The following is a 922,746-nucleotide window of genomic DNA, read 5'->3' as shown; positions in this document are numbered from 1 at the left end:
GCGCTTACTCATCACCAGATAAATGGCATAAACCACAGAACTGAACAGACACAACATATTACCGATAAAAGCATCCGAAGCAAGATCATCACTCCGTTGTGTGAGGATACAAACCAATGCACCGACAAGAGCTATGGATATGCCTACTATTTTCGACCCGGTTGCCTTCTCATGATAAAAGAAAATCATAATGAGAAACACCCAGATAGGCTGAAGACTCGTGAAAATGGAACTTGACACAGGAGTCGTTTTACTAAGACCAATCAGATAAAGAAACATAAAGCCATAGAGCCCTAATGCTCCCAATAAGAATAATAACCATTTATCCTTACGGGAGGTCTTTTCTTCGGGTGGAGCAAACCAGCCTATAATCCAGAAAGCGACCGCAGCAAAGGTACAGCGGATTGTTGCTCCGGTAAGCGGGCTCATCCACAAAGGAAGTAGATATTTAAGGGCATTCATATTTAACCCACTGAATACTTTTGATATAGCCATGTACAGATTGGCTTCCAGTTTCTTATTCTTCATACTTATTGTTTTAGGTGCTTGTGCTTCCCGCACAGGGAGGCTCGGCAAGCGATGTTAGTTATTATATCGTTTTACGTTAAATGTTGCTTGGCATTACTATCTATCTCTTTCTCCGGTATCGATAAAGCTCTATCTCGTAGAGTAACGTAGGAAGCCTCGGTATGTAACGTTGTTTTAGATGTACATGTAAAGCAGTACGACATGTGCATGTGGGACAGTACGACATGTGCATGTGGGACAGCACGACATGTGCATGTGGAACAAGACCGTACACCGGGAAAAGGAACGCTCCTTTCTGAGAAAAACAAAGTACAACACCGGGCAAAGGTAAAGATACCGTTTAGGGGCAGTCTCGCTACCGAAAAGATATGCCCATAATCTTCGTTACGAATCAGTTCACCACAAAGGACGCGGAGGACACAGAGATATTATTTTCTCTGATGAGACGCGGATGAACGCAGATTAAAAAAACTGTAGTTCTTTATTTTATCGTTATTTCCCTTTGCGGGAATTTGCGTTCACCTGCGTTTCAATAAAGATTTAAAACTCTGTGCCCTCTGTGTACTCTGTGGTGAAATACCATACGGTTTTAGCTATTTCAAACCATCATCAAACAGGAACGTATTCCGCTTACGATAGGCCCATATTAGTGCTACAATCGTTATAACAAGATTAAATACAAACGCAAACTGCTGAGATTTAATATGGAATACTGTTGACTGAAAGAAATCTATAATAAACGGACAAAGCAAAATTGCCAGATAATTCATCATCATCACAAAAGCCAGTGCCAGCGTTGCTTTCTTCGGAATAGCAGTATGAGTGGTTTTATCATATATAACAGGTTGTATCACCCCATATCCTAACCCTACAAGAATACATCCCGGAGCTATCACCCACTCTTTGGGCGACAACCAGATAAGTGCCAATCCAACGGCGATGCACAATAAACTGTAAAACTTCGTCTTCTCACGAAAAAGTCCCACTATCTGATTCAAAAAGAAACCCGGAGCCATAATAGCCAAAAAGAACAGCGAAATCATAATACCGGAATTACCACTTGAAAAATGATATTCTTCCATCAGGAAAGGAAGATTAAAAGTAACAATAAGCACCAAATAAGTAACAAGCCCATAAAACAGCATCACCTGCAAAAGATATTTCACATTTATACCCCGCTTATATTTTGCTACTTCGGGATCAACCGGCGTATCAGCCTCTTTCTCTTCCATATTAGTTATTGAAGCAGTCCCTTCCTCACTAATCATACTACGCTTGAGATAAACGGACAGCACCAACGAAGCCAATGGAAGCAGGTAAACCACGAATGGCAAATGCCAGTTCACCTCTGCCAGATAACCGGTGACAGCTGTAGCTATCACTAACGTAAAATTCGTAATAGCAGAACTAAATCCGAACTGCTTCACCCGATAAGGACCTGTGAAATATTTAGAAATAAGTCCGGTGCTAAGGGGGATAATCATTCCCGAACCTACCCCAAGCATGGCACTGATGGCAATAAGTTGCCACATCTCACTGGCAAGCAGGTAAAGAATACCACTCAGGGCAAAAATAGCAAGCCCCACTTGTAGCAAACGAATAAAATTTACTCGTTCTGTCAGTTTTCCCGCCAGAATAATAAAAGGAATGATCAGCAGAGAAGGCAAAGATGAAAGCATCTGAATATCAAGTTCCGTGGAATGAGGAAAGATGACAGACAATTTTCCAAGGATCGGGCTAACGGCCAAGCCTGGTAAAGCATTCAGAGCAGATATAGACCAAATGCCGATAAGGGTGATAAGGGGAATGGTGCCCCGTCCTGTTTGTATTCTCATATTCTCTTTAATATTTGGGGTTTAGATTTGACAACAACAACGCATCCCCCCAGAAAGTTCAGTGCTTCCCGCACGGGAAGATTCGCCAAGCGGTGCTTCCCACACGGGGAGGTTTCGGCAGGCGATGGTTAATTGAAACGCAGATTGCTACAAAGGAAAACAAAAATAAGAGAAAGAATAACCGGATTTTAATCTGCGATAATTGACGTTAATCTGTGTTTCATCAGAGATTTAAAACTCCGTGTTCTCAGTGTCCTCTGTGGTGAATCTACCTCATTATTCATTCTTTATACAGTTAGAGCATCGCCTGCCGAAACCTCCCCGTGCGGGAAGCACGAAGCACAATAAACGCAAAATAATGTAAAATGGCTAAACTTTAAAAATCCCATGCTGTTGTTGTGGAAAATTCGACGGGGAAACTCCCCATCGCCTAAACCTAACTAAAAAATAATAGCAAAATGGAAGATTTAAATTTCAGAAAAGGTGATGCCAAGACCGATGTATTTGGTTCAAACAGAATGTTGCAACCCTCTCCCGTAGAGAAAATTCCCGACGGCCCTACAACTCCTGAGATTGCCTATCAGATGGTGAAAGATGAGACATTTGCACAGACTCAGCCCCGGTTGAACCTGGCTACTTTCGTCACCACTTATATGGATGAGTATGCCACTAAGCTGATGAACGAAGCAATCAACATCAACTATATTGACGAAACAGAATATCCGCGTATCGCTGTCATGAACGGAAAATGTATCAACATCATGGCTAACTTGTGGAATACTCCTGAAAAAGAGGACTGGAAAACAGGTGCGTTAGCTATCGGTTCTTCCGAAGCTTGTATGCTTGGTGGCGTTGCCGCATGGTTGCGCTGGCGTAAAAAACGTCAGGCACAAGGTAAACCGGTAGACAAACCAAACTTCGTTATCTCAACCGGATTCCAGGTAGTATGGGAAAAATTCGCTCAGCTGTGGCAGATTGAAATGCGTGAAGTACCTTTGACACTGGAAAAAACAACTCTCGATCCGGAAGAAGCACTGAAAATGTGCGACGAGAACACCATCTGTATTGTCCCTATCCAAGGCGTTACATGGACAGGACTGAATGACGACGTAGAAGCTCTTGACAAAGCACTCGATGCTTACAATGCCAAGACCGGATATGACATTCCTATCCACGTAGATGCCGCCAGTGGTGGTTTTATCCTTCCATTCCTGTATCCTGAAGTAAAATGGGACTTCCGTTTGAAATGGGTACTTTCTATCAGTACTTCCGGTCATAAATTCGGTCTGGTTTATCCGGGGCTTGGTTGGGTTTGCTGGAAAGGCAAAGAATATCTCCCCGAAGAAATGTCTTTCAGTGTAAACTACTTAGGTGCAAACATCACACAGGTAGGTTTGAACTTCTCCCGTCCTGCTGCTCAGATTTTAGGACAGTACTATCAGTTTATCCGTCTGGGATTCCAGGGATACAAAGAAGTACAATACAACTCGCTGACCATTGCGAAATACCTCCATAGCGAAATAGCCAAGATGATGCCTTTCGTGAACTACTCAGAAGATGTAGTGAACCCACTGTTCATCTGGTACATGAAACCGGAATACGCAAAGGATGCAAAGTGGACACTGTATGATTTGCAGGACAAGCTGGCTCAGAGCGGCTGGATGGTTCCGGCATACACATTGCCTACTAAGTTAGAGAATTACGTCGTTATGCGTATCGTTGTCCGTCAGGGATTCAGCCGAGACATGGCCGATATGTTGTTGGGCGATATCAAAAATGCAATTACCGAACTGGAAAAACTGGAATATCCTACTACTACCCGTATTGCTCAGGAAAAGAACCTGCCGGTAGCAACAAAGGTATTCAACCATACCGGTAAACCACAAGGAAAATAAAGACATTTACGATTAGACGATTTGAATAATTTACGATTAGACAATTGAAATTACTCTCATTGTGATTTCCGGAGATTCTTCAATCGTACATTGTCAATCGTCTAATCGTCAATTATTACATCGTCTAATCGTAAATTCTTCAAATTGTCTAATCGTAAATCATAAAGCTTTTTATTATATGAATAAGATTTCTATATCCCAAATAAAAGAAGTGGTACAGCAAGCCTACGAGCAGGTGAAAGGAAATACAGACGGAAAGAATGCCGATTATATACCTTATCTGGCCAATATCGACAAGAACCTGTTCGGTATTAGCATCTGCCTGCTGAATGGCCAAAAGATTACCGTCGGTGATTACAATTACCGTTTCGGTATCGAATCAGTATCCAAAGTTCACACTGCCATTCTGATTCTTCGTCAATATGGAGCTCAGAAAGTGTTGGACATGATTGGCGCTGATGCAACCGGACTACCATTCAACTCTATCATCGCCATCCTTCTGGAAAACGATCATCCTTCTACCCCATTGGTAAACGCCGGAGCAATCTCCGCCTGCTCCATGGTACAACCGATAGGTGATACTACTCAGAAATGGAATGCGATTGTGGAGAATATAACGGACCTTTGTGGTTCGGCTCCTCAATTAATTGACGAGTTATACAAGTCCGAATCTGCAACGAATTTCAATAACCGCTCTATTGCATGGTTATTGAAGAATTACAATCGCATCTATGATGATCCCGAAATGTCACTCGACCTGTATACACGCCAGTGTTCACTGGGAGTTACAGCAGAAATGCTGTCTGTCGCAGCCGCTACTGTGGCCAACAGCGGTGTGAATCCTGTGACTAAAAAACAAGTACTCGATGCCAGTCTGACTCCGAAGATTACCTCTATGATTGCTTCCGTAGGTTTCTACGAACATACGGGCGACTGGATGTATACTTCCGGTATTCCTGCAAAGACCGGTGTAGGTGGTGGCGTCATGGGTGTATTCCCAGGCGTCATGGGTATTTCCGCATTTGCTCCCCCTCTTGATGGTTCGGGCAACTCTGTAAAGGCACAATTAGCTATCAAATATATAATGAATAAGCTGGGGTTGAATGTGTTCAACGGCGAGCAAGTTACTGTAGTTGAATAAAAGTTCTGTCCTTTTTTGTAGGGGTTACTGCCTGTATAGGTAGTAGCCCCTTTTCTTTGAGGGAAATAATCTTCAGGATTTAGCTGTATTATCAGATTCAACGGGTTCCGGTGCAGCTACTACCTTTCCATTCTCTTCTATCTGTTGATAATACTCATCCTTTTCCTTATTTTTTTTCTGAATGAGGCTGGTGACATATACAGTGAATATAGGAAACATCATCATGCCCAATGCCGCCAGTAAAACGGAGAGTACCCGTCCGGTAGCCGTTACCGCTATAATATTGGAACCAACAGTAGTTACATCCATAAATGCCCACCAGAGTGCATCACCATAACCCGTTACCAATGGGTTTACTTTATGCTCCATCACAAAAAAAGCCAGGCTGGCAAAATAAACCGTAGCCAGCAACATCGTCAGATAGGAGACAAAAAGGCTGGAGGCTTTATTGTAAGTCAGCCATCCCACCACAATTGCCATTGCATATCCGCCACGTACCAAAGGAATAAAACGAAGCATATAAGTAATCTCAGGCGAGAAGGTCCATCCCATATAGGCGATGATATTCTGATAAGGAATAGCTACCAGTAAAAAGAGGAAATGGGTACTAAAATAGCGCAATTTATCTTTGGCGAGAAAGAGTTCGAGGATGAAATCGAACAGAAACAAAATACATATCCACAACTGTACCTTCATATACAGTGATTGGGTATAAAAAGGGATACCCTTGAATGTATCCACAGAGATACTGATGACCAGAAAAAGAGATAATAACAGTATGATGACATGCAAAATACCATATATTCCCCTTCTTCGCAGCGCAAAATCGGAAAGAGCAGTTTTCATATAAATGCTATTTATTTAGGTGATTATACATCTTTATTATACAAGTATAGGGAACAACACAAGTACAAGCTTTGTTTACCGGCCGGTGTATGTTAATTAACCAAGTTTGACAGTCTCCCCCGAAAACATCTCTCCCCGAATGTTGTTATAAAACAGACTTAAAAATATTTTTCACTTATAAAACCTTAACTTATGGCAAATATTAAACAAGTAGCAAAACTGGGGGTATTTACCCTGGCTATTATGAATGTAACGGCAGTCGTCTCCCTGCGTGGACTTCCTGCCGAGGCCGTATATGGTATGAGCTCGGCCTTTTACTATCTTTTCGCAGCCATTGTTTTCTTGATCCCGACTTCACTCGTTGCAGCCGAACTGGCTGCTATGTTTCAGGACAAACAAGGTGGTGTATTCCGGTGGGTAGGCGAGGCCTACGGCAAGAAATTCGGTTTCCTGGCCATTTGGGTACAATGGATTGAAAGTACAATCTGGTATCCTACCGTTTTGACATTCGGTGCCGTTTCCATCGCTTTTATCGGAATGAACGATACCCACGACATGTCACTGGCAAGCAACAAGTATTACACACTGGCCGTTGTGCTTATCATCTACTGGCTTGCTACTTTCATCTCTCTCAAAGGTATGGGATGGGTAGGAAAAGTCGCCAAAGTCGGCGGTATGGTTGGAACCATCATCCCGGCAGCCCTATTGATTATTTTAGGTATTGTTTATCTGGCAACCGGAGGAGTATCCAACCTCGATTTCCATAGTAGTTTCTTCCCCGACTTTACTAAATTTGATAACGTAGTGCTCGCAGCAAGTATCTTCCTCTTTTATGCCGGTATGGAAATGGGCGGTATCCACGTAAAAGATGTGGAAAACCCTTCTAAAAATTATCCGAAAGCCGTATTTATCGGTGCATTGATTACAGTACTGATTTTCGTATTAGGTACTTTTGCACTGGGTGTTATCATCCCGGCCAAAGATATCAGCCTGACACAAAGCTTGCTGGTAGGTTTCGATAATTACTTCAGATATATCCATGCTTCCTGGTTGTCACCGATCATCGCTATTGCATTGGCATTCGGTGTACTTGCAGGTGTACTGACTTGGGTTGCCGGTCCGTCAAAAGGTATCTTTGCCGTAGGTAAGGCTGGCTATATGCCTCCTTTCTTCCAGAAAACCAATAAGATGGGTGTACAGAAAAACATCCTGTTCGTACAAGGTATCGCTGTTACAGTACTGAGTCTTCTCTTCGTTGTTATGCCTTCTGTACAAAGCTTCTATCAAATTCTATCTCAGCTGACAGTGATACTCTATCTGGTCATGTATTTGCTTATGTTCTCTGGCGCTATCTATCTGCGTTACAATATGAAGAAAGCCAACCGTCCGTTCCGTATCGGTAAGAAAGGAAATGGCTTGATGTGGTTTGTGGGCGGCCTCGGTTTCTGTGGCTCATTGCTTGCATTTATATTGAGCTTTATCCCACCCAGCCAGATCTCTACAGGTAGCAATACCGTATGGTTCACCGTTCTTATTGTAGGTGCAATCATCGTAGTTATAGCTCCGTTCATTATCTACGCTTCAAAGAAACCGTCATGGGTTGACCCGAATACCAGCTTCGAACCTTTCCACTGGGAAGAACAGGCTAAACCGGAAGTAGCAACAGCTACGGCAACAACCGCCGCCACTGCAACTACCGCAACAGCTAAACCTGCTCCGGCATCCGGTACAGTAACACCGACATCCGGTACTGTTGCAAATGACAATAGTACTCCCAAAACTTAAAAAGATTATTTATACAAAAATGAGGGATATACCGGGATTTATTTTCCGGTATATCCCTCATTTCCTTATATATAGGCAGAAAATCTATCTTCTGTTATACGAAAAACTTAGCCTAACGCCTGTATCCTCAGAAAGTGGAGGAGAAGCAAGCGTTATCAGATTCAAGATTCTGAAGTTAGTGGCAAAACAAACCAGAAAGTAGATCCTTCACCCTGTTGTGACCGGACTCCTATTTTACCTCCTAATTTCTCTACTACAGTTTGTGAAAGCGTCAATCCCAATCCGGTTCCCGGGACCTCCCGATCCAGTTTGGTAAAACGGCTGAATATCTTACTCTGTTCTTCAGAAGATATTCCAATTCCGGAATCCCGTACGTAGCAATACAGTTCTTTTCCATCCCTCACCCGACAACCAAAACAAATCTCTCCATTCTGGGTAAACTTCATTGCATTCGTCAACAGATTCATAAATACCTGCATAATACGCTGCCGCTCTGAATATATGGTCAGTTCTGTCAGATCAGCCTCACACACCAATGTCACTTCGGGCTTCTCTACCAGCCGGATATTAAATAAAGCATATAATTCTCTTAACAGATCATTGGCATTAAATTTCGAATAATGAAAATCAAAACTCCCGGCTTCAATCTGAGAAAGATCAAGAATATCGGAAATCAACTGCAACAAACGGTCACTATTCTGATTAATGATATCAGTATACATATTCTTTTCTTCCTCACTTGATGCCGTAGCCAGCAAACTGGAAAAACCTACAATAGCATTCATCGGCGTACGGATCTCATGGCTCATGTTGGCAATAAATGCATTCTTTAACTTATCACATGAACGCGAATTCTCCTGTTCGAGTTGTAACAACCGCTGTGTATTCCTAAGTTCACTGATGTCATAAACAGTCAATAACATCAGTTCTTCATCATTTATATTCAAATAATTTCCTGATGCATGTACGTCACATGGAGTAATCTGTTTATTGTTCTGACTCACTATCTGCATAGATGCCTCAAAGCGATCAAAATTCTCCCTTTTATAAAAAGCTCTGCCAATGGCAACCCGCACTCCACAAACCTTACAACATGCATGGGTGCCACATTCTCCCGATTCTACTGCATTCTTACAGTGAAGCAAATCTCCCACCCGCTTTATACTTTTATCTTCTTCGATACCATTCAGTGAGTAATAGTTTGTCTTCTGTACAACAAAATCCTTACCTATCAGTAAAAGATAAGTGTTCACATTCCGGAAAATCAAATCTTCTTTCTGCCGTTCTCTACTGTTTTCTTTCTCTCTCCGACAGGCTTTTTTCTGTCCTTGCTGATATTTGACTGTAATAAAGATACTATAAACTAAAAATAATCCGGCAGTAATATAAGGTATTAGCATGTTATGTTTGCAATGTCTGTTTATTATAATCTTGTCTTATTTGAGCGTAAAAATATAAAATATCTCAATCCTTTTTTATTTTGCAGGATATTTATTTGCAGTACCCTAAAACAAAATAGTCAGAAATGTAAAAAACCTGCATTTTTTTCTTGAAGTTATTGCAGTATTGAAAAATATACCTATCTTTGCACCCGCAAACAAGAAAGGTGCCATAGCTCAGTTGGTAGAGCAAAGGACTGAAAATCCTTGTGTCCCCGGTTCGATTCCTGGTGGCACCACTTTTTAAGAAGGCAAAACGATGTAAATCCCTGAATTTCAAAGAAGTTCAGGGATTTTTCTTTTCCAAGAATAGGCAAAATTAGTGAGATTGAAGCAAACCATACGTCCTTATTCAAGGGACTGTTTTTAAAAGCCCGAAATGTTCCACTGCGAGGTATTTACTTCATTCTTTTACAGCACGTTGCACTATTTTACATAACAGGGTTCTCGGTTCGATTTCCTAACTTTGTATCATTAAAAATTGAGCCGTATGGAAAGAAAAAGATTCAGCGTGTTGTTCTTCATCAAGCGTAGCAAACTGTTAAAAAACGGGGAAGCACCCGTGCGTGTGCGTGTCACTTATGACCGCCTATACGTGGAACTTCAACTAAAGCGGAGTGTAAAAGTCCCACTTTGGTCGCAGGAAAAAGAGAAATCGACAGGCAAAGACCGAAACTCCGTAGAACTTAACCATTACATTGACGCCCTGCGTGTGAAATTCTATCAGATTTACCAAGACTTGGAACTGGAGGGAAAGATTATCTCCGCACGTGCCATAGTGAACCGCTATCAGGGAAAGGACGAAACTTTCAAGACATTGTATAATGTATTCAAGGAACATAATGACAACTGCCGGAAGCTAATCGGGACAGACTATGCCGACATCACCGTAAGACGTTACGACAATTGCCTTAAATACCTCATGGAACTGGTTAAACGGGATTACAAGGTAGATGATATGTTACTGCGTGAGGTAAACGGGGAACTGGTACGCAAATTCGATTTATACCTAAAGACGGAGAAGCATTGCGCACAGAATACCGTTATCCGGTACATGAAATGTTTTAAGAAAGTGATAAACCTTGCCATTGCCAACGAGTGGCTGACAAAGAACCCGTTTGCAGGAATCAAGTTTCACGAGGTGGAGGTAAACAAACAGTTCCTAAGCCAAGCCGAGATAAACCGGATATGGCAGAAAGAGTTCAGGATTGAACGGCTGGAACTGGTACGGGATGTTTTTATCTTCTGCGTATATACCGGGCTGGCATTCATAGACGTGTATAACTTACGCCCCGAACACGTTTCAGAGGACAGCAACGGCAACCTGTGGATAGTGAAACCCCGTGAAAAGACAAACAACCTCTGTAACATCCCGCTTTTGAGCATTCCCAAACAGATACTTGAAAAGTATAAGGATAACCCCTACTGCATGGATAAAGGAACTTTGTTGCCCGTTCCCTGCAATCAGAAGATGAACAGCTACCTGAAAGAGATTGCCGACCTTTGCGGTATTAAAAAGAACCTGACCACGCACACAGCCCGGCACAGTTTCGCTTCGGTTATTGCGCTGGCTAACAACGTGTCACTGCCGAACGTGGCTAAAATGCTGGGGCATTCATCCACCCGAATGACGCAGCACTACGCAAAGGTATTAGACCAAACGATACTAAGGGATATGCAATACGTAGAGAGAAAAATATCATTTTTCAGCAACTTTAATGCTGAATTGTAAACTTTTAAAAGGAAAAAGGCCTATATTTGCATTTAAAGTAATCGTTATAACAGCCATGAACAGAATCATAGAAAACTTAAAAGTAAATAATCCTGCGATATATCAAATATTGCAAGAGCAAGAAAAACAAAAATGGGAAATAACTAGTGGAACTCGTTATAAAACCGTCAGTGACACTGTTTCTGCAAATTCTTCAATTGAATATAACATTAAATCTAAACCGAATCAATTATGCCAACATGGAGTGAAATATTAACAGAATTAAAAGTCGAAAGTGCCCAAGGGAATTCTGCTCCTTTTGATTTTATTCGACGCAAATACCTTTCTGAACTATCTAAATATACAAACAGAAATATTATTTTGTACGCAACTGCTTTTACCCAAAAAGGTGGAGCTCCCGAATTACTTTCGGTAACAGAGGAAGATGTGCAAGGAATGATGGAAGTTTCATACGGACTTGAAAAAAAGCCTGTAGATTTAATTATACACAGTCCGGGAGGTTCTCCCGAAGCAGCAGAAGGTATTGTCGAATATTTGCATGCTCAATTTCCTGAAGTAAGAGTTATTATTCCCCAAATAGCAATGTCTGCTGCCACAATGATTGCATGTTCAGGAGCTAGTATTGTCATGGGAAAACATTCTAATATAGGTCCCGTAGACCCACAGTTGATTATTAATAGTCCTAACGGTCCCACAAGTAATCCTGCAAAAGCAATAATTGACCAATTCTATAAAGCATTACAAGAAGTAAACGAACCCAATAAACAAGCATGGGCTATATTACTTAATCAATATGGTCCTTCTGTCATTACACAATGTGAAAATTATATCAAAATGTCTGAAAACTTAATTAGAGATTGGCTTAATAGATTCATGTTCAAAACAGAAGCTCCAGATGTCAAAGCTCCTATTATAGAGAATATAGCATCTTTTTTGGCTAATCACGATAACTTTAAAAGTCATGGTCGCCATATATCCCGTGAAAAAGCAGAATCAAAAGGGTTAAAAATAGAATATCTTGAAAAAGACTCTCAATTACAAGATTTAGTTCTGTCTGTGTTTCATGCTACAACTCATACATTTTCATCAACACCTGCAATGAAAATTATAGAGAATCAAAATGGGAAAGCATTCATAAAAATTCAAAATTAACAAGATATTGAAAAGACTATCCGCATAAACATGAAGAAGCCAGCAACACAGTTTTCAAGAAACCATGATTGCTGGCTTTTAATTAATCAAACAATAAATCAATAAATACAGAAAACAAGATTTCACGTTTTCAAGATTTCATTTTCTGTAATACCTTTCCAGCAGGTCTAAAATCTCGCTTTCCCGGTAGATGATTTTTCCCGGAAGCTGCACATATCCCAGCAGTCCCGTGTCCCTGTAATCCTGCAACGTCCGTTTGCTGATGCAAAGCCGCTCGCACACTTCCTCGCCTGTCAAGTAGTGTTCACCGTTCAATACCGGGCGATAGTTCATTACCACGTACTCCACGTGTTCCAGCACCCTGTCAAGGGAGGAAAACAGTACCAGCGTGGTTTCGGAATCTTTCGTTATCAAATCCATACGCCTACTTTTTAGAATTGTCCCTTACTTGGCTAAGCAGAAATGTTTCCACGTCCGAAGCCTTATAGTAAATCTTATTGTTAATCTGCGAATAAGGCAGTTTCCCCGTATCACGGTAGGTCTGCATCGTCCGGGCTGAAACATTCAGCAAACGGCAGGTCTCGCAGTTATCCAGCCACTTGTCACGCTTCCTGCGTAAAGGCACACAGAGCGCATCCACACGCCCCACAAAATTTTCAAACCTCTGTTTCCAAAGTTCAAAGGTTCTCTTTTCAATCGTCACTATTTCCATAACCGATATATTTATTATTATCAATACTCCGTTTTTCTTCACTGGTGCAAATATATAAGACTGAATGACAGGTTGTTTCTTTCTGTCCGCAAATGACCTTGCGTGTCCAAAAATGTCCACCACCAACCCAAACGAGCAGGAAAGAAACAATAAGAGAACAGAAACCCCGGTTTCCCCCACTTACTAAATAAGTAAGGTAATGAACACAAAGCCGTTTTCTATTTACCGACATTAATTTGGTGCAGAGCGCAGCAAAGCGATTCCAAACGGCTGACGCTTTGTTTTTTACCGATTTTTCTTATTTTATTTGTGGTGCTAATTCAAAAAACAAGCACCTATGAATAATCCTTTCGAAGAAATTTTCAAACGGCTGGAGAACATCGAAAAGATGATTGCCCCGGTCATGGGCGCACAGCCCGAAGAACGGCAGGACGGAAAAGAGCCTGTGTTAGTCAAAATATCCGTTGCCAGCGGCATAACCGGGTATTCGGTCAATTACCTGTATCATTTAGCCAGCAAGGGACTGATACCCTGCGTCAAGCGTGGGCGTACCCTGCGTTTCGACATGGAGGAACTCAAAAAGTGGATGCAGCAGCAGTATGTCCCGGCTTCTAACAGACTTCTCGATGAAAAAGAAAAGAGGTGATGAAACACGGCATATCGAGGGCTGGCAGTCGAAGAACGAGCGCATCGAAAGCCTGTTGAACGTCCTGTACGATTTCCGGTTCAACACCGTAAAGAGCCGGACGGAATACCGGGCTGCGGGTTCTTCGGACTTGTACCAGCCCGTTACGAAATTTGTCCTGAACTCGTTCAGGCGCAGGCTGGACGCAACCGCTGGTATTGTCACCTCTGCCGAGAACATCCGTACCATACTGGAAAGCGACTTCGCAAGAAAGGTACATCCCATACGGGAATACTTTAACGCCCTGCCGCTTCTCAATCCTGCCGAACATGGGCATATCGGCAGGCTTCTGAACACGGTACAGGTAGCCAATCCCGGCAAATGGGAGGAATATTTCACGAAATGGCTTATCGGTGTGGTAGCCAACGCAATGAACGACACGGGGTGTCAGAATCATACCTGTCTAGTGCTAACCGGGGACAAGCAGGGACAGTTCAAATCGTGGTGGCTGGACAACCTTTGCCCGACACCGCTTAAGAACTACCTGTTCACCGGAAAGATAGACCCGCAGGGCAAAGACATCCTGACACTGATAGCCGAATACCTGTTCATCAACATTGACGACCAGCTAAAGGAACTCAACAAGCAGAACGAGAACGCCTTGAAGAACCTTATCACCACCCCGGCAGTGAAATACCGCAGACCGTATGATGTTTACATAGAGGAATACCCCCACCTCGCCAGCTTCATGGCTTCGGTGAACGGCAACGAGTTCCTGACCGACCCGACAGGCAGCAGGCGTTTTTTGCCGTTCGAGGTACTGCACATAGACAAGCCCACGGCAGAAAGTATTCACATGGATAACGTCTATTCCGAAATCATGTACCTGTACCGTCAGGGCGTGCGCTACTGGTTCAATGATATGGAGATTAGAGAATTGCATTTAGCAAATGCAGGATTTGAGGTGCAGACGGTCGAGTTTGAAATGCTGACACAATATTTTGAGAAGCCGACAGAGGAGGAAGAACCCTTGTTCTTTATGACAACGGCACAAATACTGACACGTTTACGGGATATATGCGCCATGCAGCTATCTGAAAAACGGCTGGGGGAAGCGTTGCGCAAAGCCGGGTTCAAACGAGTGCAGAAACGTATCAACAAACAGAATTATTCGGTATATGGGTACAGAATAAAGCCTATTCCTGCATCCTATACAAATGACGATTACGGATAGGTAGCCGTGCAGTAATTACTGCAAAAGTATCACATAATCACTCAAACTGTTAAAAATCAGCCTATTATACAATACACAATAAGCAGTAAGATAAAATCCAAAACTTTTTGGAAAACCGGAAAAAAGAAAAACAAGAAAAGAGCAAGCAGGAATATAAGGCTGTATTTCTATTTCCTTTTGAAGAAATAACTTACTTATCTTACTGCATAAGAGATAATCCACTGAAAAAAAAAGAATTATGCGCAGAAACATGGTGACTTTTCTTCTTACTGACTTCTTACTGTGCTACTGCAATTTATCAATGAATATCAAAAAATAAAAATTATGACCTACAAGGAAGCCAACAATATCAGTATCAAAGATTACCTGAACTCTTTGGGAATCCAGCCAGCCAAGGAAAAGGGAAGCTACGGGATGTACCGCAGCCCCTTACGGGAGGACAACACGCCAAGTTTCAAGGTGGATTATAACGCCAATCTATGGTGTGACTACGGAACTGGTGAGGGCGGGACGCTCATCGACCTTGTAATGAAGCAACACCAGTGCAACGCCTACGGTGCTATCTGCCGACTGGAACAGGGCGACACCGCCTCTTTTTCCTTTCACGGGAAAGAACTGCCCGAAAGGGAGACGAAAAGGCAAGCAGCCAGCCCGATAGAGATACACAGAATACAGCCGTTACAGAATCCGGCACTCATACGCTATTTGCAGGAAAGGGGGATTTCTCCCGGAACGGCATCCCCTTACGTGCAGGAAATGTATTACCGCATCGGTGGCAAGCCTTATTTTGCGCTGGCGTTTAGGAATGATTCAGGAGGTTACGAGCTTCGCAATCCCCGTTTCAAGGGCAGCACATCGAAAGACATCACCCATATACGGCAGCAGGGAGAGCCGAGAGATACCTGTTTCGTGTTCGAGGGCTTTTTGGATTTCCTCTCATTCCTCACTATCCGGCAACAGAAAAGTCCGGATATACCCTGCACCGACTGGCAGGACTACGTTATTCTAAACTCCACCGCCAACACGGATAAAGCCTTATATCCGTTGGCTGATTACGGGCATATACATTGTATGCTTGACAATGACGAAGCCGGGAGGAAAGCGGTTGAAGCCATAAGGCAGGAATACAAATGGCGTGTACGTGACGTATCACACCTGTACAGCGGTCACAATGACCTGAACGACTATTTGCGTAGCCTTAAAGTGAAACAATCCCAAGACTTGACAGTTACCGACAAGCCCCAGCCGGAGCAGGATAACAGACAAAATCCGGGTGAAAAAAGAAAGAGAGGGCTAAGGATGTGACCTGCAAGACTGGCGGCATGAACAGACGGCAGGCTGTGTGATTAGGGAGAGCAAGGTTATGTTTCGGTCTACCGAAACACCTTGCTTTGCTAAACGCAAAGAAAATTTCTCCCATTGGTCGCAATTTTTAAGATACCACCTAAAAGCAAAAACGTATGACAGGGATAAGGAACAAACCGGGAGGTCGCCCGGCAAAAAGCCGGATAGACAAGCAGAACCGGGTAGTCAGCACGAAACTGACCGAGTTACAGTTCTACGCAATCAGGAAGCGAGCCACCGAAGCCGGGCTGCGTGTCAGCGAGTACGTCCGGCAGGCTGTCGTTTCGGCAGAGGTGACGCCCCGACTGAACAGGCAGGATGCGGACACTATCCGCAAGCTGGCAGGGGAAGCCAACAACATCAACCAGCTGGCGCACCGGGCGAATGCCGGAGGGTTCGCACTGGTAGCGGTGGAACTGGTGAAACTCAAAAACAGGATTGTTGAAATCATAAACCAACTGTCGGATGATTGGAAAAATAAAAAAGGGAAGCGGATTTAAAGGCTGCGTGAACTATGTACTCGGCAAGGAACAGGCTACCTTACTTCATGCGGAGGGAGTGTTAGCCGAAAGCAACCGGGACATCATACGCAGTTTCATACTGCAAGCCGGGATGAACCCCGACCTGAAAAAGCCTGTCGGACATATTGCGCTAAGCTATTCCCCAGTGGACGCACCCAAGCTGACAGACGGGAAAATGATACAGCTTGCGCAGGAGTATATGCGTGAAATGAGAATCACCGATACGCAGTACATCATCGTGCGCCACCAAGACCGGGAACATCCGCACGTGCATATCGTGTTCAACCGTATAGACAACAACGGCAAGACCATTTCGGACAGGAACGACATGTACCGCAACGAGCAGGTATGCAAGAAGCTGAAAGCCAAACACGGGCTTTACTTCGCTAAAGGCAAGGAGCATGTAAAGCAGCACCGTTTGAGAGAACCGGACAAATCCAAATACGAGATTTACAATGCCGTAAAGGATGAAATCGGGAAATCAAGGAACTGGCAGCAGTTACAAACCCGACTGGCAGAAAAGGGTATCGGGATTCATTTCAAGTACAGGGGACAGACTGGCGAAGTGCAGGGCATATCTTTTTCCAAAGGTGAATACACGTTCAAGGGTTCGGAGATAGACCGCAGTTTCAGTTTCTCCAAGCTGGATAAATGTTTCGGGGATGCGGAACTGAACACTGCCGGAAGCAACCGACAGACGGTTTCCGTCCCTGTTCAAGAACCGACACGGACACCGTTTAAAGCAGACAGTCCGTTACTGGCAGGCTTGGGCGGTCTATTCTCCGCCCCGTCCTCTCCGGCTGATGAAACACCCGACAATCCCGGTGAAAGGAAAAAGAGAAAAAAGAAACGACACTTAAAATTATAGGGACATGGAAGATAATTTAATTTTGGAGGGGCTTCTCTCCATGGTTACGGAACTGAAAGAACGGCAGGAGAAGCAGGTAATGCCAGCCAGCCGGGAGGAAACGATTAACAGGCTGGACGTTATCGAACAGCGCATTTCGGAAATGCAAAGTAAATCCGGCATTACTGAAAACATGGTGCAGGAGATTCTAAACCAAATCGGCAGTATCGGAAAAGGGCAGTCCGAGAATCAAAAACAAGACCTTGAAGATATAAAGGGGCTTATCGTGACCTCGCACCGATATTTCAAGGAGCGGTTAAAGGTGTTGTTCCCGGCTGATGATACACCGACCGGGGAAACAACGCCCGTTTCATGGCATGAAAAACTGATATACCGGGTAACTCCCTGCCTGAAACCCAAGTTCTTTCTTCTTTCAGCAGGGATAATCATTTGTCTTGTGTCGCTTGTGTTGAATGTACGTTTTATACAAAAAATGCAGTGGTTACAGGACAATGATATAAAATACCGCTATATCCTGATGAAAGGAAAGGCAGACGGCAGCAGCCTTGATTTGCTGGAAACGAAGTTCAACAGGGAACGGGACAACGCTTTCATCCGAAGCCTGACCGATTCGGTGAAAGGCTTTGAATACCGCAGCAGGAAACAGGCGGAAACGTTGGAACGGGCAAGGCTGTTGAACGAACAAGCCGAGCAGCTAAGGGAGAAAGCCGACAAATTAGGCAAGCCATAAAACAAAAGCAAAGCCGGAGCAGAACCGCCCCGGCTTTTTAATTCACTTCTTTTTCTTCGTGCAGTGTTCTTTCTCGAACTGGCGTAGCGTGGTGACGCTGAACCGCTCCTTAATGAACTCCCGGACATCGGAAGCCTTGTAGTACACTTTTCCGCTGATTGTGAAGTACGGCAGCGCACCGATAGCCCGGTAGCGTTGCAGGGTCTTGATACTTACTTTGAACAACAGGCACAAATCCTGATTATCCAGCAGGTTGTCATCTTCGGGCAGCACCCTGTCGGCATTGCGCAGTACCCGTACATCCTTGCAGAGTTCTTCCAGTTTGGCGTACAGCTTCTGCATCCATACGCTGAAATCGTCATTCTCTATATACATGATTGCTTCATTTTTCTGATTATACATTATGGTCTGTCAATCGATTGATGAAGCAAAGTTCAGAAAACAGGTGCAAAGAAATTATAGGGGGACTAATGGAATCCCCTATAAATAAGTCATAAACAGCTGGTTATCTGTACCCTTTCTTTTCATGTTCCTTGCGAATAAGCTCTGCCAGTCCATTAAGAAACTCTGTCAGCTTGCCCGGCTTTCGTTTTATCACGTCCTCATGCTTTTGGTAACAGTCACCTATCTTGATATTGAAAAGCCATTCAAAGGCTTTCGTCAAGTCCACTAAATAAACAGGCTTGCCATTTTGATACACAATCTTTTGGGAAAGGAACAACCCGCTAACTATTTCCATGATATTGATAAGAGTGGTTCTGTCAGCGAGATAGAGAGGGGAAAGGGCTTGTTTGTTGGTGCGTTGCTGCAACTGTTCCGGGTACTTGATACGCCATTCGATTAGGCGTATTTCGGTATTCAATAGCCCTATCGCTTCATCAATTAGATACAAATAGGATATTTTTTTCCTGCTCAAACCATACACGGTATGATTTAAGACGATACAAACCAAAAGAGAAATAGCGGAGTAAAATGCTATAATCTTGTTCTGTAATACTGAAATCGGCTACATGGGTCGCCAATTCTTCGATAGCTTCTGCAAATTCAGATGCAGACACTTTACGTTGTGAGCATTCCGACAATAAGCGGAAAAATCTTTGGTCGAATATTTTTTTCATTTAGTCGATTAAAAATACTATTTGACAGCAATCAAATAGAAATGTTATTGATAATATTTTTAACTTCATATTTTAAAGAATCTGGTCTTATTATAGTTGCACTATCTGCAAAAGACAGATACCAATGTGCAAACTTACTGATTGAAAATGTTAGAAAATGAAGCTCAAACATATCCCCTATCTCTTTCTCAGATGTTAATCCGTAATAATATTTATCATCATTCATTATGGAGGTTTTATTCTTTTCTATTCTTATAACGATTTCATGTAATTTTTCTTTATCATAAAACTCGCGTATGAATTTTTCCAAAGGAGGATGTTCCCGTGATTGTAATTCATTAAGAATGTGCATTTTTTGAATTCTATCTATCCGAAATGTAAGATAGATTTCTTTGGGAAGATAAAAGCCTATTAGATACCAGTTAGTTCTCGAAAAGAAAATTCCAACAGCTTCAATCTTTCGTTCTGAAACACTTAACGCATTACTTCCCAAATAAGATATTTCAATAATTCTTTTTTGGTATATACTTTGTAAAATAAGTAAAAGAATATCAGGTTTATAGGTAGATGATTTATAAGTATCCAATACAGACATGCACTTTTCCATTGTTTCTAACATATTTTTGTCTGCAAAACGCATGACAGACCTAATCTTTTCTATTCCAGACTTATAATGTTCGTTGCTATTTGAATCAGTTAGTTCATGTACTAATTTCTCTGCAATCAAAAAGGACAAAGCCTCTTTTTGAGTAAACATTAGAGGAGATAATTTGAATCCTTCTGCAAGTGAATAACCAATACCGGGATTTCCTATGATAGGAATGCCTGCCTCTTCCAATGTTCTTATATCTCGATATACAGTACGAATGCTTATATTAAAACGTTCTGAAATTTGCTGTGCTTTCACTAACGAGTGCGATTGTAACTGAATCAATATAGCAGAAATACGGTCTATTCTATTCATTTTGCATCTTTAATTTGAATATTTGAATCTTCAATAATAACAGCTTGTTTATTACTTATAGGAATAAGCTGCAACTTCTCATTATATAGTTGAACTATCTTTTCACCTTTTTTCTTGAATGGAAAATTTCCATAATGGGGAATCGTATAAAAATCGACCAAATCTAAAGAAGTACAGTCTTTCAATTCAGGAGCCTTTTCTATTGGATCAAAATTCACACTTCTCATATATTCTGCATCGGGAGAGGCTATTATTGCTCCGGCAGATTCCCCAATATACAGTTTACCCAATTTCACTTGTTTAGATATAATTTTATCAACACCTTTTCTTTTTAACTCTTGCAAAAGGGAAAATGTATTTCCACCTGTTATGTAGATATAATCGCATTTATGCAATATAGAAGATATTTCCTCTTTGGGCAGTTGGGTAATCTCGACTTCTTCAACAATCATTCCTGCTTCTTCTAAAGCCTTTTTCCCCTTTTTTACATAGAATCGTATTGGTTCTGTAAGGCTTGCAGTTGGTATAAAAGCTATAATTTTCCCTTGCAAATCTTCTTTGGCACAATCGACAAATAGATTAGCAACATCAGCAAATGATGAGCATAAAAATAATCTTTTCATATTCTATAATATTAAGTTGAATACTTTTTGATACAAAGATAGCGTCTTCTATGACAGCCCTATGTCAGTAAGTCTAATATTGAAGAGTTTTTTTCATCAAAACAATCCATTATTGAAATTTACCCTATTTGTAATGTAGCTGCACGTTTCGAAACCAGTGGGGTTTATGTAGTTATACATATTGCTCGACAAAAATACTCCTTTACGATTCAATCTATTGGGAAAATTGATACCTGACATTTCGACTAAAGTTCTTTCTATATACTTCATGGATATTGAAAACCTTCCGTCACATAGCCTGCAATTCTTCTTAATGATACAGAGAAAAATCCTCAAAACAACTCCTAAAAGAATGCTGAACAAAATTCAAACAGACTCTTAGTAGTAAATACAAAAAAAAGTTCTTGGAAATATTGATAATTCCAAATAAATATCTACCTTTGCACGCAGAAATCGAACCTAAGACACAAACTTGTGTTGAACGGTGCAAAGTTGTGAAAACCTTATTCAAGGGACTAACATCGTAATAAAGATATAACTTATTGAGAAATAGTGCTATATAAACCGATTTTCGGTTACTGGTGGCACCACTTAAAGTAGCGGAATGTAGCGCAGTTGGTAGCGCACTACGTTCGGGACGTAGGGGTCGGGCGTTCGAGTCGCCTCATTCCGACTAATTAGTAGATAAGCCACTCTTTATGAGTGGCTTATCTGTTTTTAGGAAAAATTATCAGAAGTACATTGGGATGGCTATCAAAAGTAGTTAGCTTCGCTTCACAAAACAAAACATCCGAACATGCATATGTGCATATCCGGATGTCCGTACTAAACTAACAATCAACTTTAAAATGCTTTGCGATAGAGTGCTTCAATATCTTCTACAGAAGTAGGACGTGGATTCCCCCCCGTACATACATCATTAAAAGCCGCTACGGCTAAAGCCGGGATATCTTCTTCTTTCACATTGATTTCATGCAATTTCTGAGGAATATTAATACTAAGAGAAAGGGCTTTTACAGCTTCAATAGCAGCTTTTACGCCCTCCGCTTCGGTCATACCTTCCGTATCTACCCCCATCGCTTCTGCAATCCGGATATATTTTGATGCAGCCGGAGATTCAGCGTTATATTCCATTACATAAGGCAAAAGCAAAGCATTGGCTACACCATGCGGAGTGTCATAAAAAGCGCCTAACGGATGAGCCATAGAGTGAACAATGCCCAGACCTACATTAGAAAATCCCATACCGGCAATATATTGTGCCTGCGACATAGCTTCGCGGGCGGCAGTATCTTTTCCGTTATCTACGGCAGCTTTCAGATTCTGAGCAATCATTTCAATAGCTTTCAGCTCGAACATATCACTCATTGCCCAGGCTCCCGGAGTAATAAAGCTTTCAATAGCATGAGTCAATGCATCCATTCCGGTAGCAGCTGTCAACCCCTTCGGCATAGAGTACATCAATTCCGGGTCAACAATAGCAACAGCGGGAATGTCGTTAGGATCCACACATACCATCTTCTTTTTGGCTTCTTCATCGATAATCACATAATTGATGGTTACCTCAGCAGCCGTTCCGGCAGTGGTAGGCAATGCAAAGGTAGGCACAGCCTTGTGTTTTGTGTCGGCAACACCTTCCAGAGATTTCACATCGGCAAACTCCGGATTATTCACCACAATACCAATACCTTTAGCAGTATCTATAGAAGAGCCACCACCCAGAGCTACAATAAAGTCGGCTCCGGAAGCCTTATAAGCCTTCACACCATTCTGTACATTGGCAATAGTCGGGTTTGCTTTAACGTCACTGTAGAGTTCATAAGGAATGTTATTAACTTCAAACACTTTGATAACCTCAGCAGCCACCCCAAATTTAATAAGATCTTTGTCTGTGACAAAGAAAGCTTTCCTGAATCCACGACGGGCAGCCTCTACAGCAATTACACTACGGCAGCCGGCTCCGAAATAGGATGTTTCATTTAATACAATACGGTTCATAATTTTATTTTTGTAAGGTGATTCCCATTATTCCGATGACAACATCGTTTGATAGCGTCTCCAGCGTCAGGCTCTTTAGCTCTTTAGCCGGATCGAGCAACATATCAAGTAGTACTCCGGCACCTCCATCGATAGGCCGGCCGTAAACCCCTGTAATATTCAAGTCCTTTTCAAGGTTATTACTAACCAGTCCCGATTTGAAATGTAAACGATACGGACGAGGCGTTTGAAGACAAAAAGCAATCCCGTCTACATAGAAGTCCTGCTCGATAGGACACCAGTTGTCCGGATTTATAAGCTCCAATGTTTCTGAAGTACCATCTGCATAATGTACACGAATAACCCCATTGGCAATGTGGCACTGCATATGATTGGTACTTCCTGCCAACAGCAGATAGGCATGGGATGCTTTCCCGGTGAGCGGTATAGTCAGACTATCAGGATAATTGTCCCATAAAGAGGTAAAGGCGATATTCTTTCCTTCGGCAGGGGTACGAAAAGGAACACCCAAACTGGTAGATAACAATCCGCTACGAACCTGAGCCCGCATCCCTGAGTCATCAATATCAGCAGTCAGTGTAGGATGGCACCATTCACCTATTCCCTGTTTGGGAAGCTGTAAGGTTGTATAAGGAGAACGCGGAGAAAGATATTCATTCCGATATATATCCGTAACCGATGCATTGAATACCATCTCCATGTTAACCGGTTCACAAACAGCGGTCTTCACCCGGGTAAATGAAGGCATAACCGATACATCCTCTTGCTTTATATTCACATCGACAGGTTGCCACCATTGCATTTGCCCTTGTTGTACATGTACAAAGAATGTATGATATCCCGACTGACCGGATACTTTTCCTTTCAATACGCTCTTATCAATTGAAGAAGTTGTAAACACTCCCTGCGGATCATATAGTTTATTCAAAACAACTCCTTTCAAGGCAGGTAAAGACAAGTCCTGGTTGGGAAGCAGTTCTGACCCACCTTCGAAAACAGAACAAAGCGCATCTCCTCCCCAAACAATCTCAATGACTGCATTCCGAACAATGACAGGAGTCATCACAGCTATCACCGGATGCCCGGAAGCTGATTCTATAAATTCCCATTTAACAGATTGTCCGTTCACCTTCACCGATTCTATATTTTCCCGAAGGGCATTTACCTGTAAAGTGATCGCCAACGGGGTTGTAAAATGTTGTTCAATCTTATAAGTATCCTTCATCCCCTTACGTCGGAAACTGTAGGTAATATCCGGAGTAGAGAGAGCTGCCTTCTCCCAATCCATAGGAAAACCGGGACGAATCAAAATCCGCCCGTTCATTGCATCGGGCAAGATGCCAAACAAACCTTGAACCAGCAAGCGGGAAGCAACTCCAATCGGATCACCGAAATCGCGGTAACACTCTCCACGTGCAGCATCATAAAAGCTTATCTGTCCGAAATTGCCGGGGCTATCTCCCAGATACATACCATCAAGTACGGAACTCTTCATCAGTTTATATCCCGCTTCGGCACGACCCGCCTGAAAATAAGCCAATGCTGTATGCATTACCTCAGCAAAAGCCACATTGTTAATACTCCATGAATAAGGCAACCAATTCGTGGTCGAAACCGTTGCATATCCTTCGTCGTTCAATCCTTCGCCACGAACCGGTATATGAGGGATTTCCGTATCTACATAACGTGTCGCCTGATAGGCCTGAAAAGGATCCGCCACCTCACTGTCGAGTGCATGATAGATGGTCCATACCCCCGCAGATTCATGCAAACGGCGATGTCCCATGAAATCCTGATATTCGGCCCAATGACCTTTATCAGATAACCAGAGGCGGTCATTGAGGGCTTTCAGTATTTTCTCTGCTTCGGCACGGTAAGGTGCAGGATTCTCTCCTATCTTCTCTGCAATAAGGGCAGCCAGTTTATTAGCCCTGTAATTGTAGGCTGATGAATGAGTGACAGCACCACTATTATAATACAGCGCATCGCTGGCCCAAATACAGGCATATGCATCATAAAGCCCGTCATTATCGGGATCGTAATTCAGTTTTTCCCACGCCAGATGACGAACAAGTACCGGCCACATCTGACGGGCATATGCAACATCCCCTGTCCAGTTAAAGTGCCAGAGGAGTTCATCAATATAGCAAAGATTCATGTCATAGTGATGCATCTGATCGTTCTTGCGGGGATTACGGCAAATATATCCATTACTATATTGAGGGGTTCCCCAACGCTTTTCAGACCGTGCCAGATTCAGTACAGAATCCTGAGCCGGATGAGGGATCGTATTCGGGACTTCAGTTACCTGACTGGCAGCATACGCATCGAAGTGCGTCCGGGCACGATCATGCCAGCCAAGCGCGTCTCCGGTATAAGCAGCACGCCAGCCACTAAGTGGCATACGCCATCCCACGGCACCGTGTAGCCATACTTCACCATCCCAGATACCATCGGCAGCTACAGCAAGCGCTCCTCCCAATGTATTAAGATAGACATCAGGTGTTTCCACATGAACACGGGAAGCCAGCGTAGCACGTGCCTGTTCGGCGGCATCATACAAGCAATGGCCCTCTTTCTTATCCAGTAGTTGCAGAGAAAAGTCTTCAAATAATAAATAACTCGTACCATTTTTCAAACGGATATCATGACATTGCATCTGTTGAGGATCGGCAGGTGCCTCAAAGCTATCTGCCGGATCGGCTCCCATGTCCCCATTACGATTCAATCGCCGTGCTTTTATTTCAGAAATAATGGCAGTAAGCACAGCACCGGAAGAAAACCCCGAAGGTTCTATCTTCCAGATAGCTCCATCAGCCTCCGGCAAAGCCAAGGCAGAAATACGAAGTTCTCCTTTCCCCCAATTCGGATCTGTAAGATGATATGTCCGGCGTCCAGGTGTGTAACGTGCCTCACAATAAGCCACAGAATCCAGCATCACTGAGTAATCAGCAGGTATAGAAAGTCTGAAACGGATGTTTTTACTATTTCGCTTATCATAGGTAGCAAACACAGGACGGTCACTTGTTTCCAAGCGAAAAGCAGAAGAGCTACCATAAAGTGCGCGGGTATAACGATTCTTACCGTTCACACAAACAAAATCGTCCCCTTCGGGACGATACTGCAGGCTACGGGCAGCCCCACGCTTATGATCATTATAAGAAGTTGATTCAATAAAGTCGCCTATTCGTTTCACCGCCCCCTGTGCCATAACACAACCAGACGACAAACCGAAAAAGACCAACAGTATAAAAGATAAGTATCGAAGCATGAAAATAGTGATTAGTGAGTAGTGATAAGTGATGAATGAATAGTGATTAGTGGTTAGTGATAAGTGGTTAGTAGGCTGCGCTGTCATCCCGCACGGCACTAATCACTTATCACTAATCACTCATCACTATTTCTACGGCATCGGCTTCAGTCCTTCCCAACGTACATTCCACGTTCCGTCCTTCGGGAAGCCCGGATTCTCTGTCTGGCAACCATCCCAACCGGCACACATCATAGCCACTGCGGTCAACAAGCCACCATTTCCCGGCAGATAAACCCGCAAACGACCATCCTGATAATTGTGTCCATTTACCAAATACGTATTGGTACGTTTATCCATCAGTAAAGCACCTACTGCTTTTTCCGGTTCACCCAAACGGGCTGCATTCATAGCCGTCATAGGATAGTCCCATCCCCAGGTCTTACCCCAGTTCCAGTTGTCCCATATCCAGTGCAGAGTATTTTTCATATAGTCGTCGCGAATCAGCTTATTCATCGGCAAAACACCCACAGCACCCAGTACCGCCATGTGGTCGGAAGTAAAACGAATATCTTTGTAAGTATCAGTTGCTGTTTCGGCAGCCAAATACAACTTATCTTCATTATAAGCCAATGGAGAAAGTTTATCAATCATTTCATCCCACTCTAAATTACGTTTTTCGCCGGCACGTTCACGCCATTTCTGCGCTGTCTCCATGGCAAAATGCCAATATGATAACTCAAAAGGAGGATTTACAGTTTCGGCAGCCCGAAGCGTTTCTTGTGCCGGAATGGCTCCTTTCAATACAAAACGGCCTTCCAATTCATCATATGTAGCAAAGGAATACATAAACTGAGCAGTCTCCTGTACGAGTCGATTGTACTTATTTATCACTTCATCCGACGGATGATTACGATACAATAATTCGGCCAGATAAATAAAGTGCGGTTGTTGCCAAATCAGGAAACTACCCACCTTAGACGGTGCTTCTGTCCCACTCGGATCGGTCATCTTCATCCAGCGTACTCCATCGAAACCTTGTCTACGAGCTATTTCACGGGCAACAGGTTCTACTGTTTCATACCAACCCAATGTACGATCAAGCAATTCTGCACGGTTCCACAATGCAAACTGAGCCTGATGCCACCAAATCATTTCGAGATGAAACTTGCCAAACCAAGAGTTGTAAGTCAGCCCAGTCTCTTGTGGAGGGGTTGTTCCGGCACATTGGATAGCAAGAAGATATTGACTCAATACCACACGGCGTTCCAATTCCTTGGCACGGGTATCCGTACAGGCAGAAAAGTCAACTGCCGCACCATTTTTCCAGAAAGCAGTCCAATATTCAGCAGCCTTTTGTTCGGTTTGTACTGCAGTTGCAGTCTCCGTAGAGGCTCCTTCCGGTGTGAAAGCACAAGTAAAAGCCAATGTATCTTCTTCGGGAGTAAGCACAAAGTAATTTTTATCCTTTTCGCCAAAGAAAGCTTTACCTTCCCAGCGAATCGTAACATAATAAGTGGTAGCATCCAGCGTGCGCTTCAGCACAACCTGTTGCCCATCTTGACTAACAATAGTGGTAGAATGTCTATCATTAGCATCCCACTTACAGGCATCATCACAATGTCCGCCTGTCGGATACGGAAAACGGAAGTTCACAGCCGGATGTGCAGCAGAACGAACAACGGCTGCCAGCATATCTGCTTCGGGGTGACAAACCGTTTGTACTTCAACGGGAGTCCCATTTAACTTGAAGTTACTATTGACAGCTCCTTTCCAGAGATCAAGTGTCTGTTTCACATCTGTAATCTGCGAAAGTGAGGAAGAGTCGCGTCCAAAATCAAAACCTACCATCCCTAAATGAAGACGATGTGGATTCACACGAAACCAGTTGGCTGCTTCTTTCTGACGTCCTGCTTCATTGAACTGTACGGAATAAGGTTCCATGCGGCCACGGCCAAAATCATAATCTTTCAGGGTTTCTTCATGTTTATAAGCTTCCGGATTGGTAAACTCATGCCACCCCCATTGGCTTTGTGTACCTAAAGGTACACCTTTTGTATAGAGCTCCGGATATGTCTGCAAACCGGTAGCATCTACAGTATATGCAAATTCACCGTTTCCAACTGACAGGGATGCAAGAGAATCAAAAGCTGTTACCTGAGGAGAATTGCGATTAACAAGTGCCTCACGGTCAATGGGCGTTTGCTTCTTCGAACCGCAGCTTACCAATGTCAATGCAAGCAAAGAATAAAACAGTTTTTTCATGGTATTTAATATAGTTGATAAAAATTCAGGATGTTGATGAGTACAAAGATAAAGGTTTCTATAGGATTTTTCTCTGTACAGATTGGCAGAAAGACTAAGAGATTTGCTTTACTGACCACCCAAAGACACCTATAAAGAATCTATCGGAGAAAAAAATCCTCTGCCACCGAAATAGATTAGCGACAGAGGATCTGATTTATTGTGAACTTAAATCACAAAAGAAAGAATTGATTATTTATATCCGGGATGTTGTGTCAAATTCGGATTGTCAACCAGTGGATGACCGGCAGACTTAGCTGCAAAAGGCAACAATTCAGAGCAATTTTCCTTATAGCCATAGTAAAGACCGTCACTACCGTCAGCAGCTTCAATCCAGTCGGGATATTTACCACCGTTTTCTGCAGAGCCTGTAGGTTTCTGATAAATGATCTTACCAATTTGCAGTGCATTGAAGCCTTTGCCAAAGCCTACAGCCTTACGAGCATTACCATTGAACGTGCTGGTATAGGCTTCAAACATATTAACCGGGTACCATTTATCGCCTGCATTTACTGCAATGCCGTGTGCACGAACAATTTCAGCCAGTTTAGTCTGGAATGCATCATATTCAGCTTTATTGGTAGGCACAGCTTTTGCTACTGCAATTTCGTTATCATCGGTCAATTCAATATAATCAATTGCCAGGAAAGTATCGCCATAAGTCTGTGCATCTTTATGGAACTTATACAAACGATATACCGGCACATCTGCATATTTGTTCTTACGATCAGAAAGGTCTTTCATCGCTTGTTTTGTTGCTGCCAATTCTTTGGCAATACGTCCCATACGGATCAAATCTGTACGTAGTGAAAGTTCTCCGCCAAATTCCCATTTACGTTCCTGAGCCAAAGCATCCTCAAATTCCTGCGGATCAGTAGGTATTGGTAACGACCCTACACCGGCACGATCACGAATCTCTTTTAAAGCATCCTTAGCTGGCTGAGTCGGAGCACCATTCAAGTAGTTCTGAGCTTCAGCATACATCAGCAATACATCAGAGTAACGTATGATAGGAATATTTACATTACGTTTGTTTGCATCAGATTCGGGTGCCACACACCAGGGGATACGGAATTTACCCGACATGATACATGAATAAGTAGTACCTACGTCCACCCAGGTATCATTACTTGCACCACCTTCCAGAAAATAAATACTGTAAGAAGTACAAGTCACATCCCGGCGTGCATCACCTTCTTCAAAAGACAAATAGTAAGTAGGCAAAATGAATTGCATCGCCTTACGGGAACCATACGTACCCCCTCTGGTACCCGGATGTGCATACAAACCAAACTTTGAGTTCGTCGTTGCTCCATACTGTGCCAAACTCCAAAGAATCTCTTTATTCAAACTGGTGAATTTACGCTGACAATAATTATACCATAAATTCTGAAAACCACTCATTCCACCTTCTGCCTGAACCAGTGAGTTCTGTCCATGCTCTATGATATCGCTACAAGCTTTGTCGGCTATCTGATAAAGTTCACGTACACGAGCTTCATCACTACGACGGGAAACTTTCAATGTAGCCGGATCATTCGTTTCAAGATTCCAACGCAATGAATAACCTCCGGCATAAAGAGCCACACGTGCCAACAGTGCCAAAGTGCTCTGTTTGGTTAAACGTTCGGTAGTAGCAAAACCACTTTCTTCGAACCAGGGCATATAATTTGCAGCAGTCTGCAAGTCTGAAACGATACGGTCATAAATGACATCACGAGACGTACGTTTAGGATAGAAAGTCGATTCATCATCCGGATCCATATCTTCCAGAGGTTGCCAGTTTGCAGGAACATCACCATAAATGCTAATCAGATTAAGATAGGCAAAAGCACGCAGTGCAAGCGCTTCACCCAACAAAGAGTTACGCTTGGTAGTCTCCGGCATCATATTCAGATTCTTGATGGCAATATTAGTTGCCTCAATAGCACCGTACTCTTCATTGTAAAGCGTAGTTACGGTATAAGGAGAGGTTGAATCATAAAACCAGTTACAAATATTGTATTTTCCGTTGTTAGTCGTACCGTCCTCACTGGAGTGGGTTACAGTTTCACCTGCCATCAACTGATAGACCATTTCGGTAGGAATAATCCCCCGATAACAACCTGTCACGAATAATTCGGCAGCTTCCTCATTTTTAAATACTGTTTCAGAATCGGCTGATGTATAAGAAGGCATTTCGAGCCAGTCTGCACATGACGTCATTCCCATGGAAAGTGCCATTACAGACAAAATGACTAATTTCTTTTTTGTATTGAATAATCTCTTTTTCATAATGCTTAAGTTTAGAATGTTAAGTTAAGACCAATGACGTAACTTCTTGAACGCGGATAAGTAGAACTGTCATATCCCGGCGTACAAACAACCTGGTCATTGCCAGCAGAAACCTCAGGGTCATAACCGGAGTAACCGGTAATCGTTGCCAAATTATTGGCTGTGAAATAAAGACGTGCATTAGAAATCATAAACTTCTTCAGCCATACTTTGGGCAATGTATAGCCCAGTGTCACTTGTGCAATACGCAGGTAAGAACCATCTTCCACATAGTATGAAGAAGGATAAGTGATATAACCGGAATTTGTTTTACTCAGATTCCATGTGGCAGAAGCCTCATTCGGATTCAGTTCTTTATAACGCTCCAAAGTAGTAGCCTGTTTGCCGGTCTGCGGATCGATCATGCGATAGTAGTGATCGCCAAATTCAGTAGGTACATTCTGGAAAGCAGCATAAGGACTCATACTGTGTTTGGTGGCATTGTAAACATCATTACCAATAGAGAATTTCATGAAAACGCTCAAATCAAATCCGTGATAACTAAAGGTATTATTGAATCCTCCAATACAGTCAGGAGTACCATTACCAATCTTAGTCTCTTTTTTAGTGAACTGAGGGTTACCGTCTTTATCCACACCATTCGCAGCAAACTTAATATCACCCGGTTGCGGTGTTCCCTTTTCAGGTCTGACAACACCATCTTTCAGCGCCAATTTACCGTCTGTACCCTGAACAAAATCATCCGTTGTATACACACCTTCATAAATATAGCCATACATATCGCCTAAACTTTCACCTACTTTTGCATAATAGTTCACCATACCCGAACGGTTACTGCCGACAGAGAAAGTCTTGCTCTCGATCCCGTTCTCCAAAGAAAGAACCTTCGAGCGGTTGAAAGCCAGGTTCAAATCACTGGTCCAACGGAAATCTTTGGTCTGTATATTCACCGTATTGATTGAAACTTCCCAACCGCGGTTACGTATCTTACCAATGTTTTGGAATTGATTCTTATAACCGGTTGAAGAAGGAATCACACTCTTCAACAACAGGTTGTCTACTTGGTTGTTATACCATTCAGCAGTAATATTCAAGCGACTATTGAAGAAAGATAAGTCCAAACCAATATTAGTAGAACGCATAGTCTCCCATTTCAATTTCTTATTTCCTAAAGTTTCATCTACAATATAAACAGGAGAGCCTACCGTATTATTCATCGGATAATCAGACTCTTTAAAAGAAGTGACATACATGTAATCGCTAATGTTACAGTTACCCGTTGTACCGTAACCTACACGCAACTTAAAGCTATTGACAACATCTGCCACTTTATTATCTTTCCAGAAGCCTTCTTCCGAAATACGCCATGCACCGGATACCGAAGGAAAAATACCCCATTTGTTACCTTTTGCAAATCTGGAAGAACCGTCACCACGAACCGTACCAGTCAACAAATAACGCTCATCAAAGGAGTAATTTACACGTGCGAAAGCAGAAACAATCCCATTACGCGAATGGCTTACCGATTTTGATTTTACGGTAGCATTATCAATCTTATCCAACCCAAAGATATTAGGATAAGGGAACTTAGTAAGTTCCATTTTATTTCCTTCAGATTCAGAATAAGTGACTTCATGTCCCAACAATACATTTACCTTATGTTTTTTGGCAAATGTCTGATTATAATTCAGCGTATTGGTGATTTGCCATTTATAAGATTCTTTGTTTTCAATGCTACCATTCATACCCGTATTCTGATCCATCAGATAGGAAGTAGAGTTTTCATCAGCAAAAGAAGTAGACTTGGAATTTGTCCAGGTATAACTACCGGCTGTACGCCAGGTAAAGTATTTCAGAATATCAATTTCAAGACCTGCATTGACCGTATAAATACGAGAACGTTTGTTAGAAGTGGAAGCCTCGTTTTGTACAAGCGGATTGGCTGTATCGAAGCTGGAATCCAAGGCAGAAAAGTCCGGATAAGTCTGTGTATGTAGCAATTCATCCTGAGTAAAAAGCGTACCACCAATAATGGGTTGAAGCAATACATTCTTCATACCCGAGTAAGCACCGCCACCATCAACTGAATTGTTAGAAAACATCGTGTTCACATCCACACGTACACCTTTATAAAGTTCTGAATTGACTTTAGCACGAAAAGCGCTTTTCTTCATACCATGATTAGCCAGCAAACCATCCTGTCCGTTGAAGTTGTAACTCAACATTACTTGAGTTTTCTCTGTACCGGCAGTCACATTTACATTATGAGACTGAGTCAGGGCAGAGCCACCAAAAACCTCATCCTGCCAGTCGAGAGTAGAAACTCCGGCATAGCGATCAGCAATACGACCATAAGCACCGGTGTAAAAATCAGGAGCATCCACACCTAAACTATTATCGAAAACATTACTGTAGTTAGCCAATCCACCCTGAAGTGCTGCCAACTCATACTGATATTTTGTAAACTGCTCAGCATTAGACATCATATCCAGTTTCTTGGAAAGTTTGTCAAACGAGAAATAAGTATTATAAGTCACCTGTGTTTTGCCTTTCTTCCCCGATTTTGTAGTAATCAGAATAATACCGTTTGAACCCCGCGCCCCATAAATAGCCGTAGAAGAAGCATCTTTCAAGATATCGATATTCTCAATATCATTAATGTCAATGTTTGTTAGTGCATCTTCCATCTCAAATCCATCTACAATATAAAGAGGTTTGGTACTTTGCGTAATAGAGGTACCACCACGCACCGTCACTTCCACTTTTGCACCCGGTGCACCACCGGCAGTCACGATATTCACACCGGCTGCTTTACCTTGCAAGGCTTGCGCTGCAGTCATTACAGGTACAGCTGCCAATTCCCCTGCCGAAACAGAAGAGGTAGCTCCTGTAAGATCTCTACGTTTTACTTTCGCATAACCGATAGCCACTACTTCGTCCAGCATCACACTGGATTCTTTTAATGTAATATCAAAGTGAGTTTTACTGCCGATTAATACAGTCTGATTGTCATAGCCTACAAATGAAACAACCAACTCCTTGGCAGAAGCGGGTACCGAGAGTTTAAAATTACCATCAATATCGGTAATCGTACCGACAGAGTTGTTGCCTTTCACAGTTACAGAAGCACCAATCACCACGTCCATCGCATCGCGAACCGTACCGGTAATTGTCTTGTTCTGAGCAAAAATGCTTAGAGGGCAGCTTATTAACAGAAGCATCAATAAGCAGAGGTTTTTGCGTAAGATTCTCATAGATTATTAATATATAATTTGATAATAAATAAATTCAAGTTTAACAAAGCATGCTCCGTTATCGAACACAGATTTTGTGTCTGCAAATATAAGGGGTCTTATAATCTACAGATATGCAACTTTTGACAGAAACACTTTCATTTTTGATTTTCCTTAAGAAAATATGCGCTTTTTAAGCCATAAAACAGCAGAAAAAGAGACAGTTAATAATCATTCTGATTTTCAACTGTCCTTTTTGATTTAATCGATTTCTTCTTCTGAAACATCCGTTTCGCGTCCAAAAGAGCGATATTCCAACGGAGTAAAACCTGTACGTTTTTTGAATAATGAGAAAAAATGCTCAGTAGATTTGTAATCGAGCATAAAAGAAATTTCTTTAACTGATTGGGAGGTCCCCACCAGCAGTTGTTTTGCTTTGCGTAATTTCAATTCCTGGAAGTATTTTGCCGGAGCATAGCCCGTATAGTCTTTAAACACCTTGCGGAACCACGAATAACTAATATTCAGTTTCATTGCTAATTCCTCCGGATCAATATCCTTAAAGACATTTTCATTCATAATAATTTTAGCTTGTTCAATCTTCTGGTCTACATCTCCTACCTCAAAAATCTTATTCTTCGAAATAGAAAGAATCATCCCAAGCATATGCATTACAATACCCGAAAGATATTGCTGAGCTGAAATCTTATCCTGCTCTGCAATCTCCAATGCACGGGAGAAGAGCGAAACCAACTCTTCATTTAATCCAACTTCAAGAACTTGATTGTCTTTAGATAAGAAGCCCTCTCCGAACAAATTATTAACTACCGGGCCTTCAAAACCAATATAATATTCATTCCAGCCGGTTTGCTGATAAGGGTGATACGTATGCCATTGTCCCGGGAAAAGCACCATTAACCGTCCTTTACAAACTTGCTTTTCGGGGGTTGTTTCCGAAGTAAATAAGCCTCGTCCTTTCGTTATATATACTATTTGATATTCGCGCAGAATACGACCTTTGCTGGTATTAAAAAAATAACCGGAAGGATGATTTTTCAATGGATAAGGGGAGTCCGGCAAAATAGACTGAAAACCCACAGTATTGACCCACAAACCGAACTTGCGATCCATATCATTTACTATCAGATACTTGAATTCAACTCCTAAATCGTTATAATTCTTAGTCATACGTACCCTATCATAATATATAAATAGTAAGAAACAACAGACAAAGATAAAAATAATCTTCTAAAAACACTACTATTTAATTCAGAAATGAAAAAAATTGAATCTACCGATGTTAGCTGGTCACAAAACGATCAATAAAATATAGCTTTATCATCTATTTTTCATTAACACAATTAACACTATTCTTTAACTATAGATTTTACACATGCAAAAGTGTACACTTTTGTATACATAAAGTACGTACTTTTATCATACAAAAGTGTACATTTAACACATACTTAAATACGGACTTTTATAACATAAAGAAAGTATTTCATTAATCAACTGTTTTTCAATAATATAGGCAGAAATAAATCTAATTTAAAAAGAAGAAAAGGTGTGGTGAGCGTATACAATGTATGAGAGATAATGCTTATTTCGATAACTAATATAAATATGATATGAAGTATTGGATCTGATTTTCATTGCAATTAGTACATTCCAAACGATTCTCAAAGTATTATATCCATTGGTACATTATACCAATGGATATAACTTTCGATACTACATAAAGTCAAAAACCAATCTGATGCTTAGTCCTTCATCCCCTTTTTTAATACGCACAATTCCCGGCTGGCTGTGTGGTCCATGTTGTGATATCGGTTTAAATGAACGGATAGCGGGAATATCTAATAAGAAAGAGATGTCTCCGGAAGGAAAATCGGGCATCGTATTAATCCCATCCTGCCTACCGAAAGGCTCTTGTGGAGTAAACATACGGAGAAATAGTCCATCGGTAGAAGAATAAACAGTAAAAGGAGCAATGCGACTCTGCACTGTAGCCCAATAAAAATTAGCGTGATATCCTTTAAACTCTGGATAAACCAGATTCTCAAAACTCTCTCCGGTTATCGTATTGTTATACTCTTTTTGCCAAACAGCATAATTGGTTCCTTTCACCCGGTTCTTCCATACGCGATAGGGACCACGTCCAAACCAGCGCATCCCGGCACAAGCTGTCTCAGGATAAGAAAAGGTCAGACCAAGATTCAATACAGCCTCATCCATAAAAGCATCATCAAATCCGCCCCCGCCGGAAGCACGATTGAGCAATACAGCATCCATAGATAACAGGCCGGAAGCCGAGAGGCGCCACTGTATAGAGTCAACGCCACCCCGGTAATAAGCACAGAACACCGCATCGTTTCCCTCCAAACGAGTGGAATAACGAACCAATTCCATTTTCATGCCTACCGGAAGAGGACCATTGGTTAATGGAACTTCGATATGTGTTTTTTCTTTTACCACCTTGGCAATAGTGGCATTACTCTTCCGAAAAGAAACAGCAATCCCATTATTACTTAATGTCACCAGCGAATCACACTGACTTAAAGAAGCCATATTCTTATTAGCAGTTAGAAAGGAAGACATTTCACGCTTCAAATACTCATCGGCATAACGCACAGGCCATGTCCAGTTACAAAGGCTCTTACCATCCGGTCCGAAAGCTTCCAATTCCAACACATCTGCCTCCCAAAAGCAGGAAGGCAACTGCATGTGTGCATATCCGGTTTCACCGGGGGCGAGAGACGGTAAACGAACTTCTCCGCTATCAATGCAACAGCCATCAACCTCCTTTTGCAAAGGTGAAGGGTAACGATGAAGACGGTAATTCATCCGGCAATCACGGAGATTAGTATATAAATAGGTATTGGTGATAGCAAATTCTCCGCGAAAAGAAGGAGTGATATACAATTGCCGGAACTGAATGGGAGCCCAGACTTCGCGTACTGTATATACACTTCCTTCCCGCTCACGATAAGGTCCAACAATCCCATCGGGGGCATTGAACCGATCAGAATCCAATCGTCCGCCCTGATCTGTCCGGCGGACAGCTTCATCGGAAAATGCCCACATAAAGCCACCGGCGAAAAGAGGATGAGAAGTGTAGTTTACCCAAAAATCTTCCAGTCCGGCTCCATGTCCCTGATCGTACTGACCATGCATAAATTCGGTAGGCATAAAGACATTATAGCCATTAGTAAAACGGGCTACGCCGGTGAGATACGCCGGATAGTGATGTGTATCCAGCCCGTTAAAATCGGCCCAGGGATGAATTACATGCCGTTGCTGAGGATCATAATCCGAGAAATGCTTATCAAGAGTAGAATTCCAGCCTCCTTCGTTCCCATTACTCCAAAGTACAATAGAAGGATGATTTACGTCACGGACAATCATCTCCCGTTGTAAACGTTTGCCTACATTTTCATCATAAGCATTTTGCCAGCCAGCCAATTCATCAATAACAAAAAGCCCCAACGAATCACAAGCATCCAGGAAATGTGTATCAGGCGGATAGTGAGAACGGACAGCATTCATATTCATCTCTTTCAACAACAAAGCATCCCGCACGCTAATCTCTTTATTCGTAGTGCGTCCACCATCCGGGTGGAAAGAGTGACGGTTGATACCTTTCATTACAATCTTCACACCATTGACATAAATTCCGTCCCGAGGACGAAACTCTACCGTACGAAACCCGATGCGTTCCTGGTGTTGATGTAATAGTTGCCCGCTCCGATTGAGCAGTTTTAATTTAAGAAGATAAAGATTCGGAGACTCAGGGGTCCAGGGAAGAATATTCTCCCATTGAGTATCCAACCGGTAAAAAGTAGCACTATCTGTCAGTTGGAAAGAATGTTCTTTGAGTAATTCGCCACTCTTTAGATTCTCAACAGTTGCCAATAAACAATAACCGGATTTTGCTCCTGACAAATAGACATCCGCCAACAAATGTCCATCACACAAAGCATTCACTGCAACCCGATCGATATGTTCCTTTGGTTTTATTTCAAGCCATACCGGACGATAGATACCGCCAAACAGCCACCAGTCAGCTTTACGCTCGGCAGCATTTACCGATTTATTGGCAGAATGCTTACTGACGCGTACTTCCAACCGGTTCTTGCCCCCAAAATTCAGGAGCCTGGTTATATCATAGGAGAAACGATAAAAACCTCCTTGATGAATCGGTCCTGCTACACAATCGTTCACCAGAACTTCAGTATCAGTCATTACCCCATCAAAAACGATTTGCACTGTCTGTCCGGTATATTCCTTCGGTACCTTAAAAGAGTGTCGGTAAATTCCAGTTTCCATACTCGGATTCTTCACCCCTTTTTCTTTGTACCACCGTCCGTAGGTATAAGTACCAAAGCCTTGTAATTCCCATTGTGAGGGTACTTCGATTTTACTCCACCGACGGCTATTATTCCCATCGGAACAATAGAAATCCCACATCACGGTGTGATTCAATCCCGTACCGGAAAGATAGCGGCGATGTGTAGACTGGGCAAAGACCGCCTGAAAGAGAAAAATAAACCAGAAAGCTAATATATACTTCATCTCAAATAGGAAAATTAACAGTGTAAATCAGTTTACTACAGAAAGCACAGAATTTCAATTGTTTTAAACTCTGTATAGAACAATTAAAATTCTGTGTTTTTATATAGCACAAAGATAAGACAGAAAAGGCAGAAACAACGGGGATTTTATTTATTTATTAATCAAAAGTAGAGAATCTTATCCGTCGTCATCCGTCCTCTATCTGCCTTATCCGTGTACCATAGAAAACAAATCAAATGTTATTACTTTAATAGTTTCTTCACAAACTTCGTTGTTCCTGCTTCCACTACAATAAGATAAGTACCTTTCGGCAAACTGTCCAATCCGCTGATGTACAGTACTGCTCCTCCGTCTACCACATAGGCAATGCGGTGAACAAGTGTACCCGTAGAAGAGTACATCGAAACTGTAGTACATCCGGATATCTCTGCCGGGAACTCAACCGTTATTTCATCCTTGAAATAAAGCGGATAAATGTTCAGATCAGAGTGGAATACCGTTTCTTCCGAGATGCCGGTTGGTTTATTAAGCTCATAACGTTCCTTTGCTTTGGCGGCACTCATGGCTCCTCCATAGACGTGAAGCTCATCAATTGCCCCGGTAAAGGGAGTATTGAAGTTCACATTACAGTTACCAATAACAAATAATTCCGACTCTGAAATATCACCGGTTTTGTCAGTCACCTCACCTTGGAAAACTCCATTAATATACATTTTCAACGTTTTGGTTTCACCATCACGAACACAGACTACATGATTCCACTCACCATTGAAATATTGAGTAGCAGGAATATCGAGATTGGATTTCGTAACATCATCGTCAATACCAAAGGTAAGATTTCCATTCTTGTACTGTAATCCTACCCATTTCCCGGTAGCACCGGTCGAAGCATTCTTCGCATGGCTACCTTTGTGGAACAGATACCAGTCTACCCCATCGCCTCCGTTGGAACGAAACCACAGTTCAACACTAAAATCCCCGGTGCCCAGTCGTAATTGATCGTAAGAGGGCTGTTCCATTCTACGGGTTGCAGGAGTTGCAGGCAGTTCCAATGCCTGTTGGCGAATCCCGTTTATCCATGTGGGAACGAAACCTACAGCCTCAGCCTTTCCATATACCGAATTGACGGCGGATGTACCGGTTGTTTCATCAAATGAGAAATAAGCTAACTCATTCAATACCACCGGAGCTTTCACTTTAATCGATCCGGAGAGAGTAGCTACGGTAAGTCCACCAACACTCTCTATGGTATACGCATACGTACCTGTTGCCTGAGGAGTTCCCTCAATCGTGAAGAAACATTCCTTCTTATCTACGACAACGTTAAGCCCTTCCGGCAGTCCTGCTATTTTTACATCTTCCGCATTCTTCCATGAATATGAAATCGGTGAAATCGCTTCACCCAGGTCTATCGACTGGTTCAGATAACCAATACCCTTCTTTGCGAATGAAGCATTTTCCGTATCCTGATCTCCCAGATAGTAACCCAAATGAGGAGGTTGGTTATAAGCCACATTTTGCCAGGCTATTCCCATGCGATAAACAGGGTCGTGCATCAAAGTGGTTATCTTATATTCAGTAGGAATAATAGTGGTAAAGACCAACAGATCGGAACAAGTCTTTGAATCCCATAAGATAATTTCTTCACGCCAATCCCCCAATATGTCAGCACTCAAATTGGGAGTGGCTTTGGTAGAGTTACAGGAAGCGGCATTGCTGTAATCGGACAGAGTAATCATACGGTTCGCTTTCGTGCCGTTCCATTTATCAATCTTAACTCCATCCAACAGTTCGTCCTGCAAATCACCGTCCCAATACACCCTGAAGTTAACTGAAGGGCGATTCTTACTGGCTATGATATTCCCTTTGCAATCGTATACATTACCATTGGCAGTCGACCACATTTCAAACCCACGGTGGGCAGGATCTATATCCGCAGCAATCCCACGTCCGACGTCCGTTCCGGTTTTCTCACCAAATATAATCTCGCCTGTTGCGGCAGAGTGCATCTCATACCCATAAGCTGCCGTTTTTTCTTCATGAGGAGAAAATACTTCCAAACCATCCAAATCGGGATCCAAATCGGACAAGTGAATAGCATCTCCGTGTCCTAAACCGGTACGATACAGTGTTTTCCCATCCTGATCGATGACACACGCTCCGTAAACGATCTCGTCACATCCGTCGCCATCTACATCTGCTACCGACAAGTTGTGGTTTCCCTGTCCATAAGCTCCCGAACCGGATACTTTAGAATCATGAGCCCATCTCATTGTCAATTTTGTTCCGTCAAAATCATAAGCGGCCAGTGCTGTACGTGCATAATATCCACGGCACATCACTAAACTTGGTTTTACTCCGTCAAGGTATGCCACACATGCCAGATAACGTTCCGAGCGGTTGCCGTACCCATCTCCCCAATCATTAATGTTTCCACGAAGAGGACTGTAAGCAATGGTCGAAATCTCCGCTCCTGTCTGTCCGCTAAAAACAGTCAGATACTCAGGGCCATTCACCACAATTCCCGCTTTACTACCGGAAGAGCGGTAGTCGGCATTGGGATCATCACTCCCCATAATTACAGATTTCCCCTGCCCATCAATAGTTCCCGGCGCCGTTTTACAGGCTACTTCGGCTTTACCGTCACCATCAAAGTCATACACCATGAATTGAGTGTAATGGGCTCCGGCACGTATATTCTTACCAAGATCAATCCTCCACATGAAAGTTCCGTCCAACTTATAACAATCCAGATAAACATTGCCTGTGTATCCATAGAAAGAATTATCGCGTGAGTTGGTCGGATCCCATTTCACTATAATCTCATATTCCCCGTCTCCGTCAACATCCCCCACGCTGCAATCATTCGGAGTGTAAGTATATTCCTGCCCATCCGGATAAGTTTCACGCGTTTTATCTTTATCCGTTTGAACAACATCGTAAGGTAAAGTCACTCCACCTCCCGGACGCTTTAGAGGAATTCTTTTATATTGTTCCGCCCAGACGGACACTTCTTTTGTAGTTTCAGTCTCTGTACCATCCAGTATCCCTTTAAGCATATAGCGAGAAGCTATAGTACCGTCTTTATCTACATAATTGGTTGTAGTTACCACAGGAGTAGTCGTGATTTTGACTCCATCCCGATAGATGTCAAAGCCTAATTTTCTGGCATCAGTAACTAAACTACGCCAGGACAGAAACACTCCGTCGGAAGATTTTACGGCAACTACTCCTCTATCCAATTTTTCCTGCCCCCACAGAGGTATCATGATACCTCTAAGAAGCAAAAAACATAATGCTATACTTATTTTTTTCATTTGATTACTTATTCAGCTTCAAATCATATTTAATAAACCAGTTCTCATCAGAAGTCTCTAAATTACTACCCACAGAAGTAGCAGTGACATACTTTTCAGCGATTTTATCTGCCCATATCTTACGCGCCTTATCCCCCCAGCGCCTTGCCGAACGCAACATCGTATAGTAAGTACGTGCTTCACCGGCAGACTCTAACCTTGACTCTTCAACCAGTAATGAATCTACCATCCAATGGGCATACTCCGGTTCAACGATCACCTCGTTGGTTTCTTCGTCTTCACCTAAAATCCATTCACCCAAAGCCGGAGCCGCAATACGTCCACGAACTCCCTGACAGTTCAACTGGCTCTCTTTGCCTACACATTGATACAGGCAAACAGGATAGTCAGAGAACGGGGGTGAAAATGTATTAGTAGCTTTATTATAGAGCGAACCGAAATTCTGTCGGGCAGAAGACTGACCATTAAGGAACTGTAATGCTTCACGATAGCGTCCCAATCCGGCACAGGCCTCTGCCAGCCACAAATGAATATCAGCAGCTTTGTAATAACATAAAGGCACATCATTACGATAAATATAATCACTGGTAGTATGAGCTCCCAGGAATTTATAAAAGATCAGTCCTTCCGTACTTTCTTTATAGGATTTATTAATTCCTCTATTTTTCTGATCATTGGCACCACTTATTTCCCACCGGGTTACAGATGTCGCAGCCGGACGCAAATAATATTTATTTGGATAAGTATTAGAGAAGTACTCAATTACCCGATTCGTTTGTTTTTTACTATAATCATAGAAAGCTACAGAAATATGATCCTGCCGATTATAAGTTGTTGTTGAGAACAATTGGCTCCAGGAACCCTCGTACTTCGATTTGTTAAGTGTAAAACTTGCTTCTTGCTCTCCACCGGTACGAATAATACTAACACAGTTGTCCCATACTTTCTGATAATAAACGGCATTTTCGTCTGCAGAGTTTTCCTTCTTTGTTTTATACAAATAAAGCTCAGCTAACAAACATTCGGGAGTAGGGCAAATACGATTCCACTCTAAAGATTCAGGGGAGTCACCCTGCCCCGGGTACAACACAGTAGACCAACGTATGTCTCCCTTACCATTAATACCATTCATCCCATTTTCAACCAAACTGATACACTTATCTATCAACTGATCGAATTTTAGTACGGGATATTGTGACAAGTCCTGATAAGTAGCCAAAGGATCGTCCAGATAAACGGCTTCACCATATATCTTGGCAAGCATCAGATAAGCCCATGCTTTATATCGTAATGCACCACCAATAATACCTTTATAATCACTATCGGACAATACTGTCGGATACAGCTCTCTGTATTCAAACACATGCTTCAAATAATCATTACTATTCATGATAAGAGCGTAAAATCCTTTGGGATCTGCCAATTCATTATCAGTAAACGGAGTTTGCAAATCTTTGTAATTATAAACATCCCACATATCTATTGAAGCATTGGTAGTAGGTTCCAACAAGTCCCCTCTCAATCCTTCCAAAAATATGGCTTGGTCCACTACATCTTGTACACAAGCAGCCAATCCCATGTAACCTGTATATAGCTCATAAGAAGTTCCTATATAGTCTTTTTCCAGCAATATATCATCAGTGTTCGGCGTAAAAAAATCATCACAACCCGTCAACAAAGGAAACAATAATGCCAAAAAATATATTCTTTTTTTCATAACTTACCTTTATATAATTTAGAATTGAACCTTAAAACCTAATTTTACTGTACGCGGATTGGCTACCTTTCCATAATCAAAACCACGTATCGAGCTATCATAAGAATACATTGTTTCGGGATCTAATCCGAGATAGTCGGTAGCTGTAAACAGGTTTTCAGCAGCAGCAAACACGGTAGTACCACCAAACAATTTAAATTTATAGCTTACCATCAGTTCTTTTAATTTTAAATAAGAAGCATCTTCAATCCAGCGATCAGAGAAACGACTATTTTCCATAGGATCATCATAAACAGCACGAGGCATATCGGTGATCTGACCTTCGGCCATCCAACGACGGTTAACGGAAGTCAACTGATTAGAAAAATCGGACATAGACTCCATAGAACGCCTTACAGCATTGTACATTTTATTACCCTTACTATAGCCGAATGTGAGTGACAGTTGTATTCCCTTATATTCCACAGAAGTAAAGAAACTACCATAAAAATCGGGAAGTGGACTTCCTAAATTAACACGATCATCCTTATCTATTTTTCCATCATTATTCTGATCTACAAAGTGCATATCGCCCGCAGCGAAAGGTACACCAATCGCATTAGTCAATGCCTTTCCGTCCTTTCCTGCTGTTTCTGCCGCAGCATCAGTAGCAAATACACCAGCTGTCTGATACCCATAAAAAGAATACAAAGGTTGGCCAACCTTGGAAATCACAGCCGAACCGTCACTCATAGAAAGAACAATCTCACTTTCCCCTCCCAATGATTTCACTTCATTTTTGCAAGTAGAAAGTGTTCCGCCTATATACCATTTAAAATCACGATTCTGTATTAATCCTATTTGTGCCCCAATTTCAAAACCTTGATTCACAACTTTTCCCATATTACGATACATATAATTCGAACCATATACAGACGAAATCTCTACCGGCATAATCAAATCCGAACTTTTACTATTGAAGTAGTCTACAGTCAACATCACGCGATTATTGAACATGGCAAGATCCAAACCGACATTGAATGTATTGGTTAACTCCGGAGTGATTTTCGTATTGGGGACTCCCGCACGTACCAACCCTGACAATCCCTTGAACACACGGTTCAGATAGTAGTATTCTCCGATAGTAGAAGCAAAACGGCTATTTCCGGTCATGACATATTCAGCACGTACATTCAGATTATCCAGTTGTGGCATATTTTTTAATAATGAATTACTCACACTCCATGCTACATTTACAGCCGGATAAATCTGTATACGAGAAGCTTCGGTACCTACAGATGACGAACCGTCAGCTGAGAAATTAATACCTGCAAACAACTGATGATTATAATTATACTTAGCAGAAACATGATAATTCATCCAGTTCCATTTATTTATATAACCATAATATGAACGTCCGATGGTCTGCACATTATTCAATGTTTTATAATAGTCATTTGCTGTATTCCATCCCGAACCGGCATTATAATCAATACTATTCATTGCAATTTGAGCACCTGCCGTTGCAGAAACTGTATGTATACTTGCAAGTACTTTCTGATAGCCCAGCTCAAGAGCATAATAAGTATTTAAAGTCGTTCCTTCCGCTGAACGTATCGTATTCTCTGCCAACCGATTTTCTAACGGCATAATAGTAGTAATACTTACCCCCGGAACAAAAGCATCTTCTTGTGTCAAATTATAATTTAAACCAAAATCGGCTTTAAAGTTCCAATTATCATTTATGGTATATAATAAACCAGCATTCATCAAGACATCATAAGCGTGCTGTTTCATTTCTACATCATTGACTACAGAAAGCGGATTGCTTACACTATTATTCTCTATCAGGTTGCCATCAGCATCACGAATGGAGGCAAAATCCGGTAACAGATTATTCTTACTGTCTTTATTATAAGGAGAGAACAAAGGCCCCTTACGCAAAGCAGTCAATATCGGATTCGTTTCTGATATCATTCCCTGTTCTGCCACACGGCTGTTTGTATAACCGAATGAAATCGTCGAAAATAATTTCACGTTTTTACTAAGATTCACATCGGCATTCATACGGGCATAATATTTGGTCGAGTTTGTCTCCTCAACCACTCCTTGCTTATTCTTCACACCGATAGAGAAATCATATTTAGCGATCGCATCACCACCTTTGATTTTTAACACATTATCAGTGACAAAAGCATTCCGATAAATCAAATCTTGCCAATCAGTATTATTATTATAGAGATAATTGTAATAATAATCCGGATCTTCTTTTAAAAAAGGAAAAGCCGCCAATGCATCAGACATATCTTCATATTTTGTCAAAGCTATATTCCCCATCAGACTCTTGTAATCGTTTACTCCTAAAACCGGTAGTGTAGCACTGTTCCATGAAAGCCCGTATTGCCCTATAAATTCGACTTTTGTATCAAGATTCGCAGCTTTATCTGTTTCGATCATAATAACCCCATTTGATCCCAACGAGCCATATAAAGCTGCATCTGCCCCTTTCAAAACTGTAATATTCTCAATATCCTGTACGTTCACTACACTGAAAATATTCTTAGAGTATCCGCCAATAACCCCAGATTCGTTCATATCGGGCATATAAGGTATACCATTTATTACAATCAATGGAGAAGAGTTGGCTATCATCGTATTAGCCCCCCGTAACTTGAAATAGTTTCCTTCACTATTCTGTCCCCCTTTTGAAATGAGTTCTATTCCGGGGATGTTACGAAATCCTTGTTCTACATCTGTTAGAGCTAAATTAAGTTCATTTTTACTAACCGACGTAAGATTGGTTTGTTTCACATCTTGTCTCACCAAGCCCACAGAGGGTAACGTAACTTTATCGGTGTACCCTTTCATATCGTCCGGTATCAACACAATATGTAGTTCCGTACGTCCTGCTACAGGCTCTTCTTTCGTATAAAACCCCGGACACCATACGGATATAGTAGCTTTAGCAGACACATTATTAACTACAAATCGCCCGATACTATCACAAGTAACCGTCTCATCCATACCCGATAATGTAATCACCGCATCGGATAAAGGCTGATTATCATAGGAACTGACCACTGTACCCGAGATTTTCACTCCACCTTTTTGTGCTTTCAAACTCATAAAGCAAAAGGTAGAAAGAAATATTATCAATATTATTTTATATTTATTCATTATTCTAATGCTATAGGATTAATAATTGTTTGCCGAAGGCTTCAAAGCCCAATGGTAAATGCGCAATTTCTTACTGTCTCCTTTGTAAAATTCCACACGGATACGGAAGGAACTCATACCTTCACCTTCTATTTTTACAGTGCCAACCGGACCACCAAGTCCATCCCATTTCACCACTTTATCTCCATACAAATCAGCAGTTGTCTCATTTACACGATCAAAATTCCACGGATTAGATGAAACGACAGAGAGATTAGAACCTATCAATTTCATATTAGCATCCAATGAAGGACTTTTCCCATCGGTATTACCATCAAAATAGACATTGACATACGGGTGTCCACTACTATGAAATCCCATGTATAGATCATATTCACCACAAGGAACCTGCATCACCCTCGCTTTATAAGGATCATTTTCTTTTTCTCTATACCGTTCCAATGGAGGAAACTCAACCCAAAAAGGAGAAGCGTCTTCATCGCCATTTAAATCCAAAATATAATAGTTTGACAGAATTTCTGGTTTGGGAGTAGCAGAATCTTCAAAAATAGCAATCTTGGTCGTATTCATAAAGCTATAATACGATTTCTGTTCTTCTTCCGTAAGATATTCATAATAATGCACTAACGACTTAATGCGTGTCAGAATATAGTTAGTTGGTATCTTCACATCCGTCATTTTATACATAATACCATTACTCAACTCTTCCTGACTGCTTTCATCTATTTTTTGAACCGTAGTACGCCAAATTCTATTAAAAGAAGATTTTATATCTACGGTACTAAAATCTTTCAATTCTCCGCTATAAAATGCAGCTTCTTTAATCCACGTCATAGCTGTAGCCGAATCCAAGGCTGTCAATGTTTTTCCCATGGCCTTATATTGTACCTCCAATTTATCGAAGCAGCCCTTCATCACATTGTTATCCGGTAAGAAAAGAGTAAACTGTTTAAATTCCGAATTGAACTCCGCTTTCTCAAACAGCGGATTATACACATAGAAGACAGAGTCATACACTGTATTACCAGTTATATCTACCCCAGTAGGAATAGAGTTTACTTTATCGAAACGCATTTCATTATTCTTCATAACAGAATCACGAAATATAGAATACTCATCCGGAAGATTCTTTATGTAATCGAACATATTAATTTTTGATTTCATTAATTCGTCAATCACATGAACAACCCCGTTCTTCAAACGATAGGAGCGTTGTACTTTAGACTTATTAACGTAGGTATCTTCCCCCTGTTTGGTTATTTGAAGATACACCCCATTCAGTGTAGGAATACGCAAACCATTTTTCAAATCACTCTGCAGAAAAGGCAAATAATTAATATGATACTCCATTCTTAGAGTGTCCTTAGAGTCAATTCCCGAAGCAATCATTGCAGCATTATCTACTACCCAAAAAGTAAGTTGTTGTTGCTCCTTAGTTAGCTCTTTATCAAGACCACATGCTTTAAGTTGATTGTAAAATTCACTATATTCAGGATTTCCGTCAAAAAACTCCCTCAAAGTCTCATCCAAAATTTCTTCTGATAATTTATTACTCCCATGATAATATTCATCCCATTTATCCGAACAAGAAATAAAAATCAGGGTTAGCAATGCACATATAGATAAGATATACTTATTCATAATTCCTCCTTTTAATTAATTGGTTCAAATATCAAGCAATCCAAATAAGAGTAATAATCATCACCCGCCATAAAACGTACTGTATGAGGTATCGATTCTGTGAACTCCACCTCTCCTATGGTTGTGGTAATCATCTCACTTTTGGAAGTACTATTTCCCCAGGTAGTAACCTGTACTCCCACATATTCACCGTCAACAATAACTGACCACCGCCCCTCCTTAGTCTTGAGAGCCTGATTGTAATGTACTAAAGACATTTTATATTTACCGGCAATGATCATCGGACTTTCCATCTGTATCCACCCATATTTTCCGAGATTCAGAAACATACAATCGTGATTCGAAGCTTTATACATCACCTCATTCTTATTAGCCAAATGATAAGTGTAGTCACTACCATATCCACCAGAAAGTTTATAACAGTTCAATATATCATATGCCAGACTACGAGTGTATGTTTTAGACTGATTTTCTAACTGATACTTCTCACATACACCTGCCAACTCCGGATAATCGGTCAAATCCCAAGTGACTTTAGTTGCTTTCGGTTCTGTTATTTCCATCATCCCATCTACCACATGAATGACTCCATTCTTACAATTCAGATTTTTTCGAGTGACACTGATACCTTTCTTAGTTTCTTCATTATAGTTCAGAAAAAACATCTCATTTACCAATCTCATACTGATAAGAGTATTAGATGCCATCATGGAAACATTTTTCGATGTATTATTATCTATATCAGTATTCATATCGGCAAATGAATAAGCAGAATTTGCAATATGATAACCTACATATCGATTTACCTTATTAGCCGGATCAGTATAATCATTATTAGTTTCACCCAAATAAACAGCCAACGATGCTACACTATTTATACCGGCTTCGGCAAACACATCATCCGGTACAGCAAAAAGAGTGTAACGGTATTTTACACCATTCATATAAATACTACTCAATAGCTTCTCATAACCTGTTTTATTAAGTAAATCAAGCATTAAAGTATAATTCTCATCCAGATTATCAACAATAGTACCTGTCACAGGCGTTAAAACACTTTCCAAAAGATGAATCACTGCATTGGTAGCTGTAATATTCAACTCCTTAATACGTGCTTCATCATTAATATAGAATGCCTGAAACCCACCTTCACGCATTTCCAGACTTAAATAATCTCCACTTGCTGTAGAATCCGGAAACATACCATCAGGAAAATCCGAAGTTGTGTATTGTTTAGAAGCTATCGTATGATAACGAACCAGGTTAGAAGCTTCCTCCATATCCAACTCCCGTACTGAACTTTTTCCTTTTGCCTGAAGATATTTGTGCATCGCTTCATTATCAGGTACAAAGCAAGTATAATCCATATTCAGATTCACTGTATTAAACAGTCCGGTATACTTCAATAAATCCACCCATAAGGAATATACATCCTCATTAGCTTCCATAAAACTGGCAGCGGGCATTTTATCTGTATCTTTGAACACCTGATCGGCATACGGGTCGGAACAAGCCCCCCACATAAGAGTAAATGCCGCCGCTAATAGAATTACTACGCGTTTCATATTGTCCTTCTTTTTTTTAATTACTGATACTTTCATAATATTCACTTTGTACTAACAATGGGTTTTTCTGTAACTCAGACTCTGAGAACGGCATATACCATGACCCTTCGTTGGACAACGTAGCTCGTCCCAATGATTGCGACGTGGCAGCCACAGCTTTCAGAGCTTGTTCTATGAATAAGTTTTTATACCGTACATCTGATAACTGTTGGCTTCTTAAACCGATACGTAACATATCAAACCAGTTTTTACCTTCAGCAAAGAACTCTTTCTGCCGCTCCACCAATAAATATTCCAACATGATTAATCTGTCTTCACTTAGTGTCATCTTTTCCAAGCCTGCACGTTGACGAGTTTTATCTATAAGCTCGCCCGCCATTTCATAATTATCTTGCATGATCAGTGCTTCTGCTTTCATTAAATAGACATCAGCTAAACGATAAATCAAATAATTCTGATCATTTTCTGAGGCAACACGTGCCGTAGCATTATCTACCCCAAGATACTTCCAAATATAACCAGCCTCATTATATGAATAATTCAATCCACGAGATTCACTCTCGTTTTGTTCAAAAAGATTAGTCATATAATCGGAAGCTTTGTAATATCCGTCAGTACCTGCTTTAAACCAAGTCAGGAAACTATTCGTTTGACTCTTCGGATTGCTATATTGTATTTCAAAAATTCCCTCATTACTATTTCCCGGATAATAATTCAAAAATCCATTACCAATCAGTCCTACACGTCCGGAATTAATTACTGAGTTACAATGCTTTATACTATTTTCATAGTCACCTAACCAAAGATACATATCAGCAAGCAGAGCATGAATCCCCCAGCGTGTGGCACGTCCTTTCGTATTGATAGGATTATCATTATCTACTTCAGGAAAAAACTCCTTTGCATTAGGTAAATATTCTTCCAAATCAGCTATACATAATTTTAAAATAGTAATACCATCCTCCTTTGGCATAATATAAGGAGCACTATCATCTACATACGGCTCCGTAACAAAAGGAGCATCTTTAAATGTACGAACGATGTAAAAGTAAGCAAGCGTCCGCTGAAAGAAAGCCTCTGCCATAAACGAACGGCACATATTCATATCGAAAGACGGATCTTTATCAACTACATCCGGTGCGTATTTAATAACTGCATTAGCCATAGCAATGGCTGCATAAGGTTTACTCCAATCAGCCAATCCATTTGTAGGCAAAATATCGAAAGCACGCAACTTCACCGCTGCTTTCTGTAAATCTGAACCAGAAGTAGACCAAAAAGAGAGCCCATTCCCCCTACCTTCTCCCCAAAGCAGGAAGGTTTCTACCGAGCTTCTCAAATTAATATACCCAGAAGCAAGAACCGCTTCCACTTCTTCTTTGGTTTCCCAATATTCAAAGCTACTCTGGTTATTTTCCGGTAACACAGTCAGATAATCTTCACACGATATTTGGGATAACGTGGTTAGAAGTAGCAAAATATAATAACTTATCTTTTTCATTTCCTTCTTTTGTGAATTAGAATCTCAAATTCAAACCAAATGCAAAACGCATAGCTTTCGGAGTATTATTACTATCAATAGCTACCTGGGCTGCAGAACCATCCGGATTCTTCAGATTTATTTCCGGATCTTGTCCGGTATATTTCGTCCAGACAAAAAGGTCATAACCCGTTGCATAAATTTCAAGCTTATTAATACCTAACGGCTTCATCCAATTTTCAGGGAACTGATATTTTAAAGTAATAGTCTTCAAACGAAGAAAAGAAGCATCCTCCACAAAGCGATCGGACCCCAAATAATTGTATCCTTTATCATATAATGCACGTGGAATATCAGTATTATCTCCTTCACTACGCCAACGACGTAATACAGCTACGCTCTGGTTGTTTTTACCATACATATTTTCCATATTAATGCGTGACTCATTGATTACTTTCTGACCAGCACGTCCATGAAGTGCTGCTACTAAACTCAACTTCTTATAACGAAGTGTAAAATTCAAACCACCAGTCAACGTAGGATTACTATTGCCCAGATAAACGATATCGTTTTCATCAATTACCCCATCACCGTTGACATCTTCATATTTAGCATCACCTGGATATACTTTTTGATCACCATTCTTTACAACTACCGGTGCCCCATTTATATCCATGATCTGTTGTCCTGTTTTATCAACCGCATAAGTTTCCTCTACATTTTGATACACACCTTTATAACGATATCCATAGAATGAACCTAAAGGATCGCCCATTAGCACACGATATGCATATTTTTTATTACCGAAAGTGTAAGTTTCATCACTTTGATTTTCGGGGAGTTCCAAAACTTTATTCTTATTTTGTGAGATATTGAATCCAAAATTGAGCCCCCAGTCTTTTGTACGAACAGCAGCTACATCAATATTAAATTCCCAACCTCTATTCTCCATTTTACCAGAGTTATACCAGGCTACAGTAGACAGACCTGTTGAACTGGGTACTTTAATTTTCTTTTGCAACATATCATCTGTTACCTTCGTATATAGCTCTACAGCAAAAGTTATTCTATCCGAAAAAAGCCCTACATCTACTCCAATATTATTTGAAGTGATCGTTTCATATTTTAAATGTGTCAAATCCGGACTTTCCGGCTTCACGGCACTCATATCTCCATAACCAGGTGTGACTGCCGAAAATTTACCGATATAAGGTGATGTTCCGGTAGGTGCATTACCCGATTGTCCCCAGCTATAACGCAGTTTTATTAATGAGATAAATCCTAATCTTTGGATAAACTCCTCATCACCTAAATGCCACGCTACACCAAATGTGGGAAATCCACCCCACCGTCCACTGGCATCCATTGCCGAACTTGCTTCCCAACGGTATCCCGCATTAAACATATATTTCTCTTTAAAGATATACTGCCCGTTAAGAGTTAAGCCCATATCTCTATTAATCGTTTTTCCAGAACCTCCTTTAGCTGTAGTAGAACCTGCAATGGGAGAAGTTATACCAGAAGAAGCTGTATTAGCGGATCGGCTACTATATGTACTCGTTGTCTGATCCGATGTCTGAAAAATACCACTAAGTAACAATTTATGATTATCATTAATAGACTGATTATAAACCAGACGATTTTCCGTAGTCAAATAAAGAAGGTCTTTACCAATGTCATAATTCAAAGCAGATGATTCATGCTCATAAGCAACCCCTGTTACGCTTTGCGGAAGGAAACGATTTATTTTTGTGAACTGTCCGTTAAAACCAACTGTACCAAAATAGTCTAAACTTTTAAAAGGTTTAGCATGAAGAACGAAAGTCATACGACTATTTGTAGCAATCGTTCTGTTCTGTGCCTCATTTGCCATTGCTACGGGGTTGTATACCTTATCATTTGAAAAGGTCATACCAAACGATTCATATGGAGTAAAATACTCACCCGTACGTTGTCCATTTGCTCCGATCACATAAGGACTCATATTAGGCATCTTAGTTAAAGCGTGTCCACGAATCGAAGCTTTCTTCAATTCATCTGTATCATCTACGTAATTGGCATCCGTAACTCCACGTGTGAAACTGTATTGCAATGCAATATCAAGTTTATCTGAAAAGCGATAATCTGTATTGAACGACGCATTAAAACGTTCATAACCCGTACCTATTGTAGTACCCTCCTGATTCAGATACCCAAGTGATAAACGATAATTCGCTTTGTCACCCCCACCCGACACAGAAAAAGAATTATCAGAAATAAAACCAGTCTGGGTAATTTCATCCAGCCAGTTCGTATTTTGATTATATTCATCAAAATACTGCCAGTCTGGATCAAACCCAATTTCTTTCGTATTATAAAGCAGCTTAAGGTACTCCTGAGATTTGGCTGCGCTCGACCCCAAATCAGACACAGTATTATAAACAGCATCCTGAATCATAGATATATACTGGTTAGCATTCAGCATAGGGATTCCGGAGCGTTCCTTACTGAATTCATACTTTGTATTAAAATTAAACTGCAAACGTCCTTTGCTACCTCTCTTTGTCTTTATGATCAAAACGCCATTGGCACCTTTTGATCCCCAAACAGCTGTAGCCGCCGCATCTTTTAAAACTTCAATAGATTCAATATCAGCCGGAGAAATATTCAACAGAGACCCATAATCATCAGAATTTGCAGAAGCAAAACTAAAATCATCTGAAATATCAACAGGTAAAGGTACACCATCTACAACGAACAAAGGTTCATTGGAAGCATTTAAAGAAGCTGTACCGCGAATACGAATTGAACTTCCGGAACCAGGATCAGCGCCTGTAAGAATATCCACATTAGCCATAGCACCTTGTAAAGCTTCTGTTACAGAAGTCACCGGTGCGGTTTCCAAACTACCAAGAGTAAGTTTCTGAGTAGCAGAAATCATCTCTCTGGCAGATTGTCCCATAGAATTCCGCTCTATTTTTTTAGCAGTCACCTCCACAGTTTCTAACGCCATACCTTCTTCGTCTAACGTGACATTAATCACTTTCTGACCCGTATATTTTATGGTTTGTGTTTTATAACCAATAAAAGAGAATACAATAGACAGATCTTTTTGATCAGGTATCGACAAACGGTAATTACCATTTACATCGGCAATGCTACCACCTAAAGAACGATTAGATGCATTTGCAACATATACGTTGGCTCCCACCAAGGGTTCATTAAAAACTTTATCCATCACCGTACCTGTCAACACATGTTGTGCCATAATCATCTGCGCACATGCTAACAATAATAGTAGGATTATATTGCGATTTCTTTTCATCTTTCTTTATTCTATATTAATTCAATAAATCCAATACGCCGTCTATTACATAAGCTGCACCATCAGCATAGATATAAGGAAAATAAGAAGTCACATTTACTTCATTTCCTTTGCTGTCTCTTAGTTTCATCGAGCCATCCGCTTTATTAATAAGCGTAATTGTTATATTTTCTTTCTTACCATTCACTGTTTTAGTGCCAAATGTAGTTAAGACTTTCTCTGTATTTTTACCAGTGGTTGCAAACGGATAATCAACCAAACCACTGGCTGACATATCGACAAAAAGACTTTTTACAAACATATCTCTCTCCTCCTGAGGAGCCTGTCGATCAAATTTAGGATTACTTCCTATAAGATCAGCTAAAACAGATGCCTGTGTTGATACAAATACAATAAAACGATTACCTTGCAGGAAATTAAAAGCCGGTTCCGTATCATCTACAGAGGCCATTCCTAAATATATACCGAAGCCCGAATAATCATTTGTGCCTTTAATCTGTTTTACACGATCCTTAAAATTACTCTGGTCAGCTATTAACGAGGTAGTTCCTTTATCACCTTTCAATGCATACGCATTTCCCATGTTATAACTCTTGATTAGCTCTATTTCCGCTACAGAAACCTCATTATCAAATCTTTCTGAATTCCAGGTAGCTGAAGAATATATTTTATTCCCCTTACGATAGAGATATTCATAATCATTATAAGTTGAATATATCATTTCTGTTTCTCCCTTTTGAGCCATAATACCATCCGCAATATGTGCACCGGCAATGGCTTTCGCCTGAGAAGTTGTAGCATTACTCATTGTCCCATCGGTACTGTTAGCTACTTGTACCTGTTCATCAGTAATGATATAAGGATTCCCTTTCAAATACTGAATGTAATCACCATTATATTCACTACCCAATAACATTTCATCGGTAGGGAAAAACACATCAAAGTCTTTATCCAGTGATTTACTAAATATATCAAAAAGAGAGCCTTTATGACATAGTAATGCAAACACATTGTAATCTTTATTGCAAAGCGCCGGTGCAATAGGTGTTTCAAATACTTCAGGAGTTATCACATTATCTTTCATTCCTCCTAAAATACCATTTGAACATACTTTCACATCAGTAGGCATTGCTAATTGGTGGTCATCCCAGATGTCATTATTGACAATATAACTTCCCAAAGCATAAGCTCCAATCATACCACCACCATATCTGATAGCATGCTCATTCATAAAATGATAGAGTGGCACAAAATTCACTTCCTCTAATGAACTAAATGAAGCAGACCAGTACTTCTGGAAGAATTGATTAATAGATTTATTATCAGGAGCAAGTACTGCATATGAAACACTTGTCAAATAATTCATTTGAGCATAATCTGGTGTAGATAAATTGTAAAAGTTCGTCCATTCACATGCAATAGGTGGTAATATGTTGTGTGAATGTACAAATAGAGAATCCCCATTACCATAATCTCTTGTTGCATCCTCATCATACTGATAAACCACAAAACGATCATACATCTTGGCAAACTGTGTGTAATCCGAATTCTCCTTATTCATCTCTGCATAAATCGTTTCCAATGGCTCAATCACTTGATTTATGGTATATAAATAACCATTATCCGTCACCACTTCATCTCCGATAACAGATGCATTAGCTACATTGAAGCTTCCGGTTCCACCTGTATAAACCGATCCCGGAAACATCGTTTCATAATCTTCTTTTTGGGATGCACTAATACTGCTCAAAGAATATTCCGAAATGATCGGAATAAAACGTTCTTTATGCATTATTTTACGTACAACGTCATTGTTCGCACGATCCACTACCGTAGAAATAGCATCACGGCTCTTTGTCCTGAATTTAAAGTAATGACCAGGCTTCTGTATTTCATTATCTACACCATTCGGATTATAAAACAGAAAATCACGTTTGCTATAAGAATAATACACCAGATGATATCCTACTAATTTATTCAGTTCCACTTCCGGAATATCATCTATCGAGCTATAATTATGTTTAGACAGATAGGCAGTAAAAGCCTCATCAGTAGGTGCCATAACAGTCACAATACCTTTCCCTTTTACAAGATCAGCATAACTACTTCGCTCTACAGCTCTCATGAAAGTAGAGAATGTCCCCTTATCTTTCATTACTTCATAAGCATTCCCTTTCAACCAATCAGGAATTTCATAGTACTTATCCATTTCCGACTGACATGCCGCCAGCGAACAAAAGAAAAGACCTATCAGAAAGTATTTCTTCATCTTAAATTATATTATTTCACAATTTTACCAACCAATATCCTTTGATCAATTTTCAACGTATAAACATAGTATCCTTTAGGCAGAAAACCGACGTTAGCCACATGTGCTATACCTCCTTGAATTATTACTTGTGCCTGATAAACAGTTTGCCCAGCAGTATTCATCACAGACACCTGGGCTGTCAAATCTTCGGCACCCATTACAGATATGTAGAAATCATCTGCAAAAGGCATCGGATAAGCACATCCTGTATTTGGAGTAATGATATTCTCAATATGAGTACTTGTACCTTGTTTATAATGATCACTTACCTCTTCAGCTGTTAACGCTTCATTATAGATCGTTAATTCATCCATTAATCCTTGAAAGCCATTCTCATAAGCTGTGTTACAATTGCCTATTGCCATCCTCTCAATAGTACCAATATCTCCAGTTTTATCAGCACCGGAAGCTACTAATATACCATTAGCATACATTTTTAGCTGTTTTTCTTCCACATCACGTACACAAACTAAATGTACCCATTCATTATTAAAATATTTAGTTGTCGCCCCGGTCACATTGATATCTGTCTTCGTTACATCATCGTCAACAGCCCAAGTCAAACGATCATTCTTACTGTTCTTCTGATACTGAATACCAAACCATTTACCAGTAGCTCCCTCATAACTATTAGTAGCGTGACTTCCCTTATGGAGCAAATACCAATCGACAGATCCACCTGCAGATTTAAACCACAATTCAATGGAAAATGATTCATTACCCAAAGTCAATGCATCATAATGTTCCTGTACAAAAGCAGCATTCGCTTTATCAAACTGCGCAGCATTATTTTGAATACCTTTCACCCATAGTGGAGTGAAATCTTTGGCAGTAGCATTTTCACCATACATATTTTCAAGTATAGTACCTTCTGTTTCATTGAAAGAATAATAAGCAACCTTACCACGCTCGGGTTTTGTTCCGGTTGTAAAACTCCACACATCTCCTTTACAATCCCCTAACAGATTTTTTGCATCTACGCGCCAATAATAAGTAGTGGCAGCCTCTACGTTAACCGTTACTACATTTGCAGTAGATGCTGTCAACACAACATCCATATCCTCTACAGATTTTCCTAAATATACTGTATACGAAAGAGCTCCTGCCCAAGCACCAGTCTTGTTCTCCCATGAAAGGCGAACAGATGTATAATCGGTAATAGTAGTTTCGTTTCCAGGTATCGGATTAACAGAAGCAATTGGAGGTGCAGGAACACCACGTGTAGCAAATTCCTGGGTGGAAGTATATAATGATTCCTTCTCCCCGTTCACTGTTTTTAGGCGAATGTAATAAGTGGTATTAGGAGCTAAGGACTCCAATTTATGAGTAGTTGTACCGGGGGCTAAAGAAATTGAAGTAAAATCTTTATTATCGATGGAATACTCAAGAATTACTGAAGTAGATTCCGGAGCATTGTTCACCCACTTAAATGAAAGATAGTCTGTGCTCAAAGAAGTCAGTTGCAAATTAGTAGGATATTTAACATATGGCATTGGTGCCGTAATACTATTAACATAATTCTCAATATTCAAATATCCATTTTCAGCCATTAACAAAGCATCATTCGGGTTATTTTTATCCAATCCATTGGCATCTTCCCAAACGTCGGGCATACCATCATTATCGGTATCCAACATTTTTTCACCATCAAAAATATTTCCAACCCCATTGGGAAGCCCCAACTCTGATTCTCCACTAAGTAAAGCTCCTTTAGTTCCTAATGATAGGAGTTCATCAATCATATAATTATCAGCTTCATCACGTACCGGTAAAGATGCTCCTACCCTATTAATAATCCAATCATAAGCCTCAGCCGCTGTTGTTTCTCCTTCAATAACAGGATGTTTTTCTGGTATCGTTGTAACTACTACTTTCTCACCATCGACTAATTTTCTTCTATCATAGTCCGAATAATCAAATTCATCAATCGATTTTACAAAAGTAACATTCTCACTTTCCGGATTGGACGCATCACGGCGATAATCATCTTCTGTGGCCTCATATCCATTAAGTATCCCATCCTTATTGTAATCAATCATATTACCTTTTTGGTAAACCTGAAAAGCTGCTTTTGCACGCGTAAAAGCCTTAGTACCTTCAACCGGACCTTTAATAAAGTAATTATTAGTAATAACTCCCCATGAAGAGGCTTCCGTATCTCCTAAAATATAGGCACCACCTTCTCCCCAATTATAAACCACATTATTGACAAACTGATTCAATCCTTTTACTTTAGGATTACGAGTTTTATTATCAATATAAAGATTACGATACAAAGTAACTCCCCCATTTGTCTGGATAAGACCTCCGCATGCATGTACCATAATTCCTTGCCCAATGATAGAATTCTGAATAGTAATATTATAAGGTTCAAAACCTTTACTATCCCAATTTATTGAGAAATTCTCATCCAATCCCCATGTAGCAGATACATGATCAAATATCATATTACCACCATTAGCAATACCCGCAGCATCGGCCCCACTAGTACCGCCAATGCCCATTCGTATACGCAAATAACGAACAATGATATTCTCGGCAGCAGAAAAAGAAACTCCATTACCATAAACCACCACTCCTTCTCCTGGAGCCGTTTGTCCGGCAATTGTAAGATTCTTTGAAAATACCAGACGAGATTTCAATTTTATCACTCCTGCCACATCAAATACGATAATGCGATTGGGGTGACTTACAGCATCACGTAAGGAACCTTTACCTGAATCATCAAGATTGGTTACATGGTATATTTCCGGAGATTCACTAGCTCTTGCCCCTTTGGCAAAACGTCCATAGCCTTCAGCACCAGGAAAGGCCAACTGTTGTGCATACATTGTTCCCATACAGAGTGGGAGGAGCAATGTAGTAATAAGTTTCTTATACAACATAGTTTTATCATTTATTTGAAGGTTACGCAGGAAAGAAATCAAATATCTCTCAATAGTACGTAGTAAGATTAATTTTTAAAGGCAATTAAGAATAAATATCAGAATTAAGAAGAGAAAAACGGTTCTTCTTATCGAAACCGTCTCTCTTCTTTTCCTTTTAAACAAAGTGTTTATAAAACAATCTTTTTAACAACTATCCCCTTAGATGTTTTAATTTTTACAATATACAAACCCTCCATAGCATTCATTGGAACAACAGTTGAGTTGGAGTTGGCAACCGGTATACCTTGATTATTCACTACTACAACATTCTCAACATCGACACCGTTCACCACAATACTACCATCTTGTGCATAAACCACTACTTCTTCAGCTGTTTCGGCTACTTCAATGCCAGTACCTGTACCTGATCCGTTAGCAGTCAGTATAATTTTGTAGCCCATTACCGGAACCTCCGTAGCTTCTTCACCTTCACCCTCTATTTTTGTACCAGACTGATATTCTTGTCTTTCAGCAGTAAACGTAAGTCCGGCCGGGAATCCCTGATATTCAATCTCATAAGTATCACCTGCAGAGACAACCGCAGCATCTAAAATAGTAAATGTATCACCATTCTTTATATCAAAAGATTCAGCTGCTTTCACAATAATCTTGTTGCCGTTGAATGTAGCTACATTATTTGTAGTCAGTTTATCATAACTTGTTGCAGAGGCAAGTTCAAATTCAACTATCCCCCCATCTTTTACCGTTAACGGAGATTTCTGAGTTTCACCATTAATATCAGCCAATACCAGTTCGCCAATACCCATATAGCCTACTTCAAGTTTACCACCTTCTACAGCTATACCACCTACAAGACGCCCGTTACCACCACCAACTGCATTAGCATAAATAGTCATGGCAGCAGGAGCTTTTGTTACTCTATCTAATGCCACTCCAGTTTCAGTAACAGGAATATTAATATAAGCACGCCCAGAGTTTACGAACAAGCCCTTGAATACAGCAGCCGGACTTTCATTCACATGAGTAAAAGTATAGGTTCCTGTACCTGTCTTTATCAGACGAACCCAGTTATACGATTTTTTTCCGGGATCAAAGATAGCGACCGGTGTTGTTACATCTGTATTAGAATAACCCACAGCATAAGTAATATCCGGAGAAGTTGAATTCTTCACATATCCACCAAGCCATCCGCCTTCTTCTGCATTCAATTCGCCGATTGCATAGCAACGGTTTCCACTACCACTTGTAAATCCAGCTCCTTCCAGCAAAGTAACTTTCGTGTACACAAATGTAGAATCTACTCCATATAAATCTCCGCTAAAGTTTCCAGCTGCAACAAAATCATCAAATTTCTTTGTAGTATTCAAGAATACAGCTTTATATCCGGGTGAAAGAGCTTCATTGTTATTAGCACCTACCAACAATTCACCTTCAAAACCTGTCAACCCTGCCATATTTGTTTTCCCTGCAAAATCTTCTGTAAAACCTACACGTTCACCACCGGAGTAGATAGTCAGTTGACCTTTACCGCCAAATTCATTTAATAAATATACATAACGTCCGGCTGTTATAGCTCCTGTGCTTTTATCTGGGACTACAATTGACGCAGCAGAAAATTTGAGGGTATTCTTATTATCGCTTATAGCCATACCTATACCTCCACCTTCCAGTGAAACTTTACGACCAAACGCATTAGGGGAATCAGCTTTTTCCATAATAACACATCCGCCACGTACCACCGTTCCACCTTTCAATTCATTGAGAACATTTAAAATAAAATTTCCACTACCCTCTTTCAAAAGAGTACCTTCACCAACAATCTTATCAGTAGTCTTTTCTGCCTGATAAGAAATAGAGTAATTCTTATCTCCACTTACCTTTATATCAGCCACTTCCATTTCACCGGTTAACTTAATGGTTTCTGTATTCACATCATTCCCATCAGCATCCTTAAAGTGGCCTCCGCCATTAAAAATAGCCGTAGAACCATTATCCCATCCGTTAGGAAGCAAAAAACCACCTCCGTAATCTTTTCCCCACTCTGACGATGAAACTCCCCAAACACCTGTCCCATACGAATTTTGCCAAATAAGTTCCTGTGCATTGACAATTGATACAGACGCTGCTAAAAGCGCTACACTAAGAAAAGTATTCTTTCTCATAGTTTTTAAATTATTAGTTTAACAACAGTTCAATATTAATATATTAACACCGATGCAAAAATACGCAGTTATCGAACACGGAACCATGTAAATTTTGGCTGAATTGATACAAAAATTGATTTTTATGATTTAAAATTAAGAAGAAAGATAGCAAACTATCTAAAACTTCTTAATGAATTTTCAACAACAAAAATTGTTTTATGCCGGAATAGGTAGTTCTAATACAATTTAATTTAAAAGTTATGCTTCCTACACAGAGAAGGGAGAAAGTTACATTTGGCAGTTATTTTGCAACATCCCTCACACTATGATAAAACATACAATATGCAGAAGATACATAGCGTGAGGGAAGGAAGGTAAAAGTATAACGACATCAAAAAAAATAAAATGATTGTCAATCTATTAGGGTATACTTTGTTTTATACCGGAGTACATTTTATATCTTAAAACACTAAATATCCTACCAAGATCAATCTGCTTTCCTGTAGAATATTGCCCTTCCCCTATGAGGAGATACAACAATCAATGATTATTCTTGATACATAGGATCAATACAGATTTTCGCAAAGAGTAATACAAATAATGTACCTACCGAATTATCATTCCGTTTTTAAGTACTTAGCAGAAATTCCGTTAAAAAATAGCCTAAAGTAAACCAACGAAGTAAAGTGTGTCATTTTTTCAAAGCTGTCTTAGTTATTACACCTGTAGAAGTTTCTACAGACACAACATAAATACCGCCAGCCAATCCATTCAACTCACCGATGTAAGCTGTACCATTATCAGCCTTTACTTCACGGGATAATGCCAGCCGACCGGAAGCATCGTACAGGCATATCTTAACCGAAACCTCTTCTTGCGGAACTACTATATAAAAGTGATTGAAGAACGGAGAAGGATAAATGCCCAGTTCACTGTTTATAGCGAGTTCCTGGTTGATACTGGTAGGAATACCTGCTGTATTTCCTGTTTCAAACAGATTGGCAACTTCCTCTGCCATTAAAGTTCCACGGAACAGCTTAAGTTCGTCTAATGTTCCAGCAAACGGTTCATTGAGTTTTTCCATCACATTACCAAAAACAATGCCCACTTCAGAATTCATATAAGCACGATTGGAATCTCTTTTTCCCAAGAGTTTGCCATCACAATAAGCAATCAATGCCTGTTCCTCATGGCTACGTACAAATACTAAATGATGCCACTCATTATTAAAGATATTTTTGAATGCATCACCCGATACCAACTTTATCTCATGCTTTGTTCCGTTCTGACTAACCGCAAAGTAAAGTTCATTGTTACGTATTTCCGCACCGCACCATCTTGCCTTGCCTTTACTATCTTTAAATGTACCTTTATGGAATAAGAATCCTTTTCCATCTACGGGACAAGAACCATCAGACTTCACCCACATAGATACAGAGAACGAAGCTGCCGGGTCTGCCGTACCACTCCCCCCTTCAAATTTCATTCTTTCATAATAGGGTACAGAGATACAAGAGCCGGTCACCACGTTTTCCAACAAAAGTCCCTGTTCATTTTTTCCTGCTACGTAAGTTGGCTCCAATTCAACCAATTCGGCATCCTTTGCTCCAGCAACATCCGCAAAATTCTTTAATGTCCCGTCTAATGATAAATACATGACCGGTTCTTTTGCATCCAATGTTTGAGTAATGAAACTCCAAACTGTACCTGTTGTTACTTCGTTTTTCACATTAAGAGCATCAACACGCCAATAATAAGTCTTTGAAGGATCAGCTTTCAATGTTAATGAAGTAGCTTCCTGTGCTTCTGCACCAGAGATACATTCCAATTTATTCTTTTCTGTACCGGCATATACCTTATAAGTAGTAACACCATTATCAGGATGCGTTTCGTTCTTCCAGGAAAGTGTGATATCTTTCGAAGCATTAAAAGAAAGGATAGCATCTATCTCCGGAGACGGTTCAATACATTGATCAGGTGCTACAAGCAAGCGCTTTGTTGCTACTTCCAACACATCGGAATATACCGACTCCGTTGTAGTATTATAAGCCTTAAGACGGAATGCACACAGTACGCCCGGTGTCAGATCTGAAACAGTATGAGAAGTAGTATTAACCGGTAATTTTGCCACTTCTGCAAAGGTACCCTGTGCATCACGTTGCTCTAATATATAACCCTCTTCTTCATCTGAATAATCTTTCCAGGAAAGTGTAATAGTAGTATGATCCGCTGTTGCTTCCATCGTTGAAGGGCATGCCAAGAAAGGCATCGGTGCATCAATACTATTAATGTAATTTTCGATATTGGCATAACCGTTAGCTGCAATCTTCATAGCGTCTGTCGGATCATTCTTGTCGAGACCATTCTGCTCCTCCCAAGCATCAGGTATACCGTCATTATCAGTATCCGGAAGTTTTACGCCTCTCAAGATTTCACCTGGGCCACGGGTCGGCAATGACATTTCCGTATCTATTATCTGCCCTTTAGTACCTAAAGACGTCAATTCATCAATCATATATGCATCCACCTCATCACGTACAGGAAGAGTCGCTCCTACGTTACTAACAACCCAATGATAAGCTTCTTCAGCCGTCATCTTAGCACCAATTACCGGATGTTTCTCTGAGGGTCCATCCAAAAATGTAGGTGTAAGTTGCTGACCTCCTTCAGGGATAGCACTGTCTGGTTGATAACGGTTACAATCCTCACGTGTCAATAAACGTCCATCCAACTTACCATCTCTGTTATTGTCAAAGTAATTACCTGCAAAATAAGTTACAAAAGCAGGTTTAGCACGTGTAAAAGGGACAGTCGGTCTAAAAGACTGGGTAACGGGATTTTCAGGAGTCCCTCCATTATAACGTACCAGATAGCGTTCACTCTTACCTTCAATAAAATAATTATTCTGAATATCAGCAAGTGAAGCCGCATCTGTATCCCCCATAATATAAGCACCACCATCACCCCAGTTATAGATTACATTATTAACGAACTGATTAAGCCCTTTCACTTTATTATTACGTGTTTTGTTATCAATATAGAGGTTACGGAAAAGTGTAATACCATTCTCATCAGAGGTCTGCATCAAGCCACCGCAAGAGTGGTCCCACAACCCCTGACCCATAATTGAGTTCTGAATAGTGATATTACGGGGCTGATCATCCGGACGTTTAGAGTCACCATTGATGGAGAAACATTCATCAGTACCCCAGGTCACCGACAAATGATCAAAAATCATATTTGAACCAAAAGCAACTCCAGCTGCATCTACATATCCACCCGGAGATTCCTCATAACCATAACGTACTCGCAGATAACGGCAGATAATATTATCTGCTCCCGAAAAAGAGACACGATTTCCATAGATCACAATACCATTTCCGGGAGCTGTCTGAGCTGCAATAGTCAAATTCTTAGCAAAAGGAATAACTGATTTGGCATGGATTACACCCGACACATCGAAAACCACAATTCGATTAGGTTGGCTCACTGCATCACGCAAAGAACCTTCACCCGAATCATTCAGGTTAGTCACGTGGTAAACCTCGCCATAACGACCACCAACAGCATAACGACCAAATCCTTCTGCACCTGGAAAAGCTAATTGTGGTTCGGTAACAGACTGTGCCGTCACAGGCAAGAGAGGAAAAAGAGCCAAAGCAAAGGTTCCCACGATTGAAGTAAAGTTTTTCATATTATTATATATTAAATGACGAGGCAAAAATAGGCAATGAGAGAAAAGAACATATTATTGTTTTTGGCACTTTAGATATAAATTTTGATTATCACCATACAGACACTAAATTCAAAACCAGAACAACACAACAAACAATAATTAATAAATACAATACTACCCCCTTCTTATAAGTATATTACACTTATAAAAGAGGGTAATAAATAAAAAAGTAAAAAGCTATTTATTTAAAATATATATTACTTTTTCAATACTATTTTATCGTACTGCTCTTCCGCCTTTATTTCAGAATATTTCGGTGCATCAATCATTTCAATCAACGCACGAAGTACGGGGCCTTCCCCCATCGGATCATTCTCTTGAGTTGGACGATTGTAATAATAAGAGATAGAAGGCATAATACCTGTACCTACACAAATAGCAGTCACATCTCCCTCATCCGTTATCTTCTTCATCATGCCTTTCAAACCCTGCTCTGCTACATAAATAAAGTCAGGATGTAACCAACCTTCTTTTACACCACGGGCAATACCAAAAACAAACATGGCTGTCCCAGTGATCTCTTCGTACGAATCTTCTTTATCAAGCAACTGATGCCACAAACCATTTTTCCCCTGATAACGGGCGACACCGCTGGCCTGTTTACGGAAATTCTCAATAACCGCCTCACGCATCGGATGATCTTTCGGCATCATGCTAAGCAAATCGGCCTGTGCCATAAATACCCATCCATTGGCACGACTCCAATGAGCAACGCCATGTTCCTTGTTATCGGTATGGTAACAATGATAATAGATATTCTTTTCCGGACACCACAAATAACGGGTGTAGTTCAGCACCTGATTGGCAGCATCATTGAAATACTTTTCATCACCAGTCATTTTCCCCATACGGGCCAGGAAAGAGATAGCCATGAAAGCGTCATCTGCCCAGATTGTATTGACATGCGGCCAAAGACGGGCAATCGTTCCATCTACCAGGCGAGGCTCGGCATAATTCAAATGATCTGCCGTCTCATTCACATAGTTAAGAAAGGCCTCATTAGGGTGACGCATCTGTAAATCAATCAAACTGGCACCCATCGGCCCATTATCATCCAAACGTTTAGCACGGAAAATCATATGCCAGCTTAATTTGCGAATCGCATTCCAACCTCCTTCTTTGAAAGCTTGATCATACTGGCGACGGAAAAAATCAAGATTACCTTCATTGAAGACAAAATTCATATTCTTCAATACATACTTGTCATATTTCTGGTCGCCTACTTTATCGGCAAGTTCCATCAATGCGATATTAGTGACCCCATTCGTGTAGTGCCAGTTATTGTATTTACAAGCCACTTTCACATCCATTGACAGAGGAAGTTTTTTTACAGATTTGTAAACCTCTCCAGTCTTGGTGTTCTTAAATTCGTACGTAGTACTATCAAGTATCCGATCGGCAATTTTCACAGCAGCCTCTTTTGCACTCATTTTAGTCTGAGCGGAAAGAGAAATAGTACACAAGAAAAGAGCACAAGATATAAAGATTCGTTTCATGGATATAACTGCTTTGATGATTATTTAGGTAAATTGAACGCTGTTGTCATTTCACGCATTTGTTCCTGACTCATACCATCAGGAACAAAGCCCATATTACGTGCATTAATATAGATCTGAGCCGATTTGCTTAATACATCAATCTGATCAAACGCATCCATAATATCTTCACCAACAGCACAGGCACCATGTTTTTCCCACATCACTACATCATAATCGTCTAACTCTTTAATTGTGGCCTCAGCCAATGCTACAGAGCTTGGCAATGCATACGGAATAATACCCAAACCACGCGGACAGAAAGCCTTTGTTTCGGGTATCATACTCCAAAGCAGATTGGTCAGCACGTCCTTCTTCAGGAAAGGTTCATGATGCGTCATAGCAATTAGCTCAATAGGATGCGTATGAAGAGATGCTTTATAGGTAGATCCTTTACTAATCAGATAATTGTGCATGCACAAATGTGACGGAAGTTCAGAAGTCGGTTGTACAGGTTGGTCGGCTATAATGACATAGCTGGCACAATCATCGAGAATACGAATGACAGAACCGTGTTCCATTGGCCAACGAGCCAAATCACGCATACGCTTGTTGGTTCCTTTGCAATAAAAATAACACCCCTTCAAATAAGGAAGTACAGTACCAATAGCCTTCACTTCACTAATAGGAGCCAGAGCGCGGATTTCATCATCAACAAATTCAGTAATATTCACTACGATATTACCACCATTACGTTCGGCCCATCCTTTTTGCCAGAGGTATCCGGCTACCTCAGCGGCTTTGTTCACTTCATTTGTAAGAGCCGGACGATTTTCTAAAATTGATTTCATCTTTATTATTTACGATTTAACGATTTACGATTAAAAAACAAAATGATTTACGATTTGACGATTTACGATTTGACGATTGAAGTTACCTGATTTATTATTGGTTACAGACATTTTTCAATCGTAAATAGTAAATAATAAAATCGTAAATTCCTTTAGACTTGTGCCATAGCAACCACTATAATGGAAGAGATGAGTATCGCCAACCCTAAAATCAATGTCCCGATTGTTGAACAGCTTGCCCCTTTCCATTCTTTGAGAATAATCCCCCAAACATTACTGAAAGTAACATTTAAAGACATCAGGATACTCCAGGAGAATGCCAGCAAAACAGGACTATCTACCAGAAAACTCTTTCCCATTTCCAAACCAAAGAACTGAGAATACCATAGTACTCCAGCCAATGCACAAAATAACAAATTATTAATCAACTGACCTCCTTTAACAGAGAAATATTCTTTACCCGTTTTGTTTTTAATATTCTGTTGAATACAATATGCAGCATTAGTGCAGAAACCACCAAAAGTAACAAGGAAGATAACAGGCAGCCCTGCATACAGAGCTTCTACACCACCGTTAAGAGCTGCTTCTTTAATAGGAGTTCCCGCATCCAGCCCGAGGGCAAAACAAGCACTCATTACACCTGCCAGTAAAGCGACCAACAGACCTTTAGTTAATGCAAAGTCCTTTACGGCCACTTTTTTCTCTTCCTCAGTCATATTTTTGGAACGTAAACTACCGGCATAACCGATTACCGCAATACCGGCTAACGTGATACAGACCCCAATAAGCAACATCAATCCATCACCATGAAACAAATCCTTTCCGGCAAAAATAGCAGGGAAAAGAGTACCGAAGCCGGCACAAGTCCCTAACGCAATACTCTGCCCGAGAGCTATACCAAGATAACGCATACTAAGTCCGAACGTAAGTCCTCCAACACCCCACAACACCCCGTAGATAATAGCAGGAAGAGCTCCTCCTGAGGCCCATAACTCAATAAGGCTACTTCCCCCAGGAACAGCCAATAAAGCCCCTAACAAAGGAAATAAAAGCCATGCAAAAATCCCCTGCACCAGCCAAAAACTTTCCCAAGACCAGTTTTTTACTTTATTTATAGGCACATACGAGCTACTCTGTCCGAAGCTTCCAATGGCAATAATAATGAGTCCTATCAGTGTATTCATGTATATTAGTGATTAGTTGATTAGTAATTAGCGATTAGCGATAAATAAGTGACGAGTGATAAGTGATAAGTAACAGCGAAACCCGCTAATCACTCATCACTTATCACTAACCACTAATTCACTACGCCCCTCTTTTTGAAGTTACTTCTACCTCGTATTTCTCTATTTCTGCGATAAAATCTTCACCTACAGGAACATTATTCTTCAGACAGAACATATCCCAAACAGCATTCCACGGAAGTGATTTCGATTCTTCGAGCAGAGCAAGGCGCTGAAATAATTTATCGTCAGCTTCGTATTCACGAAGTTTAGCAATCGGTTCAAGTAAACCTTGCAGAAAACATTTCTGTGTGGCACGGCTACCAATAACATATGCTCCGATACGGTTAATGCTGGCATCAAAGTAGTCCAGACCGATATGTACACGATCAAGTGCATTGCAACGTACAACTTCTTTTGCCAGATCCAATGTTTCATCGTTCATGATAGTCACATGATCACTATCCCAACGAACAGGACGACTAACATGCAACATAATTTCGGGTGTGTAAAGCAGCAAAGACGAAATCTTGTCGGCTACACTCTCAGTAGGATGGAAATGACCGGTATCCAATGTTACCATTTTATTACGACTTGCCCCGTAACCAATATAGAAGTCATTAGAGCCTACCGTATAACTCTCTAGGCCAATACCAAATACTTTTGATTCAATACAGTCCTTCATATGCTTATAGTCAATGGCAAAAATCTGATCCAGAGAATCTTTCAGCAATTCACGATAACGTAAACGATTCACAGTAATATCTTTACTACCATCGTGTACCCACAAATTCATAATACAAGGATCACCCTGGCGTTTACCCATCTCCTCAGCTATAGCACGACAACGCTTAGTATGCTCTATCCAGAAGTCACGAATTTCTTTGTCCGGATTTGACAAGGAAAGGTTTCCACTTTTTGGATGAGAGAAAGAGGTAGAATTGAAATCCAATTTCATTCCATGTTCTGCTCCCCACTGTATCCAACTTTCAAAATGTTTCGGTTCTACCTGATCACGGTCTACAAACTGTCCTCCAAAATCACCATAGATTTCGTGCAAATTCAGACGGTGTGTACCAGGTATATATGAAGCAGCTTTCAGAATATCTTGTCTAACTTCCTCTATATTACGTGCTTTACCCGGATAATTACCAGTAGCCTGGATACCTCCGCTCAATGATCCGTTTGATTCGAAGCCAGCCACATCATCTGCCTGCCAGCAATGTAAAGACAATGAAATTTTCTGTAAATCCTCAAGAGCTTTATTAGCATCAACCCCCACAGCCGCATAACGTTCAACAGCTACGTCATAAGCTTTTTTAATCAATTCTTCTTTCATGATATTATATGTTTAAAGTGAATATAAGCCGTATCCCAATTCTCTGAATTTTGCGGTTTATAAGTTTTCAAAGGAATAGAGTTGTGAATAAGTTGTCGCATTCCTTTAATATCTTCCGCCTCACCTGCTGTCATAGCCTGTATCATAACATTTCCAATGGCAGTAGCCTCCGAAGGACCGGCTATAACCGGAATCCCGATTGCATTGGCAGTAAACTGATTCAATAGCTCATTCCGGCTTCCTCCGCCTATTACATGAAGCGTCTCTATAGGCATAGGAGACAAATTACGTAGATTATCCAATACCTGACGATAGCGAAGCGCCAGACTCTCAAAAATACAACGTACAATTTGTCCGCGTGTTTCCGGTACAGGCTGATTGGTTTCTGCACAGTACCGACAAATCGCCTCCTGCATATCAGCAGGATTGGCAAAACAAGCGTCATCCGGATTAATCAGACTACGAAAAGGTTCAGCTTTCTCGGCTTCAGCTATCAATTCCGGATAAGAAATGTTTTCCCAACCTGTACGACAACGCTCGAGTAGCCACATACCACATATGTTTTTCAACAGACGAATCGTACCTGCTACTCCACCTTCATTGGTGAAGTTCAACCGTTCTGTCTCTTCTGTGATTACCGGAGCATCTGTTTCTACTCCCATCAGTGACCACGTACCACTACTTAAATAAGCAAAGTTACGATTCAACGCCGGAACGGCAGCTACAGCAGAAGCAGTATCATGTCCTGCTACAGCGATAACCGGAATAGCTCCCAGACCAGTGAGTTTCTGTATCTCTTTTGTCAACACTCCTACTTGTTCACCCGGATAAACAAAGCGTCCAAAATGTTCTTCAGTCAGTCCGACCACTTTCAACAATTCCGGCTCTAACTTCCGGGTTTGGGCATTGACCAACTGTGCCGTACTGGCGATAGTGTATTCTGTCACCATTTCGCCTGTCAACATATAACTCAAAGCATCCGGAATAAATAATATTTTATCGGCAACAGCCAACGCACTGTCACTATTGCCACGCAGCGTATCAAGTTGAAACAAAGAATTAAAATTCATCACTTGAATGCCTGTCAAACTATACACCCGGCTGCGGGGAACGCGGGTAAAGAGAGCTTCCGGCGCTCCATCCGTATGAGGGTCACGATAAGCATAAGGCTGACGCAGCAAATGTCCGTCTTTACCTACACAAACAAAATCAACCCCCCAGGTATCAATGCCAATAGAAGTTATAGATACATTCCGTTTCGCCACCAGTTTCAGTCCATCTATAACAGACTGGTATAGAGCATAAATATCCCAATAGTAATGTCCTCTTACTTCAATAAGCTGATTGGGAAAACGATTTATCTCTTCCAGCTCCAATCCCTTATCCGAAAAGGAGCCTAAAATAGTACGTCCGCTGGTAGCACCCAGATCGACCGCAAAAAAAGAGTTCTTCATGTCTGTATTATACGTGTTTATTTTGTGATATCTACATTCTTGTTATGTTCAAGTTTCAGTTTACTTTTAGCATTTACAGAAAAGTTATTCATCTTCCAGTCTTTTGCCCATGAAATGGTTCCTGCGTTCTCTCCACTGAAATGTACATTATCAAAGTCAAATCCATCAATTGTACTATTCTCTATACCAGACACCTTGATACAGGTTTGTGCGTTAGTGGCAGTAACATTCATAAAATGTACATTACGGAATTTGGGAGTTCCTTGTTTAGGATCTACCGGAGTCAACATCTTAATCCAGTGTGTCGGAACATTTTTTTCATCGTAACCTTCAGGCAACTTTGAAGTACTGTAAGCCGGATGCCAGTTTAAATCAACCACAAACGGATCGCGTACTCCAATCATTTCAATGTTACAGAGATAGATATCCTCTATTACACCACCACGCTGACAAGTACTCTTGAAACGTAATCCGTATTTTGTGCCCATACCTGTCATATTATAAGCCACAATATTGTTGATACCACCCGAAGTTTCGCTGCCACAAGTAAACAATCCGTCTCCATGTCCGGCAATGCAATCACGAATCACGACGTAACGGCAAGGACGATTCACCCGGAGACCATCACTGTCACGGCCTGCTTTCAGACAAAAATTATCATCATTGCAATTGATATTCGAGTTTTGTACCAATATATATTCTGAAGAGTCGATGTCTATGCCATCTGTACTGGGACCACGACCTTCAATATTATTACTAATAATAATTCCGTCAACAGTAACATATTTACTATATAAAATGTGTAAACTCCAGAAACCCGGCTGATAAAGCACTATGTTTTCTACTGTTACATTCTCACATTCGGCGATAAGAATACCTCGCGGACGTTCACAATCATAGTCAACAATCCAGCGTAACCCTTTCGGATCGTATTCTTTCCGCATCGAACGATACTTATCCCAGAAAACTTTGCCGCGACCGTTAATTACTCCATCACCGGAAATCGCGGCATTCTTCTTACCTATTATATTGACCAATGCCGAAGGCCAGTTCATTTCTACACCGGCCACCCGGGTATCTATTTTCTTATAATCATCAATGTCCTGCGAACCGATAAGCGTAGTTCCTTTAGGAATATTAAAATTGACATTATTACCTACAAAGAGAGCACCGGTCAGATAAATTCCCGGACTAAAAGTAACAATACCTCCTCCTGCCTGCTCAGCAGCGTCAATTGCTTTCTGAATAGCAGTGGTATTCATTTCCAATGCATCTCCTTTGGCACCGTAATCGGTTACATTATAAACGGTTTGTTGTACAGGAAAAGTCTTAGCGCCAACCTCCTTCATCCAAGGGAAATCGGGGATATTAGCAGTTTGTGCTGTAACGTTGAAACTTATAACAGACAGGAATACTCCTATCAGGCAAGTCAGGTTCTTCATGGTATACATTCAATTATTGTGAGTAATACTTTTAATGATACAAAAATAGGGGATTCCTCCCCTATTTGTGCTGCACGTTTTGATATAAAGGGTGTCTTATTTGACAATTTGGCTCACTCCTTCACAAAAGCGGATAATGAACTTTTCACCTTCTTTATTATGTATTGTCACATTCTTCAAAGTAATATTGCGACTATAAATAAATTCGGCTCCTATCTGAGAAGTAATATCCAGATTATCAAGCGTTATACCATCAATTGGCATCTCTGGTATACCATTAAAAAACAGCGCTCGGCGTGCATTGGAACATACCAGATTCGAAATATGAATATTACGAAAACAAGGAGTAGTATCGTCTACCGGCAACGGGTCAACTTTAGCAGGAATCTTCTCACCACTCTCTAATACTTCAACAGCAGACTTACCTCCATAGTAAAGATTGAAAGTCACAGGTTCCGTCGGAATATCCATCATAGAAACGTTACGTATCCAGATATTCTCAACAACTCCCCCGCGTCCCCGCTTACTCTTGAAACGCAGTCCGACATCCGTCCCCAAAAACTGACAGTTACTAACGGAAACATTACGTACTCCACCACTCATCTCGCTGCCTACAACAAAACCGCCATGTCCTTTGAATACCGTACAGCCATCTACTACAACGTTCTCACAAGGACGGGCACGACGACGTCCGTCTTCATCCTTTCCACTTTTCAAGCAGATACCATCATCTCCTACATCAAATGTAGAATTCACAATCAGTGCATTTTTACAGGATTCCAAATCAAGCCCGTCGCCATTCTGAGCATAACTCGGGTTACGTACCTGTATATCCTCTATCAAAACATTCTCACACATCAGAGGGTGTAGGTTCCATGCCGGAGAATTTTGAAAGATCACCCCTTGGAACCAGACGTTTTTACACTCTATCAGACTTACCATCACCGGACGCAGGAAATGACGTACGCTCTGCCACTCTTCCTCCGTCTTTAAATTCTGAGGTACATTCATATTGCTGATAGTATCTCCTTTAAGTGTTTGCGGATATGGAAACCAATAAGTAGGACGTTTATAAACTCCTCCCCGGGCAATGGTTTGTTTCCAGACACTTTCTGTCACTTTCTCACGTTTCAAAGGACGCCAATAATGACCGTTTCCATCTATTGCTCCTTGTCCGGTAATAGCTACATTAGTCAGATTACGTCCCGAAATAGGCGACTGGCAACGGCGAGTGTCTAATCCTTCAAACACAGTTTCTACCAACGGATAAAGTTCAACATCCGGAGAGAAGAGAATCACAGCCCCTTTCTCAATATGAAGATTAATATTACTTTTCAGAACAATAGGACCGGTCAGCCAAATACCTGCCGGAACAATCAAGTACCCACCTCCACGAGCCGATAATGCTTCAATAGCCTTTGCAAAAGCATCAGTACAAAGTTCCACCCCATTACCGACAGCACCAAAATCCGGCAGAAACACCTTCAGACTAGGAAACTGGGGTGCTTCTACTTTTGGCATTGTAAAGGGAAGTTTTTGGTATATTTCTTCATATTTATAAGTTTGTGCCCAGGACGGCAATACCGTCCATGCACAAAGAAACCAAACAATTAAAATTCTCTTCATTCGACTTTATTTATAATTCATAGGATTCACGTTAATTATGGTATGCTATTTATACGTTTTGATAGTTTCTATACTACCATCATCATAAAATCTCCTTTCGATCCTAAAACCTGTAGGAGAAGTCATTTCTTGTCCCATTATATTATAATAAACAGTGCGTAACAACCTTGCTGATGGCTTGCCATCTGTCTTTGGGCTTTCAAGACCTGTGGACAGTTGTTCCACTGCCTTTCGCAGTTGCGCATGTACATTATAATAAGCAGGCTTTGCTTTCAGTTCATGATTGAATAAAAGTGGAGCATTCTTTCTCCAAGAGTGGTTATCCGAAATACCCCAAACCAACATCGAGGAACAATTTTCATTCCTTAAAAATATTCTTGTAATTGCACCATATTCTTTCGCTTGTCTCTCGAGTGCATCCTCCGCTGTAGGATCAGCAAGGGCAATATCCAACTCTGTAATGATACACTTAAGCCCAAGATTGTCATAACGGCGGATATTCTTTTCCAATTTCATGGTATCAAGTTCACCTGTAGTGAAGTGGCACTGCAAACCACACCCTTCGATGGCCAAACCTGATTCTTTCAAGCGCTTAACAAGGTTGTAATAAGCTTCCGTCTTTGTTTTTCCTACCATCTCTGCCCCATACTCGTTGATATACAACTTAGCATCGGGATCAGCCTGATGTGCCCAAACGAAAGCTGAGTCAATAAACTCTTCACCGATATAAGTAGCCCAGATAGAGGGACGAAGTTTATAGGCTGTAGGATCAGAACGAACAATTGACTGGTCATCATCGAGTACCTCGTTGCATACGTCCCATTCCGTAATCTTACCTTTATATCTGCCAACAACATTGAATATATGATTTTTCAAGATATCCAAAAGTTGACGTTTGGAGAAATTGTTATTATTCTTCTTTCCATCCGAACTTACCCACGATGGAACCTGCTGATGCCATGCCAAGGTATGACCACGTACCACCTGCTCGTATCTGTCTGAAAGCCATAGAATGGCATCAGAACCTCCGTAATTGAATTCACCTTGGTTAGGTTCAGTGGCATCAAATTTCATCTCATTTTCACCAACAATCATATTGAATTCCTCCCCCACAAGACCAATCTCACCGTTAGTCTGGCTGAAATCATATCGATAACTGGCAGCTGCCACACCAATATTTTTTCCTAATTTCTCAGCATAGAAACGAAGTGAGGTAGTCATATCCATATCCTCAACCCAGTCGTCATCAGGATAAACAGTCTCCCCATCATCTGGTTCGTCATCGTCCTCCTGATCACCTTGACCACTATAGGCGAGCGATGTCACTTTGGCCACTACGCAGAAACGACCGTCTTCTGCTTCTCGTTCATCCACTACCCATGTATAAGACTTGGGATAACGGATGTCGAAATCCCAACTATCCACATCCTCCTTCATAGCTGAAAGCAAGACAATCTCATCACCCACATGCAGTTCGGCATCTTCTGTCAACGCTATCTTCAAACGAGGCTGCTTATCAGAGGTTTCAAAGTCTTCAGTTATCGTACTAAAGACAAGTGTACCTTTGATGTCAATCGCCGAAAAGTTTTTCGCATCTTTAATATATGCAATAATATTGGCTTCGGGATGCAAAGTTACTTTCACTGCCAACGCTGCTTTAGTATAGTCCGCAAAAGTGAGTGTACCCAACGCTTGGTCAAGTGTAAACGGGTCTCCCCCCGTCAATGTGCCATACACCTCTGTAGCGGCAGCAATATTCCCATTTCCACAGAGTGTAGCCCTATGATATACCATCACAGTACTACTATTACCAGTCGCACCCGATAAATTCTCTTGTAAAGCCACTTCTTTGTCATTTGCAACTATGATACCACCTTGAAGAACGCACAATCCTCCGTTGATATCGTTCTCGTTGCCTGTCAGATAATAATTACCAATACCTTCCTTGAGGATACCCACTTTGTTACCCGATGCTTGAGGGGCAATCAGACTGCCCAACACGCCATCAGTACCTTTGCCTCCAATGACATAATAAGAATTGGCTGTACCTTTTTTATAATACCCTCCCAACCAAGAGTTTTTACTACTGTGGATTTCACCGATACGGACGCCACGCGTACCAGACTCCAATGCCAACATCGTACCGTCTCTCATGATGAGAGTCTTGTCGGCAAGAAGATTATTGCAATTCGATGCAGCCAGATTATCGGGTTGAAAAGTACCACTACTCATAACCAGCCCATAAAATCCACAACTGCTATTCACATCTTTATAAGGATAGAGTTCGATACTTCCTTTAAAACCACTCCAATCCGGCGTAGTGGTTCCTTTACTGGCAGAGGTTCCCAAATACGAACGTTCACCTCCAGCATGTATTTTGAGCGTGCCTTCACCTGCCAACTTACCCGTCCATTCCGAATAGCGTGAGGTTAGCACATTGGCAATTTGTCCCGCAGAGATATAGATATTGTCAGAAATATTCCTATAGGAAGAAGCTGTGTTGTCCACACAATAATCGAAGGTACCATTATCTTCCACAGACACAAAATCATCATAGGTCCCAACCAATTGTATATCATCAATGTAAAAATCCGAATTGGCGTGATGGATGCCCAAGCGAAGTTTGTCGGAGACATTGTCAGGAGACAATCCCTTCATCGTATAAGTTTTCACTTGCCATTCGTTGTTATTACCCTGTTGGGGATAGCCTTCGTCACGATATACTTCCGTGTCACCTATAAAAGCTGCAAACTGCTTCCAATTGTCGATGTCGGTGGCACTGCGATACAAGCGATAACGTATGGAACCATAACGATCCGTTAATTCGTTGCCACGCAATGTACTGTTGATTATAAACTCAGGATGGCATCCCCAATCTTTCAACACGATATGGAGAACTTTGTTATCAGGGTTTGTTGGATCAGCTTCTACTATGGCAGTCGAAGTGATAGATCCACCGTTACTCTGCCATAGTTTCCATTCCGTTCCAATGGGATAATTCTCGAAATCGCACACTGTAAGGGGAGTGGCAACAGATACTACAGCCATTGTAGCTGTAAGCAAAAAAGCACAAATTTTCTTTTTCATCCTTAAATAATATATCGTTAAAAATTTGATTTACCATATAGGTTGATTCATGCAGTACATGCTACTGAAGCATATATTTTATAAATTTTGTTCAGTATTATTTTAAAGTTATCATCGAGGACTTTTTACATTTCCAAGAAGAAGGATAGCGCACTATCTGACAAATAAAAACAGAAAAATGGCCCAAAAATAAACTCTAAATAAATCGAGAAATACTTTTAAGAGGAAGATTAAAACAGACTCTCAACTTCGTGGTATATTCCTTCAAAGCATCACTGCAAATATTCTTAGTTTATGTGACTCAATTATTCTCCAAGAAAATAAGAGGTTACCGGTGCCTGCGGATATCCCATACTGCGATGAGCCACATAGCTACGATAGAGTGGATCCTGCATAAGCGTAATACGACGATCCTTTGCCGGAATAACAGTATGGTAAATGCGTAACTCTCCCGGAAGTGCAGTAATTAGCTCTTCACGCCAATCTCCTTCCATATCGGCCATCATCAGAATATCTCCCTCAACACCTTTGGTCAGCTCTTCGCCTTTCCACTTCCAGATACTCTGTTTCTTACCATTGGAAGAAGAGCCTGCTCCCCAACGATTATCATCGCCACGAAAGGTTTCACGAAGCAGATCGGCATCCCACCAAATCCAATTACGACAACCCGGAACCTCTTCACGGGTTACATTCAGTTTCTTTCCGTCTGAAGTCAACAAATACTTATCAGTACTCCCTCCTTTGCGGTCTTCACTGGCAAAGCACTCTAAACCGGGATATTCCGGATCAAAATCGGCTACCATACCATCACCTACGTGGTAAGTTGTATGCCCAATGTCCCATATTAATTCTCCGGTACGGGCACTCACAACAGATACCCCACGTCCATCTTCTTTTTTGGGTTCACTCACCATGAATACCTGTAATCCTTCCATATCCGGATGTAATTTACACAAATAGGCCTTATCGCTATGTCCTAATCCCGATGACCAGAGTAAAGTCCCATTATCATCAAGCATACAAGAACCCAGCAGTATCTCATCACGCCCATCACCGTCTACATCTCCCGTCACCATACTATGAGCTCCCATACTACGCACAACCGGATTTTCTTCGTCTCCATCCCAACGCCACATACGTTGTAGCTTACCTTCTTTTAATTGCCAGGCGTCTACCACCATCAACTTATAAGTACCACGGGCAGCGAGTATACAAGGTGTTTTCCCATCCAGATAAGCCACTCCCATCTGGTTGCGGTTCTGTCGGATCAGATTGCCATAACGATCATTCCGTTCGGGCCAGTCCACACGATCAATCTCTTTACCGGTCATTCCGTCCAGCACAGACAGATATTCACTACCACCACAAACACGTCCTTTCTCATTTTTTACAAAATCAGAACCGGCTGTTTTTATAGCAATTTCAGCTTTACCATCCCCATTAAAATCATAAACGATAAAAGGAGAATACCAGATACCAGGCTCAATACCAGGGCCCATATCATAGGTCCAAAGCCAGGTACCATCATTCAGATAGGCAGATATCTTATACGTTTTTCCGGTAGTATCTCCCGGCATACCCGGATCTACATTGGTTTCAGGTGTACGGATAATGTAATCATAAGCACCATCGCCATTCAAATCGGCTAAAGCTACTTTACCAGCCTTCGCATTATCTTTCAGCCGGATAGAAGTATAATTAGTACATTTCCCGGCTTCAATCTCTACTCTTTCGGATGCAACAGGTGTAAGCCCTTTTACCACGGGAACTACCCAATAAACCGCCTTTTCCTGTACAGGAGCATTATCAATAAAGTCGCAGGTTTGCATCACAGGTTTATTAGTGAGACGGCGTTTCTTGCCATTTACTTCCCGATAAACATGAAAGGCGGTAGCAGGAGTATCTGTATTCAATAACCGCCAACTAAGGTAAACCCCTTTCCCATCCTGGGAAGGAGCGGCATAAAGTCCGCGATTCAAATGTTCCGTAATCCGCTCTTTAGCAAAACCCTCAACCAGTGGTTTGGGCTCATGCCGCGGATCAAGTATCTCATACATATATTGCCGCTCGCGAGGGTCCTGTGCATAAACAGCAACTACAGCAGACAAAAAAAGTATCAAAGCAAAATATTTATTCATAATAGAAAGTTCCTTTCTTCATTGGAATTACTTTTACCGGGCCAATCAATCCACTTGACACAGGTTCCCAGTTTCCATATCCCGTTTTTTTATAATCCAGGCTTACAATATTGGCATCTTTAAAAATACGCCAGGGTATTTCTCTCCGGTCCATATCCGCAATGCGATTGGCAGGTAAGTTAGTTACTTCTACCTCCAGTATATTTTCACCGAGACGAAGATATTTACCTACCAGACAACGATAAGGAACTGACCACAATGTAGCAACGTCCTTTCCATTAATACGAACACGAGCGCTCTCACGCACATCACCCAAATCGAGTCTCCATTCAGGAATAGAAAGATCGTTCAGGTTAAATTTGAATGAATAAGAGGCTGTTCCCATTGTATTCTTTACTTCTGCTACCGGAAGTTCAGTCCATGAGCCCAGCGTTACCGAATCAGGAGCAGCCGAAACAGCCGGAATACTTTCTACGAAACGAAAGCCCCATTTACCCGTCAAAGTCAATCCATCGGCTTTTGGCTCGTAATATCCCCATGCAGAAGCCTGTACATCGGCATTCGTAAACGTTTTCAGCAATATTGATTCCCCGGATGCTACCTGCAAATACACCTCTGTACGTCCATCCTTCTGACGCAAAAGAGCTTTTCCACTCTCTCCGTTCACAGGATTATAGATCAGGACAGATGCAGCCTGAACTCCCAAAGGTATCCATCCTTCCGTATCTTCTCCTTTCAGGGCAGAAATAAAATAATGATATCCATCTTCGTTTGTACGACGGATACAACTCAAACCATAAGCTGTTTTCATCCTTTCGGGTTGTACACCTGTTTCCGCCAATGTGTGGTCATAATCCGTTCCAAACAAAATACGCCCTTTCCGTAATTTGTCTTTTTGTGCCATCAATTTCTTAAAAGCAGCACGACGTTCATTCAACCGGTCATATCCTGGAACATCTTCCGGATATTGTTCCAGAAATACAATAGTAGCTCCCTCATCTGCCAACCGGAATAATTTGGCAAGTACATCATCCGGCATCAGTCTCGCGCCCGGAATGAGTAACGCCTGATACACGGTACCTCCGGAGGTAACTAATTTCCCACCCATACAAGTAAGACAGCGTATGAAATTATCGGAAATATAATCCAAATCATAACCTGCATTATAAATACGATGAACTGCATCGATAAAACGGGGCGCACGCTTTGCCATTTTATGAATATCAAACATCAAGAGACGTCCGTCCTGCTCCTGCCACATATCATATACAGGCAGATATACCAGAAAATCATTATCAGATTTCCCCATCTGCAGAAAGCTCTGACAACGGGTTATATAATCAAAAAATGCCGGAGCATCCCGCCAGATATTATTTGTAGGGCTCATATCAACGGAAGCATAGAACTTCCATCCCGGCCATACAGCCTCAACAGGCGAATAAGTGGTCCCATGAAAATAGGTGTGATTTACCCCTGAGATAAACATCAGATCAATATCGGGCTTACACTGAGAAAGCGACGTACGAAAATGTTCCGTCAGCCAGGTGAATGTTTCAGACGAAGTAAATGGTTTACCGGCAATATGAGCAGCCGAAGAAGCATATTTCAGCATCGACAAGTCTGAATCGTTAGGACGTGTTAATGAATCACGGCGTAAACCACGGATTCCAAAATCAGAAATACCGAAACCCTCGCATTCGGGAACATCTACAGTAGTATACAGATCTATCAGATTACCAGGTGAGCCATGTACTTGATTACGTGTTTTGGAACCGTGTGAATGCGCCCATTCTGTCCATTGTCGGGTAAAGTTCTCTAAAAGTAATTCGGCAATCGTCTCCCGGTAGTCGGAAATAATCCGGGAAACCATATCCGTACGTTTATCCGACAAAAATTCCGGAAGATGTTCTTCCAGTTTATATCCGCGGCGTGTGGCAAATTCGTCAAAAAGATTTTCAGTCCAATCTGCCTTATAGACTTCGTAAGAATCATTGAAGAAGTTATGCGGATAAGGTGCTCCTGATGCTTCAAAGGCACGTTCAAAACGATTCAGATAATTTTTCACAGCCCGGCCGGACAAATGATCCATCACGTATCCCTCTCCTCCGGGAGCAGCGCGCTTCACTTTCTGGAATGTCTTTCCGCAAAAGGCAGCTATCAATTGCCAGTTTCCTTTGGGAGCTTTCCATTGCAAAATACCGTCTTTCACTTTAGACGTCAGGTTTATGCATTTCCCTTTATCAGAAAAAGCCATCAAACGGCTTAGCTTAGCATAGGCACGTTGCTTCTCGTCAGCAACTTCTATTTTCTCTTTCAGTTGTTCACCACCCTGCAATGTATATTCCGATACGAAAAGCTTGCAGGCAGCGTCTTCTATGGTTACCTCAGGGCCTCCGAAAGGCCACCCGGTACCAGTATTCATATCAATCTGCATACCCAGGCGATTCGCTTCACCCTCAGTATATTGCAGCATCTCCATCCAATGAGAAGAAAGAAATGGAATATCATTTTCATCATTTCCTTTTACTCCATAGATAGGAGTTATCTCCATCGTTCCCATTCCCGCTTTCGCATAAGCATTCAGATTATGAGTCAGATTTTCTTTATCTACGGCGCTTCCCATCCACCACCAACGGGCAGCTGGTTTCGATTCAGTGGTTATCTCCGGCCAACTTATTGTTTGTGCCGCTGCAAAAGGGCACAATAACCAAGCCAGTAACACTATTCTTATTTTTTTATCCATCATCCTAAGTAATACATTACAATTAAATGATTATTTAGCGGGTATTATTTATACTAATTTTAAATCAGTACTCATCATTATTTTTATCACCTACTCTCCCAGTTCGATACATCCCATGATAAAAGGACCCGTAGCTTTGGCATCGTTATCACGCATTTTCTCACCGATATAATATTCAAAACTACCATCCCGGTACGGATGTCCTCCCAGACCACCTACCTGACAACAACGCGTCAACGTAAGTGTACCATCAGGATTCTCAATAAGCAGTTTGTCTTTCAATCCCTTAAAAGCTTTCTCCGCTACCTCTCTGTATTTCGCATCAATATATCCTTTATTTACCGCTTTTGCATAAGCATACATACACTGTGAAGTTACAGATGCTTCCGGAAAATTGCCTTCACGCTTCGGCTGATCAATCACTTGGTACCACAAGCCGGCCTTATCCTGGTATTTAGGAAGTGTATCGGCAAGCCCTTGTATCCAGCTTATCATATCGGCACGTCCAGGATGATTCTCCGGAATATAGTCCAGAGCATCCACCAAAGCCATAAACCACCAGCCGATACTGCGCCCCCAGAAGTTAGGTGAATGTCCCGTTTCCGGATCTGCCCAACGCTGGCTTTTACTCTCGTCCCAAGCATGATGATACAAACCCGTTTTAGCATCATAAGTATGCTTGTGACAAAGTGTAAATTGTTTCACTGCCTCATCTATCCACATCGGTTGATTGAACTCCGCCCCATATTGTGCCAGAAAAGGTGAAGCCATATACAAACCATCCAACCATATTTGGTGCTGATAAATCAATTTATGCCAATATGCACCCTCCAGTGTACGGGGATGGTTCTTCAACTGTTTTATTAAAAGGTCCATTGCCATTTTATACTTTTCCTTACCCGTCTCACGATAAAGATCAAATAGCACTTTACCCGAATTAATATAATCAATGTTGTAGGTGGACACATCATACAGATGGATTTGCCCTGCTTCATTTATCAGCGAGTCCGCCCACGCCTCTACATAATCAAAATAACGCTTCTCACCTGTCTGTTTCCACATTTTTAGCATAGCGCAACAACCTACTCCCTGTGCATAGCCAAAAAACAAACGCTTTCCATGATCCAGTTGATAAGCCTTCGGAAACCGGCGCATCTCAGAATCAGCAAACCAGCGGGCATACGTATCCGGAGCAAAATGATCCGTACGGAAAGGTACGGCCGGGAAACCGGCTTTATTATAAAGATTCACACGGAAAAAGTTTCCGTAACCATAACGCACGGCTGTAGGCTGAGGAACCTCAGGAGCATAGAGTTCTACCTTATTCCCCTGGATCATTGCCGTTGCCGGATAAAAACGAGCATCTGGACCAGAAATAAAGAAACCTTTTACAGGAGTATCATCAGGGGTCTGCAATCCACTTTCTGCATAATCAAAAGTAAGTGTAACTTTTCCCCCTTTCACTTTCATATTCTTATAAAGCGGACCGGAATAAGCCCCCTTTTTACCATATTGTTTAGCCAAAGCCCAAGCTGCCAGACGTTCCCCTGTCACCTTTTTATTACGCGGATGAATATCGGTAGAATCAGCAGCATCTGTAATTACCGCCATACCCACATTGCGCAAACCACTCTGCCAGGTATTCAATTGTGCTTCACGAATGCCAGCAGGTTGTTTATAATGTGGAGCAATCTGCACAAAATAGAAAGGCATATCGGCCTGTCCCCATTCCTTACGCCAACTATTGATAAGGTTTGTAAATACCTCCTGATACTTTTCATAACGAATGGAATTAGATTCTCCCTGATACCAGATATTCCCTTTTATTGTATAACCCAGAATCGGAGCAATCATACCATTCCACAAGGTAGCCGGTACTTTACATTTATCTTTTTCACGTTTCACGTTTTGCACAGCAAAATCTTCCAGAACATCAGAATATAATGGGTTATTTTTCATAACCTCCATCTTCGTCCATGACTCAGCATGTGTACCTCCCCAGGTAGACTGGATCAACCCAACCGGAATTTGTAATTCTTTATAAAGTTTACGCCCGAATGTGAATCCAACAGCCGAGAAATCTTTTAAATTCTCCGGATTACAAATCACCCACTGCCCTACACAATCCTCTTTTTCATCCTCAGGCGCAAGTTGGTGCTCTACATGAAAAAGTCGAATAGAAGGATAATCAGCATCTTTCATCTCTTCCGCTTCATTTATCATCCCCGTTTTCCATTTAACTTTAGGATCACGTGCCACCGGAAACTCCATATTAGACTGTCCCGTACAAAGCCATACTTCACCTATTAATATATTATGTATGATAATCGTGTTTTCTCCTTTTACAATCAGTGTCTGATTATCCATCACCCCAGGAGTTTTCAACTGTAGCTTCCAATGTCCGTCAGCAGATGTCTGCACCGCATAATTTCTTTTATCCCAAGAAGGAGAAACAGTCACCTGTTCACCCGGACGGGCTTTTCCCCAGATATTCACCTGAGTTTTTTGTTGCAACACCATGTTGTCTGAGAAAATAGAAGGAAGCATTACTTTACCTTGTACCGGAAACGAAACAACATATAAGAATAGAAGTATAAAGTACCAAAACTGCTTTTTCATGTGCTTTTGATAGTTTAAGAAAATTAATAGATTTATTGATGATGCAAAAATAGGCAGAATCATCCAAAGCATTGATCTGTTTTTTGACTGTAATCTTAACCTTTTTGTCGTTTCATATCAAAAATCACTTGTTCGTAGAATATCTCTGTTACATATTCATTTTTCTATAAATCAACCGATAGGCTTTATTTAAAAGCCAAAAAAAGTTAAAGACCACAAGAAATCTAAGTAAATAAAGTTACCTTTGAAAAATCCTTAAAACAAATGCTATGATTAAGGTGGTTTTACATAAAATAATTTATTGGAGTATAATATTAATCCCAATACTCCGAGCAAATTCTTTGTTCGCCCAAGTTCCAGTGATATCAATTCCTCAACCGGCAGAAATAGGTCGTTTCGATAACTTCCACCAAACTTCTCCACAAAAAACACCTGGCATATCATCTTCTCGTGACGCCTTGATTCAAAGGCAAAATGAGGCCATCATACGTGAGGTAAAAGAAAACGAACGTAGAAGAGCAGCCATCAACCGCCAATATGCTATTCAGAAATACATGAAATCCAACTCAATCCCTTTACCGGATTTTTCCTCAACTCCCGGTTCAGAATGTTTTCAAAGTGCCCGTGAAGAGATACTTGAAATGCTTGAAGGCAAAAAGAAGATGAGTCTGAAAAGAGCCGTATTCGTGACGGAAAACGCTTTTTTCGGGAATAAAATGAAATATGAAGAGTTTGATGCAGCCATTCTGAATTTAAAGCACATTTGTCTGCTGAAAATGCAGGAAGAAAAATTAGATAAGAATGACGGGTTAGCAAAGTTAATGATGATCTTTCGTATTCTGTCGGAAGTTATTGAAGTCAAAGAACCCGGTAGTGAAAAAACAATCATTCATCACCCGATGAAATATGATTTTGAAGATTATCGCGCAGATGTTAACACCAGTAATTACATGGTATCAAAGCTTTTAGCCCAAAACACTGGACAGTGCCATTCCATGCCTTTATTGTTTTTGATTCTTGCCGAAGAGTTGGAAACAGAAGCTTTCTGGTGTTTTTCACCGAGCCACTCTTTTATAAAATTCCAAGACAAGCAAAACCGTTGGTATAATATAGAGCTAACTCAAGGTGCTGTTGTCACAGATGATTTCTATATGAATAGCGGTTTCATTAAATCCAAAGCTATACAGACAGGTATTTATCTGAATCCACGGACTATGAAACAGACCATTGCCCATATGCTCAATGACTTGTCTGCTTATTACATTTCCCGTTATGGCTATGATCATTTTATAGAAGAAAACAGCAATTTAGTTTTGCGCTATTCCCCTTCTGATTTAACGGCTTATCAACATTACGCAAACACCTGTACTGTACAAACTCTATATGTTATTGATGCTTGCGGCAGACCTCCCAAAGAACAGCTTCCGGAATATCCACAGGCACACCGTTTATTTAAAAAGATGCTTCAATCCTATGAGAAAATAGACAGCCTGGGTTATGAAGAAATGCCGGCCGAGATATATCATAATTGGTTGAAGCAAGTTGATAAAGCCAAAACATTACCGGAAAACCAACCTTCACCAATCATTCAAATCAAAAACTAGATGTGTATGAAACGAATTAGTACTTTACTACTGTTCCTGCTCACATTACTGACAGGATATGCACAAAACCCTTTTGCCACTTACGGCTACAAGCCCCAAATGGCTACTTTAAGTAATGGGCGTTTTGACGAATTTCATGACAAGGATCAGATTATAGAAATTGGCTCTGTCAAGTTTGATACAAAAACAAATAAAATAGTAGGACCGGCTGAATCTGATACTTTAGATACCGTTATGGATATTCAAACGGTCAGCCGGTTTATTTCGATCGATCCTCATGCAGAAAGGTATTATTCAATTAGTCCATATGCATACTGCAACAATAATCCGGTAAACTGTATTGATCCCGACGGAAGAGACTGGTATCGCCATAATGAGACTGGAAACTATTATTGGCAGGAGGGACACGACGAATTGGAAGGTTATACGAATATTGGAGCCTCTGTGTCTATTCAATTAGGTGAAGATTCGTACTTCAATGCCTACCAAAACGCAGGTATAATGGCCAATCAAGCAGTAAGTGCCTTTAGCTTAATCTCCTCCAGTGGTAAATTACAGAACCAGTTTTTAGGAAAGAATAGTCCTTTATCGGAGAATTCTAAATCAGAATTGTTCAATGCATTGAATAGTCGTAACGTAGATGAAATTGCAAGGCCGATAGGGGAAACCGTCACATATTTATTAACTGGTGAAGCTGCTGGAATATTTGCAGGAAAAGCTATTTCTTGGGGAATAGGAAAAATTGCGGGGCACTTCTTTTCTAACACAAATAAAGTAGCAGATGCTGTAAATCTGGCAAAACAATGGTTAGGCATAGATGCAAAAGTCATACAAAACGCCAAAGGGGATTATGTTTTCATATCGAAAGACGGATTAAGAAAAATACGTTTTGATATCAATTCTCCACATGGGGATGCTCCCCATATTCATTTAGAAATCTTAAAAAATGGAAAATGGAAAAATGCAATACCAAGAACTCATCGTATATATCCTCAATAAATTTAATAAAATTAAAAAAATGAAAGCTATTTATAATAACATGAGATTTATCATTAAAAATGATTTCCCAGAAATAGGGGCATATTTATATGTTTTTGAAAAAGGTAAATGCATCGCAGATTACTTACAGGATGATAGTTTATCATGTAAAGAAGTTGCACTAGAGGAATATGGAGTTCCTATGGATATTTGGCAAGAAAGTGAAGATGATTAAAATTCAAGATATTTTCTTCGTGTAGATAGATAAAGTTAGAGTAGTTGCATACTGTTCAAATGTGGAAAAATGGAAAAGTCTATAAATTAGAAGTACTTTATGACAAAGCAACAAATACAATCTGGCATTTTAAATATAAATAACAATATGATGTCAAAGAACAACAACGTGCTAAATTTATATCAATTAATAGATCTCTATTTAGCAAAAAGAATAAATGAAACTGAATTTTGTGATAAGTTTTTTAAGGTGTATGATATGACAATTGATGCAAATGATTTAAATAATATCGAAAAAAAGTATTTGATAATTTAAATAAATTAGTAGGTGATTTTCTAGAATATAAAGACAAGTATCCTCATATTATAAACGATGGTCTTAAACGAAAATTAAAACAAGGAGTTAAAGATGCAAAGCTTATTTTAAGAGAACAGGATATTTATGAAAATAATGATAAACGTAGGTTGTATTGGTTGATTTATCAATACATAAATGGATACATTGATGAATCATTTTTTTGCAATGAATTTTATTATGCTTATGATTTAGGAATTAATCATAATGATTTAGATAAATTGGAAAAAAACGTTTTTCATAAATTAGATGAAATTGTCAGCCGTTTTTCTCCTTATAAAGAAGACCATTTATTAGCTCCAAAAGCTTTTTACACAAAAAAGAATTACGACAGAAAATAATAGAGAGCTATCATTCATTAAAAGATCAAAACCAATAGTAACTGAAGACAATATGAAATTAAATAAAATTATTTCCAAATAAAAGATTTAGTATATTCCTATAGAAACAGTCAAAACTATGGTAAGAACATATACAAAAATAGGAGATGTTTTCTCTGCAAAAACAAACGAGAATACCAAAAAATATTTTCAATTAATAGCTTATGATTTAACACAGCTAAATAGTGATGTTATTAGAGTATTTAAGGAACAATATCCAATAAATTCAAATCCTGACTTATCAAAAATAGTGAGCGGTGAAATAGAGTTTTATATACATTGTACAACAAAAGCAGGTATAAAGATGAACCTTTGGAACAAAATTGGTAATAACAAGAATATTGGAGAAACCAATCATATATTATTCAGAAGCACAAACGATTAAGGCGTAAAACCTACCGAAAAGCCTATAACAGTCTCTACAGAATGGTGGGTGTGGCGAATTAATGAAAAACAGAAATATGTAGGAAAATTAGAAAAAGAATATCAAAAATCATATATTGGATTGATAGTAGGCCCATTCGTTCTTTTAGAATTGATAAAAGATTATAGATATTCCATAAATTATCCCTCGTTTTGAAAAGGGATAATTTATAACCGAACATTACAACCGGGATTCAAAGAATATTCGTGCGATTGTTTCATTGTAACTGAGATATTTACAGATGAATATAGATGGAAAAAAGGGTTCAAAAGTACAAAGGAACGGGATATTGAATTATAATATAGCCAATATTTATGAGAATTTATTAAAAACAAACTTTAATGACAAAAACAGGATTTTTAATATGCTTTTTATTTATTGTTAATAAAGCATTTGCACAAGCTGACAAATTCTATTATACCAGCTATAATAAGATAGACTCAATGTTAACAGGCAAAAAAGAGTTGAATTTGAAAGAGGCTATATTTTCAACTGAAAATGCCTACTTTGACGGTAATCTAAGCCGCTATAAATTCGAGAATAGTTTACAGCAATTCACTTCTTTTATCAAGTCACTCTCTACAAATAAGTTAATCAGTTATAATCATACTGATTTTTATTCAGTTAACACTCACGCCGCCATCTTTCGGATGATGACAGATACAATCCCGATACATGTTTCCGACACTACCTTATTATACCATTTACCATTCCAATATAATTTTGATGATTATGCAGGCAAAAAAGAATGGAGCAACATGTTTGTTTCTACTTTAATGGTTACACGTAAAGGGAATTGTCACTCATTACCCCTATTCTACAAACTGCTGACCGAAGAATTGGGTGAGAAATCGTGGTTGGCATTAGCTCCCAATCACGCTTACATCAAACTACACAACCAAGCCGACGGTTGGTATAATGTGGAACTGACTTCGGGGCAATTTCCTACTGACGTATGGATAAAAGCTTCCGGATATATCCATACTGACGCTATTCGAAACGGTATTTATATGGATACACTTTCTTTAAAAGCTACAGTTGCTATTTGTATGACGGATCTGGCTGAAGGTTATAAGCATAAGTTCACTTCTACTTACAAACCGGAATTCATACTGCAATGCTGCAATCGTACCTTGGAAGCATTTCCTGATTATATTAACGCCTTATTACTTAAAGCAGAGACATTATTTGAGATGTTTACGAAAACAAAAAATGAAGATTATTATCGGAAAGCAGAGAATCTTTATTCACATATCCATCAGTTAGGTTATCGCAAAATGCCCGAAAAGATGTATCTGGAATGGTTGCAATCGATAAAGGAACATCCCGACGCACATTATCAGTAAAAATCAAGAAGCCACATCGTATATATCCCTAATCAATAATTCAATAAAATTGAAAATATAGAAGCTGTTTCCAAGAAGCCTAAGACAACTTTGCAATCTTCTATATTAGTTATATCGCTATACTCCCCCCTCCCCTCCAGTGTTTATTAAAACCATTTTTGAATAAATTCTGCTTTCATGTATAAAAAGAATAAAAAAGTTTGGTTTTATGCATCATATCTCCAAAATATTGCATACTTTTGCACCATTCTTAGAATAATTATACAAGATGAAAAAGAAAGCAAACCGATTAGATGCTATTAAAATGATTATCTCGAGCAAAGAGGTAGGGTCACAGGAAGAACTTCTGCAAGCACTTGCTGCTGAAGGTTTCGAACTGACTCAGGCTACTCTTTCTCGCGACCTGAAACAATTGAAGGTTGCCAAAGCAGCCAGCATGAATGGTAAATATGTGTATGTATTGCCCAATGACATCATGTATAAACGCGTGGGTGACCAAAGTGCCACTGAGATGTTGATGAACAATGGTTTTATATCCCTACAGTTTTCTGGTAATATTGCTGTTATCAAAACACGTCCCGGATATGCCAGCAGTATGGCTTATGACATTGATAACCGTGAGTTCGGAGATATTTTAGGTACCATTGCAGGAGATGATACTATCATGTTAGTACTGCGTGAAGGGGCTGAACCTAAAATGGTACGAAACTTCTTGTCGCTCATCTTCCCGAATATACAATAATCATATAACAATATACTCGACACACGAATTAAAGAAATGGAGACTCAAAAAATAGATGTGATGGTAGCCGACGCCTCACATGAGGTTTACGTTGACACTATTTTGGAGACAATTAAAAACGCAGCGAAAGTGCGCGGAACAGGGATTGCAGAACGTACACATGAATATGTTGCTACCAAAATGAAGGAAGGCAAAGCTATTATCGCCCTTGAAGGAGAAAAATTTGCAGGCTTTACTTATATTGAGTCATGGGGTAACAAACAATATGTAGCAACGTCAGGACTTATTGTACATCCCGACTACCGTGGATTGGGACTGGCAAAACGTATCAAACAAGCCTCTTTCAAACTGGCTCGTTTACGTTGGCCATGGGCTAAGATATTCAGTTTGACCAGCGGTGCTGCTGTAATGAAAATGAATACAGAACTTGGCTATGTACCTGTAACATTCAATGAGCTGACTGATGATGAATCATTTTGGCGCGGTTGCGAAGGTTGTATCAATCATGACATACTAGTGGCAAAAAACCGTAAGTTCTGCATCTGTACAGCTATGCTTTACGACCCCGAAAAACATAAAGAAGATATTATATAAATAAGGAGATATATCATGGAACAGAAAAAGAAAGTGGTAGTTGCATTCAGCGGAGGATTGGATACCTCATACACTGTAATGTATCTGGCCAAAGAAAAAGGCTATGAAGTATATGCAGCATGTGCCAATACAGGAGGTTTCAGCGACGAACAACTGAAACAGAATGAAGAAAACGCCTATAAGTTGGGAGCTGTGAAATATGTTACACTCGACGTAACACAAGAGTACTACGAAAAGAGCTTGAAATACATGATATTCGGAAATGTATTGCGTAATGGTACTTATCCCATCTCTGTCAGTTCAGAGCGTATTTTCCAGGCACTTGCCATTGCACGTTATGCAAATGAAATCGGTGCGGATGCTATCGCTCATGGTTCTACCGGAGCCGGAAACGATCAGATTCGTTTTGATATGACTTTCTTGGTACTTGCACCGGGTGTGGAAATCATTACACTAACCCGTGATATGGCATTGAGCCGTCAGGAAGAGATTGACTATCTGAACAAAAATGGTTTCAGTGCCGACTTTACAAAACTCAAATACTCTTATAACGTAGGTTTATGGGGCACTTCCATCTGCGGTGGTGAGATACTGGATTCCGCAAAAGGATTGCCTGAAACTGCTTATCTGAAGCAAGTTGAAAAAGAAGGTAGCGAACAGTTACGCCTTGAATTCAAACAAGGAGAACTTCATGCCGTAAACGGAGAAGTATTCGAAGATAAGATTGCCGCTATTCAGAAAGTGGAAGAAATTGGTGCCGCTTATGGTATTGGACGTGATATGCACGTTGGCGACACAATCATCGGCATTAAAGGCCGTGTTGGTTTTGAAGCTGCCGCTCCCATGCTGATCATCGGTGCTCATCGTTTCCTTGAAAAATATACATTGAGCAAATGGCAACAATACTGGAAAGACCAGGTAGCCAACTGGTATGGCATGTTCCTTCATGAAAGCCAGTATCTGGAACCTGTGATGAGAGACATTGAAGCTATGCTACAGGAATCACAACGCAATGTGAACGGTACGGCTATCCTTGAACTCCGTCCGCTCTCTTTCTCTACCATCGGCGTAGAATCTGAAGATGATCTTGTAAAAACAAAGTTTGGTGAGTACGGTGAAATGCAAAAAGGCTGGACAGCCGAAGATGCAAAAGGCTTCATAAAAGTAACTTCCACCCCACTACGCGTTTATTACGCAAACCATAAGGACGAAGAGATTTAGTCCCCGATGAGTAACGAACGTAAACTGACACGCTCACGTAGTGATAGAATGCTTGCAGGTGTTTGCGGCGGGTTGGCCCAATTCTTCGGATTGGATGCCTCTCTCGTACGCATCGTCTATGCTATACTAACAATATTCACCGCATTTGCCGGTGTCCCTGTATATATTTTAATGTGGATTATCATTCCCGAAGAAAAAAACAGATATTCAAATGATTAAAGTAGGAATAATAGGCGGAGCCGGATATACCGCAGGTGAATTAATACGCTTGCTTCTGAATCATCCTGAAGCCGAAATTGTATTCATTAATAGTAGTAGTAATGCCGGAAATAAAATAACCGACGTACACGAAGGACTTTACGGAGAGTGCGATCTGACTTTTACAGACGAACTTCCATTGGATGACATTGATGTACTTTTCTTTTGCACTGCTCATGGCGATACCAAAAAATTTATAGAGAGCCACAACCTCCCGGAAGAGCTGAAAATCATCGATCTCTCTATGGATTATCGCATTGCTTCTCCGGATCATGACTTTATCTACGGATTACCCGAACTGAATCGGCGCGCCACTTGTTCTGCCAAGCATGTAGCCAATCCCGGCTGTTTCGCAACTTGCATTCAGTTAGGACTGCTTCCACTTGCCAAACATTTGATGCTGAATGACGACATCATGGTGAATGCCATAACCGGAAGCACAGGAGCCGGAGTAAAACCCGGTGCAACCAGCCATTTCAGTTGGCGCAATAACAATATGAGCGTATACAAAGCTTTCAATCATCAGCATGTGCCTGAAATCAAACAGTCACTGAAGCAGCTGCAAAATAGTTTTGCATCAGAGATAGATTTCATCCCTTACCGGGGAGATTTTCCACGCGGCATCTTCACTACAATTGTCGTAAAAACAAAAGTTGCTCTGGAAGAGATCGTACGCATGTATGAGGAGTATTATGCCAAAGACTCTTTTGTGCACATCGTAGAAAAGAATATCGATTTGAAGCAGGTTGTCAACACCAACAAGTGTCTGATACATCTGGAGAAACACGGTGATAAGCTACTCATCATCTCCTGTATCGACAACTTACTGAAAGGTGCCAGTGGGCAAGCTGTCCACAACATGAATCTAATGTTCAATCTGGAAGAAACAGTAGGTCTCCGGCTAAAACCATCGGCCTTTTAGATTGACGATTGGACGATTTACAATTAGACGATTGGGGTTACTTCAATTGTAAATCGTAAATCAATAAAAGTAACTTCAATCGTAAATTGTAAATCGTAAAATTGTAAATATCATGATGAATTTATTCGATGTATATCCTCTTTTCGATATAAATATAGTCAAAGGAAAAGGCTGCCATGTATGGGACGAAAACGGTACAGAATTTCTCGACCTTTATGGGGGGCATGCCGTTATTTCCATCGGGCATGCTCATCCGCACTATGTTGAAATGATTAGCAATCAGGTTGCAAAACTTGGCTTCTATTCAAACTCAGTGATCAACAAGCTACAACAAGAAGTAGCAGCACGTTTGGGAAAGATTTCAGGTTATGATGATTATTCGCTTTTCCTTATTAATAGTGGAGCAGAAGCGAATGAGAATGCTCTTAAACTGGCTTCATTTCACAATGGAAGAACAAAAGTAATCTCTTTCAGCAAAGCTTTTCACGGACGTACTTCATTAGCAGTAGAAGCTACGGACAATCCAAAAATCATTGCTCCAATCAATGCCAATGAACATGTAACCTATCTCCCATTGAATGATACGGAAGCAATGAAAGCCGAACTGGCTAAAGGTGACGTTTGTGCCGTTATTATCGAAGGTATTCAGGGAGTAGGCGGAATCAAGCTACCTACTACAGAATTCATGCAGGAACTTCGCAAAGCATGCACCGAGAATGGTACGATACTTATTCTGGATGAAATTCAAAGTGGCTATGGACGTAGCGGTAAATTCTTTGCTCATCAATATACAGGTATCAAACCCGATATCATTACTGTAGCCAAAGGTATTGCCAATGGTTTTCCTATGGCAGGAGTACTTATCAGCCCGATGTTTACACCGGTTTACGGTATGTTAGGTACCACTTTCGGAGGTAACCACCTTGCTTGTGCCGCTGCACTTGCCGTATTGGATGTTATAGAACAGGAACAACTGATAGAAAATGCTGCAACAGTAGGTACTTATCTGATAGAAGAGTTAAAGAAGTTCCCGCAAATTAAAGAAGTACGCGGTGAAGGATTAATGATTGGTATGGAATTCGAAACTCCTATCAAAGAACTACGCACGAAATTGCTGAAAGAACAAAAAGTATTTACTGGGGTAAGTGGTACAAATGTTATTCGCCTCCTGCCACCTCTCTGCCTCAGTATGGAAGAAGCAACAGTGTTTCTGAACCGATTAAAGAAAATACTTTAGTACTTTATTACTAACGTACCCCAAAAGCACTTTTAGAAAAATAGTTTCTTACGATATCAAAACAATTATTAAGCCGTATTGATTTTTTCGATACGGCTTAATAATTTTAACCGCCCAAAGTCCCGCCATCCTTTTTAATTACAAAGCAACACATTCCTTTCTCTTTCGTTTTATTTCTTTTGTCACATCTTATAAACATCAACAAGTTTCTCTACGATGATCACTTCGTTTCTCGTAGAGTTTCGACCCGATCTCCGTAGAGAAACGACCCGTTCCTCGTATACTCTATTAAAACCAAATGTTTCCGCAGAATATTGCTTTAATAAATGTTAACTACGAAAGATATATCCTTTCTTCACTATGTTTTCTTTTTCATTACAATTAATGACTGACTCTACTTTCGTAACTATACCAATTGTTATATCTTATGGATGTTTCATTTATTTCTCGGTGATAAATGCCCCGTTTCTCGTAGAGAATCGAAGCGTTTGTCGTAGAGAAACGAGTCGATTCTCTACGAGAAAATAATCTCTCATATAATGTATTAATTATCAATGTATTATAAAACCGTCTACTTGTTTTGAATATTTACTACCTAAACGGTCCATTTGTTCCTTTTTCAGCATTTATTTGTATCTAAAATCACAACACATCTCGGGTCTCTTTGTATATAATCCCTGTCATAGGTCTGTTGCTTTTGAATCAGACTGTAAATCAGCCGCAATAACTTATTGGCAATGTTATTCATCGCTACGAAAAAGTGCTTCTTTTCCACTTTATGCTTTTTTAGGAAGTATAATCTTATTTCTTTATTATGCTCCTTTGCCGAACGTGCACATAAGAAAAGCAGTGTTTTCAATTGTTTGTCACCCATTGGCGATATTTTATGTCCACATTTCATCTTTCCCGATTCTTTGGGATAAGGAGCGATACCTGCGTAAGCAGCACATTTTTTAGCCGTGTCTAATTTTCTAAAATTCTCTGTCTTTATTATCAGCTCACAACTGGTCACAGGTCCTACACCGACAATGGAGGTAAGAATCTGATAATTCCTGCTGAATTCGGAAGAGTTTTGTATGAGGGCTTCTATCTCATGGTCAAGCCCGGATATTTGGGTATTTAACTCCGCAAGAACAGCTCTCCGTGCATGGTCGGCCGCCAGGGAAACAGAAGATTTACAATTATCACCTATGTTTAAAGTGTCCAGGCGCTTACGAGATTCCACCAGCAGAGAGCGTGTACGATACAATTCCTGAAGTTCAGACATCTCTTCCCCAGGATAGAAACAAGGTCTGAGAAGGTCATAAAAACGTTCGGCATATTCACGGATACGACAGGCATCCAGAGGATCGGATTTACCACGCTGAAGCCCCAGACTATGCTTTATCTGATAACCCGGAACAAAACACAGGCATGTCCGGTTTAAAGTACACAGACGAAGCAGTAGGTCCCCATAAACGCCTGTATGTTCCGCACAAAGAACGGCAGAGGAAGGCAAGGAGAGAAGAAACTTGCTGATCCCATGAACCGTGTTCTTTACACCGGATAAATGACGGACACTGCCCGATTCACTCAAAAAACTAACGTCAAAGCTTGACATTCCCAAATCAATTCCATAAATTTGTACCATAACATTTTTATTTAGTGAAGGTCTCCGATATTGAACGGCTACTACCATGATAATGGGATCCAACTCCCGAAATACTCTCTGGCTTAGGTTCAATAAATATGTCGTGCTTAATACGAGGAATAAGCTAAAAGATTAATAGAGGAAGTAAGCTAACGCGACATATGGAGGCTTTCTTGTTTACGAGACAATATTAAGAAATTTATTCTTATTAACGTTCATAAAGAACTATGTTTTCCATGGCAAAGATAATGGTAGAGGAAAATAAGCATGCTATATACATCTAATAATCAGAACATTACACCGAGACAACGTTGTTTTAATTTTTCTATATCAGAAAAACAATTTTCTCTATTCAAATATACTTTTTATCATTCTTCAATTATTACACAACACAAAATTAAAGCCCTATCATTTGTATTTTATATTAAATCTCAGAAATCTATATTTTTATAATTCACAATTATAAAGTAGTTATTGACAAAAAGTACTATTGAGACAGTTCAATAACATAAAGATTACACCACTTTAATGAAAATACCCATCAAAAATATGCATATTCTCACTTTTTACTTTTACCTTTGCCTCAAAACAGACTAAAATATTATAATATGAAAGTAGCTATCATTGGTGCAGGAAATATGGGCTCTGCCATTGCACGTGGCTTAGCTCAGGGATATCTGATTCAAGGACATGAAATTGTTGTTTCTAATCCAAGTAATGGAAAACTGGAGAAACTAAAAGCCGACTTTCCCAATATTAAAACAACAAACGATAACATAGATGCAGCGGCTAATGCCGATATCGTAATTGTTGCAGTAAAGCCTTGGCTGATAGAAGAAATACTCAATCCACTCCGTTTGAAACGTACACAGATACTTGTTTCATTGGCTGCCGGGATCTGTTTTGACGATCTGGCACATTTTTGTGGCGAACCGGAGATGCCCATCTTCCGCGTCATTCCTAATACCGCTATAGCCGAACGTGCCAGTATGACGTTGATCTCTGCGCGGAACGCTTCGGATAAACAGAAAAAACTATTAACGGATATATTCAACGAAATGGGATTGACAATGATTATACCGGAAAGTAAAATAGCAGCAGCTACGGCCCTCACTTCATGTGGTATTGCATACGTGCTTAAGTATGTACAAGCCGCCATGCAGGCAGGTATCGAAATGGGAATCGCTCCGAAAGATGCTATGAAAATGGTAGCACAATCTTTGGAAGGAGCTGCAGAGTTGTTGCTAAATAAAGAAACACATCCCAGTGTTGAGATAGATAAAGTAACCACTCCCGGTGGGATCACCATTAAAGGAATTAACGAACTGGAACATGCCGGATTCACCTCTGCGGTGATTAAGGCGATAAAGGCATCGAAATAGTGATAAGCGGGGGAGTGATAAGTGATTAATACCATGCGGATTATGGTTCAACTTGCTTATCACGTATCACTAACTAATCACTGACCACTAATAACTAATTATACATATGGACGACCAAATCAGACAAATTGCCGAACGATTGCGCGGATTGCGTGACGTATTGGAACTTACCTCAGAAGATATCGCCCGCGATTGTGATATCTCCGCAGAAGAATATCGCCTGGCAGAAACAGGACAATACGACATCTCAGTAGGTATGCTACAAAAAATCGCACATAAATATGGTATCTCTCTGGATGCACTTATGTTTGGAGAAGAACCTAAAATGAGTAGTTACTTCCTGACCCGTGCGGGAAAAGGAATAAGTATTGAACGCACCAAATCCTATAAATACCAATCTTTGGCTGCCGGGTTCATAAATCGCAGTGCCGACCCGTTTATTGTAACGGCTGAGCCCAAACCAGATGATGAACCGATACACTACAACAGTCATAGCGGACAGGAATTCAATTTAGTACTCGAAGGCCGTATGTTGGTCAATATAGAAGGTAAAGACCTGATACTGAACGAAGGTGACAGTCTCTATTTCAACGCTAAACTCCCACACGGCATGAAAGCACTTGACGGAAAACCAGTGCGTTTCCTCGCCGTTATCATGTAATATTATTATGGTAGAAAGATTTTTATCACAGACAACATTCTCTTCACAGGAAGATTTTATCCAAAACTTAAAAATCAACGTACCCGAAAACTTCAATTTCGGGTATGATGTAGTAGATACCTGGGCTGCCGAACAGCCGGATAAACCTGCACTGTTGTGGACGAACGATAAGGGTGAACATATCCAGTTCACATTTGCTGACATGAAACGTTATACAGACATGACAGCCTCTTACTTCCAATCACTCGGCATAGGCCGTGGAGATATGGTAATGCTTATCCTGAAACGCCGTTATGAATTCTGGTTCAGCATCATCGCCCTGCACAAACTGGGTGCTACGGTTATTCCTGCCACTCACCTGCTGACAAAGAAAGATATTGTATACCGCTGTAATGCCGCAGACATCAAAATGATTGTTGCTGCCGGCGAAGAAGAGATCACAAAGCATATCATCGAAGCAATGCCCGAGTGCCCTTCTGTACATAAACTGGTAAGCGTAGGTCCTGAGATTCCGGAAGGATTTGAAGACTTCCACAAAGGCATTGAATCTGCCACTCCATTTGTCAAACCGGAACATCCGAATACCAATGATGACATCTCACTGATGTACTTCACTTCGGGTACTACCGGTGAACCGAAAATGGTAGCACACGACTTTACCTACCCATTAGGACATATCGTTACAGGTAGTTTCTGGCACAATCTCACGGAAAACAGTCTCCACCTCACCATTGCGGATACAGGTTGGGGAAAAGCTGTATGGGGTAAACTGTACGGACAATGGATTGCCGGAGCAAACATCTTTGTCTATGATCATGAGAAATTTACTCCGGGTGATATCTTGGCAAAGATACAGGATTATCATGTCACTTCACTTTGTGCCCCTCCTACAATTTTCCGTTTCCTGATTCATGAGGATCTGACCAAGTATGATCTTTCCTCACTACAATACTGTACGATTGCAGGCGAAGCACTGAACCCGGCCGTATTCGATACTTTCAAAAAACTGACAGGAATCAAATTGATGGAAGGCTTCGGACAGACTGAAACCACCTTGACTGTAGCTACTTTCCCCTGGATGGAGCCAAAACCGGGAAGTATGGGTGTACCCAACCCACAATATGATGTTGATCTCATAGATAATGAAGGCCGTTCTGTGGAAGCCGGTGAACAAGGACAAATCATCATTCGTACTACGCAGGGAAAACCATTAGGACTGTTTAAAGAGTATTACCGGGACGCAGCCCGTACTCATGAAGCCTGGAATAACGGCATTTATTATACAGGGGATGTGGCCTGGAAAGACGAAGACGGTTATCTTTGGTTCGTAGGGCGTGCAGATGATGTAATCAAAAGCTCCGGTTACCGGATCGGCCCGTTTGAGGTGGAAAGTGCTTTAATGACACACCCTGCTGTCATTGAGTGTGCTATCACGGGAGTACCCGATGAAATTCGTGGCCAGGTGGTAAAAGCTACCGTCGTTCTGTCTAAAGAATACAAAACACAAGCAGGCGAAGCATTAATAAAAGAGCTTCAAAACCATGTTAAAAAGGTTACTGCACCTTATAAATATCCACGTGTCATTGAATTCGTTGATGAACTGCCCAAAACTATCAGCGGAAAGATACGCCGTGTGGAAATTCGTAAGAACGATGAAAAATAAGATACATTAAGAAATTATTGTTCTAAAACACAGATTAGCACCGATTCTCCGCAAATTTATTCCTCAGTCAGGTATAGGCTCCACGAAGATCAGTGCTAATTTGTATTTTATATTCCGGGGCATTGTTTCATTCATTTTCCAAAACTCTATTTATTCACAATAACAATTACTAAAAAGACGCATAAATTGCATCAATTTATATCGTACCTGCTAACGTTTGCAACAAATCTTATAAAGATTGAACTATAAGTTATAATCCATATTAGAAACATACCCTATATTTGCAGTATCAAATACAATAAAAACCAAAACTGATGATTACAAGTAGAAAGATTTCCCAAATAGATGTTTTTGCCGGTAGCCCATGGGAGGTTGCCAGTGTAAAAAGACTTCTGAATGCAGCTTACATTGAAGTTTCAATGAAGGATAAAGGTACTAACTGTATTTTACTATCCGTACCTTGTGAGTGTTATACAGCCGCTATGCGTGTTATAGAAAACAGAAAGATTTCATAGGTTTTCAAAATATACTAGATTAAGATTAAGTTAGATTGTGGCCGGCCCGATGCGAAATCGGAACCGGCTTTTTTATTTTTATCTTTCTTCTGAGATACCCCCTGCGAATTAAGTATTAAGTTATCCCAATGTACCTACCCCAATCTTCATAATCTCCTTTCAACCGGACACTTTATAAAAACTATCATTTTCGATACAGGCATTATGAGGTTGGGGAAATAATATTCTTTTTCCACTGAAAGTCGGAAGGTTTTACAAAAACTCTTTACCTACAAGAAAACGGGAAAGCCCGGTCTTATCGGCCAGACGAGCCAATGACAAGCATCCCAGAACCACAAAACAAACCGCCACGCACATAAAGCAGATACCCGAAGTATCAAATAAGAATAAAGGAATAAATAACCTGGAAAGTATTGTAAAAAGGGGAGAGAACAGTAATATGGGAAATGTATTACGCCCTACAAAATAGCTTATTTTCCGCAATCCGGCTGGTATATACTTGTGCAAAAACAATAAAAAACTTATTGTGACATAAGTAATAACCACACCTGCCAATGTAGACCGGTCTAAATTTTCCGGAAAGCAAGATAACAGAATGAAAGGAATGATGGCAATCGCTGAAGGTTGAAATACAGAAAGAAAATTCTGCCGGCTCTGGCAAATGGCAACACCGGCAATGAAATAAATTGCATTGGCCAATGATAATATTTTAGTCCAACAGGCAATTCCCCCAAAACAGACACCCAATATGAGTAAAAAAGAAGCCCGGTTCAGCTGTTCACACAGCCTGTTCAGTGTATAATAAACCAGACTGCAGATCAGCAAAGTATGCAGATACCAATAGGGGCCAATGGGAGCAACGAATATCTTATATAGAATGATATTCAAAGATACTTCCTCTACCTTCTCCCGCACAGGCAATACCGACGACATACACACATATCCTGTTTCCATAACGGCGTAAGGGATAAACATCCACAACATCGTATTACAAAATGAGCGGACTCCTTTATCAACATTCAACAGATAACCTGATATAATGAAGAAAGCAGGCATATGAAATGTATAAACCACCTGTTTCAGATAAGGATATTTATCACCGATATATACCAGATGAAAAATAATCATCAACAGAATAAAAATACACTTCAAATAGTCCAGTTGATTGATACGAATTTGTCTCCTACTGCTCCTCTCTCCTTTTGTGTAGCATTGCCATTTCGTCGTTTGTCTTTGCATTCCTGTTTGGGATTAAATTCTACTTTTATGATAGGTTTACTCCCTAATGACTGCACAATAACATCCTCTTTTTTCAATAAGTCCAACGTATTCCCATTGGTAAGGTAAAATTAACAGGATGATCTTTCCGGATAGTATTCAAATAACTACCATCATTAAAATAGTAATGTATACCAGGTTCTATAAAAATTCCTACAGAAGAAGACAATTGATATTGAATGCCCACCCCTCCGTCAACAGACCATTGTAATGGCACTTTTAACGTACGATTTGTGCTGTATTCCAACTGATCATCCACTATATAATCAGTTTTCAATGTACCGGACACCGGAATCTCCAGAGTAATTCCTCCCGAAATATAAAATGAGAAACGTTTGTATCTTCCCAGGAAGTAACTCCCCCGGAGTGGAATACCTATATAATTCAACGTTTGCCTTTCATTTACATAAGAATCATCACCCAAAGTAAAATCGGACACCAGCCGGGTATAATTAAGTCCGGTTTCAATGCCCCAATTATTATCAAGTGGTTTACGTAAAAGCAAACCAAAGGTAAAAGGAATATAATGGTGCTTCTTCTTCCTTATTTTCCGACCACTGTTTCGGTCAGCAATATTCATCAACGAACGAACCTTCACCTGATCATCCAGCATAGAACCATATTCCTGCAAATAACGATGATATTCATCCCAGTTATCGGTAGAAGAAGCTACCGGACTACTTGAAATGTCATTGTGTACTAAAGTGTTCAGCTGCTGAGGCAACACATCTTCTATTGTCCGACCATTGTTGTACTTTAATGTAAATGTCCAACCAGTGGATTTTTTAGAAGAGGTAAATAGCTTTCGTCCTTGCCTTTCGGTATACGGATAGAAAGAAGCATGTGGAAAAACCACAGGAAGTACCGAATGAGTTGTATCTATTATTGTTTCTTCCGATAAAGGAGTTGCCGTACCAGGACATAGCGGAATAACCACTGCATCAGCAGGTTTACATATAGGACGCTTTTTAGGAGAAACAGGTAAGATCTCTGCATTCTCGCCTTCACTATCAGAATCCGAATTACAAATGGCAGTTGCAGTAGTCAGTAATTGTACTCTATCCGCCGCTTTCCACAGCAAAAAATCTCCAAGAGGTAACAATAACAAAACCAAGAGAATCAGCTGTGCCCGATATTCAATAATCATCTTTTTCAACTGTTCTTTAGCACGAAAAAACTGAGAAGACGATGAATGAGGTTCAATATGTAATAAATCGGCTATCTCCCTATGTGAAAGTCCATCAAGTGCCGACAGTTTGAATATGTTACGATATCCTTCAGGTAGTTTCTCAATCATAGAAAGCAATACATCCAATGGCAATAGTTCCATATCCGGTTCGGTGTTCATCGGTTCATCCTCTTCAGAAATCCCGGAAAGTGGTATTACGGATACAGCACGAGACTGATTGAGATATTGCAATGCAAGATTGGTCATTATACGACTCATCCAGTTTTCTAACTTTTCCGGATGACGCAAAGAACCCAATGAAGAGAATATAAGTATAAAACCATCATGCATCAGATCCTGTGCGATCTGTCTGTCCGTAACAAAACGAAAACATATTCCCAACATTTTATGAGAATATGTTTTATAAAGTAAGGCTTGTGCCTTCCGCTCCCCTTTTTTGCACCGTTCAACCAGTTCGACTACCTCCATTACAAATATTGTTACTATAATAAGATGGACAATACATCAAAAGACTGCATGAAAAAGTTACTTTTTTTTCTGAGAAGGTCATATTATTCATTATACCCACTTTATTAAATCTCAAAAAGCAGAAATTATCACATAAAACCGTCATATACAATACAGTAACAAGAAATATCTGTGGTAATACCAACCCGGTACAAATTAACACTGTTAACGAGAAATCAAAACATCCGTTTTCTATGAAATAAGAGTACGTACTCTTCCGGTCTAAAAGTACGTACTCTTATACCTAAAGAATACGTACTTAACACACTCTTAAATACGTACTTTTATAAACTAAAATATCATATATTCAACGTATACTCTTTATCCCATAATTGATATAAAAAAGTTATCTTCTACCCTGTTCTCTCACAAATAGTACACAACCTGAAAGCATAATAAAATATAAATATGAACAATACCGAAACAGGATTGTCCATTATCATTATATTTGCAAGATGAATTACTATGCTCTGCAAAAAAGAGTATCACTAAATATAGACAATCTTAACTATCACATAAACAATACATAATATAATGAAAAAGCTCCTGAAAAAGAATGCTTCTTACACTGTAAGTATAAGTATAGTCCAGAATCCTTTTAAGTTGATAAAGAATAAAATGCTCCATTTCACCTTACTAATAGGAGTATTTGCTTTTGCATCTTGCACTAATGATGATCCGCAGCCCGAACCACCAGCTCCTAACGGGGAATTATATACTTTAAAATACAAATCACAAGAGATATTAGAGCTAAAACAAATGCAAGCAGGACAGGAAGTACAGAATCTCCCTGTTGAAGAATCAAAGAAGTATTTTGGAAAACGCTTATCACTTACCAGCCCAACCGAATTGCAACTAAAAGATGATTCTCTCTTCATCATCAAAAGCTACGGAATCACCGAAAAATATAAAATGAAATCCCATAATAATGAAGTATTTCTTTATAATGACCTATCGGACGTATGGGAGTATTGCGGAACAAGAGAAGATAAAAACAGTTTTACACTTAACATAGGCTTTTATATTCAGGAAAGAGTAAACATCCAACGGATTCTGCATACTGCGGGACAGGAGTATTCACTAAAATCTTTTTCCGACCTAATGGAATATGTAGGTAAAGACGGACCATCATCTGTTATCTGGTTGAAGCAGCAAATTGTTTTTGAATAAATATAAATCTATAAAAGCGACGAAAGATGAAGACAAAAATAAAATATATCATATTACTTCTTTTAGTGATTCAAACCGGTTATGCACAAGAAGCGAGTAAGTTTACTGTAAAGGTTCCCAACAAAACATTTATAGGCGCCATATTAGAGCCCGGTAGTATCAACAGTGATACGCATCAATTTCTGGATGTTCCTCTCAATCCTATTACAATCAGTTATAGCCTTCCAATGAAAAGTCAGGAAATAACACCGGGTTATGACAATATGATGAAAGCAATCCGGGAAGGATTGCAACAAAACAATATCCTGAAACCAAACTATCAATTCAGCAGTTCAATTGACGAAATAAAATCTTATGAAGAATTAGCCATCTATTTCGGACAGAAAATCAATCCGTCCCTTTTCTTCGGCACTTCACGCCAGAAGCAGAAAAAGACAATTGTTGTATTAAGCATCAGTCAAAGTTTCTTTTCTGTAGACATGGACTTGCCTGAATCGTTAAGTGACGACCCTACTGTACTTGAACAAAAAGACAAACTTATTTATGTCAGCTCTATTCAGTTTGGCCGCAAAGCAGTCGCAATCATCGAATCGGATTTTGATTCTCAAACAGTAAAAACAGCGATTAAAGATATTATCAGTAAGACAGAAAACAATGAAGCAAGTATACTTGACGAAAGTATGGCTGTCATTGCAAATGCCACTGTAAGATGTATGACTATAGGCAATGATAACATGGAGGAAACCGATCCGGATAATCCATTAAAAAATCTGATAAACTACCTGAACAAGAAAGCGACACCGGAAGATTTTGGTATGCCCATCACTTTCTCAGCCGCTTATCTAAAAGATAATTCGGTATTTGTCAATAAATTCACAAAATAATGTTTCTGAATTAGTCCGCAACCATCTTTTGATCGAAACGCAGATAAACACGGATTATCGCAAAGAATCAATGACAAAGTTATCTGATCTGTGAAAATTTGAGTTAATCTGCGTTTCAACTGTTATAGAAAGGTTACAGTAATAAATTCAGAAAAACAGACCTCTTTTTTAAATAGCCTTCTATTCTTTACTCCAAATACGAGTATTCAGATTGAGATCATCAACAATTGAGATTAGTGCACTAATTGTCTCTATTTCAGGACTGAGAGATTGTACATCAGTAATAGGAGACCATATACTTGCCTCAAAATGATTCTTAGAATCCGGGATAGCAATCAGAATGGTGGAGTCCCGGAAACTAATGGTAACTCCTTGCCCAAACTTACGATCCAGTTCCAGCAAACGCTCCATCATGAAAGGGGTAATAAGATACCGGGCTTCAACCTGATCGGTAGAGTAAACATCAAATGTATTCTCAAAATCGGGATTTTCCATCTTAACTCTTGACTCCCCAAACCTTAATTTAAAAAAACGATCCCGAAGAATCGTAGTCTTTCCTTTAAAGTCTTTATGAAAATCGGCCATAAACAGAAACCCTCTGAAAATATTCACATAGTATTGCCGCGTCTGCCCTTTAGCTCCCACCTGCGTCCTTCTTTCTTCGGCATGTACCTCTGCACAAAGAAACTCGGTCTTATCAACATACCCATGAATCAAATCTTCGGTGTGATAGCGATCCGGAGCACAAGGGAATAGTCCACAATTAGAAAACACCTCTTCATTAATCCCCTCATTGGGAGAATATGTGGCGTTATCACAAAATGCACCAATCACCCTGGCAATCACTTCGTTTTTGTAGTGCAAAGAAAAATCCTTCGATTTACTATTTACACAAGCATAATAGATGAGAGCAGAGACAACTCCAACAAATAATAAAAGTATTACCGGATAGCCGAATAGAACTAATAATATCCCCCCGGCAATAAAAAAGAGAATACCGCCCCATAATCCCGCTTTATGACCTTGAGATTTAAGTTCCCGGCGTTTATCTTCCAAAGACTGCAAAACAGAAGGTAATTCCTGCGACAATGATTCAAAGCGTGACTGTCCCATAGTAAGCCCTTTATGAATTAAGTAATTCTTTTACATCAGGAGTAATACGTTCCGATTCCTGAATAGCCCATACCCCTTTACGGTTAAACCCAAAGATACCAGCCAATAAGTTAGATGGAAAGGTCTGCACTGCATTATTATAATCAGTGACACAGGCATTATATGTACGCCTTGCAGCAGCCAATTGCTCTTCAGTTTCATTAATAGAACGCTGTAATTGCATAAAATTATCGGAAGCCTTTAGTTCCGGATAACTCTCGGCTATTGCCAATAAACCGGTATGGGCATGAGTGAAGATATCGTCCAGATTTGCTTTTTCACTATTTGAAAGAGTAACATAAGATTTACTCCTTATTTCAGTCAGTTTTGTAAATACTCCCTCCTCATATTTAGCATACTGCCGAACCGTCGCCACCAAATTAGGAATAAGATCATATCGCTTCTTCAGCATAACGTCAATCGTAGCAAAAGCATTTTCTGTTTGGTTCTTTTTCCTCACAAGGGAGTTATAAACAACTCCAACAAAAATAATCAGAAGTACAAGAATAATCACTATGACCATAAACTAATAGTAACGGCATCCTTTTGCCGGAATTAAACTCAATTGCCGTGAAATAGATTGAATTCCCAATAGTAAAACAAAAAAAGCTCTGTAAATTTCTTACAGAGCTTTTTCACAAAGAACACTCGTACTCGAAGCGGGACTTGAACCCGCACAGCCGCAATGGCCAAAGGATTTTAAGTCCTTCGTGTCTACCATTCCACCATTCGAGCATCCTTTCAAAGAGAGCGGAAAACGAGACTCGAACTCGCGACCCTAACCTTGGCAAGGTTATGCTCTACCAACTGAGCTATTTCCGCGTTTTTTCAACGAGTGCAAAGATACAGAGTTTCCTTGTTTCTGCCAAATATTTTTAAGGGAAAGTTTATAAATGAAAGATACAAAGTTTATCCGGAGGATACGTAGTTATCAAAAAAGTAATTATAGAAATCTTTTAAAAGAAAAGAGAAGCATCGAATTAAAAGTCCGTTCGCGTGTAATCGATTGATTGACAGCGAATATCGTCTTCTTGTTTTAAGCCTATCCAAAGTGTACACTTTGGCATATGTTAATTGTACACTTCAGTCATACCAAAGTGTACAATCTTGATATGCTAAAATGTACAATCCTGTAAAGCAAAACCGGAGTGTTAAAATTAGGATTAACATCCTTAACAAATTACCTGTTTTTAGGATGAATCTGATATAAGAGGAGATTAATATATAAATAATGTATACCTAATCAGTATTAAAGAAAGTACAATCAATTCATTACTCAAAAAGCAGTCATACTTTTACATAACAGAACAAGGGTTTTCCAGAAGAAAGAGAAATATCCGTTATTTAATTACGAACTTGCAATGTAGTACCGCTCACAATCACATTGTATCGTTTCAGGTACTCTTTTCCTTCTCCTTCTACCGGAGCTCCACCACTACTCAGATTATACTTTGTTCTGCATTTAGGACAGATAGCAGTGCCCAATCCATCATCCTGTACATCTATTGAAACATTACGGCTGGCCTCCACCGGACAGGCTGCATCAAAAGCAGTATAATCATATCCCTGAGAATAGATAGATTGCCCAATTATCAGACCTGCATATCCCACAGGAATACCGTTTACATTTTTGGCTTTCTTTATAAATTGCCCGGGGATAGTCAATTTAGAATATTCACCCTGTACCAGATCACACGAGAAATAGAACGAAACATCCGGAATAGTTGATTTATAGGAGTCGTCACAAGCAACGGCACCTATAAATAGCAATATAACAAGAAATAATTTACGCATCTATATTCTCCTTTCTTTAATTAACGGGCAAGTAAAGCTTTCTCCGCTTCTTCCATTCCGCGGAAATTAAATTCTTCTACCACCTTCTGCATCAAAGCAGAGATTTCCGCATTGCACAGATTACCAATACTTCCTTCATGCGTATGATGTACCTGTTTGCTATGTGAGAAATTTCCAGCTTCAATATCAAGTCCCACCTTTTTATAAGCATCCCGGAAAGGCATTCCCTCACGAGCCAAACGATTCACCTCTTCCACACTAAAAATAAACAGATACTTATCATCATCAAGAATATGTTCATTCACCTTGATTTCATTCATAATATAAGTAGTCATCTTCAAGCAGTCTTTCAGTTCCTGGAAAGCAGGCAAAAAGACCTCCTTAATAATCTGAAGATCACGAAAATATCCAGAAGGTAGGTTATTAGCTATCATCATGATTTGTTGTGGAAGTGACTGAAGTTTGTTACACTTGGCACGAGTCAGCTCAAAGACATCCGGATTTTTCTTATGCGGCATGATACTGGAGCCTGTGGTACAGTCGTCCGGCAACTTCACAAAACCAAAGTTCTGGCTATTGAACATACAAGCATCAAAGGCAAGTTTAGAAATAGTACCTGCAATAGTAGCAAGTGCAAAGGCAACATTACGTTCCAGCTTACCACGCCCCATTTGGGCATATACCACATTGTAATTAAGAGAATCGAAACCCAACAAACGAGTAGTCATAGTACGATCCAACGGAAAAGAAGAGCCATACCCCGCAGCTGAACCTAATGGATTGCGGTTACACATCTTAAAAGCTGCCTGTAGAAAAAGCATATCATCTACCAGACTTTCGGCATAAGCCCCAAACCAAAGCCCGAAAGAAGAAGGCATAGCAATCTGCAAATGGGTATAACCAGGCATCAACACCTCTTTATATCTTTCACTCTGAAGAATAAGTACATCAAACAGCTGTTCCACTGCTTCGGCCACCTCCTTCAATTGTGTACGGGTAAAAAGTTTTAAATCAAGAAGTACCTGATCATTGCGAGAGCGGCCGCTGTGTATTTTCTTACCAACATCACCCAAACGCCGGGTCAACATCAGTTCTACCTGCGAGTGCACGTCTTCTACTCCGTCTTCTATTACGAACTCTCCCCGTTCCGCTTCCGCATAGATATTTTTCAGTTCTGCCAACAACTGAGTCAGCTCCTCTTTTGTCAACAAGCCGATGCTTTCGAGCATAGTGATATGAGCCATGGACCCCATCACATCATGCTTAGCAAGATAAAGGTCCATCTCACGATCACGTCCAACCGTGAAACGTTCTATCTCTTTATTTACCTGAACGGATTTCTCCCAAAGTTTCTGTGCCATACTATTTAGTAGTTAGTAGTCAAGCAGTAAGTTGTCAAGTAGTAAGTAGTGCAGATACTTTTAATAATCAGAGCAAAAGGAGAAAAGAGCAAATGAAACATTTCTACTTAACCACTTACTACTTGACTACTTACTACTTAACCTTTTATTACTACCCCATTAATATTGAATCATTGCCAACATATCCACCATTTTCTCCAATCCTTCCTGAAGCGGTTTCTGCACCATGGCTTTCATAAAAGGATTTAGTTCCATACCGATAGTAGCCTTCAGCTTACACTCTTCATCAGTTGTCGCAACAAGCTGAATCCAAAGATTGAAAGGTAGCGGAGAGTTAGTGGTTTCAAACTTAATACACTTACTTGGTTCACGTTCCACAATCTTCAATGTCAACTGCCCAACAGGAGCCACACTGAAACTCAAGGTATCAGAATCAAAACTTATATCCTTCACCTTATCTTCCGGCAAACGATCTTTCAGGGCCTCCAGATTGCTAAGATCGGACAATTTCTCATAAACCCGCTCCTGGCTGTAAGGTATCACTTTTACGGTACTTTCAAATTTAGTCATCTTATTTTCATTCTTATAAAGACAAAAAAAGAACTATCCGAACAAAATCTGTCCGAATGGCTCTCCTTTAAATCCACCTATAATTAAATATCTTTGTTACTTTCCAGCGTCCCAATGTGCAGGGTCTTTACGCCATTCGTTCAAAGTTGCAATATCCGTATCCTCAATATAACCGGTTTGAAGTGCAACGTCAAGTACAGCTTCGTAGTTTGTCAAAGTCACCAAAGGCACTTTTGCATCCTTAAACGCTTTCTCTGCTACCGGGAAACCATACGTATAAGCAGCAATCATACCTATTACTTCACAACCATCCCGACGAATTGCTTCTACTGCCTTCAAACTACTACCACCGGTGGAAATCAAATCTTCTACAACGACTACTTTCATTCCGGGACGAAGCTCGCCCTCGATTAAGTTTTCTAATCCATGATCTTTCGGGGTAGAACGAACATACACGAACGGAAGATTCAATGCATCAGCCACCAACGCTCCCTGAGGGATCGCTCCTGTAGCAACACCAGCAATGGCATCTACCTGTCCGAATCGTTCTAATATCAGACGAGTGGTTTCAATCTTCACAAAATTACGAAGAGACGGATAGGAAAGAGTTTTACGGTTATCACAGTAAAACGGTGATTTCCATCCGGAAGCCCATGTAAAAGGATTGGCTGGTTGAAGCTTAATCGCTTTAATCTTCAGTAACTTCTCTGCAAATAATCTCTCTAAGTTTTTCATAACTAAACTAACTTGATAATTATAGAGTGCAAAAATACAGAAATAGAACGAAACAAGAAAGAAGATTCCGGTTATTTTTTTTAATCGTCCTGCGCTTCATCATCCGACACCTCTATGCAGCACTTGATATCTTTCATTTCAAAGCCGCGACTCATAGCAAAACGAATTAGTTTTCCATTTAATTCGTATTCGTCTTTTCCGCGAACACTCTTCCGTTTGGAAGCAAGCAAATCACGCAGCACTGCAAGATATTCTTCCTGATCGATCTCATTCAAATGACGCCAAGCCACATCGGACGGTATTTTTTTCATATATAATCCCTGCCCTATTTTCATCTTTCCCCATTTGGCAAAACGAAATTTATCACCAATAAAAGCACGGCAATAACGCTCATCATCAATGTATTTTTCAGCTTCGAGACGGGCAAGTATACGCTCTATGGCATCGTAGGCAATACCCCACTTTTGTAATTTATCACTCACTTCTGCCCGGCAATGTTCTGCAGCAGAGCAATAGGCAGCTACACGGTTCAGCGCCTCTTCTTCGGTCATTGTATTCATTTATGCGTAGTTACAATTCTATCGTTTCCTGATATATCTTTTATAATACAAGGATGGCAATACCCTAAATCAATAAGCATACAGACGATTTCGCAACCGTATGCACGGTTTATTTCAAAGTAAAGTTTTCCTCCGGGGGTCAATAATTTTCTTCCTAATACAGCAATCCGACGATAAAAGCGTAATGGATCATTATCGGGTACAAACAGGGCAAGCTCCGGTTCCCAATCAAGTACATTAGGTTCCATGTCTGCCTTTTCAGATTCGGTCACATAGGGAGGATTACTAACAATAATATCAAAACGTTGCTCAGAATCTATCTCTGCCAATACGTCCTTTTGCTGAAAAGAAACAGCCGAACCCAAGACCTCATTGTTTCGCCGGGCTACAGCAAGTGCTTCTTCCGAGATATCCCAGGCCGTCACTTGAGCTTGCGGAATAATAAGAGACAAAGAGATGGCAATACACCCACTTCCCGTACCAATATCCAATATTCGGGGAGCATCATTCAAATTCTCCTTAGCAATAAGCTCCACTAATTCTTCTGTCTCCGGACGGGGAATAAGTACTCCCGGTGCTACGTAGAAAGAGCGTCCCAGAAAGATTGCCATTTTCCGTATATATTGTATCGGCTCATTTTTTCGTAAACGTTGCAGAATGTTTTCCAGTTCGTACCGTTTGCTTTCGGATAAATTAATATCTTTGCCCAGATAAATGTCGAGTGCATCCATACCCAACAGATCACACCAAATCATCATCGTCAGGCTTTTCAGTTCCTGAGAAGGATAAATATCTTGTAATACCTGACGGATATAAGTAGAAACCCGGTCCATGTCTATCTGTTTTTAGGGTGCAAAAGTACAAATATTATAGTAAAAGGCTGAAAAATGGAAGAAGAAAAATACATGCAGCGTTGTATTGAACTGGCACAAAATGGTTTATGCAATGTCTCTCCCAATCCGATGGTAGGAGCTGTAATTGTATGTGACGGGCAAATTATAGGCGAGGGGTATCACATTCGCTGCGGACAGGCACACGCTGAGGTAAATGCAATTCATTCGGTAAAAGACGAGTCTTTGTTAAAACGTTCTACTATTTATGTTAGTCTGGAACCATGCTCCCACTATGGAAAAACACCTCCATGTGCCGATCTTATTATAGAGAAACAGATACCACGTATCGTCATTGGCTGCCAGGACCCTTTTTCAAAAGTAGCCGGACAAGGAATACAAAAACTACGTAATGCCGGAAGGGAAGTAACAGTAGGAATACTCGAAAATGAATGTCGTCATCTGATACGCAGGTTTATTGTATTCAATACACTCCATCGCCCTTACATCACCCTCAAATGGGCTGAATCAGCAGATGGATTTATTGATATAAACCGCACAGACGGACAACCGGTAATACTTTCAACTCCACACACTGCCTTGTTAGTACATAAAAAAAGAAGTGAGTCGGATGCTATCATGGTAGGTACACACACGGCACAGCTCGACAACCCTTCATTAACAGTACGCAACTGGTACGGCAAGAATCCGGTACGAGTAGTATTGGACAGAAATCTATCACTTCCCTCTGACTTGCACCTTTTTGATGGTAGTGTTCCGACACTCGTTTTTACATCCCGAAAACATCCGGAACAGAAAAGCATAGAATATATCGTACTCGATTATGAAAAAGAATTATTGCCACAGATAATGAACACCCTCTATCATCGTGGTTTACAATCAATATTAGTAGAAGGAGGTACACAATTACTCCAATCGTTTATTGATAATAACCTATGGGACGAGGCATTTATAGAAGAAGCCAAGGTTACGTTAGATTCGGGTGTTAAAGCACCTGAAATAAGAAATAAAATTAGTTATTCCGATAAAAAACATTTTGGAGTAAAAATAAAGCACTACACGAACAAAAATGTGTAAATTGGCTCTATTCAGAGGGTTTTCTATCGATAAAAAGCCTGTTATTATCTATAATTTTATATAAAACTTCCCCACAATGTTCTATATCGGAAAAAATGTTCCTATTTTTGCAACTTGTAAATAAACACAATCTTTCAAATGAGAATTAAGTTTTTATCAGTAATTGTGAGTTTCTTGCTTGTGTCATTTGCCATGAGCTCTTGTCTTGGCGACGACGATCCTATTGAGTATAGCCCGAATGCACTTCTACAGGCATTTGAACTTGACAAGGTTTTGGGAGTTAATTATCAATTCACAATTGATCAGCTTACCGGAGAAATATACAATCAGGATTCATTGCCGGTAGGTTCAGATACGATTATTGATAGAATCCTGATAAAGACCATGACAGTAGCAGGTTTTGTTACTATCAGAAACTCAGCAAATACAGAAGACTCCATATTTAATATAGCAGACTCTGTAAATCTGGTAGGAACAGTGGAAAAACCTTTCAGATTTAAAGTATGGGCACCGGACATGGAACATACGAGAGAGTATGCACTATCAGTGCGTGTACATCAGCAACAACCGGATTCTCTGAATTGGGGCAAAGGGCCGATAGGCACTAATTTTGCACCTCAGATAAAAGGTAAACAGAAATCCATCATTTTCAATAACCAAATTTATGTTTACGGGCCGAGTTCTTCTTCTGTATACTACACCACCCTATCCAATGGACAACTTGGAACAGATGGAACGTGGAATTCAAGTCTAATCAACGGGTTGCCTTCAACAGACCTTACTTCAATCGTGAACTTTAACAGTACACTTTATGCAACAACTGCTGCCGATAAGAAGGTATATAGTTCTAATGATGGTATAAATTGGGAAGAAGCGCCAGCGTTTGGAGACAACACAGTAGTTCTGATTGCTCCAATCGGGAATAGTCTGACAGGAATCAAGACTCTGGATAATGAAGATATGTTCTGTACAACAACAAACGGAAGTGACTGGACGGAAGAAGGTGTCGTTCCAAAAAATTTCCCACGTAATAACATCTCAGTTACAAGCTTTCAAAATATAACCGGTGTACCTAATATTATGATAGTAGGTAATATTCCGGAAGAAAATAAAACTGAAAAAGACACAGCAACAGTTGCATGGGGATATATGCAAGGACAGGAATGGGCCGCTCTGGATGATTCTTCATACCCTTGTCCGCTACTAAAAGACCCTTCCATTATGTATTACGGAGGTGCTTTCTATATCTTTGGTAAAGACTTTAAAACGTTCTATAAGTCCGAGGCTGGCATTGTATGGAAGGAAGTAACAAATATGTTTATGTTCCCAATAGATCAAACCATTGAGATTAAAGACGAAGAGGACAACATACAGACAGAGTATAACTATGGTTTTAGAGGTGAAGAATCAGACTACTCAATGGTAGTAGACGAAAATAACTTTATCTGGATAATGCGTAGTTATGATGAAACGCCGGGTGCGATAGCAAATAGCGGAAATGTATGGAGAGGTAAATTGAATCGTTTAGGGTTTGCAAGGCAATAAGCGAAATACAATTTTAAAGTTAATCAGCCGTTCTATTAATGGAATAACCAAGTAATAAGACGATTATGGCATTTACTAAAAGAACGCTGATACTATGTATATTGTTACTCTCACTACCGCTTCTCGGCCTGTATGCACAGGACGAAGAAGAATATAAGATGGAATTGGGAGGAGGTTTGGGTGGTAGTTTTTACATGGGTGATGCCAACTACACTACTCCATTTAAGAACATAGGAATAGCCGGAGGGTTTATGGCAAGATATATAATGAACCCACGAATGGCCATAAAGGCAAACTTAATGGCAGGAAGAATATCCGGCAATACGAAGAATTTTAAAAATAAGTATCCCGACAACGGAGAAGCAAGTTTTAAACGTACAATCTTCGATTTAGGGGCACAATTTGAATATAACTTTCTGGGATATGGAACCGGATATGGTTATAGAGGTGAACACAGATTTACTCCTTATATATTAGGAGGAATGGGATTTACCTTTGCCCCGGCACCTGCAGAAGGAGTATTTACCGTAAATTTCCCGGTAGGAATAGGAGTAAAATACAAAATAGCTCCAAGAATAAATATCGGATGCGAATTTACGATGCGGTTCAGCTTGAGTGACAAGTTAGACGTTACGAACAAAGAAGGGCTGCAGTTAAATGATCCATATCGGATTAAAGGAAAGGGATGGAAAAACAAAGATAGTTATTCATATACCGTCTTTTTTGTGACATACGACCTTTTCTCCAGATGTAAAGAATGCAACAATTAAAAAAGATGTCCTATAAAGAGCAAATAGATTTTAGCCGGATACCTCAGCATGTAGCGATTATCATGGACGGTAACGGAAGATGGGCCAAGCAACGTGGACGTGAACGTAGCTTTGGACACCAGGCCGGTGCAGAAACTGTACATATTATTGCAGAAGAAGCCGCCAGGTTGGGTATTAAATATCTGACTTTGTACACCTTTTCCACAGAAAACTGGAATCGTCCTTCGGATGAGATAGCGGCACTAATGAGTCTTCTGTTCGATTCTATCGAAGAAGAAACATTTATGAGAAACAACATAAGTTTTCGTATTGTAGGCGATATCGATAAATTGCCCGAAAATGTACGGATACGATTGGATGCTTGTGTAGAACATACTTCACATAACACAGGAATGGCTCTGGTACTGGCTCTCAGTTATTCATCCCGTTGGGAAATAACAGAAGCTGCACGACAAATAGCAATACAAGTTCAAAAAGGAGAATTGACTCCCGAAGAAATTACTGACCATTGCCTTGAAGCACATTTGACTACTAACTTTATGCCCGATCCGGATTTACTGATCCGCACGGGAGGCGAGATACGGTTAAGCAATTATCTGTTATGGCAGTGTGCTTACTCCGAACTTTATTTCTGTGATACTTTCTGGCCCGATTTCAGGGAAGAAGAATTGAGAAAGGCTATTAGTGACTACCAGAAACGGGAACGTCGCTTCGGCAAAACCAGTGAACAAATCAGTTAACTCAAAACTTATAATAATAACATAAATGCATTATCGTATTTCCTTCATACTCGTAACGTTTATCTGTCTGTTTGGGTTTGCACTGGCAGGCAAGGCACAAGATGCTAACACAGACGAATCTTCCAAACCTGTTATTTTATATTCAGGAACACCAAAAAAATATGAGATAGCCGACATTAAGGTCGAAGGTGTTAAAAACTACGAGGACTATGTACTTATTGGTCTCTCGGGGTTATCGGTAGGTCAATCCATTTCAGTACCAGGTGATGAGATTACAAGTGCTATCAAGCGCTATTGGCGCCATGGTCTATTTTCAAATGTCAAGATCACAGCCGAAAAAATAGAAGATGGTAAGGTATGGTTGAAAATCAGTTTGACTCAACGTCCCCGTATTTCAGAAATACGCTATCATGGCGTAAAAAAATCAGAACGACAAGATCTGGAAACAAGATTGGGATTGGTAAAAGGCAGCCAGATTACTCCAAACTTAGTGGACCGTGCTAAAACACTGATCAAACGTTATTTTGATGATAAAGGTTTCAAAAATGCAGAGATTATCATTTCTCAGAAAGACGATATATCCAATGAGAATCAAGTGATCGTTGACGTAAATATCGATAAGAAAGAAAAGATTAAAGTACACGAAATAACAATCGTAGGTAACAAAGCAATTAAGACCTCGAAGCTGAAGCGTGTAATGAAAAAAACAAATGAGAAAGGTAAATTGCTGAATTTATTCCGTACTAAGAAATTCATCAACGAGAAATATGAAGAAGACAAGCAACTGATTATAGATAAATATAACGAATTAGGTTATCGTGACGCAGTGATCGTTACTGATAGCGTAACACCCTACGACGATAAGACTGTCAATGTGTATATGGAAATTGACGAAGGAGACAAATATTACCTTCGCAATGTAACTTGGGTGGGAAATACCCTCTATCCATCAGAACAGTTGAATTACCTTCTCCGAATGAAAAAAGGGGATGTATATAATCAAAAGTTACTAAATGAGCGTTTGTCTACTGATGAAGATGCTATTGGTAATCTATATTACAACAATGGTTACCTTTTCTATAATCTTGATCCGGTAGAAATCAATATTGACGGTGATTCTATCGACCTCGAAATGAGAATTTATGAAGGTAGACAGGCTACCATCAACAAGATCAAGATTAACGGTAATGACCGTCTATATGAAAACGTAGTTCGTCGTGAGCTTCGCACACGCCCCGGACAATTGTTTAGTCGTGATGACTTGATGCGTTCTATGCGTGAAATACAACAGATGGGACACTTCGATGCGGAAAATATCCATCCGGATATCCAACCCGATCCGATGAACGGTACAGTTGATATTGCTTATGATCTTGTTTCCAAAGCAAATGACCAGGTAGAATTCTCTGCCGGTTGGGGTCAAACAGGTATTATTGGTAAGTTGAGCTTGAAGTTCACTAACTTCTCATTGGCTAACCTGTTACATCCGGGAGATAACTATCGCGGTATCCTTCCGCAGGGAGATGGACAAACACTGACCGTCAGTGGACAGACGAATGCGAAATATTATCAGTCATATAGTATTTCATTCTTTGACCCATGGTTTGGAGGCAAACGCCCCAATTCATTCTCAATATCTGCTTTCTATTCACGACAAACAGATATTAGTAGCCGTTATTATAATGACAGTTATTATAACAACTACTACAATAGTATGTATAGTGGTTATGGTGGTTATGGTATGTACAACTATGGTAACTACAATAATTACGAAAATTATTATGACCCTGATAAGTCAATTCAAATGTGGGGGCTTTCTGTAGGTTGGGGTAAACGCTTGAAATGGCCGGATGACTACTTCACTCTCTCTGCAGAACTGGCATACCAACGCTATATATTGAAAGACTGGCAATACTTCCCGGTAACAAACGGAAAATGTAATAACATCAGTCTGAACCTTACGCTGGCTCGTAGTTCTATAGATAACCCATTGTTCCCACGTCAAGGTTCCGAGTTCTCACTGTCGGCACAAATTACACCGCCGTACTCGTTGTTTGATGGAAGAGACTATAAAGGGTATTACACTTCTACCGGAGGTATCACTCAAGACAACAGAAACAAGCTGTATAACTGGGTTGAATACCACAAGTGGAAATTCAAAGCTAAAACTTACACAGCTTTGATGGACTATCAGGCTCATCCGAAATGTCTGGTTCTTATGAGCCGTATTGAATTCGGTTTGTTAGGTCACTATAATAAATATAAGAAATCGCCATTCGAAACGTTTGATGTAGGTGGTGACGGTATGACAGGATATTCAAGTTACGCCACAGAAAGTGTTGCATTGCGTGGATACGAAAACAGTTCTTTGACTCCTTATGGCAGAGAAGGTTATGCGTACACTCGTTTGGGTATTGAATTAAGATATCCATTGATGCTGGAAACAAGTACTAATATTTATGTGTTAGGTTTCTTGGAAGCTGGTAATGCATGGAATGATATCAATAAGTTCAACCCATTTGATTTGAAACGTTCTGCCGGTGTCGGTGTACGTATCTTCCTTCCAATGATTGGTATGATGGGTATCGACTGGGCATACGGTTTCGATAAAGTATTCGGTAGCAGCAGTGCCGGTGGTAGTCATTTCCACTTTGTACTGGGCCAGGAATTCTAAATTGTTTCATTAAAAAACTAAACGTTATGAAGAAGTCTGTTCTATTTATCATGATGCTGTTGACTATTAGTTTAACAGCCAGTGCACAAAAGTTTGCTCTGATTGATATGGAATATATCTTGAAGAACATTCCCGCTTATGAGCGCGCTAGCGAACAGTTGAACCAATCCTCTAAGAAATGGCAAAGCGAAGTAGAGACGCTTGCTCAAGAGGCTCAAACGCTGTATAAGAATTATCAATCGGAAACAGTCTTCCTTTCTGAAGAGCAAAAGACTAAAAAAGAAGAGGAAATTGTAGCTAAAGAAAAGGAAGCAGCCGAACTAAAACGTAAATATTTCGGTCCGGAAGGTGAGTTGTTTAAAAAGAGAGAAAGTTTGATGAAGCCCATTCAAGACGAAATATACAATGCAGTGAAAGAGCTTGCTGAACAAAAAAGTTATTCTGTTGTAGTAGACAGAGCATCAGCAACAAGTATTATTTTTGCTTCTCCACGTATTGATATAAGTAATGAAGTGCTGGCAAAGTTAGGATATTCAAATTAATTTCATACATTTGCAAGCGATAACCCAAAGTAATCATTCAAATAAATAATAAAACTATGCTAAAGAAAATTGCACTTTTAATTATGCTGGTACTCCCAATGGGCGTATTCGCACAATCAACACTCAAGTTCGGTCACATGACTTCGACCGAAATTATTCCTACTATGCCTGAATATACAAAAGCTCTTTCAGAGTTACAGGCTTTGGAAAAAAATTATACTGATGAAATTCAAAGAACCCAGGAAGAGTTCAGCAAGAAATATCAGGAATTCCAACAGGCGATAGCTAAGGATTCTCTTCCGCAAAATATTGCAGAAAGAAGACAGAAAGAATTGCAGGATATGGCTGAAAGACAACAGCAGTTCCAACAGGAAGCAGAACAAGGTATGCAGAAAGCACAGCAAGAAAAGATGACTCCTATCTACAAAAAACTGGATGATGCTATCAAAGCTGTAGGTGCTGCAGAAGGTGTTATTTATATTTTTGACCTGGCTCGTACTCCAATTCCTTACGTAGGTGCTCAGAGCATCGATCTGACTGCTAAAGTAAAAGCACAGCTCGGAATTAAGTAAAAGAACAAGTATAATATATTGTAAGCAACAACTTAAAGTATAAAAACGAGCTACAAGCAGCAAGTTACAGGCTATTCTGATTAACCGAATGCCAATTGTAACTTGTAGCTTGTAGCTCGTAATTTTTTTTACCATTATGAAACAGAAGCTTTCGCAAATACCTGGTCCTATCGGTGTATTCGATTCAGGTTATGGAGGATTGACTATCCTGAGTAAAATAAGAGAAACTCTGCCGCAATACGATTATATATATCTGGGCGACAATGCTCGTACCCCCTATGGTACCCGTTCATTTGAGATTGTCTATGAATTCACCCTTCAGGCTGTTAATAAATTATTTGAGATGGGATGCCACTTGGTCATTTTAGCTTGTAATACAGCTTCAGCGAAAGCGTTGCGAACGATACAAATGAATGATCTTCCACACCTTGATCCTCAACGAAGAGTGCTTGGTGTGATCCGACCAACAGTAGAATGTATAGGCAGCATCACCCATAGCCGCCATGTGGGAGTATTGGCTACAGCAGGTACTATCAAATCGGAATCCTATCCAATGGAGATACATAAGTTGTTTCCCGACATCTATGTCAGTGGAGAAGCCTGCCCGATGTGGGTTCCGTTAGTCGAGAACAACGAAGCACAAAGTTCCGGAGCCGACTACTTCATCCAAAAATATATTGATACTCTATTAAGTAAGGATCAGCAAATTGATACTGTAATATTAGGTTGTACACACTATCCGCTATTATTACCCAAAATAAAACATTTTATGCCTGACGGGATAAAGATTGTGTCACAGGGAGAATATGTTGCCGGAAGCTTAAAAGACTATCTGCATCGCCATCCGGAAATAGCAGCTAAATGTACACAAAACGGTAAATGTACCTTCTGCACAACAGAAGCCGAAGAAAAATTTATCGAGTCGGCATCTGCATTTCTGAATGAAGATATAACTGTCAAACGAGTAGTATTAGAGTAAGAAAAATATCCACCACATAATAAGCCCTCTCTGCATCATTAAAGGATATGCAAAGAGGGCTTATTTATTTTATTTGTTACCGATGCGATCTACAGCGGAATTGAGCCATCATAAATAGTGATATCAACCCGGGCACCTCTGACTACAGCCTTATAGCTTTCTCCGGAATTTAACTGAACAGCTTCACCAACCGTGGCAGTATAGGTCACACCATTACTCAACCGTACCTGAAAAGGGGTCCCCTTCTCTATTCTTTGAGGTAAAAGATTGAGAGCTTGTTTCACACCATTATCAAAACGATTAAACGCAGTATACTTTTTCTCATCCAATATGACGATAGAGCCATCTTTCAAATTCTGTACTCCCTTGTTCTTTATTAAAGCACTAACCTCAATATCTCCCTGATAAGAGCGCCCATCCCCATCCAATACCTCTACAATCAGAGGAGCCATCACACGCTTAAACTGAAGACAAACCTGTTGTTGTCCGGCAACAGCCTTTGCCTTTCCAAACAAATAGTCATTGGTTCCTCCTTCCAACACACGCGTTTCATTACTCGCCACAGACTCTGGCAGACGGGGATAATGAGCATAAAAAAAGACCTCGCTCTTTTTGCTGAATTCCCCCCATGAGCGAGTATCCTTTTTGAGATCGAACACAGTAAATTTATCATCCAACTCAGTACGCATCGAAATCACATCAATGGAAGTACTGCCACTGGCACGCGATAGGGTTTCATCACCAATAACAACGCTGGTGAATTTAATAGTCTGTCCATCTGTCTGTTCAATCGTTTCGTCTTGTTGACAACTCCATAAACAGCCCAATACTAAACTCATAAAAAGTACTTTTGTTCTCATTTGTCAGGGTATTATATATTAAAATTAAGAATACGGTATTACAAATACAAAGCGACACCCTTCTTTGTATTCCGGATCAATAGTCAGGCTACCATTCAGTTTTTCCGCAATTCCCCGGCAAATTGAAAGACCTAAACCTGTACCTTGTGAATAGCTATCAATTTTCGTAAATCTGTCAAAAACCCACTCCTGTCTATCCAAAGGAACACCAGGTCCGGTATCAGTTACAGCAAAGCATATATTCTGCTCCTTCTTCATCACAGTATATGTCAGTGTTATGTTGCCCTGAACTGTAAACTTTGCCGCATTATGCAACAAATTGATTAAAACCTGCATTATACGTTCAGGGTTACTTTTAACTATTAACTGATCATGTTCAGAATGAAAAAGTAGCTTCACGCCCTCCTGTACATCTCTACGAACGCTCTCCAGACTCTGTTTACAACAATCATTAATATTAGTCAATACATCTGCCGGCATACTACCTGTTTTATCCAAATCAGATAATTCTAAAACATCCGTCACCAAGCGAAGTAAATTATGACTGTTTGCCTCAATAATAGAGGCATATACTTTAGTATCCGGATCATCCCGATAGCGATCTCCTAATATCTGAGAAAACCCTACAATCGAATTTAACGGTGTACGAATCTCATGGCTCATACTCTGTATAAATAATGTTTTCATCTGGCTCGCATCTTCCGCAGCATTCTTCGCTTTTCTCAATTCCTCTTCTGAATGCAACAACCGTTTATTCAGTCTGTTTTCTCTATATAGGAAGATAAACACAAATATTAATAAAGCCGCCAATGAAATAATGAGAATCTGCTTATTATACAACTCTTTCTTCTGTGCCTGAAGCATCAACTCTTTTTTTTCTGAATTCAGTTTTTCCATATTAACCAGAGTTGCAAATTCACTGATGGAGTGTTCTTCATTACTCTGTCTGGCAGAATCTTCCAACTGAATATATTTAGACAAATAATCAGCTGCCAGGTCTTTCCTTCCCATAGCCTGATAGATTTCTCCCTTCATACGATAATGTCCGCTACGCAATGCATGTTCATTAAGACGCAATTCCTCTTTTATCAGTGCATCAGCAGACGCTAAAGCCTTCTGATATTGTTTTGTCTGCTTATAATAGAAGAATTCATTCTCATAATAAAGCTTCTTATTGATATCCAGTTTTTTATCATCTGCAATCAATTTCTCAACCTCTTGTAATATTTTCTTCGCTTTTTCCATATCGGCTATAGCAATATAGTAATGTATATAACCTAATTTTCCGAGAAGGATATGTACACTTGCATTAGCTGTAGCCTCAGCTTTTTTCAGCATTTCGAGTGCCTGAGGCAATTTATTCTGTTCAATATAATATTTTGCAACTTCAGTATAAGAAGGTGAAAGGTTGTAATTATCAACATGATAAGTTTCGGTCAGTTCGATTCCCTTCAAGCAATACTCAAAAGCCAGGCTTTTCAGATTCTTTATTTCATAGATTTGGTATAAGCTATTATAACAGTAAAGTAGCCCGATCTTACTATCCTTTATTTGGGCATCTTTTAGCATTTCCTGAGCTTCATAAAGAGCTATATTGGTCTTTCCGGTTTTGAGATAATGCAATATCAAACGATTGTTCCAAACAAAATAATAATATTTAAGTTGATTTGTTTTTTCAGCAAAATCCTTCACTATATTCGTATAATGAATAATACTGTCTACATTATTTCCTTGAAAATAGTAATAGTCTAATTTAAGCGCCAAAGCAACAGCCTGCATCCGTAAATCTCCTCTCTCCTCCGACATCTGATACAGCGTATCAGCCATATGAAGAACTTTTAAATTGCTAACATTCTCCTGGCAATACTGAAAATATGAGTATAGTGTGCTATCTACATTAAACTCCTTTTCTTCCTGCGCATAAGCCGTACTGCAAAGAACAAAAGAAACAACAAATAACATTCTTCGGAAGATTGTAGTTCTCATGATTATGTATTGATTAATGACCTGGCTGTAGATTGCAAATATACATCTATTTTTAACGTCCAGATTACAAATTGATTATTTTATTCAAATTATTGTCTACTTTATCTTGTATATATAAGTCAAAATAAAGCAGATCACCATTTTATCAATGAGAACTATTCACGGACATTCTTTCCACTCCTCTTGAATTTCATCATCTCTTCTGAAAGATACATTATTCATCCAAAGCCACTATTTTTTTCACCTTTCCATGCGTTTTTTCAGAAATTATCGTGTACATTTGTGAAAGTATAAACACCCTATAGCTCAGAAATTATGAAAGAAGAAGATAACAGCCGTCTGATCGAAGTATTTTCCGGTTCAAGATGGGAAGCAGAACTTATCAAAGGATTGCTTGAAAGTAATGAAATAGATGCCGCCTTAAAAGACGGCCTTATAACAACAATAGCACCTTATATCAGTCCCACAGTATCCGTTATGGTAAAAGAGGATAACTATGAGCCTGCTATGGAAATTATCAGGAGCCGCGAGAAAGCAGAAAACGATTAAGACGATCGAGTGCTTCGCGAATATTCTCCAATGAGTTGGCATACGAAAAGCGTACGTAGCCTTCTCCTCCTGTGCCGAAGTCAACTCCCGGTGTAATGCCTACATGTGCTTGCTCTAAAACTTCAAAAGCAAACTTATAAGAATCTTTTGTAAACTTGCGAGCATCAGCAAATATGTAGAAAGCACCTTTGGGTTCAACGCGGATACCAAATCCCATTTCGCGAAGACGTTGAATCATATAACGTCGGCGTTCGTCATACGTTGCCCGCATCTGCTCCACATCCGGAGCAGCATGGCGAAGTGCAGCGATACCTGCTTGTTGAGCAATACTGGGGGCACAGATAAAAAGATTTTGCTGCAATTTCTGCAATGCTCGCATACACGATTTAGGTGCAATCACATATCCAAGCCGTAATCCTGTCATGGCAAAGCGTTTTGAAAAGCCATTCAAAACAAAAGCCTGATCAGTAAATTCCAGAATACTACGGGCACGTCCTTCATAAACCAATCCATGATAAATTTCATCTGAAATGACCGGAACACCCAATGAAGCTATTTCTTTAAGAAACTTATCCTCCAGCAATAACCCGGTAGGATTCATTGGTGAATTAATAAAGATAGCTGCCGTACGGGTGGTGATAAACTTTTTAATATCCTCTATATTATACTGCAGACCATTTTCTTCGCGAAGTGGCACCAATACCGGTTTTGCTTGTGCAGCCAACACAAAATTACGATAACAGGCATATCCCGGATTTGAAAGAATCACCTCACTATCCGGCCGACAAAGCAACAACAATACCAATAGAATTGCCGGTGAAGAACCGGAAGTCACCACAATACAGTTGGGGTCTACCTTCACACCATATTCCCGATAATGGAAATCAGCTATTTCGCGTCTTAATTCAGGATCACCTAAAGAATGGGTGTAATGTGTTAAATGAGAATCATATGCTTTTTTTGCTGCTTCCGCGACACAGGCAGGCACATCAAAATCGGGTTCACCTACCTCAAGATGAATAATATCAATACCCTGTTTCTGTAATTCATTAGCTCGCTCTAATACGTCCATGACGATAAACGAGGTCATTTGTTCAACCTGAGGGTTAGTCTGTTTCATTGGTTTATCTGTTTTTTCGGGGTACAAAGATACGATTTTTACAGTATGAATGTTACCAGTGAAAAAGACTTTATTTTATAGCACTTCCGGTTTTGTATACGTATTCTTATTTATCCGTAAAAACAAGCACCTATAACTATCATATCGATAAAAAGTTCTATATTTGTACTTCCAAATCGTTAGTAAAAATGAAACAAGAGTTTACAAGAATAGCCGTAAAGGTAGGAAGTAATGTACTGACGCGTCGGGATGGAACATTAGACGTAACACGTATGTCGGCCCTTGTCGATCAGATAGCGGAATTACATAAAACAGGTGTCGAAGTGATCCTCATATCTTCGGGTGCCGTAGCTTCCGGACGCAGCGAAATACGAACGATAAAGAAACTCGATAGCGTAGACCAGCGTCAATTATTCTCTGCTGTAGGACAGGCTAAGTTAATCAATCGTTATTACGAACTTTTCCGTGATCATGCCATACCTGTGGGACAGGTACTGACAACCAAAGAAAGTTTTGGTACCCGCCGACATTATCTGAATCAGAAAAACTGCATGACTGTAATGCTTGAAAACGGAGTAATCCCCATTGTCAATGAAAATGATACCATCTCCGTCACCGAGTTAATGTTTACCGATAATGATGAATTGTCTGGCCTTATCGCTTCAATGATGGATACACAAGCTCTTATTATACTAAGCAATATAGATGGTATATATAATGGTTCACCTACAGATCCATCTTCCTCCGTCATCCGTGAAATAGGACATGGAAAAGATTTGTCCAACTATATACAAGCGAGCAAATCGAGTTTTGGAAGAGGTGGAATGTTAACCAAAACCAATATTGCCCGTAAAGTAGCAGATGAAGGGATTACCGTAATCATAGCCAATGGAAAACGGGATAATATTCTTGTAGATTTATTACAACACCCTAAGGAAACCCTCTGTACGCGCTTTACTCCATCAAAAGAACCTGTGTCCAGTATAAAAAAATGGATAGCCCACAGTGAAGGATTCGCCAAAGGAGAGATACATATTAATGAGCAAGCCACAGAAGTATTAGCTTCAGATAAAGCTGTAAGTATTCTTCCCATCGGTATAATAAAAATCGAAGGTGAGTTTGAAAAAGACGATATTGTACGTATTTTCAATTTCGAAGGAGTACCAGTGGGAGTAGGTAAGGCAAATTGTGACTCGGCACAAGCACGAGAGGCGATGGGTAAACATGGAAAGAAAGCAGTGGTACATTATGATTATTTGTATATAGAATAATATGACTTTTAAGAATATGAAGTTAAACGAAACATTTATTGCCGTACAAGCAGCCAGCCGAAAGTTGGCACTACTGAGCGATGAGACGATTAATCAGATATTGAATGCAGTAGCTGACGCAGCCATTGCGGAAACTCCTTTCATTCTAAATGAAAATGCAAAAGATCTTGCACGAATGGATAAAGCAAATCCCAAATATGATCGTCTGAAACTCACAGCAGAACGCCTGGAAGGAATTGCCGCAGATATTCGTAATGTAGCTACCCTTCCCTCACCTTTAGGACGGATATTGAAAGAGACAGTCCGCCCAAACGGAATGAAACTCACCAAGGTCAGTGTTCCTTTCGGTGTTATCGGTATCATTTATGAAGCACGCCCCAACGTGAGTTTCGACGTATTTTCTCTCTGTCTTAAAAGTGGCAATGCCTGTATTTTAAAAGGAGGCAGCGATGCAGACAGTTCCAATCAGGCAATCATAAGCGTTATCCACAAAGTATTAAAACAATTCAACGTAGATACACATATAGTAGAGCTTCTTCCTGCTGACAGGGAGGCAACCACCGAGCTACTTCATGCAACAGGTTATGTAGATCTCATTATCCCACGCGGAAGTAGTAATCTGATAAACTTTGTACGCGAAAATGCAACAATCCCCGTCATCGAGACAGGAGCTGGAATCTGCCACACCTATTTTGACGAATACGGTGATACAACCAAAGGTGCAGCTATCATCAATAATGCAAAAACACGCCGCGTAAGTGTGTGTAATGCACTCGACTGTGTTATTATTCATGAAAAACGTTTGAATGACTTACCAGCTATCTGCAAGAAATTACAGAATAGTAATGTTACTATTTATGCCGATCCTCAGGCCTATCATGCTTTGGAAGGACATTATCCGGAACATCTGTTAAAGCAAGCTACAACAGAGAGTTTTGGTACGGAATTCCTGGATTATAAAATGGCTATAAAGACCGTGAAAAGCTTTGAAGATGCTTTGGGACATATCGTAGAGTACAGCTCCAGACATAGCGAAAGTATTGTTACAGAAGATAAAGAACGTGCGACCTTATTTTGCAAAATGGTAGACGCAGCTTGTGTATATGCCAATGTATCCACAGCTTTCACAGATGGCGCACAATTCGGACTGGGAGCAGAAATAGGTATCAGTACACAGAAACTACATGCACGTGGTCCTATGGCACTTGAAGAGATCACCTCCTATAAATGGATTATCGAGGGAGATGGACAGACAAGAGAAAACTAAAGATTAATAATACGAATCAGTATTTGATTCCTTAGTTAAAAATTAGAGTAATTAATGCGATGGCAATTTTTCCCATCGTATGTATCAGAAGTCCAGATGTAGATCTGACTTTCATCGCTCTTTGAATATTTGTTTTTTCATTCAACCAGTTGAATAATGATTCAATGGGTTGTCTGACTTTTGAGACTGCCGTTGAAAACAAGTCTCTTGCCGCTTTCTCCCTTTTTGTTATTTCAGGTGATTCTCCTTTGATAGCTTTTACAGGAGTAAATAGCTCGAGTTTTTTGGATTCTTTCGTCTCTTTATAGAATGGCATATCCGAATATATTTTATCGGCATATATTTCTCTATTGTTCAGATTTCCCACACATTCTCTTTTGAATACAGTGGAGTCATTTTCATCAGCAGCGGAAAGTATGAGCATTTCAGGAAAAGGTATAGTTCCTTTTCTACGGAAAGCCACTGCATGGAGTTTTAGTCCGAAATAATACATGTTCTTTGTCGAACAATATCCTTTGGAAGTAATCTCAGTGGCGACCTTTCCTACTTTGTTCTTTCCTGCGCAAGTAATGATAGGCATCGAGTCAACTAATGATTTCATACTGTCACAATCTTGAGGTTTGAATGAATGGATTAACTGCCTGACGAGTTCGCTGATTGCTTCCGGCATCAAATTCAATCTATAATTGAATGTTTGGTAAGAAGGCAAGTCAGGGAACCATGAAAGCAGGTATTCTTTGGTAAAGGTATGTATGTCTTTGATTTTAAAGTATTGCTGATAAGCTCCGCAGAACAGATATACAGTAAGCAGTTCCTGATCGGTAAAGATTGGATGATTGTTATTACTGAACCTCTGGCAGTAGAACTTGAGTGAAGACTCGTAAACATCGCAGATATACATATATATTTTTATAAGTTTTAATTCTTTCTCCTTGGGAATCATAATTAGAACAATGAGTGGTTTTATTCTTCTAATATACTGATTTTCAAGGAGATTAGAAAACTAATTAATGAGATAATTAACTGAATAATAACATTTTAACAAGCGAAAAAGGTAGATGATTATCAACTGCTGATTCGCATTAATAACTAATAATTAAAAACAGACAGGTATGAAGAAATTTACTTGCGTGCAAGACATAGGTGATTTAAAATCAGCCCTTGCCGAAGCATTTGAAATAAAAAAAGACCGCTTCAAATATGTAGAACTGGGAAGAAACAAAACATTAATGATGATTTTCTTCAATTCCAGTCTGCGAACCCGTCTTAGTACACAAAAGGCGGCACTGAATCTGGGCATGAATGTAATGGTTCTCGATATCAACCAGGGAGCCTGGAAACTGGAAACAGAACGTGGTGTCATTATGGATGGTGATAAACCGGAGCATATTTTAGAAGCAATCCCGGTTATGGGCTGCTACTGCGACATTATAGGAGTACGGTCGTTTGCCCGCTTCGAGAATCGCGATTACGACTATGAAGAAGTGATTATCAACCAGTTTATCAAATATTCGGGACGTCCTGTATTCTCAATGGAGGCAGCTACACGCCATCCGCTGCAAAGTTTTGCCGATCTGATCACAATTGAAGAATATAAGAAAAAGCCTCGCCCGAAAGTAGTTATGACATGGGCTCCGCATCCACGCCCATTGCCACAGGCTGTACCCAACTCATTTGCAGAATGGATGAACGCAACTGATTATGATTTCGTAATCACTCACCCCGAAGGTTATGAACTTGATCCTAAGTTTGTAGGGCATGCCAAAGTAGAATATGACCAAATGAAAGCTTTCGAAGGAGCAGATTTCATCTATGCCAAGAACTGGGCTGGTTATACAGGTGATAATTATGGTCAAATATTAAGTACCGACCGTAACTGGACAGTTAGTGACCGCCAAATGGCAGTTACAAACAATGCATATTTTATGCACTGCCTGCCTGTACGCCGAAATATGATTGTAACAGATGATGTAATTGAAAGCCCTCAGTCTATCGTTATTCCGGAAGCAGCCAACCGTGAAATCTCAGCAACGGTAGTGTTGAAAAGATTACTTGAAGGATTGGAATAATTCCAGACCTAAAAACAACGCTTTTGGTGCAAAACACTTAAACGAGGAAGGAACAAACGGAGTTATAAGACACTGTAATACGAGCCTTCCTCTATTTTTATAAACTACTCCTATCTCCCTCCTATCGGCAACCTGACATCAAATCTCGCCCCTTCTCCGGGCTTCGACCTAACGCAAATTTCGCCATAAAAATGCTCTACGATAGTTTTGCAAATAGCAAGACCTAACCCTGTGCCTTGTACAAAAGAGTCTCCTTTATAAAAACGCTCGAAGATATGCTCGAGTACCTCTTCAGACATTCCATTTCCGGTATCTTCAACAAACAACTCTACCATATCTTCTCCTGTCCGTCGATATCCGATCTGGATACTCCCCACAGGAGTAAACTTCACTGCATTATTTATCAGATTATTCACTACTTGTCCCAAGCGTGCCGAGTCAGCTGTTATCTCCGTATCCTCTTCGGGTAAGTCCACTATTAGTTCTACACCAGATTTCATATTCATCTGTTGCATGCGGGCTATATCAGCGAACATTGCATTTAATGAGAAAGTATAAATATTAAACTCCATTGTGTTCGATTCTATTTTTGACAAATCCAAAATATCTGAAATCAGAAGCATCAGCAACCGCCCGTTTTTATCGATAAGTGCTGCATACTCCTCTACTTCTTCCGGGGTCATCTCAGCCTGCTCACTGACAAGCAAAGTCGAAAACCCTACAATAGCATTGAGCGGAGTGCGAATCTCGTGACTCATATTAGCTAAAAAAGCACTTTTCAACTGATCGCTACGTTGTGCCTTACGAAGAGCATCATTCAGCGTATCTTCAATATCTTTATGACGTTGCGTACTCATACAAATACCCACAATGCGGAATGGAAGATCCGAAAGTTGCCCTACATACGTTGATTGCCCTTCAAACCACTCCCAGCTCCCATCACCCCGATGTAGTCGGAAAGGTACAGGGGCTTCATACAAATTTCCAGTCAGTTGTCCCCCAAGAGCTTCAAAAAGTTCTTTCCGGTCATCAGGATGTACCAGATCAGCATACTGCTCCATAGTTAGCGTATAGTCTTTTGTAGGAATACCCAGATAATCAAAATAGCGAGGATCAATCACCATCAGATTTCGTTCCATATCAAATGACCAGGAAAAAATCTGTGTTTTACTCAAGGCAATATTCAATACATGCCGTTGGGTTCGTTCTTCGAGAACATTGCGCAAATAAAAAACAATTTTCACCAAGCGGCCTTTATCATAAACCCCTACAATTCCCCCTTGTATCAAAAAACTAATATTTGCATGAGGCTCACGAATAAAGCTATTTGTAGAGAATGAAATAGTATGTTGTCCTTGTACTATTTTTTCCAGGAAATGAGGTAATAGATTCACTTTGTCCTGGACCAACTCGATGATATCGGTTATCGGTTTGCCCGCTATCCGGCCCATATCCAGTTGCAGTTCTTCCAACAATAGATTATTCATCCGTTCTATCCTCCCTTCCGGACTGAGAATAAGGATGCTTAGCGGCCATACATCAAACAACTGCCTACTGACGGCATCGCCTACCCGTATCTCTTTAATCACCCGGTGACATACATATAAACGCCATAATGCTATACACAAAAGAACAATAACAATAAATAATGCTGTAACAATTATGAACAGAGCACTATTCTCCCCTACCAGAAAAGGTAAAAAGGCAGGCAAGTAACGTACCTTAAACCGATATTTATTCATACAATAACCTGAGTTGTGTCTGAATACAAAGGTCGTGTTAATCCCGTACCCTAACAACAAATCAAGATGGAAACGATATTCCATTATTCTTATATTATATTCCATTCTGTACAGATTGACCACTTTTAACAGATAGTAAACACACACCAAACAGAATTAACAAGTTATTAACTTAAATAGAGGTCAATATCATGACTTTTGCAACCAAAATAGAGATTTCAGCGTTTAGCAAACAAAAACATGCTTACTCCAGAACTACATATATCTACCGATTTTATCGCCAATGACCATATTGGCAGTGAAACGTTACGGGCATATTGCGCTGAACTCAAAAAGACTAAAGTCGTTATTTTCGCCCTTTGCGTTCAGGGACGCCTCAAAGCAATGATCAATCTGGTACACTATAATATCGGAGCAGGCACAATGATAGCTATTCCTTCGGAAAGTTTTATTCAAATATTAAAAACATCGGACGATATACAGATGCATGTCATTCTATTTTCGCTACCATTCGTTCACGAAACCAATTTAGATAAATCAATTATTGACACGTTCTACATCATCAATGAACATCCCTTACTTCCCTTACCCGAAAAAATATTCAATATCTATACAGATACTTTCTCACTACTGACACGAATTTGTAAAGACGTACCATTTTTGCTGAGTCGTGCCACACTCAAATCAATACTTGAAGCACTCTTACAGGGATTCACAGAACTCAGTCAACGAAAAGCATTGTTACAAGTAGCACCTGTCAACAGGCATTCCGCCATCTATCGGAAGTTTATCCGGCTTGTACAGGAATATCATACACAGCAACACCAGGTACAGTTCTACGCAACAAAAATGGGTATTAAATCAACAACACTTTGTCATATCGTGAAAAAAAAATCAAATGGGCAAACTGCGATGGAAGTTATTAACAGTATTCTGATTTTAGATGCCCGTACCCTATTACGTACCACTCATACTCCCGTTAAAGATATCGCGCTGAATCTCGGATTCAATAATGCAGCATTCTTCAATAAGTTTTTTAAGAGACACGTAGGGATGACACCACAAAAATTTCGCAATGAGAAGAGGTAGTGAAACAACTATTGTAGTTTTAGAATAAGAAAAACCACTGACGGACTCAAATTCTTTCTTGTATAGTTTTGAGTGTATTTCACCACAGAGTAACACGGAGTTTCACAGAGTACTATTTATCTGATGAAACGCGGATTAACACAGACTTCTAAGACCTGCGCAAATATTTGTGCAGGTCTTAGAAGTCTGTGTTTCAATAAAGATTTAAACTCTGTGTTACTCGGTGGTGATTGCTCATTGTCTATTCAGTAATGAAATCGACTAATATACTCAGGAACATATATTAATATCACACATCCCAAGTTTTATTTTACACCAAACTAATGTTATGGAAAAACAATCTTCTTACCATTTCTAATATAAATGCCTCTCTGTGGATTTTTAACCACCCGTCCGGAAAGATCATAAATAACGCCATCTTCATCGGCAACATCATTCAAAGTTTCATTAATACCGGTTGGATTTGAAGAAGTCAGGTTGATATAGAAAAGGTTATTTGAATCCGCTTTAGTTAGTTCATGGGAACCTGCATTAAGTACAGATGTAATGATATTACCAGAAGTACTTACTACTTTGGTGCCATCTATTTTAATATTCGGTGTACTTCCCTCTGCAAATACCAGGGCCAAAATCATTTCTTCTTCTATCGTAAACTTCACAGAAGTAGCACTCTCCAATTTCAAACACCAGGTATAAACCGTACCATTTACAGTTGCTGTACCCTTGTCTTTAGAGTAACTACCGGTTACTGAATAGAATGAGTTTGAAGGCTTTTTATCAGCAGTAAAATAACATGTATAATCACCATCCACAGGAGGTGTAGGAGGAACCGGAGTAGTACCACCACCAGAGGTATCACCAAAAATTCCTACTAAACTGGTGGTATAATTCGTTATCGCTGCTTTCAATGCAGTATTCACGTCAGAAGAAGTATCGTCTACGGCATTATTAAAAGTCCATTCAAAATCACCGTGTTGCATACGCCCTGCACCATACTGTCCGGTAACAATACCAGGCACATCGGTTGCTGCATCGGCTGTATAGGTATACATCTTACTCTTATCCGTATCAAAGTTATTATAAGAAGTACCACCGGACAAAGTTACATAAGAAGCAGGGACAACTTCATCACGAGTTTCTGCTTCGTAGCAGTCAAAACTTGTTGCAGATTGCTTGTGAGTAACAAGTTTGAAATTAGAAGATTTCTCAGCATAAACATTTCCGAAAGCCTTGATCATTCCACCACTTTCTCCGGAGAAAGTTCCATTCTTTACTCCATTAACAATATCTGTTCCCTGCAAAGAAATGAGCATCGGCTTATTAGCATTACGATAATAATTGCTTTCTACAAATACATTCGAACCTGTAGTAGCTCCCACTCCATATTTCGCAATTCCATCAAAATAATTGTTATACACATGTACGGTCATTGTACGTACACGAGGATGCCGTGAATCGGAATGGTCAAACCAATTATGATGATAACTTATAAAATTCTCTCCGCTTTCAGACTTCATTCCACAAAGAGACATTTTTCCTGAATCCCAGAAATGATTATAGGAGAAAGTCATATATTTCGAATTGGTCTTACAGTCCAGAGAACCATCACCTTTTGCCTGGTCAGCAGCACTCCCTGTCTTTCCATAGAAAAAGTCAATATTATGTATCCAACAATTACTATTGTCTGTATCCAAAGACAAACAGTCATCCATGCAAAGCATGATAGCCAGATTCCTAATTTCAACACTCTTACAGTTTCTCAGCAAAATGCCAAACCCACGTATTGTAGCATCATCTCCTACACCTTCAAGTGTAATATTCATTTCACTATCGGCATTCTTCCCTTTAATTTGCAACCCTTCTGCACTACTGGAAAAGTAATCCATATCAGCAGCTTCGATTGTTCCTACAATACGAACAACCAAAGGAGTAGTATCATATCCTTTCTGACGCGCATCAATAATTGCCTGAAGTCCGGTGAATGTTTCAACCTTTCCCTTGCTATCTGTAACAACATCGCAAGTCACTGTTTTGGCAGTTTTAGATGTCACATAAAGAACCTTTGCATTTTCTTTCAGCGTACCATCATCCTTATATGCCCCTACCCCTGAATAATTGAAGTGGGCAAAACCTGCACGGTCATGAGCTTTCACTGCAAATGAAGTAGATTCTGCCGCCATATCCATTTCGGTACCATCCTCATCAACGGGTACAACCTTAAATATATAACTTCCCGGGACAACGCCTAATACATCTGCACGGCCATAAGTGCCATAATCACGAACCAGTTCGGTATCAAGTTTTACATAAGAACCATTTACAGATTTATAATAAACATGATAAGTAGAAGCACCGTCTACTAAATTCCAGGTTACATAACCTGATTCAAACCATCCACCGATCTCTTTAATAGAAACGGCAGCCGAAGAAGCAATCGATACCAATAAGGTAAACACAAACAAAAGTAGAGTCTTGATTTTCATAGTCTCATATTTCACAATTATTATTAGAGAAAGCGTCAGTTTGACGACTGCAAGATTACGGAGAATTAACCCAGTGAATGTGGAATAATAAACTTTTTATGTAGAAAAAACGGTTCGGATGACTTATCTAATAAAGATAGGTCATCCGAACCGCTATAGAAAGACAATAACTATATCATTTTTCAATTACATAGCCGCCTTTATTGATAGAATAAAAGAGTTAGTGTTCTATTTCTTTTGCTTCCTGTTGCCAGGCATTAAATCCTTTATCAAGCTCATAGACTTTATAGCCGCGCTTACTTAAAATTTCTGCTGCTTTCTTACTCCTTTTCCCACTACGGCAATAAAGAGCCACCGGTCTTTCTTTCTGAAGCGTAGAATCAGCCATAGCAGCAAATGAATCATCCAGAACATTGATATTTACCGCTCCCGGGATATGGCCTTCCGAATACTCGGCCAACGTACGAACATCCAAACGCTGTACATCATCCGCTTTAATAAAAGAATCAAAATCTGCGACCGATAGTGATTTGAAATCTGCTTTCGGCTGCTGACAAGAGAATAAAGTAGAAATCAAAAGGAAAAAACCTGCAAATAGTTGACTCATCTTTGACATTGTTATACGATTAAAAAACAAATATTATTTTCATTAAAGAGCAGACAAGTAGTTAGTCAACGGATTGGCATACATCAACAATAACTTCTCACGCAGAAATGGAACATCCTTATTGGGAATATCAATCTTACTCAACTGTTGCTCAATATATTTTTCAAAATGTAGTTTCTCTTCCTGCGTATAATGACTGACAAATTCACAAGTACCCGATAATAAATCGTGTGCCACATAGTTTCCCGGATAGATACGATAATTACTATGAATACGTTTATCTATCACAGAAGAGATATGCGAAAACAATTCCGGCTTTGGTAAACTACGATCAAGCTGCTCTAAAACATCATTAATACAAGCAGCTGCCTGAAAATGTACTTTCCCTTTATAACCAAACAATCCGGTCTGCATATTTCTCAAATCATCCTGCGTTGTTTTCTTATATCCCTCAATATCTCTCTTCAACTGAAATTCCTGAGCCTTCAGAAAATCACAAGGATCATACTCATACGAAATGGCAATCGGAGCGATATTTATTTCCATCAACCGATCAATCGTATCTCCCTCTCCTCCCATAGCCAGCATTTTCAAGACACTATCCTGCGTACGGTCATTAGAATCTTTGGCACGTCCTTCACGCTGGGCAATCCAGATGGACTGATTCTTCTCCATAATCGTATAGTGCATATAGCGTGACATACGGGCAGATGATTCTAACATTTGTCGCATAGTCAATGCACGTTGTACTATAAACGACTTATTAACACGAACCAATTTCTTAATCCACGGATAAATCAGCAAATTATCTCCAATAGCGATCTCTACGGTATCCATACCTTGATCTACCAGCAAGATAGAAAGAAAACCCGAATCAAGAATAATATCCCGGTGATTGGATATATAAGTATAAGCCTTCTTTTTATCCGGCAATGCTGTATGATCCAAACTCAAACCATCAGTAAAGTCTTTTGCTATCTTCCATAAAATACCATAGCAGAAGGTCTTCTGAAAATCCAATTTCGTTTTACAGGCACGCATCTTCTGTGCCAGTATTTCAAAAGGCACATTCGGAATGGCACTACAAGCAGCTTTTTGAAATGCCGGATCAGCTATTAGTTCCTCAAATATTTGAGGAAGTTCATCGTCATTGTAAGGACGTATTTCATCAAACTCTGTTGTATTCATAAGCAGCTATAATTTATGAGAAAACTTATTCTCTATTATATCAGTCATCACTTCTTTTATATCCAGTCCGGCTGCACGTACTTGCTGAGGAATAAAACTGGTAGCTGTCATCCCCGGAGTTGTATTAACCTCCAGCAAATTTATTTTATCACCGGCTGTTATGATATAATCTACACGAATAATTCCGGAACAGCCCAAAATATCGTAGATAGCCGAAGTCAGGGTTTGTACGCGACGCGTGAGATCATCAGAAATACGGGCAGGAGTAATTTCATCTACCTGACCGTTGTACTTAGCATCATAGTCAAAGAACTCATTGTTGGTAACTACTTCCGTTATAGGAAACACCACCGATTTCTCTTTTGTTTTATAACAACCGCAAGTAATCTCCGTGCCATCCATAAAAGCTTCAATAAGTACTTCCTGCGCTTCATTGAATGCTTTAGTAATAGCGGGCTGTATCTGCTCACGTGTTTTGACCTTTGTTACTCCAAAACTGGAGCCACCCAGACTGGGCTTGATAAAACAAGGTAATCCGATCTTCTCAACAACATCTTTATCCGAGATAGACTGCCCCTGACGAAGCAACAGAGATTCGGAGATACGAACCCCAAAAGCCTTGAGGTATTGGTTACAAGTAAATTTATCATAAGTGATAGCCGCTGCCAATACTCCACAACAAGAGTATGGAATACGCAACATATCGAAATATCCCTGCAAACGGCCATCTTCACCCGGAGTACCGTGAATGGTGATGTAAGCAAAGTCAAACTTCACCTTATCCGTACCGTTTACAAAACTAAAATCATTGCGATCTACGGGTGCTTTCTTTCCGTCGGGCAATTGTACTTCCCAACGGAGTCCTTCCATCTCAACGATATACAAATTGTACTTCTCCTTATCTATAAAGGAATATATTCCCTGTGCACTACGCAGAGATACATAAAATTCGGAGGTATCCCCTCCTGCTATGATAGCAATTGTGCGTTTCATTCTAATTCTCTATTACTTATATAGCCTCTCCACTTCTCTATCAGTTGGGCCATGTCGTCAGGCAACTCTGAAGTAAAGTTCATCTCCTCCCCTGTGACAGGATGAACAAACCCCAGTGTCATGGCATGCAAAGCCTGCCGCGGACAAGTGTCAAAGCAGTTGTTTACAAATTGTTTGTATTTACTAAAATGAGTCCCCTTCAGAATCTCATGCCCCCCATAACGTTCGTCATTAAACAGGACATGACCGATATGCTTCATATGAACTCTGATCTGATGGGTCCGCCCGGTTTCAAGTACACACTCCACCAGAGTGACATACCCCAAACGTTCAAGTACCCTGTAATGAGTTACAGCATGCTTGCCAACTGTTGGATCGGACATTACAGCCATCTGCATTCTATCTTTCGGGTTACGGGCAAGGTTACCGATAATAGTACCCTCGTCTTGTTCTACAATGCCCCATACCAGTGCACGATATTTACGTTTGGTTGTTTTATTAAAGAATTGTATTCCCAAATTGGTCTTTGCATCCGGTGTTTTAGCTATAACCAGTAATCCGGAAGTATCTTTATCTATACGGTGCACAAGACCTACATGCGGGTCATTGGCATCATAGTCCGGATTATCTTTCATATGCCATGCCAAAGCATTCACCAATGTTCCATGATAGTTTCCATGCCCCGGATGCACCACCAGCCCAGGAGGCTTATTTACTACCATCAGGTATTTATCTTCGTAAACGATATTAAGAGGAATATCTTCGGGAATTATCTCATTCTCATAACGCGGACGATCCATCATGACCGTTATCACGTCAAGTGGCTTCACCTTATAGCTGCTCTTTACCGGTTTTCCGTTGACCATCACAAACCCGTCAGCAGCAGCATTCTGAATACGGTTTCGTGAAGCATTAACAATACGTTCAAACAGATACTTATCGACTCTCATCAAAGCCTGTCCCTTGTCTACTACCACCCTAAAGTGTTCGTAAAGCTGGGCATTGGCTTCCTCGCCAACAGGTTCTATATCATCAATATCAGTTTCGATATCGTCCGGCAATTCCTCTATCATACAGTTCGCTCTCTTATCTATAAACAAGTAGGTAAATTTACTTAAAACCAGGAGTCATCTGTCGACACATCCGTAGTTCCTGCCGCATCCTCTACAATCTCAAGAGAATCACTATCCTGAACCTGCGTCTCTCCATCGCCCACCAATAGTGTCAGTGTAGCTCCCACCGGAACTTTATCGCCCATGTTCAATTGGCGCCCTTTATACTTCACACCATATACCCAATCTTTTTCTCCTGAGATCAGTTCATTCTCAGAAAGTTTAAATCCGGCTGCCAGTATCTTAGCCTGTGCCTGACGCACAGAACTATTATCGGCAACATCCGGAACAAGACGCAAAGGAACATCCAATGTATTTATAGTCAAATAGATCGTTCTTCCTTCTTTCACCTTCTGACCGGCAGATGGATTTAATTCCAGGATACTCCCGGCAGGTTTATTTTTCACATAGTTAGAATCCGAGACGACGCATACCAAACCATGATTACGCAAAAGCATTTCTGCCTCTCCCACTGTCATACCCTTGACATCCGGCACCACGACAGCTTCACCGTGACGAGTATAAACATCCAGCCATTTCAACACTCCAAATAACAGCAGAATGACTACTGCCATCATAGCTATCAGGTTTAACCAAAAGTACTTATTGGTCTTGAATGAAAAAAATTCCTTTATCGTCATAAATCTTAGCCGTTAATCCGGGTCAAAGATACAATTTTAAGTACATAGTAGCATAGAGTTTTACAGAGTTTTTAGTTTTCTGACGCCAATAGAACGTAATTAAGCCACATAATAACATTTGCAACTCATTACTACATAGATTCTTTCGTATAGCTTGACATACACAGATACATAGAAAGCCATAACGGAACGATGTACGAGATGCACATCTCGTACTGCACGACATGCACATCTCGTGCTGCTCCACATGCACATCTGGTAATGTACGAGATGCACATGTCGTACATTCTATCCCACCGAACAAAGGAGACTACCCCGTAGAAGAAAGTGAGTTCCCATTAGGGGACAAAAAAAAGAAGTAAAGACAATGCCTTTACTTCTCCAATTTCTTTTTGTACAACTATGTGACTAAAGAGCCTTATGCTTTTACTCCGTTGTATTCGTCAGAAACAGTCAGTTTCTTACGACCTTTTGCACGACGGGCAGCCAATACTCTACGACCGTTAGCTGATGTCATTCTCTCACGGAAACCGTGTTTGTTTTTTCTCTTTCTGTTAGAGGGTTGAAATGTTCTTTTCATTATTATATCTTGTTTTTATTGTTATTATTCTACGTAATCGGGCTGCAAAAATAGGCACTTTTTTTAAATAAACCAAGAGATAACTCATTTTTAGTCAAAAGATTTTGTGTTTTTTGCCGATTTAGATTACTTTTGCACTCGGAAATATCAGTCGATAACTCAATAACATTATAATAATAAAGGATATCAAGTATGATTAATGCTCAAGACATCAAGAACGGAACCTGTATCCGTATGGACGGAAAACTCTATTTCTGCATTGAATTTCTTCACGTAAAACCCGGAAAAGGTAACACTTTTATGCGTACCAAGCTGAAAGATGTAGTAAGCGGTTATGTTCTCGAACGCCGTTTCAACATCGGTGAAAAGTTGGAAGATGTGCGTGTAGAACGTCGTCCTTACCAATTCTTATATAAAGAAGGAGAAGATTACATCTTCATGAATCAGGAAACTTTTGACCAGCATCCTATTGCTCACGATTTGATCAATGGTGTTGATTTTCTGCTTGAAGGAGCTGTGTTAGATGTTGTTTCCGATGCTTCTACAGAAACCGTACTTTACGCTGACATGCCCATTAAAGTTCAGATGAAAGTTACTTATACAGAACCGGGTATGAAAGGTGATACAGCTACCAACACCCTGAAACCTGCTACAGTAGAATCCGGTGCTACAGTACGTGTTCCATTGTTTATCAACGAAGGTGAAACAATTGAAATTGACACACGTGACGGTTCTTACGTAGGACGTGTGAAAGCATAACAAAAATATTTCATTTATACCACAAACGGTAAACCAATTGCAAGATAACCGCAATTAGTTTACCGTTTGTTGTGTTTATGCCCCGCTTAATCATTATATTTGCCTATCAAATAAAAACCTTTTTAATTTATAACAAAATGAAGCGATTAATGTATGTATTATGCTTTGTCCTGATATCCGTCGTTGCACACGGGCAAGCAAAGTATGTGTTCTATTTCATAGGAGATGGAATGGGGGTAAATCAGGTGAATGGTACAGAAATGTATCGTGCAGAATTACAAAACGGACGCATCGGTGTAGAGCCATTACTTTTTACACAATTCCCGGTAGGTACTATGGCCAGTACTTTTTCCGCAACAAATTCCGTAACCGACTCATCGGCTGCCGGTACAGCCTTAGCTACAGGTTCTAAGACCTACAACGGTGCTATCGGAATGGATGATCAAAAGAATCCCCTGCAAACCGTAGCTGAAAAAGCCAAAAAGGCCGGTAAAAGAGTCGGAATTGCTACCAGTGTAAGTATAGACCATGCTACTCCGGCTGCTTTCTATGCGCATCAACCCAGCCGCAGTATGTACTATGAAATTGCAACAGATCTGCCCAAAGCTGATTTTGATTTTTATGCAGGATCGGGGTTCCTAAAACCAACTACAACAGCTGATAAGAAAGAAGCACCCAGCATTTTCCCAATGTTTGAAGAAGCAGGTTACACACTGGCACGTGGCTACAATGACTTTAAGGCGAAAGTTCCTCAAGCAAAAAAAATGATCTTAATCCAGGAGGAAGGTGCTGATGTTTCATCTCTCCCCTATGCCATCGATCGTAAAGAAGGAGAGCTGACTTTAGCACAAATTACAGAAAGCGCAATTGAGTTTCTTACGAAAGAGAAAAACAAAGGTTTTTTCCTGATGGTCGAAGGTGGAAAAATAGACTGGAGTTGCCACGCCAACGATGCTGCTACCACATTCAATGAAGTGATTGATATGGACGAAGCAATCAAAGTAGCTTACGAGTTCTACAAAAAACATCCCAAAGAAACACTGATCGTAGTGACAGCGGATCATGAAACAGGTGGTATAGCCCTTGGTACCGGTAAATATGCACTGAACCTGCAAGTGCTTCAATATCAGAAAAACTCAGCAGACATGCTTTCTACACAAATCAGCGAACTAAGAAAAGCTAAAAACAACAAAGTATCCTGGGAAGATATGAAATCGTTCCTGGCAGAAAACATGGGATTCTGGAAAGAAATACCTATTTCCTGGGAACAAGAAAAGAAATTGCGTGACGAATACGAAAAGTCATTCGTAAAGAGCAAGGTGGTATTCGAAGAAAGTTTATATTCGAAGAGCGAACCAATGGCTGCACGCGCCAAAGAAGTGATGGATGAAATCGCAATGATCAACTGGGCCAGCGGCAGCCACTCAGCCGGTTATGTTCCGGTATTCGCCATTGGAGCTGGTTCACAACTTTTCGGAGGAAAAATAGATAATATTGAAATTCCAAAACGAATAGCAAAAGCCGGAAGGTATTAATAAAAACAAAAGTCCTCTGTTCAAAGTTAGAGGACTTTTGTTTTTTATACACTGATAAGGTATAACACATTATATTATCCAAAAGAAAATTCATATCTACTACTTTGTTCAGATATGACCATATTGTCTCCTCTAAGTTCAACGCTTATTTTTTTATCTCTTGCCAGCCATCCTAAAATAAACGCGAAACTTTCCCGATCAATTCTCATGTGAGCGGAAGACAGCTTACTAAACAACTCTCGGGTGTTAATCTCACGGGTTTCCCTCAATATGCGCCCAATCTTAGTCAACGCACTATTAAAATCTTGCTCGTTCATAGTTCTCCGTTTTTAAGTTAAACAATATATTATTCTATCGCAGAATCTATAAATGACAAATAAATCATCTCCGATTTATTTGAACAGAACCTCCCTTATTTAAAGCAAATATACCATTTTAAATTATAAAATCAAACTTTTAAGCCCTATTTTTGTTTAATTCATAAGAAAACAAAGCTTTTTATAAATTGAATGCTATATCCTTTTATCTATAAAAACGTAACTAAAAGAAAAATAAACGAAGCATTATAATTGTGTTTCCCCCTCAATATAATTTTCCAGAAACAGATTCTCACCATCAAATACAGCATACGAGAAGTAATTAATCCAATCCCCTAAAATCAGTATACGAGCGGTAGCACTAAGCATCAGGTCAAGTTCTATATGCCGGTGTCCATAAATAAAATAATTAATATTGGGGTGACTTTTGAGATATTCTTTTGTATAAAGTACCAGATGTTCCTTATCTTCACCCATATAATCAGGTTCTTTCCCATCCTCACGCTTCATCCGGCTATGCTTTGCCCAGGTTAACCCCAAGTCGATACTCCACCTCGGATGAATCATCGAGAAAAGAAACTGTAATGTCTCATTATGAAACATGGCACGCAAGAACTTAAACTTTTTATCCGGATCTCCCAAGCCATCTCCATGAGCAAGATAAAACTCCTTTCCATAGATTTCAGTGGTCAGTGGTTTTCGGTGAATAATAGCCCCACACTCCTTAGTCAGATAATCTCCACACCAGATATCGTGATTACCAGTAAAGAAATGCACTTCCACTCCCATATCTGTCAATTCCGAGAGCTTTCCCAAAAAACGAGTATATCCTTTGGGAACAACCAGTTTAAACTCATACCAGAAGTCAAACATATCTCCCAACAAATAGATAGCAGCAGCCTTATGCTTGATACTATCCAGGAAATTCACTAACCGTCGCTCCTGTGTACGACCGTGCTCGATAGCACGAGAGCCCAAATGAGCATCAGAAAGGAAATAAACGTTTTTCATAAAGTAGATGTATTTATATTCAGTGTTTTTATACTAAAGAAATCCCAATTCCAGTTTTGCTTCTTCACTCATCATATCCTTATCCCATTCCGGTTCAAAAACCAGATTGATGGTAGTTGAGGTTACTCCTTCTATCGATTCTACCCGCTGCCGGACATCTTCCATAATAAAATCGGCTGCCGGACAGTTAGGTGCAGTCAGTGTCATGTCAATAACCACTTCACCAGTTTCAGATACGTCTATTTTATAAATAAGTCCCAAATCATATATATTGACCGGAATTTCCGGATCAAATACAGTCTTGAGCATGTCTACTATTTTTTCTTCTATTTCAAACTTTGTCATAGTTGAGAGTTTTATTGATTACTTACACAAAAATAATGCTTTTCTATATAGAAAGGTTTATAGTGTCCCTCTTTTTATGTACTTTTGTTAATTATGAAGTACAAACCGTCTAAATACTCGCTTATTGAAGGACTACTTCTCTTGTTTTTGTTAGTGGCCTGCCAGCAAGATAATAAATACCTTACTCTATTGTCACAAGCAGACTCGATCATACACACACGTCCAGACAGTGCATTATCTCTACTTAGTTCAATCAAGAGACCTCAAAAAATGGAAGTAGAGAGCAGAGCCAGATTTGCTCTACTTTTAACACAAGCTGAACATAAAAATTGGATACCACACACCAACGACTCCTTAATCCAGATAGCGGTAGACTATTATAAAAACAGAAATAATAAAGAACAAAAAGTGAAAGCCTATTATTATTTAGGATGTGTCTACGATGATATGGGAGATATTGTTGGAGCAATAGACGCTTATTTAAAAGCATTGAATGTATCTCCCTCTCCAAACAGTTATTCAGAAATGAAAACTATGATTTATGAAAACTTGGCAGATTGTTATCGCAGCCAAGGTTTCTATGACAAAGCGATGGAGATGTATCGTATTTCTTACAAAACAAACATCAACCACAATGAAGAAAAGAATATACTTTTCTCTTTACAAGGAATTGGAGAAGTATTTATGTATCAACATCAATGGGATAGCGCAGCTTATTATTACAATGAAATCATAGAAAAATCACGTGCACTCGGTGACTCATCCTGGATATCTATTGGAATTAGTAACCTTGCACATATTTATTACAATCAGAAGAAATATTCAGAAGCCTATCACACAGTTCTAAAATCTATTCACAATAATAATGAAAATAATGAGAATGAAATAACCAACAAGTACATTTTACTTGGCGATATCTTAATCCAACTGGGGCAATATGATTCAGCTCGTTACTATCTATCGCTTAGCAGTACTAAAGAAGATCCTTTTCTACGAGCTTCCAGACATTTCTCATTATATGAACTTGAAAAAAAATGTGGAAAATATAAAGAAGCAACACAATACATTGATACATACACAACCTTATATGATTCCCTTCGAGAAGGAAAGAACAAAGAAGAAATTGCAAAGTTAATAAACAGCTATACAATAGAAAGATACAAAAAAGAAATTTCCGAAAAACAGAAACGTCAAACCAGAATCTCTATTTCCTTTTCTATTCTCATAATTATTTCAATTTTATTCATTTTCTTGATGATCGATAGGTATCGGAAACAAGAATATATCGGCTTACAGAAATCTTTAATGAAAAAAAGAGGAGAGATAATGAAGATGCAGGAGGAACTGAATAACATGGATGTGAACCATTCACCAAACTCTATACAAGAGAAAGAGAACAAACAAAATATTCTAAAACAATTACAAAAAGAGAAATTTTATTATAGTATCCAATTATTTCAAAAGACTCCCTATTACAAAATCATACAAGAACTAAAACAAAAAAGAAGAATTGAAGAAAAAGTCTTCACCTCAGGAGAACGTGAACTTCTATGGGATTGCATTTATCAGATTTTCTCAGATACAATGTCAGATCTGAAAGCACAATGTCCTGAATTGACTAGAGAAGATTTATTATATTGCATCTTATACCTATTAGGATATCCCAATTCAATCATTATAATTTGCACTGGAACCAATACAAATGCCTTAAAGTCCCGAAAAAATCGATTAAAAAACAAAATGAGTAAAGAACTATATTTATTTATCTTTGATGCCGATAAATAACTGCCAGACTGCATATTAGACTTCTAAAAATTTCTATATTACTTTTCTATTACCTTAATACATTCGCAGATAAGACAATTATGACCTAATTGTTACCAAAAAAAATATGCTTTTTCCGGCAAAATTTAGTCCTTTACCCAAAAATTAACCCCGTAAAATATAAACTTATGAAAACTAAATTTTTATTATTATTTTTCATTACTCTGGCTATTTCAGGAATAGTATTAGGAGAGACCCTAAACAAAGGAATAAGGATTGAGTTAAAACATCATCTCAGAAAAGATCATCGCTCTGTTATTGAGCAACCATTTCAAGTCTTTTTAAACACCCCCCTTATAAGTATAGAGCAAGATCCTTCTTTATCGGATGAGTTGTTCTACACTGTAAGAATCAAAGATGTAAACACTGGCAAAATTATGGAGACATTGACAACCGCCGGAACTACATATATTAACATAAGCAATTTGATTCCAGCAGAATATAACATAGAGATTGATTTAGAATCCATGTTATTATATGGAACCTTTGTAATACAAAAATAATAGCATTTTTTCACACAGCCTTAAATATAAAAATTTAACTTTAAAAAAAACATCATGAAAAGCAACTTAAAAAAATTATCAACATTGTTGATTCTACTAATGATTGTATCATGTTACAATGACAGATTTGATACAATAGACTATTCGTTATCAGTCGAAGACAATAATAATGAACTCAAAAAAGAGGTTAATCTAAGAAGTGAATTTTCATTGGCTTTAGCTAAGGTCTTTGCTGAAAGTAAAGATGTGAGAGAACTTATAAAAAAGGAAGCTTTAAAGCAGTTTGATTATGATTACGATGTTTTATACATGTTAGTCAAAGATAAAAAAATAGGAAATAATAAAACATTGGAAGAACTTTTATTAAAATATATGAATAAAGAAAACCTCCTTATTCTAATACAAGAAATTCCAACTTTGACTATATTCGTACCTTCTCTTCCTGAAGAATCCTTTTCTGCAGAAAAATGGGATATTAAACAGGAAATACCTTTTGTTGCATATAAAAACGAGGATAATACAATATCATACGTGAATAGTGCAGGAATAGTTAATACTTTTGAGGAAGATGAAATTCCAGTATTCCCTATTGTAGTAATAAAGCCATCAGAAAGAATTGTTTTGCAAAAAGGGACTCGAAATTCAAATTCGTCAACAGTACTACATGCTGAGAATGGAATCAATTTTGTGTTTGAATTCGATGAATTTGATAACGTTACATCACCACAAATTAAAACCAGAACATCTACAACAACAATTCCCGATCTTTTCAAAAAAATTTATGACGCTAAAAAGTTTTCTGATCAAAATGATATTTGGCAAAGAGATTACATTTACTATAATATTTCAAAAAAAGACGGAAAAGGCGTATTCCAAAAAAACATTTCTGAGTGCATCTATTCTCTTGAATTATTAGGAGATCCCAATAATATGTTTAGACTAATAGCAGATCAGGAAGGAGACCCTCACTATTCTGAAACAGAGTCATTGAGACCGGGATCAGGATCGTCTAGGCCGAAGCCAAAATCAAGAAGTGAAGACTACCATAGAACACAAGCCGGTTTTTGGTATGGAGGAAACTTTGAGTTTTTAGTAAAAACTTATATTAGCAACAAACAACTGAGTTCTAATGAAATTATTAAAGCAGTATCTATCCACCCACTGCATTTGTTTGATCTAGCCATAGAACGAAACGGACGGAGACCTGCAAAGGTAGTGGGAATTAATAAGATGAAAAAGTATTATTTACCTACTCCAATACCTATTTTCGATTGGAATATAGAAAACTATTCTACATCTATTAAAATATCTATTGAAGAAAAAGATAATCAAGAGACATCTATGAAAACATCAGAAACAACAAGTACATTTGCTACAAATTTTGAATTTAATGCAGGCTTTAAAGATATAGTCAAAGTAGGTGCTAAAGTTTCTACATCCACAACGCTAAAAGTTTCTACTGTAGTAACAACATATTTGAATAGCGATCAACTAGGAGATGTCATAATCAATTTTGGAGATGACATTGTAGTAAAAGACGAAATGGAAATTATTAATTCCCTTGTCGAGTACGATCAAAATGGAGTAAGGAAAACCACTGACTCTTACGGACCCGTATTAAATCCTAGATATAATTCTGGATATTATAAATTGGGAATCCTTCCTTTACCACAATACTAATCTAAATTATTGAGGGTGTGTATTCTATGTTTCTACGCAAGAAAAACTTTGTTTTTGCGTAGAAACATAGAATACACACCCTCATAATCCCATATTCATGCTTATCTTTCACTTTTCTATAAAAAATTAAAAATCTTCTCTCCTTATCGTAAGGAAAGATACTAAAATAGAACACTTTTTCATATAAGAATTGAATGTAGATACTTTTTTTGAAATTTCATTATAAAATAAACGATTATGAATGCAACAATAAAGCTATTAGGTTATATTCTAATTTCACTTTTTCTCTTTTTATCATGTAGCAAGGATGACGAAAAAGAGATTATAGAAGAGAATTATGAAATGAATATAAAAGTGGAATATACTAAATGGTCAGAGTCATATCCGGATGAAGGTTCTAAAATATATATATATTTTAATCGCCAAATGGAGGATTTCACTGCCATGAGGTATGATGCAGATGGCGTATATTATTCTGATGATAAAATTATTGGACCAGACAAAACGGATATCGCAGACAAAAATGGATTAGCGGTTATTGATTTTAAAGATCATTTAAATATGAAATTCTCATTAGCAGTCGAAAGCAGGCATACAAAATTAAGAGCGTTTATGTATTTTGAAAAGTATGTTTTTGCAAAAGAACACACCTTTAGCTTTTTCAAGTCAACCTTTGAATAGCGACTGATATAAAAAAGAAATCTATCCATCCCATATATTTCTGTTACTTTTTATATCAGCCCCTCATCTGCGAAACTATAGTATTTGCCATCACAAACAATCACATGGTCTATCAATTTAATATCTATGGATTTGGCTGCATTGAATATTCGCTGTGTCAGCACCTGGTCTTCCTGGCTGGGATGAATATTGCCCGATGGGTGGTTATGAACTACGGCAATCTGGGTAGCACGTTGCAACAATGCTTCCCGAAGAATAGACCGCACATCCACAAACGTTCCGGCGATACCTCCTGTACTAATCCGGACAGAACTAATTACTTTGTTTCCCTGATTTATCAGCAATACCCAGAACTCCTCAAGCGCAAGATCGCACATCAACGGATGAAATACCTCATAGATATCTTTAGAACAACGAATCACGGCCCGTTCTTTTATTTCCTGTAACCTGCGCCGTTTGCCAAGTTCCAGAGCAGCCATAACAGTAATACTTTTGGCCGGTCCAAATCCTTTAAAACGAGAATAATCACGCACTTCCCAACGAGCAAGTTCATTCAAATCGTTGTGGCAGGAAACAAGTATCCGCCGCATCAGTTCAACAGCACTCTCTTCTGTATTTCCCGATCCGATAAGGATAGCCAATAACTCAGCATCACTCAGTGCATCAGCTCCTTTCACCATCATCTTTTCACGTGGACGGTCTTCTTTGGCCCACTGACAAATAGTAAGTTTTTGCGACTCTTTCATTTATAGAAGTTTTTCCGAAATGCTTCGAACTCACCACGTTTCAAGATACAACGCTGCCACCAGGCTCTCCAAAAGCCGCTCCCATAGCCAATGAGCTGTATAAAGGAGGCGGCAACCGAATAAATGCCAATACGGAAACTACGGTTCTGAACAGTAGAATCCATACAGACCAATAAAGCATAAAGAACAATAGGCAGCAGACTAAATAGGCAAAACGGAGTACCAATAAGCAGTATTACTACTCCCAACGTAAACACAGCAGGAAGCAAATGTACCAGTTTCAATGATTCCGGATATTTTTTATAAAGATTGATACGGGCAATACCCGAATTATGTACTTGCTTGAAGAATTTCCTCAAATCCGTACGCCGCTTATGATATACCCAGGCACCCGGAAAGAGTCTGCAACGGTATCCTTCTTTAAAGATACGGATACTAAAATCAATATCCTCACCAAACCGCATTTTAGAAAAGCCACCTAAAGCCTGGTATACCTCCCGTCTCACTCCCATATTAAAGCTGCGCGGATAGAACTTGTCCATCTTCTTTTTCCCGCCGCGAATGCCTCCGGTAGTAAAGAAAGAAGTCATGGAATAGTTAATCGCTTTCTGAATATTCGTAAAGGAGTCATGAGCACGATCGGGACCTCCGAAAGCGTCTGCCGGAGCAGTCTTCAATTCCGTTTCTATTGCATCGAGATACCCTTCAGGAAGAATACAATCAGAATCTAATATTATCAGATACTCACCCTGACTTCGTTCTGCCCCATAGTTACGGGTTTGCCCCGGACCGGAATTCGTTTTTTGGTAATATTTCAAATCAAGGACAGCCTTATATTTCTCAGTCACTTCCAGACATGGTATGGTAGACCCATCTTCTACTACTATCACCTCAAAATCTTTGAAACTTTGATCTGTAAGACTTTGCAATAGTTCATCGACCTCATCGGGACGATTGTATACGGGTATGATAACGGAGTATCTCATAGTTATTGTTTTATCTATATTGCAAAGATACATCATTATTTTAATAAAAACGGGGCTACTCCTAATTAGGATAGCCCCGGTCTGTATATTATCTGTTTTACAGATTATTTACTCACAACAGTCATTGTGTCTGATGCAATCAGTAACTCTTCATCCGTAGGAATAACTACTACCTTTACCTTTGAATCATCTGAAGAGATGATAGCTTCTTCACCACGCACTTTATTCTTTTCGGCATCTATCTTCACGCCCATGAATTCGAGTCCTTCGCATACACCGGCACGGCAACTTGCCTGGTTTTCACCCACACCACCTGTGAAAAGAATAACATCTACACCACCCAAAGCAGCAGCATATGCACCAATGTATTTCTTAATGCGATAGAAATACATATTCTCTGCCAGAATTGCTTTCGGGTTTCCTTCAGCTACGGCAGCTTCCAATTCACGCATATCACTTGATACACCAGAGATACCGAGTACTCCGCTCTTCTTGTTGAGCAGATTAGAAACACCTGTCGTAGTCAAGCCTTCTTTATCCATAATGAAAGTCACTGCACCGGCATCAATGTCACCACTACGTGTCCCCATCATCAAACCCTCCAATGGAGTAAGTCCCATCGTAGTATCGATACATTTGCCATCTTTGATAGCAGCAATAGAACCGCCGTTACCGATATGGCAGGTAATGAGTCTCAAGCCCTCTGCTTTAATACCCAAGTATTCACATACACGCTGTGAAACATAACGATGAGAAGTTCCATGGAAGCCATAACGACGCACACCGTATTTCTCATACAGTTCGTAAGGCACAGCATAAAGATATGCATAATCCGGCATTGTCTGATGGAAAGCCGTATCAAATACACCCACCTGAGGAATATTAGGAAGGATAGCTGAGACAGCATTTACACCTTTCAGATTAGCAGGATTGTGAAGCGGAGCCAAATCATTGCAAGCCACAAAAGCTTCCAATACCTCTTTGTCCAGCAATACAGATTTGCTGAAACGTTCACCTCCATGTACCATACGATGACCTACCGCATCAATTTCATCCAAAGACTTAATCGCACCATATTCCGGGCTAACCAAAGTATTAAGAATGAATTCTACTCCTACTGTATGTTCGGGAATATCTTTTTCAAGTACCTTCTTCTCTCCGTTCGGCAAAGTAAGTTTCAGGAATGAACCTTTCAAACCTATCTTTTCGATACCACCTTGTGCAATCACTTCCTTGCTGTCCATGTCGAACAGCTTGTATTTAATGGATGAACTTCCACAGTTCAATACTAATATTTTCATTTTGATTTCGATTTTAAAATTATTTCGCCTTCTTGGCAGCAATAGCCTGATTAGCAGTAATAGCAATCATTCTGTAAACGTCTTCGATAGAACAACCGCGTGAAAGATCATTCACCGGACGAGCAATACCCTGAAGAATCGGTCCTACTGCATCGGCATGTCCCAGGCGCTGAACCAATTTATAAGAAATATTACCTACTTCGAGGCTCGGTACTATCAGCACATTAGCTTCACCTGCAACCGGAGATCCCGGTGCTTTACTTGCACCCACTGAAGGAACCAGAGCGGCATCTGCCTGCATTTCACCATCAATATTTAGCTCAGGAGCCATTTCTTTGGCCAATCTTGTTGCCTCTACCACTTTGTCTACTACCTCATGTTTTGCAGAACCTTTGGTTGAAAAGCTTAACATAGCTACCTTCGGATCTTCAATTCCGGCAACAGCCTGTGCTGTACGAGCTGTACAAACTGCAATCTGAGCCAGCTGAGCAGCATCGGGAACCGGAGTTACAGCAACGTCTCCCATTACAAGCAGACCATTCTGTCCACACTCAGGTGCATGTGTCAACATCAGCATTGCACCAGACACAGTAGTGATGCCCGGACTTGTTTTAATAATCTGAAGAGCAGGACGAAGCACGTCACCTGTTGTATTACGTGCGCCGGCCAACTGACCATCAGCATCTCCGTTTTTAATGATAAGACATCCCAGATACAATGGATTGAGTACCAATTTACGGGCTTCTTCAATAGTCATGCCTTTTTTCTTCCGAAGCTCACACAACAATTGCGCATATTCTTCTTGTTTCGCATGATTTTCCGGGTCAATAATAGTTGCCTTACTGATATTTCCCAATCCCCACTTAGCAGCAGCCTCATGAATTTCATCCGGATTCCCCAGAAGAATAAGGTCAGCAACTTCATCTGTCAAAATCTGATTGGCAGCTTTCAGAGTACGTTCTTCTGTACCTTCAGGAAGAACAATGCGTTGACGATCCGCTTTCGCACGTGCAACAATAGAGTTAATTAAATTGAGCATAGATATTTAATTTTATGTATAATTCCGGTAGTAGGTGTTATTCACGCCGCAAAAGTACACAATTTTGCAATATCTACATTGCAAAACGGGGCGTTTTTACGCCCCGAATATACAATTATTATAATTTAACACTAACGAATGATTTGCGGAGAGACTTCCTTAAACTGTTCCATACACATTCCGATAGAAGCACCGATATAAGTAGGATCACAAATCAGGTATTTGGCACCATCGTCCAGCACCACATAATCACCGGGAATCTCCTCCGTAAAACGGACTGCTGAAGCAATATGATTGGGATAATCGAGTAAAATAGCATCTAAGCCTAACAAATCTTTCACTAAAGTAGAATACAAGATAGCACGGTCTTCACAATCACAAGCCGGATAAAAAAAGTTTTCTTCCAGGAAGAAAGGTTTCTCATAACCAAACTGTGCCCCATCGGTCTGATATTCAAAGCCTGTCTGCACAAACTCTATAAGTATATTAGCAGCCTCTCGCTGAGATTTACCTTTGATAGCTTCTTTCAGAGGAGGATACAAAGTTGCTTTTAACTCTTCACTCATAGGAGTGTGATAATATACCGACACATCACACTGCGGATAGCTCTTATAAAATTCGATCAGGTTCTTATTAACCACCGTCTCCACTTTTACCGAACCGGATTTAGGAGATATGGCTTCTGCATATTCAACCATATTAAACTCAGGCGCCGCATCGATAGAAAGAGAAACATAATTCTTTGCATTCGCAAAATCCTGCTTATAGGTATAAACTCCCATCGGCCCATTCTGCTTTTCCGCATCAAAGACATAATACTTGGTACCCTCCAATATTATATAAGGTATACCATATAATGCTGCGGCAGGTGCTACCATCAGTTTCAGTTTTTCGTTAATCTTGGAAAGGCGTACTTTATATCCCGATTTATTCAGAATAAACATTTGAAAAAAAGCAATATCATCTTTCTGCTGTTCACCATAAAGCTGTTCGCCAAGCTTCTTAGTAAACAACAAATACCCCCAGTCACTCATCTTCTTCTCTTCACGCAGAGTCATGCAATCCTTTATCAATTGTTCATGATCCGCTTTACAAAGCTGGCTCCACGCATCGGCAACATCTGCTTCCCGATTCCCAGCCAATGCAAGATTTTCGATTGCATCAGTTGCCACATTAAAGGAAGAACCGTAAAAATCAACAGGCGTCCGACGTACAGGACTCTCTGATTCCGGTACCACCGGAATATCTATTTTCACGGGAAGATAGGGCCGCCCCGGAATATACACTCCTGGTACAGGTTTATCCGTAATAGATGGTAAAGCGGGTTTCTTTATCTCAACCGGTTTCCCTTCAAGAGTAGGCCTTTCCATTCCCGGTATTCTTGGAGGAGCCGGTTTAATTTCAATGGGTGCTTGTGACCGTTTACCATCAAATACCGGTTGTTTGACAGGTTCAGGACGTACCGGCGCTTCTACAGCATCAAATGCCTCAAACTTAGTCCACGCTTCTCTAAGAAAAGTATCAAAGTCGGCATCTGCCTTATTTTTAAAATCATTAAACTCTTTCTGTTGCTGCTTTTGAAAACTATCAAATTCCTTTTCAAAGTCAACATCTTGCGCCATTGCCACCGGAACAGCCAATAGCCCAATCACAAAAGGAAAAATACACTTCATCTTATTCATCTGCGTATTGTTTTTAGTAACCAGCGACTCATTATTATCCTACTTAATCAACACCATCTCATAGAAAGCACAACGCTGGTTGACCGGGATTGAATAGACCCATTTCAGCACATTCTGATAAGTAACCACTTCTGTAAAAGGAATATTCTCTTTAGTAGCTACCATCATAATGTTGATCTTCTCATTGTCTTTACCCGGCTGTTTTTCCATAAGATAATCCACTGCATTACTGAAAGGAATCTTATACTCCTGCCCTGCTTTGAGCAGATTGTTTGCCTCGTATGTATTGGGATACAGCAATGCTCCTCCCGTACTGTCAAACCAGAAAAATTTAAGATAAGAATCCGTTCCATGCACCGTCAGCCGGCACGTAAACGCATCCCCTTCCTTATAAAGGGTTTCCACCCCCTTCACTTCAAGTGCATAGGCATTATCAGGTTTGGCATTCTTCTGCACAGTAGCATCAATCGTCACTACTTTATAAAGGCTACGGGTATCTGTGTCCCATATCTCTTCTATTTTTTTATGGGTAACATTTATCATGCCCCCAATAGCAAGCACACTCATCTGTGAGTATGCCTCATGAAACTCTTGCCCGTCATTCTGAGTTATCTGCCCGAAAACCGACCAGACGTTTTCCATCACCCCAGCTTTCTGTAAAGCAGCTTTCTTGGCTTCCATAAAAGCGCGCTCCTCAGCTTGCTTCAAAGTGATCTCTTCACTGACCTGCCAACGCCCCTGTACCCCTTTCACCTTAACAATGTCCTGGGCACAAAGGCTTCCGGCAGATATCAACAATAAAATAGCTATAACTCCGAGTAGCCTATTTATTCTCATTCAAATCTTTCCCTTTTTAATAATCGATCTTTAATATCCTAACTTATCCAGTTCTTTGGCCAGGTCTTCCGACTTCTTTGCCAATTCGGCACGTACTGCACTAATCGCAGCCTTATTCGCAGATTCCAGGCTATACCCAAGTGTTACCATCACCTCTACATTTTTGTTTTCAAGCGTTCTATATACTTCTACCAATGGCGTGATACGTCCCAAAGTAGCCGAAATCACACTTTTACTGGCAGCAACTACACTTGAAAGACTGGCAGCTTCTTCCTGTCCCATATCATCATTGGCCACTTTTGCCTCAATCAGCTGAGACACTTTTGTTTGAATCTGCCCCGCAAGTTCTATCTTGGCAGCATTGGTTGCCTGCAAAACAGCAGAAGACTGATTACCACCAATAGCTCTTGAAGAAGCAACATACCAGAACGGAGTTCCGTCCGGAGTCATTTCTGCCTGCTTCTGCCACGCATTCTCTATCTGCTTATCTAATGGTAATTTCCCAATTGGAGTTTTAAACCCTTCTTTTGTTAATTTCTTAGCTTCTTTACGTGCATCTTTAAGTGCCTTTTTTTTCAGTTCATTGTTCAAAACTTTCTCCTGTTTTGCCATTGTTTTGTAGTCTTTCTTGGTAGCCTTTTCTTGTGCAAAGGTATTTACAGATAACATCAGGGCAAAAACCGTGAAAACGCTGATTAGTAAGTTCTTCTTCATATTCGTCTTGTTTTAGTAGTTAATATTCGTTTTTTAAATCGGACATTGATATTTGCAAAAATATATATATTTTCCTTTCTATTCCTTTTTTCATTGTTTTTTTTCATACAATTGAATGGTTAAAATAATTTCTTCACGGAAAACAGTGACAACTCTCCTACTTATTTCATAACTTTGCACCGTTTTCAAATTCAATAGGTATAAAATATGATACGTCAGTGTGCCATTTTATTTGGCTGTTTGGCTTTGGGTGAATTGATTGTTTTTCTCACGGGAATTAAGCTCCCGTCCAGCATCATAGGAATGTTGCTGCTCACCCTGTTTCTGAAATTGGGTTGGATCAAGTTGCATTGGGTGCAAGGTATGTCCGACTTCTTAGTTGCTAATCTGGGATTCTTCTTTATTCCACCAGGAGTTGCCCTTATGCTCTATTTTGACATCATTGAGGCACAATTCTGGCCGATAGTAGTTGCAACCCTTATCAGTACCATCCTGGTGCTTGTTGTCACCGGATGGGTTCACCAATTAACACGTAAAATCAAATGAATTATTTAGAAAATGAATTCTTCCTGTTGGCTATCACCTTCGGGATTTACTTCTTTGCCAAGTTACTGCAAAAGAAAACGGGATTTCTTTTGCTGAATCCTATTCTACTCACTATAGCCGTCCTTATCATTTTTCTGAAAATAACCCATATCAGTTATGAGACCTACAATGAAGGCGGCCACCTGATTGAATTCTGGCTTAAACCGGCAGTAGTAGCGCTGGGCGTACCCCTGTATTTGCAGTTGGAAACGATCAAAAAACAATTGCTACCCATATTATTATCACAGTTGGCAGGCTGTTTTGTCGGAGTTGTTTCCGTTGTACTGATAGCCAAACTAATGGGAGCTTCACAAGAAGTTATTCTCTCTCTGGCTCCGAAATCCGTAACCACTCCTATTGCCATGGAAGTAACCAAAAGCTTGGGAGGTATTCCTTCGCTGACAGCAGCAGTAGTAGTCTGTGTCGGATTACTGGGGGCTATACTCGGATTCAAAACAATGAAACTGATGCATGTAGGTAGTCCGATAGCCCAGGGATTATCCATGGGAACCGCTGCTCATGCGGTAGGAACCTCCACTGCGATGGATATCAGCAGTAAATATGGAGCGTATGCCAGTCTGGGATTGACATTAAACGGAATATTTACTGCATTATTAACTCCAACAATTCTCCGATTATTAGGTCTTCTCTAACAAAAACGTCCTCTAATTGTTATATTATTAAGCGAAATGCAAAATAGATTTTTATATGATAAATTTTAAGGATATTACTATCCAGGACAAGGATACCATTACATCTTACACGATGAACAGTAGTCGCCGTAATTGCGACCTTTCTTTTTCCAACCTTTGCAGTTGGAGATTTCTGTATAACACCCAGTTCGCCATCATTGACGATTTCCTGGCATTCAAATTCTGGGTTGGAGACGAACTGGCCTATATGATGCCTGTCGGAAAAGGAAATCTGAAAAAGGTACTGGACATGCTCATTGAAGACGCAAATCAGGAAGGGCAACCGTTCTGTATGTTAGGCGTGTGTTCATGTATGAGAGAAGAACTCGAGGAGATTATGCCGGGACAGTTTACATTTACTGCCGACAGAGACTATGCCGATTATATCTACCTGCACACCGATCTGGCTACGCTAAAAGGAAAAAAATTCCAGTCGAAGCGAAACCATATCAATAAATTCCGAAATACATACAGCAACTATGAATATACCCCTATCACTCCTGATCGTATTCAGGAATGTTTAGATCTGGAAGCCGAATGGTGTAAAGTGAATAACTGTGACCAACAGGAAGGTACCGGTAATGAACGTCGTGCCCTGATTTATGCATTGAATCATTTCGAAGCATTAGGGTTAACAGGTGGGATACTTCACGTCGACGGCAAGATCGTTGCATTCACTTTCGGGATGCCTATCAACAAAGAGACTTTCGGTGTACATGTAGAAAAAGCTGATACAACAATTGACGGGGCTTATGCCATGATCAACTATGAATTTGCCAATCACATCCCCGAACAATATATCTACATTAACCGCGAAGAGGATTTGGGTATTGAAGGTCTGCGAAAAGCCAAACTATCCTACCAGCCCGTTACTATTCTGGAGAAGTATATGGCATGCTTTAAAGAACATCCCCTGGAAATGATTAAATGGTAAAATAAAGAAATGACCAAACAACAGATAAAAGCTTTGTGGAAACTTTGTTTTGACGATAGCGATGCGTTCATCGATATGTATTTTCGCCTGCGTTATAATGACGAAGTAAATATTGCTATAGAAAGTGGTAAGGAAGTAGTCTCTGCACTTCAGATGATACCCTATCCTATGACTTTTTGTGGCGAACAAATCCAGACCTCATATATCTCCGGTGCTTGTACCCATCCCGATTTCCGGGGAAACGGAGTCATGCGTGAGTTACTTTCACAGGCATTTGCACGTATGAGGTATAATCGCGTAGTTCTTAGTACACTAATCCCCGCAGAGCCCTGGTTGTTTGATTATTATGCGCGTATGGGGTATATGCCTGTATTTCGTTATTCGGAGAAAAAAATATCACAATGGGACATAAGTCCTGTGCCGGATATCTTCATAACGAAATTAGCAGATGCCAATGAAGAAGTATATCAATATCTCGATAAAAAAATGTCTGAGCGCTCTTGCTGTATTCAGCATACTTTTAGTGACTTTAAAGTAATTTTTGCAGATCTGCTTATCAGTAAAGGCACATTCTACATAGCTACCGTTCAGGAGCAGATAGCAGGCATAGCCGTTGTTTATCCGAATGGTAATGGATTACAAATAAATGAATTGCTGACAGAAAACAGCGAAATTGAAAAAGCATTGCTCTATCATATCCGGCAGGAAGCAGGTACCGACGCTATAACAATGATTACTCCCCCTATGGCTGCCGAAGAACAATATCCCCTCGGCATGGCACGTATCATTGATGCCAGAACTATTTTACAGTTCCATGCGGCCTTGCATCCGGAAATTGAAATGAACATAAAGCTAACAGACGAACAATTGGCTATAAATAATGGCTACTACTACCTTTACAAAGGAAAATGTAAATTCAGTAAAGAGCGGTTGTTAGGTAGCCACCGGCAATTGACCATCGGGGAACTATGCGAAAAGCTCCTCTCTCCATTACAACCTTATATGAGTTTAATGCTGAATTAACAGCTATCATGCAAAGCATTATCTACTAATCCTTTCGTACTCTTCTTTAGATTTAAGGATACAGAACATCCGGATGTTGTTAAGCAAAACACCCGGATGTTCTGATTCACAACATGGGGATGTTTTCACCGACAACATCCCCATGTTATTGATTCTTTCCATTTGATTTATTACAGGCAGAAATAGGGTAGTCTGATTGTATGATAAGTATTGGTTTACACACTTAAAGTAGTAAACACGGTAGTGATCATATAAAAGAGAGCATCCTGCACACCTCTCAGCTTTTGTCATTGAAATGCCAAGAAATAGTGTACAGGATGCAAGTGTGCTTCGGAAAGATTTGTATAAGATTAATTTAGAGTCCGCTAAAGTCTACCCCTTCAAAGACCAATGACGGGATACGCCAGGATGAAGACAACCGCGGATCGTTTCCTGTTTCGGACAACGACGACCAGAGAGTCAACATATTACCAGTCACATTCATTTCGGATACAGGCTGTGTCAGCTTCCCATTTTCAATAAGGAACCCTTCGATACCATACGAAAAGTCTCCTGTAGAACTATTACAGTTCCCCCCATTAAAGCCTGTCACAAGAATTCCATGGTCCACTCCGGCTACCAGCCCGTCGAGATCCTTTAAGCCCGTTTGCATGACTAGAATAGAGGGTGAGTTAATAGTTGGAGAAACTCCCATCTTTCTGGCATTATAGGTATCAATAAAATAAGTTTTCAACACTCCATTCTCAAAAACCGGACGTCGTTCTGTTGCTACGCCTTCACTATCAAAATAGCGGGCGCCAGATGCCTGTTGCAGATGCGGTTCGTCTATTAATGTCATCTTATCGGCCAGTACTTTTTCGTTCAGTTTATCCAGCAGGAAAGAATTTTTCTGCTGAAGAGAAGATCCATAAAGAGCATCTACCAAGGGACTTAGTAGCTGACTGACATTCATTGGATCCACCACCATCGTATATTTACCGGATTTCGCTTTTCTTTGTCCTACCTTACGCAAGACGCGTTCCAGAGCTTTCTGCCCGACGCCTTCTTTCACCAGTTTATCAAAATAGAGTGATGATTCATACCAACCAGCAGAAGGGCGTGCCTCTCCTTCGCCCTTTATTGCAACCTCGGCATAAAGAGAATACCAACTTGATTTTGTTTCTCCTTCAAAACCATTACTGGTGATCCGGTATCCAAAATTATCTCCATCGCTATAAGAAGAGCTGACAGAAATAATACGGTCATCTCTACCCAGTGCCTCTTCGGCAACCGCTTTTGCCAATGCTACTTTATCATCGGGACGGATGGAAGAGAATTTCGCATCCAACAACTTCAAATCGGGGCTTCCCCCTTTATAATAGCGGGAAGCATCCGGCAATACACGTGCCTCATCCTTTGCCAGATAACGGGTAGAGTCAATACCATTCTTTATAAATGTTTCAAGTTCTTTCTTATCCAGCCGATTGGTAGAATAGGTTCCATAGCGTCCGTTTACATATAAGAAAATGGTCAGGCCATTTTCCGAAGCCTGCTGTAAACGGTCCATTTTGGCATCACGCAACTCAAAAGAAGAGTTTGATCCGGCATAAAGATTCACTTTTGCTTGCTGACAACCATTCTTCAAGGCATAATCCATTGCCCATTGTGCCAGTTTTTTATTGCTATCTGAAATCATAAGAGTTGAAAGTTGAGAGTCGAAAGTCGGGAACTAAATATATATCTTTACCACATTCCGCGAAATTTCAACTTTAATTTTTAATTTCTAATTTTTAGTTCTCACTGTTTCCTCAGTTTTCTCCTCCAACGGTCAGTTTACTAACCAACGCCGAAGGCATACCACAAGTCACCGGACAAGATTGTCCATCCTTTCCGCAAGTCCAGGTACCATTATCAATCTTGTCATTATTAGCCACCATAGTAATATCTGCCAATGCTTTCGGACCATTCCCGATGATATTGATATCTTTAATGGGTTGTGTCAATTTTCCATCTTCGATCAGATAACCCGATTTCACGAAGAAAGTAAAATCACCTGCTCCAATCTGCACCTGCCCGTTTGTAAACTGATCGACAAAAATACCTTGTTTCACAGATGCTATAATATCTTCCTCTTTCATATTGCCCGGCTCCATATACGTAGCACGCATACGAGGAATCGGCATATTCCGGAAAGTCTCACGCCGTCCGTTTCCAGTTGGAGCAATACCATAATGTTTGGCACTGATACGGTCGTGCATATAACTGGTTAAAACTCCTTCTTTAACGAGATATGTTTTCTGTCCTTCCACTCCCTCATCATCAAAGTTTACAGATCCACGATTGAAAGGAATAGTACCATCATCTATTACAGAAATATGTTCATTGCACACTTTCTTATTCAACTGATCGGAGAAAATAGATACATTCTTACGATTGAAATCTGCTTCAAACGCATGTCCGATAGCCTCGTGCAACAGGATACCGGAACCTCCTGCACCCATCACCACAGGCATCTCTCCACCTTTAGGCTTGATGGCTTTAAAAAGAATGGCTGTATTATCTACGGCTTCACGTGCCAAAATATCAACCAGGTCATCAGACAGAAACTCAAACCCTTTACGATAAGCACGGGCAGCATAACTGTTTTCCGTCTTTCCGTTTTCCTCCATAATGCAGACAGCACCAAGTGTCACCATAGGTCGATAATCATAATACATCACGCCTTCACTGTTACAGAAAAGAATATGCGATGTCGAATCACTTTGATTGGCCATTACTTTGGACACACGTTTATCCAGTGCAAATATTTTGTCATTCAGCTTTTGAAGATAAGGCATCTTATCTTTCAAACTGATCTCCTCCCAAGGAGTAGTGATCGGATAATAGTTTTTCTTCAATGTTTTTTCTGCCAGACGTACAGGACCGTATTTCTTCTTGCCGGATGCAATACGTGCAGCCGTACGTGCAGCATTCAACATATCGTCAAGTGTCACATTTTCCACATAGGCATAACCGGTCTGATCGCCTGCCAGCACACGCACCCCCATACCAAAATCTATATAGGAATTACAGCTATTCACCGCCCCGTCTTTCAAACTGATTACATTGGTGAAGGTATGTTCAAAAAAGAGATCAGCATAATCTCCTCCTTTTTCAAGGGCTGTTGCCAATACTTTCTTCATATCTTCTTCGCCCACACCAAAATGATTCATTGCCTGCGAAAGCGCCGCCTTCTGGTCAGCTCCTCCCAAAGCTCCCTTCACCGAAGGAATAGCCAACGCTGAGCCTGCAGCCAACGAACCTAATAATGCCATACCTCCTGTTCTTATAAAATTTCGTCTGTCCATAATATATCTATTATTTTTAGGATTTCTTCGTTAATAAACTTTCCAGCTCTTCGGCACTCAAACGAAGATAAAACTGCCCCTGATAAGCAACAGAAATCGATCCGGTCTCCTCAGATACAATAATAGCATGCGCATCCGATTCCTGTGATATCCCCATTGCAGCACGATGACGAAGCCCCAATTCTTTGGGTATATCCAGATTGTGAGATACCGGCAGAATGCATCCGGCAGCTTTAATACGCTTTTTACTTATTACCATCGCACCATCATGCAAAGGACTGTTTTTGAAAAAAATATTTTCTATCAAACGCTGATTTACATCCGCATTAATAATTTCTCCGGTACGTACTACCCCATCCAAAGGAACATTGTGTTCAATCACAATCAGGGCGCCTACCTTTTGTTTACCCATACTGATACATGCCATTACCACCGGCATGATATCTTCATGTTCTAATGACTCTTTTTTATTCCCGGTAAAAAAACGCGCCAGGGCATTGACATGCTGATGCGAACCAAGCGTAAGCAGAAAACGGCGTATCTCATCCTGAAAAAGTACAATCAGAGCCAGCACACCGACATTCATCAAAGTATTAAAAATAGAACCCAGAAGTTTCATCTCAAGCACCTGAGTTACTACCAGCCACATCAGAATCAGCACAAGAATACCTGTGAACACTTTGATAGAACCCGAAGCTTTCATCAATTTGTAGACATAGTACAAAAGGAAAGCCACCAACAGGATGTCAATAAAATCTTTGATACCAAACTCAAAAAACATACCGGCAGCCATGGCTATTATTTGATATTCACCCATATAAACATTTACAATTTATAACTTACAATTTTCTCCACCATCCTTACTGCTTCCACTGCTTCACGCACATCATGTACCCGCAGGATATTGGCTCCCTTCATTAAAGCAACCGTATCCAATACAGTAGTTCCGTTCAGAGCGTCTTGCGGCGTACCTCCAAGCAAACGATAAATCATTGATTTTCTTGAAACACCCACCAATAAAGGCAGTTCGAAAATACTGAATTCTTCAAGGTGTGCCATCAGTTCATAATTATGCTCTAACGTCTTACCAAAGCCAAAGCCCGGATCAAGAATAATGTCTTTCACACCCAAATCACGTAACTGCTGCACTTTCATGGCGAAATACATAAATACCTCCTTAAGCAAATCGTCATAATGTGGCTCAGATTGCATATTCTGAGGTGTACCTTGCATATGCATCATGATATAAGGCACTCCCAACCGGGCAACAGTTTCAAACATTTTCGGATCCATCTCTCCGGCTGCAATGTCATTGATGATAGCAACACCATATTCCTTTACACATTGTTCCGCCACATCAGCCCGGAACGTATCTACAGAAATAACAGCGTCCGGATGATTACGAACCACAATTTCCAATCCTACCCGTAAACGACGCATCTCTTCTTCGGCAGAGATGTTTTCCGCATTAGGGCGGGAAGAGTAAGCACCAATATCAATTATGGAAGCACCTTCGGCCAATATTTGTTGTGCACGTCCGACAATATCTGCCTCAGTTTGCATCCGGCTTCCGGCATAAAAAGAATCAGGAGTAACATTCAGAATACCCATCACTTGTGGGACAGAGAGATCGAGCAACTGCCCGTTGACATTTAAATATCTATGCGCTAATGAGTTCATTAATCTCGTTTTTCGGTTAGATTATTGCAAATGTAGAGAAAAAAAGCAAGTAACCGCCTATTATCACAAGAAATTGTACCGGATACGGCATTCTCTTAGTGCTCATTAAGAAAGAATCTTATCAAATAAAAAGAAAAGGAAGAGATTTCCGGCTATTCTTTTCACACGATTCAAGATTATACTCTATCTTTGCTGCTGTCTTTATAACTATAGAAAGAATATGGAACTCTCTGCTCTCTACCAGATATTTCTGGAATGTAATACAGTAACTACCGATAGCCGCAATTGCCCTAAAGGCTCTATGTTCATTGCCCTCAAAGGTGATTCATTCAATGGGAATGCTTTCGCCACACAAGCTATTAACGACGGGTGCGCATACGCAATTGTTGACGAAGCAGCTCATGCAGTGAAAGGTGACAAACGCTACATCCTTGTAGACAGTTGCATCGAAACTTTACAACAACTGGCCAACTACCATCGTAGGCAATTAGGTACCCGGATCATTGGTATTACCGGAACTAACGGGAAAACAACCACCAAAGAATTGATCTCAGCCGTACTGTCACAATCCTATAATATTCTTTATACGCAAGGTAATTTAAACAACCACATTGGAGTACCTGTTACCCTTCTTCGCCTGAAAGCAGAACATGACCTTGCAGTCATCGAAATGGGAGCCAATCATCCGGGAGAAATTAAATTCTTAGCAGAGATAGCCGAGCCGGATTACGGCATTATTACTAACGTGGGTAAAGCACACCTCGAGGGTTTCGGCTCATTTGAAGGAGTTATAAAAACCAAAGGAGAACTGTATGATTTTCTGCGTAAGAAAGAAGGTGCAATTATCTTCATTCACCACGACAATCCATATCTTATGAATATTGCTTCCGGACTGAATCAAATACCTTACGGAAATGATGAATCACTCTATGTCAATGGTCATGTGACTGGGAACTCGCCTTACCTTACCTTTGAATGGAAAGCAGGAAAGAACGGTGAAAATTACGAAGTAGAAACCCTGTTAATAGGAGAATATAATTTCACTAATGCTTTGGCTGCTATTACTATCGGACGCTTCTTTAAAGTTGAACCGCAAAAAATAAATAAAGCACTCACTGAATATGCTCCGCAAAACAATCGTTCGCAGCTGAAAAAAACAGCCGAGAACACACTGATTATCGATGCTTATAATGCCAATCCTACAAGTATGATGGCAGCACTGGAGAACTTTAATAAAATGACAGTTGCGCATAAGATGCTAATATTAGGAGATATGCGCGAACTGGGAGCTGAAAGTGCAGCTGAGCACCAAAAGATAGTAGACTTCATTAAAGCATGCGAGTTTGAGAAAGTCATATTTGTTGGAAACCTGTTTGCTGCAGCCGAACATTCATACCAGACATACTCCAATGCCCAGGAACTTATACAGGCATTACAGACCGATAAGCCTAAAGATTATACCATCTTAATAAAGGGCTCTAACGGAATAAAACTTAGTTCAGTAGCAGATTATCTATAATCTGCTACTGTTTCCCTTTTATTGTTTGTTTCAGCATCCGGGGGCGTATCCAATAGTAACCGATAAGACTGGCAAAGATTGCCCCCAAAGAATTGGCTGTAAAGTCTAACCAATCTCCTCCACGATACGTTGTACAATACTCCTGTAACAACTCTACACACCCGCTAAACAATACCGGGCAAACAAAGGCACCGACCCATGCATGCCACATAGGAGAATCTCCTTTTCTGTGAGTACGCAAAAACTCCAGCCACAACATGCCGGACATACCGAAATACATACAAAAATGAACAATTTTATCTATATTGGGTATTTTGCTTAACTCTGTTGAAGGTGGTCTAAAAAACGACAGGTAGATAACTACCAGAATAATTAACAGAGAAACCGGGTATTTCTTAATATAATAAAGCATATCTAAATAAATTACAGATGTTGGGCAAATATAAGGAACATTTCTTATATTTGCATGTTTAAGTAAGATAAATATATCGAATTGTAAGATAAATAAAGCTTTTATGACTAAAAATGACAGAGCGAACTTTGGCACTAAGTTGGGGGTGATACTTGCCTCTGCAGGATCAGCTGTAGGACTGGGTAATATATGGAGATTTCCATACGAAACCGGTAATCATGGCGGTGCCGCTTTTATCATTATTTATCTGGGTTGTATTTTTCTTCTGGGACTTCCGATCATGGTATCCGAATTTCTTATTGGACGCCATTCTCGCGCAAACACCGCCAGAGCTTATCAAAAGTTAGCTCCCGGTACGCATTGGCGTTGGGTAGGACGTATGGGAGTACTTGCCGGCTTTCTTATTCTCAGTTATTATTCGGTAGTGGCCGGATGGACGCTCGAATATATTTTCGAAGCATTAACCAACGGTTTTTCAGGTAAAACTCCGGATGAGTTTATTTCTTCATTCCAGACTTTCTCAAGCAACCCATGGCGACCGGCGATTTGGCTGATCCTATTTCTACTCGGTACTCATTTTATTATTGTGAAAGGCGTAGAGAAGGGAATAGAGAAATCTTCCAAGATAATGATGCCTATGCTGTTTATTATCATCCTTATATTAGTAATATGTTCTGTGTCTTTGCCAGGAGCAAGCAGAGGTATCGAGTTTCTACTCAAACCAGATTTCAGCAAGGTAGACGGAAATGTATTCTTAAGTGCAATGGGACAAGCTTTTTTCTCACTTAGTTTAGGGATGGGGTGTCTTTGTACCTATGCTTCCTATTTTAGCAAAAAGACCAATTTAACTAAGACAGCTTTCAGTGTAGGGATTATTGATACAATTGTAGCCGTACTTGCAGGATTCATCATCTTCCCGGCTGCTTTCTCTGTGGGTATTCAGCCGGATGCAGGTCCAAGCCTCATCTTTATCACCCTGCCTAATGTATTCCAGCAAGCATTCAGTGGAGTGCCGTTATTGGCGTATATATTCTCTGTGATGTTTTATGTACTGCTGGCAGTGGCAGCTCTTACTTCTACTATCTCTTTGCATGAAGTTGTTACAGCTTACTTGCACGAAGAGTTTAAGTTTACTCGCCACCGGGCAGCATTATTTGTTACAGGAGGGTGCATCTTCCTCGGTATACTCTGTTCTCTGTCACTTGGAGTAACAAAAGGTATTACTATTTTCGGATTAGGAATGTTCGACCTATTTGATTTTGTCACCGCAAAAATCATGTTACCACTGGGTGGGTTGTGTATCTCAATATTCACCGGGTGGTATCTGGACAAGAAAATCGTCTGGAGCGAGATTACAAACGATGGTACACTGAAAGTCCCGGTTTATAAACTCATTATCTTTATCCTGAAATATATTGCACCTATTGCAATCTCCTGTATCTTTATCAATGAGTTAGGATTACTCAAGTAATATGTGGAAAGACTTTTTCTACTTTTCGCGTACAGAACGGCAAGGTATCATAATTCTTGCCGCTTTGATTATTTTGGTCGGTACAGCTTCATGGTTTATACCGCCAAGAGAAGTAGCAAAAATTGAAGATAACCAAAAATTCGAAGAAGAGTATGCCATTTTCATGGCATCACTAAAAGAAAAAGAACAACAAAAAGAAGTAAGTTCTAAAAAATACCAGTATGAAAAACGAGAAGTAATACTCGCTTCTTTCGATCCTAATACGGCAGACTCTATTACTTTTCTTAACCTGGGACTTCCGCTATGGATAGCAAAGAATATTTTGAAATACCGTGCCAAAGGAGGACGCTTTCGCAAACAGAGTGACTTCCAAAAAGTATATGGATTGACAGAAAAGCAATACACAACTCTCGAACCTTATATATCCATAGCAGATATACCGAAAGAACAGGACACAATTCGCCTGTTTAGTCATCAGGAACCGCGGGATACTCTACAATATTACAAATATCCGAGTGGAACAACAATCAGCTTAAACCAGGCTGACACCACTGAATTAAAAAAAATCCCGGGTATAGGAAGCGCTATCGCCCGTATGATTGTAGGATATCGGAAAAAACTGGGAGGATTCTACCAAGTAGAGCAACTGCAAGATATTCATTTGGATACGGATAAACTACATGAATGGTTGTTTGTTAACAAGAATGAGACCCAACGGATAAACCTGAATAAAGCAGGAATTGAAAGACTTAGAGCACATCCTTACATCAATTTCTACCAGGCAAAGGTTATTGTTGAGTACCGTAAGAAAAAAGGAGAAATAGAGAGTCTGAGCCAATTCAAACTCTATGATGAATTTTCTGAAAAAGATTTTGAACGGATATCACCTTATGTTAGTTTTCATTGAAATAAAAAAGATGCATCCTTATCACACTAGATAAGAATGCATCACACACAAACAAAACAAACACTCTACCTACTATCTTCACAGACTTCTGTAGAGAAGCGATATAAAGATACAGCTAATTGATTAATATTAATAACCAATCAGCCATATGGTATCATTTTTTAGAATTTCCCCCTTCGTATTAACACTTATTAATTATACCATCTATCATATGGACAGTACGATCTGTAATCTGAGCTAGCCCCTCATCATGGGTTACGATCACAAATGTCTGTCCTAAACGGTCACGAAGTTCAAAAAACAATTGATGTAATTCTTCCTTATTATGCGTATCCAGGCTACCAGAAGGCTCGTCAGCTAATATTACTGCCGGATTATTGATAAGAGCACGGGCTACAGCAACCCGTTGTTTTTCTCCACCGGAGAGTTCATTAGGTTTATGAGAAGCACGCTCTGCCAATCCCATAAAGTTCAGTATCTCTAATGCATGCGCTGTGGCTTCCCTGGAAGATACCCCGGCTATCAATGCGGGAATCATGATATTTTCCAATGCTGTAAATTCAGGAAGTAACTGATGAAACTGAAAAACAAAGCCGATATGCTTATTACGAAAAGCAGAGAGCTCTTTTTCTTTCATCCTGCTGACATTTGTACCATCAATATAGACATGTCCGGCATCTGGTTCATCAAGCGTACCCATAATCTGCAACAGAGTAGTTTTACCGGCACCACTTGGTCCGACAATACTTACAACTTCTCCTTTATTTATCTCCAGATCAATACCTTTGAGAACCTGTAAAGAACCGAAACTTTTAGTAATTCCTTCTAATTTTATCATATAATAATGTGCTAATGTGGCAATATGCCAATGTGCCAATAGGCTGCACTATAGTAACATACCAATTGGCACATTGGCATATCAGCACATTGAATAATTATTCATAATCGTTTTATTACATACTCTGCCAGATAGCAACCAAAGACGGCAGGCATATAACTCACCGTACCGCAAGTTGACTTCTTATTCATTTCATCATCAGTGAGCAGTACAGCGTTAGAATCAGCTTGTTCTGTACTAAATACTACCGGCACTTTTCGTTTAACTCCCATTTTTTGTAAGCGTTTTCGGACAGCTTTACTCAATCCGCAATGATAGGTATCCCAAAGGTCGGCAAAACGAACTTGAGTTATATCACTTTTTGCACCGGCTCCCATACTGGATACAATCTTAATGCGGCGTTGCAAAGCATGATAAATGAGATAGCATTTAGGACTCAACGTATCTATGGCATCAACAATGAAATCATATCGGGCAGCATCCAGCAGTTCCGGGATATTTTCGTCTTTCAGAAAAACGGGTAACACTTTTAACTCCAGTTCCGGATTAATATCTTTGAACCTTGCTTCCAATATATTGGCTTTAGGCATTCCCAGGGTAGAATGCAAAGCCGGTAACTGACGGTTTAGATTGGTAGACTGAACCGTATCAGCATCTACAATCGTCATTCGCCCCACTCCGGCACGGCAAATCATCTCTGCTGCATAAGCACCTACTCCACCCAAACCGACTACAAGTACATGGGCATTACGCAACCGCTCCATCTTCTCTTCACCTAACAAGAGTGCTGTTCTTTGCTTCCAGTTTTCCATCAATTTTTCTTAAACCATTTATAAAACCACTTACCTACCTTTTCATAATGCTGCGACTCATTACTACCACGTGGATTTGAGAAAGAAATAGCTTCCTGTGGTTCTCCCAACTGATCCGGATATAAAATAATAAGGCTATTATTTGAGAAATACTTCCCGAGTTGGGCCGGTAACTTTTCAAAAGCCGGATCATAAGAGATAGATCCCCGGCGAGCACTGACTATAACCAGTAAATGATCATAATTCACTTGACCGGTAAGCAATAGCAAGTCTCCCCAATCATCCAGACGGGAGAAATCTGTCATGGTCAATCCATATTTCTTTTTCACCAATTGCTGTAAGTATCCCAACGTCTGCTCATTCGCAAAGAAGTGCGCACGACATCCCAAAATGTTTGCCATACGACAAAAATGCTCCACCCATTTCTGAAATCCGGCTTCATACTCCGCCTTCGGAGGGACAGCAATAATAATACGCCGAAGCGTATTAACCGGCATTAGGAACTTGGCTATCATTACTTCCCTATGTAACCCTTTCAACAAACTATCTGCCAGATTACCAAAGAAAGAGTCTACAATATTGACCTTACGATGCAATCCGATTACCACATCCGTCACTTCATATTCTTTTGCTGTATGGATAATACCGGAAGCAATATTAAGATCATACCGGCTCACCTGTGACAAAGGTACATCCGCTGATGCAGCTATCATAGCAGCACGTTCCAGGTTTCTTTTACCACACAACTCCAAACGTTCCGAACTACTGTTATCATTAATGACATTCAACGCCAGCAAATTATTTTTTTGTTTAGAATCCCGGATCAGCAAAGACAAGTTTATCAAATCATCAATAGTATCCGGGTTTGCCACCGGAATCAAAATCTTCTCAGGTGTCTCCTTTTTACTATTTTCCGTATCCAGTTGTGCTTCATGCATAGCGAGCTTGCGGGCAGCCCGTTCAGTAGCAAACGAGCTGATGATGCAAGTGAACAGAATTAATACAATAGTACCATTCAACACATCCTCATTCAATAATCGCTCACCGTCAGGCAAAATAATATTATAGCCCACAAGCACAGCTGCCAACGTAGCTGCCGCCTGTGCATTACTAAGACCAAACATCAACTCCCTTTCGATAGCTTTCATCTTATAGATTTTCTGAGTAAGCCACGAAGCAATCCATTTACTCGCCAATGCAACAGTAGTCATTACTACTGCTACTTTTAAAGCGTCACCATGCCCAAAGAGAATTTTAATATCAATCAACATTCCCACTCCAATCAGGAAGTATGGAATGAACAAAGCATTACCCACAAACTCCAGATGATTCATTAACGGAGAGACATGGGGAATGAGACGGTTTAATACCAATCCGGCAAGAAATGCTCCCAAAATACCTTCCATTCCTACAAACTCCATCAATCCGGCTCCCAGGAAAACCATCGCAAGAACAAAGATAAACTGCATCACATTGTCATCGTACTTTCGAAAAAACCAACGCCCGATACGAGGGAAAAAGAAGATAATAAGAAAACCCAGGAAAATAACTTTAACTACCAGCCATAACCAGAACATCTCTGAAGACTCCCCTTTAAACAATCCACCAATAACCGCCAGCACCAACAAAGTCAATGTATCGGTAACCGCTGTTCCTCCAACGGCAATACTTACGCTCCGATGACGCGATACTCCGTAACGAATCACAATAGGATAGGCCACAAGCGTATGGGAAGCATACATACTGGCGAGTAATACAGAGGTAATGAACCCATATTTCAATACCGTCATGTTAGTGATAAACCCCAACGCCATAGGAATGACAAATGCCAACAGTCCTAATACCACAGCTTTACCACGATTCTGTTTAAAATCCCCCATGTTCATTTCCAGTCCGGCCAGAAACATTATATAATAGAGACCTACTTTTCCAAAAAGTTCAAAACTACTATCGCGTGCCAGAATATTGAATCCATGTTCACCAATCACCACACCAGCCAGAATCATTCCGATTATATGTGGAATACGAAGCCGGCCCAACACCATAGGAGCAAACAATATGATAAGAAGTACAAGGAGAAATATCCATGTAGGATCTGTTATAGGTAGGTTTAAATTAAAATCGGGCCACTGCATATATCTAAGTTTTACGTTTTCTCTGCAAAATAACAAAAAAGTTATCAATTATATGCCAGAATGTTATAATTTTGCAGTCAATTATTTGCTATTCGGAAGAATAGTAAGCGAAATACAATATTCAATTAAAACAAAAGAAAAAGATGAAAGTAGCTATTGTTGGCGTAAGCGGAGCCGTAGGACAAGAGTTCCTGCGCGTGCTTGATGAGAGAAATTTCCCGTTGGACGAGTTGGTTTTGTTCGGTTCTAAACGTAGTGCCGGCAGCAAATACACCTTCCGCGGTAAACAGATCGAGGTCAAACTCTTGCAACACAACGATGACTTTAAAGGGGTAGATATCGCTTTCACATCGGCTGGCGCAGGTACGTCCAAAGAATTTGCAGAAACTATTACTAAATATGGTGCTGTAATGATTGACAATTCCAGTGCTTTCCGTATGGACAATGATGTACCTTTGGTAGTTCCTGAAGTAAACGGAGTTGATGCCAAAGACCGTCCACGGGGCATTATAGCTAACCCTAACTGTACAACGATCCAGATGGTAGTTGCACTGAAAGCCATCGAACAGCTTTCACATATAAAAACTGTACATGTGTCTACTTATCAGGCAGCCAGTGGAGCGGGTGCAGCAGCTATGGACGAACTTTACGAACAATACCGTCAGATCCTTGCAAATGAGCCTGTCACCGTAGAAAAGTTTGCTTATCAACTGGCGTTTAATCTAATTCCTCAGGTTGACGTATTTACTGAGAATGGATATACAAAGGAAGAGATGAAAATGTATAATGAAACACGTAAAATCATGCACTCGGACATAAAGGTTAGTGCAACTTGTGTACGTGTTCCGGCATTGAGAGCTCACTCTGAAAGTATCTGGATAGAAACAGAACGTCCTGTATCTGTAGAAGAAGCACGCGAGGCTTTTGCTAAAGGTGAAGGGCTTGTCCTTCAGGATAATCCAGCAGAAAAGGAATACCCAATGCCGTTATTCCTTGCTGGTAAAGACCCTGTGTATGTAGGCCGTATCCGTAAGGATTTAACCAATGATTGCGGATTGACATTCTGGATTGTAGGGGATCAGATAAAAAAAGGTGCGGCACTGAATGCTGTACAAATTGCAGAATATCTGATCAAAGAAAAAAATATTGGATAATTAAATAAAAGCATAAAGAAAAGCCGTCTGAGAAGTAATTTTTCAGACGGCTTCTTTTTTAATATATAAACAACACAAAATGGATATGAACATTGAGTTATTGTTGCTATCCCTACTTAATATAAAAAGAATTCACCACAGAAGAATGCGGAAAAAGACCTATCTCCCCTGTGGTGAATCTCACTTATTATTGAAACACTTATTTCTTAATGACCTTAATAGCCTTTTGATTATTTAACTTTACAAAATAAAGACCTTTGGCAAAACGCGAGAAATCAATAGCCGTTGTATTTGCATTTACGTTCATTTGCTTATCAACCATTGTTCCGGACGCATTGTATACGGTGATCACATCAATTACTTCTGAAGACTCAATAGTAGCCACATCATCAACCGGATTAGGATAGATTCTTGTTATTCCGACTTCTGTCTCCTGTACACCAACATCATCTTTCTTCTTCAATGTCATTGTTTTCTTTGCAGGTGTAACACAACTATTATTATCGGTAGGCATTGCCCATACACTTACAATCTTACCAGATGTTGAAACAGCATACAAATTGCCTGCGTAATCAAATTCAAAATCATCATAAGTAGCATCAGCCACACTGCCAAGCATATTCCGGAATTTTTCAGATACAGCAGGAATACCGTCCTTATTCATCTTATATTGGAATATGGAAACTCCGCCATTGTTACTCAAAGCAACGATCCCTTCTTTTTCATTAACGGCCAACGCCCCATTCTGTGAGGAAGTTTCTACAATATTCGGTTCAGCAGTATTAAATACAGCATCATTCAGTTCATCGCTAAAGTAGAACATACATGGATTAGCTGTACTATTGCCACCAGCACCACGATACTGACCTGCCCAATAACCGGTTGATACAGGAACAATACTACTATTATCATTCCCGATATAACTACTTGCAGCCTTTGAGTAGCTAGGAGCAGTTGTCCAGACATCCGCCTCTCCAATATTATACACATTGATAAATTTCTTCCAACTAGCACCTGAAGTTGTCTTATCCACAGTATACAATTGGGTAGCCTCACCAGTTCCACGTACACCTATAGCAGTCATTTGTCCACCTACATATACACCGCCGATACTTAAACTTCCTGCCTCATTGGTAGCCCCTTTGAATACAGGCGATATAGTAAACGTTTCCGGATTCATTAAGTACACACCTGCATTAGAAGAACTTGCATCACATAAGAACACGCGTCCGTCAGCGGCAACTGCCACTTTACGAGGACCTTCACCTACAACACCTGTCCATTGTACATCACCTGCATAGGCTTTATCTCCCTGACCGGTTATATCCAATGCATCGGGGCCCATTACATAAACGCCTGTAGCAGTCGTTCTTCCGGAGGCTTCTCCGGCAGCTGTATTAGTAACATATACCCGACCGAAATAGGGACTTTCAGGAGATTTATCAATACTCACACCTTTGGGAGCAAAATAATGATAGTTCTTACTGTCATCTGATAATTTCACAAAGCGGGTCACATTACCTGCCGTCGCCCGAAGTTCCCAGGTACATTCTACATCAGGGATATCAGCGAAAGCGAGACTTACTTTGTTACTAACCTTATCAAACGCACCCAGTGAAATTGTCTTCACTACAGTACCCGATGCAACATCTATCAAGATGAGATCTATCGCTTCAGCTTTCTCATTCAGATCAAAACAGATATCATAACCATCGTTTGTACGAACCGATTTAAGATTATAGGCAAAGATACGAGCCGGAGAAGCGTCTTGCTCTACCCCTTTTGTAGTATAGCTGACAGCCTGAAGTCCAACCAACAAGTGTTGTACTATATCTGCGTTATCAACCACTCCCACACTTGCCATATAAGTAATGGCATCATTAGTGATTACAGCTTCTGTCTCTCCAACATTCACCGCTTTATCCAGCCCGTCAGTCACATCATACAAGTATGACTTGTAAGAATACTTCTCATCTTTCTTCTCACATACCGGAACACTCATATAAATTTTATTGGCATAACGGAAATAATTGGCACCGGTAGACTCTACAGGAATATCACCTGCAAAATTAGCTACTTCAACACCATCATTTGAATCCCATGAAATTCGGAATTCACGTGGTACTATAGAATTTCCGTCGACGATAAGGCGATCAATACCTAACGGAGAAAGGGTCATTTGTACATCTGCTCCTAACTCCTTTTCCGTATATTCGGTATCATTGTATTGAGTCCCTATTACCTGACCATCTTTCACTTGCCAACACAAATAGCGTATACCATATGTGGTACTCCACCCGTTACCGGCATGTGAATCGAAATAGAATTTAAAGTTATCCAGTGTACCATTTACAGCGATACTATTAGCCATAAAATTGGAATTATTATTCCCGGCAGCAAGCAGACTTGCAGAAGTATTAGTAGGAAGAGTCAAAAGTACCTCGGGAGTTGCCTCTTCGAGTGCTTTATCTTCTGTGGCCTGCCATTTATACATATAAAAGTCTCCAGTCTGATAAGAGTTCCCTTCTTTACCAATTACCGTAGAATTGGTTCCAAGCAGAACACCATCTGTTGTAAATGCGATATCAGAAAGTACATAAGGATATGCCTTTCCATTAAATCCTTCCGTTTTAATCCCCTCTGTACTCATCTCTTTCAACAATTCTCCGGTTACAGGGTCCAGAACAAGCAGCCGGGGCATTTTGTCTCCATTCACAGCCAATACGTAATACTTTCCATCACGGAGAATTGCACGACGGACGGTCAGATCTTTCAATACCTCTACCGTTTGCAACTCGCCTTCCTTAGTGAAATGATACGAACGGGCAGCAGCAATATCACCATCTTGTACCGGATGCGGATAATAATCCACCTCTTCTATTACCGGTTCATCCGAAGGTTCTTCTTTCGATGTATCCGTCAGCCGTTTATTGATAAACGAAGTTTCATTCGCCACCACCTCTATCTCCTCTGTCTCTTTCCAATACCCTTCGATATCAAATACTAATTTATAGGTCCCCGGAGTAAGTTCAGTAAAAACAAAAATCCCATTATACTCTTTATCAGTCAGATATTCGCCAATCTTATTACCGTTGGCATCTTCGAGTACCACCTTCACATCGTTCAACGGATAATAGGCATCCACCGAATTTACCTTATAGGTATATAACGGATGCTCTAAAGGTTTGCTGATATCTTTGACGGTTCCCATAATACACCCTTTTGTTTCACTGTTATCATTAAACCAGGCACGAATGGCACGGGAATATCTCACTCCTTCCTGTCGACAATAATCCTCATTCAGTAAACGCTGGCGTTCCGGTTGGTAAGTATGGAAACAACCTTCACTCAAAAATCCGTCACACCCATGCTTCAAGACCCCTAAATAGCCGGTATATCCCAAGCCACTCGTAGATGAGCTCCCGTAAAAAGAGATATCTCCACGGCTATTGTTGGCAGTTTCGGCAGTATAAGCCGAATGATAGGTAACCTCATTTTTTACAATGTATTTCCAAGCATCATACGCCATTTCTTTTGCATTTACCAACCCGTTTCCGGATGCACCATCGGTACCGCGATACAACACCAACGGATAGTTAGTCATGCTCCCCTCAGTAGCAGCATTACTATGGATAGAAATAAAATAATCCATATTATTTGCTTCCACATCTTCACAAATGACAGATAATGTTACGATCTGTGTACTCGTTTCTACCTTATCATTTTCAGTCGCATTCTTATCACCTGCCGAGACAAAACCATTTTGTGTACGGGACATTTTGATGAATCCGGCCCCAGCCTTCACTAGTTCATCTCTAAGTGCCAACCCTTTAATCAAATTGGTATTCGTCTCGAAAAAGCCGCGAATATCCATCTGTGCATAATTGATAGTCGCCATCGGGCGATCATTTGCAGTCCATCCTCCATGTCCGGGATTAATATAAATTCTGGCATCTTTTAAATCGGTAGCAGATACACTGAACGTCAGTATTATCCCAACCCATACCATGATTAATTTATGTAGTTTCATAGTAATCAATTATTTATTGGTTTCGATCTTCATTAAAAACACTTTTCCGTCATTAGTAGTATACACTATTTTAGAAGCATCAGCGGAAGCTGACGGATATAAAGCTATCACAGAATCATCAGTTAATACCGTACGTTGTGTACCATCAGCAGCAACTCCAACTATTTCCGAAGAAGTCACAACTTCTCCATTATCATAATCAACCATACCTACAACCCAATCATTACCCATCCATTTCGGGGCGCGCAATATCCCTAAAGATACAGGATTGGTTCCGTCAGAATTGCTCACATAAGCTTGCCCCTGGTCCATAACATAATACAACAGCTTCTTTCCATCCGGTGATACAGAAGGCCACAAATAATTCACATTCGTTCCGGCAGGAGATAATAGACGAGTTTTACCCTTCTCTGTTATATAAAGTTGTCCATCTTTAATACTCGGCACCACTGGTATAGATTCTAATTTCTCACCGGAGACTCTTTTTGAAACCATTTTACCCTTATTCACTGCCAAGACAGTGCCTTGTTTCACGTTCACCCCTTCCAAATCACGTGTATTCTTTATCAATTCTTCCTTTTCACCAGTCTCCAATTGAATGCTTTTTAAAGAAGTATAACGCAGTTTTCCTTCGTAGTTTTTACTTCGATATACCACTGTACTACCATCGGAAGAAATCTGGACGCCAACTGCTTTTTCAGTAGTAAGAGTTGTCAGTTTTTTCGTTGCTAAGTCATATTTTTTAAGACCTTGAGTATCATTACCGGCCAAAATCAGATAATCACCGGTAGGGCTCATAATCGGAAGACATCCGTCTTCTGATTCCATAATGGGTATTTGTTCATTACTGACCATTTTAATACCCTGAGAAAAAGCTAATTGACTCGTCAATACGAGTAACAACAAAAAGGGAGTTTTCATAATGAATGAATTTAAAGATTAATAAAATATTACTTATATAAGTATTCTGTCAAAATAGGTCTCAAAGAGTATTTTTCCAACATTAAAAGCTTTTGTATTCGAAAGCTCGTGTTGCCTTTATCATTTATTGACAATAAATTTGTGTGTTTCTTTCTTTCCATCAACAACTACCGACAAAAGGTAAACACCATTATTAAAAGAATAAAGAGGAATATTGTACGTATACTCTCCTGTAAGTTGTCGGTTAGTCATATGATTCATTATATTCTTTCCATCAACAGTCCACAAAGAAATGGAGGCAGTACCCACTTTGGATAATGAATAATGCAGAACAGCTTCATCCTTCGAAGTAGCCAACCATGAAAGATGTTTACTCACTACCACCTCTGAAATACCAACTCCTGAAGCAGACGGATAGTATGCCTTTAGATCTTTAAAAGAGAACTTAGTACCGATAAGAGACATTCCCGCTTTTAGATAAAATTTCATACTTGTCAGTGTCAAAGGATACTCTATAAGATTTAATGGCAGATCATCTTCCATAAAAGATACTGAATACACAGAATCTTTCCTGACAACAGGTATCAACTTTGTTTTCAAAAAACCAGTTTTTGTATTTGATGCAAAATCAAGATAGAGTTCTTTAATCACATCATCTTTCACGAACATCCGGAAAGAAACCGAGTCAGGCAAGCTATAAAAAGTTACAGGCTTATTAAACTCAATAGAAGCAGAACGTCCGGTTTTGACATCAAATATCATATTGATACCATCTTCCCAGCCATTTGGTAATGCGGTATTTTCATACCTCAAATTGGAAAAGGTTCCAGAAGTTTTTATTGGCCACGATGCTAAGTCAGCAAAGGTCTCATGTATTCTTTCCTTACCAGCTATCTCAACTTTCACATTTACATGTACACTCAACTCATCTAAAGTTCCGTGAAGTCCTGTCTCGCCATTAGCTATACCCTTTATCACTCCATCCTGTACCAGACAACAATCAGGATTAGAGGAACTCCAGGTAAATGCTCCCGGATCTAATTGATAAACTTGTTTCCCTGATTTTGCATCAATCCTGATAGGAAATTCACGTATCCCATCTATCAATATATTCTGCGGATAGGCTTGAACATCCGAGACAGGAGATACAAAAACATTCAAAACCGCTTTTTTTCCATCCTTAGTAGCTATAATCTGACCTTTTGTAGCATTCAGGCTCGCATGGAATACACCCTCCGAGTCTACATATCCCAAGTCCTCAGGTATACATTGATAAGTAAATCCTTGAACTCCCTTTTCCAACATTTTACCATGTTCATTAAAAGAGAGGAGTGTAAGTGGATTCAACGAGACTGCCGTAGTATAAAGACTCGGGGTTATAAATGCATAAGAAGCAACAACCTCTTCCTCAGGTGCAGTTGATACAACCAGCAAAGCATCGGCTACCGGACGAATGCTACCACGCATCGGATAATTCAGCATTTCATGGTCAACAGCTATCGTTGCGGAGCCCCCACTATCGAAGTTTACTACATTCCACGAGCCATGGGCCAACATCCAGTTAGCAATATCAATACAGTTTACACCCGGACTGGCAGAAGTTCCTCCTTCAACCGTTACAATATAAACTGTTTTACCATCTTTTGACATTCCGCCCATCACCCGGGCAGAGACCTCATATTCACGACCGTTTTCAAAATCATTATATTCACCTTCATGCAGTTTTCCTTCATAAGCAATACTGGGATAACCATGAAAACCAGCTACAATATTTTTTAGTGGTTCGCCAAACTTACCTTTCACAAATTTCTGTGAAATAAAGATTATATCACCCGGAGTGACTTTTCCCTCAAAACTTTGAATACTTTCGTTCCGTGCATAAATCACACATTCCGTTTGTGACGTTTGCAATGGAACATCTGATATCTCCAAGACTTCACACTTTATATCATCCCCATTCACTTTCCACCTACTCAGTGGTTTGATCTTGATATATTTCCCTTGTTCTGTCAGTGTTCTACTATTCAAGTGATTAAATAACACACAGTTTCCCGAAATAAATGTAGCAGCAGAGTTATAATAATCAATTTTCACAGTACTGCCATCTTTCAAAATAACATTTGCGTTCAGAGACGGGTAAAATACTGCCGCTGTTTCATCTTCCGAAACAGCAAAGATAGAGCGTCCCCAGCCTGCTCCATAAGGTATCTCACCATTACTCACATTAACTCCGATACATACACCCGCTTCATAAACGAAGAAGTCATGGTTGAATGCGGCACAAACCCGATGTCCGGGATAAGTGTGGGCTTTAGACATACTCATAACAGTCTCTCTGGGTACATCCGGAACCTTATTGTTCGATTGTACCTGCTCAATCTTCGTATAAGGATTCGTCAGATCTATAGTTGTGACCCACATTAGTATAGGTTTATCCCGATAGGCTATTTTGGTATATTGCACTCCCGCTCCCAAGCTATAATGCTCCAGTGTATCCGGAGTTCCCCATGCCGGTTCCTGTGCTTCCAAGGTATTACAGAATGCCAGTAGTAGTATATATAAAAGAATCTTTCTCTTCATACTTAATGATTTTTTATCAAATTAAGTAACGGCCGGCCTATTTGCCAGCCGTTATTAAAAAATCAGTATCAATCTCTCAAAACTATTTTCTGCGAAACGCTACTTCCTGATTCCAAATTAGCCTTTATCACATAAATACCTTTGGTCAATCCACCAACATCCATCCGAGATGAAGCCACTTTCGATAATAGTTCTCCCGATAATGAATAAAGCTCCATAGATACTACCTTGTCACTACTTGCCACAATTTCATTAGTTCCGGCAATATAACGGAAAGAGAATCCTGAAACGATTTCAGCTTCTATAGATGTCAAAGTATTGTCATATACCAAAACATTATCTACATAAATCGTTCCTGTTTTTGTCAGAGGTTGTGCTTTCTGCTTTATTTTCAATCCGGTAAGTTCATAAGTTTTCTTTGCAGGAAGGGTTCCCAAAGAAACTTCTACAAATGCCCAATCACAGAATGTAAGATCGGCAAGCTTGATCTCCTGAACATCTCCATCAGAAGAAGACAGTTGTAACCAAACCTCATTACCAGTCAGATCACCCAAAACATGCATACCAATTGCTTTAGTGGCATCAACCTGAAATCCTGAAGTAGTTTGATAACAAGCTATACCGTCTGCTGTATCTACCGCAAAATTATATGTAAACGCACCAGAAGAAGAACCAAACAACACTTTAGAGGTATTCCGGGAAGTACTGGCCGACGTAATGCCTGTACTGCCATCTGCAAAATAAGTAAATGTTCCGGCAGTTTCCATATCCAGTCCAACCGTTCTGTCTGTTACTTTCACATCTACAGCTTTAAAAGTATAATCCATCGGTTCAACAATATCAATACCATCAACATCAATCATATTTCTGTCAACAACAACACGATACGTTTCATTTTTTGTTAATCCTTCGGAAAGAGTGAACGCCAAAGAACCATAAGGTGCACTGACAGAATTTACTTTTATAGAACGGGGTACTTTAGATAACTCTTCACCTTTTGAATTATATATTTTAACAGCATCCCTGACCAATGTAGAATTCAATTTATTATCAAATCTGAACTCAAATGGAGCACTTTTACCATAGTTAACGCATTCTACCCCAGGAGTCGGATAACAACCCAATAGTTTCAATCTATTACGATCTTTAGTAAGGAAACTGAATACAAAATCTTTTTCCATTGCCATATTACCAGGGTGTTTCAGGCTTTTATCCAGTTTCACTGTATACAAGGTAGAAATATCATACGGTTTATCCGGTGCAAAAATCATCCGATGTTGACTATCTTCAAATGTAATTGTTCCTTTTACATCCGGAGTAATGGAAAATGCTTGTATTGCAGATTCTGTATCCACATCCCAATTAAACTCAAAAACGATCTTCGAACTACACTCTACAAGTTCACCTTCTTCTACTTTAGGAGAATAGTTAACCACTTCAGGAGGAGTCAAGCGCTGCATATCTAAACGTGCATCTAAATAGCTGACTTCTCCGGCTTTAACTTCCAAGTCATACGTTTTATCAAAATATTTATCAGCAGTCACTTTTACTGTATACTTTCCGGGAAGCAGCTGCTTAAATACAAATACTCCATTATCAATATCATCCGTTGTATATGTTAGATTTCCAGGGTTAAGCGTAACAACTGCTTTATTCAAGGCTAATAGTTCATCTTTTGAGTTCCTGATTTTCACATGGCTTCCCAAATCTTTATTTCGGCTATCGTGAACACTACCTACAATATTTCCCGTAGTAAGAAGGGCTTCCGCCTTAAATATTTCACAAAAAGATTTATAAAAATTCCATGCCTCTAACCATTTATAATCCATATTCATCAAACGCCGGGTTTCAGGTATGTAATCATGCATAGAGCCTTCCGATATACATCCGGGGACAGTCAATCCTCTCAAAACACCATACCCGTTACTCCACCCCATCACCTGAGCTGCAAATGTTTTATCACCACGTACAGTATAGTCAGAAGCCCAGCAATTTACTTCATTTGCATAAAGATTCTTAGCAATAACAGTACTAATCTCGCGGCTACGATCTGAATGAGGAGTAGGTGTAGGATATGTATGATTATCATCCGGATCCACACCAGCATAAAGCTGAAGAACATAGTTTGTAACTCCGGCATTACTATGAATAGAAAGCATATAATCCGCATTACATTCATTTGCTTCTCTTACAATCTGAGTTAAAGGCAGGTCATCGGCTGTTGTATTTGTTGTACGACTAATGTATACATTCGCCTTCGCACCTTTCAACAGTTCAACTAACTGCACTCCCTTATCCAGATTAGACTGTGACTCCCAAAAGCCATTTACATCACCCGGTCCATAAGGGCCAACCGGAATGTTCCGGTCATCACTATCAAATCCACCATGTCCCGGATTTACATAAATTGTGATTCCTGACAAATCCTGTGCGTATGTTCCACTTGTTTTTAATAAAAACAAGCCTATAAAAAGAATATAATATATTTGCTTCATAGTAGCCTATTTTTTTAATTCTAATACTATAATTTCACCCTCCAAAGTATTGTAGGCTATCTTACCACTTTTCCAATTAGTGGTTGGATACATTGCTATCTCTGTAAAAAGGGACAATACTTGTCTTTGTTTCCCATCAGCAGATACCATTACAACGGATGACTCTGTTATATAATCTCCATTATCTTTATCAGCCATACCTACGATTTTATGATCGTCATACCATACAGGAGCATTCAGATAGCCTATCTCAGAAAGAATCTTCCCATTCAAATCACAGATATAAGTTCCTTTTCCGGTTGCAGTAAATAAAATTTTAGTTTTATCAGGGGATAAAGATCCCCACAAATATCGGCTCCCTTTTGATAGTGGTTCAAGCACCTTACGATCTCCATTGCGTTCAACAATCAACTGAAGCTTCTCTGTATAAGCATTTATACTCTCCTTCCCCTTAAATTCCAGGCCCATACGAACTTTATTCAATTCAGATTGAAGACGTACAGGAGAATTCATACAATTCTTTGACTGCAACAATTGACGATCATAACACATCAAAGTATTCTGCCGGTGCATATTTTCTCTTTCCACCGACCTATAATAGATCTTATCATTATTCTGACTGAAATCCGGAGAATACCCTGCACCCTCAGCATCTGTAATCATCAGAGAAGTTTTATTATTCAGCTTATACAGATACAAACCCTTATAATTCTCAGACGTATACAACAATTCAGAACCATCCGAATTAAACACCGGATAAAAAGCCGGTACTTTTTTCTCCACAGTAATTCGTTGCACTACCGAAACCATTTGTGCTTCGACCCAGGTGACATTACAAATTAATAATATCCATATACAAATACTCTTCTTCATAATATTCTATTTAAAATTGTACTAACCCAACTAATATTTCATAAACTTAAATACAGAAACCTCTGCTCCCTTATAAACCTTCAACAGATAAATTCCTTTATTCACTCCAGAGTCATCCAACCTGATTTTGCCAGTCTGAAGGCGACCCAGTTTTTTCATTTTTACTGCCATACCCGAAACTGAATATATCTCATAACTCACAGGCAACTCTTTATCCATACTAAATGACAAATAAGTTCCATCAACATCCGTCAAAAGGCTTATCTCATTATCTCCTATCCTATTAGGTACAATACCATCTCCTTGTTCTTCATAAATCAACGAAAACTCTTTCAACTCGAAAGCATACTCAGCTCCAACAGTGTGTCCGGAAGCATTAAGAGTTACCTTTATTGAATTAAATTTGAGTGGCCAAATAGCCATATCCGTAGGATCATCAACAAGATCTGCCAGAGATAAATAAATCACATTATCTTCATTTACCTTAAAATCGGAAAATTCTTTTACTACAGAGTGAGATAAATTATTAGGAACAAGATCCAGAACAATCTTATTCAAAGGTAATTCGTGAGGATTAAATACAATCTTCAGAGCCTTAGGCAAACTATAAAGATTCATTTTTTTTGCCAATGTGAAATAAGGAGTACGAGTAGACGAATATTTATAAGCAATATTCAATGTGCTTGTACCACTCATTGAAATACCTTTCAGATTGGAAGTTAACTTAAGCGAAGGATCCGTAAAACTAATAGCAGGTAATGAGGAGGCAGAAGGTATTTCAACATTCACTTTTAATGTTCCCTGATAATCATTCATTGAGCCCGTAACCATAGAGGAACCATTGGCTACAGCAGTTAAAACACCTTTGTTGACTTTACAAATATTCTCATCTTCAACTCTCCAATCCAAAGCATTATGATCTATTAAGACTTTATTTCCTTCCAAAGTTGTTTCTACTTCAATCGGATAATGAATCTTAGAATCCAGGAGTACAGAATCCAAACGAATAGAAAAATCCTTCACTTCTTTTACATAAACAGTTTGAGAAACTTCTAACTTTCCATAATGAGCAGTCAAAGTACCAGATACAGCATCTCCTGAAACCACAAAATTACCTGCCTCATCAATATGCCCAAGATTTGGAGAACAGGAGAAGGTAACATCCTCAAGATTATCAGTAAGTAATCTATCATACTGATTATAGCCCATTATTTTCGGTTTAATTATACCATATTTAGGTAATTCAAACTTATAGTCCGAAAAACGTAGACGGGTAATATCCTGAGATTCCTGAGATAAATCTACAACCAACCAACCGTTACCTACAGGTCGCTCTTTTCCATCAGCCGGACGATTGGCAACTTTATTGTTTACTATTATTTCAGAAGAACCTCCACCGTCAAGCCCAATGGCATCTACAGCCCCCCAATGTTTCAAAATATCACAAACTTCCGTAGTGGTCAATCCAATAGAAGCTGATGTCTTACCATCCGCAACTAATAGGTACACCCAACGTTTGTCTTTAGAAGCTCCAACAGCAGTACGCGGATATGGAACCGCATTATAGTTTTCTGTAGTATTACGCTCTGTAAGTACTCCGTCGTACATTAATGCTGTATTGCCACCTATCATTTGCTCAATCTCCGGATAAGTTCCAAAATTCACACAACGTATCCCCATATTAATAGTGATTTCCTGTCCCTCTTTCAAATTACGTAAAAAAGCTCGGGATTGCTCACTTGTACCAGAAAGTACGTATTCATCAGCAGCAATCGGATTACTTCCTCTGTTTTCTATCCTTTTTCCGACAATGCACTTTACTGGTTTATTCACTCTCCACTTTTCACCAGATTTCAAACTTAAATATACCTCAGTACGTTCTACTCCAAACATCTCACTGAAATTTTCATCTTGACGTGTTTTCTCTCCTGCAAACCGATTATAAAAAGTTAAATCACAAGCAGAGCAATCTGCACGAGGAATATTAACATGCTGAAATTTATAAGTTCCGGCATCCCCGGCGTCAACCTTACCCTCAAACTCCATATGATCGAAAACCGGAACATTATTCACGTCTATGGTAGCAAATCCCCACCAGGCATCCCGGGGTTCACGTTGTATTTCACCATCTTTAATACTACCTCCACGAGGAGCTCCCAAAGGAAACTCATGATGATCAGTTACATTAAAAAAATCACCATTTATACCACAATATGCTTTATGTCCCTCATAAGTCATGCGCTCACAAGCATGCGTTACAAGTTCTGTCCCCGGTATGCTATCATTGGCCAGAAAAGTTTCAATCTTATTGTATGGATTATGCATATCCAGTTTAAGGATATAGGTGTAAGCGGGTATATCAGGAATATAAATTGAAGTATAAATAGCTCCCGGACCAACAACTTTACACTCAAGAGTATCTATATAATGAGGCTTCTCATTGATCGTTATATAACCTCCGGCATACACATATTGTCCAAAGAGTAAAGGTAATGCCAATAAAAACTTTTTCATTTTCATACTATTTTTATATGTTACATGATTAGTTATGTATAATCAACTTAACCGTATCTGTTTTACCACCAACTAACACTTTCACCAAATAAGTACCATTAGCTAAATTGTTTATCGGTAAAACAAGATTTCTTCCATCACTCATTTTGTAATCTTCAGATGCAACCATCATTCCGGTACTTGTATAAATTCTTAAACTGATATCTGTTTTTTTATCCAGATTAACATTCAAACAAGCTTCTTTTTTTGCCGGATTAGGATAAATGGATAACCAGGAAAGAGTTTTCAGTTCGGGGAAACCAACCGTAATATAGTCATATACCATAACCATTTCTTTGATCTGAATTTTATTATGCCCTACAGGATTATCAGAAGTAAATGCAAACCTCATCGAATGAAAATGTATGGGATATCCGACTTTGTCATTTACATCTGTTAAAATATCCGAGGCTGGTATTACAATTTCACGATCTTCATCTTTCGAAATATCAGTAAATTCATACGGAGTATAAGCAGATTTATCGTTTGTCCGTAAAGAGAAAGTAACCTTATTCAAACCAGCTTTTCCCGGATTCAATATTATACGCACAGATGTTGGCAAACTATATAAACAAAAATCATTCATCAATTCTATAAACGGAGAACGTCCGGCAGAGTAGTCATACTCTATTCCATCAGGTAATAATTTTATATTCTTCAAATTAGAGGTACTTTTTACACTCCAGGAAGGAGTAGACAAAACAGGCATCTCCAAAATTGGTTGAGAAGGTATTTCCACTTTAACCTTCTGTTTGCATGAGAACTCTCCCAATGTTCCATGAATATATGTCACTCCATTGGATAATCCTTTTAGTACTCCTTCAGTTACTGAGCAAACTGAAGGATTTTCAACTTCCCATTGTAATAATTCCGGTGCCACAAACAACGTTTTATTTTCTACCTCTGCCAATAATTCAATATGATATGTAGAAATATTATTGAGTAAAACAGAATCCAATCTCAACTTAAATGAAGACTCAACTAATGAGACCGGCCTTGAGGTCTTCACCCCTTTATACTCTGCGGATAATATTCCAGTACCGATTTTTTCCGCACCAATAAAATTACCTTCTGCAGTTATATATCCTATCTCCGGAGTACATGAAAATGAAACATTCTGAAGATCCTTGCTCAACAAATCACCGTATCTATTATAAGCATATACAGCAAGTTTTAAAAAGCCACACGTCGGTAGTGTATAAGACACTGGTGCAAAAGCGAGCGAAGCAATCTCTTGGTCTTCAGGAGCATTCGACACAACTAACATCCCATTACCGACAGGGCGTACTGCACCATCAGAAGGGGAGTTTTTAACTTCTCCATTAACATACATAACAGAAGAGCCTCCGCCATCCAGATTAACAGCATTCCATGCTCCAATTCCTTTAAAAATATCTCCAAATTCAAAGAGAGTTACTCCACGTGAAGAAGTTTGCCGACCATCAACTTCAACTAAATAAACAATCGTACTATCTTTTGAAAATCCGATACCGGTACGAGGATTTGCAGATTCATCTCCTTCATACCGTTGCCCATTTTTCAAGAGAATATGATCGCTTCCTCCCATCAATTCTTTGAAGTCGTCCAATGCTCCCGGATTACTTCTCAAATCCGTTTTAAGATTGATTGTCAATTCATCTCCGACTTTCATTTTTTTTAAGAAATCAGATGATACTCCTCTCCCATGTAGTACAGCCTTTCCCTCTGGAATAGGGCTAAAACCGTGATTTTCTATTATTTCTTCCGCAATACAAGTTATTTCCTTATTTGCCGAGAAAAAGAAGGTTTCACCGTTTCTAGGGGTTATAATAACTTTTGTACCTCCCTCAATCCCACTGGTATATGTACCATAGGCATTAGTATAAAGGGTTAATAAATCGGTCACTTGTGGTTCCCACTCTAAACGTTGCATATTTACTGTATGCAGCCGGGTTGCTCTATTACCACTTTTTACTGTTCCGGAAAAGTCTATCCTATCAATATAAGGACGATTATTTTTATCTAAAACAAATGCAGCTCTTCCTACAGGATTAGTAACACATTCATTATTAATAAACTGTCCGCTACGAGGTATACCTATCTCAACAGGATCTATATAAAAATAAAAATCACCATTAGTAGCTGCAAAAACATTATGTCCCGGAGCCGACTTTCGTATAGCCATTTGAGTCGGGCGCTCAGTTGCAACAGCACTATCTCCTCCCAAACAGGTTTCTAACTTTACGTTGGGATTTCTAAGATTGACTTCCAATACATGGATTTTTAAAGGAAATTCCGGTAAATCAATATAAACATATTCTGTTCCAGGTCCAACTTGATGCTTATAAACCAGTGTATCAATACGATACGGTTTATCATTTATCGTAATATACTCTTGGGCAAGTGAATATTGCCCAAGAAGTAATAAAAATAATGTAAACAAAACTCTATTCATGTCAGTCACATTTATTAGTTTAAAAGTAATTTAATCATTACCTCAAGTATATGAACATACTATTATTTTATTATGAGCTTCATTGTTTCGTTACTACCATCATCCATACAAACTTTTATCAGATAAATGCCAGAAGTCATGTTACTCACAGGTAGTTCCAATAAATTACAAGTAGAATTATCAGCTGATATTACATTTAATAATCTTCCCTCAGGACTAAAGATCGAAGCACTTGTTATATGTATATCCTCATTCTTCAATGCCACATATGCACGGCCATCAGCTGTCGGGTTAGGATATATAACTAATGAAGAAAGTAATTTTAATGAAGAGAGTCCTACTGAAATCTGGTCATAAATAAGTTCCATATTTCTGATATAGATAGTATTCTCACCAGCCACATTCCCCGAAGCAACTAAAGGAAACTTGATTGAACTGAAATGAATAGGGAAGGAAGCATGTTCCGGCTCTTTTGCAAACCAGTCTTTCATTGCCAAAAGTATCTCTGCATCTTGATTCTTTACAAGCTCATTCGTATATTCATAAATAGAATTAGAAGACGACAAGTTCTCTCTACCAGAAATAATAACTTTTGAAACAGCTGCATTTCCCGGATTAATCATAAAACGAATCGCATTGGGTAAGCTATAAAGGTCGAAAGTTTTTGCAAGTTCAATAAAAGGCGAACGGCCAGATGAATATGTATACCGAATTCCATCTGATAGTAATTCTATATTCTTTATATTCGTACTTGCTTTTACTGTCCATTCATCATTTATCAGCGGAAGTAATGAAAGTGAATGCTTCTCCGGGATTTGTACCTTCACTTTTAACGCACATTTCAGATCATCAAGTGTACCACGAATAATCGTTTCTCCATTTTTAAGTCCGGTAACAATTCCATCATTAATCGAACAAATCGTTGGATTATCAATGCTCCATTCCAATGCATAAGGTGCCAAAGGATATTCTTTATCTCCTATACGTGCATTCAATTCAACTGGATAACCGGTGTATCCATCAATTATCACCGAATCTAAACGAAGAGAAATTTCTTCTTCTTTTAAATATTTGATATGGATTGACGTTTCCAGTTGATTCCATTTGACTTTTAGTATACCATCTCGACTTCCATTAGCAAAGAAAGACCCATCCTCTCTTACGGTACCTACTTCCTTTTCACAGCTATAAGTCACATTTTTCAAACCTAAATTTATAAGTGTTCCATACTGATTATAGCCATAAATAACAGGTGTATATGATCCATATACTGGTAACATCACAGTTTTCTCATAAGGAAGAATTTCCGCAATCACATCATCACTTGCTGACAAATCCACGGCAAATATACCATTAGAAACTGCACGTTCATGACCATCACTTGGCGTATTCATCAAACCGAACTTATTCAAATACATGCCACTGGACCCACCACCATCAAGATTCAAAGCGGTAGTTGCACCTGCACTCTTCATTATATCTGCCAAATGTTTTGTTGTCAATCCGGTAGAAAAAGACGAACGCCCATCTACCACACAAAAGTATACTTTCTTCCCATCAGCAGAATATCCTATGGCAGTACGAGGATGTCTTTCAGCCCAATCATTGTCCTGTACAACACCATCTTTTAAAATTATTCTATCACCTCCCACCATGGCTGTTAGTTGAGAAGCACTTCCAGCTGTTTTGTTTACACCAATAAAAAGAGTAAGTTCATCACCTTCTACCAAAGACTTTAATACTCCGGCAACAGTTCCATGACCAGATAAAACAGCATGTCCTGCCGGTATTTGCATATTACCTTTTCCATCAACCACTTTAACCACCTTCACTTTTAAATCTTTATTCACTGTCCAGACCATAGTAGATTCTAACTGCACAAGCACTTCTACTCCATAGGCATTGGTATGCGTATAATTGCCATTTAATGTATTATACAAGATTAATTGGTTTTCGCCTCTTCCTACATTTACACCATTTATTGGGTATACTTTTTCACCTATTGAACAAGTAGAATTCGCAAAAAGCATGTTATCAATTATAACATCTTTACCAGAAAAAGCGATATGTGGAGTCTGAGCAGGAGTTCGTCCCATCTGTCCTTCGACGATACTTCCATGAATCGGATATCCGACATCTCCTGAAGTAGCAAAAAAGTCTGCATTCGTTCCTCCGAAATATACCTTACCTTCTTTACTTTTCCGTTGAGCCATAGAACTGATGCCTTCACAGGTAATCAAAGAATCTTTTCCATGAACAGCCTCAAAAGAGATATAGGGATTTGTTGCATCGACTTCCAGAAAAAATGTACGAAGTTTCACACTTGATGTGTAATAATGCATAGCTGTATAATAAGAGCCTGGTCCGACTTTAAAATGGCTCAATGTATCGGCCTGGTACTCCGTTCCTCCAATTGTAACAGTGGTTTGTGCCAAAGAAATGCTGCAATAATTTGAGAGGAAAAATAAAGATAAAAATAGTGCTGATAATGTTTTCATAATTTTATTTTTCAAGCTAAAGAATAAGAAATAAAAAGAGCTGTATCTATTTATATATCCGCATTAAAAAGACGGCATATTCTCACAGATACAGCTCGGTATTTCAGAATGCTCTCATCCGAAATGAGATATTCAAAATGCAATATTATTCAACAACAACTTTCGTATTCAAGATATTGCCAGCATTCTTTGCTTTCAAAACGTAAATTCCCGGCAATGCTTTAATTGAAGTCGTATTTGTTCTTTCTGCCACTTTCTGTCCAATCAAATTATAGAGTTCAATGTCAGCTGTTTCTGAAAGCACCACTTCTCCTTTAGACGAAATTATTTGCAATGTTGACATAAATCCATTCTGTATACCATCAGGACCTCCTTTATGTTCTTTGTCTATATCCACTCTTGTTCCAAAATCATAGGCAACAGCACCACCACGATTACAATAAATTATAATACGTGCAATACCTTTTTCTTCATTTACTACCACACGTGGAAGTACTGTTCGTTCCGGATTAGAAATATTTCCTAATCCTTTCTGTGGTAAATCATAGACTAACTTCATAGAAGAGAACTCCATTGCATCATTCAAGGAAACCAAACGTAATCCTGTTTGAATTGCATCAAGCTGATTTGAAATACTATAAATAGCATAATTAACCCCTCCTAATGAGAATTCTGCGACACCATTATTACCGGCACTCATTGGCTGAATAGCTTTTCTTGCTTCCTCATCAGTGATACTTGCAAAGCTATCGGCAATCGTTCCATCCATATTATAAAGGGTTGCATAGGCAGTAAAAGCATCCATATAGAAAAGATTTTCATCAACCGGGCAAACGCGTGTACCATAATTATTTGATGCAGCCGTTGGATAATATTCCTGAATAAAAATCTGATCTGATTCTTCCTGAGGTTGAAGTTTACCGCCAACATAACGCCATTTCAGTACAGTTTTTCCATACAATTCATCGCCATTAGAAGTAGCAGAAAGAATATATCCATCGCCATTCACAACATCACCATAAACACCACAATAGTCAAAACGTCCTTCAAGTCCTTCAACTGTTGTACTCAAGATATTTTTCACACTACCATCTTCCAAGTTTACAACCCAACATTCTGCCGGTGAAACTCCAATATTAGTTGTCATTCTCCATAACAAAACATTACCTGCTGCATCCACCTGAATATCATTCGCCTGGAATCCGGAAATATCATCAACTTCATTCCCATCTTTATCTGTAGTTTTACCACGATACCAGATGTCTTTTGATACCTGAACCGATTTTATATGCTCACCAGTCAAAGCATTATAAACTTCTACATGAATATCATTATCAGCAACTCTGTTTGAAATCAGCATTTTACTCCCGTCAGCAGAAATTGCCATACCACGAGAATTAGCTCCGATTATTCCATAGTTCTGATTTCCTAATGCAGTATACCATCCCCACAATGGGTATACAGCCATAGTCTGACCATTTACATCTACATCTGTGTAAGTAGCATCATCTTTACCAATTTGAGGACCATCCTGGGCATTCAAAGAAATACCGCCCAACAACATAGCTGCTCCAAGTAATAACTTTTTCATAATACATTTTTTTTAATTAAACATTTGAGTAGAAATACTATATCCTTTTTACTAAGAATCAATTCAATAACTTTAAAGTCCATAATTGTCCATTCAAGTCAACTCTCAACAAATAAACCCCTTTAGGCAAATCACCCAATTCCAAAGAAATTTCAGCTGTATTGTCTATTTCCTGATTCTGACAAAAGACTTTTCGTTCATTTCCCACAATATCAAAAAGGGAGGCTGAAAGAGTACCACCATTAATACCGGCATTTATTTTCAATATTTGGTGAGTTCCCATACCTATTACACTGACTTTCTTTACATCCTGTTCTAAAGTAATGGACGTTGCTCCTCCCCAATGAAATTTCACAACAGGAGACCATTCAGTCTGCCCATCTTTATATTTAGCTCTTACCCTTGTATAATAGGTACCTATAGCAAGTGTTCCAAAGTCTGTCCGGTATTCAAAGGCTCCTGTCGTCTTTGATGTAGTTCCCCGAACCGGGAAAGTTGCTTCCTTCGACAAGTGTGCCTGAAAACCAGTCGCATAGATATTATCCTTCCATTCTATGACCATCGACTCTCCAGATAAAGATCCTTCATTTACAGGCGAAACAATTATAGGAATATCTGGATAAACCATTTCAGTCGTAAAAGTCACAACTGCAGTTTCCACCTCTTCGCCATCCTGAAGAGCTTTGATCTTAACATAATAAGTCGTAACAGGTAATAGAGTTCCTACAGGAATTTTTAACGAGTTCTTCCCCACAACCTTCTCTGAATATACAATCACTTTATCCGTAAAAGTATAAGCAGATGCCACAAGGACAGTATATTCCATATCAGATTTACCAAATGTACTCCACGAGACAACCGGGGTTAGTTCAACATTAGTACTCCCCATTGACGGACTTTTTACTGAAAAAGTCATAGGTGTAAACTGACGGATTTCGGATATTGCATCTTTATGTCCTGCCTTATGAGATACTACTCTCCAATAATAAGTTTTTCCAGACTCAAGTATTGCTATTTTATCTGTAAACAGCTCATTTGCAACAACATCTTTACTACTATGCAAGACAGAAAATTCCTGATCTTCAGCAATTTGCAGAGTATACCAATCAGCAGATACAGACTCCCATTTAAATCTGAATGGAGCCATTATCTGGTCACCGGATACCGGATATATCAAATTTGCAGATACTCCTTCTACTTGCTCTTTATCAATCAAAATCGGCGTATATTCATTTCCATACCTATCAAAAACTGCTACAGCAAAAGTTACAGCATTCAAATCTATACTTTCAGGAATTTCAAAAGAATTCGTATATGAAACCCCAAGTAAATAACGTGACGAATTAAATGCATCCAAATCTGTAACTTTGTCCTTGGGAACTGCATATATGGTATAACGTACATTTTCATTTGAAGAATTCCACTGTAATATTCTCTCATTCAAAGTTATCGAAGAGACTGAAGATACAGAATACGCATTCTTCCAATCAATAGCTGGTACCAATGCCTTTTCCATGAAGCAATAATTCTTCAAATAGGGCATTACGCCTTTTACATTATATATATACTTAGTAGAATAGAATACGCTTCCGGGAGCTCCATCAAGCGTACTAAGTCTGTTACGCTCTATTTGCAGTCCAATTTCCTCTGGTCCGAAAGATGCACGTGTCTGCACTGTATTCATTTGATTATTCTGTTCCCAAATGCCTCTCTCCATAGCAGAAAGAGTACTTAAAGAAACTTTCTCCTCACCTATTTTTACAATATCCTCCATTACCGAACGGGTATAAGATGACGATTGAATTCCACTAATAGAATGACTACTGTAAAAATGCTTTTTAAAACGGAAAGCTAACTCAGACCACCACGGACAAAGTACGTCATAGTCTTGTCCCACTGCTGTTGTAGTCCAATAAAGTTGTGGAGAAATATAATCAACCGTACCTTCCTTTAACCATGCGACCGGATCACAATATATTTCTTCATACATGTTTCCACCGGTAATACCCTGTGGTAACACAATACCCTCTTTTTGAGCAACATCATTATTCGTTGTCCATATTCCAAACGGAGAAACTCCAAACGTTACATATGGCTTCTCTTTTTGAATCATATTATACACAGAAGCCACCATTTTATTAATATTTTCTCTTCTCCAATCCCCTAAAGACATATCCTCCGGTTTATATTTTTGCTGAGCATCTGCATCCAGATCTGCAGGCGTACCACCATAAGCATAAAAATAATCATCAAACACAATGCCATCGACATCGTAATTTGTTACAACCTCGCGTACTATATCTGTAATCCGTTGTCGAACTTCAGGCAAAGCAGGGTTCATAATAGCATTATACTTACCATTTTGTACAGGATAAGTGAGTATCCATTCCGGGTGGGTTTCACGATAGTCACCTGCTTGTCCATCCCAATAAGTTGATGCTGTAGAGAATCGGTAAGGATTCATCCATGCGTGTACTTCTATACCACGTTTATGAGCTTCTTCCACCACAAATGCCAAAGGATCATAACCAGGTTCTTTCCCTCGCTCTGAGACTAAATCACTTGACCATGGTTCATAAGAAGACTTATACATTGCATCGCATCTGCTTCTAACTTGAAAGAAGACAGCATTTATATTCACCGACGCTAAATTGTCTAAAATCCGGATCATTTGATCTTTCTGAGCTTTTATTTGTGCTGAATTCCCTGTTTCAGTTATTTTCGTTGAAGGCCAATCCAATGACCAGACTGTCGCCAGCCAGGTAGCACGCATTTCTCTTTTAGGAGTTTGTGCATATCCCGATATTAAAAATAAACTAAGAAATAATATAGAGTATAAATACTTCATGTATATATAAATTTAGAATATTATAAAAGTGTACCAGAGTATACACCGGAATGTATCTCCGGTACACATTCTCTCTCAATTATCAGAATAACTTTGATTTTTTATGATTGATAGCTACTCCATAGATTTCGACACCTTCTATCACTGTTTCAACTTTATAGGTACCTCCATCAGGATAACAACGCATCAATCCGGATTTAACAGATGAAGTCGGATCTGCACGGTATCCAAAGTAAACAGAACCATCCTCGGGATCTAATACCATTTGGCAAATATCAATATACTCACCAGAGCTTCCTTCACTATCAGATACAAGTTCTTTAATAAGATAATTCTTTATTGAATTTTGCAGAGCTGTCTGTCCAGCCGATTCATTTGGAATTGCAGACATAGGTATGGCATAAATTCCGCTAGTAGCTCCTTCACGGACAGCCAAAAACACCATCTGACGCTGTTCATCAATTGCTAATGATTTAATGAATAATCCTCCTGCCGTCATACCATTTGAAGGTACACTTGAACTACCAATATCTGAATCTTTGAAACGGAAAATACCCGGATTATTAAACGTTTTAGGCCACCACCAAGTACCATCACTTGTTTTAGTAAACGAAGCATTCATTGCTCCATAATCATATCCATTTTTATAATAACCCAATTTGTCATTTTGTACAAAATAATCATATTTACTATTTGTCACATCCAATAATAAGTTTCTTTCCGATAGAGCCAATCTACGAATACCCGTATTTCTGTCCGTATAATAAAGCATCTTTTGATTTTCATCAATGTATCCGAAATGAGGATCATTAAAAGCTGTTTTTTGATTATTAGTCAACATCGTTTCGACTGAGGCACCATCTTTAGAAATCACAGAAATCTTTCCATCACCCAAATTTCCATCAACATCATCCACATAGCCTATCTGTTTTCCTGCATCCAATACAAATAACAAAGAATCTGAAAATAATAAGTTATAAGGATGTTGGCCAGACTTCACCCCTAAGTCAAAAGAAGAAATTTTAATATTATCAGGAGCATCATGAACTAATTTCAAGGCTTGTATATTTCCTTTTTTAACAGCATAATAAAGAGTCTTTACTTCTTCTGTATAACCAACAGGAACTTTAATAACTCCCTCTTGTAATGTACGTCCGCCAAGTTTAGTTTTCAGCACTATTTTTTGTGATCCTACATTTAAAAATTTCAGTTTACCAGGATTTTCTTTATTAGATGTATTTACAGGAGTTGAATTCTCATCTACTGTCCCTTCCGGAAAAATCCATTGATATTCCACTTCCTTGTTATCTGGATTCGGTAAAACGACAGACAATTCTATAAATGTTTTATTTACTTCACATATTTCATCTTCCATAGCACTAATAGAGACAGTAGGAGCTATGTCATTGATAAGTAATCTATAATTTCTTTGTCCCTCTCCTTCCACTTTTAACGTGACAGTATAAGTACCAGCTACTGTATATTTGTACTGAGGATTTTCTTCATTAGATACAACAGTACCATCTCCAAATTCCCAAACACAATTTCCTTTAGCAGATGACGTATTAGTAAATTGTATTACGGAGCCAACCAAATAATCCAATTTATATTCGTTTCCTGCTACTTCATATTTAAAATCGACTTTCTCACTAGGAAAATCTTCGATTTTAGGGTCATTCTCTACACATGCATAAGAAAGCATCAAAAGAGATAACATCAATATATATGGTAATTTCTTCATAAATTTATAAGGGTATTAAGGTTAGTTCAATGTTAGTTCTTTCTTCTCTGAAACACCTACATTTCCCTGCTTATCAAAGACTTTATAAGCAGCATTTAGAATGTAGCTTTTAGTATACTCTAAGTCATAAGTAAGTGTACTTATATTATAGATTAACTTTTCGAAAGGAATAGCATCGTATTTAGCTTTAACAACTTCTTTATATTCATCTTTTATCCAATATTCCATTTCTTGCTTATTGTCGTTAAAAACAGAGTCTGTATAACTTTTAAACTCTTCAGAATTAGACATATCCAAATTCAACATTAGCATTCTTAAATCTGAATATTTTTCTTTCTTTTCTAACTCTACGTATAAATCACGCTGAAAAGCTGTAGCAAAAGTATCAGGGAATAGTTTATTAAATCTCTCTTGATCGAATTCTTCTACATTTTTCCATTCAACAGTTTTCAATGTGTTACTGGTAGGAAATACATCATTTACAACATAAGCTCTTTTATCCGTATTCCAATATTCTTCTTGAAACTCATACGTAGCTTTTTCTTGAAATACATGAGCAATGTTACTTACATCTACACTCTTGGTAAAAACAAAAGTAACATTCGGACAAGTGGCTTGCATCGAAATATGTTCTTCTTCATCATACCATACTTCCATATGATCTATAGCTACTCCTTCATTATTATAAAATTGTGCGGTAAAAGCAACCGTATTTCCTGCATTTACTGTACTAGAGGGTATCTCCCAATAAGTATGTGAAGTTCTCTGTCCAATACGGGCCCAATCATTGATAAGATCATGCTTTTCACACCCACTTACCCAAAACGTTAAGAAGGCAAATATTATCAGTATATTCTTATTTTTCATATATGTAACTCCTTTACTACACTTAATTATTTATGAGCACCATTATAAATTCCCCATATCATAGGCTTTTTCAACCATTCCGGATTCTTATAAGCTCCTAAACGCTCTAATTCCAAACGACTATATTTTTCTTCTGTTTCCGGATCATAATTCAAACGTTGTACCCAGACATCTGCTAATGTTCCATCCGGATTATAGTCTACGCACCAATAAGGTTCATACAAATTATATGGACGTTTCAGATTTGGATAAATTACAACTCCGTCATATGTAACATTATTTTTGTTATTACTATAGTTATAGCGACGCATATCAGTCCAAATTTCCGGCTGTAGGTACATACATACATATTTCTGCCGCATAATATGTCCAATATTAAAACCTATTTCAGGAAGGTAATCGACATTTTTCAAATACTTTTCCGTATATTTTGTATTACAATTAAAGCGTTCGAAACTTTTTTCCACCGCTTTTATTGTCCATTCTCTTGCACCAGTCTTATCCCCTCTCCAATACAAAGCTTCAGCCTTTATCAGCATCAATTCTTCAGTCAGAAATAAAGGTACATAACCATCATTTTTAGTATATGGATTTACAGTCAAATCTTGCGAACTCATCGGAGTAGTGCAATATAGATCAGGATAATGACTTTCTTTAGCAGAAGCATCCATACCAATATTACAATCCAGATAGCGGAAAATCGTTCTTCCGTCAGCACCTTTTCGGGGTTTCATAAGAGCCTCCATACGCGGATCTTTAGCATAACCTTTTATCGGATTTGGTGAAGCTTCAATGCCAAACATGTCTACCATCAAATATTTTGACGGAATTGTTTTATCTAAATCGTTCGAACGGCTTTCCCAACCTCCGATTTTGGGTTTTGCAGGTCCCCATGGACAGTTAGCTTCACCTACTCCACCATCAAACTTGTAATTTGGTTCTTCCCAATTTTCCAAAGCAGCATTTACAGCATTTATTATCTGATCACACGTATTTTGTGTATTATCCCAGTTAGGTAATTTACGCAACAAAATACGTGCTTTCAGTGCATATGTAAATTGTCTCCATCTTTTTAAATCACCAGAGAAAATCCGATCCATACTTTTGGTTATGGAGATATTTGCCGGACTATTTACAATACTTGGATCATTATACTGTGCCAACAAATCCTCAACCTCACTTAACATCCATTCATAAATAGATTCTTGAGTGTCATAAGTCACATGGTCCGTATATGCTGTAGTACGTGGCATATCACCAAAAACATCCGTAGTAAGTTGAGTAGACATCAAACGAATTGTTCGTCCGATAAGTGGAAAGTTGGTATATCCCGCTTCCTTAGCAGAAGCTAGCATTTCATTCAGATTCACCCCTATATCATAATAATGTCTGCGCCATTGAGGATGGCGATTCATTGAAAGAAATTCCCATCCTCCCTTATATGCGGTAGAATTTACCTGAGCCTTTCCTCCTGTAGTAAAAGCCTGAGCTAAATACATATTATATTCTGCATGATCATAGTTAGTCTGAGCAGCATAGAATGTTAATACAGGTAAAATGAGTTCAGGAGTGACTGTCGTAATATTATCCTTACTTCGATTAACATTCAGATAATCTTCACAGCTTACCAAAGCAATAGAGATAAGCAATAAGGCATATATAAAATTATTTTTTCTTCTCATAAATCTTATACTATTTAAAATGTTGCATTAATTGAAAAATTAAAACTACGTGTACTAGGTACTTTAAAATCATCAATACCCGTATTACCTGTCCCTCCGGCTTTACCTGCACTAATTTGCGGATCACATCCTGTATATTTTGTCAATAACAAAAGGTTACGTCCTGTAATAGAAAACTGTAAACCTTTAACAAACGATTTCTTAAGTAACGGCGTAAAATCATATCCTAAAGTCACATAACTCAGTCGGACATAAGAACCGTCTTCAAGAAAATTCGAACTTACATTTCCAAATTTCTCATTTAACACAGTTTGAGTTAATAAAATAGGCTTTGTATTCTCTACATAAGTACCATCTGCCTGTTTTACCATGCCTTTAACTACAACTTCCCGATTACGATATTTTTCAACAAAACGGCTTTGTCCACTTGAAAAGAGTGAGCGTTCTGTCATATTTGCCACCGTTCCACCTTTACGTGTATCTACCAAAAATGAAAGAGTAAAGTTTTTCCAGTTCAAATTAGATGAAATACCTAATAAAAAATCAGGTTCACGATTTCCAATTAAATTGCCTTTTGCCGGGCTAATAACCGGGTATCCTTCTTCATCACAAACAATCTGTCCATCCGGAGTTCGTTCATAATCTTTACCAGAAACGCCTATCGTAGGTCCATGCAGATATGCCACAGGAAAAAGATCGCTAAACTGTTTCCCTTGAATTTCAGTTATATCATCAGGTAACCCTTTAACCCGTCCGCGATTAAGTCCAAAGTTCAGATTGGCATTCCAAAAGAAATCTCTAGTACGTATTATTTCTTGATTCAATTGTAATTCTACTCCCTGATTCTCAATATATCCCTCATTACGAATTTGAAGTATAGTACCTTTTGTTGGAGATACTCTTACATTTACAATCTGATTATCCACTGTGGTATTGTAATACGCTATATCCAATTTCGTTTTATCATTAAAAAAACGTAAATCCAAACCAATTTCCCATGAACTAGCCATTTCCGGATCCAACCAAACAGCACGACTTTTAGCCGGATCAACTCCATATCCACCATCCGGGAAAGAAGCCTTTTGAATAAATCTCTTATCAAAAGCATAAGGATTAGTATCTTTACCTACCTTTGCCCAGTTACCACGTATTTTTCCATAACTAAACGTTTCGCTTGAAATCTTAAATAATTCTGTAAAAATAAAACCTCCCGTTACTGAAGGATAGAAATATGAAGTTTCACTTAAAGTTGAAGAATAATCCTGTCTGGCTGTAGCACTAACATGAGCAATACCTTTATAATCCAAACGAATTTCGCCAAAATAGCCCAACATGCGTTTCAAAGAATGAGATAATGAGGTATTTTTTCCCAGCTCGAGCGCTGGTAGATTCGAGATACTCTCAAATCCTGGTATCTGAAATCCAGCCCCACCAAATGCAGACTCCGTTCCTTTTCTTTCTTTTAATTCATATCCAGCCAAAAAGTTCAAATTAAAATCTTTAGGAAGCTCTAACTTATATGTAGCCAACGCCTGTACCGTTAATAATTGGGAACGACTTTGAGAATAGTTATATTCACCAAACTTAGCTAAATCAATATTCTCCGGATTACTAAAGTCTGATTTATCAAAAAGAGGGGCAGTTATAGATTCGGAGGTATAATGATTTTCATCAAAGCTAACTCTCCCACTTAATTCAAGTCCTTTGACCGGATTCCAAACAATATTTCCCATTATAATATTACGGGCTGCATTATTTTCCCCCTGATCCATATAACGGCTCCACAGTGGGCTCAAAGGAATCTTCACAATCTCATCATCTGTCAATCCATCAAATGGATGTAACCAATTAGGTGTACCATTAGGTTTTATATAATCACGTATATCATTATTTATAGGCCAATTATATACAGTAGAGAGTACATCACCTGCCCCTCTCGATTTAGTTCTTATTATATTACCAGATAGCGAAGCCTTTAAATGCTTAGAAACCTCATATGTACCCTTCAATAAAAAATTCAACCGATCTTGATAATCATTAGGTACAACTCCATCTGTCATCGAATAACTGGCTGAAGCATAAGCAGTAAATTTATCCGTACCACCCGATAAGCTCACATCATATTTCTGAGAAAGCCCCATCTGAAAAAAGTTAGAAACATTATCATAAATTGTCTCTCCAGGTTGAACCATAGGTCCCCATCCTCCTGTTATGTCAACTTTCTCTGATAATACCCCTTTCACCCCTGGTACATATGTTGTCTGCAATTTAGGTAGATGAAACACATTCTCGACTTGTACACTTGCATTGGCGTTAACCGTTATTTTCCCTTCTTTACCATTTTTTGTGGTAATCATTATAACACCATTAGCTGCCTCCTGCCCATACAAAGCTGAAGCCGCAGCTCCTTTCAAAACCGTCATATTTTCAATATCAGCAGGATTGATTTGCGAAGCAACACCAGCTCCAGAGACAGCTATGCCATCAATAATCAAAAGTGGCTCATTATTTTGTGTACCATTAATAGAGGAAATTCCACGAATTTGTATTTGAGATTCAGCATTAGGCGATCCACCTGAAGTACTCACACTTAATCCTGAAATCTTACCTTGCAACGTATTTACAAAGTTGGTATTAGCACCTCCCATGATTTCCTTTGAATCCAAGCTTTGTACTGCATAATTAAGTTTTTTCTTTTCCGCTTTTACTCCCATTGCCGTCACGACAACCTCATCAACCATTATTGAAGAAGGTTTCATGACAACATTTATCACAGACTGTTTACCTGCCTTCACCTCTTGTGTCTCCATACCTACATAAGAGAACACCAAAGTAGAATTGTCAGGTGCCTTAATTGAATAATTTCCATCAATATCAGTAATTGTACCTAGACTGGCATTCCCTTTAACAACAACGGATGCCCCAATGACCGGCATTCCATCTTCAGAGGAAGTCACCACTCCAGTAATCGTATGCTGTGAATATGCAGCCACAGCAGAGAAGAAAAAGAGTAGAACTAATAACTGTTTTTTCATAATATAATCTATTAATAATTTTATTTAGCTCTATCCAACGCAAGCATATGGATTTGAACATTAGAATAAATTTTCACTTAAATCAGTAAAAAAAGTATTCTTTTCTGATTACAGAAACAGATACCCCATTACCTTATTATATACACTTTTATGCTCTATAAAAACGACGATTTAATTAGTTATAAAACAGGGGTCTTTAAACAAGAATTATAAGAAGGAAAATGTCTAACAAACATCATCTTTAAGGTTTCTTTTTATCAGACATGATTTTCTTATTTAAAGATCTCAACTTTTCATTACCTCAAATACTCATACTAAGTTCTATCAGAACTTAGCAGTATTTCATTATATGATCATATAATATACTTCCATAATTCTCACTGATTTAGTTTGGCACTAAAGAAAATCTTATTGAAGAATGAAAGATATAGCAAAAAAGATTATATATTTGTAACCAAATCAAAAAAGACTACGGAATGAAACTTATCGCAGAAAGTGGTTCTACAAGAACTGAGTGGGCTCTTGTTGAAGATAATCATCTCGTACAGAGAGCTTTTACGGAAGGGCTGAATCCTTTTTTCCAAACCAGAAGAGAAATAAGCAGAAGTGTAAGACTCGGTTTACCAGAATCCTTCTTTAAAAAGAAATTGGATCAAGTATATTATTATGGTGCCGGATGTACCTCTTATGAGAAAAAAAACATATTGGGTGCTTCTCTGGTAGCACAATTTAAGACTCCTATTCAAGTTGAAAGTGATTTGTTGGCTGCTGCACGTGGTTTATTTAAATGTGAAGCAGGTATTGCCTGCATATTAGGAACTGGCTCCAATTCATGTTTCTACGATGGTAAAATCGTTGTCAAAAATGTGAAAGCCGCAGGCTACATATTAGGTGACGAGGGAAGCGGTGCAGTATTAGGTAAACTTTTTCTGGCTGACGTTCTTAAAGGGTTAGCCCCTAAATATATTGCAACAGACTTTTATGATAAGTTTCGTATAACTGCAAATGATGCTATGGAATCTGTCTACAATTTACCATTTCCCAATCGATTCCTTGCTACTATATCTTATTTCTTAGCAGATTATTTAGATAACGACTATGTTTATAGCTTGTTAACCAATAATTTGAAAAACTTTTTTATCCGTAGTGTGTGTCAGTATGATTATAAAAGTTATCCTATTCGTTTTGTTGGTTCAGTAGCATACAGCTACTCCGAAATATTAAGAGAAGTCGCTCGTGGTTTTGGAGTAGAACTTGATATTATTGAAGAAACCCCAATGACTGGATTAATAGAATTCCATTCCTTAAATATAGAAGAACCATAGGATAAATGCCGTACAAAGTTTATTTTTTCTATTTAACGTGAGTCCGACGAATTCTTTTATAGCCATACTTCTAATATTATTAGAAAGTTTCCTATCAGAAAAGTATAATTTGACATAGCTATTTGAAGGATATAAAACAATGATAATCAGACTTTAAAAAAGTACGTACTTTATAATATCAAAAGTACGTATTTAATACTTTGTTAATTACCTATTTAAGTGTGTGTTAAAATACTATTCCTGTAAACGGGAAAACAAAGAAGTGTTATTGTAATCATATTCGTTAAGCTCACGTTACTTATATTTCATTAGAATGCAATACATCACTTTATATTATTGTGAATTAATAAATATAAATCAAAATAAATGCAAATTAATGTTCTTGATATTAAAACTATTCTTATCTTTGCTATGAAGTAATTCTCAAAGAATTCTTTCGACCTTTGTTTAATGATAATATTGCATCTCAAAACAATTAATAAAAAGTTAACCATACTTATTAATAAGAAAAAAAACTAAGTTCTGATAGAACTTAGTAACATTAAGCTGTTAAACATTAGAGCTCAATAGATTCAAATGCTCTTTGACGTTTTCTAATAAATTACGAGTGATGTAAAAATATTAATGTATCACTGCTATTCATAATTTATAATTAGAGATGTTTTAAATATATTTTAAAACAAAAACAGTTTAAAAAGAATTTGATTACTTAAAAAACAAAATCAAACGTTCCTTAAATATATAACAAATAACATTATTAATATTATCAAATAATACTATGCACGTTAAAAATTATTATCTATTCCTCGTATTTTTATACTTTTGTATAAACATGGAAGCCCAGTGTCCTAAACGAGAAATGCGAGCGACCTGGATTGCTACAGTAGGTGGTATTGACTGGCCTAAAAGCGCAGGAGCTACTTCACAAAAAGCAGAGATGCTCAAAATGCTTGATTCAATTCAAACATTGAATCTCAACACTGTATTTTTTCAGGTACGTTCACGTTGTGATGCGATGTACAAATCGTCTTATGAACCTTGGTCAAGTGACCTAAAGATACCACGAGGTACCAATCCGGGATATGATCCATTGGCGTTCGTCATAGAAGAATGCCACAAACGAGGGATCGAATGTCATGCATGGCTCAATCCATATCGTTATAATAAAACTGGCGATGGATGGACAGGAAGCAATAACTGGCCATACAACTATGAGAACACACACCCTGAATGGTTACTTTGGTATTCCGACAACGTGATTTTAGATCCTGCTATCCCCGAAGTACGATTACTAATTACAAATATAGTAAAAGAAATAACTACAAATTATGATATAGACGGCATCATCTTCGACGATTATTTCTACCCATACGGAGGTACCACCAACCAAGATGCAAAATCGCAATCGCAATATTTCGGAACATGGTCGAATGCCCACCCTGGTAAAACCGTACATGACTGGCGACGTGCCAATGTAAACCAAATGATTGCCGATGTTTATCACACAATTCAAACTATAAAACCTTATGTAACATTTGGAGTTTCACCATTCGGTATTTGGACAACCAACACCAGTGTAGCAGAAGAAGAAGGTATTCCGTTACCTTCGGGTATTACAGGAGGAAATATGTATCAAGAGATTTATTGTGATCCTGTAGCATGGCTAAAAGAGGGTACAGTTGATTATCTATCACCACAATTATACTGGAAAACAGGTGGTGCACAGGATTATAACAAGCTTTGCACTTGGTGGACGGATCTAACCAATCGTTTTGGTAAACAGTTCTATTCGAGTATGGCTCTCTATCGTTATGCAGAAAATAATTCAAGCAATGCAGGTTATTACAAGAATACAGATGAATTTAAGAACCAAACTTTGAAAAATCGCAGTACAAATTATGATAATGCCCCCGGAAACGTATTTTATAATACCTTAGCTTGGGTTTATGATGCCCCCTTCCGTGAAAAATTTAAAACTGACGTTTTTCAATACCCGGCACTCCCCCCTGCAATCCACTGGAAAGCGGCACCCGAACAAGAACCTATTTCATTTACAGGCCCCCCACAGGGTAGTATCATCTCATGGATACACAATTCTGATGAAAATGTACGTTACGCTGTATATGCTGTACCAATTGCCAAACGGAACGAAACAGGTGCCTTCTCCAAATCAGAACATTTAGTTTCTATTACCTACGACAAACAATTCCGTATGAAGAAAGGTATATCTACCTCTACACACAAAATTGCAGTTTCGGTTATTGACCGATATGGTAATGAATATGCGCCACGTGTATTTGGTGAATCACCGGCTGCACCAATTACAGCGGTGTTAACTTATCCTGATGATAATGCCAGCATTTCCAAAGCAACTTTATTCCAATGGCAAGGAGCTTCAGATGTCGATTGTTATATCTGGCAACTATCTCGTAACAGCCAATTTACCGATTTAGTAGCTTCAATGGAAACCACAGATACTAAATACAATTCTGGATTAGTTGGCAGTATAGAAGAGAATACAACATACTGGTGGCGTGTAAAAACACGAAAAGCCAATACATTAGATACATGGTCGGAAGCTCGTCAATTCACAATTGGAACAGCAAGTGGTATAAAGACCTCCGTCACAACCAATTCACAAATTTACGTATACAACGAATACGGAAATCCATATCTATTTATATATGCAGACAAAGCTTCTAACGCAATACTTGAGCTTTATTCCACACAGGGTTATCATACCTTTTCTCAAACACTTTGTTTATTGGAAGGTGAAAATAGAATTCCACTATCATTGCCTAATAAAGAAATGTACATTGCAAAACTACAAATTGCAGAAAAACAATTGACATTAAAAATAACCAACTAATCATTCTTAAAAAGTCATGAAGAAACTATTATTATTATCGCTCATTTTGATTGGGCAACTTTCTTATGCACAGCGAATCGACATCAAGTCTATCCAGCTTCTGAATGGGACAGAACAAGGAGGATATTTTCATCCGGTCTTCAGTCCAAAGGGTACTTATCTACTCACAACTACTGAAAATTATGAGGGTCTGAATTGTCACATTATAGCAACTCATAAAATCGAAAAACTGGTAACAGATGCAGGTGCCGGCTATGGTGTACGCATCAGTGCCGACGAAAACACTATTTTATTTAAAAAGACCGAAATACGAAATAAATTACGTTTTTCTTCACTGCAAAGTTATTCCTTAAACAATAAAAAGCAAGAAAAGCTAATTGATGCCACGCATGAAAAAATTAGTCCTGTATTCGCAGAAAATGTACCAGCAGTAATCAAAGGTGGAACTATGAAAAAAATGAGAAATACGGCCTCAAATGTAGACCCGTATATCAATATTGAAGATCGCAAAATGGTTTTATATACAGGAAACATTCGTAAAATTCTCACCCCAAATGGAGAGAACAAAAGTTACTTTTGGGCTAGTATATCTCCCGACAGCAAACACATCGTTTATACAGTAGCTGCTTATGGTACTTTTGTTTGTGACATTAATGGAAAAAATGTTGTTTCATTGAAAAAACTAAATGCTCCCAGTTGGTTAAATAATGAATGGATTATCGGAATGAACGACAAAGATGACGGTGATCAAGTTATTACTTCAGAAATCACAGCAACAACCATTGATGGTAAAATCCGCCAGACACTTACTACACCTTTTGCAAAAATAGCTATGTATCCGGCAGCCTCAGCCGATAGTAAACAAATTGCATTCAACTCAGAAAAAGGTCAAATTTACATTATGAACATTGAATTAAAATAACTCAATTATGAAACGACTAGCATTACTCATAGTTTCTATTTTGACGATTTTTACCGCTCAAGCAATTGATTTGACTGGTGTCAAAATTTATATCAACCCAGGACATGGTGGATACGATAGTAACGACCGGAGCATCTGGACCATTCCTGTTCCCGAAGTATGGACCTCTCCTGATGGCTATTGGGAATCCAAATCTAATCTGGTAAAAGGATTAGCATTGAAAGAGTTGCTTGAAGCAGCAGGTGCTACTGTCATTATCTCGCGTACAGATAACACAAGCGGTATCCGTGACGGTGAGCAATTTGTCGGCGGTGGCGACCGTGACTTATCAGAAATTGCTGAAGAAGCTAATGCCAATAATGTGGATCATTTTTTATCAATCCATAGCAATGCCCTGAATACAACGACCAACTATCTTCTATTATTGTATCATGGATACAATGATCAGCCAACTATAGCACAAAGTTTACCAATGGTACAATCATCAGGCCTTTCTCAGATTAACAATCCTTTGACCGTTTGGACAAGCCCCACTCCGATGCTGCGTGGTGATTTTACATTTTATGGCGATAATCTCGGTTTAGGAGTTCTACGCCCGTTAACTGTACCGGGATTCCTTTCTGAAGGTTCATTCCATGATTACCCACCAGAAACCCATCGCTTAATGAACAACGACTTCTGCAGACTCGAAGCTATACGTTTCTTTCAGCACTTTCATAACTATTTTAAACGCGATATGCCGACAACAGGCACAATTGCAGGTTTCGTGAAAAGCGAAAATGAATTGGTAGATATTCTTAATCAGCCGAAATTTACCTACAGGCCCGGTAGTGATGACCAATGGTTACCACTCAATGAAGCAACCGTAAAACTGCTCAATGCAGACGGTTCACAAGTATTACAAACTTATATCACTGACAACTGGTACAACGGTATTTATGCCTTTTATGACCTGAAACCCGGTAATTATAAATTATCGTTTTCATTGGAAAATTACGAAAGTAAGACAGTAGATGTTACAGTTACCGCATCCGAAATTACATACTCAAAAGCCTTTTTGAAAAACATCAATATCATTGTTCCTGATTATCCTGCACCCGAACAGGGCGATGGTGCAACAGCATTAAGCCAATATGATTTTATTACGGACGGTAATATCGAAAATCCTGCATGGCTGAACAGTTCATCAATCAGACGAATACTTCAACGCAATGGAAAACTGTATGTTTTGACCACCGATCCTAAAATTATAGTAATAAATGCCGAAACACAAGAAATTATCAAAGAATTAGAATTAACCGGCATCACAGGTGGAAGTTCCATTCTTAGTGACATTGCTTTCAGTGCCGATGATGTTTTACTGGCTTGCAACAAAATAACAGATGCTTCCGCTACCACAATGTTTAAAGTATACAAATGGGAAAACGACGATGCTGCCCCGACAGTTTTATTCACTACCCAAAAACAAGCCAATACAACAAATGCCGAAATAGGAGAAACTTTCACCGTAGCCGGTGCCATTTCAAACTTATATATCTATTACACGGTTAAGTCCGGTGCAAACTATCGCATTGTCGGTTTAAATTACAAAAATGAAACCAAAAGCGTTACTGATAAATATATGGGTGCCGATACTAATTATCCGGTTTCTATATGGGGAGAACATGTTAAGTTTACCATATCTCCTTCCGGTTACGACCATATCATTGTCGACAGTGATGTGATGCATACTACCGAATATAAATTCGACTGGTCGGCCGTCGATGGTGCTGCCTTGTTGAAAAAAGGTGAATTAACTGTTACCGAGGTACCGGTAGCTGCCTACGGAAACACGTTTGCCCGTTATGCCGGACATCTATTTATGGCTACACCAGTTTGCAATGCCGATGCAACAAAAGCAGGTATAGCACTCTTTGATGTTACTAATGGGTTGAGTAACGCCGTTAGAATTTCAGATAAATATCCCGAAGCAGGTTTAGGTACAACCCGTGCCGGTTATTTGGCATCATCTATTGTAGTAAACAATTATGATATCAAAATCGGAATTTGGGCACAGGGACAAGGTGCCGCCATTTACAAAACCGAAATCCAGCCGGTAGCTAATATCTACGCTTCCGAGCTCTCAATTAGTCCAGCAAATGAGTTTAAATTTACATTGAACGAAGACGCTTCATCGGTATTCATTACAGTCTACAAGGAAGGTGAAACCCTAACCAGTTACAATGCAGGGGCACTAAACAAAGGAGCACAAGTCATAACCAATCCGTTCGGAACAACCAATTATGATACGTGGAGTGTTACAGCAAGTTCACGTCCTGTAGCATACCCAGTTAAAATAAGCGACGACTCTCCTATATTCCAGTTCTATTCGGGGCGTGGTGTTGCCGTAGACAACAATCCTGAAAGCCCATTCTTCGGCCGGGTATACGTATCAGAATCTGCCGGTGGCCTCATCTCGGAAGGAACACCAGTGAATCCCCGGACAACGCAAAAAGGTATTTATATTTTGGATGCAGCTTTATCAGACGTCACCAATCAGGGAGCCAAAAGTTATACCGGCAATATAGCATGGGGAGCCAACGTAAATGCCAGTTACCAATATGCTCCAAGAGGAATTACAACAGATGCCTCCGGTAAAGTTTATATCTCCGACAGTTCATTTGGTAACTCAGGAATTTACATAATGGATGCGGCCCATCCTGCATCAGATTTTTCTCCATTATTTGGCGGAACGCTTAATACTTCCAACGGTCAGGTAACAGTAGACGGAACTTTTATTCACGATCCAATAGAAGATATAAAAATCATAGGAAGTGGTACTGAAACGAAGTTGTTTACTTACAACCGTCCGGCTTCTCCGGTAGCAGGAGGCATTTATCGTTATGATATTGGTACAGCCGTATTACCCTGGGTATCAGCCCCCAGTGCTACTATTTATGATGACATGCAAAATGGTAATCTCCTTCAGAATTCATATGGCCAAATTGCTTCGGACACCCACGGCGGATGGTGGATGTGTCAATACCGTGCAGGTACAGGCGGAGCCAGTGTTCCGGCTTTGATACACGCCACCAATGGCAAACTAGATTACAATTGCAGTTCATCACTTCCAAGTTCATACCAGGGAGCCATGGCAGTGAACGCAGATGGTTCTGCACTGGCAATAGGTACAAAAGCCGGTAAAGTAGAAGTTTTCAATGTGGTTTACGATGCAAGTAACAAACCGACTCTCACCGCTAAATGCAGTATTGACTGGGGAGAAGCGACCGACTATTTGCAGAATATGGCTTTCGATGCAGCGGGTAATCTCTATCTGATTTCTAACTATAATGAACGCCTGATGGTATATTCTCTTCCTAAATCCGATAATACGTATACTACACATGCTTCTGTAAAACAGAGTACAGGCATAACACCTCATTACAAAGCAAATTTAAGTGATTGTATTTACATATCGAATCCAGTAAAAGACGAAATTATCATCAATGCAACAGCAGGTATCAATGCAGAAAGCTATGTACTTTATGACACCAAAGGTATACCGGTAAGAAGCGGCATAATAAATGCTGCACAAACCAAGGTCAATGTACAAACTCTGAATTCAGGTATCTACGCCTTACTGGTTAAAACCTCCGAAGGTATTACCAATAAACGTATTCTAAAACAGTAATACATTTTTGGGGTAATCTTTATGATTACCCCAAAAACGGCAGAACTGCTCTTCTGTATTTGTATTAACTATAAGATTATCATACATATTTATTATTCATCCAAAATTTAACTACTATGAGACGATTTCTTACTATTGTAACTGCCATGTCTCTGGCAATAACAGCATTACATGCACAAGAGCCCAACATTTATGCCTCCGGACTGAGTGCAAATGCAGTTGATAACACGAATCAGGAAGTGAAAATTTCCTATACACTAAATGCTCCGGCTACGTCATTAACAATTATTCTTCAGAAAGAGACGGCCCCCCCTCACGAGATTCAGATTACTGAATCCGAAGCATTAACAAAGGGGAACCATACAAATATCTCTGTCGATTTGAGTACAGTCCCCACAGGAAATTACACATGGAAATTAAAAGCAACCGGAACTGAAACAAGTAGCGAACCGATTCTCATCGGCAATACTACCGAAACTCTTACAACACCTCGAGGGTTGGCTATCAACAATAATTTCGATAGTCCCTATTTCGGTCACATCTATGTTACTGATTCTAAAAATAAAACAACCGACGGAGGTATATATGTTTTTGATGCAGCTTTCGCTGATATCACAGGGCAAGGAGAAAATGCTTGGTCCAGAAACTTTTCAGATAGTCCTGCAAGTCCGTTACGGTTAACTGTAGCACCCGATGACAGAATTTACATTACCGATTGGAGCGATAACGAAACCAGTGGTGTACACATCTGGAATCCTGCAACTCCCACTACAGACGCGGTTTCCGTATTTGGAGGAACAATTACCGGTGGAAATGCAAAGGAAGGTGAAGTATTTATTCACGGTTCGGTTTCACATTGCTATATAACAGGAACAGGAGCAGATACCAAACTTTATACCTATGACGAAGATCTTCCGCAAAAAATCAATTTATACGAAATCGGAAATCTGGATTCTCCTTGGGTCGATGCCCCGACTCCCCTTACATATCCCGGCAGCATAGCCAATGGAAATGGTATGATTTTTCCAGATGACAAAGGAGGCTGGTGGGTTGCACAGCACAGGGCTACCGACCCTGTAAGCGGAGTTAATCCCGGATTAATCCATATGAATTCTTCAGGCGTGGCAGATTATAGCTCTATGGGAGCATTAGGAAGCAACACCCGAGGTGTAGTAGGCTTAAATACAGATCAAAGTTTAGTAGCTACCGCAGGCACTATCGATGAAAGAAACACACAGGGGCAAATACATATTTTTGATGTCACTTGGGACGATAATAACACCCCTGCCTTATCATCTAAATACGTTATTAATACTCCTTTTACAAGTACCTGCTATACAGTTGTATTTGACGTTGCCGGTAATGTATATGCAACCGGTGATAATAATGCATTAGGTGTATGGGCGCTTCCCAAGACAGAAAACTCATTTACGACCCCCGCCCCTTCTACTTCCGTACTGGAGATAATCAACACAGCAGTGGGCGTCCACACCGCGACTAACGACAAAGTTGTGGAATCCGTTTCATACAATACGCCGGCAGGTATTACCGTCCCAGCTGATGCCCAAGGCCTATTATTGAAAAAAACAACGTACACCGACGGTACCACAAAAGTAGATAAAATTATAAACAAGTAATTAACAAATTTACAAAACAAAAGTCCTATGGATAATATGAAATTAAACATGCAATATATCGATTACGCCAGGCATATGCGGAACAGAATATTCTTGTTTGCCTGTCTGATAATGGTATCGGTATACGCAATTGCACAAGAGAAAGGGAAAAGTGTAACAGGTACTGTCACTGACAGTAATGGCGAATCGTTAATCGGTGTATCGGTCAAAGTGGCAGGTGCTCCTATCGGCTCTGTTACTGATATTGACGGCAGATATAAGATTACCGTACCATCGACTACATCTGTTCTACAATTCTCCTATATAGGTTATGTATCCGTACAAGAAACAGTAGGTTCTCGTAGTATCATTAATGTCAAAATGAGAGAAGATTCCAAAGTGATTGACGAAGTAGTTGTGGTAGGTTATGCCACCCAACGCCGAGCTAATTTGACCGGTGCAGTAGGTACAGTGGATATAGCCAAACAGTTGGAAAGTCGCTCACTGACAGATGTAGGCCGTGGTTTACAGGGTTCAACCCCGGGCCTAACTGTCACCACTACTTCGGGACGTATCGGAACAACACCCAAAATCCGTATTCGCGGTGATCAGGGTACTCTATTGAACGAAGACAGCGGTGCTTCACAACCGCTTATTTTGGTCGATGGCGTTGAAGTAACCGATTTGAACATGGTCAATCCTGACGATATTGAGAATATCTCGATACTGAAAGATGCCGCTTCATCCTCCATTTATGGTTCACGGGCTGCCTTCGGCGTGGTACTGATTACAACCAAATCAGGACAGAATAGTGATAAATTTACAGCTACTTACTCCAACAACTTTGCATGGACCTCTCCCATCGGTTTACCTAAGATGGCCAAGTCTTACGAGTCGGCTGCCATGGCATTAGAAGCATGGAGACGTAATAACCCCAACGACTCGGAATTTGTAGGTGATGCCGGAATGAAATGGGATAACGATGCTATTGAGCGGATGAAGGAATGGGAACGTAATTTTGGCGGTATGAATCTTAGCCCCGAGATGCTGGCCGGACGCGATTTTGAAATTACCGACAAAGGACTTCGTTTTTATCGTTCATGGGATCCATTCGATATGTACATCCAAAATGGTTTTATTCAAAATCATAATTTATCGGTGACCGGTAAGTCTGGTAAAACCAGTTACCACCTGTCTTTAGGTTATATGGGTAACGAAGGTGTTTTGAAAGTGAATAATGACCAATACGACCGCTATAACGTTACCTTCAAGACCGAAACAGAAATTGCTAAATGGTTGAAAGTACGTTCACAACTAATGTTCTCGCGTACTGTACTGGAGACTCCATTCACTTATTCGAGCTCAACTTACGACCCCTTATATTACATATACCGTTGGCCGGTGATATATCCGTACGGAACATATAACGGACAACCGTTCCGCAGTGCTCTTACCGAAACAGCACAAGCCAATAAAAATAGTGATGCTACAAACAATATGCGCTTTACATTGGGAGCTACATTAAAGATTACAAAAGGTTTATCATTGGAAGCTGATTATTCGTACATAACCAATAGCCGTCTCCGGCAACTGCGTGGAGGTAAGGTAACGGCCATTGATTTTTGGTCAGGTGACATTAACAATCTGACAACCTATACTGCATCATCTTACGACAAATACGATCAGTACAACTATTTAACTAATCATCATACTGCTAATGCAGTTTTACGATATAGTAAAGAATTCGCCGGTAAACACAACCTAAGCGCTTTTGCCGGTTTTAATCTCGAATATGAGGATTATAACTATTTAAATGGTGAAGCTCGTGAATTGTTAGATCCGAGCAAGCACACCATTTCAACAACTTCTAATAATGAAGGTACACGATTTGTTTATGGTTCACAAAGTGACTGGGCTTCCGTAGGTTTCTTTGCACGTATTAATTACTCGTTGAAAGACCGTTATCTCTTAGAACTGAATGGACGTTATGACGGCTCATCTAATTTCCCTCTCGACCAGTTATGGGGATTTTTCCCTTCCGGCTCGATTGGATGGATTCTCAGCGAAGAATCATTCATGCATTCTTTGCAGCCTGTATTAAGTTTTGCAAAACTACGTGCCTCTGTCGGTAGTATAGGCAATCCTAATATCGGTGCCGACCGCTTCAGGGCAATATTGTCATCGGTTTCGTCTGGTTGGAGTATCAATAACGTCAATATGACCACTTTCGGACTTCCGCAAACTTTGGCAAAGGGTTTTACATGGGAAAATATCGTAACAAGCGATTTAGGTATTGATTTGCGCTTCTTAAACGGTCAACTCGGTGCTTCGTTCGATGTTTACAAACGCGTAAACGATGGAATGGTAGTACAAGGAAACGAGATGCCTTCCGCTTTCGGTGCTTCGGCTCCTTATAAAAATATTGGCGAACTGACTACCAAAGGTTGGGAATTAGCGTTGGACTTCAACCACACATTCGCAAATCAATTAAAGCTACGCGTTAATGCCAATATTTCAGATGCCCGCACTGTAATAACCAAACATCCGAACAGAACTAAATCACTTAATGGCAGCAACTATGAAGGTCGGGTACTTGGCGAAATCTGGGGATTTGAAACCGACCGTTTCTTTACCGCAGACGATTTCAATCCGGACGGAACCTTAAAAGCCGATATTCCTGATCAAAGCCGTTTTTTAGAATATAGCGGAACAAGCGGTATTGCAAGTTATTTACCAGGTGATATCAAATATAAGGATCTGGATGGCAATGGAGTGATTGATCGCGGTGATTTTACGGCTGATAATCATGGTGACCTGAAAGTAATTGGTAACTCTACTCCACGCTACGAATACAGCGGACGTATCGGGTTAGATTACAAAGGTTTCGATTTGGATATATTTTTCCAGGGAGTAGGAAGCCGTCAAATTTGGGCAAGCGGTAATTTAATCATTCCGGGCTACCAATTCGGAGACGGAGTGTATTACGCACATCAAACAGATTACTGGACACCCGAAAACCCGGATGCTTTTTATGCACGTTTGTCTAAAATGAATCAACCGTCCCGTTATGCGGAAAGCGGAGGTAACTACATGCCTCAGACCAAATATCTGCTTAACATGTCATATTGTCGTCTGAAGAGTTTAACCCTCGGATATTCGTTACCGACAAATCTAATCCGAAAAGCTTTTCTAAACAAAGTACGCGTATATGTCAGCGGTGAAAACCTATTCACTATCGACAAACTGGGCGATATTCCTCTTGATCCCGAAACCAATACCTCTTCCGGAGACGGTGGCACACAAGGATTCGGTCGTATCTACCCATACGTAAGGACATGGTCATTCGGACTTCAAGTATCGTTCTAATATATCACCAATTAAAAATATTACAGTATATGAAAACATATAAATTATTATTGCTATTAGGATGTGCATTATTCGTTTCTTGTAATGATTTCCTCGATCGTCCGCCTGTTGACAAATTTACCGATGAGGAATTTTGGCAAACCGAAACCCAGGCACGGCTCTTTTTATACAGTGTTTATCCAACGTTGTTTGGAGGATTTGGGACAGCTCAAAACCCCAGTTGGTTGGAAGATGTAGGCGACGATGCCATATCGGCTCCTATACAGAATCCATATGCACCGAATATCATACCCGAAACAGATGGTGGTTGGGGATTTACCAATGTCCGGAAAGCCAATTACGTAATAGCCAGTGCTCCCCGTCTGAATGAACCGGAAGCAACTATTAATCATTGGTTAGGTATCGGTCATTTTTTAAGAGGTTATTTCTACAGTAGCTTAACTTTTCAGTACGGTGATGTGCCATGGTTCGACAGAGTGTTACAGCAAAGCGACGAGAAAGAAGATATGGATTACCTATATAAAGACCGCGATCCACGCAACTTTGTAGTAGAAAAAAACATAGAAGATTTCAAATTTGCATTGAATAATACAGTACGGGTGAACGACGGTAAGTTACAAATCAACCGATATGTGGTGGCGGCGCTTGTTTCCAGGGTTATGTTACGCGAAGGTACATTCCAGAAGTACTACCTTCAGGATATTGAAATGGCTGAAAAATGCCTTGAGCTTGCCAAAACTGCTTCTGAAATAGTTATGGCAGGCCCCTATCAATTGGCTCCTAACTATAAATCGCTATTCACCTCCGATGACTTATCCGATAATCCGGAAATAATCATGTACCGTGAGTATTCCGATAAAACCGTGAAGCACTACATGGTAAACCAATGTTATGACATAGAGCAGAATGGTGCAAGCAAATCACTGCTCGAAAGTTTCTTACGTAGTGACGGATTCCCTGTCTTTTACAACAATGAATACTGGTTCGCTCCCACCGCTACCGATTTCTTTACTAATCGCGACCCACGCTTGTCGTACAATTTTCGCCCCAAATATTATCCTGTCGGTGGAAATAATGCTCCTTACAGCTATTCGCGTTCGGGCTATTCTTTGAGAAAATTCACAGATGACGAATGGGAAAGCAGTAATCCCAATCTCAAAAACCGTGGACAAAACATTACCGACGCCCCCTGCCTTCGTTTAGGTGAAGTACTCCTAAACTATGCTGAGATTTGTTACGAGTTGGAAGCAATTACCGGAAAAGACATCTTCAATCAAGAGGTATTGAATTCGACCATCAACAAGTTACGCGCCCGTGTAAATATGCCCAACCTGGAAGAAATCGGTGGTGAGCCTGCTATTAACGGCGTGATTTACGATGACCCGGTACGTACAAAATGGGAACCGACCAACGATGTATCGCCTATGTTGTGGGAAATTCGCCGCGAACGCCGCGTAGAACTTTGCTATGAAAATGGGCTACGCTCAGCGGACTTAAAACGTTGGAAAAAACTTGATTACTTGTGCAATCAACACAACCCCGACTACCGTTATGGCGCCTACATTGTATTGGACGATTTTCCCTCCGCCGTAAAAGACGGTATCGTTCTTACGGGGATTATCAGCCCTGATGCCGGGCAAGATGCAACGTTGTCCGAAGGATATATATTGCGAAATACGGGAACAGCGCGCGACTTACCGCAACCGAAAAATTATATAAAACCGGTTCCTAATAATCAAATCAGTTTGTATAAAAGCTATGGTTACACGCTTTCTCAAACAAAAGAATGGCAATCTGAAAATTAAATATACATATGAAAGGAATAAAATATATATTATTACTGCTATTGCCGGCATTGGCCATAACAGCATGCAAGGATGACGACTCGATTGTAGAAAATCCTTCCGGAGAGACATTAATTTACAACCTGTATATCGCCAATGGCGGGTTATCCGGAGGTATCCGTTATAACGCTGCTTACGACGACGCAACCCGTACTCTTACATTTAATAATGTAGCAGCCGAAACCGATGTTCAACGCATTAAGTTCGGTGGGAAAATTTCGTTGGGAGCTCATTTTGATGCAGATTCTTACAATTTTTACAAGCCGGAAGCTCCCAATGAAAAAATATTAAAAGGTAATATTACCCTCACCAGTGGTGAAAACGTGGCCAATTACAATGTGGTAATCAACCTATCCGACCCCGCGTCCGCACCATTGGTAAGCAAAATTGAAGTGGAAACATCAACAGGAAGTGTAATCAGCGGACTGATTGACCCGGCAGACAAGATGATTTACCTCAATACACCGAACGAAGAACAGGTTACCCTGAAAAATATTCTGCTCGTACCTACACGTACGTCTTATACACTGACTACGGCAGACGGTAATGTCATCAGAAGAGATAACCCAGGTACTATAGAATTAAACTTCCTGGGAATGACCGATACTTACGAAATTAGTTTCAGTAAATTATTGCCGGGTATTAACTTCTCTGCACCTGTCATTCACGACTTTACCACTAATTCTACTGTCTGGCCGGATTTTGTGGCAGAAGATACCCGAAGTGCCGATTTCGATGGAGAATATGTGTTTATTGTTTCCCGGTCCGGAGGAGTTAACCCTAAATTACTCAAAGCAAGTGATATCCTGTCGGATGGAGTAGTTGCACCTATTGCACTAAGTACAGACGGTATGGCTGGCGGAACTTATGTCATTTCATCAGGACGCTTGGCTCAGGGACATATTTATATCTGTAATCTCACAACCGGTCTGGCAGATACCGATGCCGGAAAACTGAAACTTTATCATTATGCCGATGCCTCTTCAATCCCCGAACTTATTTTGGACTTTAACGGTGTAGTTGACGAATCCATTAAAGCTACAGGACGTTTTGGTGATAACATGTCACTGGATTTAGATGAAAACGGTAATGGTTATGTCTATTTTATAAATCATACAGGAGCAGGAGTTTTACGGTTTACAATAACAAATTTCCAAACTGTAAGTGAAGCAAAATTCATTTCAGACATTGCCAGTGCAACCTATTATGCTTGTTACAATAAAGTAGATAATGAAGAAGCTTACTTATTCACAAGTACTACAATAACCCCTATTCAGCTACGCGATAAAGATGGCGGACTACTGGCTTCTATTGATAAGATAGGAGATGCAGGACATGGAACCGATGCTCACATTGTGAATTACAACAACGGACGTTACTTAATGTTCACCTCCGGTCGTCAACAAAGTTCCTGGTCTTTCCCAATGTTATATATTTACGATATCTCAGAAGGATTCAGTACGGTACCCGCTTTCAACGCTTATAATGAGAAACATCCTGACCCGATCTACACCTATAAGTTAGGCGAAGCCACTCAAGCAGCTTGTGCAGGTATCACCGCATGGGCTACCGTAGAAAGCAAGCTTGTTATCTTAACAGCCGGTCCTAAAGCTGGTTTTGCTTTAATTGAGTTTCCAAAAAACGAAGAATAGTACTCTTTACAACAAAGATACGTCAAAAGCTGGATAAAGTTATCAATTTATAACTACAGAAACACAGATTTACGTAAATTAGCGCAAATTCAATTTAATCTTTGCGTAAATTAACGTTAATCTGTGTTTTAATAATGTACCTTTTATCATATTAAAATAATAATTATATTCACAATCAATCTTCATCTATTATATTCATTCCGATTTTACCCTAATAAATATATCTTTAAACCACTTTTTATTTATTCAGATAAATGGCATATAAAATTCGAGGCAAATATTTATAATTATTTTTCAAAACAGAAAAACACATAAAAGGCTAAAAGAGGAAATGAAAGACAAAGAAATATAACAACAAAAACAACAAAGAACAATCCATTGATTATCAAATAGTTAAATATTGCATTTTTTCCTCTACCATTATCTTTGCCATGGAAAACATAGTTCTTTATGAACGTTAATAAGAATAAATTTCTTAATATTGTCTCGTAAACAAGAAAGCCTCCATATGTCGCGTTAGCTTACTTCCTCTATTAATCTTTTAGATTATTCCTCGTATTAAGCACGACATATTTATTGAACCTAAGCCAGAGAGTATTTCGGGAGTTGGATCCCATTATCATGGTAGTAGCCGTTCAATATCGGAGACCTTCACTAAATAAAAATGTTATGGTACAAATTTATGGAATTGATTTGGGAATGTCAAGCTTTGACGTTAGTTTTTTGAGTGAATCGGGCAGTGTCCGTCATTTATCCGGTGTAAAGAACACGGTTCATGGGATCAGCAAGTTTCTTCTCTCCTTGCCTTCCTCTGCCGTTCTTTGTGCGGAACATACAGGCGTTTATGGGGACCTACTGCTTCGTCTGTGTACTTTAAACCGGACATGCCTGTGTTTTGTTCCGGGTTATCAGATAAAGCATAGTCTGGGGCTTCAGCGTGGTAAATCCGATCCTCTGGATGCCTGTCGTATCCGTGAATATGCCGAACGTTTTTATGACCTTCTCAGACCTTGTTTCTATCCTGGGGAAGAGATGTCTGAACTTCAGGAATTGTATCGTACACGCTCTCTGCTGGTGGAATCTCGTAAGCGCCTGGACACTTTAAACATAGGTGATAATTGTAAATCTTCTGTTTCCCTGGCGGCCGACCATGCACGGAGAGCTGTTCTTGCGGAGTTAAATACCCAAATATCCGGGCTTGACCATGAGATAGAAGCCCTCATACAAAACTCTTCCGAATTCAGCAGGAATTATCAGATTCTTACCTCCATTGTCGGTGTAGGACCTGTGACCAGTTGTGAGCTGATAATAAAGACAGAGAATTTTAGAAAATTAGACACGGCTAAAAAATGTGCTGCTTACGCAGGTATCGCTCCTTATCCAAAAGAATCGGGAAAGATGAAATGTGGACATAAAATATCGCCAATGGGTGACAAACAATTGAAAACACTGCTTTTCTTATGTGCACGTTCGGCAAAGGAGCATAATAAAGAAATAAGATTATACTTCCTAAAAAAGCATAAAGTGGAAAAGAAGCACTTTTTCGTAGCGATGAATAACATTGCCAATAAGTTATTGCGGCTGATTTACAGTCTGATTCAAAAGCAACAGACCTATGACAGGGATTATATACAAAGAGACCCGAGATGTGTTGTGATTTCAGATACACATAAATGCTGAAAAAGGAACAAATGGACCGTTTAGGTAGTAAATATTCAAAACAAGTAGACGGTTTTATAATACATTGATAATTAATACATTATATGAGAGATTATTTTCTCGTAGAGAATCGACTCGTTTCTCTACGACAAACGCTTCGATTCTCTACGAGAAACGGGGCATTTATCACCGAGAAATAAATGAAACATCCATAAGATATAACAATTGGTATAGTTACGAAAGTAGAGTCAGTCATTAATTGTAATGAAAAAGAAAACATAGTGAAGAAAGGACATATCTTTCGTAGTTAACATTTATTAAAGCAATATTCTGCGGAAACATTTGGTTTTAATAGAGTATACGAGGAACGACTCAAAACTCTACGAGAAACACTCAATTCCTCGTAGAGTTTCGAACGTTTTCTCTACGACAAACAGTCCGAAAATTTATAAGACATTACATTTTTCCATAAACACCCAAGAAGAGGATTCATTTCATTGTAACAAATTATCATCTACTATAACAAGCATTTATTTTAAACTGATTCCTCTAAAACAAAAGTGTACACTTTATACACGCAAGAATGTACACTTTCGCAATATAATAATGCACACTCTTATCATACAAAAGTGTACATTCTTGTAATCGTCCTATATTCAACAAAGTACAGAGATAAAATACAACCTTCTCATTCCATTACCCCATCCAATAAATATATTTACATTCTACTAAAATATGCTTTAAAACGCAAGATTGTCAATTTGCAAATTATTGATTATAATTACAAAAATATAAAAATATATGTTTCTAATATTAAAACATATATTATCTTTGCAGATAAAGAACTCTCCCTTATATAATATATTATGAAAAAGATTCTATTTATAGTCATTTTAGCGTTCATCACTCTCCACTGCCAGGCAAAACAAAGCCGGGTGATTGTAGGTGCAGAACAAACGAATGACTATTTACCTATATTAAAGAATAAGAGAATTGCTGTTTTTTCAAATCACACCGGTATGGTGGGAAATAAGCACCTGCTGGATGTATTATTAGAGAATAAGATTAATGTAGTTGCAATTTTCTCTCCGGAGCACGGCTTCCGTGGTAATGCAGATGCAGGAGAGCATGTTTCAAGTTCGGTAGATCAAAAAACAGGGGTACCTATTCTATCGTTATATGATGGCCAATTGGGTAAACCCAGTGAGGATTCCATGCGCAAATTCGATTTGCTGATAGTCGATATACAAGACGTAGGTTTACGATTTTATACGTATTATGCCTCTATGGTACGCCTGATGGATGCCTGCGCGGAGTATAACCGTAAAATGCTGATTCTGGACCGTCCCAATCCAAACGGGCATTATGTAGACGGCCCTATTTTAGATATGAAATATAAATCGGGAGTTGGCTGGCTTCCTATCCCGGTAGTACATGGGATGACTTTGGGAGAATTAGCACTCATGGTTAATGGTGAACGCTGGTTGCCGGCTTCCCGTATCTGTGACATTACAGTAATAAAATGCAAAAACTATACCCACCAGAGAATGTATCAGCTGCCTATCCCTCCCTCTCCTAACCTACCCAATATGAAAGCAGTATACCTCTACCCGTCTATTTGCTATTTTGAAGCAACTCCCGTCAGCTTAGGAAGAGGCACACAATTGCCTTTTCAGGTATACGGTCACCCCAATATGACAGGATACAGTTATAGCTTTACGCCACAAAGCACATCAGGAGCCAAAAACCCTCCCCAACTTGGCAGGCTTTGCCACGGTGTGAATTTAAGTGAGTTAAGTGAGGAAGAAATAAGAAAAAAAGGAGTAGATTTGAGCTACCTTATTGACGCTTACCGAAACCTGAATATGGATGATTACTTTTTCCGCCCATTCTTTGAACGACTGATAGGTACGGATTATGTCCGCAAAATGATCGAACAAGGAAAAGATGCCGATGAGATTAAAGCAATGTGGAAAGAGGACGTAGAAAAGTTTAAAGTACAACGCAGACCTTACCTTTTATATGAAGAATAGCCGTTTCTCTCTGTTTTTTATCTTAAATTGTTAAACTATAAAAATGTAAATTGCCCCATGAGTCCAATTGCCATCTTAATTACTATTGCAGCCTATTTCGTTATCCTGTTCACAATCTCATACATTGCAGGCAGAAAAGCCGATAATGAAGGTTTCTTTGTAGGGAATCGTAAATCAACCTGGTATGTAGTAGCATTTGCCATGATTGGTTCGAGTATATCAGGAGTTACATTTGTGTCGGTACCGGGTATGGTTGCTGCAAGCGGATTCTCTTATTTACAGATGGTACTTGGTTTTGTTGCAGGACAAATTATTATAGCCTTTGTTTTGATACCGCTTTTCTACCGGATGAATTTAGTATCCATCTATGAGTATCTTGAAAACCGATTTGGAATTTCTTCTTATAAGACAGGTGCATGGTTCTTTTTTATTTCAAAAATGCTGGGAGCAGCCGTAAGATTATTCCTTGTTTGCCTCACACTACAGCTACTTGTTTTTGAGCCTTTCCACCTCCCGTTCATACTGAACGTGATTATCACCGTAGCTCTTGTTTGGCTCTATACTTTCCGTGGAGGAGTAAAGTCATTAATATGGACAGATTCATTAAAAACATTTTGTCTGGTGGTATCTGTAGTACTATGTATATATTACATTGCTTCCGATCTTAACCTGGGTTTCGGAAGTATGATTGCTACTATATCCGAAAATGACTTCTCACGCATGTTTTTCTTTGATGACGTGAACGACAAACGTTATTTCTTCAAGCAATTTTTGGCAGGAGTATTCACCATGATTGCCATGACAGGACTGGATCAGGACATGATGCAGCGAAACCTAAGCTGCAAGAATTTCAAAGATTCACAAAAAAACATGATCACCAGTGGTATCTCTCAATTCTTCGTCATCTTACTATTCCTTATGTTGGGAGTATTGCTCTATATATTCACAGCCCGGCAAGGCATTGAAAATCCGGAGAAGAGTGATGAGTTATTCCCGATGATAGCTACCGGTGACTATTTTCCTGCCATCGTAGGAGTTCTGTTTATCATCGGTCTGATTTCAGCAGCCTATTCTGCAGCCGGTTCGGCACTGACCGCCCTGACTACCTCATTTACAGTAGATATATTAGGCGCTAAAAATAAAGCGGAAAATGAACTGGTAAAGATACGTAAACGTGTGCACATCGGTATGGCAATAACGATGGGGGTTGTTATCTTTGTATTCAATCTGTTGAATAACACAAGCGTGATTGATGCCGTTTATATTCTTGCCAGCTATACTTACGGCCCCATCCTGGGACTTTTCGCCTTTGGCATTTTCACCAAAAAGCAGGTTCGCGACAAGTATATTCCCTGGGTAGCCATTGCCTCCCCCATCCTATGCTTCATATTACAGAAAAACTCAGAAAGATGGTTCAACGGGTATCAGTTCAGCTATGAATTGCTAATATTCAATGCACTATTTACTTTTATCGGACTCTGCCTGCTCATAAAAAAGAGCAAATAACAAATTATTTTAATCCAAAACAAAAAACACACTCAGATGAACAGAAAAGTATATACCTGTATCGCATTCCTATTTGTAGTGTACACTACAATTCAGGCGCAGGCAGGAGAGCATTTTCGTTTCGCTCTTCTCACAGATATTCATGTCACGAATAAGGGAACAGCCTTTGAAGATCTCCAGAACTCCATCAATCAGGTGAACAAGACACAAGGAATTGATTTTGTACTGGTAACCGGAGATATAACCGAAGAAGGAGATCGTGCCTCTATGAAAAAAGTAAAAACAGCTCTCGGGCAACTAAAGGTGAAATATTACATCATTCCCGGAAACCATGAAACAAAATGGAGTGAAAGCGGTGTGACCGACTTCGGACATATCTTTGGCGGAGAGCGTTTTAAATTTGAGCACAAAGGCTTTCTCTTTTTAGGATTCAACTCCGGCCCGTTAATGCGCATGGCAGACGGCCATGTAGTGCCTCAGGACATTACATGGTTGAAAGACGAACTGAAAAAGGCAGGAAAAGAAAAGCCTGTATTTCTGGTTACCCACTATCCGCTGTTAAAAGGAGATGTGGACAATTGGTATGACGTAACTGATGCAGTGCGCCCCTTTAACATCCGTGCGTTCATGGGTGGGCATTATCACAAAAATCAGTTTTTCTCTTATGACGGTATTCCGGGAATTATCAACCGTTCCAATCTGCGGGGGAAAGATCCGGTAGGCGGATACAGTGTCTATGAGATAACTCCCGATTCTGTATTCGTTTATGAACAGAAAATTGGTGAACAACCTAAAAAGTGGTGCGCACTCTCCTTAACAAAACCATACTACAATGCGAAAGGAGCAACAGACAAATATCCCGATTTCTCTGTCAACAAAGAATATCCACAGGTAAAAGAAAAATGGCTCGTACAAACGGGGGTGGGTATCTATTGCTCACCGGCCATAGAGAAAGAACAGGTTTTCGTTGGTGACGACATGGGCATCTTAACCGCCTACAGCCTGAAAAAAGGGAAAAAGCTCTGGAGTTTCCGCTCCGGCAACCGTATTGTTGGTACTCCTGCCGCAGCCGATGGTATCGTTGTATTTGGCTCTGCAGATAAACATATTTATGGTTTGAATGCCGAAGACGGAACATTACTCTGGAAAATAGAAGCCGGAGAACCGGTGTTGGGAGCTGTAACGATAGACAACGGAATAGCCTACATAGGTGCCAGTGATCATACCTTCCGTGCCATTGACATCAGGACCGGGAAACTCATATGGGCATATACAGGCGTAAAAGGCTATATAGAAACCCGTCCGCTCGTTGAAGGTGACAAAGTGATCTTTGGTGCATGGGACAATACGCTCTATGCTTTGAGTAAAAAAGAAGGTAAAGAGTTATGGAAATGGACGGGCGGACTGACCCGCATGCACTTCTCTCCTGCGGCAGTATGGCCGGTAGCAGCAAATGGCAAAGTTTTCATTACCGATCCTCAACGTGCCATGACCGCCATTGATCTGGAAACCGGAGAAACCGTATGGCGTACTTTCCAGTCCACCGTACGCGAAACAATCGGTCTATCTGCCGATAAAGAACGGATATACAGTAAAACAATGAATGACAGCATTGTCTGTTTTTCAACGAAAGGCGATAAACCGGATCAACTGTGGAGTTCCAACGTCGGTTTTGGCTATGAGCATGCCCCTTCCATGCAAGTAGAAAAAGACGGAGTGATGTTTGGCAGCACCAAAGGAGGACTTATCTTTGCATTGGAACCACTGACAGGCAAGATATTATGGAAGCATAAAACAGGCAACTCACTTATCAGTACGGTTGTTCCTATCAACCGCCACCAGGTGTTATTCACCGCAACCGGAGGCGAAACCGGATTATTGGAATGGAAAGAATAAAAACAATAATAAAGAACTAAGATATGAAAACTACAATCAATTGCTTTATCCCTTTTGCAAATGCAGCGCAAGCTGAAAAAACAGTTCTGAGCTTACAAAGCTCCGATCTGATAAAGAAAATCTATCTGCTCACAACAGAAACGACAGCCACTCCCCTTCCGGGTTGTGACATATTAACCGTATCTGCACTTAACTCCAGTGCAGCAATGCGCGCTGTTGCTGCACACTCCGATGCGGACTATACCCTGCTTTATACCAAATATACAACACTGTCACCAGGTATGTTCGCCTTCGAACGTATGATCCATATTGCCGAAGACAGCAACGCAGGTATGGTGTATGCCGATCATTATCAGGTGGCGGAAGGTGTTCAAAAGAATGCACCGGTAATAGATTATCAGCCGGGAAGCCTCCGTGATGATTTCAACTTCGGTTCGGTGTTACTATACAAAGCCAGTGCATTGAAAGAAGCAGTGAGTCGTATGAAAGCTGATTATCAGTTTGCCGGACTGTATGATCTACGCTTGAAATTGTCACAAAAAGAAGCACTGGTTCACATTAACGAATACCTGTACTCCGAAGTGGAAAACGATACCCGCAAAAGTGGTGAAAAAATATTCGACTATGTAGACCCTAAAAACCGGGGACTACAAATAGAGATGGAACAAGCCTGCACAGAACATCTGAAAGAGATAGGTGGCTATCTGGCTCCCGAATTCAAAAAAATCGAATTCAGTGCCGGTAATTTTGAATATGAAGCTTCTGTCATTATCCCGGTACGCAACCGTATCCGTACGATTAAAGATGCCATACGATCGGTATTAAATCAAAAAACAGATTTCAAATTCAACCTCATCATCATCGACAATCACTCTACCGACGGAACGACAGATGCTATTCGTGAATTTACCTCCGACGAGCACCTCATCCACATCGTCCCCGAACGGAATGATTTGGGTATAGGCGGTTGCTGGAATTTGGGTGTACATCATGAGAAATGTGGCAAGTTTGCCGTACAACTGGACAGCGACGATGTGTATAAAGATGAAAATACCCTGACAACAATGGTGCAGGCATTCTATGAACAGAATTGTGCAATGGTGGTAGGTACATACATGATGACGGACTTCAATATGAATATGATCGCCCCGGGCATTATCGACCATAAAGAATGGACTCCCGAGAACGGACGTAACAATGCTTTACGCATCAACGGTTTAGGTGCTCCACGCGCATTCTATACCCCGGTATTACGCGAAATCAAAGTTCCTAACACCAGTTATGGGGAAGATTATGCCTTAGGATTGAACTTCTCCCGCCAATACCAGATAGGACGTGTGTACGATGTAGTCTATCTGTGTCGCCGTTGGGATGACAACTCGGATGCAGCACTGGATGTAGTGAAAATGAACGGGCACAATTTGTATAAAGACCGTATTCGTACCTGGGAATTACAAGCCCGTATAGCAATGAATCGTCGTCAAATGTAATAATAGGGATGGATACAAAATTAAAAATAGAAAAATTGTTCAGTGACCAGCTCTCTTCATGGGAGCTGGCAAAAAACAATTATACAGCTCTAAGCCGGGTCAAAGTAAAAGAACTGGATGTGAACGGTACGCACTATAAAGTACAGTTTAATCCTGCACGTATCGTTTCTTCGGCAGCTAAAGTGGATACAAAGTCTATACAGGAACGAAAATGCTTCCTTTGTCCCGCCAATCTGCCGGCTGTGCAAAGAGGGCTTCCGTTCAAAGAGAATTACCAAATACTGGTCAATCCGTTTCCTATCTTTCCGAAACATCTGACTGTACCGGCTTTAGAGCATGTAGACCAACGTATTAAAAATCGCTTTGGCGACATGCTGGACTTAGCAACTTATGCTCAGGACTATGTAGTTTTCTACAACGGTCCCAAATGCGGAGCATCCGCCCCCGACCATGTACACTTCCAGGCAGGAAACAAAGGTTTTCTCCCTCTTGAACAAGAGTGGAAAAACAAGAAGGCCGGCAAAATTGTGACTTACCAAACGGCTACACTATCTTATCTGAACGATGCCCCCCGTAATACATTGGTCCTGGAAGCAACCAACCGGGAAGATGCCATCATCCTATTCAATGTAGTATACAACGCCATGGAACAGAAACCGGGTGAGGAAGAGCCAATGATGAATCTGCTTACCTGGGTTGAAGGCGGACAATGGGTAGTCTGTATTTTCCCGCGTTCCAAACACCGTCCTTCCTGCTACACAGCCGAAGGAGATGCCAATATTCTTATCAGTCCGGCATCCGTAGATATGGGAGGAGTATTCATCACCCCACTGGAAAAAGATTTTGAGAAACTAACGGCAACGGATATTGCGGCAATCCTCGGAGAAGTCTGCCTCAGTACAGACGAATTTTACAAATTAAGACAACGCATAAAAGAACAGTTATGAAAGAGCCTAAAGTACATGTAGGTATCCTGTCCGGACAAAAGATAGAATTCACTCTGTTGAATACCTATCGCATGAACGGTGCAGAAGTAAGTGGGAAACAAACCGCTCTTTTCGATGATGGAAAAATCCTTTGGAGAAACCATCATTATGAAGAACTACTGTTTGAACCTCTGTACGAGGCTACAGACTCTTTCGAATTGCAGGATGTCACCATCGGTATCAATTTTCACTGGGAACGAAAAGAAAACCAACGTTTCCAGGGAGCCCTGAAAATTATCATAGAAAACAATACCCTCACCGGCATCAACCGCGTAAACGTAGAGGATTATTTAGTCAGTGTCATCTCCTCGGAAATGAGCGCCAACGCTTCTCTGGAATTACTGAAAGCACATGCAGTGATTTCACGCAGCTGGCTACTTAATAAATTGACAATTGACAGGGGACAATTGACAATGGACAGTAGACAATTGACAGGGGACAATGGACAATTGACAGTTACTATGCAGCATGATAGCGCAGCCAACTGTCAATTGTCAACTGTCAACTGTCAACTAATTAAGTGGTACGATCAGGAAGACCATACTCACTTTGATGTGTGTGCCGACGATCATTGCCAGCGTTATCAAGGAATCACCCGTGCATCTACCGAAATCGTGAAGGAAGCCATTCATACTACCCGCGGACAAGTGCTGACTTATAACGGACAAATTTGCGATGCCCGCTTCTCTAAATGCTGCGGAGGAGCATTCGAAGAGTTCCAATATTGCTGGGAAGATGTGAAACATCCTTATCTCGTCAAACAACGGGATAGTAAAACAACGGCTTTCCTACCCGATCTTCGTATGGAAACAGAAGCAGAAAAGTGGATACGAAGCTCTCCGGAAGCTTTCTGTAATACGACAGAAAATAAAATACTCAGCCAGGTGCTAAACAATTACGATCAGGAAACTACTGATTTTTATCGCTGGAAAGTAGAATACACGCAAGAGGAATTAGCGGCACTTATCTTCAAACGTTCCGGTATTGATTATGGACAGATAATCGACTTAATTCCTGTAGAACGCGGAACGTCTGCCCGGATCGTAAAACTTAAAATCATTGGTACAAAGAAAACAATGACCATTGGTAAGGAACTTGAAATCAGAAGGACATTGTCACCTTCTCATCTGTACAGTTCGGCATTTGTCATTGATAAAACAGATATAAAAGATACTATCCCGGGCAAATTCATTCTCACCGGTGCGGGCTGGGGGCATGGTGTAGGCCTTTGTCAGATTGGTGCCGCAGTAATGGGTGAACAGGGATATACTTATGACACAATTCTGCTACATTATTATATTGGAGCTGCTATTGAAAAACGATACTAAAACAATCATTATGAAAAATAAGAAACTATCACCGTGGGCATGGATACCGACACTTTATTTTGCACAAGGACTGCCTTATGTAGCCGTAATGACTATCTCAGTTATTATGTACAAAAAGTTAGGTATCTCTAATACAGATATTGCTCTATATACCAGTTGGCTATACCTTCCCTGGGTAATCAAACCTTTCTGGAGTCCCTTTATTGACTTATTAAAAACAAAACGTTGGTGGGTAGTGACCATGCAGCTTCTCGTAGGAGCCGGACTCGCCGGAATAGCCTTTACTATTCCCATGCCTAATTTCTTTCAGATAACTCTCGCTATATTCTGGTTAGTGGCTTTCAGCTCGGCAACACACGACATAGCCGCTGACGGATTTTATATGCTGGCTTTAAGTGTACGAGACCAGGCCATGTATGTCGGAATACGAAGCACTTTTTATCGCATTGCCACTATAGCGGGGCAAGGACTTCTGGTTGTACTGGCAGGAGAACTGGAAAAACGGACTTCCACTATAGCCATGGCATGGAGTATCACATTTTATATTCTTGCGGGATTATTTATTGCATTTTATTTGTATCACAGCTATATCCTTCCACATCCTTCCGCTGATAAACCGGCAGTAGGCAATGTCACGGCAAGTAATATATTCAAAGAGTTCTTTGCTACTTTTACTTCTTTCTTTAAAAAACCACAAGCAGGTGTTGCCATTCTCTTTATGTTATTCTACCGTTTGCCTGAAGCCCAATTAGTAAAACTCATCAATCCCTTTTTGCTGGACCCTATTGAAAAAGGAGGCTTAGGATTGAGCACGGCCGAAGTGGGTTGGGTATATGGTACTATCGGTATTATCGGACTTACCCTCGGAGGAATCATCGGAGGAATCTGTGCAGCCAAAGGAGGATTACAGAAATGGCTATGGCCCATGGCATGGAGCATCTCCCTGACTTGTATTACATTTGTCTATCTCGGATATTTCCAACCACAAGACCTTCTTACCATTAACATTTGTGTATTTATAGAGCAGTTTGGTTATGGATTTGGATTTACAGCCTATATGCTTTACCTGATTTATTATTCGGATGGCGAACACAAGACGGCACATTATGCCATTTGTACTGCTTTCATGGCACTGGGTATGATGTTACCGGGCATGATGGCCGGTTGGTTACAGGAACATATCGGTTACGAGAAATTCTTTATCTGGGTAATGATCTGTTGTGCAGCAACCATTGCTGTTTGCGCATTTATTAAGATTGACCCTAATTACGGTAAAAAAGAAGAAGTTGCAGAAACAGAAACCCCCGAAAAACAATAACGATTCGAAACAGAAAAACTTATGAACAAATTTCGATTTATTATTCTTAGCACTTGTTGCCTGCTGGCCCTCACCACACAGGCACAGAAAATCAAAATCAAGACGGGCATTGAAGTTCTGAAAGAACAGAACTTCAAATGCCTCGAAGGTAAACGTGTGGGACTGATCACCAATCCTACCGGTGTAGACAACCGGCTGAAATCTACGATTGACATTCTTCACGAAGCCCCCAACGTGAATCTGGTAGCATTATATGGCCCCGAACATGGTGTACGGGGCGATGTCCATGCCGGAGATAAAGTCGATAATTCAGCCGATTCCTCTACCGGATTGCCTGTCTATTCTCTTTATGGGAAAACACGCAAACCCACTCCGGAAATGCTGAAAGACATCGACGTACTTGTATACGACATACAGGATATCGGCTGCCGCTCTTTCACCTATATCAGCACTATGGGGGTAGCTATGGAAGCTGCTGCCGAAAATGGAAAGGAATTTATCGTACTTGACCGCCCCAATCCGGTAGGAGGGGAAAAAATTGAAGGTAACCTGGCAGAAGAGGGATACATTTCTTTTGTTAGTCAATTTAAGATTCCGTACCTTTACGGACTCACTTGTGGTGAGTTGGCCCTGATGCTGAACGGTGAAAAGATGTTAGGCAAACAGTGCAACCTGCACGTGGTGAAAATGAAAGGCTGGAAACGTAAAATGGATTATGTTCAAACAGGTTTACAATGGATTCCTTCCTCTCCGCACATCCCGCATCCGCACTCTGCCTTCTTCTATCCTGTATCGGGAATACTTGGAGAACTCGGTTATATGTCTATCGGAGTGGGCTATACTATTCCGTTTCAGATGTTTGCTGCTCCCTGGGTGAAAGCTGAAGAACTGGCAGATAATCTGAATAAGTTACAGTTGCCCGGAGTCATCTTCCGCCCGATACATCTTAAACCGTTCTATTCTGTAGGTAAAGGCGAACATCTGCAAGGTGTACAAGTTCATATCATGGACTATCGGAAAGCTGCGTTGAGTGAGATACAATTCCTTGTCATGCAGGAAGTAGCCACTCTCTATCCGGAACATGCTATATTTGACCATGCAGATAAAGGACGTTTTGACATGTTTGATAAAGTAAGTGGTTCAAACGAAATACGCGAACGGTTCAGTAAACGTAATCGCTGGGAAGATATCCGCGACTATTGGTATAAAGACGTGGATAGTTTCCGCCAACTGTCAAAGAAATATTATTTATACAAATAGAAATGAATAAAGGAAGTAAGCACTTGGCATTTTTGCAGGAGATTTCACAATTCATCCCGCAAGAAAGAATTTATACTGACGAACTTCGCCGGTTGGCATGGGGAACGGATGCAGGTTTTTATCGCCTCATTCCCCAAATTGTAATCCGCTCCGCCAATGAGCAGGAGGTTTCGGATTTATTATGTGCGGCAACCCGTCATCTGTTGCCGGTAACTTTCCGTGCAGCGGGGACCAGTTTATCAGGGCAAGCCATCAGTGACTCTATCCTTATAGTGGCAGGAAAACACTGGGAGAAATACAGTATTTCCTCCGACTACGAACAAATAACCCTCCAGCCCGGTATTATCGGACAACGTGTTAATGAACTGTTACAGCCCTTCGGACGTAAATTTGCCCCCGACCCGGCCTCTGTAAAAAGTGCCATGGTAGGCGGTATCGTAATGAACAATGCTTCGGGTATGAATTGTGGTACACATGCCAATAGTGACAAAATGTTATTGTCGGCACGTATTGTATTTGTGGACGGAACGATACTGGATACCGGCAGTGATATCAGTAAACAAGAGTTCCTGTTGAGACATGCCGGATTCATTACACAAATTCAGACACTACGCGACCTGATTCGTACAGATGAAGAGTTGAGCGCACGCATTCGTTACAAATACTCTATTAAAAACGTCACCGGATTAAATCTACTACCGTTCATCGCCTTCGATGACCCGTTTGATATTATCACACATTTAATGGTGGGTTCGGAAGGTACATTGGCTTTCCTCTCCGAGGTAACTATGAAAACGGAGTATGATTATCCTCACAAAGCCAGTGCAATGCTCTATTTCAGCGACATCAAAGAAGCATGCCGGGCGGTGGTGGCAATGAAGAAACTCACCAACGAAAAAGATGAATGGATTGTGAAAGGTGCCGAACTGCTTGATTGGAAATCTCTGGCATCCGTCAACGATTCGACTGGTGAGGGACTAACAGCTGTACTTACAGAAACTAAAGCACATAGCAAAGAAGAACTTGCTCAAAACATAACTGCCATAGAAGAGACTTTAGCATCCTTCAATACTTATATACCGGTTCGTTTTACAGACAAACCGGAAGAATACTCCAAATACTGGGCCATTCGTTCGGGGATCTTCCCCTCTGTGGGAGGAACCCGTCAACCGGGAACAACCTGCCTCATCGAGGACGTAGCCTTCCACATAGAAGACTTACCCGAGGCAACAGCTGAGTTACAGCAACTCATTGCACGCCATGGATATGATGACGCCTGTATTTACGGACATGCCCTCGAAGGTAACTATCATTTCATTATTAATCAGTCTTTCAGTACCGATGCCGAAGTAAAACGCTACGAAGAGCTAATGAATGATGTCAAAACATTAGTGGTGGATAAATACGACGGTTCACTAAAGGCCGAACACGGTACGGGACGTAATATGGCACCGTTCGTAAAATACGAATGGGGTGAGAAAGCCTATGAGATTATGAAAGCGGTAAAAGCGCTTTTCGATCCGCAAAATCTGTTAAACCCCGGTGTTATCTTTAATGATGACCCGCTGTGCCATATCAAAAACTTCAAGCCGCTACCACTCACGAATCCACATGTAGACAAATGCATCGAGTGTGGTTTTTGTGAAGTCAATTGCCTGACTTGTGGTTTTACCCTTTCTTCACGTCAACGCATTGTATTACGCCGTGAGATATCCAGGCTGAAACAAAACGGTAATGATCCCGAACGCCTCGCCACTCTACAAAAACAATACCGTTACCCCGGAAACCAGACTTGCGCCGGAGACGGCCTTTGTTCAATGTCCTGTCCCATGGGTATCAACACAGGCGACCTGACGCACGACATCCGTCAGGAAGAACTTCCGCAAAATAGTTTTGGCTATTCTGTAGGAAACTTTGCCGCCAATCATTTTGCCGGTATAAAAAGTTGCCTGCGTCCGATGTTAACCCTCGCAAATGCAGCCCATTCCGTATTAGGAACTTCTGCTATGACCACCCTCACCAAAGGAATGCACAATGTCTTGGGTATCCCACAATGGACTCCGGCTATGCCCAAAAGTTATAAGAGAAGGGAGAAGGGAGAGGGGAGAATGGAGAAGGAAAAAAACATGCAGGGTAACAGCACAGCCAATTTTCAATTTTCAACTTTCAACTTTCAATTAAATAAGGTTGTTTATTTTCCCAGTTGTATCAACCAGACAATGGGGTTACCCGGTAAATCACGTGAAAGCCAACCTCTCGTGGATAAGATGTTGTCTCTCCTGCAAAAAGCGGGTTACGAAGTTATCTTCCCAAAAGATATGGAGAAACTGTGTTGCGGTACGATTTGGGAAAGCAAAGGCATGCCGGATATTGCCGACCGCAAATCTGCAGAGCTGGAAGCTTCTTTATGGGAGGCTTCCGAAAATGGAAAATATCCGGTATTGTGCGACCAAAGCCCTTGCCTTCATCGTATGCGTGAAACCATAAAGAAAATGAAGCTATATGAACCAGCAGAATTCATCTATGTCTTTTTACGTGATAAACTGGAATTCACCCCCATCAATCGTCCGGTAGCAATTCACATCACCTGTTCTATGCGTAGAATGGGATTGGCAAACACCCTGCTTTCCCTGGCGCGGCTCTGTTCCACACAGGTCATCATACCCGAAGAGGTAGGTTGTTGCGGTTTTGCCGGAGACAAAGGTTTTACTCATCCGGAAGTCAACAGTTATGCTTTACGCAAGTTGCGTCCGCAATTGGAAAAAGCAGGAATACAAACCGGATATTCCAATAGTCGTACCTGCGAAATTGGCCTTACTACCAACACAGGTATTGCCTATGTGTCTATCGCCTATCTGGTAGACGAATGTACTAAAGCCCGTTAACCCCAAATATAAACTTAACACATAAAGCCATTAGAAATGAATAAAACAACCAGCAAACGTCTCTTAGCCCTCGACATATTAAGAGGTATCACCATAGCAGGAATGATTATGGTGAACAATCCCGGTTCGTGGTCATACGTCTACGCCCCGTTAGGACACGCTAAATGGAATGGTTTAACACCAACCGATCTTGTATTCCCTTTTTTCATGTTTATCATGGGAATATCTACTTACATTTCCCTGCGGAAGTATAACTTTGAATTCAGTCACTCAGCCGCCCTGAAGATTCTTAAACGTACCATTGTCATCTTTGCCATTGGTCTGGGCATCGCCTGGTTTTCTATGTTTTGCCGTACCTGGAATTCTCTTTCCGGTGAAGAAATCTCTTTTTTATCACGGCTTGGGCAATCAGTCTGGACTTTCGATCATATCCGTATTTTAGGAGTGATGCAACGCTTAGCACTGTGCTATGGCGCAACTGCTATCATCGCTTTAACAATGAAGCACAAATATATCCCCTATCTGATTGTAACTTTATTGGCAGGTTATTTTATCCTGCTTATCACTGGTAATGGGTTCGAATATAACGACACGAACATACTTTCCGTCGTTGACCGTGCTGTACTTGGTGAAGCACATATGTACAAGGATAACGGTATCGATCCCGAAGGACTGTTAAGTACTATCCCGGCCATTGCACACGTGCTGATAGGTTTCTGTGTTGGCAAATTGCTAATGGAAGTAAAGGACATCAACGAAAAACTCGAACGCTTGTTCCTTATCGGAACAATTCTTACTTTTTTAGGGTTCCTGCTCAGCTACGGCTGTCCGATCAATAAGAAAATATGGTCGCCTACCTTCGCCATTGTCACTTGTGGACTAGGCTCCAGTTTCCTGGCACTACTTATTTGGATTATCGATGTAAAAGGCTATAAATCGTGGAGCCGGTTCTTTGAATCGTTTGGCGTAAATCCACTCTTTATCTATGTACTGGCAGCTGTACTTTCTATTTTATTGGGGAACATACGAGTTACACTGGACGGAGCAACAACCAGCCTGCATGGTTACATTTATAGCGGTATTCTTCAGCCTCTATTGGGCGATTACCCCGGTTCATTAGCATTCGCCCTTCTATTTGTGATACTCAACTGGAGCATCGGTTACCTATTGTATAAGAAAAAAATATATATAAAGATATGATATTAATAGCAGATAGTGGTTCTACAAAGACCGATTGGTGCGTTGTAGGACAAGGACAACTCGTCCGACAGATAGTTACGAAAGGTATGAATCCTTTCTTTCAATCAGAGGAAGAAATAGGGAATGAGATAGCTACTGCACTACTCCCCCATCTGGAAACCAATGCGCTCGACGCTGTTTATTTTTATGGAGCAGGATGTGTACCGGACAAGGTGCCAATGATGCACAATGCACTCTCTCTCCATCTGAACGTCAAGAATGGCATTGAAGTCAATACGGATATGCTGGCTGTCACCCGTAGTTTGTGTGGACACAAACCGGGCATCGCCTGTATTTTAGGAACCGGTTCGAACTCCTGTTTCTATGACGGCGAAAAGATTGTGAACAATGTTTCCCCGTTAGGATTCATTTTGGGAGACGAAGGCAGTGGTGCTGTATTAGGAAAACTTCTGGTAGGCGACATTCTGAAAAACCAGATGACCCCGGAATTGAAAGAAAAGTTTATGAAAAAAAACGGCCTGACACCTCCCGAAATTATCGACCGCGTATATCGTCAGCCGTTCCCAAACCGTTTCCTGGCAAGCCTTTCTCCGTTTCTGGCAGAGAACATTCACGAGCCATCTGTGCATGCACTCGTTCTTGGCAGTTTCAAAGCTTTCCTGAAACGTAACGTGATGCAGTATGATTATCAGAATTATCCGGCACATTTTATCGGCTCCGTTGCCTACCATTATCAGGAGGTATTACACGAAGCCGCCCAAGAACTGGGAGTACAAATAGGAGTTATCGTCAAAAGCCCCATGCAAGGTCTGATGACATTTCATAATTCATAAATCATAATTTACCCAATGTTTATCAAAATATCAGAGCAACCTTCGCTCTACAACGATTTAGAGAAAAAGTCTGTCCGGGAAATACTGGAAGACATCAATACGGAAGACCAGAAAGTAGCCCTTGCCACACAAAAGGCCATTCCGCAAATAGAGAAACTGGTAAGCCAGATCGTGCCTCGCATGAAGCAGGGAGGACGTATATTCTATATGGGTGCCGGAACAAGCGGACGCCTGGGAGTACTTGACGCTTCGGAAATACCTCCAACTTTCGGTATGCCTCCCACATTGGTCATCGGGTTGATTGCCGGTGGGGACATAGCCCTTCGTAACCCTGTAGAGAATGCCGAAGATAATACAACCCGTGGCTGGGAAGAATTGATGGAACATAACATCAATGATAAAGACACGGTTATCGGTATTGCTGCGTCGGGTACCACTCCTTACGTCATCGGAGCCATGCATGCTGCGCGCGAACACGGGATTCTAACCGGATGCATCACCAGTAACCCCGATTCACCCATGGCAGCAGAAGCCGATGTTCCTATTGAGATGATTGTAGGGCCGGAATACGTGACAGGAAGTTCACGTATGAAATCGGGCACAGGACAAAAAATGATCCTGAACATGATCACTACCTCTGTAATGATCCAGCTGGGACGTGTGAAAGGTAACAAAATGGTTAACATGCAACTCAGCAATCAGAAATTAGTGGACCGTGGCACGCGTATGATCGTTGAAGAGCTTGGATTGGACTATGACCAGGCAAAAGCCCTGTTGCTGATGCATGGTTCGGTAAAAAAAGCCGTAGACGCTTACAAAGCGGGACAATAAATAAAACTCAGCTTACCACAAAGGCCACCAAGTTTCATAGAGTATTACTTTTATTTGATAAAACGCGGATTTATGCGCATTAACGCAGAATTAAAGACAATAATTCTTTCTTTTACATCTGTTTCTTTTTGCGAAAATCCGGATAAATCCGCGTTTCAATAATACCATACTTATCTTATCCAACTTTATCTAAACTACGTATTCATATGAAAACATCCTTCCTAATATTGAGCCTATTCTTTCTCTCTTTCCAGGCCTTGGGACAACCGTTACAACGCGTAGCTCCCGAACAAACAGGCATGAACTCCCGTCAACTTACATATGCTGATAAAGCTATTGAAACAGCTATAAACAACAAAGAAATTCCCGGTGCTGTACTTGCCGTCGTACGCCATGGCAAATTGGCTTATCTGAAAGCCTATGGAAATAAGCAACTGCTCCCTGATACAGAGCAGATGGATGTCAATACCGTATTTGACATGGCTTCCGTGAGCAAAGCCATGTCAACCGCCATCAGTGCTATGATTCTCATTGAACGCGGTCAACTCCGGCTTACAGACCGTGTCAGTCTCTATATTCCGGGATTCTCCGAAGATATCCGTATCACCGACCTCATGACACACACTTCCGGACTCCCACCTTATGCTCCGGTTAAGGAATTAACGGCTAAATATGGTGCTCCGAATCCTAAAGGGCTCATAGAATACATTTCCGGTTGCAAAACTAATTTCAAGCCGGGAACAGACTTCCAATACAGCTGCCTCAACTATATTGCCCTGCAACATGTCATTGAAACAGTCAGTGGACAAAGCCTGCGTGATTTTGCAAAAACGCATATTTTTGATCCGTTGGGTATGCAACATACCGATTATTGTCCTACCGGAGAAACATTGGAACGGTGTGCTCCTACCGAAAAGCAAAAGGACGGCAGTATTCTCAAAGGAATTGTTCACGATCCGTTGGCACGTATCATGAACGCAGGTGTCTCGGGTAATGCAGGTGTTTTCTCCGATGCCAATGACCTGGCTATACTCGCTGCAATGTTACTCAACAACGGAGAATATAACGGACATCGTATCCTCAGTCCATTAGGAGTAAAAACAATGAGAAGTATTCCCCGGCATATCCCCGGTCTGGGACGCGCATTAGGATGGGATCTCTTTTCTCCGTATGCATCTAATAACGGTGATCTGTTTGGACCAAACACCTACGGACATACAGGATATACAGGTACTTCCATCACCATTGATCCCGACAATGACACTGCCGTTATTCTGCTGACCAACAGCGTACATCCGGATGACAAAGGTAAAGCAACCCGGCTTCGTTCACTGGTAGCCAACGCCGTTGCTGCTTCTATCTACCCTACCGAGCGGACATATACTGAACATTACTACAAACGCTTTCTCGAATTTGAAGATGAGCCGGCCATCAGCCCCAAAGATATCGTCATGCTGGGCAATAGCCTCACCGAAGGCGGCAAAGACTGGGGAGTACGACTAAAAAAGAAACATGTACGTAACCGGGGCATCATCGGAGACGAAGCAATGGGTGTATACGACCGTCTGCACCAGATTCTCCCCGGGCATCCGGCAAAGCTCTTTTTATTGATAGGCATCAATGATGTATCACATGACCTCACAGCAGACAGTGTCGTGACTCTTATTACTCTCCTGATAGACAGAATACAGAGAGAATCACCCGATACCAAACTATATCTGCAAAGCCTGCTCCCTATCAATGAATCCGTATGTAAATACAAAACAATGATCGATAAAACAGACATCGTACCGGAAATTAACCGAAAACTGGAAACGCTCGCTACTTCCCGGAAAATACCATTTATCAACTTATTCCCTCTCTTTGCAGAAAAGGGAACAAATATTCTACGAAAGGAACTGACGACAGACGGATTACATCTGACGGAAGAAGGGTATCAGATATGGAGTAGGAAGTTGAAGAAATATCTTTAAGACAAAGACTTTCGGTCCCTTCCTCCCCCATCGTAACAGCACACAAATAACCTTTATAACAATATCCTATGAAACACAGTTTACTGTTCTTTTTATGCCTTTGGAGAATGATCGATTTATATTCTCAATGCAGTCTCACTTCTGAACTTAATAAATTCAGAGTCAATGACACCATTGTCAAACAGCAAATAGAATATAAGGCTCCTGGCCGGTCAGGCAAAGATGTACTTTGGGATTTCGGAAAATTATCTCCGATAAACAAGAAGTATACGCTCATTTATTCCGCCCGAAAAGGGGTTGATTCTATGATTGTAGGGCGAGAACACCATACCCGCTATTATTATGATTGGCAAAAGGATTCGGTATGGTTATGGGGATTTGAAAATTCAACTACTCAAATCGAAAACTCTAAACCTGAACTTCTTTTGCAGCTTCCCATGCATTATGGAGACAAAGTTCAAGGCTATTATCAGGGAGAAGGGAAATATTGCGGACGGTTACACATCTCTACGGTGGGACGAAATACGACCGAAGCCGATGCATATGGAATGATTATCTTACCCGGAAAAGATACTCTAAAGCACGTGTTACGGATAAAAATGACCAAATTAATCAGTGAAACGATTTCTCCCCTAAAGGTTCTATCCGAAAACATGAATACCCCGACTTACCGGATTCTGCCGGAAGATTCCATCGACAATATTATAAGACAGAACGAACGTACCATTATTGTAGAAACCTATCAATGGTACGCTTCAGGATATCGCTATCCCATCTTCGAAACAATACGTACCGGCCATCTGTCTGATAGTTTAAAAACAGCATATTTTTCTACGGCATTCTTCTACCCACCGGGCAAACACATGTATCTGCAAAGTGATACCGCCAATCTGGATTTACAGAAAAAAATACTGGCAGATACCGTCCATAAGAATGAGAAAGACGATCATAAAAGTCAAGACAACTCAAACGACTTACCTTTAGACTTTTCATACAATGTCTATCCCACCCCTGTGCAAACAGAATTAACTTTTGAATTCTATCTCTCTGACTATGCAGCTATTTCTTATAGATTGTACAACATAGCAGGCCAACAGCTTACTCATTATACCGTAAAAAATTACCCCGGAGGAGTATATCAACATTACATCGATATGGATAAATATCCCAAAGGAGAGTATATCCTGCAAATCTGTATGAATGAAAAAGTATTCAGTGAAAAAATAATAAAAGGATAATACTATGAAAAAGATAGTGGCTTTATTAAAACAGAAGATTGTGTTGGTAGGAATTTTATCTTGTATTTCTCTCTTCTTGTCAGCACAAAGTGAGCCTATTCCGGTTATCACCAGACCGTCAGCCGAAGCGCAAACATTGGAAAAGTTTGGAGAAATACCAACCGACCTTTATACAGGAAGAGTAAATATTGACATACCATTATTGGATATTTCAGAATATGATATTACCATCCCTATAAAAATAAACTATTTCGGAGGCGGAATCAAAGTAATGGAAGAAGACGGACCAATAGGTTTAGGATGGAATCTTAGCGTTGGTGGAGCCATTTCCAGAAATATTTGTGGATTGCCGGATGAAATGTATGACCAGACTAACAAAATAGTAGGTTATGACAAACTCAACACTCCCCTTTTTCCATATATCCCGGGCACTGATGATAGAAAAAGTTTTGTAGAACTGATTAAGGAAAGAGAATTTAATTATAACCCTGCCGATCAATATCGTTCAGATGGAAGTTATTGTAAAATCGGTTACATGAGTAGTATTTATGGCGAACAGTATGACCAAGGTCATTTTGATACAGCACAAGATACATATAGTTTCAATTTCATGGGAATATCGGGAGTATTCGTCATTGATGAAAATAAAGATTATATCATTCAAAGTGATTATAATATTTCGATTGAGCGTTCATCAAATGGTGATTTTAGTATTTCGGATGCTAACGGATATGTTTATAGATTTACAAAGAGAGAGATATCAACTTTTCAATATACTTCTATTCAGCCAAGCACTAATCGGAGAGAATCATTTCGTTGTCCTTCTGCCTGGTGGCTAACTTCCATCACGACTCCGGCAAAAAATGTTATAGAATTCTATTATCGTACTTTGGAGAACATTGAATGTACTATTACAGATTATCCAATAATAGATTCTGAATTCCAAAAAATGCATTTTAACGAAGATTGTAATGAAGTCTATGAGTGGATCAGAAAAGTTTCCACAATTCCATTTCCTACTAAAATTTCCGACAAAGTATTACTAAGTTCCATTGTTACCAAAAACAGCTTGATTCGTTTTGAATACGAAGGGGATAGTTGCCACTCGCAACTAAAAAAGATTATCTATATACCCAATAAATTAGACGAAAATAGTATTTATAAAACAATTAACTTTTATCGTTCCTGTTTCAATACTGATGACGGCAGTTACCGTACAAAATTAGACAGTTTACAAATTATAGGAGAAGACACTTCTATCATCCAAACTTATAAATTAGCATATACAACAGATGAACTATTCAATAAAAACATTCGGGAAAGAGATCATTGGGGATATTGGGTACCCAATGGTGGCTTATATCCTTCTCATGTAAATTACTTTAGTAAACGCTATTATTATGGTGAATCAAGTAGACATTCATTTCCCGATGGTGCGACAATCGGTATGTTACAAAGCATAACTTATCCAACAGGAGGAAAAACAGAGCTTTTGTGGGAGCCCAATACTTTCTCTAAATTGGGATTAGCCGCCCAGCAAACAGATGCATCAGATAACTCTTTCTTTGAAACATTAGAAAACTATCGTGACACTATTGCACACCATCTTACGCTAAGAGGAAAAAAGAGCAACTATATATTGGAAACATCTTGCAACATAGGTACTCCTCAATCTATATATATAGATTTCACACAATATTATCCAGCAAACATACTAGGAGACGAAGATCCAGCAAGTTATAACACCTGTATTGAAGGATGGTTGTCTAATGATACAATATATAATTCAACCCATTTACCATATCTGGAGATAACCTTTCCGGATAACAACAGACAAATCATCCGCATAAATAAAAACAACTTTAACCGTACTATTCCAATATTTGTTTCCCAAAGTGGCAGATATACATTTAAGCTAAAAAATCCAGGAACAGAATGGTCTGGGCACAGACCTGATTTATGTGGTATTTTTTATGATATTTTCGATGGTCCCGACTGTACTGATTGTGGGAAAATAGATATTAAGTATTTCACTCTCCGTACTCCTATTGCAGCAGATACATATCCAACAGGAGGATGTAGAATAAAAATAATTAAAAATATATCAGGCAATGATACAATCGTCCGACTATATAATTATTCGGAAGATGGTAGAGATCCGACATCCCCCAGTAGCGGAGTACTGACATATATGCCCAGATATGGTTCTATTATTAGCAAAGCTTATCAGCCAGAACAACCATTAGACTTTAATGGTAATTCACTCTGCCGCCTATGGTGTGAAGCTGAAACTTCCATAATAAGTTTAAGTTCACATGGTATCCCCACCACACTAAACGGAGGAAGCCACATCGAATATTCTAAAGTTACAGAAAATATCATTCGGAACGGACACCTAAATGCCTTAGATCCGGCAAGAGCCGACAGACATGAAATTATATATGAATATGTAACATCTGCAGATCATTTAGACTGTGCAGATATTGATGAGACACAATATGGGCCTTATGTCAGAGCCGACATGCTCAAACTTACTTCCAAAAGATATAAAAGAGGATATCTAAAAAGAAAAACGGAACACACAGATGAAAAAAAAGTAACAGAATATTCATATGATATACAAGAGAAAGAAAAGACTTCTGTAATTACGGGTTCATTATTTATAGTCGGAGACTATACCGAACAGAAATTTGTAAGTTCTAAATGTCCTGAATACGGAAAAATTCACATGTATAAAGATTATGGAATTGTCAAATACAGAGTTATTCCTTACAATAAACATATTAATGAAATAAAAGCAACAGGAGATATTACTAGTAATTATCAAAAATATACTTATGCAGACAAATTATACAGTACTAATATAATGGCAAACGCTCCTTTATCATATTCTACAATAGATTCACAAGGAGACACAGTTACCCAATATTATACATATACCCGAAAAAACAAAATACATACCTGTATTTCTATAAAACAAGGGAGGATTACGGATGCATACCGAAACGAATATAACGATAAAAGCCAACTTACAGCCAAATACATAGCAAAATTAAATCCGGGCAATCTTCCTCTTGCCTCCTCCTATAAGTTAGGTAATTGGCAATTTATAACCGAAAACCAGAATCCGGCATTATACCAATTGACCAACGTCCTTACGGAAAGTTACCAATATGATCGTGACAGGCTGGTTCAGGTTACAGATGAGACCTCAGGTATATCCACCGTCTACCTCTGGGCCTACAACGGTACACATCCCGTAGCAGAAATCAGAAATGCCACATTTGCCAACGTAGTGCAAAGTTTAGGTGGCGATTATATGGTGAATCAATTATACAATTCGTATACCCCTAATATGAATGTGGTAAATAATCTAAGAAACGTACTTATAAATAGCCAGGTAACCACAATGACCTTCAAATTATTGGTAGGAGTAACCTCCATCACAGACCCCAGAGGTATCAAAACATCTTACGAATATGACTCTTTCGGAAATCTCAAGAACATACGGGATCTTAATAATCGACTGCTTCAGACCATTCAAGTTCATTATATCGGCGAATATTTATGAAAACAAGCATCTTATTATCAGGAGTTTTTTTATTACCACTATTTATCGTACATGCACAATCCGGTGGTAATCAAAACTACATCTCCATACATACAAAAATGAATGCAGAGGGCACAACAGAACAGGTGTCTATTCAATATTTCGACGGCATGGGACGCCCTGTGCAACAAGTTCAGAAAAATCATACGCCATCCGGTAAAGATTTAGTTACCAACATCGACTATGATTATTGCGGACGGGTATCAAAAGAATGGCTGCCGACTCCTGTTGAAAACAGCCAGGAATATATCAAACCCGGAAACTTTGCCACACTGTCAAAAGCCTATTATCAGGATAGACGGCCCTATAAGGAAAACCTTTATTCCTCCCGTTACAGATATGATTATCTGGAAGGGATACAGGTACCCGGTGACGATATGGACAAGCACCACAGCAAACTGAAACATACAGCCAACACCGCGAACCAAGTCAGAAAATATATAGTGAATGCACAAAACCGTCTTGAAAATGCCGGATACTATCCTCCCAAAACACTCGAATGTTTTCTCACAACAGATGAAGATGGAAAAGAATCCCAAATATTCAAAGATAAAAACGGACGCATCATCCTGCAGACATCCGGAGGGGATGTGAATACCTATCACGTTTATAATTCATTGGGACAGCCGTGCTACATACTTCCTCCTATGATTTCGGATGTACTGAGTGCAGGTGAAGTCAGTGATGACCATGTATTGTTAAAACAATACGCATTCATTTATAAATATGACGACTTAGGGAATTGCATATACAAACGCTTACCCGGATGCGAACCGATATACACGGTATACGATAAAGCCGGGCAATTGGTTTTCAGCCAGGATGGTAACCAACGGAAAAAGCATTTATGGACAGCAAGCAATTATGACATTTTCGGCAGGCTGATTTATATGGGACAATATGAAGCCGAAATGAGCTTGGAAGAAGCTATTATGGAATTTGGAAACTCACCGGTTACCGATTCATTTATCACAACTAATGCGATGGGATATTCAAATACTCCTTTCAACCTGCAATCCGACAAGATGCTAACCGTGAATTACTATGATGACTATCGTTTTCTGGAACTGCTACCGCCTGCACAAAGAGATTCATTATCTTACAAACAGAAAGAAGGTTACGGAACAGCATTCACATCAAACGGTTCTTCTTCCGGTTCAAAACTGAACGCCAAAGGCCTTCTTACAGGCACACGCACTTATCTATTGGATGGAAGTGGAAAATATACTATTCAAGCATTCTATTATGATGAAAAAGACAACATCATACAGACTCGCCAAAGCAATCATTTGGGCGGGTATACAACGGCATACCACAGAGTAGATTTTAGAGGGAAACCTATAAATGTGCTTAAAGAGAGTTCCATTTCCGGCAACAGATACGGCAATGTGTCCGAACTTTATTCATATACATATGACCGGGCAGAAAGACGTCTCACTACAAGCTACCGGCTAAATGGTAATCCTGCCATCACTTTGTCCGAAAATGAATACGACGAATTAGGACGACTACAAACAACATACAGACATAATCGGACAGACACGGTTTGTTACAAATACAATATACGGAACTGGATAACCCAAATAAGAAGCGGCTCATTTGAGGAGAATATTTATTACAATCAACCTGTTTATAGTTCGGAACTGGCAAAGCCTTGTTATAACGGAAATATATCCAGCAACACATGGACTTACAACGGAAAGAAAAATGGTTATATCTATTTTTATGATGCACTGAACCGACTAACATCAAACTATTGTTATCTGGATGGACTATTTATGGATGCCGGACAATTATCTGAGTCATTCAAATACGATAAACATGGAAATATAAAAGAGGTAACGAGATTTGGCGAAGACGATGTTATCGACCTGCTGACATTATCCTATCATGGTAATCAACTAAAGAAAGTCACAGATGGCTGGGGTTCCGGTAACCTGTACAATCAAAAAGAGTATCAGGATAAGGCAAACGAAACTGAAGAATTCGCTTATGATGCCAATGGAAACATGGTGAAAGACCTGGATCGTAATATCGTTACCGTTCGCTATAATATACTAAACTTGCCTGACACGGTCCAATTTAAAAATGGTAATCAGATAATCAGTTCGTATGATGCTTCCGGCAGGAGATTAAGCACCCGGAACTTCACGCTTACTACTCCGGTAGTTGTACCTATCGGAGAAACCCGTAAATGGGAATATGATCTGGATGTAATAGACGAAACCGGCACATTTTACGTTGATAATATAGAATACGACTTTAATGGCTGTGACCCGGGAGTATATATGCTGGGAAAAGTGTTCAATCCTGAAGGATATGCTACAAGGATTAACTCAACTTCTCTTCTGCCCGATTACCATTATTATCGTAAAGATCATTTAGGTAATAACCGGGAAGTATGGCGTGCCGCATACAAAGACTATAGAGGGACGATAGTCCCGGCTACCACTGTACAACGTATTCAGTACTACCCAAGCGGTCTGCCTTGGACAGAAGGAACAGGAAGAGACGTTCAAAACCGTAAATACAACGGTAAAGAGTTCATTGAAATGCATGGTTATGATACATACGATTATGTGGCTCGGGGCATGTATCCGGCGATTATGAGCTTCACGTCAGTGGATCCACATGCTGAGAATTATTACAACCTTAGTCCATATGTATATTGTGGAGGAAATCCCATAAGCAGAATCGACCCGTACGGAATGGACTATTGGAGTACAAGCGATCCGGTGGAAATAGAACGGTTCTGGAATTCTCTATTTTCGCCTCTTGTAAACATGCTACAATATTATTCTAATTCATTCAATTTCGCATCCTGGGATCATCTTACAGATGCAGAGTTCACAGACAGACTGACTTTTAATGACGAGAATGAGACATTTTATTTTAGCTATAGTAAAATCATTAATGGCGAAATTAATGTTATAGGAATATCTGTTAGAGCTACAAATGTAAACCAAGGAAATGCCTGGACCCAATATGGACTTCCCGCTTCCGGAAGGATAGAACAAACCAATACTGTATACGATTTATTAACAGGACGTTTTATAAGGAAAGCAGGTATAGAAATGGCTAAAGAGGCTATTTTTCCAGGTGGTTCGCCTACTAGTACTTTTGGTATAAGATCCGGGAAAAAGTCTACGAAAGGAATGCCACATGGTGATGGTGGAAGAGCATTAAAGAAAGCAGAAAAACGTATTAAGGAGTTACAAGAGAAGATGAAAACGGCTCCTGCTAAAGAAAGAAAAGAAATTCAAAAAAAGATAGATAATATTAGAGAAGATGCCCAAAGAAAAGATAAAGGTGAAACCCATTGGAATAAATAAACAAAACATAAAGAATAATATGGAAAAAACAGGCTTAATACCCAACAAATCATATGAGAATTTTATTCTTGGAGATGATATTACTAATTATTTGCATTTGCCCCATCATGTGGAATTTTATGATCATTCTAAAATAGATCATGATTCTTATTTTTTCGATAATGTCAATTTTTATATATGGGTTAAAAATGGTAAAATTGAAACAATTAAATGTGATAAAGAATGTTATTGGAAAGGCAAAAATTTGATAAATATGTTTTATGAGGAATTCTTGATATTAATAGATTATCAGCAACCTAGCGATGAAGACATCATATACGTTCCAATAAACAGAGATAGAGGACAAAATCAGAAAGTGTATACTTTTGATTATTTAGGATTAATGATCTGGGTATGGAGAAAAAAAATCAGAACAGTATTAATCTACAATTATGAAGATGAATGATGGTTTAACACTTATTTTAAAGCAGAATTTCGATTGTAATCTCGACTGTGATAAATATAATTAGCTTCAATAGAATTGTAATAAATTTGTTCCTTATTTAGATTGAGAATAGCTATTACTACCGCATCATTTAATTTAGAAAAGGAGTTTAGAGCAAATACTTGATTTGAAAATAATGATTACAAACAATTTAATAAAAAAAATAATGAACAAAGATGATATTTGGAGACAAATTATTCAGTTTGTCAAAGAAGAACGGTGGGATGACGAATATACTCCTGAAACAGATCTCGTAAAAGATTTGAAACTCAACGGAGATGATGCTTACGAATTTATCTACTTATTTAGCAAGAAATTCAATGTAAGCATTACCGAATTTAAATTCGAAGAGTATTTCTATCCTGAAGGAGATCGTATACTTCTAAAAGTATTAAACTTAATTCTAAAACAAAAGAAAAAAGTCAAGAAAAAAATAACTCTCAGAGATTTAGAAAGGAGTGTGAAAGAAGGAAAATTGGTTTGAGATTATCTTTAAAATACTTATAAAAAAGATAATTTAAACTTTAACAATCATAATGGAAAGTTATACTGAAGCATCAAGTCAAATATAGTATGAAGAAAAAAAGTTTGCAGAATCTGTTTCTTATAAGTTTATTTTTCCTTTTTAACAGATGCAATAACTCGAAACCTACATCTCAAGATTTTATTGGAACATGGGTCTCAGAAGATGGAGGAGAGATCATATTTAAAGAAGATAGTACATGTATCGTCAAAGGAATATATGCGAAACAGATCAATCCATTTTCAGAAGGAAAAGTATCATTATCTGGTGAAGGGCAGTGGCGAATCCGAACTAAAGACAGTAATGGATATGATCAATATAATATAGCTATTTATCTAAAAGGAGTAATTTATTTCTCGTTATTCATTTCTGGGGAAGGACTATTAGACAACAGACCTCCATGGTATTTATTTGATTATATCGGTGATCCAGATGAGCTTAATTTATATAAGTTTACAAAATCAAAATAAGAAATGAAGAAAAAAGTTTATTCAATCTGGCATTTGTATGTTTATGCTTCCTTTTTAACGGATGCAATAGCCCTAAACCTACATTTCAAGATTTTATTGGAACATGGGTTTCTGAAGACGGAGGAGAGATCATATTAAGAAGCGATAGTACCTGCGTGTTAAAAAATATACATGATACTTATATTGACATTATTTCAGATGACAAACCACTCAACTATGAAGGGAAGTGGATTTTGAGAGAAAAGGATGATTTAGAATATGATAAATATAATATAAGAATCGAAAAACAGGGAACATTTTTAATAATCTTCTACATTTCAGGAGAAAGATTATTTGGATATGCTTCTCCATGGTATTTATTCCAATATATCGGAGATCCGGATGAGCTTAATCTATATAAGTTTACAAAACTAAAATAAAAGAAATAGAATGAGATATTCTTATCGTAAATATGCTATTTTGATAGCCATAATTTCGGCTACCCTTGGTGTTATAATTGCTTTCGTGTATTTTTTAAACTCCTTCCATTTATTGGAAGCCAAACCTATCCTCCTATCACAAGAATATCGAGGATATACAGAAAATAACCATTCCGGAAAAACAGAGTATGATTATATTGAGACCATTAATTTCTATTATATAGGAGGAGGAGTCACAAATAATGATTGCATCCAAGTTCGGAAGCAAAATAATACAACTAAAAAAGAAATTATTCTTGGTACTTTTGAAAAGTACAAAATTTTAGTCAGTTATTGTTTTAATGGTGATAGTTTAACTCTTACTTTAAAACATAATTTCGACTGTAATTCCGATTATGACACGTATGTAATAAATATAAATGAATGATGGGGCTATGCCCAAAACAAACCAAGCTTTTATTTGAACTGAAATATTTAAATCAAAATAATATGAAACAAAAAAAACTATTTAATATTATTTCTATAAGTTTATTCTTCCTACTCAATGGATGCAGTAACCCTAAGCCCACATTTCAAGATTTTATTGGAACATGGGTTTCTGAAGATGGAGCCGAAATTACATTACAAAAAGACAGTACATGTATATATAAAAATATTCCTATTGAATATATAGAGATATCCATAGATAAAGATTCTCTTAATAATACAGGAAAATGGTATTTGAAAAAAGACGATTTAGGATATAACGGATATTACATAGATATCAGACAAAAAGAGACTCCATATATGACCCTATATATATCAGGAGGAGGACTATTGGACAATACCCCTCCTTGGTTCTTATTTCAATATATCGGAGATCCAGATGAGCTTAATTTATATAAGTTCACAAAATCAAAGTAAGAAATGAAGATAAAAAGTTTATTTAATCTGTTTTTCATTAGTTTATTTTTCCTACTTAATGGATGTAATAACCCTAAACCCACATTTCAGGATTTTATTGGAACATGGGTTTCTGAAGATGGAGGAGAAATCATATTAAGAAGTGATAGTACTTGTGTGTGTAAAAACATACGCGATAACTATATTAATATATTTTCAGAAAAAAAGCCACTCAATTATGAAGGAAAATGGATTTTAAGAGAAAAGGATGATTTAGAATATGATAAATATAATATAAGAATTGAAAAGCAGGGAACGTTTTTAATAATTTTCTACATTTCAGGAGAAAGATTATTTGGATATGCTTCTCCTTGGTATCTGTTTCGATATATTGGAGATCCAGATGAGCTTAATTTATATAAGTTCACAAAGATCAAATAAAGAGAGATATGAAGTCAGTACTGCCCAAGCGGTCAGCCTTGGGCAGAAGGAACAGGAAGAGACGTTCAAAACCGTAAATATAACGGTAAAGAGTTCATTGAAATGCATGGATATGATACATACGATTATGTGGCACGTGGCATGTATCCGGCGATTATGAGTTTCACGTCAGTGGATCCACATGCTGAGAATTATTACAACCTTAGTCCATACGTATATTATGGTGGGAATCCTATAAGCAGGATTGATCCATAGTACAAGCGACCCGGTAGAAATAGAGCGGTTTTGGAATTCTTTATTTTCGCCTCTTGTAAACATGCTACAATATTATTCTAATTCATTCAATTTCTCATCCTGGGATCATCTCACAGATGCAGAGTTCACAGACAGACTGACTTTTAATGACGAGAATGAGACATTTTATTTTAACTATAGTAAAATCATTAATGGCGAAATTAATGTTATAGGAATATCTGTTAGAGCTACAAATGTAAACTAAGGAAATGCCTGGACCCAATATGGACTTCCCGCTTCCGGAAGGATAGAACAAACCAATACTATATACGATTTATTAACGGGACGTTTTATAAGGAAAGCAGGTATAGAAATGGCTAAAGAGGCTATTTTTCCAGGTGGTTCGCCTACCAGTACTTTTGGTATAAGATCCGGGAAAAAGTTTACGAAAGGAATGCCACATGGTGATGGTGGAAGAGCATTAAAGAAAGCAGAAAAACGTATTAAGGAGTTACAAGAGAAGATGAAAACGGCTCCTGCTAAAGAAAAAAAGAGGATACAAAAAAAGATAGACAGGATACGTAAAGATGCCCATGACAAGAACAATGGTGAAACTCACTGGAATTAACAACAAAACATTTTAGACAACATGAAGAAAAAAGGTTTAATCCCCAATAAATCATACGATATTTTTGTTTTAGGAGATAATATTTCTAACTATTTACATTTACCTCATCGCATCGATTTTTATGATGACGATCCATATATATGCCATGATACTTATTATTTTGATAATTTCAATTTTGAAGTGTGGGTTGAAAATGGTAAAATAGAGACTATTTGCTGTGATATAGAGTGTTATTGGCAGGATAAAAACTTAATAAAGATGTTCTATAAAGAGTTCTTGACTCTTATTAATTACCAGCAGTCTGATAGTGATGATTTCGTATATGTTCCCATAAGTAGAGATAGGGGACAAAACCAAAGAGTTCATTACTTTGACAACTTGGGACTAACATTATGGGTATGGAGAGAGAAAATAAGAACAATATTAATTTACAACTACAAAGATGAATAATAGAGAACCTTTGCAAGGAAGTTAGAGCTACAAATGTAAACCAAGGAAATGCCTGAACCCAATATGGACTTCCCGCTTCCGGAAGGATAGAACAAACCAATACTGTATACGATTTATTAACAGGACGTTTTATAAGGAAAGCAGGTATAGAAATGGCTAAAGAGGCTATTTTTCCAGATGGCTCGCCTAATAGTACTTTGGGTATAAGATCCGGAAAAAAGTCTACGAAAGGAATGCCACATGGTGATGGTGGAAGAGCATTAAAGAAAGCAGAAAAACGTATTAAGGAGTTACAAAAAAAGATGAAAACGGCTCCTGCTAAAGAGAGAAAGAAGATCCAGAAAAAGATAAATGACATTAGAAGTGCTGCTCTAAAGAAAGATAAAGGTGAAACCCATTGGAACTAATTTTAATAACCATCAAGTTCACTCTTTTAGCATGCTGTCTTCTAACAATATATAAAAAAGACAAATGAGAGAATTAACAGAGTCAGGAAACACTACCAGCAACTGACTCGCATAAAATAACGAAATAAATTCATTAATATGGCAGAAGCAGGATTAATACCTAACAAATCTTATGAAATTTTTGTGTTAGGAGACAGCATTTCTAACTATTTACATTTACCTCACAAGATAGAGTCTTACGATGATCCATACATATATTATGACACCTATTATTTCGATAATTTCAATTTTAAAGTTTGGGTTGAAAATGGCAAAATTGAAACAATTAAATGTGATAAAAAGTGTTATTGGAAAGGCAAAAATTTGATAAATATGTTTTATGAAGACTTCTTGATGTTAATAGATTATCAGCAACCTGACAATGCAGATATCTTATACGTACCTGTTAGCAAAAATAGAGGACAAAATCAAAAGGTATATGATTTTGACAATTTAGGACTAATGATATGGGTATGGAGAAAGAAAATTGTAAATATATTAATTTCTAATTATGAAGATGAACCATAGAAGGCTTTAAAGTATAAAAATAAAAATCTTTAGAATTAATAACAAAAGCAGAAATAACAACATGGAAAAGACAGGCTTAATACCCAACAAATCATATGAGAATTTTATTCTTGGAGATGATATTACTAATTATTTGCATTTCGTGAAGAAAAAATTCATTAATCTAACATTTACATACTTTATCACATCAAATATACTCCTTCAATCCTTGCATATTCAACAAGGTAACCTCTCTCTTATCCACAGAGATCAATCCCTCTTTTATCATCTTATTGATCTCTTTTGACAGGGCAGGACGGGTTACTCCTAAATAATCTGCCAGTTGTACCTGATTATGCTCCAACAAAGCGATACCATCAGAGGTGCGATGCTCCATGAGATAATAAACGAAACGACTGCGAAGGTTCTTATAAGAGAGGATACGCAAACGGGTAACGGTACATTTATTGCAGTTGCCTGTCACACAAAGAAAACTATGGAGTAACTGTGGCACGGAACTTATCAGTTTGAAAACCGAAGTACGGGTAGCCATAAGAAGAATAGAATCTTTACTTACGGTAAAGGTGGCAGGCAGAATATTGTTTTCGCCAAACAGATGCGGAGTAGCAAAGGCGCGGGGTGCGATGATCTCTTCTACCTTTACCAGATTGCCGGCTACATCGATGATATTAACCTCCAGCTCGCCTTTCAGCAGCACATACAAATGATTGCAACGCGTATCTTGTTGCAGCACCACCTCTTTACGGGATACCTTGTACAATGTAAATTCAAGTTCGTCCATTAGACGATGTTTTACATTCACATCTAAGTCCCGGAAAAGAGGTATCTGCCACAGCAGTTGTTTATACTCATCTGTAAAATCGATTTTTACCACAGTACTTCTCTTTGGTTTGTGACAAAAATAGCTCTTTTTCCGTTACAGTCCTACCATTTAGCAAAGAAAATACGTGGGTTGATATTGAGAGAGACCCATCCCCAGTCTTGCCAGGCATCATGGTTACCGCCTTTCACCACATCCATGTATTTCGTCCCGAGCATGGTTGAGTAACCAACCGTCAGTTTCACATCCTTCATCACTGTGTAATCTACCTGCAAGTCGAACTCTGATCCGAGACTACGTCCTTCATCTCCCTCTACTGTTACGTCATAAGTAGTAGAAAAATGATGATAATTCAGTGACATAGCCCAGCGGGAAGTGGGTTTAAAGTCAACACTCAGCTGCTTGTCCCACAAACCTCTATTGTAAGCAGAAGCATAGAAGTAATCCATACCACCATAAAACTTATGATGAGTGCCATAAAGCGGATCGAATGTAGACGCCTTACTACTTTCCGGATCACCGCTCAGATAATCGGTCAATATGCTGACAGACCATTGCTGATTGATTTTGTATCCCGCTTTCACACCGAACATATAGGCTGAAACCTTCTTCACCTCATCGCCCACTTTCCTTTTACCAAACTGATAGTAAGCACTTCCGTTTAACGTCCAGTTACCCGGAGTATAGGTGAGATAAGTTCCGGTGGTAGGCATATAATTGGTTTTTCCTTTTTCGGGCGTTCCGGTCTCATAGCCTACATTCATGAAAAGCAAAGAGGCATTGAAATTCTTAGCCCACTGGCCGTTATACCATAAAGTCTGCATGGTTTTATAAGGCTGTGCTTTAGAAGGATCATAATAGTTGCCACCTATCGTTTTTTCATCATTCTGATTGAAAGCGAGGACAAGGTGCATTTTGTGTTTCCCGGCTTCGTATCCCAACTTCAATGCATCATGAAAACGTCCTGCCACATTCCAATCGAGACTACCCAGTAAACGTTCATCATCATATACCAATGACTGGCGTCCCAACTGTGCGAAGACACCTTTCCCCAAATCCAACTTTGCCCATACCTCATGGAGAATAAATCGTCCGTTCTTATCAATCTGAGGGTCTTGTCCCCACACACCTACATGTTGGGCAGAAAGCTTCATTTGCAGACGATCCCGCTTGTATCCAAGTGAAAAACGGGCGCGATTGTTTATAAAAAAGACAGGCAGTTGTCCATCGGCACGCGGACTAAGTACGCCATTGCGATATTCACCACGAGCACGCAGTTGTGCATCAATACTAAACTCGTTCTTCTCTTCCTGTGCGCAGACAACAGAAGAGCACAGTACCAATCCGGTTAAAAAAATAGCAGTCAGTTTCATACTATATCAGTTTAAATTATAAGTGTGTACACTCGTTCCTTGTGCCGAAGGCAAATAATTGATGCCATACCAACACATTTGAAGTAAAAGAAAACAAACCAATAATCCGGCGAGTGCTTTGCGATGGCTCCTCCGCTGATGAAGCCGGAAGTGAATATAACACAGGTAACCTATCCATGTGGCAGCTGCCCACGTCTCTTTGGGGTCCCAACTCCAGTAGTGTCCCCACGCCTCTTTGGCCCACAAAGCACCGAAAAGCATCCCCAGGGTCATAAACGAGAGCCCCACATACACCAGATCATCACAAAGTTCCATTTCCCGTTCTGCTGCCGGTTTCTTCTTTATCCATAATAGATAAACTGCCATTACCGTGGCTGCCCCAAGCATGGCATAAGCAAACATATATACGATGACATGTGGTGCAAACCAGGGACTTTGCAAAGCAGGCATCAGTGTCTTATTATGAATTTCAGGCTTAAAAAGATTGACGCAGATAAACACCAGTGACAATACAAAGCTGAAACTGAGTATCCACTTATAGCGCCAGCGAACATAAGTGATGATACCTGCCAATGGTAAGAAAAAGGAATACCACAAACGGGTCTCCCCCATTGTACGCATGGGTGGACGCTCCAATGAAATCCACATCCCAAGGATAAAGGTAAAAAAGACAAGCAATCCTGCCAATGTAGGTCCCAGTACCCAACCCATTGACTTACCTTTCCAGGCAGTGAGAGCTCCAAAGCCCCAAAGACAAAGAGACACAGCAGCAAACCATCCGAAAAGATCCCAACTCATACTTTCTCCTCCTTTCTTTTGTGTGACAATGCAAACATACAGACAGCACCGGCTATCATCATCCATATGCCCGTATAAACCACAGGCAACCAGGGATCACTAACCAACTCGAACACGCTGATATCACTCCAACGTCCTTTCGACTCGTCATAACTCAATTGATATATTTTCCAGCCCTCTATTTCAAAAGGTCGATTTACTTCAATCGTGGCTTCTACCTGTTCTCCGGATTGTGTATAAACGGTTACTGCGGATGCAAAACGTTTCGGTTCACGTTCGGGCATAATAAGACTTACTTTCTGATTCAAGCGAAGCGCTTTGTATGGAAACATAAAGCTACCGCAACTCACCCACCCTTCACGCTGTTCATCACTCGTTGTGTTTTGAGCTTTCACGTAGATTGCACACGCTGCCCCCATTGAATGAAACTCTACAAACCGAACAGTATCTTCGGTAGCTACACTGGCAGCCATAGGTAACTTTTCCGTCACTTCAATCTCCCAATCCTGTAATTCTCCTTTGCTGAAATCATCTTCTATCAGCACATTCACCGGTTGTCCTGCCGGAAGTGCTTTTCCCGATTCATTATCTATCAACATAAGTTTGGGTGGATATTCATCAATAGTGAAATCATGCAGTTCTATCGCCAATGGCAATTCCAGCATCTCTTTTTGTTTATTAAACGCCCGCCATTCTGCCTTACCCGTTTGAGTAGTCATTTCAAGCCGTTGCATATCGGCACTTCCCAACACAGCACCGGTCAGAACTAAAAATAATCCAAGATGACTCAGCAGAAAAGGAATATCACGTACTGTAAAGTGATGAATCCGCCGGAGAATGACTATCCCTAACAATGTAACAAACCAGAAGAAGAGTAATACAAAAGAACAAGCGGAAAGCATCTGCGAAAATCCCAGCCAACCTTCAATTCCTGTAACGGTAACTTCCGGACGGTACTGACGGGTAAACCCCATAATAACCGTCATCACCACTAAAGAAATCATAGCGCTGACAGCCGCCTGATAACTGCTCATCCAACGAACAAAATAGTACTTACGAAAGAAAATATACAATACGAGTAACAGAAGTACATAGACTACTCCCGCATAAATATTCACCGGCCAGGCGAGCAAAGAAAGCGTACACTTTCCGAGTGCTACCTGCCAGAGAGTACCCACAAGAAAGAGTCCGCCGCAAACAGCGAACCCTTCTTTATATCCCCATGGTTTTTGCCACATCCTTATTTAGTTGAAAATTGAATATTGAAAGTTGAAAATTGCTATGTAGTGCTGATTAATATTTATTGAAACGCAAATGAACGCAGATTTTCGCGAATTAGATTGCTGCATTATGCTTGAAAACAATATTCCTTACAGAAAATCTGCGTTCATTTGCGTTTCAATAACAACCTGATAAATAAGTATTTAATTATAAAACATTACTTAGTTAAAAGTTACTATGCGCTGGAGAATTAGTTGCTCACACTACACAGCAACTTTTAACTCTCAACTTTCAACTAAATATTCGCTAAGCGCCCGTTAGCCTTTGCTTCTTTCAGCCATTGCGGAACAACTTCTTTCAGGAATTTATCTTTATTCTCATGTTCTTTCTTCATGTCGAGACCGATGTATTCCTGTGCTTTGGCCTTGGTAGAAATATCCGGCATTGGCACTTCACCTGTAAATCCGTTATTAGCCAAAACCTTAGAAATAGCTAAACGCGCCTGCAAAGCTTTGTCCAAGCCATGACCCAGAATGCGTTGAATCTCCTGCGGAGCATGGAAAGAGCCCCCGTGTGAAGCGACTCCAAAGTCCCATCTCCATTGTGCCTGACGAATCAGCTTCAGTGCCTCCTGCATCTGCAAGTCTGTAGCCCCCTTATCCCATGCAAATTTAGCTTCGATATGAGCTTTTGCCAATTCTTGTTCCAAACGATTACGGATTTCATTTGCTTTACGCTGACGGTCGTATACATTATTACGAAGTGTCTCTTCACTCTCGCGATGACACACCTGACAAGTACGATCAATCATCGCTAACGGGCTTTGTATATGATGATCGCTAAACTTCATTCCCCCTTCACTCTTATACGGCATATGGCAATCAGCACATGACACACCACGCTGTGCATGGATACCCATCTGCGAAATCTCATAGTCGGGATGTTGTGCTTTCAGGATATGCGCCTTGCTCAGTGCATGGGTATAATCGGCAAAATCAGCCTCATCATAGTATGCCTCCATATCTTCCACTGTGAAGCCTTTGTCCCAAGGGAAAGTCAGATACTTACCGTCACCCTTGAAGTAATATTCCACATGACACTGTGCACATACCAATGAACGCATCTCTTGCGGAGTAGCCTTATCAATGTCTTTTCCCTGACGGGCAAATGCCTCACGCAACGCCGGACGGCTGATGTGTAGCTTCATATTCTCCGGCTCGTGACAATCGGCACAACCAATGGGATTTACAATCTCATTGCCAAAAGCAGCCCACTTATTATTGTAAAAAGAATCAACGCCAAGTGCTTCCATCATACGGGGTACATCCGGGCTTTTACAAGTCCAGCAAGTAGAAGGCTGCGGACCACTGTGAGGATCCATCGGGGCACCGGTACGAAGACTTCGGGTGATGTCTTCAATGGCATGCATATGTCCACGCGGAGTTGTATAATCTTTAGAGAAAGCATATCCAGCCCAGAGAACAACCATTTCCGGACGTTTTTCAAGTACATCTACTGCTTCACTACCATTAAATTCGCTTTCAAAATCAGTCTGCGCAGTCTGTTTCCATGTGTCGTATTGCCGGGGATAATTCTCTCCGAAAACCTCATTACGAGCCTCGATACCTTTAATCTCTACCCGTTTGTTATTGAATACACTGACTATCTCTGCCCGGCGTTCCATTAATGAAGAGACCACCAGTCCCAAAACGAATACAACAACCATTGCTCCACCAAACAACAGCCATCCTTGCCATGCCTTTAATTTCTTTTCCATATTGATAATGCGCTAATGTGCCAATAAACCAAATGTGCCAATGCTATTCATGCAGCAATTGAAAACAGGATAATTGACAGATCTATTTATGAATTTATTTATTTATCATTTTACGAAGCCATTCCGGTGCAGGCGATTCCGGATAAGGAACCAGAGCATCCGGGGTAGTAGAAAGGCTGTTTTGCCCGTGTGCCACATCACGATGGCAATCCCAGCAAGCCTTTCCTTCTCCTACCTGGGACATCATATAATCGATACGCCCGGTAGACACAAACTCGGTATTGAGCTGTGTATGACAACGGATGCAATTGTTCATGATTACTTCTGCGCTTTCATCATTTGCTTTTATTACCTGATGCTCGCCACGAGTGAGAAACACCGCAACATGACGCATACCATCCATGCCCTTGAACGCCCACTTTTTTACCGGATTCTCATGAGGAACATGACAATCATTACACGTAGCATCCCGTCCGTGAGAGCAGTGCATCCAGGTGGCATAATAGGGTCCCATGATATGGCAATTGACGCAAGCTGCCGGGTCGTCACCCAGATAGGTATGCGCCCGGAGCATATACAAGAAAAACAACCCTCCCCCGATAATCAGACCGGACAAGGCAATGGCTACCATCTTCCAGCGCCTGGAAGGAAGTAGCCAATGAATAATCTCTTTTATTTTCATAAGACACCAAATATTAAGTATACTACCGGCCGATTAACAGGACCTGTATTCTCTTTACTTGTGCAAAGGAGCAAAATAAAAGCTAATAAATGTGTAATCTACATTACATATGAGAAAATTATTTTTAATAATGTGCCAATATACTAATTTGCCAATATGCTGCGCTGTACTGCCGAAAGACATTGGCACATTAGCATATTGGCACATTATTACTCAATCACCATAATACGGTCGTTCAAACCCACTTTTGCCGTATCTTCTACAAAGATTTCTTTGACCGTACCGTCCGTCAGCGAACGGATTTCGTTTTCCATCTTCATAGCTACCAGTACACAAAGCGGCTCTCCTCGCTGTACTACATCTCCCTTCTTTACATATGTTTTCAATATCACTCCGGGCATTGGCGCCTGAACCACTTGACGCCCCACAGACTCGGCAGCATTACGGGAATTGTGTATCTTTTCCATTTCGCCTTTCAGTTCTATCTGATAAAGTTCTCCTTTGTTCATGATAGTATATGTAGAATTGGAAGAAGAAATCTGCACTCCATGAGAATGATGATCAATGATTATAGAATGAATAGAGTCACCACCAAGGTTATAATCTACTTCATACACCTTTCCATTGACTGCTATTTTCTTTACAGGACCATCTTCAAGAATCTCAACTTTATACTCATTGTCGGGCATATCCAGAAGCCGGGCATAATAGGTTGCTAATGTTGTACTCATAATCACTGATGTTTTAATAGTTATTGGCAGTCATCTGCAGTTTACCATAATATTTCCAAAGGGATTCTCCTACCACCGGAAGAGTAGTAGCCCTCGACGCTGCCTCTTTTTCCTTCTCAAAATGCTTTAGTGCAGCTGCAATTACAGCCACAGTAGGATCGGTATTCTGACGCCGTTTCAAATCTTCTTTATCAAAACGGGTATCAATAAACGTAGTATCATACTCCCCTTTCAGAAAAGCGGCATTCTTCAAGACACGCTGATGAAACGGAATGGTGGTTTTAATACCCAGTATCTTATACTCCCGCAAAGCACGGGCCATATTTGATATGGCAGAAGCACGGTTTCTTCCCCAGCAACAGAGCTTGGCAATCATCGGATCATAATGCAATGACACCTCAAATCCGGCATAGGCGGCACTATCCAGGCGAACGTTACGTCCTTCGGGAGCCTCACGTACCGTAATGACTCCCGGTGACGGCATAAAGTTATTTTCCGGATCTTCGGCATAAATACGACATTCGATGGCCGCACCCCTAAACTCAATATCCTCCTGATGATAAGGCAAGCGATTGCCGGCAGCAACAAGAATCATATCACGTACAAGATCAACACCGGTACATTCCTCCGTTACCGGATGTTCTACCTGAAGCCGGGTATTCATTTCAAGAAAATAGAAGTTCTGGTCTTTATCCATCATAAACTCCAAAGTCCCGGCACTGTAATATCCTATTTTCCTGCAAGCCTCTACAGCCACCTTCAACATCCGTTTTCGTGTCTCTTCCTTCACAAAAGGAGAAGGAGACTCTTCTATTACCTTTTGATTTCGTCGTTGGATGGAGCATTCACGTTCATACAGATGAATTACATTCCCATATTTATCACCCAATATCTGCACTTCGATATGATGGGGATTTTCGATATACTTCTCTATATAAACCGCATCGTTTCCAAATGAAGTTCCGGCTTCGGATTGGGACAGACGAAGAGCCATCTCAACTTCTTCTTCTGAACGCACCAGTCGCATTCCCTTTCCGCCACCACCTGCTAATGCTTTCAGCATAATCGGATAACCGACTTCTGCTGCTGCCTTTTTAGCTTCGGCAATGCCCTGAACCGGTTGTTCTGTGCCCGGAACAATGGGCAGGCCAGCTTCTCTCATGATCTTCCGCGCCTCCGTCTTAATACCCATCCGGGCAATTATATCAGCACTCGGACCAATAAAAATCACTCCTTCTTCCTCACAACGACGGGCAAAGTCAGCATTCTCTGACAAGAAACCATAGCCCGGATGAATGGCAGCCCCAGTCTTTTTGGCTATTTCCAGAATCTTTTCCGGTTTCAGATAAGAGGTATCCTCCGGTGAATCAGATATACAATAGGCTTCTTCAGCGTAACGGACATGCAACGCTCCACGGTCTACCCGTGTGTAAATCGCTACCGTAGCAATATTCATTACCCGGCAGGTACGGAAAATACGCATAGCAATCTCGCCACGGTTGGCTACTAATATTTTTTTTATCATAATATGTTTCCTCCTACAATATTAAAGCGGTAAATTAGAATGCTTTTTGGGTGGATTGGACTGGCGCTTATTAGCCAACATCTCAAAACTACGAATCAACCGCATACGAGTAATAGCCGGATCAATCACTTCATCCACATAACCGAGTTCGGCAGCCCGATAAGGATTTGCAAATTTCTCACGATATTCAGTCTGAAGCTCTTTTCTTTTCTCTTCAGGATCTCCTGCTTTGTCTATTTCTTTACGGAACAGAATATTCACAGCCCCATCCGGCCCCATCACGGCAATCTCGGCCGTAGGAAAAGCAAAGTTCACATCTCCCCGGATATGTTTGGAGCTCATTACATCATAGGCACCACCATAAGCTTTGCGTGTGATAACCGTCACCTTAGGTACGGTAGCCTCACAATAAGCATATAGCAACTTGGCACCGTTACGAATAATACCACCATATTCCTGGTCAACTCCCGGTAAGAATCCCGGTACGTCCACCAAAGTCAGTAACGGAATATTGAAAGCATCGCAGAAGCGGACAAAACGAGCCGCCTTGACAGAAGCATCAATATCCAGTGTACCGGCAAGTACCAGCGGTTGGTTAGCCACCACTCCCACAGTTTTCCCATTCAGACGAATATAACCAATGACAATATTCGCCGCATACTCTGCCTGAAGTTCAAAGAAACTATTGTCATCGGCTACTGCCTCGATCATCTCCTTTATATTATAGGGTTGATTCGGGTTAGTAGGTATCAGCATAGAAAGTTCTGGTGTGAGCCGCGTGGGCGAATCGGAAGTAGCAACAAATGGAGGTTCTTCCATATTATTTCCGGGCAGGAAGGAGATTAATTCACGAATATAATTGATACATTCAATATCATTTTCAGCAGCCAGATGTGCTACACCGGATATAGAAGTATGTACAGCAGCTCCACCCAATTCTTCTTTACTCACCTCTTCCTGTGTTACACTCCTCACTACGTCCGGTCCGGTAATAAACATATAACCGGAATTCTTCACCATCAGGATAAAATCGGTCAGAGCCGGAGAATACACAGCACCACCGGCACATGGGCCCATAATAGCACTGATTTGCGGTATTACCCCCGATGCCATCGAGTTACGAAGAAAGATTTCAGCGTATCCTGCCAGCGAACGAACCCCTTCCTGAATACGGGCACCCCCGGAATCATTGAGCCCGATTATCGGGGCACCCATTTGCATGGCCATATCCATCACCTTGCAGATCTTTTTAGCATACGTCTCCGAAAGTGCCCCTCCGAACACTGTGAAGTCCTGAGCAAAAACATAAACCAGTCGTTTGCCTATCATACCGTAACCGGTAACTACCCCATCCCCTGGTATCTTCTGTTTCTCCATACCAAAGTCGGTACAACGATGCGTCACAAGTTTATCAAGTTCGATAAACGATCCTTTCTCCAAAAGTAAATCGATACGTTCACGGGCTGTCAGCTTTCCTACTGAGTGTTGTTTCTCAATCCGGGCATCTCCGCCGCCGTTCTCAGCTTTTCTGTTTAATTCTTCCAGATGGTTGATGAGTTCTTTCATGGGCATTCATATTTAAGTACGATGTAAAAATAGAAATAATTACAGTGAATACATGTAATGCAGATTACATCAGGGGTGTATTCTACTAAATATAACATACCATTCCGAAGAAAAGTTAGGAAACATGCCGTTAAACATCCGGATTAACAGTAAGACTTAAGGAAAGAAATTAAAACTGTACACAAAACGACACATAAAATAACTGCCCATGGTAGATGTTCTTGTATTCTGGATATAGGAAGCCCCTACGTTCCTTGATAAATCTCTTCTGCTTTGCAGCAAATCAAATGCAGATATTTGAATAGTGCCTGTACCATACTTCTTTGAGAAGCAATCTCTTTCTATAGCAACATCCAGAATATTTTCTCTGATATTTCCGGTTTCACCACTGTAGCCTTTCTTTAAACTCCATCTGAAAGAAGAACTCAATCTTATTTTATAAGGCAGCAGATAGGATGCATTAAGTTCTGTTCCCCAATCCCGGGTTTCCATATTATCGGTAGATTGACCCTGCCCCTTTAGAATCACATATTTGAATAATCCCTGAATATTAAAATAGAAATCAGGAGTATAATATCTGAGAACCAGATTCTCATCAATAGTAAAAGAACCCATGACACTTACCTCATCATTGACGAGCCCCTTCTTTCTGTCATATCCGCCTCTAAGCCCATTGCTTATTGTAAAATTTGTTTCGTTTATCGGTGTATAATAAATGCATCGAAATTGCGCATTCCAATTACCATTTACATTTTTGTAAGAAGTGGTTCGATTTCCTGTCTCCGGATTAATATTGTAAGAAGATTGAATAGCATTCGCTGTGTATCCACCGAACAAACCGACATCGTAGAATCCCTGAGTTTTGGAATTAGAACCGGAAAGATTCAGTACCACATCATTTGCAAACTGCGGTTTAAGGTCAGGGTTTCCTTTAATACTGTTAGTAGGGTCGCTTATATCGGTATAGTCCTGCAACTGAGTACCTGTCGGAGATGTCATTGTCCCCATATAATCAAGTGTCAGCGTGTTACTTTTATTGAACCGGTGTTTTATATTCAATACCGGAGAGTAGTTGGTAACTTTTTGATTTACATTGGCCCTGAAAGAGTCATCCGGAAAACGGGTTTTATTTTCAGAGTCGTCAATATCTACGTTCATTCCCATCGTATAGTCGGTTTTCTCTCCCAATGATTTGTAATTTAATGTAAAGCGCTGATTAAATATACTCTGCGATGTGCCCGGACTTTGGCTAGGTAATAATTGGAGGTTATCAGATGAAACATCTTCTCCAACCTTATAAGTATTTTTCCCGACATGATCACCTGAAAGACGAGCCGTATAGGCAATTTGTATAAAACGTTTCTCCGTGATAGGTTCAACATACGACAAACCCAATTTGATTTGCTTACCTGAATTCTCGTTAACCGTCCGTTGGTTCACAAGTGAATCATACTGATAGACATTATTATCATACATCCGACGGTTCCAGGAATAAGATTCACGAGCGTCACCCTGATTTATGATACCATAGAGCGACGTACTAAAAACCCGACCTTTCTTCTTTAACCGATGTGCATAGTCAATGGAAATATTCAGAGAGTAGTTGTTACCATTGTTTTCTGTGGCGGAATGTCCATTATAGAGGGTATCACGCAAGCCATTATAGCTATTAAAAAGTTCATTATCCCAACGATTCTTTTTCGAATAATTCAAATACGCCTGCGTTATAAGCGTATTTTTACCATTGGGGGTCCATTCTGTCCTTATGCCAACGTCCAGAACTTTATTTTTAGTATCGGATAAACGATTTGAACTATCAAAAAGAGAGGATTCCGGCGAGAGTATTGTCTCCTGGTCTGTAAGCATATTCTCTACCGACTTTATAGAGGTATATGTTACATTACTGTAAACATTAAAGCGGTTACTAAATTCTTTATTTATCAAAAGCCCGATTTGCCCAACAGAGTTGTCTCCTGTCTGCGAACTACCGGTTCCGCTATTCGTATTGTCATTTCGTAACATGAGAGAAAACATATCCTGCCTTTTCAACAGATTTATATACGCATTTTGCTCATATCGCGTTTTATTATCGTTTATATCACGCCCGCCCCCCACAGCTGCCTGAGCCATTACGCCTACCTTATTTTCTTCTTTAACGGACAAGTTAAGTACTGTTTCTTTATCCCCGTTATCGAATCCAGTAAGTCGGTCCACCTCAGAGCTTTGGTCAATAACTTGTACTTTATCCACTATTTTGCCTGGAAGTGATTTTGATGCCATCTCTGGATTATTGGAGAAGAAATCTTTTCCATCAACAAGAATTTTACTTACCGGTTTCCCCTGAACTAAAATTTGTCCATGTTCTGTAACAGTGACATTGGGTAGCAATTTCAATAAATCACGCACCGAGGCCTGATCCGAAAGCGCATAGATACCCGTGTTATATTCTAAAGTATCCCCTTTCATTTGCATAGCAGCAGCCTTTCCGGTCACCATTACTTCAGCCAGATTAATGCTTTCGTCCTGTAGTTTTATAGTATCCGCCAATAAGTTTTTGCAGATTGTATCTGCCGAAATCGTTCTGTAAGACTTTTGATAACCCAAGTAGCTGATTTCAAGGATGCATTTCTTCCGGGGAAGCATTAAAATAAAGTAACCTCCGGCATCAGACGTAGTACCCGAAAGGAAAACACTATCCGCAGTAAGTGCACGTATCGCTGCTCCTTCAATAGCATCGGAGTTCTTATCTTTGATAAATCCGGCTACCGAAACAGCTTCTTGAGCAGATAAGGAAAAGGTTATAATAAAAAATAAAATACTAAGTAAATATTTCATATCCCTTTCATTGGGTTATAAAAGAGCTATAATAAATAAAATCAGCTAACTGTTCCACAAATTAACTGATTTTATTTTTATGAGCTAGTAAAACACAAGCATATTAAAAACATATGAAGTAAAGTTATAATTGTGCGTTAACGACTTGGTCGGAAATTTATTAATAGATGGAGAGTAGATTCCTTTGTAATAGCATAATCTTGTAACGTTCTACCATCCTCTAACTGCTTTCCGGCAAAAATAAGTCTCTGTTGATTAGGTGGAATTCCCTCCTTAGCCTGAATCTTAGACTTAAACTGTGCAACAGTTTCATATGGATCAGTTGCAATCGTAATCGTCTTGTTATTTGCCATTATTTTAACATAAACATTAAAGCCTGATCGTGGAGAAACCTGATCACTTATAAAAGCTTCAGACTCTTCGAGGAAATTAGAAGAAACACCACTATTAGCAAACAGGCTATTCAACAAACCTGTTCCTGATAATACACAAACCAATAAATAACAATAAACTCTTTTCATAATATATAGAATCAAAGTGAACAAATAAAATAATCTACAATGATACATATAAAAATCGATATATATAAATTTTCTTGTAATTACTTTAGAATCTATTTTGAATTTATTGAAAATAGGAATAATGAAGAGTAATACACCTAATGGGTCACGCTACATCGGTACAACACAGTCAGTCCATTCATCACTGGCTGCACAATAGAGTTAAATCAAAACAGTTCCTCTATTAACAAAAAAAGCCTGTTCCTCATCACTATGAGAAACAGGCTACTTCCTTTATATATAGAAATCTATTCTTCTACAGCCAAGGTCGACAGCGAATTCGAACTACGATTTTCGATACTATACAACTGCATATCAAAAATCAATGTGGAATACCCTAAAATGCTACCACTACCACTGGAACCATAACCATAGTTCCAAGGTATGTAAACTAACCTTCGCTCTCCTACTTTCATACGCTGAAGCATCTCATTCCAACCAGTAATTACACCTGTTACCTTCAATTTCTTCGGCGAGTCAAAGGCTGTAGGGTTTGCACCTTTGAATCCATCAAATCGGTCCCCGATGATTAAAGTACCTTTATAATACATATATACACTATCTGTATAAAAAGGTTGCATATCCTGAGAAACATATCCTTCGATAACCTCATCCAGATTTGTCGGATTCGGATTTAACTTTGGATCATTCGTTATCGGCTTCAGCTCCTTATAAAATATGCAGGCATCCGGAGCAGACATAAGATGAATACTATCCAACCCACCATGATCGGCCTCCGTAGTATAAACATTATACAAAGAGTCGATAAACGCCTCATTTCGTGCCTGCCAGTTATCATACCTGCTCACTTCTTTCGTTTCTTCACAAGAGGTAAAGACAAGTGCCAGCAATAGGATTGGTAATAAATAGATTTTCTTATTCATTCGTCAAGGATTTATTGTAAAGTTTTCAAAAGCGAAGTGATGCTTACTCTGTCAGCAATAATATTGTTCAGTTCAGAGATCGCTACACGTTCCTGCTGCATGGTATCGCGATTACGCAAAGTCACACAGTTATCTTCGAGCGTTTGATGGTCAACCGTTACACAATATGGAGTACCAATGGCATCCTGACGGCGATAACGTTTTCCGATACTGTCTTTCTCGTCATACTGACAATGGAAGTGGAACTTAAGACTATCAATAATCTCGCGGGCCTTTTCGGGCAGTCCGTCTTTCTTTATCAAAGGCATTACGGCCAACTTCACCGGAGCAAGAGCTGCAGGAAGTTTCAATACCACGCGGCTTTCACCGTTTTCGAGTTGCTCTTCGCAATAAGCAGCACTCATGATACTAAGGAACATACGATCCACACCGATAGAAGTTTCGATAACGTACGGAGTGTATGACTCATTTAGTTCAGGATCGAAGTATTTGATACTCTTTCCGGAGAATTTCTCATGCTGGCTAAGGTCGAAGTTAGTACGTGAATGTATACCTTCTACTTCTTTGAAACCAAACGGCATAAGGAATTCGATATCTGTAGCGGCATTAGCGTAGTGAGCCAGCTTATCATGGTCGTGGAAACGATAATGATCATCACCGAAACCAAGTGCTTTATGCCATTTCAAACGCATTTCTTTCCATTTTGGGAACCACTCCAGTTCTGTACCCGGTTTTACAAAGAACTGCATCTCCATTTGTTCAAATTCACGCATACGGAAAATGAACTGACGGGCCACAATCTCATTACGGAAAGCCTTACCAATCTGTGCAATACCAAAAGGTATTTTCATACGCCCGGTTTTCTGTACATTGAGGTAGTTCACGAAAATTCCCTGTGCTGTTTCCGGACGAAGGTATATTTTCATTGCACCTTCCGAAGTAGATCCCATATCAGTAGAGAACATCAGGTTGAACTGACGAACCTCTGTCCAGTTCTTAGTACCGGAAATAGGACAAACGATTTCTTCATCAATAATGATCTGACGGAGTTCGTCAAGATTACCATCGTTTAATGCTTTTGCAAAACGGGTATGAAGCGCATCACGCTTAGCCTGATGTTCAAGGACACGGCCATTTGTACTGCGAAACTGTGCCTCATCAAAAGCATCACCAAACTTTTTAGCAGCCTTAGCTACTTCTTTATTCATTTTATCGTCGTACTTAGCCAATTGGTCTTCGATAAGTACGTCTGCACGATAACGTTTTTTAGAATCTTTGTTATCAATCAATGGGTCATTGAATGCATCAACGTGTCCGGAAGCCTTCCAGATAGTAGGGTGCATAAAGATTGCAGAGTCAATGCCTACAATATTCTCGTGCAGCAATACCATGCTGTCCCACCAGTATTTCTTAATATTATTTTTGAGTTCAACTCCCATCTGGCCGTAGTCGTATACAGCTCCCAGTCCGTCGTAAATATCACTTGAAGGAAATACAAAACCATACTCTTTGCAATGTGATACCAATTTCTTAAAAACGTCTTCTTGTGCCATTGTTTTATTTACAATTTAATCATTTACAATTTACGATTCCGATATCTGCCTGTAAATCACACTCGGAAATAATTCGCAAAGTAAATGATTTTTTTGGAGAAAATTCGTATTTTTGCGTGCACATCGTTCTATAATGATGTAAAAAAGATAATTTGTTGTTAAAACAAGAGGAATATTAACCATATGAGTGACGAAATCAACGAGATAACGGAAGAACATTCAGACTATAAGCCGGCGGACTCCCACAATGAAAGCGTAAAACATCAACTCACAGGTATGTACCAGAACTGGTTTCTGGACTATGCTTCGTATGTTATTCTGGAACGTGCCGTCCCCCATATCAATGATGGGCTGAAGCCTGTACAACGCCGTATACTACACTCCATGAGGAGACTGGATGACGGACGTTACAACAAAGTGGCAAACATCGTGGGACATACCATGCAGTTTCACCCACACGGAGATGCTTCTATCGGAGATGCACTGGTACAGCTGGGACAAAAAGATTTGCTGGTTGACTGCCAGGGTAACTGGGGTAACATTCTCACCGGTGATGGTGCAGCTGCTCCACGTTATATTGAAGCCCGCCTCTCTAAATTCGCACTCGACGTAGTATTCAATCCGAAAACAACGGAATGGAAGTTGTCTTATGACGGACGAAATAAAGAACCCATAACTTTACCTGTTAAATTCCCGCTGTTACTGGCACAAGGAGTAGAGGGTATTGCTGTAGGACTCTCTTCTAAAATATTGCCACACAACTTCAATGAATTATGTGATGCTTCTATCAGTTACCTGCACGGAGAAAATTTCAAACTTTATCCCGACTTCCAGACCGGAGGCTCTATAGACGTATCCAAGTATAATGATGGCGAACGAGGCGGTTCTGTGAAGATACGTGCCAAAATCAATAAGGTTGATAATAAAACATTGGCGATCACGGAAATTCCTTATGGTAGAACTACCACAACAGTGATTGATTCTATTCTGAAAGCCGTAGACAAAGGAAAAATCAAAGTGCGCAAGGTAGATGACAACACCTCTGCCAACGTAGAGATATTAGTACATCTGGCAGCAGGAACTTCATCAGACAAAACTATTGATGCGCTATATGCTTTTACCGATTGTGAAGTAAGCATATCCCCCAACTGTTGTGTGATTGATGATAACAAGCCGCACTTTCTGGCCATCAGTGATGTACTGAGAAAATCGGCGGACAACACGCTCGATCTTCTTCGTCAGGAGCTTGAAATACACAAAGGTGAACTACAAGAAAGCCTTCACTTTGCTTCACTCGAAAAGATATTTATTGAAGAACGTATCTATAAAGACAAAGAGTTCGAACAGTCCAAAGATATGGATGCTGCGTGCGAACATATCGATAACCGGTTAACTCCTTTCTACCCGCAATTCATACGGGAAGTAACCAAGGAAGACATCCTGAAACTGATGGAAATCAAAATGGGACGTATCCTGAAGTTCAACTCAGACAAAGCGGAAGAAAACATAGCCAAAATGAAATCGGAGATTGCCGAGATAGACAATCATCTGGCCAATATCGTGGAATACACAATCAGCTGGTACCAGATGTTGAAAGAAAAATATGGTAAGAATTTCCCTCGCCGTACGGAATTACGCAATTTCGATACCATCGAAGCAACCAAAGTGGTGGAAGCTAACGAAAAGTTATACATCAACCGCGAAGAAGGATTTATCGGCACAGCACTCAAGAAGGATGAATTCGTAGCCTGCTGTTCGGATATAGACGATGTAATCATCTTCTACAGAGACGGTAAATATATGATTACTCCCGTAGCCGACAAAAAGTTCGTAGGTAAAAACGTGCTGTATGTCAATGTATTCAAGAAGAATGATAAACGAACGATCTACAATGTAACTTACCGTGACGGAAAAGAGGGAACAACCTACATAAAACGTTTTGCCGTAACCTCCATCGTACGGGATCGCGAATATGACGTAACACAGGGTACTCCCGAGTCACGAATCACATATTTCAGCGCAAATCCGAACGGAGAAGCCGAAATCATAAAAGTGACATTGAAACCGAATCCACGTGTACGCCGTATCATCTTCGAACGGGACTTCAGTGAGATTGGCATTAAGAGTCGCCAGGCACAGGGAGTTATTCTGACTCGTCTGCCGGTACACAAGATAGCCTTAAAGCAACGCGGAGGCTCTACGCTTGGGGGACGTAAAGTCTGGTTCGACCGGGATGTGTTACGCCTCAACTATGACGGACGAGGTGAATATCTGGGAGAGTTCCAGAGCGACGACTCTATCCTGGTAGTTCTCAATACAGGCGAATTCTATACAACAAACTTCGACGTAAGCAACCATTACGAAAACAATGTAAGCATCGTTGAGAAGTTTGATTCTAATAAAGTATGGACAGCTGTTTTATACGACGCTGATCAGCAGAACTATCCATATCTGAAACGTTTCTGTTTTGAAAGCACCTCCCGTAAGCAGAATTACCTGGGAGAAAACAAAGCCAATCAACTGATTCTGTTGACTGATGAATATTATCCACGTCTGGAAGTCATCTTTGGCGGTCATGACAGTTTCCGAGATCCGATGGTGATAGATGCCGATGAATTTATTGCCGTCAAAGGCTTTAAGGCAAAAGGTAAACGTATCACTACTTATACGGTAGAAACGATCAACGAACTGGAACCGACCCGCTTCCCTGAACCTCCCGCGCCCAAAGAAGAAGAGGAAACAGAGGAGGAAACAGAGATTCTCGATCCGGACCATGGCAAAAGTGAAGGAGATATTCTGGACGAGATGACAGGACAGATGAAGCTGTTTTGAATAATGGAAAATTGAAAGTTGAAAGTTGAAAACGAGGGCAACTGCATTATATCTTGTCATAAAACCGGTTCCCATTTTCAACTTTCCATTTTCAATTTTCAACTAAATAAAGGTTTGTCAATGAGGAAGAAGATACTGTTAAAGATCGGTTTAACCGGATATTGTCTGCTGGCTTTCTGCCACGGACTGTATGCTCAGGTAGATTCGTTGCAAGCCAACCGATATGTGACCCGTGCCACTATGTACGGAATAGGTTATACCAATATATTCGACACCTATCTGTCACCACAGGAATATAAAGGTATCGACTTTCGTATTTCACGGGAAACAATGCGTATGACTAAATTGCTTAATGGAAAAGTATCCGTACAAAACTTTTTTCAGGCAAACATTGGATATACACATAACCGGGTAGATAATAATAATACCTTTGCCGGATTGGTGAATTGGAATTATGGATTGCATTACCAATTCCGCATCACAGAAAACTTTAAGCTGCTGGCGGGGGCTCTGGCAGACATTAACGGAGGATTTGTATACAATCTACGCAATACCAATAACCCGGCATCAGCACGGGCATTTCTCAATCTCGACGCTTCCGGAATGGCAATCTGGCATGCAAAAATAAAAAACTATCCACTCACATTCCGTTATCAGGTCAATGTACCGGTAATAGGGGTTATGTTTTCACCTCACTACGGTCAATCTTATTACGAGATATTCACATTGGGAAATTCCAGCGGAGTAGTACAATTTACTTCACTGCACAACCAACCTTCCATGAGACAAATGTTATCCATAGACTTCCCGATTCGCTATGCAAAGATGCGCTTCAGTTATGTAGCAGATCTGCAGCAATCGGATGTTAATGATATCCGGACACATACATATTCACACGTATTCATGGTAGGATTCGTAAAAGATCTGTATCTGATCCGTAACAAAAACGGAACACCATTGCCGCCGGCAATAAGGGCGTATTAAAGGGAGAAGGAAGAATGGAGAAGGGAGAAGTACTATGCAGGGTGATGGCGTGGACAATTGTAAATTGTAAATAGTAAATTGTAAATGGAAAGATGAGAAACCGGATGATCAGTTGGCTATTATTTCTTACTTGCCTGAGTGGGTTGACCGCCTGCATTAGGGAGGAAGAGTATACCAATGATCCGATAGGAAACTTTGACCAACTCTGGAAAATCATCGACGAGCGATATTGCTTTCTGGACTATAAAGGTATTGACTGGAAAAAGATCGGAGAAAGGAAACGTAAATTTATTGAGCCGGAAATGGATGACCGGGATCTCTTTCAGGTACTCAGCGATATGTTGTACGAACTTCAGGACGGACATGTCAACTTAACCTCTACTGACAATCAAACCCACTTTGACTTCTGGCTTGACTCACCACGTAATTTTAGTGAAGCAACGATAGAAAGCAATTATTATCTGGGGCAAAACTATCAACAGACAGCCGGCTTCAAATATAAAATACTAAACGATGAAGTTGGCTATATCTATTATGAGAAGTTTTCCGAAGGCATTGATAATAATGATTTAGACAGGGTTTTCTCCTATTTTTCTAACTGTAAAGGACTCATTATTGATGTTCGGCAAAACTCCGGAGGGAATGCAACAAACTCAGCTAAAATAGCTTCGAGATTCACAGAAAAGAAAATACTAACAGGGTATATCTGTCATAAGACAGGTCCGGGACACAATGACTTTTCAGAACCATACGCCATCTACCTGGAACCTGCCAAAGGTATTCGCTGGCAAAAGAAAGTAGCCGTACTTACCAATCGGCATTCATACAGCGCTACCAACGATTTTGTCAATCATATGAGATGCCTTCCTAATGTTACAATCGTAGGTGATAAAACCGGAGGAGGATCAGGAATGCCTTTTTCATCCGAACTTCCTAATGGCTGGACAATCCGTTTTTCTGCCAGCCCGCACTTTGACAAAAACATGAACCATATTGAGTGGGGAATTGATCCGGATGTAAAAGTGGATATAAACTATAAAGATGAGGTTAATGGGTTTGATACAATTATAGAAGAAGCACGGAAATTACTTAAATAAACACTTTTATTCGTCTTTCGTTTGGCAAAACAAAAAATATATCTATCTTTGCACCGCTAAAGAAAAAATTAGTCACGGATTTTGCGGCTGTGGCGTAATTGGTAGCCGCGCCAGACTTAGGATCTGGTGTCTCGCGACGTGGGGGTTCGAGTCCCTTCAGCCGCACAAACACTAAAAAGCCTTCAAGAACTACTCTTGAAGGCTTTTTCATTTAACTAAAGGAATTAGAATGAAGAAACATACTCTTTGTTGCATCGGACATATCACCTTAGATAAGGTAGTAACACCTCAATCCACCGTATACATGCCGGGAGGAACTGCTTATTATTGTTCATATGCTATCCGCCACCTGAACGATGTTGATTATAAATTGGTTACTGCAGTAGGAGACAGTGAGCTGAATGTTATAGACAAAATGCGTGACGCCGGTATTGATGTAACCGCTCTTCCCAGCAAATATTCTGTTTACTTTGAAAACATATATGGCGAGAATCAGGATGAACGCACGCAAAGAGTACTCGCCAAAGCAGATCCGTTTACCGTACAACAGCTTGAGAATATCGAAGCGGATATTTTTCATCTGGGCTCTTTGTTGGCCGATGATTTTTCGGTAGATGTTATCAAACATCTTGCCGGTAAAGGGCTGGTTGCTATTGACTCTCAAGGATACCTGCGTGAGGTACGCGATACACACGTCTATCCGGTGGATTGGGCCAATAAAAGGGAAGCACTGAAATACGTACATTTCCTGAAAGTGAATGAACACGAAATGGAAGTATTAACCGGATATGACAATGTAACAGAAGCGGCCCATAGGCTCCACGAATGGGGAGTGAAAGAGGTACTGCTCACATTTGGTAGCATGGGCTCAGTCATCTTTGACGGAAAAACCTTTTATCAGATTCCGGCATACGAGCCGGATGTAGTGACAGATGCCACAGGATGTGGCGATACATATACAATTGGTTACCTGTACCAGCGGGCTGCAGGAGCAAGTATCGAAGAAGCCGGACGCTTTGCAGCAGCAATGTCTACACTGAAAATAGAAAAATCCGGTCCATTCCTCGGAAATAAAGAAAATGTATTGCAATGTATGAAACATGCAAAAGAAGTGCTCCCTTTGTGCTTCCCGCACGGGGAGGTACGCCAGGCGGTGGTTACTATTTGAACGGATTTGAGTGTGTTTCACCACAGAGTAACACGGAGGTCCACAGAGTTTAAATCTTTGATGAAACGTGGATTAACGCAGATTTTCACAAAGGGAAACAAATAGATGATAAAGAAATACAGTCTTTTAATCTGCGTTCATTTGTGTTAATCCGCGTTTCAATCAGAGAAATACTACTCTGTGGAACTCTGTGTTACTCTGTGGTGAGTTTTGCTCATTCCGATCAGATTCGAGCCATCTTACTTTCCCCACGTCTTCCTCTTTCCCACTGTTAAAAATCACGATTAACACTCTTATCCTAATCTTTTTTACTACTTGTTTGTTCACTTTAATATTTTCGTCGCCACTTCATGTGACAATTAGACTTAAGAGAGTATTCTAATAAAGTAGTTCATGTAAATAGTAAAATTTAACGCAATGAGACCTAAACCTTTACAACATCTTCCCGAAGAGAAGAGAACCTCCTGGCTAAGGAATATCCTTGCCATAGCCTGCCTGTTACTGACCTCGTCATCTTTGTTTTCTCAAACAAAAACAGTGACGGGTACAGTAACCGACGCGCTGAACGAACCCCTGATCGGGGTATCAGTATTGATACAAGGTACCTCCTCCGGAACAGTCACTGACCTGGATGGAAACTATTCTATCTCAGTCACTCCGGACAATGTACTTGAATTTTCATATGTAGGTATGCAGAAACAAATTATCCCTGTAGGGCTGCAAACTGTGATTAATGTCGTGATGAAAGACGACTCACAGATGCTGGGTGAAACCGTAGTCATAGGATACGGTAGCGCTAAAAAACGCGACCTTACCGGTTCTATCACCAATATAAAAGGTGAAGAAATTGCTAACAAGCCTGCTACCAACCCACTGTCTTCTCTGCAAGGAAAGATTGCCGGTGTACAGATTATCAATAACGGACGTGCCGGTGATGATCCTGAAATACGTATCCGCGGAACAAATTCTATCAACGGCTACAAACCTTTGTATATCGTAGACGGACTCTTCAACGATAATATCAACTTCCTTAATCCGGAAGATATTGAATCAATGGAAGTATTGAAAGACCCATCTTCATTAGCCATATTCGGTGTGCGCGGTGCGAACGGCGTAATCATTATCACCACTAAAAAGGCAAAAGAAGGACAAACCAGAGTGAATATCAATACATCTTTTGGTTGGAAATCAGTTGTGGACAAAATAGTAATGACCAATGCCGACCAGTTTAAAGAATTATACAATGAACAGCTGACCAATGAAGAGACTGCTCTTTTTGACTTCAGCAACTGGAATGCTAATACAGACTGGCAAGACGAAATCTTCCAGAACGGATTCATTACCAATAACAATATCAGCATTACAGGTGCTTCCGAGAAACATAGTTTCTATTTAGGCGTAGGTTATTCTCACGAACAGGGCAATATCAAACATGAGAAGTTCAGTAAAGTGACCATCAATGCAAGTAACGAGTACAAGCTGACAGACTTTTTCAAGATTGGCTTCCAACTGAACGGCGCACGTATCTTACCCGCTGATGCCAAACAGGTATTGGGTGCTATCCGTACCACACCGGTTGCCCCTGTATACAATACAGAGTATGGCCTTTACACTGCTTTGCCGGAATTTCAGAAAGCACAGATGAACAACCCGATGGTGGATGTAGATCTGAAAGCCAATACTACCAAAGCTGAAAACTACCGTGCTTCGGGCAGTATATATGGTGAAATTGATTTCCTGAAACATTTCACAGCCCGTGCCACATTCTCTATGGATTATGCTTCGGACAACGGACGAACTTATACACCAATTATCAAAGTATATGACCCTACCGTGCAGGGTAATGTTTCAACTTTAGGAACAGGAAAGACAGAGGTAAGCCAGTTCAAACAGAACGAAACAAAAGTACAAAGCGATTACGTACTGACGTATACCAATAGTTTCGCTGACGGTGCACACAACCTGACAGCCACTGCCGGTTTTACCACCTATTACAATTCATTGAGCAGACTGGATGGTGCCCGCAAACAGGGAGTGGGACTCGTTATCCCCGACGATCCGGACAAATGGTTTGTCAGTATCGGAGATGCAGCCACTGCCACCAACGGCAGTACGCAATGGGAACGAACAACCGTATCCATGCTGGCACGTGTCATTTACAATTACAAAGGGAAATACCTGTTCAACGGTTCGTTCCGTCGGGATGGCTCCTCCGCCTTTTCATATACAGGCAACCAATGGCAGAATTTCTACTCGGTAGGTGCAGGCTGGTTGATGAGCGAAGAAAAGTTTATGAAAGATATCAGTTGGCTGGACATGCTGAAACTGAAGGGTTCATGGGGTACATTGGGTAATCAGAATCTGAGTACCGCCTATCCGGCCGAACCGCTACTGAAAAATGCATATTCGGCTATATTCGGTAAACCGTCCATCATCTATCCGGGATACCAACTGGCATATTTGCCTAACCCCAATCTCCGTTGGGAAAAGGTGGAAGCCTGGGAAGTGGGATTCGAAACGAATATGCTCCGCAACCGGTTACACCTGGAAGGAGTATTCTATAAAAAGAATACGAAAGATTTGCTTGCAGAAGTTCCGGGTATCTCCGGTACGATCCCGGGCATCGGTAATCTGGGAGAAATCAGAAACAGTGGCGTGGAACTGGCAGCAACCTGGCGTGATCAGATCGGAGATTGGGGATATTCAGTAAGTGCAAACCTGACTACGATCAGCAACAAAGTGAAAAGTCTGGTACAGGAAGGATATTCTATCATCGCCGGAGATAAGAGCCAAAGCTATACAATGGCGGGCTATCCGATAGGTTACTTCTACGGTTACAAGGTAGATGGCGTGTACCAGTCACCGGAGGATATAGCCTCCTCTCCTACCAATACCTTGGCCACCGTAACTCCGGGTGATTTGAAGTTCAAGGATGTGAACGGTGATGGCAAGATTACCCCGGAAGACCGTACCATGATTGGCGATCCGACGCCGGACGTCACCTACGGTATTTCTTTAGGAGTATCTTACAAGAACTGGGACCTCAGTGTCGAAATGATGGGACAAGGTGGCAATCAGATATACCGTACCTGGGATAACTATACCTTTGCTCAATTCAACTATATGGCCCAGCGACTCGACCGTTGGCATGGAGAAGGCACATCAAACAGCCAGCCATTGCTGAATACGAAGCATTCCATTAACCGCGAGAACTCGGAATACTACGTCGAAAGCGGACGCTTCTTCCGTATCCGTAACCTGCAACTGGCGTATACTTTTGATAAAGCGTTAATTGCCAAAGCACGCATGCAGGCGCTGAAGGTATACTTCAATGTTCAGAACCTGAAAACATGGAAGCATAATACCGGGTACACACCGGAATTAGGCGGTTCCGCCATTGCTTTCGGAGTAGATAACGGTAGTTATCCTGTGCCCGCCGTTTACACCTTCGGCATCAACTTAACCTTTTGAGAATGGAAAATTGAAAGTTGAAAGTTGAAAGTGAGCTGCGCTATCAGGCTGCATAGCAACTGTCAATTGTCAACTGTCAATTGTCAATTAAATAATAATCAAAGAAAGCAATTATGAAACTATATATTTATATATTATCCTTGTCATTAGTTATCGGGGCGATGACACTGACAAGTTGTAACGACTTTTTGGATCGTAGTCCGCAAGGGCAATTTACAGAAGATGACGATCCGAACGCATTGGTAAATGGCAAGATTTACAACGTTTACACCATGATGCGTAACTTTAACATAACTGCAGGGACACCGGCATTCGCCATCCATAGTTTCCGAAGCGAAGATGCCGAAAAAGGCAGTATAAGCAGTGATGGTTCGGACATCGCAGAAATGTACGATGATTTCATCTACACACCTACCAATGGTTTATTGGGTGGATACTGGAGTCAGAATTATGCAATCATCTTCCAGTGCAATGACATCCTTACCTCTATTGAAGAGAGTGAAGCAAGCGGCAAGCTGACGGAAGAAGATCTCCGTAATCGTGGAGAGGCGATGTTTTTCCGTGCCTACTGCTACTTTAACCTGGTACGTGCTTTCGGCGAAGTTCCTCTGATCACTTTTAAAGTGAATGATTCTTCGGAGGCAAATGTGCCTAAAACCACCGCAGAGAATCTTTATAAACAAATAGACAAGGATCTTGCCGGAGCCGAAAAGCTACTGCCGGAACAGTGGACAACAGAATACCTGGGCCGCCTTACCTGGGGGGCCGCCCGTTCGCTCCATGCACGTACGTTCATGATGCGCAATAATTGGGATAGCCTTTATGTAGCCGCCAACGATGTCATGTCAAGCGGACTTTATAATCTGAATACTCCCTACGAGAAGATATTTACAGACGAAGGTGAGAATAACAGTGGTTCTATTTTCGAACTACAATGTACAGCTACAGCAGCAATGCCTGCCAGCGATGTAATAGGTAGCCAGTTTTGTGAAGTACAGGGAGTGCGTGGCGCAAGTCAATGGGATCTTGGCTGGGGATTCAATATGGCAACTGAAGAGTTGTATAATGCTTATGAAGCGGGAGACCCACGTAGAGATGCAACCCTCCTCTACTTCCGCAAGAACGAGACAGATCCGATCACTCCTGAAAATACAAATACCCCTTACAATGAATCACCTGTATCTCAGGCCATGGGACGCGCCTTTAACAAGAAAGCGTATACAGACCCGGCCTTGCGGCGTGAGTATACCAATAAAGGTTTTTGGGTAAATATCCGGCTTATCCGTTATGCAGACGTAGTGCTAATGGCGGCCGAAGCTGCCAATGAGTTGGGAAAGACAGGAGAAGCCAATGCCGATCTCGAAATGGTACGGGCACGGGCACGTGGCAACAATCCGAATATTCTTCCAAAGATAGAATCGATGGATCAGACTGTACTTCGTGACGCCATCCGGCACGAACGACGGGTAGAGCTTGGAATGGAATTCGACCGTTTCTATGATCTCGTACGATGGGGCATTGCTTCTGATGTGCTTCATGCAGCAGGAAAGCTGAATTATCAGCCCAAGAATGCACTATTGCCGTTACCACAAACGGAAATAGATAAATCGAAAGGAGTATTGGTACAAAATCCTGACTATTAATGACATCAATTAATTTAGTGTAAAGTCCATGAAATCTTAAAATAGAGGGAGAATAGAGAAGAAAGAGGCAAGCTGTATCAGCACACCGAAGGGTATAAACCCAACCTACGATAATCTCCTGTAATTCATAGACTTACACCCATAAAAAGTTCTACCTTTAAAGGGATATAGATACATAAATAAGGTAGCTTTAGTGACATGCTGATGTCACCTTCAATGACATCCCGATGTCATGGGTGGTGACATCCCTGATGTTACTGGTGGTGACATCCCTGATGTTACTGGTGGTGACATCACGATGTCATGGGTGGTGACATCACGATGTCACTGAAGGGTACATCAGCATGTCATATATGGCGACGCTAAAAACAGTTATAAATATCAACACTGCTATGCCATATACAGTGATATCCGGATAGGATAAAAGAAGATATTATCAGCCTGTCAGTTCAAATCAATTATAAATAAAAACAAATATGAGTAAAGTAATTAAGAAACTAAGTATTCTGTTTGCAATTGTCCTGAGTGGTACAATCAGTGTTCAGGCACAAAAGTCTCCACAAGACATGAATCGTTTCATCGATGCATTGATGAAGAAGATGACTGTGGATGAAAAGATCGGCCAGCTCAACCTTCCCGTGACCGGTGACATCACCACCGGACAGGCCAAGAGCAGCGACATCGCCGGGAAAATAAAACGGGGTGAAGTAGGCGGACTCTTCAACCTGAAAGGAGTAGAAAAAATCCGCGACGTACAGAAACTTGCCGTAGAGAATTCCCGACTCGGTATTCCTCTGTTATTCGGCATGGATGTCATTCATGGATACGAAACAATCTTCCCCATCCCACTGGGCTTATCATGTACGTGGGATATGAAGGCCATCGAAGAATCGGCCCGTATCGCTGCTGTCGAAGCAAGTGCAGACGGTATCTCATGGACTTTCAGCCCTATGGTGGACATCAGCCGTGACCCGCGTTGGGGACGGGTATCCGAAGGTTCCGGCGAAGACCCGTTCCTCGGCTCACTCATTGCCCGGGCCATGGTGAACGGATATCAGGGAAAAGAGCCGTCAAGCCAGCTCAAACGTAATGATGAAATTATGGCTTGCGTCAAGCACTTTGCACTTTATGGAGCAGGAGAAGGCGGACGGGATTACAACACGGTTGATATGAGCCGCCAACGGATGTACAACGAATACTTCCCTCCCTTTGAAGCCGCCATTGAAGCAGGAGTAGGCAGTGTGATGGCTTCGTTCAATGAAGTAGACGGAGTACCCGCCACAGCCAATAAGTGGTTAATGACAGATGTTCTTCGCGGTCAGTGGGGATTCGGTGGATTTGTAGTAACTGACTATACCGGAATTTCCGAAATGATCGATCATGGTATCGGTGATCTCCAAACCGTTTCAGCCCGTGCCATCAATGCCGGAGTAGACATGGATATGGTGAGTGACGGTTTTGTCAGTACACTGAAAAAGTCGATTCAGGAAGGGAAGGTTTCTATGATGACCCTAAACACCGCCTGTCGTCGTATCTTGGAAGCCAAATATAAACTGGGATTATTTGATGATCCGTATAAATATTGTGATCCGAAACGTCCGGCACGCGATATATTCACCCGCTCACACCGGGATGCCGCCCGCCGCATTGCCTCAGAAAGCTTTGTGCTCTTGAAAAATGACAATCAGACCCTCCCCCTGAAAGCAACCGGAACAATTGCCGTTATCGGCCCATTGGCAGATACCCGGGCTAATATGCCGGGCACATGGAGTGTAGCAGCCGTTCTGGACCGTTCACCGTCACTCATTGAAGGACTCCGCGAAATGGTAGGCCGAATGGACGAAATGCCGCTCAACCAGCCGAATGAACCGTGGTATATTCCTCTGATGGAAAATGGAGCTAACATCAATCTACTATATGCCAAGGGTAGCAATCTGATCAGTGATGCCGCTTACGAAGAACGCGCTACCATGTTTGGCCGTTCTTTAAACCGTGACAACCGTACGGATGCCGAACTGCTAAAAGAAGCAATAGCAACGGTCAACAAAGCAGACGTTATTGTAGCCGCTTTGGGAGAATCTTCTGAAATGAGTGGCGAGAGCAGTAGCCGTACCAATCTGGATCTGCCGGATGTACAACAAACGTTATTGAAAGCATTGGTCGCTACCGGTAAGCCGGTCGTATTAGTACTGTTCACAGGCCGTCCGCTGGTTCTGAACTGGGAACAAGCCAACGTACCTGCCATCCTCAATGTATGGTTTGGTGGAAGCGAAGCTGCTTATGCAATTGGTGATGTACTGTTTGGTCGCGTTAACCCCAGTGGCAAACTAACCATGAGCTTCCCGCAAAACGTAGGACAAATACCTTTGTACTATGCTCACAAAAATACAGGACGTCCCTTACACGACGGTAAATGGTTCGAGAAATTTCGCAGTAATTACCTTGATGTAACGAACGAACCGCTTTATCCATTTGGTTTCGGACTCTCTTATACCACCTTTGCATACAGTGATATCAGTCTGAGCCAGACCAGTATGAATATGCAGGGAGTTCTGACAGCTTCTGTAAACGTTACCAATACCGGAGCATTCCCCGGCGGAGAAGTTGTACAGCTCTACATCCGTGATCTTGTGGGTAGTACGACCCGCCCGGTAAAAGAGTTGAAAGGATTCGAAAGAATCTATCTCCAGCCCGGCCAGACACGCACTGTTACTTTCAAGATAGCACCCGAAATGCTGAAGTTCTATAACTACGACCTGCAATATGTGGTAGAACCCGGAGACTTCAGTATAATGATAGGGCCTAATAGCAGAGATGTACAAACGGCGAGCATTCGTTTAATTGACAGTTGACAGTTGACAATTGACAGTTGCTATGCAGCATGATTGCGCAGCCAGTATACAGCGCAGCAACTGTCAATTGTCAACTGTCAACTGTCAACTAAACAAGGTTTCACGCTGCACAGCAACTTTCAATTTTCAATTAACAAAGACATGAAACATATCTCTTTTTATACACTCCTCTGTTGCCTCTTACTGGCAACAGGGGCGTGTCAGAACAATAAAAAATCAGGTGATAAGAAAGACGCTTCTCTCACCGACAGTCTGACTACAGACGCATTGCTGGACACAGTTCAGCGACGTACCTTTCTCTATTTCTGGGAGGGAGCCGAGCCCAACAGTGGTCTTGCTCCCGAACGTATCCACATGGACGGTAAGTATCCCGCCGGTGGACCGGACGTTGTTACTTCCGGCGGTAGTGGTTTTGGTATTATGGCCATCCTGGCAGGTATAGACCGTGGCTACGTTTCACGTACAGACGGATTGGCACGTATGGAGAAAATAGTTTCCTTCCTTGAACGTGCCGACCGCTTCAAAGGTGCCTATCCGCACTGGTGGCAGGGTGAAACAGGAAAGGTGAAACCCTTCGGACAAAAAGACAATGGCGGAGATCTGGTAGAAACAGCATTCCTCATGCAAGGGTTACTTGCAGTACACCAGTATTATATAGACGGAACTCCACAGGAAAAAGCCTTGGCACAAAGAATTGATAAACTCTGGCGGGAGGTAGACTGGAACTGGTACCGCAAAGGAGGACAGAACGTGCTCTATTGGCACTGGAGTCCGGAATATGGTTGGGACATGGACTTCCCCGTTCATGGCTATAACGAATGTCTCATTATGTATATACTTGCCGCAGCATCACCCACTCACGGTGTTCCTGCCGCTGTATATCACGAAGGATGGGCACAGAACGGAGCCATTGTATCTCCGCACAAAGTAGAGGGTATCGACCTTCATCTGCGCTATCAGGGAACCGAAGCCGGACCGCTCTTCTGGGCGCAATACTCCTTCCTGGGGCTTGATCCTGTCGGACTGAAAGACGAGTACTGCCCAAGTTATTTCAATGAAATGCGTAACCTCACGCTTGTCAACCGCGCTTACTGCATCCGCAATCCAAAGCACTACAAAGGATTTGGTCCGGACTGTTGGGGGCTAACCGCCAGTTATTCGGTAAATGGTTATGCTGCCCACTCCCCCAATGAACGGGAAGACTTAGGAGTCATCTCTCCTACTGCTGCCCTGTCATCCATTGTATATACACCGGAGTATTCTTTGCAGGTGATGCAACATCTTTATAACATGGGAGACAAAGTGTTTGGCCCTTACGGTTTTTATGATGCATTCAGCGAAACTGACAACTGGTACCCACAGCGTTATCTCGCTATAGATCAAGGACCAATAGCAGTAATGATTGAAAACTACCGGACCGGATTATTATGGAAACTTTTCATGAGTCATCCGGATGTTCAGGCTGGATTGAAAAAGTTAGGATTCAACAAGCCGGCTTAAAAAAGAAAAGGTATAGCCGTTACTTCGTTCATCAGTTTTGAATCAATTTCTGTGTTCTATGGTAAACTGATTCATTATTAATCAGATTTGAATTAAATATCCAACTACTGATTTGCATCAATAACAAGGGTATCCCTGTTCTCTTCTTTTTGAGAAGAGAACAGGGATACTTTTACAATTATTCATCTACCTGTAAAACTTATATTATACAAAGAAAATAATTCGGATAAAGTAAAGTTCTCGTTAAAACGACAAGCTTCCTACCTTGATTCTTGATTTTAAACGCTTTATCAACACCCTGCTTTCCGGAGTCATGTTCCTGCTTCCGATAAATCGTTCTATGTCACTGATATTGACAGGAACCATTGCGCTTGATTCCCAATTCGCATCAGGAGCTATTTTATATTTCTCTATAAGCTCCTGATAGGTATAAGTTTCACTAAACCCTATATAAACATATCCGCATATTTCAAATTCAAACCGTTCTCCGTTTGCAATGACCATAATATCAGTGAAGCCATTAATTGAATTATTTATTAATGCAGAACTACCTGTATCTACTCCAATTTCCTCTCTTAATCCCCGCATCAGACACCTGTTGTAATCAAACGTCCATACTTTCTCCAGTCTGGACTGGTCCATCAAAGAAAAAGTTTCGTCGTACGTGAAATGCCATTGTCCTTCGCAAGCAATACCCTTTCCCCTACAAGAAAACAGAAATTCCATACCCTCGCCCCTATTGAAACAAACAAACCCCCCGATACCTATCGAATTAAAAAAAGGAACGAGCCGATTCACATCTTCGGGCGTCCTGACAACAAACACTCTGGAATTGTACCTCCTTAGTTCCTGATACAATATGCTCATAAACCTGAAAGTAAAGTAATCGGACGTATACAGTTTAAGGCTGATTATTGGAAATTCCCCCACAACAGTCCGGTTCCGGCTCATATGATACACTCCAAGAACCGACCCATTAAAATTGTTCGTACCATCTTTTGCCAGAAAGAACTCAGCCGCTTTCCGGGCGCAATCTTTCAAAAGCGAATCGATATCCAGATTACCGAAATTTTCATGAAGGAAAGTATACAACTTCGCCGTCATTTCCGGATCGGATGTCTTAACCTTCGAATAAGCCCTCTGAGCAGCCACAGGATTATCATTCTGAAGGAATAGCTTGTCAGTCAACGGCTGGACGTATGCTTCGGGAACCTCCCAAACAAAAGTCCGGTTACTATTCGCAACGGTAAAGTTACGACTTTCATATTGGGAAAAAGTAAAATCCACTACAGACACCTCCTCGCTGTCATTGACTGTAAACTCTCGTTTCAGTCCTTCGTCAATAGAGCGCAGATTATTGTTTTTCAACCTATCTAAGCAGAAATTCAGTCCCATCAACAACTTGCCTTCAATTTCTTCTGGAGAATGTATAGCTTTAGGAGAGAACAACATTTTATCGGCATATTTTTTCTTAAACCTTTTAATTCCACTCATTTTAGTATTATTCATATGCTCAAAAGCAACTTCGCCCTCATAGAAATAGAGTAAAACAGGCTTATCCGCATCCATATATCTTTGGATTTCCTCTTCAACTCCTTTGCCAACCCGTGTCCATAAAAAAACAACTAAAGCATCACATTGATTAGTAATCTGTTCGTTGATAATTTCTTGAGGCTTCTTTCCAGACGAAGGGGCTGAGCTTATTTTCCAATGCCGAGGCATTAAGCATACACACCCCTTCTGATTTGCCTGGTTCCATTGCATAACGGCATTAACTATCCGCGTATCAAGTCCGATAGCGTCCAAGTCACTGCACGTTCCTATCATTATATTATATAATGTCACATTCTGTTTTGCCATACTATTTTTTTATTATTCTATTTTGTTTTCACGGGATACCCGTTTTTATCAACTCTCCCGACAATCCGCCCCGGGTTTCCCACAACCAAAGCATATTCGGGAACATCTCTCGTAATTACCGCTCCTGCACCTATCATCGCCCATCTGCCGATGGTAACTCCACATACAATCGTCGCATTCGCGCCAATGGATGCTCCATAGCCAATATAACTTTCACCCACACTCCAATCGGAACTTTTCTTTAAAGTTCCATCTTCGTTTATCGAACGGGGATATTTATCATTCGTAAAAGAGACAGAAGGACCGATAAAAACCCCATCATCAATGGTCACGCCAAAAGGTATCATCACATTATCTTGAATTTTAACTCGATTACCTATTTTTACCCCCTTATCAATAAAAATATGACGATGGATTTTACATTCCTCGCCAATCTTCACGTCGGAAGAAATTATAGTATACTCTTCAACAAAAGTATTTTCACCTATCAAGACAGTAGGGTCAATTTTTGCTTCATTGGATATCATATTTATCAATATTAAATATTTTATTATAATACACTATTTCATTATCATCTATGAATATAAAAGGGTACTTCCGGGATGAACAGGAAGTACCCTTTTGCCTAAATACAATCAGGCCATCTGGTAGAGATGAAATATAGCAGCCTGATTGTTGAAATTACGGCTTATCGCAAGAAGTAATTTCAGAAACAAACAATATATCATATATTTATTATTACTGAACTCATATAATTCTATCGTTTTCTGACGATCTTCAGATGAATAATCATCATTAAATTTCTGGTTGATCAAATAGAGAGACTTCAACGGGGAAGTCTCTCTATTGATAAGACCGCAATATTAAATTGTCAGAGAACGCCTATATTATAATGTCGGTTCCAAAGTAATAGCAAACTCATCACTTAATACAGTACCATAAGTATAAGTCACTTTAATTTGAACAGTAACCGTTACTTTTTTAGCCAAGTTGTTTTCTTTCAAATGGAATTTACCGTCGTTAGCAATCTCAAAACTTGAGAGTGCCATAGCGTCACCATTTTCAAGTACAGCTTTCTTGATGACGTAACGGACACCATCTGTCAAAACATACTCATTTCCACTATTAGTTCCGCCAGTCAAACCATAAGCAGTACCCCAAGCAGGAGAAGTAACAATCTTACCATCTTTTATGACAGGGGTATTAAATCTATCTACCAAATTAACGCCTTTGAAAATAGGCAGTCCTGCATGTGATTCAATACCGGCTTTTCCATATTCCAAAGATGTAGTAGGAATAGCAATCTTATCTGTAATCGGATAAGTCATTGTAACATCAAATGTTTCAGTCTGAGCTACATGTGTTCCAATTATAGCTGTAAACTTAACTCTGAATTTACTCAAATCCACATTTCTTGTAAATTTAAGAACACTATTACCGTTGCTACCACTAACTATTGATATACCAGCAGGAAGTACTGATACACCGTTAGGAACTAATTCATAAGTATATGAAACACCAGAAGCGTAAACTGGTGAATAAACGTAACCGGTCTTGAGATCATGTTCAATATAATAAGGAGCACCACTTACATCAGGTGTATAGTTCACAAAATAATCTCCATCAGTTGTCCAGCGCTCTTGATTATGGCTCCACAATTGCTTAGCAGTAGGATAAGCAAGTTTCAAAGTAGCTTTCAATACAATCTTACCGTAGAGACCAGTGTTATAGATTGTACTCATTGCATAAGTCTTACGCTCTGCATTTGCAGGTAAAGCAACTATGATCTTATCACCAGCAACATCGAACGTGAATGTAGGTTCAGTAATTCCAGCGTCATCAGCACCTATCTTATGCTCAATATTTGCTGGTAATGTACCCTCAATTGCAGCCAATATTTCTGCAGCAGTAGCACCATCAATAAGATTATTAGTAAACTTAGAAGCTTTCTCTGCTTTGATTATAAATGTTTGAGCTCCATCCGAAGAAGTATTCTTCCAAACAAACTCACCTTGAGCATTTACATCGAAATAAGTATCAGAACCACTTTGAAGAGCGGCTTTAGTAATAGCACTATAATCGATAGTAGCACCAACATCGTTCTTAACAATTTTATAAGTTACATCGAATGTCTTTTCAGGTGCCGATGATCCAGTAGTACCAAAGATATCATTATCAGCCAATTGAACTTCCAGTTCATTATCCACTCTGTTGATATCAATTGGACTAATCAATTTCACAGCAGTATTACCTACTACTTCAAATCCCTTACCTTTAATTTCATCTTTATTAGCTTGCGACAAAGATCCGACTTTAACCCAAGTACCACTACATTTTACTGCATATATTACTAAATTTTGTGTAAATCCACATTGAGCCAATGTCAAACTACCAACACCATAGTCTACGTTTACAGTTAATGAGTTAACTGCTTTTTCTGCAACATCAGTATACAATATGGTTTGATTTGCAGCAAGAGAATATACCTGTGATGTAATATCTTTCACAGATACATTGAAATATTCAGTAGTAATGTCATTTATCGGTTTGGTATCTGGAGTTTCTGCTGTGCCATACTCTTTCGATGTAGAAAGTTTTAATGCAACCGGATAATAACTTGTAGAACTGGTAGCAGCCAAATTATTGCTAACCTCTGCCTTAATAACAATTGTACCTGCATCTGTTCCGGCTTTAACCTCCGTAGCAACCAATGCATTCTCACTTGTAGCTCTTGATTGAAGTGCATCTTCTTTGTAGAATGAGAATATTCCAGGATTAGCAGTTCCCAATTTTACTAATTCTGCAACTTTATCAATCGGTGAAATACGGAATTTCATCTCTACTGTACCGTTTTTATTGTCTATTTTATAAACAGGAACGATAGCATTACCACTGTTATCTTTATACTGAGGAACAAATACAATACTTTGGATACGTTCCAATACAGAATTCAACTCCTGGTCTATCTTATCAACTTTACCTGTTACATCAGAAATTGCAGCCTCAATAGCAGTTTTGATAACAGCACTGTTCTCCAGCGTATTCTGAATCTGCTTAGCAATAGCTGCATCAATAGTTCCCTCACCTTTCGCTGCAAGTGCATCTGTAATCAAATTACTTACTTTCAACTCAAGATCTTTTAAATCCTTAACCAAACCAGATTTCTCATCACCTACAGTCTCCTTCAAAGAATTGAGACTGGACTTTAACGCATCGTAATCTGTTTTATCAAATGTATCAAGTCCTTCTAATGTCTCAATACGTGTAGCAAGCTCAGCATCTGCCTGTGCATATTCACTCTGCAAACTACTTACGGCAGCTGCTATATCACTGGTAATTTGTGAAATAATAGCAGTGCTCAATGTAGAATTGGCTTCATCAATGTATTTCTTTACAGCTCCTACTTCTGTTCCAAGCCCATCAAGTCTATCCTCAATGCCGGTAATGGTTCCCTGAATACTACCAATGGTACTCAAAGCGCCGTCAATTGCTGTCTTATTAGCTGCAATATCAGCCTTTACAGCATTAAGATCTGTAGCCGGTTGATTTTCCAATTTAGTAATACGCTCTTTCAATGCAGTAATATCTGTTTCCAGTTTACCGATCTGAACATCCATCTGTCCTTTTGCTGTTTCCAAAGCAGTAATTCTACCAACCAATTCAGCTTTCACAGCAGCCAGATTAGCAGCAGTTTCTGTTTTAAGAGCATCGGTAACAGCTGTCATTTCCGACTTCACCTTCTCGATATCAGCGGCTACGGTAGCTGCATCAGCTTTCTTTGCAAGATCTTCCTGCAATTTAGTTATGCTTTTCTGAATCGGATCAAGTGCAGCTGCTATTTTTGTATCAACCCCAGCAACACTTTTCTTTAACTCGTCGATAGCTGTTGACAATGCAGCAACTGTAGTTTGGTCAGCCTTACCTGCCAACACAGTATTCAGACTCTCAACCGTATTTTCCAGTTTACTGATTCTGGTAGCAAAATCCGAATCTTGGCTCTGCAATTTCTCTATCGTCTTTTTCAACTCGTCAATCACCGACTTGTCAACCTTGTTTGCCTTCAAATCATTAACGGCAGTTTCCAAAGAAGCCAAAGCAGCTACTTTATTAGCCAAATCAGTACATTTCTCATTCAGCTCTTTAATAGCTGCCTGATAAGTAGCCTGATCCACCTTTCCGTTCACCAGACTGGTGAGAGTCTTATCTGCTTCTTTCAATGCTTCAATGTTGGTCTTAATCTCAGCAATAGCAGCTTCCATCTTAGCATTTGCGACACTCAGATTGCCATTGGCATCCTTCAGTGATTGCAATTGAGATGCTAAATCTGAAATAGAAATAGACTTCAGCGCATCAACCTGTTCTTGCAGCTTATTGATGTCATCGTCGTAATCCTTGCATCCAACGAAATTCGTAGATGTAAAAATCAGCGTTCCTAAGAGCGCCACAGTTACAAACTTTTTTCTCATAAGTTAAAAAATTACATTAATAATATATTATTAAACACTAAGTTTCGTATATGTCGCTATTGTGTAAATTCTTCCCAAACTGCTACTCATCAATCATTTAAAAGTTGGACGACATGTATTATCAATGCCGTTTTTTTAGTAATTTAGCCGTAGCATAGCCCTATTACGGCGCAAATATCAAACATTTATTTGATATAACAAAACAATTAATTGATTATTTTTTTTAATATAGTATGGATATAATTGATAGATTACAAGAAATAATAAACTACTCAGATCTGAATGTTTCTTCTTTTGCAAAAAAGATAGGCGTTGTAGATCAGACAATTAGAGGAATAGTTGTACAAAGGAGAAATAAGCCTGGATTTGATATTTTGGCCAAGATACTTCAAACATTTACTTGGGTCGATGCAGAATGGTTAATAACCGGAAAAGGAGAGATGATCAAGCAAAAAACAACTACGAAAACAGAGAACAGTCCATCATTAGCGGAATTAATTCAATATCTACGGGAAAAGGATTTAAAAATCGAACGATTGATAGAAGAAAAGACGGAGTTGAAAGTAAAATTTGAAATGGCAAAAAAAATAAATATACAGAAAGAAGAACAGAGTCACGCTCCGTGCATTCCACAAAATAAGATGAGTCAGGATATGTAATTATTACCTGATTCTATCAGAAGGATTGTAGCGTAAACAGAAAAGCCTGCATTTTTCGAAAAAATGCAGGCTTTTCTGTTATTCAATTTGCTCCACCTTGGCCGCCATCACCACCTTTTACGTCATCATTCTCAATGGTACGCGCAGCTTTTTTCACACTGGCTTTCAGCTCACCAATCCGATAGCTTACACTCACACCGAAGCGCTGGCGGGAATATCGGTAATTACTCTCCTGCCGGAAATTATCACCATTCACTGTATTCTCATTCTTCATATATTTCTTTAAGAAATTGCTGGCAAAAACACTCACTGTCAAACGTTTCTCGTTAAGAAAAGAACGATTCACACCAATGTTATAATCATAATAACCACTGCCTTTACCTTGCAATGAGACATAAGGAGTACCTCCCATCACATTCAGACTCAGACGGATATCCAAAGGAAGTGTTTGCTGTATACCACCATATGTAAATAAATTCCAGCCACTGTTTTCCAATCCCTGAGAAGGACTCTTCATCCGGGAGTAATCGCCCCAAAGATTTACATAAACACGGGTTTTAGGTGAGGCATTCCAATTGACATAACCACTCAAGCCAAGACTACTATTCTGCCCCGAATTCTGATAAGTAGAATAAAGTACCTCTTTACCGGTAACTTCGTGTCCTGCAGATTCTTTCAGTCCCGGAATATCATTTTCGTTTCTCAATGTCGTAATCTGCTCTATACCATTATTATTGAATGAATAGTTAAGAGACATATTAATATTAAACTTTTGTGTAAAATTACTGTAGCTAAGATTGAAAGAGTGACTCTTTTCGCTCTCTAACGAAGGATTTCCCTGACTGATATAAGAGGGATTTGAATCATTCAGATATGGATTCAAGAAGCGGATATTAGGACGCCAGATACGCATATTGTACCCAACACGGATATTCGACATTTCTGTAATCTTAAAACCAAAACTTGCCGACGGCACCAGGTCGTTGAAATTAACATCAAAGTCTTCTTCCGGCTTTTCGGTGTATTTCACATCCTGCATAGTCCGTTCATAGCGCAAACCAGCCTTACCCGAGAACTTCTTCACTTTAATACCATAACCAACATATGCAGCCAGAATATCGTTCATGTGTTTATAATGGCTACTACGTCCCATATCATACACACCGTTTCCGTCATAACGGTTATTATCACTCTTATTATTACGAATGATATATTTCACACCTGTTTCAAGTGTATGTATTTTGGCTATAGGCGTCGTATAATCTGCCTGGAAAGTATGCTCCGAACTGCTCTGCTTCCCGTCGGAACGCTGACCGGCAAGCATCGTATTTGCATATTCCTGCCAGTCGGGTTCTACATGATTAATTGTATAACCGAATTTTGAGTTAGAAGTATTGGGCCGTGTACTTACCTTATATGAAAAAGTAAACATGCGCTCTTTCACTTTACTCGATATACGCTGATAATCTACATTACCACGGATAGAATACCACGAACCATCACTTTCATTATCACTCCTATACGAATAATAAGGAGGGTCTGAAAGTAACGGATTGGCATTTCTCATCACTTTTTCTTCAAAACCTGTACCGTCATTATTACCGCCATACATGCCAAAGCCCATTGTAATAAGTCTCAATGTATCAATTTCATAACTGGCTTCAACATTGCCGTTCTGAAACCGATTTTTATTTTTGCTGGAACCATTTGCCTCTATCACAGCTTCACCTCCCTCTGCCTGGCTCTGATATTGCACAGAGTTCGAAAAGTTACGCGGCTGATTGTTTGCGTTATAATTATAACGCCCGGAAACTGTTAACTTCTCTTTCTTAACCGTAGCATACAAACCACCGCCACCACCTGTATTGGCTACATTAGCTGTAAAAGTAGCCGTATAGCCCTTAAATCCACTCCCTCCTATCGTCACGATATTAAGAATACCACCTACTCCTTCAGCATCATATTTAGCACCGGGATTTGTTATTACTTCAATATGTTTAATTGTATTGGCCGGCATACTTTTAAGAACATCCACGGGGTTGTCACTCATCATGTTATCCGGTTTCCCATTCACATGAATCTTAAAGCTGCTACTACCATTCACTTTAATGTTATCCTCGCCATCCACCGTCACCAAAGGTACTTTACGAAGCATTTCCAGTACTGTATTGGTTTTAGAGTCCGGATCATCCTGCACATTATACTCTATTTTATCTATATCAGCTTTTACCAACGGTTTCTGTGCAACGATCTCAACGCCCCCCAGTTCATTGGTGGCTTCCGAAGTGTACAAAGTGCCTAAATCAATAATCTTCTCATTCACTTTCACCTCAAAATCTTTAATCACAGTACTTTTTCCTATAGAGGTAATTGTAATCGTATGGATACCCGGCGCAGCATTAATCTTTTCCTGAAACTTTCCCTGCATATCGGTAACTGCCATCTTCACTGCATTATCCGGCTGCAATTTTTTCACAATCCTAATGGTAGCATAAGGTTCACCTTCCAGAGTTAAAGAGTCAAGAAGTACACCTTTTAGTGTATAAGAAGGAGATGTCGTGTTTTGTGCATAGACTGCATTTGATACAATAAAGAGCATCAATAATGGTAGTAACTTGCTTTTCATGTTATTGTCGGTTCTAATTTATAGTTTACTAAGACAGATGTCATAGTCTTTATTTACAGTGTTGCGACAAAAATAGGTAGTTTATTCCCTCTTACGAAACATTCGGAGTTAAGAAAGTAAAAAGAGAGCCGAAAAGATATCAAAGAATACATCTTTAGAAAATAACTGATATACAAGAAACCGGAACTTATAAAGTAAATCAGAAGATTCGATTAAAAAACTTGCCATAAAACACTGATAATCAACAACTACAAGAATGTACACTTTTATCATGTAAGAATGTACACTTTTGCATATCAAGATTGTACACTCTTGACATACAAAAGTGTACAATCTTATATAGTTAAATTGAACTTTAAAAAATTCGCTTCACCTCAGTAGTACTCTTTAATTACACAAAAAGAAAATTCTCTCCCAACCCGAAGCTGCCAATGTAAAACATTACAAACATCCGATCTATTTGCCATAGAGAATCGCCCCGATCTCCGTAGAGTTTCGAGCTGTTTCTCGTAGAGTTTCGACTCGTTTCTCGTAGAGAAAAAACATGTTTTTTCACTCCATTGATTATCAATTGTTTAAGAGAAAGAATCTTTGTTGCATTTTTTCATTAGCAAATAATATACATTCTCACACATTAATTCTTTTTCAAATTCTCAAATAATAACAATCATTAATCAGTTTCCGTATTAGTATTACTTATATATTATCAATCTGGGATGAAAACTCCAACTGAGCATTGTAAGTTTTTTATCAAATATATACAGACTCCTGAGAACAATAAATAAAATCAATATAGGTCAAGTAAAATTAAAGCAATAAGTGTTTTTAAAGTTTTTCTAAACAATTAAAACTGTAATTTGTTATTTAATTTAAAAATGAAAGTAATTAAAGGAGGTAAACAGCTATCAATTTGACATATTCATGTAAGCTTTTCCGCGGTTAATGGCAAAAATTTAACCAAAATGTAATATAAAATAAGATAGCTAAGCTTTGTTTATTCAGCTCAATAATATATCTTTGTTTGCTTTACGGCGAAAATTCAAATTAAAAACGCCTACAATATTAACTTTTATTTATTAAACATCAATGAAGAATCTAAATTTTCTGAAGTTGTTTTTTGGAACAATGCTCTTAATTGCCACAACGGCCTTTGTGAGTTGTGTTGACGATAATGACGACACCGAGGCTCCTTATCTGGAAGTCTCTCCAACAAATCTGATTTTTACTACAGACGGTACTCCTGCCGAAGGCAGCCAATCATCTTTTGAGATTTCGACCAATCGCCATTGGACAGCAACCGTAAAAGATGACAAATCCTGGGTAACTCTTTCTGCAACTGAAGGAGATGGTTCTGCAACGATTCAAGTTAGTATCCCGGAAAATATCACAGATGAGGCAAGCGTTGAAATCCAGATTTCAAATAAAGTAGGTCCATTGATGACAGAAACAGTGAAGATCAAAAGTGGCAATATTGCGCCTGTGGAAGTTATCTATCACGAAACTGTCGGTACAACAACTATCACAGATCCTCCTACTTATGTAGATGCTTATCAAGGATGGACTAAAACGGGTATGGGTGTTGCCGACGTCACTTATTCAGGACAAAAAGCAACAGTGCGTGCATCCGGTTTATCCAATGCCAATGCATATGAAGGTGCTTCAGGCCCCAATGTTGTATTCTTTGGAACATTACCTGCTGACTTCCAAATAAATAATATTACTCTAAACGCAGAGCAAACCAATTTAAGACTCACATTTGGTGCCAGCTATTCCTACAAACCGGAAGGAGCTACTGAATATGATAACACTTTTGACCCGTCCAAATTCATATTATCGTTAAGTGCCGATGGAACGAACTGGGTTCCTGTAAATTATACAAAGAATAATGGTGATGAAAAATCTCCTTACTGGATTTTTGCAACATCAAACTTTACGTTAAAACAAGCTTCTGCAAAATTATACATCAAGTTCACTGCTTTAGCAGCATCTGCTTTCCGCCTTGATGATATTACACTATCCACAGGTAATGGTGGACAAGAAATAGATTTAGGAAATGTTACTCCACCGGAACCGGCAGAAACAAAACCAATTACCATTCCTGAACTTATCGGAATGATGACTACAACGCAAACTCCAGTAGATGCTACTTTCGATCGTACATTCGAAGCTATTGTACAAAGTAACACTGAAGGAGGAAACTATACAGTTAACAACCTCGTTCTCGCAACAGAAGGAGCAACTACTGCAGGCAATGGCATTACACTATTTGGAAGTCAGGTTGATCCTGCTGCACTGCAACTTACCCAAGGAGATAAAGTAAAAGTTACTCTCTATAAAGGTCTTGCCAAAACAGTTAATTATAATGGTATGTACGAAGTAACCGGTTCTAAAGATGACAATTGGGCTAAGGTTGAAAAACTCACCGGTAAAGCAACAATCACCCCGATTATCATTACTGCAGACAAACTTGCGGAATATCAAGGTATGACGGTTACCATAAAGAATGCAACTCCCGAAAATGCAGGAATATGGGGAAGTGCAGACACTCACACTTTCACAGCAGGAGGCTTTACATTCGCTGTATTCTGTAAAGAAGATGCCCCGGCATTTGCCAACCAACCGTTTGTGAAGACAGAAAGCGACATCACCGGCCTGGCAGCAGTTTATAGAAACAACAGCCAGCTTGTGCCACGTACTTTGCAAGATGTTGTAGGTTTCAATTCCAATGATCCTACAATTGTAAAGGTAACACCCGCTTCTGTTAATTTCCCAACAACCGGTGGAACACAAATCCTGGAAGTCGAAATCAGAAACCAAGGTAGTAATACACTCTCGGCTGATGGTTTGAGCGGTATTTTATCTGCAACCGTAAATGGTTCGCAAATTACAGTTACTGCCGAAGCAAATAACAGTGAGACAGCAGTCAACCAAACTTTACTGATTTCGCTCACTAACGGAAATACATTTACCGTTCCTGTAAAGGTAGCTCCGATAGGAGGTGGTGACGGATATACCTTAATATCCACATTAGAAAGCCTTAGCGCCGGAAGCTATTTGATGGCGGGATATGCGGAAAAGAACAATGACAACGTAGATCTGACCCCATATACTTATCAAATGTGGACAGGAGCAATTTCTTCCAAAGATGCCGAAGCTAAATCAAACAGTGATCTCGTTACGGTTTCATACCAATATACAGATAATCAACTGACTCCTAAGAGTGAATCAGAACTTGCAACAACAGAAGTTGAACTTATAGCGGTTTCCGGAAAAGCCAATACCTATTACATTAAGGTTGGCGATAAATACTTATACAATTCAGTAAATGCCACCAACCGGAGACTCTATTTCAAAGACACAACAGACGGAGCCGAATGGGTATTTGCCAACAAGAATAATGGGACAGGTGTCGTGGCATCAAACAATGCAACCTATTTAATGACAGCCTCTGCAAATTCCAACTATCTCCGTTCTTATAAAACAGAGACTCAAACGAAAGTCGGAGTGTTCTTTTTTAAGAAAGAGTAATAAAGTTGTATTTAAATAATTATTCAAGCTACTCTTGGTTGATTCCCAGTCAAGAGTAACTTGTCTAAAAAAGGAAAATAGAAATTTAAATGACATCAATTCATAAATATTATACAGCTGTAATACACACCACCTTACTCACAGTATTAATGCTGTGTGCAGGAGCCTGTGGCAGTGATGATCCGGAAGTATCACAAGAGCCGAATGTTGCTTACTGGAAAATATCTTCGACAGTAAGTTCGTCCGAGGGTTCTTCGGCAATCATCATAACAGGAACAACAGGCATTGAGTGGGACGCAGACGTTGTCGAAGGAAATACCTGGTGTGCATTCAGTAGTAAAGACTATACGAATTCTACCAAGAGCGGTGTAGTAAACAGTGGACTTAATGTACTATATGTATACTACAAAAGCAATACCGGAAAAGAGCAACGTGAAGCCAAAATCTCTTTCCGCTTTGCGGGAGGAGAAGCACAGACTTTCACCTTGATACAACTTGCCGAATCGCAACAAAACTTACCGCCATTCGGAGCTTGGGCAGAACTGCCGGCACCTAAGGAGAATGCGAATTATCAATACGTCACACATTACGGTCCACTAAGCAACAATAAAAAAGTTCGTAATTACTCTATCTGTTTCGATAAGATAAAGAAAGCTGCATTATGGGTAGCATATCCAATACATAATGCCTATTTAGGAAATGTCAAACGTACAGACGCATGGGCTTTTGATCCCATCATTCCTATTGCTTACCAAGCAAACTGCGTAGATAAATCATACAGAGGATCCTATGATCGTGGACACCAATTACCATCGGCAGATCGTTTGGCTACTGATGAATTGAATGCTCAAACTTTCTATATGTCGAATATGACTCCACAATTAGATGAACTGAATCAAAAGATGTGGGCAAAGCTCGAAGCCAGGGTCCGTGGAAACAAATGCTCCGATACTTTATATGTAGTAACCGGTGCCATTTTTAATTCCAATGCAACCACATTTGACGGAGCCGGCAATGTAGTATCACTTCCAACGAACTACTATAAAGTTCTGTTGCGCACCAAAAGTGGTTCGACAGGTAAGGCTATCAAGGATTGTTCGGACAGTGAACTTATCTCTATCGGATTCTGGGTGGAACAGAAACCTTATGGTAATATTGAACCTCCCCGGTCTATTTGTACATCAGTAGCAGATATTGAAGCAAAAACAGGTTTCACGTTTTTCCCACAAGTATCAGCAACTGTAAAACAACAAAACAACCCTACACAATGGGGAATCAACTAATATTCTGACGTATGAAAAAACTATTAATTCCTTCAATTTTCTTTGTGTTACTGATCTCGTTCAGTTTCGCACAGAAGCCTTATAAAGTAGTTTTCTACAACATCGAGAATTTCTTTGACACGATCAACGATCCTGAAGTTCTGGATGACGAGTTTACTCCCGAAGGACCTAAAAAATGGAATACAACCAAATATAACAAGAAGCTCAGTAATATCGAACGGGTGCTTTTTGACATCGCTGCCATTGATAAAAATTATCCGGTTGTAATTGGTGTTTCAGAAGTAGAAACCCGTGGCGTATTAGAGGATATTATCGCTACTCCTAAACTTGCTCCGGGTAATTACCGAATCGCACACTTCGATTCTCCCGAAGCACGTGGAGTGGACGTAGCATTCCTGTATCGTCCTGACGTATTTAAAATAGAAGGACAATATCCGGTGAAAACAGTCATTCCTTCGTTGCCCAACTTCAAGACACGTGATATTCTCACCATGTGGGGAACCATCGAAGATGAACCGTTCTTCTTTATGGTAGCGCACTGGCCGTCGCGTCTGGGAGGCAAAGAAGCTTCCGAATTCAAACGGATCGCGGTAGGAGAACAGATGCGTAGCATTGCAGACTCAGTATTGAGAGCTAATCCGGCCACAAAAGTGATAGCAATGGGCGACTTTAATGATGATCCTACAGACAAGAGTATTGCACAAGGGTTGGGAGCAAAATTCAAATTAAAAGACCTCAAAGAAGGAGACCTCTATGATCCTTATGCCGATATGCTTAAAGCAGGATATGGAACACTGGCTTATGGTGATGCATGGAATATCTTCGATAATATCGTAGTAACAGAAAATCTTGCCACAGGTTCTACCGGCAAACTTAAGCTTCAAAAGGCTCCCGGTTCTAAATTCTATGGCAATATTTTCAAACAAAGTTATATGATACAAAAAGAGGGACAGTTTAAAGGATATCCATTGCGCACATATGTAGGCAATAATTTCCAGGGTGGTTATAGTGACCACTTCCCCGTATATATCTATATAGGTAAATAAAAATCTTTAATATTTATGAGAATAAAAACATTCCTAATTATGGTATTATCTCTGTTATCACTAACCGCTTATGCGCAGTATGGTGGTATCAAGGGTAAGGTCGTTTCCCGTACTACACGTGCGGCTATTGACGGTGTAAAGGTCACCTTGACACCGGGAGACGTGACGACAAAGACCGATGCTACAGGTAATTTTGAGATTGAAAATTTAGCAAAAGGTGAATACTCTCTTACCTTTGAAGCTGCAGAGTTCGAATCACTCACCATCGCTGTTCGTGTAGACAAGATGATAAGAGATATCAATAATGTGGTGATGGTTCCTGATAACGTTACTCCGATGATGGATGATGCCATCTTTACAGAGTTCGATACCGAAACACTTGAAGATGCACAATCATTGCCTTCGTCATTGTCTGCATCAAAAGATGTCTTCAACAACATTGCATCTTATAAATTCAGTGAAATGCGATTCAACGTCCGTGGTTATGACTCTCAATATTCAGACGTTTACATGAACGGAATTCAGCTCAATGATGCAATGACAGGATATACTCCATGGTCATTGTGGAGCGGTCTGAATGACGCAACACGTAACCAGGAGATAACTTCCGGACTGAATATGGGGGATATGGGAATCGGTGGTATTGCCGGTACAACTAATATCAATACCCGCCCTTCACAGATGCGTAAAGGCTTGCGCGCAAGTGTAGTAAATGGTAACTCCATGTACCGTTTTCGCGGAATGGTGACCTATTCATCCGGTCAACAGGACAATGGCTGGTCCTATGCCTTCTCCGTATCAACCCGTCAGGGAGGTAATTCTTATGTGGACGGTGTTTACTACAATGCTTTCGGATACTTTGCTTCTATTGAGAAACAATTTAATCCTCAGCATCGTCTTGGATTAACCATCTTAGGTGCTCCTACAGAACGTGGAGCACAACAAGCATCCACTCAGGAAGCCTATGACTTGGTAGGAAACAATTACTACAACCCAAACTGGGGATGGCAGGATGGTAAACGCCGCAATGCACGCGTACGTAATTATCACGAACCCATTGCAATGCTTAATTACACATTTGATATTAATGATCGTTCGCAATTAAACGTTGCCAGTTCACTGCGATTTGGCCAGAATGGTTATTCTGCATTAACCTGGTACGGCGGTCCGGACCCACGCCCCGACTACTACCGTTATCTGCCAAGCTTTTATAATGGTACGGAAATAGGTGCATGGCTCGATGAAGCATGGCGTGCCAATACAGACAATATCCGTCACATCAATTGGGACCAATTGTATGACATCAACCGCAACCAGCCGGAAAATTCATTGTATGGTTCCGGACGTCGTGCCATCAACATGATTGAAGAACGCCATACCGATCAGTTGGACTGGAATTTCTACACACAGTTTTCCCACATTCTCCGTAATAGCTCTAAAATTAATGGGGGAGTGAACTTACGCCGTAACCGTACCGAATATTACAGCGAAGTAAAAGATTTGTTAGGCGGTGATTACTGGGTAGATGTGGATAAGTTTGCAGAACGCGACATGGGTGGTCTCAATCCTATTCCTTATCAGAACGATATGGATTACTATGAGAAATATGGACATGCACGCGCTGCCAAAGAAGGTGATAAATACAGTTATGACTATTACGGAAACAACCTCACTGCACGTGCCTGGGCAATGTATGAAACGAACTTCAAAGGCCTTGGTATAAATCTTGGCGGTGAAATCGGGCATTCTACTTTGTGGCGTCATGGTTTATGGAAAAAAGGATTGTTCCCAAATGATTCACAGGGTGACTCTAAAAAGCTGAACTATCTGACTTATAAGCTGAAAGCCAACTTCAATTATAAATTTTCGGCAGCTCACTCCATTGAGGCCAGCATTATTTATATGCAGGATGCTCCGGCATTCCAGTCGGCATTCGTATCTCCCCGTACACGTAATTCAGTTACTCCGGGTATCTCGGCAGAAAAAGTATTTGGTGTAGATGCATCTTACAACTTCCGTTGGGGTGATTTTAAAGCACGCGTATCAGGCTATTATACCAAATTCATGGATCAGTCGAAGGTTATTTCCTACTATGACGATGTAGAATCTACTTTCTCCAACTTTGCCATGAGCGGTATTGATAAGCAGCACTTTGGTCTGGAAGTTGCCGCATCCATACCTCTGTATGCCGGATTGGCTCTGAACGGTGCTATAAGCTGGGGACAGTTTACTTACGACTCTAACCCCGATTATGTACAGATTCAGGATAACAGTGGAGAAATTAAAAATGAAGGTAAAGTTTACTGGAAAAATTTCCGTGTAGAAAGTACCCCTCAGACAGCAATGAATATTGGTTTGTCTTATCGTAGCCGTAATAATATTTATGCTTCCGTTGATATGAACTACTATAATAATATGTATCTGTCTATGAGTCCTCTCTACCGTACAGACGCTGTATTATCACGTAACATGTCAGCAGAAGATATCCGTGAGTTGCGCCATCAGGAGAAATTCAATTCAGCTTGTGTATTCAATGCAAGTGTAGGTAAGAACTGGTACATTAACCGTGCGTACACACTTGGATTCAGCCTGGAAGTAAAGAATCTGCTCAACAACCAAGATATTAAGACCGGTGGATACGAACAGATTCGTTTGCTCAAGAACAAAGATGAGAACTATCAGACTTATCAACCGTTCGACTCGAAATATTTCTATATGTTCGGTACGACCTATTATATGAATATTTATTTCCGCTTCTAAATGACGTAACGAATAAAAAATGAAAGCTATGAACAAAATAGTAAAAATATGTATGATTGCAGCAGTCGTGTTGAGTTTCACTGGCTGCTACAATGACTTTGACGATCCTGCTCCTGCAAAAGTATGGACGAAAGAGGATTTTTCTAATGAGAAGATTATTTCTATCAAGGATTTCAAACAACTGTTCTATGATGTATATGGTAGTGGTGAAACAAGTCTGGCCAAAACGCTTGAAATAACAGAAGATTATGTAATACATGGAAAAGTAATCTCAAGTGATCAGGCTGGTAACGTTTACAAATCAGTATATATTTACGATGAAGAATCCGAATCGGCCATCGAACTCAAACTGATGGTTAGTAACTATGTGTTCTATCATCCGGGACAAGAGATTTTTGTAAAAACCAAAGGATTGGCCATTGGTAGTTATCGCTATATGTTAAGCGTAGGAGGAATGCCTACTGCTACTGACATTGCCAAGGGTTATGCAAACCGTAACCTGGAAACACAGCTTCTGGTCAACGCACACATTTTCCCAGGAGCCTTGGGAGAATTAACTGCTGCAGACACACTGGTGGTTAATGCAACCAATTACAAAAAAGAACTTACGGATGATGCTTTAGGACGTTTAGTACGTTTTGAAGGTTTGGAGTATAAAGCCGGCACTTTTGATGGTGATACATATCCTCAGTTTCTGGAGGTTACCTATCCGGGAGGACAAACAGAGGCTGTTTATACCAATAAATTCTATGAGAGTGAAGGCTTGACACCCACTTATGCTTATAGCTACAATAATCAACGTTATTACGGTTCATCCTGGTTCTCTTTTGGAGGAACTTCGACCTCATCGGGTAACTACATTGTACGCGTAAGCGGTTATGCCAACTTCGCACTTCAACCGTTACCCCAAAATGGTCAAAAAGGGGATATCACAGCAATCTATACAAAATATTCAGCCAAAAAGGGTAATTACATTAAATATCAGTTATTGGTTAATAGTATGAATGATATTAAATTTTGAATCGAACTCACCACAGAGTAACACCGAGTTCCACAGAGTACTATTTATCTGATTTACAATAAAAAACTCGACAAAACTCTGTGTGACTCTGTGGTGAAACCTATTCAAAGCCATCATAAAAAGAGTCCGGATGATGTTAAAAGCTTCATCCGGACTTTCTTATTATAAAAAGATCAATCGGTTACAAGAAATAGAATATTAATAATACCACCGCATTTACCGCTATCACACAACCGAATCCTCCCAATATCCAGGGACGCAGCTTACTCCCTTTCCCGGCAAAGAACAATGCGTAGCACATATTAACCATAATATTGCTCACAATAGCCTGCATACTACAAGCTGTGATCACCAACGCAGCGACAGTACCTGTACTTTGCAATAAGTTCAGAATAAAAGGAGTAATATCACTAAAACCCGAAACAAACGACAGAAGGTTTAACCCTCCCGTGCCTGCATAAATCAACGTATAGTGCGTAAGAACGGTAAACACAACAAACAGCACAGCGAAAATCAATGCTACTTTAAACTCCAGCGGATTGCTACCGTCTTCATCCTCATCCACATTTTCAGTGACATCTGTTTTCTTCCTTCGCGAATGAATAAACCATGCAACAGCTGCCGCAGTCAATGCCATGATAAGGAGATAAGGATAAATATCCAGAAATATCTCACGACTGAAAATAGAGATCAGTATCATAAACCGCAAAAACATCATACTAACTGCCAGCAACATAGCAGCAACATATTCTGTTGCCTGACCGGAATGTATATTACGACTTTTACGCGCTAAAACAGAGATAGTGGCAGTACTACTATAAAGCCCCCCTACAATGCCGGAAACCAACACACCGGACTCACGAAACACATAACGTTTCAGCAAATAAGACAGATATGAAATGCCGGAAACGACCACAGTAGCCAGCCATATGGAATAAGGAGTCAGGTTGATATCCGGGATAATATTCTCATCAGGCAACATGGGCAAAATGATACCACTAATAGCCAGAAACTTGGCAAGGGTAATCATTTCATCGTTCTTCATACGCTGGGCGAATTCGGTGAAAGTATGCTTCAATTCCGTCAGTAATAATACGGTAACAACAACCATAACATAAAACCACGAAGGCTGCGTATCGACTATCGGAGCAATGCAATAAGTGATCAAAGCAATTATGATGGTGGTCACACCAAATACGTGGAACTGAGATTGCTTAACATAGTAATTCAAACCAAGCAAGATACCCAGTATCAAACCTCCTCCCATAAACAAACGCATATCTGCCTTATCAAGAATGTAGAGTAAATATCCCAATATACCAATAAAGGTAAAGGTACGGTCAGTACCGAAAAGAGTCGTCTCTCCTTCTCGTTTCAGACTGATTTTACGTTGGGAAAGACCGATAAGAAGAGAAAACAAAGTCACCAGAATAAAAGTGACCAGTTCACGCGGAAGATAGTTATATAATTGCTCCATACAGTGTCCTTTTAATAATAAGAACAAATATACAGATTATTTTGTTAGCGTTACCAGGTTGTGTATGGTTTCTTCATCAACTGTGAATTATAGTAACGAACATCTCCTGTTACTTCCTGTCCGATAAAAGAAGGTTTCACAAAAGCCTCATCTTCAGCATTGAGTTCCACCTCTGCAACAATAAGTCCTTCGTTTTCACCATAAAACTCATCGACTTCAAAAATATGTTCACCACTACGAACCAAATAGCGGGTTTTATCAATTACCCCCGGTTCACAAAGTTTCATTAGTTCTTCTGCCTCATGCAAAGACAGCTCTTTCTCCCATTCATAGCGGCTGGTTCCGGATTCATTAGAGGCTCCCTTGATAGTGAGATACCCTCTACCGTTACGAATTCGTACACGCACCGTCCGTCCACGGGCACTGCTTATATACCCCTGTACAATACGACTTTGCTCAAAAGCCTGTGATTTAAAATCTCCGATAACGAGAAACTTACGTTCTATCTCCTGTGCCATGCTGCAAAGATAGAAATAAAAGTTATAAGGTGATAGAGTTATAGGGTGATAAAGTGATAGAACGGTAAGGTGGTAAGGTTATAATTGTATCTAAAAGTTATTTGTCAAAATCGCAACTATCTTTTCGGTATTTTCCAATTTAAAATGGTAACAAAAGTCAGAGATATTCTTTTTTTTAGATAAAATACTGGTTTTCAACCATTAAATCATTTATATTTTGTTGATAAAACATGCACTTTATACTGTCAGAAAATAGTATTTTAAGGGTGAGTTAAATACGTACTTATTATACACAAAAACACGTACTTTAAACAGACAAGAGTACGTACTTCTCTAAAACCGCGTCATAAATTCGATAACTAATTTATCTTGCTCCGAATCTTTAGGAATGCCACCCTTTTTATAAAAATACTTTTCATAATTCAACCGGATATCGGCAACGAAAGCCTTGGAAAAGCTAAAAGTAAGCCCACCGGTAAGACGCTTACGGGCATAATCCGTAATGGGAAGACGACGGGTTGTTTCGTCCATTCCAAGTCCGTTACTATGATCATTCATCATATCATAGCGTACGAGAAACGACATTTTATGAAAGAATTTGTGCAATAGCAGATCATAGTTTACAAAACTATTAACAGCATGTACATCATCAAAAGAACTGTGACCATACTTCTTATATAGATATTCGGCTTCAATGTGAAATTTGTCTGTTTCATAATAGATACCGATATCATACATGTTGATACGTATAGCCTCCGGTTTAATCATTTGTGTACTTAAAGTGAGATTCCAGCCTTTAGCAAACCATAATTGTCCTTTTAGGGAGTAGTTCAACGTCTTCTGCCACTCTTTTTGATTAGTAAGTCCCGAACCATTGAATAAACCTCCTTCAAGGATAAAAGGCAATGCAGCATTTTTTCGGGTATAGGCCAACGTAGCACCTACGTCACGCACATCTCCCACCTGCTTGGCAATAAAAGAACGATTTGCAAAATACTGTTGATGAGGAGAGCGATGGGCATCAATTGTAAAGGGAACACGCATCTGTCCGATTGTAAAATCAAGGTGTTTCACCGGAAAAATACGGGTATAGGCATCTAACATGCGGATAGTACCCTGATCTGATAAGTCAATTTCTGCTTTGTAAGCAACAATAGGAAGTACATTGCCCGTAAGGCTGAAACGTGCATTACGCACCTGGAAACGGCTTTCATTTGTAACTGTCTGATACTCATACTTAGCACGAACAGTACCATGGATGGCTGGCAAATAGTCATGCAGTTCCATTTTTTCTTTATTCAGCTTCTTGCCATCCACAACTTCTTCATTCACTTGTCCAAAAGCCATCGTAGCAAGTAATAAACCAGCTATGGCTGTAGTCAGTTTCCTCATTCCGGTCAAAATCTTTATTTTGCCGCAAAGATACCTGCATAGATGTACATCGTTATGACAAATGAGCTACAAAGCTGTTACAAAAAAGAATTCATCACAAATTATGCAGAAAACCATCTACATAATCTGTGATGAATAAAATCATCCTAAGAAAGAAAATCCAATTAACATGGCCAATGCCAGAATAACGAGTCCTACTGAAATTATCTTAATAACCCGTTTGGCTTGTTCTTCTTCCTTTTTTGTGTGTGTTACTTTTTTCTTATTCTTACCCATATGTTTTTAGCTTTAAAGTTCAACGCTAACAAAGCTAAGAATAATTATTCAATCCAACGAAGGATAAGGAAATTAATTTTGTTCTTCCGATGAAAACTCCATCAAATAGGCTTTGATGAAATCCTCAATCTTCCCATCCATCACACCATTTACGTCAGAAGTCTGATAATTAGTACGATGATCCTTCACACGCCGATCATCAAACACATAACTCCGTATCTGTGATCCCCATTCAATCTTCTTCTTTCCGGCTTCTACCTTCGCTTGCTCAGCCATGCGATGCTGCAACTCTTTATCATACAAGATAGAACGTAACTGACGCATCGCATTCTCTTTGTTTTTAGGCTGGTCACGTGTTTCGGTGTTTTCGATAAGAATTTCTTCTTCCTCACCGGTATAAGGATCTTTAAACTGGTAACGTAGACGAACTCCCGATTCTACTTTGTTCACATTCTGACCACCGGCTCCACCCGAACGGAAAGTATCCCATGAAATACGTGCCTGCTCGATGTTAACCTCAATACTATCATCCACAAGCGGAGTAACAAAAACGGAAGCAAACGAAGTCATACGCTTCCCCTGGGCATTGTATGGCGAAACACGCACCAGGCGATGTACTCCATTTTCACCTTTCAGATAACCGTAAGAATAATCACCTTCTATCTGAATTGTACAAGTTTTAATACCTGCCTCATCGCCTTCCTGCAAGGTAGAAATTGTTGCTTTATATCCATTCGTTTCGGCATAGCGCAGATACATACGCATCAGCATAGATGCCCAGTCCTGACTCTCTGTACCACCCGCTCCGGAATTTATTTTCAAAACACAGCTCATCTGATCGGCTTCGCCACGGAGCATATTTCTCAATTCCAGGTTCTCTACAGCTTCCAGTGCTTTGGCATAACCCTCATCCACTTCTGCTTCGGTAACAAGTTCGTCTTTATAAAAATCGAAAGCCAGTTCCAGCTCATCGCTCAGTGTCTTGACTGTATTATAGTCTGCAATCCACTTCTGCAAGTCCTTCACCTTCTTCATTTGTGCTTCGGCACGTTTCTGATCATCCCAGAAACCCGGAGCTTGTGTTCTTAATTGTTCTTCTTCGACCTGAATTTTCTTCCCGTCGATGTCAAAGATACCTCCTCAGCGCATCAGTGCGCTCTTTCACGTCTTTAAGTTGTTCAATAGTAATCATTTGATTTACAATTTACGATTTACAATTTACGATTGAAATTACTTTATTCAATCATTTTATCTGTCTCAAGGGGACAAAGATACGCAAAAATCCGCTACCTTTGCTTTTGTAACTAAATTGTTATCATTGATATGAATAAACTACTAAAACTATCCTGCCTGTCGCTATTTCTCTTAATAGTGACAAGTGTGAGTGGAGCTACGTCCAAAGACTACCGCTATGAGACAGTGCCCAACGATCCGTTGAAAGCACGCATTTACACACTGGACAACGGGTTGAAGGTCTACATGACCGTGAACAAAGAAGAACCACGTATACAAACTTTTATTGCCGTACGTGTAGGTGGAAAGAACGATCCCGCAGAAACCACCGGACTGGCTCACTACTTCGAACACCTGATGTTTAAGGGTTCGCAAAAGTTCGGTACACAAAATTATGCTGCCGAAAAACCTTTGCTCGACCAGATTGAGCAACAGTTCGAGATATATCGTAAAACAACTGATGAAGCAGAACGTACAGCCATCTATCATAAAATAGACAGCCTGTCATACGAAGCTTCCAAATTTGCCATACCTAATGAATACGACAAACTAATGGCTGCCATCGGAGCTAAAGGAACCAATGCCTACACCGGATTCGACATGACTGTCTATGTAGAAAATATCCCTGCCAACCAGATAGACAACTGGGCTAAAATACAGGCTGACCGTTTTGAAAACTGCGTCATTCGAGGCTTCCACACAGAGTTGGAAACAGTGTACGAAGAAAAAAACATGTCACTGACCAAAGATCCGCGTAAGGTATACGAAACAGTATTGTCTGCCCTCTTCCCACACCATCCTTATGGTACACAGACTGTGTTAGGTACACAGGAAGATCTGAAGAATCCTTCTATCACCAACATCAAAAACTACCACAAACAATGGTATGTACCCAACAATATGGCTATTTGCCTATCCGGTGATTTTGATCCGGACCAGATGATTACTACGATTGATAAGTACTTCGGACATTTAAGGCCTAATAATAACTTACCAAAACTTAATTTGCCGAAAGAATCATCCATCACTGCCCCTATCGTCCGTGAAGTATTGGGTCCGGACGCCGAGAGCCTGACACTGGCATGGAGATTCCCGGGAGCTGCCAGTAAGGAATACGAAATCCTACAGGTCGTTTCACAAATCCTGTACAACGGTAAAGCCGGTCTTATAGACCTTGATCTCAACCAGCAACAGAAAGTGTTACAGGCCTATGGTTACCCACTGGATATGGCAGATTACTCGGCTTTAATGCTGCAAGGCCGTCCCAAACAAGGACAGACATTGGATGATGTAAAGAACCTGTTGCTTGAAGAAATCAAAAAGCTACGTGCAGGAGATTTTGACGAAAAAATGCTGCAAGCCAATATCAATAACTTCAAACTCTACCAGGTTCAACAACTGGAAAGTAACAGGGGACGTGCAGACATGTTCGTAAACTCATTCATTAACGGCACCAACTGGGCAGATGAAGTAACCGCCATCGACCGTCTTGCCAAACTCACCAAAGAGGACATCGTAACTTTCGTCAATAAATATCTGACCGATCAGAACTATGCCGTTATTTATAAAAAGCAAGGACAAAATCCGAATGAGAAGAAAATGGCAAAACCAACCATCACTCCGATTGTGATGAACCGTGACGTTGCCAGTGACTTCCTGAAGGAGATACAAAACAGTAATGTAAAGCCCATCGAGCCTGTATTCCTTGATTTTAAGAAAGACCTCAGCCAACTGAAAGCTAAATCGGGCATTCCTGTACTATACAAACAGAACACAAGTAATGACCTGTTCCAGTTGATTTATGTATTCGACATGGGCAATAATAATGATAAAGCCCTCGGTACCGCTTTCGATTACATTGACTATCTGGGAACCTCCGATATGACACCGGAGCAAGTAAAAAGCGAATTCTATCGCCTGGCATGTAACTTCCGCGTATCTCCGGGCAACGAACGTACCTATGTTGTACTGTCGGGATTGAATGAGAATATGCCTGAAGCAATGAAATTGTTTGAGAAACTGATGGCGGATGCACAAGTAAATAAAGAAGCTTATACCAATATGGTAGCCGACATTCTGAAATCACGCAAAGATGCCAAACTGAACCAGATGCAGAACTTCCGTAGACTGATGAACTACGGTATGTATGGTCCTAAATCTCCTGCTACCAATATACTGACAGAAACCGAACTTCAAACCATGGATCCTCAGGAACTCACAGACCGTATTCATAATCAGAACAGTTACAAACACCGCATTATGTACTATGGTCCAACAAGTGAAAAGGAACTGTTGGCTATTATCAACAAAAATCACCAGGCTCCCAAAAAGTTAAAAGAGATCCCTGTTGGTAATGAATTCCCACGTCTGGAAACTCCGGTAACCAAAGTGCTTATCTCCCCTTATGAGGCAAAACAGATTTATATGACCCAGCTCTCTAATCGTGGTGAAAAATTTGATCCTATGATTGAACCCTCACGCCAAATGTACAATGAATACTTTGGGGGTGGTATGAACTCGATCGTATTCCAGGAAATGCGTGAGAGCCGCGGACTTGCATACTCCGCATGGGCCGGACTCAACCGTCCGTCTTATTCGAAGTATCCATATCTGCTCCAGACTCAGATAGCCACACAGAATGATAAAATGATTGATGCTATCAAGGTTTTCAACGATATTATCGATAACATGCCGGAGTCTGAAGCTGCTTTCCAGCTTGCCAAAGAAGCACTTATCGCCCGTCTGCGTACAGAACGTATCACTAAGAGTGACATCATATGGTCATACATTAATGCACAAGATCTGGGACAAAATGTAGACAGCCGTATTAAGCTGTATAATGATGCACAAAGCATGACACTGAAAGATGTTATCAACTTTCAGAATAAATGGGTGAAAGGACGCACCTATACATACTGTATCCTCGGTGACAAAAAAGAACTGGATATGGAAAAACTGAAGGAAGTAGGCCCAATCCAGGAACTTACACAAGAAGAGATTTTTGGATATTAAAGAATAAATCTAAAAAATAAAAATGCACCCCACAAGTTAGAAAATGAACTTTAGGGGTGCATTATTTATATTGAGGTACACATTAATTAATATATGGTTCTTATCTCATTTTCCTGTACATCAATTTCTTTTGTTTCATTGAGTAAATCACCAGTTACAATAACTGTTTCACCGTTATTATGGTGTACATTCAGCTTTTTACCCCGAATACATAAACCATCTACCCCGGATGTAGTATTGAACAAATTCACAACATGGGGTTCTCCTTTTTGATAAAAATAATTATTTTTCAATAAAACAAAATCAATAATAGAAGCCATTCCGAATATAGAAGGCCTCACTCCACTGGGTTTACCGTTCCGATAAGTTTCAGCAAAAACCGAATTGGTCAACACGATATCCCGAATATTTGCTTCTAACAAACTCCGGGCAAGAGTAACCTTATTTTTTTCTATCAATCCATATACCGTATAATTCATATCCGGATATTTTGCCGCGTCAAATCCGGCAAATGGCAGTTCAGTATCATAGTATTTATAGAAAAGCCCTAACATACTCTCATAATAATCATCCGAAAGCTCATCCAGATATAATCCGGTAGTAATCTGAACCGGAAAGGTATCTCTCCCCTTAAACTGATTAAGATGTTGGACAGGTAGTGCCTGAGGACTATCCCAAAACCAATTCAGGCATTGTGAGAACAGACTCTGATATTTATTTTCCCAATCGCCGGCATCTACTTTCTTACCAAGTACATCAGCTATTTGAACCATACATTTGATATCTATGAGTCCTGCAACGACAAACTCTATATCCTTTTCATTTTCAGGTGTCATACCCAAATAAATCCAACGAGGATTCTTTATCCTCCAGTCCAAATAACGGGATAGAGCCGGATAAACTTCTTCCAACGATCTGACATCTCCCGTCAACTGATATAAGATCCAGGCTGTTTCTGCCTTCTTGGAAGGAAGACTTTCACCACCTAACATACCTTCATCATCAACCAATGAAAGCATACCTTTCAATGCACTCCAGGAAATAGAGGGATTAATATACCCATATAACTGCATCCCGACAAAAGATTCCCATGCAGCTGAGAAAGGAGAACTCTTATGACCATGATCCCATAAAGAAGGCTTTCCTGCTACAAGTTGATAATAAGGATAAACTGCCGGATCGGGACACAATACAGACTGTGCCAAAAACACCCATGCTTTATAATAGGTAGCTTTTACTTGTTCCGGAGTAACTCCTTTTGCATCAATGGAACGTAATGAGAAATCCACTGGCTGAGGTACCCGCGAAAGATATGTATCCCAGTACTTTTCCTGTTTTTTATAAGCATCTAACGCCTTCTCCTTTTTCAATGGAGCCAATACACGGGTAAGCATTTTCCCGGAAGATTCCTCCGGTAAAGCAAAAGAAATACTCCAAACCATATCGGGAACTGTAGTCATTTCTATTGCCCACCATTTGGCTTTAGTAGCATCCTTCACCCTATTTTTCTTAGCTTTCAAATCATCATAACTTCCATAATAGGTAATTCCTTTAAACAGCCCATTAGAAGCTATAGCATATTTAAAATCAGGATGTTCTATAGTTAAATAAGAATTATGATAATCAACCTTACCCGGAATACTTCCTGCAAGAACAATACGGATGTTTGAACGAAAACGAACGCTCCTCACAAGCGTGTTTTCGTCATAGAAAAAGTCAGTCCCTTCCACATATACATTTTGCGGATAAGTAGCACTAAATGGTAATGCATGAGGCATCCACTGTGTCTGGTACGTCAATGCTTCGCTGTATCCTTCGCCAGTATCGGTCAATAATAGCAACAGTTTTTTTACTTCTCTTCCAAAACGATTTCCTTTATCATTATTGTTTGTACTCAAATAAGCAACGTTTAAAGGTAAAGAAGAAGCATTACTATAAACGACAGGAGTAATTTCATCCGGATTTTTATCAAAATCATAAGGGTTAATTACAATTCTCGAACCTTCAATACTCAGATCGCGACGTTGAAGCCCCCCTTCTTCCATCAGGTCTGTACTTTTAGGAGGTTGTGCTCCTACAACCAAAAACGGAAAAAACAGAGCTATTATTAAACTAAAATTCTTTTTCATATTTTATACGACAACTACATTACACATAGTTTTATCACAAATCGATTCTTTTTCCTTCTTCTCCATGCGAGTAAGCAAATTTCGGGCTACAAAGTAGGATACCCCTTGTAAAATAGTAACTAAAGGCAAAGTTATTTTCAAAGCAGCATCTTCCGAAATGAATTTAGCAATAAGTATAAACAACCCGCATCCGATGAGACGTCCGGCATAAAGTCCCCATTCATGATTGCAAATATAGGTATATTCATTTCTCTTTTCAATACCCGAAACAAAGTCAATTACCCGCAATTGAATAGGGAAATAAGCTATATCAAACATTGGACGGGCCACTACCAGGCATAGTAAGAATATCACTACAGAAAGCGTATTGAACAAAAGCGAATTAGTTACCGCTCCGATGATAAACAAAGCTAATGAAATAAAAAGAATATGCAAACGTTGTTCCGGCTTTGCATTCCGCCCGATAATATACATCAAAAAAGCTGTAACTAACGCGCAAACACTTTGAATTGGACCAAGTGCACCTTCTTCACCAATAAACTTGAATATCAATATAGAAGGAGCTGTTACAATAAATCCCTGAACTAATCCTTTCAATACAGCCATCAACAGCATTCTATTCCATAAATTGTCAAATTTGAAATAGAGAAATCTCGGACTATCCGGTTTTTCATATTTCCCTTTTGTAAGAATCAACACCGAAGCAATAATGGTCAATCCAATAATAAAATAAGATATGACCTGATAGGCAAATGAGCGAACATTGCTTAGCTCGACATACTTATGCGTGATATACACAATAATAGTACTAATGATAATGGGCATAACTACCCCCGCAAAAGTATTGAAAAAAGCTTCTGTTCCATAATAATAGTTCCGGTTCCCGTCAGTAGTGCTAACCAACACCAAATAATCTCTGTTAGCCCAGAAGAAGCCGAAAGACAACCCCATGATAAGTCCTGCTATACCAATGCCCCCTGTTGTCAGTTCAGGCAAAGAAGTCATATACAACATCGATATACCACCCAGTAACATACCAAAAGAATATAACCAGCCCGGGGCTATCTTTCGGAGTAAAAACCCATTGAAAATAAAAGTGATAGGAACACCTGTATAAACCATTAACTGATACAAAACAACTCTTGCCATATCAGCAGACTGCCCCATGATATATGCTGCCTGAAATATTTCTATAACCGGTAGCACAAATGCATAAATAGCCGCCGTAGCCAACAGAACTTTTGTATTCAATGGTTGTGATTTGAATAAATTAATATCCTTCATACAATCTTTCTTAAGTATTTAACAATAAGCAAGAGGAAAACTAAGGTACCGTAATTTCCGCCACTTCTGTATAATTATACGCATTACTCGGATTTTTCGTTTGAACTCCAACCCTCATATAATATTTTTTCCCGGATTCAAGTTCTACTCTAACAGTCTGTTCTACTCCCAGATCAGATTCATTTAACTTGATTCGCTTACTCAAATCATTAATAAATCCCCCCGTATTCATACCCCCGACATATTTTGTCTTATCTGAGATGAACAGACGAGTAGTAGAAAGTGCATAAAAGTTCTCATCTGTACTACCTTCCGGACGAGTTGCTTTAAATTTCACAACAAGCTCCATACCTTCCAAAGCATATTCCCAATCAATATGTATAAAAGGTATTACTTCAAAAGTAAAATTAGGATAATCACCTTTCTCCAACGAGAATTGCTGAGGCTCAGGAGTGACAAAAGCTCCCTGAACGGGTTGAACCTCATAAAGAGAACCTGCATACCCGAAGGCATACTCCCAATTGAAAGAGCCATCTATTTTTCCCCAGAAGTACTCCGGCTGGATATTGTCCTGATACTCCCAGCTTAATTCTGTCCACTTGATTTTGAAACCATTCGGTTGTTCAGTCTGAATACCCTTACCTGTTGTTTTATCAATAACAACGCCTCTAAACTTAGCATTCGGTCCGTCATAGTTATCCACATCACATGACGTAAACAACACACACAATAACACAGTATATATACTATAAAATGATATTCTTTTCATAATCGGTCTTTTTTATTTTTATAATTAAATTCATTAGTAACCATAATTCTGGACCAACTTGGGATTCTTCTTTATTTCATCTGCCGAAATAGAATTATAATAGTATTTTTTTAAGAATAGCAAATCATTGGTTCCGACAAAATCAACTTTATATTTCCACTTATTAGTACGGGTATCAAGCATTGGGAAAAGTCCACGGGGACGGAATAATTCCCCCATCACCTGATCAAAAATCCGCCAACGGCGATAGTTCCAAAAAATTTTATTCTCAAAAACAAACTCACAGATATATTGTCTGCGCACCTCTCCGATGGTTATAGCTGAAACGGGTAACTCCTGTAAACCAGCACGGGTACGTATATCATTAATCAAAGGTTGAGCAATCTCCGGATGTCCCAGTTCTACCTGGGCCTCAGCAGCTATCAACAGAATTTCTGCATATCTGATAACGGTCCATGGTTGGTCACTGTCAAATTCAGTAAGACTATGTTTTTTAGAGTCATCAATCATTTTTTTCTGAAACATAGAAGTAGGTGTCTTATTATCTTCGCCCATACCATACTTCCCACGATATTTGGCAGAAGTCTGTTCTTTACCACTTGCGTTAATCTCACCATACTTCACATCGATCAATTCTCCCTGAAATGTAGATCCCGGTACAATCACCGACCCCAATAAACGTGCATCCCGACCAGCAAACAAATCTTCGCGATTATCAAACTCTCCCGGTATATAACTGCCGGCAGAAGTATTAAATGTACCCGGAGTACCATCCAAATATTCAAACTGTTCCACTAAATCAAGAGTCGGACAACTATTCGGATTACTTTGACCTCCCCAAGGCAAACGATCCACATCAAAACGATAAACTAAATCAGGATAAGAATATGAACGACTCATAATAACCTCTTTATTTTTATCCGGCTCCACATTCAGGAATATCTTTCTGAAGTTTTCACTTAAATCATTCGTGTCAAATGACCGTGCCAATTCATACTTTTCTGATTTAATAATTTCATTAGCCGCCTGATAAGCTATCTCATAATATCTGTCAGCTTCAGATGCAGGAATCCCGCAAACCATTTTTCCGGTATTTTCATCTTCCAATACCAAATCATTATATTTAGCGATACTTGCTGCATAAATAGCAACTTGTGCCTTCAATGCATATACTACAGCCTTATTAATTCGTCCTTGAGGATTGTTTTCCGGAATATTCAGCTCGAGTGCCTTATCCAAATCAGCCAAAATATAATCCCAAGTCTCCTGCTCACTATTACGTGGAATTTCAAGTGAAGGAATACTGGAAGGGCCTGAATATTCCAACACTTTGTCAATATAAGGAAGTCCCCCAAAACGTTTAGCCATCGCAAAATAATACCAAGCCCTGATGGCATATCCTTCTGCCTGATAACCATCCACTTTATCGGCAGTCATTCCGGCAGAGTATTTATTCAGATTCTCTATATATTTACATACATTTCTGATCACTGTATAATTCCACCAGGAATTACCTGAATTACCACTCAGATTAGCACCGTCATCTTGTTTACGATTACGTGCAAAACCAGTAATTGTCTCCAATTCTTCAAACTTATAATTAGTATTGTTGAAGCCCCCACGTTGATCAAAACGATAATCTTCAATAGGCAAATCAATGTACAACCTTGTAAGTGCTGTCTTCACACCTGACTCATTAGCATATACATCCTCATCTGTGACAATATTAGATGGTTTCAAATCCAGATAATCACTACAAGCAGTTGCACATAGCCATATCAATATACTATATAATAAAACTTTTTTCATGATTTGTTGCTTTTTAGAAAGTTAGGTTCAATCCGATATTAAAATTCTGAGAAGTTGGATAAACATATCCCCAGTTCGTATCACTACCTGTTTCAGGATTATCAACATCCCAACCGGGATATTCCGGATCCATATTCTTCAATTTAGAGAATGTCAACAGATTAAAGCCATTGGCAAAAATACGGGCATGTGATACACCTGCCTTACGAGTCAATCTTTGAGGGATAGTATAACCGATCTCCACGCTTTTCAGCCTCAAATAGCTTGCATCCATAATACGCCAGGTATCATCCCGGTAATTGAAAGAATATGAATTATCCCGATAACGGGGATAAGTGCCTGCAATCCAATTACCGGATTCATCCTGTCTCCACCGGTCGGTATGAAACTTCAAAGCTCCGGCAGATCCGTCAAATGCATAAGGTGTTTTAAGGAATTCGCTATATACTACATTCTTTTTACCTGCACCCATGAAATGTAGATTTATATCAAAATTATTCCATTCCAGATTAATTGTAAATCCATATTGAATTTTCGGATAACCCTTATGGAAGAAAGGATAAATATCTTCTCCATCCACATAACCATCACCATTCAGATCTGTATGATAAAAGTCTCCCGGTGTCAATATTGAATTCTGAAAGGTACCTTCTTCGTTGGGCAAAGTAGAAATATCCATACCGGGTGTTATAACACCTCCCCATTCCATAGCCCACCAAAGACCACTATTACGATTGTTCACATTCTCCCTCCAATTACGATAAGAGCTGGATGAAGGAGCACGCTCGGTATATATATTCTTTGTATTGGAATACATAAAATTTCCGGTAAAATCATACTTTACACTTCCGATTTTATTGCTATGGGTAAGAGTTATCTCCCAACCTGAGGTACGTGTGCTATTTAAATTCTCTTGTGGCAGATCCATGCCTGTCACACCCGGTATAGAAGCATTTCTTCGGGCAGGTATACCAGTCCTGTTTCTGACAAAAGTCTCTACAGTTCCTCCAAATAATCCATTCCACATGTCCCAGTCAAGACCAAAATTCATCAGTTTATTTTCAATCCAGGTTAATTTCGGATTAGTTGCCCCCCTGTCAGAAATAGCATTCATTTTATCGTTTCCAAAATAATAGTAGCCACTGGGGTAGGTATAACCTGACACCCATTGATAAGCAGCTACCCCATCATCAGCAGTAACTCCGTAAGAAGCTCTTAACTTCAAATTATCAATAAATGATAAAGCTTTTATAGATTTGAAGAAGGATTCTTCCGACAAACGCCAACCAACAGAGCCACCAGGAAATAATCCAAATTGCCCACTTCCTGTATACATAGAAGAACCATCGTAACGAAAAGCAAGTTCTAACAAATATCTTTCCGCAAAGTTATAATTCAAACGGCCCACATAGCCTTGCCTCCTGATAATGTCAGGAAATGAGGCACCTATCACTTGTGTCTTGTCATTATTACCAGCAGCCAGTTCGTCCAGATCAAATGTATAATAACGTTGAGCTCCCTGATATTCTGTTCTATTCTGCGACTGTTCAAAAAGTCCAAGAACATCAATAGTATGCTGTCCAAACTGTCTTTTATAATTTACAGATAGTTGTAAACCATTAGTAGTTGCCCAATGCACATCCTGCACTAATGTACTGGGTGACATATAAGTTTTAGGAATATATTGTTCATCCTTGTATGTATATAAAGTATACGCAGGATTCCATCCTTTATAAAGAGCATTATAACGACTATAGTTATACATAAACTTAGCACTTAGCCCTTTTAAAAAAGGTATGTCCCAATTGAGAGAGGTCTGAATAGAAGTACGATCTGATTTATTCTTTTTATATCCGCCTCCATTTTCCGAATCAGAGTTAATTACAGGATTCAATTCAGCTCCCATATATGCCGGATAGTCAGGATTGCCATTTGCATATATACTTGTCAACGGTTCATTCGTTTCACGATTTACCGGGGGAGTAAACCACATCCATTTTATCTGGTTCCATGCATCCTGAAAAGGTGCATTCTTCTCATCTTTAATATATCCGATATTTACATTAGCCGTCAATCCATACCCTAATTTCGCAGTCAGATTTGTCCGGAAGTTAAAACGTTCGTAATCCATTGATCCGGATTTAAACATACCTTCCTCATTAAAGTAACTCCCATTAATAAAATAGTTCACTTCCTGATTTTTTCCCACACTACCGGAAACACCTATAGTATGATTGGTCTGGGGTACAAAATCTTTAATATACTGACTATATAAATCAAAATCCGGTGTATTTCTAAATACCTCCAACTGTTCTGGCGTATAGGTTCCTTTCGGATTAGCATATCGGGCTAACCCTACTTCATTAATCATAGAAGCCCATTCAAATGCGTTCATCATTTCCGGTAAATCGGTTTGATGAGACCACCCATAGGTTCCGGAATATTCTATCTTAGCCTTCCCGGTGGTTTTCCCATTTTTAGTTGTAATCAGGAGTACGCCATTACCAGCCCGCATTCCGTATACGGCAGCAGATGCATCTTTCAATGCCGACACACTCTCTATTTCGTTGGCAGATAGTCGGTTGAAAGTTGCCATATCACTTACTACCCCATCAATAACAACCAACGGTTCTCCCATTCCACGTATATCAATATGTGATTTAAAAGCACCTGGTTCGCTTGAATTAGTTATCACTTTTACACCAGCCATTTTTCCTGCTATATTCTGTTGTAGATTGCTGTTGGTAGAAGTAATAATCTGACTGTTATTTACTGAGGAAACAGCTCCGGTTAAAGTAGCTTTCTTTTGTGTCCCATATCCTACAACCACAAGTTCATCCAATGAATGGATATCTTCTGTCATTTCTACCAGCAACTCTTTATTATCTCCGACCACAACATCACAATCACGATATCCAATATAAGAAAACCGGAGTGTAGTTTTTGCAGAGGGTACCCGCAATAGGAAATGCCCGTCCATATCAGTAACCGTACCTATATTCTTGTCACCTTTTACTGTTACTGACACTCCTATCAACAGTTCACCTTCGGGAGATGTTACTGTCCCTTTAACGGTAACAGCATTTTGAGCCTGTACTAGGGTCACACCACATAAAAAACAAAAGATAAAAAGTAATCTGAGGAAAAGAATACCTCTGATGTAGTAATTAGACTTCAGGTAATACATAATAGTAGATTTTAATTAGTAATACGATTAATTGAGGCACAAATATAAGAACCATTCAATACTTTAAAGTATGTTTATTTAGCAAACGAGTATACAGCGCAATAATAGCTGAAATAAAGATTTAGCATAACAATATGAAAAAATAACAGACCTGTGCAATAACCCCAATCTCCTATATTTGCCACACATTTATTAATCATTTAAATTCAATGCGTATGAAAACTTTAAATTTACTACTTACAACCGGAGTACTTCTGGTAAGCTCGTTCATCATTAGTGTAAATGCACAGACTCAGTCTATTAGCCTAGACCCCGAAGAATGGTCGGAAGGCAAGAACATGGACATTTATGAAGAAGAAGGTAATTTAGTACTCGAAGTCTGGACCGCAGCCGAACCAGCCTGGCAAGAGACGTATATCCGTATTATAGACCTGGATCTGGAAAAATACCCTAATTTCAGTATTACGACCGAAGGGGATGAAGGCGCACAATGGAATGTTAAAATAGCAGCACCCGATCTTCCGGATCAGGCATCTCTACTTACTGGTTCTACAGCAGGTGGTGGTGACTCTTCTGAATTTGGAGAATTCAACTTCGAGGGGACCATACCTTCTATTTTAGGAGAAGACAGTGGAGAAGTTTCTTTTGAACTGTATCTATGGGTAATCGGACAAGGACAAAGATTAGTAATCAGTGATCTACATTTTTATGGAGACGGCGGAACCGGTTTAAATCAAGTATTCAATCCTACGACACTGACTAATAAACCCGGAGGATTTGTATTGAATAATGTAGAAAATAAAGCTATTACTATTTTTGGTTCGACCGGAGCTATAATAAAAAGTATAATATCAGCTAATAGCAAACAAGATATAGATCTTCCGGCAGGGCTATATCTCGTTAAAATCGGGGAAAAAACAACAAAAGTAATTGTTAATTAAAATTCAGAATATGATTATCTGTAATCACGCATATTAACCGACTAAAAACTATAAATAAGAACAGGTTATATATATGATGCAGATAATCATAAATTTGTAAATTCTTAATCCTCATAATGAAAGTACCATGAAGAAACAAGTATTATCTTCTCTATTCATTTTATTTCTGCCATTCTGTATTTGTGCACAAATACCTGATACGGAACAACTCCGTGAATCGGATAAGAATCAAAGCAGGGACTTAAGTATCCCGGGATCACGATTAGTTCTAAATCCTTTTGCTTTTTATAATGCAACTCCCTCAACTACTCCATCTGATTTTTCAAACCATCCTTCACTCCCGCTAAACATCGGTTATCTTAGTACGGAACGTATCGGCGAACGGCGTATAGATAATGCTTTACTCCTATATCGATACAAAGGACAATCGTCTGCTTCTACTTTAGAAACCGGCTGGCAAGCCGATCTAACCAGCACAGTAAAGTGGTATCCTGAGAATGGTTCTAAATTAGAGATTATCGAAGAAGGACTCAAGATGAGTGTAAACAGTAACGCAAATCCTTCCTATAAGTCACTAACTACCACCAATCGTATTTCTATTGATCTGGATAAGACTCCCATACTTACTTTATACATGCCACAAGCTTCCGGAAAATGGTCTCTCAAAATTAGAAACACCCAAAATGAAGAAGTTACCCTTCGAACGGATGCATCCGGTACAGGAACCTTTGAATACGATTTACGCGAACTTACTACCTGGAAAGGTAATCAAAGAATCTCTTTCAACTTATGGGCTATCGGTTTAAATTCTTACTTTGTACTCGGTGACATGCGCTTCATTGGCATAAACGGTGAAGAGGCCTGTGAAGAAGCAGTCTCTTATTCAACCGAATGGTTACCCAATGAACTACCCTTTAAAGCCACTTATTCCGATGGAACCACTCTCACCGGAACCGACTTCTTCTACGATAAGAATACCATCGCCCGACAAATTAAATTTGATCCGTCAAACAACAATAGTTCTTTTATACTTGCAGGTTATTACGCAGGTAAAGATATATCAGTAACCAATGACATTCTGAAAACCAATAATGGTACATTCTCATTTGCTGTAAAATCTGATGTATTTTCTCCTTCCGAAATTATTTTCTACAAAAGTAAAATTGAATTAAAATCTCAAATAAACGGTTCATCCAATCCTGGATATGGCCCTTATTGGGCTGTAAAATTCAATATTAATTTACTTCAAAAGAATGAGTTAAAAACAGCTGTCGCCTTCTCATATAGTAACGACAACGAAGATTCCTCTACTATAACCAATCGTATCAATGCTCCGTTTAATGGGGATAATATGCAAACTCAATATACCGAACGTAAGATGTTTTGGAACAACTTCCTAAAAAAGGTTCCCTGCCCTTCAAACTTCTCTATCGAAACTGTAGATAATTATGGTATAACAGCCGAACAAGTCAGAAGAGATTATTACAACGCCTGGGTATTCGTAGCTCAAAATGTCCTTGAACCAGATCCGGTACACTTTCCTTATCCACAAGTAGTAACAGGTAAGGGATCTATGTGGGACGAATCGGATGATCGGGCTCCTTATAGTGCTACCTGGGAGAGTTTCTTTGGCATACAATTCTATGCTTTCATTGACCCGGAAACGGCTTGGAACGCTTTTGAAGGACTCATGTCACTCACTGACAAAGATGGGGTAATAGGGGGTGAAAGCCTTCCGTCCAGAAAAGCCCAAACAGCCTGGATACTTTATCAAACCACCCAAGACAAAGAACGTCTTGAAAAAATATATGCTCCATTAGAAAGATATCTAAACTGGCGACTGGTTTACCCACATTGGATATATAATTCATATCCGGATAAAAATAAGAAAGATGCGGAATTTGCCTTCTCTGCTATTATTGATATTGATTATATGATCAAAATTAGTGAAATAATCCGTGATGAGCAAACAGCAAATGAATGGAGAACCAAACAGAAAGATTTTTATAATCAGTGCTTACCCTGGTTCTGGCGTACACCAACAACTTTTCCTTCACAGTATTATGATCTTTCCACACAAGGCAGATCTGAAGGGCATCCATATTGGGTAACATCCGGTCTGCACATGAATTTGCTTTCAGGAGATTATCTCGAAAGTTTATATTCACTTTTTTCTTTCAATTTCAATCCGAAAAAGAATTTTGGAGGTTCGGGTATGGGATTTCCAAAATATCCAGATGTTAGCTATACATTATATGGATTACTTGAACATCAAAAAACAAAAAAAGCTGAGAATGTAATCGATGCTTGTATCCGGGATATCTGCCGCTCCGGAGGATGGTTCTCCGAACAGTATGAAACAACTGATACACCTTATCCGACAGGAGTACGCCCCTCTCTATTCGGTGCCAGTATGATAATTGACTTCGTAATGATCAAAAATGGTTTTCGATACGATATGGGAGTACCTTATATCCAGAATCTATTCCGAAAAGCAGCTACAATCAGTGGTATCCGTTATGGAAACGACGTACTTAATATAGAATGTGATACAGAAGGAAATTATTCCATCAGTGGAAGCTATATAAATACTCCCCGGATCATCCGGACAAATTATGGAGAATCAGTTCCCGTCTACAAAGACGGGAACCCAAGTCAGATAAAAGTAAACAATGTGAATGATGAAATAATGAAAATATCCAACAATTACACATCCAGTCCGTTTGTTAGCATATATGTTCCACTAAATCAAATCTACTCGCTTTACCTATATGATTTGAAAGGCAGTTTGCAAGCAATTCTCGCCAATCAAAAAGTATCTACAGAAAGCGAAAAAAAATACTATTTAAACAATTATCACCCACAACCTTACTTAATCTGCCTGCACCTTCCTGGAGAATTATATTCTAATAAAGTAATCGTTTCTCATTAAATTAGCCACCTAAAAATACCGAGACATCATGAACAAGCCAGCCCTTCTTTATATAGCCTCTTATCTTTTTACAATACTATTATCCGGTTGTTCTTCTGAAAATACTAAGACTCCGGTAGATTATGTAAACCCATACATGGGTAATATCAGTCATCTGTTAGTACCAACCTATCCGACCGTACATCTGCCCAATAGTATGCTAAGAGTATATCCTGAAAGAGCCAATTATACCTCCGAATTGATTAAAGGTCTGCCTATTGCCGTTACAAGTCATAGAGGAAGTTCCGTGTTCAACCTCAATCCATTTCAGGGGAATGAATCCGATGCCTGTTCTGAAGTCTATTACTCATACGACCAAGAAAAAATAACTCCTTACCGTTACACCGTTTTTCTTGATAAAAATAAAATCAACGTTGACTATGCACCCTCACACCGGTCAGCCATTTACACCATACAATTTGAAGAAAACCGGAAAGAAGCTAATTTTATTTTATTGAATGTAGGCAACGGAAAGCTAACATTCAATGAAGAAGGTCATATAGAAGGGTATCAGATAATTGATAATAGCCAAACCAAAATATACCTATATTTAGAGACAGAACAAAAGCCTCACTCTACCGGGTTCCTATCCGGCACATCCGTCTATTATGGAGCAAGCAGTATCAACGGTGAAAATAAATCTGCTGTTCTGAAATATAATAAAGAAACACAAACCATAAATATCAGATATGGAATTTCTTTTATTAGCAGTGAACAAGCTAAAAGCAATCTAAGAAAAGAAATCAGAACCTTTGATGTTAATCAGGTAGCCGAAAAAGGAAAGGATATCTGGAATAAGGCTTTAAGTAGTATCTCTATAAAGGGAGGAAATGAAAACGATAAAATAGTTTTCTATACCTCCCTATATAGAGTATACGAACGAATGATCAATATCTCGGAAGAAGGAAAATATTACAGTGCATTCGACCATCAAATACATAACGATGAAGGAATTCCTTTCTATACGGACGATTGGATCTGGGATACTTATCGGGCTGCCCACCCATTACGTATTCTGATAGATCCGGAAGCAGAACAGGCAATGATTCACTCTTATCTTCGTATGGCCGAACAATCCACAGAATTCTGGTTACCTACATTTCCGGAGATCACAGGTGATAGCCACCGGATGAATGGAAATCATGGAGTAATCGTTCTTTGGGATTCATACATTAAAGGACTTACTAATTTTGACCTGGAAACTGCCTATAAAACCAGCAAAGGGGCATTAACCGAAAAGACCCTTCTGCCTTGGCAAAAAGCACCTTACACAGAATTAGACACATTCTATAGGACAAAAGGATACTACCCGGCTTTACATCCGGACCAAGAAGAGACAGTAGCGCAAGTTTCTCCTACTGAAAAGCGACAGGCAGTAGCCGTCACTTTAGGTACCTGCTATGACGATTGGTGCCTATCACAAATAGCGAAGAAATTAAATTTTGACGATGATTATAACTACTTCTTAAATGCTTCCTACAACTATCGGAATCTATTTAATGAAGAAACTTCTTTTTTCCATCCGAAGGACAAAAATGGTAATTTCATTATGCCGTTTGATTATCGATATGCAGGAGGACAAGGAGGAAGAGAATATTATGATGAAAACAACGGATGGATTTATCGTTGGGATGTTGCTCATCGTATTTCCGACCTGATCACATTAATGGGAGGAAAAGAGCAGTTCATCCGCAATCTTGACGACTTATTCACAGAACCACTTGGAATGGAAAAATTTCTATTTTATCGTCAATTTCCGGATCATACAGGCAATGTTGGCCAATTTTCCATGGCAAATGAACCATCGCTCCACATCCCTTATCTGTATAATTATGCCGGTAAACCCTGGATGACTCAAAAGCGCATCAGACAATTGCTCAAACAATGGTTCAGAAACGACCTGATGGGAGTTCCCGGTGATGAAGATGGGGGAGGTTTATCAGCCTTTGTTGTATTTTCGTCTATGGGATTTTATCCGGTAACACCGGGAATTCCTGTTTACAATATCGGAAGTCCGTTATTTCAGTCTATAAAAATAGATTTAAAAAATGGAAAGACTTTCGAAATAGAAGCTCTCAATAATTCAGAAGAAAACAAATATATTCAATCGGCTACCTTAAACGGTAAAAAGTGGAATAAGCCCTGGTTTAGCCATGACGAAATAAAAAATGGTGGAAAATTAATTCTTATAATGGGGAACAGAGCGAACCCGGAATGGGGGAGCTCTCCTGAGTCCGTACCTCCTTCCGGCGAATAAGTCCCATTATGACTTTTTAATACCATTGCTGTTTTTTTAAGACATGGAATCAGGCCAGATCGTATAACTTTGTCCAATCAAGACAGAAAAACACCATGCAGAAAGTATTATATCTACTTACTTTGTTACTCATTACTGTATATACATATGCCGATGTCTCTCCGGTCGTCATAAACAGGTTAACCAATAATGAAGGCTTATCTAACAGTTCGGTGAATGTAATCTACCAGGATTCCAACAATTTAATGTGGTTTGGGACATGGGATGGCTTGAATTTATATAATAGCCGTGAATTCAAAACCTTCAAACCCAACCCCAATGTTCCTGGTAATATTACTAATAATATAATCAGAGATATCATTGAAACAACAAAAGGTAGACTATGGATCACTACAGATAACGGGATCAATCTATACACTCCGGAAGCTATGCGGTTTCAATCTTTCTTCTATGATAACAAAGAAAATTCCATCTTTAAAGAACGCTCTTTTTTAATCTGTAAAAACAGCCACAATAAAGTTATAGCTTCAGTATACAACACTGGATTATATTATTTTGATGAAGAACTGTCGGATTTCATCCTTATAAGAAACTTAAAAGAAACCTCCTTGAAAAAACTATTTTTTGATAAGGATGATAATTTATGGCTATTCACTGACAACAATTCATTATACAGAGTCAATCTGGACTGGAGTAAAAACAAGCCTGATATAAAAGATATAAAACCGGTCATCTTAAGCCAGTCATCCCATGATGTTTTTTACAATCTATACACAAATCAGATATGGGAACAAAATGAAAACAGACATATCAATATCTATGATGTACCGACTGAAACAAAAATAACGGAAATACCTTTCTCTAAAGTCATCTCTTCTATTATTTTTGAAAAGACCGGCTATGTCATCGGTACAGCCAATGGCTTATTTTCCATCCAGGCCCAAAACCATGAAATAACAACTCTTATAGAAGATATCCCTGTTTTTTCTATTTATAAGGGAACACAAGATATACTATGGGTAGGTACAGACGGACAAGGTGTTATTATGCTCACACCAAAGAATAATCGGTTCACATCCTATTCATTAAAAAATTCATCTATTTATGGACTCAGTCCGGTACGCTGTTTTTGGGAAAATCAAAACAAACAATTATTCATTGGTACCAAAGGCTCTGGCTTATATATCTTTCAAGATGATACTACTGAAAATCTTTTTGCACAATTTACGACTAATAATGGTCTGATCAACAACTCCGTCTATGCATTAGCAGGAAAGGAAAATGACATATGCTGGATAGGAACAGATGGTAAAGGACTAAATTATTGGGATTATAAAACAAAAAAATTATATACTCTGAAAATGAATGAGAAACTTGATATCATTTCCGTTTACGCCATTTATATTCAGAATGATCATACACTATGGATAGGTACGAATGGATTCGGACTCTATAAATTAACTATAGACCGATCAAAAACTCCCTATGAAGTCACAGAATATAAACAATTCATCTATCAGGATCATAATAAGAAAGGGCTTAGTAACAATGTTATTTTCTCCATTATTCCTGATGATCATAACGGTTTATGGATTGGTACCCGGGGAGGAGGACTCAATCATCTGGACACACATACCTATACTTTTACCACCTATCGCTTTTCAGAAAAAGAAATGTCCTCCATCAGCAACAATGATATCATCACTTTATACAAAGATCCTGACCATCAGCTATGGATAGGAACCAGCCTCGGACTTAATCTCATGCAAAAAGACGAAAAGGAAACGATATCTTTCAAACATTATACCGAGAAAGATGGTATGCCCAATAATACAATACATGGCATACAAGCAGACAATGATGGTAATATATGGATCAGCACAAACAAAGGATTAGGCAAATTATCCAAAAATAACGATAAAATCATTTCCTACTATCAAAACGACGGACTACAAAACAACGAGTTTTCTGATGGTGCATCCTATAAGTCTTCCTACACAAACAATTTGTTTTTCGGTGGTATTAATGGATACAATAAATTTGACCCCCAAAGTATTCCTGAAACCACTTTCTCTCCCCGGCTTAATTTCGATGATTTTCTTATAAACAATGAGAATGCTGACATCCGTAAATTTACTAAAAAGATCAATGGAAAAAAAATGATTGTGCTCAACCATACTGAAAATCTGATAGGGTTTAAATTTACTCCGATCGATTACATATCAGGTATGAAATGTGAAATAGAATATAAACTTGCGCCTTATGAAAAGAACTGGATACAAATGGGAACTTCACAGCTAATTGTACTCAATAAATTACCATCGGACGACTACATATTAAAAATCAGATTTAACAATGCCAATAAAATCTGGTCAGAGGATATCTACGAAATTCCGATCCGTATACTTCCACCATGGTGGCTGAGTAAATGGGCCTATCTTTTCTATTTTCTTACATCCATCAGTATTCTATTTGTTATCTATTCAGTAGTTAAAAATAGAATCCAAATGAAACATACATTAGAACTAAGCAATTTGGAGAAGACTAAAACGGAAGAAATTCATCAAGCCAAACTTAGGTTCTTCACAAATATAGCACATGAATTCAGTAACTCGTTAACTTTGATTCTCGTTCCTTCAGAGCAATTACTAAAAATAAGAAATATGGAGCCAGAGGCTAAAAGATATGTTAGAACAATACACTCTAATGCCGGACGGATGCAAAAGCTCATTCAGGAACTGATTGAATTTCGTAAAGCAGAAACTGGTTTTTTAGAGTTGCAAACTGAAATTGTTGACATACATGAATTTGTAAAATACATAACTGATTATTTCACAAATACCGCAGTACAAAAAAACATACAGTTTTCAATTCAGATACAAGATGATACCAACACATGGATCACTGATCGCAGTTGTTTTGAAAAGATCGTATTTAATATTATATCCAATGCTTTTAAATACACCCCAATAAATGGATATATCCATTTATCTATCAGTCAAATAAATGAACATCTTATCCTTCAAATCAAAAATAACGGGAAAGGAATTAAGAAAGAAGATATTCATCTCATATTCAATCGATTCAAGATACTTGATCAGTTTGAAAAACAAATGGCGCAAGGAGAAAACAGGAATGGAATCGGATTGGCACTCTGCAAAGCTTTAACTGATCTTTTGAAGGGTACAATTGAAGTGGAAAGTGAACTAAATGATTATACTCAATTCACCATATCTCTTCCGGCATTAGAACTCACAAACAAACAACCGGTCTCAATGCCTCCATTGGTAACAGAAGAACCGCCCATAAATACAGAGTATACAGATATTACAGAATTGGCAGATACGGACACTAACAACATGTCTCAAACAGTAATCCTAATTGTAGAAGACGATAAAGAAATCAGTAATTTACTATATGGCTTATTGAAACATAAATATAGCTTATTGTTTGCTTCTAATGGGAAAGAAGGAGTAGAAATGGTAGAAAAAAACAGTATCCATTTAATTATCAGCGACATCATAATGCCGGAAATGAATGGAATTGAATTTGTCAATCATTTAAAGGATAAAAGTACAACTGCCAACATACCAGTAATTTTTCTCTCCTCCAGAACCTCTATTGATAATCAAATTGAAGGATTACAAACCGGAGCAGATGCTTATGTAGGAAAACCTTTTAATTCAATGCTCCTTGAAACAACCATTGACCGTCTTCTCACAAGCCGCAGAAGCTTAAAAGATTTCTATGCTTCTCCTTTATCAGCTATTGAAAAAATTGAAGGAAAAACTGTTCATAAAGAAGAAAAAGAATTTATCCTGAAACTAACCAGGATTGTTTCTGAGAATATAGACAACGAAAACCTATCAATCGAAATGCTTTCCAATGAAATGGGAATCAGCAAAATAATGCTCTACCGTAAACTGAAAGAAATAAAAGAAGAAACCCCCACTGAATTCATCCGAAAAATAAGAATGAATCAAGTAGAGAAATTATTGAAAATGACCAACAAGACAATACAGGAAATAATGTTTGATTGTGGTTTTAATAATAAAGCGTACTTTTATCACGAATTCAGCAAGCAATTTAATCTTACTCCTGGAGAATATAGAAAAAAACATGGTTCAAAAGCTATGAATGAATAAGCATCATACTCTTTTGTAATCCTACGATACCGGGTTTTCCGATAAGCGGCGTTTCTTTGTTTTGATTTTTAATTTTATCATAAAAAACATACTAAGAAATGAGAAAGACAGATTTAGCTTATCGCTCAGAACTGAATCCACTGATTAAACCACAGGATTTAGCCCCTATGATACCGGGTATGGAAATAGCTTGTATTTTCAACCCGGGAGTATTTAGATTTAATAACAAAACCTGCTTGTTACTACGTGTTGCCGAAAGGCCAATTCAAACAGACGGAGAAATATCCATTATCATCAGAAACTCCAACGGACAATTTGAAAAAATAACTTTCAGAAAAAGTGATCCGGACCTTGATGCTAAAGACCCGCGCGTAATACGTTATAAGGGCCAGGATTATCTCACCACATTGTCTTACCAACGATTATTATTCAGCGATGACAATATTCATTTCTATGAAGATATAAACTACCCTCCCATTTTTGGTGAAGGCCAACTGGAGAGTTTTGGAATCGAAGATTGCCGTGTATCATATATCGATGGTAAGTTCAATCTAACCTATTCTGCCATATCCCCGGTAGCCGTCGGTATCGGTTTAATGCAAACCACAGACTGGCAACATTTCGATCGTAAAGGTCTGATATTCCCTCCTCATAATAAAGATTGTGCTTTTTTTGAAGAAAAAATCAATGGCACACATTATGCCTTGCATCGTCCCAGTTGCCATGAATTAGGAGGAAATTATATTTGGATAGCGCAATCTCCCGACTTGGTTCATTGGGGGCAGCATAAATGTATTGCATTAACCCGCCCGGGTATGTGGGACGAAGCAAGAATTGGTGCCGGTGCATCCCCTATAAAGACTCCTGAAGGATGGTTGGTTATCTACCACGGAGCAACCTATGATAACAGATACTGTCTTGGTGCCATGCTGCTCGATCTAAACGATCCTTCTGTTGTTCTTTCACGTTCTATTCATCCAATCATGGAACCATTAGAGCCTTACGAGAAAACAGGTTTCTTCGGCGAAGTCATTTTCTCAAACGGACATTATTTGGAGAGAGATACCATACACCTTTACTACGGTGCCAGCGACGAGATCATTTGTTATGCCCGAATGTCAGTCACAGAAATCGTAAACAATCTCAAAGGTAATTAATATGAATTTCAATAAAGCACGTACACTTTACTTCCACAATCTATTGATGGTATTTTGCTTCTACCTATCCTCAGCCACCGTAACTGCTCAAAATACGGCCATCATGCGAGATGAGTGGTATCAAAGAAGTATAAAAAATACTTATACTACCGCACCGATACAAGAGATATTCAAAAGAGCTGAAGTAAACAAGAAGTTAACTGTTGGAGTAATAGGCGGATCGATAACTGCAGGAGCAAACGCATCCGATTTTCAGCAAACAGCCTATGCTCCTTTGGTTGTTCAATGGTTTCGTAAGAAGTTTCCTCAAACTGAAATACATTTTGTAAATGCAGGAATAGGAGCTACTAACTCACTTTTCGGTGTACACAGAGTCGACGGGGATTTACTTTCATACAAACCCGACATTGTTATTATAGAATTTAGTGTCAACGATCAAGGCGAGTCAAGAACAAAAGCCAGCTATGAAGGACTTATACGTAAGATTCTGAAATCAGAAAACAAACCTGCCATACTTGCATTAGGACTGATGGATATGCAAGGAAACTCATGGCAGAAATATCACTTAGAGGTCTGTAATCATTATCACATTCCGTATATCAGCTATCGTGATGCTTTATATCCTGAAATACAGAATGGTAATATGGTATGGAGCGAAATTTCTTCAGATGAAGTACACCCAAATGACAGAGGACATCAAATTATCAGTAATTTAGTCACTCATTTTTTAGAGGAGATATTCAACGAGAAAACTCTACCGGTTCCACTTACCCAGAATAGATATGAACAAGCCTGCATATATCCGTTCACTCATATCGACAACCCGGATTGGGAACTGACTTCAAGAGGATGGAGCACTACTCATAAAGGTAAACCACTGGAATTTACAGTCAAAGCCTCCATAATCACAATTATGTTTGAGAAAACAATCAATTCTCAAAAAGCGGCAAATGTATATGTTACTCTTGATAATGGTAAACGGCAAAAGCTCAGTACATTCTTTAAAGATGGCTGGGGAAATTATATGTATCCGGAAATTATCTTGGACTCAGATAAGAGTGAAAGTCATATTATAAGTTTTGAATACGATGACAAAAGCGGTAAAGAATTCATTCTTCATAACATCCAAATCGTTCCATAGATAAAATAAAAATCCCACTACCGGATTTTAATCTGATAGTGGGATTCTCTTTTTATGATTGCTAATTACTCCTCGTACATCTTATCTATCATCTCTTTGTAGTTTTTGGCTACCACCGGACGTTTTAGTTTCAATGTATTTGTCAACTCACCCTTTTCCATACTGAACGGTTCAGGCAAGAGTGTAAAGCGTTTTATCTGTTCATAATTAGCAAATTGTTGCTGCAAGGTATCAATGCGGGCACGGAACAATCCTACAATCTTGGGATGCTGCAACAATTCTTCCATATCCTTATATTCAATACCTTTCTCTTTGGCGTAATCTTTCACAAAGCCATATACCGGAACAATCAATGCAGATACAAACTTACGCTGATCGGCAATAATAGCAATCTGATCGATATATCGGTCAATGACTAACTTTGTTTCAAGAGCTTGCGGAGCAATGTACTTACCATTGGATGTCTTGAACAAATCTTTGATACGCTCCGTCAGGTATAACTGCCCGTTCTTAAAGTATCCGGCATCACCCGTATGAAACCATCCATCAGCATCAATGGTAGCTGCGGTAGCTTCCGCCTTCTTATAATATCCTTTAGTGATAGTCTTTCCACGCAGCAGAATCTCATTATCTTCTCCTATCTTCACTTCTACATCCGGCATCACCTGGCCTACCGAACCAATATCATAACCAGTCTTGGAAGTACAAGAGACGGTAGCCGTAGATTCTGTCAATCCATAACCTACCAGCATATCAATACCCACAGAATGAACGAACTCACAAATTTCATCGGGTACCGCCGCACCGGCAGTCGGAAAGAAATTACCATTTTCAATACCAATTGTTTTCTTCAGCAATGAATAAATTGTTTTCTCGTAAAACTTATATTTCAAATGAAGCATTAACGGCGGAGTCTTTCCCTGACGTATATAGTCAATATTGTGTATTCTGCCAACACGGATAGCATCCATCATCAATGTTTTCTTGATACCGGTCGTCTCGGCAATCTTTTCCTGTACACCCGCATACACCTTCTCCCAAAAACGAGGAACGCTACACATTAGTGTGGGACGAATTTCCTTGATTGTCATCTGAATATCGGCAGGACGAAGGTTAACGCAAATCTGCACCCCCTTATAGATGCAAAGATAGCTCCATGCTTTCTCAAACACATGAGTCAACGGCAGGAAATTCATAGAGACGTCTTCGTCCGTCATATCCACCAGGCGAATATCATGGATACGGAACGCTTCAAGGAAACAAGAGTGATGCAGCATTACACCTTTCGGCTCACCCGTTGTACCGGAAGTATAAAGGATATTAGCCAAGTCATCTTCTGAAGCACGTGAAGTTCGCTCTTCCACCACCTCATTGTGGGGTAGCCCTTCACCCATTTCCAGAAACTCATCAAAATAAATAGACGACACATCACGGGGATCTTTCACCACATCACGGTCGAAAATAATAATCTGCTGTAACGACGGACAGAAGCCAAATATGCTAAAGGCAGCATCATACTGAAACTGTTCGCCCACAAACAAGAAACGTATCTGTGCATCATTAATAATGTATTGCGCCTGTGCCGGAGAACTGGTAGCGTAAAGCGGAACCGTCACTGCACGATTAGCAAATGCTGCAAAATCTACAAAAAGACATTCCGGCTTGTTTTGCGAAAAAATACCGATATTTTCTTCTTCCTCTACACTAAGTGCAACAAGAGAACTTGCAGCTTGTTTTACGGTTTCTGAAAACTGATTCCAGGAGATAGGAATCCATTGTGCAGTCTGGTAATCACGATATCGAAGAGCTGTCTTATCACCATACTTTTGAGCCTGACGATGGACCAAGACAGATAAATGATGTTCAATCATATCTATTTGTTGTTAGTAAATATAGGGCAAAGATATTAGTTTTATTTGAAACTATCGCCTTTTTCAATAATTATCAGTAAGTTTGCACCATGAAATATGACGTATCTTATCTGACAACGGAGGCCGTAAGCCTGCTTAAATCGCTTATAGCCATCCCCTCAATCAGCCGTGAAGAAACTCAGGCTGCTGACTATCTGCAAAATTACATTGAAGCAGAAGGCATGACTACCGGACGTAAAGGCAACAACATTTGGTGTCTTAGCCCGATGTTTGATTTGAAGAAACCCACTATTCTACTCAACTCGCACATTGACACAGTAAAACCCGTAAACGGCTGGCGTAAAGCCCCTTTCACTCCACGAGAAGAAAACGGAAAACTCTATGGGTTAGGTAGCAATGATGCCGGTGCCAGTGTAGTAACGTTATTACAGGTGTTCCTGCAACTATGTAGAACGGAGCAATCATACAACCTTATTTACCTTGCTTCCTGCGAAGAAGAGGTATCTGGCAAGGATGGTATCGAGAGTGTATTGAAAGGCCTTCCCCCCATTTCATTTGCTATTGTGGGCGAACCCACCGAAATGCAACCCGCCATCGCCGAAAAAGGTCTTATGGTACTGGATGTCACTGCCACTGGAAAAGCGGGACATGCTGCCCGCAACGAAGGTGACAATGCTATTTACAAAGTACTGGATGACATTGCCTGGTTTCGCGACTACCGTTTCAAAAAAGAATCACCTTTATTAGGTCCGGTCAAGATGAGTGTTACGGTAATCAATGCCGGCACACAACACAATGTGGTTCCGGACCGCTGTACATTTGTAGTAGATGTGCGAAGCAATGAGTTATACTCTAACGAAGAACTGTTTGCCGAAATACAAAAGCATATTAGTTGTAAGGCTGAGGCACGTTCCTTCCGTCTGAACTCCTCACGCATCGAAGAGAATCATCCTTTTGTTCAAAAGGCCATCAAATTGGGGCGTTCACCTTTTGGTTCCCCTACTCTTTCAGATCAGGCACTGATGCCGTTCCCATCAGTTAAAATAGGGCCGGGACGTTCATCCCGTTCACATACAGCAGACGAATATGTGATGCTAAAGGAGATGGAAGAGGCAATAGGGCTATATTTGGAATTGCTGGATGGATTAAGTCTTTAAACATCAGTTAGATTTGGATAAAGATATACTCTTTATATATGCAAGTGATATTTACTTGAGGTGTTTTTCATTCTTTAATTCTAATGAAAAATGAATAAAGGAAGAGAAAAGGTTGCGTATCCAAAAACTTATTACATATTTTACGTTACACAAAATGTGTAACGTAAAATATGTAATCATGATGAAACCGAATAATCCCTTTTTAGTTTACGGCTATCATAGCCCGACATACTTTTGCGACAGAGAGACTGAAACTCAAAAGATCATATCGGCTTTGAACAATGAGCGAAACCTTACCCTCATTGCTCCCCGACGCATGGGTAAAACCGGTCTTATCAAAAATGTGTTTCACAATATGGCAGAGCAGGAAAAAAATATTCTGCTTTCATATGGACATCTACTCTACCCGTGACTTCCTGAAAGCACCCAGTAGCGTAAATGTAGCCTTGAAATCGTTACTCAACAAAGAATTGTTGTATAAGACCTCAAAAGGCTACATCGTTTACGACCGCTTTATGGGTAAATGGCTGAAGAGTGAGGTTATCTGATCGCTATTTATCTACTGAGAATTTAAAGATACAATGACTATGGTATTTCTCGCCGGGACGTAGTACTGCCGAAGGCCATTCGGGTTTATTCGGAGTATCCGGATACTTCTGTGTTTCAAGACAAACAGAAGCACGCTGATTGTATACAATCCCTTTCTTACCTCTCACTGTCCCATCCAGGAAGTTACCAGCATAAACCTGTATACCGGGCTCGTTGGTATAAACATCCAGGATGATACCCGTCTTTGGAGATTGAAGGATAGCACACTTGCGGGTAATATCCCCTTTTGTATTCAATACCCAGTTATGATCATAACCGTTTCCATTCTTTAACTGCACAAAATCAAAGTTGTTGATCCGGGTCCCTACGGCAACCGGCGAACGAAAATCCATTGGAGTATCTTCTACCGGAACAATCTCACCGGAGGTCATAAAAGTACTATCCACCGGGGTATAGTAATCGGCATCAATCATAAGCAAATGTTCCGCATTGCTGCCAGCATCTCCATCCAGATTGAAATAAGAATGGTTGGTCATGTTAACGATAGTAGGCTTATCCGTCTCTGCCTCGTATCGAATATCAATGGCATTATCATCCGTCAAAGTCATCAGTACCTTGCAGGTAATATTACCGGGAAATCCTTCTTCACCATCTTTGGCAAGATAGGTCAGCTCAAGCTCCTGCGGACCAATCTGCCGGGCATCATATACTTGGTACTGGAATCCCTTTGGACCGCCATGCAAGCAATGTCCGTAGTTGTTGCGAGGCAGAATATATTCCACACTATCCAACATAAATCGTCCCTGATTGATACGATTGGCATAACGCCCGATAGAAGCTCCGAAGTCCGAAGGTATCGTAATATAATCCTGTATCGAATCAAACCCAAGGACTACATCCCGCATAATTCCCTCTTTATCGGGTACCATAACAGAAACAATACGTCCGCCGAAATTCGTCACACATACTTCCATGTTGTTAGCATTGCGAAGTACATACAAATCAGTCTTTTTACTATCCACTTCGGTTTGGAAATTGCTCTGCAATAAACCGGATCCGGTTATTTTCTCATTAGTGGCACAACCTGCCAACAAAAGGGCACAAAGTGTCCATACTGAAATTTTCTTCATCATTCTCCCTCAATTATTCTATACTGTTTAATAGGTCTGTTTTCCCCTCATTCACAAGTTTAAGAATCAATTCCCCAAAAAGAGTATTCTGCCAGGCAAACCAGGCGCGGGTAAAGTTCTTCGGATCATCCTTATGAAATGATTCGTGCATAAAACCTGTGCCCGCATCAGTATCCATCAACATCTTGATACAATTCTTTATTTCCGAATCATTCTTACTTGTGAAAGCTTTCATCATAATGCTCATCGGCCATATCATATCGTAACCAATATGAGGACCACCTATACCCTCGCCTGCCTTACCTTTAAAGAAATAAGGATTATCCTCACTCCACACAAAACGACGGGTATTTTGATAAATGGGATCATTTACATTGACATCTCCCAGATAAGGCATAGCTATCAGGCTGGGCACATTGGCATCGTCCATCAACAGATGATTACCAAATCCATCTACTTCAAAAGCATATATCTTACCATATTTAGGGTGCTTATAGACTGCATACTTCTTTAAAGCCGCTTCCACTTCATTGGCAAGATCTTTGCATTCTTTTGCCAATTCCGGTTTCTTATTGACCGTTTGCAATATCTCGGCTGCTTTACGAAGCGAAGATACAGCGAAAAAATTGGAAGGTACAAGGAATTGCAGTGTGGTAGCATCATCAGAGGGACGGAAGGCAGAAGCAATCAGCCCTACAGGCTTCACCGGATTTCCCAGCCCGTTATTGGTCATCGTATCTAATGCACGGTTCGTTTTACGTTCAAACTTGTAAGGACCAACTCCATCCTTACGTTGCTGTTCTTTGAAAGTGCGCAGGATGTTTGTGATAGCCTGTATCCACTCTTCATCGAAAATACTGGCATCACCCGTTACCTGCCAGTAGTGATAAGCCAAACGTAGAGGATAACACAACGAGTCTATTTCCCATTTACGTTCGTGTAATTCAGGTTTCATATCTGTAAGGTCACTCATCCAGTGTCCACCTACGGGACCATCATTAAAAGCATTGGCATAAGGATCCATCATAATACACTTGAACTGGCGATTGATGACACCGGCAAGCATACGTTTCAGTTCCGGATCGGAGTTGGCAAGTTGTACGTAAGGCCATACTTGTGCACCGGAATCGCGCAACCACATGGCATGAATATCACCTGTATAAACAAAAGTGTCGGGTTTACCATCTTCGCCTTCACGAAAATGTACAGTAGTATCGAGTGTATTCGGAAAGCAGTTGGTAAACATCCAGGCAAGCCGGGCATTTTTCAGAAGTTTCTGTAAACGGATGATTTCATTTTCTACCGCCTGAGAACGGAAAAGACGTTCTGCCGGTTTTGGACGATTGTCTTTCTGAATAGCGTCTGTTGCACAGACATGTTCAGACAATTTGTCTCCGGATACAAATGCAGAAGCAGGAGAAGCCAGAAGTAAAGCAGTTGTAACCGTACAGGTACCAATCAGTTTCATCGAGTGTTTTAGTGCCATAATCTGTAATTAAAGTTAGTTAGTTATTCAGGATAAGTAACGACTATGATTTTCCATAGTAATACATCTTTTTTAGAATATCACAAATTTTTTAGAATATCACAAAGAAAAGTCTTTTCGAACAAATACAAAAACGCTTAGATAGTAAATATGTAGCAAAAAAGTATCCAATTCTGCCAAAAAAGTAACAAGATCTGCCATTGGGCAATATCTGCGATTTATTGAATGATTTATTTCATACATTTGTGTTCGTTTTCTCACATATTTGTATAACGAAACCTATAAAGAAAAACATGAATTCCGTCACAAGACTTACACAATTTTTCACTAATGCATCGATTCTGGAAAAGACTGGTCGGACACCCCCAAAAGCATTTCAAGAACTTGCCGAAAAACTCTCACACAATTGAGCTCTATTCGGAGATTAACGAATAACAAGAATATATAAATCATAAAACAGACAGAAATGAAGAAACACATCATTGCACTGGCATCAACCTCACTACTATGCAGTGGCTCCTATAGCCAAAATACACAACCGGAGAAAAAGCCTAAAGCCTACATGGTTGCAGATGCACACCTGGACACCCAATGGAACTGGGATGTCCAAACGACCATTAAACAGTATGTGTGGAATACTATCAGCCAGAACTTACTTCTGCTGAAGCAATATCCTGACTATATCTTCAACTTTGAAGGGGGAGTCAAGTATGCATGGATGAAAGAATATTATCCGGCTCAATACGAAGAAATGAAGAAATATATCCGGGAAGGACGCTGGCACGTGAGTGGTGCCAGTTGGGAAGCCAGCGATGCTTTGGTGCCTTCAACCGAATCTGCGATTCGTAACATCATGCTGGGACAGGAATATTACCGTAAGGAATTTGGAGTGGAAAGTACAGATATCTTCTTACCGGACTGTTTTGGCTTCGGATGGACACTACCTACCATTGCAGCTCATTGCGGACTCATCGGGTTCTCATCACAAAAGCTGGACTGGCGTAACAAACCTTTCTACGGAAAAAGCAAACATCCCTTTACCATCGGGTTATGGCAGGGAATCGATGGTTCTTCCGTCATGCTGGCACACGGATACGATTATGGCAAAAGATGGAACGATGAGGATTTATCGGAAAACAAGGAGCTGTTGGGACTGACCACACGTACCCCGCTCAATATGGTATACCGCTATTACGGTACAGGAGATATTGGCGGATCACCCACGTTGGGTTCCGTACGTTCTGTTGAAAAGGGAATAAAAGGAAACGGGCCACTCGAAATCATCAGTGCTACAAGCGACCAGATGTTTAAAGACTTCCAGCCTTATAAGGATCATCCGGAATTGCCTGTATTCAACGGAGAGTTACTGATGGACGTACATGGAACAGGATGCTATACTTCACAAGCAGCCATGAAACTGTACAACCGGCAGAATGAGCTTTTGGGAGATGCAGCTGAAAGAGCAGCCGTAGCCGCCGAATGGCTCAACAAAGCTGCATATCCCGGAACAACTCTAACAGATGCCTGGAAACGTTTCATCTATCATCAGTTCCATGACGACCTCACCGGAACAAGTATTCCACATGCCTACGAGTTTTCGTGGAATGACGAGTTAATCTCACTCAAACAATTTTCCGGCGTACTGGCCTCTTCCATTCGTTCAATAGCCGGAGACATGGATACACAGGTAAAGGGCATTCCGGTAATACTCTATAATGCATTAGGATTCCCGGTACAGGACATAGCAGAAGTAGAACTGGAAGTGCCCGCAGCCCCCAAAGGTGTCACAGTATATGACAACAACGGTAAAAAGGTGGCATCACAGTTACTATCCTACACAAACGGAAAAGCACACCTGTTGATAGAAGCAACAGTACCAGCTACCGGCTACGCTGTGTACGATGTACGTACTTCCGGCACGGCAAATCGCTTTGCTGCAACAACAAGTAACACACTCGAGAATTCCATTTATAAAATCACATTGGATGAAAAAGGGGATATCACCTCGCTTCTCGACAAGACGCAAAACAAAGAGTTGGTAAAACAGGGTAAAGCCATCCGACTGGCTCTCTTCACCCAAAATAAATCATACCACTGGCCGGCCTGGGAGGTGTTGAAAGAGACAATAGACCGGGAACCAATCTCTATCACGGATAATGTGAAAATATCATTGGTAGAAAACGGAGAGCTACGTAAAGCAATCTGCATTGAAAAGACACACGGAGAATCGGTGTTTAAGCAATACATCCGGCTCTATGAAGGAAGTCGTGCCGATCGGATCGATTTCTACAATGAAATAGACTGGCAATCAACCAATGCCTTGCTAAAAGCCGAATTCCCTTTGAATATAGAGAATACGGAAGCAACTTATGACTTAGGAATCGGAAGCGTTAAACGTGGGAATAACACCGATATCGCTTACGAGGTATATGCACAATACTGGGCCGACCTGACCAACCAGGACAACAGTTATGGTGTATCGATATTGAATGACAGCAAATATGGCTGGGATAAGCCCAACAACCATACGCTCCGTTTAACGCTGCTCCATACTCCGGAAACAACCCGGAACTATGCTTATCAGGACAAACAAGACTACGGACATCACAACTTCACGTATAGCCTTGTAGGGCATTCCGGTAAGCTGGATCATGCATCTACCGTAGAGAAGGCAGAACTTATGAACCAACGCCTGAAAGCATTCCAGACCACAAAACACAAAGATACATTAGGCAAAGAGTTCTCTTTTGCAACCTCAGACAACCGCAACGTAATTATCAAAGCACTCAAGAAAGCAGAAAGTTCAGACGAGTACGTAGTGCGCGTGTATGAAACCGGAGGTGAAAAGTCACAGCAGGCAACTTTGTCATTCGCAGGTGATATACTCAATGCGAATGAAGCTGACGGCACAGAAAAAACAATTGGTGCTGCCAACTTCAATGGAAACAAACTGCAAATCACTATTAAGCCCTATTCTGTCAAGACATTCAAAGTGCGTTTGAAAAGTGCTGCACAACCTGCATCTGAACCGGAATATGTGAACCTGCCACTAAATTATGACCGCAAATGCGCCTCATTTAATGAATTCCGCGGAGAAGCGAATTTTGAGTCCGGATACTCATACGCTGCTGAATTACTGCCGGATTCTATATTCGCAGATCAAATTCCGTTCCGCCTGGGAGAGAAAGAGACATTTAACGGCATGACCTGCAAAGGAGACACAATCTATCTGCCCGACGGACATAAATATACTCATTTATACTTCCTGGCTGCTGCAACGGATGATGATTATACAGTTACATTCTGCTGCGGGAAAAACAAAGCGGAAATCACCGTTCCTTCTTACACCGGTTTCATCGGACAATGGGGACACACCAATCATACCAAAGGGTATCTAAAAGACGCCGAGATAGCTTATGTAGGTACACACCGTCACGCTCCGGGTGAAGATCAGGCATACGAGTTTACGTATATGTTTAAATTCGGTATCGATATTCCCAAAGGCGCTGTAAGCTTTATCCTGCCAAAGAATGACAAGATTGTGCTCTTTGCCGCTACACTGGCCAAAGAAGAACAACCTGCTATGAACACTGCATCACAGCTATTCCGTACAGCCATCAGAGAAGAAGCCGGCAAGATATTATCTACACAGGAAAGTCCGAAAGAAAACTTGCTGAAAACTGCGAAGATCATATCTTATTCAGGCTATATGAACAACCGTGAAAAACCGGAATGTATGATTGATGGAAATAAGGATACCAAATGGTGTGATACGGGTATGACTCCGAACTATGTGGATTTTGATTTAGGAGAGGCACAAGACATCAGTGGCTGGAAACTTGTGAATGCAGGTGAAGAGAGTCACACATATGTTACGAAAGGGTGTTTCCTGCAAGGAAAGAATAATCTGAATGAAGAGTGGAAAACACTGGACAGGCTCAACAATAACAAACGCAATGTTGTTTCACGACAACTGTCAGAACCTGCCAAAGTACGTTACATCCGCTTAATGGTAACTAATCCGACACAAGACGATGAAGGGAAAGACACCCGTATTTACGAATTTGAAGTTTATAAATAGAAAGCCCTCTTAGAGCTCCTTATATAGGAACAGAAATTTATATATTTCGCCGGTTATCTCGTTATCGAGACTAACCGGCGAAACGCGTTTATAGAGAGTTCGCCGACTACCGGAAACACAGATACGACTTCCTCTTGAAACAAGGAAGCCAGAAGAAAGACGCTAAAAGGAGTAGCAAGGGAGACATAACCCGGTAAGGTCGTAGAGTAACAAGGGGAGACTCGTAAGGGAGCGTTGTTTTACATGTACATGTTTAACAGTACGACATGCACATGTGGAGCAGTACGACATGTGCATGTCGTGCAGCTTTACATGTACATGTAAAACAATGCTTCTCACCGGGGAAGGGAGGTTTACATTACTAAGGGAGGAATTGTCAACAGTTAGCATCACCTGTTCAGCCAGGGTTCGGGGTTTAATTTGTCTTTCTCTTTACGCAACTGGAAGTGCAATACAGTGCGCCCATTGTCGGAGACATCAGAAAATACCTGCCCGATAGCCTGCTTCGTACTAACCGTATCTCCCGACTTAACAGATGCGGAAGAGAGATTACAATATACAGAGATATAATTGCCATGGCGAATTAATACATTGAACAACCCATTGAGTTGGAAAACAGCCGCAACTTTACCATCAAAAATAGCACGAGCCTGGGCACCGGGCTTTCCTTGAATATCAATACCCTTATTATCAAGTTTAACATTGCGTAACCCCTCAACTGCATATTGTCCATAATGACTGGTAATAATATAAGGGCCCGAAATCGGCATAGGAAGCTTACCACGATTACTGACAAAGTTACCGGATAACTCACGGTCCGCTTTACTCATACTGTAAGCTTCCAGAGGTTCCGCTTTTTTCTTTGTCTCCGTTCCGGGAGAAGCCGATGTTGATTTACCTTCCTTGGCTTCTGACTTTTTACGGGCTGCCGCTTCGCGACGCGCTTCTTCGGCTGCACGCTTACGGGCACGTTCTATTTCTTCGGCTATCAACTTATCAATCCGGGCATTGAGTTGATTGGCTTCACGTCTCTTTTTATTTATTTCGCTTTGTAGCCCTTTCTGCTTCTTTTGCAGATTGGCCACCATTTCACGCTTCTGCTTTTCCTGATCTTCAAGTTTCTGCTTCTCGTCTTCGCGTTCTTTCAGCAGATTTTCTTTGGCAGTCTTTACCTGTAGAAGCTCCGCTCTTTTCTTCTTGATCTGTTCCTGTTTTTTCAGAATCTCTTCACCCTGAAGCCGTTGATAGGTAGCATACTCACGCACATAGCGGAGACGGCGGTATGTCTGCCCTAAGCTCTTGGCCGAAAAAATAAACATCAGCTTTTCTTCTATCGATTTATTACGATAGAGGTATTGGACGGAAGATTCATATTTCTTTTTCTTGTCCTGTAAGTCACGCTGAAGTGTACGAAGCTGTCTCTCAAGGACAGACAATTCGCGTTCAAGAGCCTCCACGTCATTATTTATGGCAAGGATATATCGCTTGCGTTCTTCAATCTGCCCCGTTAATGAAGCAAGACTATTAAGCTGGCTTCCTACATCTTTCTTTGTATTCTTCAACAATGATTCGGTATCGGCAATCTGCTTTTGCAATTCGCCGCGTTTACTTTCCAGTTCTTTAATCAATCTGCTACTTTGAGCAGAAAGCGGAATAACCAGAAAAAGAATACATGTTAATCCTACAAAGATACGTTTCATCATAACTTAGTCAGCATATTTAATAGTTCTTCAAGTGGTACCTGGGTGTATCTGTCCGAGATCTCGGTAGGTGTCATTGCAAATTCTTTGGACGAGAAATCATATAATCTCACTTTTGCTCTTTCCAATGAAGGTATGCCCAATTCCTTACCACTTAACTCGGCTTTCCCTTCCGGACGCGAAGCGCTCAGAAGTAACTTCTCCAATTTAGAGAACCGGGCATCTTTTGGCAAAATATCATCCAACTCTTTCCGGGAAGCCCTGACGTAGCGCTTATTCATCCGATCGATAAGTAATACTTCGTCGGGAGTTATCTCCAACCGGGCTATTTCCGTACGAAGAATAGGCATCAGAATGGAAAGCTGCACACGTTCGCCTCCTTTCATTTTCATTGTTCCTCCCGTCGTTATACTCCCATCAGAACCGGAGGGGATAGTCAACTGCAGTTTGGATGATAGGTAACAAGGCTCGACAACAGGCACGCTTGAAGTTATATTCTTTGTGCTTTTACAGCCTGCAAGCATTACTACCAGCAACAATAAATAGAATACGTTTCTCATTCTGCAATGTATTTCTTCTTCTTAATTTTCTCTTTCAACGTTTTCGATTCACTCCCCATGTCGAGAGCCTCTTGCCAATATTTCAATGCACCATCCACATCGCCGGTCATATAATAGATATCTCCGCAATGTTCCACTATCACATCACTTTTCTCTCCATCACTTTTCATGGCATCATCAATGTAGATACGAGCCTCAGCATAGTTCCCTTTCTCAAAAAGTATCCAGGCATATGTATCAAGATAAGTGGCGTTGCCGGGATCGGCTTTTACCGTCTTATAACTCATTTCCTCAGCCTTATCGAGTTCCCGGCGTTCTACAGACAGATAATAGGCATAATTGTTCAATGCACCAATATTAGAAGGGTTGTAAACCAATGCAGAATCATACGCATTGTATGCCTCCGTCATCATCGCTTTTTTATGGTAAACATCGCCCATGATAGAATAGAAATCAGATAAAACTTCTTTCTTACTATCATTTGTAGCATTCGCCAAAGCTTTCTGACAAATAGCAAGTACCTCATCATTACGCTCCGCCTGGCTATAGGCAATAGCGAGATAGAAATAGAACTCAAGTGCCTCGGGGGTAGCCTCTACACCAGGCTCACAGATTTTAATGACCTGTTCAAAATCATTCTTCTGCACAGCTACTTCAAGGAGCATCAGACGGGCAGCTTTATTGGCAGGATCAATCTGAACCACACGCTCCAATACCGGAACCGAAGCTTCCTTCATATTTTTTGCCCAAAGGTATTGTGAATAGAGCATCGGTATCTGATCATCATCCGGATCTTGCTGCAGGATACGGTCGAAAAGTGAAATCACCTTCGTACTGTCTGCTGTAGCCTGCTCATTCTGGGCAATCACCTGGCGCATTACATTCAATTTCGTATCTGCAGGTACCTTTTTATTCATCAGCAAAGAGTCCAGTTGCTGTTTATACAAATCCTGTTGCCCGGTTTGTTCGTAATAGGAAGCCAAAGAGAAATGAGCCATCACATTATCCGGCTCCGTAGCAAGTACCTTCTGATAAATATCATAGGCTTCCTGCTTTTTACCATTCTGCATATACACATCTCCCAAGATCACTTGATAACGCATATCCATAGGATATTCCTTCACCAGGTTCTCAATCTCCCGAAAAGCGCTTTTGTCATCTTTCATCTGCAGATAAATACGGAATTTCTCCATCGTAAGTTGTTCATTCTTCCCCATTATCTCTTCCAGACGGTCCAACGTCCCAATCACTTTCCCATAATCTTCTTGCTGATTATACAAATCAAGCAGAGCAAACAACGATTCTCTTTTTCCCGGGAAACGGGTAGCCATTGTCTCAAGCAATCCTATCGCTTTCTCCTTCTCATTCTGTTGTTGATAAAGGCTAGCAAGGGCCTGGCTATACCAATAATTATCCGGCGCACTTTCCACTGCCTCCTCCAAAGCGGCCTGGCCTTGCGGCACTTGCTTCAAAAACATATAATACTGCGAAATCTCATAAAGAGCCGAAGCTGCCTGCGGGTTAATGGTCAGACAGTGTTTCAACAGGTCGAATGCAGCATCATACTCCTTTTTCCCCTTCAACCGCGTTGCTTCAAGGAAGAAGTAATCATACTTACGCTGCTGCTCGTCCGAAAGGGTAACTAACTGTCGGGCAGATTTAGCAGCACCCGTCTTTCCTACTCGTTGTGAAGAACCGCAAGAAGCAAGTATCAGTATCAACACCCCAAGGAGTAATAATTTTATTTTCATCCGTAATTCGTAATTTGTAGTTCGTAATCTATCCCCTTCCCGTATGCCCGAAACCACCAGCACCACGTTCCGTCTCATTCAGTACCTCCACTTCCTGCCAAGCGGCTTGTTCGTGACGGGCTATCACCATCTGTGCAATCCGTTCTCCATCTTCAATAACAAATGGTTCGGTCGAAAGATTAATTAAAATAACACAGATCTCTCCCCGGTAGTCGGCATCAATCGTTCCCGGAGAATTTAAAACAGTAATCCCTTTCTTCAAAGCCAGACCACTACGCGGACGAACCTGTGCCTCAACCCCCGGAGGGAGTGCGATATACAATCCGGTAGGAACCAGACAACGTTGCATAGGGGCCAGAGTCATTGAGTCCGAAAGGTTAGCACGAATATCCAGTCCGGCAGAAAGTTCAGTGGCATATGCCGGAAGCGGATGCTTTGATTTATTGATAACTTGTACGTTCATATTCTGTCTGTTTACTATTTAACGGGCGAAAATACACAAATTGTATCGAATTTCCGTACATTTGCAGTTAAATAATGTGCGAATAGGGGAACTATGTACTCTCAAATCGTAAATTGTAAATAGCTAAATCGTAAAGACTCATGATGGATTGGAGGAAATTAATCTCAGCAAAACGCTTTGGGATGGAAGAGTTTCATGAAGAAAGACAAGAAAACCGTTCAGAATTTCAAAGAGATTATGATCGGCTCATCTTCTCAGCTCCCTTCCGACGTTTGCAGAATAAAACACAGGTATTTCCACTACCGGGTAGCATCTTTGTGCACAATCGGCTCACTCATAGTCTGGAGGTTTCGTGTGTTGGCCGGTCACTGGGTAATGATGTTTCAAAGGCAATACTCTCCCGGCAACCGGAGTTACAAGACTCTTTTCTACCCGAAATCGGTTCCATCGTTTCTGCTGCTTGTCTCGCTCACGATTTGGGTAATCCTCCGTTCGGCCATTCCGGTGAAAAGGCCATTTCCACCTTCTTTTCCGAAGGTAAAGGGCAGTTCCTAAAAGAGCAACTTCTCCCGGTGGAATGGGATGATTTGACACATTTTGAAGGAAATGCAAACGCTTTCCGACTCCTTACACATCAGTTTGAAGGACGTCGCAAAGGTGGGTTTGCCATGACCTATTCTACGCTTGCTTCCATCGTTAAATACCCCTTTTCATCAAGTCTGGCAGGTAAAAAATCCAAGTTTGGATTCTTTATTAGCGAAGAAAAAGGATTTCAGCGTATTGCTACTGAATTGGGGTTGATTCAGCTTAGTGAACAGCCTCTGAAATATGCCCGTCATCCGTTAGTCTACCTTGTTGAGGCTGCCGATGACATATGTTATCAAATGATGGACATTGAAGATGCCCATAAACTGAAAATTCTAACAACCGAAGAGACGAAAGAGCTACTCCTGTCCTATTTCACTGAAGAACGACAGGAACATATACAAAGAACATTCAGTATCGTCAGTGATACGAACGAACAAATTGCCTATCTGCGCTCTTCGGTTATAGGACTATTAATAAAGGAATGTACAAGAATATTTTTGGAACATGAAGCTGATATTCTTGCCGGCAACTTCACCGATCCACTGATTAAAAAGATATCCAAACGACCCGCACAGGCCTACAAACACTGTTCTGAGGTCTCTTTTAGTAAGATCTACCGTTCCCGGGATGTGCTCGATATAGAATTAGCAGGTTTTCAGGTTATCAGTACCCTGCTGGAACTCATGATCGATGCCGTGACCTCCCCCAACAAAGCTTACTCACAGCTTCTTATCAATCGTGTATCGGGTCAATACAATATAAAAGCGCCTGTACTCTATGAAAGAATACAGGCGGTACTTGATTATATTTCGGGAATGACCGATGTCTTTGCGCTGGACCTCTACCGCAAAATCAACGGCAACAGTCTTCCTGCGGTGTAAATACCTTATTGACGCCCGAAGTTAACTTACAGTCTTCCGGGTGACTTTCGATAAATGATTGGATATGACGCATACGCTTATCTTCAAGAATTTCGTCAACAGCTATCAGAATACCGGTTTCTTCAACATCCCCAAATTCATAATTAATAGCTGTACCAAACATACGCATTGTAGGACTTAAACTCATATAGGCATTTACCAGTGGAGGAATATTATAGCCTAACTTCCGGATCTCACTATTCAGAATCTTGTAATCATCTTTAAACGACTTCTCATAGAATATAGTAGCCAAATCTTTCTCCTCAGTCTCCATTTTCAACGGATTCAACGGAGTGATTAACCCATCCTTATCGCCAAAGTGCTTTTTCAAGAAGTAAAGAATCATATCACGGCCCTGACGGTGATAACTGGGATACATCGTCACTTTACCAAAGAAGTATTTCACATTTGGCATCACAACAGTCAACGCTCCCAATCCGTCCCACAAGTTATCCAAAGCAAACAAACCTTTGCTTCCGGCACGGGTAGACTGATATTCAAGCGTTACGAATGACCGTCCCAATTCAATTGTAGTAGGCAGATACTCTTTAACAAACTGCTCAGAGAAGTTGAACATATGGGAAGTAGCCAGTATCGGAGCACCTTTCTCATCAAAACGTACATCCGTACCCAGCAAATAGCGATACCCACCCAGAATTTCTTCTGCTTCCGGATTCCATACAATCAATTGTTTATAGGGATTCTCCATTGTATCATATTCATCGATATCCATAGAGAAACCGGTACCTCCTCCTGCTGCACGAAAAGCAATTTCACGCAAACGGCCAATCTCTTTCATTACATTTGGAGAATCTTGTGAAGTAGTAATATAAATATGATTATTACTTTTATTCGTCATGCGCAACCGCTTATCCTCCGTAAGTTCCGCCTTTAGCAGTTCTTTGCTTATCGGTTCAATAATCTCTTCCATATTCCTCGTTAGTGTAGTTGTTCTTTTTCTCTTTATCACAGTTTATATACGATATCCTTAACATACTCCGCCCACTGCGCAGGAGTTTTAGACTTATCAAATGTCTGCCAGGGAATTGGTTTACCGAAAGTGACTGTAAATGTCTTATGCCGGTTTTTAAACATTTCATCTGCCAGATAAAGCATAGCTATATTAAATTTTATCCCCAGTGTTTTACAGATATTTGCCAGATTATAAAAGAAATCAGAGTTGCGTCCGCCAAAATGCACAGGTATTACATCTCTTTGCGCCTGCACACTTTTAACAATAAACGTCTTCTTCCACTCCAGATCCCGGATAACACCATTCTGGCGTCTTGAGCAAAGTCCTGCCGGAAACATGATTAACTGATCATCTGATTTAAATCCGGCTTCCACCATCTTCGGAAAATCTTTGGCTTGTTTCCCTGTCTTATTAATAGGAATACAAAGAGGAGCCAGTCCGCGGAGGTTCATCAGCAAATCATTCACCAGATATTTCACTTTTCCATTATAGTGTTTACCAAGAACATAACCCAATGCTACACCATCTTGTCCTCCCAACGGATGATTGGACACAAATGTATATAAACCATCTTCCGGTAAATTCTCTTCTCCTCTTACTTCTACTTTAGCATCAAGAAAATCCAGGGAAGCTTCCAGAAAGTCTACTCCTAATTTATCCTTCGAATCACGTAGAAAAACATTAATTTCTTCCTGATGGACAATCTTTTTCAGATAAGAAACGATAAATTTAGGGATATACTTATAATGCTTCGGAGCTTTTGTCCGAAGAATCTTATCGATATCTATTAAAAACAAAGAGTCGTCAGTCATTCGTTATAGATAAAATGATTGTGCAAAATTAATTGTTCTTTTCTATTAATTGCAATAATTTGGCAGAAAATGCAGGATTTAGGTTTCTGACGAGAAAAAAGAACACCCAAAAACTATCATATACCACCTAAAAACTATCAATTGATAGTTTTCAGGCTAAAGAAAGACGAATTCACCCCTGTCTTAGTCATCAAAACGCCGTAAACTTGCAACATCGAAAAAAACAACGATATATTCACAATTTAAAAAGCAACGTTTATGAAAAGTTTAAGCTTCAAAAAAGATTTGATAGGAGTTCAAGATGAACTACTTCGTTTCGCATACAAATTAACAACCGACCGCGAAGAAGCCAATGATTTGTTGCAGGAAACCTCATTAAAAGCATTAGACAATGAGGATAAATATATGCCAGATACTAATTTTAAAGGATGGATGTATACCATCATGCGCAATATCTTTATCAACAACTACCGTAAAGTAGTCCGTGACCAGACATTTGTTGATCAGACAGACAACCTTTATCATTTGAGTCTCCCGCAGGAATCAGGTTTTGAGAGTACAGAAAGCTCTTATGACTTAAAAGAAATGCACCGTATTGTCAATTCATTACCTAAAGAATACAAGGTTCCGTTCTCTATGCATGTTTCCGGTTTCAAATACCGTGAAATAGCAGAGAAGTTACACCTCCCGCTCGGTACTGTAAAGAGCCGTATTTTCTTCACTCGCCAGAAACTGCAGGAAGAATTAAAAGATTTCAGATAACCTAAGCCGACACTATAATTGTCGATTTCCATATAATATTTAGTGCAGATTTTTAGTTGTGTTAACTGTAGAAGCAAGTAGGAAAAATTCCTCCTTGCTTCTTTTTTATACCTGAACTCAAAGAAAAAGCTTTCGACAAATTTCCACAGAATATACTCCATAACATATTTAACTTTTTTTCAGTCGCTTATTATCAAGCTTATCCGAATGTTTCCTTATATTTGGACAACAAATTTGAAACATTGTTCCAAATATGGAAAAAGTAGAAGAATATATGGAAAAAGCTGAGGAAAACTACAAAGTTCCAAACCTTGAAAAAGGGATTGCGGTTCTTGAGTACCTATCACTTTATTCCTTAGGAAGAACACTACAAGCGATCAAATCAGAACTTGATATTTCGCAAACAACTGCCTACCGTATTTTAAATACTTTAGTCCGGTTAGGATACCTTATATATAATGAAGATACAAAGCATTATAAATTATCCCGCAAATTATTATCGCTCGGATTCAAATCATTAAATGAACATAATTTGTTAGAGGTAGTCCTGCCACATTTGCGCAACTTGCGGGATCTGGTAAAAGAAACTGCCTGCTTCGGAGTATTAGGAGATCAAAAAGGTATTTTCATAGAACAAGCCCAAGGACATCATACTTTCCGTTTTGTGTTATCACCCGGTAAACCTTTTGAACTCCATTGTTCTGCACCGGGAAAAGCTATCATGGCTTACCTCCCCTGCAATGTCCGTGACTATTACTTGTCACAAATGGAGTTCACACGTTATAATGCACGCACTATTACTACTCCCGAGGCATACATGGATGAATTGGAGAAAGTGCGAAAGTTAGGTTATGCCATGGACAATGAAGAAGAATTAAGTGGAGTACTCTGTATAGGTGCCCCTATTTTTAATTACACAAGTTATCCATGCGGAGCCATCTGGATATCCGGTCCTAAAGATCGTTTATCTAAGGATGTAGTGCGCAATTCCGTTGAATGTATAAAAGATGCCGCACAAACTATCTCCAAAGAATTAGGATATAATCAGTCTTAAAAATATAAAACATACATACTATGAACACCCCCAAACAAATATTAAAAAAAACATTAGCCACCGTATTCTTTTGTGGCTGTGCTTCCTTCGTTCTGGGAGGAACTCCTCCGTTTTTCCCTACAGACATTACCTTGAATTCCAAAGGTGAAATTCTTATTGTAGAAAAGGGAACAAATCGAATCAGTTTCTTTTCACCGGATGGTAAAACTTTACTTCGTTCTATTCCCGTTGAAGAAACACCAACCGGTATCCTCCTGGATGCCAATAAAGCATATGTCACCACCAGTGCGGCCACCGGACATTTACAAATCCTATCATTGGAATCAGGACAAAAAGAGGCTACTATTCTGACAGGTTCCGGTGCATGTGCTCCTATTTTCGGCCCAGATAAAAAACACATATATGTATGTAATCAATTCCAGAACACTGTTTCAGAAATTGATCCGATAAGCCGTACGGTTGTACGTTCGGTTAATGTCTTGCGTGAGCCTAAATCAGCACAGTTCAGCAAGGATGGCAAATATCTGTTCGTTACCAATTATCTGCCATCCCAACGGGCAGATCTTGATTACGTAGCAGCTTGTGTTTCCGTCATCAGAATGGATGATTTTACCAAAGTAAAAGACATCAAACTGGCCAATGGTAGCAATGCTTTACGCGGTATTTGTATCACACCGGACGGTAAATATATATATGTATCCCACAATTTAGGACGTTTTACCGTTCCCACATCACAATTGCAACAAGGATGGATGAATACCAGTGCTTTCAGTATTATAGATGTGGAAAAACAAGAATTCCTCGGCGCAATTGTAGTCGACGAACCAGAACGTGGAGCAGCAGGTATCTGGAGCATTGCCTGCAATGACGAGTCACTCTTCATCACTCACTCCGGAACACATGAAATCAGCGTTATTGACCACAAAGCCATGCTGAAGAAATTCCTAAGTTATCCTGATAAAGCTATGTTGGATTATGACCTGAGATTCCTGTACGGCCTGCGCAAACGTATCCCATTGAAAGGAAATGGTCCGCGTAAAATGATAATGGAGAACGGAAAACTTTATATCCCTACTTACTTTGCTGACATCCTAAACATTGTAGATACCCAAACGACTGAAATAACCTCGGTCAATCTGAATCCGGATCGGGAAGAAAGTGCAGAAAACAAAGGAGAACGCTATTTTAATGACGCTTCTCATTGCTTTCAAAACTGGCAAAGTTGTAATGGTTGCCATCCGGGAGATGCCCGTACAGATGGGATGAACTGGGATTTGATGAATGACGGAGTAGGTAACTCTAAAAACTGCAAAAGTCTTTTATTCAGCCATCCCACCCCTCCAAGCATGATATCAGGTATTCGCGAAACAGCGGAATGGGCAGTACGTGCCGGTTTTAAATTCATACAGTTCTTTGATATTACCGAAGAAGATGCCGTATGTGTGGATGCTTATCTGAAATCTCTCCAACCAGTTCCAAGCCCCTATCTGGTTAATGGTGAGCTATCCGACCTGGCCAAAGAAGGAAGAAAGGTATTTGAAAAACTAAAATGTACAGAGTGCCACAGTGGCCCGTATTATACAGACCTGAAAATGCATCGTATCGGTGAGGATATTGAGTTCGAAAAAGGTTGGGACACCCCTACCCTACGTGAAGTCTGGCGCACAGCCCCCTATCTTTTTGACGGACGTGCAGCCACGATGGAAGATGTATTTAAGGTACACAAACACGGTATTGAGAAAAAGGTTTCTCAAAAAGAGATTAAAGCGCTAACAGAATACGTAAATTCCTTATAACAAAATAAGACACCGTTGGAAAACATGAATTATTGTGATAAAATAAAATATAGCATATATACCACCGAAATTGCTGATTTCGGAACAATGGCAGATACCTTGCTGGCACAGTTGCCTCAAAGCGAACAGATATTCAGACTAATATTTTTCGGGACACCGGCAAATAACAATGAATATGTAACTCGTCGTAACATTTTAAGTGACAAAATACAACAACGTTATCCCCAGAAGTTACCTGTATTAAGTTATGTATCCCAACCTGCTTTGGATGGCGGACTTACAATGGAAGTACATAGCTATCAGGCAGATGAGAATGATCAGATTATGTATCATCCCAATGAAGGTTTCCCTTATATTACATTGGAAAATGCCGATGGTCGTTTTCTTTTTGCAGGAGGCTTCCATAGCGATGTGTTGAATTTCAATACCCAACAACAATCCGTTGAAGTTTTCCGGTTAGCAAGTGAAGTTTTACATAAGGAGAATTTTCCCATTGAAAACATTATCCGCCAGTGGAACTACATTGAACAAATTACAGGATTTGATGGTGCCGACCAACATTACCAGATGTTCAATAATGTGCGTAGCAACTTCTACAATCAGACTACCTGGAGTATGGGTTATCCGGCTGCTACAGGTATAGGGAGTAATTTAGGAGGTATCCTGGTAGATATTGATGCTGCTGTATTTACCCGTCCGGAATGTTTTGCCACTCCTATTGATAATAAGTTACAGGTAGCAGCTCATGCCTATTCCCCACAAGTACTGGAAATGGCTCACCAGCAAAAATCAACACCAAAGTTTGAACGTGCCAAAAGTATGACGTTTGATGACAGACAACTCATTTATATATCCGGCACAGCTGCAATCCGAGGAGAAGAAAGCCTGACCGGAGTAGGTCTCGAAAGACAACTTCACATCACTATGGAAAACATTGCCCAACTAACAGGAGACGCACATTTAAAATTATTGCGCGTATACCTGAAAGACAAGTCACATTACCAAGAAGCATATAAGCTACTGAATGACTATCAACTGAACATACCTATTTCTTATATGTGTGCAGATGTATGCAGAGATGAATTACTAATTGAGATTGAAGGCATTGCCATAAAATAAGCCACTCCCTTATCACAATAAATAAAATAGGAGAAATTACTAACCAAATAAATAAATGAAAATGAAGAAAAAACTTAGAAATTCAGTAGCCTTAGGAGTTGTTTTACTCTCTATGGTAGCATGTACAGGCAAAACCTCTACATCAGAATCAGCTTGTGGTAACAACGGACAATGTTCCGAACAATGTAAAAATGAATGTAATCAAAACAACTGTAAAAATAAAAAAGAAATGACTTATTCTAAGAAGTACACAAATGCCGACTTTTACAAAGACGGCAAATTCCAGCAAGAAGCTGCTATGGAAGCAATGAAAGACATGTTCGCATTCTATGATGTTCCTTTCACCGAATTAATGGCTAAAGACATGTGGGTTACGGACTTCGGATTAGGAGATTTTGAAAATGTAGGTATGGGTGGTATTTTCTGGGTTAACAACGCAGAACAAAGATACTTTGCACATGCTATCTATCTGTTGCCCGGACAAATGATTCCGGAACATGCCCATGTAGCTACTACATATCCTGCTAAACACGAATCCTGGATGGTTGAAAAAGGATGGGCCTATAACTTCTCTGAAGTAGGAGATGAAACTCCGAATGCCCCTGCAATTCCAGCTACTCATGGTCCTATCAAGAGTAAGAATTTCGTTGTACAAAAGGTAGGCGAAGTACTTCCGTTGAAAGCTTTAACAACCTTCCACTTCCTGATGGCTGGTCCCGAAGGTGCTATTGTCTCAGAATGGGCTACTTACCATGACAATGCCGGCCTTCGTTTTTCAAATCCTAAGGCTGCATTATAATAGTAGAAAAACATAATACCTTAGAATCAACCTTATGAATAAAATATTGCTAATAACACTCTGTTTCTTATCAGCTTCTGCCTCGGCATTTGCCGGGCCGAAGCCTAAGAAAGCAGAGACATGGATCGATGCTTCAGTAAAAGCCAAATCCGAATTGCGTACGCAACTACAAAAAGCAGGAATGCCAGTCATATCCAAATGGATTAAAGTCAATGACAAGGCAGAGCCTTTTGTTGTGGACTTGAAGAATTGCGATAAGCTGATACTGGTTACCTCCGGTGGTCCTGACGGTAGCAGCTATGATCATGCAGTATGGGGGAATGCCCGCCTGATTGCAGCCGACGGTTCTTCTGTATGGTTGGACCAGACTCCGTTTGAATATGGCGTAGCCGGCTGGGATAAACCAAGAATGAACATCAACGCAAATGGCAAACCTATCCGGATTGCCGGAAAAGCTTATGAGCACGGTGTATTCTGCCATGCTAACGGCACATTGGTCTATCCTGTGAAAGGTAAATACGTACGTTTTGAAGCAGAAGTTGGTATTGACGATGCCTCAAGAACGGGTAGTGTATATTTTCAGGCATTGAATGTATTACCTAAAGACATCGCCAATCAACTGGCAGAAAAATATCCGAATCAAATTGGAATGCTAAGCAGCCAAATGGATGGATTGGATACCTGGTTGATTACCCCCGATGCTTCTGTTGAAAAACAAGTCGTAGACGCTTTGGCTGGTAAACTAAAAGATGCTTCTTACTTCAAGAACATCATACAACAGATAGCAACCGAAAAAGACGTAAACACACAAATGTACAAATACCTCGAAGTATTTGAAAAGATGCAAAATGTATACGAGGTACAAAATGAATTGGAGTGGCTGAATATAAATGCAATCAAACTGGCATTTGCTGATATGAAACAACAACAAGGGTATGATGTAGCCAAATACCAGCCTCTGCTCGATGAACTGCTAAGCCTTTCCCAAAAAGGTTTCGACGGCATTTACAAAGGTGATGCGCAAGCATTGGCTAATGCCCGTAAAGCATTGAAAAACAAGCAAGCCATTCTGCTTGGTAACCCTTTACTCAATGGCGACAAAATTGTTGCTACTCGTTTCAAACTGGGTTCAAAAGCACATACAGCTATGGCTCCGGACTTAGGAACACAATCTAACAACTGGAGTAATCAGGAATCCGCACGTCGTAGTGGATTTAATGCCGAAATTGTAGAATTGTCCAATCTGCGTGGTGACAACATTCAGATGCGTCAAATATACAAACCACAAAACTCATCTTCTATCGCAGACCTTAAAATGCATTGGGATGGCGACCGGGTTATGTTTACTGCAACCATGCCCGACAATCGTTGGAATATATATGAGGTTAAATTGGACGGTACCGGTCACAGAATGCTAATAGAAAATGAAGAACCGGATCTGGAATTCTACGACGGTACATATCTACCCGACGGGCGTATGATAGCAACTTCTAATATTGGTTACCAAGGTGTACCTTGTGTCAGCGGTTCCGACCCAGTGGGTAATATGGTGCTTTATGATCCCAAAACCAAAAACATGCGTCGCCTTACATTTGACCAGGATGCCAATTGGAATCCGGTTATTATGCATAATGGTCGTGTCATGTATACCCGTTGGGAATATACCGACCTGATGCACTACTATTCCCGCTTTGTAATGCATATGAACCCGGACGGAACAGAACAAAAGGCCCTGTTCGGAAGTGGTTGTGCTTTCCCAAACAGTACATTTGACATTCAACCTCTGCCTAATCATGCATCTGCTTTTGTAGGTATTATTTCCGGTCATCACGGTGTTGCCCGTTCCGGCCGTTTAATATTGTTTGATCCAACTAAAGCCCGCAAAGGTGCTGCCGGTATGCTTCAGGAAATTCCATATCGGAACCGTCCGATAGTAGAATTGGTAAAAGATGAATTAGTAAACGGCGTATGGCCACAATTTATCAAACCGACTCCTTTGGATGACAAATATTATCTGGTAGCTGCTAAGCTGAACCCACAAGATTTATGGGGTATTTATCTGGTGGACGTATTTGATAACGTAACTTGTCTGATGAAACAGGAAGGCGAAGGATACATCAGTCCGATTGTTGTGCGTAAGACAACTACTCCTCCGGCTATACCTGACAGGGTAAAACTGAATGAAAAAGAAGCAACTGTATTTATCCAGGATATATACGAAGGTGAAGGATTGCGTAATGTACCTCGTGGTACTGTAAAAGAACTCCGCCTGCATGCGTATGAGTATGCATATCTGAAAACTGTTTCGGACCATAACTGGCATGGTATCCAGAGCGGATGGGACATTAAACGTCAACTCGGAACAGTTCCTGTGGAAGAAGACGGTTCTGTTATCTTCAAAATACCAGCCAATACTCCAATCTCCATCCAGCCGATTGATAAAGACGGAGCTGCTATACAGCTGATGCGTAGTTGGTTGACCGGACAACCGGGTGAAGTTGTCTCCTGTATCGGGTGTCACGAAGATCAGAACCAGATTCCTGTGCCTAAGCGTGTAATTGCATCTCAACGTGCACCACACTCTATAAAAGCACCGGAAGGTGGTGTCCGTTCATTTACATTCGATCTTGAAGTACAGCCGATTCTCGACCGTGCTTGTATTGCCTGTCATAACGGCGAAAAAGCATTCGACCTCCGTGCCGGTACAAAAGACGAACGTGGATATGGTCCTTCTTATCTGAATCTACATCCGTATGTTCATCGTCAGGGTCCGGAAGCTGATATGGCAGTTCTTCAACCCTATGAATATCATGCCAATACCAGCGAATTAATCCGTATCCTTAAAAAGGGACATGCAAATGTGAAGCTGACTGACAAAGAATGGAGAACATTGTATACATGGATTGATTACAATGCACCGGATAAGGGTTACTTCAATGCTAATAAGATCAAAGATTTCCCATATCAGGGTTTTGATCAGATTGAACGCCGTACAGAACTCACCAACAAATATGGCAACGGTATGGGAGTAAACTGGAAGAAAGAGATTGCTGACTATGCAACCTATCTGAAAGGTAAAGGAGAAATTACTCCGGTCCTTCCGGCAGCAACAGCTCCTGTAAAAGAGAAGAATGTAAAAGTGAAAAACTGGCCTTTCGATGCCAACGCAATCAAAGCGATGCTGGCAAACGAAAAGGAAACACGCAAAGAAGTTGTATTGGCTCCCGGAGTTAAACTCACCTTCGTTCGTATTCCTGCCGGAGAATTCGCTATGGGTAGCTGGAACGGATCTGCTGATAATCGTCCGGTATCTAAAGTAAAAATTGCAAAACCATTCTGGATGGGTGAAGTAGAAATCACCAATGAACAATACAATGTCATTTTCCCCGACCACGACAGTCGTTATGTAGACCAGTTATGGAAAGACCATGTACATTTCGGTTACCCTGCCAATCAGCCGGAGCAACCCGTTATTCGTGTTAGTTACGAAGATGCTATGGCGTATTGTAAACAACTGAGCGAAAAGACCGGTCTCAACATCACCCTCCCCACGGAGGCACAATGGGAATGGGCTTGTCGTGCAGGAAGTGATTCTGATTTCTGGTATGGTAACAGCAATACGGATTTTGGTAAATTGGAGAACTTTGCAGACGAAAGTTGCAATAAAATGGCTGTAAGTGGCGTTAATCCACAACCAATGTCTAAGAATTCATACTGGTACAAATATTACTCTTATCTGCCTAAAGAGGAAAGTGTAAACGATGGAGCAATGAACCAGGTTAATTCTAAAAATTACCAGGCCAATCCATTTGGATTATATAGCATGCACGGAAATATAGCCGAGTGGACCCGTTCGGATTACATACCTTATCCTTACACCGAAAAGGTAAAGAATCCTTCGGAGTTCAAAGTTGTACGTGGTGGTTCTTATATTGAACGTCCTAAAGTCTCAACTTCTTATGCCCGTAAAGCCTACTACCCGCATCAGCGAGTATTCAATGTAGGATTCCGTGTAATTATTGAAGACTAATTAAACAGTTGACAGTGGACAATTGACAGTGAGCAGGGCAACTGCCCACTGTCTACCGTCAACTCTTCATTGTCAATTGTCAACTATCAGCTGCCAACTGTTATCAATTGTCAACTCTAAAAGTGATTTTCCTATGAAAGTAAATTTCCACAAGCCCCTCTCTTCTTATGTAACAACCATTGTGTTGTTGCTGATCTACGCTGTTGCACTCGCTGCCGCTACTTTCATTGAAAAATACCATGGCACTGCAACAGCCAAAACGATCATCTACTATTCGCCTCTGTTCTTTTTGCTTCAATTATTGATGGTTATCAATTTTGTAGCAATTGTTATCAAGCGCCAATATCTTAAAAACCGGAAATGGGGTATGTTAGTCACTCATTTTGCTTTTATCATCATTTTCCTGGGTGCTTTTACCTCTTTCCTTTTCAGTGAAGAAGGCATCCTTCATCTTCGCGAAGGAGAAACGAGCAATCAAATCACCGTTCGCTCTGCCGATAATAACACAAGTATCCACACCTTACCCTTCTCTGTGGAACTAAAGAAATTTACGTTGACCCGCTATCCGGGTTCTTCCAGTCCCTCTTCCTATGAAAGTGAAGTTGTAGTACATGTGGACGGTGAAACACGTCCCGAACGAATATTTATGAACAATGTGTTAGATGTAAAGGGTTACCGGTTCTTTCAGGCATCTTATGATCCGGACGAACAAGGTACGATTCTCTCTGTCAACCGTGATGTTGCAGGACGCAACATCACTTACACAGGGTATCTTTTGCTTGTCATCGGACTGGTTCTATGCTTTATTGGCAAGAATACCCGATTCATGTCATTGAGCCGTCGGTTAAAAGAATTACATACCGCAACTAAGATAATAGCCTGCATGCTCTTCTTTATAGCCTTTCCTTCTGAAAGCAGAGCAAACGAGAATAACTCCCCAATGATGGATATCGTACAGAAACATAAAATTTCTCCTGCACATGCCGAAGTTTTTGGTTCTTTACCAATCCAGTCAAATAGTGGGCGTACCATGCCAATCAACACTTTTTCTTCCCAAATACTCCGAAAGCTACATAAATCGGATAAAATCGAAGGTTTAAACTCAGACCAATTCCTTATCAGTTTACTGGTGATGCCGGATGTATGGATGCGCATACCGTTTATTGCCGTATCCAATCCAGAGTTAGCAAGTTATTATAATCTGCCTGCCAAACAATGTGCATACGCGGAAGTGTTTGACAATAACGGCTACTACAAGTTACAGGAGAAGCTGGAAGAAGCATATAACAAAATGCCTAACCAACGTACCCGATTCGACAAAGATTTGATGAAACTGGATGAACAGATCAACATCTTCCACCAGCTTATCAACCGTCAGATGCTGAATCTCTTTCCAAAAGAAGATGATCCCAACCATAAGTGGTATGCTCCCGGAGATGACCTTTCGGCTTTTACAGGAAAGGACTCCATGTTCGTAGCCCGTATTATGGACTGGTACCTGGAAGAGGTACAGGAAGGTCTGAGAAGTAACGACTGGACAAAGGCCAACGAAGTTGCCGGCATGATCAGTACTTACCAGCAAGCCAAAAACAAAACACTCGACATCAGCCCTAAAAAGATACAGTCTGAACTGAAATATAATAAGATGGATGTATTTCGCTATTGTAAAATCGGTTATCTTATTCTGGGTGGTCTGCTGCTCATCTTTACATTCATCGTACAGTTTCAGCAGAAACGCTGGATAAAGTCTATAGTCTGGATATTGGGGATTCTGGTACTTATCGTATTCCATTATCACATGTACGGTATGGGAATGCGATGGTATATTGGTGGATATGCCCCTTGGAGCAATTCATACGAAACAATGGTATATGTGGCCTGGGCTACGGTTCTTGCCGGTCTACTGTTTGTACGTCGTAATACCATCACTTTGGCACTGGCCACCTTGTTCGGTGGTATCATTCTTTTTGTATCCGGCCTGAACTGGATGGATCCGGAAATAAGTCCCTTAGTTCCGGTACTTAAATCTCCCTGGCTAATGTTCCATGTTGCCATTATTGTAGCTGCCTATGGTTTCTTCGGCGTCAGTTGCCTGATGGGATTAACCAATATGGTTTTGATGATCTTCGCCGGCAAGAAACGAACGAGTCAGCTGATTATTCGTATCAAAGAGTTAAGTATCATCAATGAAATGTCATTGCTGGTAGCGCTGGCTTTGATGACGATCGGTACTTTCCTGGGTGCCGTCTGGGCAAATGAGTCCTGGGGACGTTATTGGGGATGGGATCCTAAAGAAACCTGGGCACTGATTACTATGGTTGTTTATGCCATTGTCACCCACCTGCATCTGATAAAACGTTGTAATACCCTTTGGTTATTCAATGTCGCTTCAGTCATCGCATTTTCATCCGTATTAATGACCTTCTTCGGAGTCAACTATTTCCTTAGCGGAATGCACTCATATGGACAGAACGACAATGTAAACAATATATTGATCTACCTGTACTTTGCCTCAATTGTTATTATTGTATTAGCATTTTTCTCTTACAGGAGTTGGAAAAAGAATCCTGAGTTAAATCCGAACAAGTCATAAACCAATAGTTATTATAAACACTTAAAACGAATAAATTATGAGAACATTCAACCACGTAGGTATCGTCACTACCGAACACAAAGAAGGCGCCTTCTTTAATGAAGGGCTCAGCGTATGGCTGACAGACTATAGCAAAAGTCCTAACAGAATCGAGTTTCTTAAATTCGAAGAAGGCAGTTGTATGCCCGAATTGGTACAAAAGCAAGGTCACATTGCCTACACAGTACCCTCTCTGGAAGAAGAGCTAAAAGGTAAGAAGGTTATTTTTGGCCCTGCCGTATGCGATGAACATCTCACTATTGCTTTCATAGAAGAAGAGGGTATTTCTATCGAACTAATGGAAATTAAATAAAAACTAATCTCAAAATAAGGAGGAAAACATCATGTCAGACATCAAAACTAAATTTATCAACAACCCCGAACAAATTACTCCCGAATTGTTGGAAGGCTATGTAATGGCTTATGCCGATCAAGTAAAACTGGGAGGTGAAAATATTGTAGTACGTACCCATGCAAAGGACGAAAGTAAAGTAGCTATTGTCACCTTAGGTGGCTCCGGTCATGAACCTGCATTGAGTGGTTTCGTTGGCGAAGGTATGCTGGATTGTTCTGTAGTAGGAGATATTTTTGCAGCTCCCGGTGCACAACGTGTATTCCAGGCATTGCAGCTGATGAAACGTGAAGCAGGTATATTACTGGTCGTATTGAATCACTCCGGTGATATAATGAGTGCAAACATGGCTTGCCAGTTGGCAGAACGTGTAGGAATCAAAGTAAAACAGATATTGACACATGATGACATCAGTGCCGGAATTGATGCCAACACAGAAGATCGTCGTGGGCTGGCGGGTTGTGTTCCTTTGTATAAAATATTAGGAGCAGCAGCAGAAGAAGGCAAGTCATTAGACGAGCTTATCGAAATCGGCGAACGGTATAACAATAAGGTAGCCACACTTGCTGTAGCCATGCGTTCTTGTACCCATCCTCAGAATGGCGCAACAATCACGGATCTGCCTGCCGGTATCATGGAGATAGGAATGGGCCAACACGGTGAAGGTGGTGGTGGTCAAAAGCCACTTGTATCAGCCGATGCTACAGCTGCCGAAATGGTAGACCTGCTTTGCCAGCAGCTCAAACCCAAAGCCGGAGATAAAATGATGCTTATCATCAACGGTGTAGGTGCCACTACTCACATGGAACTGAATATCATATTCCGCAAAGCTTATAAGGAACTGGAAGCACGTGGTCTGCAAGTAGTTGTAAGCCGTATACAGGAGATATTGACCGTACAGGAACAAGCAGGTTTCCAAATGATTATGGGTATCCTGGACGAAGATCATATCGACTATTTAAAGAACAAACGTGCTAACGCACCTTACTGGACAACTATTGGCAAATAAAAGCAAAAGAAAATGACACAACTGACTATTGATAACTTCAAAACAATGCTCACCACAGCTTTAGCAAATATCAAAGCACGTGAAGATGAGTTTTCCAAACTGGATGCCGTTATTGGTGACGGTGACCACGGACAAGCGATCGTAACAGCCATGAGCGCTATTGTTGCCACTGCCGAGAAAGGGACTGAATTTAAATCGATGCTGAACGACATGGGATTCGATGTTATGTTACAAGTAAGCGGTTCAACCAGTACTTTATTGGGGGCTTTCTTCCTTGGCATGAGTGATCATGTAAGTGGTACACAACTGGATGCAACTGCTGTAAAAGCCATGTTCGCCGGCGGACTTACTAACGTACAAAAGCAGACTAAAGCTCAGAAAGGTGATAAAACAATGATGGATGCCCTGATACCTGCTGTCGAAGCTATTCAGAATTGCCCTTCAGACGATATCAAAGAATTGATAAATGCAGGAGCCGAAGCAGCTTTAGCGGGTGCTGAGTCCACAATTGAACTTAAAGCTAATTTCGGACGTGCACGCAACTATGGTGAACGGTCTATAGGCTATATGGATAGCGGCGCTGCTTCCTGGAGTTGTATGTTCGCTTCATTCTCAGAAGCTATAAAGTAAAAATGTATTTCGAATAAATATCAAATATAAAGAAATGGCAGATTTAGATGATTTAAGAGAAGGTGCAAATTTTGGTTTAGACATTGCATCTCAACAACAACACTTTCACGTGAAAGGTGCAGAAAATGCAGCATGGGGTATGAAAGACCGTTTATCACGTATCTTTAACCCCCAAACAGGTAAATCCGTTATGTTGGCTTGCGACCACGGTTTTATCATGGGGCCTACTTCAGGACTCGAACGTATTGACTTGAATATAGTCCCGTTAATGGAATATGCAGACTGCCTGATGTGTACACGAGGCATTTTACAGTCGGTTATCCCTGCTAATACAAAAACTCCTATCTGTCTGCGCTCTGATGCCGGTACTTCCATCCTTACTGATCTGAACGACAATGTACTGATTGATGTAGAAGACGCTATCCGTATGAACGTATCAGCCATGGCTGTTATGTTGGCTATTGGTGACGAAGCACACGAAGCAAAAACCGTAGCCAATTTGTATAAAGCTGTAGACAAAGCAAGTCGTTACAATATTCCCGTGATGGGGGTAACAGCCGTAGGTAAACAAATGGCACGCGATGCCCGTTATTTTGGCTTAGCATCCCGTATCTGTGCTGAGAACGGTGCCAACATCGTAAAGACCTACTATTGCGAGGGATTTGAGAAAGTGGCAGCAGCTTGTCCGGTTCCTGTAGTTATTGCCGGTGGTAAGAAACTCCCCGAGAAAGAAGCACTTGAGTTATGTTATAACGCGATCAACGATGGTGCTGCCGGGGTAGATATGGGACGTAATGTATTCCAAAGCGAATCACCTGCGGCTATGATCCAGGCTGTACATGCTGTAGTGCATGACGGATTGACTCCGGAACAAGGTTTTGAAATGTTCCAGGATTTATCTAAATAATCAACTAATTGAGAATTGGGAATCGATCAAATCAGGTTCCCAATTTTCAATTTACACACATACATTATGAAGAGAATATTATTTTTTCTATGTTTTACTCTCCCACTCTTCCTTAATATCTCCGGAAAAAACAAAGCTGAGAAATTATTATTAGGTGGTTCGGGATGGAATAAGATCGTCATTATAGACAAAGATTCAAAACAAATAGAGTGGGAACATCCTTTACAAAAAGGTTGGGAATGTAACTCTGTAGCTGCAACTCCGGACGGAAATATTTTATTTTCCTACGCCAAAGGTGCCAAAGTAATCAACCGGGATCATAAGGAGATCTGGAATATTACAGCACCTGAAGGTTGTGAAATGCAAACTGCCCGCGTGTTATCCAACGGTAATTACCTGTTAGCCTGGACAGGACATCCGGCTGTCATTATGGAAGTGAGCCCGAAAGGTAAAATTTTATCCCGTACAGAATATGAAACAGGGATTGACCGCCCCCACTCTCAGTTCCGTCAGCTGAATAAAAACAAGCGTGGCAACTATCTTATTCCTCTCATATCTACCTCTGAAGTACGTGAAATATCTCCTTCTGGCAAACTAATCAACTCCTTCAAAGTAGAAGGTACACCCTTCACTACATTAGAGTCAACTGATGGTAACTATTGGATTGCTTGCGGTGACGGGCATACCTTAATCGAAGTCAATCCGAATGATGGCCAAATCATCCGGCGTTATAATGAGAATGATATCAAAGGAGTCCGGCTTTTCTTCACAGCCGGTCTTTGTAAAAGTGCTGATGGTAACCTTTATATATGCAACTGGCAAGGGCACAGCCACGACGCCAATGCAGCAAACAGCCCGCAACTTTTCGAAATAAACCAAAAAGGAGAAGTGATCTGGAGCCTAAACGACAATCAAACATCTGGAATGATATCAGCAGTCAGTACGATAAACTGACCCTATACAACAGAATGACTATAAACTCCCCGGAATATTAAATAAAAGGGGAGCTTATAGTTATCACATCAGCCACAAAAAACATACAAAATCAGGTTGAAAATTTTGTAATTCAATATATCCTCCAGGTAATCCCATTCACGGTTAGCAATGAATATTCCATATGCTCTACTTCCTATACAAACGGCTTTAACTGTAACTTTATGAGAAAATATATTCCTACTCGAAAGTAAGCATATCACCAAATTCAAAAATATTTTCTTAATCTCAAAGTTCTTAGTAACTTGTCATATTTATCATTGCCCGTTATACCTTTTTGGAGTAGTTCTTTATATCTCATTTTTATATAGTACGTAAAGAGACGAAATTAATACAAACAAATAATGGCTTCTTCATAAATCATTTATTTTCAACAGGAATTTTAGTTATCCATATATAAAAAGATTCCTGATGTACTTCCATAAAGTTTAGTATTTTAATAATTATGAAATGATTTCACTTCCATTCGGAGATATCCAAATTTCCACAACATAACAGTATTCAAACTATATTTCAAAGGTTCTGTTCAACAAAAACATAAGTTGTAAAATTATAAAAATTACCAGATATTTTTAGATACCTATATCAAAAGGTTTTCTATCTTCACAGTCTGTAGCATTTAGTCTATCCACATAATATAAAGCTAGATGCAATCAACCTTTTAAACAACCTCAATACTTCTTCTTACATCCCCAATTATCCAATTTTTAGTTATCCCTCAATACTGCCTCAAATACTTTCGATAATATTCTTGAGGAATATCTGCTTTAATCCCCCATCCTTCTGCATATTCATTATGAATAATATGTTTAACAGCATACGACTCAGCTTTTTTAAACTTAAAATGATCTGTTTTAGTATTCCATACAATATGACTTATGAGATTAGAAATACTATCAAACTTTGAACGCGAATTAGTACCTGCAAAAAAGTCTAATGACAAAGTAAAAATTAAAGAATCATTTGGATAAATAGTCGTATTTTCAGCACTAAATGATAAATTTTCAGAAAACAAGGGTAGAGAGTCTCCATTAATAAGGTAACAAGTCACTGAATTACGATCTTGGTTCATTTGATCTTTATCAAAAGGAATTTTTCCTAAGACTATAGTATCTATACCATGATTTACCACTCTACAATTAAAAAAGAGATACCCATATCCTGTCACTAAAGTTGTATCTTTCTCTGAGACAAGCATAAATACGTTATCTATCTCTAATTTGGGGTCTTCTTTTATTGATAAATTATTGCAATTACAAGCCATCAATACCAATAATAGAATCCATACTATATTATTTACGTTCTTTCTTCTCATAATATTTTTTATTCGTATTAATATGGTGTTTAAAATCTTTGGTCGTTTTTAGAAAGACAGGCTGTTGCATCTGGTACTCATAGACTTTTGTATGAGTACTGTTATAATCTCCCCATTTATTCATTCCATGTCCTACATATTCATGATCCCCTAAAGCATTTTGAATATTTTCAACTGTTCTTAATTCATATATTGCCTCCTTAGTTGTATAGTTTACATTTATCTTAAACTTCGTATTAGGAGTTAATTTAAAACTTGTCATATACAATTCTGTTGGAGATGGATCATTATAGAAATCTCCAGTATCTCCACTCACTGCAACACTTGAACCAATTAAATATTCATTAGTATACCCTGTTTTGTTCATAATATCAGTTAATATTTTACTAACAGCCTCAGCACTTAACGAAACCGTTTCAATTCCATGAGTTCCATTCGTATCATTAAAACGCCCGACTGATTTCATTGATTCAAAAACTATTGGTGTTGTTATTTTTACCGCCCCTGAAAACCCATCATCATCTGTTCCGAGAAAATTACCATCATAATCATAATATGGAGAAATCCACATACCTGTAGGATCAATATATCTGATAGGATTATTCCCACAATATGCATACGGACTCACCGAATAATACTTCTCACATAATGGATCCATCATATGAAACCGCCCTATTGCTGAATCATAATATCTTGCTTCAAAATCATACCAATTTAGACCATGTACCTCATCTAATTCTTTCCCACCATATTTATACTGTTGAGAATCATAACTTTCTCCAAACAAACTACCAAAAGGATAATAGTGATTCAAACCTTCTTTCATACCATTTTGATTCATAACCACGCGAATATTCCCCTGATGATCCTTCAAATAATAATGGTAAACAGGAGCTCCATTAACAAAATTGATGTATCCCTCTTCTGTTAGTACCTTATCCAATACTCCATTTTTATAGATTATATTTCCACAATAATCCATACATTCATTTGATACAAATGAATAAAAATCTATAGAATTAGTTCCCGTCCTAGTTTTTTGTAGAGAATTCCTCATGTTAATAAAAGAAAAGGCAGGTTCAATAGAAAAAAGTTCCCAGACTCCATATTCTTTTCTCCTCTTCACTCCGTCAGCAGAATACAAATAACGAGTTACATTACGTTCACGTAACGTAATGTTATTCGGCAAATTTAAACAATTGTATTGAATTTCATCAATCCCTTTATTCAAATCTTTGATAAGGTTACCATTGCTATCATAAAAGTATTCCTCTTCTTCTTTCGCATTATCAATAAAATCTAATGGAGTATAGGTGATATAATCTTCAGTTGAGTCATCAATACTTTTTACTTGATTTCCATTGTAAGTAAAAGAAAGGTCATCAACTTTAGCAAAATCTTCGCGTGCTTCCATTGTGCCCCAACGTGAAAGAGTAAGAAGGTTACCCATCTTATCATAATCGTAATTAGTATCGTAAAAATTGAATTCTTCGTCCCAATAACCTGCAGATTTAAGACGATTCAAACCATCATAATTAAACGAGTAATTACGTTCCATATTATAAGGGTCATCAAATCGCCATGACATTTTATCGATATTACCATTATAGTAAGGTTGATAAGTCAATTGTTCACAAAACAAACCTCTAATACTTGTTAACCAGTTACGAATATTATAAGAATAGGTACTCTTAAGTGATTCATTACCATGATGTTGCTTTGTCTGCAAACGTCCCAAATCATCATAGCTATTCTCTGTAAGTATCACTTCACTTTGATTGTTTAACTGATGCTTAACCCGTACCAATCGTTCTCCATAATCATATTCATAAGTATAAATCTCGGTCAAGGGTTGTTTATCTGGGACAGAATGAGAGTGCATATGTTTTAATAATTTGCCTGTCATTTCACGACAGTAAAAATCGACATCAATACCTCCCAGATGATTTGTTGAACGTTGTTGCACAACATGATCCCACGAATCATAATACATTGTTGTCAAAATTTTATTATTAGAATTATCTAACAAAAAACAGCAATGACCTGTTAACTTACCTCTAGCTGCAACTTCAATATTATCAGTTACATAAGAATTATAACCGGGCTGTTGTTCATAGTGAAGCAAATCCATCCCGTCAAAAACCGAAAGTGACAGAAAATGATAATTATCATAATAATAAACATTCAATAATTGTACATCCGACTCATTTAAAGCTATACCAGTTAAGGTATATCCGGTTTCCTTAAACCCATTACTACCAGTTAACTGCTCGAAAGAAGCAACTACTGTACTCGAAGCAATAGAAGTTAAATCAACAGAATGGCAAATACCTTCCACCACAGAGCGCCCCAAAATATCATATAGAGTAAACCTCCATTCACCTTTTTTACGCTGTTCACCATCACGAGTCAACACAGGGCGATCAGACAAGTCATAAACAATATCTATTGGAGTACACCCCGGGAGCGTTTTCATTACACAACGATTACGATTATCATATTTATATTGATAGGCATAAAGTGATAGATCCGGATTATCTTGATAAGCAGGAGGAAGTACAAAACATAGATTTCCAAAAATATCATAAACATAATAAGTATCATGAGGAATAGAATTCGATATCTGACGGGTTAATATCAACTGACCTGCATCATTCTTAAAAGAATAAGAGATATTACCGTCTTCATCAGTAACTTGAGTTATTTTTAATACACCAGAAGGATAATTCCCTCTTTGTATCAATGTTCCATCCAAATCTATCTGATAATGTTTACATCCTAGATCTCCTGAAGCGGAATTTAGAAAGTAGGCTGAAGAAATTGGATGATTTATCCAATCATCTCCTGAACCATATTGCGATATAACCCTATTGAAAGGGGAATTCTCATATACAGTCTGATTAAAAGAGCGAGAATCTCCATTATACGCATTACCAATTTGATTTTTAAAAGAAGAAGGAGTTATATAATCCGAAGTAATAACTTGAGGCAACCATACTTTTGATTCTCTGCCAACATTATCATATTCTTGCAATGTAGCAAGAATATGATCACGTTCTCCATCATAGTTATTTTCTCTTCGTACATGTATAGAAGGGCGTCCTAATCCATCATAATATTGGATATCATCTATGGAGGTATTTCCCGAATCGTTTGTCATTTTACAAGTCATAATATAGTTTTGACTAATGGCTTGTGCTTGAATTATATCAAAACTTAAAATAAACAAGAATACAATTGTATAAAAATATTTCATATCTTCTTATTTTTATTGTTTCCAAATTTTCTCTCCATATATTCTCTCTCCCAAGGAGATACGTAACAAATAACTTCCGGACGGATAATTTCCAATTGAAATACATTCCTGATAGTTTTCGCCAGAAACCACATTCCGTACTATTGCAGAGATTTGACGCCCCTGCAAATCATATAAACAAATATTCAAATCAGTTCCCCGCTCCACTGAGTAAAAAATGTGTAACTCACCTTGCTCGTCAATTATATATCGATAAGCTATTATTTCATCTTTATACTCTTTTTCTGACTTAACAGATTCTATCTCTTTTACTCTATCTTCATTCTCATTTCGAAAATTATTACGTTTTATCCAATTTACCATATCCTCATCCAAACCGTAATATTGCTCATGGGGAGGATAGTAATATGAAACTCCAAATTGTTCATAAGCCTCTTTTTTCTTAAAAAGGCGGGCCTGTTTTGTCTCAAATATGGGATAGCGATATCCATTAGCATACCAAAGCCAAGTATCTATCTCAAAATGAGTAGAGTCATTATTCAACCGATAATCAATACTATCCCTACAAATAACAAAGGGGATAGTATCAGTCGTAATCATATTATAGTTGAATATTGGTTCCATCTTTTCTACCACTTTTTTCGACAGATGTACGCGAAGAACATTTTGCAATGTATCTCCTTCAGGGAGAATCATTCTACCAACAGCATCTGCTTCAGTAGTAGTAACTCCTTGAATATGCACAGAAAAACGATCACAATAATGTCCTTTTCCATCATAGTAACTAGTAATACTACGCCCATAAGGGAAAGGAAATACGAGATAAGTTTCTGGCTCCCGGTAGCTAACCAATGTTGTAGGATTCCTATATCCTAAAAACAATAATGTATCATTACGGTATTGATAATAATACATTGTACGGTGTTCCCTACTAATAAGCGTATCACCTCGCAACGTATCATACTTTAATGTATATTTGTCATTCAGAATCTCAAGATCACTAAAATCCCACACAGCTGAGGCTCCATTCATTCCCGGGTCTTTATAAGCAGCCTGCAATTTTACAATTCTATCTCCCTGCCGTGGTAAATTATAAAGAGCATTTAACGTTGTCTGGCTATATATTTTGCCTAATAGCACTCCTGTTAATAAAACAGATATGATTATCTTTATTCTCATAATGTATAAAAATTAATGGCTATAGTTATATCTATATTTTTCAATGGATATATCCTCATAAGTCTCTAAAATCTCATATAATCTCCCCAAAGTATCATAATGATAAGATCGGCTTTGACCTGCCGGGCTTACTATTTGTATTACTCCAACTAATGGTTGATGTATAAAAGTAGTAACATGGGCTTTATTCATTGAAGGATGTTGACGTAACAGATCTATTTTTGAACAGATATAGTCATCGTCAAAAGATTTACGTAAAGATATAACAACGTCATCTGTAAGAAGGGCCTTTACAGCTTCGTAGCTTGCATTTTTAATTTCAGCTATTGGGTACTGATTGTTATATCCCCATAAATAAACAGTCGAAAGTCCACTGTTATCTATTATCTGTACGGGGTTATCCACTTCATCATAAGTACAGGACATTTTTTCATAATATCCCGGCGCCATTACAAAACTATTTTTATTGACAGTGGAACTAACATATCCTGGTACACCCGAACCCAACAAACTGACAGACTCTACCTGTCCGGGATTATCAACCCTATAACGGGAAATGATACCACTTACTACTTTAGAAGTGATGCTATCTTCTTCAACCTCTTCTATTACAGCAGAAATATTATTTGCTGTTATCATTCTTTGTATAAAAGGAATAGCAGTACCATAGTAATACGGATAACGTCGAGTACGTGTACGGACTTGCCCATCCGAGGTATGTACCGTAGTTGTATTGAGTTGTGCTTGCTGATCATAAGTATAAGTCGTAGTTGTTACCAATTGGCGAGGACCATCATAAGTCGTTTCTGTAATCTTTTCCAAAAGAATATCACCGGAATTTATTTCTTCGGGGAAATGCTCAACAAGCCCATTACCAACCGGCAAATACCTTTCTATGTAAGACAGTGTTAAAGGATCACTTATCTCTGCCTGGATATACGAATCCAAAGTACTATTATAACGAGTCATATATATAATATTACGTTTATATGACTGAAGATTGTGGATCTTAATACCGCTGTTGAAAATCTTGTGCTTATACTCTTTAGAATGTATTAGTTTGTATTCACCATTTTCATATTTATATGTATTTTCTGCCTGAATTTTCCCAAGACGCCAATCTTCCTGAAAACTTTTCAGATTTGTGTCCAAGATCTGACTGCGGAGATGGAACCCATAAGCTTCGGGAGAGGTATAAATATATTCCTTTTTCCCATATTCAGAACCAACCGCATCTTCATACTCCGTTACTTTCTGATAATAGATAGGAGCTCCATTACCATAATACAAATCTTCAATAGCATTAGAATAAATAACCGTTTTAAGTGCTGTGGGATAATCCAAATACGTTTTATCGTAATGTTCATCAATGGGGGTATCACCTATATACAAAACATTTTGACGACATAAGAAAACGTTTTCAGATTCTGAGAAAGGAGCATGCAAACCGCGAATAATACCAGTCCCATCCTCTCCGTAAACATAATATTTCCTACTGGCAACTGTCCCGTCAGCTTGACAATTTAATATACTAGCTACTCGCGCGCCACCCGAAGGTATCGTACGCCAACCTCCATCTATACGATTACATTCAAATTCAAAATCTGTATATCCACCAGTTGGGTAGGTGATTCGTTTCAATAGACCTTTTAAAGCATATTGTGGTTGAACATTGTTTTCCATCTCCATATAAAGCAAATAATTTCCTCCTATAAAATAATTAAGAAGCATCTGATCTAAATAGTTGTTACTTAAATAATGTGGAGTTTCTATTTGCATAAAAGGAACATTTATATCTACATTATCTGTACGATCGTGTGTCGTTCCGCGAAGTCCTCCCCAAAAGTCACAACCTATTGTAAAATTGCTAAAAGCATGCATACTTGAATAATCGAATTTATAAGTTTCGCTGGGATTTCCAACAATTTGAATCTTATCCAAATAGTTAGTCAGGCTATTTCTTTCTGCTGACACCTTCTGCCCGACACAAGTTTGAGTAAATGCTATTTCACGTACTTGTTGCTGCGAACTATCTACAATTTTTATAGAAGACAGATATTCATAAAGTGTGTTGTAATTGAATAACAATTTATTCCCATTAAACTTAATAACAGAGGGTACCAAACGTTCCTGAACACGTTTACCATTTACAAATTGCATTTCGCCCAATTGATATGTATTATCAACATAATCGGTCTCAGTATATACAGGAGGATCTTCACAATATTCTGGAAAAATAAATCGCGTATAATCCTGAGATACAGTATAATTGATCACATGAGGATAATTTATATTCTGAAAAGGTATTTTCTTAAGAATATCCTTTAGTGTTATTTCAGCACTCCCCGGAAACATATTTGAAATATCATCTGCAAAAAAGACCCGACGTACTTCAGTTAACCCATCAGGCTGCCCTAAAGGAATACTCATATTTTCATACAGTTCGGAACTCTCTACAAATGTATATGAAACTCTACTTGAAAGTTGACGATAAGAAAATTGTATTGTATCCAGCTTTGAAGGAGATATTATCTCACGACATTTCCATGATGAAATATAAGTACCTAAGTCTATACCAGGAGTTCCCGGATCATTTTTTCTATAGTAGTAGTGGTCCCCCCAAATAAATAAACGGTCCCATCCGTATCCGTTACACGAAATCCTAAAGTAGAGGTCCCTGTAGGAAGAATTACTTCAAATCTAATTCCCGTATAAGGTACCGGAACTAATGTTATTCCTTCATTTTGGTACTTTCGAAGATAAAAACAACCCGACTTACCCTTTAATCTATAATAATATTTATCAGATTGAGTATCAATCTCATTATTAAGCATTCGTAAACGATTATAGGGGGGTATAAGTATTAGCAAAATCAAAATTTGTAAGTTTCCCAAATGGGACTCGTTCATACTCATTATAATAATAACCGGATAATTGCCTAAAATCATCATGCCCTCTAATCTCTCGTACAATCTGAAAATCAGAACTCAGCGACCAGCCCAATCCTGTATAAGCACTTTCTTCTTTTGCCTTAAATCCTCCGGCATGATAGCTAATTACAAGCGGCAAACTACTCTCACGGCCTTTCAGCTCAAAAAGAGGAATTTCTATCCGGGGAACACCTGTATTATAATCTACCGGGAAATTAATACACTTGGCTAAACTCGCAGCTTCTGGAGCAGGAGGAGGTTTTACCGGATAACTGAATTGTGAAGGAACACCTTGAGCCAATAAAGGGGATACAAATGATCCCAATAGGATAATACAAAATAAATAATGGCTTTTCATAAGCGCTAAATTTAAAATTAACCATTGTAAAAATAGGCAATTTTTAACAAAATGATTATCTGCATTATCTCAAATATTATCAATAAAGTATCTATTTCAAGAATATAAAAACTCATCGCCTTCCGGCGATGAGCATCTATAAAAATCTCAATATAAATCTACTATTACTCTCTCCTTCGTAAACGTTCCGTCAGCTTGTTGCATCGGCTCTTCCATTCTCCACTTCATAGTAACCGATTTACCCAAATAATCGAGAATCTGATAGAGCGTTTCGTTCCTGAAAGTAGCCCTATATTTATACTCTTTCCCCGATATATTATTAAATTGAATATCAATATTAAAATGACGTGACAATCTCTTCAACATATCAGGCAAAGGAGTATTCCTAAATATCAATTCACCGTCTTTCCAGGCTATCTTCTCAAATACATCAACCTCAGATTTGACATATTGCGACGCCTTTTTGTCATAAAGCAGACGCTCACCCGGCTGTAAAGACTCAGCTTCCTCATATCCGGGTATAAGTACATTTACATGTCCGGATTCCAGCACGGCCTCAACATAACCTTCATTTTCATAGGAACTGACATTAAAACGGGTTCCGGTTACAAATACACGTACTCCCGAAGGGGTATTAACATAAAAAGGATGTTCTTTATCAGATTGTACTTCAAAATATGCTTCACCTTGCAAATCCACCTCACGTATATTTTTGCCAAAGATAACCGGATAACGAAGGGTACTCCCCGAGTTTAGCCAAACGACCGAATTATCAGGCAATTCATAACGCACCACAGAACCTGTAGAAGCTGTTATACTCGCATATTGTATTTTTTCATCCGACGATTCATTAAAATACAAATACCCTAATATCACAGAGGAGAGAAATAAGGGCAAAGCCAGAAATGCAGCATACCGGATCAATTGGTGCTGCAATCTTTTATTCTTCTTTCTTCTTATCTGATTTTGAGTTTTCCCAAAAGCAGTTTGTACATCAATCGTTTCCATCTCTCTGATATCATCTCCCAAAGCCAATGCCATCCGAAGGTCCTGAAATAGTCTTCGGTGCTCCTCCGACTCATTCAACAGGATCTCCACCTTCTTTTGCTCGGCTTCAGTGCATAAGCCTTTACAATAGCGAAAAAATAAATCTGAATCTTTATATTCCATTTGTTTTTAAGTTATCTTTTTCGTTTTTCAACTATTACCGGATAAATTATAATCGGGTAAATCGTTGGTCCGCTTAAACTATCTACTATTTGGGATGCCAATTTACTGTATTCTTGTCGAATAATTAATAAAAACATAAAACTAATTTTCTCTAAGAATCATAAAATCATAAATATATACCCCACGGCTTTTCAATGTATACTCACCTTATCTATATTACAATTAAAACCACCTCCAAAGGACAACTCCTCTTCTATTTTTGAAAAAACAATCCTAATCAGTACCTTTACAAAGCACTATTTACTATTTTTGTGACGACTTTGGCTATGATACAATAATAAATACCCTAACAGCAGATGCAATGAGAATACGCCTTCGCGAAAGTAATAACGAGAAAGAATTCAGAAAGCTGTATGAAGAATACTATGCTCCTTTCTGTCTGTATGCGAAGAGATTCATAAATGATATGACAGTCTGTGAAGACCTCGTTTCCGACGTATTTGTTTCTCTCTGGGATAAACGGGATTCAATCGAATTAAAAAAAGAGACAGCAACCGCATATCTGAAAATATGCGTGCGCAACAGTTGCCTCAACCACCTGAAACACATGGAATATGAATGGAACTACAATGAGTTCTGTCAAAAGCAGTCTCCCATCTATGCCACAGAGACAGACAGTGTATATACTTTGAACGAACTTTATGATATGCTATACAAAACACTGCAACGCCTTCCCGAAAACTACCGCATTGTATTTATCAAAAGCTTCTTTGAAGGTAAAACGCATGCCGAAATTGCACAAGATATGAATCTTAGTGTAAAATCGATCAATCGATATAAACAGAAAACAATGGAATTACTCAGAGAAGAACTCAAAGAGTATCTGCCTGTATTGCTTCTAATAATATTACAGCACAGATTATAATCTATGTTTTACAATTTTCTTTTTATCAAGATATTTTTGATTATAAAATTTCTCATCTGTTTTTATATTAATCAAACTATCCCGACTATACAAAAAATGCATATCAGATATGTCAGGAACATTATATTCTTCAACATCTGTAGGATAAACAATAAGTTCATTATCAATTAATGCATACTTAATTATCATTGAACTACCTATCCCTCCATAACGTTTCCAATATTCCAAAATTGAATCATTTCTTAAAATAATAGATTTCACATCACTCTCCACGATTTTTTTCCTGATTTCATTTTCACTATAAATATCTGAATCAATAGAAGGTATAAACCTATATACCTGAGTATCAAAACTAATTTTACATGACACAAGAACAAATGCAATAAGCATTAATGATACGAAAAGAAATAAATTCTGTTTCATGGTAAAAGTTCATATATAGGTATTAAATCGTAAATTCTGCTCCCACAAAATTATAAAATATCCATAGCATCAGATACAGAAAGGGCTATATCTGTAACCTCCAATTATTTATATTCTTTCTGCTACATTTAAACTACATCAGTAAACTATCACGAAGAAACACATACTCCTTCTCTCCAATTTTATAAAGACATGGCATAGTTTCAGGGAGATTTATATGAATCTTTCGATTTAAAACTTTTGTATCTAAATTAATACTATCCAGAGGAGGTATATAATACAATGAATCACGCAACAATGAATATATCTTCAGGGGATATTCACAATAAGAGACGCCATCAAATCTTAAAGGATCACATTTCAAAATTAAATTTATAGGAGCTCCTGTTTTACCCTCCTGTTCCGGAGAAAAGGGAGGAACATTATAAATCCCAGGGAAAACATCCAGAAGATCAATCTCAGAAACAGAAAATTCAAACGGCTGATTACCATTCTTAAGTAAAAAACGACTCTCAATATTTGAAGATAAATCTAAATAGAAAGAAGAATCAGATTTATTGTAAATCTCAATATACAAATATATTTCCAATAAATCAGAAAAAAGAGATACTGAGTTATCCTTACCACAAATCCGAACATACGAGATAGTCATATCCACTAAAGGATCTACTTTCACGTCCTCTAAACAACGAAAATTACGTATAGCTTCTATATCGTAATAACTCTCTAGTCCTCTTTTTCGAGTAAACATACTTTTATCACACGACTTACATTTAAAAAAATACCATGTAAAATTACTATATTGAGCCCCTTCTAAATATGGCCATATTTTATCTACTATTTTACCTGGCAATTTTGGTTTACCCTGAAAATAAAACAAAAAATATTTACCATTATATTCTATAATATCAGTTGGTTCTCGATCTTCAATTGATTCAGGGATAAAAGATCCATCTCCAATTATTACATAAGAATAAAAATCAGAATACGTAAGTCCTACAATCTGTGTAAATCGAGATAATGAATCAGTGTTAGCCAAACGTTCTAAATGATCTAATAACTCTTCATCTATTTTATTAGGATTTATATTTACCTGGCAACTGCTCAATAATATCACAATGAATATACAACTTCTACTTATAATGTTTTGATACATCCAAATTACTTTATTCATAAACAATTTCACTACAAAAAACAACAATCCAAACAAGGTCCTCAGCTTCTGTCTATTCGTAGTCCTATTTTTCTTTCTAACAAGATAATACAAAAAAATAAATAAAAACTTTTCATAAACATCATATTCATAATTATCAATTGTAAAAATAAGCAATTCTTAACAATACTACTATCAGTATTCTCTCAAATATTATCAATAAAATATCTATATACAAAACGATAACCATTACTAAAAAAAAATAACACAAAACATTACTGTAACCTATCATCCTCCCTTATAATATCACATATAGATACTCAATTCAACCACCCTTTATTATATAAATCAAAAATAAAGAGTTCATTCCTTTTAAACACCCTTCTTCTCTATAAATTCATTCATTATGAGAGCTATATAAAACAATATACTTTAGACCTCCTAAAGCAGCTATTCTTTATTTGCATATCTACTGACTTTAGCATATCTTTGCTACATAATTTAAGACTAAAAACATCCCCATGTTTTCTATCAAAACACCCGGATGTTCTTATATAAAACATCTGCATGTTTTTATTCAGAACATCCGGATGTTTTAATAATAGATATCACAAGACCAGGGCCGACGCATTAAAATGCGCTGTCCTGTAAAAGTGTTGACAGGTATTTTTCATCCCATCCTGCTTTCAGCCTTTTGAGATTCATGCTTCCTTTTGTGACTTTATCATTCTTCAAAATGGTGAGCGCCATTTTTGTAACTGCCGAGAAATTTCTTGCTGCATTCTGCACTTTCTTGCTGTAGTCTTCCCTGAAGGTAACATCCAGTTGCCAATGCAGATTGTTTTCAATGGACCAATGCTGTCTAATGGCATTGGCTATTTCCTCCGGGTTAGTATTTTCAAGTGAAGTTATATAATACCTCGTTTCTTCAGTACGTTCCCCCGTTGCCAAAATTATCCTTTCGGATTTCATGCCCACTATTGACCTCAATCCCGCAAATTTGTCCTTAAACATCGGCTCCATGACCGGACCATAACTGACTACAGTACAGACTCTTGTTTCAAGCCTGCCATGTCCTGTACTTTCGCTGGTATGCCGGGTAACCCTATTGAGAATCACATTTCTGTTTTCATACCCATCAATTATTTTCTTGGCTAATTCATAACTGCTCTTTTGATTTTTCTTTAAAGCTATTATATAGTTTGAATTCCGTTCAATAATGGCTTTTGTTATTTCCAACTGACAGCCCATGGCATCAATAGTGACGATACAATCATCCAGATCCAAGGCATGGATTAGCAGAGGAACAGCTGTGATTTCATTACTTTTATCATCCACTTTTACCTGACCCAGAGAAATACCGTTAGCTGCGGACCATGCTGAAACCATCCAGAGCTTAAAGCCTTCTTTGCCGGTAGTATGTTCATCATTACATTTGCTAGGACCACGCATTAGTTTTCCATCGATGGCTACAACACCTTTAATCTCCTGACACACTTGTTTCACCCAATTGCGGAAAATCAACTCAAAATAGGATGGTTTTATAATGCTGAAGAAACGATTAAAAGTATCATGGCTGGGGATAACTTCTAAATCGGGTATTCTACTTTTAAAAAAATCGAATTTAGCATGGCCAAATTCTTCAATCTCATTCCAAGACTGAGCACCACAGATGACAGCAGCAATGGATACATATATGATCGTTTCCATTTTATGTAACTTTTTACGATCCATCCGAGGGTCCTCTATTTGCTTACAAATGTCAATTATACCTATTTTCATGTCAATTACTGTTTAATATTACCATGTAAATATACGAAATATAAACAAAACAATGCTAAATAATTAATATTCAATTAAATAACAACAAGAAAAGTACATATGCAATAGTAAATTATTTAATGCGTCGGCCCTGTCACAAGACAAGTATACAAGAACACAGTAATCTTGTACATAAAAACATTATTATCAATAATATAAAAAGTATATGTCTATCAACTATGTAGTAACCAAAAAGGTGGATAAAACGAAAGGAGAAGTAAAAGTACGTTATTATGCTACCACAAGGGCTATGCAAAAAAAGCCTGTTGACAGTTCACAGATTGCAATGCAGTTAGCCGAAAGAAGCTCTCTGCAAGATGGAGATGTAATGTCGGTGCTGACACAGTTATCGGGGATCATCGCCGGACACTTGCACGAAGGCAGGACAGTAAGTATTGACGGATTGGGAAATTTCTTCCCAACCATTAGTAGTGAAGGAGTAGAAAAGCCGGAAGAGTGTACAGCAGATAAAGTGTGGGTAGCACGTATCGGATTCAAAGCGGCTCCTGCTTTTTTGAAAAAGGTACGAATAAAAACCAAATTCATCAGTATCCAATTGCAAGAAGGAAGAAAAGCAGCTGCTAAAAAAAAGAAGAAAGCAGCAGAAGCAGGTAATGAGAAGTGAACATAAAAATAATAGGGAAAAAGAGAACGAAGAAGCATTTAACAATCTGTTGAAAACTTTATTTCACATTTTCTATCGGAGAGATTCTTTTTTCTTTGAGAAATACGTATTTTTGCCGACACTTGCTTATATAATAAGGTGAAATAGATGAAGAAAGAACAAGAGGAATTGACATATCACGTACCTGTATTACTAAAAGAAAGCGTAGACGGAATGAATATTCGCCCCGGTGGAACGTATGTAGACGTTACTTTCGGTGGTGGCGGACATTCACGGGAGATACTTTCACGTTTAGAAAAAGGCGGACGTTTACTGGGGTTTGACCAGGACGAGGATGCCGAACGGAACATTGTCAATGACCCACATTTCACATTTGTACGAAGTAACTTTCGCTATTTGCATAATTTTCTTCGCTATCATGAAATAGAAAAAGTAGATGCTATACTGGCAGATTTAGGGGTATCGTCTCATCACTTTGATGACAGCGAACGAGGATTTTCATTTCGCTTTGACGGAGCACTGGATATGCGTATGAACAAGCGGGCAGGACTCACAGCTGCTGATGTTTTAAATACCTATGATGAAGAACGATTAGCAGATCTTTTTTATCTGTACGGAGAATTAAAAAACAGTCGTAAACTGGCATCAGTTATAGTAAAATCCCGTGCTTCCGGACAGATTAAGACAATAGGTGAGTTTCTGGAAATCATCAAACCGCTATTTGGACGTGAACGGGAAAAGAAGGAATTAGCCAAAGTATTTCAGGCACTCCGTATAGAAGTAAACCAGGAAATGGAAGCATTGAAAGAGATGTTGCTGGCAGCAACGGAAGCACTAAAACCGGGTGGAAGATTAGTAGTAATCACTTATCATTCGTTGGAAGACCGAATGGTAAAAAACATCATGAAAACCGGTAATGTTGAGGGTAAAGCAACACAAGATTTTTTTGGAAATCTGCAAACTCCATTCAAACTGGTAAACAATAAAGTGATTGTCCCGAATGAGGAAGAGATAGAACGTAATCCGAGATCACGAAGTGCCAAATTAAGAATAGCGGAAAAGAAATAAAAGAGAAGCTTGTAAGTAAATTAAGATCAGGCTGTCTAAAAGATAAGTCAACTAAAATAGAGACAACGATGGAAGAAGAAAAGATAATAAAAGAAGAGCCGAAAGGAGGTAAAAAGAAAAAAAGAACTTCCTTGAAAAGTATTCTTGGAGGAGATATTCTGGCAACAGACTTTTTCCGCCGCCAAACAAAGCTGCTGGTACTTATCATGATATTTATTATCTTCTACATTCATAACCGATATGCCAGCCAGCAACAACAGATTGAAATAGACCGACTTAAAAAAGAGCTTATCGACATAAAATATGACGCACTGACACGTAGTTCGGAGTTGATGGAAAAAAGCCGCCAGTCGCGTATCGAAGAATATATCTCGACTAAAGAAAGTGATTTGCAGACTTCGACCAATCCACCGTATGAAATCAAAAAATGAAGTACATAGAGAACAGGTAACTTTAAATAGTAAATCATTAAACAGTTAATAGTCTTGGCAGTTAATAAAAAAAATATAATGACCCGTTACTTCTTCGTCATCCTCATCATGGGGTTGGTGGGAGTAGCAATTGTTGTAAAGGCAGGCATTACCATGTTTGCCGAACGACAATACTGGCAGGATGTAGCAGACCGTTTTGTAAAGGAGAATGTAACCGTAAAACCGAACCGGGGTAATATTATTTCATCCGACGGTAAATTAATGGCAAGTTCACTGCCGGAATATCGTATCTACATGGACTTTAAAGCTGGTGCTCCTGCTAAAATAGACTCACTAAAAAAACATATGAATGAGATTTGCGAAGGATTACACCAGATATTTCCTGATAAAAGTGCTGCCGAGTTTAAAGCGCATCTTCAAAAAGGAATGAAAAAAGGAAGCCGGAACTACCTGCTCTATCCCAAACGAATCTCCTACATTCAATACAAAGAAGCCAAACGCCTGCCTGTTTTTAACATGAACAAATATAAAGGCGGATTTCATGAACTGGCATACAACCAACGCAAGAAGCCATTCGGTTCTCTGGCTGCCCGTACCTTAGGGGATCTTTATGCTGACACAGCACAAGGTGCAAAGAATGGAATTGAATTGGCTTTTGATACATTGCTGAAAGGACGGGACGGAATCACACACCGTCAGAAGGTAATGAACAAATACCTTAACATCGTAGACATTCCTCCCATAGACGGTTGTGATCTTATTGCCACCATTGATGTAGGGATGCAGGATATTTGCGAAAAGGCATTGGTGGACAAACTGAAAGAGTTAAATGCCAGTGTAGGCGTTGTTGTATTGATGGAGGTTTCAACAGGAGAAGTCAAAGCGATAGTCAACATGATGAAAGCTGCAGACGGCAACTATTACGAGATGCGTAACAATGCTATCAGTGACATGCTTGAGCCGGGATCCACTTTCAAGACTGCTTCTATCATGGTAGCCTTGGAAGACGGGCACATCACTCCGGACTATGAGGTAGATACGGGAAACGGTATCAAAATGATGTATGGACGTGCAATGAGAGACTGGAACTGGCATCGTGGCGGATACGGAAGAATCAATGTAACACGTATTCTTGAAGTATCATCTAACGTGGGAACTTCAAGTATCATAGACCAATTCTATCATGACAAACCACAAAAGTTTGTAGATGGGCTGAAACGTATGAGCATTGACCAACCGCTACATTTACAGATATCAGGAGAAGGTAAACCCAATATTAAAGGGCCCAAAGAACGCTATTTTGCAAAAACAACTCTTCCCTGGATGAGCATTGGTTATGAAACTCAGGTACCACCCATGAATATCCTGACATTCTATAATGCCATTGCAAATAACGGTGTTATGGTACGCCCCAAATTTGTAAGAGCAGCTGTGAAGGATGGAGAAGTAGTAAAAGAGTTTCCAACGGAGGTGATTAATCCGAAAATTTGTTCAGACAATACATTGAAGCAGATACAGGAAATTTTGTACAAAGTTGTTCATCAGGGATTGGCAGGACCGGCAGGTAGTAAGCAGTTTGCCGTTTCGGGAAAAACAGGTACGGCACAGATCTCACAAGGTGCTGCCGGATATAAAACAGGAAGAACAAATTATCTGGTTAGTTTCTGTGGATATTTCCCTTCGGAAGCTCCGAAATATAGCTGTATTGTTTCTATTCAGAAACCCGGGTTACCAGCTTCGGGAGGTTTGATGGCAGGTAGCGTATTTGGAAAAATTGCAGAAAGAGTATATGCAAAAGACCTTCGTTTGCCTTTGACAAATGCCATCGACACAAATAGCGTAGTCATTCCCAACGTAAAAGCCGGAGAGATGAATGATGCCAAACGGGTACTGGATGAGCTGAGTATACAAAGCCAAAGCAAATTTGACTTAAAGAGTGGTAAAGAAACCTGGGGAAGTACACATGCAGCTCCCAAAAGTGTTATTCTGGAAAGCAGAGACCTCATGCGGGATTTTGTACCCAGCGTTATAGGCATGGGGGCAAAAGACGCTGTTTATTTGCTTGAAAGCAGAGGAGTGAAAGTAAAACTGGTAGGTGTAGGCAAGGTGAAAAGCCAGTCGATAGCTAACGGAACGAGAGTAAAGAAAGGACAAACAATAACACTCGTACTGCATTAGAGAGATTAAACTGAAGATTTTGAATAAGTAGTACGTGTCAACCGAATATAAAAAAGAAGATGAAGTTAAATGAATTATTAAAGGCTATTCAACCGATACAAGTTGTCGGAGCTTCGGACATAGAAATAACAGGAGTCAACATTGATTCCAGACAAGTGGAGGCAGGCCATTTATTTATGGCTATGCGTGGCACACAGACAGACGGACATGCATATATTCCTGTAGCAATTGAAAAAGGAGCCATAGCTGTGCTTTGTGAAGATATGCCTGAACATCCGGAAGAAGGTATCACCTATATACAAGTGAAAGACAGCGAAGATGCAACCGGTAAAGTTGCTACTACTTTCTTTGGAGATCCTACTTCAAAAGTGGAATTGGTGGGTGTAACCGGAACAAACGGAAAAACAACAATCGCTACCTTATTATATAATACATTCCGTTATTTCAAATATAAAGTAGGACTCATCTCAACGGTATGTAACTATATTGATGATGAAGCGATTCCGACTGAGCATACCACTCCTGACCCTATCACACTAAACCGATTGCTGGGAAGAATGGCTGATGAAGGCTGTAAATACGTTTTCATGGAGGTAAGCTCCCACTCCATTGCTCAGAAACGTATCAGTGGTTTAAAGTTTGCAGGAGGTATCTTCACCAACCTGACCCGTGACCATCTGGATTATCATAAGACAGTAGAAAACTATCTGAAAGCAAAGAAAAAATTCTTTGATGACCTACCCAAGAGTGCATTCAGCCTTACTAACCTGGATGATAAAAACGGGTTGGTTATGACACAGAACACACGTTCGAAGGTGTACACCTACTCTCTGAGGAGTTTGAGTGACTTCAAAGGCAGAGTGTTAGAATCACATTTTGAAGGAATGTTGCTTGATTTCAATAACCATGAATTGATGGTACAATTCATAGGTAAATTCAATGCTTCCAATCTTCTGGCTGTATTTGGTGCAGCAGTGTTGCTTGGTAAGAAAGAAGAAGACGTACTGGTAGCACTCAGTACACTCCATCCGGTAGCCGGACGTTTTGATGCCATTCGTTCGCCACAGGGATATACAGCAATCGTTGATTATGCACATACTCCGGATGCTCTGATAAATGTGTTGAATGCCATTCATGGGGTACTTGAAGGAAAAGGAAAAGTGATTACCGTAGTAGGTGCCGGAGGTAACCGTGACAAAGGTAAGCGTCCTATTATGGCCAAAGAAGCTGCCAAAGCAAGCGATCGCGTTGTCATCACATCGGATAACCCTCGTTTTGAAGAACCTCAGGACATCATAAATGATATGTTAGCTGGTCTGGACACAGAGGACAGAAAGAAAACAATCAGTATTACAGACCGTAAAGAGGCTATTCGCACCGCTTGTATGCTGGCCGAAAAAGGAGATGTAATTCTCGTTGCCGGAAAAGGGCATGAGAACTATCAGGAGATAAAAGGAGTGAAACATCACTTTGATGATAAAGAGATACTGAAAGAAATGTTTAATGATTAGTGATTAATGATTAGTGCTATGCAGCCTGACAGCACAGCCGACTAATCGTTTATCACTAATCCCTTATCACTAAAATCATGTTATACTATCTATTTGAGTGGCTACATAAATTAAACTTCCCCGGAGCGGGAATGTTTGGATATACATCTTTCCGTGCATTGATGGCTATCATTCTAGCACTGCTGATTTCAAGTATCTGGGGTGACAAGTTTATCAATTTGCTGAAACGAAAGCAAATCACGGAAACACAGCGTGATGCTAAAATCGATCCTTTTGGCGTCAACAAAGTAGGTGTACCCAGTATGGGAGGTGTTATCATCATTGTAGCCATTTTGATACCTTGCCTGTTGCTTGGAAAATTACATAATATCTATATGATATTGATGCTCATCACCACTGTATGGCTGGGATCACTGGGATTTGCCGATGACTATATCAAAATATTCAAAAAAGACAAAGAAGGATTACACGGTAAGTTTAAAATTATCGGTCAGGTAGGATTAGGGCTGATTGTCGGATTAACCCTATACCTCAGCCCGGATGTGGTAATTCGTGAAAACATCGAGGTACAAACTCCCGGACGTGAAATGGAGGTTATACATGGGACGAATGATCTCAAGTCTACTCAGACTACCATTCCGTTTTTTAAAAGCAATAACCTTGATTATGCCGATCTGGTAGCTTTTATGGGTGATCATGCTCAAACAGCCGGTTGGATATTGTTTGTTATCATCACCATCTTTGTGGTGACAGCCGTATCCAACGGAGCCAATCTGAATGACGGCATGGACGGTATGGCCGCGGGTAACTCTGCCATCATCGGATTAACATTGGGAATATTAGCATATGTATCAAGCCACATTGAATTCGCGGGATACCTGAACATTATGTATATCCCCGGTTCGGAAGAACTGGTTATCTTCATTTGCGCATTTATCGGTGCACTGATAGGATTCTTATGGTACAATGCATATCCGGCACAAGTATTTATGGGAGATACGGGTAGCTTAACAATTGGTGGTATTATTGCCGTATTTGCCATCATTATACACAAAGAATTACTGATTCCGATTCTTTGTGGTGTGTTCCTGATAGAAAACCTGTCGGTGATTCTGCAACGTGCCTATTATAAAGTCGGTAAACGGAAAGGAGTGAAACAACGTCTCTTTAAACGTACGCCTATACACGACCATTTCCGTACATCAATAAATCAGATAGAAGACGGATGCCGGGTAGTGTTTACAAAACCGGACAATCTGTTTCACGAATCAAAAATCACAGTTCGCTTTTGGATTGTAACGATTGTACTGGCAGCCATAACGATTATTACATTAAAAATAAGATAAATAAGGATTCAATGCGTCATACCGATGTGCCGATTTAAAAAAAACAATGGAATAATGAAGCATGAAGCCCAAAGATAACAGAGAGAATTAACCGGATTATTAACCATTAAAGTTTGTGCACTGCCATTGGTGTATTAGCATATTGGCCTATTAGCACATTATTGAGAATGAAAAGAATTGTAATTTTAGGAGCAGGTGAAAGCGGCGCAGGTGCTGCCGTATTAGCCAAGGTAAAAGGATTCGAGACGTTTGTATCAGATATGTCCGCCATTAAGGACAAATACAAGGAACAACTCGACAGCCACGGTATTGCCTGGGAAGAAGGTCATCATACCGAAGAATTGATTCTGAATGCCGACGAGGTAGTAAAAAGCCCGGGGATTCCGAATGATGCTCCATTGATTCTGAAACTAAAGGCACAAGGCACGCCGATCATATCGGAAATAGAATTTGCCGGACGCTATACGGATGCAAAGATGGTTTGTATCACCGGATCAAACGGAAAAACAACAACAACCAGCCTTATTTATCACATTTTTAAAAGTGCAGGACTAAATGTGGGACTGGCAGGAAATATAGGAAAAAGCCTGGCTTTACAAGTAGCAGAAGGCAAGCATGATTATTATGTAATCGAACTAAGTTCATTTCAACTGGACAACATGTACGAATTTCGTGCAAATATCGCTGTCCTGATGAATATAACGCCGGATCATCTGGATCGTTACGATCACTGTATGCAAAATTATATTGATGCCAAATTCCGTATTACCCAAAACCAAACTCAGGACGATGCTTTCGTTTTCTGGAATGACGATCCTATCATCAAACGAGAACTGGAAAAGCACGGCTTAAAGGCACACTTATACCCATTCGCAGCAGTAAAAGAGGATGGAGCAATTGCCTATGTAGAGGATAATGAGGTAAAAATCACAGAGCCAATTGCGTTCAACATGGAACAAGAGAAGTTGGCACTGACCGGACAACATAATCTCTATAATTCACTGGCAGCAGGTATCTCGGCCAATCTTGCCGGTATTACCAAAGAAGATATCCGCAAAGCATTGTCGGATTTTAAAGGAGTGGAACACCGTTTAGAGAAAGTAGCCCGCGTAGGTGGTATTGATTTTATCAATGACTCCAAAGCCACCAATGTAAACTCTTGTTGGTATGCACTGCAAAGTATGACCACCAAAACAGTGCTTATACTTGGTGGTAAGGATAAAGGAAATGACTATACAGAAATAGAAGATCTGGTACGCGAAAAATGTTCGGCATTGGTGTATCTGGGACTGCACAATGAAAAACTACATGCTTTTTTCGACCGGTTCGGATTACCGGTAGCCGATGTACAGACCGGCATGAAAGATGCAGTAGAAGCTGCATATAAACTGGCTAAAAAAGGTGAAACCGTACTGTTAAGTCCTTGTTGTGCCTCCTTCGATCTCTTCAAGAGTTACGAAGATCGTGGCGACCAATTCAAAGAGTACGTTCGCGCCCTCTAATTTTTAATCTTTAATTCTTAATTAAAACAGTGGATCTATTAAAGAACATATTCAAGGGCGATAAGGTAATCTGGATTATCTTTCTCTGCCTCTGCCTCATCTCAATCATTGAGGTATTTTCGGCAGCCAGCACCCTGACGTATAAGAGCGGGGACCACTGGGGACCGATCACACAGCATTCTATCATCCTGATGGTGGGGGCCGTTGTTGTAGTGTTGATGCACAATATTCCTTATAAATGGTTTCAGGTATTCCCTGTTTTCCTATACCCTGTCTCTGTTGTACTGCTGGCTTTTGTTACGCTCATGGGTGTTATCACAGGCGATCGCGTCAATGGTGCAGCACGTTGGATGTCGTTCATGGGATTACAGTTCCAGCCATCGGAGCTGGCAAAGATGGCTGTGGTTATTGCAGTTTCTTTTATTCTATCCAAAAGACAGGATGACGAAGGTGCCAATCCGAAGGCATTCAAATACATCATGATTATCACCGGGCTTGTTTGCCTGTTGATTGCTCCGGAAAACCTTTCAACAGCGATGTTACTATTCGGAGTTGTATTTCTGATGATGTTTATCGGCCGGGTAGCAGCACGGAAACTACTTCTTTTAATAGGCTCATTGGGATTGGTAGGTGTAATAGGTGTCGTATTTTTGTTGGCCATCCCAAAGGATTCGGATATTCCTTTCCTGCATCGTTTTGACACATGGAAAAGTCGTATCACCAATTTCACAGAAAAAGAGGAAGTACCGGCTGCAAAATTTGATATAGACAAAGATGCCCAGATAGCGCATGCCCGTATTGCTATTGCAACAAGTAATTTTGTTGGTAAAGCACCTGGCAACTCTATTCAACGTGACTTTTTGAGTCAGGCATTCTCTGATTTTATTTTTGCCATCATTATAGAAGAGCTTGGTCTGGTGGGAGGAGCTTTCGTTGTTTGCCTATATATCTGGCTACTGGTACGCGCCGGGCGCATAGCCCAAAAATGCGAACGAACGTTCCCTGCTTTTCTGGTAATGGGCATAGCACTCATGTTGGTATCGCAGGCAATTTTAAATATGATGGTAGCCGTTGGTTTATTCCCGGTGACAGGTCAACCTCTGCCACTCATCAGTAAAGGAGGAACTTCAACTTTAATAAACTGTGCCTATATCGGTATGATATTGAGTGTAAGTCGTTATACTGCGTATCTCGAAGAGCAGAAAGAACGTGACGCACAACTACAAATGCAGATAGCAGCAGAAACAACCGAGGCTCAGATAGTTGCAGAACCTACAGCACAGGTGTTGAATAGTGATGCAGAGTTTGAGAAAGAGAAATAGTTAAGAGTTACAGGTCGTTGCGTCCCGATATCCTATGATATCCGCGATCAGTAGTTCACTAAAATAATGTATAATGGAAAAAGAGCTTAGAATCATCATCAGTGGCGGTGGTACAGGAGGACATATCTTTCCGGCTGTATCCATCGCCAATGCCATAAAAGAGCAGTGTCCTGATGCTAAAATATTATTCGTTGGTGCTGAAGGCCGAATGGAAATGCAACGCGTACCTGATGCCGGTTATGAGATTATCGGGCTACCGGTTGCCGGATTCGACCGTAAACGCCTGTGGAAGAACTTCGCTGTACTCATTAAACTGGCGCGTAGCCAATGGAAAGCAAAGAGTATCATTAAGAAGTTTCGCCCTCAGGTAGCAGTAGGTGTTGGTGGCTATGCCAGCGGACCAACTCTGAAGATGGCTGGTATGATGGGAGTTCCCACTCTGATACAAGAACAAAATTCTTATGCAGGAGTAACCAATAAGTTATTAGCAAAGAAAGCATGTAAAATATGCGTGGCGTATGATGGTATGGAAAAATTCTTTCCGGCAGATAAAATACTGATGACAGGAAACCCGGTTCGCCAAAACCTGTTTACCAATACTCAAAGCCGGGAAGAGGCCATACAGGCTTTCGGACTCAGCCCGGAAAAGAAAACAATGTTGATCTTGGGAGGTAGCCTTGGCGCACGTACCATTAATAATACGTTGATAGCAGGGTTACAAACCATAAAAGAGACAAGCGGCATTCAATTCATTTGGCAAACAGGAAAAATATATTACCAACAGGTAATGGAAGCTGTTAAAACAGCAGGAGAAATTCCGAATCTGTATGTAACAGACTTTATTAAAGACATGGCTACAGCTTATTCAGCAGCTGATTTGGTGATCTCCCGGGCTGGTGCGGGTTCTATATCAGAGTTCTGCCTGCTGAGCAAACCGGTTATTCTGGTTCCTTCGCCTAATGTAGCTGAAGACCATCAGACTAAGAATGCATTGGCCTTGGTCAATAAGCAGGCTGCCATATATGTAAAAGATGTAGAAGCAGAAGAGAAACTGTTGTCCGTAGCATTAGAAACAATTACCAATGCTACAAAATTAAAAGATTTAAGTGAGAATATAGCAAAGTTAGCATTGCCGGACTCTGCTACTATCATAGCAAAAGAAGTGATAAAATTAGCACAACAATGAATATCGAAACTATAAAATCAGTCTATTTTGTTGGTGCCGGTGGCATCGGAATGAGTGCACTTGTACGTTACTTTCTTTCCAGAGGAAAATTCGTAGCCGGTTATGACCGTACTCCCAGCGAACTAACTGAGTGCCTTATTGCCGAAGGTGCACAAATACACTACGAAGAAGACGCAGACCTGATTCCCGAAGAATGTAAAGACAAGGAAAGTACTCTCGTCGTACTGACACCCGCCGTACCACAGGAACATGCCGAACTGGTTTATTTCCGTAACAACGGTTTTGAAATACAGAAACGCGCCCAGGTATTGGGAACCATTACGCACTCCAGTAAAGGGCTTTGCGTAGCCGGGACCCATGGAAAGACAACTACTTCGACGATGACTGCACATTTGTTACACCAGTCACATGTGGGGTGTACAGCTTTCTTAGGAGGAATTTCCAAGAATTATGGAACTAACCTGCTACTTTCGAAGACAAGCCCGTACACTGTAATCGAAGCGGATGAATTTGACCGTTCCTTCCACTGGCTATCTCCGTTTATGTCCGTCATCACATCTACGGATCCCGATCATCTGGATATCTACGGAACAGCAGAAGCATACCTTGAAAGTTTTGAACACTACACCACGCTTATTCAGCCAGGTGGTGCATTGATTATTCGCAAAGGTATTTCGCTGCAACCTCAGGTACAGCAAGGAGTGAAAGTATATACTTATTCGCGCGACGAAGGTGATTTCCATGCTGAAAATATCCGTATCGGAAACGGTGAGATCTTCATTGACTTTGTCGGACCGGAGGTACGTATCAACGATATCCAACTGGGGATACCCATAAGTATCAACATCGAAAATGGAGTAGCTGCCATGGCACTTGCTCACCTGAATGGTGTCACAAATGAGGAAATTAAACAAGGTATGGCGAGTTTCCATGGAGTGGACCGCCGTTTCGATTTTAAAATCAAAAATGATCGCGTAGTCTTTCTGAGTGATTATGCTCATCATCCGTCAGAGATCAAACAGAGTGTGCTGTCTATCCGCGAATTGTATAAAGACAAAAAGATTACAGCTATCTTCCAACCTCATCTATATACACGTACGCGTGATTTTTATAAAGATTTTGCAAGTAGTTTATCCCTCTTGGACGAAGTAATTCTGGTAGATATCTACCCGGCGCGTGAACAACCCATACCGGGAGTAACCAGCCAACTGATTTACGATAATCTCCGTCCCGGTATTGAGAAATGTATGTGTAAAAAAGAAGAAATTCTGAATATCCTGGAAAACAAGAATATAGAAGTATTAATCACTCTTGGAGCTGGTGACATAGACAACTATGTTCCATCTATTACAGAAAAATTAAATACAAGATTGAACAAACCTCAATCATAAATTGTAAATCGTATAATTGTAAATGTCATTATGCTGAAACGGATTCTTTTATCCCTCGTCCTGTTGCTCGTCACTGCCTATCTGTGTATAGCCGTGACAGTATTCAACCGTAAACCGGCCAACCAGGTTTGTCGTGACATGGAATTAATTATCAAGGACACGGTTTATGCCGGTTTCGTAACCAAAGACGAAGTAGCCGGAATACTACAAAAGAAAGGAATCTACCCCGTAGGAAAGAAAATGGAACGCATCCAGACTAAGACCCTAGAACGGGAACTGGATAAACACCCGCTTATTGACGAAACAGAATGCTACAAAACTCCCAGTGGCAAACTCTGTGTAGAAGTTAAACAGCGTATTCCAATACTCCGTATCATGAGTAATAATGGCGAGAACTATTATGTCGATAACAAAGGAACCATCATGCCACCCGAAGCCAAATGCGTAGCTCGCCGGACAATTGTAACCGGAAATGTAGAAAAGTCGTTTGCAATGAGGGATTTATATAAGTTTGGTGTATTTTTGCAGAACAATCCGTTCTGGGATGCTCAGATAGAACAAATTCATGTACTACCCGGTAAGGATATTGAATTGGTACCACGGGTAGGTGATCATATTGTCTATCTTGGAAAACTGGAACACTTTGAAGATAAACTGGATCGCCTGAAAACATTCTATGGGAAAGCCTTGAACGAAGTGGGATGGAATAAATATTCACGCATCAGTCTGGAGTTCAGTAACCAGATTATCTGCACCAAGCATCAATGATGAATGCCTGCGCGCAGCCAATTGTAAATAGTAAATTGTAAAATCGTAAATAAGAAATATGGCAACAACAGAATTTATCGCCGCTATTGAACTGGGTTCATCAAAGGTTACCGGCATTGCCGGAAGAAAGAACAGTGACGGAAGTATGCAGGTGTTGGCTTATGCCAAAGAAGATTCTTCTTCGTTCATCCGAAAAGGAATTATCTATAATCTGGATAAGACAGCCCAAAGCCTTACGTCCATCATTAACAAGTTGGAAGGCGATCTGAAAAACTCAATCGCCAAGGTATATGTAGGTATCGGCGGACAATCACTCCGTACCGTACGGAATGTCGTAAGCCGTGACCTGAACGAAGAAACAATCATCTCGCAAGAGTTAGTGGATGCTATCTGCGATGAGAATCTGGAAATTCCGTTGGTAGACATGGATATATTGGATGTTGCCCCACAGGAATATAAGATCGGCAACAACCTGCAAGCAGATCCTGTAGGAGTGGCCGGTAGCCATATCGAAGGACGTTTCCTGAATATCGTAGCACGGGCTTCGATCAAAAAAAATCTGGAACGCTGTTTCGAACAGGCTAAAATAGAGATAGCCGACCTGCTTATCTCTCCATTAGTAACTGCCAATGCCGTACTAAGCGAAAGTGAACGCCGTTCGGGCTGTGCGCTTATCGACTTCGGAGCTGACACCACTACGATCTCTGTTTATAAAAATAATATTCTTCGTTTCCTCACTGTTTTGCCGTTAGGTGGAAACAGCATTACGCGCGACATCACCTCCATGCAGATGGAAGAGGAAGAAGCTGAACGCCTGAAAATAACTTTCGGGAATGTAATGTACGAGGAAGAAGAAAGTGAAGAAGCCGCTACTTGCCAACTCGAAGATGGAAGCCGTACAGTTGAGTTACAAGCATTAAACAACATTATCGAAGCGCGAGCAGAAGAAATCATCACCAATGTATGGAATCAAATCCAGTTATCAGGCTACGATGACAAATTATTGTCCGGTATTATCATCACCGGTGGAGCCGCTAATCTAAAAAATCTGGACACCATGCTTCGCAAAAGGAGTAAAATTGAAAAGATACGGACTGCCAGGAGTATCCGTAATACGATACAGACAGATAGTGATCTCATAAAGAAAGACGGCACTCAAAACACATTGTTCGGTTTGCTGTTTGAAGGAAAAGAGAACTGTTGTCTGATAGAAACACGTCCTGTAACTCATTCGCAACCTGTCATAACCGAACCGGTCAATATGTTCGAAGAAGATGAAGCACTGAAAGAACAGGAAGCTGCCGCCCGCGAAGCAAAGAAGAAGAAAGATGAAGAAGATAAACGACGCCGGGACGAAGACAGACGCCGTAAAGAAGAAGAAAAACGTAAGAAGGAAGAGGCACGAAAGAAGAAAAAAGAGGGTCCCAGTTGGTTTGAAAAGACTTTCAACAAGATTTCTAACGAGATCTTTTCGGATGACGATATGAAATAATAGTAAATTGTAAATAGAAAACGTACCTTAGTGTCAATATCAGATAATGGTCATGACCATAGGGAATAAATAATAAATATCATGACGGACGAGATAGTACAATTCGATTTCCCGACAGATTCGCCAAAGATCATCAAAGTAATTGGTGTAGGCGGTGGTGGCGGTAACGCCGTAAACCACATGTACAGGGAGGGTATACATGACGTAACATTCGTTCTCTGTAATACAGATAATCAGGCATTGGCAGAATCACCCGTGCCGGTGAAACTACAATTAGGTCGTAACATTACGGAAGGTCTGGGAGCCGGTAACCGCCCCGACCGGGCACGTGATGCAGCCGAAGAAAGTATCGAAGACATCAAGACCCTACTGAATGATGGTACCAAAATGGTATTTATCACTGCCGGAATGGGAGGGGGAACAGGAACCGGTGCTGCTCCTGTTATAGCCCGTATCGCCAAGGAGATGGATATCCTGACTGTAGGTATCGTAACTATCCCTTTCATCTTCGAAGGAGAAAAGAAAATCATCCAGGCATTGGATGGCGTAGAGCGTATCGCCCAGCATGTAGATGCTCTGTTAGTTATCAACAATGAACGCCTGAGAGAAATCTATTCAGACCTTACTTTTATGAATGCGTTTGGAAAAGCGGATGACACACTTTCTATCGCAGCCAAAAGTATAGCTGAAATTATCACCATGCGCGGTACGGTAAATCTGGACTTTGCAGATGTAAAAACGATCTTGAAAGACGGTGGCGTAGCCATTATGAGTACCGGTTTCGGAGAGGGTGAAAATCGTGTGACAAAGGCCATCGATGATGCCTTGCACTCACCGCTACTGAACAACAACGATATATTCAACGCAAAGAAGGTCATGCTGAATGTTTCTTTCTGTCCTAACTCAGAACTGATGATGGAAGAAATGAACGAAATTCACGAGTTCATGAGCAAATTCCGTGAAGGCGTAGAAGTTATCTGGGGTGTGGCTATGGACAATTCACTGGATAAGAAAGTAAAAATAACCGTGCTTGCTACCGGATTTGGTGTAGAAGACGTGCCAGGTATGGACAGTGTGCTCGAGAAACGCAGCCAGGAAGAAGAAGAACGCCAACTCCAACTGGAAGAAGAGAAGGAGAAAAACAAAGAGCGTATTCGCAAAGCATATGGCGAAAGTGCCAGCAGCATTGGAAGTAAAAATATTCGTAAACGCCGTCATATCTACATTTTCAGTGCTGAAGATCTGGATAATGACGATATCATTGCAATGGTAGAAGATTCACCAACCTACCAGCGTGATAAAACCACTCTTGGCAAAATTAGAGCAAAAGCAGCTTTGGAAGAAGAGATCGCAACGGAAGAAGCCGTGGACGAAAGCGGACTAATCACTTTTTGAGTTGAGAGTTGAAAATTAAAGAAATAAAAGTTTTTTTTAATTGTAAATTGTAAATCGCTAAATTGTAAATATAATTATGGATTTATTCGAAAGGGTCAGCGAAGACATTAAAAACGCAATGAAGGCTAAAGATAAAGTAGCCCTTGAAACACTGAGAAATGTAAAGAAATTCTTTCTGGAAGCCAAAACAGCTCCGGGAGCAAATGATATTCTGACAGATGATGCTGCTTTAAAGATCATCCAGAAACTGGTAAAACAGGGAAAAGACTCTGCAGAAATTTACATCGGACAAGGACGTCAGGACCTGGCAGACGGTGAATTGGCACAAGTAAAGGTTATGGAAGCTTATCTACCTAAACAGATGACCTCGGAAGAACTGGAGTCAGCGCTAAAAGAAATCATTGCAGAAACAGGTGCTACAAGCGGTAAAGATATGGGTAAAGTAATGGGAGTTGCCTCCAAAAAACTTGCCGGATTGGCAGAAGGCCGCGCTATATCTGCCAAAGTGAAAGAATTACTCGGTTAATCCTTCAATATACAGAGGAATTCTCTACGAGAAAACCGAAATAAATACCAGTTTTTTAAAGAAGTCCCGGAAAGAGAATATTGCTCTCTTTCCGGGACTTCTTTTATAATATTCAACAAATTTATATTTAATTTACACAAGATTAAAATCCAAAAATCAAAACTAAAAATAACAACAACAAGGCTGAAAGCGCAAAAAGAAATAAAAGATTACATTGCAAACACTAAAACCTAAGTATTAATCTTATATTCAAACACGTATGAAAAATGTATTACGCTACATCTTTCTTGTATTATGTACCTGTTTCACTCTACAGGTATACGCACAAGGAAGTATCGAAATTACTGGTCAGGTGGTCGATGCCGATCAGGAAGGTTTACCCGGTGCAAATATCCTTATTAAAGGAACAACAGTAGGAACCACGACCGATGTGGAGGGCAACTACAAACTTACCGTTACTAATCCCGGTCAAGCCGTGTTAGTATTCTCTTTTATAGGCCTTGACTCCAAAGAAGTGGCCGTGAAAAATCAACGAAGAATTAATGTCACCCTTGAATCATCTGCTGTCGAGCTGGAAGAAGTCGTAAAAATCGGATATGCTACTGTGAAGCGGAAAGATCTGACAGGTTCTGTGTCTTCAGTAAAAGCCAGTGAGCTGGCAGCTGTACCTATTTCAGACGTAACCCAGGCATTAAGTGGTAAAGTGGCCGGTGTACAGGTAATCCGTTCACAAGGTTCACCTGATGCTGATGTATCTATAAAGGTACGTGGAGGTACATCGATTACACAAAGCAATGAACCTCTTTATATTATTGACGGTTTCCCCTCGGAAGACGGATTGAAAGGTATAGAAGCTAATGATATTGAGTCAATTGACATCCTGAAAGATGCTTCGTCGACAGCCATTTATGGAGCAAGGGGAGCAAATGGTGTGGTTCTGGTAACAACGAAAGGCGGTAAACAGGACAAATTGAGTATCAGTTACGACATGTATATAGGATTCAAAAAAGTAAATAAGAAGTACGACCTCCTGGATGTAGAGGATTTCGTAAAATTAGACTACGAACGTTACATCGATCAGCCGGATAAAATGCGCGATGTGATCATTCCAACTTATGGAAATTTCGATGAATACAACCAGTTATATGGAAACCGATCCGGTATCGACTGGCAGAAAGAGGTTTTTGAAAACCACTCTGCTATCAGCCAACAACATAAATTCACAATCAGTGGAGGTAGTAAGACCTCAAAGTATCTCTTCTCTTATACACGTAATGACGACAAAGGTATTTGGTATGGTAGTGGACTAAAGCGCGATAACTTCCGTATGAAGATCAACCAGGTAGCATCCGAATGGCTTAACCTATCGGCCAATGCAAGTTATATCGACGAAACAACAGAGGGATTGGGAAGTCTCCAGGAAGGCGGAGCATTCAGCCGCATGCAACATGTGATACAATACCGCCCTACTATCGGTAAAAACGGCAGTGACAACGACTTACTTATCAATGATGACGATCCGGTATTGCTACTCGAAGGTGCAAGCCCCATGCAAAGCCCGATTGCTTCTATCGAAAGCGAATCTATAGAAAAACGAAACCGCATCCTGAATATCAATGGAGATGCTGAAATCAAATTCAATAAAGAATGGTCCTATCGCGGAACGGTTGGTATCCGTAAGCGGATGCGCAACGAAGATGTATTTTATTCGGAACGTTCAAAACAGGCAAAGAATGCCGGTGCTCCTTTCGGATGGAAAAAATCAACGGACGAAGAGAGTTTCATGTATAATAACGTGTTGACCTATAATAAATCATTTAACATCAATCATCAACTCGATCTGGTAGGTGGACAGGAGTTCATCTCTTTCAAATCAAAATACTTAAAGACGGGAGCAACTAATTTCCCCGACAAGAACTTCGGTCTGAATGATATGTCGTTAGGGGCTTCACCCGATATTGTACAGACGATCAACCAGGAAGAACGTATGCTGTCTTATTTCTTTCGTGCCAACTATAACCTAAAACAAAGGTATCTTTTCGCAGCTTCCATCCGCGCAGATGGTTCGTCTAAATTCGGAGCAAACAACAAATGGGGCTATTTCCCTTCTGCCTCTTTTGCATGGCGAGCTTCCGAAGAGGAATTTATTAAACGCTGGAATGTATTTTCTAATCTGAAGGTAAGACTCAGCTACGGTGCTGCCGGTAACAATCATATCGACAACTACCTTTCACTTTCAAAAATAGGTTCGGTATGGATCCCCTATGGGACAGGCACTCAAAGTGGCTTTGTAAGCAAACAGCTATACAACCCCGACCTGAAATGGGAAACCAATATTACTGCCAACCTTGGACTGGATATGGGATTCTTCGATCAACGCCTACAACTGACTGTAGATATCTACAACGTAGAAACCAAAGGTTTGCTACTGGACGCTCCTATTCCTCAATTATCCGGTTTTAAAAACATGATGATCAATGCAGGAAAAACCAATAACAAAGGTGTAGAAGTATCTATTACGTCGCATAACATCCATACCCGGGACTTTACCTGGACTACCAACATCAACCTTGCACACAACAAAAACAAGGTGAAAGAGCTGTACATGTCCGACTATATGGAAATCGTATCAGGATGGGCACAAACCTCTGAGTTCAATAAGAGTGACTACATGATCCGGGTGGGACAGTCGTTGGGACAGATGTATGGCTATCGTCTGAAAGGAATTTATACGATGGATGACTTTACATACGATGCCAATCAACAAAAATATATATTAAAAGAAGGTATACCCTATGATAAAAGCCGTTATCCCAAACCCGGTTATTGGAAGTTTGAAGATATAGATAAAAACGGAGAAATCACCGATAAAGATCGTGAAGTTATCGGGAATGCCAATCCCAAACTCTATGGTGGCATGACCAATACATTGACCTGGAAAGGCTTTGACCTGAGTATCTTCTTGAATTTCTCCATAGGAAACAAGGTATACAGTGCTAATAAGATGTATTATACAAAGTTCAATAACCAGTGGCGCAACACACTGAAAGACGAAGCCCTGAGCCGTTTCACCGTAATGAATGCCAAAGGTGAATATATCTTCAACGATCCGGTACAACTGGCAGAAGTGAACAGAAACAGAAACTACGTATCCATTGAAGGAAGTTCTGACCTTTATTTCCACTCCGGTTATGTAGAAGACGGCTCGTTCCTGAAGATTAACAATATCTCATTGGGATACACCCTCCCACGTGAACTGACAAAGAAAATCAAACTGTCAACAGTACGTTTCTATGCTACCGGATACAATCTTCATACATTCACGAAATACTCCGGCTATGACCCTGAAGTAAACACATACCCTAACAATGGTCTGACTCCGGGAATCGATTGGGGAGCTTATCCTTCTTCTATCTCCTTCGTATTTGGTGCAAACATCGCTTTCTAAACTTTAAAAAAAGAACAAGTATTATGAGAACAACAACGATCAAGCATATAGTAACCCTGCCACTTATTGTTTTGGGTATGGGCATATTCACTTCTTGCGAAGATTTCCTTTCAGAAAAGAAATATGATTTCATTGACGAAGCTGACTTTTATACCAATAACACCGAATTAGAACTTGCCGTAAACGGAGCTTATGAAGTGCTGAGTGAAAAGATGACTTACGGACATTTTATGCTCGTCAACGATTGCGATACCGACCTGAGCCATATCAAGGGTTCGGGTACAGGACAAGCTGCACGGGATATAGGCCACTATAATATCTATGCCGCACATACCTGGCTGGAAGAATCATGGGGGCTTTATTATACAGGTATTGACCGTGTGAACCGTATCATGGACAATAAAGATAAAGTGGAATTACCGGATGAAGCAAGTAAAGCTACTTTCAAACGCCTGATTGCTGAGGCTCGCCTTCTGCGTGGACTTTGTTACTTTGACCTTGTACGCATGTGGGGCGATGTACCGATGAAACTAACCTCATCCAAAAAGAGCGAAAACTTCCTGATCCCCCGCACTGATCGTGAAAAGGTATATGACCAGATTATAGAGGATATGACAGCTGCTGTTGCCGACCTACCCTGGCATGACGAAGTTTCTTATACGGGGCGTCCTTCCAAAGGAGCGGCTATGGGATTACTGGCACGTGCTTATCTCTTTCGTGCCGGATACTCCTTGCACCAGGATGGAAAGATGAAACGCCCGGACAATTACAAAGAGTATTACAAACGGGCCAAAGAAGTTTGCAGCGAACTGATCACTTCGCATCACCACTCACTAAATCCAAGTTATGAACGGGTATTCCGCAATGTATGTGAGTATAAACTGGAACCCAAAGAGGTGATGTACGAAGTACAGTTCTATAACCCGACAGGAGGTACGGAACATACCGGTAAAATCGGTTCATACAACTCACCTGAGATTGACAGAAACTCTTCTTATGGGTTGGGAAATTCATTTATCAAAACCACTCACATCTTCTATAATTACTTTGATGAAGATGATCCACGCCTCTCAACCGCTATTGCTACATTTAAAATAGACAAGAATGATAAAGTAATCGCAGTTCCCCTCAACGAGAGTTATAACTGGGCACCAGGCAAATGGCGTCGCAACTGGGTAGCAGGTTCTCCAAAAGACCTCGAAAATACAGATGTAAACTTCATCCTGTTACGCTACTCTGACATACTGCTGATGTATGCTGAAGCTGTAAATGAATACGACGGGCAACTGGACGATCTGGCTATTGAATGTTTGAATCAGGTACGTCGTCGGGCTTATGAAGCCGATCCTACAACTCCGAATGCAGAACTGGACTTCACAAAAGCAGACTTTCCCACACAGCAAACCGTTCGTGATTATCTATATATGGAACGTGCACGCGAACTTTGCTTTGAAGGTTTTCGCAGATTTGATCTTATCCGATGGAATTTATTGGGTAGTACGATTGCCGATTTTGCAGTGAAGTTCAAAGCAGCTGTAGCTGACGGTACACTGAAAGCCTATACCTGGGCGGCAGGAAATCGTTTTGAAGCGGGCAAACATGAACTATATCCGATACCAACTTACGAAATACGGGAGACGAAGGGTATCGTGACCCAGAATCCGAAATATTGATAAAACCCCAGACCGCAGGTTGTATGAACCTTTATACAAACTATAAACTCTTAAGTCCATAACAATTAGTGTGATTATCTTTTGTTCCGGATTTGTATAATCTGCGGTCAAAGGGGAAAGCTGAAACAGATTTTTATCCCTGACAATTATGAAATACAAGTTATTATCAGCCCTGCCGGGCCTCATCTTACCGCTGGCACATAGTAACGCTACCGGGCAAAAACAGCCCGAACAGCCAAACATTCTCTGCATCGTTTGCGAAGATATCAGTCCTTACCTGGGATGTTATGGCGACGCCGTAGCCGTTACCCCCAACCTGGATAATTTCTCCCGCGAGAGTATACGCTACACGGGTATGTACACCACGATCGGAGTCTCTTCTCCAAGTCGTGCAGCACTTATCACCGGGATGTATCCAACCTCCATTGGTGCCAACAATATGCGTACAGCACAAAACAAATCGAAACCAGCCGGCATACATCCATACGACGTAGTACTTCCGGCAGGTATCAAATGCTATACGGAACAGATGCGTGCCGCAGGTTACTTCTGCACTAATAACTCAAAAACAGATTACCAGTTTGCCGCTCCTCTAACTGCCTGGGATGAACAAGGAGATCGGGCACATTGGAAACATGCTCCCGAAGGGATGCCCTTCTTCTCCATCTTCAATCTCAATGTGACGCATGAGTTTCAGGTAATGAAACGTGCAGACCAGCCCTTGAGTGTCCAGCCGGAAGATATCATTCTTCCTCCCTATTATCCGGACGACCCTGTTGTACGCAAAGATATGGCTATTCTTTATAGTAATATCACCGAAATGGACCGTCAGTTTCAGATACTGGTGGATGAGCTTAAGGCATCCGGAAAACTGGACAATACAATTATTATATGGTACTCAGACAACGGAGGTCCAATGCCCAGGCAAAAAAGAGAACTGTACGAATCAGGAGCACTTGTGCCGTTTATGATACGTTTCCCCGACGGATACAAAGCGGGAACGGTGGACCGGGGATTGCATATGTTTGTTGATATCCCTGCAACAATCCTTTCACTGGCCGGACTACCTGTACCCGAATATATGCATGGCCGCCCTTTTTTAGGTCAATACAAGCAGAAATCGCGTAAGTATGTCTATGGTGCGCGCGACCGCCTTGACACTTTCTATGAAAAACAAGGTTGTGTACGTGATGAGCGCTATCGCTATATACGTAACTATCGTACTGAACAACCCGACTATCTACCCATCATCTCCCGTGCCGCCATGCCTATGATGGCCCGCATGGCAGAGCTCCATGAAGCCGGAAAACTAAATGCCGATCAGGAGAAATGGTTCAAATATCCCCGTCCCGAAATAGAATTCTATGACGTACAAGCTGATCCGCATGAACTGAACAATCTGGCGGATGACCCTAAATATAAGAAAAAGATAAAGGAACTGAGTGATGAATTTGACCGTTGGATATCCACTTATAATAAGATGTGGAAATACACCGAACCGGAACTCATTGAAATGTTTCGCCCGGGAGGGGTACAGCCTGTAGTAACCCGCCCTGAAGTAAAGATAGAAAACGGAACGGCTACGCTGACTTGCAGTACCGAAGGAGCTTCCATTGCTTACCAGATAAACGGACGCGGATTGAACGAACACCACTGGTTCCTCTACACAGGTCCGTTCAGCGTAAATCCGGGAGATAAAATTTCGGCTATCGGTGTACGTGCCGGATACAAAGACAGCTCTATACAAGCCGAAGCCGATGAGCTACTTGCCGAATGGGTGGAAACACTCCTTACCTATCAAGTCAGCCACAAAAATGCCTCATTGAACGGAGGGCTTCTTTGTCCGGCCTGTGCCCGTGTACACGGGCGTTGTGGTGATGCTGTGCTACCTTTAATGTATATTGCCGAGAAAACGTGTAATGAGAAATATGTAACAGCAGCCAAAAACCTGATGCACTGGATGGGCAATGTTCATCAACCGGATGGTTCATGGATGAATGATGTGAACGTGTCGGATTGGAACGGAACAACCGTATTTGCTGCCATCGCTCTTTATGAGGCCTTACATCATCACGGCCATTTACTGGACGACTCGACCCGTAATGCCTGGCGTGAACAACTCTTGCAGGCCGGAGAATTTATCTATGGTGATAAATTCATCTACAGCCGTCGCCGTGAAGGAATGCGCAATATGAATGTAAACTACTCCGCTTCGGCAATCTATGCCCTCTTTGCTATTGGCACAGAATTCAACCGGCAGGACTTCATCGCCCGTGCCCGCGAAACGGCCGGAGACTTAAAAGCCTTCTTCACCACCAATGAATATTTCCTTTTCGGTGAAGGTCCCGAAATAAAGAAAAAAACACGCAATGGTTGCCTCCCGGTAGACCTTCTATATAATGTAGAAGAATCACTTCCCAATATGGTTTACTATGCCCGTATGGCAGATGATAAGGAGCTAATGGCACTCCTGGAAAAATCAATGGATACCCATCTTGAATTTATGCTCCCCGACGGAGCATGGGACAACAGTTGGGGAACACGCAGCTTTAAATGGACCTATTGGGGAGGACGTACCAGTGACGGTTTCATGGGAGGATACTATACACTTGCCGACCGACATCCGGAATATGCAGAAGCCATCCACCGCAATATCACCTTACTGAAAAAAGCAACCCACAACGGACTATTACATGGAGGTATGAATTATCACGACTGCGGTGTAGAAGCCTGCATTCATCATACCTTCGGACATGCCAAAGCACTGGCTTCTTTTCTCAACCAACCGGTAGTTACTCCGGCCCCCGTTCCACTCCCACGAGATAAGGCTTATGGAGCGAAACGTTTTGAGGATATCAATACCTGGCTGGTGAGTGAAGGCGAATGGCGGGCTACCGTCACCGGATTCGATTCGGAGTACAAAGTGAAAGGGACACATCCGATGGGAGGAGTTCTTTCTATGTTATGGAACAAACAGATCGGTCCGGTATTTGCTGCCACCATGAATCTCTACACGCTGATTGAAGCCCCCAATATGCAGGCCTATACACAGCCACACCGTATGTCCGGCAGCCCTCGTATAGAATTAATTGAAAATGGAACGATGTATAGTAACCTCGACGATCTGGACACAAAAATAACTTATCAGAAAAAGGGAAATACCCATCAGTTTCATATTGTAACGCATCTGGTAGATAGCAAACAGCAATTTTCTTCTGTCGGAAAAGAAGTTGTGGAGATTGATTATATCTTCCAGGAGAAAGAGATCGGCATTCACTGCTCTATCCCGGAATCACTAAGAAAAGCCGGCGTACAACTAACGTTGCCCATCATTGCCGCGCCACAGGAAAAAGAAAGAATAACCGAACATTCCGTTCAAGTAAATAAGGAAGGAGGAGTCTTACTACTCAATAGCCCGCAAACGCTAACCATCGCTCCAACAGATGAGAACGGACGTATTTTCAACCCTGTCCCTGGATTTTGTTTTATCCCTGTGATTGTACACCCCAATGAAAAAGGGGAAGTAGAAATAAGTATCCGTACCACGGCGCCTTAAAAATCCCTACTTATGCGAATCAGTTCACCACAGAGTAGCACAGAGTTCCACAGAGTACTATTTATCTGATAAAACGCGGATTAACACAGACAAACGCAGATTAAAAGACTGTAGTTCTTTATCATACATTTTTAGTTTCCCTTTGCGAAAATCTGCGTTAATTCTGCGTTTCAATAAAGATTTAAACTCTGTGGAACTCCGTGTTACTCTGTGGTGAAATAGATTCATATCCATATAAGAACAAAGATTATGGCCCTATCTTTTCGGTAGCGGAAGTGCCCCTAAACGGCATCGCCACCGTTATCCGGTGTTGTACTTTGTCTTTCTCAGAAAGGAACGTTCCTTTCCCCAGTGAGCAGTCTTGTTTTACATGTACATGTCTCACTGTACCACATGTACATGTCGTACTGCACCACATGCACATGTCGTACTGCTTTACATGTACATGTAAAACAACGCTACACACCGAGGCTTCCTACGTCACTCTACGAGATAGGGCTTTATCGATACCGGAGAGATAAATAGATGGTAATGGCAGACAACATTTAGCGTAAAACTGATTAATAATAAATCAGCTCACCGCAGAGGGCATAGAGACGAAGCAACTAGTCGAATAACTCTTTCAGCACATCTAAAGATTTCAATAGCGGAAAATCGGGTAAGTGCAACCGATAATACTCATTAATAATGGTGAGGCAACGTGCCCGTTCTGTACGGTTCATACCGAAAATATGCATCGTATCATAATTCATTCGCATCAAACCAATAAGACGAAATGCCTCCTGCGGACCAATATACGACGAATGCAACTGCGGACGAAGCGAAGTAAAACAAGCATTCAACATATCAAAATAATCCCCTTCATGATAATCCTCCAGATTGGGATATAACCCCAAAAAGCGGGAAAGACGCATTAAAAACACCAAATGGAAATTGGCAAAACTCTCCCGGCATTCATCCAGCCAGGTAATGGAGTGAATCAGATAAGCAAACAACGGACGGTTTTCCGCTTCCTCACGAATGGCACGGTAAAGAAATTCCGCCAGAAAAAGAGCGATAGCTGACTTATATGGATCGTAAGGAATTGAAGAGAAAGGAAAAAAGGATTTTGCCTCTTTTATCTTATAAAGAGTAGCATTGGGGCGGTAATCTGCCTCAAACTCTATCAAAGAAAGTGGTTGAAACAATACGGACTTTACTGCCGCTTTTCTCGAACGTGGTACCGAAACTAAAAAAGAGGCACGTCCCAACAGCTCAGTATACATCTCAACGATATTAGATGTATCGTTATATTTCAGCGTATGAAGAACTATCCCAACCGTTTTTTGTAACATTTCTCTTCTAATTCTAATCCAATACAAAACTACAAAAAAAAGCGGAATGTTAGTAACTCTTCTCCTACTACCTAAAAAAAAGAGTTTCTATGTGACATTTTTTTTGCTACATTATTTCACTGATAATCAGAAGAAAGCCAGGTATAACATAAGGAATAGGGTAACTTTTTATAAAAAAAATCTTGCGAAACATTTGCTAATTCAAAAAAAGTATCTACCTTTGCATCCGCAATCGAGAAACAAACACTCGAAAAGCAAAAGAAACGGAAACGCTTCAAAGAAATGATGGCCCGTTCGTCTATCGGTTAGGACGCAAGATTTTCATTCTTGAAAGGGGGGTTCGACTCCCCCACGGGCTACAATTAAAAAAATAAACGAATTAAAACAGATTAGTCGAGATGGCAAATCACAAATCATCACTAAAGAGAATCAGACAAGAAGAAACAAGAAGACTTCATAACAGATATTATGGCAAAACCATGAGAAATGCTGTTAGAAAACTTCGTTCGACTACTGACAAAGCAGAAGCAGCTGCTATGTATCCAGGTATCACCAAGATGCTTGATAAGTTGGCTAAAGTGAATATTATTCACAAGAACAAAGCCAGCAACTTGAAGTCAAAATTGGCTATCTACATTAATAAGCTTGCTTAATATAAGAAATTAGCACTACTTCATACAACACTGAGACTGAACTTTTTAGTTCGGTCTTTTGTGCGTTAGGATCTATTTATTCAGGTAGTATCTTCTTCTTTTCCACTACTTACCAGTATTCGTGTTTTTTCACCCTTTATTCTTCCTCAATCCATTTTTTTTTGCTATTTTTGCTCTGTTATTATAACTTAGAAAGGCAATTATGAGCGAAGACTTATTCTCCCAAGTTCCCCAGGACAACGGATCGTATTCAGCCGACAGTATTCAGGTCTTAGAAGGTCTGGAAGCTGTACGCAAGCGCCCCGCGATGTACATCGGCGACATCAGTGTAAAGGGACTTCATCACTTGGTATATGAAATCGTTGATAACTCTATCGACGAAGCGTTAGCAGGTTATTGCGACCACATTGAAGTCACAATCAACGAAGATAATTCAATTACTGTACAGGACAATGGACGTGGTATTCCTGTAGACTTCCACGAGAAAGAACAAAAATCTGCATTAGAAGTAGCTATGACGGTACTTCATGCAGGAGGAAAGTTTGATAAAGGTTCCTATAAAGTTTCAGGTGGTCTGCACGGTGTAGGTATGTCTTGTGTAAATGCACTGTCTACCCACATGATCAGTCAGGTTTACCGTAATGGTAAAATCTATCAGCAGGAATATGAAATAGGAAAGCCACTTTATCCTGTAAAGGAAGTAGGCGAATCCGAACATACCGGAACAAGGCAACAGTTCTGGCCGGACAATACAATCTTCACCGAAACAGTCTATAAGTATGAGATTCTGGCTGGACGTATGCGTGAACTTGCTTACTTAAATGCAGGAATTAAAATCACGTTAACAGATCGTCGTGTAGTTAATGATGAAGGCAAATTCAAACAAGAAATATTCTACTCAGAAGAGGGTTTGAAGGAATTTGTTCGTTATCTGGAATCCTCACGTGATCACCTGATCAATGATGTAATCTACCTGAACACAGAAAAACAAGGTATCCCCATTGAATTGGCTATCATGTATAATACCGGATTCTCGGAGAACGTTCACTCTTATGTAAATAACATTAATACCATAGAAGGCGGTACGCATCTGGCCGGTTTCCGCCGTGCACTTACACGTACTCTAAAGAAATATGCCGAAGACAGCAAAATGCTGGAAAAGGTAAAGGTAGAAATCTCCGGTGATGACTTCCGCGAAGGCCTGACTGCCGTTATCTCAGTCAAAGTAGCCGAACCTCAGTTTGAAGGACAAACTAAAACGAAGTTAGGCAACAACGAAGTAATGGGAGCCGTAGATCAGGCAGTAGGTGAAGCATTGGCTTACTATCTGGAAGAGCATCCTAAAGAAGCCAAACTGATTGTTGATAAGGTGGTACTTGCTGCAACAGCTCGTCACGCTGCCCGTAAAGCACGTGAAATGGTGCAACGCAAATCTCCAATGTCCGGTGGTGGACTTCCGGGTAAACTTGCCGACTGTTCAGATAAGGATCCGCAAAAATGCGAACTATTCCTCGTCGAGGGAGACTCAGCCGGTGGTACGGCAAAACAAGGTCGTAACCGTGCATTTCAGGCCATCTTACCATTACGTGGTAAGATTTTGAATGTAGAGAAAGCCATGTATCACAAAGCACTTGAAAGCGAAGAGATCCGTAACATATATACAGCGTTAGGCGTTACCATCGGTACAGAAGAAGACAGCAAAGCAGCCAATATCGATAAGTTGCGTTATCATAAGATTATTATCATGACCGATGCCGACGTCGATGGTTCTCACATCGACACACTGATCATGACCTTCTTCTTCCGCTATATGCCGCAGATCATTCAGAATGGCTATCTGTATATTGCTACACCTCCACTTTACTTGTGTAAAAAAGGTAAAGTAGAAGAATATTGCTGGACGGATGCGCAACGCCAGGCATTTATTGACACCTACGGTGGTGGTTCTGAAAATGCTGTTCATACACAACGTTATAAAGGTTTGGGTGAAATGAACGCCCAGCAGTTGTGGGAAACAACGATGGATCCGGAGAACCGCATGCTAAAACAAGTAAATATTGAAAACGCAGCAGAAGCTGATTTCATTTTCTCCATGTTAATGGGTGAAGATGTAGGACCGCGCCGCGAATTCATTGAAGAGAATGCAACGTATGCAAATATCGATGCATAATACGTAATTATTTACCAACCTCACATCTTACAACGAAGAAGCGCCGGGAAACAAAGGAAAATCCTCTGTACCGGCGCTTTTCTTTTTAAGAAGAAAGGCTGGAATACCGCCTTGTTCCAATCAAATAAAATGTTGTTTCTTTAATTCTTCGGCAGTAACTTCCAACTCCCGGTACCACTCTTCTCCGAATTTACGAATAAGTGGTTCTTTCAGAAATTTATATACGGGTACATCTTCTTTCTTCCCCAACAACACGGCTGCCTTACAAATATCCCAACGGTTGTAATTAACAGCTTTATAAGGACCATAGTCGCCTACACGAATAGGATACAGATGACAAGACACAGGTTTGTAGAAATTCACTTTCCCTTCGCGGTAAGCTTTTTCAATGGCACAATAACAATAACCTTTTTCATCGTAACAAGTAAACACACAATCCTTATTGTTTACAATAGAAGTCACAATATCTCCCTCTTGGTCAGTATACACCACCCCTTGTTTGTCAATAATGGCACGAGCCTCCGGAGAAAGCTCCTCCCAAATCACAGGAAGTACCTCTTCCAGCTTTGCTATCTCATCGAGTTCTACCGGAGCACCCGCATCTCCTTCGATGCAACATTCGCCTTTACAAGCCTTTAGGTTGCAAATGAATTTTTCGCGAAACACATCTAAACTTACTACAACATCTCCTACTTGAATCATCCACTCAATCTATTAAAAAACAGAGACGCATTGAATACACCTTGTACCCTTATAAACATTTCATTCGTGTTTGCAAAGCTACAAGACGCATGCAGTGCGTCTCTATCATAAATTATATATTACTTAATCAGTACGTTACCATTCATCTCTGCCGGTGCTTCAAGTCCCATAATCTTCAGGATTGTAGGAGCAACATCAGCAAGACGGCCATTCTCTACTTTAGCATCCTTATTTTCTGTAACATACACACAAGGAACCGGGTTCAAAGAGTGTGCTGTATTCGGAGTACCATCTTCATTCAAAGCGTGATCGGCATTACCATGATCAGCAATAATGATAGCTTCATAGCCCTGCGCCTTAGCTGCTTCAATTGTTTCTTTTACACAAGCATCTACAGCAACAACCGCTTTCTCAATTGCATCATAAATACCGGTATGGCCTACCATATCACCATTGGCATAGTTCACAACGATAAAATCATATTTATTCTCGTTGATGGCGGCCACCAGTTTATCTTTCACTTCGTAAGCACTCATCTCCGGCTTCAAGTCATAAGTAGCCACTTTGGGAGACGGAACCAAGATACGGTCTTCATTATTATATGGAGTCTCACGTCCACCGTTAAAGAAGAATGTTACATGTGCATATTTCTCTGTTTCGGCAATATGAAGCTGTTGCAAACCTTTGGCAGCCAGATATTCACCCAAGGTATTCATTACATTTTCTTTATCGAACAAGATATGAACACCTTTAAAAGAAGCGTCATATGGAGTCATACAATAATACTGCAACCCCGGAATAGTATGCATACCTGCTTCCGGCATATCCTGCTGAGTCAGTACTACAGTCAGCTCTTTCGCGCGGTCATTACGATAATTAAAGAAGATAACAACATCGCCTTCTTTAATTGTACCATCCACATTCGCATTAACAATCGGCTTTATAAATTCGTCAGTAATACCTTCATCATAAGATTGCTGCATTGCCTGAACCATATCTGTAGCTTTTGCACCAATACCGTTTACCAGCAAATCATATGCTTCTTTCACACGTTCCCAACGTTTATCGCGATCCATTGCATAATAGCGACCAATGATAGAAGCAATCTTACCGGCTGATTTTGCACAATGCGCTTCCAACTGTTCAATAAATCCTTTACCGCTCTTCGGATCTGTATCACGGCCATCCATGAAACAATGAATGTATGTATTCTCAACACCATATTCTTTGGATATATCACAAAGCTTATACAGATGATCCAATGAACTGTGTACACCACCATCAGAAGTCAATCCCATGAAATGAATATTCTTTCCGTTTTCTTTAGCATAAGTAAAAGCAGAAACAATTTCGGGGTTCTTCATGATGCTGTTATCACGACATGCCAGATTGATTTTTACCAAATCCTGGTAAACCACCCGTCCGGCACCAATATTAAGGTGTCCTACTTCTGAGTTACCCATCTGTCCATCGGGCAAACCCACGTTCTCACCACTTGCCTGAAGCTGAGAATGAGGATACGTTTTTAGCAAATAATCCCAATAAGGAGTGGGAGTATTAAAAATTACGTCATCTTTTCCGTGGTCGCCTATTCCCCAACCATCAAGGATCATTAAAAGGGCTTTCTTACTCATAATATTTAAAATTAATTAATTGGCTTTCTTTAATTCGGGTGCAAAGGTACGAAAAAGATTATTTTAATCACAAAAAAGGAGAATAAGGTGCACTCTTATAAGAAATATTCCGTACTTTTGCTCCGCTTTTAAAAATATTAAGAATATAAATATGGACGATTCAAACCCGCGAACGTACAACAGTATTAACTAAAAGCGAACAGAGCCATACAAGCGTCATGATGCCTCTGTTCGGATTAAAAACAAACGAAAGGAGGCAATAAGATGAGAAAATATCTTTATTGTGAGGCTGGCTTTGTGGAAAAATCACAATGGCTACCCAATAGCTGGGTGAACGTAGTATGCCCCGATGCAAATGATTTTGAGTTTCTGACTCAGGAATTACAAGTCCCGGAATCTTTTTTAAATGATATAGCCGATACCGACGAACGTCCTCGTACAGATACGGAGGGGAATTGGTTATTGACTATTCTTCGTATACCCGTACAAAGTAATCAGAACGGTATCCCATTCAGCACCGTCCCCATTGGCATCATTACCAACAATGAAATCATTGTTTCCGTATGTTATCACAACACGGAATTACTACCGGATTTTATTGAACATACCCGCCGTAAAGGGATCATAGTACGCAATAAATTAGACTTGATTTTACGGCTTATCTATTCATCGGCAGTATGGTTTCTGAAATACCTGAAACAAATTAATGTTGATATCACCGCAGCAGAAAAAGAGCTGGAAAAAAGCATCCGCAACGAAGATCTTCTGCGCCTGATGAAATTACAGAAAACACTCGTTTACTTCAACACCTCTATTCGTGGTAATGAGGTGATGATAGGTAAACTGAAAAGTATTTTTCAGGATACTGACTATCTGGACCAGGAATTAGTGGAAGATGTTATAATCGAATTAAAGCAAGCATTCAATACCGTGAATATCTATAGTGATATCCTTACGGGAACCATGGATGCATTTGCCTCTATCATTTCCAACAATGTGAATGCGATCATGAAACGCATGACAAGCCTGTCTATTACATTGATGATACCTACACTGATTGCCAGTTTCTATGGAATGAATGTAGATATACACATTGATGAAGTGCCACACGCTTTTGCATTAATCGTATTATCTTCAGTAGTGCTTTCTGCAATGGCGTTCATCATATTCAAAAAGATTAAATGGTTCTAAGAGAAGGGGTAAGAAGAAGGGAGAGTGGAGAAGGGAGAAGTACTATGTAGCGTGACAGGGCAACAACTTTCAACTTTTCATTAAATAACTTTTTTCATTTCCAACGTTCAATTTTCCATTTTTAATCAAATCAGGTCCAAACAGACAGAAAGAATGCTTAAGTGGTTTAAATAGCCGCTTAAGTGTTCTTTTTGTTGTAAAACAAAGAATATCTGCAAGATGCATTTCTTGCACAAAGTTTGTGCCGTTTGATTTATTTGTTTATTTTTGCAAAAAGTACTACTATCGTGTTAAAAAGGAATGCATTATGAAGAAAAAACACTTAAAACTCGGCTCATGTGCCCTCATGGCCTCATTACTCACGCTATCCTCTTGTGTGGATAACGATTATGATCTTACTAAAGACATCGACTTAACCATTCAAGTGGGTGGAAGCGAATTCGCTATTCCCGGAGGAGAAACTGAGCCGATAAAATTAAGTAAGATACTGGATATTGAAGAAAATGGCGTTGTAAAGACCGACAATGAAGGCAATTATTATCTGTTGCAGGAAGGATCGGAAAGTAACACAGACATCTCAGTAAATGGCTTTCAGGTAGAAGCCCCTGATATCACCCCGATAAGACCAGAATTAAACTTTACTATACCATCTTTGACTGGTCTTCCCGCAACTGATATCTCAGCACCACTTCCAATAGAGAGTACAAATTTCGAATTGAAGGGTGAAAACCTTCCGACAGATATCACAAGTCTCTCTTCTATCGATATGGATATGGAAGCTGTGATTCACTTTTCTATACCGGCAGGAATCATCAGTAAACTCACTTTAAAGACTGTTGAACTAAGCTTCCCGAAGTTTATCAATTCACCGAGACTCACAAATGGAGTATTACACCTGACAAGAGAAGAAGCTACCGCCGCAAATGGACTGACAATTACAATCCCCGTTGACGGAATTAACTGTAATAATCAAGAAGGAGTCACGTTTATCAAAGGCGATGAATATTCTCAACTTCTGATGAAAGGAACTATCTCTCTGGAAGGAGAAGTCAGTATCAATACCGGTGATGTACAACAAGGAGTTGAAGGCCCCGTTAGTATCAATCTGACAGTGGAAATCACACTACAGGACAAACAGTCCAAACAACCTATTATCAGCATAAAGTCAGTGACAGGTGTTGTACAACCAAAAATAGATATCAACATTGATCCGGTTATGCTGTCGGGACTGCCCGACTTTCTGGATGACGAGAAAGTAAAGTTGTCCGTACGGAATCCGATGGTATTCTTCATGGCTAAAAACAATACTCCGGTTGCAGCAAATGTAAATGGTACAATCAAGTCTTTTATAAACAAAGAAGGAGGAGGTAGAGAAGCTGTAGGAGATTCGGAAAATAATCCTGTTAAATTCGCCTTTAAACTGGAGAAAGAGAAAGAACAAGAGTTCTGTCTGTCACCATTCGACCCCGCAAAAGAAGGAGTGACTCATGTAATAGTGACAGATTTGCCCAGACTGATCGACAGAATTCCTGATATATTTGAGTTTGAAGTAAATGCTGACGCTACTACCGACGAAACTACTGTCGAATTGGGGCGCACTTACAATATTACGACCGATTATGACGTGAATGTACCTTTCGTATTTGGTAAAAACATCACAACGATTGTTTACAAAGACAGTGTAGACGGTTGGTATGACGACTTGAAAGACTACGAAATACAACAGGTGAACGCTACCGCTACTGCTTTCAACACAATCCCGTTAGGATTGAACCTCACAGCTAAAGTACTGACAGTAGATAATCAAGGAAAGGCAGAAGAACTGAAAGGTGTAACTATCACAGTAATAGTTGATGGTAAAAAAGACGGTACCATCAAAGCCGGTAAGAATAATACAGCCGCTGAAAGTACATTAGTCATTGAAATAAAAGAAACGACTTCCGGAGCTGTCAAAAGACTGGACGGACTTGCTTTCGAAATCGTAGCAGCATCAGCAGAAGATGCAGAGGGACAACAACTGAACGAAAACCAGACGTTGCAATTGAAGAATGTACGCCTGAAAGTACCCAATGGTGTAATTATAGATTTGAACTAATTTAGATGTATCAAAAAAACGAATAGAACAATGAAACACTATAAATTAAAAGCCACACTGGCTTCACTCTTTATTCTCTGTACTACAGGCGTAGGGGCACAAAGCCTCAACTCAAGCTATTTCATGGAAGGCATGACTTACCGTCATCAGCTCAACCCGGCATTTATGAATGAAAGTAATTACATCAATTTACCCTTCTTCGTATTAGGTAATTTCAATGTAGGTCTTCAGGGTAATGTCGGAGTGAATGACTTCCTTTATAAATATAATCAGAACGGATATAAACTGACAACGTTTATGAATCCGACTGTTGGCAGTCAAGAGTTTCTGAGTAACCTGCATACTAACAACCATCTCAGCGTAAATCTTCGTATGCCTATTATTGCATTTGGTTTCCGTGGTTTCGGAGGTTTCAATACATTTGAGATTGCATTCCGTTCTAATACCTCCGTCAACCTACCATACGGACTTTTTGACTTTATGAAAACAGGGATGAGCGACGAAGGTGGAACTCATTATAGAGTAAAAGATCTCACAGTACGTTCCAACAATTATGCAGAAGTAGCTTTAGGACATTCTCATGAGATCATTAAAGATCGCCTGACAATAGGTGCTAAAGTTAAATTCCTGGTAGGAGGTGCTAATGCAGAAGCAAAAATCAAGAGAATGGACATCACAATGGGACAGGATGAATGGCTCATAGATGCCGAAGGCCAGGTAGAAGGTTCATTAAAGGGTGGTTACTTTGAAAGTAAAGAACCCGACGAACACGGTAAACCCGGAGAAATTGACGGTTTTGATATCGATGGTCCCGGTATAGGTGGTTACGGAGTTGGATTTGATTTGGGAGCTGTATACAAAATGGACGATTATGTAGAAGGACTTACCCTTTCGGCTGCTCTACTTGACCTCGGCTTCATCAAATGGAATAACGGTTTGAAAGCTAAAATGCAACATAATTACACTTTTAAAGGATTCGAAAACCCAATCGCAGTAAAACCGGGAGAAGGTGAACCGGGAGACATCGACGACGAATTGGATAACTTAGGAGATCAGTTTGAAGAATTTATCAAGTTCTATGATGATGGAACAGTTAAGAGCCGTACCACCAAACTGGCTACTACGATGAATATCGGTGCCGAATACGTGCTTCCTTATTATAAGAATCTGAAATTCGGTTTACTTTCATCCACACATTTCAATAAGCCTTTCACATGGTCGGAAGCACGTCTTTCAGCCAATGTAGCCCCGGTAAGATGGTTTGAGGCTTCTGTAAACTATGCAATAAGCAGTTTCGGTTCGTCATTAGGATGGGTACTGAATTTCCACCCGAGTGGTTTCAACTTCTTCATTGGAACAGACCACATGATAACCAAAGTAACCCCACAATATGTTCCGGTAGGCAATGCTAATGCAAACGTAAGTATGGGATTCAACATTACCTGGGGAAAGAAGAAGGCCAAAAAAGTGGTAACAACAACTACAATATCAGAATTCTAAGGATAACTGACCGTCACCCAACAGGTTGAAGGTCATCCGATGATAAGGAGAAACACCGTGTTCGGCAATAGCTGCACGGTGTTTTTTTGTGGGATATCCTTTGTTATGATCCCAATCATAATAAGGAAATTCTTCATGCAACCGGTTCATACAATCATCACGATAAGTTTTCGCCAGGATAGAAGCAGCAGCAATGGACAGATACTTCCCGTCCCCTTTTATCACCGTTGTATGAGGTATATCAGTATACTTTTTAAAACGATTACCATCGATAAGAAGATGTTCCGGGCGTACCTTGAGTTGATCTACCGCACGATGCATGGCAAGAAAAGAAGCATTCAGAATGTTTATCTCGTCTATCTCTTCAGGAGATACAATCCCAACAGCCCAGGCAACAGCTTCCCGCTCAATAACCTCACGCAAAGCATAACGTTGTTTTTCGGTGAGCTGTTTGGAATCATTCAAGAGTTCATTCTTAAAATCTACCGGAAGAATAACGGCGGCAGCATAAACAGAACCGGCCAAACAACCACGCCCAGCTTCATCACAACCGGCCTCCACAAGACCTTCATTCAAATAAGGTAATAGCATAATCGCTTTATTTAGTTGAAAATTGAAAGTTGAAAATTGGCTGCGCGATTATACTACGTAGCAACTTTCAACTAATAGCATAATCATCCTTACACTAAAACGGCACAAAGATAATTATTTAGTTGAAAGTTGAAAATTGGCTGCGCTATAACGCTGCATAGTAATTTTCAACTTTCAATTTTCAACTAAAACAAGCTCCAGGCAACAGTCAGACCTGCCATAACAATGGCAACCATGCTCATAAGCTTTATCAGGATATTCAAACTCGGACCAGATGTATCTTTAAACGGATCACCAACGGTATCGCCCACAACAGTTGCTTTGTGTACTTCGCCGCCTTTGCCACCTAAATTGCCTTCCTCTACATATTTCTTTGCATTATCCCAGGCGCCACCGGCATTAGCCATAAAAATAGCAAGTACGAAACCACTGCTCAGACCACCGATAAGTAAACCAACAACTCCCGTCACTCCAAAAATGACTCCGGTAAGAATAGGAGCAATAATGGCTATAAGTGAAGGAATAACCATTTCACGCTGAGCACCTTTGGTGGAGATAGCCACACAACGTTCGTAATCGGGTTCTGCCTCTCCGGTCAGGATACCTTTTATCTCACGGAACTGACGACGTACTTCATCCACCATATGCCCGGCAGCGCGACCAACAGCATTCATTGTCAATCCACAGAAAAGGAAAGCCATCATAGAACCAATAAAAATACCGGAAAGTACCTTTGGATTCATCAAAGTGACATCATAGTAATTCATGAAATCCACAAAGGTAGCATTGGCAGTAGCTATCACATCGCCATTGGGCATCGTCAGTTCGATTGTCCCCAGACGAGTCAGTCCAATACGGATCTCTTCAATATAAGAAGCAAGCAAGGCAAGCCCCGTCAATGCAGCAGAGCCAATGGCAAATCCTTTACCGGTAGCAGCTGTTGTATTACCCAATGAATCGAGGGCATCCGTACGCTTACGTACCTCCTCACCCAAGCCGGACATTTCGGCATTCCCACCGGCATTGTCGGCAATCGGTCCATAAGCATCCGTAGCAAGGGTTATTCCTAATGTAGAGAGCATACCTACGGCAGCAATTCCAATGCCATAAAGTCCCATACCGACATTATCAAAGTCGAAACCAGAAGCAAACAGGAAAGAAGCTATAATACCCACTACGACAGCCAATACAGGAATGGCCGTAGAAAGCATCCCCAGACCAATACCGGAGATGATTACTGTAGCCGGACCAGTCTTACCGCTCTCACTCAACTTCTGGGTAGGACGATAGGACTGGGATGTATAATATTCGGTAGAACGGCCGATGATAATACCAACCACCAATCCGACTACGACGGCACAAGAAATCCACATCCAGTTTTCGAGCTGTAACAGCCAAAGGATAAAGAAAGTAGCCGCTACTATCAGTACCGAACTCAGATTTGTACCGAAAGCAAGGGAATTCAACAAATCTTTCATCTTGGCATTCTCTTTGGTACGCACCGAGAAGATACCAATAATAGAAAGCAGAATACCCACAGCAGCAATCAGCATCGGGGCAATAACGGCTTTAAACTGCATCACGGTGTCACCTGTATGAATAAAGGCAGCTGCCCCCAATGCGGCGGTAGCAAGGATAGAGCCACAATAAGACTCATAAAGATCGGCTCCCATACCAGCCACATCACCTACATTGTCACCTACATTATCGGCAATGGTGGCAGGGTTTCGCGGATCATCTTCTGGTATGCCTGCTTCTACCTTCCCCACAAGGTCGGCGCCCACATCGGCCGCTTTGGTATAAATACCGCCACCCACGCGGGCAAACAATGCCTGTGTGGAAGCTCCCATACCGAAAGTCAGCATCGTGGTAGTGATAATACAAAGTTTATGGGTAGGGCTCAATACATCAGCCGGAATGGCCCAGTTCAACAATAAATACCAGAAAGATATATCAAGAAGCCCAAGGCCTACCACTACCAGTCCCATAACGGCACCACTACGGAAAGCGATCCTCAGCCCGGCATTTAGAGAAGTACGGGCGGCATTGGCCGTACGTGCAGAAGCATAAGTGGCCGTCTTCATACCAAGAAACCCCGAAAGTCCGGAGAAGAAACCACCGGTCAGAAATGCAATAGGTACCCAGGCATTCTGTACCTGAAAACCGTAGGCCATAATAGAGAACAGGACTACCAGACCGAAAAAGACCCATCCCACAATCTTATACTGTTGTTTCAGATAAGACATGGCACCTTTGCGCACTGCAGCAGCAATTTTAATCATTTGAGGAGTACCTTCACTCTCTTTCATCATTTGCTTATGGAAATAATAAGCAAAGCAGAGAGCCAATACAGAGGCGGCAGGAACCAACCAGAAAAGCAAGCTATCCATAGAATAAATTTTTAGAGGTTTACGAAAGGCTAAAAGTATTGATTCCAAACGAGATAAGCAAATAAAAAAGAAAGAAAAAAGATGTCGGATTACTTGACTTTAGCTTTTTTATATCGTATCTTCGTCAACGTAATCATAAGGTAGATTCAGTTAAACTACATTAGAAGGAGAGAGCCGCAGCTTTCTCCTTTCTTCTTTTATATACGGAAGATATGCCTTCTTTCTTCGGTATTTTTTAAGTATTTCCTCGGTATATAATGAAAATTACACGGTATGTTACGGTTCATTACATACTATGTTACGATGCAAATGATACTATGTTGCGATGCAAATGACATTGTGTTGCGATGTAAATGCTACTTTCTTCCCGAATAGTTGCTTTTTAGTTAAGAATCAATAAATCAGCTCTTGACAAGATTGCAACCCAGTTGCACATGCAAATGCTCTATCTTTGCATCAGAAATCAATAATAGAATCATTATGAGCTGTAACTGTTGTCACCCTTCCGGCTGTAGCCCGGAAAAGAAAAAGAACGAATATATACCGGCTATCATCAGTTTTACCATGCTAACAGTAGGAATGATACTCAATCATTTCAATCTGTTTACGCTGCCGGGCAGTGCTCTGATATGGTATACAGTAGCCTACCTGCCCGTAGGATGGCCTGTATTGCGGGAGGCTTTCGGACGACTCCGTCACGGAGAGTTCTTCAATGAATTTATGCTAATGGGCATCGCCACCATCGGCGCATTCTGTATCGGCGAGTATCCCGAAGGAGTGGCAGTGATGCTATTCTATTCCATCGGAGAAGCTTTTCAGGATCGTGCGGTGGGGAATGCACAGCGAAATATCAAAGCACTGCTCGATGTTCGTCCGGAAACAGCAACAGTCATCCGTGATGAACGTCCGGAGACAATGCACCCCGAAAATGTTAAGGTAGGAGAAACCATCGAGATAAAAGCCGGAGAACGCGTCCCTCTTGACGGAATGATGCAAAACGAGCAGGCCTCTTTCAATACAGCAGCACTAACCGGAGAAAGTCGTCCTCGAACCATCCGCAAAGGAGAGACGGTGCTTGCAGGAATGATTGCTACCGACCGGGTAGTACGACTTACAGTAACCAAACCATTTAATGAAAGTGCACTTGCCCGAATACTTGCTATGGTACAAGAAGCCAATGAGCGGAAAGCACCTGTAGAGTTATTCATACGCCGGTTTGCACGGATATATACCCCTATCGTTACGGGATTGGCAGTACTTATCGTTCTCCTCCCCTTCCTCTACTCATTGGGAGTACCTGCATTTGATTATGTTTTCAGAGACTGGCTTTACCGGAGTTTGGTGTTTCTGGTTATCTCCTGCCCTTGCGCGCTCGTTGTCAGTATCCCTTTAGGCTATTTTGGAGGTATCGGAGCGGCTTCCCGCGCCGGAGTCCTGTTCAAAGGGGGAAACTATCTGGATGCTATTACTCAGGTCAACACCGTAGTTTTCGACAAGACCGGAACTCTCACCAAAGGGGTGTTTGAAGTACAGCATGTGGAGAGCGTGCTCTCTTCCGATACAGAGCTATTGCAATACGTTGCCTCTGCCGAGCAGAAAAGCACACATCCGATAGCACGTGCCATCGGTGAATATGCGATCCGACAGGGAGTAACACTCCTCCCTGCCACAGATACAACAGAGATACCCGGACATGGACTGAGAGTTATCATAGCCGGGCACGAAGTACTGGCAGGTAATCCCCGTCTACTCTCCCGCTACAACATTGCCTACCCGGCAGAGTTGAATGTTTCGGCAGATACCATTGTAGCCTGCGCGATAAACGGAACATATGCCGGATATCTTCTTCTGGCCGATATTCCCAAAGAGGATGCAGAGATAGCTATCCAGGCATTGAAAGCATTAAATATTGATAATATACAAATTCTTTCGGGCGATAAACAAGCAATTGTTTCTAAATTAGGGGCGCAATTGGGAGTATCTCAGGCATACGGCGATCTGCTACCCGAAGGAAAGGTTGCCCATATCGAACAACTGAAGGCCAATCCTGCCCACCGCATTGCTTTCGTAGGAGACGGTATCAATGATGCACCTGTACTGGCAATGAGCAATGTGGGTATCGCTATGGGAGGCTTGGGTAGTGATGCAGCCATCGAGACAGCAGATGTAGTGATACAAAACGACCAGCCGTCTAAAGTAGCAACTGCCATACGCATCGGTCGTGCTACCCGACGGATTGTCTGGCAAAACATCATTCTCGCTTTCGGTGTAAAACTAGCCGTATTGCTATTGGGTGCCGTTGGCATGGCTACCATGTGGGAAGCTGTGTTTGCTGATGTAGGCGTAGCTTTGCTGGCTATCCTGAATGCCATACGAATACAGAAGCAAGGCGCTTCGGATCAGTTTACATCCGGCATGAACAATGAAAACAAAAAATGATTATGGAAGAGAATATCTACCTCGACAAATTAGGACAACGGGATATTAAGCCAACCGCTATGCGGTTGCTTATCCTTCGAGCCATGATGCAGTTCAACCGGGCTTTCAGTCTGCTCGATTTGGAGACGTATCTGGATACTGTGGACAAATCTACACTCTCACGCACTATTAACCTTTTTCTGAAACATCATCTCATACATGGTATCGACGATGGTTCAGGCTCACTAAAGTATGCCGTATGTGGGAATGAATGCAACTGTGACATTGATGATCTGCACGTACATTTCTATTGTACTAAGTGCCACAAGACATATTGCTTGCGGAATATACATATCCCGGCAGTCAGCCTGCCACAACATTTCACTGCGGAAAGTATCAATTACGTGATAAAGGGCTTGTGTGATCATTGTTCGCATTGACAAAAAAAGATTCGGTTAGCGTTCTCTTTATATATATCTTTTGTTACCTTTGTGGCTTATCATACTATTCAACACACAATGGAACAGCTTTATGGATTGCAAGAAGACTACCGACAATGGCTCACAGAGCTTAAATCAAAAATACGTTTCAGCCAGATAAAAGCGGCAGTAGCCGTTAACAGTGAGCTCATCCACCTATATTGGAACCTCGGGCAACAGATTGTAGAAAAGCAAGAGAATGCACAATGGGGAAGCGGATTCATAGAACGGCTCAGTAAAGACTTACAAATGGAGTTTCCGGATATTAGTGGATTATCCGTAAGTAATCTAAGACGTTGCAGGCAGTTCTATTTATTTTATAATCAAGAAGATAAAATTCGCGCGCAGCTTGTGCGTGAATTAGATGACAATAGTTTATTCAGTATCCCTTGGGGACATCATACTTTCATTATAGGAAGAATCAAATCTCCTCAGGAAGCCCTCTTCTACATCCACAAAACCATCGAAAACGGATGGAGTCGTGCCATATTAGAATATCACATCGAAAAAGACCTCTATCATACTCAAGGCAAAGCTATCAATAACTTTTCTACCACTCTCCCCGAACCTCAAAGTGAACTCGCCAACGAACTTATCAAAGATCCGTATCATTTCGATTTCCTCCAACTTTCAGACAAAGCATTGGAGCGCGACATTGAAAATGGTCTTGTACAACACATCTCACAATTTTTATTGGAGATGGGACAAGGCTTCGCTTACATGGGACGGCAATACCTGCTGAGAGTAGGTAAAAAAGAGTATAGATTGGATTTGCTATTCTATCATACAAAACTTAAGGCCTATATCATTATCGAATTAAAAGCGAAAGAGTTCGAACCCGAATTCATAGGTAAACTCAATTTTTACGTATCAGCTATTAACGAACTGGTACGTGATTCCCAAGACCGCCCCACCATCGGTATTCTCCTCTGCAAAGGAAAAGATGACTATGAAGTGGAATTCTCGCTTCGAGACATCAACAAACCTATTGGAGTCAGTACTTATACTTATAATGAACTTCCGGAAGAAATCCGACAAGCGCTCCCCGGCCTGCAAGAGCTGAAAGAACAATTAAACGAATATGACCGTTTGCAGTAAAAAACAATCTGCAATATGAAGAAACCAATAATCTCATGTATTCTCTTCTGTTTAATCCTGTTGCCAATACAGGGACAAGAAATAAACACAGCCAAAATCGATTCTTTTCTTAATCATATCGAGAAGTATAATCAAGGTATTGGTTCTGTGGCCATTTCCAAAGGAGGGAAAACGGTGTATACACGCCGTTTCGGACAAAATAATCTGAATAAGAAACAAAACGGTGAAGCATTCAAATATCGTATAGGCTCCATCACCAAACTTATGACGGCTACACTGGTTGAACAACTTGTGGAACAAGGCCGGCTCAGTCTAACCGAGACATTGGATACTTACTTTCCCAATATCCCCAATGCCCCAAAAATCAGTCTGACTCAATTACTGAATCATAGTAGTGGATTAGGCAATTATATTCTGAAAAATGACAGTCTGTACTTTTGGACAAAACTCCCCCAATTGTTATAACTTTACTAACAATCAGAGGAGTCCTGTTATCATTCTATCACTACCGCCGTTCCGGTAGCAGTTACCATCAACATGCTACCACTACCCCCAACGGTTTCATAATCCAGGTCAACGCCTATTACAGCATTAGCCCCGAGCCGGGCAGCCTGTTCTTCCATTTCCTTTATCGCCGTTTCTTTAGCTTGACGGAGTACTTCTTCATAAGCACCGGAACGCCCACCTACAAAATCACGAATACCGGCTAAAAAATCACGAAATACATTGGCACCGATGATCGTCTCACCAGAGACAATTCCATAATAGTGAATTATTCTTTTCCCTTCAATAATGGGAGTCGTTGTTACTAACATAATCTTTTCTTTGTTTATTGGTTATTTACGTTATTAGACGCACAAATAACCGGAAAAGTTGCAACTGCTGTCCAATTTAATTCACAATTATTTCCATCCCGGATTCTGAATGAGATTTTGATTAGCTTCTATCTCCTGTAGGGGAATGGGCAATAACTGTTGATAATCTTTTATATTCAACTGCTCAACAGCCAAATTGTTGCGCCGTAAGAATGAGAAATAGCTACCAAAACCCTTCAATTCACTTTGCCAGACCGAGCGTAAAGATTCGATAAAGTTAACTTCAGAAATTAAGGGCAGATTCCGTACTTGTGTTACTCTATTCGAATAAGCCATTGCCTCAGCCCGGTTGCCTAAATGATAAGCACATTCAGCAGCAGATAACAGGACTTCGGTATAAGTCACAAAAGGTACATAAGCATTGCCTTTCAAAACAGATTCAGATGACTGCTGTAGGGAATCAGTACGCAGCCCCCAGACGATTTCACGGGAGTTCAATCCCAGCGAAGTTTCCGAAGAGGACTCCAAGGCGTATACCCCACTGTCAATAATCCGTTTCAGATAATTATAAGCTTGTGCATAGGATTTCTGATGCAGATACATCTTAGCCAATAACGCTAACGAAGCACCTTTCGAAGGATACAAAACGCCCTCAGGAGTATCAAACCCACCCGGTTCCAGCTTACTATGCTCCACACAATAATTCAAATCATCTATAAAATTCGCAAACAAATTCTCACTACCCAGTTGTTGAGAGCCCCCAAGCGGATCATCATAATTTATCACATAAGGAACATTCTCCCACCAGGATGCTAACTGGAAATACTGAACGGCGGCTAACTGATGAATATAGGCCATAAAGGACGGGGCTTCAACGAGTCCACCTTTTTCAAGTATATAATCTAACATCCTGATTCTGGAAATAGCATTATATACCTTCCTCCAAATATTCAGTATTTCACTGTCACGGGGAGTCAATGTATGCTCATAAATGGCATGATAAGGCGCATTCCTGCCATCAAAGCTTTGTGTATAGTAACCATCCAAATTGGAAAAGTCCTGCATGGAAATCATCATTTGACTGGCTATACCGGCAACAACTGCTTGTCCATCCTCTCCAAACTCGATCTGTTTAGAAGGATCTCCGTTTTGTGTAATCCTCAGTTCTGCAGAAAGTTTTCCACTTGTAGTATAGACAGTAATATATTCTCCTTTTATCAAAGCTCCATCAGCAGGCCGGGCAACAATAATCAGTTCATTCCCCTCAATCGTTTTCGTGTAATTAATATCAGTATATTTAAAAACCTTCAGACTCTCCTCAAAGACAGGTTCATCCGGTATCCCAGCCGGTCTCTCTAAAGTTACGGGTACTTTACAATCTATCTTAATACGGAAAGTTCCTCCCTCCGCAGGAATAGACAACTCTTTTTTATCAAGCGTCAGTGTCATATCTCCTCCGGCATCGGGTTCATTACCGGCAATACCATCACCATCCCAGTCAATAAAATAATTCAGGTTTGGGACAGTAACATCCATATTCAACTTCTTATAGCGGCTGATGATGTTATCTGATATGTCATTTACATCCAACATCATGGCATCCTCCCGGAGTTGTTTTTTTGTATTATCCATAAACGTACCTTCCGCTTTGAATTCGGCACTCAGTTTGGCCAAGTATTCCGTTAATTCAGCATCCGTACGATCTCTCAATAAAGTAGAAGACACAACGATTAATGCACCGGCTTCATCAGTACCGGAAGCAATAGAAAAGTTACAAACGTCCTTTTCGGCATAACGTTCCAGCCCAAAGCTCTTCAAAACTTCCTTTTGGACTTTTGCATCAGCTTCATTAAAATCCGGCTTGTTATTCCTAAGAAGCTGCATCATACGTTGCGTTTTCAGGTGGGTAAGAATGTTGATATTAGCCTGTTTATTATCAGCCAAATTGACTATTGACTGCAGGGATATCTGTCCGGTAGACAATTCCCCGTCTACTTCATTAAAATAATATCCGTCAGCTGTCAATAACACGTAAGAGGAATTCAATTTAATCTCTCCCAGATTAAAAGAGCCATCATCATCAACAATAATACCCTGATAAACCTCACCAGTCAGATTATAATCCTTATCCAATGCTTGCGCAGTAATTTTGGAACCATTTATAAAAGGTCCTTTTTCTACTTTACCCGTTACTTTATAGAGTTTCGGAGTAAAATCATCCTTATTATCTTCTTCACATCCGGTTACAAATGCCAAAAGAAAAAGTAAACAGAAATAGTTTAGCAGTTTATGTTTCATAGTTTATGTTATTGTGCCTTACGGCATATTACTCAATCAGAACATTTTACTAACGCGCTCCACACCAGCTACAAGGGCATCAATCTCCTCTTTTGTATTATAAACGGCAAAAGAAGCACGAACCGTACCTTCAATACCAAGACGCTGCATCAACGGCTGCGCACAATGATGTCCGGTACGAATGGCAATACCCAGTCTGTCGAGCAAAGTACCCATATCAAAATGATGAATGTTACCTACCAAAAAAGAGATAACACTGCTCTTGTGCGCTGCCTCACCGAAAATACGGATATCCGGAATCTCTTTCAAACGTTGCATAGCATAAGTAGTCAGTTCATGTTCATGGGCGGTAATATTATCCATACCAAGACCTGTCACATAATCAAGGGCTTTTGCCAGCCCGGTAGTACCAATGTAATCGGGAGTACCGGCTTCAAACTTGAAAGGAAGTTCATTAAACGTTGTTTTCTCAAAAGAAACGTGCTGTATCATTTCTCCTCCACCCTGATAAGGCGGCAGGCGGTCGAGCCATTCTTCTTTTCCATAAAGAACACCCACACCGGTAGGACCATAGATTTTATGTGCAGAAAAGGCAAAGAAGTCAGCATCCATGTCCTGCATATCAACTTTCATATGAGGTACGGACTGCGCACCGTCTATCAATACAGGTACCCCGTGAGCATGAGCAGTAGCAATCATCTCTTTGACGGGATTAACCGTTCCCAATACATTGGAAACCTGCGTTACACTCACTATCTTCGTCCGGTCTGAAAAAAGCTTCTCGTATTCGTCCAGCAACAATTCACCTTTATCATTCATAGGTATCACTTTTATTGCAATACCTTTACGGGCAGCTAAAAGTTGCCAGGGCACAATGTTACTGTGATGCTCCATGACGGAGAGAATAACCTCATCTCCCTCTTCCATAAGTTCCTCACCGAAACTGGAAACAAGAAGATTAATAGCCTCTGTTGTACCACGGGTAAAGATAATCTCATTTATACTACGGGCATTGATAAACTCACGCACCGTAGCACGGGAAGCTTCATGTAACTCTGTAGCCTGCTGAGAAAGATAGTGTACTCCCCGATGCACATTGGCATTAACAGAATAGTATTCATCTACCAGCGAATCAATTACCAGACGAGGTTTCTGAGTCGTTGCACCATTGTCGAAATAAATCAAAGGTTTCCCATACACCGTACGGCTTAGAATGGGAAAATCTTCACGTATCTTCTTTATATCCATTTTATTAGTGATTAGTTGGTTAATGATTAGTGATTAGTGGTTAGTGATTAGTGGGCTGCGCTATTATGCTGCATGGCACTAATCACTTATCACCAACCACTAATCACTTACATATCGCACATCCCTGGCACTTGTTCAGTTCACCCCGGAAACGTTTCTCCACCAACAGATGTAAGCGGTCTTTTAAGGCATCCAAACGGATGGTATCTATTACTTCATTTACAAAAGCAAACATAAGCAGCAAACGGGCTTCTTTCTCTGCAATACCACGGGTACGCATATAAAACAAAGCAGTTTCATCCAATTGGCCAACGGTAGCACCGTGAGAGCATTTCACATCGTCTGCATAGATTTCCAACTGAGGCTGGGTATACATACGGGCATCACGGGTGGCACAAAGATTACGGTTCGTTTGTTGAGAACTTGTATGCTGTGCACCAGGACGCACCAGTACCAAACCGGCAAAAGCGCCAACAGACTGGTCATCGAGTACATATTTAAACAATTCATTACTGGTGCAATTTGGCACAACATGGTCAATGGTCGTATTATTGTCTACATGCTGGTTCTTATCGGCAATAGCCATACCGCAAAGATTGATTTCTGCACCTTCTCCCGCAAGAGTTACCTCTGTTGTATTACGGGTAGTACCGTTATGAAGAGTCATACCGTTAAGCAATACGTTGCTGTTTGCCTCCTGTTTTACATAGAGATTACTGATACGCACCGTACTGGTATGTGTCTCTTCCAATTCATACAAATCGAATACGGAGTTCGCTCCGGCAAACACTTCAACCACTTGCGTAGCCAGGAAGTTTACGCCGTCCATAGCATGGTCACACATCAATAAACGCGCCTGCGCACCTTCTTCAAGAATAATCAATACACGGCGGTTTACCATGAAATTGACATCCGCACGTAATATATTAATCAACTGAATAGGGCGTTCTACCACTACGTTTTTGGGAACATACATCAGTACACCATCCTGTGCAAAGGCGGTATTAAAAGCGGTCACTCCATCTTTAGAAGTATCAGCCAGCTTACCATAGTATTTCTTTACTAAATCGGGATGTTGCTCTGCCACCTCTTTCAGACTTCCAAAGATGACTCCTTCCGGCAGATGCGACTTTGGCAATGCCTTATTATAAAATGCATCGTTCACTACAAAGAACAAAGAGGTGCTCATGTTGGGCACATCGCACTTGAACACCTCATAGGGATTCACCGGAATATCCAGACGATTCAGATTAAGTCCGTAATCGGGCGCGAAGAATTTGCTGATATCGGTATATTTATACTTCTCCTGTTTACGTGTAGGAAAGCCCAACCGCTCAAAATCGGCAAAAGCAGTAGCACGCGGAGCATTCATGACCTCAGTACTATGCCGGCAAATCATTGCTTCACATTGTGAGAAGAGATCTATATATTGTTGTTCTACACTCATCTTTTTGATTTATGATTTATCATTTATGAATTATGTATGATGATGTATGAATATTATGAGTTATGATGCATAAGCAATATCATGCCACACAGTCTTCATGACTCATAATTCATAAGTCAATCCTCCACCTCTTTCTTAATCCAGTCGTATCCCTTCTCTTCCAGTTCAAGAGCCAGTTCCGGTCCGGCAGTTTTCACGATACGACCTTTATAGAGCACGTGTACGATATCCGGTTTGATATAGTCCAGTAAACGTTGATAATGGGTAATAACAATATAACTTGTATCAGGAGTCTTCAGTTTATTAACTCCCTCGGCTACAATGCGAAGTGCATCGATATCAAGGCCAGAATCGGTTTCATCAAGAATGCTGAGACGTGGTTCCAACATGGCCATCTGAAAAATCTCATTCCGCTTCTTCTCACCACCAGAGAAACCTTCGTTCACCGAACGGTTAGCTAACTTATTATCCAGTTCTACCACCGCACGCTTCTCACGCATCAGTTTAAGAAACTCACTGGCTGTTAGTGCAGGAAGTCCTTTGTATTTGCGTTGCTCATTTACCGCAGCACGCATAAAGTTTACCATACTTACTCCGGGGATCTCTACCGGATACTGGAAACTCAAAAAAAGACCTTCATGGCTACGATCTTCAGGGCTCAGGTCTAACAGATTCTTTCCATCAAAGGTTACGCTACCCTTGGTTACCTCAAAAGCAGGATTTCCCACCAAAACAGAAGAAAGCGTACTTTTTCCGGATCCGTTAGGTCCCATGATAGCATGTACCTCGCCCGGTTTCACTGTTAAGTTAATACCTTTCAATATCTCTTTGCCATTGATGCTGGCATGTAAGTCTTTTATCTCTAACATGATTATATTTACAATTTATTCCCTATGGTCATGACCATTCTCTAATCTTTATCACATAGGTACGTTTACGATTTACAATTTACGATTGAAATTACTTTTAAGACGGTCTACATTTACAATCAAACTTCAATCGTAAATCGTAAATCGTCTAATCGTCCAATCATCCCACGCTTCCCTCCAACGAGATCGTCAGCAATTTTTGCGCTTCAACGGCAAATTCCATCGGAAGTTTGTTCAATACTTCTTTGGCATATCCGTTTACAATAAGTCCGATAGCATCTTCGGTTGGGATACCCCGCTGGTTACAATAGAATATCTGGTCTTCACTGATCTTGCTGGTAGTAGCTTCGTGTTCTACCACAGCCGTCTCGTTATGAATATCCATGTAAGGGAAAGTATGTGCACCACATTTATCACCGAGCAAGAGTGAATCACACTGGCTATAGTTACGTGCATTATCAGCTCTTTCAGAAACACGTACCAGACCCCGGTAGGAGTTTTCGCTCTTTCCGGCAGAAATACCTTTACTTACAATCGTACTACGGGTATTCTTACCGAGATGTATCATCTTTGTACCCGTATCCGCCTGCTGATAGTTGTTCGTTACAGCTACAGAATAGAATTCCGCTGTAGAGTTATCGCCGGTAAGAATACAGGAAGGATATTTCCATGTAATGGCCGAACCGGTTTCTACCTGCGTCCACGACAGTTTACTATCTACTCCTTTACAATTACCACGTTTCGTCACAAAGTTATAAACGCCCCCTTTGCCGTTAGCATCACCGGGATACCAGTTCTGAACAGTAGAGTATTTCACTTCGGCACGATCATGTACCATAATTTCCACAATAGCAGCATGCAATTGGTTTTCATCACGCATCGGTGCTGTACAACCTTCCAGATAGGAAACATACGAATCATCATCCGCCACAATCAGTGTACGTTCAAACTGCCCTGTATTCGCCGCATTAATGCGGAAGTATGTCGATAACTCCATCGGACAACGTACGCCTTTCGGTATATAAACAAATGATCCGTCAGAGAACACTGCAGAGTTCAGCGCAGCAAAGAAGTTATCACGATAACCTACTACCGATCCTAAATACTTCTTTACCAGATCGGGATGTTCACGCACTGCTTCACTGAAAGAGCAGAATATAATCCCTTTCTCCATCAGCGTTTCTTTAAATGTTGTCTTTACTGAGACGGAGTCCATTACAGCGTCCACAGCCATTCCACTCAACGCCATCTGTTCTTCCAACGGAATACCTAACTTATTGAATGTCTTTATCAACTCCGGATCTACCTCATCCATACTTTTCGGTCCTTCTTTCTTCTTGGTAGGATCGGCATAATATGAGATAGCCTGATAATCTATCTCAGGAATACGGAGATGCGCCCAAGTAGGCATCTCCAATGTCAACCAGTGGCGATACGCCTTCAAACGAAACTCCAGCAACCATTCCGGCTCGCCCTTCTTTGACGAGATAAGGCGAATGACATCTTCATTAAGTCCTTTCTCAATGATATCTGTATGCACCTCCGTAGTGAAGCCATATTTATACTTCTCCTGCGTGAGTTCCTTTACATATTTATTGGGTTCTTCTTGTTGCATTATTTATTGAGTATATATTGTTGTGTCACTTCTTTTGCCGCAGGAAAGAATATTCCCGCAAACTTAGCCATAGGATAATATAACACTGATTCCTCCTTCTTTGTTTTATCAATCAAGGTGTTATCTGCATCGATAAATTCTATCACACAAATTACCAGACTGGTAAGCAACAGAAACTTCAACGCCCCCAGTCCACTGCCAAGCCAGCGATTCAGCCAGCCCAAGGAAACAGCTTCCATTGCTTTTGTCAGCAGAGATGCCACCAAAGTAAAGATCAATGGCACGGCAATCCAAATGATAATGAAGGATAATATTTGTGCCACCGTCATTGAGTCTGTCACAGTAGGACAAAGTTTCTCAGCAAGAGAAGCGTACAACGCTTTTGCTGCCAACAATCCCACTATCAACCCCAATATGGAAGCAAGCTGCCGGATAAAGCCTTTCATAAAGCCTGTCACCACACCTGCACCAACGATAACCAAAATTATTATATCGATCATATATAAAGAGGGTTATAGAGTTATAGAGTTATAAAGTTGTAGAGTTATAGGAACTCAGTGATAATAAGTTATCAAAAAGAAAAAGGTGGTAAGGTGGCCATTACCACATTACCACCCTATAACTTTATAACGTTATAACTCTATAACCTATCCATTACAGCGTTTGTTTTACTTCTACTTCTTCGTAGGTTTCGATCATATCACCCATCTTGATGTCATTATAGTTCACCAGGCTGATACCGCACTCGAAGTTTGTACCTACCTCCTTCACGTCATCTTTGAAACGTTTCAGCGCATTAATTGCACCCGAGAAGATAACAATACCGTCGCGGATAAGACGCGCTTTGTCGCTGCGTTTCACCTTTCCGGTCTTTACTACCGCACCGGCAACCGTACCAACTTTCGTAATGTTGAATACTTCGCGAACCTCGATAGTAGAAGTTACCACTTCTTTCACTTCCGGTGCCAACATACCTTCCATAGCAGCCTTCACCTCTTCGATAGCGTCATAAATCACTGAATACTTACGGATATCGACACCTTCTTTTTCTGCCATTCTCTCAGCTGAACCTGAAGGACGTACCTGGAAACCGATAATAATAGCATCTGAAGCAGCTGCCAGAGAAACATCCGATTCGGAAATCTGTCCCACACCTTTGTGGATTACATTTACCTGGATTTGCGGAGTAGAAAGTTTAATCAATGAATCGCTCAAAGCTTCTACCGAACCGTCTACGTCACCCTTCACGATGATGTTCAATTCCTGGAAGTTACCCAATGCAATACGACGACCCAACTCATCCAATGTAAGAATCTTCTGTGTACGCAAGCCCTGTTCACGTTGCAACTGTTCACGTTTATTAGTAATTTCACGTGCTTCCTGATCCGTCTCTACAACATGGAATGTATCACCTGCAGCAGGTGCACCATTCAATCCTAAGATCAATGCCGGTTCGGAAGGACCTGCTTGCTTGATACGCTGATTACGTTCATTAAACATCGCTTTGACACGACCGTAGCTGGTTCCCGCCAACACGATATCACCTACTTTCAGTGTACCATTGGATACCAGTACTGTAGCCACATAACCACGTCCTTTATCCAAAGTAGATTCAATAATAGAACCTGTTGCATTACGGTTCGGATTGGCTTTCAACTCAAGCATTTCGGCTTCAAGCAATACCTTTTCCATCAATTCACTTACACCCATACCCTTCTTGGCAGAGATATCCTGTGATTGATACTTACCACCCCATTCTTCAACCAGGAAGTTCATGGCAGCCAGTTCTTCTTTTATCTTATCGGGATTAGCCGTGGGCTTATCCACCTTATTGATTGCAAATACAATAGGTACCCCGGCAGCCATCGCATGATTGATGGCTTCCTTTGTCTGTGGCATCACATTGTCATCAGCAGCTACAATAATAATAGCAATATCTGTTACCTTAGCACCACGGGCACGCATCGCAGTAAACGCCTCATGTCCCGGAGTATCCAGGAAGGTGATCTTACGTCCATCTTCCATACTAACGTGGTAAGCACCGATATGCTGTGTAATACCTCCGGCCTCACCGGCAATTACATTCGCCTTACGGATATAGTCAAGCAATGAAGTCTTACCGTGGTCAACGTGTCCCATTACAGTAACAATCGGTGCACGCGGTTCAAGATCTTCCTCTGCATCTTCTTCCTCTACAATGGCCTGAGCAACCTCAGCACTTACATATTCTGTTTTGAAACCGAATTCTTCGGCTACCAGGTTAATTGTTTCCGCATCCAGTCGCTGATTGATAGAAACCATCATACCAATGCTCATACAAGTTGCGATAACCTGGTTAACAGATACATCCATCATGCTTGCCAACTCATTGGCAGTCACAAATTCTGTTATTTTCAGCACTCTGCTGTCTTCCATTTCCTGGTTTTCCAATTCCTGCATACGGCTGGAAACCATTTCACGTTTCTCTTTACGATATTTGGAAGCCTTATTTTTTCCTTTTGTAGTCAGACGAGCTAAAGTCTCTTTTACCTGCTTAGCTACATCTTCCTCGCTCACTTCCTGTTTTACAACCGGTTTCTTGAAACGATCCTTATTATTATTGTTGCGGTTGCGGTTTTGTCCGCCACCACCTTGCCCCGCAGGCTTCTGACTATTGGGAGTAGGATGTGCAAAATTGGAAGCAACGTTATTAACGTCTACTTTCTCCTTATTAATACGGATACGCTTCTTCTTTGCATTTGCATCGGCATTCTCCTTCGGAGCAGATTTAGCTACCTTATTGTCATCCTTACGGATTTCCTTGATAATAGCATCCTTGATCTGTTTCCTCTGATCCTGACGAACTTTTTCCTTTTCTTCCCGTTCTTTCCGTTTTTCCTCTTTCGATTTCTTTTTGGGTCGGGTTGACTGGTTCAATGCAGCCAGGTCTATCTGACCGATTACATTAATCTTAGACACAAACTCCGGTTGGCGGATTTTAAAGACGTCATCGTCTTTCTTTTCAGACTCAGCAGCCTCCGAAACAACAGGTTTCGATTCTACCTTTTCTTCTTTTATTTCAGGAGCAGCTTCCACTTTCTGTTCTTCTTTTTTCACTTCTTCCACTACTTTCTCTTCCACTACCGGTTTTGGCTGTTCTACAACTACAGGCTGTGCTTCTTTCACCGGTTCCGGTTTTGAAACAGGTACAACCACCTCTTCCTTTTTTGCCTCTACGACCACAGGTTTCACCACTTCCTCCACTTTCTTCTCTTCCACTACAGGAGCAGGAGCCGGCTTGGGAGCTTCAGGTTTAGTCTGCGGCTGAACTTCCGTTTGAGGTTGCGGCTTAGTCTCACTCGCTGCCTCTTTGTCAGTTTTCCGGTTGAATTTATTTAAATCTATTTTTCCGACAGGTTTAAACTTCGGGCGTGCATCTTCAGGAACAACTGTCTTAATAACATCGTCCGTTTTAGGTTTTTCCGGTTGTTTCTCGTAACCATCAATAGCTACTGATGCTTTGTTACGATCTTTATTCTGACGTTCCTGGATAAAACGCTCTGATTCAATCCGAAGATTTTTATCTGTACTAAACTCCTTCACGAGTATAGCATATTGTTCCTCGGTAATTTTTGTATTTGGGTTTGCCTCAACGGTGTACCCTTTCTTTTGTAGAAACTCAACTACCGTTGCAATTCCTACATTCAAATCTCTTGTTACTTTGTTTAACCTTATCGTCATACTTTAAATTAAAAGAATAATGGAATGAGAAGATATTTACGATTTCACGATTGACGATTAGACGATTTAAGTTCCTTTCATCTACAACCTACAATATAGAGTAGCTCCAATCGTAAATCGTAAATAGCCTAATCGTAAATGAAATTATTCATTGTCTTCAAACTCCGATTTCAAAATACGTAATACCTCGTCCACTGTTTCTTCTTCCAGATCCGTCTTTTCAATCAACATTTCGCGAGGTGCAGTCAATACAGCTTTAGCCGTATCGATACCGATGGCTTTAATAGCATCAATTACCCAACTGTCGATTTCATCTTTGAACTCGTCCAGATAGATATCTTCATCCTGCGCGCTTTCATCCAATTCACGGAACACATCAATAGTGTACTCAGTTAACATACTGGCAAGTTTGATATTCAAACCGCCTTTACCAATAGCCAGCGAAACCTCTTCCGGACGGAGGAAAACCTCGGCTTTACGCTCTTCTTCGTTCAATCGGATAGAAGAGATCTTTGCCGGACTCAGTGCACGCTGAATAAACAAAGAGATATTTGACGTATAGTTAATCACATCAATATTCTCGTTGCGAAGCTCACGAACGATGCCATGGATACGACTTCCCTTTACACCTACACAGGCTCCTACAGGGTCGATTCTATCATCATAAGATTCTACCGCAATCTTAGCACGTTCACCGGGAATACGGGCAATCTTCTTGATAGTAATCAGGCCATCGTTAATTTCAGGTACTTCCATTTCAAACAGACGCTGTAGGAAAACGGGAGATGTACGTGAAAGAATAATCTTCGGATTATTATTTTTGTTATCTACGCGGGCCACCACTGCACGCGCAGTCTCTCCTTTACGGTAGAAATCTGCCGGGATCTGCTCTGTTTTAGGCAATAACAGTTCATTTCCTTCATCGTCAAGCAGCAGCATTTCTTTCTTCCAGATCTGATATACTTCTGCGTTAATGATCGTACCTACTTTATCTATATATTTATTGTAAATACTATCTTTCTCAAGCTCAAGAATTTTAGAAGCTAATGTCTGACGAAGGTTGAGAATAGCACGACGACCGAACTTTGCAAAAATAACTTCGTCAGTTACTTCTTCTCCGACTTCGTAAGAAGCATCGATCTTCTGTGCTTCTGTCAACGAAATCTGCATATTCGGATTTGTCAAATCTTCGTCTGCCACTACCTCACGGTTACGCCATATTTCAAAGTCACCCTTATCCGGGTTTACAATTACGTCGTAATTTTCATCAGTGCCAAACATTTTCGCGATCACACTCCGGAACGACTCTTCGAGCACGCTTACCATCGTTGTTCTATCGATATTTTTCAGTTCCTTAAATTCCGAAAATGTATCAATCAAGCTGATTGTTTCTTCTTTCTTGGCCATATTATTTAAAACTAATTAAGTATTTAGTGTATTTTATCTCATCATAACGGAAGGTTTCATCCTCTTCCATAAGTTTGGGACGTTTTGCTCCATCAAGCTTCACTTTCTTCTGCACAGTCACTACAAACTTCTCTTCATCGGCTTCTTTCAGCACTCCTGCCAGTTTTTTACCACTTTTGGTCAATACTTCCACTTCACTGCCGATATGATTATAGTACTGCTGTACTACCTTGAATGGCTGTCCGATTCCAGCCGAGCCAACTTCCAGCTCATAATCCTCCTCTTCACGGTTTAATTTAGATTCGATGAAGCGACTCAGCTCCACACAATCTTCAATCCAAACTCCTTCTGCATGGTCTATTTCAACCACAATCTTGTCATCAGGGCTTACAGTTACTTCTACCAGAAAGTAGTCTTTTCCTTCCAGCCACTCTTCAACAATCTGACAAACAGTTTTCTTTTCTATCATTGATTAGCTATATAAGAACAAAAAAAGGAGCTTAATCGCCCCTCCACCTTTCATCCGTTTCGGGTGCAAAGATATAAATAATCTATTCGACTACAAAATATTAGAGAAAAAAAGTTTAATATAACACCAGACGCAAAGGTAACTACTCTTTATACCACTAAAAGAGAAGTCAAACAGATATTGATTTGGTAAAAAAAGAGTAGCTATCTACCTGCAACGGAATTTATTCGGATCTGAATAGAAACGAGCAAAACTCACCACAGAGTAGCACAGAGTTCCACAGAGTAGTATTTATCTGATAAAACGCGGATTAACACAGATGAACGCAAATTAAAAGACTGTAGTTCTTTATCATACATTTGTTTCCCTTTGCGAGAATCTGCGATCATCTGCCTTTCAATAAAGATTTAAACTCTGTGGAACTCCGTGTTACTCTGTGGTGAAATACATTCAAATCCGTACAATAACGAAGATTATGGCCCTATCTTTTCGATAGCGGAAGTATCCATAGACGGCATCGTTACCCTTGTCCGGTGTTGTACTTTGTCTTTCTCAGAAAGAAACGTTCCTTTCCCCGGTGAGCTGCATTGTTTTACATGTACATGTTTCACTGCTCCACATGCACATGTCGTACTGTCCCACATGTGCATGTCGTACTGCTTTACATGTACATCTAAAACAACGTTACACACCGAGGCTTCATACGTTACTCTACGAGAGAGGGCTTTATCAATACCGGAGAAAGAGATTGATGGCGATGACAAACACCATTAAGCGCAAAACTGAATTTATTTACTATTAGACGATGTACGATTGGGAGTACTATTTATCTGATGAATCCCCGTGTGGGAAACACTCAGTGATAAACCTCCGGAGTAGTGAGCGTACCATCTTCCCCGATCAACTGAAATCCACGTTTGTTCCAGTAACGATGATAACCACCGATGTTACTATTGATATAGATAAGTTCAAATGAGTGAATTCCTTTCTTCAAAGCAACTGACTTCCGGCTTACTGAATGTCGTATCAGCTTCCCGCTATTATTTATTATTCTCTCCCCATCTATCTTCAGTTGATCCATCTCGGAAGAGATATAATAGACGCCGTCAGCAGGAACCTCGAAACAGCCTTTATAAAGAAAAGCACCGTTAGCCTCGGGGGGTACATCCAGATGAAATCCCGGAACGATGATTGGTTGTTCCCAATTCACATCAACTAAGTCTGTAACATAATAATACTTACCGGAGATGCGTTGCAGTTCTACTCCTGCTGCCAATTCTCTGCGAAGAGCAGGCCTCATTTTCTCTTTCCGGACATCTATGATTCTTGTCCGGCTCAGTTTTCCGGACGGAAGCATGGTAGCTATCCTCAGCGTCGTATTTTTCATAAATACAAGAGGGGTGGTATATAGAGTGGATTGTGCTGTAGGCATCGTTCCGTCAACGGTATAAACCATGGGTAAATTGCGGCTGTTATGAAAGGTCAGGGTTGTTTTATCAACAAATGCTACATAATCGGCCTGTGGTCCTTCGGGCAATGGGATATGATAATTAATATGATGGGCATCCAGGCGCCTCAACTGATTGTCCAAACGCTGCACAAAGGAAGTATAATCCTTATTCTCTTTTTGCGTCCAGGTTAATTCTGCCATAGCCAGCATACGCGGATAAAGAAGATATTCCGTATGCTCGGCAGTCGGAGAGTATTCTGTCCATAAATTGGCCTGCGCACCCAATATGTGGTGAGACTTCTCCCAGGAAATCCCTGCTGCTACCGGTTCATATTTATATGCCTTCTCGAGCGAAATACCAAAACTGATGGTGATAGGTTCTACCTCCGGCGCCCCCTGTCCGGCATCATAATAAGCAAAATTCAAAGGAGTCATAATAACATCATGCCCCATGTTGGCAGCAGTGATTCCACCCTCCTCCCCCGTCCACGACATGACAGTAGCAGATGCAGCAAGTCCTCCTTCAAGTATTTCATCCCAGCCAATCATTGCCCTGCCATGTCTCAACAGGATTTTCTCGATACGATGAACAAAATAACTCTGCAGTTCGTGTTCATCCTTCAGCCCCTCTTCTTTCATACGGTGCTGGCATTTGCGACAAACTTCCCAATGAATCTTCGGGCATTCATCTCCACCGATGTGAAAGTATTTTCCGGGAAATAGAGGAACGACTTCACCTATCACATCTTCCAGAAAATTGAATACACGGTCGTTTCCGGCACAATATACGTTATCTTCCACCCCCCACTGGTTTCTCAACCGGAAAGGGCCTTCGATGCAGGATAGTTCCGGATAAGCTGTAATCGCCGCGAGAGCATGCCCAGGAAGTTCTATTTCCGGGATAACGGTGATTTTCTTCTCAGCAGCATAGGCCACTACTTCCCTGATCTGGTCTTGTGTATAGAAACCACGATTCACACTTCCGTCTACATTGTGCCGGATGGATCCTATCTCTGTCAGTAAAGGGTATTTTTTTATTTCAATAGTCCAAAGGTGGTCATCGGTAAGATGCCAGTGAAAGTAGTTCATTTTAAACATAGCCATGATGTCCAACTGCTTCTTTACGAAATCGACATCAAGAAAGTGCCGACATACGTCCAACATCATACCACGATAGGCAAAACGGGGTTCATCTTTTACAGAAACGCAGGGAAGAGTCCATGCCACATTGTCCACAGCAACCGCCTCTTCTATTTCAGGGGGAAGGAGTTGCATCACTGTCTGCATGCCGTAAAACACCCCTCTATCGCTCTTCCCGGTTACTGTGATCTGCCCGGGCATCACTTCCAATACATACCCCTCCTCATTGAGAGGCAGTTGGTTATCGATTGATAATATAATGCTGTTTTCGGTAGCAATCGTATTTACAGGTAGTTCATATCCTGTAGAGCGCTTTATTTGGGCTCCAAAATATCCGGCAATATCTTTCAAGTCAGCAGTCTGAACCACAAAAGAGGTCTGTGGAGTAATCATAAACTCTCCCTGCCGTACATGCACTTCCTGAGGATAAGGTGTGATAGTGATTGGTCTGTTGCCCGTTGCAAAAGCTGACACCACGCCAACGGTTGCCAATAAGTTTAGAAAGAATCGTTTCATAAATAGTATCAGTTGTTTTAATATTTATCCGTTTCCAGCCATTACCTGTCTTCACCGTACGCCAGTTTTACATTAATGTCCGTATGATGATTCACAGGTACAGTCTGTTTTAAGTACCCTTTCCCGGAGAATATCAGGATATCATCCGATGCAGCTTGTATTTCATACTCTCCCTTCTTATTTGTTTTCCCAATCTCCTTTTTCTGTCCGACAGACCAAATAGAAACGTTCGCTACCAAAGTAGCCTGTATATCTCTCACAATTCCCCGAACGGTCCTCATCTTTCCCGTCCCCACAGGTTTGCTTTGAGTTGCAGTTTCATCTCCTGAATCCTTCTTCACACTGTCACCTATCCTTATCGTTTGTTTCAACAGGATATTATCAGAAGAGTTACCCAACTGAATCTCAAACTCACCGGGTTCAACCAACCGCTGCCCGGCTTCATTTGTCAGGGCAAGTTCTGCAACCGGGAAACGTAACAAAACCGTCCTCTGTTCTCCCGGCTGCAGTTCCACCTTCGCAAATGCTTTCAGTTGTTTTATAGGGGTAACAACCGAGCTGACAAGATCACGCACATAAAGCTGAACGACCTCTTGTCCGGCCCTTTTGCCTGTGTTAAGTATTTCTGCTTTGACAAAAACCGAATCTTCCCTTACCGATACCTGCATATCCTTCATAGAAAAAGAAGTATAGCTCAATCCGTATCCGAAAGCCCATAAAGAAGCAGGAGAAGAGAATACATAATCCCGGCCCGGCTTCTGATAACTCCCCGGTTTTTTATAGAACCCTTTATCAGAAGGCAAATAATTATAATAAGCCGGAAGATGTCCTACACTCTGCGGGAACGAGAAAGTCAATTTCCCGGAAGGGTTTACCTTGCCGAAAAGAACGTCTGCAATAGAGTTACCCGCCTGCTCGCCTGCGTACCACTGTACAAGGATAGCCGACACATGTTCCTTCTCCCAGGCGATAGTGAAAGGTTTCCCACTTACCAATACCAGTACTACAGGTTTTCCGGTTGCATAAACAGCCTTTATCAACTCTCCCTGTGCTCCGGTAAGATTAAGATCATGCAAATCGAACCCTTCACCGCAGTTGGTATTGCTATAATCTCTTGCCAAAGATGCACTCGAACTGCCACAGAACACCAGAGCGACCTCACTTTTCTGTGCTGCTGCCACAGCTTCGGGGATCAATGAAGTATCTTCGGACATCATACTGCATCCCGGAGCATAGTGAATGGCTACTTTACTTCCCAACAGCTTCTGTAATCCTGCCAATGGAGTAACTCCATCCTTATTATCCCGGCTCCAGGTATAATCACCAAACTGTACCTGCGCAGCATTCGGCCCTATCACAGCAATTGAATGCAGTTTGTCAGCATCCAGCGGCAACAGTCCATTCTCATTCTTCAATAATACAACAGACTCATCTGCTATTTTACGGGACAACGCAATACTCGCGGCAGAGTGCATCGCCGTCTTCTTTATCTTTTCACCAAAAGGGTCTTCAAAGAGTCCCTGTTTAAATTTAGCAGCCAGCACACGACGTACGGATTCATCCAGTATCTTTTCGTCAAACTCCCCTTGCTCAATAAGTTGCTTCAGGTACGGATAACATTCACTGGAAGCCTCTACATCGAGTCCGGCAGAAAGCGCTTGTACTGCACAATCGGCAGGGGTGGCAGCCGTATGATGAAAGTTCTGCAACATCTCGATCGCCCCCCAGTCAGAATAAACGTATCCTTTGAACCCCCATTGTTTCCGCAAAACGTCGGTCAACAAGTAGGCAGAAGCCGAATTAGGAACATGATTCCAGGAGTTATAGGTAGACATAACTGCCTGTACCGGCAACTGAGTAATAACCATCTCGAAAGGTTTCAGGTAGATATCATGCAAATCCCTCAAGCCACTCTCCACAGAAGCAAGATTCAAACCGCCTAAAGGGTTACCATGTGCTCCGAAATGTTTCAGCATAGGAGAGATACCGTTATCCAAATACCCACGTGTCTCTGCCAAAGCCAATGTCCCGCAGAGGAAAGGGTCTTCTCCGTAGGACTCTTCAACCCTTCCCCAACGCAAATCCCGTACCACATCGATACAAGGGGCAAGAACCTGACACACCCCCTGGGCATGAAGATCAGAGGAAGTCAGAGCCGCCTTCTGATAGGCAAGCGCCGGATTGAATGTACTTCCCAATGCTATGTTCTGAGGAAAAATGGTAGAGCCCTCATGAGCGGATCCGTGCAAGGACTCGGCCACGGTAAATACAGGTATTCCCAAGCGAGTATTCTTTATCATATACTCCTGGATCACCCGCATATTTTTCCGGCAGTTTTCACCGGTCAGCGGAAAACCTTCCACAAAGCCCCAACCTATATCACCTACAAAAGTGGCGAGCTTATTCTCATCGAGTTCCTGTCCGTTGAATATATTCCAGGAATGTATGTGGCGTATCTGGGCTATCTTTTCTTCAAGTGTCATGCGTTGCAGCAAATCCTCCACCCTGTCTTGTACAGGCAATGCGCTATTCTTATAAGGAAGTTGTTGTGCCACCCCTAATCCTTGCTGAGACAGCAACAGGAGCAATGAAAGTACTAATTTATTCAACCGTTTGTTCATGGTATGTCTTTTTATATATTTTGGTAACTGTATTGCCACATTCTTTTCCCTGCGGCATGTCAATTGTGATTCTATCTTCTCCTATTCTCAGAGTAATACTCTGTAAATCAGCTCTCATCATAGCATCAGTCACTGATATCTTAGTGCCCTTCGCATCCTGTTCCATCAATACAACACAAGGTTCGGAAGCCGAGATTTCAGTATTACCAACCGTTACAGCTACATCGGCCTGATAAAAGACAAGCCCCGTAAGCATATGATCCACCGTCGAAACGGCTTGCGTTAGCGTATCATTTCTCCATACGGTAAAAGGCAATTCATAAGCAGGAGTCCCTTCACCGCAATAAACAACGTATCCATATTTACCATCTTTTACCTCCCGGCCCTGATCAATCCAAAGACGGAAGACAGCAGCACTATCCGGCAAATTCACTTTACCTTTATTGCTCAGGTTTCTTTTCAGCCATTCGTTAGGAAGGGTCTCTATTGAATAAAAGGCATCCGAAGAATAGGGTGGCAATACCGTATAGGCAAATCCTCCCTGCTGCATGATCCATCCCGGCCTTCCATCCCGGCACAAAGTACCCGCAGCCGAAGTCACCGGAGTGACGGACTTCCCATCAAACAAACACACTTCTCCCTGATGGGCTGTTTGTTCAATCGATGTCCGGATCGTACCTTCCAGTTCAGGAGACAGGTTGGTTACACCGGCTCCTAAAGCAACCAGATAATCTCCCATTATAAACCAGGATTTATAGGCTTTCACTCCGGAGGCCGACGAATTACTCTCTTTCACCGGTTTCTCTTTTGCTTCGGCATCCATTTTTTCGAAGATAAAACCTGCCACCGCATTCTCTCCCCCGCTCGTAGCACCTCCGGCAAAGTTGTGTTTACTGCAAAATCCTCTCCAGTTAGTCACAGGGGCCAGTTTATCCATGCCTTCCCGTGCGGTAATACCTGGCATGGCAGTCAAATCCATAGCACCTATTATTCTACGGTATTCATCTCCCCGACGTTGAAAAAAGGTAAGTCCGTCATTGGTGAAAATATTAAACTCATCCGCAAAGTTACTCGCACTTTCCAGTCCGTCACAACGGAAAGAGGCCATATTAATAAGAATGTGGTACTCTTTATTCTTCTTAATCAGATCATCATTGTTGAAAAACCAGCGAGATCCGTGATACATACCGTCCGGATAATTATCCATACGGATATCTTCCCGCCCTGCCTCGTCAATCAGTTGTTTCAATTCTTCCAACTCGGCCGAAGTAAAAGCGTCTGCATAGTCCTCCACCGTTCGTTTCAGCATTTCATAATAAGGAACGGGCTGATGCCTGCCCTCATAATATACCATCGAATACCGGTCGAGACACGGAGGAATGTATCCTTTGTAATGATAAAAGTTACTTCCCCGGTAGAAATGGAGTAGCGCTTCCGCATTCTCTCTGCTTAATGTCTGAGCCCAGGGAGTATGCTTCAACACTTTCAGAATATTCAAGGCACTGGATGCACCGTGAATAGGATATCCCCATACCAGACATTGCTTACCATGCCCCCATCCGGCACCATCGGCTGTGAATCCTTCATTCCAGAAAGCCTCTTCATAATTGGTCTGAGACACATTGCTCAAACTCTTTTTCGCAACTTCCGCCACAACGTCCACCATCGGAATAGAGTCCATCAGCACAGCCGTCTCCAACAGAGGACGGTAAGCCAGTGCATTTCCTCCTACCCACCACACATGATGACGGAAACGAGGAATGCTGACCACATTCCTGTCCGTTTCATCATTGCGCAACGGCTGTGTCCACGATTGCATAGCAAGGTATTTGAGCATCCGGTTCGCCTCTCTCTCCAAAGAAGAACCTTTTCCGTCCTTTTCTGCTTGCTCCATTGCCTCTATCAACAGATAATAAATACCGCAGGCCGCCTGAGGAATGGCAAAGCAGGAAGCATGGAACCGATCATTCGGCCGGCGGTTCTGTTCGATAGTACCATATCTGACAATCGCTTTCCAATACTTATCAGGAATCTCTTTCCCACCCTTCTGACGATAATAAGCGGCAACCGATTTCAAACGGTTCATCGCCTCGGTAAGGTACAGTCCCATGTGTTGTTGTTCGTCAAAACTGATACTTTCGAGCAGCTTCCGTGTTCCTATCTCTCTTTCATAAGCAATCATGTCCGTAAACTGCCCGTCACGATTCAACAGGCTGATATATTTTTCACAATCAGCTTTATTACAGGTACCATTCACATTTGCCACATAATACTCCCTAAGCATCCGCATAGCTTCCTTCTTCGACGGTTGTGCAAAGACACCGTAAGAAAGCAAAATCAAAATCGCAAATAGATGTGTTCTCCTCATATATCAAATCTTATTTTCCCATCGGGAACTTATTCGTAAATGTAATTGTCTCTCCGGCCACCATCTTTCTCTCTGTTATTTTATCCGTAAAAGGATTATACAGCTTCATCCATCCTCCTTTTTCAGATTCAACTGTGATAGAAGCAATCTTCCCTCCTTCATAAGAGGCCGATACGAGAAAAGCTCCCATCGCCCGGAGATGCCGGAAAGAGACATCCTCCCATTTGGTGGACAAAGCCGGAAATACTTTTATCACTCCGGTATGACTTTGCAGCAGCATCTCCTGAATAGCAGCTGCACAGGCAAAGTTACCTTCCAGTGTAAACGGACGATAGGTAAATTGCGAATAGCCCGCCTTCAACTGGTCACCATTCAGATGAAAACTGTTCGGAGAGCAAAAAGCTTTAATAAAGATGTGCAGGTTTCTCACTACATCGTCTCCTTCAAAAACACGGGCCTTCATGTTGGCCAGCCATGCATAGGTATATCCGGTCCACCAATCCGTGCCCAACATCTCTACATTCTTAATAGAACGCAATATCAAATCGATATTCCCATTTCCTTTACTCACGTCTATCAATCCAAAAGGATGAAAAGACAGCAAATGTGAAAAATGGCGATGCGACTCCGTTTGTGCCTTTCCGGGTGCAATCATCAACCCACTCTCATTCACAGCAGGTTTGGGCCATTCGCTTAGTTGTCTTACCCAGTAACCGGCTTCTTCATTCAAGCCCAAAGCCTCCGCCATCTCCCGGGCGACGGTATACGTCAGCCGTATATTAGCAAGGTCGTAGTTGGTTGTCTTCTGAAACCAGGCATCAATACGATTGTCATTTATCTCCGGAGAAGTAGATAAAGGCAGTTGCCGTTCTCCGTTTTCACCCCGGATTGAAATATTCTCAAAATACTGTGCCACCTCCTTTATCCATGGATAAGCGCGGTTCTTCAGGAAATCGGTATCCATGCTATACTTCCATTGTAGATAGAAATGGTGCGATAACCAACCGGCTGTAGAAGGAGAGTGTGAGTAAGGACTCCATCCACCGATCGGTTCTCCTGTCAATGTGGCAATACAAGGTACATTCAGCCCCTCCACGCCATAAAATTGCCGGGTGAATGCTTCTGCATTTTCTTTTATCTTCCAAAGCCAGTCGGTAAATACGGACGACTCTTCAAGATGATTAGAAGTATATCCTGCCCAATAGCTCAACTGGGTATTCAAATCGCTGTGAAAGTCTCCGCGCCAGGGAGGAGTCTGCCCGTTATCGGCAGTCCATACGGCTTGCAGGCAAATAGGAGGTGCACCCTTTCGTGAAGCAGCGGCAAACTTATACATTTCCAGATACCATTGTTTCTCCAGCAATGTATCGGGCAGGCTGATAGAAGATTTCATCCAATATTCCCGCCACCAATGCTTATGCATTGCCAAACTACTATTGAAGTCGCTACTCATCGTCTGTCTCATACATTCCAATGCTCCCTCCCTCTCCGAATACCAGGTTCCCTTGGAGGTTACACAATACTCCCCTTCCAGCGAATGCCCGGAGGGAGACTTCCATTTTAATGCTATTTCATAAGAAACATCTCCCCACCCTTGCTGCTGATAGAGCAAAGTTCCGGGATTTATTCGTTCTACTTTTCCTCGTTTATATCCCAATGCAGTCAGCTTGTTTACACCGGGCTGATAGTCCAGTTCTGTGTCGTTTTCTTCATATAAAGGAGTGATCAACTCCGGCGAAAGAGTATCCGGCAGATTTTCAAAGAAGAAGCGCCCCCCTTTCTCATTGGCGGAAACAAAAATGCGTGCTTTGGCTCCATTCTCCCATAAAACGGTACAGACAGCAGAAGTCAGGTCCAGACTAACATCCTTCACTTTCCCTAAAGAAGCAATGTTGAACTCAATAGCCCCTGCAGGTATCTTAGTGGGAGCCGCGTCATATTTAGTCCTGTCGTCTATCAAACGCTGGATAGGGGCAATATCTTTTTTCTTTAGTACCTGATCACAAATAAACTGATAAGAGTGATCGGGTGATTTGAACTCTTCTACCGGACGTAAATCCCACAGATCGGCCCGGTCTATAGCGATTCTCAGTTTCCCTTCCTTCTGCCAGATAAGAGCACCGGTTAAACCATTTCCTAACGGAAGGGCTTCATCCCAAACCTCCGGAAGTTTTTCAAAACGAAGGTTATGATAAGGACGGGGAAGATCGGACACCTCCTCTCCCGACCGGCAGGAAAACAAGATTCCTACCACAACTATAAGTAACAAATGTTTTACACGCACCATAATCAAACAAAATTTAGATAGAAACAGGGATATATCCATTTCACAACATATATCCCCGGTTATCCTGTTAACAATACAATCAACTATCGCATAAAGCCTAATATATATGCAATTTATCAGGATACACTTACCTTTACAACCTGATTACCATACTTTAAAATATAACAGCCTGTATCCTTCACAGCAATACGTGCCGAATCAACTATATCTATTCTTTCTACCAATCGACCCGAATAATCATAAACAGAGACCTCACCGGTTGTATTCTCAACACAGATTTCTTTGCCCTCCACTGATACCTTCATCGGGTCTGCAAAGGTATGTTGGGAGAAACCGGTAGGAACTTTCTCATAAGCCTTTATCCAGTCTACTTCCATATATCCCGGTAACTCTTCATCATTGATCACTCCGGGCCAGGTTCCTTCACCTCCTAAAGCATAATTCAAAATAAGATAGTAGGGAACATCAAACACCCATTGCTTACAAGCCTCACTTTCGGGTAACTGAGTATTTCTCAGATAAGTACCCGTACTTACTCCGTTAATAAAGAAAGATAGTTCGTCCGCTGTCCAAACCAAAGTATATGTATTAAAATCATCGAGAACATACTTTCCGCCCAGACCCGATCCGCGATACTCCTCACTTCCCGGATGAACACTGTGCCATGCCATATATTCATGACTCACCTGCTCCATAAGATCTATTTCTCCCCCATATCCTGTTGAATATTGCGGACTGACAGGCAATAACCAAATAGCAGGCCATCCACCCTGTACAGATTTGAATTTTGCACGAACCTCCAATTTACCATATTTAAAAGCGACCTTTCCTTTTGTCCAGATGCCTCCTGTCCGGTATCGTTTCGCCTTCTCTGCTTTCAGTACGAGTTTACCATCCTGCAGGTAAGCCTGATCATAACTTTTTGAAAGATAAATAGACCAGGGTGCACCATCCGGAACAGCAAACGACCAATATTTAGGATCGGGTTTCCCGGTATCCTGATCGAAATCATCATAAAAGACCAGTTTATAGTCCGTAGTTTCCGAAGTTTTCATCTGTGCATAAAGTAGTCCGCCCAAAGATAAAGAAAGTACTAATAGAATCAGTTTTTTCATCGAATATCCGTTTTATAGGGTGAAGAGCCGGGGATATATTCGGCTCTTCACACCTTTCATTTATACTATTATTTACCACCGTAAAAATACGGTCCGGTACTGACATTCATATCATTTCACAATCACCTTGGCTACTTCGCCACCGCATCTGATGATGTAACAACCCGTCTCCTGTATTACGAACGTCACCGAACCATCGGCTTCTTTCGCATCAACAAGCTTACCTGCCACGTCATAAACAGCCACCGTTCCGTTTACATTCTTAACCTGTATATGATCCTCACAAACAGTGACCTTCATGGCTTCTGCCAAGTTCATATCAGAAATACCGGTAGCATTCGGATCCCGCAATGTAAAGTAAACCGGTTCTCCTTGTTCCAGATGCAGGCTTACTTGCGTGTTACCATCAGCCAAAGTGGTAACTGAAACGCCATCAACAGCTTTCTGGAGTTTCCATTCGCCCTTTACAACAATCGTAGCATTGGTTTCCTGTTCAATCCACTTAAACAGATCGTGTGTTTTCGGGCGAAGGTTCGGATTAGCGGCTGCAAATGAGATACTTTTGGCTCCCGTATCGGCCTTCTCCATCAATAACAATTCCGAGTCGGAAGACTTCACATTGGCAAAGCCGAGTCCGTCTACTGCTCCAAAGAACGTGTAAGCTGTAATACCCTGCGATTTGTAAGTCAATGCATGCAATTTGTCATTCTGTGCCTCCACTTTAAAAATATCTCCTCCGTTACCAGCAAGTTTTGCAGATAATTGTTGCATCTTTTCGGGTGTGGTCCCCGGAACAGCCACAAACAGGTATTCTTTATTTTCCGGTTTTACCCCGTGGTCAATATAAGCCTTAGCAGCCATTACCGTATTCATATCGCCTGTAACATCACTGCCGTCTTCACGTGGAGCTGTTTGATTAGCGTGTTTGATAACAATCGGGTCATTGCCTTTCGGAATAAAATATCCCGTTGTTTGCGGAGTTACCAACCATACATCCTGCTCTGAGTTGTTAGTCATATTCTCTGCTCCCGGAGCCATCACCTGCCCGTTTACGACCAGGTCACCGCTAATACCTTCATGATCAATTCCCTGGAACAAATTCGTAGCCGTAATCATATCATCTCCATAACTACCTTTGGCACTGATACCACTACCCATACTGATGAGCATACCATCGAACGCATAAACCGATTTCTTAAATTGCAGGTTAGTCGGCGTAAACTGTTGACCTCCCCAATCATCACTTTGCAGGAAATCCGTTCCAAAGATACCGTACTGTCCCCAAGCCAATGCTCCGGAAAAATCCTTTTTCGAATATTGGCAGTAAGTACCTTCCGTACCTTTTCGTGGCATCATCTCTTTCCATGAAGTATAATGTACGGTAGTAGCTCCCGGTACCACATTCCAATCCCAGCCTCCGGACATTTTACTGCCTGTCGCATTGGGTGCTGTTTCAACAGGATATCCGCATACAGCCGGCCCACCATCATACATGACTTCCAAAGTACCATGGCTCTGGTAACGTCCGAACCGGTTACTGGTCGTATAAATTTCCGTACCCCAGAACTGAGTGGTGGCACTACGCATGGTAGCTACCCAGTTATTCTGCCGATAAATACCAGCCGGACTATAATTAAACTGATAGTAACCATCCACTTTCGCCGGCTCTATATCATACTTATCCGTCATAAAGAAATAGTTATAGAATGCAGCTAATTCCATATCATATTTGGTACCTAAAATATCACCGCCACCTTCTATCAGGCGGTCCACATACCAGGCTTCTGACGGAACAATTCCACCGCCATCTGTATACGGATGTCTTCCGCAAAGACTGTTAGCTGCATAGTAGTCAGTTCTGTTTGCTCCTTTTACTGCCATCAGATACATGGATACGATCGCTTTACGAATACGTTCGTAAGAGTCTTTATTTATCTGGAAACAAGTTCCTTTCAGCGTGTAAATATAGTTGCACCATGCTTTATAAGCATACATATATGCATTATAATGTGTATCGTGGTGGAAACCTGTTCCGTCCACTTTCAATACTTCCCGCCCAGCCGGAGTATAAATGGTATGCAACTCCATGAAGCGAACCATATCTTTCAGGTTCTGGATAGCCTCTTTCTGATCAGTAGGAGCAACAGCCAGTGCAAACAGATGCTTAAAGTAATTACACAGATAATCCGCATTCATCCAGGAAATCAGGTAATCATCATCGGCATATACCATATTCGCTTCGAGCATCCAGGTCATAGCCTTTATCATCTCTTTCCGCTGTTCCTCCGTATATTCGGACATTGCTGCTATAAAACCTGCAGGAATACCATCCACACTACCATAATGACTATATGTCAGACGTTCGAAATCATAGAAGATACCTTGATCTAAAATATAATCAACATAATCTTTCAATAAGTCTTTTGCTTCCTGATCTCCCTTCTTTGCATGGGCTGCCAGTGCTTGCACCCTTTGAGAAATATCAATCATAATATCGATTGTCAGTTCTTCGCTTCCTCCTAATGCAGGGCCATTAATCGAACCGTCTTCATTGCGGACCAGACCGAGAGACGACATATAAGATCGCAAAGTTTTCATCGTTACTGTTGTAGTAGGCACCGTAGCCAATGCAGTTTTCAACTTTTCAAAATCAGTAACTTCCTGTGCTGTAGGTTCATTAATTACTTTATTCTGACCGGCAGCATACGCTTTCAGCAATTGAACATGGTCTTTATACAAATACTCCAGATCCGGCATCATCAAATCCTGATACAGTACTTTCCAATTGGAAGACTTAGGTGCATCAAAATTCACTTTATCCAGGTATATCTTTGTATTACCTACATTCTTTCCGGTATAAGTGAACCGTATATCGGTAATAGTAGCTGCATTCTTATTCGCATAATCCGAGTAGAAACGGTTGAACTCACGCCATCCTTTAAAATTCATTGAGATATGACCGGTTTTCACCGCTTTACCGGTTTCGTCCAGATAGTCAATCGTAATCTGATCGTCACACGGTTGTGAGTTATGTATCTCAAAAAATGCGGACTGGCTGCCAATGGTAAACTCTCCGACAGAAACGGTCAGCGTTCCTCCGTCTTGCGTATCCCAGCATAAAGCCTGATTCCCTTCACTACGGTGTTCTTTACTCAATGATAGTGTACTGTTCGCTGCACTCCACTGTTCCAGTTCCGATACGTTCTCAAAAGTAAATGCTTTCGGCTTGTTTGTTTCCAGTGCGGATAACTTATCGAAACGTACATCATCGATGTATGACTCTGCATTGTTCTGGTTATAAAACAATATACAGAAGTTAGTAAGGTCTATATCTGTAGATTCTTCCACGGGTTTCGACTCCCAGAAGTCCGGCTCCACTTTCGATAAATCAAAGTCAATTGTGTATTTAATCCAGCTATCAGTCAGTTTTAAAACAACCGATGCCTTTTTATTATCAGCCACATTATCTTGTTTCACAACAAAGAAACGACCTCCGGAAGCATCCGAGTTATCCTCTTTCGTAAGGAAAGTATAGACTCTGAGCTGAGCTTCATTCATTGATTTGGCATAGAATGTCAAACGATAAATATCACGATCTGCTTTTCCTTTCATACGTTGTGCCAGGAAATCTTTATACCAGGTACCGGGCGCTCCGGTCATTTTTGCAACCTTTCCGTGCTCCGGGTCATCTACAACAGCAAACTGTACTACATTCGGCTGAGGATTATTCGTAACCCATTCATTGAAGAGATAAGGCTGTGTTTTAAAGCCCCGGGTCAAATCTGCATTGTCGAAACCATTGTCTCTAATCTGTATAGCATACTTATCGTTTTCCGACGCTGGCAACGGCATCAGATAAATATCACGGTTACCGGCTGTTATGCCTCTCGCCTCATAAGAGGCCTTCACACGTGGATTATACAGATTTGCCTCATATACTTTTTCCGTTCTCACCAATTGGAACCATCTTTTGAATTCAGCAAAAAACTCCCATCCCCGTTCATCAAATACAGCCTTGTCAAAGTCGGCCTCATTCAATCCGGCAGCAAGTTCAGTTCCTCCGGCCCGGTTACGTATCTGATTTATACATTGGTATGCTAAAGCATCCGGCCCCTTATCCGCTTTATTCTGAGCCTCAGCATAAATCAACAGCACATCTGCATAACGATAGATAGGAGTAATGCCACTTGTTTGTGCACTCAGTGGTTCTATTCCTCCATAATCACGGTACTTATTAATAGCAGGGGAGCGCATTTCAGATACCTTAAAATCTTTCGCTCTTTTCCCCTCACCGAATTTTGTTACAAAATTAAAAGCCTTACGAGTGTCTTCCGGATAACGTTCATAGAAACAGGAATCGGCCAGATAATCACTCCAGGCACCTGCATTCTCTTCCATTGCCATGTAAGAGATACCATAATTACTGGATCCGACAATGGTATGGTTTAACGCTAAAATATGTTCCGTATCGTCTCCGCAAGTAGCCTCTTTCCACAAATCTTCGTAACGGGGCAATAGAGAATATTTTCCACTCTCAATCACCTCCTTGGCCGTTTCTTTTGCTAATGCATATTTATCTGTCTGTTTAAGGGGCCATCCTGCCATAGTCAGATATACTTCCGCCAGACAAGTCTTTGCCGCCCACTTAGTGGGAGTAGAATTGGCTCCGGCACTTCCTAAACGTCCCTGTTCCGGTAATTTCTCTGCCGCAGCCTGTAAGTTCGGAATAATCACCTGATTATAAATGTCGCTTATCGCATTACGGCCGATGATTGTGCTACCTAGAATATCTTCTTTCTGCTCCGAATCTTTATAAGCCGGCACCTCTCCAAACCAACGAACCAGTTGGTAATAGGCAAACGCTTTAAGAAAATGGGCCTCTCCTGCATATTGTACTTTGTCACTTTCGGTAAGAGTCGTTGAATTTTGAATTGTCTCCATCAAAAGATCACACTCTTTTATCAGTGCATACATATCCTGCCATATAATCTTCACATCCCCTTCAAAGGCAGCATCTACCTTGAGCTCATCCATAGCATAATGGCGCTTGGCTGCCGATCCCCCGACAATATCATCCGCTCCTAATCCTAAAATCTGAGGACGGCAATTGAATCCCCAATTACCACCCCATAGTGTAGTGTATAACTTATTGGCTGCCGTTTCCAATTCTGCTTTAGTCATGTAAGACGAAACAGCCGCTTTTACTTCCTGTAAAGACTGGCGCTGCAAGTGTTCGGAAACAACCTGAGCATGCGATACCTCGTTTGAATCAAACAAGTTTGCAGGAGCAAACCATGCCGCATAACCAATGCCGGCAGCCCCACATAATGTCAATGCTAATAAAATGTTTTTCATTGGATTTCTTTTTTAAGTTAAGTTTCACGAACTCTTATCTTCCGGTAACCGTAACAATCCGGCTATCGGCTGCCGGAGACAGAGCTCGCTAAACTACGTTTTTTCTATATTAATAGACTCTCGGATTAGCTTCAAAGCCACAATCAATCTGTTCCTGTTCGGGAAGTGGCATCAAATAGGTACGACGCTCTTCTTTGGTAATACCATTCTTTATCATAGATGCTTTCACACGCGGATTATTTTGATTCATCTCCCATACTTTTTCCGTTCTCACCAATTGAAACCATCTTTTAAACTCAGCGAAAAATTCCCAACCGTACTCATCAAACACGGCTTTATCAAACTCTTCTTCGTTCATGTTTTCCGCTTTGTCATACACTCCGCCTCCGGCCGCACGTTTACGAACATCATTCAGGCATTGGTATGCCAATGTATTGGGACCATGCTCTGCACGATTCTGAGCTTCAGCATAAATCAGTAATACTTCAGCATAACGATAAATTGGGGTAATACCCGAAGATTGAGCACTCATCGTTCCCCCGTTTTCTGTAGTTGTACCTCCATAATCACGATATTTATTGATGGCAGGAGAACGCATCTGTGTTACACGAAAATCTTTCGCTCTTTTTCCTTCACCCATTTTAGTGATAAAGTTGAATGCCTTTCGTTCATCGGCCGGATAACGTTCATAAAAGCAGGAATCTGCCAGATAATCACTCCATGCAGCCGTGCTTTCCTCCATTGCCATATATGAAATTCCGTAGTTACTGGCTTGGTTTACCCTGTCATGAGGTAACGCGAACATATGCTCCGTCGCATCAAGCTTAGTAGCTTCTTTCCACAATTCTTCGTAATGCGGAAGCAGTGAATAACCTCCTTTATCAATAATTTCTTTTGCTTTGTCACGGGCAAGTGCAAAATTTTCTGTCTTTTTCAATGGCCACTCTGCCATGGTCAGGTATACATCAGCCAGACATGCCTTCGCTGCCCATTTGGAAGGAGTTTCATTTGAACCGTTATTCTTCCGTCCTCTTTCGGGCAGGTACTCTTCAGCTATCTTCAAAGAAGGAACAATAATCAGATTGTAAATATCTTCTGTCTTGTTACGGGTAATGTTCGTACTCCCCAAAATGTCTTTATAACAAATGGAATCGGTAAATCCGGGAATATCTCCAAAATAACGCACAAGATGAAAATAAGCAAATGCACGCATAAAATAAGCCTCACCCAAATAGGGTTTCTTGGCCTCATCGGCCATGGTCGGAGAAGCTTCCAAGCCTTCTATAAGCTGATTACTTGCTTGTATCACGGCATATAAATACTCCCAAACCAAATCAACATCATCGCCATGTACATAAAACTCATCAATCAGATAATGACGTTTACTAACCGATCCTCCGATAATATCATCGGCTCCTAATCCTAAAATTTGGGGACGGCAATTGAATCCCCAGTTATTAAACCACAATTTTCGATATAAACCATCGGTCAGGCTTGTTACGTTGTCCTGATTATATTCAATATTCTCCGGGGTTGGAAAACTCAATGGCTCTTGAAATAAATCAGCACACCCGGAAAGCCCAATACAACCTGTAAAAGCTAACGCTACAATATATTTTTTCATAAATCAATCTGCTTTTTATTATTAAAACCCAAAATTCAATCCAATCAGATAATTACGTCCGTTAGGATAATATCCGTAATCGATCCCCGAAGTCAACGGACTTTTCAATGTAACCTCCGGATCGATGCCGGAATAACCGGTAAACAGGAATGGATTCTGAATAGAAGCATATATTCTCAATGTACTGATTTTCATACGTTTCACTATTAACTCCGGGAAATTATATCCCAATGTGATGCTCTTTACTTTCACAAAATCACCTTTTTCCACGTATTGAGAAACAGATTTCTTTGAATTGCGCTTTGATATAAAACCGGCAATATCCGAATTCTCATTCTCCGGTGTCCAACGATTCAACCACTCCGGATTGGGACCTAACTCCAACGGATTATCCCCTACTCCCAAACGTGCCGCACGCGTATAATTATAAATATCAAAGCCATGTACTCCAATAACAAACAGACTTAAATCAAAATTCTTGTAGGTAAGTGTATTATTCCATCCCCATTGAAAAGAGGGTTGTCCATTACCGATAATGGTCTGGTCTTCCACCGTTATCTGCTTATCTTCGCTACCGTCCAGGTTCTTGTATCGATAAGATCCCGCCTCTGTTCCCTGTGGAGCATCAGACAGTTCACTTGTTTTCCAAACGCCGTCACTTACATATCCCCACATTGTTCCAAGCTTTTCACCCTTTATATTACGGAAATAGTCGTTCTGATATCCACCGCTAATAATAGCATATTCCAAATCTCCGTCCAGGCTTTCAATAACTCCTTTATTGTGTGATAAAGTGATATTCGTATTCCACCTGAAATCTCTGGTAGCTACAGGATCGGCTCCGATAGTAACCTCAAAACCTTTATTACGTATTTCGGCTGCATTCTTCAAACGGGTCTTGAAACCGGTATATAACGGTGCAGTCACATCCAGTAAAGCATCCTTGGTCAGCTTATTATACACATCTACCGTAAATGTCAGGCGATTGTTGAATACTCCGAAGTCAATACCCGCATTCCACTGTTTTGTACGTTCCCATCGCAGACCTTTCGTTCCGATTCGCTTGGTTGTGAGAGTCAAATTATCATTTGCATCACGGGTTGCCTCCAACTCTGTCCAGGCAGAATATGCGGCTACAGCCTGGTTTCCTGTTTCACCATAACCGGCACGGAGTTTTAATTGACTCAGGAAATCAACATCACGCAAGAATGATTCTTCTTTCATATTCCATGCCAAAGCCATTGACGGGAATTGTTCCCATCTCTTCTCTGACGAAAGATTGGAAGAACCGTCATAACGCCAGGAAGCAGTCAGCATATACCGGTTCATAAGAACATAATTTACTCTTGCCATATAAGAAAGCATAAAGGACCGGGTATGTCCGGAAGAGCCATATACTTTTTTAGCCAAAGAGGTATTATTGGCACCTATTTCTTCGGAAATCAACTCACGACCTTCACTCTTATTGTTCATATTATTACTATACTGTTGCTCAATAACGGCTGTAGCATTAATACGATGGTTCTTATTGAACTCTTTCACATAGGATAGAATATTCTGGTTCGTCCAGGAGTAATTTTGAGTACTGGTAAAAGTAGCAGAGTTATACCCACTATTCCACCCACTCAGACTTCCTTTCGTATTGGTGTTCAATGCACTGGTATTCCCGAACCAGAAATTCTGAGTAGTCTGTAGCGTTAGTCCTTTCAAGATCGTAACATCTACATACCCCTGTATTGTAGAACTATAATAATAACCGTCTTTATCTACCTCATTGATATGAGCCATCGGATTGAATTTACGCCCTCCCTGAATATCTTTGTGATGATAAGCCCCATCTTCATCTTTGGGTAAAACGGTATTCGGAAAATTCAGTGCATCCACCAATGTATTCTGCCATCCACCAAAGTTCACCCCGGAATCTTTAGAGTAACTGCCATTAAAGTTCACACCTGCTTTTAACCATGGAAGAAGTTCTGTATCCACCTTCAAGCGGGCATTGATCAACTTGCGTTGCGACTCTTCAATCGTACCTTCGTTATAATTATAACGCCCGGAAAATACAAATTGAGTTTTCTCATTTCCTCCGGTCACCGACAATTCATGTGTGTGCTCCAACGCCACATCCCGGAAAATAGCATCCAGATAGTCATATCCACCTCCATTATAGAAACCTTTAACAGCATCTGCATCATAGAAAACCTGAGGATCCAAACCAGAGTTCCGGTTAATTTCTTTTCCGTAATCGTTTGCTAAATCGGCCATTTGTCCGGGAGACAAAACATCAGGAAGAGTATATGGCTTTTTAAAATTGACATATCCATTATAATTCACATTTACTTTTCCGGATTTTCCTTTTTTAGTCGTAATCAGGATGACTCCATTTGCCCCGCGTGAACCATAAACAGCCGTAGCAGAAGCATCTTTCAGTACCTCGACGGACTCTATATCGCCCGGATTCAACATGCTCAATGTACCTCCGATAAAACCATCGACTACTACCAGCGGACCACCATCTGCCTTGATAGAGTTGGCTCCACGCACACGGATCGTAGCTCCCTGAGTAGGGTCACCCGAAGCGGAAACAATACTAACCCCTGCCATACGTCCCTGAAGTGCATTCTCAATATTATTAGTCGGCGTATTTTTCAGAATATCATCTGCTTTAACAGAAGCAACTGCTCCCGTCAAATCCGACTTACGCTGTACACCATAACCTACTACCACTACCTCATCCAGAGCTTGTGTATCGTCCTGCAGCGTTATTGTCAAACTTTTCTTTCCTGCTACTTTGACCTCTAATGTCTGATAGCCGACAAAGGAGATTTTCAAAGTTGCATCACTCCGTACATTGTCCAACTTAAAGTTTCCATCTACATCTGTAATGGTACCCATTGTCGTACCTACCACCAGAACAGATGCTCCAATCACGCCCTCCCCGGCTTTGTCAATAACCTTACCAGTTATAGTTCCTACCTGTGCCCATACTATTTGCGTCATCAGGCAGCAAACTACAAACAGGCTCCACAACCTTTTTGTCGCCAAATTACTTTTTTTCATACTATTTTATTTCTAAAGTTATTTCACCAGAACTTTAAATGTCTTCGAACCGTTTACATTGCTGACTTTCACCAGATAGAAACCATTTCCGGACATGTTTATAGTGTTATCACCCGCAGCAACCGGCATAGTAAGTACCATTTCACCTACGATAGAGTAAACCTCTACAACCGAGTTTTCATCAGAAGTTACTACCAACTGATTCCCATAAGCCACCACTGAGGAACCGTTATCTGCTTTGTTCGGATAAATGCCAGTGAGTGCCGAACCCTGGTAAGCTCCCATATTGATTTTACCATTTACAATACGATTATTGCCGGCAATATCTTTCTTCATGAATTTTTCAACCCAGGCATCTTCCAGCTCACAATTATAGTCAAATTCAGTAGTACCGGAGTTTATGGCCAACGAAGCCTCCTTTAGAGAATAATCAGCTTTTGCAGACTCCTCTTTCTGAGTTGCATCCGTAGCAGCCCCTTTGAAAGAAGCAGGATTTACAAAAGGGGTAGCATCTACAACATTATTACTATTCGTTGCTTCTCCAAAATCAATCTCTGTATCAAAAGCACTGTATTCTATCCAACACTGTTCGTTATTAGCTGCAACCTCCACTGCTTTTTCTCTGCTTGCTTCGTTGTTTACTACAATATTATTATACCAGAAGGGGCTACCGGCACCATCAATATACAAAGTACCTTTATTATTGGCAATGGTATTATTCAACTGGGTACCTCCCTGAATGTCTATCAGTAACTGCTTACTTGTATTATTCACTATCAGATTATTAGCAAGAACCATATTGGAAACCGTTGTAATAAGAGCACTTCTCCATTCGTCTCCACTTTCTGCTGTATTTTGATTATTACGAATAATGTTGTTAGCAAAACTTGCCTGCACATTTGACTTTCCGGAAAGCACAGTACCAGAAACAGTCGTAGCATTTCCTTCAAACAGGCAGTCCGTTATCGCCATCGTACCTTCTGACCAATCATAAGCAATTCCAATACATTTATCTGTATTATCTTTAAAAAGACACTTGGTAATCAGTACTTCGTCTGATTGATTCTGTGGTCCGCCATTATAATTATAAAGTCCAAAAGATTGCATTTTGTTAGCTTCAAAAACACAGTTCTCCATACGATTTGGCAAACTGCCTACTGCATAACCACAAAAATAAATCACTGAATTAGTCTTCGTCAAATCACCTAAATTGCTGTTATTCGCAAAATAACAATCACGCACTATGAAATTCTCTTCACCATAAACAAGAGTAGCATTAGCTGCGCAATTAATCACTTTATTATTCTGGAAAGTAACTGAATTTCTAAAATATAAAAAACGCCAGTCCTTGGTTACCTTATAATTATTAAAAGTAATTCCATCCACATACAGCATATCCCAAAGAGAACTTTTATCCTCACGTTCCATCAAACGGTTTTCATTCTCACCAGTAAAAATCGTTTCATTTGTAAAGTTCCAAGGTTCAGTTTGAGGATTAGGCCGTTGACGTACATCGACAGAGGTTTCCCCTTTGGCAAATCCACCATAAAAGCTTACTCCATTTTTCATCATAATAGATGTATTGAAAACGTAGGTACCTGCAGCAATATAAATATCATCACCTTTATCGGCTTTACTTATTGCTACATTCAAATCTTTCACTGCCGTCTCCCAGGAAGTCCCGGCATTGTTGTCATTACCATCAGTAGTTACATAGATTACTTTCGCACTCATGCCTGAGCAGAGAAACAAAGCACACATTGCGGAGAATAATGTCTTTTTCATACTATAAATTTTAAAATTGATAAGTTTTACATCGGTTTTTGATGCAACAAAAGTGGAATAAATATGAAAGAGAGGGATGCATATTGCGTACTTAAAGGAGGCACATCAAGTACAATTCACCGATACACAACATGCAGGAATTATTCTGTACGCAATGTGCACCTGATTGTACGCATAGTGCACATTCATTTAATAAACTTCGTATTAAACTTACTCCTGCTATTACATTAACATTATTAACACCTTTCTTTAACAAACTCCCTCTGCCTTGTAAGAGTGTACACTTTTGCACTACAAAACTGTACATCTTTGCATAACAAGAATGTACAATTAACACATGAATAAATGTACACTTTTGCAATACATTAAACAAGAGGTTATTATCTGTTATAAATCAGATGATTACATAATATCAGCGAAGTCTATTCTACCCAAAATTTTCTTTTGAGAAATATCTGTAATTACTTTTTTGACTACTACATATTTGCCGAATGAATCCAATATAAGAGGTGAAGAGAATATCACGTACATAAAAAACGACTGATACAGAATAGGGCATATATCATACACCAAAGACTTATACGATGATGAACGCCTCTTTACCCGCCAGTTTCCTCTTCCGTTTCTTCCACATCCTCGTCTTTATTACCCGTGCGATAGAATAATGGGCTGATGCCATATACTTCCTTAAAGCAACGGCTGAAGTAACGGGGAGAGCTAAAACCTGTCTGGTCTGCCACCTCAGCTATTGACAAGAACAATTCATTCTTCAGAAGATAAGCGGCTTTTTTCAAACGAATTGTCAAAATGAAATCGTTCGGAGTTTGTCCGGTAATAGCTTTCATTTTAGAGAAGAAGTTGGTGCGAGAGATACACAACTCACGAATCACGTCATTCAGACTAAACTCTGCATTATCCATATTCTTTTCAATAATGGCAACGGTACGGTCCAACAGATCTTTATCCATCGGATTGGTTGCTAACATCTGAACACGGGTCTGTGGCTGTTTACTAAACTTCTCCTGCAATACGATACGACTGTTCACCAGATTATTACACCTGGAAATAAGCAGGTTCACATTAAAAGGTTTCGTAATATAATCGTCCGCACCAATACGCAGGCCTTCAATGGTATGCTCTATCGCAGTACGGGCCGTCAATAGAACAACCGGAATATGACACGTTTCGAAATCCTGCTTTATCTGTTTGCAGAGTTCAATACCGGTCATTTTAGGCATAACCACATCGCTAATAATAAGATCAGGCATTCTATCACGAGCCTCTTTCAATCCTTCTTCTCCATCCGCAGCGGTTATTATCTCATAATAAGGCTCAAACAGACCCGCCAACATTTCTCTTAAAGAGTCATTGTCCTCCACAATCAACACCTTCGCTCCTTTGATACGTTCCTTCACCGTATCATCCAGCACCTGCTGCTCAACCATGAATTTCGATTCGACTATGACTGCTGCTTCCTCTTCTTTCGGCTCCTCTGTCTCTATCTGTTCTGCGGTGAAATGGGCATTTCCTAACTTTAACGCAATAGTAAACGTTGTTCCACTCGTCTGATTGCTACTAACCTCAATCCGCCCCTTATGTAACTCCACAATACCTTTGCTCAAGGCCAACCCAATACCTGTTCCCTGAGTATTCTCCGGATCATTGCTGGTTTGATAGAAGCGTTCAAAAATCTTCCCTGCTTCTTCCGGCTTGATTCCTTTACCACTGTCCTGCACTTCAATAATAGCTTCTTCTCCTCTTTTACTGATGTTGATGGAGATACTTCCTTTCTCTGGAGTATACTTAAAAGCATTTGACAGCAAATTATTAATAACTTTCTGCATCTGACGCGAGTCATACCAAACCTCCAACTGATCCTGATCTTTATTGAAATAGAATTTGATATGCCGGGTAGATGCATATTCGATATAAAGCAGATAGTTTTCATATAAGAAGTCAACCAGATTATGCCTGCTCACCTTTATCTTCATATGACCTTGCTCCTGCTTGCGAAAATCAAGTAACTCACTGATCAATCCCCGTAACTGGAGCCCGTTCTTATAAACATTCAGAAGTTTATTGTAAATAGCCGGTGGAAACGACTGTACCTGCAGTAACATTTCAATCTGCCCCACAATAACCGTCAACGGAGTACGGAACTCATGAGAAATATTAGTAAAGAAACGGAGTTTAGATTGGTTCAGTTCTTCTACATCCCGAATGTGCTGTTTCTCGTATTTAAGAGATTCCTGCAATTTTATTCTTCCATGATAGGTCCTCACTATATAATAAAGAAGGCTAATCGTAATGACAACATAGATAAGATAAGCCCAGATCGTTTTGTAAAAAGGAGGAAGAACGGTTATGTTAAGACGATATTCCGGTTGGTACACATTATTAATTCCTGCCGGTTTTACAATCAGGGTATAGTCACCCGGTGACAGATTGGTATAAGTAATAGTACGTTGCTTGTATATCTTTGTCCAACCATTGGAAAATCCCTCTAACCGATATACAAACTCATGCTGATTGGCAGCAATATAGTTAGAAACGGCAAATTCCAGATTCAAAACCGAATGATCACTTTTCAGCGTAATAGCAGAGGTGTCATAAAAAGAAGATTTCAGAATACCTGTCTTGTCATTGATACCCACTTCTTCGCCATTCACCCAAAGTCCTACCGGAAAGATATCATAAGGTTTAGGAGAAATATTGAGACTTTTTTCATAGAATGAAACCATCCCTTTGATACCTCCCAGAAATATTTCACCATCTTTACATTGATATAATGAGTTCTCATTCAGCGTAGTGAAAGGAAAGCCATTCTCATTATCATAATTGTAAAACAACTTCGTGTAATAATCAAAAAGGGTGAATCCCTGATTAGTGGTCAGTAACAATTTGCCGTTTAAAGACTCTGTTACAGCATAGATACAATCACTGCCTAAACCGTTCTTCTTAGAATTGAAATTCTCAAATTTACCTGTCTCCCGGTAATAAACGTCAATGCCGGAACTAATCGTTGAGAACCACAGATTGCGATGACGATCTTCGGTTATACAGGTGATCATATTATCGCTTAAACAATTTGTCTTCTCCGGATCATATCTGTAATTCACCAGCTCCTTCGTATCAAAATGGTAAGCATATACGCCATGTCCCTCTACCCCAATCCACAAGAGTCCCTCCGAATCTATTTTCAAACGATGAGAAAACAGATTTAATAACAGAGTAAAGTTTCCCGTTTCGGGATTGAATTGAAAAACACCATCATAAGAAGCCAGCAGCAATTCATTTTTATAGGGAATAATGTCCAGTATTACATTAGACAATTGCTTTCCTGCCACATCAGGAAGTTTATAAGTGGTAATTCTGTCTGTTTTTAAATCCAGTTTGTTAAGCCCCTCCTGATGAGTACCGATCCAAAGTGCCTCTCGCTTTTCGTCATAGTACAAAGCTTTTATGTTATTATGCGAAAGAGAGTTGTGTCCCTCTTTATGCTTATACCACTTGAAACGCTTGTTGGTACGATCATAGAAGTCCAGCCCACCTCCTTCGGTAGCAATCCATAAATTTCCACTCTTGTCTTCTGCAAAACAACCGATCACCGGAAAACTAAGTCCCTCGTTCTCGTGCAATCCGGGACGATAATGGGTATAAATTTCATATTCGGGATTAAAATAGTTCACCCCACCGAAATAAGTGCCTACCCAGAGAGTTCCCTGGTGATCTTTAATAATGCAATAAACAGAAGCATTACTCAAACTTCCCGGTATATCTGTAGAAGTATAATAGACAAATTCGTTTTTCTTCTTATCAAACTTATCCAAACCATTGAAAGTTGCAATCCATAGGTTTCCCTGATTATCTTCACAACAATCTCTTACGGAGTTGGATGATATACAATGTGTTCTATCTGCTCCTCCATCCGTATAATGTACTGTTCCATTGTCAGATATGTGGTAAAGTCCGTCTTCCCAAGTACACACCCAAATGTCACCGGATGAATCCTGATAAAGATTAAAAACATTACATTGAGGTAAAACACACAACTGCTTCATTTCTCCTTTCTTCAAGCAATACAATCCATCCCCCCGGGTCCCAAGCCACAACCGTCCGGTTTTATCTTTCAATAAAGAAGAGACCTGTATATCTCCCTCTAAAGAACAATAAGGTTTTACCTGATGATTCAGAACATCATAATAATAAACAGAACCATTACCACCTATCAATAATGTATCAGAACTATAGGTAATTGAATGCCCCGGCCCTTTCTGGATTGTTTCAAACGTTTCGGAATACATATCAAAAATACATATTCCCTCAATTGTCTGTATATATAAATGTCCCTTACCATCCCCACAAATCCTCCTGACATCTTTTCCAACAATAGAATGTTCATTCCCACGCTCCGGCTTATAACTCCGCACCCAATTACCATTGTATACATTCAATCCGTCACGTGTTCCTATCCATATCCTGCCAAGTTCATCTTTATATAAACAGTAGGCTGTGAACTGTGAAAGTCCATTCTCAGTAGATAAATAGTTGAACGATATGTCTTGTGCAACAAGCTTGGTAACCCAAAATAGTGAAATAAGGAATAAGGTAATCCTACTTATATTCTGATGCTTTATGTTTTTCATACCAGAGACGAATTAGATTCTTTATTGCACAAAAATACGATAAATAAGAATCACGCCCAACTCTCTCATTAATAAAAAGACAAGCAGATTATTTACTACGCACCTTCTTCATCCTTTTATAAGACCGGTGTCCATATATAGTTACCACTACAAAACAAATAAATGGAAGTATAAACGACAAATTCACTGCCGGCATGCCAAACAAAACCGATTGTAAATCGGGCATAATAACTTATAGATTATATCAGTTATCACTATCCCAAAGTACCTCTTTTTCAATAGTACATTTATTTCAGGAAGTGTAAATACTACAATCTTCAGCTACTCTCAGAAGCAATGCCGTTTCCACAATTTAAAATAAATAACAAAATTAACAGACCAAACATCAAAACATACATGACAACCGATACAAAATCCGTCTACTTTTGTAAAATCCATTAAAATTAATACTATGTACACACACATGGCAAAACTATTAAGAGTCTTATCGATTATTATACTTATATTAACAAGCATCGCAATCACATTCGATAGCGGCATATTCGTTTACCCCTCCTTATCCAACACCTTATTTTTTCTATATTAGTATCTTTATTAACTTTAATAACAGCGTTTTATGCGATACATAACACCAGTTATGAAAAAGTATCTATATATAGCTGTATTGTGTTTTTTTGGGGAGTATACATTCTGTTACACTGCTACCACACTAATGGCGAATACTACCGTTCTCTCTATTTAATTTCAAGTATCATCTACCTGATAACACTTTCTTTTTTAATACGGATACAAATCATAAACATTACATTTATAAAAAACATTCTTCTCTGTATTGCAATTATCCAGTTGGTATTTATGCTCGGACAATCTTTAAACATTATTGACTCATACAGTAAATATTTCCCTATTTCCGGCACAAATGAAAATCCAAACACGAATGCAATTTTCATACTTTGCTGTTTGCCCATTCTTATTGAAAGAATCAGGAATCTTGATAAAACATTTATTTACAAAATTCTATTCGGATGTATACTTCTATTTTTATTCATATTGAAATGCAGGACTGCTTATATTGGAGGTGCCATCCTATTAGCCACTTACCTCCTTTCCGGCAAACGTATCCATCGTTTTTGGAAAAAAAGCAACTATATAAGAAGAGCCTTATTACTCTCCCTTTTATGTACAACAATCTTTTTTACCGGAATACATATTTATCAAATTAAGAAGGATTCTGCCGACGGGCGTTTACTCATTTGGAAACTTAGTACGGAAATGGTTGCAAAAAATCCGATTGAAGGCTACGGATATGGATTATTCGAGAGAAACTATAACTTGAAACAAGCATCCTACTTTTGCAGCCAACCATCAACAACAGAACACCAAAATGCTTCTTTAGTTGCAATGGCCTATAATGACTATCTGGAACAAGCCATAGAAGGAGGTATCACAGGTTTCATCTGGTATCTGGGATTTTTCATATTACTTGGCTATCTGGCTATTCGACAAAAAAACAGAGAAGCATTAGCTATTGTATTAGCCATTGCCATAATGGCGTTATTCAACTTCATATATGCTGCAATAACCACTTGGTTTTTACTACTAAACTATGGAGCTATTTTATTGGCTGCATCCAATAACCGATTTAGTCTCCCTACCCTAATTAAAAGACTAATCAGCATTATCTTTTGCTGTATCGCATCCATACTGCTATATCATCAATGCAGAGTAATCAATGCGCAAATAGGGCTTAAAAAAAGTATCGGACTAATTAAAGAAAGACGATTCGAAGAAGCCGGCAATCTTTTAGCCCGACTTTTAGAACAAGCAAGTACTTCCGAAGCCTTCCTTACACAATATGCCAACTCATTAGCTAAACAAAAACGATATGAAGAAGCTATACCCATATATAAAAAAGCTTCCCTGTATACTTCCAATATATCTCTTTACTATCGTATGGCCGATTGCTATGCCCATTTATCACAATATAGCGATGCATTAACCACTTTGAAAACCATAGCTGCCATTATACCCACAAATCTACGTTCCAGATATCAGATAATGTGTTTACAACGACATATTCAAGACATAGAAGGAGCCCGCCAAACTGCCTTGGAAATTATAAATATATCTCCCAAGGTCTATAACCCCAAAGCAGAGCAATATAAAAAGCAAGCTCGAGAATTTTTAGAACATTCCAAATAATAAATCTGCAATAATATGAGAATCAGAATCACTTTTTTACTGCTGCTGTCTTTCACTGTTCCTTCGTATAGTATAGGACAGACAACAGAACAACTGAACAAAGTATTGGCCCATTATACTACCAGCCCGACAGATAGCTTAAAATACAAAGCCGCCTTATTCCTTATAGAGAACATGCAAGATTACAAAGCTCCCTATGGTAAAGCGATTGATAGTTACAAACAGAAAATCCATGCTTTAACCCCTCCTGTCAGCACCAAAACAGTAAAAGCTGCCTGGCAATCATCTATAATGGAATACTCCCCCAAAGAAATAATATGGGTTAACGATTCTGATACCATCTCATCCGAATTTCTGATAGAAAATATCGAACAGGCTTTTCTGTCATGGGAAAATGCCCCGTGGCATAGCCAGATATCATTCGAGCAGTTTTGTCGTCTGATATTACCTTATCGAACAATGAACGAACAACTGACCTTAGGATGGAGACAAACGCTACAACAAAAATACGGCGCCATTATAGAAGGAATAACAGATATTAAACAAGCTTTTTCTCTCCTATCCGATTCTATTATAAAATCCGTTCGACAAGCACCCCCCTTATGCCCCTATTCACCGGATGTATTAACCATAGATAAGCTGCAACAAGCCAATTGCTCCCAACGTTGTATTCTGCAAACCGCTATTCTTCGTTCACTGGCTATTCCTGCCACATTAGATATGGTACCCAGATGGGCTAACTATAGCACCCTTGGACACACTTGGGTGTCATTAGTATTAAACAACGACGAAACCTACACACTTTATGAAAAAGACAAAGAAGCAAAACGATTCAACAAAATCGATGCGTCCGAGTTTCCTGTAACTTATCGACCTGCACCGACAGACAGATATCCGTTTCGCATAGACTCTATAAAAAAAGTATCAAAAGTTTATCGTACCACATTCAAAACGCAGTCCTACCCGATAGAAATGCAAAAGGTTCCAAGTCTAAATGATAGTCATATCTACGATGTTTCAGCAGAATATGGTTACACAGATTCTATATCCCTGAACATCAAAGAAGCAAACAACGAACTTTTATGTTTATGCACTTTCAGTACAGGAAGGAATTGGCAACCTATAGCAATAAGCCGCGCTCAAGATAACCTAATCACATTCAATAATATAGGAACAGATATTGTATACGTCATTGCACGCCCTCATGGCGATCATATCCATGCCGTATCCTATCCTTTTTTATTACAGGACAGCGGCAATATAAGATATTTCATTCCGGATACCATACAAAAGGAAACAATAACCCTCTATCGTAAATATCCAGTATTCTCTAATTGGAGCAATCAATGGGGTAATATGATTGGAGGGCGTTTCGAAGGAGCAAATAGCCCCGACTTTAGTGATGCCGTTTTACTTAACAGCATTCGTACAATGCCGTTTGGAGGTAATATTCTACAAATCAACAATTCTAATTCTTTTAGATATTTACGCTATAAAACTCCAATTACAAGCAGAACGTCTTTAGCCGAACTTACTTTCTATACCCAAACACCAATTGGTATAAGAAAAATAATAGGAATCCCAATAGGTTATAAAGTTCCAAACGAAGAATTGCATTTTGCTTTCGATGGCGATCGCGAAACAGTAGCCAATACTAAAAGTACTAAATATTGGATTGGACTTGATCTAGATGAAAACAAAGAGCAATCTGTATATATAATTAAATTCACCCCAAAGTCTGATACAAACAGTATGGAACCCGGACATCTTTATGAACTTTATTATTTTGATAAAAAATGGCATTCATTAGGACGTCAAGTTTGTACAGACGATTTTCTGATTTATGAGCATGTACCTAAAAATACCATTCTATTATTAAAAGACCGAACAAAAGGTAAAGAAGAACGAATATTTTATCACGATGCCGGACTACAAATCTGGTATTAATTTAATAACTCAAATATTTAATAATTATGAAGAAGAAAAAAGTATTAATTACATTGCTTCTAAGTATATTCGGGAGCTACGTAAACGCTCAATTCAGCAAGCAACTTACCCCAAAAGAACTAAACACATTTCAAATCCAAGGAGATACGTCTAGAGTATGGGAAGCAAAAAAACAGTTTTTTTCTCATTTTACCATTAATGACAATTATATAAAAGAAGTAAATTCTATTATCGATTACTACGAAACTAAAAAACAACTTTTAGAACACAAAAGTACAGAAATGGATAATATATCGGAAGACCTTAATCGCCTAAAAGAAGAATATGGCAAACATATTTGCACTATTCTATTTTTGAGCGGAAATTATTTATCAACGCCTAATTATCAACTGGCATTTTCTCTACGCAATAGTCTCCATTTATCCGAAGAAACTTTGAGAAATCTAGCTCAAAAAGCCGTCGAGATAAAAATAGATGAAAAAGAAGAGCAAGATTATTGGCAGATAGAATTTAAAGAATTATCTAGTATTTTAACTAATGAGCAAATGGATTATTTCCTCCGAAAGAAAAACTCTCAAGAAAGTTGGCAAAAGACACATCGCGCATGGGAACTTTTCCGCAAATCACGAAAGTATAATAACAAAGATAGCATTGCTATTTGTGGAAAATTATATAGTTATTATAGTAAAATAGCAATTGCAAATGAATTATATGCTAATGACCCAATACTAAAAAAAGAAGCATATATCGGAATTAAAAAATTTGCCCCATCTATCATTTTTTCCATTGAAGCACTGCAGAGGAGACAAAAAAAGCAAAAGAAAAATAACTCCTCAAAACATACTGAAAAAGCTATTCCTACAATAAAAGAACAATATTTATGGGCAGAACATTCAAATCAATCAATTGAAGAAGACTACAAGGCCAAACGAGCTATAATGTTAGCATTAGGAGCACAAGGAAGAATTGATAGAAACACTGCATTCACAAATCTTTCCGAATATTCTCGTCAAGGTAATGCCACGGCTATGAATGCAATAGGATTAATGTATTTAAAAGGATACGGAACCCAAGCAGACACTATTATGGCTCTAAATTGGTGGGAAAAAGCAGGAGCACACGGGTGTTCTGATGCTTACAATAATATTGGATTATTCTATAAAACAGAAGACAATTATTTAAATCTTGAAAAAGCCTACTCATATTTTTCTAAAGCTGCTGAAAAAGGTAATCTGATAGGATGCTATTTTACAGGTTACATGCTTTACAAAGGATTAGGATGTGAACAAAGTTATGAAAAAGCAATAGAATATTTTAAAATAGGCGCCAAAGATAGCTATGCACCTTCACTATATATGCTTGGACTTTGCTATCGTAATGGGTATGGAATAGAACAAAACGAAGCAACAGGAAAACTATTCTTACAACAGGCTGCATCTCAATCATACAAACAAGCTTTAAAAGAACTAGAACAACCTATGCCGGAAAACAACCATTCTACTTATAGAATCTTAAAACAAAAAACAAATCAAGTTCCAGCGTATCCACAAATCAGAATACCTTCAAAAGAAGTAAAACAAATTAAAAAAGGAGAATATACTGGTAGTTTAATAACTTATGACTGGAGTGGAAAATATATAGTTTCAGAAGTTCCATTAAAACTAATACTCTCTTCACAAGGAAAACAAATTACAGGCGAGTGGTATGAAGGAGAGAAAGAGCCAATTTCAATAGCAGGAGAGCTTAAAGGGAGCAAACTTATTTTCACAAATAGCACAAATAGAGCAAAAAGAATTAATGGAAGATATAAGAATATGACACAATCATTTTATCTTCAAGAAGCAGACATACAAGTAATAGAAGTAGAAAATGAAATATCAATATTAGGAACAATACAGATGTACTCTGTATCAGCTAAAGAGAAAGAGCGTCCAATGTATTTATCCATCACCAAAAAGAATAAGAAAACTGAAAAAAATAGAGTAACAGCATATCCCAATCCTTTTGCTCAGGAATTAAATTTACTTATAAATATGCAAAATACAGATAAAGTACGTCTATTTATTTATAGTATAAAAGGAGAACCAATTTATCAATATGATGCAGGTGTAATTTCAATGGGAGAACAGCACATCACTGTCTATCCCAATTTAACAAGAGGAACTTATATAGTAAAAGTCTTTATAGGAGAAGAAGAAAATCAATTAACAATAATATCTAAATAATCAGTATTATGAAAAAGTTTATTATAGCAACAATTTTAATATTAGGTATAATTCCTAATTTTGATGGAAATATTACTCTCGTATCAGAAGCAAATGCACAGATGATGGCTTATGAATTTCCTGGAGAAGATGATTGCAGTAATTCAGATGAGACCATGTGTATATTTTGTGGGACATGTTATGATACATATACTTACAGTTCTTGCCCATCGTGCGGTACCCTCGTAAAATGCGACGTTTGCCAAAATCATTATTCATCAACCGAAGGACACGATTGTCCTGGTTCAAGTTCAGGTTCAGGCTCAGGTTCTGGCAGTAGTTCAGATGGATATCGATATGATTGTACATCTTGCGGCAGATCATTTTATTTAAAAAGAAATGTTTTCTACGCTGAATGTCCATTTTGTCATGGCATACTAGAACCATATTATTAACCATAAAGAAAAGTATAAACGATTAAATAACAAAGTTTAAGTATATTCAATAAAAAAATGAATGAAAGTACATAAAGTGCAGACAACTTATGCAACTCATTCATTTTTTAGCACCAATAATAATGTACTTATTTCTCATATATCCAAATATATAAATTATATGATATACCGATATTTTCTTTTTTTTATTATATTATTATATAGCAGCATTACAACAAACGCACAAAACGCTCTGAATAAAATCAATTCAAAATTCATCAACTATCTAACAGCTACTCTACCCGAAAAAATCTATCTGCAAACAGATAAATCCTGCTATGTAGTAAAAGACACCGTTTGGATGAAAGCATACGTAATCAACGCACAAATCCATCAGCCCTCGCCAAGCAACTTTGTGTATGTGGAACTTATCAATCAACTGGATAGTATACAGAGTCGAATCAAAATAAAAAAAGATTCTATCGGATTTCAAGGATATTTAAAACTAAACAAAGAACTACCCACAGGCGAATATGCACTTCGCGCCTATACAAGCTGGATGAGAAATGAATCGCCAGAATACTTTTTCCAGAAAAACATAACAATAGGAAAAGTAACAGAGGCACCACGGGTACTCACAATAGAATATAAGCCAACAGAAGGAAACGAAATTCAAGCAATAACCAAATATACTTACAATGACGGTTCTCCAATTAAAAATTGTAGAATAGACTTCTCATACAACAAAGACGGAAAAAAATACAGAAAAAGATATACTCTTACAGACAAAAAAGGAGAAATAGAACTTGGTATACGATTGGAAAACAATGCAGCTCCCACAAAGCAGATACTAACAGCCACTGTTTTTGACTCGGAAGGAGGTATTCTCAATAGCCAACAATTCACAATTCCACAGATAAAAAATGACTTTGATTTACAATTCTACCCGGAAAGTGGAATTCTCCTTAGCGAAACGCCACAAACCATAGCATTCAAAGCTATTGGTTCAGACGGACTAAGTATTTCTGTAACCGGGAAAATAATCAGTGAAGGTGGAATCACATTAGCAGACATAAAAACAATGCACAATGGCATGGGAAAGTTCTTCTTATGTGCACAAAAAGACACCACCTACTACGCATTGGTAAAAACTCTAAATGGATCCGAAAAGAAATTCAGAATCCCCAGCGCACAGGCAGAGGGAATAATATTATCACTAAACAAAAGAGGAAACAATTGTATCTATTCATTTGAAAATCGAACTCCATATCCTACCGACAGTTTATTACTACTCGCTCATACACGCGGAATGCTTTCAATCACAAAATCTCTAAATGATAAAGAAAAAGTTGGAAGGTTTTCGCTAAATCAAACACCCGAGGGTATACTTAATGTGGCAATTGTCAATCGGGCAGGAAACGTCTTCTGCGAACGAATGATATATATAAAGAAGAACAACAGACCTGTACCAACTGTAGATACCGACTCTCTTGAATATAAACAAAGGAGTAGAATAAAACTAAATATAAATGCCTTAAAAGGGAATTTCTCTTTATCTGTCACTGATGCCGAAATCGTAAAACATAACCCCTTAGAGAACAATATCATTAGCCAATTTTTATTAACATCTGAATTAAAGGGATATATAGAAAATCCCGGATATTACTTCACGGCCAATAACAATGAAGTAAACGAATATTTAGATTTACTTATGCTCACACAGGGGTGGAGACGCTATGATTTATCTGCAATCCTCCAAGGGCAAATACCGGAAATAAAGGAGCCTTTGGAACGGGGACAATCATTAACAGGCAGAGTTAAACCTATTTTATGGAGAAAGACAGACGGTATAGAAGTGGTTGGATTTACCAACAAATGGAAAGCCATACGGGCCACATTAGACACATTGGGAAATTATGTGTTTAATGGTATCGAGTTTCCTGACAGTACGGCTTTCACAATCAATGCAGTCAACAAAAAAGGTAAAGCCAAAGGAGTTATGATTTATCCTGATCCGGAAAGATATCCGGAAGCGCACCTTTTTATAGCCCATCCCCAGCCAGAGCAGAAGAATACAAGAAATAAAGTATTAGAAAACTATCAGGATCTTTACAAAAAAAACAATAGTAACTTACAAGAAATTATATTAGATGATGTAACAATAACCGCCAAATACATTAGCAAAACAGGAAAATTAGCTGGTGAGTTTGCAGCCCACGCAGACTATCTCATTATAGATCAAGATATAGAGACAAAATACAGAAATAAATCAATAACTAATATTGTCAATGAAGCCATCATACAACGTTTTCCTGGAATTAGCACAGCTAATATGGACACACTTTATTATCGCGGCAAACCTGTACGTATTGTAGTTGATACGAAAGTCATTGAATTAGATGAACTCCAATTTTATATGGCCAACGAAGTTGCATCTATCTCCTTTTTTAAGGATGCTTCGGAAGTACCGTTTTTTATGCCTGTCCGCAATGGAGACCAGATGGAAAAAATGGATGAATACAAAGGAGTGATCCTAATCGAATTAAAAAATGGAGGTACCGCCCACTATTATCGTCCATCATTGGGACTGGCAACTCTCTACCCATTAGGCTATCAAAAACCTGCAGAGTTTTATTCACCCAAATATGATGTACCCGATTCATTACAAACGACAAAGACCGACTTCAGAACAACCGTTTACTGGAATCCACAAATACAGACCGATTCCACCGGACATGCTAAAGTGTCTTTTTATACTACGGATATGAAGCACGACATGGACTATGTTTTGGAAGGAATTACCGAAAAAGGGATACCATGCAGGGCTACAGGACGGATAAAAGCGAAGAAGGAATAAAATAAGGTCCCCAAAGAATGGGAAAAATTCCTTTCTGAAAGGGATTTTCCTTATTTATCTTTGAAGAATCGAAACGGAATAATATGAGACACACAATCATCTTAGTAGCTTGCTTGGTTAGTTTGCATTCGCAACCACAAGAAATACAGGTTCAAAAGTTTTTCAACCGAAAGCTTATCGACTATCTGACCACTACTCTTCCTGAGAACGTTTATCTACAAACAGATAAACCCTACTATGTAGTGGAAGACACCATCTGGCTAAAGGCCTACGTAGTAAACGCACAAATCCATCAACCGTCACCCAGTAACTTCGTGTATATAGAACTGATAAACCGGTTGGACAGTGTGGAGAAACGTATCAAAATCCGAAAAGAGAATCATGCTTTCTGCGGATATCTGCCACTCGATAAGAAATTAATTCCGGGGGAATACGTTTTAAGGGCATACACCAACTGGATGCGAAACGAATCACCGGACTATTTCTTCCAGAAAACCATTACAATAGGAAGAATCATACAGACACCCAAAATTCTGACAGTAACCTATTATCCGGACGAAGAGGGAAAATTACGAACCATAGCCAAATATACCTATAACGATGGCTCACCGGTAAAGAACTGTAGGATTGATTTCGATTACAACAAAGGTGGGAAAAAATATCGAAAAAGATACACTCTGACCAACTCTCAAGGAGAAATCGAATTACAGATTCGACAAGGTGACTCTCCGGAAAAGCAACAATTATCGGCTACGGTATTTGATGACAAAGGAGGTATTGCCTATGAACAAAAGTTCATTATTCCGGAAAAAGGAGGAGATTACGACGTGCAGTTCTTTCCGGAAAGCGGAACATTATTGACAAATATACCGCAGGTTATCGCATTCAAAGCTATAGACACAGATGGGATGAGTACAGCAGTGACCGGAAAAGTATTTAGCGCAGGAGGGATGTTTATGGCAGATATAGCGACCCAACACGACGGAATGGGGAAGTTCCCGCTCTTGCCACAAAAAGACAGTACTTATTTTGCTGTAATAACAGACAATAAAGGGGTTGAAAAACGATTTCAACTGCCGAAACCACATGAAAAAGGGGTAGCTTTACAACTTCGACGGCAAGGTGGAGCATGTATATATATGTTCCAAAACCAAACAGACTATCCTACAGACAGCCTGTTTCTAGTAGCCCATACCCGGGGAATGCTTACGACTGTCAAACAGCTAGACAACAGCAGTAAAACAGGAAAATTTTCTCTGACACGCGCACCGGAAGGAATTTTAAATGTGGCAATCGTCAACAAGAAAGGCAACGTATTCTGTGAAAGAATGATATACGTGAAAAGAGGCGCTCATTATACCCCTCAAATACAATCCAACCAGGATTTATACGGACCAAGAGAAAAGGTGGAATTGCAATTAACATTGCCCGGCAGAGGGGATTTCGCTCTTTCAGTCACCGATGCGCAACTCGTAAAAGGAGACTCACTGGAAAACAACATTATCACCCAGCTATTAATACAATCGGAACTGAGAGGATTCATAGAAAACCCTAACTATTATTTTACACAAAACACAACGCAAGTAAATGAACATCTGGACTTATTGATGTTAACTCAAGGTTGGAGAAAATATGATTTATCTTGCATCTTACAAGAACGTATTCCCCAACCCAAGTATCCATTGGAACTTGGACAGTCACTTACCGGAAGGGTGAAACCACTCCTATGGAAAAGTATGGATGGGGTAGAAGTAGTTGGTTTCAGCAATCACTGGAAAGCCATACACGCACAAGTAGACAACTCGGGAAACTATACATTCAATGGAATTGAATTTCAGGACAGTACCGCATTCACCATTAATGCAGTCAACAAAAAGGGAAAGGCAAAAGGAGTCATAATTTATCCGGATGCCGAAACATTCCCTGACTCAAAAGTATTCATTCCACATCCAAGAGAGGTCATACAAAAAGAAATCGGCAATGCTTTGGACGAATATCAACAGACCTATCGACAAAGCAATATATGGAAAGAAATTACATTGGACGAAGTGAATATAACAGCGAAATACATCAGCAAAACAGGAAAACTGGCAGGAGAATTCGCATCTTTTGCCGACTATGTCATTACAGACAAAACGATTGAAAGTGAATATAAAAACAGATCAGTATGGGATATTATAAAAGAAAACTTCATAGACAAGATACCCGGAATCGTCCAACTAAAAGAAGATGAATATATTTATCGGGGTACTACATTAAGATTTTCGGTTGACTTAAAATTGATAGAGCCTAAAGATCTACAATTCTATATGGCAAGTGAAATAGCTTCTATTTCTTTCTTTCGGGATGCACAAAGCGTACCGGTTTATGTTCCAAATCTAATGGTAGGAGTGGTTGTGCCAGAAGGAGGGCTGATTCGTGATCCCAAATTAAAGCCCGGCTCCATCATTAAAGATGTTGACAATCCAGATTTTGAATATCTTTCCGGATGGGACAAAGATGACCTACTGCGATATACAGCCGAAATGAGTAAATATAAAGGGGTAATCCTTATTGAATTAAAGAATGGAGGTTCAGCCCATTACTTCCGCCCTTCACTCGGCTTGGCAACTCTCTATCCGCTGGGTTATCAAAAACCGGCAGAGTTTTATTCACCCAAATATGATGTGCCCGATTCCACACAAACCGGTAATACCGATTTCAGAACTACCCTTTATTGGAATCCACAAATAAAGACCGATTCCACCGGACATGCCAAAGTATCTTTCTATACTACGGATATGAGGCATGATATGGATTACGTATTGGAAGGAATTACCGAAAAAGGGATGCCATGCAGAACAACAGGACGGATAAGAGCAAAAAAAGAATAAGATAAACCACTATAATAATAGGGAAGTTCCTTTGGAGAGAGGGTGTAAAAAGCAAGACCTGCTATCATCCAATTACAAATTCACATTAATTTACGCAGATTTCATTTAAAACCTGTTAAAATTTTGCGTAAATCAACGTGAATCTCTGGTTTATAAAGTTACCTCTTCATCCTTTTATAAGACCGGTGTCCATATATAGTTACCACTACAAAACAAATAAATGGAAGTATAAACGACAAATTCACTGCCGGCATGCCAAACAAAACCGATTGGTCAATAATGCTTGCCTGAACCGGAGGTAAGACAGAACCACCCAGAATGGCCATAATCAATCCGGCAGCACCAAACTTGGCATCATCACCCAATCCCTGAAGGGCAATACCATAAATGGTAGGGAACATCAACGACATACAAGCCGAAACACCCACCAGACAATACATTCCACCAATATTCTGGAAATAAATAACTCCTACCGTAAAACAACAGGCAGCAATTGCGAGAATTTTCAGTAAAAGCCCGGGATTGAGATAACGCAGAATAAACGTACAAATAAAGCGGCTCACACAAAAAATGATCATCGCAACAATATTATACTGTTGAGATAAGACCTCAGCAGCCTGCTCACTCATCCCTTGAGAGACAAACAGACGGGTACCATATTGGATAATGAACGTCCAGCACATAATCTGTGCACCTACATAGAAAAACTGCGCAATAACTCCCTCCCGGTAATGGTGAATAGAGAAGATACGTTTCAGCGTTGGCAGAAAATCAATCGAATGAGAATGATCACCACTTTTAGGCATCTTCACCATACGAATCAGTAACAACATAATGAGAATAATGACTCCAATCACGAGATAAGGAGCTATAAGTACTGCCAGATCCGAATCACGCATCGCTTCAAACTCCGTAGGAGAAAGCTGACTGCGTTCTGCTGTCCCCATCGGATTAAGACGATTCTGAATAAAATTCATGGCCACATACATACCCAATAGTGACCCCATCGGATTGAAGGATTGAGCCAAATTAAGTCTGCGGGTAGCTGTCGCTTCCGTTCCCATTGACAAGATATAAGGATTGGCACTCGTCTCAAGAAAAGACAACCCACACGTCAAAATAAAGTAAGCGATTAAAAAAGGATAATAGCATCCGGTCATCATTGCCGGGAAGAAAAGTAACGCCCCCAATGCATACAACCCCAACCCGAGCAGAATACCCGCTTTATAAGAGTACTTACGAATGAACATTGCCGCCGGAAAAGCCATAGCGAAATAACCACCATAGAAAGCAACCTGTACCAACGCACCATCGGTCACACTCATTCGGAATATTTTGGAGAACGCTTTCACCATGGGATTGGTGATATCATTGGCAAATCCCCAGAGTGCAAAACAGCTGGTGACAAGAATAAAAGGGATAAGATAGCTAACGCCGTCTTTGCTCAAAATCGATTTTTTGGAAGTGTTGTTCATAATGGTAAAAGGGGTATTAGAAATTATTCTGATTCATATAAATAAAACATGCGCTCCATAGGCTGCCATTTCTGCGCTGAAGTAGCTCCGGGCTCTGTCAATTGGAATATCGACATATAATCTTCCCATTCCTGCTGACGCGGCAGAGTGGCAAGACGAGCCATGGCAGTATCCCAGTCAAACTCCAACGGGGTCTCTACAATCATAAAGAGACGTGTACCGAGAATATAAATTTCCATTTCAAGGATGCCAGCTTCGCGAATACCTGCCATCACTTCCGGCCAGATATTTTCACGGCTATGCCGACGACGATACTCAGCTATCAATTCAGGGTCATTTCTCAAATCAAGTGTCCGGCAATAACGTTTTACAGGCTGATGATATTCCTGCGTCCGATAACTCTTTATAGATGTTTCCATAAAATTATTCGCTTTTAAATTATTCCTTTTATTTCTCTACGGTCTGCAATTTCACCTTTGGCTAAAGCTTGCACCAAAATGTTACCAATGGCCGTAGCTTCTACCGGACCTGCATATACAGGAATGCCTAATGCTTCTTCTGTCAACCGGTTCAACAGTTTATTCCGACAGCCACCTCCAATAATGTGCAATGCCTCTACCGGAGCAGGCAACAAACGGTTTAATTGTTCGATCCCTCTTTTATAACGTTGAGCCAGTGAATTTAGTACACAACGCACATATTCACCTTGTGTAGAAGGTACCTGCAATTCATGAGTACGGCAATAATGGGCTATGGCAACTTCCATATCCGCCGGACAGGCAAAAGCCGGATCATCGACATCAATCACAGAAGTGATTTCTGCCAGTTCAGCAGCAGAGATTAAAGCATCGTATTCAGTCTCCTTTTGATTTTCTCCCCACTGAGCTATCAACCGTTGTAAAATCCACAAACCCGTAATGTTCTGCAAGAAACGAATCTTGCCGCCTACTCCACCCTCATTGGTAAAGCCGGACAGCCGGGCTTCTTCCGTTAAGACAGGTTCATCGAGCTCAATCCCCAGTAATGACCAGGTTCCGGAACTCAAAAATGCATGACGAAGGCTTGTAGCAGGAGCAACGCTTTCAAGTACAGTATCCGTATCAGCAGACACAGAGCACCCTGTCCCCAAGCCAACAGTAAACACAGCACTTGCCGTATCATGCGAACCTACGGCTATCACATCTACTTCATAATCCAGGCCAAGTTCTGCGGCAACATCTTGTTTCAACTGTCCACGCACTGTACCAGGCATAACAATCTCTCCGAAAAGATGACCGGGTAGGCCCAACTGATGGATCAATGGCCAGTTCCACGTCCGGCTACGCGCATCCAGCAGTTCGGAAGTAGACGCGATACTATATTCATTGTTTGCCGTCCCAGTCAGGAAATAACTGAAAAGATCCGGCATAAACAACAGGCGGTCGGCTATCTCAAGAGTAGCATCTCCCTCTTTCTTCAAACTGTAAAGCTGAAAGAGTGTATTGATCGCCATCACCTGAATACCTGCTTCGGCATAATGCTGTGAAACATCCGTACCTGCAAAGAATTCTTCAGGAAGTCCATTTGTCCGGGAATCACGATAACAAACAGGGTTACTCAACAGATTACCTTTCTTGTCTATCAACCCAAAGTCGACTCCCCACGTATCAATTCCGATCCCCTTTATATGATACCCCCTACGAACTGCTTTACTTATACCCTGTTTCATATCCGCAAACAGTGCAGGAAAATCCCAGTAAAGATGATTACCCAATTTTACCTGCCGATTGGGGAAACGGTAGATTTCCTCTAAATCTACCATTCCCGCACTGACAAATCCAGCCATAACCCGGCCACTTCCGGCACCAAAATCTATAGCTAAATAAGTATCTAACATCATTTTGTCTTTTTTCCTAAAACATACGTTTCAAGATCATCTATTTCTTCCGGAGTCAATACAGTATAATCACCACCAGACTGAATGATAATACGACACGCCATCTCAAAAAACATGGCACGTTCAAAAGCCTCATCAAAATCTTTGCCACATACTACCTGTCCATGTTTCAGTAATAACACTGAATTGTGGTCCTTCATCCCGTCAATCACCCCTTGAGCCAGTTCTTTCGAACCCGGACGATAATAAGGAACCACCGGAATTTCGCTACCTACATGGCAAGGAATCTCGGCTGTTACATTAAAGTTGGTAGGACGGTTTTTCATGCAAGCCACCGCAGTTGCATAATGTGATTGAAAATGAAGTACTACATTCACATCCGGACGTTCACGAAGAACGCCAAAATGAAAGCCGCTCTCCATAGAAGGTTTTACACCATTCAAGACTTCACCGGTGGAAAGGCGACAAATTGAAACTTTTTCCTTTGGTAAAGAAGGTACCCATGATCCTGTACCGGTAATCAATACTTCATCACCGATACGCCACGAGATATTTCCACTACTGCAGATTGTAAGATTTGCATCACCTACACGATGTGCCTGAGCCATAAACTGCTCTATTTGTTCATTTGTTATCATAAGACCTATTTATCTGTTTTTTTAAGTACTGTATCTTAATTAAATATTTCAACTGCTGATTCGCATTATTTATAGACAGGACCATAAACTGTGCAAGCTCTGTAGTCTGCCCCCTCTTTATCCATACCAAACGCATTCCATGCAGCAGGACGGAAGATCTTATCATCTTCTACATTGTGCATACAAACAGGGATACGAAGCATGGAAGCCATGGTTATCAAATCCTGACCGATGTGTCCGTAACTAATAGCGCCATGGTTAGCTCCCCAGTTGTTCATGACAGAATATACATCTCTGAAAGCCGGTTTGTCGCAAAGACGGGGTACAAACCAGGTAGTGGGCCAGGTACGATCTGTACGTTCGTCCAACAATTTATGAATTTCCGGATCAATCTCAACGGTCCATCCTTCTGCAATCTGCAAAACCGGGCCAAGCCCTTTCACCAGATTCAGACGCATCATAGTGACAGGCATACCTCCTTTTGAAAGGAAATTAGATGAAAAACCACCCCCGCGGAAATAGTCACGGTTGGCAGGATACCAGGTAGTAGCCTCCAGACACTTTTCTACTTCTGCTTCTGTGATATCCCAGTAAGGTTTCATTACCGGTTCACCTTGTTCATTGGTTTGTTGTCCCGTACCATCCAATGTGGTAGCACCGGAATTTATTAAATGGATAATACCATTGGCAGCACGGCCGGTAAGTTCCTTTCCTGTCACACGTTTCACAGCCTCCGGGCTCCAATAAGTACGTACATCTGAGAAGATTTGCGCACGGTTGGTCAACAAATGTCCAAAAAGCATGGCAACTCCGTTGCAAGCATCGTTTTCTGTTGCCACCACATAGGCTTCACGAATCCCATTCCAGTCAAAAGAGGTATTTAATAAAGCTTCGGAATAGTCTCCGTTCGGATAGAAATCAGTCCACTGGCGTTGTCCCTGAAAACCGGCAGCGATAGCATTGTGTCCCAAGGCTTCTTCTTTGAATCCCATTTCACGCAATTTCGGGTTTCCTTGCATCAGATCACGCATTATAATGGTCATCTTCACAATAAATTCCCAATCTTCATCCTTCTGTTCACGGGTTTTCGTCTTTTCAGGGATATTGATATCTTTTCCTTCATTTTTCTTACAATATTTTTCAGTCCATGCCATTGCTTTCACGAACTCATCCTTATCATAAATACCTTCAGTCATACGACGGATTATTTCAGTCAAATCGACAGATTCATTGCGCATGCCTAAATATTCCTGGAAAAAATCCGGATTAACAATAGACCCGGCAATACCCATGGAAACACTCCCCATAGAAAGGTAAGATTTACCTCGCATGGTGGCTACAGCCTGTGCAGCACGGGCAAATCGAAGAATCTTTTCCGCCACATCAGTAGGAATAGAGTTGTCGTTTAAATCCTGTACATCACGTCCGTAAATGCCAAAAGCAGGTAATCCCTTCTGAGCATGCCCAGCTAATACAGCGGCCAGATAGACAGCTCCCGGACGTTCGGTTCCATTAAATCCCCACACAGCTTTCGGATAGTAAGGATTCATATCCATTGTTTCGGCACCATAGCACCAGCAAGAAGTGACAGTAATAGTAGCCCCTACTCCTTCACGCTCAAACTTTTCTGCACACGCTGCACTCTCAGCAACACGCCCAATCGTACCATCAGCAATTACACACTCCACAGGAGTACCATCACCATTTTTCAGATTCGTAGAAATTAATTTGGCTACAGCTTTAGCTAAATTCATTGTCTTTTCTTCAAGGCTTTCACGTACGCCACCCTGGCGCCCATCAATCGTGGGACGAATCCCAATTTTCGGATACTTTTTCATATTCTATGATTTAATAAATAAAACATTTCAAAACCATGCTGAACTATGCCGAAGCAAGGAGATAAAAAAGGATCATAAAGATCCTCTCAACCGCACTTCCGTGGGAAGATAAGTATGTATCTGCTTACCCGATAGGATGAAATCAGCTGCTAAAGTTCCCATCTTTTCCCAATCAATACTCAGCGTAGTAATCCCTTTATCAATGACTTCATAAGCCGGCGTTTCGTTGTAAGCCAACAAGCCGAAATCTTCGCCACATGCAAGTCCGCTTATACGACTTTGCTTGATAAGACTAACCACATCCAGCTGTCTGATAGCTATATATACTTCTCCTTTACTAATCTTTATCTCATCCATATTGTCTGTCACTTCACACTCAAACTGGTGATCTGTACAAAATTTACGGAAGCTAATGCAAGTGCTTTGAGGATGTTTAGTTCCTTTTACGAATAGCAGAATCAACTTTCTGTAATGTCGCAATCTATCAACAAGCTGTAATAATGCCTGATAAAAGGCATCGTCAAAGTCCTGACATATATAAGAGTAGTCTTTTTTATCAAACTTACCGAAATCGAGTAGTAAAAGTTTAGAAGGATTTATTTTATAAAGATCAGAAGAAAACTTTTCATTATCGAAGTTCATCACAACATATTTGTTGTAACGTCCGAGAGACTCGCGCAGAATAGCATTAAATAAACGTTCATTATATTGATGAAACCATAAATCGACCTTATAACGAACCGATAGATGTTTAATAAAACTATTATAAAGCGTATCTTTGAAAGGAGAATATTCATCAAGCAATAATAAGATACTCCGTTGCCTGTTTACTACATAATAGCCTTTACCTGGAGTAGAATCAATAATGCCTCTTTCTTTCAAGTCGAGAAAGGCCTTAAAAACTGTGTCACGTGACACTTTATAATATTGACTTAGTTGATTAATGGAAGGCAATGCGTCTTCAGCCTTATACTTGCCTATTGAAATATCCTGGCTAATAAGATCAGCCAATTGTTTCACTTTAGTAGTTTGTTGTCCGAAAATGATTTCCATATAATTAGAATTAAAAGGTAGTAAGAATGGAACGCACAACTATGCTGAACCATCCTGCCACAAAGTAAAGTAATTTATTTAAAATCAACAAGAAAAAAGAATATGTTCTACAACACGAAAGACACCGTCTGAAAAGCCTGAATTACACACTATACAGCTTCATCTGTAGCGAATACAATAAATATAAATACGGAGCAGTAGAATTCGCATCTCCTAAAAAAACGCCTGATTCCAAAGAAGTATCCGAAAAGAAATATCAATACCCAATATTTACATTACAAGTTCATTACTACATTAGATAGATATCTTCACACCTACATACACATTCCAAAGACGAATAAAAGAGCATGATAATATAGTGATAGCCATTCGCTATAAATTGACATTATTTAGATACCCTTCCTTATAGGCTATCACAAATAAAATCAGTATCTTTACCCCGAAACTTTAAAAGTATTATCATGACACATCGTCTGAACACTAATAAACAATTTATGATAGGTAATGGCATTCTGGCATTTGCCGTCATCTTTATTGTAGTAGTCTTTGTTTATATGAGTATGAGGCTACAACGCAACAAAGAAGCAGACCGCCATTTTATCGAAACCTACACAATTAATCTGACAAAAGGATTTGTAGGCGATTCGCTCTCACTCTTTGTGAACGATAGCCTGATAATGGACAAACAGATATCAGAAGAACCTGTCACTGTAGAAATAGGTCGTTTTGCAGAAGAAAGCGCATTGATGATTGTAGATAATATTACAGAACAAGTATCTGTTTTCGATTTGAGCGAGAAGGGAGGCAACTATCGATTTGAAAAGGATACAGACGGAATAAAACAACTGGCACGCTAAACATAGATTCTCTGAATTATAAAAATACGTATTTAACTATGTGTTAATTACCTATTTAACACATAGTTAAAATGCATAGTTTATACTTATAAAGTACGTACTTTTTAATAATCTGTAATACAAGTATATAAGAAAGATTTCAAATATCGGTTTTATACTTCTTCAGTTCCTCACGCAATTCAAAAGCTTTACCGCCAGTCATAGAGTTTAGCAATGCCCAAAAACGATCTCCATGGTTCATTTCACGCGTATGGCTGAGTTCATGAAGCAAAACATAGTCAATTAAATGCTTAGGCAACAGAACCAGAAAATAAGACAGGTTGATAGCCTTACGCGCCGAGCAACTTCCCCACCGGCCACGACTGGAGTTAATCTTCACACTTTTATATGGCAATTTATGTTGTTCTGACAGCATATAAAGCCGTGGAGGCAAGATGATCTTTGCATTTCTTCTGAGAGCTTCTTCGATAACCTTACGTAACCACACTTGCAGATTCTCATCCGCAAAATCAGCAGTAGGAGGGCAAATAATACGCATTTCACCCAATTCCGAATGAGCCAGAAACTTATCACGTTGCCCACTAACAAGTGACAATTTAAAATATTCCGTATCAATATGGTAGTTGAGGTCTATCAATGGACGAACCACTTTCTCCTTAAGCCCGCGTAACTTTACACGCAACTGATCAATAGCATTCGTAACATCAGCAGAGGTAGTTCCAGGAGGTACACTTACATAAATAGCATCATTCTTTGTACGAAACACAAGGCTCCTTGCGCGTGCATTAACACGTATGACCAAAGTGCCTAACTCCTTATCTTCAATTATCTCATCCATTCTTTTCATACATCTGCAAATAAACAAATAATCCACCGGAAGAGCAAATTCAACATAATAAAATCAGGGTAAGTGACGGTTAATTATTGAAACGCAAATATTCGTAAAGAGGCAGATACAGGTATAAAAAGAATAGTCTCTTTTTAATCTGTACCAACTCGCATTAATCCGCGCTTCATTAAATATCAATACGAAAAAATCAAGATAAGATGCAACTTTACCAGGATAAACTACGTCTAATATACAAAAACCCAGAAAAAAGAAAAGAAATGAAGACGAATTTAACTGTATTATTAGCTACAATCTTAGTTTGCTTACTGACCAGTTGTACCTTTATCGGCGAAAGGGCAGAAGGATTAAAACCCAGTAAGAAAATGATTACCAGAGATTATGAGATTAAAAATTTCACTGCAATAGACGCCAATACAGTGAGTAACATTCACTACACACAAGCCATAGACGGAAAAAGTTCTCTCCAAATATCCGGACCGGACAATTTTGTCAACCTGATACAGGTTTCGGTAAAAGGTAATACATTGGTACTTACAATGGATAAACAGAAAAAAATCAGGAACACCAAAAACTTAAAAATTACAGTAAGCTCCCCTAATCTAGACCGTATTAACTTCAAAGGTGTAGGAAATATTAACATTGAAAACAAACTCACAACCAACACACTTGATATAGAGAGTAAAGGAGTGGGTAATATAGAGATACAAGATCTTAGTTGCCAAAATCTGACAGTGAGTTCTATGGGAGTAGGCAATGTAAATCTGAAAGGTAAAGCAGAAAGTGCCAATCTCTATTCAAAAGGCGTGGGCGATGTAGAAGCTACCAATCTGGAAGCTATTCACGTGAAAGCTTCTTCCCACGGAGTAGGAAATATATCATGCAATGCTGTCGAGTCATTGGACGCCGCAGTAAGAGGTGTAGGAAGTATCCACTATAAAGGTTCACCTGTACAAAAGACATTCAGTAAAAAAGGTGTGGGAAGCATAAAAAGTATAGAATAGTAAGAATTGCAGAAACAAAAACATCTGTAGCTTGTTACTTCAACGCAAAGATGCTTCGGAAGCATAAGAGATTTCTCAAAGGCAGGAATCAGATAGATTATTAAAATTCTCTCTTACATATAACTTTATCTCTAACAGAGATACAAAAAGGAAGTTTCCGTGAGGCAATTTCCTTTTTTTGTTTTTCCCTGATGAAACAGATAAACATAATAAAAGGGCTACTGCATCACGCGGTAGCCCATCTATTTAGTTAGTTTTATTTATAAAAATTTGAGAGAATTGAAACTTCACAGCCTCAAGTTGTTTTAATTAAGCACACTAACTATATTATATGTTTAAAGCAAATGAAAATGTCTTTTTTATCAAGAACGTTTGGGCTTCATTGAAGCAGCCAGTTTTGAGATAAACTCTGAACTCATATTACCTGTAAAATTAATCACAGAAAAATTATTCTTCCCATGCATTAACATCACCAGTTCAATAATCGTATCATTCTTCTTTCGCACCATAATCTGACAATTTTCGGTACCGTCTTTGAAAGAAAGAAACGGTTCAAATCTTCCGGAATTCTTTTCTACCACTTTCAGAGCTTCATCATAATACTCTTGCCCTTTCACTTTAGCAGTAAGCATCTGCATACTCTTCAGATTGGATATTATCTCCAGAATTTCATCATCTTTTTCAGCATCACTTTTCATTATTTCCTCCATCATTTTCGGACTGATAGTGACACAAGTCAGATTTGAATCTCCTTTATGCTCTGTCAGAAAACGGGAGGCAAAGTCCTGAGCTGATACAGCTACAGACAGCAATGCCATCCAGCACATTAAAAGAACGCTCTTCATTATTTCTTTATCATATCGACTACACCTGCCCGCACGCTGTCGGCCAAATGCTGGTCTTGTGATTTATTGATTCCCTCAGACAATATCATTAAAGCAGAAGACACTTGTTTGTAAGCTACTTCCGGATCATCATATGTATCTGTGTAGGCGTCATAATTATAATCCAAAGCCTCATCGGCAAAAATGGTATGTTGTGCTATACCACCCAATGAGAACATCACAGCAACAACTGCAGCTGCTTTGAACAAAGGCATAAATCTTCCTGCCAATGTCAGGCGCCTTGCCTTTACTACAGGCGCTTCTACCTGAGCAAGAATACGTACATCAAAGTCCTCCCCCAGCCCGATTTCCTGTTGAACCTGCTGATAAACAAACAGATCTCTATATTGAAGTAAATGAGCAGGCACCTTTTCCTGTGAGAAGAAAGTACGCAATTCTGACTCTTCTTCCAAAGAAGTCTCACATTGCCAATATCGCTCCAAAAGCTGCTCTATATACTTATAGTCCATATTCTTCAATCTCAATATACTGTTGTTTCACTTTTTGTCTTGCTCTGAAGAGGTTCACTTTAACCTGTTCCTCCGTCAGATGCAGGACTTTTGCAATATCCTTATAACTTTCGCCCTCTATATCCCGCAACTGCATTATAAGCCGTTGTTTCTCAGGAAGTTCATTGATTAACCGATGAATAATCTTCATCCGTTCATCATTCACCAGCTGTTCATAAGGACCGGAAAGATCAACCTCTTCAGCCATATCCAAGGTAAGTTCTACGTTCTGAGCTTCTTTTTTTTGACTCCTATCTATTGCTAAATTTTTTGCAACTATCAAACAATAAGCTTCAATAGACTCAAACTGCTTCCACTCGTCACGTTTATTCCAGACTCGTATCATGGTGTCCTGAACTACATCCTCTGCTTCTGCCCTATCCAAGGTTATTCTAAGCGCCAATCGAAAGAGTTTATCTTTCAAAGGAAGTATGTCGTTTCGGAAACTGATTTCTTGCATCTCTATAAAAATGACGGGTGAGAATATAAAAAGTTACAGGTACAATCGTATTTTTTTTGAATTATTTTTTAATGCGTGTACCACTATCCCCATTAATTGCTGATGCTAAGGTGATTACCACTTCTGAGACACCTGCATTAATTGCTTCAAAAGAATTCTCAAGCTTTGGAATCATGCCACCTTGAATAATACCATCGGCTACATATTGATTAAACTCAGCAGGTGTAATCTGCGGGATAACACTGTCATCATCATTTTCATCGCGTAATACCCCCTTCTTCTCAAAACAAAAAACAAGAGTCACATCAAAAAACTGAGCAAGTGCTTTTGCTGTTTCCCCGGCAATCGTATCGGCATTCGTGTTAAGCATATTTCCTTCGCCATCATGAGTCAGCGGAGCCATAACCGGAACTACACCTTTATATATAAGGTCAGACAGCAAAGAAGCGTCTACCTTCTTCACATCACCTACAAAACCATAATCAACTTCTTTCACCGGACGTTTGGCCGACAGAATCACATTCATATCCGCCCCAGTCAGCCCCAAAGCATTCACCCCACGAGCTTGCAGGCCTGCTACAATATTCTTATTGACCAGTCCTCCATAGACCATTGTTACCACTTTAAGTGTTTCGGCGTCAGTTATACGACGCCCATTCACCATTTTACTTTCAATGCCGAGTTGAGTTGCAATCTTTGTGGCCGATCTCCCTCCTCCATGAACAAGGACTTTATGTCCTTCAATAGCTGCAAAATCATTTAATAATTGGTTAAGTGTGGCCTCTTCTTCTACTATTTTGCCACCAACTTTAATAACAGTCAGTTTTTCTCTCATAATTCTATATATTATATAAAGGAAGGTGCGTTAAAAGTCTGAGACAGCTATCAATATATAACTTTAAAAACGCAGATTAACGCTGATTACCGCAGAGTTATTTAATCTTTGCGTAAATTAGCGTAATCTGCGTTTTAATGATAGCGAATTTTACCCTTGGGCACCCTCGCCAAAGGTTCTATTATTCCAGATAGGTATATCCGTAAAGCCCGGAGCGATAATTTGAAAGGAATTCTTTTCCTTCTTCCACAGAAATCTTTCCTTCTTTTACAGATTTTGTAACCCAGGTTTCCAGTGTTCGCACCAATTTCTTAGGATTATACTGTACATAATCCAATACTTCCGCTACTGTCTCACCATCAATAATCTGTTCAATTGTATATCCCTTTTCGTTTACAGATACATGTACTGCATTCGTATCACCAAACAGGTTGTGCATATCTCCCAATATTTCCTGATAAGCACCAACAAGGAATACTCCAAGATAATAAGGCTCTTTACTTTTCAAACTATGCACAGGCATATAGTGAGCTACATTCTTTGTCGAAATAAAGTTTGCAATCTTCCCATCCGAGTCACAAGTAATGTCCTGCAAAGTAGCTGACCGCTCAGGTTTTTCATCCAATCTTTGAATAGGCATAATGGGGAATATCTGATCGATAGCCCAGGAATCCGGCAGTGATTGAAATAACGAGAAATTACAAAAATATTTATCGGCCAATAGTTTAGATAGACCACGGAACTCATCCGGTGCATGCTTCAACCCACTCGCTATCTGATTTACTTCTCGAGTGATAGACCAATAAAGCCGCTCAATCTGTGCACGAGTTTTCAGGTCAACAATACCATGACTGAACAGATCGAGTGCCTCTTCACGAATCTGCTGTGCATCATGCCAGGCTTCAAGCATCTTGTTCTGATTCAAAGTATCCCAAATGCCATACAGCTCCTGCACCAATTCGTGTGCGTCCGGTGCGATCTCTTCCTCATCATCCCATTCGGGCAGTGTAGTCGTTTCCAAAACTTCAAAAACAAGTACAGAATGATGTGCCGTCAATGCACGTCCGCTTTCTGTTATAATATTGGGATGAGGAATACCATTCTTATCACTGGCGTCTACAAGAGTAGAGATAGAGTCGTTGACATACTCCTGAATGGAATAGTTCACACTACTCTCACTACTCGATGAACGTGTTCCGTCATAATCAACTCCCAGTCCACCGCCAATATCGACAAATTGTACATTAAAGCCCATGGAATGAAGTTGTACATAAAACTGGGAAGCTTCACGCAAAGCAGTCTTTATACGACGAATTTTAGTCACCTGGCTACCAATATGAAAATGAATCAGTTTCAAGCAGTCTTTCATATCCTTCTTTTCCAGGAAATCAAGTGCCTCAAGCAATTCGCTGGAAGTCAATCCAAACTTACTGGCATCACCACCGGATTCTTCCCATTTGCCACTACCGGAAGAAGCAAGTTTAATACGAATGCCGATATTGGGCATCACATTCAATTGCTTCGCCATCTTGGCAATGAGTTTCAGCTCATTCATTTTTTCTACAACGAGAAAAATACGCTTGCCCATCTTTTGTGCAAGCAAAGCAAGTTCAATATAACTTTCGTCTTTATATCCGTTGCAGATAATCAACGAATCAGAATCAGTATTAACAGCAATTACAGCATGGAGTTCCGGTTTGGAGCCAGCTTCAAGACCAAGATTAAACTTCTTTCCATGACTGATTATCTCTTCCACAACCGGGCGCATCTGATTTACCTTAATGGGGTAAATGATGAAATTCTGTGCTTTATAGCCATACTCTTCAGCAGCTTGTTTAAAGCAATATGCTGTCTTCTCAATCCGATTATCCAGAATATCCGGAAAACGCAGCAACATGGGAGCTGCCACATCACGCAACTGCAGTTCATCGACCAACTCCTTCAGGTCGACACCTATACCATCCTTACGCGGTGTAACAACCACATGACCTTTGTCATTTATACCAAAGTACGAAGTACCCCAACCAGTAATGTTGTAGAGTTCCTCAGAATCTTCAATACGCCACTTTCTCATTTTAATGTATTCAGTTGTGTTTATAAAATATTTAAGGCAACAAAAATAGTTATAAATCCATAGTATACAATCAGAAAGACACGTTTTTTAAATAAGACAGGTTCGGAAGGCGCAAATAAGTCATAGTTTTAATAAATCGCGTAGCCGCTGCACTGATTTTTCAATCTGCGAGCGATCCTCTAATTCATCGGCATTAAAAACATACTGGGCCTGAGAATAGAACGGTGCACGTTTCTCCAACGCCTGAATGATAAATTCTTTCAGTTCCTCATCCTCTTTACCTTGTAAAATAGGACGCTGCTGTTTGGCAACACGCAGTCTATGAAATAAAACATCGGGATGGACATTCAAAAAAACAGTTTTACCATGATGATTCATGAAATCCATATTATCGAAGAAACAGGGGGCACCACCACCTGTAGAGATAACAACATTTTCAAAAGCACCTACCTCACGCAACATATTTCTTTCCAGTTCACGAAAACCTGCTTCACCGCGTTCGGCGAATAACTCTCCCACTGTCTTATGGAAACGCTCTTCCATATACCAGTCCAGATCAACAAACGGTACGTTCAGTGTTCGGGCAAAAGCTTTCCCTAAAGTTGTTTTACCGGCACCCATATAGCCGGTCAGGAATATACGAATCATAATTACCTATCTTTTCTTTTCAGAGCAAAGATAGGTAATATAATTATAGAATAAATAAAGTTTGTACTTCAATTTACTCTAAATTTGTTATGATTTTAAGCGATTTATATCCTGACGTGATCACTTAAATACTTTCACTCTTTCAGAGAGTGCTTTAAATTCTTTATCACCCGGTTCTCCAACCGGCATACCAAACGGCATTTCAGCAATCAGATGCCAACTGGCCGGTAATTCCCAGGTACGACGCACTTCTTCATCAATCAGAGGATTGTAATGTTGCAGAGAAGCGCCAAAACCAGCATCTTCCAACATACTCCAGATTGCTAACTGATGCATGGCCGATGTTTGTAAGGACCACCCAGGAAAATTATCTTTATAACTGACAAATGTATCCTGCAGCGTTTGCACAACATATTGATCTTCAAAGAACAATACAGTACCATAACCACTCTCAAAACAATTATCAATCTTTGATTCTGTATTTTTAAAAGCCTCCGGAGTTACAATCTTCCGTATAGCATCTTTCACTATTTCCCATAGTTTCTTATGATTCTCACCCAAGAGTAATACGACGCGGGTCGACTGAGAATTAAAAGCCGATGGTACGTGGGTTACCGCAAAATTTATGATACGCTCTATCTCTTCGTCAGAAACAGGTGACTGATTTGTGATTGAATAGTAACTTCTCCTGTGTTTCAGGACATCTTTAAATGATTTTTGCATCATAGTCTCCTTTCTTTGGGTTTATAATCTATTATATAGAGAACAACTGATCTTGAAAACTTGTTCGATAAGTAGTACTTCAAATTTAATTCATACTATGACAACGTTTTATTAAAATGCAAATGATCGCAGATTTTCGCAAATTAGAAGGTTTACTGTACTTGAGAGACGATATTTTTTGCGTGAATTTGCGATAATCTGAGTTTCAATGATAGGTTCATTTAACTAGAATACAGTACTTACTAAAATATATTTGTAACTTTACCACCCGAATAAATAAAAAGATGAATGGCAAAGCAAAAATTTTATGTGGTATGGGAAGGCGTAACTCCAGGCATTTATTCTTCCTGGACTGACTGCCAACTACAAATTAAAGGATACGAAGGAGCCAAATATAAGTCATTTGACAGCCGGGAAGAAGCAGAACGTGCTCTCGCATCATCTCCCTACGCATATATTGGTAAAAATGCCACAAACAAAAAAGAAAATAAACCTACCTTACACACGTTGCCTGCTGCTGTAATAGAGAATAGCCTTGCTGTAGATGCAGCCTGCAGTGGTAATCCCGGTCCGATGGAGTATCGCGGAGTACATGTAGCCAGCCAGCAGGAAATATTTCACTTCGGCCCAATGAAAGGTACAAATAATATAGGTGAATTCCTAGCATTAGTACATGGGCTTGCCCTACTGAAACAAAAAGGATTCGATATGCCCGTCTACAGTGACAGTGTGAACGCTATCAGTTGGGTAAAACAAAAGAGATGCAAAACCAAATTGCCACGCACCGCTGAAACGGAACAGCTTTTTTTATTAATAGAACGTGCCGAGAAGTGGTTGAAAGAAAACACCTATTCTACCCCTATTCTGAAGTGGGAAACCAAAGAATGGGGCGAAATTCCCGCTGACTTCGGAAGAAAATAAACTACTTGAACTTCTTTATCAGAAAACTCGGATTCACACGCAGATAAACACCAAAAGAAAAACTGGTGGCACTACCTGGCTTTATCACTTCCCCATCTGCTTTAGTCATGGTACCAGGCAAATACTGATAAATATCTGCTTTAGCGCCAAGAGCATAATGCTTACCAAATGAGCGAGAATATTCTACAGAAAGGAAAAGAGTTTGCGGATCATTATAAAACGCCCCCTCTTCTTTCGTGGAAACAGAGCCAAAATAAGGAATACCAAGCAAAGAGATAAAGTCCTTTGACATAAAATACCCACCTTTCACACGTATGTCTTTAAGATCAGTGTAAGCAGCAGCGTATAGCCCTACTCCTTTATCAAAAGGCCATAAATGTCCCGCCTGCTGATAATAGGCTACTGCATCCACTTCTACATTCACTCGTTTCAGCACCGGGCGATTTACGTTCCAGGTTACTCCGGCTCCAACAGAACCATTCATCAATGTTTGTACCGAATTAGTATAGATTGTATCCTGTTCTCCTCCACGATGCTGAATAGTCATTTGTACAGGAGTATAATAATGAAAACGAGCCTTAGGGTCATTGTATTTTATAAGCGATGACACCCCTACTATAAATGCTTCCTGGTGGGTATCTTCTTCAAAAATATAACTCAGCCAGTTGACCCATGCATCCAGATGTAAATGCCGGGAATCATATAGAAATTGTAATCCCATCTCCGGATCAGCGGTCAGATTTAACTCCGGACTATAAAGAGGAGCAATCAGACCATGATTAGAGCCACCGTAAATATCTCCTAGGATAAGATTCACATGAGACAAAGCCAACTGCGCTCTGAAATAAGGCAAGATATGCGTTCCACGTTGGTATTGATTTCCTTTCCAGGTAGCTATATCATGATAGGCATAATTGGGAAATTTATAAGCACCGCTATAAATCAATGCATGTGCTCCCAACTCCAGTTTCATATTTTTCAGCGGATAATAGACAACTTTAGGTTCCAGCCACATACCCGGCAACGAATATCCTTTCATCACAGTACCGGCATACTCGTTATCTTTAAAAAAACTGATATTATCCAGTTCTACCGACAACTCTCCTACACGTTCAGGATTAATCTTGTAATCAGTCTTACATACTTTCTCCTCCACTTGTGCCCGGACCGTTGTAGTTGCTATGAGAAGCATCACCAAACAACCTGTCCATCCAATATATCTGCCGTATTTCATTTTACCATCTATCAAAGAGATTGCATATCATTCAGCCGCTTATAGTATCCGTTCATTTCCAATAACTCTTCATGCTTACCGCGTTCTACAATCTCTCCTTCATAAAGTACGCAAATTTCATCTGCATTCTTTATTGTCGAAAGCCGATGGGCAATAGCAATCGTCGTACGTGTTTTCATTAATCTTTCAAGAGCTTCCTGTACCAGACGTTCAGATTCTGTATCAAGAGCAGAAGTTGCTTCATCAAGAATCAAAATCGGAGGATTTTTCAATATGGCACGGGCAATACTGATACGTTGGCGCTGCCCTCCGGACAGTTTACCACCACGGTCTCCGATATTGGTATTATAACCATCTTCCTTTTCCATGATAAAATCATGGGCATTAGCAATCTTGGCAGCCTCTATCACTTGTTCCATAGTTGCATTTTCCACACCGAAAGCAATGTTATTGAAGAAAGTATCATTAAAAAGGATAGCATCCTGATTTACATTTCCAATCAAACCACGCAAATCAGATATACGTACATCCTTAATACTCGTACCATCAATCTTTATATCTCCTCCTTGCACATCATGATAGCGAGGCAACAAATCAACCAATGTAGACTTGCCGGATCCGGATTGTCCAACTAAAGCGATTGTTTTTCCTTTTGATATTGTAATATTGACATCCTTTAAAACCTCACGTTTGCCATCATAACTAAAACTGATGTTTTTGAATTCAATTTTTTCATTCAATCCTTTCAAAGGCTTCGGATTAGGAGATTCCTTAATCTTATTCTCAGCTTTCAATATCTTATCTACGCGCTCCATAGACGCCAATCCCTTCGGGATATTATAACCTGCTTTTGAAAAGTCTTTCAACGGATTGATGACACTATAAAGAATCACCATATAGAAAATAAACGACGGAGCATCTATCGAAGAATTGTTCCCTAATATCAACGACCCTCCAAACCACAACACAACCACAATCAACAAAGTGCCCAAGAATTCACTCATTGGGTGAGCTAATGATTGCCGCATTGCTACCTTATTGGTAGCGTCTCTAAATTCATTGCTACATTTAGTAAAACGATCTACCATTTTCTTCTCCGCAATAAAAGCTTTGATAATACGAAGTCCCCCCAATGTTTCTTCCAGTTGCGACATCGTATCACTCCACTTTGCCTGTGCTTCCAAAGATTGGCGCTTTAGCTTCTTTCCTACCACACCCATCAGCCATCCCATTCCAGGCAATACAAGTATAGTGAATAAAGTCAATTGCCAGCTCGTAACAATCAGAGTCCCAAAATAGAAGAGAATCAAAATCGGATTCTTTATTAACATATCCAGTGAACTAGTAATAGAATTCTCCACTTCACCGACATCTCCACTCATACGAGCAATAATATCCCCTTTACGCTCTTCTGAAAAAAAACCCAAAGGCAATGACATCACTTTTGAATATACCATAACACGAATATCACGAACGACACCTGTGCGCAAAGGAATCATAACAGCCGAAGAAGCAAAATAACAAGATGTTTTCAACAATGTCATAAAAGCCAAAAAAAGCCCAAGAAATAATAGAGTAAGGGAAGGACCATTTACTGCAATCATATCTGTGACATAATAATAGAAGTTATTCACAGCCTTTTCTTTTAACCCAATACTGGAATCCCATGGTATAAATTCATAAACCTCATTATCCATCTTAAATAAAATTTGCAAGATAGGAATAAGTAACGTAAATGAAAAGACATTAAGTACAGCAGACAGTACATTCAATACTATAGCCCACCCTAAATATTTTTTATAAGGCGCCACAAAACGGCGCATGAGTTGAAAGAATTCCTTCATTAGTTTGTCATTAAATGAATTAGAATGCAAAGATAGACGAAAATCTTCAGTTTACAGAACCTTCCTTCAGTTTTATTGTTTAGTTTAGAATTTGTTAAAATCAATAAAGTACAGGATTTCACCAAGAAATAGGTTACCAGAGCAGCCAATGGTCATAATCAACACCATATGCCTGATCCATACACATACCCAGAAACATACCAGGATTAGAACCAAATGTACCAACAAATAGAGCTGAATTCTTCAGAATCTCCATTGATGAAAACATTTTCACCATATCCCTCTTTCTTTCTTGAGGTTTAAGCTTTAAAAAATCCTGATGGAAATATCCCTTCTCACGAGGTTCTGTCAACGTATAAAAAGTCCACTCAGGATAGTCTCGACGCATCTTTTCTACAATTTCATATTCATCCGTGAACACATAGGCATTCCTAACAGAAGATGTCTCTTCGGCTTTCATAATATACTTATTGTAATCCTCCAATCTATGCTCTACAAATTTATCACCACCACGGATATGGAAACCTATATATTGATCTGGTAGCTTTAGCGATTCTATATTCTTATGAATATCTTGTGTGATTTCCGGATTAAAACAATAAATCATATTCACGATGTCACGAGCCACATTGCGCAAATCGCTATCTTTTATTCCCAACTCAGGAACTGAAAAGCACATTCTTTCAAAGAAAACTGCCCGAAATCTAAAAAACAAATCATAAGTTAAATAAGTATGCCTGTGTCCTATTCGATAAGCTGCCAATCTCAATCTTTCGAAAAAACGATGCATTACAAACATCGGATCTTCATCTCTCAAATTATATTTATGATGAAATCCACCTTTGACTTCTTTGCAAAACGGAAGAAAATAATCATTCCAGCCTTTATCATACCTAAAATTTGCATCCTCAGAATACAATGAAAACTTAATCCGCCACTGCAAGCAATAAATCATAGCCAGTACCATATTATTAAACTCTGAATAAAATCCAGAAGTAGCACCAACATGAAATATTAATTCATTCCTAAATGAATTATTCAATTTCTGATATTCTGCCAAATTAATCATTCTAACAATATTAAATTTACAAATAAATGGGATTCGTCAATAGCTCCTTCCAATTATATTCGGTTACATCATCACAAAGTGTCACATATTTTTCCGGATTATCCCCGAATAAAGCGCCATATTTCCCTAAAGTACCTTTACTCGTAATCTGGTGTTTGCAATAAGAAACAAGGCATAAATCCATATATCCCTTATCAGAACCATTTAAATCAACAATTTGAAAGTTACCAGACAATGGCAATTGAGGAATAAGTTCCTTTGTAACCCAATCCTGTTCATCTGAAAAGAAATAAAAGAAAGGCATTTTAAGTTTATCATTGAAAAACTGAATTGCTTTCTGGAAATAAGTCAAAGTTGCAGGTTTACCGTAAGCAAAAACCTCTTTTCTTAAATCCCCTCTTCGTACATGCACTGCAACACTGTAAGGTTGATTCATTATTTCATTACACAACATCTCATTCTGTTTATCCAGAATGCAAGAATTCCATTTAAATAATTGGCGAAATTTTCCCAACCAAAGTTCAGAGGGCATTTGATAATATCCACCCAAATAAACAGGAGCAGTACACTGCAAAAAAGAGTAATCTCCTATTCTCAAATGACCTTCCGTGTTATTCCCTAAATAAAAAAATTTCCGCTTATAAACGCGAATCATCACTTTGGAAGCCTTCTTAAAAGACAGATACGGAAACGCTTTCAACAAATCAAAATTACGAACAAACCGTCGATCAAGATCACTTCCCCATTCTTCAAAAAATGATAAATCATAATAAACCGATTTTCCCTTCTCTGCAAAACATTGCCCCAACAGATATTGATGCATTTGTGAACAGATTCCTCCATCTAATGATACAACTACCTTAGAAGGGATAAGCTTGCCCATTGTCAGTACCTTGTAAATCTCGTAATCTAAACTTCGCATTTTATTTATATTTTTCTCTGTTGCAATACTGATACTTTCCATACAGAACATCATCAGATTATTAGTTTCCCCATCATTTACATAATCGCCACGCAGTAATTGGTAGATAGATAGAGCCTGACTAACAACAAGCGATATGCCTGTTAGGTATTTAGCTCATTATAAGTTGGTATAGCAACAGAGATTGCATATATATTTTTGAATTCATAAAATTAGGTGGTAAAGATAGTCAAATAAAATTGGACATAATTAATAGAAAAAGACTTTTCCAACAAAAAAAGTAAAAATGTGTATCATTTTGACTATTTTACATTTATTAATACAACAAGTTAATCGTCCAAGTAATCGTTCAAAATTGCAATAGAGTCTATTATTTCATCAATTGTGTATACCCATACAACAACATTGCCTGCCACCACAATCAAACAACTATTAAATTACTCTCTATGAAGTTTGTCTATCCAAAATCTATTCCATACCTTTACATAGATAAACAAACCGATTCATACAAAAAGAAATGAATATACTATTTTTGTTACACAGTTATCCTAAGATTGGTGGTATTGAGATGGTTACACAAACAATCTCTCAGTATCTGAAAAAGAAGCACAACTTATATTATTTAGCACGAATAGCCGACAATTCAGTAGTAATGGATCAGACTAACTGCTTCTACTTTCCATCCAAAAGCAAAAAAGAGTCTATATATTATTACAACACGCTAATCAGTAAGCTACAAATAGACATAGTAATAAACCAAGGACCTTTTTTACCATTCAACAATATTATTTCTAACCCAGAACGAAACAAAAACGTACGTATATTTTCTTTTGTACACTTTGCTCCCGGCTTTGAATTTGAACGTATAAAGTATGTTTGGATGACAGAAAAAAAAAGCATCAAACGGCTTTATAAGCAAATAAAAACGAAATTAGGGCTAAATACTCTTCAATATAACCCTGATAAAACAAGAAAAAAATATCGTGATTTATACAATATATGTAACAAAACAGTGGTTCTATCACCTGCCTACATTAAGACATTTAAGGATATTTACAAACTAAACGAAAGTAGCAAATTAATATCTATACCTAATCCAACCAAATATACATGCCATGACAATAATATCTTAAGCAAAAAGAAAAAAATTGTTTTATTTGTAGGACGACTCGAGCTTGAATCCAAACGTGTGGACAGGTTACTTTCAATCTGGAAATCAATAGAGAACAAAGATGATTGGAATCTAAAGATTATAGGTGACGGACCTCATCGTGAGGAATTGGAACGAATGGTTAGAAATGATAATATAGAACAAGTAACTTTTTTAGGACAGCAAAACGACATACAACCATTCTACGAAGAAGCTTCGATCATCGTTCTTACATCAACTTATGAAGGACTTTCATTGTGTTTTATTGAAGGGATACAATATGGCGCAGTACCCATATCATTTGATGTAAGTTATGGTAACCGGGAACTACTCAAAGCCATATCTCCGGATATCATCATAGAACCTTTTTCTCTTGACACATACTCAAGAAAACTAACAGAATTGATGCACGACAACATATACCGTAACACATTGTCAAGAAATGCACTTCAAAAAAGCACTGAATATTTACTGGAAAACATTGGAGAGAAGTGGGACAACCTTCTAACATAGCTATCTTATTTTTCCTTTACTACGATAACGCTTCAGCATTATACGGTATAGGAAATGACTTTTGCTATAAAGTATAACTATTTTGCTTACTCTTTTTATTACGCCTGTCTTCTTAAGTTGCGGATATTTTTTAAAGGCAGCCGTAAACACTGTAACCATTTCATCCATTTTATCCAAACCGCCTCCCAATATTATCGTAGCATAAGATTGGAGTTTAAGAGCCAGCAATTCAAACTCTAATGCACGATAACAAGGTTTATCACTCATGAACTTATCTATCAGTTCAGAAACCAGAAAAAGACTCCTTACTCCTTTCTCCGAGTAAGGAGAACGTGTCATTGACTCACCCTCAACAACATAATACAGCAAATAGACATCTAAAATTTTAATATTTTCGGCATTATACACTAATTGAGAAGTATAATAAGTATCCTCACTAAGATTCAACCTACTATCAAATATAATTTCATCAGCCAACTCCTTTTTATGAATATATTGCCATACTGCATTATATTGCTGAGTAGTCCAAATATGTTTAAGGAACTCTATAGAAGAATTCACATATTGGGGGTATGCCTGAGACTTCTCAAGCCTATTCGTATTAACAAAATAGAAACCAAACACGAGAATATCAGGAAAATTATTTCTATTAAGTTCATCAACTAAAGTCTGATAAGTATCTAAAGCAATATAATCACCACCATCAAGGTGATGTATGTATTCTCCTTTTGCAATACTTAATCCAGACTGGCGAGCCATAGGCAAACCACCATTCGCCTTATCCATCAAAACAATACGCTCATCTTTTTGAGCATATTCCCGACAAACATTCAAGCTCCCGTCTCTACTTCCGTCATTTACTATGATTATCTGGAGATTATCATAAGTCTGGGCACATACCGAATCCAGTGTTTTAGCTATTTCCTTCTCCAAATTATAAACAGGAATAATAACAGAGATAAGAGGTGTGTTCAACATATCCAATTACTTTTTAGTTGCAAAGTCTTTTATTAATCGTCTCACTTCACGCTGAAATTTATGTACAGAGTGTACTTCACGAATATAGCTAACGGCCTCACGTGACAATTTCTTACGCCTCTCTTCATCTTTCATAATATGCTCAATTGCTGAAACAAATTTGGGCACTCCATCGAATCCATCCCCTAATATCGTACCCACAAACTCTCCAAATTTAGAAGTTAAATCATCAGGATTCCTACAACTGACAAGGAGTGTCCCATAAGCCAAAGCTTCAAGGAAGGTAATAGGCAGACCTTCATGAATAGAAGTATTCACCAATATCTTAGCTTCTCTTATATATTTATTTTTCTCTTCCCCCTCTACATGCCCAACAAAATGAAGATTAGGTATACCTGTTTTATATCTCGACAAAACTGTCTCATTCTCTTCTTTTTCTCTAAAAGTTTGTCCCAACATGAAAAACTCATACTGAGGCATTCTTTTGGCTATTTCACAGAACAACCATCCCCGTTTCACCGATTCAATACGTCCGACAAAGATTATATGATCCTTTTTCTCACAAATATCGGAATCAAATGTATAATCTATATCTATCGGATTCGGACAATAAGTAATATCCGCATCTTCCGGCAATCGATACAGCATCTTTGCTTTCTCATTCAAATAATAACCTTGTGATATAAATTTTAGATACCCATTAGTATAAAACCTGTGAACAATATCATATAATTCCGAATCCCAATAACAAGCTTCAGGAAACAATTTGACTGTTTGAATTTCTCTCCATTCAGTCCAAGGCCTTGGATCCTGTATCCAATGTATGACAGGCTTACCTCGGTGTTCGTACTTCAAAAGATCATGTGTCACTTCAACAGTAAAGTAAATATCATAATCGGTCTTTTTCATCCAATTATAAACAAACTTTTTACCTGGAGGAACTATTACTTTTATTCCATCTACTTTCCCTTTCTTAGCCCTATACGCCCATTTGTTGGAATTCTTAGCTAAAAGTACCTCCACTGATATATCTTCATTTGGCAAATAACGGGCAAGATAATAACGTGCAAGAAAACCATATCCTCCAAAAGCAGTACCCATTCCACCAAAATACTCGTCAACAACAAGAGCAACTTTTATTTTCCTGGGTTTAACATTTATCCCACACATTTTTTTAATTGTCCGAATGAACCGCCCTCTTTTAAATATACCAATAAATCCTTTATAAGGAGTTTTCGCCAAATATTTAAAATACAGAGTTCTCAATGGATTACGACACTTTTCATTAATATTCCATGGTTTGATCCGGCCTGTATAGTGAATTATAACGGGCCTTTGTGCCTTAGTATAGTAAACATCATCTGTCGTATAATTAAATATCTTTGAAACACCTTTTATCTTTCCTCTTAAAGCCCAATTTATAATATCCTGATCCTGATATTCAAATTCATCGCAAGGCTTTTTTGCCACATCCATCAATAGTGCAGTTGTATGCTCTTTACGCATAGCCTCAACATTCATCAAAATCACCCCGGCATTTATGTATATATCAGATTCCTGTAAACCGATCATATACTTATATTTTGTTCGTTCGACCCAAAGGTCACTAACACCCGCACATAAATAACCTTCCAAGGGAGTTTCCCATAATTCTGTGATAGGGCCATCCACAATCAGATCGGCATCTAAATACAAAACACGAGTGAGTTCCGGAAATAGATCTGCTATCAAAAATCTATAATATGTATGAAAAGTGATATATTTTATATTAAGTTTAAATCCCTCAAATATAGCATGATCCACCAATTTAAACTCAAGACTGTTACCACTACCATATTTCTCAAGTACAGAATAGAACATTCTTCTATTTTCATCAGAAAAGTAATCTGTCAATATATAAAAATCAATATTGCACGTAGAATTATTCTCTAGAACAGACACCATTGTAGTACAACAATGTTGCGCAAACGAGTCATTTACAGTAAAAACAATCGAGATCTTATTATCCATCACTTATTTAGAATATAATAATATCCAGCAAAGATATACAATTAAAACAAAATGAAAAACTCTCAAGAACAAAAGCCAAGATAATCACATCTTTTCTATTATTTTAGCTACACAAATACACCATTTAATTTGTCCAATACTACAAAAATATATACTTTTGCTACACTAAACTTAAAGAATATAATAAAATTGACCTATGCTTACAAATTATACGCCACTACACTTCGATTTTAAAAAGGTTAAAAGGAGTCGAGCATTATTGATTTTTTTGCCTAAATTGTTCTTTTAATCTTTAATCAAACATAGTGGCAAATAAAATTAGTACCTCTCTTACATATTTAATGAACCAAAATACTTAACTTTGCAAAAACAGATGTGCATATGAACAACATGATTGTCTTTGATTGCGAAAGAATGAAATATCCCAATACGGGTTTATACTTCTTCTGTGACATGTTGGCAGAAAGTCTCTCCAAGGAAGCGCAATCTCATAAAGAAAAACTTGCTTTTTATGTACCCCGTAATTTAAAAGGAAATTGGGGAACAGCACACCAATACAAAGTAGTTCATAAATTTCATAAGCTATTTATTCCATGCTCTAAGAATATAAAAGTATGGCATACAACTTTCCAACTTTCATCTTACATACCTACTGGGAAAAAACTCATATTAACCGTACATGATTTAAATTTCCTTTATGAAAAAAAAGAAAGTAAACAAGGAAAATGCCTGCGTAAAATGCAACGTATTGTGAACAAGGCTGATTATATAGTCACTATATCCGAAGCAACCCGTAAAGATCTATTAGAGCATATTGACATAAAGGGAAAGCCTATTGAGGTGATATATAACGGACGTAATATATATACTGGTGACTATGTTCAACCAGCAGAGGTGCCTCAGCGTCCATTCCTCTTCACTGTAGGAACCGTACTTCCTAAGAAAAATTTCCATGTACTTCCATGTTTACTACAAGGCAATGATTACGAGCTAATTATCGCAGGTGTGCGTTCTGACTATGAGGATCGGATTATGCAAGAAGCCACTCGGTTAGGCGTCAAAGACAGAGTTAAAATTATAGGTACCATACCTGAAGACGAGAAGCATTGGTATTTACTACATTGCAAAGCTTTTTTATTTCCCTCTATAGCCGAAGGATTTGGCCTGCCAGTTATCGAGGCTATGTATTACCAAAAACCAATTTTCCTATCTGATCATACCTGTCTACCAGAAATAGGAGGTGAGTACGCCTACTACTTCAATTCTGAGTTTGACGAAGAACAGATGCAAGCTGAATTTAAACAAGGCATGGAAGATTTTGAGAATGGTGGAATTAATAAGGAAAAGATGAGAGAACATGCTTTGAGATTCTCATGGAGTACTGCAGCAAAAAGGTATTGGGAAATTTATCAAAAACTAATAAATGAATAAATTTCAACTGTTTTACATCGCAACAGGCATTTATCTATTTACTTCTCAACTAAAATGGGATATTCAGTAAATGTCGCTCTTTCTTATAAATTAAGAGAAAAGTTTTACTTTATGTGAGCTTTTCTCTTAATTTTTTCGGTAAAGTCTCAAGTCCTCTCTCTTATGGAATATTATTTACATATTTTTGTTTTTTCCTCGCAACGATGTATTATATACATGTATTTTTTAGGGGAAGTTAAAAACCTCTCCTCTTTTCCTCTTATTTTAGTCTGATTATACTGCCGTCCTTTTTTTCTTCTCTACCTTTTCTATCATACATACCGCATTGGCTGTATGTATTCCGAAGAAAATCCAAAGCATTTCCGTTTTTCTGTTTCTGGCTTTTATCCTGGCCAGTGAGTAATGTTATTTCTGCGTTCCAAAACTTCCTTCCAGGCGGGTAGCTCTTTCACGGCTGAGTTCCGACCGTAAGATCCTCCGAAGTGGCTCATCTTTAGCAGCTCTGCCCTTGCACTTAAAGGAAGTACTTATATGATATTTTGTACAAAATTTCCGGTTGACATTATTAGCATAGATTGAATCCGCTGCAAGCGCCTTAACCCTAACCTTGGTCAGTTGTTGTTACAGATGAATACAGTCTCTTTCAAACGTACTCCTTCGTTAAAAGCCTTAAAGGAGATTCCATTTATCTGTATATTATTGACTTTGGCTCCGAATTCAACGGATTCGGTTTCCTTGCCCCGGACAATAGGCCGAAGGTAATGCCGGTCGATACTCACGATACGGTTGGACACTTTTTTGCCTGCAAATAAATTCTTCCCTTGCTCAAGGACTGTCTGTATAACCGAGAAACATCTTTGGTAATCAGAGGATAGTGTAAGCCTGTTCCTGTAGGATGAATGAAGCTGCTTCATCTGGTCCAGTAACTTTTCCAATAACTGAAGTAGTCTGCGTTTAATCATACGGGTCTGTGATTTCCTGCGTTTACGTAGTTTACTATAAGCAAGGTAGGCACGGCTTACATCAAGATACTTGTTACGGGGACGTTGTATGTGTAATGTCCGGCAATGTTTGCACAGATGACGGTGAAGCCATACGATACTTCCCATAAGAGTTTAACATCAGTAGGAAAGCGAAGATAGCTTTCATAACAGGTGGCATCGGTCATACAGACATGAATATTTTCAAGATAAGGTTTCCAGTGAGCTGCCAGAATCAGCTGGAGAGAATCAATATCGAGATGCTCGGAAAGTTCCTGGCGAATGGCGCTGACGATTTTAGAATTGGTCAGAGGATGAAGCGGATCAATCTGAACACCACAAAATAACTGGTAATGAATATTACCGTTCAGATGTTCGATCAACTGTGAATCGGAAAAGTTAGTATAGGACTTCAGGACCATCAAGGCTATTTTACCTTCAGGAGAAAAATAACTTTTACGACCCAGAGAAGATTCATGCAAATGCATTTGTTGGGCCAGTTCCGAGAATGGGAACAGAGCATGGAGGCGACCTAATTCACTCGTTGCAAAACTTTGACGATATTTTTTAAGCATATCGAACTCAGTAAAACCTAAACGAGGTTCGATTTCTGAGATTTTTGTATCTTTACCATGTGTTTTTATTTTAGTTTACCCCTGTTTTGGCCGTCAAACCGTTTTTTTTGGGGGGGGGAATGATTAAAGATACAAAAAAAGGCAACTAACTCGTTATGAACTAGTTGCCTTATATTTTTTTTTTATTTAAAGAGTATCCCTAATTATAACAAAAAAACTGATTATCTAATTTAAATCTACTGTTCACAGCATTATTACCACATAAACAACTAAGTATAATGCAGATATATACCCATCATTTAACCAATATATTTCAGAAAAAATCAAAACACACAACAAAGTGCACCATGGTTTATCCAATGTCGACCATTAGTAGTAATATACCAAGGATCATTAGGATTAAGAGAATAAGCATATGTCATATCCGTTAAATAATATTGATACAATGATTTTGTACCATATAATTCACATTTAGGTGCATAACAAAGTATTCCATGATTTACCCAACCACTGCTCGCTGGATACCACCCGTCATCTAAACTTTGTGAATATGCGTAAATACCTGTTCTGCCATTAAAATATTGATATATGGGTACAAAATCATTCAACATTTTTTTTGAGACATAACATAAAATCCCATGATTCACCCAACCACCATTTAAGGGGTACCATGAATCATTTTGTGATAATGAATATGCATATTTAATTGTATTGGGATTAAAGTATTGATACATAGGAACCAACTCTACAACTTCAATTTTTTTACTTTCAATATATTTCTTCACTGCTGCTGTAATTTCTTTCTTTTTTAATGAATCCGTTATAAATTCATAAATTGGATATGCTTTCTCCCAATTAATATCAACTAAAGCTGCATTCTGTACAGTGACAGAATTCTCCCATGCACTAATATTAATAGTAGGAGTAGGCTGGTCTTCTGAAGTATAAGTGATAACAGTCCCACTATTTGTTCCTCCTGCATATTCTATCCACAAATTCCATGATGAATTTTTACTATTCCAGGTCTGTATATCTTCAGATAAATGAGAACTTTGAAGATCAGCACCATATTTGCTAACATTAAATTTCAAACCTGCTTCAACAGTTCTCTTCTTCTCAGCCGTATTACTCGTTGCATTGATCACTGATCGGTAAGTAAATGACAAACGTCCTCCAATCGTTATATCGCAAAGTACATGTGTCCCATAAGTTTCTACAAATTTATCTGGGGATAACTGTTTAAGGTTCTCTTTGAAAGAAGATGTCAGATAAGGAAGTAACATACTAGGAGTTGCATCCAAATATAGACGCTTTACTCTTCTTACTACATCAGCTCTAGCAAATGAATATTTTGTTGAATATGAATATTTAGAATTCAATTCATTTGTAATCTTTATATTACCAGAGAGAGAAAGTCCCTCAATCTCATTTTCAGAAGTATTTGATATTGAGTTTTTATTCTTTATTTCTTCTAAATAATCAAGCGCAGTAGCTCCAGAATAGACAGACATACTACCTTGATGTGTTGCTGGATAATAAAATCGATCTGCATAATCATTAACAAAACCTTCTATATTTACCACAGTACGTTTAGCAACATCTACATCTAGATATTTTCCTGTAACATCATAGCTAAATCCTAGCAAATCATATAGTCCATCTGAAGCTTGCCTAGTTGTAGTAGTAGGCAATTCAGTTACACCATCATTGATTATAGAGACTTCTTCAGTACACGATACGATCACTAAGCAACTTAACAATAACAATTTTCTTTTCATAATGAGTATTTTTAAGTAAATTATAAAAACGCACAAATTATAATTTAAAAAGCAAATCAAAGTCATTTCTTTTAATAGAACTAAGGTATATATATTTTTTAAACAACAAGTAATAATTAGAAAATAATCAATTATACATATCGATTGATAAATTTAAAAAACATAAGTTTTTTTATGGTAAGAATTTAAATCTCACCCTATTATAATATATCATTGACAAAACAACCAATAACAAAGACATCTTACAATCCTATGACCATATGAACTGAAAAGGAAGCTATTTCACTTCCTCTCAAACTAGTCATTGATTCTATACATCATTGCTTCTTGTTTTACCAATAATTATAATCACTACTCACACACCAGCTTATCCGTATTCATCCTCGTCATATATTGCTGAATTATTGCCTTCAACTCTGATTCCATAGAAGATTGCATTTCGGGTAAAGTACCTAACAAATTATGTTCCAGCAAACGATCTGAAACAAAGTCATACAGTGCAACGGACTCTTTACCATCAAACTGAAGTAAATAACGACCTTTATGATATTGATAAACACCGCCTATATAATTCACTGCGGAAGTCTGATTGGTGGGAGTAGCGAGCAAATCACATCCGAAAGAAATGTAAGGCTTGTCATATCCCAAATATCCCAATACAGTAGGCATTATATCTATTTGCTGGGCTATAGCATCGATATGCCCTTTCAATGTACTACCCGGCTGATAGAAAATGACGGGTACAGCAAATGTGCCGCTTTCAGTCATATATTCGGGATGTTCCGTTTGATTCGTATGATCGGCCGTGATCACAAACAACGTATTATTGAACCAGGGTTCATGAGAAGCCTTCTCAAAAAAACGCTTCAACGCATAATCCGAATAACCAATACACTGATGAATAGGCAATGTCCCTTTGGGAAACTTACCCGCATATCGTTTGGGTATTACAAACGGATGATGGGAAGAAGCACTAAAAAGAGCAGCTGCAAAAGGTTGACGGAAAGAAGAAAGTTCATCTGCAAAAAACTGGAAAAACTCTTCGTCCCAGATAGCCCATCGACCGTCAAAATCGTCATCGTTATTATATTCTGTACGCCCGTAATAATCCTGAAAACCAGTAGCCCGCGAAAAAGCCTCAAAACCCATTGAACCATTTTCGGCACCATGGAAGAAAGCAGTATAGTATCCCTTTTTACGTAACTCACCCCCAATACCGGATACTTTATTCATTGAAGCCGGCGTCAGGAAAAAAGGTTCTACAAACATAGGAATACCGGACAATACGGAAGGCATCCCATCAATACTTTTGTGCCCGTTGGCAAATGAGTATTCAAATGTGAGACTCTCTGAGATCAATGAATCCAGGAACGGGGTATATCCCTTATAAGCTCCCCCATCCAAATCTTTATTTAAAGCACCAATGTATTCCTTTCCGAAACTCTCCATGATAAATACCACCACATTCAGCGGACGGAACTGCACACTATCCGCCGGAGTATGAACAGGTGTATAAACCGCCTCCATCGCAGCCTCATCTTTATAATAGGCAGGTACTACAAACGGCTTTTTACCAATAGTACGTATCATCGCAAAAGGAGTATTAAGCACCAGCCCTGTCTCAATGGGACGATTGACATATTGGTTGGCATTACTAACCGTAATAGGTCGCACAGCAGCTCCGATACCGCCACGCATACCAAATATGCAAAAAGGTATGACAACAACAAGACAAACCAACTGTATTCCGTAATACCCCCACGGATTTAGATTTTCTGATTTTCCAAAAGGCTTTCTGTATAGCTTAAACATGCCATAAATCAACACAACAGCCAGCAAAGTCAGATACCAATGATTCAGCAATTCTACTCCGATAATACCCGCTATGTTATTCTCATTGCTGAATTCATTGAAAACGGAAGCAGTGGTACGGCGATTGGTAAACTGAAAATAGACCGTATCCATTAGATTCATAATCAAGGCAATACTATTAGTAAAGACAAAAACGCCTTTTGTCACTTGCTGATAGCGTTTATATTCTTTATAGTGTAATGGGAAAAACATCAGAAGGATGTACAAAGCATTGATATAAACAATAGCAGATGTATCAAAAACCAATCCTCCTTTAAGTATAGTCATCAATTCGGTGCCTGTCAGTTCTGAATAATAAGAATAATTGACCCATAAAAAGACAAACCGACAAATCATAAAAAGAAGATAGGACAGCGCCAGATTACACAGTGCAGCAAGCACCACTCGTATATAAGGAAGGAAAGAAAAAGATTTTTTCATATTGGTGTAATATCAAGTATAACAGCGACAAAATTAATATATTTAATTGGTTCTGCCATTAAAATACCCAAAAACACTTACCTTTGCAACCTATAAACCAGAAATTATAAAACGAATGAAAATAGCTTTTGATGCCAAAAGAGCAGCACAAAACCGTACAGGTCTCGGCAATTACAGCCGCTTTGTTATTGAAGGTTTAAGCCGTTACTGCCCTGAAAACAAATACCTGTTATACACTCCCAATGAACGAAAAGCAAAGTTATTGGGCAATTTGTCACAGCAAGAGAATTGTGTTGTCTGTTATCCCGATAAAGCTATCTGGAAAAGCCTATCTTCATTGTGGCGTGTCAGTGGCATCAAAAGACAGCTGCAAAACGATCATCCGGCTATTTTCCACGGGCTTAGTAATGAACTCCCTTTAGGGATCGAACGGTTGAAAGAAATCAAAAGTATCGTTACGATTCATGACTTGATTTTCCTTCGCTATCCTAACTTTTATTCATATATAGACCGCAACATATATACTTATAAATTTCGCCGGGCCTGCCAGATAGCCAACAGTATTATCGCTGTAAGCGAATGTACTAAAAGAGACATTATACACTATTTTGATATTCCGGCAGAAAAAATAAAAGTTATTTATCAAGGATGTGATGAAAGTTTTCTCCACCCGGCAGACTCCGGATTGAAAGAAGAAGCACGCAAACAGTACGGGCTTCCGGAAAAATATCTTTTATATGTGGGAAGTATTGAAAGCCGCAAAAATCTGTTGTTAATAGCTAAGGCCCTTACAAAAGCCTCTTGTGACTTACCTTTGGTAGCGATAGGAAAACATACCCCTTATGCGGATACCGTTCTTCTGTATGCCCGGGAGAACGGACTGTCGAATCGGCTCCTGATGTTGCACAATGTTTCATTCCGTTATTTCCCTGCTATCTACCAGATGGCTTCTCTATTTATCTATCCAAGTTTTTTTGAGGGATTTGGCATTCCTATTCTGGAAGCATTAAACAGTAAAATTCCTGTAATCGGAGCTACAGGTTCTTGTCTGGAAGAAGCAGGTGGAGACCATTCCATCTACATAAATCCCGAAAACGAACAGGAACTTGCCGATGCCATAGATCGAGTCATGGCAAATCCCACCTTACAACAGGAAATGGTTGAAAAAGGAACAGAGTATGCTGCTCGTTTCGGACAAGAGATATTAACCCGGCAAATGATGGAACATTACCTCTCGCTGTAAAATAATTATTTCTGATTTCTTCTCAGATATTCTTCGTAGGTCCTTTTCCAACGATTATGACTCCACAACCAATATTGAGGAGCTCGCTGAATAGTCGCCTCCAGGCGCCGGGCATAATCAACCGTTATTTCATAATTCGGGAAGGATTTGGGTTGATCGGTCATCAGGATAAACTCTGCATGATAATACCCTCTTCTTACTCTTTGTACATCTATATACACTACTACAGCATCGGTTGCTTTGGCAATGCCTTCTGCACCAACAAAGAATGAGGACTTATGATTCAGAAAGTCAGTCCACATATTCACAAAATTCCAGTTGGGAGACTGATCGGATATAAAGCCAATGATAAAACGCTTCTTTTGCTGTTTATAACGTACCAATTGACGTAAAGCCATGAACATCTCTATATTAACTGCACGAAAACGACTTCGCATTCGCAGGAATAGCTGATCAAAAGCCGGACTTTCCAATCGGTGATAAATCTGTCCTACCACAAGGTCTTTATCAATATCCAAATGTAAAGGTAAAGAAGCCACCCACTCCCAATTACAATAGTGCCCCAGATAAGCGACACAATCTCTATCCTTTATAATTTCATTTATCTTTTCCACACCACCAAAAGTCATCCGCCTGCGCATCTGCTCTTCACTCATAGAAAACAGCTTAATCGTTTCCACCATATAATCACAAAAATAATGATAGAATGCTTTCTCTATTCTTTGTATCTCTCCCAATTCCTTTTCAGGGAAAGATTCAATCAGATTTTTCCGAACAATCTTCCTTCGATAACGAACACAATAATAAAGTGGAAAATACAATAAGTCAGAGAATATATAGAGAAATCGCAACGGTAACAAAGAAGCAATAAACCAAAAGAAAAAAATAAAATAATACAAAACAGTTTTCATACACTTACTTATTTTTATGCTTAAAAACCCAACGAAGTAATATAAAATTTATCGGAACTGCAATAGCCAAAACTAAAACAGGAGCCAATACCTTTGAAATTCCTAAATACAAAAAGAGGTTCAGAAAAGACAAATGAATCAAATAGTTAATCAGATGACTTCCTCCGAAACCCAGGGCCTTCCTGATAGAAGGTGAACTATGGAAAGTAAGATACGAAGTGAGAAAGAAATTACAAATCAGGCTAATCAAATATCCCACTGTATAGGCAACATTTACATCAATCTTTGTTTGCAACAGATAGTACACCCCATAATGTAAACCCGAAGCTACTACTCCGACCACACAAAACCGAATAAATTCGTATCGCTTTTCTTTTGATTTCAACATTCCTTCCATTACCTTAGTCGTGTGTAGTCTTCGTGTCCGGTTCCTCCGTATCTTCATTATTCAATAAAACAGATTCAATATTATACCGGGGCCTATCTTTCACCTCAATATATATTTTCCCGATATATTCGCCCACAATGCCAAGGCTAATCAAAATGACAGCTCCCACAAACCAGACAGAAAGCATCAGTGAAGTCCATCCCGGCACCACATGACCAATCCAGAGTGAATGTAAGGTATAGACCAATACACCTAAAGTTATTAATAGAAACAATACTCCCACCAGAAGAATCATCCTCACCGGTTTCACAGAAAAAGAGGTAATACCGTCTATTGCGAAGTTCAGCATTTTATTAAAGGGATATTTGGACTCTCCAGCAAATCGCTCAACCCTATCATAATATACGGAGGTTGTATTATAGCCAATTAGTGGTACAATACCTCTAAGGAAAAGATTTCTTTCACGAAACTTACACAACTGCTCAATGGCTCTCTTACTCATTAGGCGATAGTCAGCATGATTATAAACCGACTTTATCCCCATAGCACGCATAAATTTGTAAAAACTCAAAGCCGTAAAACGCTTAAAGAAGGTATCAGAAGTTCTACTTTTACGTACACCATAAACGATATCAAATCCTTCTTTATATTTAATGACCATTTCTTCTATAACAGCAGTATCATCCTGCAAGTCGGCATCAATAGAAATGGCTATATCGCAAAACCTTCCGGCAACAGTAAGTCCCGCCATTAATGCATTCTGATGTCCTACATTACTGGCTAAATTGACCCCACAAATAGATTTGTTATTTGAATGAAGAGTTGAAATCAAAGACCATGTTCCATCTGTACTTCCATCATTTACGTAAAGAATAAAACTATTGGGTGTTATCAGTTTCCTGTTAATGAGCGCCTCCATCACCTTGGTCAAACGTTTAGTTGTTTCAACCAATACCGCTTCTTCTTTATAACAGGGAACAACAATGGCAAGTCTCATTTCTTCTTTACTTTTCCGGTTAATCAATCAACAGACCTTCCACTTTACTTATTATCTGCTCTGGTTTAATATTTCTCATACAAGCATAATCCCCGCGAAAACAGGGTTTCTGCCCATATACCGAACAAGGACGGCAAGATAAATCAAGCTGTACTGTATTGATTGGCAACTGTTTCCAGCCCATAAAACCAGCGTAAGGATGAGTTGCTCCCCAAACGGAAACCACCGGAGTATTTACCAATGAAGCCAAATGCATATTAGCCGAATCCATAGAGAGCATCACATCCAGATGGCTCATCAGATTCAGTTCCGTATTCATATTTAATTTACCGATCATAGACGTCACAGATGGGTACTTTGACATCCATGAATCAAAAACATTCTGTTCGTCCATGCCTCCACCAAACAGGAAAACTTTAACATCCGGACGTTGAGCAAAATGGGCGACCACTTTCTCTTGCAATTCTATAGGATATATTTTCCCTTCATGCTTGGCAAAGGGAGCAATACCTATCCACTTTATCCCTTTCTCTTTTTCTCCGGTTACAGGTTCTATTAAAGAAAAATCTCCTTTTCCTTCGCCATAGACAGAAGTAAAATTCAACAAAACCGGAAAGCCTAACTCCTCCAATACATCTGCATAGTGCCTGAAAGAGCTTTTCTGATTTTCCAATACCTTGTTATGACGCCGTACTAACTTCTTTTTCCCTTTTCGGCCCTTATCAATAAATGCTACCGGAACTCCGGACATTCTAAACCTTAAACGGATATATTTTGTACGCAGCACATTATGAAAATCAGCCACATAATCGAAATGAAGTTTCTTCAACTCCGAATAAAGTATATTCAATCCCCAAAGTCCTTTATGTTTACCGGTAAGATCTGCACTTATAAAATGTACATTGTCTGGTAAACCTTGAAAAAGAGGCTGTAGTACCCCGCGGCTCAACACAGTAATTTCATGCTGAGGGTACTGGGCTGCCAACGAATAGACTACCGGAATAGTCATGGCAACATCACCAAGTGCTGAGAAACGAATGATAAGGATACGGGCCATCGTTTATTTTTTAGCATAAAGCACCGGATTCAAAGCCGGATCATTATACATCTTCATCTGCTTATATACCTTCATGTATTTTCTGCCGGCCTCAATATCAGTCAACAATTGGTCAATAGCCGTTGACAGATCTTTCTGTTGTTCCAACAGAATAGAAAGTTTAGCAAGACATTGGTCATGGTGTTCTTTCGTTGTATCCGTGCGGTCTACTTCCTGCTGCATATGATAGATTTTCAAAGCAAGGATGGAGAGACGGTCAACGGCCCAAGCAGGACTTTCCGTATTAATCGTAGCGTTTGGCAGAGAAACAACATCTTTATATTTATCAAAGAAATAACTGTCAATCAATTCCACCAAATCCGTACGATCCTGGTTGGACTTATCAATTCTGCGTTTCAACTTCAATGCTTCTACCGGGTCAATCTGAGGATCACGGATTATATCTTCAAAATGCCATTGCACAGCATCAATCCAGTTCTTTAAATACAAATAATATTCAATCGTTTTCAACTCATATGGGTTATTCATCGGAGCATCCACACTATCTGTAATATGATAATCGCCGGTCGATTTCCCAAAAATGTCATTACAAAGGTTACTAAATGTCATAGTTATAATCATTTTAATGAATGTACAATAAGACAAAGCTAAAGAATTTTTCTCAGACGAACAATCCTTTCTTACTTTTAATTATACATCCATACTATAAACGCGCATTATAGCTTCATAGAACTTATCATAAGTCAATTCTTCCTGAAAATATTTTTTAGCCTGATCCCCCAAACGATTACGTGTTTCAGAATCCGAAATCAGCGTTGACAACGCCTGAGACAAAGCATCAACATCACCTGGTGCCACTAACCAGCCATTACTTCCATGCTTAATAAATTCCACTTGTGCCCCATTATCCGTCGTTACAATACATTTTCCTGCCTGCATAAATTCTATCGCAGTCAATCCGAAAGCCTCTTGACACAAAGAAGGAGCAACTCCGATATCAGCATCTGCAATAAGTGCACGCACTTTATCCGAATGTCCCAGAAATGCAACTTTATCAGCCAGCCCTTCTGAAGCCACAAGTGCTTTCAATCGCTCGATAAAATCATCCTGTCCCTTACCTATAATTACTGAAAAGAAATTAAGATGATGAAGTTTGCCTAATGCTGCAATCAGCTGAAGTATGCCTTTCGCCGGAACAACTCTCCCTACAAAAACAATCAACGGACACTCTTTAGCAATATGAAACCTTTCACGAAGGGTTTCCGACTTAACTATAGGTTCTATATAAGAAGGAATACTGTTGTGAACAACGATACTGCGTTCTTTAGGGAAACCGGGAACTGAACCTAAGAAAGTTTGTTCACCAAGCCGTGATACGAACACGATACGATTTATATGACGATAGGCCCAAAGATAGAGAGGATTATTTTTCCCTTTTTTAATAAGATGCCTCGTGAGAACAATCTTTGCTTTACTTCCGGAAATACGTTTGGCAAGAATAACAGTAAACATCTCTTTAAAGCAATGGATATGTATAATATCCGTAGGATGGCTTTTCAAATACTTACTTAACCGGATAACCGAGTAAAAATCTATAATTCCTTTGAAAGGTAACTGGTAATACTCCCCATCGATTCCTGCAACTCTCTGAGCTATAACAGAACTTTTCCGTGAGAAAAAGGTGACAGCATGCCTGTGACTCGTAGAAGCTACAGCCAAGTCATATATATATTGTTCACCTCCTCCCCAAACAGGAGATGCAAAAATCTGAATGATATTCATATTTATTTCTATCTTACAGCTTTAAAGCGAGTCGTCTTTGCCATCAGGCAGTAGTTTTTTACCTATCAAGTCCCGACAAAGATACTATTTTTTTTGTATTTTTGCCAAAAATGAAAAATGATATGAAAATTATTATAGACGACAAGATTCCTTATATACAAGAGGCTATCAAAAAAATAGCGGAGGAAGTTGTTTACATATCAGGAAAAGACTTTACACCAGAACTCATACGGGATGCTGACGCACTAATTGTCCGTACAAGAACTCATTGTAACCGCGAACTGCTTGAAGGTAGCCAGGTTAAATTCATTGCAACTGCAACCATCGGATTCGATCACATTGATACAGAATACTGTCGTACAGCTGGCATTACCTGGACCAATGCTCCCGGATGTAATTCTGCTTCTGTAGCACAATACATTGAATCCGTACTCTCGTTGCTGAAGATCACCAAAGACAAGAATCTCAGTGAAATGTGTATAGGCATTGTAGGAGTTGGAAATGTAGGAAGTAAAATAATTGAAGTAGCAAAGACACAAGGGATGCGCATATTGCTGAATGATCTTCCCAGAAAAGAGAAAGAAGGGAATACTGAATTTTGTTCTTTAGAACAAATAGCGCAAGAATGTGACATAATAACTTTCCACGTCCCTCTATACAAAGACGGAAAATACAAAACCTACCATTTGGCAAACGAATCATTTTTCCGTACTCTCAAACGCAAACCCATAATTATCAACACTTCCCGTGGAGAAGTTATTGATACAAAAGCATTACTGGAAGCCTTGCAAACAGGAGTCATTTCTGAAGCAATCATTGATGTATGGGAAAATGAACCCGCTATTAATCTTGAGTTATTGAATAAAGTAATAATAGGAACCCCTCACATCGCAGGATATTCAGCAGATGGAAAAGCCAATGCAACACGGATGTCATTGGACGCTCTCTGCCGGCATTTTGGTATAAAAGCCAACTATACCATCTCACCTATGCAACCAGAAAACAGGCTGATACAAGCTACAACTTTAGAGGAAGCTTTACTAAAAATATACGATCCGTGCCAAGATAGCAACCGATTAAAATCACATCCTGAACAGTTTGAACAACTTCGGGGAGATTATCCTCTGAGAAGAGAAAAAGAGGCATATATTATATCGGTTAAAATGGCGGAATAAAGTACGTATTTAACTATGTGTTAATTAGTATACTTTATATACAAAAAGTACGTACTTTTACAGGTATAAAGTACGTACTTCTGTTAGCATAAAAATGATAGTTAAGAAATTATGTTAATAAAGTTGTAAGGTTATGAGGAAATAAAGCATAGAGTCATTATATAGTTAATAAAATAAGCATTCACCACTTTTAATAAATCCGGAAATTATAATCTATTTAAATATCATGAAAAAACTTTTTTTACTTGCTTTTCTTCTTCTGAGCACTCTATCTGCAAACAGTAAGAAAGCCGGAGAATTTACTGTTTTGCAATGGAATATCTGGCAAGAAGGAACATCTGTACCAGGTGGTTACGACGCTATCATTAACGAAATTGTCCGTTTGAAACCAGACTTTGTCACCTTTAGTGAGGTCAGAAACTATAACAAAAGCAATTTTAGTGCCCGTGTCCTGTCTTCTTTGCGAGAAAAGGGATTAGCCTACTACTCTTTTTATAGCTATGACACCGGCCTACTAAGCAAACATCCCATTACAGATTCTCTGACTGTTTTTCCCGAAAACGGAGATCACGGTAGTATTTACAGACTATTGGCCACCGTTAACGGACGCAAGGTAGCCGTATACACAGCTCATCTGGATTATCTGGATTGTGCATACTACAATGTACGTGGATATGACGGTTCTACCTGGAAAGAAATTCCCAAACCTCAAACAGTGGAAGAGGTGTTAAAAGTTAATACAGACTCGCAACGTGATGATGCCATCAAACTATTCATTGACCAAGCCCATAAGGATATGGCCAACGGATATAGCATTATTTTAGGAGGGGATTTCAACGAACCTTCTCACCGTGACTGGTTGGAAACAAACAAGGATATGTACGACCACAATGGTATGGTTATCCCCTGGACAGTAACCACTCTACTTGAAGAGGCCGGATTCATTGACAGCTATCGTGAAATTTATCCTGATCCGCTTACACACCCCGGCTTTACTTATCCTTCGGACAATCTGTTAATAGCCCCCGAAAAGTTAACCTGGGCACCGAAAGCAGATGAACGTGAACGAATCGACTTCATTTTTTATCAAGGGAAAGGGCTACAAGCAGAAAAAGCAATTATATTCGGCCCTAAAAGTTCTATTGTGCGCAGTCAAAGAGTAAAGGAAACAACCAAAGATAAATTCCTCCTTCCTAAAGGAGTATGGCCTACCGATCACAAAGGATTACTGGTCACATTCCGCTTCACGGAATAAACAGAACAACAATCATATTATATATGCGAATCAGTAGTTGGTTATTGAGTTCAAAAACAGAAACGAGTCAAATGGCTTTGTATTTTCTACGTCACACAGAGTAATATTTATCTGATGAACGCAAATTAAAAGACTGTAGTTATTTACTATCTATTGGTTCCCTTTGCGAAAATCTGCATTAATCTGTGTTTCAATAAAGATTTAAACTCGGTGTTACTCTGTGATAAGTTTTGCTCATTTCCGATCAGAAATGAATAAAACTAACTCTTAACTGGTTTCAACTACTGATTCGCATTATATAATAATGTATATAAAATAACTATGCCAAGCACCTCAATAGATATTTTTTCAACAACTCAAAAGTTTCTCTATTACCTGCGGATAATATTCATATTCTAAAGAATGCACTTTCTTTGCCACATCGGCAGGTGAATCTTCGGGCAATACCGGGCATTTTGCCTGAAAAATAGTATTGCCTTCATCATAGTGTTCATTTATATAATGTATAGTAATACCACTTTCTTTTTCTCCGGCGGTCACCACTGCTTCGTGTACACGATCGCCATACATCCCCTTTCCTCCAAACTTCGGAAGCAAAGCAGGATGTATATTTATGATTTTATCGGGATAAGCATGCAAAAGTACATCAGGTACACGCACCAGAAATCCGGCCAAAACAATAAAATCAATATTATATTCACGCAATAAAGCTAAAATCTGCTCACCGGAAATCCAATCATCCTTCAAAAACACCTTAGAAGGTACTTTCAGGCGGTTTGCACGCTCTAAAACATACGCATCGCTCCTGTTAGAAAGTACCAATGCCACTCTAATAAAATCATTCTCCTGCAAATACCGGATGATATTTTCGGCATTTGTGCCAGAACCGGAAGCAAAAATTGCGATGTTTTTCTTCATAATCAGCCTATTCTCTGCACAAAACAGTGAAAAATGTGCAAAAGAATGCATTTATTTAATCAAATATTTGCGCAGAACGATAAATATTTATTCCTTTGCACCGCAAAATTAAAGAAATAAAACTAATTATTAATTAAAAACTTAAAGTTATGTCTGAAATTGCATCAAGAGTGAAAGCGATTATCGTTGATAAATTAGGCGTTGAAGAATCAGAAGTTACAACTGAAGCAAGCTTCACCAATGACCTGGGAGCTGATTCTCTTGACACTGTAGAACTTATCATGGAATTCGAAAAAGAATTCGGTATCTCTATTCCAGATGACCAAGCTGAAAAGATTGGTACTGTAGGTGACGCTGTATCTTATATCGAAGAACACGCTAAGTAATCGGATTTCATCAATATGGAATTAAAAAGAGTTGTAGTAACAGGCCTCGGCGCCATTACTCCCGTTGGCAATAGTGTACCCGAATTTTGGGAAAACCTGGTGAACGGGGTTAGTGGAGCAGGGCCTATTACTCATTTCGATGCTTCGCTATTCAAGACCCAATTTGCATGTGAAGTAAAAAACTTCGATGCGACCCAATATATCGACCGTAAAGAAGCACGCAAAATGGACCTGTATACACAATATGCTGTAGCAGTAGCCAAAGAAGCAGTTGCTGACTCTGGTCTTGATGTCGAAAATGAAGATTTAAATAGAATCGGCGTTATTTTCGGTGCAGGTATCGGTGGTATTCGTACATTTGAAGAAGAAGTAGGTAACTACGCCCTTCGTCAGGAAAATGGTCCAAAGTTCAATCCGTTTTTCATTCCTAAGATGATTTCGGACATTGCTGCCGGACAGATTTCTATTATGTATGGTTTCCACGGTCCTAACTATGCAACATGTTCTGCATGTGCTACTTCTACCAATGCCATCGCTGATGCATTCAATCTGATCCGTCTGGGCAAAGCGAATGTAATCGTATCCGGCGGTTCGGAAGCTGCTATCGCTGCTGCCGGTGTAGGAGGTTTTAATGCAATGCATGCATTGTCTACCCGCAATGACTCTCCGGAGAGTGCATCTCGTCCGTTCAGCGCAAGCCGTGACGGATTCGTTATGGGTGAAGGTGGCGGTTGTCTTATTCTTGAAGAATTAGAGCATGCCAAAGCACGTGGTGCAAAGATCTATGCAGAAGTTGCCGGTGTAGGTATGTCAGCTGATGCTCATCACCTCACAGCTTCACATCCGGAAGGATTAGGTGCAAAACTGGTGATGTTGAACGCACTGGAAGATGCAGAAATGGATCCGAAAGAAGTTGATTACATCAACGTACACGGAACATCTACTCCTGTAGGTGATATCTCGGAAGCTAAAGCTATTAAAGAAGTATTTGGTGACCATGCATTTGAGTTGAACATCAGTTCAACCAAATCAATGACAGGCCATTTATTAGGTGCTGCCGGTGCGGTAGAATCTATTGCAAGTATTCTTGCTATCAAAAATGGTATCGTTCCTCCGACTATCAACCACGAAGAAGGTGACAATGACGAGAACATAGACTATAACCTTAATTTCACTTTCAACAAAGCACAGAAACGTGAAGTTAACGTTGCCTTGTCCAATACATTTGGATTTGGTGGTCATAACGCCTGTGTTATCTTCAAGAAATACGCAGAGTAAAGCCGTGCTACGAAATCAAATAGACAAGATAAGACTGCTGTTCTGTAAGGACAGAGAGTCTTATCTTTGTTTTTATAGAATACTTGGATTCTATCCTCGCAACATCCATCTCTACGAACAAGCTCTTCTACACAAATCAACCTCTCTCCGTTCAGAAAAAGGACGGCCTTTAAATAATGAACGCCTGGAATTCTTGGGCGATGCTATTCTTGACGCCATTGTAGGAGATATCGTATATAAACACTTCGAGGGAAAAAGGGAAGGTTTCCTGACCAACACCCGTTCAAAAATCGTTCAACGCGAAACGCTGAACAAACTGGCCGTACAAATTGGCCTTGACAAACTCATAAAATACTCCACTCGCTCTTCGTCTCACAACAGTTATATGTATGGCAATGCCTTTGAAGCTTTTATCGGGGCCATCTATCTTGATCAGGGATACGAACGTTGTAAGTTATTTCTTGAAGAGAAAATAATACATCCGTATATTGATCTGGACAAACTGTCACGCAAAGAAGTAAACTTCAAATCTAAACTGATTGAATGGAGCCAAAAAAATAAGATGGAAGTCTCCTTTGAACTTATAGAACAATTTTTCGACAAAGAGAGCAATCCTGTATTCCAGACAGAAGTACGTATTGAGGGTATACCTGCCGGAACCGGAACCGGTTATTCTAAAAAAGAGTCCCAACAAAATGCTGCACAAATGGCGCTAAAAAAAATAAAGACGCCTGAATTCATGGCAAGTATAGAAGAAGCCAAAATACAAGCAATAACAGTTGTAACAGAGGCAGAAGAGAAGACGAAAGAAGAAATAGCAGAAATACCAGAACAAGAACCAGAAGTAATTACAGTAACAGAAAGTATAACGCAGAAAGAGCTCACCGAAGAGCATGAATTATCCGAAACAATATGAAAACTATAAAAGTAAAATTCGTTGATTTCTGGGAAAACTTTGATCCCCAACACAACTTCATAGCAAATATAATTTCTAAGAAATATCGGATTGAGCTTAGTGATACTCCTGATTATCTGTTCTTTTCAGTCTTTGGATATGAAAATATAGATTATCACAATTGTACTAAAATATTCTACTCCGGTGAAAACATCACGCCAGATTTTAATATCTGCGACTATGCCATTGGCTTTAACTTCCTATCATTCGGTGACAGATATATACGTATACCTTTTTACACAGCATATGGTGTACAGCAATTAGCAGCTCCCAAAGTGATAGTTCCCGAAGTGGTTCTTAACCGTAAATTCTGTAGTTTCGTAGTTTCTAATGCCAAAGGAGCTCCCGAAAGAGAACGTTTTTTCCAACTATTGTCAGAATACAAACAAGTGGATTCGGGAGGCCGCTATAAAAATAATGTAGGAGGTCCGGTTCCCGATAAAACTGCTTTTATCAAGGATTACAAATTCAATATTGCATTTGAAAATAGCATGTGTGACGGTTATACCACTGAAAAAATCATGGAGCCGATGCTTGTTAACTCCGTACCTATCTACTGGGGTAATAAACTTATTGACCGAGATTTCAACCCGGCTTCTTTCATCAATGTCTCCAGCTATTCTTCTTTGGAAGAAGCAGTAGAGCACATTGTCCGACTGGATCAGAATGATGATGAGTACCTTTCTCTATTATCTGCTCCCTGGTTTAATGAAGAGAATTATCTAAACTGGGAAGAACAACTGATAACCTTCTTCGATAATATCTTCGAAAAACCTCTATCCGAAAGCAGATATATTCCAACTCACGGGTATATCCAAACTTATCAATACAGATTGCACCGCATGATGAGAGATAAATTATTTCGTAAACGGATCAATCCACTGAAATGGTTTTCTTCGAAGTGAATATTTTATCCGAAACAGATTCCCATATGCCGTCCCTGAATCACCAGATCATGATCTTCTGTGACCAGCTTTAATTTCCCGGCTACCTCTTCCAAAGGAATAGATGAAATTTCATCACCTTTTAAGGATATCATACGTCCGAACTGTCCGTTGGCTATCAACTCTGTAGCATGTCCCCCCATACGTGTTGATAAATTACGATCGAAAGGAGTAGGCGAACCACCACGTTGGATATATCCTAAAACAGTTTCACGCGTTTCGATACCCGTTTCATATTCTATTTCCTGCGCAATATACTCCGCAGCACGTTTACGTCCATCAGTCTGGATGCCCTCTGCAACCACAACAATAGAGTAAGGCTTTCCTTTCTTCAGACGATTCAGGATCACCTCACCAATATTCTTTATGTTATAAGGAATTTCGGGTAAAAGAATAACATCACCACCACCAGCCATCCCGGAGTACAGGGCAATCCAGCCGGCCTTATGTCCCATTACCTCAATTACCATCACACGTTTGTGTGAACTGGCTGTAGAATGCAGACGGTCAATAGCATCTGTAGCGATGCTTACTGCAGAATCAAAACCAAAGGAAATATCCGTTCCCCAGATATCATTATCAATAGTTTTGGGCACAGAAACGATATTCAACCCCATAGCGGCAAATTTGGCAGCAGTTTTTTGTGTACCATTACCTCCGATACAAACCACACAATCAAGCCCCATCTCTTTTATATTCTGCTCAATCAAAGCCGGTTTATTAACATTCTCGGCTACTACCCCTCCCTTTTTGAATGGTTTCTCACGGGAAGTTCCCAAAATGGTACCTCCCATATTCAGTAAACCTGAAAGGGATTTATCGGTTATTAGTTCCACATCCTTAGTCAGAAGACCCTGAAAACCACTGTGAATACCGACGACTTCCATACCATAGTAGTTTATGGCAGTTTTACACACGCCACGAATCGTAGCATTAATGCCGGGACAATCGCCCCCCGAAGTTAAAATACCAATTCTCATCGCCGTTTTTTGTTCTAAAGTTCGGAACTAATCTCCCGTCTTTTAACTTTTAACTATTATTTCCGTCGTAAAGATAGAAAAAAAAGATAAATAAGGTTACATTTGTAGGCTTAAACATTACCCATTTAAAAGAGAAATGAATATCACAAAGATTATAAAGCAGGCGTTCAATTCCCGTTTAAAAGAAATAGACCTCTATGCCAGTCAGGCTGGCGAAATACAGCACCGTGTCATGACACGTCTCGTAACCCAGGCCGCTAACACTGAATGGGGAAAGAAGTATGATTATAAATCTATCCGAAATTACGAAGACTTCAAAAGCCGCATACCTGTACAGACCTACGAAGAGATAAAACCCTACGTAGAACGTCTTCGTGCAGGAGAACAGAATCTGCTCTGGCCTTCGGAAATTCGTTGGTTTGCCAAGTCTTCGGGAACCACCAACGACAAGAGTAAATTTCTTCCCGTAAGCAAAGAGGCCCTTCAAGACATTCACTACCGCGGAGGAAAAGATGCAGCCGCCCTCTACTTCCGGATAAATCCGGATAGCCGTTTCTTTTCAGGCAAAGGATTAATTCTCGGTGGAAGCCATAGTCCCAATCTAAACTCCAACCACAGCCTTGTAGGCGATTTATCTGCCATCCTCATACAAAATGTAAGCCCTCTCATCAACCTGATACGTGTTCCCAGCAAGAAAATAGCTCTGATGAGTGAATGGGAAAGCAAAATAGAGGCGATTGCCAACAGTACAATTCCCGTCAATGTGACTAATCTCTCCGGAGTACCGTCATGGATGCTGGTATTGATTAAAAACATCCTTCAAAAGACAGGGAAACAATCATTGGAAGAAGTATGGCCCAATCTGGAAGTGTTCTTCCATGGCGGCGTAGCTTTCAACCCTTATCGTGAGCAATACAAGCAGGTCATCCAATCTCCGAAAATGCATTACGTAGAGACTTATAACGCCTCTGAGGGATATTTCGGGACACAAAATGACCTCTCCGATCCCGCCATGCTATTGATGATTGATTACGGAATATTCTATGAATTCATGCCTCTCGAAGAGGTTGGCAAAGAATTTCCACGTACCTGTTGCCTGGAAGAAGTAGAACTGAACAAGAATTATGCAATGATAATCTCCACTTCCTGCGGATTATGGAGATACATGATCGGTGACACAGTAAAATTCACCAGTAAGAATCCTTATAAATTCATTATTACCGGACGGACCAAACATTTCATCAATGCCTTTGGAGAAGAGTTAATAGTAGACAATGCAGAAAAGGGATTGATAAAGGCCTGTGCAATGACAGGAGCACAAGTAAGTGATTATTCCGCAGCACCGGTATTCATGGATGAGCACGCCAAGTGCCGCCACCAATGGCTGATAGAATTTGCAAAAATGCCCGATTCCATCGAGAATTTTGCTGCTATACTGGATACTACTCTCAAAGAGGTGAACTCTGATTACGAAGCAAAACGCTGGAAGGACATTGCTTTGCAACCACTGGAAGTAATTGTAGCCCGCAAAGGATTATTCCATGATTGGTTGGCTAAAAAAGGCAAATTAGGTGGACAGCATAAAATCCCCCGGCTAAGCAATACGAGGGAATATATAGAAGAAATGCTGGAACTGAATAAAGCATAACACATAGAATTGCGTGCATCCGGGATGTACGCAATTTTTGTATACGGCAAGCAATTCTTTTCCCGGTAAAGAGCAATGTCCGAGATGTACATGTGGTACAGCACGAGATGCACATGTCGTACTGTACCACATGTGCATGTCAGACAGTACGACATGCACATCTCGTCCATCATTCTGTTACGGCATTCTATAAGTTCAATACATACTTATCTTACAAAAGCCTTAGAAAGGTAACTGCCTCATCTATTTGGAGTCTACGATAATTCCCCCACCTAACAATAAGCCATCTTTATAGAAAGCAGCAGCCTGACCAGGCGCAATGGCTGTAAGAGGCTCATACAAATGTATATACAGGAGTCCTTTCTCTGTGATTTGCACTTTACAATGATTCTCTTGTTTCCGATAGCGAATCTTCACTATAATATCTTCCGGCCCAATCAAGCGGGATTCATCCACCATATTCCAATCTTTCAACCACATCTCCGTTTTTGCGAGACCTTGCAATGAAGATAACACCACTGTATTCTCCACCGGATGTATCTCTTTTACAAATACGGCACGATTCAAATCAATCCCTAAGCCACGACGTTGCCCGATCGTATAAAACGGATATCCTTCGTGCCAAGCAATAAAATTGCCCTTTTCATCGATAAACTTTCCTTTTTCAACCTTTATAGGAGCAGAGTTATGACCCAGATATTGCTTTAAAAAGCTTCGATAATCCATCGGACAAAAACAAACTCCCAGACTGTCTTTCTTGGTCGCTGCCTTTTCAAAGCCCCGTGCTGCAGCCAGGGCACGGGCTCCAGGCTTTGTCATCTCTCCCATCGGGAGTAACATGCGTTGCAATATTTCCTGTTTCAACCCCCACAAGAAGAATGACTGGTCTTTATCGGAATCAATAGCGGGAACGATATAATATTTTTCTCCCAAGAGCATCTTTCGCACATAATGTCCGGTAGCAATATAAAAAATCCCCATTTCATCGGCTAACTTTGCTAATAAAGGCCATTTTAAATAATTGTTGCAAAGCGTACAGGGTACCGGGGTATGCCCTGACAGATACTCATCAATGAAATAAGTAATAATCTGTTCACGAAAAACTTCACGGGCATCATAAGTTATATGCTCAATACCTAAACGTTCTGCCAACATACGGGCATCTTCCAGATATTCAACCGAGTCATTCAGTTCATAAAAGCGAAAAGTCACCCCAGTCACTTCATAGCCGGCTTCCTGTAGCAATATAGCGGCTACCGAACTATCGGTTCCACCGCTCATTCCCAACAACACACGTTTCTTTTGATCCATCATGCCGCAAAATTAAACAAAATCCCGTATCTTTACCCTTTCAAACTAAACAGAATGAGAGAATCGTCGTCACATAACCTATTCATCATTGTCCTTTCAGAACATCCGACATTAGGTATGCTCCTCCTCCCATACATTGCCGAAAGTTCTCCTGAAAGAGAGGAACTCTGTTTAGTAGAACAAGCTTTCCACCTGTCTCCCAAGACTGTGGCACAAATGAGTAAAACGGAACAGAAGGCCATAGAAATAGCTTCGCACTATACAGAGAAATACCTGATGACTGTCTACTCGAAGGATAAAACTATTCCCAAATTTCTGCGCCGACTGACCGAAGAACCGGAAAAGTTGAGAAATGTCCGCCTTTTCATCGAGAAGAAGTTACAGGAGATGATGGAATTAATACGCACCTGTAACCTACCCTTGTATCAAAAACAAAGCCGTAGCAAACTACTCTATCCACATCATGCATATCATGTGAACCAAAAGGATGTAGAAGTTCACTTTTCATTTGAGGTCAACAACCAGTCCTTCAACTATCAGTTGCAATGTTACAGTGAAGGTAAAGCAATACCTCTCACCGAATTAAAACCAGTCACCACGCTCACCTCCAATCCGGCTATATTATTATTAGGTATGGAAGTCTATATATTTCAACACATTGAGAGTTCACGCCTTCTACCTTTCACAAAAAAAACACACATCAGCGTAGATGCCTCGCTTACAGAGAAGTACATCGACAACATCCTCATTCCTGTAGCCCGTTATCATAATATCGATGTACAAGGATTAGATGTTAAAAAAGAAAAGAGAATATGCGAATGCTTGCTATATATAGAAGATACCATCTATCATACACCACTCTTACGATTAAACTTCCGCTATGGAGATCAGGTATTCAGTCCGCAACCTACTGACGGAATAAAGAGATTCATTTTTCGGGAAACACAGGAAGGGAGAAGCGTCATACGTTATTTCAGGAGAACTCCGGATATTGAAAAGGAAGCAATATTCCTGTTACAGAATGCAGGACTGGAAGCAATCAGCGATTCACACTTCAAACTATCCGAAAATGCACCGGAAAAAAGCATCAACGAATGGGTAGCTCATCACCGTACCATGTTACAGGAATCATTCGTACTGACAAGTGGTATTCAGGACAAGCCATATAGCCTGGATGAAATCCGTATTGAGCAAAGTTTTGATGATGGTCCGGATTGGTTTGAACTTCACATCACAGCTGTCATCGGTGAGCTACGTATCCCTTTCAGTCGCTTTCGCAAGCACATTCTTGAAGACAGGCATGAATATATACTCCCCGACGGACGTATCATTTTACTTCCGGAAGAGTGGTTCAGTAAGTATGCCAATCTGATGGAATTAGGCATGACGCGTGGTAAAACAATCTATGTCAAACACCCCTATATAGGGATTGTCCATTCTATTCTGGAAAGTGATACCCGCAAAGAATTCCTCCCTCTCCAACCTCAACAGAAATATCCGATCCCCAGAGGGCTGAAAGCCCAGTTACGCCCCTATCAATATAAAGGATATACATGGATGATGCATCTCTACGAGCAAGGATTCGGAGGATGCCTTGCAGACGATATGGGATTGGGGAAAACACTCCAGACACTCACCTTATTGCAACAAATATATCATACTGACAGCAAAAAGAGTAATCCGGCAGAAGGTGACGAATATGTTAATCTACCACAAGACAGTGTAATCGGAGCCAAACAAGAGTGTAATTTTATATTAAAAAAGGCTTCACATACTTCCGATGAAATGGGGCAATTTAATCTTTTCGATGATTTGACAGTGGAAAATACGCTCCCAGGTTGTGTAATTCCGGTAAGTGGAAGCAAGATCACCAGAAAGCCAGGAACATTAATCGTCGTACCCACCTCCCTATTACACAATTGGAAACGTGAAGCTGCCCGTTTCACCAATCTGTCCTTGGCAGAATTCAACAGTAGCAGTTATTTTAAAACAGGACATCCGGAACAATTTTTCGACCGCTTCCAACTGATATTCATATCATATGGTACTATGCGAAATAAAATAGATATTCTTCGCCAGTATAACTTTGAATACATCGTACTGGACGAAAGCCAGAATATAAAAAACAGCGACTCACTGACTTTCCGATGTGCCATTCAACTACGCAGCCATCACCGGCTGGTACTGACCGGCACACCTATCGAAAACTCACTAAAAGATCTATGGGCACAGTTTCATTTCCTTCAGCCGGAGCTCTTAGGAAATGAAAATGCATTTACCAAACAATTCATCAACCCCATTAAACAAGGAGACAATCGTATGGAATTACGCCTGCGCCAACTTATCAGTCCATTTATCCTGCGCAGAAGTAAAAATGAAGTTGCCCCCGAGTTACCACCACTCACAGAAGAAATCATCTACTGTGACATGACCGAAAAGCAAAACGAAATTTACCAACAGGAGAAAAACAGCCTGCGCAATACATTGTTACAGTTTAATAAAAAGCAGCGCCTGCAACTCACCGTACTCAATGGTATCTCCCGGCTACGTCAATTGTCATGTCATCCCAGAATGATATTCCCCGACTCTAAAACAGAATCGGGCAAAATGGAACAGATTATCGATACCTATGAAACTCTTTACAGCGAAGGACATAAGGTGTTGATATTCTCATCCTTCGTAAAGCATCTGGAACTGATTGCTGAAGAATTCCGTAAACGTGGCTGGCAATATGCCCTCCTCACCGGTTCGTCCACCAATCGTCCGGAAGAAATAACCCGCTTCTCTCAGACAGAGGAGATACGTGCTTTTCTCATCTCTCTCAAAGCCGGAGGAGTGGGACTCAATCTTACACAGGCGGACTATGTGTTTATCGTTGATCCCTGGTGGAATCCCGCTGCCGAAGCACAAGCCATTGCCCGTGCACATAGAATCGGGCAAAACAAGCAGGTCATTGCTTACCGTTTTATTACCAAAGACAGCATTGAAGAGAAAATCATCCGGTTGCAGGAAGATAAACGTAAACTCGCCGAGACGTTTATCACCGACAGTGAGTCGATGCCTGTACTGACAGATCAGGAGTGGATTGGGCTTCTGGAATGAACCAAGCTTGTATTTTTTAACCTGACAGATAGACAAACTGTTCTATCTTGTGTAATATCTGACTTAATCGAAAAACAGGTAACCACCTTATTTACAGTTTGTACTATATTCGTCCCTCAGAAATATAGTATTAACTTTAATCCATTCTTGTATTATGAGAAATGTATATTACACCATTCTTGTATTCGTATGCCTTATAAGCAGTTTATCTGCAAAGGCTTCAACGAGGGTAGAAGGAGATTCCGGTTTTAAAGACATCAAGCTGAATTTGATGAATGGTAATTTCCTATCCGACGAAGAAATCAATAACAAAACTCAGGTAACATTCGGTATCGCCATTGCCGAAGACGGCACCCCAACCCGTGTGGCAGCAGACGACGCAACTGCCAATATCATACTGAACAACTACAAATACCATAGCAACGAACATGGTTTCAATCCGGGTACAGCCACCGTAAAAGTGCAAGGCCCGGTGAAAATATCTATCGGTGCTTGTGCTTACGGAAATAATGTTACAGTTAAGAACGAAGCAGGCGATGTAATTACTACCATCGCTATCAACTCTTTAGGAAGTTGCTACCACAACAATGGCAACCCTTGTGTAGAAGGATATTATACAGGCAAGGAAGCAACGACCCTCTCAATCAGTGGTGGCGGATACATCCCGTATATTGGCATCGAAGCCATCAGCGAAGCCCCGAAAGAATCAACTATCAAATATGCATTAGGAGAATATACCGATGCCGGTACAGTACCAGCCTCCGATAAAGTGCTTACAGGTAATAAGTATACATTACCTCTCAACCGTACTCTATACGTAGAGAGTAAAACACTTACTGCATGGACAGACGGAACGAACAACTATACGCCAGGAGAAGAAATTACAGTAATTGAGGATCTGTCTCTGACACCTGTATTTACAGATAACACAGTATCATTGGATGATCGTAATGAAGAAGTTATTATTACCTGGGATTTCCAGCAGAAAAATGGTGCTCCCAAAATAGCATACGAAGGAATAACAGGTTTCTACGTTTCACAAGCCGTTGTAAATGGGAATACGATTGATGTGAAAACAGACTTCAACACTAAACCCGGTAAGATCAATAATGGAAGCTGGACAGACTGGGCACAAATGAATGAAGGTACTACTTTCACTTTCCCGGCAGCCAAAAACTGTATCATTACTACCGAAGCTTATAATCCGCTTTCCACAACAACTATTGCCGGTTCAACAGACTATACCAGTGGCAAAATAGTGACTTATACTTATGGTGGAACTGACCCAACAATTGATATCGTTATTGGTAAAGATGGTACTTATTTCCGCTATTTTACCATCGTATATCCGAAAGCTGAATCCAATATTCAGGAACGCCCTGTTATTGCTACAGATTTCACTGACTGGGAAGCCGTTTCTTCTAATTCCGGTGATGTAAGCGTAGAAAAAACAACTACTTTCAGTAACGAAGCAGTAACTTTCACATTCAATGGTGTTACCGTTTCGCCACAAGGACAGAATGTAGAAAAATTCGGTGACCTGACAGGCTATGCGATGGCCGAAAAGAATCTGCCCGGAATAATCACGACATCCGCATTAAGCAATATCACTAAAGTACGTTATTTCCACGGAGCTACCGGTGGTAAACGTGGATACAAACTGGAAAAGAAAAGTACGACTGATACCGATTGGGTAGTACTCTCCGACGCTTTTGCCGATCCAGCGAAAGGAGTATGGGTAGAATGTGCCATAAATGAGGAAAACGTACAACTCCGCTGGACCAACCTCGCTCCTACTCAGAATGCGTATATGTTCGAACTGGAGATTTACTCAAATGTTGAAATTACTGCCAAACAAGTAACATTAGCAACGAAAGTCTCTCCCGAAGAAGCCGGAAGTGTATCCGTTTCTCCCTCCAGCAGCCAGTATGACGAAGGTACGGAAGTAACACTAACAGCCAAAAAGAACTTCGGCTACAAATTTGTGAAATGGACAGATGCAACAGGAAACACTCTTTCCGCAGAAGCATCCTACAAGCAAACATTAAACGAAGATATGATCATTACGGCCGTATTTGAACCGGTAGCTACTTATTCACTTACAACCAGTACAGAAGGTGGAGCAAACAATTACATGGTAACAGCCACTCCTGATGCCACCGTTGTAAATGGTAAGAACATGTATGAAGAAGGTACTCTGGTCACTCTTACTGCTACAGAAAACCGCATTCTTACATTCCTGAACTGGAAAAGCGGAGAGATGGGTTACGAACTTCCTGTAAGAATGGATAGCGATAAAGAATTCGTAGCAGTATATAGTGCTGCCGATTATATTGTAGGATGGGATTTTGTTCGGAAAGGAAACAACAGTCGTCCGGCAGACTTCGCTTCTACAGGTGAGAATGAAGCTACAACGCTCATTCTACGCAAAGAAGACGGGACAACCCAGGCATGGCTCGACAAATCAAAAGAATCAGGGAACTATGAAGGTGAATCTGCTGCTGTAAACTGGAAGAACATCTCTGAGAAATATTACTATGAAACCCGTATAAATGCTTCTGAATTTATTGATATTAAGGTAACTTCCAGAATGTTATACAACTATAATGCATATTCTGTACAGAAGTTAGAATACTCTTTGGACGGAACTAACTATACAGAAGTAGCCCGCATTACTCTACCGGGGGCTAAGGCATGGACACCATTGGAAGCCACACTTCCCGAATCATGTAATAATGCCGAATCATTGTATCTCCGTTGGATTCCCGATTATAGCTCTGAGATTGTAGGTACCGCATCAGAAAATGATGGTACTGCAATCGGTTCTATCTATATCACCGGAGTACAAAAAGGAGTTGATCCGGGAAGAGCACCTCTATTACTCTCTTCTCTCCCCGCAAACAATGCTGAGGAGGTTTCTGCTACAGGACGTATCGTATTGACATTTGACGCCAAGGTAGAAATAGCAGAAGGAACAGTAGCTACTTTAGGAAACAAAACATTGGTACCATCTGTGGCAGGCAAAACAATTACATTCCCATACATGGGCTTAGACTACAATACAACTTACACCTTCACATTACCGGGCAATAGCGTATCCGACTTTTATGGTAATAAGATAAAGGAGAATATCACACTCAAATTCACAACGATAGCACCTCCGGTAGTAACTCCGGGTATGTACGATGCTATCGCCAGCAATGCGGAAGAACTGCTCGAAGCACTGGCTAAAGGGAATGAAGCCTCCACATCAGGAGAGCGTTTCCGCATCTTCCTGCACGATGGAATTTACGATTTAGGAGAACTTTGCCTGACAGACGTGAAATCTAACATTTCACTGATCGGTGAAAGTATGGAAAATACAATTATCGTAAATAAAGCACCGGTAGAAGGTATCTCCGTGTCAGCTACTCTACGCCCCACAGGAGAAAATATCTATATGCAGGACCTCACTCTGAAAAACGATTATGATTATCAGGGAAGCACCGGACGTGCTGTCTGCCTGCAAGACAAAGGAAACAAAAACGTATATAAAAACATACGTATGTTGAGCTATCAGGATACATACTACTCAAACAACAATCGCATGCGTTCGTATTTTGAAGACAGTGAAATTCATGGTACGGTAGACTTTATCTGCGGTGGTGGTGACGTTTTCTTCAATCGTACACTGCTTTATCTGGAAGACCGTTCAGGCAACTGTATCACGGCTCCGGCAGGTGATACCGAATGGGGATACGTATTCAATGACTGTACGATTGACGGATACGATGCAAACAAAGGTTCTTATGCCTTAGGACGTCCCTGGCAAGGTGCTCCGATGAGTGTATGGATTAACACAACCATGAAGGTTCTTCCGAAAGCAGAAGGATGGAGTGATATGAGTGAAACGATTATCCCGAAACTATTTGCTGAATACAATAGCCACACCGAAAGCGGAATGGCCGTTGATTGCAGTGCCCGTAAAACTAAATACACAGGAGGAACCATACCTTACAGTCCGGTACTGACTCAGGAAGAGGCATCCCGCTTTACCCTCGAGAATGTATTGAGTGGCAGTGACTCCTGGCAACCGGCTTTATTAACCGAACAGGCAGCAGCTCCGGTACTGACGGTCAATGGTACTACTCTCTCCTGGAATGCCAGCGATTATGTATTCTGCTATGCTATCTGCAAAAACGGAAAAGTGATCGACTTTACGAATGAGACCAGCTATACCATTCCGGCAGATGCAACCGATAATGATGTATTTACTGTACGCGCCGCCAATCAAATGGGTGGATTGGGACAACCTTCCAATAACAGTAATGCTACTGGTATCGAACAGAGTACTGTAGCTAAAGAGATAGTAGAACGTCAGTACTTCAACGTGAACGGTATCCGCCTTAACAAGGCTGAAAAGGGACTAAACATCCTCCGTACCATCTATAGCGACGGTTCAATAGAAACAGTGAAAGAATTTGTAAAATAGTGGTGCTTGCCGCACCGGAAGGTGCGGCAAACGATGGTTAATTGAAACGTGGATTAACACAAATGAACGCAGAGTAAAAGACTGTAGTTTTTTATCATACATTTGTTTTCCTTTGCGATAATCTGCGTTCATCTGCGTTTCAATAAAAATTTAAACTCTGTGTTACTCTGTGGTGAATTTTGCTCCTTTCTAATCAGAAAACATTATCTTTGCATTCTCAAATCAAACACTGAGAATAAAGATGGACTATAAAATCCTCGTACTCGACCTTGACGGTACACTAACCAATACCCGGAAAGAAATAACGCCCAGCAACCGGAAAGCATTGATACAGACACAACAACAAGGCACACGACTGGTATTGGCTTCGGGCAGACCGACTTATGGTATTGCGCCATTAGCCGATGAACTACAAATGAGTCAGTTCGACGGTTATATACTCTCCTACAACGGCGGAAAAATCATTGACTGGAAAAGCAAAGAGATACTCTACGCCAATGTACTACCGAATGCTGTCATCCCTCAGCTATACGAATGTGCCAAAAAAAATAAACTTGCCATCCTGACCTATGACAAAGAATGTATTGTGACCGAAAACCCGGAAGACGAATATGTAAAGAAAGAAGCCTTTCTTAACAGAATGGAAGTACGGAAAAGTACAAACTTCCTGACCGATATCCATCTTCCTGTTCCTAAATGCCTGATCGTAGGCGACCCGGACAAACTCATAGCCGTTGAGTCCGAGCTTTCCATCCGGTTACAGGGCCAGATCAGTGCCTACCGTTCCGAACCCTATTTTTTAGAACTTGTTCCGTTAGGTATCGACAAAGCACAATCACTCACCGTATTGTTAGAAAAGCTCGATATGAAACGGGAAGAAATGGTGGCTGTGGGCGATGGTTATAATGACCTTAGCATGATTAAGTTTGCCGGGCTTGGAGTAGCAATGGCCAATGCTCAGGAACCGGTAAAGAAAGCAGCAGACTACATCACTCTCTCCAACGACGAAGACGGCGTAGCTGCTGTCGTAGAAAGATACTTTTCAGCAGCAAAATAAGAAATATCAATTATTTATTCTAACTTTGTGGTTTCAAACTGAATAAATCTCAAACGTTATGGAACATCAACTGACCATTTACAACACTTTAGATAGGAAAAAGGAGCTGTTCGTACCCTTACACGCTCCGCATGTAGGGATGTACGTTTGCGGACCAACCGTATATGGCGATGCCCATCTGGGACATGCCCGCCCGGCTATCACATTCGATGTACTTTTCCGCTACCTTACACATCTGGGATACAAAGTACGTTATGTGCGCAATATCACTGACGTAGGCCATCTGGAGCACGATGCCGATGAAGGTGAAGATAAAATAGCCAAGAAAGCCCGCCTGGAAGAGTTAGAACCGATGGAAGTGGTGCAGTACTACCTGAATCGTTATCACAAAGCGATGGATGCATTGAACGTCCTTCCGCCAAGTATTGAGCCGCACGCATCGGGACATATTATAGAGCAGATTGAACTGGTAAGCAAAATCCTGGAAGCCGGCTATGCCTACGAAAGCGAAGGTTCCGTCTACTTTGATGTAGCCAAATACAATAAAGATTATCATTACGGTAAACTCTCCGGACGCAATCTGGACGATGTACTGAATACCACCCGTGACCTCGACGGACAAAGCGAAAAGCGTAATCCGGCCGACTTTGCCCTCTGGAAGAAAGCACAACCGGAACATATCATGCGCTGGCCTTCACCCTGGAGTGACGGTTTCCCCGGATGGCACGCAGAGTGTACAGCTATGGGACGCAAGTATCTGGGAGAACATTTCGATATCCACGGAGGAGGTATGGACCTGATATTCCCGCACCACGAATGTGAGATTGCTCAGTCCGTTGCTTCACAAGGTGACGACATGGTACACTACTGGATGCATAACAACATGATTACCATCAACGGGACGAAGATGGGTAAATCTCTCGGCAACTTCATCACGCTGGATGAATTCTTTACCGGTAGCCACAAATTACTGGCACAGGCATATACACCTATGACCATTCGTTTCTTCATCTTGCAGGCACACTATCGCAGTACGGTAGACTTTAGCAATGAGGCTCTGCAAGCATCAGAAAAAGGATTACAGCGATTGATGGAAGCGATCGACAATCTGGAAAAGATTGTTCCCGCAAGCGGTTCTTCTGTAAATGTAAAAGAACTGCGTACCAAATGCTACGAGGCCATGAACGATGATATGAACACCCCAATTGTCATTGCCAACCTGTTTGAAGGGGCCAGGATGATCAACAATATCATTGCCGGCAACGACACTATATCTGCCGAAGACCTGAAAGAGCTGAAAGAAACATTCCATCTGTTCAGTTTTGAAGTTCTTGGCCTGAAAGAAGAAGCAGGGGCGTCAGATAGCCGCGAAGCCGCCTACGGGAAAGTAGTTGATATGCTGTTGGAACAACGTGTGAAGGCGAAAGCCAACAAAGACTGGGCTACTTCGGACTTTATCCGCAATGAACTCACGGCATTAGGATTTGAAGTGAAAGATACCAAAGACGGATTTGAGTGGAGATTGAATAAGTAATCACTCTTACCCCTTATATAAGCAAAAGAAAGAGGTCAGAACCGTGATAACTTCCGGTTCTGACCTCTTTCTTATACCTATCAATAAATGTTTCAATACATATGAAACAACACTTTCAATCGATATGAAACAAAATGAAACACTTCATCATTGATAAGAAATCAGTTCAGAAAGTACCTGTCCCCTATACCAGGGATCATCAATCTCCTTCAACATAGCTCCCATCTCAGTACAAAGTTGTTTCACTATTTCCTGATTCTCTTCCAGCGGAAGGTTATTCATCTGATAAGGATCCTTCAAGTCATCAAAGAGTAAGCTCTTTTTCAACTGCTTTGTATCACGGTCGATATAGAGAGCCAGTGTATAATGTGCTGTTTTAATACCTCTTGATGATGGGAAATATGACATAACCAGTCCGTTCTCATCTTTCTCTCCATCCAGATTCTGAATATAAAGAGCTCCTGTGGGACGTACAATATCCGCCTTTTCATCGAAGAACAACGGAGCAAAATTACGTCCTTGTACCTCAACCGGAATAGAGTCTCCAAGACCACACAATCCCAACAAAGTAGGCATGATATCCGGCGAGGAGATCATCAGATCATCTACACGCGGCTGAATCTTACCCGGGTAACGTACCAGGAACGGAACGTTCATCGATTCCGCATAAGGAGAGTTCTTAGGATCATCCGTACGCTGACTGCACATTGTTTCACCATGATCGGAAGTAAATACGACAACTGTATTCTTATCCAGCCCCATTTCTTTCAATGCCTCCAGTATCTCACCAAAGGCCCGGTCTACTCCCGTCACCGAGGCGAAATAATAGCGGGCGGACTCTGCCTTCTTCATCTTTGTATCCGCATTGGGACGAATCAAAAGGCTATCCAAAGGCTGATCTTTATACAAATCAAAATCTTCTTCCATACAGTCATTGAGTGAACGATACGGACTGTGGGGCGGATTCATTCCGACCATAATAAAGAATGGTTTCTTTGTATCACGCACATTGCCTTCATTTTTCAGATACGAAACAACCCTTTTGGCTTCGTGCAAGGGCGACCACTCTTTAGGGTCGTGTCTCTTGCCATCCGTATCCCAGTAATGAGGATTTTTATGTTCATCAAACGTACCGTATGAATACCAGTAATTGAAACCGTGACGCCGTTCTTTGGGAGTATAAGCATCCCATACCGGACGCTGCTCTTCTACATATTTTCCCTGATGCTCCGGATCATTAGGTGTGGGAAAATCAGCATGTAGCTTGCCAAAGTAAGCACAGTCATATCCGGCATTATAGAATACATCACCTATACACTCTGCATCTTCACGCAGTGAACTGATAGGGCGGCTGGAGTTACAATTCAATGGTATACCACTTTTATTAGGATACATACCCGTCAGCAAACTACCCCGATGCGGGCTACTCAGCGGACAGTTGCTCTGTGCAGAAGTCAGTACTACCGATTCGCGGGCAAAAGCATTCAGGTTGGGGGTATGTACAGGATCACCTTTGAAGTTTACTTTCTCCCGGAATCCATCCTGATTCCAAAACTCCATAGCCTGGTTACGATACTGGTCCGGAAAAACATAGATAATATTGGGATGTCCGGCTTGCTCTACTTGCGGGGCTTTGCAACCCTGCAAAGCAAGCAAACTCAATCCGCCAAATAATAAGTTTACTCGAGTGTTCATAGCTCTATAAGTCGTTAATAAGTAGTAAGCAGTTAATAAGTAGTAAGTAGTTAAGTAGTAAGTATGATACTATTTTCTACTTAATTGTTAATGAGTAAGTAGTCAAGTAGTAAGTAATGATACTATCTTCTACTTACTACTTAACTACTTGACTACTTAACTACTTATTAATTCCTCCCTTCCATTTCTCTTTTACGTATCAACGCTTCGAGGAAGTAGTAGTCGGCATAATTCAACGGAACATCAATCTCGGCACCGTGAGGAATACTGCCTACAGAGTGCATCAGGATAAAGTTACCGTTTGTGCCCACTGCTGCACGATAAGCCGGTGAGCCAAGACTTTCCATGATCTTATCGGCTGTTGCCTTATAGTTATTCCCGGGGAGATAAGTTTCCAGCTCATACAACGCTGAGGCCGTACAGGAAGCAGCAGAAGCATCGCGTGGTTCATTCGGAATATTAGGAGCATCAAAGTCCCAGTACGGTACAAGATCTTCCGGCATATTCTTATTGGTAAAGATAAAATTATACACCTTTTGCGCCTGATCAAGATACTTTTTATCATGTGTATAACGATAACAAGTAGTATACCCATAAAGCGCCCATGCCTGTCCACGAGCCCATGCCGATTCGTCAGCATATCCTTGTGCTGTTTGTCTTTTACGCACTTCACCTGTCTCCGGATCATAATCAACCACATGATAACAACTATTATCTGGACGGAAATGATGAGCCATGGTAGTATCGGCATGTTTCACTGCTATATTATAGAAAGTAGAATCACCCGAAAGCGCAGTTGCCTCAAACAACAGTTCCAGATTCATCATATTGTCAATGATAACCGGGCATTTCCAGCCACGCGTTCCTTGCCAACCTCTGTCAGCATCCCATGATTGAATTACACCGGCATTCGGACGAAAACGGGTAGACAATGACCGGGCAGTTTCAACAATTACATCCTTGTATTCTTTTTTATCAGCCAAACGGTAACCATTCAGATAACTGCATCCAATCATAAAGCCCACATCATGATGCCATTTCAAATGCTTTATTGAATCAAGAGCTTCTGTATATTTCTCTGCAAGAGGCAACCATTTCTTGTCTCCGGTCAGCTCATAAGTAAGCCACATACTTCCGGGATAAAACCCCGAACACCAGTCGTCAATAGGGATATAGACAATATTTCCCTTTTCATCAATTGTACGGGGATTTAAGATCTTACCCGACTTTTCGATGATATCGGTCTGGATTGTGTTCTGTGCTACCGCATTGTCAATGTTATCCTGAATAAAGTCCTTTTCAACCGGCTTTTGGCTGTTGCAACTCGTCAAGACCAGAAGGGAAATCCCCAATGCACTCAAAATAGTTCTCATAATACATGGATTTATTAGTAAAGTAATTAATTTCATGGTGGCAAAAATAAGGCAATCTTACAGATTTGACCGACCTAAATCATCCAATTAAGAGACATTTTTGGTACATTTGCAGAAAATAATGTGCCAATATACTAAAATATGCCGATATGCCAATTCTCATACGATGTTATTGCGCAGGCAATTGGTATATTGACACATTGAATAATTAGTTATTATGACACCACAGGAGTTTTTCAAAAATGACCTATTTGCCGAAAAAGCAGGCATTGTACTAATGGAAGTACGCGAAGGATACAGTAAAGCCAGACTGGAAATAAAAAAAGAACATCTCAATGCAGGCAACCGTACGCAAGGAGGGGCCATCTTCACACTTGCCGACCTCGCCTTGGCAGCTGCTGCCAATTCACATGGGCAACTTGCTTTCTCTCTGTCCTCCAATATCACATTCTTACGCGCCAGTGGTGAAGGTGACACACTCTACGCCGAAGCCCGCGAACGCTACATCGGACGAAGCACCGGATGCTATCAGATAGATATTACCAATCAGCAGAATGAACTAATTGCCACCTTTGAATCAAGTGTATTCCGCAAAGATCAACAAGTACCTTTTACTTTGAAATAATTGAAGTCAACGGATAGCGATTCCCGGAAACACTCTTCAGAAAAGCTTTGGCCGATCCGATATTCAAAAACATATCTAAACGGACAGGGAGATGATTCTTATCATCCGTAATATAAAAAGTAATGACCTCCTTCTCCTTGCCTTTGTCTGTGTATTCTACAAACGAAAAGACAAGGCAGCGATACGTAGTATCATTTTCTGCTGTGATATTCTTCATCCCACGATAGATCAGCGTTTGCTCCTCTACCCTACGTCCTGTAGCCATCGGGAAGTTGATCTTTTGCCCCACTTTATAATCTTTTGGATCGTAGGAACGAGCCTGTGCCAGAATACTAAGCATATCAAAAACACAACGGCTGTCACTATATTCCGTCTCCACTATCTCACCATCCCGGTAAGTCCGCTTCTGATTGACAAAGCATAAGCCGTCTTTGTAAGAGAACCAAGCCTCATCCACTGTATAGCGCTTACCTTCTTCAGCACCCTTCCGGAAATAACGGGGTTCGAGCTTCTCGCCGACAATGCACGTCAGCGTATCACGCATTTTAAAAAAGAAATCGACCTTCTTACTGCTTATGGATAAAAGATTAAACCGGTAGGCAGGTTTGGAATGATAAGTAGTCGCATTCGTTGTAAGACTGGCTATCCCTGCCTTGATCCATACAAATTTCCAGTTAAAGAATAAATCGTACATCACATGCTCGCCAGATTTAAATGCTTCATTGGGTGCTTCACACTGGGCCTTAACAGGCATAGAGCAACACAACCCTACCAACAGCATAAGCCATGCTAAATTTATCCGTTTACTAATTGCGGCGATTGTTATTTCTATCTTTCTTTTTCTTGTCTTCATCTGGTTTTTGCTTTTTAAGTTCATCCGGCTTCTGTTTGTCTAATGGAAGAGCCTTTACATCCCAAGTCTGTTCAACCTCCCAATTGGCTTTAGGTTCGAGTATCTGGGGATAGTAATACACCATTTCCGGCTGACGCTTTGTCTCGTATTCACCGCTATCCCACACGCCATTCCCATTCGTATCATTTATCAAACGGGCACAATACTTACCCGGGTTCAAGAAATAGAAGTCGGCCTGTCCATTGACAACCGGAACTTTTCGCACTACTTTATCCTGCGTATCAAGCAATTCTACAAATGCAATAGAGTCACATCCTGAAACATTAAAATAAATAGCTCCGTATTCTTCCAGCGAACGAACTTTTATATTCTGTTTTATCTTATCTGTAAACAAACCGTAGATACCATGAAAAGCTGTAGAATCTACAGAGAACTCATATTCCCGCGTTGGCTCCCATTCATAATACAAGTTATACTTACGCAATTGCAACGAATCTTGCTCAAAGGTAAAGGGGATATCTTCCCATAAGGTATCTACCTTCTGTTTCAAATGAATAGCTGCGCTATCAAAGGAAGCTATCGGCTCGTCAAAAGAGAGTGAGATATAATCATATACATCCATTGTAGACGGGATATACGTAGATACATGCAGGAACTTGGTTGGCTCCGGCTCCTCTTCTTCACCTTTCTTTTTCTTCTTTTTCTTAGGTTCGTCCACAGCCTTTTTCACAGTCTTCGCCACCAGGTTAAGAGTATCCGTACGGGGTACTAACTGGTTAAGTGTATCTGTATACAAATAATTCAGACTTAAAGATAAAGTGTCCTGTTTATAAAGTAACGAATCTTTCACCCAATAATGAATGGTATCATTAGTCAGATTCTTCTCTATAATAAAGGCATCCCTCTCATCAAAATTCAATCCTTTCAACACAGGCAGCGTATCTGCTTTTGCTGCAAAGTAGAGCGTAAACTTCTCAGGAGTCAACCGTTCGTTTTTCACAAGATATTGTGAAAACAAATCTTCCTTAAAAGAACGCAGAATCACATTGTCCGGCAAATAATAAGTGTATTTCCTTTCTACGACCGTGTCGATGGTAAGAGAATCCACCCAGGTAGTATCCTGACGTATACGTTCTTCCCAGCGGGGAATAACCAGCGAATCATTAAAAGCAAGTGCTTCACTCTTCTGGCTGAAAGCAAAGTTCTGGTCGGCATCCATCAAACCAAAAATACGATATTTCCCCGGGGCAACGCCACGAATCGTAAAATGTCCACGGCTATCCGTACGGGCTACTCTGTCAAAAGGCAGTTTCGTAAATGCAGTATCAGACAGATTGGAGTGCATACCCACCAGCATTCCTTTAACAGGCTCCAGGTTGGAGGCTTCGAGCAATGTTCCGGATACTTCCATCGTATCAATCGCACTTCCGGTAGAGAAAGTAAAGGCAAAATTACCTAACGGATTGCCTTCATTGTTATCAACAATAGCATCCGAGAAATCAATTGTATAAGTTGTGTTAGGCTTCAAAGAATCAAGCAGGTTGACACTTATCTTCTTTCCTGATGCTTTTATCTCCGGTTGCTGCACCTGAGGAGGAGAGATCACCACCTTTTCATTGGCTTTCTCAAGCTTAATGAATTCGTCAAAGGAAAGTGATACTTTCGTTTTTGTATTATTAAGTGCCCCCGCAGCAGGCGTGCTGCCAATAAAACGGGGAGGAGTCTCATCAAGTGGTCCTCCATCGGGCCTTCCTATACTGGCACACGAATAGAGAGCAGCTATCACCGTAACCACAGCCAATACCTTGCGAATAAGCCTCTTCATATTATATTCTTTTCTTAACATGATGCAAAAATAAAGGTTCTCAGAGAATAAATACTATACTTTACACTTATTTAAAGGAAAATGTTCAAGTAATAGTGCTTCCCGCACGGGGAGGAACGACAAGCGATGATTCATTGAAACGCAGATAAATGCAGATTTTCACAAAGGGAAACGAATGTATGATAAAGATCTACAGTCTTTTAATCTGCGTTTATCCTGGTTTCTTTTAAACTCTGTACCCTCTGTATCCTCTGCGGTTAAATACACTTAAAACTGTACAGTGACGAAGCTTATGGCCCAATCTTTTCGGTAGCGGAAGTATCCATAGACGATATCGATCCCTTTGTTCGGTATTGTACTTTGTCTTTCTCAGGAAGGAACGTCCCTTTCCCCGGTGAGTAGTCTTGTTTTAGATGTACATGTAAAGCAGCATGAGATGCACATGTCGTGCTGTCCCACATGCACATGTCGTACTGCTTTACATGTACATCTAAAACAATGTTACCCACCGAGGCTTCCTACGTTACTCTACGGGATAGAGCTTTATCAATACCGGAGAAAGAGACTGATGGCAATGACAAACGCCATTAAGTTCAAAACCGTACAGATATGAACTCACCACAGAGTAACACAGTGTTTCACAGAGTACTATTTATCTGATGAAACGCGGATTAAAAGACTGTAGATCTTTATCATACATTCGTTTCCCTTTGCGAAAATTTGCGTTAATCTGCGTTTCAATAAAGATTTAAACTCTGTGGATCTCCGTGTTACTCTGTGGTGAAATATATTCAAAACCGATCAATAATGAACAATTTGCCAATGTGTTAATTTGGCAATGTCTTTCAGCAATACAGTATAGCCAATTGGCGCATTGACATATTGGCACATAACTTTATTGTTTTATTAACAAAGAATCAAAGTAATACAATCCCCACAGGTCTTTAAATGTTATAATTTACCAATGAATGTACCATTCAGACAACACCTATATTAATAAGAGAAAAACATAGTTAAAAAAGAACCGGTTATCGAACATTTATATAAGAATTTAAAGTACTTTTGCAGCGAAAAACTAAAGAGAAGAGTCTCAGTTTTCTCCTTCTATCCCTAATAATACTTATGAGCACACTATTTGTAGAAAATTTATCAATAAACACTGAATATAGAAGTATGAAAAGTAGAATTGTATTATTTGCATTTTGTTTGGCCCTCTTGTCGAGTTGTGGCAAAAAGGGTTTTGACTTGGGAGGAACCCCGGAATGTGCAGTGCAGGCATTGCAACCGACAACAGTTAATCTGACGAGTTCTTATCCGGCTACTATTAAAGGAAAACAAGATGTTGAAATCCGGCCGCAGGTGTCTGGTTTCATCACTCAACTTTGTATCGACGAAGGTTCAATGGTAAAAAAAGGACAAGTGTTGTTCATCATCGACCCGGTACAATACGAATCAGCCGCACGTGCTGCCAAGGCAGCAGTACAAACCGCAAAAGCAAACGTAGCGACCCAGGAAATCACAGTTAAGAATAAACGGGAATTAAACAAGAAGAATATCATCAGTGATTATGACCTGGAAATGGCCGAAAACACATTGGCTTCTGCCAAAGCACAACTGGCTTCTGCCGAAGCACAGTTAATCAGTGCCAATCAAAACCTGGCATATACCCGTGTCACCAGCCCGTCCAATGGTGTAGCAGGCTCTATCCCCTTCCGTGTAGGAAGTTTGGTTAGCGGTTCCAGCGCAACTCCATTAACCACTGTTTCGGATATTTCTGAAATGTACGTCTACTTCTCACTTACAGAAAAAGAATTGCTCAACTTAATCCGCAAAGATGGCTCTCAACAGGAAGCATTGAACAACTTCCCACCCGTTCAATTGACTTTGGCAGACGGTACCCTGTATGGTGACAGTGGAAAAATAGAAACGGTCAGTGGTGTTATTGACCAGAATACCGGTGCGGTAAGCATTCGTGCTACTTTCCCCAACAAAGGCCACTTGCTGAGAACCGGAGGAACAGGTAGTATCCTTATCCCTTATAGTTCACCCAACGCGCTTGTAGTTCCGCAAAAGGCAACTTATGAAATTCAGGATAAGAAATTTGTGTATGTACTGCAAGACGACAACACGGTTAAGAATACAGAAATCAAAGTACTCAATCTTGATGACGGACAAAACTACATTGTTACTTCAGGACTGAATGCGGGCGATAAAATCGTACTGGAGAACGTAAGTACACTAAAAGACGGCGCAACTATCAAGCCGCTTACTCCACAAGAGTCTGCCGAACATTTCAAAGCATCATTAGAGCAGAAGAAATAAGTAAACATGTAAAATCAGAAGATTAAAATATGAAATTAGATAGATTTATTAACCGTCCGGTACTATCAACGGTCATCTCCATCCTGATAGTAATTTTGGGTATCTTAGGCCTTATATCACTGCCTATCTCCCAATATCCGGACATCGCACCTCCTACTGTACGCGTCAGTACAACTTATCAGGGAGCCAATGCACAGACTGTATTGAACAGTGTGATTGCTCCACTTGAGGAGCAGATCAATGGTGTGGAGAACATGATGTACATGACTTCTACGGCAACCAACACCGGAGATGCCTCCATTGAAGTTTACTTTAAACAGGGAACCGACCCGGATATGGCTGCCGTTAACGTGCAGAACCGTGTTGCCAAAGCTCAGGGTTTCCTCCCTGCAGAGGTTACCAAGGTAGGTGTTATCACCTCTAAACGGCAAACCAGTATGTTGCTTGTCTTCTCTCTCTACAGTTCTGACGACAAGTACGACAATGAATTTCTTGAAAACTATGCCAAAATCAACGTTATCCCGGAAGTACAACGTGTACCGGGTGTAGGTGACGCCATGGTAATGGGATCTGATTACTCCATGCGTATCTGGCTGAAACCGGAAATAATGGCTCAATATCACTTAATGCCGACTGACATCTCTACCGCCCTGGCAGAACAAAATATCGAAGCTGCTCCGGGTTCACTGGGCGAACGTGGCAACCAGACTTTCCAATATACATTGAAGTATAAAGGCCGTCTGCAAAGCCAGGAAGAATTTGAGAACATCGTCATTCGCGCCACTGCCGATGGTGAAGTATTACGCCTCAAGGATGTAGCCAACGTCGAATTGGGACGTCTGACTTACGGGTTTGCCAATAAAACAAATGGTCATCCGAGTGTAACTGCCATTATCTTCCAGACAGCGGGTTCCAATGCGACACAAATTATCAAGGATTGCGAAACCTTGTTGAAAAATGCAGAAAAAACAATGCCTCCGGGCGTAAAAGTAAGTATTTCGCAGAATGCCAATGACTTCTTATTCGCTTCTATCCATGAAGTAATCAAAACACTGATTGAAGCCTTTATTCTGGTGTTCATTGTAGTGTACATTTTCTTACAAGACTTACGTTCTACATTGATTCCGGCCATTGCTATCCCTGTAGCCCTGATCGGTACATTCTTCGTACTTTATATCATCGGTTTCAGTATCAACTTGCTGACCCTTTGTGCCATGGTGCTTGCCATTGCCATAGTGGTCGACGACGCCATCGTCGTCGTCGAGGGCGTCCATGCCAAGCTGGACCAGGGTTACAAATCGGCCCGTCTTGCTTCCATTGACGCCATGAGTGAATTGGGTGGTGCCATTGTTTCTATTACGTTGGTAATGATGTCCGTGTTTATCCCTGTTAGTTTTATGTCGGGAACCTCCGGTGTATTCTATCGCCAGTTCGGTCTTACCATGGCAATTGCAATCGGACTTTCTGCTGTAAACGCATTAACACTGACTCCGGCATTATGTGCTATCTTGTTGAAGCCTCATGATCCGGAAGAAAGAAAGAAGTCTACTTTCGTCAGCCGTTTCCATACTGCATTCAATGTTTATTACGACGGGATATTAAAGAAGTACAAGAAGGGTACGCTGAACTTCATCCATAAGCCCTGGCTGACGATAGGATCCGTAGTAGCCGGCATCGCCTTGTTGCTCTTCTTTATGAAGATCACTCCTACCGGACTGGTTCCAAATGAAGATACCGGTACCATTATGGCAGTTGTCGATCTTCCTCCCGGTACATCACAAGACCGTACCGAACAGGTATTGATGCAAATAGACAGTCTGCTTGCTTCCGAACCCGCTATCGAAAGCCGTACGATGATTTCCGGATACAGCTTCATGGCAGGTCAAGGACCAGGATATGGTTCATTTATCTGTAAGTTGAAAAACTGGGATGACCGTACCATTGAGCAGCGTTCCGACTTTGTCTCTGGCATGCTTTACCTCAAAGCCCGCAAAGTAATAAAAGATGCACGCGTTTTGCTGTTTGCACCTCCTATGATCCCCGGATATAGTGTATCCAACGGTTTTGAGTTGAACTTGCAGGACAAGACCGGTGGTAGTCTGGACAAATTCTATGAAGTGGCACAAGACTTTATAACCAAGTTGACAGAGCGCCCTGAAATTGCTTCGGCACAAACTTCATTCAACCCGAACTTCCCGCAATACATGATTGATATTGACGCGGCAGCTTGTAAAAAAGCAGGTTTGACTCCGAATGCGATCCTAACGACCCTACAAGGATATTATGGTGGTTTATACTCATCCAACTTCAACCGTTTTGGTAAGTTATACCGTGTAATGATCCAGGCCGATCCTAACAGTCGTACCAATCTGGAGTCTTTGAAATCAATCAAAGTGCGTAACGGAAACGAAATGGCTCCTATCACCCAGTTCATGACTATCAAGAAAGTATACGGACCGGATAATATCACCCGTTTCAACATGTTTACGTCTATGAAGATCAACGGTAACCCGGCTGATGGTTATAGTAGCGGTCAGGCTATTCAAGCTATGCAGGAAGTAGCAGAACAGACCCTACCTACCGGATTCGGTTATGAGTTCTCCGGTATGACCCGTGAAGAGCAGAGTTCAAGCGGCAGTACAACGGCAATGATCTTTATCCTTTGCTTCGTATTCGTTTACTTGCTGTTGAGTGCCCAGTATGAAAGTTATATCCTGCCATTGTCAGTATTGCTTTCTGTACCATTCGGTCTGGCCGGTAGTTTCATCTTCGTACATCTGATGGGACTTGCCAACAACATTGTCCCGATACTTGGAGCGGCGACCAACAACATCTATATGCAGATTGCCTTGATTATGTTGATCGGTCTGTTGGCAAAGAACGCCATTTTGATTGTAGAGTTTGCCCTCGACCGTCGTAAAATGGGTATGAGTATTACCTGGGCTGCCGTATTAGGTGCCGGTGCGCGTCTTCGTCCTATCCTGATGACCTCATTGGCTATGGTAGTAGGTTTGCTTCCTATGATGTTCGCTTTTGGTGTAGGTGCCAATGGTAACCGTGCATTAGGTGCTTCTGCCGTAGGTGGTATGTTGATTGGTATGATTTGCCAGATATTTGTGGTACCCGCATTGTTCGTAATCTTCCAGTACTTACAGGAGAAAATCAAACCGATGGAATGGGAAGATATCGACAATTCAGATGCTGAAACAGAAATTGAACAATATGCTAAATAAGATTAGAATGAAGAAACAAATTATATATATGTTGTGTGCAACTGCTCTTCTGAGCAGCTGCCACATCTATAAATCATATGACAGGCCCGAAGACATACTGACTGCCGGTTTGTATCGCGACACGGTAGCTACCGGTGATACACTGGCCTCAGATACTGCCAACTTCGGCAATCTGCCTTGGAGAGAAGTGTTTACTGACCCTCAGTTGCAAACACTTATCGAGCAAGGGTTAGCCAATAATACCGACCTTCAGACAGCCATCCTGAAAGTAGAAGAAGCAAAAAATGCGCTAATGACTTCACGTCTGGCTTATGCTCCTTCGTTAGCACTGTCGCCACAGGGAACAATTAGCAGCTTTGATAAAAGTGCTGCCACCAAGACGTATTCGCTGCCGGTAACAGCCAGCTGGGAAATTGACTTGTTTGGAAAATTACTGAATGCCAAACGCGGTGCACAAGCTACCCTATTACAAACCAAAGCTTATCGTCAGGCTGTACAGACACAAATTATAGCCGGTATCGCCAATACGTACTATACATTGCTAATGCTCGACCGTCAGATGGATATCTCCGAACAAACAGCCGACATCATGAAGCGCAATGTAGAAACGATGCGTGCCATGAAAGATGCAGCAATGACCAATGCTGCTGCTGTGTCACAAAGCGAAACAGCTTATGCACAAGTATTGGCATCCCTTCCCGCTATTCGTCAGAGCATTCGTGAGACAGAAAATGCACTCTGCATGTTGCTCAGACAAGCTCCGCAAACCATCAAACGCAGTACGCTTGAAGAACAGCAACTGCCTTCTGAGTTTTCAGTAGGAATACCTCTCCAGTTATTGTCCAACCGTCCCGACGTGAAAGCTGCTGAAATGGCATTGGCCAATACTTACTATAATACCAATTCAGCCCGTGCTGCATTCTATCCACAAATCACAATCAGCGGTTCTGCCGGTTGGACTAACAGTGCAGGTAGCATGATTGTCAATCCGGGTAAACTTCTTGCTTCAGCTCTTGGTTCGCTGACACAGCCTCTATTCTATCGTGGTAGTAATATTGCCCGTTTGAAAATAGCCAAAGCACAACAGGAAGAAGCGAAACTTGCCTTTCAACAGTCTCTTTTGAATGCCGGAAGCGAAGTTAGTAATGCCCTCTCTTTGTATCAGACAACAGCCGAAAAGACCTCTGCACGTAAATTTCAGGTAGAATCTGCAGAGAAAGGTGCCGAATATACAAAAGAATTGTTTAAATTAGGCACGTCTACCTACCTCGAAGTACTGTCAGCAGAGCAATCACTGCTTAGCGCACGCCTGTCACAGGTATCCGACAGCTTCGATAGCATGCAGGCGGTAGTAAGCCTTTACCGTGCATTGGGTGGTGGAAGAGAAGATTGAGAGGTATTAAATTGTAAATCGTAAATCGTAAAATTGTAAAATATCATGATTAGTCCGTTAGCTTATGTAGACCCCGAGGCAAAAATTGGAAAGAATGTCACTATCGAACCTTTTGCCTATATCGAAAAAGATGTCGAAATCGGGGACGACTGTGTAATCATGGCCTATGCCAGTGTTCTGAAAGGTACACGTATGGGTAAAGGTAATAAGATACACCACCATGCAGTGCTTGGTGCAGAACCTCAGGACTTCCACTACACGGGAGAAGAAACCAATCTGATTATTGGTGACAACAATCATATCCGTGAAAATGTAGTGATCAGCCGTGCCACCTTTGCAGGCAATGCTACAAAAATTGGAAATGAGAACTTCCTTATGGATAAGGTTCACATCTGTCACGATGTTCAGATAGGCAACCATTGCGTAGCAGGAATTGCAACAACAATAGCCGGTGAATGTACACTTGACGATTGTGTGATCCTAAGCGGCAATGTTATCCTCCATCAGTATTGTCATGTGGGTAGCTGGACATTGATCCAGAGCGGATGCCGCATCTCAAAAGATGTTCCTCCATATATTATTATGTCGGGCAACCCAACTACTTATCATGGGGTGAATGCAGTTGTACTGACTCAACACCACAATGCTTCGGAAAGAATCTTACGCCACATTGCCAATGCCTACCGTTTGATTTATCAAGGTAATTTCAGTCTGACTGATGCTGTACAGAAAATCATAGACCAGGTACCGATGAGCGAAGAAATCGAAAACATCGTAAGCTTTGTGAAGGGATCGGAACGAGGTATTGTAAAGTAAATTTCGAAAAATATACTTAAAAGAAGAAGGTTCTGCTTGCCCTTAAAAGGGTAGACAGAACCTTCTTCTTTTATTCACCAACCATCCATATAAACTTACCACCATAGGATCCTCCATCAAAATTCCTCAACTCTCCTCTCTGATACAGATATATTATATCAAATAAAAGTTAACAAGCCCTCTTCGTTAGCTAAGGAGTCTGAAAAATAAGAATAACTTCCATCTGAATTTGTTCTCTACACTCTTTTATCTATGTAATATGTAAATATATACAGCAAAATTTAAAAGAAGAACAGAAGAGATATTTTACCGATCATTTATAAACTAATAATCAAAAAGAATGAAACAAAATGATTTCGTATTTTTCATGCGCTCTGTAATCTGTAACTTTGAGAATAACAATAATCACGGGACCGCGCATATATACAAAAACAGTTTAAATAGTTTTATCACATTTTGCCATAGCAGCACAATACCTTTCAGAAAAATAACACCGGAATTATTGAAAGGCTTTGAGGCATATTTAAGGCAAAAACAAAGGAGTTGGAATACAGTGTCTACATACTTACGTGCATTGCGTGCCACCTACAACCGTGCTGTCGATAAACATCTGGCTCCCTACATTCCACGCTTGTTCAAGCAGGTTTATACAGGAACACGGGCAGACAGAAAAAAAGCATTGAATATCAAAGATATGTCCCGGATACTTCACAGCTGGGATACGGATGAAATCCCCCACAGCCTTTCCCGTACGCACGGTTTATTCATTCTTATGTTTATGTTGCGCGGCTTACCTTTTGTAGATTTGGTGAACTTACACAAAAAAGACTTGAATGGCAACATTATCACCTACCGTCGTCGTAAGACGGGTAAACAACTAATCGTAGAAGTACCTCAGGAAGCACTAACCATTCTGGAGAAATATATGGATACAAATCCACATTCCCCTTACCTGTTTCCATTTCTGACCCATAGAGAAGGTACAGCAGAGGCTTATCATGAATATCAATGGACGCTACGCATATTCAATCAGCAGCTTTCCCTTCTGACAAAAGCACTTCAGTTAAAGACCCCTCTAAGTTCATATACCGCAAGGCACACATGGGCTACTCTGGCTTATTATAATGAAATCCATCCCGGAATTATTTCAGAAGCAATGGGGCATTCATCAATTACGGTTACTGAGACTTATTTAAAACCTTTTAATATTGAAAGAATAGATGCGGCAAACAGGAAAATTATCTCGTCAGTAATACACCTCAATCCATGAACTACTGACCTTATTACTTTGTAGGTAACAGAAGATATATATTGGTGCAAAGATTAAAATATTTTTCCTATGAACAAAATAATCATCCTATTTTTTTATCAAAATAATGGAATATAAATCAAAAATTAAGAATAGAGGAACATTTCACCCAAACTACTGAAAAATCAACCCCCTAATGTAAAAGAATAACATCACCATATTTATCCGAATAAATATGGACTACATAACTATTGCATTTACTTCCATGCAAACGATAAATCATTTATAAAAACAGCTGCTCAAAACACTTTAGAGCTCCTAATTTACCTTTTTTCTGTTACCTACAAAGTAACAGAGCTATAATCTGAAAACAACATTATTAACAGAAAAAGCAAAACAGGCAGAAGTTATGGTAACATGGTTTGGTAGTTTTTTATTTTCGAGCAACAGAAAGGAGTATATTAACATCGCAACTACATTTAATACTACTCCCTGGCGGGTTTATAGTCTTGCTCACAGATCCAGAGCCCGCAGTAGTAAAGAGGCTAAAATATTAACAGAGCTAAAAGAAAGAGGGATAATCACAACCGTCCGGCTCTTCTAAGCAGAAAAAAAGAAGATGCTTACATAGTCGGATGCATCTTCTTATCAATTCTATTTTAGTACTATTCGATTATATTTCTCAATACAAATCCAAAATGTTTCTCCCTATATAATAGAGATCCAACCTATACTATATTTCCTACCACTAACAGTACACTTGTATACATACAAACAGTAACTTTAATATGAAAAGAACTCAAGGATCGGAATATTAGAACATCCGGATGTTTCCCATAAGAACACCCGGATGTTTTCAGATACAACACCCGGGTGTTTTTAGCAAAAACATCCGGATGTTATGAATACAGTTAAAGCATACCAATATCCACATCACATTAATAAACAGCACATTAAATGTATGCATTTATAGACATAATAATATACTATTTTTATGTTTTAGATTATATGCTATGTGGATACCATTAGCAATTTCAGAAGAATAAATAAATGCAGAACAAAAAAATTCCACCTGTTATGAACTTTAAGGGAAGTAGCCGTTTCGTCCAAAACAGGTGGAAGAAGATAAACACTCTTGTTTATTCCATTTCCAATGTACCGAAGAAATCGGGGCGATGAAAATCTGGTTTCTCTATCTCGATAGGATTCCAGGAAAGGAAATGCGGAGTTTGAAGTTCGTCACCACATTTGTAGAAGTTCGCCTTTATTGTTCTACCATCCAATGAGGTTAACTGATGCTTAAAAAATGCAGTATAAGGAATGACCAAAGCAACCTCCCAGGTTACTTCTCCTACCTGTTCTTCAAAAGGCACACGACCAAGACTTGACCAACGCTGCACCTGAGCCGTTACATCTACCGGCGCATGCTCACGGTTATTACGCTGGGGACCGGCCCCTATCAAAACAGTCCCAATACAATTACATTCAATATTATAGTAGATTCCGTCGCCGGCAGGGATAGAAAAGAACTCCACACAGGAATCAGTCCACACCGAACCGTTATCTTCGCCATAGCGGGCACGCACGCTGGCCTCTGTTACTTTAAAATGCAGCAAAATGGCACTCTCTGTATGAGCTACCCGAAATTCTACTTTCGGACAATAAGGATATTCAGTCCAATTCACCTGATTAATAGGCTGGAATCCAATCTTTTCTTCATCCAGCAATTTAGGAAGTGAACTGACTTCCACGTTGGCTACACTAATTTTTTTTACTTTCATAGCTTCATGTATTTCTATAAGTCAAACAAAAGTAATATATTTGTGGTTAGTTTCACCTTAAACCCGGCAAAAAGTGAAAAAATTCATCCTTTTATTCTTAGTTATACTTAATACAGTCACCGTTCTTGCTCAGAAACAAAACATAACTTTCAGGCATCTGACTACTGATGACGGGTTATCTCAGTTTTCTGTGAACAGTCTCTATGTAGACGAAGAGGGGGGAATCTGGATAGGCACACGTGAAGGGCTGAACCGTTACAATGGTAATAATATAAAAACATTCAAACTACAGAAAAACAATCCTAACAGTTTGTTCTGTAATACCATTCTTCGTATTACAGGAGATCAGAAAGGAAAAGTCTATGTGCTATGTACGGAAGGTGTAGCCGAATTCGACCTTACGACGCAGAAGTTTACCACCTTATTGCAAGGAAAAGTCACAAGTATCTATTTTAACGAACGTCTTTTTATCGGTAAAAAAGACGAGGTATATGTATTCAACAAGGAGACACGGAATTTTGACCTTACCTACCACCTGGCTGGAAAAGACATCTCTATCGCTTGCCTCCATCTCGACGATAAAGGCAATCTGTGGATGGGAACCGAAAACAGCGGGGTATACAAACTTGACAAAAACAAAACACTCACCCACCCCATCGAAAAGGGAAACATAACAAATATTTACCAGGATTCTTCAAAAGAACTATGGATCGGAAGCTGGGAATACGGATTATATCACATCGACAGTGAGGGGATAATACACAATATGCGTCATGACCCGTCAAATCCCAATAGTGTTTCTTCTGATTTTGTCAGAGATTGTTGCGAGGACAACAATGGAAACATTTGGATCGGTACATTTAACGGGCTGAATCGTTATCAAAAGAGTAATGGTCGTTTTGACGTTTATACGGCAGGACATGAAACAGAAAGTCTCACGCACTCTTCTATCTGGTGCATTGTAAAGGACGCCCAGGGTACCTTGTGGCTCGGCACCTATTTCGGAGGAGTAAATTATTTCAATCCGGAATACGAAATTTACACCCGTTACAAAGCTTCCGATACGGAACGGGATGGCCTAAGTAGTTCTATCATCGGACGTATGATAGAAGATAAGGATGGAAATTTATGGATATGTACAGAAGGAGGCGGGGTAAATGTCTATTACCGAAAAGAAGGGACTTTCCGGTGGTTACGTCACGAAGAAGGACGCAACAGTATTTCGCACAATAACGTAAAAGCGATCTATTATGATGAAAAAGGTGAAAGAATGTGGTTCGGAACCCACTTAGGCGGACTTAATAAACTGGATTTACGTACAAACCGCTTCACTCATTACAGAATGAAAGAAGATGATCCGCACTCATTACCCTCAGACATCATCCGGGACATAACTCCTTTCCATGATCAACTCATTGTGGGTACACAAAACGGAGTATGCCTATTTGATCCGGAAACAGAAACCTGCCAACAACTCTTCAAAGACACCAGAGAAGGACAAGCTATTAAAATGGTAGCCGATTTATTTGTCGATAGGGACAGCACGCTCTGGATTGCCGCAACAGGCGAAGGCGTTTATTCCTATCGGTTTGACACGGATAAACTAATCAATTACCGGCATGATTCAACAATTCCGAATGATGTCGACAATCATACAAACAGTATCAGTAATAACAATGTAAACAGTATCATGCAGGACAGCCAGGGTAACTTATGGTTTTCTACATCCGGTAGCGGGCTCGATCTGTATCACAAGGAAACGGACAGTTTCGAAAACTTCGATATGCAGAAAAACGGACTATCCAGCGATTGTATCTACGAAATACATGAATCGTCTTTTGAGAAAAACTGCCTGCTGCTCATTACTAATCAAGGATTCTCCCAATTTGATGTTCCTAACCGAAAATTCCACAATTACAGTATTGAAAACGGATTTCCCTTAACTGCCGTTAATGAGAATGCATTGTACATTACCCGTGACGGAGAAGTATTCCTGGGTGGTGTACAGGGAATGATATCCTTTCACGAAAAAGCTTTGTTTTTTACTCCCAAATCATACAATATCCTTCTGTCGCGTCTTATCGTCAATGGAAAAGAGATTACTCCGGACGACGAAACCGGTATCTTGCAATACTCTTTATCCTATACTCCCGAGATTACCCTACAGGCGAATCAGAACATGTTTAGTATCGAATATACCACCTCAAACTATATTCCTGCCAACCGGGATAAAATACTTTATTGCCTCGAAGGGTTCTCCAATGAATGGAACAGCGTCCAACGCGGTCAAAACTTTATCACATATACCAACCTGAATCCCGGTACGTATACTTTTATAGTAAAGACTCAGCGGGAAGACATCAAAGCAGTCCGACTAAAGATCCATATTCTTCCGCCATGGTATGAAACCTGGTGGGCTTATCTTATCTATGTCGTATTTACAGGTAGTCTACTGCTATATCTTATTCAGGTTTACAAATCAAGAATCAGACTGCGCGAGTCTCTCAAATACGAGCAGAAACATATTGAAGACCTGGAATCATTAAATCAGTCCAAACTAAGGTTCTTCACCAATATTTCTCATGAATTCCGTACACCACTCACGCTTATTGTAGGTCAGATAGAAACGCTGTTGCAAGTACAGACGTTTACTCCAACTGTGTATAATAAAATTCTGAGGATTTACAAAAGCAGTTTGCAACTGCGCGAATTAATTGGAGAGTTACTCGATTTCCGTAAACAGGAACAGGGACATATGAAGATCAAAGTAAGCAGGCATAATCTGGTTACTTTCCTTTATGAAAACTATTTGCTGTTCTTAGAGTATGCCAGCAGTAAAAAAATCAACTTCAAATTTAAAAAAGAAGAAGAAGACATTGAAGTATGGTATGACCAGAAGCAGATGCAAAAAGTCATCAACAATTTACTCTCCAACGCATTAAAGCATACCAAGGAAGAAGACACGATCTCTATCTGTGTAAAAAAACAGAACGGAAATGCTGTCATCGTAATACAAGATACCGGTTCGGGTATTGATGCTGCCGAAATAGATAAAATATTCGACCGCTTCTATCAGACTGAGCAGCTTGACACTTTAGCAGTAGGTGCCGGAACTGGAATAGGACTGGCATTAACCAAAGGTATCATTGAGTTACATCACGGTACAATATCCGTAGAAAGTGAGAAAGGTAAAGGCAGTAGCTTTATTATCACATTAAAATTAGGCAACGGGCACTTTGAACAAGAGCAGATTTCCCTGAAAGAAGAGATCATACAACAGCAGGAACCCGCACAGCCGGGCACTGCCGCCATAATGGCAGAAGCTGCTTTAGACAACGACATCGTTCCGACTCACCCATCAGATACCAAGATGTTGATTGTAGAAGATGACGCATCTATTCGCGAGATGTTGGCAGAGCTCTTCCGGACTTTCTATCAGGTTATTACCGCATCGGACGGTGTAGAAGCATTGGAACTGGTACAAAAAGAGATGCCAAGTATCGTGTTAAGTGACGTGGTTATGCCCCGTATGTCCGGAACGGAATTGTGCAAACAGATTAAAGGCGAGTTTAACACCTGCCACATCCCGGTAGTTTTGCTTACAGCAAGAACTGCTGTGGAGCATACTGTGGAAGGATTGCGTCTTGGAGCAGATGACTATATCACAAAACCATTCAATATCAACATATTAGTTTCACGTTGCAATAATCTTGTTAATTCACGCATTCAGTTGCAGGAAAAGTTTACAAAGCAGCCCCAGGCATTTGCACAAATTTTGGCCACAAACCCTATGGATAAGGAGATGTTGGACCGTGCTATGGAAATTATAGAAAAATATCTGGATGATTCAACTTTCAATGTCAACACTTTTGCCCGTGAAATGGGAATGGCACGTACCAATCTGTTCAGTAAGTTAAAAGCTGTAACAGGACAAACTCCCAATGATTTTATACTAACCATCCGTCTGAAAAAAGGTGCCGTAATGTTACGAAACAATCCGGAGCTGAACATTACGGAAATCTCGGATAAAGTCGGATTCTCTTCATCCCGATATTTCAGCAAATGTTTTAAAGATGTATATCACGTCAGTCCGATGAATTATCGAAAAGGAGAAGAGGGAGAAGATGACGAAGAAGAAGAGTGATTAGTGGTTAATGATTAGTGATTAGTACCATACAGGAAAATTGCGCAGCCTACTAATCACTTATCACTAATCACTAACCACTAATCCCCCATCCCTAATCGCTTATCACTCCCCATTATGTACTTTTCTTGCCTTTATCCGTACAACATTATCCATTATCTTGTTTCATGAGGACTATCTTTGCACAATAGAAATCCTTAAATAATAAAAACCATGAAACAGGTATTGTATACTTTGCCTCTACTATCCGGTATCACTTTGATAACAAGTTGTGGAGTCAGTGCCCAAAAAGAAACAGGAAATAACAAACAACAGAAACCTAATATTATCTATATTTTTGCAGACGATCTTGGTATTGGTGATCTCAGTTGTTATGGGGCAACCAAGGTTAGTACCCCCAACATTGACCGACTGGCGGGACAAGGTGTACAGTTCACCAATGCCTATGCAACTTCCGCCACCAGTACCCCTTCCCGCTTCGGACTATTGACAGGTATGTATCCCTGGCGACAGGAAAACACAGGAATTGCTCCAGGCAACTCCGAATTAATTATTGATACTACTTGTGTCACAATGGCCGACATGATGAAAGACGCAGGATATGCCACTGGGGTAGTAGGGAAATGGCATCTCGGATTAGGTCCTAAAGGAGGAACCAATTTCAACAAACAGATATCTCCCAATGCACAAGACATCGGTTTCGATTATGAATTTGTGATTCCTGCTACTGTAGATCGGGTACCTTGTGTGTTCGTAGAGAATGGACGTGTAGTAGGACTCGACCCGAACGACCCGATTACAGTCAGTTATAATCACAAAGTGGGCAACTGGCCTACAGGTGAAGAAAATCCGGAGTTGGTTACACTCAAACCCAGCCAAGGCCACAACAATACAATCATTAATGGTATTCCCCGCATCGGATGGATGACAGGAGGAAAATCGGCTCTCTGGAAAGACGAAGATATAGCCGATATCATCACCAATAAGGCTAAAAACTTCATTTCACAACACAAAAATGAACCGTTCTTCCTGTATATGGGTACACAGGATGTACATGTTCCCCGCATTCCACATCCCCGTTTTGCAGGCAAAAGCGGATTAGGTACCCGTGGTGATGTTATTCTGCAATTAGATTGGACAATCGGTGAAATCATGAATACACTGGATAGCCTGAACCTTACAGAAAATACAATGCTAATCTTCACAAGCGATAATGGTCCGGTCATTGATGACGGTTATCAGGACCAGGCTCTCGAATTGCTGAACGGTCATACCCCTATGGGGATTTACAGAGGTGGCAAATACAGTGCTTATGAAGCTGGTACACGCATTCCATTCATCGTTCGCTGGCCGGCAGGTATCAAACCAAGTAAACAACAAGCCCTTTTCTCACAAATAGACGTTTATGCCTCTCTTGCTTCTTTACTGAAACAACCTTTGCGAAAGGGGGCAGCTCCCGATAGCCAGGAACATTTAAGAGTACTATTAGGTAAAGAAGCTGCCAATCGTGACTACGTTGTGCAACAGAACCTGAATAACACGCTTGCTATCATCAAGGGACAATGGAAATATATTGAACCCAGTGATGGACCGGCCATCGAGTACTGGACAAAAATGGAATTAGGCAATGATAAACGTGCTCAACTATACAATCTGTCATCTGATCCTTCCGAAAGACAGAATGTGGCAAACGAACATCCCAAAATAGTGCAAGAGTTATCTGCTTTATTAGAAGAAGTAAAGAAATAAATATCTTATTTTTAATACACAATTCATATGACAAAATACAAATCTATCAGAAATGGTATCTGTGCTACCATAATGGCGGTTACACCTATCCTGCTTTCAGCACAAATAGTGAAACATGACAGGCTTCTGTCTTTCGAATCGGCAGAAGTACCTTCATTTATTTCCGGTACAAACTCCGGCCTATCCATCTCCGACCAACATTATAAAGACGGTACGCACTCCCTGCAATGGAAATTCCAGCCAGGGAGCAGTATCACCATTGATAAAGATCTGAAATTCGAAAAAAAAGATCCGACAGGAGTTGATAAATATCTGTCAGTCTTTGTGGTATGGATATACAATGAGAAGCCAATAGGGCAAACTATGCAATTCGAATTTCTGAAAGATGGAAAAGTATGTACTTCGTTCCCTTTCGGATTGAATTTCCATGGATGGCGGGCTGCCTGGGTATCTTATGAACGGGATATGCAAGGGACCCCCGAAGAGGGAATGAACAAAATACGCATTACCGCTCCCGATGTTCCGGGCGAAATATTCATTGATCATTTGCTCACAGCCGCTAAAATGGATCATCGTTATCAAACAGCCGATTTACAAGTGCCGTTTGTTAACAAAGAAACGGGTAATCATTGGTTATTTGCATTAAAATATTCTCAATTAACTCCGGATATCCCACTGGAAAAGACGGTTAGTAACCTGCAACATAAGGAAATAAAAGTAATAGAAAATCGTCTGCGGGAAATAATATGTCCTCCAAGTGAAGTTACTCCGCAAACGATAGCTAACCTGCGCAAAGCATACGAATCCTACGGTATAACATACAAAGATGGCAAAGTTTCCGGACTTCCTCTTTTTTACGGACGTGCAGGCGAAGCTTACGAACGCATTCTGCCAGACTGGAAAGGAAATATAATGGCCGCTAATAACATGGAGGTTAGCAATTTCTTTAGCTTAATGAACAGAATCGCCGTGGCATATAACAATGCAATAAATCCTCAGGACAAAGATGTGCTCAAGCAAATGTTTATTACAATGTATGATCATATTACCGATCAGGGGATAGCATATGGCAGTTGTTTGGGTAATATCACCCATTACGGTTATAGTTTCCGTCCTTTCTTTACTGCCTATTTTCTGATGAAAGAAGTGTTCCGGGAAATAGGGAAACAAGAAGAAGCAGAAAAAGCAATGCTTTGGTATTCGACTGTAAACGATGTATATAATAAACCGAAAACAGCAGGTATCGATATCGATTTCTTCAATACACTCAGTACCGGGCGTATCGCCAGCATCCTGTTCATGGAAGATACTCCTGAGAAAGTACAGTATCTGAAATCCTACTCACGATGGCTCAATAATGGTTGTCTACCGGCTGAAGGGTTGAATGATGCCTTCAAAGCAGATGGTTCCGCCTATCACCATTGTAACAATTATCCGGCTTATGCAACAGGCGGTCTGACAGGAGCTACCAACATGATTTATCTACTGAGCCATACCGATTTTGCAGTATCAGAGCTGGCTCATCAGACAGTGAAAGAAGTACTCCTCACCATGCGTTTCTATTGTAACAAACGTAGTTTCCCTCTCTCAATGTCCGGACGTCATCCCAATGGGAAAGGAGAGTTAATCCCCGAGCATTATATTCTAATGGCTCTGGCAGGCTCCCCTGACCGGAAACAAGATATAGACACAGACATGGCCAATGCCTATTTACGCCTGACAGAAGCACCGTATAAATGCAACAAACGAGAAGAATCTTTCAGAAATCTATTTTCCGGTAAAGGATTTAGTCCGGAACAGGATCCCGAAGGGAATAAGGCAATGGGATACGCTTGTGTGTCCATACAACGTCGTTATAACTGGTCGGCAGTAGCCCGTGGGCATTCGCGTTATTTGTGGGCGGCCGAGCACTATCGCGGTGCAAACCTTTTCGGACGTTATCTGGCCCATGGTAGCCTGCAAATCATGACTGCTCCTCAGGGAGAAGAGGTATCGTCTACCAGTGGCGGATGGCAGGAAGAAGGTTTTGACTGGGGACGTATCCCAGGAACTACAGCCATTCATCTCCCGGTAGATCAGTTGGAAGCCAATATTCTCAATGTAGACGTGTTTTCGGGATATGAAGAAATGCTATATTCGGACGAAGTGTTTGCAGGAGGTATCTCACAGGAACACAGGAACGGAGCATTCGGAATGAAGCTGCACGAACATGATAAATACAATGGCTCACACCGCGCCCGTAAATCTTTTCATTTCTTTGACGAAGTGATTGTGTGTCTTGGCTCGGATATTGAAAATACAAACAATGAATATCCTACAGAAACAACCATCTTCCAGCTTGCAGTAAAAGATAATGCCGGACATAACTATTGGAAAGATTATCAAGGCAACGGAAAGTACTGGATAGATCCCATCGGAACAGGTTATTATGTTCCCGTCGCTGCCAAGTTCGAAAAGAATTTTCCGCAATACTCACGTAAGCAAAATACCGGAGAGAAAACCGAAGGAGACTGGGTATCACTGACTGTCGATCATGGCAAAGCACCCAAAGGAGGCTCCTACGAATATGCGATTCTTCCGCAGACAACCCAAACAGAGATAAGCAGTTTCGCTAAAAAGCCATCTTATAAGGTACTTCAAAAGGATCGTAATGCACATATCGTACGCGATCTGAAGAGTAATACTACCTCTTATATCTTATTTGAAACTCCGGATGTGTTGCCGAAAGGCCTCATACAAAAAGTAGATACCTCCTGCCTCATCATGTTACGTGAGCATAAGCAGGAAGCCGTACTTACCGTATGCCAACCCGACCTGGCACTCTATCGGGGTCCTTCGGATGATATATACGATGAACAGGGAAAACGCATCGAACGCAGTATTTACTCCCGTCCCTGGATAGGAAATCCAAGCCAATCGATCCCCGTCCGTATCGAGTTAAAAGGCAAATGGGAAATCGATGAAACTCCCGGGTGTAAGACTGTCTCTTCGGATACTAAAAAAACAGTATTAGAGTTTACCTGTACAGATGCAGCAAGCCTGGAAGTAAAACTTCATAAGAAATAAAACGAAGGAGATTAAAGTATGAAAAACAGCATTCTATTTATTATATACCTTTTGTTGGGAACTACAATGTACGCCCAAACATTGCAAGAGGTACAACAAAAGAAAATAAAGTCCCAAAATCCATTATTCCGGAAGCTTGGAAAAGCTTATAAAGCACCGGCCTTCGAATGTGAAGGCTGGTGGGTATGGGGAAGTTCTGTCATTAAAGGAGATGACGGTAAATACCACATGTTCGTATCTCGTTTTCCGAAATCCCTTCCTTTTCATCCGGGATGGATGGTGGCATCGGAAATTGTACACGCCACCAGTGATGTTCCACAAGGACCTTATAAACTATCAGACATCGCGTTGGCAGAAAGAGGGGCACAATACTGGGACGGACGTTCGGCACATAACCCACGTATCTTAAAAGAGGGAGATACTTATTATCTGATTTACATGGGATCCACTCACCCCTTCGATACGCCTACTGCAGAACAACTTACCTTGGAAAGTCCGTGGTGTATAGTAGCCCGTAGCAATAAAAGAGTGGGTATTGCCAAATCCAAATCTCTCTACGGTCCGTGGACACGCCTTGACGAACCTATCCTAAAAACCAAGCCCAATACTTTTTATAGTTTTCTGACGTCAAACCCTTCTCCTATTGTAGAAGAAGATGGTTCGGTTACAATGATATTCAAAGCCCGGGAATACATCGGTAATGACAAATACTCCGATATGGCTTTAGGAATTGCCAAAGCAAAGCATATAGAAGGTCCTTATGAAGTACAGAACAGCAATCAGCCCATCTTTCAGGTAAACGGTCAGGGAGAGGCAGAAGATCCGTTCTTATGGAAAGACAAAGATGGATATCACATCATCTTTAAAGATCATGTAGGAAAATACACCATCGAGGCCAAAGCCGGAGCTATGGCACACTCAAAAGATGCGACTCACTGGACAGTAGATAAAGACGCACAGGCCTACTCCAAAACATTGGAATGGGAAGATGGTACAGTAACTACCCAGGGGCAACTGGAACGCCCCTTCATCTTTTTTGAAAACGGCAAACCTGCTTATATATTCTTTGCAACGATGGATGGCCCCGGAGGATTTGAAAATGCAACACGGTCATGGAATATGGTAATTCCGATTATGAAATAAGTAAGTATAAAAAGGAAACCGGTATTCCTGCTCTTTCCCTTATCCTTTTCATACTTATGAGAGTCAGGAATAAAACTTGCTTTTCTTCCTGAAAGAAGTTCTCCTTCTTATAGGATGAACTATAACCACAACTTTTGGTTGTATAAACAAAACTTTTAGTTATATAATCAAAACTTTTGGTTTTATAACCGAAAGTTACGGTTATAGATTTATTAGGAAGAAAGATATCTTTTTATTGGGAGAAAATACTTTATTTTCAGGAAGAAAAGAGAATTATTATTGAAAGATGATGGTGAGAGAAAATAGATATAAATAAAATGCCTGACCGATAAACAAGCCTGCTTAAAAAACATAACTTGTGACAGCTTTCTCAGAAAGAGAGGGTAAAAGTCAAAAGCCGGACCAAGCTATCCGTAGGTCTCTTTAGAAACACAGATGAACGCAAATTAACGCAGATTTCATTCAATCTTTGCGTAAATTCTAGCGTTCATCTGCGTTTTTATAATGGCTAATTTTACTTTTGATATACCCTCATCATTCGTCTTATTGCGTACTAAGTTATTGTTTAATCATTACTAAATAATAGTTATTGTTTTCATATCTAATTACTCAGTTTCCAAGTATCACCATTCCATTTATAAACTCCCTGTTCTAAATTTCGAAAATCATTCAAAAAGAAATCTATTTGTTGTTTTTGAACATTTTGATAATCATTCCACCATTCTGTCATAACATCAATCTTACTATTTTTTTCTCATAACTGTATATCCCGAATTATATTTACTATTCATCAACGATGAACTTTATTCCATTTACATTATAATTTTAAACTATTCTGTATAAAACGGATTAAATCGACTTTCTATCACAAACTCTGACTGATGGCGACCTGATGTCTTCTCAATAAATAGACTTTGGAAAACTGCTACCGAATCATTCCTATTTACTAAAGCTTTCTTTTCTAAATATAATGTATCTGCTCCAAGAAATCCAACATATATATACTGATTGAGAAAAAGAAAAACTATGCAAAGAATCATCTAAAATTAATTTATCGTCTATTTTTAATTAAATATCCACTGCTGGGCACTTAGTCCCAGCAGTGATTTGGTATAAGACCTTCTACCTCCTCAATTTTAATAGATCTAATGCTGTGCTTTCCGTCTATATTCTATAGCAACATTTAGTATTTCATTTATAGTTTCTTTATCTTCGGTATTTTTCTTCAAGATTTCCTCTATATTTGATTTTGAAATAATTATATCTTGAATTAATTCGTCTATTAAATACCAATCATCATCTGACATACTTTCTTTCTCATCTAATGTTGCAATTCGTGCCCATGCATCTAAATTACCATCATACTTTCTATATATTAAAATTTTCTTTTTATTAATCATAATTATTCCACTATATGATATCAACGTCTTATTTGAATTCTTTTACTTGTATAAGTTTTCCACTTTTATCACAATATTTCCATCCACCATACTCTCGTGAAAAATCAAATTCAGGAATTTCTCCCTCAGAGCATAAAAGTAGTCCCTCGCTTTGGATATTTCCATTAGGATAATAGAAAACGGAATAACATTTATAATCAGAAGTATATATTTTCTGATCCCCTTCATTTATAATTGAGATTGTATTTTTTGAAAAAGAATGAGAAACCATCCACAAAATTCCTATATTCTCAAAATAATACCATATCCCACACATTTTATCATCTTGATATTCACCAAAAACAAGAAGTTTTCCTTGAGAATTATATTCTTTAAATACCCCTGATTTTATACCATTATTATAATATATTTCTCTTGCCTATATTTACCATTATCCACCCAAAGTCCTTCTTTTTGTTCTGCATTATTAAGTTGATTTATTGGGTTTATACTATTTTCTTGAGAGAAGGCATTAAAAAAGAATGATATTGATAAAAATAAATTAAGCATTTTTTCCATATTTATCTTTTTATAAATAAAAAAATCATACTTAGCACCATTTATACCTTGATTCCGGAACTTCTTATAAGGTTGCGGAATCAAGGTTTATTCATCTTTTATTTCAAGTTGCTCCAATTCATTGGAGTACCTTTCTACATCTTCAACTGTATTAAACATCGGAGGCTCTAATAAAGAATATGCTTTCTTTATTTTTTCGCATGTAATGTATATTTTCTTCTTTTGATACCAGTCTTCTATTGCCGCTATTGTTATAGAATTTACGACAACATTATGTGGGTCTGAAATGAATTTACCAGACAACAGTGATATTACATACAAAAACTTAATGCTATTTCTCTCTTGCACAACCACGTATTTCGAAGAATCTTTCACCAACTCCTTTAGCTTCATAAGATTCGTTCTAAATAATGAATCTATATTAATGTCACAACACAAATTACAACTATTGACATTAATAATACTAATGATATTAAAAAACAAAACAATAATTATAGTTCTCATGATTCAAAATATTAACGTCTTATACCTATTACATTCCCTGAATTATTTACATATATTATAACGGTTTTAAGGGTATTTCCTGTTGCCGGATCTAATATTGGAACACTCAATTGTCCACTAACCAAAAATCTATTTATTGGGTCTACATAACTTCCTGTTACCATCCGCTCTGCACCAGATGCTTTCAAATGCGCTACTGTAGGTGTTTGACCTTTAATCTGGACGCCATATTGCTCTATGGTTTCATGTAATAAAGCACTTCCTTGATTTATGTCAGTCCCATTCCCTAAAACTTGGATATCTCTTATATCAATAGTACTTGTATTGACATCTCCAATAACAACTGATGTGCCATTAGCAACATTGATTGTTGTCATACCATCTGTTCCACTAATCACCTTATCCAATGCAGAATAGTAAGCTTTTTGCTCTGCAGTCATTTTATTAGGATCAGTCCCTGCAACAGGAGATATTGACATTTTTCCGGTAGCATCGGCTGAAGTAGTATAAAATCCACCTAATCCTAAATTGTATGTACTGGCAATCGCTTGTATATCTAACGCATTGCCTGATAGTATTAAACTATCTCCTTGCAAATCGACATATCTTATAGGATTATTCGCACAATACGCATAGGGAGAAATTGAATAAATGCATATTTTCATCTGCAGTTAGTTCTTCTTTCATGTAAAATTTCCCTTTTCTTCTTTTATGTATATGTATTGCAAAACACTATTTTGTTAAGCTATAAAAAGCATTGGAGATTTGTGAACACTTATATTAAAGTGTTGCCCTCTATACTCACCTGGAATATCCAAAATATCTCCATAATACTCTATAGTCATAAAAGTAACTAAAAATGTATTTAATTCCACTTCTTCAGCAAGCTCTCCATTCATTCTAACAGCTATTTTATGATTACCAGATGTCGTTTTAGCAGAATATCGTTTATACCAATGAAATCCGTTTTCAATTTCCTCATCTATGATTTTAATTCCGTCTATAAAAATCTCCAATTGGGCAGGATCCACCAAAGATTCATTAGCTATATAAAATATCAAGTTTCCTTCATATTTTACTTTATAATACAATTGCTGTAAAATGCCACACACAAGTATCCCTAAAAAAACAATAAAAAATATTCTCTTTAGCTTTCTCATATAAATTCAAATTATTCTGTATAAAACGGATTAAAATTAGTCCATACCCCAAAACTGGACCGAGTACGAGAAGGAATTCTTTTGCTAAATACACCCGGAAAAGTTTCTATTATCGAATTATACTCTGCCAAAGCTTCTTCCCCCATACCTAATGTGTCTGCCCTAAAAAATTCAATATGGACGTATTGATTAGGAAAAAGAAAAACTTTATTTTCCTGATCAATGTCCGCTTTTTTAGATGATATATTAATTTTATGAAACCCATATCTTAATTTCTCATTGAGTATAGTAGGGAAAAAAGGAGAACTATGCAAAGAATCATCGAGAACTAATTTATCATCAATTTTCAGTTGAACATCAATAACCATAGGAGAATAAGAATAATCTCCTACATAAATATTGGTACTAACTTTTATAGAAAAGAAAGATATGACTAAAAGAATCCCAAACAATATTACTACAATATTTTTCTTCATAAAAATTACCTCCTTCCATAAATATCTACCACCCTTCATGAACTATAGTTTAGAATAAAGAGTTATCTTTCTTCCTACACCTTATTCATATTGCAGAGCAAAATAAGTTATTGAGTATAAAATGGATTAAATTTACTTTCTATTAAAAACTCAGGCTGACGATAACCTGGCATTTTCTTTATAAGTAATTTTTGTGAAACATCTACTGAATCATTCCCTTCTTTAAATACTTTCTTTTTCAAGGTTAATATATCGGTTCCAGAAAATCCAACAAAAATGTACTGGTTAGGAAAAAGTAAAATTTTACTTTTTTGATTAATATCTGCTTTCTTAGACAACACATCAATTTTATGTACCCCATATCTTAACTTCTTACAGATTATGGTAGGGAAAAATGAAGAGCTACGCAAAGAGTCCTTAAAAATTAGCTTATCATCAATTTTCAGTTGAATATCAATGGGTGTGGAAGAACCAGAGTAGTTCCAAACATAAATATTGGTATTAACTCTCATAAAAAGGAGAACAAAAAAAGACACAATGAAAAGCCCCCCAAATAGTTTTATTACAATATTTTTCTTCATAAAATTACCTCTTCCTATATTTTGTATTCCAATTCAGTAAACTTGTTATAGTATATACAACACCTGTTTCAGAATCATGTACATAAGGATATGGCTCCTTCTCATATCTCTTCAAATAGTTTGGTCCACTATTTATTTTACTTCGCACATTCATCATTGTAGACCTTTGCCCTGATGTAACATTCATTCCACTTCTAATTGGTACCATTAAATTATTTAAACCTGTAGCGGTACCATGAGTTAGTCCTGCAGCATGTCCAAATTCATGTAGGGCAGTCTGAATATTATTTGAAAAAAACGTATTAGAGAACCAATTATCATTTGTATAGTCGCTTGATGCTAAGTTTATAACTTTTCCCCCTATCATGTTAACTGCTCCTCTTGCACTCTGTCCATCAGCATCACGGAGAACAAATAAATGATCTGAATCCATAACATCATCCATTGAGCTAACTGCATCCAACTGGACATCTGTTTGCAAAGTATAAGTTTGTCCTTCAAATTTAAATACTCCACTAAATACATCTGAAATACCAGAAGCAATATCCGAAGCAGCCCGATTTACGTTAATACCATCACTTGAACTATCAATAATCTTGCCTGTCACATGCATTGTAACTATATCTTTATCAATAGTATACCAGATACTATCTCCATTTAAATCAATCGCATTTATCGGATTATTCGCACAATACGCATAGGGAGAAATTGAATAATACTTTTCACAAAGCGGATCAACACTCACAAAACTTAACCTATAATTGGGATCATAAAACCGTTTCCCATAATCATACCAACCCAAACTATGCATCGTTTCTTCTTTTTTCCCAGTATATGTATACGGATCCTTGAAGGGAACAACCCACGATATCCAATTATTCATTGCCTTTCCAAAAGGATAATAACTAAGTGCCTTCCGACATCCTTCAGAAGGTCTATTATCTAAATATTCCTCAGCGATATTTATTCTGGCACTTCCCTGGTGATCTTTTATGATGTAATAATAATCATAGAAAGCAACCAAACGCCCCCTTATCGTTCTATACGTAACCTGCACATACCCATCCGGAAGGAGAATCTTATCTAACTTCCCATTGACATAAATACTATTATCACAATAGACAGTGCTATCTGAATAAATAATATCATTATCTACATTTGTATTTAATACACCAATCGGAGATAAAATATTATTAGTACCCGTTGCGTAAAGAGCCCTTAACTTCGTACCATCAGTAGCATATGTATAAGAGATCACTTTTCCGGCATCTTGTTTACCATAATAAATTTGTTGAGGCAAATTTAAATAATTATAATCTATATTTTGCAAATTGCGGTTATTATCTCTAACCAAATTCCCATTTAAATCATAAAAGCATTCTTCCGCATCATGCACTTCATCTTCGAAATTATTTATATACTGTGCATTCTCCGTCGCTTCTATCGACATCAATTGATTTCCATTATATTGGTATGTCAAGTCATCCAAAGAACGTACGTTATACTCACGAGTATATCCCAAACGTTGTAGATGAGTTATATTACCATGTTTGTCATATTCATATTGCACATCATACAGAGGTTTTCCATCATACTTTTGATAATCAACTATCTGACTTGCTATTTCATCATTCGCGGTATGTTTTGCGCTCACAAGTCGGTCTAACTTGTCATAGGTATATGTATAAGTATGACGAAAATCAATATTGTCACAATACCAATCAGTACGCTCAATATTACCTCCATTAGTCAAAACGTAAGTTTGATTATATAAATCATCAAACTGAATGTTTGTCAACTGATTGCGCATATTATAATCATACGTCGTTTTACATTTTTCCGTATACGATTTTTCTATTACTCTGCCATATTCATCATAAGAATTACGACATAATAAACGTTCTTGCTCTGACTTCAACTTGTGTTTACACTCAATTAAACGTTTGCCCGCATCATAACTATATGTATACAATTCTTCATAACCAAATACTGTATTAGTGGGATCATTATGGCTATGTATTTTACGCAACATATTGCCTACATAATCATATTGATAATAATAACAATCATACCCGCCCATGTAATTATTCGTACGGCTTTGAACAAGACGCCTCTTATTGTCATAATACGATGCATTTATAAATAACTTGTTATCATCTCCTATTATTTTTTTCAAACTACCTGTCTGTAGTCCGTTGAAAGATAAATGTGCAACTTGTTCATCAACATATTGCATACCATAACCTTCTCTCGGTTTATAAGTTAGGGAATCAATATACTCTTCAAATAAATTCAGAAAACTGTAATCGTCATAATAATACACCTCATGTATATCTTTGGTAGCTATATCTAAGCCTGTACTATTTGAATATCCATAACAACGGCTATTACCATTATAAATTTCATAAGTACCCTGATAACTGTTGGTTTCCCAATCAAAATTCGGGGCAGAAATCACTCCCCGCATAATTATTCGATTGTATTTATCATATCGATAAAATTCTACCAAATCCTTTTTTCTTAACTCTCCATTATCCGAAAAAATTAAATTCCCATGAATATCATAAGTCATATTAATTTCTGCACATCCTGGAAGTTTCTTATAATTACATCTATTTCTTGAATCATACTTATAGACATAAGCATATTTCCCCAAGACATTATCATTTTTCATCTCAAAAAAGCCATCGGTAGCTGATGTCAATTCATCGGCAGCTAAAGGAGGAAGTACAAAGCGAAGCTTATTATGTTCGTCATATACATAATAAGTATCTATGTATTCATCCCCGTTAACCCTCCTCTCTAAAACCAAATTACCTAACTTATCTGTAAAGATATACATTTCATGCCCATCTTCATTATTAGTGTATTCAACATATAAGTCATGCCGCTTGTATTTACCAGTTTTCTTTAACCTATTGTTTTCAACCCTAAAACAGACGGCAGACAATAAAGCTGAATTGTCATTAAATAAATATTTCTTTTCTATACCTTTACGTTCGTGCCATTCTAAACCAACTCCCCAGGTTTCTATTATACGACTTAAAGAAGAAGGTTCGTAAATAACCTTTGTATAAGGTTCATCTATATCTCTGTCAGTCCATGCACCACTTTGTATAAAATTACCATTATTATTAGAAAATGGTAAAGGCATCCATTCCCTATAAACACGCCCCATCCCATCATAATCTTTACAAGTAACCAAATCCCCCTGAGTACATGTCACATTTTTATAAATCGTTTGCGTCTCTCTACCAAGCCCATCGTAGTAGTTTATAACATCTAAGTTTTGAGTACCTGCTTCATCCAAAAAAGTAGTAGATACTATGTAATTTTGCGAATTGCTTTGTGAAAACAAATCTTGAACAAGCATGCTAATTACGCAAAATATTATAATCTGTTTATACTTTTCCATAAGTTCACAATAATTAATTAGCTATTCTTCTATGATGATATTTATAAGCATTCACTTTATTATGATTTTCATCAGACACCGAGATTAAACGTCCTAATGTGTCATATTCATAATACAAAGTATGATTAGCTATATCCGTCTCTGTCAGAACCCCAACACAAGGTTTATATGTATAACTTGTTATTCTGGCTCCCTTCAACTCCTTACGCAATAATTCAATTTTTGACAAATCCGGAGAAGGTTGAGCTGCATAACTTTCAAGCGTACCCGTAATTGCTTCTACCTCTGCTTGTGTCGCATTCTCGATTATAGCAACCAGATATTTATAATTATATCCCCACAAATAGACTGTTTGAAGGCCATTAGCCTGTTTCGAACAAAGAATATTTCCTCTTGAATCACATTGTGTATTGTACACATCAGCCTGAAAATTATCTGAAACCGGATCATAACTTTTTGCTGATGAATATAAATATGGAACTTCATTTTCAAAACGATATTCTGTCCGAACTTTCTCAACTAATGAAGAATTTTTCCACTTCACTTCTTCAATAACAGGAGCAATAATATGTCTATTAAACATTTTTACAAAAACATCATTTTCATTAGAAGAATTCCCATCCACAAAATCCTGAGGATACTTATATTGAGTTATCAAGTGGTCTCCACCACTACTTTCCACATCTTTCTCTACAATTTGATTATATTCATTATATTTATACTTTATGCACTGCTCAATAGGACTTTCAAAATTCCCTGAAATCAGATAATCATATCTCCGTTCCTCTACCAGCAAATTCGAGACAGAATATTTGTTACATGCAGAAAAAGAGCCAAATAACCATCTGGCATAATTAATTTGTATAGCAGGAATCTCTCTCATTTTTAGAGCCATAACAGTATCAGCATTCATACATTTATAGGAATACCTAACAGTCTGTACCAATCTGTCATTTCTATCATAAACATCTTTAGCCAACAATTTACCTCTTTTATGCGCCTGGCTATCACGAGTCCCTGCATCACCGGAAATATTCGTCCAGCAAAATGTTGGTTCTAAATCCGGATAATCATCAAAATTTGAATAATGATAGGTGGTATATCCTTGCTGTGTTCCTTGTCCATTTGAAATAATCTCTGTTACTTCTGAATATCCTACCGGACTACCATCTGTTAATTGGGTGGTAGAAACAGGTATTGACCACAAAGCCTTACCACCATTTTTAGTAAATGCATATTCAAAAACAGGTTTACAACCCAATACGCCACTGGATTGTGCAGTAAGTTCATCATACCCATTCCTATATCCTGCACTATAGACATAGTATGCTATTTTAGCAATCTTATCTTTATTTTCTTTATAGACCACACTTTTTATACGTAACCCTCCACACTTCTCATTCATTGAGGTAGATAAACCTTTATAAGAAACATTGAACCGATATGATTCCATAACCTGCGAAGGAAGTGAAAGCCCAACCTGACCAAAAAAGAACGCTCTATTATAAATACCTGTCGATAGCTTTATTGAATAAGAATATTCATTTGTCAGTCCTTCATCTACAAAATAAACATTTGCTTCAACAATACCAGTCACTTGTAATGTTTCACCATTCTTTAGTTCCGTATATTTTAATTCATCTGCATCTCCATATGCCTTTTGTACATGGAATAATCCCTTTTTATATTCAGAAAATTCGTAATACCGAGAATAATCATTTAACTCATATTCAAATTCAATTATCCCTCCGGATGGATATTCTATTGATTTTAGTATTCCCGTTTGAGTAGAACTCAAAGATGGTTGTTTTGCCAATGAGAAATAATGATTACCATTAGCATCATCTATACTTTCGGGAAGAAATTGAGTACAGTTCGCCTTGTAATATCCCCATGCATCTCTATTAGGCTTTAGTACCGATTCATCTGCACTATAACCAATTCGGCCACTATAATTAAACAAATAAGGAGGTAGCACAGTAGAAGAATCTGAACCATATTCTTGTAATTCCATTAAATAGTCACCTAAATAACTAAAAGTAAAACGCTTAATCGTTTGATTTAGTAACTTATCAAATACTACTATTTCATCTAATTTTTTCCAATTTTCTTTTTTTAGATTTCCCACACAGTCAGAGATATTAAAATCTATTTTAAGGTTATCACTTTCAATACTTTTCAAATAGTAATGTTCTATAAAAGTCGATGTAAGATAAGCCGCGTCACGAAACTCACCAAGAGGACAATTGGGAGAGACATACAAATATGTAACAAAAATGGAGTTATCTAAATAACGTTGCGTATACTGAAACTTTATTTCCCTTCCATTAGGTAATACTATTTTATTCAAATACCAAGCATTTGCATACGAAGGATTTTCATATACTTGCGACGATTCTATAAAATTAGTATTACCTCCATAATGAAATAAAGTACCGTCAGCCATGATAATTTTAATCTCACGAAACGTTGCACAGTAAGGAAACTCTGTTTTATCATCAAAATCAATTTCAACTTTTATATTAGGCTGTCCCACAACGTGTATTTCCCTATTTTTTCCTATAAAAAAATGCCCACTAATACCATTTGCTTCAAAATAAAAATCATCTGGTTCCTGATCATAAAAGGAATCCGACCCTCCGTGTTTCCCTATAAAATAATCATCATACTTTTCAACAAACTCATTTGAATTTGTGTTAAGCCAATCCAAATCATTTATTTTATCGGCACAATACAAATACCCTAAACCCGCAGGAGTTTCATCTGGTTTACCATTTATAACTCGAGTAATAACTCCTCCTACACTTAAATTCCAATTTCGCCCAACCCAACCTGCTCTCAGATCCGGCCTTGCGCCAGACATATTATAACCTAAATTAGCCAATAGATGAAATCCATTTTCTGTGTAATCAAATAAATTAATTGTCGGTTTAATCGTTCCGGTATGTAGACTAACCGGAATATTATCAACACACCCTAAATTTGCGGCATCCGGGCTTGGATTAGCGATTGGTGTAGTTTGCGCGTGCATCCGTATTACAGAAATAATCATCAATATATAAAAAACAAACTGTTTCATAACACTATTATTTTACAAATACCTTTTTACTATACGTTTTTTCATTTATAGAAAGTCTCACTACAAATTCTGTTTGTGCATACTGAGAGATATCAATACAAAAATTATATTTACCGGAATTTTGCTCTAATGATTTATCACGGAACAATAAACGCCCTTGAATATCAAAAAGCATCACATCAATAGTAGCCCCTTCAATACTATTATATTCCAGCAATATATTTCTACCTTCTTTATCTAAGAAAGAGTTGAAATCAACCATTTCTCCATCCAAAGTATTGATTGGAGGAGTTTTATCCGTTTTTTTAGCCAATTGTATTCCTATATCAACACCTTCCAATTCGTCTATTGGACAATAAAAAGCTGTACTAAAATATTTATATGGTTTCCCGGATTTATATACCGTATTCTTTACTGTCTCAAAAATAGGTTTACAATATCCTTCTATATACCACTCAAAAACATCCATTCTTATCAAATCACTATTATTGGATAGATAATTAATAATAGAATCCATTGGAGGCACCGAAAGTGAATCCAACTCTAAGAATATACCTGAATCGAACCGATATTGCATAATCTTTTCCGAATGCAATCGAATAACATTCGACACTGTATCACCAGAAGGAAGAATTAGTGTACCAAAAGCATCTGCACAGATATCTTTTTTCCCATAAATTTGTAAACCGACATGATTACTATAATCTCCAACCCCATAAAAATAACTCGAAATACTATCTCCATATCCAAACGGATATACTAAAGAAACTTCCGGAAGTAAGTAAGATACATTAGTAGTGGAATTTCTATATCCACACAGAAATAGAGTGTCATTATTTAATTTATAATTATAGAAAGTACGATGCTCATATTTAGAAATGGAGTTTAAACCCGTATCAAAATACTTGGAAGTATAATTTTGATTTATCAGTTTCCAGTTACTAAAATCCCATAATACATTTTGGCCTTTTAAACCACCATTGTCATTAGTACAAAATACTTGTTTCTTTACTTGTATTCCACTTTCGAGAATACAACTATTTTCCAGTTCTAATAATGTTTGAGAATATAATAAATTAGCTGGAAGTAATAATAATAGAAGGATAAAGTTAGAACTTATTGAATAAAACAAATTACAGCTAATACCCCTAAACAATCTACTCATAACACATAAAAATTAACAAATTCACAATCGATAACAAAAGAAATACACAAAAATTAAAACCGACTCCCAAAGGAGTCGGTTCCAATCAAAGGTTAGAAAAATTACGAAATCGAAAGGTTATCTAATTACAACCTTCACTGTTTTATCACTGATCTTCACAATATAACATCCTTGCTGATCAAGAGTGAAACGTGCCGATCCGTCTACGTCAACAGATTTAATAACCTGTCCGGCAACATCATATACCATAGCTGTTCCCACAGCATTTACAACAAATACGTCGTGTCCGGCTGTATAAACGTGTGCCTGTTCTGACTGATCTACTGTGGTTATGCCTACAGCGTCTTTATCAACTAAGTCAATATATACAGGTTCTCCCTCAGTAAGAGTCAGATCAATCTTTGTAGTTTTATCACTTTGTGGAGTGATAGTAACACCGTCTATTGCATCACCATTCAGAACCCACTCTCCATCCAAAACAATGCTGGTTTGTGTAGGAGTAGCTACCCAACCGTAAACATTATCCGCTTGCGGACGTAAGTTAGGATTAGAAATAGCCAATGAAAGCATCTTATCATTAACGCCGGGTTTCTCCATCAACAACATTTCTGAAGCAGTAGATTTCAGACGACCGAAGTTCAAACCGTCTACAGCTGTAAAGATAGAATAAGCTGTAACTTTGGCAGGTTTGTAAGCCAGCGCGTGAAGTTTTTCATTCTGAGCTTTTATCTCAAAAATTTCACCTCCCTTGTTAGCCATCTTAGCTGCCAGTTCTGCCATATCAGTTGCATTCGTTGCCGGAACAGCTACAAAGACATATTCTTTACCAGAAGTTTTTACACCATGATTAATATATGCTTTGGCAGCAGTTACAGTCACAGGATCATCTACATTATCACCGGTTTCATTCGGAGAACTTTGTTCACCATGCTTAATGATAATCGGATCATTGCCTTTGGGTACAAAATATCCGGTACCTTGTGGTGTAACCATCCATAAGTCTGCTGACGAATCATTTGTTTTAGTTTCCGCACCAGCTGCCATTGTTTCACCGTTTACTACCAGTTCACCACTTACTTCAGAGTCAATACCCTGGAATAAATTGGTTGCAGTAATCATGTCGTCACCATAAGCTCCAGATGCAGAGATATTGCTACCCAAACTGATCAACATTCCATCAAATGCATATACAGATTTCTTAAATGTCAGGTTGGTCGGTACAAAACGTAGACTACCCCAAGAATCATCCTGATCAAATTCAGCACCAAACATACCACAATCTTTCCATGCTAAAGCACCGGCAAAGTTGGTTGTTTTTGAATATTGATCAAAACGATCAGTCACATTCTTGTTAGGCATCATTTCTTTCCAGGAAGTATAATGTACAGTGGTTGCACCTGCTTCTACATTCCAATCCCATCCACCAGTCACTTTAGTACCAAGGCTTGCATTCTTTTTCGGGAAACCGGAGTTCTCCATTGCACCATCATACATCACTTCAAGAGTTCCGTGTGCCTGATAGCGACCGAAACGGTTGGTTTTACTATAGATTTCACCTCCCCAGAACTTAGTAGTCGGACAACGCATCGTAGCTACCCAATTATTCTGACGATAGATACCGGCAGGACTATAATTGAACTGATAGAATCCGTCTACATCAGCTTTATTGACTCCTGTATAGAAATCTTCCATAAAGAAGTAATTGTATTGAGCAGCCAGTTCAGCATCAATACCTGTACCAAGGATATCACCACCTGTTTCGATCAGCTTCTTAAACAAGTCTTTTTTGAATGTGATTTCAGTACCACCTATCAATGGATGACGTCCTGCCATGCTATTAGCAAAAAGATGGATATCATTTTCTGATTTAGTAGACATCATATACAATGTTACTACCGCTTTTTTGATACGTTCATAGGCATCTTTGTTAATACGGAAACTTGTACCTTTCAAATAGCTGATATATTCTACCCAAGTATTATATGCATACATATAATTATTATACTGCGTATTATGGTGGAACCCTGTACCGTCCGGTTTAAGGATATCATTACTACCTGGAGCATACTCACTTGCATTCTCCAACAATTGAGTCAGGCCTTTCAGATTTTCTACAGCCTCATTCTGATCAGCAGCATTGACTGCACATGTATACAGATTAGGCAAGAAGTTATAAATGTAGTCCGAACTAAATTGTGACAGGATATATTCCAGAGGAGCATAAGCTAAATTAAACTCGATCATCCATTTTACACCTTTCACAATTTCGGTTCTTTGTTCATCTGTATAAGCATTCATAGCATTGAGGAATCCAGCCGGAATGCCCTTCACATTCGTATAATCACTATAAGTGAGTCCACTAAAATTATACAAAATACCTTGATCAATGATCAGATCAACCAGATTATTGAATGCCGTCTTCACTTGCTGGTTATTGACAGATGCTGCCATAATCTCAATATCAGAAGATAACTCTTTCAAATAATCCAAAGTCAGTTCCTTAGGAGTTGGCATTACATTACCTGATACAGTACCATCGCTGTTTCTTACAATATTCATCGCAGACACTTTACTAAGCAATTCTCTGATTTTACCAGTATTTCCTACAGGTGTTCTCGCAAATTGAGGTTTCAATGTATTCAAATCTGCAATCTCTGCCTCTGTTGCTGTTCCTGGAACTACATCCGCACCGAAGTTGTATACTTTCAATAAGCGAGAATTGTCTGCATTCAGATATTCAGTATCCAATACCATCATATCGGGATACTGGCGTTTACTATCAACAACAGCATTAAAGTCTACATTATCAAGAAGAATCTTTTGTCCGTTACCTTCCTTAGCAGCATAGATAAAACGTACTTTCTTCACACTTGCATTCGCCTTATTAGCATATTCATCATATGCACGACTGAACTCACGCCAGCCTTTGAAATTTACCAGAATAGTAGCTTTCTTAACAACCTTATCATTAGCATCCAAGAATTCTGTGTAAATAGTATCATTATTAGCACTCGTACTATAAATATTGAAGAATGCAGCATTCTGAGGACTTACAGCCAAATTCTTATTGAACGGAAGTTCTAATGTTGCTTTATCAGCAGCATTCCAGCACAAAGCTTGTACTCCCTTCTTGAAATGTTCTTTAGTCAGACTAAGTTCACTACCGGTAGCTTTCCACTCTGAAGGTACTGTTGCTTCTTCAAAATCATACTGGATAATCAATTTCTGATCTTCTTCATCAATATCAGCTATCTTAGTAAAGCTCACATTATCAATATAAACCGTTGCATTTTCTTTGTTACCTAAGAAACAAATATTCATGTTAGTTAAATCAACGTCTGTAGCATTTTTAACAATACCCTGATCAAAGGTCCACTGATACATACTATTAGCTGTTTTTGATAGGTTAAAGTCAACATAATACTCTTTCCACGTACTAGTTAAAGTAAAGTTCTGCCAACATCCGTACCATTTTTGTGTCGGATCACTTGGTTTTCCAGTTTCTTTTATAAAGAAATTGTTCGTATTACTATTATCAGCATCCGTCGTACGTGTATAGATTCTCAATTGCCCACCATCATCTGAACGACCCAAGAAGGAGAAACGATAAATACCTTGAGGAATAGTTCCTTCAATACGTTGAGATAATACTGTTGTATACCAGGAGAATGTTTGTCCCGTGATAGCTACTACTTTTCCCTGAGTTGCATCGTCACTTACAGTAATAGTAACTGGTTTGGTTTCGTACTGTTGATCTTTATAAGCAACCCATTGCCCGAGAACCTTCGGTTCTTCCAATTGTAAGGTCAAATCCGGATTTGATTCAAAACCTGAATCTTTTACCAAATTCTCTCCCGGTTGATCGGGTTCCTCAGGATCCGATAAATCCTTCACAAGGATAAATGATACATTATCTATCAAGATAGTTTTATCTGCAACATCTCCCTGGAAACAAATACTGAAATTAGTTAAATCAATTTCATCAGCATCTTTTGCATCACTTAACGGTACACTATACATGCTGGTAATTGTCTTCGTAAGGTCAAATTCTACAGAATATTCTGCCCATTCGGTAGTTAAAGACGTGTTAAAATAAGAGCCATACCATTTTGATGCAGGATCAGACGGTTTTCCGGTTTCCTTAATAAAGAATTTCTGTACATCCTTACCACCAGCGTCAGTCAAACGAATAAAGACTTTTGCTTTACCACCATCTGCAGACTTACCCCAGAAAGAGAGTTTATAAATACCTTTTTTAGCTGTAGTCTCAATACGTTGTGCAAAGAATGATGTATACCATGAAGATGGTTTACCTGTGTAAGAAGCCACTTTACCTTTGGTAGCATCGTCAACAACCGCATAACTTATTGCAGCTTTTTCGTTAGCAGGATCTTTATAAGTCAACCATTCACCAAAAATAGCAGGACTTGCATCAAACGTTTTTGTAAAATCAGCATCATTAAAATCGGCATCTTTTATTAGATCAGTCGGTTCTTCAGGTTCCGGCTCAGACAAATCCTTTACTAATTCCAATTTTACATCATCTATTAAAATAGTTTTAGCTTCAATATCACCTTGAAAACAAATACTAAAATTAGTCCAATCTACCTCGTCTGCATCTTTAGCGTCACTTAATGGTACACTATACATACTAGCAATTGTTTTCGTAAAGTCAAATTCTACAGAATATTCTGTCCATTCAGTAGTCAATGATGTACTATAAAAAGAACCATACCATTTCGATGCAGGATCAGACGGTTTTCCGGTTTCCTTAATAAAGAATTTCTGTACATCTCCTCCTGCAGCATCCGTTAGACGAATATAGGTTTTTACTTTACCACCATCAGTTGATTTACCCCAGAAAGAAAGTTTATAAATACCTTTTTTCGCAGTAGTTTCGATTCGTTGAGCAAAGAAAGAAGTATACCAAGAAGATGGTTTACCTGTATAAGAAGCTACTTTACCTTTAGTAGCATCATCAACAACCGCATAACTAACCTCATTTTTTTCATTCTTAGGGTCTTTATAAGTTACCCATTCACCGAAAACTGAAGGAGTTGTATCAAAGGTCTTAGCGAAATCTGCATTATCAAAACCTGAATCTTTTATTAAAGCATCTCCCGGTTCTTCCGGCTGCTCCGGTTCTGACAAATCTTTCACCAGTTCAAGTTTAACATCGTCAATCAGAATATTTTTATCAGCATTTTCACCTTGGAAGCAGAGAGTAAAATTAGTTAAATCCACATCAGTTGCATCGACAGCATCGTTCAATGTCATATCGTACATAGTCTTACCGACCTTTGTAAAATCAAACTCTACCGAATATTCTTTCCACTCCGTAGACAAACTTTGATTATAGTAAGTACCACGCCATTTTGCAGTGGGGTCAGTTGGCTGATCAGTATACTTTATAAAATAAGTTGAACCATCAGTATCACTAGCCGTGGTAGTTCTAAAAAAAGCTTTCACTTTACCGCCATTTGCAGATTTACCCCAGAAGGAGAGCTTATAAATACCTTTTTTAGCAGTAGTTTCAATACGTTGTGCGAAAAAAGAAGTATACCAAGAAAGTGATCTGCCAGTAAATGAACCGACTTTACCACGGACAGGATCGGTTACCACTTCATAAGATACAGTATTGGTTTCTTTCGCATCTGTATAAGTAACCCATGAACCATATACACGCGGTTCATCAGTAAATGTTTTTGAAAAATCTGCATTATCAAAGCCAGAATCCTTAATCAGATTCTCAGCTGTAGCCAAAATTTCCGTAGTCTGAATATTCTCTTCATACCACGTTATTGCAGCCGGAGCAAACCACGCCGAAGCCAATCCGGCACAGCCCAGAAAGGACAGTGTTAAGAAAATGTTTTTCATAAATTTTATTGGTTTTGTGGAGAAGTTACTTTTAAAAAAGTAACTTCTCCGAATTATATTCTAACTAACAAAAAGCTATTAACGAGGATTTTGAGTGAATCCACAAGCTTGTACCTCTGCAGAAGGAAGGGGCATCAAATAGACATCTCTATTATTTTTAGTAACACCATATTTATCAATTCCCGCTTTCATGTCCGGATTGAGTTGATTAGCATCCCACACTTTTTCTGTCCTGACAAGTTGGAACCAACGCTTAAATTCACAGAAGAATTCCCAACCTCTTTCATCAAATACAGCTTTATCAAAATCTTCTTCACTCAAACCGGGAGTCAATGGGTTTTCAACACCACCCATAGCGCGTTTCCTAACATCATTAATACATTTGTAAGCCAATGTATTAGGAGTATGCTCTGCTTTATTCTGAGCCTCAGCATACATTAACAAAACATCTGCATAACGATAAATCGGAGTAATACCCAAAGACTGTGCAGAGCTCACACCACCATAATCACGATACTTATTAATAGCAGGAGACTTCATTGTAGTATTTTTATAACTGACTTTTCTTCTGTTAATTATAAATTCATCTATAAAATTAAACTCTTTACGTTCATCATCCGGATAGTTTTCATAGAAATAAGGATCAGCAACATAGTCAGACCAAGCTGCAGTAGACTCTTCAATAATAAAATATGATTTACCATAATTACTATACATGGTAGTAGAATGATTCAAAGCAAAAATATGTTCCGTATCATCACTTTTAGTAGCTTCTTTCCAAAGATCCTCATAATGTGGCAACAAATCATATCCACCCTTGTCAATTATCTCAAAAGCCTTATCTCTTGCATCAGCATAATACTGAGTTTGTTTCAGCGGCCAACCAGCCATTGTCAAATAAACCTCTGCCAAACAAGCTTTAGCAGCCCATTTAGATACTGTGGAATTAGGAGCAGTAGTACGCCCACGATTAGGCAATAGCATTTCAGCAAACTGCAAATCGGGAACAATCAGCTTTTTATAAATATCCTCTACTTTATTTCGAGTAATTGTTGTATTACCCAAGAAATCTTTCGCACATTTTGAATCAGTAAATGCAGGTACATCACCAAACCAACGGACTAAATTAAAATGAGCAAATGCTCTCATGAAATAAGCTTCACCCAAATATTGTTTTTTCTCCTCTGTAGTCATTGAAGATGTTGCCTCCAAACCCTCAATTAACTGATTACTTCCTTGTATAAGTTTATACATATTATCCCACATGGTCATAAAATCATTCTCCATGCTTCCCATATCAATATGTAATTGATCCCAATAAACACCACGTTTACTATAAGAACCACAAGCAACATCATCTGCCCCCAATCCCATCAATATGGTACGGCAATTGTATGCATAGTTACCTCCCCAAAGAGAAGTGTATAAACCATTTGTCAAACTTGTTACGTTCTCTTCTGTATATTCAATGTTCTCAGGTGTAGGAAAACTCAGAGGCTCCTGAGATAAATCTACACATCCAGCAAACAATATACCACTAATCCCCAATGTTATAATTAGTTTTTTCATACTTTGTGATTTTAATTTTAGAATGCAAAATTAAGTCCTATCAAATAGTTACGCCCATTAGGATAATATCCCCAATCAATACCAGAAGTCAATGGACTCTTCAAAGTTACTTCCGGATCGATACCAGAATATCCTGTAAACAGGAATGGATTCTGAATAGACGCATAAACTCTAAGTTTGCTAATCCCCGCTTTACTCAAAGTTGTGTTTGATAAAGAATATCCCAATGTTATACTTTTTACCTTTACAAAATCACCTTTTTCCACAAACTGAGAAGAAGGAGTCAAAGCATTAATCCCGTCTACAAAACCCACTATATCCGTATTCTCGTTTTCTGGTGTCCAACGATTTGCCCATTCCGGATTAGGTCCAAGAGAGATAAGGCCATTTGAAGCAAAACGAGCTTCACGCGTATAGTTATAAATATCAAACCCATGCACTCCCATAACAAATATACCCAAATCGAAATTCTTATAAGTCAGTGTATTATTCCATCCCCACTGGAAAGACGGTTGCCCATTACCAATAGCAGTCTGGTCATCTTCATTAATACCTTCTACACCATCAATGTCTTTAAATTTATACGAACCTGCCGCTGTCCCCTTAGGAGCATCCGCCAATTCCCATGACTTCCATACACCATCACTGACATATCCCCACATAGTACCTAGTTTTTGCCCCTTTACATTACGGAAGTATCTATTTTCATAATTTCCACTAATAACCATATAAGATTTGTCGCTATACAGTTCTTCAATAGTACCTTTATTATGAGACAAAGTGATATTGGTATTCCAATTAAAATCTCTGGTAGCAACTGGATCTGCCCCAATAGTTATTTCAAAGCCTTTATTCAAAATATGGGCAGCATTCTCCAGTCGGCTTGAGAAACCTGTATAATGCGGAGCATCTACCTCTAAGAGTACATCTTTACTCAACTTATGATAAACATCTAATGAAACAGTCAAACGGTTATTAAATGCACCAAAATCGATACCACCATTCCATTGTTGCGTTCTTTCCCATCTTAGATTAGGGGTTCCAATACGCTCAGTAGATAAAGCCAAATGATTCTGATCATTTCTTGTAGCTTTCAGTTTGGTATATTCTGAATAAGCTGCTACAGCCTGATTACCTGTTTCACCATATCCCAAACGTAATTTCAATTGACTTAAAAAGTCCACATTTCGTAAGAAACTTTCCTGTTTTGCATTCCATGCCAAAGCAACAGAAGGAAATTGTTCCCATCTATTATCTTTATTCAATCGGGAAGAACCGTCATAACGCCAAGAGGCCGTTAACATATAACGATCCATAAACACATAGTTTACACGTCCCATCCAAGACATCATTGTTGTTTTAGTTCTATCGCCAGAAGCATACATTATATCACCCAAAGCGGTATTATTTGCACCAATAACAGTCGATACCAATCCTCCTTTAGCCTCTGTCTTATGAATAAAGTCATCCGAATACATTTGTTCAAATACAGCTGTGGCATTAATTCTATGGTTTCTATTGAACTCTTTCACATAGGATAGTATATTCTGATTTGTCCAACTATAATTCTGCGTACTTGTAGCCGTAGCACTTGTCTTATCCCCATTAGCCATCACTGTAGTATAACTATCTCTACCATAAGTTGACCGAGCCACATAATCTCCAAAAGTAAATCCTTGCGTCATTCTAAAAGTCAGACCTTTAAGAATAGTAACATCAGCATAACCCTGAATACGAGAAGTATATCTATATCCATTACTATCTATCTCCCAAATATGTCCCATCGGATTATACTGAGGGCCAGTCAGATTTGCGTTATTGTATTTTCCGTTTTCATCTTTGGGTAAAATGGTATTCGGAAAAATCAAAGATTCTATCAAAACTCCACGATACTGACTAAAACGAGGCCCTTGGCTCTTAGAATAATTACCCCAAAGATTAGCACCAAATTTTAGCCAGGGTTTGATCTCTGTATCAACCTTTAAACGATAATTATAAGTGTCTGCACTTGAACTCTTAGCAGTACCTTGATTATTATTGTAACTTCCTGAGAATAAAAATTTAGTTTTTTCACTACCACCGGAAATTGAAAGTTCATGATTGTTCTCTATAGCAACATCACGGAAAATATTTCCTACATAATCATATACATTTTCACCTCTATCAAAAGCTTTGATTTGCTCGTCTGAATAAAAACGATATGGGGTACCATCCTCATTAGCCGGTCTAAGCGCTGCTCCATATTCATTTGCTAATCTTGCAAAATCACCTGGTTCCATTACATCCGGAAGATTATAAGGAGTTTTAAAATTTACATAACCACTGTATTCTACTCTTACTTTACCTGCTTCCGGATTACGAGTGGTTACTAATATTACACCATTCGCACCACGAGAACCATATATAGCAGTAGCAGAAGCATCTTTCAACACTTCAATAGATGCAATATCCGAAGGATTTAATGAACTAAGCGAGCCACCAATAAAACCATCAATAACTACCAACGGACCACTATCAGCTTGTATAGAGTTCATACCACGCACACGAATAGTAGAAGAAGAACCTGGCTGTCCAGAAGAGGATACGATACTTACACCAGCCAAACGTCCTTGAAGAGAAGAAGTGATATCTGCCGCAGGTGCACTCTTGATCACATCGCTTCCTTTTACAGAAGCAACAGAACCTGTAAGGTCAGACTTTCGCTGTACACCATATCCGACAACAACAACTTCATCCAAAGTTTGTGTATCATCAGCAAGTTTGACAGTAAAATTCTTCTTTCCTGCAACGGGAATTTCCTGTGTCTGATAACCGATATATGAGACTACCAACGTAGCATTAGAAGGAACATTATCCAGTTTAAAATTTCCATCAATATCGGTTATTGTACCGCTTGTAGTACCTTTCACTAAAACCGATGCCCCGATTACGCTTTCTCCAGTGCTGTCGAGGACCTTACCCATAATAGAGGAGACCGATTGTGCAAGAGTCGTTTGTGTCAATAAAAAACTGACAATGAAAAAGCAGACGAATTTCACTGACAATAAAATGACTTTCTTCATAGTGTTATAATTTTAAATTATTAAAAAAGGAAGATACGAAGAACGGTGTAACACCGTCCTTCGTATAGTATCAGTTATTACTTAATAACTACTTTAAAAGTTTTAACTTGATTACCTGTTATAACTTTAACCAAACAGAGCCCCTTCTGAGCTGCTGGGATAGAAGCATTGCCACCTACAATTTCTGTAGATGCAACCATTGCTCCATTTACATTATATAGAGTTACATAACCGTCTTTTTCAGATGATATATAAATCATACCTCCATCAACAATTACATTACAATTCATGCCTTCTTCAATGCTGGTATTGTTAATACCTGTGCCTTTTCCTCCTTGATAAGCACCCATATTGATTTTACCATCTACAATACGTTCATTACCTGCTATATCTTTGTTCATGAATTCATCAATCCATTCCTGAGTCATAAAAAACTCATCTATAAAGTCAACAGAACCTGTATTCACGCATGCAGAGTTGCTGGTCAAAGAAAAATCTGCATCTTTTATGGCCTGAATATTAGCGGCATCCGTAGTAGATCCAACAAAAGTAGTAGACTTAACAAACGGAGCAGCTTCTATAATATTATCTTCAAAGAAAGCAGGGGTGTTACTATCTGTAGAACTGTTAGTAATCTCTATATCAGAAGCACAAAACCGCACTGCTGAGTTATCAATTGCATAAACTGCTTTGTTATTATGAGTTGCCTGATTATTCACCATAATTGAATTCATCACTGTTGCATAACTCTCACCTACATATACAGTACCTTTATTATTAGCAATTGTATTATTGTAGATTGTACTACCCTGCAAATCAATCAAGAGATTTTCCGAAGAATTATTTACAATTAAACAGTTCTCAAATTGTGCATTCTTTTTTGTAGCAATGATTGCATTTCTCCAGGATTCACCAGCAGGAGTAGCATTTGTGTTATTACGAATAATATTGAAGGCAAAATCATAATATACTTCTGAATTACCAGAAAGAACAGTGCCTATATTACTAGAAGTATTTCCCTCAAACAAACAGTGAGTAATTTTCAAATAACGTTTAGCCCACTGATTATTAATCTGGATACAAGAAGATACATTATTTCTAAAAATACAATTTGTTACCAATGTACCGTCTTGATCACTAACTTGCTCTGCTGTATTATAAATAGATAAACTGGGTACTTTATTACCTTCAAAAACACAATCGTATAACTGATTACCTGGGAAATACTCTGAGTGACATCCACGCAGCTGAAGAGTTACTGCCTCTTTTTCAGGATTACTGGTATTATTGCCAGAAAAATAGCAGTCACGAACTATTGTATTTTCTTCGCCATAAACCACTGTATTAGTACAAGCATTATCTAAAATCTGACAATTTTGAAGAGTTACAGAGTTTCTAAGATAGAGAACACGACCGTCTGTTGAAACATTGTTTTTGAAAGTAATACCATCTACAATAGTATTATCCCAAAAATTATCTTTATCCACACGGTCTACCAGACGGAAAGTTTGATTTCCACTGGTAATTATAGTTTCGTTCGTAAACTTCCAAGGCTCTGTAGCAGCATTGGGACGTACACGATTTTCTATAGATGTTTCACCTTTGGCAAATCCACCATATACATGTACTCCTTCTACCATATTAATAGTAGTAGTAGTCATATAAGTACCACCTGCCATATAGATAACATCGCCTTTGGATGCTTTTGAATAAGCTGTACCGAGATCACTAATCGGAGAATTCCAGGACTCACCATTATTAGATGCAGAACCATCCGGGCTAACATAAATGTTTTTCGCATTTGCACCTGTTGCAAGCATTAGAGCTAAGACTGAAGTAATAATCACATTTTTCATAAGCGATAGTTTTTTTGTTTAAAGTTACTATTAGGCTTGTATTTTATCTGCACAAAAGTATGAATAAGGATTTTACCTGATACACATTTTTGTTCATCAATACTCCAATATTGTACAATTCTATTTTTTATAATTAAAGAGCTAAAAATAGACTATATCATGTACTATTTTGTAATAAATAGCTCTTTTATAGGCAGAAAGTTATGGAATGGACCGATTATCTTTGTGAACAGAATTACTCTTAATCTAATTTTAAATAATCATGAATAACAAATTCTTTAAGCTTATCTTTTGCCTTGCTTTACTGCTATCATGTACACCTTCATTCGGCGCTAAATGGAAAGCTAAACACGTAGTATTTATTGGATTAGACGGTTGGGGTGCTTACAGTATGGAAAAAGCTAATATGCCCACTGTAAAACAATTAATGAAAGATGGATCATACACCCTGGAAAAGCGATCTGTACTACCATCTTCAAGCGCTGTAAACTGGGCTTCTATGTTTATGGGTGCAGGTCCAGAATTACACGGATACACAGAATGGGGATCGAAAACGCCGGAATTACCCTCTCGTGTACTTAGCCATTATGGCATTTTCCCCAGCATCTGGGGGTTATTCAGAGATGCTAACCCTCAAGCTGAAATCGGATTCTTTTGTCAATGGAACGGATTAGAGTATCTGGCAGAAATGAAGGCTATGAGTAAAGAAATGCATGTAAAAGCCGAAGATGATCCTTCAGGAAAGGCTGATAAAGCTGTTGCAACCCATTCTTGTGCATATATAAAAGAAAAGAAACCAGCTTTCGTAGGCATTTTCTTTGATGAGCCTGATCATGTAGGACATCAAAGTGGACATGATACAGAAACATATTATCAAAAATTAGAAGAATTGGATGGATATATAAGCGAAATACTAAATGCCGTAAAAGAAGCTGGTATTTGGGACGAAACGATCTTTATCTTAACTGCTGACCATGGGGGTATCAATAAAGGACACGGCGGTAAAACAATGGAAGAAATGCAAACTCCTTTTATCATCTCCGGTAAGAATATAAAAAAAGGCTATAACTTCACAGAGAGTATGATGCAATTTGATGTAGCCTCTACCATTGCTTATATCTTTAAACTCGAACAGCCTCAGGTATGGATCGGACGGCCAATGAAACAGGTATTTAAATAAATACGATATAACGATTTTTCTACCTTAATCAATTTTATATCTCTAAGCCTCATTCTTCCCCAAAACAAAGAATGAGGCTTTTTCATTTTATAGTTGACAATGAGAAATATTACCCTTACTTTTGCTTCCTAAAAAATATTGTATGCCAGCAACACTTCCAATTCATTTTGCCCCGTTACAAGGATATACCGACGCGATCTATCGTAACACGCATTCCGCAATCTTTGGTGGAATAGATACTTATTATACCCCTTTTATCCGGCTCGACAAAGGAACGTTCCGGAATAGGGATGTTCGGGATATAGAACCGGGAACTAACGAAGTCCCCCACCTGATACCCCAACTTATCGGACATGAGGAAGAAAAAGTTGAGACCATTTTATCCCTTTTCACCGAAAAAGGATATAAGGAAGTAGATATAAATATGGGGTGTCCGTTTCCTATGTTAGCCAAACGTCACAACGGCTCCGGTATCCTTCCTTTTCCCGAAGAAGTAGAGAAACTATTAGAAATTACCCAAAGATATCCGGAAATAAGTTTCTCTGTGAAAATGCGTCTGGGATGGGAAAATGCTGAAGAGTGTCTGAAGTTAGCCCCCATATTGAATGTATATCCATTAAAACATATCACCATGCATCCACGATTGGGAAAGCAGCAATATAAAGGAGATGTCGATCCGAAAGGATTTGCCGCCTTTGCAGAAATTTGTCGCCACCCTTTGATTTATAATGGAGATATAAGTAATATTGAAGATATAGAACGTATTCACGATAGCTTCCCCACTCTATCCGGAATCATGATTGGAAGAGGGTTACTGATGAATCCGGCTTTAGCCATCGAATATAAAGAGAAAAAGTCCCTTTCCACCGAGGATATGAAAGAGAAACTATACCAAATGCACAAGATCGTATTTGCCCGTTATGAAGAACGGCTTGAAGGCGGCGAAGATCAATTACTCAACAAAATAAAAACTTTCTGGGAATATCTTGAGCCACAAATTGGTCGTAAAGCATGGAAAGCAATACACAAAAGTACAAGCCTGGCAAAATATAATGCAGCAATAGGGTTGCTCTAAACCAGAATGAATAGGACTTTAGCCGACTAATAAAGTTACATGCTGATTTTTAATAAAGAATCATACAATTGTTTCTCAGAATCTTAGCGATATAAAAGAGGATATCGGTATAAACCATATGATTATATTGGAGGACAGAATTGTTTTTCCTATTTTTGCCAAAAAGCGAAGATAAACAGCACCTTGGCTTAAAAAATGAACAAGCTCATTTTATTCTACTCTCGGTTTGCATTATCTTTGTAGCTAATGAAAAAAAATCAAGCATCAACTTTATGACAAATGTAATAAACAAGATAAACTCTCTGTATCCGCTCTCTGATGATACCTTACAAATTTTAAAGGAAAATGTAACAATCTGCCATTTCCCCAAGAAGTATAAATTGATAGAGGCAAATAAATTTTGTAAATCGGCTTATTTCATTGAAAAAGGAATGACTCGCTCTTTCTGGCTGGTAAACGGAGAAGAAATAACAACCTCCTTTGCATACGAAGGAAGTATTGTTTTCAGTATGGATGAGTTGTATTATAATAAGATAAGTGAGGAGTTTGTGGAAACGCTTGAAGAAGTTGTTGCGTATAAGATATCACTCACCGACTTGCTCCGGCTATTTCAAAACAATATCGAACTGGCCAATTGGGGAAGAATTATTCATCAAAACGAATACAGGCGCTTGCACCGTTCACACAAAGATCGCCTGACACTCTCGGCTAAAGAAAGGTACGAAGAGTTTAAGCAGCAGTTCCCTCAAGTATGCCAGCGGGTAAAATTAGGGTATATTGCATCTTATCTAGGCATAACACTTCCAACACTCAGCTGCCTTAGAGCACACAAATAATTTTCCTGTCCGGTAAGATTTTGTCGTAGGACAACTTTTTAGATGTATAAGTTCCGTAACTTTGGCGCGTCGTCAATAACACTACTACTAATAATAATTTGAATTATAGATTTAACATGAAAAACATCTCTGCTTCTGCATTTGCAGACTCTAAACCTCACTACGAACTCCTTGACGGGCTGAGAGGCGTTGCGGCTCTTGTAGTCATATTGTATCATATATTCGAAGGCTACGCTTTTGCCAGTAATGGTACTATTGACACCCTCAATCACGGATACTTAGCCGTAGACTTTTTCTTTATCCTTTCGGGGTTTGTTATCGGTTATGCTTATGATGACCGCTGGGGGAAAGGTCTTACTATGAAAAATTTCTTTAAACGTCGTTTGATACGTCTTCATCCTATGGTAATCATGGGTGCCGTTTTAGGCGCTGTTACATTCTATCTCCAAGGGTGCGTGCAATGGGATGGAACACATATTGCCATATCAATGGTGATGCTGTCTCTTCTCTGTACGATGTTCTTTATTCCTGCGATGCCGGGGGTGGGCTATGAAGTTCGTGGCAACGGTGAAATGTTTCCTTTGAACGGACCTTGCTGGTCGCTGTTCTTTGAGTATATAGGAAATATTCTTTATGCCTTGTTTATTCGCCGCTTGTCTAATAAGGCATTAGCTGTACTTGTAGCAGTGTTGGGAGTTGCATTGACATTATTCGCGGTACTTGATATATCTGGCTATGGAAATATAGGAGTGGGCTGGACATTGGACGGTGTAAACTTCATCGGCGGGACATTGAGAATGCTTTTCCCTTTCTCCATGGGTATGCTTTTGTCGCGTAACTTCAAACCTGTAAAGTTGAGAGGTGCCTTCTGGATATGCACAATTATTATGATTGCTTTGTTCGCAGTGCCTTATCTGGAAGGTGCGAAGCCGTTTTGCGTAAATGGTGCTTATGAAGTATTTTGTGTTATTGTAGCTTTCCCTATTCTTGTCTGGCTGGGAGCATCGGGAACCACAACTGATAAGAAGTCAACCGTGATATGCAAGTTTTTGGGAGATATATCTTATCCTGTCTATGTGGTACATTATCCTATTATGTACTTATTCTATGCGTGGTTGATTAAAAATCAGCTCTATACTTTGGGTGAAACCTGGCAAGTTGCTTTGTGTGTTTACGCATTGAGTATTGTACTGGCTTATCTTTGCCTGAAGCTATATGATGAACCTGTAAGAAAATGGTTAACCAAAAAGTTTCTGGCTAAGAAATAAGACTATATCTTTTCTATCAGAAGATGAGACTGTATCAAAAGCCTGAGACAACTATCAACAGATAACCGTAGAAACGCAGATTTACGCAAATTAACGCAGATTCAATTGAATCTTTGCGTAAATTAGCGTTAATCTGCGTTTTAACAATAGTAAGTTTTACTATTGGCACAGCCTCATTAAACATCAGTTTTTAAAAGGAATCAGTTCGGTATCTTGACTCATACCGTCTTTACAGATGAAACGAATCACCGTAGAATTCTTATCTGAAGATACAACCTGACAGGCAGGCGTTTCTTTCACAGTCCAACATCCTTTTAATGTAACCGTCACTGGAATCTCTCCACTATCATTATTAATCCAGGGACGGGAATAGATGCTACGCTCTATACGTTTACCATTTTCATCAAAAGCTTCATCACTCGGACCACGATAAAAGGCAAGATCGGGCTGAGCTACCGTAAGCAGAGCTTTTCCTTTTTCTTCATGTACCATTACTAAACAGGAAGTATCTGCTTTCATCAACAATCCTTTGGGCAGATCGGCAGAAGGAGTTTCAAAGAGCACATACGAAGTGGTATTACTTTTCAGATCACGTACAATATGTGCATTACGATCCTTTTGCAATACTTTATACGAAGGTTTCTTTGCAAACTGCTTCATAACGGGTACAACGGTCTGGGGAAAAACAGCATATTCATAAGAAGCTCCTTTGGGCGACTTTCCATGATCTATAACCAGAGATACCCAATCTCCTTTTGTCTCTTTATTCACTTTTTGTGCACGTGAATACTGTGGAAATTTCTTCTCAAATTTAGCAGCAACAGGTACATAATACCCCGTACCAATATGATCTATCCAGACTTTACCATCCCCCTGATATGTCTTCCAATAGGCATGCCCTGCCGAATCTGTCACAGCAAGCTGAAAAATGGTAGTTTCCGTAGGATATTCACCATTCGTATTCTCAATGTCTGATCCGAGGCAGACAATCACTCCGTCAAAGAAATGAAAAGATTTACGCGCACGATGGGAACCATTGTATTTATCGTGTTCATGCAGTTTCATTCCAAAATTTCCATTCTGATGTTGTTGAGACAAGCCACCGGCAAATGCTTCATCCGAATAAAGCATCTCTTCCATACCAGAAAAGGTATCAACATTGTAAACTTTAGCCTGTAAATCATCAAATGGCAGATGAATAGAAGTCACACCGGGAATCCGGTTCCAGTCGAATCCGGCTTCCTGCCAACCGCTTGTATCTGGAGTCACAACCACCCCCGGAGCAGCAGTCAGTATCTGCATACTTCCATGAGCCAGATAACGTCCGTAAAGATTAGCGCCAAGATAATGTTCGGCTGCCCAAAGGTAACGCGAATGCCCACGGACTACTGCAGCCCAGTTACTACGACGCTGAACAGATACGCAGCCATATCCCATAGCAAGGTTTCCTTGCGGATCCGGTTCCGGTCGGAAACCTTTATCAGACAAAATTTTAGCCATACGCCTCTCTTCCTCATTGCTAAATTGAGGCATATATTCCGGATCTTCTCCTGTAGAAGATGTACCGGCTACCAAGCGAAGATAAGCTGCTGCCATATCAGCATCAAAATCAGCCTTTCCATCGGGCGTACCGGCAAGAGCCATCACTGCATATTGCATCGGAATAAGTTTTCCCTTTCCATCCGGATGACGTCCGGACATAGATAGTGGGAAATTGAGTTTATTACAGTAGAAACGCATCGTAAGTAATACTTTCTTCACTGTCTGGTGAGCCAGCTCAGATACAGCAAAATCAGTATGATTGAATAGGTAGATCATATTTGAAGCTCCTTCCAAACCTCCAACAGCATAAGCAGGATAATTATTCCGGTGATGAAAAGCTCCTCCATCCTTCTTGAAAGCTCCGGCTAACCCCAAAGCCGGACGACAGCCATAATCAATCCACCTTGAAAAAGATTTCAGATACTGAAGTTTTTCCGGCGTATCTTCCATCATCAAAATACTTGCAATACGTCCTGTTGTTTGCGTATTGAAAGAGTCCATATCAATACCATCAACTTCTGGTTTCGGATAGACTTCATTGGTTATGGCATACCAACGTAGTGTGCGCTCAGCCTCATTTAATTTCCCTGCCTCACGAAGCACATCTTTCATCAGGAAATAGGCCAGATATAAACCACGCACACTATAACCATAATGATGTATATTCCCCCAGCAACTGCCAAATGCTACTCCCTGATCGGTAATATGATCATACATGGCAAGAAACTTATCTTTCATCTCCGCTCTGACAGAATCATCCGAAGCATTGTTATAAGCTACGGCAATCCGTTTCATCAAGTCAAAATAAGCTCTCATTTCCACACCCTGTTTGGTAAGCATATCTTTGTCCCAATCGGGAAACATACGCTCATAAGCTTCAGAAGCACGTACCATAAAGATAGGTACACCCGTCACTTTTCCATCTTTATAAGAGATATTATAAAAATCATATTTTTTACGGATCATTTCAATCTCTTTCTGCGATAACATGGAAGATGTATATACCATATCACGGAAACGTTTCTCTATCAATTGCATATCCCGTCTTTGTTTTTCACTAACCGGAGTAAGCTCAATATCCGGTTTGAATAGCGAATGTTTATAGACAACAAGCCAATGATTCGTAGTTTCGGCATTCACAAAAGGCACCTGTAAATCTGCTGTCTGCTGGCGGGCATCTACTTTGATTGCTGTAATAAGATGATCGATAAAAAGCTGGCCTTCTACGTCCGGCGCAACCATACGAAGTTCGTTCATACCCTCTTCAGGGGCACCCTGCATATCACGTTCATAACATACCCAGGCAGCACGCCAACCTTTGAAGTTAATCCCAAAAGGAAATGACGTACAAACCTTTCCATCTTTCAGAAATTCAAATTCTATTTTTTTATCTTGTGGCCGCTCATTATATATCCATACAATAAAAGCCGAAAGATAGAGATCTTTCCCGGTAGGATCTTTTTTCTCAAACTTCAGATCTTTTTTCAAAGAAAGTGTTGCATTCGGTTGAAAAGTCCATAGTAATGAATGCGTACCATCTTTATAATGTTCCGGTGAAATGGATAATTTTGAAGATTCGCTACTGATACAAGCAGGAACTTGCGACTCCTCAAAAGAAAACATACGATCATTCTTCACCAATTGTGCCAATAAGGTAACAGAGCCAAAAAGAGAGAGAAAAAATACAGCTCCCAATTTCATAAAAGATTGTTTCATCATTTAGAGTATTAATTGTGTGGTTATCACATTTGTTTGATTTGAAATCCGGTCATCAGGACATGATTCTGGAGCAAACGGAGGCCAAAATATCCATCCCCCTCTCCCGGTTTTAAAGAAGCGCGAAAAAGTTCCTCACCATTCACTGTATACGTGGTTTGTTTTTTCTCTACGCGAATCACAATGTGATACCACTTTCCTGCTACCAGAAGATGGGCAGGATCAGTATATTCAGCAATTAAGGGTTTTACACGGGCATCATCGACTCCATAAAATTCAGCATAGTAGCGACGAAAACGGGTGGTTGTGTTTTCATTACCACCATAGCCCACATAGAATAGATTCAATGTATTATAATTTTTGAAAACTCCGTTTCTCCACTCACTGCGAGCAAAAATATCATCAGGATACTGCGGATCATTGGCAGCCCAGAAACAGTTCAGGTCACTCAGCCGATCCTGCTTTCCGTCTTCCATTAACATAGCTATGTGATAACTTATTTCATACTCACCGGTCAATGGCTCATTATACCATAAAGTGAGACCTGCAGGTACAACAATGTCCAAAGTATCCGACACCAATGATAATTGCATGGCGGCAGATTCATCCTCTGCAATCCAATTTTCAGTTAAAGAGGTATTATTTTTTCCGGAAGGCAGACAGGCTGTTACCAACCAGAGAAAAGTAAATAAAGCAGTGCTACGGATAAGAATTCGTTTCATTTATTTATGTATTAGTTTTGAAGATTACTACCGGATACAAAGAAACCCCTCTTTTCGGAAAAAGAGGGGCTTAAATCGTACAGAATAATACAATAATTATTCACGACTCCGTGGATAGAAGAACTTCTTGTAGAGGTGCGAATCTATTTCACTACAGAGTAACACAAAGTATTATTTATCCGTTTTTGGCATCTTATTTTTCAAGTCAATCACCCTCGGTTCAAGTTTTTCTGTCAAGGGTGCAATTCTTTAAATGCTTTATTATCTTCCTGAACCTGAAGTATTGTTTCTTTAAGTTCACCAATCGGAAGGTCAAACCCATACCAACCGGTATAGCAATCGGTCACATACCATTTTCCTTCAATCAATTCAAATTCCACACGAAGATCTATTTCAGATTCCTCATACCCGGCTTCAAAAACTTTGTGAGCAGGTTCATTAAGCGTATATTTTGAAACATACACACCGCCTTCTTCCTGGCTAATACGTTCTTCTTTCAATACCTCACTATCCAACAATGGCCATTTCTCTTGGGTGAAAGGAAAAGTTTTCTCACTATTTCCATCATCAGTCATCAAAGTAATAGGAGTTTTCAGCGGAAACTTAATACGTGTATACTGATAAGCTGCACTGGAAGTGAACTTTTCTAAAAAAGCAGGGAAATCCTCCCCGTCTACATTGGCAGCAAGAGCCTCTGCTTTTCTTTTGGACATATTGCCACAGGACACACAGCAAACACCTGCTAACAGAACAGCTACCAACAGGTAAGACACAACTCTTTTTGTTTTCATAATTAACTGCATTTAAATTGGCTGCAAAGATAATGCAAACCGAGAGCAGAATAAAATGAACTTATTCATTTTTTATGCCAAGGTGCAGCTTATCTTCGTTTTTCGACAAAGATAAAAGAAGTTTGAATGCGTTGAGTAAAAGAGGAAAAATATTTTAGTTACCTGATAATCGGTTAGTTTTAGTTTTTATTTCTTTCGCAAATACTCATAACCAAAACGGCAATAAAGACACTTCTTTTTATCGCAATACTCTTTTTGAAGTTGCAGTAAAGCCTGACTATCGGCAGCTGTATGTACAGGCAGTCCTGCCCCACTCCACAAACGAGTCACATAATTATTTTCTGCCTTCAGCTCTTCCAGAAAATCAGTAGCACGATCACACAAACGTTCATCCGCTTTATGCAACCCGTAAGCATAAAGAAAAGGAACAACAGTATTGATAACTAACAGATTTTGTGCGCCTGCACCAATTCCCTTTTCTTTTTGGGGAGAGGATTTACCAAAAATAAAATGACTTTCCCAATAAGGAGAAGTCTTTGCTATCAATATCTGCCTGATCTCTTTTAATGTCTTAGCCTCCATCACACGCGAAAACAATGAACGTTCCTCTTGGTAAAGAGCTGCTAACTGCGCCAGACGAACATGCGGGAAATTACCTGGACGAATTCGCAAAAAACGCCATAAAGCATTATCCATTACAGCAGACAGTTCAAATTTATGTTGTAAATAACGGAACTCATTCTGCATCCGGGCCTGATAATCATCTGTAGCATCTTCCTCCAGCAAGCCTGCCTGCCCAAAGAAGAAAGCTTCTATCTGTGTCAAATCATCCCGATGCTTATCTACTGCCCGAAAAGGGATCAGGTTGGCCCATGTTTCAAAAGCATCTCCATTCAGACCAAAACCAAAATTACGGGCCAGGGTAATAAAAAAAGCATCTTCCCAATTATTATTACAAGAGTGCAACCGTTTGGCAATCACATCAGCCTTTTGCTGAAAACGTTCTGTCTGTAATGCACTAAGCCAAGAGTGAATCGTCAGTTTAGGTAAAGCGGACAAAACAGAATAACAGGGAGGATAAATATCACTTGCATGAAGTTCTTCATAATGTTGCTTTACATGTTCCGGACACACAAGTAACAACTGGGAAACCTGCCCGCCATTGGAACAAAAAACCTCACAATCAGCTTGTTCAACAACATGTAAAATGACCGAATCATAAGCTTTATCATGATCGTGTCCATGACGATACCAATCAGAAGAAGTTGTGTGTATTTCTACATTACCTACCCAAAGAGTGCCGTCTATCTTTAGTTTGGCATTAAAAAAATCGGGACCGGCATGCGTATTTTGCAAACCGGTATCAATGACTTCTACCGGCAATCCTGAGGTTGTTTGCAATGGAGTAAGAGGGAATATTTTATGTTTCCAGACATAGTGCAAGAGTTGTTCCATGTTAACAAGACGTTAATGTGTTCGACAAATGTAATAAAAATCTTATCTTTGCGACTATTATTTTGAATATAAGTCAGTAAAACAATGAAAATAGCATTAATCGGTTATGGAAAGATGGGCAAAGAACTGGAAAAAGTTGCCCTTAGCCGCGGACATCAGATAGTCTGCATTATCGACGTCGACAATCAGGATGATTTTGAATCTGAAGCATTCCGCTCTGCGGACGTGGCTATTGAATTCACCAATCCGACAGTGGCATACAACAACTATATCAAGACATTCAACGCCGGCGTAAAGCTCGTTTCGGGTAGTACCGGATGGATGGCAGAACATGGTGACGAAATAAAAAACCTTTGCGAGAAAGAAGGGAAAACACTTTTCTGGTCTTCTAATTTCAGTCTGGGAGTCGTTATTTTCTCTGCTGTCAACAAATACCTGGCAAAGATAATGAATCAGTTCCCAATATATGATGTGACCATGAGCGAAACACATCATATACATAAACTCGACGCACCAAGTGGTACTGCTATCACACTGGCCGAAGGTATCCTTGAAAATCTGGACCGTAAAGACCATTGGGTAAAAGAAGTGGCTGTCACAGCCAACGAATTACCTATTCACTCCATTCGTGAAGGAGAGGTTTTCGGCATTCACACCATTCGTTACGATTCGGCAGTTGACAGTATCTCCATTACACACGATGCCAAAAACCGTGGTGGATTTGCCTTAGGTGCTATATTAGCTGCCGAATATACTATGGATAAACAAGGGTATTTAGGCATGAGTGACTTGTTTCCGTTTTTGAAAGAATAATTATAAATAAATTATATCATGGAAAAAGCAACGCGCGCACAATGGATTAAATGTGCCATCGTTATCCTCCTCTACCTGGCTTTTTTAGTATGGGTGAAAAGCTGGTGGGGACTCATCGTAGTTCCTTTTATCTTCGACATTTATATCACGAAGAAAGTCCCCTGGTCATTCTGGAAGAAATCGAAAAACTCTACAGTACGTAATGTCATGAGTTGGGTGGATGCCATTGTTTTTGCATTGGTAGCTGTATACTTCGTGAACATATATGTATTTCAAAACTATCAGATACCTTCTTCTTCTTTAGAGAAATCTCTGTTAGTAGGTGATTTTCTATATGTAAGTAAAATGAGCTATGGCCCTCGTGTTCCCAATACCCCCCTCTCTATGCCGTTGGCGCAGCATACATTGCCTCTTGTAAACACTAAATCGTATATCGAGTGGCCACAATGGAAATATAAACGTGTTCCGGGATTTGGTAAAGTGAAAATGAACGATATTGTAGTATTCAACTTCCCGGCAGGAGATACCGTAGCTGTCACCTATCAACAAACTGACTTCTACGATAACATCATTTATCGGGAAGGAAAAGGGACTTTTTCCAATCCGATCAACATGGATAGTCTGAATCGTAAACAACAACGGATCGTATATGACCTTTATCGGGATGCCGGTAGAAAATACGTGTTTGCACACCCTGAAAAATTCGGTAACATAATCTATCGGCCGGTAGACCGCCGCGAAAACTATGTAAAACGTTGTGTCGGACTTCCGGGAGATACTCTTCAGATAAAAGACCGCATCATATACATCGACGGTAAAGCACAGGAAGAACCGGAAAACCTTCAGTTCCTCTATACCGTACATGCCACCGGTAAGATGATACCCAACGAATTCCTCCATGATGAGTTGGGATTAAGCAACGAAGATACAGAATACTACCAACCGGGAGCAACTGTTTTCTACTTGCCACTTACCCAAAAAGCACGCAACACATTGCTTGCACGCAAAGACCTTGTTACTTCGATAGAACCAATCTCAACAGAGAGACCCTCACACGATCTCTATCCACTAAACTTGTATACAGACTGGACAGTAGACAATTATGGTCCTATATGGATACCAGCCAAAGGTTCTACCATCACACTGACGATGGACAATCTTCCTATTTATGAGAGATGTATTGTTGCGTACGAAGGTAACAAGCTGGAAGTGAAAGACGATGGTATCTACATTAACGGACAAAAAACAGACAAATATACCTTCCAGATGGATTACTACTGGATGATGGGTGATAACCGCCATAATTCACAGGATTCCCGTTATTGGGGTTTTGTACCCGAAGATCATGTAGTAGGTAAGCCAATTGTAGTATGGTTATCTCTCGATAAAGACCGGGGGTGGTTTAACGGAAAGATCCGCTGGAACCGTATCTTTAAATGGGTGAAATGAGTGTGAGTTTGTGAGTTGGTAAGTTTGTAAGTTTGCGAGTCGATAAGTTTATGAGTTGATGAGTTTGTGAGTTGGTCGGTTCTCAGTAGTTATCATAAATTGAAACTAAAGAACTAAAAAACTGAAAAACTAAAGAACTAAAATGCCATGAAGAGAAATCTAAAATGGATAATAGCATTAGCCGGAGCAATAATCATCGTATTATTGCTCCGCAGCTTTGTTTTTACCTCATGCCTTATCCCTTCGGCAGGTATGGAAAATTCTCTCTTCCGCGGTGAACGTATATTAGTAAACAAATGGAGTTATGGACTTCGCCTGCCACTGATGTCTCTTTTTTCTTATCACAGATGGAGAGAACGAAAAGTGGAAAAAGAGGATATTGTTGTATTCAATAATCCTGCGAGTACAACACAGCCCGTTATAGACAGGCGGGAGGTATTTATAAGCCGTTGTGCAGGTGTACCAGGAGATACCTTATTGATTGATTCACTATTTACGATAGTATCCTCCCAAAGCGTAGCAGGACCTGACCGTAAAAGGTTGTATACCTACCCGAAAACCAGAGAAGAACAACTTGATTCGCTCCTGAGTATTTTATCCATAACTCCCAATGAACTGATGGGACAGGATTCCGTCAATAACGTACGAAGTTTCAGCCGTTACGAATATTACCTACTGGAACAGGCCATGAACGGATCAAACTGGATACAGCCACTTGAGTCAGACCGAGAAAAACAAGTAGTTAACCCGCTGATAATCCCCCGGAAAGGGATGGCCGTCCGGGTATACCCCTGGAACAGGACACTACTCCGTAACACACTTGTATTGCATGAGGGTAAACATGCAGAAATCAAACATGATACATTGTATGTAGACGGACACCCTGTACAACACTGTTATTTCAGTAAGGATTATTATTGGATGGTATCCAATAATTCTGTTAATTTATCCGATTCACGCCTTTTCGGACTTGTACCACAAGATCATATTATCGGAAAAGCCTCTCTTATCTGGTTCTCCAAAGAGAGCAATACAAATCTGTTTGAAGGTTACAGGTGGAATCGCTTCTTTCAACCTGTACGATGAGAATAAATGATGAATATTTAATGATGAATTACAAATGAAAACTGTTTTTCTCTCTTCAGCCTATCTGGCTCCCGTAGAATACTATAGTAAATTGGTTACCTATGATAAAGTTTTTATCGAGCAGCATGACCACTATATGAAGCAGACCTATCGTAATCGTTGTACTATTGCCGGTCCGGATGGTGATATTGCACTTTCTATCCCTACTGTAAAACCGGAAAATCCGAAATGCCCCATGAAGGATATCCGTATTTCCGATCATGGGAACTGGCGCCATATGCATTGGAATGCTATTGAATCGGCCTACAATAGTACTCCGTTTTTTGAATACTATAAAGATGATTTTCATCCGTTCTATGAGAAGAAATACGAGTTTTTAATCGATTTCAACGAAGAACTCTGCCACCTGATTTGTCAACTTACAGATATTGAAGTAGCCCTAAAACGAACTACAGAATATAAAATGGATTTTGCTCCGGATGAGTATGATTTCAGAGAAGCCATCCATCCCAAAAAAGATTTCCGGGAGACGGACCCGGAATTTATTCCCCACCCTTATTACCAGGTATTCGAAGCCCGGAATGGTTTTCGTCCGAATTTAAGTATGATAGACTTACTATTCAATATGGGGCCGGAAAGCTTATTAGTCCTACAACCACAAACAAGAAAATAGAGCAATAACCTTTTTTAAGATATTTCTAAACAAGAAAGCATCTTCAAACAATCTGTTTCTACTTCTTTTCGAGATAAAAAAGAAGTAGAAACAGACAGGCAAATTTATACTCAATCAACACATAGAAAAAGTATACTAAAAAAAAGCTTCTCCTTCCTTTTCCTAAACCATTATTTCGTGTTTTTATCACGAAGATACACCGGTACAAGCTTTTGAGATAAAATTTAAAAGTGCACCGGTACACTAAAAATAAAATTCCATCCGAATGATACCAGGCTTTGAAAAGTTTAGTAAATTCAAAACAAAAACACTATGAAAGCAAGAGTTACCTCATTTATTGTCGTTTTATTGTTCACAACCGGCAGTATGCATGCACAATCTATTTGGGATGCAGAGCATCTCAAAACCGTCAAACAATCTATACAGGAGCAACCTTATTCAGACATCTTTCAGGAGCTAAAATCAAGAGCTGATAAATTACTCAATGCAGTTCCTTATTCCGTCATGGATAAAGAAAAAACACCTGCCAGTGGAGATAAACACGACTACATGAGCCAGGCGCGTTATTACTGGCCCGATCCGACAAAGCCCGACGGCTTACCATACATCAGCCGCGACGGAGAATCAAATCCTGAACTGAACAAACTGGATCGTAACCGCCTGGGAAGTACTGCCAGCCGAATAACAACACTCAGTTTGGCATGGTATTTCAGCAACGACGAACGTTATGCACAAAAAGCAACGGAACTGATCCGTGTATGGTTCTTTAATAAAGATACCCGAATGAACCCTAATCTGGAATATGCCCAAATGATTCCGGGACGCCACAACAACAAAGGGCGCAGTTTTGGAGTGATTGACACTTATTCCTTTATAGAAATGCTCGATGCAGTGCAATTGTTGGAACAATCGCAAGCATTCACCAGTAACGACTCCAAACAACTCAAAGCCTGGTTTGGGGAACTGTTAAACTGGATATTGACCAGCGAACAAGGAAAAGAAGAGCATAATGCCAAAAACAATCACAGTATAGCCTATGATGCACAAGTAATCGCTTTCGCTATGTATGCCGGAGATCAGGCCACTGCAGAACGATTCGTTAAAGAATTCCCCGAAAAACGTGTTTATAAGCAAGTTGAACCGGATGGGAAACAACCTCAGGAACTTCGCCGCACACTCGCTTTTGGTTATTCAGAATACAACTTGCAACACATGCTTGACATCTTTGTAATGGGAAAGAAAATGGGACTTTCCCTCGACAACAATACTTCTGCCGACGGACGTAACTTCTACAAGGCAGCTGATTTTCTTGCATCCTATCTGGGTAAAGATGTATCAGCATGGCCTTATCAGCAAATCAGCGACTGGAATATGAAACAACAAGAGCTTTGCAAAGACTTGTATCGTATCTATCTGATGAATCCGGCACGTACGGATTACCTTAACCTATACAAAGCCAACAATAAAATAGATATCAAAAGTGAATTCATTCTACTCTATGTACGTCCCGAAGACATAAGTAACAAATAATATCTTATTCACAAAACACATCAGCAAAAGCTCATCTGGTAGAAAGCATCGGCCAGATGGGCTTTTTCATTATCTGATCTATATATCCCCCCTATTCTATTCAATAAATCATTTTATCCACCTTTCTCTAAAGAAATCCCAATTTTTCCACTTTATAGGAAAATATATACCCGTCTATTTCCCCTACATGAAATACTTTTGTGATAAGTTTTATGATGTGATATTTTAAAAACCAATCAATTATGAAAAACTATTGGAGACTTTTCCTCTCTTTACTCTTTTTGTGCAGCGCTTTATCCCTGCAGGCTGCCGTAAAATCGTTCACAGAATCTTTTGTCCTTTACACCAATTCAGAGGGGTTAACCGCCGCTTACAATGAAGGTTGGTGCCTCGATGGAAAAGGATCAGGAACTTTCGCTTATTATTCATCCCGTTCGGCTACATTTCCCGATGCACTTACTGATGGCACCGTCACTATGGAATCGGACTGGCTGGATGTTAAAGGAGCCAATAACAATAAAGGAGCTGTATTTACCGTCACTGGTATCTCCGGACTGAAATTAGCCTTTCAAAGTGGTAGCGCCGCAACCCGCTATGTGCGTGCCGTTATTTCCGGCAATTCAGGAACAAATATCACTCTGTTAGGAGGAAGCGATGCCAATGAGGCAGGTGTGCTTGAGACCTCTGATTTGATCCCTGCCGAACGGTATACCATCACTGTCACCTCCTGGGCAGAGGAAACTTGCACAAGTGGAGCCGACAGTCGCTTGTATTACGTAGCTTTCATTGCAAATTCTCAGAATCTTCCTAATGCCGCCTACGTCTACGATTCTCAATATTCCAATTACTCCATTACCAAAGATCCGGTCTATCTGACATTGGTAAAATCGTTTACAGTAACAACGATTGATGCAAACAACTATAACTCCATCCCGGGCACTTATTATAAAGAGCGCTTAAAAGAGTACGATCTGGTAGTTGCTTCTGAGTCTGTTGCCAGTACAAATAAATTTGGTATAGCCCTATCAAATCTGGTAGGAAAAGTTCCAATGTTAAATTTAAAAGCATTTTATTATGGAAGTGCGTCCTGGAACTGGGCCAGTGCAATAAATCCCACAGCCGGTTCTACAGGATGGAATCAAATCATAGTATCCGATGCATTTAAAACACACTCTCTATTTAAAGGCATCAATTTTGACGGTACCATCACTCTCTTTGACGGTACTGCGAAAACAAGTAATAATGTACAGAGCTATACCTCTCCTAAAGAGATTATCGCTTCGGATGAAGTACTTGCTACCAATGCCTCAAACGGATATAATGCCATACATGAGCATAAACAGAGTAACGGAAAAAATGGCTATATACTCATTCCTCTCTCTTATGCCGCAATTGAAACATTAACCCCTGATGCGAAAACGCTGATCACAAATGCAGCTTCTTATCTGGCTGCAACAAAAAGTGAATATACCGTGCCCGCACAAGTGGAAAATCCCGTTATCAGTTATGACACCGATAATAATGTAACAATCAGCTGTCCCACCCATGGAGCTACCATTTATTACAGTAAAGACGGCTCCGCCCTATCCTCTTCAGCCTCTGTATATACAGAAGGATTCTCTTTGAGTACAACCACCACACTTAAGGCAATCGCCGTAAAAGAGGGAATGCTTCCGTCGGAAGAAGTTTCCGAATACATTGTGATTGCCAGAGAATGTGGGCCGCAAGTACTCGATCCGGAGCGTCTGAACCGGGGAGCCATTGCAACCTACACCAACGATGGAATGCTGGTAAACTGGCGTTGGCTTGCCACAGATCCCGATGATATTGCTTTTAATATATATCGTGACGGTACAAAACTAAATACTCTGCCACTCTCATCACGTACCAATTATCTGGATGCTGAAGGATCAGTTAATTCAAACTATACAGTCGAAGCATTGAGTGCCGGTAAAGTAGTTGAAACCGCTGCAGCATTAGTTTTGGAAAAAGGATACCTGAACATTCCTCTCGACCGCCCTCAAGGAGGCACAGTTCAGGGCAGTAGTTATACCTACACCCCAGGAGACGCAAGTGTAGGTGATGTAGACGGAGACGGTGAATATGAAATTATCCTGAAATGGGACCCCACTAATCAATGCGACAATGGCCAGAATGGTAGCCAGAACTACACCGGCAATGTTTATCTTGATTGTTATAAACTGAATGGAACCAAATTATGGAGAATAGATCTGGGAGTTAATATCCGTGCCGGTGCTCACTATACTCAATTTATGGTCTATGATCTGGACGGTGACGGCAAAGCCGAAGTAGCTTGTAAGACAGCCCCGGGAACCATTGATGGACAAGGAAACCATGTAATAATGGGTAGTGACGATCCTACTGCCGATTATCGTGGGACCTATGGTGGTAAGAAAGGGGTCATAAAAACAGGGCCGGAGTATCTGACTGTTTTTGAAGGAAGCACCGGTAAAGAACTCTCTACCGTAGCTTATGAACCAAGTCGCAATATCATCTCAGACTCAGCATGGGGTGACAGTTACGGAAACCGAAGCGAACGCTATCTGGCATGTGTTGCCTATCTGGACGGAAAGAAACCCAGTCTTGTGATGTGCCGGGGATATTATACAGCCGCTTATCTCTGTGCCTGGGATTTTGATGGTAAAGAGTTGAAGAAAAAATGGATGCACGCATCCACCGTCAAAGGGCAAGATGCCTATGGTGAAGGTGCCCATAGCCTTGCCGTAGGAGATGTAGATGGTGACGGATGCGATGAGATAGTTTATGGCGCCTGCTGTATCGATCACGACGGTTCATTGCTCTATCGTACGGGATTGGGACACGGAGACGCTCTTCATTTAGGTGACTTCATCCCGGATCGTGATGGTCTGGAAGTATTTATGGTACACGAAGAAAAGTCGGCTGCTTATGGTTTTGAAATGCGTGATGCCCGGACCGGAGAAATACTTTCGGGACGTAAAATGGGGGCAGACATCGGCCGTGGTCTTTGTGCAGATATCGATTCGCTTTCACGTGGTGCCGAATATTGGTCTCTGGCTAAGTTCAATCTAAGTAGCGATGGCAGCTCTTACAACAATATAACCTTCAACTGCGATGGCGACTCTATTTCAGGGAAACGTCCCCCCGTCAATTTCCGCACATACTGGACAGGAAATCTATCTGAGGAAGTACAGGAAAAAGGAGTTATCTCTAAATGGGTAAATGCAACCTCCAGTTGTGCTACCGTGACCAACTTCGTATCGACTTATGGTTGCGGCGTAAACCTCATTAAAGATACCCCTTCGCTGCAAGCCGATATTTTCGGAGACTGGCGAGAAGAGTGTATCTATTATGATGAAGCCACCAAGAGTAATCTGATGATCTTCTCTACTCCGTTTACCTCTCCGTATCGGGTTCCGTGCCTGATGCACGATCATATTTACAGAATGTCTATCTGCTGGCAGAATGTGGCATATAATCAGCCTCCTCATTTGGGATATTATTTGCGTGACTATGTAAAAAAACAACAATCCAACCCCACCGGCATATCACAACCCTCTATAACGGAAGAGCAAAGTAATATTGAAATACCCTTCACTCTTATTTCCGAGGGCATTGTTATCCGTTATACAGACATGAATAATACATCCTGCAACATTCGTGTTTATTCTCAGGATGGTTTGTGTGTGTATCACACAACAAATAAGTTTCAAGGAAACGGAGAAATTAAGCTTGAAGGTCTGGAAGAACTGAAAAAAGGCGTTTACCTGCTCTCTGTAGTTGCTGACGGAGTAAGAACTGTTAGGAAGATTATACGATAAACATAGAATAAAAACGAAATAAAGCCCATCATTGAAATACTGTTTATCAATGATGGGCTTACAAATTTTGTAAACTTGATTTAGAGATAAAATAGCCCAGTAACCAACCGTTATCAGTAGTACAACTATAATACACTGATCTTTTTATTTCAATTCAAAAGGAACCACTCCTTTAATATCGGCGGCAGAGGCAGCTATTACAGCTTCAAACTTACCCGGTTCGGCCACCCATTCATGTTTGGTGTCATCGAAGAAACTCAGGGCATCTTTAGCTATCGTAAATGATACGGTCTTTTCCTCACCCGGAGCAAGCTTTACTTTATCAAAACCTTTCAACTCTTTAACAGGACGGGGCAAAGATGATTTTTTATCACTGATATAGAGCTGGACTACTTCCTGACCTTCACGGGTGCCAGTGTTCTTTACAGATACCGTAAAAGTAATTGTATCATCGGCAGACATCGTTTTCTTATCGGCAACCGGTTTACCATATTCAAATGTAGTATAACTCAACCCATAACCAAACGGAAAGAGTGGCTTCACCTTCTTCTGTTTATCGGTCCAACGATACCCTACGAAAATACCTTCATTGTACTTTTCGTTGACAATGTTACCTACCTTTTCATTGCCGGGATACTCGCCCAGCTGATGTGCGGGCACGTCTTCCAACTTAGCAGGAAAGGTAAAAGGTAATTTACCGGACGGATTCACATCACCAGTCAATACAGCAGCAATAGCTGTCCCTGCCTCCGAACCTAAAAACCATGCCTGCAAAATAGCGGGGACTTCTTTCACCCAAGGCATTGCAACAGCATTGCCGGAGATATTGATTACAATCAGGTTCTTATTAACTTTGACGAGTTCTGTAATAACTTTATCCTGATCGTACGGTAAACCAAGTCCGGCACGGTCAGAGTCCTCACAATCCTGATGCGCACTTTTGTTTAATCCTCCAATGAATATTACATAATCCGCTTCACCTGCCACACGTACAGCCTCAGCAATAAGTTCCTCCGGAGTGCGGTCATCTTTCAGATTCTGCCCTGAAACGACGCCGTTGTACTCGCCACTTGCATCACCTACATAACCGCGCGCATAGACAACTTCTGCCTTATTACCAACGCGGTTGCGAATGCCATCCAGCGGAGATATTTCACGTTGCACTTTCAAAGAAGAAGAACCACCACCTACAGTCATCATCTTTACAGCATTCTCACCGATCACGGCAATTTTTTTTGTATTATCAAGATCGATAGGTAAGAGATCGTTGTTATTTTGTAACAATACAATACCCGCCTCACCTATCTTACGGGCAGCTTCATAGTGTTCCGGTGATCTCATTGTGCCATAAGGACGGTTACGATCCATTGTTGTACGGAAGGCTAGACGAAGAATACGGCGTACCTTATCATCCAACTCTTTTGTACCTACCTTACCCGACTTTATACGTTCGAGATAAGGTTGCGCCAGGTAATAATTGTCATAAGCATTACTCGTACCGTTAGACAAACCATTGGTCCAGCTACCAAACTCCATGTCGAGTCCGTTGGTTATAGCCTGGTCTGTGTCATGTACACCTCCCCAATCGGATACAACTACACCATCGAATCCCCATTCACCTTTTAATATGTCATTCAGCAGGTATTGATTATGGCAAACATGTTGATCTTTGTACAAATTATAAGAACCCATGATGGCCCATGTGTTACCTTCCTGAACAGCTGCCTTAAAAGCAGGCAGATAGATTTCGTACAGAGTACGGTCATCTACTATCACATTTGTAGTGTGGCGATTCACTTCCTGGTTATTCAACGCATAATGCTTCACACAGGCAGCCACTCCATTCTTTTGTACTCCCTGTATATAAGGAACAACCATACGCCCTGCCAGATAAGGATCTTCGCCCATATATTCAAAATTACGCCCATTCAACGGTGTACGATAGATATTCACACCCGGTCCCAACAAAACGGTTTTATTACGATAGCGGGCTTCTTCTCCGATACTTTTTCCGTAGAGCATAGACACTGTCGGATCCCAGGTAGCAGCCAGACAAGTTAAAGCCGGAAAAGCCACACAGGAATCATTGGTCCAGCCAGCCTGATCCCATTCATCCCACAACACTTCGGGACGTATACCGTGAGGTCCGTCTGTCATCCAAAACTCCGGAATACCCAAACGCGCCACACCCGGGGAACTGAATTTTGACTGTGCATGCGTCATGGACACCTTCTCCTCTACTGTCATTCGGGATAGAGCATCCTCTACTCTCTCTTCTATCGGCTTGCTATCGTCAAGATAAACCGGGGTCTGCGCAAAAACAGGCAGAGCAGTCAGGGACAAGCCCAATAACATTGATCTTACTTTCATGATACTATTTACTTATTATACAAAAAAATTAAAACGAGACGTTTCGTCGTATACCAGTTATTTAGCTATAAATATATTAGTTAAACGACAAACAAGTTCCTTTTTATTAAACAAATTCACTAACATTAAGAATTGCATATACCTGCCGTTCCTCAATTAAGTGATACGACAAGCGCAAAACGCAATAATCGTACCGGTCTCGTTCCTTAATCTATTGTGTCTCATTCTCCTCTATCATACATTATAATCAAACGAACGAAAGGTCGTAATTGAACGATGTACGACATGTGCATGTCGTGCTGTACGAGATGCACATGTCGGGATGTTCCACATGCACATCTCGTGCAGTACCAGATGTGCATGTCGTACATCGTTCTTCACCGGGATAAAAGAGATACCCCGGGAAGAAAAGCCGTAAGTGCTATAATATCATTTATAAATCAGCGTAGACAGATATTCCTCTGCAAACATCTCATTGGCTACTTCAAGAAGATTATCTGCCGTCAATGTCTCTATACGTTTACAGACTGTATCCAGATTCTCAAACTTATTGTAATGCAGGAAAGTTTTAGCCATACCCAAAGCATTGTTCTCAAAGTTATCCGAAGCTACACAGATTTGCCCTATCAACTGTTTTTTGGCAGCTTCAATTTGTGAGGAAGTCATCTTTACATCACGCATCCGCTTTAGTTCTTTATAAGTCAATCGCAGACAAGTATCCACATCCTCAAGGTCTGTACCAAAGTAGATGGAAAAAGCACCGGTATCCGTATAAGAAGTCAGATTGGATTCTACATTGTATACCAACCCACGGCGTTCACGTAAAGCAACATTCAGACGGCTATTCATACCGGGACCACCCAAAATATTATTCAGCAGATAGAGAGCGGTACGTTTATCATCATAAGCATTATACCCCCGGCTCCCTAACATCACATGAGCTTGGTGAGTGTCTTTCGGTATTACCAGGTGTTCCGGGACATATAATGGCGGTGGAGTACGCAAATTTTTCACCTCGCCAGCCGGTATATCCGCCATCAGCCTTTCCAACATATTAACTAACCTCTTAAAATCAATTTTTCCCTGAACAAAGAAAACCATATTAGAGGGTTGATACAGTCGTTGTGTAAATGCCAGAGCATCAGCTGTCCGGAATTGCCTCAGCAGCTCCGGGCGCCCCAAAATATTACGCCCCAATGGATGCCCACGGAATATCATATCTTCAAAGTCATCAAAGATCAATTCCGAAGGATTATCTTCATAAGATTGTATTTCGTCAATGATCACTTCTGTCTCTCTTTCTATCTCACGCTGCGGAAAAGTAGAACGGAATACAATATCGACCAGCAATTCTACTGCACGCGACAGGTCATCTGCCAGAAAAGCAGAGTAAACTACCATCTCTTCTTTATTGGTATAGGCATTCAAATCACCTCCCACAGCCTCCATACGGTTTAATATATGCCAGGCCTTCCGCTTTTGCGTGCCTTTAAAGATAAGATGTTCTACAAAATGAGCCATTCCCTGTTCATTTTCAGTCTCATCACGAGTACCGGCATTCACAGCAAAACCACAATAAGTCACATCGGAAACTACAGGTTTACAAATAATCCTCAAGCCATTTGACAGAGTATGCTCGACCTGCTCCGTTAGTAAATTCTTCATTATCAGTACTAAGTTTTATTGATGCTACAAAAATACAATAAAACTTATTGTCGTTTATAGAAAATTGCAGATATTTGTAGACTATAACAGTGACAACGTGTATGGAAAAGATAGGAATATTCTGTTCTGCATCAGAAAACATTGACAAAATGTATTCCGATGCTGCTGTCCGGGTAGGTAAATGGATAGGTGAAACAGGCAAAACTCTTATATATGGCGGTGCCAGTCTCGGACTTATGGAATGTATAGCACAGGCAGTAAAAACAAACGGTGGACACATTATTGGTGTAGTTCCCGCCAAACTTGAAGAGAACGGAAAAGTCAGCACGCTGCCGGATCGTATTATTCATACCCATAACCTCAGTGATCGTAAAGACATTATCGTAGAAGAATCAGATATATTACTGGCTCTTCCGGGAGGCGTAGGTACATTGGACGAGATATTCCACGTCATGGCAGCCGCATCCATCGGTTATCATCATAAGAAAGTGGTGTTTTACAATGTGAATGGTTTTTACGACACCTTATTAGCAGCACTCAAAGAGATAGAAAGTAAAGGGTTCGCCCGTCATCCGTTCTCTACATACTATGACATAGCCCACACACCGGAAGAATTAAAAGAAATAATGACCATATGATAGAATCCATTAAAGACCTTTTGCAGAAGGAAGCACAAGCTGTGCTGAATATCCCCGTAACAGACGCTTATGAAAAGGCTGTAGACCTTATCATAGAACAAATTTGTATCAAAAAGGGTAAGCTTGTAACCAGTGGCATGGGAAAAGCCGGGCAGATTGCCATGAACATTGCTACCACATTCTGTTCTACCGGTATTCCCTCTGTTTTTTTACATCCAAGTGAAGCACAGCATGGCGACCTGGGTATTTTGCAAGAGAATGATTTGCTATTACTCATTTCCAACTCAGGTAAAACACGTGAAATTGTGGAATTAACACAGCTGGCACACAACTTGAATCCCGGATTGAAATTTATTGTAATTACTGGTAATCCGGACAGTCCACTGGCCGATGAGTCAGATGTCTGCCTCAGTACAGGTAAACCGGCGGAAGTATGTACATTGGGAATGACCCCTACTACATCGACTACCGTAATGACTGTAATTGGAGACATTCTGGTGGTACAAACCATGAAAAAAACTCAATTTACGATTGAAGAATATTCCAAACGTCATCATGGCGGTTATCTGGGAGAAAAATCAAGAGAGTTATGCGTAAAGTAATCGGTATTGGCGAAACAATTCTCGATGTCATCTTTGAAGGAAATCGGCCCTCGGCTGCCGTACCGGGTGGCTCTGTCTTCAATGGTATCGTATCGCTAAGGCGTACGGGTATAAATGTATGCTTTATCAGTGAAACGGGAAATGATCATGTAGGTAACATCATTCTGCAATTCATGCAGGATAATGGGTTGCCAACAGAACATGTAAACGTTTTCCCCGACGGAAAATCGCCTGTATCCCTTGCCTTTCTGAACGAGCGTAACGATGCAGAATACATCTTCTACAAAGATTATCCCAAACAGCGCCTTGATGTATTATTTCCGGAAATACATGAAGACGATATCGTAGTTATCGGTTCTTACTATGCACTCAATCCTGTACTCCGCGAAAAAATAGTGGAGTTACTGGAAACAGCAAAAGAGAAAAAAGCGATTATATATTACGATCCCAACTTCCGTAGCTCACACAAAAACGAAGCTATGAAGCTCGCATCTACCATTATCGAAAATTTGGAGTACGCAGATATTGTACGTGGATCAATAGAAGACTTTTTCTATATGTACGGACTGAATGATACAGATAAAATATACAAAGATAAGATCCAGTTCTACTGCCCTAATTTTATTTGTACGGCAGGAGCAGAACAAATCGCACTGCGCACCAAAAACTTTCGGAAAGACTATCCGATAGAACCGCTGAATGCAGTAAGCACTATCGGAGCTGGGGACAACTTCAACGCCGGACTTATTTATGGTATGCTGAAGTATGATGTACGCTATCGCGACCTGAATGGCCTGAATGAAGAAATATGGGATAAAATCATCGGGTATGGCAAAGCTTTTGCTGCAGAAGTTTGTAAGAGCTTCAACAATTCAGTCTCAAAGGAATTCGCTGAAAAACTCATTGAGAAATAAGTTCCGGATATTCTACGTTCCAGAACGAGTATAGGTATCTCCATGTGGATCTGTGTGAGTATTAAAAACTCTGTAGTTTGTCTAATAATAGCAAAGTAATAACAAAGTCTGCCAGTTATTCATATCTTTGCAATTAGAGTTTTAGACAATATACTATGTATAAGAACCTGATCAACTGGCTTGCTATTTTCCTTTTGTTCCCTTCATGTTCCAAAACGCCACCGAATATCTCGGTTGTTTGTGAGGAAAACAATGTAGGAAACTGTATCATTAAGTGGGAAACGGCCCCTCTTATTCAGGGGCAGGTGAAAGTATACGCGTCTACCAACCCGGAAATGATACCGGAAACACTCCCAATTGCCGCTGCCCCTATTTCCGATGGTAGAATGACCATTGTCACAGACGACCCTTCCAGACGGTATTATTATATGATGGTATTTAACAATAAATACCGTGTAAAAATAGCGACCCGAAATGTGAATATCCCCGGTATACAAAACTTCCGCGATCTGGGTGGATATAAATCCTCTGCCACAGGAAAAAACGTTCGTTGGGGGATGCTCTATCGCTCGGCACAGATTGACAGCCTCGGTTGTGCTGCACTCAGGGAACTAAGAAATATAGGAATAAAAACCATTATCGATTTTCGTACTCCCGAAGAACGTAATAACTATCCGCAGATTCAAAAAGGCTTCAATGTCGTTTACATTCCCATTGCAACAGGTAACATGGAAAAGGTGTTACAAGGCATACAAGAGGGAAAAATCAAGGGTGATACCATCAACCGTATCGTAGAGCAAATGAATCGTAAACTGGCAATAGATTATCGTAATGAGTATAAAAAGCTTTTCAGCATTTTGCAGGATCAAAGCAATTATCCCATTATCATTCACTGTACTTCCGGCAAGGGACGCACAGGTGTTTCCTCTGCCATCATTCTTGCCGCTCTGGGTGTAAACGAAGATATCATAATGCAGGATTATCGTCTGAGTAACGATTATTTTAATATACCCAAAGCCTCTAAATATGCCTACAAACTTCCGGTAAATTCGCAGGAAGCCATCACTACCGTTTATACGGCAAAAGAGGATTTTCTGAATGCTGCCAAAGAGGAAATAGAGCGGACGTATGGAGATGTGCCGACTTACCTTGAAAAGGGACTCGATCTCACCACTAAGGACATCGAGCAATTACAAAGTATTTTGCTGGAATAATACTAATGAGAGGTATATATCCTCTTCAATATACTTCTGGCAACGTGTGGACGATAATGCGAGTCTTCGTAATAATTATGGTAATCAACCGTAATTTCATTTGTTCCCGAAAAATCAAAAACGTTTTCCTTTCCAAATATTTCCCTGAGAATGCCCAGATCCTGAGGATTCAATTTTATCTGATCAAATAAAGGATTTATCACGATCTTATAATCAGTGTGATGTTTTTTAAAAATTTGCACCATTTCTTCCAGCATTTCCCGTTGCTTAATCACTATGACAGGTCGTGACACAGAATCAGGAAAACTTTTATCCTCAAACACCTTCATTTTCTTTTCATTATAAAAAGTACCATCAGCTATCTCTCGTTCAAACTCCACAGATTTAGCCTCGTTAGTATTCTTGTCATATCGGAATCGCTCATCTGAAAGTAAATAACTCTCTGCCATATACTTCTTCACTTCACCACTCAATTTAAAATCGGCTAAAGCATACAGAAATTTTGGACTAAAGAAAGCTTTAATAAATGAACAATGAAAACCAAAAATATTCGTATAATTCTCCAACTGAGGGGCAATACAATACAGATGTCCATCTTTACTTTTATCTTGTTCAAGAATTGACTTATCAAGTATTAGTAAAGCATTATGAATACTATTTCCACTTTTGTCTATATACATCACTTTTTTATACAATGCATACAATGACTCCAAAGACGCATCAAAATGAAAGCAACTACTACTATCCGGCAGATACTCTCTCCAATCGGCTATCTCGTAGTACATACTTCTTGAATTCCCGAAAACAAAAGAATCATAATGAAGAGCAACATGCCGTTTTTCAAAGGTAGTTGTACTTATATACCCGGCATTTAAACCGACACCGGGCTTTTCATCTTCAGCATAGAATGCATCGTAATCATAGATAACTTTAAAAACATCCAAGGCAAAATATAGCACTAACAATAGTACAAACGGAATTGCCATCAGCAACGTCTTATATATAAACTTTCTAATACCGCTCCTTGTCATACCAATATCTCTTAAAACTGAAAATAGATAAACTGAGTGCTTTGACCTGCCTGCCAAAACAATACTGAAATGATCGCATAGTAAATAGCATATCTGAGCAAAGGAGACTTTATCTGCCCATCCAATTGCAAAGCGTGTTGCTTATCTCTCTGAATCCATTCTACAAGTATCAACACCGCAATAAACATACATGCCATCTTTCCTTGTTGAGGGATTCCAAAATGCCCATTAGTTATCATACGAACAATATACTGCCAGGCATCGTATATTGTCCTGGAACGGAAAATAATCCAGCCCAACACAACCAAAATGAATGTACATATCATCTGGATTGTCTCTCGTAACGTAGGAAGTTTCTTACCCTTAGCTACAACATCCGTAAATCTACGATTCCTGCCCAGCAGCAATAAAGGTAAGAATAGTAAAGCATGAAAGGCCCCCCAACAGATAAAAGTCCAGTTAGCTCCATGCCACAGGCCACTAACCAGAAAAATAACCACTGTATTACGGAAGCTTTGCCATTTTCCTCCCCGACTTCCTCCCAAGGGAATATAAATATAATCACGAAACCACGTAGTCAGAGAAATATGCCAACGTCGCCAAAACTCCGCAATATCCCGTGAGAAATAAGGAAAATTAAAGTTCCTCATTAGATTAATACCAAACAGACGAGCCGTACCTATTGCGATATCAGAATAACCGGAGAAATCTCCATAAATCTGAAAAGTAAAAAGTACTGCTCCATAAAAAAGAGTCAAACCATCATGTTGATAATAATTTTCAAAAATCTGATTGACAGCAACCGCACAATTATCAGCAATCACCAACTTCTTAAATAGTCCCCATAATATTTGTCGCATCCCATCCGTAGCTTTAGCATAATCAAAACTACGCGATCTCAGGAACTGAGGCAGAAGATGAGTAGCCCTTTCGATAGGACCTGCCACCAACTGAGGAAAGAAGCTAATGAAAGCAAAGAAAGCAACAATATCATGTGTTGGTTTCATTTTATGCTGATATACATCAATCGTATAACTTAATGCCTGAAAAGTATAAAAACTGATACCCACCGGCAAAAGAATATCTAGTGTTACCCAATCCAGTTGTAATCCAAAAGTAAGAAATAGTTGTGTAAGATTCTCTGCGAAGAAATTGTAATACTTAAATATTGCAAGAATTAGCAGATTCAACAATATATTAGCGACACTTATCCATTTCTGTAAGTTGCGGTCTCCTTCTTTTTTTTCAAGCAAAATGCCACTTCCAAAACTACAAAAGGTTGTAAATGCGATAAGAATCAGAAAACGCGCATCCCACCATCCATAAAACAAATAACTGACTGCAACAATAAACAGGTTTTGCCACTTTAACGATTTAAATACAAACCAATAAAGTAGAAAAACAACCGGCAGGAAAATTAAAAATTCAAAAGAGTTAAATAACATTTCTCTCAGATTACGCTGTAATGCACTAATAACGGTAATATACCTTTATAAGTATGCAAAATTAAATAAAAAACAAACAATGCTATAGTCAAAAGAATTAGTTTCCACTAATTTTACGTATATTTGCGCCCGAATATAAAGATATACAGAGATTTAATGAAGACATTTGAAGAGCTTGGCGTTTCTCCGGAGATACGTAGAGCAGTCGAAGAAATGGGATACGAGAATCCCATGCCGGTACAAGAGGAAGTGATTCCGTACCTTTTAGGAGAAAATAATGATGTAGTAGCTCTTGCTCAAACAGGAACTGGGAAGACAGCCGCATTTGGTCTGCCGCTGATACAACAGATTAATGTAAAAAACCGTGTTCCTCAATCGCTTATCCTTTGCCCTACACGGGAGCTTTGCTTGCAGATAGCAGGTGATTTAAATGATTATTCCAAATACATCGACGGATTAAAAGTACTGCCCGTATATGGTGGATCATCTATAGATAGCCAGATACGTAGTCTGAAACGTGGTGTACACATCATAGTAGCTACTCCAGGTCGTTTGCTCGATCTGATGGAACGCAAAACCGTTTCCCTCTCTACTATCAGCAATGTTGTAATGGACGAAGCTGATGAGATGCTGAATATGGGATTCACAGACAGTATTAACGCTATTCTGGCAGACGTTCCGCAAGAACGTAATACGTTGCTTTTCTCAGCTACTATGAGTCCGGAAATAGCACGTATTTCTAAGAACTATTTGCGCGACGCCAAAGAAATCACCATTGGACGTAAAAACGAAAGTACAAATAGCGTGAAGCATATTGCATATATGGTTCAGGCGAAAGATAAATATGCCGTACTCAAACGTGTAGCAGATTACTGTCCGCAGATATATGGTATCGTTTTCTGCCGTACCCGTAAAGAGACGCAGGAAATTGCCGACAAGTTAATGCAGGAAGGCTATAACGCCGATTCATTGCATGGAGAACTCTCTCAGGCACAGCGTGACGCCGTTATGCAGAAATTCCGTTTACGCAATATACAAATATTAGTCGCTACAGACGTAGCTGCACGCGGACTGGATGTAAACGACTTAACCCACGTCATCAATTACGGCCTGCCGGATGATACGGAAAGCTATACGCACCGCAGCGGACGTACCGGACGTGCGGGAAAAACAGGTATCTCTATCGCTATTGTTAACATGCGCGAGAAAGGGAAAATGCGTGAGATAGAGCGTATCATTGGCAAAAAGTTCATTATGGAGCAAGTCCCCACAGGCAAGCAGATCTGTGAGAAACAGCTCATCAAGGTAATTGACGATATTGAAAAAGTAAAGGTTAATGAGGAAGAGATAGCGGACTTCATGCCCGAAATCTACCGTAAGCTGGAATGGTTGAGTAAAGAAGACGTTATCAAACGCATGGTATCTATGGAATTCAACCGTTTCCTTGAATACTATCGTGACCGCGAAGAAATACAAACTGCAACCGATAGCCGTGGCGAACGTGGCACGCGCACCGAAGGACGCGGAAGCCGTGATAATGGCGGTAGCCGTACAGCAGCACCGGGATTCACCCGTTTATTCATCAATCTGGGTAAAATGGACAACTTTTTCCCGAACGAACTTATCAACCTGCTGAATAGCAATACTCGCGGACGCATCGAACTGGGACGTATTGATCTGATGAAGAACTTCTCATTCTTTGAGGTAGATGAAAAAGAGGCACAAAGTGTTATAAAAGCGCTGAATCGCACAAACTGGAATGGACGTAGGGTTTCAGTCGAAATAGCCGGAGAAGAAGGCGGAGAAGGGCGCAAAAACAGTGGCAGATACAAAGATAACGGCAGAGATGCAAAGTCATCTGCATCAACAAAACCACGCAAAGACAAACCGGCCAGAGCAACTTCAGCTTCTACTGACAGCAAAAAACAAAAGCCAAGCCGTGAGGAACGTGGATACAGTAATGCACGTGGTAAAAAAGACGACTGGCAGCAGTTCTTTAAAGATGAAAAATCGGATTTTAGTGAAGAAGGATGGGCACGTAGAAAAAAGAAAAAATAATCTTATAGAATCGTTACTATAAAAAAACTTGTATTATACACACAATTCACCCGAATGTAGAAATAATCTATATCCGGGTGATTTGTTTTATATAGCCGAATGAAAATAAAAGAAGCCAAGAAAAACACTACCTTTGCAGCGTTTTTACTGATTAACGCCATCCCTTGATATGAATAAACTAAATGGTTTCCTGTATGGTCTACTGTCTTCGGCATCCTTCGGCCTCATCCCGATGTTTACCATTCCTGCAATGCATCAAGGGATGCAGTTTGAATCCATTTTGCTATATAGATTCGCTTTTGCCACACTGGCCTTAGGAGTTATTTTGTTAATTGACGGACAGTCATTTCGTATCAACCGCCGTGATATACCTTCCCTCCTTTTACTGGCATTTTTTTATCTTATATCTGCGGTGTTCTTATTCTGGGGATATAAATTTATGGCAAGTGGGATAGCTACAACTTTGCATTTCATGTATCCTGTATTGACTACACTGATCATGATGCTATTCTTCCGGGAAAAGAAATCGATCTGGCGATTTATGGCCATAGCTCTGGCTGTGGCGGGAGTATTCTTTCTTTCTCAAGGAGATGATTCGGGAAGTATTACATTTATAGGTATCTTTATCGTTCTCCTCTCTGCTTTGGGATATGCGCTCTATTTAGTCACTGTGAGCCAGCTAAAATTAGGTCAGATGAAGGGGTTACGGCTCACATTCTATGTCTTCCTTTTCGGAACCCTGCTCCTTTTCATAGGAATTGGTACAACAGGACATATCCAACCGATCCCCAACCTGCATACAGCCGGAAATCTGGTAATGCTTGCCATTATCCCAACCGTTATTTCTAATCTTGCACTGGTAAGAGCAGTAAAATGTATCGGTTCCACACTCACCTCAGTCTTGGGAGCAATGGAACCGGTTACAGCTGTATGTGTAGGTATCTTCATGTTCGGCGAACCCTTCACGAACAGCGTAGGTTTAGGAATAATACTCATTATTACCGCAGTAACAGTGATCATTCTCAAACGGTAGAAAGATGCATATTACTCGCTTTTACCGGATATCTAACTCTTTTATAAGGTTACCCGCTTCTCCATACTTCTCAATAACGAAAAGTATATAACGCACATCTACGCCGATACAACGCTGCAAATCGGGTTCAAAAACAATATCACTGCTCATCGCTTCCCAGTTGCCATCAAAAGCAAGCCCGAGCAATTCTCCTTTGGCATTAAACATGGCACTACCGGAGTTACCACCTGTTATGTCATTGTTGGAGATAAAACAGACTCTCATTTCGCCCTTTTCATCGGCATAACGCCCAAAGTCTCCGGCACTGAACAATTCCAGTAAACGAGGACTGACCTCAAAATCCGGATCGTCCTGATGGTCCCGCATCTTTTCAAAAATCCCCAACGGAGTAGTATAATAGTTATAAATAGCGCCATTAAACGGAGAATAACTGCAAACCGTCCCGAAACTAAGCCGCATGGTGGAATTGGCGTCAGGATAGAAGTTACGGTCGACATACATCCGGCGAACAGCCGCATTAAACAACCGTTCATCCTTTTCTATGTTTTGCGAAGCCTCCACGATGGCCTGGTTCATATCATAATAAGACACCAGCAGATCAATGCCCAAAGAAATGGCTGGATCATCCAGCATACTAAATGTTGTATCACGCTCCAGATAGCGTTTCAATCCCCGTGGAGTAGTTATCTCGGAGCGAGCATACAAAGTGTCGATATAGGCCCGTTCATTGCCGTTATACAGCGTATCAATCGTCTGATACATCGGTGGCAGATATTCAGGAGAAACCTTTTCACGATATTCTTTCAGAAGTGCAGTAAACACATCTTTATCGATCGAAAGGTCCAGATTGTCATATTTCTCCAATAATTTCTTCAACCGCGCAACAACCTGCTTTTCTTCGGCTTCAAAATCGAAGTTAAGAATCTCAAGAGACAGCTGTACCAGCTCGGGCCCATTGATAAAGGATTCACCGAAATAGGCCAACGCACGGTTGGTTTCCCGACGGCTCTTATAGTTCAGTTCCAGGGAAGATAACAAATGCATCAGTTTCTCCCGTTCGGCAGGAGTATTCTGAATCCATTGACGGAGGGTCGTTTCCAACTCTCGTTTCTTTTCAAGTACTTTCAGCTTGCGGATGGCTTTGTTTGTCCCGATACTGTTTTTCCAGTAATTGGAGCTTTCATCATACTTTGAAGCATATTTGATACGAATATCTGCCCGCCGATCCATCTCACGCTTCCAAATAGCCTGCTTTACACCACGCACATCTATCATCGCCTGGTTCATACCATTCATCATCTCCTCAATGCCGAAGGAAGAGAGGAAACGTTCCGTACTACCGGGATAGCCCAAAGTCATACAAAAAGACCCTTCTTTATATCCGTCAAGCGAAACAGGTGCTACATAGGTCGGATGATAGGGTACATTGTCCGGTGAGTAATCAGCCGGACGATTCTTTTTATCGGCATAAATGCGAAAAACACAGAAGTCACCGGTATGGCGGGGCCACATCCAGTTATCCGTATCCCAACCGAATTTTCCAATAGAAGAAGGAGGAGCAAACACCAGACGAACATCGTTGAAATCGCGATAAACTGAAAGCCAAAACTCATTTCCACCATAATAAGCATCAACGACTCCCACAAGAGTAGAATCTTTGAGACTCACTTCGTCTGCTATAAGACGCGAAATAGAATCAACAGCAACCATACGTTCCTGCTCGGTCATAGCGTCATGGGTTACTTTCAGCACCCGCTTGGTCACATCTTCGGTGCGAAGCAGAAAACGAACATAAAGCTCCGGATTGGGTAACTCCTCGTCCCGGTTACGAGCCACAAAACCATCTTTCAGGTAATCGTGTTCTACGGTGGAATGTTGCTGCACACTGCTGAAACCGCAATGGTGATTAGTAAAAACCAATCCGTCTTCTGAGACAACTACCCCCGAACAAAACCCACCAAAACTAACAACGGCATCCTTCAACGAAGCCTTCTTAGGATTATAGAGTTTATTGGCAGGCATCTGCAAACCCAGTTCTTTCATCGTTTGCCGCGTTTGTTTATTCAGGTTCCCCAATAGCCACATTCCCTCGTCAGCATGAACAGCCGATGAGATGAAAAGGGCAATAATTGTAAATAGTTTAAGTCTCATCTATATTGAATTTAGCAGTCAGTTTTTTATTTTACTCTGTTATCAGACGTAGTTTCTTCGCCCCTACACGGGCTTGCAGCCATTCGGTTATTTTCCTCTTCTCACTCTCACTCGGATGACGGGTAAACTTCAGTACAGCCAATGCAATCGTATCCGTTTTCAACGAATCCACCGTAGTTTCAAGTGTATGCGAGATCGAAACGGTTGTCACTGAAGGGTACAATACCTTTAGTTCCGGTATAATAGTACGACTCATTTCATCATAAGATTTATACTTCTCAAGGTTCTTTTCCAGAGAGGAAATCTTTTTTTGTTGTTCTTGCAGCCGTTGTTCACTGTTCTTATAAAAGTCTTCCATGACCATGGCACGAATGGACGAAATATCCATTGCATCGTTGTTCATACCTTGTAGCACAACCAACTTTGTTTCCTCCAGTTTATACTGTTTCATCTTACTACGCGCCAGAGCAATAGAAGCCTCAGGAACTTCAGGACCAATAAGCACCACACGAATCTCCCGGTGTTCGTAACTAATCTTCTTATCAAGCACCTGTGTATTTTCAAAATTCAATTCCGTATTGATAAAGTGATTGGCAGCCGTTTCATAAAAAGTGCTTTTGATAATGCCGAATGTCAGATAAACAGCCGGGCACATCGTAAGGACAACGATCAGGATAATATATTTGCGTACCGTCTTCTCACGTTTCTTGTCTACAAATTCCTTCCGTTGGAAATGCATCACCCGTACTCCGATAAAGGTAGCCAGGCTAATGAAAACGGAGTTGATAAAATAGAGGTAGAAAGCTCCCAGAAAATAAATCAGGTTACCCGATGCCAACCCGTATCCTGCTGTACAGAGTGGGGGCATCAATGCCGTAGCAATAGCAACGCCCGGAATCACGTTTCCCTTTTCCTTTGTAGAGAGGGCAACAACACCTGCCAATCCACCAAAGAGTGCGATGAATACGTCATAAATCGTAGGTGAAGTACGTGCCAGCAATTCCGACTGCGCCTCGGCAATGGGGGTGAAAAGGAAAAAAACAGTTGCCGTAGTAACGCTGAATGCAGTGGTTATGAGGAAACTCTTTAAGGAGCGTTTCATCAATTCAAAGTCGTTCAGCCCGACGGATAGCCCCACTCCCATAATAGGTCCCATCAATGGGGAAATCAACATCGCACCGATAATTACTGCGGTAGAGTTCACATTCAGTCCTAACGAAGCCATAAAGATTGCGAAGATCAGAATCCAGAGGTTAGCTCCTTTAAATTCCACTCCTTTACGGATAGAGTCAATGGTTTCCAACTCATTGTCCTTGTCCTTTCGCAAATCGAGATACTCACGAAGAAAGCTCTTTACGGCAAAAATGTTTCGGTTGTCTGTTTTCATAATCACTTCTTCACAAAACGGTTAATAACTGGAATTTGCTTCAACGGCAAATCATGTTTGATGATATATCCTATAAATACAAACAGTAACAGCGTACGTAAAAGCAGGCGGAGCAACATATTATCCACCGGTATCCACTCTCCTGCCACATAGATCATTAATGCCAAAAGTACGTATCCACCGATACTCTTCAGGTCATATGCGATCGGGTATTTCTTTTGTCCCACGAAATAAGAGAGCAACATGGCAACAGCATATCCGGTGAAACCTGCCCAGGCACAAGCCATATAGCCATACACAGGAATCAGAAAGGCATTCATCAGAATAACAATCGTACAAGCTGTCAGCGAAAAGTAAGCTCCCCATTTCGTCTCGTCCGTCAGTTTATACCAGAACGAGAGATTAAAATACACACCCATAAACATCTCGGCAGCCATAACGATAGGCACTACTTTCAACCCTTCCCAGTAATCACGTCCGATAACATAACGCAATATATCGAGATAAAACATCACCGTGAGGAAGGCTAAAAGAGTGAAAATGATGAAGAACTTCATGGCTTGTGCATACATTTGCCGGTTATCCTTCTCTTTACTCTTACCAAACACAAATGGTTCGTAAGCAAAGCGGAATGCTTGTGTAAACATAGCCATAATCATCGCTATCTTACTGGTGGCTCCATATATACCCAACTGCACATCAGCCTCTACCGGATCGGGATAAACAAACGGAAAGATAATCTTATCAACCACCTGGTTCAGTATACCCGCAATACCTAATATAAGAATAGGAAAAGAGTAACGAAACATCCGCTTCATCAAATCACGATCCAGTGTATAACGGAAACCGCGCAGTTCGGATATCAGGCAAAGCATTACCAGCGATGTACAAATAAGATTAATCAGAAAAGCAGCGCCTACATTGGTTCCTTTCATAAACACGAAGTAGACAATGTTGAGAATAATGCTGGCAAAGATGAATAACATCTTTAAAGCTGCAAACTTAATAGGACGATTTTTATAACGCAGATAAGCAAAAGGGATAGCCTGTATAGCATCCATTGCGATCACAATGAGCATCATCCCAAGATACCAGGGATGCTCTTCATACCCCATTACTCCGGCTATCGGCTCAAGAAACAAAAGACATACGGCAAGAAACGAAAGAGAAATAGCTGCTACAGTCAATAAGGTAGTAGAGTAAACTTTCACCGGGTCTTCTCCGCCCTTATTGGCAAAACGGAAAAATCCGGTTTCCATACCGCATGTAAGTAGTACAAGCAGAAGTGCCGTAATGGCATACATATTCGTAATAATACCATATCCTCCCGTAGAAGCGGGCATAGAAATTGTATAAATAGGCACCAACAGATAATTGAGGAAACGCCCTACTATGCTGCTAACACCATAAATGGCAGTATCTTTGGCTAATGACTTTAATCCACCCATGTTAATTAGTGATTAACGAGTTAGTGATAAGTGATTAGTTTTGGCTGTGCAGATACTTGCTGTTAGCAACTTCATTATCTCTTCGGCATCAGTAAACATACTACTATATTCTTCTGTATTTAAATACGAAGTTTCATGAAGTAACTCCAGCCAATAAAGAGACTCGTTACATTCTTTCTGCGCAATAGCATATTTATGAACGAAATCAAGTTTACTTTCTGCATATTCTCCTTCGCGTTGTAAAGCACCAATAGCTGTACCCGAACGTAGCAATTGTTTTGACATTATATGTTCATTTTTAGTTTGTGACAGATACTGATAGAGCTTTACAACACGTACAGCAAAAGCCTTGGTCTTAGTTTTCAAAATCCCTTTTCTATATTCCATACGCTCAATCGCTTATCACTAATCATTTATCACTAATCACTAAAACAGTGTTTGTTGACTACTATAAAGACTCCTCCCCAAATGTTTGTAAGCCAGTTCCGTCACTTCACGCCCACGAGGGGTACGTTTCAGGAAACCTTCTTTAATCAGGAACGGTTCGTATACCTCTTCGATTGTTCCGGCATCTTCACCCAAAGCGGTGGCAATGGTAGTAAGTCCTACCGGACCACCCTTGAACTTATCGATAATGGTACAGAGGATCTTGTTGTCCACTTCATCCAATCCGTATTTGTCGATATTCAGTGCTTCAAGTGAAAAAGTAGCAATCTCCGTATCAATAGAACCGGAACCCTTCACCTGAGCAAAGTCGCGCACACGACGAAGCAGTGCATTGGCAATACGAGGGGTACCCCGGCTACGCGAAGCAATCTCTCCCGCAGCGGGTATCGAACAAGGTACATCAAGGATAGCAGCCGAACGACGGATAATATTACTCAGCACATCGTCATCATAATATTCAAGATGCAGGTTAATGCCAAAACGCGCACGCAACGGAGCTGTCAACAGCCCACTACGGGTAGTAGCTCCCACCAGCGTAAAAGGATTCAGATCTATCTGAATACTGCGTGCAGAGGGTCCTTTATCTATCATAATATCAATCCGGTAGTCTTCCATAGCAGAGTACAGGTACTCCTCTACCACAGGTGACAGACGGTGGATCTCGTCAATAAACAGGACATCGTTCGGTTCAAGACTGGTAAGTACACCCGCCAGATCACCGGGTTTATCGAGCACCGGGCCTGAAGTGACTTTAAAGCCTACTCCAAGTTCATTGGCTATAATGTTTGAGAGAGTTGTTTTTCCCAATCCGGGAGGGCCATGCAGCAATACATGGTCTAATGCTTCACCACGAAGACGGGCGGCTTTGACAAAAATGCGGAGATTCTCCACCACCTTATCCTGCCCGCTGAAATCCTCGAAGCTAAGGGGACGGAGCGCATTCTCAAAATCCCGTTCCCGGCTTGTCAACTGATGATCGCGTATATTGAAATCTTCTTCCATAAAATCACATCCTCGTTCTTTTATATATCGTACAAAGATAATGCAAACCGAGAGTAGAATAAAATGAACGCGTTCATTTTTTATGCCAAGGTGCAGCTTATCTTCGCTTTTTTAACAAAGATAGTACAAATCAGAGAATAGTTGTATCGAGCAGACAGGATAATTGCCTCCTTTTCCGAATATACCTCTGATAAAGTAGCCGGAATACATGGATTATCTCAAACTATTTCATCTTGTTCAATTAGCGCTGCATATAGTGTTTCCGCTCTTCATCCGTCAACTTCTCTATCGAATAGCGAAGCATCGTACGGGGCATTTCACGTGCATACTTATCAAGAAACTGTAGTAATAAGTCCCGATTCCGTTTCCCCATTTCACGAAGCATCCAGCCGATAGCTTTCTGCATCAGATCGTGTTTGTGATGTAACAACAGTTCCGACAAACGGAGGATATCGACGAAATCGTTGTTTCTTATCAATGTAGCCGTAGCAACTACCGCGATACGCTGCTCCCAAAGAAGCGTACTACCGGCAAGACGATACAGATCTTCACGCGATTTGTCTCTCAGATACTCTCCTACAATATAGGGAGCTGACAAATCCACCAAGTCCCAGTTATTGATCCGTTCCGTTTGTGTCAGATAGAAATCATAGATCTCTTTTTGCTCCTTTTCACCGGACTTCTTGAAGCGCTCTACCAACATAAGCAATGCGCAGAGGCGGCACTCGTGCCAGTCACTTTGCAAGAGTTCTGCCATCACCTCAAACGGTTCTTCTTTGTGCCGCTTTGCCACCAGACGTGTATTGGGAACTACTACCCCTAAAAACTTATCACCTTCTCCGTATTGCCCCTTCCCTGTCTTAAAGAAATTGGGCAAATATTCCCTTTTCACCGGGTCAATATATGCTTCCAGCTCTTTCTGAATACTCTCAACTTTTGTCTTCATATCGTTATCTGTATAAATATAGCAAACCGAATCCCCGCCAAAAATAAACAAAATATGGATGATTAATGGAAAGTTATATCTATTTTTGCAAATAATACAGTAAGTACATTATGGTTCTAAATTACATCTGGATAGCATTCTTCATCATAGCTTTTATCGTAGCACTCGGAAAGCTTATCTTCACAGGAGACACACAAATATTTACCGAAATCATCAACTCTACGTTCAGCTCATCCAAAACGGCTTTTGAGGTTTCTCTCGGGTTAACCGGGGTTCTCTCCTTATGGTTGGGCATCATGAAGATTGGTGAAAACAGCGGTCTTATCAATGCACTGTCGCGTTGGTTGAGCCCGGTATTCTGCCGCCTGTTTCCCGATATCCCCAAGGGACACCCCGTAATGGGATCTATTTTTATGAATATGTCTGCCAATATGCTGGGACTTGATAATGCTGCTACTCCGATGGGGCTCAAGGCAATGAAAGAGTTACAAGAACTGAATCCGAAAAAAGATACGGCCAGTAACCCAATGATCATGTTTCTTGTTATCAACACTTCCGGACTGATACTGATACCTATTTCAATCATGGTATACCGTGCCCAAATGGGAGCTGCACAACCTACGGATATCTTTATCCCAATTCTGCTCAGTACATTCATTTCAACATTAGTGGGAGTTATTGTTGTTAGCATTTCCCAACGCATCAACCTGATAAACAAACCCATATTGATATTAATGGGAATATTGAGTCTTTTTTTCGGAGGTTTGATTTACCTTTTCACTGTTCTTTCACGTGAAGAAATGGGAACTTACTCTACGCTGATTGCCAATATCATACTATTCGGAGTAATCATTCTCTTTATCCTGACGGGCATACGAAAGAAAATAAATGTTTACGATTCTTTTGTAGAAGGAGCCAAAGAAGGGTTCAGTACTGCCGTACGAATCATACCTTATCTGGTAGCTTTCCTGGTAGGTATTGCAGTCTTTCGCACTTCAGGAGCAATGGATATTCTTGTCAACGGAATCGGACAGGTTGTAGGATTTTGTGGACTGGATACCAGCTTTGTCGGTGCTTTGCCTACCGGACTGATGAAATCACTGAGTGGCAGTGCTGCCAACGGATTGATGATTGACACCATGAAACAGTTTGGCCCCGATGCCTTTGTATCCCGCGTCAGCTGTGTAGTTCGCGGGGCATCAGACACCACATTCTATATTCTGGCTGTCTACTTTGGCAGTGTAGGCATTACAAAAACAAGAAATGCCGTTACCTGCGGTTTGATAGCCGACTTTTCGGGTATCATTGCTGCCATATTTTTCAGTTATTTATTTTTCTTTTAAAACAATACATTATCATGGCTGTAACTTATCAGACAGAGGGCGTAAAGATGCCCGATATTAAGAAACGGGAAACCACAGAATGGATCAAATCCGTAGCTGCCACTTATGGAAAGAGACTCGGTGAAATCGCCTATATTTTCTGTTCGGACGAAAAAATATTAGAAGTGAACCGGCAATATCTGCAACACGATTACTATACAGATATCATCACATTCGATTATTGCGAAGGAGATCGTCTTTCGGGCGATCTTTTTATAAGCCTCGATACTGTAAAAACCAATTCCGAACAGTTCAATACCACCTATAACGAAGAACTTCACCGTACTATTATTCACGGTATCCTTCACCTTTGCGGCATCAATGACAAAGGGCCGGGAGAACGGGAGATAATGGAAGCGGCAGAAAACAAAGCACTGGCGTTGCGATAGGGTTGAAAACTCTACATATATTGTCCATTATAAGGGGCAACATTGTCCAAATGAACTATTATGGCATTTACTTAAACAAAGGATACAGACTGATTCCGGTGAAAAAACCTTTATTTGCATAACTGCTGGTGAGAGGTGAGTTCTCTTTATATCTTACCGGCAGTTAAGCTTATTAAATATATAATCTTAAAAAAGTAAAGGAAACACCATGAAACATCTATTTTCAAGTTGGGCAATCAGCCTGTTTGCCCTGTTTATTATTGTCCCCAACAGTTTTGCCGCCAAATGGAAAGCCGAACATGTCATTCTTATCGGCCTCGATGGATGGGGAGCTTATAGCGTAGAGAAAGCAGATATCCCAAACACCAAGAGTTTAATGGAGAACGGTAGCTATACTTTAAAAAAACGTTCTACACTCCCCTCTTCAAGTGCTATAAACTGGGCTTCCATGTTCATGGGAGCAGGTCCGGAACTGCACGGTTATACCGAATGGGGATCTAAAACTCCGGAACTTCCCTCACGCGAATTGAACCAGCACGGTATTTTCCCTACCATTTTTCAAGTACTGCGGGATGCTGCTCCGAAAGCAGAGATTGGTTGCCTGTACGAATGGAACGGCATTAAATATCTGGTAGATACACTTGCATTGAGCTATCACAAACAGGCACCGGATTATAACAAGTATCCCACTGCTCTGTGCGAAATGGCAGTTAGCTATCTGAAAGAAAAGAAGCCGACCCTCACACTGGTTGCTTTTGATAATCCCGATCATATAGGTCATGGTGCAGGTCACGACACACCGGAGTATTATGCCAAACTGAAAGAACTGGACGGATATATCGGACAAATTATTCAGGCTACCAAAGATGCAGGAATATTTGACAAAACGATCTTTATTGTTACTGCAGACCATGGTGGCATTAACAAAGGACACGGCGGAAAAACGATGAATGAAATGGAAACCCCATTCATCATCTGCGGAAAAAACATCAAAAAAGGATTAAACTTCAACGAGAGTATGATGCAATTTGACGTAGCATCAACCATCGCCTACATCTTCGGACTGAAACAACCGCAAGTATGGATCGGCCGCCCGATGAAACAGGTTTTTAACAAATAAGAAGTCACGACATAGAGTACTACAAAAGTACGTACTTTATAGATATAAACTATGCATTTTAACTGTGCGTTAAATACGTATTTAACGCACAGTTAAAATGCATAGTTTGTTTTACCGATTATAGTATCTTGAATTATATATCCAAGAAACATTTGCATAGCATCTATAATTTGGTTAGCGTCCTACAGTTAGATAACAAAAATCACATTCGGAACCACCTTTCATTTGTAATTATTTAGAAAGATAAACAGAATAAAAAAGAGAATTGACACATCAAAAATAAGCGACACAAAGTAAACCTACAACTCATTGGCAATCAAGACATTACAAAACACAATTTTCCTCTACGAGAAACGACCCGAAACTCTACGGAGATCGGGTCGTTTCTCGTAGAGCATCGGAGTGATCTTCGTAGAGTTTCAAGATGAAAGTTCACAAAATTGACAATCGGTATAAAACGAAAATAAACCGCACGACTTTATTGTAATAATTTATTCATACCACAAAATCAAGATCCATCTCAAATAATTAAATGGATTGATTCGGGACAATAGCCCTATTTTAGAAATAAAACCTCAATCCGCCCAATACATTGACGCGATTTATTCCGCTCTTTTCATCCTTCTTTAGTTCAACTCCATCCCGTTTCGGCAAGTTACTTGCAATTGAACTGGCTGATACGCCAAGTCCCACATGGCTCGACAACATATATTCTAATCCCATAGTGACATGTGCGCCAAATCCGGCAGTACTGTAATAGGGTTCATTATAAAGAAAAAGCCCCATGCCTACTCCGCACTTCAGAATCCATTTATCAAACTTTGTACGTAATGCAACCTCCGGTGCCAGATAAGACAATACCATATCTCCTCCCGGAAGCTCCGCTTTAAAACCAGAAGTCAGTACAAAAATATCCCCTTTGTCATCGTCGTCATACCTCATTGTCTCTCCACCCAAGGAAGCCGAGCAATTTGATACATCGTAACGGAAGTTTCCCTATGAGCCTCTTACTATCGATATTGTTTACAATATTATTCCTAACATCAATAAAAAGGAATAAAATCTTTACTATCTTTGCTTCCAAAGCGTAAAAACAGCTACCAGGCCGTAATATTAAATAGGTTGACAGTATAGTACTATCTATACATGCCATGATAGTCCATTTATACTATCTCTCAAATAAGATAAAGCAAGAAAAACAGATTGTAGAAATATAAAGAAACATGAACAGAACCACTAAACCAATTGCAAAATGCTTAAGCATTCTATTATTAATCACCTTATTTGCTTGTCACACGAATAAAGAATCGGCCATTGAGTTGTTTGAATACGGAAGGATTATGGAAGAAAGAATGCAACCTGATTCTGCGGTAGTTATGTATCAGAGAGCTATAAAGCAATCCATGGCCTCCAAAGATACAAAGCTAATTGGATTAATTTATAATCAACTGGGAGACTTATATCTGTCCCATTATCTATTTAATAAATCTCTTTTATCGTATCAGTCAGGGTTAAAATATAACCAATTATTCCTTGACAAAATTAATGCATCCAAATCTTTAAGAGGAATAGGGAAGAGTTATACATATCGTTCCATGCCCGATTCCGGTCTAATTTATCTATCTCAAGCCTTGCAACTATCCGAATCAATAAATGATAAGGAAGAAGTTGTTCGTATCCATAATAATATATCGAATGCTTACTTTGAACTGGAACAGTTTGATGAAGCGTTAAAACACAACATCCAAGCATTAAATATGACTAAAGATAGTACAAGCAAATATATTAATAGTTTTGCAAGAGCTGATATTATGTATCAATTACAGAAATATGATTCTGCACAATATTATTACACCATTAGTACTCAGTGCAAGAATCTTAACACCCAGGCTGGTAGTTATTATATGCTCTATGAGCTTTCAAAACTGTTAAACAATTCGGATACAGCATATTATCTCAGTCATTTTACAACACTTCGGGATTCAATTGAGGAAATTAGCCATCCGGACTTAATTCAATCAGCAGAGTATAGTTATTTCACTGACAACATTATCACGGAGCAAAAGAATAATCTAATATTTTGGATAGGCTTTGTTTTGTTTCTTTCATCTGTCGTGTTCTTAGTAACAATATCTATGCACAAAATAAAACTCAGAAATATTGAAAAAAACAGAAGAGAGGAAATAAAAAAATTAGTTAAAGAAATGAATAGGCTACACCGGAAGTTAGCCATACACATTAAAGAAAAGGAAAAGCAAACAGCGAAACTCTCACAAGTCGAAACAATGCAAAAGTTATCATTAATACAAAACAGAATTATTGATGAGATGAAAAAATATGCTACCGGATGCAACGAAAGTTTTGTGAAATCGAAATTCTGTGTCGAAATGAGAATACATTTCAAAAAATATCCTTCATTACTAACGGCTAAAGAACAAAAGAAGTTTTCAGAAGTAGTAAATACAAAATATCATGTATTCATTCAATATTTACAGGCATTTACTGATATGCCAGAAGATGATTGTCTTTTTTGTTGTTTAGCCTTGGCGCAATTTACAACTAAAGAATGCGCATTTATTCGCGGCGTCACAAATGACGCGATTCGTTCTCAAAAGACTCGGATAAAGAAAAGATTAGCAGACTCTTTTGCCTCAATAGAATTATTTGAGTTCATTTTTTCTTCAAAAATAAAAATGAATTGCTGATTTAACACAATATTTAGCTCTACATCATTGATGATCTGCAATTTACACAAAATTCACTTCGCACATCATTTAATTGTCCATACTTGAACATCGCGTTATATTTGCATCATAATAACTAAGAAACATGAGAAAAATTATTTTCATTATTACACTGGCTGTAAATGTAAGCATTCTAATGCAGGCTCAGCCAAGAGTACCGACAAGAGTAATCATCTTAACAGGTAAAGGACAACTTACTTCTCAAAACGTTGAAGTGCAAATGGATTGGAGAGGTGTTTTATTAACAAGGTTTAATCAGCCGTTAGAAAATGCTACTATTGAGATTGTGAATGCAGATGGAAAAGTTACCTATCAGCAAGACATTGATGCTAAAACTGATGATGCTATTTCTATTGAATTATCTCCCAACAAACCGGGCAAATACACCATTGAAATTATTTCTCCTCAAGGTACATTGGAAGGAGAATTTTATCTGTACAATTAATCACAAGCCCTCGCTTAATTAGTTTATACTATTGAATTTAGAAAAACCTTATAAACAAAGAAGTTGCAAAATAGAAATAATATAAACAATTTAGGGTGACGGTAAAGTGTTACTAATATGTAAATAAAACATAATAAAATCACAAATGAAATCATCAGCTATAGTCACATCTATAGAGACATTTTCAACATAAAACCACTATGTTATTCTTTACATATTACATAGTTGACACATGAGATAAAATATTGATTATGAAAAATAATACCACATTTTAAAGCGAATTATTATAGAATATAAGTTTTTTAACACTAAAATTTATTATTATGAAATGTACATTATTACTTGCTGGCTTATTGTATTTTGTAAGCAGCTGCTCACAGGATGAGAAAGTGAATACTGATCCTCCACAACCCAAGAGTGAAATTTCTGAAATGTCCGACGAAGAACTTGAAGCCTATGCGGAATCAATAGGAGCAATAACAATGGACTCATTAATGTCATGGATTAAGGCATATGAAGCAGAACATCCAATTAAAGAAGAAGTTGAACATCGGAATAGGTTGTCCGAGCTTCCTCAGACTCGGGCTCAGGAAAGTGAAATTATATATGTTTATGGATATTCTTCGAAATCTGATGAGCCCATCCCTCCCAAAAACAGAAAAACTATTATTCGAAATTCTCCTACAGGAATGGCGGATGGTGTCTATTTTTGCAATTTGTACAATGTAGCAAAGATGGTGTATCTCCCAGAAGGTGCTTTGGGAGTAGGTCTGCCTTCGCCAAACTGTGGATTAGATCCAAATGCAATAGGCGGCGGTAGCCGAGGGTTTTCATTCAGTCAAACAGGTAATAAGTTTTATATGCGAACAATTGGGTATGTGATTGAATATGACATTACAGGAATAAACTGGGGACGTTGGGATCCGCCTTTGAACAGCCTGGAATATAGATATAAGTACTTTTATTAACATACAAATATCATATGCTTAAACATTTCATCTTAACTATTAGATGTTTAATTATATGACATAGTAGGTGGGGTATAATTATCTTAATAATATAGAGCTCTAGATAATTCTTCCATGAGAGTTCAGGGTCTAGAGCACAAGATTCTATTGTTAGAAACTAATTTAGCTCACCTACTTATGTAAATTTAATTAAAAGCTTTATGCTTTGGAGTATATTTATAATTTATACCCTAAAGATGCTCCGATATTAAAAGTCCGATTATTCCCAAACATTTTATTGGTACTACTATTTTTAAATGTCTTCGTAAATGTCGGAAGGTAATCACAATATATACCCAACTGAAAAGGAAAAAGATCGTAATAAAATCCTGTAGTGCATTTTAGCCCGATTGAAATTTTATTAATATGCGGAATATTGGGTTCAACAAGCTCGTGTATTGATGCATTGTTAAAATCAACCCCATCTTTCATATTTATGTCAAATCGAGGGCCTATACCGCAATAAAATATTGATTTTCTCAATTGAGCTTTCAAATTGAAGGTAGTGTTTACTGTTATGCAATCTATATATAGCGTTTCCACTCCACTACTACTGAAATATTCCTCTACAAGGCCTAATGTTACTTTTCCTCCTTTTCTAAAATATCCGACATTGCTTGATAAAAAACAGAAACCTTTATCAAAATAATCTAAACCAATAGACAGTTGGAAATGATTTGCTCTTTCTTCGTACATAGTTTTTTTTGTAGAAGAAAATGAAACTCCGCTCTCTATCTTTAACCTTTGAGTTAAAGCATTTTGAGAAAAAACTATCAGAAAAAATAACACCAATAAATATTTAAACATAATATTTGAATTTGATTTAATTAATTAACGTAAACAAAATATTTTTATTACATTTATTCGGTATTTTTTTACAATAAATATCAATAATATTTTTAGAATAATAAAATGAACATGAAAACAAAAAACTATCTACTATTGTTATTTGGCATTACTTCTATATTATTTATTAACTGTTCTAATGAAGAAGAGATTACAGGTATTAATACCATGCAAGATGTTGATTTCTCACGCATGTCTGATGAAGAACTTAATATTTATGCAGAATCTGTAAAAGCTATAACGATGGACTCGCTTTGTTCATTGATTAGAACCTATGAAAAGGAAAATCCGAACTTGATGGAAATCGAGCATCAAAAGAAGATTGATAAATATAAAAGCACGCATCCTGCTACCAAGGACATGCCACCTTTGCCACCATATAAGTTTTTCTATGGATATAGTAGCTATGAATTGCTTCAAAGTAAAGTCAAGGTGCTTTTGAGGAATTCTCCGACTAACATTGGTACTGGAATTTATTTTGTTGATTTATACAATGTAACCAAGATTGTATATATGTATATTGATGGTTTATATATGGTTCCTCTCCCTTCACCAAGTTGCGGTTTTGACCCTAATGCAATCGGTAAAGGAGAAAGAGGCTTTACTGTTAGCCAAAATGGACGACAATGTACTATGCGAACAGTTGGATACCAAGTGTTATATCACGCTACAGGTGGAGGTGTTTACAAATTCGACCCCCCTCTGGACGAACTAGAGTACAGGTATAAAATTTTAGATTTTAACAATTAGTATAAGGCGCATGTATCAGGTATAACACATGCGCCTACCACAATAAAAACCTTTGCAATTAAATTTTATTATGTTTTTAAACATGAGATAGGAACGAAGAGTTTATTTAGCTCAAATGACTACTCCCCCATATGGAAAATATAAAGAAAAATGTTCTTAATCTATCATCAGGTTTCACATACTATTCAATAACTGTATGTTTGTTTACCGGATCAAACAATTAAATAAATCTATATTGAGGCAACAGGCCTATTTTAGAAATAAAACCTCAATCCGCCCAATACATTGACACGATTTATTCCGCTCTTTTCATCCTTCTTTAGTTCAACTCCGTCCCGTTTCGGCAAGTTACTTGCAATTGAACTGGCTGATACGCCAAGTCCCACATGGCTCGACAACATATATTCTAATCCCATAGTGACATGTGCGCCAAATCCGGCAGTACTGTAATAGGGTTCATTATAAAGAAAAAGCCCCATGCCTACTCCGCACTTCAAAATCCATTTATCAAACTTTGTACGTAATGTAACCTCCGGTGCCAGATAAGACAGCACCATATCTCCTCCCGGAAGCTCCGCTTTAAAACCAGAATATTGCATACCTACTCCCCATCCGGAAGTCCATATATGCTCATAGCCAAGCTTCCACTCTAAACCGCTTTTACTCCCCAAAGACACATTATTAGCATCATAGATTTTACTGCTTATCCAACCATACCCCAAGCTAACTTCAAAGGTATTAGCAGGTGCCGGATTCCTCCGCTCAGATTGCTTCTTGTCTCTGGCCACTACAAAGTTCAGATCGATGGCATACTGCACGGGATTTGCCCTCAATGTATCCACTTCATTATCTTTAAGGTAAAGCATCAATCCGGATATCTGATGGCACGAACTTCTCCAGAAAGACGGATCCTCATGCCAGGTTATAGCAAAACCATTTCCACCGGCTTTACCAACAGCCTCCTGTGCAAGATGAACGACCTCATTATACCGGCATTTCGTAGCCGTACCGGGATCTATAACAGAAACGCGTCCAATGGCTTCGGCAGTGTTGGGCACTGTCTCTCCCAATTCAAAGACCCGAACAGAATCGGCCGGAACTGGATTTGGATAAGTTTTTATCAGATTTGTCACGACTTTGGGTGAACAGGAAGCTAAAAGTAGCAATACGGAGATTGACAATAGATTAGTTAGTTTCATAAAGCTTTGTACTATTAGTTTTGTTTATATATGTTTCTTCTGCCTCTTCTCAATGACTTCTATACAGCAAAGATAAATGTTTTTTTATTTTAACGGACAATTTACAAACAGGAAAACTGATTAAAAAAAGTTCTTTTTTTCTCTTTACCTTAGTAGTACTCTTTATAATAATTATAAACTAAATAATATTCATCACAAAATCACTTTCATCAACCTTACCACTCACAAATAGATTAATTAGCTGATAAATAACTTTTTATCATATACAGCGCTCGTACTGACCCTCTATTTCAGAACAAAACACATCACCGATTTTAGTTACAATTCTTTTTGTCGCCATAATCATTTTTTTATTCCTAATCCATTCCAGAATTTCGGAGAAATTGAATTTATTTGGTTATAGGAGTTCCTATGTTTGTTAATATGAATTAGTTTCATGTTAACAAACATAGGAACTTAAAAAAATCTCAATATGCCGGAAAGAAGTACGTATACTTACCCGTCTTCAATCTCGCAATAAGATCCTCATAACATATTACATATCCATTCTCTGCATCGTAATATTTTGCAGGTAATTTGCCAACATAAATGAAAGGTTCACCAATTTTCCAGACATACCATTTTTCAGATCTCTCAACCCTGTCAATATCTCCATCTATTCTAAAAAAGACATCTCGATAGTTGCCTAACTCTAAAGATTTACCAACCTTATACCAAATACCATCTGCAATACCCATTCTCAAAACGGTATGAGCATAAAACTCAACTTCGCCAGCTATTATTTCAGAGATATCAGGAATATAGTCCATAGGATAATGTTGTTTAAATACCCGAATAACAGAACTATTTAATTGTGTACTATCTATTGCGAAGTACTGAAAAAAGCGTTTACACTGACCCTCTATTTCAGCACAAAACACATCACCGATTTTGGTTACAATTCTTTTTGCCATAATTATGTTATTACCACTTAATTTCAAAAAGCATTAAACTTTTTTTCATTGTTATTTTAAACAATCTCTAACCCATCAGGTAAACCTTCAATAAAGAGGATAAAAATGAGTATACTTACCAAATCGAAGCCTATTACAGATCGCAATATAAGGCATAATTGAACCAAGATCTGCTGAATAATACTTTGAAGGTAGTTTGCCCACAAAAATCATAGGTTCATTGAGATTCCAAATGTACCATCTTTCTGATTTAGTTACCTCAGACCCATAATCCTCAGAAACCCTAAAGATAATATTCTGTAAATCAACAAGCACTGAAGATTTTCCTATTTTATACCAAGCATTAGCTGTAATTCCACCTTTCAACATTGTGTGTGCATAAAACTCCACACTACCAACTACAATATCTGATATAACAGGAACGTAGTCCATAGGATAATGTCGCTTGAATACCCGAATAACAGAACTATTCAACTGTGTACTATCTATTGCAAAGTACTGAAAAAAGCGCTTGTACTGACCGTCTATTTCAGCACAAAACACATCACCGATTTTAGTTACAATTCTTTTGGTTGCCATAATCATTTTTTATTCCTAATCCATTCCAGAATTTCGGAGAGAATGAATATCTTTGGTCATATGAGTTCCTATATCTATAATATGAATTAGTTCCATATTATAGACATAGGAACCTAAACACAAAACTCAATATGCCGGGAAGAAATAGGCATACTTACCAGTCTTCAATCTTGTAACAATTTCCTTATAAGGCATCACGTTTCCATCCTCCGCATCATAATATTTTGCAGGTAATTTGCCAACATAAATGAAAGGTTCATTAATTTTCCACACATACCATTTTACAGACCTCTCAACCCTGTCAATATCTCCATCTATTCTAAAAAAGACATCTCGATAGTCGCCTAACTCTAAAGATTTACCAACCTTATACCAAACACTATCTGCAATACCTATTCTCAAAACGGTATGAGCATAAAACTCAACTTCACCAGTTATTATTTCAGAAATATCAGGAATATAGTCCATAGGATAATGTTCTTTAAACACCCGAATAACAGAACTATTTAATTGTGTACTATCTATTGCGAAGTACTGAAAAAAGCGCTTGTACTGACCGTCTATTTCAGCAAAAACACATCACCGATTTTGGTTACGATTCTTTTTGCCATAATCATTTTTTATTCCTAATCCATTCCAGAATTTCGGAGAGAATGAATATCTTTGGTCATATGAGTTCATATATCTATAATATGAATTAGTTCCATATTATAAATATAGAAACCTAAACACAAATCTCAATATGCCGGAAAAAAGTATGAATACTTACCTGTCTTGAATCTTGCAATAAGATTCTCGTAAGGCATCACACTTCCATCATCTGCCTCATAATATTTTTCAGGTAATTTGCCAACATAAATGAAAGGTTCGCCAATTTTCCAGACATACCATTTTTCGGACCTTTCAACCCTGTCAATATCTCCATTCATTCTAAAAAAGACATCTTGATAGTCGCCTAACTCTAAAGATTTACCTACTTTATACCAAATGCCATCTGCAATACCTCTCCTCAAAACAGTATGTGCATAAAATTCAACTTCACCAACTATTATTTCAGAGATATCAGGAATGTAGTCCATAGGATAATGTTGTTTAAATACCCGAATAACAGAACTATTTAACATTGTACTATCTATTGCAAAGTACTGAAAAAAGCGTTTGCACTGACCATCTATTTCAGAACAAAACACATCACCGATTTTGGTTACGATTCTTTTTGCCATAATCATTTTTTTATTCCTAATCCATTCCAGAATTTTGGAGAAATTGAATTTCTTTGGTTATATAATTGTCCGCCATTTTTTTGCATTCCATACTTATTTATTAAATTCTGTTCCATTATGCGGGCTGGCATGCGAGGTAAATTTCCTGTCCCAGGTACCGGGGTATACTTCAATCCAGCCCTATTAGTCCCGGAATTCAGATGCTCATTAAACCGCACATTAGGATCTCGTTCAGTAATGCCTACATATCTTACTTTTCCTTCTGCATCGGTACCCTGATAAACACTATTTGTTCCACCCTGCGCCGCTTTCTTTGCCTGCGCAACTTCACCAACGCCTTTTACAGCTCCACTAATCACCCCCGAAGCCACTCCAAACGCAGCACCTTGACCTCCCTGCTTTAAAGCATCACCAAGGCTTGAACCGGTACCCAATGCCATACCTGTACTCAAGGCAAAGCCGGTAGTAGCATTTAATGCCCCTTGTGTCAGAGCTTCCCGCAATACCGGACTCGCAATACCGGAAGTAAGGTTTTGAATAGGCCCTGACAAAGCGTTCCCTAAAGAAGCACCCAGATAGGACGTTGCAGCTCCCATCACGGCAGAGCTTCCTACTTGATCCCAACTAATATTCCCCCAGCCATTATTGAAACCCTGACTTAAGATATTATTACTTGCCCCCAATACTGCAGCACCAGCTATAGGCCCGACATAAATGGTAATGACCCCTGAAAGAGCACCTGCACCGAAAAAGGCAGCACCTTGACCGAAACTGTGTACGTTGCCTTGAACTACATTAATGACCACATTGACAACACCACCGATTATAGCGGAAATAAGATCGTCAATCAGAAAATACTCTCCCGTAGGGTCGGTATACAACAACGGATTATTTAAACAATAGCTATACCGATTGAAGTTCTGACTGAAATCCGGAGCTTGTACATACGGATCGGGACTCAAAAAACGTCCCAATGCCGGGTCATACAAACGAGCATTCATATTAATTAATCCAAAGACCGCCAAGTGCTCATGTCCGGTATAACCTCTTCCTAAGAAAAGCGCAGGTTCATCACCAGGTGCATAGAGTTCATGGTTTTCAGGATCACGAAGTCTGCCCCATGCATCATAACTTAACTCCTGGACAAGACTACCCATAGGATCGATCACATGTGTGATACTACCCAGATAATCACGACAAATATAATAAATATCCCAATTGCCATCATCTTTTTTCACATAAACTGCAGGTGCAGAATACGCATCTCCTCCTAAATAGAGCTTTTCTTGAATGGAGTCATTTGTTAGATCAAGTTCATATTGATTACCGATATAATAACGGGTCAGGATATTTGTATCATTTTCCTCCAACTCCATTTTTATACGATCAGCATTTCCATTATACTCCAAAATGGCAGTATAATCATCCTCAAAAATAAAAACGGGCCGCATCATAGCATTGTAAGTCACAGCCTGATTTCGTAACGAAATAGCATCGCCATACGGAGTAACAAGCTCTATAGCATAAGGCTTTGTTGTACTATAATCAAATTTACCAACAGTGGTATAATCTGTTATATTCCCTTTTTCATCATATGTCATTGTTTTCCCACCAAAGGAAGTCAAACGATTCAAAGCGTCATAACCGAAATTTTCCTGTAATTGACGCATATCGTCTTTTCGCCAATTCAAATTACCGGTTTGCGAAGAAAAGTTATACGTAGAGAAATGTACTATTCCAAATTGAGTCGCTACAATTCTTTGTGTGGGGTGCCCATACCTATCATAGCTATAGACATGGTTTAAAGGTCCAGTAGTTTCATTAGTCAATAATCCCAAATCATCCTCACTTTGCAACTGCCAAATAGAAATCCAATTGTTCAACCTGATTCCCGAAAGAGTTCCATTCGCATAAGTATAATTTTCCGTAGCAATATCACCTGTTTGAGATGCATACGCTATTGAAGAGATATTGCCATCGGTATACGTATATGTCTTCTGCAACCATTTATCATCCACAGCCTCTTCTCGTTCAGTGGAAAGACGCATTAAATCATCGTAGATATAAGTTTTACCTGAACCATTAGTACCTGATTCAGATGCTAAGAGTCCATCCGAATTATAAATATAATTTGTAGTGAATTCACCTATCTGTTCTTTATGTGTTATACGATTGTAGGCATCGTATATCGTTTGCGTTACTTTCCCGTTTGCATCTGTTTCCCTACTGATATTACCGGCGGCATCATACTCAAATGTTTTAATTCCCGCACTGGGATCCACCAATTTTGTCTGCCGAAGATATCTATCGTATCCAAATAAAGTAGTTACACCACCAGGAGCTTCAATGGAGGAGAGTTGTCCATCTACGCGATAATTGTAAGTGATTGTACCCCCACCATCTTCGACAGTTACTAATTCACCTGCGGCATTGTATGTCTTTTTGCTCGGCAATCCATTAATAACAGATGTCTCACTTAATCCGTTATACGAATAACTATCAGTCTTTCCGGAAGCATAATCTACACCTGTGAGTCTATCATACTGATCATAGGTATATCTGTTCCATAAGGAAGCCTTACCTTTAAAAGGGAGAGATGACTGTTGCAAACGTCCCTTATTATCATACACTTTATCTGTATATAGATACTTACCGTTAAATCGCTTCTCACCAATTCTTACTTCTCTACCTAAAGCATCGGTATAAACCTCTTGATCCGGTTGTCCGGTAGCGGTAGTAGTCATTAATATCAAGGCCCCGGTAGGAGAAGTAATCCATTTTGCTGTACTGTTCTCTGTGGTACCATCAGGAAAAGCAGTCTGTATCTTTCTACCCCAAGCATCATACGTATAAGTAGTAATGTGATTTTTATGGTTTTTGACACTATACCGAAATCCATTACTGTCGTAACTATAATCTTCATAAAGCCCCAATGGATCAGTTTTACGAGTCAGTTGTCCATTGGAATTATAAGTATACCTCACTTCCAACCAATGGGTAGAGGAATAGTCTTTGGTCTTAGTACAAATCAAATTGAACTTGTCATCATATTCAAAAACTTCTTCTTTTACTTTATCAGAACTTGTGATATATTGTTCTTTTTTTATTGGCAAATAGTTGGTATTATAAACACATTTTGTAAGCCCCACTATAGCCGCCTCTCCATTTCTTTTCTTTGTCACCTCTTGCGTCAAAGGTAAGCCTAAGATATAGATAGAGTTTTCATTTATATTCTGAAAAGTATTACTTTGAACGGTTTCTAATCCATTACCATAATTTATAATCTCTTTTAGAACATTGCCATACGTATCATAGATATAACTCCCCGTTAGTGAAACATTCTTAAGCTTATCCGTCGAGACCTTATTTGTTAACCGAATTTGCGCTATTTTATTGGCTGTAATTGCAATGTTGTAGGTATAAACATTTGAGTGTTCATACGATTCATCTTTTATCGGTACAGAGAAACGCTGCGGATCGAAGGTTTGAGAAGTATACTTATCTGTAACATAGTCATAAACCTTGACTTCCCCAAATCCTCTGAATCCAAGACCTTGTTTATGAATAATAGCATTTGAGTACTCATAAGAAGCATTACTCAGCATAACAGAATCACAGTACGTCGTTACACTATTGGCTACAGTCAATCCTCCCTTATAATTTTGATAAGGAAACTGCGCACCTGAACCTGGGCTGTAAAAACGTGAAGACTCATCATTAAGTCTCTGATAGCCTACTTTTGTAACAATACCATAGCTATTTACAATACCTGTTAAAAGCCTGTTCTTAGAGTCATCATTCTGATAAGTAATGCGCGAGGCAATACCACCAGTTTGCAAACCAATCAATTTACTATAAAAATTTCGACTCTGTATATTTGTAGGTATCAATATAGTTTCGTTAGGAACAGTAATAATTTTAGTCCCTTTATTGGTACAGTCTGCAATAAAATAAGTTTGTAACCTCGCGTCAGGCCCGGCACTATAGATTTCCACTAAATCCGTCTGTCCATCAGCATTCATGTCTTGTAATATAAACCTATTCGATGTTGTTTTTATCGTCATAGTAATAGACCCTACATTAAAAGTACCATCACCTTCAGAAGTAAAAATATTCCAAGATGCGCTCCCTCCCTTAGGAGGAGATAGTAGAAAATCGGTCTTATTATCTCCGTTGAATTCACCAAGAAGAAGATCACGGTCTCGTAACATTCCATTACGCAGTTGTATATCAGAAGCAACTTTATTACATACCATACGCTCCCCAACCTTACTAAAAGAATAAATCTGTGTTTCTGAGTCATTAATCCAACACAACTCCGTTTTACCATCACCATCATAATCTATAGCATAGATTTTATGAGAACCGTTAGCTGCTTCATCAGCTGATATTGTGTCATCGCCATATTTAGGAAATTGTTGCCAAAAGGAAAAAGGGCTTCCCTCGTATAAGATTTTATTTCCCTCTAAATCAATTAAATAACACATTGAAGGAGCACCTTTCCCTAAAGCATTGGAAGCAGAGACAACCAATATTTCCATTTTACCATCTCCATTAAAATCTCCGGTATAGTAAAATTTAGGATTAATACTTTTAGTATCACGATGAGTCAACAACGTATTAAATGAGAAAGAGCGAGTATACTTTTTTGCAATACCTGCAAACAGATCACTCGTATACACGTGAAAATCAACTTTGTCAAGATCACCTGCAACATAATTGTTAATTTTTACAATCTCCTCTCCCTCTACTTCATCTACATCCATACAAAAAATATCAATAAAGCCATATTCCGTTTTCAATTCAGGATTAAATTCAGACATCTTTCCGCTTAATCCGGTTGCCACAACAATCGTTTCATCTCCGGTATACTGATTTTCAAAATGACTTCTTGAGTGACGAAATGTTCCGGGTTTTCTCCAATACTCCACATAATGAACTTTATTTGGTAACATAATAATACCATCATTATCTGTCCCATAATCAAATTTACCTTTCACCGTACGTACTTGCCAAGCTTCATCAAAATTATACCAATGCACTAATTGAGTATCTTCTTTTTGATAAGTTGGAATCTGCTGATTATCTCCATAATATAGAATCAAAGGATTTAATGAATGCCCTGAAGCTGTGCAATCCACTTTACTAATGACAGAAACACCCCCTTGAGTAGCATAAGTCAAAGAATACACTCTCTGCACTGAACCCAAAAGATTCGTAGAAACAGAAGAAAGTAAATAGTCATATCGAAATCCTCTACCTGCACTATAGACCACTTGGATATCCGGACGTGAAGTAGCATAGTGGAAGTCCACCCAAGCCTGCTTAGCACTGCCATAAGTTACTCTTGACAATCGATAGTGGTTTTGAAGCGAGGTATATGAGTAATAAATCTCATTATCAGCCCGATCTTTCATTCGAGTTACATAAAAAGTCACTCCATTATTGGTCTCATACCAAGCACAGCGACCATCAGGGAAATAAGCTTCAAAGCTCGTCATAACAGAATCAGAGCCATAATACCCCTTCACTTTAATATTACCTTGTTCTGTTTGATAGGTCAAAAAAGTAGAAGAGATTCCCACCTGTAACAATCGCTGCCCATCAAGAGAAAACGAACAAGTAGGACTCGCAGTAGTTATTCCTGAGGTTTGTCCATCATAATAAATAGATTTATTAATCACCGCTATAACAGACGCTCCTGATAGATTCCATCCGTTTCCTAAGGGTCCATTACCTCCAAGGCTATTGTAATTCAACGCAATTTGTGGAGTGAACCCTCTCGGATCAGGATAAACCTCTAATGGAATACTCATAGTCATTGCCCCCGAAGGACCTACAGCAGTATTGCATTTGATTTCCCCTACATCTTTAGTTCGATCAATTGCATAAGAATTTGGAATATGAGGATGAAGTTCACCATCAAATGAGTGAGTTGACCGAATCTCAGGAATTGTACTTCTCGTTATTGCTGCACTATCTATTACTAACCCCTTAGGACCAATAGTATCAATAGGTATGTTTACTAAATCTTTCAGGGAAATCTGAGCCTGAGAACTGATAGCTACTATCAGCCCTACTATATATATAATCAGCCTTTTCATCGTTATTCTTTTATAATTTTCCAGGAAGTTTTCTCATCACCAAGTTCAATCTGCATTATATAAATACCATTTGGCTCTGAACTAATATCCAAACTGGTTGTAGTAGAAGTTATTTCTGTTTTTACTACCATCTTTCCTGCAAAATTAAACAAAGTCAAATGACCAGTAGTCAAGTTCTCACTATCACCCGAGACCGTAATGAGTAAGTTACCTTTCGTTGGATTCGGGAAAATCTGAATGATACGTTCATTCATCCTATCTGTAAACGGCTTTATATTGTCTGAGTCATTAGAAAAAGCACTACGAGTCAACACGATTTCTTTTTTTATGCGATTACCTGCTTTATCATAAGTATATTTTATATGATTTTGTGCAGAGACACCAATAAACACAGAAGTGAATAAAAAGAGTAAAAGCAACCTTTTCACTAATTTATTTTTCATTTGTACACGGGATTAGTTACAGAATGGACATTACGATTTCAAACTCAGTAGTTACGTATTCTAAAGGAATATCAAGTGAAGAGGCTGTGGCACAGCCTTCAAAAACAATCCTCCCAGTCACTTGATCAGTAACTTGTAAGTATACACCTTGTAACGATGAATGAAAGAATAGAATAAGCCGGCAATCTTCAACATAGCCTGTAATTAAAGGAGAGCATCCTTTAGTCTGAACAGTGTGCTGCAAAAGTTCAAGGTGTGCAGGTTTTCGTTTAGGAGTATCTTGGCCTTTTCCAAATAAACTAACTGGCATTAAAATAAGTTGAACCAGAAACAAACATGATAGTAGTCTTTTTTTCATAAAATATTTAATATAAAATTTCATGCAAAACTACGACTAACGAAGTTACTTATTGAGAAAAACCGATAACATTACAATCCGACCAAACACCTAATAATAAAACAGTTATCACATCAAGCAATAACAAATTCATTTTTTACCCGTTTCTGTGTCTATTTTTAATCATTGAATATAGCTTTTTTCATTTTTGCCTTTAACCGGCTACGCCTCTGAATCACGATCTGTTTATTGATATTTCCTAAACAAAGCGCTATTGTTTGATCATCAAAATCACATAAACGTAAACAACAATAAAGGCAGTCATCTTCGCTTACTCCATGATAATTATTATGTAAATAAGTTATATAGCTACTATAAATTTCAAATACAGTCGAACGCAGAACTTTTTGTTCCTCGGTACGCAAAACCATCAATTCCTTTTTATTAAAAACTTTTTGTTCGCTCAATCCAACTACAGTTTGAAAAATAGCCGTTTCTCTAAATTTCAGATTACAGAGTTTTTCTTTTTCATCAAAGACTTTTTTAATTTCCAGATCTTTATATTTAAGTAATTTTTCTCTTTTCACTATCTCAAGCTGACATTGATTAATATCCCTTTTTAAACGTCCCGACTCCTCTTCGTACATAAGTTGAGCTATTTTACGGCGTTTTAAAATCTGGTGATAGAAGATAATAAGTATCAAAATAAAAATAATAGAAACAGAAATAACAGAACGAATTAGCAGAAGCATCTGTTTTTTTTCTTCATTTACACGTATTTCAGCCTCATATTTATAAGCTAATCGTTCAATATCAGAAACCTCATTTTGCTGATTCAAAGAATCAAGCAGACCGGCATATTGTTCATTATAACTAAGTGCTAATTGATAGTTTTCTTCTGCTTTCTCCAATTCAGCCAAATAGGCGCATGCTATTGCCCGAGGACCAACATTTGTAGTATTCAAACCTTCTTCCAAATAATATTTAGCAGAGTCTAATTGATTTTTTTGATAATATAACCACCCAATATTGATATATGAATTAAAAGAGTCATCTGTATCCGAATAAAAACTCAAAGACCTCTGAGCATACTTCAATGCCATGTCAAATTCACCAAACGCATCATAAGCAAGGCTCTGATTATGACAAAGCATACCCATAAAAAGAGAGTCTTTTTGATGCAAAGCATGAACAAATGCAGACTCATAACATTCGAGTGCAGTTTCTTTATTATCAAGTAAAGTATACACATCGCCCATATTCATCAAGGATACCATCATCCCTTTTACATTCGCCACCAATGAATCACAGTGGTAGGCCAAACAAAATTGCTCCGTTGCCCTTTCATATAAGTGCTTCCCTTTATACAACAGTCCTAAATCGGCATGAAGCATTGCTTTTAAATGTATTTGCTTACTATCACCCAAATTAATCTCCTTCAATGCTATGAAACAATTATCCATCGCTTCTTTATTCATCCCCATTTCTCTTTGTATCCGTTCTTTATACAGTAGAGCTCTTATTTTCTTTTCACCACGACCATAATAGTCCAATGCCACGTCAACCAACGAATCACAAGAGAGTAAAGACAAATTACATTTATTAGTACCTTGCGCCACTAGAAGCCCGTGATATATCTGTTCGGAGTTCGACAAAGAGTTATAAGGCAGAGAATAAAGCAGTTTTAATGCACTATCTGGAGAGGATTGCATTAACGAATCGGCTCGTAACAGGATACAATTAGAGGTTTCAAAACGACAACATGAAACCATAAAGCCACTCAATAATACCAAAACAATAAAAAAAACAAGTATTTTATTCATTACCCTACACTCCAAAATACAAAAGTAACTAAATATTATTACAAACAGGCAAAATGAATATAAATAACTGCTTTATTGCGAATTTTAGAAACGTATAACACTCTCAGAACTTTTTCGTAACTTTGCACCGTTTGCAAATAAGGATTAAACAAATGGATTTTAGGTATGATGTTATTGTAATTGGTGCCGGACATGCAGGCTGTGAAGCGGCTGCCGCTTCGGCCAATCTGGGCTCAAAGACTTGTCTGATCACGATGGATATGAATAAAATCGGGCAGATGAGTTGTAATCCGGCGATAGGTGGTATTGCCAAAGGACAAATTGTACGCGAAATAGATGCACTTGGTGGACAAATGGGGCTGATAACAGATAAAACAGCTATCCAGTTTCGCATACTAAACCGTTCGAAAGGGCCGGCAATGTGGAGTCCACGTGCACAATGTGACCGCAATAAGTTTATAGGAGCATGGAGAGAAGTATTGGAAAATACTCCCAACCTGCATATCTGGCAAGATACAGTGAAAGAATTACTCGTTGAAAACGGCGAAGTAACAGGGTTAATAACCATGTGGGGAGTCACTTTTCATGCGAAGTGTATCGTACTCACAGCCGGAACTTTCCTCAATGGATTGATGCATGTAGGTAAAAACATGCTCCCCGGAGGTCGTATGGCAGAGCCTGCATCTTACGAATTAACCGAATCCATCGCACGCCATGGGATCAGTTACGGACGGATGAAAACAGGTACTCCTGTACGAATAGACGGACGAAGTGTACACTATGAATTAATGGACACACAGGATGGAGAAGCTGACTTTCATAAATTCTCATTTATGGATACGAATGTACGCCATCTCAAACAACTGCAATGCTGGACCTGCTTTACCAATCCGGAAGTACACAGCATTCTTCGTGAAGGATTATCAGAATCTCCTCTTTTCAACGGACAAATTCAAAGTATAGGACCGCGTTATTGCCCCAGCATAGAAACTAAGATTGTTACCTTCCCGGATAAAGAACAACACCAGTTATTTCTGGAACCAGAAGGAGAAACCACACAAGAATTATACCTGAATGGTTTTTCATCTTCATTGCCTATGAACATACAGATCGAAGCTCTGAAAAAAGTTCCGGCATTTAAAGATCTGGTTATATACCGTCCCGGGTATGCGATTGAATACGATTTCTTTGACCCAACCCAATTAAAACATACGTTGGAATCGAAGATAATTAAGAATTTATTCTTTGCCGGACAAGTAAACGGAACTACCGGATACGAAGAAGCAGGCGGCCAAGGTATCATTGCCGGTATCAATGCGCACATTAACTGCCAAGGTGGAGAACCATTTACACTGGCACGCGATGAAGCATATATTGGCGTATTAATCGATGATCTCGTTACCAAAGGAGTAGATGAGCCCTATCGTATGTTCACTTCCCGTGCAGAATACCGTATTCTTCTTCGCATGGACGATGCTGATATGCGTCTTACAGAAAAAGCCTGGAAATTAGGACTCGTCAAAGAAGATAGATATACTCTGCTGAAAAAGAAACGCGAAGCAGTGGAACGTATTATATCTTTTGCACGAAACTATTCGATAAAAGCAGCTCTTATTAATGATTCTCTCGAGAAATTAGGTACTACCCCGCTGCGTCATGGATGTAAATTAATCGACCTGATTAATCGTCCGCAGATAACAATAGAAAATATCGCAGAACATGTACCGGCATTCAAGCGTATACTTGACGAGATCACGGAGAGAAAAGAAGAAATTATAGAAGCTGCGGAAATTCTTATTAAATACGAAGGCTATATCGGGCGAGAGCGTATCATTGCAGATAAACTGGCCCGATTGGAAAGCATCAAGATCAAAGGCAAATTTGATTATAGCTCGATTCAATCGCTTTCAACGGAAGCACGCCAAAAGCTGGTTAGAATAGATCCGGAAACAATTGCTCAGGCAAGTAGAATTCCTGGAGTATCACCAAGCGACATCAACGTATTGCTGGTGCTTTCGGGAAGATAAGAACATGCGTTTCACGTGAAACAAAACATTTAAGAAAACGAAATAAATCCATGATTATGAGCAAAGAAAGGCTTATTAAAAGTATCCGGGAAATACCCGATTTCCCCATACCGGGAATTCTTTTTTATGACGTAACCACTCTATTTAAAGATGCTGCATGCCTGCAGGAACTCTCGGACGTAATGTATGAGATGTACAAAGACAAAGGTATCACAAAAGTAGTAGGCATCGAATCAAGAGGATTCATTATGGGTCCGATTCTTGCGACCCGTTTAAACGCAGGATTCATCCCAATACGCAAGCCCGGCAAACTTCCTGCGGAAACCATCGAAGAGAGTTACGATAAAGAGTACGGAAAGGATACTGTACAGATACACAAAGATGCTCTCGATGAAAACGATGTAGTATTACTGCACGACGACTTATTGGCAACAGGTGGGACAATGAAAGCAGCTTGTGATTTAGTAAAGAAACTAAAGCCAAAGAAAGTATATATAAACTTTATCATTGAACTAAAAGAGCTGAACGGCAAAGCAATGTTCGGAGATGATGTAGAAGTAGAATCCGTATTGTCTTTATAGATATAAATTGTTATATTTGCAGGGCGTAGTTATGTTACTACGCCTTTTTTTATATGGAAACAAACCAAGAACTGAAAACCAGCGAATATCTGAAAGGGATTGTATCTAACCTCCCCGAAAGGCCCGGCATTTATCAATATCTGAATGCCGAAGGTACTATTATATACGTAGGAAAAGCCAAAAACTTAAAAAGAAGGGTATATTCCTACTTTAGCAAAGATCATGAACCGGGAAAGACCAGAGTACTCGTCAGCAAAATTGCAGATATACGTTATATTGTCGTCAATTCTGAAGAAGACGCTCTCTTATTAGAGAATAATCTTATAAAAAAATATAAGCCGCGGTATAATGTTCTGCTTAAAGACGATAAAACATATCCGTCTATTTGCGTACAAAATGAATATTTTCCACGAATATTCAAAACGCGCAAAATCATTCGGAACGGCTCCTCTTACTATGGCCCATACAGTCATGTGCCATCTATGAATGCAGTGTTAGACCTGATAAAACACCTATACCCACTACGGACATGTAGCTTGAATCTGTCACCGGAAAACATACGCACAGGTAAATTCAACGTTTGCCTTGAATACCATATAAAGAACTGCGCCGGACCTTGCATAGGGCTCCAATCACAAGAGGAATACCTAAAAAATATCGATGAAATCAAGGAAATATTAAAAGGAAACACCCAGGAAATAAGCCGTATGCTATTCCAGCAAATGCAGGGATTGGCCGCTGAAATGAAGTTTGAAGAAGCACAAAAAATAAAAGAGAAATATACACTTATAGAAAATTATCGCTCAAAATCAGAAGTAGTAAGCTCGATATTACACAATATCGACGTATTCTCTATTGAAGAAGACGAGCACAATTCAGCATTTATCAACTACCTGCACATCACGAACGGAGCCATCAATCAGGCTTTCACCTTTGAGTATAAGAAAAAGCTAAACGAAAGCAAAGAGGAGCTTCTTACATTAGGAATCATCGAAATGCGGGAACGCTATAAGAGCCTTTCACGTGAAATCATTGTCCCATTTGAAGTAGATATGGAACTGAATAACGTCGTTTTCACCGTGCCACAGCGAGGAGACAAAAAGAAATTATTAGACCTCTCTTTACTCAACGTAAAACAATACAAGGCAGACCGGATGAAGCAATCAGAAAAGTTAAATCCGGAACAAAGAAGCATGCGACTGATGAAGGAGATCCAACAAGAGTTACATCTGGAAAAACCACCTATGCAAATAGAGTGCTTTGACAACTCCAACATCCAGGGTTCGGATGCAGTAGCTGCCTGTGTCGTATTCAAGAAAGCAAAACCATCGAAACAAGACTACCGAAAGTATATCATTAAAACCGTAGAAGGTTCCGATGACTATGCATCTATGAGAGAAGTCGTAAAACGGCGTTATCAGCGCGCCATAGAGGAGGAAAGCACCCTACCCGACCTCATCATCACAGACGGAGGAAAAGGGCAAATGGAGGCCGTAAGACAAGTTATGGAGGAATTACATTTAAATATTCCTATTGCAGGCCTTGCCAAAGATCGAAAACACCGCACATCAGAGCTTTTATTTGGTTTTCCACCTCAAACAATCGGATTAAAACAACATTCTCCCCTTTTCAAATTACTGGAGCAGATACAAGATGAAGTACACCGTTTTGCCATTACTTTTCATCGTAATAAACGCAGTAAACGCCAGGTAGCTTCTGCCCTCGACACAATCAAAGGCATCGGAGACAAAACAAAAACCGCATTACTAAAAGAATTTAAGAGTGTAAAACGCATCAAAGAAGCCTCTTTAGAGGATATCAGCGCTATTATAGGCGAAACCAAAGCAAAAGTTGTTAAAGAAAACCTGCAATAACAGAGACATTAAATGCATTCACAGGCTATACGTCTCATTATAAATAAATACAAAGCACATGTGATTTTACGAAAAAACTCTGTGAAACATGATTTTTCTATAGCGATTTTTGTAAATTTGCCTTTCCAATAAAACAAAAAAAGAGAAATGAGAGTAGTTATACAGCGCGTCAGTCATGCCTCAGTTACCATCAACGGAAACTGTAAATCGGCTATCAACAGAGGAATGCTTATCCTGGTAGGCATCGAAGGAGCCGACGGAACAGAAGACATCGACTGGTTGTGCAAGAAAATAATAAATCTCCGCATCTTTGATGATGAAAATGGAGTCATGAATAAATCTGTCATAGATACAAACGGCGAAATACTGGTAATAAGCCAGTTTACCCTACATGCATCTACAAAGAAAGGTAACCGTCCGTCGTATATAAAAGCAGCCAAACCGGATATTTCAATCCCACTGTATGAACAATTCTGCACAGAACTTAGTTCTTTACTTGGAAAGGAAATAGGCACAGGTGAATTCGGAGCAGATATGAAAGTAGAATTATTAAATGATGGCCCGGTAACCATTTGTATAGATACAAAAAACAAAGAATAATGACACTGGAAGAAGCACAGAAACAGGTCGACCTGTGGATCAAGAAGTATGGAGTACGTTACTTTAGCGAGCTCACAAATATGGCCGTACTCACTGAAGAAGTAGGCGAACTGGCACGCGTAATGGCCCGTAAATACGGTGATCAATCCTTCAAAGAAGGAGAAAAAGACAATCTGGAAGACGAAATGGCAGATGTACTTTGGGTACTCCTCTGCCTGGCTAACCAGACAGGCGTAAACCTCACTGAGGCCTTTACACGTAACCTGGAAAAGAAAACCAAAAGAGATAACAAAAGACATATAAACAACCCCAAACTGAGTGACCATGGAACAGAATGACAGCCATCTGACTAAGTATGAAGCCGCATTGGCAAAGTACAATACCAACCTGAGCGACGCTGATGTACAAGCCCGGGTAGCTTCAATTATCGAAAACAAAGTAGCGGAAAACAATACAGAAGAGGTAAAAAAACTCCTTTTCAACTGTATTGATCTCACTACCCTCAACAGTACGGATAGTGACGAAAGCGTTATGAAATTTACTGAAAAGGTAAACAAGTTTGACGATGAATTTCCCGATTTAAAGAACGTAGCAGCAATCTGTGTATACCCCAACTTTGCAGAAGTAGTAAAAAACACATTGGATGTTGACGGTATCAATATTGCTTGTGTATCAGCAGGATTCCCGTCGTCACAAACGTTTATTGAAGTAAAAATAGCAGAGACAGCCATGGCACTGATGGAAGGTGCAGACGAAATAGACATTGTTATTTCTATCGGTAAATTCCTGAGTGGAGATTATGAAACAATGTGTGAAGAAATACAAGAGTTAAAAGACACTTGTAAAGAACGCCACCTGAAAGTAATTCTTGAAACCGGAGCGCTGAAAACGGCTTCGAACATTAAAAAAGCCTCCATCCTATCAATGTACTCCGGAGCAGATTTTATCAAAACGTCCACAGGAAAACAGCAACCTGCAGCCACTCCGGAAGCAGCTTATGTGATGTGCGAAGCCATTAAAGAGTATTACGAAAAGACCGGAAACAAAATTGGATTTAAACCTGCCGGAGGCATTAATACGGTAAATGATGCATTGATTTACTACACAATAGTAAAAGAAATCCTGGGAGAAGAATGGCTTAACAATAAGCTTTTCAGACTGGGTACCAGCCGATTAGCAAATTTATTACTTTCTGATATCAAAGGTGAAGATATAAAATTCTTCTAATTCAAAACAATTCGTGAGGATATGCCAAAGAGGCTTTGTATTTTTAAATAAAACATCAGATCACCTCTTTTGTATATCCTCATTTATTATCCAGGCATTTCGATTCAGTTAACCTTAGCACGAATATCATATCTATAATTAAGAAAAACTAAACTTCCTTACTTAAAGATACTCATTTTTTTACTATCTTTGCCGAGCATTAGCCTATAGAGAAGAGGCTAATAAACTGTATTAGAGAACGTTTCATTTATTATCTTTTTCCTGGAATTCGGCAAAATTCATGTTATGAAAGGTAATAGGCAAACGGGTCTCACGCACCTTCACGTATATACTCTTGTTATATATCGAATGGAGCGTGAGACTGTTGCTTGTATCGTCATAACGGCTTGCCGAAGCCCCAGGAAAGATACAGAGCAACAGTTCTCACGCTTTTCGGTTAACGAAGAATTAAAAAACAAGGGTATGGAACAAAGCAGTATTTCATTACGGTTCAACCAAAACAGAGAAGGCAATGCCTTATTAGCCAACAAAGAGCAAAACCTGCTCATTGGGCTCATTTCTAGTATACAAACAGGTCTTTTCGTGAATAGTCTGGAGACAGGTATGAGTAAAGATAAACTTCGCCAAATGCTGGCAGAAATACCTCAGCTAAAACAAGAATCCTTCATCACAGAAATGCTGACGCTCCTCAAGAATGAAGGAGAACGTACCGCATATTCTATCCTTCTGCCCTATCTTCTGTCGTCAGACAATGAGGAAGAAATAGAAACTATCCTCCGTAAGCGTTTTTTCGGCATAGAATCGTTTATACAGCGCGCCCATCATCTGCACCGATTTATGAAGTACATACGTGAGAAAAACATCGTATCCATCGAAAAAGAAGACTTCGAACGAGGGATTTTAGCATGGGACATGGGAGAACTAATCACCTTAGCACGCGTAGCCCTGGAGACAGGATATATTGATGAGCAAACGGCATGGGAATATATCAGATTTGCCGGTGAAAAATGTCGGCAGATATTTAAAAATTGGGAAGAAATAGGTAAAAGTTACCTCATCGGACAGGCTATGAAAACAGATAAAAAAGAAGAAATAGACATCACAATCACAAGCTTCCTCTCAGCCACACAGGATGCAGAAAGCCCATGGAAAAAGTATTATTTATCTCTGTCAACTACATAATCAAGGTAAGCTTCAAGTGCAGTACATACCTCAGAAGGGGGAAGCGAATGAAGCAAGTCAAGCGCTTTACCCTTATATAGTTCCATCATTTTAACCGCATACTCAATTCCTCCATTGGACTTGGTAAAATCGACTAAACGTCCGATTTCATCAGGAGTAGCAATCCCCTCTTTGACTTTGACAGCTATCTCTTGTGCCCAGGTACTATTCGTAGAATTCAGAGCGTAAAGAACAGGTAACGTCAATTTACCTTCCAGCATATCATTTCCTGTTGGCTTACCTATCTCTTTACTTTCAAAATAATCAAAAATATCATCCTTTATCTGGAAACAGATACCGATATACTCGCCAAATAAACGCGAAAATTCCGCCTCTTCATCGCTTGCATTAACAGAAAGGGCTGCCGATTTAGTACAAGCAGCAAAAAGGGCTGCCGTTTTTTTACGAATAACATCAAAATAGATTTCCTCAGAAAAATGAGGATTACTTACATTGGAAAGCTGTAACAATTCTCCATCTGCAAGATCCTGCCCCAAGCAAGATACAACACTAATAATCTCATGGCTCATCGTCTTCCCGGCATGTACAAGGCTTGTAGCCAGCAAAAAATCACCAGCCAATACCGCCACTTTATTATTAAAAACGGCATTTACAGAAAGCTGCCCACGACGTTCAGTACTTTCATCAACTACATCATCGTGTACCAGACTGGCTGTATGAAGAAGCTCCAAAGAAACAGCAGCATGAAAAGTAGCAGGACGGATAGCACCATATAAACGTGCCACAAGGAGTACCAGGATAGGACGCATCATCTTCCCGTTTCTCTGCCGAATATGAGCAATCACATTATTAAGCAGGAAATTTGAACTGGAAAGAGAACTATCAAATAGTTTTCTGAAATCTTCCAGTTCCGCATCTATCGGAGACTTTATAAAAGACGAGCTATCCATATAATGACACTATTTGAGCACAAAAGTAATAATAAAACGGTTAATACCGTATTTTTTTGTACTTTTACCATGAAAAATTAGATAAATATGGACCAAAACAGTAAACTTTTCTTTTTAGATGCTTACGCACTTATATATCGGGCGTATTATGCCTTTATCAAAAATCCACGGATCAACTCCAAAGGTTTCAATACTTCAGCCATTCTCGGCTTTGTAAATACATTGGAGGATGTATTGAAAAAGGAAAACCCTACACACATCGGAGTTGCTTTCGACCCTTCAGGACCTACTTTCCGACACGAAGCCTATGAACAATATAAAGCACAACGTGAAGAAACACCGGAAGCAATCCGGCTTTCCGTACCCATTATAAAAGATATCATCCGTGCTTATCGCATCCCTATCCTTGAAGTGGCAGGCTATGAAGCAGACGACGTTATCGGAACACTGGCAACCAAAGCCGGACAACAGGGGATCACAACCTATATGATGACGCCTGACAAAGACTATGGCCAGCTGGTAACAGAACATGTGTTTATGTACCGTCCCAAGTATGGTGATAAGGAATTTGAGGTTATGGGTATAGAACAAGTCAAAGCAAAGTTCGATATTCAGTCACCTTCACAGGTTATTGATATGTTGGGACTCATGGGAGATGCGTCAGATAACATTCCCGGATGTCCAGGTGTCGGAGAGAAAACAGCCCAAAAGTTAATTGCTGAATTTGGTAACATCGAAAATCTACTTGAACATACCGACCAATTAAAAGGAGCACTCAAAACAAAAGTAGAAACAAACCGGGAAATGATAACTTTCTCCAAATTTCTGGCAACCATAAAAACAGATGTACCTATCGAACTTGACATGAGTGCACTGGTACGTGAACAACCGGATGAAGAAGCCCTTCGAAAAATTTTTGAAGAACTGGAGTTTCGTACACTAATGGAGAGAATCTTCAAAAAAGAGAGTCAACCTCTCCCCTTTTCTGCAGGTCCGCTTTTTGCACAAGAAAGTGGCCCGATTCAAGGCGATTTATTTGCAGAAATTACGCCCAACGGACCGATTGAAGAAAAAAAATCAAATATAGACACGTTAAAAACGCTCAATACCGACTATCAACTAATTGATAATAAGGAGAAAAGAGTCAAAATTATTCAAAAGTTACTTACAACCAAAATTCTTGCGTTAGATACAGAAACAACCGGAACCGACCCAATGGAAGCTGAGTTGGTAGGAATGAGCTTCAGCTTCGCCGAAAATCAGGGATTTTATATACCAATCCCTGCAGGCCGGGAAGAAGCGTTAAAAATAGTAAACGAATTCAAAGAAGTATTCGAAAATGAAAAAACGTTAAAAGTAGGGCAAAACATCAAATATGACATGATCGTTCTCCAAAATTACGGGGTTGAAGTAAAAGGTCCTCTTTTCGATACAATGGTAGCACATTATGTTCTTCAACCTGAACTCCGTCACGGAATGGATTATCTGGCGGAAATTTATCTGAATTATCAAACAATCCACATCGAAGAACTTATCGGACCGAAAGGAAAAAATCAGAAGAGCATGCGCGATCTTGCTCCCGAAGCTATTTATCAATACGCCTGCGAAGATGCGGATGTTACGCTGAAACTAAAGAATATACTGGAAAAAGAATTGAAAAAGAATGGTGCTGAGCAATTATTCTATGAAATAGAGATGCCCCTGGTACCCGTATTGGTAAATATCGAGAGCAATGGAGTACTTCTGGATACAGAAGCACTCAAACAGTCTTCAAAACATTTCACAACACAAATGGAGGCCATTGAACAAGAGATTTATCAATTGGCAGGAGAAGAATTCAATATCGCTTCACCCAAGCAGGTAGGTGAGGTATTATTTGATAAACTTAAAATTATCGATAAAGCAAAGAAGACCAAGACCGGCCAATATGTTACATCAGAAGAGGTGCTCGAAAGCTTGCGCCACAAACATCCTGTAGTAGAAAAAATTCTAGAACACCGTGGACTAAAGAAGCTGTTAAGCACCTATATTGATGCTCTGCCTCAGTTAATAAACCCGCGTACAGGCCGCGTACATACCTCCTTCAATCAAACAGTAACAGCAACCGGACGCCTCAGCTCCAGCAACCCGAATTTACAGAACATCCCCATCCGGGATGAAAATGGAAAAGAGATACGCAAAGCATTTATTCCTGACGAAGGTGCTCTTTTCTTCTCTGCCGACTATTCACAAATAGAGCTGCGTATTATGGCCCACCTAAGCGAAGATAAAAATATGATAGACGCATTCTTAAGTGGTTATGATATTCACGCAGCTACAGCAGCCAAAGTATACAAAACCGATATAAAAGAGGTAAACCCCGATATGCGCCGCAAAGCTAAAACAGCGAACTTTGGTATCATTTATGGTATCTCTGTTTTCGGTCTGGCTGAACGAATGAATGTAGATCGTAAAGAGGCAAAAGAGCTTATAGACGGTTATTTTGAGACCTATCCTCAGGTAAAGGCTTACATGGATAAAAGTATTGAAATAGCACGTGAAAAAGGTTATGTAGAAACTATTTTTCATCGTAAACGCTTCCTTCCGGACATCAATTCACGCAATGCTGTAGTACGCGGATATGCCGAACGTAATGCTATCAATGCTCCGATCCAGGGAAGTGCGGCCGACATAATCAAAGTTGCAATGGCTCGCATCTACGAACGCTTCAAACGCGAAGGATTAAAGGCAAAAATGATATTACAAGTACACGATGAATTAAATTTCAGTGTCCCAATAGAGGAAAAAGAGCGGGTGGAACAAGTCGTTATTGAAGAAATGGAGAAAGCCTACCGGATGCATGTCCCTCTAAAGGCTGATTGCGGCTGGGGGAAAAACTGGTTAGAAGCTCATTAAAAAGACAATTGCTGCCTACCAAAACATTTATAACATTAATTAACTCCTCAAGCAGAAAGCTGCTAAATGCCTCATTAAGTACACGAACTGTTTAAACATATATCCGGCAAACAAACTGCCGGATATTTTTTTGTCATTAATACCTGCAAAAAGAAAGCAATACAGAGGTACGACAATTATCATTATGATAATTATTTCACTTATTTTAAGCATTAATATCCACTTTATATGTAACTTTGCAGCAAATAAAGAGATTAAGTATAACAATATGATAATATAACCCTAAAAACAGTATAATCATGAAAGTAAATGTTTCCATAAGAACAATTGCATTATCAGTAGTTCTTTTTGTAGGTAGCCTAACCGTTTCTGCCCACAATAACGACGGGAATCTCATCTATAACTCAGAAGAAAGAGACGGAGTGATGGTAGAACAGACCGTTTATAAAAAGGAAGGTGCTGCACTCGCCAACTATATGAAATACAACTACAAGTATAATGATCAGAAACGTATGACAGAAAGTGAAGCACTAAAATGGAATGCTAACAACCAAAAATGGGAAAATAGCCTGCGCATCACTTATACTTACGAAGGTAAAACTGTAACTACCAATTATTACAAATGGAACAGTAAAAAGAATGCTTATATTCTTGTTCCGGAAATGACAGTTACAATGGACGATACAAATATCTGATATACATATTCTCTCTAACTCTACATTTTACATTAATACAACAGAAGGCTGGAATTTATATTCCGGCCTTTTCTGTGCCACGTGGAACAAACCCATAAATGTTAAGACGTTACAAGAAATTTAGTATCTTTGTTTTCCCTTTATTAAATAAGATTTTCCCGAGATGAACGAACAGCTAAAAGAATACATAGAAACGGTTATTATTCCGCAATACGAATCGTTTGATAAAGCACATAATTTAATGCATGTAAATACTGTAATAGCAGAAAGCCTGGAACTTGCTAAAGGCTATCCCGTAGACGTGGATATGGTATACACCATTGCTGCCTATCACGATACAGGACTGTGCAAAGACAGAGCGACCCATCACCTTGTTTCAGGAACTATTCTTGAAAATGACAAGATACTCCGCCAATGGTTTTCTACCGAAGAAATACAGATAATGAAAGAAGCCGTAGAAGATCATAGAGCCTCTTCAAACCACGAACCACGCAGCATTTACGGAAAGATTGTAGCTGAAGCAGACAGAGTTATAGACCTTGAAATTACATTGAGAAGGACTGTACAATATGGGCTAAAACAAAATCCATCGGGAAGCAAAGAATGGCACTATGAACGTTTTCTTAATCATCTCCTGAGCAAATATGCCGAAGGAGGATACTTAAAACTATGGTTTGAAAACTCGAAGAATGGAGAAAGGCTAAAAGAGTTAAGAGCTCTGATAAATAATCGAAAACAGCTAAGAGAAACCTTCGACAGAATGTTTATGGAAGAGAAATAATCACAAGGATCATATAAAAAACAAATCTACACCACTATTTCACAACATTCGATTCGCCTTTTTGTTATAAGTACCAAATGGGCGCTCACAAACAAAACTCATCAATAAAAAAAATAGCCGGAGACTTTTTCACAAAAGCTCCGGCTCAACCAGTTACATAGAATTGATCATCTAAAAACCAAAAAACATTCAATTCCTACCTAACATCACAAAGATAGCATTAAAAAGGATAATATGAAACACCCTTTTTGCGAAAAATGAGTATTTTGTCGCAAATCACACATAAAATGTCTAAATAAGTGCTTATACAACAAAAAAAATCAAATAAGATAGAAACGTTCTTGTAATTCTTTCAAAAATCCACGGGAAATGCACAGGTCTTTTCGTTCACTAAAAGGAGGATAAAGCTGGCATTGTTTCCCATTAATAACAGCTAAATAGGCAACATTAATAATAACCGACTGGCTAATCTGTACAAATGATACCGAATAATTTATAATATCTTCTGCTCTGGTATTTTTTTTAAGACTCAGCTTTGTCTGATTAAAAAGAGTTACCTGCCACTGCCGTTTATCTTTAGAATATTCAAAAAAGCCAATTTCCTCAATACGAAGTAATTTGAAACCTGTCACACTACTGATCATAAATGTGTCACGTTGGGGCAATAATGCAGCTATAGATGCCGAAAATGAAGGAGTGACCTGGTGAGTGACCATCGCCTTCCGATAGCGTTCTATAATCCCATCAAGTTCCTCTGTAGTAAAAGGTTTCAATAAGTAATCGAACGCCGATTCTCTTAAAGCCTGAAGCAGGTATTTATCATATGCCGTATAGAAAACAACTTTCATATCCCATACAACCTCCTCACGCATGTCACTCAGTAGTCTGATACCCAGCATATCCGGCAACTCTATATCTAAAAACAACAAATCCGGACGTTGCTCCATTATCATCTTTCTTCCTTTAGCTCCATTGACTGCCGTACCTTTGATTAGCATATCAGAATAAACTGCAAGCCCCTTTTTCAAGTCTTCTATAGCCGTATAGTCATCATCTATAATTACGACTTTACAAATTTCATTCATTGTCATCATAAATCATAAGAATATTTATATGGAATATATACAGAAACACAAGTCCCTGTCTGTTGTCCATCGGCAAGTTTTTTTATTTCAAAACAAATCTTCTCTCCCTTATTTTTTTGATTGAGTAACTGGATTGTCTGATAAAGAACCTTCAAACCTGTACCCGTTCCTCTGGAGGGAGATATCATATGAGGAAGATACCCCCTACCATTATCTACAATTATTATTCGAACCCCATTACCTTCAGAAATTACAGAAATAGTAAGCCGCTTCTCTCCTTCAATCCCGGCAAGTCCATGTTTCATAGCATTCTCTACCGGAATCTGTATAATCATAGAAGGAATAATAATTTGCTCCGTATTCAATTTGTCATCGATGGACAATGTCAATATAAAATCAGATCCCAAGCTGGTCTGTTCCAAATTAATATAAGTCCGCACAAAATCCAGCTCTTCCCGAAGCGGGATACTTAACTTTTCGGTTAACTCCAGGCTCTTTCTTAGAAGCTTTGCTAATCCTACTAACCCCTCCCGATCTTCTTCAGAGCCTTTTAAATGACTAATTTCTCTATTCAGCACGTTAAAAGTAAAGTGAGGCGAAATATGATTACGTATATTTTCCATACGAAGACGACTTATCTGATTCAAATGCCGTTCCTGCATAAAAGCACGCTTTTTCTTCATCAACCAATAGAAAACACTCAATGCAGCTATTAAAACAATACAACCAATAGCCCAGATAAACGATGTCAAACGCAACACCCGCATTTCACTCGTTTGCCTCCCTATCACCAACTCACGCCGCATCACAATCGTATCCTGACGATAACGCATATCGAGTTCCGCTACACGCGTACGGACCCGTTCGTTCCGAATAGAATCATTCAACGCGACATCCCGCTTCAGATACTCATAAGCACGCCTGTAATCACCTGTACGTTCATAATAATGCTCTAAATATTGATTCCGGATATTTATCATATTCGCATCAATGTGTACGCCAGGCGTTGCATTGGCAATCAGCCTGCCAGCGCGTGAAATATCACCTTGTTTTAAGGCAAGCTCTATCAGCTGGGTTTCTATGTAATAAAGTGCCGAACGATTATTCATCTCAGTGAAATAGCGATAGCTATCATTCAGATAGATTTGAGCTGAGTCCAGTTTACCATTCAGCATATAAAGTTCTCCCAAATTTCCTTTACTAAGATTCCGTTCAAAAATCATTTGAGGATAGTCATCCAGTACATGCAGTCCTCTACTGATATAGTATTCGGCTTGCAAGTAATCCTTTTTGTAATAAAAATGGTTCCCTCTATTATTGAGATATCCCCATTTCTCATACGGATTCATCTCCTGATAATAATTCCCTGCCAGTTCATAGTAATAATTGGAAAGTTCAAAATCACGTAACTCCATGTAAGTCTGCCCTAATCCCCAATAAACAGTCCATTTCTTTGTATCAGGTAGCTGGAGTGAATCACAAAGAAACAATCCCCTGCGATAATAGAAAGCTCCATCGGCATAATTACCCAGATGATTACTGGCATCTGCCAAATTAAAACAAAGTTCGGGAAGATTAAAAACATTATTTCCCAACCGCTGCTCTTCATATGCCTTTCGATAATATGCCAGAGATGAATCAGGCTCTGCTTTCTGTATCCAGTAATTACCGGTCATATTATAAACATTCGCCTTCATATCATGTATGGAAGGAGAATCGGACGCTTCCCTGCAAAAGCGGGCAATTATCTGATTATAATATAGCACAGAGTCAAAGTCAGAAGAGGCAAAACAAGCTTTTACGTAATGATTCATTAATCTATAGAAAGTAAGACTATCAGTGGCTTTTGCCATTCCGCTACGCAACAGATTACGGGCATACGTATTATTAGCAAATAAAGAATCTCTTGCCTGTTTTTCAAGCGAATCGGTCTGAGTATTCTTTTTTATTGCTTCTCCTGTTTGTGTGTGTTCTCCGCAACCATTGATACACAAGAATAAACAAATTATTGCAAACCCTTTGATGGTTTTACTCCCCATAAACTTCTTTGTTAATAGAATGTCGCAACAAAGATAGAAAAATGTGCATAATATTTCTTACCTTTGTAGCCAATTAATTAGAAAAGGAATCTAATGAGTCCACTAAATTTCACCCACATTCTGACACAGGCAGTCGATGAGCTTTCGGAAAGCGAATCATACAAAGGACTGTTCCATCAACACAAGGACGGCGAGCCCTTGCCTTCGGCACGGGTATTGTGTGACGTCATCGAGTTGGCACGCTCCATTCTTTTCCCCGGATATTTTGGAAATTCTACTATCAACAGTCGTACAATCAACTATCACATAGGGGTTAACATTGAAAGATTATTTGATCTGCTGACTGAACAGATTTTAGCCGGACTCTGTTTCGGAAGTAATGAAGGATGTGATACCTGCAATGATTCTTTACGAGAAGAAGCTGCCCGCCTGGCTGCTAAATTTATCAGTAAATTACCACATATGCGCCGTGTATTGGCAACAGATGTGGAAGCAGCCTACAATGGTGATCCCGCTGCCCAGAGTTTTGGCGAAGTAATTTGTTGTTATCCGGCTATCAGAGCTATCAGCAACTATCGCATCGCTCACGAACTATTAGAACTTGGAGTACCACTTATTCCCCGCATTATAACAGAAATGGCCCACAGTGAAACAGGTATAGACATTCATCCCGGAGCACAGATAGGCAGTTATTTTACTATTGATCATGGAACAGGTGTGGTAATCGGAGCAACCAGTATCATTGGCAATAACGTAAAACTCTACCAAGGTGTCACGTTGGGAGCCAAAAGTTTCCCCTTAGATACCGATGGTAAGCCAATTAAAGGGATTCCCCGCCATCCAATACTGGAAGATAACGTTATAATCTACTCAAATGCAACTATATTAGGACGTATTACCATTGGACGTGATGCTACAGTAGGAGGCAATATCTGGGTAACAGAAGATGTTCCCGCAGGAGCAAGAATCGTACAGACGAAAGCAAAGAAATAATGGCCCAATTGCGAACATGCCAATGTGCCAACTGAGAGAATCAGATATTAACAATTTGAAAAAATAACAACTTTAACGCGCCAGCCAATTGGCATATTACCACATTGGCATATTGGCACATTATTCATTATGAGCGAACAATTTGAAATGATTGCCAAAACCTTCCAGGGACTGGAAGAAGTACTGGCCGAAGAACTGATAGTGCTGGGAGCAAACGACGTACAAATAGGCCGGCGAATGGTTTCATTTTCCGGAGACAAGGAAATGATGTATAAAGCAAACTTCTGTCTGCGTACTGCCATCCGCATTCTGAAACCAATCAAACATTTCAAGGCCAAAGATGCCGACGAGGTTTATGAGCAGATCAAAGCCATCGCCTGGGAGGAAATACTGGATGTAAACAAAACATTCGCCGTAGATGCCGTCGTATTTAGTGATGAATTCCGCCATTCCAAGTTCGTTTCTTACAAAGTTAAAGATGCCATTGTCGACTATTTCCGTGAGTTGAATGGTAAACGTCCGTCCGTTCGTATCAACAGACCGGATGTATTACTGAATATTCATATTGCGCAAACCACCTGTACCCTTTCACTCGACTCCTCCGGTGAATCACTTCATCGCCGCGGCTATCGTCAGGAAGCAGTAGAAGCACCACTCAATGAAGTTCTTGCTGCCGGAATGATTCTGATGACGGGATGGAGAGGAGAATGTGATCTTATTGACCCGATGTGCGGTTCAGGTACCATTCCTGTAGAAGCTGCATTGATTGCCCGTAACATTGCTCCGGGAGTGTTCCGTAAGGAGTTCGCATTCGAGAAATGGGTGGATTTCGATCAGGATATGTTTGATAATCTATACAACGACGATAGCCAGGAACGTGAATTCACACACAAAATATATGGCTATGATAATAACCCTAAGGCAAACGAAATAGCCACACACAATGTGAAGGCAGCAGGGGTTTCTAAAGATATCATTCTGAAGTTACAACCCTTCCAACAATTTGAACAACCGGCAGAAAAATCTATCATCATCACCAATCCTCCTTACGGTGAACGTATTTCTACCAATGATCTTTTAGGATTATACAGCATGATTGGCGAACGTCTGAAGCACGCTTTCGTTGGAAATGATGCCTGGGTACTCTCCTATCGTGAGGAATGCTTCGACCAGATCGGCCTGAAGCCCAGTCAAAAAACGCCATTATTCAACGGAGCATTGGAATGTGAGTTCCGCAAATATCAGATATTTGACGGAAAGTACAAAGAGTTTAAAGGCCAGGAAGGCGAAGAAGAAAATAAAGAAGGTACTCCCAAAGAAAAAAGAGAATTTAAACCTCGCCGTGAAGAAGGCGGACGTAGCTTTTCAAGTGACAGAGACAGAAAACCGAGAGAAGGACGAAGCTTCAACGGAGACAGAAAGCCAAGGGAGTTTAAGAAGAACTGGGAACCGAGAGGTGATAAGAAAGAATAATGGATGAACTTGTTATCATAGAAACTAAGATATACGAAATCGGAAGTCAGAAAGTAATGCTGAATTGGTTCAAGAATAAAGATAAAAAACAAGAAGACAATGAATAAAAGAGGCTATCTATTATTAATGGGGTTGCTTCAAGCTCTATTTATCACGAACGTTATGGCACAAGAACTAAAAACTCCTACACTGGAAGATCTTATTCCGGGTGGTGAAACATATCGTTATGCAGAAAACCTTTATGGACTACAATGGTGGGGCGATGAATGTATAAAACCAGGCATAGATACCCTGTTTGTTATTAATCCAAAGACAGGAAAAGAAAAGACTATCACTACACGGGAAATTGTAAACAAAGTATTGGAAGAAAACCAGTCCGGAAAATTACAACACTTCCACTCTGTCAGCTTTCCCTGGTCTGACAAAGAGCAAATGCTGATTAAGCTACCCGGTAAATATATTGTTTACGACTTCAAAAACAACCAAATAGTTTCAACAACAGCTCTGAAAAAAGAGGCTGCCAATCAGGATTACTGCACTACCACCGGAAACGTCGCTTATACAGTAGGTAACAATCTGTATATAAACGAAAATGCAATAACCGATGAGTCCGAAGGTGTTGTCTGCGGACAGTCTGTACACCGTAATGAGTTTGGCATCAGCAAAGGCACTTTCTGGAGCCCGAAAGGTAACTTATTAGCATTTTATCACATGGATGAAAGCATGGTTACACAATATCCACTGGTAGACATCACTCAACGTATAGCAGAAGTGAACAACATTCGTTATCCAATGGCAGGGATGACCAGCCATTTGGTAACAATAGGCATTCATAATCCTTCCAACGGAAAAACACTCTACCTGAAAGCCGGAGACCCGACTGACCGTTATTTTACCAATATCAGCTGGGCACCGGATGAGAAAAGTCTCTACCTGATAGAATTGAACCGGGATCAAAATCATGCTAAACTCTGCCAGTACAACGCAGAAACAGGCGAGCTGATGGCAACGCTTTTCGAAGAGACACATCCCAAATATGTAGAGCCTCAACAGCCCATTGTTTTTCTGCCCTGGGATGCTACAAAATTCATTTATCAAAGCCAGCGTGACGGTTTCAACCACCTGTATCTGTATGACACCACAGGCAAACTAATCAGACAACTGACAGAAGGTAAATGGCTGGTCAGTGATATATTAGGGTTCAACGAAAAAAAGAAAGAAGTTCTTTTCAGTGCCAACGATGCTACAGGACGGAACAATTTCTCTGTAAATATCAGAACAGGAGAGAGAAGCTTACCCTTCAGCATGTATACTACCACTGAAGGTGTGCACAACGCTATTGCAAGTAACTCAGGACGCTATGTGATTGACAATTACTCAACTCCTACCCTACCTAGAAAAATTGATATCATTGATACTCAGACAGGTAAAAGCGTTAATCTGCTTACTGCTGCCAATCCATTCCTTGGGTTCAAAATGCCGGTTATCGAAACCGGTACAATCAAAGCAGCAGACGGTGTAACCGATATCTATTACCGCCTTATTAAACCTGCTGATATGGATCCGAATAAAAAGTATCCTGCCATTGTATATGTATACGGAGGTCCGCATGCACAGATGGTAACCGGAGGCTGGCAGAATGGTGCCCGCGGCTGGGATATCTATATGGCAAACAAAGGGTACATCATGTTCACTATTGACAATCGCGGCAGTTCCAATCGCGGATTAGAGTTTGAGAATGTAACTTTCCGTCATTTAGGTATTGAAGAAGGAAAAGATCAGGTAAAAGGAGTCGAATATTTGCAAAGTCTTCCCTATGTAGACGGTAATCGTATCGGTGTGCATGGCTGGAGTTTTGGAGGCCATATGACTACTGCCCTGTTACTTCGCTATCCGGAGATTTTCAAAGTAGGTGTGGCAGGTGGTCCGGTGATAGACTGGGCATATTACGAGATAATGTACGGAGAGCGTTATATGGATACTCCACAAAGTAACCCGGAAGGCTACGAACAATGTAATCTGAAAAATCTCGCCGGCAATCTGAAGGGACATTTACTCATTATCCATGACGATCACGACGATACTTGCGTGCCTCAGCATACATTGTCTTTTATGAAGGCATGCATAGATGCCCGTACGTATCCGGATCTTTTCATTTATCCCGGGCATAAGCACAATGTAATGGGACGTGACCGCATACATCTGCACGAAAAGATAACCCGTTATTTTGAAGATAACCTGTAACAATGGGCAATATGCCGATTGAAAAAGAAACGAGAGAAAAATAATAATAATAACAAGCGCTACATATCCGATGCCAACATTGGCATATTGGCATATTGGCCCATTAACCAATTATTGATATGAAACTGTTACTCTTAGGTTCGGGCGGCCGTGAACACGCTCTGGCGTGGAAAATAGCTCAAAGTCCCAAAGTAGAAAAGCTATACATCGCCCCCGGTAATGCCGGTACCTCTTCTGTAGGCGAAAACGTGAACATCAAAGCTACCGATTTTAATGCATTAAAGGCATTCGTTCTTAAGGAAAACATCAGCATGATTGTAGTTGGTCCCGAAGACCCATTAGTTGAAGGTATTTACGACTACTTTCAGGGAAATCCTGAGACACAGCACATTGCCATCATCGGCCCTACCCGCGAAGGAGCACGCTTGGAAGGTAGTAAAGAGTTTGCCAAAGAGTTCATGCAACGTCATAATATCCCTACCGCACGTTATAAAAGCATCACAGCAGACACATTGGAAGAAGGTTTTGCTTTCCTCGAAACGCTGGAAGCTCCCTATGTTCTGAAAGCTGACGGACTTTGTGCCGGAAAAGGTGTTCTGATCCTCCCTACTTTGGATGAAGCTAAAAAGGAGCTGAAAGAGATGCTTAGCGGTATGTTTGGCAATGCTTCGGCAACGGTAGTCATTGAAGAGTTCCTCAGTGGCATTGAATGCAGTGTATTCGTACTGACAGACAGCGAACATTACAAAGTACTTCCCGTAGCCAAAGACTACAAACGTATCGGCGAAGGTGATAAGGGACTTAATACCGGTGGTATGGGAAGCGTTACGCCTGTTCCGTTCGCCAATGATGAATTCATGGAGAAAGTACGTACGCGTATTATCGAACCTACTGTAAATGGCTTGAAAGAAGAAGGCATTCTTTACAAAGGCTTTATCTTCTTAGGATTGATAAAAGTAAAAGGAGAGCCAATGGTTATTGAATATAATGTTCGTATGGGCGACCCTGAGACAGAAAGCGTTATGCTTCGTGTCAAGAGTGATCTCGTAGAGCTCTTTGAAGGTGTGGCAGAGAAGAACCTCGATACAAAAACGCTGGAAATAGACCCACGTACGGCGGCTTGTGTGATGTTGGTAAGTGGCGGTTATCCGGAAACTTACGAAAAAGGATTCCCTATCACTGGCTTCGATCAGGCTGCCGCCACAGACAGCATCCTATTCCATGCAGGTACTACCCTAAAAGACGGACAAGTAGTAACCAGCGGCGGACGTGTCATTGCTATCAGTTCATATGGAAATACCAAAGAAGAAGCACTGGCAAAAAGCTATAAAGTGGCTGAAATGATACAGTTTGAGAAGAAGAATCTTCGAAGAGATATTGGCTTTGATCTGTAGTGAGGGAGAGTTATAGGGTTATAAGGTTATAATGAGAAATAATAGATTACAAGGCCGGGTGACAGCAGGGCGGTTTACATTGCCTGTTGTCATTCTTATCTGCACAGTCTGCTGGATATGTACCTCTTTTCTTTTGCCTGATATGAGTTCAGCAAAAGATACAGGATACGCTTTGTGGCAATCTATTTGCACCTCCTGCCTGCCTTCCTGGGCAAACAGGATGATCAGTTTTATGCTATACGCGGCTATCGGTTATTTCTTGATTGAGTTGAACAATACATTCACTATTATCCGTATGCGCGCCTCGGTACAGACGTCACTTTACTTTCTTTTAGTTACCATCTGTCCGGGTATGCATTTGCTATATGCAGGCGATGTAGCTGCCGTAGCTTTCCTTATCTCCTTGTTTTTCCTGTTCAAAAGCTACCAGCAGCCTCATCCGGTGAGCTATATATTCCATTCCTTCGCCTTTATTGGTGCAGGAAGTTTATTATTTCCACAATTACTCTACTTCATCCCTCTTTGGCTGATAGGAGCTTACTCGTTTCAGTCGCTCACAATACGCAGTTTCTGCGGAGCTATCATCGGAATAAGCCTTCCCTATTGGTTCTTATTAGGGCATGCTTTCTTCTACGGAGAGATGGAGTTATTCTACCAACCATTCATTGAACTGGTTCATTTTCAGCCTATAGAGTTTGGAAAGAATCTACAGCTTTGGGAGCTTGTCACATTGATCTATCTGTTTATCCTGTTCATTGTCAGTGCAGCCCATTGCATTGTTAGCGGATATGAAGATAAAATACGAACGCGTTCCTATCTGCACTTTCTGATATTCCTGAACTTCTGTATCTTCCTGTTCATACTTCTGCAACCGATACACTGCATGGATCTGATGTCACTCCTTCTGATCGGTGTCAGCATTCTCGTAGGACATCTTTTTGTATTGACCAGCAGCAAGACTTCTAACGTATTCTTTATCGGTTCCACCATCGGATTAATCCTCTTATTCTGCTTCAACATATGGACGCTTTTATAAACTCAGTAATACAGCTACTTATCGACTGGGGTATCCCTGGCTTGTTTCTTTCTGCCCTATTAGCAGGAAGCATAGTTCCGTTCAGCTCCGAACTGGTGTTGGTAGCATTAGTAGAAGTAGGATTAAGCCCGGTCACCTGTGTGCTTGCTGCTGCATTGGGCAACACCTTAGGTGGTATGACCTGCTATTATATGGGGCATCTCGGCAAGGTAGACTGGATAGAGAAATACTTCAAAGTAAAAAAGGAGAAAGTGGACCGCATGGAGGCATTTCTGCAAGGCAAAGGGGCACTTATGGCGTTTTTTGCTTTCCTTCCGTTTGTAGGGGAGGTGATTGCCATTGCGTTAGGGTTCATGCGCAGCAATATATGGCTCACGACAATTTCTATGTTTGCCGGTAAGCTGATACGTTATATTCTCATGTTGCTTGCACTGAAAGGCATTATCAATTTCGTCATATAATCATCATGAAACGGGTTATCGAACAAACAGCCGACGGGAGCGCTACCCTTTTTGTGCCGGAATTGAACGAACACTATCATTCCGTGAAAGGCGCACGTACAGAATCTCAACATATCTTTATTGACATGGGTCTGAATGCCTCTGAAGTGGCCGAGCCGCATATCCTCGAAATAGGTTTCGGAACAGGTTTGAATGCCCTGCTGACACTCGAAACAGCCGAATCGACTCAAAGAAAAGTACACTACACCGGAATTGAGCTCTACCCACTCCCCTGGGAAATGATAGAACCATTGGGCTATAGTGACAATCCGCTATTCAAAACGCTACATATTATTCCCTGGGAAGAGGATACAATAATAACCCCCTGTTTTACGTTAAGGAAGGTACAAGCCGACTTTACAACGTTGACTACGGATCGCTCATTTGACATTATTTACTTCGATGCTTTTGCTCCCGAAAAGCAGCCGGAGATGTGGTCACAAGAACTATTCGACCGGTTACACGTTATAATGGGCGAGAAAGGCATACTTACCACCTATTGCGCCAAAGGAGTAGTACGCCGGATGCTTCAGACAGCAGGATTTACTGTAGAACGTCTCCCCGGCCCTCCGGGAGGAAAACGGGAAATACTAAGAGCAAGAAAATAAAGGCTGCCGGAGGGAAAATATACTAAACCCAAAGAATATATGAAACATATACCTCTTCTTCTGATAATCGTTCTTCTGGTTTCCTGCAACATGGGTAAGTCCGGGAAGAGTCAAGATAATGAGAAACCCGTCATTGCTGTCACCATAGAACCCCAGCGTTATTTTACCGAAGCTATTGCCGGAGACAAGTTCGACGTCATCAGTATCGTACCCAAAGGCAGCAGTCCGGAGACTTACGATCCTACCCCCCAGCAGCTCGTTTCGCTGGGAGACAGTAAGGCATATCTCCGCATTGGCTATATCGGCTTCGAACAAGTATGGATGGATCGCCTGATAGACAATACCCCGCACATACAGATCTTCGATACTTCCAAAGATATCGATCTTATCCTCGGAGAGGCACACGACCATGGCGATCACCAGCATGCCGGTGGGGTAGAACCGCACATCTGGAACTCAACCAATAATGCACTGATCATTGCCCGCAACACCTACAAGGCTCTCTGCCAGCTTGACAAAGAGAATGAGGCTTACTATCTGAACCGCTATGACAGCCTTTGCCAACGCATTATGCATACCGACAGCATCATCAGGAAAACCCTGCAACAGCCCGGTACAACCCAAAGCTTTATGATTTACCATCCGGCTCTCTCCTATTTTGCCCGCGACTACGGTTTGCAGCAGATCAGTATCGAAGAGGGCGGAAAAGAACCTTCACCTGCTCATCTAAAAGACCTGGTAGACCTCTGTCGCCAGAAAGATGTCCGCATCATTTTCATACAACCGGAATTTGACCGCCGCAACGCAGAAATTATTGCCCGGGAAACCGGTACCGGCATTGTTCCTATCAACCCGCTGAGTTATAATTGGGAAGCCGAAATGTTAGCTGTTGCCCAGGCGCTAACGGATCATAACAAGAAATAAGATTCTCCGATTATGGCACAACCGATTATAGAAGTTCGTGGACTCTCCGCCGGATATGATGGTCGTACAGTATTGCACGACGTTAACCTCACTGTATATGAACGTGACTTCTTAGGAATTATCGGACCGAATGGAGGTGGAAAGACCACCCTCATCAGATGTATGTTAGGATTGCTGAAACCTACTGCCGGAAAAATCACTTATTATGGAGCAGACCACTCACAACTCCCGGCACTCAACTCCCAGTTTTTTATGGGTTATTTGCCTCAATACAACACAATAGACCGCAAATTTCCCATCTCTGTAGAAGAAGTAATACTCTCCGGACTGAGTTCTAAAAAATCGCTTATCAGCAAGTTTACAGCCCGGCAGCACGAAAAAGTTCATGCTGTCATCGCCCGTATGGGACTGGAAGGTCTGGAGAAACGTGCCATCGGACAGCTCAGTGGCGGACAATTGCAACGTGCCCTGTTAGGACGTGCCATTGTCAGTGATCCGTCTGTTCTCATTCTCGACGAACCAAGCACTTATATCGATAAACGCTTTGAAGCCCGCCTCTATGAGCTTTTGGCAGAGATAAACAAGGAATGTGCCATTATCCTTGTCAGCCATGACATTGGCACGGTATTACAGCAGGTAAAATCTATCGCTTGTGTCAACGAAACGTTAGATTATCATCCGGACGCGGGTGTCACTACAGAGTGGCTGGAACGTAACTTCAACTGCCCTATCGAATTATTGGGGCACGGAACGTTACCGCACCGCATATTGGGAGAACATCACCATCATCACGATTAAAAAAGCCCGAAGGGCTCTGCTCATATTCGCTCATTAACATGCAGAAGAAGCTAAAATAGCTTTGTGCTTTCTATAGGCACACGGATGAAACTGGTAAAACGGATGACGACGGATCAGATTTTCTTACTTCCTGATTACCAATAAAAAAATCCGTTGTCATCTGCCCGATCTGTCTTATCCCCGTGTACCATAAAAATAGGATTCAGTTTGATTCAAATCAGATCAGTAACGAAGATCACAGCTCTATCTTTTCGGTGGCGGAAGTGCCTGTAAACAGCATCGTTACCGTTACTCGGTGTTATTCTTTGTCTTTCTCAGAAAGGAACGTTCCTTTTCTCGGTGTGTAACGTTGTTTTAGATGTACATGTAAAACAACGTTACACACCGAGGCTTTATACGTTACTCTACGAGAGGGGGCTTTATCCATTGGCGTACGATCCACCGAAGTAAATAAGAACACAGCAGCCGCCGGATTGTATAATCAGACTCTGCTAAGCTTGCACAGCACACTCCGTATTCATCCCCCCTGCCAGTATGTAAGAAATGCTTAGGGGATTACCTATACAAGCAACAAGTCGGTTTCTATAGCCTGGAATGATTGATAAATAGAAATCATGCTTTCTTCATCTGAATGAAGAAATGGCCTGCACCCAGATGGAATAGACGTCACTTCTATCTGGGTGTATCATTTTATAAAAGATAAAACAGCATAAGAAAGTGTTCGCAAATTTGCAAACAATTTAAAAAAGTACTATCTTTGTAACAACAAACAAGCTAATATGGTCGTTACATTTGAAAAAGAATATTTGCGTGACTTGTACGAAAAGGGTATATCCCCTGATAAAAAGCATCGGTTTCAACCCGAAATTATCAAAAACTACATACGTCGCATTAAAACGCTTGAAGAAGCTGATGAAATAGAAGACTTATTCAGTATCAATTCATTGAATTACGAAATCCTCACAGGTGACAAGCAAGGAATCTCGTCAATAAGAGTGAACAATCAATACAGAATTGAGTTTACTGTAACACATCAAGAGAGTGAGCCTGTTATAACAGTGTGTAACATATTAGAGTTGTCAAACCATTATAAATAAGTTCATTATGATTACAATAAAGGGAGTTTCCCCCCAAATGATAGCCAACAACCTCACACCATGTATGGCTACACATCCGGGGGATATATTGAAAGAAGAAATTGAATATCGTGGTATTTCACAACGGAGATTTGCTGCGCAAATCGGTATGTCTTATTCCGTATTAAATGAAGTTCTGAATGCCAAACGTGCTATTACAACTGAATATGCATTGCTATTTGAAGCAGCCTTAGGCATCAATGCAAAGTTGCTCGTCAACATGCAAACGGACTATAATATGCAAATAGCGAAGCAAAATGCAAGTTTCATGGACAAACTAAATAATATCCGTAAAATAGCAGCACTATTATAAATCCGACCGCAGGCAGAACTTTGCATAAAACAGTCCTACAGGAGGCAGGAGACTACTTTACCTCCTGTCCCCTTCCTAAAATCTTATAATAATTATTACTTTTACTTCTATTGTACACGTAAATCATTATCTTTGCGCCCACTTAACATGTTAATGAATAAACATCTATCGTCTTAATGAAACAGTACAAAACCGTAAACAACCTAATCGGTTGGCTTACTTTCATTATTGCTGCCACGGTCTATTGCATGACAATAGAACCGACAGCCAGTTTCTGGGATTGTCCCGAGTTCATTACTACCGGCTATAAACTGGAGGTCGGACATCCGCCCGGCGCCCCTTTCTTCATGCTGACAGCCAATCTGTTCTCACAGTTTGCTTCAGATGCTACCACTGTAGCCAAAATGGTAAATTACATGAGTGCCCTGATGAGTGGAGCCTGTATCCTGTTCCTTTTCTGGAGTATCACCCATCTGGTACGTAAGCTGATTATCAAAGACGAAAACAATATTACCACCGGCCAGTTAGTTACCATCATGGGTAGTGGCCTTGTTGGTGCATTGGTATATACATTCAGTGACACTTTCTGGTTCAGCGCCGTAGAAGGGGAGGTTTATGCCTATTCTTCCCTGTTCACAGCCGTTGTATTCTGGCTTATTCTGAAGTGGGAAGATGTAGCCGACGAACCGCATAGCGACCGTTGGATCATTCTCATCGCTTATCTGACCGGATTGAGTATCGGCGTCCATCTGCTGAACCTGCTCTGTCTGCCTGCTATCGTACTGGTATATTACTATAAGAAAGTTCCCAATGCCAATGCAAAAGGCTCTCTGTTAGCTCTTTTCGCTTCTATGGTGTTGGTAGGAATCGTGCTTTACGGTATCGTGCCAGGCGTAGTAAAAGTAGGCGGATGGTTCGAGTTGCTTTTCGTCAACAGCATGGGCTTGCCATTCAATACCGGCGTCATTGTTTATATCATCATACTTGCCGCCAGCATTATCTGGGGAGTATATGAAAGCTATACCGAAACCAGCCGTGCACGTATGAATATCTCTTTCATGTTGACTATTGCCCTGTTAGGAATTCCGTTCTACGGACACGGAGTGAGCAGTGTTATCATCGGCATTATCGTACTTGCCGCATTAGGACTCTATCTGTTTGCTAAAAACCTCAATAAGAAATACCAGATTTCGGCCCGCAGTATGAACACCGCACTGCTCTGCACAATGATGATCATGGTAGGATACTCCTCGTATGCGCTTATCGTAATCCGTTCTACAGCCAATACTCCGATGGACCAGAACTCTCCGGAAGATATCTTCACGCTGGGCGAATATTTAGGACGTGAACAGTATGGTACACGCCCGTTATTCTACGGACAAGCTTACTCTTCAAAGGTGGCCCTGGAAGTGAAAGACGGATACTGCATCCCTGTAGAGGCAAACAGCACAACCAAATACATTCGCAAAGAAAAAACATCGCCGGACGAAAAAGATTCGTATGTTGAAGTACCGGGACGTGTAGAATATCAATATGCACAGAACATGCTCTTCCCGCGTATGTATAGCAGTGCACATATTCCGCAGTACAAAGGCTGGGTAGACATCAAAGGATATGACGTGCCCTACGATGAATGCGGCAACGCAATTATGGTCAATATCCCCACACAGTGGGAAAATATCAAGTTCTTCTTCCGCTACCAGCTCAACTTCATGTACTGGCGTTACTTTATGTGGAACTTTGCCGGACGCCAGAACGACATCCAGGGTAGCGGCGAAATAGAACATGGCAACTGGATTACAGGTATTCCTTTCATCGACAACTGGTTGGTAGGCGATCAAAGCTTGCTTCCGCAGGAACTGAAAGACAATAAAGGACACAATGTATTCTACTGCCTGCCCCTGTTATTAGGTCTTATCGGACTATTCTGGCAGGCATACTGCGGTCAGAAAGGCGTACAACAATTCTGGGTAGTATTCTTCCTGTTCTTCATGACAGGTATTGCCATTGTGCTCTACCTCAACCAAACTCCCAGCCAGCCCCGCGAACGTGACTATGCTTATGCCGGTTCGTTCTACGCGTTCGCTATCTGGGTCGGTATGGGTGTAGCAGGTATCATCAAACTGCTGCGCGACTATACCAAGATGCAAGAATTACCGGCTGCTATTCTTGTCTCTGCACTCTGCCTGCTGGTACCCATTCAGATGGCAGGCCAGACCTGGGATGACCACGACCGTTCAGGACGCTATGTAGCCCGTGACTTCGGACAAAACTACCTGATGTCCTTGCAGGAAAGCGGAAATCCGATCATCTTCACCAATGGTGACAACGATACATTCCCTCTGTGGTACAACCAGGAGACAGAAGGTTTCCGTACAGATGCCCGCACCTGTAACCTGAGTTATCTGCAAACAGACTGGTATATTGACCAGATGAAACGCCCTGCTTATGACTCTCCGTCACTGCCGATCACCTGGGACCGTGTTGAATACGTAGAAGGAACAAACGAATACATACAGATACGCCCAGAGATTAAAAAGACAATCGACGCTCTTTACGCACAGGCAGACAGTAGCGGTAACCCGGAAGCATTGCAAAATATCCACAACGAATTCGGTGAAGATCCGTATGAACTGAAGAATATCCTTAAATACTGGGTACGTTCAGACAAAGAGGGCCTGCATGTCATCCCGACAGACAGTATCGTCATCAAGATTGATAAAGAAGCGATACGCCGCAGTGGCATGAAGATTCCGGAAGCTTTGGGCGACTCTATCCCCGATCATATGAATATTCTGCTGAGAGATGACAATGGAAACCCGAAACGTGCCCTCTATAAGAGTGAACTGATGATGCTTGAGATGCTGGCAAATGCCAACTGGGAACGTCCTATGTATATGGCTATCACCGTAGGCAGAGAAAATCAGTTAGGTATGGACAAGCATTTCGTTCAGGAAGGACTCGCCTCTCGCTTCACACCGTTTGAAACCAAGAAATTGGGGGCAACGATTGACAGCGAGAAGATGTACGACAACCTGATGAATAAGTTTAAATTTGGTGGTATCGACAAGCCAGGCATCTATATCGATGAAAATGTGATGCGCATGTGCTATACACACCGCCGTGTTTTCGCGCAGCTCATCGAACAGCTGATGAAGGAAGGTCAAAAAGACAAAGCCCTCGCTGCTTTGGATTATGCCGAGAAGATGATTCCTGCTTACAACGTACCTTATGACTGGCAGAACGGCGCCGTACAAATGGCGGAAGCCTACTATCAGCTGGGACAAACCGAGAAAGCAGACAAAATTATGGATGCATTGGCCAATAAGGCACTTGAATACATGACCTGGTATCTCAGCCTGGACGACTCACAATTCTTCGTATCAACCCGGGAATTCGAGTATCACATAGCCTTACTGAATGAAGAGCTGAAACTCATGGAGAAATATAAATCGAAACTGTCAGAAAACTATTCCGGCAAACTGGACGAACTGTACGGCATGTACGTCTCCCGTGTAAAAGGAACGAGATAGAAAGATGTTTATAGAGCAACCACCGTGGTTTTTCCGCATTTTATACCCGAAAGCTATCTTCCGGATGAACCCTGACGAAAAAGCAGTTTACCTGACTTTCGATGACGGGCCTATTCCGGAAGTAACGCCCTGGGTATTAGATCTGTTAGATCAGTATGAGATCAAAGCCACTTTCTTTATGGTAGGCGACAATGTACGGAAGTATCCGGATATTTTCCGGATGGTGATTGAACACGGACACCGGATCGGTAACCACACCTTCAATCACATCCGTGGATTCGAGTACTCTGCTAATGATTATCTGGAAAATACGGATCGTGCGAATCAAGAGATGAAGACCGATCTTTTCCGCCCGCCACACGGACACATGGGATTCAAGCAATATCACGCGCTGAAACAGTACTACAGCATTATCATGTGGGATCTGGTAACACGTGACTATAGTAAGAAAATGCGTCCCGAACAGGTGTTGGCAAACGTAAAACGCTATGTACGGAATGGTTCTATCATCACGTTTCACGATTCGCTGAAATCCTGGAATAACGGAAACCTTCAGTACGCTTTGCCGCGTGCCATCGAGTTTATGAAAGAACAAGGCTACGAATTCAAGATGCTTCCACACTTCCCGCATGGGGAGGTTCGGCAAGCGGACAGGTAACGAAAAATAAAAAGACAGGATGGGAGAAGTTATTCTTTCTGCTAAACAAATAAAAGCCGAAGCTCTGCGCCTCGGCTTTTCTGCTTGTGGGGTGGCACCGGCAGAAGCGGTAAACAAAACCGTTTCCAATGCCTTTTGCCACTGGCATTCGCACGGCATGCAAGCAGGAATGAATTACATGGGCAATCACCTCGAAAAGCGCCTCGATCCCCGTTTACTAGTAGAAGGAACACGTAGCATTGTATCCGTAGCCCTCAACTATTACCCTTCCCGATTCTTACGAGAAGACCAGTATCAGTTTGCCTGGTATGCATACGGCAAAGATTACCACGATATCATGAAAGCCCGGCTGACCGCCTTACAGGAATATATCTCCGCACACTCTCCCCTACCCTTACAAAGCCGTATATTCTGCGATACAGCTCCCGTATTAGAGCGTTACTGGGCATGGCGTGCCGGATTGGGTTGGATAGGTAAAAATACCCAGCTTATTATTCCGCATGCCGGTTCCTGCTTCTTTTTAGGAGAAATATTTCTCAGTGCAGAAGCAGACGAATACGACCAACCGTTAACAAGCCGCTGCGGAAACTGTACCCGGTGTCTTGATGCCTGTCCGACAAAAGCGCTGGAAGCCCCTTTTTTGCTCAATTCAGGCCGTTGCCTGTCTTATCTTACCATTGAGCACCGGGAAGCTATTCCGCCCGCAGAAGGCAAAAAAATGGGCAATAAGATATATGGCTGCGACGAATGCCAGAAAGCCTGTCCCTGGAACAGATTTTCCACTCCCTGCCAGACACCGGAATTGCAACCCACTGACGCCTTCATGCAGATGGAAAAAAAGAACTGGCATGCACTGACAGAAGAACAATACAGAATGATCTTTAAAGGAAGTGCGGTAAAAAGAGCCAAGTACACAGGCTTAATGCGAAACATACATCAAGTAGAGAGTAACGACAAAGACGAAGTACAAACATTGCCAGACGTGTAAACATAAACATGAGACGGGATTAACAGTATCTGAGAAAATGTAAACATAGAATGCCAAACAGAAGCCGTACTTTTAAAACCTGCTTTAATCCTAAAAACAACGTATCATGAAGACAATGACTTATCTTGGATTCTTATCAGTTCCCCTATGCTTCTGCCAGCACCTACAGGCACAAAACAACTCCCGGCCAACAAATCCCCCCAATATCATTTTCATCCTTGCAGATGATATGGGCTATGGCGATGTCTCGGCATTCAATGAACATTCCGGCATTACTACCCGGAACCTGGATGAAATGGCCGATAACGGAGTCTCTTTTACCGATGCTCACTCCTGCTCGTCCGTCAGTACGCCTACCCGCTATGGGATTATCACCGGAAGATATAACTGGCGTTCGAGCCTTAAAAGCGGTGTATTATATGGATATTCACGCCCCATTATCCCTACTACGCGAAGCACAATGGCCTCTATGCTAAAACAAAACGGATATACCACAGCCTGCATCGGAAAGTGGCACTTAGGTTGGAACTGGGGTACGAAAGCCGGACACGAAAAGCCAAATGCCAATGCACTGGCAGAGGAAGATGTGGATTATAGTAAACCCATCACTAACGGGCCTGCCGATTTAGGATTTGATTATTTCTACGGCTTCTGTGGTTCATTAGACATGGCTCCTTATGTCTATGTAGAAAATAGCCAGCCTACTACCACTCAGATACAAACCATCGCCAAGTCGGGAGGATATGCCATGTGGCGGGCAGGTGCCATAGGTTCCGACTTCTCACATCAGGAGTGCTTGCCCAACCTTACCCGCCGGGCCGTAGACTATGTAAATCAACACGCCCAAAACAAGCAACCGTTCTTCCTGTATCTGCCTCTTCCTGCACCACACACCCCTATCCTTCCGGACGAAAGATTTAAAGGGAAAACCGGATTAGGAGATTATGGAGACTTTGTGCTAATGGTAGATGATGTGGTAGGACAGATCCGAAAAGCGCTCAAAGACAATAATATCTCAGAAAATACCATCCTAATATTTACCACAGACAATGGTTGCTCACCGGCCGGAGGTATTGACAAGATGGCACAGAAAGGACATCGTGCCAATTACATATGGAGAGGTATGAAAGCCGATCTTTTCGACGGAGGACACCGTGTCCCTACCATCGTAGAATGGCCCCAAAGAGCCGGAAAAGGCAAATGCAACCAAACGGTCTGCCTAAACGACTTTTATGCAACGTTCGCAGCACTGAACCAATATCAGATAAAAGAGAATGAGGCAGAAGATAGTTACAACATTTTGCCATTGATCGAGAATCCCGGTTATCCCCAAACAATCCGGGAAGCCGTTGTACACCATTCCATCCGTGGTGAGTTTGCCATACGCAAAGGCGAATGGAAACTACTTTGTTCACCCAGTTCAGGAGGTTGGAGCTACCCGAAACCAAATGTAGACAAAGAAGTCATTGCTACACTGCCTCCTATTCAACTCTACAATATGAAACAAGATCCGGGAGAGAAAAACAATGTATATCAAGAACATCCGGAGGTAGTACAAGAATTAAAACAGCTGTTACAGAAGTATATACAAGACGGAAGAAGTACCCCGGGAGCAGTTCAGAAAAACGATGCGACCAACAAATGGGAACAGATAAAAGGCATTATGCAGGATGATTAAAGAGAGGGGAGTTAAGAGAAGGAAGAAGGGAGAATGGAGAGGGGAGAAGGAGCTGCGCTATTACGCTGCATAGCACTTCTCCCCTCTCCATTCTCCCTTCTTCCCTTTAAATAATTACTGTACTGTTACAGTCAGCGGAGCACGCAATTTCTGTGCAAATGCAGCTACATATTCATTCCATGCATCGGCAGTCTTGATATCAGCCTTATCCCATGCAGAACCCCAATAATAAGTATATTCAGAGCCCGGTTCATAGTCACTGACAGCCAGTACATGACCATCTGCACCACCACGCAATTCTTTCTTCTCTTTTTCAGGGAAAAGAACCACTTTGGCGTCTTTCACTGTAGCAGGGAAAGCAGCACCCACAAAAATCTTTCCGTTATTATTGTTCACATTATCCGTCGGATCCACATAAGTAATATAACCATTGGCAGCATCTGTCACAACGGCACCGTCCGGTTCGTGAAGAACAATACCGGTAGCAACAGGCATTGTTTCTTTCAGATTACTGTAAGCAACAACAGTCTTGTTCATATGTGAGCCAGCATCCAAAGAGATCAGACGAGTCTCTATAACGTCAGAATTATCCTTTACTGTCAGCGGGTTATACACCAGTTTCACTGTGAAACGCAACGGACCATTGTCAAGTATTTCCTGTGTTGCATAGCAATACGGATAGATAATCGAATCACCCGACATCAAAGCAGCCGTACCTCCTCCAAGCGTAGGACCTACTTTATAGCAATCCAGGCCGTTACCATGATCTACATGATAAGATACAGAACGATAAAGCTCACTTGCTGCTTTAGGATCTGTCTTTTTCAATTCAGCAATTTTAGCTTTTGTTTCCGGATTCAACTCACTTGCATAACGAGCTTCTACCACCGGCTCTGTTGTATTGTATTTAGTCCAGATATCATAACCGAAAGCACGCTCACCAGTTGCCTGCAAAGCAGGGCCGTAAGTACGGAAAGCAACCAGGTCATTTTCCCATGCCACGTCATCTACACGTTCAGGATAGTGTCGTCCGCAAGCCTTTGTATCAAATACAGCAGGAGTACCGGCCTGAATAGTATAAGCCGCTGTTCCGTTAGCTTTTACGGTAGCTGGGAAAATTACTTTCTCATCATAAGTAATCTGATAAGGCACCTGCTGACCATCAGCATCAAGCACAACAATCTGAGCAGTGTCAGCCAATTGCAGTTTAGAAGAGACATCACCCATGGATACCTCTACCATTTCACCGGCACGTTCCATAGCGGTGGGATTTGTTACTGTAACAGTAACCGTCTTGCTCTCAGTACAAGCAAAGCATACAAGAGCAATTGCAATAAAGAAAAATAACTTTTTCATCTTTTTGTCGTTAGTTTGATAATAAAACCCGAAAGGGCGGAGTATTCCTCCGCCCTACAGCATAACTGTATTTTATCTCTTATTTCGGTTGTTTTCCGATATACGCCAAGATACCACCGTCAACGTATAATACGTGTCCGTTTACAAAGTCAGAAGCATCTGAAGCCAGGAACACTGCAGGTCCTGCCAGATCTTCCGGAGTTCCCCAACGGGCAGCCGGAGTCTTAGCAATGATAAATGAATCAAATGGGTGACGTGAACCATCCGGTTGGATCTCACGCAACGGAGCTGTCTGCGGAGTAGCAATATAACCCGGGCCGATACCATTACACTGGATATTGAATTCACCATATTCAGAAGCAATGTTCCTAGTAAGCATCTTCAAACCACCCTTAGCAGCAGCATAAGCAGATACTGTTTCACGACCCAGTTCACTCATCATAGAACAGATATTGATGATCTTACCGTGACCTTTTTTAATCATAGAAGGGATAACAGCCTTAGACACAATAAACGGAGCATTCAAGTCTACATCAATTACCTGACGGAATTCAGCTGCCGACATTTCGTGCATCGGGATACGCTTAATGATACCTGCATTGTTAACCAAAATATCGATAACGCCTACTTCTTTCTCAATCTGAGCAACCATAGCGTTCACCTGCTCTTCGTTGGTTACATCGCATACATAACCTTTAGCTTCAATACCTTCAGCCTTGTAAGCAGCAATACCTTTGTCTACCAGTTCCTGTTTGATATCGTTGAACACGATTTTTGCACCTGCCTGAGCAAAAGCAGTAGCCAAAGCAAAACCGATTCCGTAAGATGCACCAGTAACAAGTGCAACTTTACCTTCTAATGAAAAGTTTACCATTATAATAATTTATTAATGTGCCAATGTACAGAGTGCCAATGAAAGCACTTATTCACACATGTAGCACGAAGGTTATTAATTAATTGTTCTTATTAAGTCGTTTCTTAAATTGACACAGGGCATATTCAGCGCATGCCTCATTATTTAAGATCTGTAATCAGTGAGAAATCCTGATCTCCATAATCCAGATTTTCGCCTCCCATACCCCAGATAAAGGTATAGTTATGAGTAGCAGCAGCCGAGTGAATAGACCATTCAGGAGATAATACAGCCTGATCGCCTTTCATCCATACGTGACGTGTCTCATCTACTTCACCCATAAAGTGACATACAGCATGTTCTTCGGGCACTTCGAAGTAGAAATAAGCTTCCATACGACGGCTGTGAACGTGTGCCGGCATTGTATTCCAAACACTTCCCGGAGCCAATTCCGTCATACCCATCTGCAACTGGCAAGTAGGTAATACCTGATTTACCAGCATTTTGTTTATATTTCTATGGTTAGATCCTTCCAGTGAACCCATTTCAGCCACCACTGCATCCTTCTTTGTCACTTTCTTATCAGGATAGTTACGGTGAGCAGTCAGCGAGTTAAAATAGAACTTAGCAGGATTCTTTTCGTCTTTACTTTCAAAAGTCACTTCACGATCTCCTGAGCCTAAGTAAAGTGCTTCTTTATAATCGAGTTCAAATACAGCATCGCCAGCTTTTACCACACCAGGACCACCGACATTGAAAATACCCATTTCACGACGAGTAAGGAAATAAGGAGCCTTCAACGGATCGATAGCTTCAAGCTTCAGCACCTCTCCTACCGGCATTGCACCACCTACTACCATACGGTCATACATGGAATACACCATATTTACTTCGTTTGCCGAAAATACTTTTTCAATCAGAAAATCACGACGGATTCTCTTGGTGTCATAGCTTTTTGCATCTTCAGGATGCGCAGCATAGCGAATTTCATAGTTCGTTTTCATACCTTATTTATTTAAATAGTTCATAATATCATAACTCTCAGATGCACGTCGTTTGCGTACACGATGCAAAAATAAGAAAAGAAAACGGCAAAACCTTGCATTTTTGTTCTTATTATCTATCAATATTGTCCACAGATGTACAATAAGGCAACTGTTTAACAATATATAATACGAATTAAAGAAGAGATGCAATTAAAACCAAAGGTAAAAACGGCTCAGTAGATTTTTAGTGGGGATAATTTTTTATACTCGTGCCATATAGCGTACTTTGCAATATGGAAAATGATTATTTGAACATGCTTGCCCGCATCGTATTGCCTGCACAGATATTAGACTACTTTCTCATCTCAGGAGTTGAACAGATCTCCAAAGAGATTTATATCAGTCTGGATGAAAAAATGAATCCGGAATTGAGTAAAGACTTGCATTTTGAGTCCAAAGGTTTTATGGCAGCTGTAAGTGTGACAGACTTCCCGATAAGAGACCACAAGGTAATTCTCAAGATCAGACGCAGACGTTGGACAGATTTACGCACCGGCAAGAGTTTCAATATACCAATTGACCTCGATGTGGTAGCTAAAGGCACGAGATACTCCAAAGAATTTGGAGCTTTTTTAAAAGAGACGTATGGAGATGTCCCCGGTGACTTGCCGTATGCTTGAGGAATTCTATCATATAAACGGTCACACATTTGAAAAGCAATATAAGGAAATTCTCAGCGGATACCGCAGGTGGAATCAGTTGGATCATGCCGATAAATGGATGCTGTTTCCGGACAATATGGGTTCGCGTCTGGCAATCGATGAAACGTCGCTTTCCAACGGTGAATTGTATACGTTCGTGAGCAATCGTGATGCCTGTACACGTGAGTGTTCCCTGATAGCTGTTGTGGCTGGCACCAAATCAGAAGATGTAATCGCAGTACTGCAACAGATTAAAGAGGAGCGCCGCTACGCTGTTGAAGAAGTAACACTTGACCTTTCAGATTCCATGCGCAAGATTGTACGGACAGCATTCCCTAAAGCCAGTCGTGTCATCGACCGTTTCCATATTCAGAAACTGGCTTGTGATGCCGTGCAGGAATTGCGCATCAGGCACCGCTGGGATGCCATACAGCAGGCCAACGAGGAAATGGAGGAGGTAAAACAGTACGGCGGGGACTATGTACCGTACCGATATCCCAACGGCGATACCCGTAGGGAACTGCTGATACGCTCCCGCTATCTGTTATTCAAGTCTGCCAACAAATGGACCGAGAAACAAAAACAAAGAGCAGTAATACTATTCAAGGAATATCCCGACATCCAAAGGGCATATGGTTTGTGCCATTCCCTACGAATGATCTTTTCAAAAAACACTGTCAAGGATGCCGCACGTTTGGCCATGGCGCGATGGTATAATAAAGTTGAAGAAGCCAGGCTGCATTCCTTTAACGTCATTGCTGCTACATTCTATGAACACTATGATGAAATCATTAATTTCTACAACAATCGTTCTTCGAATGCAATAGCTGAATCTTTCAATGCTAAAATCAAATTGTTCAGGGCAAACCTTAGAGGTGTTGCTGACAAGAAGTTCTTCCTTTTCAGAATAGCTAAATTATATGCGTATCCCCACTAAAAATCTACTGAGCCGTAAAAACACAAAAAGGCTTCACAACATACATAAAAAAAGAACGCCCCGAAAGCTATTCACTTTCAGGGCTTCTCTTATTAAATATTTTTGTTGTCCCACCAAGATTCGAACTTAGACAAACAGAACCAAAAACTGTTGTGCTACCATTACACCATGGGACAAACTAACTGCGCTTTCTGTTAAAAAGCGGTGCAAAGATAGTGTTATATGTCTAATTCTCCAAATATTTTGCTACTTTTTTTTATTTAGCAATGATCAGATAATAGTTCTTCTTACCACGCTGAACAAGTAAATACTTCTCGTCAAGCAGGTCTGCAGTGGTTATAACCTGGTCAAAAGCAGCCAGTTTCTCTTTATTCAAAGAAACTCCCCCACCCTGCACCAGCTTACGCATTTCACCTTTGGATGCAAATACAGCAGCATCGTCCACAAACAAATCAACTGCCTTTACACCTTCCACCAATGCATCACGGGATACTTCAAACTGAGGAACACCCTCAAAAACCGCCAATAGCGTGTCTTCATCAAGTTTTCTCAGCGCATCAGAGGTTGCATTACCAAACAAGATATTCGAAGCGTCTACAGCCGCATTATAATCCTCTTCAGAGTGAACCATGATTGTCACTTCTTTTGCCAGGCGTTTTTGAAGTACACGCAAGTGCGGAGCCTGCTGATGTTCTGCAATCAACGCATCAATCTCTTCTTTCGACAAAGCAGTAAATATCTTGATATAACGCTCTGCATCCGAATCGCTCACATTCAACCAGAATTGGAAGAACTTATACGGAGAAGTATATTTTGCATCCAACCATACATTTCCCGATTCTGTCTTACCGAACTTACCACCATCGGCTTTTGTAATCAACGGACAAGTCAAGGCAAAAACCTCTCCCCCATTCGTACGGCGTATCAGTTCAGCACCAGTAGTGATATTGCCCCATTGATCCGAACCACCCATCTGAAGTTTACAACCTCTTGTCTGATTCAGATGCAGGAAGTCATATCCCTGAAGAAGCTGATAAGTAAACTCGGTGAATGACAAACCATCACGAGCTTCGCCATTCAGACGTCTCTTAACCGAATCTTTTGCCATCATATAATTTACAGTGATGTGCTTGCCCACCTCACGAACAAAATCAAGGAAAGTAAATTCTTTCATCCAGTCATAATTGTTGACCAGCTCAGCCCGATTCGGAACATCCGACTCAAAATCCAGAAACTTAGCCAACTGCTTCTTTATACAAGCCTGATTGTGGCGTAACGTCTCTTCGTTCAACAGATTACGCTCTGCCGATTTACCGGATGGATCGCCAATCATACCTGTTGCACCACCGATGAGTGCCAATGGTTTATGACCACAACGCTGAAGGTGGCGGAGCATCATTACGCCACACAAGTGACCAATATGCAGCGAATCAGCAGTCGGATCAATTCCGAGATAAGCCGTTACTTGCTCCTTAGCTAACAATTCTTCTGTGCCTGGCATCATATCCTGTAACATGCCACGCCATCTTAATTCTTCTACAAAATTCATCGAATGATATTAGTTTTTAAATATTTAGTCTGGGCAAAAGTACGACTCTTTCTTCGAAGAAACAACTCTTATTCATTAAAAAATACATTCTTAATGTTGCGTTGTACCCGCCCTGTGAGTTCTGCCACAGACATATTCAGTGTATCAGCTACTTTCTTATAAATTTCATGAATATCCATCTCTGCATCATCTGTTTCCAGAAACAATCGGTCAAGTGGTACAGCACGTAAAGTATCTTCGTTGTATCTGACACCGAATGAGAGATAAAATCCATGTCGGATAAGTTGCAAAGCAAGAGGTTCTTTCCCTCGAAAACCATGTAATATCCAAGGAATAGAACTAAAACTACGACCTTTCATCAAACTGATGATTTCCGTAGATTTCACATTATGAATTAAAACAGGCTTCAGCAGACGTTCTGCAATACCCAACTGCCGTGAGAAGATACGTTCCTGAGCCGGTAACAATTCTTTATGTACCAGTTTATCAATACCGCACTCACCAACAGCCAATACCTGGGGATGCACAGCTAACTCCTCAAACAACCCCCAATCAATCTCATCCTCCAGTTCTACATCCCAGGGATGAATGCCTATTGAATAATATCGCCCCGGCTCCGGAGAAAATTCTTCTTTGAGAAAACGAATATTCTTAATTGCAGAAAACGTACTTTCCGTCAAGTGATGGGTATGTATATCTAATAGTTCCATAAGCAATCAAGGCACAGGGTCATATCCGGAACCACCCCATGGATGGCAACGTAGGATTCTTTTTATAGCCAGATAAAGTCCTTTGAAAGGTCCGTGTTTCTTGATCGCCTCAATAGCATACTGCGAACAGGTAGGAGTAAAGCGGCAAGAAGGAGGGGTCATAGGTGAAATACAGACCCGGTAAAAGTAAATAGGAAGCAACAATATGTAAGACAAAAAGCGCCTCATTCCAGCTTCTCTGCTATGCGGGCAAGCAAAATCTTCACCTTGTTCTCTATTTCAGCAGAGGAGAACAATTCATTCGACAGATAGATAAAAGCAACAGCCACCCCCTGTTCCTTCTCTTCCAAAGCCTGCCACAATCCACCCTTATTTTTCCGGTAAGCTTCGCGTATCTGCCGCTTCACCCGATTGCGTTTCACAGCACGCTTAAACCGTTTTTTGGGAACGCTGATAAGGATAGATGCAGGCACCTCCTGCCTGTCAACAGACATATACACTGCACGCAAAGGAAAGACAGAAAATGAACGCGAAGCTCCACCTGCAAACATCTTCTCAATAACAATCTTACTATAAAGCCTCTCAGCTTTGCGCAATGTATTCATTTTCTCCGGTTACAAGTTAAAAAAAAGACGAGCTACAAGCACACGTACAGTACGCAGCACTCGTAGCTCGTAACTCTTATTCCTTTCTTTTATTTCCCTTTATTGTTTTCCTTAATAAACATATCCAGTGCAGCTGTCATAGAAGGAGCCTGCACAGTAGGAGCCTCCAGGTCTAAACGAAGGCCGGCATCACGAACAGCTTGTGCTGTAGTGGAGCCAAATGTTCCGATCTTAATATTCTTTTGATCAAAATCCGGAAAATTCTTCTTTAATGAAGAAACGCCGGCAGGACTAAAGAATACCAACATATCATAGTCAAACTCTTCCCCTTCTCCAAAATCGTTGCTGACAGTGCGATACATTACGACTTCCGTATGCTGAACATTATGCTTGTCCAACAGGTTCTTAATATCATCATTATGCACATCAGACATTGGCACAAGATACTTTTCAGTCTTATGCTTTACGATAGAAGGAATGAGATCCTCAATCTTACCCGTAGCTCCGAAAAAGATCTTACGCTTACGATATTGCACATACTTCTGTATGTATAGCGCGATTTGCTCCGTCACACAGAAATACTTCATCGTCTCCGGAATCGTCACACGAAGCTCCGTGCAAAGGTGGAAGAAATGATCAATCGCATGACGCGAAGTAAATATGACAGCTGTGTGGTCAAGTATTGACACCTTCTGTTGTCTAACCTCTTTAGCAGAAACACTTTCCACTTTGATAAAGGGGCGGAAATCTATTTTTACGCCATACTTCTCAGCAATGTCGTAATATGGAGATTTCTCCGAAGCAGGCTTAGGCTGCGACACAAGTACTTTCTTAATTTTCAACGTCCTAAAATTTTATTACCAATATATTGTTTAGCTCTCTCAAACCCTGATACAAAAGCAAACAGGGTATGATTTCAAGGGCACAAAAGTACAAAATTAAAAGGAAAATGCTGCTAATATTATCGAAAAAAAGCTTTAACCACTTATAGAACATCAATATTTTAGTAAAAATTATCAGAAACAATCCGATTGAAACTAAAAATATGATTTTCAGATCGAAGTAAACAAGGAACAATACGAATGGAAAAAGGAAAAATCCAAGATAATAGATCAACGTAGAATAAGATTCCAGCCAAAGACTTGTCCGATTTTTGTCAAAAAACACCCATCCTAAAAAGGAATAGAGCATCCATTTAAACAATAGATAAAGCAAACAGGCAAGTACATAGACTCCAAGCAACAGGCGGGGAGAGACTTCTTCCATCAAAGCCGGTTGCACATCATTGAAATAATTAAAAATACAGATTCCGCTCAAAATACAGGTTTGCAGTACTAACAACAACAGATACCGAACATCCGCTGCCGTAGAAACAGCAAAGATACTGGTACGTTCCCGATGCAGTACAAAATCCTTCGCCTGTTGAGAAAGAAACTTTTTGCTGCGTGCCAGTGCAAAAGAAGACAAAAAGAAACAACCCAGCAATACTAATGCTATTACATCGTCCGTACGGGGAGAGTAGGGGAGAGGCATTCCCTCAAAACCCGATGTCAGCATGATCCACATACTCATATCGCAGCAAACTTTCGAATAGATTCATCCCAAACAGGAACTGTATATATCAACTCCACAGCCTCTTCCGGTGTAGTAGCCACATGCCAGATCTCTCCATGCTGACGCCTCATAAAGTTTTCGTCAATAGCACGCGTAAGCATATCGAGTAACGGATCAAAGAAACCGTTCGTATTTAGTATAACAATCGGATTAAGATAAAGCCCCAACTGCTTCCAGGTAATAATTTCGAGTAACTCCTCCAATGTACCACAACCACCGGGCAGCGCAATAACAGCATCACTCAAATCAGCCATCAATTGTTTGCGCTCGTGCATACTTTCCACTTCTACCAGTTTAGTTAATCCTGTGTGATGCCAACCCTGTTCTACCATAAACTTCGGAATCACTCCGGTCACCTCTCCACCATTTTCAAGAACAGCATCTGCCACCGAACGCATCAACCCGATACTACCTGCCCCATTAATGAGCCGGATACGGCGTTTGGCAAACAATTGCCCCAACTGTCGGGCAGCATTAAAGTAAACTTCATCTATCTTGGTACTTGATGCGCTGTAGACGCATACTGAATTTATCTGGTTCATAAGTTGGCTCTCTCATTAGTTACGCTTGCAAAAGTACAGGATTTCATCAAGATAACCACAAAAGAGGCCAAGAATTAAAAACAGAAATATTAAATCAGAGAGTAGCGCATATACAAGAAAACGTATATCTCAAGCAAAAAGAAAAGATGTCTTAATACAAATAATTAAAAGAAACTTAAGCATCCCTCCTCCGGTCTTCCTTTAGTATCCATATTTCAGACATCTTTTTAAAGTCACCCTATAATATCATTTAAGGTACATCAATCACCCCACAAGGTAAATCCAGTACGGCACCATTCTCCATCTCAAACCCGGCACCGCTTCGTAACTTAATCAGGCCGTTGTTTTTGACAACCACTGTACCTCCTTTCTGCACCATAAGCCGTGCATTCAGGATACTACCTCCATCCACTTCAAGCGTAGTCCCCGAACGAACTATTACCGCAGAAGTATTATTCAACGTCATCGTCTTACCACCCGGAACCACCAAGCGTCCCGACTGCAATACCACATTTCCACACGGAGATTCCCCATCCCATGTTTCATCAGCATTTATCAGCATTGGTTTACAGACAGTAGGAAAGTATTCTCCCGTATTCTGTGGATTACCACGATAAACACCCCATTCTATTGCTGTAGGAATACCTTCAGTTTTCCACACATACAAATCTTTCTCATTACCGGCGATTAGTTCATTTTTACCATCATTATCAATATCTGCTACACAAGGGGCTACCAGAAACTGCTCATCCGATATTATTGGAAACCCTACAATATCACTCCCATCATTATGTAAAGCATAAATAAAGTTTTTGCAACAGAAAACAACATCCGGTATAGCATCTCCATCCACATCGGCCAAGATAGGAGCATCTATATTAGCTGCATAATTCTCTTGCGGAAACAACCCATTAATAGGTTTACTAAAAAGAAATTCACCCGTATGCTTCCATGCCTTTACCATTTCATGACCTAATATCACTACTTCCGGATGACCGTCATTATTAATATCCCCCACGGACAGAGTATGATCAAGAGTAGACCCAACAACATTAACCGTATACGGAATAGTCTGGCTGCCATCCCAACCGGCAACCGTTTTATCACCCTCCAGGCTAATGGCAAAGATATGACTTTCATGCACTTGATGTTGCGAGAATAGAATTTCTTTTTTTCCATCCCCATTCAAATCACATACCACAGGAGCAGAAGCTAAATTAATATCCCCCGCTCTCCAAAATGGATTCGTTGTAAAAGGTCTTCCATCCTGCCGCCAGATATAAATACCTAATGAATCATACGAAGCTATGATCTCCATTTGTCCATCGTCATCAAGATCGGCAACCGTTAAGGCTGAATAATTATAATCTTTTTTACTGGTAATATTAGCATTCGGATTTAACCTCCTTAGCTCATCTCCATTATGATCCAGAATAAAAATATCAGAAGTTTGATGCGACTTAATAATAACCTCCATTGTCCCATCCGAACTTCCATCCAGATTGGCTATTACCGGACTCTGAAACATTGAATAAGGAATCTTTTTTTCCCATAACAAATCCGGTTTATGATCTCCATCCTTATCAAATGGAGAATAACAGTAAACTGCGTTTTTATCCCCATACTTATCGTCCCACGTAGATACTACAATGTTTTGTTCCCCATTCCCAGCTAAGTCTCCAAAAGCCACTTGGCCTGTCAGCATTGTTGGTGTTTTAGCAAAACCGCTGACCGTAGTTACATTTCCATCGATATCAAACAATTCCTCACCCGTAGGCCGGAATCCCATCAAATAGCTGGTACGAGTTTCATACCGATCTTCGTAAATCCAAAATATTTCTTGTTTACCGTCATTATCTACATCTGCAATATTAGGGCTGGATACAGATGAATAAGCACCAGTAGAAATTCGTCGTGGAAACGGACTGACTACCGGATACGAAGTCCATGTACGATAAGCCGGGCTCCAGCTACTTTCATTCCCGTTAGTTGAAATTGTTGAGATTTTATAATGATAGGTAGCAAGTTTAGCAAGATTATCATCCAAGTAATAGGCAGCAGTTAGAGGGAATTTATTCAATTTCTGATAGACACCATTTTCACCATTGTTACTGCGATATATGTTATAACCGGCCACATTGCTTACTGGTGTCCAATACACATTTATCGAAGAACTATAAGAGAGGGTATTAATGGTTGACGCATCTATCATAGCAGGTCGCAACAATGGATTCACCGGAAAACTCCAGGTCTTTCCATACTCATTACTAAGCTGTAATGTTAAGTTCAACCCTCCTGTATAGTTACTTGCTGTTTGAAATTGGAAAGCAATCGTATTGCTTTTTGTCTCAGCAAAAGGAATAGCCGGATATACAATTGGTGTAGACGAACACGATATCTGGGCATTGTTTGAGATAAGCACAGCCTTCACACCTGTAGCCACAGCCTTCCCTATATTCATTAAATCAATATTCATCTTCACTGTTTCTCCTACCTCAACTGTCGTATTTCCATTACTTGTCCAAGTAATCTTTTGATTACCAATTTCTATTTCAGGAGTAAAAACATCCACCAGGAATTTCTCATTAACGAAATTCGTACCATTTTGTGTCTTTAGAGTAAACTCTATCGGGTCCTGAGCACTCTTGAGGTACTCTCTACAGTTCTTATTAATAGTAAATACAAATTTTGTACCCGACACTTGGCTACTTCCTGCATTGATTTTACCAAATGAAACCGCATCATTAATCATACTGATTTCCGAAGAATTACAAGTTAATTTTCCTGTCACAACATCCGAAACCGTACTCCCTTCATTTTTTAACGCAACAGAAAGTTCAATCGTTTCTCCTGCATCCAATTGTTTATCATTGTTCCCATTACTAGCTCCCGTTTTATCATCATCAAATACCAAATCTGAAATATGAAGAACCGCTTTCGGACTTACACTGACGGGAATCGTTGTTTCAAAAGGACGGAAATTATTTGTAGTAACCGTAACATCAACCACACCGGATGTATACGGAGTAAAAGTAAAAGAATGTACCGCCCGATCATTTATAGTTAAAGTAGAATATCCTTCTCCTTCTTTCATTAAACAGACCAGTGCCTCCTGATTTGCAGGCAAATTATTGATTTGTATAGAAATTGTGTTCTCACCATTGGTTATGGTATTAGGGGTGACAGATACATTCAACGTTTGTGGAACTGCTGTCCATACAGGCATTTCCGGATCTCCCAAAAGAGTTAGTCGACAATTATCACTATTCCTACTGCCAATAGTCGCTTGAAATACATAGCCCAAATTATGATAAATTGATTCATTGGAATATAAAGCCTTTAATAATCTATCAAGCTGACGATACTCATTATCCCACCCTCGATCTGCATTTCCCATGTATGCGACCGCACCACCATTGGAATTATTAATGAAATGTTCTGCAATACAATCTTCATTAAAAGTAGCCGGTTCACAACCACTGGACAATACTATCTGTAAATAATTTCCGTTTGTCAACTGATCTACATCCGTATTATGTATTGCCTCATTTTTATCCAAAGAAGAAGCCCCCATTCCTCTTGGAGAAGAATGATCCATGTGATAAACTAAATGAAAATGATTATATCCCGAATTTCCCCCGTTTTGAAGCGCAGCCATAAAATTGTTTTTATTCAGCTCCTCCCCGTGAGAGGCCCCCGTATACGCTGAATGTTTATTACAGGTACAATTGTAATGGTCAAAAAGAAACCAACGATGTAATTGAGGATATGAACTATAATAACCATAAATAGAACTCCTTGCATCATCACTCAAGAAGCCTGTATTTTCATCTTTAATAATGAACGCATCTATATTAAGAGAATTAAGAATATAGGAATAATCAATATTTGCATTAGCTTTCTCATACAGTAACACTTTATTCACAAAATTTTCAGCCTCACTGGTGTTTTTTACGGGAGCACGTCCTAAATATATATCCCTTCCATAATCAGCTTGATCAATATTAATAATCACGTCTTTTCCCGTATTAGGATTTAAAAATTGATAATACTCGTTGTAAATATGATTATTATTCATATTCCAATTACCATCCAATGCCGTATAATATAAATCTTGTGCCCGAATAGTTGAATCATTTTTATATTTATTATATCTATAATCATCACGGTCAGGTCCATTAGTAGCCATTCTTGGTGGAATAATATTAGTATCCCCCCCTAAAAGAACAAAGAAATCATCTCCCCATTCTTGTCTACATTTCTTCAGATAATTTCTTATTTTCTCAGCAAGATCACATCCTTCATTTTGTGCCTGCACTTCTTCTATTGTCATGACGACAGATGGCACTCCCTTTTTCGTTTTCCAATTTGCCAGACGTTGAAAAGTGGTTTTTAACTCATTATTAGTCACAATCAAATACTCAGGAATTATGTTTACTGTCGCATCAGAAACACTTAAATTCCTTTCATTCATATTTAACGACTCATTGGATACGACTCCAGTTCTTTGATTTGAAAAACGATTCATGTCTTGCTTATTCTTTACTTTAGAATAAACAAAATTATAGGCACGATTTGCAGATTTAGACGATTGGTATTGTGGATATTCAGTAACTCCCCGTGTCTGTATATAATTAATTGTGAATGCCAAATCCAATAATGACAATGCTTTATTTAGAGGAATATATTCAAAAGGGCAAATTTCAACTGTCACCACATGATATCCATGTTCGTATGTATCAGAAATGATCTTCACATTCTCTGTAGGATAGGCAAGAGACGAATTATAAATAGTGCTATCCAGATTTAGTGATAATGTTGCGAAATCATTTCTTATTGAAATAGGAGGATCAACAGGTAAAATCAACAAACTTCTATCCAATAAGTTTTTCTCTTTAACAACTACATCAATATTAGCAACCTGCGCACCAAAAGGAATAACAAACGATTCTATAATAACCGGAAGTTTAGGAGCATTTATCCGTTCTACAAACTCAGAACTTTTATTCCACGTAACACAATCAAATTCTTCCATGCGCGAAAAAGAAAGATCTGACTCCTCTACACGAATTGATTCTGATAATTGGGCTTTAAGCTGTATTGAAATCAGAATAAATATAACAATAAAAAAGTAACGTGTCATATCTTTAAAAATTTAATTTAATAACTTCTCTATTTCCATCTTTATAGATCACTTGCAATAAACCAACAAATCCATCAAAAAAAGAAATCTTACAAGTCGTGTTGCTATTATCAATCCTATTCTTTTCATATACAACATTCCCGCTCAAACTTATCAACCTCACTGTTTCCATCGATTTCAGAGCCTCTATGTAAATCGTTCCATCCTTTTGATTAATTTTCAAAGTAGAAACTGGATTTTCAGAACCCCCTTGTGGAGGGCGAGGAGTTTCTATAGTTCCGAATGTATTCCATTGAGGAGTGGCTTTATATAATTCCTCACATCCTTTTGGAACAAATAAAGTGCTATAACCAACATTGTCTTCAGTAAAAACTTCACCTTCCAATTCAGGAGGGGTTAATGCATCACAACTAAAATTTAAATTATAAGATGATGAATTTGAACGTGTTGGTACACTCCTACAAATGTCATCAAATGCATGCTCTCGGATTAGATGTACACTACTAGGAATATAGATTCTGGAACGAAAGTAACAATCTTGGAATGTATACCTGTTAATAATTTCAATATCCTCCAAATAACCAACTATAACTCCAGGAGCTATATGTACTATTTTCCCATCTTTTGAATAAACGAAGCCATTCTCTGATACTTGGCAAAAAGGATTTCCTTCACTAACTTCAAAGCACCTTTGAGTGGCTAATCCAAAAATATGATTTCCAATAATTGGAAACTTCCCTGTAATAATGAAATCGGATGGGCCATTATAAAATGCAGAATCGTTTATATGAGTCAATGTAGTTGGCAATGTCACTTTTTCAACCCAAGCTTCTGCAAATGCTTTTTTGCCTATGATTTTCGTTCCTTCCGGTATTATATATTCTTTATAGAACTTATCTGTAGGAAACTTTATCAATGTACTTCCATCTGCAGAAAAGATAACCCCATCAACCACTAAATTTTGAGCATACAATAAAGTACCCCAAAATATGAAAATCGAAAATTGCAATATTCTATTCATAATTCTTTCCGATTAAATTAATTAAAAGTTTAATTTGATAACTTCTCTATCTCCATCTTCATAAATAACCTGTAGTAAACCAAAAAATCCATTAAGAGAAGAAATATCACAAATCATATGACAACTATTCACCTGATTCTTTTCACGTACAATATTCCCATTTAGATTGATTAACCTTACCGTATCCAGCGACTTTAAAGCTTCTATATAAATTGCTCCATCCACACGATTAACTTTCAAAGAAGAAACCGAATCTTCAGAAATTCCTTGTGGAGGACGAGGAGTTTCTATAGTTCCAAATGTATTCCACTGAGGAGTGGCTTTGTATAATTCCTCAGATCCTTTTGGAACCAATAAAGTACTATTGCCAACATTGTTTTCAGTAAACACTTCACCTTCCAATTCGGGAGGAGTCAATGCATCACAAGCAAATTCGAAATTATAATACGAAGGCTCTGAACGTGTTGGCAAGGCAAGTTTAATATCATCAAAGGCATGCTCTCTAATCAAACGCACACTACCAGGAATATAAATAATTCCATAAGCAAAATAACAATCTTGAAATATATACCTGTCAATTATTTCAACATATCCTATATTCCCTGCCATATCCCCAAAAGCTATATGTACAGTTTTCCCATCTTTAGAATAAACAAAACCATCGTCCGATACTCGACAATAAGGATTGCTCTCAGTAACTTCAAAGCGCCTATCATTGGTCCAAACACGATTTCCAATAATAGGGAATTTCCCTGTAAGAATGAAATCAGATGGACCATTATAAAATGCAGAATCGTTTATATGAGTTAATGTAGTCGGGATTGTCACCTTCCCTATTTGAGCTCCTACAAATGCTTTTTTACCTATAATTTCAGTACCTTCAGGTATTATATATTCTTTATAAAACTTATCTGTAGGATACTTTATTAGAGTCTTTCCATCAGCAGAGAAGGTAACACCATCAACCACTACATTTTGAGAATACAATAAAGTACCCCAAAACATAAAAATCAAAAATTGTAATATTCTATTCATAATCACCTCACTTTTATTCGGTTAATATCATCTTTTTCGTATCAACTTCTTTGCCATCTACAATCAATGAATACATATACATTCCCGGAGTCAACTCATAGCCATTGATAGTTACCGAACCATTTCCTCGTGACTCAATATTGAGCTGTTTTATCTGTTTTCCTTGAAGGTTATAGATATGAATACTGGCTCTGGAAGATGTTTCAGGGATAAAGAAAGAAATAGTAGTCTGCTCCTTAAAAGGATTGGGTATATTGGAATAAAGTTTGGCTTTCAGCTTTTCATCCAGCAATGAGTTTACATCTGATTGTTCATCTACAGCACCAATAGCAGATCTGGTTTGAACGTTCTTAGATTGTCTTAATTCATCAATTTCGTTCTGCTGTTTATCTATTTCGTTTTGTTGTTCTTTGATGGCTTCCACTAATAAAGGAATAATTTCAGAATAAGCAATGGCTTTCTTTCCATTGGGTAATGTATAAACAGCTTCCGGGAATATTTCTTCCAATTCCTGAGCGATAAAACCGGACTTCTTTCTTTTCTTTTCAGCTTTTATCTTATTAACGATTTCAACCGGTACAGGAGACTGAGCGGATAAAGTATCTCTGGAAGAAACATCACTTTGAAGAGTGCTTGCAGTAGTCGATTCATCAGCCTGTTCCTTTAGCTTATAGGTAACACCTCTCATTTGTCTGATCGTATTCAGGCTATTATTTAATGAATTTATGTTTTCTTTATAAGATTCATCCGAAGCTGTCAATAAACTACCTTTAGAATAAACGTTTCCATCCCCAGTCACATAAAAAGTAAACTGACCACTTCTTCTCACAACATAAGCCACATCGGTATCCCGGTTTGAATAAACTTTTATTATATCACCAAAATCATGGGGAAACTTTGCATAAGCCATAAATGCAGATCTGTCGTAAGTATATATATTAATATATTCAGGAGTGTCTAATCCTATAGAAGGATCGGCTCCAAAACCAACACCACCATCTTTATTTATAGTTAGCCCTTGTTTTGCTACTCCTTCAAAATTTAAATAACCGTAATCTCCGTTAGAATATAATTTAAAAAGAAGAGGGTTAGTCAATGTGCTGTTATAAATAGTCAATCCTCCACCGGTCCCTATCTTTCCAATATCCAGAAGGCCATACTTGGGAGTAGTAGTGCCAATTCCAACTTTACCATTTGAAAGCACTTTTAATTGTGCATGACTCGCTGAACAGCAGAAGAAAAGAATAATTAAGATGAAAATTGCATTGTTAGTTTTCATGAGTGTGTGTTTTTAAAGTTATTAATAATAGTAATAGTTTAGTCCTAATTTCTCCTACTTAGTTAGGATCATTCTTTTCACATCAATCACATTTCCATCAACGATCAAAGAATACAAATACATACCTGCCTCCAGTTGGCTACCCGCCAAAGTAACAGAGCCCTCACCTTTTTGAGATAAAGTGAATTGCTCAATTTGTTTACCGCTCATATTATAGATAAGTAAATTGGCTTTTTGGGTATCTTGTGGAATAATATATTTGATCACCGTATTATCTGTAAAAGGATTAGGCATATTTTGAAATAATTCCGGTGCTATGATATCCCTGTACTCAGAAGAGGAGTCATCATCTCCACCTTTTGATACAGCCGCTCTCGTAAGGCCTTTATTTGATTTCAGATTATTCACTTCCATGGCCAACTCTTGGATAGATTGTACCAATAAAGGAATCATTTCAATATAATTAATGCTCAGTTCGCCTTGTGCATTTTCATACACCAGATCGGGATATACTTCTTTCAGTTCCTGCGCAACAAAGCCATAATGCGCTTTAGAATAAGCCTGAGCCTCTTCCACCGAAAGTTCCAAAGAACTAATTGCCAGGCTATCGCCTGCATTTCTAACCTTGGAAACATTCTGTGCGGCAGGTTGCTCTAAATTGTAGCGAACAGAATTCAACTGGCCGAGCTTATCTGTTACACTCATATCAGCAGCAGAAACCCTCGATAAAGGAGACAAGCTTTGCTGAGAAATAGCCGTAGGAGTTAATAGCTGGCCATAAATACTACCGGTCACGTATACATTGCCTCTGAAAAAGCCGGCATAACGCCCCGGAACAGATTCTCCCCAATCATAAGCATTGGAAGTGCCATATATACCCGCTCCATTAACAGAACCATCAAGAGCTCCTAAAACACCAAAGTTATACCCGGAAGTACAATTTCCAGCTCTTCCAAATACACCATAAGCCCGTCCGCCTCCCAAAGGAGAACCAGCAACGGTATATCCACGTGTACCTATATTGAAAGAATTTGCATTGGGCGTGGCATCTCCTGTTATACCGATCCCCCACCCACCGTTCGGTGCTATTCCTGTACGATGCACCATTATACCTCTTTTCGTTGATTCAACAAAAACATCACTTTCCGTATTACCATTCCCATTTACACTTATCGTAGATAAAGGAGTTACTCCACTTTTAACAGCAACATTACCATTAGGATTCACTGTTAATTGAGCAGATGCGAATGAACAGACAAACAGCAGACATGTAAAACATAAAATCTTTTTCATAAGTAAATGTATTTTAAGATTAAACATCCAAAATCAGTGATATGTATCAGAAATATAACAACAGCTAATAAACCTCTAAAGATAAACAAAATTCTATAATAACAAAGCAAAAAGATGTCTTAATACAAATAATTAAAAGAAACTTAAGTATCCCTCCTCCAGATTTCTTTCAACATCTATATTTCAGACATCTTCTTAAAATTGTCTTACAAGTATATAATAGTTATTTCATTGCTGATAAATTCACTTTTCCATACTTGTAACCATCTCCTAATTTCAATACTAACACCATAGTACTTTTTAAGTAGATATACATCATTATAACGAGAATTCAGCCCATAAAGCAGTAGTATCCCCCGTAACATCCAATCGATAATCACCAGCCTCTTCTGCATCTAAGTTTATAAATACCACCTCCGGCGTAGCAAAATTTTCAGAATAAACCACTTCGCCCGTAGAAGCATTAACTACTGTAATAATAACATCTTTAATAGAAGACGAAAAATCAAGACGCATCGTTTTCTCACACATGAAAGCCTTTACAGGAGTCTGTATTGGACTACGCAGTATTGTATCATCACTTGAATTAGAAGAATGCCCTCTTAAAGGGATCGAATACCATACCAGTCCATTCGTTACATCATCTTTTAAAACTTCTTCAGCTGCAACCGGCTGACTATACAATGCAGTAGAAATAATGAATAAAAAAAAGAATAATTTTGCCATAATATTTTTGTTTTATATTTACTGTCAAAATTACACGATTTATTCACAAATCAGGGCATAATACATGTGTAGTTATTTGTTAAAGTACAAACCTACAAACAACTGATTTACAATAAACTAATAAATAAAATAAAAATAGAAAAGTGTAATTTACATGAATACTCCTCCAATTTCAATCAATATGCCTTAATAAAAGTCTCTAAAGATGAAGAAGCATCTAACTCGGTTCTTTCAATCACCAGGTCACGCCGCTTATACATCATATTAATGGTACGGCCACAAAGACAAGCAATATCCGAATATTTAAATCCCATTTTCAGCAAACAACAGAAGTGAATATCATCTTTCTTCAACATAGGAAATTGATCGGACAATCTTATGGTAAAGTTATTAGTAACATCATCTAACTCTGATATTATCTTTCCCCAAAGCTTAATATCTATTCTTTCTTTTGATCCTTTCTCATCCTTATTTCTCTCTATCATTAAGGTCAAGCTCTTAAAGACGGGAAGAGCATGAATTAGTTTATCAAGCAAATTGTCTCTCTCAGCATATACCGTTTTTAATTGCCTATCCAATACATAGATCTTCGCTTTATCTCCTTCACACTGCCCTATAAGTTCGTGCAAACGTTGTATCTCAGCCAATTTATTATTAAAAAGTTCTTTCATCGAAGATCGCTCTTCATCCAATTGCATAAGTCTCTTACGATATTTTTGTCGTTTATATACAAAATAAATCAACGACAATAACAATATAGTAACAATGAAAGAGATAGCGAACCATTGCCACTTTGCAAGAGATTTATACTGAATAAGATAACGTTGGCTTATCATTCTTTCCAGACTCTTAATTGTTTTTACCGGATAAGATAAGGTAGAAGCCAAATTATCATAAACAAGACAAGAGTCTTTCCATTGAAGTGATTGAAGCAAAAGCCCTTTCTCTGCTGCCATATTACTAAGAAGGTTATATGCCCAATACTTTGTATGATAATTAGGAGAAAGTAAGCTCTTCTTTAAATAGAAATTTGCAGAATCATTCTGATTCAAATGATAAAAAGCATCACCCAATATTAAATAAGCATCTATCTTTTTAATAGAATCCGGTTGAGTATAAATATATTCTCGCCCAAGTTGTATAGCATCATCATATCGTTCCATATTACTATACAAAAATAACAATGAATTAGTAGCTGCTCGTTTTACAGACATATTGTTGTTACTTTCTGAATATTCAAAAGCTTTCAATAACTTTTGCTCAGCCTCCTCATAATAATCCTTACCTTTCTGAATAGCAATAGACGCTCGATTAATCAATATAAATGCCCAATACAAAGAGTCTTTCTTTGATAACGCCACTTCTTCTGCTCTCTGATAATAAGAATCAGCTTCATCAGGCAAATCATGCTCTTTTAAAAAATGCCCTAAATTAGCAGCAGACAAACAGATAAAATCAGAATCCTTCACACCCTCCGCCAATTGTAAAGCAATCAAGAATTCACCTACAGAAGCAGATACACTATCCATATCCTGATAAACCCGCGCCAGATAATAATGAGCTTTCATTCGCAAAACATCATTATTTCCCGAATCATAATAGTCCACTACTTTATACATCACTGAATCAGTAGTATGTTTTATGTAATTCTTGTCTTTGGCCTGCGTTAACAATAATGCATAATATGCCCTGTCTGCCTGTAAAAGTGTATCTGTATTATCAATGCTTTCAAGCAATAAAAGAGCGCTATCAGGATGATTTGCCATCAGTGAATCAGCATGTTGTAATACAACAAGTTGATTATTGCCACCGGAAAAGTGGCAAGAGGATAAAGAGAGTCCTACCAGGACAAATAAAATAGCGCGTCGTATATAATGATGTGTCATACCTGCAAATATAGAAAACCTTTAGTTATTTAAAGATAAATGCCTAAGAATATATTCTTTAAGGATATAAATTTATATACCTGAAAAGAAAGAAGGAGAGCGTATATACAAATGTAAATACAAGAGTTTAAGTTTCAAAACATCCGGATGTTCTCATACACAACATCCGGATGTTATAAATCAGAACATCCCCATGTTTTTATTCAAAACATCCGGATGTTTTGAAATCATCTCACAAGGAAGAAGTACAGAAGAATAACGACTCTTACAGCTATAAAGAACAGTTGTTTTACATGGTAAAAGTACATAAAATGCAAGTTCTCTAATAACTTTATCTCATCCTATAGCGTTCTCAATATATTTTGATGGTGGAACATGATAGAACTCTTTGAACTTCTTTCCGAAGTATTTGGCATCGCAATAACCTAATATTGTAGCTACCTCCGTAATACTGTATCGCTGTGCCGCGAGTAAGATTCTGGCTTTATCCATCTTAAAAGCAAGTACATAGTCTTCGGGGGCTTTCCCAATAATTTCCGTCATCTTACTATAGAATTTAGTACGACTCATACCCATGTCTTCACCGAGCATTTTTATCGTATACTTTCTTTCAAAAAGATTCTTCTCCAAAAGTTCTTGTACTTTATTCATAAACCGGATATTATCGTCATCCGTCATAGCTATCTTGGGAATAACGGTAGAAGAACTCTTTGCCAGAAGCCTTTTGATATGTTCACGTCGTGAAGTATGTCTGGCTATGAGTATCCGAATATCTGCTTTGAGCTTACATATATTAACCATACGCAACTCCAACTTATCAGCACCACAATGAATGTGTGCAAGGTAGCTTTCATTATCGTCAGAACTTATCAAAAGGACAACAGGAATATTAGACATGTTGATATCCGACTTTATTTGAGAGCAGAGTTCATCTCCATATATACCATTGACAGTTTCATCAATAATAATAGCATCCGGAACAGCTTGACTGGAGAAAGAGAGAAACCGTTCCGGTTCTTCAAGAGTCGTTATCCGAAAAGAACGTGAGAGCACCTCGTTCAGATATTCACTTAGCTCTTTATCTGCCATCACCAATAGAACAGATGGAGCTTTATCGGACTCCAGCGACAATTTTATATCGTCAATTTCACCCTCACCGTTAGAACGGATAACTTTACAACTCTTCTCTGCACAGTTTTCTGCCACCGGATGTTCCGTCATATTACAAGTGCAACTTATAGGAACAGTAATTTGAAAAGTAACTATCCGCCCACGACTACTCCCCACCAGTTTACCACCATGCAAGCGGATTATCTTTCTTATGAATCGAAGATTTCCGCAACAATGTACCAACGTCAGTCCGGAGATCGGCGTAAACATTCTCTTGTCATTACCTTCACACTTTGGACAATTGCTTATTCTCAGACTCCAACGATTGCTAAGACGTGACACTCCAATATTTATACAACCATCGCAAGGAGTAATATCAATTATTTTGTTCAGTAGACACTGAAGAGCAGCAGTCATAGCTGTTTCATTCACCCGGCAATTAAAATAAGTAAAATTTTTACTGACATTCAATTGTACACGATGCATATTTGCATATGCACGACATTGGTTGGTGACCAAATTCAGATAAGTATAAAGTTCAAACTCTGTAGTACTGAATCCGGAATCTATTTCTTCTTTCATTTTATTGAATGCAATAACATTTTTATGACAGCTTATGACATAATTAGTGTGTCCGAGTGCCCGCTTTACTTTATCTGCTACAGCCTCAGGAATATTATCAGAAGTAATATCCTCCAACAGGTGCTGTATAAGTGTCATCGGAGTTTGGGCCTTATCAATTATACTCAGTGAAATGCCTAACTTTTCATGGGAAAGTAATTGTTTGTTATGTACCATCCTATCATATGCTACCAGGGATATAAATATTCCTATCATCAGCCCTTCAACGGGATACAATAATAATGTTGGCCATAAAGATTCCAAAATAATGGAAACTACCTGACATTGGTCTGTAAGGTATTTTCCACCTTCCAGCTGAACAGAGATTAGAGGATTAGGATAAACATTAACGGGTCCTGCACTCAGCAAAACAAATAGTACAATTATAGAATTAAGTATCATATGATTAAGTAAATATTAAATTATTTATTCCTCAAGAAAGCTGTGATCTCCTACGTCATATTATCTAAGGATGATTTCTTCGTACTCTTCCGATGCAAGTATATGGCTTTTTATACAGCCGGGATGGGCGCTATCTTTCAAAATATATAGGTAATATTTACCCGAGAGATATTTTGTGGTGGTTTTAAAAATGTAAAGAATTTCCAGAATAGGTGAATGATTATGGCCCAATTTCGAAAAAGTATAGCTTTGAAAACTGAGTTTTAAAATTATGACTTATCAACGGGATAAATATAAAATACAAGTGGAATTTTATGTTAAAGGGAGGGCTGATATTTCATTGTCTATCAGACAAATAGAAATATAGAGCCTTGTAATGGTATGTAGTTTCACTTAATTGATATCTTGTATTTGTATCTGAATATTTTCAATTTATCTCTTAAAAAAAGAAAAAGTAAAAGAGATATTTTATAGTAACAAATATATATAAGAGGAAGAGGAGAAGGGTATTAAAGAAACATATCGAAGTATCAGAGATTCTCTTAAAAAAGAAGAGAGCCGCCTTCTATAGCCTATGGCATAGAAGAGCGGCTCTCTATAAATAAATAGCTGTAAAGCTATGCTGATTTACAAGCCGAAGGCAGCTTTCACTTTGTCTACATAGTCCAGTTTCTCCCAAGTGAAAAGCTCTACTTCAATAGTCTTAGTGGGCTGATAACGAGAAGAGAAAGTCTTGGTTACCACACGGGGCTCACGTCCCATATGTCCATAAGCAGCAGTTTCGCTGTAGATAGGATTGCGTAACTTCAAACGTTCTTCAATAGCTTTCGGACGAAGATCAAATAATTCGTCAATCTTTTTAGCTATTTCACCGTCACTCATCTTCACATTACTGCGTCCGTAAGTATCTACATAAATATTGATAGGACGAGCCACACCAATAGCATAAGACACTTGCACGAGCATTTCGTCGGCCACACCGGCAGCAACCAGATTCTTAGCAATATGACGGGCAGCATAAGCAGCGCTACGGTCTACCTTGCTGGGATCCTTGCCAGAGAAAGCACCACCACCGTGTGCACCTTTACCACCATAGGTATCTACAATGATCTTACGCCCTGTAAGACCTGTATCGCCATGAGGACCGCCGATAACAAACTTACCGGTTGGATTCACATGATAAATGATATTGTCATTAAACAAAGCTAATACGTCTGCATGATGAATAGAAGCAATCACACGGGGCATCAATATCTCGATAACATCTTTACGGATGATAGCAAGCATCTCTTCGTCAGCCTTCAACTGAGCCTCTGCAGAGTCGTCTGCCGGCTGGATAAAGTCGTCGTGCTGGGTAGATACCACAATTGTATCAATGCGTACGGGTTTACCGTTGTCATCATATTCAATAGTCACCTGGCTCTTGGCATCGGGGCGGAGATAGGTCATTTCTTTCCCTTCGCGACGAATATCTGCCAAAACAAGCAGGATACGATGTGCTAAATCAAGAGAAAGCGGCATGTAATTTTCCGTTTCGTTAGTAGCATAACCAAACATCATTCCCTGGTCGCCTGCACCCTGATTCATCGGGTCTTCGCGTTCTACGCCACGGTTGATGTCGGCACTTTGCTCATGAATAGCAGAGAATACACCACAGGAATTACTTTCAAACATGTACTCACCTTTGGTGTAACCGATTTTCTTAATTACTTCACGTGCTACAAGCTGTAAGTCAATGTATGCACTGGTTTTCACTTCTCCTGCCAGCACTACCTGTCCGGTAGTCACTAAGGTTTCGCAAGCTACTTTCGAACTGGGGTCAAATGCCAACAGTTTGTCAAGTACAGCGTCCGATATTTGATCGGCCACTTTGTCGGGGTGTCCTTCAGACACCGATTCGGACGTGAATAAATATCCCATTTTAATTAAAAATTAAAAGTTGAAAATTGAAAATTAAAAATCAAATGAGAAAAGACAGGATGAGTAGGGGAGTGCCATCCGGCACACAGAAAGGAATGTTGTTTTAGCATTTTTTTCTGTGGTTGCAAGCTACTCAAATCTTTCCACATTTCATTTCGGATGCAAAGGTAGAGATTATTTCTGATTAATTACTAACTTTGGTCCATATTAACATCATTTTCGTATGAAGAAGAGAATAAAAAGAGTACTTATTTTGCTGGCATACATCGGAGTAACGATAGGAATCTATTATGTCATTTGCATGCTGATGCACAAGCCATTTACAGAGCTACATTATCTATATGCAGCATTAATAGGATGCATCGCCTATCTTCCTCAGTTTATTGCGGAGAAAAAGAAGAAGTAAAAAGTTCTTTCATTGTTTTGTGAAGCACAGGATGCATCACATCGGGAGCAATCTCCGCCAGAGGTTCCATTACAAACCGGCGTTCGACCATTAGAGGGTGGGGGAGAATTAATCCTTCTTCATCCATAATTGTATCGCCATAAAGCAGCAAATCGATATCTATAAGCCGATCTGAATATACTCCACCCATAGACTTACTTGTACGCCCCAACTCCCGTTCTATCGCCTGAGTTTCCTTCAATACCTCCAAAGGCCGGAGAGGGGTCTCTACACAAACTACAGCATTCAAAAAACTATTATCAGAAGCAAATCCCCAGGGAGCAGTCACATAAAAAGCGGAAAGGGAAACAATCTTCCCTATCCGCTCTTCTATTTTTTGTACAGACATCCGGAGATTCTGCTCTTTATTTCCTAAATTAGTTCCAAGCCCTAAATAAACCATGATAATGAGTGATTAGCGATGAGTGATTAACGATTAGCGATGAGTGATTAGTGATAAGCATACGCCGCATGGCACTAATCACTTATCACTAATCACTAATCGTTATTTTCCTAGTCTATAATCAACATTGCATCCCCATAGGTACCAAAACGGTAGCCTTCCTTCATTGCCACATGATAAGCATCCATTACCTGATCATATCCGCCAAAAGCGGCTACAATCATCAACAGGGTAGACAATGGCATATGGAAATTAGAGATCATCGCATTGGCTACTGTAAATTCATACGGTGGGAAAATAAACTTATTTGTCCAGCCTTCGTATTCCTTCAGATGTCCGTCTGTGCTTACAGTACTCTCGATAGCACGCATTACAGTAGTACCTACGGCACATACATTTCTACCCAGGTCTTTGGCACGATTCACCGTTTTTACAGCTTCGCCGGTAACAAACATCTGCTCCGAATCCATTTTGTGCTTGGTAAGGTCTTCTACGTCAATATCACGGAAGTTACCCAAACCTGCATGCAATGTGATATAAGCAAAATCAATGCCTTTAATTTCCATCCGTTTCATCAATTCACGGCTAAAATGCAAACTGGCAGTAGGCGCCGTTACAGCTCCTTCGTTCTTTGCAAAGATAGACTGGAAGCGTACCGCATCTTCTTCTTCTACCGGACGATTAATGATAGAGTGGGGCAGCGGGGTTTCGCCCAACGCATAGAGTGCTTTCTTAAATTCGTCATGAGGACCATCATAGAGGAAACGCAATGTACGCCCACGTGAAGTGGTATTATCGATTACTTCGGCCACCATTGAATCATCGTCACCAAAATAAAGTTTATTTCCGATACGGATTTTACGGGCCGGATCTACCAATACATCCCACAGACGAAGTTCTTCATTCAGCTCGCGCAATAAGAACACTTCGATACGTGCACCGGTTTTCTCCTTATTACCATACAAACGAGCCGGGAATACCTTCGTGTCATTGAAAATAAACACATCCTTATCATCAAAATAATTCAAGACGTCTTTAAACATCTTATGTTCAATCTCACCCGTTTTACGGTGGAGTACCATTAAACGCGATTCATCTCTGTACTTCATCGGATGCAGAGCTATTTTATCCTCTGGTAACTTAAATTTAAATTGTGACAGTTTCATATCTATTCTCCTTATTACGTTAATTATCTTCTGTTATTTCAATCTCTTGCTGGTCTATCCAGTCTGCAAAGCGTTCGGGATCAAGACAATCCTCCAATCTAACCTCACCTACACGGGTACGAACCAATCCTGTCAGATGGGCACCGCTATGAAGCGCTTCACCAATATCACGGGCCAATGCACGAATATAAGTTCCCTTACTACAAACCACCCGGATTTTTATCTCCATCTTCTCCAAATCACATGCCAGTAACTCTATCTCGTCAATGGCCAGCAATTTAGGCTTCAATTCGACCTCCTGCCCTTTACGTGCCAGATCGTAAGCACGGGCACCATCTACCTTACAGGCCGAGAAAGCCGGAGGAATCTGCTGAATCTCTCCCAAAAACTGTTTCAATGCTTCTTCGATCTTCTCACGGGTTATATGCTCCGTGGGATAAGTTGCATCGATCTCATGTTCCAGGTCATAAGACGGAGTAGTAGCTCCCAATTGTATGGTAGCAATATACTCTTTAGTATGATACTGAAACTCTTCTATTCTCTTAGTCGCCTTACCTGTACATACAATCATGACTCCCGTAGCCAGAGGATCTAACGTACCTGCATGTCCCACTTTCAATTTCTTTACTTTCATCCTCCGACAGATGTGATAACGTATGTGGCCTACCACTTTAAACGATGTCCATCCCAGAGGTTTATTGAAAAAAAGTACTTCTCCTTCTTTAAAATTCATTAAGCAATCTCTAAATTATATCCACACATCAACAGCACTAAAATTGTTCCTCCTACGATAATACGATACCAACCGAAAGCTTTGAATCCATACTTTGTAACAAAACTAATAAAGAACTTAATGGCCAACAACGCCACTACAAAAGCAACCACATTACCAATGATCAAGGCAGACATATTATTCATTAATACTTCTGTTCCGCCATCCAAAAAGAGTTTCAGCACCTTATATCCGGTAGCCGCAAACATAGTAGGAACAGCTAAAAAGAAAGAAAATTCGGCAGCATCCTTTCGTGTCATCTTCTGGGCCATTCCACCCACGATAGTAGCCATTGAACGCGAAACACCCGGTATCATAGCAATACACTGGAACAATCCGATATTAAATGCTTTCTTTTCCGTCATCTTAAAGTCCTTGTCACTTTTAGAAAATATCTTGTCACAAAACAGCATAAATATACCACCTATCACAAGCATTACTGCTACCACTACCACACTCTCCAACAAAGCATCTATTTCGTCACTAAACAATAGGCCAAGAACTGCCGCAGGGATAAATGCCACCAAAAGCTTCCAATAAAAATCAAACTTATGCAAAAAGCGTTTAAGAGCCGAAGCACACTCAGGCAATGGGGTATGATTTAAACGGAAAAAACGCTTCCAGTAAAGGCAAACTACCGAAAGAATAGCGCCAAACTGAATAATCACTGTAAACGCTTTTACAAATTCGGTACTTTCCACCCCCAACAAAGCCTGTGTTATAATCATATGTCCGGTGGAGGAAACAGGCAAAAACTCAGTCAGTCCTTCTACAATAGCAATAATAATAGTTTGTATCGTCGTTAAATCTCCCATACTTATTCTTCTATTTTGGTTTTAGGTTTGCGCAACACTGCGTATATCATAAAAATAAAGCCCAGGAAGCAAACTACCGGTGCTACTTTTATTCTTCGTACACTGAAAATATCCGGTTCAAAAACGGTCTCTGTAGAAGAAGGCCCCGTCATAAGAATAAAACCAATAATTACTACCGCCATTCCGATAGCAAGTAAAATGAAATTGGTCTTGTCAAAGGCAAATTTTTGTTTGTCAGCCATAATGTTATTTACTATTTACGATTTACAATTTACGATTGAAATTACACGCTGTGTTATATGTAATACAGCGTACTGGCTTTCATCCTCAAGTATTTATTGATAGACAAATAAGCACACAGGAACGTAATCACGACACCAAATATCAATACCGAACCGGAAACCAATAACATCACTTCAGGAGTTATCACACGAATCAGTTCCGGTTCATAAGACACCAACCAATAGGCAGTTCCCATCAGGATAGCATCGGCCATGATACCTGCCAACACACCACTCCATATGTTCCGTCGTAAAAACGGACGACGGATAAAGCCCCAGCTGGCTCCCACTAACTTCATAGTATGAATGAGAAAACGCTTGGAATAGATGGCCAAACGTATGGTATTGTTGATCAAAGCGAAAGAAATGAGAGCTAATACCACTGCTAAAGCAAGCAGTACAAGACTGATATTCCGTATATTATCGTTCACCAAATCAATTAATTCGCGCTGATAGAGCACATCCTGTATATTGGTGTTCTTCTTTATCATTTTCTCTATCTTGGCAATACTGTCCGAATTAGCATAGTCAGAATGCAGTTTGATCTCAATAGAAGCAGTAAAGGGATTATAACCTAAGAACTCTTCCGGATCAGTTCCCATGGCTTCACTCTGCTCTTTCAGAGCTTGTTTCTTTGATATGTATTCTGTTTGCTTCACAAAAGGCTCTTTATCCAGCTTCTTCTGCAACTTTAGAATATCAGCCTCTTTCATATCATCACTGATGAGAACTGAAAAATTAATATTTTCACGGACATAGATAGAAAGATTATGCGCCCCCAGAACAAAAAACACAACGAGTCCCAACAACAACAATACCAACGTAGTACTGATACTGGACGTTATGAATTGCATGTCGAAATAAGACACCGAATTATTTTTGTTTTTATTCTTCATCAGCGTTTTTTTCTAAATACGTAAATCATAGAACTACTTCTCTCTTTCTTCGTTAAGGTACCAAGCCATGCCATTGTTCCTACCCACATACCCTTCATAAAAGGGAAAGAACTACCCCGGTGCTTTTCACTCAACATTGATACATAAAATGCATCAAACGGCATCGGATGGCGTGCTGCCATAATAAAACCATGTTTGGAAGCAAATTGCTGTATTGTAACCGGAGTGAAATGCCATAAATGACGGGGTACATCATACGCCGCCCAATATTTGCCATACTTAACGGCATCATACGAAGAGCAGTTAGGTACAGCCACAATAAGAACACCTCTGTCTGATAAAAGCTCCCGAAGACGTTCCCAGGTTTCATCAAGATGTTCCAGATGTTCCATCACATGCCACAAAGTAATCACGTCAAATGAACCCGCTTCGAATTCCTGCAATTCTTCTTCCGCCTTCACATCCAGTCCGAAATGCTCTTGGGCAAACATACGTGCCTGAGCATTCTTTTCGATAGCTTCCACTTTCCAGCCACGTTGCTCCATCGTTGAAGCAAAATAACCGGTTCCTGTACCGATATCAAGCAAACGTCCTGATTTGCGATGAGACTCTTTGGCTACAAGACGTGCCTTCTTACCCAACATGTACTTACGTACCTGATGGTAAATAGCGTTCATTGCCCCTTTTTTTGTATCAGAATGGGAAATATAATCGGGAGTTTCATAATAGCGTCCTATTTCTGCTTCTACAGGAACACCCTGTGTGAAAGTAAATCCGCAGTCCTCACAGGAAAGCACATCAAACTGTTCACCCGATGCATAGTAATCCGTACAAGTCATGACACGCTTCAAGTGCGTGCCACCGCATAGCGGACAAGCATTTATAGAGAGTTTATTCATTGATTATTGCCATAAATTAAGTGCGGCATTGAGTCACAAGACCGCACTTCACCCGAATTTGGTGCAAAGAAACAAATAAAAAGTGATGTAAGGTAGTTTCTTTGAGGTCTTTTAACAGATAATGCAATCCAAATGCAATATGCTGATAAAAAGTTTATTCCTTTGATACACTACACACAGGTAAAATTAATATCAGCATGACGAATATTAGATTTTTTATTTAACTTCGTAGCCATATTCAACCAGAATACCTTAATAAGTTTAGACATGGAAAAGATAGACAAAGAAATAGTTTTATTACTTATCAACGGTAGTCATTCGGCTTTCTCCAAAATATACGTAAAGTGTCACCGGCAATTTTTCCTGTTGGCATTACGTTATCTGAAATCAAAAGAAATGGCAGAAGATGCAGTACAATACTCATTTATGAGATTGTGGGAAACCCGTACTCAGATCGATGCGGAACAGGGAGTGGAACCTTACCTGTACGGCATTCTTAAAAACCACCTGTTAAATACCTACAAATTTCATCAGCTGACTCTCGAAAAAAAAGAAGAAATAATATTGGGAATGCCGCTTTTTGAAGAAGAGAATATTACACAAACCCTGTACAGAAAGCAGCGTAACGAGGCGATACAAAAAGCTTTAACCTTGTTGCCACCCCAAAAACGCCGTATTTGCCAAATGAAAATCTTCGAAGGGTTATCCAATGCCGAAATAGCCGAGCAACTCAATATTACCGTAAACACCGTAAAAGTATCCTATTATAAAGCTATATTGTCATTGCGTGAAAGCCTCAACGAAAAAGATTTCATCTGCATTTGCATGGTATTGCTTAGTGCCTCCTTTTCCTAAACCAGAACTACACCTCGGTTTGTTTATAAATGTTAAATATCAAAAGCCGAGTAATACTTTTCTCCACTACGATTTTACTCTATATACAAGGCGAAAGTAAGGAGTATTTTTCTCATTACAACCTAAAACTAATAAAATGACAACAGAAAACCACTACCCAATCACAGACGAAGAGATCCGGCTTTATTTATGTGATGCTTTGCCACCGGAGCGACGGGCTGAAATACGTCGCTGGTTCGGCACTGAAGAAGGACAACTCTATTTATCCGAAATCATTGATGAAGATGTTGCCCGTATTCTGATGGGTGAGGAACTACAAAGCACGGAATCCATAAAGATACAGCCACTTTGTATGCCAGCCCCGGTAGAAAAAAACAAAAAACATCTTCAAGCCACCATCGGATGGTGGTTACGCCACATCGCAATATGGATCCCTGCTATTTTATTATTAGCCACCGGAGGATACGTATATTACAATCAAACACAATCTCCCCGGTTTGCCGAAATATACGTCCCCAAAGGAGATATGCAAACAATTATCTTTCAGGATGGAACCAAAATTATACTGAATGCCGACTCCCGGTTAAAATATACTCCCGGTTTCAAATTATTTAGCCGGGAAGTGGAACTGGAAGGAGAAGCTTACTTTGAAGTAGCCAAAAATAAAATCCGTCCATTTACAGTACACACCTCAGGAATTGACATAAAAGTACTGGGAACAAAATTCAATGTAAAAGCATATACCGATGAGTCGGATATTACTACCACGCTAAATCAGGGTCATGTCCGGGTAAGCGATATCCGGGGGGAAAGCCTGGAATTGTTTCCGGGAGAACAAATTATCTACGAAAAGAAAAACGGAACAATGCATAAGCGTTCTCTTGAAAATGTGTCGGACTATTCAGGTTGGAAGACAAACAGCCTATACTTCACAGACACTCGTCTTGATGATATATCCAAAGAATTATCCCGCAAATTCAACAAAGAAATTGTATTGATGGATCAGTCTTTAGAGAATTCCATATACACAATATCATTTAATAACATGCCTCTGGATTCAATTCTGGAAGATTTAACGCGCATTTCTCCGATTAAATATGAAAAGATCAACGACAAGATATTAATATACAAGAGAAAATAAAAAAAGGTAGTCAATAAAGGAATAGGGCCCTTCCATCGACTACCAATTTTATTCATATTAAAATTCAAAACAAAAGTATGAAAATTTTGCCAGTTTTTATCAGAAAACGAATGATAAAGATTCGATTTTTTAATATTCTTAAAAAAGAATCACATTCATTCGTTCTAAAAGTCACAGTAGCAATACTATTCCTCTTCAACACAGGAATGCTTTATGCTCAAAAGGTTTCGGTTCGGTACAAAGACGTACCCTTAAAAACCGTACTAAATGATGTTGCCAAACAATCTAAACTCCGCCTGGCATACAGCGGCAGTTTTACGGATTTGTCAGTGAAGGTTTCGGTGCAGGCATCCGCAAAAGATGTGAAAGAAGTACTTTCCGAGTTAACTCAAAAAACAAATGTAAATTTTGAAATACGGAACGGAAGTATCTACATTTTTCTGAAAGAACCTCCCCAAAAAGAAAAAAAAGAGAAAGCAAACTTCTCATTGTCCGGAACTGTTTATGACGAAAATAATCTCCCTTTGATAGGCGTCAATGTACTGATCAAAGGTTCCACCAAAGGAACAAGCTCCAACATGGATGGAGAATTCACCATTACAGCGGAGAAAGGGGATATTCTCGTATTGTCATATCTGGGATACACTTCGAAAGAGTTAATTGTAAAAGGGAAAGAACCCATACGGGTAGTCATGTCGGAAGATACCAAGGTTCTCTCAGAAGTAGTAGTAATCGGATACGGTGCAGTCCGCAAAACAGATGTGACAGGAGCTATCTCCAGTATTAAAATGGATGAATTAAGTGTCACTACGCCAACACTCGAGCAAGCATTGGTAGGGCATGCTGCCGGTGTTGAAATCAAACAGACATCCGGAAGCCCGGGTGAAGGTTTATCATTGCGGGTTCGTGGAGTAGGTTCTATCAATGCCGGCTCAGAACCACTTTATGTAGTTGACGGATTCCCCACATCAAAAGATGTATATATCAACCCGAACGATGTGGCTTCCATCGAAGTCCTTAAAGATGCAGCATCAGCCGCTATCTATGGTTCACGTGCAGCCGGAGGCGTTGTTTTAATAACAACCAAAAGAGGTACAAACAGCGGACGGGCAAAAGTAGAATATGATTTTCAATACGGTTTTCAACAGGTAGATCACAAAATAAAAATGCTGGACGCTTATGGTATGCGCGATTTTTCAATAGAAAGTGCTAACAATGCTTACCGTGACTGGTGTATCAAAAACGGAAAGGAATATAGTCCATTACATAATAACGAGTACCGTATGTCTGTTGCCGGAGCAACCAGTGGAAAGATTTTCCAGATACCGGATATCTTTTTCAATTTCGAAACAGGACAACCCATTGAACCGGCTTATAATACAGACTGGCAGGACGCCATATTCTCCACAGCTCCCATTATGAAGCACAATCTGAACATTACCGGTGGTAATGACCGGGTAAAGTATATGGCCAGTGCCGGATATCTGGAACAAGACGGTATTATCGCACCATCTTATCATCACCGCTTTACGACGCGCTTCAACATTGACGGTAAGCTGACCGACCGTTTGAGTATAGGAGTCAACACGGCAGCCTCCTATACCAAAAACCGAATCGTACAGGCAGAAGGACGTCATTACAATGATGGTATCATTATGAGTGCTCTCGTGATGTTCCCGCAATTCCCGGTATATAACACAGATGGTTCATACGCCGTCGATCAGCAGATGCAATATGCGAGAAAATATTCCATAGCACCGGCTGAAAACCCCGTTGCATTGGCACATGAGATTGAAGATTTCCAAAAAAGATATATGTCATCCGTCTCGGGATATCTGGATTTGGAAATCGTAAAAGGCCTAAAAGCAAAGATCTATTCCGGAATGCAATATATATCCCAGACAGAAAGTTATTATCGCCCCTCAACAGTAGGAGGTACTATTATGAACACCGACGGCACAACGGCCGGTAGCGGATATGTGGGTGATCAGCGGCTTTCAAGGGCTTCTTACAGTACACAAACCAATCTTGACTGGATATTGGAAGCAACCCTTAATTACAACCGTACCTTCGGAGATCATGGGATAAACATTTTAGGAGGTTACTCTATGCAGGAAAAAGTATATGATAACTCTTCCATCGGTGCCCGTAACTTTGTAGATGATACGATTCGGGAATTAAGTGCCCATGGAACTGCTCCCGGAGACAGTTGGGGAGATACTGATAAATTCGATTGGGCCATGATGTCTGTATTCGGGCGTGTAGTATACTCATGGAAAGATCGTTATACATTTACCGGCTCTCTGCGTGGTGACGGTTCATCCCGCTTTGGAAAAGACAATCGATGGGGAATGTTTCCGTCCGTTGCTTTAGGTTGGAATATATCCAATGAGGATTTCTGGACGAATCACATCGGAGAAAATTTCGGAGCAAAATTAAGAGTAAGCTGGGGTATCAGCGGAAACAATAACATCGGAAATTATGAGCATGTAGGGTATATGAGTGATTTAGGCGGTTACGTATTAGGCGGCCAAATAGTTCCCACACGTTATCCAAGCGCTTTCGTCGACAACTTACTGGGGTGGGAAAAAACAGATCAGTATAATGTCGGAATGGACTTGAGTTTCCTTAGAAACCGTATCACCCTGTCCGCCAACTATTACAACAGTATCTCGAATGACTTATTGTTCAATAAACCGGTATCGGCCATTGCCGGAGCAACTCAATATAAATCAAACCTGTCTAATGCCAAAATACGCAACACCGGCTTCGATATTCAAGTTGACGGACGCATCCTCACCGGGGTTGTAAACTGGAATATAGGAGCCAATCTTTCCCTGAACCGGAATAAAGTACTTTCGTTACCTGACTCTCAATCCATTGTCAGCATTGGGGAAAGAAGTGCTATCAGCCACATAACAATGGTTGGAAAACCCATCGGTTCTTTTTACGGGCTGAACAGTCTCGGAGTAATTTCAGAAGAAGAGTACCAACGGATACTGGTAGATAAACAACACATAGGTGAAGAAGGTTATCAGCTCACCGGCCCGGCCGTATGGAACTACGAAAATGTACAACCGGGTGATGCCAAATGGAAAGATGTCAATAATGACGGTAAAATCACAGACGATGACCGGGAGATATTAGGAGATAATTATCCGGATTTCACCTATGGATTCAGCACCAATATCAGCTACAAAGGATTAAGCTTAAGTGCTTCCTTTTCGGGAGTACAGGGAGCACAGGTTATCAGTTTCCAGAATTACTACTTGCTGAATATGGAAGGTACCTGTAATCAATTTGCATTGGCAGCCGACCGTTACAATGCCGTCACTAATCCCAATCCGGCTATGTATCGTGCCAATATTGCCACCACTAACAAAAACACCTATGGAGTGTCATCCTATATGGTGAACGATGCATCATACTTTCGTTGTACTAACATCACTTTAAACTATAACCTACCTCAAAAATGGGTAGAAAAAATAAAATTAAGAGGTATCTCACTTTTTGCCTCCGTTGACAATGCATTTACGATAACCGATTACATTGGCTATAACCCGGATGTAAATTACAAGTCGGGCAATCTGATGCCGGGTTTCGACTGGGGAACTTATCCACTGGCACGAGCCTATAATTTTGGTTGTAAACTATCATTCTAAAAAACAGGACCGCATCATGAAAAAGATAAAATTAATAAAGAATATAATCCTCTTTAGTTGTTTGATTACGGGATTTACCGCCTGTGACTTCTTAGAACGTTCCGACCCTGATAAACTCAATAAGAAAGACTTCTATAAAACTGAAGATGATATGTATCAGGCGTTAAACGCCGCCTATGACGGATTAAAAACAAATTATTACAATAATATGTATTATTGGACTGAAATCAGATCCGACAATACCACATTAGCATCCAAAACAGCCAATTCGGGTATATACAATGATTTTGATGTATACAATCTGACATCGAGCAATGCAGAGGTACAACGGGCCTGGTACGGGATGTTCACTTGTATCTACCGCAGTAACGTAGTGCTCGACTACATCGATGCCGTACCGATGAGTGATGAGAAGAAAAGCCAATACAAAGCAGAAGCCCGTTTTTTACGTGCTTTATCCTACTACAACCTGTCACAACTGTTTGGTGATGTTCCTATTGTAGACAAACAATTAAACAGTGAAGCGGAAGTCCTCAAATACGGTCGTCGCCCGATAGCAGAAGTTTATGACTTTATTGTAAAAGACCTGGAATTCGTAACTCAAAGCCAACTGCCGGACAATTGGGGATTTGACGGAAACAATCCCAATTTCGGACGTGCTTCAAAAACAGCCGGATATGCTTTATTAGGAAAAGTATACCTTACAATGGCCAAACGGCTAAATGATGGGGCCACTCAGGACTATCTTCAATTGGCTAAAGAAGCCCTCGAAGCCGCTTACAACGTTCGCCCATTCGGAAAACTGAAAGATATTGCCTATGGCAAAGTATTCGGTGTCGCCAATATTACCTGCAATGAAATCATATTTCAGGTAATGTACTTACAGGGAACCGACGAAGGCTCTTACTTTGCGAAAAATTTTCAGCCACTCAATGCCACAGGAATCATTTCACAATCGCAAGGTTTGGGAGATAATATTCCGGAAAATGACCTGACCAAAGAATACGAAACCGGTGATATGCGCAAAGTGGTTTCGTACAAAACTTACGGAACAACCCCTTATGTCAATAAATACGTTGATTTGGGAGACTCTCAAGGGCGCGGTGGTTCTTGCTGGATAGTGTTGCGCTATGCCGATGTCATTCTGATGCTTGCCGAAGTAAATGAGGCACTCAACTTAGAATCCGAAGCCATCACTTATATTGATATGATTCGTACCCGTGCCAAATTAAAACCTTACGATCAGGCTTCTGAGACGTACAAAACAGCCTATCCAACTCTCAAAGAGGTCATTCTGCACGAACGGCGTATCGAATTGGCTTTTGAAAATCATCGTTGGTTTGATCTTCTCCGGTTTTATAAGGGCACCGACCTGGTAGAGTTCCTGAGCAGTAAATCGGTACAGGGGTGTTCCAAACGCGATTTATTACTTCCTATACCTTGGCGGGAAGTGTCTATAAATCCATCCGGAATGTATCAGAACGACGGATACTAAAATCCGAATACTATTTTATTTAAAAACTTTTCCGCAGGGAGTCAACTCTCTCTGTTGGTCCTTGCTATACCTATAAATTAAAATTATTACAATTATGAAAACAAGACTTTTCCTTTTCACAGTACTGGTAATGAACTGTTTAACCGGTTTTTCTCAGAAATATTTATGGAGTAGCCAATTTGGGATTGCCGATGTAGAAACTTCAGCCAAAAGTATGGCTATAGATGCCGACAACAATGTATACCTCACAGGTTGTTTCACCGGAGCAGAAATGACAATTGGTGATAAAGAAATAACAGGAACCTCCACCGTAATGGATGCATACATAGCTAAGTTTACCCCCAATAAACAATGCGTATTTGCCTCATCCATTAAAAGCACATCCGGCTCAGTTGTTATACAAAGTGTTGCCACAGATGCCTCAGGCAACTCTTACGTCGTAGGTAATTTTGAGTCTGACGCTCAAATCTCCGAAACATTTAAAATAGAATCCGACTATAAAGATTTCCTGATCGCTAAATACGATGCGACCGGAAATCCTGTCTGGCTGAAAGGCACCGACTCCGGTATAGAACCTGTTATTAAAAGTATAGCAGTAAATCAAAATGATGGAAGTTTTGTCATTACCGGAGCTTTCACCGGAAATTTAAATATGGATATAAACGGAGGTAACTCAGAAATTTCATCCGGTGATTCCGAACTCGCTTTCTTTATCGCCAAATACGATAGTAACGCTAATCTGATCTGGACAAAAACAATGTCAGGAAGCGGAACAGGAACGGGAAATCTTATATCTGTAGATGAAGAAGGGGGAATATATGCAGCCGGAACATTTAGCGGAACTATTCAATTCGGAACACAATCTATGACGGCAGCTTCTGTAGAAAATACAGACAATTTCCTGGTTAAATATTCAGCTGACGGAAATATGATTTGGGCACGTAGTTTAACAGGTAGTAAATTAGACGATATTAATGCCATGGATGTAGCCGGCAATCAGGTAGTCATCGGCGGTGTGATACGAAGCGAAGATCTGGTTGTGGACAATGCACCCGAAGTAACCATGAAGACCCTGGACACTTCCGGAAGTTGGAACAGTATGCTGATTGTCTCTTTCGATACAAACGGAAACTATCAATGGAACTATATAGCAGGCAGTATCACCCAACCGACAGATGTCAAAACAATTGCCATAGACAAAGATGGCTCGATATGGAACGCCGGTACTTCTTTTGGAACTTATTATTTTAATCCGGATACAGAAGACGAGGCAAGACAGTTCCCTTCTAAAGCTAAAGGGGGACAGGATATGTATCTGATGAAATTATCATCAAAAGGTGAAGTACTGATAGGACACCGTGTAGGAGATGCTACCCGGGAAGGTGCGATGGCTATGGCAGTAGGAAATGAAGGGTTATTATATGTAGCCGATATGATATCTACCCGTAGCGGCGGTACGGCTTCTCCCGTAAACCTGTTTGGCGACCCGATTACAATACCAACTATCGGCAGTAACTACAGCGTAGCTTTACTATGCTATCAGCAAATCTACGCAACTCCGGCTGTACTACCTGTCATTAAACCCGGCACAGCTTTCAGTCAGATTATTAATGCAGAAAATGCCAATGGTGATGCCGAATTCACACTATATTATGGTACTCTTCCCGAAGGGCTCAATCTGAATCCGGCAACCGGCGAACTAAGTGGAACAAGTACTACTACAGGAATTTATCCGATTGTGATCAGCATGAAAGACGCTGATGGAAACGTTGGATTTGCCGAATATACACTTACTGTTTCTACCGGTACCGGACTGAAAGACTATCAACAGGAAGCTATCAGGGTATGGGGAGACCACGGTGCTATCGAAGTATCAACAAGTACATCGAATTGCAGAGTGATGATATTCGACCTGTCTGGCAGATTGGTAATACAAAACCGTTTAAAAGGTAATGACCGTTATACTGTAGACAATGGTATCTATACCGTAGTTGTAGAAGATAGTATCTCGGGAAAAAAATCGGTACATAAAGCAAGCGTCTACTAATATTAATCAATGGAAGGATGCCCGGTACGACCGAATTCCGGGTATTCTTTCCCTACGATATGTATATCATGAACAAAATTCTAATCATCATTATACTCTCTATTTGTACTGTATCGTATGCTCAACAACCCGAAACGGTTCATCACTTCGGAAGTATGACGACAGCATACGGACGACAGATAGTAGCGGGTGGCAACAACATCTGGTTAACAGGAGAATTTAGCGGAGAACTCATTTCCAATACGGAAACCGGATTGATGTCCGAACTCCCGGCTATTTTTGCTGCCAGATATTCGGTACAAGGTATTCGCGAATGTTTAATCAGAATTGAAAACGAATCAAAAGTGAAATCCGCAGTATCCGATGAGGCGGGAGTACTATGGCTTCTTACCGGAAATGACGGAAACGAAAAATTATATTCGGTATCTCCGGAAGGAGTAGTATCTTCACCCGTTTCGTTTGAAAAAAGTGCAGACTTCATCATTCAGGATTTTATATTATTCAACCAAACAGTATATCTCTGCGGAAATTCGGAAGAGAAGTGCTTTTTAGCTGCTTATACTCTATCCGGGAAACAACTGTGGTACTCTGCTGAAGAGGGCTACTTATCCGCCTCCGGAAAAAAAATAAAGACTGACGGCACGGATATTATTCTTGCCGGAACATATCAGGGAACGACTACAAACAACACAGATATATTTGTCAGCCGTTTCAATACATCCGGCGAAAAGAAATGGACATGCCCGATAACAGGAGCAGGGAATGAAACGATTTCCGATATAGCATGCCTGAGTGACGGTAAGCTCATTTTATCCGGTTCTACAACCAGTCAGCAGCTCTCCATCGGTTCTTCCACACAAACCACTACATCCACGGGAACACAGCATGCTTTGTGTATTATGCTCAATCCGGACGGTAACTACTCATCCATCTATACAGCCGGAGGAACATCTACAAGCAAAAATACGGTAATCAATACCTTATACGTCAACGATAACGATGAAATATACGCAGGAGGTTATTGTATGGGAAAAGTAATATTCAACCCATCCGGAGATAATCGCTATAACCTCCCTGATAAAGGTGCGAAAGATGCTTTTATCGTAAAGTTATCTTCTGAAAATCAGGTATTGAATGTGAAACGTTTCGGTAATAAAACAGACGAGGAAATAACCGATCTATTATTTATACCGGATACAAAAGAATACCGTTTATTTATGCTAACCAATTTCAAAGAAGCCAACGAATACGGCACTATTTACAATACTACCAACCTGACTCTGTCCGGAACAAACACATTCCCGTTAGAAGCAATCGGATCGGGCAATAATGTCGTTTTAGCTTCTTACGCACATATCCGGATATTCACCAATCATGTGATACCGGCACAGGAAGGAGTTTCTTACCACAATTGCGTCTATCATCGGGGAGGGGCACGAAAAGTGACTTATCAATTACTTTCCGGTGATTTGCCTTCCGGCATGCATTTTTCATCTCAAGGGGATTTGTCGGGTACTCCTTCTGAAAGCGGTTCTTTTCCTTTGGCAATACGAGGTACCGACGAACTTGGAGACAGCTCGGACTCTGCTTGTATATTACAGGTAGAATCCAATGGAGGAGTAGGCTGGGCAGAAACTGAAGAAACCACATTTCAAGTCTATCCGAATCCTGTGGAAGATAAGTTTTTCATTAAAGGCTTAACGGGAAAAGTACGACTTCAAGTTATATCTACACAAGGACAGTTAATGGTTGACCATATCCTTCAAGATACTTCCGAAGCAATTCATATATCTCATTTCCCTCAGGGAGTCTATATTATAAAATGTATTTCAGAACAGAGTATCCTGTCAAAGAAAATAATCAAAAAGTAGGAAGATGAATCAAACTCAACAAAATCAAACGAATCGGACCAAATGGGCTGTATTTACAGCAGCAACTTTGGGTTATGGGCTTTTCTATGTTTGCCGGCTGAGTCTGAATGTGGTTAAAAAGCCAATAGTAGACACCGGTTATCTTACTGAAACAGAGTTAGGCATAATCGGTTCGGCTTTATTTTTCTCCTATGCAATCGGGAAATTTGTCAATGGTTTTTTAGCCGACAGGGTAAATGTGCGCTATCTGATGGCAGGTGGACTTCTCATAGCTACCTTGGTAAATGCCGCACTCGGATTTGCCGTACCATTCTGGGCATTTGTCATACTTTGGGCAGTAAACGGTTGGTTTCAGTCAGTAGGCGGGCCCTGTAGTGTTATTGCGTTAAACCGATGGTTTACAGAGAAAGAACGCGGAACGGTATATGGCTTCTGGAGTGCCAGTCACAACATCGGAGAAGCGCTTACCTTTATCTTTACATCATTCATCGTTGGTGCTTTAGGATGGCAGTGGGGATTTATGAGCGCTGCATGCCTGGGAGCTGCAGGGGTCGCTCTAATATTCATTTTCTTAAAACCGGCTCCTCCCGAATGGAAAGCAATCCCATCCGATTCCGCAGAAAAGCAGACAGCCTCATCCGTTAAAAGTAAGCAGCTTGAAGTCTTAAAAAGCCCGATGATATGGATGCTTGCACTTGCCAGTGCATTTATGTACATCAGCCGGTATGCCGTCAATAGCTGGGGGGTATATTATTTCGAAATAGAAAAGGGCTATAATATTGTAACCGCCAGTACCCTTGTATCAGTCAGTTCGGTCTGTGGCATTGTAGGTACTGTATTTTCCGGTCTCCTATCCGACAAGTTATTCCACAGCAACCGGACCATACCGGCTTGCTTGTTCAGTTTGCTCAATCTGCTTGCATTGGTACTATTTTTATTCGGTCCGCAGCATTGTGAGGTTCTGGATATTATTTCTATGATACTGTTTGGCATATCCATTGGTATTCTGCTATGCTTTTTGGGAGGACTCATGGCCATAGACATAGCTCCCAAAGAAGCAACTGGTGCAGCAGTTGGAGTCATTGGAATAGCCAGTTATATAGCAGCCGGCTTGCAAGACGTAGTCAGTGGTTTTCTGATAGAATCACGTAAAGTTATTATCGACGGAAACCCTATCTATGATTTCTCCGCCATACGTATTTTCTGGCTTTCCGCAGCTTTCATATCCTTATTATTCCTGATAATAATCTGGAGTGCGAAAAGAAAAAATTAACTACTAAACAATATAAATCATGAAAAGAGTATTTCAAATCCTATTTCTCTTATTATCCGTCTCAACAGGAATTATTTCTTCCGTTCAGGGAAAGAATAAGACAACCGATTGTAACATCCGTTTTTGTACTTATAACATTCGGGGAGATCTGCCCAATGACGGTATCAACTCCTGGAAATTCCGAAAAGACTCCTTATGCAAAATAATCAAACATCACGATTTTGATATCGTATGTATGCAGGAAGTATTAGCCAATCAGCTTGAAGATATAGAAAAGGCCACAGGGTATGCTTTTGTAGGAATCCGAGGACTTTACAACCCTATTTTCTATAAAGCAGAGCGTTTTGAGCTATTGCATAATGAAATGTTCTGGTTATCCGAAACAATGGCTCCTTTTTCAAAAGGATGGGACGGAAAGTACGACCGTTATTGTACATGGGCCAAGTTCCGTGACCGTAAAAACGGAAAGGTATTCTATGTTTTCAATACTCACCTCGACCATAAAGGCCGTATAGCACAACAAGAAGGTGCAGCTCTGGTCTGTGCACAGGCCCGGAAATTTGCAGGGAACTCCCCGGTCTTTATATGCGGAGATATGAACAGTTTCGATACAACCGATGCCTACAAAGAGTACACTTCTCACTATAAAGATTCCCGGGTTATTGCTCCCTATATCTCAGGACCGGTAGGTACGGCTCACAATTTCGGGCAGGTAGAACCCGTACGTATCGATTATATCTTCGTAAATGATAAAATCAAAGTGTCAGAATACGAAGCAGATGACGAACATTATCCAAACGGTTTCTTCCCATCTGATCATTACGCTGTATTTATCAACGCCCGTTTATAACTCAATAAAAAGATTTCAGATATGGCTTTCAGAATATATATATTACTCCTTGTTTGCCTGAGCCTGTCAAGCTTCCCGGTACATGGTGAAAATTACGAAACCGAAATTACGATTTGCAGCTTTAATATTCGTGGTTCAAACATGGATACCGGAGTGAACGCCTGGTCAAACCGAAAAAAGATGGTAATCAGAGAATTCGGCAATTATCAGTATGACATTGTGTGTATGCAGGAACCATTGACCGATCAGATACAGGATTTCCTGTCCATCGGTATCTACGAGTGGCTCGGTGTATCCGGCCAAGGTACACCGGACAGTGATGTATTTACTCCCATCTTCTATAACAAGAAAAAGCTGAATGTATTAGATTACGGCACGTTCTGGCTATCCGAAACTCCGGATGTTGTCAGCCGGGGATGGGATGGTAAATTCCCCCGCATTTGTACGTGGGCAAAATTCAGGGATATAGAAAACTGCCGTAGCTTTTACGTGTTTAACACTCACCTCGACCACGTAGGAGAAGTTGCCAAGTTAGAAGGGGCCCGGTTAATCTGCCGGAAAATAAAAGAAATGACAGCAGAAGAGGCCGTGTTCATCACAGGAGATATGAACAGTACTCCCGAAACTCCCCCCATTCACACCTTTCTCAGTGAATTCAGCAATTCACGGGAAATAGCGACAGAGAAATCAGGGCCGGCAGGAACAGCACACAGCTATGGTAAATTGTATCCACCCTCACAGATAGATTACATTTTTGTAAACGAATATATATCGGTAACCAAAGCAATAACCATCACTAAAAATTCAGATCCGGTATATATGTCGGACCACTATCCCATAGTTATTACTGCTGATTTTTAAGAACTTACTATACATAAAACAATGATTGACATATTTCAAAAAGTTAAAGGCCGGCTCATCGTTTCGTGTCAGGCCGAGGAAGGCTCACCCTTTAATTCACCCGAAGGAGTAGGAGCATTTGCTCAATGCGCAGCCCAGGGAGGCGCTGCAGGTATTCGCTCCTGCGGTATAGAAAAAACGGACTATCTCATCAAACATAGCCATTTGCCGGTAATCGGTCTGACAAAGTCTCATTTCCCGGACGGATTTGTACGTATTACCGGTTCATTCAGGGAAGTAGAAGCACTGATTGCAATTGGTACGCCACTGATTGCTGTGGATGGAACATTCCGCCTACGGGAAAATGGACTTACCGGACCGGAATATATCCGGAACCTAAAAAAGAAATATACAGGAGTAAAAATAATGTCGGACATATCAACCGTTGACGAAGCCATTGCATGCCGGGAAGCCGGCGCTGATTGTGTATCAACCACCCTATGCGGTTATACTCCGTATACGGTAGAAGAATCCCATAATGGGCCTTCTTTGGAAATACTGCGCCAATGTGTCAACGCTCTCCCCGAGTGCCCTGTATTTGCCGAAGGACGCTATAATACCCCTCTCGAAGCTGCAAAAGGTATTGAAAACGGTGCCTGGGCAGTTGTTGTAGGTTCAGCCATTACACGCCCCCACCTTATCACAAAATGGTTTTCGGAAGCCCTGCAACAGGTAAATATTCTCTAACAGTCAGAAACATTAAACAATAAAAAAACATGAATATATTTTTTGGAACAGATGGCTGGAGAGCACACATCGATACGGAAATAAATCAAGAGACCGTATCAGTGGTAGCCCAGGCATTTGCAGATTTCATACACAACAATTATAAAGAAGAATTCCCCCGGGTAGCCTTGGCTTATGACACACGCAAGAACTCACAATTGTTTGCTACGATTTTTGCCGAAGTACTATCAGGCAACCATATAGAAGCATTATTATCCGACCGCATCACTCCGACACCGGTATTATCTTATGCTACTTTGCATACAGGTTGTTGTGCCGGAGTGATGATTACCGCTTCACATAATCCTCCTTCATATAATGGCATCAAATTCAAATCACGTTTAGGAGGTCCGTTCAATTCAGACGACACGCGAAAAGTAGAAAGTTATTTATACGCATCCCCCATAAAGCGTTCTGCATCGAACATACATCCTATGAATTTTATACCAGCTTATACAGAACATATTGAAAAATTAATTGATTTCGAAAGAATAAAAAAAGCAGGATTACATCTATTGGCAGATAGTATGGGAGGGGCAGGGCTTACGCTCATCCAGGAGATTCTGAATGCCCATAACTGTCCGGCGGATACCATATACTCCGAAGCGTCCGAAACTTTTCACGGACGACTGGCCGAGCCGATTGAAAAAAACCTGCTGCCACTAAAGAAAGCATTAAAAGAAGGAGATTTTGCTTTTGGTGTAGCAACAGACGGAGATGCGGACAGGGTAGGGGTATGCCTGGATACAGGTGAATGGTTATCGGCCCAAAATACGATATTATTGTTAGTAGACTATCTGAAACGAGTAAAACAAATGCCAGGCGGTATTGTAAAAACGTCTTCCGTTTCAGACAAAGTACGCAGCATCTTCGAATCTCCTCAAACACCCATATATGAAGTTCAGGTCGGTTTCAAATACATTGCTGATATCATGACTACCCATTCCATAGCTTTTGGTGGCGAAGAAAGCGGAGGATTCGGCTATGGCATGCATATCCCTGAACGGGATGGCATATTCTCTTCACTATTACTCCTCGAAATGCTTTCTGCATCACCTTACTGCAAACTTTCCGACTACCTGGAAGAGAAGCAAGAAAAGATGGGAGTTATATGTTATGACCGTATTGATATGGTTTATACACAACCGGATAAAAATGAACTGTTACCCTGGTTATATCAAAATCAGCCTCATGAAATAGCAGGTTTTGCAATTCGGAAGATTCTGCCGTTTTTAAGTAGCCGCAATCTTGTAAACGGACTCAAATTCATTTTTGAAGGAGATTGCCGATGGCTATTAATCCGCAGTTCCGAAACGGAAGACATCATTCGTTTTTATGCAGAAGGACAGACGGGGGAAGAAGTAGCTACTTTGCTTCAATACGGTCAGAATCTGCTTTTTAAAGTATCCGGCAGCATATCCAATCTAACAAAACATTAAATATGAAAAGAATATTAATTTTATCCGTTTTATTTCTTTTTACTATCAGTACACAAGCAGCAAAAGGGAATAAAGACCTGGTGACTATCCAGATTACACCCGATCACTATGATTGGAATTATAAAGTAGGCGAAACGGCACGTTTCACTATTTCCTTATTTCAAGACCAGCAGAAACTGAAAAATGTAAAAATAGAATATAAGATAGGTCCGGAAAAAATGCCTCCGACACAAAAAGACTCCGTACTTCTAAAAGACGGTACTGCCGTAATAAAAACAGCAGGACTACGCTCTCCCGGATTCCTGTCTTGTGAAGTCAGGGCTACAATAGACGGATTTCCCTATCGGAATTTGATTAACATTGCATATGATTGTGAAAAGATACAACCTACCACTCTGCTTCCAAAGGATTTTCGTTCGTTCTGGGACAGTCAAATATCCCGTATGAGGGAATACCCCATGCAATCGGAAATGACATTTATACCGGAAGAAAGCGATGCCGACGTAAAAGTATACCGTGTGAAAATATCCCATTATTCACGCGGTAATTACCTGTATGGAGTATTATGTATTCCTAATAAAGAGGGACGTTTCCCTGCTGTTTTGCGTCTGCCGGGAGCCGGTGTGGCAAAGCACACCGGAGATAAAGAACTTGCACGTATGGGAGTTATCACATTCCGGATAGGGATTCATGGTATCCCTTTAGACCTAAAACCGGAAGCATACGCAAACTTACAAGCCGGAGCACTCAAAAACTACATGTATCATCACATGGATAACCGGGAGGAGTATTATTACAACCGTGTGTTCCTTGGTTGTATACGGGCGAACGATTTCATTGCCTCACTTCCACAATATGATGGTGAGAATCTGGCGGCTTATGGTGGAAGCCAGGGAGGAGCACTGACCTTGGTTACTGCCGCTCTTGATTCCAGAGTGAAGTACCTGGCGGCTTTTTATCCGGCACTTTGTGACATAGCGGGATATGCACATAACCGGGCAGGAGGGTGGTTTGGAGTAAAAAAGCTTACCCCCAAAGAAACACAGACATTGGCATATTACGATGTAGTCAATTTTGCACGTTTTATTCATATTCCCGGATTTTATTCCTGGGGATATAGTGATGAGACTTGCCCGCCTACTTCATTTTACAGCGCATACAATGTTATAGAAGCCCCCAAAGAACTTTACCTGCTAAAAGAAACCGGGCATTGGCGTTATCCGGAACAGAATGTAAAAGTCAATCAATGGTTAATAGACAAACTGACGGGAAAGTAAGGAACTATACCATCACAAAATGTGTCAAAACTCACCACAGAGTAACACAGATATGATTTTAAGTCGTTGATTATTAGAAAAATACTCTATGTTACTCTGTGGTGAGTTTTGACATACCTTCATTATATTTATATATACTTTATTAACGGGACATCTTATAAATCTGATTTCCGGCTAACAGGAAAGCACCCACTCCATACACTTCCGTCATATCACGGGTCACTTTCTTAGGGTCGGCTCCAATGGGTTGTACATACCCCAACTTACCATCTGTTTCAACAGCAGAAACCAATGCCTTCCATCCTTTTTCAACAATAGGCAGATAAGTATCTTTATCCAACAAACCTTCATTGACCCCATACGCCAGCGCATATACGATAAACCCGGTAGCACTGGTCTCAGGCGAAGGATAAGAAGCCGGGTCAAGCATACTTGCATGCCAGAAACCATCAGCACTCTGCAACTCGGCCACACGGGCAGAAAGAGTTACAAAAAGCTCTTCATAAAACTTACGGTTCTTATCATTCTTTGGAAAGTCCTGAAGCATCTCTGCCAGTCCGCCAAGCACCCAGCCATTACCGCGTCCCCAGAACACTTTCGCTCCATTCGCCTCTTTTTGAGTGAGATATCTTGAATCACGATAAAACAAGCGTTCATCTTTATCAAACAAAAGATCATACGTTGCTTTATACTCTTTATTCATAAATTTGATAAACCGTTTATCTCCGGTCAGCATATAGAGTTTCACATATACGGGAGGAGCCATATAGAGTGCATCACACCAAGTCCAACGTTCCAGGGTCTCACGTTTTTTATAGTCAAGATCCATCGGTCCGTCCGAAGGATGGTTCACCACCCACTCCGCACGTGCCTGGGTAGGATATAACATATTCTTATCTTTATACTTATTATACAAGTCTATAAAAACCTGTCCCACAGCAATATCATCAGCATGATACATTCGTTTATCGGGCTGCCAGCCATAACGACGACCCAATTTTACCAACCAATCATAATAAGAGGCATCCCCCATTTCCGTCTCAGCCAGTTCAGCCCAATCGAGCATTCCCATGTAAAGTGCGGCATTTGTCCAATCCAGTGCTCCGTGTTTCACGTCCTTTTGATGAGCGATCTGCCAATCGGCCACTTTTTTCATAACATCCTTTACGTCTGTCTTTTGAAATGGCAACTGCCCCATCATCGACAATGGGAAGAAAAGTGAGAGTGTCAAAAGAAAAAATCTGTTCATAGTAGTACAATCATTTAGTGTTTATACGGCAAAGATAATGCAAACCGAGAGCAGAATAAAATGAACTCGTTTATTTTTTTATACCAAAGTACAGCTTATCTTCGCTTTAGAGCAAAGATAAACCTTTCTTGAACAAAAAAATAAAGAATCACTCATATTAAAATAGTTTTGAGTGTATTTCACCACAGAGTAACACAGAGTTCCACAGAGTACTATTTATCTGATGAAACGCGGATAAACACAGATAAATACAGATTAAAAGACTGTAGTTCTTTATCTTAGATTTGTTTCCCTTTGCGAAAATCTACGTTAATCTGCGTTTCAATAAAGATTTAAACTCTGTGTTACTCTGTGGTGAATTTCGCTCATTTCCATACTGAAATAAACGAGATTAAGCTATTACTTCTTCACCCTTCAGTGTTGCCGAACTGGATTCAGTAATTCTCACTTTTACAAAATCACCAATCTTATGTGTACCCCGGTCAAATACCACGACACGATTCTGTTCTGTACGACCGAAAAGCTGTTCGCGCGAACGCTTGGAAACCCCTTCTACCAAGACTTCATAAACATTTCCGATACAACGCGCATTAGATTCAGCAGAAAGCCGATTTTGCAAAGCTATAATCTCATTAAGACGACGCACTTTAACATCTTCCGGGACATTATCCTCCAAATGCTTGGAAGCATACGTGCCGGGGCGTTCTGAATATTTAAACATAAAAGCAGCATCATAACCACAGGCCTCCATTAGTGAAAGAGATTCCTGGTGGTCTTCTTCCGTCTCTGAGTGGAAACCGGAAAAAATATCAGTAGTCAATCCGCAATCGGGGATAATACGCTTGATAGCAGCTACACGATCCAGATACCACTCACGCGTGTATTTCCGGTTCATCAATTTCAAAATACGTGAACTTCCGCTTTGTACCGGCAAATGAATGTGTTTACATACATTGGACACCTGTGCTATTACTTCCAGCGTTTCGTCACTCATATCTTTGGGGTGCGAAGTAGTAAAACGAATTCTCACGCCTGGTGCTGCTTCGGCTACAGTACGCAGAAGCATCGGGAAAGTAATAACCTCTCCATTTTCTCTTTCAAAACGATAAGAATTTACATTCTGTCCTAACAGCGTGATTTCTTTATATCCCTTTGCCACTAAATCGGCCACCTCATTAAGGATACTTTCCACATCCCGGCTACGCTCACGTCCGCGGGTATAGGGGACAATACAATACGTACAGAAGTTATTACATCCACGCATAATAGACACAAACCCGGAAATGTGATTTCCGCAAATGCGGGAAGGAATGACCTCGCGATACGTTTCTGTTGTAGACAACTCCACATTAATCGCCTTCTCCCCGGCCTCTACCGAAGCTATCAATTCGGGCAAAGTAAGATAAGCATCAGGACCTACAACGAGATCAACATGATGGTGCTCAATCAAATCATCCTTCACACGCTCTGCCATACATCCCAGTACACCTACTATCAGATGTTTCTTCTTCTTTTTCAGCGAATGGAAAAACTCCAGACGATTCAAAATCTTTTGTTCGGCATTGTCGCGAATGGAACAAGTGTTCATAAATACAGCATCTGCTTCGTCCAAAGAATCAGCAACGGAATACCCAGCCATCTGCATCACAGAGGCAATTACTTCACTATCGGCCACATTCATCTGGCAGCCATACGTTTCAATAAACAACTTTTTGTTGTCATCAGCAGTTGCGGATTTAAAGTCCGCTCCCGTTAATTCACTCATAATTTTATCATTATTTAAATTAGATGTTGCAAAGATACGGCTTCGGAGCCAATAAGTGGCAATTTGAAACAAAAATAACGCTTCAAGTTAGTAATCGAAGCTAATAGTTATAATTAATGTTAAAGAAACAAACATTTTCCAAGTCACAACTTGGAGATTTCAACTTTATTTCACACTTTTGTGCAATGAAAGAAACATTAGATTTTTTCATAGTTAAGGTTTAGGTTAAAAAAATTAAGGGGAGCTGTGAAGCTGCCCTTTTTTCATGCTAAAATGTTAGCTCTAATCAGATTAAATAGTTACCTTTGGCGGACAAAAATCCAACGAACCTATGGAAGATGTTATGCAATTTCTTTTGGTAGCAGGTATTCTCGCTTTTGGAATTTACAAACAGTTCAACAAAGAAAAGTCCAATAAGCCAGAAAAAAGTATGCCTATGCCAACTCCCGAATATGAATACGAGCCGGAATTTGAAAAACCTGTGATTTTTGAAAAGCCACAGAAAAAAACAGTACCACCTCCCAAACCATCCCTTCCTCAGGAGGGTATCAGAAATACCCATGCTCCGAATAATATATCTGAATCTATCAAAGAAGTAAACAGAAGTAAATTTTCCATTCAATCGGCAGAAGAGGCAAGGCGTGCCATTATCTGGTCCGAAATATTGCAAAGAAAATATTAATGTAAATTCTAACACGAAAAATATACAATTTATATGGCATTGAATTTTATCTCGGCAGCGGAAGCTGCCAGCCTTGTAAAACATGGCTACAATATCGGCCTTAGCGGGTTTACTCCTGCCGGAACGGCCAAAGCCGTTACGGCTGAAATTGCAAAAATAGCAGAAGCTGAACACGCTAAAGGAAACCCGTATCAGATTGGCATTTTTACAGGTGCCTCCACAGGCGATTCATGTGACGGTATATTGTCACGCGCTAAAGCAATCCGTTACCGTGCTCCGTACACAACTAACTCAGATTTCCGTAAAGCGGTAAACAATGGCGAGATTGCTTATAACGACATCCACTTGTCACAAATGGCACAGGAAGTACGCTATGGATTTATGGGAAAAGTAAACATAGCCATCATCGAAGCCTGTGAAGTAACTCCGGACGGAAAAATCTATCTGACAGCTGCCGGTGGTATTGCTCCGACTGTCTGCCGCCTTGCAGATAAAATTATTGTAGAGCTAAATAGTGCACACAGCAAGAATATGATGGGAATGCACGATGTGTACGAACCACTTGACCCACCTTATCGCCGCGAAATACCAATCTACAAACCAAGTGACCGTATTGGTACACCTTACATACAAGTAGATCCTAATAAGATTGTCGGTGTAGTAGAAACCAACTGGCCTGACGAAGCCCGCAGTTTCGCAGAGGCTGATCCTTTGACTGATAAAATTGGCCAGAATGTAGCCGACTTCCTGGCTGCCGATATGAAACGTGGTATCATTCCTTCTACATTCCTTCCGCTACAATCGGGTGTGGGAAATATTGCCAATGCTGTATTGGGTGCATTGGGTCGCGATAATACAATTCCGGCCTTTGAAATGTATACAGAGGTTATCCAGAATTCTGTAATTGGTCTGATTCGTGAGGGTCGTGTTAAATTTGGTAGTGCCTGCTCTCTGACTGTGACCAACGATTGCCTGCAAAGTATTTATGATGATATGGACTTCTTCCGTGACAAGTTGGTTCTTCGTCCTTCGGAAATATCTAATAGTCCTGAAGTTGTTCGTCGCATGGGTGTCATTTCTATAAATACCGCCATCGAAACAGATCTCTACGGTAATGTAAACTCCACACATATCGGTGGTACGAAAATGATGAATGGTATCGGCGGATCGGGAGACTTTACCCGTAATGCTTACATCTCTATTTTCACTTGTCCTTCTGTGGCCAAAGAAGGTAAGATCAGTGCCATCGTTCCAATGGTGTCTCACCTCGATCATAGCGAACACTCGGTTAATATTATTATAACCGAACAAGGTATAGCCGATCTTCGTGGCAAGAGCCCGAAAGAACGCGCACAGGCTATTATTGAAAACTGTGCTCACCCAGACTACAAACAGTTACTTTGGGATTACCTCAAACTGGCAGGTAGCAAAGCCCAAACACCACACTGCATCCAGGCTGCATTAGGTATGCATGCAGAGCTTGCTAAAAGTGGAGATATGAGAAATGTAAACTGGGCAGAATACGCCAAATAAGAGTCACAACCCCAAAATCTCAAATATAGCGGCATAAATCCAAAATTGGATTTATGCCGCTATTATTATTCCGAATATCCACAAGACACCAATCATACATCATATTTGTAAATATATAAAAAATACCAAAACATTTCCAAAGCCAAAAGAATAAAAGAAATAACAAGACAAAAAAAGCTCATTTAGAAGTCTGGTAAACCACTCATAATCAACAAATTGCATTAGTCGCTTTTTTCTCTACGAGAAACGATCCGAAACTCTACGGAGATCGGTACGATTCTCTACGAGGAACGGGGCGATCCTCTACGAAGAACAAACAGACAATACATAAGATATTACAGAATGAAAAGAAAAAAAATAATCATCAATATTAATTGTAAATATAAAATCCAACAATACAATTAACAGAACTTTTAATCGGACTTCTCAAAGGCCAGGATATACACTTTTACAAACTATATCATTGCCAGTTATTCACTTTCACTCAACTTATAGTTTTTCTTCCCTAATATATTCGGGTCTTTTTATATAATATATCCATTTTATTAGAGTATTTAATAAAATATTTAATTAAATACTTGCGAGATTATAATTTTATTGTTTTATTTGCCGAAAAGATTGAGACATTCTTAGAAAAACAGGTTTCTAATCTCCTATAAATAGAAGATTAGAAAAAGGATGCACAAAGAAAGTGCAACAAACTACTATCCATTAGAATATATACTATTTTTAGAAAACCAATAATCTGTACAATCATAAAAACCAGGAAATATGAAAATCAACAATCGGAGGGAATTTTTAAAGAAATCAGTATTGGCAGGCACCGCCGCTATTACCTTACCGTCATGGCTCTCTTCATGCATTTCAAAGGAGCGAGAAACTACAACTGACGAAATCCGGAACAAACTCATCGTTCCCACAAATAATGCACTAAAAATAACCGGAACTTTTCTGGATGAAATATCTCATGACATCCCTCATCAGAACTGGGGAGAAAAAGAGTGGGATGCCGATTTTCGACACATGAAAGCAATTGGTATAGATACTGTCATTATGATCCGCTCAGGATATCGTAAATTTATTACTTATCCATCTGAATATCTGATCGGTCAGGGTTGCTATAAACCTTCGGTCGATCTTTTGGATATGTATCTGCGACTGGCTGATAAATATGGTATGAAGTTCTATTTTGGCTTGTACGACTCCGGAAGATATTGGGACACAAATGATCTCACCTGGGAAATAGAACACAACAAACATGTAATTGATGAAGTCTGGAAAAATTACGGAGAGAAGTATAAAAGCTTTCAGGGATGGTATATCAGTACGGAAATCAGCCGGAAAACCAAAGGTGCAATCGGCACATTCCACGCATTAGGAAAACAATGCAAAGATATTTCAAACGGACTGCCTACGTTCATATCTCCATGGATTGACGGAAAAAAAGCTGTACAGGCTTCAAGCGCCATGCTCAGCAGGAAAGATTCAATTTCAGTGAAGGAACACGAAGAAGAATGGGATGAAATATTTGCCGGAATCAGTGATGTAGTAGATGCTTGCGCTTTCCAGGACGGACAGATAGATTATCATGAACTGGATGCCTTCTTTGAAGTAAACAAAAGACTGGCCGATAAATATGGATTGAAATGCTGGACAAATGCCGAATCTTTCGACAGAGATATGCCTATTAAGTTTTTCCCTATTAAATTTGATAAATTACGACTTAAACTTGAGGCAGCTCAAAGAGCCGGATACGATAAAGCCATAACATTTGAATTCTCTCATTTTATGAGCCCGCAGTCAGCTTATCTCCAGGCCGGGCATCTGTATGATCGCTATAAAGAATATTTCGATATCAAATAATAAGCAGAAATGAACCAATCAAAAACAAATATAGGATATATCATATTTCTATCGGTAGTGGCCGCTTTAGGAGGTTTCCTATTCGGATATGACACAGCCGTTATTTCAGGAACAATAGCACAGGTATCACAACAATTCGGGCTAAACACCCTTCAGGCCGGATGGTACGTAGGTTGTGCGTTGATAGGCTCTATCGGTGGTGTCGCCTGCGCCGGAATTCTAAGCGACAGAGGTGGCCGGAAAAACACAATGATTCTCTCGGCCATACTATTTTCGGCATCTGCCATAGGTTGTGCGTTAGCATCCTCCTTCAATGAACTGGTGATATACCGTATTATCGGTGGAGTCGGTATCGGTGTCGTTTCTATTATTTCACCATTATATATATCCGAAGTATCCGTTCCCCAATACCGGGGACGACTGGTATCATTATACCAATTAGCCATAACCATCGGTTTCTTAGGGGCTTATCTGGTCAATTACCAATTAGTGCTTGGAGCCGATGCCGCTGCCCAATCGAGTAACCAATGGATTGTTAAAATCTTTTCAGACGAGATATGGAGAGGAATGTTGGGTATGGAAACAGTTCCGGCATTACTCTTTTTCTTAATCATTTTCTTTATTCCCGAAAGCCCCCGTTGGTTGGTTCTTAAAAATAAAGAAATGCGGGCAAGTCGTATTCTGCAACGAATTTATGGCAGTAAAAGCGAATCCGAGGTACAAATAAGTGCCATACGGCAAGTTGCCGGCGGAGAATCCAAGTCCGAATGGTCTCTACTTTTGCGGCCCGGTATACTCAAAGCAGTAATTATCGGGGCATCCATCGCTATCTTAGGGCAATTCATGGGAGTGAATGCCGTACTTTATTATGGCCCGTCTATCTTTCAGGAAAGTGGCCTCTCCAGTGGAGATTCTCTTTTCTACCAGGTGTTGGTGGGAATGGTTAACATGCTCACTACCGTACTGGCATTGGTTATCATCGATAAGGTCGGACGAAAGAAACTCGTTTATTATGGCGTTTCGGGAATGATAATCTCGTTAGTGCTTATTGCATTTTACTTTATCAAAGGAGCCGAATTGCAAATACCAAGCACTGCATTATTGATATTTTTCCTAAGCTACATATTCTGTTGTGCCATATCCATATGTGCTGTTATCTGGGTACTTCTATCCGAAATGTACCCTATCAAAGTCCGGGGACTGGCTATGTCCATTGCCGGATTCTCGCTTTGGATCGGAACATTCCTCATCGGACAACTTACCCCCTGGATGCTACAGAACCTTACTCCGGCGGGTACATTCCTCATCTTCGCAGGCATGTGCGTTCCATACATTCTGATTATATGGAAATTAGTTCCCGAAACCACCGGAAAAAGCCTCGAAGAAATAGAAAAGAACTGGAATGAAAAATAATTTAATAAATGAAATATATGTAAATGAAACCTAACTATTTATTATTCACGCACATATTCAAGTTCCGTGATAATAGGAAGATGATCTGACAATAATGAGTGAACCGCCTGGGTTCGTACTACTCTCCACCCCTTTTGAGGACGGGCGTATAGATAGTCAATTTTTACTTTAGGTTCCCAGGCGGGAAAAGTTAAAGCCGAATCGGTTGCATCCCACCAATGACGAGCCATAATTTTCTTTATGACTTTAGAATTGGGTTCAGCATTAAAATCTCCGCCAATTATCACAGGATAAGAAGAAGTTTTAAAATAATCAGTGATGTATTGTGCTTGTAATTCGCGAGTTTTCTCGTCTGTCACATCCAAATGGGTGGCTGCAAAAAAGATAGTATCTGATTTCCCAACCTCAAACAATCCTTCAAGAAGAGCGCGAGGTTCCGCCCCTTGAGGATTAGGCAACATTAATTTGTTTACACTTATATAAGGATGTTTGGAAAGTATTCCAATACCGTAATAACCACCACTGAAATGAATCGTTTTTCCATAGAGTCCGAACATATTTGTTTTTCCGGCCAATTCAGAGAGCATATCTCTGCCGTTTTGATGAGGCGCAAGTGTCCGGTGGGTATTTACATCCACCTCTTCAAGAGCTACGAAATCAGGTTGAAAAGCTTTGATGTGTTCCGCTAACTGATCAATAGTTGCAAGTTCACCGAATCTCAGATTATAAGTCATCACCCTGAGTTTCAAAGTGTCCTGAGCATTTATATTCAAAGTGGATAAAAGAATGAGAATAAAAAATAATTTTTTCATGGCATACTCGATTTTGGAAACAAATATATTATTAATATTTATTTTTAGTTACTAATATTGCAATTTATTAACGCAAAAGGATGAAAAGGGCAAGTAATTATCAAATAATTGCATTTTGCAATGATAACTTTAAATTTTAAACGAATTTCAAGTTACAAATGAATTAAGAAACCCGATAAAATCAGATTTTTCAATCCAATAAGACTAAAATAAATAATATTTTTAGAGAACCATCGCAATTATCATACAAATCCGTTTTTTATGAAAAAACAAAACGATATAGAATCTTTTATTTCCGGCAATAGAGAGACCTTTGAATCACTCTACAACAGTTATGTAGGAAAGATTTTCAATTATATAAATTCGTTTATATATGACTCAGACCTGGCGAAAGATATTACTCAAAACACGTTTCTCCAATTATGGGATTCACGATCAAATCTCGATGTGAATGGCAATATTGAAGGCTATATATATTCTATTGCCCGAAATTTATTATTCCGTGAAATACGCCGTCTCAATATCTTTAAAAGTTATGCCATCAAGGTACAGGAAACCGCCAAAGAAGAGGAAGAATCGGACATAGAAGAAAATTTATCACGCGACATGATAGAACAACAAATTCTTTCTCTATTGGCCGAACTTCCGGAAGCACGTCGCAGAATATTCCTGATGAGATGGAGCAAAGGACTGTCTAACAAAGAAATAGCACAGGAACTTTCTATTTCAGAAAAAACCGTTTCTACCCAAATACATCGTACGATTAGTTTTCTTAAGTCCAAAATGGGCTCTGCTTTCATGATCTTTATTTCAGTATCTTCGATAAATTTCTAAAATATTTCATTTTCTTGTAATCCTTTTGTGGGAGCTGTGGATATATACTATAAATAACCACAGAAGATGAAGATAGAACGCATAAAACATTTAATCACGAACCTGCTCACAGGCTCTTCTTCAACATCCGAACGTGCTGAACTGGCCAAATGGATGAATTCTGAAGATGCCGAACGCAATAGCAGGGAAGCATGGGAAAGTGCCTCCGAAGATATTGATGAATCGCTCAAAAGTGAAATATGGAATAACATTCAGCTAAAAATCAAAGGAGCCGTTTCTTCCAAACCTGTATCGCCCAAACATAGCATCAAACGTCGTATTTACTCCATTCCAGGAGTTGCTGCCGCTATTGCAATTATAGTATGCTCAACATTTACTGCATACTTACTATACAATAATTTTGCAGAACATCAAGAGAATATGGAGAGTAACATCTATACTTTTGAAGTGGAACCGGGCCAAAAAGGGAGTATGCGCTTAGCAGACGGTACCATAGTACATTTGAATTCTGCATCTAAGATATCATTTTCCGGTAATTACAATTCCGAAGAGCGCATGGTAAGTCTTAATGGGGAAGCTTATTTTGAAGTAGCCAAAAATCCTGATAAAAGATTTGTTGTAACATGTAACGGAGTAGACATTGAAGCTTTAGGTACTGAATTTAACGTAAAAGCATATCCTACTGACAGCCTTATTACTACTACTCTTGCCAAAGGAAAAGTCAAAGTCTACAACAACAAAGAGAGTGTGACTCTTCTTCCTAACGGAGTAGCTACTTATAATCTGAAACGACAGACTATCAAAGCATCAGTAACTGATGATATTTCAATCGCCAATTATTGGAGAACAGGACAGCTTGTTTGTAATGCCGAACCCTTGTCTTCCATTGCGCAAACCATCGAAAGGATGTATAACGTAAAAATCAATATTAACGATGCAAAGCTGAGAAATATGAAATTCACCGGTACCATTCAGAATAACTCATTAACTAATGTCCTATATGTGATGAGCCTGAGTTATCCGCTGACATATACAGTAACCGACTCTGTAATAACAGTCTCTGCCCAAAAGAATATAATAAAAAAACATAGATAAAAATAAACCAGTTAACAAATTAAGCCTATGAAAAATAATAATTTAAAACCGTTTAAGCTGTTATGCCTGTTAGTGTTATTAGTTATAACCTATCCGGTTCACGCACAGCATTCTGTTAGTATTGCCGATAAAACAATTGCACAGGCAATCAAAATAATTGAGGGAGACACCGGTTATAAGTTCTTTTATGCAGAGAACTTACCGGATTTCACTAAAAAGGTCAGTTTCAAAACAGAGAATAAATCCATTGAAACCATACTCAATAGTTTATTCAAAGATACCGAAATTGCGTATATTATTAAAAGTCAGAAACAAATCATCCTGTCAAAAAGGAGTACACAATCAAACCCTCAATCGGTCGGAAAAATTATAATTAAAGGTCAGGTAAAGGGAAGTGACGGTGAAGCTTTGATAGGAGCTTCCATCATATCCGACAACAACGTTGGAACAATCACGGACATTGACGGTAACTATGAGTTACAATTAGAAAAACCGACTACACTAACTTATACGTATATAGGTTATACTCCGCTAAAGATTAAGGTAAACAAATCTGAAATCAAGAACATCATTCTGGATAGTTCCAATGTTCTTCTTGACGATGTAGTAGTCGTAGGATATGGTACCCAAAAGAAAATAAATCTCACGGGATCAGTACAAAGTGTGAACAGCGAAGATATTCTCAGACGAAGTGTCTCTACAGGCTCCGCTGCACTACAGGGTGTAATCCCCGGACTTACTGCCATTCAATCATCTGGTCAACCGGGAGCAGACAATGCCTCTATCAAGATTAGAGGGTTGGGCTCACTGAACTCAGCAACCTCTCCATTGATATTAATCGACGGGGTAGAAGGTGACATGAACCGCATCGATTTGAATTCGGTAGAATCAATTACTGTATTAAAAGATGCAGCTTCTGCCTCCATCTATGGTTCAAGGGCTTCAAATGGGGTAATATTGGTTACCACAAAACGAGGTTCCGAAGGAAAAGTGAAACTAACATTTAATGGCTATATGGGTTATAATAAACCAACCACACTGCCTACGCCTACAAACGCCATCGAGTACATGCAGGCAGTAGATGTGGCACGTGTCAACGCAAGCCAAGAACCATTATACACCCAAACCATCGATATTTATAAAAACGGGGGTGTAGACAACATTAATTATTACGATACGGATTGGCGAAAAGAAGTAATCAAAGACCACGCAACCACCCAAAATTATTCTGTTAGTATCAGTGGCGGTAACAATATAACAAAACTTTTTGCTACAGCAGGATATTATGCACAAAACGGCCTTATCGATAATAACAAATTCACACGAACTTCTTTACGCGTAAACACAGACACCCAAATTAATAAATGGATGAAACTCGGAGTAGATATAGGCATACGCCAGGCTACTGCTAAATCTCCCGTAATGGATACTCCCGCCAATATCATAGGCAAAGCCCTGACCATGACCCCCATCATGTCGGGCATCAACGCCGATGGTACATGGGGGTATGGTATTAACGGAACCAATCCCATTGCTATGGTACAAAGCGGATGTACAACAAATAGTATTGCTCCCGAATATACTGCAAGAACAACTTTGTCTATCGATCCCTTCAAGGGCTTCAATATTTTCGGAGCATATTCATGGAAACGCGCAGATGGCGAAACTAATGCATTTGTAAAACCCTATCAGGTATACGAAAGTGGCGTATCAAAGGGAGAATTTCCGACGACAGGATCATCAAAATCAGAACATAGAACAAAAACAGTTACCAAACAATATAATCTGCAGGGAACTTATGAAAAGAATTTCCATAAGAACTACCTGAAAGCGTTAGTTGGATTTCAAAGCGAAGAATTACATAACACTTATCTGTTAGCCGGTCGTAAAAATTATTATTACGATGGATATGAAGAACTTGTAAATGGTGACGTTAGTACCGCATCGAATTCCAGTTCAAAATACGCATGGTCTATGCTGTCATACTTCTTTAGACTAAATTATGCATACAATGACAGATATCTGCTCGAAGTCAACGGTCGCTACGATGGTACTTCAAGATTCAAGAAAGGACATCGCTGGGGTTTCTTCCCTTCGGTATCCGCCGGATGGAGAATATCCGAAGAGAACTTCTTTGAATCGGCTAAAAGTGTAGTAAGCAATCTGAAATTAAGAGCCTCCTATGGAGAATTAGGTAACCAGGCTATCAGTGGCTATTATCCCTATGCTTCATCTATAGGAAGCACTACCACCTATGGATATTGGTTTGATAAAGAGCTTGCTGCCGGTGTCGCACAGATTCAGTTGGCTAACGAAGCAATAACCTGGGAAAAATCAAAACAAATTAATGCGGGTATCGATATTGGTATGTTTAATAACCGTTTGAATGCAACCTTCGATTATTATATAAAAAATATCACAGACATGCTTCAGCAATTCCCCGTTCCATTGTTCGTAGGAATGACGGCTCCATGGGAAAACGCCGGTTCGATGAGAAACAGCGGCTGGGAACTTTCGCTATCCTGGCAAGACCGTATCGGTAATGTAAACTACTACGTCAAAGGAAATCTTTCTGATGTAAAAAACAAAGTAATAGACTTATATGGGAAAGAGTACGTAGGCACTACAACAATCACCAAAGAAGGCGAAGAATATAACTCATGGTACGGATACGTTGCCGACGGTTATTTCCAAAGCCGGGAAGAGATCAACAACTCTCCCGTATACGGTGGTAACCCCAACAATATAAAACCGGGATATATTAAATATAAAGATATCAGCGGTCCGGATGGAGTTCCCGATGGAAAAATAGATAATTACGACCGTACGATACTCGGCAACTCTACTCCGCGATATGAATTCGGACTGACATTAGGCGGCGATTGGAAAGGTCTTGATTTCTCCTTGTTCTTTCAGGGAGTGGGTAAAAGAGATGTATATTACTCCGGAGCAGGGGCACGTGCTTTATCCGGCAATTACACGATATATAAATATCAACTGGATTATTGGACTGAGGACAACCCCCATGCAAAATTCCCGATTTTACTTGAAGATCCCAGCGGAACCAATCCAAACAATATGATATCAAGCTTCTGGGTAAAAAGCGGAGCCTATTGCCGCCTGAAAAATATTGTATTAGGATATACGCTGCCGCAAACATGGATACAGAAAGCTGCGCTATCCAAAGTGAGAATTTATGCAAGTGCACAGAATCTGTTTACCATAAAAAACAACTTTTACGAAGGTTTCGACCCTGAAAACAGTATCGGATCAGGCGCAAGCTGCTATCCGTTGAACAAGACATTTATATTCGGACTCAATGTGGAATTTTAATTGATGAAAAAGATGAAAAAGACAACCTTATATAATTTAATAGCTACGTTTTTTATCACGATGGGTGTTAGCTCATGTGCCGATTTTCTCGACCAGGAAAACCCTGCCTACGATGCCGAAGGATTCTATGCAACCGAAGCAGGATTGAAAGAAGGCGTTACCGGTATTTATCCTCTTTTGTATTTCGATATGAACTGGGCAGTACCTGCATGTATTGTGCTCGACCATTATACGGCATACGGACTCGAACAAGATGAAAATAGTTCGATTGGTGCAGGGGGAACGTTAAATCCCGACAATGGAAAGATTCAGGCGTTCTGGACCGGAGAATATCAAATAGCCGCCCGTGCCAATTCTGTAATTTACGGTGCCAAAGATGCCGTAGCAGGAATGAGTGATGCGGCCAGGCAGTATTATGCCGAAGCACGCGTACTAAGGGCTTATGCTTATTATAATCTTATATCGGCATTTGGCGATGTACCTTTCTTTACTGCTCCTGTAACTATCGATGAGTACAAGGTAGGACGTACTCCAAAAGGAGAGATTATCGATTTTCTGATAAAAGACCTGAACGATGCTGCCGATTATCTCCCGTGGACCGCAACCCAACGGGGACGGGTAGACAAAGCCGTCGCATACGGATTGATAGCGCGTATGGGTTTATTTGGCGGAAGCTTTAATGTAGAAAACAAAGCCACCGAGTACTTCAGGATAGCCGCCGATGCAGCAAATAAAGTGATCGGTAAACGTAAATTGGCACCCAAATTCTCCGACTTGTTCAATCTGACCGGCCAGGCTAAGAGTGAAGTCCGGGACGAACTGTTATGGGAGTTAATGTATTCTACAAACGGAACGAAAAAATTGCATACAGTAGGTTATGGACATTCATCGCGTAACTATGCATCATCGGTACGTTTCCCGAGTTCTCTGATTGTAGATACTTACGAATGTATCGATGGAAAACGTATAGACGAATCTCCTCTTTATGACCCGAAACATCCTACATTGAACAGAGATCCGCGTTTTAATGCCACATTAGCAGGACATGGTGACACAATAAACTATACCATTACCGACGGCAATAACCCTCAGAAACTTATTCTCAACATTTATGATGATAAGACCCGGTTCTATCCCCGTAGAAACGCCTGGTATACCGCACCGAATGTAGATGTCACCTCCACCAGCCCATCACTCGTGAACAGTGGAGTAGGATATTTATGGCGCAAATATGCCGATGAAAATACCGAATTGCTGATGAGTTCTTCAAGCAATCTTATTCTGATGCGTTACGCTGAGATACTCCTTTCGTATGCCGAAGCCAAAATTGAACTCAATGAGTTGGACGAATCGGTATATTCGGCCATTAACGAAGTACGCAAACGCGCCGGAATGCCGGAAGTTTCGACAGATAGAAAAGGAGACCAAAACAAAATGCGACAGTTAATACGGCGCGAACGCAAAGTTGAATTGGCGCTCGAAGGATTACTCTTCGTTGATGTTCGGCGCTGGGGTATAGGTGATATGCTTAATGAGCATCCCTCTTACGGACAACCTAAACCGGACATCAGATATGAAGGATTAGAGCCAACTGACATTCCTGATTTTAAGACAGACGAACGGCACGACCTTAATGATATTCCTTCATACGAGGATTATAAAGATAAACTCAGAGTGCGCGACAGAAACAGATATTGGGACCCGAAATTCACATGGTGGCCTATCCCACGTTTGGAAACAGACCGCGACCCGAATCTGACTAACCCTGATTATTGATAATCACCATATAATACCCGTAAACTCATAGATTATGATGAAAAGTTGTTTAATATCTATTCTTGTCTCTCTCGTAAGCTTAACTGCATCGTGGGGCCAAGCCAAAGGTACGCAAATTACCGAAACCGACTCGACCGTAACACTCCGTAATAGCAAAGTGAGAGTTGAATTTCCTAAGGGCGAAGCTTTCGATATCTCGAAACTCACCCTTAGCGGAAAAGAATTAATATTGGGCAAAGGATATAATACTGTTCCGTGGACACTCACCTATAAAGGTCCCCAAGGAGAAAATCCGGTGCTTTTCCCTTCTCATGGAGAATATGCCGGATGGTCGAAAGGAACCAAAAACGGTAATACTGCCATTGCTTTCAAGTGGAACATGAGACTCACTTACAATGATTTGGTCCCGGTGGTAATGACTGTTTCTGTTCCTGACGATTCAGAGCTTGTCTATTGGGATATTCAGGCAGGAACTCCCGAAGGTTGGCTGATAAGTAATACCCAATTTCCACGCGTAACTGTAACGCGTCCCGATGATGCCAAATTAATCACTTCAGCAGGCTGGGGTGCAGAGTACGAACTGAAGAACCCCCAAGTATATGCTTCAAGTTATCCTTCGGTAACCGGCTCTATGCAGTTGCTGCTGCTTCACAATTCAGACGGTTCAGTCTATTACGCTACCGAAGATAAAGAGGCTTGCGGAAAAGACTTCAGAGCTGCCGTAGGTGAAAAGAGTGTTACTCTATTAACAGATATTGTAGCTTCCGAAGGTTGGTCGGACAACGTAACCGAAACATTTACTGTTCCATGGTCAACAGTTATCGGATATTCAAACATCGGTTGGCAAGATGCCGCAACGAAATGGTACCGCCCTTTCACTTTTACTACCGAATGGGGAAGTAAACCTTTGGCATCCCGTAATATACCACAGTGGCTTTTGGATACCGATATCTGGATTAGAGCAAAAGGAGTAAACGACACCGTAAGAAGTGCCGTAAATAAAGCCATCGACCTGTATGGCAAAAACACCTTTGTTCACTGGTACTTCTGGCACCATTATCCTTATGATACGCATTATCCCGATTACTTCCCGCCAAAAGCCGGCTTTGCCGACATGATAGCCGAAGTAAGGAAAAGAGGGTGTCATACCGTTCCCTACATTAACGGCCGGTTGTGGGATCCTGACAGTGACAGCTATAAAACTCTGAACGGGGCTTCTGCCTCGTGCAGAAAGCCAGACGGTACACTTTATACCGAAATTTACCCAACGTCACAGGTATTAAACACCGTAACCTGTCCCGCATCCGGACTGTGGCAAAACATCATAACCGATCTTGTAATAAAAATCCAAAAAGAGTTGAAAACAAACGGAGTATATATCGACCAGATAGCGGCAGCAGCCCCTCAGCCTTGCTGGGCTACCAACCATGGACATGCCTGTGGCGGAGGTGATTACTGGCATAAATCTTACCGTCATCTGATGGACTCTCTCCGTACTCATCACCTGGAACCGGGAAACATACTTATAAGCGAGGAAAATGCGGAATGTTACATCGACATGTTCGATTTGTTGCTTACGGTCAATTCTCCTCACAACGGCTGCAAGATTGTGCCTTTGTTCCCGATGGTTTATTCCGACAGGCTCATCACTTCGGCCTATACGTATTCTCCTACCGACAGAGTGAATCGTGGTGATTTTCTGTATCAAACCATGCAATGCTTTCTGTATGGCTCCCAGTTAGGATGGGTAGACCCTACTTTGTTAATGAAAGACGAAGCCAAAAGAGAAGCTAATTTTTTAAAGACTCTTTCTACGCTACGCAAAAAACAACACGATGTTTTTGTTGGCGGAAGATATATAAAAGAAATCATACCGGAAGGAGATAATCCGTCAATAGATGTCCCCGGATTCGGAGAGATGAATGTTGTTGCCGGTTCCGAATGGCTCTCTTCTAAAGGTCAGAAAGTTCAATATTACGTGAATATGGACAGTGTCGATCATGTAATAGTATTACCTGACCATAAAAAGATTACTGTAAAAGCCCTGCAAGGCATAAGAATAAATTTATAGAGTCATGAAAAACAGATATTCTTTACCATTATTTTTATTGAGTTGCCTCACATTCAGCTCTTTTGCTTCCAATACCTGGAAACTGCAAAATGTCGAATATCGTGTGGATACTTTATCGCACATAGTGATAGGTCCCGGAACTACCCAAACAATTTTAGCTCTGGAAGGACCGGTAAAGCTACGTGTGTTTTATACAACCACCGATATGACCAACCCGAATGTAAACCTGAAATTAATAATGGGGAAAGACAATCTGACAAGTAACGTAACCGTACCGAACATGCCGGCATCTCACAACGATCCCGAAAATATATATTTTGCCGGGGTGAATGCCGATTTCATTGGTGGTATGGGCCCTGTAGGTACAACTGTGGCAGATGGCGAACTCTATAAGAGTTATAAGGGAACCGGCTGGTATGCAATAGGTATTGATAAAGATAAGAAATTCTGTTCCGGTGCCCCCTATACGACATTTAAATTAGTCTCGCCAAATGCCGGACAGGCATCTATCAAAGCTGTCAATGCAGTACGTAGCGATAATGAACTGATATTATTCACTTCGCGTAAAGGAAGTACTACAGGTACCAAAGGTGCGGGAGTAGAAGTAGGAGCTGTACCTGTCGATGGCCCATTGAAAGCCGAGGGAACAACTAAAATGCGTGTCACCATTGCACCGGTCAAAGACGTTGGTAATATGTCGATTCCTGAAGGAGGGTTTGTCTTATCCGGTACAGGATTTACAGCAAATACATTAGCCAAAATGCAATTAGGTGAAGAGTTTGAAGTGACTCCAACCCTCTATTTTGACAACGTAGTGAAAACAGATATCATGGAAATGTGCGGCGGATGCCCGATGCTCTTACAGGGAGGCAAAATCCTTGAAACGCAAGGTGCATTGGATCATCTGGCCAACCGAGAACCCCGTACGGCAATAGGCTATAATTCGGACGGGACAAAGGCCATACTGCTGGTTGTCGATGGTCGCCAAACAGGAGTATCGGTCGGTGTACCTTCAAAAGACCTGGCTGCAATCATGCTCAATCTGGGATGTACGGAGGCTCTGAATTTCGATGGTGGCGGTTCCTCTACTTTATATGTCAAAGAATTGGGAGTGGTCAATACACCAAGTGAAGGGAGCCTGAGAGCAGTCAAAAACGGACTGTTTATCACAACTCCCGTCACCGAGGACAAGGTAATAGCAGAAATTCGCTTTGCCGACTACGCTAAAAAAGTGGAACGCAATAGTTATTACTCTCCGGTGATATACGGCTACAATGCACAGGGTGTGTTGATTGATACGAATGTAAAAGGAATCATGCTTTCCTGCAGTGCGAAATTGGGAAAAGTACAAGAAAACGGGAGTACGGTACTGTGTAATGGTACAGGTACTCAACTACTAACAGCCTCTTTAGATGAATTGACATCAACAATACTCGTTACAGTAGAAAGTTCCGGAACAGGGATAACTTCCATAACCGATGGAGACAAGGATGTAAATATCTACCCCAACCCCATAAGAACAGGAGAGCAAGCCCATATCAATTTCAACGGAAGCGCAAAAATAAATATTTATAATGCTACCGGACAATTGGTAAACAGTTTTAATTGTGAAAATAGCGAAGACGCCGCGGTAACACTACCGACCGAATCGTTAAGCCCAGGGTTTTATATGATTTCAATATCAGGTGAAACATCCAATAAGATAGCCAAATTACTGATACAGTAATTCAATCAAAAATAGTTCTATTGTTTAACTTAAATTTCAAAGGTGATGAAAAAACAATTACTTACAGCAGCGTTAATGCTAACCGGCATGTTCGCTTTGACTCCTTCTGTTGCAGATGCGAAGTCTACTATGGATTCAAATCTTACTTTGTTATGGATGAACACGGATGTGGCTCCATTGACATTGGACGTACGCCAGGGTTTTGGTAGAGATGGAAAATTCTATCTTCAAAACAAGGCAACCAAGACAATCGAAGTATGGAATGAAACCGGGAGAATCCAAGAGATTCCTTCCGGAGCAGGTACTAACATTACTTTCGATGATGCAGGAAACATCCTCGTACGTATCGGTACATTTCCTGATCCTTTTAACAAGGATATCAATGAATTGAGAATTATTCCTGCCGACGGCTCAGCAGCGATAGATATTGCATTAAGCGGTATCACAGGAGGACGTCTCGACTTCTGGGGACATGTTCAAGGCAACGTACTTGATAAGGAAACCGGCGGTATCATATACATGGGTACCACCTATTACCCCCAGCTGGTTGAAATACCTATCATAGACGGTAAACAAGATGTGGCCAACACATACACTTACACATATGCAAGCCCCTTCGGAATTGCAGGAAACTTTGCCACTACTACGATCATCTCAGCTTGGGAAGGAAAAAAAATGTGTCTATTTTAAGTCCGTTATTTAATAAGACGAATTGCAATTCCATCCAAAAGTTATCATTGGATGAAGATGGAAACTGGTCGCACGACTCTTATTATATAACACCCCGCCACAGCGGATGTGCAGGATTCTATATCTTCAAACTCGGAGGACAAGATTACATCGTATATCCTTCCGGCTCGAACAATGCCGATGGTTTCACCGTATCAAAACTGGCTACGAAAGCTATTTCTGATGTTGAAGAGAGTGATGAATCGGTAAGAATAGCAACAAAATATTCAGAACAAAAAGATGATGGTAATCCCATGTATATCGGCAACGCTTTCTACGGAAATCATCTTTCGGCTGAAGCTATCAGCGAAACCCAGGCTCATATTTATCAATACTTCCCCAGTGGATACATTGCAAAATATTTATTCACAGTTGAAGGTGGTACCGGTGTTGCAAAAGTAGAAGCTCCCAAAGCAACAATTATCGGTGGTAAGGGTGAAATAACCATCGAAGGTGAACCGACTTTTATCGAAGTTTATACCATTGGCGGTATCCTTATAAGCCGAAACGAACACAATGTTAAGTGCATTCCGGGAACATATATTGTTAAAACAGATAACAATGTAACTAAAGTTATGGTTAAGTAAATGCCATTCGTTCAAATATCATTTTCTTAACATAACCAGTTACACAGGATAACAGAGAGAAGAGGTTGTAGTATTTTCTTTCTACAGCCTCTTTTTATCAATCACATTTACCTAACTATAAGAAACCATCTACACCATGAAGAAAGCCATAATACCTATATTATACGCTCTCGTCTTTTCATTTGGCAACGTACTGGCCGGTAATAAGCCATTACCTAAAGATATAAATTCGATTATAAACCAACTTACTTTAGAACAAAAAGCCCGGCTTCTGGTAGGATGTACGGGTAGTGATAACGGCTTAAGCCACATGGTTGCAGGTTCCGCAGGATATACCTTTCCTATCGATTCTTTAGGCATTCCCTCCATCAACCTGGCAGATGGTCCGGTCGGTGTACGAATCACCCCTGTTCCATCGAATTGGAAATACATCATATATGATTCTTTGGGCATCCCCTCTACAGGCCCGGCAGAAAACCCGGTAAGCGGGAAATCCCCCTATCCAATTAAAAAATACACCTCTTATTGCACCTGTTTCCCCTCCACTACCGCATTAGCCGCCACCTGGAATAAAGACATAGCACGACTGGAAGGCAATGCAATAGGCGATGAAGCCAGGGCATATGGTGTCGATATCGTACTTACACCGGGAATCAATATCATGCGCAATCCTCTTTGCGGACGCAATTTTGAATATTTCTCCGAAGACCCTTACCTCTCAGGCATCATGGGAGCAGCCATGATTAACGGAATTCAGGACAAAGGCATTGGGACCAGCCTAAAGCATTTTATAGCCAATAATCAGCAAACCGGCAAACTCTATAACGATGCACGCATCTCACAACGCGCATTACGCGAAATTTATCTCAAAGGATTCGAAATCTGTATAAAAAACTCCGATCCATGGACCGTAATGGGTTCTTATAACAAAATTGGGGGTAAATATACTCAGGCTAATCCGGAACTACTTCAAACAATTCTTCGCGACGAGTGGAAGTACAACGGACTGATAGTGACCGATTGGTATAAAAAAAGGGATACCGCCGACCAGCTTAACGGTGGAACAGATTTAATGATGCCGGGAGAACAATCTCAAATAGACGAAATAATAGCTGGAGTAAAAAGTGGCCGGATCAGTGAAGCTACTTTAAACAAAAGTGTAAAATATACATTGGAACTCATTTTCAAATCTATTTCTTATAAAAACTGGAAGTATACAGAAGCTCCCAACCTTTCCGAAAATGCAGAATTAGCGCGTAGTATAGCCACCGAAGGAATGGTATTACTGAAAAATGACAACTCTTTTCTGCCCATACCCCAAGGGACTAAAATTGCTCTGTTCGGTGCTACTGCATACAAGTCTATTGCAGGCGGTACAGGTTCATCAAATGTAAATAAAGCTCATATTACTGATATATCTACCGGACTTGAAAATGGCGGCTATCAACTCAACAACAGATTGAAAGGAATCTATACAAAATTCGTAGAATTCCAGAATGATCTTCTTGATAAACACCCCCAAAGTACTGACTGGGAAAAATTATCTTATAACAGGACAGTCATTCCCGAAATGGATCTGACAAAGGCAGAAAATACCATCGAACAGGAAGCTAAAAATTCTGATATTGCACTAATCGTTATCGGTAGAGGCTCCGGAGAAGAATCCGACAGAAGGTTAGAGGGAGATTTCTATCTTACTCCCGAAGAAAAATTTATGATCGATAAAGTATCCTCCCAATTTCATGCCTTAGGAAAAAAAGTAGTTGTAGTAATGAATGTCTGCGGCGTAATGGAAATGAATTCCTGGAAGGAGAAACCGGACGCTATACTGCTGGCATGGTTTCCGGGGCAAGAATGTGGAGATGCCATAACAGATATAATTAGTGGGAAAGTAAACCCTTCCGGAAAACTCCCGATGACTTTCCCGACAGATTATTTCGATATTCCTTCTTCTAAAAACTTTCCAATGGTAGGAGAGACCAAGAGTGGCAAAAATTTCGATTATACCAATTATGAAGAAGATATATGGGTGGGTTACCGTTACTTTAATACAGTAAAGCAATCGATTGTTTATCCTTTCGGATATGGACTATCTTATACCAATTTCTCTTTCAGCAAACCTAAAATAGAAAGAAAAAATAATAAATGGATCGCAAATATTGAGGTGACCAATACAGGTAATGTATCCGGCAAGGAAGTGGTACAACTCTATATTTCTGCTCCTGAAACCTTCATTCAAAAACCCGATATAGAATTAAAAGCCTTTGGAAAAACCCGGGAGTTAAAACCCGGAGAAAGTGAAATAATAAAACTTCAGTTTACCGATTATGATATAGCTTCATTCGATGAAAACAATTCGCAATGGCTTACATCAAAAGGGAAATATCTCCTGTCTTTCGGTTCTTCAAGTAATGACCTTAAGGCTACCATTCCATTCAGTATCCGTAAAGATAAAACTTGGAAAGTGAATGATGTACTAAAACCCGTTGAGAAAGTAAACGTTATGAAACTCTCTATTAAATAACCGGTTTACAAAAACGATTACTACCATTATTGAAAAAAGTCATAACTGATAAAAAGAAAAGAATGTTTATCACAACACTTAAAAAAAAATATATAACACTTATAGTCATAATAAGTATCCTTACCGGAGTAAATACGACACTGGCAGCTTACCAGACTGATGTAATATCAGATATGGCTCTTATCTATCAGGGAGGTACTCATCGCCCCGAATGGACGGAAGACGAACTACGTCCCTATGTCATACATACTTTTGCCGATGGACGTATGGACTGGTTTTTCGACTCTTTTTTATTTTTTGAATTTACAGATAACTGGCAGATAGCATTCGGGTATAATTATGGAGCACGAAATGCCAGAAAGAGTGATTGGGAATGGTTACTCAACAGAATCTTTGAAAAAGGTAAATCCCTCGATGCATTGAATTCGTGTATCGAACATTATAAAACGATTATCGGAGAACCTCAGTTTAAACACAAAATAGTATTAGGGGTAGTATCGCCTATTACTGATCAAACCGATTGGGGAAGCCTTGATGGAGAAGTATTAAACTTTGCACATCGGAATGACCAGATAAAAGCTGCAAAATGGTACATTGACCAACTCACAGAACGATTTAACGAAGGAGCATACGAGAATCTCGAACTAACAGGGTTTTATTGGCTTGAGGAGAGCACTGCTAAATGCGGAGATTTACCAAAAGATGTAAGTGACTATATCCACCAACTGAATAAACGATTTTACTGGATTCCATACTGGAATGCCCAGGGGTATAACTTATGGAGAAAGTTAGGATTTGATACTGCTTTTTTACAACCGAATCATTTCTTTGACAAAGAGATAGCAGATGATCGCCTCCTTCAGGCATGCAATACTGCAAATAAATTCAATATGGGATTGGAAGTAGAGTTCGATAGTCGTGTATTATACGAAAACGAAGATTCATATTACAGCAGACTGGAGAGTTATATCAATGCTTTTGAAAAGAATAATGTCTTTGAAAATTCGGCAATAGCCTATTACTCAGGAACAAAAGGTATACTTGATATGTATCGTTCAAATTCTATCGAAAACACTCTTATTCTTGATAGAATAGCCAATCATATATTAAAAAGGCGTAGCCGGAGCGTAGGTATTGAAACTACCAATGACCCGAAGACTGATGTTATTGTGGCAGGGGGTATCGGAGAATTACGTATAGAGGGAATCGCCGAATCGATCAAGATATACACTATAAATGGAATACTTGTCAGTGAAAATACCAGAAAGCTACAATGCGTACCAGGTGTTTATATAGTAAAAATTGACGGAGAAACCAGAAAAGTTATTGTACGATAATAAACTAATAGAAACTTATTTATAAAAAGAACAAACATGAAAAAGATTTTATATTTCTTAGTGATACTAATCATTGTAGCTCCTATACATCTGATAGAAGCTCAAAATAGTCAAAAGAACAAGTATAAAACCAGTAAGATCAGAGATCTTGCATTAATATACCAGGGAGGTGTACAGAGAATCGACTGGACTCCTGATCAGTTTGTCCCGTATGTCACTCATCAGTTTGCCAACGGCACGAAAGACTGGTTATTCGATGGCTTTCTGTTCCTCGAGTTTGCCGATGGTAAAGGTCATAATTATGCCTATGGATATGCCAAAAAGCAGGCACGAAAAATAGAATGGGAATGGCTTCTCGACAGGTTGTTTGAAAAAGGGAAAGCGCTGGATGCATTAAACCAATGCATTGAAAATGAGAAAAAAAACATCGGAAAACCATCCTTCAAACATCAAGTCATTTTAGGTATTGCTATACCATTACCTAAACAAAAAGACTGGGGAAGCATCGATGGAAATCCTCTTGATTTTAATCAACAGTCTGACCAGGTTAAAGCAGCCCAATGGTATATAGACCAACTCATGACCCGTTTTAAAAAAGCTAAATACAAAAATCTGGAACTTGCCGGTTTCTACTGGGTAGATGAAGATATAGCAACCTGTAAAGATCTTCCTAAATATGTAAGTCAATACATCCGCTCAAAGAAAAAAGAGTTTGTATGGATCCCCTATTGGAAGGCCAAAGGATACGAACAGTGGAAAGACTTGGGATTTGATATCGCATATCAACAGCCGAACCATTTCTTCACAAAGGATATCCCTGACTCCCGACTGGACGAAGCTTGTGAACTCGCTTTGAACAATGGAATGGCTATGGAATTCGAATGTGACAGCAAGGCTCTTTACGATTGTGAGGATTCTTCGTATGACAGAATGTTAGCCTACATCGAGGCATTTGAGAAACACAAAGTATTTGAGACCTCTGCCATTGCATATTACACCGGAAGTAAAGGATTTATTGACATGTATAATTCTACTTCTCCGGAGGATAAGAAGATTATGGATCGCCTGGCACGTCATATTACTGCCCGTAGAAATATGAAAGCATTAACCAAATAGATGGACCGGATTATATTAATTATATGTATGTTTATTTCCCTATCGTCTTATTCTCAAAACAAACTGAGCATAATAACAAAGACAGGGGAAAATGTATATATATCTTCTATGATCGATGACCGTCATGTAATAAACTACTGGTTCAAAAAATGCATGGCCAATGACTTATTTACATTTTACCGTGTTTCCATTACTTCCGATTCCACTAATACTCAAATAGTAAATGAAACCTATAGCGATAATATAGGTCCATTTAACATTCTGGAAGGCGGTTGGTGTGGCGGTAACCATCTGTTCCTGGATGAAAAAACCCAAACAGCCGAAACATTTTCTATCAAATTGTATGCTGATGGGCGTAGTATCACTACTGATACTACGCTCAAAGCACATACAATTAAAATTGAAGTAAAAAATTACATTATTAACCCGCTCAGTGCAAAAGAAAGAGATAATCAGATATACTTCACCGATACGCTGTGCACTGAAAATGTAAACTACACAGTAAACGGTAATAGTATCCAGGTAGATTTATCCCATGATTATACCAATAGAATCCCGGTTATAATAGAAAAATATTATGGGATGCAATCTATGTTTAAAAACGAAAAACAACTTCTTACTCCTTCAGGTGAATATGCGTATTGGACTGATATAAAGAAAGTAAGCAGGTTCAAGAAAAAAGATTTCCCCCGGTTCAACCGATATATTGAGAAGGGAGATTTTTACTTTCAAGCCTCCTTTCTCCTCAATCGCAGTTTGGGAACACACAATGAACTTCCTGATGATGATGTTATTTTCATAGGTAATTCATGGACCAAATGCTATCATAAACTGATAGGAAACGTACCACGTACTGCCGGTGACTACGATTCATGGAGTGGAGTTTATACCTGGATTACGACACCACTACTCGACAATGAATCCTCATTCGCCTATGACGGATTTATTGATGGAAAAAGAGCTATCTTCTTCAGCAATAATATAAAAGGGAATTTTACCATTCCTTTCCCGGACAGTACAGCATACAAGAAAATAAATAGTATAGAAAATTCCTCTGATTCCAAAATCAAAAGGAAAAACGGTTTTATTTATCTTTCTTGCAACTCACCGGGGAGTGTAATTATCTCATTAAAAAAATAATCCCAAATTTTAGAATATATGAAAAGGAAACTAACATTGATTTACTTAACAGGACTTCTTACAATTGGTATTACAAATACAAATGCCCAGCCAAAGGTCGTCGCCCACCGTGGACACTGGGATACCGAAGGTTCAGCACAAAACTCTATCAGAGCGTTAATCAAAGCTGATTCTATTAAATGCGATGCATGTGAATTTGATGTATGGTTAACGGCCGATAAACAACTTATAGTAAATCATGACGACGTTATAAATGGTTATGAAATAGAAACCACTTCCTCTGATACAATCCTCAGTCAAAAGTTAAAAAACGGAGAATTTTTGCCTTCATTAAGTCAATTTCTCGATGTCGCAAAACTCCTTACAATAGATCTTGTATTAGAAATAAAGCCTCACAAAAATAAAGAGCACGAGGCAGAAGCCGTCAAAATGGTACTCACCATGGTACAAGAAAAAGGTTTGGAAGAGAGAACATCCTACATTACATTCTCCAGAAATGCTTTTGATGAGCTTGTAAAACAAACCCGACGGTCGATTCTTTATCTGAATGGAGTAGCTCCGGATGTACTAAAAAGCATTGGTGGAACGGGAGCCGACTATCACATCAATGTATTCAAGAAAAATCCCGAATGGATAAAACAACTTCATAATTTAGGGCTTGAAGTTAACATCTGGACAGTTAGTGATCCTGAAGGCATTCAATGGTGCATCGACAATGGTGCCGACTATATTACTACCAACAACCCAGAATTAGTACAGAAAATGATAAAAGAACACTATAAATAGCGGCGGTATCAAACAGCTATTTTGCATAGAAGACAGAAAAAAAATCATTTATAATGCAAAAATTACTATATTTGTGTTGGAGAGTAAAAACCAATGCATATAAATAAAGAACAGGAAACCCCTTTTTCACCCCTTAACAGGCAAGAAAATCATCTTTGGATTGATTTCATAAACGGAGATGATAAATGTTTCGAACTGATTTACAAAAAGTATGTCGGGGTTCTTTTTCGTTATGGCATTCAATTCACTCAAGACGAAGATATTGTAAAAGATGCTATACATGATGTTTTCGTCCGCATATATAAGAATCGTACACAATTGAAGAAAGAAGTTAATATCAAATTCTATCTTTTCACCGCTCTCAAAAATAGTCTGTATAACACATTCAAACGCGAAATGGTATTCGAGAAACTCGGAGAACAAGAATTATATAACATATTAGACCATTCAGATGAAAACAAAGCGTTGTCAAGTCTGGAACAGGAATCAACAAGAAAAGTAATCCTGCAACTAATGAACCAACTGACGGACCGGCAGCGCGAAGTCATTTATCATCGCTTCATAGAAGAACTCTCTATGGAAGAGATAGGCGTCCTGATGCAGATGAATACTCAGTCCGTACAAAATCTCATTCAGCGCTCATTAAGAAAAATGCGCGAAAGCCGACTACCTCTTCCTCTATCTATCTCATTGTTATACAAAGCAATAGAATCGGTATAACCTATTTCCATACAACCACTTTCCCAATTTTTATAAAAAAAATCACTTAGGGTGAGTATGTTTTCCTCCACCAATTGTATTCTGTATGTTACCGTAAACACAAGAAAGGATTAAAGCATACATGAATTATAAAGGCTGCACATATAAAGAACTACTACAGGATGATTTTTTCCTGGAATCACAGCTCACTCCAACGGATGAAAGTATCCGTTTCTGGAATACTCTCATAGAGAATGACGAGGCATTAGCTTCTGAAATCGACCGGGCACAGGAAATTATTTGCAGAATACCTTTCCGAAAAAAAGAAATTTCAGCAGATGCACAGGATGAATTACTAAACAGAATTAATCAAAGCATTGAGGTTACTAAAAAGGAAAAGAGCAAAAAGCATTTATGGATCACTGTATCGGCAGCAGCAAGTATTGCATTATTCTGTATATTTGGCTGGGCCTACTACAGTGATTTCTACTCAAATGATAATTTAATGGCCATTGAAGAAGTAGCAAAGCCCACCCAACTCCCCTCAGAAGTACAACTCATACGAAGTGACAATAACGAGATGACTATTCAGGGAGAAGAATCCGTCATTCAGTATGATGAAAAAGGTACGCTTTCTATCAATTCCGAGAAAGTGGCTACTAAAGAAAATGACAAGCCGGAAAAAAAGCCATCGAAATTCAATCAGTTAATTGTACCACCATGCAAACGCTCATTTTTGGCACTTTCAGACGGAACCAATATATGGGTAAGCGCCAATAGTCGTATAGTCTATCCGGAGATTTTTGAAGACGATAAGCGGGAAATTTTTGTAGAAGGAGAAGTATATCTGGAAGTATCACCGGACAAGAAAAGACCATTTATAGTAAAAACGAATCAACTGGATGTAAATGTATTGGGAACAAGCTTCAATATATCTGCTTATGAAGGAGACAGTAATACGGCAGTAGTACTTGTCAGCGGAAAAGTAAACATTCATACCAAAAATAATCTGGAAGCAACACTCGCTCCAAGTGATATGCTTTGCTTTGAATCCGGTAGGATTTCTCAAAGTAAAGTCAACACCGAAAATTACACCTCCTGGCGTTATGGTACTTACATGTTTGATAACGAAGAGTTTTCTGCCATATTAAACAAACTGTCCAAATATTACGGTCGGAAAATAGTATGGACGAAAGGAGTTGAAAAACTTCACGGATCGGGAACACTCTATTTAAAAGATGATATATTTAAACTGCTAAAAGGTCTGGAAGCTGTAGCACCAATAACCTTTACTCCCAAGAGTGATGAAATATTTGTAGATGTTAAACCCTAAAAAAGTAAATTTATGATAACTTAGAAAAGCACAATAACCCTAAAAAAAACCGGACGATACTGCAATATCATCCGGCTGTAGATTTCTAATAACTGGACTGACTGCAACCAGTCCAATTTTATTCAAACAAAAATCATTGTAAATGTATGAAAAACATATGTATAATTGGTAAAAACAGATGCCAATTAAATAAATTTATGAAAATCGGTCTTATAACTTTCGTAGCCACTACGTGCATAATCATCGACTCATTTGCAAACAGTAGCTATGCTCAGGCAACACATATTTCTATAGATGTTGAAAACACGACTTTAAAAGAAGTATTCAGAGAAATAGAAAGAAATAGTGAATTTGTAATTTTCTACTTAGAAGAAGACATAGATTCCAATAGAAAAGTATCCTTAAAAGTCAAGAACCAGACAGTAGACAAAGTTCTTGACAAAGTTTTGGCAAAAACCAACAAATCTTATCTGATAAACGATAAACAAATCTTTATCATCAAGAAAGAAAAAACTGCTTCTCCGGGTATTCCGGCCGTCACTCAACAAAAGGTAACCGTGAAAGGAGTGGTAACAGATATAAACGGCGAAAAGTTACCCGGTGCTACCGTTGTAGTAGAAGGTACTCCCAGGGGAGCTATTACAGATATTGACGGTACTTACACTATCGACGTAAATAAGAATGAGAAACTAACTTTTTCTTATCTTGGAATGGCGAGCCAGACAATTGCTGTCGGAGATAAAAAGATTATCAATGTAACACTGAAAGAAAAGGAAGATATGCTGGAAGAAGTAACAATCGTTGCTTTTGGAAAGCAAAAAAAGGAGAGTGTAATTTCCTCCATCCAGACAGTACATGTCAAAGACCTGAGAGTTCCCTCCAGTAACCTGACAACAGCCCTTTCAGGACGTATAGCCGGAGTCATTTCTTATCAGACGAGCGGTGAACCGGGACAGGATAATGCAGAGTTCTTTATCCGTGGTGTAACCTCTTTTGGTGCGGGAAAAGTAGACCCTCTTATCCTAATTGATAATGTGGAGGTGTCTTCCAATGATCTATCACGTTTGCATCCGGATGATATCCAAAGCTTTTCCATTCTAAAAGATGCTACGGCAACGGCCCTTTACGGCGCCCGTGGAGCAAACGGCGTAATCCTTGTGACCACCAAAGAGGGGAAAGAAGGTAAAATAAAGGTCTCCTTCCGTGTGGAAAATTCCTTTTCGTCACCCACCAAGAAAATAGAGATGGCAGACCCCATCACTTATATGCGGCTTGCCAATGAAGCGGTAACCGCCCGGAATCCCCTGGCTCCGGTACCTTACTCAAACAGCAAAATCGATAATACCATCCGCGGAACAAATGAGTATGCTTATCCGGCAGTAGACTGGATGAAGATGTTAACTAAAGATGTAGCCATCAATCAAAGAGCCAATCTGAATATTTCGGGAGGTGGTAAAGTAGCCAGATATTACATTGCAGGTTCTTTTTCTCAGGACAATGGTATTCTGAAAGTAGACAAGCGCAACAACTTTAACAATAATATTAATCTGAAAAAGTATCTGATCCGTTCTAATATAAACATCAATCTGACTAAAACGACAGAAGCAATCGTTCGTGTACATGGTACTTTCGATGATTATTCGGGTCCTATCAGAGGAGGTAGCGAAATGTACAGGAATATTCTGAATGTAAGCCCCGTACGTTTTCCTGCTTATTACGAACCGGATAAAACCTATGCCGGTACTACACATATCCTGTTTGGTGGTAATGAGGGTGTGCAATATATGAATCCCTATGCCGAAATGGTAAAGGGTTACAAGCAGGAAAGCAAAACAGTAATGATGGCCCAGATGGAATTGAAACAGGATTTTGGAAAATGGGTAAAAGGGTTGACAGGACGCTTGTTGGGTAATACAATCCGTACTTCCGGTTTTGATGTGACAAGAGCATACAGCCCGTTCTACTATGAATCAACCTATGACAGACTCACAGATAGTTATACCCTGACAGAACTAAATCCGGACACTGGTGAAGAATTTATCAGCTATAATCCGGGAAGTAAAACGGTTATCAGTTCATTCTATGGAGAAGCTTCTCTTGCTTACAATCGCGATTTTAAAAAGAATGCAGTAAGTGGTATGTTAGTAGCCATTGCGCGTAACTCGCTGACAGGTAATGCTTCTACTCTTTCCGAGTCTTTACAAAAAAGAAACCTGGGATTATCAGGACGTTTTACCTACGCATACGACTCCCGTTACATGGCAGAGTTCAACTTTGGATATAATGGCTCGGAGAAGTTTGACAAGGGCCACCGCTGGGGATTTTTTCCTTCATTCGGACTTGGATGGTCTATCTCCAATGAAGACTTCTGGACAGAAAATCTGAAAAAAGTTGTATCCAAACTCAAATTACGTGCCACATACGGTCTGGTAGGTAATGACGAAATCGGAAAGGAGAGCCAGCGTTTCTTCTATCTTTCACAAGTAACCATAGGTGGCGGAGATAGCTTCAGTACCGGATACGAATTTAACGGAAGAACCCGTAAAGGCGTAAAAATCAGTAATTATCCCAACTCCGAGATCGGATGGGAAATAGCTTACAAAACAAACCTCGGTGTTGAGCTCGGACTGTTTGACGGAAAGGTAGATATTATGGCAGACTTTTTCAAAGAACGCCGTACCAACATTCTCCAGTCCAGAGAAGATATATCCACTTCAATGGGATTATGGGCTACTCCGGATGTAAATGTGGGAGAAGCGAATGGCAAAGGTATCGATATATCAATTGATTACAACCACTCTTTCCATAAAGACTTGTGGATGGTAGGACGAGCCAACTTTACATATGCCAAATCTACCTACCGCTTCTATGAAGAACCTGATTATAGTGCCATTCCCTGGAAATCCAAAATAGGTATGCCTATCTCACAAAAATGGGGATATGTGGCCGAAAGACTTTTCATTGATGATGCAGATGTACAGAACTCTCCCCGGCAGGATTTCGGTGAATATCTGGCAGGCGACATCAAATACAAAGACATCAACAATGACGGTGTTATCAATGAAATAGATATGGTACCCATCGGGTATCCTACCACACCGGAAATCAACTACGGATTCGGACTTTCCTTCGGATATAAGAACTTCGACCTCTCCGTATTCTTTCAAGGCTCCGCCCGCTCCTCATTCTGGATAGACGCTGATAAAATGTCTCCATTCAACCAGTCCACTGCCAACGGAAGAGTGATTGAAACCGGATTGGCCAAATTCATTGCAGACGATCATTGGTCATTGACCTCCCAGAACCCCAAAGCATACTGGCCAAGGTTATCAAACACGCTTATTGCCAACAACAACCAACGCAGTACTCAATTTATGCAGGACGGTAGTTTTCTTCGCTTTAAAAGTGCGGAAATAGGTTATACACTTCCCAAGAGTTTTACGAACAAGATGAGGCTGACTACCTGCCGCTTCTATGCAAGCGGTACCAACTTGCTATTATTCAGTAAGTTCAAACTTTGGGATGTAGAAATGGGTGGTAATGGGTTAGGCTATCCTATCCAGCGCGTTATTAACTTAGGACTTAATCTTTCATTCTAAAAACACATACATTATGAAAACATATCTGACGATTTTTAAAACCTTTATCCTGATACTCTGCATTTCATTGGCATCCTGTCAGGAATATTTAAATGTAGTTCCGGACAATATCCCCACAGTAGATCATGCATTCAAAAACCGGCACGAAGCAGAAGGATTCCTTTATGGCTGCTTTTCCTTCCTCCCTTCATTTGCCGATGCCGGTTCCAATCCGGCACTTCTTGGTGGAGACGAAGTATGGTATATTGATCCTGTAACCGGCATGAGCCCTCGCCTTTGGTACATTGCCCGTGGTGACCAGGGTACCAATGCTCCTTTGGCAAACTATTGGGGCAGCAAACAGAATGGCGATGATCTGAAAGGAGGTAAAGCAATATTCACAGCATTGAGCGATTGCAATATCTTTCTTGAAAACATCCACAAACCTTATGATCTGACAGAAGAAGAACGGACCAGATGGGTTGCAGAAGTAAAATTCTTAAAAGCATTCTATCATTTCTGGCTCTTCCGCATGTATGGACCTATCCCATTAATTAAAGAAAACCTGCCTATCAGTTCCACATCCGAAGAAGTACAAAGATACCGGGAACCGGTAGACGAAGTAGTGAGCTATATCGCATCCTTACTGGACGAAGCTGCCAGTGATCTACCGCTACAGATAGAAGATCTGATGAATGACCTGGGAAGACCTACCCAACCGATGGCACTGGCTGTAAAAGCACAACTCCTTACGTTAGCTGCCAGTCCGCTCTTCAATGGCAATCCCGACTATGCGGACATTACCGACAACAGAGGAATTCATCTTTTCCCGCAAAGTTACAGTGCAGACAAGTGGAAAACAGCCGCAGATGCACTCAAAACCGCCATTGATGTAGCACATGAAGCCGGTCATGATTTATTTGACTTCAAGCAGACAAACTATGCAAGCAAACTGAATGAGAAAACCATCTTAGCCATGCAAGTGAGAGGAGCTGCCACAGAAAGATGGAACAAAGAAATCATCTGGGGCGATTCCAACTCAAATACAGACAACCTGCAACGTGCCTGCCATCCCATCTTCATGAGCGGACAAGGTACAGGCGGTTTACGAAAATGCTATGCTCCTCCTTTGAGAATAGTCGAACAGTTTTATACAGAAAACGGAGTACCTATCGAAGAAGATAAAGACTGGGTAGGAATAGATCCAATGGGAATAAAAACAGCATCCGCCAGTGATAAGCTGTATATCCAGGAAGGATTTGAGACAATCAATCTTCATTTCAAAAGAGAAGCCCGTTTCTATGGTTCAATCATTTTCGATGGCGGCACATTCTATGGTAACAGCCGAACCACGACAGATGATAACCTTTGGGTTACTCAACTGAAGTTTGGGAATATCGGTGGAGGTAATACCCCTTCAGACAGACATTCCAGCACCGGCTACCTATGCAAGAAAATGATCCATTACTTATCGTCCGTACCTGATAACAGCGACCAGTTTACCCAACACAGATACGCTTTCCCCATTATACGCCTGGCCGATCTTTACTTAATGTATGCTGAAGCATTGAATGAATGGAAAGCAACCCCGGATCAGGAAGTATACGAATACATCGATAAAGTGAGAGCAAGAACCGGATTGGAAGGCGTGGTAAAAAGCTGGCAGAAACATTCACTGACTCCGGACAAACCGGAAAACAAAGAAGGCATGAGAGAAATTATACGCAGAGAGCGTATGAATGAGTTGGCTTTTGAAGGAGTACGTTTCTGGGATCTGAAGCGATGGAAACTGGCAGAAACATACCTCAACAAACCCATCCGTGGCCTGAATATCATGGGAGAAACAGCACAAGATTTCTACCAGGTGAAGACTGTCTATCAATTAAAATATGCAAAGAAGGATTACCTGTGGCCTATTAAGCAAAGTGTTTTATTAAGAAACAAAAACCTGGTACAAAACTTAGACTGGTAATTGCAATTAGATTAATAACAGTTCAATAACAGAACAAAATGAAAAGAAATTATATCGCATACATATTGTTAACAGTTTCCCTGATGTGGAGCTGTTCGGAAGTGAAAGATTGGCAGGACGAAAAAGACAATATTCCTCCCAAAAGTGTCACAGACGTAGTAGTAGAAAACATAAACGGTGGTGCACGAATCACCTATAAACTGCCCGACGATCCCGATCTTCTGGCTGTAAAAGCAGTCTATTACTATAAAAAAGGAGAAGACCTGAAAGAGGCATACTCGTCTGCATTCAATAACACAATTTCATTGGAAGGCTTTCCCGATGTAAGCGAACGTAGCGTACAGTTATTTGCCATAGACAAAAGTATGAACCATTCTGATCCTGTAGAAGTACAAATCAAACCTCTTCTTCCTCCGGTAGAAATGATTCGTAAATCGCTTAAAGTAAATCCTACATTCGGTGGAGTCTATATGTTGTGGGAAAATGCACAGGAAGATGAGATATCCATCACCCTCTATAGAAAAGATGCTAAAGGTGACATGGCTTTCTACGATGCCTATTACAGCAAGGCTAAAGCGGGTAAATATACATTCCGGGGATTAGAAAATACGGAACAGGATTTCTGTTTTGAAATCAGAGACAAATGGGGAAATTACTCAGTACCGTTGGATACAGTGCTGACTCCTTTGTTTGAAGAAGAAATTGTCGGACGTAATAACAGTGGCGACATCTGGCAGAGATGGGGATGGGACGACAAGACCTGTATTTACAGAGGTGATATCGTAGGGCAAGAAGCTGCTGCCAACCGTCAGTTCCGCCTGATCCATGATGGCAACACCTGGAATAATTCTACCTGGTGGCACACCAAGGGCAATAAGTTATCCGATTTTATAGAATGGCCCAACGCAGAATACACGGTAATGCCTCTGTACTTTACCCTTGATATGGGTAAGAAAGCGTCTTATAGCCGGCTCAGATACTGGATGAGAAGTCGTACCCCTGTCTTCTCTGCACAAACCTTTACCAGTTTCGAGGTGTGGGGTACCAATGAACCCAAACCCCTCAGTCTGATAGGAGACGGAAGTAAAGAAGACAACCTGAAATACTGGACAGAGTGGCCGGAAGTGAACGGTACCGATGAATGGAAAAACGATTGGGAGAAACTGGCAGACTTCAAACTAACCCTGCCTTCAGGAACTACAGACCCCAATGCGCTAACCAATGAAGACATCGAATTTGTAAAAGCCGGATTCGAAGTGGAAATGGACCCGCAATACGCTAATGAACCTTTCCGCTACATTCGTTTTGTGATTCGTGAATGCAGGGAACCCAGTGCCCAGATTCAGCTAAGTGAACTTAAATTCTGGGGAGCGTATAAAGAATAATTATAAAAAAGTATGCCAAAGCAATGATTGATTGAAACGCAGATTAACCCGGATTTCCGCAAAGTAAATAAATAGAAGATAAAAGAAGAATCGTCTTTCTGAATCTGCACCAATTTGTGTTAATCTGCGTTTCATTGAATTAATTCATTTGTTATCAATATATCAAAGTAAATGTCGACAAAAGTCCTGTATATCATTATCTTTACTATCTTTGCGTCAACCTCTGTGGCGCAAAATAAGATTCTGAAGAAATTTCCCAAAGGTTACACTCCGGAAGAGGTAGGAATCAAGGTTGCCAACCGCTTCTTATCCGGTAAACACATGTTACATGGTGGCAAATGGATACATTATGCCGAAGTATGTACCTGGTACGGAGCAGTGCGTTTTGCCAGCGAAAGCAAGAATAAAGAGTTATCCAGGCAGTTACAAGAACGTTTTGACTATTTGTGTACAGCAGAAAGAGATCTCCTTCCTATCAAAAATCATGTCGATTTGAACATGTTCGGATGTCTTCCTCTGGAATTCTATCTGATAACAAAAAAGATGCAATACCTGGATTTGGGAATTTCTTATGCCGATACACAATGGGAGCTACCTGCGGAAGCCTCCATTGAAGAAAAAAAATGGACCGACAAAGGACTTAGCTGGCAAACCCGCTTGTGGATAGACGATATGTATATGATAACCATCTTGCAATCGCAAGCCTACAAAGCAACCGGTAACCAGAAATACATCGACCGAACTGCACGTTCAATGGCCGTCTACCTGGACGAATTGCAACGTCCTAACGGGCTGTTTTATCATGCCCCGGATGTCCCTTTCCTTTGGGGAAGAGGCAATGGATGGATGGCGGTAGGTATGGCTGAACTGTTGAAAGTATTGCCCAAAGACAACCCGGATCGTCCGCGTATCCTACAGGGGTATCTCGATATGATGAAAAGTTTAAAACAATATCAGGCAGAAAACGGTATGTGGAATCAGTTGATAGACGCTCCCGATTGCTGGAACGAAACTTCCGGAACGGCGATGTTTACCTACGCCATGATCACAGGCGTAAAACAAGGCTGGCTGAAAGCCCGGGAATATGCTCCTGCAGTCCGTAAAGCATGGCTATCACTGGTCTCTTATATCAATGAAGACGGAGATGTAACAGAGGTATGTTCGGGCACCAATAAGAGAAATAACCGGCAATACTATTATGACCGACCCCAAAAAACAGGAGATTATCATGGACAGGCACCCGTACTGTGGTGCGCTTTCGCATTAATGGAAAACAAATAAATTAGGTATGAAATTATATTTAAGTTTATTATGTACACTACTGCTATCCGGCTGTTCTATGACACGGAATGAGAAATATGCAGACTACGTTAACCCCGTCATTGGTACAGACATACAAAGACATGCACGAGGTGACAAAGCACCCTCAGAAGAGAAAGGGCAAACCATGCCGGCAGTCGGTGTACCCAACGGAATGACCAACTGGGTACCACAAACACTGGAAGGAGAACATAAATGTAATCCCCCTTATTACTATTACCACGACGAAATACAAGGATTCCGTGCCAGCCATTGGATCAGTGGCTCATGTACACAGGATTATGGCAGCGTAACAATAATGCCTGTCACCGGTGAATTAAAAACAAATGCCAGAGAGCGCGCTTCCCAATTTAGCCATGATGAAGAAACGGCAAAGCCTTACTATTATCAGGTGATGCTGAAAGATTACCTGATTCATGCCGAACTTACAGGTTTGTCTCATGCAGGAATCATGCGTTTTAGTTTTCAATCGGATAAAGATCGTTATATCATTATAGAACCCAATAGTGACAAGCAACAGGGGTATTTAAAAATTGATGCAAAGAGCAGGGAAGTAACAGGCTATAATCCCGCCTACAGAATCTATCAAGGAAGTGGAAAGAGTGCCGGATTCAGCGGCTATTTCGTCATCCGGTTTGAAGAAGACTTCGACTCCTTCGGAACATGGAAAGACAGTGAAATTACAACGGGAGAAACAGAAATAAAAGGGAACAAAAACAGGGTAGGGGCCTGGATTAAACTCGCTCCTGAAAAAGGGAACAGCATACAGGTAAAAGTAGGCACCTCTTTCACCAGTATTGAAAATGCCCGTAAAAATCTGGAAGCAGAGATTCCCGGATGGAACTTCGAGAAAGTAAAGAAACAATCGGCAGCCAATTGGGAGAAAGCACTGAGCCAGATAGCTGTAAAAAGTAGCGATGAGAAGAAAAAGACTCAATTTTATACCGCTCTTTACAATGCCCGTATGCTGCCCCGTACTTTCAGTGATGTGGAAGGTTATTATCCCGGTTTCTCCGAAAATTACACCATCCATCAAGCCAAAGATTTCACCTATTATTGCGATTTCTCCATGTGGGATATCTACAGAGCCGTATTACCTCTCTACTCCATTCTTAGCCCGTCTCTCACAGGAGACTTTTCTAAATCTTTCATTGTAAAAGGGCAACAAGGCGGGTGGCTGCCTATCTTTCCGCTATGGAATAATTATACGGCAGCCATGATCGGCGATCACGGAATAGCTATGATGGGGGATGCCATTCTGAAAGAGGTTCCGGGATTCGACTATGAGGAAGCCTACCGGCTTATGCGCAAAAATGCATTTGAAATCAATACAGACCGGAAAAGTTATGTAGAAGGTAAAGGGCGCCGGGGTTTAGAATCCTATCTTCAATACAACTATATCCCATTGGAAGACAATGTATGGGATGCATTCCATAAAAGAGAACAAGTATCCAGAACACTGGAATATGCCTATGATGACTTCGTCCTGGCACAAGTAGCCAGGAAATTAGGAAAAACAGATGACTACCGAACATTGGTAAAAAGGGCCATGAACTATAAAAACGTGATCGATCCGGAAACCGGCTATGCACGCGGACGTTATGCAAACGGAGAATGGATCGAACCTTTTGAGTTCGATAAATTTGTAGATTATATATGCGAAGGAACACCTTACCATTACACATGGTATGTTCCCCATGATGTAAACGGACTGATGAAACATATCGGCAAAGAACGTTTCCGGACACATCTCGACACCTTCTTTGAAAAAGATTACTACTGGCACGGCAATGAGCCGGGACATCATATTCCCTACCTTTTTGCTTTAGCTGGTGAAGCCTGGAAAACTCAAAAATGGGTACACAACATATTGAATAGAGAATATTATCCTACGCCCGATGGCCTGAGCGGTAACGACGATGCCGGACAAATGTCCGCATGGTTAGTGTTCAGTATGGTTGGATTTTATCCGGTATGTCCCGGTATGCCTTATTACGTCATTGGCAGTCCGGGCTTCGAAGAGAGTATCATCACGCTGGAGAATGGAAAAAAATTCAAGGTAGAGGCCAAAGGATATACAGAGGAAAACATCTATATCCAGTCGGCAACCTTGAACGGACAGCCTTACAACAAATGCTATATCCTGCATGAAGACATACTGAAAGGGGGTACTCTATCTTTCGTCATGGGAAATACTCCCAACAAGCAATGGGCATCCGGTGCCGATGCAATGCCTTACGTTACAACAGAATAAGACACAATTAATATAAATACAAATCAAAATTATGAAGAAGTGGATATTAGGAGGGATAGGACTCTGTATGTTTCTGCCTATCCTGGCACAACAAATTCAAAAAGAGGGATATCTGGTAATGGACATGGTACATCACAATCCCGGAGATGCCATGACACAGAGTGTTTTCCGCATGCCAGAGAAGTTAGCCTCTTTTGGCATGAATGGCATGGTCATCAATGAGTTTAAATTCCCGCAATGTGCCGTCAGTTTCTCAAAATTCGACAAGCGTATTTTTCCGAAAGGATCAGAAGAAAAAGCATGGATCGAAACACTGACAAAAGAAATCAGAACACAGATCAAAGCGTGTCACGAGAACGGTTTACAAGCGTTCTATTTCACTGATATCATTGTATTACCCCAAAAGTTAGTTGAGCTCTATAAAGACGAGATTTGTGACGAGGATGGAAAAATATCTTTCGAGAAGCCCAAAACCTGGGAGATTCACCGGATCATGCTGAAAGAATTATTCGAGCGTTTCCCGGAGATGGACGGATTGGTGATCCGTACCGGAGAGACTTATACCCACAACATTCCGTATCACATAGGAAACGGCCCGGTAGACTATAAAAACAGATATGATAAAAGTATTGAGATACATGCCCGGCTAATGAATCTGCTCAGAGAAGAGGTATGTGTAAAAAGAAATAAGAAGATTATATACCGTACGTGGGATTTTGGTTTCTTCCATGTCCGCCCGGATTATTACTTAGCCGTTACCGAACAAGTAGAACCACATCCCAATCTCTATATGGCTATCAAACACACCAATGGAGACTACTTCCGGACTTTCCATTTCAACAAAACGATCACATTGGGTAAACACAAACAAGTAGTGGAGGTACAATGCCAGCGTGAGTATGAAGGAAAAGGAGCTTATCCGAACTATGTGGCAAATGCCGTAATCAATGGTTTTGAAGAGACAAAGCAGGATGCTTCTCCCCGTTGCCTGAACGATGTGAAAGATAATCCATTGTTCTATGGCGTATGGACCTGGTCGAGAGGTGGAGGCTGGTACGGTCCTTACATCTCTAATGAACTTTGGTGTGACCTCAATACCTACGTGATGAGCCAATGGGCCCTGAATCCTAACCGCACAGAAGAAGATATTTTCAATGAATATGCACTGAAAATTGGCATATCCCAAGAGACTCTCCCATTCTTCCGCCGTCTGTGTATGCTGACCCCCGATGCTATTATCCGGGGAAGAGGTTCACTCCTGCACTCCGTCAATGTGACCTGGACACGCGACCATTATTTAGGAGGAATCAACCAGCTAAAGAGAATCTTCGATGAAATCTTAAAGAAAAACATAGTCGACGAGTCATTGTACGAAATGAAACTTTCCGTAGCACTCTGGGAGGATATAGTAGAATTATCCGAAAAGATACAATGCAACGACAAAGCCATCGAACAGTATATCAAAACCTCTTCTCTATATGGACTCTGGCTTCACAGAATTATGGAACAAGGCTGGATTGTCATGCTTAAAGGATATCAGGGTGAGCAAACAGGTGTATATGATAAAACAGCAATTAAACTCGCACTCGAAAAATACGATCACTCATGGAATGAGTATCGCCAACTGAAAGAAAATAACGGGGATTGTGCCACACTCTATTATGATCAACACGTTAAATTCAATGTGGGCGGTGATCGTACTAAAATCGGATTTGTAGAGGGTATGGGAGCAACCGTTAACAAGTATCGTGTGATGATAGAATGAATCGCCTGCTAACCCATCTATTGATGATTAGAAAGACGGCCACTTCCGTTAACTGACCTAACGGAAAAATGATTTTATGAAAATAAGCGCTTTTATTTGTTGTATAATTGAACAACATTCTGTATCTTTGTGTTATGGAAATTGAACGTAAAATACGAACATACGGAGGGTATTTTGAAGCATTTATGGAAACCTTGACTGAAAAAGAGCAGGATAAGGTACAATATGGATTGCTTCTCCTCAAAACTCAAGAAAGACTATCAGCTAAGTTTGTGAAGATAGTTAGAGAGGGTATATTTGAATTACGGACAGAATATAATGGTAATATTTACCGTGTGTTTTTCATCTTTGATGACGGTAATATAGTCGTTTTATTTAATGGTTTTTAGAAAAAAACACAGAAAACTCCCGATAGTGAAATAGAAAAAGCAATAAAAATAAAGGAGGCATATTATGCAGACAAATAATCATCAAATAGTAGATTATGATGCTGTGCTTGATGCGAAATTTGGCGCAAAAGGAACGGCACAGCGTACGGAGGCAGAAGAAAAGGCTTATGCCTTTTATACTGGACAAATAATTGAGGATGCCCGAAAAAAGGCCCAAATAAGCCAAGCTGAACTTGCTCGAAGAATAGGCTCTGATCGCTCATATATTTCACGCGTAGAAAAAGGGCAAACAGAACCTAGAGTATCAACCTTTTATCGTATCATGAATGCGTTAGGGTGCAGAATTGAATTTTCAATGATGTTATAAAATTAGGGGGTTCATTGCTGCAACCCTTCTTTAATAACAGCATTTCAAATTAACATTATTAACAGAGTCTCTTAACTACCATTGTTAAGCTTACAAAAGTACGTACTTTATGCCTATAAAAGTACGTACTTTTGGTATATAAAGAATACTAATTAACACACAGTTAAATACGTACTTTTATAATACTTCTATTTCTTTCTTAGGAAACAGACTTTTTTTATCGGTTTCTCCTAAATATAAAGCTTTGAGAAAAGTCATTTATACTACCGCCTCAGCCGATATATCAGCCAACCAACCATAATCAAAGCAAGTCCGATTACAATACCAAAGGCCCATCCTCCAAGCTCCATTTTAATAGACTCCCAACGAGATAACTGCTTCTCAATGGGATAAGGTACACAAATACTATCCGTCCGATTGATATAAGTCGTATCATATACAAGTTTATTTCTATATTCAACATGCCAACGGTCACGAAAAACAGTATCCCCTTTCATAGACATAAAAATACTATCATGTACGTGGATAGAATCACGTAACCAACGATCGCGATATTCTGTATTTATCTTAACCGTTTCTATCGGAACATATTTAATACTACTGCAAGATACCAACCATGCCCCGATGGATAGGAGCATGGTCAGTATGTAAATAAACCGTTTCATGGTTTCACAATTGTGTTACGCAAAAAGTTATTAAACTCGCTTCGCACATCGAAGCACGGGCAGCTTTTGATATATTCTCCCGGTTCAACTTCACCACTGTCATCAAGATCAGGAGAAGTATCGCGATGTCCAAGCAACTCAATGATATCATATTCCTTACACAACTTTGCAACCAGATCACGAAGAGAGTTCTTCTGCGCTTCTGTCCGGGTATCTGCCGGATGTCCATTCACATTGAGCCCACCAATGTAGCAAATACCAATACTATGTTTGTTGTATGACACCCCGGAGAATCCTTTCGTATTGCAGTGTGCTCCATCAACAGAGAGTGGGCGTCCATTCTCTACAGTACCGTCAAGACCAATTACGAAGTTATAACCGATCCGGGCGAACCCTCTTTGTCTGTGCATACGGTCAATGTCCTTTGCCCGTAAATCCAGTCCGGCACGTGTGGCCGAACAGTGAATAATAATTGAATCAATTTTATTCATACATTTTTCTTTTATTTGTTATGAAAAAACATAACAGAGTTATCAATAAGTATTTTATAGGACTCAATAATCAGAAGGTGGTACACGGTCAACGCATCCATGTACATTACATTTTTTCATCTCAGCCTCTTTAAGACACATTTCTAATTCATGCTTTTCACTAGTCACTTTAAGAGCCTTTTCTTCTGATTTCCTAAGCTCTATATACAAATAGTCCACTTTCTCATCTCTTTTTATTTTTTCAGACATAACGCGTGCTATTTCATCTTTCAACGTATTAATAACGATAAGAAGATTCTGCATTTCCACCCCATCTGCCGAAGCATTTTCTTTTCGAGTATTCGTCTTATGGTTAACAAAGAAATTAACAGTCCACTTTATAGCCTCCAAACCTCCTAATGCGCCAATTATAGTTAGCCAATCATTTAAGTTCATCCTTACTTGTTTATTATTCCTCTACCTATTAAAAAGAACTGTTCACTATTATGTATTCTCTCCTATTACAGTAAAGCAAAACGCGGACCTCACATGTTTATTGGCAGTGTCGGCGTCATTAAAGAATACACCAAAATTATTCCCATTCAAATAGCTGACAATCGGTGTCACATTATTCTCTGAACTATTCGGCCGATAAGGAGTTACCTGTATAGTATAATTAGAATGCCCCAAGTTGTGTATTATCTCATAGTCATTCCCATTAATACCTACGCCGAAAGCATAAGAAGGGCTAAGACTATCCCGTCCTTTACGCCCATATTGGTATTCGACCTCTCCATTATACCCAATCCGTCCGGCAAGGATAACGCCGGGAACATCCATTAGATTTCCGGGAGAAACCCTTACTGTTCCGTTGGGAATACTGACAGCTATATTCTTATTACGCGGATCATCTAACCCCCCTTGTATAGACGAAGGAACTGCGTTGAGAATTACAAGTGTCTTTGCCATGTTTCCCGTACTTTTATCTTCCAACCACAATGCCCCCCTTGATCCGGAAGTTCCAGGTAGAACTCCCGTCCCGAGTGCAACATAATAATTATCATCAGAATATCTTAAGAAACCATTATACACAGACATCTTACCGATTTGAGATCCGTCTTCTATAGTTACATTTTTGAATGTACCTTCGTCAGCGTCAACCCTTCCTTTAAACTTATACTTTTTATTAATCGGATCCAACTCAAAAACAGGCTCATTATCTACAAGAGCAAAAATACCTGTACGTGTAGTCCCATCTGAAGCTGTGATACAATCTTTACCTTGTGCAATACCTGTCAATAAACGAGTTCCATTTTCATCGGTCTCAACCTTTCCGGAAAACATTTTTGGAGTAACAATATAATCACCGCCTAATTCAGTTGCATAACCATTCCATTTTTCTATCCATGGGAGTAAATTGGCATCAGTGCCAGGATTACCTTGTTCTCCCTGTCGTCCATCTAAAACTTTATGTATGGTTGCCAGAGCAATAACTGTATTTGCATCACCATATGCAGTTACTGTATAAGATTGTACAGACGAGTCCCCGTAATTAATAGAAATCGTATGAAACGGGCCTCCCCCCATTGGAGGAATTACTTCCCAAATTTGACTACCTGCTGAAATTGTAAATCTTCTGGCACCACATAATTCTTTCTTCCCAGAAGTTATTTTATAAAGAGAAGCAGTTAATGACTCTCCTTTAGGTACTCCATCTGCCATTGCCGAAATTGTTTGAACCCCATTTCCATCCTCTTCAAATTCAATTAAATAAAAAACAGCATTCTCTCCTTTTATCCGTATCGGATTCCCCCAAGTACCCAAGGAAGCGTGTTCAGCTACTTTCTGGCTCATCCAAACGACTCCACTTGTAGTATCGGTATGCCACCCGCCAGTTGTCCCATCTCCAGTAGGCGGATCCACTTCGTCCGGGTCATCGTTATAGGTTATAAAAACTGAAAGGCCGTCTGTACCTTCGGTACCGTCTGTGCCGTCATTACCATCAGCAACCATCAGTTCCCATGCCGTACCATTATAGATATATACCCGCCCGTTATCCGTATCACGATATACCCAATTCTTTTGAGGAGCCGTAGGAGGAGTGGCGGAATCCCCTTTCCATATAATACTTAAACCATCATTTCCATCTTTACCGTTAATACCATTCATTCCATCCTTACCATTCATTCCGTCCACAGTCATCAAATACCATGTATCATCTTGATAAACATAGCATTTCTTATCAATGGCATTACGATAATACCAACCATTTTGAGGATTAACAGGATGCGAATCAAAATCACCTTTATAGAAAAGGCTGACTCCGTCTTCCCCATTAATACCATTTATACCCGGATTACCCTTGTCACCCGGCTCCCCTTTCAGATTTTCTTTTGCATCTTCCGAAAGGTTATCCCAAGTCAGAACTACATCCTGCATCGTACATACATGCCTTCCTTTTGCTTCATCCCATTGCCAGGAAATTGCACCTCCGGCGATATGTCCGGATTTATCAGTATTAAATTGCGCAGAACCATCACCAAACATAGCAGAGCCATCCGGTTTGATTTGATAAACGATATGCCCTGATACGGTTCCTTTTATCATACCATTCTCACAATAGAAACCTTTCGTATCGCCTTCGCCTGGTATACTTCCTCCCATTCTCATATTAAGACAATTAACAAAGCTTTTTGAGTTTATGTTAAAGAGGATATCAATAGCAGGTTGGCCTCCTTCATCTGCATGTAAATAAATAGCAGACTGCCTGCCTTTATTTGTTCGGTTGCCAAACTGAACAATTTCATCACCAGGCTCCGGAATACCCATCTGCACACTACCATTAACATACTCAATCCCGTCTTTATACGCGAGTGAGCCTGTAAATTCGGTAGCAGGAATAATAATAGTGGTGTTATCATTAATGATATCGGCTATTTCTACCCAATAGAATTTTACACCATTACTAAAATGCTGACAACGGATAATATCATGAGCTACAAAAGACATTTCATCCTCAATTGTGATATACCAATTGCCATCTTCTTTCAACTCTGCTGTCTTAATTTTGCCATTGGCCTGGGAGATATTTAATGCCCCTTTTATACAACGTATTTTACTAATCAGCATTTCAAATACGGTCATTGTCCGGCGAACTACCAGTTCATCTACTTCCATTCGCCATAGACCGGATGCACGTTCCCAGATTTTCCAACCATGCCCGGCAAAGCCGGACACAAAATCTTCTATATACTCCGGGATTAACTTTCCCGCCTTATTCAATATTTGTTTTCCCGTAGCTTTTGCTGACGAGAGGAAACCGGATACTCCGGTTGATGATAATATAGCCATAATTAATATTTTTTTATTGTTTTTCTGATAATGGATAAATTCTACTAGCAAATGTATTCCAGTTAGTTGCAGCCTTATATGCCGTTAAAGATGCGTCAGGAACATAAAAATTCACATTTTTACCAAATGTATTAGTTTCCACTGTAGGTGGAACAAGAGCCAAACAAGTCACACTTGTTAATTTATGACAACTGTCAAAGCAATACCTTGCTATAGATGTAATAGTCTCAGGCAATATGGCAGAAACCAATTCTCTGCAGCTTTTGAATGCTTCCTGTTCAATCCGCTTTACCTTCCCGAGGGATTTTATTTCAGTAATATCTGTTCCCGGAAAGGCACTACGTCCAATTAATTCCAAGTTTGGAAGATTTAATGCACCTCCTACCTTACCGGCTCCTTGAAATGCTGAAGCTTCAATCTCTACAATACTCACAGGCAATATTATATCATCCAAATTTCCACAATTAAAAAAAGAGTTCTCTTTTATTATCCGTAAAGTAGAGGGTAATGTGATACGGAACATATTTGCACATCCACTAAACATCGAATTGATTATGATCGTACACCCTTCCTCTAAAACAGCCTCTTTCAGTGACCTACAATTATTAAAAGTTGCCCCACTTAAATATACAGTATCCTTGGGTACTATAACACGAGTTAAACCACAACTACCAAACGCTGCATAATCAATAGAAACTCCATTAGGAATCTCTATTTCCGTAAGATTCACACAATTTGCAAAAGAAGCGTTTCCTATTTTCTTTAACCCGGCAGGAAGTGTACAGGCTCTCAAATTTTGACAATCCTTAAATGCAAAATTTGCTATTGTTGTACAGTTTACAAACAAGTCACCTAATTCAGGAAAGTACCGAAGACTCGAATTGCCCGTAAAGGCTTTTTCCGGAAATGTAATTACAGAAGTAAAACTATCCTTTGTACATCCATTACCATCGCCCCATTGAACTCCACAAATATTCTGAACCACCGGATCTTGGAATCTAATATATAAACCACCCGTTATATTCAATACCAGCTTCTTAAACGTATTCCTCAAAGCCTCAATAGAATCTTCATAACAATTTGCATTGATATTCAACGTACCGTCCAACACCGGGTATTCGTCCTCGCCGGAAAGACCTTCACTACTCAAACCTGAATAAGAGCCATCCGCCAGTTGTGCCAGTTTATCCAACATCTCCGAACTCTCATAGTTCTCATCAAATCCAACGGCACGTATACGCTTCAAAGCATGTGCCCCTCCCTGATCATCTTGTGTATTCATTATATCTACAAGCAGCCTCATCGGATCAATGCGTGGACAATCGACCACAAAGAAGTCAGTGATAATCCCTTTACACAAGTCAATTCCCACACCTTCATTGGTCATCAAAGGATAGTTTGCCAGTGTCAAATATTGATTGTATGCACTAAACTCCACCATACGCAACCCACCACCAGCAGGAAGAATAACTTGTACAAGCGATGTTCCATCCGCATGTACCTCCTGCAAATGTGTACAAGCTGCCAGATTCAGCGTACCGGCCAATGTAGATATATTCGACAATAGCAGCCGTTGTAAGGATACGCAATTGGAAATAGTCAATGACGAAATAGATATGACAATAGGTTCTGTCTTACTACCCAATCGGATATCACGTAACATCTGTCCCTGAATTATCATCGATCCCTGTACATTCTTATTATGCCAGTCGCCTATATCCTGCAGATAAGAAGCCCCCTGAATAGCATTCTGCTGATCACCGGACCCGGACAGTTCTATCTCCATTTCACAAACATCACCGGACTTCGTACGTGTCCCCCGGATAATTGACGTACCATTGGCTATTGCCGGATACAGTTCCATAGCCGGAGTCAATTCATACTTTATGGTATTTCCGGCAGCACGAACAGTGATTGTATCTGTCCCGCCGGCACTGAAAGTTCCAAAACTATATTTAGACATCATATACAAGATGCGCTTGGTTATCCACCTCTGTTCTGCCAGATAATGATCGCCAAGGCTCTGTGTGATAGGATCGGTATCATTGGAGTATTTTCCTGCATTATAAGCAAGCTTACCATTCTCATAACAATACTTTGCATCCGCATTATAAGCGTTCTCCGGGAAATACTCCTGTGCATTGTCAAAGAAATACTTCTGATAAAATGCGTAAATCTTCTCCAAGTCATTACCACTCTTCAAGCCACCAAGTGTTTGCATGGCTGTCATCATTTTGCGCATACTTGTTATCTTCTCATCCGGAAAAGCCAGTTCCATCAGATTAAAGAAGTTGTTTGTCTCACCGTTCCAGATGGAAGCCCCCGTTTCGTCCACATCATGCGTTTCTACACTATATTCTTTGTCCGGCAATCCCCGGTTGGTGGTATCAAAACGAGTATCCGCATCATCCACACGCCATCTCCACTTCGATGTTTCCGTTCCAAAACAGTAAGGATACGTATTCTTTGCACGCTCATCCGTACCTGCATTAAATTCTACATTATTCATAAAGAACAACGTATCCTCCACCTCCCAATACTGCGAAATTTCTTTCCTGAATTTAGCGATGCGGGCATTGACAAAAAACGTATTCAGTTCATCACCCGTTTTATTTTCCAAGTCGGCAGTCCCCAATCCATACCCTTTATCTACAAGCTGAGAGACAAGATTTATCGTGCCATTACCTATATCGGAAGGAATAAATTTATTTTGTGAAGACTCAAAATAGTACACATTATATAGGTTTACATCCCCCTCTTTGGCTATCCAGAATTCACAAGGCTCATTGCGGTACGTTATCACCTGCGCATTCAGCTCATCCAATGTGCCATTAAAGGGTTTCAGACGTGGAGAACACTGATAAACCATATTATAAGCAGGAATGAATTTAGAGATTTTATCCAGTTCCCCCTCACCGAAGTTCCATGAATTTGCACCATTATACTGCCACGCCTCTTTGTCTTCGTTGTAAAATACATTGTTATTCCACGGAACGCGAAACAAGGTACACAACGGAGAGTTATCCGATCCTTCAATGCTCAAAAGATCCGGGAACAGATCCGTATCAAATCCGAACGTATATTTATCCCCTTTATCCGGTCCGAAAGTATACAACCCTCTGAAAATATAAATCGTTTCACCCTCATCATTCACCTGTTTTTCAAAGCATACAAATGGAATCTGATAAACAGCCACACGTGCATTTGCATATTTCTCTGTCTTCATCGCCTCATTCAGCAAGCCCACTTCCCGATACAAGTCATCATAGGAATTGACCGAACCTATCTTGTGTGAATGCATAGAGGAGGCAAAATTCTTCTTTGCCGTGAACTTCTGCCCTGCAGGAAGAAAAGGTGTCATCTGCCACTTCTTTGCAGAAGTAGTCCCATCGGCATGTGTCACCACAGAATTCACTTTATCAAGCTGATAACGGGTATTCCAAATCCAGTACTTCATAGAAGAAGTTCCCTGTCCTTTGGCTGTCACATTACTGATTGACACATTCCAGTCGGGATGATCGTAGAAAAACACCTCCAACGTACCTACCCGCGAAGTCTGGTCGGCCATAGAAGGAATCGTGTTGTCATACACCATCACATTAAACTGATCTTTCGTATTTTCAAAGTCGATCTCCGAACCATTTGAGTCAAAAATATCATTATTTGCTTTGGCAGCCGTTTTCTCATTTATATCAGATAGCCAGTTGATATAGTTGGTCATCACCCCCTGTGAGGTTAATCCGAAGTCGTAAACACGTATTCCATAAATATCCACATCCGCATATTCAGACCCAATAACAATACCGCCACTATGCGCAAAGTAATCATTACTTTCATAGGTAAACTCACGATTCTTCACCCCGTTTACATAGAGAATACAAAGATTGAATCCGGAGTTCCCGTATGCATCCGGAAGAATAGTCAGTGCCAGACGTGTACGTTTTCCTTCAAATGTATGCAAGCTCTGTATATCCTTATTTTTGAGTGATTGAGAATGCATAATAATCTCATCGGCATATATATTAAGCCCCACAAAGGAATCTCCCGAAGCAGATGAAATCGTAATAACAGGCTCCGTATAATCCGTCACATTATCAATCCTGTAATCCACTTCAATGGTTTTACCCTTGCGTGCGCATTCTACCTCAAAAGGTTTGTAGTCCATTGTCAGCATAGATCCTGCAAGTAGTAGGAGGGTTTTATTTCCATCCGCATCTGTCATCCAACCATCATTACCCCAGTTCAGATTTTTCCAGACTCCGGTTATACCGGAACCATCTACCTCATTAATGATCGACTTATAGTTTTCCTGCCTGTTGGAACGTGTCTTCGGATTCATGTAAAACACCGAACCTGCCACAGCAGAATATCCCAGGGAGTTGTTCACAGAGAAAGAGATCGGACTTACCAGCTCCGTTTCTCCCTCCAGAATATGAGTCACAATTTCAAAGTCTGTGTTATCCATTGTTTCAATTTCCATCGGAAAAGAGAAAGTATGTTTAGTCGAACAAGCAATATTATCCTCGGTTGAGGTAAATACAGACATGATATCTTGCTTAACAACAAACTGTGCAGAAGTAGTCACATTATCCCCATCGTACATAGCATATTCAAACAGAGTATTCTCGGACCAGTTGATAGCTTTGGCGAGTACATTATTCACTGCCGCCAACTTGACTTGTTCGCCCGGAACAGCACAAATTACATTGAAAGATACCGTCTTCGTCTTTATACTTCCGTCAGAATTTGACACATAAGCAGATATACGGAACACTCCGGTCTTTCCGGGATGAGGAATGGCATAATTGTAAGCAGTTTCCACATATACACTTGTACATAAAGCCACCTCATAAGACTCATTATAATCTGTACCGGATATATTTACATACAGCGTTTTAGATACATTGCCACCAATATAAAGAGGAAGTGTCACGTTTCCGGTGTAAGCTGTCCACCATTTAAAGTTACCGGCATCAACAGACAATGAAGTGAGCTGAACGGTGTACACAAATGCCGGTGTGGTAACCTCCGTCACCGTTCCCGTCACTTTAATCATCACATTATTAACTCCGGAAGTCAAAAACTCAGCTACATCAACAGTGGTTGGAACTGCAGAATTAACAGATAGCTGTTTGACTACTGCATATTCATCACTATTACTGCTCTTCACTGATATCAGGCACAATCCACGTTCTCCCGTATCTTCATAAGCTTCACCGGAGTCGTAACGTTCCTGAGAAACAAAGGTGAATTTCAAGAGACAAGGTTCCCCCTTACTTGCCGAGATATTCTTACTATCAAGGTTGTTCACAATACGTACATTACGTTGTATTCCGGTAGATCCTCCGCCGCCTAACTCCTTCTTTTCCCAGGCAGTTCCGGTCCACTTATATAGTGCATCCTCATTAAATACATAGCATACGCATCCTTTGAGCAGATAAGAGATATCAAGTGCATCTCTTTCGGAAGTTGTATTAACGGGAATCCAGCCGCTACGTATCAATCTCTCTACAGCCCACTCTTTCGTACCGGCTTTACGAACCAGCATATCATCCGTATCCGAAAATGTATCGGCAGTATCGTCTACATTGCGTAACCCGCCAAGCGTGGTGGCTCCGTCACTTGCCGGAACTTCTATCAATGCAACAGAAAGGGGCTGTGAATCATCATCACTCTCTTCGATGACATTGGCTGACATACCCATGTTACTCTCTTCTATTAATCCATCAGATAGTACAGAATGAAATTGCGATGCTGTCTTTGATGAACGTACAATAACTCCTCCATTAAGTTCCAATAAATAATCAGTACTATCTGCCTGATCTTTACGTAAAAATCGTTCATTAACCGGACTATCTATATCCAAATCATGTGCTATATCCGCATAGGCTGCTTTATTAGCATGAGCAGCTTCATCAGAATAAGCAGCAGCATCAGAATAGCCAGCTTTTACTTTCTCATCAATATTCACTACCTCCCCACTATCATCATCAAGAACAGAAGTCTTCAAATACAAATAATTATCATCATCAATAGATATCTTATCCAATGTTAACAAATTTTCATGAGTATGTCCATCTCCTGATACCGAAGAAGTGTTCATATTAACGTTAACACTTCCACCACTAATTCCGACTTTTTGTAACCTTTTACTCCGTGCTTTCGCTTCTCTGGTTACTGTTAGAACATTATATTGTTTTTTCATAATCTATCCCCTCAAAATAATCTGGTTCTACCTGTACTAATTTCACTTCACTTTCTTCAGTTATTACATGCTGCACATCACTAACTATCATATAATTACCCGGTTCACTAAGATCTGTATACAATCCAAAATCATTAAGTAATCGAACCGTACCGGTCAACATATTCATTCGATGACTGTATTGGCTGTACACAGTTCCCATGAGTAACTTTTCTATATAATCTGTAACTCCTGCACGGCTAAATTTTACTACAGGATTATAATCTTCTTTCCGTAACAGTATCCCCAATCCACACACCTTCAAATCTCCACTATTTCCTAAAAAGGTGTCTATATCCAAGTCCTCTTTTGCAGAAGTATTTACCCATGAGGAATATTCTATATCCTTAGTTTCAATTTCTTTGCCATAACCATCAACTATGTCCAAAGTAGGTGTTTTATAAAGCAACCAACGAACTTTTTCTGCAAAGCCATCAAATACCGGATGCTGTGCTATATCACTATTAGAGTAGCCCGATGAACCTTGATTAAATATTCCTGTACCTATTTCTACTTCTATCGTGCCTTGTACATTTTTCGGTATAGAGATATATTCACCTGCCCCCATTATATCGTATAAATGACATAAAGAAAAATGTGGATATTGTACACATTGATGGTTTTCCATCCATCCTCCCGGATATTCGGCCTTAGTCAATTTATCTTCACGCGGAGGAGTATAATAAGAGAGTACAGCATACGGTCTATTAGGTTTATTAGTTTCCGGATAATCTCCATCTACCCAACGTTGGTTACCACCATAAGAAACGCCAATTTCCTTATCATAAGAAACATTTGCATAATGTTTCATTACAATTCCCTCTGCATTTCTTATACGCATTCTAAAAGGAATATGTACACATCTGATTTTAGTTCGCATCTTTTCATAATCCCCTTGCTCATTATAATCTCCGGATGTTTCAAATGGGTTATAACGGACATCAAGTAATACTCCCATTTTAAGTCGCAACAAACGTTGCCTTTTCTTACCGTAAGATACTAATGAAAGAACATTAGGAACATCTATTTTTTTATCTATTTTTATCAACGTTTCATAATTAGTGAATAGCGAATTATTCACTATCGTATTATACAGACCATATTGATTAGCTCTAATTTTTACAATCCAGGCCACTCCTTCACCTTCATAATTGGAGAAAACCGGATCTATTTTGAAAAGCATCGCATGTTTATGTATAAAAAGCCCCTTTGGTGCCGGTACAGATTGAAAAAGATCCATATAGAATCCTTCCGAAGCATTCATAAGGTCATCACTACCCACAGAATAATCCGTACGCACAAGCAGATCAGTAGCAAAAGGAGATAAACCCTCTGTTATGACTTCTTGCTTCATAAGTTCTGTCTTATCATACGGACTAAAAGATACCTTCGCACTTTTATATACAGCATCTACTCCAAGCACAGCATCCTTTCCTTCCCAATGTATTAATTCCGGTTCAAAGGTATCTTGTATAGCATTCAAATCATATATAAACACATCTCCGGACCGCTGTATCATCCTCATTGCAAATGGCCTCAATGTTTCATCCAATACTGTTCTCCATGTCATTGGTTCTCCATCTTCATCATAAAAATTACCACAGTTAATACAAGTATGAGAAAGAAGAGTTTCTGATGAAGTGTCTCCTGCTCGAGAAGTAGAAATATATTGTTGTATACCCCGGACATTTATAAAAGAATTACGTAATGCCTTCTGAAATAGCTCTAAAAGAGTCAGAAATCCGTTCTCTTGAAACTTCAACCGATCTAATACAGCAAAATCACTAAATGTCAATGTAACCTCATACTCCTTTTCATAGGAAAAAGGTTCTTCATAAAGTTCCGTATCCAGTGTTCCACTCCAATAAAGTGTATTGTCACGATATACATCCATGCGGATACTACCCGTATCAACCGTATACAGGTCTTTATACTGTCTATCTACCCGGCTTACAACAGTTAAAGTAGCCTTACTACTTTGAACCGGTTCTAATTTGTCTGTTTCTCCCCACTCTATTACCAACGGATCATCTGCCGGAAAATCCAAACGCCCGATAGTTGTATATTTTTCCTCGGCATCCTGCCATATCTCAGCTCGCCATAAAACACCAGCTATACTGAAGAATTCACCTTTATATCTAAGATATTTTTCCATATTATTTTGTACGTTGATTAATCCTATCTACTTTATTCAATATTCCACGAAGAACCCGTCCGTCTATTACAAACTCAACTTCACCCCCTATACCTCCGGCAGGTTGTAACATATTGCGCAATCGATTGAGTGGAGCCACTACTTCCGGATTATTTTGTGCTCCGGAATATTCACCAAAAAGCCCGAGAGTAGGACCATAAGCTAAACCACCTGCCGCAAATTTTGGAATTGAAGCTAACGCAGCCAAAACACTAGCAACAGCGGCAATGGCTAAGATCGGTCCAACAAATGGAATACTAGCCATAGCCGATGCTGCACCCGTACCTGCCGCTGCTGTATTTGCTGCAACCTGTGTTCCTTGTGCTGTACATAATGCCAAAATTTGCGGTATAGCCGTTCCTATCGCTTGAACACAATTGGCTCCCCAATCAAGCCATTGCCCGGCTGCCCCTCCAATAAGATCACCAATACTTCCCATGGCTGTGCCCATAGCCCCCAGCCCATCAATCATATTAGCATTTCTCTCTCTCATTTCATCCACTGCCATATTCCACCTCTCCATATTGGAAAGTGTTTTTTCCATATTTGGCACCTCCGGTTCCGGCAATTTCATATCCTTAAACCCTTCTTGTGTCAACATGGAAGATCCTATTCCCGGATTATCTTTTATGGAATCATTCTGTAAGCGCTCTACCATCCCACTAATGTTACCCCCTACAGGTGTAAAATCTATCGGAACAGATAGCTCGCCATACTCTTTTTTAAAGGCTTCTTTTTCAATCCATTCTTCTGCACCTGCTATTTGTTTTTTCAGGCTATCAATTTTCAACTGAATATCTATAGAAGCCGTACCAACTGTAGTATTTGACAAACTTTTTTCCAATTCGGAAAGTTCCTTTTTCATGGCCGTAATACTTCCTTTAGCAGGAGTATCCGACTCTGAAGAGAAGACTGATTTTGTTTTTTCTGTTTTCGTATTCGTACCAGGCGCTTGAAGTGGAGAACCTAAAACCGCATTTATCCGCTTTACTTCTTTTTCATAGTCCTTTCGGGCAGACTGCATACTATATATATAAGGTGTAATCGGATTGTCAACATAAGAAGAAGCCTGTCCGGCGGTTCCATAGCTCTGTACAACTGTTTTATTCAATTTACGGACAAACTGCATCCATCGCTCCGGAATTTCTTTATCTCCCCTCCGAATACTGGCAGCTATACCCTCAAATACCCGGTTACCAGTCTCTTCACCATATTCTTCCGTAAGTACCTGACGCATTTTTGTGAGATTCTGACCTTCTTTATCAGCCAATGCGTCTCCTGCCGAAGATAAAGCACGTTCGCTGGCACGGGCACGGGCTGTTTCAAGAATAGCTGTACTCAGTTTACTATAGGCTACACGTGCAGTGTCTACATTTATTATCTCTATTCCCAACTGACTTAGATAATCTCCATACTTTTCCTGAATTTTATCTTTTGCTCGTTTCCATTCATTTGTTCCTTCCTTAGCTTTATACAAACTACCAAAAAGTGTATCCAAAGAATTCTGCTCCGTAGATACCTCTTTATTCATGTCGGTCATTGCTTCATCCAAGCGCTTTTGTGCTTTTGCTGTTTCGCTATTACCTAATGCCAATTTGTATATTGCAATTCCAAGAGTTGCAACAGCGGCAGCAGCTATTAGATAGGGACTGGAAGCTATGGCAATATTCATGGCTTTCGTTGCACCGGTAGTGGTGGCGATGGCAGAGCGAGCTGTCAACATCTGCATTTGGTAAATGTATAAAGCACGTTGACCTAAAGTAATAGCTTTAGTAACTCCTGTTTGTGTTAAAATAACAAGTTTATTGACAAGAACAGAGTTCTTAATTACCTTTTCAAACTTATTATATACATTCCAAGCAGAGTCAACCGCTGGAGCCAAATCACCAATAAGAGCAATGTAAGCAAAAAACTGTTTACTTAAATCTATCATTTCCAATTTCAAGTTATCTACCTCTGTCCGAAAATATTGCATATCTCTTGACATTATCCCCATATTATTGGTAATCTCCAAAAAACCATTTGAATTCTTTTGTATCAGTTCAAGACTATCCGACACAGCTTTAAGACTACATATAGTTATTAAAGAAAACACCCGACTTGCTTCTGCTGCATTTCCCATTATTCTAGAAAAATCATTCAATGAATTAGAAGCCTTTCTTAAGTCACCTTCAATCTCAAGAAATATTTGATATTCTACTTTATTATTCATATCTTTGAAAAATATTTTTAATTGATTTTATAAAATGAAAGTATTATTAATTCTTATATTAAGTACCATTGTTTTGGCTTTAATCGTTCCACTCAGTTATTCAAATTCTTATTTTAAAAAAAAACTTGATAAAGAGAAACAGACCCAAAAAGAAGACAAAGAACATGAACAACGTTTACGTGATGAGAAGAAATATGATAGTGATTACCACAAGCGCCATTCATAATATCTCATCCATTCCATAATTTTGTAATCTCCTCAAACCTATCTTTCGTACTCATTGACTCTTCCTTTTCATCTTGTGGCTGATTTTCCCATGAAAACCTACAAATATCAGTAGGAAGTAACTTTCTCTTACTATGAGGTTGCAACATACAGCAAGCTAAAAAGCGGGTTTGTTCCCATGACTCCCGTTCTAATCGTTGTTCCTTTTCTTGCCAGGCTTTATAAGCTATTGAAAATTCAGATGGGGTACACCGGCTAAAGTCGTTCATACTCATTCCCATGTACCCCATTGCAATGCCCAACAGTTCCTCTGCTGTTACGCTTTCATCTTCTTTTTTTTTGAGCCTTCAGCACCTTCCGATAAGTTTTCCTGGAACTGTGCAAAGTCCTCCAGATTAATGCCATCGGCAAAGTGATCAAACTCCATGTCAAATGCTATGCCATCGGCACGACAAGCACTGCGTACACAACAAAACATAAATAGAGTCAGTAGTTCGAGCTCAGCACCGATGTCATTTACATCCTTGCCGGTTTGACGTTTAAAGTCAATCATAGCACCCATAGTCATACGACTGGGATACTCTTTTCCGTAAAGTTTCACTTTGTGCATATCTGTATGAAGATTTACTTTTCAGCAGATACAGGTTTTGCTTCTACCGGACCACTGTTTTCCATTGAAATGGTGTAGCTGGCATCATCGTCTCCCGGATTTTGTTCTTCGAGACTGGTGATAATGAAATCTCCTTCACGATACTTTGTAGTCTCTTCACCACGCAACGCATAGCGCACTTTCACAGCTTTGCCTGCTTCCCACAATTCGAACAACTTATCGTACCCCAACTCATCACCATAAAACTTAAAACCTTCGGCACTAATACTGACAGACAGGCCACTGACTGACTTCTCTTTCCACATACCGGGATTATCGGCTTTCGCTTTTTCAGTAAGAGTAGGTTTTACAGCCCGCTCTTTTGTTTCTGCACTGTTAGTAATTGTACACGTCTTACTGTGCCCCAGCGGAGTGAATGTGTTTTCGCCGGTTACAATGCCCACAAGCATATCACTTCCATGTTGATATCCAGTTTCCATAATTAAAAAAATTAAATTTGTTAATAATTTACCGTTTTATCATTAAAACGAACAGAAACAGTAACGGCTACCTGTACTGCCCGTATCGCTTCGATGATGCAAACATAACAGGGTAAAATTTCAAAAACAAATAACAGTGTAACGGTTACACAAAAGTATGTAACCATTACACTGTTATTTCTCTTATTAGCGATTAATAGGCACCTTTACAGTGAATTATTAAAAACAATTTAAACATAAATTATTATGAGAAAAAAACTTTTCGAGACAGTGACAGACTGTCTAAAGACACTAACCGATTCGGAAACAGGAGAAAAAGTAGTGAAACACATTGACCTTTGGCAGACTTCCATTACCGAATCCGGTAACGAAGCCTCATTTCCAACACCAGCTGTATTTATTGAATTCCTACCAGCTACCTGGAAAACACTTTGTGGAAACAAACAAACGTGTGAAGTGCAGTTACGCCTGCACATAATAGAATATACCGCAGAAAACGACACACAAGTTGCATTACATGGATTTGAACTGGCAGACAGGATCGCCAGTTTACTAACTGAATGGCAATTGGAAAACCGAAGTAGATTCCTGCGAACAGAAAGCCTGACAAATCATGAAAGTGAAAAGGTGAAAGATTGTATGGAAACATTCAAGTTAACAATCTAATCAGTTGTTTCAACTAATCGTGCATTAAAAACAAACACTACTATTATTAATTTTCAGAATATTCATAAAATGAAAAAGAAATGCACAGGCTTCAGCTATATTAATAAAGTCAGAGATGTTAACAATATATATGACACATATGCACGATCGGGGTTATCAAACAGAGAAATCCTGAGACGATACATTTGGCCAAAGCATCTAATTTCAGAAAAAACGTTCTACAACTACTTGAACGCTTATGCGGATCCTGATTTTTTGGAAAGGCTAAAAGAAATGGAACATTCACTATCTATTAAATAATACTTCCCACAACTCAGATATAGATAGCATCACCCAATTAATAGAAGTTCATATGAGTTGCCTACAACAACTTGAATGAGCTTCTATTTTCATAAATTTTTAGAATTCTATAATTGACCAATAGAAATAAAACAAATTTTATAAATCAATAAATATGAAAATTGGAAACAATAGCCAGAGGTATGTTCTTTCATGAATAGGTAAAGGAAACGAATTAAAATAAAAAGACACTGAAAGACATACACCACTTCACGTACTTTACAAGAACACGCACTTGCAACAGACTGATAATCAACACTTATAATATTGTACACTTTTGTCATACAAGAATGTACAATCTTATATGACAAGAGTGTACAATATTGCATGGTAAAAGTGTACAATCTTATAATTCGTTGGCTATTTAGTTTAAAAACGGAATTCGAATGGACTGATGAGCCGGTATTGGTGGCATTGAATGCAATGCCGTGATAGGATTAATAAAGGTTTCGAAAAATGTAGTTATCCTATCTTTTTGTTCCTATATGGCTGATTTTCATGACACCCTTATTCTAATTATTACTGCAATTAGAGAATAAAATGCATAATAATATCAATTATTATGCGTATTCTATCGTATAATCTTTCTTTAGTTGGATAATCATGCACATTTATTCGGCGTGTTATCCTAATTTTCCCGGTATGATAAGTTCGGTTCCTCTACGAGAAACAACCCGAACCTCGTAGAGAAACGACTCGAGACTCTACGAGAAAAAATAAAACCGTCTCAAAAGACGTTTTCAGACGCTAACTGAGAGTAAAACCCACCCCGATCACAACTATTAAAAGTACAATCAAATAAACTCATAAAGACAAATTTTGTAATAAATATCAAAAGAACAAGATATTTTTGTTACATTTTTCTCCATATACCGTACAAATAAGAATAATAAAAGCCGGAAATGCCGAAGATTTTTATCACTTGCAAAAAACCTCCCTTAATTAGAGGATTCTAAAGGATCAGGAATGTCACTTTGTCAAATTGTTAGTAAGTATGTACTTTGATTTGTTCTTATGTCTAATCTCCATCTATACTGATAGGATAAAACTATCCTGAATATGTTGCCAGTCTGGACAAATTCAACATAGAAAATGAGGTAACCGACAGTATACACCTGTATCAATTCGATTTTTTAATGCGAGTAACATTATAATTCTCATTCGAATTTATTTCCTTTATAATATATTTCCATAACTTTGGCCCGTACTATCAAAAACACTCTCTGTGTATGGATAAAAAATACATTATAGGCTTACAGAAGGGCTCATATTCTGATTTCAATAAATTATATGACCTTTATGCAGATAGATTGTATGGCTTTGCTTACAACCTGACACATTCGTCGGAGATGGCAGAGGAAATTGTGCAGGAAGTCTTTTTAAAAATCTGGCAGATGCGGGAGCACTTATCTCCCGAATATTCTTTTCGTTCTTTTCTCTTCACGATTGCCAAAAATAAATTCTTGAATGATCTCAGAAACCGGCTCACCTTGCTTTCTTATGACGAATACATAGCTCAACTGGATATAACGGAAGGAGGAGAAAACTCCACAGAAAATGAGTTTAACTTCAATGAGTTGAATGAACAGGTCCTCCAATCCAAAGACAAACTGAGTAAACGGCAAAAGATGATATTTGAAATGAGTAAAGAAGAAGGATTGTCAAATCAGGAAATTGCTTTAAAGCTTGGCATCTCCGAACAATCTGTCAGAAATCAATTAAGTAGTGCACTCAAAGTTCTCAGAGAAGAGCTCACTAAAATCGGCTTTTCTTTCGCTCTCTTTTTTATGAGTCAGTGGTAAATCTAAAAAAAGTTAATAACAAAGGATACATATGTTACATGATTCGTATTTCTGTGTATCACTTATAAACGGACAGGATTGATTATGGAGAAACAGAATAATATAGTTGAAAAATATATTCGCGGCAGCATCAGCGAAGAAGAATATAATGAATTGCAACAGCAGATTCAGAATGATTCTGATAGCAGTGTCGGGGATATGCTAAATGAGTGCTGGCAAAAAGACCTGAATATCCACGTTATGCCCCGGGCTGCGAAAGAACGGACCCGGAGACTGATTAACGAGAAGATAAAGAAGGATATGAGGCGCGTCTGGTTCAAACGGGCGTCGACCATTGCAGCTTCTATTCTGATACCCATATTAATCATCTCTACGGTTTACTTCTATAAGGAAATGGACCATTACAAGCAGATACCCAATATCGTATCTGTCAACAAAGGACAACGAGCCGGTATTACACTGCCTGACGGAACAATTGTTCACTTGAACAGTGAGTCTAAGCTTACTTATACACCCGATTTTAATGGTAAGTTGCGAGAGGTGGTTCTGGAAGGAGAGGCCTTTTTTGAGGTCACTCCCAATAAGGAGAAGCCTTTCATTGTGAAAACATCCGTTTTCGATGTAGAGGTATTGGGAACTTCCTTTAATGTCTCGGTCTACAATGATGAGAATATTGTAGAAACCGCACTTATGGAAGGAAAAGTGAAACTGACGATGCAGGGCTGTCCGTCTAAGCCTGTTTATCTGACGCCTTCACAGAAGTTTATCTATTCCAGAAGCGATCGGCAAGGTACTATCTCCATCATGGAGGGAGATACCGAACTGGCCTGGAAACAAGGTATACTTGCATTCAGTGCAGAACCGTTGGAAGAGGTTTTCCGGAAAATAGAACGCTGGTATGGAGTAACGATGCACTACGACAAAGAAAGCTTAGTGGACGATAACTTCACAGGACAATTCAAGATGATTTCCATCCAGGAAATGATGAATATATTGCGCATGCACTATAACCTGAAATTTAAAATAGAGAATAATGACATATACATAATCTAAAAACAGAAAAGCATATGAAAAATACCGATTAAAAAAATCCTTTCGTCCTCCACCGTTCCGTCCTTTTTTTTAGGAAGCTGATAAAAATAATCAAAACAGTTTCTTAATATCCAAATTCGTTTTAATCAATTCAATTGACAGGGAGCCTTCTCAGGTTGGCTCCAAGCCATTGCTATGCCCTTTTTTAAACAAAAAATGCTTATGAAGAAAATAATAATGTATATTGCCTTACTGATGTTGCCGATCCTTTGTTCAGCCCGGAAGGCCTTTGTGATAGAAGAAGGCCGAACCGTGATACTGACAGGTAAACACGCTTCATCACCGGCACTGCTTGCAGCACACGAACTGCAATATTTCGTAAAACAATCATTGGGGATACACGTACCCATAGTGAATGAATTACCATCAGGACCCACCGGAATTATCTATGTGGGTAACAGTGAATATACGGATAAGATACACTTTGAACCGCAGGAATATCTGATACAAATCACTCCGGAAACAATCGTTCTGATGGGACAGGACGAAAACTATGATGGTGATGGGGGACGCGATAACAACGGTATAACACCCTCAAAAGACCGGTTAAAAATTAACTACTCAAAGCTGACAGGCAATTCATCGGCCAACGTAGAGTTGACGCTGCCGTCTATTTATGATGCACAAGGAACTTGTTATGCTGTATATGACTTCGTTGAGAACTATCTGGGTGTCCGTTTCTATGGTCCGGCTCCGCTAAATGTGATTGTTCCCAGGCAGAAGCAACTGAAACTGGCTCCAACCCGAGTGATGCGTTCTCCTGCAATCAAATACAGAGACAGTAGCTATTCTTTTGATTGGCCGATGATGAAAGAACAATATTTTGAAGCTACACCGGAGATGAACCAGCTATTCCTCAGAAGAATCCGGTTTGGCGGAGAGAAATGGGCTGCCAATCATGCTTTCACAGCTTATCAGGACCGTTTCCTTCAAAAGAACCCGGATCGTCCGGAACTCTTCGAGGGTTATCATCCCGAATATTTTGCCGTCGGACGTACCGGAGGGCCTCACGAACGTCAGTTCTGTTACACCAATCAGGCATTTATCAAACAGGTGGCCAAAGATGCCTGCGACTATTTTGACGGGCAGCCCCTGAAAGGTGAACAAATAGCTTTAGGAGACTATTTTGCTGTGGTTCCGCTCGACAATGCCAACTGGTGCCAATGTGAAGAATGCAGTCGGCAACTGGCTATTGATAAAGATAATATCCGGGGAGAACACTTCAATTGCGGTACTGCCACCCATTACCTGTGGACCTTCATCAACAATGTAGCCAAAGAGGTAAAGAAAACCCATCCCGGAAAAAAAATAGCCGCCCTGGCCTATCATGTATATGCTTATCTGCCTAAGGATATAGAACTGGAAGATAACATATCGGTAGCTCCCTGCCTTCACCCACGCAACTATTGGGCACCAAAGATGAAAGAGAATGAAGCTGATTTCTACAAAGACTGGATTGAAGAAAGCAGGAAGAGCCATCGCCCCGTCTATCTGTGGAATTACCTGTGTTTCCCAACCGAACGCGGACTGGTACAGGGGTTCAACGTATTTCCCGGCTTCAGTATCCACCAAGTGGCCGAAGAAACAAAAATGTACGCCCGGGATGGTGTACGAGGCATATTCCTTTGTGGAATAGGAGAGCAGTTTGATTTCTATGCCACCATGAAACTCTATGATAATCCGGCATTAGACATAGACCACCTGCTAAATGAATTCTTCACCTCTTATTTTGGTAAAGCAGCCCGCCCCATGCGCGACTTCTATGACAAAATAGAACAGGTATACAGTGATTCCAAAAATTATCCGCTGGACATTCAGACTAAAGATGCACAGTTTCACCAGACAGAAGCAATAGCATGGGAGTACCTCGGAACAGACCGGGTAATGAAGGAACTGGAAGGATATATCCGTAAAGCACAATCGTTGGCAGATAGTCCGGCAGAAAAAGCACGCGTGGATTCATGGGTGAAAGGAGTCTGGGAATATATGCAAACAGGTAAAGCCAAATACATATCTAAAAAAGCAAAAGAATGAAACTTATCAATCTCTTTCTATTCCTCTTCCTGCTGGGATGCGTAAGTTGCAAAAGCCCGGAAGAGAACATACCCAACGAGTCTATACAGATTATTCCTCTGCCAAACAACTATGAGCTCAAACCGGGAAGTTTCTGTATGAACGGCCAAACAACGATCGGAATAGATACTTCTGACACGGCAATGGTAGCTCTGGCGGAATACTTCAACGAAAAGACCAGTGATGCTACCGGATTCTCTTTACCGATTGGTGACTCCGGAACAATACTCTTTCAATTAGGCGATTATAAAGAGTTGGGAGAGGAGGGATATCAGTTGTCCGTATCCTCCGGGAAACTCGTGCTAAGTGCATACAGGCATCATGGTATATTCAACGGCATACAATCTGTTCTTCAACTACTCCCTCCGGAGATAAAATCGAAAACAGTGCAGCCACAGAAAACATGGTACATCAATTGTGTAGAAATCACCGATAAACCTCAGTTCGCATGGCGCGGGCTGATGCTTGACGTTAGCCGGCACTTCTTTACCAAACAGGAAGTGAAGCGGTTCATAGACCAAATGGCAGAATACAAGTATAATGTGTTTCACTGGCATCTGACCGATGATCAGGGGTGGAGACTTGAAATAAAATCACTGCCTGAACTGACCAATATCGGTGCATGGAGAGCTCCCCGGGTAGGTAACTGGTGGGAGAGAGAACCACAACTCTCTACCGACTCTTTGAGCTATGGAGGGTTTTATACTCCGGAAGACATCCGGGAGGTTGTAGACTATGCCCGGAAACGCTATATTACGATAGTGCCCGAAATAGATATACCCGGACACAGTATGGCTGCCCTGTCGGCATATCCTGAGATTTCCTGTACGGGTGGTCCTTTTCATGTGAATGTAGGAAATACATTCTATACAAAAACGGAAAACTCCTTGTGTGCAGGCAATGAACGGACATTTGAAGTTCTTGATACTGTATTCTCTGAAGTTGCCCGCCTTTTTCCTTCCCCATACATACATATCGGAGGCGATGAATGCTATAAGGGCTTCTGGGAGAGATGTCCCAAATGCCGGATGCGAAAACAAAAAGAACATCTGAAAAATTCGGAAGAACTGCAAAGCTACTTTATAAAACGAGTGGCCAACATGGTTCAGAAAAAAGGGAAACAGGTTATCGGATGGGATGAGATACTGGAAGGTGGTTTAGCTCCGGAAGCAATTGTAATGTCATGGAGAGGTATAAAGGGAGGTGCGGAAGCTGCCCGCCAAGGACATTCGGTTATTATGACTCCGAGCGATCATTGCTATCTGGATTTCTATCAGGGAGACCCGACAGTTGAACCGAACACTTACGCTATGCTTCGCCTGCAGGACTGCTACAAATATCAGCTTATCCCTGACAGCATAAATCCGTCTTTAGTAATGGGCGGACAAGGAAACCTCTGGACGGAATCCGTACCTCACTACCGTCAGGTGGAATACATGGTCTGGCCCCGTGCTTTAGCTATATCCGAGACATTATGGACCGATGCCCGGTTACGTAACTGGAAATTCTTTGTCCACAGGGTAGAACAACAATTTGAGCGATTCGATCAATCCGGAGTTAACTATGCCCGCAGCATTTATGATCCGATAATCTGTCCGCACCGGGATAAAAAGAACGAACTGAAAATAGAACTAAAGACAGAAGTAGAGGGGCTAAGCCTGTTCTATACATTCGACAATACAATCCCTGATGTCTACTCCAATATGTATACAGATACACTTTCTGTTCCTAAAAATGCATCGATGCTCCGTGTAGTCACTTACAAGGGACAGACACAAGCAGGCAGACAGGTTGATGTTACAATCGAGGAGCTGAAAAAGAGAGTGACGAAATAAAAAGTAGTATGTTATAAAACATAAAAAAAGAGATGTTACAAATAAAGCCAATCGGTGTACTACTTACAGAACGGACAAGGACAAAGAAAAACGAGACATCTGACTAACAAGTAAAAACACCTGAAAATCACTTATGATAAAATACTTAAAATCATTATGAGTACAAGAAAATTTCGCATAATACTGCTTCTATTGTTAATGACCGGATTCGTATCCACCATTAATGCCCAGGAGCAAAAGATTTCTCTCTCACTTAACAATGCCACATTGAAGCAGTTCTTTAATGAAATAGAACACAAAACCGATTACTCTTTCTCTTATCGCGAAGGAGTATTGGACAACCGGAAGGATATAACGGTTTCTGCACAAAACAAAGACCTGTTGGAAGTTCTCAAAGCGGTACTCACTCCAAGAGGATTAAGCTTTAGCATACAATCCAAATCAGTAGTCATCATTCCACAGCAACAGGTAGCGGCAAGCAAACCGGTCATCATCAAAGGAAAGGTTACAGATGCTACCAACGAACCACTTGTGGGAGTTACCATCCGGGTTAAAAATGGTAATGAAGGTACAACGACCGATATGGACGGTAACTACTCAATCCAGCTGAAAAACAAGAATTCCGAACTTCAGTTCTCTTACATCGGTTACAAACAAAAAGATATAAGAGTAAAGGACAAAACGGTTGTCAATGTGCTGTTGGATGAAGATAGCCATATGCTGAATGAAGTAGTAGCTATCGGTTACGGTGTGATGAGAAAGAAAGATCTGACAGGCGCTGTTGCCCGTATCGGAGAAAAGGATATAAACAATGTACCTACGATTCGTCTGGACCAGGCACTGACCGGTAAAGTATCGGGTGTACACGTCACTAACACTTCCGGTGAACCGGGTGCAGCTACCAATATCCTGATCCGTGGTGGTAACTCTATTTCGGCAAGTAATCAGCCTTTGTATGTTGTAGACGGATTTATCGGTGCAGGCGACCTGAACCTGATTGACCCCAATGATATAGAATCGATAGAGATTCTGAAAGATGCCGCAGCTACTTCTATTTATGGTGCCAGAGGTGCCAATGGTGTTGTTATCATTACTACTAAAAGAGGAATCGAAGGTGGCAACAATGTTACAGTGAATGCCTACGTCGGTATCCAGCATGTTGCCAAACGGCTGGAAATGCTCAATGCGCGTGAATATGCCGAAATGCTGAATCAGCAGGATGTGGCTGCCGGACAAGAACCTTCTATTGAGAATCCCAGTATCTATGAAAAAGGCACCGACTGGCAGGATGAAATACTCCAAATGGCACTGATGCAGAATTATCAGGTAGCAGCTTCGGGAGGAAGTAAAGATACCCGTTATTATTTATCATTGAGTATGTTTGATCAGGAGGGTGTCATCAAAAGATCCGGGATCAGACGTTATCAGACCCGTCTCAACTTGGACAGAAAGATAGGTGATAAGATAAATATCGGGGCTAATTTCCAATTTTCCCACTCGTCCAGAAAACCCAATCTGGTAAGTTTGGGAGGATTTGATTACCAAAGCTCGGCTCTGGCAACTCCTCCGACCATGCCTATTTATAATGAGGACGGTTCGTATGCAGCAGACAGCCCTTCACGTGTGGTAAGCAACAAGATTGACAACGTAGTAGCACAGCTTAACCTGCGTAAGAAAGAAGAAGCATCGACCACTGTCTATGCAGGTATATTTGCAGACTGGGAAGCCATAAAAGGATTGAAGTTCAAAACTTCTTTAGGATTGAACGCCAGCACCAGTAAAACGAATGAATACAAACCCGGTTCACTCCCAACCATGATGCAGAATAAAACCAAAGGTGAAGCGTGGATCAATCAGGGGGAAGGTTATTCTATCTTATGGGAAAACACAGCCAACTATATGAAAGAGATAGCCGAAGGACACCACCTGACTGTCTTGGGAGGATATACTTTACAATTCGGACGTAACGAAGGACTAAACCTATACGGAAAAAACTTCACCAATGACTTGTTGGACTGGAACAACCTCTCCGATGCAGAAACCAAAACCCGCCAGATAGGCAGCTCTGCTTCCGAATGGGCCATCATATCGTATCTGGGACGCATCAACTACTCTATTCACGATCGTTACCTGCTCTCGCTTGTAGGCAGATACGATGGTTCATCCCGTTTAGGCAAAGATAACCAGTTTGCTTTCTTCCCTTCCGTAGCGTTGGGATGGAGACTCTCGGAAGAGAAGTTCATGAAGCGATTTTCCAAACTGAATAACCTGAAACTGAGATTCAGTTATGGTCTTTCCGGAAATCAGGATATTGCACTGTACCAGACATTACCGTTGATGAAACAACAAAATGTGATGTTAGGCGACATTCCGCAAATCGGATACATCCCCGATCGTTTAGGAAATGACAAACTGAAATGGGAGACAACGGCTCAGTTCGATTTTGGTGTGGAGGCTTCTTTCTTCAATTCACGTTTGAATATAGAACTTGACTTTTATTCTAAAAGAACCAAAGATCTTTTACTGGATGTGGAGTTCCCCTATATCTCAGGATTCAAGAATGGTTTCATGAATGTAGGTAAGATCTCAAACCAGGGAGTAGAGCTTATGATCCGTACTACCAATATCGCTACAAAAGACTTCACATGGTCTACCGAATTTAATATCTCTACAAATAAAAATAAAGTCTTAGCGATGGGACCGGATAAAGATTTTGAATACACCTTCCGTCCGGGTTTGGGTACACATCCTTACTCCTGGTTAAAGGTAGGCCAGCCCGTCGGAGTATTCTATGGCTATATTATGGACGGTATTTACCGCTCACGTGCACAAATTGAAGCCGGCAATGAGCCGAACGCTTCACTCGGACAAAAAATCTACCGGGATATTAATGGGGATGGCGTGGTTTCCATTGAAGACCAGACAACCATCGGCGACCCGAATCCCGATTTCTTTGGAGGTATCAACAATACGTTCACTTACAAGAATTTCACTCTGAGTGTATTTTTACAGGGAACGTATGGAAATGACATACTTGCAGGAGGTGACTTCCTGTATGCCACAGTTGATCCCCGGTTTGTAAATCAGTACAAACGGGTAAAGAACTTCTGGTCACTCGACAATCCCAACGGAAATTATCCTAAACTCTATTCCAATGACGAATACCAGCCTTCTACCTACATGATTCATGATGGTTCACATCTGAAGATAAAGAGTATCAGCCTGTATTACAACTTCCCGGTTAAGAGCTGGAAAAAGAATAAGACGATTCAGGAACTGCAATGTTACGTTACCGGTACCAACCTGTTCACGTTCACCTCATACAAAGGATACGATCCGGAGGTAAATACCGGAACGGAAGGCGGCTATAAGGTCTATTCGGCCAACGTGCTACGGGGTATGGACTTTACCGCTTATCCCTCAGCGAGAACTTATACTTTTGGCTTTAAAATCACATTATAATGAAAAGAATCATGAAAAAACTAAAGATAATGGCACTGTGCATCCTGACTGCTACTTGCAGCTCGTGCCTGGACATGCTCGATAAAACACCTATATCACAACTCAGCGTCGGTAAACTGTTTGAAACGGCAGACGGGGCAGAAGCTGCCGTATCCGGATGTTACAGTTTCCTCAACGGAACAGGATATTACAGTCAGGACAGATGGTGCTTTGCCTTTGAAGGCACCGATATATCCGGTAGTGCAGGTGGCTCAGCCAATTATCAATGGACTTCCGGTGAAAACCGATGGAGTGACTGGTGGCTCACCACTTATCAGGCAATCGGCGCTTGCAACACAACCATAAGCCGCATAAAGCAATCAACCTTTGATGAGACCCGCCGTACTTCGCTGCTGGCAGAAGCCCGTTTTCTACGTGCTTTCTACTATTATCATGCATTGACTTACTGGGGAGGCGTACCCTTATTGAAAGATGAGATAACTTCGCTGGATCAGGTAAAGAATATAAAGAGAGCCACACGGGAAGAACTTTCAAATTTCATCATTGATGAACTCACCGAAGTATCGGACATCTTGGAGAAAAGCCCTGCCATCGTAGCAAGAGCCAGTAAAGGAACCGCACTTACCCTGTTGGCAAAAATGTATTTACTGCAAGAACAATGGGAAAACGCAGCAAAGACCTGTGAGCAAATCATGGGCCTGAACAAATATAAACTGTTCGACAACTATAGCGACATCTTCTCACAGGCATTCGAGAACCAGCAGGAACACATCTTCTCTATTCAGTTCAATGCTGACTATACCGACTTCTCCGCCCGTATGTTGTGGTACCTGGGTCCGAGCAAAGAAGAATGGGACAAGTTCAATGGTTTGGGAGGAAGTTCAGCCCCCACTTCTTTCTATGACAAATACGATGAATGGGACCTGCGCCTTGAACACAATCTGGCCAAGACCTGGCGGGGACAGGCTTTCAAAGACAGCCGTATCGCCATCATTAAATACTGGGACAGAACCGGTAAACAAATGCTTGACCACGACGGACTGAACTTCCCCGTATTCCGCTATGCAGACGTTCTTCTCATGTATGCCGAAGCACTAAACGAATGGAAAGGAGCGCCTACCCAAGAGGCTTATGACGCAATCAATGAAATTCGCGAACGGGCAGGGGTAGATGAAATAGAAGAGTTGGATTACAAACAATTTCAATCTCTCATTCGTGATGAACGTGCCCGCGAATTATGCTATGAGGGACATCGCCGATTCGATCTTGTGCGTTGGGGAATACTTGTAGAGACGGTAAAAAGAATCAGTAAAGAGATTAACTCAAAGGGAGGTGAATACATTAGTGAAGCCCATAACCTTTGCCCTATCCCTCAGACAGAGATTATAAAGAACTCAAATTTGGAACAGAATCCAGGATATGAAACTACTAAAAAATAAAAGCGATATGAAATCAACATTCAAGCTACTTCTGCTTTTAATGACTCTCTCATTCATTGCTTGTGACAAGAACGAAGATGACTTCTCAAAAAAAGACAGTTATCTGTATGTATGGAACATACGCACATGGAATGTGGGTACGGAAAGTAAACTTTCTGATATAAAAGTAACCTATTTCTTCAAAGGGGATACCACCCGGATACAGAATATTAACTTCTGGGTAATCAAAGAAAAAAGCACCCTCTATGCCGAAGAGGCCATGAAACATACCGACAGGGCTTTTCAGGTAACGTATCCTCAGAAAGACCCTAACCAGAAAGAGTTCAAAAATCAATGCTCTTTCCGCTTCAGTGAAGGATTCAATGTAGATTATGACGGTGATCCGATTGTGCCGGGAGGAAAATACAGGCTGGTAGTAAAAGCCATTGCTACCGACAACAAAGTGGTAGACAGTCCTACCACCGAATCGGGTGTATTCGAGATATACGACCCTAACAGTCCTGAAGAATAAACTTTGTTTAATTTAAAATAAATACCAAATGAAAAAGAATTTGTTTTTATGCCTGCTGTTTTTGTTAGGCATTCTCAATGTATCTGCCCAAACGACAGGTAACAAAGGTTTCAAGTTGAACGTAAATTCCGGAGATGCTTATCTGGATTGCGGAGATATCACACAGCTCAACAAAGCCGGAGCCTACACCATAGAGGCATGGGTGAATATAACTCTGGATGAGCTGGCCGATCGTTTCATTATCTTCAAAAAAGAGCAACCCGACGAGCGTAACCGTATTAAAGTACAGGTAGAAAAGAATGGACAGATCTACGTTATGCAGGCTAACGGAGACGGTGCTTATGCACAAACATCTGCCGGATGCTATCCGAAAAGTGGCTGGCACCATGTAGCCTTAGTGTATGACGGAACAAAATCAAGCACCGACGAAGGAGTTATCATTCTCTATATCGACGGTATCCGCCAGTCTTTCTCTAATGCTTTCTTCAAACCTACCACAGGTGACATTGACGCGTCATTCGTATTGGGTGGTGCTTCTCTTGCCTGCTACGATGAAGTCAGAGTATGGAACAAGTCTCTCAGCCTTGAGACCATATCTAAATGGAAAAGCTATAAAGTACTCGATACACACCCGGATAAAGCCAACTTAGTGGCCTATTATGATTTCCAGAATGTAACAGATACCAATGTTCCCGATTTACAAGGTGCTTATCCGGCTACTTTTAAAGCAACGGAAGCTGAAGTAAAAAACATCGACCTGAAGATCTTTGAAGAAGTAGGCGAAATGACTATCGAAAGCAGTATGGTTTCTCAGAAAACAGGTAATGCCTATGCAAAAGAAGATAATATTGAATTGCTTACTCTGAAAGTAAACACCGTTGGTGCAGGCGAACTGTCACTCACCGGAATGGACTTCTCGCTGAACGGTACAACCAAACTGACTGATATTGCCACTATTAATGTGTACTATGCCGGTGACAAAGCACAGATCACAGACGAATCACTCACAATGAACTATCAGGCACTTCGCCCGGGTACCGGCAAACTGGAGTTACGTGATGGAGATAACGCAGGCAAACAGCCGCTTAGTGTAGGAAATAACTTCTTTATCGTAGCCATCCGGTTGAAACCGACTGCTACTGACGGAAATAAACTGGACGGACAAATCACCAAACTGTACTTCAGTAATGGAAAAGATGTAGTTCCTGAATCTTCTGATCCGGACGGTGATATGACAATCCGCCAAATCAACAAGCTCGATGCGGCAGCTTATACACAGAAGTGTACTGACTATAACAATAAGATAGTATTCGGCTGGTTCCCCTGGTTCAGTGTTACTACTATTGACAAAGTAGACTGGAAAGGCCTCACTCATATTGCTCCTATTGGTTTTGAAATTGACAAGGGAGGTTATACCCCCACCTTCGAAGATAAAGGTATCGATCTGAAATGGCCCTGGATTGACTTTATCAATGCAGCGCACAAAAATGGTGTGAAAGTATTGGCTGCCATCACCGGTAATGTTCGCGACGGTGGAAATACAGCTTTCTATGTAGATCTGTTTGGCGATTCACAAAAGATGCGTGCTGCAGCCGTTGCCATAGCTAAGTTTGTTGACAAATACAACCTGGATGGTATTAATATGGATATTGAAGAGTTTTACAACTCCGTCCCCAATCACGGTGCAAAATATAATGAACTGGCTAAATATATAAAAGAAGAGCTCGACAAAATCAATCCGGATTTCGAACTCTCTATTGCTACCTATCCGGGAAATGAAAGCAATGAATGGGATTTCAAAGGAATGCTCAAAAGTGCCGACTACCTCACTATCATGATGTACAACATCGGACAAACATTCACTTGCCCGTTGAATGATGCACAAAGAAGAATCAAGCAGTTCTGGCTGGATATCGACATTCCCGCATCTGACATTGTTATCGCATGGCCTTATTATGGTAATATCTACAAGAACGGATCAAAATTCGGAACAGCCACTTTAGGTGATGTACCCAAGTATGCCAAAGACAATGATATCACTTGGGATGACGCAGCAAAATGTAATGTTTATAAATATACCGAAGACGGTGCCAATATGGTGGCTTATGCCGAGGATCTCCAGAGCCTCCGCTTAAAATATGACTATACTACCAAAGGCGGCTTCAAAGGTATTGGTATCTGGGCATTGGGTCAGGATGCAGGTATGGAAGACCAGGCATACGGATTGATTCGCGAATTCTACGATTCTACCTATCAAGGAACAGGAATCAGCAAGAACCAGTCCAATGGTAACATATCCGTTTACCCTACTGCTGTGGAAGATGAATTGTTCATCAACTTAAAAGACAATGACGGAGCCAATGTTACAGTCACTGTTTACAATATGATGGGACAGGCATTGAAAAACATAAATTTAGCTTCCGGCGTACGGTCTGTTCACCTTAACAGTCTTTCTACCGGTTGCTATATAGTGAAAATTCAATGTGAATCAGAAGTGGCAAGCTTTAGAGTTGTAAAGAAGTAAACCTTTTCGCTCTTTTTGGCAGATATTAAAACTCACCACAGAGTAACACGGAGTTTCACAGAGTTTAAATCTTTATTGAAACGCAGATGAACGCAGATTTTCGCAAAGGAAAACAAATATATGATAAAGAACTACAGTCTTTTAATCTGTGTTCATCTGCGATCATCCGCGTTTCATCAGATAAATACTACTCTGTGGAACTCTGTGGAACTCTGTGTTACTCTGTGGTGAAAAGACTTCTGACACACCCGCTTTTTCTTCGGTAGATTTCCAGTAAATACAGATATTATGAGGTACAAAATTCTTCTGCTACTCCCGATAATGGCTTTTCTTGCCACCTTACCAATACGCCTGTATGCAACTAATGAATGCTTATCCCCCAATGAGACATTATGGTTTCGCTATCCGGCCCAAAGCTGGTCCGAACAGGCTTTACATATCGGCAATGGTTATATGGGTGCCTCTTTTTACGGGGAGGTAGAGAAGGAACGTTTTGATATCGCTGAAAAAACATTCTGGGCAGGAGGTCCTCATGCTGCCTCCGATTTTAATTACGGAATAATCAAAGGAGGTAAGGACAAGATAGCCACTATCCGGCAGTTAATAGTAGAGCGCCGGTTTGCTGAAGCCGATTCCCTCTCCCGTATCTACATGACCGGAGATTATACTAACTATGGCTATTTTTCAATGGTAGGTAATCTGTGGATTGACTTTGGCAAAAACAAACAGCCCGTACAAAATTACCTGCGCGGTATCGATCTATCCACATCCCGTGGTTTCGTTGAATATACACAGGGAGGTGTACAGTTTAACCGTGAGTATTTCTGCAGTTATCCTGATAAATTGATGGCACTTCATTTTACGGCCGATAAAGCAGGAAAGATTAGTTTCTCTCTTTCCCATTCACTCGTCTATCAGCCCGAAGAGATCATAGAAAGTGAGAATGGACTTACTTTCAATGGGATCATCCGGGAAAATGGATTAGGCTATACCATCCGTATTAAAATTGTTCAGCAAGGCGGAAGTGTCAAAGTAGCCCATCAACGGATTGTAGTAGAAAAAGCCAATGAAGCCACTGTATTCTATGCGGTCGACACTGAATATGCTCCTGTATACCCCCTATATAAAGGAGAGAACCCGCAACAAAATACCGGGAAGGTAATAACAAAAGCCATTACAAAAGGCTACGAGACAGTCAAAAACACACATATATCCGATTATCAGACGTTGTACAATCGGGTCAGATTCACTCTTACCGGAGACACGGCTTCCGAACAACTTCCAACCAATGTACGTGTGAAACAATTGCAGGAAGGATTTACCGACGACGCCTCTCTGAAAGTTTTAGGGTTCAACCTCAGCCGTTACCTGCTGATAAGTGCCTCCCGCCCCGGCACACTACCTTCTACCCTGCAAGGTGTATGGAATACCTTTGAAAAGGCTCCGTGGAACGGAAATTTCCAAAGCAACATCAATCTCCAGGAGATGTATTGGGGATGCGGACCGACCCAATTACCGGAATGTGAAGAGGCTTATCTGGAATGGATTGAAGGTCTGGTAGAACCCGGACGGCAAACAGCCCGCGAATATTACGGGACGAAAGGTTGGGTGAGCCATTCTACCGGAAATATATGGGGGCACACCGTTCCCGGTGATGATATCCTGTGGGGGCTCTATCCTTCAGGAGCTGCCTGGCATTGCAGGCACCTGTGGGAACATTATGCCTTCAACGGAGATAAAGAGTATCTCAGAACAAAAGGATATCCTATTATGAAAGAAGCTGCCGAATTCTGGCTGGAAAACATGGTAGAGTATCAGGGACATTTCATTATTGCCCCTTCCGTATCAGCAGAACACGGCATTGAAATGAAAAACGGTTCTCCGGTAGAATATTCTATCACAAACGGCGAGCAAACGGAAGGAAGACTTTTTACCGTACCTGCCTACCAGGATATAGAAATGGTATATGATCTATATACTCACGTAATCAAAGCAGCAGAATGCCTGAACACAGATTCTGTATTCCGCCAGAAGCTGCTCATTGCTAAAAACAAGCTACTACCCTTGAAGATAGGACGCTATGGACAATTGCAGGAATGGATAGATGATGTGGACAACCCACACGATCATCATCGCCACCTTGCCCACCTTTATGCTTTGTATCCGGGAAATAGGATATCATACACCCGGACACCTGCATTGGCCCAGGCTGTCCGGAAATCTTTAGAGATGAGGGGTAAAGGTAAATTTGGCGACAGATGGCCTCACACGGGAGGCAACTGGTCTATGGCATGGCGTACCGCTTTATGGGCCAGACTTTACGATGGCAATCAGGCTATCGGAACTTTCAACCGGATGATTAAAGAAAGTGGTTACGAAAACATGATGTCCAATCAATCGGGAAATATGCAGGTAGACGCTACAATGGCCACCTCAGGGCTTTTTGCTGAGATGTTATTACAATCTCACGAAGACTTTATACACCTTTTACCTGCCCTGCCTACCGAATGGCCGGAAGGCAAAATTGAAGGATTGATGGCAAGGAACGGCTATCAGGTAACGATTGAGTGGAAATATGGAAGACTGACAAAAGCGGAAATTGTAATCCCACAAGGGATGGACAGACCGACAGTAAAAATACAAGGCATTCCTTTGTCAGAGACAGACGGCAGAGTGAGTTTTATCCCCTACTCACAAAGCACCTCACACACTTTGTTCTGAAACTCTCTTGCTTTGGCCGCCGAAAGTACATTCTGATTCATAATGGCAAAGGCTATTTCATGCCCGTTAGCAGCCTTCAGATAACCTGCTAAGGCGTTAATTGCTGTATAGGAACCTGTCTTGGCATGAACATTCTTACAGGCTTTTCCTTGCTGCATTCTATACTTCAATGTTCCGTCTACTCCGGCAATGGGAAGAGCCTTGTAGAGTTTCTGAAACACATCCGTACGGGAATAGGCAAATTTAAGGAAATCGACCAAAAGGGCAGGAGAGAGGTAGTCATAGTTGGATAGTCCACACCCATCGGCTATCTTATAATGGTCGGGATTGTGTCCCAGCTGCTTTATCATCTTCTTTATCTCAGCAATACCCTCTTTGGCCGAGACATACTTCTTCCCGGTGGCTTGTGCCCCCAGACGACAAAGCAGGGCCTCTGCACTCAGGTTATCGCTTTCCTTCATTATCTGGGTAACTATCTCCTGTACAGAACACTCCGAACGCGCCATGCAAACGGATGAACTATCGGGAGTAAAAACAGAAAAGGCATAGTTTAGAGGTACCTCAATACCTTTGTTGCGGAGCTTTTCAAGAAAAGCATGCATAAAGAAGTCCTGTGAAGAGAACACATTGATATCTGCACTGCGCCTCCCCTCTACATTGCCTGTGACCGTGATATTGTTCTTATTTTCAAGCCACCCCCTGGTTACGGTAAACTTTCCGGCAGAGGGAGTACGTGTCCGGGTTGCATTGCTGAGGCTGTAATAAGAGGACTCCGGATAGCAGGAAACCCGCGCCGTATCTCCCTGAACTGCACCCGGAGCAGCTGTTACCGTCACCATTCCTTTGTGATACATCAACGGAGAAAGATAGGGCTGATAAGCTTCCGGCGTATCATCCCATGCCCATCCGCTCCCCCAATAGAGGGAGTCTTTCATGGAAATATCTCCATAGATCCTCCCATCAATAACGGAGAAAGGAGAAGTGATGATGGCATCTACTAACGTATCCATACTAAGTTCATCAAATTCGGGATCAAAACCTCCTACTACATACAAATCTCCACGCAAAGTATCATGCTCTATGACTCCATTGTACCAGACCTCGGTACGAAACGGCTCGTCGGCATCCGAACGGGAAAGGGCAGTAATAGCAGTCAGCAGCTTCATAGTCGATGCCGGGCGTGAAAGTTTAGTATCCCGATACGTATAAAGCGGCTTCTTATCAGTAAGATCATAAACAGATATACCGACTTCAGATCCCTCAGGCAAGGTTTTCAACAATGAGTTGATGCGGGAAGAGAGAACCTCCTGCCCCCATAAAACCGGAAGGCAGGAGGATAAAATAAGGAATAGGAAAATTCTTTGCATACGTTTAGTTTCTTAATCACAGGGCTTCCCTGAATATTTCGGCTACTGTGGGGTGGGGGAATACAATCTTCTTCCACTCCGTAGTAGTCAGTTTCAACTCTACTGCCATGCCGGCAAGGGTGATAATTTCGGAAGCAGGATTACCAAGTACATGGGCACCCAGGATCGTTTTATCCTCACCGATCAATAGTTTGCACATACCGTTCACACCTTCATTTTCAGCAACAAAACGGCCTGAATACGCCATGGGTAATTTAACAATGTGATAGGGAATACCTTTTGCCAACAGACTTTCTTCAGTATGCCCCACTCCGGCAATCTCCGGATTGGTATATACTACACCGGGGATGGCACGATAACTCATCACATCGTCCCTACCAAGAATGGTATGTACGGCTACTTCTGCTTCGCGAACCGCCGTATGGGCAAGCAGCGAAAAGCCTGTAAGGTCACCACAGACATATACACCCGGTTCGGAGGTCTGCATTTTAGAATTAACGGAAACGTTCCCGCGTTCCGTCAATACTAGTTTCAGATTTTCGAGTCCGAAACCTTTGGTGACAGGGCGACGGCCTACACTCATCAGTAGCTTTTCCGCAATCACACTACCGGAGCCTTCGGCATTCTCATAAGAGACTACAGCTTCTGTTTCATTTTGCGACAGAGAAATAACCTTCGTGCTCAGGAGGAATCGGATACCTCGTTTCGCATATTCGGCACGAAGCAAGGCAGAAAGTTCTTTATCCATTCCGTTCAGTATCTCATCCAGCATTTCTATCACTGTCACCTGTACACCAAGGCTATTGAAGAAAGAGGCAAACTCCATTCCGATAACACCACCGCCAACGATAGCCAGTGAAGCAGGTAATTCTTTGTTATCAAGCGCATCGCGATGCGTCCAGTAATTCACCGTATCAATGCCTGCGATAGGAGGAATAAAGGTTTCAGAACCGGTACAAAGTATCAGATTCTCACATTCGTAAGTCTCTTCACCACAACGAACCGTGTTCTTATCCACAATCTGAGCCATGCCCTGCACAATCGTTACATTGTTGGAAGTTAGTTTACCTTTCACTCCCAATACCAGTTTACGTACTACTTTACTCTTACGGGCAATTATCTTCGACAAATCAAAAGAGACCTCCGGCACGGTTACAGCATATTTGGAAGCATGTTTCGCTCCGTCATACGTCTTTGCCGAATAGAGCAAAGTCTTGGTAGGAATACATCCTTCGTTAAGACAGACTCCACCTAAATTCTGCTTTTCAAAAAGCAAAACACTCAGTCCGGCTTTGCCGGCTGTTTCGGCAGCTGTGTAGCCCGCAGGACCGCCGCCAATAATAATTACCTGGTATTTCATATGATTCGAATTAGTTCCACTAACCGTTATTTTTTATCTTCTCCAGCCACTCCATAAACTCCCGCTCTTTGACCGGCATCACCGATACAAATTTATCTTTACCGTATTCAATCAATACATATTCGGTTACCGAAAAACGGCCGAACTTCATTGAATGATGCTTTTGCACAGAGATAATATCTTTGAGAGCAATTGTCTTCTTACGTGTAAAGCGTCCGTAAGAAAGAATCAGTTCACCCTGTGACGTGACGGTATAGGTGGTATGAATCACCTGTTCGATCACCACAATGAGCAACAGCATCATAAAAGCAGCAAGCAGAATATACTTACACCACAGGAAGCCAAACGCGTTTGCTCCCAGTACCACCAGAAGAAAATATTGATACCAGGCAATGCGGGCATGGAAAACTCGGTTCATTTTGTCAGATTTTTGCTGCCAAGTTAGCAATTTTATGAATTAATGGCAACGAAAAGTACAATGAAAACAGTTATTTTGTAGTTTTGCGGTAATAAACATTTAGATTATGGTTAAAAAGTTCGATTTCCTCGTCATCGGTTCCGGTATTGCCGGAATGAGCTTTGCTTTGAAAGTGGCACACAAAGGAAAAGTAGCCCTTATCTGTAAGAGCGGTTTGGAAGAGGCAAACACTTATTTTGCACAGGGGGGAGTGGCCTCCGTTACGAATCTCCTGGTAGACAATTTCGATAAGCATATTGAAGACACAATGATTGCCGGTGACTGGATCAGTGACCGTGCTGCCGTAGAAAAAGTTGTACGGGAGGCTCCGGCACAAATCGAAGCACTTATCAACTGGGGAGTGGAATTCGATAAAAACGAAGAAGGAGAATTCGACCTGCACCGCGAAGGAGGGCATTCGGAATTCCGCATTCTTCATCACAAAGATAATACCGGAGCTGAGATTCAGGACAGTCTTATCAAGGCTGTACAACGCCATCCCAACATTACAGTAATCGAAAATCACTTTGCGGTTGAGATATTAACCCAGCATCATCTTGGGGTGACTGTCACACGTCAGACACCGGACATCAAATGTTACGGTGCTTATATCCTCGACCCGAAAACCGGGAAGGTAGATACCTACCTGGCAAAGGTAACGCTTATGGCAACCGGTGGGGTAGGAGCAGTGTACCAGACAACTACCAATCCGTTGGTAGCTACCGGAGACGGTATTGCTATGGTATACCGTGCCAAGGGAACGGTGAAAGATATGGAGTTCGTACAGTTTCATCCTACAGCGCTTTATCATCCGGGCGACCGTCCTTCTTTCCTCATTACCGAAGCCATGCGTGGCTACGGTGCCGTACTCCGTACGATGGACGGTAAAGAGTTCATGCAGAAATATGACCCCCGTCTTTCATTGGCTCCGCGCGATATCGTAGCACGTGCCATTGACAACGAAATGAAAAACCGGGGTGATGACCATGTCTATCTCGACGTCACTCATAAAGATCCCGAAGAGACCCGGAAGCACTTCCCGAACATTTATGAGAAATGCCTCAGCTTAGGTATTGACATTACAAAAGAGTATATTCCGGTTGCTCCGGCGGCCCATTATCTCTGTGGAGGTATCCTGGTAGATCTCAACGCCCAGTCGTCTATCGAACGGCTTTATGCGGTGGGCGAATGCTCTTGTACAGGTTTGCATGGTGGTAATCGCTTAGCTTCAAACTCTCTGATCGAAGCCGTTGTGTATGCCGACGCAGCTGCCAAACATACGTTGGAAGTAGTAGACCAATATGATTATAATCCGGATATCCCGGAATGGAATGACGAGGGTACCCGTTCGCCCGAAGAGATGGTATTGATTACCCAAAGCATGAAAGAGGTGAATCAGATTATGAGTACGTATGTAGGTATCGTTCGAAGTGACCTTCGCTTGAAACGTGCATGGGACCGGTTGGATATCCTTTATGAGGAAACAGAAAGCTTATTCAAACGCAGTGTAGCATCTAAGGAAATTTGCGAGTTGCGTAACATGATTAACGTGGGATATCTCATCATGCGTCAGGCGATGGAGCGAAAAGAGAGCCGCGGACTGCATTATACAATTGATTATCCGCATGCAAAGAAGTAATTTCTAAAAAAATAGTGCATCTTTAATCCTCACAACAAGGCAATATTACTGCCTATTATTGTGGAATTAAAGATGCACATCTTTTTCAATTATCCTGGTTGTATCTTAACACCGTGTCTATAGAGAATCCTATTTAACTACTACCTTACGGGTTACCTCTCCATCGGCTGTCTGCAACTTCACAAGATAAAGTCCGCTACCAAGGTTGATGTTATCAGTTCCACCATTTGCTGCTTTCTGAGCAACTACCGAACCCAAAGTATTGAATACGGTAACCATTCCTTCGGCACCTTCAAAAGAGATACCATTATCGTTAGAGTAAACATTGAAAGTATCCTTAGCAGAAATATTGATGATGCCTACACCTTCGGGAATTTCACCATACCCAACTTCCAGATCATCAATATAACGAATACCGTTACTTCTGAGTTGAATATCAAACGAAGTAAGGTCCAATTTGGCAAGTTCTACATAAATACCATATTGTTTCCATTCGGTAGTAAGCTCCACATAAGGTACATTATCCCAGTTTCCTCCGTTTGACGGATTATATAACTGGCCAGTACCAATATGCATTTTTGTTCCATCTACATCACTTTTTGCCCAAAATGTATAATAAAAATCATCACCTCTATCTATGAAAAACGGATTGGCAATATAATCTTCCGCATATACACTTGTCACCTGTGATACACCTACGTGCCAGCTAAACCAGGTAGACACAATACCTGTAGTAATAATCTTACAAGCCTTGTCAGCTTCCCCATTACGGTTCTCTGCTTTTTCAAAGGTTACCTCTACCTTGTTAGTACCCGAAGTCCAGTTATTATTAGAAGGAGATACCCAGCCGGCAGGTCTTACACCTATCACGTTTTCTTCTGAATCTTTGATGTCCACCCAACTGTCAAAACTGGTATTATACCCGTCCACAAAATACTGTGCATTCATGTTTGCACTTACAAATAATAATGCTACTGCGTAAAATAATTTTCTCATACGAATTGATTTAAAAAGTTAATAATTATAATATTGAAATTCACTTCTTATTGTCGTAATGCTCATACCGGTTCAGAGCTTCCAGAAAGTAGTAATCGGCATAAACCAATGGGACATCAATTTCTTGATTGTGAGGGATACTACCCACACTATGCATCAGGATAAAGTTATTGTTAGTGCCCGGAACTGCCCGGTAAGCCGGTGAAGAGAGTGATTTAAGTATCTTAACGGCTGCATCATAATATGTCTTTTCATTCGGCACATACGTAGCCAGCTCCAGAAAAGCAGAAGCAGCAATAGCTGCCGCCGATGCATCACGGGGAACTACTTTAAAGCGGTTAGGATCATAGGCCCAATCGGGAACATACCCTTCCTGTCCGGCATTAAAGTCCCAGTAAGGAACCCCGTCTTCGGGAAGATTCGGATGATTGAGCCAATAGTCTGCCGTATGTATGGCTATTTCGAGGAATTTCGGATTCTTCGTTTCACGATAAGTCATTGTGTAACCATATATAGCCCATGCCTGTCCGCGTGCCCATGCCGAATTATCGGAGAATCCCTGACAAGTGGCCTGATGAAGAACCTTTCCTGTCAATGTATCATAATCTACTACATGATAATTGCTATAATCTTTGCGCAACTGATTCTTCGCAGTTGTTTCCGCATGGGTAGTGGCTATTTTGGCATATCTTGTATCGCCTGTCACTTTAGAAGCAAAATAGAGTAACTCTAAGTTCATCATATTATCAATAATCACCGGATAGAACCACTCATCTCTCCCATTCCAGGCTTTCCGATAATTCCATGACTTGATACATCCTGTCACCTCACTAAAACGGGTAGTCAGAGAATTGGCAGCTTCTATAATCACATCCTTATATTCTTCTTTACCTGTAAGCCGATACGCGTTACCAAAACTGCAATAGATAAGAAAACCAATGTCATGATGACTTGTCAGCTTTTTCATCGGCTCCAGAGCCTCGGTCCATTTGATAGCACTCTGTTTCCAATTCTCCTCGCGGTTGTGTTCATAGATATACCATAAACATCCCGGATAGAATCCTTCCGTCCAATCATTCTTCGGGGTAGCAATCAACTTTCCATCCTTGCCTATAGTACGCGGATACACAGTAGGTTCGGGAACCGCTTTGAGTTGATTGCTCAAATGTTGTTCGGCAACTAAAAAATCGTCATCAATGAGTGCTTTCTTTTTGTCCGTTTGTACACAAGACATACAAAGAGAACAGCTCAGCAGTAATAGTCCAATAATTCGCATATAGGTTAATGTTTTCGTTATGTATTTTTTCTTTAGTAGTCAAGTAGTTATCACTTCGTTAGTAGTAAGTAGCAGATAGCATCCTACTTAACTACTTTGACTACTTACCATTTAACTACTATTTTACTGTTCTCCAGTACCATAATACCAGCGCAGGTTACTAAGTGTCAGTCGCCAGGTATAAAATGGGTTACCACCACGATATTTCTCAACGGCACGGATAAGGTCATGATCCATTTCAAAAATCTCATCAGCAGCATACATGGTACCACCGGGGTTATAAGGTTTATTATAGTCACTACGCTGCTTATCGGGCGCCCATTCTGTTTCTACGAATTCTAAATGTGGATTCTTAGCCGGATCAAGCAGGTATGGTTTCCAGAAATCAACACTCTTCTTTATTGAAGCTCCCCAATTAACATCCCGTGCATAAAATTCATCGGCCGCTTCATAACCCTCATAACAGGCTATTGCATGACAAATTTCAGCAAAAAACAGTAAGTCGTAAGCATGGTAAGCAAAAGCATCACGTCCTAACAAATCGGTAGTAGTACCATTAGGATATAGATTATTTTTCACCCAGGCAGGATATCTGTTCTTAAAGTAATCTATCACCGTCTTATCATTCAATGCTAAACCATAATGATAGAACTGTTGATGAAGACAAGTTCCCCAGTTATTTTCCCGCAGATCATTATCTTTAATAAATACATTGACACGTTTTCTGAACCAACTGTCTATCTCTTCTCTGTCTTCCTGTGAAATCACATTGCGAATGATACTATATCCTTCTACAGCCGGAGTATAAACACTCTCATGAATATTTGATTTGGACACAGCAACATTTACTTTTCCCCAGGCTTTCAGATATTCAACCGCTTTATTGAGGAATTTCTCTTCCTGCGAGAACGCATAAACAACGCAAAGCTGGTAGATGGCATTCATCTCTCCGGAGATATCTACATTATTGGGATTGTTGGAAGTTGAGACCGCAGTAGTAGTTTTCCTATCATTGTTTACAATACTTTCCGCCGGATTTCTCATCTGCTTAATGTATGCACTCTTAGGAGGATTATTGCCTTTCTTCTCAATATCTTCTTTCATCTTATCATAATGATAACGAGTCATCATCAGATTGGGAAACATCAAATCTACATTATCCGTAGACTGGCCTTTCACGGCAAGCGAACCGCCTACCAACAAAAACAGGAGTAAAATGTGCTTCTTCATCGTCTATTATATTAATGTAACCAATGTGAAATAGTTGTTGTCAACTAATCACAGGAGCAAATGTAGGAAGGATGCTACAAACCAAGGTTGATGTATTGTATCAGCAGTAGTATCGAATTATCTTTCGGACAATATAAACCTATAATACGGATAAAAATGCCCGTATACGGTCATATACACAGAACATGAAGAATAAGTTTCTTCCGGACAAAAGCACAGGGACACTTCAGGTAATATAATCCCCATTTCGTCCAACGGACAATAAAATCATCTATTTCGGACAATAGACAACATCTGATTTTCGCAACATCCCCTACTTTTGTAAGTAGTAAAACAAAATCAGCCTCACAATATTGATTAAATTATGAAAAACAAGATCATTACCTCTGTGCTGTTAGCAGCATCTATCTCTTTCTCCGGTAACATGTCCGCACAAGAACTCTTCCGGGCAGACTTTGAAACCTACGAAACAACTCCTTATTTCTTCCGTTTCGGCAATAAAGGAAAGTTAGGCGATTACAAACCTAAGTCACGCTGGATGTATTCGCATGAAGTAATAGATAATCCGGTACCTTCTGCTGAGGGTAACAACTCAGCCAAAGTATTACGCTACTCTTCCATGGAAGCACGTAATTATGGATTAAAATTCCTGTTTGATACCCCCATTGGCATTGATGACTTAAAAGTAGTAGAGTTTACAATCTATCAACCACTTAATGTGATTGGTAAGGATACGGACGACTTTGAAAATCCCGCCGAAAAACAAGATATCTGTATCAAACTGCTATCTAAGTTCAATACCACAAATGATTTCAGACAGGACGACGGTATACTCCTATATAAATCTGTCTATGAATTTACTACCGAAGGAGAGTGGATAACCTATACGTTCAAGTTCAATAAAACAGAGTACTCCAGCCAGATAAGCAAATTCACAAATGGAGTATTGGGAGTAGCTATCTTACCTACTTATAATTCAAATGTCACGCTGTATGAAGACGAGCAGCACGTTTGTTATATCGACAATATCACAGTCAACCCCGTACCTACCGGTATTAACAACCAGAATACCGAAAAACTGATGATTAACTACAGTAACGGACAACTCATTATTTGCGGTACAGAAAACGGCCCCGCCCGTATAACGGTTTACGACACGAACGGATGTGCGGTAACAACATCAGAAGTCACCGTAGAAAACGGAAAAGCTTCACTAACTTTGCCACTTGATAATAATAAGGTATATTTGGTTAATGTAGTCACACAAAATCAGAGTTATCGCCAAAAGATCAGTAAACTATGAAACGCATACAAACCTGTTTGATACTAATCGGACTGCTGTGTATCAGTAACCTGTATGCAACAGATAATGAAAAGGCAGAAACAATCCGTCGGTTAAGGCAGGAGTTTACAACACATATCAACGGAACTCCTGTAACCACTTATACGCTGCAAGAGTCCTTGGCCCTGATTGACGCAGAAGGCCGTTTTACAGACAAACGTGCAGAAGAAGAGCTAATTATCCGTAATAATTATGCTGCCGGAACTAACATGGCTCACTGTATCCAGATTAATAATCTGACACGGGACTGCTTTGAACGGTTACAGGTTATAGCCGAATCCTATCGCGGGAAGAAGAATCTTGATCCTCAGGATAACGGGGTACAAACCCTTTTACGCGGCATCGCCTTTTACGGTAAAATGGAAAATGAACGTAATAATGACGCTCCCGGACGTTTCCATACTTCCTGCTTTGCCACTCCACGGGCAGCCGTAAAAATCTACTTTGCGCTACTTGACCTGATGGACAGAATCGAAACGGGCGAAGTAAAAGACTCAACAGCCCTTCTGGCACACCAAAAACTATTTGATGTGGGTTTTCAATCGTGGACACAACCCTACAGACACGATGAGACAGACAAAAACGTGGTAAGCGTAGAGAGATTCCGCAAACACGTCTGGTGGGTAGGAGGCAATGCACTCGATTATCGTCCGGTATTGGAGGCAGCTGTCATGATGAGTTCGGTTCCTATGATAGACGTACTCGCCGAAGTAGCCATCCGTTCGCTCTCTGTCGTATCACAAACCACTTATGACGAGGCTTTCTGGACAGAAGGCACCACTGCCGATGGGGCCGGATGGGGGCACGGTAAGCAATGCCTCGTTTGGGGATATCCTATAGATGGACTGAAAGGAACGTTCCGTATACTGAAGTACCTGCAAGGATCTCCGTGGGCCAAGCAACTCTCGCGGGAGAATGTGGAAGTAGTACTCAACTACATCCGCTGCTCTGCCTTTTATCATCATAAAGGCATCATTCCACCACTTGTAGACCGGGGAAATATGACACGCAAAAATAACCGCCGGGGGAATGTACCTTCACATATCCTGGCCAAAACATTACTGGCAGACTGGCATTCGTCACTCACTCCTGAAGAGGTAAACGAACTGAAACAGTTTGTTGATGAATCCTCCCGCCAGGATGTGCAAATGGCTTCGACACCCGATGGATACTACCACGGTACCCGTTATTTCTATAACAATGACGACCTGATAAAGAAAACCAATGATTACTATCTCTTTATCAATATGGGATCTGTACGGGTAGACGGATTGGAGAGTGCTTATCCCGGTGCAGCAGGTTATAACCTCTACAGCGCCGATGGAGTCACTCTTTTCCAACACGATGGAAGTGAGTACCGTAACATCACCGGAGCCATGAAACTTACAGCCTGGCCGGGTGTCACTACACGACAAACGCCTACAGAACTAAACCCAATCGAAAACTGGAGTGGATATACCAGTTCTTATGATTTCGCCGCCGGAGCAACCGATGGTAAAGGAGATTTTGCCACCGGTTTCATCTATCAGAAAATTAATGCGAAGATGAAAGGAGATCCGGATGCCTCGGAAGCCAAAGATGTAAACAAAGACATATACGGCGTACGGGCTTACAAAAGCTACTTTATGTTTGATGATATATTCCTTGCCTTAGGAGCCGGAATCACCAACCTCTCTCCGGAGAAAGAAGGGAATATCACTACCACGATTGAACAGACTTATAGTCCGGTTGCTCCTGAAATAGTAAAGAAGGGAAAAATCAGTTGGATACGCCACGGAGGTTTCACCTACGGAGTAATTCCCCAACAGACTTCAGGTGAAATGAAATGGAACCGCGAAGAACGTGCTACCAATTGGCAAAAACTTTGCAAAGCCAACACAGAACCGGAAACAACAGTACCGGTATTCCAGATGGAAATCGTACACGGACGGGAAATAAAAGATGCTACCTATGCTTATGTAGTAGATTGTAAAGGCGAATTCCCCCAAAAGATACCTGCCATACTGGCTAACAACACCCATCTGCAAGCAGCCGAAAACCCAAAAGGAACAAAGTTAGGAGCCGTTTATTTTGATACCTCCGTTACAGCAAAAGGTAAATTCGGAACATTCAAGGTATCTTCGCCCGCAGCCCTGTTTGCAGAGAAAAAGGATGGAAAACTCATTCTCACAGTAACAGATGCTTTGATGAAAAAGGATCTGAACAGCCTGACTGTATATACCTCTGTGCCCGTCAGAGGTGAAGGAGTCAGCAAACAGTCTAAGAATATCTATGAAATAAAGATTCCCCTACCGGCAGGAGCGCATTGCGGACAACCTGCTACGGTAACATTAGAATTACTCTGACAACTCTATGAATCAACCTGTATGAAACAAACGCACTTTTAAGTGGATTCATTTTCCGCCTTCTGCTCCGGTTTATACACTACTATAAATCAAGAGCAGAAATGCGGAAATTGATATAATGTAAAATCTAACTAAGCAATATTTCAAATTTAGTTCATACTATGACAGCGTTTTATTGAAACGCAAATGATCGCAGATTTTCGCAGATTAAATAGCTGCGCTATATTTGAGCGATGATATGCTTTGCGTAAATCTGCGAGTTTCTGCGTTTCAATAATAATATCATATAATTTCGAAAGATTACTTACCATTAATAAACTATCATTTTATGAAAAAGAAGCTTTTAACTTTTTTAATGGCACTGGCTCTATTAACAGGCGGCGGTGCATTGGTTCAAGCACAGACAAAAGGTACACATTCTTTCCGTCTGGGCGATAATCAATTCTGGCTGGATGATAAACCGTTCCAGATTATCTCCGGCGAGATCCATCCGTCACGTATCCCCGCAGAATATTGGAAACAACGAATACAAATGATCAAGGCAATGGGATGTAATACCGTAGCTTGCTATATCATGTGGAACTATCATGAAAGTGAACCGGGTGTATTCGATTTTCAGACAGGCAATAAGGATCTGGAAAAATTCATCCGGACTGTGCAGGAAGAAGATATGTTCCTTTTATTCCGTCCCGGACCTTATGTTTGCGGTGAATGGGATTTCGGTGGATTACCTGCTTATCTGTTGTCTACACCGGATATAAAAATCCGTTGCATGGACCCACGGTATACTACTGCTGTGGAGCGTTATGCTACTGCAATAGCCCCTATTATCAAGAAGTACGAAGTTACCAATGGCGGCCCTATCATCATGGTACAGGTGGAAAACGAATATGGAAGCTATGGCAATGACCGTACATATATGAAGTGGATTCATGATCTTTGGAGAGACAAAGGTATTGAAGTTCCATTCTACACAGCTGACGGAGCTACTCCTTATATGCTCGAAGCAGGAACACTTCCCGGTGTAGCCATCGGTCTTGACCCGGCTGCTTCAAAGGCAGAATTCGATGAGGCCCTGAAAGTACATCCCGATGCCAGTGTATTCTGTTCCGAGCTTTATCCCGGATGGCTTACTCACTGGCGTGAAAACTGGCAACACCCGTCTATCGAAAAGATTACAACGGATGTGAAATGGCTGCTTGATAATGGCAAATCGTTCAACTACTACGTGATACACGGTGGAACAAACTTTGGATTTTGGGCAGGAGCCAACTCCCCCCAACCCGGTATTTACCAACCGGACGTGACCAGCTATGACTACGATGCTCCTATCAATGAAATGGGACAGGCTACCCCCAAATATATGGCGTTACGTGAATTGACCCAGAAGTACAGTAAAAAGAAACTTGCCCCGATTCCTGCTCCGATCCCTGTCATTACATTTCCTGCAACAGAGACACAGAAATATGCAAGTATCTGGGATAACCTTCCTGCTGCTAAACCAATTGTTCAGCCACTTCCGATGGAAATGATGAATCAATATGAAGGAATGATATTGTATCGTACGAAACTGATTGGTCACAAGAGCGGTACACTCCGTGTAGATGAGGTACACGACTACGCTACTGTCTTTCTGAACGGACGCTACATCGGAAGTATTGACCGTACACTGGGACAACACTCTATTGACCTTCCAGTATCCAATGTAGAAAATCCGGTACTTGATATCCTGGTAGAGAGTATGGGACGCATTAACTTTGCCGCACAGATGATTGACCGTAAAGGTATCACCGACCGTGTCACTCTGAACGGAATGACATTAATGAATTGGGACGCATTTAATATCCCCATGTCTACAGAGTATGTATCCAAACTGAAACAAACCGACACTGTGCGTCCGGGTATGTTCTTCAAAGCCACTGTACAACTGGATAAAGCCGGAGATTGCTACATCGACATGAAAGACTTTACAAAAGGACTTGTTTATGTCAACGGACACAACCTGGGACGCTTCTGGAATGTGGGTCCTCAGTACCGTCTGTATTGTCCGGGAGTCTGGTTGAAAGAGGGTATAAACGAAATCATCGTCTTTGACATGCACCAGACAGAACCAGGAGTAATAAAAGGAGTAAAAACACTGGAATAAAAACAACAAAACCAGGGTGCACCCTGTATAAATTGGCATATTTTGTCTGTAATAGGGGGCATTTTTGTCCGAATACACTATTGTAGCATTCACCAATACACAGAGTGCAGCCTGGTTCAAACCAAATACATTTTATTTGCACAACCGGAATGAGAGATAAACTTCACATCTCCATACCGCAAATTTATCAAGTCATTAATTTTTTAATCTTAGAAAAGCTATGAACACAGAAACGTTACATTTTAAATTTCTAAAAGTGTTTTGCTGTGTATTGCTACTGCAACTGGGATGGAGCCATGCGCTCGGAGCTGTGACAGAAGCAAATCAGACCCGCCAGATACAGGGTGTGATCACTGACAGTCAGGGAGAAACCTTACCTGGCGTAAATGTATTGGTAAAGGGTACATCCATTGGAGCTATCTCCGATATCGATGGTAAATTCACTTTGCAAGTACCGTCACCCAAATCCGTATTGATTATCTCTTATATAGGATATGAAACATACGAAGTGATTGTGGGTAACAAAACATCATTCAACATCGTACTGGAAGACCAGATGAATGCATTGGATGAAGTAGTAGTAGTGGCCTACGGATCACAAAAGAAACAAACGGTAACCGGTGCCGTAAGTATGATGAAAAGCAGTGAACTGGTGGCTGCTCCGGTAGCCAACGTAACCAACACACTGGTTGGTAAATTGCCGGGAGTAGTTACTCAACAGCCGGGTGGACGCCCCGGTGAAGATGCTGCCACTATCCTGATTCGTGGTAAGTCTACCTTCAACGATGCCTCTCCTCTTATTATTATTGACGGTGTAGAGCAAGAATCATTCTCACAGCTTGATGCAAATGAGATTGAGAGCCTTTCCGTATTGAAAGACGCTTCGTCTACTGCCGTATATGGTATCCGTGGTGCAAACGGTGTTATCCTGATCACTACTAAAAGAGGTAAAGAAGGAAAGCCAAAAATCTCAGTTACCGCTAATTGGGGATTACAGCGTCCTACACAGATTCCCGAATTTTTAGGTTCATATGAACACCTGGTACTTCGTAAAAAAGCATGGGAGAATGATGGAAAAGATCCGTTGCAGCAAGATAACGGACTGCTCACAGATGAATCATTAGAAGGTTTCCGATTGGGAGAAGATCCCTATCGTTATCCGGACGTAAACTGGTATGACGAAATGGTAAACAAAAGAGGTGCCCTGCAACAACAGTATAATATCAACATTTCCGGAGGTACCAAAGCAGTGAAATACTTTATCTCACTGGGATACTTGAATCAGGGTGGTATGTTCAAATATACCGACCTGCAGAAAGACTACAATCCTCAGGTGTACTATCGTCGTTTCAACTTCCGTTCAAACATCGATTTAAATATCAACAAGTACCAGACCTTATCTGCCAATATCTCCGGCCGTTCAGGTGAAATGAACGGATTCAAAGGTGCATCAGGCAGTTACTTCCAGGGATTGATCGCCAAAGAACCCTGGAGACATCCTATCTATAATCCGGATGGTTCTATTGCCGCTGTACAAGGTTCGGGTAATCCGCTTACCAGCATTGCATACAGTGGATATGAAAACTCAAAAACTAACTATTACGACATTGTAGGAACTTTGCACAATGACCTGAGCTTTATCACAAACGGCTTGTCATTTGATATGAGTATATCATTCAATAACAATTTCGGCTCAACAAAAAAATATACAGATGGTATTGATACTTATTATTATGAGCCCAACACCGGACGTTATGACCAGTTAGGTGAAGACTCGCCCTTCCGCTTTAGTGAAGATAAAAAGACCGATCCAATGCGACGCACTAACTTACAACTGAAGGTAGGCTACGGACGCAGTTTCGGCAAACATAATATCAACTCCATATTAGTTTACAACCAACAGAAAACAACGAGTGGAAGCAGTATACCAAGTGCGTTGATGGGATATGCCACCCGCGTAGAATATGGTTTTGCCGATAAATACCTGGGTGAAGTCAGCCTGGGATATAATGGCTCAGAAAACTTTGCCAAAGGTCATCGCTTCGGATTCTTCCCATCCGGCTCATTGGGATATGTGATCTCCGAAGAAGCATTTATGGAGAAAGTGAAAAAAGTTATCCCGTATTTAAAGGTAAGAGGTTCAGTGGGTCTGGTTGGTAACGACAAATCAAAAGACCGTTTCCTCTATATGGGTGAGTTTACCGGACAAGGTATATACGCAGGAGGAGGAATTCCCAGCTTTGGTTTCGGTACAACCAATCCTTCAACCAACGGAGGTATCTATGAAAAAAGAAACGAAAATAAACTATTGACCTGGGAAACGGCTTTGAAAGGCAATATCGGTCTGGAAGCCCGTTTGTTCTCAAATGATCTGTTGAGTTTTACAGTAGACGTATTTAAAGAACACCGTAAAGACATTCTTCTTCAGGGACGTTCCACTCCACAAATCATTGGTTTATCCAGCCCTTACCTCAATGTAGGTGAAGTGAAGAACTGGGGATATGAATTTGAACTCTCTCACCGTCACCATATCGGAAAGGTAGACTACTATATCCGTGGTAACTACAGTTTTGCACGCAACGAAGTTATCAATTATGATGACCCTGCAGGAACACCCGATTATCAAAAGATAGCCGGATTCAGAATAGACCAGTTCAGAGGATATCAGGTACTCGGATTTTTCCAGAACGCAGAAGATATTAAAAGCTCACCTGATCAGACAACTTTAGGAGGTCCTATCATTCCGGGTGACCTGAAGTATTGGGACCGTAACGGAGATGGCTCTCTGACAGATGCAGATAAAGTAGCTATCGGCTATTCACGTATACCTGAAATCATGTACTCCATCACTCCGGGTATTATCTGGAAAGGATTGGAAATATCCGTTCAGTTCCAGGGAGCTGCCCATGCTTCTGTATTGTTTGCCGGAAATGCCGGTTATGAATTTGGAGGCGGTGCAGGAGGTGGACAGGTTTCAGAAGTTCACAAGAACTACTGGACTCCCGATAATCCTAACGCAGCGTATCCGTCACTACACATGGCAGCAAAACACAGCAACAAGAACATCAACTCATTCCATTTGAAATCTGCCGATTACATTCGCTTGAAGAACGTGCAGATTACTTACTCATTCCCTTCCAAAATCTATCGTAAACTGGGAATGACAGGACTGAAAGCTTATTTGAATGGAAGTAACCTCTACACATGGTCCAAGATTGACAACTTCGACCCGGAAACTGTAAACAACAGCGGAGAGGTTTATCCGCAACAAAGTGTCTATAATTTTGGTGTAAACATTAACTTTTAATCAATTATGAAAAAACTATTTATCATATATGTAATAGCGGCTTCTATAGGCTTCTCTTCCTGTACGGGATTGTTTGGGGAAGGGCAGCTGGATATGGCTCCGGTAGAAGACATCAATGAGGATAAAATATTTTCGGACTATGCTATGTTCCGTCAATATGCAGATCAGACTTATTCTTATATGCCCGGTCATCTGGGACGTTTGTGGAACTCATTGGTTTCCTCTATGGGAGATGAATCACGTAATAAGGGAGGATGTACCGCTATTTTCAACAACGGAGCATGGGACGGTACCCAAATGGAATCAAGCAACAAAATGTTTGATGCCAATAATGAGATTTCAACTATGTGGCAGAATATGTACATTGGTATCCGAAAAACCAATAAAATTATCGAAAATATAGACAGGATACCTAATTTCCCGTCACAAGAGATCAGAGACCGTTGTCTGGGAGAGGCTTACTTCCTGCGTGCTTTCTTCTACTTCGAACTGATCAAACGTTGGGGAGGTGTACCTATCATTGATCATACATTGACTTTGAATAAAGATAATCTGGACTTACCACGCGACACCTATGAAAAGTGTGTTGAATTTATCGTAAATGATTGTAACACAGCTGCCAATGGCCTACTTCCCCTAAAGTATGCCGATGCAGACAACGGACGCGCTTCAGTAGGAGCGGCAAAAGCGCTGAAATCAAGAGTACTGTTGTACGCTGCCCGCCCCTTGCACAATCCTTCCAACGACATAACAAAATGGGAAAAAGCAGCCAAAGCAGCCAAAGATGTAATCGACCTGAAACTCTATACGCTCTATCCCGATTATGTAAACATGTTCTTCCAGCCGGTTTGCAGCGAAATCATCATGAATCGTCCGCGTATCAAAATGAACTTTGAACAGGGACATACCAACGGAAGTACATTCTGGACTCGTTTCATTGCTACACAAGGATATGACGGATGGGCAGGAGAATGGGTAACTCAAAATATGGTTGACATGTTTGAAGACTCTAAAGGCTATCCAATTACGAATTCTAAGATTTACAAAGACGAAGATCCATATGCAAACAGAGACCCCCGTCTGGATATGTGCGTACTGCGTAATGACCGGTTCTGGTATAATCGTAAACTGGAATTTTGGGTATCAGCCAATGGAAAAGAAACAGGACGTGACAAAGGAACCACTCATATCAATGTATTGGGTTATGCCATAGCCAAATTCTGGCCGGAAGCACATCAACGATATAAAGGTACTTCCACCTACATGAACTATATCTTCTTCCGCTATGCAGAGATTCTGCTGAACTTTGCCGAAGCACAGAATGAAGTAGGAGGTCCGGAAAGTTCACTGGAAGGACTCTCTGTAAGGGACGTACTGACAGAACTCAGAGGACGTGTGGGGCAAGTACCTGTACCGACAGATATTTCGGATACAAAAGAAAAAATGCGTGAGCGTATCTACAATGAACGGAGTGTGGAACTTTGTTTTGAAGAACATCGCTGGTATGATGTACTATCCTGGCATAAAGGAGTAGAATATTTCAATAAAGATATCTATGGTATCCGCGTAGTAAAGAATACAGATGGAACCTTCACTTATTCTCGTGAAAAATATGAAACTCCTACATTCAAAGAACACATGCATCTCTATCCGATACCTAACAACGAAGTATACAAAAGTGCCGTATTGGAACAAAACCCGGGATGGAAATGATGATGGTATAAACCCTAAAATATGATTCAAATGAAGAGATTTATATATTTGTGCACGTTTCTGTGTGCACTGCTTCTATCGGTAATGCCGGTAAAAGCACAAAAGACCCAAAAAAGCTCAACAGTAACCGTTGAGGGTATTGTGGTCGATGAAAATAATGTCCCTATGCCCGGTATTACAGTTAACGTTCAGGAAAAACAAACAGATGCTGTGACCGATGAAGATGGTAAATTCTATATGTTACTTGATCCGTCGGATGTACTGGTAGTTAACTTAAAAGGGTACCGTCCGGTTGTTACACGCCTTAACAACCAATCAGTTTACACATTGAAACTGGTAAAGTACATGACCCACGAAGATGAAATGATTGGTGTATCTTATGGAGAACAATCTAAGAGGAGTATGACTTCGGCTGTATCAAGTATTGGTACCGATGTAATTGAAAAAAACACAGTAACCAATATTGAACAGGCAATGAATGGAACTTTATCCGGACTTTATTCACTGAAAAACGGAGGTGAAAAATTCGGTAAGAGTAACTATACTTTTTATGTACGTGGTATGGCAACCAATGCCAATGCTAAACCTCTGATTTTAGTTGACGATATAGAAGCCAACATTGACTTGATGGATTTCAATGAAGTGGAAAGTATCTCTGTACTGAAAGATGCGTCGGCTTTGGCCATGTATGGTATGCGCGGAGCCAACGGTGTCATTCTGATAAAAACAAAACATGGTAGTGAAGTAAAACACTCCATTAATGTGGACATCCGCGCAGGATTCCAGACAACAGAGAGAATGTCCGATCGGTTGAATGCCTATCAATACACCACTCTCTATAATGAAGCATTAAGAAATGACGGTTCGGCACCAATGTATAATCCCGATATGTATCTCCGTGCAGACAGAGATTCCTATCTTTATCCGGACGAAAACTACAAAGACCGTTTCATTGGTAAAAACTCCCCCTTCCAGCACTATAACTTTTCGGCTTCGGGAGGTAACGGACTGGCACGTTATTTTGTAACTGCCGGTTATATGAAACAGGAAGGTATCTTCAAAGATGCTGCTGCCAATAACACATACGAACGTTTCAACTACCGTTCAAATCTGGATATTAACCCGATTAAGGGAATGCTGTTCAATATTCTGGTTTCTGCAGCTATTGACAAGAGTTCGGCTGCTAACACAGGTTCGGAAGTACCTGCCGCTACTAATTCCGTATTTAACACTCTGATGACTCTGCCGGCAAACGCTTTCCCAATGTTCAATAAAAACGGATCACTCGGAGGTACTTCTGAGTATCAGACGAATCCTTACGGACTTTTGAACCGTCACGGTTATCGTAAAGACGAATCTCGTCTGCTCAATGTACAGGTAAAAGGTAAATATGACCTGGATATGTTGTTACCAGGGCTTTCGGTTGATGCTTATTATGGTTTCGAAAACTTCAATATGCAGTACCTGAGCATCAATAATACGTATGCTGTATTCCAGGAAAACGCAGATGGCACTTATACACAGTTTGGTAAAGATGAATATAAGAACAGCCGTAAATCAGAGATGATGGGCGGATTCTACCGTTACAATACACTGGGCGCAGGAGTCAACTATAACCATACTTTCGGAGATGTACACGATCTGGCAGTCCGCTTGTTCTATAATCACTCCAGCGAAACAGTTCCGGGCGATAATCCCGATTACAAATATCAGGGGCTGGCAATGCGTGCACAATATGGTTTCAACAAACGTTACTATGCAGAGGTTACAGCTTCCTATCAAGGTTCCAGTAATTACAAAAGCGGAAAACGTACCGGACTTTTCCCTGCTATCGGATTGGCATGGGTTGCTTCGGATGAGAAATGGCTCCAATCAGTAGAAGCAATCGATTTTTTGAAGTTCAGAGCATCTTATGGTATAAACGGTAACGACCAGACCGGCGGACGCCGTTTCCCTTATCGCCAAGAATTTACCTCCGGAGGCGGATATGCATTCGGTAACCCCAACGGAAGTACAGATGGCTCACAAGAAGGAACATTGGCCAATCCCAACGAAACATGGGAAAAGTCATACAAACTCAATGTAGGATTCGACCTTGAACTCTGGAAAGGTCTTTCATTGACAATGAACTATTTCAATGAAAAACGCCGTGACGTATTGGTAGATTACTCTAATATCGTTCCTTCACTGATTGGTATCGGTCTGTCCAAATACAACGGCGGATCAATTGATAACCAGGGTATCGACCTGAACATCCTTTATAACAAACAATACAAGGATGGCGGATTCTTTATCGGAGGAAATATGGTATGGGCAAAAAACAAAATTATCGACTTAAAAGAAGTAGCTTACAAATATGCTCACCAATACCGTAAAGGACACTCTATTGGTACACAATTCGGTTTTCAGACCAATGGATTGTATACCAATGCCGATCAACTGGTCAATGCTCCTACAGGCTCTTTCGGAGCGCCTGTATTAGGTGATATCATCTACAAAAACCAAAGCCCGGAGGATGATAATGTAATTGATGAGTCTGATAAGGTAGCATTAGGAAATACCCTGCCGGAAATTATTTTCGGTGCTACATTAGGTGGTAACTATAAAGGATTTGATATTCAGTGTAATCTGGAAGGATCAGCCTTATTCTCTACTTTTTATACTCCGAATAAGTTTACTCCTTACGCTTACGAGAACCGTTGGAATCCGGCTAATCCTACCGTACAGACAGCATATCCGGGTCTGAGTATCTCTCGTGATTACAATACACAGACTTCTGATTTCTGGGAGAAAAAGACCTCCATGCTTCGCATTTCGTCGGCAGAGGTGGGATACACATTCCCCAAGCAACTGGTAAGAAAAATATTCCTTTCTTCATTACGTCTTTATGTGAATGCAAACAATCTGTTTACTTTCTCAAATGCAATTGACGGTCGTAACCCGGAAGCTATGAATGCCGGATATTCTGAATATCCTCTACTGAGAACATTCTCGGTTGGTATATCTATAAAACTTTAAAAACACTACGATTATGAAAATCAATAAATATATTATAGGTTTAGGTTTGACTTTCTCTTTTCTTTTCGCCGGCTGTGATTCATTTCTGGACCCGGAGAAAGACGGTAAACTGGGAGAAGACGACATATGGAATGAAACCCGGCGAGCTTTCGGATTCATGAACGATGCGTACAACAAACTACCCAGCGGCTACAACCGGATTGATAACGCCATGTTGGCAGCAGGATGCGATGAAGCAGTACACTCGGACGTGACAAGCGATATCAAAGGTTTCAACAATGGTACATGGGATTCTTATTTCCTTGTAGAAAACGTATGGACTAAAAACTATGAGGGAATCCGGATCGTAAACCGATTCCTTGAAAAGATTGATGAACTTAAAATGCCGGTAAAGCCGACTACTTCCGGAACGAATGAAGAGTTGGTCCGCACCCGCGAACGTATGAAAGGAGAAGCCCACTTCCTGCGTGCTTATTTCTATTTTGAATTAATCAAACGTTACGGTGGTGTACCATTGATTACAAAATCATTGACGGCTGAAGAAGCCCAACAAGTAACACGTGCATCCTATGACGATTGTATGAAACAGATTATCGCTGACTGTGATACTGCTGCCAACCGGTTACCGGAACAATACAAAGGAAGTTCCGAAAGTGTAGGGTTCGATGATAAGAAAGAATTAGGACGCCCCACTACCGGTTCTGCTTATGGTTTGAAATCACGTGCACTTCTCTATTGGGCAAGTCCGTTGAACAATCCTAATAATGATAAGCAACGTTATAAACTCGCGATTGATGCCGCTCAAAAAGTTGTTGAATCGGCATTCAGATATAAGTTGATGGCTTTTACTGATGAAGATGAAACCTTTACCGACTTGTATGCCGTTAGTGAAAACTTCCTGCAATATCATCGGGAGATAGTATTCTCTACCAAATATAACACTACAACAAGTGTAGAAAGCCAGAATTCCCCACTCACTATGGGAGGAAAGGGATTGACGAATCCGACGCAGAACCTGGCAGATGCTTTCGGTATGGCTAACGGAAAAGGGATCAACGAACTGGGATCAGGATATGACAAAGATCATCCTTATGTAGGACGCGATCCGCGCTTCTATATGACTTTTGCTTATGACGGTTCTACATTTACAGTAAATGACAAAACTCAGACTATTGAAACATTTGAAGGTGGAAAAGATGCGACTGCTACTAATAAAACCGCTACTAAAACCGGATATTACCTGAAGAAGCTTCTTTCACCGCAAGCTGTATGGGATGGACGAACCAATAATATCACCCGTACCTGGATATTGATGCGTTATGCTGAAGTGTTGTTGAATTGCGCGGAGGCAATGAATGAATATTATGACACACCAAGTGCTGCACCCAAAGATTCAATCTATAAAGTAGTAGAACTTATACGTAAACGTGCTCAACTGAATCCATATAGACTACCTGCCGGACTAAGTAAAGAAGAGATGCGTGAAGTGATACGTAATGAACGCCGCGTAGAACTGGCATTCGAGGAACACCGCTTCTTTGACATTCGCCGCTGGCGTTTACTAGATAATCCAACGGAAAAGGCAAACTATCTGAAAATAGAAGGTATGCAAATTGTAAAGGATGCCAATGATGAACCTACTTATAAAAAATACACCGTAGAAAACCGGGTATTTGATGAACGAATGTATCTCTATCCAATTCCACAATCAGAGATATTGAAAGCGCCGGGAATCACCCAGAACCCGGGATGGTAATTCAAATTATAGTTATATGATACTACAGAAAAAGCTGCTTCAATTACGAGGCAGCTTTTTTTGTAGTATCACATAACTTATTTCAAAGCTTCAAACAAAATGTTTCATTACTTCAAACAAAGTGTTTCAAAGCATGAAACAAGACAAAAGGATAATGGGGTTAATCTTCTTCTGACTCTTCACTCTTGTTTTTACCTTTTCTACAATTCTGTGGAGATACACCATAGAATGATTTAAAACACTTACTAAAATAACGGGGCGATGAAAAGCCCAGCTGATAGGATATCTCAGAAACATTCAGATTGGGCTGATTAGTAATCAAATACATCGCTTCTTCAAGCTTTATTTTAAGCGTCAACTCATTGGGAGTAAGTCCGGTTATTTCCTTTATTCTGAGATACAATTTACTCCGGCCAATACCCAATTCGGCAGCCAATACATTCATATCAAACTCAATATCCTCAAAATATTTTCGGATAATAGCAGTAGCACGATCTATTAATTCCTGATCCTGCTCATTGATGGCATTAGAAACAACCGGTGTCTTAGAAACATGATTAAATCTTTCAAGCAACATTCTACGGGTCCGTACCAGATTATTGCAACGTGATACAAGTACTTTGATATTAAACGGTTTTGTTACATAATCATCTGCACCAAACATATATCCTTCAACCGTATATTCCACAGAGGTTTGCGCCGTAAGTAAAACAACCGGAATATGTGATACGTCCAGACTGTTTTTAATTTTATGGCACATCTCTTTACCAGACATCTCCGGCATCATCACATCACTTAAAACAATATCGGGGTGTAACTCGCGCGTAGCTTCAAAACCCTCTTTACCATTGGTAGCTTTGTATACATGATAAATAGGAGCGAAGATATCTTCCAACATTTCCAATATCTCCAGATTATCCTCTACAATAAGAATACTGGGCTTATTATCAGAATCCTTCGATTCAATATCCATTTCTCCGGCTTTCTCTTCATTAGTAAGCTCCTGCTCTTTAACCGGTTCCTCCAGCATTAACTCCTCCAAAGCCAGATCTTCCAATACTCCATCTTTTATCAGATGGAAATTGGATTCACTATCACTCAAAACCTCTTTTGGGAAATGTTCATTGCCTGTCAGCAACGTAACAATGAAAACACTACCCTGACCAACTTCACTTTCAACCCGGATGTTTCCCTTATGCAACTCCACAATTCCTTTGGATACAGCCAATCCGATACCTGTACCCAACGTAAACTCTGAACTCTGTCCGTCAACCTGATAAAAACGATCAAATATCTTGTGAATAGATTCCTTGGAGATACCCACACCATCGTCTTCTACCCGTATTTCCACTTCATTCTTGATTTTCCGGATAGAAACAGTAATACTGCCTTTTGCTTTGGTGTATTTAAAGGCATTAGATAAAAGATTGAATATTACCTTCTGCAACTGAACCGGATCAAACCAAAGATTCAGTTTTTCCTCCATATGTTCGAACTTATAGTTAACAGAATGTTTCAAGGCATATTCATAAAAAGACATATAGATCTCTTTAGTGAAAGATACAATATCCATATATTCCACTTTCAGCTTCAGGAATCCTTGTTCTTGTTTTCGAAAATCAAGTAACTCTGACACCAGATCACGCATATGTCTGGCATTCTTATAAATTTTAAGTACCCGGTTGTAGACGGATGGATTGAGTTTATTAAGTTGCAACAATAGTTCTACCTGTACAATAATAAGGGTAAGCAGTGTACGGAACTCATGCGAAATGTTGGTAAAGAAACGAAGTTTTGTCTGATTTAATTCTTCAATATATTCTTTTTCCTTTCTTTCATATTCTAATGAGGCCTTTAACTTTGCCTGCCGCACATTAAAGCGGAAAATAGCATATAAAATACCTACCACCAATAATGCGTAAAGCAGATAAGCCCAAACTGTAGCATAAAATGGCGGATTAATTTTGATGCCAAGTTCAATTTGTTTTGTTTCCGTTTTGGCATCTTCCCATACCTCCCGAACAAGCAGACGATATTTCCCCGGACTTAAATTAGTATAACTGATAGTAGTAGAATGTGCCGGAAGCCAGGTATCATCAAGTCCTACCAACTTATATTCATACTGAAAATCGTTATTAGAAACATAGTTTGAAGTAGCAAATTCGATAAACAGGTTGTTTTTATTGTAATCAAGTTCAATCTCCTTATAGTTGGATAAAGCCGAAGAAAGAATACCAGATCCATCTCCCGGTCTGACCTCCCTGTTGGATATCCAAAGCTTATCAAAATAAAGCTGGTATTCTTTTTTAGTGGTATAAAGTAACTGTTCATAAAGGGATGTCAATCCATCAATTCCACCAAAGAAAACCTCTCCGTCTTTGGTAGAACAGACACTTGAACCTTGGTTAAAACTCATTTGAGGTATTCCGCAAACATGTTTCAATGTTCTGGTTTCAGGATCAAAAAAGGAAACTCCTTTGTTATGCAGTACCATAAGATGATCATAAGGTGATTCGGCTATATAATAACAATAGTTGCTCTGTAAATCTCCCTTTTCTGCTGTAAAATTTCTGAATGTATCCGTCTCGGGAAGATAAAGGAACAATCCGGAACCTAAAGTCCCGAAAAAAAGTTTCCCCTTACTATCCTCTAAAATATGAGTAATTCTAAATTTACCAATAGAAGTAGAATCCTCCATTACAGCATTGTATTCTTTTATTTTATTATTATTCAAATCAATCCGTACCACTCCTCCGTCCGATTTAGCAATCCACATCCTATCTTTGCTATCAATCAAAAAAGTTTCATAATAAAACTTCCTTTCTACTGCCCGGTTAATTACCTCATTAGCAGAAAGAGAAGAGAACGTCTCACTTTTCAAATCCATACTACAAACTCCTGCCTGAGTCAGTACAATGAGTTTATCTTTATAAAATTGTATATCGTTCACAATATCGTTGGGCAATGAAGCAGGCTCTCCCGGATTATTCTTCAAAACCTTGACCGTTTGGGATTTTATATCAAATATATTAAGTCCACCGGTATGCGTACCAATATATAGCAGATCTTTATCTTTTAGATATTTAATACATTTCAGATTATTATGACTAATGCTTCTGGGGTTATCTTCCTGCATGAAACTCTTGAATTGTTTCGTTTGGCGGTTAAAGAAATTAAGCCCTCCTCCTTCAGTACAAATCCATAGATTACCGTTTTTATCTTCTGCCATCTTACCTACGAAAGGAAAACTAAGATAGTTGGGGTTATTTCGCCCTATCGCTCCATAGAAATGGTAAATATCGGCTCTCGGGTTAAAATGATTAATACCACCAAAATAGGTTCCTACCCAGATATTCCCTTGTAAATCTCTATAAAGACCAAAAACAGACGAATGACTTAGACTATAGGGAACATTGTCTATTTGAGTATAACATTTCCATTTATCAGTAATAGGATCATATTTATTTAACCCATAAAATGTGCCAATCCATATATTTCCGAATTCATCCTCAACAACACTTCTCACATGATCATCGGAAATCCCATTCTTACCCGGTGAATAACGGAAGTTTGTTATCTGATTCTGAGATGAAATCCGATAAGCACCACTCGCATCCGTACTTACCCACAAATCATTTCTCTTACTCTTATACAGGTATTTCACAAAAACACCAGATAACACCACTTTCGGAGAATCGGGTGCATCGAATGGTATAGACAATAAATTATTTTCTGTCCCTACCCACAAATATTCATTATCAGCCGTAAAGATACAACTTCCGTTTCCCAGGCCCGGATCTATATCACAAAACTTACGCAAACCTTCTTTACCCTCCAGATAATAAAATATAGCATGATCGGATATCACCCAAAGCGTATCGTTTGAATAGCAAATACCATTAATTTCTTTTTGTGCCAAACAGGTAAATTGCTGTGTTGAAACATTGTATTTCACCAGATCGTGTCCAGCCCGTAAGTAGATAGCACCTTTCTTATTACCACAAATTGAATAGATTTCATTCTGGGTCAATCCCTTATTATTTTGTGAAGGGCGAAAGGCGGTAATCTCACGTCCGTTGTATCTATTCAGTCCTTCAAATGAGCCAAACCACATAGCTCCTATTTCATCCTGATAAAAAGAGAAAATACTGATTTGCGTTAATCCATCTTTTACCCCCAAATGATGGAAATACACATCATTTGCTTTGGAAGATGAAAAGAAACCGAAACAAAAAACAAATATCAGCAGAGTTTTTATCGCTATTCTATTTAATTGATCATGTATTTTTTTTGTCATAACAAGCGAAGTTTTTTGTCTTTTAGTATTAGTTATACATAAGAAGCAAAAATAAGCATTTAGAATGAATTATACAATAAGTCTTTCAATTTACTATAAACAAATTAAAGAAGCAATAGCCATCATCAACTAAATCAAAAAAGCGGCTCACCTTGCTGGATGAGCCGCTTATCAAAAAACGTATAATAATCTATTAATAGTTTTCTTTCTTTACTTCAAAATAAGCTTGCGGGTGCAGACATGCCGGACAAACTTCGGGAGCCTCTTTACCAATAGTAATATAGCCACAATTACGGCATTGCCATACAACTTCACCTTCTTTGGCAAATACAGAAGCTGTCTCAATGTTATTTACAAAAGCGCGATATCTTTCTTCATGTCCCTTTTCAGCAACAGAAATATTGCGGTACATGGCAGCAATTTCATAAAAACCTTCTTGTTCGGCAACATCAGCAAAATGAGGATAATCCTGTGACCATTCTTCATGTTCACCAGCAGCAGCTTCGAGCAGATTATTGAGAGTAGTACTGATAACACCAGCCGGATAACTGGCAGTAATTTCTACCATGCCACCTTCCAGATACTTAAACATACGTTTTGCATGCTCTTTTTCCTGATCAGCTGTTTCAGTAAAAATAGCTGCGATTTGTTCATAACCTTCTTTTTTTGCAACACTTGCATAATAAGTGTAACGCATTCTTGCCTGTGATTCGCCAGCAAACGAAGTCAGTAGATTTTTCTCAGTCTGAGTACCTTTAATACTTTTAGCCATAATAGTCTTATATATTTAATTAATTAGTAGATTACGCTTGTATTTGTTTATTTATAACACAAATATACGGAATTAGTTCAAAACAAGTCCTTCTTTCTTTATAAATAAAATCTATGAAATCATTGATAAAATTTATCATTTACAAATAATATGCTCCAAAACATGTTATTAGATTTATTTTATGTAATTTTGCAATCCTTATTTAGCAAAATCAGTAAAATCACATCGTAAATCTATATATGCACTAATTATATTGTATCGTTAAAATGAAAGTCTTAGAATTCAAACCCAAGCTGTTTTCTACACTCAAAAATTACTCGAAAGAAACATTTACAGCCGATCTCATGGCCGGGATTATTGTTGGTATTGTAGCCCTCCCATTAGCCATTGCATTTGGTATTGCCTCCGGTGTATCTCCCGAAAAAGGTATTATCACTGCTATCATTGCAGGATTTATCATTTCACTATTGGGTGGTAGTAAAGTACAGATAGGTGGTCCGACAGGAGCATTTATCGTTATTATCTATGGTATTATCCAGCAATATGGAGAAGCTGGACTCATTGTAGCTACTCTAATGGCAGGTGTAATACTCATCCTATTAGGAGTATTCAAGTTAGGAGCAGTTATTAAGTTTATTCCTTATCCCATCATTGTAGGTTTCACAAGTGGTATTGCCGTAACCATTTTCACCACACAAATAGCTGACATCTTCGGACTGACTTTTGGGAATGAAAAAGTTCCGGGAGATTTTGTAGGAAAATGGATGATTTATTTTCGTCATTTTGATACAATTAACTGGTGGAATACTATTGTAAGTATTGTAAGTGTTATAATTATTGCTGTCACTCCAAGATTTTCAAAAAAGATACCGGGATCTCTGATTGCTATTATTGTAGTGACAATTGCTGTATACCTCATGAAAATTTACGGAGGAATTGATTGTATTGATACAATTGGTGATCGTTTTACCATTAAATCCGAATTACCCGATGCCGTTGTTCCTGCACTGGACTGGGAGGCCATTAAAAATCTGTTCCCGGTAGCAATTACAATTGCTGTATTAGGTGCTATTGAATCGTTACTTTCGGCCACAGTAGCCGATGGTGTAATAGGAGACCGTCACGATTCAAATACCGAACTGATAGCTCAGGGTGCAGCCAATGTCATCGCTCCTTTATTTGGAGGTATACCTGCCACAGGTGCTATTGCACGTACTATGACGAATATCAATAATGGTGGAAAAACGCCTGTAGCCGGAATTATTCACGCTGTTGTATTACTACTTATCTTACTATTCCTGATGCCATTGGCACAATATATTCCTATGGCATGTCTGGCAGGTGTGCTGGTTATTGTTTCTTATAACATGAGTGGATGGCGCACGTTCAAAGCATTGTTGAAAAATCCAAAATCAGATGTCACCGTATTGCTTATCACCTTCTTCCTGACCGTTATTTTTGATCTGACAATTGCTATCGAAGTAGGTTTGATCATTGCTTGCGTACTGTTTATGAAACGTGTCATGGAAACAACCAAAATATCTGTCATCACCGATGAAATAGACCCAAACTCAGAATTGGATATTGCTGTTAGTGAAGAACATCTGATTATTCCAAAAGGAGTGGAAGTATATGAAATCAATGGTCCATATTTCTTTGGTATTGCAACACAATTTGAAGAAGTAATGGCACAATTGGGAGACCGTCCCACTGTACGTATCATTCGTATGCGTAAAGTTCCGTTCATCGATTCAACTGGTATTCACAACTTATCCAATCTGTGCAGGATGTCTCAAAAAGAAAAAATTACAATTGTACTTTCAGGAGTAAATGACAAAGTACATAAAGTTTTGGAGAAATCAGGATTTTATGAATTACTGGGAGAAGAAAATATCTGTCCGAATATAAATGTAGCACTGGAAAGAGCAAAAGATATCATAAGTGTACAAACCATAAACACAGAGAAGTAAACTCAGAATAGCTTTTAATTTATATATACTTTACTATAATAACATCCCCATGTTTTATATCAGAACATGGGGATGTTGTATTATAAAACATAGGGATGTTTTCAATTCCTTCTTCTAATAAGAAGCAGATGCGGAAATACCTGCTCCAGTTAATAAAGATAATATTCTATCTAATTCTTCATGTGTAGCTTTCTGCAAATCATGGTCAGGAGTTTCACGATCAATCGTATAAATCATCACTTGCCGGGGAGCAATCTCCTTTATCATTTCTAACCAGGGTAATACATACTTATCAGAAGTATTATTCACATCTTGTCCCCGATAAGTACCTTTCATAAACATTGTCTGGATAATACAGTTTCCTTTAAAAGCTTTCAGATTATCAATTATCTCTGATACAGAATATTTACCAGCAGGACGGTCAATTAGATGAATATAATCACTATCCACTGTATCCAGTTTTAAAATATTATTATCTATCTTATTCAATGCTTCGAATACAGCCGGACGATGAATAAACGTTGAATTACTCAATACGCTCACTTTTGCTTTCGGGAAATACTTATCACGAAGAGCCAGCGTATCTTCAATAATTTCCGGAAAATGAGGATGTGCCGTAGGTTCACCATTCCCGGCAAAAGTCAGCACATCAGGAAAAGGACCATTTACCAGCATATCTTTCAAACGGATTTCAAGTGCTTCACGTATTTCCTCACGAGTAGGCAAGGGCTTAGAAGGGCGATGATCTGCATTAAAACCACATTCACAATAGATACAATCAAACGAACATACCTTTCCATCGGAGGGTAAAAGATTTATTCCCAAAGATACTCCCAAACGGCGGGAATGAACAGGGCCAAATATAGGGGAAGGATAAATAACAGTCATGATGAGATTTTACAATTTGACGATTTACAATTTACGATTGATAATACTATCATGCAAATATATTAAAACTTCAGGCGTAATTGCATCTGTAAGTCTGCTTTTTTATTATTTCGTATCAAGTCATATCCGGAACCTATTTCATTACGATCATAGTATATCGTTTGTCCCATCCTAATTATCATCATCCAATGTGTATTCAGATCATAGCGCATATTGATTGCCAGATGTATTCCTTTACCCTGAAACGAAGGAGTGTAAAAAGTATAAAGCAAACCTTTTTCTGCAACGTATACACGGGTATCATAATTATCGGTATGAAAGAAGCTTCCTTGTAGTTCAGCCCTTAGCGGAATACAGGATAAACGGTAAGCTATCATTTGCGTAATCTGATAACCCTGACCGGCTACTTCCCCTGAAGAGTGGAAGTTATTATAATCAACCGTTGTACGAAGGGAAAACAAATCATCCGGTGAATAGTTCAGCCGGTAGCGCAACCGATGGTGATAAGTTGGCAGAGTAATTTCACCATTCGTTCCGGTCACATCTCTTTCTTTTCGTTTATAACGATAATTCAGATACATAGTAAGTTCTCTATGAGGAGTAAAGTTCATTTGTAACACTCCATCAATACCTTGCGAAGGTTTACTTATCTTGTACTTCCACCAGGGAAAAGAGAATAAATCTATAGATGCAAAGAATTTCCAATGACGAAAAGGAAATATTTCACCGGCAAAATACCAGCCATTTTCATTCTGTACATTACTACCTTCGCCAAACGAACGGGCAAACATTGCCCAATAATCATGTGTATAATAACGATGTATCAACAATAAATTGGCTCCTTGTACAGGAGAATACTGCAATTTATTTAAAAGAGCAAATCCCTTTTTGCCAATAGCTGCTTCTCCCAGAAAAGAAAAACGATGCCAACGATATCCATAATCCAGTCCTACATTATAAAACCTGTTACCATGAATATTATATTTGGAATACTGTCGTAGTTCGGGTTCAAAAGAATGATCAAAAAAGTAGTAAATACCAGTCAATCCCAATTTCAGATGATTATTTGTATAAGTCATATTTCCACCTGTTAATTGCATTGTGAAAACATTCTTTTTATCAGCCTCCTTCTGACTACGATGTAAACCAGTCTTATAAATAGAAGTTATTTCACCTTCCTCTATCACTCCATCCATACTGCGATGTGAATAAAAAGCTGATAATACCAGATGTTTACTTAGTTCTACAGCAGTAGCTACTCCCCGAAAATAATTATATTCATCCGTAGAAGAATGCTTTCGTATACCTCCGTTCCGGAATGTCAATGAAGAAAGATAAATACTCTTTCCCATAAGAAAATCAGTATTCACTACTAATCCTTGACCAAAGCTTAACCGATAGTTGCCTAAAGCCAGAGTTTTCAACCGTCCTATTTTAGTTATTAACAAGTAATATGAATAGTAATCATAGCCCTGTTTATTATGTAATGCACCAAAAGGTTCACCCGCGTCTTTTTCTCCGGTTATACTGGCATAAACATTCTCTCTATACCGAAAGCCATATCGCAGAGAGTGGTACATAGAGGGTCCCAAATAAGTTTTTTCATATCCCTTACGTGTATAGAACGGAATATCCAAACGAGTTAACACTTCATGTTTACCATACCTGAACACATCCTTTAGACGGGGCAAAGACTCTTTCTTATCAACAGGTTGTACACAAACAAAAGGAAGTAAATAATGAATAGTCCGACGATCCATCTCTTCTACCAACTGTAATTCATAAATGGTTTGCATCTGCCCGTGAATATACACATAAGCCAACAGGTTCTCAATCTGAATATCAGATAGAAAAGGAAGCTGCTCCAACTGTTCTTTGGTAGCGGTATTCAGATTGACAGGTTGCTGAATACGTTCAGAAAGTTCCTCAATCTTATCTCCCCAATTTATCTCTTCACTGTCATCGTTATTAACAGAGATATCCTCAATAACCTCCTCCAGAATATCCACAGAAGGGTTCTGAGCTTTATTAACAGGCATTATCAACAAGAGGTTAATAACTAAAAACAGCCGAAAAAGGCATGTGTTTTTCATTCATTTTTACTTTTGTCAGATAGCGAAGATACTTTAAATAGGTTAACACTACAAGGAATTGAACAAATAATAAAATAATCTTGTAATTTTGCGACATGAATACAAGACCTAACATAGTAATACTTACACTGTTTGCTCTGTTTCTTTCTTTCCAGTCCGTTCTGGCACAAGATAAACAAAGCAGAGGAGGATACCTTGTTCCGGTTTGTATTTATGAAGGAGATACCATACCCTGTGTACAACTACCTACCGTTTATATTTTTAAGCCATTAAAGTTTAAAAATGATAAAGAACGCATGGAGTATTACAGGTTGGTAAGAAATGTCAAGAAGGTATATCCCATAGCCCGGGAAATCAACCGTACCATACTCGAAACTTATGAATATCTGCAAACTCTCCCAAACGAAAAAGCACGTCAGAAACACATTAAAAGAGTAGAAAAAGGTCTCAAAGATCAATATACCCCCCGGATGAAAAAACTTTCTTTTGCACAGGGTAAATTGTTAATAAAGCTGGTAGACCGACAAAGTAATCAAACCTCTTTTGAATTAGTAAAAGCTTTCATGGGACCTTTTAAAGCAGGTTTCTATCAAACCTTTGCCGCTCTCTTCGGTGCTAGTCTTAAAAAAGAATACGACCCGAATGGTGAAGATAAACTCACCGAACGGGTAGTGATATTGGTGGAAAACGGACAAATTTGAAATAGTGATGAGTAGTTTAGTGATAAGTGATTAGTTCCATGTGGTATATTCGCGCAGCTTACTAATCACTTATCACTACTCACTTATCACTAATTTTTAGCTTCTTAAAGAGGTCCCATATTACAATCCCCGTCGTCACAGATACATTCAGTGAATGTTTAGTACCATATTGGGGAATTTCTATACAACCATCCGAATGGTCAATAACTTCCTGTTGTACTCCTTTCACTTCATTTCCCATAACGATGGCATATTTCTTTGTCTTATCCAGTTCCAGTTCATCCAACATGATACTGCCTTCAGCCTGTTCCACCGAATAAACAATATATCCTTCATTTTTGAGGTTATCAACAGCTTCAACAGCGTTATTAACATACTTCCAGTTAACTGTAAATTCGGCACCTAAAGCTGTCTTATGCATTTCCGGATGCGGAGGAGTAGCCGTAATCCCACACAGATAAATACATTCAATACGAAATGCATCTGACGTACGGAACACAGAACCAATATTATGTAAACTCCTGATATCATCCAGTACTACTACCAAAGGCAGTTTATCCGCTTCTTTAAATTCCTCTGCACTTATCCGGTTCAGCTCGGTTATTTTCAATTTTCGCATGTTCATATCCTTATTATTTCTTAGCTACTGCAAAAGTAATTCTTTTCTGTTAACACACCTGTTTATAACCGTTGAAAACCTGTCAAAACTTAAAGCAAAGATTTTGAAAACTAACTCTTGCATTATTCAGAAGAAGGTATAAGGAAGACTTATAATGAACAATACAAAAAAGTTAATATAAACTTTCAATGCATTCTTAAACATATTTTTCAGCACTTATTACCCTGTTTATATCCATAAAGTTTTTAACTTTGCACTTTATCAACAAGGTGTTAATACAAATTGAGAGATAGCTTATTATCAGCCAATAGCCTCTTTTCAGTCCGTTCATAATATACTGATAACTGTGTATTGGAGACTAATAACTTATCTGACAAGAAAAACAGCTTTTATTTGCTAACACTATTAACAGCCTATTATCACTAACAAAGGATTTTTCTTTAAAAAGGAGAGAAAATAAAATTATTATGAATGAACTCATAAAAGCTATTAACGAGCTGAAAAAAGAAAAGAATGCAGTTATTCTGGGTCACTACTACCAGAAGGGTGAGATACAAGATATCGCCGACTATGTAGGCGACAGTCTGGCATTGGCTCAATGGGCTGCCAAAACAAAAGCGGATATCATTGTGATGTGCGGTGTTCATTTTATGGGTGAAACGGCAAAGGTGCTCTGTCCTGAAAAGAAGGTATTAGTGCCTGATATGAATGCAGGTTGTTCATTGGCCGATAGTTGTCCGGCAGATCAGTTTGCACAGTTTGTCAAAGAGCATCCCGGATATACGGTGATATCCTATGTCAATACAACGGCTGCTGTGAAAGCTGTAACCGATGTAGTGGTAACTTCTACCAATGCAAAGCAAATAGTAGAAAGCTTTCCCAAAGATGAGAAAATAATTTTTGGTCCGGACCGCAATCTTGGAAATTATATCAACTCAGTTACGAACCGGCAGATGTTATTGTGGGATGGTGCCTGTCATGTGCATGAGCAGTTTTCGGTAGAAAAGATTCTGGAGCTGAAAACACAATATCCTGATGCCATCGTACTTGCGCATCCTGAATGTAAGAGTACAGTATTGAAACTGGCAGACGTTGTAGGTTCTACAGCTGCCTTATTGAAATATGCTGTTAACAGCAGTGAACAACGATTCATTGTAGCTACCGAATCGGGTATTCTTCATGAGATGCAGAAGAAATGCCCGGAAAAGACGTTTATTCCCGCTCCACCGAATGATAGTACCTGTGCATGTAACGAGTGTAGCTTTATGAGACTAAATACGCTGGAGAAGCTCTATGAGTGTCTGAAGAATGAGTCACCGGAGATACTGGTTGATCCGGAAATAGCAGAGAAAGCGGTAAAGCCGATAAAGCGGATGTTGGAGATTTCGGAGAAATTAGGATTATAAAATATGAATAAGCTGGTAATAGGCAATAATCTCTTATTTATTATTTATTACCAGCTTTTATCTTATACCCCATGATTATAGGTTTTTCTATCAATTTCCAGGAGATTAGAGAAATTATAATGGTTAATAATAAAGATAGAATGAAAGATATATAAATAGTAGAATGGGGAGCTATATAATAAACTACGGCTTGTGTAACAGGAAAATGATATAAGTACATTCCGTAAGAGATATTGTCATACTTTCTTAAGAAATTCAAGTATTTTAAACTGTATGCTAATCCAATAATTATTGTTGCTAAAGCTAGTGGTTCTAAGTAAGTCAATAAATAATAGGAATCTTGAAAATAATAAATAATAATAGCAATTGGAAATAAAAATTTAAGGTATTTAATAAAATGATCGAAATATAATAAAATAAAAGTTCCTGAATAGAAATAAACAAGCTGACTACCAAATTGTTTTCTTATTAGTAAATAAAAATCATTATTTGTTTGTTCGTATAGTTTAGTAAAACAATACTCATAGATGATAGCAATTAGAAAGATTGCTATCATAATCCATAATTTGTTGTATCTTTTTAACATCCAAAATATAAAAGGAACACTAATATAAAACATAACTTCTACTTTCATAGTCCAGAGTGACCCGTTTATTGCTGTTATTGGATTTGACTCAAAAACACCAGGAAGAGTTGGTTGTAGAAAGTTGAGGAAACTAAGATTAGCTATGAGATATTTGTAAGTTTCACTACTACTGAGATAGTCTTTTAAACTTAATTGTGTCATAAAAATACCAGCTACTACACATAATATTATTACTGATATATAGGGTGGAAGAATACGTCTGATTCTTTTCTCTATATAGTATCTGATACTTTGTTTTTCAATGTGACTATAGAAGATAAGAAATCCACTGATGATAAAGAAAGCTCTTACTCCGGTAGCTCCTGAAATAAACCAAAATACTTTTATGTCATTCAGATAACAAAAGTGTACAATGATAATAGATATAGTAAAAAAGTATCTGATAAAATCAAAGCAATTACCTTTATTCAATAGTTCCTTTGATTGTTTGCTTAATAAATCTTTCATCGAATAATTACTATTTTTGTAGCAATGCCTTGTTTACCATCTTTGTCAGCAGCTAATACAAAATAAATTCCACTAGATACTTTATTACCTTGGAGATTACGTCCGTTCCAGGTAAATTGTCCTCCAACTGAAGTACCGGAATAAATTAGTTTTCCGCTTGTATTGGTTATTTTTACATTTGTATCTCTTACTAGTCCTGTTACTGTAATGACTCCGGTATAATCGGACTTTACCGGATTAGGATAGGCATAAGCATCTTCACTTAACTGTTCACCTCCTTCAGTTGCATCACTTTGATATGATATTAGTCCTTTACTTGTTCCTATAAAAACTTCGCCAGTACGTGGATGTATAGCAATAGAAGATATACTATTAGATAGTAATGGACTATTTTCAGCTGTAAAATGATGAATAGTTTCCATCCCATCTTCACTTAAAAGATAAACTCCTTCGTATTCTGTACCTATCCATTTTCTATTAGCACCATCTATTACTATTGTTTTTATTAAGGTATTAGTTAATAAAAAATCAGCTAAATTGGTACCATCATTTCTTGGTACTTTAATCTGTGTACAATAAAAATCATCATCAAATACTTTTGAAGGATTAGTAATAACAAGAGGTCCCTGACTAGTTCCAATCCAAATAGCTCCATCTTTATCTTCAGCTATACAATATATAGAGTAATTTAATATAGTTCCGTCTTGATTTGTAAATTTAGTCATAAATTTGTGTTGATCATCTAATGTATCTTCTAATGTTCCTTTATGATTTAGACAGAATAATCCTCCTCTGTCTTTATAAGTAGCAGCAGCCCATAACCAACCACGACGGTCAAACAAGGCATGTTCAAAGTTAGGAGGATTACCTATTTCAGCATAGCCCAAAGGAATCCATTTATTGTTCTTATCTAATATATGTATTTGATGATATGGTGTACAATTCAACATCCAGAGATTTTGATTATTATCATATACAAGTCCATTAACCCATACATATTCGTTTTTATGTTGACTGTCAGGAAGTGCTGATTCAAGTGTACTATTGTTTAGTCTATAGAGTTTTACAAACTTTTTGTCATAAAACTCATATAACCCTTCTCCAGTTGATGAAGCAAAATGATGTTTGTTATCTCTTGGATCTTCTGCTATTGAGGTTATGTTACGATAACGGGCTCCTGTTAATTCTGTTATGCCATCTTCTTGGAAATGATCCCAGGTATTATTTTCAAATGTCATAATAGTTCCTTTATTATTTAGTATTTGTGTTGTTAAACCACCTCCGGTTACAAACATACGTTCACCTTCAAATTTTATGAAATAAGGGAGATTTCTTATTGGGCTATTAGGTATAATATTAGATAAAATGGTTTTAAATGTTTTATCAGATTCATTTATTTTTAATCCTATAAGTCCATTCTCATATCCACCTGCCCAATAAACTCCATTATTGTAAGAAAGGTGAGCTATTTCAAATTCATTACTGCTAAAATAATTCTTATTGTTTATATCGTTAAAAATTACAGCTGAATTATTATTCGTTGCTATTAATTTATCAGCGTATATTTTCATAGAATTAAAATATCCACTACCTATCAGTGAATAACTATAATCTTGTTTGTTAATAAGATAAATTCCTTGTGGATTGATATATCCTATTAGATTATCATTATACATTGATAGATAGGTATATGAAGTATCAGATACTTTTTTCCAGTTACTAATATCTAATAGATTATCGGTTAATATTCCTGTGAATAAACCTTCATCAGTGGCGGCATATATTTTATTATCATCTACTGAACAGGCATTCACTTTTTTATTTAAAATATAAGCATTACTAATTTCTTTCTTCTTTAAGTTTAGTATAACCAATCCGAAAGAAGTTGATAAATAAGCGTATTCTTTGGCTAAATGAATATGATATATATCTTTGCTTTGTATATCCTTATTCATATAATCAGGAAGGTTGTATACATCCCGATTATTGACAAGAAGATCTATATTTTTATCAGAATATATAATAATCAATGTTTTATATTCTTTACTATAGGCTATGTGAGTAATTTCAGTATCAGTTAATGGATTGGCTTTTTCATAACATTGAATGCTTGTATCATCTGTATTATACGAGAATAATCCATTATTGCCTAGAGCATAAATTATTTCTCCTGCTGGTTCAGTATAAGTAACATTATGATAAGAGAGATGAGAACGCCAATTGCCAATAGCTTGTTGTTGGGCAAATATAGTTCCTATAGTCACGAAGATATAAATAAGAGTAAATATTGCTTTTTTCATCATACTATAATAAAATTAAACAAGCACATAGATTAGTATTTTGAGTTCTATGTGCTTGTGTTATAAATAACTAATTAATAGATTATTTATTGTATGTTTTGTATGAATTTGCAAAGTTTATCAATCGCTTGTGCACGATGGCTTATTTTATTTTTGATATCATTTCCTAATTCAGCAAATGTTTGATTGTATTCTTCCGGAACAAAAATAGGGTCATATCCGAATCCGGATGTACCTCTTTCCTTTTCAATAATATTCCCTCTTATGATTCCTTCAAAAAAATATTCTTTTCCATCCATGATAAGAGAAATAACTGTGCGGAATTGTGCTTTGCGATTATTTATTCCTTTGAGTTCAGTCAATAGTTTTTTCATATTGGCTTGCGAATCATGACTGTTACCGGCATAACGGGCAGAGTAAACTCCCGGAGCCCCATTTAATGCTTCTACTTCCAAGCCTGTATCATCAGCGAAGCAATTCATTTGATAATAGTCATATACGAATTTTGCTTTTAATAATGCATTTCCTTCCAATGTTTCTGCTGTTTCCGGGATATCAGAGTAACAATTGATATCCTTAAGACTTAATAAATCGAAAGTATTGGCTAATATATGAGATACCTCTTCCAATTTATGTAAGTTATTGGTGGCAAATACGAGTTTTTTCTTCATTCTTCAGTTCTGCTAAAGTTGTTTTTTCTTATTTCCTTCATAAATAGTTTCAAATATTCCATGTTTGAATATTCTAGCTTTGGCGTATCTTCAATATATATTTGGGGGCAGCAATTCCAATAGGTACGATAGGTTTCATTTTCCCATGAATCCTTATCACTACTTATATCTTTAAAATAAATGGTTTTTGGAATGGTTTCTATTCCCGGGATTTTTATAACTTTTTCCGTTGATTGGTTATCTTTTAAAAGAAGATGTCTTTTATTGAGTTCTAAATAATATTTTCGTGCTTTTCCGGTAATCAAATCAACGTATGAAGTCATTATATTCCCATCAATATTATAGACTGTGTTGAAAGTGAAAAAGAAGAAGAAAGCTAAATAGATAAATTGATAATATTTATTATTCTGAAGTGTGATAATCCCCGGATAACGATTGATTATCAATTGAGTCAAGTATAGCCAGCATAGTATAAAAAAGACATAGATAGCATTTGCCAATCTTCCTATGGCAACCGTTCCTAATCCCCAGGTTGGTGGTATATGCGTCAGAAAAAGTGTTATGATGAAAAATAGAAGAAAATGTTTTATTTTGATAGAAAACAGTAAATGAAGTTTTTCCGAAGTACTTTCTGATATTCTTTTTCCAAAAAGTGGAATGTAGATGATGGAAATCATTAAAAGTACCGATCCCCAGATTGGAAACCATGACAATGTTTGTAAGATAGAGCCGCCTATTGTCCATATAATATTATTAGAGCTGGTTTCACCCTGCATCCTTACTGCATTGCCTGGCGATAGTACAACAATTAGAGTACATATCGCTGCTACAACCCATAAAAGAAGAAAACTTCTATTCCACTTTTTGTTATGCTGCAACCGCCATTCTATGTTAATAAAAGCAAGTGTACAAAATAGAATAACAGTTGATATTTCATTACTACCTGCTATACAGATAACTAATAGTATATTTAATATAGTACGCAGAATCTGAGTAGATTTAAGTAAACTTCCAAATAGCCAAATTAATAAAATAGAAGGAAATGTATAAGCAGCATATCCCGAAAACCAATAAAACGATTGCGATATGCTGGGACATTGTATAATGTATACAATAAATAGAAGAGCTGTCAGAGCAATTTTTTCACGCTTATTTAGTGTCTTTGAGGATAAGGTAGATACTAAATAATACATAGCGAATAAAAACACACAAAGTAATATGATAGTATATATCTTATATGCTTCTAAAGAGTGATATATAAGCGGGTTGAGACGCGAAATGAATGTAGCGAAATATCTTCCGGAAAAATTAAGGTAAGTATCAATACCTGCATAAATAAAATTGGTGCTGCTATCTCTTAAAGCGTAATTATAATCATCATTACAGGGTTGAGTGTAAATAGAGAGAATTATGAGAGGAATCAATGCACTAATACCAATAAGAATCAGTGTATTTTCTATCCATTTCTTTTCAAACTTAAAATACATAGTAGTAAATTTTTGTATAGTTGCAAATATACATGATAATTTTCGAATATTGATATATTAGAAGAATAACAACCACTTATTATTCTAATTTTGATTGCATACGATGTTCTATATTAGGAAGTGTATTTACCAAATTCCCAAGTATAGTCTTCTATATATTGGAAAGACAGAGATTAGTGGTGGATTGACTGTTTATGATAGTTCATTGGCTAATCCTCTTGTAATAGAATACCGATCGTACTGCTTAATACAAATACGACCGGCATTTATTTTGAAAAGATATAAGTTGCTTCTATTTTACCTTCAGCCTGTCAAATCCCTCTCCGTATACTCCAATGACGGAACTTTGAGAGATAAACGCATTCGGATCTATATCCTTTACCAACCGGAATATCTCAACCGACTGACGTTTGTAGGCAAGTACTACAAGCACTTTTACATTGTGCTTGCTATACCATCCTATACCATCGAGTACGGTCACTCCGCGGTGGGTCTCTTTGGTTATACGGTCGGCAATCTTTTCGTAGTCTTTAGAGAAAATAAAGAACTGTACGGATTGGCGGGCGCTATTTACAATATAGTCCAGAACGAAACCGATGATAAGCAACGTTACAAAGCCAAATATCACTCTTCGCCAGTCATTGAAAATGAAATAGCAAGAACTGATGATGACAACGTCACAGATCATAATCATGCGTCCTAAGGTGACATCTTTGTATTTGTTGACGATAGCTGCAATGATATCCGTACCGCCAGTGCTTCCGTTACAGTTGAATACTACGCCTAAACCTATACCACACATCGCTGCTCCGATCAGGCAGGCCATGAAGTCTTGTCCTTCACCCAATACTTTGGGAGGAACGCCGTCCGCCCCGTTTACCACTAATTGCAGAAACCATAGCAAAAACGTAAGCATAAAGATGGCATACGTGGTTTTGATGCTGAACTTCGGACCGAGTATCTTGATAGCAAAGGTCATCAGTACGGCATTGATGATGAAATACGACCATTGGATGGGAAATCCCGTGGCATAATAGATGATGGCACCAATACCTGTTGTACCCCCGGTGGTAATCTGATACGGGATCAGAAAAGCAGCCCATCCGAGGGCATAACTGAACAATCCGAGTGTGATGAAGATGTAATCTCTGGCTTCCCGCATCACTTCAGCTTTTGTAGGTTTATACATATAGATTTTATTTTAAATCACAACGTTTACAATCTTCTTCGGCACTACAATTACCTTTTTCGGAGTTTTACCTTCCGTCCACTTCTGAGAACGTTCGTCTGCCAATACTTCCGCCTGGATAACATCACTGGCAGCATCTGCCGGAAACTCCATAGTAAAACGGGCTTTACCGTTGAAAGAGATGGTGTAGTTTACTACGTCTTCCTTCAGGTATTCTTCGTTGAAAGCAGGCCATTGGGCATCGCAGACAGAGGTTGTATTTCCCAATGTATCCCATAGCTCTTCGCATACGTGCGGAGCGAAGGGAGCAAGGACGATTACCAATTTCTCCAATATCTCTTTCTTGCTGCATTTCAGTGTACTGAGTTCATTTACACAGATCATGAATGCGCTTACTGAAGTATTATAAGAGAATTGCTCAATGTCACTCGTCACTTTCTTAATCAGTTTGTGCAATGACTTCAACTCTTCTTTGGTAGCCGGTTCGTCTGTTACGATATACTCGTCATTACGGTTATAGAACAGTGCCCAGAATTTACGGATAAAGCGGTGCACACCGTCAATACCGTTTGTATCCCACGGTTTGGCTTGTTCTACCGGACCGAGGAACATTTCATACATGCGGAGTGTATCGGCACCGTATTTCTCTACAATCATATCCGGGTTCACAACGTTGAACATTGATTTACTCATCTTTTCAACTGCCCAGCCACAGATATATTTGCCGTCTTCAAGAATGAATTCTGCCGTTTCAAATTCAGGACGCCATGCTTTGAAAGCTTCCAGATCGAGAATATCATTGGATACGATGTTTACATCTACATGGATAGGAGTGACATCGTACTGATCTTTCAGGTTCAGAGAAACGAACGTATTGGTATTCTTGATACGGTATACAAAGTTACTGCGTCCTTGTATCATTCCCTGGTTTACGAGTTTCTGGAACGGTTCTTCCATTACAGATACATTGAGGTCATACAGGAATTTATTCCAGAAACGAGAGTAAATCAGGTGTCCGGTTGCATGTTCCGTACCGCCTACATAGAGATCAACGTTCTTCCAGTACTGGCAGATAGCGGGATCAACAAGTGCCTGGGTATTGCGCGGGTCCATATAGCGGAGGTAGTATGCGGAAGAACCTGCAAAGCCCGGCATTGTGTTGAGTTCGAGCGGGAAGATCGATATATTATCTATCTTGTCGTTTTCGGTTATGCACTTGTTTACAGTGTCCCATGCCCATTTGGTAGCATGTCCCAATGGAGGTTCACCGGTTTCGGTAGGCAGGAATTTGTCAACTTCCGGCAATTCGAGCGGCAGACAGGCTTCGTCAATCATATAGGGCATACCGTCTTTGTAGTAAACCGGGAAGGGTTCACCCCAATAACGTTGGCGCGAGAAAATGGCGTCGCGCAAGCGGAAGTTAACTTTTACCCGTCCCAGTCCGGAAGTTTGGATATATTCTTTTGTTTTGGCAATGGCTTCTTTTACGGTCAGACCATTCAATACCAGTCCACCTTCGGGAGCACCCGGACGTGGAGAGTTCATCATGATACCTTCTTTGGCATCGAAGCTTTCTTCACTGACATCACAACCTTCGATCAGCGGACGGATTTCAAGGCCGAAGTGTTTGGCAAACGCATAGTCACGACTGTCATGTGCAGGTACGGCCATGATAGCTCCCGTGCCATAACCTGCCAATACATAATCACTGATCCATACGGGGATAGCTTCGTTTGTCAGCGGGTTGATGGCATAGCTTCCGGAGAATACACCGCTTACACTGCGGTCGGCAATACGTTCACGTTCCGTACGCTTTTTGGTGCGTTCAAGGTAAGCATCTACTTCTGCTTGTTGTCCGGGAGTGGTGAGCTGTGCCACAAGTTCACTTTCGGGGGCAAGTACCATGAAGGTTACACCGAATACTGTATCGGCACGAGTGGTAAAAATGGTGAATTCAATATCAGAGTCTTTCACTTTAAACTGCATTTCGGCACCTTCTGAACGGCCAATCCAATTGCGCTGAGTTTCTTTCAGAGAATCTGTCCATTCTACAGTATCCAGACCATCGAGCAGACGTTGGGCATAAGCAGATACACGGAGACACCACTGGCGCATTACCTTTTGGATAACCGGGAAACCACCGCGCTCGGAAACACCGTCTACAACTTCATCGTTGGCAAGTACTGTTCCTAAATCCGGGCACCAGTTCACCATGGTGTTGCCCAGGTAAGCGATACGATAATTCATCAGGATTTCCTGCTGCTCTTTTTCACTTTTTGCTTTCCACTCGTCAGCAGTAAAGTTGAGTTCCTCACTACAAGCAACGTTCATACCTTCTGTTCCGTAGATTCCGAAAGCCTGGATAAGCTCTTCGATAGGGCGTGCCTGCTGTTCATCGTTACAATAATAGCTATTGAACATTTTCATAAACGCCCATTGTGTCCAATGATAATATTCCGGATCGCATGTACGTATTTCGCGGTTCCAGTCAAAAGAGAACCCTATTTTATCCAATTGCTCCCGATAGCGGTCGATATTCTTTATGGTTGTAATAGCAGGGTGTTGCCCTGTCTGGATAGCATACTGTTCGGCAGGCAGGCCGTATGCGTCATATCCCATAGGATTCAGTACATTGAAACCTTGCAGGCGTTTGTAGCGGGCGTAAATGTCCGAAGCAATATATCCCAGCGGATGTCCTACATGTAGTCCTGCTCCCGACGGATAAGGAAACATATTCAGCACATAGAATTTTTGTTTCGATTCATCTTCCTTCACCTGGTAGGTTTTACTTTCTACCCACCGTTTTTGCCACTTCTTTTCAATATCCCTGAAATTATATTCCATAGCGATAATCCTTTTGTTTATAGTGATTTATTATGTTATTTCATTAATTGGGAACAAATTTACGGGATTATTTTCAGATAACCACAAAGTTGCGTAAAAATCGGTGTGGAGTTGATGCAGTTGAAAGGAGCATTTGAGAAGTATGGGCATAAAAAAAGGAGCAACGCCTTGCTCCAACCTTTGTTAACCTTAAATCTAATACTATGAAAAACACATTGCAAAGATACGGACTTTAGCGAAATCTGCAAATTATCCAAGTAAAAAAGAATGTTATTAAACATACTTTAAGAAAGAAGTTCTTTTTATTAAGACCTGATAAGGATTTTGGAGGAATGAAGCTTTATCAGGTTATATTTATCTTCCTTCTTCCAATGTTATTTTTACGTTAACGGGCAAAATTAATCTCACTGTCCGGTTGTGAGCGGACAGCTGTTCGGAAATGAACGCTATCTGAAAAGTGATATCTATTGATAATCAGATTGTTATGTCTTTGGCACGGCTATTGACTATCTATATGTGAAGGCGGTTGAGAAAAAACAGCAGCCACAAACCCAAAGAATAATAACAATAAAAAAATAACGATTATGAAAGCAAATGTATTTTTCAAAGCAGTGGTAATGGTAGCAGTGTTAATGGCAAGTGTAATGAGTGCTAATGCAGGTAATCCTGTTGACTATGTGAAAAATGATGAGATGAATGGTGAATTACTGGTAGCTAAGACTATCTTTAAAAATGAATCCGGTTATCTGTTCCGTCATCTTCGCTACACTTATACTTATGACAATGAAAACCGTGTAGTTTGTAAAGAAGCTGCAAAATGGGATAGTGTGAAAGAGGCTTGGACTCCTTATTTCAAACTTGATATCACTTACAATACCAATGAGGTTGAAATGAATTATGCTCTTTGGAATGCCGGAAGTCGTACTTTCGATAAGAATATGGAAAAGAGTACTTATGCACTGAATCATGATAATATTGTTCGCCTTCTGGCCAGTACAAAATAAGATCAGCAGGTATTAAAATGGCAGGGCTGCGAGATGTAAAGTCTTGCAGCCCTGTTGCTTTTGTCAGAGTTATTGTAAAGAGAGATTATTTGTTGGCAAACAAACCGTCATTTCCATTCAGGATCGTATGTTCGGTAGCCAGATTCCAGTTGTTTTCTTTTTTATTCCATTCGTAGCTCTGGTAGTTGAGTATCTGTCCGGAATCTCTGGTCTGATAGACAGCTTTCGATTTTATATCTGAGTAAGAATCCGTCTTAGCATCCCATGCTGCGTATTCGATACTATTCTCCTGAAGGTCATGTGTGAAATTCAGGCAGTATTGCTTTTCAAATACCTGCATAATCTCACTCCATTTCAATACTTCTTTTTTCGAAACGCTTCCATCAGCATTATACGTATAGTTATATTTCAGATGCGGATGCAGGTATTTACCGTTTTCTACTGTATATACGGTCTGACTTTCCACTTGTTCTCCGTTTGTTGTGGTGTTGTAAGCAAATTCGGGGAGATTGTTGCCACTTACTGTATTCAATACGAATGTCATTGCAATTACTACTGATAATACTAAAGTTTTCATACTATTACTGTTTTATGGGTTTATACTTTTATTTGTTTCTTTCGATGTTGCAAAGATAGAGGGTGGCTTAATCATAGTATGTTATTGCAACGTTATCTTTACGTTAATAAATATCCGGTGGGGTTAATGAGGAAAAAGCATAGAAATTTGCCTATTCTTGATAAATTGTATTGAAGGATTATTCTCCAATTAATCTTGTGTAAATACTCCCCGGTTTTGTGGATTAATTCTACATTCTTATTCATTGGCGTTAATCTAAATTGCTATCAATCTGTTTTTTATATTTTTGGTCTTTTTTTTGTATGTAAATCAGAAATATTCGAATTAAAATTATAACAATGAAACATTTTTATTTTTTATGCATGTTCTTTGGGATTATATGTATATTCAGTAGTTGCTCAAAGGAAGAGGAGCCGATGAAAGTTGAACCGCGTATATTATTAAATAAAACGGATAGTCTGGTAATGCTGGATGTGTACGATAAAACCGGAGGAGGAGTCTACTGGGGAAAAACCTGGGACCGAGGTGATTATAATACCTGGACTGATGTTAAGACGGAAGAAATAAATGGGGAATATCGTATCGTAAATATTCAGATTTCTCCTTCTGCTGTTGGAAGTCTGCCAGCTACCATCGGACAGCTGGCAGAACTACGCATCTTATATTTGAATGGAAATATTGTAGGAGGATTGCCAGCTACTATTGCAAACCTCACGAAATTAGAGATTCTGAGTGTTACTGCCACAGCGTTGGGAGGTGAAATACCCAAAGAAATAGGAGAAGTTAAGAGACTGAAGCGTTTATATTTGATTAATAACGGTATGACGGGAGAGATACCTGTGGAATTGGGGCAGCTTTCCGGTCTTATGTTGATAGATTTAAGCCATAACCACTTCTATGGCACTGTTCCACTGACTCTTTTAGAAAATCCAAATAGAGGAGTTACTCTGAATTACAATGATTTAACCGTGTTGCCATGGGATTGTTGGTTGGATGCCAAATATAATATCCCAAGCGTACAATTCAATAGATTGTCAGGCAAAGTACCTGAGAATGTACGGAATACTGAAAGATGGAAAGATTATAAATGGTTAGTTGGCACTCAACAAGAAGGCTACGGATACATTGAATAAATAAAAATTGTAGAACTAAAAATGAATACTTATGATTAAAAAACTGTTTGGAATAGCATTATTTACTTTTGTGATTAGTGCATGTAGTAGTGTCGAAGATTCTTTGTTGGAAACACCTGTGGGCCCGATAGAAGAACCGGGATTAATTGCGTATCCGAGGAAAAACAATTTGGGTAATATGACAAGAAGCGAATCGATGGCTTCAGATTGGGAAAATTGGAAAACTGTTATTTTAGCTTCCGGAGTATCAGTAGCTCCTCCTTGGGCGGAGATTAGTTCATCAGATATTCCGGAGGAAATTCGTAAAGACATTAAAGTTACGGATGGTTGGGATTTGATTGTTCATACTGTAAATGGCCATGGCGAACGGGGATTAAACTATCTTATTTTCCATAATAAATTTACAGGAATATTGAAGGCTTTTTACTATTTGGAACAAAGTGTAGCGCAGCTTCAGAATACGGCAATCTGGAAAATACATTTTGAATCTCCTCAATCCTTATTGGCATTTGCTTCTGATTATGCGGGAGACGCAACAAAAGATAGTCCATCCGATCTTTATCTCGGCAACATTACTAACAACTCTGCAAAGGGATATTCTGTCGGCTGGAATTGTTTTCAATTTGAGTTAGCCTATGATCCTGATTTTTTGACGGGAAGTTTACAGTTTATTCCGGAATCTATGACAACTGCGAATATAACTTTAGAAGGTGATTTCGAATCAGAAACGAGTGGGTTGATTATATCTATCACAAATTCCAATCCATTGAGCGGAGCGGTAGAAGGTGTTGCCAAAATGGGAGGAAGCGCGGCAGAGAAATGGGTAGCGAAGCAGGTTGCCGACGGAGCTTTTAAAAAAATCGGTTCACTTCTTGAAGGTGGAGTAAAAGGTATTGTAAAAACAGGAGTAAGCAAACTATTAGGTTCTTTCATAGGAGGTTTTAATTCTGCTAAAGAAACAACCCAACAGGTTCAGCTAAAGACAAATGGAACTGTCAAATTGAAAGGTAATATAACCAGTATGCAATCGGGAATGTTGGCTCCGATCTCTTTCTCCATATCAAAAGAGAATGTAGGGACATTGGGCGCGTGGGGAGCAGTGAAAAAAACTGTTATTTATCTGCATCCATTAGCTACCTATGAAGAGAAAGATGAATCAAATGAGTTTTCATATATATACGAGTTAGAAGGTTTGAATGGGGCTGATATACAAACAATTATCAATCCGGAACTATTACCATATGTGACAAGTTATAAATTTAATTATGATGTGTATCAGGATAGTGGTGTATCGGTATGGCATGCATTGGGAAATGACTTAGGAAATAATTTTGAATTTGAAATAAGTTCTCCATATAATTTATACAAAAATATTTATTCTATAACATCATCTTGCAGAGTACCTATTATGTATAAGAATTTTTCGGGAGAGCTTTTGCCTCCGTATGGAACGCCGGCCCCTTATGCAGTTTACCTTCCCGATGCTCCGTTGGGGGGAGGATCGCTTGGTTTTAATAGAACATTTGATCTGACTTCGCATTTTATAGTGGTTGTTACCTTAACTCTTGAAACAAATATAAATGGCGTACAGAGTACTGTAGTAAATAATCAGACCTTTATTCCTGATGTGAAATGGAATCCTACATTATTAGAATCAGCAAAAGGGAAATATTACCCTCATGTAGATAAATAATGGTTTAAACTTTTAATTCATTCCACATCTCTAGAAACGTTATGGAGATTGTATATTCCTGATTCAGTGAATAAATCTGTAAGGTTAATAAGAAGGCAGATGTGTAGGTAGGCCCTGATAAAAGTCACTATTTATATTTTTTTCTGATATTCTCTTTGTATTCTGATTATTTCTATTTTACTTTGTAGCGCAAAGTACTTTTTATATGAATAAAGATAAAGCATTAGAATCAGTAAATGAGATAAAGGAGTTGATGGAAAAGTCCTCCAGATTTGTATCTCTCAGTGGTATGACAGCTGTTATGGCTGGTACTTATTCATTGGTTGGCGCTTATGTAGTCGCCCGGGTCTTTAAATCGGAAGCTTCTCTGACAGAGATGATACTGGTAGCTTCGTTGGTGCTGATAGCTTCGGTTATTACGGCTTGTATACTGTCTTGCTATAAGGCGAGAAAAACCGGACAGAAGATTTTTAGTAAACTGACATACCGGACTTTATGGAACTTTTCGCTTCCCTTGCTTGTAGGGGGACTGTTTTGTATCGCTTTGTTGTTGCATGAGAATTATGGAGTGATTTCTTCGGTCATGTTACTGTTTTACGGGCTTTCTCTGGTCAATGTCTCTAAATTTACTTATTCCAATGTAGCCTGGCTGGGATATGGGTTTCTTCTTTTAGGAGTTGTAGACTGCTTTTTCGAGGGTTATGCACTCATGTTCTGGACCATTGGGTTTGGAGGACTTCATATATTGTACGGTATATTGTTTTATTTGCAATATGAAAGGAGCAAGTAGTTGATGTTAGAAGGATTTCAGAATATAAATAAGGCGTTTGAAAGCAAAGTCCGGTTAGGTATTATGGCGGTCTTGATGGTCAATGAGGAGTCTGACTTTAATACGTTGAAAGAATTACTTTCACTGACGGACGGCAATTTGGCGAGTCATACCCGTGCGCTGGAAGAACTTGGCTATATTGTCTGTAAAAAAGCCTTTGTGGGTAGGAAAACAAAAACTTCTTTCCAGGCCACACCTCCGGGGAAGGAAGCTTTTAAAGAGCACATTGCTGCATTGGAAAGTTTATTGAAATCAACCTGAACGCTTGGCGTTACACAACTTGTTTTTTCTTTTTGGAGAAAAAAGGAGTATTATACAAAAACTAAACTAGACTTAGAAACTATTTTGCATTTTATAGAATTCAAAAAAAAGTTTCTTAATTATTTACTAAACACTATTCTACTATGGACGATTTTAATGAAAATTTGAACAAAGTGGAAAAACCGGTGCATACAAGTAGCTCCCGGAGTTTTTCCAAAACTGTTAAAGTACTGGTTATTGCTGCATTGGTTCTTCTTTTGCTGATACCAATGGTTATGATCGAAAGTATGATTACCGAGCGTGGGCAGACGCAGGTAGATGCCATCGACGAGGTTAGCCAGAAGTGGAGTCTGGCACAGACTGTTACAGGCCCATATATTAATCTGCAATATCCGATTGTCTCTGAAGACAATGGAAAGCAGAAGATCAGCAATGGAAATATAATATTGCTTCCTGATGAGCTGTTTATTGATGGGCAGCTTCGTACAGAAATTCTTAAAAGGGGAATTTATGAGGTGAATGTATATCAGTCGGAGTTAGTTTTTAAAGGTTCCTTCAGTGCGGAAGAACTTCGTAAAAGCGGAGTAGATATAGATGTACTTTATCTCCGGAAAGCGGCTGTCTGTTTCAATCTCACCGATATGCGGGGAATCAGTGAACAGATCAGCATTACTTTGAACGATTCTGTCTACATCTTTGAACCGGGTATGGATGGCAGGGGAGTTAAGAATGTGGGTGTACATGCTGTGGTGGATCTTTCTGCTTTGAAAGAGAATAAAAAACTGCCCTATGAAATGAAGATTAAACTGAAAGGTTCGCAATCTATTAATTTTGCTCCACTGGGGAAAACAACGAAGGTAAATCTGAAAGCCAATTGGAGTACACCAAGTTTTACCGGTAATTATCTGCCGGATAGCAGAGAAGTAACTGAGGAAGGTTTTTCTGCACACTGGCAGGTGTTGAATCTGAACCGGAATTATTCACAGGTGATAATTGATTATCGTAATGCGGGTGTTAAGGATATCGAAAATTCTAATTTCGGAGTAAATCTGAAAGTCCCCGTCGAGCAATATCAACAATCGATGCGTTCTGCCAAATATGCTATTCTCATCATACTACTGACGTTTGCAGTGATATTCTTTACGGAGATGATGGAAAAGACACGTATCCATGTTTTGCAATACCTGTTGGTAGGATTGGCGCTTTGTTTATTCTATAGCTTGTTGTTATCTATATCCGAACATGTGGGGTTTAATATGGCTTATCTGATTTCGGCAGTATTGACAATCGGCCTGGTAGGAGGTTATATGCTGGGTATCATTAAAAAGAAGAAACCGGCATTTATTATGTCGGGACTATTAAGTGTACTGTACATTTACATATTTATTCTTATCCAGTTAGAGACTTTTGCTTTGCTTGCCGGAAGTTTGGGATTGTTTGTAATACTTGCCTCCGTAATGTATTTTTCAAAGAAGATTGACTGGTTTAATGAGTGAACAACCGGACTCTGATCATTAACATTATTAACAGTATTCCTTAACTATAATTTTTGTACTGACAAGAGTACGTACTTTTATATACTAAGAGTACGTACTTTTGCTATATAAAAGTGTACATTTAACACATACTTAAGTACGTACTTTTGCATCATAAATAATAGGTTATTTAAGTCTGCTGAAAATCAGTGCTTTATATACTTCTTTCGTATTTAAGAATCAGGAAGCTTCAATCAAGACCATTCGTTGTAATTGTTATTATGATAACTTCGGATAGATGAGCTATAGTCGTTCAGAAGTAAGTTTTTAAACAGGAGGAAAAGATGTAATCTGAGGTATAGACATAAAAAAAGGAGCAACGCCTTGCTCCAACCTTTGTTAACCTTAAATCTAATACTATGAAAAACACATTGCAAAGATACGGCCTTTTGTGGTATTCGCAAATAATCCAAATAAAAAAGTGTGTTTTATAACATGCTTTAATATTTGTATTTATAAATTTATAAAAAAGAAGGCTTTCCGGAAGGGGTATTTTAACAAAAAGTATTTTTTCTACGGGGAGGTACATCGACACAGTGTAATCTATTATTTTGTGTGTTTTTATTAAATTGATTGTTCCTTCAAGTTACTGCTTGGATATTATTTCTTATTTTTGTGTGGATTGGGAGATAAAAAGACTGAACTATAATAACTAAGGAATTATGAAAACAAAGTATTTATCCGGACTGGTATTACTCCTCCTTTTGGCAGTTGGTTTTGCGTCATGCAACGATGATGAAGAGCATTGGTATGATAGTATGAAAGATGGGAGACCTTTTTTTAGCGGTCATGTTGTACGTTTCTATTTTATTGATGAGGAAGGGCATGATCTTATTAATATGATTGCATTGCCCATTTCCAGTAAGACTCTGCTTGATACACCACCGGCACCTCCTACTGAGTTTGCTACAACAACTGATGGACTTTGGTATAATAATGAGATAAATAATATAGTAATGGATAAGGATGAAAATCTGAATAGTTTCTTTACTTATGCGTACGGCGATTCGCGGTACAGTGATTTTACCTTTTATGTATACTTCAAGGGCAAGCCTTATGAAATGGCTCTTCAACACAGATATCAGGGCAAACGTAAAGCAAATGGTGATTATATCAGTGATATAGTATCCTGGAAAGTAAATGGAAAACTTATTTATTCTGCGGATGAACCTACTTACAGGAGGAAAGTATTCATTATGTGCAAAGCTGATGGAGAAACGGTCATTACATTTAAGTGAAAGAACGAAGTGATGTGATTATGTCCGTTTTTGAGCGGACATCTGTTCGAAAATGAACGCATGTCTTATTTTTATAATCGTTGATAATCAGGTTATTATACCTTTGGCACGGCTATTGACTATCTATATGCGAAGGCGGTTGAGAAAAAAACAGCAGTCGCAGATCCAAAGAATAATAACAATAAAAAAATAACGATTATGAAAGCAAATGTATTTTTCAAAGCAGTGGTAATGGTAGCAGTGTTAATGGCAAGTGTAATGAGTGCTAATGCAGGTAATCCTGTTGACTATGTGAAAAATGATGAGATGAATGGTGAATTACTGGTAGCTAAGACTATCTTTAAAAATGAATCCGGCTATCTGTTCCGTCATCTTCGCTACACTTATACTTATGACAATGAAAACCGTGTAGTTTGTAAAGAAGCTGCAAAATGGGATAGCGTGAAAGAGGCTTGGACTCCTTATTTCAAACTTGATATCACTTACAATACCAATGAGGTTGAAATGAATTATGCTCTTTGGAATGCCGGAAGTCGTACTTTCGATAAGAATATGGAAAAGAGCACTTATGCACTGAATGACGGTAATGCTGTTCGCCTTTTGGCAAGTGTAAAATGAGATAAAGAAAAGGTACGGACATAAAAAAAGGAGCAACGCCTTGCTCCAACCTTTGTTAACCTTAAATCTAATACTATGAAAAACACATTGCAAATGTACGGCTTTTGGCGGTATCTGCAAATAATCCAAGAAAAATAGTATGTTTTATAACACGTTTTAAGAATATTGTGCGGGTTGTTAATAATTCAGGAGCTTGTTTAAAGACTTTTTTACTATAAGATAACCAAATAAATCTTGGTGTTGACGGGATGGTAGATTAGTGGGAAATCAGTATCTTTGCCCACTGATTACTGAATTAAAAAAGAAGAGGAGACTACCTGTGAGCAACGATATTGAACTAACCCCTATGATGAAACAGTTCCTTGACCTGAAAGCAAAACACCCGGACGCGGTGATGCTGTTTCGATGCGGGGACTTCTACGAAACTTATTCAACAGATGCAATTATTGCAGCTGAGATACTGGGAATTACCCTGACTAAACGCGCCAATGGAAAAGGAAAGACTATTGAGATGGCCGGTTTTCCTCATCATGCGCTGGATACCTATTTACCAAAACTGGTTCGTGCCGGTAAACGTGTAGCTATCTGTGATCAGTTGGAAGATCCGAAGATGACGAAGAAACTGGTGAAACGCGGCATTACAGAACTGGTTACTCCGGGTGTGTCTATCAATGATAATATTCTCAACTATAAAGAAAATAATTTCCTTGCCGCAGTGCATTTTGGCAAATCAGCCTGTGGTATTGCCTTTCTTGATATCTCTACCGGTGAATTCCTGACGGCAGAGGGACCTTTCGATTATGTGGATAAGCTGCTCAATAATTTTGGTCCCAAAGAAGTACTCTTTGAACGCGGCAAACGTGGTATGTTCGAGGGTAACTTTGGAAGTAAATTCTTCACTTTCGAACTGGACGACTGGGTTTTTACCGAAACGACTTCCCGTGAGAAACTGCTGAAACATTTTGAGACGAAAAATCTGAAAGGTTTTGGTGTGGAACATCTGAAGAATGGTACAATTGCTTCGGGTGCTATCCTGCAATATTTAGATATGACACAGCATACACAGATTGGTCATATTACCTCGCTGGCCCGCATTGAAGAAGATAAGTATGTGCGTATGGACAAATTTACCGTACGTAGTCTCGAGCTTATCGGCAGTATGAATGATGGCGGCAGCAGTTTGCTCAATGTCATTGATAAAACGATTAGTCCGATGGGAGCCCGTTTGCTGAAGCGCTGGATGGTATTTCCATTGAAGGATGAAAAGCCGATTAACGACCGCTTGAATGTAGTGGAGTATTTCTTTCGCGAACCGGAATTTAAAGAACTGATTGAGGAGCAGCTGCATCTGATAGGAGATTTGGAGCGTATTATTTCGAAAGTGGCGGTAGGACGTGTGTCACCGCGCGAAGTAGTACAGTTAAAAATAGCTTTGCAGGCTATCGAGCCTATAAAAGAAGCTTGCCTGCAGGCAGATAATGCCAGTCTGAACCGGATAGGAGAGCAGTTGAATCTCTGTATTTCTATACGTGACCGGATAAGTAAGGAAATCAACAATGATCCTCCTTTATTGATAAACAAAGGAGGCGTGATTCAAAGTGGGGTAAATGCCGAGTTGGACGAACTGAGACAAATAGCCTATTCGGGCAAAGATTACCTTTTGAAGATACAGCAACGTGAAAGTGAACAGACAGGGATTCCAAGTCTGAAGATTGCTTATAATAGTGTATTTGGTTACTATATAGAGGTACGCAATGTACACAAAGATAAAGTACCTCAGGAGTGGATTCGCAAACAGACGCTGGTCAATGCGGAGCGTTACATCACTCAGGAGTTAAAAGAGTACGAAGAGAAAATACTTGGGGCAGAAGATAAGATTCTGGTGCTTGAGACCCGGCTTTATACGGAGCTGGTACAAGCTTTGAGTGAATTTATTCCTGCCATCCAGATTAACGCCAATCAGGTAGCGCGTATCGACTGTTTATTGGCATTTGCCAATGTAGCACGTGAGAATAACTATATTCGCCCGGTAATTGAAGACAATGACGTACTGGATATCCGTCAGGGGCGTCATCCGGTGATTGAGAAGCAGCTTCCGATAGGTGAGAAATACATTGCCAATGATGTGATGCTGGATAGCACAACGCAGCAGATTATTATTATTACGGGTCCCAATATGGCCGGTAAATCTGCTCTTTTGCGTCAGACGGCATTAATAACTTTGCTGGCTCAAATCGGTTCTTTTGTTCCTGCCGAAAGTGCTCACATCGGATTGGTAGATAAGATTTTCACCCGGGTGGGAGCCAGTGATAATATCTCCGTTGGCGAATCTACGTTTATGGTAGAGATGAATGAGGCGGCGGATATTCTGAATAACGTTTCTTCGAGAAGTCTTGTACTGTTTGATGAGTTGGGGCGTGGAACCTCTACCTATGATGGTATTTCGATAGCCTGGGCCATTGTAGAGTATATTCATGAGCATCCTAAAGCAAAAGCACGTACTCTTTTTGCTACGCACTATCATGAACTGAATGAGATGGAGAAATCTTTCAAGCGGATAAAGAATTATAATGTATCGGTGAAAGAGGTTGACAATAGAGTTATTTTTCTTCGTAAACTGGAACGTGGTGGTAGCGAGCATTCCTTCGGTATTCATGTAGCTAAGATGGCAGGTATGCCGAAAAGTATTGTGAAGCGTGCCAATGAAATTCTGAAGCAGCTTGAATCGGACAATCGTCAGCAAGGCATTTCCGGTAAACCATTAGGTGAGGTAAGTGAGAACAGGGGAGGAATGCAGTTGAGTTTCTTCCAGTTGGACGACCCTATATTGTGCCAAATCAGAGATGAGATACTCAATCTGGATGTGAATAACCTTACTCCGATTGAGGCACTCAACAAGCTGAGTGATATAAAGAAGATAGTGAGAGGGAGATAATCGCTCCAACTAATATGGAAGCAATGGCACTGAACCGGGGTTCCAGAATGGATGGCACTTTATTGAGCCATGGTATGGCGACTGCATTTATTCAACATAAATCATCTTTTTCGTCATTCCCCCGTCGATAGTAATGTTTTCGCCATTGATAAAATCGTTCTCCTCCTGGCTGAGGAACAGGCACATTCGGGCGATATCCTCCGGTTTCCCTACTCTCCCCGAAGGGTGTTGTGTATGATCTTCCGTCCGGAGTTGTTCATAGTCATGATTCTGTATCCAGCCCGGTGCAATGGAGTTGACAGTAATGTGCCATTCGGAAAGTGAAACTGCCAATGCGTGGGTCAATGAGTAAATACCACCTTTGGAGGCTGCATATCCTTCACTTCCGGGCTCGCTCATCAGGTAGCGGGTTGAACAGATATTGATAATTCTTCCGAACGGGTTGCGGGAAGGTTGCGATTTACGATGGATAGCCAGCAGCCGGGAAGTGATGAATGCCGGACGCAGGTTTACAGAAAGGATATTATCAAAATCGTCTATACTTGTTTCGGTAATGGGAGAGAATTTGCTGACACCTGCATTATTGACAATTATATCGATATCACCCCAAACCAGGAAGATACGTTGCATGCAACGCTCAAGGGATTCCTGATCGCTTACGTCGACTTGGTAAAATACGGTTCCGGTTTCTTTGGCCAGTTGTTGTCCTGCCGTTTCGTTCTTATCGCAAAATGCTACGCGGTAACCTGCATTGCAAAATGCCTGTACGATGGCTTTACCTATTCCTTCAGCTCCTCCGGTTACGAATACCCGTTTTTTCTTTTCCGTGATGGGTGGGACTGATTTATTCTGTTGACTGATTGCTGGTTTACCATATTTCCGGGCTTTCTCCCAGGCAGCTTTTCTTGCTTCGTACTCTTCGCGTTGTTTTTCTATATAATTATCTGCCATAAACAAGTTTGTTTAATATACGGATATAACATTAACCTATAGCTTTTCTTGTGTTCGTAAATGCCTGTTGAGAAGCCAGGCTTCATCTCAAGAAATCTTCCACTTTCTTATAAAACAGTGAAAGATGATGTCCGTCTATAAACCCATGGTGAATAGTCATTGCAATTGGCATTACTAATTTACCCTCTTTTAATATTGCTTTTCCTGCATTCATCAAAGGGTAATTACTACCATGACGATGTTCTTGTGTACAGGTCAGTGAGGTGAAATATAAGTCGGGAGTAGCACTTAACAATATAACATCAAGCAGGTCTTTGCCACCCACTTTTTCCATGTCATACGGGTCTCCATCAGGGTTGATGGCATCTATGGCCAATTTGGCTTCCGCATAAAAGGCATTGAAATCTTTGTTCCATGACAGACGGATGGTGAAGAAACGTCCGTTTTCTTTTACTTTTATAGGGGTCAACATATCTACGTTGTCGAAATAGACTACATTGCCTTTTGCATCTATGCGAAAGCGAAACTCCGGTATTTCATTCACGGCACGCAACACGGCGTAGAGATAGTGGAGGAAGAATGATTGTCCTGCGGCTTTGGCACGGGCTTTGGCTCCTCCGCACTCTACTTCTGAGGTAATGGAAATAGTGGGGTTCTGAAAACTTTTGAAAAACTCATAATTACTTTTCCGTTCCCAGGTTTCTATGTCTATGATATGCTTCATTTTTTGATGGATTTCCTGTCATAAAAGAACATGAAATAGAGGCCGATGATCACAAATGGGATACTCAGCCATTGCCCCATGTTGAGGCTCATATTGTCTTCAAAGCTAACCTGATTTTCTTTTAAGAACTCAACGAAGAAGCGGAATACAAAGATAGCTGTCAGACAGAGTCCGAAAAAGAAGCCGCGGTGTAGCTTTTTGTTATAGAACTTATAAAGATAGATCATCACCAGGAAAAGCAGGAAATAAGCGATAGCTTCGTAAAGTTGTGCCGGATGGCGTGGAAGCATATCTGTACGCTCAAAAACGAAAGCCCAGGGTACATCGGTCGGTTTACCAATGATTTCAGAGTTCATCAGGTTGGCCAGGCGGATACAGCAGGCAGTGATGGGAGTAGCTACAGCAATCATATCTACTACATCCATATAATGCATTTTCATTTTACGGCAATAGAGCCAGAGGGCAATCATCAGTCCTAACGTTCCACCGTGGCTGGCAAGCCCTTCATAACCTGTGAATTTCCAACCTCCGTCGGGCAGGAATCTGATAGGAAGTATCATTTCCCAGAATCCCCGGAAACTGGTGAGATAGGTCTGAGGATCATAAAATATACAATGTCCCAGTCGGGCTCCAATCAGAATACCAAAGAAGCAATAGAAAAACAGGGGCTCAAATTTCTTTTCACTTATCTTTTTATCCCGGAACTGATAGTGAACTATCACATAGGCCAGAAAGATACCAACGGCCCACAATAGTCCGTAATAGCGAACGGGAAGTCCGAAGAGGTTGAACAATTCGGGGTTCGGGTTCCAGTTGATCGATAATAAAATGGTATTCATAATGATTGAGTTTAATTTTATATTCTGAATTTCTTGGCTACTTCCTGATAGGTAGGCACTTCTATTCCCTGTTCTTCGGCAGCTGTTATCATGTCAAAAAGCAACCCTTGTATTTCGGATTGATGTCCTTTCTCCATATCTTTCTGCATGGATGCGGTACTTTGTGGGTCGAGTTTATCAATTACTTTGAGATTGTAGGTAACGGGGTCTTCGGAGAATTCGATACCGAGTTTCTTTCCTAACATGGCACTTTCGGTAGACAGGCCTATGAAAGTATCACGTATTTTACCCGGCTTTTGCACTTCGCCCATGGGAACATTGAAATAAGCCCCAGTGACAGCCATGGCCGAGATAAAGGACCACTTGACAAATGTATCCCGTTGGATATCCGGTGACAGATCTACTTTTATTCCGCTTTCTACCAGATCGTCACGTACGGCTTCAAGCAGTCCGGCGGGTACGTTTGTGCCTTTATGCGCTCCATATACCAAACGGAAAATGGTTCCCATCTGAGTGATTTCTCCCGGGGCGGATACGAACCCTACAATGTAAATACAACCATCCAGAACGGTTACGCCCGGAACAAGGCGCTGAATACGTGGACCTGTACCGTAAACATTGAGTATGGGAATTACGATTGTTTGTTCATGAGAAGCCCGTTTTATCAGATCTGTGATAGAGTCGACAGAATAGCCTTTGACACAAACGAATATTACGTCTGCTTTTCCAGTATACTCTTCTGCTGTGCAAGCTTTCACTGGAATGGTATGATTGCCTTTCAGATCTGACTTTAGTGTCAACCCATTGTTCTGTATAGCTTCCAGGTGCGCCCCACGGGCTATACAGGTAGCATCCTTTCCGTTCAGTGCAAGGAAGGCAGCAATACTGCCTCCCACACCTCCGGTTCCTGCTATAAGATAATTCATTCTTTATACGTTAAAACGGAAATGCATGATATCTCCGTCCTGTACTACATATTCTTTTCCTTCCACACCCAATTTACCGGCTTCTTTCACGGCAGCTTCTGAGCCATACCGGATAAAATCATCATATTTGATAACCTCTGCACGGATAAATCCTTTTTCAAAGTCGGTATGGATTACTCCCGCACACTGGGGTGCTTTCCAGCCTTTTTCATAAGTCCAGGCACGTACTTCCTGTACACCGGCTGTAAAATAAGTTTCCAGATTCAATAATTTATAAGCCGATTTGATAAGCCGGGCTACCCCTGATTCTTCCAGTCCTACTTCGGCAAGGAACATCTGGCGGTCTTCGTAAGTCTCCAGTTCGGCAATATCCGATTCTGTTTTGGCAGCAACAATAAGAATTTCTGCATCTTCATCTTTTACTGCTTCGCGAACCATGTCTACATATTTGTTTCCGTTTACGGCGCTTGCTTCGTCCACGTTGCAAACATACATTACCGGTTTGCTGGTAAGCAGAAAGAGTTCACGGGCAATTTTCTGTTCGTCTTTGGTTTCAAACTTTACAGTGCGGGCCGATTTTCCCTGCTCCAATGCTTCTTTGTATTTAACGAGAATGTCATAAGTCTGTTTGGCAGTCTTATCACCTCCTGTTTGTGCTTGCTTTTGTACTTTCTGTATACGTGCGTCAATTGTGTCGAGGTCTTTCAACTGTAGTTCATAGTCAATAATCTCTTTGTCACGCACAGGATTTACACTTCCGTCTACATGTGTTACATTATCATCATCAAAGCAACGAAGTACATGCAGGATGGCATCTGTTTCACGAATGTTTGCGAGAAACTTATTACCTAATCCTTCACCTTTACTGGCACCTTTTACCAGTCCGGCGATATCTACAATTTCTACGGTAGTAGGTACAATTCGTTGTGGATGTACCAGTTCTGCCAGTTTATTCAAACGTTCGTCCGGAACAGTGATTACACCTACATTCGGTTCTATTGTACAAAAAGGGAAGTTTGCCGCTTGTGCTTTCGCGTTCGACAAACAGTTGAAAAGTGTCGACTTTCCTACGTTGGGAAGTCCGACAATACCACATTGCAATGCCATTTATCTATTTCGTTATTATATTTATTATCAATGCCTGTGAACAGTACGTTCTGTTTATAATATGTCTGCAAAGATAACTATTCTTTTAAAAATACAGGTGATAACGTCTTAAAAAAGGGTTATATGTGAGTTGTACTGTCCGGTGTGTACTTTTGGAAGAAATAACTGAAACTTTCTTTTGTTATCGGGATATATTCGTTATCTTTGTAGGAAGCATTGTACGACATGCACATCTGGGACATGCCGACATGCACATGTCGTGCTGTACGAGATGTACATGTCATACTGCACGAGATGTACATGTCGTACATCGTTTTGTTATAACCTTTAATACGTTTGATTACAACGTTTAATACGAAAGACTATGGGATTGATTTATTTGGTAAGAAAGAAAAGATTCAGCACAGTAGAGGGATTTAAGGAACTCTATTACGCTGTACAGAAGAAGCTCCAGAAGCGTGGGGGTAAGAATGAAAATGACCTGGCAGATATGCTTTCTTCGCAAAGTGGCAGGAGTAAAGGTGATGTATTGAGTATACTTACCGATCTTCCTAAGGTGATGGAGGAAATATTGAAAAGCGGAGAGTCGGTCACTATTCGTGGACTCGGTTCGTTTCATGCAGCTGTTACGAGTGACGGTTTTGAGCATCCTGAGGACGTACTTCCTCATGAGGTGCGCTTGTCCAGAGTGTACTTTGTGGCCGACCGCAGATTCACCAACCGTGTCGGCAAGATGAAATTCTTCCGTTATCCCTTGTCGAAGTATTTTCCGAAAAGTGCATTACGAGCAGAAACTTTAGTAAAAGAGGCTGAAGAAGAGTTCGAAGAAGACTTCGGACAAGGGGTGGAATAATTAAAAGGGATTGCGAGTATACAGGTTTATCACAAAATTAACCGGAAGTTTCTATCGGGTGGACACTGGCTTGTTTTGCTGCATGACGTGATGTCTGTTGTTATGCATATCGCTTTATGTAATTATCTCTTGTGTACTTTTTTGTGTAAGAAGTGCACTGTTTCTGTACTTTTTTCTCTTTTCTTTAATTAATATGTAACACATCTGTCCTTATTTTTTTCTTTTCCGATCTATTGACAAGATTGCTAGCAAATGTTTTGTATTTCTCATATATTTTTGCGAATATTGCACCCATATCGTGTATCGGGAATTATTATGGATGACATTTTACTCGTTCAGCAACTAAAAAAAGGAAATCAACTTGCTTTCACCACTCTTTATAAAAAGTATGGTGCACAAGCTTTTGCACTGTCTTTTAAATACCTGTGCAGTAAAGAGTTGGCTGAGGATGCTGTACAGAATTTGTTTATGAAAATCTGGATAAAACGTGAAGAACTGGAAGAGGGTCGTCCTATTAATCGTTTTTTATTTACTGTTTTGAAGAACGATCTATTGAATATTCTGCGGGATTCAAAAAGTAATATTTTTGTATTGGATGATTGTTTGGAAATTCTCAATTATCTGGATGGAGAGGATACAGATTCTCAGGAATTTGACCAGGAGCAAGTTGAAATGATACGTAGTGCCGTAGAACAATTGTCTCCTCAAAGGAAAAAGATTTTTTCTATGAAAATATCCGGGAAGTATTCTAATCAGGAGATTGCAAACAGATTAAATCTGTCTATAAATACCATTAAATTTCAATATAGCCAGTCTTTGAAACAAATTAAAAAGTTGGTTCGTGAGCGTGCAATTATGCTGTTAATGTAACTTTCGGATAGTCCAACGGGCATTCTTTTTTATCTTTCTTAAAATCTTTTTTTAAAATCAATGATTTTATATAATACTTTTCTATCCTCTTTGTGTACTATATATAAAGATCAGTAAAAACATGCGTTTGAATAAACATAAAAATACAGCTCCGGAAATCATTAATTATATTGCTGAACATATAGACAGCGATATTGATTGTTTGCTAAGGAATGAACCTTTGGCTATGGGCGGGCGTGAGATGCCGGAGTTTGATGAATATAAAGTCTATCAGAATATACTTGATGAAGTAGATAAAAGAAAGAAGAGAGCGTTTTGGCCAGCTTTCAGGTGGGCGTGTGCCATCGTTTTACTCCTTTTCAATATCAGTTACTTTACCTATATAATAATGGAAGAGTGTACTCCTGAATATCAGGAGATATGTGCTTCCAAAGGAGAAAAGTTGATTGTGCTCTTGCCTGACGGTAGCCGCGTGTGGTTGAATGCTGATTCAAAGCTGGTTTATCCGGAACAATTTACGGGGAAAGAACGTCAGGTTTCCTTGGTTGGTGAAGCTTATTTTGAGGTAAAAAAGAATCCGGATAATCCCTTCATGGTACAGGCGGATGAGATGAAGATAAAAGTGACTGGAACCAGTTTTAATGTATCTGCTTATCCTTCTGACAAAAAAATAACCACCACACTTGATGAAGGAAAGATTATGATAGGACATTATGGTTCTAAATCTCCATTGTATGAGATGCGCCCGGGACAAACAGCTGTTTATGAAAAAGGTAGTTCACTCTGTAAAATTCGGACAAATGAGTTTTATAAAGATGCTTCCGGATGGAAAGAGAATAGGTTGGTCTTTCGAAATACCCCTTTGGAAGAAGTGCTGGCAGTACTTTCAAGGCAGTTTGATGTTAATTTTGATATCCGTGGGACTAAGATAACCACGTTCACATATAATTTTGTTTGTAAAGCCAATGATCTTGGAAACATTCTGGAGACAATGGCTTCGATAACTCCAATTAAATTTAATAAAATTTCAGAAGATATCTATGAAGTGAGGTAAAAAATAATTAATCTAGTAACTTTATCAATTTCTAATTTTATGAATGAAAATCACTTGTTTTCATACATCCGAAAATGGTGTATGGTGTGCGGATTATGTCTTATTTTTCCGCTCATAGCTTACCCTCAGCAACAGAAAATTTCTGTGAATATTCGTAATTTGTCTCTCAAACAGGCTATGGAACAGATCAGTAAGCAGGCTGAAATGAATGTAGCTTATAGCAAAGAGTTTGTTGATACCAATAAGAAGGTTTCTTTGAAAGTTCAAAATGTGAAATTAGAGGATGCCCTTTCTTCTTTATTGAAAGGAATGAATATTGGTTTCCGTTTTTTGGATAATAGTATTCTGTTGTATAATAAAAATGAACAAAAAAAGGAAGATACTTCTTCTGATAAAAAGAAAGAAGTATCAGTAAATGGACAAGTCGTTGATAAAATGACAGGAGAGCCGATTGTAGGTGCTACAATATCAGTTGTAGGTACTTCTACGGGTACAATTACTGATATTGACGGAAATTATTCGTTGAAAGTAGATGAAGGAAGTACGTTACTTTTCTCTTTTATAGGTTACACAGAGGTAAAACAAGTTGTTCGCCAACCAGGAAAGCTGGATGTGACTTTAGTGGAAAGTGCAATTCAATTGAATGATGTAGTTGTGGTTGGTTATGGAGTGCAGAAGAAAGTAAATCTGACAGGTGCTGTATCTATGGTGAAAGGAGATGTTTTAGAAAACAGGCCAATCTCAAATGTAAGTACAGGTTTACAAGGACTTTTGCCTGGTGTTACAATTACTTCTTCATCTGGTCAACCGGGAGCTGTTCCTGATATTAAGATACGTGGTGTGAATACTATTAACAGTAGTACTTCTCCTCTTATATTAATAGATGGTGTGGCTGGTGGTGATATGAATCTTCTGAATCCAGGTGATATTGAGAGTGTTTCAGTACTTAAAGATGCTGCTTCTGCTTCTATTTATGGTGCACGTGCAGCAAATGGCGTTATCTTGATTACAACAAAGAAAGGTAAGCAGAAAGAAAAAGCGACATTGACTTATTCTGGCTATATCGGTTTACAAACTCCGACGGCACTTCCTGAATTGGTTAATGGTAGGCAGTATATGGAGTTGTCTAATGAGGCGATGGCTGCAGCGGGATTTTCAAAACCTTATAATGATGAAGCATTTTCAAAATATGATTCAGGAAATTATCCTAATGAATATTCGAATACGGATTGGATTGGTGAAATATTCAAAAAGAGTAGTTTGCAAACAAGCCATTCTTTAAGTGTTAGAGGTGGTAGTGAGAAAAGTGGTTATTTTATGTCTTACGGATATTTAAACCAAGATGGTCTAGTGGTAGGAGATGCTTTTGATTCCAAAAGACATAATGCTCGAATTAGCGTAAATACAGAGGTCTTTGATAGATTAAAATTGAATGGCACTGTTAGTTTTGTTGATTATTATCGCCGTGCTTCGGGTTTTTCAGGTGCATCCGGTGTATTTAGGTTAGCCCAACGAAATTCTCCTTTATTACCTGTTAAGTGGCAACAGCAAGATGAAAACGGAAATTGGGTCGATTCAGAGAATTGGTCAAATGGTTCTGTAAAAAATCCTCTTTCTATAGCTTATGATGGTGGTACAGAACAAAGGAAGTCACGAACACTAAATACGATTATAGGTGCTGATTTAAAAATTATAGAAGGTTTAAATTTAGGTGGGCAATATGCAGCTAATTACTATTTTAGAGAGACGGATGAGTATAATCCGGTTTTACCAGAGTATTATGCAGACGGAACACCTGATCCTCAAAATAAAAATTTGCGTAATTATGTATATCAGGCACATCAGGATGCTCTGACTCAAAGCTTCCAATTAACATTGAATTATAATAAGAGTATCAAATTACATGAATTTGGTGCATTATTAGGTTTTTCTCAGGAATGGTATGATTTTAGTGATTTAGATGGTAGTAGAAAAAATATTCTTTTAGATGATATTTATGTATTAGATGCTGGAACTGAAGATATCACGAATGGCGGTGGTAAAGATTCTTGGGCATTACGTTCTTATTTTGGGCGTATTAATTATGCTTATAATGAGAAATATTTGTTTGAAGCTAATATGCGTATTGATGGTACTTCTCGATTTGCAAAGAATAATCGTTGGGGATATTTCCCTTCATTTTCTGTTGGATGGAACTTTTCTCGTGAGAATTTTATGAGATTTGCTGATTCTGTTCTGAAATCAGGAAAACTTAGAGCTTCTTGGGGTGAACTTGGTAATCAAAATGTTGGTAGTGATTATTACCCTTATCTGACTCCAATTGAAAGAATTGAAAAGAGTTATCCTATTGGAGGCATTAATAATATTGGTTTTGCTCAAAAAAAATTGGGAAATATGAATATTAAGTGGGAAACTATCCGGATGTTGAATATCGGTATTGATTTGAGCTTCTTTGAAAACCGTCTAACTACATCATTTGATTGGTTTAAGAAAGAGAATATTAATGCTCTGGTAAAACCTATTTATCCTACTATCGTTGGTGTAACGGGAACAGCTAATTTACCATTTGAGAATATGGGTAAAATTGAAAATAAAGGTTGGGAATGGGATATTTCTTGGCGTGATAGAATCGGAGAAGTGAAATATAGTATGTCATTTAACATATCTGATGCAAAGAATAAAATTGTTGACTTAGGAAAGAGCGAGCCGACTTTAGCGGATAAAATAAGAAGAGTGGGTGATCCTATCAATGCTTTTTATGGATATTTGACTGATGGGTTGGCACAAATATCTGATTTTGGTGGACAAAATGCAGATGGAAGATATATTAATCCTAATTTTGCTATACCTAAGGCTTCGGAAAGTATAGTACAACCAGGTGATATTAAGTACAGAGATATTAGTGGTCCGAATGGTAGTCCGGATGGAGTAATTGACAATTATGATAAGGTGGTATTTGGGGATCCCTATCCTCATTATACGTATTCTTTCAAGGGTGCTGTGGAATGGAAAGGTTGGGATTTTAGTTTTTATCTACAAGGTGTAGGTAAAGTGAATGGTTATCTGAAAGATGAGGCTCGTCATTGTTTTATTAATGATTATTCTGTACCTAAAGTAGAACATTTGGATAGATGGACACCTAATAATCCGAATGCAGCTTATCCAAGACTGTATCAAGCTCAGACTCATAATTTATTATTTAGTGACTATTGGCTGGAAGATGCTTCATATTTACGGTTGAAAAATGTTCAATTGGGATATACTTTTCCAAAAAAATGGATTAATAGTTTGGGACTTTCCAATTTAAGGGTATACGCTTCTGCCGATAATTTGTTGACATTTACTAAATATTTTGGAGCTTATGACCCGGAAGTACGTGAAACGTCTGGTGATTCTTATCCGCAGGTGAAAACCTATGTGTTTGGTTTATCTGTTTCATTTTAATAATGATAATAAATACTGATATGAAAACTATAAAATATATTTTAGTATTGCTTTTGTTTTGGGTTAATACTTCATGTGCCGACTTTTTAGACAGATATCCACAAGATTCTGTTACTAATGAAACTTATTGGAAAACAGAAGAACAGCTACGGGCAGCTCTATACCCCTGTTATGAAGCTTTTGAATATGAATTAATGATAAAATGGGCTGAGTCCACTGCGGAAACTGTAATGTGGGGAGATAAAAATAGTGGATTGAGTAAAGTTTCCGGAGGGAAACATGCTTATACGGATGGTTTTCCATTTACTTCCTATTGGAGGTATTCTTATGGTCATATTTATACATGTAATAATTTCTTGGATAATTATGATAAAGCAGAGATTGAACAGGATGTAAAGGATGTATATGCAGCTGAAGTAAAAGTGATAAGAGCGTGGCTCTATTTTATGTTAACTACTTTTTATGGTGATGTACCTTGGGTTGATCATGTGATAACAGCCGATGAAGCCTATGTACCTCGTACGTCGAGAAATCAAATTATTGATTATTTGATGAATGATTTGGAATGGGCCGCATCCAAATTACCTGAGGAAAGACAATTGGGAACTAATGTTGGGCGTATTGACCGATGGGGGGCATTGGCTATGCAAGCACGTATAGCATTGCAAAATGAACGATATGATATTGCTGCGAAAGCTGCGAAGGAGGTTATAGATAAAGGACCTTATGGGTTATATGATTATGAAAAGATATACCAGTTAGAAGGTGATGTAGAAGTTAACCCAGATAATAATGAATCAATTATTTATAGTGTTTACATCAAGGATGTGCGTATGAATAATATGCCTAATGAAACTTGTTGCCCTACGGATTTTATCCGTTTTAATCCTTCAAAAACATTAGTGGATGCTTATTTATGTACAGATGGAATGCCTGCTAAAGCGGGGTTGGAGTATTATAAACAGACGAATATTAAAACTTCTCCTCTTTATAAATATCCGGAAGAACACTATGTTGATTATTTTCAGAATAGAGATCCTCGTATGAAAATGACCTTGTATGCCCCCGGAGATGAATGGCCGGGTGGTGATGACGGAGATGCAGAATATCGTAAGCCCAATCCGATATTTAATCTGCCTCGTTTTTCCTCTCTTCAACCTGGAAGAAACGGAGCTAACGGGATTACTGGATTTTATTTTAAAAAATACAATGTAAAATCAATTGCGGGTAATTATAATATATCTCACAATAATTTGAATGTAATTCGCTTTCCTGAGGTTTTGTTGATTTATGCGGAGGCCCTTTATAAAACGAAAGGTACTTTATCTCAAGATGATCTCGACTATACAGTCAATAAATTAAGAGACCGTGTGGGGATGCATAGAATGAATCTGGATGAATTGACTGAATGGAATCTTGATCTTTGGACAGAATTGAAAAGAGAACGTCGAGTAGAATTGTCTTTTGATGGAATGAGATACGCTGATGTGATGCGTTGGAAAGAAGGTGAACTTAGATTTGGACGTGCTATAACAGGGCCGAGTCTTAAAGTCTGTATGAATGATTTGGGTGCTAATCCTTATCCTGATACTGGCGTTGATGAGTTTGGAGATGTGATATATGAGAAATCAAAGGTTGAAGGTGGAGCTCGTTATTTTGATCCGGCTATGCATTATCTATGGCCGGTCCCTTACGAAGAGAGAGTGAAAAATCCACTTCTAGGACAAAATCCTGGATGGCCTGAATAAATGAATCAGAATGTCATAGATTTCGTATAACCGGAATCTATGACTTACGATACTTCTACTAAAAACTAAAAAAAATAATTATGAAAAAAATTTTATTGATATTTCTTTGTTTGAGTTTTTCATTTTTGGGTTGTAGCCAGAATGATGAACCTGGAACTGATTCTGGATGGGATACAGGTGGTAGTGTAGAAAGTAAATTGACAGTGATGAGTTATAATATCAGGCATTGTGCCCCTTATTATGGTACGTCAGAAGCAACGGTAGCAAATGTTAATAATGTAGCTGAAGTTATCAAAAGGATTAAACCAGATGTGATTTTGTTACAAGAAGTCGATCAGTGTACTAAGCGAAGTCTCGGAATAGATCAAGCTAAAGAACTGGCGAAGTTAGCTGGTTACCCGTACTACTATTTCTTTAAACAGAAAGATCTTGAAACAGGTGGTGCGTACGGAGCCGCTATTCTTTCTTCATTTTATATGAGTGAAATAGTGAATCATGAGCTACCAAAAGTAATTGACGGGTTGACAATTACAGGTAGCAATGTTTTGGGTACTGCCAAGATAAAATTTAATGAGGCTACTATTTATCTGGCGGTGACGCATCTATCTGTTACTCAAGCGGAGAAAGACAGGCAATTTCCGATTATATTGAAAGAATTATCCTTAAAGGGAGAGGCGCCGGTTATTGTTGCAGGCGATTTTAATTCAAAACCGGATAATTCGATTATCAAAAAGCTTGATGAAGCAGGATTTATTAGAACGAACACTGATCCGATGAAGTTTACGATACCTTCTAATGCACCTAACCGGGAGTTGGATTACATTGCTTACAAACCTGAAAAACAATTTAGTGTGATTTCTCATACTGTGTTTACAGGTATAAATGCTTCTGATCATTTACCTATTGTATCTGTATTAAACGTATTAAAACCCTAACAAAGATGAGAATATTAAGAAATTGCTTATTGATTTTGTATTTGCTATTGGTTGGAAATACATATGCTCAGGATACTTTGAGAGTGAAAGTTATGACTTATAATCTAAGATTTGGTGAGTTGGCAGAGTTGAAAGATCTGGCTGCACATATAAAGTCTTTTAATCCTGATTTTGTAGCACTTCAGGAAGTTGACTCTAAAACCAATCGTGATCGTACACCTCATCAGAGAGGAAAGGATTTTATATCGGAATTAGCTTATTATACTGGCATGTTCGGTTTATATGGCAAAACAATTGAATATAAAGGAGGGTATTATGGTATTGGAATTCTCTCAAAATACCCTTATATCAAGATTCAGAAAACGCTTTTACCTCAACTTGGAAAAGATTATGAACAACGTGTTTTGTTAGAGGGGCTTTTTGAAATGAACGGCGATACCATTGTTTTTGCTTCTACCCATTTGGATGCTAAGCTTACAAAAACGAGGGAATTACAAGCTGAATTTATTAATAATCATTTTAGAAAAGTGGATTATCCTACTATACTTGGAGGAGATTTTAATTCTGATGTTTCCTCTAAAGTGATTAAAGAGTTAAAACAGGAATGGTTCTGTGATGCTGATATGACTCCTACTGTACCGGCATGGAAACCTTATCGAAAGATAGATTTCCTGTTTGCCAAACCGCAGAAAGGTTGGAAAGTAATTCGTACCCAAACAATCCAATCCGTGTTGTCAGATCATTTGCCTATTATCACGGAATTGGAATATATAAGGCCTTAAAAAGGAAAGCTCTTGAAATAACTTGAGTCTGATAAGTGAGGAATATGAAATGATAAATTAACATCGGACTTACATTACCATACCGTTTATGTTAAACATTTAAATGTATTTTATTATGAAAAAAATTACAGGTTTATTTTTTGTATTTGCATTTTTTACAAGTGTATTATGTGCAAAATCTATTGAAGTAACTACATCTGAAATGGATGTAACAATTGCCGGTTCATTGCCGTATGTGATTGAAAATGCTGAATCGGGCAGTATTATTGAATTTAATTTTGATGGTGAAGAGCTTGATTATGGCGAAGGGACTGGGATTATTATCAAGGGTAAAAATCTGACAATAAATGGTATAAACAAAAAAAACGGGAAACGTGTGTTTATTAAAGGGGTACAATCCCTGTTTACGGTCAGTGAATCGTCAGAACTTTCTTTGAATGACCTGATAATTGATGGTTTCAAAAGTATTGCCATCAGATTGAGTGGTAGTTCTGTTTTGAATGTTGACAACTGTCAGTTCTCAAATAATTATGAAGCAGTTCCAGGTGCAATTAATAACGGTGGAGTGATACGTGTCAGTAGTGCAAAAGCCGTGTTGAAGAACTCTTTGTTCATCAAGAATAGATGTGGAGGTTCCTATGGTGGTGGAGCGGTCTGTGCTTATGCAGCATCGGAATTGCGCGTTGAGAATTGTTCTTTTGTAGAAAATGAAGGTGCTGCAGGTGGTGCTATTGGAATAAACGCGACAGCTAAAAATGTTTCTCCTATTGTTTACATTGCTAACTCAACTTTTGCTAATAACATTGCTGATGGTCGTGGTGGGGCTATCTATATGCAGACAGGAACTACGGTAGATATTTTTTCTCCAGTAATTGTCAATTGTACGTTTGTAGGAAATCTGGGGAATAATGGTGGAGCTCTTTGTGTATGGTCGCGAGCTACAACTTCTATGAAACCGACTTTCGTTAATAATTTATTTGCTGAGAATTATAGTAGCACGTGGTTGGAGGATGAGACTCAATATGATATTTTAGCTTTTTATATGGGTGGTGAGTTAGATGGAAACAATCAGCCAATACCGCAAACGGTTTTTCCGACTTGTATGAATAACTTGTATGTTTTTGCTTCTAAAGATTTTTTCAAGGACTCTTCTAATAAGCAAATAGATTTTAACAATAATACTATTTTTAAAGCCATAGAAAAGAATCCATGGGATGAAGGTGATATGTCATTTAATCATCAAACGAGTGTGCTGGAAAGTGATAGGATGGTTGCTATGATTGCCGAGAATAGTATTGCTTTAGGTGCAGGAGTTGCTGCTGTAAGTGGTATTGAAATTCCGACTACAGATCAATTGGGTAAAGTACGCCCTGCTACACCTTCTGTGGGTGCGGTAGAATATTCTGTACCTAGTGGCATTGGAAATACTACTGCAGATGAATGTGAAATTAAAGTTTATAACGTAGGTCATAACATATATGTGAGTGGTATTCAAGAAACGGCTATTGTAAAGATATATGACTTAACAGGAAAACTGGTTTTTGAAAATGTGGTAAAAAACGACGTGGCAACAACGGTAAATATAAGTACAGGTATGTATATTGCCAAGGTAGATAATGAGACTGTGAAATTCGTTGTTTCTGAATAAAACAGGAGAACTGATAGATGAAAATAAGACGCCTGATTAGTTTGTTATGTTTCCTGTGGATTGTAATAACGGTCCAAGGGCAGGTCAAATATGTATTTTATTTTATAGGTGACGGGATGGGGGTAAATCAGGTAAACGGAACGGAAATGTATCGGGCAGCTTTAAAAGGCTGCGTAGGTACCGACCCTTTATTATTTACTCAATTTCCCGGTGGAGGTGTGGTGAGTACTTATTCGGTAACTCATCCTGTCACGGATTCGGCTGCTGGTGGAACAGCGTTGGCCACGGGAAAGAAAACATATAATGGAGCCATTGGTGTGGATATGAATAAACAAGCATTGGTGAGCGTGGCCGAATGTGCTAAAATGAAAGGTAAAAAAGTCGGGATTGCCACTAGTGTTAGTATAGACCATGCTACTCCGGCAGCTTTTTATGCTCATCAACCCGATAGAAAGATGTTTTATGAAATAGCTTGTGATTTGCCCAAAGCTGGTTTTGATTTTTATGCCGGTTCTGGTTTCCTGAGTCCTAATAAAACATCTGACGTTAAAGATGGTTCTAACATCTATCAAGTAATAGAAAAGGCGGGTTATACCGTGGCTCGGGGAATCGAAGATTTTAGAAAGCAGGTAGATAAAGCCGATAAAATGATTTTGATACAGCAAGAGGGCAAACCGGATTTGAGTTTGTCTTATGCTATCGATCAGCATGATGATGATTTGACTTTACCCGAGATAACCCAAAGTGCTATACAATTTTTGATGAAGGAAAATAATAAAGAAGGATTTTTCCTGATGGTTGAAGGTGGAAAAATAGATTGGGCCTGCCATAGTAATGATGCTGCTACTGTCTTTTGGGAAGTGGAAGATTTTGATCGTTCTATTGCTGTGGCTTATGATTTCTATAAGAAGCATCCTCAGGAAACGTTGATTGTTATTACGGCTGATCATGAAACGGGTGGCATTGTATTGGGTACAAAAAAGTACAATCTTAATTTACAGGCGTTGCAATATCAGAAATGCTCGATAGAGATGCTTTCAAATAAAATCTCTGAGCTTAGAAAAATGCGGAAGAATGAAGTTAGCTGGGATGACATTAAGGCTTTATTAAGTATGGAGATGGGATTCTGGAGTAAACTTTCTATTGATAAAGAGCAAGAAAAGTTGTTGTATACCGTATTTGAAACTTCTTTTGTGAAAAATAAAGTGAAGTTTGAAGAAAGATTGTATTCAAAAATCGAACCATTGGCTGTATGTGCCAGAAAAGTGATGAATCAAATTGCTGTTTTAGGCTGGGCAGGTGGTACGCATTCTGCTGGATATGTTCCTGTTTTTGCTATAGGAGCAGGTTCGGAACAGTTTTGTGGTAAATTGGATAACGTTGATATTCCTAAGAAAATACGGGCATTGATACAATAATGAGTATGAACCAATTTCCGGGTCTGCTTTGGATTTCGGTTATTGGTTCTTTTTTAATTTTGATTTTATATTATGAGATATTCTATATTGAAGTATTTGTTTATTTTTTGTTTGTCTATTGCTTTATATGCCTGTAACATGGAATCAAATGATATATTGGTTCCTGCTAAACAACTTATAGAGCGTCAGATTGGAATCCGGGCTAATGAAATTACTTGTCAGGTTATAGAACCGGTTAACGGAAAAGAAACCTTTGAGATAGAGGCTCGGGATGGGGTACTGGTTTTGAAAGGAAGCAGTACTGTAGCTATTTGTTATGCGTTTCATACCTACCTGAAGGAGGCTTGCCATGCTATGAAGACCTGGAGTGGAGAACATATAGAGCTACCTGAAATATGGCCTGATTATATCGCTAAAAAGCAAACGACTCCTTATTCGTACAGATACTTTCTGAATGTTTGTACTTATGGTTATACTACTCCCTATTGGAATTGGGATCGTTGGGAAAAAGAAATAGATTGGATGGCACTTAGAGGTGTAAATATGCCTCTGGCTACTGTGGCGAGTGAAGCGATTGCCGAAAGAGTATGGTTACGTATGGGACTTACAAAAGAAGAAATTCGGGCGTTTTTTACAGCACCAGCTCATTTGCCATGGCATCGTATGGGCAACCTGAATACATGGGATGGGCCTTTGTCCGATAAATGGCAAGAAAGTCAGATTGAGATGCAACATCTTATCATTAATCGTATGCGTGAGCTGGGGATGCAGCCGATAGCTCCGGCATTTGCGGGATTTGTACCAATGGCTTTTGCAGAGAAACACCCTGCTGTAAAATTCAAACATTTGAAATGGGGAGGATTTGATGATAAATATAATGCTTATGTACTTCCTCCGGATTCTCCGTTCTTTGAAGAGATTGGGAAAATGTTTATTGAGGAATGGGAGAAAGAATTTGGTAGAAATACTTATTATCTTTCAGACAGTTTTAATGAAATGGAACTTCCGATAGAAAAAGAGGATATAGAAGGAAAACATAAACTTTTGGCTCAATATGGTGAATCTATTTATCGTTCTATCACGGCTGGTAATCCGGATGCAGTATGGGTTACGCAAGGATGGACTTTTGGATACCAGCATTCTTTCTGGGACAAAGAGAGTTTACAGGCTCTGTTGAGCCGGGTACCGGATGATAAGATGATTATTGTAGATTTAGGCAATGATTACCCCAAATGGGTTTGGAACACAGAACAGACTTGGAAAGTACACGATGGTTTCTACGGTAAGAAATGGATATTTAGCTATGTTCCCAATTTTGGTGGCAAAACTCCTATGACTGGTGATTTGCAGATGTATGCTTCTTCTTCTTCTGAAGCGTTACATTCTAAATCTTGTGGAAATCTTATAGGATTTGGTTCTGCTCCGGAGGGGCTTGAAAATAATGAAGTAGTTTATGAGCTATTGGCCGATATGGGGTGGACGGACCAAAGTATAGATCTTGATAAATGGTTAAAGTCATATTGTGAAGCTCGCTATGGGAAATATCCGGATGCAATGAAAGAGGCTTGGGTATTATTTAGAAAAAGTGCTTATAGTTCACTTTACTCTTATCCTCGTTTTACCTGGCAGACAGTGACTCCGGATCAGAGACGAATTAGCAAGATAGATACCAGTGATGATTTTTTACGTGCTGTTGAATTGTTTCTCACTTGTGCAGACAGTTTGCAAAACTCGGAACTTTATGTGAATGATGCCATAGAGTATGCTGCATATTATGTGGCTGCCAAAGCAGACAAACTTTATGTGAAAGCTCTTGAAGAAAATACGATTGGTGATAAGCTTGCGGCACAATACACATTGAGACAGGTTGTTGACTTGCTGTTAGATGTGGATAAGCTTCTTGCTTCACATCCTCTTTATCGTCTTGAAGAGTGGGTAGAATTAGCAAGAAATAGCGGTACCACTTCCGAAGAAAAGGATAAGTATGAATCAAATGCAAAACGCCTTATTACTACTTGGGGAGGGTTTCAAGAGGATTATGCTGCTCGTTTTTGGAGTGGATTAATAAAAGACTACTATATACCACGTTTAAAACTTTACTTTTCCAAACAGTGGGAAGATTTGGATCGTTGGGAAGAAACGTGGATAAATACCCCATGGCACAACACAACAAAACCATTTGAAAATCCTGTTAATATTGCCGTTGAACTTGTGAATAAAGCAAAGGTATTTTGATTTAGTTTTCAGGTAAGCAGAGTATTCCCCCCTTCTCTTGTAAATATTGCAAGAGAAGTACTCTGTCTTTTTATTTGATACGAGTAATAAAGTCTTATCTTTGATAAGTTTTTAATTTGCAATTTATGCTGTATGAGAAAGATTATTCTTGCTTTTGATTCATTTAAAGGATCTGTAGGTTCACTTGATATTGCCCGATATGCTGCGCAAGCTATTTTGAAAGAGTATCCTCATTGTGAATTGATCCATTTCCCGATTGCAGATGGTGGAGAAGGAACTACTGAAGCAATTTGTACTCAATTGGATGTAAATAGGGTTTCTTGTATTGCCCATGATCCGCTGATGAATCCGATAGAAGTTTCGTATGGAATAACCAAAGATGGGAAAACAGCAGTCTTTGAGATGGCTTCTGCCAGTGGGCTTCCTCTGATTCCTATTGCTTTGAGAAACCCAATGCATACTTCTTCTTTCGGGACAGGAGAAATTATTTTGGATGCATTGAATCGTGGATGCCGTCATTTTATTATGGGTATAGGTGGTAGTGCAACAAATGATGCCGGTATAGGTATGATGCACGCTTTGGGGGTTCGTTTTCTGGACAAAGAAAAGAAAGAACTCGAACCGAAAGGGAGTAATCTTATCCATATTGCACTTATTGATACTGCTACTTTACATCCTGCTTTAAAAGAGTCTGTTTTTACAATAGCATGTGATGTAAATAATCCATTCTATGGGCCACAAGGGGCTGCCTTTGTTTTTGCTCCACAAAAGGGAGCAAACCCGGATGAAGTTAAAGCATTGGATGAGGGGTTACAACACTATGCTATGGTTCTTAAAGAACAGAAAGGGATGGACATTACTTTAATAGCCGGTGCTGGTGCGGCTGGTGGTATGGGTGGGGGAATACTTCCTTTTCTGAATGCAACATTGAAGTCGGGTATTGATACAATTTTGGATATTCTTCATTTCAGGGAGTATGCTCAGTCTGCAGACCTTATTTTTACGGGTGAAGGAAAACTGGATGCACAAACTGGTATGGGGAAGGCATTAGGTGGTATTTTGAAAATAGCTGTTGAAGAAAATATCCCCGTCATAGCCTTAGGAGGATGTGTAGAGGCTGTAGAGCAGTTGAATGAAATGGGATTTACGGCTGTATTGTCTGTTCAGCCGGCTCCTGTCTCTTTAGATCAGGCTATGCGACAGGAATTTGCTCTTAAGAATATCGAAAGAACCGTGACTCAACTTATACGTATTATTAAATGCTTTAAGTCGTAAAGTGTAAATCAGCTTAAGTGTCGTGGTTAATAAAAGTCACGATTATGAAGCATAAACTATGAATCTTTTCTATGACAGCAATTGGCGCTTTAATCGGATTGTTAGTATCCGTTCTTTTAATCATAAAAAAAATATCTCCGGCTTATAGTTTAATAGCCGGAGCGATTGTTGGCGGGTTGTTAGGCGGATTACCATTGACAGAGACAGTAAAGGTGATGACAGATGGCGTCAAAGACGTTACACCAGCCATCATCCGTATTCTTACAGCAGGGGTATTGTCCGGTGTGCTTATTAAAACAGGAGCAGCGACTACCATCTCTAATGCTATTATAAATACATTAGGAGAGAAACGGGTATTTGCAGCATTAGCTTTGGCAACTATGTTGCTAAGTGCTGTTGGGGTTTTTATTGATGTGGCTGTTATTACAGTAGCCCCTATTGCACTGTCTATCGGAAAACGTTTGGGTTTGTCACCATCCGTACTATTGATAGCCATGATTGGTGGAGGAAAATGCGGTAATATAGTTTCCCCGAATCCGAATACAATTATTGCAGCTGAAAACTTTAAAGCAGATTTATCATCGGTCATGTTTTACAATATTCTTCCGGCAATTATCGGGTTGGTGTTTACGGTTTTTGTTATTATCCGCCTTATCCCCCGAAAACTTACTATTGTCGCTCCAGGACAGGAAGAAATCACAGATGATAAACAATTGCCTTCTCTTACCAGCAGCCTGATAGCACCTTTCGTCACTATCATCTTACTTGCCCTGCGGCCTTTGGCTGGTATTACCATTGATCCTCTAATAGCTCTGCCCATCGGCGGAATTTGTGGTATCCTTTGCATGAAACAATGGAAAAATATTCTGCCTAGTATGGAATACGGTCTCCAAAAAATGTCTACTGTAGCTGTACTTTTAATCGGTACAGGAACAATTGCAGGCGTTATCAAAAACTCTACTCTAAAAGACTGGATTCTGCAACTACTGGAACAAGCCCACTTCAATGAAATAATGATAGCTCCCGTATCTGGCGCATTAATGTCAGCCGCCACGGCCTCTACTACTGCCGGAGCTACTCTCGCTTCCGCCTCTTTTGCAGAAGCAATTCTTGCTGTCGGTATTTCCGCTGCATGGGGAGCTGCCATGATCAACTCCAGTGCCACAGTACTGGATCATTTACCTCATGGCTCTTTTTTTCATGCTACCGGTGGAGTTTGTGAATTGACTTTTAAGCAACGTCTGAAACTCATTCCTTATGAAACCCTTATAGGAGTAGTATTGGCAGCCTCTACTACCCTCTTATGTCTCGTTTGGTGATCATCTAATACATTATAACTCATAAATTATAAACTCATGCCTGCCAATAATCGTCTTCTCTCTCTCGATGTCCTGCGAGGATTCACAGTTGCCGGAATGATACTTGTCAATAATGCAGGTGCATGCGGATACGGCTATGCCCCTCTGCGTCATGCCAAATGGGATGGTTTCACTCCTGCCGACCTTGTGTTTCCTATGTTTATGTTCCTGATGGGAATATCCACCTACATATCTTTGCGCAAATATGATTTCCAATGGCGACTTGCTATCGGAAAGATAATGAAACGTGCTTTTCTCCTGATCCTGATAGGTATTGCCATGAAATGGATTATAAATTCAAGTGAAACCGGTATCTGGACTGATTGGGAGCATATGCGGCTTTTAGGAGTGATGCAACGGCTGGGTATCTGCTACGGAGCAACAGCTATCATGGCGTTGTTTATTCCTCATAAACGTTTTTTTTCGGTAGCTCTTCTTCTTTTAGCGGGATATTTTATTCTTCAGTTGATAGGAAACGGATTCGAGAAAAGTCCTGATAATATTATAGCCATAGTCGATTCTACCGTTTTGGGAACAAATCACATGTATCTGCAAGGGCGCCAGTTTGTAGAACCGGAAGGAATTTTAAGTACGATTCCTGCCATCGCCCAGGTAATGATTGGTTTCGTATGTGGACGAATGGTTATCAATCAGAAGGATAACAAAGAACGAATGCAAAAACTCTTTTTTCTCGGTACCTTAATGCTATTTGCCGGATTCTTATTTAGTTATGCCTGTCCGCTCAACAAGCGTCTATGGTCTCCGAGTTTTGTATTGCTTACTTGCGGAATAGCAGCTTTAGCATTAGCTGTATTGATCGAAATAATCGATGTTCGACAAAAGAAAAGCTGGTGCACTTTCTTCAATGTTTTCGGAGTAAATCCACTGGTTCTTTATGTATTTGCCGAAATTTTCGGTGATCTGTTGCGAATATGGAAAGTTAACACATCCTTGTTCGATACCTGCCTGCAACCCCTATTCGGCAACTATTTCGGTTCATTCATGTATGCGGTCCTTTTCCTATTACTTAACTGGCTTATCGGATACATTCTATTTAAAAAACAAATTTACATAAAACTATAATTGAAATGATGAAAAGAAACATTTATCTGGTTATCGTAACATTGTTCCTCTCACTATCAGCGGGGGCAAAGGAGAAAGACGTAGCCGCTATGCAGTCAATGGTGAAACGTCTCATCCCGGCATATGCCGAGAACTTTCAGTTTAAGAAAATAAGACCCGTTGACGGAAAAGACTGTTTCCGGTTGGATACTTCCGACTCTGGAAAAATAGTGATTGGCGGTAATAACGCTAACTCAATGGCAATGGGGCTGAATTATTATCTAAAGTATTATTGTCTTACCACAATCTCATGGTATGCCGATATTCCTGTTGAAATGCCTGATACTCTTCCGGTGTTGGAGAAAACTTTTAGTGCGGAAGCAAAAGTAGACAGACGCTTTTTTTTGAACTACTGTACTTATGGTTACACTATGCCTTATTGGCAATGGAAAGATTGGGAGCGTTTTATTGACTGGATGGCTTTGAACGGGGTCAATATGCCTCTGGCCATTACAGGTCAGGAAGCCGTATGGTATAAAGTATGGAAGAAATTAGGTTTGACGGATCAGGAAATCCGTTCCTATTTTACGGGACCTACGTATCTACCCTGGCATCGTATGGCAAATATTGATGGATGGAACGGTCCGTTACCTATGGAGTGGTTGGATAATCAGGTGGAACTACAGAAAAAGATACTTGCGCGGGAACGCGAATTGAATATGAAACCGGTATTGCCTGCTTTTGCCGGTCATGTACCTGCAGCTTTGAAACGAATTTATCCGGAGGCTAATATTCAGCATCTTGGTAAGTGGGCAGGTTTTGCTGATACGTATCGTTGTTATTTTCTGAATCCCGAAGAACCGCTGTTTGCTACCATTCAAAAACATTTTCTTCAGGAGCAGACTCGTTTGTTCGGAACTGATCATATTTATGGCGTAGATCCTTTTAACGAGGTAGATCCACCAAGTTGGGAACCCGAATATCTCAGTCAGGTATCTTCGGATATGTATCGGACATTGACAGCAGCAGATCCGAAAGCGGAATGGATGCAGATGACCTGGATGTTTTATCATGACCGCAAGGATTGGACGGCTCCGCGTATCAAGGCTTTACTAACCGGAGTGCCGCAGGATAAGATGTTTTTACTGGATTATCATTGTGAGAATGTAGAACTTTGGAAAAACACTGAACACTTTCATGGACAACCTTATATTTGGTGCTATTTAGGTAATTTTGGGGGAAATACGACTCTTACCGGTAATGTAAAGGAGAGTGGTGACCGTCTTGACAATGCGTTGATAAATGGTGGAAGTAACCTTCGGGGTATCGGTTCTACGCTCGAAGGCTTGGATGTTATGCAGTTTCCCTATGAGTATATCTTTGAGAAGGCGTGGGATTTGAATCTTGACAACGAGGCGTGGTTACAAAATCTTGCCGACCGTCATGCCGGGACTGTTTCCCAGCCTGTTCGTGAAGCGTGGGATATTCTGTTCAACCAGATATACGTACAGGTTCCCAAAACATTAGGCGTATTACCTAACTATCGTCCGGTGATGAACAAACCTAATAGACGTACGGTTATTGATTATTCCAATGCTACTTTATTACAAGCCTGGGAAAAACTGTTACAGGCTACGGACTGTAACAGAGACGCTCTGCGGCTGGATATCATTACTGTAGGTCGTCAATTACTGGGTAATTATTTTCTTATAGTGAAAGATGATTTTGACCGTATGTATACAGTTAAAGATCTTCCGGGGTTGAAAGCCAGAGCTGCGGAAATGAAAGAGATCCTTAATGATTTGGATCGTTTGAATGCTTTTCATAGCCGTTGTGCCTTGGATAAATGGTTGGCTGATGCCCGTGCATTGGGTACGACTCCCGAAGTGAAAGATTATTATGAGAAGAATGCCCGTAATCTGATTACGACTTGGGGAGGTAGTCTGAATGATTATGCCAGTCGTACATGGGCGGGGCTCATTAAAGATTACTATTCGAAACGCTGGGATATGTATATGGATGCGGTAATCTCTGCAGTAGAAGGTAACCGGGAGTTTGATCAGAAAAAATTGGATGAATCAATAAAAAATTTCGAAGATGCCTGGGTAGATTCTACAGACCCTATTCTGGTAGCACCTCAGGGTGAGTTGATGCAATACGCTCGTTTCTTATTACAGAAATACGGACGGCGGATCCCGGAGAATTTGTAATATACAATAGATTAAACGTATGAAAAATGCTTTTTATACGTTTAATTAAGAAAATGTGTATCAGATAATACTATAAATCAACTTTCATAAAAATGAAAATAATTCCGATATTAAATGGTATGTTGGTTTTGACTTCCGGAATCGGTTTTTCGATTCAGCAGGTTAGAGCACAACAAAAACCTCATATTATCTTGATTATGGCCGATCAGCATCGTGGCGATGCTTTGGGATGTACGGGGAATCCGGTAGTTATTTCACCTAATATTGATAAACTGTCTGAAGAGGGGACATTATTCTGTAATGGCTATTCGTCTACTCCAAGTAGCACACCGGCCCGTGCAGGATTACTGACCGGTATGTCTCCTTGGCGGCATGGCATGTTGGGGTATGGCCGGGTAGCCATGCAATACAGATACGAGATGCCTGCTATGCTAAGAGAGCAGAATTATTATACATTTGGTATTGGAAAGATGCATTGGTCTCCACAAAAATCTTTGCATGGTTTTCATGGAACTTTGTTAGATGAAAGCGGGCGTGCTGAGACGAAATATTTTATCAGCGATTATCGACTATGGTTACAGATACAAATGCCGGGAGTAAATCCTGATTTGACAGGTATTGGTTGGAATGAACACAGGGCAGGTACTTATAAACTGCCTGAGGAGTTACATCCTACCGCCTGGACAGGAAAGATGGCTTGCGAATTGATACAGAATTATAATAATGAAAGCCCGTTGTTTCTGAAAGTTTCCTTTGCACGTCCTCATAGTCCGTATGACCCTCCCCAACGTCTTTTGGATGAGTATGAAGAGAAAGAAATTCCGGCTCCTTATATTGGTGACTGGTGTGGTAAATACGCTACTCAGCTTGATCCGGTAAAAGCTGATAAGGATGCTCCGTTTGCCAATTTTGGAACTGAATATGCTAAAAATTCCCGAAAATACTATTATGCCAATGTTACATTTATTGATGAGGAAATAGGAAAAATAATACAAGCACTGAAAGATAAGGGAATGTATGATAATGCTTTGATTTGCTATGTTTCCGACCATGGGGATATGTTGGGCGATCATTATCATTGGCGGAAGACTTATCCTTATGAGGGTTCCACACATGTTCCATATATTGTAAAATGGCCTGAATCGTTTGGTATTAAAGAGGGAATAAAAGTAGATGAACCGGTGGAATTACGAGATCTTTTGCCTACCTTCTTAGATGCTTCCGGAGCACAAATTCCTGAGGAGATGGATGGACTCTCACTGTTAGCTTTAGTAGACGAAAGCAGAAAGCATACATGGAGACAATATATTGATCTGGAGCATGCAACTTGTTATGCGAAGGAAAATTACTGGTGTGCTTTGACCGATGGCAAAATTAAATATGTGTGGAATTTCTATACAGGAGAAGAAGAACTTTTTGATTTATCAAAGGATCCGGGAGAATTGCGAAATCTTGTGTCGGAGAAACATTATCGGAAAAGGCTGGCTGATTTACGTGAGGCAATGGTGAAGCATTTGAGTGAACGGGGAGAAGGATTCGTGAAAGAAGGGAAGTTGGTTGTTCGTAAAGAAAGATTGCTCTACAGCCCGAACTATCCAAAGTCAGAGGAAGTTGAAACCAATTAGAAACTGGTGGGAGTAGATCGATTCTCTTTCTTTTATCTGGTTTTATAAATATAGTATAATAAGATACTCTTTTGCTGGATAAAGTATATACATACTTATGATGTTGTATACTATATCTTTGTATTCATAACTCTTGTTTCATGAATATAAGACATCCGGATGTTGTGTATAAAAACACCCGGATGTTTTGATTTATAACATGGGGATGTTTTTGATAAGAACATCCGGATGTTTTGCATACTCAATTCACTTGGTAACTCTTCTTTGAAAGCTATAGTCTGTCTGCTTCAAAGGCTATTATTAACTAACCCAAGTACCTTAATCTTGCGGTAGGGCATCCTATCCTTATTTTTTATTTATCTTTGCATGTCTATTTAGATTGAAATTATGCAAAAGCAAAGATATGCATTGGTAAAGAGGGAATATCGTGTTCCCTTCATTCTGGTTACTTCTTTATTCTTCTTATGGGGATTTGCCCATGCCATTCTTGATGTGCTGAACAAACATTTTCAGGATGTACTGGTCATCAGCCGTACCCATTCTGCATGGGTGCAGGTTATGTTCTATTTGGGATATTTTGTTATGGCTATTCCTGCCGGATTATTTATCAATAAGTACGGTTATCGTCGTGGAGTAGTATTAGGGTTACTACTTTATGGACTGGGATCTTTGCTTTTTATTCCCGGAGAGTACTGGATGTCGTTCAATTTCTTTCTGTTCTCATTGTTTGTCATAGCCTGTGGACTGGTGTTTTTGGAAACTGCTGCCAATCCTTATATGACGGAGTTGGGGGATAAAGAGACTGCTGCCAGCCGCTTGAACTTGGCTCAGTCATTCAATGGATTGGGATGTATTTGTGGACCATTGATAGGTGGATTATTGCTTTTCTCTGAAGAAGGGGAGGTTGCAATTTCTTTGCCTTATACGTTAATGGGGATTGTAGTGTTGGCAGTTGCTATGGTTTTTTCAAAGATCAGACTGCCGGAGATTGTTCATGAAGAAGAGGGTGACAGAGAAGGGAAAACGAAAAGCCTGTGGTCGCACAAACTTTTCATTTTTGGTATTGCTGCCCTGTTTTGTTATGAGATAGCGGAGATTTCTATTAATAGCTTCTTTATAAACTACGTGGTTGACGATGGCTGGATGAATGCCCGTGATGCTTCTATAGTACTTTCTTTTGGAGGTTTAGGATTATTCATGTGTGGACGTTTTGCCGGTAGCTGGATTATGCAACGTATCCGTGCAGAGAAAGTGCTGTTATTTTGTGCTGTGTGTACGGTGATTACCTCGTTGCTGATTGTACTGAATGTGGGGATTGTGTCTCTCGTAGCACTTTTTTTAGGATATGCATTTGAGGCTATCATGTTCCCCACTATTTTTGCTCTTTCTTTACGGGGGCTGGGTAAGCATACCAAGCGTGCTTCTTCTTATCTGATGATGTCACCTGTTGGCGGGGCGGTAGGGCCATTGATGATGGGGTATGTGGCAGATCAGACTACCATGTCTCTTTCCTTTATCGTACCTTTGCTTTCCTTTATAGTAGTGATGCTGTACGCCTGGAAGGTGAGTGCGGCAAAGTTGTAACGGGCATTTAGGATATTTATCCCTCATTCATAGTACGAATTTACCACAAGTGTGGTATTTCCGGCGAACCAAAACTCCTCTATCTTTGTCGTATAATAAAAAAACAGATAATTAATACATTAACAGATATGGGAAAGATAGCAAAAAGACTGACCGACCTCGTAGGCAACACCCCGTTGTTGGAGCTGAGTAATTATAATGCAAGTAAAGGACTAAAAGCTCGTGTGGTGGTAAAGTTGGAGTATTTTAATCCGGTAGGCAGTGTGAAAGACCGTATCGCTTTGGCGATGGTGGAAGATGCTGAATCAAAAGGAATCTTGAAATCGGGTACTACGATTATTGAACCGACGAGTGGAAATACAGGGGTAGGACTGGCTTTTGTTTCTGCTTCTAAGGGATATAAGTTGATTTTGACGATGCCGGATACGATGAGCGTAGAGCGGAGGAACTTACTGAAGGCTTTGGGGGCCGAACTGGTACTGACTCCCGGTGCAGACGGAATGAAAGGAGCTATTGCCAAAGCAGAAGAGTTGAAAGTAAATACTCCCGGTGCAGTGATCCTACAGCAATTTGAGAATCCTGCTAATCCTGCTGTCCATGTGCGGACTACCGGACAGGAGATATGGCATGATACAGACGGACGTGTAGAAATATTTGTGGCAGGTGTTGGTACAGGTGGTACAATAAGCGGTGTGGGGAGAGCATTAAAGGATTACAATCCTCAAATAAAGGTAGTAGCTGTAGAGCCTGCTGATTCTCCGGTTCTGTCCGGTGGTAAGCCCGGACCTCATAAGATACAGGGCATCGGAGCCGGATTTATTCCTAGGATCTATGATGCTTCGGTAGTGGATGAGATTGTGCAGGTGCAGAATGATGATGCCATCCGTACCAGCCGTGAGTTGGCAACGAAAGAAGGCTTACTGGTTGGAATCTCTTCAGGAGCTGCCGTATATGCGGCTACAAAGCTGGCAGAACTTCCGGAAAATAAGGGTAAGACAATAGTAGCGCTGCTGCCCGATACGGGAGAGCGCTACCTGTCCACTATCTTGTATGCTTTTGAGGAATATCCTTTATAAGTCAAGAGTCTGTTTTAAATTAAAACAAGCTCTGAAAGCTGAAAGTTATTATATGGTTTACTGTGACATAGTAACTTTCCATACACCAGAAGATACCTTTATTGCTATCTGATTGGTTGATGAATATTCCGGTCTGCAATATTTGTTGGACCGGAATTTTCCGTTTTTATACACACTGCGACCGTTTACTTCGATTCTCTTAATTTCCGGTTTGATGGGAAGCAGCGCTTGCGTATTCTCTGGTACGGTGAGATGCATCTGTATCCGGCCGTCTGTTCTCTCTAATGAGATTGATATCCTACCGTTGACAGTCAGCAGGCTGGTTTCTGCATGAATAAGATTGCCCATTTGGGGAAATACGCTGAACTCTTTGAATCCGGGCTTTACAGGAGAGACGCCACATACATACTGGGATAATAGTGTCAACCCTCCTCCGCTCCAGGCATGGTTATATGTTCCGCCTCCGAACCCCTGAGGTCCGAGTCCCCATCCCTCAAACAGGGTCGTGAGAGTGGGATGATTGACCATAGACTCAAACCGTTTCTTCATTCGTGCGAGTGCCTCTTCGGGCTGGTTCATTACAAATAGTGCTTCCAAGACGTATTTTTCCATATAAGGACTTGCATACTCGTACTTTCGGAACAGATTGCGAATGGCTTCATATTTCGATTCATCTGCCAAACCTGATATTACCGTCAATGCCTGCAAGCGGTCGTCCGGATGGGGAATGGTGCTATTGGCTTTGTAGGCCGCTCCGTTCCAGTAAGCCTGGTTAAAAGCATCTTTGAGCAGACGCATCTCTTCTTTTAGGTTGGTGGCATCTTCTTTTTTATCAAGTACTTCTGCCATTTGTGCTGTACCTTCCAGAGCGAGATAATACCAGGCGTTGAACAGCCCTTCGATATCGATATTCGTTCCCCAGTCTCCCCATGTCCAGTCTCCGCTACGGAACTTTATAGTACCGTCCGGATTATATTGCCATACGTGCAGATACCGTTTTACGGCATCATACAAATCTTCTACGGGAATCCTGTCTCCGGTATTCAGATAATAGTTCCAGAAACCATAACGCCCTATGCTTGCCAACATTTGTCCGGGGAGTTCCGTATGATAATTGGAAGAAGGTATGGGAGAAAAGATAATGCCATTATCCTGCTGCCAGCCCATTAGTTCGTACATCCCTTTTTTCATCAGTAGATGTGATTTGGGACAAAGTGCATAGAAGGATTCTCCCGATTCAATGACTTCGTCTCCCCACCATTGTGCGCGTTCGCGGTCGGGGCAATCCATGTAGGTGTCGCGCATGGTGACTAATAATGTACGCTGTGCCTTTTGCCAAAGTCGGTTGAAGAAGTCGTCGTTACAATTGAAAGTTCCTGCAAATGAGGTATCATAGCTTGTTTCGCGATATTCTGTTTTAAGCACCTCCACGCCTTTAGGTATCAGATAATACACCGAATGTCCGTTTATCCACCCCAGGCTTTCATAAGACTGTTGCCCGCCTTTGGTGATATATTCGCCCCGTAGATTGTATACTCCGCCGCCTTTGTAATCATCCGTATACATGGTTATGACTTTCCCTTCGGGGGCTTCCAGCTCGATGCAAGGGGTGAGTTGCATGTTGTAGGGCAGCCGGCAGATTAGGGTATCGACCTCATTCCCTCGGTGCCATTGGCTGTCCGGATATTCTTTTTTTCCGTAATCTTTCCATAAGGGAATAATTCTTGGGTGGAGTTTATTCCAGGGTGCCGAACCCTCGGTTCCCACCTCTATGGCAGGGGCCCACGGATAGGTGAGATTACCGGTAGGTTGGATAATCCAGTCTTCCGGGAATATACGGGCGTCATAGCCGATATTGGATTCCGATAGTCTGAAGTTGGGCTGTGCTCCTGCCGGTGTATAGTATCCCGGATGCAGGGTAGATAACCATTGCTTGTCTGTGTTTAGGTTGAGGCTGCCGGACAGGCTTTTGACGTACAGCCCCGCTTTGCCGCTGGGTTGGTAGGAGAATCCCTCCTTTCCGAAGTACCACAGCAGAATGGCAATGGAATTATTTCCTTCTTTCAGGAATGAGGATATATCTACTTCGTCATAGTATGTATCCGAAGGATTGGGTCCTCTTTTGACGGAGCCTTCAAAAACAGCGAGACGGCCATTGATCCACATCCAGTATTTACTGTCGGCTGCAATCTTTAAATGGATATCTTCTTGCGGAAGGGAATCTATAAGCATATCCTTACGAAAACAAATCCAGGTATTGGATGCGCTTTGATTTTCGAAGGCTGTAATCCAGTGTGCCTGTTCGTTACTCGCATATGTAAGGACAGTCAGCATTAATCCGGTTATTGCTGCTAAACTTTTTTTTATCATAATCCGAAAGTGTTATTTGGTTTTCTTTAAATGGAAAATCTTACTGTCGTATTCTTTATCGAGCCATACCTCCATTCCCTGGTCTATAAGGAATCCGCCGGTTATTGTTTTTTTAGCCTGTTCTTTCAGGTCTGCCGTGTTGATCTCACAGATTTCGTAAGAGGCCTCCGGAGATAGTCCTTGAAGGGTTAATCTGGGAAATGAGGGGTTGAAGCGGTGTTTTAATTGATAAACAAAGAGTACCGCTTCTTCCTTGTCGGGGGTGACGTACATCAGTGAAGATATATTTTTCTGTGCATAGGGTGAAATCAGCCTGTACAGATCGCCAAACTGAACAACCGGGCGAATCTGCTTATAAGTGGATATGGCCTGTGCGGCAAATTTATATTCATCCGGTGTGAAATCTTTGGGCTGCATCTCCATACCGAGGCGTCCAGACATAGCTACGTCGAACCGGAACTTCAGGGGGATAAGTTTATTGGTCTGATGATTGCGTGCAGCAGATACGTGTGACCCCATGGCTATGGCAGGATAGAATTGCGATACTCCCCATTGCATGTATATCCTCTCTATGGCATCTGTATCGTCACTGGTCCAGAATTCATCGAAATAAGGAAGAATGCCATAACTGATTCTTCCTCCGCCACTGGCACAAGCCTGCATAAGTAAGTCCGGATATTTGGCGCGTATTCTCTGAAGAACTTTCCGAAGTCCTCTGTGATATTCTATGTATAGGTGTGATTGTTTGTTGGCCGGAAGGTAATTGGAGCCGTAGTTGGCAAGGCTCATATTAGCATCCCATTTAATGTAAGCAATCTCCGGATACTGTGTCATTAACTTGTCTACTACTCCGAAAATGAAGTCCTGTACTTTGGGATTGGACAGATCCAGTACAAGCTGATTGCCGCCCCGTCCTTTCTTTAAAGGCCGATTGGGTTGTGAAATAACCCAGTCCGGATGTTGTTCATAGAGTTCGCTGATAGTATTGGTCATTTCAGGTTCTATCCATATACCAAACCTGATAGAGGCGCATTTACAGGAATCAATAAGTGCCTGGAGCCCGTCGGGTAGTTTGCCGGGACTGACTTCCCAGTCTCCCAGTGAAGAACGGTCGGAGTCTCTGGAGTATTTCTTGCCAAACCATCCATCGTCCAGTACGAACATCTCTCCGCCTAAACCGGAAAAGTCGTTTATCATTCTACAAACGTCTTTCATGTTTACGTTGAAATACAGTCCTTCCCAACTGTTAAGAAGTATATCACGCTTTTGTTCTCCATGGGCCAATGCATATTTCCGTGCCCAACGGTGGAATGTCCGGCTGATTTCTCCTTTGGATAGTTTATATTCGGACTGGAAATTGTCGATACCGGCAATCAGGTGCAGGCGGTGCGAATTATCGAGTGTGCAGTTTATTTTGTAATTACCACTCCATGCCAGTATTCCGGCATATACATCACCTGTGTTCTCTTCCAGACCATCACGGCCCAGCATTACCGAGGGATGATCTGTCAGTGCATTACGTACTCCGTCTCTGTTTACGAGTATTTTGCTGCCATGAGTCAATATTTCTTCTTCCATCTGGTGCTCCGAGGCCCATGAACCATGCAGGTGTTGCATGGTATATTGTCCCGGAGGCAAGGGCATGTAGGCAGAGGCAAACTGCCGTAGTTCTACGAAACCTTTTCCCGAATATTGATAACCAGCCCAACTTTCAATGATATCTTCATCGTGGTATATTCTGTAGTGCAGCGTTACTTCCAAAGGATATACCGTATCTTTCAGGTAGAATTTCCATTCATCGGAATGATTACCTTTGATGTTTTCTGCTTTCTGAAAGCGCAGATCTAATGACAGGTTTCCGTCCGGATACATAACTGCCATTGCAGGTTCCAGGGTACAGTCCAGTCCGAACTGTGGATAGGCTTCGCGGTAAAGCATACCGTTGCCGGAGTTCCAGATGTCGGAGGGATCAAGTACTCTTCTTCCGAAGTAATGCAGGTAGAGCTGTCCGTCCTTTTCTCCCGTCAATAAGAGGGAAGTGCGGGGAGTACTCAGGAGAAACTCTTCGGCATAAACAGAGGATGTAAATAACAGTAATGTTAAAATGATAAATAGATTCTTCATTGATATAATAATGTGTTTTGGTTACGAATATATTTTACCACAGAGCACACGGAGTACATAGAGTTTTAATTATTTCAGAATCAATTACAGAATTACTCTGTACTCTGTGGTGGACTGATTTATTTTTTAATCCGGTACGGGGATTTGTGTAGTTCTGTCTGGTCATCATATAATGAGTTTGAATGAATGATTTTCGCTTGCCATATTCACCCGTAGTATATATATACCGGATGATATGTCGGTGAAGTCCAGGCGGATATTATCTGTAAATTCAGTGACTTCCTGCTTCAGGCAGATGCCGTTAATTGTATATAATGAATAAGCTATCTTACAAAGATCAGTATTTTTCTTGGTGAGGTAAAATACATTTGAATCAGGTGCCCGATAGAATTCGATAGGGGTTGCTGTTTTTATGGTCTGATTTATGCCGGTAGATATACTTAAATTCAGATACCGGGTGACACTTATTCCGTTAAAAGTAGCAGTGACGGTTCCTTTCTTTTCTGGTCCGTTCAGTATTAAAGTACGGTCTTTAATATATCCCAGTCCCGGAGAACAACTGAGTACCGCACCGGTAATGTCCGTGTCTGTGAGAACGCTGTATTGATTGTACCCCATTACTTTCAGAGGAATGGAGCCGGAGGTGATCTGCTCTTTGTTCCAGTAATTAAAATCCATACGAACAATGTTTTTATCTACCGGAGCAGATGTTTGTAGCAACCATCCGTTTGTAACGGCTCTTTCATTACCGTCACTCGGCTTGTTGACCACTGCGTGATTAACCACCATGCCGGTAGATCCTCCGCCATCAAAACCCACTACATTGGCTGCACCCAGGCTGCGAAATAAATCGCACATTTCGTCGGTGTACACTCCTCTGGAATGTTCCTGTCGTCCGTCAATAGCCATCATATACAGCCATTTACCATCTGCAGAGCATCCCACTCCTGTTCTTGGATACAGCACGTTGTTGTAACTGTCGTTGAAGTTGCAATCGGTTAATATTCCGTTTTTCATCAAGAGCGAATTGCCTCCGATCATCTCTTTGATAAAGGGAGTTTCGTTTTGTGGTGTCTTAATTGTCATTTTAATGTTCAGCTTTTGTCCGATAGTGAGTTTGTCGAGAAACGTTTTTGCCTGAGCGATACCCGATAAAGCCGATTCGCCGGCTTCCAATGCGTTATGTCCTTCCGTATCTTTAATGATTCTCGTAATAATACAAGCTACCGGAGCATTTACTTTCCACTTGTATCCCTCGGCGGGTTTGAAGAAAACTTCTGTTTTAAGTTTATCGCCTATATCTGCATTTTCATCCATTCGCGTGTAGCCACCTGCAAATTCATTATAGAAAGTCAGATCGCAGGAATAGCAATCCGTTCTGGGAAGGTTGACGTCGTAAAACCGGTAGGAAGATATAGGAGCTTTCATACTGGTTACAGAACCTTCAAAGCTCATATTGTCGAGCGTTGGTTTGTTCGTATAGTCAATAGTAGCAAAAGCCCAGTCCATGTTTCTGGGCTCGCGTTGCACTACTCCGTCGGCAATGCACCCTCCCCGCGGGGCTCCGATGGGTAATTCATTGTGCGCTTTTATATTAAAGAAATCCCCGTTAATACCTGCGTAGGCATCGGCTGTTTCAGAAGAGTATCTGTCACATGCGGCAGATACTCTTTCTAATCCTTCTATTGTGTTTTTACCCAGAAAAGTGCGGATCTGCGTATGGGGGTTCTGCAGGTCTATCTTCAGAATATGCGCTTCTATCGGCATATCTTCGATACGAATATGGACATAATCACAGCCGGGGCCGGGTATATAAGTATTCAGGGTATCTACCTGATGCTGTTCTCCCCGTATGATAACCTGATTGGAGGGATTATACGTTTCAATGATTTCTATTAGTTTTTTTCGGAAGCTACTGATCTCTGCCGAACTTCTTGTGTAGTCGGATGGTGATTTGTATACTTGTTCAAGAATCTTTTCTGCAACGTGTCTTCCGGCTTTATCTTCCACCATTTTTAATAACTCATAGTCTTCCTGTCCTTCTTTCCATCGTTCCAGCCGGGCTGAGGCTACGGGTTCTTTGATATTGAATAAATCTCCGGGAAAGACCAATCCTCCATCACCTACGGCATTGAGACTTGTATCGAATGCGAACGGATTGAGACGGTACCTGTTTACCCCCCAATACAGGAATCCTGTTTCCTGTTCCTTCCATACCCTCCACATGATGGCTCTGTTGTGAAAAGGGGTCTGGGCAAACAAGAAGTTAGGCTGAACGCCGGTTGGTCCGCAACAGACATATGTCCACCATTCGGCTCGTGGTTCGACCAGTTTTCTGAATTTCTCCGCGCCGGAATTCTCGCAGTTGTATTGTTCGGCTGCAATCGGGAATATTTTTACATATTTTGTGAGGAAATCGAACGTATAGTCATAGTCCCATTTATGTTCTCCTTCGACAAGAAAGCTGGAGATCGGTACGAGCATTTTAGCGTTTGGCTTGAGAGATAGTATATGGGCAGATTCTTTGGCGATCTGCTCATAGTGTTCGGGCGTTTTGGGCTCATCCCAGATGTAGAAGTAACATCGGTCGAAATATCCTTTTTCCTCCATATCATTACACATTCGCAGGAGTTCGTCATCTTCCAGCATGCAGGGAAGGGCAAACCGGCAGAAACGTTTGTCCTGAAGTAACTTCCGGCTTCTCGGATCGTCCCATGGCCATGGTGAGAAACAGTTGTCCCAACGCCATGTATTCCGGTCTATGAGCTTGCCATAATAGGGGTCAATGCGTCGTGAAAGAAGAAACTCATTCCAGAGTTCTTTCTGCTCATCCGAACCGTTGTCCGGTAGATTATCTATGTCAATACAGAACTCCGAAGGAATAGAGGGAGTCAGGGGGATTTCATAATCGGCTACACGTACTTTGAATTTAAGATTGATGGAGTTTCTCAGTGTCTTAATAGATACCGTGTATTCATATGTACCCGGTTGGCTGTTCCGCGGAGTTTCGAAAGTCAGCCATACAACCGAGGTTGATCCTGTTGCCTGTATGGTGGATACAAACGGTACTAAGGCATCTTTGTATCCATCTATATCCGTAAGCATTCTGTAGTGTACATTGAATGCTTCTGGGATAGATGATGAAATGGTAATCTTTTCTTTAGGTATTGTATTCAGAACCACCTGTAGATGCTCCGTTTCTCCTTTTCCCAGTACAACCTCATTCCATTCTTTTGCCGGAAAATCTTGGTAATTCTCTAATAATTCCGTACAGGGTAATACCCATACATTATCAGAAGCCTCTTTTACTAATTGGCCGGAACCTAACAAGAGCCAGCTGACGACTAAAATAAGATACTTTTTCATGGTGTTTATTGTATTTATTGATTAATTATTTTAAACCTCCTTCACCGAATTCGCTTTGTTGGCGTTCTACATTTTTTAGTTCCCGGTTCAGTCTGTTCCGTTCTTCTGTGTTATCTTTCCGGTTATTATCAGAAATTGAGCCTAGCTGATATACTCCCGTTCGCTCCTCCATATTGTAAATAGCAGGAACAGATGCCGGTAAAACAGTAAATTCCAACTCCCCTTGTATGGGCATTTGTATACCCGGAAAATCAACTTCGGCTCTTACTTTTACTTTACCGGGGCGGAGTGTTGTCCGAAGAAGGATAGGAGCAGTTCCCCACTCAACCAGGCGGGGGTTGGTATGTGTTTCTTCGTTGGCAACCAGTCTCGCTTCTCCTTCAACTGAGAATTTTATATGATAATTATTCAACCGTTTGATATTTCCGTTTTCGTCTGTAACAGAAGCAATCACTGTGATCAGATCGGAACCGTCGGCAATGGGCTGAATATTTTCGTCATCTAAGTGCAGTGTGATTTTACCTGGACGCCGGGCAGGCATTCGTTTATGTTCGGCTACCTTTTTACCGTTTCGGAAACCTTCTGCCAACAGATAGACCTCATCCCAACGCTCCTGTCGTGAGAGCGCTTTATCTTCCATAAAATGATAGGCATCTTTGAAAATGATAATGGGAGAAGGCATCCCCGGCCTGTCCTTTTTTTTGTAGGTATATGTTTTTCCGTGTTTAAAGACAGTAAGCCTTACTTCCTCACAATTGGAATAGACCGTTACATCCGCCGGAGAGAATGGAGTCATTTCATGGGCTATATATATCATAGGTCCGCTTTCTACCTGTATGGCGAGTGAATCGACAGGCCGTTGGGCCATGAACATATAATAAGCGTATTTGGGTTGCCTGAATACATCTGTCAGACCACCATAAAAAGGATCGGGATGATAACCTCTCTGATGATCAAATGAATGCCAGAGGCAACCGCCGATATGCTGTCTGGATGTTTTCCAGAGTCCGTCATAACTTGTGCAAGCATAAGGAGGAGATGCATAATGGTTAGCTTGTGTTAACATAGGGTATTCTCCCCAGGCGCGGTTGGCCCTGCTTGTGGAGTTGTGCGAGTTCCAGTCGTCCACGTTGTCTCCCCACTCCCGGGTGAAGTAAGTTACATTCGGGCTCAGTTCTTTGATCGCTATACCTGTATCTCCGTTGGAAGGATGTGTATAGAGTATTGAGAATTTGGATGAACCGCGTGCTTCAGCGTCCCCCACCACATGGGAGTAGGGATACGGATATTCTTCTGCCACGATTTGCTTAACACTGTCAATAAATGATTCGGGATACCATGTCTCATTGAGTACGGGTTCCCAAAGGAATACGGAAGGGCGGTTCCGGTCTCTGCGTATAATATTTCTGATATCATCGAATACCCGGTTCCGGAATATCGGGTCTTCGTTCCAGTATTGCCAGCCCGGTGTGTTCTCAATGACAAAAAGTCCTAAGGCATCGCAGGCATCCATAAAAGCCGGGTCCTGCGGATAGTGCGCATTGCGGATGATATCGAGCCCCAGACTTTTTAGTTTCTTTGCATCGCGCCAATGCAGATTGTTGGTCATAGCATTGCCGATTACAGCAAAATCCTGGTGACGGTTTACCCCCATTATGGGGTGAGGATAAGGTTTTCCATTGATCCATAAACCATCTTTTCCTTTAAATTCGATGCTTCGAATTCCTATCTTTTTTCTATAGCCGTCTATTACTTTTCCGGTATGATCTTTTATCTCGATTTGCATTTGGTATAAGGAAGGAGAAGAAGGATACCATAGCTGGGGCTTTTTAATGATAACATGTTCTGAATGGCTGACGGCTTTTCCCGAAGGGATAGAAAACGAATATGTGGTTTGTCCTGTTATTTTTCCTGCAGGGTCTCTCAATGTGATGTAGGTTTTACCTTTAAAGTTCTTGGGCATTTCGTTTTTTAATTGCAGTTTAATATGAATGTCGGCCGATTTTGCAGATACGTTGTCGTACGAAACGAATGTCCCGCCACCGGCTACTTCGGATGCATAATTATCGTCAGTGATAAATACTTTATTATGTGCTATAAGCCAGCAGTCACGATAGATACCGCCACAATAGGTAAAGTCGAGAAACTCTTGCGGTTTTCCCGGTGGATAAAGCGGATTGTTTGAATTATCGGTACAGATAGATATTACATTGTTTTGACCGGATTTTACTTTGTCTGTCATATCTATAATAATGGGGAGATATCCTCCGTAATGAGTGGTGCATAATTCATTGTTGATCCAGACTTGTGTTTTACCCATTATAGCCTCAAAATAAAGAAAGAGTTTTTTATTGCTGAGTCTTGAGTCGGGAGTGAAATGTTTTCTATACCAGCAGATACCCTGATAGTTTATACATCCGCTGGCCTCGGTTGGTAAAAGGTCGATGCTGTGCGGAATGGAGACTTGCTCCCAATTGGAATCATCAAAAATGATCTTTTCGGCTCCGGGCACATCCCCTTTATGAAATCTCCATGAGGGATTCATGGAATAGACCTCCCTGCCCGAGCCTTTGACAGGAAAGAATCCGGCAACGGAAAATTCGGGCTGAAAAGGTTGTGTAAAACCTTTCAGACAAAAACAGATAAATAGTAGTAGAATGAGGTTCTTTTTCATATTCGTTTTTAAATGAGGTTGTACTAAAAGGCTTAGTACAACCTCGTTGGGGACACTATCGTCCGATTACAATCTTTATTACCTTATTGATGTTTTTACTACAAACTTTAGCAAAATAGATACCTGCATTCAAGTGATTCAGGTCATATTGATTATTGCCTGCAATGACCTGATAGGATTCTATTGTAACTCCGGCCAGAGAAATGATAGAAACCGATTGGATTAGAGCATCGTCATTGATTACCTGTAAGCAGTTGTTGCTGAAACATACATTCTGTGCTATGCTTTCATTTTGGATGGAACTTGGGTCAAGTTGAATGCTTGCATCCGGATGATCCCAGGCTGTTATTTTGATGGACTTGGCAGTAGTTAAGTCTTTTAGAATGTAAAGAGCACCTGCTTCCAGACTATAGTCATCCGTGCTTAAAGCGGTTCCGTCAACGTTGATTTCTTTTATCAGCATTCTCCAGAGTTCGCTATCCGTAAAGGTAATAGTGGTATACTCGGCCGTACGTTCTTCCAGAGCAAGTACCGGAGATTCGTTTTGAGGAGGGGTATCACCATAGTAACATGGAATATATTCCGAACCCTGCTCGTAGCCATCGTCTATCAGATATACAATCCAATAGTAACCGTCAGCAGCATTACCCATATTACCTCCGGGGATAGTAGCTGTACCCTCCTTGGCTCCCGGATTATCAAAATAGCACCATGTCGTGGAGTAATGACCGGGAATACCGGTAATAGTTTGTCCTAAGGGTGCAATGTTCATATTATCCTTTGGGAATCCGAATCCACCGGTGTAGTGAGTAACAATATCTTCTCCTCTAGTGAAATGAAACTTGTCTAACCAAACTTTTGCATAGTTTTGAGACCATAGCTGTGCGAATGAAGCCAGCACACAAATTAATAATACCGTAAACTTTTTCATAATGATTAATTTTTTAGTAAAACAATAGGGATATTTATTTAATGTATCCGGCAGATTTCCATCTTTCCCGGAATGGTTTCAGAGATTTCAGGAACCTATCGAAATTTTTATTTTCTTTTTGAGTCCATCCTGTTTCTGCATACGTTGCTATTTGCGGATAAACCATTTTGTACATGATATCCGGGCGATTTGTCCATTCTCCCCACATGGCACATGATAATCCCAGAATTTGTTCTTTCCATGCTGATACGGATTCGGGAACGGGATTGAAACGGTATGCTTTTTCTAAAGGAATAGGGGTATGCGCATACTCTAATCCGGGCACAATCTTGTCATAGTTGTAGTTCAGATACGTATATTCACAAGAGTTGTTTACTACCTTTAAACCGCGCTCTAGAGCTTTTTCCAGTAAGCTCTGATTGCCTGTCCAGAATTGGACAATTGTATTCTCCGGATTCAATTGGCTTTTTACTTCATTTCCGGTTTGGAAAGCATGAAGTTTATCACCTGTTATGTCATTCCAGCCCATCAGTTTTTTGCCTTTGCTACCCAGATAAGCAGAGAGATGATTGGTGAACCACACTTGTAATTCTGCCGGTGAAGTAATCTGTTCTTTTTTCATGAATAGCAATACTTCTTCAGAATCCAGCCATTCATCGTATTTCACCTCGTCTCCTCCGATATGGATAATATCCGAGGGGAACAGTTCGATAACTTCATCTAAAACATTGTGAATAAACTCCTGCACCTGTGGATTGACAACATTGAAAGCGGTTGTTAATACTCCGTAGCCACAGGGAACGGAGATTTGCTTTTTACTGCAACTCAACCAGGGATATGCTGCAATAGCAGCGGAGGCATGACCCGGAAATTCTATCTCGGGTATGATTTTTATATGCCTGTCTGCTGCATAGGCTATGATTTCACGAATGTCTTTCTGAGAGTAATATCCGCTCACAGGCTTACCATCATAGACTGTACTTTCATACCAGTTCAGTTGAGTGGAATCTCTTCGCCCTCCGATTTCTGTGAGAAGAGGATATTCCTTTATTTCAATTCTCCAACCC

At 40.0% G+C, this 922,746-nt stretch carries 638 protein-coding genes, 7 tRNA genes and 5 pseudogenes (2 of these 650 cut by a window edge); 333 read left to right on the top strand and 317 right to left on the bottom strand.

The window, feature by feature from the left end:
- Both K8P02_RS21235 and K8P02_RS21230 read right to left on the bottom strand, forming a co-directional pair.
- A protein-coding gene (locus K8P02_RS21235) for a DMT family transporter (RefSeq protein WP_223381796.1) crosses the window boundary here: on the bottom strand, nucleotides 1-528 show its 5' portion. The gene continues 405 nt to the left of window position 1, outside the view; the window shows 528 of its 933 coding nt (coding positions 1-528); the start codon lies at nucleotides 526-528; its stop codon lies beyond the left edge, outside the window.
- 593 nt (nucleotides 529-1,121) lie between these two features.
- Complete coding sequence (locus tag K8P02_RS21230) at nucleotides 1,122-2,363, bottom strand: MFS transporter (RefSeq protein ID WP_025866781.1); 1,242 nt, start codon at nucleotides 2,361-2,363, stop codon at nucleotides 1,122-1,124.
- Nucleotides 2,364-2,821: 458 nt separating this feature from the next.
- Between K8P02_RS21230 and K8P02_RS21225 the strand changes: the two genes are divergently transcribed.
- A complete protein-coding gene (locus K8P02_RS21225) occupies nucleotides 2,822-4,258 on the top strand; it encodes a glutamate decarboxylase (protein ID WP_025866780.1) in 1,437 nt (478 codons plus the stop codon).
- A gap of 178 nt (nucleotides 4,259-4,436) precedes the next feature.
- Complete coding sequence (gene glsA, locus K8P02_RS21220) at nucleotides 4,437-5,399, top strand: glutaminase A (RefSeq protein ID WP_025866779.1); 963 nt, start codon at nucleotides 4,437-4,439, stop codon at nucleotides 5,397-5,399.
- A 72-nt stretch (nucleotides 5,400-5,471) separates the two neighbouring features.
- On the opposite strand, the gene K8P02_RS21215 is transcribed toward glsA, so the two are convergent.
- Entirely contained in the window at nucleotides 5,472-6,245 is a 774-nt protein-coding gene (locus K8P02_RS21215) for a potassium channel family protein (protein ID WP_002559080.1), read from the bottom strand.
- 192 nt (nucleotides 6,246-6,437) lie between these two features.
- Here K8P02_RS21215 and gadC point away from each other — a divergent pair, with 192 nt between their 5' ends.
- Nucleotides 6,438-8,030: a putative glutamine/gamma-aminobutyrate antiporter GadC gene (gene gadC / locus K8P02_RS21210; RefSeq protein WP_025866778.1), complete on the top strand. Its 1,593-nt coding sequence runs from the start codon at nucleotides 6,438-6,440 to the stop codon at nucleotides 8,028-8,030.
- A 161-nt stretch (nucleotides 8,031-8,191) separates the two neighbouring features.
- Here gadC and K8P02_RS21205 read toward each other — a convergent pair whose 3' ends face one another.
- Nucleotides 8,192-9,430, bottom strand: a complete 1,239-nt coding sequence (locus tag K8P02_RS21205) for a sensor histidine kinase (protein WP_002559078.1) — start codon at nucleotides 9,428-9,430, stop codon at nucleotides 8,192-8,194.
- 205 nt (nucleotides 9,431-9,635) lie between these two features.
- Here K8P02_RS21205 and K8P02_RS21200 point away from each other — a divergent pair.
- The 4 genes from K8P02_RS21200 (at nucleotide 9,636) to K8P02_RS21185 (ending at nucleotide 12,353) form a co-directional block, all read left to right on the top strand.
- Nucleotides 9,636-9,708, top strand: a tRNA-Phe gene (locus tag K8P02_RS21200).
- Nucleotides 9,709-9,959: 251 nt separating this feature from the next.
- Complete coding sequence (locus K8P02_RS21195) at nucleotides 9,960-11,201, top strand: site-specific integrase (protein ID WP_005645871.1); 1,242 nt, start codon at nucleotides 9,960-9,962, stop codon at nucleotides 11,199-11,201.
- Nucleotides 11,202-11,256: 55 nt separating this feature from the next.
- Nucleotides 11,257-11,457: a hypothetical protein gene (locus tag K8P02_RS21190; protein WP_005645875.1), complete on the top strand. Its 201-nt coding sequence runs from the start codon at nucleotides 11,257-11,259 to the stop codon at nucleotides 11,455-11,457.
- The gene (locus K8P02_RS21185) at nucleotides 11,433-12,353 is read left to right on the top strand and encodes an SDH family Clp fold serine proteinase (protein ID WP_005645877.1); all 921 of its coding nucleotides are present in this window, start codon (nucleotides 11,433-11,435) and stop codon (nucleotides 12,351-12,353) included. The genes K8P02_RS21190 and K8P02_RS21185 overlap by 25 nt, the downstream gene beginning before the upstream one ends.
- 138 nt (nucleotides 12,354-12,491) lie before the next feature.
- Here the strand turns inward: K8P02_RS21185 and K8P02_RS21180 are convergent, their stop codons facing one another.
- Nucleotides 12,492-12,773, bottom strand: coding sequence for a helix-turn-helix domain-containing protein (locus K8P02_RS21180; protein WP_025866776.1), 282 nt, complete (start codon nucleotides 12,771-12,773; stop codon nucleotides 12,492-12,494).
- Nucleotides 12,774-12,777: 4 nt separating this feature from the next.
- Nucleotides 12,778-13,065: a helix-turn-helix domain-containing protein gene (locus K8P02_RS21175; RefSeq protein WP_025866775.1), complete on the bottom strand. Its 288-nt coding sequence runs from the start codon at nucleotides 13,063-13,065 to the stop codon at nucleotides 12,778-12,780.
- Nucleotides 13,066-13,402: 337 nt separating this feature from the next.
- On the opposite strand from K8P02_RS21175, the gene K8P02_RS21170 reads away from it, so the two are divergent.
- The 6 genes from K8P02_RS21170 (at nucleotide 13,403) to K8P02_RS21145 (ending at nucleotide 18,387) form a co-directional block, all read left to right on the top strand.
- On the top strand, nucleotides 13,403-13,711 hold the full coding sequence (locus tag K8P02_RS21170) for a helix-turn-helix domain-containing protein (protein WP_025866774.1): 309 nt from the start codon (nucleotides 13,403-13,405) through the stop codon (nucleotides 13,709-13,711).
- Nucleotides 13,692-14,924 (top strand): VapE domain-containing protein, encoded by a 1,233-nt coding sequence (locus K8P02_RS21165; protein WP_121960116.1) that lies wholly within the window; start codon nucleotides 13,692-13,694, stop codon nucleotides 14,922-14,924. The genes K8P02_RS21170 and K8P02_RS21165 overlap by 20 nt, the downstream gene beginning before the upstream one ends.
- 324 nt (nucleotides 14,925-15,248) lie before the next feature.
- Nucleotides 15,249-16,229 carry a toprim domain-containing protein gene (locus K8P02_RS21160; RefSeq protein ID WP_032586345.1) on the top strand — a complete coding sequence of 327 codons (981 nt, stop codon included), beginning with the start codon at nucleotides 15,249-15,251 and terminating at the stop codon, nucleotides 16,227-16,229.
- A 155-nt stretch (nucleotides 16,230-16,384) separates the two neighbouring features.
- Nucleotides 16,385-16,768: a MobC family plasmid mobilization relaxosome protein gene (locus K8P02_RS21155; RefSeq protein ID WP_005645888.1), complete on the top strand. Its 384-nt coding sequence runs from the start codon at nucleotides 16,385-16,387 to the stop codon at nucleotides 16,766-16,768.
- On the top strand, nucleotides 16,734-17,657 hold the full coding sequence (locus K8P02_RS21150; protein WP_025866772.1) for a relaxase/mobilization nuclease domain-containing protein: 924 nt from the start codon (nucleotides 16,734-16,736) through the stop codon (nucleotides 17,655-17,657). The genes K8P02_RS21155 and K8P02_RS21150 overlap by 35 nt, the downstream gene beginning before the upstream one ends.
- A 4-nt stretch (nucleotides 17,658-17,661) precedes the next feature.
- Nucleotides 17,662-18,387 (top strand): hypothetical protein, encoded by a 726-nt coding sequence (locus tag K8P02_RS21145; protein ID WP_118429340.1) that lies wholly within the window; start codon nucleotides 17,662-17,664, stop codon nucleotides 18,385-18,387.
- A gap of 42 nt (nucleotides 18,388-18,429) precedes the next feature.
- Here the strand turns inward: K8P02_RS21145 and K8P02_RS21140 are convergent, their stop codons facing one another.
- From K8P02_RS21140 to K8P02_RS21120, 5 genes are all read right to left on the bottom strand, one after another.
- Nucleotides 18,430-18,762 carry a helix-turn-helix domain-containing protein gene (locus tag K8P02_RS21140; protein ID WP_005646002.1) on the bottom strand — a complete coding sequence of 111 codons (333 nt, stop codon included), beginning with the start codon at nucleotides 18,760-18,762 and terminating at the stop codon, nucleotides 18,430-18,432.
- 130 nt (nucleotides 18,763-18,892) lie between these two features.
- On the bottom strand, nucleotides 18,893-19,312 hold the full coding sequence (locus K8P02_RS21135; protein WP_025866771.1) for an RteC domain-containing protein: 420 nt from the start codon (nucleotides 19,310-19,312) through the stop codon (nucleotides 18,893-18,895).
- Entirely contained in the window at nucleotides 19,266-19,505 is a 240-nt protein-coding gene (locus K8P02_RS21130) for a hypothetical protein (RefSeq protein WP_025866770.1), read from the bottom strand. Before K8P02_RS21130 ends, K8P02_RS21135 begins: the two co-directional genes overlap by 47 nt.
- Nucleotides 19,506-19,536: 31 nt before the next feature.
- Nucleotides 19,537-20,469 (bottom strand): helix-turn-helix transcriptional regulator, encoded by a 933-nt coding sequence (locus tag K8P02_RS21125; protein WP_004315355.1) that lies wholly within the window; start codon nucleotides 20,467-20,469, stop codon nucleotides 19,537-19,539.
- Complete coding sequence (locus tag K8P02_RS21120) at nucleotides 20,466-21,092, bottom strand: Type 1 glutamine amidotransferase-like domain-containing protein (protein ID WP_025866769.1); 627 nt, start codon at nucleotides 21,090-21,092, stop codon at nucleotides 20,466-20,468. The genes K8P02_RS21125 and K8P02_RS21120 overlap by 4 nt, the downstream gene beginning before the upstream one ends.
- A gap of 600 nt (nucleotides 21,093-21,692) precedes the next feature.
- Here K8P02_RS21120 and K8P02_RS21115 point away from each other — a divergent pair.
- A tRNA-Pro gene (locus K8P02_RS21115) sits at nucleotides 21,693-21,765 on the top strand.
- Between the two features lie 170 nt (nucleotides 21,766-21,935).
- Here the strand turns inward: K8P02_RS21115 and fucO are convergent.
- The 29 genes from fucO to K8P02_RS20970 form a co-directional block, all read right to left on the bottom strand.
- Complete coding sequence (gene fucO, locus K8P02_RS21110) at nucleotides 21,936-23,090, bottom strand: lactaldehyde reductase (protein WP_007483768.1); 1,155 nt, start codon at nucleotides 23,088-23,090, stop codon at nucleotides 21,936-21,938.
- Nucleotides 23,091-23,094: 4 nt separating this feature from the next.
- The gene (locus tag K8P02_RS21105; protein WP_195349802.1) at nucleotides 23,095-26,361 is read right to left on the bottom strand and encodes a DUF4450 domain-containing protein; all 3,267 of its coding nucleotides are present in this window, start codon (nucleotides 26,359-26,361) and stop codon (nucleotides 23,095-23,097) included.
- A gap of 132 nt (nucleotides 26,362-26,493) precedes the next feature.
- Nucleotides 26,494-28,605 (bottom strand): hypothetical protein, encoded by a 2,112-nt coding sequence (locus K8P02_RS21100; RefSeq protein WP_195349800.1) that lies wholly within the window; start codon nucleotides 28,603-28,605, stop codon nucleotides 26,494-26,496.
- 231 nt (nucleotides 28,606-28,836) lie between these two features.
- Nucleotides 28,837-30,918 carry a RagB/SusD family nutrient uptake outer membrane protein gene (locus tag K8P02_RS21095; RefSeq protein WP_002559074.1) on the bottom strand — a complete coding sequence of 694 codons (2,082 nt, stop codon included), beginning with the start codon at nucleotides 30,916-30,918 and terminating at the stop codon, nucleotides 28,837-28,839.
- An 11-nt stretch (nucleotides 30,919-30,929) separates the two neighbouring features.
- Nucleotides 30,930-34,172, bottom strand: a complete 3,243-nt coding sequence (locus tag K8P02_RS21090) for a SusC/RagA family TonB-linked outer membrane protein (RefSeq protein WP_002559073.1) — start codon at nucleotides 34,170-34,172, stop codon at nucleotides 30,930-30,932.
- 240 nt (nucleotides 34,173-34,412) lie between these two features.
- Nucleotides 34,413-35,339 carry an AraC family transcriptional regulator gene (locus tag K8P02_RS21085; RefSeq protein WP_002559072.1) on the bottom strand — a complete coding sequence of 309 codons (927 nt, stop codon included), beginning with the start codon at nucleotides 35,337-35,339 and terminating at the stop codon, nucleotides 34,413-34,415.
- A 543-nt stretch (nucleotides 35,340-35,882) separates the two neighbouring features.
- Entirely contained in the window at nucleotides 35,883-38,723 is a 2,841-nt protein-coding gene (locus tag K8P02_RS21080; RefSeq protein WP_025866767.1) for an exo-beta-1,4-galactosidase, read from the bottom strand.
- A 242-nt stretch (nucleotides 38,724-38,965) separates the two neighbouring features.
- Nucleotides 38,966-42,040: a rhamnogalacturonan lyase family protein gene (locus tag K8P02_RS21075; protein WP_025866766.1), complete on the bottom strand. Its 3,075-nt coding sequence runs from the start codon at nucleotides 42,038-42,040 to the stop codon at nucleotides 38,966-38,968.
- A gap of 4 nt (nucleotides 42,041-42,044) precedes the next feature.
- Nucleotides 42,045-43,757: a RagB/SusD family nutrient uptake outer membrane protein gene (locus K8P02_RS21070; protein WP_002559069.1), complete on the bottom strand. Its 1,713-nt coding sequence runs from the start codon at nucleotides 43,755-43,757 to the stop codon at nucleotides 42,045-42,047.
- Between the two features lie 18 nt (nucleotides 43,758-43,775).
- On the bottom strand, nucleotides 43,776-46,862 hold the full coding sequence (locus K8P02_RS21065) for a SusC/RagA family TonB-linked outer membrane protein (protein ID WP_052353085.1): 3,087 nt from the start codon (nucleotides 46,860-46,862) through the stop codon (nucleotides 43,776-43,778).
- Between the two features lie 69 nt (nucleotides 46,863-46,931).
- Nucleotides 46,932-48,554 carry a fasciclin domain-containing protein gene (locus K8P02_RS21060; protein WP_002559067.1) on the bottom strand — a complete coding sequence of 541 codons (1,623 nt, stop codon included), beginning with the start codon at nucleotides 48,552-48,554 and terminating at the stop codon, nucleotides 46,932-46,934.
- Between the two features lie 11 nt (nucleotides 48,555-48,565).
- Nucleotides 48,566-50,119 (bottom strand): fasciclin domain-containing protein, encoded by a 1,554-nt coding sequence (locus tag K8P02_RS21055; RefSeq protein WP_025866764.1) that lies wholly within the window; start codon nucleotides 50,117-50,119, stop codon nucleotides 48,566-48,568.
- 16 nt (nucleotides 50,120-50,135) lie between these two features.
- A complete protein-coding gene (locus tag K8P02_RS21050) occupies nucleotides 50,136-51,620 on the bottom strand; it encodes a RagB/SusD family nutrient uptake outer membrane protein (RefSeq protein WP_002559065.1) in 1,485 nt (494 codons plus the stop codon).
- 16 nt (nucleotides 51,621-51,636) lie between these two features.
- Entirely contained in the window at nucleotides 51,637-54,903 is a 3,267-nt protein-coding gene (locus K8P02_RS21045; protein WP_002559064.1) for a SusC/RagA family TonB-linked outer membrane protein, read from the bottom strand.
- Between the two features lie 16 nt (nucleotides 54,904-54,919).
- Nucleotides 54,920-57,172 (bottom strand): fasciclin domain-containing protein, encoded by a 2,253-nt coding sequence (locus K8P02_RS21040; protein ID WP_122201006.1) that lies wholly within the window; start codon nucleotides 57,170-57,172, stop codon nucleotides 54,920-54,922.
- An 11-nt stretch (nucleotides 57,173-57,183) separates the two neighbouring features.
- The gene (locus K8P02_RS21035) at nucleotides 57,184-60,099 is read right to left on the bottom strand and encodes a LamG-like jellyroll fold domain-containing protein (RefSeq protein ID WP_025866763.1); all 2,916 of its coding nucleotides are present in this window, start codon (nucleotides 60,097-60,099) and stop codon (nucleotides 57,184-57,186) included.
- Between the two features lie 170 nt (nucleotides 60,100-60,269).
- Complete coding sequence (locus K8P02_RS21030) at nucleotides 60,270-62,264, bottom strand: hypothetical protein (protein ID WP_002559061.1); 1,995 nt, start codon at nucleotides 62,262-62,264, stop codon at nucleotides 60,270-60,272.
- A gap of 673 nt (nucleotides 62,265-62,937) precedes the next feature.
- Nucleotides 62,938-65,940, bottom strand: coding sequence for a LamG-like jellyroll fold domain-containing protein (locus K8P02_RS21025; RefSeq protein WP_223381787.1), 3,003 nt, complete (start codon nucleotides 65,938-65,940; stop codon nucleotides 62,938-62,940).
- A gap of 239 nt (nucleotides 65,941-66,179) precedes the next feature.
- On the bottom strand, nucleotides 66,180-67,478 hold the full coding sequence (locus tag K8P02_RS21020; RefSeq protein WP_025866762.1) for a glycoside hydrolase family 88/105 protein: 1,299 nt from the start codon (nucleotides 67,476-67,478) through the stop codon (nucleotides 66,180-66,182).
- 20 nt (nucleotides 67,479-67,498) lie between these two features.
- A complete protein-coding gene (rhaD, locus tag K8P02_RS21015; protein WP_002559058.1) occupies nucleotides 67,499-68,308 on the bottom strand; it encodes a rhamnulose-1-phosphate aldolase in 810 nt (269 codons plus the stop codon).
- A 152-nt stretch (nucleotides 68,309-68,460) separates the two neighbouring features.
- A complete protein-coding gene (rhaT, locus tag K8P02_RS21010) occupies nucleotides 68,461-69,492 on the bottom strand; it encodes an L-rhamnose/proton symporter RhaT (RefSeq protein WP_025866761.1) in 1,032 nt (343 codons plus the stop codon).
- A gap of 121 nt (nucleotides 69,493-69,613) precedes the next feature.
- A complete protein-coding gene (locus K8P02_RS21005; protein ID WP_182416605.1) occupies nucleotides 69,614-70,873 on the bottom strand; it encodes an L-rhamnose isomerase in 1,260 nt (419 codons plus the stop codon).
- Nucleotides 70,867-72,324: a rhamnulokinase gene (rhaB, locus tag K8P02_RS21000; protein WP_007483728.1), complete on the bottom strand. Its 1,458-nt coding sequence runs from the start codon at nucleotides 72,322-72,324 to the stop codon at nucleotides 70,867-70,869. The genes K8P02_RS21005 and rhaB overlap by 7 nt, the downstream gene beginning before the upstream one ends.
- A gap of 17 nt (nucleotides 72,325-72,341) precedes the next feature.
- On the bottom strand, nucleotides 72,342-73,766 hold the full coding sequence (locus tag K8P02_RS20995) for a glycoside hydrolase family 28 protein (RefSeq protein WP_196039443.1): 1,425 nt from the start codon (nucleotides 73,764-73,766) through the stop codon (nucleotides 72,342-72,344).
- A 96-nt stretch (nucleotides 73,767-73,862) separates the two neighbouring features.
- The gene (locus K8P02_RS20990; RefSeq protein WP_002559053.1) at nucleotides 73,863-75,392 is read right to left on the bottom strand and encodes a glycoside hydrolase family 28 protein; all 1,530 of its coding nucleotides are present in this window, start codon (nucleotides 75,390-75,392) and stop codon (nucleotides 73,863-73,865) included.
- A 45-nt stretch (nucleotides 75,393-75,437) separates the two neighbouring features.
- Entirely contained in the window at nucleotides 75,438-78,479 is a 3,042-nt protein-coding gene (locus K8P02_RS20985; protein ID WP_002559052.1) for an endo-1,4-beta-xylanase, read from the bottom strand.
- A 305-nt stretch (nucleotides 78,480-78,784) separates the two neighbouring features.
- The gene (locus K8P02_RS20980; RefSeq protein ID WP_221651166.1) at nucleotides 78,785-80,617 is read right to left on the bottom strand and encodes a rhamnogalacturonan lyase family protein; all 1,833 of its coding nucleotides are present in this window, start codon (nucleotides 80,615-80,617) and stop codon (nucleotides 78,785-78,787) included.
- Nucleotides 80,610-83,363 carry an alpha-L-rhamnosidase gene (locus K8P02_RS20975; RefSeq protein WP_223381783.1) on the bottom strand — a complete coding sequence of 918 codons (2,754 nt, stop codon included), beginning with the start codon at nucleotides 83,361-83,363 and terminating at the stop codon, nucleotides 80,610-80,612. The genes K8P02_RS20980 and K8P02_RS20975 overlap by 8 nt, the downstream gene beginning before the upstream one ends.
- An 87-nt stretch (nucleotides 83,364-83,450) precedes the next feature.
- The gene (locus K8P02_RS20970; protein ID WP_223381781.1) at nucleotides 83,451-85,979 is read right to left on the bottom strand and encodes a glycoside hydrolase family 88 protein; all 2,529 of its coding nucleotides are present in this window, start codon (nucleotides 85,977-85,979) and stop codon (nucleotides 83,451-83,453) included.
- Nucleotides 85,980-86,338: 359 nt separating this feature from the next.
- Between K8P02_RS20970 and K8P02_RS20965 the strand changes: the two genes are divergently transcribed.
- The 12 genes from K8P02_RS20965 (at nucleotide 86,339) to K8P02_RS20910 (ending at nucleotide 96,274) form a co-directional block, all read left to right on the top strand.
- Nucleotides 86,339-87,583 carry a hypothetical protein gene (locus K8P02_RS20965; protein ID WP_223381779.1) on the top strand — a complete coding sequence of 415 codons (1,245 nt, stop codon included), beginning with the start codon at nucleotides 86,339-86,341 and terminating at the stop codon, nucleotides 87,581-87,583.
- A 6-nt stretch (nucleotides 87,584-87,589) separates the two neighbouring features.
- On the top strand, nucleotides 87,590-88,582 hold the full coding sequence (locus tag K8P02_RS20960) for an RHS repeat-associated core domain-containing protein (RefSeq protein WP_223381777.1): 993 nt from the start codon (nucleotides 87,590-87,592) through the stop codon (nucleotides 88,580-88,582).
- 19 nt (nucleotides 88,583-88,601) lie between these two features.
- The gene (locus K8P02_RS20955; RefSeq protein ID WP_223381776.1) at nucleotides 88,602-88,796 is read left to right on the top strand and encodes a hypothetical protein; all 195 of its coding nucleotides are present in this window, start codon (nucleotides 88,602-88,604) and stop codon (nucleotides 88,794-88,796) included.
- Nucleotides 88,797-88,895: 99 nt separating this feature from the next.
- Entirely contained in the window at nucleotides 88,896-89,111 is a 216-nt protein-coding gene (locus K8P02_RS20950; RefSeq protein WP_002559045.1) for a hypothetical protein, read from the top strand.
- Between the two features lie 498 nt (nucleotides 89,112-89,609).
- Nucleotides 89,610-89,915: a hypothetical protein gene (locus tag K8P02_RS20945; protein WP_002559043.1), complete on the top strand. Its 306-nt coding sequence runs from the start codon at nucleotides 89,610-89,612 to the stop codon at nucleotides 89,913-89,915.
- 380 nt (nucleotides 89,916-90,295) lie between these two features.
- A complete protein-coding gene (locus K8P02_RS20940) occupies nucleotides 90,296-91,300 on the top strand; it encodes a hypothetical protein (RefSeq protein ID WP_002559041.1) in 1,005 nt (334 codons plus the stop codon).
- Between the two features lie 268 nt (nucleotides 91,301-91,568).
- On the top strand, nucleotides 91,569-92,042 hold the full coding sequence (gene argR / locus K8P02_RS20935) for an arginine repressor (RefSeq protein ID WP_002559040.1): 474 nt from the start codon (nucleotides 91,569-91,571) through the stop codon (nucleotides 92,040-92,042).
- Nucleotides 92,043-92,078: 36 nt separating this feature from the next.
- Nucleotides 92,079-92,636 (top strand): GNAT family N-acetyltransferase, encoded by a 558-nt coding sequence (locus K8P02_RS20930; protein WP_002559039.1) that lies wholly within the window; start codon nucleotides 92,079-92,081, stop codon nucleotides 92,634-92,636.
- Nucleotides 92,637-92,651: 15 nt separating this feature from the next.
- Nucleotides 92,652-93,857 carry an argininosuccinate synthase gene (locus K8P02_RS20925; protein ID WP_002559038.1) on the top strand — a complete coding sequence of 402 codons (1,206 nt, stop codon included), beginning with the start codon at nucleotides 92,652-92,654 and terminating at the stop codon, nucleotides 93,855-93,857.
- Between the two features lie 6 nt (nucleotides 93,858-93,863).
- Nucleotides 93,864-94,076 (top strand): PspC domain-containing protein, encoded by a 213-nt coding sequence (locus K8P02_RS20920; RefSeq protein WP_025866757.1) that lies wholly within the window; start codon nucleotides 93,864-93,866, stop codon nucleotides 94,074-94,076.
- Nucleotides 94,069-95,037 (top strand): N-acetyl-gamma-glutamyl-phosphate reductase, encoded by a 969-nt coding sequence (argC, locus tag K8P02_RS20915; RefSeq protein WP_223381774.1) that lies wholly within the window; start codon nucleotides 94,069-94,071, stop codon nucleotides 95,035-95,037. Before K8P02_RS20920 ends, argC begins: the two co-directional genes overlap by 8 nt.
- Before the next feature lie 115 nt (nucleotides 95,038-95,152).
- Entirely contained in the window at nucleotides 95,153-96,274 is a 1,122-nt protein-coding gene (locus tag K8P02_RS20910; protein ID WP_025866756.1) for an aspartate aminotransferase family protein, read from the top strand.
- Nucleotides 96,275-96,893: 619 nt separating this feature from the next.
- Here K8P02_RS20910 and K8P02_RS20905 read toward each other — a convergent pair.
- The gene (locus tag K8P02_RS20905; protein ID WP_223381772.1) at nucleotides 96,894-97,904 is read right to left on the bottom strand and encodes an IS110 family RNA-guided transposase; all 1,011 of its coding nucleotides are present in this window, start codon (nucleotides 97,902-97,904) and stop codon (nucleotides 96,894-96,896) included.
- Between the two features lie 608 nt (nucleotides 97,905-98,512).
- On the opposite strand from K8P02_RS20905, the gene proC reads away from it, so the two are divergent.
- The 4 genes from proC (at nucleotide 98,513) to K8P02_RS20885 (ending at nucleotide 102,125) form a co-directional block, all read left to right on the top strand.
- Nucleotides 98,513-99,286 carry a pyrroline-5-carboxylate reductase gene (proC, locus tag K8P02_RS20900; RefSeq protein WP_002559033.1) on the top strand — a complete coding sequence of 258 codons (774 nt, stop codon included), beginning with the start codon at nucleotides 98,513-98,515 and terminating at the stop codon, nucleotides 99,284-99,286.
- 106 nt (nucleotides 99,287-99,392) lie between these two features.
- Nucleotides 99,393-99,947 carry a helix-turn-helix domain-containing protein gene (locus K8P02_RS20895; RefSeq protein ID WP_002559032.1) on the top strand — a complete coding sequence of 185 codons (555 nt, stop codon included), beginning with the start codon at nucleotides 99,393-99,395 and terminating at the stop codon, nucleotides 99,945-99,947.
- Between the two features lie 7 nt (nucleotides 99,948-99,954).
- On the top strand, nucleotides 99,955-101,610 hold the full coding sequence (locus tag K8P02_RS20890) for an AMP-binding protein (protein ID WP_025868085.1): 1,656 nt from the start codon (nucleotides 99,955-99,957) through the stop codon (nucleotides 101,608-101,610).
- Nucleotides 101,611-101,924: 314 nt separating this feature from the next.
- Complete coding sequence (locus tag K8P02_RS20885; RefSeq protein ID WP_002559030.1) at nucleotides 101,925-102,125, top strand: DUF2007-related protein; 201 nt, start codon at nucleotides 101,925-101,927, stop codon at nucleotides 102,123-102,125.
- A gap of 252 nt (nucleotides 102,126-102,377) precedes the next feature.
- On the opposite strand, the gene K8P02_RS20880 is transcribed toward K8P02_RS20885, so the two are convergent.
- A complete protein-coding gene (locus tag K8P02_RS20880) occupies nucleotides 102,378-103,364 on the bottom strand; it encodes an acyltransferase family protein (protein ID WP_002559029.1) in 987 nt (328 codons plus the stop codon).
- A 73-nt stretch (nucleotides 103,365-103,437) separates the two neighbouring features.
- Nucleotides 103,438-105,060 carry a sigma-70 family RNA polymerase sigma factor gene (locus tag K8P02_RS20875; RefSeq protein ID WP_025868084.1) on the bottom strand — a complete coding sequence of 541 codons (1,623 nt, stop codon included), beginning with the start codon at nucleotides 105,058-105,060 and terminating at the stop codon, nucleotides 103,438-103,440.
- 573 nt (nucleotides 105,061-105,633) lie between these two features.
- Here K8P02_RS20875 and K8P02_RS20870 point away from each other — a divergent pair.
- On the top strand, nucleotides 105,634-106,269 hold the full coding sequence (locus tag K8P02_RS20870; RefSeq protein ID WP_025868083.1) for a hypothetical protein: 636 nt from the start codon (nucleotides 105,634-105,636) through the stop codon (nucleotides 106,267-106,269).
- A 26-nt stretch (nucleotides 106,270-106,295) separates the two neighbouring features.
- Complete coding sequence (locus K8P02_RS20865) at nucleotides 106,296-107,153, top strand: thiol-activated cytolysin family protein (protein WP_122201025.1); 858 nt, start codon at nucleotides 106,296-106,298, stop codon at nucleotides 107,151-107,153.
- A gap of 180 nt (nucleotides 107,154-107,333) precedes the next feature.
- Here K8P02_RS20865 and K8P02_RS20860 read toward each other — a convergent pair whose 3' ends face one another.
- The 10 genes from K8P02_RS20860 to prmC form a co-directional block, all read right to left on the bottom strand.
- A complete protein-coding gene (locus K8P02_RS20860) occupies nucleotides 107,334-108,266 on the bottom strand; it encodes a DUF3137 domain-containing protein (protein WP_025868081.1) in 933 nt (310 codons plus the stop codon).
- Nucleotides 108,267-108,276: 10 nt separating this feature from the next.
- Complete coding sequence (locus K8P02_RS20855) at nucleotides 108,277-108,828, bottom strand: LemA family protein (RefSeq protein WP_025868080.1); 552 nt, start codon at nucleotides 108,826-108,828, stop codon at nucleotides 108,277-108,279.
- Nucleotides 108,829-108,956: 128 nt separating this feature from the next.
- Nucleotides 108,957-109,040 (bottom strand) — tRNA-Leu (locus tag K8P02_RS20850).
- A 14-nt stretch (nucleotides 109,041-109,054) separates the two neighbouring features.
- A tRNA-Gly gene (locus K8P02_RS20845) sits at nucleotides 109,055-109,127 on the bottom strand.
- Between the two features lie 522 nt (nucleotides 109,128-109,649).
- Nucleotides 109,650-110,099: a Rieske (2Fe-2S) protein gene (locus K8P02_RS20840; RefSeq protein ID WP_025868079.1), complete on the bottom strand. Its 450-nt coding sequence runs from the start codon at nucleotides 110,097-110,099 to the stop codon at nucleotides 109,650-109,652.
- A gap of 20 nt (nucleotides 110,100-110,119) precedes the next feature.
- Complete coding sequence (gene argH, locus K8P02_RS20835; RefSeq protein WP_025868078.1) at nucleotides 110,120-111,460, bottom strand: argininosuccinate lyase; 1,341 nt, start codon at nucleotides 111,458-111,460, stop codon at nucleotides 110,120-110,122.
- Nucleotides 111,461-111,619: 159 nt separating this feature from the next.
- On the bottom strand, nucleotides 111,620-112,030 hold the full coding sequence (locus tag K8P02_RS20830; RefSeq protein ID WP_002558997.1) for an SRPBCC family protein: 411 nt from the start codon (nucleotides 112,028-112,030) through the stop codon (nucleotides 111,620-111,622).
- A 96-nt stretch (nucleotides 112,031-112,126) separates the two neighbouring features.
- Entirely contained in the window at nucleotides 112,127-112,765 is a 639-nt protein-coding gene (gene pyrE / locus K8P02_RS20825; RefSeq protein ID WP_002558996.1) for an orotate phosphoribosyltransferase, read from the bottom strand.
- Between the two features lie 80 nt (nucleotides 112,766-112,845).
- The gene (locus K8P02_RS20820; protein WP_025868077.1) at nucleotides 112,846-113,325 is read right to left on the bottom strand and encodes a regulatory protein RecX; all 480 of its coding nucleotides are present in this window, start codon (nucleotides 113,323-113,325) and stop codon (nucleotides 112,846-112,848) included.
- Nucleotides 113,322-114,158: a peptide chain release factor N(5)-glutamine methyltransferase gene (gene prmC, locus K8P02_RS20815; RefSeq protein ID WP_025868076.1), complete on the bottom strand. Its 837-nt coding sequence runs from the start codon at nucleotides 114,156-114,158 to the stop codon at nucleotides 113,322-113,324. Before prmC ends, K8P02_RS20820 begins: the two co-directional genes overlap by 4 nt.
- Nucleotides 114,159-114,212: 54 nt before the next feature.
- On the opposite strand from prmC, the gene ribD reads away from it, so the two are divergent.
- The 8 genes from ribD to murI all read left to right on the top strand — a co-directional run bounded on the left by ribD (nucleotide 114,213) and on the right by murI (nucleotide 123,075).
- Nucleotides 114,213-115,253, top strand: coding sequence for a bifunctional diaminohydroxyphosphoribosylaminopyrimidine deaminase/5-amino-6-(5-phosphoribosylamino)uracil reductase RibD (ribD, locus tag K8P02_RS20810; protein WP_122201036.1), 1,041 nt, complete (start codon nucleotides 114,213-114,215; stop codon nucleotides 115,251-115,253).
- A gap of 138 nt (nucleotides 115,254-115,391) precedes the next feature.
- Nucleotides 115,392-116,798: a DUF6242 domain-containing protein gene (locus tag K8P02_RS20805; RefSeq protein ID WP_025868074.1), complete on the top strand. Its 1,407-nt coding sequence runs from the start codon at nucleotides 115,392-115,394 to the stop codon at nucleotides 116,796-116,798.
- A gap of 65 nt (nucleotides 116,799-116,863) precedes the next feature.
- Entirely contained in the window at nucleotides 116,864-117,568 is a 705-nt protein-coding gene (gene porG, locus K8P02_RS20800; protein WP_002558991.1) for a type IX secretion system protein PorG, read from the top strand.
- A 5-nt stretch (nucleotides 117,569-117,573) separates the two neighbouring features.
- Nucleotides 117,574-118,308 (top strand): isoprenyl transferase, encoded by a 735-nt coding sequence (locus tag K8P02_RS20795; RefSeq protein WP_025868073.1) that lies wholly within the window; start codon nucleotides 117,574-117,576, stop codon nucleotides 118,306-118,308.
- A 25-nt stretch (nucleotides 118,309-118,333) separates the two neighbouring features.
- On the top strand, nucleotides 118,334-120,982 hold the full coding sequence (bamA, locus tag K8P02_RS20790; protein WP_002558989.1) for an outer membrane protein assembly factor BamA: 2,649 nt from the start codon (nucleotides 118,334-118,336) through the stop codon (nucleotides 120,980-120,982).
- 26 nt (nucleotides 120,983-121,008) lie between these two features.
- The gene (locus tag K8P02_RS20785) at nucleotides 121,009-121,524 is read left to right on the top strand and encodes an OmpH family outer membrane protein (protein WP_025868072.1); all 516 of its coding nucleotides are present in this window, start codon (nucleotides 121,009-121,011) and stop codon (nucleotides 121,522-121,524) included.
- A gap of 56 nt (nucleotides 121,525-121,580) precedes the next feature.
- Complete coding sequence (locus tag K8P02_RS20780; protein WP_002558987.1) at nucleotides 121,581-122,096, top strand: OmpH family outer membrane protein; 516 nt, start codon at nucleotides 121,581-121,583, stop codon at nucleotides 122,094-122,096.
- Nucleotides 122,097-122,232: 136 nt separating this feature from the next.
- Nucleotides 122,233-123,075, top strand: coding sequence for a glutamate racemase (gene murI / locus K8P02_RS20775; protein ID WP_002558986.1), 843 nt, complete (start codon nucleotides 122,233-122,235; stop codon nucleotides 123,073-123,075).
- An 89-nt stretch (nucleotides 123,076-123,164) separates the two neighbouring features.
- Here murI and K8P02_RS20770 read toward each other — a convergent pair whose 3' ends face one another.
- Both K8P02_RS20770 and K8P02_RS20765 read right to left on the bottom strand, forming a co-directional pair.
- Nucleotides 123,165-123,935: a fimbrillin family protein gene (locus K8P02_RS20770; RefSeq protein WP_007483674.1), complete on the bottom strand. Its 771-nt coding sequence runs from the start codon at nucleotides 123,933-123,935 to the stop codon at nucleotides 123,165-123,167.
- A gap of 24 nt (nucleotides 123,936-123,959) precedes the next feature.
- The gene (locus tag K8P02_RS20765) at nucleotides 123,960-125,921 is read right to left on the bottom strand and encodes a tetratricopeptide repeat-containing sensor histidine kinase (RefSeq protein WP_044158549.1); all 1,962 of its coding nucleotides are present in this window, start codon (nucleotides 125,919-125,921) and stop codon (nucleotides 123,960-123,962) included.
- Nucleotides 125,922-126,236: 315 nt separating this feature from the next.
- Between K8P02_RS20765 and K8P02_RS20760 the strand changes: the two genes are divergently transcribed.
- The gene (locus K8P02_RS20760) at nucleotides 126,237-126,470 is read left to right on the top strand and encodes a DUF2007-related protein (RefSeq protein ID WP_002558983.1); all 234 of its coding nucleotides are present in this window, start codon (nucleotides 126,237-126,239) and stop codon (nucleotides 126,468-126,470) included.
- On the opposite strand, the gene K8P02_RS20755 is transcribed toward K8P02_RS20760, so the two are convergent.
- A complete protein-coding gene (locus K8P02_RS20755; protein ID WP_025868070.1) occupies nucleotides 126,439-127,590 on the bottom strand; it encodes a pyridoxal phosphate-dependent aminotransferase in 1,152 nt (383 codons plus the stop codon). The genes K8P02_RS20760 and K8P02_RS20755 overlap by 32 nt on opposite strands.
- 188 nt (nucleotides 127,591-127,778) lie before the next feature.
- Here K8P02_RS20755 and proB point away from each other — a divergent pair, with 188 nt between their 5' ends.
- A complete protein-coding gene (proB, locus tag K8P02_RS20750) occupies nucleotides 127,779-128,861 on the top strand; it encodes a glutamate 5-kinase (RefSeq protein ID WP_025868069.1) in 1,083 nt (360 codons plus the stop codon).
- A gap of 16 nt (nucleotides 128,862-128,877) precedes the next feature.
- On the top strand, nucleotides 128,878-130,128 hold the full coding sequence (locus tag K8P02_RS20745; RefSeq protein ID WP_025868068.1) for a glutamate-5-semialdehyde dehydrogenase: 1,251 nt from the start codon (nucleotides 128,878-128,880) through the stop codon (nucleotides 130,126-130,128).
- Between the two features lie 31 nt (nucleotides 130,129-130,159).
- On the opposite strand, the gene K8P02_RS20740 is transcribed toward K8P02_RS20745, so the two are convergent.
- Complete coding sequence (locus K8P02_RS20740; RefSeq protein WP_007484362.1) at nucleotides 130,160-131,029, bottom strand: transposase; 870 nt, start codon at nucleotides 131,027-131,029, stop codon at nucleotides 130,160-130,162.
- Nucleotides 131,030-131,240: 211 nt separating this feature from the next.
- Between K8P02_RS20740 and K8P02_RS20735 the strand changes: the two genes are divergently transcribed.
- A complete protein-coding gene (locus K8P02_RS20735; RefSeq protein WP_002558979.1) occupies nucleotides 131,241-132,197 on the top strand; it encodes a Rossmann-fold NAD(P)-binding domain-containing protein in 957 nt (318 codons plus the stop codon).
- Between the two features lie 110 nt (nucleotides 132,198-132,307).
- Here K8P02_RS20735 and K8P02_RS20730 read toward each other — a convergent pair whose 3' ends face one another.
- The gene (locus tag K8P02_RS20730) at nucleotides 132,308-134,089 is read right to left on the bottom strand and encodes a sensor histidine kinase (RefSeq protein ID WP_002558978.1); all 1,782 of its coding nucleotides are present in this window, start codon (nucleotides 134,087-134,089) and stop codon (nucleotides 132,308-132,310) included.
- 90 nt (nucleotides 134,090-134,179) lie between these two features.
- Here K8P02_RS20730 and K8P02_RS20725 point away from each other — a divergent pair, with 90 nt between their 5' ends.
- Complete coding sequence (locus K8P02_RS20725) at nucleotides 134,180-135,028, top strand: helix-turn-helix domain-containing protein (RefSeq protein ID WP_002558977.1); 849 nt, start codon at nucleotides 134,180-134,182, stop codon at nucleotides 135,026-135,028.
- Between the two features lie 326 nt (nucleotides 135,029-135,354).
- Here K8P02_RS20725 and K8P02_RS20720 read toward each other — a convergent pair whose 3' ends face one another.
- The 7 genes from K8P02_RS20720 to rpmH all read right to left on the bottom strand — a co-directional run bounded on the left by K8P02_RS20720 (nucleotide 135,355) and on the right by rpmH (nucleotide 142,632).
- Nucleotides 135,355-137,511 (bottom strand): pectate lyase family protein, encoded by a 2,157-nt coding sequence (locus tag K8P02_RS20720; RefSeq protein WP_002558976.1) that lies wholly within the window; start codon nucleotides 137,509-137,511, stop codon nucleotides 135,355-135,357.
- A gap of 220 nt (nucleotides 137,512-137,731) precedes the next feature.
- Nucleotides 137,732-138,127 carry a rhodanese-like domain-containing protein gene (locus K8P02_RS20715; protein ID WP_025867691.1) on the bottom strand — a complete coding sequence of 132 codons (396 nt, stop codon included), beginning with the start codon at nucleotides 138,125-138,127 and terminating at the stop codon, nucleotides 137,732-137,734.
- A 33-nt stretch (nucleotides 138,128-138,160) separates the two neighbouring features.
- Entirely contained in the window at nucleotides 138,161-139,306 is a 1,146-nt protein-coding gene (locus tag K8P02_RS20710) for a 1-acyl-sn-glycerol-3-phosphate acyltransferase (protein ID WP_007483664.1), read from the bottom strand.
- Between the two features lie 6 nt (nucleotides 139,307-139,312).
- The gene (locus tag K8P02_RS20705) at nucleotides 139,313-140,299 is read right to left on the bottom strand and encodes a D-alanine--D-alanine ligase (RefSeq protein ID WP_025867690.1); all 987 of its coding nucleotides are present in this window, start codon (nucleotides 140,297-140,299) and stop codon (nucleotides 139,313-139,315) included.
- The gene (locus K8P02_RS20700; RefSeq protein WP_002558972.1) at nucleotides 140,296-141,372 is read right to left on the bottom strand and encodes an RluA family pseudouridine synthase; all 1,077 of its coding nucleotides are present in this window, start codon (nucleotides 141,370-141,372) and stop codon (nucleotides 140,296-140,298) included. The genes K8P02_RS20705 and K8P02_RS20700 overlap by 4 nt, the downstream gene beginning before the upstream one ends.
- Before the next feature lie 41 nt (nucleotides 141,373-141,413).
- Nucleotides 141,414-142,052 carry a PASTA domain-containing protein gene (locus K8P02_RS20695; protein WP_025867689.1) on the bottom strand — a complete coding sequence of 213 codons (639 nt, stop codon included), beginning with the start codon at nucleotides 142,050-142,052 and terminating at the stop codon, nucleotides 141,414-141,416.
- A gap of 418 nt (nucleotides 142,053-142,470) precedes the next feature.
- The gene (gene rpmH, locus K8P02_RS20690) at nucleotides 142,471-142,632 is read right to left on the bottom strand and encodes a 50S ribosomal protein L34 (protein WP_025867688.1); all 162 of its coding nucleotides are present in this window, start codon (nucleotides 142,630-142,632) and stop codon (nucleotides 142,471-142,473) included.
- A 192-nt stretch (nucleotides 142,633-142,824) separates the two neighbouring features.
- Here rpmH and efp point away from each other — a divergent pair, with 192 nt between their 5' ends.
- Together efp and K8P02_RS20680 are read left to right on the top strand one after the other, a co-directional pair.
- Complete coding sequence (efp, locus tag K8P02_RS20685) at nucleotides 142,825-143,391, top strand: elongation factor P (RefSeq protein WP_002558969.1); 567 nt, start codon at nucleotides 142,825-142,827, stop codon at nucleotides 143,389-143,391.
- A 137-nt stretch (nucleotides 143,392-143,528) separates the two neighbouring features.
- The gene (locus K8P02_RS20680) at nucleotides 143,529-144,926 is read left to right on the top strand and encodes an alkaline phosphatase (protein ID WP_025867687.1); all 1,398 of its coding nucleotides are present in this window, start codon (nucleotides 143,529-143,531) and stop codon (nucleotides 144,924-144,926) included.
- Between the two features lie 74 nt (nucleotides 144,927-145,000).
- Here the strand turns inward: K8P02_RS20680 and K8P02_RS20675 are convergent, their stop codons facing one another.
- From K8P02_RS20675 to K8P02_RS20665, 3 genes are all read right to left on the bottom strand, one after another.
- Nucleotides 145,001-145,243: a winged helix-turn-helix domain-containing protein gene (locus K8P02_RS20675; RefSeq protein ID WP_002558967.1), complete on the bottom strand. Its 243-nt coding sequence runs from the start codon at nucleotides 145,241-145,243 to the stop codon at nucleotides 145,001-145,003.
- A 246-nt stretch (nucleotides 145,244-145,489) separates the two neighbouring features.
- The gene (locus K8P02_RS20670; RefSeq protein WP_002558966.1) at nucleotides 145,490-146,254 is read right to left on the bottom strand and encodes a UDP-2,3-diacylglucosamine diphosphatase; all 765 of its coding nucleotides are present in this window, start codon (nucleotides 146,252-146,254) and stop codon (nucleotides 145,490-145,492) included.
- A gap of 33 nt (nucleotides 146,255-146,287) precedes the next feature.
- Nucleotides 146,288-146,599, bottom strand: a complete 312-nt coding sequence (locus K8P02_RS20665; RefSeq protein ID WP_002558965.1) for an iron-sulfur cluster assembly protein — start codon at nucleotides 146,597-146,599, stop codon at nucleotides 146,288-146,290.
- A 93-nt stretch (nucleotides 146,600-146,692) separates the two neighbouring features.
- Between K8P02_RS20665 and K8P02_RS20660 the strand changes: the two genes are divergently transcribed.
- From K8P02_RS20660 to K8P02_RS20645, 4 genes are all read left to right on the top strand, one after another.
- Nucleotides 146,693-148,384, top strand: coding sequence for a tetratricopeptide repeat protein (locus tag K8P02_RS20660; RefSeq protein WP_002558964.1), 1,692 nt, complete (start codon nucleotides 146,693-146,695; stop codon nucleotides 148,382-148,384).
- A 167-nt stretch (nucleotides 148,385-148,551) separates the two neighbouring features.
- Nucleotides 148,552-148,926 carry a DUF3244 domain-containing protein gene (locus K8P02_RS20655; RefSeq protein ID WP_002558963.1) on the top strand — a complete coding sequence of 125 codons (375 nt, stop codon included), beginning with the start codon at nucleotides 148,552-148,554 and terminating at the stop codon, nucleotides 148,924-148,926.
- 54 nt (nucleotides 148,927-148,980) lie between these two features.
- A complete protein-coding gene (locus K8P02_RS20650) occupies nucleotides 148,981-150,606 on the top strand; it encodes a hypothetical protein (protein ID WP_002558962.1) in 1,626 nt (541 codons plus the stop codon).
- 237 nt (nucleotides 150,607-150,843) lie between these two features.
- Nucleotides 150,844-151,287 (top strand): hypothetical protein, encoded by a 444-nt coding sequence (locus K8P02_RS20645; protein WP_002558961.1) that lies wholly within the window; start codon nucleotides 150,844-150,846, stop codon nucleotides 151,285-151,287.
- 50 nt (nucleotides 151,288-151,337) lie between these two features.
- Here K8P02_RS20645 and radC read toward each other — a convergent pair whose 3' ends face one another.
- The 7 genes from radC to K8P02_RS20610 form a co-directional block, all read right to left on the bottom strand.
- Entirely contained in the window at nucleotides 151,338-152,033 is a 696-nt protein-coding gene (gene radC, locus K8P02_RS20640; RefSeq protein WP_002558960.1) for a RadC family protein, read from the bottom strand.
- Nucleotides 152,030-153,019, bottom strand: coding sequence for a glycosyltransferase (locus K8P02_RS20635; protein WP_002558959.1), 990 nt, complete (start codon nucleotides 153,017-153,019; stop codon nucleotides 152,030-152,032). The genes radC and K8P02_RS20635 overlap by 4 nt, the downstream gene beginning before the upstream one ends.
- Nucleotides 153,020-153,123: 104 nt before the next feature.
- Entirely contained in the window at nucleotides 153,124-154,320 is a 1,197-nt protein-coding gene (locus tag K8P02_RS20630) for an acetate kinase (RefSeq protein ID WP_002558958.1), read from the bottom strand.
- Nucleotides 154,321-154,339: 19 nt separating this feature from the next.
- Entirely contained in the window at nucleotides 154,340-155,359 is a 1,020-nt protein-coding gene (gene pta, locus K8P02_RS20625; RefSeq protein ID WP_002558957.1) for a phosphate acetyltransferase, read from the bottom strand.
- 131 nt (nucleotides 155,360-155,490) lie between these two features.
- Complete coding sequence (locus K8P02_RS20620; RefSeq protein ID WP_025867686.1) at nucleotides 155,491-157,041, bottom strand: hypothetical protein; 1,551 nt, start codon at nucleotides 157,039-157,041, stop codon at nucleotides 155,491-155,493.
- Nucleotides 157,042-157,080: 39 nt separating this feature from the next.
- Nucleotides 157,081-157,878, bottom strand: coding sequence for a DUF4384 domain-containing protein (locus tag K8P02_RS20615; protein WP_002558955.1), 798 nt, complete (start codon nucleotides 157,876-157,878; stop codon nucleotides 157,081-157,083).
- Between the two features lie 30 nt (nucleotides 157,879-157,908).
- A complete protein-coding gene (locus K8P02_RS20610; protein WP_002558954.1) occupies nucleotides 157,909-158,592 on the bottom strand; it encodes a hypothetical protein in 684 nt (227 codons plus the stop codon).
- Between the two features lie 207 nt (nucleotides 158,593-158,799).
- On the opposite strand from K8P02_RS20610, the gene K8P02_RS20605 reads away from it, so the two are divergent.
- Genes K8P02_RS20605 through K8P02_RS20590 form a run of 4 tightly spaced genes read left to right on the top strand, consistent with a single transcriptional unit; the run spans nucleotide 158,800 to nucleotide 161,826 of the window.
- Nucleotides 158,800-159,138, top strand: coding sequence for a CidA/LrgA family protein (locus K8P02_RS20605; protein WP_002558953.1), 339 nt, complete (start codon nucleotides 158,800-158,802; stop codon nucleotides 159,136-159,138).
- Nucleotides 159,135-159,830 carry an LrgB family protein gene (locus K8P02_RS20600; RefSeq protein WP_002558952.1) on the top strand — a complete coding sequence of 232 codons (696 nt, stop codon included), beginning with the start codon at nucleotides 159,135-159,137 and terminating at the stop codon, nucleotides 159,828-159,830. The genes K8P02_RS20605 and K8P02_RS20600 overlap by 4 nt, the downstream gene beginning before the upstream one ends.
- Nucleotides 159,831-159,885: 55 nt before the next feature.
- On the top strand, nucleotides 159,886-160,803 hold the full coding sequence (locus tag K8P02_RS20595) for a DUF2156 domain-containing protein (RefSeq protein WP_002558951.1): 918 nt from the start codon (nucleotides 159,886-159,888) through the stop codon (nucleotides 160,801-160,803).
- A gap of 9 nt (nucleotides 160,804-160,812) precedes the next feature.
- Nucleotides 160,813-161,826, top strand: a complete 1,014-nt coding sequence (locus K8P02_RS20590) for a GNAT family N-acetyltransferase (protein WP_195349481.1) — start codon at nucleotides 160,813-160,815, stop codon at nucleotides 161,824-161,826.
- A 355-nt stretch (nucleotides 161,827-162,181) separates the two neighbouring features.
- Here the strand turns inward: K8P02_RS20590 and K8P02_RS20585 are convergent, their stop codons facing one another.
- From K8P02_RS20585 to folP, 4 genes are all read right to left on the bottom strand, one after another.
- A complete protein-coding gene (locus K8P02_RS20585) occupies nucleotides 162,182-163,501 on the bottom strand; it encodes a TldD/PmbA family protein (protein ID WP_025867685.1) in 1,320 nt (439 codons plus the stop codon).
- 112 nt (nucleotides 163,502-163,613) lie between these two features.
- A complete protein-coding gene (locus K8P02_RS20580) occupies nucleotides 163,614-165,152 on the bottom strand; it encodes a TldD/PmbA family protein (protein ID WP_002558947.1) in 1,539 nt (512 codons plus the stop codon).
- 16 nt (nucleotides 165,153-165,168) lie between these two features.
- The gene (gene cdaA, locus K8P02_RS20575; RefSeq protein WP_044095016.1) at nucleotides 165,169-165,933 is read right to left on the bottom strand and encodes a diadenylate cyclase CdaA; all 765 of its coding nucleotides are present in this window, start codon (nucleotides 165,931-165,933) and stop codon (nucleotides 165,169-165,171) included.
- Between the two features lie 44 nt (nucleotides 165,934-165,977).
- Nucleotides 165,978-166,832: a dihydropteroate synthase gene (gene folP, locus K8P02_RS20570; protein ID WP_007483652.1), complete on the bottom strand. Its 855-nt coding sequence runs from the start codon at nucleotides 166,830-166,832 to the stop codon at nucleotides 165,978-165,980.
- 220 nt (nucleotides 166,833-167,052) lie between these two features.
- Here folP and K8P02_RS20565 point away from each other — a divergent pair, with 220 nt between their 5' ends.
- Nucleotides 167,053-168,351: a UDP-N-acetylmuramoyl-tripeptide--D-alanyl-D-alanine ligase gene (locus K8P02_RS20565; RefSeq protein WP_025867684.1), complete on the top strand. Its 1,299-nt coding sequence runs from the start codon at nucleotides 167,053-167,055 to the stop codon at nucleotides 168,349-168,351.
- 4 nt (nucleotides 168,352-168,355) lie between these two features.
- Here K8P02_RS20565 and K8P02_RS20560 read toward each other — a convergent pair whose 3' ends face one another.
- Nucleotides 168,356-168,763: a VanZ family protein gene (locus K8P02_RS20560; protein ID WP_002558943.1), complete on the bottom strand. Its 408-nt coding sequence runs from the start codon at nucleotides 168,761-168,763 to the stop codon at nucleotides 168,356-168,358.
- Nucleotides 168,764-168,866: 103 nt separating this feature from the next.
- Between K8P02_RS20560 and K8P02_RS20555 the strand changes: the two genes are divergently transcribed.
- Nucleotides 168,867-170,234, top strand: coding sequence for a sodium-dependent transporter (locus K8P02_RS20555; protein WP_195349479.1), 1,368 nt, complete (start codon nucleotides 168,867-168,869; stop codon nucleotides 170,232-170,234).
- A gap of 1 nt (nucleotide 170,235) precedes the next feature.
- Nucleotides 170,236-171,141, top strand: a complete 906-nt coding sequence (locus tag K8P02_RS20550; protein WP_025867683.1) for a helix-hairpin-helix domain-containing protein — start codon at nucleotides 170,236-170,238, stop codon at nucleotides 171,139-171,141.
- Nucleotides 171,142-171,322: 181 nt separating this feature from the next.
- On the opposite strand, the gene K8P02_RS20545 is transcribed toward K8P02_RS20550, so the two are convergent.
- From K8P02_RS20545 to K8P02_RS20535, 3 genes are all read right to left on the bottom strand, one after another.
- Entirely contained in the window at nucleotides 171,323-171,979 is a 657-nt protein-coding gene (locus K8P02_RS20545; RefSeq protein WP_002558940.1) for an ABC transporter ATP-binding protein, read from the bottom strand.
- A 101-nt stretch (nucleotides 171,980-172,080) separates the two neighbouring features.
- Nucleotides 172,081-172,791, bottom strand: a complete 711-nt coding sequence (locus tag K8P02_RS20540; RefSeq protein WP_007483642.1) for a tRNA threonylcarbamoyladenosine dehydratase — start codon at nucleotides 172,789-172,791, stop codon at nucleotides 172,081-172,083.
- Nucleotides 172,791-174,926, bottom strand: a complete 2,136-nt coding sequence (locus K8P02_RS20535; RefSeq protein WP_002558938.1) for a cation:proton antiporter domain-containing protein — start codon at nucleotides 174,924-174,926, stop codon at nucleotides 172,791-172,793. The genes K8P02_RS20540 and K8P02_RS20535 overlap by 1 nt, the downstream gene beginning before the upstream one ends.
- Nucleotides 174,927-175,069: 143 nt before the next feature.
- On the opposite strand from K8P02_RS20535, the gene K8P02_RS20530 reads away from it, so the two are divergent.
- Entirely contained in the window at nucleotides 175,070-176,080 is a 1,011-nt protein-coding gene (locus K8P02_RS20530) for an aspartate-semialdehyde dehydrogenase (protein WP_007483641.1), read from the top strand.
- 199 nt (nucleotides 176,081-176,279) lie between these two features.
- On the opposite strand, the gene K8P02_RS20525 is transcribed toward K8P02_RS20530, so the two are convergent.
- The 14 genes from K8P02_RS20525 to K8P02_RS20460 all read right to left on the bottom strand — a co-directional run bounded on the left by K8P02_RS20525 (nucleotide 176,280) and on the right by K8P02_RS20460 (nucleotide 206,228).
- Nucleotides 176,280-180,110, bottom strand: a complete 3,831-nt coding sequence (locus K8P02_RS20525; RefSeq protein WP_025867682.1) for a T9SS type A sorting domain-containing protein — start codon at nucleotides 180,108-180,110, stop codon at nucleotides 176,280-176,282.
- A gap of 9 nt (nucleotides 180,111-180,119) precedes the next feature.
- Complete coding sequence (locus K8P02_RS20520) at nucleotides 180,120-181,031, bottom strand: TolB family protein (RefSeq protein WP_007483638.1); 912 nt, start codon at nucleotides 181,029-181,031, stop codon at nucleotides 180,120-180,122.
- 120 nt (nucleotides 181,032-181,151) lie between these two features.
- A complete protein-coding gene (locus K8P02_RS20515; RefSeq protein ID WP_025867681.1) occupies nucleotides 181,152-183,611 on the bottom strand; it encodes a phosphodiester glycosidase family protein in 2,460 nt (819 codons plus the stop codon).
- A 68-nt stretch (nucleotides 183,612-183,679) separates the two neighbouring features.
- The gene (locus K8P02_RS20510) at nucleotides 183,680-186,106 is read right to left on the bottom strand and encodes an Ig-like domain-containing protein (protein WP_195660520.1); all 2,427 of its coding nucleotides are present in this window, start codon (nucleotides 186,104-186,106) and stop codon (nucleotides 183,680-183,682) included.
- Between the two features lie 6 nt (nucleotides 186,107-186,112).
- A complete protein-coding gene (locus tag K8P02_RS20505) occupies nucleotides 186,113-186,979 on the bottom strand; it encodes a TolB-like translocation protein (protein ID WP_002558933.1) in 867 nt (288 codons plus the stop codon).
- A 30-nt stretch (nucleotides 186,980-187,009) separates the two neighbouring features.
- A complete protein-coding gene (locus tag K8P02_RS20500) occupies nucleotides 187,010-189,493 on the bottom strand; it encodes a phosphodiester glycosidase family protein (protein ID WP_002558932.1) in 2,484 nt (827 codons plus the stop codon).
- A gap of 28 nt (nucleotides 189,494-189,521) precedes the next feature.
- Nucleotides 189,522-191,966 (bottom strand): phosphodiester glycosidase family protein, encoded by a 2,445-nt coding sequence (locus K8P02_RS20495; protein WP_025867680.1) that lies wholly within the window; start codon nucleotides 191,964-191,966, stop codon nucleotides 189,522-189,524.
- 62 nt (nucleotides 191,967-192,028) lie between these two features.
- The gene (locus K8P02_RS20490; protein WP_025867679.1) at nucleotides 192,029-194,464 is read right to left on the bottom strand and encodes a phosphodiester glycosidase family protein; all 2,436 of its coding nucleotides are present in this window, start codon (nucleotides 194,462-194,464) and stop codon (nucleotides 192,029-192,031) included.
- 145 nt (nucleotides 194,465-194,609) lie between these two features.
- On the bottom strand, nucleotides 194,610-196,055 hold the full coding sequence (locus tag K8P02_RS20485) for a T9SS type A sorting domain-containing protein (RefSeq protein WP_025867678.1): 1,446 nt from the start codon (nucleotides 196,053-196,055) through the stop codon (nucleotides 194,610-194,612).
- Between the two features lie 58 nt (nucleotides 196,056-196,113).
- The gene (locus tag K8P02_RS20480) at nucleotides 196,114-198,903 is read right to left on the bottom strand and encodes a family 10 glycosylhydrolase (RefSeq protein ID WP_044158351.1); all 2,790 of its coding nucleotides are present in this window, start codon (nucleotides 198,901-198,903) and stop codon (nucleotides 196,114-196,116) included.
- 82 nt (nucleotides 198,904-198,985) lie between these two features.
- Entirely contained in the window at nucleotides 198,986-200,644 is a 1,659-nt protein-coding gene (locus tag K8P02_RS20475; protein WP_025867676.1) for a PKD domain-containing protein, read from the bottom strand.
- A gap of 21 nt (nucleotides 200,645-200,665) precedes the next feature.
- Nucleotides 200,666-201,511, bottom strand: coding sequence for a hypothetical protein (locus K8P02_RS20470; RefSeq protein WP_025867675.1), 846 nt, complete (start codon nucleotides 201,509-201,511; stop codon nucleotides 200,666-200,668).
- A gap of 26 nt (nucleotides 201,512-201,537) precedes the next feature.
- On the bottom strand, nucleotides 201,538-203,193 hold the full coding sequence (locus K8P02_RS20465) for a SusD/RagB family nutrient-binding outer membrane lipoprotein (RefSeq protein WP_025867674.1): 1,656 nt from the start codon (nucleotides 203,191-203,193) through the stop codon (nucleotides 201,538-201,540).
- 14 nt (nucleotides 203,194-203,207) lie between these two features.
- The gene (locus K8P02_RS20460; protein WP_025867673.1) at nucleotides 203,208-206,228 is read right to left on the bottom strand and encodes a SusC/RagA family TonB-linked outer membrane protein; all 3,021 of its coding nucleotides are present in this window, start codon (nucleotides 206,226-206,228) and stop codon (nucleotides 203,208-203,210) included.
- Nucleotides 206,229-206,704: 476 nt separating this feature from the next.
- On the opposite strand from K8P02_RS20460, the gene K8P02_RS20455 reads away from it, so the two are divergent.
- From K8P02_RS20455 to K8P02_RS20275, 37 genes and pseudogenes are all read left to right on the top strand, one after another.
- Nucleotides 206,705-207,553: a hypothetical protein gene (locus tag K8P02_RS20455; protein WP_002558923.1), complete on the top strand. Its 849-nt coding sequence runs from the start codon at nucleotides 206,705-206,707 to the stop codon at nucleotides 207,551-207,553.
- 859 nt (nucleotides 207,554-208,412) lie between these two features.
- Nucleotides 208,413-210,422: a glycoside hydrolase family 10 protein gene (locus K8P02_RS20450; RefSeq protein ID WP_262903068.1), complete on the top strand. Its 2,010-nt coding sequence runs from the start codon at nucleotides 208,413-208,415 to the stop codon at nucleotides 210,420-210,422.
- A gap of 16 nt (nucleotides 210,423-210,438) precedes the next feature.
- On the top strand, nucleotides 210,439-211,344 hold the full coding sequence (locus K8P02_RS20445) for a TolB family protein (protein WP_025868228.1): 906 nt from the start codon (nucleotides 210,439-210,441) through the stop codon (nucleotides 211,342-211,344).
- 7 nt (nucleotides 211,345-211,351) lie between these two features.
- Complete coding sequence (locus K8P02_RS20440; RefSeq protein WP_025868229.1) at nucleotides 211,352-215,014, top strand: N-acetylmuramoyl-L-alanine amidase; 3,663 nt, start codon at nucleotides 211,352-211,354, stop codon at nucleotides 215,012-215,014.
- A 116-nt stretch (nucleotides 215,015-215,130) separates the two neighbouring features.
- Nucleotides 215,131-216,651 (top strand): NHL repeat-containing protein, encoded by a 1,521-nt coding sequence (locus tag K8P02_RS20435; RefSeq protein WP_025868230.1) that lies wholly within the window; start codon nucleotides 215,131-215,133, stop codon nucleotides 216,649-216,651.
- Between the two features lie 27 nt (nucleotides 216,652-216,678).
- Entirely contained in the window at nucleotides 216,679-219,996 is a 3,318-nt protein-coding gene (locus K8P02_RS20430; protein ID WP_044158588.1) for a SusC/RagA family TonB-linked outer membrane protein, read from the top strand.
- 29 nt (nucleotides 219,997-220,025) lie between these two features.
- Nucleotides 220,026-221,801: a RagB/SusD family nutrient uptake outer membrane protein gene (locus K8P02_RS20425; protein ID WP_195660519.1), complete on the top strand. Its 1,776-nt coding sequence runs from the start codon at nucleotides 220,026-220,028 to the stop codon at nucleotides 221,799-221,801.
- An 8-nt stretch (nucleotides 221,802-221,809) separates the two neighbouring features.
- On the top strand, nucleotides 221,810-223,492 hold the full coding sequence (locus tag K8P02_RS20420) for a DUF4623 domain-containing protein (RefSeq protein WP_025868232.1): 1,683 nt from the start codon (nucleotides 221,810-221,812) through the stop codon (nucleotides 223,490-223,492).
- A gap of 669 nt (nucleotides 223,493-224,161) precedes the next feature.
- The gene (locus K8P02_RS20415; protein ID WP_025868355.1) at nucleotides 224,162-225,172 is read left to right on the top strand and encodes an IS110 family RNA-guided transposase; all 1,011 of its coding nucleotides are present in this window, start codon (nucleotides 224,162-224,164) and stop codon (nucleotides 225,170-225,172) included.
- A gap of 845 nt (nucleotides 225,173-226,017) precedes the next feature.
- Nucleotides 226,018-227,184 (top strand): exo-beta-N-acetylmuramidase NamZ family protein, encoded by a 1,167-nt coding sequence (locus tag K8P02_RS20410; RefSeq protein ID WP_223381770.1) that lies wholly within the window; start codon nucleotides 226,018-226,020, stop codon nucleotides 227,182-227,184.
- A gap of 57 nt (nucleotides 227,185-227,241) precedes the next feature.
- The gene (locus K8P02_RS20405; RefSeq protein ID WP_025868141.1) at nucleotides 227,242-228,690 is read left to right on the top strand and encodes a sodium:solute symporter; all 1,449 of its coding nucleotides are present in this window, start codon (nucleotides 227,242-227,244) and stop codon (nucleotides 228,688-228,690) included.
- 36 nt (nucleotides 228,691-228,726) lie between these two features.
- On the top strand, nucleotides 228,727-230,586 hold the full coding sequence (locus tag K8P02_RS20400) for an outer membrane protein assembly factor BamB family protein (RefSeq protein ID WP_025868140.1): 1,860 nt from the start codon (nucleotides 228,727-228,729) through the stop codon (nucleotides 230,584-230,586).
- 23 nt (nucleotides 230,587-230,609) lie between these two features.
- Nucleotides 230,610-232,076, top strand: a complete 1,467-nt coding sequence (locus K8P02_RS20395; protein WP_025868139.1) for a glycosyltransferase family 2 protein — start codon at nucleotides 230,610-230,612, stop codon at nucleotides 232,074-232,076.
- An 8-nt stretch (nucleotides 232,077-232,084) separates the two neighbouring features.
- A complete protein-coding gene (locus K8P02_RS20390; RefSeq protein ID WP_025868138.1) occupies nucleotides 232,085-233,023 on the top strand; it encodes a DUF4922 domain-containing protein in 939 nt (312 codons plus the stop codon).
- Complete coding sequence (locus K8P02_RS20385) at nucleotides 233,020-234,390, top strand: SpoIID/LytB domain-containing protein (RefSeq protein ID WP_025868137.1); 1,371 nt, start codon at nucleotides 233,020-233,022, stop codon at nucleotides 234,388-234,390. The genes K8P02_RS20390 and K8P02_RS20385 overlap by 4 nt, the downstream gene beginning before the upstream one ends.
- Before the next feature lie 10 nt (nucleotides 234,391-234,400).
- Complete coding sequence (locus K8P02_RS20380) at nucleotides 234,401-235,708, top strand: MFS transporter (protein ID WP_002558899.1); 1,308 nt, start codon at nucleotides 234,401-234,403, stop codon at nucleotides 235,706-235,708.
- 21 nt (nucleotides 235,709-235,729) lie between these two features.
- Nucleotides 235,730-236,968 carry an exo-beta-N-acetylmuramidase NamZ family protein gene (locus tag K8P02_RS20375; protein ID WP_195570584.1) on the top strand — a complete coding sequence of 413 codons (1,239 nt, stop codon included), beginning with the start codon at nucleotides 235,730-235,732 and terminating at the stop codon, nucleotides 236,966-236,968.
- 2 nt (nucleotides 236,969-236,970) lie between these two features.
- Nucleotides 236,971-239,853, top strand: coding sequence for an FAD-binding and (Fe-S)-binding domain-containing protein (locus K8P02_RS20370; RefSeq protein WP_195570582.1), 2,883 nt, complete (start codon nucleotides 236,971-236,973; stop codon nucleotides 239,851-239,853).
- A gap of 36 nt (nucleotides 239,854-239,889) precedes the next feature.
- Nucleotides 239,890-241,053 carry an acyltransferase family protein gene (locus K8P02_RS20365; RefSeq protein WP_007483603.1) on the top strand — a complete coding sequence of 388 codons (1,164 nt, stop codon included), beginning with the start codon at nucleotides 239,890-239,892 and terminating at the stop codon, nucleotides 241,051-241,053.
- Nucleotides 241,050-241,886: an ATPase gene (locus tag K8P02_RS20360; protein ID WP_195349723.1), complete on the top strand. Its 837-nt coding sequence runs from the start codon at nucleotides 241,050-241,052 to the stop codon at nucleotides 241,884-241,886. Before K8P02_RS20365 ends, K8P02_RS20360 begins: the two co-directional genes overlap by 4 nt.
- Before the next feature lie 15 nt (nucleotides 241,887-241,901).
- Nucleotides 241,902-242,717, top strand: coding sequence for an N-acetylmuramic acid 6-phosphate etherase (gene murQ, locus K8P02_RS20355; protein WP_025868136.1), 816 nt, complete (start codon nucleotides 241,902-241,904; stop codon nucleotides 242,715-242,717).
- Between the two features lie 206 nt (nucleotides 242,718-242,923).
- A complete protein-coding gene (locus tag K8P02_RS20350; protein WP_002558893.1) occupies nucleotides 242,924-244,690 on the top strand; it encodes a serine hydrolase in 1,767 nt (588 codons plus the stop codon).
- A gap of 68 nt (nucleotides 244,691-244,758) precedes the next feature.
- Nucleotides 244,759-245,928, top strand: coding sequence for a T9SS type A sorting domain-containing protein (locus tag K8P02_RS20345; RefSeq protein WP_195349721.1), 1,170 nt, complete (start codon nucleotides 244,759-244,761; stop codon nucleotides 245,926-245,928).
- A 4-nt stretch (nucleotides 245,929-245,932) separates the two neighbouring features.
- On the top strand, nucleotides 245,933-249,499 hold the full coding sequence (locus tag K8P02_RS20340; protein WP_195349719.1) for an RHS repeat protein: 3,567 nt from the start codon (nucleotides 245,933-245,935) through the stop codon (nucleotides 249,497-249,499).
- Nucleotides 249,496-252,870: a DUF6443 domain-containing protein gene (locus K8P02_RS20335; protein ID WP_223381768.1), complete on the top strand. Its 3,375-nt coding sequence runs from the start codon at nucleotides 249,496-249,498 to the stop codon at nucleotides 252,868-252,870. The genes K8P02_RS20340 and K8P02_RS20335 overlap by 4 nt, the downstream gene beginning before the upstream one ends.
- A gap of 19 nt (nucleotides 252,871-252,889) precedes the next feature.
- A complete protein-coding gene (locus tag K8P02_RS20330) occupies nucleotides 252,890-253,315 on the top strand; it encodes a hypothetical protein (protein ID WP_025868334.1) in 426 nt (141 codons plus the stop codon).
- A 205-nt stretch (nucleotides 253,316-253,520) separates the two neighbouring features.
- Nucleotides 253,521-253,838, top strand: coding sequence for a DUF1493 family protein (locus tag K8P02_RS20325; protein ID WP_223381766.1), 318 nt, complete (start codon nucleotides 253,521-253,523; stop codon nucleotides 253,836-253,838).
- Nucleotides 253,839-253,927: 89 nt separating this feature from the next.
- Nucleotides 253,928-254,347: a hypothetical protein gene (locus K8P02_RS20320; protein WP_025868332.1), complete on the top strand. Its 420-nt coding sequence runs from the start codon at nucleotides 253,928-253,930 to the stop codon at nucleotides 254,345-254,347.
- Nucleotides 254,348-254,373: 26 nt separating this feature from the next.
- Nucleotides 254,374-254,766, top strand: a complete 393-nt coding sequence (locus K8P02_RS20315) for a hypothetical protein (protein ID WP_044158618.1) — start codon at nucleotides 254,374-254,376, stop codon at nucleotides 254,764-254,766.
- A gap of 10 nt (nucleotides 254,767-254,776) precedes the next feature.
- Complete coding sequence (locus tag K8P02_RS20310) at nucleotides 254,777-255,193, top strand: hypothetical protein (protein WP_025868330.1); 417 nt, start codon at nucleotides 254,777-254,779, stop codon at nucleotides 255,191-255,193.
- A 62-nt stretch (nucleotides 255,194-255,255) separates the two neighbouring features.
- The gene (locus K8P02_RS20305; protein ID WP_007483576.1) at nucleotides 255,256-255,669 is read left to right on the top strand and encodes a hypothetical protein; all 414 of its coding nucleotides are present in this window, start codon (nucleotides 255,256-255,258) and stop codon (nucleotides 255,667-255,669) included.
- A 3-nt stretch (nucleotides 255,670-255,672) separates the two neighbouring features.
- The gene (locus K8P02_RS20300) at nucleotides 255,673-256,089 is read left to right on the top strand and encodes a hypothetical protein (protein ID WP_025868329.1); all 417 of its coding nucleotides are present in this window, start codon (nucleotides 255,673-255,675) and stop codon (nucleotides 256,087-256,089) included.
- Nucleotides 256,090-256,173: 84 nt separating this feature from the next.
- Nucleotides 256,174-256,344 (top strand): annotated as a pseudogene (locus K8P02_RS20295) (RHS repeat domain-containing protein); the annotation flags it as partial.
- Nucleotides 256,345-256,696: 352 nt separating this feature from the next.
- A complete protein-coding gene (locus K8P02_RS20290; RefSeq protein ID WP_223381764.1) occupies nucleotides 256,697-256,951 on the top strand; it encodes a hypothetical protein in 255 nt (84 codons plus the stop codon).
- 21 nt (nucleotides 256,952-256,972) lie between these two features.
- The gene (locus tag K8P02_RS20285; RefSeq protein ID WP_025868370.1) at nucleotides 256,973-257,401 is read left to right on the top strand and encodes a hypothetical protein; all 429 of its coding nucleotides are present in this window, start codon (nucleotides 256,973-256,975) and stop codon (nucleotides 257,399-257,401) included.
- A gap of 152 nt (nucleotides 257,402-257,553) precedes the next feature.
- On the top strand, nucleotides 257,554-257,808 hold the full coding sequence (locus K8P02_RS20280; RefSeq protein ID WP_223381756.1) for a hypothetical protein: 255 nt from the start codon (nucleotides 257,554-257,556) through the stop codon (nucleotides 257,806-257,808).
- Between the two features lie 138 nt (nucleotides 257,809-257,946).
- Nucleotides 257,947-258,375: a hypothetical protein gene (locus K8P02_RS20275; protein WP_025867069.1), complete on the top strand. Its 429-nt coding sequence runs from the start codon at nucleotides 257,947-257,949 to the stop codon at nucleotides 258,373-258,375.
- A gap of 187 nt (nucleotides 258,376-258,562) precedes the next feature.
- Here the strand turns inward: K8P02_RS20275 and K8P02_RS20270 are convergent, their stop codons facing one another.
- The 13 genes from K8P02_RS20270 to K8P02_RS20210 form a co-directional block, all read right to left on the bottom strand.
- The gene (locus tag K8P02_RS20270) at nucleotides 258,563-259,249 is read right to left on the bottom strand and encodes a Crp/Fnr family transcriptional regulator (protein WP_007483570.1); all 687 of its coding nucleotides are present in this window, start codon (nucleotides 259,247-259,249) and stop codon (nucleotides 258,563-258,565) included.
- 50 nt (nucleotides 259,250-259,299) lie between these two features.
- The gene (locus K8P02_RS20265) at nucleotides 259,300-260,568 is read right to left on the bottom strand and encodes an alginate export family protein (protein WP_195661497.1); all 1,269 of its coding nucleotides are present in this window, start codon (nucleotides 260,566-260,568) and stop codon (nucleotides 259,300-259,302) included.
- 6 nt (nucleotides 260,569-260,574) lie between these two features.
- Nucleotides 260,575-261,366, bottom strand: a complete 792-nt coding sequence (locus K8P02_RS20260; protein WP_025867071.1) for a cytochrome c biogenesis protein — start codon at nucleotides 261,364-261,366, stop codon at nucleotides 260,575-260,577.
- Nucleotides 261,363-262,604 (bottom strand): cytochrome c biogenesis protein ResB, encoded by a 1,242-nt coding sequence (locus K8P02_RS20255; RefSeq protein ID WP_223381753.1) that lies wholly within the window; start codon nucleotides 262,602-262,604, stop codon nucleotides 261,363-261,365. Before K8P02_RS20255 ends, K8P02_RS20260 begins: the two co-directional genes overlap by 4 nt.
- 278 nt (nucleotides 262,605-262,882) lie before the next feature.
- Nucleotides 262,883-264,364, bottom strand: a complete 1,482-nt coding sequence (gene nrfA / locus K8P02_RS20250; protein WP_025867072.1) for an ammonia-forming cytochrome c nitrite reductase — start codon at nucleotides 264,362-264,364, stop codon at nucleotides 262,883-262,885.
- A gap of 94 nt (nucleotides 264,365-264,458) precedes the next feature.
- A complete protein-coding gene (gene nrfH / locus K8P02_RS20245) occupies nucleotides 264,459-265,046 on the bottom strand; it encodes a cytochrome c nitrite reductase small subunit (RefSeq protein WP_025867073.1) in 588 nt (195 codons plus the stop codon).
- A gap of 209 nt (nucleotides 265,047-265,255) precedes the next feature.
- Nucleotides 265,256-265,777, bottom strand: a complete 522-nt coding sequence (locus tag K8P02_RS20240) for a biotin/lipoyl-containing protein (protein ID WP_122201079.1) — start codon at nucleotides 265,775-265,777, stop codon at nucleotides 265,256-265,258.
- A gap of 13 nt (nucleotides 265,778-265,790) precedes the next feature.
- Nucleotides 265,791-267,302, bottom strand: coding sequence for an acetyl-CoA carboxylase biotin carboxylase subunit (gene accC, locus K8P02_RS20235; RefSeq protein ID WP_002558864.1), 1,512 nt, complete (start codon nucleotides 267,300-267,302; stop codon nucleotides 265,791-265,793).
- 21 nt (nucleotides 267,303-267,323) lie between these two features.
- Entirely contained in the window at nucleotides 267,324-268,868 is a 1,545-nt protein-coding gene (locus K8P02_RS20230; RefSeq protein WP_122201125.1) for an acyl-CoA carboxylase subunit beta, read from the bottom strand.
- A 156-nt stretch (nucleotides 268,869-269,024) separates the two neighbouring features.
- Complete coding sequence (locus K8P02_RS20225; protein ID WP_025867074.1) at nucleotides 269,025-271,703, bottom strand: outer membrane beta-barrel protein; 2,679 nt, start codon at nucleotides 271,701-271,703, stop codon at nucleotides 269,025-269,027.
- Between the two features lie 137 nt (nucleotides 271,704-271,840).
- Nucleotides 271,841-272,224 (bottom strand): ubiquitin-like protein, encoded by a 384-nt coding sequence (locus tag K8P02_RS20220; protein ID WP_223381751.1) that lies wholly within the window; start codon nucleotides 272,222-272,224, stop codon nucleotides 271,841-271,843.
- Nucleotides 272,225-272,511: 287 nt separating this feature from the next.
- Nucleotides 272,512-273,147, bottom strand: a complete 636-nt coding sequence (locus K8P02_RS20215) for an FKBP-type peptidyl-prolyl cis-trans isomerase (RefSeq protein WP_002558860.1) — start codon at nucleotides 273,145-273,147, stop codon at nucleotides 272,512-272,514.
- Between the two features lie 11 nt (nucleotides 273,148-273,158).
- Nucleotides 273,159-274,700 (bottom strand): glycine--tRNA ligase, encoded by a 1,542-nt coding sequence (locus K8P02_RS20210; RefSeq protein ID WP_002558859.1) that lies wholly within the window; start codon nucleotides 274,698-274,700, stop codon nucleotides 273,159-273,161.
- Between the two features lie 183 nt (nucleotides 274,701-274,883).
- Between K8P02_RS20210 and K8P02_RS20205 the strand changes: the two genes are divergently transcribed.
- From K8P02_RS20205 to K8P02_RS20165, 9 genes and pseudogenes are all read left to right on the top strand, one after another.
- Complete coding sequence (locus K8P02_RS20205; RefSeq protein WP_122201081.1) at nucleotides 274,884-277,532, top strand: DNA gyrase/topoisomerase IV subunit A; 2,649 nt, start codon at nucleotides 274,884-274,886, stop codon at nucleotides 277,530-277,532.
- Between the two features lie 120 nt (nucleotides 277,533-277,652).
- Nucleotides 277,653-278,516 (top strand): DUF3316 domain-containing protein, encoded by an 864-nt coding sequence (locus K8P02_RS20200; protein ID WP_025867075.1) that lies wholly within the window; start codon nucleotides 277,653-277,655, stop codon nucleotides 278,514-278,516.
- A 92-nt stretch (nucleotides 278,517-278,608) separates the two neighbouring features.
- Nucleotides 278,609-279,613, top strand: a complete 1,005-nt coding sequence (locus tag K8P02_RS20195; RefSeq protein ID WP_025867076.1) for a S41 family peptidase — start codon at nucleotides 278,609-278,611, stop codon at nucleotides 279,611-279,613.
- A gap of 83 nt (nucleotides 279,614-279,696) precedes the next feature.
- Nucleotides 279,697-279,778 (top strand) — tRNA-Leu (locus tag K8P02_RS20190).
- Between the two features lie 64 nt (nucleotides 279,779-279,842).
- Nucleotides 279,843-280,781 (top strand): carbohydrate kinase family protein, encoded by a 939-nt coding sequence (locus K8P02_RS20185; protein ID WP_195349686.1) that lies wholly within the window; start codon nucleotides 279,843-279,845, stop codon nucleotides 280,779-280,781.
- A 417-nt stretch (nucleotides 280,782-281,198) separates the two neighbouring features.
- Nucleotides 281,199-284,252, top strand: a complete 3,054-nt coding sequence (locus K8P02_RS20180) for a SusC/RagA family TonB-linked outer membrane protein (RefSeq protein WP_044158095.1) — start codon at nucleotides 281,199-281,201, stop codon at nucleotides 284,250-284,252.
- Between the two features lie 113 nt (nucleotides 284,253-284,365).
- Nucleotides 284,366-285,895 (top strand): RagB/SusD family nutrient uptake outer membrane protein, encoded by a 1,530-nt coding sequence (locus K8P02_RS20175; protein ID WP_025867078.1) that lies wholly within the window; start codon nucleotides 284,366-284,368, stop codon nucleotides 285,893-285,895.
- A 476-nt stretch (nucleotides 285,896-286,371) separates the two neighbouring features.
- A pseudogene (locus K8P02_RS20170) lies at nucleotides 286,372-288,726 on the top strand (glycoside hydrolase family 3 N-terminal domain-containing protein); the annotation flags it as partial.
- A gap of 162 nt (nucleotides 288,727-288,888) precedes the next feature.
- Complete coding sequence (locus K8P02_RS20165) at nucleotides 288,889-290,247, top strand: glucoamylase family protein (RefSeq protein WP_025867079.1); 1,359 nt, start codon at nucleotides 288,889-288,891, stop codon at nucleotides 290,245-290,247.
- Nucleotides 290,248-290,490: 243 nt separating this feature from the next.
- On the opposite strand, the gene K8P02_RS20160 is transcribed toward K8P02_RS20165, so the two are convergent.
- The 3 genes from K8P02_RS20160 to K8P02_RS20150 all read right to left on the bottom strand — a co-directional run bounded on the left by K8P02_RS20160 (nucleotide 290,491) and on the right by K8P02_RS20150 (nucleotide 296,573).
- A complete protein-coding gene (locus K8P02_RS20160; RefSeq protein ID WP_122201086.1) occupies nucleotides 290,491-292,107 on the bottom strand; it encodes a hypothetical protein in 1,617 nt (538 codons plus the stop codon).
- A gap of 17 nt (nucleotides 292,108-292,124) precedes the next feature.
- Nucleotides 292,125-292,634 (bottom strand): acyltransferase, encoded by a 510-nt coding sequence (locus K8P02_RS20155; RefSeq protein ID WP_122201087.1) that lies wholly within the window; start codon nucleotides 292,632-292,634, stop codon nucleotides 292,125-292,127.
- A gap of 360 nt (nucleotides 292,635-292,994) precedes the next feature.
- Nucleotides 292,995-296,573, bottom strand: coding sequence for an ATP-binding protein (locus K8P02_RS20150; RefSeq protein ID WP_155921430.1), 3,579 nt, complete (start codon nucleotides 296,571-296,573; stop codon nucleotides 292,995-292,997).
- Between the two features lie 233 nt (nucleotides 296,574-296,806).
- Here K8P02_RS20150 and K8P02_RS20145 point away from each other — a divergent pair, with 233 nt between their 5' ends.
- Entirely contained in the window at nucleotides 296,807-297,232 is a 426-nt protein-coding gene (locus K8P02_RS20145; protein ID WP_002558849.1) for a hypothetical protein, read from the top strand.
- A gap of 82 nt (nucleotides 297,233-297,314) precedes the next feature.
- Here K8P02_RS20145 and K8P02_RS20140 read toward each other — a convergent pair whose 3' ends face one another.
- Nucleotides 297,315-299,858: an outer membrane beta-barrel family protein gene (locus K8P02_RS20140; protein ID WP_025867085.1), complete on the bottom strand. Its 2,544-nt coding sequence runs from the start codon at nucleotides 299,856-299,858 to the stop codon at nucleotides 297,315-297,317.
- A gap of 1,086 nt (nucleotides 299,859-300,944) precedes the next feature.
- On the opposite strand from K8P02_RS20140, the gene K8P02_RS20135 reads away from it, so the two are divergent.
- The 5 genes from K8P02_RS20135 (at nucleotide 300,945) to K8P02_RS20115 (ending at nucleotide 309,496) form a co-directional block, all read left to right on the top strand.
- Nucleotides 300,945-303,386 carry a DUF5689 domain-containing protein gene (locus K8P02_RS20135; RefSeq protein ID WP_025867086.1) on the top strand — a complete coding sequence of 814 codons (2,442 nt, stop codon included), beginning with the start codon at nucleotides 300,945-300,947 and terminating at the stop codon, nucleotides 303,384-303,386.
- Nucleotides 303,387-303,475: 89 nt separating this feature from the next.
- The gene (locus K8P02_RS20130; RefSeq protein WP_025867087.1) at nucleotides 303,476-304,669 is read left to right on the top strand and encodes a DNA/RNA non-specific endonuclease; all 1,194 of its coding nucleotides are present in this window, start codon (nucleotides 303,476-303,478) and stop codon (nucleotides 304,667-304,669) included.
- An 11-nt stretch (nucleotides 304,670-304,680) separates the two neighbouring features.
- Entirely contained in the window at nucleotides 304,681-305,715 is a 1,035-nt protein-coding gene (locus tag K8P02_RS20125; RefSeq protein ID WP_007483535.1) for an endonuclease/exonuclease/phosphatase family protein, read from the top strand.
- Between the two features lie 15 nt (nucleotides 305,716-305,730).
- On the top strand, nucleotides 305,731-308,475 hold the full coding sequence (locus K8P02_RS20120) for a carboxypeptidase regulatory-like domain-containing protein (protein ID WP_195348727.1): 2,745 nt from the start codon (nucleotides 305,731-305,733) through the stop codon (nucleotides 308,473-308,475).
- Nucleotides 308,476-308,503: 28 nt separating this feature from the next.
- Entirely contained in the window at nucleotides 308,504-309,496 is a 993-nt protein-coding gene (locus K8P02_RS20115) for a DUF5689 domain-containing protein (protein ID WP_025867088.1), read from the top strand.
- Between the two features lie 181 nt (nucleotides 309,497-309,677).
- Here K8P02_RS20115 and K8P02_RS20110 read toward each other — a convergent pair whose 3' ends face one another.
- The 5 genes from K8P02_RS20110 to prfB all read right to left on the bottom strand — a co-directional run bounded on the left by K8P02_RS20110 (nucleotide 309,678) and on the right by prfB (nucleotide 314,351).
- Entirely contained in the window at nucleotides 309,678-310,973 is a 1,296-nt protein-coding gene (locus K8P02_RS20110; RefSeq protein ID WP_025867089.1) for an MgtC/SapB family protein, read from the bottom strand.
- Nucleotides 310,974-311,023: 50 nt separating this feature from the next.
- Nucleotides 311,024-311,491, bottom strand: a complete 468-nt coding sequence (locus tag K8P02_RS20105) for a CYTH domain-containing protein (protein WP_025867090.1) — start codon at nucleotides 311,489-311,491, stop codon at nucleotides 311,024-311,026.
- Between the two features lie 333 nt (nucleotides 311,492-311,824).
- A complete protein-coding gene (locus tag K8P02_RS20100) occupies nucleotides 311,825-312,883 on the bottom strand; it encodes a porin (RefSeq protein WP_025867091.1) in 1,059 nt (352 codons plus the stop codon).
- A gap of 141 nt (nucleotides 312,884-313,024) precedes the next feature.
- Nucleotides 313,025-313,159: a hypothetical protein gene (locus K8P02_RS21815; protein WP_002558839.1), complete on the bottom strand. Its 135-nt coding sequence runs from the start codon at nucleotides 313,157-313,159 to the stop codon at nucleotides 313,025-313,027.
- Between the two features lie 72 nt (nucleotides 313,160-313,231).
- Nucleotides 313,232-314,351 (bottom strand): peptide chain release factor 2 gene (gene prfB / locus K8P02_RS20095; RefSeq protein ID WP_122201095.1). Its coding sequence is split into 2 segments (ribosomal slippage): nucleotides 313,232-314,287 and nucleotides 314,289-314,351, totalling 1,119 coding nucleotides; the frame shifts between segments, so codons are not numbered across the junction.
- 131 nt (nucleotides 314,352-314,482) lie between these two features.
- Here prfB and K8P02_RS20090 point away from each other — a divergent pair.
- Complete coding sequence (locus K8P02_RS20090) at nucleotides 314,483-317,404, top strand: M16 family metallopeptidase (RefSeq protein WP_195349696.1); 2,922 nt, start codon at nucleotides 314,483-314,485, stop codon at nucleotides 317,402-317,404.
- Between the two features lie 86 nt (nucleotides 317,405-317,490).
- Here K8P02_RS20090 and K8P02_RS20085 read toward each other — a convergent pair whose 3' ends face one another.
- The 5 genes from K8P02_RS20085 to K8P02_RS20065 are packed head-to-tail and all read right to left on the bottom strand — an operon-like array spanning nucleotide 317,491 to nucleotide 326,582.
- Nucleotides 317,491-319,533 carry a hypothetical protein gene (locus K8P02_RS20085; protein WP_195449348.1) on the bottom strand — a complete coding sequence of 681 codons (2,043 nt, stop codon included), beginning with the start codon at nucleotides 319,531-319,533 and terminating at the stop codon, nucleotides 317,491-317,493.
- A gap of 3 nt (nucleotides 319,534-319,536) precedes the next feature.
- On the bottom strand, nucleotides 319,537-320,817 hold the full coding sequence (locus K8P02_RS20080; protein WP_025867092.1) for an MFS transporter: 1,281 nt from the start codon (nucleotides 320,815-320,817) through the stop codon (nucleotides 319,537-319,539).
- Between the two features lie 40 nt (nucleotides 320,818-320,857).
- Complete coding sequence (locus K8P02_RS20075) at nucleotides 320,858-321,586, bottom strand: DUF3823 domain-containing protein (protein ID WP_002558834.1); 729 nt, start codon at nucleotides 321,584-321,586, stop codon at nucleotides 320,858-320,860.
- A gap of 33 nt (nucleotides 321,587-321,619) precedes the next feature.
- On the bottom strand, nucleotides 321,620-323,395 hold the full coding sequence (locus K8P02_RS20070; protein WP_002558833.1) for a RagB/SusD family nutrient uptake outer membrane protein: 1,776 nt from the start codon (nucleotides 323,393-323,395) through the stop codon (nucleotides 321,620-321,622).
- Between the two features lie 13 nt (nucleotides 323,396-323,408).
- Entirely contained in the window at nucleotides 323,409-326,582 is a 3,174-nt protein-coding gene (locus tag K8P02_RS20065; protein ID WP_002558832.1) for a SusC/RagA family TonB-linked outer membrane protein, read from the bottom strand.
- Between the two features lie 215 nt (nucleotides 326,583-326,797).
- Here K8P02_RS20065 and K8P02_RS20060 point away from each other — a divergent pair, with 215 nt between their 5' ends.
- The 6 genes from K8P02_RS20060 (at nucleotide 326,798) to K8P02_RS20035 (ending at nucleotide 339,194) form a co-directional block, all read left to right on the top strand.
- Nucleotides 326,798-327,523, top strand: coding sequence for a T9SS type A sorting domain-containing protein (locus tag K8P02_RS20060; RefSeq protein ID WP_002558831.1), 726 nt, complete (start codon nucleotides 326,798-326,800; stop codon nucleotides 327,521-327,523).
- A 127-nt stretch (nucleotides 327,524-327,650) separates the two neighbouring features.
- On the top strand, nucleotides 327,651-330,455 hold the full coding sequence (locus K8P02_RS20055; protein WP_195348729.1) for a hypothetical protein: 2,805 nt from the start codon (nucleotides 327,651-327,653) through the stop codon (nucleotides 330,453-330,455).
- 28 nt (nucleotides 330,456-330,483) lie between these two features.
- Complete coding sequence (locus tag K8P02_RS20050) at nucleotides 330,484-332,751, top strand: GH92 family glycosyl hydrolase (protein WP_195349700.1); 2,268 nt, start codon at nucleotides 330,484-330,486, stop codon at nucleotides 332,749-332,751.
- A 95-nt stretch (nucleotides 332,752-332,846) separates the two neighbouring features.
- Entirely contained in the window at nucleotides 332,847-336,896 is a 4,050-nt protein-coding gene (locus K8P02_RS20045) for a hybrid sensor histidine kinase/response regulator transcription factor (RefSeq protein ID WP_002558828.1), read from the top strand.
- 98 nt (nucleotides 336,897-336,994) lie between these two features.
- A complete protein-coding gene (locus tag K8P02_RS20040) occupies nucleotides 336,995-338,053 on the top strand; it encodes a glycoside hydrolase family 130 protein (protein ID WP_122201099.1) in 1,059 nt (352 codons plus the stop codon).
- A 1-nt stretch (nucleotide 338,054) separates the two neighbouring features.
- Nucleotides 338,055-339,194, top strand: coding sequence for an SGNH/GDSL hydrolase family protein (locus tag K8P02_RS20035; protein ID WP_002558826.1), 1,140 nt, complete (start codon nucleotides 338,055-338,057; stop codon nucleotides 339,192-339,194).
- Between the two features lie 65 nt (nucleotides 339,195-339,259).
- On the opposite strand, the gene K8P02_RS20030 is transcribed toward K8P02_RS20035, so the two are convergent.
- Nucleotides 339,260-341,065, bottom strand: a complete 1,806-nt coding sequence (locus tag K8P02_RS20030; RefSeq protein WP_002558825.1) for an AMP-dependent synthetase/ligase — start codon at nucleotides 341,063-341,065, stop codon at nucleotides 339,260-339,262.
- Between the two features lie 89 nt (nucleotides 341,066-341,154).
- Between K8P02_RS20030 and K8P02_RS20025 the strand changes: the two genes are divergently transcribed.
- Nucleotides 341,155-342,222, top strand: coding sequence for a M20 family metallo-hydrolase (locus K8P02_RS20025; RefSeq protein WP_002558824.1), 1,068 nt, complete (start codon nucleotides 341,155-341,157; stop codon nucleotides 342,220-342,222).
- A gap of 181 nt (nucleotides 342,223-342,403) precedes the next feature.
- Nucleotides 342,404-342,647: pseudogene (locus tag K8P02_RS20020) on the top strand (AAA family ATPase); the annotation flags it as partial.
- A 126-nt stretch (nucleotides 342,648-342,773) separates the two neighbouring features.
- Here K8P02_RS20020 and K8P02_RS20015 read toward each other — a convergent pair.
- Complete coding sequence (locus K8P02_RS20015; protein ID WP_195349717.1) at nucleotides 342,774-343,901, bottom strand: aldose epimerase family protein; 1,128 nt, start codon at nucleotides 343,899-343,901, stop codon at nucleotides 342,774-342,776.
- A gap of 13 nt (nucleotides 343,902-343,914) precedes the next feature.
- The gene (locus K8P02_RS20010) at nucleotides 343,915-345,387 is read right to left on the bottom strand and encodes a glycoside hydrolase family 125 protein (protein ID WP_025867094.1); all 1,473 of its coding nucleotides are present in this window, start codon (nucleotides 345,385-345,387) and stop codon (nucleotides 343,915-343,917) included.
- Between the two features lie 466 nt (nucleotides 345,388-345,853).
- Here K8P02_RS20010 and K8P02_RS20005 point away from each other — a divergent pair, with 466 nt between their 5' ends.
- Nucleotides 345,854-349,468, top strand: a complete 3,615-nt coding sequence (locus K8P02_RS20005) for a glycoside hydrolase family 38 N-terminal domain-containing protein (protein WP_025867095.1) — start codon at nucleotides 345,854-345,856, stop codon at nucleotides 349,466-349,468.
- Nucleotides 349,469-349,857: 389 nt separating this feature from the next.
- Here K8P02_RS20005 and K8P02_RS20000 read toward each other — a convergent pair whose 3' ends face one another.
- The 4 genes from K8P02_RS20000 to dut are packed head-to-tail and all read right to left on the bottom strand — an operon-like array spanning nucleotide 349,858 to nucleotide 353,942.
- Nucleotides 349,858-351,171, bottom strand: a complete 1,314-nt coding sequence (locus tag K8P02_RS20000) for a murein hydrolase activator EnvC family protein (RefSeq protein ID WP_025867096.1) — start codon at nucleotides 351,169-351,171, stop codon at nucleotides 349,858-349,860.
- Nucleotides 351,168-351,728 (bottom strand): DUF4292 domain-containing protein, encoded by a 561-nt coding sequence (locus tag K8P02_RS19995; RefSeq protein WP_025867097.1) that lies wholly within the window; start codon nucleotides 351,726-351,728, stop codon nucleotides 351,168-351,170. The genes K8P02_RS20000 and K8P02_RS19995 overlap by 4 nt, the downstream gene beginning before the upstream one ends.
- Nucleotides 351,725-353,479, bottom strand: a complete 1,755-nt coding sequence (locus tag K8P02_RS19990; protein ID WP_025867098.1) for a tetratricopeptide repeat protein — start codon at nucleotides 353,477-353,479, stop codon at nucleotides 351,725-351,727. Before K8P02_RS19990 ends, K8P02_RS19995 begins: the two co-directional genes overlap by 4 nt.
- Nucleotides 353,480-353,507: 28 nt before the next feature.
- Nucleotides 353,508-353,942: a dUTP diphosphatase gene (dut, locus tag K8P02_RS19985; RefSeq protein ID WP_002558814.1), complete on the bottom strand. Its 435-nt coding sequence runs from the start codon at nucleotides 353,940-353,942 to the stop codon at nucleotides 353,508-353,510.
- A 140-nt stretch (nucleotides 353,943-354,082) separates the two neighbouring features.
- Between dut and K8P02_RS19980 the strand changes: the two genes are divergently transcribed.
- Nucleotides 354,083-355,411, top strand: a complete 1,329-nt coding sequence (locus K8P02_RS19980; RefSeq protein WP_025867099.1) for a deoxyguanosinetriphosphate triphosphohydrolase — start codon at nucleotides 354,083-354,085, stop codon at nucleotides 355,409-355,411.
- On the opposite strand, the gene K8P02_RS19975 is transcribed toward K8P02_RS19980, so the two are convergent.
- Both K8P02_RS19975 and K8P02_RS19970 read right to left on the bottom strand, forming a co-directional pair.
- Nucleotides 355,383-356,381, bottom strand: coding sequence for a GNAT family N-acetyltransferase (locus K8P02_RS19975; protein ID WP_025867100.1), 999 nt, complete (start codon nucleotides 356,379-356,381; stop codon nucleotides 355,383-355,385). The genes K8P02_RS19980 and K8P02_RS19975 overlap by 29 nt on opposite strands.
- A gap of 35 nt (nucleotides 356,382-356,416) precedes the next feature.
- On the bottom strand, nucleotides 356,417-357,235 hold the full coding sequence (locus tag K8P02_RS19970) for a 1-acyl-sn-glycerol-3-phosphate acyltransferase (protein ID WP_025867101.1): 819 nt from the start codon (nucleotides 357,233-357,235) through the stop codon (nucleotides 356,417-356,419).
- Nucleotides 357,236-357,493: 258 nt separating this feature from the next.
- Between K8P02_RS19970 and K8P02_RS19965 the strand changes: the two genes are divergently transcribed.
- From K8P02_RS19965 to K8P02_RS19910, 12 genes are all read left to right on the top strand, one after another.
- Nucleotides 357,494-357,997: an RNA polymerase sigma factor gene (locus tag K8P02_RS19965; protein ID WP_002558810.1), complete on the top strand. Its 504-nt coding sequence runs from the start codon at nucleotides 357,494-357,496 to the stop codon at nucleotides 357,995-357,997.
- A 253-nt stretch (nucleotides 357,998-358,250) separates the two neighbouring features.
- Nucleotides 358,251-359,051 (top strand): IclR family transcriptional regulator, encoded by an 801-nt coding sequence (locus K8P02_RS19960; RefSeq protein ID WP_044094833.1) that lies wholly within the window; start codon nucleotides 358,251-358,253, stop codon nucleotides 359,049-359,051.
- 20 nt (nucleotides 359,052-359,071) lie between these two features.
- Nucleotides 359,072-360,847: a YncE family protein gene (locus K8P02_RS19955; protein WP_002558808.1), complete on the top strand. Its 1,776-nt coding sequence runs from the start codon at nucleotides 359,072-359,074 to the stop codon at nucleotides 360,845-360,847.
- A 24-nt stretch (nucleotides 360,848-360,871) separates the two neighbouring features.
- Nucleotides 360,872-361,966 (top strand): chorismate transformation enzyme, FkbO/Hyg5 family, encoded by a 1,095-nt coding sequence (locus tag K8P02_RS19950; protein WP_002558807.1) that lies wholly within the window; start codon nucleotides 360,872-360,874, stop codon nucleotides 361,964-361,966.
- Nucleotides 361,967-362,027: 61 nt separating this feature from the next.
- Nucleotides 362,028-362,765, top strand: coding sequence for a cupin domain-containing protein (locus K8P02_RS19945; protein WP_025867103.1), 738 nt, complete (start codon nucleotides 362,028-362,030; stop codon nucleotides 362,763-362,765).
- Nucleotides 362,766-362,799: 34 nt separating this feature from the next.
- Entirely contained in the window at nucleotides 362,800-366,795 is a 3,996-nt protein-coding gene (locus tag K8P02_RS19940; RefSeq protein ID WP_195349705.1) for an SUMF1/EgtB/PvdO family nonheme iron enzyme, read from the top strand.
- 133 nt (nucleotides 366,796-366,928) lie between these two features.
- Complete coding sequence (gene ccsA / locus K8P02_RS19935) at nucleotides 366,929-369,388, top strand: cytochrome c biogenesis protein CcsA (protein ID WP_007483477.1); 2,460 nt, start codon at nucleotides 366,929-366,931, stop codon at nucleotides 369,386-369,388.
- Nucleotides 369,389-369,425: 37 nt separating this feature from the next.
- Nucleotides 369,426-369,740, top strand: coding sequence for a hypothetical protein (locus K8P02_RS19930; RefSeq protein ID WP_002558803.1), 315 nt, complete (start codon nucleotides 369,426-369,428; stop codon nucleotides 369,738-369,740).
- A 31-nt stretch (nucleotides 369,741-369,771) separates the two neighbouring features.
- Nucleotides 369,772-370,788: a dihydroxyacetone kinase subunit DhaK gene (locus tag K8P02_RS19925; RefSeq protein ID WP_025867104.1), complete on the top strand. Its 1,017-nt coding sequence runs from the start codon at nucleotides 369,772-369,774 to the stop codon at nucleotides 370,786-370,788.
- A gap of 12 nt (nucleotides 370,789-370,800) precedes the next feature.
- On the top strand, nucleotides 370,801-371,418 hold the full coding sequence (locus K8P02_RS19920) for a DAK2 domain-containing protein (RefSeq protein ID WP_025867105.1): 618 nt from the start codon (nucleotides 370,801-370,803) through the stop codon (nucleotides 371,416-371,418).
- A 34-nt stretch (nucleotides 371,419-371,452) separates the two neighbouring features.
- Entirely contained in the window at nucleotides 371,453-372,325 is an 873-nt protein-coding gene (gene lsrF / locus K8P02_RS19915; protein WP_025867106.1) for a 3-hydroxy-5-phosphonooxypentane-2,4-dione thiolase, read from the top strand.
- A 66-nt stretch (nucleotides 372,326-372,391) separates the two neighbouring features.
- Entirely contained in the window at nucleotides 372,392-373,279 is an 888-nt protein-coding gene (locus K8P02_RS19910; RefSeq protein ID WP_025867107.1) for a beta-propeller domain-containing protein, read from the top strand.
- Nucleotides 373,280-374,036: 757 nt separating this feature from the next.
- Here the strand turns inward: K8P02_RS19910 and K8P02_RS19905 are convergent.
- The 7 genes from K8P02_RS19905 to K8P02_RS19875 all read right to left on the bottom strand — a co-directional run bounded on the left by K8P02_RS19905 (nucleotide 374,037) and on the right by K8P02_RS19875 (nucleotide 383,526).
- Complete coding sequence (locus tag K8P02_RS19905; RefSeq protein WP_195348737.1) at nucleotides 374,037-374,633, bottom strand: hypothetical protein; 597 nt, start codon at nucleotides 374,631-374,633, stop codon at nucleotides 374,037-374,039.
- Nucleotides 374,611-377,889 carry an RHS repeat domain-containing protein gene (locus tag K8P02_RS19900; protein WP_025867108.1) on the bottom strand — a complete coding sequence of 1,093 codons (3,279 nt, stop codon included), beginning with the start codon at nucleotides 377,887-377,889 and terminating at the stop codon, nucleotides 374,611-374,613. The genes K8P02_RS19905 and K8P02_RS19900 overlap by 23 nt, the downstream gene beginning before the upstream one ends.
- Nucleotides 377,890-377,901: 12 nt before the next feature.
- Entirely contained in the window at nucleotides 377,902-379,068 is a 1,167-nt protein-coding gene (locus K8P02_RS19895; RefSeq protein WP_025867109.1) for a T9SS type A sorting domain-containing protein, read from the bottom strand.
- 12 nt (nucleotides 379,069-379,080) lie between these two features.
- Nucleotides 379,081-381,498 (bottom strand): hypothetical protein, encoded by a 2,418-nt coding sequence (locus tag K8P02_RS19890; protein ID WP_223381747.1) that lies wholly within the window; start codon nucleotides 381,496-381,498, stop codon nucleotides 379,081-379,083.
- Nucleotides 381,499-381,638: 140 nt separating this feature from the next.
- Nucleotides 381,639-381,902 (bottom strand): MBL fold metallo-hydrolase, encoded by a 264-nt coding sequence (locus K8P02_RS19885; RefSeq protein WP_025867112.1) that lies wholly within the window; start codon nucleotides 381,900-381,902, stop codon nucleotides 381,639-381,641.
- A gap of 10 nt (nucleotides 381,903-381,912) precedes the next feature.
- Nucleotides 381,913-382,356: a hypothetical protein gene (locus tag K8P02_RS19880; protein WP_155921432.1), complete on the bottom strand. Its 444-nt coding sequence runs from the start codon at nucleotides 382,354-382,356 to the stop codon at nucleotides 381,913-381,915.
- A 147-nt stretch (nucleotides 382,357-382,503) separates the two neighbouring features.
- Entirely contained in the window at nucleotides 382,504-383,526 is a 1,023-nt protein-coding gene (locus tag K8P02_RS19875; protein ID WP_223381745.1) for a FecR family protein, read from the bottom strand.
- A gap of 361 nt (nucleotides 383,527-383,887) precedes the next feature.
- On the opposite strand from K8P02_RS19875, the gene K8P02_RS19870 reads away from it, so the two are divergent.
- Nucleotides 383,888-384,451, top strand: coding sequence for an RNA polymerase sigma-70 factor (locus K8P02_RS19870; RefSeq protein ID WP_002558789.1), 564 nt, complete (start codon nucleotides 383,888-383,890; stop codon nucleotides 384,449-384,451).
- Here the strand turns inward: K8P02_RS19870 and K8P02_RS19865 are convergent.
- The 3 genes from K8P02_RS19865 to K8P02_RS19855 all read right to left on the bottom strand — a co-directional run bounded on the left by K8P02_RS19865 (nucleotide 384,446) and on the right by K8P02_RS19855 (nucleotide 387,809).
- On the bottom strand, nucleotides 384,446-384,874 hold the full coding sequence (locus tag K8P02_RS19865; RefSeq protein ID WP_223381743.1) for a hypothetical protein: 429 nt from the start codon (nucleotides 384,872-384,874) through the stop codon (nucleotides 384,446-384,448). The genes K8P02_RS19870 and K8P02_RS19865 overlap by 6 nt on opposite strands.
- A 133-nt stretch (nucleotides 384,875-385,007) precedes the next feature.
- A complete protein-coding gene (locus tag K8P02_RS19860) occupies nucleotides 385,008-386,048 on the bottom strand; it encodes a hypothetical protein (RefSeq protein ID WP_155921433.1) in 1,041 nt (346 codons plus the stop codon).
- 609 nt (nucleotides 386,049-386,657) lie between these two features.
- The gene (locus tag K8P02_RS19855) at nucleotides 386,658-387,809 is read right to left on the bottom strand and encodes an ISAs1 family transposase (protein ID WP_007482973.1); all 1,152 of its coding nucleotides are present in this window, start codon (nucleotides 387,807-387,809) and stop codon (nucleotides 386,658-386,660) included.
- A gap of 205 nt (nucleotides 387,810-388,014) precedes the next feature.
- On the opposite strand from K8P02_RS19855, the gene K8P02_RS19850 reads away from it, so the two are divergent.
- The 17 genes from K8P02_RS19850 to K8P02_RS21860 all read left to right on the top strand — a co-directional run bounded on the left by K8P02_RS19850 (nucleotide 388,015) and on the right by K8P02_RS21860 (nucleotide 413,266).
- The gene (locus K8P02_RS19850) at nucleotides 388,015-388,473 is read left to right on the top strand and encodes an HU family DNA-binding protein (protein WP_002558783.1); all 459 of its coding nucleotides are present in this window, start codon (nucleotides 388,015-388,017) and stop codon (nucleotides 388,471-388,473) included.
- 147 nt (nucleotides 388,474-388,620) lie between these two features.
- Nucleotides 388,621-389,541, top strand: coding sequence for a 16S rRNA (cytosine(1402)-N(4))-methyltransferase RsmH (gene rsmH / locus K8P02_RS19845; protein WP_002558782.1), 921 nt, complete (start codon nucleotides 388,621-388,623; stop codon nucleotides 389,539-389,541).
- 68 nt (nucleotides 389,542-389,609) lie between these two features.
- A complete protein-coding gene (locus K8P02_RS19840) occupies nucleotides 389,610-389,972 on the top strand; it encodes an FtsL-like putative cell division protein (protein ID WP_002558781.1) in 363 nt (120 codons plus the stop codon).
- A gap of 78 nt (nucleotides 389,973-390,050) precedes the next feature.
- The gene (locus tag K8P02_RS19835) at nucleotides 390,051-392,150 is read left to right on the top strand and encodes a penicillin-binding protein (protein ID WP_007483454.1); all 2,100 of its coding nucleotides are present in this window, start codon (nucleotides 390,051-390,053) and stop codon (nucleotides 392,148-392,150) included.
- Nucleotides 392,151-392,209: 59 nt separating this feature from the next.
- A complete protein-coding gene (locus tag K8P02_RS19830; protein ID WP_002558779.1) occupies nucleotides 392,210-393,661 on the top strand; it encodes a UDP-N-acetylmuramoyl-L-alanyl-D-glutamate--2,6-diaminopimelate ligase in 1,452 nt (483 codons plus the stop codon).
- 77 nt (nucleotides 393,662-393,738) lie between these two features.
- Entirely contained in the window at nucleotides 393,739-395,007 is a 1,269-nt protein-coding gene (gene mraY, locus K8P02_RS19825) for a phospho-N-acetylmuramoyl-pentapeptide-transferase (RefSeq protein ID WP_007483450.1), read from the top strand.
- A gap of 167 nt (nucleotides 395,008-395,174) precedes the next feature.
- A complete protein-coding gene (gene murD, locus K8P02_RS19820; protein WP_044166112.1) occupies nucleotides 395,175-396,509 on the top strand; it encodes a UDP-N-acetylmuramoyl-L-alanine--D-glutamate ligase in 1,335 nt (444 codons plus the stop codon).
- Between the two features lie 29 nt (nucleotides 396,510-396,538).
- On the top strand, nucleotides 396,539-397,831 hold the full coding sequence (locus K8P02_RS19815; protein WP_002558776.1) for an FtsW/RodA/SpoVE family cell cycle protein: 1,293 nt from the start codon (nucleotides 396,539-396,541) through the stop codon (nucleotides 397,829-397,831).
- A gap of 73 nt (nucleotides 397,832-397,904) precedes the next feature.
- A complete protein-coding gene (murG, locus tag K8P02_RS19810; RefSeq protein WP_007483446.1) occupies nucleotides 397,905-399,017 on the top strand; it encodes an undecaprenyldiphospho-muramoylpentapeptide beta-N-acetylglucosaminyltransferase in 1,113 nt (370 codons plus the stop codon).
- Entirely contained in the window at nucleotides 399,014-400,408 is a 1,395-nt protein-coding gene (gene murC, locus K8P02_RS19805; protein ID WP_007483445.1) for a UDP-N-acetylmuramate--L-alanine ligase, read from the top strand. Before murG ends, murC begins: the two co-directional genes overlap by 4 nt.
- A gap of 30 nt (nucleotides 400,409-400,438) precedes the next feature.
- Complete coding sequence (locus K8P02_RS19800) at nucleotides 400,439-401,176, top strand: cell division protein FtsQ/DivIB (RefSeq protein ID WP_002558773.1); 738 nt, start codon at nucleotides 400,439-400,441, stop codon at nucleotides 401,174-401,176.
- A gap of 58 nt (nucleotides 401,177-401,234) precedes the next feature.
- Nucleotides 401,235-402,668 carry a cell division protein FtsA gene (gene ftsA, locus K8P02_RS19795; RefSeq protein WP_007483443.1) on the top strand — a complete coding sequence of 478 codons (1,434 nt, stop codon included), beginning with the start codon at nucleotides 401,235-401,237 and terminating at the stop codon, nucleotides 402,666-402,668.
- An 81-nt stretch (nucleotides 402,669-402,749) separates the two neighbouring features.
- Nucleotides 402,750-404,063, top strand: coding sequence for a cell division protein FtsZ (gene ftsZ, locus K8P02_RS19790; protein ID WP_002558771.1), 1,314 nt, complete (start codon nucleotides 402,750-402,752; stop codon nucleotides 404,061-404,063).
- A 76-nt stretch (nucleotides 404,064-404,139) separates the two neighbouring features.
- Entirely contained in the window at nucleotides 404,140-404,589 is a 450-nt protein-coding gene (locus K8P02_RS19785; protein WP_025866621.1) for a GatB/YqeY domain-containing protein, read from the top strand.
- Nucleotides 404,590-404,848: 259 nt separating this feature from the next.
- Nucleotides 404,849-408,037, top strand: coding sequence for a SusC/RagA family TonB-linked outer membrane protein (locus tag K8P02_RS19780; protein ID WP_223381741.1), 3,189 nt, complete (start codon nucleotides 404,849-404,851; stop codon nucleotides 408,035-408,037).
- 23 nt (nucleotides 408,038-408,060) lie between these two features.
- Nucleotides 408,061-409,710: a RagB/SusD family nutrient uptake outer membrane protein gene (locus K8P02_RS19775; RefSeq protein ID WP_002558768.1), complete on the top strand. Its 1,650-nt coding sequence runs from the start codon at nucleotides 408,061-408,063 to the stop codon at nucleotides 409,708-409,710.
- 148 nt (nucleotides 409,711-409,858) lie between these two features.
- On the top strand, nucleotides 409,859-413,266 hold the full coding sequence (locus K8P02_RS21860) for a sulfatase-like hydrolase/transferase (RefSeq protein WP_195570544.1): 3,408 nt from the start codon (nucleotides 409,859-409,861) through the stop codon (nucleotides 413,264-413,266).
- A 605-nt stretch (nucleotides 413,267-413,871) separates the two neighbouring features.
- Here K8P02_RS21860 and recO read toward each other — a convergent pair.
- A complete protein-coding gene (gene recO, locus K8P02_RS19760; protein WP_002558765.1) occupies nucleotides 413,872-414,600 on the bottom strand; it encodes a DNA repair protein RecO in 729 nt (242 codons plus the stop codon).
- 287 nt (nucleotides 414,601-414,887) lie between these two features.
- Between recO and K8P02_RS19755 the strand changes: the two genes are divergently transcribed.
- The 3 genes from K8P02_RS19755 (at nucleotide 414,888) to gyrB (ending at nucleotide 417,423) form a co-directional block, all read left to right on the top strand.
- Nucleotides 414,888-414,959 (top strand) — tRNA-Glu (locus tag K8P02_RS19755).
- A gap of 39 nt (nucleotides 414,960-414,998) precedes the next feature.
- On the top strand, nucleotides 414,999-415,253 hold the full coding sequence (gene rpsT, locus K8P02_RS19750; protein WP_002558763.1) for a 30S ribosomal protein S20: 255 nt from the start codon (nucleotides 414,999-415,001) through the stop codon (nucleotides 415,251-415,253).
- A gap of 202 nt (nucleotides 415,254-415,455) precedes the next feature.
- Nucleotides 415,456-417,423 (top strand): DNA topoisomerase (ATP-hydrolyzing) subunit B, encoded by a 1,968-nt coding sequence (gyrB, locus tag K8P02_RS19745; RefSeq protein WP_002558762.1) that lies wholly within the window; start codon nucleotides 415,456-415,458, stop codon nucleotides 417,421-417,423.
- 120 nt (nucleotides 417,424-417,543) lie between these two features.
- Here the strand turns inward: gyrB and K8P02_RS19740 are convergent, their stop codons facing one another.
- Together K8P02_RS19740 and gpmI are read right to left on the bottom strand one after the other, a co-directional pair.
- On the bottom strand, nucleotides 417,544-418,125 hold the full coding sequence (locus tag K8P02_RS19740) for a DUF3109 family protein (protein ID WP_002558761.1): 582 nt from the start codon (nucleotides 418,123-418,125) through the stop codon (nucleotides 417,544-417,546).
- 119 nt (nucleotides 418,126-418,244) lie between these two features.
- Entirely contained in the window at nucleotides 418,245-419,759 is a 1,515-nt protein-coding gene (gene gpmI / locus K8P02_RS19735) for a 2,3-bisphosphoglycerate-independent phosphoglycerate mutase (protein ID WP_002558760.1), read from the bottom strand.
- 264 nt (nucleotides 419,760-420,023) lie between these two features.
- On the opposite strand from gpmI, the gene K8P02_RS19730 reads away from it, so the two are divergent.
- The 3 genes from K8P02_RS19730 (at nucleotide 420,024) to K8P02_RS19720 (ending at nucleotide 424,545) form a co-directional block, all read left to right on the top strand.
- Nucleotides 420,024-420,950, top strand: a complete 927-nt coding sequence (locus K8P02_RS19730; RefSeq protein ID WP_002558759.1) for a magnesium transporter CorA family protein — start codon at nucleotides 420,024-420,026, stop codon at nucleotides 420,948-420,950.
- Nucleotides 420,951-421,257: 307 nt separating this feature from the next.
- The gene (locus K8P02_RS19725) at nucleotides 421,258-423,045 is read left to right on the top strand and encodes a hypothetical protein (RefSeq protein WP_223381739.1); all 1,788 of its coding nucleotides are present in this window, start codon (nucleotides 421,258-421,260) and stop codon (nucleotides 423,043-423,045) included.
- Nucleotides 423,046-423,075: 30 nt separating this feature from the next.
- Nucleotides 423,076-424,545, top strand: coding sequence for a DUF5723 family protein (locus tag K8P02_RS19720; RefSeq protein ID WP_002558756.1), 1,470 nt, complete (start codon nucleotides 423,076-423,078; stop codon nucleotides 424,543-424,545).
- Here K8P02_RS19720 and K8P02_RS19715 read toward each other — a convergent pair.
- Together K8P02_RS19715 and K8P02_RS19710 are read right to left on the bottom strand one after the other, a co-directional pair.
- Nucleotides 424,534-425,136, bottom strand: coding sequence for a ribonuclease HII (locus tag K8P02_RS19715; protein WP_025866619.1), 603 nt, complete (start codon nucleotides 425,134-425,136; stop codon nucleotides 424,534-424,536). The genes K8P02_RS19720 and K8P02_RS19715 overlap by 12 nt on opposite strands.
- 185 nt (nucleotides 425,137-425,321) lie before the next feature.
- Nucleotides 425,322-427,526, bottom strand: a complete 2,205-nt coding sequence (locus tag K8P02_RS19710) for a sodium-translocating pyrophosphatase (RefSeq protein WP_025866618.1) — start codon at nucleotides 427,524-427,526, stop codon at nucleotides 425,322-425,324.
- Nucleotides 427,527-428,006: 480 nt separating this feature from the next.
- On the opposite strand from K8P02_RS19710, the gene K8P02_RS19705 reads away from it, so the two are divergent.
- The 4 genes from K8P02_RS19705 to K8P02_RS19690 all read left to right on the top strand — a co-directional run bounded on the left by K8P02_RS19705 (nucleotide 428,007) and on the right by K8P02_RS19690 (nucleotide 431,986).
- Nucleotides 428,007-429,965, top strand: a complete 1,959-nt coding sequence (locus K8P02_RS19705; protein ID WP_223381733.1) for a heavy metal translocating P-type ATPase — start codon at nucleotides 428,007-428,009, stop codon at nucleotides 429,963-429,965.
- A gap of 2 nt (nucleotides 429,966-429,967) precedes the next feature.
- Nucleotides 429,968-430,384: a Fur family transcriptional regulator gene (locus K8P02_RS19700; RefSeq protein ID WP_025866617.1), complete on the top strand. Its 417-nt coding sequence runs from the start codon at nucleotides 429,968-429,970 to the stop codon at nucleotides 430,382-430,384.
- Nucleotides 430,385-430,462: 78 nt separating this feature from the next.
- On the top strand, nucleotides 430,463-431,521 hold the full coding sequence (locus tag K8P02_RS19695) for a PDDEXK nuclease domain-containing protein (RefSeq protein WP_025866616.1): 1,059 nt from the start codon (nucleotides 430,463-430,465) through the stop codon (nucleotides 431,519-431,521).
- A gap of 15 nt (nucleotides 431,522-431,536) precedes the next feature.
- Nucleotides 431,537-431,986: a serine hydrolase domain-containing protein gene (locus tag K8P02_RS19690; protein WP_025866615.1), complete on the top strand. Its 450-nt coding sequence runs from the start codon at nucleotides 431,537-431,539 to the stop codon at nucleotides 431,984-431,986.
- A 29-nt stretch (nucleotides 431,987-432,015) separates the two neighbouring features.
- On the opposite strand, the gene K8P02_RS19685 is transcribed toward K8P02_RS19690, so the two are convergent.
- From K8P02_RS19685 to K8P02_RS19590, 20 genes are all read right to left on the bottom strand, one after another.
- Nucleotides 432,016-432,336 carry a heavy metal-binding domain-containing protein gene (locus K8P02_RS19685; protein WP_002558749.1) on the bottom strand — a complete coding sequence of 107 codons (321 nt, stop codon included), beginning with the start codon at nucleotides 432,334-432,336 and terminating at the stop codon, nucleotides 432,016-432,018.
- Nucleotides 432,337-432,423: 87 nt separating this feature from the next.
- Entirely contained in the window at nucleotides 432,424-434,634 is a 2,211-nt protein-coding gene (locus K8P02_RS19680; protein ID WP_025866614.1) for a RagB/SusD family nutrient uptake outer membrane protein, read from the bottom strand.
- Between the two features lie 36 nt (nucleotides 434,635-434,670).
- Nucleotides 434,671-435,882, bottom strand: coding sequence for an aminotransferase class V-fold PLP-dependent enzyme (locus K8P02_RS19675; protein WP_025866613.1), 1,212 nt, complete (start codon nucleotides 435,880-435,882; stop codon nucleotides 434,671-434,673).
- Nucleotides 435,883-435,985: 103 nt separating this feature from the next.
- Complete coding sequence (gene sufD, locus K8P02_RS19670) at nucleotides 435,986-437,329, bottom strand: Fe-S cluster assembly protein SufD (protein ID WP_025866612.1); 1,344 nt, start codon at nucleotides 437,327-437,329, stop codon at nucleotides 435,986-435,988.
- A gap of 116 nt (nucleotides 437,330-437,445) precedes the next feature.
- Nucleotides 437,446-438,198, bottom strand: coding sequence for a Fe-S cluster assembly ATPase SufC (gene sufC, locus K8P02_RS19665; RefSeq protein WP_002558745.1), 753 nt, complete (start codon nucleotides 438,196-438,198; stop codon nucleotides 437,446-437,448).
- A 160-nt stretch (nucleotides 438,199-438,358) separates the two neighbouring features.
- Nucleotides 438,359-439,813 carry a Fe-S cluster assembly protein SufB gene (sufB, locus tag K8P02_RS19660; protein ID WP_002558744.1) on the bottom strand — a complete coding sequence of 485 codons (1,455 nt, stop codon included), beginning with the start codon at nucleotides 439,811-439,813 and terminating at the stop codon, nucleotides 438,359-438,361.
- Nucleotides 439,813-440,313: a CvpA family protein gene (locus K8P02_RS19655; protein ID WP_025866611.1), complete on the bottom strand. Its 501-nt coding sequence runs from the start codon at nucleotides 440,311-440,313 to the stop codon at nucleotides 439,813-439,815. Before K8P02_RS19655 ends, sufB begins: the two co-directional genes overlap by 1 nt.
- Before the next feature lie 154 nt (nucleotides 440,314-440,467).
- Nucleotides 440,468-443,533 (bottom strand): translation initiation factor IF-2, encoded by a 3,066-nt coding sequence (gene infB, locus K8P02_RS19650; RefSeq protein WP_007483410.1) that lies wholly within the window; start codon nucleotides 443,531-443,533, stop codon nucleotides 440,468-440,470.
- 144 nt (nucleotides 443,534-443,677) lie between these two features.
- The gene (nusA, locus tag K8P02_RS19645; protein WP_002558741.1) at nucleotides 443,678-444,940 is read right to left on the bottom strand and encodes a transcription termination factor NusA; all 1,263 of its coding nucleotides are present in this window, start codon (nucleotides 444,938-444,940) and stop codon (nucleotides 443,678-443,680) included.
- A gap of 1 nt (nucleotide 444,941) precedes the next feature.
- Nucleotides 444,942-445,409 carry a ribosome assembly cofactor RimP gene (rimP, locus tag K8P02_RS19640; RefSeq protein WP_002558740.1) on the bottom strand — a complete coding sequence of 156 codons (468 nt, stop codon included), beginning with the start codon at nucleotides 445,407-445,409 and terminating at the stop codon, nucleotides 444,942-444,944.
- An 856-nt stretch (nucleotides 445,410-446,265) separates the two neighbouring features.
- A complete protein-coding gene (locus K8P02_RS19635; protein ID WP_025866610.1) occupies nucleotides 446,266-448,515 on the bottom strand; it encodes a beta-N-acetylhexosaminidase in 2,250 nt (749 codons plus the stop codon).
- Nucleotides 448,516-448,556: 41 nt separating this feature from the next.
- Nucleotides 448,557-451,136, bottom strand: coding sequence for a glycoside hydrolase family 3 N-terminal domain-containing protein (locus tag K8P02_RS19630; protein ID WP_223381731.1), 2,580 nt, complete (start codon nucleotides 451,134-451,136; stop codon nucleotides 448,557-448,559).
- Entirely contained in the window at nucleotides 451,117-453,504 is a 2,388-nt protein-coding gene (locus tag K8P02_RS19625) for a polysaccharide lyase family 8 super-sandwich domain-containing protein (protein ID WP_025866609.1), read from the bottom strand. The genes K8P02_RS19630 and K8P02_RS19625 overlap by 20 nt, the downstream gene beginning before the upstream one ends.
- A 10-nt stretch (nucleotides 453,505-453,514) precedes the next feature.
- Nucleotides 453,515-455,791 (bottom strand): glycosyl hydrolase family 95 catalytic domain-containing protein, encoded by a 2,277-nt coding sequence (locus K8P02_RS19620; protein ID WP_025866608.1) that lies wholly within the window; start codon nucleotides 455,789-455,791, stop codon nucleotides 453,515-453,517.
- A gap of 116 nt (nucleotides 455,792-455,907) precedes the next feature.
- The gene (locus K8P02_RS19615) at nucleotides 455,908-456,906 is read right to left on the bottom strand and encodes a glycoside hydrolase family 16 protein (RefSeq protein ID WP_025866607.1); all 999 of its coding nucleotides are present in this window, start codon (nucleotides 456,904-456,906) and stop codon (nucleotides 455,908-455,910) included.
- Between the two features lie 111 nt (nucleotides 456,907-457,017).
- Nucleotides 457,018-462,261, bottom strand: a complete 5,244-nt coding sequence (locus K8P02_RS19610; protein ID WP_223381729.1) for a RagB/SusD family nutrient uptake outer membrane protein — start codon at nucleotides 462,259-462,261, stop codon at nucleotides 457,018-457,020.
- Between the two features lie 109 nt (nucleotides 462,262-462,370).
- The gene (locus tag K8P02_RS19605) at nucleotides 462,371-463,885 is read right to left on the bottom strand and encodes a RagB/SusD family nutrient uptake outer membrane protein (protein WP_025866606.1); all 1,515 of its coding nucleotides are present in this window, start codon (nucleotides 463,883-463,885) and stop codon (nucleotides 462,371-462,373) included.
- A 21-nt stretch (nucleotides 463,886-463,906) separates the two neighbouring features.
- Nucleotides 463,907-466,945, bottom strand: a complete 3,039-nt coding sequence (locus tag K8P02_RS19600) for a SusC/RagA family TonB-linked outer membrane protein (RefSeq protein WP_025866605.1) — start codon at nucleotides 466,943-466,945, stop codon at nucleotides 463,907-463,909.
- Nucleotides 466,946-466,963: 18 nt separating this feature from the next.
- Nucleotides 466,964-468,730 carry a right-handed parallel beta-helix repeat-containing protein gene (locus tag K8P02_RS19595; RefSeq protein WP_223381727.1) on the bottom strand — a complete coding sequence of 589 codons (1,767 nt, stop codon included), beginning with the start codon at nucleotides 468,728-468,730 and terminating at the stop codon, nucleotides 466,964-466,966.
- A 599-nt stretch (nucleotides 468,731-469,329) separates the two neighbouring features.
- The gene (locus tag K8P02_RS19590) at nucleotides 469,330-473,376 is read right to left on the bottom strand and encodes a hybrid sensor histidine kinase/response regulator transcription factor (RefSeq protein ID WP_223381725.1); all 4,047 of its coding nucleotides are present in this window, start codon (nucleotides 473,374-473,376) and stop codon (nucleotides 469,330-469,332) included.
- 1,050 nt (nucleotides 473,377-474,426) lie between these two features.
- On the opposite strand from K8P02_RS19590, the gene K8P02_RS19585 reads away from it, so the two are divergent.
- From K8P02_RS19585 to K8P02_RS19560, 6 genes are all read left to right on the top strand, one after another.
- The gene (locus K8P02_RS19585; RefSeq protein WP_262903065.1) at nucleotides 474,427-475,578 is read left to right on the top strand and encodes a tetratricopeptide repeat protein; all 1,152 of its coding nucleotides are present in this window, start codon (nucleotides 474,427-474,429) and stop codon (nucleotides 475,576-475,578) included.
- A gap of 15 nt (nucleotides 475,579-475,593) precedes the next feature.
- The gene (locus K8P02_RS19580; RefSeq protein ID WP_223381721.1) at nucleotides 475,594-477,525 is read left to right on the top strand and encodes a hypothetical protein; all 1,932 of its coding nucleotides are present in this window, start codon (nucleotides 475,594-475,596) and stop codon (nucleotides 477,523-477,525) included.
- A gap of 26 nt (nucleotides 477,526-477,551) precedes the next feature.
- Nucleotides 477,552-479,750: a T9SS type A sorting domain-containing protein gene (locus tag K8P02_RS19575; RefSeq protein ID WP_223381719.1), complete on the top strand. Its 2,199-nt coding sequence runs from the start codon at nucleotides 477,552-477,554 to the stop codon at nucleotides 479,748-479,750.
- An 8-nt stretch (nucleotides 479,751-479,758) separates the two neighbouring features.
- Nucleotides 479,759-480,184: a hypothetical protein gene (locus tag K8P02_RS19570; protein WP_155921397.1), complete on the top strand. Its 426-nt coding sequence runs from the start codon at nucleotides 479,759-479,761 to the stop codon at nucleotides 480,182-480,184.
- Between the two features lie 340 nt (nucleotides 480,185-480,524).
- Complete coding sequence (locus K8P02_RS19565) at nucleotides 480,525-483,020, top strand: transthyretin-like family protein (RefSeq protein WP_025866604.1); 2,496 nt, start codon at nucleotides 480,525-480,527, stop codon at nucleotides 483,018-483,020.
- A gap of 83 nt (nucleotides 483,021-483,103) precedes the next feature.
- Nucleotides 483,104-485,893 (top strand): hypothetical protein, encoded by a 2,790-nt coding sequence (locus tag K8P02_RS19560; protein ID WP_223381717.1) that lies wholly within the window; start codon nucleotides 483,104-483,106, stop codon nucleotides 485,891-485,893.
- A gap of 158 nt (nucleotides 485,894-486,051) precedes the next feature.
- Here K8P02_RS19560 and fucP read toward each other — a convergent pair whose 3' ends face one another.
- The 6 genes from fucP to K8P02_RS19530 form a co-directional block, all read right to left on the bottom strand.
- Nucleotides 486,052-487,368: an L-fucose:H+ symporter permease gene (gene fucP, locus K8P02_RS19555; protein WP_223381715.1), complete on the bottom strand. Its 1,317-nt coding sequence runs from the start codon at nucleotides 487,366-487,368 to the stop codon at nucleotides 486,052-486,054.
- A gap of 23 nt (nucleotides 487,369-487,391) precedes the next feature.
- On the bottom strand, nucleotides 487,392-487,787 hold the full coding sequence (locus K8P02_RS19550) for an L-rhamnose mutarotase (RefSeq protein WP_025866603.1): 396 nt from the start codon (nucleotides 487,785-487,787) through the stop codon (nucleotides 487,392-487,394).
- Between the two features lie 14 nt (nucleotides 487,788-487,801).
- Nucleotides 487,802-489,244 (bottom strand): rhamnulokinase, encoded by a 1,443-nt coding sequence (locus tag K8P02_RS19545; RefSeq protein ID WP_025866602.1) that lies wholly within the window; start codon nucleotides 489,242-489,244, stop codon nucleotides 487,802-487,804.
- Nucleotides 489,244-489,882, bottom strand: a complete 639-nt coding sequence (locus K8P02_RS19540; protein ID WP_002558716.1) for a class II aldolase/adducin family protein — start codon at nucleotides 489,880-489,882, stop codon at nucleotides 489,244-489,246. Before K8P02_RS19540 ends, K8P02_RS19545 begins: the two co-directional genes overlap by 1 nt.
- A 65-nt stretch (nucleotides 489,883-489,947) precedes the next feature.
- On the bottom strand, nucleotides 489,948-491,720 hold the full coding sequence (gene fucI / locus K8P02_RS19535; RefSeq protein ID WP_002558715.1) for an L-fucose isomerase: 1,773 nt from the start codon (nucleotides 491,718-491,720) through the stop codon (nucleotides 489,948-489,950).
- A gap of 72 nt (nucleotides 491,721-491,792) precedes the next feature.
- Nucleotides 491,793-492,773, bottom strand: coding sequence for a GntR family transcriptional regulator (locus K8P02_RS19530; RefSeq protein ID WP_002558714.1), 981 nt, complete (start codon nucleotides 492,771-492,773; stop codon nucleotides 491,793-491,795).
- Between the two features lie 461 nt (nucleotides 492,774-493,234).
- Here K8P02_RS19530 and K8P02_RS19525 point away from each other — a divergent pair, with 461 nt between their 5' ends.
- The gene (locus tag K8P02_RS19525; RefSeq protein WP_002558713.1) at nucleotides 493,235-493,630 is read left to right on the top strand and encodes a hypothetical protein; all 396 of its coding nucleotides are present in this window, start codon (nucleotides 493,235-493,237) and stop codon (nucleotides 493,628-493,630) included.
- A gap of 139 nt (nucleotides 493,631-493,769) precedes the next feature.
- Here K8P02_RS19525 and K8P02_RS19520 read toward each other — a convergent pair whose 3' ends face one another.
- Nucleotides 493,770-494,468, bottom strand: a complete 699-nt coding sequence (locus K8P02_RS19520; protein ID WP_002558712.1) for a YgjP family zinc-dependent metalloprotease — start codon at nucleotides 494,466-494,468, stop codon at nucleotides 493,770-493,772.
- Nucleotides 494,469-494,737: 269 nt separating this feature from the next.
- Between K8P02_RS19520 and K8P02_RS19515 the strand changes: the two genes are divergently transcribed.
- Nucleotides 494,738-495,481 carry a head GIN domain-containing protein gene (locus tag K8P02_RS19515; RefSeq protein WP_025866601.1) on the top strand — a complete coding sequence of 248 codons (744 nt, stop codon included), beginning with the start codon at nucleotides 494,738-494,740 and terminating at the stop codon, nucleotides 495,479-495,481.
- Between the two features lie 362 nt (nucleotides 495,482-495,843).
- Here the strand turns inward: K8P02_RS19515 and K8P02_RS19510 are convergent, their stop codons facing one another.
- The 7 genes from K8P02_RS19510 to K8P02_RS19480 all read right to left on the bottom strand — a co-directional run bounded on the left by K8P02_RS19510 (nucleotide 495,844) and on the right by K8P02_RS19480 (nucleotide 501,614).
- A complete protein-coding gene (locus K8P02_RS19510; protein ID WP_002558710.1) occupies nucleotides 495,844-496,326 on the bottom strand; it encodes a DUF4252 domain-containing protein in 483 nt (160 codons plus the stop codon).
- Entirely contained in the window at nucleotides 496,326-496,835 is a 510-nt protein-coding gene (locus K8P02_RS19505) for a hypothetical protein (protein ID WP_002558709.1), read from the bottom strand. Before K8P02_RS19505 ends, K8P02_RS19510 begins: the two co-directional genes overlap by 1 nt.
- The gene (locus K8P02_RS19500; RefSeq protein ID WP_025866600.1) at nucleotides 496,825-497,334 is read right to left on the bottom strand and encodes an RNA polymerase sigma factor; all 510 of its coding nucleotides are present in this window, start codon (nucleotides 497,332-497,334) and stop codon (nucleotides 496,825-496,827) included. The genes K8P02_RS19505 and K8P02_RS19500 overlap by 11 nt, the downstream gene beginning before the upstream one ends.
- 61 nt (nucleotides 497,335-497,395) lie before the next feature.
- Nucleotides 497,396-498,169 (bottom strand): acetylglutamate kinase, encoded by a 774-nt coding sequence (gene argB, locus K8P02_RS19495; RefSeq protein WP_025866599.1) that lies wholly within the window; start codon nucleotides 498,167-498,169, stop codon nucleotides 497,396-497,398.
- A 181-nt stretch (nucleotides 498,170-498,350) separates the two neighbouring features.
- Complete coding sequence (speA, locus tag K8P02_RS19490) at nucleotides 498,351-500,243, bottom strand: biosynthetic arginine decarboxylase (protein WP_002558706.1); 1,893 nt, start codon at nucleotides 500,241-500,243, stop codon at nucleotides 498,351-498,353.
- A 120-nt stretch (nucleotides 500,244-500,363) separates the two neighbouring features.
- Nucleotides 500,364-500,891, bottom strand: a complete 528-nt coding sequence (locus tag K8P02_RS19485; RefSeq protein WP_002558705.1) for a shikimate kinase — start codon at nucleotides 500,889-500,891, stop codon at nucleotides 500,364-500,366.
- A 120-nt stretch (nucleotides 500,892-501,011) separates the two neighbouring features.
- A complete protein-coding gene (locus K8P02_RS19480) occupies nucleotides 501,012-501,614 on the bottom strand; it encodes a nitroreductase family protein (RefSeq protein WP_025866598.1) in 603 nt (200 codons plus the stop codon).
- Between the two features lie 288 nt (nucleotides 501,615-501,902).
- Here K8P02_RS19480 and K8P02_RS19475 point away from each other — a divergent pair, with 288 nt between their 5' ends.
- Nucleotides 501,903-502,535 carry a ribonuclease H1 domain-containing protein gene (locus K8P02_RS19475; RefSeq protein WP_002558703.1) on the top strand — a complete coding sequence of 211 codons (633 nt, stop codon included), beginning with the start codon at nucleotides 501,903-501,905 and terminating at the stop codon, nucleotides 502,533-502,535.
- 1 nt (nucleotide 502,536) lies between these two features.
- Here K8P02_RS19475 and K8P02_RS19470 read toward each other — a convergent pair whose 3' ends face one another.
- The 4 genes from K8P02_RS19470 to K8P02_RS19455 all read right to left on the bottom strand — a co-directional run bounded on the left by K8P02_RS19470 (nucleotide 502,537) and on the right by K8P02_RS19455 (nucleotide 507,604).
- Nucleotides 502,537-503,769, bottom strand: coding sequence for a hypothetical protein (locus K8P02_RS19470; RefSeq protein ID WP_002558702.1), 1,233 nt, complete (start codon nucleotides 503,767-503,769; stop codon nucleotides 502,537-502,539).
- An 11-nt stretch (nucleotides 503,770-503,780) separates the two neighbouring features.
- A complete protein-coding gene (locus tag K8P02_RS19465) occupies nucleotides 503,781-505,613 on the bottom strand; it encodes an ABC transporter ATP-binding protein (RefSeq protein WP_025866597.1) in 1,833 nt (610 codons plus the stop codon).
- Nucleotides 505,614-505,746: 133 nt separating this feature from the next.
- Nucleotides 505,747-506,682 carry an O-fucosyltransferase family protein gene (locus K8P02_RS19460; protein ID WP_025866596.1) on the bottom strand — a complete coding sequence of 312 codons (936 nt, stop codon included), beginning with the start codon at nucleotides 506,680-506,682 and terminating at the stop codon, nucleotides 505,747-505,749.
- Nucleotides 506,683-506,698: 16 nt separating this feature from the next.
- Nucleotides 506,699-507,604, bottom strand: a complete 906-nt coding sequence (locus K8P02_RS19455; RefSeq protein WP_025866595.1) for an alpha-1,2-fucosyltransferase — start codon at nucleotides 507,602-507,604, stop codon at nucleotides 506,699-506,701.
- 517 nt (nucleotides 507,605-508,121) lie between these two features.
- Between K8P02_RS19455 and K8P02_RS19450 the strand changes: the two genes are divergently transcribed.
- The gene (locus tag K8P02_RS19450; RefSeq protein WP_223381713.1) at nucleotides 508,122-509,267 is read left to right on the top strand and encodes a glycosyltransferase; all 1,146 of its coding nucleotides are present in this window, start codon (nucleotides 508,122-508,124) and stop codon (nucleotides 509,265-509,267) included.
- Here K8P02_RS19450 and K8P02_RS19445 read toward each other — a convergent pair whose 3' ends face one another.
- Nucleotides 509,268-510,245 carry a glycosyltransferase family 2 protein gene (locus K8P02_RS19445; protein WP_155921396.1) on the bottom strand — a complete coding sequence of 326 codons (978 nt, stop codon included), beginning with the start codon at nucleotides 510,243-510,245 and terminating at the stop codon, nucleotides 509,268-509,270.
- A 6-nt stretch (nucleotides 510,246-510,251) separates the two neighbouring features.
- Nucleotides 510,252-512,189 carry a glycosyltransferase gene (locus K8P02_RS19440; RefSeq protein WP_262903124.1) on the bottom strand — a complete coding sequence of 646 codons (1,938 nt, stop codon included), beginning with the start codon at nucleotides 512,187-512,189 and terminating at the stop codon, nucleotides 510,252-510,254.
- A gap of 447 nt (nucleotides 512,190-512,636) precedes the next feature.
- Here K8P02_RS19440 and K8P02_RS19435 point away from each other — a divergent pair, with 447 nt between their 5' ends.
- The gene (locus K8P02_RS19435) at nucleotides 512,637-513,686 is read left to right on the top strand and encodes a glycosyltransferase family 4 protein (protein WP_223381711.1); all 1,050 of its coding nucleotides are present in this window, start codon (nucleotides 512,637-512,639) and stop codon (nucleotides 513,684-513,686) included.
- Between the two features lie 273 nt (nucleotides 513,687-513,959).
- Here K8P02_RS19435 and K8P02_RS19430 read toward each other — a convergent pair.
- The 3 genes and pseudogenes from K8P02_RS19430 to K8P02_RS19420 form a co-directional block, all read right to left on the bottom strand.
- A pseudogene (locus tag K8P02_RS19430) lies at nucleotides 513,960-515,414 on the bottom strand (transposase).
- A gap of 150 nt (nucleotides 515,415-515,564) precedes the next feature.
- The gene (locus tag K8P02_RS19425; RefSeq protein WP_081768095.1) at nucleotides 515,565-517,019 is read right to left on the bottom strand and encodes an MAC/perforin domain-containing protein; all 1,455 of its coding nucleotides are present in this window, start codon (nucleotides 517,017-517,019) and stop codon (nucleotides 515,565-515,567) included.
- Nucleotides 517,020-517,370: 351 nt separating this feature from the next.
- Nucleotides 517,371-519,311: an LTA synthase family protein gene (locus tag K8P02_RS19420; RefSeq protein WP_223381709.1), complete on the bottom strand. Its 1,941-nt coding sequence runs from the start codon at nucleotides 519,309-519,311 to the stop codon at nucleotides 517,371-517,373.
- 115 nt (nucleotides 519,312-519,426) lie between these two features.
- On the opposite strand from K8P02_RS19420, the gene K8P02_RS19415 reads away from it, so the two are divergent.
- Nucleotides 519,427-520,554, top strand: a complete 1,128-nt coding sequence (locus tag K8P02_RS19415; protein ID WP_025866588.1) for a glycosyltransferase family 4 protein — start codon at nucleotides 519,427-519,429, stop codon at nucleotides 520,552-520,554.
- A gap of 5 nt (nucleotides 520,555-520,559) precedes the next feature.
- On the opposite strand, the gene K8P02_RS19410 is transcribed toward K8P02_RS19415, so the two are convergent.
- From K8P02_RS19410 to K8P02_RS19385, 6 genes are all read right to left on the bottom strand, one after another.
- A complete protein-coding gene (locus K8P02_RS19410) occupies nucleotides 520,560-521,465 on the bottom strand; it encodes a lysophospholipid acyltransferase family protein (protein ID WP_025866587.1) in 906 nt (301 codons plus the stop codon).
- A 4-nt stretch (nucleotides 521,466-521,469) separates the two neighbouring features.
- Nucleotides 521,470-521,853 carry a GtrA family protein gene (locus K8P02_RS19405; RefSeq protein ID WP_044157850.1) on the bottom strand — a complete coding sequence of 128 codons (384 nt, stop codon included), beginning with the start codon at nucleotides 521,851-521,853 and terminating at the stop codon, nucleotides 521,470-521,472.
- A gap of 13 nt (nucleotides 521,854-521,866) precedes the next feature.
- Nucleotides 521,867-522,850: a glycosyltransferase family 2 protein gene (locus K8P02_RS19400; protein WP_025866585.1), complete on the bottom strand. Its 984-nt coding sequence runs from the start codon at nucleotides 522,848-522,850 to the stop codon at nucleotides 521,867-521,869.
- A 19-nt stretch (nucleotides 522,851-522,869) separates the two neighbouring features.
- Nucleotides 522,870-523,907: a glycosyltransferase family 9 protein gene (locus K8P02_RS19395; RefSeq protein WP_025866584.1), complete on the bottom strand. Its 1,038-nt coding sequence runs from the start codon at nucleotides 523,905-523,907 to the stop codon at nucleotides 522,870-522,872.
- Nucleotides 523,908-523,910: 3 nt separating this feature from the next.
- On the bottom strand, nucleotides 523,911-524,516 hold the full coding sequence (locus K8P02_RS19390; protein WP_002558686.1) for a DUF4254 domain-containing protein: 606 nt from the start codon (nucleotides 524,514-524,516) through the stop codon (nucleotides 523,911-523,913).
- Nucleotides 524,517-524,597: 81 nt separating this feature from the next.
- Nucleotides 524,598-525,689 carry a glycosyltransferase family 4 protein gene (locus K8P02_RS19385; protein WP_002558685.1) on the bottom strand — a complete coding sequence of 364 codons (1,092 nt, stop codon included), beginning with the start codon at nucleotides 525,687-525,689 and terminating at the stop codon, nucleotides 524,598-524,600.
- A gap of 122 nt (nucleotides 525,690-525,811) precedes the next feature.
- Between K8P02_RS19385 and pdxB the strand changes: the two genes are divergently transcribed.
- Together pdxB and K8P02_RS19375 are read left to right on the top strand one after the other, a co-directional pair.
- Nucleotides 525,812-526,864, top strand: coding sequence for a 4-phosphoerythronate dehydrogenase PdxB (pdxB, locus tag K8P02_RS19380; protein ID WP_025866583.1), 1,053 nt, complete (start codon nucleotides 525,812-525,814; stop codon nucleotides 526,862-526,864).
- A gap of 226 nt (nucleotides 526,865-527,090) precedes the next feature.
- Nucleotides 527,091-528,119: an endonuclease/exonuclease/phosphatase family protein gene (locus K8P02_RS19375; RefSeq protein ID WP_025866582.1), complete on the top strand. Its 1,029-nt coding sequence runs from the start codon at nucleotides 527,091-527,093 to the stop codon at nucleotides 528,117-528,119.
- A gap of 348 nt (nucleotides 528,120-528,467) precedes the next feature.
- Here K8P02_RS19375 and purN read toward each other — a convergent pair whose 3' ends face one another.
- Nucleotides 528,468-529,088 carry a phosphoribosylglycinamide formyltransferase gene (purN, locus tag K8P02_RS19370; protein WP_007483361.1) on the bottom strand — a complete coding sequence of 207 codons (621 nt, stop codon included), beginning with the start codon at nucleotides 529,086-529,088 and terminating at the stop codon, nucleotides 528,468-528,470.
- Nucleotides 529,089-529,186: 98 nt separating this feature from the next.
- On the opposite strand from purN, the gene K8P02_RS19365 reads away from it, so the two are divergent.
- The 4 genes from K8P02_RS19365 to K8P02_RS19350 are packed head-to-tail and all read left to right on the top strand — an operon-like array spanning nucleotide 529,187 to nucleotide 532,561.
- On the top strand, nucleotides 529,187-529,423 hold the full coding sequence (locus tag K8P02_RS19365) for an acyl carrier protein (RefSeq protein ID WP_002558672.1): 237 nt from the start codon (nucleotides 529,187-529,189) through the stop codon (nucleotides 529,421-529,423).
- A 15-nt stretch (nucleotides 529,424-529,438) separates the two neighbouring features.
- Complete coding sequence (gene fabF, locus K8P02_RS19360) at nucleotides 529,439-530,701, top strand: beta-ketoacyl-ACP synthase II (RefSeq protein ID WP_002558671.1); 1,263 nt, start codon at nucleotides 529,439-529,441, stop codon at nucleotides 530,699-530,701.
- A 4-nt stretch (nucleotides 530,702-530,705) separates the two neighbouring features.
- The gene (gene rnc / locus K8P02_RS19355) at nucleotides 530,706-531,617 is read left to right on the top strand and encodes a ribonuclease III (protein ID WP_025866581.1); all 912 of its coding nucleotides are present in this window, start codon (nucleotides 530,706-530,708) and stop codon (nucleotides 531,615-531,617) included.
- On the top strand, nucleotides 531,614-532,561 hold the full coding sequence (locus tag K8P02_RS19350; RefSeq protein ID WP_002558669.1) for a glycosyltransferase family 10 domain-containing protein: 948 nt from the start codon (nucleotides 531,614-531,616) through the stop codon (nucleotides 532,559-532,561). Before rnc ends, K8P02_RS19350 begins: the two co-directional genes overlap by 4 nt.
- 5 nt (nucleotides 532,562-532,566) lie before the next feature.
- On the opposite strand, the gene K8P02_RS19345 is transcribed toward K8P02_RS19350, so the two are convergent.
- Complete coding sequence (locus K8P02_RS19345) at nucleotides 532,567-533,580, bottom strand: ATP-dependent 6-phosphofructokinase (protein WP_002558668.1); 1,014 nt, start codon at nucleotides 533,578-533,580, stop codon at nucleotides 532,567-532,569.
- Between the two features lie 136 nt (nucleotides 533,581-533,716).
- Here K8P02_RS19345 and K8P02_RS19340 point away from each other — a divergent pair, with 136 nt between their 5' ends.
- On the top strand, nucleotides 533,717-535,228 hold the full coding sequence (locus K8P02_RS19340) for a GH3 auxin-responsive promoter family protein (protein WP_002558667.1): 1,512 nt from the start codon (nucleotides 533,717-533,719) through the stop codon (nucleotides 535,226-535,228).
- 243 nt (nucleotides 535,229-535,471) lie between these two features.
- Here K8P02_RS19340 and mnmA read toward each other — a convergent pair whose 3' ends face one another.
- Nucleotides 535,472-536,539 (bottom strand): tRNA 2-thiouridine(34) synthase MnmA, encoded by a 1,068-nt coding sequence (gene mnmA, locus K8P02_RS19335; RefSeq protein ID WP_002558650.1) that lies wholly within the window; start codon nucleotides 536,537-536,539, stop codon nucleotides 535,472-535,474.
- A gap of 54 nt (nucleotides 536,540-536,593) precedes the next feature.
- Here mnmA and K8P02_RS19330 point away from each other — a divergent pair, with 54 nt between their 5' ends.
- From K8P02_RS19330 to cysS, 4 genes are all read left to right on the top strand, one after another.
- The gene (locus K8P02_RS19330) at nucleotides 536,594-539,641 is read left to right on the top strand and encodes a DEAD/DEAH box helicase (RefSeq protein WP_223381707.1); all 3,048 of its coding nucleotides are present in this window, start codon (nucleotides 536,594-536,596) and stop codon (nucleotides 539,639-539,641) included.
- A gap of 154 nt (nucleotides 539,642-539,795) precedes the next feature.
- Nucleotides 539,796-544,112, top strand: a complete 4,317-nt coding sequence (locus K8P02_RS19325; RefSeq protein ID WP_195661551.1) for a pectinesterase family protein — start codon at nucleotides 539,796-539,798, stop codon at nucleotides 544,110-544,112.
- A 241-nt stretch (nucleotides 544,113-544,353) separates the two neighbouring features.
- Nucleotides 544,354-545,169, top strand: a complete 816-nt coding sequence (locus tag K8P02_RS19320; RefSeq protein WP_025866580.1) for a Cof-type HAD-IIB family hydrolase — start codon at nucleotides 544,354-544,356, stop codon at nucleotides 545,167-545,169.
- Between the two features lie 58 nt (nucleotides 545,170-545,227).
- Nucleotides 545,228-546,703, top strand: coding sequence for a cysteine--tRNA ligase (gene cysS / locus K8P02_RS19315; RefSeq protein WP_002558654.1), 1,476 nt, complete (start codon nucleotides 545,228-545,230; stop codon nucleotides 546,701-546,703).
- A 147-nt stretch (nucleotides 546,704-546,850) separates the two neighbouring features.
- Here the strand turns inward: cysS and K8P02_RS19310 are convergent, their stop codons facing one another.
- Both K8P02_RS19310 and K8P02_RS19305 read right to left on the bottom strand, forming a co-directional pair.
- Nucleotides 546,851-548,398: a sulfatase family protein gene (locus tag K8P02_RS19310; protein WP_007483350.1), complete on the bottom strand. Its 1,548-nt coding sequence runs from the start codon at nucleotides 548,396-548,398 to the stop codon at nucleotides 546,851-546,853.
- A 167-nt stretch (nucleotides 548,399-548,565) separates the two neighbouring features.
- Entirely contained in the window at nucleotides 548,566-549,771 is a 1,206-nt protein-coding gene (locus tag K8P02_RS19305) for a glycoside hydrolase family 88 protein (protein ID WP_007483348.1), read from the bottom strand.
- Nucleotides 549,772-549,988: 217 nt separating this feature from the next.
- Between K8P02_RS19305 and K8P02_RS19300 the strand changes: the two genes are divergently transcribed.
- A complete protein-coding gene (locus tag K8P02_RS19300) occupies nucleotides 549,989-550,396 on the top strand; it encodes a PaaI family thioesterase (RefSeq protein ID WP_025866579.1) in 408 nt (135 codons plus the stop codon).
- Here the strand turns inward: K8P02_RS19300 and K8P02_RS19295 are convergent.
- Entirely contained in the window at nucleotides 550,383-551,249 is an 867-nt protein-coding gene (locus K8P02_RS19295; RefSeq protein ID WP_122201150.1) for a DUF3108 domain-containing protein, read from the bottom strand. The genes K8P02_RS19300 and K8P02_RS19295 overlap by 14 nt on opposite strands.
- Entirely contained in the window at nucleotides 551,203-553,074 is a 1,872-nt protein-coding gene (locus tag K8P02_RS19290) for an Ig-like domain-containing protein (RefSeq protein WP_002558659.1), read from the bottom strand. Before K8P02_RS19290 ends, K8P02_RS19295 begins: the two co-directional genes overlap by 47 nt.
- A 1,173-nt stretch (nucleotides 553,075-554,247) precedes the next feature.
- Here K8P02_RS19290 and K8P02_RS19285 point away from each other — a divergent pair.
- The 5 genes from K8P02_RS19285 to K8P02_RS19265 all read left to right on the top strand — a co-directional run bounded on the left by K8P02_RS19285 (nucleotide 554,248) and on the right by K8P02_RS19265 (nucleotide 562,108).
- Nucleotides 554,248-555,396: an efflux RND transporter periplasmic adaptor subunit gene (locus tag K8P02_RS19285; protein ID WP_044094817.1), complete on the top strand. Its 1,149-nt coding sequence runs from the start codon at nucleotides 554,248-554,250 to the stop codon at nucleotides 555,394-555,396.
- A gap of 29 nt (nucleotides 555,397-555,425) precedes the next feature.
- Nucleotides 555,426-558,629, top strand: coding sequence for an efflux RND transporter permease subunit (locus K8P02_RS19280; RefSeq protein WP_002558661.1), 3,204 nt, complete (start codon nucleotides 555,426-555,428; stop codon nucleotides 558,627-558,629).
- 7 nt (nucleotides 558,630-558,636) lie between these two features.
- Nucleotides 558,637-560,022 carry a TolC family protein gene (locus K8P02_RS19275; protein WP_002558662.1) on the top strand — a complete coding sequence of 462 codons (1,386 nt, stop codon included), beginning with the start codon at nucleotides 558,637-558,639 and terminating at the stop codon, nucleotides 560,020-560,022.
- 45 nt (nucleotides 560,023-560,067) lie between these two features.
- Nucleotides 560,068-560,838, top strand: coding sequence for an acyl-ACP--UDP-N-acetylglucosamine O-acyltransferase (gene lpxA / locus K8P02_RS19270; RefSeq protein WP_002558663.1), 771 nt, complete (start codon nucleotides 560,068-560,070; stop codon nucleotides 560,836-560,838).
- Between the two features lie 340 nt (nucleotides 560,839-561,178).
- Complete coding sequence (locus K8P02_RS19265) at nucleotides 561,179-562,108, top strand: tyrosine-type recombinase/integrase (protein ID WP_002558664.1); 930 nt, start codon at nucleotides 561,179-561,181, stop codon at nucleotides 562,106-562,108.
- 1,118 nt (nucleotides 562,109-563,226) lie between these two features.
- Here K8P02_RS19265 and K8P02_RS19260 read toward each other — a convergent pair.
- Nucleotides 563,227-563,868, bottom strand: a complete 642-nt coding sequence (locus K8P02_RS19260) for a carbohydrate-binding family 9-like protein (RefSeq protein ID WP_002558649.1) — start codon at nucleotides 563,866-563,868, stop codon at nucleotides 563,227-563,229.
- Between the two features lie 73 nt (nucleotides 563,869-563,941).
- Between K8P02_RS19260 and K8P02_RS19255 the strand changes: the two genes are divergently transcribed.
- From K8P02_RS19255 to K8P02_RS19240, 4 genes are all read left to right on the top strand, one after another.
- Complete coding sequence (locus K8P02_RS19255; protein ID WP_007483336.1) at nucleotides 563,942-568,012, top strand: hybrid sensor histidine kinase/response regulator transcription factor; 4,071 nt, start codon at nucleotides 563,942-563,944, stop codon at nucleotides 568,010-568,012.
- Between the two features lie 213 nt (nucleotides 568,013-568,225).
- The gene (locus K8P02_RS19250; RefSeq protein WP_002558647.1) at nucleotides 568,226-569,761 is read left to right on the top strand and encodes a sulfatase-like hydrolase/transferase; all 1,536 of its coding nucleotides are present in this window, start codon (nucleotides 568,226-568,228) and stop codon (nucleotides 569,759-569,761) included.
- 27 nt (nucleotides 569,762-569,788) lie between these two features.
- Complete coding sequence (locus tag K8P02_RS19245; RefSeq protein ID WP_394373196.1) at nucleotides 569,789-572,827, top strand: chondroitinase family polysaccharide lyase; 3,039 nt, start codon at nucleotides 569,789-569,791, stop codon at nucleotides 572,825-572,827.
- An 18-nt stretch (nucleotides 572,828-572,845) separates the two neighbouring features.
- The gene (locus tag K8P02_RS19240; RefSeq protein ID WP_025866572.1) at nucleotides 572,846-573,970 is read left to right on the top strand and encodes a glycoside hydrolase family protein; all 1,125 of its coding nucleotides are present in this window, start codon (nucleotides 572,846-572,848) and stop codon (nucleotides 573,968-573,970) included.
- A 1,145-nt stretch (nucleotides 573,971-575,115) separates the two neighbouring features.
- On the opposite strand, the gene K8P02_RS19235 is transcribed toward K8P02_RS19240, so the two are convergent.
- From K8P02_RS19235 to K8P02_RS19165, 15 genes are all read right to left on the bottom strand, one after another.
- A complete protein-coding gene (locus K8P02_RS19235) occupies nucleotides 575,116-575,370 on the bottom strand; it encodes a hypothetical protein (RefSeq protein WP_155921394.1) in 255 nt (84 codons plus the stop codon).
- A 28-nt stretch (nucleotides 575,371-575,398) separates the two neighbouring features.
- Nucleotides 575,399-575,686 (bottom strand): hypothetical protein, encoded by a 288-nt coding sequence (locus K8P02_RS19230; protein ID WP_025866569.1) that lies wholly within the window; start codon nucleotides 575,684-575,686, stop codon nucleotides 575,399-575,401.
- A 71-nt stretch (nucleotides 575,687-575,757) separates the two neighbouring features.
- Nucleotides 575,758-575,928: a hypothetical protein gene (locus tag K8P02_RS19225; RefSeq protein WP_155921393.1), complete on the bottom strand. Its 171-nt coding sequence runs from the start codon at nucleotides 575,926-575,928 to the stop codon at nucleotides 575,758-575,760.
- 87 nt (nucleotides 575,929-576,015) lie between these two features.
- Entirely contained in the window at nucleotides 576,016-576,432 is a 417-nt protein-coding gene (locus K8P02_RS19220; protein ID WP_025866567.1) for a hypothetical protein, read from the bottom strand.
- An 11-nt stretch (nucleotides 576,433-576,443) separates the two neighbouring features.
- On the bottom strand, nucleotides 576,444-577,097 hold the full coding sequence (locus K8P02_RS19215) for an RHS repeat-associated core domain-containing protein (RefSeq protein ID WP_025866566.1): 654 nt from the start codon (nucleotides 577,095-577,097) through the stop codon (nucleotides 576,444-576,446).
- Nucleotides 577,098-577,172: 75 nt separating this feature from the next.
- Complete coding sequence (locus K8P02_RS19210; RefSeq protein ID WP_025866565.1) at nucleotides 577,173-577,592, bottom strand: hypothetical protein; 420 nt, start codon at nucleotides 577,590-577,592, stop codon at nucleotides 577,173-577,175.
- Between the two features lie 11 nt (nucleotides 577,593-577,603).
- Nucleotides 577,604-578,068, bottom strand: coding sequence for a hypothetical protein (locus K8P02_RS19205; RefSeq protein WP_081768100.1), 465 nt, complete (start codon nucleotides 578,066-578,068; stop codon nucleotides 577,604-577,606).
- 107 nt (nucleotides 578,069-578,175) lie between these two features.
- Entirely contained in the window at nucleotides 578,176-578,649 is a 474-nt protein-coding gene (locus tag K8P02_RS19200) for a hypothetical protein (protein WP_025866563.1), read from the bottom strand.
- 4 nt (nucleotides 578,650-578,653) lie between these two features.
- On the bottom strand, nucleotides 578,654-582,064 hold the full coding sequence (locus K8P02_RS19195; RefSeq protein ID WP_223381705.1) for a DUF6443 domain-containing protein: 3,411 nt from the start codon (nucleotides 582,062-582,064) through the stop codon (nucleotides 578,654-578,656).
- Between the two features lie 13 nt (nucleotides 582,065-582,077).
- Nucleotides 582,078-585,143 (bottom strand): hypothetical protein, encoded by a 3,066-nt coding sequence (locus K8P02_RS19190; RefSeq protein WP_223381698.1) that lies wholly within the window; start codon nucleotides 585,141-585,143, stop codon nucleotides 582,078-582,080.
- Between the two features lie 7 nt (nucleotides 585,144-585,150).
- Nucleotides 585,151-586,308, bottom strand: a complete 1,158-nt coding sequence (locus K8P02_RS19185) for a hypothetical protein (RefSeq protein ID WP_007483313.1) — start codon at nucleotides 586,306-586,308, stop codon at nucleotides 585,151-585,153.
- Between the two features lie 117 nt (nucleotides 586,309-586,425).
- Nucleotides 586,426-592,185, bottom strand: a complete 5,760-nt coding sequence (locus K8P02_RS19180; RefSeq protein ID WP_025866558.1) for a DUF4627 domain-containing protein — start codon at nucleotides 592,183-592,185, stop codon at nucleotides 586,426-586,428.
- Between the two features lie 78 nt (nucleotides 592,186-592,263).
- Nucleotides 592,264-593,754, bottom strand: coding sequence for a RagB/SusD family nutrient uptake outer membrane protein (locus K8P02_RS19175; RefSeq protein ID WP_025866557.1), 1,491 nt, complete (start codon nucleotides 593,752-593,754; stop codon nucleotides 592,264-592,266).
- 17 nt (nucleotides 593,755-593,771) lie between these two features.
- Nucleotides 593,772-596,816: a SusC/RagA family TonB-linked outer membrane protein gene (locus K8P02_RS19170; RefSeq protein ID WP_122201157.1), complete on the bottom strand. Its 3,045-nt coding sequence runs from the start codon at nucleotides 596,814-596,816 to the stop codon at nucleotides 593,772-593,774.
- A gap of 77 nt (nucleotides 596,817-596,893) precedes the next feature.
- Nucleotides 596,894-598,672: a right-handed parallel beta-helix repeat-containing protein gene (locus K8P02_RS19165; RefSeq protein WP_025866556.1), complete on the bottom strand. Its 1,779-nt coding sequence runs from the start codon at nucleotides 598,670-598,672 to the stop codon at nucleotides 596,894-596,896.
- Between the two features lie 262 nt (nucleotides 598,673-598,934).
- On the opposite strand from K8P02_RS19165, the gene K8P02_RS19160 reads away from it, so the two are divergent.
- From K8P02_RS19160 to K8P02_RS19145, 4 genes are all read left to right on the top strand, one after another.
- Complete coding sequence (locus tag K8P02_RS19160) at nucleotides 598,935-599,852, top strand: alkaline phosphatase (protein ID WP_025866555.1); 918 nt, start codon at nucleotides 598,935-598,937, stop codon at nucleotides 599,850-599,852.
- A 142-nt stretch (nucleotides 599,853-599,994) separates the two neighbouring features.
- Nucleotides 599,995-600,927, top strand: coding sequence for a tRNA-dihydrouridine synthase family protein (locus K8P02_RS19155; RefSeq protein ID WP_025866554.1), 933 nt, complete (start codon nucleotides 599,995-599,997; stop codon nucleotides 600,925-600,927).
- A 272-nt stretch (nucleotides 600,928-601,199) separates the two neighbouring features.
- Nucleotides 601,200-601,763 carry a Crp/Fnr family transcriptional regulator gene (locus tag K8P02_RS19150; RefSeq protein ID WP_223381696.1) on the top strand — a complete coding sequence of 188 codons (564 nt, stop codon included), beginning with the start codon at nucleotides 601,200-601,202 and terminating at the stop codon, nucleotides 601,761-601,763.
- A 116-nt stretch (nucleotides 601,764-601,879) separates the two neighbouring features.
- Nucleotides 601,880-603,031, top strand: a complete 1,152-nt coding sequence (locus K8P02_RS19145) for an acyltransferase family protein (protein WP_025866553.1) — start codon at nucleotides 601,880-601,882, stop codon at nucleotides 603,029-603,031.
- 183 nt (nucleotides 603,032-603,214) lie between these two features.
- Here the strand turns inward: K8P02_RS19145 and K8P02_RS19140 are convergent, their stop codons facing one another.
- The 4 genes from K8P02_RS19140 to K8P02_RS19125 form a co-directional block, all read right to left on the bottom strand.
- Nucleotides 603,215-606,292 carry a chondroitinase family polysaccharide lyase gene (locus K8P02_RS19140; RefSeq protein WP_394373195.1) on the bottom strand — a complete coding sequence of 1,026 codons (3,078 nt, stop codon included), beginning with the start codon at nucleotides 606,290-606,292 and terminating at the stop codon, nucleotides 603,215-603,217.
- A gap of 23 nt (nucleotides 606,293-606,315) precedes the next feature.
- Nucleotides 606,316-607,011, bottom strand: coding sequence for a DUF6250 domain-containing protein (locus K8P02_RS19135; protein ID WP_002558632.1), 696 nt, complete (start codon nucleotides 607,009-607,011; stop codon nucleotides 606,316-606,318).
- A gap of 233 nt (nucleotides 607,012-607,244) precedes the next feature.
- A complete protein-coding gene (locus tag K8P02_RS19130; RefSeq protein WP_002558631.1) occupies nucleotides 607,245-607,802 on the bottom strand; it encodes a hypothetical protein in 558 nt (185 codons plus the stop codon).
- Nucleotides 607,803-607,988: 186 nt separating this feature from the next.
- Entirely contained in the window at nucleotides 607,989-609,257 is a 1,269-nt protein-coding gene (locus tag K8P02_RS19125; protein ID WP_122201162.1) for a DUF2851 family protein, read from the bottom strand.
- An 84-nt stretch (nucleotides 609,258-609,341) separates the two neighbouring features.
- On the opposite strand from K8P02_RS19125, the gene dapB reads away from it, so the two are divergent.
- The 6 genes from dapB to K8P02_RS19095 all read left to right on the top strand — a co-directional run bounded on the left by dapB (nucleotide 609,342) and on the right by K8P02_RS19095 (nucleotide 618,629).
- On the top strand, nucleotides 609,342-610,070 hold the full coding sequence (dapB, locus tag K8P02_RS19120; RefSeq protein ID WP_025866552.1) for a 4-hydroxy-tetrahydrodipicolinate reductase: 729 nt from the start codon (nucleotides 609,342-609,344) through the stop codon (nucleotides 610,068-610,070).
- Nucleotides 610,071-610,088: 18 nt separating this feature from the next.
- A complete protein-coding gene (lepB, locus tag K8P02_RS19115) occupies nucleotides 610,089-611,519 on the top strand; it encodes a signal peptidase I (RefSeq protein ID WP_122201163.1) in 1,431 nt (476 codons plus the stop codon).
- 147 nt (nucleotides 611,520-611,666) lie between these two features.
- Nucleotides 611,667-612,605, top strand: coding sequence for a signal peptidase I (gene lepB, locus K8P02_RS19110; RefSeq protein ID WP_002558627.1), 939 nt, complete (start codon nucleotides 611,667-611,669; stop codon nucleotides 612,603-612,605).
- Between the two features lie 34 nt (nucleotides 612,606-612,639).
- On the top strand, nucleotides 612,640-613,278 hold the full coding sequence (locus K8P02_RS19105) for a WbqC family protein (protein ID WP_007483279.1): 639 nt from the start codon (nucleotides 612,640-612,642) through the stop codon (nucleotides 613,276-613,278).
- 312 nt (nucleotides 613,279-613,590) lie between these two features.
- Nucleotides 613,591-614,808: an alginate lyase family protein gene (locus K8P02_RS19100; protein ID WP_025866551.1), complete on the top strand. Its 1,218-nt coding sequence runs from the start codon at nucleotides 613,591-613,593 to the stop codon at nucleotides 614,806-614,808.
- A gap of 242 nt (nucleotides 614,809-615,050) precedes the next feature.
- A complete protein-coding gene (locus K8P02_RS19095; RefSeq protein ID WP_223381694.1) occupies nucleotides 615,051-618,629 on the top strand; it encodes a rhamnogalacturonan lyase family protein in 3,579 nt (1,192 codons plus the stop codon).
- Between the two features lie 144 nt (nucleotides 618,630-618,773).
- On the opposite strand, the gene K8P02_RS19090 is transcribed toward K8P02_RS19095, so the two are convergent.
- Together K8P02_RS19090 and K8P02_RS19085 are read right to left on the bottom strand one after the other, a co-directional pair.
- Entirely contained in the window at nucleotides 618,774-620,999 is a 2,226-nt protein-coding gene (locus K8P02_RS19090) for a glycoside hydrolase family 3 C-terminal domain-containing protein (RefSeq protein WP_025866550.1), read from the bottom strand.
- A gap of 429 nt (nucleotides 621,000-621,428) precedes the next feature.
- Nucleotides 621,429-622,664 carry a M16 family metallopeptidase gene (locus tag K8P02_RS19085; protein WP_223381692.1) on the bottom strand — a complete coding sequence of 412 codons (1,236 nt, stop codon included), beginning with the start codon at nucleotides 622,662-622,664 and terminating at the stop codon, nucleotides 621,429-621,431.
- 101 nt (nucleotides 622,665-622,765) lie between these two features.
- Between K8P02_RS19085 and K8P02_RS19080 the strand changes: the two genes are divergently transcribed.
- The 4 genes from K8P02_RS19080 to K8P02_RS19065 all read left to right on the top strand — a co-directional run bounded on the left by K8P02_RS19080 (nucleotide 622,766) and on the right by K8P02_RS19065 (nucleotide 626,032).
- Nucleotides 622,766-623,302 carry an LOG family protein gene (locus K8P02_RS19080; RefSeq protein ID WP_025866549.1) on the top strand — a complete coding sequence of 179 codons (537 nt, stop codon included), beginning with the start codon at nucleotides 622,766-622,768 and terminating at the stop codon, nucleotides 623,300-623,302.
- Nucleotides 623,299-623,904, top strand: a complete 606-nt coding sequence (locus K8P02_RS19075) for an SIS domain-containing protein (protein ID WP_002558620.1) — start codon at nucleotides 623,299-623,301, stop codon at nucleotides 623,902-623,904. Before K8P02_RS19080 ends, K8P02_RS19075 begins: the two co-directional genes overlap by 4 nt.
- The gene (locus tag K8P02_RS19070) at nucleotides 623,892-624,818 is read left to right on the top strand and encodes a carbohydrate kinase family protein (protein WP_025866548.1); all 927 of its coding nucleotides are present in this window, start codon (nucleotides 623,892-623,894) and stop codon (nucleotides 624,816-624,818) included. Before K8P02_RS19075 ends, K8P02_RS19070 begins: the two co-directional genes overlap by 13 nt.
- 155 nt (nucleotides 624,819-624,973) lie before the next feature.
- Nucleotides 624,974-626,032 carry a tyrosine-protein phosphatase gene (locus K8P02_RS19065; protein ID WP_002558618.1) on the top strand — a complete coding sequence of 353 codons (1,059 nt, stop codon included), beginning with the start codon at nucleotides 624,974-624,976 and terminating at the stop codon, nucleotides 626,030-626,032.
- 2 nt (nucleotides 626,033-626,034) lie between these two features.
- Here the strand turns inward: K8P02_RS19065 and K8P02_RS19060 are convergent, their stop codons facing one another.
- Together K8P02_RS19060 and K8P02_RS19055 are read right to left on the bottom strand one after the other, a co-directional pair.
- Nucleotides 626,035-627,018, bottom strand: coding sequence for a hypothetical protein (locus tag K8P02_RS19060; protein WP_223381690.1), 984 nt, complete (start codon nucleotides 627,016-627,018; stop codon nucleotides 626,035-626,037).
- Nucleotides 627,019-627,074: 56 nt separating this feature from the next.
- Nucleotides 627,075-628,508: an MBOAT family O-acyltransferase gene (locus tag K8P02_RS19055; protein ID WP_002558616.1), complete on the bottom strand. Its 1,434-nt coding sequence runs from the start codon at nucleotides 628,506-628,508 to the stop codon at nucleotides 627,075-627,077.
- Between the two features lie 156 nt (nucleotides 628,509-628,664).
- Between K8P02_RS19055 and K8P02_RS19050 the strand changes: the two genes are divergently transcribed.
- On the top strand, nucleotides 628,665-630,566 hold the full coding sequence (locus tag K8P02_RS19050) for a DEAD/DEAH box helicase (protein WP_044094812.1): 1,902 nt from the start codon (nucleotides 628,665-628,667) through the stop codon (nucleotides 630,564-630,566).
- A 169-nt stretch (nucleotides 630,567-630,735) separates the two neighbouring features.
- Nucleotides 630,736-631,599 (top strand): DMT family transporter, encoded by an 864-nt coding sequence (locus tag K8P02_RS19045; protein WP_122201177.1) that lies wholly within the window; start codon nucleotides 630,736-630,738, stop codon nucleotides 631,597-631,599.
- Between the two features lie 21 nt (nucleotides 631,600-631,620).
- Here the strand turns inward: K8P02_RS19045 and K8P02_RS19040 are convergent, their stop codons facing one another.
- The 6 genes from K8P02_RS19040 to K8P02_RS19015 form a co-directional block, all read right to left on the bottom strand.
- Nucleotides 631,621-633,750, bottom strand: coding sequence for a S46 family peptidase (locus tag K8P02_RS19040; protein WP_025866547.1), 2,130 nt, complete (start codon nucleotides 633,748-633,750; stop codon nucleotides 631,621-631,623).
- Nucleotides 633,751-633,781: 31 nt separating this feature from the next.
- Nucleotides 633,782-635,137 (bottom strand): TIGR00341 family protein, encoded by a 1,356-nt coding sequence (locus K8P02_RS19035; protein WP_002558612.1) that lies wholly within the window; start codon nucleotides 635,135-635,137, stop codon nucleotides 633,782-633,784.
- Between the two features lie 2 nt (nucleotides 635,138-635,139).
- On the bottom strand, nucleotides 635,140-636,585 hold the full coding sequence (locus K8P02_RS19030) for a lipopolysaccharide biosynthesis protein (protein ID WP_195571852.1): 1,446 nt from the start codon (nucleotides 636,583-636,585) through the stop codon (nucleotides 635,140-635,142).
- A 12-nt stretch (nucleotides 636,586-636,597) separates the two neighbouring features.
- Nucleotides 636,598-636,972: a four helix bundle protein gene (locus K8P02_RS19025; RefSeq protein WP_002558610.1), complete on the bottom strand. Its 375-nt coding sequence runs from the start codon at nucleotides 636,970-636,972 to the stop codon at nucleotides 636,598-636,600.
- Nucleotides 636,973-637,011: 39 nt separating this feature from the next.
- On the bottom strand, nucleotides 637,012-638,034 hold the full coding sequence (gene ruvB / locus K8P02_RS19020) for a Holliday junction branch migration DNA helicase RuvB (protein WP_002558609.1): 1,023 nt from the start codon (nucleotides 638,032-638,034) through the stop codon (nucleotides 637,012-637,014).
- 241 nt (nucleotides 638,035-638,275) lie between these two features.
- Nucleotides 638,276-638,980 (bottom strand): DNA alkylation repair protein, encoded by a 705-nt coding sequence (locus K8P02_RS19015; protein WP_025866543.1) that lies wholly within the window; start codon nucleotides 638,978-638,980, stop codon nucleotides 638,276-638,278.
- A gap of 110 nt (nucleotides 638,981-639,090) precedes the next feature.
- Here K8P02_RS19015 and K8P02_RS19010 point away from each other — a divergent pair, with 110 nt between their 5' ends.
- The 3 genes from K8P02_RS19010 (at nucleotide 639,091) to K8P02_RS19000 (ending at nucleotide 641,871) form a co-directional block, all read left to right on the top strand.
- Nucleotides 639,091-640,323, top strand: a complete 1,233-nt coding sequence (locus K8P02_RS19010) for a nucleoside recognition domain-containing protein (RefSeq protein ID WP_025866542.1) — start codon at nucleotides 639,091-639,093, stop codon at nucleotides 640,321-640,323.
- 14 nt (nucleotides 640,324-640,337) lie between these two features.
- Complete coding sequence (ybeY, locus tag K8P02_RS19005; protein ID WP_002558606.1) at nucleotides 640,338-640,751, top strand: rRNA maturation RNase YbeY; 414 nt, start codon at nucleotides 640,338-640,340, stop codon at nucleotides 640,749-640,751.
- Nucleotides 640,752-640,959: 208 nt separating this feature from the next.
- A complete protein-coding gene (locus K8P02_RS19000) occupies nucleotides 640,960-641,871 on the top strand; it encodes an alkaline phosphatase (protein WP_025866541.1) in 912 nt (303 codons plus the stop codon).
- A gap of 561 nt (nucleotides 641,872-642,432) precedes the next feature.
- Here K8P02_RS19000 and K8P02_RS18995 read toward each other — a convergent pair.
- Nucleotides 642,433-642,813: a hypothetical protein gene (locus tag K8P02_RS18995; protein WP_223381688.1), complete on the bottom strand. Its 381-nt coding sequence runs from the start codon at nucleotides 642,811-642,813 to the stop codon at nucleotides 642,433-642,435.
- A 281-nt stretch (nucleotides 642,814-643,094) separates the two neighbouring features.
- Between K8P02_RS18995 and K8P02_RS18990 the strand changes: the two genes are divergently transcribed.
- The 3 genes from K8P02_RS18990 (at nucleotide 643,095) to K8P02_RS18980 (ending at nucleotide 646,028) form a co-directional block, all read left to right on the top strand.
- Nucleotides 643,095-644,576 carry a tetratricopeptide repeat protein gene (locus K8P02_RS18990; RefSeq protein ID WP_025866703.1) on the top strand — a complete coding sequence of 494 codons (1,482 nt, stop codon included), beginning with the start codon at nucleotides 643,095-643,097 and terminating at the stop codon, nucleotides 644,574-644,576.
- 124 nt (nucleotides 644,577-644,700) lie between these two features.
- A complete protein-coding gene (locus K8P02_RS18985) occupies nucleotides 644,701-645,060 on the top strand; it encodes a DUF3244 domain-containing protein (RefSeq protein ID WP_025866702.1) in 360 nt (119 codons plus the stop codon).
- Between the two features lie 323 nt (nucleotides 645,061-645,383).
- Nucleotides 645,384-646,028 (top strand): hypothetical protein, encoded by a 645-nt coding sequence (locus K8P02_RS18980; RefSeq protein WP_025866701.1) that lies wholly within the window; start codon nucleotides 645,384-645,386, stop codon nucleotides 646,026-646,028.
- Nucleotides 646,029-646,244: 216 nt separating this feature from the next.
- On the opposite strand, the gene K8P02_RS18975 is transcribed toward K8P02_RS18980, so the two are convergent.
- Nucleotides 646,245-646,874, bottom strand: coding sequence for a hypothetical protein (locus K8P02_RS18975; RefSeq protein ID WP_147351256.1), 630 nt, complete (start codon nucleotides 646,872-646,874; stop codon nucleotides 646,245-646,247).
- 111 nt (nucleotides 646,875-646,985) lie between these two features.
- Here K8P02_RS18975 and K8P02_RS18970 point away from each other — a divergent pair, with 111 nt between their 5' ends.
- The gene (locus K8P02_RS18970; protein ID WP_044157887.1) at nucleotides 646,986-647,663 is read left to right on the top strand and encodes a hypothetical protein; all 678 of its coding nucleotides are present in this window, start codon (nucleotides 646,986-646,988) and stop codon (nucleotides 647,661-647,663) included.
- Nucleotides 647,664-647,917: 254 nt separating this feature from the next.
- Here K8P02_RS18970 and K8P02_RS18965 read toward each other — a convergent pair whose 3' ends face one another.
- The 9 genes from K8P02_RS18965 to K8P02_RS18925 form a co-directional block, all read right to left on the bottom strand.
- Entirely contained in the window at nucleotides 647,918-648,862 is a 945-nt protein-coding gene (locus tag K8P02_RS18965) for a porin family protein (RefSeq protein ID WP_025866698.1), read from the bottom strand.
- Nucleotides 648,863-649,329: 467 nt separating this feature from the next.
- Nucleotides 649,330-649,815 carry a hypothetical protein gene (locus K8P02_RS18960; protein ID WP_025866697.1) on the bottom strand — a complete coding sequence of 162 codons (486 nt, stop codon included), beginning with the start codon at nucleotides 649,813-649,815 and terminating at the stop codon, nucleotides 649,330-649,332.
- Nucleotides 649,816-649,902: 87 nt separating this feature from the next.
- Nucleotides 649,903-650,394, bottom strand: a complete 492-nt coding sequence (locus K8P02_RS18955) for a type 1 periplasmic-binding domain-containing protein (protein ID WP_002558602.1) — start codon at nucleotides 650,392-650,394, stop codon at nucleotides 649,903-649,905.
- Between the two features lie 126 nt (nucleotides 650,395-650,520).
- Nucleotides 650,521-650,862: a hypothetical protein gene (locus tag K8P02_RS18950; RefSeq protein ID WP_002558601.1), complete on the bottom strand. Its 342-nt coding sequence runs from the start codon at nucleotides 650,860-650,862 to the stop codon at nucleotides 650,521-650,523.
- Nucleotides 650,863-651,131: 269 nt separating this feature from the next.
- A complete protein-coding gene (locus K8P02_RS18945; RefSeq protein ID WP_002558600.1) occupies nucleotides 651,132-651,617 on the bottom strand; it encodes a hypothetical protein in 486 nt (161 codons plus the stop codon).
- Nucleotides 651,618-651,619: 2 nt separating this feature from the next.
- Nucleotides 651,620-657,721 (bottom strand): RHS repeat-associated core domain-containing protein, encoded by a 6,102-nt coding sequence (locus K8P02_RS18940; protein ID WP_025866696.1) that lies wholly within the window; start codon nucleotides 657,719-657,721, stop codon nucleotides 651,620-651,622.
- Nucleotides 657,722-657,723: 2 nt separating this feature from the next.
- Nucleotides 657,724-658,164 carry a T9SS type A sorting domain-containing protein gene (locus K8P02_RS18935; protein ID WP_002558598.1) on the bottom strand — a complete coding sequence of 147 codons (441 nt, stop codon included), beginning with the start codon at nucleotides 658,162-658,164 and terminating at the stop codon, nucleotides 657,724-657,726.
- Between the two features lie 16 nt (nucleotides 658,165-658,180).
- Nucleotides 658,181-658,522 carry a hypothetical protein gene (locus K8P02_RS18930; RefSeq protein ID WP_155921403.1) on the bottom strand — a complete coding sequence of 114 codons (342 nt, stop codon included), beginning with the start codon at nucleotides 658,520-658,522 and terminating at the stop codon, nucleotides 658,181-658,183.
- Nucleotides 658,523-658,680: 158 nt separating this feature from the next.
- The gene (locus K8P02_RS18925; protein WP_122201184.1) at nucleotides 658,681-660,324 is read right to left on the bottom strand and encodes a tetratricopeptide repeat protein; all 1,644 of its coding nucleotides are present in this window, start codon (nucleotides 660,322-660,324) and stop codon (nucleotides 658,681-658,683) included.
- A 152-nt stretch (nucleotides 660,325-660,476) separates the two neighbouring features.
- Here K8P02_RS18925 and mnmG point away from each other — a divergent pair, with 152 nt between their 5' ends.
- The 7 genes from mnmG (at nucleotide 660,477) to K8P02_RS18890 (ending at nucleotide 667,815) form a co-directional block, all read left to right on the top strand.
- Nucleotides 660,477-662,351 (top strand): tRNA uridine-5-carboxymethylaminomethyl(34) synthesis enzyme MnmG, encoded by a 1,875-nt coding sequence (mnmG, locus tag K8P02_RS18920; RefSeq protein ID WP_002558595.1) that lies wholly within the window; start codon nucleotides 660,477-660,479, stop codon nucleotides 662,349-662,351.
- Between the two features lie 50 nt (nucleotides 662,352-662,401).
- The gene (locus K8P02_RS18915) at nucleotides 662,402-662,932 is read left to right on the top strand and encodes an adenine phosphoribosyltransferase (protein WP_002558594.1); all 531 of its coding nucleotides are present in this window, start codon (nucleotides 662,402-662,404) and stop codon (nucleotides 662,930-662,932) included.
- A 53-nt stretch (nucleotides 662,933-662,985) separates the two neighbouring features.
- On the top strand, nucleotides 662,986-664,806 hold the full coding sequence (gene uvrC / locus K8P02_RS18910; RefSeq protein ID WP_223381686.1) for an excinuclease ABC subunit UvrC: 1,821 nt from the start codon (nucleotides 662,986-662,988) through the stop codon (nucleotides 664,804-664,806).
- 147 nt (nucleotides 664,807-664,953) lie between these two features.
- Entirely contained in the window at nucleotides 664,954-665,406 is a 453-nt protein-coding gene (dtd, locus tag K8P02_RS18905) for a D-aminoacyl-tRNA deacylase (protein WP_002558591.1), read from the top strand.
- Nucleotides 665,406-665,744, top strand: coding sequence for a nucleotide pyrophosphohydrolase (locus K8P02_RS18900; protein ID WP_002558590.1), 339 nt, complete (start codon nucleotides 665,406-665,408; stop codon nucleotides 665,742-665,744). Before dtd ends, K8P02_RS18900 begins: the two co-directional genes overlap by 1 nt.
- On the top strand, nucleotides 665,731-666,633 hold the full coding sequence (deoC, locus tag K8P02_RS18895; protein ID WP_025866692.1) for a deoxyribose-phosphate aldolase: 903 nt from the start codon (nucleotides 665,731-665,733) through the stop codon (nucleotides 666,631-666,633). Before K8P02_RS18900 ends, deoC begins: the two co-directional genes overlap by 14 nt.
- A gap of 462 nt (nucleotides 666,634-667,095) precedes the next feature.
- Complete coding sequence (locus K8P02_RS18890; RefSeq protein WP_007483234.1) at nucleotides 667,096-667,815, top strand: DUF1266 domain-containing protein; 720 nt, start codon at nucleotides 667,096-667,098, stop codon at nucleotides 667,813-667,815.
- Here the strand turns inward: K8P02_RS18890 and K8P02_RS18885 are convergent.
- Nucleotides 667,791-668,765, bottom strand: coding sequence for a polyprenyl synthetase family protein (locus tag K8P02_RS18885; protein WP_025866691.1), 975 nt, complete (start codon nucleotides 668,763-668,765; stop codon nucleotides 667,791-667,793). The two genes, K8P02_RS18890 and K8P02_RS18885, sit on opposite strands and share 25 nt — an antisense overlap.
- A gap of 87 nt (nucleotides 668,766-668,852) precedes the next feature.
- Here K8P02_RS18885 and polA point away from each other — a divergent pair, with 87 nt between their 5' ends.
- The 3 genes from polA (at nucleotide 668,853) to K8P02_RS18870 (ending at nucleotide 673,136) form a co-directional block, all read left to right on the top strand.
- Entirely contained in the window at nucleotides 668,853-671,660 is a 2,808-nt protein-coding gene (gene polA, locus K8P02_RS18880; protein ID WP_007483231.1) for a DNA polymerase I, read from the top strand.
- A 299-nt stretch (nucleotides 671,661-671,959) separates the two neighbouring features.
- Entirely contained in the window at nucleotides 671,960-672,355 is a 396-nt protein-coding gene (locus tag K8P02_RS18875) for a DUF3836 domain-containing protein (protein ID WP_002558585.1), read from the top strand.
- A gap of 163 nt (nucleotides 672,356-672,518) precedes the next feature.
- The gene (locus K8P02_RS18870) at nucleotides 672,519-673,136 is read left to right on the top strand and encodes an HD domain-containing protein (RefSeq protein WP_002558584.1); all 618 of its coding nucleotides are present in this window, start codon (nucleotides 672,519-672,521) and stop codon (nucleotides 673,134-673,136) included.
- A 320-nt stretch (nucleotides 673,137-673,456) separates the two neighbouring features.
- Here K8P02_RS18870 and K8P02_RS18865 read toward each other — a convergent pair whose 3' ends face one another.
- Nucleotides 673,457-674,230: a LytR/AlgR family response regulator transcription factor gene (locus K8P02_RS18865; RefSeq protein ID WP_025866690.1), complete on the bottom strand. Its 774-nt coding sequence runs from the start codon at nucleotides 674,228-674,230 to the stop codon at nucleotides 673,457-673,459.
- Nucleotides 674,227-676,260, bottom strand: coding sequence for a tetratricopeptide repeat-containing sensor histidine kinase (locus K8P02_RS18860; RefSeq protein ID WP_007483225.1), 2,034 nt, complete (start codon nucleotides 676,258-676,260; stop codon nucleotides 674,227-674,229). The genes K8P02_RS18865 and K8P02_RS18860 overlap by 4 nt, the downstream gene beginning before the upstream one ends.
- A gap of 93 nt (nucleotides 676,261-676,353) precedes the next feature.
- On the opposite strand from K8P02_RS18860, the gene epsC reads away from it, so the two are divergent.
- The 15 genes from epsC to K8P02_RS18785 all read left to right on the top strand — a co-directional run bounded on the left by epsC (nucleotide 676,354) and on the right by K8P02_RS18785 (nucleotide 694,536).
- Nucleotides 676,354-677,253 carry a serine O-acetyltransferase EpsC gene (epsC, locus tag K8P02_RS18855; protein WP_002558581.1) on the top strand — a complete coding sequence of 300 codons (900 nt, stop codon included), beginning with the start codon at nucleotides 676,354-676,356 and terminating at the stop codon, nucleotides 677,251-677,253.
- A gap of 129 nt (nucleotides 677,254-677,382) precedes the next feature.
- Nucleotides 677,383-678,726 (top strand): THUMP domain-containing class I SAM-dependent RNA methyltransferase, encoded by a 1,344-nt coding sequence (locus K8P02_RS18850; protein ID WP_007483223.1) that lies wholly within the window; start codon nucleotides 677,383-677,385, stop codon nucleotides 678,724-678,726.
- Between the two features lie 99 nt (nucleotides 678,727-678,825).
- Nucleotides 678,826-680,970, top strand: coding sequence for a S9 family peptidase (locus K8P02_RS18845; protein ID WP_223381684.1), 2,145 nt, complete (start codon nucleotides 678,826-678,828; stop codon nucleotides 680,968-680,970).
- Nucleotides 680,971-681,089: 119 nt separating this feature from the next.
- Nucleotides 681,090-682,364: a phosphoribosylamine--glycine ligase gene (gene purD, locus K8P02_RS18840; RefSeq protein ID WP_002558577.1), complete on the top strand. Its 1,275-nt coding sequence runs from the start codon at nucleotides 681,090-681,092 to the stop codon at nucleotides 682,362-682,364.
- Nucleotides 682,365-682,395: 31 nt separating this feature from the next.
- Entirely contained in the window at nucleotides 682,396-683,400 is a 1,005-nt protein-coding gene (locus K8P02_RS18835) for a hypothetical protein (protein ID WP_002558576.1), read from the top strand.
- Entirely contained in the window at nucleotides 683,385-683,861 is a 477-nt protein-coding gene (locus tag K8P02_RS18830) for a YqaA family protein (RefSeq protein WP_007483218.1), read from the top strand. Before K8P02_RS18835 ends, K8P02_RS18830 begins: the two co-directional genes overlap by 16 nt.
- 5 nt (nucleotides 683,862-683,866) lie before the next feature.
- Nucleotides 683,867-684,508, top strand: coding sequence for a tRNA (5-methylaminomethyl-2-thiouridine)(34)-methyltransferase MnmD (gene mnmD / locus K8P02_RS18825; RefSeq protein ID WP_007483216.1), 642 nt, complete (start codon nucleotides 683,867-683,869; stop codon nucleotides 684,506-684,508).
- Between the two features lie 39 nt (nucleotides 684,509-684,547).
- The gene (locus K8P02_RS18820) at nucleotides 684,548-685,432 is read left to right on the top strand and encodes a metal ABC transporter solute-binding protein, Zn/Mn family (RefSeq protein WP_394373194.1); all 885 of its coding nucleotides are present in this window, start codon (nucleotides 684,548-684,550) and stop codon (nucleotides 685,430-685,432) included.
- A gap of 12 nt (nucleotides 685,433-685,444) precedes the next feature.
- A complete protein-coding gene (locus tag K8P02_RS18815) occupies nucleotides 685,445-686,230 on the top strand; it encodes a metal ABC transporter ATP-binding protein (RefSeq protein WP_002558572.1) in 786 nt (261 codons plus the stop codon).
- Between the two features lie 779 nt (nucleotides 686,231-687,009).
- Nucleotides 687,010-687,327: a type II toxin-antitoxin system RelE/ParE family toxin gene (locus K8P02_RS18810; RefSeq protein WP_002558569.1), complete on the top strand. Its 318-nt coding sequence runs from the start codon at nucleotides 687,010-687,012 to the stop codon at nucleotides 687,325-687,327.
- 7 nt (nucleotides 687,328-687,334) lie between these two features.
- Nucleotides 687,335-687,679 carry a HigA family addiction module antitoxin gene (locus K8P02_RS18805; protein ID WP_002558568.1) on the top strand — a complete coding sequence of 115 codons (345 nt, stop codon included), beginning with the start codon at nucleotides 687,335-687,337 and terminating at the stop codon, nucleotides 687,677-687,679.
- 176 nt (nucleotides 687,680-687,855) lie between these two features.
- Nucleotides 687,856-691,212, top strand: a complete 3,357-nt coding sequence (locus K8P02_RS18800; RefSeq protein ID WP_025866689.1) for a glycosyltransferase family 117 protein — start codon at nucleotides 687,856-687,858, stop codon at nucleotides 691,210-691,212.
- 4 nt (nucleotides 691,213-691,216) lie between these two features.
- The gene (locus tag K8P02_RS18795) at nucleotides 691,217-691,870 is read left to right on the top strand and encodes a polysaccharide deacetylase family protein (protein WP_025866688.1); all 654 of its coding nucleotides are present in this window, start codon (nucleotides 691,217-691,219) and stop codon (nucleotides 691,868-691,870) included.
- A 19-nt stretch (nucleotides 691,871-691,889) separates the two neighbouring features.
- Complete coding sequence (gene queG, locus K8P02_RS18790) at nucleotides 691,890-692,858, top strand: tRNA epoxyqueuosine(34) reductase QueG (protein WP_025866687.1); 969 nt, start codon at nucleotides 691,890-691,892, stop codon at nucleotides 692,856-692,858.
- A 106-nt stretch (nucleotides 692,859-692,964) separates the two neighbouring features.
- Nucleotides 692,965-694,536 (top strand): sulfatase family protein, encoded by a 1,572-nt coding sequence (locus tag K8P02_RS18785; RefSeq protein WP_223381681.1) that lies wholly within the window; start codon nucleotides 692,965-692,967, stop codon nucleotides 694,534-694,536.
- A gap of 114 nt (nucleotides 694,537-694,650) precedes the next feature.
- On the opposite strand, the gene K8P02_RS18780 is transcribed toward K8P02_RS18785, so the two are convergent.
- From K8P02_RS18780 to kduI, 3 genes are all read right to left on the bottom strand, one after another.
- Nucleotides 694,651-695,892: a DUF4861 domain-containing protein gene (locus K8P02_RS18780; protein ID WP_025866686.1), complete on the bottom strand. Its 1,242-nt coding sequence runs from the start codon at nucleotides 695,890-695,892 to the stop codon at nucleotides 694,651-694,653.
- Nucleotides 695,893-695,971: 79 nt separating this feature from the next.
- Nucleotides 695,972-696,766 (bottom strand): gluconate 5-dehydrogenase, encoded by a 795-nt coding sequence (locus K8P02_RS18775; protein ID WP_025866685.1) that lies wholly within the window; start codon nucleotides 696,764-696,766, stop codon nucleotides 695,972-695,974.
- 140 nt (nucleotides 696,767-696,906) lie between these two features.
- Nucleotides 696,907-697,749, bottom strand: a complete 843-nt coding sequence (gene kduI / locus K8P02_RS18770) for a 5-dehydro-4-deoxy-D-glucuronate isomerase (RefSeq protein WP_007483201.1) — start codon at nucleotides 697,747-697,749, stop codon at nucleotides 696,907-696,909.
- A 275-nt stretch (nucleotides 697,750-698,024) separates the two neighbouring features.
- Between kduI and K8P02_RS18765 the strand changes: the two genes are divergently transcribed.
- The gene (locus tag K8P02_RS18765) at nucleotides 698,025-698,411 is read left to right on the top strand and encodes an ISAon1 family transposase N-terminal region protein (RefSeq protein ID WP_002561333.1); all 387 of its coding nucleotides are present in this window, start codon (nucleotides 698,025-698,027) and stop codon (nucleotides 698,409-698,411) included.
- Nucleotides 698,377-699,369: an ISAon1 family transposase gene (locus K8P02_RS18760; protein WP_002561334.1), complete on the top strand. Its 993-nt coding sequence runs from the start codon at nucleotides 698,377-698,379 to the stop codon at nucleotides 699,367-699,369. The genes K8P02_RS18765 and K8P02_RS18760 overlap by 35 nt, the downstream gene beginning before the upstream one ends.
- Before the next feature lie 105 nt (nucleotides 699,370-699,474).
- Here K8P02_RS18760 and K8P02_RS18755 read toward each other — a convergent pair.
- From K8P02_RS18755 to metK, 17 genes are all read right to left on the bottom strand, one after another.
- Nucleotides 699,475-699,545, bottom strand: a tRNA-Gln gene (locus tag K8P02_RS18755).
- 80 nt (nucleotides 699,546-699,625) lie between these two features.
- The gene (tyrS, locus tag K8P02_RS18750; RefSeq protein ID WP_002558559.1) at nucleotides 699,626-700,918 is read right to left on the bottom strand and encodes a tyrosine--tRNA ligase; all 1,293 of its coding nucleotides are present in this window, start codon (nucleotides 700,916-700,918) and stop codon (nucleotides 699,626-699,628) included.
- A 68-nt stretch (nucleotides 700,919-700,986) separates the two neighbouring features.
- On the bottom strand, nucleotides 700,987-701,628 hold the full coding sequence (locus K8P02_RS18745) for a TatD family hydrolase (RefSeq protein WP_025866684.1): 642 nt from the start codon (nucleotides 701,626-701,628) through the stop codon (nucleotides 700,987-700,989).
- A 6-nt stretch (nucleotides 701,629-701,634) separates the two neighbouring features.
- Entirely contained in the window at nucleotides 701,635-701,856 is a 222-nt protein-coding gene (gene yidD / locus K8P02_RS18740; RefSeq protein WP_025866683.1) for a membrane protein insertion efficiency factor YidD, read from the bottom strand.
- A complete protein-coding gene (gene rnpA / locus K8P02_RS18735) occupies nucleotides 701,853-702,233 on the bottom strand; it encodes a ribonuclease P protein component (protein ID WP_025866682.1) in 381 nt (126 codons plus the stop codon). The genes yidD and rnpA overlap by 4 nt, the downstream gene beginning before the upstream one ends.
- A gap of 89 nt (nucleotides 702,234-702,322) precedes the next feature.
- Nucleotides 702,323-703,075: a uroporphyrinogen-III synthase gene (locus tag K8P02_RS18730; protein ID WP_002558555.1), complete on the bottom strand. Its 753-nt coding sequence runs from the start codon at nucleotides 703,073-703,075 to the stop codon at nucleotides 702,323-702,325.
- 4 nt (nucleotides 703,076-703,079) lie between these two features.
- Nucleotides 703,080-703,805, bottom strand: coding sequence for a DUF4271 domain-containing protein (locus K8P02_RS18725; RefSeq protein WP_025866681.1), 726 nt, complete (start codon nucleotides 703,803-703,805; stop codon nucleotides 703,080-703,082).
- The gene (locus tag K8P02_RS18720) at nucleotides 703,802-704,389 is read right to left on the bottom strand and encodes an LOG family protein (RefSeq protein WP_025866680.1); all 588 of its coding nucleotides are present in this window, start codon (nucleotides 704,387-704,389) and stop codon (nucleotides 703,802-703,804) included. The genes K8P02_RS18725 and K8P02_RS18720 overlap by 4 nt, the downstream gene beginning before the upstream one ends.
- 250 nt (nucleotides 704,390-704,639) lie before the next feature.
- Complete coding sequence (locus K8P02_RS18715) at nucleotides 704,640-709,532, bottom strand: C25 family cysteine peptidase (RefSeq protein ID WP_025866679.1); 4,893 nt, start codon at nucleotides 709,530-709,532, stop codon at nucleotides 704,640-704,642.
- A 4-nt stretch (nucleotides 709,533-709,536) separates the two neighbouring features.
- Nucleotides 709,537-710,553 (bottom strand): leucine-rich repeat protein, encoded by a 1,017-nt coding sequence (locus K8P02_RS18710; RefSeq protein WP_025866678.1) that lies wholly within the window; start codon nucleotides 710,551-710,553, stop codon nucleotides 709,537-709,539.
- Nucleotides 710,554-710,574: 21 nt separating this feature from the next.
- The gene (locus tag K8P02_RS18705; RefSeq protein WP_025866677.1) at nucleotides 710,575-711,588 is read right to left on the bottom strand and encodes a leucine-rich repeat protein; all 1,014 of its coding nucleotides are present in this window, start codon (nucleotides 711,586-711,588) and stop codon (nucleotides 710,575-710,577) included.
- A 13-nt stretch (nucleotides 711,589-711,601) separates the two neighbouring features.
- Nucleotides 711,602-712,867, bottom strand: a complete 1,266-nt coding sequence (locus K8P02_RS18700) for a tail fiber domain-containing protein (RefSeq protein WP_025866676.1) — start codon at nucleotides 712,865-712,867, stop codon at nucleotides 711,602-711,604.
- Between the two features lie 54 nt (nucleotides 712,868-712,921).
- The gene (locus tag K8P02_RS18695) at nucleotides 712,922-714,160 is read right to left on the bottom strand and encodes a T9SS type A sorting domain-containing protein (protein WP_223381679.1); all 1,239 of its coding nucleotides are present in this window, start codon (nucleotides 714,158-714,160) and stop codon (nucleotides 712,922-712,924) included.
- 318 nt (nucleotides 714,161-714,478) lie between these two features.
- Nucleotides 714,479-714,886 (bottom strand): DUF3244 domain-containing protein, encoded by a 408-nt coding sequence (locus K8P02_RS18690; RefSeq protein WP_025866675.1) that lies wholly within the window; start codon nucleotides 714,884-714,886, stop codon nucleotides 714,479-714,481.
- Nucleotides 714,887-715,062: 176 nt separating this feature from the next.
- A complete protein-coding gene (locus tag K8P02_RS18685) occupies nucleotides 715,063-716,772 on the bottom strand; it encodes a tetratricopeptide repeat protein (protein WP_025866674.1) in 1,710 nt (569 codons plus the stop codon).
- 336 nt (nucleotides 716,773-717,108) lie between these two features.
- A complete protein-coding gene (locus K8P02_RS18680; protein ID WP_025866673.1) occupies nucleotides 717,109-718,905 on the bottom strand; it encodes a helix-turn-helix domain-containing protein in 1,797 nt (598 codons plus the stop codon).
- 627 nt (nucleotides 718,906-719,532) lie between these two features.
- Nucleotides 719,533-720,825 (bottom strand): methionine adenosyltransferase, encoded by a 1,293-nt coding sequence (gene metK / locus K8P02_RS18675; protein WP_007483177.1) that lies wholly within the window; start codon nucleotides 720,823-720,825, stop codon nucleotides 719,533-719,535.
- Nucleotides 720,826-721,048: 223 nt separating this feature from the next.
- Here metK and K8P02_RS18670 point away from each other — a divergent pair, with 223 nt between their 5' ends.
- Nucleotides 721,049-721,231 carry a hypothetical protein gene (locus K8P02_RS18670; RefSeq protein WP_081768103.1) on the top strand — a complete coding sequence of 61 codons (183 nt, stop codon included), beginning with the start codon at nucleotides 721,049-721,051 and terminating at the stop codon, nucleotides 721,229-721,231.
- Here the strand turns inward: K8P02_RS18670 and folK are convergent.
- The 7 genes from folK to K8P02_RS18635 all read right to left on the bottom strand — a co-directional run bounded on the left by folK (nucleotide 721,206) and on the right by K8P02_RS18635 (nucleotide 726,502).
- Complete coding sequence (gene folK, locus K8P02_RS18665) at nucleotides 721,206-721,673, bottom strand: 2-amino-4-hydroxy-6-hydroxymethyldihydropteridine diphosphokinase (protein ID WP_002558533.1); 468 nt, start codon at nucleotides 721,671-721,673, stop codon at nucleotides 721,206-721,208. The two genes, K8P02_RS18670 and folK, sit on opposite strands and share 26 nt — an antisense overlap.
- A gap of 110 nt (nucleotides 721,674-721,783) precedes the next feature.
- The gene (queA, locus tag K8P02_RS18660; protein WP_002558532.1) at nucleotides 721,784-722,839 is read right to left on the bottom strand and encodes a tRNA preQ1(34) S-adenosylmethionine ribosyltransferase-isomerase QueA; all 1,056 of its coding nucleotides are present in this window, start codon (nucleotides 722,837-722,839) and stop codon (nucleotides 721,784-721,786) included.
- A gap of 19 nt (nucleotides 722,840-722,858) precedes the next feature.
- Complete coding sequence (gene truB / locus K8P02_RS18655) at nucleotides 722,859-723,572, bottom strand: tRNA pseudouridine(55) synthase TruB (RefSeq protein ID WP_007483172.1); 714 nt, start codon at nucleotides 723,570-723,572, stop codon at nucleotides 722,859-722,861.
- Nucleotides 723,572-724,426, bottom strand: a complete 855-nt coding sequence (locus K8P02_RS18650) for an undecaprenyl-diphosphate phosphatase (RefSeq protein ID WP_025866671.1) — start codon at nucleotides 724,424-724,426, stop codon at nucleotides 723,572-723,574. Before K8P02_RS18650 ends, truB begins: the two co-directional genes overlap by 1 nt.
- Nucleotides 724,427-724,428: 2 nt before the next feature.
- Nucleotides 724,429-724,668: a DUF3098 domain-containing protein gene (locus K8P02_RS18645; RefSeq protein WP_025866670.1), complete on the bottom strand. Its 240-nt coding sequence runs from the start codon at nucleotides 724,666-724,668 to the stop codon at nucleotides 724,429-724,431.
- A gap of 53 nt (nucleotides 724,669-724,721) precedes the next feature.
- Entirely contained in the window at nucleotides 724,722-725,603 is an 882-nt protein-coding gene (locus K8P02_RS18640) for a cell division protein FtsX (protein WP_007483168.1), read from the bottom strand.
- A complete protein-coding gene (locus K8P02_RS18635; RefSeq protein ID WP_007483166.1) occupies nucleotides 725,603-726,502 on the bottom strand; it encodes a methyltransferase domain-containing protein in 900 nt (299 codons plus the stop codon). Before K8P02_RS18635 ends, K8P02_RS18640 begins: the two co-directional genes overlap by 1 nt.
- Before the next feature lie 267 nt (nucleotides 726,503-726,769).
- On the opposite strand from K8P02_RS18635, the gene K8P02_RS18630 reads away from it, so the two are divergent.
- From K8P02_RS18630 to K8P02_RS18575, 12 genes are all read left to right on the top strand, one after another.
- Nucleotides 726,770-727,357 carry an RNA polymerase sigma-70 factor gene (locus K8P02_RS18630; RefSeq protein WP_002558526.1) on the top strand — a complete coding sequence of 196 codons (588 nt, stop codon included), beginning with the start codon at nucleotides 726,770-726,772 and terminating at the stop codon, nucleotides 727,355-727,357.
- A 136-nt stretch (nucleotides 727,358-727,493) separates the two neighbouring features.
- A complete protein-coding gene (locus K8P02_RS18625) occupies nucleotides 727,494-728,498 on the top strand; it encodes a FecR family protein (RefSeq protein ID WP_002558525.1) in 1,005 nt (334 codons plus the stop codon).
- Between the two features lie 110 nt (nucleotides 728,499-728,608).
- Complete coding sequence (locus K8P02_RS18620; protein WP_223381677.1) at nucleotides 728,609-732,160, top strand: TonB-dependent receptor; 3,552 nt, start codon at nucleotides 728,609-728,611, stop codon at nucleotides 732,158-732,160.
- Between the two features lie 16 nt (nucleotides 732,161-732,176).
- Nucleotides 732,177-733,655: a RagB/SusD family nutrient uptake outer membrane protein gene (locus K8P02_RS18615; protein ID WP_002558523.1), complete on the top strand. Its 1,479-nt coding sequence runs from the start codon at nucleotides 732,177-732,179 to the stop codon at nucleotides 733,653-733,655.
- Between the two features lie 94 nt (nucleotides 733,656-733,749).
- Complete coding sequence (locus tag K8P02_RS18610) at nucleotides 733,750-735,702, top strand: putative Ig domain-containing protein (RefSeq protein WP_007483161.1); 1,953 nt, start codon at nucleotides 733,750-733,752, stop codon at nucleotides 735,700-735,702.
- A 68-nt stretch (nucleotides 735,703-735,770) separates the two neighbouring features.
- Nucleotides 735,771-737,573 (top strand): T9SS type A sorting domain-containing protein, encoded by a 1,803-nt coding sequence (locus K8P02_RS18605; protein ID WP_223381675.1) that lies wholly within the window; start codon nucleotides 735,771-735,773, stop codon nucleotides 737,571-737,573.
- A gap of 4 nt (nucleotides 737,574-737,577) precedes the next feature.
- Nucleotides 737,578-738,846 (top strand): MFS transporter, encoded by a 1,269-nt coding sequence (locus K8P02_RS18600; RefSeq protein WP_002558520.1) that lies wholly within the window; start codon nucleotides 737,578-737,580, stop codon nucleotides 738,844-738,846.
- 19 nt (nucleotides 738,847-738,865) lie between these two features.
- The gene (locus K8P02_RS18595; RefSeq protein ID WP_007483156.1) at nucleotides 738,866-739,696 is read left to right on the top strand and encodes an endonuclease/exonuclease/phosphatase family protein; all 831 of its coding nucleotides are present in this window, start codon (nucleotides 738,866-738,868) and stop codon (nucleotides 739,694-739,696) included.
- Nucleotides 739,697-739,717: 21 nt separating this feature from the next.
- The gene (locus K8P02_RS18590; RefSeq protein ID WP_007483155.1) at nucleotides 739,718-740,557 is read left to right on the top strand and encodes an endonuclease/exonuclease/phosphatase family protein; all 840 of its coding nucleotides are present in this window, start codon (nucleotides 739,718-739,720) and stop codon (nucleotides 740,555-740,557) included.
- Between the two features lie 21 nt (nucleotides 740,558-740,578).
- Entirely contained in the window at nucleotides 740,579-741,283 is a 705-nt protein-coding gene (locus K8P02_RS18585) for an N-acetylmannosamine-6-phosphate 2-epimerase (protein WP_002558517.1), read from the top strand.
- 29 nt (nucleotides 741,284-741,312) lie between these two features.
- Entirely contained in the window at nucleotides 741,313-742,761 is a 1,449-nt protein-coding gene (locus K8P02_RS18580) for a phosphohexomutase domain-containing protein (RefSeq protein ID WP_002558516.1), read from the top strand.
- A gap of 2 nt (nucleotides 742,762-742,763) precedes the next feature.
- Nucleotides 742,764-744,038 carry an acetylxylan esterase gene (locus K8P02_RS18575; protein WP_002558515.1) on the top strand — a complete coding sequence of 425 codons (1,275 nt, stop codon included), beginning with the start codon at nucleotides 742,764-742,766 and terminating at the stop codon, nucleotides 744,036-744,038.
- A gap of 142 nt (nucleotides 744,039-744,180) precedes the next feature.
- Here the strand turns inward: K8P02_RS18575 and K8P02_RS18570 are convergent, their stop codons facing one another.
- Complete coding sequence (locus K8P02_RS18570; RefSeq protein WP_007483153.1) at nucleotides 744,181-745,287, bottom strand: glycoside hydrolase family 88/105 protein; 1,107 nt, start codon at nucleotides 745,285-745,287, stop codon at nucleotides 744,181-744,183.
- A 391-nt stretch (nucleotides 745,288-745,678) separates the two neighbouring features.
- Nucleotides 745,679-747,052, bottom strand: coding sequence for a tRNA (N6-isopentenyl adenosine(37)-C2)-methylthiotransferase MiaB (gene miaB, locus K8P02_RS18565; protein WP_002558513.1), 1,374 nt, complete (start codon nucleotides 747,050-747,052; stop codon nucleotides 745,679-745,681).
- Between the two features lie 331 nt (nucleotides 747,053-747,383).
- Between miaB and K8P02_RS18560 the strand changes: the two genes are divergently transcribed.
- From K8P02_RS18560 to K8P02_RS18545, 4 genes are all read left to right on the top strand, one after another.
- A complete protein-coding gene (locus K8P02_RS18560) occupies nucleotides 747,384-747,734 on the top strand; it encodes a hypothetical protein (protein ID WP_002558512.1) in 351 nt (116 codons plus the stop codon).
- A 33-nt stretch (nucleotides 747,735-747,767) separates the two neighbouring features.
- Nucleotides 747,768-749,267, top strand: a complete 1,500-nt coding sequence (locus K8P02_RS18555; protein ID WP_002558511.1) for an acetyl-CoA hydrolase/transferase family protein — start codon at nucleotides 747,768-747,770, stop codon at nucleotides 749,265-749,267.
- A 771-nt stretch (nucleotides 749,268-750,038) separates the two neighbouring features.
- On the top strand, nucleotides 750,039-751,130 hold the full coding sequence (locus K8P02_RS18550; RefSeq protein ID WP_002558510.1) for a DUF4434 domain-containing protein: 1,092 nt from the start codon (nucleotides 750,039-750,041) through the stop codon (nucleotides 751,128-751,130).
- 9 nt (nucleotides 751,131-751,139) lie between these two features.
- A complete protein-coding gene (locus tag K8P02_RS18545) occupies nucleotides 751,140-752,543 on the top strand; it encodes a sugar porter family MFS transporter (protein WP_002558509.1) in 1,404 nt (467 codons plus the stop codon).
- A gap of 41 nt (nucleotides 752,544-752,584) precedes the next feature.
- On the opposite strand, the gene K8P02_RS18540 is transcribed toward K8P02_RS18545, so the two are convergent.
- Entirely contained in the window at nucleotides 752,585-753,355 is a 771-nt protein-coding gene (locus K8P02_RS18540) for an endonuclease/exonuclease/phosphatase family protein (protein WP_002558508.1), read from the bottom strand.
- A 261-nt stretch (nucleotides 753,356-753,616) separates the two neighbouring features.
- On the opposite strand from K8P02_RS18540, the gene K8P02_RS18535 reads away from it, so the two are divergent.
- The 23 genes and pseudogenes from K8P02_RS18535 (at nucleotide 753,617) to K8P02_RS18425 (ending at nucleotide 787,471) form a co-directional block, all read left to right on the top strand.
- Nucleotides 753,617-754,189 carry an RNA polymerase sigma factor gene (locus K8P02_RS18535; protein ID WP_002558507.1) on the top strand — a complete coding sequence of 191 codons (573 nt, stop codon included), beginning with the start codon at nucleotides 753,617-753,619 and terminating at the stop codon, nucleotides 754,187-754,189.
- 66 nt (nucleotides 754,190-754,255) lie between these two features.
- Entirely contained in the window at nucleotides 754,256-755,284 is a 1,029-nt protein-coding gene (locus tag K8P02_RS18530; RefSeq protein WP_007483144.1) for a FecR family protein, read from the top strand.
- 27 nt (nucleotides 755,285-755,311) lie between these two features.
- Nucleotides 755,312-758,617: a SusC/RagA family TonB-linked outer membrane protein gene (locus K8P02_RS18525; RefSeq protein WP_025866667.1), complete on the top strand. Its 3,306-nt coding sequence runs from the start codon at nucleotides 755,312-755,314 to the stop codon at nucleotides 758,615-758,617.
- Nucleotides 758,618-758,629: 12 nt separating this feature from the next.
- Nucleotides 758,630-760,393 (top strand): RagB/SusD family nutrient uptake outer membrane protein, encoded by a 1,764-nt coding sequence (locus tag K8P02_RS18520; RefSeq protein WP_025866666.1) that lies wholly within the window; start codon nucleotides 758,630-758,632, stop codon nucleotides 760,391-760,393.
- Nucleotides 760,394-760,427: 34 nt separating this feature from the next.
- The gene (locus K8P02_RS18515) at nucleotides 760,428-762,464 is read left to right on the top strand and encodes a DUF6259 domain-containing protein (RefSeq protein WP_025866665.1); all 2,037 of its coding nucleotides are present in this window, start codon (nucleotides 760,428-760,430) and stop codon (nucleotides 762,462-762,464) included.
- 4 nt (nucleotides 762,465-762,468) lie between these two features.
- The gene (locus tag K8P02_RS18510; protein WP_195450189.1) at nucleotides 762,469-764,190 is read left to right on the top strand and encodes a phosphodiester glycosidase family protein; all 1,722 of its coding nucleotides are present in this window, start codon (nucleotides 762,469-762,471) and stop codon (nucleotides 764,188-764,190) included.
- Nucleotides 764,191-764,235: 45 nt separating this feature from the next.
- Nucleotides 764,236-764,880 carry a hypothetical protein gene (locus K8P02_RS18505; protein WP_223381673.1) on the top strand — a complete coding sequence of 215 codons (645 nt, stop codon included), beginning with the start codon at nucleotides 764,236-764,238 and terminating at the stop codon, nucleotides 764,878-764,880.
- On the top strand, nucleotides 764,868-765,506 hold the full coding sequence (locus tag K8P02_RS18500; RefSeq protein ID WP_223381671.1) for a hypothetical protein: 639 nt from the start codon (nucleotides 764,868-764,870) through the stop codon (nucleotides 765,504-765,506). Before K8P02_RS18505 ends, K8P02_RS18500 begins: the two co-directional genes overlap by 13 nt.
- Nucleotides 765,507-765,642: 136 nt before the next feature.
- On the top strand, nucleotides 765,643-768,030 hold the full coding sequence (locus tag K8P02_RS18495) for a beta-glucosidase (protein ID WP_025866664.1): 2,388 nt from the start codon (nucleotides 765,643-765,645) through the stop codon (nucleotides 768,028-768,030).
- A gap of 62 nt (nucleotides 768,031-768,092) precedes the next feature.
- Complete coding sequence (locus K8P02_RS18490; protein WP_122201225.1) at nucleotides 768,093-769,367, top strand: DUF4855 domain-containing protein; 1,275 nt, start codon at nucleotides 768,093-768,095, stop codon at nucleotides 769,365-769,367.
- A 36-nt stretch (nucleotides 769,368-769,403) separates the two neighbouring features.
- Nucleotides 769,404-770,483: a DUF4855 domain-containing protein gene (locus K8P02_RS18485; RefSeq protein ID WP_025866663.1), complete on the top strand. Its 1,080-nt coding sequence runs from the start codon at nucleotides 769,404-769,406 to the stop codon at nucleotides 770,481-770,483.
- A gap of 27 nt (nucleotides 770,484-770,510) precedes the next feature.
- Nucleotides 770,511-771,623, top strand: coding sequence for a hypothetical protein (locus tag K8P02_RS18480; RefSeq protein WP_223381668.1), 1,113 nt, complete (start codon nucleotides 770,511-770,513; stop codon nucleotides 771,621-771,623).
- Between the two features lie 18 nt (nucleotides 771,624-771,641).
- A complete protein-coding gene (locus K8P02_RS18475) occupies nucleotides 771,642-772,409 on the top strand; it encodes a glycerophosphodiester phosphodiesterase family protein (RefSeq protein WP_025866661.1) in 768 nt (255 codons plus the stop codon).
- Nucleotides 772,410-772,502: 93 nt separating this feature from the next.
- Nucleotides 772,503-773,129, top strand: coding sequence for an RNA polymerase sigma factor (locus K8P02_RS18470; RefSeq protein ID WP_025866660.1), 627 nt, complete (start codon nucleotides 772,503-772,505; stop codon nucleotides 773,127-773,129).
- A gap of 121 nt (nucleotides 773,130-773,250) precedes the next feature.
- Nucleotides 773,251-774,441 (top strand): FecR family protein, encoded by a 1,191-nt coding sequence (locus K8P02_RS18465; RefSeq protein WP_223381666.1) that lies wholly within the window; start codon nucleotides 773,251-773,253, stop codon nucleotides 774,439-774,441.
- A gap of 197 nt (nucleotides 774,442-774,638) precedes the next feature.
- Nucleotides 774,639-778,040, top strand: a complete 3,402-nt coding sequence (locus K8P02_RS18460; protein WP_223381664.1) for a TonB-dependent receptor — start codon at nucleotides 774,639-774,641, stop codon at nucleotides 778,038-778,040.
- Between the two features lie 13 nt (nucleotides 778,041-778,053).
- Nucleotides 778,054-779,991, top strand: a complete 1,938-nt coding sequence (locus tag K8P02_RS18455) for a RagB/SusD family nutrient uptake outer membrane protein (RefSeq protein ID WP_223381662.1) — start codon at nucleotides 778,054-778,056, stop codon at nucleotides 779,989-779,991.
- Between the two features lie 38 nt (nucleotides 779,992-780,029).
- Complete coding sequence (locus K8P02_RS18450) at nucleotides 780,030-781,376, top strand: DUF5126 domain-containing protein (protein ID WP_025866659.1); 1,347 nt, start codon at nucleotides 780,030-780,032, stop codon at nucleotides 781,374-781,376.
- Between the two features lie 171 nt (nucleotides 781,377-781,547).
- Nucleotides 781,548-782,657: a glycoside hydrolase family 88/105 protein gene (locus K8P02_RS18445; protein WP_223381660.1), complete on the top strand. Its 1,110-nt coding sequence runs from the start codon at nucleotides 781,548-781,550 to the stop codon at nucleotides 782,655-782,657.
- A 7-nt stretch (nucleotides 782,658-782,664) separates the two neighbouring features.
- The gene (locus K8P02_RS18440; RefSeq protein ID WP_223381657.1) at nucleotides 782,665-784,950 is read left to right on the top strand and encodes a GH92 family glycosyl hydrolase; all 2,286 of its coding nucleotides are present in this window, start codon (nucleotides 782,665-782,667) and stop codon (nucleotides 784,948-784,950) included.
- 31 nt (nucleotides 784,951-784,981) lie between these two features.
- Nucleotides 784,982-786,715, top strand: coding sequence for a hypothetical protein (locus K8P02_RS18435; RefSeq protein WP_025866658.1), 1,734 nt, complete (start codon nucleotides 784,982-784,984; stop codon nucleotides 786,713-786,715).
- 134 nt (nucleotides 786,716-786,849) lie between these two features.
- Nucleotides 786,850-787,182, top strand: a pseudogene (locus tag K8P02_RS18430) (type II toxin-antitoxin system RelE/ParE family toxin).
- Complete coding sequence (locus tag K8P02_RS18425; protein ID WP_025866657.1) at nucleotides 787,169-787,471, top strand: helix-turn-helix domain-containing protein; 303 nt, start codon at nucleotides 787,169-787,171, stop codon at nucleotides 787,469-787,471. Before K8P02_RS18430 ends, K8P02_RS18425 begins: the two are co-directional and overlap by 14 nt.
- A gap of 263 nt (nucleotides 787,472-787,734) precedes the next feature.
- Here the strand turns inward: K8P02_RS18425 and K8P02_RS18420 are convergent, their stop codons facing one another.
- The 7 genes from K8P02_RS18420 to K8P02_RS18390 all read right to left on the bottom strand — a co-directional run bounded on the left by K8P02_RS18420 (nucleotide 787,735) and on the right by K8P02_RS18390 (nucleotide 802,607).
- Nucleotides 787,735-788,136: a hypothetical protein gene (locus K8P02_RS18420; protein ID WP_025866656.1), complete on the bottom strand. Its 402-nt coding sequence runs from the start codon at nucleotides 788,134-788,136 to the stop codon at nucleotides 787,735-787,737.
- Nucleotides 788,133-788,627: an N-acetylmuramoyl-L-alanine amidase gene (locus K8P02_RS18415; protein ID WP_025866655.1), complete on the bottom strand. Its 495-nt coding sequence runs from the start codon at nucleotides 788,625-788,627 to the stop codon at nucleotides 788,133-788,135. The genes K8P02_RS18420 and K8P02_RS18415 overlap by 4 nt, the downstream gene beginning before the upstream one ends.
- 63 nt (nucleotides 788,628-788,690) lie before the next feature.
- Nucleotides 788,691-789,062, bottom strand: coding sequence for a hypothetical protein (locus K8P02_RS18410; RefSeq protein WP_025866654.1), 372 nt, complete (start codon nucleotides 789,060-789,062; stop codon nucleotides 788,691-788,693).
- Nucleotides 789,063-789,110: 48 nt separating this feature from the next.
- Entirely contained in the window at nucleotides 789,111-791,957 is a 2,847-nt protein-coding gene (locus tag K8P02_RS18405) for a hypothetical protein (protein ID WP_025866653.1), read from the bottom strand.
- 13 nt (nucleotides 791,958-791,970) lie between these two features.
- Entirely contained in the window at nucleotides 791,971-798,162 is a 6,192-nt protein-coding gene (locus K8P02_RS18400; protein ID WP_025866652.1) for a leucine-rich repeat domain-containing protein, read from the bottom strand.
- Nucleotides 798,146-800,356, bottom strand: a complete 2,211-nt coding sequence (locus K8P02_RS18395; protein ID WP_223381655.1) for a hypothetical protein — start codon at nucleotides 800,354-800,356, stop codon at nucleotides 798,146-798,148. Before K8P02_RS18395 ends, K8P02_RS18400 begins: the two co-directional genes overlap by 17 nt.
- A gap of 1 nt (nucleotide 800,357) precedes the next feature.
- Entirely contained in the window at nucleotides 800,358-802,607 is a 2,250-nt protein-coding gene (locus tag K8P02_RS18390; protein ID WP_025866648.1) for a hypothetical protein, read from the bottom strand.
- A 34-nt stretch (nucleotides 802,608-802,641) separates the two neighbouring features.
- Here K8P02_RS18390 and K8P02_RS18385 point away from each other — a divergent pair, with 34 nt between their 5' ends.
- Entirely contained in the window at nucleotides 802,642-802,833 is a 192-nt protein-coding gene (locus tag K8P02_RS18385; RefSeq protein WP_025866647.1) for a hypothetical protein, read from the top strand.
- Between the two features lie 4 nt (nucleotides 802,834-802,837).
- Here K8P02_RS18385 and K8P02_RS18380 read toward each other — a convergent pair whose 3' ends face one another.
- The 3 genes from K8P02_RS18380 to K8P02_RS18370 are packed head-to-tail and all read right to left on the bottom strand — an operon-like array spanning nucleotide 802,838 to nucleotide 803,921.
- Entirely contained in the window at nucleotides 802,838-803,101 is a 264-nt protein-coding gene (locus tag K8P02_RS18380) for a hypothetical protein (protein WP_223381653.1), read from the bottom strand.
- Nucleotides 803,102-803,148: 47 nt separating this feature from the next.
- On the bottom strand, nucleotides 803,149-803,442 hold the full coding sequence (locus K8P02_RS18375; protein ID WP_007483094.1) for a hypothetical protein: 294 nt from the start codon (nucleotides 803,440-803,442) through the stop codon (nucleotides 803,149-803,151).
- A gap of 14 nt (nucleotides 803,443-803,456) precedes the next feature.
- Entirely contained in the window at nucleotides 803,457-803,921 is a 465-nt protein-coding gene (locus K8P02_RS18370) for a phage tail tube protein (RefSeq protein ID WP_025866645.1), read from the bottom strand.
- Between the two features lie 246 nt (nucleotides 803,922-804,167).
- On the opposite strand from K8P02_RS18370, the gene K8P02_RS18365 reads away from it, so the two are divergent.
- The 10 genes from K8P02_RS18365 to K8P02_RS18315 all read left to right on the top strand — a co-directional run bounded on the left by K8P02_RS18365 (nucleotide 804,168) and on the right by K8P02_RS18315 (nucleotide 822,385).
- On the top strand, nucleotides 804,168-804,587 hold the full coding sequence (locus K8P02_RS18365; protein ID WP_025866644.1) for a hypothetical protein: 420 nt from the start codon (nucleotides 804,168-804,170) through the stop codon (nucleotides 804,585-804,587).
- A gap of 1,568 nt (nucleotides 804,588-806,155) precedes the next feature.
- Nucleotides 806,156-806,728 (top strand): RNA polymerase sigma-70 factor, encoded by a 573-nt coding sequence (locus tag K8P02_RS18355; RefSeq protein WP_223381651.1) that lies wholly within the window; start codon nucleotides 806,156-806,158, stop codon nucleotides 806,726-806,728.
- Between the two features lie 84 nt (nucleotides 806,729-806,812).
- Nucleotides 806,813-807,781, top strand: coding sequence for a FecR family protein (locus K8P02_RS18350; RefSeq protein WP_025866642.1), 969 nt, complete (start codon nucleotides 806,813-806,815; stop codon nucleotides 807,779-807,781).
- Nucleotides 807,782-807,982: 201 nt separating this feature from the next.
- Complete coding sequence (locus K8P02_RS18345; RefSeq protein WP_025866641.1) at nucleotides 807,983-809,854, top strand: DUF4838 domain-containing protein; 1,872 nt, start codon at nucleotides 807,983-807,985, stop codon at nucleotides 809,852-809,854.
- A complete protein-coding gene (locus tag K8P02_RS18340; RefSeq protein WP_025866640.1) occupies nucleotides 809,851-811,728 on the top strand; it encodes a beta-N-acetylhexosaminidase in 1,878 nt (625 codons plus the stop codon). The genes K8P02_RS18345 and K8P02_RS18340 overlap by 4 nt, the downstream gene beginning before the upstream one ends.
- Nucleotides 811,729-811,884: 156 nt before the next feature.
- Nucleotides 811,885-815,190: a TonB-dependent receptor gene (locus K8P02_RS18335; RefSeq protein WP_223381649.1), complete on the top strand. Its 3,306-nt coding sequence runs from the start codon at nucleotides 811,885-811,887 to the stop codon at nucleotides 815,188-815,190.
- Nucleotides 815,191-815,201: 11 nt separating this feature from the next.
- Entirely contained in the window at nucleotides 815,202-816,629 is a 1,428-nt protein-coding gene (locus K8P02_RS18330; RefSeq protein ID WP_044166093.1) for a RagB/SusD family nutrient uptake outer membrane protein, read from the top strand.
- 7 nt (nucleotides 816,630-816,636) lie between these two features.
- Nucleotides 816,637-817,140: a hypothetical protein gene (locus tag K8P02_RS18325; RefSeq protein ID WP_007483069.1), complete on the top strand. Its 504-nt coding sequence runs from the start codon at nucleotides 816,637-816,639 to the stop codon at nucleotides 817,138-817,140.
- Nucleotides 817,141-817,168: 28 nt separating this feature from the next.
- Complete coding sequence (locus K8P02_RS18320; protein ID WP_025866639.1) at nucleotides 817,169-819,664, top strand: glycosyl hydrolase family 18 protein; 2,496 nt, start codon at nucleotides 817,169-817,171, stop codon at nucleotides 819,662-819,664.
- Between the two features lie 288 nt (nucleotides 819,665-819,952).
- Nucleotides 819,953-822,385: a glycoside hydrolase family 95 protein gene (locus K8P02_RS18315; protein ID WP_223381647.1), complete on the top strand. Its 2,433-nt coding sequence runs from the start codon at nucleotides 819,953-819,955 to the stop codon at nucleotides 822,383-822,385.
- Here the strand turns inward: K8P02_RS18315 and dacB are convergent.
- From dacB to K8P02_RS18300, 3 genes are read right to left on the bottom strand one after another with little or no spacing between them, the layout of a single operon-like run.
- Complete coding sequence (dacB, locus tag K8P02_RS18310; protein WP_223381645.1) at nucleotides 822,352-823,752, bottom strand: D-alanyl-D-alanine carboxypeptidase/D-alanyl-D-alanine endopeptidase; 1,401 nt, start codon at nucleotides 823,750-823,752, stop codon at nucleotides 822,352-822,354. The two genes, K8P02_RS18315 and dacB, sit on opposite strands and share 34 nt — an antisense overlap.
- Nucleotides 823,753-823,768: 16 nt before the next feature.
- On the bottom strand, nucleotides 823,769-825,112 hold the full coding sequence (lpdA, locus tag K8P02_RS18305; RefSeq protein WP_025866638.1) for a dihydrolipoyl dehydrogenase: 1,344 nt from the start codon (nucleotides 825,110-825,112) through the stop codon (nucleotides 823,769-823,771).
- Nucleotides 825,113-825,131: 19 nt separating this feature from the next.
- The gene (locus K8P02_RS18300) at nucleotides 825,132-825,530 is read right to left on the bottom strand and encodes a PH domain-containing protein (protein WP_025866637.1); all 399 of its coding nucleotides are present in this window, start codon (nucleotides 825,528-825,530) and stop codon (nucleotides 825,132-825,134) included.
- A 106-nt stretch (nucleotides 825,531-825,636) separates the two neighbouring features.
- Between K8P02_RS18300 and nadB the strand changes: the two genes are divergently transcribed.
- Nucleotides 825,637-827,208, top strand: a complete 1,572-nt coding sequence (nadB, locus tag K8P02_RS18295) for an L-aspartate oxidase (RefSeq protein WP_002558477.1) — start codon at nucleotides 825,637-825,639, stop codon at nucleotides 827,206-827,208.
- A gap of 129 nt (nucleotides 827,209-827,337) precedes the next feature.
- Here the strand turns inward: nadB and K8P02_RS18290 are convergent, their stop codons facing one another.
- The 3 genes from K8P02_RS18290 to K8P02_RS18280 form a co-directional block, all read right to left on the bottom strand.
- A complete protein-coding gene (locus K8P02_RS18290) occupies nucleotides 827,338-828,204 on the bottom strand; it encodes a T9SS type A sorting domain-containing protein (protein WP_025866636.1) in 867 nt (288 codons plus the stop codon).
- A gap of 40 nt (nucleotides 828,205-828,244) precedes the next feature.
- Nucleotides 828,245-829,480 carry a glycoside hydrolase family 88 protein gene (locus tag K8P02_RS18285; RefSeq protein ID WP_025866635.1) on the bottom strand — a complete coding sequence of 412 codons (1,236 nt, stop codon included), beginning with the start codon at nucleotides 829,478-829,480 and terminating at the stop codon, nucleotides 828,245-828,247.
- 123 nt (nucleotides 829,481-829,603) lie between these two features.
- Complete coding sequence (locus K8P02_RS18280) at nucleotides 829,604-830,710, bottom strand: alginate lyase family protein (RefSeq protein ID WP_025866634.1); 1,107 nt, start codon at nucleotides 830,708-830,710, stop codon at nucleotides 829,604-829,606.
- Between the two features lie 364 nt (nucleotides 830,711-831,074).
- On the opposite strand from K8P02_RS18280, the gene K8P02_RS18275 reads away from it, so the two are divergent.
- The 7 genes from K8P02_RS18275 (at nucleotide 831,075) to K8P02_RS18245 (ending at nucleotide 846,337) form a co-directional block, all read left to right on the top strand.
- Nucleotides 831,075-832,013: a T9SS type A sorting domain-containing protein gene (locus K8P02_RS18275; protein WP_025866633.1), complete on the top strand. Its 939-nt coding sequence runs from the start codon at nucleotides 831,075-831,077 to the stop codon at nucleotides 832,011-832,013.
- On the top strand, nucleotides 832,010-834,397 hold the full coding sequence (locus tag K8P02_RS18270) for a polysaccharide lyase family 8 super-sandwich domain-containing protein (protein ID WP_223381634.1): 2,388 nt from the start codon (nucleotides 832,010-832,012) through the stop codon (nucleotides 834,395-834,397). Before K8P02_RS18275 ends, K8P02_RS18270 begins: the two co-directional genes overlap by 4 nt.
- 328 nt (nucleotides 834,398-834,725) lie before the next feature.
- Nucleotides 834,726-836,543, top strand: coding sequence for a glycoside hydrolase family 35 protein (locus K8P02_RS18265; RefSeq protein WP_007483062.1), 1,818 nt, complete (start codon nucleotides 834,726-834,728; stop codon nucleotides 836,541-836,543).
- A 220-nt stretch (nucleotides 836,544-836,763) separates the two neighbouring features.
- Complete coding sequence (locus K8P02_RS18260; protein WP_025866632.1) at nucleotides 836,764-839,850, top strand: SusC/RagA family TonB-linked outer membrane protein; 3,087 nt, start codon at nucleotides 836,764-836,766, stop codon at nucleotides 839,848-839,850.
- Nucleotides 839,851-839,856: 6 nt separating this feature from the next.
- Complete coding sequence (locus K8P02_RS18255; RefSeq protein ID WP_007483058.1) at nucleotides 839,857-841,563, top strand: RagB/SusD family nutrient uptake outer membrane protein; 1,707 nt, start codon at nucleotides 839,857-839,859, stop codon at nucleotides 841,561-841,563.
- A 30-nt stretch (nucleotides 841,564-841,593) separates the two neighbouring features.
- Nucleotides 841,594-844,581 (top strand): SusC/RagA family TonB-linked outer membrane protein, encoded by a 2,988-nt coding sequence (locus K8P02_RS18250; protein ID WP_025866631.1) that lies wholly within the window; start codon nucleotides 841,594-841,596, stop codon nucleotides 844,579-844,581.
- Nucleotides 844,582-844,594: 13 nt separating this feature from the next.
- Nucleotides 844,595-846,337, top strand: a complete 1,743-nt coding sequence (locus tag K8P02_RS18245; protein ID WP_025866630.1) for a RagB/SusD family nutrient uptake outer membrane protein — start codon at nucleotides 844,595-844,597, stop codon at nucleotides 846,335-846,337.
- Nucleotides 846,338-846,497: 160 nt separating this feature from the next.
- Here the strand turns inward: K8P02_RS18245 and K8P02_RS18240 are convergent, their stop codons facing one another.
- Together K8P02_RS18240 and rbr are read right to left on the bottom strand one after the other, a co-directional pair.
- Nucleotides 846,498-850,634, bottom strand: a complete 4,137-nt coding sequence (locus K8P02_RS18240) for a hybrid sensor histidine kinase/response regulator transcription factor (RefSeq protein ID WP_223381632.1) — start codon at nucleotides 850,632-850,634, stop codon at nucleotides 846,498-846,500.
- Nucleotides 850,635-850,827: 193 nt separating this feature from the next.
- Nucleotides 850,828-851,406 carry a rubrerythrin gene (rbr, locus tag K8P02_RS18235; RefSeq protein WP_002558465.1) on the bottom strand — a complete coding sequence of 193 codons (579 nt, stop codon included), beginning with the start codon at nucleotides 851,404-851,406 and terminating at the stop codon, nucleotides 850,828-850,830.
- Between the two features lie 266 nt (nucleotides 851,407-851,672).
- On the opposite strand from rbr, the gene K8P02_RS18230 reads away from it, so the two are divergent.
- Nucleotides 851,673-853,376: a SulP family inorganic anion transporter gene (locus K8P02_RS18230; RefSeq protein WP_002558464.1), complete on the top strand. Its 1,704-nt coding sequence runs from the start codon at nucleotides 851,673-851,675 to the stop codon at nucleotides 853,374-853,376.
- Between the two features lie 114 nt (nucleotides 853,377-853,490).
- On the opposite strand, the gene K8P02_RS18225 is transcribed toward K8P02_RS18230, so the two are convergent.
- Both K8P02_RS18225 and K8P02_RS18220 read right to left on the bottom strand, forming a co-directional pair.
- Nucleotides 853,491-854,264, bottom strand: coding sequence for a radical SAM protein (locus tag K8P02_RS18225; RefSeq protein ID WP_025866629.1), 774 nt, complete (start codon nucleotides 854,262-854,264; stop codon nucleotides 853,491-853,493).
- A 62-nt stretch (nucleotides 854,265-854,326) separates the two neighbouring features.
- Nucleotides 854,327-856,357, bottom strand: a complete 2,031-nt coding sequence (locus tag K8P02_RS18220) for a helix-hairpin-helix domain-containing protein (protein ID WP_223381630.1) — start codon at nucleotides 856,355-856,357, stop codon at nucleotides 854,327-854,329.
- A 95-nt stretch (nucleotides 856,358-856,452) separates the two neighbouring features.
- Here K8P02_RS18220 and K8P02_RS18215 point away from each other — a divergent pair, with 95 nt between their 5' ends.
- Entirely contained in the window at nucleotides 856,453-857,058 is a 606-nt protein-coding gene (locus K8P02_RS18215; protein ID WP_223381628.1) for a DUF4294 domain-containing protein, read from the top strand.
- 79 nt (nucleotides 857,059-857,137) lie between these two features.
- Here K8P02_RS18215 and K8P02_RS18210 read toward each other — a convergent pair whose 3' ends face one another.
- Nucleotides 857,138-857,677: an RNA methyltransferase gene (locus K8P02_RS18210; RefSeq protein ID WP_025866628.1), complete on the bottom strand. Its 540-nt coding sequence runs from the start codon at nucleotides 857,675-857,677 to the stop codon at nucleotides 857,138-857,140.
- 467 nt (nucleotides 857,678-858,144) lie between these two features.
- On the opposite strand from K8P02_RS18210, the gene nadA reads away from it, so the two are divergent.
- Nucleotides 858,145-859,083: a quinolinate synthase NadA gene (gene nadA, locus K8P02_RS18205; protein WP_002558459.1), complete on the top strand. Its 939-nt coding sequence runs from the start codon at nucleotides 858,145-858,147 to the stop codon at nucleotides 859,081-859,083.
- A gap of 40 nt (nucleotides 859,084-859,123) precedes the next feature.
- Here nadA and K8P02_RS18200 read toward each other — a convergent pair whose 3' ends face one another.
- The 6 genes from K8P02_RS18200 to leuS all read right to left on the bottom strand — a co-directional run bounded on the left by K8P02_RS18200 (nucleotide 859,124) and on the right by leuS (nucleotide 868,667).
- Nucleotides 859,124-860,176, bottom strand: a complete 1,053-nt coding sequence (locus K8P02_RS18200; protein ID WP_025866627.1) for an acyltransferase family protein — start codon at nucleotides 860,174-860,176, stop codon at nucleotides 859,124-859,126.
- Nucleotides 860,173-862,479, bottom strand: a complete 2,307-nt coding sequence (porZ, locus tag K8P02_RS18195; protein ID WP_025866626.1) for a type IX secretion system anionic LPS delivery protein PorZ — start codon at nucleotides 862,477-862,479, stop codon at nucleotides 860,173-860,175. Before porZ ends, K8P02_RS18200 begins: the two co-directional genes overlap by 4 nt.
- A gap of 83 nt (nucleotides 862,480-862,562) precedes the next feature.
- Complete coding sequence (locus K8P02_RS18190) at nucleotides 862,563-863,147, bottom strand: non-canonical purine NTP diphosphatase (RefSeq protein WP_025866625.1); 585 nt, start codon at nucleotides 863,145-863,147, stop codon at nucleotides 862,563-862,565.
- Complete coding sequence (locus tag K8P02_RS18185) at nucleotides 863,144-864,634, bottom strand: DUF6056 family protein (protein ID WP_195350912.1); 1,491 nt, start codon at nucleotides 864,632-864,634, stop codon at nucleotides 863,144-863,146. Before K8P02_RS18185 ends, K8P02_RS18190 begins: the two co-directional genes overlap by 4 nt.
- A 292-nt stretch (nucleotides 864,635-864,926) precedes the next feature.
- The gene (locus K8P02_RS18180; RefSeq protein WP_007483037.1) at nucleotides 864,927-865,823 is read right to left on the bottom strand and encodes a YitT family protein; all 897 of its coding nucleotides are present in this window, start codon (nucleotides 865,821-865,823) and stop codon (nucleotides 864,927-864,929) included.
- Between the two features lie 12 nt (nucleotides 865,824-865,835).
- Nucleotides 865,836-868,667, bottom strand: coding sequence for a leucine--tRNA ligase (gene leuS / locus K8P02_RS18175; protein WP_025866622.1), 2,832 nt, complete (start codon nucleotides 868,665-868,667; stop codon nucleotides 865,836-865,838).
- Between the two features lie 584 nt (nucleotides 868,668-869,251).
- Between leuS and K8P02_RS18170 the strand changes: the two genes are divergently transcribed.
- On the top strand, nucleotides 869,252-869,671 hold the full coding sequence (locus K8P02_RS18170; protein WP_007483035.1) for a DUF3836 domain-containing protein: 420 nt from the start codon (nucleotides 869,252-869,254) through the stop codon (nucleotides 869,669-869,671).
- Between the two features lie 85 nt (nucleotides 869,672-869,756).
- Here the strand turns inward: K8P02_RS18170 and K8P02_RS18165 are convergent, their stop codons facing one another.
- A complete protein-coding gene (locus tag K8P02_RS18165) occupies nucleotides 869,757-870,248 on the bottom strand; it encodes a DUF3836 domain-containing protein (protein ID WP_025868297.1) in 492 nt (163 codons plus the stop codon).
- Between the two features lie 416 nt (nucleotides 870,249-870,664).
- On the opposite strand from K8P02_RS18165, the gene K8P02_RS18160 reads away from it, so the two are divergent.
- The 8 genes from K8P02_RS18160 to mutS all read left to right on the top strand — a co-directional run bounded on the left by K8P02_RS18160 (nucleotide 870,665) and on the right by mutS (nucleotide 880,490).
- Nucleotides 870,665-871,381, top strand: a complete 717-nt coding sequence (locus K8P02_RS18160; RefSeq protein ID WP_155921496.1) for a leucine-rich repeat domain-containing protein — start codon at nucleotides 870,665-870,667, stop codon at nucleotides 871,379-871,381.
- 31 nt (nucleotides 871,382-871,412) lie between these two features.
- Nucleotides 871,413-873,074, top strand: a complete 1,662-nt coding sequence (locus K8P02_RS18155; RefSeq protein WP_223381625.1) for a hypothetical protein — start codon at nucleotides 871,413-871,415, stop codon at nucleotides 873,072-873,074.
- 205 nt (nucleotides 873,075-873,279) lie between these two features.
- Nucleotides 873,280-873,864, top strand: coding sequence for a hypothetical protein (locus tag K8P02_RS18150; RefSeq protein ID WP_025868300.1), 585 nt, complete (start codon nucleotides 873,280-873,282; stop codon nucleotides 873,862-873,864).
- 3 nt (nucleotides 873,865-873,867) lie between these two features.
- Complete coding sequence (locus K8P02_RS18145) at nucleotides 873,868-874,164, top strand: winged helix-turn-helix domain-containing protein (protein WP_002558440.1); 297 nt, start codon at nucleotides 873,868-873,870, stop codon at nucleotides 874,162-874,164.
- 143 nt (nucleotides 874,165-874,307) lie between these two features.
- Nucleotides 874,308-875,660 (top strand): cell envelope integrity protein CreD, encoded by a 1,353-nt coding sequence (gene creD, locus K8P02_RS18140; RefSeq protein WP_025868301.1) that lies wholly within the window; start codon nucleotides 874,308-874,310, stop codon nucleotides 875,658-875,660.
- A 701-nt stretch (nucleotides 875,661-876,361) separates the two neighbouring features.
- Complete coding sequence (locus tag K8P02_RS18135) at nucleotides 876,362-876,937, top strand: hypothetical protein (RefSeq protein WP_007483027.1); 576 nt, start codon at nucleotides 876,362-876,364, stop codon at nucleotides 876,935-876,937.
- Between the two features lie 198 nt (nucleotides 876,938-877,135).
- A complete protein-coding gene (locus K8P02_RS18130) occupies nucleotides 877,136-877,555 on the top strand; it encodes a DUF3836 domain-containing protein (protein ID WP_223381623.1) in 420 nt (139 codons plus the stop codon).
- 319 nt (nucleotides 877,556-877,874) lie between these two features.
- Nucleotides 877,875-880,490 carry a DNA mismatch repair protein MutS gene (gene mutS / locus K8P02_RS18125; RefSeq protein WP_223381622.1) on the top strand — a complete coding sequence of 872 codons (2,616 nt, stop codon included), beginning with the start codon at nucleotides 877,875-877,877 and terminating at the stop codon, nucleotides 880,488-880,490.
- 87 nt (nucleotides 880,491-880,577) lie between these two features.
- On the opposite strand, the gene K8P02_RS18120 is transcribed toward mutS, so the two are convergent.
- From K8P02_RS18120 to ychF, 5 genes are all read right to left on the bottom strand, one after another.
- Nucleotides 880,578-881,441, bottom strand: a complete 864-nt coding sequence (locus K8P02_RS18120; RefSeq protein WP_007483023.1) for an SDR family NAD(P)-dependent oxidoreductase — start codon at nucleotides 881,439-881,441, stop codon at nucleotides 880,578-880,580.
- A gap of 82 nt (nucleotides 881,442-881,523) precedes the next feature.
- Nucleotides 881,524-882,165 (bottom strand): chloramphenicol acetyltransferase, encoded by a 642-nt coding sequence (locus K8P02_RS18115; RefSeq protein WP_002558433.1) that lies wholly within the window; start codon nucleotides 882,163-882,165, stop codon nucleotides 881,524-881,526.
- The gene (gene lgt, locus K8P02_RS18110; RefSeq protein WP_025866824.1) at nucleotides 882,162-883,004 is read right to left on the bottom strand and encodes a prolipoprotein diacylglyceryl transferase; all 843 of its coding nucleotides are present in this window, start codon (nucleotides 883,002-883,004) and stop codon (nucleotides 882,162-882,164) included. The genes K8P02_RS18115 and lgt overlap by 4 nt, the downstream gene beginning before the upstream one ends.
- Nucleotides 883,005-883,021: 17 nt before the next feature.
- On the bottom strand, nucleotides 883,022-883,930 hold the full coding sequence (locus K8P02_RS18105; RefSeq protein ID WP_025866825.1) for a ketopantoate reductase family protein: 909 nt from the start codon (nucleotides 883,928-883,930) through the stop codon (nucleotides 883,022-883,024).
- A gap of 3 nt (nucleotides 883,931-883,933) precedes the next feature.
- Nucleotides 883,934-885,037, bottom strand: coding sequence for a redox-regulated ATPase YchF (ychF, locus tag K8P02_RS18100; RefSeq protein WP_002558430.1), 1,104 nt, complete (start codon nucleotides 885,035-885,037; stop codon nucleotides 883,934-883,936).
- Nucleotides 885,038-885,401: 364 nt separating this feature from the next.
- On the opposite strand from ychF, the gene K8P02_RS18095 reads away from it, so the two are divergent.
- From K8P02_RS18095 to cysK, 17 genes are all read left to right on the top strand, one after another.
- The gene (locus tag K8P02_RS18095; protein ID WP_002558429.1) at nucleotides 885,402-885,890 is read left to right on the top strand and encodes an HU family DNA-binding protein; all 489 of its coding nucleotides are present in this window, start codon (nucleotides 885,402-885,404) and stop codon (nucleotides 885,888-885,890) included.
- 315 nt (nucleotides 885,891-886,205) lie between these two features.
- Entirely contained in the window at nucleotides 886,206-886,760 is a 555-nt protein-coding gene (locus K8P02_RS18090; protein WP_081768111.1) for an RNA polymerase sigma factor, read from the top strand.
- A 127-nt stretch (nucleotides 886,761-886,887) separates the two neighbouring features.
- Entirely contained in the window at nucleotides 886,888-887,814 is a 927-nt protein-coding gene (locus K8P02_RS18085) for a FecR family protein (RefSeq protein ID WP_223381620.1), read from the top strand.
- A 39-nt stretch (nucleotides 887,815-887,853) separates the two neighbouring features.
- On the top strand, nucleotides 887,854-891,258 hold the full coding sequence (locus K8P02_RS18080) for a TonB-dependent receptor (RefSeq protein ID WP_025866828.1): 3,405 nt from the start codon (nucleotides 887,854-887,856) through the stop codon (nucleotides 891,256-891,258).
- A 20-nt stretch (nucleotides 891,259-891,278) separates the two neighbouring features.
- Nucleotides 891,279-893,006, top strand: a complete 1,728-nt coding sequence (locus K8P02_RS18075; protein ID WP_025866829.1) for a RagB/SusD family nutrient uptake outer membrane protein — start codon at nucleotides 891,279-891,281, stop codon at nucleotides 893,004-893,006.
- 80 nt (nucleotides 893,007-893,086) lie between these two features.
- Nucleotides 893,087-893,941 carry an endonuclease/exonuclease/phosphatase family protein gene (locus K8P02_RS18070; protein ID WP_025866830.1) on the top strand — a complete coding sequence of 285 codons (855 nt, stop codon included), beginning with the start codon at nucleotides 893,087-893,089 and terminating at the stop codon, nucleotides 893,939-893,941.
- 5 nt (nucleotides 893,942-893,946) lie between these two features.
- Complete coding sequence (locus K8P02_RS18065; protein WP_025866831.1) at nucleotides 893,947-894,723, top strand: endonuclease/exonuclease/phosphatase family protein; 777 nt, start codon at nucleotides 893,947-893,949, stop codon at nucleotides 894,721-894,723.
- 115 nt (nucleotides 894,724-894,838) lie between these two features.
- The gene (locus K8P02_RS18060) at nucleotides 894,839-896,371 is read left to right on the top strand and encodes a T9SS type A sorting domain-containing protein (RefSeq protein WP_162173706.1); all 1,533 of its coding nucleotides are present in this window, start codon (nucleotides 894,839-894,841) and stop codon (nucleotides 896,369-896,371) included.
- Between the two features lie 23 nt (nucleotides 896,372-896,394).
- Nucleotides 896,395-897,789, top strand: coding sequence for an alkaline phosphatase (locus tag K8P02_RS18055; RefSeq protein ID WP_025866833.1), 1,395 nt, complete (start codon nucleotides 896,395-896,397; stop codon nucleotides 897,787-897,789).
- Nucleotides 897,790-897,861: 72 nt separating this feature from the next.
- The gene (locus K8P02_RS18050; protein ID WP_025866834.1) at nucleotides 897,862-900,024 is read left to right on the top strand and encodes an alpha-N-acetylglucosaminidase; all 2,163 of its coding nucleotides are present in this window, start codon (nucleotides 897,862-897,864) and stop codon (nucleotides 900,022-900,024) included.
- Nucleotides 900,025-900,156: 132 nt separating this feature from the next.
- Complete coding sequence (locus tag K8P02_RS18045; RefSeq protein ID WP_223381618.1) at nucleotides 900,157-901,299, top strand: glycerate kinase family protein; 1,143 nt, start codon at nucleotides 900,157-900,159, stop codon at nucleotides 901,297-901,299.
- Nucleotides 901,300-901,370: 71 nt separating this feature from the next.
- Nucleotides 901,371-902,618 carry a GntP family permease gene (locus tag K8P02_RS18040; protein WP_223381616.1) on the top strand — a complete coding sequence of 416 codons (1,248 nt, stop codon included), beginning with the start codon at nucleotides 901,371-901,373 and terminating at the stop codon, nucleotides 902,616-902,618.
- A 36-nt stretch (nucleotides 902,619-902,654) separates the two neighbouring features.
- On the top strand, nucleotides 902,655-903,740 hold the full coding sequence (locus K8P02_RS18035; protein ID WP_025866835.1) for an acyltransferase family protein: 1,086 nt from the start codon (nucleotides 902,655-902,657) through the stop codon (nucleotides 903,738-903,740).
- A gap of 5 nt (nucleotides 903,741-903,745) precedes the next feature.
- Entirely contained in the window at nucleotides 903,746-905,929 is a 2,184-nt protein-coding gene (locus K8P02_RS18030) for an alpha-N-acetylglucosaminidase (RefSeq protein WP_223381614.1), read from the top strand.
- A 92-nt stretch (nucleotides 905,930-906,021) separates the two neighbouring features.
- A complete protein-coding gene (locus K8P02_RS18025) occupies nucleotides 906,022-907,554 on the top strand; it encodes an arylsulfatase (protein ID WP_370789014.1) in 1,533 nt (510 codons plus the stop codon).
- A gap of 387 nt (nucleotides 907,555-907,941) precedes the next feature.
- A complete protein-coding gene (locus tag K8P02_RS18020; protein ID WP_025866836.1) occupies nucleotides 907,942-909,138 on the top strand; it encodes a sugar MFS transporter in 1,197 nt (398 codons plus the stop codon).
- Between the two features lie 128 nt (nucleotides 909,139-909,266).
- Nucleotides 909,267-910,214, top strand: a complete 948-nt coding sequence (gene cysK / locus K8P02_RS18015; protein ID WP_025866837.1) for a cysteine synthase A — start codon at nucleotides 909,267-909,269, stop codon at nucleotides 910,212-910,214.
- Between the two features lie 57 nt (nucleotides 910,215-910,271).
- Here cysK and K8P02_RS18010 read toward each other — a convergent pair whose 3' ends face one another.
- From K8P02_RS18010 to K8P02_RS17985, 6 genes are all read right to left on the bottom strand, one after another.
- A complete protein-coding gene (locus K8P02_RS18010; RefSeq protein WP_195349273.1) occupies nucleotides 910,272-912,584 on the bottom strand; it encodes an alpha-L-rhamnosidase-related protein in 2,313 nt (770 codons plus the stop codon).
- A gap of 12 nt (nucleotides 912,585-912,596) precedes the next feature.
- Complete coding sequence (locus K8P02_RS18005) at nucleotides 912,597-914,708, bottom strand: alpha-galactosidase (RefSeq protein WP_223381612.1); 2,112 nt, start codon at nucleotides 914,706-914,708, stop codon at nucleotides 912,597-912,599.
- 165 nt (nucleotides 914,709-914,873) lie between these two features.
- Nucleotides 914,874-918,074 carry a phosphodiester glycosidase family protein gene (locus K8P02_RS18000; RefSeq protein ID WP_195348922.1) on the bottom strand — a complete coding sequence of 1,067 codons (3,201 nt, stop codon included), beginning with the start codon at nucleotides 918,072-918,074 and terminating at the stop codon, nucleotides 914,874-914,876.
- 25 nt (nucleotides 918,075-918,099) lie between these two features.
- Nucleotides 918,100-920,748, bottom strand: a complete 2,649-nt coding sequence (locus tag K8P02_RS17995) for a glycoside hydrolase family 2 TIM barrel-domain containing protein (protein ID WP_223381610.1) — start codon at nucleotides 920,746-920,748, stop codon at nucleotides 918,100-918,102.
- A 55-nt stretch (nucleotides 920,749-920,803) separates the two neighbouring features.
- Nucleotides 920,804-921,679: a hemoblobin-interacting domain-containing protein gene (locus tag K8P02_RS17990; RefSeq protein ID WP_025866841.1), complete on the bottom strand. Its 876-nt coding sequence runs from the start codon at nucleotides 921,677-921,679 to the stop codon at nucleotides 920,804-920,806.
- Between the two features lie 34 nt (nucleotides 921,680-921,713).
- A protein-coding gene (locus K8P02_RS17985; protein WP_025866842.1) for a beta-N-acetylhexosaminidase crosses the window boundary here: on the bottom strand, nucleotides 921,714-922,746 show its 3' portion. It continues 572 nt past the right edge of the window; 1,033 of the gene's 1,605 nt are visible here — the last part of the coding sequence; the start codon falls outside the window, past its right edge; it ends in the stop codon at nucleotides 921,714-921,716.

It is taken from the genome of Bacteroides nordii, from assembly GCF_019930665.1.
In the GTDB taxonomy this organism is placed as follows: domain Bacteria; phylum Bacteroidota; class Bacteroidia; order Bacteroidales; family Bacteroidaceae; genus Bacteroides; species Bacteroides nordii.
Note: the sequence above shows the minus strand (reverse complement) of the source record. Positions and strands in the feature narration are given on the sequence as shown.

Excerpts from the sequence above, each read along its gene's own strand:
- K8P02_RS21230 (WP_025866781.1), bottom strand. The coding sequence starts at position 2,363 with ATGAGAATACAAACAGGACGGGGCACCATTCCCCTTATCACCCTTATC.
- K8P02_RS21225 (WP_025866780.1), top strand. The coding sequence starts at position 2,822 with ATGGAAGATTTAAATTTCAGAAAAGGTGATGCCAAGACCGATGTATTT.
- glsA (WP_025866779.1), top strand. The coding sequence starts at position 4,437 with ATGAATAAGATTTCTATATCCCAAATAAAAGAAGTGGTACAGCAAGCC.
- K8P02_RS21215 (WP_002559080.1), bottom strand. The coding sequence starts at position 6,245 with ATGAAAACTGCTCTTTCCGATTTTGCGCTGCGAAGAAGGGGAATATAT.
- gadC (WP_025866778.1), top strand. The coding sequence starts at position 6,438 with ATGGCAAATATTAAACAAGTAGCAAAACTGGGGGTATTTACCCTGGCT.
- K8P02_RS21205 (WP_002559078.1), bottom strand. The coding sequence starts at position 9,430 with ATGCTAATACCTTATATTACTGCCGGATTATTTTTAGTTTATAGTATC.
- K8P02_RS21195 (WP_005645871.1), top strand. The coding sequence starts at position 9,960 with ATGGAAAGAAAAAGATTCAGCGTGTTGTTCTTCATCAAGCGTAGCAAA.
- K8P02_RS21190 (WP_005645875.1), top strand. The coding sequence starts at position 11,257 with ATGAACAGAATCATAGAAAACTTAAAAGTAAATAATCCTGCGATATAT.
- K8P02_RS21185 (WP_005645877.1), top strand. The coding sequence starts at position 11,433 with ATGCCAACATGGAGTGAAATATTAACAGAATTAAAAGTCGAAAGTGCC.
- K8P02_RS21180 (WP_025866776.1), bottom strand. The coding sequence starts at position 12,773 with ATGGATTTGATAACGAAAGATTCCGAAACCACGCTGGTACTGTTTTCC.
- K8P02_RS21175 (WP_025866775.1), bottom strand. The coding sequence starts at position 13,065 with ATGGAAATAGTGACGATTGAAAAGAGAACCTTTGAACTTTGGAAACAG.
- K8P02_RS21170 (WP_025866774.1), top strand. The coding sequence starts at position 13,403 with ATGAATAATCCTTTCGAAGAAATTTTCAAACGGCTGGAGAACATCGAA.
- K8P02_RS21165 (WP_121960116.1), top strand. The coding sequence starts at position 13,692 with ATGAAAAAGAAAAGAGGTGATGAAACACGGCATATCGAGGGCTGGCAG.
- K8P02_RS21160 (WP_032586345.1), top strand. The coding sequence starts at position 15,249 with ATGACCTACAAGGAAGCCAACAATATCAGTATCAAAGATTACCTGAAC.
- K8P02_RS21155 (WP_005645888.1), top strand. The coding sequence starts at position 16,385 with ATGACAGGGATAAGGAACAAACCGGGAGGTCGCCCGGCAAAAAGCCGG.
- K8P02_RS21150 (WP_025866772.1), top strand. The coding sequence starts at position 16,734 with ATGATTGGAAAAATAAAAAAGGGAAGCGGATTTAAAGGCTGCGTGAAC.
- K8P02_RS21145 (WP_118429340.1), top strand. The coding sequence starts at position 17,662 with ATGGAAGATAATTTAATTTTGGAGGGGCTTCTCTCCATGGTTACGGAA.
- K8P02_RS21140 (WP_005646002.1), bottom strand. The coding sequence starts at position 18,762 with ATGTATATAGAGAATGACGATTTCAGCGTATGGATGCAGAAGCTGTAC.
- K8P02_RS21130 (WP_025866770.1), bottom strand. The coding sequence starts at position 19,505 with ATGAAAAAAATATTCGACCAAAGATTTTTCCGCTTATTGTCGGAATGC.
- K8P02_RS21125 (WP_004315355.1), bottom strand. The coding sequence starts at position 20,469 with ATGAATAGAATAGACCGTATTTCTGCTATATTGATTCAGTTACAATCG.
- K8P02_RS21120 (WP_025866769.1), bottom strand. The coding sequence starts at position 21,092 with ATGAAAAGATTATTTTTATGCTCATCATTTGCTGATGTTGCTAATCTA.
- fucO (WP_007483768.1), bottom strand. The coding sequence starts at position 23,090 with ATGAACCGTATTGTATTAAATGAAACATCCTATTTCGGAGCCGGCTGC.
- K8P02_RS21105 (WP_195349802.1), bottom strand. The coding sequence starts at position 26,361 with ATGCTTCGATACTTATCTTTTATACTGTTGGTCTTTTTCGGTTTGTCG.
- K8P02_RS21100 (WP_195349800.1), bottom strand. The coding sequence starts at position 28,605 with ATGAAAAAACTGTTTTATTCTTTGCTTGCATTGACATTGGTAAGCTGC.
- K8P02_RS21095 (WP_002559074.1), bottom strand. The coding sequence starts at position 30,918 with ATGAAAAAGAGATTATTCAATACAAAAAAGAAATTAGTCATTTTGTCT.
- K8P02_RS21090 (WP_002559073.1), bottom strand. The coding sequence starts at position 34,172 with ATGAGAATCTTACGCAAAAACCTCTGCTTATTGATGCTTCTGTTAATA.
- K8P02_RS21085 (WP_002559072.1), bottom strand. The coding sequence starts at position 35,339 with ATGACTAAGAATTATAACGATTTAGGAGTTGAATTCAAGTATCTGATA.
- K8P02_RS21080 (WP_025866767.1), bottom strand. The coding sequence starts at position 38,723 with ATGAAGTATATATTAGCTTTCTGGTTTATTTTTCTCTTTCAGGCGGTC.
- K8P02_RS21075 (WP_025866766.1), bottom strand. The coding sequence starts at position 42,040 with ATGAAAAAAATAAGTATAGCATTATGTTTTTTGCTTCTTAGAGGTATC.
- K8P02_RS21070 (WP_002559069.1), bottom strand. The coding sequence starts at position 43,757 with ATGAAAAAAAGAATATATTTTTTGGCATTATTGTTTCCTTTGTTGACG.
- K8P02_RS21065 (WP_052353085.1), bottom strand. The coding sequence starts at position 46,862 with ATGAGTTTGAAAGCACAAAAAGGTGGAGTGAAAATCTCGGGTACAGTG.
- K8P02_RS21060 (WP_002559067.1), bottom strand. The coding sequence starts at position 48,554 with ATGAATAAGTATATCTTATCTATATGTGCATTGCTAACCCTGATTTTT.
- K8P02_RS21055 (WP_025866764.1), bottom strand. The coding sequence starts at position 50,119 with ATGAAACGCGTAGTAATTCTATTAGCGGCGGCATTTACTCTTATGTGG.
- K8P02_RS21050 (WP_002559065.1), bottom strand. The coding sequence starts at position 51,620 with ATGAAAAAGATAAGTTATTATATTTTGCTACTTCTAACCACGTTATCC.
- K8P02_RS21045 (WP_002559064.1), bottom strand. The coding sequence starts at position 54,903 with ATGAAAAGAAATCGCAATATAATCCTACTATTATTGTTAGCATGTGCG.
- K8P02_RS21040 (WP_122201006.1), bottom strand. The coding sequence starts at position 57,172 with ATGAAGAAATACTTTCTGATAGGTCTTTTCTTTTGTTCGCTGGCGGCA.
- K8P02_RS21035 (WP_025866763.1), bottom strand. The coding sequence starts at position 60,099 with ATGTTGTATAAGAAACTTATTACTACATTGCTCCTCCCACTCTGTATG.
- K8P02_RS21030 (WP_002559061.1), bottom strand. The coding sequence starts at position 62,264 with ATGAGAAAGAATACTTTTCTTAGTGTAGCGCTTTTAGCAGCGTCTGTA.
- K8P02_RS21025 (WP_223381787.1), bottom strand. The coding sequence starts at position 65,940 with ATGAAAAACTTTACTTCAATCGTGGGAACCTTTGCTTTGGCTCTTTTT.
- K8P02_RS21020 (WP_025866762.1), bottom strand. The coding sequence starts at position 67,478 with ATGAAACGAATCTTTATATCTTGTGCTCTTTTCTTGTGTACTATTTCT.
- rhaD (WP_002559058.1), bottom strand. The coding sequence starts at position 68,308 with ATGAAATCAATTTTAGAAAATCGTCCGGCTCTTACAAATGAAGTGAAC.
- rhaT (WP_025866761.1), bottom strand. The coding sequence starts at position 69,492 with ATGAATACACTGATAGGACTCATTATTATTGCCATTGGAAGCTTCGGA.
- rhaB (WP_007483728.1), bottom strand. The coding sequence starts at position 72,324 with ATGAAGAACTCTTTTTTTGCGGTCGATCTGGGTGCTACCAGCGGACGT.
- K8P02_RS20995 (WP_196039443.1), bottom strand. The coding sequence starts at position 73,766 with ATGAAGAACCTGACTTGCCTGATAGGAGTATTCCTGTCTGTTATAAGT.
- K8P02_RS20990 (WP_002559053.1), bottom strand. The coding sequence starts at position 75,392 with ATGAAGAGAATTTTAATTGTTTGGTTTCTTTGTGCATGGACGGTATTG.
- K8P02_RS20985 (WP_002559052.1), bottom strand. The coding sequence starts at position 78,479 with ATGAAAAAGAAAATTTGTGCTTTTTTGCTTACAGCTACAATGGCTGTA.
- K8P02_RS20980 (WP_221651166.1), bottom strand. The coding sequence starts at position 80,617 with ATGAATAAATATTTTGCTTTGATACTTTTTTTGTCTGCTGTAGTTGCT.
- K8P02_RS20975 (WP_223381783.1), bottom strand. The coding sequence starts at position 83,363 with ATGATGGATAAAAAAATAAGAATAGTGTTACTGGCTTGGTTATTGTGC.
- K8P02_RS20970 (WP_223381781.1), bottom strand. The coding sequence starts at position 85,979 with ATGAAAAAGCAGTTTTGGTACTTTATACTTCTATTCTTATATGTTGTT.
- K8P02_RS20960 (WP_223381777.1), top strand. The coding sequence starts at position 87,590 with ATGAAACGAATTAGTACTTTACTACTGTTCCTGCTCACATTACTGACA.
- K8P02_RS20955 (WP_223381776.1), top strand. The coding sequence starts at position 88,602 with ATGAAAGCTATTTATAATAACATGAGATTTATCATTAAAAATGATTTC.
- K8P02_RS20950 (WP_002559045.1), top strand. The coding sequence starts at position 88,896 with ATGACAAAGCAACAAATACAATCTGGCATTTTAAATATAAATAACAAT.
- K8P02_RS20945 (WP_002559043.1), top strand. The coding sequence starts at position 89,610 with ATGGTAAGAACATATACAAAAATAGGAGATGTTTTCTCTGCAAAAACA.
- K8P02_RS20940 (WP_002559041.1), top strand. The coding sequence starts at position 90,296 with ATGACAAAAACAGGATTTTTAATATGCTTTTTATTTATTGTTAATAAA.
- argR (WP_002559040.1), top strand. The coding sequence starts at position 91,569 with ATGAAAAAGAAAGCAAACCGATTAGATGCTATTAAAATGATTATCTCG.
- K8P02_RS20930 (WP_002559039.1), top strand. The coding sequence starts at position 92,079 with ATGGAGACTCAAAAAATAGATGTGATGGTAGCCGACGCCTCACATGAG.
- K8P02_RS20925 (WP_002559038.1), top strand. The coding sequence starts at position 92,652 with ATGGAACAGAAAAAGAAAGTGGTAGTTGCATTCAGCGGAGGATTGGAT.
- K8P02_RS20920 (WP_025866757.1), top strand. The coding sequence starts at position 93,864 with ATGAGTAACGAACGTAAACTGACACGCTCACGTAGTGATAGAATGCTT.
- argC (WP_223381774.1), top strand. The coding sequence starts at position 94,069 with ATGATTAAAGTAGGAATAATAGGCGGAGCCGGATATACCGCAGGTGAA.
- K8P02_RS20910 (WP_025866756.1), top strand. The coding sequence starts at position 95,153 with ATGAATTTATTCGATGTATATCCTCTTTTCGATATAAATATAGTCAAA.
- K8P02_RS20905 (WP_223381772.1), bottom strand. The coding sequence starts at position 97,904 with ATGGTACAAATTTATGGAATTGATTTGGGAATGTCAAGCTTTGACGTT.
- proC (WP_002559033.1), top strand. The coding sequence starts at position 98,513 with ATGAAAGTAGCTATCATTGGTGCAGGAAATATGGGCTCTGCCATTGCA.
- K8P02_RS20895 (WP_002559032.1), top strand. The coding sequence starts at position 99,393 with ATGGACGACCAAATCAGACAAATTGCCGAACGATTGCGCGGATTGCGT.
- K8P02_RS20890 (WP_025868085.1), top strand. The coding sequence starts at position 99,955 with ATGGTAGAAAGATTTTTATCACAGACAACATTCTCTTCACAGGAAGAT.
- K8P02_RS20885 (WP_002559030.1), top strand. The coding sequence starts at position 101,925 with ATGATTACAAGTAGAAAGATTTCCCAAATAGATGTTTTTGCCGGTAGC.
- K8P02_RS20880 (WP_002559029.1), bottom strand. The coding sequence starts at position 103,364 with ATGCAAAGACAAACGACGAAATGGCAATGCTACACAAAAGGAGAGAGG.
- K8P02_RS20875 (WP_025868084.1), bottom strand. The coding sequence starts at position 105,060 with ATGGAGGTAGTCGAACTGGTTGAACGGTGCAAAAAAGGGGAGCGGAAG.
- K8P02_RS20870 (WP_025868083.1), top strand. The coding sequence starts at position 105,634 with ATGAAAAAGCTCCTGAAAAAGAATGCTTCTTACACTGTAAGTATAAGT.
- K8P02_RS20865 (WP_122201025.1), top strand. The coding sequence starts at position 106,296 with ATGAAGACAAAAATAAAATATATCATATTACTTCTTTTAGTGATTCAA.
- K8P02_RS20860 (WP_025868081.1), bottom strand. The coding sequence starts at position 108,266 with ATGGGACAGTCACGCTTTGAATCATTGTCGCAGGAATTACCTTCTGTT.
- K8P02_RS20855 (WP_025868080.1), bottom strand. The coding sequence starts at position 108,828 with ATGGTCATAGTGATTATTCTTGTACTTCTGATTATTTTTGTTGGAGTT.
- K8P02_RS20840 (WP_025868079.1), bottom strand. The coding sequence starts at position 110,099 with ATGCGTAAATTATTTCTTGTTATATTGCTATTTATAGGTGCCGTTGCT.
- argH (WP_025868078.1), bottom strand. The coding sequence starts at position 111,460 with ATGGCACAGAAACTTTGGGAGAAATCCGTTCAGGTAAATAAAGAGATA.
- K8P02_RS20830 (WP_002558997.1), bottom strand. The coding sequence starts at position 112,030 with ATGACTAAATTTGAAAGTACCGTAAAAGTGATACCTTACAGCCAGGAG.
- pyrE (WP_002558996.1), bottom strand. The coding sequence starts at position 112,765 with ATGAAAAACTTAGAGAGATTATTTGCAGAGAAGTTACTGAAGATTAAA.
- K8P02_RS20820 (WP_025868077.1), bottom strand. The coding sequence starts at position 113,325 with ATGAATACAATGACCGAAGAAGAGGCGCTGAACCGTGTAGCTGCCTAT.
- prmC (WP_025868076.1), bottom strand. The coding sequence starts at position 114,158 with ATGGACCGGGTTTCTACTTATATCCGTCAGGTATTACAAGATATTTAT.
- ribD (WP_122201036.1), top strand. The coding sequence starts at position 114,213 with ATGGAAGAAGAAAAATACATGCAGCGTTGTATTGAACTGGCACAAAAT.
- K8P02_RS20805 (WP_025868074.1), top strand. The coding sequence starts at position 115,392 with ATGAGAATTAAGTTTTTATCAGTAATTGTGAGTTTCTTGCTTGTGTCA.
- porG (WP_002558991.1), top strand. The coding sequence starts at position 116,864 with ATGGCATTTACTAAAAGAACGCTGATACTATGTATATTGTTACTCTCA.
- K8P02_RS20795 (WP_025868073.1), top strand. The coding sequence starts at position 117,574 with ATGTCCTATAAAGAGCAAATAGATTTTAGCCGGATACCTCAGCATGTA.
- bamA (WP_002558989.1), top strand. The coding sequence starts at position 118,334 with ATGCATTATCGTATTTCCTTCATACTCGTAACGTTTATCTGTCTGTTT.
- K8P02_RS20785 (WP_025868072.1), top strand. The coding sequence starts at position 121,009 with ATGAAGAAGTCTGTTCTATTTATCATGATGCTGTTGACTATTAGTTTA.
- K8P02_RS20780 (WP_002558987.1), top strand. The coding sequence starts at position 121,581 with ATGCTAAAGAAAATTGCACTTTTAATTATGCTGGTACTCCCAATGGGC.
- murI (WP_002558986.1), top strand. The coding sequence starts at position 122,233 with ATGAAACAGAAGCTTTCGCAAATACCTGGTCCTATCGGTGTATTCGAT.
- K8P02_RS20770 (WP_007483674.1), bottom strand. The coding sequence starts at position 123,935 with ATGAGAACAAAAGTACTTTTTATGAGTTTAGTATTGGGCTGTTTATGG.
- K8P02_RS20765 (WP_044158549.1), bottom strand. The coding sequence starts at position 125,921 with ATGAGAACTACAATCTTCCGAAGAATGTTATTTGTTGTTTCTTTTGTT.
- K8P02_RS20760 (WP_002558983.1), top strand. The coding sequence starts at position 126,237 with ATGAAAGAAGAAGATAACAGCCGTCTGATCGAAGTATTTTCCGGTTCA.
- K8P02_RS20755 (WP_025868070.1), bottom strand. The coding sequence starts at position 127,590 with ATGAAACAGACTAACCCTCAGGTTGAACAAATGACCTCGTTTATCGTC.
- proB (WP_025868069.1), top strand. The coding sequence starts at position 127,779 with ATGAAACAAGAGTTTACAAGAATAGCCGTAAAGGTAGGAAGTAATGTA.
- K8P02_RS20745 (WP_025868068.1), top strand. The coding sequence starts at position 128,878 with ATGAAGTTAAACGAAACATTTATTGCCGTACAAGCAGCCAGCCGAAAG.
- K8P02_RS20740 (WP_007484362.1), bottom strand. The coding sequence starts at position 131,029 with ATGTATATCTGCGATGTTTACGAGTCTTCACTCAAGTTCTACTGCCAG.
- K8P02_RS20735 (WP_002558979.1), top strand. The coding sequence starts at position 131,241 with ATGAAGAAATTTACTTGCGTGCAAGACATAGGTGATTTAAAATCAGCC.
- K8P02_RS20725 (WP_002558977.1), top strand. The coding sequence starts at position 134,180 with ATGCTTACTCCAGAACTACATATATCTACCGATTTTATCGCCAATGAC.
- K8P02_RS20720 (WP_002558976.1), bottom strand. The coding sequence starts at position 137,511 with ATGAAAATCAAGACTCTACTTTTGTTTGTGTTTACCTTATTGGTATCG.
- K8P02_RS20715 (WP_025867691.1), bottom strand. The coding sequence starts at position 138,127 with ATGTCAAAGATGAGTCAACTATTTGCAGGTTTTTTCCTTTTGATTTCT.
- K8P02_RS20710 (WP_007483664.1), bottom strand. The coding sequence starts at position 139,306 with ATGAATACAACAGAGTTTGATGAAATACGTCCTTACAATGACGATGAA.
- K8P02_RS20705 (WP_025867690.1), bottom strand. The coding sequence starts at position 140,299 with ATGAAACGCACAATTGCTATCATAGCAGGAGGGGATACCTCCGAATTT.
- K8P02_RS20700 (WP_002558972.1), bottom strand. The coding sequence starts at position 141,372 with ATGATAGAGGAATTGCCGGACGATATCGAAACTGATATTGATGATATA.
- K8P02_RS20695 (WP_025867689.1), bottom strand. The coding sequence starts at position 142,052 with ATGACGATAAAGGAATTTTTTTCATTCAAGACCAATAAGTACTTTTGG.
- rpmH (WP_025867688.1), bottom strand. The coding sequence starts at position 142,632 with ATGAAAAGAACATTTCAACCCTCTAACAGAAAGAGAAAAAACAAACAC.
- efp (WP_002558969.1), top strand. The coding sequence starts at position 142,825 with ATGATTAATGCTCAAGACATCAAGAACGGAACCTGTATCCGTATGGAC.
- K8P02_RS20680 (WP_025867687.1), top strand. The coding sequence starts at position 143,529 with ATGAAGCGATTAATGTATGTATTATGCTTTGTCCTGATATCCGTCGTT.
- K8P02_RS20675 (WP_002558967.1), bottom strand. The coding sequence starts at position 145,243 with ATGAACGAGCAAGATTTTAATAGTGCGTTGACTAAGATTGGGCGCATA.
- K8P02_RS20670 (WP_002558966.1), bottom strand. The coding sequence starts at position 146,254 with ATGAAAAACGTTTATTTCCTTTCTGATGCTCATTTGGGCTCTCGTGCT.
- K8P02_RS20665 (WP_002558965.1), bottom strand. The coding sequence starts at position 146,599 with ATGACAAAGTTTGAAATAGAAGAAAAAATAGTAGACATGCTCAAGACT.
- K8P02_RS20660 (WP_002558964.1), top strand. The coding sequence starts at position 146,693 with ATGAAGTACAAACCGTCTAAATACTCGCTTATTGAAGGACTACTTCTC.
- K8P02_RS20655 (WP_002558963.1), top strand. The coding sequence starts at position 148,552 with ATGAAAACTAAATTTTTATTATTATTTTTCATTACTCTGGCTATTTCA.
- K8P02_RS20650 (WP_002558962.1), top strand. The coding sequence starts at position 148,981 with ATGAAAAGCAACTTAAAAAAATTATCAACATTGTTGATTCTACTAATG.
- K8P02_RS20645 (WP_002558961.1), top strand. The coding sequence starts at position 150,844 with ATGAATGCAACAATAAAGCTATTAGGTTATATTCTAATTTCACTTTTT.
- radC (WP_002558960.1), bottom strand. The coding sequence starts at position 152,033 with ATGAAAGAGTCGCAAAAACTTACTATTTGTCAGTGGGCCAAAGAAGAC.
- K8P02_RS20635 (WP_002558959.1), bottom strand. The coding sequence starts at position 153,019 with ATGAGATACTCCGTTATCATACCCGTATACAATCGTCCCGATGAGGTC.
- K8P02_RS20630 (WP_002558958.1), bottom strand. The coding sequence starts at position 154,320 with ATGAAAATATTAGTATTGAACTGTGGAAGTTCATCCATTAAATACAAG.
- pta (WP_002558957.1), bottom strand. The coding sequence starts at position 155,359 with ATGCTCAATTTAATTAACTCTATTGTTGCACGTGCGAAAGCGGATCGT.
- K8P02_RS20620 (WP_025867686.1), bottom strand. The coding sequence starts at position 157,041 with ATGAATAAGATGAAGTGTATTTTTCCTTTTGTGATTGGGCTATTGGCT.
- K8P02_RS20615 (WP_002558955.1), bottom strand. The coding sequence starts at position 157,878 with ATGAGAATAAATAGGCTACTCGGAGTTATAGCTATTTTATTGTTGATA.
- K8P02_RS20610 (WP_002558954.1), bottom strand. The coding sequence starts at position 158,592 with ATGAAGAAGAACTTACTAATCAGCGTTTTCACGGTTTTTGCCCTGATG.
- K8P02_RS20605 (WP_002558953.1), top strand. The coding sequence starts at position 158,800 with ATGATACGTCAGTGTGCCATTTTATTTGGCTGTTTGGCTTTGGGTGAA.
- K8P02_RS20600 (WP_002558952.1), top strand. The coding sequence starts at position 159,135 with ATGAATTATTTAGAAAATGAATTCTTCCTGTTGGCTATCACCTTCGGG.
- K8P02_RS20595 (WP_002558951.1), top strand. The coding sequence starts at position 159,886 with ATGATAAATTTTAAGGATATTACTATCCAGGACAAGGATACCATTACA.
- K8P02_RS20590 (WP_195349481.1), top strand. The coding sequence starts at position 160,813 with ATGACCAAACAACAGATAAAAGCTTTGTGGAAACTTTGTTTTGACGAT.
- K8P02_RS20585 (WP_025867685.1), bottom strand. The coding sequence starts at position 163,501 with ATGATTTCAGATAGCAATAAAAAACTGGCACAATGGGCAATGGATTAT.
- K8P02_RS20580 (WP_002558947.1), bottom strand. The coding sequence starts at position 165,152 with ATGGACAGACGAAATTTTATAAGAACAGGAGGTATGGCATTATTAGGT.
- cdaA (WP_044095016.1), bottom strand. The coding sequence starts at position 165,933 with ATGTTTTTTGAGTTTGGTATCAAAGATTTTATTGACATCCTGTTGGTG.
- folP (WP_007483652.1), bottom strand. The coding sequence starts at position 166,832 with ATGAACTCATTAGCGCATAGATATTTAAATGTCAACGGGCAGTTGCTC.
- K8P02_RS20565 (WP_025867684.1), top strand. The coding sequence starts at position 167,053 with ATGGAACTCTCTGCTCTCTACCAGATATTTCTGGAATGTAATACAGTA.
- K8P02_RS20560 (WP_002558943.1), bottom strand. The coding sequence starts at position 168,763 with ATGCTTTATTATATTAAGAAATACCCGGTTTCTCTGTTAATTATTCTG.
- K8P02_RS20555 (WP_195349479.1), top strand. The coding sequence starts at position 168,867 with ATGACTAAAAATGACAGAGCGAACTTTGGCACTAAGTTGGGGGTGATA.
- K8P02_RS20550 (WP_025867683.1), top strand. The coding sequence starts at position 170,236 with ATGTGGAAAGACTTTTTCTACTTTTCGCGTACAGAACGGCAAGGTATC.
- K8P02_RS20545 (WP_002558940.1), bottom strand. The coding sequence starts at position 171,979 with ATGATAAAATTAGAAGGAATTACTAAAAGTTTCGGTTCTTTACAGGTT.
- K8P02_RS20540 (WP_007483642.1), bottom strand. The coding sequence starts at position 172,791 with ATGGAAAACTGGAAGCAAAGAACAGCACTCTTGTTAGGTGAAGAGAAG.
- K8P02_RS20535 (WP_002558938.1), bottom strand. The coding sequence starts at position 174,926 with ATGCAGTGGCCCGATTTTAATTTAAACCTACCTATAACAGATCCTACA.
- K8P02_RS20530 (WP_007483641.1), top strand. The coding sequence starts at position 175,070 with ATGAAAGTAGCTATTGTTGGCGTAAGCGGAGCCGTAGGACAAGAGTTC.
- K8P02_RS20525 (WP_025867682.1), bottom strand. The coding sequence starts at position 180,110 with ATGAAACTACATAAATTAATCATGGTATGGGTTGGGATAATACTGACG.
- K8P02_RS20520 (WP_007483638.1), bottom strand. The coding sequence starts at position 181,031 with ATGAAAACTCCCTTTTTGTTGTTACTCGTATTGACGAGTCAATTAGCT.
- K8P02_RS20515 (WP_025867681.1), bottom strand. The coding sequence starts at position 183,611 with ATGAAGAGAAAGATTCTTTTATATATACTACTACTGGCATTCTGTAAT.
- K8P02_RS20510 (WP_195660520.1), bottom strand. The coding sequence starts at position 186,106 with ATGAAGCAAATATATTATATTCTTTTTATAGGCTTGTTTTTATTAAAA.
- K8P02_RS20505 (WP_002558933.1), bottom strand. The coding sequence starts at position 186,979 with ATGAAGAAGAGTATTTGTATATGGATATTATTAATTTGTAATGTCACC.
- K8P02_RS20500 (WP_002558932.1), bottom strand. The coding sequence starts at position 189,493 with ATGAAAAAGTTTTTATTGGCATTACCTTTACTCTTTGGACAATATGTG.
- K8P02_RS20495 (WP_025867680.1), bottom strand. The coding sequence starts at position 191,966 with ATGAATAGAGTTTTGTTTACATTATTTTTATTACTTCTTGGGCAATAT.
- K8P02_RS20490 (WP_025867679.1), bottom strand. The coding sequence starts at position 194,464 with ATGAAAACATTATCAGCACTATTTTTATCTTTATTTTTCCTCTCAAAT.
- K8P02_RS20485 (WP_025867678.1), bottom strand. The coding sequence starts at position 196,055 with ATGAAAAAGTTATTACTTGGAGCAGCTATGTTGTTGGGCGGTATTTCT.
- K8P02_RS20480 (WP_044158351.1), bottom strand. The coding sequence starts at position 198,903 with ATGAAGTATTTATACTCTATATTATTTCTTAGTTTATTTTTAATATCG.
- K8P02_RS20475 (WP_025867676.1), bottom strand. The coding sequence starts at position 200,644 with ATGAAGAAATTACCATATATATTGATGTTATCTCTTTTGATGCTTTCT.
- K8P02_RS20470 (WP_025867675.1), bottom strand. The coding sequence starts at position 201,511 with ATGAAAAATAAGAATATACTGATAATATTTGCCTTCTTAACGTTTTGG.
- K8P02_RS20465 (WP_025867674.1), bottom strand. The coding sequence starts at position 203,193 with ATGAGAAGAAAAAATAATTTTATATATGCCTTATTGCTTATCTCTATT.
- K8P02_RS20460 (WP_025867673.1), bottom strand. The coding sequence starts at position 206,228 with ATGAAAAAACAGTTATTAGTTCTACTCTTTTTCTTCTCTGCTGTGGCT.
- K8P02_RS20455 (WP_002558923.1), top strand. The coding sequence starts at position 206,705 with ATGAAACTTATCGCAGAAAGTGGTTCTACAAGAACTGAGTGGGCTCTT.
- K8P02_RS20450 (WP_262903068.1), top strand. The coding sequence starts at position 208,413 with ATGCGAGCGACCTGGATTGCTACAGTAGGTGGTATTGACTGGCCTAAA.
- K8P02_RS20445 (WP_025868228.1), top strand. The coding sequence starts at position 210,439 with ATGAAGAAACTATTATTATTATCGCTCATTTTGATTGGGCAACTTTCT.
- K8P02_RS20440 (WP_025868229.1), top strand. The coding sequence starts at position 211,352 with ATGAAACGACTAGCATTACTCATAGTTTCTATTTTGACGATTTTTACC.
- K8P02_RS20435 (WP_025868230.1), top strand. The coding sequence starts at position 215,131 with ATGAGACGATTTCTTACTATTGTAACTGCCATGTCTCTGGCAATAACA.
- K8P02_RS20430 (WP_044158588.1), top strand. The coding sequence starts at position 216,679 with ATGGATAATATGAAATTAAACATGCAATATATCGATTACGCCAGGCAT.
- K8P02_RS20425 (WP_195660519.1), top strand. The coding sequence starts at position 220,026 with ATGAAAACATATAAATTATTATTGCTATTAGGATGTGCATTATTCGTT.
- K8P02_RS20420 (WP_025868232.1), top strand. The coding sequence starts at position 221,810 with ATGAAAGGAATAAAATATATATTATTACTGCTATTGCCGGCATTGGCC.
- K8P02_RS20415 (WP_025868355.1), top strand. The coding sequence starts at position 224,162 with ATGGTACAAATTTATGGAATTGATTTGGGAATGTCAAGCTTTGACGTT.
- K8P02_RS20410 (WP_223381770.1), top strand. The coding sequence starts at position 226,018 with ATGAAAAAGATTCTATTTATAGTCATTTTAGCGTTCATCACTCTCCAC.
- K8P02_RS20405 (WP_025868141.1), top strand. The coding sequence starts at position 227,242 with ATGAGTCCAATTGCCATCTTAATTACTATTGCAGCCTATTTCGTTATC.
- K8P02_RS20400 (WP_025868140.1), top strand. The coding sequence starts at position 228,727 with ATGAACAGAAAAGTATATACCTGTATCGCATTCCTATTTGTAGTGTAC.
- K8P02_RS20395 (WP_025868139.1), top strand. The coding sequence starts at position 230,610 with ATGAAAACTACAATCAATTGCTTTATCCCTTTTGCAAATGCAGCGCAA.
- K8P02_RS20390 (WP_025868138.1), top strand. The coding sequence starts at position 232,085 with ATGGATACAAAATTAAAAATAGAAAAATTGTTCAGTGACCAGCTCTCT.
- K8P02_RS20385 (WP_025868137.1), top strand. The coding sequence starts at position 233,020 with ATGAAAGAGCCTAAAGTACATGTAGGTATCCTGTCCGGACAAAAGATA.
- K8P02_RS20380 (WP_002558899.1), top strand. The coding sequence starts at position 234,401 with ATGAAAAATAAGAAACTATCACCGTGGGCATGGATACCGACACTTTAT.
- K8P02_RS20375 (WP_195570584.1), top strand. The coding sequence starts at position 235,730 with ATGAACAAATTTCGATTTATTATTCTTAGCACTTGTTGCCTGCTGGCC.
- K8P02_RS20370 (WP_195570582.1), top strand. The coding sequence starts at position 236,971 with ATGAATAAAGGAAGTAAGCACTTGGCATTTTTGCAGGAGATTTCACAA.
- K8P02_RS20365 (WP_007483603.1), top strand. The coding sequence starts at position 239,890 with ATGAATAAAACAACCAGCAAACGTCTCTTAGCCCTCGACATATTAAGA.
- K8P02_RS20360 (WP_195349723.1), top strand. The coding sequence starts at position 241,050 with ATGATATTAATAGCAGATAGTGGTTCTACAAAGACCGATTGGTGCGTT.
- murQ (WP_025868136.1), top strand. The coding sequence starts at position 241,902 with ATGTTTATCAAAATATCAGAGCAACCTTCGCTCTACAACGATTTAGAG.
- K8P02_RS20350 (WP_002558893.1), top strand. The coding sequence starts at position 242,924 with ATGAAAACATCCTTCCTAATATTGAGCCTATTCTTTCTCTCTTTCCAG.
- K8P02_RS20345 (WP_195349721.1), top strand. The coding sequence starts at position 244,759 with ATGAAACACAGTTTACTGTTCTTTTTATGCCTTTGGAGAATGATCGAT.
- K8P02_RS20340 (WP_195349719.1), top strand. The coding sequence starts at position 245,933 with ATGAAAAAGATAGTGGCTTTATTAAAACAGAAGATTGTGTTGGTAGGA.
- K8P02_RS20335 (WP_223381768.1), top strand. The coding sequence starts at position 249,496 with ATGAAAACAAGCATCTTATTATCAGGAGTTTTTTTATTACCACTATTT.
- K8P02_RS20330 (WP_025868334.1), top strand. The coding sequence starts at position 252,890 with ATGGAAAAAACAGGCTTAATACCCAACAAATCATATGAGAATTTTATT.
- K8P02_RS20325 (WP_223381766.1), top strand. The coding sequence starts at position 253,521 with ATGAACAAAGATGATATTTGGAGACAAATTATTCAGTTTGTCAAAGAA.
- K8P02_RS20320 (WP_025868332.1), top strand. The coding sequence starts at position 253,928 with ATGAAGAAAAAAAGTTTGCAGAATCTGTTTCTTATAAGTTTATTTTTC.
- K8P02_RS20310 (WP_025868330.1), top strand. The coding sequence starts at position 254,777 with ATGAGATATTCTTATCGTAAATATGCTATTTTGATAGCCATAATTTCG.
- K8P02_RS20305 (WP_007483576.1), top strand. The coding sequence starts at position 255,256 with ATGAAACAAAAAAAACTATTTAATATTATTTCTATAAGTTTATTCTTC.
- K8P02_RS20300 (WP_025868329.1), top strand. The coding sequence starts at position 255,673 with ATGAAGATAAAAAGTTTATTTAATCTGTTTTTCATTAGTTTATTTTTC.
- K8P02_RS20290 (WP_223381764.1), top strand. The coding sequence starts at position 256,697 with ATGGCTAAAGAGGCTATTTTTCCAGGTGGTTCGCCTACCAGTACTTTT.
- K8P02_RS20285 (WP_025868370.1), top strand. The coding sequence starts at position 256,973 with ATGAAGAAAAAAGGTTTAATCCCCAATAAATCATACGATATTTTTGTT.
- K8P02_RS20280 (WP_223381756.1), top strand. The coding sequence starts at position 257,554 with ATGGCTAAAGAGGCTATTTTTCCAGATGGCTCGCCTAATAGTACTTTG.
- K8P02_RS20275 (WP_025867069.1), top strand. The coding sequence starts at position 257,947 with ATGGCAGAAGCAGGATTAATACCTAACAAATCTTATGAAATTTTTGTG.
- K8P02_RS20265 (WP_195661497.1), bottom strand. The coding sequence starts at position 260,568 with ATGAAACTGACTGCTATTTTTTTAACCGGATTGGTACTGTGCTCTTCT.
- K8P02_RS20260 (WP_025867071.1), bottom strand. The coding sequence starts at position 261,366 with ATGAGTTGGGATCTTTTCGGATGGTTTGCTGCTGTGTCTCTTTGTCTT.
- K8P02_RS20255 (WP_223381753.1), bottom strand. The coding sequence starts at position 262,604 with ATGTGGCAAAAACCATGGGGATATAAAGAAGGGTTCGCTGTTTGCGGC.
- nrfA (WP_025867072.1), bottom strand. The coding sequence starts at position 264,364 with ATGGAAAAGAAATTAAAGGCATGGCAAGGATGGCTGTTGTTTGGTGGA.
- nrfH (WP_025867073.1), bottom strand. The coding sequence starts at position 265,046 with ATGAAAATAAAAGAGATTATTCATTGGCTACTTCCTTCCAGGCGCTGG.
- K8P02_RS20240 (WP_122201079.1), bottom strand. The coding sequence starts at position 265,777 with ATGAGTACAACATTAGCAACCTATTATGCCCGGCTTCTGGATATGCCC.
- accC (WP_002558864.1), bottom strand. The coding sequence starts at position 267,302 with ATGATAAAAAAAATATTAGTAGCCAACCGTGGCGAGATTGCTATGCGT.
- K8P02_RS20230 (WP_122201125.1), bottom strand. The coding sequence starts at position 268,868 with ATGAAAGAACTCATCAACCATCTGGAAGAATTAAACAGAAAAGCTGAG.
- K8P02_RS20225 (WP_025867074.1), bottom strand. The coding sequence starts at position 271,703 with ATGAAATATTTACTTAGTATTTTATTTTTTATTATAACCTTTTCCTTA.
- K8P02_RS20220 (WP_223381751.1), bottom strand. The coding sequence starts at position 272,224 with ATGAAAAGAGTTTATTGTTATTTATTGGTTTGTGTATTATCAGGAACA.
- K8P02_RS20215 (WP_002558860.1), bottom strand. The coding sequence starts at position 273,147 with ATGAATAAGAAAATCTATTTATTACCAATCCTATTGCTGGCACTTGTC.
- K8P02_RS20210 (WP_002558859.1), bottom strand. The coding sequence starts at position 274,700 with ATGGCACAAGAAGACGTTTTTAAGAAATTGGTATCACATTGCAAAGAG.
- K8P02_RS20205 (WP_122201081.1), top strand. The coding sequence starts at position 274,884 with ATGAGTGACGAAATCAACGAGATAACGGAAGAACATTCAGACTATAAG.
- K8P02_RS20200 (WP_025867075.1), top strand. The coding sequence starts at position 277,653 with ATGAGGAAGAAGATACTGTTAAAGATCGGTTTAACCGGATATTGTCTG.
- K8P02_RS20195 (WP_025867076.1), top strand. The coding sequence starts at position 278,609 with ATGAGAAACCGGATGATCAGTTGGCTATTATTTCTTACTTGCCTGAGT.
- K8P02_RS20185 (WP_195349686.1), top strand. The coding sequence starts at position 279,843 with ATGAAGAAACATACTCTTTGTTGCATCGGACATATCACCTTAGATAAG.
- K8P02_RS20180 (WP_044158095.1), top strand. The coding sequence starts at position 281,199 with ATGAGACCTAAACCTTTACAACATCTTCCCGAAGAGAAGAGAACCTCC.
- K8P02_RS20175 (WP_025867078.1), top strand. The coding sequence starts at position 284,366 with ATGAAACTATATATTTATATATTATCCTTGTCATTAGTTATCGGGGCG.
- K8P02_RS20165 (WP_025867079.1), top strand. The coding sequence starts at position 288,889 with ATGAAACATATCTCTTTTTATACACTCCTCTGTTGCCTCTTACTGGCA.
- K8P02_RS20160 (WP_122201086.1), bottom strand. The coding sequence starts at position 292,107 with ATGGCAAAACAGAATGTGACATTATATAATATAATGATAGGAACGTGC.
- K8P02_RS20155 (WP_122201087.1), bottom strand. The coding sequence starts at position 292,634 with ATGATATCCAATGAAGCAAAAATTGACCCTACTGTCTTGATAGGTGAA.
- K8P02_RS20150 (WP_155921430.1), bottom strand. The coding sequence starts at position 296,573 with ATGAGAAAAAAGTTTGTAACTGTGGCGCTCTTAGGAACGCTGATTTTT.
- K8P02_RS20145 (WP_002558849.1), top strand. The coding sequence starts at position 296,807 with ATGGATATAATTGATAGATTACAAGAAATAATAAACTACTCAGATCTG.
- K8P02_RS20140 (WP_025867085.1), bottom strand. The coding sequence starts at position 299,858 with ATGAAAAGCAAGTTACTACCATTATTGATGCTCTTTATTGTATCAAAT.
- K8P02_RS20135 (WP_025867086.1), top strand. The coding sequence starts at position 300,945 with ATGAAGAATCTAAATTTTCTGAAGTTGTTTTTTGGAACAATGCTCTTA.
- K8P02_RS20130 (WP_025867087.1), top strand. The coding sequence starts at position 303,476 with ATGACATCAATTCATAAATATTATACAGCTGTAATACACACCACCTTA.
- K8P02_RS20125 (WP_007483535.1), top strand. The coding sequence starts at position 304,681 with ATGAAAAAACTATTAATTCCTTCAATTTTCTTTGTGTTACTGATCTCG.
- K8P02_RS20120 (WP_195348727.1), top strand. The coding sequence starts at position 305,731 with ATGAGAATAAAAACATTCCTAATTATGGTATTATCTCTGTTATCACTA.
- K8P02_RS20115 (WP_025867088.1), top strand. The coding sequence starts at position 308,504 with ATGAACAAAATAGTAAAAATATGTATGATTGCAGCAGTCGTGTTGAGT.
- K8P02_RS20110 (WP_025867089.1), bottom strand. The coding sequence starts at position 310,973 with ATGGAGCAATTATATAACTATCTTCCGCGTGAACTGGTCACTTTTATT.
- K8P02_RS20105 (WP_025867090.1), bottom strand. The coding sequence starts at position 311,491 with ATGGCACAGGAGATAGAACGTAAGTTTCTCGTTATCGGAGATTTTAAA.
- K8P02_RS20100 (WP_025867091.1), bottom strand. The coding sequence starts at position 312,883 with ATGAGGAAACTGACTACAGCCATAGCTGGTTTATTACTTGCTACGATG.
- K8P02_RS21815 (WP_002558839.1), bottom strand. The coding sequence starts at position 313,159 with ATGGGTAAGAATAAGAAAAAAGTAACACACACAAAAAAGGAAGAAGAA.
- K8P02_RS20090 (WP_195349696.1), top strand. The coding sequence starts at position 314,483 with ATGAATAAACTACTAAAACTATCCTGCCTGTCGCTATTTCTCTTAATA.
- K8P02_RS20085 (WP_195449348.1), bottom strand. The coding sequence starts at position 319,533 with ATGAAAAAGAATTTTAGTTTAATAATAGCTCTGTTTTTTCCGTTTTTG.
- K8P02_RS20080 (WP_025867092.1), bottom strand. The coding sequence starts at position 320,817 with ATGAAGGATATTAATTTATTCAAATCACAACCATTGAATACAAAAGTT.
- K8P02_RS20075 (WP_002558834.1), bottom strand. The coding sequence starts at position 321,586 with ATGAAAAGAATATCATTTTATAGTATATATACTGTGTTATTGTGTGTG.
- K8P02_RS20070 (WP_002558833.1), bottom strand. The coding sequence starts at position 323,395 with ATGAAAAAAGTTTTATTATATAGTATATTGATATGGCTATGTGCAACT.
- K8P02_RS20065 (WP_002558832.1), bottom strand. The coding sequence starts at position 326,582 with ATGTATTACCTGAAGTCTAATTACTACATCAGAGGTATTCTTTTCCTC.
- K8P02_RS20060 (WP_002558831.1), top strand. The coding sequence starts at position 326,798 with ATGAAAACTTTAAATTTACTACTTACAACCGGAGTACTTCTGGTAAGC.
- K8P02_RS20055 (WP_195348729.1), top strand. The coding sequence starts at position 327,651 with ATGAAGAAACAAGTATTATCTTCTCTATTCATTTTATTTCTGCCATTC.
- K8P02_RS20050 (WP_195349700.1), top strand. The coding sequence starts at position 330,484 with ATGAACAAGCCAGCCCTTCTTTATATAGCCTCTTATCTTTTTACAATA.
- K8P02_RS20045 (WP_002558828.1), top strand. The coding sequence starts at position 332,847 with ATGCAGAAAGTATTATATCTACTTACTTTGTTACTCATTACTGTATAT.
- K8P02_RS20040 (WP_122201099.1), top strand. The coding sequence starts at position 336,995 with ATGAGAAAGACAGATTTAGCTTATCGCTCAGAACTGAATCCACTGATT.
- K8P02_RS20035 (WP_002558826.1), top strand. The coding sequence starts at position 338,055 with ATGAATTTCAATAAAGCACGTACACTTTACTTCCACAATCTATTGATG.
- K8P02_RS20030 (WP_002558825.1), bottom strand. The coding sequence starts at position 341,065 with ATGATTGAACATCATTTATCTGTCTTGGTCCATCGTCAGGCTCAAAAG.
- K8P02_RS20025 (WP_002558824.1), top strand. The coding sequence starts at position 341,155 with ATGAAATATGACGTATCTTATCTGACAACGGAGGCCGTAAGCCTGCTT.
- K8P02_RS20015 (WP_195349717.1), bottom strand. The coding sequence starts at position 343,901 with ATGAAGAAAATTTCAGTATGGACACTTTGTGCCCTTTTGTTGGCAGGT.
- K8P02_RS20010 (WP_025867094.1), bottom strand. The coding sequence starts at position 345,387 with ATGGCACTAAAACACTCGATGAAACTGATTGGTACCTGTACGGTTACA.
- K8P02_RS20005 (WP_025867095.1), top strand. The coding sequence starts at position 345,854 with ATGAAGAAACACATCATTGCACTGGCATCAACCTCACTACTATGCAGT.
- K8P02_RS20000 (WP_025867096.1), bottom strand. The coding sequence starts at position 351,171 with ATGATGAAACGTATCTTTGTAGGATTAACATGTATTCTTTTTCTGGTT.
- K8P02_RS19995 (WP_025867097.1), bottom strand. The coding sequence starts at position 351,728 with ATGAGAAACGTATTCTATTTATTGTTGCTGGTAGTAATGCTTGCAGGC.
- K8P02_RS19990 (WP_025867098.1), bottom strand. The coding sequence starts at position 353,479 with ATGAAAATAAAATTATTACTCCTTGGGGTGTTGATACTGATACTTGCT.
- dut (WP_002558814.1), bottom strand. The coding sequence starts at position 353,942 with ATGAACGTACAAGTTATCAATAAATCAAAGCATCCGCTTCCGGCATAT.
- K8P02_RS19980 (WP_025867099.1), top strand. The coding sequence starts at position 354,083 with ATGATGGATTGGAGGAAATTAATCTCAGCAAAACGCTTTGGGATGGAA.
- K8P02_RS19975 (WP_025867100.1), bottom strand. The coding sequence starts at position 356,381 with ATGGAAGAGATTATTGAACCGATAAGCAAAGAACTGCTAAAGGCGGAA.
- K8P02_RS19970 (WP_025867101.1), bottom strand. The coding sequence starts at position 357,235 with ATGACTGACGACTCTTTGTTTTTAATAGATATCGATAAGATTCTTCGG.
- K8P02_RS19965 (WP_002558810.1), top strand. The coding sequence starts at position 357,494 with ATGAAAAGTTTAAGCTTCAAAAAAGATTTGATAGGAGTTCAAGATGAA.
- K8P02_RS19960 (WP_044094833.1), top strand. The coding sequence starts at position 358,251 with ATGGAAAAAGTAGAAGAATATATGGAAAAAGCTGAGGAAAACTACAAA.
- K8P02_RS19955 (WP_002558808.1), top strand. The coding sequence starts at position 359,072 with ATGAACACCCCCAAACAAATATTAAAAAAAACATTAGCCACCGTATTC.
- K8P02_RS19950 (WP_002558807.1), top strand. The coding sequence starts at position 360,872 with ATGAATTATTGTGATAAAATAAAATATAGCATATATACCACCGAAATT.
- K8P02_RS19945 (WP_025867103.1), top strand. The coding sequence starts at position 362,028 with ATGAAGAAAAAACTTAGAAATTCAGTAGCCTTAGGAGTTGTTTTACTC.
- K8P02_RS19940 (WP_195349705.1), top strand. The coding sequence starts at position 362,800 with ATGAATAAAATATTGCTAATAACACTCTGTTTCTTATCAGCTTCTGCC.
- ccsA (WP_007483477.1), top strand. The coding sequence starts at position 366,929 with ATGAAAGTAAATTTCCACAAGCCCCTCTCTTCTTATGTAACAACCATT.
- K8P02_RS19930 (WP_002558803.1), top strand. The coding sequence starts at position 369,426 with ATGAGAACATTCAACCACGTAGGTATCGTCACTACCGAACACAAAGAA.
- K8P02_RS19925 (WP_025867104.1), top strand. The coding sequence starts at position 369,772 with ATGTCAGACATCAAAACTAAATTTATCAACAACCCCGAACAAATTACT.
- K8P02_RS19920 (WP_025867105.1), top strand. The coding sequence starts at position 370,801 with ATGACACAACTGACTATTGATAACTTCAAAACAATGCTCACCACAGCT.
- lsrF (WP_025867106.1), top strand. The coding sequence starts at position 371,453 with ATGGCAGATTTAGATGATTTAAGAGAAGGTGCAAATTTTGGTTTAGAC.
- K8P02_RS19910 (WP_025867107.1), top strand. The coding sequence starts at position 372,392 with ATGAAGAGAATATTATTTTTTCTATGTTTTACTCTCCCACTCTTCCTT.
- K8P02_RS19905 (WP_195348737.1), bottom strand. The coding sequence starts at position 374,633 with ATGAGAAGAAAGAACGTAAATAATATAGTATGGATTCTATTATTGGTA.
- K8P02_RS19900 (WP_025867108.1), bottom strand. The coding sequence starts at position 377,889 with ATGAAATATTTTTATACAATTGTATTCTTGTTTATTTTAAGTTTTGAT.
- K8P02_RS19895 (WP_025867109.1), bottom strand. The coding sequence starts at position 379,068 with ATGAGAATAAAGATAATCATATCTGTTTTATTAACAGGAGTGCTATTA.
- K8P02_RS19890 (WP_223381747.1), bottom strand. The coding sequence starts at position 381,498 with ATGAGTATTCCTTTAGGGCAGCCTGATGGGTTAACTGAAGTACGTCGG.
- K8P02_RS19885 (WP_025867112.1), bottom strand. The coding sequence starts at position 381,902 with ATGCTTAATAATGAGATTGATACTCAATCTGATAAATATTATTATAGA.
- K8P02_RS19880 (WP_155921432.1), bottom strand. The coding sequence starts at position 382,356 with ATGAAAAGCCATTATTTATTTTGTATTATCCTATTGGGATCATTTGTA.
- K8P02_RS19875 (WP_223381745.1), bottom strand. The coding sequence starts at position 383,526 with ATGGAATATAAAGATTCAGATTTATTTTTTCGCTATTGTAAAGGCTTA.
- K8P02_RS19870 (WP_002558789.1), top strand. The coding sequence starts at position 383,888 with ATGAGAATACGCCTTCGCGAAAGTAATAACGAGAAAGAATTCAGAAAG.
- K8P02_RS19865 (WP_223381743.1), bottom strand. The coding sequence starts at position 384,874 with ATGAAACAGAATTTATTTCTTTTCGTATCATTAATGCTTATTGCATTT.
- K8P02_RS19860 (WP_155921433.1), bottom strand. The coding sequence starts at position 386,048 with ATGAATAAAGTAATTTGGATGTATCAAAACATTATAAGTAGAAGTTGT.
- K8P02_RS19855 (WP_007482973.1), bottom strand. The coding sequence starts at position 387,809 with ATGAAAATAGGTATAATTGACATTTGTAAGCAAATAGAGGACCCTCGG.
- K8P02_RS19850 (WP_002558783.1), top strand. The coding sequence starts at position 388,015 with ATGTCTATCAACTATGTAGTAACCAAAAAGGTGGATAAAACGAAAGGA.
- rsmH (WP_002558782.1), top strand. The coding sequence starts at position 388,621 with ATGAAGAAAGAACAAGAGGAATTGACATATCACGTACCTGTATTACTA.
- K8P02_RS19840 (WP_002558781.1), top strand. The coding sequence starts at position 389,610 with ATGGAAGAAGAAAAGATAATAAAAGAAGAGCCGAAAGGAGGTAAAAAG.
- K8P02_RS19835 (WP_007483454.1), top strand. The coding sequence starts at position 390,051 with ATGACCCGTTACTTCTTCGTCATCCTCATCATGGGGTTGGTGGGAGTA.
- K8P02_RS19830 (WP_002558779.1), top strand. The coding sequence starts at position 392,210 with ATGAAGTTAAATGAATTATTAAAGGCTATTCAACCGATACAAGTTGTC.
- mraY (WP_007483450.1), top strand. The coding sequence starts at position 393,739 with ATGTTATACTATCTATTTGAGTGGCTACATAAATTAAACTTCCCCGGA.
- murD (WP_044166112.1), top strand. The coding sequence starts at position 395,175 with ATGAAAAGAATTGTAATTTTAGGAGCAGGTGAAAGCGGCGCAGGTGCT.
- murG (WP_007483446.1), top strand. The coding sequence starts at position 397,905 with ATGGAAAAAGAGCTTAGAATCATCATCAGTGGCGGTGGTACAGGAGGA.
- murC (WP_007483445.1), top strand. The coding sequence starts at position 399,014 with ATGAATATCGAAACTATAAAATCAGTCTATTTTGTTGGTGCCGGTGGC.
- K8P02_RS19800 (WP_002558773.1), top strand. The coding sequence starts at position 400,439 with ATGCTGAAACGGATTCTTTTATCCCTCGTCCTGTTGCTCGTCACTGCC.
- ftsA (WP_007483443.1), top strand. The coding sequence starts at position 401,235 with ATGGCAACAACAGAATTTATCGCCGCTATTGAACTGGGTTCATCAAAG.
- ftsZ (WP_002558771.1), top strand. The coding sequence starts at position 402,750 with ATGACGGACGAGATAGTACAATTCGATTTCCCGACAGATTCGCCAAAG.
- K8P02_RS19785 (WP_025866621.1), top strand. The coding sequence starts at position 404,140 with ATGGATTTATTCGAAAGGGTCAGCGAAGACATTAAAAACGCAATGAAG.
- K8P02_RS19780 (WP_223381741.1), top strand. The coding sequence starts at position 404,849 with ATGAAAAATGTATTACGCTACATCTTTCTTGTATTATGTACCTGTTTC.
- K8P02_RS19775 (WP_002558768.1), top strand. The coding sequence starts at position 408,061 with ATGAGAACAACAACGATCAAGCATATAGTAACCCTGCCACTTATTGTT.
- K8P02_RS21860 (WP_195570544.1), top strand. The coding sequence starts at position 409,859 with ATGAAATACAAGTTATTATCAGCCCTGCCGGGCCTCATCTTACCGCTG.
- recO (WP_002558765.1), bottom strand. The coding sequence starts at position 414,600 with ATGTTACAAAAAACGGTTGGGATAGTTCTTCATACGCTGAAATATAAC.
- rpsT (WP_002558763.1), top strand. The coding sequence starts at position 414,999 with ATGGCAAATCACAAATCATCACTAAAGAGAATCAGACAAGAAGAAACA.
- gyrB (WP_002558762.1), top strand. The coding sequence starts at position 415,456 with ATGAGCGAAGACTTATTCTCCCAAGTTCCCCAGGACAACGGATCGTAT.
- K8P02_RS19740 (WP_002558761.1), bottom strand. The coding sequence starts at position 418,125 with ATGATTCAAGTAGGAGATGTTGTAGTAAGTTTAGATGTGTTTCGCGAA.
- gpmI (WP_002558760.1), bottom strand. The coding sequence starts at position 419,759 with ATGAGTAAGAAAGCCCTTTTAATGATCCTTGATGGTTGGGGAATAGGC.
- K8P02_RS19730 (WP_002558759.1), top strand. The coding sequence starts at position 420,024 with ATGAGAAAATATCTTTATTGTGAGGCTGGCTTTGTGGAAAAATCACAA.
- K8P02_RS19725 (WP_223381739.1), top strand. The coding sequence starts at position 421,258 with ATGAAGAAAAAACACTTAAAACTCGGCTCATGTGCCCTCATGGCCTCA.
- K8P02_RS19720 (WP_002558756.1), top strand. The coding sequence starts at position 423,076 with ATGAAACACTATAAATTAAAAGCCACACTGGCTTCACTCTTTATTCTC.
- K8P02_RS19715 (WP_025866619.1), bottom strand. The coding sequence starts at position 425,136 with ATGCTATTACCTTATTTGAATGAAGGTCTTGTGGAGGCCGGTTGTGAT.
- K8P02_RS19710 (WP_025866618.1), bottom strand. The coding sequence starts at position 427,526 with ATGGATAGCTTGCTTTTCTGGTTGGTTCCTGCCGCCTCTGTATTGGCT.
- K8P02_RS19705 (WP_223381733.1), top strand. The coding sequence starts at position 428,007 with ATGAGCTGTAACTGTTGTCACCCTTCCGGCTGTAGCCCGGAAAAGAAA.
- K8P02_RS19700 (WP_025866617.1), top strand. The coding sequence starts at position 429,968 with ATGGAAGAGAATATCTACCTCGACAAATTAGGACAACGGGATATTAAG.
- K8P02_RS19695 (WP_025866616.1), top strand. The coding sequence starts at position 430,463 with ATGGAACAGCTTTATGGATTGCAAGAAGACTACCGACAATGGCTCACA.
- K8P02_RS19690 (WP_025866615.1), top strand. The coding sequence starts at position 431,537 with ATGAAGAAACCAATAATCTCATGTATTCTCTTCTGTTTAATCCTGTTG.
- K8P02_RS19685 (WP_002558749.1), bottom strand. The coding sequence starts at position 432,336 with ATGTTAGTAACAACGACTCCCATTATTGAAGGGAAAAGAATAATTCAC.
- K8P02_RS19680 (WP_025866614.1), bottom strand. The coding sequence starts at position 434,634 with ATGAAACATAAACTGCTAAACTATTTCTGTTTACTTTTTCTTTTGGCA.
- K8P02_RS19675 (WP_025866613.1), bottom strand. The coding sequence starts at position 435,882 with ATGGATATAAAGAAGATACGTGAAGATTTTCCCATTCTAAGCCGTACG.
- sufD (WP_025866612.1), bottom strand. The coding sequence starts at position 437,329 with ATGAGTGTAGAACAACAATATATAGATCTCTTCTCACAATGTGAAGCA.
- sufC (WP_002558745.1), bottom strand. The coding sequence starts at position 438,198 with ATGTTAGAGATAAAAGACTTACATGCCAGCATCAATGGCAAAGAGATA.
- sufB (WP_002558744.1), bottom strand. The coding sequence starts at position 439,813 with ATGCAACAAGAAGAACCCAATAAATATGTAAAGGAACTCACGCAGGAG.
- K8P02_RS19655 (WP_025866611.1), bottom strand. The coding sequence starts at position 440,313 with ATGATCGATATAATAATTTTGGTTATCGTTGGTGCAGGTGTGGTGACA.
- infB (WP_007483410.1), bottom strand. The coding sequence starts at position 443,533 with ATGACGATAAGGTTAAACAAAGTAACAAGAGATTTGAATGTAGGAATT.
- nusA (WP_002558741.1), bottom strand. The coding sequence starts at position 444,940 with ATGGCCAAGAAAGAAGAAACAATCAGCTTGATTGATACATTTTCGGAA.
- rimP (WP_002558740.1), bottom strand. The coding sequence starts at position 445,409 with ATGATAGAAAAGAAAACTGTTTGTCAGATTGTTGAAGAGTGGCTGGAA.
- K8P02_RS19635 (WP_025866610.1), bottom strand. The coding sequence starts at position 448,515 with ATGAAACGATTCTTTCTAAACTTATTGGCAACCGTTGGCGTGGTGTCA.
- K8P02_RS19630 (WP_223381731.1), bottom strand. The coding sequence starts at position 451,136 with ATGAACAAACGGTTGAATAAATTAGTACTTTCATTGCTCCTGTTGCTG.
- K8P02_RS19625 (WP_025866609.1), bottom strand. The coding sequence starts at position 453,504 with ATGAGGAGAACACATCTATTTGCGATTTTGATTTTGCTTTCTTACGGT.
- K8P02_RS19620 (WP_025866608.1), bottom strand. The coding sequence starts at position 455,791 with ATGGTGCGTGTAAAACATTTGTTACTTATAGTTGTGGTAGGAATCTTG.
- K8P02_RS19615 (WP_025866607.1), bottom strand. The coding sequence starts at position 456,906 with ATGAAAAAACTGATTCTATTAGTACTTTCTTTATCTTTGGGCGGACTA.
- K8P02_RS19610 (WP_223381729.1), bottom strand. The coding sequence starts at position 462,261 with ATGAAAAACATTTTATTAGCATTGACATTATGTGGGGCTGCCGGCATT.
- K8P02_RS19605 (WP_025866606.1), bottom strand. The coding sequence starts at position 463,885 with ATGAAAAAATATATTGTAGCGTTAGCTTTTACAGGTTGTATTGGGCTT.
- K8P02_RS19600 (WP_025866605.1), bottom strand. The coding sequence starts at position 466,945 with ATGAAAAAAAGTAATTTGGCGACAAAAAGGTTGTGGAGCCTGTTTGTA.
- K8P02_RS19595 (WP_223381727.1), bottom strand. The coding sequence starts at position 468,730 with ATGAAAAAGACATTATTCTCCGCAATGTGTGCTTTGTTTCTCTGCTCA.
- K8P02_RS19590 (WP_223381725.1), bottom strand. The coding sequence starts at position 473,376 with ATGAAAAACATAAAGCATCAGAATATAAGTAGGATTACCTTATTCCTT.
- K8P02_RS19580 (WP_223381721.1), top strand. The coding sequence starts at position 475,594 with ATGAGAATCAGAATCACTTTTTTACTGCTGCTGTCTTTCACTGTTCCT.
- K8P02_RS19575 (WP_223381719.1), top strand. The coding sequence starts at position 477,552 with ATGAAGAAGAAAAAAGTATTAATTACATTGCTTCTAAGTATATTCGGG.
- K8P02_RS19570 (WP_155921397.1), top strand. The coding sequence starts at position 479,759 with ATGAAAAAGTTTATTATAGCAACAATTTTAATATTAGGTATAATTCCT.
- K8P02_RS19565 (WP_025866604.1), top strand. The coding sequence starts at position 480,525 with ATGAAAGCATACGTAATCAACGCACAAATCCATCAGCCCTCGCCAAGC.
- K8P02_RS19560 (WP_223381717.1), top strand. The coding sequence starts at position 483,104 with ATGAGACACACAATCATCTTAGTAGCTTGCTTGGTTAGTTTGCATTCG.
- fucP (WP_223381715.1), bottom strand. The coding sequence starts at position 487,368 with ATGAACAACACTTCCAAAAAATCGATTTTGAGCAAAGACGGCGTTAGC.
- K8P02_RS19550 (WP_025866603.1), bottom strand. The coding sequence starts at position 487,787 with ATGGAAACATCTATAAAGAGTTATCGGACGCAGGAATATCATCAGCCT.
- K8P02_RS19545 (WP_025866602.1), bottom strand. The coding sequence starts at position 489,244 with ATGTTAGATACTTATTTAGCTATAGATTTTGGTGCCGGAAGTGGCCGG.
- K8P02_RS19540 (WP_002558716.1), bottom strand. The coding sequence starts at position 489,882 with ATGATAACAAATGAACAAATAGAGCAGTTTATGGCTCAGGCACATCGT.
- fucI (WP_002558715.1), bottom strand. The coding sequence starts at position 491,720 with ATGAAAAAGTATCCGAAAATTGGGATTCGTCCCACGATTGATGGGCGC.
- K8P02_RS19530 (WP_002558714.1), bottom strand. The coding sequence starts at position 492,773 with ATGGAAATCATTTTCGGACAACAAACTACTAAAGTGAAACAATTGGCT.
- K8P02_RS19525 (WP_002558713.1), top strand. The coding sequence starts at position 493,235 with ATGACACATCGTCTGAACACTAATAAACAATTTATGATAGGTAATGGC.
- K8P02_RS19520 (WP_002558712.1), bottom strand. The coding sequence starts at position 494,468 with ATGGATGAGATAATTGAAGATAAGGAGTTAGGCACTTTGGTCATACGT.
- K8P02_RS19515 (WP_025866601.1), top strand. The coding sequence starts at position 494,738 with ATGAAGACGAATTTAACTGTATTATTAGCTACAATCTTAGTTTGCTTA.
- K8P02_RS19510 (WP_002558710.1), bottom strand. The coding sequence starts at position 496,326 with ATGAAGAGCGTTCTTTTAATGTGCTGGATGGCATTGCTGTCTGTAGCT.
- K8P02_RS19505 (WP_002558709.1), bottom strand. The coding sequence starts at position 496,835 with ATGGACTATAAGTATATAGAGCAGCTTTTGGAGCGATATTGGCAATGT.
- K8P02_RS19500 (WP_025866600.1), bottom strand. The coding sequence starts at position 497,334 with ATGCAAGAAATCAGTTTCCGAAACGACATACTTCCTTTGAAAGATAAA.
- argB (WP_025866599.1), bottom strand. The coding sequence starts at position 498,169 with ATGAGAGAAAAACTGACTGTTATTAAAGTTGGTGGCAAAATAGTAGAA.
- speA (WP_002558706.1), bottom strand. The coding sequence starts at position 500,243 with ATGAGAAAGTGGCGTATTGAAGATTCTGAGGAACTCTACAACATTACT.
- K8P02_RS19485 (WP_002558705.1), bottom strand. The coding sequence starts at position 500,891 with ATGATTCGTATATTCCTGACCGGCTATATGGGTGCCGGTAAAACAACT.
- K8P02_RS19480 (WP_025866598.1), bottom strand. The coding sequence starts at position 501,614 with ATGCAAAAATCATTTAAAGATGTCCTGAAACACAGGAGAAGTTACTAT.
- K8P02_RS19475 (WP_002558703.1), top strand. The coding sequence starts at position 501,903 with ATGGCAAAGCAAAAATTTTATGTGGTATGGGAAGGCGTAACTCCAGGC.
- K8P02_RS19470 (WP_002558702.1), bottom strand. The coding sequence starts at position 503,769 with ATGAAATACGGCAGATATATTGGATGGACAGGTTGTTTGGTGATGCTT.
- K8P02_RS19465 (WP_025866597.1), bottom strand. The coding sequence starts at position 505,613 with ATGAAGGAATTCTTTCAACTCATGCGCCGTTTTGTGGCGCCTTATAAA.
- K8P02_RS19460 (WP_025866596.1), bottom strand. The coding sequence starts at position 506,682 with ATGATTAATTTGGCAGAATATCAGAAATTGAATAATTCATTTAGGAAT.
- K8P02_RS19455 (WP_025866595.1), bottom strand. The coding sequence starts at position 507,604 with ATGCGAAGTTTAGATTACGAGATTTACAAGGTACTGACAATGGGCAAG.
- K8P02_RS19450 (WP_223381713.1), top strand. The coding sequence starts at position 508,122 with ATGAATATACTATTTTTGTTACACAGTTATCCTAAGATTGGTGGTATT.
- K8P02_RS19445 (WP_155921396.1), bottom strand. The coding sequence starts at position 510,245 with ATGTTGAACACACCTCTTATCTCTGTTATTATTCCTGTTTATAATTTG.
- K8P02_RS19440 (WP_262903124.1), bottom strand. The coding sequence starts at position 512,189 with ATGGTGTCTGTTCTAGAGAATAATTCTACGTGCAATATTGATTTTTAT.
- K8P02_RS19435 (WP_223381711.1), top strand. The coding sequence starts at position 512,637 with ATGAACAACATGATTGTCTTTGATTGCGAAAGAATGAAATATCCCAAT.
- K8P02_RS19425 (WP_081768095.1), bottom strand. The coding sequence starts at position 517,019 with ATGAAAAGAAAATTGTTATTGTTAAGTTGCTTAGTGATCGTATCGTGT.
- K8P02_RS19420 (WP_223381709.1), bottom strand. The coding sequence starts at position 519,311 with ATGAAAAAATCTTTTTCTTTCCTTCCTTATATACGAGTGGTGCTTGCT.
- K8P02_RS19415 (WP_025866588.1), top strand. The coding sequence starts at position 519,427 with ATGAAAATAGCTTTTGATGCCAAAAGAGCAGCACAAAACCGTACAGGT.
- K8P02_RS19410 (WP_025866587.1), bottom strand. The coding sequence starts at position 521,465 with ATGAAAACTGTTTTGTATTATTTTATTTTTTTCTTTTGGTTTATTGCT.
- K8P02_RS19405 (WP_044157850.1), bottom strand. The coding sequence starts at position 521,853 with ATGTTGAAATCAAAAGAAAAGCGATACGAATTTATTCGGTTTTGTGTG.
- K8P02_RS19400 (WP_025866585.1), bottom strand. The coding sequence starts at position 522,850 with ATGAGACTTGCCATTGTTGTTCCCTGTTATAAAGAAGAAGCGGTATTG.
- K8P02_RS19395 (WP_025866584.1), bottom strand. The coding sequence starts at position 523,907 with ATGGCCCGTATCCTTATCATTCGTTTCTCAGCACTTGGTGATGTTGCC.
- K8P02_RS19390 (WP_002558686.1), bottom strand. The coding sequence starts at position 524,516 with ATGACATTTAGTAACCTTTGTAATGACATTTTTGGGAAATCGACCGGC.
- K8P02_RS19385 (WP_002558685.1), bottom strand. The coding sequence starts at position 525,689 with ATGAATATCATTCAGATTTTTGCATCTCCTGTTTGGGGAGGAGGTGAA.
- pdxB (WP_025866583.1), top strand. The coding sequence starts at position 525,812 with ATGAAAATTATTATAGACGACAAGATTCCTTATATACAAGAGGCTATC.
- K8P02_RS19375 (WP_025866582.1), top strand. The coding sequence starts at position 527,091 with ATGAAAAAACTTTTTTTACTTGCTTTTCTTCTTCTGAGCACTCTATCT.
- purN (WP_007483361.1), bottom strand. The coding sequence starts at position 529,088 with ATGCATTCTTTTGCACATTTTTCACTGTTTTGTGCAGAGAATAGGCTG.
- K8P02_RS19365 (WP_002558672.1), top strand. The coding sequence starts at position 529,187 with ATGTCTGAAATTGCATCAAGAGTGAAAGCGATTATCGTTGATAAATTA.
- fabF (WP_002558671.1), top strand. The coding sequence starts at position 529,439 with ATGGAATTAAAAAGAGTTGTAGTAACAGGCCTCGGCGCCATTACTCCC.
- K8P02_RS19350 (WP_002558669.1), top strand. The coding sequence starts at position 531,614 with ATGAAAACTATAAAAGTAAAATTCGTTGATTTCTGGGAAAACTTTGAT.
- K8P02_RS19345 (WP_002558668.1), bottom strand. The coding sequence starts at position 533,580 with ATGAGAATTGGTATTTTAACTTCGGGGGGCGATTGTCCCGGCATTAAT.
- K8P02_RS19340 (WP_002558667.1), top strand. The coding sequence starts at position 533,717 with ATGAATATCACAAAGATTATAAAGCAGGCGTTCAATTCCCGTTTAAAA.
- mnmA (WP_002558650.1), bottom strand. The coding sequence starts at position 536,539 with ATGGATCAAAAGAAACGTGTGTTGTTGGGAATGAGCGGTGGAACCGAT.
- K8P02_RS19330 (WP_223381707.1), top strand. The coding sequence starts at position 536,594 with ATGAGAGAATCGTCGTCACATAACCTATTCATCATTGTCCTTTCAGAA.
- K8P02_RS19325 (WP_195661551.1), top strand. The coding sequence starts at position 539,796 with ATGAGAAATGTATATTACACCATTCTTGTATTCGTATGCCTTATAAGC.
- K8P02_RS19320 (WP_025866580.1), top strand. The coding sequence starts at position 544,354 with ATGGACTATAAAATCCTCGTACTCGACCTTGACGGTACACTAACCAAT.
- cysS (WP_002558654.1), top strand. The coding sequence starts at position 545,228 with ATGGAACATCAACTGACCATTTACAACACTTTAGATAGGAAAAAGGAG.
- K8P02_RS19310 (WP_007483350.1), bottom strand. The coding sequence starts at position 548,398 with ATGAACACTCGAGTAAACTTATTATTTGGCGGATTGAGTTTGCTTGCT.
- K8P02_RS19305 (WP_007483348.1), bottom strand. The coding sequence starts at position 549,771 with ATGAGAACTATTTTGAGTGCATTGGGGATTTCCCTTCTGGTCTTGACG.
- K8P02_RS19300 (WP_025866579.1), top strand. The coding sequence starts at position 549,989 with ATGACACCACAGGAGTTTTTCAAAAATGACCTATTTGCCGAAAAAGCA.
- K8P02_RS19295 (WP_122201150.1), bottom strand. The coding sequence starts at position 551,249 with ATGAAGACAAGAAAAAGAAAGATAGAAATAACAATCGCCGCAATTAGT.
- K8P02_RS19290 (WP_002558659.1), bottom strand. The coding sequence starts at position 553,074 with ATGAAGAGGCTTATTCGCAAGGTATTGGCTGTGGTTACGGTGATAGCT.
- K8P02_RS19285 (WP_044094817.1), top strand. The coding sequence starts at position 554,248 with ATGAAAAGTAGAATTGTATTATTTGCATTTTGTTTGGCCCTCTTGTCG.
- K8P02_RS19280 (WP_002558661.1), top strand. The coding sequence starts at position 555,426 with ATGAAATTAGATAGATTTATTAACCGTCCGGTACTATCAACGGTCATC.
- K8P02_RS19275 (WP_002558662.1), top strand. The coding sequence starts at position 558,637 with ATGAAGAAACAAATTATATATATGTTGTGTGCAACTGCTCTTCTGAGC.
- lpxA (WP_002558663.1), top strand. The coding sequence starts at position 560,068 with ATGATTAGTCCGTTAGCTTATGTAGACCCCGAGGCAAAAATTGGAAAG.
- K8P02_RS19265 (WP_002558664.1), top strand. The coding sequence starts at position 561,179 with ATGAAACAAAATGATTTCGTATTTTTCATGCGCTCTGTAATCTGTAAC.
- K8P02_RS19260 (WP_002558649.1), bottom strand. The coding sequence starts at position 563,868 with ATGAAAGTAAAAAAAATTAGTGTAGCCAACGTGGAAGTCAGTTCACTT.
- K8P02_RS19250 (WP_002558647.1), top strand. The coding sequence starts at position 568,226 with ATGAAACAGGTATTGTATACTTTGCCTCTACTATCCGGTATCACTTTG.
- K8P02_RS19245 (WP_394373196.1), top strand. The coding sequence starts at position 569,789 with ATGACAAAATACAAATCTATCAGAAATGGTATCTGTGCTACCATAATG.
- K8P02_RS19240 (WP_025866572.1), top strand. The coding sequence starts at position 572,846 with ATGAAAAACAGCATTCTATTTATTATATACCTTTTGTTGGGAACTACA.
- K8P02_RS19235 (WP_155921394.1), bottom strand. The coding sequence starts at position 575,370 with ATGATTAATAAAAAGAAAATTTTAATATATAGAAAGTATGATGGTAAT.
- K8P02_RS19230 (WP_025866569.1), bottom strand. The coding sequence starts at position 575,686 with ATGTGTGGGATATGGTATTATTTTGAGAATATAGGAATTTTGTGGATG.
- K8P02_RS19225 (WP_155921393.1), bottom strand. The coding sequence starts at position 575,928 with ATGGAAAAAATGCTTAATTTATTTTTATCAATATCATTCTTTTTTAAT.
- K8P02_RS19220 (WP_025866567.1), bottom strand. The coding sequence starts at position 576,432 with ATGAGAACTATAATTATTGTTTTGTTTTTTAATATCATTAGTATTATT.
- K8P02_RS19215 (WP_025866566.1), bottom strand. The coding sequence starts at position 577,097 with ATGAAAATATGCATTTATTCAATTTCTCCCTATGCGTATTGTGCGAAT.
- K8P02_RS19210 (WP_025866565.1), bottom strand. The coding sequence starts at position 577,592 with ATGAGAAAGCTAAAGAGAATATTTTTTATTGTTTTTTTAGGGATACTT.
- K8P02_RS19205 (WP_081768100.1), bottom strand. The coding sequence starts at position 578,068 with ATGAAGAAAAATATTGTAGTAATATTGTTTGGGATTCTTTTAGTCATA.
- K8P02_RS19200 (WP_025866563.1), bottom strand. The coding sequence starts at position 578,649 with ATGAAGAAAAATATTGTAATAAAACTATTTGGGGGGCTTTTCATTGTG.
- K8P02_RS19195 (WP_223381705.1), bottom strand. The coding sequence starts at position 582,064 with ATGGAAAAGTATAAACAGATTATAATATTTTGCGTAATTAGCATGCTT.
- K8P02_RS19190 (WP_223381698.1), bottom strand. The coding sequence starts at position 585,143 with ATGAAACAGTTTGTTTTTTATATATTGATGATTATTTCTGTAATACGG.
- K8P02_RS19185 (WP_007483313.1), bottom strand. The coding sequence starts at position 586,308 with ATGAGTAGATTGTTTAGGGGTATTAGCTGTAATTTGTTTTATTCAATA.
- K8P02_RS19180 (WP_025866558.1), bottom strand. The coding sequence starts at position 592,185 with ATGAAAAACATTTTCTTAACACTGTCCTTTCTGGGCTGTGCCGGATTG.
- K8P02_RS19175 (WP_025866557.1), bottom strand. The coding sequence starts at position 593,754 with ATGAAAAAACTAATTATAACATTGGGGATTAGTGGTATATTGTTTGCT.
- K8P02_RS19170 (WP_122201157.1), bottom strand. The coding sequence starts at position 596,816 with ATGAAGAAAGTCATTTTATTGTCAGTGAAATTCGTCTGCTTTTTCATT.
- K8P02_RS19165 (WP_025866556.1), bottom strand. The coding sequence starts at position 598,672 with ATGAAAAATGTGATTATTACTTCAGTCTTAGCTCTAATGCTTGCAACA.
- K8P02_RS19160 (WP_025866555.1), top strand. The coding sequence starts at position 598,935 with ATGAATAACAAATTCTTTAAGCTTATCTTTTGCCTTGCTTTACTGCTA.
- K8P02_RS19155 (WP_025866554.1), top strand. The coding sequence starts at position 599,995 with ATGCCAGCAACACTTCCAATTCATTTTGCCCCGTTACAAGGATATACC.
- K8P02_RS19150 (WP_223381696.1), top strand. The coding sequence starts at position 601,200 with ATGACAAATGTAATAAACAAGATAAACTCTCTGTATCCGCTCTCTGAT.
- K8P02_RS19145 (WP_025866553.1), top strand. The coding sequence starts at position 601,880 with ATGAAAAACATCTCTGCTTCTGCATTTGCAGACTCTAAACCTCACTAC.
- K8P02_RS19140 (WP_394373195.1), bottom strand. The coding sequence starts at position 606,292 with ATGATGAAACAATCTTTTATGAAATTGGGAGCTGTATTTTTTCTCTCT.
- K8P02_RS19135 (WP_002558632.1), bottom strand. The coding sequence starts at position 607,011 with ATGAAACGAATTCTTATCCGTAGCACTGCTTTATTTACTTTTCTCTGG.
- K8P02_RS19130 (WP_002558631.1), bottom strand. The coding sequence starts at position 607,802 with ATGAAAACAAAAAGAGTTGTGTCTTACCTGTTGGTAGCTGTTCTGTTA.
- K8P02_RS19125 (WP_122201162.1), bottom strand. The coding sequence starts at position 609,257 with ATGGAACAACTCTTGCACTATGTCTGGAAACATAAAATATTCCCTCTT.
- dapB (WP_025866552.1), top strand. The coding sequence starts at position 609,342 with ATGAAAATAGCATTAATCGGTTATGGAAAGATGGGCAAAGAACTGGAA.
- lepB (WP_122201163.1), top strand. The coding sequence starts at position 610,089 with ATGGAAAAAGCAACGCGCGCACAATGGATTAAATGTGCCATCGTTATC.
- lepB (WP_002558627.1), top strand. The coding sequence starts at position 611,667 with ATGAAGAGAAATCTAAAATGGATAATAGCATTAGCCGGAGCAATAATC.
- K8P02_RS19105 (WP_007483279.1), top strand. The coding sequence starts at position 612,640 with ATGAAAACTGTTTTTCTCTCTTCAGCCTATCTGGCTCCCGTAGAATAC.
- K8P02_RS19100 (WP_025866551.1), top strand. The coding sequence starts at position 613,591 with ATGAAAGCAAGAGTTACCTCATTTATTGTCGTTTTATTGTTCACAACC.
- K8P02_RS19095 (WP_223381694.1), top strand. The coding sequence starts at position 615,051 with ATGAAAAACTATTGGAGACTTTTCCTCTCTTTACTCTTTTTGTGCAGC.
- K8P02_RS19090 (WP_025866550.1), bottom strand. The coding sequence starts at position 620,999 with ATGAAAGTAAGATCAATGTTATTGGGCTTGTCCCTGACTGCTCTGCCT.
- K8P02_RS19085 (WP_223381692.1), bottom strand. The coding sequence starts at position 622,664 with ATGAAGAATTTACTAACGGAGCAGGTCGAGCATACTCTGTCAAATGGC.
- K8P02_RS19080 (WP_025866549.1), top strand. The coding sequence starts at position 622,766 with ATGGAAAAGATAGGAATATTCTGTTCTGCATCAGAAAACATTGACAAA.
- K8P02_RS19075 (WP_002558620.1), top strand. The coding sequence starts at position 623,299 with ATGATAGAATCCATTAAAGACCTTTTGCAGAAGGAAGCACAAGCTGTG.
- K8P02_RS19070 (WP_025866548.1), top strand. The coding sequence starts at position 623,892 with ATGCGTAAAGTAATCGGTATTGGCGAAACAATTCTCGATGTCATCTTT.
- K8P02_RS19065 (WP_002558618.1), top strand. The coding sequence starts at position 624,974 with ATGTATAAGAACCTGATCAACTGGCTTGCTATTTTCCTTTTGTTCCCT.
- K8P02_RS19060 (WP_223381690.1), bottom strand. The coding sequence starts at position 627,018 with ATGGCAATTCCGTTTGTACTATTGTTAGTGCTATATTTTGCCTTGGAT.
- K8P02_RS19055 (WP_002558616.1), bottom strand. The coding sequence starts at position 628,508 with ATGTTATTTAACTCTTTTGAATTTTTAATTTTCCTGCCGGTTGTTTTT.
- K8P02_RS19050 (WP_044094812.1), top strand. The coding sequence starts at position 628,665 with ATGAAGACATTTGAAGAGCTTGGCGTTTCTCCGGAGATACGTAGAGCA.
- K8P02_RS19045 (WP_122201177.1), top strand. The coding sequence starts at position 630,736 with ATGAATAAACTAAATGGTTTCCTGTATGGTCTACTGTCTTCGGCATCC.
- K8P02_RS19040 (WP_025866547.1), bottom strand. The coding sequence starts at position 633,750 with ATGAGACTTAAACTATTTACAATTATTGCCCTTTTCATCTCATCGGCT.
- K8P02_RS19035 (WP_002558612.1), bottom strand. The coding sequence starts at position 635,137 with ATGAAAACAGACAACCGAAACATTTTTGCCGTAAAGAGCTTTCTTCGT.
- K8P02_RS19030 (WP_195571852.1), bottom strand. The coding sequence starts at position 636,585 with ATGGGTGGATTAAAGTCATTAGCCAAAGATACTGCCATTTATGGTGTT.
- K8P02_RS19025 (WP_002558610.1), bottom strand. The coding sequence starts at position 636,972 with ATGGAATATAGAAAAGGGATTTTGAAAACTAAGACCAAGGCTTTTGCT.
- ruvB (WP_002558609.1), bottom strand. The coding sequence starts at position 638,034 with ATGGAAGAAGATTTCAATATACGCGATCATCAGTTGACAAGCCGGGAA.
- K8P02_RS19015 (WP_025866543.1), bottom strand. The coding sequence starts at position 638,980 with ATGAAGACAAAAGTTGAGAGTATTCAGAAAGAGCTGGAAGCATATATT.
- K8P02_RS19010 (WP_025866542.1), top strand. The coding sequence starts at position 639,091 with ATGGTTCTAAATTACATCTGGATAGCATTCTTCATCATAGCTTTTATC.
- ybeY (WP_002558606.1), top strand. The coding sequence starts at position 640,338 with ATGGCTGTAACTTATCAGACAGAGGGCGTAAAGATGCCCGATATTAAG.
- K8P02_RS19000 (WP_025866541.1), top strand. The coding sequence starts at position 640,960 with ATGAAACATCTATTTTCAAGTTGGGCAATCAGCCTGTTTGCCCTGTTT.
- K8P02_RS18995 (WP_223381688.1), bottom strand. The coding sequence starts at position 642,813 with ATGAGGTATGACGACGATGACAAAGGGGATATTTTTGTACTGACTTCT.
- K8P02_RS18990 (WP_025866703.1), top strand. The coding sequence starts at position 643,095 with ATGAACAGAACCACTAAACCAATTGCAAAATGCTTAAGCATTCTATTA.
- K8P02_RS18985 (WP_025866702.1), top strand. The coding sequence starts at position 644,701 with ATGAGAAAAATTATTTTCATTATTACACTGGCTGTAAATGTAAGCATT.
- K8P02_RS18980 (WP_025866701.1), top strand. The coding sequence starts at position 645,384 with ATGAAATGTACATTATTACTTGCTGGCTTATTGTATTTTGTAAGCAGC.
- K8P02_RS18975 (WP_147351256.1), bottom strand. The coding sequence starts at position 646,874 with ATGTTTAAATATTTATTGGTGTTATTTTTTCTGATAGTTTTTTCTCAA.
- K8P02_RS18970 (WP_044157887.1), top strand. The coding sequence starts at position 646,986 with ATGAAAACAAAAAACTATCTACTATTGTTATTTGGCATTACTTCTATA.
- K8P02_RS18965 (WP_025866698.1), bottom strand. The coding sequence starts at position 648,862 with ATGAAACTAACTAATCTATTGTCAATCTCCGTATTGCTACTTTTAGCT.
- K8P02_RS18960 (WP_025866697.1), bottom strand. The coding sequence starts at position 649,815 with ATGGCAAAAAGAATTGTAACCAAAATCGGTGATGTGTTTTGTGCTGAA.
- K8P02_RS18955 (WP_002558602.1), bottom strand. The coding sequence starts at position 650,394 with ATGGCAACCAAAAGAATTGTAACTAAAATCGGTGATGTGTTTTGTGCT.
- K8P02_RS18950 (WP_002558601.1), bottom strand. The coding sequence starts at position 650,862 with ATGGACTATATTCCTGATATTTCTGAAATAATAACTGGTGAAGTTGAG.
- K8P02_RS18945 (WP_002558600.1), bottom strand. The coding sequence starts at position 651,617 with ATGGCAAAAAGAATCGTAACCAAAATCGGTGATGTGTTTTGTTCTGAA.
- K8P02_RS18940 (WP_025866696.1), bottom strand. The coding sequence starts at position 657,721 with ATGAAAAGGCTGATTATATATATAGTAGGGCTGATAGTAGCTATCAGT.
- K8P02_RS18935 (WP_002558598.1), bottom strand. The coding sequence starts at position 658,164 with ATGAAAAATAAATTAGTGAAAAGGTTGCTTTTACTCTTTTTATTCACT.
- K8P02_RS18930 (WP_155921403.1), bottom strand. The coding sequence starts at position 658,522 with ATGAAAAAAAGACTACTATCATGTTTGTTTCTGGTTCAACTTATTTTA.
- K8P02_RS18925 (WP_122201184.1), bottom strand. The coding sequence starts at position 660,324 with ATGAATAAAATACTTGTTTTTTTTATTGTTTTGGTATTATTGAGTGGC.
- mnmG (WP_002558595.1), top strand. The coding sequence starts at position 660,477 with ATGGATTTTAGGTATGATGTTATTGTAATTGGTGCCGGACATGCAGGC.
- K8P02_RS18915 (WP_002558594.1), top strand. The coding sequence starts at position 662,402 with ATGATTATGAGCAAAGAAAGGCTTATTAAAAGTATCCGGGAAATACCC.
- uvrC (WP_223381686.1), top strand. The coding sequence starts at position 662,986 with ATGGAAACAAACCAAGAACTGAAAACCAGCGAATATCTGAAAGGGATT.
- dtd (WP_002558591.1), top strand. The coding sequence starts at position 664,954 with ATGAGAGTAGTTATACAGCGCGTCAGTCATGCCTCAGTTACCATCAAC.
- K8P02_RS18900 (WP_002558590.1), top strand. The coding sequence starts at position 665,406 with ATGACACTGGAAGAAGCACAGAAACAGGTCGACCTGTGGATCAAGAAG.
- deoC (WP_025866692.1), top strand. The coding sequence starts at position 665,731 with ATGGAACAGAATGACAGCCATCTGACTAAGTATGAAGCCGCATTGGCA.
- K8P02_RS18890 (WP_007483234.1), top strand. The coding sequence starts at position 667,096 with ATGGAACAAAGCAGTATTTCATTACGGTTCAACCAAAACAGAGAAGGC.
- K8P02_RS18885 (WP_025866691.1), bottom strand. The coding sequence starts at position 668,765 with ATGGATAGCTCGTCTTTTATAAAGTCTCCGATAGATGCGGAACTGGAA.
- polA (WP_007483231.1), top strand. The coding sequence starts at position 668,853 with ATGGACCAAAACAGTAAACTTTTCTTTTTAGATGCTTACGCACTTATA.
- K8P02_RS18875 (WP_002558585.1), top strand. The coding sequence starts at position 671,960 with ATGAAAGTAAATGTTTCCATAAGAACAATTGCATTATCAGTAGTTCTT.
- K8P02_RS18870 (WP_002558584.1), top strand. The coding sequence starts at position 672,519 with ATGAACGAACAGCTAAAAGAATACATAGAAACGGTTATTATTCCGCAA.
- K8P02_RS18865 (WP_025866690.1), bottom strand. The coding sequence starts at position 674,230 with ATGATGACAATGAATGAAATTTGTAAAGTCGTAATTATAGATGATGAC.
- K8P02_RS18860 (WP_007483225.1), bottom strand. The coding sequence starts at position 676,260 with ATGGGGAGTAAAACCATCAAAGGGTTTGCAATAATTTGTTTATTCTTG.
- epsC (WP_002558581.1), top strand. The coding sequence starts at position 676,354 with ATGAGTCCACTAAATTTCACCCACATTCTGACACAGGCAGTCGATGAG.
- K8P02_RS18850 (WP_007483223.1), top strand. The coding sequence starts at position 677,383 with ATGAGCGAACAATTTGAAATGATTGCCAAAACCTTCCAGGGACTGGAA.
- K8P02_RS18845 (WP_223381684.1), top strand. The coding sequence starts at position 678,826 with ATGAATAAAAGAGGCTATCTATTATTAATGGGGTTGCTTCAAGCTCTA.
- purD (WP_002558577.1), top strand. The coding sequence starts at position 681,090 with ATGAAACTGTTACTCTTAGGTTCGGGCGGCCGTGAACACGCTCTGGCG.
- K8P02_RS18835 (WP_002558576.1), top strand. The coding sequence starts at position 682,396 with ATGAGAAATAATAGATTACAAGGCCGGGTGACAGCAGGGCGGTTTACA.
- K8P02_RS18830 (WP_007483218.1), top strand. The coding sequence starts at position 683,385 with ATGGACGCTTTTATAAACTCAGTAATACAGCTACTTATCGACTGGGGT.
- mnmD (WP_007483216.1), top strand. The coding sequence starts at position 683,867 with ATGAAACGGGTTATCGAACAAACAGCCGACGGGAGCGCTACCCTTTTT.
- K8P02_RS18820 (WP_394373194.1), top strand. The coding sequence starts at position 684,548 with ATGAAACATATACCTCTTCTTCTGATAATCGTTCTTCTGGTTTCCTGC.
- K8P02_RS18815 (WP_002558572.1), top strand. The coding sequence starts at position 685,445 with ATGGCACAACCGATTATAGAAGTTCGTGGACTCTCCGCCGGATATGAT.
- K8P02_RS18810 (WP_002558569.1), top strand. The coding sequence starts at position 687,010 with ATGGTCGTTACATTTGAAAAAGAATATTTGCGTGACTTGTACGAAAAG.
- K8P02_RS18805 (WP_002558568.1), top strand. The coding sequence starts at position 687,335 with ATGATTACAATAAAGGGAGTTTCCCCCCAAATGATAGCCAACAACCTC.
- K8P02_RS18800 (WP_025866689.1), top strand. The coding sequence starts at position 687,856 with ATGAAACAGTACAAAACCGTAAACAACCTAATCGGTTGGCTTACTTTC.
- K8P02_RS18795 (WP_025866688.1), top strand. The coding sequence starts at position 691,217 with ATGTTTATAGAGCAACCACCGTGGTTTTTCCGCATTTTATACCCGAAA.
- queG (WP_025866687.1), top strand. The coding sequence starts at position 691,890 with ATGGGAGAAGTTATTCTTTCTGCTAAACAAATAAAAGCCGAAGCTCTG.
- K8P02_RS18785 (WP_223381681.1), top strand. The coding sequence starts at position 692,965 with ATGAAGACAATGACTTATCTTGGATTCTTATCAGTTCCCCTATGCTTC.
- K8P02_RS18780 (WP_025866686.1), bottom strand. The coding sequence starts at position 695,892 with ATGAAAAAGTTATTTTTCTTTATTGCAATTGCTCTTGTATGCTTTGCT.
- K8P02_RS18775 (WP_025866685.1), bottom strand. The coding sequence starts at position 696,766 with ATGGTAAACTTTTCATTAGAAGGTAAAGTTGCACTTGTTACTGGTGCA.
- kduI (WP_007483201.1), bottom strand. The coding sequence starts at position 697,749 with ATGAAAACGAACTATGAAATTCGCTATGCTGCGCATCCTGAAGATGCA.
- K8P02_RS18765 (WP_002561333.1), top strand. The coding sequence starts at position 698,025 with ATGGAAAATGATTATTTGAACATGCTTGCCCGCATCGTATTGCCTGCA.
- K8P02_RS18760 (WP_002561334.1), top strand. The coding sequence starts at position 698,377 with ATGGAGATGTCCCCGGTGACTTGCCGTATGCTTGAGGAATTCTATCAT.
- tyrS (WP_002558559.1), bottom strand. The coding sequence starts at position 700,918 with ATGAATTTTGTAGAAGAATTAAGATGGCGTGGCATGTTACAGGATATG.
- K8P02_RS18745 (WP_025866684.1), bottom strand. The coding sequence starts at position 701,628 with ATGGAACTATTAGATATACATACCCATCACTTGACGGAAAGTACGTTT.
- yidD (WP_025866683.1), bottom strand. The coding sequence starts at position 701,856 with ATGAGGCGCTTTTTGTCTTACATATTGTTGCTTCCTATTTACTTTTAC.
- rnpA (WP_025866682.1), bottom strand. The coding sequence starts at position 702,233 with ATGAATACATTGCGCAAAGCTGAGAGGCTTTATAGTAAGATTGTTATT.
- K8P02_RS18725 (WP_025866681.1), bottom strand. The coding sequence starts at position 703,805 with ATGAGTATGTGGATCATGCTGACATCGGGTTTTGAGGGAATGCCTCTC.
- K8P02_RS18720 (WP_025866680.1), bottom strand. The coding sequence starts at position 704,389 with ATGAACCAGATAAATTCAGTATGCGTCTACAGCGCATCAAGTACCAAG.
- K8P02_RS18715 (WP_025866679.1), bottom strand. The coding sequence starts at position 709,532 with ATGACACGTTACTTTTTTATTGTTATATTTATTCTGATTTCAATACAG.
- K8P02_RS18710 (WP_025866678.1), bottom strand. The coding sequence starts at position 710,553 with ATGAATAGAATATTGCAATTTTCGATTTTCATATTTTGGGGTACTTTA.
- K8P02_RS18705 (WP_025866677.1), bottom strand. The coding sequence starts at position 711,588 with ATGAATAGAATATTACAATTTTTGATTTTTATGTTTTGGGGTACTTTA.
- K8P02_RS18700 (WP_025866676.1), bottom strand. The coding sequence starts at position 712,867 with ATGAAAACTAACAATGCAATTTTCATCTTAATTATTCTTTTCTTCTGC.
- K8P02_RS18695 (WP_223381679.1), bottom strand. The coding sequence starts at position 714,160 with ATGAAAAAGATTTTATGTTTTACATGTCTGCTGTTTGTCTGTTCATTC.
- K8P02_RS18690 (WP_025866675.1), bottom strand. The coding sequence starts at position 714,886 with ATGGCAAAATTATTCTTTTTTTTATTCATTATTTCTACTGCATTGTAT.
- K8P02_RS18685 (WP_025866674.1), bottom strand. The coding sequence starts at position 716,772 with ATGACACATCATTATATACGACGCGCTATTTTATTTGTCCTGGTAGGA.
- K8P02_RS18680 (WP_025866673.1), bottom strand. The coding sequence starts at position 718,905 with ATGATACTTAATTCTATAATTGTACTATTTGTTTTGCTGAGTGCAGGA.
- metK (WP_007483177.1), bottom strand. The coding sequence starts at position 720,825 with ATGGGATATTTATTCACGTCCGAATCGGTGTCTGAAGGACACCCCGAC.
- K8P02_RS18670 (WP_081768103.1), top strand. The coding sequence starts at position 721,049 with ATGAAGAAGAGAATAAAAAGAGTACTTATTTTGCTGGCATACATCGGA.
- folK (WP_002558533.1), bottom strand. The coding sequence starts at position 721,673 with ATGGTTTATTTAGGGCTTGGAACTAATTTAGGAAATAAAGAGCAGAAT.
- queA (WP_002558532.1), bottom strand. The coding sequence starts at position 722,839 with ATGAAACTGTCACAATTTAAATTTAAGTTACCAGAGGATAAAATAGCT.
- truB (WP_007483172.1), bottom strand. The coding sequence starts at position 723,572 with ATGAATTTTAAAGAAGGAGAAGTACTTTTTTTCAATAAACCTCTGGGA.
- K8P02_RS18650 (WP_025866671.1), bottom strand. The coding sequence starts at position 724,426 with ATGGGAGATTTAACGACGATACAAACTATTATTATTGCTATTGTAGAA.
- K8P02_RS18645 (WP_025866670.1), bottom strand. The coding sequence starts at position 724,668 with ATGGCTGACAAACAAAAATTTGCCTTTGACAAGACCAATTTCATTTTA.
- K8P02_RS18640 (WP_007483168.1), bottom strand. The coding sequence starts at position 725,603 with ATGAAGAATAAAAACAAAAATAATTCGGTGTCTTATTTCGACATGCAA.
- K8P02_RS18635 (WP_007483166.1), bottom strand. The coding sequence starts at position 726,502 with ATGAATAAACTCTCTATAAATGCTTGTCCGCTATGCGGTGGCACGCAC.
- K8P02_RS18630 (WP_002558526.1), top strand. The coding sequence starts at position 726,770 with ATGGAAAAGATAGACAAAGAAATAGTTTTATTACTTATCAACGGTAGT.
- K8P02_RS18625 (WP_002558525.1), top strand. The coding sequence starts at position 727,494 with ATGACAACAGAAAACCACTACCCAATCACAGACGAAGAGATCCGGCTT.
- K8P02_RS18620 (WP_223381677.1), top strand. The coding sequence starts at position 728,609 with ATGATAAAGATTCGATTTTTTAATATTCTTAAAAAAGAATCACATTCA.
- K8P02_RS18615 (WP_002558523.1), top strand. The coding sequence starts at position 732,177 with ATGAAAAAGATAAAATTAATAAAGAATATAATCCTCTTTAGTTGTTTG.
- K8P02_RS18610 (WP_007483161.1), top strand. The coding sequence starts at position 733,750 with ATGAAAACAAGACTTTTCCTTTTCACAGTACTGGTAATGAACTGTTTA.
- K8P02_RS18605 (WP_223381675.1), top strand. The coding sequence starts at position 735,771 with ATGAACAAAATTCTAATCATCATTATACTCTCTATTTGTACTGTATCG.
- K8P02_RS18600 (WP_002558520.1), top strand. The coding sequence starts at position 737,578 with ATGAATCAAACTCAACAAAATCAAACGAATCGGACCAAATGGGCTGTA.
- K8P02_RS18595 (WP_007483156.1), top strand. The coding sequence starts at position 738,866 with ATGAAAAGAGTATTTCAAATCCTATTTCTCTTATTATCCGTCTCAACA.
- K8P02_RS18590 (WP_007483155.1), top strand. The coding sequence starts at position 739,718 with ATGGCTTTCAGAATATATATATTACTCCTTGTTTGCCTGAGCCTGTCA.
- K8P02_RS18585 (WP_002558517.1), top strand. The coding sequence starts at position 740,579 with ATGATTGACATATTTCAAAAAGTTAAAGGCCGGCTCATCGTTTCGTGT.
- K8P02_RS18580 (WP_002558516.1), top strand. The coding sequence starts at position 741,313 with ATGAATATATTTTTTGGAACAGATGGCTGGAGAGCACACATCGATACG.
- K8P02_RS18575 (WP_002558515.1), top strand. The coding sequence starts at position 742,764 with ATGAAAAGAATATTAATTTTATCCGTTTTATTTCTTTTTACTATCAGT.
- K8P02_RS18570 (WP_007483153.1), bottom strand. The coding sequence starts at position 745,287 with ATGAACAGATTTTTTCTTTTGACACTCTCACTTTTCTTCCCATTGTCG.
- miaB (WP_002558513.1), bottom strand. The coding sequence starts at position 747,052 with ATGAGTGAATTAACGGGAGCGGACTTTAAATCCGCAACTGCTGATGAC.
- K8P02_RS18560 (WP_002558512.1), top strand. The coding sequence starts at position 747,384 with ATGGAAGATGTTATGCAATTTCTTTTGGTAGCAGGTATTCTCGCTTTT.
- K8P02_RS18555 (WP_002558511.1), top strand. The coding sequence starts at position 747,768 with ATGGCATTGAATTTTATCTCGGCAGCGGAAGCTGCCAGCCTTGTAAAA.
- K8P02_RS18550 (WP_002558510.1), top strand. The coding sequence starts at position 750,039 with ATGAAAATCAACAATCGGAGGGAATTTTTAAAGAAATCAGTATTGGCA.
- K8P02_RS18545 (WP_002558509.1), top strand. The coding sequence starts at position 751,140 with ATGAACCAATCAAAAACAAATATAGGATATATCATATTTCTATCGGTA.
- K8P02_RS18540 (WP_002558508.1), bottom strand. The coding sequence starts at position 753,355 with ATGAAAAAATTATTTTTTATTCTCATTCTTTTATCCACTTTGAATATA.
- K8P02_RS18535 (WP_002558507.1), top strand. The coding sequence starts at position 753,617 with ATGAAAAAACAAAACGATATAGAATCTTTTATTTCCGGCAATAGAGAG.
- K8P02_RS18530 (WP_007483144.1), top strand. The coding sequence starts at position 754,256 with ATGAAGATAGAACGCATAAAACATTTAATCACGAACCTGCTCACAGGC.
- K8P02_RS18525 (WP_025866667.1), top strand. The coding sequence starts at position 755,312 with ATGAAAAATAATAATTTAAAACCGTTTAAGCTGTTATGCCTGTTAGTG.
- K8P02_RS18520 (WP_025866666.1), top strand. The coding sequence starts at position 758,630 with ATGAAAAAGACAACCTTATATAATTTAATAGCTACGTTTTTTATCACG.
- K8P02_RS18515 (WP_025866665.1), top strand. The coding sequence starts at position 760,428 with ATGATGAAAAGTTGTTTAATATCTATTCTTGTCTCTCTCGTAAGCTTA.
- K8P02_RS18510 (WP_195450189.1), top strand. The coding sequence starts at position 762,469 with ATGAAAAACAGATATTCTTTACCATTATTTTTATTGAGTTGCCTCACA.
- K8P02_RS18505 (WP_223381673.1), top strand. The coding sequence starts at position 764,236 with ATGAAAAAACAATTACTTACAGCAGCGTTAATGCTAACCGGCATGTTC.
- K8P02_RS18495 (WP_025866664.1), top strand. The coding sequence starts at position 765,643 with ATGAAGAAAGCCATAATACCTATATTATACGCTCTCGTCTTTTCATTT.
- K8P02_RS18490 (WP_122201225.1), top strand. The coding sequence starts at position 768,093 with ATGTTTATCACAACACTTAAAAAAAAATATATAACACTTATAGTCATA.
- K8P02_RS18485 (WP_025866663.1), top strand. The coding sequence starts at position 769,404 with ATGAAAAAGATTTTATATTTCTTAGTGATACTAATCATTGTAGCTCCT.
- K8P02_RS18480 (WP_223381668.1), top strand. The coding sequence starts at position 770,511 with ATGTTTATTTCCCTATCGTCTTATTCTCAAAACAAACTGAGCATAATA.
- K8P02_RS18475 (WP_025866661.1), top strand. The coding sequence starts at position 771,642 with ATGAAAAGGAAACTAACATTGATTTACTTAACAGGACTTCTTACAATT.
- K8P02_RS18470 (WP_025866660.1), top strand. The coding sequence starts at position 772,503 with ATGCATATAAATAAAGAACAGGAAACCCCTTTTTCACCCCTTAACAGG.
- K8P02_RS18465 (WP_223381666.1), top strand. The coding sequence starts at position 773,251 with ATGAATTATAAAGGCTGCACATATAAAGAACTACTACAGGATGATTTT.
- K8P02_RS18460 (WP_223381664.1), top strand. The coding sequence starts at position 774,639 with ATGAAAATCGGTCTTATAACTTTCGTAGCCACTACGTGCATAATCATC.
- K8P02_RS18455 (WP_223381662.1), top strand. The coding sequence starts at position 778,054 with ATGAAAACATATCTGACGATTTTTAAAACCTTTATCCTGATACTCTGC.
- K8P02_RS18450 (WP_025866659.1), top strand. The coding sequence starts at position 780,030 with ATGAAAAGAAATTATATCGCATACATATTGTTAACAGTTTCCCTGATG.
- K8P02_RS18445 (WP_223381660.1), top strand. The coding sequence starts at position 781,548 with ATGTCGACAAAAGTCCTGTATATCATTATCTTTACTATCTTTGCGTCA.
- K8P02_RS18440 (WP_223381657.1), top strand. The coding sequence starts at position 782,665 with ATGAAATTATATTTAAGTTTATTATGTACACTACTGCTATCCGGCTGT.
- K8P02_RS18435 (WP_025866658.1), top strand. The coding sequence starts at position 784,982 with ATGAAGAAGTGGATATTAGGAGGGATAGGACTCTGTATGTTTCTGCCT.
- K8P02_RS18425 (WP_025866657.1), top strand. The coding sequence starts at position 787,169 with ATGCAGACAAATAATCATCAAATAGTAGATTATGATGCTGTGCTTGAT.
- K8P02_RS18420 (WP_025866656.1), bottom strand. The coding sequence starts at position 788,136 with ATGAAACGGTTTATTTACATACTGACCATGCTCCTATCCATCGGGGCA.
- K8P02_RS18415 (WP_025866655.1), bottom strand. The coding sequence starts at position 788,627 with ATGAATAAAATTGATTCAATTATTATTCACTGTTCGGCCACACGTGCC.
- K8P02_RS18410 (WP_025866654.1), bottom strand. The coding sequence starts at position 789,062 with ATGAACTTAAATGATTGGCTAACTATAATTGGCGCATTAGGAGGTTTG.
- K8P02_RS18405 (WP_025866653.1), bottom strand. The coding sequence starts at position 791,957 with ATGGCTATATTATCATCAACCGGAGTATCCGGTTTCCTCTCGTCAGCA.
- K8P02_RS18400 (WP_025866652.1), bottom strand. The coding sequence starts at position 798,162 with ATGAAAAAACAATATAATGTTCTAACAGTAACCAGAGAAGCGAAAGCA.
- K8P02_RS18395 (WP_223381655.1), bottom strand. The coding sequence starts at position 800,356 with ATGGAAAAATATCTTAGATATAAAGGTGAATTCTTCAGTATAGCTGGT.
- K8P02_RS18390 (WP_025866648.1), bottom strand. The coding sequence starts at position 802,607 with ATGAATAATAAAGTAGAATATCAAATATTTCTTGAGATTGAAGGTGAC.
- K8P02_RS18385 (WP_025866647.1), top strand. The coding sequence starts at position 802,642 with ATGAAAGTATTATTAATTCTTATATTAAGTACCATTGTTTTGGCTTTA.
- K8P02_RS18380 (WP_223381653.1), bottom strand. The coding sequence starts at position 803,101 with ATGAACGACTTTAGCCGGTGTACCCCATCTGAATTTTCAATAGCTTAT.
- K8P02_RS18375 (WP_007483094.1), bottom strand. The coding sequence starts at position 803,442 with ATGCACAAAGTGAAACTTTACGGAAAAGAGTATCCCAGTCGTATGACT.
- K8P02_RS18370 (WP_025866645.1), bottom strand. The coding sequence starts at position 803,921 with ATGGAAACTGGATATCAACATGGAAGTGATATGCTTGTGGGCATTGTA.
- K8P02_RS18365 (WP_025866644.1), top strand. The coding sequence starts at position 804,168 with ATGAGAAAAAAACTTTTCGAGACAGTGACAGACTGTCTAAAGACACTA.
- K8P02_RS18355 (WP_223381651.1), top strand. The coding sequence starts at position 806,156 with ATGGATAAAAAATACATTATAGGCTTACAGAAGGGCTCATATTCTGAT.
- K8P02_RS18350 (WP_025866642.1), top strand. The coding sequence starts at position 806,813 with ATGGAGAAACAGAATAATATAGTTGAAAAATATATTCGCGGCAGCATC.
- K8P02_RS18345 (WP_025866641.1), top strand. The coding sequence starts at position 807,983 with ATGAAGAAAATAATAATGTATATTGCCTTACTGATGTTGCCGATCCTT.
- K8P02_RS18340 (WP_025866640.1), top strand. The coding sequence starts at position 809,851 with ATGAAACTTATCAATCTCTTTCTATTCCTCTTCCTGCTGGGATGCGTA.
- K8P02_RS18335 (WP_223381649.1), top strand. The coding sequence starts at position 811,885 with ATGAGTACAAGAAAATTTCGCATAATACTGCTTCTATTGTTAATGACC.
- K8P02_RS18330 (WP_044166093.1), top strand. The coding sequence starts at position 815,202 with ATGAAAAAACTAAAGATAATGGCACTGTGCATCCTGACTGCTACTTGC.
- K8P02_RS18325 (WP_007483069.1), top strand. The coding sequence starts at position 816,637 with ATGAAATCAACATTCAAGCTACTTCTGCTTTTAATGACTCTCTCATTC.
- K8P02_RS18320 (WP_025866639.1), top strand. The coding sequence starts at position 817,169 with ATGAAAAAGAATTTGTTTTTATGCCTGCTGTTTTTGTTAGGCATTCTC.
- K8P02_RS18315 (WP_223381647.1), top strand. The coding sequence starts at position 819,953 with ATGAGGTACAAAATTCTTCTGCTACTCCCGATAATGGCTTTTCTTGCC.
- dacB (WP_223381645.1), bottom strand. The coding sequence starts at position 823,752 with ATGCAAAGAATTTTCCTATTCCTTATTTTATCCTCCTGCCTTCCGGTT.
- lpdA (WP_025866638.1), bottom strand. The coding sequence starts at position 825,112 with ATGAAATACCAGGTAATTATTATTGGCGGCGGTCCTGCGGGCTACACA.
- K8P02_RS18300 (WP_025866637.1), bottom strand. The coding sequence starts at position 825,530 with ATGAACCGAGTTTTCCATGCCCGCATTGCCTGGTATCAATATTTTCTT.
- nadB (WP_002558477.1), top strand. The coding sequence starts at position 825,637 with ATGGTTAAAAAGTTCGATTTCCTCGTCATCGGTTCCGGTATTGCCGGA.
- K8P02_RS18290 (WP_025866636.1), bottom strand. The coding sequence starts at position 828,204 with ATGAGAAAATTATTTTACGCAGTAGCATTATTATTTGTAAGTGCAAAC.
- K8P02_RS18285 (WP_025866635.1), bottom strand. The coding sequence starts at position 829,480 with ATGCGAATTATTGGACTATTACTGCTGAGCTGTTCTCTTTGTATGTCT.
- K8P02_RS18280 (WP_025866634.1), bottom strand. The coding sequence starts at position 830,710 with ATGAAGAAGCACATTTTACTCCTGTTTTTGTTGGTAGGCGGTTCGCTT.
- K8P02_RS18275 (WP_025866633.1), top strand. The coding sequence starts at position 831,075 with ATGAAAAACAAGATCATTACCTCTGTGCTGTTAGCAGCATCTATCTCT.
- K8P02_RS18270 (WP_223381634.1), top strand. The coding sequence starts at position 832,010 with ATGAAACGCATACAAACCTGTTTGATACTAATCGGACTGCTGTGTATC.
- K8P02_RS18265 (WP_007483062.1), top strand. The coding sequence starts at position 834,726 with ATGAAAAAGAAGCTTTTAACTTTTTTAATGGCACTGGCTCTATTAACA.
- K8P02_RS18260 (WP_025866632.1), top strand. The coding sequence starts at position 836,764 with ATGAACACAGAAACGTTACATTTTAAATTTCTAAAAGTGTTTTGCTGT.
- K8P02_RS18255 (WP_007483058.1), top strand. The coding sequence starts at position 839,857 with ATGAAAAAACTATTTATCATATATGTAATAGCGGCTTCTATAGGCTTC.
- K8P02_RS18250 (WP_025866631.1), top strand. The coding sequence starts at position 841,594 with ATGAAGAGATTTATATATTTGTGCACGTTTCTGTGTGCACTGCTTCTA.
- K8P02_RS18245 (WP_025866630.1), top strand. The coding sequence starts at position 844,595 with ATGAAAATCAATAAATATATTATAGGTTTAGGTTTGACTTTCTCTTTT.
- K8P02_RS18240 (WP_223381632.1), bottom strand. The coding sequence starts at position 850,634 with ATGACAAAAAAAATACATGATCAATTAAATAGAATAGCGATAAAAACT.
- rbr (WP_002558465.1), bottom strand. The coding sequence starts at position 851,406 with ATGGCTAAAAGTATTAAAGGTACTCAGACTGAGAAAAATCTACTGACT.
- K8P02_RS18230 (WP_002558464.1), top strand. The coding sequence starts at position 851,673 with ATGAAAGTCTTAGAATTCAAACCCAAGCTGTTTTCTACACTCAAAAAT.
- K8P02_RS18225 (WP_025866629.1), bottom strand. The coding sequence starts at position 854,264 with ATGACTGTTATTTATCCTTCCCCTATATTTGGCCCTGTTCATTCCCGC.
- K8P02_RS18220 (WP_223381630.1), bottom strand. The coding sequence starts at position 856,357 with ATGAAAAACACATGCCTTTTTCGGCTGTTTTTAGTTATTAACCTCTTG.
- K8P02_RS18215 (WP_223381628.1), top strand. The coding sequence starts at position 856,453 with ATGAATACAAGACCTAACATAGTAATACTTACACTGTTTGCTCTGTTT.
- K8P02_RS18210 (WP_025866628.1), bottom strand. The coding sequence starts at position 857,677 with ATGCGAAAATTGAAAATAACCGAGCTGAACCGGATAAGTGCAGAGGAA.
- nadA (WP_002558459.1), top strand. The coding sequence starts at position 858,145 with ATGAATGAACTCATAAAAGCTATTAACGAGCTGAAAAAAGAAAAGAAT.
- K8P02_RS18200 (WP_025866627.1), bottom strand. The coding sequence starts at position 860,176 with ATGAAAGATTTATTAAGCAAACAATCAAAGGAACTATTGAATAAAGGT.
- porZ (WP_025866626.1), bottom strand. The coding sequence starts at position 862,479 with ATGATGAAAAAAGCAATATTTACTCTTATTTATATCTTCGTGACTATA.
- K8P02_RS18190 (WP_025866625.1), bottom strand. The coding sequence starts at position 863,147 with ATGAAGAAAAAACTCGTATTTGCCACCAATAACTTACATAAATTGGAA.
- K8P02_RS18185 (WP_195350912.1), bottom strand. The coding sequence starts at position 864,634 with ATGTATTTTAAGTTTGAAAAGAAATGGATAGAAAATACACTGATTCTT.
- K8P02_RS18180 (WP_007483037.1), bottom strand. The coding sequence starts at position 865,823 with ATGTATAAACCTACAAAAGCTGAAGTGATGCGGGAAGCCAGAGATTAC.
- leuS (WP_025866622.1), bottom strand. The coding sequence starts at position 868,667 with ATGGAATATAATTTCAGGGATATTGAAAAGAAGTGGCAAAAACGGTGG.
- K8P02_RS18170 (WP_007483035.1), top strand. The coding sequence starts at position 869,252 with ATGAAAGCAAATGTATTTTTCAAAGCAGTGGTAATGGTAGCAGTGTTA.
- K8P02_RS18165 (WP_025868297.1), bottom strand. The coding sequence starts at position 870,248 with ATGAAAACTTTAGTATTATCAGTAGTAATTGCAATGACATTCGTATTG.
- K8P02_RS18160 (WP_155921496.1), top strand. The coding sequence starts at position 870,665 with ATGAAAGTTGAACCGCGTATATTATTAAATAAAACGGATAGTCTGGTA.
- K8P02_RS18155 (WP_223381625.1), top strand. The coding sequence starts at position 871,413 with ATGATTAAAAAACTGTTTGGAATAGCATTATTTACTTTTGTGATTAGT.
- K8P02_RS18150 (WP_025868300.1), top strand. The coding sequence starts at position 873,280 with ATGAATAAAGATAAAGCATTAGAATCAGTAAATGAGATAAAGGAGTTG.
- K8P02_RS18145 (WP_002558440.1), top strand. The coding sequence starts at position 873,868 with ATGTTAGAAGGATTTCAGAATATAAATAAGGCGTTTGAAAGCAAAGTC.
- creD (WP_025868301.1), top strand. The coding sequence starts at position 874,308 with ATGGACGATTTTAATGAAAATTTGAACAAAGTGGAAAAACCGGTGCAT.
- K8P02_RS18135 (WP_007483027.1), top strand. The coding sequence starts at position 876,362 with ATGAAAACAAAGTATTTATCCGGACTGGTATTACTCCTCCTTTTGGCA.
- K8P02_RS18130 (WP_223381623.1), top strand. The coding sequence starts at position 877,136 with ATGAAAGCAAATGTATTTTTCAAAGCAGTGGTAATGGTAGCAGTGTTA.
- K8P02_RS18120 (WP_007483023.1), bottom strand. The coding sequence starts at position 881,441 with ATGGCAGATAATTATATAGAAAAACAACGCGAAGAGTACGAAGCAAGA.
- K8P02_RS18115 (WP_002558433.1), bottom strand. The coding sequence starts at position 882,165 with ATGAAGCATATCATAGACATAGAAACCTGGGAACGGAAAAGTAATTAT.
- lgt (WP_025866824.1), bottom strand. The coding sequence starts at position 883,004 with ATGAATACCATTTTATTATCGATCAACTGGAACCCGAACCCCGAATTG.
- K8P02_RS18105 (WP_025866825.1), bottom strand. The coding sequence starts at position 883,930 with ATGAATTATCTTATAGCAGGAACCGGAGGTGTGGGAGGCAGTATTGCT.
- ychF (WP_002558430.1), bottom strand. The coding sequence starts at position 885,037 with ATGGCATTGCAATGTGGTATTGTCGGACTTCCCAACGTAGGAAAGTCG.
- K8P02_RS18095 (WP_002558429.1), top strand. The coding sequence starts at position 885,402 with ATGGGATTGATTTATTTGGTAAGAAAGAAAAGATTCAGCACAGTAGAG.
- K8P02_RS18090 (WP_081768111.1), top strand. The coding sequence starts at position 886,206 with ATGGATGACATTTTACTCGTTCAGCAACTAAAAAAAGGAAATCAACTT.
- K8P02_RS18080 (WP_025866828.1), top strand. The coding sequence starts at position 887,854 with ATGAATGAAAATCACTTGTTTTCATACATCCGAAAATGGTGTATGGTG.
- K8P02_RS18075 (WP_025866829.1), top strand. The coding sequence starts at position 891,279 with ATGAAAACTATAAAATATATTTTAGTATTGCTTTTGTTTTGGGTTAAT.
- K8P02_RS18070 (WP_025866830.1), top strand. The coding sequence starts at position 893,087 with ATGAAAAAAATTTTATTGATATTTCTTTGTTTGAGTTTTTCATTTTTG.
- K8P02_RS18065 (WP_025866831.1), top strand. The coding sequence starts at position 893,947 with ATGAGAATATTAAGAAATTGCTTATTGATTTTGTATTTGCTATTGGTT.
- K8P02_RS18060 (WP_162173706.1), top strand. The coding sequence starts at position 894,839 with ATGAAAAAAATTACAGGTTTATTTTTTGTATTTGCATTTTTTACAAGT.
- K8P02_RS18050 (WP_025866834.1), top strand. The coding sequence starts at position 897,862 with ATGAGATATTCTATATTGAAGTATTTGTTTATTTTTTGTTTGTCTATT.
- K8P02_RS18045 (WP_223381618.1), top strand. The coding sequence starts at position 900,157 with ATGAGAAAGATTATTCTTGCTTTTGATTCATTTAAAGGATCTGTAGGT.
- K8P02_RS18040 (WP_223381616.1), top strand. The coding sequence starts at position 901,371 with ATGACAGCAATTGGCGCTTTAATCGGATTGTTAGTATCCGTTCTTTTA.
- K8P02_RS18035 (WP_025866835.1), top strand. The coding sequence starts at position 902,655 with ATGCCTGCCAATAATCGTCTTCTCTCTCTCGATGTCCTGCGAGGATTC.
- K8P02_RS18030 (WP_223381614.1), top strand. The coding sequence starts at position 903,746 with ATGATGAAAAGAAACATTTATCTGGTTATCGTAACATTGTTCCTCTCA.
- K8P02_RS18025 (WP_370789014.1), top strand. The coding sequence starts at position 906,022 with ATGAAAATAATTCCGATATTAAATGGTATGTTGGTTTTGACTTCCGGA.
- K8P02_RS18020 (WP_025866836.1), top strand. The coding sequence starts at position 907,942 with ATGCAAAAGCAAAGATATGCATTGGTAAAGAGGGAATATCGTGTTCCC.
- cysK (WP_025866837.1), top strand. The coding sequence starts at position 909,267 with ATGGGAAAGATAGCAAAAAGACTGACCGACCTCGTAGGCAACACCCCG.
- K8P02_RS18010 (WP_195349273.1), bottom strand. The coding sequence starts at position 912,584 with ATGATAAAAAAAAGTTTAGCAGCAATAACCGGATTAATGCTGACTGTC.
- K8P02_RS18005 (WP_223381612.1), bottom strand. The coding sequence starts at position 914,708 with ATGAAGAATCTATTTATCATTTTAACATTACTGTTATTTACATCCTCT.
- K8P02_RS18000 (WP_195348922.1), bottom strand. The coding sequence starts at position 918,074 with ATGAAAAAGTATCTTATTTTAGTCGTCAGCTGGCTCTTGTTAGGTTCC.
- K8P02_RS17995 (WP_223381610.1), bottom strand. The coding sequence starts at position 920,748 with ATGAAAAAGAACCTCATTCTACTACTATTTATCTGTTTTTGTCTGAAA.
- K8P02_RS17990 (WP_025866841.1), bottom strand. The coding sequence starts at position 921,679 with ATGAAAAAGTTTACGGTATTATTAATTTGTGTGCTGGCTTCATTCGCA.